The sequence below is a fragment of the Cognaticolwellia beringensis genome (assembly GCF_002076895.1).
GTDB classification, from domain to species: Bacteria; Pseudomonadota; Gammaproteobacteria; order Enterobacterales; family Alteromonadaceae; genus Cognaticolwellia; species Cognaticolwellia beringensis.
Genome location: NZ_CP020465.1, coordinates 2,306,859 through 3,229,604 on the forward strand (window position 1 = coordinate 2,306,859; position 922,746 = coordinate 3,229,604).

The following is a 922,746-nucleotide window of genomic DNA, read 5'->3' on the forward strand; positions in this document are numbered from 1 at the left end:
AAAATACAACCTAAAATAATGGTTATTCAGCCATTTAATTGCGCTAGCTTACAAAGAACTGGTTTGTTTTCAGCTTGTAACCTACCTTGGTTTGCCGATGAGTTGATTGCTAACGTTACGCAGATAATGAAGGGTAGTAACAACCTTAATTTATTAGTTGAGCCGGAGATTTTCTCACCTTATCGGTTTTCTCCAACACAAGTGGAAGTATTGCTTGGCGTGTCTGAGCCCAGTAAACAGGTTGCTCTGATCAGAATACTATACTGGCTCGGTTTGCAGGTTACTTTGGTTTCTCAGCAAGATCACCTAGAGCGCTTATGGCAATCAGGGCGATTTTTAGTGGTTATTTCCGAATTTTCCGCATTTAATATCAATATCACAGATTCATTAACGACTGTGCGTGGTATTTTTGCTTTGAAAAATAATAACGCCAGTAAACAAGACTTTTTTCACGAACTTACTTTACCGAAATCTTGGCATGGTGATTATTTATCGCCAGTATTGGATATTCAAAAGCTAACTCAACAACTATCACCTTGGTTGCAACCGACGGCTAGCATAGGTGCAAATACTGAATCCAGAGTTACAGTGCGACCACAGCGTAAGCAATCTGATACACGGCAAGTGCCGCTAAGCGATGTGTTTAATGAAGCTGATGTTACTTCAGAGCAAGTAATGAGTATGGCAGATATCGATCAGTCGTTAGACTTCCCCCTTAGCCTCGAGCAAGAAAGCGAGCCATCAAATAATGCCTTTGATTTAAGCCAGTATGCACAAAACCAAGGCTCTGCAGAGTTAGCTGCTTTTATGTTAGATGAATATCTCGCTGAATTGAGCAATAACACTTATGCATTAACGGATGCCCTAGAGACGCAAGATTATCGCTTAGCTTTAGAGCTTTTACAGGCACTAATTACGTTGGCAAATGTTATTGCTGCCAGACCTTTATTAACGCAATGTCGTGAGTTAAGTCGGTCGATAAGTAAACAAGATGCGGATGAAGCGTTTTCATCACAACAAAAAGAACAATTGCAACGCCAGCTAAATCAACTCAAACTATGTTTATTACAGTTAACTGAATTTGCAGAAACGATATGAGCGTTGAATACCACCAGCCAATAGACAATCCTGAAGATGTTGCTAGCCCTTGTGTACGTAATTGTTGCTTAAATGAACAGGATGTTTGTTTAGGCTGTTTTCGACATATTGATGAAATTATGGCATGGCGCCAACTTGATGTAGCTACAAAAAAGGGCGTGCTAAATAAATGCCAGCAACGCCAACAGCAGCATCAGAATAAGTAGCCTAAGACAATAGTCAGTAAGGTATATAATGGCAGAAGTTGAAAAAAATACATTAGCACAACTCGATCAACTCAACGTTCTAGTTATTGATGATAATTTGTTGGTGCACAGTATTTTAAAAGAAAGTTTATTTGCGCTTGGTATAAAGGAAGTGCGCTGTGTGCAAAATGCTTACTATGGCATTAGGTTGTGCGATGAAATGCATTTTCATATTGTTATTTGCGCATTTAATGTTAAGAGTGACAAAGATGGTTTCCATTTATTAGAAGAATTGAAATTTAGAGGTCATGTAAAAAAAACTACGGTATTAATCTTCCTCAGTACAGAAACAAATGAATCATTAGTTAACTCGATAATTGAGTTGCAACCCGATGATTTTTGGACAAAGCCGTTAGCAATTAACAAAGTACGAACTCGTTTCATTGCAATATTAAAGGTCAAACAAGTCCTGTTTAATATTAATAGTGCGATAGATAAAAAAGCTTACGCAAAAGCAATTTACTTTGCCGATCGGCACCTTCAAAATGAAAAACTTGCACATTTCCATCCTAACATTAACCGCATTAAAGGTGAGTCGTATCTTGCCTTGCGTGATTTTGAAGAAGCAGAAAAATTTTATAGCCAATTGTTTAAACAGTATAAGTATTCTTGGGTATATTTAGGTTATGCCAAAGCCTTGTTAAAACAAGGCCGTTTAGATGAAATTAGTGACATGCTAAAAACCTTGATTGATAAGCGCGACACTCGCTTTGGTGCCCACGATATGATGGCGCAGTATTTTATTGAACAAGAAGAATACGAGCAGGCCTACGAAGAAATTAAAAAAGCCATGGCGCTAGCACCAAGAAATATTGAGCGTAATAAAAAGTCATGGGATTTAGCGCGCTTAACTCATGACCATAAAGGGCAATATGTCGCAACGCGAAACATTGCACAACAAGCAAAAAATTCTATTCATGATTCGCCAGAACTTATACTAAATGTCATTAGATCGGGAATTGACCTTGCCTGCGCGACTCCAGATGAAAGCGCCAATGAGATATTGCAACAAACCGATCGTTATATTAGACAGTTTGAGCTTGACCGGCACGATGCGACTCTTTTTAAACAGCAATTAATTGTAGTAAAAGCTAGATTACATAACGTTCGTAATGAACGAGATAAAGCGACAAAATTGGTTGAGAATCATATGTCGCTTCAACCCAGTACCGTCGTAGAAGATAATTTAGATCGCGTGAAAGTATTGCATGAGTTGGGCATGCGTGAGGACGCGATAGAATTACTTGAAGCAATCAATAATCAGATCGCCGGAGACTCGTTAAATAGTCAAGTTGTAAGGCGCTACATTGCGCAAGAAACCGAACAGCGTGAAGAAATACACTTTACCGCAAAAGAATTGAATAGTATGGCTGTAGAGCATTTTCAGAAGAATCGCTTATTGCCGGCGCTCGATGCCATTAAACAAGCATTAAAGCTCAGTCCTAGTAATGTCAAACTGCTATTTAGTCAATTAAAAATATTGATAAAAATTAAGCAAGAGGAACAAGACATACCTGACCACTTAGTGTCGGCAGAGGGGATTATCGCTATGCTTACAAGCAAAAATCTTGAAGGTAAAAGCTTGGTTACTTTTGATGACTTGTTGATTAAGTGGCAAAAAGTCATTAGTGAAAGTTAGCTCTAAAGCCTCTTTATTAATTCGCATGGGTATTAAGCGTCACGTGGCATTCCTTTTTCAACCGAGCGAATTAATCGTGCGGTTAAACGTAAATTTTGATCTTTAACTAAAGCTTGTTGTTTTAATGTTTGCTGTGCTATTGCCCATTCAATATGTTCGGCAACCATAGCCTCAGCCTTTGGCAGTTTTGCCGTTAAGGCGCTGACATTGTTCTCAGAAAAATCAGCGTTACCTAAGGCAACGGCAATATTTCGCTGCCAGCTTTGAAAGCCAATACGCCGAATAGGTGAGCCTTCGGTTTTATTTAAAAATGTTGCTTCGTCCCAAGCAAACAAAGTCAACAATTCGATATTGTCTAAGTTCTGTCGAGGTTTAAAATCATCCTCACTGCCCAGTTTTGCGAACTTGTTCCAAGGGCAAATTAATTGGCAGTCATCACAACCATAAATTCTATTGCCAATTAACGGTCGAAACTCTTCAGGGATCGCCTCGCGCAATTCTATTGTGAGATATGATATACAGCGCCTTGCATCGACAACATAAGGTTCGACAATGGCTTGGGTCGGACAAATTTTTATACAGGCCACACACGTACCGCAGTTATTTTCTGCTTTAGTGTCAGTTATTAAGGGAATATCAACCAATAGCTCGCCGAGGAAAAACCACGAGCCGGCTTGCTTGTTAATCAGTAATGAATGCTTACCCACCCAGCCTAAACCTGCTTTCTCAGCAAGGGGTCTTTCTAATATGGGGGCGGAATCAACAAACGGGCGATAGTTAATGTTTTCACAATGGGCTTTGATTTTTTCACCTAATTGCTTTAGGCGTTTACGCATTAATTTGTGATAATCGCGGCCTAAGGCATAGCGACTGATATAGGCATGATCTCGATTTTTTAAGATACGGGCAAACTTAGCATCAGTTGGTAAGTAATCCATACGAACGCTAATCACATTAAGTGTACCTTCAACCAACTCCTTTGCCCTTGCACGCATTAAACCATGGCGGGCCATATAATCCATGTTGCCATGGTAATTGTTTTCTAACCAACTTGTTAACGCTGCTTCGTGCTCAGATAAATCAACATCGCTGATCCCAACTTGTGAAAAGCCAAGTTCTTGACCCCAAAACTTGATTTTTTCTGTTAAATATTGATAGTTAATAGCAGGTGTAGTCATGGCAGCCGAATATTGAAACGATAAAGGTGGTATCAAAAGTGTCGACAAGTTTAGCACATTACGCATATAAGGTTAATCAGCTACAACGCCATGAAGCAGAAGCTGCAATGGCGGGTGGCATAAACTTATTTCAATTAATGGCACGAGCGGGTGCCGCGGTGTTAAGTCAAATACAGCAGCATTTTCCCGCCGCACGTCACTTACATATCATTTGTGGTAAAGGAAACAATGGTGGTGACGGTTATGTTATTGCGAAAATAGCTCATGAAGTCGGTTTATCGGTTACCGTGCTGGTTATGGCAGAGCGTGAAGCGATTACCGGGGATGCACAACAAGCGCTAATATTACTCGAAGCACTACCTGTAAAAGTTAATTTTTATCAGCAAAATGAACTAAAAGTAGCCAGTATATCGGCGTTTCAAGCTGATATTATTGTCGACTGTTTATTTGGTATTGGCTTTAGCGGACGATTATCCCCTACGCTTGAGCAGTTGATTATTCAGATTAATAACCAACCCTGTGCCCGGGTGTCGGTTGATGTGCCTTCAGGACTTAATGCCGACTTAGGTACAGTATATACTGTGGCGGTCAAGGCAGATTTAACTGTAACACTCATTGCTTATAAACAAGGTTTGTTAACCGGGCAAGCGGGAAACTATGTCGGTAATTTACAGCTTGAAACCTTAGGCGTTAATCATGTGTTTGCTCAGTTAACCACCACCGCATGTTTTCGCCAAAGTGAAAGAAATTTACCGAGCATTTTACCAAGAGCGCCTTGTAGTCATAAAGGACATATTGGCATGCTACTCGCGGTCGGTGGCTTCGAAACGTTTACCGGCGCCATTTGTTTGGCTGCCGAAGCCGCTTTGCGTTCAGGAGCTTCATTAGTGGGTGTTTGTTGTCATAAACAGTCTAGAAATATTGTGCTGATTAGGCAGGCGGAGCTGATGGTGGTGGCAGATTCAGCTCAAACATTATCTAGCTCAACGTTATTGAAAAAAATAAAAGTTATAATACTCGGCCCTGGCTTGGGGCAAGAGCATTGGTCACAAGCATTATTTGATTTGGTTATTACTCTACCTCAGTCAAAAGTTGTTGATGCTGATGCCTTAAGGTTACTGGCTGAGTATCCAATAAAAAACTCTCAATGGGTATTAACCCCGCATCCAGGTGAAGCCGCTGTTTTGCTATCCTGTTCGATTGCAGAAATAGAAGCTGACCGATTCTCTGCAGTGAAAAAAATTGCTCAGCAATATGGTGGCATCTGTGTGTTAAAGGGGGCGGGTACACTGGTTTCAGATGGAAATATTGTTTGGATTAATAGTACAGGTAACCCCGGCATGGCAAGTGGTGGTATGGGCGATGTGCTCAGTGGTATTATTGGCGCATTGATCTTACAAAGTGTGGATTTATTTTCCGCTGCTCGCTTAGGTGTCTATATTCATGGTCGCGCAGCTGATATTATTGTTCAAAAATACGGTCAAATAGGATTGCTAGCGAGTGATCTATACCCTGAAATTCAGCGGCTAATTAATGCAGAAAGCTATTAATTGTGCAGTAGATAAGATACTTTAGAAGTAATAACGATACGATGAATAATATAGTGATAAAACAAACCTTTATATTAGCCGATGAATTGGCAACAATCGCTTTAGGTAAAAAATTAGCAAATATTGTAAAAGTTGAGCTTAAACAAGGGATTATTGTTTTTTTAAATGGTGACCTCGGTGCTGGAAAAACCACGTTAACCCGGGGCTTTGTTCAAGGTATGGGCCATGTTGGTAATGTAAAAAGCCCAACCTATACCTTAGTTGAACCTTATGATTTGCAAGACTGGCAAGTTTATCACTTTGATTTATATCGTTTAGGCGATCCTGAAGAATTAGAATATATGGGTATTCGAGATTACTTTAATAGCGATTGTTGTAGCTTTATTGAGTGGCCTGAAAAAGGTCAGGGCATGTTGCCAGAGCCAGATATGATTATCGATTTAGCCTATCATGATGAACAGCGTCAAGTTTCATTGCAGGCCAATACAACATTAGGTGAGCGCTTGTTATCAATTTTAGCGCCGTAAAGCGTTTTATTAATAGACAGTTTCAGAGAAACGTTACACAAGTTAAACAATATAATAAGAAAAATAGTAAATAAAAAAAGTTATTATGGGGTAATGAACACAATGCGTTCAGCAAGTATTGTAAAAAAATTAACGGTGTTATTTACGCTTTGGTTCGCTTTAGCAACAACTGTTTACGCAAGTAATAGCATTGAGAATGTGCGGATATGGCCAGCGCCAGAAAATACCCGCATCGTTTTTGATCTCATCGAAAAACCAGACTTTAAATACTTCTCACTAAAATCCCCAGAACGCTTAGTTATTGATTTTAAAAATAGCCGAAACAATGCAGTTTTAATGTCAGCGATAAAAGCGGATCGTCGAGTGCAAAAAATTCGTACCAGTAGAGCAAAAGAAAAAGGGACCACACGTTTAGTACTAGAGTTAGCTGAAGACTATAAAATTTCGATATTTCCATTGGCACCAGCTGGACAATATAGTGACCGTTTGGTTATTGATCTTTATGACAAAAATAGTCAGCCGATTGCGACCCATGATAATAGCCAAGGTAAACGAGACATCGTCATTGCTATTGTTGCTGGCCACGGTGGTGAAGACCCAGGTTCAATTGGCGCTGCAGGTACTTATGAAAAACGCATTACGTTAAAAATAGCCCAAAAATTGGCTAACTTAATTAACCAGAAGCAAGGCCTTAAAGCGGTGATGATCCGCAGTGGTGACTATTATGTTGACCACAATCGTAAAACTGAACTTGCGAGAAAGTCGAAAGCTGATCTACTTATTTCCATTCATGCTGATGCATTCACTTCATCACAGCCCAATGGTGCATCGGTGCTAGTACAAGCAACGCGACGTGCTGATTCAGAATTCACCCGGTGGATTCAAAATAGAGAAAAAAATTCTGAGTTATTAGGTGGTGCTGGAGAAACGATCAGAAGCACTAAAGACAATAACTTAGCGATTGCTCTTGGCGACATGAAAAAAGAATATACCATGGCGAGTAGTTACGACTTTGCCGAGCATGTTGTGAAGCAGCTAAAAAAAGTGACCAGACTACATAAGCATAAACCTGAACGGTTGAGTTTAGCGGTGTTAAAATCTTCAGATATCCCGTCAGTATTAATTGAAACCGGTTTTATTTCTAACCCAGATGAAGAAAGACGACTTAATAATAGTCACCATCAACAGAAATTGGCTAAAGCAATCTACATTGCTGTTGATGATTATTTCTCTCGAAACCCACCTGATGGTACCTTAATTGCTGCAACGCGCACTCGCGAGCACAAGGTTAGCCGTGGTGAATCGCTTTCTGTGGTTGCCCAGCGCTATAAAGTTTCCATCAGGCAATTAAAATCAGCCAATAACCTCAAATCAAATGTGGTTAGAATTGGCCAAACATTAAAAATACCACAGGCAGATTAACCCTCGCATGACCATTGCAATATTACCCGCTCGCCTCGCTAACCAAATTGCCGCAGGCGAAGTGGTTGAACGCCCAGCTTCCGTCGTTAAAGAACTCGTAGAAAACAGTATTGATGCTGGCGCGACCACCATCAGAATTGATATTGAAAAAGGCGGTGCAAAGCGCATTCGTATTATCGATAATGGCAAAGGTATTGCCAAAGATGAATTAGCCTTAGCCTTGAGCCGACATGCCACCAGTAAAATTAAAGACCTTGACGATCTCGAAGCTATTAGTAGCTTAGGTTTTCGTGGCGAGGCGCTAGCCAGTATAAGTTCGGTTGCTCGCTTAACGCTAACCTCTAAGCCTGAAGCGCAAGAATCAGCATGGCAAGCGAATGCCGAAGGGCGCGATATGGCGGTGTCGGTCAAGCCAGCAGCGCACCCGAACGGCACGACAATAGATGTTAGCGATTTATTTTTTAATACCCCAGCCAGACGAAAATTTTTACGCACTGAAAAAACAGAATATGCCCACATTGAAGAAGTTATCAAGCGCATTGCCCTAGCAAATTTTGATATCAGCTTTGTTCTTACGCATAACCATAAAATAATTAAACAATTTCGGGTCGCTAATTCAACTATTCAGCGTAGTAAACGCGTTGCGCAAGTTTGTGGTCAAAAGTTTATTGATAATGCTATAGAAGTTAACTGTGAACATAATGGCCTGCATTTACATGGTTGGATTGCCCAACCGAGTTATTTTCGTAATCAAAATGATCTCAGCTACAGTTATGTCAATGAGCGAATGATGCGCGATAAATTGATTAATCACGCTATTCGACAAGCTTATGCAGACCTACTACCGAGCGATAGTTACCCCGCATTTGTATTGTTTTTACAGCTCGATTTTCGTGAAGTGGATGTTAATGTGCACCCTGCAAAGCATGAAGTACGGTTTCATCAAGGGCGTTATGTACATGATTTTATTTATTCGGTTTGTAATCGTGCATTAAAAAATGAGCTAGATCTCAATGTTGATAATAGCAATGTCGATAGTAGCACTGGCGAAATATTTTCCGCATCTAGTGATGAGGGATCCCACCCGCAAGTTGGCACTCAAAGCCCCGGTTTTATTACCCCGTTAAGGGCTAGTACTGATAGTCATCAGCAATCAAATTCTTCAGTAAGTTATAAAACGTCTAGCGTTCCAACTGAATATCACAATGAGGGGATAAACCCGCGTAGTAGTGCAAGTTTTTCGCGCGCGAGCGGACAACATTATCCCACAAAGGTTAATCCTCAAGCGAGTAAAGCCTACAGCGACTTAATGACACCTTTAGCCTTGGATACAAAAGTTACCGAGCCTAAGTTAACGCAAGTAGCTGATTCAGTATCAACAGAAGCAAATACCTCTGCTTTAGCGACTGAAAATGAGATGACTGATGTAACAAAAGTTTTATTTTGGCAGGCGCCACATTATTTAGTATTTCAACAACGCGAAACATTACGTTTATTGTCAGTAAAGAAACTTGATCAAATACTTAAGCTACAAGTTATTAAGCAACGCTGGCATGAAAAGCTGGTTAGCCAACCATTATTATTGCCTATAAAAATCTCTGTTAGTGAGAAAGTCGCTAGATTTGTGCAAATAAATGAAAATCAATTTCAGCATATTGGGATGGATATTCGTCAGCTAAATACCAGTACATTACAAATTCGGCAGTTTCCTGCTTTACTGAGAAATAAAGATATTTCGAAAAGTTTTGATAAGTTAATTAAACAGTTAGATGTTGAAAATAGTGACGATATACATGCAGAAATTGACTGGCAAATGGCGTTAGCTGCACTTATGTTAAGTGAAGAAGCCACTCATGCGTATGCGTTGCAAGTTTGGCGAAGTGGAGAAAGTCACTTTAATTGTCAATTTGAGCAGCAACTAAGGTTGAATTCTGTCGCTATAGACCTCACATCTTCTATAAATCAGATAGAGTAAAATATTACCGTAATGACTAACGTGGCAAACCATCAAAACATTGACCTGAAAGAGCCGCCAGTTATTTGTTTAATGGGGCCGACAGCGTCAGGTAAAACGGCTTTAGCGATGGCTTTATGTGATGTGCTACCGTGTGACATTATTAGTGTTGATTCAGCATTAGTTTTTAAAGGTATGGATATTGGTACGGCAAAGCCAACAGCAGATGAATTAGTTGCATATCCACATCAATTGATCGACATTAGAGATCCGAGTGAAAGTTACTCTGCCGCTGATTTTTGCCAAGATGCGCTCATCGCAATAGCTAAAAGTCGAGCCAATGGCCGTATACCTTTATTGGTTGGCGGTACTATGATGTATTTTAAGAGCTTAATTGAAGGCATTTCACCACTGCCTGAAGCTGACAAAAATATTCGTAATGCAATAGCGTTAGAGGCGGCTGACAAAGGTTGGCTAGCTATGCACGAAGAGCTACAGAGCTTTGACCCAGTTTCAGCCGAGCGTATTCATCCAAATGATCCGCAGCGACTGGCTAGAGCAATAGAGGTATATCGTAAAACTGGTAATACTTTGACACAATTGACTGAAGTAAAAGGTGATAAAGTTAGTGGAAATGTTTTACAGTTTGCTATAGCACCAAAAGAACGTAGTGATTTGCACGCTCGAATTGAACTACGTTTTAAGCAAATGATAGCGCAAGACTTTGAACAAGAAGTGATCGCCTTGAAAAGACGGGGTGATTTACATCTCGATTTACCAGCAATTCGCTGTGTTGGTTACCGACAAATGTGGCAACATTTATCGGGTGACTATGATCGAGAAGAGATGATTTTCAAAGGTATTTGTGCAACACGTCAGTTAGCTAAACGGCAGTTGACTTGGTTACGAAGTTGGCAAGATTTACAATGGTTGCATATGGAAGATGAAAATAATTTAAAACTTATTTTATCGGCAGTAAGCAAACTTTAAACATTGATGTATAATTAAGTTAGTTGAGTATTTACCAGCTAGTTTGATTGAGTAACTTTAATCTAGTTTTTAATTTTTACTAAAAATAACAAAAAGGGACAAAATAATGGCAAAGGGGCAATCTTTACAAGACCCATTTTTGAATGCGTTACGTCGTGATCGTATTCCAGTAGCAATTTACTTAGTTAATGGCATTAAACTACAAGGGCAAGTAGAGTCATTTGATCAATTTGTAATTTTACTTAAAAATACCGTTAGCCAAATGGTATATAAGCACGCTATCTCAACAGTAGTGCCAGCGCGAGCAGTAACCACTATGCCAGCCCCACAAGCGAATCAGGATTTAGAAGATTAATGCAAAAAGCTAGTATTGTATGGAGTCGCTCATTTGTTTGATAGATATCAGGCAGGTGAGCAGGCGATACTTGTTCATTTAGATTTCCCAGATGATGATACCCGCGAAGACATACAAGAGTTCGAAATGCTTGTTGATTCTGCTGGTATTACGGCGTTAAATACGATTACAGGTAAACGCAATACTCCGCACCCGAAATATTTTGTTGGTACAGGTAAAGTTCAGGAAGTTGCTGATGCTGTGCGTATGTTCGATGCGAATATTGTATTGTTTAATCATAGTTTAGCGCCATCTCAAGAGAAAAACATTGAAGCTTTATGTCAATGTCGTGTGGTTGATCGTACTACCTTAATTTTAGATATTTTTGCCCAACGTGCTCGCACTCATGAAGGTAAATTACAAGTAGAGTTAGCGCAGTTACGTCACATGAGTACAAGGCTGATACGCGGTTGGACTCACTTAGAGCGCCAAAAAGGTGGTATTGGTTTACGCGGACCAGGTGAAACACAGCTTGAAACAGATAGACGTTTATTACGTGCCCGTATGGTTAATATTCGCAAACGTCTAGAAAAAGTTGAAAAGCAAAGGCAACAAGGTCGTCGTGCGAGAACGAGAGCCGAGATCCCAACAATTTCCTTAGTTGGCTATACCAATGCTGGCAAATCAACCCTATTCAATAAAATTACTCAGGCTGGTGTTTACGCAGCCGATCAATTGTTTGCCACTTTAGACCCTACTTTACGTAAAATTGAAGTAGATGATGTTGGTCGTGTTATTCTTGCTGACACTGTAGGATTTATACGGCATCTGCCTCATGATTTAGTGGCAGCATTTAAAGCGACGTTAACAGAAACAAGAGAAGCAGAGTTATTGCTTCATATAATTGATATTGCCGATGAGCGTCGTAGTGAAAATATTGAACAAGTAGAAGAAGTTTTAAATGAGATAGAAGCGGGTGATGTCCCACAACTATTAATTTGTAATAAAATTGACCGGTTAGATGATGTTGAGCCGAGAATTGATCGTGATGATCAAGGTCTACCTATTCGTGTTTGGCTTTCAGCACAACAAGGCATAGGTATTGAACTTTTATTTCAAGCTCTTGCCGAACGATTAGGCAAACAAATCATCAAACATTTACTCTGTTTACCTCCTAGTGCTGGTAAACTACGTGGTCAACTTTATCAGCTAAATTGTATTACAGACGAACATTATGACGAGCAAGGTAATTGTTTATTAGGTATAAAATTACCCGTGAGAGAGTGGAACCAGTTACTAAAACAAGACGAAGCAGAAATAGAGCACTTTATTCAAACTTAACAGACTGATATATTACGTGAAACACAGTGTTTATCGTTTTATGCAGTTAGCGCACTAATTTTTTATAGCGGAGAATAGCATGGCTTGGAATGAACCGGGGAATAATGAGAAAGATCCCTGGAAAAATAAAGGTGGCAAGAACCAAGGCCCACCTGATTTAGATGATTTATTAAAGGATATCGGCAATAAATTTGGCGGTATATTCGGTGGCGGCAAATCAGGAGGCGGATCTGGGAAAAGTTTTTCTAGTATCGGTATCATGGTTGTGCTTGTTGTCGCTATATTGGCTTATGCCTTTGCAGGCTTTTTTACCATTAAAGAAGCTGAAAAAGGTATCGTTTTACGCTTTGGTCAATATGCTGGTACGGTAGAACCAGGTTTGCGTTGGAAATGGACGTTCGCTGAACGTATTATTCCGGTTGATATGCAAACCACACGTAACCTTCCCTCTTCAGGCTTTATGCTGACGAAAGATGAGAATGTTGTGCGTGTTGAAATGGAAATACAATACCGCGTTGTTGATTCACGTAATTACGTTTTTAGTGTTACCAATGCCGATGAAAGTTTAAGTGAGTCACTTGATAGTGCTTTGCGCTATGTTGTTGGTCACGCGAACATGGACGATATTTTGACCAGTGGTCGAGAAGCCGTTCGTCAAGCGGTCTGGAAAGAGCTAGAAAAAATTATCGAACCTTATAATTTAGGTTTGATTGTTGTTGATGTTAACTTTAAGGACGCGCGTCCGCCAAACGAAGTTAAAGATGCATTTGATGATGCTATTTCTGCGCAAGAAGATGAAGTACGCTTCTTACGTGAAGCTGAAGCATATGCTCGTGGTATTGAGCCGCGTGCGCGTGGTCGTGTTAAGCGTTTAGAGCAAGAAGCTTTAGCGTATAAATCACAAATACTACTTGATGCTGAAGGTGATGTTGCTCGTTTTAACAAGCTATTACCTGAATATAAAGCGGCACCTGAAGTTACCCGTCAGCGTATGTATTTAACGTCGATGGAAAAAGTATACAGCAACACCAGTAAAGTTATGGTTGATGTTGAAGGCGGTAATAACATGATTTACTTACCACTCGATAAAATTATGCAGCAGCAATCTGGCGGTCAACGTGTTAATGAGCAATCATCAACGACAACGATAAACCCATCGTCAAATAGCAATAATACTGCACCAACATTATCCGGTCGTAACGACCGTTTCAATAATGGGAGAGACTAAGCCATGAAGAATTTTATATTGGCAATTGTAGCCTTAATACTTGTGCTAACGGTTTCGTCTGTTTTTGTGGTAATTGAAGGACAACGTGGTATCGTTTTCCAGTTTTCAAAAATTAAGCGTGACGCTGACACTGGCGACATGATGGTTTATGAGCCTGGTTTACACTTTAAATTACCGTTTATTAACCAAGTGCGTAAACTTGATGCACGTATTCAAACTTTAGATGACGCGCCAGATCGATTCGTAACATCTGAAAAGAAAGATTTGATGGTCGACTCATTTGTTAAATGGCGTATCGTTGACTTTTCTACCTACTACTTGCGTACTACAGGCTCAATTGAGAATGCCCGTGCGCTATTGAAACAAAAAGTTAACAATGGTCTACGTACCGAAATAGGTACACGTACCATTAAAGATATTGTTTCTGGTGAACGTGATGACATTATGGCTAAAGCACTTGAAAGTGCTGCAAGTAGCCGTGAAGACTTAGGTATTGAAGTGATTGATGTTCGTATTAAAGCTATTAACTTACCAACGGAAGTTAGTACGTCGATATATGAACGTATGCGAGCTGAACGTACTGCTGTGGCGAAAGAACATCGCTCACAAGGTCAAGAGCAAGCTGAAATCATTCGTGCAACTATTGATGCTAAAGTAACAGTTATGTTAGCGACAGCGCAGAAGAACGCACAAGAAGTTCGTGGTGAAGGTGATGCATTAGCTGCAAAAGTTTATGCCGACTCTTATAGCCAAGATGCTGAATTCTATAACTTCTTTCGTAGCTTAGAAGCTTATGAGAAAAGTTTTAGCTCGAAGAGTGATATCTTGGTGGTTAAACCGGATAGTGACTTCTTTAATTACCTAAAAGATGGTAAAAAAGCGAAGTAACACTTAAGGTTAACCTGTGATTAAAAAGCCATGACATTGTCATGGCTTTTGTGTTTTTATAAGCGAGTAAGCCCTGCTCGTTAAGGAAAATCAAATGTTATATACGCTGATGATGGCAGTCGCTATTGCGTTAATTATTGAAGGACTGATCCCGGCACTTTTCCCCAATAAATGGCGTGCTTATGTTTTAAAATTAGCCAATGAACCTGTGAGTACTATCCGGCAAATTGGCGTTTTTTTAATCGTGATTGGAGCAATTCTATTTTGGGCAGTAAATTAATTCTTTTGCTAACTCCTCACTATCACTAGCTTTTTTTTTATCGCATTAAAAATCAACAATTATTGCTTGGACTCAATATTGATATTTGATAGAATCCCCGCCTAATTTTCTTACCAATATGTGAACATGGGTAAAAACGTCGTAGTTCTAGGCACCCAATGGGGTGACGAAGGTAAAGGTAAAGTCGTCGACTTACTTACTGATAAAGCAAAATATGTAGTGCGCTATCAAGGTGGCCACAATGCGGGTCATACACTAGTCATTAACGGTGAAAAAACCGTTTTACACCTTATTCCATCTGGCGTATTACGTGATAACGTAAAATGTTTAATAGGTAACGGTGTTGTTCTTTGTCCAAAAGCACTTATGACAGAAATGGCAATGTTAGAAGAACGTGGCGTACCTGTACGTGAACGTCTTTTAATTAGCGATGCATGTCCGTTAATTCTTCCATACCACAACGCATTAGATGCAGCTCGTGAAAAAGCGCGTGGTAGCAAAGCTATTGGTACTACCGGTCGTGGTATTGGTCCAGCTTATGAAGACAAAGCTGCTCGCCGTGGTTTACGTGTTGGTGATTTATTTTGCGCAGAGTCATTTGCGTCGAAATTAAAAGAAATTATGGAATACCATAACTTCGTATTAACCGAATACTACAAAGCTGAGCCAGTAAGCTACGAAGAAGTACTTAGCGATGCTATGGCCGTTGCTGAAGTCATTAAAGGTATGGTTGCAGATATCTCAGAAATGCTAGATCAAGCGCGTAAAGCGGGCGAATCTATTATGTTTGAAGGTGCTCAAGGTACATTGCTTGATATCGACCACGGTACTTACCCATATGTAACGTCGTCTAATACAACTGTGGGTGGCGTTGCTACCGGTAGTGGTTTTGGTCCTCTTTACTTAGACTATGTACTTGGTATTACTAAAGCATACACAACACGTGTTGGTTCGGGTCCATTCCCTACTGAATTAGATGACGAAGTTGGTCATCACTTAGGTACTGTAGGCCATGAATTTGGTGCTACAACTGGTCGTGAACGTCGTTGTGGCTGGTTTGACGCCGTTGCCATGCATCGTGCAGTGCAAGTAAATAGCATTAGTGGTTTTTGTTTAACTAAGCTAGACGTTTTAGACGGCTTGAAAACATTAAAAATATGTACAGGCTACAAAACAGCTGAAGGCGACATTATTACTGTGCCACCAACAGCCGCTGAAGGTTATGATAAAATTACCCCAGTGTATGAAGAAATGCCAGGTTGGAGCGAAACTACAGTAGGCGCAACTTCTGTTGACGCATTACCAGCCAATGCTATTGCTTATATCAAACGTATTGAAGAGCTTACCGGTGTACCTGTTGATATTATTTCAACCGGTCCAGACCGTGTTGAAACTATGATTTTAGTTAATCCGTTTGACGAATAACCTAATCTCATTGTTTTAAGTACTTTTAAAAAACCACCTTCTAGGTGGTTTTTTTATGTACAGGATGTACGGTATATCGCGGGTGCATGGATGCACAGGAGCGTGTATGTACAGGATGTACGGTATATCGCGCATGTATGCACAGGATACGCGCTATCGTTTGAGTATGGTGCTCTAAGCCAACCTGCTAATTAATTCAGCATTACTTTAATAGCTACATGTTTTAGGAACTTTGACCCCACGGGATTAGTAAATTCCTTACGTCGGTGCACGAAACAATAATTTATAGCCTGTGGGTATATCACGATCAACAGACGTTAATACCAGAACAACAATGCTTGAACAGATAAAGCCTTTTCTCAATCTGCATTAAAACCAGCCAGGTAGCTTTTGATATCAACAGGCCGATAGAGAAAAAACTTTCTCTTACAGTCTATATTTATGACAATTTCAGTGAACTGTCGCTATATTCTGTTATCTGTCATGAAATGATACAAACGGGAATCAATGCCAGTAAGGGTAGGAGCTTTAAGCATTAACTTGAACATTAACTTACTTATAATTTGATAAAACATTCTAATCGCTATTTATCTATGAATAGTGAGTAATATATGTAGAATATTTAGCTAGCTTATATGAAATAAAAAACTTATAAGGCTATATTTATTATAGCTTGTAGCTAATTAATATATACAAAATAGCTTGAAATTAGCCAACGCATTGCAATAACATGTAAACAGCAATAAAAGCATCAACTAAAACTCATCGATAAGACGCACGAGTTACACTCACCTCACAAAAGGAATAGACATGACAGATCTTCGCCAACAAGCACTTGATTATCATCAATACCCAACGCCGGGCAAAATTAGTGTTGAATTAACGACGCCAGCTGAAACAAGCCAAGATCTCTCACTCGCTTATAGCCCTGGTGTAGCTGAGCCTGTTCGTGCCATTGCTGAAAATCCAGATGATGTTTATAAATATACCGGCAAAGGTAATACCGTTGCCGTTATCACCAACGGTACTGCTATTTTAGGCTTAGGTAACTTAGGGCCAATGGCCGCTAAACCTGTCATGGAAGGTAAGGCTTTATTATTTAAACGCTTTGCTGGCATTAACTCTTTTGATATTGAAGTTAAGCATAAAACGGTAGAAGACTTTATTAGTACGGTTGCCAATATTGCCGACAGTTTTGGTGGTATCAACTTAGAAGATATCAAAGCGCCTGAATGTTTCGTGATTGAAAAAGCATTAATTGAGCGTTGTAAAGTGCCGGTATTTCATGACGACCAGCATGGTACGGCTATTGTAACCGCTGCTGGTATGATCAATGCACTAGAAATTCAAGGTAAAGAATTACGCAATGCCAACATTGTTTGTATGGGCGCGGGTGCTGCGGCAATTGCTTGTATGGAATTATTGATTAAATGTGGCGCACAACGTGAAAAGATTTATATGCTCGACACTAAAGGGGTTATCCACACTCGTCGTGACGATTTAAATGAATATAAAACGTTATTTGCTAACAATACCGATAAACGCACCTTAGAAGACGCCATTGACGGTGCTGACGTGTTTGTTGGTGTATCTGGTCCTAATGTATTATCGGCTGAACATGTTAAGCTGATGGCCGATAAGCCAGTAATTTTCGCATGTTCGAATCCTGACCCAGAGATTAAGCCTGAACTTGCTTTGGCGACGCGTGATGATTTAATTATCGCGACAGGACGTTCAGATTATCCGAATCAAGTAAACAACGTGCTATGTTTCCCATTTATCTTCCGTGGTGCTTTAGATGTGCGAGCTCGTACCATTAATGATGAAATGAAGATAGCCGCAGTTCATGCCATTCGAACCTTAGCAAAAGAAGCTGTACCGGCTGAAGTATTAACAGCGAGTGGCAGTGACAGCTTAACCTTTGGTAAAGATTATATTATTCCTAAGCCTATGGACTCACGTTTGCGTTCAGCTGTAGCCATTGCCGTTGCTCAAGCCGCTGTTGACTCTGGTGTCGCTGCGCTTCCCATGCCAGAAAACTATAACGGTTAAGTTATAAGTTTTGAGCCTTCAGTAGTCAGCTATCAGTTAGACAAAACATAGACACCAATGTGGCTTTTGTTTTAACTGACAGCTTGGCACTGATAGCTTAGAGCTGACTAATTTTAGCTATGTCTTGGCTTTGGAGCAGAAATGACCATCCCTATCAAGCAACGAATCGCCAATATTGCCCTCGTGGTTGAAGACTACGATGATGCGATTGCATTCTATACCAAAAAATTAAATTTTGAGCTCATTGAAGATACTGACTTAGGTGCAGGTAAACGTTGGATTCAAATATCTCCTCCAAATGCTAATGGCACAACTCTATTGCTGGCTAAAGCCAGTAATGCTCAGCAAGAACAATCAGTCGGCAACCAAGCAGGAGGTCGGGTATTTTTATTTCTTCAAACTAATGACTTTTGGCGTGATTACGAAGCTATGAAAGGCCAAGGTGTTGAGTTTAACGAAGAACCACGTGTCGAAGCATACGGCACGGTAGTCGTATTTAAAGACTTGTATGGCACTAAGTGGGACTTATTGCAGTTGAATAATGCTGCTGGTAATGATTCATAAGATATAAGCTTTATTGATTGAAACTTCGCAAAATTAAGCATAACTAACCACTGTTTTAGTGGCAAAACTACAGATCTACATCCATAATAGGTTAAATTTTATACTTAAAGGATGATCGTAGCATGGAAGCAAATATACAAATCAACAAGGTTTTGCGTATTTTAGGTGGGTTAGTCTCAATGCTATTCTTATTTATAGTTTATATTTCATTGTTTTCAAATGAGATAATCGCTATAGGCATGGTGATTTGTGGTTTTATTTTTATACTACTGGTAGCCCCTGTATGCATTTATGGTTACATTTCAGGTAAAATCTTAGATAAGCTGCCCACTAATTTAGTCGATGTCATTAAGGGAAAGTTATTGATAGATAAGAATTAAGGCTAATTATATAAAGCTCTATTGGACTTATTAGTTATTCATTTTTAATCGTAGAATAACTAGAGGCTAAATTTTTGTTTGGTATTTAGATCATTTCAGAATGATGGATTATTTATTTCAATTGGTATTCGTAAAGATAATTAAATTAGCATAAACAATTTTTTGCAATAAAAAAGGCGCATTAAGCGCCTTTTGTCATTTTAGAAAGCCAGGATTTATTTACCCGGTTAATCTTCTGTTTCTTCTTCAATTTCTGTTTCGTACTCGCTAAAATCGGTTACACCTTGTGCTTCTAAAGCTCTGCGTACACTTGCGGGTAATTTTTGTGTGTTGTCTTTTGCTAAGTCACTATCGTCTGGCAAAGGCTGGCCAGTAAAAGCATGTAAAAATGCTTCACATAATAGTTCACTGTTGGTTGCATGACGCAAGTTATTGACTTGTCGACGTGTACGTTCATCAGTGAGCACTTTTAAAACACGTAAAGGGATAGACACGGTGATCTTTTTTACTTGTTCACTTTTCTTCCCGTGTTCGGCGTATGGGTTAAGATACTCGCCATTCCACTCTGCCATGAATATTCCTCAAACTTAAATGATTACGAAAAACTTATATTTAGCTTGTCTGGTGTACCAGTTAGCGATAAGTTTATTCTTACTAGTTGATTTTACTGGTTGTGGGGCGCGAGTCAATAACGAATGTGTAGAAGTTTAGATGTCTAAAGTTCTTGACCCCAGAACTTAAACCATTTAGATTGATAGACGTCCAAACATCTAAATAGAAAAGTACCAATACTGGAGTACACATGAGCGAGAAAAAATTTGCCACTACCGCTGTTCGAGCGGGCATTAATAGTGACCAACAACACGGTGCTGTTATTCCAGCTATTCATCTTTCAAGTACTTATGCACTGAAAGGTTTTAATGAAAAACGTCAATTTGATTATTCACGTACCGGTAACCCAACACGCGCCACTTTTGCTCAAGCTATTGCAGATTTAGAGCAAGGTGCTTTAGGCATTGTTACCAGCACGGGTATGTCAGCAGTGCATCTTATTTGCCAATTACTGAGTCCTACAGATACGATTGTTATTCCGCATGACTGTTACGGCGGCAGCTTTCGCTTATTTACCCATTTGGCAAAACGCGAACTGTTTAATTTAGTGGTGGTAGACCAAAATGATCAAGCGGCCTTAACACAAGCATTGGCGAAGAAACCAAAATTAGTTTTAATTGAATCGCCGAGCAACCCTTTACTGAGATTAGTCGATATAGCGTCTGTAACTGAACAGGCCCATAACGTGGGTGCATTAGTTGCAGTTGATAACACCTTTATGTCACCCGTTTTACAGCAGCCACTTTTATTGGGTGCTGATATCGTTTTTCATTCTACAACTAAATACATTAATGGACATAGCGATGTGGTTGGCGGAGTTTTAGTGACCAAAGAGCAAGCGCTAGGTGAAGAACTGGCTTGGTGGGCAAACTGTATTGGCATTACAGGTTCAGCGTTTGATAGTTTCCTAGCTCTACGTGGTCTAAAAACATTGCCTATCAGAATGAAGCAGCATCAAGAAAATGCCAATGCGGTCGCCGCATTTTTACAGCAACATTCGGCAGTTGAACAAGTTTATTTTCCAGGCTTAGCGGATCACCCACAACATGCCTTAGCTAAAAAACAGCAACATGACTTTGGTGCCATGATGAGCTTTGAACTTAAAGGTGGCGTTGAAGCCGTTAAAGTTTTGTTCGATAAACTGGAATTTTTTACTTTGGCACAATCATTAGGTGGCGTTGAAAGCTTGATCAGTCATCCATCAACCATGACCCATGCCGGTATGGAAATTAAAGCTCAATTGGCTGCCGGTATTACCCAGTCATTAGTACGAATTTCAGTAGGTATTGAAGATATAGATGACATGCTTGCAGACCTTTCTCAAGCGCTTGATGCAAGCCAACTGTAGTTCAGTTTGATGTGGTGCTTAGTCTTACTTATTCGCAATAAGCAGACTAAGCACAAAGTAAATTTTTAAATTGGGCAGATAAATACAGTGGCCCTTGGTATTAAAATGATTGATTCAAATACAGCGGTAACGCTCAGCCCTTCAAAAAATAAATTGGTCAAAATTGGCTGCAATGTTCATAAGTTTGGTGGTAGTAGTTTAGCGACTAGTGCTTGCATTGAACGTGTGGTTGAAATTATTCGTCAGCATTGCCAGCTAAATGACATTATTGTGGTGTCTGCCAATGGTAATACGACTGATGCATTATTTAAACTATATCAAATTTCTGTTGAACTCCAGGAAGTTACTTTACTTAACCCTGAACAAGCAAGATCGGCAAAAGAAGCAAAGACCTTACACCGGCAATTACTTGAGACTATTACAACACTTGAGACTGCACAGGCCTTATTGATTGATGAGCTATTAAATGCCAGTAGCGCCGCGAGACTAAAATCTTTACTGAGCGACAACATAGCCCAACTTTCAGCAAACTTACTTAGTGATCCCGTTAGTTATGAAAATGACCTATTAGCGTTTGGTGATTTTTGGTCAGCACGTTTGTTATCGGCAGTATTGAGTGAAAGTGTTTGTCCTAGCTATATGTTAGATGCGAGAGAGTTTCTGTTACTAAAAGATGAAAAAAATTGCGCTATTGACTATAGCGAGAGCGAAAAAGGTTTTTCTCAGCGTCGACAACAAGACAAACTGGTCATAGTTACTGGTTATATTGCGCGTAATAAACAACAGCAAACTTGTACTTTGGGGCGGAACGGTAGTGATTATTCCGCAACTATAATGGCGGCATTGTCAGGCGCGCGTAACGTAACGCTTTGGACCGATGTTGATGGTATTTATAGTGCAGACCCTCGTGTTGTTCCGTCAGCGAGAAAGTTGCACCGCCTACCGAATGCGGTTGCCAATGAACTTGGCCGCTTAGGTAATCCTGTACTGCACGCAAAAACCTTGCAGCCATTAACCAACCATAATACCCATTTACATGTTGCCAGCAGCTTTGCCCCCGATATTAGCGGTAGTGAGATAGGCAAGTTTGGCCAAATAGCAAAACAAGAACTGTCAGTCACCAGTTTAAACGATTTAATATTAGCAAAATCAACCAGCTTCTTCGCTAAATCTGGAGAATTAGCGGTCAGTGAGTTTGCACCGATTTGTTATAATCTTGACGAAGGCTACATAGTCGTAACGCAGGAGCAGCAAAAGTCGGTTAGCCAATGGCTAGCAAGCCATGACACTGAAGTTACTTTTAAGCCTGTAGCGATTATTGCCATTGTGGGTCACGGTGTCGCCAAACAAGGTGACATGCGCGCGAGGTTTAAAAGGGCGCTTAAGCATCAGCAAACCTTACATTTTCTACATTCTTTTAATGAACATAGTTATATTGCTATTTTGCCTGAGCTTTGCTCGAGTGAAGTACTGAACAATGTGCACGCTGATATGACCAAAGACGCCAAAAACATTGCCCTTGTCGTCGCAGGTTTAGGTAACATTGGTCAACGATTCTTAACCATGTTACCAAAGCAAATTGCACGTGTTTCAGGCTTAGAAAATGTGCATTTGGTTGGTTTAGTCGGTGCTAGCAAAGCGTTAATTAATACCGATGGCATAGATGTAGCCAATGCGCTGGAACATTATCAACAACAAGCTCAACAATATGACAGTGAACAGCTGTTAGCTTGGTTAACAAGTCATCCTTATGATGAATTGATTATTGTTGATATCACACCCAGTGAAGCCTTTAGCCATTTGTATCAAGAGTTTTTTGCTCGTGGTATACACGTTATTGGCGCGAACAAATGGGCAGCCTCTTCAAGCACAGAAAACTATCAACAACTGATCTCCACAGCCGAAAAAAATAAGAGTATCTGGCTTGGTAATACTACGGTTGGTGCGGGCTTACCTATTAATTCAACGATTAAAGAGTTATTGAATAGTGGCGATCAAATATCGGAAATTTCTGGCATATTTTCTGGTACGTTATCGTGGTTATTTCAGTATTACGATGGCGTAACACCATTTTCGGCACTGCTAAGTGATGCTTTATCGCAAGGGATCACAGAGCCAGATCCACGAGAAGATTTATCAGGTAGAGATGTACAGCGTAAGCTATTAATACTCGCTCGTTGTGCTGGCTTTGAGTTATCGTTAGCAGACATTGACTGTCAAAGCTTAGTACCAGTGGCCTTACGTGATATCTCGTTAGCAGAATTTCTTGAACGAACGTCAGAGCTTGATGAAATGTTTTTATCACGCTTAAAGCAGGCGCAAGATAAAACTTGTGTTATTCGTTATGTAGCCAGGTTTATAAGTGAAAATGATCAGGTGACAGCGAAAGTGAGCTTAGAAGAATTAAGTGAAAATGATGCCTTTGCACAGTTAACGCCTTGCGATAACGTCTTTCAAATTAAAAGTGATTGGTATCAAGATAATGCGTTGATTATTCGTGGTCCGGGCGCAGGGCGTGATGTAACTGCGGGTGGAATTCATGCTGATTTGGTCACTATTTGTCAGCAGTTAAATCATCGTCATCAGCAAGTTAAAATCAAAGGATTAAATTAAACTGGCTGATAAACATCGTAGATAAATTTACGAGCTTACGGGGTAAGTAATAATAAAGAGTTGATGGGTATATTAAAACTATCAACTCTTTATTATTCAATATTTTGTCAGCGGTCAGTCGCTATATCTTAAAAAGATTTACCAATGCTAAATACCAAGTTTTCGTCACTTTGGGCACCAGATAACTCTTTTGAGTTAGCGACAATGGCGATACCAACATCGAAACCTGAAACTTCTGTTCCGTAGCCTAATTCTAGGTAATCACCGTCAAAATCTTTACCCCAAGTACCATAAAGGGCATAAAAACCTTCATGTTCAACTTTAGCTGTGAAGAAATCATAGTCTTGGTCAGCACCAGATTCTACTTCCCACTCACCAACGTTATAAGTCACTGAAAACATTCCGTAGCTTAAACCTAAGTTTACTTCATTATAAGAAGTGTCAAAGTCACCGGTGTATTGGTAACTAGTAAAACCAACGTTATAGCCTAAACCACTGTCAAGTTCGCCATTGTAACCGCCATATATATCGACTTCTAAACCGGCTTGCACGTCAGCTCCCCATGCACCAATATAAAAACCACTATTTTCATAATCAACACCAGCACTTGCGGAAGCTGTATCTGTTTGTACTACGCCACGGAAGATATATTGTGATACCACGCCAACATTAGCACTTAAGCCTTCTATGCCAGTCGCAGATGCAGAAGTTGAAGCACATGCAGAAGCTGCTAGGAGCATCGAAATTGATAGAGAGATAATTGTTTTTTTCATGTTTTAGTCCACTAAGTTTTTATAATTGTTGTAGCTAATGCAAAGACAATGCCTGTATGAGATATTTTAAAATAAATAATATTATATCAACAGCTTATGGTTTTTATTACTTTGTTTTAGCTTAAAGAGAATAGAACGTTTGTGTTTAAATGGTGCAAATACAGTGGCCTATGTTCAAATAAAGTGCACCGTTTGTGGTGAGTAATTAAATACGTTGATGGAAGATTTAGGTAAAAGGCTAAAGTTTAAACTTTATCTTGCAAGGCATATCACATTTAATATCTACTTTTGTAGCTGATCTCAGTCGCAAAATTTGTACAATTAAGTTAAAGTAGCGCAAATTTTATCGAGGGTATCACTATGTCTGATTTTTTAATTGCTCCATCAATTTTATCTGCAGACTTCGCTCGTTTGGGCGAAGAAGTTGCAAATGTACTTAGCGCTGGCGCTGATGTTATTCATTTTGATGTCATGGACAACCACTTTGTGCCAAATCTTACCTTTGGTTCTATGATCTGTAAGTCATTGCGAGATTACGGTATTACTGCACCTATTGACGTGCATTTGATGGTCAAACCTGTTGATAGCCTTATTCCAGACTTTGCGAAAGCAGGCGCTGATATTATTACTTTTCATCCTGAAGCCAGCGACCATATTGATAGAACCTTACAGCTAATTAAAGATCACGGTTGTAAAGCTGGTTTAGTGTTAAACCCAGCAACACCGCTACATGTTTTAGATTTTGTAATGGATAAGCTCGATGTTATTTTGTTAATGTCAGTGAATCCGGGCTTTGGCGGACAATCTTTTATACCAACGACTTTGGATAAACTACGTTTAGTGCGTGAAAAAATTGATGCCAGTGGTTTCGACATTCGCCTACAAGTAGATGGCGGCGTTAAAGCTGACAATATCGCAGAAATTGCTGCTGCCGGTGCAGACATGTTTGTCGCAGGCTCGGCTATATTTTCAAAGCCAGATTACAAAATTGCCATTGATGAAATGCGTACAGCACTATCGACTGTAAAAAAATAACATAATTAACCATATTAAAATTAGAAAATTTGAAGGATAACAAATGAGTAAACCTATTGTATTAAGTGGCTGCCAGCCATCAGGTGAGTTAACTATTGGTAATTACCTTGGTGCGTTAAAGCAATGGGTAAGCATGCAAGATAGCCATGAGTGTTATTACATGTTGGTAGATCAGCATGCTATTACCGTTCGTCCTGATCCTGAAGCGTTACGAAAGGCAACGTTAGACGGTTTAGCCTTGTATTTAGCCTGTGGTGTTGACCCAGAAAAAAGTACTATTTTTATTCAGTCGCATGTACCAGAGCACGCGCAACTGAGCTGGGTACTCAATTGCTACACGCAAATGGGGGAGCTTAACCGTATGACACAATACAAAGATAAGTCATCAAAGTCTGAAGCGAATATGAATTCAGGTTTGTTTACCTACCCAGTGTTAATGGCCGCTGATATTTTATTGTACGGCGCAAATAAAGTGCCCGTTGGCGATGACCAAAAGCAACATTTAGAATTAGCGCGCGATATAGCCACGCGTTTTAATAACCTACACGGTGAAACGTTTAAAGTGCCAGAGCCTTATATTCCAGAGTTTGGTGCCCGTGTAATGAGTTTATTAGAGCCAACGAAAAAAATGTCAAAATCTGATACTAACCCGGGTAACTTTATCGGTTTATTAGAAGATACCAAGAAAATAACGAAAAAAATTAAACGTGCGGTAACTGACTCTGACGAGCAAGCGAATATCTATTTTGATATTGCTGAAAAACCAGGGGTGTCAAACTTGTTATCACTTTTATCTTGTACAACGGGTAAAACGGTTGAAGAACTTGTACCTGAATATGAAGATAAAATGTATGGTCACTTAAAAGGTGATGTTGCTGAAGCGGTAGTTGCTTTACTCGCGCCAATTCAAGAGCGCTATCACCAGTTCCGTAACGACCAAGCTTATTTAGATGAAGTTATGCGTAAGGGGGCTGACAAAGCTTCTGCACGAGCCAGTAAGTTGCTTGCTGAGGTTTATCAAGCGGTTGGTTTTATCGCTAAACCTTAACAACGACAGTATCGTCACAAGTTGAAATAAAAAAGCCTGAATTTATTCAGGCTTTTTTATTTCAGGCAGTTGATACAGAATAGCGGTTTTAAAAACCTTATTTTAAATACCTTATTTTAAATACATGGCAAAGTGCAATATATCGTTATTCTTTACTCTCTGCTTCTGCGCTTTTGGTGGCTTTTGCAAATAACTTACTCGCGTCACTTACAAATGTCTCAACATCGCTACTTGGCGCGAATATGAAAGCCGGCGACATTATAGTGGTGTCGAACTGTGGACGCGGATTAAAGTCCGGTTGCTTACTCATTTGTATTATAAAACTGCCACCGAACAATAAGAGTATTAGGCATGAGGCGACAACATTTCTTCGACGTAAGGTCATGTGGAAACCGACATAGCAATTGAGCCAAAATAACCCAAAAGCCAGTAGCAAAGGAATAATGGATAACAACCAGAGCATTGAAAAGTTGCTTGAAGTATTAAAGTGGACAATATTTTCAAAAATATCACTAAGCCACATTAAATTGAAGAAAATAAAACAAATGCCCATTTGGGTCCAAAAACGCGCATCGTGTTTAGTTAAATGTGACACTAAAGCGATACCAGCAGGCCACAAGACAAAGCCTAATGTTAAACCGATAGTTGGCACTAACATCTGAGTTAACGTCACTTCGTTGGCATTGTTTAAATTAATTATCCAACCACCGATTAAGGCGAATAAGGTCATGCTAAGTGCGAGTACAGCAGGATGACGGGCTAAATTAATTAAGCTTTCGAAGGGGCTAATAGCGATACTTTCTTCAACCGGATGATTTGGGAAAACAAAGCGTACTTGGCTTTTGCCAATAGTAACAATATCGCCAGAGCGCACTTGGTGCTCAATAGCGTTTTCTTTACTGCCTTCAAGATAACTGCCATTGATAGAGCCTTGATCGTTTACCAACCAATGTTCACCGTTAAAATGTAGCTGTAAGTGATCAGCACAGACATGTGGATCACTAATGATAATATCGTTATCGTACCCACGGCCAATGCTAATGTTGTTTGTAGTAAATTTGTGACGGCCTAATAACTTATGGCCATGACTGATTTCTTCAATAATTATTTCCATGAAACCGACTCCATAAACTTAGTTAAAAAAGCCAGCGAGGTTTCTTGGGCAACACCCGAAATAGTAAAATGGCTGAGCAAAGCGTATTGTTCGTGATCTACCGATATTGCGATGTAGAGCACATCGTAAAGTGCGGGAAAGTCTTTATAGGCACGAGTACAAAACACCGATTTATTATTAATGTTACTATTTTGAGGCTTAACAAGGTCGTGGTGGCATTGATATTCAGTAACATCATCTTTACCCGCAAGATTACCCGGGGCAACTTGGTTTAATTGGCGTTCAAAAATATGATAAAACTTAGTGCTACCAATTTTATCTGATTCCATATAACGGTATTCCATTTCTAAAGAACCGGTAAAAAAGTCTGAAGAAATATAAGTATTTTCATCTAAGTCGCAATTGGCAACAGCGGCCATAATTTGGGCGTCCGCTTTATCTGAGTTCGATTCACCCCAACAACGAACAAAGGGAACATCGATAGTGGGAATTAAACCTCGGCCTAATTGTTTTAGCTGCCAATCACTGTTGAGCACTGTGGTAATAAGCTTTTCTTGATTACGCATTAATTGAGCTGCCATTTGTTGCTCAATACTTGCTGGAGGGCTATTTTTGTATTCTAGATAGAGCGCCAGTAGCTTGTCATGCGGGACTAAGAAGCCGATTTGGTTACCTGATGTAGCAACGTTAATACCAACGACTTCAGTATTTTTGTTAACTACTGGGCCACCGCTCATGCCTGAGTTAACTGAACCCGTAAAATGAATACGGTCGTTAAATGACTCATTTTTTAAACCATTATAAGTCCCCGGCACGACTATCATGCCTAAATCATGGGGGTTACCTAATGAAAATAACTCTTCACCTTTGGTGGGGGCTTGTTTAGCTATCTGAAAATATGGCATTTCAGTGTTTACCTCACGTTGAACAATGGCGAGGTCATTAATAACATCGACACTTTTCAAAGTCAGTGCCGCTTTGTTGCCTTTATTATCTAAATATTCAATGGTGTATTTATGAGGATGACGGGCAAAACCGGAAATAACATGATAATTAGTCGCTATAAGGCCATTACTGCTAATTTGAAAACCTGAACCGATAGATGACTTTTCACCACTGGCTTTGTCAATTAAGCGAATTTGATAAAGTGAAGGGGCCAATTGTTTGAAAATTTCCTCGGCCTGCTCAACGGCGATACTTATAGTACTGAAGCACATAAGTAGCAGAGCAAAAATAGCTTTCATTGAATATCCTTTTATATTATTACTTTAGGAACTGTTTGATATATAGGCAAAGCAGAACACGTCTGGCTACCATTGTGCCAGTGTATTTAAATTTGTCATCTTTTATCAGACCAAATGACTATTTTGTCTGATGCTTGGCTAAGTTTATTACGCGAAGCACAAACATAGCATGCAGAATTGCCATAATAATAGGCTTGTTCGTATAAATAAGTTTAAGGGGGCAATGCTAAGCATCTAATAGCCTTTCTATACGTGAAATGATAAGCGTATGGGTTACATACATATAAAGTTTTTAATGCCTTTAGGTCTATTTTGTTTTGTAACAACCTGATAATCAAAGTTTACTTTACATAGGGTCATTTATAGTAATTATATTTTTAGAGGCTAAATTCATTTTATTTGTCTACTATTAAGCTAATGCGATTATTGGGTTTTGCCTCATTATGAAATCAAAGAAAGTTGTCAGTGCCTTAAATCATCAATATGTTGTTAATGATCCACTTCACCAATTATTTGATGCAGTGAATGTTATTTCTGTACAGGGATACGATGAGGAACGACGTGTAATTTATTGGAATGAAGGTAGCGAAATACTTTATGGCTACAGCAAAGAAGAGGCAACAGGACAAAAACTGGAAGATCTTATCATTCCTGAGCTAATGTCAGAAATAGTGGTTGATGCACATACAAATTGGATAAAAAATGACGTTGAAATACCTGCGGCAGAACTAACTTTACGTGATAAAAACGGTAAAGATGTCTCTGTTTTTTCAAGTCATGTCATGTTTACAAATCAATATAACAACAAACAAATGTATTGTATCGATATCGATTTAACCGATGTTCGGCAAGCGCAAGAGCAAGCTATATTTAAAGAGCATATGCTTGAAACCATATTTGAAGCAATTCCTGATTTGTTTTTTTTGATGGAAAGTGATGGAACTATTATTGATTATCATGCCTGTGACAAAGGTGATCTATATATATCGCCTGAAAAATTTATTGGTAAAAACATAGCCGATTTCTTACCTCAAGAAGTTGTCCAGAAATTTAAAAGTCATATTGCCAAAGCTGTAAAGCAAGAAAAGATAATAAGTTTTGAATACGAGCTGAATTTGCCTAAAGGCTTGGTATATTTTGAGGCAAGAATTAGCCACCTGAAAAAATATAAGCAAATCATGATCATTGTACGTGATATTACCGAGCAACATAAAAGCGCCGAACTTATTCGCCATCAAGCTTATTTTGATAGTTTGACCGCATTGCCCAATCGTTTTTTAGCACTTGATCGTTTGACTCAAATATTAATTGAAGCTGAAAGGCACCATGAAAAAGCCGCGGTATTATTCCTTGATTTAGATGACTTTAAAAAAGTTAATGACTCTTTAGGACACGAAGTTGGCGATAAGCTATTAATAGAGTCGGCTCATAGGCTAAAACAAGTATTACGAAAAGAAGATACTGTTGGTCGTTTAGGTGGTGATGAGTTTATCATTTTATTAAGACGCCTAACCGATCATCATGACGCGTTAGCCATTGCTGAAAATTTACTTAAAATTTTTAGAACACCTTTTAAAATTGATAATAGAGAATTAATACTGACATTGAGTATTGGTGTTGCTGTATATCCTGAAAATGGTAACGCGGCCTCTGATCTGCTGCGTAATGCTGATACAGCTATGTATCAAGCAAAAGCTTTAGGGAGAAATACTTACTCATTTTTTACCAAAGAAATGAATATCGTTATACAGCGTCGTTTAGCAATTGAAGCGCAATTGCGGGGGGCACTAGATCGCCATGAGCTGGAATTATATTATCAGCCGCAATTTGAAATAAGAAAGAATAGCATCATTGGCGCTGAAGCGTTGTTGAGATGGAACCATCCCACATTAGGTAATATACCTCCTGATGAGTTTATACCCATTGCGGAACACTCGGGCCTTATTGTGCCTATTGGACAATATGTTATTGAACAAGCATTAAGGTTTTTGAGCAAATGGCAATTGAGTGATCAGAAAAGTTACACTATGGCGGTGAACTTATCCCCTCGGCAACTACGAGATACCGAGCTACTTAATTTAATCAAAAACACTCTTGCTGATGTAAACATTAGCTTTGGAAGTTTGGAGCTAGAAATTACTGAAGGTGTATTAATGAATGGGCAATCTTATATAAATGAAGCCTTAATTGAAATTAATGCACTCGGCATAAAGCTATCTATGGATGACTTTGGCACTGGATATTCGTCGTTAAGTTATTTAAGGCAATATCCATTCGATATATTAAAAATAGATCGAAGTTTCATCAATGGTATTACCTTGAATAAATCAGATTGTGACCTAGTAAAAGCAACCATAGCTATGTCGCACAGTTTAGGTTTGACAGTTGTTGCCGAAGGCGTTGAAACTAAAGAACAACTCACTTTATTGAGTGATTTAGGCTGTGATTTTGTGCAAGGTTATTATTTTAGTAAACCTATACCGGCAAAGCAGTTGCTTGATTTCTCAGCCGCACTTTTATAGCTATAAAATATCGTTTTCACCGATATCATTATATCTTTAATATTTTAAATCAGGATGCTTAGGATCTTGCTTTTCTGCAAGGATTGCTAAATTCCTGTATCAGTAGAAAATGCCATTTAAAATGGTGGTTTAATTAGCACTTTTGTTTCGCAGAAGGATACAGGGTAATAGCGGTTATTTATGTTTGGTTGTGATGATATTCTATGCGGTAAACCGTAATCAGTGATGTAAACTACTATCTATTATTGGCAAATTAATTAACGACAATATCATGCTACTTTTTCATCGCTGCATGTTAATCCTTCTATCAGCCTGCAGTTGCTTTAAGGTTATTTTAAGCCTTAAAAATAACCTTAAAAACCCTCTAGCCTACTTAATTTGATTTTTTATCATTGATTACAAAAGAATTAAATTCTCGATAGATAAAAAATAATAGTTTTTATCTATCGATATTACTTGTTGAAAACTAGTTATCAGCATACGCTATTACTAACCCATTTTAAGGCGCAGTATTGAAATTATGGATAGCATAAAAGCAAAGCGTTATTTACTTAACAAATTAGAAACAATTGAATATTTTCCTTTTGGCGATGATGTTAGTGTTTTTAAAGTTAAACATAAAATGTTTGCAACATTAGCGTTAGGTAAAGGTAATGAAAAAGGAACTGGCGGTAAAATGGCAGGGCATTATTGTGTTAATTTAAAATGCGATCCTGAAGAAGCTGTTATGTTGCGCGATATATTTAGTGCGGTTATACCTGGCTATCACATGAACAAGGCACAATGGAACACGGTGATATTAGATGGTTCAATTCCACAAGGCGAAATTGAGCGCATGATTGATAATTCTTATATGTTGGTGGTGAGCAAGATGACTAAGAAAGATCAGGCTTCGCTTTTATTGCATTTATAGAGCAGCATTTATTGGAGATTTAGAAAACGGTAGGATACTCGATTATTTATTTCAATTGATATAACCACCCGTTTGACGAAGTTTAACTTTATATTAGTTTTGTGTGCTTTCAACACGATAAAGCTCAACTTTAAGGTGAGTAATACCCTCTGTGTCAGAATAGTTGTCACCTCAATTAGCTTTTTTAAATGCAGTTCAGAACCATTATTCATTTAGCGTGCCTTGTTCAATGACTCACTTGTAATTATTCATTTGCGAACAGGGTAATACCAAGTTGATTCATCAAATTGGAATAAATACTGACGCTTTGAACTGAAATTGGGAGAGTTTGATCTTAACTTTCTTTTGCTACGTAATTTAATATAGCCGACTAATGCATGGTAAAAATTAACTTATGCTTGTGGTTAATTTAACGTGATTAAAACAGGAGTGTTTAAAATTGTTAGTGAATACATTATTGGGCGTGATATTTGATCTAGATAATACCTTGGTTTCTTCAACTTTGAATTTTCAACAGATAAGGGCTGATTTAGGCTGTGACAATGATATCGATCTATTAGATTTCGTTGATGCTTTGCCAGAAGAACAGCGTATTATTGCCAATAATTTGGTAGTTAAATATGAAATTAATGACGCGCTGAATGCAAAAAACCTTCTTGGCACTGAAGAGCTCCTCGCACTGTTAGCTCAGTTAGATATTCCTTGTGCTATTGTCACGCGCAATTGTCGTGAAGCGGCATTGATAAAAATTAAAAATAACAACCTTAATATTGAACTGCTTTTCACAAGAGCAGATCATAAAGCTAAACCAGCACCAGATGCTTTATTACATCTATCAGCGTTGTGGCAAATAAAACCTGAAAATTTATTATATGTTGGTGACTACTTATATGATCTGCAAGCGGCAAAAAATGCTAATACTATGTCATGTTTAGTAACGCATGGTGACACGCTTGAATATGCTAGCTTGGCAAATATTGTTGTAAACGAGCTCACAGAGTTAAGTGATGTTATTACTAAAGTTTTTGCTCGTGAGCCTGCTGATTTTTCTGGTTAGTATTCATATTTTATAAATGCGTAGGCAAGTATAATGCGAGTAACATCTTACGTACTTTTATGCTTTACTTTGTTCGCAGACGTTTCCGCTGCCAGCACCGAGGTTCAGTATCAATCAAAGAACCAACGGCATATGACTGACAAAAAAGAGTTTACCTTTATGATTGATTTTACCGGGCAACATAACCTTGAAAATTGGCGCATAACTAACGATGGGGTGATGGGAGGAAAATCTCAAGGGCACTTTTCATTACAAAAAAATAAAGCGGTTTTTGAAGGGAATATTTCGCTGGATAACAACGGCGGCTTTAGTTCAGTATTTCGTTCGATAGAACCTCTGTCTAAAGGCCTTAAGACTGTGACTATTAATGTATTCGGTGACGGATTAACGTATCAGTTAAGAACGACCGTAATGCTTGACGGTTATCGTTTAGCTTATAAACAGAGCTTTACAACGGTTGCAGGTCAACATGAAGAATTATCTTTTACACTGGCTAACTTTCAAGCATCGTTCAGGGGGCGTCATATTCCTAACGCACCAACTCTATTAGCTGAAAACATAATCGAAGTTGGATTTTTAGTGACAAGAAAGGATGCGGGACCATTTTCATTAGCGATTGCAAACGTGGCTTTTAAATAAGCCTGTATCGACATTTCACCAACAAGGTTCAGCGATAATTAACCTGTAGGTCGGCATTTATGCCGTCAATTTATCAGCTAGCTCCAAGTGTAAACTTTAATATCATAACCCAACACGTGTTTAGGATATTAACATTTATATGGCTATTAAAATATTTTTAGCTTATATAGCAGCAATTCATAACAACAAAAGTAGACTTAAATTTGGTTCGGCTATACGCCCTATGTATTGTCGAAAAATGGTCTACGAAAACTACCAATTAATGACTTTACCCTGCCAATCAAGATAACTTGCTGTTTGGTCTAATGGCGCTTTTTCAACAATATCTAATAGCTGTTTAGCGACAAACGCTGAGGTGAAAAGCTTATTCGCCGGGACATTTTTTTGAAATGGTTTTGATAATGGCGTATCAGTTGTTCCCGGGTGAAAAGCAATTAACTTAATGTTTTTCGCTCTGCGGGCAAACTCTATTGCCGCGGTTTTAACCATCATGTTTAAAGCCGCTTTTGATGCCCTGTAGCTATACCAACCACCTAAACGATTATCACTGATACTGCCAACTCGGGCACTAAATAGCACGAATTTGCAGGGTGACTTCCCTGTCAATAAAGGTGTTAACTTCTGTATCCACAACATCGGCGTTAAGGTATTTGATGTTATAACTTCCATAAACGCTTGTGCGTCAAAATCTTCTAAACGTTTTTCTGGTTGAATAGTGTCATTATGGAGTATGCCATTACAGACAAATACGCGAGTTATTGGTACATGATCATGTTGTGCTAAAAACGTTATGGCTTGGTCTATAGACTGTGATTGGTAGTCTTTAAGCATAATTTTGGTCACATTATCTGCGAGAGTTTCGCTAGTTACTGAGTCACTACCCACTAAGCCTCGACTGATCAATATTAAACCTGTGTTTTCTGAAGCCTGTATATGTGCGGCTATTGCTTTACCAATATTGCTATTTGCGCCGATGATCAGTGTTTGTTCGGTTGTCATAACATGTTCCTGAAGTACAGTGAGTGGTTTTTATGTTAAATATTTTTGCTAGTAACGCTGAAATTTGGTGACGGTATTTTGCTAAACCTAAATATATCCAATGGCTAATGGTTTTGATTACGGGCCAATTTAATGGTGCAACCCAAAAGCCTTTGCCTACTAGAGTCCAAGCCCTGTGTGTAACCTCAAGCCCAAGTAAAATTTGCCCGTTATAACATCCATGCAATATTTTCATTGCATCGTGAAAACCAATGTTAGGGTAGCGTGCAGAAAAGCCGCTTTGGTGTATATCCACTAGCTGAATAGTATTATCTTTATCATGCATTTTCAGATGCGCCATTTCAGTTGCACATAGCGGGCAGTTGCCATCATAAAAAATTGTTAACATGAAAATATCCCCGTAAGGTTTATTTACCCTTAGCTTAGCTTATCTTTAGGATTTGCCATCGAGTGAAATTTTTGTCGGCAATATACCAGGCTTAGCATAACTTAAACGTGAGAGTCGCTTACTAGTATGGTAACTGTCGAGCCCCGAGACCATCACTGTGTTTAATGATTCAATATCAATATATCCGTCAGCCTTAATCGCTGCTTTATCGCATAGAATATCGGTTATCTCGCCAATGACTAGTAAAGTATTATTTAGTCGAATAGGCACTATTTCGTTAAGCTTTAGGGCATATTTTAGCTGACTTTCTTTTACGAATGGCGCATCACTATTGTCGATAAAGTGTGGCGTTAATCCGGTTTGTTTAAATTCACATTCGCCATCACTATAGCGTGCCGATGTTTGATGGGCCGCCTGCCAAAAATCTGCATTAACCTGATTAATCGTAAACTGCCCTATTTGCTGAATATTCCTTAAGGTATGCCTATCTACGCTGTCTGGACGAGAAATAAACCCGACTAAGGCCGGTGAAGCGCCAAGATGAAATACGGAGCTAAAAATTGCCAAGTTATTAATATTATTTTCATCACGAGTACCAATAAGGTTGGCGCTTTTAAAGCCAGACAAGCTATTAATAACCTGAACTCTATATTGTGGCTCCATTTTTAGCAGTTCTTCGTGGTTGATATATTTCATGTAAATAATGTCTGGTAAGTTGTATCTTATATTCCATTACGTAATGGGTAGCATTTTCGATCACCTCTGTGTTTTGGCTTAGTGAGGAGACAAATTAATGACATGACTTCAATTACCTTCGTCACGTGGCTTAGTGGCAGTATAGATTTTTATTTTTAAGTAAATAAATTGTACGAAAAAATAAACTATTGCAGAAGCTAAAGCGATAACAGCCCCGAATATTGTTGGTAAGACTGCGCCAAAAGTAATACTCATACTTAGGATGAAACCCAAGATGAATTCTTCTCTATACACTCTAAAAAATATCGCAATAAATAGTATCGCTGGAAACAAAATTGCAGATATTTCCGTATAGCCTGTAACGAAAGATAATGACAGCATAGCGCCGTAACACAGGGCAGTAGCAAAGCTGAATAAAGCCTGCTTACACAATAATCGCGTATGTTCTGAAGGCTTTTTTAGTAAACGCTTTTGAACACGCACCATTGCCAGCCATGTAAGAAATGGCAGTAAAAACCCACCCCACCAATTTGAAATTTCTGGCATATCTGCACGTTGGAGAAAATAATGACTAGGTACACCTGTGTGCAAATATTGCCAAATTAGCATTGTCCAAATAGTTAATGTGACAAAACCAACCAAGTACCACTTAATGACAGAAAATTGTTTTTCGTTCATCAGAAACCCTTTTAAACTAATGTTATTTCTTTAGTCTGAGCAATTTTGATACCAGAAAAATATTTACCTTTAGCTGCGCTGTCGACGTTTTTAACAAACCCTAAAGGTAAGTTCACCGATAAAGTGGTGAAGTTGACTATTTACTAAAGTTTTTTACTAAAGTTTTTTACTGAAGATGAAATTGAAAATAATGGCTTAATTTGGATTCTTTAGTTGATTTACTTTTATTGAGGGTGAGCTCTATTTTTTACATGGCGCTTAAATCTTTTCAATTTTTTACAGTAATTAAAAAGCAGTTTATATTTCAACTGCTAATATTATTATTTAATGGCTAGAAGATTAATAAAGATATTATTTATTATTAATAGCTTATGATATTAAATGTGTATCGCCGTAGCGCATAACAAAAGTGAATAGGATAAAACTAAAGCTTGAAAAATTTCTCTGAAAAGCACTCACTAGTATCTTTTATAATCGTGCTCATTATTCTTGGTATTGGAATATCTTATTTTTATTTAAAAAATATTGGGCGTCAGGAAAAAACCTCCATTACGATAGCTGTTTCTAAGACCCCACTGTCTGCGCCTTTTTATGTTGCTAAAGCGATCAATGCTTTTGATAATACTTGTGCCAAAATTGAGTATGAACAGGTGATAGGAGGTCATGCCGCATTTGAAAAAGTGATGAACGGCAAGGTTGATTTTGGTACCAGTTCTGATTCTGTTATTGCTTTTCAAAGTTTAGCTAAACATAAGCCGTCCTTTGTAACCCATGCAATGTTTGTACAATCTGATAATGACGTGAAATTAATTACTCGCGCCTCTGATAATATTGAATCAACTAGGGATCTCAAAGGGCGGAGAATTGGGGTTACTAAAGGTACTTCTAGTGAATATATTTTAAGTACTTTGCTAGCCATTGAAGGCTTAACTATTGAGGATGTTGACTTACTTCATTACAAGCCAGAACAATTACTTCAGGGTTTTAGTAATGGAGAAGTTGACGCAATTCTACCTTGGGAACCTTTTGCATTTCAAACGCGGCAATTACTTAATAATAAAATAAAAATTCACGATACTAAAAGCTTAAGTACGTTGAGCTTTAATTTGCTTTCTCAAACAGCAAATAACCAGCTAGTAGAAAAAGCTCAATGTGTGATTCAAGGATTACGAGTAGCCATTGACTATATTGTTTCGAATCCAGAAGAATCTAAAAAAATAGTGGTCGATGAACTACAAGTTGATCCTGCATTTATTGAGTGGGTTTGGTCTGATTATATTTTTAAGCTTAGCTTGAATCATTCACTTATATTAAATATTAAATCTCAAGCTATTTGGGCAATGGAAGCACAAATAGGTGAGTTTAGTAGCGTTTACAACTCAGCGCTTTTTGTTGATAGTAGAGCACTATCAAAAGTAGAACCAGGGTCTGTGAATCTATCACTGTAAATAAGGATATTTTATGAAGTTAAGCTTTCAGCAACACATATACTCTTTTACAATCAGTAGCTGTGTATTTTTTGTTGTCCTTGTTATCAGTATTTTATGGTCAATTCATGTGGTAAATATTGCCATAGAAAGAGAAAGGTATGCCAATAAAGTTGAGAATCATGCCAATATTTTAAAACAATTTATTAGCAGTGAGAATATCTATGCTAGCGACTTTAATACTGAAAGTTGGTTGGTTTTAGATAGTGAATTTAGTGAGTTATTGAGTCTACCCCCAAGTTTGACGCCACAACAACAAACCATTCAAAATAGTATTGAAAGCCAGAATAAAAATGTACTGCGCTTATTTAATGCAATCAATAAAAATAAATTAATAAATGCTGATGACAAGATAAAAACCCATCTAAAAGTAAGGTTAATAACACAGTTAGAAGCGATAAAAGCTGACTCGATGCAGTTGTTCAGAAACGTGCAAGTAGATGTAAATAATGTTATTCGACAGCAGGTTATACTTATTTTATTTATATTGTCGTTGAGCCTTTTTATTTTAGTTTTTGGTGCTTTTAAGCTAGGTAAAATATTTAGAACCTCACTCAAAGAAATTAAATTAGCTTTTGCAAAAAATCGCAGTGGAAACTTCCAAAAAATACAACTGACCAATAAGTCAGAAGAGTTTGACAGTATTGCCAACGCATTTAACGAGATGAACAAAGAGCTAAGTGAAACCACTGTTTCTTTAGAGTCAATGACCAAAATTGTCGCAGAAAGAACCCAAGTACTGGAGCAATTATCTAATACCGACCCGTTAACTGAAGTGGCTAATCGCCGAGCACTATTTGAACGAGGAAATGCTGAGTTTACTCGTTTTCAAAGAACTAAAAATAAGTTTACGGTTATATTACTAGATTGTGATCTATTTAAAGATGTAAACGACCAATATGGCCATTCATTTGGTGATGAGGTTTTAAAGCACCTTTGCAAAATATGTACTGGAGAAATACGCAACATTGATTTTTTTGCCCGTTATGGTGGAGAAGAATTTATAATTATTTTACCTGATAGTGAGCTCCGCGGGGCAGTAAAAACTGCTGAGCGTATTCAAGTTTCTTTAGCAAATAATTGTATTGAATTTCAAGGTAACGATATCTTTGTGACTTTAAGTCTAGGGATTTGTTCGGTTAACGAAAAACATAGTAACTTTGAAAATGTGATAAAAGATGCAGACATTGCCATGTATAGAGCTAAGGAAAATGGCCGAAATAGAATCGAGGTCATCGATGAGGATTCACCAGACAAAGATGCTAAAGATGATGCTAGCTTAGATACCGCCATTAGTGACGACAATATTTATCATTAATATCAGTTTTTAACGTTTTACACATTTGATATCCACACAGTTTGGTAAGGAGATAACATGATTTCTTGCGTTAATCCGTATATCTGATCCCCACTAATCAATTCTACCCATGCTTGTGTAACAATTAAATTGAGTTCACTTAAAGGTAATGCCACTGGCTTATCTGATATATTACTGACACAAAATATACTTTGTTTTCTATTCTGGCTTTGTCGCCAGAAGCCAAATAACTGTAAGCCTAAATGTAGCGTAAATTGAGTCGCATTAGGGTGAAATGCCCGCTGCTTAATGCGAGTATTTAATAATGATTTTAAAGTAGTAAGCACTTTCTCATGATGCAAACTACTATCTGCCAACGCTGTTTCAAGTTCGTCTTCATCCCAACGATGTCGATTGATAGCGCGGTTATTATGGGTGTTTGCGAGTTTATTATAATCGTTTTGTGTTCCTAGCATGCTGTGAATATAAACTCCGGGGACTCCCTCTAGCGCAAACATAATGGCATGTGCACAAATAAAACGTTCAAAATTCCACTGATCTTTACCTGCTACAGTACCTTGTAAGGCATCGTATAGCGCAATATTCATTTCATACGCTTTTTGCTCGCCATTGTCTGTTGTTCGCCATGAAATTTTGCCCCCAAAACTTTCGATGGTTTGAACTAAGCTATCAAGCTCAGTATGACTTAATAACCCTTCCGCGGGGCGTAAACCAATGCCGTCGTGTGAAGCAATAAAGTTAAAGTACATGGTGCCGTCTTGCGAAGGTGGCATGCTCATAAGCCAGCGTTTTAAATGTGTACAATTCCCGGTTAGTAGGGTGTTTATTAACAAAGGCGGCAGTGAAAAGTTATAAATGCCATGTGCTTCATTGGCGTTACCAAAGTAGGTCAAGTTTTGGGTATTAGGGACATTAGTTTCGGTAATGATGATAGCTTTCGGGTCTGCAGACTCGATTAATGTTCGCAATAACCTTACAACTTCATGAGTTTGAGGTAAATTAATACAGTCACGACCGACAATTTTCCATAAAAAGGCAATGGCATCAAACCTAAAAATTTTTACCCCGCTATCAAGGTATTGTCGAATGATGGATGCAAAGGCTATTAATACTGCGGGGTTGCGAAAGTCAAAGTCGACTTGATCATGGCTAAAGGTACACCACACAAATTTTTGCCCTTTCCCGGTCGCCACCGCTTTTAATAATGGTGATGTTCTTGGTCGAACAACGGTTGATAAGTCATCGTCTAGTTGTGCGGTAAAGAAAAAATCATGCCCTGGTCCTTCGCCTTTTATAAAGTTATCGAACCATGCACTTCGGCTTGAACAATGATTAATCACCAAATCTGACATCAACTGATAATGTTGACTTATTTCAGTAATATCTTGCCAAGAGCCTAATGACTCATTGACCGAAGAGTAATCAATAACCGAAAAGCCATCATCAGAGCTGTACGGGAAAAAAGGCAAAATGTGGACACTATTAATAGTGTCTTTCAGATGGTTATCTAAAAACCCCTTTAAAGTCTGTAACGGTTTTTGGCCTGCTTTAATGATGCTATCACCGTAAGTAATTAATACAATGTCAGTTTCTGACCAATGATTAGTAAAAGGTTGTGGTGGTGTTATATCATCAGTTAGTCGCATAATATCAATGAGTGTTTCAGCAATTTCATCCGTTGACTGCTTAAGTATGATATTTTCATAAATAGTCGAAAGTTGTTGAATTAACTTGTTTTTTAACGGTTCAATGTGCGCCGACATAATCGATAATATCCTTTATATTTGATTAAATTCTTGGTTATCTAGTTCTACAGCTTCTTTTAGTTGCGATAAAATATCAGGAATAGCACTGACAACTCGATTCCAAGAAGGAATAAATGGCGTCTCCATTGGGTTTTCTAAAAAGGTGTTACCTGCAGTAAGAATATTTTGCGCGAACATTTCTACCGCTTTCTCTTCATTATGAATATCAAGTGCAAGGCCATTCATCATGGCGTCATTTCGATAGGTTTCAACATAATCTAAAGCGATACGATAATAAGTAGCTTTTAATGTTCTAAATTTTTCAGCGCTAAACGTTTCACCTTGTGTAGCGAGCTTACGAATAAAGGCTTTGCTGATATCAATCGACATTTTTGACAGACCGCCAGCCGTATTATCTAAAGATAAATCCTGATGTTTATGGTCGTAAGTGGCAGCAATATCAACCTGACATAGACGGTTTGGGGAATAGTTACGATACATTTCAGATAATACGCCTATTTCTAAGCCCCAATCACTTGGGATACGAATATCACTTAAAACATCTCTGCGAAAAGAGAATTCGCCGGCTAAGGGATACAAGAAACTGTCCATATACTCAAGATAGTCGCAATGACCAACGGTTTTTTTCAACGCTTTGATCAACGGGGTAACCAACAAACGAGACACTCGGCCATTAATTTTTCCACCCGCAACACGAGCATAAAAACCCTTGGCAAATTCATAATTAAAGAGTGGGTTTGCAACAGGGTAGAGCAGTCGGTCAAGTAACTCACGCTCATAAGTTAAAATGTCACAGTCATGCAAGGCAATTGATTCTGTTTTACCTGACGCTAAAATATAACCCATGCAATACCAAACATTACGTCCTTTACCGAGTTCTTTTGGTGCTAAACCTAGCGCCTGTAATTTCGCATCAATTGCTTGTAATCTCGGACCGTCATTCCATAACACACGGTGGTGTTGAGGTAATTGGCCAAAAAATGATAACGCGTGTTTGTATTGTGCTAAATCAGCGCGATCTAAGCCGATAACAATTTCAGACAAATACTTAACGTCTTTAATTTTATTAATAATATCAGGTAAAGCTTTACCTTCTAATTCGGAAAATAGCGAAGGTAAAATCAGCCCCAACGAACGTTTTTTTGAGAACTCTAATAATTCAGCAGCCATATTTTCTGGCTCGCGTTGAGCTAAGTTATGTAACGTGGTAACAGTTCCATTTTGATAAAAGTCAGCCATGATATACCTCTGATTAAATTGAGTGTGAACCTTGTTGTGCAGCGAGTAGTTGCTCAGCCAGGAGTTGCTGTATTGATTCTGCCCAGCCTTGTGGTCCATATAATCGGCTTTGGCTAGTTTTATATTGTCGATACAATGTGGGAAAATCATGAACGGGTGAGCGTATTTGCACCGCTATGTCTGCCGCTTCTAACATGGGGGTGTCATTTTCACCGTCACCTAAGGCAATGGTGTAGACCGAACTGCTATTGTAATATTCTCGATATTGTTCGGTTAACCAAATAAGTGCTTGGCCTTTGTCACAAAAGCCTTCAATATGGATAAATCTTCCGCCATGAACAACGCTGGCGCCTAATTCAACTAACTGCTCAATAAAGGCTTTTTTTGTTACCTTATCACCCAACCATTGTATTGGTTCACCGTATTGTCGCTGCTTAGCCCGTTCAGCTTGTGCTAAATCTAAACCGGTTATGTCGCTTAACTCTGCGACTGATAACGATGAAAATCCTCGATAAAACTGACTAAATTCAGCACTAAGCTCAGAGAGTAAATTTAGCCAATGCTGTCTGGGTAAACTGAACGATTTAACCCAATAGTTACCGATAATTTCGGTATCTTCGGGCTGTGAATTAAAGGTGTTGATTGGGATGAATATAGCCGCGCCATTCTCGATAATAAATGGTGTATCAAGTTTGAGTTCGGCATGAATCACTTCAAGTTCAGCAAATGTTTTACTGGTATTTAAAATCACCGGAATGTTGGCATTGCGTAATTGTTGCAGTGTTAGCTCAGCTGCCGTTGATTGATAACTATAATGGTCAAGTAGTGTGCCGTCTAGGTCACTGAATATAATGGCTTTTTTAGTAGTCATACATTTTCAACTATCGGCATGTGTGTAATGTTTCTAGCGTAATCTAGATAAAAAATAGCGTCAGCAGACTGCGAAATGGTATTACATGCTTGCACGCTTAGTCGCTGAAAATATTGCGTGAAATTTAGAATGCCAGCAGATTTCATTATTTTTGAATTCGCTAAATCGATATTTCTGTCCTTCAATTTTTGTTCTTGCTCCAAACGCCATTTGTATACGCAATCGAATGAAGGCGCCTGCAACGCTAACCAGAAATCCATCTGTTCATATAAGGGTTGGTAGTTAAGTTTTAGCTGCTCATTGACATAACAGCGCCAGTCACCGTTAGCATCGTGCTTAAGTTCAAGTTCATTGACTGGGGCTTTTAATTGTTCGTCTGTTTGTGGTTTCACACCCCAGCACCATCCTTCTAATAAAATAATATCTATCGGGTGTTCAACTGCTTGCCATTGTTCTTCAGGGAAAGGTTCGTCAGTTGCTTTGTTAAATCTTGGAATAGAAAAGCCGTTTTGTTTCGCTTTTAACTTTTTTAATACATCCTCCAGCATCTTCATGTCATGAGTACCAGGCACACCACGAGTCGCTAATAATGGGTGTATGTCATGTGCTAATTGCTGGCGTTTTTCGCCTGTGAAGTAGAAGTCATCTAACGACATTACAACAATATTTAATTGATGTGTTTTTGTCAGATATTCGGCAATAAAATCGGTGAGTGTTGATTTACCACTGCCTTGGCAGCCATTAATACCAACAAAGTATGCATTGCTACTTTTTGTAAACTGGCTAAATATTCGCTCGGCAAGAGGTTGGTAGTAGTCTTTCGCTGTTTGTCTAAATTTTTCAGGTAGTTTGTGTTGTTTTATAAAAGTAGAAAGCATAAATTTCACCCTAGCTAAATATTCATATCTTTATACCTTCAACTCTTATGCCACTATCTTTAATGTGTAAGGCTTTAGTGTAGAGTGCTGTAAAATAATAGGTTTTTATTGTTTTTGTAGGTTCACTGGAAAATTTTAAGCAGGCCTGACGTGCACCATAGAAACTAATTGTTCTATATTGGTGCAATTAATCTATGTACTTATGTTGGGAGAGTGCTAATAGACGAGGCAGAATAAAATGGAGTTAAGCAGCGTAATGTAAATGATGCACTTTAACCAATGAAATCTATAATGGTCTTTTTAATAAACTTACTGCGGTTGTTTTCTAGCGAGTGGCGGTTCTGACATAAATACAGTGTTTCATTCACCGAGTGTTCTAATAAATGTACCTTTAACTCCTCGGGGTTACTAAAGGCATTGGCAGCATGCAAAGGTAGCACGGTAAAACCAAGCCCACGACTAACGGGTTTAAGAATTAAGCTAATTTGATTTGAAAAACCTCGGTGCTCAAGTTGGTTAATATGGTCAAACTGAGGATAGTTTTTACTGAGTAACAGCTTTGCATGATGCTGGCCATCAGGATGCCCTATAAAGCCGATTTTTGTCAGTTGTTGCCAAGATATATTCGTGACATTATTGGAAGTTACCAACACCAGCGGCTCAACGGCAACTTTTTGGCTAACAATATTTTCTGCTTTACTCAGTTCAGTGACCAAGCCAATATCAATTTTACGATCAGCTAAGTCTTGCTCAATATTTTTATTAGGAGCAAACCTGTAGTCTATAGCTAATTGGGTGTGTTGTTGCTGTATATCGAGCATATATGGATATAACTTTAAACCAATACTGCCCGGCGAGGCAATTTTTACCGTGCCAGTATACGGATCATCTTGTTTGATTGATTTTTCTAACTCAGCTGAACTCTGTAATAAACTTTGCCCCTGTTGATTCAATTTAATACCTGCGTCGGTGAGGGAAAAAGACTTACCCTCGCGGATCAGCAATGGCGTGTTTAGTTGCTGTTCAAGTTTTTTTATCTGTTGACTGACCCCAGATTGGGTCATAAAAAGCAAGTCGGCAGTTTTGGTGAAGTGGCCAACCTCAACTAATGTGCAGAATGTTCTTAACCAAACAAGATTAATCATAACAAAACGTACTCATGAGTATAAGTAATGATAATTTTTCATAATTTATAATATTACCTATACTTTGTCCATCAAATTAAAAGAGGTTATTAACATGAGCAAAGCATATCCAAGAACATTTTCACATATTGGTATTTCAGTACCAAGCGTCGAACTGGCTGTAAAATTTTATACTGAAGTTTTAGGTTGGTATTTAATTATGGAGCCAACAGAAGTTGTTGAAGACGACAGTGCTATAGGGCTGATGTGTACTGATGTATTCGGTGCTAATTGGGAAAAATTCAAAATTGCCCATATGTCGACAGGCGACCGTATTGGTGTAGAGTTGTTTGAATTTAAAAATCAGCAAAACCCTGAGAATAATTTTGAATACTGGAAAACCGGCGTCTTTCACTTTTGCGTGCAAGATCCAAACCTTGAAGAATTGGTGGAAAAAATTGTCGCTGCTGGCGGTAAAAAGCGTATGGCAGAGCCTCGTTACTATTACCCTGGTGAAAAACCTTACCGTATGATTTACATGGAAGACCCGTTTGGTAATATCCTAGAAATTTATAGTCATAGTTATGAATTAACTTATGCCCAAGGCGCTTATCAATAAAACTCTGCAATCACGTTCCAATGAGAGTAAAACCAAGCGGGTTAATGAATTAGCCCGCTTGTTATTTAGTTGTAATAGTAATGAACTTTCCTGCTCATTAAACCGTATATATTCTTAATAGATAAAATAAATTTATATAAAAATAAGCCAGGAAGGTTACTATGCAATCAAGCTCAACAACTTGTTCAAACGCAATGATTATTGCCGTTGCCAATTCAAATGATTACTTCGTCGGTGTCGTTGATTCAAATAATAACTTTTGTGGCTTAAATCTCGGCTCGGCTGAAGTTGTTGGTTCGATAGTTGAAGCAAAAGCCTATTTGCGTGGTAACAATATTTTTTCTGCAATGCTTGACCTAGACAGTGATTATGATGAAATGTGTGGCGGATCAAACAGTAGCCGTCACCGTCAAAGGATATTATGCTAATGATGAAAAATAATAATGTCGCTTTAAGTGATTTATTACAGGTGTTTAATTTAGTGACTACCAAAGGCAGTAAAACTGAGGGTAACTATGAATTTCAAGGCATAAAAGCTTGGCACGATTTTGATGGTTATACCTGCTTTTTAGGCTACAAAGATTTAACCTTAACTTTGTTGTTTCATGGTCGTTATACCTTTGACTTTCAACAACAAGAAACCATGGACTTATTCTTATCTAAGGTAAATAAACTCTTGGTTGCAGAGCTATGAACAAAGTAAACCCTAAAGTACTACTACAGAGTAAGTGGACGAAGCTGAGTATTGAAAACCGAGAAAAACACTTTGTTATTACTCAGGTGGAATTTGATGAACAGAAAAATGTTATAGAATGTTTAATTACCGCGGTGATTAATAATAATGAATATGCGATAAACTGGCGAGATTTAAAGGAGCCTAAACTTTGGCGCTTTGGCTGGCAATAAATTTTAGCATACGGCGTATTTGGGGCGAGGGACTTTGCTCGATAGATTTTTGAAATAAATAAGCTCTACCTACCAGGCTTATCTTTTTGCAGCTGATAATTTACTACATCTTTATGCTTAAATGCGATAATCCCTTGATTAAGACCTTAAGATAGACAGCACATATTTTTTCAATTTATCATTTTTTTGTAATTTCAATTTTTAAGTTACCTATATTTACCGAACAATTTCTGCTTTGAATTTACCTTCCTTGCCAGTACAGCTAAGTACACCAAACGATAAAAGCAATAATGTGCATTAATACCACAAGTGCTGTGAGATATAGACGCATCTGTAAATAATCCTGTTGTTCAGGTTCAACATGATCAAAGTGATACTCACAAAGTAAAATTAAGAGGTAAAATTTAGCCAGTGCTACAAGTGCAATATAGTGTGGTAACAGTAAAGTTAAAAAAGCCAGTAAACTAAAGGCATTGCTACAAAGCTGCAGTTGAATACTTCGCTTATCATTGTGTTTTCGCCATAGCGTACCTGCAATAAAACTAAGAATGATAGCGCTGTAAAATATAAATAATTGCACTGCTGAGGTATTAAATAATTCTACACTGAATGCTTCGTAAGCGAATGTCAGTAAGAAGGGCGATAATCCCAGATATCCTAAATATTGTTTCGTTTGCATAGTAAATCCTTATCAATGCTGGTTAATTAATATACGCAAATCAAGGGCGTTAAGATCATAAAAAGCTTATTAGACTAATCTTATTTTCGTTTTATTACGTATCAATAAATTAAGATGGTAAAAGGGCTTTATTATGAAAGTGAAATATACCTTATGGAATTTGGTCATGTTCAATGTTGCTTGGTTTGGCCTGGTATTTATTGGCAATTTATTTATTCCCATTGCCGCTATTTTACTCGGTGCCCAGCTTTGGTTCTTTCAAACCACTAAAAACGAAATTATCTTAATTTGCTTAGTTGCAACTATAGGTATTTGGTTAGACTTCGCTTTAATTTCTACAGGTGTTTTTATTTTCCCAGACACCGATGGTATTCCTTTTTGGCTGATAACGCTTTGGATTGTGTTTGCTGGAACCATTCGACATAGTTTAGCGTTCTTGGCAAATTCGAAAATAATGCAATTTTTTATTGGAGCGATATTTGCCCCATTAAGTTATCTTGCGGGCGCGAAATTATCAGTGCTCTATTTAGTGCCATCTTGGGGTTTGAGTTATCTGTTACTTGCCGGTTTATGGGGGCCATTAATGTTAGTTTTTTTTGGCTTAAGTCACTGGTTACAAGTTGAGGATAAATGCCATGTTAGCTCGCTTTAATGTCATTTATAGACTTGCGATATTACTCTGCTTATTTTCTGCCAATGCTCAAGGATATGAGGTTGGTGATAGCGCTTTCAAAAGTAATAACTTAAGTGAGCCAAATAACCTCAGGAAAATAGGGCCGTTAAATTGTCCAGAGACTGAGCTAGATGCTCTTATAGTTAGCGACTTAACAGAAGTAATTACCCAGCAGCACTTTACGCTATTGGGCAAAGCTAAATTATCAGTGCTGTTTTGGGATATTTATGAAAGTTCATTATTAACCACCGATGGTCAAGTACCTTTTAGTCATGTATGTCAGCATTCATTGTTCGAAATTCAATACTTACGTGATATCAGTAAGCAAGACTTATTAGATAATACAGCTGCCCAATGGCGACATTTATCGCTAAATGAAAATGAATATTTAACTTTTCTGCCTTTACTAGAGAAGATTTGGCTAGATATTAACGCTGGCGATCGCTTATCAATGCTAAACCAAAAGGATAAAACTCTATTTTATTTGAATGGTAAAAACATAGGTGAAATCCAAAGTTTAACTTTTGCTGAGACATTTCTGGGTATTTGGTTAGATGAAAACACCAGTGAGCCTAAATTACGACTAAAGCTACTAGGAAATAGTATATGAAACAAAATCTGAAATTGGCGGTAATTTTTTGCTTAGCCTTTACACTTTCAAGCTGTACAACGCCGTTAGAAGATTATCAAGCGACATCTCCTCAGCTTGATATTCAACAATACTTCTCAGGGAAATTGATTGCTTGGGGTATGGTACAAGATTACAGCAGTAAAGTTACGCGTCGCTTCTGTGTCGAGCTTGATGGTCAATGGCAAGACGATGAAGGCTTGTTAAAAGAGGTGTTTTACTTTGATGATGGAGAAGTTACGTATCGAAATTGGCAACTAACCAAACTAAAACAAGGTAAATATCTCGGAGGTGCAGAAGATGTTGTTGGCAATGCTAGAGGGCAGCAAAGGGGCTTTGCTTTCCAATGGCAATATGACTTACTTGTACCAATAGATGACGATGTAATAAAGCTGTCGCTTGATGACTGGATGTATCAAATAGATGAGTATCGTGTTTTCAATCGAACAAAAATGCAAAAATTTGGTGTCACCGTAGCTGAGCTAACAATATTTTTTGATAAGCAGTTACCGTTGAGAACTTGTCCGAGAGCATGAAAGTTAATGAGGTAATTTATGTTAACGATTAATTTGAGGTTTTTATTACTTTTAGTGTGAGTCATTATTTTTTTTGAAGTTTTTTGATCTTTTTTATTTTTATTTCGTATAAAGATTATATACGCAAAATTAATTACTAGCTGTGTGTTCTATTGCCTCTTTATGAGGCTTTTTTTTTAATATTTTTTAGCTTCGTATCTTAACCATTGTGCATAAAAAGGTGAATACTTTGATTTTTAGGGACGTTAAATCGAGGTAGGTGTATTTAGGGATAGTCGTTAATACAAATTTATGTCACGCAGCGTAAGTATGATCAAATTGCGTCCAAAAAATCACTTAGTATTTTCACATAGCACTTCTTTATGTGAAATGGTGTCGCGACTTATCTAGAGAAGCTAATGACTCGCCGTGTAGTTCTAATGCTTTTATATGATCGTTTTATAACTGGGCGACGTATAACTACTATCAATCATTTAACATGAGTTACTTTTTGCTTATGACGACTATTAACCTTCCAATTTTTCCATTACCGATATTCTTATTGCCGCAAGGAGTAACTCGTCTACGTATTTTCGAAGCGCGTTATTTAAAAATGGTATCGCTAGCAATGAAAAACAAAGGCTTTGTGATCGTTACGCATGACAATGATGAAAAGAATAATACCGTGCAAGTGGGCAGTTGGGTAGAAATTATTAATTTTGACCAGGGCGAAGACGGCATATTATTAATTGATGTTCGCTGTAAGTGCCTAGTTGATATTAAAGCTATTACCCAAGATCAAGATAATTTACATCATGGCGATGTAGCTGTTAAAAATCATTGGCCAGAGATCAGCCTGGATCAAACCACCGATAAATTAGCTACGTCGTTATGTAAACTTTTTAGGGAAAATACTGAGTTAAGTGCACTGTATCCAAAACAGCATTTTGAGCAAGCGGATTGGGTGGTTGCGCGTTGGTTAGAAATAATCCCCGTCGAGCTTGCGGAAAAAAGTTTATTTGTTAATAAAGACTCTTTTAATCAAGCGAAGCAGCTTTTACAGCGCATTATTTTATCTGAAGATAAAATATAAACAGTAATGTGATCTAATCTTGTATGTGCTCCGTATAGGCTGCTATAAGTAAAATAAATGGGTTAAATTATGCAGTCGATACATTTAGAAGTGCATTCAGTGTTGCCAAGTCATAAAACAGATGCTACATGTAGTAGTATGACTAATGCTACCTCTAGTAACATGACTAATAAAATCGATCATCCCCAACTTTGTCAATGGCTTAAATCAATAGCTGTTGATAGAGACAAACAAGCATTTACTGAAGTGTTTAGTTTTTTCGCACCTAAAATAAAACGCATTGCCCAAAGTAAAATAAACAGTGAAGCACTTGCTGCTGAAGTGCTACAAGAGACCATGACTAATGTCTGGCGTAAGGCACATTTATTTGATGATAGTAAAGGTGCGGCAACTACTTGGGTATATACCATCATGCGTAACGTTACTTTTGATTTGTTGCGTAAAATGAAAGCTAACAAAGAAGATAATCTCAGTGATGACATTTGGCCACTGGCTGAATCTGCCAACATTGAAGAAGAAGTGTTTAGCGACCACATTCAAAGTCGTAATTTAAAAGGCATAATTGAAACTCTGCCAGAGAATCAGCAACAGGTGGTGAAAGGCTTTTACTTCATGGAAATGTCACAAGAGCAGCTTGCGGTTCATTTAAATTTACCACTTGGCACAATAAAATCTCGACTTCGGCTCGCACTCGGCAAACTGAAATTGAAATTAGGAGAAGACCATGATTAAGCACCACCCTGCATTTGCGTTGTTAAAAAGTTTTGTGGATGGTGACTTACCTGCTTCGCTTGCCGCGGGCATAGCGATACACGCCGACATGTGTCAACTTTGCCAACAAAAAATAGCGCAACTAACCGAACAAGTTGCGGAAACCAGTTTTGAGCAAGACTTATTAGCACCATCTGTTGTTATTGATAATAAAGTTTCGCCTGAAGTTTCAGAAATGAGTTTTGATGAAATTATCGATCAAATTACCGCTACTGATGATGTTGAACCTTTAAAAGTTATTCCAGAAGAACGTTTAATCACCTTTAAAGGGATGGAATATACCTTACCTAATACATTACGAAATATGGAGTTAGGAAGAACGGCTCAAATAGGTAAGCTATCTCGCGCTCGGATAAATTTAGGTGAAGGCGAAATTCATACTAATTTATTGCATATCGGCCCTGGTGGTTCAATACCTGAGCACACCCATAAAGGCTTTGAACTGACACTCTTGTTAGCCGGTACTTTTGCTGATGAACAAGGCGAATATGTGGCTGGGGACTTTATTATGCTTGATAAACGCCATCAACATCAGCCCGCCACTGAACATGGCTGCCTTTGCTATACCGTAGCCAATGATGCATTACATTTTACCCAAGGTATAAATAAGTTACTAAACCCCATTGGTGCTTTCATTTACTAGTCGAGGTGGCTATGTATAAAGATTTTGGTAAAGAAGATGTTGTTATCGGTATCAGTGCCTGCTTAATCGGTGAAAAAGTTAGATTTGATGCCAGTAACAAGCCGTCTAACTTCTGCAACAAAGAGCTAGGGCAACATGTAACTTACAAAGCTTATTGTCCTGAAGTAGCCGTGGGTATGCCAATCCCTCGGCCTACTATTCGTTTGATTAAAGATGAACAAATAATAAAAGTTTCCAGACCCGACGGCTCAGGTGATGTAACTACTGCCATCAAAGCTTACGGAAAAAAAATAGCGTCTATTTCTAAAAATCTTAGCGGCTATGTATTCTGTGCTAAAAGCCCAACCTGTGGCATGGAGCGCGTGAAAGTATACTCACCTTCGGGTGACCCATTGCAAGCCCAAGGTATTGGGGTGTTTTCACGAGAAATAATGAAGGCTAATCCACTATTACCATGTGAAGAGAATGGTCGATTGAATGATCCTATTCTTAAAGAAAACTTTGTTGCTCGCGTTTTCGCTTATCGTCATTGGCAAGCCGTCGTTGAATCGGGTGTTAGCAAGCATAAACTGACCAGTTTCCATGCCCAATATAAGTACACGTTAATGAGCCATGATCTAATTGCATATAAGCAATTAGGTCGTTTGTTGGCTAGTGAAGATATTACTGTTGAAGAAATGGCGGAGCAATATATTTCTGGTTTAATGACCGCATTAAAGCTTGTCGCAACGCGTAAGAATCATGCCAATACGTTATCTCATATTCAAGGCTATTTTTCTAAGCATTTAAATAAAGATCAACGTAAAGAATTATCACAACAAATTGATGCTTATCGTGAAGGTTTAATGCCGTTAATGGTGCCACTGACCCTGATCAATCATTACTTATTAGAGCATCCTAAGTCTTATTTAGCTCAGCAAGCATACTTAAATCCTTACCCTGAGTCTTTAAAACTAAGATACGGCTATTAACCCATTTAATTATTAAGGAATGTCCTTGTTACTTTGGTTTCGCAACGATATTAGAATTCACGATAATCCTGCCTTAGATTATTTTCTTGAGCAAAATAAAGACGCTGAGACGACTAAGGCGATTTTTTTTGTCAGTGAAAAACAATGGTTAGACCATGACTGGTCTGCAATAAAAATTGATTTTATTAAGCGCCACGTTAATGCGCTTGCTGAGCAGTTGCTGTCGTTAAATATTGCCTTAGAGGTTGTACATTGCGATGACTTTTCGGCGCAAATTTCATTTTTACAACAATATTGCCAACAGCATAATGTTAGCGAAGTGGTCGCTAATCAAGAGCTAGAATTCAATGAAAAACAACGGGATAAGTCTTGTCTTGAACAAGGTATTCCGCTGCGTATGTTTGAAAGTGATGTCATTGTCAAAAAAGGCAAAGTGTTAAACAAAACTGGCGAGATGTACAAGGTATTTACTCCTTATAAACGCGCTTGGTTAACCTATGTTAAGCAACACGGTTTTGCTTATCTTGGCAAACCTAGCCCTAAGGTTTCTAAAGAGCAGAGTGATGAAGTAAAGCTAACGTTTAAGCCGCCATTAAATTGCTCTGGAGTATCTGATGCATGGCCTTTAGCTGATCAAGTTGAACAACAAGTTATTCCAGACTTCTACGAATATAAAGTCGCAAGTTATGGCAAAAAACGTGATTTCCCGGCGATTAAAGCTACGTCTGGCTTATCACCCTATTTAGCAATAGGTGCTATTAGCCCTCGTTATTTACTCTTGTTATTTATTCAACGTTTTCCTGACATTTTAGTTGCCTCAGACAGTGAGGAGTTTACTTGGTTAAATGAACTGATTTGGCGAGAGTTCTACCGCAATTTAATTTTTCACCGACAAAACTTATCTAAACATCAATGTTTTAACCCTAAGTATCATGGCGTTGTTTGGCCAAATAATAATGAGCTGTTTACGCAGTGGTGTCAGGGTAAAACTGGTTATCCGTTGGTAGATGCTGCGATGAGGCAACTTAATCAAACCGGGTGGATGCATAATCGACTACGTATGGTGGTAGCGAGTTTCTTAACAAAGCACTTACTGATTGATTGGCGCTGGGGAGAAAAATACTTTATGCAGCAACTTATTGACGGCGATCTTGCGGCTAATAACGGTGGCTGGCAGTGGGCAGCAAGTACCGGTTGTGATGCGCAACCTTACTTTCGGGTATTTAACCCAATAAGGCAAAGCGAAAGATTTGATCCAAAAGGTGAGTTTATACGTAAATTTATACCAGAGCTGGCGCAGTTACCTGATAAAGAAATTCACTTTCCTCATCAATATATTGCTAAAGAAAAATTATCACTTTATTGGCCGGCAATAGTGGATCACAAAGCAGCTAGATTAGCGGCACTAGATTTTTATAGATAGCTAGTTAACGACTTTGAGATATAGATATTCGAGGGCTAAATTCTGCAGGCTTTAGTCGAGTGAATATATCGCCAAATATGAAGAGTATTTATGTCAAATCAAAAGGTTACGATTTCTCCTGACTTAAACAATCCGACACAACATTCACTGTGGTTGGTTAAGTTTATCGAGACTTACCAAAAGCTCTCAACTGATAATTTACACTTGTTAGCTGACATTTATCACCAAGACATAGTATTTATCGACCCTATGCACCAACTTGAGAGTTTTGAACAACTAAAAAATTACTTCAATGAGCTTTATCAAAAACTTAGTTATTGTGAATTTACTATTGAGCAAGTAATCGCGCAAGATTCAGAGGCTGCTATCTATTGGCAGATGAGCTTTCAGCATCCTCGCTTGAACTCAGGCAAAGTCGTCAGTGTTCAAGGTAGTTCGCATCTTAAAGGCTGTGGAGATAAAGTTATTTACCATAGAGATTATCTAGATTTAGGCGCTATGCTGTATGAGCAACTGCCTTTTTTAGGCCGTGTTATTCGCTGGCTTAAACGTCGGGCAGTAACAGAATGAATCATCAGCGCACCATACTCATTACCGGTGCTACTTCTGGTATCGGTGAGTCTTTATTACATCGCTATATTTCCAAGGGTTATCAGGTCATTGCTTGTGGTCGAAATGAAGAAAAGCTGAAACAATTAGCGGATGGTAATCCCCATGTTATCCCACTTGCTTTTGATATTACGGATAGCGAACAAGTCTGCAAAGCCGCCATTAAACTTAATGAAATAAAGCACATTGATATTTTAATGCTTAATGCAGGCGATTGTCGTTATATCGATAACGCTAAAGCATTTGACGGTGCACTGTTTGCCAGTGTTATTACTACAAACTTGCAGTCTTTGGGGTATATGCTGGAGAGTTTTCTGCCAAAAGTAGCTAGCGGAGGACAGGTGGTATTCGTTAGCTCTAGTGCAACTATCCTACCTTTTCCGCGAGCCGAAGCTTATGGCGCGTCTAAAGCGGGGATAGATTATTTAGCTAAAAGCTTACGGCTAGATTTAATAGCAGAAAATATAGCGGTTACTCTAGTACACCCCGGTTTTATCAAAACACCACTAACTGACAAAAACGACTTTCCTATGCCGTTTTTACTCAGCAGTGAGCAAGCCGCCAATCGTATTTATCAAGGCGTTAGTGCTCGAAAATCTTATGTACACTTCCCGAAAAGATTAACCTTAATAATGAAATTTCTCGCACTGCTACCTGACTTTATTTGGCAGAGCATTGCTTTAAAAAGCGAAAAAAACAATAAAAATGTAAGGAATGATAAGCAATGAAGCGAATTGCCATTGTAGGTGCAGGCGTGTCAGGTTTAACTGCCGCTTATTTGTTATCGAAAAAGCATCATGTCAGTGTTTTTGAAAAGTCGGCCCATATTGGTGGGCATACTGCCACTGTTGATGTTGAGTTAGCGGGTCAGCAATATGCTATTGATACTGGTTTTATTGTTTTTAATAATAAAACCTACCCTAACTATTTGGCGTTACTGGACGAAATTGGCGTTGGTAAGCAAGAAACCGAAATGAGTTTCTCAGTACATAATTCAGATACCGGCATGGAATACAATGGCCATAACCTGGACACGTTATTCGCCCAACGACGTAATATATTCAATCCAAAGTTTTGGTGGTTGGTCAAAGAAATTCTTAGATTTAATAAGTTGTGCAAGCAAAGTTACCATGCGAAAAACTATAATGACAGCTTAACCTTAGGCGAATTTTTACAAGAAAATAAATTCGGTTACTACTTCGCAGAGCATTATATTTTACCTATGGGTGCGGCTATTTGGTCTAGTTCATTGGTGCAGATGCAAGAATTTCAATTTCATTTTTTTGTTAAATTTTTCCATAATCATGGCTTGTTAAATATAGCTGACCGTCCGCAATGGTATGTTGTGCCGGGTGGTTCAAGAAATTATTTAACTCCGTTGTGTAAGCCATTTGCTGATAATATTCATCTTAATGCTGATATTAACGCTATAACTCGAAAAAATAACCAGGTGCAACTAAGTTTTGCTAATGGCGATGTGCAAACCTTTGATGAAGTCGTTTTAGCGTGTCATTCAGATCAAGCTTTAGCGTTACTTGGCGATGCTAGCCAGCAAGAGCAAGAAATACTGGATGCTATACCCTATAGCGAAAACTCAGTGGTTTTGCATACTGATATTAATTTATTACCCAAAAGAGCAAAAGCGTGGGCGAGTTGGAATTACCAATTAAGTGCTAATAGAACTAAACCTGCCAGCGTTACTTATAATATGAATATTCTGCAAGGGTTGAGCTCGCAGCATACCTTTTGCGTAACTTTGAACCAGCGTGAAGATATTGAACCCAGCAAAATTTTACGTGAGTTTACTTATCACCACCCGGTGTTTTCAACTAAGTCGATTAATGCTCAACGGCAACGCTTAACAATATGTGGCCAGAATAACACTCATTTTGCTGGTGCATATTGGTATAGCGGTTTTCATGAAGACGGCGTTAGCAGCGCAGTAGACGTTGCGCAGCGATTTGATTGTTATTTGCAAGAAACAGAATTGAAAATAAAAAATGGTTGAGCCTTCGTCGCATAATCGCATTTATCGTGGCCAAATACGGCACAGACGATTTACGCCTAAATCGCACAGTTTTAGTTATGAATTATACATGCTGGCGCTAGATGTTGATGACATGCAAGCCAAGCAAAGCCCGCGAGGAATTTTTGGTTTTTCTTGGTTCAACTTGCTGAGGTTTAAAGAAAAGGATTACCTTAAAGGTGAACCCAAAAGTCTTAATCAACGTATAAAGAATAAAGTAGCAAGGTTATCGGGCTCTGAAGATATAAGCCGTATTATTATGCTCGTTCAGGTCAGATGCTTGGGGCTTTACTTTAGTCCCGCAAATTTCTATTTTTGCTATAACGCTAATGATAACTGTAGCCAAGTGTTGGTTGAAGTGAGTAATACGCCATGGAATGAAAGGCATTATTATTTAGTACCGTTAGAACACAGTGCTAGTAACAACCAAGACACAACGTCGCATATTACGGATAAAGATTTTCATGTATCACCTTTTATGGATTTAAACATGTGCTATAAATGGCTGATTAAACCGCCAGTGGTTAATAGTTCACAATTATTGGTGCATATAGAAAATCATCGTAAGGATGTTGATGACGGCAGTAAGATAAAAATAGACAGAAAAATTTTTGATGTAACAATGAATTTAATCAAAGCGCCATTCACGCAGGCGTCATTATGGCAACTCTGGCTTAATATACCTGTGATGACATTAAAAATAGTGTTGGGCATATACTGGCAAGCCATGAAGTTATTCTTGAAGCGCATACCATTTGTTGGATATCAAAATAGTAAAAAAACGAAATAAAAATCAGGAGATTAGTGTTGGAAAACATATCAGGGATAAAAATAAAAAAACAAGCTAACTGGTTAGATAAGCGGTGCCGTAGTTTAGTTTTCTCAGCTTTTGCAAAAATCAACTATGGTCAAATTGAATTAGTTGATAATGCACAGCGTTTTCTTTTTCCTGAATTTGCTGAAAATAAATCCTTACTTGGTCGTATTAATATACATGACAGTAGTGTCTATAGAGATTTTGTTAAAGGCGGCTCTATTGGCGTAGCCGAAGCTTATATTGCTGGAAAATGGAGCAGCCCAAATTTAACGACTGTTATTCGTATCTTTGCCCGCGCTCAGCAGGAAGTCGATAGCCTTGAAAAGAAAAAACCTTGGCTAACTAAGCTTAAATATGCCTTGCTTCACCGTCGAAATCGCAATAGTCAGACAGGTTCAAAAAAGAATATTCTTGCGCATTACGATTTAGGCAATGAGCTTTATAGCCGGTTTCTTGACCCTGAAATGATGTACTCATCAGCTATTTATCCTAACAAAGATACAAACTTAGCGCAGGCACAAATACACAAAATGTCGACTATTTGTCAGCGTTTGGAGCTAACTGCAGAAGACCACTTATTAGAAATAGGTACAGGTTGGGGCGGGTTAGCTATATATGCTGCACAGCATTATGGCTGTAAAGTCACCACAACGACTATTTCTGATGCTCAGCATGAATATGCTAAAAATCGCATTGAACAATTAGGGCTAACAGAAAGAATTACGCTGTTAAAACAAGATTATCGTGACTTGACCGGTGAGTTTGACAAATTGGTTTCAATTGAAATGATAGAAGCCGTTGGTTTTGAATATTTACCTAGCTTCTTTAAGCAGTGTAATGAAAGGTTAAAGCCAGGCGGAAAATTATTAATTCAGTCAATTACCATTGCTGATCAGCGATTTGAACATTACAAACACAATGTTGACTTTATTCAGCGTTATATATTTCCAGGTGGGTTTTTGCCCTCTATTTCTGTGTTGACAGGACATCTGACTGAACATACTCATTTAGTCACAGAGTCGATAAGTGATATCGGCTTAGATTATGCAAAAACGCTATCTCATTGGCGAGAAGCATTTTTAAAGTCTTGGCCTGAGCTTAATCCTTTTGGCTATGATGAAGAGTTTAAGCGACTTTGGCTTTACTATTTTGCTTACTGCGAAGGTGCTTTTCTTGAACGCTCAACCAGTACCGTACATTTAGTCGCAAGAAAATAGTGAGATTAATATTACCCCAATGATTAAATTTCAGTTATTGGGGTAATTAAAGTATCTAGCGTTTAACTTAGTTCGCCTGCGTTCGAGATACCTTTTACGCGTATTTTATAACGATTGTTCATTGAGTAGCTTAATGAAGTAATCTACATTAATTGGTCGGCTAAACATGTAACCTTGTACTGAGTTACACGCATTGTCTACCAGAAAGCTTAATTGCTCTTGGGTTTCTACACCTTCTGCTGTAACACATAAATTTAAGTTGTGTGCCATGGCAATAACCGCACGTACTATCGCTTTATCATTATCGTCAGCAACAATTTCTTTAATAAATGTACGGTCAATTTTTAAATAATCTAAAGGTAATTTTTTTAAATACGACAGCGAGCTGTAACCGGTACCAAAGTCATCAACTGACACACTCATACCAATGGTTCTCGCTTTACTTAATAATTTTTCTGCTACGGAATAATCATCAACTAAAACATCTTCTGTTACTTCTAGCTCTAATAAGCAGGGGTTAATTTCGTTATCGTAAATACAAGCGCTTAAGTAAGAAAACAAACTGTCATCAGCGACTTGAGATGGAGACAGATTCATTGATATTTTAATATTAAACCCGAGTTCACTTATTTCTTTGGCTATTTGACAAGATCGGCTAATGACCCACTCACCAATCGCAATAATCAAACCACTCCTTTCAGCGACTGGAATAAAGTCATCAGGATTAATTAAACCTTTTACTGGATGATTCCAGCGGATCAATGCCTCAGCTTTATTGATACAATTAGTTTTAATATCGATAATAGGTTGTAAATACAGCTCAAATTCGTTGTTCTTGATTGCCTGCCTTAGCTCTTGTTCTATTATTATTATATGGTGTGAAGCATCTTTCATTGATTGTGAGTAAAATTGGATTGAATTTTTTTTATTTTTCTTGCCGTTATAGGCACTCAAGTCGACAAATTTCATTAATTCTTCAACACTTTGTGCATCTTTTGGGTAATTGGCCGCACCAATGCTGATACTGACATTAAAGCTTTCTGATGTTGTCGAGTGAAAGGGCTTATTTATACTATCAATAATGCGCTGTATCGCCAGTTTACAGGCTTTTTCGCTGTCGATATTATTAATAATTATGGCAAACTCATCGCCGCCAACCCGTGCAATAAAATCTGAAGGTTTTATCACAGAGTTGATACGCTTGCTTAACTCTATTAGCAGCTTGTCGCCTTGGTCATGGCCATAAAACTCGTTATGCCGTCTAAATTCGTTAATATCAATATACAGTAAATAAAACGCTCGATTGGAAGCTATGTGTTTTTCTAGCATTTGCAAAAAAGAAAATCGATTTGGGAGTTCGGTTAACATATCTTGCAGGGCAAGTTGCTCATTTCGCTGCACTAAGTGCTTTATTGTACTGATGTCGTTGGCGAATATTATCCAATTCTCTACTTCATTGAGTTTATTTTTAACAGGATAAAAGCCTACCTTAAGCCACTTGAGTGTCGATGGCGGGGATATCCAACATAATTCACCATCCCAACTAGAGTTAGTGGATAATATTCGCTCGTATTCAGGTAATTGGTTTTGCATTAACCTTAGAATAATTTCTATGGGACGAGCAGGCTCTGTGGAGACCAATGAATCTTGATCAAAAAGTTTGATTGCGGCTGAGTTTTCAATATTCGTGGTGAAATCAGTACTGGCGATTAAAACGGCAAACTCTGCATTTTCAATGACTTTAGTCAAAGCCTTTAAGATATTACTTTGCTCTGGTGGTTGTTTTAAAATAGACAGTAAACGGGTATGTAAATACTCATTTTTTAAAAAAAGCCGATCGTATGATAATAAAACTTCACGAGCTAATTGTTTTGTCTTTTGTTGAAACTCAAAATCTTCTCGTTGATTGGTTATGACCAGAAGGTTGTGTTGTTCATGTTTAATGGCTATCGCTTCTAAATACAGTTCTTTATTGTTTTGAGTTATTTCGGTCCACAAGCCTGAGCGTAATTTACCATTGTCAGCGGCTTGCCATATTGACTTGGCGTCAAAAAGGAAGTCGAGTAAAAATGGTGTATCCTCATTAATAGTAAATGGCTGTTGGTTACTCGATTTTGGAAATAAATCACTTGCCCACTCACCGTCGCCTTCCACCCATTTTACAGTGCCGGTGTTTGGGTCGGTAACTTCTAAAACAATTTGCTCTAATGCATTTATGACTTTATTAAGTAGCGATGTCATCTTATTAACTCCTTAATAATAGCTTCGCTAAGGCGGCAAACATTTCTTCTACATTTGCCCCTGTTTTAGCGCTGGTCGAAAACTGTAGGTCGAACAAGTTTTGATAAGACTTGTTTTCATTATCATCCATATTCCAAGTGGCAGGTAAATCGCTTTTATTGATGGTTAACACTGCTGGACAGTTGGTGACTTGCTGAGCAAGGGCGTGGATGTCTAAACCTTCATGTAGTGAAGTTGTACGGGTTTGATCAACAACGATGATATAAGCGGCAGCACCACGTAAGTACCTTTCTTGGAAAGCATTATAAGTGTCGTTACCTTCCATATCCCAAATCATGAACTGTACTTGCTCATTTTCTATCGATATGATTTTTTTATCAATTTTCACACCAATGGTTGTAAGGTACTTTTCACTAAAAATACCTTCTACAAATTGCTTGACTAAACTTGTTTTTCCAACACTGGAAGCCCCTAAAAGGCAGATTTTCTTTTGAATCAAAGCGTCATCTCCATGTTCGACAGCTTGCTGGTTTTGCTAGGCTTTTAATTCTCGCAGAGTATCAATTATATAAGCACGATAAGTATGAGTAAAATACTACTCCTATTTACAACGGAGTCACCCTCTAATTTTTTTAATCGTTATTTATATGTATTACATTGAACATAACCGTTCTTGCCGCACTACTGATATCTGTAATTTCTATTTGCCCCAAGCCTAAAACGAATATTTTATCTTTATTTATACCTTTATGTTGTAAAACCTCGGCAGCATTGTTTGCTCTTTTGAGGCTAATGATATGATTTGCGGTTTTATTGCCGGTATTATCGCTGCTGCCCAGTATTAATAAGCCAAAATTGATATTAAGTGCTTTAGCTATTGGGGTAAGTTGCTGGATATATTCATAAAGCCGTTGCAATGATAGTTGCATTTCAGGCGTGATAGTTTCAACTGCAACCGGGAAATTTAGCTGAAGTGAGGCTATTCTGCCAATAATTTCATCAAATATTTGTTGGTTTATCTGCTTACTTTGTAACATCGGCATGGCTGATGCTAGTTGTAATTGCTCAGTGCTTAAATTTTTATCGGGAGTAAAACCTGCTATGGCTAAGGCATTAAGTAACTGTTCTGTTTTTGTTATATCTAAAGTGCCCGCAAGTTCAAGCATATCGTTTTGCCAAGTAAAGGTAATACCTGGATATGCTTTAATGATGCGCTGAGCGCGTTGACGTAAAATTGGAGGATCAAAAGAGTAGTAATTTCGTTCATTGAGATTGAACAGTGTCGGATTCATTTCATTACTGTTTAGCCAGTCAGTAATATTCAAGGCATCAGGGTCGCGTAAAATATCTAGCGTTATATTCTCAAGACTATGTATTTTAAGTTGTTTGATCATGACCCCAGGCTGGGCGTCTAACTGCATTATTTTTTCGTGAAGCTGAGTGCTTTTTAGCCAGTTATAGCTTTGGTATCCTGCGTATAACAATACTAGTAAAACTATTGCCCAAGCAAACCAAGGTGTTTTTTTCTTATTGGGGGTAGCTATTTTTTGTTCTGATAATAGGCAGTCACGTAGCAGGCTGTCGGTATTCTCAAACTGTTGGTTATCGCCGTTAAAGCTCTTGAGTTCTTCAATGTACAAACTATGGATGTTTTCAACCGTCAACTGTAATTGGTCACTTATACTTTGGGGGGGATTTCCGCTGACGGCGGCAACGACAAGCGCACTTGGGCCTGGTTTTATCAGTAAATTAAAGTTTTCGGTACTCACCGATTGTAATTGCTCTTTGAGTCGATCATCGTTAGTTATAAATGAGTCACCTACAAAGTCATTAATTGCTGTTAGCATTGCCGATACTACATCAGCATCACTTTTGTTTTCATTATCTAATGCGACGGTATTTAAAAGTAAACCGGTTTCTCTATGAATAAGAAAAACATGTTCAACTCGATAAACAAAAGTTTGAGAGGCTGCATACTGTGCGTAACTAACGCCACCTTGTCGAGCTCTAAGTCGCCATTTTAGGCCTTTTATTGTCAGGCTGTTTTCCAATAGCTGATTGGTTTTTTCCATAAAGTCACTGAGAAAAGCCGCAACAGATTTTCTGACTAAACTACCAACAATGGGATATAAAGAGATAACCATTTGCTCACTATTGTGAGCGACAGATATTTGCACTGAGTCTTCGACGAAGGGTTGGAGTACTTTATCTACTGACTTATCTTGTTTTTGTCTATCACGTAATGCCTCAGTAATAACCTCAGCTACTATTTTGCGAGCATCTCTTTTTATACTTTCTGTAATTCTACTATTATCTTTACCAAGCAGTAGCGTGCGAACTTTGTCTAGTTGTTGTGCTGACTCAGCTTCTTTTTCTGCATCGGTTGACATTATAATTCGTCATCTTCTAAATTAGTCGCCATGGTTGCTAGTAATTTAGCGAGTGTTTTTCTATCGGTTTTTGATGAACTAAGCTCTTTTGATACACTTTCAAGGTGGGTTTTTAATTGTTCAAGCTGTTCATTGAAGTTACGTGAGAGAGTTTGACTGCCACTATCAAGAGACTGTTCCATCGTTTTAAAGTCTTGTTGGGTCGCCGTGGCAAACATCTCATGTTCAGACGCTAAATTGGCAAGATCTTTTTGAATAACCAATTCATTATCATCATGGGTTTTATCTAAGTGTTGTATTTGTTGCTCAATATCAGAAAATCGTTGGTTGATATTTTCCTGCATTTTATCTAAGCGATGAGTAAAGCTAATGCTTTGTGTATTGAGTGCATGCTCCAAATCACTGCGCGTTAATGCAATTTGTTTTTTTAATTGTTGCTCGGCTACGCCAAATACAATTTGTCTAAGCTGGTCAAGCTCATCAACAGGCGCTTCATTTTGTTGTGGTTCTTTTTTAGTGTTTTTATTGTTAGACATCTACTACATTCCATTTTAATTAGACTTTTATGATAAATTTAGTGTAACGCAAAATTCTAAAACATCCTGTTTTTCACGTATTTAGTTATTAGAAACTATACTATTATCAACATTATTACACTTGTTAATGTTTGTCTATAATTCGAATGTAATGTCATTATTTAATATCTAGAGTAAGCGCTATGTTAAACGCCGTTCAATGCAAAGTAGCATAACGTCAATGTCTATTAATGCAGACTCACCTGTATTTTCAATAATTAGGCTACTAAGCCCCTGTCACACCTATGTCTTAAAGTAGTCATCGTTGATGAAGAGATTGCTCTTGGAGATTGTTCAATCGTTAGCGCTAATGAATCAATTACGTCATTAGAAACAGCTGAAATCAAGAGCTTGTCGACAGGGATTATTTCTACTGCTCGGATAATTCATGCAACTTGTTTCACAGAAAAATATCGGTTATTTACTTGAAGTGCACTATGTATGAAAGCTAGCAAAGAGAGTATCAACATTTAAACAGTACTCAACTTATCAAAGTACAGATTATGCTGATATTGGTGATAGCGTCAGTATTTGATTTTTAGCGGCGATGATTAACCAAGGTTTTTCTTTGCCCATTCAGCATCTTACAAGGCCCCTTAATCAGGGGCATCGACACTAGGCTTTGTTTTAAGAGTATTAGCTACCACTATATATGTACTTTTTTGGAATGGGGCTTTGTGCCAAGGTTTTATTTTCTGGTAATTCGATAGTGCCACTCAATAAGTATATAACCTTCTCGCCTTGCTCTGCTAAATCTAAAACGTGTTGCACATTAATTAATATGTTTGAGGCTATGTCTTGAGGATACTTACTGGCGTCACGTCTAATATATTCGATCAGGTCGGTATTGACTTCTTTATCGTAAAAAACAGCATCAGCAAATTGCATTTCTCTATGAGCGTAAAGTGTTAAGTGATCGGGATTACCGTCACCGGTATGTATAAAAACAATTTCACCACTGGGTGGCGGTGTTTGTGTTTTCAAACTGGCAATTAACTGTTGTTCAGCCAAGGTTGTTTCACCCGCTAAAATTGCTTGTCCGATATTGCCTCGTAAAGTCCGTTCCCAAAACGTGCGTCGGTCGCGCAACCCTTTTATGCGCGCTTTAACATGATCTCTAAATTTAAAAGAAAATTCAGCCAACTTGCCATAGCCATTAGGTAATGTTTTCTCGATTTGCTCACGTAACATTCGCAGGAGAATAGGGGCGCTACCAGAACTCGACATTGCTATAATAATAGGACTTCGATCAATAATTGCTGGTGTTATATAGGTACATAGTTCAGGTTGATCGACAACATTGGTGAGTAATTTTAATTGCGTGCTTTCTGCAGCTACCGCGCCATTGACTTCAATACTGTCTGTTGCAGCAATAACAATATTACTATTGTTAAGGTGGCCGGGCTGATAATTATGTTTGAGCCAAGTTAATTGATGTTCATTCACTAAACGCTGAACACTGCTATTAAGCGTTTCAGACATAACAGAAATGTTAGCTGTCGATTTCAAGAGTAATTCTATTTTACGTGCAGCTACTTCGCCGCCACCTATAATCATGGCATCAATATGTTTTGCATCTAGGTATATGGGGAAGTACTTCATTATTAATCTCTAACTATTGGCGTATTTTGAATCTTAGCGATACTGACTTTACTCAGGTTATTGTCATTAAAAGGCTATTAATGCTTTGCTAATGGCTAAACCATTGCTATCACCATATATATATTGACCAGGTGTAAAGCTTAGGTTGGCAAAGCTAATAACTTGGTTAACTTCACCTTGGCCTAACTTTTCAGTTTTAATTGGACAGCAGCCAAGCGCTTTTACTGCGATGGGTAAAGTCGCTATGGTACCTGCATCTCGAATACAGCCATTAATCACAATGGCCTGCCAACCATTTTTTACGGCAAGCTCTGCTAACATGTCGCCGAGTAAGGCATTAGTGATACTCGCTTTACCATCAACGACCATCACTTTATTGGTACCATCAGTAGCAACAAGCTCTTTAACTCTGGAATTATCGTTAAAGCAGCTAACGGTAACAATTTCGCCATGGAATAGTGTATTCCCACCGTAGTCTTTAAAGATAGGAGCAGCCAAAGCAAGCTTATCAGCATGCTCGTCGAATAAGTCGGGGAGAAGATCTAGCATTTTAATCCTTACAGTGTGAATAATTTAAGTAGGCGACTGTGCTTAAACAAGTGCTAGCTACTAAGCTGGCAATGTTCATTAAGACATCAAGTTTATCGCAATTATTAGATTAGTATATGGCTAAAGTGGCTGTTTTGTCGCGGTAGAGAATGATAAACTAGCAAAAAAATTTTAATGAGAAGAAACATGCCCTGGATCCAGCTTAGATTAAGTGCTGATGAAGAAACTGCCGAGAAATATAGTGATTGGCTCAGTGCGTGTGGTGCACAAGCCGTTACCTTTATTGACGCTCAAGATACACCTATATATGAGCCGCTACCTGGTGATGAAGTTATCTATTGGAATAATACCGTCGTGATGGGCTTATATGATGCAGGTCACGATATGGATAAAGTCTTGAATTACTTAAAAGGTATTCATCCAGATAAAGCCAATATGGCATACAAGCTTGAGCAACTTGAAGATAAAGACTGGGAACGCGAATGGATGGACAACTTTCATCCTATGAAATTCGGCCAACGTTTATGGGTATGCCCGAGTTGGCGTGAAGTACCAGATCCGAGTGCAGTTAATGTTATGCTCGATCCCGGCTTAGCCTTTGGTACCGGAACACACCCAACCACAGCTTTATGCTTAACTTGGCTTGATGGCCTAGACCTTGAAGGTAAAACCGTCGTCGATTTCGGTTGCGGCTCAGGTATTTTATCGTTAGCCGCGCTGAAATTAGGTGCGAAAAAAGTTATCGGTATCGATATCGATCCACAAGCACTACAAGCCAGTTTAGAAAACGCAAAACGTAACCATTGTGAAGACCGTTTAGCGTTATTTTTACCGAAAGACCAACCTGAGTTTAAAGCTGATGTCGTCGTGGCAAATATTTTGGCCGGACCATTACGTGAACTTGCTCCGGTGATTATTGAGTATGTCGCTAGTAAAGGTGTGCTTGCTTTATCCGGTGTTTTAGAAGAACAAGCCCAACAATTACAAACGATATATGGTGAATTTTGCCAGATGGACCCGATAACTATTCAAGACGAATGGGTGCGTTTATCAGGTGTTCGTAAATAGTTGTGTAAAACATCTTAAAAAATGAGCAGGTTTTGTTATCAACTTGTACAGAAACTGCTCGCAATAACACTTTATAAAATGTCAATATGAAAAACGTGAAAAAAAGCGCTTTTTGTTCAATTTATATCCTTTTCAATCCTAAAAAAAACACGTAAACTTAGCGCCCTTTTGAATAGTAGCTCAAAAAAACAACAGCGTGAAGATAGGTCCATACACTTTAGCAAGCAATACCATGCTGGCACCCATGGCGGGAATTACTGATCAACCTTTCAGACAATTATGTTGTCAGATGGGGGCAGGGTTAGCAGTATCAGAAATGATGTCATCTAATCCAAAAGTGTGGAATACCGGTAAATCTCAGCGCCGTATGTTGCATAGTAAAGAAGCAGGTATACGTTCCGTGCAAATTGCCGGTTCAGATCCTGAAGAATTAGCTTTTGCTGCTAAGGTCAATGCTGATAATGGCGCTCAAATTATTGATATCAATATGGGCTGCCCGGCAAAAAAGGTAAATAAAAAATTAGCAGGTTCAGCGTTACTGAAAGAACCCTCGTTAGTCGAGCTAATTATTAAAGCTGTGGTTAATGCGGTAGATATTCCTGTAACGTTGAAAATTCGAACTGGCTGGTGTGAAAACACTCGCAACGGTATTGAAATAGCCAATATCGCCGAATATAACGGAATACAATCACTTGCTGTGCATGGTCGTACTCGTAATGACTTTTATAAAGGCAATGCGGAATACGAAACCATTAAAGCAATTAAGCAAGCGGTGAATATTCCTGTTGTTGCTAATGGCGATGTTACTTGTGCGGAAAAAGCGGAACAAGTGCTGAATTACACTGGGGCTGATGCCATTATGGTTGGTCGTGGTGCCCAAGGGAGACCTTGGATTTTTCGAGAAATTAATCATTTTTTGAAAACGGGTAGGCATTTGCCTGCTCCTTCAACGGATGAAGTGCGTTCAATTTTAATTGGGCATGTAATGGAATTACACAAATTTTACGGTGAATTTATGGGTGTACGTTTTGCCCGTAAACATGTTTCTTGGTACATGCAAACGCATGAACAAGGAAAATCGTTTCGTTCTATTTTTAATGCACTCGAGTCAGTTACTGAACAACTTGACGCATTAACTATGTATTTTGATAATTTAACTTTAGAAAGAGTCTGAACTTTATGTTTGAACAAAATATTTCCTCTCCATTTATTACCGGTGATCTACAAACTCAGACAAAGGCCTCGCCTTTACGCACACAAGCGAAAGTAGCTATTAAAAACTACTTGTCACAGTTAAACGGTAATGACGTTGATGATATGTACGACCTTGTACTTTCAGAAATTGAAGCGCCAATGCTTGAAGAAGTCATGCAATACACGCGTGGTAACCAAACCCGCGCAGCTAACTTATTAGGCATCAACCGCGGTACTTTACGTAAAAAGTTAAAAAAATACGGCATGAACTAAGAAGTACGACAGGTTAGCCTGTCAATTAAAAGCACCCTCGGGTGCTTTTTTGTTTTGAGGGATGTAAAAGTTATCCAGTTAGTCAACTTTAATCCCGCTAACAGTAAATAAACATCACAATGATAATGGACGAGATATAGCGTATTACTCAATGCTACGGACATGTGTCATAGATCAGATAACCATTTTATTTTAATTTATAGGTAATTAGAAAAACCATGGATACACCACGCCCAATCAAACGTGCACTATTAAGTGTTTCAGACAAAACCGGTATTGTTGAATTTGCTCGCTCGTTATCAGAAAAAGGTGTCGACCTTTTATCAACAGGTGGTACTGCGAAGTTATTGGCTGAAAATGGCATTAAAGTAACAGAAGTATCTGATTACACAGGTCATCCAGAAATTATGGATGGTCGAGTTAAAACCTTACACCCGAAAGTTCATGGTGGTATTTTAGCGCGTCGTGGTATCGACGAAACAGTGATGACTGAAAATGATATCAGCGCTATTGATCTCGTTGTGGTTAACCTTTACCCATTCGCTAATGCCGTTGCTGATGAAAATTGTTCATTAGAAAATGCCATTGAAAACATCGATATTGGCGGGCCAACTATGGTGCGCGCCGCAGCTAAAAATCATAAAGATGTGACCATTGTTGTCAATGCTCATGATTATGCTCGTGTTTTAGCTGAAATGGCGGTGAACAATGGCTCTTTGGTTTATCAAACTCGTTTTGACTTAGCTATTGCTGCCTATGAACATACGGCTGCTTACGACGGTATGATTGCTAATTACTTTGGTAAAATGTTACCAGCATATAACAGTGATGAAGCTGTTAGCGTAGATAAACAAAAGTTTCCACGTACTTTTAATAGCCAGTTTATTAAAAAGCAAGATTTACGTTACGGTGAAAACTCGCATCAAGACGCAGCATTTTATGTTGAGGCAAGTCCTGAAGAAGCTTCAGTTTCTACGGCAACTCAATTACAGGGCAAAGCCTTATCGTATAACAACATTGCTGATACGGATGCCGCTTTAGAATGTGTTAAAGAATTTGATGAGCCAGCATGCGTTATCGTTAAACATGCAAACCCATGTGGCGTTGCTATTGGTGATGATATTTTAGCTGCTTATGAAGGCGCGTATAAAACAGACCCTACGTCTGCATTTGGCGGCATTATTGCGTTTAACCGTGAGTTAGATGCAGAGACAGCCCAAGCGATTGTTTCTCGTCAATTTGTTGAAGTTATTATCGCTCCAAGCATTTCTGATGCTGCTGCAAAAATTGTGGCGACTAAACCTAATCTGCGTTTACTAAAATGTGGTCAATGGGATACTAAAACAACAGGCTTTGACTTTAAACGCGTTAACGGTGGTTTATTAGTACAAGATACTGACCAAGGTAGTGTTACAAGTGATGACTTAACGGTAGTAACTAAACGTCAACCTACCGCAGAAGAAATGCGCGATTTACAATTTTGTTGGAAAGTAGCGAAATATGTTAAATCAAACGCTATTGTTTACGTTAAAAATAGCACGACTATCGGTGTCGGTGCTGGCCAAATGAGCCGAGTATATTCTGCTAAAGTGGCTGGTATTAAAGCCGCGGATGAAAATCTAGAAGTTGCTGGTTCGGTAATGGCGTCAGATGCATTTTTCCCATTTCGCGATGGTTTAGATGCAGCTGCTGAAGCCGGCATTACTGCGGTAATTCAACCTGGTGGTTCAATGCGTGACGATGAAGTTATTGCTGCAGCAGATGAACATAATATTGCGATGGTATTCACTGGCATGCGTCACTTCCGCCATTAAATCGGCTGAATGAATAAACTATGCTCAGGTAGTGTTATTACCTGGGCATAGTTGTTATGAAAATCGAAATATACGTGTGTGTAGTGCAAAATTAATATTTAGACACACGTAATTAAGTTTAAATGCCGTTTTTTGTCGATAAGATAAGACTTTCGGCACTGAACATCTGAAAGAAATCTGCTATAACTAGCTTCTATAAAAATTTACTAGTTAATGGAAGATAACAATGCATACAACAGCTCAAACGTTCAAAAAAGCTTTTACCGCGTCAATCGTGTCTGCAACTTTATTATGCTCTGGTTTTGTTAACGCTCATCAAGATGCTCATCATCAAAGTCAGCTTGAACAAGCTATCGCTGGAGATCACCGGTCTGCAACTAACAAAGCACGTGATGAATACCGCCATCCGAAAGAAACCTTAGAATTTTTTGGTTTTAATCCGTCAATGACCATAGTTGAAATAACACCTGGCGGTGGTTGGTATACCGAAATTTTAGCGCCAGCAGTAAAAGGTAAAGGTAAACTTTACGGTGCTCAATACCCTGACACTGGCGAAGATAACTATTACAGCAATTCACGCAAACAATTAGTTGAAAAGTTAGCCGGTAACGCGGTTTTTAGTGAAGTGGAATTGACGAACTTTGTGCCACGCCAAGCAAGTGAACTTGCGCCTGCAGGCACCGCCGATATGGTGCTGACATTTCGTAATTTACATAACTGGCGTGATGAGGGGGTAGAACAAGCCTTTAAAGATGCTTACAAAGCATTGAAAAAAGGTGGCGTGTTAGGTGTGGTTGAGCATCGCTTACCTGAAGGCGTAGATCCTAAAAGCGCAGTTGGCTATGTATCGCAAAGCAAAACTATTGAACAAGCAAAAGCGGCTGGTTTTACATTGGCAGCTAGCAGTGAAATAAATGCCAACGCAAAAGATATGGCTGTTTATCCGAAAGGTGTTTGGACTTTACCACCAGTTTTACGCTTAGGTGATGAAGATAAAGCTAAATATATGGCGATTGGCGAAAGTGATCGCATGACATTAAAATTTGTAAAATAATATTGAATCGCTATAACCTGACTTCGATAGGTTATAGCGACTTAACCAACTAGGAATTAAAGTTAATGAATGTTTTGGTAATTGGTAGTGGCGGTCGTGAACATGCTCTAGCATGGAAAGCTGCACAATCATCTTCAGTAACAAAAGTATTTGTTGCCCCAGGTAATGCAGGAACAGCTACAGAAGCTAAATTGGAAAATATCGCGATATCTGCTGGCGATATCCCAGCCTTAGTCGACTTTGCTAAATGCAATCAAGTGGCTTTAACTATTGTTGGACCTGAACAACCGCTTGTCGACGGTGTAGTTGATGCTTTCCAAGCAGAAGGCTTAATGATATTCGGACCCAGTGCAAAAGCTGCACAACTTGAAGGTTCTAAATCCTTTACTAAAGACTTCCTGGCAAGAAACAATATTCCAACTGGCAGTTATCAAAATTTCACTGAAATTGAACCTGCACTTGCTTATGTTCGAGCGCAAGGCGCCCCTATTGTTGTTAAGGCCGATGGTCTTGCAGCAGGCAAAGGCGTTATTGTTGCTATGACACTTCAAGAAGCGGAAGATGCGATTCAGGATATGCTGGCTGGTAATGCTTTTGGTGACGCAGGACATCGCGTAGTGATTGAAGAATTTTTAGAAGGTGAAGAAGCCAGTTTTATTGTTATGGTGGATGGTAAAAATGTATTAGCATTTGCTACTAGCCAAGATCATAAGCGTGCTTACAATGGTGATAAAGGACCAAACACAGGTGGTATGGGCGCATATTCTCCCGCACCAGTTGTTACCCCTGAAATTCATCAACGCGCTATGAATGAAGTTATTATGCCTACCGTTGAAGGTATGGCCAGAGAAGGCGCACCTTATACTGGCTTTTTATACGCAGGCTTGATGATTGATACTGATGGCACACCGAAAGTTATTGAATATAATTGTCGCTTTGGTGACCCTGAAACTCAACCAATCATGATGCGATTAAAATCTGATCTTGTTGAGTTGTGTATGATGGCTTGTCGTGGCGAATTAGACAAAGCAACGATTGATTTTGATCCACGCCCAGCCGTAGGTGTTGTAATGGCGGCAGCTAAATATCCAGCAAGTTACCCAAAAGGCGATGTTATTTCGGGCTTAGATACCAATAAAGCAACCGATCGAAAAACATTTCATGCCGGAACAGCTGAAAAAGATGGCGCTATAGTAACTGCAGGTGGACGAGTATTGTGTGCAACAGCATTAGGTAATAATGTTACGCAAGCGCAACAAGCAGCCTATGAATTATTGCAGGAAATTTCTTGGCAAGGTGTTGAGTATCGAACAGATATCGCTTATCGAGCAATCGAACGTGAACAACGTTAATTGATTTCATGAAAAGTTGATAAAAAAAGCCCAGTAATTACTGGGCTTTTTTATAGAACGTGTCCCGTCCTGAAATGTGTTATGCCAATTAAATTAGCAAGTGAACAATGATTAATTTTCTAATTTAGCCAAGGTTTCTTTTTTAGCTCCACCCGCTACGGCTGCAGCAATTGCAGAATCCCTATCATATCCTGAGTCAATAGCCGCATTTACAATACCATTATTATGGCTATCAGAACTTTGAAGAACGGCAGCTTTAACTACGGTGTCGGCTTGATTAGGAAATAAAGCTAAAATATCTTTCACTATATTCGTTGCTTGCTCTGGAAGTGCTGTAATAGCCGCTGTTAAAATATTTAAAATTTTGCTTGGGTAACTAGATACAGTGTTGTTTACGATATTACTGCTGTCGTAGGGTTCTGTACGTATGGCTACTCGGACAATATTTTCAATTTCAGTTGGATTAAACCGAACGGCAGTATTAACTATTTCTTGAGCATAAGCAGGTTCAGCTGTTATAGCTATTTCAACCAATTCACTACTCGGAGCTACTTTAGCTTTAATAGAGTTCTCTATTACATCACAGGCTAAAACAGGCTGTGCTGATAAAGCGCCTAACATGATTTGTCGATATTCTTCAGGATAGCGAGCAAATGCAACAGCCATAACGACATCAACTTTTTCTGGATAGCGTGAAAGTATTGCATGGACACTACTTTGTATTGTTCTATGTTTCTTTACTTGTTGGTTTAATATCTTAGCTATTAAACGTTCCTGTTTATATTCGGCAACATCCTTCGCCACAACCGTACTACTAATGCCAGCAAGCATTAACAAGATGAGTAATTTTTTCATTTGCTATGCTCTCTGCACAAACATCGTGATGAATTCCACTGTGCTTGTAGGTTATTATTCTTATGTACAAACCAATATAGAGTATAAATTACTATATATCTCCTGTTTATTTGTACATAAGAATAAACATTTTTAGGTAAACTGTTAACCAACTTCGGCTAACTACACACTTATTAGTCTGTAAACTAGTCGATTAGTTCAATTAAAAAGCAAACAAACACTTTTTAGAAATTAAATGCACTTTAGGTGTTGACGTGAGACGAGAAATCTCTAAAATGCGCTCCAGTTCCAAGGGGTAACCCCAACGAGCTGTTTTAATAAGTTATCTAGTACGGTTTAGGCTGAATGAGTTAACTTAACGTTTTAAAGTAGGGTTTTGAATCTTCTGAAAAGAAAGTTTAAAAAAACGAAATAAAACGTTGACATTAAAACTGAGTTGCGTAGAATGCGCATCTCGCTTCAGGCAAGGCTACTAGCCGGCTTCAAGCAACAAGCGGTCTAACAACGAATGAGATTGTTGGCTCGTACCGAACAAAACGTTCATCCATGAACGGTTCGGCATAGGTACTTCGTGTACCCATCTTTAACAATTAGTTATCATGCAATTTGTGTGGACACTCACATTAACGTTGATTTTACATAGTTATCCTCGGATAACAAAAAAAACAGCTTAATATGATGTCACACAAAAAATAAGTATCATTTAGACTTTCGAGTTTAAATAATACGTTTTATGTAGTTTTTATCTTCTTTAGTCGGATAGATAGAAACACGACAGAATTCATTGAGCAGATGTCTTTTCTTAGTCAACTTCGGTTAATTAAGGTGAGCATCACAAACGATTTTTAATTGAAGAGTTTGATCATGGCTCAGATTGAACGCTGGCGGCAGGCTTAACACATGCAAGTCGAGCGGTAACAGAGATAGCTTGCTATCTGCTGACGAGCGGCGGACGGGTGAGTAATGCTTGGGAATATGCCTTTGAGTGGGGGACAACAGTTGGAAACGACTGCTAATACCGCATAACGTCTACGGACCAAAGGGGGGGATGCTTCGGCACCTCTCGCTCATTGATTAGCCCAAGTGAGATTAGCTAGTTGGTAAGGTAATGGCTTACCAAGGCGACGATCTCTAGCTGGTTTGAGAGGATGATCAGCCACACTGGGACTGAGACACGGCCCAGACTCCTACGGGAGGCAGCAGTGGGGAATATTGCACAATGGGCGAAAGCCTGATGCAGCCATGCCGCGTGTGTGAAGAAGGCCTTCGGGTTGTAAAGCACTTTCAGCGAGGAGGAAAGGTTAGTAGTTAATAACTGCTAGCTGTGACGTTACTCGCAGAAGAAGCACCGGCTAACTTCGTGCCAGCAGCCGCGGTAATACGAGGGGTGCAAGCGTTAATCGGAATTACTGGGCGTAAAGCGTGCGTAGGTGGTTTGTTAAGCAAGATGTGAAAGCCCTGGGCTCAACCTGGGAACTGCATTTTGAACTGGCAAGCTAGAGTTTTGTAGAGGGTAGTGGAATTTCCAGTGTAGCGGTGAAATGCGTAGAGATTGGAAGGAACATCAGTGGCGAAGGCGGCTACCTGGACAAAGACTGACACTGAGGCACGAAAGCGTGGGGAGCAAACAGGATTAGATACCCTGGTAGTCCACGCCGTAAACGATGTCAACTAGCCGTCTGTAGACTTGATCTGTGGGTGGCGTAGCTAACGCGCTAAGTTGACCGCCTGGGGAGTACGGCCGCAAGGTTAAAACTCAAATGAATTGACGGGGGCCCGCACAAGCGGTGGAGCATGTGGTTTAATTCGATGCAACGCGAAGAACCTTACCATCCCTTGACATCCAGAGAAGAGACTAGAGATAGACTTGTGCCTTCGGGAACTCTGTGACAGGTGCTGCATGGCTGTCGTCAGCTCGTGTTGTGAAATGTTGGGTTAAGTCCCGCAACGAGCGCAACCCCTATCCTTATTTGCCAGCGAGTTATGTCGGGAACTCTAAGGAGACTGCCGGTGATAAACCGGAGGAAGGTGGGGACGACGTCAAGTCATCATGGCCCTTACGGGATGGGCTACACACGTGCTACAATGGCAAGTACAGAGGGCAGCAATACCGCGAGGTGGAGCGAATCCCACAAAGCTTGTCGTAGTCCGGATTGGAGTCTGCAACTCGACTCCATGAAGTCGGAATCGCTAGTAATCGTAGATCAGAATGCTACGGTGAATACGTTCCCGGGCCTTGTACACACCGCCCGTCACACCATGGGAGTGGGTTGCAAAAGAAGTGGCTAGTTTAACCCTTCGGGGAGGACGGTCACCACTTTGTGATTCATGACTGGGGTGAAGTCGTAACAAGGTAACCCTAGGGGAACCTGGGGTTGGATCACCTCCTTATCTTGAAGTAAAACAGCTTGATGAGAACCTTGGTTCTACGAGTGTTCACACAAATTACATGATAACAAATTAGAAGAAGTCCAAACATGCTAGCTTCGGACGTAAATTCTTGAAAGAGAAATAGGTCTGTAGCTCAGCTGGTTAGAGCGCACCCCTGATAAGGGTGAGGTCGGCAGTTCAAGTCTGCCCAGACCTACCAATTTTGTCCTCTATCGGCGTTGGTTCATCACTCGTGTAGAAAAACTACACTTCGCGATAAACCGCCTTGATATAGAACAAAATACTACGTTTTGGCTAAAGTATGTTTCCCATTGCGGGGCTATAGCTCAGCTGGGAGAGCGCCTGCCTTGCACGCAGGAGGTCAGCAGTTCGATCCTGCTTAGCTCCACCACTTCTTCACTAAGAATTGAAAGACCAAACTTAAGCTATGCTTCATTTAAGCTACTTTAAGTTTGGTTTTTAACCAAGTCACCACCGAATGCGTGTGAATGACAAGTTCTTTAACAATCTGGAAAGCTGATATAAATACCGGTATTTATATGATGAACACGGTGTCGCGCTGTTGTTCATAAATTATAAATACCAAGCTGTTGTTAACGGGAATATCGCCTGTTAATGATGGTGATTACGGGTCCTCCTCGGAAACGTAATCAACCCGGTAGTAAATCGTAAGATTTGTTACCACTCTTATTCAAGACACACTTTGTGTGCGTGAAAATGTCAGACTTTACAATTGCGTCGGATTAGTCTCCGATGTGTACTAACTGTTTTAAACTGAAAGCTTATAGCTGACAGCTGAGACCACTTAGGGTTGTATGGTTAAGTGACTAAGCGTATGTGGTGGATGCCTTGGCAGTTAGAGGCGATGAAGGACGTGTTAATCTGCGAAAAGCTTTGGTGAGGTGATAAAAACCGTTATAGCCAAAGATGTCCGAATGGGGAAACCCACCCGTCGTAAGGCGGGTATCATTAAGTGAATACATAGCTTAATGAGGCGAACCGGGAGAACTGAAACATCTAAGTACCCCGAGGAAAAGAAATCAACCGAGATTTCCTTAGTAGCGGCGAGCGAACGGGAATTAGCCCTTAAGTGGTTTGTAAGTTAGTGGAATCTACTGGAAAGTAGAGCGATACAGGGTGATAGCCCCGTACACGAAAATAAACTTATCATGAAATCGAGTAGGTCGGCACACGTGAAACGTTGACTGAACATGGGGGGACCATCCTCCAAGGCTAAATACTCCTAACTGACCGATAGTGAACCAGTACCGTGAGGGAAAGGCGAAAAGAACCCCTGTGAGGGGAGTGAAATAGAACCTGAAACCGCATACGTACAAGCAGTGAGAGCTAGATTTAGTCTAGTGATTGCGTACCTTTTGTATAATGGGTCAGCGACTTATATTCTGTAGCAAGGTTAACCGAATAGGGGAGCCGTAGCGAAAGCGAGTGTTAACTGCGCGTTTAGTTGCAGGGTATAGACCCGAAACCCGGCGATCTACCCATGGGCAGGTTGAAGGTTGAGTAACATCAACTGGAGGACCGAACACACGTATGTTGAAAAATGCGGTGATGACTTGTGGGTCGGAGTGAAAGGCTAATCAAGCCGGGAGATAGCTGGTTCTCCCCGAAATCTATTTAGGTAGAGCCTCGCACGAACACCATTGGGGGTAGAGCACTGTTAAGGCTAGGGGGTCATCCCGACTTACCAACCCTTTGCAAACTCCGAATACCAATGAGTGATATGCGGGAGACACACTACGGGTGCTAACGTCCGTTGTGAAGAGGGAAACAACCCAGACCGCCAGCTAAGGTCCCAAAGTACTAGTTAAGTGGGAAACGATGTGGAAAGGCATAGACAGCTAGGAGGTTGGCTTAGAAGCAGCCATCCTTTAAAGAAAGCGTAATAGCTCACTAGTCGAGTCGGTCTGCGCGGAAGATGTAACGGGGCTAAACTAGTCACCGAAGCTGCGGATTTGAACTTAGGTTCAAGTGGTAGGGGAGCGTTCTGTAAGCCGTTGAAGGTGTGTTGTAAAGCATGCTGGAGGTATCAGAAGTGCGAATGCTGACATGAGTAACGATAAGGGGAGTGAAAAACTCCCCCGCCGAAAGACCAAGGTTTCCTGTCCCATGTTAATCAGGGCAGGGTAAGTCGGCCCCTAAGGCGAGGCGGAAACGCGTAGTCGATGGGAAACAGATTAATATTTCTGTACTTCTATATATTGCGAAGGAGGGACGGAGTAGGCTAGGTGAGCACGGCGTTGGTAGTCCGTGTGAAAGTATGTAGGCGGTTGTCTTAGGTAAATCCGGGACTTCATTAACGCTGAGATACGAGACGAGACTCTACGGAGTTGAAGTCATTGATGCCATGCTTCCAGGAAAAGCTTCTAAGCTTCAGATATATAGGAACCGTACCCCAAACCGACACAGGTGGTTAGGTAGAGAATACTAAGGCGCTTGAGAGAACTCGGGTGAAGGAACTAGGCAAAATAGTACCGTAACTTCGGGAGAAGGTACGCTCTCTAATGTGAAGCCCTTGCGGCGTAAGCATCGGAGAGTCGAAGTAACCAGGTGGCTGGAACTGTTTATTAAAAACACAGCACTGTGCAAAATCGAAAGATGACGTATACGGTGTGACGCCTGCCCGGTGCCGGAAGGTTAATTGATTGGGTTATCTTCGGAGAAGCTCATGATCGAAGCCCCGGTAAACGGCGGCCGTAACTATAACGGTCCTAAGGTAGCGAAATTCCTTGTCGGGTAAGTTCCGACCTGCACGAATGGCGTAATCATGGCCACACTGTCTCCACCCGAGACTCAGTGAAATTGAAATTGCGGTTAAGATGCCGTATACCCGCGGCTAGACGGAAAGACCCCGTGAACCTTTACTATAGCTTGACAGTGAACATTGCTCCTACATGTGTAGGATAGGTGGGAGGCGTTGAAACTTTGTCGCTAGATGAAGTGGAGCCAACCTTGAAATACCACCCTTGTATGCGTGATGTTCTAACCTAGGGCCCTTATCGGGCTTGGGGACACTGTCTGGTGGGTAGTTTGACTGGGGCGGTCTCCTCCTAAAGAGTAACGGAGGAGCACGAAGGTTGGCTAAGTACGGTCGGACATCGTACGGTTAGTGCAATGGCATAAGCCAGCTTAACTGCGAGACAGACACGTCGAGCAGGTACGAAAGTAGGTCATAGTGATCCGGTGGTTCTGTATGGAAGGGCCATCGCTCAACGGATAAAAGGTACTCCGGGGATAACAGGCTGATACCGCCCAAGAGTTCATATCGACGGCGGTGTTTGGCACCTCGATGTCGGCTCATCACATCCTGGGGCTGAAGTCGGTCCCAAGGGTATGGCTGTTCGCCATTTAAAGTGGTACGCGAGCTGGGTTTAGAACGTCGTGAGACAGTTCGGTCCCTATCTGCCGTGGGCGTTTGAGAATTGAAGAGGGCTGCTCCTAGTACGAGAGGACCGGAGTGGACGAACCGCTGGTGTTCGGGTTGTTATGCCAATAGCATTGCCCGGTAGCTACGTTCGGAACTGATAACCGCTGAAAGCATCTAAGCGGGAAGCAGGCTTTGAGATGAGTTCTCACTGGAGCTTTAAGCTCCCTAAAGGGTCGTTGGAGACTACAACGTTGATAGGTTGGGTGTGGAAGTGCTGCGAGGCATTGAGCTAACCAATACTAATTACCCGTGAGGCTTAACCATACAACACCCAAGTGGTTTTGTTGTATGAAGTTTGACACAGTGTAGGAATACACGCATCACGCATGACAATTGTGTGAATAAGAGAAAATAAACGTATTTATTATCATTGAGACACGTCTTAATGAACGGCTTTCAAGATTGACCCCTTTTTGTCTAGCGACAATAGCGACATGGCCCCACCTGATCCCATTCCGAACTCAGAAGTGAAACGTGTTAGCGCCGATGGTAGTGTGGGAGTTCCCATGTGAGAGTAGGACATTGCTAGGCTTCTATTCAGAGAAACCCGTAGCTGATGCTACGGGTTTTTTGTCTAAACCTTATGACTTAGCTAATTTTTAAGTTAATTAATTCATAAAGTTTTTTTGTCTGATGACAATAGCGACATGGCCCCACCTGATCCCATTCCGAACTCAGAAGTGAAACGTGTTAGCGCCGATGGTAGTGTGGGAGTTCCCATGTGAGAGTAGGACATTATCAGGCTCCTATTTAAGAAGCCCGACTCGAAAGAGTCGGGCTTTTTGCTGTCTGTATTTAACTCATTTACAGTATCGCTAAATTTGTTCACAATTGACTCATTAATCAATTTAGTATAAAAGGACTTTTTTCTACGTATGACGTTGCAAGCTAATTAACTACATTGGTCTTACTCTAACTTAAAGGTAATTGTGTTATGTCATGGCAACCCAGCATGAATTGGCAAGATGCTAAAAAAAGGGCACAGATATTAGCCCAAATTCGGTCATTCTTCTTAGTACGTAATGTCATTGAAGTCGATACACCTTTGCTTTCCCATGCAACAGTTACTGACGCACATTTAGATGCTTTTGTAACTCAATATAACTATTCACCAGAAAGCCACTGCGATCAGTCTACGGCTCTATATGCTCAAACATCTCCAGAGTTTGCCATGAAGCGACTTTTAGCAAGTGGTTATGGCTGTTGTTATCAAATTTGTAAAGCGTTTCGTCATGAACAACATGGTCGATATCATAATCCTGAATTTACTATGTTGGAATGGTATAGGATTGATTATGATCATTTTCAGTTAATGGATGAAGTTGAAGCTTTGTTACAGGTTATTCTAGATTGCCAGCAAGTTGACCGTATCAGCTACCAAGATCTGTTTATGACACAAGTCAATATTGATCCTTTGGATACTGATAAACAACAACTAATTGAAGTTATCACAAAGCATAACAAGTTGAGCGATTGGTTAGAAAGTGAAGATTGTATTGATACATTACTGCAATTTATCATGGCTGAGCTAATAGAGCCTAATATTGGCAGTGATGTACCCTGTTTTGTTTATAACTTTCCTGCAAGCCAAGCGTCATTAGCAAAGGTTTGTAAAATTGATCCACGAGTAGCAGAACGTTTCGAATGTTATTTTAAGGGTATTGAACTCGCCAATGGTTTCCATGAGCTAACAGATGCAGAACAACAAAAAATACGCTTTAAGAAAGATAACGATTTTAGAGCGTATTTAGGTAAAGCTCAGCATGAAATAGACGAAAATTTTATCTCAGCACTAGAACATGGTTTACCATCTTGTGCTGGAGTAGCACTTGGTATTGATCGATTGATCATGCTTGCTATAGCGGCGACTAAAATTGATCAGGTGATTACTTTTGCGATACCGGATGCTTAACTTGCATGCGTATTACCAGATTACTCTACTCACTTTACTAAGATGGATAGTTCATTAGTTAACTGGGTATTCTATCAATTTAACAAGTATCTGGTCACTATGTGCCTGCAGCTTATTAGGCAATACAGGAGCATCTTATCCTGACAACTAGTTATAAATAAAATGCTTTATATTAGGTTTCTCAGTATGTATGAAGTAGAGCCGTTTTTAATAGGGTCGGTGTTAGTTAATCCGGCATATTTAATTCTTTTAATTTCCTGGTTAACGTATTTCTTCCCCAGCCTAAACGTTTAGCCGCTTCTTGTTTATGTCCTTGCGTGTGTTTTAATGCACTCTCCAATAATACTTTTTCAAATTCAGGCAAAGCATGCTCAATAATATTACTTTTTCCTGTAGATAACTCAGTGTCGACCCATTTCTTCAAGCTATCTTGCCAACTACCATTTGAGTCTTTCACAGTAACGGGCTTAACAGTCAGCTCGCTAGGTAGGTCTGACATCAAAATTTCTTTACCACTAGCCATAACGGTAAGGAATCGACAGATATTTTCTAATTGCCTAACATTTCCTGGCCATTCGCAGTGCTCTAAATATGACAAGGTACTTTTATGTAGAGTTTTTATTTCTACCGCTAATTCACTTGCTGCTTGTTTTAAAAAGTGCTGTGCTAATTGACTAATATCTTCTTTTCTTTCGCGTAGGCTCGGTATTTGGATCCTGATGACGTTAAGACGATGAAATAAGTCGTCACGGAAGTCACCGCTAGTGACACGTTCTTCTAAGTTTTGATGTGTGGCTGCTATTATACGAACATCAACTTGAATGGGAGAATGACCACCAACGCGATAAAATTGGCCGTCAGCAAGCACTCTGAGTAGCCTTGTTTGAATATCCAGTGGCATATCACCTATTTCATCTAAGAATAGTGTTCCTTGGTGTGCTTGTTCAAAACGACCATGTCGTACACCATTAGCGCCAGTAAAGGCACCTTTTTCGTGTCCAAATAACTCAGATTCTATTAAATCTTTCGGGATAGCAGCCATGTTCAGTGGTATAAAAGGTGAAGCTGAACGAGGGCTGTGCATATGCAATGCATGTGCAACTAACTCTTTACCTGTACCTGATTCGCCATTGATTAATACACTGATACTTGAGCGGGAGAGTCTGCCGATAGTCCGAAAAACTTCCTGCATTGACGGTGCTGCACCGATTATACCTACGGCGTCAGCTGATGGTACATTATGCTGTGTTTTAGATTTTAATTCACGCGCATGTGTTAAGGCTCTATTAGCTAAGGTAACAGCGTCATCAATATCAAAGGGTTTTGGTAAATATTCAAATGCACCACCTTGATAGGCATTCACGGCACTATCAAGATCCGAATGAGCGGTCATGATGATAACGGGAATGTGGGGGAACTGGTTATTGATTTTTCCTAATAGTGTCATGCCATCAATATTAGGCATGCGTATATCAGAAATAATAACCTCTGGTTGAGTATGTTCTAATGCGATTAAAAGGTCTTCTGGGTTATGAAATGTACCTACGCTTATATTGGCGTTTGACAGGGCTTTTTCTAACACCCATCTGATTGAACTATCATCATCGACGATCCATACTTGTTCGGTGATCATTATTTTATCTCGCTATCAAAAGGTATTAAAATAGTAAACTCTGTATGTCCAGGTCGACTTATACAGGACAATTTTCCGTGATGTTGATGAATAATAGTTTGGCAAATAGACAGGCCTAAACCTGTGCCAGATGCGCGACCTGATACCATAGGATAAAATAGAGTACTTTGGATATGTTCAGGAATACCAGGTCCATTATCAATTATGCTGATTTCGGCGCAAAGCTTTATGCGTTTACCATTGATGGTTTTATTGCTGGCTGCTCTTGTTCTAAGCGTAATTTTACTAGCCCCATCTAATGCTTGAATGGCGTTATGTACAATATTAATGACTGTTTGTTGAATTTTATCTTGGTCAAAAGTTAATTCAGGTATCGAAGGGTCATAGTCACGCGCCAAAGTAATGTTTTTGGGGTTATCAAACTTTGTTAGTTGGAATACTTTTTCGATAACAATATGAATATTTTGTAACTTCATAACGGGCAATTGGTTTGGACCCAATAACCGATCGACTAAGTTTGTCAATCTATCGGCTTGCTCTATGATCATCGCGGTATATTCTTTTTGTTCTACGTTAAGCTCTAAATCTAATAATTGCGCTGCACCACGAAGGCCGCCGAGTGGATTCTTAATTTCATGGGCAAGACCACGAATAAGGTCTCGAGCAGATTCCCATTGTTGCTGTTGAAATGCTTCAGCACTGATGTGCTTTTGATGATCAATTTGTTTGAATTCTAATAAAATATGAGGATATTGATCAAAGGTTACCGAAGAGGCAGTAATTTCAACAGTGATCTTTCGCTGATCAAAAAATTCAATTGTAACATCGCTATCGCTAAACTCTTGACCTGTGGTAAGCAATTGCCGCAAGCGAGCATTGTTGATTGGGGTATTATAAAAGACTTGTTCGATGGGCAGTCGGTATAGTTTACTTAAACTTTTCACCAGGAGCGCTTCTGCAGCGGGATTTACATAGCAAATGTTCAGTTCATCATCTAATACCACAACGGCCGTTACCATTTGGTTAGGTAAAGCTTGTTGATAGTGCTTTTTTATTTCTTTTAAATTTACAACGTTATTAGACATTACCTTTCCTTGCACTAAAATGGTGCGATAAGTAACGAGTGTAAATAAAGATGGTGCAATATGCACTGAAATATGGCTATTTTGCCTTGTTAACCGATATTCTGTGCATATAAAACGTTACTGGGGAAGATGTTGCAATAACCTTGCCTTTATCATCAATTAAAGACATTTTTATTTGATGTTCACCACGATCGATATTTCTCAGTACAAACATGGTATGTGTTTGCGGCTTCTTGTAGGGCTTGTCATCTAAATATAACTGTATTTTAAGACCACGTTTAAATATAGGCTTTATTCGACCTGAAACATAAGCAGAGCCAGTATTATCTCTAACCGTTGCATTGTTTTCTGGCTGTACTATTTCTACTTGATAATTATTGTCTATCGCTTTAGGTTTGATGTCTAAGATTGAAGTGTCAATTGAGGATTTAACGGTATTCGGTTCTTTAATATCAACTTCTTCAGCGCCAGGTTTAGGGCTATCTGAAAAAACTAGTACACCTTGCTCGTTTCGCCATACATAAACTTTAGCAGAGCCCGCAAATACAGCGAAAGCCTGCGTGAGCAGTAGAAAAAAAATGCAAAAACGTGCAATGTTAATCAAAAGTGATAATCCTGTTCCGTAGGTTTAATATTAGTTATTCTCAGTACCAATTGGAATATATAAGCGCTTATTATAAGCCGATTAACATCCAATATTTATGCTGTAAACATCAGGGTAGTCATTAGTTCTTGTTTGGAAATTAAAAGTCGTTCTTTAAACCCTAAAAGCCAAATACAGCCAAAACAAGCGCCTTGTTCTTGAATATTTAGCCTAACTTACTAAATTGAATTGGTATAATCTATCCAAATTATTACAAATGTACCACAAAAAAAGCTCACCGAAGTGAGCTTTTTTAATTACTAGCTAATTGATTTCTTTATACGCTGTAGTACATATCAAATTCAACAGGGTGAGTTGTTTGATTTAATAACTCTACTTCTTTACGTTTTATGCCGATGTAAGCTTCAATCATGTCTTTATCCATAACACCACCTTCGGTTAAGAAGTCCATATCATTTTCTAAAGAATCTAGAGCGTCTCCTAATGATGTTGCCACCTGTGGAATGGCTGAAGCTTCCTCTGGAGGTAAGTCATACAAATCTTTATCCATTGCATCGCCAGGGTGGATTTTATTTTTGATACCATCAAGGCCAGCCATTAGTAAAGCTGAAAATGCTAAGTAAGGGTTAGCTGCTGGATCTGGAAAGCGAGCTTCGATACGCATTGCTTTTGGCGAAGGTACAAGTGGAATACGAATTGAAGCAGAACGGTTGCGAGCAGAATATGCAAGCATTACAGGAGCTTCAAAATGTGGAACCAAGCGCTTATAAGAGTTTGTTGACGGGTTAGTAAACGCATTCAAAGCTTTAGCGTGTTTAATAATGCCACCAATGTAGAAAAGTGCCATTTCAGATAATCCACCATATTTATCACCGGCAAACAAGTTCACACCATCTTTAGCAAGTGATTGATGAACGTGCATACCTGAACCGTTATCACCAACGAGTGGCTTAGGCATAAATGTTGCTGTTTTACCGTAAGCGTGAGCTACATTATGAACAACATATTTGTATATTTGTACTTCATCCGCTTTAAGAACCATAGTATTGAAACGACAAGCAATTTCGTTTTGGCCAGCAGTTGCTACTTCGTGGTGATGCGCTTCAACAACTAAGCCCATTTCTTCCATTACTAAACACATAGCTGAACGTAAATCTTGCGATGAATCCACAGGTGACGTAGGGAAGTAACCACCTTTAACGCCAGGACGATGTCCCATATTGCCTTCTTCGTATTCTGTACCTGAATTCCAAGCCGCTTCTTTGTCATCTATTTTATAGAACGAGCCACTCATGTCAGTATGAAAACGAACATCATCAAAAACGAAAAACTCAGGCTCTGGCCCAATTAAAACATCATCTGCAATACCTGTGCTACGCATGTAGTCTTCAGCGCGCTTTGCTACTGAACGAGGGTCACGGCTGTAGCCTTGCATTGTTGCAGGCTCAAGAATGTCACAGCGAATATTAAGAGTAACGGCTTCTGTAAAAGGGTCAAGTACTGCAGATTCAGCAATAGGCATCATCACCATGTCTGATTCATCAATACCTTTCCAACCTTCGATTGAAGAACCGTCAAACATTTTACCGTCTTCAAAAAAATCTTCGTTAACTTGATGATGAGGAATTGATACGTGTTGCTCTTTACCTTTTGAATCAGTAAAGCGTAAATCAATAAATTTGACGTCATGTTCTTTAATTAAATCTAAAACTGCGTTTGACATTGAAAGTCTCCAGTGTAGTTAGTGCTTAAATTTTTAAAAACTTAATTCTCTATTGTTAGTGCTTAAGCGAATACTGTGCCAAAGATAAAGTCCTTGAATTATATGACTTTAATGTTCCTTGTAAATTCCAGGCGCACCATAACTGTGCATTGGGTGCTGTATTGTGGTGCGTATGCTCTAATTTTGACATTGCCAGTATAGCAACTGAATAATATTTTGTTGGTTATATTTTTCTATGATGGTGTCTTTGCTGAGACTTCTGCTGTATAATACGCGCCCAATTGTAGCCCTATTTCGTTAAATTGCTTGAAGTAGCAAAAAACGATAGTAACAGCGAGTAACGCCTGTGTTAGATAAATTAAGAAATGTGGCAATTATTGCTCACGTTGACCACGGAAAAACCACTTTAGTTGATAAATTACTTGAGCAATCAGGTACGCTAGACGCCCGTGGCGGTCTAGAAGAACGTACTATGGACTCAAACGATATCGAAAAAGAACGTGGTATCACAATCTTAGCTAAAAACACGGCTATTAACTGGAACGGCTACCGTGTAAACATTGTAGACACTCCTGGCCATGCTGATTTCGGTGGTGAAGTTGAGCGTGTAATGTCAATGGTAGATTCAGTTTTGCTTATTGTTGATGCACAAGAAGGCCCAATGCCACAAACGCGTTTCGTAACGAAAAAAGCGTTTGCTCAAGGTTTAAAGCCAATTGTTGTTATTAATAAGGTTGATAAGCCTGGCTCTCGCCCTGATTGGGTTATGGATCAAGTTTTTGAATTATTTGATAACCTTGGTGCTACTGATGAACAACTTGATTTTAAAGTTGTATATGCTTCAGCAATCAATGGTTGGGCTACGCTTGAAGAAGGCGCAACTGGTACTGATATGACACCACTTTTTGATACTATTCTTAAAGAAGTGCCAGCACCAACAGCGGATCCAGATGGTCCATTCCAAATGCAAATATCTCAACTTGATTATAGCTCTTACTTAGGTGTAATTGGCGTTGGCCGTATTACACGTGGTAGCGTCAAGCCAAATCAACAAGTGACTATCAAATTAGCAAACGGTGGCGTACACAATGCCAAAGTTGGTAAAGTATTTGGTTACTTAGGCTTAGAACGTCATGATATCGAAGAAGGTTTTGCCGGTGATATTATCGCCATTACTGGTTTAGGTGAATTGAAAATATCAGATACCGTTTGTTGTCCGACAGAAGTTGAAGGCCTACCAGCATTATCAGTTGATGAACCAACGATCAACATGACTTTCCAAGTAAACACTTCACCATTTTGTGGTAAAGAAGGCAAATATGTTACTTCACGTAACATTAAAGACCGCTTAGAAAAAGAATTAATTCATAACGTTGCTTTACGTGTTGAACAGTTAGAAGATGCTGATAAATTTAAAGTATCGGGCCGTGGTGAACTTCACTTAGGTATTTTAATTGAAAACATGCGTCGTGAAGGTTTTGAATTAGCTGTATCTCGTCCAGAAGTTATTATTCGTGAAATTGATGGCGAACTTCAAGAACCATATGAAACAGTAACCATTGATGTTGAAGAACAGCATCAAGGACCTATTATGGAAAAAATGGGTGTTCGTAAAGCTGAATTAACTGACATGGCACCAGATGGTACTGGCCGTATTCGTATGGACTTCATCATGCCAAGTCGTGGTTTGATCGGCTTCCAAACAGAATTCATGACATTAACCTCAGGTTCTGGTTTGATTTATCATACATTTTTTGAATACGGACCTCACAAAGGCGGCGAAATTGGCCAACGTAAAAATGGTGTAATGATCGGTAATGCTACTGGTAAAGCTTTAACTAACGCTATCTTCAACTTACAATCACGTGGTCGCATGTTGATCGGGCACGGTGTTGATATTTACGAAGGTCAAGTTATCGGTATTCATAGTCGTGATAACGATTTAACGGTTAATGCGCTTAAAGGTAAGCAGTTAACAAACGTTCGTTCATCAGGTACTGATGAAGCACAAACGTTAACGCCACCTATCGTTATGTCACTTGAGCAAGCACTTGAGTTTATTGATAACGATGAGTTAGTAGAAGTAACACCTGAAAGCATTCGTATACGTAAAAAATTCTTGAAAGAGAATGATCGTAAGCGTGAAGGTCGTTCACCTAAATAACTTAAATAAGTTAATTGCGATATCAAGCCACCTGAAGTAATTCCGGTGGCTTTTTTGTATCTGCTCAAGCAGGAAAAAGGTCATTGAAGACGCAGTTAGTGTAAGACATATCTCAAATATGTATTCTTAACAATCTTAATAGCTTGAATAAAATCATTTAAATTCAAATGACTACTGTTTTATTTTTATTAAGTCATCTACATATAAAAAAATTATTATTTAATCGTTCCCTCCTACCTTTTAGAAAGTTTATTAACTGCTATATTTAACCTATCTAATACCAAGTTGTTTAATTATCTCTAGGTTTAATTCCTTGTATTGATTCATTTATCTTCATGAAAAAGAAAAGCTCTGATTGAGTTAAATTGGTAGAAAGTTAATCGTTTGGACTTGAGGAGGCAATAACCATGGAAGCGAATAAACTAGCAAGACTAAGCTGCCTATTTGAGAAAGCTGTTGCCAATAATGCAAAATTATTAGAAAAACACGAACTAGATGAGTTATATAATGAATTTATCAATGACGGGCGAGATCACATCAAAAATACAGTGGTCGCGTTTCCTAAAGGACTAAGGCGTACAGCTAGTTAAAATAATATTCATAAATAAAGAAAAAGGACAATTTCTTAATGTCACCAGAACAACTGAAAACGTTACAAAAATTAAGTCAATTATTTGAAGACGGTGCTGCTAATCCTAGCCATATTAAACAGTTATCGTGCTTATTAGCCGAAATTAATCAATTATCGAACTGGCCGGAAGAAAACTTAGAGCAGAGATATTTCTCACGTTAAAATATTTTTTCATATTTAATACAACCTAGCGACTCTTTGACTTGCTAGGTCATTAACGCGTTTTTTAAGACCCTATCCACCATTAAGCACCTACCGAATAACGTCAGATATATCATATATTATCTTAGATATAAGTAACTGAAAGATAAAATTATTGAGATTATGACTACCGTTATTTTATACATTGCCTTAATATAAATATAATAGCTCTAACTAGTAATGTATATGCACCCAAAATTAGAAGAATTAAAACACCATCGATATGCCGGACCTGCGCTTGGCTTTTTATTATTGTTTATTGAAAACTTTAAAACTGAACGCATTCATGTCACAGCTGGCTATTTATCTTATGTTACCTTAATGTCATTGGTGCCATTAATTGTAGTGATGTTGTCTATGATGACCGCTTTTCCAATTTTTTCCGAAATACGTCAATTAATTGAAAATTTTGTCTATTTGAATTTTGTGCCAGCTTCTGGTGATGTAGTACAAGAACATATCACTGGCTTTGTTAGTAACGCCTCTAAAATGTCAGCGGTTGCAATAAGTGCATTATTTGTGCTCGCCATGATGCTCATTTCTGCGATTGATAAATGTTTAAATAAATTATGGCGCGTAAATGAAAAGCGCAGAGTCATCACATCATTTTCAATGTATTGGATGGTGTTAACTCTAGGCCCAGTATTGGTGGGCAGTAGTTTGGTGATTAGTTCGTATATTATTTCGTTAGTATCGATAGGTGATTATGATTTATTAGGCATCACCAATATATTTGTTCGGGCACTACCTTTAGTCGCTTCAACAACGGCTTTTTTTATTTTATATATGGTAGTACCAAATAAAGTGATTCCAGCTAGATTTGCTATTGCTGGAGCTATATTAGCAGCAGTTTTATTTGAAATTGCTAAAAAAGCGTTTGCTATTTATGTGACACAATTACCTTCTTACCAAGCTATATATGGTGCGTTATCAAGTATTCCTATTCTATTTTTATGGGTATATTTGAGCTGGTTAGTGGTACTTGTCGGTGCGTTGTTTACCGTATCATTAGAGGATTTTGATAACGAACAAAAAGCTGAGTTATCTAAGCAAGATGCGGATTAAAAATAATTATTTCAATGGTATTAAACCGAATAGATTTTATATAAGGAACAGTATATGTCTAGAATGCTTTATCCAAATATTGCGGTTTATCAACAAGAATGGCTTGACGTCGGTGATGGCCATCAACTTTATCTTGAACAATCAGGTAACCCAAACGGTATCGCCGTAGTATATCTTCATGGGGGGCCAGGTAGTGGATCATGCAAAGATCATCGACGATATTTTGATCCCGAAAAATACCGGATAATTTTATTTGACCAACGCGGTTGTGGGCGCTCTAAACCATCACCCAGTATAAAAGATAATACCTCATCGCATTTAGTTGCTGACCTTGAAGTAATTCGTAAGCATTTAAGTATCTCCCGTTGGTTAGTGTCTGGAGGGTCGTGGGGGTCCACTTTAGCGTTGCTTTATGGTATTCAATACCCTGAAACCGTATTAGGCTTTATTTTAAGAGGCATTTTTCTCGGCACAACTGCTGAATATAATTGGTTGTATGGGCAGGATGGAGTGGCAGGTTTTTTTCCTGAATACTATCGCGAATTTACCGCACAACTTGATGAACCTAAAACTAATGATGTGCTGCAGGGTTATTATGATGTCCTTACGGGTGCTAATGAAATAGCAGCTACTGCAGCCAATAAAGCTTGGTGTTTATGGGAACTTAGGTTGTCATCAATAGAACACCGGTCTATTGATAGCCAACATATAGAAGATCCGCATCAAGCGTTATGTAAGGCGAAAATATCTAGCCATTACTTTATTAATAAATGCTTTATTGATGACGACTTTATTTTAGCTTCCATTGATAAGATTAAAAGCATTCCAGCAATTATTCTACACGGACGCTATGACATGGTTTGTCCAATGCGCAGTGCTGATATGTTGGTACAACAATGGCCAAACGCACGCTTACAAATACTCCCTCGGGCAGGGCATAGCGGTTTCGAGTCACAAACTATTGATGGTTTTTGCCAAGCAACAGATACAATGGCAAATTTTATTGCAGAACAGAGTATTGAGTAAATGATAGCATTGATGCAAAGAGTGACCGAAGCGAGTGTCAGCGTTGATAATAAAGTAGTAGGTGAAATAGAGCAGGGCTTATTAGTGCTATTAGCGATTGAACCAGAAGATACCGAAGTGAAGGCAAAACGCTTAGCCGAACGAGTCGCGGGCTATCGAATATTTGCCGATGAAAACGGAAAAATGAATTTAAATGTTAAGCAAGTTGGTGGTGAAATATTGGTGGTTTCACAGTTTACTTTAGCCGCGAATACCACAAAAGGGATGCGACCTAGCTTTACCAGTGCTGCGCCAGCAAAGTTGAGCGATGAACTTTATCAGTATTTTTGTACACAATTACGCAACCTTGGTTTTCGTGTTCCTACCGGGGTCTTTGGTGCAGACATGCAAGTGCGGTTGTTAAATGACGGTCCGGTAACTATTAATTTACAAGGATAAGAGGGTTAATGCCCTCTAATTAGCACTCATGTGTTGGTTAAAAAACTTCCGCCATCTGAGATATTGTACTGAAGAGAGGTAGGTAGCTTTTGAACGTTTTTTTACGTTATCTATCATCCAGTGCTTTGGCAGTAAATGAATAACCACATTGAGGTAGCGTGGTATATGAAAATAAATAATATGATGCGAATTTTGCAGTTGCCTTAAAATGGTCAAGCAGAGGTTAATTTCTTGGTCATCAAGGTCAGGTAAGTTAATCGTTAAACATGCATTATCCTGCAAGTTATCTATCAGCGCGGTTAACAGGTCAACTCTGCTTTGAAAGCTTTTAGCGTGGTGTTGATAAACATCACAAATGTGCCAGTCAACAGGAGACTCAGTTTCACTCTGTAGTTGTTGCAGCCAAACTAAAGCTTCGCTATTCTCAACCACTATAGGGCGATTTTTCGGGTTAAAGTAGCATTGAAAGCAATCAATAACTGTTTGAGAAAACTCAATACTCAACACTTGAATATCTGGATGTAACGTACTTAAAAATCGACTTAAATTACCTCCACCAAGACCCAGCTCTATTACTTTTTTGGGTTTAAAAAACAATAAAGGCAACAACGCGGCATAGTGATGCGGCAGGGTTAATTTTTCTGGGCGACGTAAGTGCATAACACTTTGGATAACATCGTCAAATGCTAACCAGCGATAATATTCATTTTCGCTAATGGTTATTTGGTCTGCCGTGTTACTGAGGTAAACTAGTCGACCTTGGTTAACATGTTGAGTAAGTTTCACGTGTTGTTAAATTCCTGAAATAATTATATTTCACTGGTATAAGATTAATTATAGACAATGTACAAATGCAGAACGCCGAAAAATAAAGCTGAACTAGCCCAGTATTATCAACTACGTTGGCAAAGTCTTCGCAAGCCTTGGCAACAGCCAGTTGGTAGCGAAAAAGATGACTTGGAAGTGCAATCATACCATCGTGTCATCGTTGACGATATGGATAACATTGTTGGTGTTGGGCGGTTGCATAAAAGTGGGCAAGAGCATGCGCATATTCGTTATATGGCCATAAGTGAGGGATTACGGGGTCATGGGCTTGGCAAGTTACTTATCAGCGAATTAGAGCGTATAGCAGCACAAGCAGGGGTGAAAACTATTGAGTTAAATGCGCGCAGCAATGCTCTTGGGTTTTATCAATCGTTAGGTTATGTCAATAAAGGGTATTCACATACGCTTTATGGCGACGTAAGCCACGACAAAATGATTAAAAACATATTACCAGCAGATAGACATTTATCTCAAGTGGCCGATGACTTACAACAAATTTGGCATCAAACAATTCCACTTAGTAAAGCGATGAATATTAATATTTGCTATTTTGACCAAGAAATACTGCGCACTAATTGCGAGCCAAATTTTAATAAAAACCTGCACAACACCATGTTTGCAGGCAGTATATATACCTTGGCAACCCTTACCGGTTGGGCTTGGGTATATTTCGCGTTGCAAGCACAATCACAACAAGCTGATATTGTGTTAGCCGAAGGGAATATCCGCTATATAGCGCCTTTGGGTGGTATTGCGCATGCCCAAACTTCGTTAAAGCTAGTGACGGGTAGCGTAGCACCTTTATTCGATGGCAAGAATGCTCGCTTTAATATCGACGTTGAAGTCTGTTGTGGTGATAAAGTTGTAGCACTATTTACAGGTTCATATGTTGCTATGGCCAAGCGTTCATAGTTGGTTTGTAAAATTAAGCAGCTTAAAAAATGTAAACGTATAAGGTTATTAATCAGTTAGCATGGCAGTAAATTATTCAACAATGAGAACCGTCAGTATGTATAAATTAATGCTAAGTTTCATATTTTTCAGTCTATTTACCAGTTCGGTGACGGCATCAAATAAAGTAAATAATGAATATGATGAGGTGCTTGATAGCTTTCACCAAGCAGCTAGTGAAGCAAACTTTGATAAGTACATAAGTTTACTTGCTCAAGATGCGATTTACTTAGGAACAGATAGCGGCGAACGCTGGAATAAGAACGAATTTTCTGCTTTTGTTATGTCTTATTTTAATCAAGGGAAAGGCTGGTTATACGTACCTATTGAGCGTCATGTAACGCCGACTCAAGCAAGTAATATTGTTTTTTTTGATGAGTTATTAGAAAATAAAAATTATGGCCGTTGTCGCGGAACTGGCTTATTAATTAATACCCCACAAGGCTGGAAAATACTGCAATATAACTTATCTATTCCAGTGCCAAATGCTATTGCCAGTGAGATTGTAGAGTCAATTAAAGTCTATCGAAAAAAACATAATTAAAGTCAGGGAAATCATCATGGTGGTGTACTGTAATTTTTGGAGAAATATCAAATATGAGTGTTAGTATTATTGGTTGTGGTTGGTTAGGGCAGGCTTTAGCTCAGCGTTTGCTTGCTAGTAATATCGATATTATGGCGAGTTACCAATCACCACAAACCGGTGAACGACTTAGCGCACTGGATATACCTGCGACTCAACTTAGCTTACCACTTGTAGATGATGTATTGAGTATTAATCACCTAGATAATACGCTCGGTGTAGACCCGCGTTTATTTCAACAGAATGTATTAATAATAGCGATACCACCCCAATTAAAGAAAGGTCGGTTAGATTATCCATTAAAAGTTCAACAACTAGTGCATTTGGCAGAATTAGGTAAAACTCAACACATTATTTTACTGAATTCGACAGCCATTTATAACGGTTTAGTAGGGCGAGTAGATGAAACAAACGAGCTTGATTTAACCGCCGAGAAAGTCGGCAGTTTGCTGGCGGCAGAGCATGCAGTTAAAAACTTTTCTAAGCGAGTGCATATTTTGCGACTTGCAGGCCTCGTTGGACCTAATCGCCATCCTGGGAAATTTCTACAGGCAAAACGTATTTTTGAAAATGCCAGTGCGGCAGTGAATTTGGTGCACCAGACAGATGTTGTCAATATTCTAGAAAAACTGATTCATCTCAATAGTGCTCAGAGCAAACAAAACATTTATAATGTTGTTAGTCATACAGACAGTAGTCGCCAACGCTATTATCAAGTCGCCGCGCAAGCTTTAAGTTTGCCTGTACCTAAATTTGCTGTGGAGCAACAGCAAAGCTTTGGAAAGAAAATTATCGGTGAAACATTACGTCGAGAATTGAGTTACGATTATGTACATGACGATTTACTCTTCTGGTTAAAAGACGTTAATCACGTGTTAGGTAACACTTAAGGTGTGACTTCTGAATAAGTTAAGGTTGAAATGTTATGGCGAATAATGTCATTACCAAACTATTAAAAACAATATATCAATATAAAATGATCTTGTTGTTTTTTGTGCTGTGGGCACATGTTTCATTGTTAAATTTATTTTTTGTAAATTACAGTGGTCCAGTTTTTCTTTGGGAGCAAAATAGTCAATTTTTGACGATTCAAACACACTTTTTAATTGCGTTAATAACGACTTTTTTCTTTTTAGCGGTGACAAAATTAAGACTGATGAATCGTAAAAAGTCGGTCAAAATCACCGATAAAATATGGCTCACTTGTTCCGTGCTTTTATTAGCATCAATAGCTTTTTTACTTATCTGAATTGACTGATATTTAACGTTAGTTTGGTACTAGAATATCAAGCTGTTATTCAAGGGTTATCTTGTAGCTCATAAAAAAGCCCGACTTTCACTGTCGGGCTTTTGCGTATTTAGGCATTTTATAGTTAGTAAATAGATAGCGCTAAGACTTATTATGAATACCTGCTGTTGCAAGCCATTGTTTAAAGTCGAGTAAATTTGCAGGCAGGATAACCTTAGTTGAAGCCTGACTTAAACCTTTCATTTGTTGTAAGTACTGCTCACTTAGTTGCATATCAAGTGCTTGTTGGCCTCCAGGTTGCTCAATAGCCGCAGCCAATTTGCTAATAGAGTCGCCGGTCGCTTGTGCAATAGCTAATATCTCTGCGGCTTTACCTTCTGCGGAGTTAATTCTGCGTTGTTTTTCACCTTCAGACAAATTAATTAATTCTGTCATTTTACCTTCAGAGCGGTTAATACGACTGGCTCTATCACCTAAACTTTTCGCTAAAATAGCCCGACGCTCACGTTCTGCATTCACTTGCATTTCCATAGCATTGCGCACTGTAACGGGCGGTGTAATATTTTTAATTTCGTAGCGATGTACTCTAATGCCCCAGCTTTCACCGGCTTTATCAAGTACCTCAACGACTTTAGCGCTAATAATGTCACGCTCTTCAAAAGTCCGGTCTAGCTCTAATGTGCCGATTACCGAACGTGTTGTAGTTTGGGCAAGTTGCATGGCGGCGAAACGATAATCAGTAATACCGTAGCTTGCTTTTACCGCATCAATGACTTGAATGTAAATAACGCCATCGACCTCAACATTAACTTCATCCATTGAAAAGCACTCTTGCGGCGGCACTTCTATGGTTTCTTCTTTTAGATCTTGAATAAACGCAACACGGTCAATAAAGGGTAATAGTAAATGAAAGCCTGCTTCTAATGTGCAGCGATATTTTCCTAAACGTTCAACAATATAAGCTGATTTGGTGGGTACTAAACAAATAGCTTGGAAAAATTTATAGGCAAGGTATAAAAAGATAAATGCCCAAACAGCCAATACGGCTAAATCGAGCGTATTTCCATCGAGTGCTATCATGATTTTGCTCCTTGAATGTTTTGCGTTACTTTTTCCATACCCTGAAAAAAACCTTCTAATTTAGCAACTTCACTTGGCACGATAGACACGTCAGCCGTTTTAAGAATATTGCCGGTTTGAGAGATAAATTGTTCTAATAAACGCATTTTTATCGCTTGGTCACCACTAGGTGAAGCCGCTGCTTTAGCAATTAAATTTATACCTTCAGCCGAAGCCTGAGTAAGAATGGCTATTTCTTGTGCTCGACCGTGAGCTTCATTAATTTGTTTCTGCTTATCGCCCTCAGACAGGTTTATTGCTTCTTGGCGCTCACCTTCAGACAAGTTGATAGTCGACTCTTTTTCCGCTTCCGCTAAGGTGATTTCTGCACGCTTTTGGCGCTCTGCTTCCATTTGCTTTTCTAGCGTATGAATAACATTGTCTGACGGTGTTATGTTACGTACTTCATAGCGTAAGACTTTAATACCCCAAGGGTCAGAGGCCTTGTCAATTTCACGCACTATGGTTTCATTTAAAGTGTCGCGTTCAGAAAAGGTTTGACCCAAATTTAATTTACCGATTTCTGATCGCATTGTAGTTTGCGCTAAGTTGATGCTAGCACGACGGTAATCTTCGATACCGTAACTGGCTCTTTCACCGTCCATTACTTGGATATAAACCAAACCATCGACACTAATTTGCACGTTATCGCGTGAAATACAGCTTTGTGCTGGTATATCTAATACTTGTTCGCGGGTTTCATGACGATAGGCAACACGGTCAACAAAGGGGATCAAAAAATGCAAACCCGGCGGTAAAACAGCGCGAAATTTTCCTAAACGTTCGATCACGCAAATTTCTTTCATTTGTACTACCAGTACAAGCTTTAAAACGATAAAGAGTAATGCTAGAAATACAAATGTAATAGTTGCTAACATAGGTATTCTCCTATTTTATTTAGTATTGTTTGAATTGACTTAAATTGATTAATTTAGCGCGTGTTCTTTACTGGCTTCAACCACTAATGAAATGTTTTCTTTGCAAACGATGTCGGCTTGGCTGCCTGCTTTGATAATAGAGCCATCGCCTAATGCTGTCCAAGTTGTACCTTGATATTCAACTCGACCTGCATGTGTTCCTGGACCTATTTGTTCAAGAACGAGTACGGATTTTCCGTAAATATCTACCTCTTCATAAATATTTTCAACGATAGTTTCACCAGGAAAGTATCGTTGTGTAATAAAGTACACAACGATAAGTAGGAAGGTTGCGATTATAAACCAAGTGGTTAGCGTTAATATCCATGTATCCAGAATTTCTTGTTGTACGCCAATAGCGACTATTAATGACGCTATGCCTAAATTTAGCAAGATACCACCGGGTACGAAAATCTCTAAACAGGCAAACAAAATTGCCAAGATAATCCAAGTTTCAAAAAATAGTATGTATTCCATTACCATCTCCAAGATATGAGTACTGTTAATGTAAAGTTAACAATGATGCATTCAAAGTAGCAAGCTTGACATATTATGTCAAGCTTGCTGGTTTACTTACCTTTGATGTTATACCAATTTGATTAATTAACTAGACATAAGTTATCAGAGCAATGCAGGAGATTGCCAAGACGCCTGAGATAGGTCGAACACAAAAAAGCCAAACTAATTAGGTTTGGCTTTTTAACATCTTTAAAGGGCATATTTACGTTAGTTAAAACGCTAGCTTTTTACTTTTACAGTGATAAGTTATCTAAAATATCATCTTCAACTAAGTTGGCTAAGGTAACTTTAAGTTTTGGTGTTCTTGCCATTTCGCGCTTAATGGCAAAATTAGCTTCGGCATTACGTGCCCAACTACGACGAGCAATACCATTGTTAACGTCAAACAATAACATTGATTTTAATCGACGTTCTGCTGCTTCGCTACCGTCAAGTAGCATACCGAAACCGCCGTTAACCACTTCACCCCAGCCTACGCCGCCGCCATTATGAATTGATACCCAAGTTGCGCCACGGAAACTATCACCAATAACATTGTGTATTGCCATATCTGCGGTAAATCGGCTTCCGTCATAGATGTTTGATGTTTCACGGAACGGTGAATCAGTACCACTAACATCGTGATGATCACGGCCAAGTACTACAGGGCCAATTTCACCGGTATTAATGGCATCGTTAAAGGCTTTAGCAATTTCCATACGGCCTTGCGCATCAGCATAAAGAATGCGAGCTTGTGAACCAACCACTAACTTGTTTTGTTTGGCGTCTTCAATCCAAGTGATATTGTCTTGCATTTGTTGCTGAATTTCTTCAGGTGACTCTTGCATGATTTTTTTCAAAACACTTGCCGCAATAGCATCAGTTTTATCTAAATCTTCTGGCTTACCCGAAGCGCAAACCCAACGAAAGGGACCAAAACCATAGTCAAAACACATCGGGCCTAAGATGTCTTGCACATACGATGGGTATTTAAAATCAATGCCATTTTCTGCCATGACATCGCCGCCGGCGCGTGATGCTTCAAGTAAGAAAGCATTACCGTAATCGAAGAAATAAGTGCCACGCGCTGTGTGTTTGTTAACAGCAGCAGCATGACGCTTTAATGTTGCTTGTACTTTTTCTTTAAATACTTCCGGTTCTTCACGAATTAAACGATTAGATTCTTCATAGCTAATATCTACCGGGTAGTATCCGCCTGACCAAGGGTTGTGCAATGACGTTTGGTCTGAGCCTAAGTGAATGTAAATATCTTGCTCATAAAAGCTTTCCCATACGTCAACAATATTGCCAATATAAGCAATTGAGATAACTTCTTCGTTCGCTTGCGCGGTTTTAACACGTGCGATAAGTTCATCCATGTTATCAATTAACTCATCAACCCAACCTTGCTGATGGCGCTTAGTTGCTGCATTTGCGTTAACTTCAGCGCAAACGGTTACACAGTTCGCAATATTACCTGCTTTAGGTTGTGCGCCACTCATACCACCTAAACCAGCGGTAAGGAAAATTTTACCTTGCGTCTTTTCACCCTTGTTGAGTACTTTACGAAAAGCATTCATCACGGTAATCGTTGTGCCATGTACGATGCCCTGTGGACCAATGTACATAAACGAACCTGCGGTCATTTGGCCATATTGAGTGACACCTAAGGCGTTGAATTTCTCCCAGTCATCAGGCTGAGAATAGTTAGGGATCATCATACCGTTGGTAACAACCACACGTGGTGCATCTTCCGATGATGGAAATAAGCCCATCGGGTGACCAGAGTATAAATGTAGGGTTTGATCGCTTTCCATCTCACTTAAATACTTCATCGCTAATAAGTACTGTGCCCAGTTTTGGAACACCGCACCGTTACCGCCGTAAGTAATTAACTCTTCAGGGTGTTGTGCAACAGCTGGGTCTAAGTTGTTTTCGACCATTAACATAATAGCGGCAGCTTGCTGACATTTTGCCGGATAGTCAGCAATTGAACGGGCTTTTAAATGATAGCTTGGCTTAAAGCGATACATGTAAATACGGCCAAAGTCCGTTAACTCTTGTGCGAACTCTTTTGCTAATTCTTGATGCCACTCTTTTGGAAAGTAACGTAAAGCGTTTCTTATTGCTAACTGCTTTTCTGCGACAGAAAGTATGTCTTTACGCTTAGGCGCGCGATTAGCGTCAGCAGGGTATGGCTTAGCGGCAGGTAGTTCACTTGGAATACCCTGCTTTATTTCATCTTGAAAATTAATGGCTGTTTCCATTGTTATCGGCCCCTTTAGTGAACGGTAAATGCTTGAGATCTAACTAATGCTATCATGGCATCAATATCAGGTTTTAATAGTCTGTCTTCTTCAAGTTTTGCCACTTTCGCTCGGATCACTTGGAAGTTTTTCTCAATAATATCTGAACATTTATTAGGACGTCTAAACTCAATTGCTTGCGCGGCATACATAAGTTCAATCGCTAATATTTTCTCTAAATTTCCCAAGATCTGGTTAAACTGTCTGCTTGAGATACTGCCCATAGATACGTGATCTTCTTGCCCCATAGATGTTGGAACACTGTCAGCAGAAGGCGGGAAACAAAGCGATTTGTTTTCGGTCACTAATGCCGCTGTAGTGTATTGCGGGATCATCATGCCGGAATTTAAGCCGCCTGAAGCGGTTAATAAACGAGGTAAACCATGTAAACCTTCTAACAATAAATAACAGCGACGGTCAGAAATGTTACCTAGTTCTGCACTCGCAATTGAGGCATAATCAAGCACCATAGCTAAAGGCTGACCGTGGAAGTTACCACCCGATATAGCTTCTTCACTGCTAATAACAATGGGGTTATCAGTGACTGAGTTCATTTCAATTTCAGTGAGTTCATTTAAATGGTTATAGGCGTTACGAGATGCACCGTGAACTTGTGGAATACATCTTAGTGAGTATGGGTCTTGCACACGTCCACAATTGGTGTGAGATGACATGTTTTCAGAGCCGGTAAAGAACATTCTCATGCGTTCAGCAACTTCTAAATTACCAGGGAATGGACGAGTAGCGTGCAGTTCTTCTCTAAACGGAGACTGACTACCTTGCATGCCTTCTATGCTCATCGCACCGGTTAAGTCCGCTAAATTTAATAAGTAACGCATCTTAGTTAAGCCAGTAATAGCGTGCGATAAGATAAACTGTGTACCGTTAATTAACGCTAAGCCTTCTTTTGCGTGTAATTCCATTGGCGCTAAACCGTGTTCTTTTAGTGCTTGCGCGGCAGGGATGATTTTGTCACTTTGCCCTGCTTTACATTGCCAGAACTCTCCTTCACCTAGTAATGGTAAAAATAAATGTGAAAGTGGCGCTAAATCACCTGATGCGCCTACCGAACCTTGCTCTGGAACAACAGGAATAAGGTCAAGTTCTAGAAACGCTAGCATTCTTTCAACTGTTTCTAAACGAATGCCTGAAAAACCTTTGCTTAATGCATGCACTTTGGTGATCAACATTAGTTTTGAAATAGCTTTGTCAATCGGTTCACCTACACCTACTGCATGAGTAATCAGTAAATTCGTTTGCAGTAAATTGGTTTGTTCAGGTGTAATTTGTGTATCACATAATGGACCAAAGCCGGTATTAATACCGTATACTGCTACATCGGAAGCAGCCATTTTCTCAACTCTTGCACGACTTATATTTATTTTATCTAAAGCTTCTTGGCAAAGTTCTGCTTTGATACTGCCATTGGCAATACCATTAACAATATCAAGATCTAGATGGTCGATACCGTATTTAAATGTCATCTTAACGCTCCTAAACTAAAAAACTAAAAAACTAAAAACTAAAAAACTAAATGGCTACCTAAGCGGTATTTATTACCTGGTGCCGTTAATATGGCTAAGCTGACAACACCTTGGCTTGACCAGGTACGACGCTTAACCTGTAAACAAGGGGTAGTATTGCTAATAGCCAATAATTGGTTGATTTCATCTTTAGCTATTACAGCCTCCACTTCATGTGTGGCTTCTGTTAATGGTGCTTCTGATGATAAATATTCATGTGGTGTTATTTGCGTGAAGTCTTGCTTGAGATAATGAGCAACTAATTTGGGGTTAACAAAGCGTTGCTCTAATTGAATAGGTGAATTATTTTCAAAATGTAGTACGCTTGAGAAATAGGCGATGTCACCGGCTTTAAGGGCCAATAATATAGCTATTTCTTCACTGACTTCAACGGCCTGTAAGGTAAGTTGTTCGGCATGGTATTGATGGCCGCGGTCGTATATTTCATCTGCTATATTACGGATTTCTAATAATGAAGACTGGGACTTAAACGTCGCAACAAAAGTGCCAGAACCTTGAGAACGCACTAACAAGCCTTGTTCGGTTAGCTCTTGTAAAGCACGACGTGCGGTCATTCTACTGACTGAAAACTGTTCAGAGAGTTCATTTTCCGATAGCACTTTACTATGTTCAAGCCACTGTCCTGACTCTATTTTTTCACAAATATATTGTTTTATAACTCTATACTTTGCTGTTTTTACTTGTGTCATTGTCATGCCTAATACTGGATAATGTGCAGAGATAAGTTCTAGCTTGTATATACAATCTCATTTTTTTATAGCCGGGTCAATAGTTGTATATACAAGCTTGCTTGTTAATTTGCTATCAGTTAGAGTTAAATTATTCATAAACGCTAAACTTCTTAACGTTATGCCTTATATGTCATGGCATTTATAAAGGCAACGTTAAGATTAGTCATTAACAGATAATTTGGAATTTTTATGTCGACTGAAACACAAACTTGGCAAACACTTTGGACAAATGTCAATTTAGCCACCATGACCGAAGGTGCAAAAGGTTACGCCAGTATTGAAAATGGTGCGATAGCCATTGCCAACGGAAAAATTGCTTGGTTGGGCACTAAAGCTGAACTGCCTAGTTTCGATGAAGAAAAGGTGCAAGTAATTGATGGTAAGGGCGCTTGGCTAACTCCTGGCTTGGTCGATTGTCATACCCATATTGTTTATGGCGGCAACCGCGCTAATGAATTTGAAATGCGTCTCGAAGGCAAAAGTTATGAAGAAATTGCCAATGCCGGCGGAGGCATTGTTTCAACGGTTAAAGCAACCCGTGCAGCGAGCGAAACGGAACTGTTCAACAGTGCTTTAAAGCGTTTATCAACATTGCATCAGCAAGGCGTTACTACCATTGAAATTAAATCGGGTTATGGTTTAGACACCGTCAATGAAATTAAGATGTTAAACGTCGCAAAAAAACTTGGCCACACATTACCTGTAACGGTACTAAAAACATTTTTAGGAGCGCACGCCTTGCCTGTTGAGTACAAAGACCGTGCGGATGAATATATCGATTTAGTTTGTGAAGAGATGATTCCGAAAATATCTGCAAAAAACTTGGCAGATGCCGTCGATGTGTTTTGTGAAGGAATCGGCTTTAGTTTAGCGCAAACTGAGAAAGTGTTTAGCGCTGCAAAAGCGCATGATTTACCGATAAAAATACACGCTGAGCAGCTATCAAATTTAGGTGGCACTGAGTTAGCCGCGCAATACCAAGCACTTTCTTCAGATCATATTGAATTTCTGGACGAGGCTGGTATTAAAGCGATGAAAGCCGCTGATATGACCGCAGTTTTATTACCGGGAGCATTTTACTTCTTGCGTGAAACTCAATTACCGCCAATGGACTTATTACGAAAACATGGAGTTAGTATGGCTATTGCTACTGATGCCAACCCCGGTTCGTCGCCGATTAATTCCCTGCAACTTATGCTGAACATGGCATGCACACTTTTTAGATTAACACCAGCAGAAGCGCTTGCAGGCGTGACATGCCATGGTGCGAAAGCCTTAGGGTTATCAACAAGTAAAGGGCAATTGGCGGTTGGCTTTGACGCTGATATTGCTTGTTGGGATATAGAGCAACCGGCCGAGTTATGTTATCAGTTTGGTGTTAATCCTCTGACCCACTTAATGAGTGCAGGAAAGATAGTTATTTAATTACTATAACCTCAAGATAATGCGTGGTTACTGTACAAAAGCTAATGGATTGATTAGTCTAAGTAGATATTGTCGGTTTGGGTTTTGTTATGGCTAGCTACAGTGCTGCGCGCCTTGTTATGTTTTCTTTGTTTGCAATCATTTTAAGCTTCAGTTTTATCTCCTTTGAGGCCAGTGCTGCGACTGAGTCTTTCTCATTTATTGAGTTTAATATTGCTTTTGTTTTAGGGTTAAGTTTGCCGGTATTATTAATGGTATTTATCATTAAGCCTAGGCCTGTCATTAAAAAGCGTTTACCTGTGTTGTTGACCATAACATTACTTGGTTTGCTTTATTCCTTGAATTTTCATCCTCAAAATCATCTTTACCTTAGCTTAATTTTTAGTGGCTTAATTTTCCAAATAATCAGTTATTGGTCGAGTAATTATCTCCTTGTTGGTAAAGCCTTAGATTTCAGTTTAGCCCTTAAAAATGCGCTTTTCTTTGGGCTATTTTGCCTCTACTTATTTTTGTTATACTCAACTGCAGTAAGTGCTTCCGTTGCTTGGCTGATATTGACGAGTGTTCAAATTATTTTTACGCTAAGTTATATTTGGTTGTCTCGTAATATCAGTCACGAAGTTAATATTCGCTCAATAATACTACTGGCAATTAATATCGCTTTTGCCGCGGGAGTTTATTTTTGGCTAGAAGGACGTCTAGCGTTAAACTTACTTGTTGCGGTGAGCGTAATAACGTATTTGTTAGCCATGGCGAACGGCTGTTGGCACATAGTGACTACCTTAATTGCTAGAGAAAACGATCACAAGGCGCTGTCGACACGGCCACAGGTTCAAGTATCTTACGATCCAACGACAAACTTACCTAACTATCAATACGCCTTATCTTTTTTTGAACACAGTATAGCTACCAATGAATCTGCCCGTTATGCGGTTATTATCTTTAAACCCACAAATTTTCGACAAATTAATGGTGTATTAGGCCATCATAATTCAGATATTTTACTGTTGCAGCTGGCGTATTGCCTGCAAAAGTCGATTGAGAGTAAGCACGAGCTACTTAACTTTTCAACGCCAGAGGCACCGGTTAGACTTGCTCGCCTTCAAGGTCTTAATTTTTTACTGGTGATGGATGTGTCACAAACCAAACACAGTGAAGAAATTATTATTGAACAGCTATGTAAAGAACTCGCACTTGCCGTACCAGGACCTATGAGTTTTAAAAGCTTTTCGTCATTTTTCAAATTAGCTTTTGGTGTTGCTTTTGTTGGTCAAGAGAGTCATAACGTGACTGAAGTTATTGCCTGGGCTGAAGACGCATTATTGCATGCCGAAAAACAGCAAAAATTAGTCGGCTTTTTCAATCAAGAGCTCGCAATTTTTAATCAGCAACAATTGCACAAAATGGAACAACTTAAACATGCTATACAAGATAATACGATACATTGGAGCCTTCAGCCTCAAGTGAAGGTAGAAAATAAACGTCTTATCGGCTTTGAGCTGCAGGTAAGCTGGCAACGCCAAGATGATGAAACTTTAAAACTTACTGATATGATGGTAATTGCTGAGCAAAGCGGTGATGCTTATACTTTGAGTCGACAAATAGTGAGTCAGGCCTTTAAGGCGCTAGTTAAGCTACAGCATTTAAATATGTTAATTCCAGTGGCGATTAAGTTACCGGAGAATAGTTTATTAGAACCTGATCTAATTGATTATATTGAACAACAATCAGTGAAGCATAACGTTGATTGTCAGTGGCTTATGGTGGAAGTTCAAGAGGCAATACTACTAATGTCTTCACCACAAGCTAAAGCGAGTATTGATCAGCTAAAATCACTCGGGGTAAAGATTTCTATTGATCAATTCTCAGGTAGTTACGAAGCCTTAAGATATATTCGTCGCATGGCGGTTAGTGGCATTAAAATAGATTGTTATTCTCTCGCAAAAGCGACAGCGGGCTCTTCTGATAAAGCCATCATCAATGCGTTAATTACCTTAACACGCAAAATGGACCTACCATTGATTGGTACTAATATTAATGTGATCGCAATTGAAGAAATGTTTATTGCCATGGGGGGGGAATTTGGTCAAGGGCAGCGCTATAGTGCAGGAATAACCCAAGAAGAATTACCCTACTGGTTAACAGCATGGCAAAAACAGTATCCTGAAAAAACTTAACTAATCGATATCTAAGGGATCAGGAGATAGAATCACACCCGTATTATCAGCATAAATATGATCGTCAGGTAAAAATGTCACCCCAGCAAAGTTTATAGCTATATCGCTTTCGCCAATACTGCTGGTGCTTGCTCCAACGGGAATCGACAGTAAACCTTGAATACCAATATCAATATCTTCTAAAGCGTCAACGTCTCGAACACTGCCAAAGCAAATTATGCCTTCCCAATTGTTTTTCGCCGCTTGCTCAGCAATATTAATATCAATAAGCGCTCGACGTGTTGAGCCACCACCATCAATAACCAATACTTTACCCGTGCCGTCAGTTTCGGCTAACTCGGCAATCAAGCCATTATTCTCAAAGCACTTTACGGTTACAACCTTTCCACCAAACGAGCTTCTGCCACCGTAATTACTAAATACTGGCTCAAGTACATCGATTAAATCAGTATAAATATCACATAGTTCTGAAGTGTTGTATTCCATAGTCAGTATTTCCTAATAGCGTTCATTCATAACTAGTATAACGGCTGAATACATAGGCACAACCGCTAAGCCATTATAGTTACTAAATAAATATTGAAAGCGTTGTTACTTGTAATTAGTTTAGAAACATTATTTAATAGCCGATATTACCTTTTAATAAGAGTTATATTTATGGCTGATCGGGAATTTGCCCATATCTTAATTTATTCTACACAAACTCTTATTTTTAGCATACTTGCTTTACTTCTCCTTGCTTATTATCGTGGTTTTGGCCGTACTTATGTCAAATTTTGGCTGTTCAGTTTATCGGCTTTAGCCGTAAATCAGCTGTCCCTAACCCTTGAAAGTGTTTTTAATCAACAAGAAGTCGGCAGTGTAATTGATATAACTATCGCGTTAGTACGGCAAATCAGTAATTATTTATACTTCTTGTTCTTAATGCTAGGTATTTATAGCGCGACGACACAAAAGAAAATATTACCTCAAGTAATATTTATAGGAATTATTGTTGCTATTACTATCGGCACAGTAGCTGCTTTGCTTTATGGTTTTAGCAGTAACAGCGTTTTTAATCGCTTTTACTTGCGTGAAAGTTTAGCTGCTTTCGTTTTTGGCTGTGGATTTATTGCCGCCGCATGCTATTTATTCTCCTCTAATATCCAGCATTTCTCAGGAAAAATTTTATTCATTTTCTGTTTTTCAGTCGGTGCTCGCTTTGTTACATTTTCATTCGCATCTATTGTTTCATTGACCGAAGATTGGTTTCGACACCTAACTGAATGGTTGATTTATGTCGATTTGGGCATTCATACAACACTAGGCTTTATTATACTTATATGGATGCAAGGTGCGGAAAGGCATATCGCTGATACGGCCATCAATAGGGCAAAGTATTTAGATAAACATGACGCGTTAACGGGTGTATTAAATCGTGAACAGGTGCTTGAAAAGTTAACCAACGAAATTAAAATTTCCGAAGGTGGTGGAAATAAACTTTGCATTTATTTGCTTGATATTAAACGCTTTAAATTCGTTAATGACACTTATGGTCTAAAAGTTGGTGACTTGATTTTAGGTGAAACGGCTCGTCGATTGAATCATAGCTTACTAAAACCTAAAGTGGTGGGACGCTTAAGCGGTGACTTGTTTCTGTATGTCATTGACTATGACAATGAGCAGCAAAAATTAACGGCAGTAGATCATATACACGCGCTAATTGCTCGACCTTACCATGTCGCACAGCAAGAAGTACACTTACAATGCAGTGTGGGTTATTGTGATTTCCCGTCGGATGCTGATAATGCCGATGACCTAATTCAAAAGTCGAACTTAGCGATATTTCAGGCTCGCAGTCATAATATTCAAAGCGTTAAATATGTAGCTGGCATGCAGTCAAATGGGCGGCATTTACTAGAAATGGCAAATGAGATACGTCGCGCTATCACGAATGAAGAGTTAATTTTACATTTTCAGCCACAGTTAAATTTGAAGAGCAATCGTTTAGAGGCTGCTGAAGTGTTAGTTCGCTGGCAGCATCCTGACAAAGGTTTATTGGCGCCAGGACAATTTTTTGATGATATAGAAGCTCTCAACCTCTTTAGTGAGTTAGATAACTATGTACTGGATAAAACCTGTCAAACGATTGCAAAATGGTATAAAACTTATAAGCGGCGTGTACCATTAGCAATAAATATTACCGCTGATGAGTTTCAAGCCACAAATTTTATTTGTAATATTAAATGTTTGTTAAAAAAATATGACATTCCTCCAATTTATCTTGAATTAGAAATCACCGAAAATGTCGTTATAACGGACATTGAGCTAGTGATGAAAACCATCATAGAATTACAAAATATGGGGATTAAAGTCTCGATTGATGATTTTGGCACGGGTTATTCGTCTTTAGCTTATTTACGAAGATTACCGATTGATAAAATAAAAATAGACCGCAGCTTTATTCAAGAAGTTGCCTCTAATGACTCTGATTTAACCATCGTAAAAACCATGATTGAATTATCACATGGTCTGGGTAAACGGGTACTAGCAGAAGGTGTTGAAACAAAAGAGCAGTTACAGTTATTACGTAACATTGGCTGTGACGCTGTACAAGGTTATTTTATTAGTAAGCCGATAAGCGAAGAAGAGTTTACTAAGTATTTAAAGCGTAAGTGATTTTAGCTAAATATATATAAACCTTAAGCTAAAAGCACTAAGCTTCATTTTATAGCTTAGTATTTATTACTGAAGTGCTGATCACTTAACTTCTTTAATTTCTATTGTTGCCTCTCGACTGTTTGCTGCTGTTGTGACGCTTTGTATGTAACCTTGCCAGCGTTGTTGATACTCCACACTTAATAGCTGTAAATAATCGCCACTATAAATATTGTTATGACTATCATCAAAAATGAATCGGTAGCCATGTTTGCCCACCGATTCAATTTTTAGCAGCTTTACTTGTTTCTTATGATAGACCTTAGGTGTTAAGCCTGTTGCTTGGCCCTTGTCGTCGGTTGGAGCAAACACGCGTAAATATTCAAAGCTTAAATCAATGGCCTTATTGCTATTTTGTTCCGTACTTTCAAACTCATTATTAGTGAAAAGTACCGACAAACTTGCGGTAGTGTTATTGATCACAAAGCGATTAACTTTACTCATGTTTAACTCCTAACTCTATATTTTAAGTTATAAAATAAAGCGACTTAGATCTTCATCTTTAATGAGATCAGATAAAATATTAGCGACAAAGTCAGCATCAATTAGAATCGTTTCACCCGCACGATCATTGGCCGTAAATGAAAGCTCTTCGATTAGTCGTTCCATCATAGTATGTAAACGACGTGCACCAATGTTTTCCGTACTTTCGTTAACTTGCCACGCAGCATTTGCAATGGCTTGAATGCCGTCTTTACTAAATGAAATATGCACACCTTCAGTGGCTAACAAAGCGATGTATTGCTCAGTTAATGAGGCATTAGGCTCGGTTAATATCCGCACAAAATCGTCAGTCGTTAAGGCTTTTAATTCAACACGAATCGGCAAACGACCTTGCAGTTCTGGGATCAAGTCAGATGGTTTTGACATTTGAAAAGCACCAGAGGCAATAAATAGTATATGGTCAGTTTTAATCATACCGTGTTTAGTGCTTACCGTAGAACCTTCAATTAACGGTAATAAATCTCGCTGTACACCTTCTCTTGAAACGTCAGGGCCTGAGCTGTCACCGCGTTTACAAATTTTATCTATTTCATCAATAAATACGATGCCGTTTTGTTCAACTTGATATATCGCTTTTTCTTTGATGTCGTCTTGGTTAACAATTTTAGCGGCTTCTTCTTCTTGCAAAGCTTTTAAAGCATCTTTGATTTTCAGTTTACGTTTCTTTGTTTTCTCACTCGACATGCTTTGGAACATGTTTTGAAGCTGCGAGGTCATGTCTTCCATGCCCGGAGGTGCCATGATTTCAACACCCATTTGTGGTGCCGCTAAATCGAGTTCAATTTCTTTATCGTCAAGTTGACCTTCGCGTAATTTTTTACGGAAAACTTGGCGAGTTGAGCTATTATCAGGCTGTTCGTCATTACCAAAGCCGTCACGCGCTGACGGCAATAGCACATCTAAGATACGCTCTTCAGCCGCTTCTTCGGCTAAGTGCTTAACTCGCGACATTTCTTGCTCTTTGGTCATCTTAATGGCCATATCAGCAAGGTCGCGAATAATGGTTTCAACTTCTTTACCGACATAACCCACTTCAGTGAACTTAGTCGCTTCAACTTTAATAAAAGGCGCGTTGGCTAACTTTGCTAAGCGTCGGGCAATTTCTGTTTTACCGACACCTGTTGGGCCGATCATCAGAATGTTTTTAGGGGTAACTTCAGCGCGCAACTCCTCATTAAGTTGCATTCTACGCCAGCGGTTTCTAAGGGCTATGGCGACTGCACGTTTGGCGTCGCTTTGACCAACAATGTGGCTATCTAATTCGTGAACTATTTCACGTGGTGTCATATCTGACATATTAATTCCTTACAAATTGGCGGTTATAGTTCATCAATCACGTGTTGCTGATTGGTGAATACACAAATATCACCGGCAATTTTTAATGATTTTTCAACAATTTCTTTCGCAGAAAGGTCGGTATTTTCAAGTAATGCTGTGGCGGCAGATTGTGCGAAGTTACCACCGCTACCAATGGCAATAAGGTCATTTTCAGGTTGCACAACATCACCATTACCGGTGATGATCAGCGACGCGGTTTCATCGGCAACTGCCAATAAAGCTTCAAGTTTGCGCAGAGCGCGATCACTTCGCCAATCTTTAGCAAGTTCAACGGCTGCTTTGGTCAAATGACCTTGGTGCATTTCTAACTTGCTTTCAAAACGTTCAAATAGGGTGAAGGCATCGGCTGTGCCGCCAGCAAAACCGGCCAGTACTTTGCCATTGTATAAGCGGCGTACTTTACGCGCATTGCCTTTCATTACAGTGTTGCCAAGGGAAACTTGACCATCACCACCTATGGCAACTTTGCCATTACGTCTGACAGAAACAATAGTAGTCACAATTAACCTCTTACATATTGCCAACTGAGATAGTCGGCTTGTCTAATGTAGATTAGATAAGGGGTAGCTTGAGCTTTTTCAAGGGAGCGACGATGAATAATAACAAGCGGGTAATTTTAATCGTTTGTTAGCTATCAGTTTTAAGCTAATTTGTTGGTGACTTTTTAAGGTGAGCTTGTCGGCATAAATACCGACCTACACGTGCCTGAGTTTTTACAGCAGATTATCGGTATAAGCAGCTAAAAGCTTTTAGCTGCTAGAGGGAGCTTTAATATCGGTCGATTTTTAAGGTTTATTAATCCCAGCCCCATATTTTACAGCCATGTACTGAGTTATTTTTTAATTTGTGTTTGTCTTTTTCTGCTTCACGCTTTTTCACGTATGGGCCTAAGTACACTTTATACCAGACTGATGAGGTACCTGTGGCTTTACTGACTTGCGCCTCTAAACCGGTGAAAGCGATTTTTGCTTTTAATGACTCAGCTTGTTTGCGGGTTCTAAACGAACCACATTGCATTTTATAAGGGCCTTTTTGGGTGACCTCATACTCGCCAACTTCAACTTCTTTACTTTTTAGGTCGTCAACGTATGTCCACTTTTCTTCGGGAAGCTCCGGTAGCTCTGTTGTTTTCTGCTTAGCCTTGATTACTTTAGGTGCGACAACGGTGTCAGGCTTTACATCTTTAATACTCCACAACATATAGCCAAAGCTTGGTATAGCGACAATAAGAAAAGCGGCAATTAATTTCACTTTTAATGAGGTACCTTCGGCCGGTTGCTCATTTTTTTTATAGGGACTTTGCTTTTTATTTTTTGCTCGAGAGCGGGAAACGTAATCTTGATGTGCCATGGAAAAATTTATACCTGAAGACTTTCGCCAATTCTAACCAACTGGTAAAGAAATATCACCCATTGAGTTGATTAACTTGTAAATAAACTTTTAATAGCCCTAGGCAAGTCGCTTTATAAGCAGCTACCAACTTAAATCTACTGGGTCGATATCAATTGACCATCTCACTTTTGATTGCCATTCATTATTTGCACTTTGCTGAATCAGGGTAAATACTGCTTGGTGCAGTTGTTTTCGCGACTTGGCTTGCAAAATTAAGTGGAAACGAAACTTACCGGCTTTTTTCTCCATCGCTGCAGGTACAGGGCCGGCAAACTGGCAACCTTCAAAAGGGATTTCTGTCATCGCACGTAAAAATTTTTCTGGATAAGAAGGATAATTTGCTTCTGCTCTAAATAAGGCTTGGTAACTAAACGGTGGCAATAGAGCTTGTTGGCGCTCTATTAGTGCTTGTTTTGCAAAATGTTGATAACCATTATGAACCAAGTCTTGTAATAACGGATGATCAGGGAAGTTACTTTGTACCATCACTTTGCCAGGTTTACTTGCTCGGCCGGCTCTGCCTGAGACTTGCACTAAAAGTTGCGCCATATGTTCTGCCGCACGAAAGTCATAGCTAAAAAGTGCACCGTCAACATCAAGCACAGCCACTAAGGTGACATCAGGAAAATGATGGCCTTTCGCAAGCATTTGCGTGCCAATCAACAACTGATGCTCTTTATTACCTACCTCAGTTAATAATTTCGCTAACGCGCCTTTTTTTCGCGTGCTGTCTCGGTCGATTCGTACGGTAGAGTAATCAGGAAATAGCGCGCTGATTTTTTCTTCTAATTGTTCCGTACCTTGTCCTATGGGTTTAATGCGTACGCTACCACAACTGGGGCACTGTGGAGGAATACGCTTTTGACTGCCGCAATGATGGCAAATCAGCAGTCCTTGGCCTTGATGTAAAGTGTAAGGCTTATTGCAACGTTGGCAGTCGGCTACCCAATGGCATTCTTGGCAGTTAATGGCTGGCGCATAACCACGGCGATTAAGAAAAATTAAGGCTTGCTCACCACGGGCTAGGGTATTTTTAATCGCTTGTTTTAAGGTACCAGAAAGGCCATGTTCCATTTGCTGTTGGGCAACATCAATTAAGGTGATTTTTGCGGTTGAGGCATTACCGGCACGTTTACGTAATCGGTGATAATGATATTTTCCCGATAAGGCGTTTTGCAATGATTCAAAACTCGGTGTTGCACTGCCGAGTATAATCGGGATATTAAGCTGCCTAGCTCTAAGTATGGCAATGTCGCGAGCATGATAGCGAAAACTGTCTTGCTGCTTAAATGAGGCATCGTGCTCTTCATCTACGATGATCAGACCTAAATCATGCAGCGGTGTGAAAATAGCTGAGCGTGTACCTATAACAATGGCTGCAGTGCCACGTTGGGCTTCTAACCAGGTTTGTAGGCGTTCTTTGTCGTTCAAGCCAGAGTGATGCAAGCTTATGGGTACATTAAAACGTTGCTCGAAACGGCTTAACGTTTGCGGCGTTAGGCCGATTTCTGGTACTAATACTAAAACCTGCTGACTGCGTGCTAATATTTGCTCAATGGCCTGTAAATAAACCTCTGTTTTACCACTGCCGGTTATACCGTCGACTAAGTGACAAGAAAACTGCGACTGCATTTCTTTTACCGTGGCGACAATAATGGCTTGTTCAGCTGATAATGCGAGTCTATTGTCTTGCAGTAATGCTTGCTCTTGCCACTTAAATTCAGCAACTTCACGGGGTTTACTATAAATAAATTGTTTTTTCTCTAGCGCATTAAGCTGTGCTTTATTAAAACCAAGCGTTAATAACTCCGACCAAGTCATGCCTTGGTGTTGTTTAAGCATGGTTAATAATTCAGCTTGTTTAGGCGAGCGTTTCGCTGTAGTTGCTTGCTCTGCTTCGCTTAAATCTGTTTTTGTTAACCAAATTTGCGGTAATTCAACATCAGGCTGTTTTATTTGGCGTAATAGCACGGGTAAGGCTTGCTGAAATACATCGCCAATAGGGTGATGGTAATAATCGCTGCAGCGCTGAATAAAATTAAGTAGAGTTGGTGAAAAACTAAAGTTATCAGTCACTCGGCTAAGCACAGACTTTATTTTTGCCGCTGCATATTCAGTGCTTTCATCTATCGACAATACAATGGCGACAACTTGACGAGAGCCAAAAGGCACAATAACGCGTTCGCCTAACGTTATAGCTTTAGTATTTAATTCGGCAGGTACTTTGTAGGTAAACAACTGGCGCATAGGAACCGGTATTGCAACTTGCACGTAAATGTCTGTTGAAGTTATTGCCAAAAATACTGTCATATAGAAAACCAAATGTTATGCTTATTCTACTGCTTAATAGCGCAATGCCAAGCTAGAAAATTATCCTATTTGTATTTTTATAAAATAAAGCCAAAAATGCTCAATTTTTTAGCGATTTTTATTGCTATGGGGATAGTGATGCTATAACATTCGCCTCCATTATTTTTAACTCGTATGGTGCTTGGCAGCAATAATGACTGATCAAGTGGCGATACGGCCTTAACAGAGGTTTCCCATGAAAGACGGTATTCATCCAAATTATGTAGAGTTCAAGGCAACTTGTTCTTGTGGTAACGTTATAACAACTCGTTCAACTGTAGGTAAAGACTTACATTTAGACGTATGTTCAGAATGTCACCCATTCTACACTGGTAAGCAAAAAGCTGCTGAGACTGGTGGTCGTGTTGATAAATTCAACAAGCGTTTTGGTGCTCTTAGCAAGAAGTAATTCTGCTAACATACCAGATGAAAAAAGCACCTTTAGGTGCTTTTTTTTTATGCTCAACACGAGTAATATGCTGCGAACTCATGGATGTGAAACAGCAGCGATAGCAAAAATTAAGCGCTTTCCATATGTATTACCCAGTTGCTTAATCAAATGGGTATAACAACTTCACGCTAATATTCTTTTAGTATAATTATTTTTACTTTTCTTTAAACCCTTTTGCTGCATACTGCATCTAACTTAATAATAATGTAATACGTCGAGAATTTACTTTTTGGATAAGTTAAAAATTATTGATGCCAATGAATGTTTTAGCCCAGATCTTGAGCCGCAATGGATAGCGCAAGCTCAGCAGGGAGATCAGCAGGCGTTTCATCACCTATACGAAAACTATCATCGCCGTATATATGCCTTGTGCTGGCGCATGATGGCCGATAAAGACAGTGCTGAAGATGTTTGTCAGGAAGTTTTCGTGCAATTGTGGCAAAAAATCAGTAATTTTCGGGGTGAAAGTAAGTTTTCAACTTGGTTGCATAGTGTCGCGACCAATATCGTTTTAGGGCATATTCGCAAGAACAAAACTTGGATCCAACGTATTTTTAGTATTGAAGAACAGACCATTGAAGACGCTGTTGTTGAAATGCCCGAATGTTCAAATTTAGATAAAAAAATTCAAACCTTACCTGAACGAGCACGGCTGGTTTTTGTTTTATTTGCCATCGAAGGTTATCGCCATGAAGAAATTGCCAATATGTTGGGCATGGCGGTGGGCACGAGTAAAGCTCAATACCATAGAGCTAGAGGTTTATTACGCGAGTCGTTAAGTGAGTAAATGATGAAAGAAACAATTGATGCCGCTACAAGCGCTGAGCAAAACTTACAAGATGCGATTGCACTGCTGCCGAAAGAAATGACACCTGATCGAGATTTATGGTCAGGCATCGACAAGGCCATTAACCAAAAATCAGTAGTTGAAAGTAAAGGGGCTAATAATAAATTTTTTATACCAACTGCTTGGGCAGCATCTGTGGTTGCCGCAGTATTATTAACTTGGGTTACCTTAGGTCCTGAACTACCAGGCAGTAAACCAGCGATAAACTTAGTTGCCGTAATGCAACAAAATTTTCAGCAACAAAAACAGAGTATGTTAGTTAATTTTGGTACACCAGATATTAAGCAATTACCGGTGGCAATGCAGACTGAATTAGTTAAGCTAAGTTCTGCGCAAAAAACCATTAGCAAAGCTTTGGCGGATGACCCTAATAATAGTGATTTATTAAATTTATTACGTTGGACACAGCAGCAAGAATTAGACTTACTGAAACAATTATATAGCCCTCAGTGGCAACAAATTTAGTCGTTATGACATACGAGATAAGAGGTTAATATGGGAAGCTTACGTAATTATTTATTACTGTTGCTGTTAATTACTGCACTACCAAGTGCGGCGGGAGAGCGAGTCGATGAGTCGATGTCATTGGGCAGCATTACCCATGTCACCATCGAAAATTTACGCGGTGAAGTAACCGTTATTGGTAATAATGGTGATACGGTTTCTGTTTCGGGTGAATTAGACGATAAAGCTGAGGGCTTAACATTTGAGAAATCAGGCTCGCGCATTATCATTAAAGTTGAAATACCAAACAATAGCCATAATAGTTGGGGAGCCGATGGCTCTGAGCTGACTATTGAAATGCCTAAACATGTGCGTGTTAGCTTTAAAGGGGTGTCTTCAAATATTAATATTAGTCATTTTACCCATGGCAGTGAAATTCAAACCGTTAGTGGTGATATTAGCGCTAAAGATCTCATGCAACAGATAGAATTAGCAACGGTCAGTGGTAATATTGAAAGTAAAAACCTCTCTGGAAAATTACGCCTGTCATCGGTCAGTGGTGATATTCATGATCGTAACTCGACCGGGCGAGCGCACTTTAAAACGGTAAGCGGTAACTTAAGCTCAAGCTCTAGTGCTAATGAAATTTCAGCGAATTCAGTATCGGGCGATATTGAATTAAAACTCGGCAAAGTTGATGAATTAATTGTTTCAACTGTTAGTGGTGAATTTGAAAGTCAACTCTCATTAAATGAAAATGGCTTGGTGAAAATGTCGAGTGTCAGTGGCGATTTAACGGTTGATTTTACCAATGACGTACAAGCGAGCTTTAATTTAAAAACCAACGCTGGCGGTAATATAGTTAATCGTTTAACGTCGGCGAAAGCTACACGCGCAAAATATGGTCCGAGCTCTAAACTGTCATTCGACACCGGTAATGCGAGTGGCTCAGTGCGAGCGAGCACCGTCAGTGGTCGGATAGAAGTAAAGTAATCGAGTAAACGCCTCATCACTTTTTGAGGCGAATACCTGAAGCGTTTGAATGGATAGATATTTATCTCTAAAAGGCAAAGATTACACGATATTTATTTATGTTTACCTCCGCTATAGCTGCTATTTTAAATATCTTTCTTGGTTAATTTTAATGAAACAATTCTTTTCATTTTTCATTTTGCTTAAGGGGAATTTCTGCTACATTAGCCCTCTTTATTTTCGAATAATTTTATAACGCTATTGAGGGAGTTTATTCTTTAATTAGCAGAGATTATCGCCAAGCATTTAAGGTGTGATATGGCCGATCGCAAGCCAGCCAAGTTTAGCAGAAACAACCAATTCCCTCGAGATAAACAAATTGACGAGTTAAAGGTTCCGCCGCATTCATTAGAGGCCGAGCAATCAGTGCTGGGTGGTTTATTACTAGATAATGAAACTTGGGACCGCGTAAGTGAACGTGTCGTCGCACAAGACTTCTACAGTCGCTCTCATCGCATTACCTTTGAAACGGTTGGTCGGTTAATTGAGTTAGGTGAGCCAGTCGATTTAATCACCTTATCTGAAGCGCTTGAGAATGATCAAAAGCTTGATGATGCTGGTGGTTTTGTTTATCTCGCCGAAATGATGAAAAATACGCCCAGTGCCGCCAACATTACTGCTTATGCAGATATTGTGCGTGAGCGTGCAGTTACGCGTGAAATGATCAGTGTTGCTAATGAAATTGCTGAAGCGGGTTATGATCCTCAAGGGCGTACCAGTGCTGATTTACTCGATTTTGCCGAAACTAAGGTTTTCGCGATTGCAGAGCAACGTGCAAATAAATCGGAAGGCCCAGAAAATATTAGCTCAGTATTAGAAAAAACAGTCGACCGAATTGAGAAGCTTTGTGCATCACCAACGAACGGTGTAACTGGGGTTTCAAGTGGCTTTACTGATCTAGATAAAATGACCGCAGGTTTCCAAAAGTCAGATTTAATTATTGTGGCGGGTCGTCCGTCTATGGGTAAAACGACCTTTGCGATGAACTTGGCCGAAAATGCCGCCATGACTGAAGATAAACCTGCGTTAATCTTCAGTTTAGAGATGCCTTCAGAACAGCTGATGATGAGAATGCTCGCCTCGCTTGGACGTATTGACCAAACTAAAATACGTACGGGTCAATTAGAAGATGAAGATTGGGCTCGCTTATCATCAACCATGGGCTTATTAATCGAAAAAGGTAAAATGTTTATCGATGATGCCGCTGGTTTAACACCGACCGACGTGCGCTCGCGAGCACGACGTATTGCTCGAGACCATGGTGGTATCAGTTTGATCATGATCGATTATCTACAATTGATGCGCGCACCACAATTTTCCGATAACAGAACCTTAGAAATTGCTGAAATATCCAGGTCATTAAAAGCCTTAGCAAAAGAATTAGAAGTGCCGGTTGTTGCGCTTTCTCAGCTTAACCGTGGTTTGGAGCAACGTGCTGATAAACGTCCAATTAACTCGGATTTACGTGAATCAGGTTCCATTGAGCAAGATGCCGATTTAATCATGTTTATCTATCGTGATGAGGTTTATCACGATGACTCTGAATACAAAGGTATGGCTGAAATTATTATTGGTAAACAGCGTAATGGTCCAATCGGGCGAGTGCCATTGACCTTCCAAGGACAATTTTCTCGTTTCGATAACTACGCCGGCCCGCATGTACTTGATGAAGATTAAGCACTAATGACATTACACACAGCAACAGCGGTTATCGATTTAGATGCGTTAAGCAATAATTACCGCCTCATTCAATCGTTATCACCTAATGCTAAAGTGTTAGCGGTGCTTAAGGCTAATGGTTATGGCCATGGGTTAGAACTGATCGCTAAAGCATTACCGAATGCCGATGCTTTTGGTGTCGCACGTATTGATGAAGCGCTTGCCCTTAGAGCGGCTGGCATTGTAAAGCCCATTGTCTTGCTTGAAGGTTTTTTTGCCGAAGAAGATATCGACACGTTAGCCGCTAATAACTTACAAACCATAGTGCATAACGAGCAACAACTAGCGGCTATTGTTAATGCTAATTTGGATGTACCACTAAAAGTTTGGTTGAAAATTGATACTGGTATGCATAGGCTAGGCATTAATCCTGAGCAACTATCCGACTTTTACCAAGCATTAAGCCAATCCAAAAATGTCCAACAACCCATCGTGTTGATGAGCCATTTAGGTTGTGCGGATGACAAAGCTAATACAGCGACTACACAACAAATTACCTTATTTGATGAACTCACTGCAGATCTGCCGTTAGAAAAAAGTTTAGCTAATTCTGCTGGTGTTTTACTTTGGCCAGAAAGTCACTATCAATGGATAAGACCAGGCTTATTACTTTACGGTGTTTCACCACTATCGACAGATGTTGGTATTGACGGTATCTTGCCAGTAATGACCTTGCAATCAAGCTTGATTGCTGTACGTGAAATCGCCGCAGGAGCTGCGGTAGGATATGGCGGTACTTGGATTAGTGAAAAAAGCACGAGAATAGGGGTAGTTGCCATTGGCTATGGTGACGGTTACCCTCGCCATGCTCCTAACGGTACACCTGTACTGATCAATGGTCGACGTGTGCCATTAATTGGCCGGGTATCGATGGATATGATTACGGTAGATTTAGGCGCCGAAAGTGAAGACAACGTGGGCGATATTACTACGCTATGGGGCAAAGGTTTAGCCGTTGAAGAAGTGGCGGTATTTGCGACAACCATCCCTTACGAACTTTTATGTAATATTACACGCCGCGTTCATGTTCAGTTAGCTAAGTAGTCATCGTTGTGCATAGTTAAGCACAGTTAAGCATAGTATTAATAAATTACAGCCGTTATCCACAGCACACTGATAATGATACTTTAAAAAATATTATCAGTGGCTTATACGCTAGCTTATTAGCCGGCATACTAGTGTTAAATTAGTTAACGCTAGTATAACGGTATGACTTTTTATAAACTTTCCAGTTCGTCTGCTAAAACTTGTTTAAAGGTTTCTATTGGCTGGGCTCCCGCAAGGGCACTTTTCCCATTAAAAACGACGGTAGGAACGGAAGATACGCCGACTTTTTGCCAATATGATTCTTGCTCAATAACGTGTTGAATAACTTGGTTGTCTTGCAACTTAGCCATTGCCTCTTTAACATTTAGTCCAACAGCTTCTACTTCTAGAGCTAAAATCTCACGATTTGAAACATCTTTTTTCTCAGTAAAGAAAGCAGAGAATAATCGCATTTGTAACGCCGTTTGTTTGCCTTGAGTTTTAGCGTATTCAAGTAAAATATGAGCGTCACGAGTATTAATTATTTTCATACCTTCAAAGTAGTTAAAATCAAAATTAACGGTTTTACCCTGTGCCGTCATCTCAGCTCTAAATTGCGCACTACTTTCAGGGGTAGAACCATATTTTCGCGCTGAATGTGCGCTTAGCTCTTCACCTTCTAATGGCATGTCAGGGTTTAGCTCAAAGGGTTGCCATTCAATTTCTACTTTATTTTCCAACCCTAATTCGATAATAGCTTTATTTAAGTTACCGAAACCGATAACACACCATGGGCATACGACATCAGAAATGATATCGATCTTAATTGTTTTAGTCATATTATTTCTCATTAATAGCATATTATCGACGTAAAAGTGATGGGATAAAAGGCGGCCAAATCATTGTAAGGTGATTTGGCAGCCAAACATATTTGTTAAATTACTTTACCGCTTTTTTCCAAGGAAACTTACTGAAAGGTTCGTCAACCACTGTACCCGCGATGTGGTTAGTATAGTTGCTGATCACTTTTTGAGACAAACCTAATATAATTTCTAATAGTTGTTGCTCGCCGTAACCTGCTGCGTAAAAAGCCGCTAATTCTTCAGCAGAGATATGACCTCGATTGCGAACAATAATTAAGGTTGTATCAAGTAAAGCTTGTAGTTTTGCTGTTGGCATAGGCTGCTCATCACGCAAAGCTTGAATTAAATCAGCATCGACTTTCATCGAGTGTGCAATGGCAGTATGAGCCGGTACACAATAATTACAGCCATGTTCTACATTGATACCTTGCCAAACAACGGTAAGCTCTTCTGCATCAAATGAAGTGTTAAGGAAAAGCTCATGCAGTATTTGGTAAGCATCTAATAGATTAGGTGCTCCGGCTAACACGCCATGTAAGTTAGGTAACATACCGTATGCGCTAACAGATTTTTCTAAAAGTGCTTTGCTTGCTTCCGGTGCTGATTCAATGGTGTGTGTCGTTAATGTAGTCATGTAAAAGTACCTCAATAAGAATATGGTGTAACAACAAATATCTGTAACAGGACATTGGTTGTTTATAGTTTTAAAAGATAACAACCAGTTTAAAAATAAACTGTACCGGTCGGTAAGTAATTGATGGTTATTGTACCGATCGGTAATTCAAAGTCAACAGCTACCCTGAAAAAAATTGATCAATTGAAATTTTAGATTTTTAGTAAGAAGGGTGTATTAATATAAGTCGACGTTAAAAGTACAGCATGCGGAGTACGAAAGACTGGAGGGTGCTTCTATTTAATATAAAGGTGGTGGGGGGGAGGCTTAAAGACTCACTGTTAAGCTTAAGTGAGTCTCGGCTAATAACCTTTAAGGCTATTGTAAGGTAGCTCTTGGTTTAGCGAGGTTAATATTGCTGCTAAATACACCGGCTAAAATAGTATCAATAACAAACGCTAATTCTGTTGATGTTACTTTAGAGCGAGCCATTGCCGCTGTGCCTTTTAATGCCGTGTATAAGCTTAATGCGTTACTTGCAGCATTTTGATTTAAGCCAAGTGAAATTGCTTCTTTATCGCTAGTAAAGAGATCGGTAAATAAAGTTTTTGGCGCGGCCTCTATTTCCACCAGTAACTTTGCCGCTTGTTCTGGAATATCACCGCCAGCCACTTCAGATTGGCACAGTACAAGGTAACAACCTTTAGGTTGGTCAGTGCTACATTGCATAGTAACGATCGACATCATATAGTTTTTTAAACGTGTTTTTAATGGCACGTCTGGCGTGAATAAAGCATCTAGATGCACTTTCATATTATTTTCAATATAGTGCTGGGTAGCTTTAATAAACAAAGTTTCTTTATTGCCAAAGGTACTATACATGCTGGGCTTGTTGATATTCATACTTTTTGTTAAATCGGCCAATGAAGCACCAACAAAACCTTTCGCCCAAAATACCTCCATGGCTGCTTGCAATGCAGTTTGCTCATCAAATTGTCGTTTGCGTCCACTAACCACAAAAATCACCCTTAATTATCTTCAATACCTATATTGTACCTAATGGTATGTTTGAGTTCAATCTAACAAAAAACGTAATATAAAACTAAGTAAAAAATAAGTATAAAACAGTTTTAAAAGGTTAGTTATAACGGCTATTATCGATAGCTGAAATTAGCCTTGTGGATATAGTCTATTCACCGCTAGCGGTTATTACTAATGTTCTTGGACTACCATAATCGCGATGCTCGCCGAGATAAATCCCTTGCCAAAGACCTAAGTTCATTTGGCCATTTTTTAGTGGAATACTGACACTACTTCCCAGCGTACTGGCCTTAATATGTGCTGGCATATCATCGGGGCCTTCATAGGTGTGACGATAATAAGGGGCATTTTCAGGCACGAATTGATTGAAATGACGCTCCATATCATCACGAACAGTTGGATCGGCATTTTCATTAATAGTGAGTGATGCGGATGAGTGTTTAATGAAAAGGTGTAACAAGCCTATTTTAACAGGAAAAAACTCAGCCAATACCTGTTCAATATCTGCTGTGATCAAATGAAAACCCCGTTGATAAGGTTTTAGCGTTAACTCTACTTGTTGCCACATAAATTTAGCACCTATTTTGCCTTGAACATCGTCATTCTTTCATATGATGTGCAAGGATGCACTAATGCTCTTATAAGGGATGTAAATCATTAGAGTAATGCAAGAGCAATTACCGAGATGGCTAAGAACGGCCTGAACATAAAAAAGCCCCGTATTAAACGAGGCTACATAGATATATAGACGAGCTATTTATCGAAACTAAACTCGATATATGCATTACCAAATTCTGATGAGAGCGGAATGATAACAATTGGACCATCAGCCATGTGATGAATAGAGTGATTTGGGCCAGAGACTACCATTGGCGTTGCCATATCAAACTCAATACCTTTTTCACTTAGCATGCGTTTAGCGCCACCGGTCACCATGTTGGTAATTTCGCCAACTAAATCAGTAATCTCATCATTGATCTCATCAGGGCCTTCACCGACCATTTTTTTCATCGTAGCGAGTGCTAACTTACTTTCAAAGGTAATAGATAAAGACCCTTTAGTTTGCTCGCTTACCATGCCAATTAACCCTGAAACATCGCCTTTAGCTATTTCATTTTTTTTCAGACGAGGTTTTTCAGGCGTTAGATCCATTTGCGCCATGGTGGACATAACGTTAAGCATCGAGGAAAGAAAGGGGTTAATAAACTCAGCATTCATGAATGTTTTCCAAAGGCTCATTTTAATATAGTGATGCAATTTGCACATTTATGAGCAAAATTTAAATCAGACTGTATTAATTATTATTTTTTATTTCATTAATAATAACTGATCTGTTGAAAGTTAGGCTACCTTTTATCTGCGGATCACTAAAATTAACTGTATTGACTTGTTTAGCGTATCGTTCGGTTAGCAAGCTATTGGTTATATTTAGACCTATTAAAGCATGATAAAATTCAGCTTCTTGGTAAATAAAAATATTACCCTTGTTCACTTCAAGGCCTACCCAATTTAACGAGATAGGTTGATCTTGATAATGTAGTTGAAAATGCGCTTCAATATATTGTCGAATATAGTTTTCGTAATCTGGGTGCGCAACTGAGAAATGGATCTGTTTAGTTTCGGCAATAGCGTTGTCAATATCATGAGCGGTTATTTGATGGATAACCTCAATCGATTGGCTTCGCTCATTAAGCGATAAATCAGTGATGCTAAAAAAGTAACGGTGGGCAACCGCGTTTGCGGTTAGCCCACACAATAGCAAAACAAAAAAGCGTTTAGCTAGGTTTAACGACATTATTGTTGTTCAACCTCTTCCTTTTCTTCTTTGTTTTTCTCTTCTTTATCATTAGCACTTTTTAATTCAACATTGTAATCGCGCATCATGTCATCTTTCTTGCGTTTGTATAAATCAAAGCGAGATTTAATTGGACGTGCAGGCCAGTAGTTGTTACTCACATCTACATCGGCTGTTTCCCAATTAGGATCAATTGCGATACCGGTTAATTCTTTTTCACGAACAAGTAATTTAGATACTATTTTGCTGTTACGGCGCCAGATTTCAGCCGGTAATGTTACCCGTTCAGTCGTATTGTCAGCATAAGTTAGCTCTAAAATAATCGGCATAACTAGCCCACCTTTATTTTCAAAATCAACAATGTAGAAGTTTCTTTCGTCAACAAGTAGGTCTTTTTGCCATTGCTCTAGCTTTGCATTACTTTTGTTATATTTGTTACGTGCTGCATTGGTGGCAGTAAACTTATCATGCTCATTGTAAAAATCTAATAATTCAGGTTTATCGTCTGTTCTAACCCACTGATCTTTATTACGAACTTTGCTGATAAAATCAGGTTTTTCGTTGTCTAGAGCACGTTCCCATGCTTCTTCTGTATCCGGGTTTTGGCTATTTGGACGATACAAATGAATATTACCTAAAGCAATATCAACATGATCTGTGGTGTAGAACCAACCACGCCAAAACCAGTCTAAGTCAACACCTGAAGCATCTTCCATCGTACGGAAAAAATCAGCAGGGGTAGGGCGTTTAAACTTCCAACGTTGTGCGTATTCTTTGAAAGCAAAATCAAATAATTCACGGCCCATAACGGTTTCACGTAAAATGTTTAATGCCGTTGCTGGCTTGCCGTAAGCGTTGTTACCAAATTGCAAAATAGATTCTGAGTTGGTCATGATAGGGACTTGGTTGTCACTTTTCATGTAGCTGGTAATATTGGCAGCATCACCGCGGCGAGATGGGTAACCTTCTTCCCATGCTTGCTCAGCAACAAATTGTAGAAAAGTATTTAAACCTTCATCCATCCAGGTCCACTGACGTTCGTCAGAGTTAACAATCATTGGGAAATAGTTATGTCCCACTTCATGAATAATAACGCCAATTAGGCCGTATTTAGTTCTGCGAGAATAGGTTTTTTCACCGGTTTCTTTATCTAAAGTCGGGCGTGGACCGTTGAAAGTGATCATCGGGTATTCCATTCCGCCAACAGGGCCATTTACCGAGATAGAAACAGGGTATGGATAAGCAAAAGTATACTTATTATATTGTTCCATGGTGTGGATTATCGACTCAGTCGAATATTTTTCCCATAACGGATTACCTTCATTCGGGTAGTAAGACATTGCCATAGTGTCGGTTTTACCGCCTTTATAACCCTGTGCATCCCAAATAAATTTACGACTTGAGGCAAAAGCAAAATCTCGTACGTTTTTAGCTTCAAATTCCCATGTTTTGGTTGTGGTAGCACGAGATTTTTCGTTTTCTAAAGCTTCTTCAGGCGTAATAATTAAGACTGGCTTATCAGCTTTCTTTGCTTTTGTTAAACGATCACGCTGAGTTTTTGTTAATACGTCTTTTGGATTTTGTAAAACACCGGTCGCTGCAACAACATGATCAGCAGGAACAGTAATGCTAACGTCATAATCACCAAATTCTAAAGTGAACTCACCGCTACCAATAAACTGCTTATTTTGCCAACCCATTACGTCATAATAAGCCGCGGCACGAGGAAACCAGCTAGCAATTTCGTAAAGGTAATTGTCGTCTTCTTTAAAATATTCGTAACCTGAACGACCACCTAAAACTTTTTGCTCATGTAATTGGTAATTCCAATTAATATTGAGCTCTACGCTCTTACCGGTTTTTAGTGCTTTTGGAAGATCGATGCGCATCATAGTGCCATTAATAACATAACTTAAGGCTTTGCCGTTTGAACCGGTCACCTTAGTAATATCATAACCGCCTTGAAACTCATCTGTTTCAATCGCATTTCGCAGACCACTATAGGTAATTTTTTTACTAGGAGCTGTACGGGTTGTTTTTGCTCCAGCATTGTCTGCTAATTTATTTTGGTCTAATTGCAACCATAAATAACGAAGGGTATCAGGAGAGTTGTTAGTGTAATCAATGGTTTCGCTACCTGACAACGTTTGCTTCTCGTCATCTAACGTAATATCAATTTTATAATCAACTGCTTGTTGCCAATATTGATGGCCTGGTGCGCCAGAGGCTGTTCGATAGGTATTGGGTGTTGGTAAGTTCTCTTCCAACTGACGAAATTTATCGTCACTTATGCTACTTTTTGCTAAAGCGTTGCTACTAACAGCTACACATAAGCAAATTAAGGCAGATTTAATTGAGTGTTTCATGACTTTCCTGCTGAATTTGAATCGAATAAATTTTATTATTAACTACTCTTTATAACATTTTTTTAACTAATTGGTTAGGCTGTATAATTGGAATATGCGATAAATTGTTGAAAAAACAAGCTGAGTTGTTACAAGGTTTTACTTACGGGCTTAATTACGGGTTGCGGGGCAGTTAAAAAGAACCTTAAAATAATCAGTAGTAGGTCGAAATTGAGCTTTTCTCTCTCGATTTATTGGGTTATATAGACTTTATTGTAGCTCAGTGATATCAAGAATTGGAGCTATGAAATTCAGTAAATTACGGTATTAATTCTGACAGTCGATAACATTACCAATACAAATAACTCAATTGTTTTGTAACCTCTCTAACAGAAGACGCAAAGTTCATATAACTGGAGTCTTATAATATTTACCGGATATAAGTTTTTTAACTTTACTGATTGTTTTCACAGTAATAAAATAGTCACAGCTTCCAACCATCTATATTATATTTGCCAATATTAACTTAACAGTAAATAGTATTTTTTATAAAAAAGGATTTTTATGTTTTCAACATTTCTAAAATCAATACTGATTTTTAATCGCTCACAAAATCAAGCGCCAAACTTTATGCTAGTCTATTTTTTAATATCGCTGGTTTGGCATTATCAATTTTTCATTACTTTTGTGGGCAGCAATGGCGATTTTAGTCATAGATTAAATGCAGCTCTAACGGAAAGCTCATTTCAATATGGCGTAGTTTTATTCTTCACTTTATTGTTTTTTATCGTACGTTTGTTGATGTTATATTCCGTTAATAAAACCGATCAATTTATCGAGGCAGACGAACCTATTGAAGCTAAAATAGGCAGCGATCAAGTTTTCACCGAGAATAAAGACGTGGTGCGTTTATTGGCGTTATTGGAAGAAACCAAAGCACAATTAGCGAAAGTAAAAGTACGTGAAACTAAAGCGCAAGCGGATAAGACAGCGACAATAACTAAAATGCTGGCGGTACAAGCAGAATTAGACATTGCACAGGCTGATATTGCGATATTAAGTAAATCTATTGAAGATTTCAGAGCTAAGCAAAAATTATCAGCCTAGAAATAAAAATGACAAAATATTCAGTGATCAGTACATATATGAGTAAGTAATATACATTAATAAAAATATTCTAATTAACTCTAAAAAATTAATTGCCAATAAATAAATATTGAGATAAAAATACGAACTTAACTATATTGATATTTTATTAGAGTTTATTTAAATGGCTACTTTAGCATTGTCACAAAAAAGTTTTAACGTGGATCGAAATTTTTACGATGATAGAAACTATCCTCGTGGCATGAAGCGTTCTGGAGATTTTACCTTGGCTGAGGCTGAGTTATTAGAAAAGTATGGTGTTGCATTAATGGCACTTTCTTCGGGCACACGCTTACCTGTTACGGAAGAAGAGCAACATTTTGTTGACGTCTGTCGTGGTAATACGACTGTGGGAAACACAATTGAGAGGGCTTGGTTAAAATATCAAAACATAATTTTAACCCCGAAACAATTCCATACTTTGTTTGGACGAACTAAAATTGAGGCAGACGAAGAGATTGAGTCAGACCCAGACTCTGACGACTTAGACTAAACCTTTTATCTTAATTATTTTAGTGGTGAAAAATCACGATTGCCAAGTTAGTTGGCCTAATGATGAATTAGGCCAACCATGCATTAAACTAAATGAATACAAACCGGCTTCCTTAATATAGGTGTCATAATGTTAACTCAGTTGAGATAGTTAACTTGGCTGATACCAATGTTATAAAACTCGCTGGAAGCTATTAAGGTGCCAGTACATGCACTTGATATTATTTCTTTTGTTTAGCATCCCCAAAGCCTTTATAATTGGCGAATATTCCAGTTGTACCGTCTACAGCTACATTCGCATTAAACTTAAAGGTTTTTTATAACTTTATGATCTCACATAAACTTTCCATTGCACCTATGCTCGATTGGACTGATCGCCATTGTCGTTATTTTTATCGGGTAATGTCTAAACAAACAGTGTTGTATACCGAAATGGTTACCACGGGGGCAATATTACATGGCAAAGGTAATTATTTAGCGTACAACAAAGAAGAGCACCCATTGGTGTTGCAGCTGGGTGGCAGTGATGTAAATGCGATGACTGAGTGCGCTAAAATTGCCGAGCAACAAGGTTACGACGAGATAAACATTAATGTTGGTTGTCCGTCTGATCGTGTGCAAAACGGCAAGTTTGGTGCTTGTTTAATGGCGGAGCCGCAACTGGTGGCCGATTGTGTTGCTAGCATGCAAAATGCGACCAACATCCCAACCACGGTTAAGTCGCGCATTGGTATTGATGATTTAGACAGTTATGAATTTTTGCAGCAGTTTTTAACCACAGTTAGCGCTGCGGGTTGTCAGCATTTTATTATTCATGCGCGCAAAGCTTGGCTGAGTGGCTTAAGTCCTAAACAAAATAGAGATATTCCGCCGCTTGACTACGATCGGGTTTATCAACTTAAGCAAGATTTTTCAGCTCTTGAGATTTCAATTAATGGCGGTATCACAACCTTTGAACAGGCTAATGCGCATATGCAGCATATTGATGGGGTGATGATTGGTCGAGAAGTTTACCAAAACCCTTATATGTTAGCGCAAGCTGATAATGAGATTTGGCAGGCGGGCACTGAGGTTAAATCACGCCGAGTGGTGCTTAATGAAATGGCAGAATATATTGACCGTCATGTTGTCAGTGGAGGCCGTGCATGGCATGTGGCAAGACACATGTTAGGTTTATGTAATGGTTTAGCGGGCGCAAAACAGTTTCGTCGTTACTTAAGTGAAAATGCCAATGCTGAAGGCGTTGGTGGTGAAGTACTACATCAGGCCTTTGATAAGGTTTTACAGCTTAATCCTAGTATGAGTTCAATCTAGTAAAGTCCGTTCAACGAGCTAAATTACTCTCCAAGACCTAAAAGTTAGACCGCGTAACATAACTTACTACCTCCCGAAATCGGAAAGCTATTTTCGATTTCGGGAGGTTCTCATCAGATCTTCAGCTTTAGTAATATCGACGAACAAATATCACTATAAATTAGTAAATTTAACCACATTGCAGTTTAAATACGAGTTATTGTGATTTTTTTATTAATTCTCTTTAATTAAATTTAACATAAAAACAATAGCTTAGTGTTTTTATCGAGCCTTGGCACAACCTTTGTAAGTGTTTACGCAACTTAACTAATACCACGTTAAAAATAAAGCGCGATAAACGGCTTAAAAGGATTGACGCAATGCCAAGTTTAACCATGTTATTTACTCTGTTTATGTTACCCGGTGTTTGTTTGCTGGCGACTTCGTTTATTGTCGCTCGTTTAGAACAAGGTAAATCGTAGAATATATTTGCTGACGATTTTTATGGCGCTTAAGCGATAAAAATCGTCAGCGAAATTTATTACCAAAGTTAAGTTCATTGTTAAGTTCATTGTTAAGTTCATTGTTGAAATTTCAACATGGCGATCACTATCCTATATCCCATCTCCTTTAGATAAATACTGTACTTTCACTTAGATCTCGGCTAATTTTGCAATACATTTGCATGCCATTGGTATTAGGTCTAGTTTATGACGTATTTTCAGCAATTAATTTCCTGCGTAGATTTGCACGCTATTCTTGGTAGTAAAGATTTGGTGATACTTGATGCGAGTATTCCTCCTGTGGGGAACATGGCTGCGCCAGAATATAGTTGGCCAGATTATCGTATCCCTGGTGCTCGCCGTTTCGATTTAAATCAAGATTTTTCAGACTTATCTAGTACATTGCCCCACAGCATGCCAACAATTTCACATTTTGAGCAAGCAGCTAAAGCGTTAGGTATTAACCAACAAAGCCAAATTGTAGTTTATGATGATTTAGGCTTGTTTTCTGCTGCGCGCGCTTGGTATATGTTTAGAGCAATGGGACATAAAAATATTGCTGTATTAGACGGTGGTTTGCCTTATTGGTTAAAGCTTAAAAAGCCCGTTGCTGAATTGCCATCGGCTTTCAATGAAACTAATAAGCAAATTACTGGAAATTTTATCGCTAAAGAACAGTCTAATTTTTTTTGTGACTGGCGTGAAGTTGAAGCTCAAACCCGATCGCAAGATGAGCTTATTCTTGACGCTCGTGCTAACCGGCGCTTTAAGGGCTTAGATGCTGAGCCTCGTGCTGGTGTGCGAAGCGGTCATATGCCTAATGCGAAAAATTTACCGTACAATGATTTGTTAAAGCAAGGCTTGTTCAAATCGTCTGATGAATTAACAAAAATATTTACAGAGATTAATGCCAATGAAAAAGCCATGATCATGAGTTGTGGCTCCGGAGTTACCGCTTGTGTGTTAGCGTTGGCAGCAGAGATTGTGGGGCTTAAAGGTGTACGTGTATATGACGGCTCCTGGAGTGAATGGGGCACTTTACCCAACACAGAAGTTGTAACCTCTAGCTAACAATAAATAAGCGTTAATGTGTTCGCGCCTGTCTTCCTTCTGATAGTCATTGCAATAATAGCTCTCACTAAGTGCTGAGTTCATTATTCAATTGCTATCAATCTTACGGCTTCGGTTATGTCGTCATCATATTCAGTAATCCACTCGCTAACTATTTAGCAGAAAAGGCTTCTTCCCTCTCTAAACAACTTAAGCTAAACCTATTGGTCAATTTCACTATTTTTAGTGTGGATATTGACCAAATAATAGCTTGACATAATATGTCTTGTTTTTGGTGTCGCAATGACTTTTATTTAAAAATTAATAATAACAAAGGTTTAAGTTTTTTCATCCTCTTGGCACAGCACTTGTAATAGTAATATTAGTTACCAACACGATGAGTTAAATTTTTACTCTTCATGTTACTCACATAAGGATATTAATAATGAAACTATTACAAAATAAACAAGTATTAAGCACCGTTTTATTATCTTGTACGTTGCTATTTACTATCAACGCTTCTGCACAAGAGGCTTCTCTAGAGAAAAGTTTAGCAGCAACGGTACAGGCACAAGGACAAAAAGTGCTACATGATTTATCAGCAGAACTATCGCAATCAATCAAAGCGGAGTTAGATCGTTTTTCAATGCGCTATAGCACGGTGGAAACTCAAGAGTTAGCAGCCGTTGTCGAGCAAAAGAAATCTATTCCACAAAAACAACAAACTTCAACGTATTAATAGGAGAAATACCATGGGCATGTTTTCAAGATTCACTGACATAATTAACGCTAACATCAACGCTATGCTAGACAAAGCAGAAGAGCCGGAAAAAATGATCAAATTGATCATTAATGAAATGGAAGAAACACTTGTTGAAGTGCGTTCGGCAGCCGCAAAATATATTGCGGAAAAGAAAACGGTTATGCGCAATATTCGCGAAATGGAACGCCGCGTTGAAAATTGGCACACAAAAGCTGAGCTTGCTTTAAATAAGGGCCGTGAAGATTTAGCAAAGTCAGCACTGGTTGAAAAGCAAAACTGTACACAAAAGCTGACTGAGTTTAATACAGAATTAGCTCAAATTGATGAATATTTAACTGCAGTTCAGCAAGATAGCCAACGTTTACAAGATAAGTTAACTGAAGCAAAGCGTAAGCAAGAGGCTTGTGCCATTCGCCAACAATCGGCAGAAGTACGTTTAAAAATTCGTGAGAAAGCCGTTATTCATAATATTGATGAAGCCATTAATAAATTTGAGCGATATCAACAAAAAATTGACCGCGTTGAAGCAGAAATTGAAGCCTATGATATGACGTCGTCAAAAGATTTAGACAGCCAATTTCGTGAGCTAGAAAATGATGAAAATATTGAGCAAGAGCTTGAGCAGCTAAAGCAAAAAGTAGCTAACGGTTAATAAGTGAGCGCACAGGTATCAACATGGCAACGTCGTTATGGATAATTACTGGTGTTATGTTTATTGCGCCAGTAATCGGTTTATTTATTGGCGCATTGTTAGTGTTTATTTTTAATGTAAAGTTTAAGCGTTCCCAAGGCGGGCACGAGGAGTAAATCATGAGTTTCGACCGAGAGTATTCAGTTCATAAAACCTTAACTAAAGACCTAGTACATAAAAAATTGTCAGGGGTTTGTGGTGGTATTGCCAGGCATTACAACCTACCTCGATTAGCGGTTAGAGTTGGCGCTATTGTTGCGTTATTAATGTTTCCTGTTGCGACCGGCGTCGCTTATTTAGTCGCTACGATGCTAATACCTAATAAAGCTTAAAGTATTTATTATAATTTATTGCCGAGGAGCAAGGTATGTCATTTTTTAAATCATTATGTTTAGCTATATTTGCCACTATTTTTTTAACTTATGTTTTAGGTGTCAGCTTTATCGAGTTACTTGATGTTGACATTTACATGGGAGAACACGTAGTTGAACCTTTAAAAGCGATTAGCGTTTCAGCATTAGTGGTGGTAATGCTTGTGCTAGTTGCGTTAGCAATAGCGATGAGTGTATTTGGTTCATTGATTTTTGTTGCTATGCTGGTATTAGGCGGCGGCGCTATGTTGTTAATTGGTGTTTTTTGGCCGATATTTTTAATCGCCGGTGTTATTTGGTTATTAGCGCGAGATAAACGCCCAGCACAATGTTAGTTTGAGGCTTAATAACAGCAGGAAATTAAGCTGAAAGTAATGGCTATTACTCTCGGCTTTAGTCATAAAAATAGCGCATGTTGCCGAGAGGGCTACTTAAAGAAACTCGCTAAAATAGATTTACATTCTTGTGTATTTACTAGGCGTTTAAATTGTACTGCTTCATTAGCCATTACTTGTGGCAATAGTGCTTGGCTATGGGCTTTTATTAGTTTTCTACCCGTGAGTAATGCGTCTAATGGTAACTTTGCTATGCTGAGCGCTGTTGTTAATGCTGTTGCTAATAGCTCATCAGTCGGGCAAATCTCATTAATTAAACCATAATCGAGCGCCTGCTCAGCGGTGAACATTTTCCCTAAAATTAACAGTTCAAATGCGCGGTTGTGGCCAATGCGCAAAGGTAATAATAAACTCGAGCCTGCTTCAGGGCATAAGCCAAGTTGAGTAAAAGGTAATTTAAATTTGGTGTTGTCGGCGGCATAAACCATGTCACAATGTAAAAGTAATGTAGTGCCGATACCTACAGCTGGCCCTGCAACCGCGGCTACTAAGGGTTTTTCTAATGCTGCAAGGGCTTTTATTAAATCGAATGCCGCTAAGTCACCACTTTCGCTACACTTAATAAAGTCATGTAAGTCGTTTCCAGCACAAAAACATTTTTCGTCACCTTGGATAAGTACACAACGAATAGCATCTCTTTCATTTGCAAGGGTAAATAAACGGCACAGTTCGATATACATGTCGTTGTTTAGGGCGTTTTTTTTGTCGAGTCGGTTAATACTGATGAGGAGAACACCATTGTGTTCATTTGAAATAATTAAGTTATCCATTTCGTTCAAGCTTAGTTACAATAGTGATGACGAATCATAATATGGATAAAAAAGGATGTATAGCAGCTTATGAGGAATGTATTTTTACCTATAACTTCACTGATTATATTAGTGAGTAGTGTTTTTGCCAATGCAGGGTATGCAAGCGATAACACCGAAATATTAGTTGAAAATGGTTACGTAAGGGAAAGTATCCCAGGTACGTCAATTTCTTCCGCTTATATGACGATAAAAAACTTATCAGCAAAAAATATCCGCCTTATCGCAGCATCAAGCGTGGTCAGCGAGCGAATTGAGATTCATCAACATACGATGGTCGATGGCTTAATGCGTATGCGCCAACAAGACTATGCCGAAGTTTCAGCTCACAATATTACCGAATTTCAGCCTTCAGGTTATCATCTAATGATTTTTGATTTAAAACATCCCATAAAGGCGAAAGAAAACATCATCATAACTTTACATTTTGACGATCAATCTCGCATTGATGTAAATTATACTGTTCAAGGTCTTAAGCAGAAAAAGCACCACCACTAGGAGTCGTTATGAAAGTTAATATTTCAACAAAAGCCGTTATTTCAGGGATTTTAGCACTATTTTTTGTGCTTTATATACTTGGAGTTTATTGGAGCTTTGAGCCTGACAAATTTGATATTCGTGCTGAGGTTACTAAAGCCGCAACAGCAGAAAATGTTACTCCGGTTGTGGGCTATGCCACTACAACAGCACTTATTCGTGTGACCGAAACTCTATTAAATAAGCCCGGTGGTTATTTAGCTAATGATGCGCTGCCACCATCAGTGTTTTTAGATAACATCCCTTCATGGGAGTTTGGCGCACTGGAAATGATCAGAGATATGTCGCTAGTGATGCGTCAAGAGTTTAGCCGTTCGCAATCTCAGTCAGCAGAAAATAAAAACTTAAAAGTGGCACAGCCTCAGTTCAATATTGATCACACCAGTTGGGCTATTCCTAGTGCCGAGGGCGAATACAAAAAAGCGATTAAAGAGCTATATGCATACAGAACCGCATTGACTCAAGTGAATAATCAATCTGCTCAGTTTTACGCGCGTTCTGATAATTTACGCGGCTGGATCCAAGAGGCAACTAAGCGTTTAGGTAGTTACTCGCAACGGTTAAGTGCTAGTGTTGGCCGTGAACAAATTAATGTTGATCTTGCTGGTGACAGTATGGCTAAACAATCAACATCAAGCGCCGCAAGTATGCAGCTAAAAACAAGTTGGTGGGCAATCGATAATGAATTTTACGAAGCGCGTGGTGCTTGTTGGGCCTTGTTACACTTTTTAAAGGCAATCGAAATAGACTTTAATGATGTGCTAGAACAGAAAAATGCTAAAGTTAGCGTTCAACAAATTATTCGCGAACTGGAAGCAAGCCAAGAGCCAATGTGGAGTCCTATGGTTCTAAATGGCGACGGTTTTGGTATGCTCGCTAATCATTCTTTAGTAATGGCTAATTATATATCACGTGCAAACGCTGCACTGATTGATTTAAACGACTTATTGAGTCAGGGATAATAAAACATGAAAAAAATAGCGCTAGTAGCAACTCTTGCATCGATTTTATCGACGAATGTTCAAGCTGATGCCTTAGGTATTTATTTGGGTGGTCAAATTTGGGACAACCAAGCTTCAGGAACATTTGGCGATGGCAGTTCACAAGTTGATTTCAATTTAGCTGATGAAAAACAGAACAGTTTTTTTATTGCTTTTGAGCATCCGTTACCCTTAATTCCAAATATACGTGTTGCCTCTACTTCTTTGGAGACTAAAGGTAGCACAACACTTAATACTGAATTTGAATTCGAAGGTGAGACGTTCAGTCAAGGTACCAATGTTAATGCAGACTTTAACGTCAGCTATGTTGATTACACGCTATATTATGAATTATTTGATAATGACTTAGTGTCATTTGATATTGGTTTAACTGGCCGTGACTTCGACGGTGACGTAACCGTATCAGCAAGTTCAGGCTCTGCTTCACAATCAGGCACTGTTTCAGTCACTGACATCGTCCCTATGCTATACGCTAGAACTAACGTGGGTTTACCTTTAACGGGGTTGAACCTATATGCACAAGGTAACTTTTTATCAATTGATGATCACACGCTTTATGACTATGAAGTTGGCGTGAGTTACGAGCTTATTGATAACCTGGCTATTGATGTAAATATTAATGCGGGTTACCGTGCCGTTAAGTTAGAGCTAGACGATTTAAACGACCTGTATACCAACATAGAATTTGATGGTGTATTTCTCGGTACGACTATCCACTTTTAATGAGATAAGTAACCTCAACCAGGGGTAATGAGTACTTGGTAATCTACAGATAGTATTATTATCAATATTTTTAATGGCATTACTTGTCCCTAACTGATGTTGAGTAGACAATGATAAAAAAGCAGGACTGAGAGATCAGTCCTGCTTTTTTTTTCATAAAAATAACGCTTTAAATAACATTGCTCTTTATCAAAAGCCATTAACATAAAGTTGATGGCATTAGGCTTTGTCGGTTTTTATTCTTAACAACCCTGATATTTAATGATGCTTTTTACCTCGGGCTAACAGCAGTGACATTAGCATTAACGTAAACCAACCAAATGAGCCTGAGCTGCTTTCTTTCTTATTAGTAATTGATACTGAAACCACTTTTGTATCTGAGTTGCCTTTATTGTCGCTCACCGTTAACTGAAACGACAATGTTTCATTTTGTGACACTTGCGGTACTTGAAAACTAATAGTACTAGCATTTGTGTTAAAGCTAACAGCAGGACCCGAGCTTTGTGCCCAAAGATAAGTTACTTCATCGCCATTTCCATCAGAAGTCGTTGAAGCATCTAAGGTGACTGAGCCACCTTCTTCTATCGTTGCAGGTCCTGTTATCACTGCAACAGGTGCAACTTCAACAACACCAAAACTATAACTCGATGTTATGGTGTCACCCGCTAATGTATTCGTTAGAGTCATTTCATTTTCGGTACTTGCTGTACGCGGAATTAAATCAAACCCCACAGAAATCTCGCTTGTTGACATACCAACAGCACGGGTAATTTCCCAAGTAATGGTGTTATTTGAAACAACCCCATCATGATTGACGTTAGTAATTTCTTGCCCTTCAGTAACAGTAGCCGAGAGCGAATAAACTTTATCACTATTGCTTGAATTAGGGGCAATATTAAAGCTAACCGCGTTGATTATACCTGGTGTCATTGATTGATTACCTGCGGCTAAATCTTCTGTAACCTTAACTTGCACATCAGGCTTACCTTGAACAATACTCCAAGGGAGTTTAATTGTTTCAGCATTCGAGCTTGATAACAGCATTAAGCCGTTAACGTTATCGATATTATTCCAATTAAAAGTTAAGTCAAAATCACTTTCGCGCTCGTTAATGCTTGTGGTAACAGCGTTACTTAAGAAACTGTCGTCAAGGTACGTAGCTGAAACCTTAAGCGCAACATCGTCTGTTGCACCTTGGCTTGAAGCAGTGAAACTATCAACTGCAACGTAATAGGTGCCGGCAGGTAAGTCAGTAAACGTAACAACTTCATTTGAATCAGAGCCACTACTTTCTGCAATAGTGTTCGCCCCAGCGTCCAGTATGCGTAAATCAACATCAAGTGCCGTAATTGACGATATATTAAATATGGCATAAGGCACGGTACTTTCGAATGTTACTGTTGTAGTTTTAACGCCTTGATCAGGTACAGGCAAAACCTCTTCTAACACTGGTTGTGCTTGATAAAGCGTTGAAGCCAGTCCTGAAAGGGTTTTTGAACTCCAATTAGTAAAGGTAATTTCGCCAGCAGAACGATTAGCAATGATAACAATTTCGCTTGGTAAATTATTATCAGCGACTTGCACTATTACCGGCAGCTTAGCGTCTGGTGAGTTATCAGCCGTTAAAGTAATACTGCCAAAGTTCCATGCATTAGCGTCAGCTTGGCTCACATCAGCAGTAACGGTAATGGTTTGTTTTTCACCAGCATTAACATCAAAGCTGGTTGGCGTAACTGTTAATGCCATTTTAGCATTTGTCGTCACTGGGGTAACGGTCCAGCTTTCGTCCCTAGTGGCTATAAATGTGCGGGTCCATGTGCATGTATCTATACATTTGGTATTGCTCATCGAAGGTATATTTAATGATGATGGAACACCTGCCATACTGGGGTCGGCTTTAATGTAGTTACTATAGGTTTCATCCATTATTAAGCCGGTATTTGTTGCTAAGTTAACCCGAATACTACCAGAGCCCATGTCAAAGACATCTGCTGGCGTTGTGCCGTTTTCTTTTCGAACATCTGTTGTGGCGGTTAACATTAACGCGGAACGAATATTATCTGCAGTCCAAGTAGGATGAGCTGACTTTAATACTGCCGCAGCACCTGCAACATGAGGTGCCGACATAGATGTGCCGTTCAAAAATGAGTAATCGGCTGGCGATGTGCCTGTTACATCATGTCCGAATTGCTGATCTGAATAAGCAGCATAAATAGAAACACCCGGTGCCGTTACCGATGGCGTCATAATATCTGCCGCCGTAGAGTTTGGACCACGAGAAGAGAAGCTGGCCATATTGTCAGCTTGGCCAATATTGAGCTTCATAGCCGGGTCTATAGACAGTTGTATTGATGAGTTTGCATTGATATCAGCTAATAGCGATGTTCCTGAGTTTTCAGAAATCATTACTGATGGAATTGAGGTTGTTTCTAACTGTCCCATCACAATGGAGCTATTACCGTCTCTATTGTTATAAACAACAACAGCAGATGCACCCGCTGTTGTTGCATTGTTTACTTTAACTAAAAAGTCACAATCGCCACGTTTAATAACAGCTATTGAGTCCTTAAACGCGTTTTGAGAAAATGCAGCACAACCGTTTTCGTTAGTATTGTTGAGATTGACTGCGGCAATTGGCTTAGCCGTAATCGTGCTATTAATGATCGGTCCGGTACCGTCAGTAAATGAATAACTTGTGTTATCGAATGTCAGAAATGTATTTAAGGTTCTGCCGTGTGTTGAAGCACCAACAACGGTATACCATGGCGAATTTTTAAGTGTTGAGTATGCTTCAGGACCACTGTTACCTGCTGAAACTGCTGAAAATATGCCAGCTTCTTGTGCGGCTAAAAAGCCAAGTTCAGTTGCACTTTTCCATGGGTCATCACCACCACTAATTGAAAAGTTTATTACGTCAACACCGTCGATAACGGCATCATCAAGTGCGGCGATAATAGCTGAGCTTGGACAACCGGTATAAGTGTCACCTTCGTCACCTGGCCAACAGATTTGATAAGCAACAATATTGGCATGTGGGGCAACACCAGAAATTTGTTCAAATGAGAAAGCCGTATTAACTATACCGTCACTTTCAGTAACCCCATTTTCTCCAGAAACCAAAGGGGCATTTTTAATAATATTACCACCGGCAGTACTGGCCGTATGAGAGCCATGGCCGCCATAATCTTCACCATTTTTTGCCGGAGGTGAAGAGCCAAATACGATGGTATCATCATAGGAACTGGTTATAACTGAATATGACCGTATACCAATTAACTTGTCATTACATAATTCAATAAAATTACCCGCACAATCACCAACATAATTTCCAGCACCCCATGGGTTTGTGTGGTCGTAACCATCACCGCCAATATCTGCAAAAGAAGGGTGGTCCGAGTTTATACCCGTATCAAATACACCAATAATAACCCCTTCGCCCATATTGACCGCACTTTGCCCATCACCACTCCATACTTCAGTGGCTCCAACATGAATTGGACCTGTGTCGGTATCAACGTACTCAATACGTTCACGTTCAATGTAGGCCACCTCAGTTAAGGCAGATAACGCTTGTGCTTGTGCTTGAGTTAAACTCAAAGCCATGCCGTTAAAGGTGTTTTTATAACGATAAATTCGATTAGGTTCAGCACCTAACTTATTCCTTGCTTGAGCAAGAAAATTTTGCTGTTTATTTTGCAGAAATTTTGAATATTCAATAGCCGCTTTAGATGAAAAGTCTATGCGTAAGGAGTCTCTGACTTGTTGGGCGCTTAATCGGCTGGTGGATAATTGAGCATATGAGTCTTTTTTTGCAACTTTAGGGGTTGTTGCTGGAAAACCTTGAATGCTGCCATCATAAGTCGCAATAGGCATATCTTTTAAACGTACAATATAGGTATATTTGCCGGGAGCTAAATTTTCTTCGACTCTAAATTTTTTTCCGACATTGTTTACGAATGCACTGCCTTTACTGGCAGTTTTAATTTTGCTTGCTGAATCGGTTGTTAGAGTTTGGCTTTGACTGTCGATATTGGCCATTGAACTTAGAGTGACAGTCATTAAAGCAGTCGATACTGCTAATGCAATGTTATTCTTCACGTATACCCCCTTGAATTTTTTGAGACAAACTTCACTTTGAATGAATGTATCTTTAGGTAAATCTACATTATCAAAAGCTTTATATCTATTATTAACAGTAAAATAGCTGCGCCAAACTTAAGTATAATAAGCGCTTTTTTTCAGTGTTTGGTTTGTTAATGCAATGTAATAGCGTTGTGTTGGCGCGATTGTTGATAGAAAGTACCCTTTATTTATCATAGACCTGCTTTTGATTATAGTAGTGATTTAATTTTGCAGTACTAATTTTATAATCAAAGGAAAATGCCCCATTATTCTAAATTATCTGTGTAAAGCGATAGAAAAGGGCCTCAATAATGTACCTGATGTGAGCTTTGCTAACATAGCCTACTCTCGAAAATGTCGGTGCTTTAGAATAAAGGCATTACGGAGGATTAAAGCGAGTTTAGTTTAATAGATACGTTTATTAATGAGGTGTGCGAGGGCGTTTAATTTTGATAGCTGATAAATAATTTTCAGCTATCAAAATTGGTGTTCAGATCAATGTTACTTAATGGGTTGTACCATCAATAAATTGAGCTAATTGAGGACGTTCAAAACTATAAGTCGTCATACAATAATCACAAGTCATTGACACACTGCCTTGTTCGGCAATAATACTTTCAAGCTCACTTGGCTCTATTTGAGAAATAGTGCTTAAACACTTTTCTTCTGAACAACTACACTTATAGCTTACTGCTTGGGGGTCAAACAAACGAACTTCTTCTTGATGATATAAACGATACAATAAGTCTTCGGTAGCTAATGAAAATATTTCTTCAGGCTTAATGGTATTGGTTAATTGGCATAAGTGCTCAAAATCTGCTTGTTGTTGCTCTTTTTCGCCAGCGTCAGGCAGTAATTGAATTAACGTACCTGCTATTTGTGTTGTTTCTTCATCGGTAAATAGCCAAATCTTAGTGGGTATTTGTTCTGAAACTTCAAAATAATGCTCTAAACATTCGGCTAAGGTTTCTTGTTCAAGGGCAACAACACCTTGATAAGGTTCGCCATTGGTTGGGCGAATAGTAATCACCATATTGCCCTTGCCGATAAGTTCTTTAAGCGTGGTAGCCTTAGATTCGCTTGCCATGCGAGCAATGCCACGCATTTCTTGGTGATTATTACCATTAACGGCTAAATAGCCTATGGGGCCATCGCCCTGAAGTTGTACGGCAATTTCGCCTTCAAATTTCAATGTAGCAGTTAATAAGCATGTTGCAGCTACCAATTCACCTAATAATTGCTTAACGCCTAATGGGTAATCATGTGCAGCAACAATGTCTTGGAAAGTTTGACTTAAATTTACTAACTCACCACGAGCATGTAAGTTGTCAAATAAATAGCGATTTAAGATATCTTTTTGCATAGCCACTGTTTATATCCTTTCTTTTAAATGTCGAATTTGTCGACGTTGTTTCTTATCGGGTTTAGTGTCACTGGCTGGGCTGAGTAAAATACCCTGCTGGCGAGCTAAGTTGTTTTTTTCTCGCGTTTCAATGCTTTCGGTGGTTTCTTGGTAAAGTGTTTGGGCAAAGCTAGCATCACGGCGCTTATCAGCTAAAGCGATAACAATGACATGCTTTTCTTCAAAACCTTGTCTAATAGTAATGCGGTCGCCTAAAACTACCGCCTTACCTGACTTACTTCTTTGGCCATTATAAAAAACTTTACCGCCATCAATCATCTGCTTTGCAATCGCACGGGTTTTATAGAACCGCGCCGCCCATAGCCATTTGTCTAAGCGGGTTGACGCGTTACTTTTAGTATCATTAACCTTAGGATTTACCATAGTTGTATTTATACCCTATGTACACATTGGAATTTGGCGAAAGTTATCACAACCGTAGTGTTTACGCTAGTTCGAATGCATTTCTTTACAAATTTTTAACTAATTATAGTTAAAAAATAATATGACGTCTTGTTGCCAAGCGTTTGGTCAAGTATCATCAAAGTGAATTGAAATTTACAGATAATAAAAAAATTATAAAAAATGACATTATCGAATAACCTATCAAGCGCGTTTGAGCAGTTGCCTAAGCTACCGCAACGAAAAATCACCCAAGTAATTATTGTGGTGTTGCTTTGCTATATTGCCTATTTGTTTGCGCAAATAACTTGGCTTGGGCTTGCAGAGTCTGATCAAAACACGAGTTTAACGCTAAACGGAATGTCCTCTGTTTCTTCTGCACCGAAAAAAGCAGTTCAGGTTGAAGCAATACAATCACTTAATCTCTTTGGTGTTTATTCTCAGCAGAGAGAGGAACGTGTTGAAGAGGTTGTTGAAGACGCACCCGAAACACGGCTGAAACTGATTTTAACCGGGGTTGTCGCTAGTAGTGACAAAGCCACTGCTGCCGCAGTTATACAAAGCGCTGGCAAGCAAGAAACATACAGCATTGGAGAGAACATTAAAGGCACGCGTGCGAGCTTAGAAAACGTTTTTAACGATCGGGTAATATTAAAGGTTTCGGGCAGCTTCGAAACCTTAATGTTTGAAGGTTTAATTTTTGATAAAAATGTCAAGCCAGTTCAGCCCAACTACAACAAGTCAGTGGGACCACAATTAACAAAAAACTCTAACGAAAATTCGTCATCGCCTAATATTGTCGATCAACGGAATAACAAAGCGCTAACTCAAGTGGCTACATCACTACAAGAAGAGTTAACGAGCGACCCTGCTAAAATCACCGACTATTTAAAAATTTCGCCTAAACGAGAAAACGGAAAAATAACCGGTTATCAATTAATGCCAGCAAAAGATCCAACTTTCTTTCAAAATGCGGGTCTTAAGTCTGGTGATGTAGCGGTCCAAATGAATGGTTTTGATTTAACCGCGCCACGCGAGGCGGCTCAGGCACTTCAGTCTTTAAGAGAACAACGCGAAGTTTCGCTGTTACTTGACCGTAATGGTGACATGACAGAAATACTTTTCAGTATAGATAATTAGAATAAAAGGAATAATAAATGCGCAAATTATTAAGCGCACCTTGGTATAAACGTAGTCTTACCGGGGTTGTTACTGCAGTTTTACTCAATAGTGTTTTGCTCTCTACCAATATAAATGCCGCTGAATATTCACCTAATTTCAAAGGCACAGAAATAGCGGAATTTATTAATATTGTTGGCAAAAACTTAAGAAAAACCATGATCGTCGATCCCAACGTTCGCGGTAAAGTTAATGTACGAAGTTATGACTTGTTAACTGAAAAGCAATATTATCAATTCTTCTTGAACGTTTTAGAAGTGTATGGCTTTTCTGCTGTAGAAATGGACAACAATGTTGTCAAAATTATTCGTAATAAAGATGCAAAAACCTCTTCGATACCGGTAGTTGGGAATGAAAACCCTGGTGCTGGTGATGAAATGGTTACCCGGGTTGTTGAAGTTAAAAACGTTACCGTACGTGAACTTACACCTTTACTGCGTCAATTATCAGATCAAGCCGGTGGTGGCAACGTAGTTAACTATGACCCTGCTAACGTAATTATGTTGACGGGTACTGCGGCTGTGGTAAACCGTTTAGTGCAAATTATTGAGCGAGTTGATAAAGCCGGCGACCAAGACGTACAAATCATTAGTTTAAAATATGCATCTGCTGGCGAAATGGTACGTATTGTTGAGGCCATGAATAAATCTGGTCAAGGTAAAAGTGCCGGAACACCAACCTTTTTAATTCCTACTATTGTGGCTGACGAACGTACTAACAGCGTTATTGTTAGTGGCGAAGTAAAAGCGCGTGAACGCGTTGCAAGATTGGTTTCACGTTTAGATAGTGAGCTAGAATCTAACGGTAACACGCGGGTTTATCATTTAAAATACGCCAAATCCGAAGACATGGTAAAAGTGCTTCAGGGTGTTAGTGAATCTATTGAAGCTGACTCGTCAACCACAAGTACCACATCGCGAAAAAGCAAAACGCGTAATGTCAGTATTGATGCTCATGAAGATACTAATACCTTAGTTATTACCGCTCAACCGGATATGTTGCGCTCATTAGAAGCCGTTATTCGCCAGTTAGATATTCGCCGTGCTCAAGTGCTTATTGAAGCTATTATTGTTGAAGTATTTGAAGGCGACGGTATCAATTTGGGTGTGCAATGGTATAGCGAACAAGGTGGAGTTACCCAATTTACCAACGGTGTAGCACCTATTAGTTCAGTGGCTGCCGCGGCTGAAGCTGCTCGTTCAACTCCAGGTACAAAAGGGTCAACGGTAACTTCAGAAAATGGAGCGGTCACTGTCAACCCAGACCAAGCAGACACCAAGGGTGATTACAGTTTACTTGCTCAAGTATTAGGTACGGTCAGTGGGACCATGTTTGGTATTGTAAAAGACGATTGGGGCGCGATAGTGCAAGCCGTAAGTTCAGATACTAATTCGAACTTATTATCTACGCCGAGTATCACCACGCTTGATAATGAAGAAGCATATTTTATTGTTGGTCAAGAAGTGCCAATTATTACTGGCGCGCAAACCGGTAGTAACAATAGTAATCCATTCCAAACTGTTGAACGCCAAGAAATTGGTATCAAATTAAAGGTTACGCCACAAATTAACGAAGGTAGTGGTGTACAGCTAACTATTGAACAAGAAGTGTCGTCGGTGAGTGGTGCAACGGGTGTTGATATCTCAATCAATAAACGTGAAATTAAAACCACGGTTATGGCTGATGACGGCGCTACGGTTATTTTAGGTGGTCTAATTGATGAAGACGTACAAGAAAGCGTGCAAAAAGTACCGTTACTTGGCGATATACCTATCATTGGTCATTTGTTTAAATCAACCAGCAATACCAAGCGTAAACGTAATTTGATGGTATTTTTACGACCCACTATTGTCCGTGATGGCAAATTGATGAATGACTTAAGTAGAGAAAAATATAATTACATTCGTGCAATAGAACTTCAAAAGAAAGAAGCGGGTCTTGAATTAATGTCGGATGAGAAACTGCCTATTCTGCCAACATGGAATGATCAACTGTCTTTACCACCGTCGTTTGATGAATACATGAAAAAGCGTGATGAAGAAAAATCGTCGAATGAAAGCGAATAGCCATGAGTGATATTGATCCACAAACACAAGCTTTTGTTGTTGCTAGCGAAAAAGCTGCAATTGAAAACGAAACTTCGCCTGATGAATCATCACTAGCGGTCAGTGACATTTTGAAGGATGAAAATGTTCGCTTCCGCCTACCTTTTGGTTTTGCTAAGCGACACAGTGTACTGGTGGCAAATGAAAACGGTGATTTACGCTTAGTCTGCACTGAGTCACTCAGTGCAGACATTTTATTAGAAGTACGCCGTGTGCTAAAAGCGCCTTTTACGCTTGATATAAAAAGCGCAGAAGAGTTTGAGCAATTGTTAACGATTGCTTATCAACGCGACTCTTCAGAAGCACAACAAATGATGGAAGATATCGGCAACGAGGTTGATTTATATTCACTTGCCGACGAAATGACTGAAACCGAAGATTTATTAGAAAACGAAGACGATGCACCGATTATTAAACTAATCAATGCCATGTTAAGTGAAGCTATTAAAGAAAATGCCTCAGATATTCATATCGAAACCTTTGAACAAGCATTGCAAATTCGCTTTCGTGTTGATGGCGTATTACGTGAAGTGTTAAAGCCGAATCGTAAATTAGCCTCATTACTGGTGTCTCGTATCAAGGTCATGGCAAAACTAGATATTGCAGAAAAGCGTATTCCACAAGATGGACGTATCTCCTTAAGAATAGCGGGGCGAGCAGTCGATGTGCGTGTTTCAACTATGCCAACTGGGCACGGAGAAAGGGTAGTTTTACGTTTACTCGATAAAAACTCAACGCGATTAGATTTACAAGATCTAGGTATGACCGACGGTAACCGAGCGCGTTTTTCTGAACTAATTGAAAAACCCCACGGTATTATTCTGGTTACCGGGCCAACAGGTTCCGGTAAAAGTACGACTTTATATGCAGGCTTAAGCCAAATTGACAGCAAAGAACGTAATATTTTAACGGTTGAAGACCCTATTGAGTACGCTATAGAAGGTATTGGGCAAACCCAAGTAAACACCAAAGTTGATATGACTTTCGCTCGAGGTTTGCGCGCGATATTGCGCCAAGATCCTGATGTGGTTATGGTCGGTGAGATTCGCGATTTAGAAACCGCTCAAATCGGTGTGCAAGCAAGTTTAACCGGGCATTTGGTATTATCAACATTGCATACTAACACCGCTGCAGGCGCGATAACGCGAATGGAAGATATGGGTGTTGAACCATTCTTACTTTCATCAAGTTTATTAGGTGTTTTAGCACAACGATTAGTAAGAACCTTATGCCCACATTGTCGTGAATGTTGCGCCACATCTGCTGAAGAACGTAAGTTATTACAACTTAGCGATGACGATACTGCGCCAATATACAAAGCCGTTGGTTGTGAAGAATGCAACTTTAAAGGTTATAAAGGCCGAACCGGCATTCATGAACTGATTGTGGTTGATGAAAAAGTCCGTGAATTAATTCATAACGGCAAAGGCGAGCAAGCGATTGAAAAATTCATTCGTGCATACACGCCAAGTATACGTCGTGACGGTTTTGATAAAGTAATGCTGGGTGAAACAACCATTGAAGAAGTATTACGAGTTACGCGTGAAGACTAAGCAGTCGTGTATCTCAAGATAAAACAGTCGCATAACTAGGTATTAACTTGGTACTGAACTAGGTTAGATAAATTGTAAATTATGGCAGCATTTGATTATCAGGCAGTAGACAGCCGAGGCAAAAATAAAAAAGGGGTTATTGAAGGTGACACCCCTAGACATGTGCGTAATTTACTGCGTGAACAGGGCTTAATGCCTATTGAAGTTACGCCATGTTTGCAAAAAAGTAAGCAAGAAAGTAAAAAGTCTTTTTTTAGTGGTGGTAAAAAAATCTCAGCGTCTGAGCTGGCATTAATCACGCGGCAACTATCAACCTTAGTTGAATCAGGCTTACCCATTGAAGAGTCATTAATGGCCGTAGGTGAGCAGTGTGATAAAAACACCTTAAAAAGTATGGTTATGGCGGTGCGCACTAAAGTCACTGAAGGTTATGGTTTAGCTGAAAGCATGGCTGAGTTTCCTCAGGTGTTTAATCGCTTATTTCGGGCCATGGTTGCAGCGGGCGAAAAATCCGGCCATCTTGACAAAGTCTTAGACCGGTTAGCCGATTACACCGAAAAACGCCAACAACTGCGCTCTCAGCTAATTCAAGCCTTGGTTTATCCCGTTATTATGACCGTAGTCGCAACTGGCGTAATTGCCATATTACTGACCGCTGTAGTACCAAAAATTGTCGGCCAATTTGAACATATGGGAGCTAATTTGCCCGCTACCACCAAGTTCCTAATTGCCAGTAGTGACTTTTTACGTGATTATGGTTTAGTTATTGTAGTAATTGTCGCTGCGCTAATGCTCTTTTGGTCACAATTGTTGAAAAAAGACAGTTTTAGGTTCGCTTATCACAAGCGCTTTCTCGCTATACCGGGCATAGGTAAAGTGGCAAAAAGCGTAAATACCGCAAGATTTGCTCGTACCTTGAGCATTTTAACCGCGAGTGCCGTTCCTTTATTAGAGAGTATGAAAATTTCGGGTGAAGTACTCGACAATTTATACATTAAGCAAAGTGTTAAAGAGTCTGCAGACAAGGTCAGAGAGGGCGCCAGTTTGCGGGTGTCTTTAGAGCAAACGAAGCTGTTTCCACCAATGATGCTGCACATGATAGCCAGTGGTGAAAAAAGTGGTCAGCTTGAACATATGTTAGGGCGAGCTGCCGATAACCAAGACCGTGAGTTCGAGGCTGTTATTAACATCTCATTAAAGGCATTTGAGCCGGCATTGATGGTGGTAATGGCAGGTATTGTATTATTTATCGTTATGGCTATTTTACAGCCAATTCTTCAGTTAAATACGTTAATAGGAAATTAGAAATGAAAGCAGTAAGAAATATTCGAGGTTTTACCCTTTTAGAAGTGATGGTTGTTATTGTAATTTTAGGTATTTTAGCCAGTATGGTGGTACCTAACTTAATGGGCAGTCAAGAACGCGCCAATATGCAAAAAGCCGTGTCAGATATTAATGCGCTGGAAACATCTTTAAGTATGTACAAAATGGATAACTATAAGTATCCAAGTACAGAGCAAGGCTTAGAAGCATTAGTGACTGAAACTGATATTGAGCCAATGCCCCGCCGTTTTCCAGAAGGCGGTTATGTTAAGCGTTTACCGAACGACCCTTGGGGCACTGAATATCAACTATTAAATCCGGGCGAGCATAGTGCTATGGATGTTTTTTCTATGGGGCCTGACGGTGAACCGGGTACAGACGACGATATTGGTAACTGGAATTTAGGCGATTATCAATAATCATTTTTGTTGATAATTGATTACTGACTAACTATGAAGCTAAATCATGACTATTTGTCGAAGCAAAAGCATCGAATTCAACAAGGTTTTACCTTAATTGAAGTGATGCTAGTCATTGTCTTGATTGGCGTTATGGTCTCTGCGGTACAATTTACTTTTTCTGGCAATAAACCAGAGCAACTATTAGAACAAAACAGTGCCCGCTTTGCGGGCATTTTTGACGTTGCAGCAGAATACGGCCTACTAAACAATGTCGAGTTAGGCTTGTTTATTGAAGACAACAGTTATCAATTTCTTGGTTATGACGGTGTCAGTTGGTCTCCCATTGCAGATAACCCTTTATTTGAAGTTTATACTTTACCTGAAGGTATTGAAATAACCTTGCAGCTTGATGATCTACCTATTGAAGAGCCTCAACTCTTCGATTCTTCGGTATTAATCAATGAAGATGAAGAAGAGAGCTTTACTGGCGATTCTGAAAAGAAAAAAACTATTCCGCAAGTCTATATGCTTTCTGGTGGTGATATTACCCCCTTTAGTTTAACGTTTTCATTGGCAGACTTCGCTTTTGATGGCGATGAAAATATTAGTTTTAAAGTTTCTGGCATTTATACCACACCACTTACGATAGAAGGGCCATTAGTGAATGCGGACTCTCGTTAATTTTAGCGTGAATTTCAGCGTTAATAAGCTACAAAAAGGTTTTACCTTAATTGAGGTTATGTTGGCGATGGCGGTGTTTTCAATTGCGGGTATAGCAATTTTAGGTACGGCAGACACAAACGCGAGAAACTTAGGTTATTTAGAAAGTAAAATTATTGCGAGTTGGGTGGCATCGAATCAGTTAGTTGAAGTAACCCTAGATACCTCTTGGCCGCCAAAGAACAATAAAAAAGGCAAAGTAGAGTTGGCTGGGCAAGAATGGTTTTGGCAACAAAAAGTAGTAAAAACTACTGACAATGACATGCGCGCCATTGTTATGGAAGTGCGTCTTGAAGAAAAAGCAGCAAAGTCACTAACCAGCTTAATGACCTATATTTCGAAGCAAAGTAAATGAATATAACCCTCGTTAAACATAAGGTGACTAAAAGCACTGCGAGCGTTATGCCAAAGCGTAGCCAAGGTTTTACCTTGCTTGAAGTGCTGATTGCTATAGCGATATTTTCGGTGATCAGTATGGCAAGTTTTAGTATTTTTGAAACCGTACTAAATAGCGACACATCCACCAAAGCTCGCACAGACAGAATTAATGAATTACAACGGGGCTTTTTAATCATCGAGCGTGATATGTTACAAATAGCTCGACGTAGTGTTCGTTTAAATGGTGAAGCACCGCAGACCGGATTTTTACATACTGACACCGAAAGTTTTACCACCAGTGAACAGGCAATTGCCTTTGTTCGTCATGGCTGGACCAATCCAGGCTTATTATTACCGCGCAGTGATATGCAGTCGGTGGCTTATCAATTAAACGAAAAAATTGTCGAGCGAGTTCATTTTAACTTTGTTGATGCGGTGTTAGGTGAAGAGCCAAAAGTAAGACCATTAATTTCAGAGGTTGAAAGCTTAAATTTCGAATTTTATGATGGGAAAAAATGGCAAAAGTCATTAAAAGAAAACACTTTGCCAATGGCAATTGCGATTGAACTAGATACCACAGATTATGGCATTATTCGTCGTCAATTTATCGTAGCCGGTGATAACCTTGACGGTGAGGACTAAAGCCGTGGTTAGAAGTTGTGCAATAACACCTAAACCCAAAGGCGTGGCGTTAATTACGGTGATGCTAATTATTGCGTTAATCGCTATATTAGCGACGCAAATGACCGCGCGCTTGCAATTACAAATGCAACGCACCACTAATATAGGTTCAAACCAGCAAGCTTATTGGTATGCCATGGGCGCTGAAGCATTTGCAAAAAGAATATTAATACAATCTTTTGAAGCTGATTCAGAAGTGACGCATTTAGGCCAATTGTGGGCGCAAGGTGAAAATACTTTTCCGGTCGATTTTGGTCAGATTACCGGTGAAATAACCGATTTAAATAGCTGTTTCAACTTAAACGCGTTACGGGTTAATGATGATGACGGTAGTGGTAACAGTAATCGCGGTAACAGTGCTAATGCGGCAAATAAGTCGCCAGCGAGAGCGGCTTTTGAAGAATTATTAATCGCAATGAATATCGAAGGTGTTGGCAGTTTTGAAGCAGAATATATGGCTGATGCCTTAACTGATTGGTTAGACGCAGATGGTAGTATTTCAGGTTCCGGCGGCGCTGAAGATAATGACTATGCTTCTAAAGAGTTCCCCTACTTAGCCGCGAATAATTACCTTGCGAGTATGGCAGAGTTAAGAGTTATTGATCATTTTACGGTTAATGTTATTGATAAATTAAAAGACTACACCTGTATTTTGCCTAATACCAACATGAATAAGATAAACATCAATACCATTGCACAAGATCAGCCTGAAATACTTGTAGCCATGTTAGGGATAAGTCAAAATGAAGCATCACAAGCATTATCTTCTCGTGGAGAAGAGGGCTTCAAAAATATTGATGAGTTTTTTAGTTTAAGTGATTTGAGTAAAGCTAAAATACCACCAGAGAAAAAACAACTATTTGCTGTTAAAAGTGAGTATTTTAAGCTCAAAACAACGGCAAGTTTTAATAACAGTTACTTTGCTTTGAATACCATTATGAAAGTAGACAATAAAAATAATATACGTGTGATCAGTCGCATCATAGGACGAGAGTAATGGGTGAAACCTTATTTATCCGTTTAGGCAGCCAAGCTGAAAATAAAATTCACTGGCTGATTAAAATCAACGGACAAGAAGATATTATCGCAAGTGGAGAGTTACCTAACGCGAGCGAGTTAGAGCAACTAACTGAAAAAGCCTCTGCACGAGAAGTTGTGGTATTTGTACCAGCAAGTGATGTTGCCATTAAAAGCTTGAAAGTGCCGGGCTCATCTCAACGCGCTATTCGTTTAGCTGCACCATATATGCTAGAAGAAACGTTAGCACAAGATGTTGAGCAACTGTGCTTCACTTTTAATGATACTAAACAAGATGAACAGGGGAATAACTGTTTTGTAGCTGCACTTGAACGTAAGCAATTGGAACTTTGGTTACAGTGGTTGGCAGATGCCGGAATATTCTGTAAGTTAATTATCCCCGATGCACTGGCATTGCCCTTTGATAACCAAAGTCGCAGTGCAGTAATGCTGGGCGAACAAGTATTAATTAGGCTTGGTGAATGGCAAGTTATGTCATTCGAAGCCAATGCTTGGCCCATAATTGCTAAGCACTTTACTGATAACGATGAAACTAAAAGTGCCATTATGGCTTATTCATCCTTATCGCAAGTGCCAGCTGAAATAAATGTCGAATACTTACCTGAAGAACTGCCATTAGCTATTTTAGCGAATAATCATTCTCGTAAATTCAACTTGCTACAAGGTGAGTTTCAAGTTAAAGAAAAACGCTCAGCAGCCAGTGTTAATTGGCTTTGGGTTGCAGGTATTGCGTGTTTCGCATTGGTGATTAATTTTACCCTTAAAGGAGCACAACTTTATACTTTATCTCAACAGGTATCGGTTATTGAAGCAGAGATTATTGAAAATTATAAAGCTGCATTTCCTGAGACTAAACGGGTTAAAGTGTCGACCGTTCGCTCACAGTTACGCCAAAAATTAGCTGAAATTGGCAACAGTGATGAATCTGCAGGATTTTTATCATTGTTAGTTAAACTTGAACCTGCATTGGCAAGCGTACCTGAGATTAAACCACAAACGTTAAAGTTTGACGGCAAACGCCAAGAAGTGCGCATGCAAACTATCGCTAAAGATTATCAATACTTTGAAAAACTGAAAGTTGCCCTTGAAAAAGCAGGCTTAACAGTTAATCTTGGTGCTCAAAATAATCAAGGTGATCAAATTTCTGGCTCATTTAGTATTACAGATAAAGCATCTAAGGGGCGCTCATGAAAGCTTGGTGGCAACAGTTAAATGTTCGTGAACAACGTTTGGTATTGATAATGTCAGGGGTTATTTCGATATTTATTTTATATGGCCTTATTTGGCAGCCGCTGAATGAAAACATTGCTAAGCAAAAATTAAAAATCGAACGTCAACAAGCCTTGTTAACATGGGTCGAAGAAAGTACACAACGCTATCAAGAAGCAAAGCGTAATGGCCGTGCAAGTTCTGGTGCAAGTTTGTCGAGCATCGTTAACCGCACTTCCAGAGCTAACAATATAATCATTACCCGTATGCAACCGCAAGGTGAAGATTTGCAAGTTTGGATTGATGAAATATCATTTAATCAGTTATTAACTTGGTTAGAGAAATTAGCCAGTAGAGATGGTCTGCAAGTAAAGAATATAGATCTTAGTTTAGCTGACCAGCAAGGTGTGGTCCGTGTTCGTCGATTACAGTTAGGAAAGAATTAATGAAAAAGAAGTTTGCTTATACGGCAATTTTTTTCACTGCGTATTGTGTTTTTGTTCTAGCGTTAATGCCTGCCAGTTGGTTGATGGCGCAAATTAAATTACCTAAAAATGTGGCGGTTTCCGCTGTTGAAGGCACTGTTTGGCATACCCGTATTTTACAAGTAATGGTGGATGACGTTGTTATTAACCAAGTGCAGAGTTCTTTGTCATTAATGTCGGTGTTAATGCTTGACCCTAAACTTGATATTACCTTTGGTAATGCTTTAGTCAATGGTCCTGAGGGAAAGTTGATCATAAGTGGGTTGTTGTCAGACATGGTTGTTGAAGATGCGCAGATAAATCTTGCTGCAAATACTGTGGCAACAAGACTGAACTTAGCCATTGATATTATTGCCCATGAGAAACTGCAACTTAATATTGAGCGTTTTATTATTGGCGCGCCAATATGTAGCGAACTAGAAGGCACCCTACAATGGCGTAATGCTGCCATTACGGCATTCGAAGAAAAAGTGAAGCTTGGTGGGCTTGCAGCGAAATTGACTTGTGATAAAGGCGAAATTATTGCCGATGTTGAGCCTAACAATAACTTAGGTTTAAGTTATCGTGCCCAGATAAAACAAGGTGGTCGTTTCACGGGCAGCGGTTACTTAACGCCAGGGACTAAATTTCCTGAGCAATTAAAAGCAACCTTAAGCTTTTTGGGTAAACCCGATAACCAAGGTCGCTATCGCTTAAAAATATAGCTTTGGTAAGTGGCTAAAGTGGTTTTGGTTTATTGCTTTTTAAGTAAATATAATGGCTTAAAAACCACCACTTTGGTCGTTCACGTCATTGTATTGGTATTACTTCAATTATTATTACGGGTTAGCTGTTACAGCAATCCTGTCCTTCCTGAATTGGAGGGCATTTAACCGTTCCATAAGAGCAGTAAACGCAACAATCACCTTTTAAAGGTCTTAATAAAACTTTACAAGATTCACATTCATAGTACCACTGACAAGCATTGGTTGGCATTACTTCTGCCTTATTATGGCCACACTCAGGGCAAGTTATTGTTGAGTTTAATTCTACACTTTGCATATTCGTTCCTTTGTAGGTTTTACAATATCTAATACTGACATTACGACCATTAAACTTATACCAAAATAGAACAAGTATGTACTCCAGTCATATCGCCAAAGTGGGTATAGTGTTAATAAAACAGCTGTAGGACCAACAACACTTAAAACACCTCTTATATGGTTGCTATTACGATACCAATTGTACATATTTACCAGTAATGCAAGTGCAGCGAAAACTGGCAGTAAAGTATTTACTGCTATGCCCTCAAAAGACGAAAGAAATCCCAAACCAAGTGCGGAAGCCAAAGAACCTAATGCAGGAAAACAGGCTGTACAACTAAGCGCTGCCATCCAAACACCACCGGAGCCAACTTTATCGAGCAATTTGTTTATCATCAATAATCATTCCTAAGTAATTTATAGTCACGATAAACTCCGTATATAGGTACGGAGTCAATAATTACTTTAATGAGTCAATAATAGGACAACAGGAATGGTCTTGATTAGCTTTACATGAATTGGTCATTTCACTAATAACGCGCTCTAGACGCTGTAAATCTGATATTTTATTTCGAATTATATCTAATTTTTGCAAACCTAGGCTTTCTACTTGGACGCAGTTATTTTCCATAGATATTAACGAGGATATTTCATTTAATGTAAAACCAAGAGCTTTTGCTTTAGCGATAAACCTAAGCTTGTCTGCAACAGCCGTACTATACAAACGATAACCGTTTTCTGGTTTTAAAGGTTGAGAAATAAGCCCTTTTTTTTCATAAAATCTTATGGTCTCAATATTGATATCTAACTCTTTAGCCAGCTTGCCAATTGTCTTCATACCTTTTGTCACTTATTAAATTGAAATGATTCTACAACAGGAAGTATGGAGTATATTAAACGATCCCTTATGGTTCAATTAAGTCACCTTGCTAATACGCTGAGCAGCTGTTTTGAGCTTTGCAGAAGGCATAGAATACCGAACCTGATTGAATATTACAGTGATTGCCTCGTAAGCCAGCGAAGGGGGGATTGATACGTTTAATTAAAAAGGCAGCTCCTCCGACAAAACAGTCATTAGGATGACTGGCTTTAGAGACAAAAGTTGCCGGATAGCTGACCTTAGCGATGCGGTTACTAACATCAACTGTGAGCATAAAATAGTGGATACAATAAAATTTAAGGGATTAAAGTAACCTAGAAAAGAACCTGATCCATAAGCCAGCTCTTTCATATGTTTAAGTTGCTGATTTTAAATTGTTACTTTGGATTTAATCTTCCTCTATATTTTTATCAGTCACATAACTTAATATTAAACCTTTAATCTCGTTGTTAGCGAACTGTATAGGTAGCACCTCTTTTTTGATTGCTCTTTTTGTGGATGGGCTTCTTCTAAGCGCGACTTCAAATAAACTAGCTACAGTAGATTTTGCTTCTAACGATTGAGCAGCGCTCCATGTAATTAATGCGGAGGCGGCTTCATATTGCCCCATATTAGCTAATGAACTTAAAGCAACATTAACTTTTTCTGTTGAATCACTCGATAAGTGTTGAGTGATATTTGGCACTAAAGATTCTGTTTGGATTGTATTTAGAGCATTACGTGCAGCAATATTTTTTGCTGATTCCTTACTGTCGATATAGTCAAACAAGTATTGCACTTGTTCTCCTCTCGCATTTTTTGCAATGCTAGTTGCTAGCTCGTTTAGATAAGGGCTAGTATCACTACTTTCAGCATATGCTTGCTGTACTAACTCCGTAAAATCACCACTTCGGTTAAATCGTGAAATAGCTTTTTTAACCAAATAAACAGCTTCTGAACCTTGCCAGTTCTTAGTATTCACTACATCTAACATTAACTTACTTGCACTGGATGTATTTATTGCAGCCAATAAGCTAATGGTATATTCCACTAAACTGTCACCAAGTGGCGTTGATAATTCTGCATTATTTAGCTTATTCAATATATAGTTATAAATATCCCTATCATCAGTATTCCTCAAATAGGTGATAAGCGACTTTTCAAACTTAATATCTACTACAGAACCATTACTAGCATTCTCCAACAACGTAGTAAGACCTTGCATGGCTGTTTCTGCATTTAGAAAAGTACTTTCATGCTTTTTTAAACTGTTCGACTTTGGCTTTTGGCTATTATCGACCTTTTGAAGCTTGGCCTTACTACTATGAGCAAGATTGGTTTTCTGGTCAGGTACATCTACAATTTCAGCCGTATTTGAAGACGTTTCATTCTGAAAATTTCCTTCATCATACCAAATAGAATAAGCAATAAACACAATCAGAATTGTCGCAATAGCATAATATTTCATGTTAGTTATTTCCACTCTAACGATTGATACAGGCCTTCAAATAACCAATTAATATCTGAAACTTGAGATGTTTCTTCAGTATGTAAAATGTTTTCAGCGCTTTGTGTACCAGCTTTAGTTATGGCGATACCTTCTTTTTCTAATAGGAAACTTAATTTTTGACTATACGATGGTACAATGCCATCACCAATAAGTGATGCTCTGGGTACTCCATTTTCGATATAACGAAGTGTATCTGGATGCGGATGGTCTCCACCAAACCATGCACCATAAGCATAAAGGTCATAGAAATCTGATAGGCCTGCCTCTTTGCTCAACACCCCAAATTTAGTTCCTTCATAAGCTAGCTGGCCTATAACAAGATTATTAATTAGAGCAACGTTTTCATTTAAAGCTTTAATATTGTCAGATTCTGGAGACAAAAAATTGATACTTGGAGCTTGCAACTCCATTTGATTTTCAAGTCCAATATCAAAACCAAAATAAGTTCGCGTTCCATTTAACATTTCCATCACTTCCCAATTATCTTCACATTTATTGCCATCTTGGCGATAAACGCTTTTAGGTGTGCAATTATCATCCATGTATTTGTAGAAGCGCCCTAGCGGAGACCCTTGGTGGGGTGTACCCGAAGTAGCAAAGCCTTTTACTAGCGCTTTATTGACGACATTTGGGCTCTGCAAATAAGATCTTGCAGCTAAACCACCACGACTGTGGCCAAATAAAAATAGTTCAACATCTTTGCCTAAATGTTCAACAATTCGAGCAATAGCGGATTCAACTTCAATTCCTAACCCTTCAAATGTTGTGTAGTCTCCATTACAACCTTCACTGCTATTACAGATTTTGTTATCTAAGCCTTGTGCAGAATAAGTTGTATCCCTGTCTAATGAACCAAACTCTAGATTAAAGCAGCTAATGCCATCACTATTGCCGTCTAATACTGGTAAAGGATCATTATCTACGGTTAGTGCATAACACTGTCCATTAAAGAAACTATCATCGTTAACCATTGAATCCCACGTATCTGGACTAGAGGCTAAACCGTGCAATAACAGTATGGCTTTTTTGTAGACAATGTCAGATGTACTAGCAGATAAAGTGAAATTAGCATCTTGTTTTGACAACACACCTATAAAGTAAGTAGCTTCTTTCTCACTTCGAATGACACATTTTTCAGATTGACTATCACTTTTGTTGGAGCGACATAGGTAATCAAATTTTGTTGGAAACTCTTCAGCAGTCACATATAAATCAACATCACCAGTTAGGTTGGTTAGTTCTATATTAAGTAAAACACTCTCTGGTGCGTTTATCGTAAAATATTGCCAATCATTATTCTTAATGTGGCTAGATATTACTTCTGTCAGGGTTGATGTCCCTGGGTTTAGTAATGTGTTGAATTCTGCTGTGTAAGGAGAAGGATCTTCTTCATTGAGGATACCGTCACCGTCAATATCAGGATCGCTATTGTTGCCAACATCATCACTATCCAAATCTTCCCACTCTGTTATATCAAAGGGAAAAGCATCCAGCTCATTCTCAATATTGTCACCGTCGATATCAGTATCAGTATTATTCCCAATACCATCATAATCTAAATCGAGCCACTCTGTTGGTTCATATGGAAATGCGTCATCATCATTTAAAAAAGAATCCCCATCTATATCGGCATCATCCGGATCAGCAATACCATCTAAATCTGTATCGCCTGCCAGTTCGCCTTGGCTATCACGCATGACATATGTGCCACTTTCACCCCTATTTTTAATTCCACTATATACTTTTATCAAACCGATGATAATACCTGGATTTTCACCAAAGTTATTTAACTGCTCTGTCGTTTCAGGCATCAGCGAAAGTCTTACTAGGTCAGCCGCTACTTCAGCAAGGTAGGTATTTTGAGTAGCAATAAAGTCTTCAGATAAATTTTCAGTTACAGCACCTATAGCTAACCCTATCTGAGCTTTCGCACCATTGATATTACCCAGTTCATGTTCTTTCATATAAATTAAAGTCGTTAAAGGTGTTATGACACTTACACCTTTAGGCGACGCTAAAACAAAGTCTTGTTCTACGGTTCGGTTTAAAGACTCATCGAAAGTTTTTCCCGCTTCGGCTATAGCAAGCAAGCTATAATCTGTTGGAGTAAGTTTTGAAGAAAATGTAAGTTCTGCAATTCCTTTATTAGCTGTTTCAGCACTAGGCTCATCTGCATCTTTTAAACCATTTCCATTCAAATCAAGCCAAACTGTTGCGGCTCGCAGGTATCCATCTATGACAGTTACTTTATATGTTTGGTTTGTCGGCTGAATTGGCTCTGGCTGTTTGTTTTGGTCGGAAGTACTAGAACCTCCACCACAGGCAACTAGAAAAGACGTGATAAAAAATACAAATATAGAATGAAAATAAGTACGACCTGTCATCCTTGACTCCTAAGAAAATAAATTTCAAGCTGATTCAGTATCCTTCAAACCAAACAAGCCCACTTGTTAAACAATTAGTTTATTATACAACCAACTGATAATACTTATTATTTTCCTTTATAGAACTTTAAATGTCAATCTTACGCAAATATCTAAAATAGAGAATAACCGATAATTTTTAGTTGAAAATAAGTTACAACATAGCAGTGCTTAGTTTAAGTACAGCTAAAGATTACAGGGATCCTTCAGGGTCAGGTACACTTTAAATCTTAATTAAGCCCAAATAACCTCAACATCAACGATAGTAATGAGCTGCGATCTTATTCTGTCTAATTGAAGTCGTACTTCATCGATTAACTTCGCCACTTGCTGTTATTTATTTCTGCGAGTAAAACTCCGTAGTCGGTAATTGACGGGTAGTCATTAAAAGCATTGTCTTCCTTTTTACTATCAGGGTTTGCCACGGCTAATATATGTGCAATGCCGTATTTTTTAGCCGAGTCTAGTATCACTAAACTGTCATCAACAAAAAGCGTGCTTTCTAAAGCAAAACCATGCTTTGCTTGTAATCGTTGCCAGAGTATTTGAGACTCTTTTGTGACACCAAATTCGTGTGTTGAGTAGAGCGTATCAAAATATTTATCTAACGATGTGCGTTCTATTTTTAGCGATAAACTATCAGGATGAGCATTGGTAACAAGCACGATATCACGGCCAGATGATTTCAATGCAACTAGAAAGTCATGTGCATCAGAGCGTAATTGAATTAAGTGCTGAATTTCACGTTTTAAGTCGGTTATTGAAAGTTGCGTTTGTTGAGCCCAATAATCTAAACAATACCAATCGATTGTTCCTGCTACTTTTGTATAGTGACTTAATAAAGTTTTTTTCGCATTTTCTAAACTTACGCCGTGCAATTCACTGTAACGTTTGGGTAAATGGTGTAGCCAAAAATGGTTATCAAAATGTAAATCGAGAATCGTACCATCCATATCCAGTAAAACGGTTGAAATTTTTGACCAATCAAGCATAGATTTTTCCCTAGGAGCACGTTTATTATAGGTTATCGTAATTAGATTAATTTTAGCTAGATTGCTATTATACCCAAGCATCTTGGTTATGTATTCAACGTTATCGTGCTATGGTTAATCTGTAGCTTTCTTCGATACATTTATCACTTAAGTTGTTGCAATAAAGGGCGTTATGACAACAAAAAAAATACTACCTCAAATTACTGAGCGCATACAGGTCGCTAAAAGTCGTTTATTCACCATTGAGCAAATCGACTTAACCTTTTCCAATGGCGAAAAGCGTGAATATGAATGTTTGGCTGGTAAAGGCAGAGGCGCGGTGATGATCGTCCCTATGCTAGACAAACATACCATGTTACTGGTGCGTGAATATTGTGGCGGCACCCACACTTATGAACTCGGTTTTCCAAAAGGGCTTATTGATGCCGGCGAAAGCGCGGTAGAGGCAGCCAATCGAGAATTAAAAGAAGAAGTTGGTTATGGTGCTAACAACATAAATTTAGTGCATACCGTTGCCATGGCTCCAGCATTTTTCGATGCTAAAATGACTATATTCCTCGCTGAAGATCTCTATGCTGAAAAGCTACCTGGAGATGAGCCCGAAGATCTAGAATTAGTTCCATGGCCACTCGCGGATTATCGGCAGTTATTGCAAGAACCAGATTTCAATGAGTCGCGTAGTATTGCCGCTTTGTTATTAGTAAAAGATCACTTAGGAGGTATTTTATGAACCAAGAAAGGTTATTGTCAGTAGCACTCGAAAGTGCCAAAAAAGCGGGCCAAGAAGTCTCTCGTTATTATAAAAATGGCAATTATACCGCCGAAATAAAAGACGATAACAGTCCAGTGACCAGTGCTGATATCGCTGCAAATGATATTTTAATGGATGAGTTAAAAAGGCTAACGCCCGATATTCCTATTATTTCTGAAGAAGTCGGGGCATTAGACCTCGCCCAACGTAGCAAATGGACGCGCTATTGGTTGTTAGACCCTATTGATGGCACCGGTGAGTTTATTGCTGGCAGTGGCGACTTTGCCGTTAACGTGGCTTTAGTTGAGCATGGCTGGCCAAGTATTGGTGTTATTCATGCGCCTGACCATCAATTAACTTATTATGCGCAAAATAATTTGGGTGCCTTTAAAGAAAACGATGCCGGTAGCCATAAAATACAAGTGGCGCAATATGATGGTCAACGACGTATTAAAGTGGCGATCAGCCGTCGCCAAGATATTAATTTAATGGGGCAGTACTTAAATAGTGGCTATGACTTTGACCACGTCGCTTTAGGTAGTTGCTCGCTAAAAAATTGTTTAATTGCCGAAGGCGGTGCTGATTGTTATTTACGTGTTGGACCCACAGGTGAGTGGGATACCGGCGCGAGTCATTGTATAATTGAGCAAGCTGGCGGTAGTATTATCGACAGTGAATTTAATCCGTTAACTTATAATCAACGTGAGACTTTGATGCAGCCTGATTTTTTAACGTTAGGGAATAAAGAAATTCCTTGGCAAGAGATTATCAAACAGCATAGAGCAACACGCAACTTTTAATAAAACCTAAAAAAACAGATAACTCGCTAATTTGTTTTGGGTCTAAATATCAGGTGAAAGCCTAACAGACATGGAGTACATAATGCGCCAAACAGCTTTAATTTTCATTACCTTACTTGTGGTTACAACAAGTTTACCTGCTTTAGCAGCATGGAAGCTCGACAATTCAAGTTCTCAACTTAACTTTATGTCAGTGAAAAAAGAGACTATTGCCGAGAATCATAGCTTTGCAAAGCTTTCGGGAGATATCGACGAGAACGCACAGGTGAATATTAGCGTTGATCTAGCCAGCGTAAATACTAATATTGCTATTCGCGATGATCGAATGAAAAGTTTCGTTTTTGAAACGAGTAAATATAGTTCTGCAACTTTCACTACTGTGCTCGATAAATCATTACTCAAAAGCTTAAAAGTTGGCGAAGATAAAAAGCTGAGTATTACTGGTAAAGTCGCTTTTCATGGTCAGCAACAACCGGTAACAATTGACGTGAATGTTGTTAAGTTAAGTGCAGACAAAATATTGGTGAACACGACAAAGCCATTTTTTATTCAAGCAGATGCTTTTGGTGTGGTAGCGGGCATTAATAAACTTAAAGAGTTAGCTTCTCTTCCGAGTATCAATTATGTGGTGCCGGTCAGCTTTTCAGTACTATTTACCCGTTAAATAAACACGGTATTACAATTTATTAAAGGCACTTAATCAGTGCTTTTTTTTGATCGATAAAATATCGTGTTTAAGAGGTTTCTTCAGCGTCTTCTATAAACTGATCTGCCGGTAGAATATTAACCGTTTCATGTAATTCAGAGTAAACTAAAAGTGCAGTACCTTGTTTTAATTGCTGATGTACTTGGGCTATTTTATCGTTTAGTGAAACATCCTCACTACCATATTCAGTACCTTCTCTTAGGACAAAATTTTCGATAATGGCACTTAAGGTTTCGGTCGTTAATTGTTCTAATGGAATAATCATAAATAGCTCTTAAAAAACTCGGGTATACGTTGTTCTAGCCAAAATTGTGGCTTGAGAGGATTTTTGCCACTAATAAAACCGACATGGCCGCCACGAGCACTCACTTCAAATATCATCTGTTTCGGCAAAGTACTAATGGCTGTGGTGTTTACATGGCATAAAAAAGGGTCGTCAGTCGCATGTATGATTAAACATGGTGTGGTTATCTGTTTAAGCACTTCTCTTCCGCTCGATTGTCGATAGTAGTCGTTTGCATCAAGAAAGCCATTAATAGGGGCGGTAACCATTTGATCAAAATCACGAATAGAACGGACTTTATTTAAATGGTTTCTATCTATATTACTCAGTAAATTTGCATTTATTTTTTCAATCGTACTTGCTCTAAGCATATCTACTAAGTACTTTTGATAAACGCGAGAAAAACCTCGGTTAATTCTATTGCTGCAACTTGATAGGTCAAGTGGCGCACAAATTACACAGGCGGCTTGGTAGATGTTTTCTTTCTGTTCGGCTAAATATCTTGTTAATACATTACCACCTAGTGAAAAACCAATAATTGCTTTTTTTGCTTGCGGGTAATTACTAGCAAGGTATTGACTGAAGAAGTCTACATCACAAGTCTGACCGCTATGATAGGATTTAGCCATGCGATTAGGTCGACCGCTGCAACCACGAAAATGCATTAAAACACCGACCCAGCCTTGCGCTTTAATAGCAGATAACATGCCTTTTGCATAATGGCTGTTTTTTGAGCCTTCTAAGCCATGTAATACTGCAACAATAGGGCGAGAACATGTTGGGTTGACCTGTTCGGTCCATGCTAAATCTACGAAGTCGCCATCGGGTAACTCTAATGTTTCATTAGTGGTGCTAATAGAGTGACCACGCCTAAAAAACTTAGCGGCAATGGTTTGTAAGTGAGCGTTTTTTAGCCACCAAGCTGGACTGAAAGAACTTTTGGTAAACATAACGAAGTAATAGTGTGTAATACAAAAGTTTATTGTACGTTAAAACTTAGCTATTGCCCACTGTTAGGCAATGCCTAAACTCGGCACCTATTATAGCCAAGAAAGGTACTCAGCTAAGGGTAACAAGCTCAGTTATTTTATATCTTCACTAATTTGTTTTAAGAAGTAATAAACGTAAAAGCTACAAATGGCTAGTACAGTGGCTAGGCCAATAAATGAAATTATTACGACAGGGTCGTTCAATAGCATATCTACAAAATTCATAACTCACTCCAATAAGTCTCTTTGTTAAGCAACTATTATAAATAATAATCAAGGACTGCTTATTGATGTAGATCACGTTAAGCACTACTTATGGTGACAGATGGTTACGAAGTTAGCGCTCAATTTCTAGCAGAGAGGAAAAATGATATGCCAATTGATTTGAAAGAATTTTATATGAGGTAAAAAACCCGCTAACGTATTGTGCGGGTTTATTTTTTATTTCAGGATTTTTTTAGAAGTTAGCCTTAAGGAATTTGTCTTAACTTAAGCTCTCTTTGCTGAATTATTTTTTGGTAAATGGTATCCGCTTTTTCACGGCTGGCTTTAATTTCATCTACGGTTAATTTATGTTCGTCCATATCACGGCTTTTTTCCGCCATTCTATAAGCATTTTTAGCGGCAATAATATTCCAAACATATGACATTTCGGTGCTTTTAGCGACGCCTTTACCTTCAAAATACATTAAGGCAAGATTAAATTGCGCGAGGGCATAATTTTGATCCGCCGCCTTTTGGTACCAACGTGAGGCTTGTAAATAATCACGCGGTACACCGCTGCCGTTATAAAGCATTACACCTAAATTGAACTGCGCGCGCGGTAAGTCTTTCTTGGCCGCTTTCTCCATTAATGCATAAGCGCTTTTTAAATCTTTTTTAACCACTTCGCCTTCACTGTAAAGCAAAGAAAGATCGAACAGGGCTTCTGAATAATTTTGTGAGGCCGCCAAATGAAGTAACTCTAGCGCTTTTTCTGGGCTTTTAAGTACGCCATAACCGTTTAGATAAATTAACGCCATTTGGTATTGTGCAGGTGCATATTCTTCGGCAACTAAAGGCTCAAACTCTGCAATCGCAGCCTTGAACTCTCCTCGGTTTAGCTCATATATGCCTAGGTCTAGGTCGGCGCTATATGCCGAACCTTGTACAAAGAGAGCAAAGCTGAGTGCTATTAAGGTCAATTTTTTCATTTTAGTGTCCTATATCCGGCTGTTGTCGCTATATAACGCAGTGATAAAATTTTCCGCTGCGACTTGTTGTACTAAACTGATTCATTTACAGAAAATAATTAATCTGTTTAATACTAAGTGTAGCAATAAATTTATAAAGCTTGTGACATTATCTCTTCAATTTGTTCTTCAAGGTCAAGCCATTGCATTTCATGTGACTCTAAATCTTGCGTAAGCTTTGCTTGTCGTTTTAATAATTCGGTAAGTTTAGCTTTATGCTCAGCCTGATAAACCTCACTGTCTGCCAGTTGTGCTTCAACTTCAGTTAACTCGTCTTGATTTTGCTGTACAAGTTTTTCAAATTTATCGGCTTGTTTACGCAGTGGCGATGCTTTTTTACGTAACTCTGCCTGCTCTTTGCGTTGCTGTTTTTTATCGACTTGTGGCTCGCTAACGACTTTGTTCGCTTTTACAGATTGCTTTTTATCGTCGTTCAACCATTGTTGATAATCATCAATGTCACCATCAAAATCGGTTACTTGGCCGTTAGCGACAATATAAAATTCATCAACACATGACTCTAATAAATATCGATCATGGGCAATGAGAATAATCGCGCCGTCAAAGTCCTGTAAAGCCAGTACTAGCGCTTGGCGCATTTCTAAGTCGAGATGGTTAGTGGGTTCATCTAACAATAACAGTTGTGGTTTTTCTAGCACAATTAACGCTAATACTAAGCGCGCCTTTTCGCCACCCGACATAATGCCGACTTTGTCTAAAGCTTGATCACCACTAAAACCAAAGCGCCCTAAAAATGACCGTGCTTGTAACTCCGTTATATCGGGTTTCGCACGGGTAATATGTTCAATGGCACTACTGGGTAAATGCAGTTGCTCAAGCTGATGCTGAGAGAAATAGCCTACGCGCAAGTCTTGGGCGCAATAACGCTCACCTTGAAGTAATGCTAAATCGCCCGCAAGCGATTTTATTAATGTGGATTTACCTGCACCATTACGCCCCAATAACCCGATCCGACTACCGGGTACTAAGGTCATGCCAACATCATTTAAAATTATAGCTTCATTACTGTAACCACATTGGCTTTCGGTTAATGCTAACAGTGGATAAGGCAGGGTGTCGGGCTGTTCAAAGCTGAATGTAAATTGGCTATCAACATGTGCCGGCGCTAAGTCAGGTAATTTTTGCAGGCGTTTTAAGCGACTTTGCGCTTGTTTAGCTTTACTGGCTTTCGCGCGAAAACGGTCAACAAAAGAAGTTAAATGAGCGACTTCTTTTTGTTGTTTTTGATATTGAGCATCTTGCTGGGCAAGATGTTCAGCACGTTGTCGTTCAAAGGCACTATAGTTACCCGAATATAATTTTGCCGTTTGATGCTCAATATGCAAAATTTGGCCGATAACATCATCTAGAAAATCACGGTCATGGGAAATAAGTACTAAAGTACCTGTGAATCTTTTTAACCAACGTTGTAGCCAAATAACGGCATCTAAATCTAAATGGTTGGTGGGTTCATCAAGTAGTAATAAATCGGCACGACTGATCAAGGCTTGCGCTAAGTTCAAACGCATTCTCCAACCACCAGAAAATGATTTAACCGGATTGGCGAGTTGCTCTTGTGTAAAACCTAAACCGTGCAACAACTCACCGGCTCGGGCAGGTAAACTGTAGCCATGAACTGTATCAATTTGGTTGATAATAGTCGCTTCAAGTGTGCCATTGTCGTTCGCGCGCGCTTGTTCTAACTTCGCTTCTAGCTCCCGAAATTCAACATCGCCATCCATAACATAGTCTAGCGCTGAACGGTCTAACGCTGGCGTTTCCTGCTTAACGGTGGCAATTTTCCAACTGCTTGGCATTGAAAGATTGCCTAAATCGGCGGGTAGTGCGCCCAATAAGCTCGCGAATAAAGAAGATTTTCCACAGCCATTTGCCCCAACAAGTCCAACTTTATGATTTGGATGTATGGTAAAACTTGATGATTTTATGAGGTATTTTGCGCCTCGGGCTAAACTTAAATCTGTGGCTATGATCATTTATTGTTACTCATTTCAATGCAGGGCGCTATTGTCGCTTTTCCTTAGGGGGTTGTTCAAGGTAAAATAACAGCACTAAGCAGATATCTTGCTAAAATCATTTAAAATCTAATGCAAAATTAATTAAAACTGAGTAAATAAGTGAAAAAACGATTTATAGCAGGCGCAACCTGTCCAAAATGTAAGGAAATCGACACCATGGGGCTAACGAAAGAAAACGGTATTGAAACAGTTACCTGTGTAAGTTGTGGCCACCAAATGTCGCAACCTGAAGAGCATGTTGTGCAAGAAGTAAGACCAAACGAACAAGTTATTGGTATTTTTAAACAAGATTAATGGGCTAAACAATAATTATAATGGCTTATTTTTACTCAGAAAAAATAGCCAAGTTATTGATTATGCATTTTAACTTAATCAATAACAGTGATGAAATGCTTTATCGATACGTTACCGTTAATACTGATTAATCAACGGTAACGATAACATTAGCGTGTAGGTGTTATAACCAGCGACGAACGTTAGTGGTGTAGTGTTTATATTCACTTGGAAATACTGCTGCTAAATGAGCTTCTTCAGCAATCGTTTGTTTGTATAAGGTATATAAACCAATAACGAGGCAAACCAAAGTGAAAACGGAAGGTAATGCCAAGAAAAAACCTATTTGAGAAAGACCTACGCTGACAAATATAGGGTTACGAGAATATCTAAAGAAACCATCAGTAATTAACTTTTTAGGCCCTATAGGATCAATACCAGAACGCCATTTTTCGCTCATGCTAAAGTGAATAGCAATGGTCATTAAAAAGCCAAAAGTTAACAATACATTACCTAAAATAAGCACTGGCGCATTCTCTAAGCTGGCTATTAATCCCAAGTAATCATCAAGCCCAGGCACAAATAGTCTCACCAAACAAACCATCCAAATAGCGACTCTAAATATCCTAAATGTCATGTGATTCCACCAGTTAGGGCAGTAGCGCTCGCCGAGGAATATTAATTCAGTATTGATGTTCTTTTTTGTCGTAATAATTTTAATGGTATAAAACAGGGCAACAGCGGAATAAAAAACAGCCAAATATAAGCGGGTGAATTCAATTATTGCAGAAGTATTGTCGATAGAAGTCATAAGTTTTTATAAATATCCATTTGTGAAAACCTAATGTTTAAACGTCGGTTAACCCACTAAATACAATTTACTGCCTCTAGTAAGTTATCGTGTTAATTGTTGTTAATTAAGTGGACTTAGCCGCAGGCTTAGCAAAGAAAACAAACGGCACAGCCAGTGGACCGAGAATAGCCCCCATTATTGCCCAAAAACTCGTGTTTGCGCCTTTAGATTTTGCTACTGAATAACAAACAAAAATACAGAGTAAATTTAAAACCAGTAAAGCGAACATATAAAGCTCCTTATAGGACCTATAATGGCAATAATATAAATTTAACACAATATGTTACGTACACAAACGCCTTAATAATAGACTGGTGATTTTTGAGGCAAATATGTTTTAGATAATACAGGGGAGCTAAGTCAAGGATGATGAAAAAGATACTCTAGAAAATACCTAGCAGTATTTTCCAGTGCATAATGAAGTTTAAAATTTAATTTTTACGAAAGCTTTAACTCTTCCAATAAGTCATGAATTTCCGCTTTTAATTCTTTATCCGAAATTTTATTACAGCTTATTTTAGCTTTTTCTAAAGACTCAATAGCGCCTGCTTTATCATCTAACTCTATTTTCATTGTCGCGATAGAATAACTAATAGACGAACGGAAGTCTTTGTCGTTAATTGCTTCAGCTTTTAATAAAGCTTGTTCATAAATAGTAATCGCTAAGGGTAAATCATCAGTAAAGTCAGCAAGTGTTTCCCACTGTACAGGGTGGTCTTTATCGGTGTTTTCATTCTCTTCGCAGAGTCGTTTTAGCTCAGCATAAAAACCATCGAATTTAGATTGGTCTTGCTCTTGAGCTGCTGCCATTAAGTGATCAGCGAAAAAAAGCACTTGCTTGTATATTTTGGTGTTCATGCTGCGGCCTTTGTCAGTTGCGTTAAGTTTTGTGATTAACAATATTCAATCGCTAATTATAATGCTTTTATAGGCCCCAACCCCAGTTTATTCGCTCAGTAGCTTAAAATTTAGCAGAGTAAATTTAATTAAGCGTGCTTATAAGAGCGCCTAGGTTATTCTATATCTGTTTTAATAACCGTGCAGGCGTTGAAGTGTTTGGTATAAATTAGATTACAATATTTAGCTTCTTGCTTTTAATAGTGCGGTGGTGGTGGCTCTATCTCTTCTTTGCCTTCGTGATCTGGAGTGTTATCTTTAATTCTATTAGCGATTAAGGCTACTTGAAGTTTTAGTTCTGCAAGCTGACTTTGATGCACTGTTATTTCATTGTTTAGCTGTTCGATGAGATCATCTTGAAATGCGTTGCGTGTTTCAAGCGTTTCAATTGCTTTGGTTAATTCGTTTACTGATTTCACTGTTTATTTACCTGCCATAATTCGGCGTATCCTGAAGAGCTTTCAGTGATTACTTGGTTATTATCCCTAAAAGCGACACTATAAACAACTGCTCCCGCAGGTCTAATATCATCGCGTGGCAAAACTCTCCAGCTAGTCAAACGCTCACCAGTCGCAATATCCCATATGCTCACCTTACGTGAAGGCGCGCCTGTTAATAGCTGAGTGCCGTCAGGAGAAAATTGCACGGCACTAAAAACTTCTTGGCGATTAAAGTATTTTAACTTGGAAATTAACTTACCGGTTTTTAAATCCCAAATATTAGCCGCCTTTTTGCTGTCTGCGGTAAAGGCGTAGCGGCCTTTGGGGTCAAGTGCCACCATAGTGACTCGGCTAGGGTGATTAAAACGATAAATCACTTGTCCTGAAACGGTATCCCACACATAAGCAACAAAATCATTAGAGCCAGAAAGTGCAATTCGGCCATTGGGTAACATATCAACAGCATTAATTTTTTCTTGGTGCCCCAAAAACTCTAAACGTCGACCGTTGGCAATAGTAATGTGAACTACTTTACCGTTACTTTGCCCAACTAGCAGGTAGTCACCATTATTTGATACGGCTACATCGCGAATAGTAGATTCCGTTATTGACCAAAAACCTTCTGACTGACCATTTTCTATATTCCATAATGAAAAGTCATGGCGATTAGCGATTATTGCATGGCTATTATTATCGGCAATATCGGCTACCAATACTAAGTTGTCTGCGCTATTTTGCTGTTGCGACCAATTATATTTCAGGGCGTTATTGTCTAAATCCCACAAACTAATGCCGTGATGAATCGATGAAACGACACTAAATTTAGCATCATTAGATATATTGGCAGCGTAAGCTCCCTCAACCGCATGCTGCCATCTTTGCTCTGGCGCTTGGCCCAAAGGCTGACAAGCCGTCAGCAACAGCAATAAAAACAGAAGCTTGGCTTTAAGAAATGTTAAGTTACAGTTCAACAAAATATTAATACTTTTTTCTTAGGGCATTTATCGTTAGTATAAGCCGCATTGTTTCACAATTCACACATATTTAAATGACTTAGCCCGAATTTCTGGCTAAGTAGTAAAACGGAGATGTAAATGAGATTTTTTAAACCAACGCTAGTGGCTATTGCTTTATTATCAGTAATGGGTTGTCAAGAACCAGTTAAGCAAGAAGAGCAAGCCGCTGCGCTTGATACAGAAATACAAAAGCAAGCCTATGGTTTAGGTGCTTCAATTGGCATGTACATGGAGCGTAACTTAGAAGAGCACGACAAATTGGGCTTAACTTTAGATAAGTCACTTATCATTCGTGGCTTTACTGACAGCATGGACGGCAAGTCTCAAATTGAGCAAGAAGACATTCAAGCGTTGTTGATGAACCTAGATCAAGCAATGAAAGCAAAACAAGCCGAACAAGCAAGCGCAAGTTCAGAAGCAAGCTTAGCTGAAGGTCAGGCTTTCTTAGCAGAAAATGCTAAAAAAGAAGGCGTTCAAGTGACTGAATCTGGTATTCAATACGAAATTCTAACTGAAGCTGAAGGTGAGAAGCCTGCTGCTACTGATACCGTTAAAGTTCACTACCACGGCACATTCCTTAATGGCGAGACTTTTGATAGTTCATACGACCGTGGTGAACCAGCAGTGTTCCCACTTAACCGTGTAATTTCAGGTTGGACCGAAGGCGTACAGCTAATGTCGGTAGGTTCTAAGTTCAAATTTACTATTCCTGCAGATCTAGCTTACGGACCAAATGGTAACCCACCACGCATTCCGGGTAACTCAGTACTACAGTTTGATATTGAATTATTAGAAATTCAAAAACCTGAAGCTGCGGCACAAGTTGGCGATAAGTAGATAAAAGCTTTTACCAAAGACTAAATAAAAACCAACCACTAAGGTTGGTTTTTTTATCAACAATTTTTATTAAATGTTTTATTTTCTAAAGTATGACATTAACTCTCTGTTGGATTTTTATTTTTTAATCATCACTAGTTTTTAAGCGAGTTCATTCCACGCTAAATAGTAATATTAGCTAATACTAATGCTACCGAAGTGAACTAAGTTAATAAGCGCCAATCAATACGTCTTATTAAATTTATTGAGACTGCTTACTTAACCACCACTCTTCCATAATGCGTACATTTTTCAGATTAGATTTATAAAACAAATCAACCACATCGCCAAAAAAAGGAATTATGCCTAACAAAAAATCCAGCGCAATATTTCTTAGCATGATCATCCTAAGGGCTTTTGGTACATGCATAGTCTTCGCCATACCAACAATACTGAGCGATAAACCCACCATTACAAGGTCACCCAACACAGGGATAAGGCCAATGATAAAGTCTAAGCCTAGTCGAATACCCAATATTGGAATACGTATTTTAGCGTCGGCTAAATTCGCTAATTGCTGTGCTTTTAATAATGTCTTAGGGGCTTGATCTAAGTCGTTCATTTTTTCCTTGATCCTAGGCTGAAATGTAAAACTGTTAAATAAATTATTACAGTTGTGACGATATTTTCAAATTTCAGGCAATAAAAAAGCCTTACCGAAGTAAGGCTTGAAATGCTCGCTGTGTGGTCTAGTAAACTAGCTTCTTTTTATTTATTTCTTTATTTTTATTATTGTTTTTCTTTAGCGCGGGACATTTATAGCAAACGCCTTTTCTTGGTGCAACAACTTTAATAGAGCATATATTCCACGAATTTCTTCGTATAAGGGCTTCAAAAAAGCCTGTTAGTTGTGTACTTTTATTGTTGTAAATATCTAGGAAGAAAAAAGTTTAATTATTGAGCTATTAACATTTTTGCAAAGAACCAGACAAATTGTAAAAAAGTGTTATCTATCAGGCTTTAACATCGTTACGACACTACACGCTAAATCTCTGTTATATCACTTTATTCTGGTAAACCACATATATTGTTTTAATGAGCAATTGCCCATTTATTATGGTGTTAGTGGCTAAAGGTAAATAATTTAATTTAAAAAAAATTAAATTATTTTTTGGTTAAAGGGTTGTGTTTAATAAAGCTGCTGTTTTATTAAACACATTATGTTTGCGGTTTTGTGGTGTTTACAAAAGGACTTGAGTAAAGTTTTTTATAGTATTTTGCTTTTTTGTATGAAATAACGCGTAATTCTAAAAAATATTTCAATATCAAGGTCGCGAACACCATTAGATTTGATTTGTAACATAGATCAATAAAATTTGAAGTGTTAGAATGCGCGCATATTATAGCGGAGAAGACTTTTCATGACTGAATTAAAGAACGATACGTATTTACGTGCGCTATTGCGCCAGCCTGTTGATTACACACCTGTTTGGATGATGCGCCAAGCTGGTCGTTATTTGCCTGAGTATCGTGAAGTGCGAAAAGGTGCTGGCGATTTTATGTCGGTTTGCCGTGACGCAGATTTAGCTTGTGAAGTCACTATTCAGCCATTACGCCGTTTTCCACTAGATGCTGCCATTTTATTTAGTGATATTTTAACGATTCCTGATGCTATGGGCTTAGGTCTGTATTTTGAAACCGGGGAAGGTCCTAAGTTTGAACGTCCAATAACGTGTAAAGCTGATATTGATAAAATTGGTATTCCAGATCCTGAAGGCGAATTGCAATATGTTATGAATGCAGTGCGTACTATAAAGAAAACGCTGAACGGCGATGTACCGTTAATTGGCTTCTCTGGTAGCCCTTGGACTTTAGCCACTTATATGATCGAAGGTGGTAGTTCAAAAGCTTTTACGAAGATCAAAAAAATGATGTTTGCAGAGCCACAAACTTTGCACTTGTTGTTAGATAAGTTAGCCGACTCGGTAATTTTATATTTAAATGCCCAAATTGCCGCTGGCGCTCAATCGGTAATGGTATTTGATACTTGGGGTGGTGTTTTGTCACCTCGCGATTATAAAGAGTTTTCTTTGCAGTATATGGCTAAAATTGTTGATGGCTTAACTCGCCATAACGATGGTCGTAAAGTGCCAGTAACATTATTCACTAAAAATGCTGGCATGTGGTTAGAAGATATCGCGGCTACAGGTTGTGATGCTGTAGGTCTTGATTGGACAATCGATATTGAAAATGCCAAAGCACGTATTGGTGATAAAGTTGCTTTGCAGGGCAATATGGACCCGTCAATGTTATACGCACCATTGCCACGTATTGAACAAGAAGTATCGAAAATACTATCAGGCTTTGGTGAAGGCGGTACAGGGCATGTATTTAACTTAGGCCACGGTATACATCCTGATGTTAACCCTGATCATGCCGGACACTTTATTGAGTCTGTGCATCGTTTGAGTAAGCCATATCATTTATAAGCTATTAAACGTGACAGCCACTAGCTAGCGCGTGTTTTATCAAATAGTATTGATTAAAGGAGCCTTGGCTCCTTTTTTTTCGCTTAAATTTGTCTACTTAGCCTTTGGTTATTACTTTTAGATTAAGGTATGCTTAAAGCAGATATAGATTCTAAATGGACAATATGATGACGTACAAAAAAAGCCTTTTATCTACCTTAGTGATCACTGTACTACTAAGTGCTTGTGGCAGTAGTTCAAGCGAGAGTGAAACAGATAAAACAACAAAAGCTGATGAAACGAAAGTAGAAAATAGTCAGGAAAATAGCCCTGAGCAAGCAGCGACTGAACTTGTTGCTACGCCAGTTAATAGTGGTGATAAAATAACAGGTCATGAGATGGAAGACTTAAAGCATAAATTGAAAGATGAGTTTAGTGGCTGGCAACGTGGGCGGGTGCAATTCTTAAATTTGGAAGGTGGCTTTTACGGTATTATTACCGACTCGGGTAAAAAATTATTACCGATGAATATGGCAAAAGAGTTTGCCCAAAATGGCGCTGTTGTTCGTATTAAAGGCAAAGTAAAAAATGTGATGACTATTCAACAATGGGGCACACCTTTTACCATTACTGAAATAGAGCTTATAACACCAGGTACTAAAGGCAATAATGCGGACATGTAATGCTAATTAGGTTTTACCGACAAGTTAGCGGCAAGGTGAATAACGTTAAGGTTTTTCCGCTGTTACTAACGTGAATTTGATACAGGTTTCGGTATTGTTTTTCTGTTATATCTTCAACATCTAACTCACTGAGTAATGCCGATAATTGTGGTGTTGTGTTGCTGTGACCCACCACTAAAGTGTTTTCTTTTTGTCTGAGTAACTGTTGTGCAAACTGGTTAAGATTTGCGGGCGAATATTGCTTTATTGCCAGTTTTTGTTGTTTAGCAAAGGGAGCGGCAGTCGACATAGTTCGTTGATAGGGCGTGCTGTACACATGCTTTATGTTTGTGTGTTCAAGCATACTGGCGATTTGTTTTGCTCTTAATTTACCACAGCGTGTAAGTTTAGGATCGTCTTTGACCGCTTGCTTTTCTGCATGGCGAACTAAGTAAATACTAAAACTATCTTCAGCAAGTGTCGGTAAAACAAAAAAACACAGTGCTACTAGTAAACTATATTTCATAAATTTTCCGTTTGGGTTTAAATAAACACAGTGTTGATAAAAGGGCAATGTAGCTAATAACACTGCCCTATTTTCTTTTAAAACAGTCTATTTAGCCCGTTTAATGCTGCTACCCTAAAAGCTTCTGCCATTGTTGGATAGTTAAAGGTAGTTTCCACAAAGTATTCAATGGTATTGCCACCATTTTTTTGCTGCATAATGGCTTGACCGATATGAATGATCTCTGCCGCATTTTCACCAAAACAATGAATACCTAATATTTCTTTGCTTTCACGGTGAAAGAGAATTTTTAAAGAGCCGACTAAATTATTAGATATTTGTGCTCGGGCTAAATGCTTAAACTGAGCGCGGCCCACTTCATACGGTATTTTTGCTTCTGTTAGCTCTTGCTCGGTTTTACCGACAGAGCTGATTTCTGGAATAGTATAAATACCGGTAGGAATATCAACCGTAAGTTTAGCTTTACCATCGCCATCTAACATTGCGCTGGCGCAAATTCTGCCTTGATCAAACGCGGCACTGGCTAAGCTTGGATAACCAATAACGTCACCCACTGCAAAAATACCTTCTACGTCAGTTTGGTATGAGTCGCTAACTTTTAGTTGTCCACGTCCATCTGCTTTCAGACCGGCATTTTCAAGTTTTAAATCGGCGGTGTTACCGGTACGTCCATTGGCAAATAATAAACAGTCAGCGCGCATTTTTTTACCTGACTCTAAATGCACTATTACTGAATCTTCATTTGTCTCTACGCGTTCAATTTGCTCACCGTGGCGAATAACAACGCCGTTGTTCCACAAGTGATAACTTAATGAGTCTGACATTTCATCATCTAAAAATGATAACAATCGATCACGGGTATTGATCAAATCTACTTTGACCCCTAAACCGCGAAAAATACAGGCGTATTCACTACCAATAACACCCGCACCATAGATAATGATTTGGCGTGGAGAATGCTCAAGCGATAAAATACTGTCGGAGTCATAAACTCTTGGGTGCGAGAAATCAACATCGTCTGGGTGATAAGGGCGAGAGCCAGTGGCAATAACTATTTGTTTGGCGGTAATCGTATCGATTGTACCGTCAGTGCGAAGTACTTCAATGGTGTTTGCGTCAACAAACGAAGCTTCACCGTAATAATGCTCAACTTGGTTGCGATTATAAAAGCCGCTACGCAAATTGACTTGTTTACGAATAACCGCAGATGCGTGACTTAAAATATCTTGAAAGGTGAGTTGTTTAGCATTTTGACCGGCATTAAATAGCGGGTTGGAGTTGTATTCGATAAGTCGGCTAACTGATTGGCGCAATGCTTTTGATGGAATAGTGCCCCAGTGCGTACAACCTCCGCCAACATGATGGTAGCGTTCAATAATAGCAACACGCTTATCTCGTTTGGCTAAGTTCATGGCCGCGCCTTCGCCACCAGGCCCTGTGCCGATTATAATGGCGTCGAAATCATAGCTTTTAGTCGAACTTTTGCTTTTCTTCGTCTCAGCTTTTGCTTGTTTACTCAACGGTTAACCCTTTAATTCCTGCTTCAATGGTAAAAATTTTAGCAGGAATTAAATCGAACGTAACTGTTTTTATGCTAGTTTTTCTACCATATTCTGCCAGCTTCGCTGTTGTTCAGCTAATCTTCGCTTAATTTCTTGGTATTGTGCCATGACTTCTGAATTTTCGACATCTGCCATTAATTGATCACGCTTAGTGGCAATTAATGCTTTACGCACAGCGTAAAACTCGTTGATCTTATGGATAAGTTCATCGTATTCATGCTGCAATCTTTCTAATAATTGCTCAGCGTCAGGGTGGGCTGCTAGCTTTTGCTGACTACGTAACAAGATCATCGATAAACGCGCTTTTTCTATTTTAACTTCAGGTGTTACGCGTAATTTCGAGGTTAGCTTTAAATGCTCGCAACCCTTAATTAGCCATTTTGTTGGGTCAAAATGCCACCAACGAATACCATTACGATAGTCGTTTTCAAATATATGATGGTAGTTATGGTAGCCTTCACCAAACGTAAAAAAGGCTAAAACGCCATTATCGCGTGCGGTATTTTTATCTGTGTAGGTTTGCTTGCCCCAGATATGTGCTAACGAGTTGATAAAAAATGTGGTGTGGTGACTTAGCACTAAACGCAAAAAGCCAAGTAACAACAAGCTGTTGATCATATCACCGTGCCATAAGCCGAATAAAATGGGCACGCCGAAGTTCATTAATATGGTCAGTAATAAATAATGTTTATGCTGCCAAACAACAATAGCGTCTTTTTGCAAATCGCGAACGTTGTTGTAGTCATTATATTTCGCAGGTTGGTGATCTCTTAGCATCCAACCTATGTGTGAGTGCCAAAAACCCATTTTTGCCGAATAAGGGTCAACATGGTTTTTATCAACATGTTTGTGATGAATGCGATGGTCTGAAGACCAATGTAAGGCGCTATTTTGTAGGGCAAATGCACCACCTAACGCGTAAATTAATCTTAAAGACCAATGGGCTTGATAAGTTCTATGGGACCAAAGGCGGTGATAACCCGCTGTGATTGACATGCCACAATAGATAAAGCAAATAATAGCAGCGGTGATTTCTGTGGCATCAAAGCCATGAGTAAACGCACGGTAAGGCACTGCGATTGCAGCAAATAAAAAGGTAATGCTAAATACAAATACATTTAACCAAATAATAGGTGGTTTTTTCATTAATTATCCATCTAGGGGCTAAGCACCAAAAAATATTTCGGTGTACACATGTACGCTATTCTATCTTTACTCGATGCTGAGTCAAGTGCTGATGACGAATTTTTCGTGATAATAACCGTTAATACTTTTGTCATCGCAACGCATTTAACATCTATTTACTAGCATTGTTAATGATTTTAAGTATCATATCAGCCTAGTTTTAGAGTGAAATAAATATTAGGTGTATTGGCGATGAGCGGTATTCGAGCACTTCAAAAAGAAAAAACGCGTCGTCAATTAATTGATGCAGCTTTAGGGCAACTGAGTAGTGAGCGCAGTTTTTCTAGCCTTAGTTTACGTGAAGTCGCCAAAGAAGCAGGTTTAGCGCCGACTTCTTTTTATCGCCATTTTTCAGATATGGACGAATTGGGCTTAACTTTAGTTGATGAAGCGGGTTTAACCTTACGCCAGTTAATGCGACAAGCTAGGCAGCGCATTGAAAAAGGTGGCTCTGTTATCCAAATTTCTGTCCGTACTTTTATGGAGTTTATTGAAAGTAACGGCAACATATTTCGCCTGTTATTACGAGAACGTTCAGGCACTTCGCCAGCGTTTCGTGCGGCGGTTAATCGCGAAATTCGTTATTTTACCTTAGAGCTTTGTGACTACTTGCAACAAGCAAATAAGCTTGATGCTGAAATTGCTTATTTGCAAGCCAATGCAGCCGTCACTATTGTTTTTAGCGCCGGCTCTGATGCTTTAGATTATGATAAAAAAGACTTAGCCCAATTAGCACAACGAACAATTAAACAACTGAGGTTTATTGCTCGTGGTGCATTTGAGTTTAGTGGTCGTAATGAAAATCGCAACGAAGTACGCAGTAATAAAACTAAAGGCGTGACAAAATAACACCCGTTTCTACGTGATGGGTATAAGGGAATTGATCAAATAAAGCAAAATGCTCAATTTTATGGGTTTTAACCAGTTCTGTTAAATTATCACGCAGCGTTTCTGGGTTACATGAAATATAAATAATACGCTCAAAACGAGACACTAGCTCAACACTGTCAGGGTCAAGACCGGCTCTCGGCGGATCAACTAATACTGTTTGATAATTGTAGCTGGTTAAATCAAAGCCTTCTAAGCGACGAAATACACGTTCGCCGTTCATTGCCTGGCTGAAGTCCTCGCTCGCCATTCTTACAATATCAACATTGTCTAATTTGTTAGCCGCAATATTAATTTGTGCAGATTTTACTGACGTTTTTGATATTTCTGTGCCTAATACGCGATCAAAGTTTTGTGCTAAAGCAATACTAAAATTGCCATTACCACAATACAGCTCAATTAAATCGCCACCGAGGTTTTTAGTCGCTTGTTGAGCCCAAAGTAACATTTCTTCATTTACCTTGGCATTGGGTTGAGTAAAACTGTTTTCAACTTGTTGGTAATGAAACTTCTCGCCATTTACCGTTAAGGTTTCCATGACAAAGTCTTTGTCTAACACCACTTTTTGTTTACGCGCTCGGCCAATAATATCAACGGGCGCTATGGCAGATAAACGCAGCTTTAATTGTTGTGCTTGTTCAATCCACTGTTCGTCTAGTTGTTTGTGGTAAAGCAGGCTAATTAAAACTTCGCCACTGAGTGTTGATAGGAAATCAACTTGGAATAAACGTTGGCGTAATACATCATTATGTTTTATGTCGGCTAGCAATGCGGTCATAAATTGATTGATAAGCACACTGGCAACAGGAAAATCTTCTACTTTATATTTTTCTTTCGTCTCACTATTAAACATAATGTAGTAGAGATCATCACCTTCATGCCAAACTCGAAACTCAGCACGTTGACGGTAATTTAAGCTTGGCGAAGGAAATATTTCAAATGTTGGTAAGTCAAATTGAGCGAAAGTGCTTGAAATGCTTTGCTGTTTTTCGTCAAGCTGCTGTTGATAATTGTCGGGATGAATATGACTAAACATTGAAATACCTTGTTGAAAGTGGACATCGCTACCTGATGAGGCGGAGATTCTAGCGAGAGACCAATTTTTGTCTACTAAATAATGGCTGTATTCTAGAAGAATTCGCTTTTTAAGCATAGCCCTTAGTCAAACAAAACGGCTTTATTCTCAAAATCTGGATGATATTTAGCCCAGAAGTGATGTAGATAGTAATTTCGAATAAATTAATAAATGAGTTTACGCTGTCCTTACAAGAAGGTGTTTGATACTTAACTGTATGCATTAATGATGACTTGCTTATCAGTGGATATCATTTGTAGGTCGGCATTTATGCCGTCAATATTTACCTACCTAATACACATACAGACAATATACCGACCGACAGCACTCATATCATACCGACAATACACATACCGGTATTGCCTATAACGCCAGTTTGCTTAAAACCAATATGTATACCGTCATTAATCAGGTTAAAACTAATGTTAATTAACTTTAACCTGTGCGCTATATGCTATGTATTTTGGCTAAAAATATAACCCAATTTAATCTAATATAAGGTCGCTTTAGTATTTACCCACAAGGTTAATAAACCAGCCTTTATACTCGTAGTCTGTCAGTTTTAAGTCATCACTAAAGTCGGTCAAGTTGTAACCAACACCTAAGCTTTTATAGTTGTTGTTTGAATAATGTTATATTTTTTGATTACTGAAGCTAGTATTTTATTTAAAAAATGAAAGTAAATATTAGCTTCATTTTTATGTTAAGGATGTGGGTACCTTTCATAATAGAAATTAATCTACAGCGATTCATCAGATATAAAAATGCCGCTCAGTTTTAAATGAGCGGCATTAACAATGATTTAAGACTTACTAGTACTATATAGTCAAAAAGTTATTCAACAATCTGTTCTGGTCGTTCTTTTGCTTCTCGAACTTTTAAAGTTCTTTGTTGAAATTCACTGTCATTTAAAGACGCAACAGCTTGTTCAGCATCTGCTGCTGATATTTCAACAAAACCAAAGCCGCGTCTTTTTCCAGTATGTTTATCTTTCATCAATCTTACAGACTGAACTTGACCATACTCAGAGAATAATTCTCTTACTGCTGCTTCATTCGCTCTATACGGTAAGTTACCAACGTAGAGTGTACTAATGCTTGTGTCTGCTTCTTGTGCATTTGCTTCGGCTTTTCCAACTAAGGGCGCGATAAATGCACAAACAAAAGCGACAACTGCAACGCTCATACTGGTAAGTTCAAATACATTACTGTTAGCTAAAAAATAAATAGCGACAGAAAATACTAACGCAACAATTAGCGTTAATGCTTGGGGAGACTTCATAATGGATACCTAATTATTATTTTATAAAAAACTTAAATTGCAATTCTATGTTACCCACCTTTTGGTAATGTGCAAGAATAAGTGTGATTTTTATGCAATTTATTCAAGTAAGTATCTTTTGGGGTGTCGAATAGTAAAAAGGTGCGTTATATGAGCTCCGATAAAGTTACTACTATATATAGTACTAATGTAGTCCTTTGTTTTACATAATCTCACGTTCATCATGATTTGCGCCTAATGACTTACTTTTTAGCACAATAGGACGTATCGAGATTGAAGCTATACTGGAATTTCGATTAAGTCTGTAACACATCAGGTGACTTTGGTTTATTCACTAATATAAGGGGAGCTACTTAGTTAGTAGGGTTGTTAATGTAAATGCGCCTATATAAAGCATAATTTTAGTGATAGAAAATTATAAACTAGCCACCAATCGACATTAAATTCAGTACTGTTAAGTAATATTGCATATGTGCTGATTGCTATTTAAACGGCTATAGCTCAATAAAAATGCTAGCTGTGTAATTAAAAAGCAAACAAACATCTTTTCGCAATTTAATTGTATTTAGGTGTTGACGTGAAGCGAGAAATCTCTAAAATGCGCTCCAGTTCCAAGGGGTAACCCCAACGAACTGTTTTAATAAGTTATCTAGCACGGTTTAGGCTGAATGAGTTAACTTAACGTTTTAAAGTAGGGTTTTGAATTTTCTGAAAAGAAAGTTTAAAAAAACGAAATAAAACGTTGACATTAAAACTGAGTTGCGTAGAATGCGCATCTCGCTTCAGGCAAGGCCTGCAGCAACGAAGCAAAGCGAATGAGATTTTGTTTCGGTTAGTTTTTTACTTCGAGTATCAACTAACGTTCTTTAACAATTAGTTATCATGCAATTTGTGTGGACACTCACATTAACGTTGATTTTACATAGTTATCCTCGGATAACAAAAAAACAGCTTAATATGATGTCACACAAAAAATAAGTATCATTTAGACTTTCGGGTTTAAATAATACGTTTTATGTAGTTTTTATCTTCTTTAGTCGGATAGATAGAAACACGACAGAATTCATTGAGCAGATGTCTTTTCTTAGTTAACTTCGGTTCGTTAAGGTGAGCATCACAAACGATTTTTAATTGAAGAGTTTGATCATGGCTCAGATTGAACGCTGGCGGCAGGCTTAACACATGCAAGTCGAGCGGTAACAGAGATAGCTTGCTATCTGCTGACGAGCGGCGGACGGGTGAGTAATGCTTGGGAATATGCCTTTGAGTGGGGGACAACAGTTGGAAACGACTGCTAATACCGCATAACGTCTACGGACCAAAGGGGGGGATGCTTCGGCACCTCTCGCTCATTGATTAGCCCAAGTGAGATTAGCTAGTTGGTAAGGTAATGGCTTACCAAGGCGACGATCTCTAGCTGGTTTGAGAGGATGATCAGCCACACTGGGACTGAGACACGGCCCAGACTCCTACGGGAGGCAGCAGTGGGGAATATTGCACAATGGGCGAAAGCCTGATGCAGCCATGCCGCGTGTGTGAAGAAGGCCTTCGGGTTGTAAAGCACTTTCAGCGAGGAGGAAAGGTTAGTAGTTAATAACTGCTAGCTGTGACGTTACTCGCAGAAGAAGCACCGGCTAACTTCGTGCCAGCAGCCGCGGTAATACGAGGGGTGCAAGCGTTAATCGGAATTACTGGGCGTAAAGCGTGCGTAGGTGGTTTGTTAAGCAAGATGTGAAAGCCCTGGGCTCAACCTGGGAACTGCATTTTGAACTGGCAAGCTAGAGTTTTGTAGAGGGTAGTGGAATTTCCAGTGTAGCGGTGAAATGCGTAGAGATTGGAAGGAACATCAGTGGCGAAGGCGGCTACCTGGACAAAGACTGACACTGAGGCACGAAAGCGTGGGGAGCAAACAGGATTAGATACCCTGGTAGTCCACGCCGTAAACGATGTCAACTAGCCGTCTGTAGACTTGATCTGTGGGTGGCGTAGCTAACGCGCTAAGTTGACCGCCTGGGGAGTACGGCCGCAAGGTTAAAACTCAAATGAATTGACGGGGGCCCGCACAAGCGGTGGAGCATGTGGTTTAATTCGATGCAACGCGAAGAACCTTACCATCCCTTGACATCCAGAGAAGAGACTAGAGATAGACTTGTGCCTTCGGGAACTCTGTGACAGGTGCTGCATGGCTGTCGTCAGCTCGTGTTGTGAAATGTTGGGTTAAGTCCCGCAACGAGCGCAACCCCTATCCTTATTTGCCAGCGAGTTATGTCGGGAACTCTAAGGAGACTGCCGGTGATAAACCGGAGGAAGGTGGGGACGACGTCAAGTCATCATGGCCCTTACGGGATGGGCTACACACGTGCTACAATGGCAAGTACAGAGGGCAGCAATACCGCGAGGTGGAGCGAATCCCACAAAGCTTGTCGTAGTCCGGATTGGAGTCTGCAACTCGACTCCATGAAGTCGGAATCGCTAGTAATCGTAGATCAGAATGCTACGGTGAATACGTTCCCGGGCCTTGTACACACCGCCCGTCACACCATGGGAGTGGGTTGCAAAAGAAGTGGCTAGTTTAACCCTTCGGGGAGGACGGTCACCACTTTGTGATTCATGACTGGGGTGAAGTCGTAACAAGGTAACCCTAGGGGAACCTGGGGTTGGATCACCTCCTTATCTTGAAGTAAAACAGCTTAATGAGAACCTCGGTTCTACGAGTGTTCACACAAATTACATGATAACAAATTAGAAGAAGTCCAAACATGCTAGCTTCGGACGTAAATTCTTGAAAGAGAAATAGGTCTGTAGCTCAGCTGGTTAGAGCGCACCCCTGATAAGGGTGAGGTCGGCAGTTCAAGTCTGCCCAGACCTACCAATTTACGCCACTTGCGGCGTTGGTTCATCACTCGTGTAGAAATGCCTACACGTCGCGATAAACCGCCTTGCAACTGACGTAAATCTGCGTTTATGCTCTAGCTAAAAGTATGTTTCCCATTGCGGGGCTATAGCTCAGCTGGGAGAGCGCCTGCCTTGCACGCAGGAGGTCAGCAGTTCGATCCTGCTTAGCTCCACCACTTCTTCACTAAGAATAGAAAGACCAAACTTAAGTTATGCTTCATTTAAGCTACTTTAAGTTTGGTTTTTAACCAAGTCACCACCGAATGCGTGTGAATGACAAGTTCTTTAACAATCTGGAAAGCTGATATAAATACCGGTATTTATATGATGAACACGGTGTCGCGCTGTTGTTCATAAATTATAAATACCAAACTGTTGTTAACGGGAATATCGCCTGTTAATAATGGTGATTACGGGTCCTCCTCGGAAACGTAATCAACCCGGTAAATATTCTTCGGAATGTTTACCACTCTTATTCAAGACACACTTTGTGTGCGTGAAAATGTCAGACTTTACAATTGCGTCGGATTAGTCTCCGATGTGTACTAACTGTTTTAAACTGAAAGCTTATAGCTGACAGCTGAGACCACTTAGGGTTGTATGGTTAAGTGACTAAGCGTATGTGGTGGATGCCTTGGCAGTTAGAGGCGATGAAGGACGTGTTAATCTGCGAAAAGCTCAGATAAGGTGATAAAAACCGTTATAGTCTGAGATGTCCGAATGGGGAAACCCACCCGTCGTAAGGCGGGTATCATTAAGTGAATACATAGCTTAATGAGGCGAACCGGGAGAACTGAAACATCTAAGTACCCCGAGGAAAAGAAATCAACCGAGATTTCCTTAGTAGCGGCGAGCGAACGGGAATTAGCCCTTAAGTGGTTTGTAAGTTAGTGGAATCTACTGGAAAGTAGAGCGATACAGGGTGATAGCCCCGTACACGAAAATAAACTTATCATGAAATCGAGTAGGTCGGCACACGTGAAACGTTGACTGAACATGGGGGGACCATCCTCCAAGGCTAAATACTCCTAACTGACCGATAGTGAACCAGTACCGTGAGGGAAAGGCGAAAAGAACCCCTGTGAGGGGAGTGAAATAGAACCTGAAACCGCATACGTACAAGCAGTGAGAGCCGGATTTAGTCCGGTGATTGCGTACCTTTTGTATAATGGGTCAGCGACTTATATTCTGTAGCAAGGTTAACCGAATAGGGGAGCCGTAGCGAAAGCGAGTGTTAACTGCGCGTTTAGTTGCAGGGTATAGACCCGAAACCCGGCGATCTACCCATGGGCAGGTTGAAGGTTGAGTAACATCAACTGGAGGACCGAACACACGTATGTTGAAAAATGCGGTGATGACTTGTGGGTCGGAGTGAAAGGCTAATCAAGCCGGGAGATAGCTGGTTCTCCCCGAAATCTATTTAGGTAGAGCCTCGCACGAACACCATTGGGGGTAGAGCACTGTTAAGGCTAGGGGGTCATCCCGACTTACCAACCCTTTGCAAACTCCGAATACCAATGAGTGATATGCGGGAGACACACTACGGGTGCTAACGTCCGTTGTGAAGAGGGAAACAACCCAGACCGCCAGCTAAGGTCCCAAAGTACTAGTTAAGTGGGAAACGATGTGGAAAGGCATAGACAGCTAGGAGGTTGGCTTAGAAGCAGCCATCCTTTAAAGAAAGCGTAATAGCTCACTAGTCGAGTCGGTCTGCGCGGAAGATGTAACGGGGCTAAACTAGTCACCGAAGCTGCGGATTTGAACTTAGGTTCAAGTGGTAGGGGAGCGTTCTGTAAGCCGTTGAAGGTGAGTTGTAAAGCTTGCTGGAGGTATCAGAAGTGCGAATGCTGACATGAGTAACGATAAGGGGAGTGAAAAACTCCCCCGCCGAAAGACCAAGGTTTCCTGTCCCATGTTAATCAGGGCAGGGTAAGTCGGCCCCTAAGGCGAGGCGGAAACGCGTAGTCGATGGGAAACAGATTAATATTTCTGTACTTCTATATATTGCGAAGGAGGGACGGAGTAGGCTAGGTGAGCACGGCGTTGGTAGTCCGTGTGAAAGTACGTAGGCGGTTATCTTAGGTAAATCCGGGATTTCATTTAAACGCTGAGATACGAGACGAGACTCTACGGAGTTGAAGTCATTGATGCCATGCTTCCAGGAAAAGCTTCTAAGCTTCAGATATATAGGAACCGTACCCCAAACCGACACAGGTGGTTAGGTAGAGAATACTAAGGCGCTTGAGAGAACTCGGGTGAAGGAACTAGGCAAAATAGTACCGTAACTTCGGGAGAAGGTACGCTCTCTAATGTGAAGCCCTTGCGGCGTAAGCATCGGAGAGTCGAAGTAACCAGGTGGCTGGAACTGTTTATTAAAAACACAGCACTGTGCAAAATCGAAAGATGACGTATACGGTGTGACGCCTGCCCGGTGCCGGAAGGTTAATTGATTGGGTTATCTTCGGAGAAGCTCATGATCGAAGCCCCGGTAAACGGCGGCCGTAACTATAACGGTCCTAAGGTAGCGAAATTCCTTGTCGGGTAAGTTCCGACCTGCACGAATGGCGTAATCATGGCCACACTGTCTCCACCCGAGACTCAGTGAAATTGAAATTGCGGTTAAGATGCCGTATACCCGCGGCTAGACGGAAAGACCCCGTGAACCTTTACTATAGCTTGACAGTGAACATTGCTCCTACATGTGTAGGATAGGTGGGAGGCGTTGAAACTTTGTCGCTAGATGAAGTGGAGCCAACCTTGAAATACCACCCTTGTATGCGTGATGTTCTAACCTAGGGCCCTTATCGGGCTTGGGGACACTGTCTGGTGGGTAGTTTGACTGGGGCGGTCTCCTCCTAAAGAGTAACGGAGGAGCACGAAGGTTGGCTAAGTACGGTCGGACATCGTACGGTTAGTGCAATGGCATAAGCCAGCTTAACTGCGAGACAGACACGTCGAGCAGGTACGAAAGTAGGTCATAGTGATCCGGTGGTTCTGTATGGAAGGGCCATCGCTCAACGGATAAAAGGTACTCCGGGGATAACAGGCTGATACCGCCCAAGAGTTCATATCGACGGCGGTGTTTGGCACCTCGATGTCGGCTCATCACATCCTGGGGCTGAAGTCGGTCCCAAGGGTATGGCTGTTCGCCATTTAAAGTGGTACGCGAGCTGGGTTTAGAACGTCGTGAGACAGTTCGGTCCCTATCTGCCGTGGGCGTTTGAGAATTGAAGAGGGCTGCTCCTAGTACGAGAGGACCGGAGTGGACGAACCGCTGGTGTTCGGGTTGTTATGCCAATAGCATTGCCCGGTAGCTACGTTCGGAACTGATAACCGCTGAAAGCATCTAAGCGGGAAGCAGGCTTTGAGATGAGTTCTCACTGGAGCTTTAAGCTCCCTAAAGGGTCGTTGGAGACTACAACGTTGATAGGTTGGGTGTGGAAGTGCTGCGAGGCATTGAGCTAACCAATACTAATTACCCGTGAGGCTTAACCATACAACACCCAAGTGGTTTTGTAGGTAAGTTTGACAAACATCACGCATAACATAGTGATGAATAAGAGAAAATAAACGTATTTATTATCATTGAGACACGTCTTAATGAACGGCTTTCAAGATTGTACCCTTTTTGTCTAGCGACAATAGCGACATGGCCCCACCTGATCCCATTCCGAACTCAGAAGTGAAACGTGTTAGCGCCGATGGTAGTGTGGGAGTTCCCATGTGAGAGTAGGACATTGCTAGGCTTCTATTTAGAAGAGCCCGATTCGAAAGAGTCGGGCTTTTTGCTGTCTGGAATTTGAAAATAAAACTAGCGCATGAAACGTGTTAGCGCCGGTGGTAAAGGGCGTGTGGGTGTTCTTCTCTTTATGTGAGAGGGACGCCGTTCCTGCACATCCATGTGCCCACGGCATTAGTGCATCTCGGTAATTGCTCCTGCATTACGCTACTAACCTACATCCATGTAGGAACTTGCACGTCATTGCTAGGCTTCTATTTAGAGAAACCCGTAGCTGATGCTACGGTTTTTTTGCTTTCTGGTGTTTAGAAAATATAATATATCAAAAATGAGCTTGAAACTTGTGGGGGCTTTATACCAATCTGCATAAGCATTAAATCAGATTAATCCAGTCACGATTACATAACGACATTACTCTTTTTACGTCACTTCTGAAGATATTCCAAGCATTGCTGCATTCATCAACTATATTTTCATAGCCATTAAAGCATCTATTGGCTAGGCAATTTTGTCTTAGCCATTGCCATACCTGCTCAATTGGATTTAACTCTGGGGAATAAGGAGGTAACTTGATCATGACTAGATTTTTTAAATCTTCAAATGTGTCTTCTGTATGCCAACCAGCTCCATCCATTACTACAACAGCATATCTACCTTCGGGTGTGGCTCGTGATATTTGTTTTAAATGCTTTTTCATTACGTCTTTGTTCATCACGGGTGAGATCAATGCCTCTGTAGCGCCCGTCGAAGGACAAACAGCCCCGAACATGTATGCATATTCGAACTGTTGTTGTCTTACTGCTCTAGGTCTACTGCCCGTTTTCGCCCATAACCTTGTTGTTGTATTTTGCTGGCCAAAGCGTGCTTCATCTTGAAACCAAACATCAACTTTATCTAAGCTAATATTAAAGGGGATGTTAAGGATCGTTTCCATCTGGAAGCTTTTTAAAAACGTCTTGGACGCTTTGTGATTGCTTAGGGTGTTTAGAGCGACTTGTTATCCATGAATACCCTAGTTTTTTCAGTATTTTATATACATGATCTCGATGATAATCTATGTCGAATTCTTCCTTAATAAAGGTACAAAAATCTTGTCCCATAAGTCGACCTCCCTCCGTTGAGCAACTCTGATTTTCAACGTATTGAGCAAGTTGGCTTAGTTGCTTTGGAGAAAGCATAGAAGGTCTTCCTTTCGGGCTAACACTATCAAGGCCCGACAAGCCCTTCGTCAAATAAGCAGTGACCCAACGATTAACACTTGAACGAGCGACTTTTAATGTCGTTGAAATATCCGTTCTGCTGAGACCATCTAAAAAGTATGAAACAGCAAGCAAACGCATACGCTTTCGCCCATCTTTTTCCTTTCTTGATAATTTGAGTAAATCTACTGAGGTGAGTTGTTCCAAAGCGTGGTGTCTGCATCCAAAATAAAAACACATTAGATCACATCTTTGTGCAGATTGGTATTAGTCACCTTTAGTTGATTTTATTCAGGCGAATAGATTTGTCTTACACTGTTAAGAGCACTGCTCGGTGAAGCGCGCAGCGCCTCAGTACTTACTCGGTGGTGCATAATCTTTTATTTTTTAAACACACAACAAGGTTCACCACAGAGAACACCGAGGGACTGCGTCCTACACCGAGGAAAGAGAAGTTAATGAGGGCTTAAATCAAATTAACTTCTGTTTCCTTCTGTTTCCTTATGTTTTACGTAAATAATCACTCGTCACTGCACGTCAAGAGCCCGTTACGAAAGTAACGGGCTTTTTGCTGCCTGGGATTTATAAAATAAAACTTGTGCATGAAACGTGTTAGTGCTGGTGGTAAAGAGTGTGTGGGTGTTTTTCTCTGGGACGCCGTTCCTGCACATCCCATGTGACCACGGCATTAGTGAATCTCAATAATTGCTCCTGCATTACGTTACTAACGTACATCCATGTAGAAACTTGTAGGTCAAGAGCCTGGCTCGATAGAGTCGGAATTTTTTCTTTCTAAGATTTAAAACTATCAGATTTATGCGATCAGTCACTAACAGCTGTACGATTAAAGCATGAGTACATTCTTATACGTTTACATGCCGATTCGAAAGAGTCGTTTTTGATTTCAGGGGTTTGACACAAAGTTAATACTAATCTCACTAATACCAATGTTATTAATTAATTGGACTTCTATATTCAATATTAAAGATCAGGTAGTTAGTGATATTACTATTCCATAAAAAGAATGATTAGCCGTCGTAAAGTTTAATATTTTTAATATATATCGTTTAAAAACAACAGGTATAGGATAAATGGCAGTCTATCTTATAAATTTAAGACTCTTTTAAATTTCCTATATTCTATTTTTGCATAAAAAAGCCGTTTCTATTCTTTTTCTTTAGAAGTTAATCAGTCTATCCTAGCGTTATTAATTAGTAATGGGTGTAAAGTGACATGTTGCCTGAACAGCAAAAATTAAACCAAACAATGCTAGATACCAATCAGTTGGCATCTTTTAAGCAAAGCATAAACGATCTTTCTCCGCTTCAATTAGCGTGGGCTAGCGGTTATTTAGCCGCAAAAGCTGAAAATGTAAGTACTGTTGCAGTTCCAGCTGCCGTTGCAAGTGCTGCGTCACCAACATTAACTATCCTGTATGGCTCACAGACTGGTAACGCTAAAGGCGTTGCTAAAAGTTTGGCTGCAAAAGCAAGCGCAGAAGGCTTGAGTGTTGAGTTAAAAAGTATGGGAGAAATTAAGCCTAAAGCTATTAAAAACATTACTCACTTATTAATTGTTGCTAGCACTAATGGCGAAGGTGAAGCTCCTGATGATGCCATTGCGTTACATGAATTTTTGGCTTCTAAAAAAGCCCCTAAGCTAGAACACTTGCATTACAGTGTGTTAGCTTTAGGTGATACCAGTTATGAGTTTTTCTGCCAAACAGGTAAAGATTTCGATCTTAATTTAGAAAAGTTAGGTGCGAAAAGAATTGCCCCTCGTATGGATTGTGATGTTGATTATGATGCAGACGCTAATACTTGGACGACTTCAGTAATCACAGAAGCTAAAGCACTACTTGAAAGTGAGATCACTGCAAGTAATGTCGTGTCGTTAGCAAGTATAAATAACACTGAAGAGCTTTATACAAAGCAAACTCCATATAGTGCTGAATTATTACTTAGCCAAAAAATTACCGGTCGAGATTCTGCTAAAGATGTTCGACACGTCGAGATAGACTTAGGCGAATCTGGATTAACTTATCAAGCAGGTGATGCTTTAGGCGTTTGGTTTGATAATTCTGCTGCGCTAGTAGACGAACTTATCACAGAGCTAGGGATTGATGACCAAGATAAAGTCGCGGTTGCTGATGAAAGCCTAACCATTGGCGAAGCATTAAAAACAAAATTTGAAATCACACAAACTTCAATACAGTTTGTCGACTTTTGGGCTAAGAAAGCACAAGCTGCTAATTTATTGGCAATCTTAGATGATAAAGCAGCCTTACGAGAGTATGCGGCTAATCATCAAGTAGTTGACGTAGTGAAATCTGCGCCACTACCTAATGAAATAAAGTTAAATGCCCAAGAATTTGTTGACTCGTTACGTAAAATTACACCAAGACTATATTCTATAGCATCTTCTCAAAGTGAAGTTGAAGAAGAAGTGCATTTAACGGTTGGGTTAGTTCAATACCAAACAGATGATGCAAATCGTCAAGGCGGCGCTTCTGGCTTTTTAGCCAATGGCATTGAAGAAGGCGGAGAAGTAAAAGTGTTTATTGAACACAATGATAACTTCCGTTTACCTGTTAACAATGAAACCCCCGTAATTATGATTGGCCCTGGCACTGGTGTAGCACCATTTAGAGCGTTTATGCAAGAACGCGAAGCTACTGAAGCTACAGGTGATAATTGGCTATTTTTTGGTGACCAAACCTTTACACAAGATTTTCTATATCAAGTTGAATGGCAGAACTATCTGAAATCTGGTTTGTTATCTAAAATTGATTTAGCCTTTTCTCGTGACCAGGCTGAGAAAATTTATGTTCAAGACCGTTTATTAGAAAACGCCGATGAAATATTTGCCTGGTTAGAGCGAGGCGCACATATCTACGTGTGTGGTGATATGAGTCGCATGGCTAAAGATGTAGAGGCTGCGTTGTTATCTATAATTGCAACTAAAGGTCAACTATCAGAAGAACAAGCTACTGAATACTTGAAAGATTTACGTAACGCTAAGCGTTATCAGAAGGATGTATACTAATGACTGACTTGACTAATAAAGAACAGGCAAACGGCCCTTTAATTGTCGAAGGTAAACATGCCGATAATGAAAGATTAAAAGCGGAAAGTAACTATTTACGCGGCACCATTGCGCAAGACTTGAAAGATAATGTTACTGGCGGCTTCACAGCTGATAACTTTCAGTTGATCAGAACTCACGGTATGTATCAACAAGACGATCGTGACATTAGAAATGAACGTGCTAAGCAAAAGCTTGAACCATTACATAATGTCATGCTGCGCGCGCGTATGCCTGGTGGCATTATCACACCAACGCAATGGTTAGCCATCGATCAGTTTTCACGTGAAAAAACCAGTTACGGCAGTATTCGCTTAACGACACGTCAAACGTTTCAATTTCACGGTGTATTAAAGCCTAACATTAAGTTAATGCACCAAACATTGAACGAATATGGTATCGACTCTATTGCTACGGCAGGTGATGTAAATCGTAATGTACTTTGTACTACCAACCCTGTTGAATCAGAGTTGCACCAAGAAGCTTACGAGTGGGCTAAAAAAATTAGTGAGCACTTATTACCTAAAACACGCGCTTATGCTGAAATTTGGCTTGATGGCGAGAAAATTGAAGAAGGTAAAGATGGTAAAGAAGTAGAGCCTATTTTAGGTTCAAACTATTTGCCACGTAAATTTAAAACTACAGTTGTTATACCACCGCAAAATGATGTTGACGTTCACGCAAATGATTTGAATTTTATTGCTATTGCTAAAGACGGCAAACTTATTGGATTTAATGTCTTAGTTGGTGGTGGCTTAGCTATGACCCATGGTGATAAATCAACTTATCCTCGTAAAGCGGATGATTTCGGCTTTGTTGAGTTAGCGAAAACTTTAGATGTAGCCGCCGCTGTAGTCACGACTCAACGTGATTGGGGCAACCGAGTTAATCGTAAAAATGCAAAAACTAAATACACCTTAGACCGTGTTGGTGTCGATACTTTTAAAGCAGAAGTTGAAAAGCGTGCAGGTATTACTTTTGCTGAAAGTCGCCCTTATGAATTCACGGGCCGAGGCGATCGCATTGGCTGGACAGAAGGCTTTGATGGCAAAAACCATTTAGCGTTATTTATTGAAAATGGCCGTTTACTTGATAAACCTAATTTGCCTTTAAAAACCGGTATGGCTGAAATAGCGAAAATCCATAAAGGCGATTTTCGAATGACCGCAAACCAGAACTTAATTGTAGCTGGTGTGGCAAGTGAAGATAAAGCTGAAATAGAACGTTTAGCCAGAGCACATGGCTTAATGGACGATGGAGTTTCTGTCCAGCGTAAAAATTCGATGGCCTGTGTTGCATTTCCTACTTGTCCACTGGCAATGGCTGAAGCCGAGCGCTACTTGCCTGGCTTAGTGACAGATGTAGAAGCAATATTAGCTAAACACAATGTAGCCGATGAAAGTATTATTTTACGGGTTACGGGCTGTCCGAATGGATGTGGTCGTGCGATGTTGGCTGAAATAGGCTTAGTTGGTAAAGGCCCTAGTAAATACAATATGCATTTAGGTGGTAACATTGCGGGTACACGTGTACCTAAAATGTACAAAGAAAACCTGAATGAAGAAGATATTTTACAGGAAATTGATAGCTTAGTGGCGCGCTGGGTTGCTGAGCGAAATAATGCTGAAGCTTTCGGTGATTTTGTCATTCGTGTAGGTATCGTTGACGAAGTAAAAGTCAGCAAACGGGATTTTCATGACTAATATTATTAAAGCGAGTATACCGCCTGTGATTAGTAATAAATTCCCTGCGTCGTTACCAGAACCTTGGTTAAAGCAGTGGAACGAACTATTAGAGAAACAGTCGGCAACACAGCGAGTAGAATGGGCGATGGAAAATTTACCATCGCAATTTGTTTTATCATCAAGTTTTGGTATCCAATCTGCAGTGATGCTACATATGCTGACCCAGATTGAGCCCAATATTCCAGTATTAGTCACTGATACTGGGCATTTGTTTCCTGAGACCTATCAGTTTATTGAACAAATGACTGAGCGATTAAATTTAAATTTGCAGGTATTCAGTGCTAAAGAAAGTGCGGCATGGCAGCAAGCTAAATTTGGACAAGAGTGGGCAACAGATGAAGCCTCTTTAAAAGCATACAATCGACGTAATAAAGTTGAACCGCTAGAACGTGGTTTAAGTGAGTTGCAAGCAGGTACTTGGTTTTCTGGCGTTCGTCGTCAGCAATCTAGTCATCGTGAAGGTTTGTCGGTAGTGAGTATTTTACGCGGCCGCTTTAAAGTACACCCTATTATTGATTGGACAAATAAAGATGTTCATCAATACTTAACGGCGAATAATTTACCCTACCACCCGTTGTGGGAAGAAGGTTATGTCTCAGTAGGCGACGTGCATAGTACGCGACCATTAACGGTTGGTATGGATGAAAGCGACACACGCTTTTCTGGTATGCAAAGAGAGTGTGGTTTACACACTGACGGTGATGGTATTTAAATTATTGTGACAAAAAGAATGCGCCAGTCGTATTCTATTTGTCATTTAATCAAGTGCTCAACATTTCACACATTATTATCTATTTATGAATGCCTTAACCCTACTTTACTCATTAGATGTCTTTGTTTTCGGCAGTAACGACTGTTTTAAGCAATAAAAATGTTTACAAAATTACTGCTTTTAGTCTTAGCCCTCGATAACAAAATTTTCAGATAATTGCGTTTTTACAGCGGATAAATAACTCTCATCTTGATTGTCAGCAATTAAGTGCGCGAGTTCTGTGCCAATAGGGGTGAACTTATAAAAGGTCAGAATACAGTCCGCTTTTTTAGCTATGAAGCTAAGTTGTTTGCCATTGTAGTTAAATTGAAGTTTTTCTCCTTTTGTAAGTGGATGACTTTCTGTTTCTTGTTCGAACACTAAGTGATTATCAGCCAAGGTTAATATATCAGCGTAGTTTAACCCTGCTTGATTAAGGTCGAGTCGCTGTTGTCGTTGTTTATTAAAAAAATTAAATAATTTTGGGACTTGATAAGCGCCGCTGATCACACGGATATTTTTTTTACGTGCATCTGCCATAGCTAAACTACAAGCTTTTGCTAACAGCTTTGCTTCAGTGATGCTCATGGTCCTGAATGTTTGTAGCGTTTTTAATGAAAAAGAACCTGGTTGAGATACTTCGCCAGCTAAAATTTTCGCCCATAACTCTTGCATGCTTTTATTGCTAATACCTTCAGCAAGTGTCACAAATGAACTAAACCAGTCTTGATCAGCTCTGTCGGTTATCGTCTCATCTGAGCAATATTGAATGGCACGTAAAACGATCGCCTCCATATTTTGCTGTTTACGTAACTCGTCGAGTTTTTTGCGTCGATAAGCCCTATCTTCCAAGGGGGCTTGTTTATTTTCTGGTAAAAATGCTGCATTGAGTGAGAATTTTTTAGCCAACACTAATAATTGCCTTTGTGAAGAGGCATTAGCGCTACTTTTTGACCCTGTAGCTGGTTCGTCATGTTTAGGCGCAACTTTTGTATTTTGCGCTACAGGATGCTCTATTATGTGATTTTGTTCAGTCGAATTCGACACCAGATGTATTCCTTAAAACTATAAAGAAAGTGCTGTAAATTCCAGCATAATATCGCCAAAAGATAATTATAGCGCAAATTTAAATTTTACTCATACCCTTAAATTTTCAATGTTAAACCAATAGTAATTATTATTTTAGTACTTCATGTAGTTAACCATACCATCTAGTTCGTTAATTATTTAATAATGAGAACAAGTAGTTATTGAAATAAATACTTTGTACTTGGTCATTGTCTCGGCGTATAAAGTATTTCACCTAATTAATAAAATTAGTATTACTTTACAAACAGAAAAATATTATCTTTAATTTATAGGTGTTTAAGTTTTATTGAGGTATTATTTTTTGTATATGAAACAATTTAATATCATAGTACTCGATAATAACAATATTATTAAAACGAAATGTTGAATAATCTTAGCTCGACTTTTATTATGTACTATATATGATGACAATTTTTAATGAAATTGCTGATCAAAAATTATGCTAGTTGTTGTTTACTAGTACCTTGAGGATGATATGCAAGTTTCCGAAAACACCAACGATGATTTTTTGTTTATCGATGATAGTGATGAAGATGAAATTTTTGATTCAGCTATAAGAGATACCTGGAAAGTCTTAATTGTCGATGATGACCCTGAAATTCATTCAGTAACTCAACTTGCCTTATCAGACTTGGTCGTTTTAGGTCGGCATTTAGAATATGTACATGCTTATTCAGGTCAAGATGCTTGTAAACTCATTGAAGAGCATGAGGATATCGTTCTAGTGCTACTTGATGTAGTTATGGAAAGCGATGATGCAGGACTCGCGGTTGTTAAACATATACGTGAACAATTAAAGCGTGATGATATTCGGATAGTATTGCGCACGGGTCAACCTGGTTATGCACCAGAAGAAAGCGTAATTAAAGACTACGATATAAACGATTACAAAACTAAAACTGAATTAACCCGCCGTAAATTAGTGACCACGGTTTATGCTGCCATTCGTTCATATCAACAAATTGACTCAGTGACTAAAAATAGACAAGGCTTAGAAAAAATTATTGGCGCTGCTGCCAGCTTGTTAGAGTTACATACGGTGCATGACTATGCGAATGGAGTGTTAGCTGAATTAAAAATGCTTGTTGATAGTAGTAACGGTATTTTTTGCGCTCGGGGTCAAGGTATTGTTGAAGGTGCTGATGACTTAAGTTTGTATATCCTTGGCCAAAGTGGTTTATCTGAAGCGAAGGTGAACCAAAAGCTGACCACATTCGATAATCGAGATGTCATTAGCCAAATCACCAGTTGCTTCCAACAAAAACAGCACTTTTTTGCTGTGGATTCGGCATCATTCTATCTAGCCAGTGGTGGTTTTAGAGCCGTAATTCATTTAGAACTAGATCAAGCTTTAACCACCATTGAAATACAACTTATTGAAGTTTTCCTGACAAATATTGCTACGGGTTATGAGAATGTTCATTTATTTCAAAAACTCCGCAATGCCGCTTATAAAGATTGGTTAACTGAATTACCGAATAGATTAGACTTCGTCAATTTATTAGATGACTTTTGTCAAAGTGATGATAACTTAGTCAGCGCACTGATAGATCTTAATCATTTTAGTGATATAAATGACGGGCTTGGACAAGATGTTGGTAATCAACTTCTGATGGCGGTATCTGCACGTATTAGAGCATTAAGTGAGGAAAATCAACTGGCTCGCATTGGTGCTGATGTCTTCGGTATTATTGGTCCCAAAAAATGGGTGAATCCTGAAACATTAACTGCGCTCTTTAGTCAGCCATTTTCTGCTGGGGAGCAAAGCTTACTCATTAGTGCAAGTTATGGTTTTTGTTCAAAAAAATCAGCTGGTTCTCGCGGTGTAAAAGTACTTAACCAAATTAATATTGCTCTTAATTTAGCCAAAAAATCGCTGCATGAGCCTTATGTCTATTATCACCAAGAAATGGAAGATAAAACACTGTGGCGTTTAAGTATGATAAGGCAGTTACGAACTGATTTTGCTGATAATCGTCTGGAACTTTTTTATCAACCGCAATTAAGTTTAGCAACCGGGAAAATCATTGGTGCAGAAGCTCTACTGCGCTGGAAAACCGCAGAAGGTAAATTTATTTCACCTGCGGTATTTATCCCTTTAGCTGAATATTCAGGATTAATTATTGATATTGGCAATTGGGTTGTCGATCAAGCTTGCCAGCAGTTAAATAGGTTGGCAGAAAGCAAATTTCCAGATGTCAGTATTTCGGTTAATGTGTCTATCCCTCAATTTAAACGCGAAAACTTTGTTAGTACCGTTATTGCAATAGCACAATCGCATAAAGTTGATATGAGTAAATTAGAGTTGGAAATAACTGAAAACGTGTTAATGGATGAACCTCAGATTATTATTGACGCTCTAGTGAAACTCAAAGCCGAGGGCATTAGTATTGCGCTTGATGATTTTGGGACTGGTTTTTCGTCATTAAGCTACTTACAAAAATTGCCTTTAGATCGATTAAAAGTCGATCGGGCTTTTGTCAGTGACATTGCTGAACCGGGTGGCTCTATTATTGCTGACACTATTATTAATTTAGGCAAACAAATGGGCCTAAAAGTTATTGCAGAAGGCATTGAAACAATTGAACAAGAAGCTGAACTTAAGGCTTTAGCTTGTGATGAAGTTCAAGGTTTTTACTATGCTAAGCCGATGCCAGCCGATGATTTTTTTAGCTGTTTAGAGAAAATAAACCGATAGCATATAGCGATGTACTTTAGTTAAAAGCGTTTGTTTAAAGCACTTGTTCAACAAGTGCTTTTTCTTTTCTGCGAAACTCTACATTTAAGCTTGGCGAGTAAGGCATAAATAAAGTCAATAATAATGAGCAGCAGGCAAACCCTGCGCCGATATAAAATACCCACGAAGCATTAACTATCCAGACCATACCTAGTAAGGCCGGAATAACAACAGCTGCTATATGGTTAATTGAAAAACTGACACCTGCACTTGCGGCAATATCTTCCGGTAATGCTATTTTTTGAAAATAGGTTTTTATTGCAATTGCCAATGCGAAAAATAAATGGTCGATAACATAAAGCACAGCTGCAATATTAGCATTCTCGACTAAGCCATAAAGAATAAACAGGATAGTTAACCCTATGTACTCAAACCTTAAAACATTACGTTCGCTAACACGTCCAATAAATTGACCGATTTTGGCGGCAAATAACCAGTTGAATACATAGTTAATCATAAATAGTGCACTCACATCGGCAACACTATAATTAAATTTTTCTACCATTAAAAAACCAGCGAATACGACAAATATCTGTCTGCGAGCGCCACTAAAGAAAGTTAAAGCATAAAAGAGCAGATAACGTTTTCGCAAAATTAATCGACGTGATTGTTCTACCGGTGGGGCAAAATATGGAAATGATATCGCTAGTGCGATAGTAAAAATGAGTGCGATGCTGCCGAACAGCATATAGGTGGCTTGATAGCTCCATGAGAAATGTTTCATTAATAGCCATATTCCACCAAAGGCAAGTAACGAGGCGATCGATTTTACGGATAAAGCTCGACCTAAGAAATGTGCGGTTTTGTCTTTGCTGATCCACTGTAAAGTCAGTGACTGATTAACCGTTTCAAAATAATGAAAACCAACCGACATAATGACCGTAGTTAGGTATAAGCCAATGACCGATGGAAAGTAGCCAGTCGCCGCAACACCTAAGCTAGTTAAGCCAAGTGAAAGTAATGCTAATCTTTGTTCTTTAATGAAAAACAAAACATAAATAGTGGTAAAGGCGAGGAACCCCGGCACTTCTCTTAAACTTTGTAATATACCTATCTCTACGCCGGTAAAGCTGGCTTGTTCAATAACAAAGTTATTAAGCATTGCCATCCAGACAGAAAATACTAAAGGCATAATAAATGCCATTGCGAGCAGTAAGTTTTCTGGTGAACTTAACTTCGTATTTAATGGCATTTCAATTTTATGGTGTTGACAGCGGCAGATTATTATATGTTAATTGTGGGTAAAATACACGATTAGCACAGTGAGATAGTTTCTGAACAATACCCAAATTTTCACGCTAATATAATATTGATCAGTTAATTAAGTAACTATTGAGACACTTATGGATATTAATAAAATAGCAGAGCTTAACTATCACTGGGTCGAGCGAATGGGGTGGCACAATAAAACCACCTTGGAAGCATTAGCATTAGTAGCATCGGAAGTTGGCGAAGCTATAAATGAATGTCGCGGTGAAAAACCGACTGATGATTTTGCTGAAGAACTCGCTGATATTGTGCTGAGAGTTCTAGATATTGCGCATTGGCAAGGTATCGATATGGAAAAAGAGCTACTGGATAAAATGAAAAAAAATGAACAAAGAGGCACTAGGGGCCGCATTAAGTAAGGGGATGAAACAAATTAATACACTTAATTAAAACGCTTGTTTAAAAAAGTTTGCTTTCCTTTTCCTTTCAAGGCAAACTCATTGGCACTTTATTTATTTTACTCGCTAAATAATTTTAATGAGTAAGCTAAATATTCACACGCTTGGTAGTAGTCTATGATTACATATTACCAGTCAATCGACCCACAAAAAGTCAGGAGAGTAGGCATGTTATTTCAAGGCAAAAGCCTTTCTGCCAAGTTGTTAGATGATGGCATTGTCGAATTTAAATTCGATGCACAAGGCTCAGTTAACAAATTTGATCAGGCAACGTTTAAAGAATATATCGCAGTTGTTGATGCGATTAATAATTGCAATGAAGCAAAAGGGGTACTGGTTACTTCTGGTAAGTCTTCTTTCATCGTTGGTGCTGATATCACCGAGTTTTTAGAAACATTTAAAAAATCTGAAGATGAATTATTGCCTTGGGTTAAACAAGCTTCAGATGTTTTTGACTCATTCGAAGATATTAATCTACCTACAGTTGTCGCCATCAATGGTTTCGCTTTAGGTGGCGGTTGTGAAATGACATTAGCGTGTGATTATCGTATTGCTGATACCACATGTTCAATCGGCTTGCCAGAAGTAAACTTAGGTTTAATACCTGGCTTTGGTGGTACAGTTCGTTTACCACGTGTACTTGGTGCTGATAATGCCATTGAGTGGATGTCGACAGGCCGAGCTTTCAAAGCTGAACAAGCTATGGCGGTAGGATTACTTGACGCCGTAGTTGCGCCAGAGCATTTGCGTGAAGCGGCAATAAAAATGCTAACGCAAGCTATCGACGGTAAATTAGATTGGCGTGCGAAACGTCAGCCTAAACTAGAAGCATTAAAGCTTTCACCAACAGAAAGCATTATGACCTTTAATACGTGTAAAGGCATGATTGCAGCGAAAGCTGGTAAGCATTATCCAGCACCTATGGTGATGGTTAAAACGATTGAGGCTGCCGCAGGTTTAGACCGTGCAGGTGCAATGGCATTAGAAAATGCCGGCTTTGCAAAATTAGCGAAAACCGATGTAGCTACGGCACAAATTGGCTTATTTATGGCTGATCAAGTAGTGAAAGGTAAAGCCAAAAAAGCCGCTAAACAAGCGACTAAAGCAGTCAATAAAGCTGCTGTATTGGGTGCTGGTATTATGGGTGGTGGTATTGCTTACCAATCAGCCTATAAAGGCACGCCAATTATCATGAAAGATATTAACGACCAAGCGCTTGACCTTGGCTTAACAACGGCTGCTGGTATTTTAACTAAGCAAGTTGAACGTGGCCGCATGACCGCTAAGAAAATGGCAGGTGTACTGAATAACATCACACCATCATTAAGTTACGACAGCGTTAAAGATGTTGATATTGTCGTTGAGGCGGTAGTTGAGAATCCAAAAGTTAAAGCTATGGTATTGGCTGAAGTGGAAAACCACGTTAGCGAAGACACTATAGTGACTTCAAATACCTCGACTATTTCAATTGATTTACTAGCACAAAGTCTTAAACGCAAAGATAAATTTTGTGGCATGCATTTCTTCAACCCAGTTAATAAAATGCCATTAGTTGAAGTCATTCGTGGTAAAGAAACCTCAGATGAAACCGTTGCTGCTGTTGTAGCCTACGCTGCGAAAATGGGTAAATCACCTATCGTAGTTAACGATTGTCCTGGTTTTTATATCAACCGTGTTTTATTCCCATACTTTGCCGGCTTTAGCCAATTAGTGCTTGAAGGTGCTGATTTTACCGCTGTCGATAAAGTAATGGAAAAACAATTCGGTTGGCCAATGGGCCCTGCATACTTACTTGATGTTGTGGGTATCGATACTGCAGATCATTGTACCGGTGTTATGTCATCGGGTTTCCCAACGCGTATGGGTAAAATTGATAATGACCCAGTAAGTGCGTTATACAACAGTAAACGTTTAGGTCAGAAAAATGGTAAAGGCTTTTACGATTACGGCAAAGATAAGCGCGGTCGTCCAACTAAAGTCGCGGCACAAGCAGCTTATGATTTGTTTGCTGGGGTTGAGAAAAAAGACTTCAGTCAAGACGAAACTATTGCTCGTTTGATGATCCCTATGGTCAATGAAGTGGTACGTTGTTTAGAAGAAGGTGTGGTGGATACTGCAGCTGAAGCTGACATGGGCTTGATATACGGCTTAGGTTTTCCTCCATTTAGAGGCGGTCCAATTCGTTATTTAGAAACTCTAGGATTAGATAACTTTATTGCCATGGCAGATAAATACGCGCACTTAGGCGAAATTTATCAAGTTACTGACGGTATGCGCGAAATGGCGAAATCTGGTCAGTCATATTTTACAACAGACGTTAAAACAGCTTAAGCGAAGGAGAAAATCATGAAAGAAGTCGTTATTGTCGATTGCATCCGTACCCCAATGGGTCGCTCAAAAGCAGGTGTTTTTCGTAATGTTCGTGCTGAAACTTTATCAGCACATCTAATGCAACAATTATTAGTTAGAAACCCAAACTTAGATCCTGCATTAATTGAAGATATTATTTGGGGTAACGTTAAGCAAACTAAAGAGCAAGGTTTCAACATCGCTCGTAATGCTCAACTATTAACTGACATTCCAAAGTCTACTGGTGCTGTTACTGTAAACCGCTTATGTGGGTCATCAATGCAAGCACTACACGATGCAACCACTAACATTATGGCCGGTCAAGGCGATGTGTTCTTAGTTGGTGGTGTTGAACACATGGGTCATGTGCCTATGATGTATGACGTGGATTTTGACCCTGCATTAAGCAAGCACATTTCTCGTGCCGCCGGTAACATGGGTTTAACTGCTGAATTACTTGGTATGCAGCATGGTGTAACACGTGCTGAGCAAGACGCTTTTGGCGCTCGCTCACATCAACGTGCTCATAAAGCTATGCTTGAAGGTCGTTGGGCAAATGAAATCGTACCTACTTTAGGTCATGACGCCATGGGCGCGTTAACGCTGATTGAACATGATGAAGTTATTCGTCCTGAAACCACGATTGAAAGCTTATCTGCATTACGTCCAGTCTTTGACCCAGTAAATGGTACGGTAACAGCCGGTACCTCTTCTGCGTTGTCTGATGGCGCGTCAGCGATGTTAGTCATGTCAGCAGAACGTGCAAAAGCGATGGGCTTAACACCACGTGTTAAAATCCGTGGTATGGCTATCGCAGGTTGTGATCCATCAACGATGGGCTTTGGTCCAGTACCAGCAACGAAAAAAGCATTAAAACGTGCAGGTTTAACGTTAGCTGATATTGAATTGGCTGAGTTTAACGAAGCCTTTGCCGCTCAAGCATTATCGTGTGTACGTTCATTAGGTTTAGAAGACAAAATGGATGACATGATTAACCTGAACGGTGGTGCTATTGCTCTTGGTCATCCTCTAGGTTGTTCTGGTACTCGTATTTCAGGTACATTGATTAACTTAATGGAAGCACAAGATGCTAACATTGGTTTAGCCACTATGTGTATTGGTTTAGGCCAAGGTATAGCAACGGTATTTGAAAGAGTGTAGCGTTTAACTAATATGTTTAATTAGGCTCTGATTTAATTAAATAAGTTTACGGTATCTATGAAGCCCAACAATTGTTGGGCTTTTTTGTCTGTTCTAATTGGAAGCTATTCTCGTGCAGTAGTAAAAAGTGTTTTCTTACGATTGCTTATTCTCCAAGCGATACAGCACCACTTCGGAATTACCTAACTGTGCGTCAGAATGAATATACGATTTAATAAATTCCATTCCGAGTTTTTTCATTACGGCAATTGAGCCAAGGTTGTCTTTTACCGCTATAGCACTAAAGCTTTTATTTTCTTTCTGTTTAGCCAGTAATTGTTGAATGTGGAGCGCGGCTTCTGTGGCAAAACCTTTGCCCCAAGTAGATTGTAAAAACCGCCAACCTAATTCAATATCATGCCACTTAGGATGGTCAGAAAAGAAATCCATTGGACGCACTAAAACCCAGCCAATATCCTCTTGAGTGTTGATGACTGTAACTTTCCATAATCCCAAACCTTTTTCGATGTCTTTATAGGCATTATGTCGTGGGATAAACACTTGACGAATATCTTCACGCGTCGTCATATTACCGCCATTAATATAGCGCATAACTTCTGGATTTTGATCAAGCTGAAAAAGAAACTCGCTATCGTTCTCATTAATAAGTTGATAGCTTAGCCGATCTGAGTTGTGGATCTTCATATTTGCAACCTTCATGTATTTTTAATCGCTTTGTCGTACAAATATCTTAGCAAAATTTCATTGAATTTATTATCTTAACTCAGCCGATACGGTAGACATCAATTAATGCCTATCATATGATTGATAACAAAATATTAACAATTTTATTTGCTTGGTAAATTATGAATACTAAAAAATTAGTTTTAAGCTCGGCTGTTTTGATCGCCTTTTGCGGCTTATCAGGATGTGGCGAAAATACGAACAATACTTCACAGGCTGAAAAAGTAATGAGTGTAGCCAATGAAAGTACCGTATTAACTTATCCAACAACGAAAAAAGTGCCGGTTGTTGATGAATATTTTGGCAACCAAGTTACCGATAATTACCGTTGGCTAGAAGATGATATGAGTGCTGAAACCGCAGATTGGGTAAAAGTACAAAATAAAACGACATACGAATACTTAGCGCAAATACCTTATCGCGATAAAATTAAGTCTCGTCTCGCAGCATTGCTTGATTATGAAAAAGTCGGTATGCCATTTGTTGAAGGTGACTATAGCTATTTTTATAAAAATGATGGTTTGCAAAACCAATATGTTTTATATCGCCAAAAAGGTGATGCCCCAGCGGAAGTGTTTTTAGACCCCAATACCTTTAGCGAAGATGGTACGATTTCCTTAGGCAGTATCGAGTTTAGTGAAGACGGTTCATTGGCGGTTTATTTAATTTCAGAGGGCGGTAGTGACTGGCGTAAAGCGCGTATTATTGATACTAAAACCAAAGCAGTACTTGAGTCAGAGCTAGTTGATATTAAATTTAGCAGCTTGTCATGGTTGGGTAATAAAGGTTTTTACTATTCAAGCTACGACAAACCTAAAGGGAGTGAACTTTCTGCGAAAACCGATCAACATAAGCTTTATTACCACAAGTTAGGCACTGAGCAATCACAAGATACACTGGTGTTTGGTGGCACTGATGCCGAGAAGCATCGCTATGTGGGAGGTGAGGTGACCAAAGATGGTAAGTACTTGTTAGTTTATGCCTCGGTTTCTACTTCGGGTAATAAATTATTCATAAAAGACTTAACTCAAGCTGACACACCTTTAGTTACGGTCGTGGGTAATACGAAGTCAGACACTGAGCTGGTGAGTAGTAATGGCGATGAATTACTCTTCATTACTAATATGGACGCGCCAAACAAACGCGTCGTAAAAACTAATGCTTTAAAACCTACATCAGAGCACTGGATTGATGTTATTGCTGAGACAGAGAATGTTTTATCTGTGTCAACTGGTGGCAAATCACTTTTCGCTAAATATATGAAAGACGCTGCTTCTTTTATTCAACAATATGACTTTTCTGGAAAGTTAATCCGCGACATCGCCTTACCTGAAGTTGGAACAGCGAGTGGCTTTAGTGGCAAAGCATCTCAGGCTAAACTTTATTATTCATTTAGTAATCAAAAAACACCTTCAACGACTTTTAGCTTAGATGTTGCAACTGGTGAATCAAAAGTTCATATGAAGTCTAAAGTTAACTTCAACAGTGACAACTTCGTGTCAAAGCAAGTTTTCTATACATCTAAAGATGGCACAAAAGTGCCGATGATTATTACCCATAAGAAGGGCTTAATATTAGATGGTAATAACCCGACGATATTATATGGCTACGGTGGTTTTAATGTCAGTTTGCAACCGAAATTTAGCTCAACGCGTGCCGCTTGGTTAGAGTTAGGTGGTGTATATGCTGTTGCTAACTTGCGTGGCGGTGGTGAGTATGGGAAAAAATGGCATAACGCAGGCACAAAGCTTAAAAAACAGAATGTTTTTGATGACTTTATCGCTGCCGCAGAATATTTGATTAAAGAAAAAGTAACGTCTTCAGATAAGCTTGCGGTAATGGGTGGCTCTAACGGTGGCTTGCTAGTTGGGGCAGTAATGACCCAGCGTCCTGAGCTATTTAAAGTCGCATTACCTGCGGTTGGCGTACTTGATATGCTGCGCTATCACACCTTTACTTCAGGTGCTGGCTGGGCATACGACTATGGTAAATCAGATGATAATGCAGAAATGTTTAACTACTTATTAGGCTATTCGCCAGTACACAATGTTAAAGCAGGCATTCAATACCCTGCAACATTGGTTACAACGGGTGATCACGACGATCGCGTTGTGCCTGCCCATTCATTTAAGTTTGCTGCTGAATTACAAGCCAAGCAAGCCGGCGCTAATCCAACCTTAATTCGTATTGAAACAGATGCAGGTCATGGCGCAGGGACACCCATCAGCAAAACTATTGATCAATATGCTGATATTTACGGTTTTACGCTATTTAATATGGGCGTGAAGGCTATTTAATTGCTGGCGTTAAAATAGCAAAAAGCCCAGCAATTGCTGGGCTTTTTAATATGTACTTATTTTTAGAACTACTCGCTATCTAATCAATGTTCAGGTTACTTAGCAAAGGTATTTTGTAATGGTGGTACAACTTGCTTTTTACGACTCATAACACCTGGAAGCCAAACCTTGCCGTCAACCAAAGTAATATCATAAGCTTTTTCAACAATGCTAGTGTCGTCACTAACTACTAGTAATTCTGACCCTTCTTGCATAATGTCAGTAAGTAGCAACATCACGGTATGACGATTACCTTCTTCTTTAACTGCTTGTAGATCTGCATATAAATCAGCTTTCATATCATCGAATAACGCTAAATCAATTACTTCTAGTTGGCCTATGCCTACGATGTTGTCGCTCATGTTAAAATCTTTAAAATCTCGAAGCACAAGTTCACGAACAGGTGTGCCGGCGACAGATGATTTGACGGTGAACATTTCCATGCCCAAGCCTTTATAATCTTCAATGCCAGCAATTTCAGCTAAGGCCTCAACACATTTAATATCAGCAGTTGTACAAGTTGGAGATTTAAATATCACCGTATCAGATAAAATTGCACACATCATGGCGCCAGCGATATTTTTAGGAATTTCAACATCGTGAAAGTCGTACATCATTTTAATTATGGTGTTAGTACAACCCACTGGGCGAACCCAAATCTCTAACGGGGTAGAAGTCGTAATATCACCCAACTTGTGGTGATCAATAATGCCTAAAACCGTGCTGTCATCAATATCGTCAGGACCTTGGATACGGTCTGAGTGATCAACTACATAAATACCGTCAGTGTCAGCGAAAGTTAATTTTAGCTCAGGTTTTTCTAAACCAAACTTCTCTAAAATGAATGCAGTTTCAGGCGAAAGTTCACCTAAACGTGCGGGTCTTACATCTTCACCAATCGTTGTTTTTAAATATGAAAGAGCGATGGCTGAGCAGATTGAATCTGAATCAGGTACTTTGTGACCTACGGCATAAGCTGGCATAAATTGTTAACTCCAAGCACCGATAACTCAATAACGGCGCTACTAAATAAGTATTGTCTAGAATATGGCGCGTATTCTAGCAAAATTTCTTAGTGTTAGCCTAGTGACTATTTGCACTCTTTTCATACAGCTTAACGACTAAGCTTAGTAGTTAAGCTTAGTCGTTTTACCCCAAAACACTTTATAGGAAAATATGGTATAACCAATAATCATCGGTAAAACTACTGCTGCCCCCACAAATATAAACCATAAAGACTCTCTAGCGCTTGCTGCTTCAAATATGGTTGTTTTAAAGGGGACTATGTACGGATAAAAGCTGTAGCCTAAACCACAAAAACATAGAATGAATATCATAACTGCGGCAGTAAAGGGTAGCCAACAACCAAGATCATTTTCCATCGGCACTTTGTCTAAATAGCGATGTACGGTTACAAATGTAAAGCCAAGTAATAAGGTGATTGGAACCAGCATTATCGCTTGAATTCCACCTAACCATTTATTCATAATTTGTTGGTCAATTAATAGATTAGTTAAACATACAGCGACAATACCCAAAGCCATAAGAATATTGGTATATTTTGCCCATTTTGCTGCGCGTTGCTGTAATTCCCCTTCGGTTTTCATTACTAACCATGCGGCACCAATAAAGCAATAACCTGCCGTTACACAAATAGCTGACAAGACTGAAAAGCCAAGTGATAACCATGTATCTTCAAACGAGGTGATATAGCGCCCCAACATGTAGCCTTGTGATAATGTTGCTAATAAAGAGCCAAACTTAAAGGCATATTCCCATTTGTTTTTATCAGCACTTAGCGCCTTGGTGCGAAAGTCGAACGAAACACCTCGTAAAATTAGCCCAGCTAACATCAAAGCGGTCGGCAGATACAATGCTTGAAATATGAGAGAGTAAGCATTAGGGAAGGCAATCAATAATAAGCCGATAGCCATAACGAGCCAGGTTTCATTGGCATCCCAAAATGGCCCAATTGAATAAATCATCATGTCACGTTGTTGAGGGTTGTCTAAAGGGAGTAATACCCCAACGCCCAAGTCGTAGCCATCAAGTATCGCGTAAACTAAAAATGATAGGCCCATTAAGCCTACGAAAACGATGGGTAGCCAATCTACTGGTGTGGATATCATTATTTTTCTCCTTCGTCAGCTAAGGGAATATTAGGTTCGACAGACGATCCCGTTTCAGTTAATGATGCATTTGATTTTTCTAATACTACCGCGCGATTTGCCATAACAAATAAAGTACGAATGTAGGCAATCAGTAAAAATCCATAAATAACTAGATACAAGGTTAAAGACATGGCTATATTCTCAGGCGGCGTAGTCGTAACCGCGTCTTTGGTTCGCAATATGCCGGTCACTAAGAATGGTTGACGGCCAATTTCTGTTACATACCAGCCAGCTAAAGTTGCTAACCAACCAGAAAATGTCATGGCAATACCTGTTTTTAATAACCAAGGTGGGTAGCGCTTTTTGATGACATATTGGTATGTTGCTAGCCAAGAAAATATCAGCATTAATACGCCAATACCTATCATTATCCTAAAACTGAAAAATACAGGTGCAACAGGTGGGTGTTTATCAACAAAGTCATTTAAGCCTTTGACTTCACCTGCTGAGTCATGAGTTAAAATGATACTGGCCATATTGGGCACTTTTACTTCAAAGCTATTTTCTCTTTTTTGCTCGTTAGGTAAAGCGAATAATAATAATGGTACATGGGTTTCAGTGTCCCAAGCACCCTCCATAGCGGCCACTTTTGCAGGTTGGTTTTTAAAGGTATTTAAGCCATGTAAATCACCAACAAAAATTTGTATAGGGATCAACACCGCGGCTAAGATTACTGAAAAATTTAGCGCTTGTTTAACTGACTTTTTATTGTCGCCTTTCAGCAGACGATAAGCAGAAATACCCGAAATTAGAAATGCTGTGGTTAATCCTGAGGCCAATAGCATGTGCATAAACCGATAGGGCATAGAGGGGTTGAAAATCACTTCAAGCCAGCTAGTAACGTGTGCTACACCGTCAATCATCTCAAAGCCGGCTGGCGTATGCATCCATGAGTTAAGTGATAGAATCCAAAAAGCCGATAAAGTGGTACCAAAAGAAACCAACACGGTGGCAATGGTGTGTACGCGATTAGACACTCGGTCCATACCAAATAGCATAATTGAAAGAAATGAGGCTTCTAAAAAGAATGCCGTCATTACTTCATAGCCCAGTAATGGTCCCGCTATATTTCCAACGGTTGCCATATAACCGGGCCAATTAGTACCAAACTGGAATGACATGGTAATGCCACTGACCACGCCAATACCAAAGGTTAACGCAAATATTCTGACCCAGAACCGGTAAACGCGTAACCAACTCTCGTCTTGGGTTTGATTAAAACGAACTTTGAAGAACAATAATACCCAACACAAGGCGATATTGATGGTAGGAAATAAAATATGAAAACTAATGTTGGCAGCAAATTGGATGCGGGAAAGCATGAAACTTGTGTCGTTAGCAATAGCTGATGCATCTAACACGTGATGACCTCCATTTAATTAAGTAAATTGCTTGTTAAACGACACCTGTTTTAGCGCTGTCGTTTTAGTTGTTAAGCCATGTCGTAAGTGCTAAATAATGGCAATTTAATAGCTATTATCGTAGTAATAGCTTGTCTTTTACATCTAAAAATTTACTAATACCTTCACCCAATTTGAGTAAAGCGGATAGCTTTTCTGAAGACATTCCTTGCATTTCATTAGTCCAAAGCGTCACCATTTCCATCAGGTCATGCATTTGTTTAACGCGCATTTGTGCGTATTCATCTGACTCATTGCTAGGTTGTTCCATTAAGGCATCACGCAGTGTAGATAATGTTGGGTCTAATTCGCGTTTCCTTCGTTCAACAACTAAGGTGCGAGCAATTTCCCAAATATCACTGGGTGCTGAAAAGTACTCTTTTCTGTCGCCAGGAATATGGTGTAGTTTAATTAAGTTCCAGGCCTTAAGTTCCTTTAAACCCATACTGACATTTGAACGTGATATTTGTAACGCTTCACTGATTTGATCGGCATTAAGAGGCGATTCGGTCAGGACAATAACGGCGTACATTTGTCCAAGTGTGCGGTTTAATCCCCAGCGCGAGCCCATTTCGCCAAAGTGCAACACTAAAGATTGAGTCATAGCTGTAATTTTCATACTTACTGTTCTTTCTGTATTTTCAGTAATTTGTGAAAATTGTATTCCTTTTTTGATCTAAGTCAAGCTTTTACCTAATATAAAAGGGAAATTATGGCGAGTTTTATTACTTTTGTACGAGGTTAATTTGTTAGCGAAATATAGTTAATTGATGGTGGTTAGCGGTTTAATTCTTACTGAACTGAGCTGAACTGAGCTGAACTGAGCTGAACTGAACTGAACTTACGCGTGGTTAAGCCGCGAAACGGGTTCAATAATGTAAATAAAAGGCTACCTGAGTAGCCATTTTAATAAATAAAAAATATACGGTGATAATCGTAATTTATCGGTTAACTAAAGTTGGTACTAAGCTCTTCTATTGCTTCAGCATTTTTATTGACCTCAATACTTTTACTAGTCACTTCAGCCGCCAATTCGGTATTGCGTTGAGATATATTGCCAATATTATGAATACCTTGGGTTATCTGCTCAGCAACCACACTTTGTTGCTCGGAAGCTGTTGCTATTTGGGCTGTCATATCATTAACATTTTGAATGTTTTCGATAATGCCTTGCATGGCTTGCTTGATAGTATTGGATTCAGCAGAACATTCATCGGCATGGTTTTTATTGGTCATCATTACCTGATTCCAGGTCTTTAGGGTGCGCTGTAATTCAGTCACAGATAATTGGATTTGTTCAGTGGCACTTTGTGTTCTGCTGGCTAATGTTCTTACTTCATCAGCAACAACGGCAAATCCTCTACCTTGTTCACCTGCTCTGGCAGCTTCTATTGCTGCATTTAAAGCCAGCAAATTCGTTTGATCCGCAATGCCTTGAATTTCACTCATTACCGTCGATATTTTATCAACATCAGAAACCAATTCAGTGGCATTATTAGCGGCATTTTCAACATCATTGGCAAGTTGGGTAATTTTCTTTTCACTACTCTCGATGGTGACAATACTTTGTTGACAATCGGTTTGCACTTGAGTCACTTTATCATGTGCTAAGCTGGTACTTTCGCTAACTTCGCTTATCGTTGTACTCATTTCTGTGATAGCAGAAGAAAACTGGCTTATATGTTCATTTTCTTCTTGAATGCTGCTGAGCATTTCGTTTGATGTATGAGCTAGTTCATCGGCTAGTTTTGCTAACCTTCTGCCTGAATCGTTACTACGTCCGAGTACTGTTTTTATTCTAGCTTTGTACAGTTCTGCAGGGTAATTAATGATGTTGAGAATACCTTTGCCTAGGTATACATGCCTAGATGGGCTATCAAACATTAACTTTGTTTTACTAAGATGATTGGGTATTTTTATCAGTTCTTCAGAGAAAATACCGAGAATTACAACGAGGAACCCTAATAATATCAACGTTGATGTTATTGAGCCTATGAGCATCCAATCAAAAATTAGCACAGCTATTACACAAATAAGTGCTGCAAATCGTTTGAGGGGAATATTGGCATGTAAATCTGTAATGGATTTTTCGTTATTGAGTTTATCGTAAAGTCGTTGTGCTTGTATTTTTTGTTGATCAGTGGGAAAAGCTCTAACGGATTGATAACCCGTTATTTTACCGTTGTTAAATAGCGGTGTGACATACGCATCAACCCAATAATAGTCACCATTTTTACAGCGATTTTTTACCATGCCACGCCATGAGTCTCCACGCTTTAATTTTTCCCATAAATCTTTAAACGCCGCTTTTGGCATATCAGGGTGGCGTACAATATTGTGATGTTGCCCTATTAACTCTTCTAAACTATAGCCTGCAATTTCACAAAACTCAGGATTAGCATAGGTAATGGTACCGTTTAGGTCGGTGGTAGAGACAAGTTGTTCTTGTGCGGTAAAGGTACGTTCGACTGTCGTTATATGACTCATAATTCCATCGTCCTTGTGAGAGCGTTATTATAAAATTAATCGTACTACTATAGGCGACATTAGTCACTTTTTAATAATTAAATGAGGATATGTAGTTGTAAAGGCGTGACTAAAATAACAACAAGCGATAAACCATAATAAAAAAACACCTGAAATATTCAGGTGTTTTAGTGAAGCGTTAAATGGAAGTGTGATATTGACTAGTTTTTTACTTGTAATAGCCTAAACAAGCTTCTACTTCATTTTTTGAACCCATGATAACTTCAACACGTTGGTGAATATCGGTTGGTTCAATATCCATAATACGACCTTGACTTGTCATGGCTAAACCACCGGCTTGCTCAATTAAGAAGCTCATTGGGTTTGCTTCATACATTAAACGAAGTTTGAAAGGCTTTTCAGGGTTTTTGTTATCGGCAGGATAAGTGAATAAGCCGCCACGAGTTAATACACGATGAATATCACCCACCATAGCGGCAATCCAACGCATGTTGAAATTTTTACCGCGCGGACCTGTATCTCCTGCGAGTAAATCGCTGATGTAATCTTGCATAGGTGCCTGCCAAAAACGCTGGTTAGACATATTAATAGCAAATTCTTGCGTGTCTTGTGGTACTTGCACATTACGTTCTACTAACGAGAAACCACCGTGCGTTCGATCTAAGACATAAAAGTGAGTACCACTGCCAGTGGTCATTACTAGCATAGTGGCGGGGCCATAAAGTACATAGCCAGCACATATTTGCTTGTTTCCTGACTGTTTAAACATGTCAGGATCACTCGCATTCATATCAGCTGGCGCTTCATGAATAGAGAAAATAGTACCAATTAATGAGTTAATATCGATATTTGAACTGCCGTCTAATGGATCAAATGAAACAATAAATTTGCCATTTTTTTCGCCTGATACTGAGGTATCTTCTTCTTCCGATGAAATAGCTTTAACAAGACCTGACTCTAAAAGAATGTCTTTAAATAAATCGTTGGCAACAACATCTAACTTCTTTTGCACTTCACCTTGAATATTTTCATCTACTGTAGAGCCCATGACATCACCCAGATGAGCTTGGCTAACAAGAAATGAAATTTCTTTTGTTGCCGCTAAAATGGTTTCTATTAATGATATTAAATCTGTTGGTACATTATCTTCACGTAAGGCGGGAGCTAGTCGTTGCATCAGGTTACCTAATTACTTTAGAGTCACACTCTTATGACAGAGTATATTGTATTTAATTTTCGATGTTATGATGTATTATCAAAGCATCAAAAGTGCTAATTATTATCAATTTGACTAATTAAGCTGTCTACTTTTTCATGTTAAGCATTAAAAATGAACAGATCATTAATCAACTTGGTATAAGCCGATTATAACAAGAATAGGGGGATTTTTAGTACCTCTATTCTTTTTAATTTTAGCTCAAGGGGGAGTTTTTGTAACTCGCTCGATTTTACTTAAAACAGGGATATTAAATGAAGTTTTGCATTAGACTATTAGTGTTGTTTTTTTACTGTGGCTTGTCATTACAAGTGCAGGCGAAAGCAGAAGAAAGTTACGCTGAATTTATTAAAAACATGCCGGTCCAACAAGGTTATTTTTCTTTTTATCTTGATGATAAAACAGGTAAGGTATTTTTAGAAATTGAGCAGTTTGAGCAAGAGTTTTTATTTCAAAGTGGCTTGCCACACGGTATAGGTTCAAACGATATTGGCTTAGACCGCGGCCAACTTGGTGACACGAGATTAGTTCGCTTTGAAAAAGTAGGTGACAAAGTATTTTTACGCCAACTTAATACTGACTTCCGCGCCAATACCGACAATAAGCTCGAGCAGCAAGCGATAGACGAAGCATTTGCTAGCTCAATTATTTGGGGCTTTAAAGTTAGTCATACGGCAGCAGATAACAGCAAGACCTTAATCGATTACACGCCTTTTTTGTTATCAGATATTCATAATTTGTCAGAACAATTACAGCGTAGTAAGCAGGGCGATTATAAAATTGATAGTTCACGCAGTGGCGTTTATAAAAAGCGAACGAAAGCTTTTCCACATAACACCGAATTAGAAGCCACGGTTACTTATACAGGTTCGAAAGCAGGTGCACATTTACGATCAGTTACACCCGATGCCTCAGCCGTTACGGTTAATTTACATCACTCGCTGATCAAGTTACCTGATGATAATTATCAAACACGAAAATTCCACCCTTATAGTGGTTTTTGGCAACATTCCTATGCGGATTATGCCAGCGCAATTGACGAGCCATTGATTAAACGCAATATTCCTCGTCACCGTTTACATAAGAAAAATTCATTATCGACAGTGAGTGAAGCCGTTGAGCCGATTATATATTATTTAGATGCTGGCGTTCCTGAGCCGGTTAAGACGGCATTGCTAGATGGCGCTCGTTGGTGGGATCAAGCCTTTACTGCTATTGGTTACAAAAATGCTTTTCAAGTTAAGTTACTACCAAGTGACGCAGACCCTATGGATGTTCGCTACAATGTTATTCAATGGGTACATCGTGCAACGCGGGGTTGGTCTTATGGTTCATCCGTTATTGATCCTCGTACCGGCGAAATAATTAAAGGCCATGTAACGCTAGGCTCTTTGCGTGTTCGCCAAGACTATTTAATTGCCTTAGGTCTAACGTCACCGTTTAAAAATGCTGATACAGATACCAGCGCTATGAAGGAAATGGCTTTGGCGCGCATTCGCCAGCTATCAGCTCATGAGGTTGGACATACCTTAGGTATAGCGCATAACTTTGCCGCCAGTGTTAATGACCGTGCGTCAGTAATGGATTATCCACATCCTTTAGTCACTATTGATAATGGACAAGTTAGTTTAGCTAACGCTTATGCAGAAGATATCGGTGATTGGGATAAGTTTGTTATTGCTTATGGTTATGCTGATGTTGAAACTGCCCAAGAAGCACAATATTTGAATGAGTTGGTCGCAACAACTCAGCAAAAGGGTTTAGCCTATGTTTCTGACCCCGACGCAAGACCGAGTTCAGGTGCGCATGCTACCGGACATTTGTGGGACAATGGCAAAGATGCCGCTAAAGAGTTAATGCGAGTATTAGACGTTAGAGCGTTAGCATTAGAGAACTTTGGTTTAAATAGTATTCCTATCGGTACGCCTATGTCTGAACTTGAACAAGTATTAGTACCTATTTATAATTTTCACCGTTTTCAGGTGGAAGCTACTGCAAAATTAATTGCTGGTGTCGACTATGGCTATCAACTGCGCAGCGAAAAATTTACTAATCAGCAGCAAATAGTTCCTGCTAACTCACAACAAGCAGCACTTGATGCTTTACTGGTTACGCTTTCAGCAAAAACATTAACACTGCCAGCTAAAATTACGGCCTTAATACCACCCAAAGCCTATGGGTACAGCCGTGATAGAGAGAGTTTTACTAGCCAGACAGGGATAACATTTGATCCTATCAGTGCCGCAGAAGCAAGTGCTAAACAGGTTTTGTCGCTATTATTGAATGCTGAAAGGTTAGCTCGGTTGCAGCAGCAAAGCATGCTTGATGAAGATATTCCATCGGTAGCATTCTTACTGAATAAAGTGGTTAATAACTCGATTAAGTCTGCGCCGAAAACCGCCACGCAACTGTTGGTACAGCAACGAGTAAACCAGCAATTGGTCGAGCATTTAATTGCACTGTGGCATAGCAAAACATTGGTACCAGAAGTTAAAGCTGAAGTTTATGTGACATTAGTTGATTTAACACAATGGTTAACTGATAAGCGTAGCACACGAAAATACAAAGGCGCTCTTGCCCACTTCCAGTTACTAGCGCAGCAAATTAATTACAGTTTAGCGCATGATAAGTCGTCTGCTCCGGCATCTAAGATAACACTACCGCCAGGTTCGCCTATTGGTAGTTATTAAATACAGTCTATAAAGGTAAATCGTTTATATGAGCCATTTTTAGTGAATAATTAAGCATGGCTTATCAGGTAAATGCGCCGTATCAATTGGCGCTTTTCAAAGGCAATAACATGACTGAAAACAAAATATTCAAAGTCGCACTTTTAGGCGTCCCATTTGATGATAATTCTTCATTCGAGCGTGGGCCTGCATTAGCACCAAGTAAGATTCGAGAAGTGCTAAACCATGGCTCATTAAATGGTGCTTCAGAGTTAGGTGTGAATTTGCGCGAGTCAAAGCAATGGCTTGATGCTGGTGATGTTAATATCGCGCCGTCTGATAATTTCATTGACGAAATAGAGCGCCGTTGTGATCAGCTATTATCTGAAAATAATCGTATTTTAACTTTAGGAGGGGATCACAGTATTAGTTATCCCATCTTAAAAAGTTACCGTAAAGCTTTTGATAAAATTACCATATTACATATAGATGCTCATTCAGATTTGTATGACTCTTTTAAAGGTAATCGTTATTCAAACGCTTGTCCTTTTGCAAGAGTAATGGAAGACGGTTTATGTGAGCGCTTAGTGCAAGTAGGTATACGAACGTTAAACTTGCATCAAACCGAACAAATCACAAAATTTAATGTCGAATCTTTAGAGATGAGGCATTGGCCATTGTCGCAGCCGTTAGTATTTGAGCACCCTGTGTATTTGTCACTTGATATCGATGGTATTGATCCTGCCTTTGCGCCGGGGGTATCACATCGAGAGCCAGGGGGTTTAACAAGTCGTGAAGTGATCAATCTTATCCATCAAATTAATACACCACTTGTCGGCGCTGATATTGTCGAGTTTAATCCTAATAAAGATATTGACAACATGACTGCTCAGTTAGCTGCAAAGTTAGTGAAGGAAGTTGCCGGTAAAATGCTTATTGCGATATAGACATTGTAACTTTGTTACAGAAAGAAGAAAAACGGCGCTGAACCGGAAGGTATTCAGCGCCGTTGTGCAATTAGCACTTAGTGATAAGTGAATTACGCACAAAAGTTGATCGGTTGGAAATGTTAAATATGATTATAAGCGCTGTGTCTTCATCTCTGTTTGATCTATACTTACTTGCTCTGCTTCATATGTAGGCTTTTCTGAAAAGCTAGCACTTGGTAACTGCTGCTTAGGCCGAATAAGAACCACCAGGTTACCGGCTAAAATAAATAATAAGCCTGCGAAGGTATAGGTAGACCAAGAAAATCCTTCAACAATCGTTGAAATGATAACAGCAACGGCTGGAAACATAATTGAAGCATAAGATGCCTTGTGCGCACCAATACGATTGAGCAATGTTAAATAACTAGCAAACGCAATAACAGAGCCAAAAATAGTCAAATAAAGCAATGAGCTTACATAAGCAAATGTATAGTCAAAGTTGAAGCTTTTACCTTGAATAACGACGATTACCGCCATAAAAACTGCGCCGTATGCCATCCCCCATGCCATTGCAGGTATAAGCGGCAATTTCATTTGCTGATTCTTCATTGACAACATGTTGCCTGTAGATGCGATCAAAGTTCCCATAATGCAAAGCCCTAGACCTAATAAGGTCTCGGGACCTAACTGAGTATCACTTATTTGAGGCCAAAATAGTGTCACAATGCCTAATAACCCCAACGCACCGCCGACATAAACTTGCTGTGTTATTTTAGTGCCGTACCAAATTCGAGCATTGAAAACGTTAAAAAACATGATCATTGAGAAGGCAATACACGTTAATGCCGAATTTATGTGTTGTTGTGCAGAGTAGAGGAAATAGTAGTTGAAGCTAAATAAAGTGATGCCAAAAAGGAAAAATTGTAGATGATGGCGCAACGAAAACTGTAAAGTTAAGCCTTTAAATTTACAGTAGGTAAATAAAATAATCGCCGCCAAACCAAAACGATAGACAATAGAAACTTCAGGTGCAACACCACCTAATTGGTAATTGATTGCTATCCAGGTAGAGCCCCATATCAACACGGTAATTATGTATAAAAATGTGTTGTTCATTTTAATCCCTTAACGGTATAGCAAGCGAAAAGTTCGCTGTGAAAAAGTAAATTACATCTCATATTGCCGCAGATGATTGCTTGGAACGTTATAGTTTCGGTGTTTATGATGTGTTTATTGATGAATAAGAAGCACATCAAAGTATTCATGTGACGAAATAGTACTGCACTTTTCTATACGGTGTTTCCGCGATAATGGAATATCGATATTTTTGCTAAGTATTCACCGTAAATTCAATTTAGGTTTCAAATTCAACAGGACTTTTTGCAGAAACTGCCAACTCGTCATGCATAGACATTTTACCGATTTTTTGTTTTAATAACATACACAGAAAAATAAAAATGCAACCTATACAGTTATGCGATTAGTTGACAAATCTGCTCCCGACTTTTTATATCAACAAGTGATCGACTTTGTTGAATATCAGGAAAAAATTGGCGCCATAAGCCCTGGTGACAAACTACCAAGCTTACGTAAGCTTAGTCGACAATTTGAGATTAGCGTGCCGACAGTGAAGCAGGCATATCTTGAACTTGAGCGTCAAGGTGCTATTTCGGCACGCCCACAGTCGGGTTATTATTTAAAAGCTAGACAAGCACGTACGTTATTACCAATGCGCGCTAAATGGGCTAGCTGCGAGCCTGTCGAAATATCATGCCGCAGTTTAATCGAACAGGTTTATGAAGCAGTACACATGCATGACTCCGTTGCCTTGGGTATATCCAATCCAGTAAATGCACATCCCCCAGATAAAACACTTGCGAGAATGATGCGCTCGGTGTTGAGCCGAGTTTCTGAAAAAGCAGTGAGTTATGGCCCTATTAATGGCGATCCTAAATTACGCATGAATCTAGCTTTTCGTTATCAAGAACATGGCGTTTTGGTTAATCACGAAGATTTAATTATTACTAATGGTGCACAAGAAGCTCTATCTATTGCATTGCAGTGTGTTGCCGAACGAGGTGATATTATCGCTGTTGAGTCTCCTTGCTACTTTGGCCTAATTGAACTGATTGAAAGTCTTGGAATGAAGGTTTTAGAGGTTTATACCTGCACAGAAGAAGGCGTTTGTGTCGCCGAATTAGCTAAAGTTATTGAGCAACACCCGGTAAAAGCATGTTTATTTTCAACTGCGATTAGCAACCCGTTAGGGTCCATGATGCCTGATAATAAACGACAAACAATGGTCAAGTTATTGGAGAAAAATGACATAGCGTTAATAGAGGATGAAGTTTATAGCGATTTGTATTTTACTGAGCAACGTCCTGTGCCTGCACAGCTATATTCAGAGAAAGGCTTAGTATTAACCTGCTCATCATTTTCAAAAACAGCGGCGCCGGGTTATCGCATAGGTTGGTTGTTACCGGGTAAATTTGAAGAAAAAGCTAAGCGTATTAAAAGGGCACAATCGTGTTCTACCTCTATGTTACAGCAATGGACATTAAGCGATTACTTAATGAGTGGTGAGTACGATAGGCATTTACAGGTACTTAGAAAAACCCTGCGTTATAACTGTGAGCGAATGCGCGCGTTAATCGCACAGTATTTTCCTGAGCAAGTGTGTATTTCGAAACCTAAAGGCGGCAGTGTTTTGTGGGTTCGTTGTCGCTCGCATGTTGATACTAGTCAGTTTTTTAAACAAGCTATTGCTCAGGGAGTAAACTTTGCACCGGGAGAAATTTTTTCACCTTCTGGAAAGTATAAAAACTATATGCGCATTAGCTACGGTGTGCAGTGGAGCGAAAAAATAGACCAAGCTATACAGGTACTGGGTAAGTTAGTTCATGATTATCCTGAATCGTAAAAACACTAGGAAACAGCATCAGTGACAGAGCACAGCGTAAAAATATCTTTAAAATTAATATTACCATTATTAGCCGCTATAATCGCGGTTTCTCCCTTAGCCATTGATATGTATTTACCTGGCATGCCCGAGCTTGCTGAGTATTTTTCGACAAAAATGCCGCTGGTGCAAAACAGTTTAAGTATTTATTTATTAGGTTATGCGGTTGGGCTTTTAGTTTTTGGACCGATGGCAGACAAATACTCTCGTCGGACGTTAGTTATGATTGGTCTACTGGGCTTTATATTGACAACGTTGGCACTAACATTGGCACAAAATATTGAACAATTTATCACCTTACGATTTTTCCAAGCATTAATCAGTAGCGCTGCGACTGTGGTTGTGCCTGGAATTATTAGACAGCTTTACGGTAAAGACACCGCAAAAGGATTATCGTATGTCAGCATGATCATGATGCTGGCGCCAATGATAGCACCTAGTATTGGTAGTATATTACTGCTGGATAGTTGGCAAATGATATTTTATGTCTTAGCTGGGTATGCTTTTATTGTTTTTATTTTCAGCTTTTTTTACTTACCTGATGTTAAAGCCGCAAAAACAACGGTCACTTATAGTGTCGCTAAACGTTATAAAATTGTTTTTAGTAACCGTGCCGCCCGGTTTGATTTATTAACTATTATGATGGTGGCGTTAGCTTTTTTCAGCTATATAACTGCTATTCCATTTGTATATTTAACCGTATTTAAGGTGTCTGAGTTTGAGTTTAGTGTGTTATTTGCTGTTAATGTTTTTGCTTTGATGAGTGCACACTTTATAAACACAAGATTGGTAGGCCGAGTAGGCTCTCGAAAAATGTTACGTTATGGTGTCGCACTAGCAGGAGTGGCGGCAACAAGTTTATTGATGGCCAATATATTCTCCTTATCTCTTGTCTATTATGTCTTGGCTATTTTACCGTTAATGGGCAGCTTATCGATGATTTCGGTTAATGCAGACGCCTTAATTTTACAAGAGTTTGTTGAACATAGCGGCACAGCCACAGCAGTAAATGGCACTTTACGTTTTGGTGTTGGCGCACTTGCGGGGCCCATTTTAGCGGTATCTTATGATGGCAGTGCCTTACCTTTTGCACTTTTAATGGCAGGGTCTATTTATCTTGTTATTATCTGTCAGTTAATACGAAGTCGGCAGCATAGTAATGTTGAAGAAGGATAAAATTATAGCCAGATTTTTAATGGGATATAGTTAATGGGGTATGGTTATTGGGATATAGTGCGATTTAACAGTTAAATCATAGCCACCATTACCTGATATAACTAATCGTCAATTTTGGGATTGTTCTGCTCTTTGGCAGCTTTTAATTCTACTTGCTGTAAGCGCCACTTTTTTCGCTCTGCGTAGTAATGATCCCACACACAAGGGTTACATGCACCACCACCACAACAATCGTCATCGGCAGGTGGAAAGGGTTTTTCTAGTAAGTCAGTCATAAGGTTTACAGCGTTATTCTATTGTTAAATTAATTATAAATAAAAAAAGCTCTGCACGCAGAGCTTTTTTCAGATAACAGCTTTAGCTTTATTCTAATTCAGAAAGCTTCTTTTCAAGGTAGTGAATATTAGCACCACCATTGATAAAGCCTTGGTCACTTAAAATATCTTGGTGTAAAGCAATGTTAGTTCTAATGCCATCAATAACCAATTCACTCAATGCATTACGCATACGGGCAATAGCAACATCACGGTTATCACCCCAAGTGATCAACTTACCGATCATGGAGTCATAGTGTGGTGGTACCGAATAATCTGCGTAAATATGTGAGTCCCAACGAACGCCTAAGCCACCTGGTGGGTGAAAACGGGTGATTTTCCCCGGTGACGGAATAAAGCTACGCGGGTCTTCAGCATTAATACGACACTCTATGGCATGACCAGAAATTTTAATATCTTCTTGGGTATACGATAGAGGTTGACCTGCAGCAATGCGCAGCTGCTCTTTAACTAAGTCTACGCCAGTAACCATTTCGGTAATGGTATGCTCAACTTGGATACGGGTATTCATTTCAATGAAATAAAACTCGCCGTTCTCATATAAAAATTCAAAAGTACCGGCGCCACGATAGTTTATTTTGATACAAGCATTACAACAGCGCTCACCAATTTTTGCGCGCATTTCAGGTGTTATACCTGGTGCAGGAGCTTCTTCAACGACTTTTTGGTGGCGACGTTGCATTGAACAATCTCGCTCACCTAGGTGAATAGCGCAACCTTGACCGTCAGCCATGATCTGTACTTCAACGTGACGTGGATTTTCAAGGAATTTCTCCATGTAAACCATGTCATTATTGAAGGTAGAACGCGCTTCAGATTTGGTCATTTGTATCGCTTCAACTAAATCTTCTTCACTACGCACTACGCGCATACCACGACCACCACCACCACCAGAGGCTTTGATGATTACCGGGTAGCCAATACGCTTACCATGCGCTAAATTGGCTGCAGCATCATCGGTTAATGGGCCATCAGAGCCGGGAACACAAGGAACACCGGCAGCTTTCATCGCTTTAATTGCCGATACTTTATCACCCATTAAACGGATACTTTCCGCCTTAGGGCCAATAAAGGCAAAACCTGATTTTTCTACTTGTTCAGCAAAATCAGCATTTTCTGCAAGAAAACCATAGCCAGGATGAATTGCTACTGCATCAGTAACTTCTGCAGCAGTAATAATAGCTGGAATGTTTAAATAACTATCCATCGCCGAAGGTTTACCAATACAAATGGTTTCGTCGGCTAATAATACGTGCTTAAGATTTTTATCGGCCGTTGAATGCACAGCAACCGTTTTAATGCCAAGCTCTTTACAAGCGCGCAATATTCTTAAGGCAATTTCGCCGCGATTGGCGATAACAACTTTATCTAACATGAAAATACCCTTAATTGTTGGGCTTATTCAATGATGAATAGCGGTTGATCAAATTCAATAGCGTCTTCGTTTACTGCTAAAATTTGTTTGATAACACCTGATTTATCGGCTTCGATTTGGTTCATCATTTTCATCGCTTCTAGGATACATAGTGTATCGCCAGAGTTAACGTGCTGGCCAACTTCAACAAATGCAGGCGCGTCAGGTGAGCCGGCTGAATAGAAAGTACCTACCATTGGAGAACGAACTACATGACCTGATACTACTGGAGCCGCAGCTTCGGTTGCAGCAACAGGAGCAGCAATGGGTGCAGGAGCCGGAGCTGCATGCATCATAGGTGCGGCGTGCATAATTGTGCCACCACGGCTAATGCGTACTGATTCTTCGCCTTCAGAAATTTCTAATTCGTTGATTCCAGACTCTTCAACTAATTCAATTAACTTTTTAATTTTACGAATATCCATTTGAATACCTTTTTATCATTTTAAATTTATGTGAGAAAACTTAAATGAACAGCGCCACTTAAGAGTTTATTTACTTATGCCAACCAGATTTAATTACAACTAAGTGCGTAATAATTTACCCGTTTGGTGTTATTTTTTTTCTAACCAATTTGTTGCAGCAGCCAAGGCATATTCATAACCTTTTGCACCTAAGCCGCTAATGACACCGACGGCAATATCAGATAAATATGAATGCTGCCTAAACGATTCTCGCGCATGCACATTAGATAAATGGACTTCAATAAAGGGTATGTTAACTGATAATAATGCATCCCTAAGCGCAACACTAGTATGCGTAAAAGCAGCCGGGTTTATTATAATAAAGTCCACTTTTTCAAAGCTTGCATGAATTTCGTCAAGCAATACGTGCTCTGCATTTGACTGTTTATGACTTAGCTGTACATTAGCTTTATTGGCAATGCTTGCTAGGTTTGTCATAATTTCAGTTAACGATGATGAACCATAAATAGTAGGCTCACGCTTACCCAACATATTTAAGTTAGGACCATTTAGAACTAAAATGTTAAACTTTGTAGTCATCTTCGGTAAAAACACCTTAATTGATATGTAATACTAGTATCATGTCATATTTAACTGTGTGGTTAAATTACTTTTGACCAAATGTCACAATTAATCTCATTTGACGATTATTATAGTGTTTTCGCAGAATATAGCAGCAAAATACTGGTCTAATGACTTGTGAGGTAAAATAAAGAGAATAAATGTTAGGTAAGTTATGATAAATTTACTAAAATATATGTTATAGGAATTTTAATTAATTCAGGGATTTAACTGATAACGGGATAAGTAAGTTATTATTTAAATGTTGTCGTGTTGTCTTCTGTTAATTACAAGGATGAAAATATTAAAACCATCTTTATTCATATTGTAGCCGTTATTTTACTTTTTAGTCCCCAAGTAAATGCAATAAATGTTATTTCAAATATAACGGCCGAGACCACAACGTTGTCCGTTACTCAACTGCGACGCATTTACTCTATGAGGCAGGTCCATTGGCAAAATGGTATTCCTATCGTAGTGTATGTTCTTGCAAGTAAAAATCCGCTACATCAACAGTTTTGTCGAGAACAATTACGTTTATTTCCTTATCAACTTGATCGTATATGGCACAAACTAACATTTTCGGGCTACGGTGTTGCCCCTATTGAAGTCGCTACCGAAAGCGAGCTGATTCATGCCGTAAAATCGACTAAGGGTGCTATTGGTTATGTGGAAAATTCATTGGAGGTCAAGGATGTTAACATCATTAAAATTGATGATTAGACCAGAAAAATTATCAAGCTATTATCTCAGTATACTACTTAGCTTATGTTTATCATTAAACTTAAATGCTGCTGAAATTAAAACTGAACCGCTACAAATTCATGGTTTTGTTGCACAAGGAGTTATTGATGCCAATAACAGTAATTTCATTAATACTGATGAAAGCATTTCATTAGAGCTAACTGAAGTCGGTATCAATGCATCGTATCAACTTAATGATGATTTCCGCATCGCAGGTCAAGCGGTTTACCTCAATGGTGGAAATCGTTATCACCCAGGACTGCGTGTAGATTACTTATTATTGGAGTGGGGCGCATTTCATAATGACGCTTGGCAAGCGAGCTTTTATATCGGACGTGTAAAAAACAACCATTGGCTATATTCCAGTACTCGAGATATCCCGTTTGCTCGCCCGTCAATAATTAATCCGCAAGTGACTTATTTTGATGGTTTTAGGGATGTGGCTGTTGGTGGTGATGGTGCTGCGGTTAAATTAACTTATAATAATGATTACTTGGGGGAATTTGACTTTAACTTTAGCCGAGGTAAAAGTGATATTTCAAAGAAACAATCGAGTGTTCTTTTAGGTCAGCTTGCTCTTGGCCGCATGGCACATGATTTTGATACTCAAGCGAGTTTATATTGGCATCCGTCGTTTTCAGGATGGCGATTTGGTATATCTGCTCTTGATGCAACTTTTCAGTACAACCAAGCTCAAGTAGATAATTATGTAGATAGTGATTTTGTATTCCAGTTTTATACGGCGAGTGCTTTATATGAAGGTGAGTTTTGGCAATTTAGTGCAGAGTTTTTTCAAGAGAGATTTGTTACGAAAGGCTTTTACACTCCTGATTTTTACCGAGATGAAAAAGGCCAAGGATATTATATTCAAGCAAGTTATAACCTTGAAAGCAATTTATCGGTAATAACACGTCACGAAAGGTTTTATGCAAATAAAGATGATAAAAACGGCAGTAAATTAGCACAGAACAGTGGCGGTTTAATACCGGCATACTTTGGATTTCACAATGATAATATGATTGCTCTTTCGTATGACTTTTCCAGTAATTTACGAGTAAATGTAGAGTACCATTGGATGCAAGGGGGGGCTAGACTTTCGCCAATTGTGCAACCAGACCCTATCGCGAACGATAGTAAAAATTGGCAGGTTTGGGCGATTCAATTAATGTATTGGTTTTAATCATGAAAGCCAATTTTGTTAGCGTCAGTGTTAAGCTTTTTATCTTGGTGGTAAGTGCTTTATTATTGCTGAGCTTATCTATTTCTATATTATCGGTTACTCGGCTTGATCAAGAGTTTTCTCAATATCAAAGCAATAAACTACGTCAAGGTAATACACAATTTGACACGCAAAGTAGAATTGTTAGAGACCAGATGCGCAGTTGGCTAGAGTCATTTACTGACCTTATTCAACTAAGAAAACAAAGTGACTTTGAACGTGCCGCCAGTGCTTTGGAACAACAGTTTGATGCGCTGCAACTCAATTATAATGTCGAAGCATTGTGGTTAATTTCAGATGATTTAAAGCCAATTTATCAATCAGCACCTTTAACTAAAGAAGTGCTTGCTAGTGTAAAGAACGTTAGTGAAAGTTTCTCTCCAGATAACTATCTAAGTTGTGTGCAGCAGTGCCAGCAACTATTGTCGATCCCAATATTGAATGCACAAGGGGAAATGGCCATTGTTACTATAGCTATTTCTTTGGTTGATGTGATATATGCCATCAATCAAGCGTTAGAAAACCAAGTGGCGATTGTGGCCTTTGATAAATCACAAAATGTGACATTAGCACAAGCAGATATTATTAACTCGTCTGCCAAAGAGCTAATGCATGCACTCTTTAATCTAAACCAGCCATCTGATTTATTGTCAAAAGTAAAAGAAAAGGGCTTACAGGTAGAGTACCAACAAAATAGTTATTTAATTAATATGTTACCGCTTGCGTCTTCACCGTCTCATAATTTTTATCTGGCTCAAGTCGATAATGTCAGTTCATTTACCGAAAAATATCAAACATATCGGATGCAGTTTATTTTGTCGGCGCTAGCTATTTTTATCATTTTAGCCCTGTTAGTGCATTTTGTTGCCGGACCTTTTACTAAAAGGCTATTAATACTTTCAGACATATTACCTTTACTGGCTCGCAAAAAATTTGACCAATTTCGCGCGGTTAAAATACCTCAATCGAAAGTTTTTCCTGATGAAATTGATGTGTTAATTAACGCCACAACTGATTTAAGCTACGAATTAGAGCAATTAAATATTGAAGTAACACAAAAAACTAAAGAATTAGAGAATATTGCTATGTATGACCTATTAACTGGGTTGCCCAATCGCAATATGTTGAATTTCCAGTTGCGTAAACAATTAAAAAGTACAGCGGGTAATAACCTAAATATAGGGCTTCTTTTTCTAGATTTAGACGACTTTAAAAAAGTTAATGATAGTCACGGTCATGGTGAAGGCGATAAATTACTGGTTGAGGCGGCGAATAGAATAAATCTTAGTGTGACTGACATGGGAATGTCATGTCGGTTTGGGGGTGACGAATTTGTTATTTTATTAAACGAAAATACCTCAAATGAGCAGGCGAAAAATTTAGCTAAAGCGATACTAAAAAGTTTTCAAAAGCCAATAAAAGTTAATAGCGCAATGTTTTATGTGACATGCAGTATTGGCATCGCGATGACTGAAGGCAGTAAAATACAAGCGAGTGAGTTGGTCAGTCACGCCGATATTGCCATGTACGAAGCAAAAGATCACGGAGGTGATCGCTACTTCATCTATCATGGTGATATGTTCCAACGTGTCGCGCATAGAGTGATGATGGAAGGGGAGGTTAAGCAAGCGCTTGCTAAAGGGCAGTTTAGTTTAAGTTTGCAACCTCAATTGGTAGCAAAAACCAATAAAGTGCATGGTTTTGAGGCTTTATTGCGCTGGCAACATCCTGAGCGTGGCATGGTCTCGCCAGATGACTTTATTCCTTTGTTAGAAAACTCTGAACATATGATATCTCTCGGCTATTGGGTTATTCGACGCTGCTTTGAGCTATACAAGGGTATGCGAGACATTGGTTTGAGCGATGTAATAATCGCGATTAATTTATCAGCCGCACAGTTTACTGATGTTAACCTGCAGAGTTATTTAGAAGCGTTACTGAAAGAATTTGACCTAGCTGCTGAAAACTTTGAACTTGAGTTAACTGAACACACGTTAGTTAAAGATATTGATAAAGCCATAGTCACAATGGACGCGCTGCGTTTATTAGGCTTTAGTTTTGCTATTGATGATTTTGGTACCGGCTACTCTTCTTTAGCTTATTTAAAGCGAATGCCAGTTGACGTGATTAAAATTGATAAGAGTTTTGTTGTGGGGATGTTAGAAAACCATGCTGATTTTCAAATAATTATGTCCACGATTGCGATGGTGAAAAACTTAGGACTGACTGTTATTGCTGAAGGTGTTGAAACTAAAGCCCAGTTACGCACGTTGACTGAAAATGACTGTGACTTGATTCAAGGCTATTATTTCTCAAAACCCATTCCTGAAGCTGGACTATTTGATTTTATTGGTCGAGAAATTGTTGATGGAAACTGGAAGGTGTTTGCAAATTCAAACACTATTATTAATTAGCTTAGTCACCGATGATAATTTCTTTTAAAAAAAAAGCGCCTGTGGCGCTTTTTTGTTGTAATAACAATGATCAAATTACTCAGTCGAGGTTTTTATGGCAGAAAGGTTTTATCCACATGAGCTGTAAATTCATCCGCCGCCATAAAACCAGTAACTCTGCGTTGAGGTAATTCATTACCTTCTAAATCAAAGAATAAAATCGACGGTAAACCGAAAATGTCAAACGTAGACATTAACTCAATACTGTCTTTAGAGCCGGTATCGGTCAAATCTATTTGTAGTAAAACAGAACCCGCAAGTGCCTGTTGAACATTGGCTTCAAAAAAAGTGTACTCTTCAAACTCTTTACAAGCGACGCACCAATCAGCATAAAGATCTACCATTACGGTTTTACCTTGCGCATTGGCTTTGGCTATAGCTTGATTCATCTCGGTTAAGTTCTTCACATGCTCAAAACCAAGTAGTTCGCTTTGTTGTGATACAGAAGCGTTAGTAGACGGATAAACGAGCTGATATGCCTTGTTTGCACCGATAAAGAAAACTAAAAAGATTAAAATACTACGCAAGCCAAACCAAAAGGTTTTTGCTGAGTCGTGGTTAACTGTATAAAAGTAACCAGCGGTCGCCAAAATAAGACCTATCCAAAGCACGTCGATAACTATCGCAGGTAAAAAACGTTCGAGTAAGAATATTGGGACGGCCAATAATAATAAGCCAAAAATATTTTTAATCACGTTCATCCAATTACCCGCTTTAGGTAATAACTTACCACCCGAGCTACCCAGTATAAGTAAGGGTAAGCCCATACCTAAGCTCAGCGCATAAAGTGCAGATGCGCCAAGTAATATGTCACCAGATTGCGAAATGTATAACAGCGCACCAGTCAATGGCGCAGTAGTGCAAGGAGAAGCCACTAAACCCGAAATAGCCCCCATCACTAAAACACCGAAATAAGAGCCGCCTTTTTGATTACTACTCACCTGATTTAACTTGTTCTGCCAGCTGCTAGGTAGAGCCAAATTAAATAGTCCAAACATAGAAAGTGCTAAAAAGATGAATAGAGTACTTAAGGCGATAAGTACGAGGGGGTGTTGGAACATCGCTTGAAATTGCGCGCCTGCAATCGCTACCACAATTCCGAGTAAAGTGTAGGTCACGGCCATACCTTGCACATAAGCAAAAGATAGGGCGAATGCTCGTTTAGTTGATAGTTTTTCACCTTGGCCAACAATAATTCCGGTTAAAATTGGATACATAGGGAAAACACACGGGGTAAAAGATAACAACAAACCACCAATGAAAAATGCCACTAGCGTTAACCAAACACTATCACTTTTTAGCATGTCTGCTAGTTGATGTTGCTCGCTACTGTTTGCACTTGAGTTGGTCGTATTAGCACTTGTTACAGGGGTACTTTTTTCGTCATTAGCTGCATCAATATTGTTGCCACCTAGCGCAGACAGGATACTATCGGCATTATTTTCAGCACCAGCATCTAAATTGACTTTACTTAAATCAAGCGTTTTCTTTGTTGGCGGATAACACAAGCCTTTGTAAGCACAGCCTTGATAGCGAATAGTAATGTTTGCATCACTATTCGCTTGAGTAATATCGATAGTGAAGGCTAATTGGCCGGTAAATATTTGCTGAACACCAAAAAATTCATCTTCGTGATGTTCGCCCTCAGGTAATTCAACAGGACTTATCGTGGCATTGTTGGTGGTAAATTTAAATTGGTGACGATATAAATAATAACCATCAGCAATATTAAAGCTTACTTGTAGTTTGTTTTTTTGTTGGTGAAAATCAAAAATAAAAGCATCATCAACTTTTAAAAACTCGTTGTCATTACTAAAGAGTGATGAAGGAGAGCTAAAAATTGATTCTTGAGCATTCGACAAGGGCGATATAGCAAAAGTTAAGCAGGTCAGCATTAACCAAAAAACAGTAACAACTTTTTTCATAACCGTTATTTTAAAGACTCGTAGATCCAGTTTAAACAATGATGGTCACCTTGCTGGATGTTCAAAGTGACTACTACAGGAATGCTGCATGGGTGAACAATAATATATTGCTAGTTTACGCTAATATTTTTCATTGAGTAAGGCGTCAGTATAATTGAAGTTTACTGATTGAAAATACCTAAAAAGCTAGCTTGCTTGAAAAAGACCCGTTAATCCCCATATTAGTTTCATTAAAGATTTTTAGGAGCGGTCATGTTTCGCTTGTTATTTGTATTTTTTATTATTATTCCCATTATTGAAATCACTGTTTTGATGCAGGTTGGAGCCGTGTTAGGTGTTTGGCCAACCATTGCTATTGTTATTTTAACTGCATGGTTAGGGGCGAAATATGTTCGTCAACAAGGTATTGCCACCTTAAATTCGGTACAAACAAAAATGGCCCAGGGGCAAATGCCCTCAGATGAAATTGTCACCGGTTTAATGTTATTAGTTGCCGGTGTAATGCTAGTTACACCTGGCTTTGTAACTGACTTTCTTGGTTTGAGTTTATTAATCCCTGCGGTGCGTCAAGCAATTGCTGGTAGTGTTAAATCACACATAACAACCAACAGTGCAAGCCAACAAAGTTTTCAGTTTAATGGCCAAGGCAATGTTTATGAACATGAAGACGTTTCCAACCCGCAAGATGAACCGTTTCAAGCACATATTCAACCGCCAAAAAAAGGTAAAACTTTAGACGGTGAATTTGAACGCAAAGATTAAAAAAATAACCCGGTGGGCTTGTGAAGTTTTATTTAATCCCCATCTTACTTTTACTAATTAATAACAAAAAAATTTAAATTCTTAATTTTTTATTAAATTCAACATCTCAGGAGAACAAAATGAGTATTCGTCCATTACACGATCGTGTGATCATCAAACGCAAAGAAGTAGAGTCAAAGTCTGCTGGTGGTATTGTATTAACAGGTAGTGCTGCTGAAAAATCGACACGCGGTGAAGTTGTTGCTGTAGGTAAAGGTAGAATGCTAGAAAACGGTGACGTGCGTCCACTAGATGTAAAAGTTGGCGACCAAATAATCTTCAGTGAAGGTTACGGTATGAAAACTGAAAAAATTGACGGTGAAGAAGTACTAATTTTGTCAGAGTCTGACATTTTAGCCATCGTTGAATAATTAATAATTTTCCACTCATTTTATTGTACTGATTAACTTTGGTACAAAACAGAATATAAGGAACCATGAAAATGGCAGCAAAAGACGTATTATTTGGTAACGACGCCCGCGCAAAAATGCTTAAAGGTGTCAACATACTTGCAGACGCAGTAAAAGTTACATTAGGCCCGAAAGGTCGTAACGTAGTTTTAGACAAATCATTTGGCGGCCCAACGATCACTAAAGATGGTGTATCAGTCGCGAAAGAAATCGAATTAGAAGATAAATTCGAAAACATGGGCGCACAAATGGTTAAAGAAGTTGCTTCTAAAGCCAATGACGAAGCCGGTGACGGTACAACTACGGCAACTGTTTTAGCACAAGCGATTGTAAACGAAGGTTTAAAATCAATTGCTGCAGGCATGAACCCAATGGATCTTAAACGTGGTATCGACAAAGCGGTTATCGCTGCTGTTGAAGCACTTAAAGGTTTATCACAAGAATGTAGCGACACCAAAGCCATTGAGCAAGTAGGTACTATTTCTGCTAACTCAGATGAAACTGTGGGTAAAATCATTGCAACCGCAATGGACAAAGTAGGCACTGAAGGTGTTATTACTGTTGAAGAAGGTCAAGCTCTTACTGATGAGTTAGACGTTGTTGAAGGTATGCAGTTCGACCGTGGTTACCTTTCTCCGTACTTCATCAACAACCAAGAAAGCGGTAGTGTTGAATTAGAAAACCCTTTCATCTTATTAGTTGATAAAAAAGTATCTAATATCCGTGAATTGTTAACGACACTTGAAGGTGTTGCTAAAGCGGGTAAGCCACTACTCATTATTGCTGAAGATGTTGAAGGCGAAGCACTTGCTACATTAGTAGTTAACAACATGCGTGGTATCGTGAAAGTTGCTGCTGTTAAAGCACCAGGTTTCGGCGACCGTCGTAAAGCAATGTTACAAGACATCGCAACATTAACGAAAGCGACCGTAATTTCTGAAGAAATCGGTATGGAGCTTGAAAAAGCAACATTAGAAGACCTAGGTCAAGCTAAGCGTGTAGTTATCTCTAAAGACAATACAACTATTATTGATGGTATTGGTGAAGAAGCTGAAATTCAAGCACGTGTTGCACAAATTCGCGCTCAAATTGAAGATTCTTCTTCAGATTACGACAAAGAAAAATTACAAGAACGTTTAGCTAAATTAGCTGGCGGTGTTGCGGTTATCAAAATTGGCGCAGCAACAGAAATGGAAATGAAAGAGAAAAAAGCGCGCGTTGAAGATGCATTACATGCAACTCGTGCTGCGGTTGAAGAAGGTGTTGTTGCCGGTGGTGGTGTTGCATTAGTACGTGCAGCAGACGCGATTAAAGACTTAGAAGGTATTAACGAAGACCAAACACACGGTATTAACGTAGCTATCCGTGCAATGTCTGCTCCTTTACGTCAAATCGCAACTAACTCAGGTGACGAAGCCTCAGTAGTATTAAACCAAGTACGCACAGGCGGCACAGGTAACTACGGTTACAATGCTAGTAATAGCACTTACGGCGATATGTTAGAAATGGGTATTCTTGACCCAACTAAAGTAACGCGTAGTGCATTACAGTTTGCGGCCTCAATTGCTGGCTTAATGCTAACAACAGAAGCCATGATCACCGATGCACCATCTAAAGATGCTGGCGGCATGCCTGATATGGGCGGCATGGGCGGTATGGGTGGAATGGGCGGTATGATGTAAGTTTTGCCCCTTTTGTAGGCTCGTTATAAATCAACGACTTACATGCCTTTGTAGACTAACTGTGGTACGTCTTGTATCACGGTTAGTCTCACTTATGTATCACGTTCACAGCAAGATACTTCATCAATTAAAACCTATCAAGTAATACCTTTCACTATAATCCCTTTTTGCGATCAGAAGCTTTACACTTAGATAAGCTCAATAATGCTGACTTTTAATTTAAGTTATGTATCGTTGCTCTAGACAAACAAACTAAAATTAGTATGATATTACTCTGAATTTCAAGGAGATATACATCGCTATGACGCAACGAACCAAACCCCAACTCGATAAACATGGTCAACCTCTCATAACCGCATTCAATTACAAAAGAAATAAAACGAAGGCTGTCCTAACGCTCAAAGGTATTATTGACGGCATATTGGCTGATGTCGCATTAAATGATATCGAAATAATTTACTTAAAGTCTTGGTGTACCAACGAAACGTTTGACTTTAATGATGGTGATTTTATAGATATAAAGGAGCAAGTCGAAGATATTCTTGAAGATGGTGTTATAACTTCTGCTGAACAAAAGGATATGCAGCAAATGCTGAGCGACATAATTGAGTGTTGCTCTAAAGATGATGTCCCAACAAAAGAATCTGTTAATTATCTTCTTGGTTTTCTTAGTGGTATCAGTGCTGATGATGTATTAAATGATGACGAGATATATAAGTTAAGAGATCACCTTTCTCAAGGTGCTAATTTTGTAGGTGAGTGGCCTGCTAATACTTTGAAAGCTAGACTGGATGATGTATTAGAAGATGGTGTAATTGAAGAAAGTGAAAGACAAGCCCTTATGAGTCTCGTAAAGGCAGTATCAGGTCAATCCTTTTTAGATACTGGTCTTGCATATGGTATGTCAGCAGACTTTTCAACAATCTGTAAAAACAATTTGAAACTGGATGGTCTACACATTTGTTTTACAGGTACTTTTATAAGTGGTTCTCGTAAGAAACAACAAGAGATTGCAACAAAGTTTGGAGCGATTGTATCTCCTCGAGTAACTCAAACAACTGATGTTTTAATACTGGGTTCTGTAGCAAGTAGGGATTGGAAGTTTGCGAGTTACGGTAGGAAGATAGAAGCAGTATTAAGTAATCGATTAAACGGTGCTACAACAGAGATTATCAATGAAGAACTATGGAATGTCATTACCTGTAAAGGCTCTTAATAAGCTCTGTAAGTCACTTTGATTTTTATGATGTCATTATCCTCCTTACCTATCTTAATAGAAGGGGGGAGGTATTAGGGGTCTGTATTGTCACAGCGATTGCATCGTTCCATGATTTATATAAAAACCGTACTTTTCAAATGTTCAATTTTTATTTTTAATCCTATTTAAGCTTCCCATTCTGGACACTTTTTAAAAAGCTTAATGAATATTAGGTCAATCATTTCAACTTTGCTGATTTAATATTTAAACTAAAAAGCAGCCTATAGAATACTGCTTTGTGCCAGAAGCAGGTGGTGGCAACCTTAATCTCCTGTATGCTTACTTACATTTGTATGCTTTACCAAACGCTGAGGGTGAATAACCTCCAGATATATTTGACCAAACAATATGAGTCGCACCCAAATCAGATGCCTTTTCTAAAGCTTCATTTTTGGAGTTTTGCATTCCTTGGCTTGATGCGAGCCCACCCCATCCAGATGAGCCATGAACATCACCTAAAAAGACACAGCCCATGATCATTGATTCATCAGCTGACTGAACTTTTAAAGCAGAATTACTTAGACTTGATGAGCATCCCAACGTAAAACAACATATTAGGATCGTGAGTATTAAGACCTTCAATAGAAACTCCTTATAGGTAAGCATAACAATTTATACTATCGACTAATTCTTATTTATGTAGTTTTAACAAATTACCTAAGATATTACTATCACTAAGTTTTTTATAATATCAAAACAAAATTAAGCAGATAAAGGTGCGCGATTCTCTCATTTTCCTGAATATGTGAGCAAACAACACCTCGAGCATCTAATTAACTATTATATTTAACCTAAAGACCTTAAAAACAAGAGAAGCCTAATTAAGTCAGTACCTACTGTCAGAAACTTAGGCATATAAATTAACAGTGTTACAAACCAAAAGATCAATGTTTTTGACACTCTAGTCTCTGCATGTCACAATCTCATAAGTTAATGACACCACTAAGCAGTATAGAGAGTTACTTATGGCATCAATTGGATTCGCAAGGGTATCTACCCAACAACAAGACCTTACTTCACAGTTAGCTGCCTTAGACGCTTATGGATGCTCTAAAGTATTTCAGGGTAAGCACTCAGGGAAAGCTGACACTAACAAGCAAGCTCTAGAAGATTTAATTGATTATGTACGTTCTGGTGATGTTGTAGTGGTTACTAAGATGGATAGACTAGGTCGTTCTCTATCACAAGTTTTAAGTACGCTTGATAGGCTAAAAACTAAAGGTGTAACCTTGGTTGCGATAGATCAGGGAATTGATACCACCAGAGATGATCCAATGAGCAAGGCTATGGTTCAACTCCTAGGGATGTTTGCAGAGATGGAAAGAAACTTTATTGTCTCCCGTACCACTGAAGGTAAGAATGCCTCTGGTAACTTTGGTGGGCGTAAGCCTAAGTTAACTAAAGTTCAAATAAACGAGGTACGTAATAAGCTAACGCAAGGGATCAGCAAAGTATTATTAAGTAAGGAATATGGGGTTTCTAGGTCTACTATATTAAACGTCAGTAGAAAAAGTGAAGAGAAAGAAAAGTAAATCTAAACTATCAAAACCTGTAAAATATGCTTATTAAACTATTCTTAACCAATAGAAACTCATTATTAATACTCCCTGACCATAAGAAATAAATGATATTCCTAAAGGTAAACATTAGGTATCGTTAAGTAACTCTATGGTAGCAGTGCTTGTATTATAACTAATCTGCCTTATGAATCTTTAAGGGCTTCCTTAATGTAATCTCACTGATAGTAATACTCAAGAGAATAATCATCATAGCAGTATCGTTAAGTCACTTTGTTTATCTCCCTTACCATTAGAAACTATAACTAAAGGATAAATAACAAAATGACTAAAGTTCTATTAAACACAATTAACCTACAAGCACCAACTCAATTACGTGAAACTAAAGAGTCACAACTACACATTGAAGACCTAGCGTACTCATATATTGATACAGGTGAATTCACTGAGTTACCTTGGGTAGGTCGTATCAACGGTGGTGATGTATTAGTACCTATTGATGGGTTCCATCGTTTACATGCTGTTGAGTGGTTGGCTTCAGACGAATACCAAGCATTACCAGATGCACCTTCAGTGGCACACCTTGACCTTACTCAGGTCGAAGTACGTATAACAACCTTTGCGACAATGACTGAAGCTATCATAGCTGCTGCAGGTGTTAACTCGACTCACGGCATGAAACGTAAGAATGGTGACATTGGTAATGCTATTAAAGCAATACTTGAAGTTGAGCCTATGATGTTTATGCACAATCCATACAAGCTTAACAAAGACGCTATTATGGCTGCTGTTAGGTGCAGTACAAGCCATTACTCTAGAGAGACCGCACAGATACGCAGAAACCTTGAAGGTCAGCGTGATCTTGATATTCAGCGTATGTTAGAAGAGGGTAAGTCACAGCGTGACATTGCAGGTTGTACTGGCTGTACTCAGTCAACAGTGGCACGTATATCGAAGGAGCTACAGAAAGGGGCTGACTCTGTAGAGATGCACCATGTTGAATCCGACAATGATGAATCTGATGATGGTGAAGAAACACCTACAGTATTCACTCATATGACTTCAGTGACACCTGTAGAAGATCCGTGGGCTGACGCAGGTGGCTCAAATGAGCCAATTTCCCAAATGAGCCACTTAGAAACCTCAAGTGAGTCAAATGACCCAATGGTTCAAATGACTCAGTCAGATGAAACCTCAGGTGGCTCAAATGAGCCAATGTCCCAAATGAGCCACTTAGAAACCTCAAGTGTCCAAAAAGAGCCAATGTCCTTTTCTGGACAGTCAGGAACTTCTAATGACCAAAGTGTCCAGAAAAGCCCAATGAGCAAAACTGGACAGTCAGAAACCTCAAGTGAGTCAAAAGAGCCAATGTCCCAAATGACTCAGTCAGAAACTTCTAATGACCAAACTAGCTCAAACGAGTCAATGGCTGTAATGGGATTAAAAAGTAACATAACAGATCATGATTTAATGAAATTTGCTGACGGCCTGTCCTCCTCACAGAAAAGGCTTCTATTAGAGTATCTTGGAGACTTTTAAATAAATAGGTTATGACGAATTGCATTAATTATTCGTAACCCCAGAAAACGATAAAATACCCAATGGCTATGTAATGATTTATTACAGCATTGGGTTTTTTATCGCTTTTATTTGGTTTCTTCAAATGCCAGTGATCACACTGAATGAATTCAAGGTGAAAATTAATTATTACAGTTTATAAATGAATAATTAAAGAAGCCATTCTATTTCTATCTGGTCTGCTGTTTTGTTAACAGTTTTAGCTAAACGTTTTACATCATGTCTAGCATAATGACCAAAGCTCATTGTGGTTCCAGTTTTATGTCCTACTACGTGAGCCACATCAAACTCATTAAGCGAAGCTCTCTCGCTAGCTGTGATAAAGTGATTTCTTAATGAATGAAAAGAGCGTGTTGAATCCTCCGTAATTTCAGAAACTTTAAATCTAGAAAATACTCTTCCTGCAGCTTTAGTATCTAAGTTAAGTGGTAATTGAATGTCATCAACCTGAGGTGGAACTGGTATAATACGTACTGCACTTTCTGTTTTCCCTTTGCGGATAACTAAGCACTTTATATCTTCAATAATTTCTACATCAGCTGTGCAAAGCTCGCTTAATCTAGCTCCAGTAAATAATCCAAGTCTAGCTAAGTCTCTAACAGAAGCAGGACATTCGTTAAGGATATGTTGCAACTGTGTCTTGCTAAATAGCTGTTTAGGCTTAGACCCCTGACCTCTGTATTGACTTAAGTCATGATCACAAAAAGGACTCGTTTTAATCATGATTTCTCCCATTTGATAAGCATGAGTCCAAATAGATCTTAACCGTGAAAGGTGAGCCACAATCGTTCCATGAGCGAACTCACAGCCTAGATGTTGAATGTATTCGACAACCTGTCGTTTGTTTAATTCCTTTAAAGGTATATCGTCAATTGATAAGTAAATTAGAAATCTATTTAGACTGTTCTTTATTTTTGAGCTTGTGTCATGACTCATATTTGCTTTATGAGATAACAAACTATTAAGGCTTTCTTTAATTGTGATAGTAAACTGGTGGTCTACATTGCCATACACCTCTTGTCTATATGCAGCCTTGGCTATAGGGTTACGAGGTAAAACGTCATCATAGTCTAGTGAGCATTCTTTATCTTTTAATGCGCCTGCATATGGGCGTAACTCTTCTAAATAGATCTTGAACTCAATACGTTCAGAGCTATAAGTACGCTGAAGTAGACCCGCAATCTCACCATTTATTTTATCTCGATGTAATCTCGCTTGCCTAATAGAACATGTACCTAAGCTTTTTGTTATGTGAGATTTACCTTGATAACTACTTTGTAATGCTTTTGGTACTCTTCTGTTGTAAACCCATGTGTCGTGATGTTTTTTGAGGTACTGGTTATTAATGCTCATTATTTATCCTTATGTGATTTGTGGTACGGAATGTGTCACGTTTTGTTGCTTACATCCCTCTAATGGTAAGGGACACAGCGATACATAAGGATTCTGGGTACTTTGATGTAATTTATGCTTGATTAAATTGCCGCTAACGTCGTTGTTTATTCGCTCGTATAGAAAATACTATGCGTCGCTCTAAACGCCTTGTTAGTGAAAATTTACTCGGCGCATAAATAGCATTGCTGTTTATAGCTCAACATTAAAAAAGCCCGAATAGCAATATTCGGGCTTTTTTATTGGCAATAAATTAATATTCACTTTCGAAGTTAGTTAGATAGCAGTTATTACAGGTTGGATTAACTGAGTTTTTTATCAGCTGTTTAAAATTTTTGATTTTATGTTTAAGCTAACAGCATCAGCAAGCTAATTAGCTGTGGTAGCTTGGCCTATTAGTCGTGTTATAATTCAGTGGTTGTGCAAGCTTCAATTGTCGGCCAGTTCCATGCATACCAAACAATCGCTACTGAAATTAAAACCTCTATTGCGGTTAAAAATAGGTAAAACACCCAAGTTTCTGTCAAATTAGTTGCAATAAGCATAATGATATAAAGCGTGCTCAGTATTATATTCAGCCAACGATTGATTTTAGGCTTAACCACTAAGGTAAAAAATATCATCACACTGGGTATTGCCATCAATAAAGCCACGGCAAAAAACTGTAATTGTGTTTCAGTTGTCGCCTTAACTTCCATCGCTTTTGCTAATATGCCAGGTACATAAATCTGTATATAGTCGCCATAGACATAACAAAACATAACCGCTATCCAAAGCGCCGAAATTTTCAATTTGACGTTTATTTGAAAGTCTTCAAAAACTGTTTCTGTACTATTTATAGAACTCATTTGTAACTCCATTTCTCAATATGTTATGGCACTGTCGAACAGGCAAAAGTGTTAGTTAAAAGTATTAGTGAAGGACAATACCAAGGTTTTTATTAATACTTCCTCAATGACAAGATAACTAAGCGGCGTTATTGCAACTTGTCCTTGATTGATTAAATAATAGGTTTTATAAGAGCTTATGTCGTCCGAGACTAGAAGCGCGGACACTTTTTTAGGTGTATTTGTAGATAATGAGGTAGAATTAAACGCTTAAATATTCAAGTGTGTAAAAAGGTATTAAATTTGACAGACCCTGTCGTAATGATTATCAGCATGGTTATGCTAGGACAGATATTATTAAGCGTTCCTATTCTTCTGAGCCGAGCAATGAAGTCTGTAATTTTTTTACCTTTAGCAATATTCTTACTTGCCAATAGCACTATTGCACTGGTGCCAATTGTTAATGCTCAATTTCCTGACTTGAGTCAACTGTATAGTGCGATAGTTTTTCCTACTCTTTTTTTGTTGTGTCCCTGCTTATGGTTTTATATTGAAGGGATCACCGCTGAAAAACCTTGGAAGCTAAACAAAAAGCAAACCCTCCATTTTGTTTTGTTCTGGCCTGCTCTTATTGTTGGTGTAATGATCATGTTTTTACCAAAAGACATGTATACAGATATATTTATTAACGATATTGATGTGGTTGCCCCTTTAGCTATCGTCACCGCTATAGGTTTATTGGTTATGATGATGCTCTGGCTTGGTCAATGTGTATATATCGCTTTTCGTATTATTTACCGTTTGGTTGATTATCGAAAACAGTTGAAAAATGTGTTCTCTAATCATGACGATAAATCACTTAACTGGATGAACTGGCTACTATTCATTGCTATTAGTACTTGGTTGTTTTCTTTGGTTACGGTGTTTTCTTCAAACCTATTTGATAATTTCTTATTTAATATAAGAACTGATAGTTTGCTGTCACTGCTGTTGGTATGGAGCTTGGCTCACTTTGGCTTGCAGCAAAAACCAGTTTTTACTGACTATAGTGAAAGTGAAAGCGTCGATATTGCTGCTCAAAATACAGAAGCTCCAAAGAATGAGGACGTTACTGTCAGAAGTCCTCCAATGAAGTATCAACGTTCAGCGCTAGATAATGAGCAATCCAATCGTATTGCAGATAAAATTAATAACATTATGAGCAAAGAGACGTTATATTTAGATTCAAATCTGTCACTGCAAAAACTCGCTAACCATTTAGCTATCTCGCCTAATTATATCTCACAAACACTGAATGAAACGCTATGCACAAACTTTTTTGATTTCATCAATAAGTGGCGCATTGAAGCAGCGAAGCCGAAAATATTAGCTAATAAAGACTCAGTACTTACCATCGCACTTGAAGTTGGATTTAACGCGAGATCTTCTTTTTATAAAGCCTTTAAACAAGAAACAGGGCAAACCCCAAGTGAGTTTCGTAAGCAAGATAGTTCACATTGAAAATCACTAATTAGGCGCACTCGTTAACTTATAGAGCTTAACGAGTACTTCTGATAAGAGTAACTGAATATTCCGGCAATGGAAAAGCTGTTTTATTGAAGAGTGACTGATATATAAGTGATGTAAGTCAATTAGATAAGGGAAAGCTGGCATCAATTTCAATATAAAACGCTCCTAAATTTTATTATTTTGTTGGAATTCTAACGGTTATTTTAAGTGCTTGAAAGTTAAGGGTATATAGTGGAGTTTCAGTAATACTTCCCATTATACTATTTTAATAAAAACAAGTAGATAAGCTCTGTATGGGCAGTATGATGCAATAGAGTCTTAACTCTAAAGCCTACAGTTCAATTCATTTAAACGAAAGCCCGAATAGCAATGTTCGGGCTTTGTTATTAGCTATTTATGAATATATAATAACAGTTTTGATATGTATTAATTGTGAACAAAGCGAAAGCTATCTTCCAGTCAAACCTATTACATGCTTCACAGCTTATTCCCGCCGTTCGTAAATTTCCTATAAGGGGCTGTTATTGACTTATCCTACATTAGTCGTTACATGAAAAATTCTCGCTTATCGCGTAAAGAAAAGTTAATTCATCAAACAATTCAATGTATCTACTACAAGCAAAGAGATCTACAACTAACCCTACTATATACATAGATTAATGAATGCTTTTAGTACTAATCGTTAACATTAGTAAGCTTATTGAAATAACTACAAAATAATAAGGAACGCCTGCCTGCCAACTTGCTTGGCTATTAACACCAAAAAAATCGACATATAGTGCTGTTTGAATGGGTCCTATGTACCAAAGTGCAGGATAAAGCACTTCAAACATCCGTTTTGTTCCAGTAAACGTACCACAAAAATAGGCAAGTGAGACTGTAAATGAAATGGCGATAATCAATTGGATGAGTAATAACCATTCAGCACTTCCAGCAAAACGGATGACGCCTCCCATACTTACTAAGGCTACTAATATCCATGCCGCACAATAGCAGGCCAAGCTTTGTAAAATAGATGATTGTTTACTGTAGGTGACCAACTCTAGCGTATTAGATTGTTTTTCTAATTGCCCTAGTTGAGAAATCACCAAAACACACCATAACCACGAAATAGGTAAAACAAGGCTAATAAGCAATTTTTGACTGATAAACAACTGAATGATATTTAACACCAACAAACCAATAAACCAATACATTGAGTGACCTTTGAGTATTAATTTTAACTCTAATCGTAATAAGCGAGTAAAGGCAAAGTGCTTGGTTAATGCAATAAAAAAAGTATCAAGTAGGCCCCCCACTCGAGTTTGTAAGGTGAAACTCAACCATGAAGACGGTTTATTTTCAGGTATTGAATTTTTGCTAAAACGGTCAAAAAATATAAACGCTAATGCTAAACAACTAAGACAAATAAAAAGTAAAGGCAGGGCACCCCATAGGCTGGTTATTGTCGGCTCTATTCCTTGCCAAACAAAAGTGTTTATTTCATTTGCTTCATTACTAATACTTACCCCTATATTCGTATCGCCTTGCTGTAATGGAAAGCGCTCAGCAACTTCTCCCTCTATATGGTCGAGTAATGCGCCGATGCCAGAAACGCTTTCAATGGTTTGAACAATGGAACCAATCCATAAGAAAAAGTAAACGACGTTGCCTAATCCGCCTCTAAGCCACTTAATAGACTCAAACATTATCGCGATAGCAGCAATAGCTAATAGCATTGGCAATACTAAAACGACCTGTGGCCATGCTAAAGCCCAAAGATCTATTTGATAACTTTCACCATAATAAAGCTGAATCACAATACTACTCAATAGCATAACCAGCACAATAGAAACCAAAATCAATACACTCGTGCACCATTTAGCTAACAAGAAAGACAATTTACTAATAGGCGTAGCTGCGATGAGTTCTGCCGTCATTGATTGTCGGTCTAATTCAAGCGCATTTTTGACCAAATAAAAACAGATAATAGGTAAAAACAACACGTTCAACATCGCTAGGCATATACCAAGCCAAGCGCTATTGTAGATACCGCGATAACCATTAATCACTAGTGTTTGATAATGGGCATCAGGGGAAGGGAAAAAAAGTAATGTTAGTACCGACATCGCCAGAAGTGTTACTACAAAACTTTGTTGGCGGGTTCGTTGTTTGAAATCAGCAGTAATGCATTGCCATACTTGATTCATTAACTTGCCCTCGCATAGCCAGTTTGAGCTTGTCGGTTGCTGGTAAAATAAAGGTAAGCATCTTCTAATGACGGTGCTCGTGAAATGGCTCTTGCATCAGGGCAGAAGTCAGCAACAATATTTAGTTCAACCTTCGATTCTTTACGCACACTATGGCTTACAATAAATTCATGCTGAATATGTTTAAGTTCACTTAAATTGGCCGTTAGTTGCCAACATTTATTGGCGACTTTATGGAGAAGTGTACTGGGGGACTCTGATTGAATTAATTGCCCCGAGTGCATAATCGCAATACGATCTGCAATTGATTCAACATCCGCCACGATATGCGTAGAGAAAATAATACAACGTTCACCTGCCAACTCGGATAATAATTGGCGAAAACTAGCACGCTCATGTGGATCGAGACCAACGGTGGGTTCATCAATAATCAGCAACTTAGGATCATTAAGTAATGCCTGTGCAATCCCAATACGCTGTTTCATACCGCCAGAATAGCCTTTTAATGGCATATTCGAAGCGTGCGTTAGATTGAGTTTATGAAGTAACGCTTCAATTGTGTGATTTGTTTTAGCTTTATCTAATCCTTTTAAGCTCGCGATGTATTGCAAAAACTCGATGCCTGATAACTGATCATATACGCCAAAATATTGTGGCAAGTAACCCAACTCTTTCCTCAATATTTGAGGGGACTTAATAATATCTTGCCCCTGCCAGAAAATATTCCCTTGGCTTGGTTTAGTAATCGTTGCAATAATTCGCATCATGCTAGATTTTCCTGCGCCATTTGGACCTAACAACCCCAAAATCCCCGGCTCAACTTGTAGCGACAGTGATTTGATTGCAAACTTAGTATTTTTTCCACTCTGGTATTTATGGCTAAGTGATTGAATATCCAATAACATTGTACTTCCCTTATAAATCAAGACTCAATTACTGAGCAAAAATAGCGCCACAAATAACTCATTTAAATTCAACAATTTAATACTGTCGCAACTTAAGCAATAAAAATAAATGGTGAATTCAACTAACTATTGGTGAAATAAGACCAAGTTATGAACAAAATAATATTCATTTTTCATAGTAATCAATTAAGTCCGTAGTTAACTAAACTGCCCAAACTGACACCTTAAGAAAAAGAGTAAAGGCGATGTAGTAAGTCATGTTGTTGCCGTTTTAAATGTCCATTTTTTAGGAAGAATGAATACGGTGCAAGAAACTAAAGCGCACTGAATGGTCATCTCAAGACAACTTTTTGACCGGCAGCAATGTGAGATTAACGGACTATTTATTTGGAAAAATATACTTCTTAGCTAGAACTGCTTAGAAACCGGATAAAACGTTATTGACACTAAATAAACTAGTAAAGTTGTTACAATTAAGACGGTTATCTTGGTTTCGAGGTGGCAGGGTATAAAGTAGGGTGCCACTTGTTTTTCCATGCAACTAATTCAATAAAAACAAGTAGATAAGATCTGTATGGGCAGTATGATGTAATTGCAAGCTTATACATAGCTGTTCATAGCATTGTATAAGCTTGCAATGTATAAACACTGAAAGCCCTAAACCATATGGTTTAGGGCTTTTTAATAGATGTGTTGTTTGCAGATATTTCATAAAAACATCCTGAAATTCAAAAGAAGTAAGGGGGAGATCTAATGGTGTCGTTAGATTCGGATTCTAAATATTTCTCCATAATCATTTACTTCACGTGTATCAAGCTCAATAGTTGCAGGTTTTTTATAAGTTACTGATAATTAGGTGAATTTATTTACTTGTTCTAACTCTATGGTGAGGTTTTCATTCAATGCCTATATACAATGAATTCTACCCTCAAATCACATATTGCTAGTAAGGTTGAGAGGTTATCACGCGCTTAGCCACCAAAATTAAAGTGTAAGCGAGCCTGACAATATAACCTCATCAACTTTACCCGTAGAACAATGCAATTGACTAACGGGTATTTTTTATCCTTCCATCAAGCAAAGATAGGGCGATTATTTTCTCGTTAAATTTATTGATTTTTCAATCACAGCTGAAATAACTATGATCTTTTCAATTTATTATAAAGATAAAATCATTTAACGACTTCTAATATCGTTACAGACTGTGCCTGTCGTAAGACATCTTCTTTGTAAAACCACATCCGCTTTTTACCAAAGTTTTGATACATATCGAGTTGATCATACATATGTGGTGATGGAGTACCATCAGGGGCTATAAAGCCACTTTGACCAGGGGGAGCAACTTCGAACCCTTCAATTCGATCAGTATGAAATACTGTCATATTGTTTTCTGTGCCACGATTCTGCTCTATGGGTAAAGTTGCAGTAATAATTTCATTATTCTGCGGAATACCCATGAAGTTTTTGTAGTCAAAAGGTCTTGGGTAAAGTGCTAATCGCCATTGGTTAAAATCCAAGCCATATTCTTTGGTTAACTGTGCATAGGTTTTTTCTATCACTTGCTTAACAATGCTATGTGGTGATTCACCATTGAGTAGATCAACTTTAGTTTTACCCAATAATGCTTCATATGATGCCTTCAAGCCGCTAGATAAGTTCATCCCCGAATTAGTCGGTTTGTCGATACTTGGATAGCCAGTACCTTTAAAAAAAGCAAAACTGTCACCAAGATCATCATTCAGTACTTGATGGATCAAATTTTTGCTAAATTCTTGTATAAACAAATACTGTGGTTGATCATAGTAACCATCTTTGTTTTCATCAGTCGTGTCACGATCCCAAGCTTGTAACCATGTATTGATTTTATCAAGTTCATGGGTTTTGTTTTTTTGCACTGCTTCATTTATTAATGGCAGCATAAATTTAGCGACTAAATCACCGTAAGAGCTCTGCTGAATCAAGTCCCACGCTTCTTGAGGTGTGAACTTTTCTTTACTCGCTAATGCGTCTTGCAGGTAATCTACACGGTCAGCACTTGACCACGAATACCAAAATAAATCTGGATTTAATACGCCATGTGCTGGTTTATTGTTCCAGTTGGCAATAAAATGTGCTTCCGGGTTCATTGCCGATGGATTGTGAGAAAAGTCTTGTATGCCTAACCAATCCATTGAACCATCACCGTTAGCAGGTAAGCGATTGTCATGATGGGCTTGTCTTTGAGGGTAGTGACCCGTAAATGAGTAACCAATATTTCCCGCTCTATCGGCATAGTACCAATTAATACTGAGTGAGTGGTCATCAGCGTAATTGATCCATTCGTCATAATCACTGGCTGTTGCTTGATATAGCCACGCTAATAAAGATTTAACTTCACTACCGTCCCATGTCCGCTTTTTACTTACTGCAACTAAATTTTCACGATCGTAGGCAACTACTTGGCCATGTACAGAGCGAAAAAATTCCTGTTCATGAGTAGGAGCATCTTTCACTTTTATATTTTCGGTGCGTGACTCTAGCGCCTGAAATTCGCCATTGTATAAATAAGAGCGAGGGTCTGAAGGATTAAGCTCAAGCGTATACATATCAACAATATCGCCGGCTCCCCATGTCGCTCCCCAGCCAATATCAGCATTATGTCCAAATAAGATTACTGGATAAGCAAATGGTGTGTTACCCACTAAATCGAAACCTGCTCCGTGCAGACCAACCGAATAAGTATAGGCAGGATCAAACCAGCCAAATTGTGGTCCGTTGACGAGTACAGCATTTGCATCTTTGGTTTTTTCTTTACCAATAACATAACAATTACTAAACCCAGATATAGGTTTTGATGACAAGCCTTGTTCTAAAATAAAGTCAGGTAATTGTGAAGCATATTGTTGATATTCTTTTATGCTATGCTCAGGAGCTACCCAGTCATTTTCGCTGATAGATGTTGAAGTGCCACTTGTAAATCTAGGGTTTAAGTCATCAAATATCGCTTTGCCTTTTTCAGCACCAAAACGGGCAATAAGGTCCTTGATAATTTTAGCATTGTCTAATTCAGAGTTAAAATCCCCAAATCGATTCGCCATGGTGCCGACAAATATCATCACAACATCAAACGAATTCCATTGACTCGGTGTGAACTCAAAGTCGTTAAACTGTTTGGGCATTAAGGTACTGGGTTGTTTATTTATTTCTGCTATCCATGCATTCATCCCTGCAGCGTAACCAGCGAAAATCTCTTGATCTTTAGGGGATGTTTTTGCTAGTTGAGCTTTAATTGAGGAAGGTGAATATAGTCTTCGTGCATTAATATCAAACTCCAAATACTCTGCACCTAAAATTTCAGCTACAGAACCTTGAGTACTTCGTTTAGCCATTTCCATTTGAAATAGTCTATCTTGGGCAACACTGTATCCATAACCATAAAATAAATCGTGTGTGCTATCAGCATAAATATGAGGTGTACCGTATTCATCACGTAGAATTTTTACGTCAACGTCTTTACTACTAATGCTTTTTGGCTTGTCTGCACAAGCTGTCAGTAAACTGGTTAATAATAGGATATAAACAAGTGTTTTCATTATAATATGGCCTTAAAAATAGAAAAGAGAGGTTCCCCTCTCTTAAAGTTTGCTTAAGAATAAACTACCAAACGCGATAAGTAGCGGTTACACCAATAGTACGAGGAGCACCCCATACACCGATAACTCCAGGTCCAATTACATAGGAATGAGCGATGTAGTCTTCATCTGCTAGGTTTTTCACCCATAATGCTATTTCTAAATCTTCATCTTTTGAAACCCAACCAATTCTTAAATCGATTAAATCATGTTCATCAATAATCACGCGGTCATCTAAGTAATCGCGGCTTTGTTCGTCAACATGGGAATATTGAAGACGAACATCAAACTCACCCACTTCCGTTGGATGAAAATAGTTAGCTACAAGGCTGTAAGAATTTTCTGGAGCGGCTGTCAATGGTCTGCCAGAAATGTCATTTGCACCACTGTTAGTTACAATAATAAGATCATTAACTTCAGTATCTAAATATGCATAGTTACCGCTGAATGATAAGTTATCAGTAGCTATCCACTGGAAGTCAACCTCAAGGCCTTGAATATCAGCTGTACCTAGATTGTCGGTAATAAACGCACCAAATTCAGAGCCAGCAACTGGACCGAAACGTACTACTTGTAAATCTTTGTAATCTGTTTTGAAGGCAGTTGCATTGAAACGTAAGGTGTCATCCAATAAGTCGCCTTTGTAGCCTAGTTCAAAGTTAGTTGCTGTTTCTGGATCAACAGACACTGAAGCCGCTGTTTTAACACCTTGAGAGCCACCAAACCCACCACTTTTAAAACCCCTAGAGATAGTAGCGAATACCATGCTACTGCTATCAAGTTTATATTGTAGTGATGCCATTGGAGAGAAGTCACTCCAGGTTTCTTCAGGTGTAACTGTGAATGACTCTGCAACAATGTTTACGCTGCCGCCAATGCCGCCATCACATGCAAAGAAGTTTTCAAACTCTGTACCTGCTCTATCGCCACCACAATCTACCGCAGTAGCTAAGTAGTCTTTTTTGTCTTTAGTATATCGAGCACCTAAAGTAACGGTTGTTTTGTCGTTAATTTCAAAGTTACCTTGGCCATAAACGGCATAACTGGTTGCAGCGTTGTCAGATAATGTGTACTCATTACCTATTCGTGCTTGTGTACCTACGTCTTGTATTTTAAAGCCATCATAAGTACCTGCTTTAGTGATCCAAAACTCTTCTGAACGACTGGTGTCTTCAGTGAAGTAGAATGCGCCTACGGTGTAGTTAAAGTTATCACCAATGTTTGAAACCCAGCGAAATTCTTGTGAAAAACTATCAATATCTTCGTGAATCTCATCAACTAACTCATCCCAAGGTAAACCGATAGCACCAAGGCCAGTACCAATGGCGGCCATAGCCCAGTCAGACTCTGCGCTTCTTGAAGCTGTGATTGTTGTAAAGTTACCTGAGTCAAACTGGAACTCACCTGAAAGGCTGATGCCTGATGCTTCACGTTTGGCATATCCGTCGTATGGAGAAGCACTTTGACGTGCTTTTGTTACACCATTTGCCGCGGCAATATCAACAACAGGTGCGTTATTTGCAATAGGGGATCTACCCATATCAGCGCGGTCATCTTTCATGTAGTCAGCCGACAATGTCCACTCACCATTATCCGTATAATAGACTAACTGCCCACGTACAGAGTTTGTATCTTCATCTTGTAGTTTTGTTCCTAAGACAACATTATCTACAAAACCGTCATTTTGGCGATGTGTATAAGATAATTTACCTGATACATTATCGGTAATTGGACCAGAGATATAACCGGCATAACGCAATATACCTTCATTACCCACGGTAGCGCTTAATTTTGCGGTAACATCATCAGTTGGCTTTTTGGTAATAACGCTAATAACACCACCAATTGAGTTACGGCCAAATAACGTACCTTGAGGGCCTTTTAATACTTCAATACGCTCTAAATCAAACATATCAAAATTGATTGCCGCGCCTCGACCAATATATACGCCGTCGAGAAAAAGACCTACAGAGTTATCAATACCCGCGCCATCATCAGCCGAATTGATTCCGCGCATAGATAATAATGCTTGCCCTGGAGCAAATTCAGAGTAAGAAAAACCAGGTACAGATAATGCAATTTCAGATGCATCGTTAATATCCGCTTTCTCTAATTCTGCGCCACTAATTGCGGAAACAGAAATAGGAACATCTTGAATACTTTGTGTTCTGTGTTGTGAGGTAACTTGGATAACTTCTAGTTTTCCGTCTTTTTCTGGCTTTTCTTGCTCCTGACTTAACGCAAGTGATGAGTTAAGTAATAAGGGCGAAAGTAAGCATGCGTATGTTAGCTTGTTGAGTTTCATGTGCTTTACCTGTTTTTAGAGTGTTGTAAAAATTGAATTAAAGTAGCAGCAATTATTATTTTAATGATCACTTGCTGCGCTTACATCGGTGGCTAATTCAGATGCAATAAGTTGCGCATCGAATTTTGAACGATCTTGTTCAGCAGCTGCACTTTTATCTAGTTTAGAAACGATAAACATAGTTATAAAGGCGGCTACCATTGTGAATAGAGCAGGGTAGTCGTACGGAAAAATTGCTGATTCAGCACCGATAATACTGACCCATACTTTAGGGCCAAGAATTATTAATGTGACTGAGCTAATAAAGCCCACAATGCCACCCACGACGGCCCCTCGGGTGGTAAAACCACGCCAAAACATTGCTAACAAAAGAATTGGGAAATTAACCGAGGCTGCTATTACCAAAGGCATTACAGCGATAAAAGCGACATTTTGTTTTTGAAAAAGGATACTGACACCCATGCCAATTAAACAAAATGAAACTGCTGCAATTCGAGTGAGTTTTAATTCTTTCTCTGGCTCTGGCTTACCCTTACAAATAAGTTCAGCGTAAACGTCATGGGCCACAGTTGCAGAGCCTGCAACAATTAAACCAGCGACTACTGCCAAAATGGTAGCGAAGGCGACCGCAGACATAAAGCCCATGAGTACATCACCACCAAGGACTTTTGCTAGGTGAATAGCAACCATATTTGTGCCGCCAATAAGTTGGCCATCAACAAAAAACTCTGGATTGGTTGAAACTAGTATTATTGCGGCAAAGCCAATAAGAATGATCATGCCATAGAAATAGCCCATGATGCCTGAGGCATATAAAACTGACTTTCTGGCCGTTTGCATATCAGGAACAGTGAAAATACGCATTAAAATGTGTGGTAAACCTAATAGCCCACACATCATAGTAATCGCGATGGTTATTGCTTGTATTGGGTCGGTAAAGAAACTTCCAGGTTGCACGATTAGATCGCCTCTTGGATGTACCTTTACGGCTTCGGAAAATAAACTATTAATGTCGAATTTCAATATAACTAATAAAAGAATACACATTAACGTAGCGCCAAGTACGAGCAATACAGCTTTAACTATTTGCACCCATGTTGTTGCTAACATGCCACCTACTGTGACATATACCATGACTAAAATGCCTATAAACAGCACAGCTACTTCGTATGAAAGTCCAAACAATAGCTCAATTAACTTACCTGCTCCCACTAACTGGGCTACGAGGTAAAAGATGATTACGGTGATAGAACCCACTGTGGCAATAGCTCTAATTGGTCGTTGTTGTAGTCGGTAAGAAACCACATCGGTGAAAGTAAAGCGGCCTAAGTTTCTAACTCGTTCAGAGATTATAAATAGCATCAGTGGCCAACCAGCCAATGCGCCAACAGCTAATATAAGACCGTCAAAACCCGCGGTATAAATGAGTCCTGTGATACCTAAAAACGATGCTGCTGACATAAAGTCGCCAGCTATTGCGGTACCGTTTTGTCCAGCAGTGATCTGCCCGCCTGCGGTATAGAATGCTGTACTAGAAGTTGTTCGCTTTGAAGCCCAGTAGCTAACACCTAGGGTAAATAGCACAAATAATACGAATGTTGTAATAGAGGCTGGGTTGATACCTCCATCTACCGCTAAAACTTGATTCGAATATATAAAAGTTATAATCGCTATTAAGAATTTCACAGTGATAGCTCCTTTCTTGCTTTCTTCTGTAATACATCTAAATACCGTTCGCTGACAGTGGTATAAACATATTGAAGTATCACCATAGTGATAAGCACTAGAACTGTTGCAGGAATACCAATGGGTATTGAACTATCTGCAGAAATAGGTGATGCAAACCAATCTTGGTACAGCACCATGCCACCAATGAAAAATGAATAACTTAAAAGTAAAAGTAAAGTCATCGTAATTCGCACTCTCCTGCGTGCTCTTAATAACGCTTGGAAACTGGATGATTGTAAAATTTCTGCAGTTGAATGAGGCATAAGTATCCTATTTGTTTCTATTATCTAGAACGCGTTGTGCTTTGCCTTCAGAGCGATCGATGCTGTGTGGAGGGGTAATAACGACTGAAGAAGAAATACCAACATAAGTTTTAATTTGTGTCAGTAATGTTTTTTCTAATCCGCGTTGTACTTCATGTGAAATAGCCTTAGTACTTTCAACATAAATAGTAACGCTATCTAAATTTCCCTGTTTTGTTAATTCGATTTGATAATGTGGTGCAAGACCATCCACTTTACATATCAACTCTTCAATTTGACTTGGAAAAACGTTCACGCCTCGAATGATCATCATGTCATCACTGCGGCCATTAATTTTATCCATTCGGCGCATAACTCTACTTGTACCTGGCAGGAGTCGAGTTAAATCACGGGTACGATAACGGATAACTGGCATCGCTTCTTTTGTTAAGCTGGTAAATACTAATTCACCTTCTTCACCATCTTCCAATACTTCGCCTGTTACAGGGTCGATAATTTCAGGATAAAAATGGTCTTCCCAAATCGTGAGACCATCTTTTGTTTCGATACATTCTTGTGCAACACCTGGTCCCATGACTTCTGATAAACCGTAGATATCAACAGCATCGATGCCCAGAGAGCTCTCCATTTGGTGACGCATTGCTTCTGTCCATGGCTCTGCTCCGAAAATACCTGTACGCAGATTTAATTTACTCATATCTACTTTTTGACGGACGAGTTCGTCGGCAATGTTTAGCATATAAGAAGGCGTAACCATGATGATGTCAGGATTAAAATCTTGAATAAGTTGCACTTGTTTTGCAGTTTGTCCGCCACTCATAGGCACAACAGTACAGCCTAAGCGTTCGGCACCATAATGTGCGCCCATACCACCAGTAAATAGACCATATCCATATGAAATATGCACAATATCCTTAGGTCGTCCGCCTGCAGCATAAATTGAGCGGGCAACGATATCTGCCCAAGTGTCTATATCTTTTTGAGAATAACCTACAACAGTTGGTTTACCGGTTGTGCCACTTGATGCATGTAAACGAACAATATCTTCATTAGGAAGCGAGAACATGCCAAATGGATAGTTATCGCGAAGATCAGCTTTAGTTGTAAAAGGAAATTTACTTAGATCTGATAAGTCTACTAAATCATCTGGATGAACACCTGCTTCATCGAACTTACGCTTATATACAGGAGAGTGAGTATAAACATGGTTTAAGGTTTTCTTTAAACGCTTCAATTGCAGTGCAATTAACTCATCTTTACTGGCGTTCTCAATCGCGTGAAGGCCTATTTTACTTCCGGTCATGTTTGTTTTGTCCTTGTCGTGTATCATTTACTTTTGAATTAAGTGTTTGTTTTTGTGGTTTTAATTTAAATAACTTGTTTGTTATGATTCATTTTATTGATATATATAACCATTTGTGTATTATATTTGCAATGATTATTTAAGCACAGTTTAAATTTATAAGATGTTTCTTGTAAGTTAATTTATTTGATAGGTGGAATGTATGAAAACGAGCAGTTATGTATATGGGCAATGGTTTGATGGTCAAGGAAACACTGTTGAAGTCAAGAGTTCATTAACCGGTGAAGTTATCAGCCTTGTGGATAGTAGTGGGATGGATTTTTCTGAGGTGGTTGGATACGCTAAACGTGTTGGTGGTAAGAAGTTACGTGAGATGACAGTACATGAGCGTGCAGAAGCTTTAAAAGCGTTAGGACTTTATTTATTAGAAAATAAAGCTAAATACTATCAAGTATCACATCAATCAGGAGCCACTAAAGCTGACAGCTGGGTTGATATCGAGGGTGGTATAGGCACCATGTTAAGTTATTCTAGCTTGGCCCGTCGAGAATTGCCCAATGAAACTTTTATTGTTGAAGGCGATATTGAAGTCTTATCAAAGCATGGTAGTTTTGTTGGTCAACACATATTAACCTCTAAACCTGGCGTATCTGTTCACATAAATGCATTTAACTTCCCTTGTTGGGGCATGCTGGAAAAAATAGCCCCAAGTTTACTCGCAGGTGTCCCTGTTATTGTTAAGCCTGCGACAGCAACAGCTTATGTTACTTATGCAATGGTTCGAGATATTATTGCTTCAGGTTTACTCCCTGAAGGAGCTTTACAGCTTATATCAGGTAGAACGGGAGATTTATTGGACCATCTTGATGAGCAAGACGTTGTCACCTTCACTGGCTCTGCTGTAACGGGACAAATGCTCAAAGGACATCCAAATATAGCCGCAAACAATATTCCGTTTAACATGGAAGCTGATTCATTAAACTGCTCTATTTTAGGCGAAAGCGTAGAAAAAGATGATCCTGAGTTTGACTTATTTATAAAAGAAGTTGTTCGTGAAATGACCGTTAAAGCAGGCCAAAAGTGTACTGCCATCAGACGGACTATTGTGCCGGCAAGTAAAATTGATATGGTTCAAGCTGCACTTATTGCAAGGTTAGAAAAAGTTACGTTAGGTGACCCGAGTGTAGAAGGAGTTCGAATGGGTTCGCTCGTAGGTACAGATCAACGCGAAGATGTTAGTCAACAAGTTGCCAAACTTTTAAAAACTTGTGACCTAGTTTTTGGTGGCAATGACGCCGAATTTGAAGTGATTAGCGCTAAACCAGACGCTTTTTACCCTCCAACCTTATTAAGATGCAACACGCCACTAACCGATAACTCACCACATGAAATTGAAGCTTTCGGTCCTGTTACTACTCTTATGCCTTACAACTCGTTAGAAGAAGCCATTGCCATTGCTAAACTTGGCAAAGGTAGCTTAGTGGGGTCAGTAATAAGTTACGACAATGATGAAATAAAGCAACTGGTACTTAATGCTGCTTCTTATCACGGTCGTATGCTCGTGCTTAATAGAGACTGTGCTAAAGAATCAACCGGTCATGGCTCACCATTAGCCGTATTAGTGCATGGTGGACCTGGCCGAGCGGGTGGCGGGGAAGAGTTAGGTGGTTTACGTGCTATTAAACATTATATGCAGCGAACCGCTATTCAAGGCTCTCCTACAACACTAATGGCGATAACAAATGAATATGTTAAAGGAGCACAAACTGTTTCTTTTGATAAACATCCATTTAGAAAATATTTTGATGAACTTATGATTGGTGAAAGCTTAACCACTCATCGACGTACAGTTACTGAAGCCGATATTGTTAATTTTGGTTGTTTATCAGGTGACCATTTTTATGCTCATTTTGATGAAACCGCTGTAGAAGACTCATTTTTTGGTAAGCGCGTAGCACATGGCTATTTTTTAATATCAGCTGCTGCAGGTATGTTTGTTGACCCAGGTAAAGGTCCTGTCATCGCAAACTATGGGTTAGAGAATCTACGTTTTATTGAACCTGTAGGCATTGGCGATACTATTCAAGTAAAACTAACGGCTAAACGTAAAATCAAAAAAGCTAAGCGACCAGATGATAAAACGGCAACGGGTGTCGTGGTATGGAATGTTGAAATTTACAATCAACATGAAGAAATGGTTGCACTATACGACATCATGACGCTTGTTGAACGTCATGATGATTAGCGCTAATTTTTAGTTTTAGGTGAATGAGTACTCTGAATGAAACGAGGGCGTTGGTCTTGAACGGTTGTCAAGGCTTCGACTTCTTGAAGGCTGCTATGACAGCGAGTCGACAAGTGTTGATATTCCTGCGTGCCGTTGGTTTTCCATTCAACTTCTTTATCGCTCAACGTGCGCTTGATGGCCGCGGGTGTACCGGCTATCAAGCTTCTTGGTGGGCAAGTGAAATTGCCTTTAACGAACGAACAAGCGGCGACCAAGCTATCAGCACCAATGATAGCTTTATCCATGATGACGCTATTCATACCGACAAGTGCATTGCGGCCAATAGTACAACCGTGCAAAACAGCGCCATGACCAATATGACCATCTTCTTCAACGATGCAATCTTGGTTAGGGAAGCTATGTGCAACGCAGTTATCTTGAATATTAGCGCCCTTGTGCATAACTATTCGGCCAAAGTCTCCGCGCAAAGAAGCGCCAGGACCTACATAACAGTTAGCACCAATAATAACATCGCCTATCAATGTAGCGGTTGGATGAACAAATGCAGTGGGATCAACCACAGGATGAAGATCTTCAATAGCGTATATAGGCATACTTTCCCTTTTTAAATAAATTACTTGTCGCTGAATGGGCAATTAGATTAAGGACTTTTATGAAATTTTCAACCATTAAATTTACCCAGCAAGATGGCTATGCAACTTTAACGCTTAACCGACCTGATTCATTAAATAGTTTTAACCAAGCTATGCATCAGGAGGTTAGAGCCGCGATTAAGCGTACTCGTGAAGATGAAAGTATACGCTGTTTGCTAATTACCGGCTCAGGGCGTGGTTTTTGTGCAGGTCAAGATCTCAGTGACCGTGAAGTATCTGACCCTTCACAAGCTGTTGACCTTGGCGAGTCAGTTGAAAAAAATTATAACCCATTAATTCGTGCAATTATGGGCTTAGAAAAGCCTGTGATATGTGCGGTAAATGGAGTAGCTGCAGGTGCTGGAGCTAGTATCGCTTTGGCTTGTGATATTGTATTAGCAGCTAAGTCAGCTAGCTTTATTCAAGCTTTTAGTAAAATAGGTTTAGTGCCAGATTCTGGTGGCACTTTCAATTTACCTCGCGCCCTTGGCTTACCTCGAGCGAAAGCACTTGCCTTACTTGGCAGTAAAATCAGCGCTGAGCAGGCTGAAAAATGGGGATTAATTTGGCAATCGGTCGAAGATGATAAATTACAAGAAGAAGCGCTTTTACTTGCCCAGCATTTCGCTACTCAGCCAACCTTAGGTCTTGGAAAAATAAAGCTACTCCTTAATGAATCTTTTAATAACCCTTTGCACCATCAACTTGAATTAGAAAAGGGGGCGATGCAAATGCTTGGTCAAACAGAGGATTACCAAGAAGGTGTCTCTGCGTTTATGGAAAAGCGTAAACCTGAATTCAAAGGTAAATAAATATGCAAGCTTCAGAACTCGCTAATGCCTGTGCACAACACATGCATGCAAATGATAGGTTATCTCAATCCTTAAATATGGAAATTAAACAAGTGGGTGAGGGGAGTGCTGTCGTGACAATGACGGTTAACGAAACAATGGTTAACGGCCACCAAACTTGTCACGGAGGCATGATTTTTAGCCTAGCCGATTCAGCTTTTGCTTTTGCTTGCAATTCTCAAAATAAAGCGGCAGTTGCAGCAAACTGCACTATCGACTTTCTTCGACCTGCAATGCTAGCAGATGTACTTACCGCAACTGCAACGGTGCAATATCAAGGACGAAGAACAGGAATATATCAAACATTAATTGTTAATCAGCATGACAAGCTCATCGCTATTTTTAAAGGTAATTCAGCACGCTTGGGTAGTGCTGTACTTCAGTCATCATCAGAGGAAATAATATGAAAATCGCATATATTTGTGACGCTATTCGAACACCATTTGGCCGTTACGGAGGGGCGCTCTCATCAATTCGAGCCGATGATCTTGGCGCTATCCCGCTTAGAGAACTCATGAAGCGTAATCCCCAAGTCGCATGGGGAGACGTTGATGATGTGTATTATGGCTGTGCAAATCAAGCTGGTGAAGATAATAGAAATGTGGCACGAATGAGTGCCTTGTTAGCGGGGTTGCCTGAGACTGTTCCGGGGACAACGATTAACCGTTTGTGTGGATCAGGTATGGATGCCATAGGCACAGCAGCAAGAGCTATCATTAGTGGCCAAAACGAGCTTGCAATTGCCGGTGGCGTTGAATCTATGTCACGTGCACCTTTCGTTATGGGTAAAGCCGATTCTGCATTCTCAAGAAAGGCTGAGATATTTGACACCACCATAGGTTGGCGCTTTGTAAACAAGCAGATGAAAGCGGAATACGGTGTTGACTCTATGCCTGAAACTGCGGAAAACGTAGCAGAGCATTTTAATATTAGCCGCGAAGATCAAGATGCTTTTGCACTGCGAAGCCAGCAGAAAGCAGCCCACGCGCAAGCTAGTGGTCGTTTCGATCGAGAAATTGTCCCCGTTATCATCAAGCAACGAAAAAAAGATGACGTCATTTTCGACCGTGATGAACATCTACGTGAAACTACAATTGAAGCTTTAGCCAAACTAGGTACACCATTTAGGGAAGGCGGTAGTGTTACTGCAGGTAATGCCTCCGGTGTAAATGATGGTGCTGTCGGCCTGTTGTTAGCGAGTGAAAGTGCTGCTGCTAAATATGGCCTTACGCCAATGGCAAAAGTGGTAGGAATGGCATGCGCAGGTTTAGCCCCTAACATTATGGGCTTTGGCCCCGCACCTGCAACGAAAAAAGTGTTACAGCAAACAGGTTTGACACTTGAGCAAATGGATGTGATTGAATTGAATGAGGCTTTTGCTTCACAAGGCCTAGCGGTGTTAAGAGATTTAGGTTTGGATGACGATGCAGCACAAGTAAATCCAAACGGTGGCGCCATTGCGCTTGGTCATCCTTTAGGTGCAAGTGGCGCACGTTTAGTTATGAGTGCAGTGCATGAACTTCAGATTAAAAAGGGTCGCTATGCGCTTTGCACTATGTGCATTGGTGTTGGTCAAGGCATCGCAATGATCATTGAGAGAGTATAAATAAAACATCTACCTAAAGTGTTACATGTTAAATGGAATATGAAAATTAATGTAACATTTTAATTGATTTAGTCATTATGATACATTATATTTGATTGTGTGGTTCAAGGTGTAACATTTAAGTAAGTATAAGAGGTTTGTATGAACAGTTCATTAAGTGACTTAGAACAAGCATTTCAAGCAAAGATTGACGCTGAACAAAAAATCGAGCCAAAAGATTGGATGCCTGCAAAATATCGCAGCAATTTGGTACGCCAAGTATCTCAGCATGGGCATTCTGAAGTCATTGGTATGCAACCAGAAGGAAACTGGATAACGCGAGCACCAAGCTTGCGCAGAAAAGCGGTATTACTTGCTAAAGTGCAAGATGAAGCAGGCCATGGGTTATATCTTTATTCGGCAACAGAAACACTTGGTACTTCTCGCGCCGAGTTAATCGAGGCGTTACAAACCGGCAAAGCTAAATATGCATCAATATTTAATTACCCAACTCAAACATGGGGCGATATAGGTGCTATCGGTTGGTTAGTGGACGGTGCTGCGATTTGCAATCAAGTATCACTCCAAAGAACCTCTTATGGTCCTTATGCACGCAGCATGATCCGTATTTGTAAGGAAGAAAGTTTTCACCAACGCCAGGGCTATCAAATAATGATTGAATTGGCTAAAGGGACACCTGCGCAAAAAGCGATGGCTCAAGACTCTCTTAATCGTTTTTATTGGCCTTCATTAATGATGTTTGGACCACACGATTCTGACTCTGCACATTCTGCGCAGTCGATGAAGTGGAAAATAAAACGTGAAACTAACGACGATTTACGTCAAAAATTTATAGATCAAACCGTTCCACAGATTGAGTATTTAGGCCTTGAACACCCAGATAAAGACTTAAAATGGAATGAAGAGCGCGGACATTACGATAATGGTGAAATTGATTGGGAAGAATTTACTAGTGTTATTAATGGCAACGGCCATTGTAACCGCCAACGTATAAGTCACCATGTCGCAGCGCATGAGGAAGGTAGTTGGGTGCGTGAAGCACAAAACGCTTATAACAAAAAAATGAAAGCCCGACGTGCAAGCGCGGCCTAGGATAATCAAATGAGTTTAGAAAATTTAGAATTGTTTGAAGTTTTTGTGCGTTCAAGTCGTGGACTTGATCATAAACATGTAGGCAGTCTGCATGCGGAAGATCACGCACATGCTGTTGACTATGCACGCGACTGTTATACCAGACGTAGTGAGGGTGTAAGTATTTGGGTGGTAAAGTCGAGTGATATTTCTTCTTCACAAGAAGATGATGCACCAGAGTTCTTCGATCCTTCAGACGACAAGCCTTATAGGCATGCCACTTATTATCCACTTCCAAAAGAAATCGACAACATGTAACCAATGGGCATTGAGATGGCAGAACTAAAAGATAAAATTCAACAATACGCGACTCGCTTAGGCGATGATAGCCTTGTCCTAGGGCATCGTATTTCAGAGTGGACAAGTCATGGTCCTTTTCTAGAGGAAGACATTGCACTTGGCAACGTAGCGCTAGACTATGTAGGGCGCGCAAGAATGTTTTATAGCTACGCTGCAGAACTTGCTGGTGAAGGAAAAACTGAAGATGATTTTGCGTATCTACGTGATGAAAGAGAATTTCAGAATTATTTGATCAACGAACTCCCTCGTGGTGATTTCGCCTTTACGATTGTGAGACAGTTGTTTGTGGATGTTTATTTTAATTACTATCTTACAGAATTAAAAAAATCTAAAGATCCTGAGTTAGCCGCAATCGCGACTAAATCTCTTAAGGAGACGCGCTATCACCTTCGCAGAAGCCGAGATTGGACGATACGCTTAGGTATTGGTACTGAAGAAAGTAAAACCAGAATGACTAAAGCGCTTAACGATTTGTGGGGATATACACATGAACTATTTGAGCCAGACGAACTCGAGATTGAGTTAATTGAACTAGGCATCGCTGTTGATATGCGTGAACTCAAAGCAAACTGGTTAAGTGATATAAAAGCCATAGTCAAAGAGGCAGAACTTGAAATACCTGATGCTGAGTGGGCTGTTCGTGGTGGTCGCGAGGGTTTTCATACCGAACACCTAAGTATGTTACTGACCATTATGCAAAGTGTGCACAGAGCAAACCCTGGTGCAAATTGGTAACTATGAATATAATTCCGAGTATCTCGCCGGCGTTGCATGACAAAATTCAGCGACGAAATCATTCTAATTATGTCGAAATTTGGACATTACTCGATGCTGTCTGCGACCCAGAAATTCCAGTATTGTCTATTTGGGATATTGGCATATTGCAAGATATTGAATATGTTGAGGGTAAATATAAAATCATTATAACGCCTACATATTCAGGTTGCCCTGCAGTTGATGCGATAAAGGAAGATATCGCTAAACAGCTAGAAGATAACAAAATACTTAATTATGAGATTAAGACCCGGTTGTCGCCTGCTTGGACAACTGATTGCATGACACTAGAAGGCAATAACAAACTGCGTGAATATGGCATTGCACCTCCAGTAGATGTGCCCAATGGTTGTGCTCTACATGTTACGCCAACCGAGAATGTACTTTGTCCTCATTGCCGCTCTAGAAATACGACTATTATCAGTGAATTTGGTTCAACTTCGTGTAAAGCCTTATTCAAATGTAATGATTGCTACGAGCCATTTGATTTTTTCAAATGTATCTAATTTATTATCAGGACTTATTATGTCAGATACCCGTTTCTACCCTTTAACAATAAGCGCTGTAACACCCGAAACCGAAACCGCTATATGCATTAGTTTTAATGTGCCAGCTGAACTTAAAGAAACCTTTGCATTCACTCAGGGGCAGTTTTTAACCCTCAGTGCTATTATCGATGGTAAAGAAGTACGTAGAGCTTATTCAATATGTTCTGGAGTCGATGATGGTGCTTTAAAGGTCGGTATCAAGCGTGTTGATGGCGGTGTCTTTTCTAACTATGCTAACGATAATTTTAAACCGGGTACTCAAGTAAACGTACTGCCGCCACAGGGATCATTTTTTACCCAGCTAAATAGTGATAATCAAAAACGCTATATGTGCTTAGCGGTTGGAAGTGGCATAACCCCAATTTTGTCGATCACTAAATCTATTCTATCTAGGGAGCCGAAAAGCTTTGTAACTCTATTGTACGGAAATCGTCAAACTTCACAGATGATGTTCAAAGAAGAGTTAAGTTTCCTTAAGAATCACTATCTCGAACGCTTACAGTTGATACACATTATGAGCATGGAAGACCAAGGCACTGATTTACTTGCGGGCCGCATCGATAATAAGAAGGGCTATAAGCTACAAAAGTCAGGATTAATTAATATTAAAAATACTGACGATGTATTTATTTGTGGGCCAGAGTCGATGATGTCAGAGGTCTCACATGGCTTCAGACAAGAGGGCTTATCAGACGATAGTATTCATTACGAGCTCTTTGGAAGTTCTGCTGATGATGCCCAAGAAGCATTGAAAAAAGCGAAAGCTCGTCGAGAAAAATTCGGTGATGATAAAGCCAGTAAAATAAGTCTTCGTGCCGATGGACGGATGATTACATTTCCATTATCGACGGTCGGTGAAAATATTTTAGATGCCGGTATGCGTAATGGTATAGAGCTACCGTATTCCTGTAAAGCAGGTGTGTGTTCGACATGTAAAGCTAAATTGGTAAAAGGCACCGTAGATATGGATATTAGTCACGGTTTAGAACCTCACGAGATTGAAGCTGGATATATTCTCACTTGTCAGTCACACCCAACGTCAGATGAGGTTGAGGTGGATTTTGATAAGAGATAAACTGAAGGTCACTTTACCTATCAAGAATAAAAAAACGTAATGAAAGTTTTAACACAATCGTCTTTGAAAGAAGAACTCGTTGCTAAACTGCATCGACATAATGTCAGTTGCACGTCTATGATCGTAACTTTGTTTGGTGATGTTGTATCGCAACATGGAGAGTGGATTTGGTTAGGAAGTATTATCGATGCGCTTGGACACGTTGGTTTTACTGAACGTTCGGTGAGAACATCTGCTTTTAGACTGGTTCAAAATGATTGGTTAATTACAAAGAAAATTGGCCGGAAAAGCTATTATCGTTTAACTGAGCATGGTCGTAGCCATTATGCCAGAGCAGAACGACGAATATATCATCGTCATCAAGCTAATTGGGACACCCAATGGATTTTGGTGTTAAATGTTTCTATTCCAGAAGATAAAATTGAAGACTTTAGAAAAAGTATCCGTTGGTTAGGCTTTAATATTTTGTCTCCTGGACTATTTGCTCATCCGTCTCCTGACCGCCGTTCGTTAGATGAAATGTTGATAGAAAATAAACTCATGGCTGATGTTGTGGTTTTTAAAGCGCAATCAGATGATGTTTACTCTAAGAAAAATCTAAAAAGGTTAATCACAGAAAAGTGGGAAATCGACGTGCTTGAGCAAATGTATCAGAGTTTTTTAGACAGCTTCAGAGATTTTTCTATGCAATTAGATCTAACTGAGTTAACTGACGAAGAGTGCTTTGCTTATAGATTGGCCATACTTCATGAATTTAGACGAGTACAATTAAAGGATCCTGATTTACCATCTGAACTTCTTCCTATCGGTTGGGTTGGGTTTGAATCTCAGGATCTACTGCAAAGAGTATATCGACATTTGATACCAGGCTCTTTGTCATTTATTGAAAAACAATTATTTAATGCGCATGGTGAGATGCCCTCACCATCATCTAACTTTTACCAGCGCTTTAAAGCGCTTAGTAATTAAAGGACCCTATAATGCTTCGTGTAGCTGTGATGTATCCCAATACAATTGACGCTGATTTTGATTTTGATTATTTCCAATATGATCATTTGCCACTGGTGAAAAAGGCTTATCAAGCACACGGATTAGTTAACCTTGAATTCGATATTGCTGTTTCTACCACAGGAGATAACAAAGCACCTTATCTCGCAATAGCTTATTTATCTTTTAAAGATATGGCAGCTTTTATGGCCGCGATGAAAGCTGAGGGGAAAATGGTCAATGCAGATGTCAAAAACTACACCAGTATTAAGCCTACTATTCAAATCAGTAAATCTGCCACCTGCTAAAAACGGAATTCATCATGTCTAATATCGTATCAGTTGTATCGCAAAATGAAGTTGCCGTTATTACCATTAATAATCCTCCTGTAAATGCTTTGTCTGCAGAAGTTCGCTCCGGGTTGCTAGATGCGTTAACTCAAGCGCAAGCCGATAAAAGTATTTTTGCAATCGTGATTCAGTGCGAAGGTCGCACGTTTATTGCAGGTGCAGACATTAAAGAATTTGGCCAAACACCCAAATTGCCACATTTACCCGATGTTGTTTTAGCCATTGCTAACTCTAGCGTTCCAATTATTGCTGCTCTGCATGGCTCTGTGCTTGGTGGCGGATTTGAAATTGCACTTGCTTGCCAATACCGTGTGGGTTTAAAAGGGACTACGTTGGGGCTGCCTGAGGTTAATCTTGGTCTTATTCCTGGCGCTGGCGGCACTCAATTGCTTCCTCGAGTGCTTGGTTTATCAAAAGCGATGAATATGATCATAACGGGTAAGTCTATTAAGCTTCCAGATACTGCCGATAATGCTTTAGTTCATGCAGTGACAGATAGTGATGTATTAGCATGTGCGCTTGAATTTTCTCACACATTTGTAAAGTCTATCGGTGGACAAAAGCTTAACAATAAAATTGTTGAGCAAGATGATGCAGAAGATATAAAACAGCATGCGTTGAAAAACTTAGTGAGCAAACGTAAAGGCCAAACAGCACCATTAAAAGCACTTGAAGCTATCATGTATACTACCCAATACTCTCTTGAAGAAGGTATGAAAAAATCAAGAAAGTTATTTTTAGAGTGCCGAGATTCGCCACAATCTGCAGCAATGCGCTATGCTTTTTTTGCAGAAAAGAAAGCACAAAAACCCAAGCTACCATCTATTTCAGCGCCATTAAAAAATATAGAAAAAGTTACCGTTATTGGGGCTGGAACTATGGGCGCAGGTATCGCCATGTGTCTATTAGCATCAGGGATAAGTGTTTATTTATTAGAAATTAATGCTGAAAATTTAGAACGTGGTATGTCTTATATTAAAAAGACCCTTGCCTCTTCGGTTAGAAAAGGCAGAATAAGTGAACAGCAAGTCGCCGATCAATTGGCTCATTTAACTGCTACAACTGAGTATTCAACCATCGCAGATTCACACTTAGTGATAGAAGCTGCGTTTGAAAGTATGGTGGTTAAACAAGATATTTTTGCTAAATTAGAAGCAACAGTTTCAACAGAATGTATTTTAGCAAGTAATACCTCTTACCTCGATATTGATGAAATTGCTTCTGTTGTGACGCATAAATCCCGAGTTATTGGGCTTCATTTTTTTAGTCCTGCTCACATCATGAAGTTACTTGAAATTGTAAAAACCAAACATACCGATACCAATGTTATTTCGAGTTGTATGGCGTTTGCCAAAACTATCAAAAAGCAAGCCGCATTGGTGGGCATGTGTTACGGATTTGTTGGTAATCGTATGTATGCAAGCTACGGTAGAGAAGCAAACTTCTTATTATTAGAGGGTTGCTCTCCAGAGCAGATAGACAAAGCATTAGTTGATTTTGGAATGGCCATGGGCCCACTTGCAGTAAATGATATGTCTGGTATCGATATTGGTTACAAAGCACGAAAAGAGAACCCAAATTTAAGTGTTGATCCTGCTTATTTTTTGGCAGCTAATCTCTTGGTAGATTCAGGTCGTTTAGGACAAAAAACAGGCTCTGGATTTTACGCTTATGATGAAAAATTAAATCGTACATCAGATCCTATTGTGATGGATATTTTTAAGAACGCCGCACAAAAATTAAATATTGTTCCTCAAAGTTATACCAGTGAAGAAATCAGTGAACGTCTGGTATTAGCATTAATTAATGAGGGCGCAAATATCTTACAAGAAAGTATCGCAGAGAACGCTGAAGTAATAGATACCATATGGCTAAATGGTTATGGTTTTCCAAGATATTATGGTGGACCGATGTTTTACGCTCAGCAATTAGGTTGGAAGTATGTGAAAGAAAAATTGCTAGCATTACACCAGCAAACAGGTAAAGATTGGTGGAAACCGTCGACTTATATTGATTCTTTGCTTTAGAGCTATTCTAGTCACCTAACACGAGATAACAAATTCACTTTTATAGGGAATAATAGCCAGTTCCACGCTCAGGATTTTTGTTGAAGCACTGGCTATTTTCGAGAATGTAGCCCCATTGTTTATTTTTAAAAACCGGATTGTAAATTAAACCAACGATTAATTATCAGTTAAATAAAGTATGTTTTTCATCAACATATAAGCGGATTGGTTTTTAGTTTTTAGTTTTAGCGAACAGTCGTGAACTGATATTGTTCAGTTATAGAATTGACCTAATCATTCTATTGATTAGGTCAGAATGAGAGCTTTGCAGGTATTTCAACGAGCTTTCCCCGGTAACTGGTTAGAAAGGTGCTCAAGCGAACTATTATTTCCGAATATTTTTAATCGATAGTCTAGTAATGACGATATCTTCAGCTTAAATTTTTTTAAATCAAAGGCTGCGAAATACCAATGCTACACCCAACCTTTTTGTCTAAATGCCAATAAGGTTTCTGTGAATATTTTCATTTCATCTGGCGTACCTAAAGATATGCGGTTCCAACGATCATCATTCGTCATCTTTCTGCCGACAAGAATGTTATTTCGTCGCATATTAGATTGGTAGTCGGCTAAGGGCTGACCTATTCTATGTAACACAAAATTGGTGTCGCTTGGTATATGGGCTAATTCTAATTTATTTAAAGTGTCGATAAGCAGCGTTTTAGATATCTGATTGTTATTAATGCTCTTTTGATAAAACTCTTTGTCGTCTAGCGCAGCCGAGGCGGCCGCTAAACCAGCAGCATTTAAGTTAAAGCCAGAAGCAAAAGGCTTTATTTTACTGGCTGTTTTTTTAGTCGCAATACCATAACCTATGCGCATTCCTGCCATGCCATGAACTTTAGAAAACGTTCGACTAATCACCACATTATCGCGACCTTGCTTAATCAACTCTAAACCGCTTTTATAGCGAGGATTGGTTTGCGCATAATCAAAATAGGCTTCATCGAGCAAAAATAAGTGGGTATCAGGCGCGTTGTTTATCCATTCAAATAATACGCTGAAATCGACAATGTTCCCGGTCGGATTGTTAGGGTTGCAAATATTGATCAATACGGGACCAGTTTGCGCGTTTGCCTGTTTTTTCATCGCGGCAATATTCATTTCAAAGTCTTGCCCCACAGGCACTTGTATTATATTCAAGTTTTCAGCTTCGCAATATCTTTTGAGGTCGCCGAATGTAGGTATAGGCTCAATCATACTGGCGCTTTGTTGTGCAGAATAGGTAGCAATAGCTTGCAATACTTCGGTGGACCCATTACCAAAAATCAACTGCTGTGGATCAACTTTATGATGCGCTGCTAGTTTAACTTTAAATTCTTCAAAGGATTGGTCGGCATAACGATTGCCATATAATTCGATAGCGTGCTTAGCCGCTAATAATGCTTTAGGAGACATGCCAAATGAATTTTCATTAAAATGTAGCATAAGATTAGCGGCGTTTTGACGAAAAGGTAATATAGGATGGCTGTTAGCAAAGGCGAACTGAGAATTGGCTGCCAAGCCTACCCAGGCAGCGCCTAAACCCAATTGTTGAATGAATTTTCTTCTCGAAGTATGCATGGCTAAGTCGTTCATTATTTATCTCCATATTTTTAATTACACTACTCGTTTTGCCTATGTAGATTAAATATCGAGCAGCGTATTTTACCTGTTAAATTCTGCTAAAGCTTGCATGGCGAGTGTTGACTTATCTGCTTGAACAAAAATATGATCATGATAAAAAGCGGCAATGACATTAGCACTTATACCTTTTTCAGTTAGCTTTGTGGCAATTGCAGCTGTTAAGCCAACAGCTTCAAGGCTTGAATGTATTGTTAAAGTTATGCCTTTGAATATTGCTTCATAGGCTAAACCCTCTTTATCAGCAATATCTTGCTTTATTAATAGCGTTAACCCTTCAAACTCAAGGTAAGCCGCTAAAGGAAATAGCTCAGCATGATCACCATACTTTGCATCTTTAAATGTACAAAAAACATATTCACCATCAAGCAGCTTAGGTTCCATTGATGCTAGTAGTGTATTAATATTTTTTTCGCCTGACATAGTTTTAACCTTTTTGTAATTAATAATGAATGTTCTATTATTTGCTGATCAGTGCTTTACTTAATAAGTACGGGTACGCGAACGTAATGTATTAAGGCATCTTAAATTAACTCTACATCTACACACGATAGAGAATCAATAAACAAATAGAATTACTCTTCTGATTATTCCCTTAATCTTTAGAAATGAAAATATTATTACTCGTAGTTAAACGATAATTATTACTTCCACGACTAGCTTCATTTTTATAGTAACTTTTACTACCCTTTTTAAGGCTGTTTTTTATTCCACTCATTCCACGACAGCGTTCTACCGGGGTATGCACGTTGTTTAAATGGCCATTGGGCCTTTAGCCATTGTTCAACACTGTTGTAAAGCTCATTATCTAAGTGAAGTTCATTATCTTTTACCCATAAATAAACTTCACAGTCGTAATCAATCGCTTTGGTTGGGTAGATATATACACAGCCAATGTAGTTATCTTTGTTTGGACTAAATACGGCATAAGCAAAAGCTTCTCTGGCTGAAAACTCATTTTCATGCTGAATTAATTCCATGGTATTAAATTCAAGGGTCATGTTTTCTTCAGGCCATGTATCGTGTTCAAAAAACACTTGTCTTAAGCGTTCCTTACTTGACATCACCGCCTCATAATCAATTGCGGTGAACTCTGGTTTTAAAATTTTAAAATAAAATTGATTGTTTGATAAAGGTGCAGGAATTTTAAAGTTAATATCTACAAGCATGTGCTTATGCCTAAACGGTGATTTGTTGTCATCATATAGTTAATTTAAGTGAGGTTTCTACTCTGCTGACATTACATATGCCATAAAGGCCGATAACCAACCAAAAAACTCGATGATAAAAGCTGATAAGTTAAAGTGAAAATAGAATGATATTAAAACGAGTAGTGCGCCTATGGCGTTAATGACGCTGTAAGCTTAAGTATTACTTACGCCTTTAGCTCTTAAACATACCTTAATCAACAAAGTATCGCGGTATTAGCTGCGAAACGCCAACCTTAATAAGTGAGTAATATACTGTCATTATTGGCGCTTATTGTATAGATAAGGGCTTTTACAATGGCGTATTTCTCGATTTAAATTATAAAAACTAACGCAGCATTGTGTTATGGCCATTCCGGTTTTTTTAACGAAGATATTGAATAATAAAACTGACAAAATTTTCATGAAATCATACTGAAAGTGTTTGCAATTAAACACTTATACATATTGTCAAAGGCAGCTGTTAGAGCACTTTTATTTTCCTAAACAGTGCCTAATGACAGGAAAAAAACACCTCAAAAGTTGGATACTTTATCGTTTAGTCCATATTGACGATGAGAGATAGTGCCTGTTATGAAAATCTGATGTTAAGTAATAAAAGAAGCTAGAGTGCTTTAATCAGCACGATACATGCGCTAACTCTATACAGGATAATTACCATGAGTGTTCACTATAAAATTGATATTACAGGTATATCTGATGACTTTCTTACACCAGAAGCCACTCGTTTAATTGAATCGGCAGAGAAGTTGGTTCCTAATTTGCTAGAGCGAGCCCATGCTACAGATGCTGCAGGTAAAGTACCTGATGAAACCATAAAAGAGATGATCGAAGCTGGCTTATTTAGGGTCTTACAACCTAAGCGTTGGGGTGGCTATGAGCTTGACCCACGAGTTTTTTATATTATACAAATGACGTTAGCACAAGGCTGTATGTCTACGGCTTGGATCTATGGTGTTATTGGTGTTCATAACTGGCAAATAGGCCTTTTCGATGAAAAAGCACAAGTTGAAGTGCTGGCTGAAAACCCTGAAATATTGATTGCCTCTACATATATGCCAGTGGGTAAAGCGGAAAAAGTTGACGGCGGATATAATTTCACTGGTCGATGGGGTTTTTCAAGCGGTGTTGAACACTGTGAATGGATTTTCTTAGGCGGATTAGTACCAAAAACACCGGGTAGTAAAGAGCTTGAACATAGAACGTTCTTATTGCCTAAATCTGATTATACCGTTGTTAAAAATTGGGATGTTCATGGTCTTCGTGGCACTGGTAGTCACGATATTGTCGTTGAAGGGGCATTTGTTCCTGATTATCGTACACACCAAACCAATGATTACAGTGATGAAGCCTGTAAAGGCCGTGCTATCAATGATAACTGGTTATATCGAATTCCATTTGTACAAATCTTTCAACGCGCAGTTTCTACCGCAGGTATTGGTGCGCTTGATGGGGCAATTACAGAGTTTCGTAAACGTTCTGCTGAGCATGTTGGTAAACATGGTGGTAAAACAGCAGAAGATGTCAATGCTCAAATGGCGGTCACTGAAGCTATGATGACCAGTGACCATTTAAAGCTGGTATTGTTTAGAAATTTTGCTGAAGTGGTTAAACATACCAAGAATGGCGAAATGATGCCGGTTAATGATCGCTTGTTACAACGTGCACAGTCAGCTGCTGTGCCTAAGCAGGTTGCTGAGAGAATTAACGAAATTCTACGAGCTTGTGCAGGCGCTGGTTTATATCGAAGTAACCCTATTGAAAGAGCCTTTCGTGATATCCATCAATCACGAGGTCATATAGCGAATAATACTGATGCTTACATTCGTGCACACGGTACCGTCATGTTAGGTTTACCAAACACAGATCCTTTTGTTTAAGCTAAGGAGTCGCTATGTCTCGTTACCATAATTTAACCGTTGCTGAAGTCATACAAGAAACCGCAGATGCGAATTCTATATTGTTTGATATTCCAGCAACGTTAACCGAGCAATTTACATATCAGCCAGGGCAATTTATAACCCTTAAGCTCCCTTATGAAGGTGAGACTATAATGCGCTGTTACTCAATGTCTAGCACTCCGAGCCAGGATGATGGTTTGCGTGTTACGGTCAAGCGAGTTGATGGTGGGCGCGGTTCTAACTGGATTTGCGATAATTTAATTGCAGGTAGCGAGCTTGAAGTCATGCGACCTGCTGGACTTTTTGTACCAAAAGATTTAGCTGAAGATCATCTGCTCTGTGCCGGTGGTAGTGGTGTTACACCCGTAATGTCAATTTTGCGTCATGTATTGGTGAATGGCACAGGTAAAGTGCGGGTAATCTACGCGAATCGTGATGAAGCGTCGGTAATATTTAAGCAAACATTTAAAGCATTATCAGCAGAATATCCTGATCGCCTTGAAGTGATTCACCTTTTAGATTCATTACAAGGCATTCCGGCACTTTCACTGTTAACTTCCTTAGCTGATGGTATGCAACAAGGTCGTGCCTTTATCTGTGGTCCTGGCCCCTTTATGGACGCGATGGAAATAGCAGTGAAAGCGGCTAAATTTCCAAGTAGTCGTATTCATATTGAGCGTTTCTCTAGTACCGTGCCAAAAGCTGTTTCAGCACCTGCAGAGACTAGTTCACCAAAAAAAGCGAGTCAAAAAGAGAACGTTGAATCAACGATTGATGATTCAGAAATGCCTGCAGCTACCGTGCAGCTTGAGCTTGATGGTGAGCATTATGTTATTCCATGTGAGCCAGGGCAAACCGTACTTGATGCGGCTGAAAACATTGGTATTGAATTACCATATTCCTGCCGTGAAGGGATGTGCGCATCATGTATGTGCGAGATTGTTGAAGGTAAAGTCAAACTCAACAATAACGATGTACTTGATGAAAAAGACTTGGCGAATAACTTCATATTAAGCTGCCAAGCTATACCACTCACCTCTGAGGTGAAGATCAAATATACCTAAATTACGCATCGTGCGTTACAACATATTCTAAATGTGCAGCAAAGGCTGCGTTTTACTGACATAAGAGGTTTTCATGCAATCACGTTTTCAAGATAAAGTTGCTTTTATTACTGGCGGCGGCAGTGGCATAGGCGCAGCAACCGCTCAGCGTTTAGCTGAAGAAGGTGCCAAGGTTATTATTTGTGGTCGTCGTTTAGCGCCATTAGATGAAGTTGTTGCTGGCATTCGCGAGCAGGGCGGTAAGGCTCAGGCTATGCAGGTTGATGTTAGTGACGAACAAGCTTTTGTCAATGCGCTTGAGCAAACAGCCAAGGAGCATGGCGGCTTAGACATTTTGGTCAATAATGCGATGGCGTTTTCATACGGCTCAATAGATACTATGACCACTGAAGATTGGCACAGTAACTTCGCAACGTCGGTAGATGGAACTTTTTGGGGGACACGAACGGCCATGAAACTGATGAAAGCAAAAGGTGGCTCTATTGTGAATATTTCCTCTATTTGTGGTGATTTAGGCACGCCGATGATGTCGGGTTATAGCGCCTCTAAAGCTGCAGTAGTTAATTTTTCACGCGCGGCAGCTGCTGAAGGCGCAGCAGATAATATTCGAGTTAATGTTGTTGTTCCCGCGGTTGTAGAAACACCTGCTACCGCAGGCATGCTGAGTGATGATGCTATGCTGAAAAATACCAACAGACTTATTCCGATGGGCAGAGTTGGGCGCAGTGATGAACTTGCCAGTGCTATCGCATTTTTAGCCAGCGATGATGCGTCATATATTACAGGTGCTAGTTTACCGGTTGATGGTGGCCGTGCGGCTGTGCTTATTACGGCTTTGGATTAAGGAATGACAATGACTACCATTAATTCTTTGCTAACAACAGGTAAGCTTGGTGATATAGAAATAGCGAACCGAGTGGTTATGGCACCTATGACGCGTAATCGTGCGGATGCGGATGGCACCCCCAATAATTTAATGCGCGATTATTATAGTCAACGAGCCAGTGCTGGTTTAATTGTTGCTGAAGGCACTTGGCCAGTAGCAACGGGACAAGCCTACAATCGCCAACCCGGTATTGAAACGCCAAAACAAATTCAAGCATGGCGGGAGATTACCGATGCCGTGCACGAAAAAGGCGGTAAAATCGTCTTACAAATCATGCATGCGGGACGTATTGGATCTCATCACATCAAAGGAAACTCTGTACCTACAGTGGCTCCTTCCGCGATTAAAGCGCGCGGTGAAGTTTATACTGATAGTGCAGGGATGCAACCTTATGACATGCCCACTGAACTTAGCACAGAGCAAGTATGGCAAGTGATTGATGAACATCGCCAAGCAGCAGCGAATGCTTTAGAAGCGGGTTTTGATGGCGTAGAACTACATTGTACTAGTGGTTACTTACCTATGCAGTTTTTATGTTCAGATTCGAATCAACGTAATGACGAATTTGGTGGCAGTGTACAAGCTCGAGCAAAGTTTGCTGCGGAGTGTTTACGTGCGATGGCTTCAGTCTATGGTGCTGGTTGTGTTGGTTTAAGAATGAACCCAGGGAATCGTTTTAATGACACCAACGACGAGTTTCCAGAACAAAGCCATGTGGCATTACTCAATGCTATTGCTGATTTAGATTTAGCCTATTTACACATGATGCAAGCACCAATAGAGACGATAGATGCGTTTAAAATTGGCCGAGAGTCATTTAAAGGTGCACTGATAATTAATGACGGATTTAATCCAGAATCAGCGGCACAGGCGATAGAAAGTGGCCAAGCTGAAGCGGTATCTTTTGCTCGGCATTATGTTGCCAACCCAGATCTTGTTAAGCGCATCGTTGCAGACTTGCCGTTGACTAAATTTGATCGAAAAACACTTTATACTCCAGGTGCAGCTGGCTACAGTGACTATTCAAAAGCAGAGTGATTTATTAACATACCAGTGGCATAAAAAGTGCTGCTGGTGTAAATACAGAATATATACCTAATAATGGGCTATTAATAACGATAAAGGTAAGTTTAAACAGCGCTGATAAATATTCTTGATAGCCTTTAAAATATTTGATTGACTGTTTGTAAAGGTCGAAATAAAATTAATTGAGTCAGCATTGCTTGAAACATTATAAAGCAGACTAGATATATAATATTTAAATGTGTATTGTTGTTTTATCGTAAATCTTTAATTTATAAACTAATAATTATAGGTCGAATACATGGCACATATAGATTTAGAGCTGGAAAAATATAATGAATTAATAAATTCATTATATGAAGCAGCCAAAGATAGCAGTACCGAAGAATGGCGTGAGCCGCTGAAATTATTGCAAGTGTTGTTCAAAGCAAATTATGTCACTTTGATTTTAAAACTCCCCGAAGAAGAAGATCTAGGCTTAATGATAGCCGTTGGTGGACATCTTGAAGACGAGCATAGTATTCAATACCTGCCTTATCAGCACAATCTTACCCCGTTTTCTGATCAGCCTGTCGATACCGTATTAACCGTCGGTGATTTTATGTTTGATGCCGAATGGCAGAAAAACTCTTATCGTCAACATTGGTGTGCATGTAATGATGTTTACCATGTCATGATGATTGATATCAGCACACCAGACGTAGGTAACCTAAGATTCAGGGTCACCCGTTCAGAATCTCAAGAAGATTTTTCTGAGTCTGATAAAGCATTAGCTAAACTGCTCATTCCACATTTCAGACGGGCAATTTCGACATTTTTACAGCTCCACAGCAGCGCTTCCCTAGGTTTACTATACTCTCGTGCCATTGGCCGATTGTCTATCGCGACCATTACCATTGATGAACATGGCCGAGCACTAGATACAAATTTATTTGCTCAAGAAACTCTTGAAGTTGGTGATGGACTTAAAATTACAGCTGGAAAACTTACCGCACATTCTCAAAGTGATAACCGTGAACTCAAACGTCTTATTAAGTTAGCTTTCGCCCAAGCTGGGGAAAAACAAACAACGCCTGAAGCGATGTCAATTTCTCGGCCATCGGGTGAGATTTCGCTCGGTGTCGTGATCGAAGTCATACCGTCATTAAGCTGGGCTGACGGTAAAGGACAGAAAAAAGCGGTAGTCTATATTCGCGATTCCGTTGGAAAATCGACCACGAGCATAGAGATATCGAAAAAACTCTTTGATTTAACACCCGCTGAAACCGCCTTATCATTGCAGTTAACCAATGGTTTATCGTTAGAAGAAGCAGCAGAAGCGCTCAATATTCGTCGTAATACCGCTAGGGCACACCTTCGCTCTATATTTTCTAAAACAGGTGTTCGACGACAAACAGAGTTAGTACGTTTGTTCCTAAATAGTGTTGCTGCATTAGGCTATGATGATCGTAATGAGTCATAGTAAACATGGTTGATTATAATTAATACGTCTCAGGCATAGCATTTGAGACGTGATGATTTTTTCTTCTTCTTTTGTCATGCTCTCAATAGTCCATACGCACTATGAATTTATAGCGATTAAAAACTACCTTTAAAGCTTAGAGCTATTTAATAACCTAACTTTAAAGGGATTGTGTATGCGCGTTGCTTATCAAAATTCATTAGCGCTGATACTAGCAGCGAGTTTTGCCTCTACCATTGGTGGCTTGCCTTTTAATTCACTACCCATTCTTTTGGGGGCTTTAGCTGATACTTTTGCTTTGAAGCCGCAGGAAATTGGCATACTGGGTTCAGTTTGTTTTGCAGGCTATTTGGTTGGTACCTTATCGTCGGTATTAATCATTAATCGTTTTTGTTGGCGTAAATTAACAGTCCTCTGTGCTTTGGCTTCATGCTGTTTATTGCTGCTGTCTGCTTTATCTGATGCTAATTGGCAGATGTTCCTGTGGGCGTTAATCGGATTTTTTGCAGCATTAATGACTTGTTTGGGTTTAAGGATTATCGGCCAAACGTTAAATAAAGAGCGAGCACTAGGTATACGTCAAGGCATCGAGCTTGGGGTAACATCCATAGTATTATTTTTTTTACCTGCCTTTATTATCAGCCAGTTTGGTTACGTAGGGGTTGCATTAAGTTTATGTATTATAATATTTTTATTAAGTTTGAGTGTGTTTTGGTTACCAAAAAACACTCATCTATCAACTGAAAATAAAAGTATAAAATCACAATTGGATATCCCATTATCAGCTTGGTTAGCGTTGTTGGTATTCTTAATTTTTGCAACGGGTAATATCGCTTTATGGGCGTTTTTGGAACGTATTGGTAACAGTATTGAGTTAGAGTCTGCGCAGCTAGGTATTGTATTTGCGGTACTTAAGTTACTTGGTGGTGGAGCCGCGCTCTCAGTAGCACTTGTGGGAAACAAATTAGGGCTACGAAAGCCTTATATTATAGTTCTTAGTGTATTAACACTCGGACTTTATTTCATTTGGACTTCACTTACTAGCGGGTCTAATCAGTTTGTATTTTTTGCGATGGGGGCATGGGTGTGGGAAGTTGCCTTTACTTGGGGCTGCGTGTTTCAAACCGCAGCTGTGGCCAGATTAGATCAAAAAGGGAGTGCAATTATGCTTATTCCTGCTGCCTTTGGTGTTAGTGCTATGGCAGGTCCAGCGCTAGGAGGTTGGTTAGCTTCTTTTGGCTATCAGCAAGTTTTATTACTCGCTTTTGCGACAAGTATTGTCGCGGTAATTTGTTATATCGGGCCGTTAGCTGTTAAACAGCGACAAGTAACTAAAGAAGGACTTGCTGATAACATTAATTGATGCAATTGCGGTTATCAGCATTTATTACAGACAAAAAATAGCCAGTATGTATGATACTGGCTAAGCATTAGTTAGGAAATGGTATTAGTAAGGGCTAAATATTATTTACCTTTAAATTCAGCATGACGTTTTTCTATGAAGGCCGTCATGCCTTCACGTTGATCTTGTGAAGCAAATAATATCGCGTTTGCCTTACGTTCAAGCGCCATTGCACTCGCAAGCGGAGCGTCCATTCCGGCCAAAATAACTTCTTTAATTTGCTCGGCTGCCAACGGCGGCATTCGTGCGATACGGCGACAATTAGCCAATGCAGTTTTATATACATCATCATCTTCGCATAGTTCACTCACAAGCCCACCAACCCAAGCGTCGTAAGCCGTAATAGGCTTACCTGTTAGTGCCATTTGCATCGCTTTAGCTTTGCCGACAGCGCGAACTAAACGTTGAGTTCCTCCAATGCCTGGCATAATACCAATGGATATTTCCGGTTGGCAAAAACTGGCACCCGTACCGGCGATAATAATATCGGCCAACATTGCAAGCTCGCAACCACCGCCATAAGCATAGCCAGAAACAGCTGCAACAACGGGTTTAGGGCATTGTTCAATGGGCGCCCACAAACGCTCAGTGTGACGCTGATAAATTTCTATCGGGTCTGCATCTATTAAGCCTTTTATGTCACCACCCGCAGCAAAAACTTTATCGCCACCGGTCAGCAAAATACAGCGCACTTCGTTATTGTCTGCTAGCTCGGTAAAATATTTTGATAATAATGTTTGCAGTTCTAAGCTTAAAGCATTGGTCGCGAGCGGACGGTTTAACCTTAACTCAGCCACTCCATTTTCAGGAAAGCTCAATATAACGCTTGGCTCGTTTACATCTGTCATCACTTACTCCAAACACTAGATTAGTTCATCTAGCACGTTAAAAATTTAATATAGTGCATTGTCACTTTTAGAACCTTACGCGAGCATCGTCCATTTAGACGAAGCTGTAAACCTAAAACACTAGGTAAACTGTTTTCATGGAATTAATTTTAAATACAAGGCTGAGCAATGCACCCGAGTGACAAATATAAAGATAAGGTTGTACTCATAACCGGAGGCACTAAAGGCATAGGCCTTGGAATCGCTAACGGATTTTTATCGGCAGGCGCCGAAGTAGTTGTTTGTGGTCGTCAAGCTGTTGAAGCGCTACCGCAGGTAACTGTTGAAGGTGAGGTGAAAAAAGCCCACTTTATTCAAGCTGACGTAAAAGATATAGAAAGTACGGCGGCTATGTTTGCGGCCATTGTTGAAAAATATGGCCGGTTAGACGTATTAATTAATAATGCCGGCGGCAGCCCATTTGCCTTAGCAGATAAAGCTTCACCACGTTTCCACGAAGCAATATTGAAATTAAACCTGATTGCACCATTAAATGTCGCTCAACAAGCAAATGAAATCATGCAAGCGAATAATGGTGGCAGTATTATTTTTATCTCCAGCATAAGCGCCATGCGTGCTTCTCCTGGTACTGCAGCTTACGGCGCAGCTAAAGCAGGGGTGTTGTCATTAGTAAAATCTCTTGCGGTTGAATGGGCACCTAAGGTTCGAACTATGGCCGTCAGCCCTGGCTTAGTAAAAACTGAAAATTCTCATCTTCATTATGGCGATGACGCGGGAATCGCGGCGGTTAGTGCGACTATTCCTGCAGGTCGAATGGCAGATCCAGAAGATATTGCTAACGCCTGTATCTTTTTAGCATCACCGGAAGCAAGTTATGCAAGCGGTTGTAATTTACTGATTAATGGCGGTGGTGAAATGCCCGCTTTTCTCAATGCTAGCGAAGAAAATAAATAGTTATTTACTTTCAAATTATAGAATTTATCTTGATAAATGTAGGAGACGAACATTGGCTAAATATGAATGGTTATCCGAAATAGAAGCGATGGTAGGGCGACAATATGGTCGTATCTACGCGTGGGACAAAATTAATGAGGCCATGGTTCGACAATGGTGTGAAATCATGGGTGTTGATAATCCGTTATACACGGATGCTGAATACGCAGCAACAACTGAGCATGGACAGTTAGTTGCGCCACCCGCCATGTTGCAAGGCTGGTGTTTAGCCGGCTATGGCGATGAAATTCTCGCACCAGGTTCAACAACAGAAAACCCTTATGAAGTGCTAAAAGTCATCGAAAATCATGGTTATCCAGCCGTAGTCGCGGTTAACTCAAACCTTACGTTCGATCGTTACATTAATATGGGTGAGAAACTATATTACACGACAGTATTAGATAGCATCAGTGAAGAAAAAACCACCGCGCTTGGCACGGGCTTTTTCGTCACCTTAAAAATGACTTATTTCTCAGAGCAGGCTGATGGCCAAGATGATGAAAAAGTCGGTGACATGATGTTCCGCGTGATTAAATTCAAACCGGCGAAACAACCTGAAAAGCCAGCCGCTAAAAAAGAAGCAGCAGTGAGAAAACGACCTAAACCGGGTATCAGTGATGATAACCGTTTCTTTTGGGAAGGTTTTGAAGCTAATGAATTACGTATTCAAGAATGTAATAGCTGTAAAAAGCTACAACATCCACCAGCACCTGTTTGTATGCATTGTCATTCTTTCGACTTGGGCTACAAAGTTGCCAGTGGTAAAGGTGAATTGTATTCATTTGTGGTTATGCATTACCCGCACGTTGCCCCATTTGATAGTCCAAATCCGATCGGCCTTATTGAGCTTGAAGAAGGTGTTCGTATTCCTGCCGGTCTCATAGGACTTGAAGAAGGTGTAGCACCAAAAATTGGCCAAAAGGTACAAGTGGAATACCACACTTTTGATGGTGAGCTGACCTTGCCACAATTTAGACTTGTGTCACCTGAGGAGTCGTAATGGATTTCAAACTAACAGAAGAACAAACCGCCATTGCAGATATGGCTAAAAGTCTCTTTACCGATACTTGTACAGACGAATTTATGCGTGCCTACGACGATGCGGGTCAAGGCACTATGTCTGACTTATGGCAAGCTTGTATTGAAACGGGTCTGCAGGGGGTAATTATCCCAGAAGCACAAGGGGGGATCGATCTTGGTATGACTGAATTGAGTTTGGTCTTACAAGCCCAAGGTGGCGCATTAGGCCAAGTGCCATTATGGCGACATCAGGTAACTGCAACAGCAGTTGCTAAATTTGGCCACGGCGACTTTGAGTCAGTTGCACAAGCCGCCGCAGAAGGGACAAACTTGTTAACTTTAGCTTTTAATTTGGTAAATACCCACAGTGAAGCTAACGTTGCGGTAGAAAAAAATGATGGAGAACTAAAGCTTAACGGCCTAGTTCAGTCGGTTGCTGTCGCTGGCTTAGCTGATTATATTTTACTACCACTCACCTTAGATAACGAAGCTCGTTGGGCCTTAATCGCAAGCACTACGTCAGGTTTATCGTTAACAAAAGGGCAAATGACCCACGGTGAAGAAGTTGCAGATGTCCACTTAAATGATGTTGTTATTAACGAGTCTGCTTTGCTTAACAGCTTGGCTAATCGCTGGTTAGTACCGAGAATATTAGCCTCATTAGCTTCATTACAACTGGGTGTTAGTGCCGAGCATATTAGCAAAACAGTTGAGTATATTAGCGAACGTAAACAGTTTGGTCGCGCTATAGGCAGCTTTCAAGCAGTGCAAATGGCTATGGCTGATACCAAAATATCACTTGAGGCATTACGCAGCAGTGTATGGCAATTGTGTTTCCGCCTCGATAACGACTTAGGTTGCGAGCACGAAGCGTTAGCAACGGCATGGCAGGCATGTGAAGCTGGTCATATCATTGGCCATAAAGCACAGCATGTTCATGGCGGTTTTGGTGTCGATATTAGCTATATCATATACAGATACCTTTATTGGAGTCGTGCAATTAGCCTTAATTTGGGCGGCAGTCCCGCATTATTAGCAAAACTTGGTGATGCTTTATCTGAAAACGATAAGCTTGGCTGGAAATATGACCTGGATGAAAACTATGCAAACTAAAAACGTGCAAAATAAAACCATGCAATTCAATGACGTTAAGGTTGGCGATAAGCTGCCTGAGCAAGCTATTGCAATTACCGTAGCATTAATTTCTAACGGTGCTTTAGCAACCCGTGACTTTTTTCCGGGACATCATGATAAAGATGCAGCGATAGAGCTAGGCTCTCCTCATATTTTTATGAATATATTAACCACTAATGGCTTAGTTCAAGCTTTTGTTGAGCGATGGAGTGGCCCCGAAAGTGTGTTTAAAAATATCGACATTAAATTGGGTATGCCTAATTACCCAGGTGACACCATGACCTTTATGGGCGAAGTCACAGCAACCGATCCGCAAAACCGTACTGTTGAAGTAGGTTTAGCGGGCAAGAATCAATACGGTATGCATGTCACTGGCACCGTGCAATTGGTATTACCATAAAACTTAGGAGAGACAAGATGAATGAGTCAATTAGCGGCAAAGCTGCCATTGCAGGTCTAGGTGTCACCGAGTTTTCTAAAAACTCTGGTCGTACAGAATTACGTTTAGCGATGGAAGCAACGATCGCAGCATTAAAAGATGCGGGTATAGATCCAAGCGAAGTCGACGGTTTTAGCAGTTATTCTGTTGATAAAGTGCCGGAATATGAAATTGCCCGTTTACTCGGTTGTAAGGAAGTTAAATTTTTCTCACAAGTTCCTCATGGCGGCGGTGCTGCGTGTGGACCTATCATGCATGCAGCGATGGCTGTGGCAAGTGGTGTGGCAAAAACAGTCGTAGTATATCGTGCGATGAACGAACGCTCTTGGTATCGTTTTGGTACCGGTGATTACGGTTTTGCAGATTCACCATTTTTTGAAAACACAAATTATGGCTATTACATGCCACATGGTTTCCATACGCCTGCAAGTTGGGTCGGCATGTTCGCTCAACGTTATATGCATGAGTACGGCGCAACCTCAGAAGATTTTGGTCGAGTAGCGGTTGCCTCTCGCGACTTTGCAGCGACAAATCCAGCTGCCTTCTTTTATGAAAAGCCGATTACTTTAGCCGATCATCAAGCCTCGAAGTGGATTTGTGAGCCATTGCATTTACTGGATTGTTGTCAAGAGTCTGATGGTGCAGTTGCTATGGTTATCACTAGTGTTGAACACGCTAAAACGTTAAAGCAAAAACCAGTCATCATTAAAGCGGGTGCACAAGGTATTGCTGAAGGTCAGCAAATTATGACCTCATATTATCGTGAAGACATTACCGGTTTACCTGAGATGGATGTCGTTGCCAAAGAGTTGTACGCGCAATCAGGATTAGGTCCTGATGACTTTCAAACTGCCATTATTTATGATCATTTTACCCCGTTTGTGTTACCACAACTTGAAGCGTTTGGTTTTGCAGAGCGCGGTAAAGCAAAAGATTTTATTCGTGCTGGTCATCATGAGCGAGGTGGTAAATTGCCTATTAATACGCACGGTGGACAACTAGGTGAAGCTTATATCCATGGTATGAATGGTGTCGCAGAAGCGGTTAGACAAGTACGTGGTACTTCAGTTAATCAGGTTGACGATGTAGAAAACGTACTCGTTACTGCAGGCACTGGTGTTCCAACCAGTGGCTTGATTTTAGGCACAGAATAAGGAATGCACAATGTTCATTGATTTAACACCAGAGCAAAGGGCGCTACGTCTAGAGGTTCGTGACTATTTTTCTCAGTTAATGACCCCTGAGTTACGTCAAAAACTCAGAGGCAAAGAAGGCGGCGATAATTTCCGTAACGTTGTTCGCCAAATGGGTAAAGACGGCTGGTTAGCCGTCGGTTGGCCAAAAGAGCATGGTGGCCAAGGTTATCAAGCCACTGAACAGCTGATATTTTTTGAAGAAGCCAATATTGCTGGCGCACCATTGCCATTCGTTACTATCAGTACCGTTGGCCCCGCGTTAATGGAATATGGCACTGATTTACAAAAAGAAAAGTTTTTACCTGGTATTGCTAATGGTGAAATTCATTTTGCTATTGGCTATTCAGAACCTGATGCAGGTTCTGATTTAGCGACCCTAAAAACTAAAGCTACACTGGAAGGTGACAACTTTCTTGTCAACGGTAATAAGCTGTGGACTTCTGGTGCTGAATCGGCTGATTACATTTGGCTTGCAGCACGTACGGATCAAGAATTAGCGCGTCATAAGGGCGTTTCTATTATGATCTTAGATACAAAAAGTGAAGGTTTTAGTAGCACGGTAATCCCGACTTGTTCAAATCCAACTGCAGCGACTTATTACGACAATGTTAAAGTGCCAAAAGAAATGCTTGTGGGTGAATTGAATGGCGGCTGGAGACTTATCACTTCGCAGCTAAATCATGAGCGTTTGGGCTTAGGCTCTTGGTCAGACAAAGTTGTTGGTTTGTACCGTCGTATATACCTTTGGGCGAATACGCCTGATGAGCAAGGAAAACGTGCAACTGACAACCCTTGGGTACGCTCAGCGCTTGCAGAATGTTATGCCAAGCTTGAAGCTATGCGTTTGATTAACTTTCGTATTGCCGCCGATCTAGAAAACGGTCATATGGACATTGCCCTCGCTTCTGTAACCAAAGTGTATGGTTCTGAGTCATCCATTGAAATTCTGCGTAAGCTTATTGATATTGTTGGTGTCAATGGCATGGTTCGAGAAGACTCAGCTGCATCATTTTTAATGGGTGAGCTCGAGTATGAAGTGCGTGCATCGGTAACACTGACCTTTGGTGGTGGAACCAATGAAATACAACGTGAACTTATTGCTCAGTTTGGTATCGGCATGCCACGTGCTGTGCGTTAATAGGAGATATCAATGAGTGATTTAGATGGCTTTCGACAAGAAGTTCGCACTTGGCTAGAGGCGAATTGCCCAATATCTTTGCGCACGCCTACTCCTGATGGAGAACTCATTTGGGGCGGTAGTGACGTTAACTTTACTTTTGACGACCAACGTTTATGGTTTGATCGCATGCGCGATAAAAATTGGTTTTGTCCAACCTGGTCAACAGAATATGGTGGTGGCGGCTTAAGCTCGAAAGAAAATAGCGTGTTAGAAAGTGAAATGCGCCGACTAAAATGTCGTCCGCCACAAATTAACTTAGGTATCTGGATGCTAGGTCCTGTGCTTTTAGCACATGCTAGCGAACGGCAAAAACAACAGTTTCTTCAGCCGATGACGCGTGGAGAAGTTCGCTGGTGTCAGGGCTTTAGTGAGCCTAATGCAGGATCTGATCTTGCCAGTATTCGGACTAGTGCGGTCGACATGGGCGATCATTACCTGGTAAATGGTAGTAAAATTTGGACCTCATACGGCGATAAGTCGGACTGGATGTACGCCTTAGTTCGAACTGATCCAAAAGCGCCAAAGCATCAAGGCATTAGTTTATTACTGTTAGATATGCACAGCGAAGGTGTAAAAGCTGCACCGATTGATTTAATCAGCGGTAAGTCTTCGTTTTGTGAAGTTTTTTTCGATAATGTTCGAGTGCCAAAAGAGAATCTCATTGGCGAAATCAACGATGGTTGGAAGCTTGCAAAAGAATTGCTGCAACATGAGCGTAGCGCCATGTCTAAGTTTGGTGAGTTTCAATTGCCAACTCATTTTGATTTAATGTCGTTAATTAATGATTATATGCCTGAGCCTCGTTGTAAAAGCGAAGCCGCATTATTTGATAAAGCTGTTACCGCTGAAATGGAAGAACGAGCTTATAATTTGACGGTGCAGCGTTTAGGGCATGAAATGCAAGCGGGACAAAACTGCTTTGCCTTAATGTCGATAATGAAGCTGGTGCACACAGAACAAGAAAAAACTAAATTTGAATTATTACTTGATGCCATGGGATATCGTGCATTGGGCTGGGAAGATAATAACTTCACTGAGCAAGAACAGGCGATTAACCGTTCATGGCTAAATAGCTTCTCTCAAACCATTGCCGGTGGCTCTTCTGAAGTTCAGTTGAATGTAATAGCGAAACGAATATTACAACTACCTGAAAATAAAGGAACAAGTTGATGAGTATGGTATATAGCGAAGACGATCGCATGTTGGCCGATACGGCCGAAGAGTTTCTCGCCGCACAAAGTCCGGTGTCAGCACAAAGGGCCTTACGAGATAGTGCTGCACCGCTTAACTATGATCCAAAAATTTGGCAAAAAATGATGGAATTAGGTTGGGGCGCTATTACTTTTCCTGAAGAATTAGGCGGTTTAGACTTTGGCTATAAAGGACTTGGCGCGGTATTTGAAGCAACTGGTAAGCACCTTACCGCTGCTCCAATGCTCTCGTCCGTCGTGCTTTGTGGTTCGTTGTTACAACAGTTAGCAAATAAAGAACAACAAACATGGCTAACGGATATTATCAGCGGAGAAAAGCGGTTAGCGTTAGCCGTTGATGAGCAGGCAAGGCATCAACCAGAGAGGATTGATACCTCTGTAACCAATGATGGTGGTGGCTATATTCTCAATGGGAAGAAGGCCATGGTTATTGACGGCGTTAGCCCTGATGGCTGGATTGTCTCGGCAAAACATCAAGATGGCTGTAGTTTATTTATTGTGCCTTATAGCGAGCAAGTTAAGGTCAAACGTATTAAATTGATTGATTCTCGTAACTATGCTGAACTGAGCTTTCATGACTTGAAACTACCGGCTGAGGCTTTATTAGGCTCCGCTGGAGGCAGTGCTAAGGCGTTAGACCGTGCCTTAGATTTAGGTCGATTATGTTTGTGCAGTGAAATGCTAGGTGCTGCTAAATTATTGTTTAACATGACCATTGAATACCTAAAAGTGCGTGAACAATTTGGCGTAAAAATAGGTACATTTCAAGCGCTACAACATCGTGCAGCAAGATGTTTTGTTGAATTAGAGTTAGCTCAGTCTTGTGTTATATCGGCGCTTTCAATTGCGGATAACCCTGAAGAAAATATAGCCTCTAGTGTCAGTTTAGCGAAATGGAAACTGTCAAAAGTTGCGGATCTTATCAGTGGTGAAGCGATTCAAATGCATGGTGGTATAGGTGTCACCGATGAGTTAGATATTGGTTTATACCTAAAGCGTATCCGCGTAGCTCAGATATGCTTTGGTGATGCTGACTTTCACCAGGCTCGATTTTCATCGCTATTGGCTTGATGATTTAACCTTTCACTATCACACTAGGCGTATTAGGCTAGTTTACGGTATGACCTTCAAAAAAAGGGCGCCAATACTATTGGCGCCCTGTATCACTTAACCTTTTCGCTTTCTAGGTTTTACAACTTCGTTAGTAGTTGATGCTTTTTTTAATTTACGTTTTTCTTTTAACGTTAACACTGATTTTTTCTTTTCACTTTTAGACATGTTATCACCTAACAATAAATAATCGATTAATTGTGTGTTTTACCGGGTAAACCGAAATTCTCTGTATTTTTTCATAAACTACATTGCGCTAATAACTGAATATATTGTGAATAAGTTATTTCTAGACAAGTCTAGACTAAAAAATTTAGCGTTAATATTGCATCATTTATTTAGCACTTCAGGCTAAATAAATAGAGGCTATAAATAATAAATTTTTAGTTGCGTTTAGTTATCTTTAGTTATGTTCTGTAAAAACAGATGGGCGCAGAGAAACGCCCGTTTAAGCGGGGAATTTTAGGGCGAAGCTCCCTAAAAATAAAATATAATAAAGTACTGATATAGGTGTTTTCATATCGACCAATATAGCAGCTTAAATAATAACTTCAAGCTTATCTGAGAGGGTTTAATGAAATAAAAAAAACACTCAACAAATACTAAGGTTTCTTTAAATAATACCGTCAGTAAATTGAGTGTAAACCACTAAAATATATCTATAAAAAAGCAACTAGATTGCTTCCTTTATTCGTCAATAAGTGTGGAGATATTTATTAAGTTCATAGTAAATTTTAGTCCCAGACTTAAAGTTGATGATTATAAAATTAATAGCTAATTATCACCTATATATTCGGTCATGATTTTTTCAATTTTCTGCTCTTCTGAAAGCGTCAATAAAATTAAATTTATTTCATTTATTAGCTCGCTGTCGTTTCTAAACGCGAAACCATAGCCTTGCTTGTAATATTCAGCATTAGGAATATGAATATTTTCTGCTTTATGTTTGTTTTTATAAAACAACAATTGTGGGCGGTCAAATACCACGGCATCTACGTCTTTATTTTTTAGCTTTTCCATAGCATCAGTTAGCGTGCTCACTAATACCGTTTTGCCTTGATGCTCATCAATAAAACCAACGGCTGGCGAGCCCATTTTTGTTGCAATTTTTTTACCTGGAAACTGCTCTACTTGGGTGATTGTGGAGCTACTAAAGCCTGATAGGGTTAGAGTGCTGGCAATACCTGCAATCATCGACGTTGCGAATATTAACGAGATAATCATCCAGCAGCCGGCTACAACTCGACCTTTTAAACTTACTGGCGCCATATCGCCATAGCCTGTGGTGCTCATAGTGACAATAGCTAACCACATACCATTGGCGATACCTTTTTTTGGATCGGCTGGGAACTGTTCAGGTGAATGTTTACGCTCAGCCAGCCAAAATAACAGCCCGACTGATGCCAACAAAGATAAAAATATACAAATTGCGATTAACAACTGCATGCTAAAAAAAGGTTTTATTTTACCCCAAAAACTGGCGTTTTCATCACGAGAGGCAATGGTAAGACTAGATTGATAGTAAGGTTGGGAGAAACGAAAGTCTTTGACTCGTTCAGAGGTAATACTAATGGGTCCCGCCAGTAAATCAACTTGACCTTGCTTTAAAGCATTAAGCGCTTTATCAACTGAATCAAAATATTTATATTGGTATGTCCAATTTTTTTGTTTAGCAATTTTCTCCCAAATTGAAAGTGAGATACCTTCTAATGATTTACTGTCTGGATTGTATATAACAAATGGCTTGTCACCTGCAACAGCAACCGTTAGCGCGGTAATTTCAGCCTCTTTTTGAGCATACACAGAAAAAGACAAAGCAGCCATCAGGCTAAAAACGCACATTAGTCGTGAATAAAATTTATTTTTAAGCATAAAAACTCTTTATACAGTTTGATGTCAGTAAGTTAAGGATACACAAATTTAGAAGCTAAGTGGATGTTTAAATGTGTGAAAATAAATTTTTTAGTCAGAACAAATACTAATATAAGTCATTTACTTTATTAAACATTCTCAGTGTATTTTCTTTTGCCAATTTCATGGATGAAATTTATCCATGCAGAGAAAAATATTCAATAAATAACATAATAGTTGGCTATTTTAACCGCTTTAAATGAGCAAATAATGAGTATATTGGCTTTACTTACCGTTAATCAATCTAGTCTCAATAAATAATGATTTTCGCACTTAATTAACAGCCGGAGAAATAAAAACCTCTGCTCATCATATTGTGAACTATATTGGTAACAATGCTTTTTTAACCGTGAAGAAAACGCTGTGTTGAATGGTTAGCTTAAAGTGTACGGTTTTGCTATTTAAATTTTGTTCCCTCAATATAATTATCTTAATATTTCAAAACCATAATATTTTTATCCAGGCACCAAAACGCTATTTCCCAATCGCTAGTTTTAATATAAAGCTATCTAATTAAGCGCTAGACAAGGTTTAAAAGCTTATGAATGATACAGAAAAGAACAGGCTCAATACTTTCTGTAGGCATTGATCTAAGTATGCTCAGATGAAATATGCAAAAGTAACAGGAGGTCCAATGAATAAATATAGATGTCCCTATTGTGATCAGCAATCGGTTAGTTTGCTGAGAAAATTAATTTTAAGCCCTATCGTTAGTTATGACTGCTCTGCATGTTATGAGCCTATTTCTGTGCCGTTTAAGTCAACATTGTTAGTGGTGCCTTCACTTTTAATTTTATTCTTTGGCGCCAATTACTTCAGTCTTAGGGGCGTTCTAACTATGTTGACATTAAGTTTAATTTTAACTGCTTACTTACATGTCAAATTTGTTCCTTTAACCAAAGCTAAGCTGTAATTCACCTATCACGTGCCAGCAAAGGTGTCGTGAAGCTAGCACGTTATTTGGCAATTGAATAAGGTATAGTCGGTAAATTTTGAGTAATTAAATAATTATTATCCAACGGCTTTGGTGTTACATTATTGCTTGCTATATTAGGTTAAGAGCGCTAAGAAATTAAAGTGTTGTGTATAACTTTATTATGACGTTATAAGGATTTAACTATTTATTTCGCAGCGATTAAAAATAGATGAATAAACTACAGATTATTAACCATTTACTTGGCGTTTATTAACGTCTTATGGCTCATTCAGGTGGTTCACCTAAATACAATTAGCTGGTCGACATACTGGAAAAGAAACTCCTAAAAGTGTCGCAATGGAGTATTTTGATCCTAGAGTAAAAGATAACGTGGAATTAACAAGAACAGATGATTTTTCGCTACTTTCTACATTTTAGTCAACAATTCTTGTCTGTTACACGGGTGCAGACCAATACAGGATTATTATTCACCGATGAAATTAAAAATTAATGTTATTGATGCCTTTGCAGAAGCGACTTTTAAAGGTAACCCTGCTGCGGTAATTATCACCGAACAGTGGCTTCCTAGAGAACTGATGCAAGCTATTGCCATAGAGAACAACCTTTCTGAAACGGCATTTGTGAAAAAAATTGCTCAACAGCATTATGAAATTCGATGGTTTTCACCGATAACTGAAATTGACTTTTGTGGACATGCCACGTTAGCCGCTTCTTTTGTTATCTTTGCCCAAGAAAATTCCAGTATTAAAGAAATTAATTTCTTTGCCAAAGCCGTCGGCGATTTAACGGTGGTAGAAAAAAGTAATGGCTATATTCAAATGAGCTTTCCAAATAAACTACCTGAAATAGTTCAAGATATTCCTGCTGCTTTACTCAATGGCTTATCGATAACACCAGCACATGTTTTATTGAATAACCAAGCATATTTTGCTGTCTACGAACACGAAAACGAGGTACTGAACGTTGAGCAAAACAGTGAGTTAATAAAGCAACTTGCCCCTTATGATGTTGTGGTGACGGCCCCAGCAAGTGAATATGACTTTATATCTCGTTATTTTTGGCCTGCAAACGGTGGAGAGGAAGACCCAGTAACGGGCTCTATTCACGCAGGATTAGCACCGTATTGGGCTGAAAAACTCAATAAACATGAACTTGTTGCTTACCAAGCTTCTAAACGAGGTGGTAAATTAATGTGCTGTGTTGAAGGTGATAAGGTGTATATTTCTGGCAAAGCTATTCAGTATCTAGCAGGTACAATACAGGTTTAGTTGCCTATACCGGCTTTATTGCTTTAGTTATATTAGTAGTGTTTTTTGTCTTAGCTCAGTCGAGAGCCCATATATATTGCGTTTCTATTAGAGCTGGCCGGCACTACATTTTGGTTTGTTAACACTAGGCGACTATGTCGTCGTTTAGCATGCACCCGTCGGTTTAATGAGCTGATATTTAGTGTTTGAATGCGCTTTAATGCTAGCGCATTCATTTTGATTGATTTAAGACTCACTCATAATCAGCTTTATGGTCTCTAAACCTTTTCGTAAGCTGCTTTCATCAGTGGCGTAGTTGATGCGAATACACTCATGTTTATGTGCCCAGTTGTCTTCAATACCAATGAAAAAGTTGTGCCCAGGAATAATATAAACGTCTTTTTCTTTCAAACGTTGATACAGTGTTTCCGCACTTATTTTGGCATCTTTAAACCACAGCCACATAAAAAATGCGCCTTCTACCTTGTGCAAGTAAACTGGCATATCAGCAAAAACTTCGTTGAAAAGAGCAATCGCCGTGTACGATTTATCACGGTAATAAGGCTTAACGACATTTCTACACAGTTTGAGTAACTCTTTATCTTTTATCATTCGCGTCAGCAACGTTGGACCTAAGCTGTTAGGTGTTAAAATCATGCTGCCGTTGATACGACCAAGGGCTTGTACAATATCTTTATTGGCGATGACAATACCGGTGCGTAAGCCGGCTAAACCTAATTTTGATAAAGACATACACAAAATAATATTAGAATGCCAAGTCAGGGTAGCATCGGTGTAAATGCAGCCAGGAAAAGGGTGTCCATAGGCGTTGTCGACAATGAGTGGAATGTTATATTGCTGGGCTAGGGTATCGAGTTGCTTTAACTCTTGGTCGGTGATGACGTTGCCTGTTGGGTTTGTTGGCCTTGATACACAAATTGCACCAATTGAGTGATCTGATTTTAATTTTTCAGCTACGGCGGCAAAATTAACCACATACTTGAACTGTTTTGATTGGTTTTCAGTGTCTAAAATCTCTATATCAGGTTTAATGGCGATAAACATATCTTCCGACAAACCTTGATCAGCATAACCGACATACTCAGGAGCTAAAGGAAAAAGAATTTTCTTATGGCTACCATCAGGCATTTCACCCGCAAATAAATTGAACAAGACAAAGAAATTCGCTTGGCTACCGTTGCTTAAGGAAATGTTGTTTTCATCGATATCCCAAGCGTAATTCTCATTGAGTTTGTTTGCCAGTACGACGCGAAACTCCTCGTTGCCTTGAGGGTGATCGTAAAGCCCAATAACCTTATCAACTTGTGCACTGCTAACAAGTTGCTGTAACTCGTTAACAAACACTTCATTTACCTCGGGAATAACCGCAGGGTTACCACCACCAAGCATAATTATATCAGGGTTCTTGCTATTTTTTGCGTTACCCAAATCTTCCATAAGTTGGCTGATACCATTAGGGCGTGTAAATTTAGAGCCGAATTTTGTTAAGTTCATAATACTGACAAGATTGAATGATAATAGGACTTAATTATATCTGAAATAAATTGAAACTGCTTGGGCAAAAAAGCTAATATTGGCCAAGGAACTTCGCTCGATGTATGGTGTAGTAACCAGGTGGTTTAATTGTGTTCAGATTAATAAAATCTGCAGTATTGTCACCATAATTTATTCAAGTTTTATTGTTGCAAAATATATGAACTTTCAGTTTACCCGTTAATTTTTATCAAGGTTATAAAAGAAAATGATCGATACTCAAGCTATTAACAAAATGCAAAGTACGTTAGTAGGCGGACAGCCTGTGTGGTTATTCGGTTATGGTTCACTTATTTATAAAGTCGACTTTGATTATTTAGCTTGCAAACCGGCCCGAATAGCTAATTGGACTCGCCGTTTTTGGCAGGGCTCTCATGATCATCGTGGTACACCTGAAGCGCCGGGTCGCGTGGCTACTTTAGTTGAGGAGCCTAATGCTAGTTGTATCGGCATGGCGTATAAGGTGAGTCCCGAGGTTTTTGAGCATCTTGATCACCGTGAAAAAAATGGTTATTTACGCCTGACAACGCAACTGCATTTTTCAGATGGTAGCGAAGCTGAAGGCCTGGTATATATTGCAACAGAAGATAATGTTGCTTTTTTAGGACCAGCAAGTGAAGCCGATATTGCTAAACATATCGCGAATTCGAAAGGACCAAGCGGCCCCAATGATGAATATTTACTCGAGTTAGCTAAAGCCTTGCGCGAACTGAACGCACAAGATGACCATGTTTTTACTATTGAACAGCATTTGCTTGCTTTGTCGTCTTAAACAGGAGCTAAATCACTGAGCCTGCCGTTACCGTCATTGTAAAGACCAGTTAAATTTAGGAATTTAAACTGATAAAGGGATCTAGTAACACTAAACCCCTTTTATTTTTAACTGTGAAAGCTAGTAGTCAATTAATCAACTTGGTATCAGTTACTTTTATAAGTCTACGCGCACGAATTAGCACTCTAAACCCGCTCGGTAACCAGAGTTCAACGCGCCTTCTATGTAGTTCACTTCATTGCTATCACCAATAACTTTGACATTCAGGCCAGCGGCAATTAAAGCGTTTGCCAAGCTCCTGTCTGCAGCAATACCCGTTGCCATTATTACCGTATCCGCCGAGGTGCTTTGTGCTTCTTCGTTGACTTGATAGTGCACTGCTTGTTCATCAATGTTTGTTACTTGTGCTTCTTTGATTAAGTCTACACCTAAATCTTTTAGATGATCTAGCACGCGCCAACGTCTCACAATACTCAGTTCAATACCTAAATCTCGACTTGCTTCTAGCACAGTGACTTCACGGCCACGTTCAGCTAAAAATTCTGCTAATTCTAAGCCGACTAAGCCACCGCCAACGATAGTGACGCGTTTTCCTAGCGGCATCCATAGATGTGATAATCGTTGAAGGGTACTTATTTGCTTAGTTAAACCCAGTAAATTACCTGTACCCACCATTAAACGTTGCACGGGTCCAAGTTGCGCGCGTGTGCTCGGGCTGACTTCACCGGTTAGCAGTTGTCGTAATTGCTCGCCAGACCAAACATGGCTCAACGAAGCACCTTCAATATCAGGCATCTCTCTACTTGCGCCTGTGGCCACAAATACTTCATCTGCGTTCATTGACTGAAGTAATTCAGCTGTGGCTATTGTGTTCAGTTTTACCTCAACTTTAGCTTGTGCCAACTCTTGGAGTTGATAATCGAGCAACTTGCCATTTTCTGGATAAGCAAGGGCGGCAAAAAATAAAGTGCCGCCTAAGCGTTTACTGCGTTCTAACAAGGTAACCTGATGGCCTCGTTGACTTGCTGTTACTGCCGCTTCTATACCTGATGGACCGCCACCAATAATGACAATATGTTTGGCTTTATCGGTCATGATGACTTTTAATTCAAACTCTTTACCTGTTCTTGGATTCGCGGCACATTTAACGCGCTGATTAATAAATACTTGGCTAACGCAAACATAACAGTAAATACATGGACGGATATTGACTTCGCGATCAGCCATGAGCTTATTAGGCAGTTCGGGATCGGCCAATAACTTGCGGCCCATGGCAACAAAGTCACATTTGCCAGTAGCAATGGCGTCATTAGCAACATCGGGTTCGAGCCTGCCAACGGCAATTACCGGAATGGAGACCGCTTTGCTTACTGCTTCGGCCCAGTCTAGGAAACCAGCGGGTTGGTGAACTAAAGGCGCTTGGGTAAAATCAGAGCCGCGAGTTAAATTAGCGTAGGCTGAAACACTGACGGCATTAAGGCCCGCTTTTTCTACCATTTGAGAGACTGCAATACAGTCGTCAATGGTAATACCACCTTCAGCATTAATCTCTTGTGCATCAAGGCGAAGCCAAACAGGAAATTCTTGACCAACTCTTTCGCGTATAGCAGCGACAACTTCAAGTAAAAGTCTAGCGCGGTTTTCAAGGCTACCACCATACTCATCTTCACGCTTGTTGTAATAATTTGATAAGAACCCGGCCAAAATATAAGAATGAGCTGCATGTAACTCAATACCGTCAAAGCCTGCTTGTTGAGAACGCTTAGCAGCAGCGGCAAACCATTCAACCATTTGCGCGATATCGGCCTTATCCATGACTCTAATTTTTATTGGCTTGTCTTGTGCTGGTCGAACAAAAGTACTTAACTCTTTGTTAGTTATCGCTTGCATGATGTCATTTTTCGGCGGAGCAGGTGGCATTGAGGGTACCCAAAGCTCACGGCCTTCTGCGAGGTCACGTACCGCGGTTTTACCGGCATGTTGTAGTTGCACGGAAATTTTTGCACCATGGGCATGTACTCTGTCGGTCAATGCTTTTAACCCAGGAATAAACTCGTCTTTTGATATGCCTACCTGATACGGCTCAGCAGTACCTGCTGGAAATGCAATCGCGATTGAGCCCATAGTGATCAGGCCAACGCCTCCCTTTGCTCGCGCTTCATAAAAAGCTTGAATTCGCTCACTACAATGGCCATCTTCATCGGCAAGATTTGAGCCCATCGGAGCCATAATAATTCGGTTACGTAGCGTGAGCCCGCCAATCTTTCCTGGCTTAAGTAAATGCTGATAATCTGACATAGCTTACAACCCTTTATTCTGCTTGATATATAATTGTATGATGTGCTGTTTTAGCCGTTTTGTAAAAAATCAAGACAACTGCTGTTAAATAATCGCAGATGTTCAACTTGCACCCAATGACCACAACGGTTGAGCATGATAAATCTGGCGGTTGGCACATTATCTAGAAATTTATGCATACCTTCATGGGGATTAAACTTGTCATTAGTGCCCCAAAAGCCTAAAACCGGGCACTGTAATTCAGCTAAGCGTTCGGTCATGTTGGGTACTAACATAGTACTAAATAAGTTCGACGGTTGGGTGACTGCAACGGCAGCGCGTTCTGCTAATATATCTTCGGAAAGGGCTGATGAGTCAAACAGTTGTAATGTCATTACTTCACGCATTTGTTCTACACCCATTGGTCCTCGGGCGAAAACTTCGACCATACGTTGAATACCTTCCATGTCAAAATAGGTTTCGCGTTCTTCAACACCACCAGGTGCCATTAAAATTAAGCGTTCAACTGTATCTGGGTAATCCAGAGCTTGACCTAAAGCAATTGCACCACCCAAAGAGTTACCTAATAATGTTACTTTTGATAAGCTAAGGCCTGAAATTAAGCCATTTAATGCTGTAACGAAGAAGGCGAGGTCGTAGTTTACATCGTCTGGTTTGTCTGAACGGCCAAAACCGGGTAAATCAAGAATAATGTTACGATAGCCAGCTGCTGCAAACTCAGGATAATTACCTTTAAAATTACTAAAACCACTGGCACCAGGGCCGCTACCATGCAGCCATATAACAACAGGGCCTTCACCTTCTTCAAGGTAGTGTAATGTAAGACCGCTATCTAAGGTAATAAAGTGTCCAAGTGGTAGCGGTAGATCCTGCGCTTGCTCTGGGGTGTTTTTAGATTGATTCAAAATTATTTCTCCTACTTATACCACTAGGTATTTATCTAACCAGCAAGCAGTGAAACTATCACAACCTGCGCGAATTTATATTATTTTCCAATTCGAGCTTGCGGTGTAAACGTTTAGCTAACATCGTCCATTTAGACCACCATAGTGCTTTCTATAATTAGTCTTGTTGGACGATGTCGCGTTTACGCACATATCTCAATATAGGTTAATCATTAATATTGGTAGCGCTGCAGATATTGCTCTGGACTTGCCAATGACTATAGGAAACATACATGAAACATCAAGATCAAGTTGTGTTAGTAACTGGCGCAGGGCAAGGCATGGGACAAGAGATAGTACGTCATTTTGCTGATGCTGGTGCCAAAGTGGGCGCTGTCGATATAAATAAAGAAGCATTAACCGCCAGCGTAGATGAGCTTAATGGCTCGGTCAACGGTGAAGTTATTGCCATTACCGCTAATATCGCAAAAAGTGATTCTGTGCGTGATGCAATAGCAGCTGTAGTGGAAAAATTTGGCCGTCTTGATGTCATTATTAATGTCGCGGGTGTTGGGTCATTTGATACTTTTATTGATACCCCTGATGAACATTGGGATAAGGTGATTGCAGTTAACTTAACGGGTACTTTCTTGTGCTGTCGCGAAGCCGCTAAAGTGATGACAAAACAAGGTTCTGGTAGCATTATCAATGTATCTAGTACCGCCGCTTTAACAGGTGAAGGCCCAAGCCATTATTGTGCATCTAAAGCAGGTGTTATGGGCTTAACCCGTAGCATTTCTCGTGAACTTGCGGCGAGTGGAATTCGTGTAAATACCATTATTCCTGGTCCAACAAATACGCCTATGATGGCTGATGTTCCAGATGAATGGACACAAAAAATGATTGCAGATATACCACTTGGCCGTATGGGTGAAAGTGAAGATATCGCCAAAGTAGCCAGCTTTTTAGCTTGTGATGACTCTGGCTTTATTACCGGACAAAATATCGCTGTTAATGGTGGCATGGCCTTTATTTAAGGAAGTAACAATGAGTAAATCAACTTCAATGAGCCTTGAACAGCGTATTGATAGATTAGAATCTATTGAAGCAATTCGTCAGTTGGCCGGTAAATACTCCTTATCATTAGATATGCGAGATATTGACGCCCATGTGGGTTTATTTGCCCCTGATGTCCGTGTTGGAGGTGGCAAAACTGGACGTGCGCATTTAAAAGCATGGGTCGATTCAACCTTACGAGATCAGTTCACGGGTACCTCGCATCATCTCGGACAACATATTATTGAAATGGTTGATGAAGATCATGCCATTGGTGTTGTTTACTCTAAAAATGAACATGAAACAGGCCCCGAATGGGTGCTAATGCAAATGTTGTATTGGGATGATTATGAGCGAGTTGATGGTGTTTGGTATTTCCGCCGTCGCTTGCCTTGTTATTGGTATGCCAGTGATATTAATGCTGCGCCGATTGGTGATATGAAAATGCGCTGGCCGGGTCGCGAACCTTACACTGGTACTTTTCATGATTTATTCCCATCATGGCAGGCATTTTGGCAGAACAGACCTAACGCAGATGAATTACCAGAAGTTGCCGCTCCTGCACCACTTGAGCACTTTCTTCGAACTATGCGTGGTGACACGCCAGCGCCTAGAATTCGCGTTCGATGATATAGAAAATAGGAGTATACACCTTGGATAATACCACAATCCCCTATGCAGGTAGTCTTGATAACGCACCCGTATCAAGAGCCGCAAGTCAAGAAAAAATGGACGCACGTGCTATTGCATCTCGTTCAGTTAGTCCCTCGCAAAAATACAGTATTGCAGATCGCTTAGAAGAAAAAGCGCACAGCCAAGGTGATGCTCCTTTCTTGGTTTACCAAGGAAAAACCTTTAGTTATGGCGAAGTTAATGCTCAGGCCAATAAATTTGCCAAAGCTATACAAGCCCGTGGATTAATGGAAGGTGACTCATGTGCCATGGCATTTGAAAACCGTCCTGAATTTTTCTTTACTTGGTTTGCTTTAACCAAATTAGGTGTCGTGGTGGCATTTATCAACTCACAAGTACAAGGTAATGTGCTAGTACATGCCATTAACACTACCGGCAGTGATGTGGTTATTGTTGGTGAAGAATGTATTGAGCGTTTTATTGAAACACCAGAGCTAGTAAACAAAAAAATATGGTTAGTGGCTGATGCTGAATTAACCGAAAAGCCACCCTTGCCTAGCTGGATTGATAATACTTTTGACGCTGATGTCGCAGCCCAAAATGGCGAAAGCTGTTCAATGGCTCGTGGCGCAACCGATGGTGAAACACCGACATTACTGATTTTTACATCGGGCACAACTGGGCTGCCTAAGGCGGCTATTTATAGTCATATGCGCTGGTTAACTTCTGGTGATGTTATGGTTGAAACAGTTTCAGTTACCCCAGATGATGTATTTTATTGTTGCCTGCCGTTATATCACGGTGCAGCAGCTACCTCGGTTACTTCAACAGCGCTTGCTGCAGGGGCAAGTATCGTTGTTAGACGTAAATTTAGTGTCAGAAACTTTTGGCCTGATATTCAAAAATATAACATCACCATATGCCAATACATTGGTGAAATTTGTCGTTACTTATTAAATTATGCTGAAGCGACCGATAACAAGCCTAAAGATCATAAATTACGTTGCATGTTAGGTGCTGGCTTAACAGAAACTAGCTGGCGTCGTTGGATTGAATATTTCGGAGAAATGGATATTCTTGAAGGTTGGGGCTCTACTGAAGCGAATACCAACCTACTCAACTTAGATAACCATATTGGCTCTTGTGGCCGAGTACCTCGTTGGGATAGAACCAACTTTAAACTGGTGAAATTCGACACAGAAACCGAAACGCATGTCAAAGACGAAAAAGGCCATTATATTTTATGTCAGCCGGGCGAAGTAGGCGAAGGCCTAGGTATGATTATCAATCACCCTGACTTTGGTGGTGGTCGATTTGAAGGCTATACCTCTAAAGAAGGTACTGAGCAAAAAATTATTCGCAATGTATTTCAAGAGGGCGATTCTTACTGGCGTTCAGGCGATTTGCTACGTTATGACGAAAATGGTTATTTCTATTTTGTTGATCGTATTGGTGATACATATCGCTGGAAAAGTGAAAATGTTTCTTCACAAGAAGTAGCGACTGCACTCGCTGAATATGAAGGTGCTGAACTGATGAATATTTATGGTGTTCAAGTGCCTGAACATGAAGGACGTGCAGGTATGGCCGCTATTGTGATGCAAGAAGGTTGTCAGTTTGACCCTGTTGCATTTTATGAGCTTACAACCGCTAAAGTGCCCAATTATGCCGCACCACAATTTGTCCGTGTTAGTAAAGCCGCAGATATGACCTCAACTTTTAAACTGCGTAAAGTGGATTTACAAAAGCAAGGTTATGATCCTGTTGCTTGTGGTGAACCAATTTTTGTTCGAAATGATAAATTAGGTTGTTACCTCGCTTATAGCGATAGTGTTTTACAAGCAACGGGCTTTCCACCGTTTTCTACAGCTGAGGAAAAATAATGGGATTAGCAGGAAATGCCGCTATTGTTGGTGCGGCGCAATACAAACCCGAAAAATACCAAACTGCGCCACAAATGTTTCATTTGGAACAAGTGGCTGACTTAGCGCATAAAGCGTTACTTGATGCTGGACTTCATAAAGACGACTTAGATGGACTTTGTATCAATGGTCCGCACTTTCATGAAGCGTCAGTGTTTGTACCCGCCATGGCGGCAGAATACTTAGGTATTGAAGTTAACTTCGCTGAAGTGGTTGATTTAGGTGGCTGTACCGCTGTTGCTCAGATTTGGCGCGCAGCAGCCGCCATAGAAATGGGCTTATGTCAGGCAGTGTTGTGTGTAATACCAGCAAGAATGGCGCCGCTAGCACCTAATGAAGACCCCGCATGGATGATGCAAGCGATGCGTTATGGTGGTCATAGTACTGCTTTTGGTGCACCAGAAGCCGAGTTTGATTTACCTTATGGCCATATGGGACAAAATACTGGCTATGCCATGATTGCTCAGCGATACGCTCAACAATATGGTTATGACCAATCTGCAATGGCTAAAATTGCCGTAGATCAACGCTTTAATGCCCAATATCACAAAGACGCGATATTTCGAGGCAAAGAGCTGACCATTGAAGAAGTCTTAGCTTCTAAATTAGTGGCTGATCCATTACATGTACTTGAAATTGTGATGCCGGTAGCTGGTGGCGCAGCCGTTATTGTTGCTTCTAAAGAATTAGCAGCAAAAGCGAAGAAACGTCCTGCTTTTGTTACAGGCTTTGGTGAACGTTTATCATTTAAGTCACCAACTTATGCAAAAGAGATGACAGTAACACCCGTAGCAGAAGCGGCAAAACGTGCTTTTGCCATGGCTGGTTTAACACCGCAAGATATCCACGCGACGCAAATTTATGATTGCTACACGATCACGGTGTTGTTATCACTTGAAGACGCAGGCTTTGTCCCTAAAGGGGAAGGTCAACGTTTTATTAAAGAGCATAACTTAACCTTCAAAGGCGACTTCCCAATGAATACCCATGGGGGGCAACTAAGTTTTGGCCAAGCGGCATCTGCAGGCGGATTTTCGCAGGTAATTGAAGCGTTTGATCAAATTTCTAACTCTGCTGATGAGCGCCAACTGAAAGGCTGTGACAATGTATTTGTTACTGGCACTGGTGGTGTGATGAGTGAGCAGGGTGCATTGATATTGCAAGGGGGTTAGCATGGCAACTTTAAAACCAATGCCGTTAGCAACAAAAATTTCAGCGCCATTTTGGCAGGCACTGAAAGAAGAACAATTAAAAATTCAGCAATGTAATCAATGTAATGGTTGGGTATTCTTCCCACGCAATCACTGTAGCCATTGTTTGGCACATGATCTTGAGTGGCAGCAAGTCAGTGGTGAAGGTACGTTATATTCATACACACTTACTCGTATTCCAACCATGCCTGAATTTAGTGATGAAATGCCACAAGCACTTGCGGTGGTTGAATTAGCAGAAGGTGTGCGCATTAATACCACCTTAATCGATGTTGCAGAAGCCGATATTAACATTGGCATGGCGGTTAAGCCGGTGTTTGATAAAGTCACCCCTGATGGTGATACTTTATTGCGCTTTACCTCAATAAATAATGCCGGTGGCGTACGTGAGTATGTAGATCCATTAAAAGGTCTTGAACAAAACGCAAAGGGACAAGTGCAAGTGCCAGTCAGTAATCTTGCTGCGCTTTATGCCCTTGCAGATAATAAGTTTACCCAGTGGAGTAATACGGTGCTTGTTGATCAGGACTTGATCAACGCTTTTGCTGAGTTATCCGGGGATGATTATTGGTTACACACAGACCCAGAACGAGCTAAAAAAGACAGTCCATTTAAAACCACGATTGCTCATGGCTCTTTAGTACAGGTATTACAGTCTAGATTAACTATTGCGTTGCCTTTTGAAATCACGGGCTTTGGGACCATGGTTAACTACGGCTCTAATCGCTTACGATTTCCTGCTCCAGTGCCCGTAGGCTCAACCATACATGGCCGTAGTAAAGTAAAAGATATCAGTGTCAGCCATAAAGGTGTGCAATTAACCCTTGAAATGAATATTCATGTAGTGGGTAATGAAAAACCTAGCGTGATTAATGATTTAGTGATCCTTTACCGCTAAAAAATCCCGATCAAACTTACAGCCGTTTAACATCCAAAATGTTAAGCGGCTGACTTCTCTATAGTTTTAACCTCCTGATTTATAACTTTTTTAATCCTTATTGTTTTTAGTCTTAACGGACGATGAAGCGCTTGCTCTTTGCTTTGATAATGAACCTAATCACAAATTTGTATGAGAGGGTTTATGGATATTCGCGCACTGGGTTATTTTGTTGCACAGACTGATAACACACAAGAATGGAAAGACTACGCTGAACAGGTATTGGGGATGATGACATCTCCAACCGATGAAGGGGGACTTTACATTAAGATGGATGAGCGACCGTTTCGTATGCTTATCGTGCCTGGTAATGAAAAGCGTTATCTCGCCTCTGGTTGGGAGTTATCGAATCAAGGCGCTTTCAACGACGCTAAACAAACCTTAAAAGATAAAAATGTAAGCTTTGAAGAAGCTGATCAAGCAACTTGCCAGTTACGTGGCGTACAAGCGATGTTAGTGGTGAATGATCCTTCGGGCAATCGCCATGAACTTTATTGGGGCCATGTCTCTGATTGCCAACCTTTTGTTTCACCACAAGGTGTACCAAATTTTGTCACCGGTGATATGGGGCTAGGTCATACCGTTTTACCTGCGCCGAACTTTGATGAAACTTATCAGTTTTTGCAAGACGTGCTGGGTTTTGAATTATCAGACCTTTTTAACTTTAAACCGGCACCTGATGCTCCGCCAGTACGTATTTACTTCTTACATTGTGCTAATGCGCGTCACCACAGTTTAGCGATTGCTGAATTCCCAGTGCCAAGTGGTTGTGTACACGCCATGGTAGAGGTTGAGAGTATGACTGAAGTTGGCCGTGCTCATGACAGACAACAACAACAGGGTGTCGATCTGTCGGCTACTTTAGGCCAACATTTAAACGATAAAATGATTTCTTTTTACATGAAAACCCCATCTGGCTTTGATTTAGAGTATGGCTATGATGGCCTTCAAGTTGATAATTGGGAAGAGCATTGCGCTTTTGAGTTTAGTCGCGTGAGCCTTTGGGGCCATGATTTTTCAGTAGGACAAAAATAAATGAACAAATTAAAAACTGCAACTGAGATGGTTGCTGAATTACGTGACGGCATGACAATCGGTATTGGTGGTTGGGGACCTCGTCGCAAGCCAATGGCATTAATTCGTGAGATTGTACGTTCTGACTTAAAAGATTTAACTATTGTCTGCTACGGCGGCGCAGATGTTGGAATGTTATGTGCTGCAGGTAAAGTTAAAAAATTAATCTTTGCTTTTGTATCGCTTGATTTTATCCCATTAGAGCCTTTCTTTCGCAAAGCGCGTGAGCAAGGTGAATTAGAGCTAATGGAAATTGATGAGGGCATGTTATTGCTCGGTCTTCGTGCCGCAGCTTGGGGATGTCCTTTTATTCCGACACAAGTGGGTTTAGGTACCGACGTACTTAAACATAACCCTGACTTAAAAGTTGTTGATAGCCCTTATGATGATAAAGAGTGGGTAGCAATGCCGGCCATTAAGCTTGATGCTGCACTTGTTCATGTTGACCATGCCGATGAACGTGGCGTATGTCAGATTTCTGCACCTGATCATCACATGGATGATTGGTTTGTTCGGGCGGCGAAGAAAAGCTATGTCAGCTGTGATGAATTGGTGACTAGTGATCACTTTAATAGCCCAGAAGCAGCACGTCAGGTATTTTGGGAACGTAGTTTAACGACTGCAGTTTGTCACTTACCTGGTGGCGCGCATCCAACCAGTTGTGCTCCTTTCAATGGTATTGATAATAAGCATTTCTTGCATTACAACAAATGTGCGAAAGAGGGGGGTTTTAGTGCCTACAGTGATGAGTTTATCAATGGTAAAACAGAGCAAGAATATCAAGAACTTCTTGGCGGTCTTGCTGCTATCCGTGCTATCCCACAAACGACTTATTAAGGCAGGACATTAAAATGACAACTCAGTACAGCTTGGCAGAATTAATGATTTGTGCCGCATCAACAGCTTTTGATAACGACGGTGAAGTGTTAGCAACCGGCATTGGGGTAATCCCACGTTTAGCTGCAACGTTATCAATGAGCACAAAAAATCCTGATCTGATGATGACTGATTCAGAAGCATACTTACTTAGTGAGCCAAATCCTATTGGTCCACGCAGTGATGACTTTGTTCAGCGCAACGAAACATGGATGGGTTTTTCTCGTATTTTCGACAACGTTTGGAGCCGTAAGCGCCATGCGATGATCGGTCCAACACAAATTGATCAATTTGGTCAAAGTAACATTTCAGCATTGGGCAGTGATTACGATAAACCTAAAATCCAAATGTTGGGTGTTCGTGGTTTACCGGGTAACTCGATCAGCCATGCTAACTCATTCTTTGTCCCTAGCCATAACAAACGTGTATTTGTGGCCAATGAGTGTGATGTGGTTTGTTCTATTGGTTATAACCCTGAGCGTTTGCCTAAAGGTTATCAGTTAGATGAAGTCGATATTCGTCTCGTGATCACTGACATTTGTGTTATGGATTGGCAAGGACCAAATCATCAACTACGTTTAGTTAGCCTGCACCCTGGTGTTAGTGTTGATGAAGTGATTGAAAAAACAGGTTTTGCTATTCATGTTGAAGACAATACACCGACTACGGCTGCGCCAACTGATGAACAATTAGCCATAATCGCAAAGTTTGACCCACATAATATTCGTGCTAAACAACTTAAAGATAACCCTCCAGGTGTTCGTGCTGCGGCGGTTACTGAGGATTCATAATGAGTGAAGTTCAAACCATTGACGATGTTGTATTGTATGAAGTACGTGACAATATTGCCATAGTGACTATGGATCGTCCTGAATATAACAATGCGCAAAACTCTCAAATGACCTATGCGCTTGATAAAGCATTTCAACTAGCCACCAACGATGACGAAGTTAAAGTGATTATACTTGCCGGTAATGGTAAGCACTTTTCTGCTGGTCATGATATTGGTACGCCAGGCCGCGATGTTGATAAAACATTCGAACGTACGCAACTTTGGTACGATCATGTTAATAAACCTGGCGGTGAGTTTTTATATGCTCGTGAGCAAGAAGTGTATTTAGGTATGTGCCGCCGCTGGCGTGATCTGCCTAAACCTACTATCGCCATGGTGCAAGGTGCTTGTGTTGCTGGTGGTTTAATGCTCGCTTGGGTGTGTGATTTAATCATCGCAGATGACAAAGCATTTTTCTCCGATCCGGTTGTTCGTATGGGCATTCCTGGTGTTGAATACTTTGCTCATGTGCATGAATTAAACCCTCGTATTGCGAAAGAATTTTTATTCACTGGCGATCGTATGCCAGCTGAACGTGCTTATCAGATGGGCATGGTTAACCGTGTTGTACCCGCTGCAAGTTTACGTGAAGAAACTTTCAATATGGCAGAGCGTATTGCGCAAATGCCAAGAATGGGTTTGCAATTAACTAAACAAGTAATTAATAACGCTGAAGACTTAATGGGTAAACGCTCGACCATGGATATGGCTTTTGGCCTACATCATTTTGCCCATGTCCATAACGAAGCTATTTCTGGCGATCGCTTAGGTGGTTTTGATGCCAAAGCTATGGTTAAAGCCAATAAGTCAGCAGCAAAGGAATAATAACTATGAGCACAGAGAGCAGTAATACCGATGGCCGCTGGAATACGCCGTTAACAAAAGCACTGGGCTGTCGTTATCCTATTATTCAAACGGCAATGGGCTGGGTCTCTGATGCTAATTTAGTTATCGCGACAACACGGGCCGGTGGCTTTGGTTTCTTGGCTGGAGCTACTATTGCCAGCGAAGATGTTGAAGGTGAAATTAAAAAAGTTATCGATGCAACCGGTACCAGTAATTTCGGACTTAATTTTCACATGTTTCAAGAAAATGCTCAGCAGTGTCTTGATTTAGCTATTGAATACAAGTTGCGTGCGGTCAGTTACGGACGTGGTCCAGACCAAGCAACAATCGCCCGTTTAAAAGCGGCAGGCGTATTATGTATTCCCACGGTTGGCGCGGTTAAACACGCCATTAAAGCGGTTGAATTGGGTGCTGATATGGTGACGATTCAAGGTGGTGAAGGTGGCGGACATACCGGCAGCGTGCCTAGCAGTATTTTATTACCACAAGTGTTAAATGCCGTGTCCGTGCCGGTTATTTGTGCCGGAGGTTTCTCTTGCGGGCGTGGGCTTGCTTCAGTACTTGCAGCCGGTGCCGATGGTATGGCGATGGGCACGCGTTTTTTATTAACCTCTGATGCGCCAACACCAAAAATTACTCAACAGCGTTACTTAGATACCCATGATGTGGCCGATATCAGAATTTCTACCGCAGTAGATGGCATGCGTCATCGCATGATTAACAATCCATTTATAGATGAGTTAGAACGCTCTAGTGGTATGAAACGCCTGTGGCTTGCACTGCGAAGTGCACGACAATGGAAAAAAGAAACCGGTATGACTTTAAGTCATATGATGAAAGTATTTTTTAAAGGCTTTCGTGAAGACCCGACCGCGGTGGCAACGTTAATAATGTCGGCTAACCAGCCGGTGTTAATACAAAAATCTATGGTCGATGGTAATCCTGATGCCGGTATTTTACCGAGCGGTCAAGTTGCTGCTGCTATTAACGATTTACCCAGCGTAGAAACTCTCATTAACGAAATTATCACTCAAGCAGACACTTGCATTGAGCAACTAATCACCCGCCGGTCTAACCGGTCAGCTGAATAAGGAAGCTACTTGTTATGAATCCAGCATTTAAAAGTCATATTGAAAATGGTATTGCGGAAATTGTCATCAATAAAGCGCCAGTCAACGCATTAGACAGTGTCGAATGGCAAGCATTAGCCGACCTTATTAATGCCACCGGAAAAAATCTTGATGTTAGCGTGTTAATTATCCGCTCTGAAGGCAGAGGTTTTTGTGCCGGTGTTGATATTAAAGAATTAGATCAATACCCCGAGCGTATTGTCAGTGTGAATGCCGGCAACTACGAAACCTTTAAAGCCGTTCATTTATGTCCAATTCCTGTGATTGTGGCATTACATGGCTACGTATTAGGTGGCGGTATTGGTATTACAGGTGCAGCTGATATCGTTGTTGCATCAGAATGTACAACTTTTGCTTTACCAGAAGTTGACCGTGGTGCCATGGGTGGCGGCGCGCATTTACAGCGTTTATTTCCTGTACAAAAAGTGCGTTATTTATTTTTTACCGGTGAAACTATTTCAGTACAAGACGCTGACAAATATGGTTTTATCGAGCGTATTGTGCCGAAAGACCAGCTGCGCGAAAACGCATTAGAGATTGCTGGCAAAATTGCCGCTAAAAGCTCAGACATGATCCGAATCGCCAAAGAAAGTTTAAATGGTATTGAAGACGGTGATTTAGAAGCTAAATATCGCTGGGAACAAGGTTTTACTTTACAAGCCTATACCAGTCCTGATTCCGCTGAAACTCGCCGCGCGTTTGTTGATAAACGCGACGCAAATTTTTGAGGCTAATATGAAATTAACTTATACACCGGAACAACAAAGCTTTCGCCTTGAAGTGCGAGAGTGGTTAGCGGCCAATGTGCCCAAAGAAAAACTACCAACTTACGACACCAAAGCAGGTTTCGAGTTACACCGCGAGTGGGAACGTAAGTTACACCAAGCTGGGTATTCTATGGTGATGTGGCCAAAAGAGTACGGCGGACGCGGTTGTGATTTAATCGATTGGCTTATTTTTGAAGAAGAATACTATGGTGCTGGCGCGCCAGGTCGCGTTAATCAAAATGGCCAGCTTTTACTGGGCTCAACATTGCTTGAATTTGGTACACCAGCGCAAAAAGCACAATTTTTACCCCGAATGGCATCAAGCGATGATATGTGGGCGCAAGCTTGGTCTGAGCCTAATGCGGGTTCTGATATGGCGAACATTAGCAGTAAAGCACTTCTAGACGGTGACCATTATATTCTCAATGGCCAAAAAACTTGGTCTACTCGTGCTATATACGCCGATTGGGCTTTTGGTTTATTCCGCTCAGAAGTTGGCTCGAAACGCCATCATGGATTGTCATTTTTGATGGTACCACTAGACGCAGAAGGGGTGACAATTCGCCCGATTAAAGCGTTAGATGGTGAAGATGCCTTTGCAGAAATTTTCTTTGATAACGTTAAAGTACCTGTTGAACACCGCATTGGTGATGAAGGCAAAGGTTGGCATGTTGCTATGGCTACCGCTGGCTTCGAGCGTGGCTTATTATTACGCTCACCAGCACGTTTTCAACAACCGGTGCGTAAACTAGTTCAGCTTTATCGTGATAATAAAGCATCCGCTGATCGTGACCCGTCAATCGGTGTTGCCGTCGCTAAATGTTGGTCAGACGCTGAAGCGTATGCTCTTTCAGCCTACAACACCGTAGGACGACTCAACAGTGGCGCTAAAATTGGCGCAGAATCGAGCTTAAACAAAGTGTTCTGGTCAGAGCTTGATTTGCTAATTCATCAAACGGCAATGAATATTCTTGGCGCTACCGGTGAGTTACTCGCGTCGGGATCTCTTGCACAAGAGCAGGCTTATTGGCTTAACGGCTTTTTATTCGCTCAAGCTGGGCCGATATATGCTGGCTCCAATGAAATTCAACGTAACATTGTTGCTGAGCGTATGCTTGGCCTACCTAGATAAAGAGCGCAACTATGGACTTTACCTTTACTGAAGATCAATTAATGTTTCGTGAAGCCATCAGTCGTTTTTTAATGACTGAGGCGGCACCGGAAAAATTACGCGAAATCTGGGAAACAGCAGAAGGTCGTTGCCCAGAGTTAAGAAGCAGTATGGCAACACAAGGATTAACCGCATTATCTATTCCAGAAGCCGATGGCGGCTTAGGCATGGGTGATATTGCTTGGTCATTAATGACACAAGAGCTGGGTTACTACGGGATTCCTGACTCGCTTGCTGATACCGCTTATGTCGGTGCCGGATTATTTTCTGCCCTAGGCGATGATGTTGCCGGAAAAAATGATTATCTAACAAAAATTTGTGATGGTGAATTGCGTTTAGCCATTGGCCATCAATGCAGCCCATTAGTTGCTGATGCCCACCTTGCTGAAGTTTTACTTTTACAACATGGTGATGAAGTACATCTTGTACCACGTGACAACATTGATGAGGTGGTTAATCAAAGTATTGACTCATCTCGACGTTTGTCACAAGTGACTTGGCAACCTAAGCCAGAAACCTGTATCGCAAGTGGTGAAGCAGGGGCAAAAATTTGGCATGAAACCTTAAACCGTGGTGCATTATCTGTTGCTGGTCAGTTACTGGGTTTAGCTCAGCGTATGCTAGACCTTAGCGTTGACTATAGTGTTCAACGTAAACAATTTGGCAAAGCCATTGGTAGCTTTCAGGCGGTTAAACATCACTTAGCGGATGTTGCTGGCAAAATTGAAATAGCCAAACCTGTATTATATCGCGCGGCTTGTTCTCTGGAAAATAACCACCCATTGACTGATGTTCATGTCTCGCAAGCGCGTAATTTTTGTAGTGAAGCTGCGGCATTAGCTGCTCGTCATGGTCTTCAAATACATGGCGCTATGGGTTATACCTGGGAGGTTGATTTACAAATGTTTATGAAACGCAGTTGGGCCATTAACAATACCTGGGGCGATAGCATTTTCCATCAAGCGCGAGTACAAGATTATGTCTTAAATTCTGACGCTGATCTCGCACCATCTAAGACCTTTGAGGGCGCATAATGACACAAGCATATATTGTAGATGCACTACGTACACCGACAGGTCGACGCAAAGGCGGCTTATCTCATGTTCATGCTATTGATTTGGGGGCTGCGGCGTTAAAACCGTTAGTTGAACGCAATAATATTCCACCAGAAGATTATGATGACGTTATATTCGGTTGTGTTGACACGATTGGTTCACAAGCAGGAAATATCGCCCGTACCAGTTGGTTAGCGGCAGGCTTACCCATGAATGTACCGGGTACAACAGTTGACAGGCAATGTGGATCTTCACAGCAAGCCGTGCACTTTGCTGCCCAAGCCGTGATGAGTGGTACACAAGATGTTATCGCTGTTGGTGGTGTTCAAACCATGACGCAAGTGCCTATTTCTTCGGCGATGTTAGCGGGGCAACCCTTAGGTTTTACCACACCATTTGCTGAAAGTAAGCTCTGGGATGCACGCTTTGGCGACGCACCAGTTAATCAATTCTATGCAGCACAACGCATTGCTGATCACTGGAATATTAGCCGAGCCGATATGGAAGTATTTGCCCTTGAGAGTCACCGACGTGCACTTGCTGCAGCGGCAGAAGGGCGTTTCGACCGTGAAATTGTTGCTGTTGAAGGTTTATCGGCTGACGAAACACCACGCGTAAGTACCTTGGAAAAAATGGCCAGTTTAGACCCTGTCGACCCAACTTATCCAAGTATTACAGCCGCGGTATCAAGCTCAGTTTGTGATGCCTCTGCTGCGATGTTGATCGTGTCAGAAAAAGCCCTGAAAAAATATAACTTAACGCCAAGAGCGCGTATTCATCATATTAGCGTGTTAGGCGATGACCCTATTTGGCATCTTCGAGCGCCTATTCCTGCGACGCAAGCGGCATTAAAAAAAGCTAACTTAACCTTAGATGATATTGACTTAGTTGAAATCAACGAAGCTTTTGCGTCAGTGGTGATGGCTTGGTTAAAAGAAACCGGTTATAGCCATGAAAAAACCAATGTTAATGGCGGCGCTATTGCCCTAGGTCATCCTTTAGGGGCAACAGGTGTTCGATTAATGACAGGCTTGTTACACGAACTTGAAAGAACTGGTGGGCGTTATGGCCTGCAAACAATGTGTGAAGGCGGCGGTTTAGCCAATGTCACGATCATTGAACGATTATAATTGAGGAGAGAATTTATGGCTATTTGCCAAGGACGTACCGTTATTATCACGGGTAGTGGGGGTGGTTTAGGTCGCGCTTATGCACTCGCTTTTGCACAAGAAGGTGCAAACGTAGTAGTTAACGATATCCGTTTAGACGCTGCAGAGTCAGTGGTTAATGAAATTAAAGCGGCTGGTGGTAAAGCGATTGCCAACAGTAGCGATATTACCAAAACGGCAACCGCACAAGAAATTGTTGATGATGCCATTGCCGCTTTCGGTGAAGTGCATATTCTGGTCAATAATGCCGGTGTTTTACGTGACGGTATGTTTGTAAATTCTACTGAAGATGAGTGGGATATGGTGATGCAAGTTCACCTTAAAGGCCACTTTTGTTTAGCTAACATTTTAAGCCGCCGCTGGCGTGACCTAGCTAAAGCAGGTAACCCTGTGGCAGCACGTATTATCAATACTAGTTCAGGTGCAGGCCTGCAAGGTTCAGTAGGGCAATCAAATTACTCTGCCGCAAAAGGTGGTGTTGCAACATTAACCTTAGTACAAGCTTCAGAGCTTGCTCGCTATGGCATTACTGCTAACGCACTTGCACCAGCGGCTCGTACAGCGATGACCGAATCTGCGATGCCAGACCTAGTTAAAAAACCAGAAGACGATAGTTTTGACGCTTGGGCACCCGAAAACGTTGCCCCATTAGTGGTATGGCTTGGTAGCGAAGGCTCTGGCGAAGTCACTGGCCAGGTTTTTGAAACCCAAGGTGGCCGTATTTCACTGTGCGATGGTTGGCGTACTGGCCCGACTCTTGATAAAGGTGCGCGATTAGACGTTAATGAAGTTGCCAGTGTTATTGAGCAGCTAAATCAACAAGCACAAGCACCACAAAAGGTTTGGGGAAGTAAGTAATGACTAAGGTAAATTTAGATAGAAGACGACTAATGCAGGCTTGTGGCGCGATAGGTAGTGTGTCGATGCTAGGTTTATCTTTAAACGCTCAAGCTGCCAAGCTAGCGGCCACTAAAGCACCTAGCTTGTCGTTAAACGATTATGAAAACTGGGACATGTCAGCCATGGCTGGCATGTTACGGGCTGGAGAAGTCAGCCCGTTAGAATTAACCGATGCCGCGATTAATCGCTTTGAACAAAATACTGATTTAAATGTTGTCGCGGTTAACCATTTTGATATGGCACGCGAATCGGCAAAAAGTTTAAGTAAATTAAGCACAGCACAACGTGCTGAGCAGATGCAGAACAGACCTTTATTGGGTGTGCCGTTTGCCTTAAAAGATTTAGGTGTTGGCTTAGCGAACACGATTACGACTAATGGATGCCAATTTTTTAAAGACAATCTTGTTGAAGAAAACTCAACGTTAGTTAACCGCTACCAAGCAGCGGGCCTTAACATTATGGCGAAGCTTACGAGTCCTGAGTTTGGTCAAACGCCAACAGGCGAGTCAACTTTACATGGCGATACGCTAAACCCTTGGGACAAACGTTATAGTAGTGGTGGCTCATCTGCTGGCTCGGCGGCTGCCGTAGCAGCGAGGATCCTACCTGCGGCACACGGCAGTGATGGTGGCGGCTCTATTCGTATACCTGCTTCACACTGTGGTTTATTTGGCCTTAAGCCGAGTCGTGGTCGTGTGGCTTCAGGTCCTGCAAGTCTTGAAGGTTCTATGGGGCTGTCAGTACATCATGCCTTGAGCCGAAGCGTGCGTGACTCTGCCCTGTTATTACAACTGACACAAGGCGCAGAATTAGGCTCTCGGGTAAGCTTAGCGAACGCAGATATGTTAGCAGCGCTAAAAGCTAAGCCGAAACGCTTAAAAGTTGCCTTAATGGAGAGTCATCCTTTTGGTTATCCAGTGCATCAAGATTGTAAAGACGCTCTGAATAAAACTGTCGCACTTTTAACTAGCTTAGGGCATATTGTCGAAAAAGCGCAGCCAGTATTGCCGCTTGAACAAATGTTTAAAGGCATGGGCGTCGCAACATCTAGCAGTTTATTAAATGCGGTACAGGCGAGAGAATTAACATTGGGCCGCGCAGCACGTGAAAACGAATTCGAAGAGCTTGTTTGGGGACATTTACAAAAAGCGAAAGAATTTAGCGCTCAGCAAATGTTGTCAGCACGCAAAGCTTTTGACCAAGGCGGCCAAGCCTTTGATCGCTTCTTTCAAGACTATGATGTGATTTTATCCCCAGTGACCACAGCGCCACCGCCAAAAATTGGCGCATTAACCTTAAATCAACCCTACGACGCCTTTGTCAAAGAGGTATTAAAGGCTTCACCCATTGCCGCTTTATATAACATGACAGGCTTACCTGCGATGTCTGTACCTCTGCATTGGAATGAAAGTGGCTTACCTATCGGCGTTCAATTTGCCGGTGCTTATGGCGCAGAAGCTGGACTGATTGCCCTGGCGAGCCAACTAGAGCAAGCCGCACCTTGGGCAGATAAAAAGCCTAACTTAAGTTAGTGTAGTTTACGTTAAGTAAGTGGATACGATACTAAGGATTTGTGTTAAACAGATCCTTTTTTATGTACAGGATGTACGGTATGCCGTGGTGACAGGACGTCAATGAACGTCTATAAATAGAAATTTATCAGTAAAGATTGCATCGATACTATAGTCACTAAGTGGACTGAAAACATCACATCAAAGGGCTGTTCACCTACAACTCGTAACGCCTCTATACTCAGTGCTATAAGCTAATTTAGTCTGCTTTGACGATGATTCAAGCTTTCGCCTCGGCTTATGCTATCAGCAAGTTCATAAAACCATTCATTTATTTAAATAACAATAAACTGAGAAGTAACATGCGACTAGCTTTACATTTTGACTTTCCTGGCTTACAAGATTCGCTACTGAAATTATTGCCCGAGCTTGAAATTATTTTGTTACCTTCAGCACCTGATTCCGTGCTTCCTGCTGACTTATCAGCGGATATTTTACTCACTTCGTCTCACTTGTTTAAGAGCAATCTAGAACAGGTTTTAGCTCAATGTGAAGGCTTAAAATGGGTACATGTATTTGGTACCGGCATTGATAACTTCCCTTTGCAGTTGATCAAAGATCGGGTGTTAACTTGTGGTCGCGGTGCTAGCTCAGTGCCTATCGCTGAATGGACGATAGCTATGATGTTAAGTTTTGAAAAACGCCTACCTGAGAGTTGGATTGAGTCGCCACCACAAGACTGGTTCGCGGCACCTAAACTTGGCACCTTGGCTAATAAAACTTTGGGGATTATAGGTTTTGGCACTATTGGTCAAGAAATTGCGAAACGTGCTTTAGCATTCGATATGCGGGTGTTAGCGAAAGTGAGATCTTTCAGAGCAAGCCCAATGAAAGGTGTGGAATTAATCCAAGATTTAAAGGAAGTTTTACAACAAGCCGATCATTTGGTTCTGGCATTGCCAGCAACCCCAGAAAGTCAACATTTGATTAACGCACAAACTTTGGCCCAAACCAAGCAGGGCGTGCACATTGTCAATGTTGCACGTGCTAGCATATTAGACCAAGAAGCCCTGAAATCCTTTTTAGATAGTGGTCATGTGGCACAAGCCTCATTGGATGTTATTACGCCAGAGCCATTAACGGCGGGTCACTGGGCTTATACACATCCTCAGGTTTTTTTAAGCCCACATATTTCATGGAATTCACCTGAAATGATGGGATCGCTTATGAACAGTTTTATTGTTAATTTAACCGCCTTCGCTAATAACGAACCTTTAACGGGAGTTGTTGATGTTAAGGCCGGCTATTAATTTGGTGATAGTAACTTCAGCAATTTTTCTATCAGCTATTAATAAGTTAGTCCGCTTTGACGATGATTGAAGTTTAAGATACGACGTATGCTGTCGGATAAGCATTATTAGCAAACCTATTCGGAGAAAAAAATGACCACAGTACCTCAATATGTAGAAGGACATGATCTTTTACGCGGAAAATCTGTTTTAGTGACGGCTGCCGCTGGCGCCGGTATTGGCTTTTCCGCAGCACTTCGCGCTGCAGAAGAAGGTTGTCGAGCGCTGATGATATCTGATATCCATCCGCGTCGTTTAGAAGAGGCGGTTGCTAACATTAAAGAAAAAACTGGCCTGACAGAAGTATTTGGTCAACTTTGCGATGTTAGCCAAGAAGAGCAGGTACAAACATTGATCAGTGCGGCAGAAGAAAAGCTGGCTGGTGTTGATGTTTTGATCAACAACGCAGGACTTGGCGGTCAAACCTCTGTGGTTGATATGACCGACGAGCAATGGAACCGCGTAATGGATATCACCCTAACCGGTACGTTCCGTATGACTCGCGCCATGTTACCCTATATGCAAAAACGCAAAGCGGGCGTTATTATTAATAATGCTTCAGTGCTGGGTTGGAGAGCGCAAAAAGAGCAAGCGCATTATGCTGCAGCAAAAGCCGGTGTGATGGCCTTTACTCGCTGTTCTGCATTAGAAGCCGCGGAACACGGTATTAGAATTAATGCGGTATCTCCATCAATTGCCTTACATGACTTTCTTAAAAAAGCTGCCAGTGAAGAAGTACTTGAACAATTAACGTCACAAGAAGCGTTTGGACGTGCAGCAGAGGTTTGGGAAATTGCTAACGTGATGATGTTTCTTGCCAGTGATTATTCGTCTTACATGACGGGTGAAGTTGTTTCTGTTAGCTCACAACGCGCTTAGGGGAATAAAATGGCAAATCAAATTATAACCAGTAAAGCGCAATTACTTGATTCAGCAGGGCTTAATTTAGGCGTAACCGAATGGATACCGCTTGAACAAAGTCGTATTGATATGTTTGCTGAAGCGACGGGCGATCACCAATGGATACATGTTGACCCTGTTAAAGCGGCTGCTGGGCCTTTTGGTGCTTGTATTGCTCACGGTTATTTAACCTTGTCGTTGGTTAACTATTTTTTACCGCAATTAGTTGATGTGCAAAATATTAGCATGGGGGTTAATTATGGTTGCGACAAAGTGCGTTTTCCAGGAGTGGTAAAAGCGGGCAGTAAAATTCGTGGCACAGGTGAAATTGTTAGCGTTGAAGCGGTTAAGGATAGCCTGCAAGTTGTGACTCGAGTGACTATTGAAGTCGCTGATCAACAAAGGCCAGCTTGTGTGGTCGAAACGATTAGTCGCTATACCTTCGCATAAAGCACTTTATTATCGTCTAAAGCAAGATTGATAATTAACCGATTGTATGGCTACAATCGGTTTTTTTTGCGTTGAATCTAGCCCCGCTTTAGCCTACTTTAGCCAGTTTTAATTGCTTGCGCTGCTCGACGACCCGAATAGACACAATCAGCTAAACTTAAGCCGCTAACATAAGAATGTGAGCAAATACCTACCGCCGCTCGACCTACGGCATATAAACCCTTTATAGACTGTCCTTGCTCGTTTAATACCCTTGATGTTTGTTCATTAACCACAAGGCCGCCAAGACTTAACGCAGGGCAAGGCACGTTGGGGTTATTAATTGAAATATCGATAGCATAGAAGGGGGCTTGCAATAAGGGTTGCAGGTACTTGTCTGCTTTAGCGAAAGTATCTTTGTTGGCTATAGTGTTATCATTATAAGTTTTTAACGTTTGCTGTAGCGTATCAACAGGTAACTTACATGCTTTAGCTAACCCTTCGATCGTATTTGATTTTTTTGTGCTAGTTGCTAATAAAATACGATTTGGTAACCATTGATGCCAAGCAATCTTTATTGGAAGAGCTTGGAGTTTAATTTCTTTTAGCAGTTTACTATCAACGATCAACAGGCCTTTACCTTGATTTTTATTGACCATATGTTCGGCAGTTTTTGCGCCATAGAGATCTTCATTAACAATGCGTTGACCATTTTTCGCCACTAACAATCCTTTACACATAGCGGTTGGAGGCGAAATAAAGCGCCATGCTGAAAATCGCTCCATAAACTTAGTTGTGCCACCGGCATTGACCGCGAGATTAATGCCAGCGCCGTCACAGTTTTCACCCAATGCTTGGCAATGACGATAGATAGGAGCATGTAGCTTAACCATCTCTCGATTAAAAACAAAACCGCCACTAGCAAGGATAACGCCTTGTTTCGCTGCTATAAATTGTTGTTCTTGTCTCTTGAGTTTATTACTGATTTTACCTCGAAGTTTGGTACTTAAACTCGGTTTTAACATGGTGAACTTATTGGCAAGCCTTACGGATATGCGGCTGAGAAAGTCGCCATTGTCGTTACCAAGCTGTTGGAAGCTAACGCCAGATATTTTGCTATTTTTATTGCTTGTTAACGCGGTAACATTAGCAAAATTTATTTGCTTAATGTTATCGTTACTGGCAACACGTTTACGTAATTGCTGATACAACACTTTACCGGTAAATGAAGGCCCCTTGGTGCGGTGCCCGCGACGCGCTGGGCTGGCACTTCCAATATAAGGTGAACAAATTTCGTTGCCTGAATAATATAAAAAATATCCCTCGGGTGGGTACGAGGTTTTTTCATCATAGGTGGTGGCGTCAAAGGGCACACCTTGTTCCATCAGCCAATCGAGATTAGCACTACTTTGTTGGCAAAAGTCACGCAAAGTCTCGTCTGATACCGCATCAAGCACTTCTTGTTTAAGGTAGTTAAACATATTATCGACGGTATCATTTTCATTCGCTTGTTGTTGTATTTTGGTGCCTCCACCAGCGTAAACAACACCACCACTTAAGGCACTGGCACCGCCACCAGCAAAACGATCTAAAATAATAACTGACAGCCCTTGGTCTGCAGCTTCAATGGCTGCGCAAAGCCCTGCAACGCCACTACCCACAATAACTACATCACACTCATGACTCATTTGTTATCCCCTATTAATTATTGACGAATAGCCTGGTATTTTGGCTATTCGAGTAACGTATTCTTTATGTTAAGACGTGAAAGCTAGTTATGAATTAGGTAAATAAGGTGGGGTGATAGTTGCGGCGTTGTCGACAGGAATCGCTGCTCCATTGATATGGCTTGATTCGTCAGAGGCTAAAAATAGCACCGTATTGGCAACAGCATCAGGCGTACAAATAAAGTTCATTACCCGTGTTCGGTCGGCAACGTTTTTACCTTTTTGAGCAAGGTCCATCCCAACTTCCATTGACATAGGTGTTGCGATGGCGTCAGGATGAATGGTATTACAACGGACTTTATTCTGCTTTTGCGAGCAATATACCGCCACACTTTGCGTTAAACCACGCACGGCGGCTTTGCTGGCACTGTAAGCTACAAAGTGCGGCATGCCCATAATCGCTGATGAAGATGACATGTTAATAATAGAGCCGCCATTACCTTTTTCTAGTAAAGGTAATGCCGCATGAGTACCTAAAAAGACACTGTCAGTGTTTATTTTCATTATTTTTTGCCAACCACTGTAGTCTTCATCTGTGATGCTAGCATGTTTTAAAATAGCGGCATTGTTGACGAGGATATCTAAGCGACCGTACTTTTGCTCAACCTGGGCAATTAAGTCAGTCCAACCTTGTTCGTCACTGACATCTTGTTTGACAAATATTGCTGTGTCTAGGCCGCAAGTTTGATTGATATCAGCGGCGACTTTTTCACCCTCAGCACTAATATCGGTTAAAACTACTTTCGCGCCATGCTTTGCAAGTAATTGCGCATTGGCCGCGCCAACACCTCGCGATGCACCCGTAATAATCGCGACCTTATCTTGTAATCGTTGACTCATCTATTTCTTCCTAATAGTTATGTAGATAATTGCCATTGAATAATTTTATTCAGTTAAAACCAATCCATCGGCTTAGACTAAATGGCAATTTTCTTCGCCCCAATACGCTTTCATTTCCGTGATAAGTCCTTGTTCATTGAACTTAAAGGTATCGATAATCTCCATGCGCATTTGGCCGGCTTCGCTTGGTAAAGTAATGGCGAAAGGAAATGCGACAAAGCCACCAGCAATTCGAACGTCTCCCAAGAGACTAGCACTGAGTTTGATGCAAGTTGCTTTACTATAAAATTCACGTATCGCGACTTTACCCTCAATGATTGGCGTACCAATAGGGTCTTCCAATGTTGCATCTTCAGCGTAAAGCGCAACGATACCATCAAGATCTTGTCTCGATAAGGCTGACATATATTGCTCTACAGTGCGTAATTTTGACATAGCAGTTCCTTTATAAAGTGTCTTTGGCGTTAAGGTTATTAGCCTCGAATTAATTAAACCCATTAACATAAACGAAGCATCGACCATTTGAGGTATAAGGGATTAGCATTTGCGGTATAAGCTATTAGTATCAATATCAGGCTGTTTGATCTTGTTTTATCAAAACAACTCGGTTGTTCAGTAAACTGTATGCAGCATGCTATATAGAAAACATTGACTAGGCATAATCGTTCCATACAAGGAAGGTATATTTTAGTGAAAAATTTTACAAGAAGAGAAGCTATTAAACGTACTGGTCAAGTTGCCGCAGGTGCAGCTTTAGCTATTGGTACGGGGTCAATCATCAAGAGTAAGCTTAATGATGATACACCGGTAATCTCTGATGCTGATTTGACTCTTTATGATACTGGCAATGTGCCTATTTCCTCTAGCGGCTGGGTTAAAGCAAAAGGCTTAAGCGAAAGCTATGCAGCATTGAATCAAGACATAACCACCGATGTTTTGGTTATTGGTGCAGGTTTGGCCGGCAGCTCGTTGGTACTGCATTTATCAGAACAAAACATTAATACGGTTTTAATTGAAGCGCGTCAGCCGGGGTGGGGAGCATCGGGGCGAAATGCGGGTCATGTACTGCCACTACTTAAAGATTTTGACGTTTTTGAAACATTTCCAGATAAAGGCAAGGCCTTCTTAGAACTTTTTAGTGAACATCATTCAATCCCATTTGATATTGCCGAAAAATATGGCATTGATTGTGATGCCAGCAGATCAGGTTATTTAAATGCCATTAAGTCAGAAACTGCTTTAGATAAATTTGCTAAGTCTTCAGCTAAATCAGCAGCGCTTTTAGGACAGAAAACTAGAACGATTGAAGCTAGCGAAATGCGTAAAATGACGGGCTCTGATTATTACCCTTATGGTGTTTTTTATGAGTCAGGCGGCAGAATTAACCCTTATCTTTTTACTAACGGTATGGTTCGAGTCGCTAAAGATAAAGGCGCACGAGTTTATGGCGAAACTGAAGCAACTACCGTAACACCTGACGGAAAAGGTTGGGTAGTTAACATGAAAAGTGGCGCACGTGTGCGTTGTAATAAGGTTGTTTTTTGTACGAACGCTTATTCCACTGACGTGGTGCCTGAATTTAAACAAAGCTGCTCGCCAATGACCGCCTATGCTTTGTCGACCAAGCCATTACCGAATGAATTACGCGATTTAATCATGCCAAGCAGAGCAACCTTAGCGCAGGTTCCCATTGACTTAAATCCTTTTATTATCGATAAGCATAATCGTATCATCATGGCGTCGATCCCAAGCAGCTCTCGTCCTCATGATGCTCATTGGCATTTTAAACAGCATATGCAGTGGGTTAACAGAACATGGCCTGAAACGAAAAATTTCAATATAGAACTTGAAGCTTATTGGACCGGACGTGTTGCAATGGGCCAGCAGGAATTTCCTGGTATGTATCAGTTAGCCTCTGGCATTTATGGTTTAATGCATTTTAATGCGTGGGGTAATGTTATGGCGCCTATGATGGGCATGGCCTTAGCAAAATCCATCGCGGCTGATAGGCCGGATACTTTACCTTTTCCAATAGTAACGCCAAATCAAGTGTCACACCCAGGCAAGCAGGAATTTCTAATTCGTAACCTGATGATCCCAGCTGCACGAACGGCACAGAATTTTGATTTGATCTAAAGTTTAAATAAGCATAGCATCGTAATAAATATAGATATCAATAAAGTGTTTAATTAACAAATTACTACAATGGCTTTTAGGCGAATATATATCATTATTAGTGTTGGTTTAAAAGGCAATCAAACACTTTAGGTGCTAACGCATATCTCTAGGAGTAAACAATTATTAATACAGATGCACGTTATATTATTTGGTTATTAGATTTTTTATCAAGTCTAGGTATGGATATCGATACCATCGCGGCCAACAATGGCCTCAGTCATAATGCGCTGCAGGATCCCAACGCCTTAGTTAGCGCCGAGCAACATAGAGGTCTACTGAGTGATGCACAGCGATGCTATCAGGGTAGTGATCTGGGGCTAATATTAGGCCTAAAACGTTCAGTGGCCACTCATGACCAACTTGCCTATTTAATGCTAAGTAGCGCGACATTGCGTGAAGCGAGCAATGCAGGTCTCAAATATCAGAATTACTCTGGACGTTTTTCGGGTAACCTTGTCGTGACTTCTTTTAGTGAAATTCAATCCGAGGGCTGTTATCAAATTGATGCCAAAGCAGAGCTTGGCGAATTGCGATTACTGGCCATAGAAGACATCTTAACCAATATTGTAACTACTTGTCGTTGGGTGCTAGGTCAGGCTTTACCAATAACTAAATTGCGTTGTAATTATCCGGCCCCAGCACACGTTGAGCAGTATCAATTGATTTTTCAGTGCCCTATAGAGTTTGATGCACCAACGACCCAACTGTTCTTTAATGCTAATATTCTTGATAAACCACTGCCGCAGTCCAGCCCACATAGTGTCACTTTATATACAAAACTATGTGAAGAAAAAAGTATCACTCGCAATCAAGGCAACATCGCTTGGCGACTTTCGCAATTCATTGTTGAAGACCCTGCCAACCCGCCATCTTTATACGATGTGGCGATTAAATTGCATTGCAGTCGCAGGACCTTGAGTCGCAAGCTACTAGCCCAGGGGTGGCGGTATCAGCAGTTAATTGATCAGGTCAGGGAAATCCATGCTCGTCGTCATTTAAGTGATCCGAGCTTATCAATTACCCGAATTGGACAGCAGTTAGGTTATGCCGATAGCTCTGGCTTTCATCGTGCTTTTAAAAAGTGGACTGGCTTGTCGCCTAGTGGTTTTCGCCAAGCATTATTTGCGGTGAGATAAATTATGTCTAATGGCCTCATCGGACAACAACCTGACACTAAGTGACAAGCTTTATGCTGTCGACTTACCTATTATTTTGCTATGAGTAATCTTTTACAAATAAACAGAAGGTATGAAAGTCATGAAAAAATTTGAAGGTGTTAACCAAGCGATGCTTGAACGCTTTGCAACGCGCCCAGGGCGCAAAGAACTTCTACCTGAGCTAAGTGCAAAAGCTCAAGTCGCGCTGATGTGTCGTATGCTTATTCGCGAAGGGTGGGATGAACATATTGCCGGACATATTACCTATCGCCTGCCTAACGGTAATATTCTTACTAATCCATGGGAATTAGCTTGGGGTGAACTGACTGCGAGCGATATTGTTACTCTTGACCCAAAAGGTAATGTTCTTGACAGTGATTGGAATGTTACACCAGCACTCGGCTTACATTTACAATTGCACGAAATGCGACCAGACGTACATGTTGTCATCCACAATCATCCGCACTGGAGTGGTATTTGGGCTTGTATGCAAAAAATACCACCTGTTTATGATCAAGCTAGTGCCTATTGTGGAGTTGAGTTACCGCTTTATGATGAGTATGAAGGTACCTTTGAAAACGAATCAACGAGTTTATCTGCAGTTGAAGCATTAGGTGATGCAAAGTGGGCATTACTGGCTAACCACGGCTCTTTAGTGGTAGGCAAAGACCTACGCCAAGCTCATCTTCGTGCTATTACTCTTGAATGGCGAAGCAAACGTGCTTATGAAGTGGAATTAGCTGGTGGTGGCAGACCGTTAAGTGACGAGGAAGTCAAGAAAGTGTCTATCGCTGATGATAATGGTTTCCCATTTGTTTGGGAGGCAATGGCGCGCAAAGAATTACGCCTTGATCCCGGTTTAGTCGACTAACTTGTCGAGTTACTTAACCAATAGAAGGAATAAAAGATGAAGCTTACAGTAACCCCGCTTGCTAATGTCGGCGTAGAAGTGTCCGGTTTTGATATTAATCAGCCACTGACCGATGAAATAAAAGCCGAACTTAAAGCCCTGTGGTATGAACATGCTATTTTAGTTTTTCGCGATCAGGATATCAGCCCTGAAAAGCAAATTGAGTTTAGTCGAATTTTCGGCAAGCTAGAATTACATCCACTCAAAGTTACCACCAGTGATAAATATCCAGAGTTATTTGAACTTAAAAATGGTGGTCCCATGGATAAGTTTCAAACAGCTTTTTATAAAGGCAAAGAAATTGTTGGGCGTTTGGATTGGCACATGGATTTGCATTACACAGCACGACCCAATCATGGTGCACTATTACGGGCGGTTGTGGTTGCAGCTGAGGACGGCCTCACCGGTTTTGGTGATCTTGCTAAAGCCTATGACGCCTTAGATGATGAGACAAAAGCCTTAATTGAAAAGCTAGAAGTTGTGTATAGCTTTAGTATGCAACGTAAGCATATGCGTTATGTCAACCTAGACGGTTATGAGCCTGGCCCTAATAGTCCAAGAAAACCAACTGATATCGGTTTTCCTGATTTTTCAGACGCTGCTTACCCTATGGTAGTTACACACCCGATCAGTGGTCGTAAAGTGCTTGAAGTAGTTGAGCAATTTCTCGATAGAGTGGTTACTCCTCAGCAATTTGGCTTGTCTAATGATGAATCTATAGAGCTCTTAGAGCGCCTTGTTGCTCATGTGCAAAAGCCTGAGTTTACTTATTTCCATCAGTGGAAAGAAGGTGACATGGTGCTCTGGGATAACTGGCGTGCTATGCATTGTACTACGGGTACTAAACCTGGCGTTGATCGAGTGATAAATCGCACCACTATCGAAGGTGATGTTACTTTAGGGCGTGTGTTAAAAACAGAATAACGGCGTTTTTATCGCCAACTAGGTATATAAATGCATATTTTCGACAATAAAATCATCATAGTTACAGGTGCTGGACAAGGTATTGGTCAAGGCGTTTCTAGACGCTTTGCTCGCGCAGGAGGTACGGTAATTGTCGCTGATATTAATGTAGATGCGGGCCAACAAACAGCAAATTCTCTGCAAGCACTAGGCGGCAAAGGCTACTATATACCTTATGATTTATTTGATGTAAACGGTGGTGAAAAGTTAGTTGATCAGGTCGTGGCTCAATTTGGTCAGGTAGATGTGTTAGTTAATAATGCCTATCCTACTGGCCTGATCCCACCTGGGCCAATAGAGAGTAAACCGATGGATGGTTATTATAAAACTATGCAGGCTGGTTTTTTCGCTATAGTAAATATTATGAATGCTGTTTTCCCGCATATGAAGGAAAGGCAATTTGGTCGAATTATTAATATGTGTTCGTTAAATGGTGTTAATGCTCATAAATATACGGCTGAATATAATGCCAGCAAAGAAGCTGTAAGGGCCTTTTCGAGAACTGCAGCAGTGGAGTGGATGCAACATGGTATTACCACCAATATCATCTGTCCAGGCGCGATGAGTGAAGCCGCTAAAAGATTTATGGAAAAAGAACCTGAAATGATGGCTGAGATGTTAAGCCAAAATCCTGCAGGCAGGATGGGTGACCCAGAACAAGATATTGGTGGTGCTACGCTATTATTAGCTTCGGATGATGCGCAGTATATTAACGGTAATACAATCTTTGTCGATGGTGGATCTCATATCAATGGTGTTAATTGGTCACCAAAAAATAAGTAGACTCAATTGTGATTTAATTAACGATCGCAGTAATTATTCACGGGGGTAACAGTCTCTGCTCAGCCACAGTATTTGGCTTTAAGTCTATCAACTCATCAAGGTTACTCTTAAAATTGTTGATAGACCTAAATGCTAGTTAACTCTTTAATTAAAAGTTGCCATTACGCATCATGGCATCCATACCACCATCCACATAAATAATACTGCCGTGTACGAAAGAAGCCTGTGGTGATTGCAAAAAGCTGACAGCGTCGGCAATTTCACTCGGTTGGCCATTACGTCCAATGGGAGCAATAAAATTACGCACAGCTTCGCCAAAACGCGGGTCATTCTTTGAGGCTTCATGTAAGGGGGTTTCAATCGCGCCCGGTGCCACGATATTAAGGCGGACACCCGTACTTCCTGTTGTTACTGCTAAACGTCGACAATGCATGGTTAATGCATATTTAGAGGCTGAATAAGCAATATGTGGTTGAGCTAGTTCATCGGCGGCAGTCCGCGCAGCTTGTTCGTCATTGCTTAGCATGAGTTCGATCATTGGATGAGGTTGTGCTGTTTGTTGGCCAGCAGCTACAGAACCTATGATAGTGATCGCAGGATTGGTACTTTTAGCCAGTGCCGGGTGGAGTAGATCAATAAGCTCTGTAGAACCAAAATAATTCACAGAAACCACTAAACTGCTGCTTGGTGCGGTCACGCCTAAACCTGCACAACAAACCAGCCCATCTAACTGTCCATTTGAGAGCGCGATAACTTGCTCTGCGGCTTTTTTGCGACCTTCACTTGATGATAAGTCAGCAACGACCTCGGCTTGTTGGCGATCGATGCCTATCACTGTATGACCTGCTTCGCGTAATTGTTGAGCGACGGCTGCACCAATACCTGACGCTGAACCTGTGACTGCTGTAACTGACATAATAAACTCCTGAATATTGTTAAGTTAACTTTGATTGATAGTTTTACTTTCGAGTCGTTGACTTGACTGATAAGACTTTAACTTAAACAGCAGCAAAACTGATATTAGGGTTGAACTATTCGTAATGATCAACGCATAGCGGAGAGATTCGAGCGCGACTAAACTACTGAGTAAATCACTGAGCACACCCACGAGCATTGGACCTAAGCCTAGCCCTAAAAATGTAATGAGCACTGTTTGCATTGAAATGGCCAATGCGCGCTGGTTGCCTGGCACAATTGAGGTTAATAATGTTAGGCAGGGACTGACCCACCATACCGAAAAAAAACTGGCTAAAGTGCAAAATAACATCGCGAATGGAACACCAGGAAATGAATACTCATCACCTAAACCTTTCGGCCAAATAAAATAGATAATGATACAAAGCCAGCCGAGAATATGACCCAACAAAGGTAACCATAAAACACCTTTGTGTCTGGCAATTCTATCGGAAAGATAACCACTTAACAAAATACCGATAGCAGCGGCGCCGCCACCAAAAAAACCGGCCATCATACCGGCTTGCGATAGGGTTAAATCATGACTGCGTACTAAAAATGTGGCATTCCACATGCCAAAGGCATTTGCACCTACGGTCGCAATAGCACTTGAAGCGACTAGTAACCGATAGTCTTTCTGTTGCAATAGCGCTTTTGCTGATTCTCTAAAGCCAGTTAGATCTGTTGTTACTGTCGGCTTAGGCGTATTTATCAAAATATCATATTGACCACGACGCGGCTCTGGCATAACAAAAAAGAACAATAGGGAAATTAATAAAGCGGGCGTGGAAATAATAAAAAAAGTTTGACGCCAACCATAGTGCTCAACCCAATAAGCGCCAACGGTCAGCGCAATGATGGCAGCAAAAGTAGCACCAGAGGTGAAACAACTGATCGCAAACGAGCGGCGTTCAATAGGGTAAGAATCAGCCAGTAATGACAATGAGGCTGATGTTACCGGCGCCTCTGCCACTGCTATCAACATCCTGATCAGCAGCAACATTACAAAGCCTGTTGCAAGGCCACTTATCAGGGTGATCACACCCCAAAGTAGGGCGCTAGCAGCGAGTAAATAAGTCCGGTTAACTTTGTCGGCGAGACGACCGGCTGATATGCCAACTAAGGCGAATACGATGGCAAATCCGAGACCTGTTAATAAGCCCATTTGAGCATCAGTTGCGCCGAACTCAGCTTTAATGGGTTCAATCATCACCGCCATAATCTGGCGGCCAACAAAGGTCTCTAGATAAAATAAAGTTAGCATCAACAATAAGGCATGTTGATGCAGATTGGTCATTTTTAGCTTCAAGCTTTAGCGGCCTTTAGGGCTTTAGCCATGGTCATCGCAGTATCATCAATCATATCTTCTTGACCACCAACGGTTTTCATACGGCCAAGTTCAAGTAAAATATCGCGAGCAGGTACACCATATTTTTTCTCAGCGCGCTCCGCAAACAACAAGAATGACGAATATACCCCAGCATAACCAAGCGTTAATGAGTTTCTATCGATGCGAATTGGCTGATCCATCATCGGTGTCACTAAATCTTCAGCAACATCCATAATCTTATAAAGATCAATGCCGTGATTAGCCCCCATTCGGTCAAGTACCGCAGTAAATACTTCTAATGGCGTATTACCGGCGCCCGCACCTAGGCCAGCGACGGAACCATCGATGCGACTGGCACCCATTTCCATTGCGGCAAGCGAGTTAGAAATACTCATGCCTAAGTTATGGTGGCCGTGAAAACCAATTTCGGTAGCTGTATTTAGCTCACTTCTTAATAAGCCTATACGTGATTTTACATCGTCTGGCAGCATGTAACCGGCAGAATCGGTGCAGTAAATACAGTTGGCGCCATAAGACTCCATCAATTTAGCTTGAACAAGGAGTTCTTCTGGGCTGATCATATGTCCCATCATCAAGAAACCAACCGTATCTAGACCCATTTTACGAGCTGCACTAATGTGCTGTTCAGAGACGTCGGCTTCGGTACAATGCGTAGCAACACGAATAGTGCTGACACCGTGGTCATAGGCCATTTTTAAGTGATCTAAGGTACCTATACCAGGAATTAACAATGCGGATACTTTCGCTTGCGTCATTTTAGGTACTACAGCGCTTAAGTATTCTTCATCGGTATGGGCAGGAAAACCATAATTAAGTGACGCGCCACCTAAGCCATCACCATGGGTAACTTCGATCAGTGGAATGCCAGCTTCATCCAGCCCTGTGGCAATTGATACCATTTGATCTAAGCTAATTTGATGTTGTTTTGCATGCATGCCATCACGTAATGACATGTCGTGTAAGGTAACTTTTTTGTCTTTGAAATTCATCAGTTTACTCCTTAGTTTTGACTGTCTGATGGTGAGTTATCAAGCATTTTTTGTGCAAACATTTCTGCAGTACGAGCAGCCGATGCGGTCATGATGTCAAGGTTACCCGCGTACTTAGGTAAGTAATCACCCAAACCTTCAACTTCTAAAAATATCGATACTTTACGACCGTCAAATACTGGACCGTTTTTAAGCTTATAACCAGGCACGTACTTTTGAACTTCACTTATCATTTGATGAACCGATTCCGTAATAGCGGCTTGATCGGGCTCTGTTTCAGTTAAGCAATGAATGGTATCGCGCATCAGCAGCGGTGGCTCAGCAGGATTAATAATAATAATCGCTTTACCTTTTTTAGCGCCACCGATTTGTTCAACAGCACCTGAAGTCGTACGAGTAAATTCATCGATATTTTGACGGGTTCCAGGACCGACTGACTTAGACGATACCGTGGCAACAATTTCACCATATTCAACAGCTTGTACTCTTGAAACGGCAGCCACCATCGGAATAGTCGCCTGACCACCACAAGTGACCATGTTAACGTTTTGAATATCCGCGTTAAGCTGGTTTAAATTAACCGGCGGTACACAAAATGGTCCGATAGCCGCGGGCGTAAGATCAATCATCAATACGCCTTTCTCATTCACTTTCGCAGAGTTTTCAGCATGAACATAAGCCGAAGTTGCGTCAAAAGCGATTCTAATCTCATCTGCTTCGATATGTGGAATTAAGCCATCAATACCGTCGGCAGTAGTTTTCACGCCTAAATCACGAGCACGTGCCAAACCTTCTGAATCTGGGTCGATACCTACCATCCAGACCGGCTCTAAAATCTCGCTACGCTGAAGCTTATATAGTAAATCTGTACCTATGTTACCTGAACCGATCAGGGCGCATTTAATCTTTTTCATTGTACCTTCCCTCGTGGGTTTGTTATACCAATTGCCATTAGTCAGAAAAACTGACTGAGCAAGTACCGAGACCTTCTATCTCCATACTAAATTCATCGCCGGCTTTAGCATCTATTAAAGGCGCAAGTGCACCCGATAGAATAATCTCGCCTTTTTTAAATTCGATACCGTATTCGCCTAAGGTATTAGCTAACCAAGCAACAGCTTGAGCAGGGTGGCCCTGTACTGCTGAACCTAAACCGGTACCTGCAAGTTGACCATTATGATGGACCGCCATTTTTACTTTTGCTAGGTCAAGGGTCTTAGGGTCAGTGTGTTTATCTCCGATCACAAACACACCACATGAAGCGTTATCTGCAACCGTATCCACAATGGTGATTTTCCAATCACTAATGCGTGAATCAACAATTTCAAAACAAGGCGCAACCCAATCAGTGGCGTCAAGAACTTGTTGAGCCGTAACGCCAGGGCCTTGCAGATCGTGCTTAAGACAAAAAGCAATTTCACCTTCAGCACGTGGTTGGATTAAATTTGATTTTTTAAGGCTAATCTTACTGCCATCAGGATGATGCATGGTCTCGGTTAAAAAACCAAAATCAGGTTGATGAACATTCAGCATTTTTTGCACCGCTACACTGGTAACGCCAATTTTTTTGCCAATAACCTTTTCGCCTGCCTGTGTGCGCAGCGCCAAGGTTTTTAATGAAATCTGGTAGGCATCATCAATGGTTAATTCTGGATGACGAGTTATTAAAGGCGCTACCGCCAACCTTTTATTTTGTGCGTCAAATAACTCTTGAGCTAATTCGTTATGTAATGTGCTCATGATTGCTGTTCCTGCCACAGATCTGGTAAACCGGGGTCGGTTTTATGGATCACACGTTTTAACATCAATTTTAGCGCCATAACATCACCAGCACCGAGCTCGGCAATTAACTCTTCTTCAATGGCCTTTGCTTGTGCAATGTGGTGTAAAGATGTTTCTCTGCCATGAGTCGTTAGTTGATAACAGCCGCCAGTTAACCTTTCTATAAGGTCTTGGTTAGTTAGAAAGTCAATATCGACTTCAGATAGCAGATGGCCAGTGTATTCAATATGGGTATTCAATTGCTCTAAGGTCATTTTTTGTTGGATATTTAATACTGATAAAACAAAAAAATGTGAATCTTCAAGTGCTTGTTCATCAAAAAGCTTACGCATGCGAAATAGCATTTGAAAATGAGAGCGGCCGAGTAAATACCCTAGCAAATCTTCGTTATAACTACATTGTGGAGCACTTGGCTCAGACGATAGATTAACCTCTTCCCAAGGCTTACGTGCGGTCATGGCATATTGACCTTGCTGAAATACTAATGGAGGAAGGGCTTGTTGATCAAAATCTAGAACTTCACCGATAAAAATAAGATGATCGCCGCCATCATGTGTCACCATATTACGACACTGAAAACGCGCGCTACATTCAGGAATTAACGGTGCTGTACTGATACCGTTATCAAGTGTTATATCTTTAAACTTGTCTTCGCCACGCGCGGCAAAAGTATTGGATAAGTGTTGTTGGTGCTGAGATAAAACATGTACATTCCAATGTTCAGCCTCGTTAAATGCATCGACGCTAAGCGATGTTTTCGCTAGGCTCCATAGCACCATCGGAGGATCGAGAGAAACAGAATTAAAACTGTTTGCTGTAAGACCTATTGGCGTGCCATCTGGTGCCGTGGCAGTGATGATAGTCACGCCTGTGGTAAAGCTGCCAAGAGCTTGTCTAAATGCTTGGTTATCGAATTTTACAGATGTCATGTTAACTCGCTATATCACTATTATATTAACCCAGTATCATGATTAGACCATTTTTCATCATCGTCTCAATGGACTAAAAAGATAATAGCATGACTGCTATTTTTGTATCTATTTGATAATTAAGACTTTGCACTTATTAAAAGGATGGTGAACTTGTTGTTTTTTGATTTTTTTAAGCGTAATAATGTCAGGTTAGTTGCTCGCTAGCTGTCTGTTTATCTTGAGAATTCTTAGGGCGGGTCTGTAAAACAATATCCTTGAGTTCATAAATTTAACCGATTTATTTAAAGTGTTTTATTGGCAATCACATTAGCTCTCTAAGTCTAAGATGAACCTATCATTACATTGGCATCATGTCATAGCCATCCGGTGCTCGTCCGATTGGACGAGGACATATATCATCAAATCCGTTAGAAAAGACTATCTAGAATAGTTTCATTATTGCTATTAACGTAACAGAGATACAAACGCGCCACAGCATTAAAGAGCCTTAAATAAGTGCCTACTATGCTGGTAACTACATAAATTTATTAAGGATATATTGCATGAATGCTCTTAAGTCAGACGCTATCGCAAGTTTACTCCAGCGCCAGCAGCAGGCACATAAACAGCAAATGACTGTTAGTGCAGAAGATAGGCGCGAACGAATTCAACAGATTATTAACTTGGTGGTGAATAATCAGCAAGTATTAGTTGCGGCAATAGAGCAAGACTTTGGTGGTCGCAGTCAGGGATTTTCTATTATGAATGATATATTGGGGTCGCTTTCTTGCCTTAAATATACCCGAGATAACTTAACACCATGGCTTGAAAACGATAATCGTCAGGTGTTTTCGCCTTATGATCAGTTGGGCAGTACGGCGCGGGTAGAATATCAACCCAAAGGAAGCGTTGGCATAATCGGTACTTGGAATGCGCCTTTATATACTTTACTTGCGCCATTAGCTTGTGCTTTAGGTGCTGGTAATCGTGCAATACTTAAACCTTCAGAAGTGGTACCTAAAACTGCCGAGGTGCTACAACACTTATTCCAGCAAGAAATTGATCCGTTGTTAGTGAGTGTTGTCACCGGAGGCGTGGAGGTCAGTGCAGCTTTCAGTGCCTTACCTTTTGATCATATGGTGTTTACGGGTAGCACTGCGGTAGGTAAAAAAATAATGCGTGCTGCTGCAGAAAATTTAGTGCCAGTAACGTTAGAGTTAGGGGGGAAATCTCCGGTGGTTGTTAGCGAAAGTTGCGACCTTATTGAAACGTGTAAACGTATAGCATTAGCCAAAAGTAATAATGGTGGTCAGGTCTGTGTTAGTCCAGACATTGTTTATGTGCCACAAAAGATGTTGGAAGATTTTACGCATGAGTTGTTAGCAAGCTTTCGAGGTTTTTTTCCACAAATTAGTCATAATTCAGATTTTGTCCCAAGCGTTAATCGCCAGCATTGTCAGCGTGTTGTTGAGCTGGTTGAGCAGGCACGTGCAAGTGGTTGCAAAGTCATCAGTAGCCATGACGTAGCAAGTTTGTCTGACTTAGTCTCTGCCGATAAACGTTTACCTTTGCAGTTGCTTATAGCACCAGCGAAAGACACTAAAATTATGCAAGAAGAAATCTTTGGATCTGCGTTAGTCATATTACCATATGAGGATATTAACCAAGTTATTACTGATATTAACAGCCGTGAAAAACCGCTCGCACTTTATTATTTTGGTGAAGATCAATCCGAGCTCGAAACGGTATTAGCCAATACCACCTCGGGTGGTGTATCGGTTAATGATTGTTTAATGCATGCAGCGATGCATGATGCACCGTTTGGTGGCGTTGGGGCGTCGGGCATGGGGCATTATCATGGCCGAGAAGGTTTTTTAGCTTTCAGTCATCATCGTACGGTATTTTTTGCGCCGCAACATGACCCAAGAGGTGAGTGGGGATTACTTCCACCACACCATGATCAATTTAAAGCCATGATGACTGCACAGGTTGTGGCAGATTAATTGTTCAGGGTGAACGGCTAAGCATTGCGTTAACCTATAAAGTTAGTAGATAAAAAAAATGCAGCCAGTAGGCTGCATTTTTGTTTATTAGACAACTTATTAGCTAGTCTTGGGTATAAGCGATAGTACCTTTAGGTACATAAACACCCTCAACTTTACTCTGGAACTCAGCTTTGCGTTCTCTGGGGTTAAAGAACTGCTTGTACCAAATACGAGCTTTCATAAATGGACCATCGCTGGGTAAGAATAAGCCATTAAGACAAGGTGCTTTATTAGTCCAAACTTGGAAGTCTTGCTTAAACGCAAATAAACTGGCGTCTTGGAATTGACGGGCTGCCACTTCATCGCTAACCGTAGCGACGGCGTTTTCGCCTGGTGATTTAACTAATAATGCATGCCAGACACGTATCGAGCCATCTTCAACTGGGGTATGAGTGATCATTAAATATGATTCATAATAACCAGTCAAATGCGAAATTAAAACACCCGGACCGTGATACTTAGTGATGGTATGTAGCACAGGGCTTGCGCCATCTTCACCTACTAATGTGCGGTGCGGTCCACATTGACGTTGAATGGCAACATGGCCGTCAAATTCATTTTCATAACGCTGTACGGTAGAACCGTGAATGGGAGCTAAGTGGCTGTAATCGCAGATATTATCAATTACTTCTTGCGGGTGTTGCTCTAGCATACCAAGGTCATCAAAACGCCAATGTACCCAAGCTTCGTCTTCCCATTGTGGTAAACTTGGGTGATCCCATTCAGGATCACCATTCTCTGGATCATGCCAGATCCAGATTGCACCCATGCTTTCAGCAACAGGCCAAGCCTTTATGCAGGCTGTTTTTGGAATGGGTCCATCGTGGTAAGGAATATCGTCACATACACCATCTGGGCCGAAGCGCCAAGCATGATAAGGACAACGAATACTGTCACCTTCGATATTTGTGCCGCCACCATCGATGATCACATAAGAAGTATCATTTTCTGCAGCTAAATGAGTTTTCATATGAGGGCAGTAGGCGTCAAGCAGAACAACTCTACCGGTCGCGCGACCGCGATATAGGGCAAAATCACGGCCAAAGAAACGCACAGCTACTGGTTTGTGCGTATTAATTTCTTCAGCGGTGGCAATCATGAACCAGCCTCGAGGGAAGGTGAAATCGCCTAAGCGGTAATCTTTTGTAGTGGCCATAAATACTCCAGTTGTTATTTGTTAATTATAATTTCACGTTTACTTATTTAGTTTCAATTGGACTTTGCATTTCCGATTGTTGTGTTTTTTTACTATTATCTTCGTCCGCTTTTAATCCACTGACTCTTTCTTGATAAGGACCTATGGCTTTGTAATAAAACAAAGCTGACAATGTTAATAAACTTAGCATGATTAATAGCGCAGGTAATAATCCTTCACCGCCGTTACCAACCGAGAATAAATCACTCAAGGTTCCTGTTAATAATGGACCGATACCTGCACCAAAGAAGGTTAAAAATAAACCTAAGATTGCCATCGAAGTAGCACGCTGACGGCTAGAAACCAAATGACTGATGGCGGAATAAGCAAGTGTTGGCCACCAACTATTAAAAAAGCTAAAACCTGCAGCAAATAAAATAGCATGCGGTACTTTAATGCTACCTAGCATCCAGAAAGCATCTACCGGCCAAAGAATAAAACCAAAACCAAAAGGAATACTAATTAATATACCTAGCGTAGGCATACGAAGTTGCCAGCGGCTATCTTGACAGCTGAGCTTGTCACAAAAATAACCACTAAAAATTGTGCCAAACGTAGCAAAAACACCACTGGCGATACCAAATGCAAGTCCAGCATGTGAGAGTGGCATATCAAAGTTTCGTACCATAAAGGTAGGCGCCCAAATCGCATAACCATAGCCAACCATACCGGCTACTGCGGTACCCATACAAATTAAAAAGAAACCTTTTAATTTCATGATTGCGCGCACGTCAGTTAAAAATTTACCTTGAGGTTGCTTGCGCGCTTCATCTTCGGCTGCCGTATCATAAATGCCTAAACCGGGGTCTCTACCGACAATGTATAGTATTAAGGCAAGTAAAAGGCCAGGGGCACCAAAATAGATAAAAACAGCACGCCAACCGTGTTCTTGAGCAATCCACCCACCTAAAGCCATCGCAGCTAACAAACCGACATTTGGTCCAATCATGAAAAGGCTAATTACAAATGATCGTTTTTGCGGAGGATATAAATCAGAAACCATGGAAAGTGAAGGTGAAGTACCACCCGCTTCACCGATGGCAACGGTCATACGTGCGACAACAAATTGCCAAAATTGAGTTACTGCACCACTTGCTACAGTCGCTATACTCCATAAACCACAACAAACAGCGATGATGTTTTTTCGGTTGGTGCCTTTGTCTGCCATACGGCTAATAGGAAAACTAAAAGCAGAATATAAAACAGCGAAAGCTAGTCCACTTACGGCACCCATTACGGTGTCTGAAACATCAAACTCTTGCTTAATTGGCTCTAAGACGATAGCGATTAAGTTACGATCTATGTAAGAGAATACATAGATAATAGCTAACAAAAACATCGTCAAACGCGTGCGGCCTGCACTTAATGTTGTACTCGGTTGCATTTCCTGCATCCTCTTTTAATAAGTTATTGAGCATAACCTACCTTAACTTTGCTAAAAAATTGAACATCGTCCTTTTGGACGTATTACATTTTCATTAAATGGCTTCTTATTGAATGTAGCTTAAATGATATCACTAAGCTCATCATTTACTTTTGGAGAGATAATGAAATCTATGAATTTAACCGATAGGCCGCCAAGTCTTATTCGGCATAATTTTTTAGAATACCCAATGGCCCCACCTTTGGCTGATGGCTCTATGGTTGAAATTGCTGATGGCCTTTTATGGTTGCGCATGCCAATGCCGATGTCTCTGGACCATATTAACGTTTACTTATTAGAAGATGATGATGGTTGGTTTATTCTGGATACGGGATTACACACGGAGCAAACCCAGAAACTTTGGCTAAAAGTTGCTAAGCAATATTGTCATGATAAAACCATTAAAGGGGTAATTTGTACCCATTTTCACTACGATCACAGTGGTCTTGCCGGTTGGTTAATGGAAACCTTCAATGTTCCGCTCTACATGACTCACGGCGAGTTTTTTACGCTTAAATCCTTTAATGGTGCTTTCGCAAGTTTGGGTAACGATCATCAATTAGATTTTTATCATCAAGCAGGCATGCCACAAGATGAAGTTCTTCGTGTTATTGACGCTTGTAGAAAAGACCCTTTTGTTCAATATTGCCCTCCATCTTATAGCCGTATGCGTGCAGGTGACGTACTGACCATTGGCAAGCGTCGCTGGCAGATAGTGATTGGCGAAGGGCACTCGCCTGAGCATGCTTGCCTCTACTGCGAAGAAGATAAAATTATTTTAGCAGGAGACCAACTGCTACCTCATATAAGTTCGAATATTTTGGTTAACGAATTTGAACCTCAAGGCCAACAACTGGCTAACTGGTTCCGCTCACTTGAGCTTATACAAACACTGGATCCACAAACCTTAGTCTTACCGGCTCATGGCCCTATTTTTCGACAAATGCATTTACGTGCACAACAATTGATCGATCATCATGTAGAAACCTTGGATAAATTAAGAATATTTGTCAATGAAAAAGCTGGATTTACCGCTTATGAAGCGATGAAGTATTTATTTAATCGCAAGCTTTCAGCTTTTGACAGCATGATGGCTTTAGGTGAAACCTTAGCGCATCTAAATTGGCTTGAAGCCAACAATGAGTTTTTATGTCAACGTGATAATGACTCAGGTATCAATACATATTTATCTATAGTAAAAACAAAAAATACAGGATAAAACTATGAATTTACTCACCATGGTTGAAGAAGTTAAATCTCAATTAATGGCGCCAGGCGCTCCGTTTGAGGTTAAAAGTAAACAAATTAATGGTCAATCATTTAAGGTTTACTGTAACGCACCATTGAACTTAGCTCAGGTGATTAACGACGCTCGCCGCACAGACGATGAAAATTTCTTGGTATATCAAGAACAACGCTTGAGCTATAAAGAGTTTTTTCAACAAGTTGACAGTACCGCGAGTTGGATGCACGAAAAAGGCATTAAAAAGGGGGATCGTGTTGCCATTGCTATGCGAAACCGCCCTGAATGGGTCGCTGCTTTTTGTGCTGTAGCACTTATCGGTGCTGTACCTGCACCACTAAATAGTTTTGGTTTAGAGCAAGAGTTATTAGATGCCCTAACTACCATAAAACCTAAGTTATTAATTTGTGACAGTGCTCGATTTCAACGTGTTAATAAAACTAAACCTTGGTCAGGCGACGCACTAGTATTAAATGATGCCGCACTTGATTTAACAGAGTTTTCGACAGTAACTGAACTTAATGTTGCTTTAAACCATCCTGCTATTGAACTTAATTTGCCTGAAATTGCAGATACTGATGCTGCTTTAGTGCTTTTTACTTCAGGGGCAACAAGTGTCGCTAAGGCGGTCGTATCAAATCACATTGCGGTTTGTCAGGCACTTTTTAATATTGATTTTATTGGCGCTATTTCAGGTATGACGTCCCCTAAAGCAGTCGCTGGTATTATGGCAAAAGCAAAAGTACCTACTATTTTGACAGCTGTGCCTTTATTTCATGTCAGTGGTTTACATGCGCAGTTACTTTGTGCATTGCGTAGTGGCCGCCGTTTGGTTTTTACCCATAAGTGGGATGCAAACAGTGCTATTGAATTAATCAAGAAAGAGCAAGTGACTCAGTTTAACGGTGCGCCTTCAATGGTAATGCAGTTATTACGAGAAGCTGAATTTCATACCCCAGAGGTAATGAAATCATTTTGCGGTTTAGGGTTTGGCGGCGCAGGCTTATCGACTAGCTTAGTAGATAAAGCGTTATCTAGTCTGGAAAATGAAATGATTGGCATTGGTTTTGGTATGACCGAAACCAATGGTGTCGGCGCTGCTTGTTCAGGTGAGCTCTTCCGTCACCAGCCGAGAAGCTCAGGTCTAGTATCTCCAATTATGGATATAAATATAATGGCACCAGATGGCAAAGCATTACCTGCTAACGAGGTAGGTGAAATTTGTTTACGCGGTGTGAGCTTAATGGATGAATACGCGGGCAATAGCATAGCGACACAAGAAGCTATTCGCGCAGGCTGGCTACATACAGGTGACCTTGGTTACATTGATGAGTCTGGATTCTTGTTCATTGTTGACCGTATAAAAGATGTGATTAACCGTGCGGGTGAGAATATATCAGCGGCCGAAGTTGAATCATGCTTGTTAGAGCATACACAAGTGGATGAAGCTGCTGTTTTTGCTATTGCTGATGACGAAACTGGTGAGGCAGTTGTGGCTGTTATTCGCCCGTTATTAAACGCGGATATTGATGAGGCTACTTTAAGAGCCCATGTTGAGCAACGTCTAGCAAAACATAAAGTACCCGCTAAAGTTCATGTTCAATCAGACAGTTTACCGCGTAACCCAGCAGGTAAAATATTAAGAAATGAACTGAAAAAAAGCTATTACTCTTAATAAAGCACAGATATATAAATATTCGACGGTGGTTAGTTTTGATGGCCGTAAAAGTTAGTTAATCAAGATCATAAGTAGGCTCATAGAATCAGTAAAAAGCCTAGCTTATATTTTTGAAAAGGAGAGGGTCTATGACCACAAACAATGATATTGAAAACGATTACGATGTGATTATCGTGGGCTCAGGAGCTGGCGCTATGACCGCAGCTATTTTTGCTGCAGATCAAGGTAACTCTGTGCTGATTGTTGAGAAAAGTGATAAATATGGCGGTACTTCCGCAATTTCAGGTGGGGGTATTTGGATCCCCAATAATGATGAATTTAAAGCCCTTGGCGGTACAGATAGTGAGGAAAGTGCCTTAACGTATATTAAAGCGGCGAGTGCCGGCAGTGCGGCAGAATCACGCATTCGCACCTATATCAAAAACGCACCCAAGATGCTGCGAGAGTTGCAAGCTAACAGTCGCGTTAAATATGCGGTAGCAGAGAAATACCCCGATTATTATCAACACCTTGAAGGTTCTTTGCCGGGTGGTCGTAGTATGGACCCTGAGTTATTTGATACTACAGGTTTAGGTGACGAAATTGAACACCAACAACCGGCATCGGGCAATACCTTATTGATGGGTAAAATGGCTTGGACTGCTCGTCAGGCGCATAAGGCAGTAGCTAAAGAACGTGGTTGGATGCTGATGATTATCGGCTTAATGCTACGTTATAAACTTGACTTTAAACAACGCAAAAAAGGACGCCGTGACCGACGTGCTGGACTAGGTGGCAGTTTAGTTGCTTCTTTGAGACACTCGGTATTGGATAGAAAAATTCCATTATGGCGCAGTACAGAATTTACTGATTTTGTTATCACTGATGACAAAGTTACGGGTATTAAAGTCCTGCGTGATGGTCAAGAGCTGACACTTAATGCTCGCTATGGGGTGATAATGGGCAGTGGTGGTTTTGAACAGAACCAACAATTGCGTGAAAAATACCTACCTCATCCAACACAACAAGCTTGGAGTGCAACACCAAAAGGTTGTAACACAGGTGCTGCTTTAGAGGCAGGTCAAAAGCTTGGTGCGGCAACAGATTTACTTGATTGGTGTTGGTGGGCACCTACCTTGAAAGTACCTAAAGAACAGAGTGCCCGAGGCTTGTTTGCTGAGCGTGCATTCCCTGGCGCTATTGTGGTTGATGGCTTAGGTAAGCGCTTTTTTAATGAAGCTGCACCTTACCTAGAGTTTGGCGATGCTATGTATCGTAACCATCAAAAAACCGGTAATTCAATTCCGTCATGGGTAGTTTTTGACAGCCACTTTCGCCATGAATACGCCATGGGACCATTAATGCCGGGTAAAATTATGCCTGATAGTCGCGCACCTAAAGCATGGCGAGATTCAGTTTATTGGAAAGCAGATACGCTCGAAGCATTATCAGAGCTAATCAATGTTGATGCCACAGGTTTAGCCGCAACCGTAACCAAAATGAATGGCTATGCAAAAACAGGAATCGATGAAGAATTCCAACGTGGTGGCAATGTTTTTGACCGTTACTACGGTGATACAAGTGTCAAACCAAACCCTTGTTTAGCGCCGATCGAAAAAGGTCCTTTTTACGCGATGAAAATTCATCCGGGCGATATCGGCACTAAAGGCGGCTTACTGACTAATGATTTTGGTCAAGTCGTACGACCTTCTGGCGAAGCAATTACTGGACTTTATGCCATTGGTAACTGTTCATCATCTGTAATGGGAACGAGCTATCCAGGTGCTGGCGCAACGATAGGGCCAGCAATGACCTTTGGATATGTTGCCGCGAATCATATATCGGCAAATCGTGCCAAAACAGCAGAATAAATAGAGAATTGAATATGACCACCAGTAAACCAATAGCGCCTGACGCTAACACCCTTATCGACAGTATCCCAAGGTTGGTATTTGCCGCAGCACAGCGCCATGGCGAGCTTGCTGCTATTGAAGACGGCGAGTTGATCATAAGTTATAAAGAGTTACCTAGCTTAAGCTTAGCCGTGTGTCGTGCTTTAATGGCGTCAGGTATTAAACCGGGTGATCGGATTGCTATTTGGGGGGCTAATTCAGGTCTTTGGGTACTTGCTGCTATAGGTCTTCAGATGGCAGGCGCAGTTTTAGTGCCAATAAATACTCGTATGAAAGCGGTGGAGGCTGCGGATATTATCAATCGCAGTGGTGCAAAACTTGTTTTTAGTGTCGGTGACTTTTTAAAAAGCGATTACCCAGCAGATTTAGCCAAACTATTTACACCAGATCAGCTGTCAATTGTGACGTTGACGCCTCGCAAAGGAGCACCGTTAGATTCATGTTGTGATTGGGATACATTTTTAACCCGCAAAGAAGAAGTAAGCGAAGCTAGTGCTCGTGAAATAGCCATGACTATAACGGGTGATGACCTTTCAGATCTTATGTTTACCTCAGGCACAACAGGCAAGCCTAAAGGGGTGATGAGTCGTCATGGTGGCATGATCCGCGCATTTTCTGTTTATGTAAAAACCATCGGCCTTATTCCTGGTGATCGCTACTTAGTGGTTAATCCATTTTTCCATTCATTTGGCTACAAAGCAGGCTGGGTAAGCTGCTTGCTCGCAGGGGCAACCATTTTACCGCAAGCCGTTTTTGACGCGGATGAAGTCTTTGCCAGAATAAATAAAGACAAAATAACCGTTTTGCCTGGTCCACCAACGCTTTATTTATCATTGCTTGCACATCCAAGCCTTGAAACTGCTGACTTAAGTAGCTTAAGGGTTGCTGTTACCGGTGCCGCGACAATACCTCCAGTACTTATTGAGCGCATGCGCAGCCAGTTAGGGTTCGAAGTGGTTACCACGGCTTACGGATTAACCGAATGTGGTGGTTTAGCGAGTATTTGTGATATCGATACCGATAATGAAACCATTGCTTCAACGAGTGGACGTGCTATTGAAGGTACTGAAATTTCCATCATGTCTGCGCAGGGTAAAATCCTGGCTGCTGGTGAAACAGGTGAAATTTGTATTCGTGGTTTTCATGTTATGAAAGGCTATTTTGAACAGCCAGAGGCAACTGCTGAAGCTATTGATAATGAACAGTGGCTCCATACTGGCGATGTTGGTCACCTTGATGAGAATGGCTACCTAAGTATTACGGATCGATTAAAAGATATGTATATATCAGGTGGTTTTAATTGTTACCCAGCTGAAATTGAAGCGGTTTTAACGGAGCATACTGCGATTGCTCAATCGGCAGTCGTGGGTATTGAAGATGAGCGAATGGGTGAAGTTGGCTGTGCTTTTATTACATTAAAGTCAGGTCAGTTACTCAATGAGTCGACGCTTATTTCATGGTGTCGCGAGCGAATGGCGAATTATCGTGTACCTAAACAAGTAAAAATTATTAATGAAATGCCGGTTAACGCCTCAAACAAAATTGTTAAGGCTGATTTGATCAAACATTTTTTATAAATAATAGAGTTTGTTGATTCTTACTTTATCAAAAAAACAACAAAATCGACTTATTCAGAAGGGGCAAACATTTGGAGTTTTCATTTACACAAGAGCAGAAGATGATCCGCGATACCGCAGAAGCCTTCTTAGCAGAAGTTTCTTCATCAGAAGCTGTACGTACGGCAATGGCCACCGAGCAGGGCTATGAAGATAAAATTTGGCAGCGTATTTGTGCTGAAATGTACTGGCAAGCTATTCATATTCCTGAAGAATATGGCGGTATGGGCTTAGGCTATGTTGAACTCGTTGTGATGCTTGAAGAAATGGGACGCTACCTATTATGTTCGCCATTTTTCTCTACGGTATGTTTAGGTGCTAATGCCCTGATCATTGCTGGAACACCCGAACAAAAACAGCAGTATTTAAGTGAGATCTGTGAGGGAAGTTTAACCGCGACTCTTGCCTACACCGGTAAAAATGGCCAGTGGGGCGCGGATGCTGTGCAAGCAACGGTTATACCTCAGGGTGATAATTATCTACTTAATGGTAGCTTTCGATATGTGCCTGATGGCCATACCGCGAGTTTAATCATTGTTGCAGTCCGCGATGAAGGCAGCTCAGGTGAAGATGGCATTAGCTTATTTACGCTTGATGCTCACACGCCTGGAGTGAGTCGAACTTGGTTACCGACCATGGATGAAACCCGCAAGCAGGCTGAGATTACTTTAGATAATGTCATTGTCAGTAAAGCGCATTTAATGGGGGCGCAAAGCAAGGCTTGGCCACAGCTCAACAAAATTATTCACCTCGCAACTATCGCAACCGCTGCAGAGCAAACCGGTGGTGCGCAACAGATTTTGGATTTAACGGTTGAATATACCAAAGAACGAGTTCAGTTTGGTCGGCCTGTCGCAGGTTTTCAAGCGGTTAAACACCAAGCAGCAGACATGATGTTACGGGCTGAAGTGGCTAAATCTGCTGTTTATTATGCAGCCTGCGTTGCAGAAGAGGCGATTAATGGTGGCCCGCTAGCGGGTGAACTAGCCGAAGCGGCAAGTGTGGCTAAATCGTACTGCTCAGACGGTTATTTTAAAAATGCTAGTGATGCTATTCAGCTTCATGGTGGGGTTGGTTTCACTTGGGAATATGATGTGCATTTGTATTTTAAGCGTGCCAAGTCTTCTGAGTTATTTTTGGGTAACGCAGCTTATCATCGCGAGCAAGTCGCAAAATTATTATTAGATTAATCGGTTAATAGGGTAGAACCAATGAAAATAAGCTTTAGTCCCGAAGACGAGAAATTTCGCGCAGAAGTCGCGCAGTGGTTAACACAAAACCTAGTCGGTGAATTTGAGCAGCTGAAGTTTCGCGGCGGTCCGGGGGATGAGCATATGTTTCCCGAAGCACGGAAAAAGTGGGAACAAAAACTTGCCCAAGGCGGTTGGTCTTGTGTGGGTTGGCCGAAAGAATATGGTGGCCGAGGCTGTTCGATTGAACAACAAGTCATTTTTAATGAAGAGTATGCTCGTGCGGGCGCGCCTGGGCATGTTGGCCATATCGGTGAAGGTTTAGCCGGCCCAACAATTATCGCTTTTGGTAATGCAGCGCAAAAACAAAAATACCTTCCCGGCATAGTTGCAGGTACCGAGTTATGGTGCCAAGGGTATTCTGAACCTGGTGCGGGTTCCGATTTAGCCAATGTAAAGACCAAGGCTCATTTTGACGAGGCTAAAGGTAAATGGATTATTAGCGGCCAAAAGGTCTGGACATCATTAGCCCATGAGTCTGACTTTATTTTTGTTATTGCCCGTACAAATCCAGGCTCTATTGCACATAAAGGCTTAGGTTTTTTCTTGATGAAAATGGACCAACCGGGCATTGAAGTGAGGGGAATTAAACAGCTCACTGGCACGTCAGAATTTAATGAGGTTTTTTTTGACGAGGCGGAATGTGACGCCGATGATATTGTTGGTGAACCAGGCGAAGGTTGGGCGATTGCCATGGGCCTACTGGGTTTTGAGCGAGGTGTCTCAACTTTAGGTCAGCAGATGCAGTTCCAGAACGAGCTCAATCAAGTTATCGACATCGCTAAAACCAATGGGAGTCATCAGGACCCCGTTATTCGTCAACGAATTGCCGATGCTCATGTCAGATTAAAAATTATGCGATATAACAGCATGCGAATGTTATCCGATGCGGGAGACGGTGGTCTTAAAAAAGAAGCGTTAATTTATAAGTTGTATTGGTCTACATGGCATCGAGATTTAGGTGAGTTAGCCATGGATGTCTTAGGTCCAGAAGCAGAAATTTTAGCCTCAGCGCCATATAACTTGACACGCTTGCAATCGATGTATTTATTTGTTCGTTCCGATACCATTTACGGCGGTACCAATGAAATACAGCGAAATATTATCGCCGAACGGGGCTTAGGTATGCCAAAAGAACCGAAAGTTCAGCTGAAATAATTGTCGCTATTATAACTATGGCCGCCTAGATGTTATAACGCCTAGGTGGTCTTGCTAATGGTGCTGCAGAATCCTAAATTCCCCCACTTCAATCCCCCTCAATCTATGATGTCTATGTTCAGAAAGAGAATATAAAAAAATCTAGTTCATTTAGCCTATGTCAGACCTCGACACGATGATTAGTATAAAGGGTGAACAATAAAAGCCTTAATTACGCGCATGACTTATCAAAAGTTTAGGCTATCACTTTGCTGAAGTCGCTATTGACATATGAATTTGGCAATAAACCGAACTTATGGCGCTTTTTATAATAACAGTATCAATGTTGTAAACGTTAAAATAAAACAAGGAATGAAGTGTGAATTATAATAAAACCCCCTTAAATATCGCTTTAACAATCGCATTAGTTGGTATGTCTAATGCCAGTCACGCTGCGGAAAACGACAATAAAAATAAAGCTGCACTTGAAGTTATTGAAGTGACCGCACAAAAACGTGTGCAAAACCTACAAGAACTACCCACAGCAGTCTCGGTGTTTAACAGTGAATCGCTTAGAGAAAAAGGCATAACAGATGTTGAAGATCTCAGTATTTATACGCCTAATATGCAAATATCAGAAACACCGGGTGGCAGCACAGGTGCAACTATTGCTATTCGCGGCTCTGTGACCATTAATCCAGCAGTGACTTGGGAACCCACCACGGGGGTTTATATTGACGGCGTTTTTGTTTCAAAAAACATTGGCGGTTTATTTGATGTTGCCGCTATTGAGCGTGTTGAAGTTTTACGCGGCCCACAAGGTACACTTTATGGTAAGAATACCATTGGTGGGGCACTGAGTATTATGACCCGTAAACCAAGTGGAGAGCTTGGCGGAGAGGTGAGAGTGGGTGCGGGTAATTACGGCATGAAAGATCTTTATATCAGCGCAGACTCAGCCCAAATTAATGACAAATTAAGTTTTAATATCACCGCCAATAAAAAAACGCGTGATGGTTTTTATGACAACTTATCTGCTAACTCTGATGTGAAAAAGTTCAAAGAGCTAGACTCAACATCACTGCGTTTTGGTGCCTTGTATGAACACAGCGAAGACCTTAACTTTTATTACACCTATGACAATAGCGATAAAGACCTTACGCCTTCAATGGGACAATCCAGTATTCATGGTGTAACACCTGATGATACTAAAACTCGAAAAGAAAGCACTGCACTTGATGGCGCACAATTTGATCGTTCTGAAAGCTCGGGTCATGCGCTAACGGTTACTTGGCAAGCAAGTGATACTTTAACCGTTAAATCTATTTCGGCGTTTCGAGAAATAAACTATGAAGATGGTAATGATTATGACGGTTTTGATTTACTCGGCTTTCACACTATTCGCCGTGTAGATCACGAGCAAACCTCACAAGAAGTTCAATTTATCGGCAACCTTGAACAGTTAAATTATGTTGGCGGCTTATTCTATTTTAATGAAGAATCCCAAGCTGATAATCCATACATTCTAGGTTTTGGTACGGTTAATAACTACTATGGCGTTGAGTCTGAGTCAGTTGCAGCTTATGCTAATCTTGATTATAAATTATCAGATAAAATGACAATTGCTGGGGGTATTCGTTGGACATCAGAAGAAAAAACCTTCTACATTGAACATCCAGATGACTTCAGTTTTGCTTACTTTTTCCCATTACCTTATACAACAGCGAATGATACATGGACAAATACTTCTGCAATGGCCTCGCTTACCTATGAGTTGGCCGATAATATCAACACTTATGTGAAGGTGTCACAAGGTTGGAAAGCGGGTGGTTTTAATGGCGAAGCGGCAACTGCTGAAATAGCGGTTAAGCCTTACGATGAAGAAAAAGTATTGGCTTATGAGTGGGGTTTAAAATCTCGTTGGTTAGATCAACGTCTACAAGCTAACGTGGCGGTATTTTATAATGACATTACCGATATGCAAATGTCTGAGTTTTTAGGCGCATATTCTGATATTCAAAATGCCGGTGCTGCAAAAGTCAAAGGGCTTGAACTTGAACTAATTGCGGTACTAACTGAAGAGTTAACCGTTAACTTTAGTTATGGCATGCTCGATAGTAAATATGATGAATTTATTACTTACGATGTTTACACCGGTGTGGCAAATGATGTTACTCATAGTGCAGAGTTTCCATATAATCCAGACAATAAGTGGTCGTTAGGACTTAACTACTTAACAGAATTGTCGTTTGGTACTCTGAGCGCTTCTGCGGATTATAGTTATGTAGACGATCATTTTGTCTTTCATAATCAACCGGCTGCTGAATTTACCCGCGTTGAAAGCTATAACGTGTTAAATGCTCGCATATCACTTAGAGAAATTGCGGGTAGTCAATTTAGTGTCTCATTGTGGGGTAAGAACATTACTGATGAAGAATACCGCATTAATGGTATTCCTATGGGTGATGCCACTGGCGCTTTCATTGGTGGTATTAACTACTATGGTGACCCAGCGACTTATGGCTTAGAAGTTAGTTACCAGTTTTAATCGTTATGTTCGATAGTAATTAAAGCAAAAAAATGGCCTTGTTGAGATAACAAGGCCATTTTTTATAAGCGTAGTTACTTCACTTATAACGAAAAATCACTTCTTGGCATTGCCATTGGCGGAACCGTTATCCCGCCATTAACACCGAATATTTCCCCTGTGATATAACTAGCAGCAGGCGAAGCTAAAAATAGCGCACAAGCGGCAACATCTTCAGGTTGCCCCAATCGATTCATCGGCACTTGTTTTACCATTTTTAGTTCTAACTCTTCGTTCATAACACCTTTAAGTGCATCGGTAAGTGTTGAGCCAACACTGATGGCATTCACTCGTACTTTCGGTGCAAAATCTTGGGCTAAATTGAGTGTCATAAAATTCATCGCCGCTTTGCCAACGCCATAACTTAAAAAACCAGATTGTGCTATATGGCCACCAACAGAAGAAATATTGATAATAGCACCTGTGCCGGCAGTTTTAACCATTGCAGGAGCGCAAAGGCGTGACATGGAAAATGCTGTAGTAGTATTGAGTTTAAAGCAGGCTTCTAGCTCGTCTTCAGTGGTCATTAAAGTCGGTTTAATGGCGCCTGAACCACCAACATTATTGACTAAAATGTCGAGTCGTCCAAAATGTTCAATAGTTTTTGCCAGTAAGTTTTCCCGTTGCTGCTGGTCGAGAATATCACAAGCAACCACTAATGCCTTGCTACCGCGAAGACGAATTTGTTCGGCAGTATCTTCTAGTTGCTCGACAGTTCTTGCCGTGACGACGACATCAGCACCTGCATCGGCCAGTGCAATGGCCGTAGCTGCGCCAATGCCTCGTCCTGAGCCAGTGACAATAGCAACCTGGCCGGTTAATTTAAATCGCTCTAAAATATTAGACATTCAATACTTCCTCCATTAATTGTTTTTGGCGATATTAAAAAAGGGCGCAAAGCCCTTTTTTAGTCAAGATAGTTAATTCTAGTGCTTTCAGTTATCTTACAGGCATACTTCGAATAGACCTGCTGCGCCCATACCACCGCCGATACACATACTCACCACAACGTATTTCACGCCGCGTCGTTTGCCTTCGATTAATGCATGACCCACCATACGAGCACCACTCATACCAAACGGGTGACCAATGGCAATTGCGCCACCGTTAACGTTCAGTTTTTCGTTATCAATACCGAGATAGTCACGCGAATAAATCAGCTGACAAGCAAATGCTTCGTTAATTTCCCATAAGCCGATGTCTTCAATGCTTAGGTTATGCTGTTTTAATAATTTTGGAATAGCGTAAATTGGACCTATGCCCATTTCATCTGGTTCACAGCCAGCAACTGCCATGCCTCTAAATACGCCCATAGGTGATAAACCTTTTTGCGCCGCTAATTGAGAGTCCATAACGACACAGGCAGAAGCACCATCTGATAATTGACTGGCATTACCTGCGGTAATGAATTTACCTTCTGTAATAACACGGCCATCTTTCCAAACAGGTGCTAAGCTTTGTAGGCTTTCTAGTGTAGTAGATGGGCGGTTGCCTTCATCTTTACCCAGTAACACTTCTTCATAGCTGACTTCTTTGGTTTCGCGATTAAATACTGACTTGGTTGATGCCATCGGAACAATTTCATCATCGAAAAAACCGTTTGCTTGTGCTGCAGCAATGCGTTGTTGAGATTGTAAGCTGTATTCATCTTGCGCTAGGCGTGAAATGTTATAGCGTTTAGCAACCACTTCTGCTGTTTCAATCATTTGCATATAAGCATGCTCAGATTTTGACAGTACAACTTTAGACACATTGCGATAACTGTTCTTATGCTTGTTTTGTACCATTGAAATAGATTCAACGCCCCCTGCAACCACAGTGTCCATTGAACCCACCATGATGTTTTGTGCGGCAAAGGCAATACTCATTAAACCTGATGAACATTGTCGGTCAAGGGTCATACCCGGTACGCTATTGGGTAATCCTGCAGCGGTTGCAGTTAAGCGGCCTAAGTTATAGCCTTGGGTGCCTTGTTGGGCTGCACAGCCGATGATCACGTCGTCAACTTCTGCACCTTCTATACCTGCGCGCAGAACAGCTTGCTCTACGGCATGACCTGATAATGCAGGAGCTTCGGTGTCGTTAAAGGCACCACGAAAGGCTTTGCCCATTGGAGTTCTGGCGGTAGATACTATGACTGCTTCACGCATGATTATTCCTTACTTGTTGGGAGCATCGAGATACTCGCACGATTAAAATTAGGTTAGGCAATAACAAAGCATGCTTTGGATAATATTCTAGGAATATAGTTACGCTCAACCCATACCAAGAATAAAAATAGAAATTGCCAGTTAGTTCATTAACACCTATGAAGCAATATTGAACATCGACCATTTGAGGTAGACAATGATTATCTTTGGTAATTAAGTGAAACATAGCTCGGTAATTCTAAAATGAAAGACATAAGTAATGACGACAATACCCGTCTATTTGAACGATGCATTAAAGTTGGTAATAGGTAAATTACTTCTTTGAGTTTATAGCCGTTACTAAAATATAAGTTCGACGGATTTTAATAAAAAGGAACAGATTGATGTCAAAAATAGCGTTTATTTCAGGTGCTAGTCGAGGTATAGGGCGTGCAACCGCTATTGCGTTTGCAAAAGCTGGCTACAAATTAGCGATAACGGCTCGTGAGCTAGGTAGCAATAGCTTACAAAAAGACAAGTCCTCAAATGATAATTATGCAGGTAGTAGTTTAACTGAAACAGCTCATATGCTTGAAGAGTTTGGCACTGAAGTTATCGCACTCAAAATGGATTTACTGAATACAAATTCAGTACATGTGGCTATAAATAAAGTACTAGAACACTTTGGCACGGTTGATGTTGTGATTAATAATGCGATTTACCAAGGACCTGATCTTAATGCCGCTTTAATGGATTTAAGCCCGGATACTTTCGAGAAAGTTGCCAGAGCTTATATCGGCGCACCGGTGCAAATAACGCAAGCGGTGATACCAAGTATGTTGCAGCAACAAAGCGGCTGTATCATCAATATTACTTCAGGAGCAGGAGAGAAAGATCCTCCTATTCCCGCATCTCGCGGTGGTTGGGGTTACGCATATGGAGCAGGCAAAGCGGCTGTTTCTCGTTTATCAGGTATTATTTGCAGGGAACATGGTCATCAAGGTATTAGGGCGTTTACGGTCAATCCTGGCGTGGTTAATACTGAAACATTACGTGCCACAATAGGCGATCAAGGTATAAAAGGCTTAAAACAGGCAGTGGCAGAGCCTGATGAGATTGCCAATGTATTATTATGGATAGCTGAAAACCCAGCGGCAGACTCTATGCAGTACAGTACTATTCAAGCACAAAAGTTAGCAAAAGATCTGAAATAAGCCGGCAAGTTTTCACGCTATGCACATTTAAAAGGGTAATTTATTATCCTTTTTTATTGGCTGTTTTTTACGTGATGTCTAGAAGATAGTCGCCCTTATATCTGTGCTAAATGGATAATGAACACTCTTCTTAATCTCTATTACTTTAGATAATCAAATTTTTTCACAAATACATCAGTTAATAAAACCTTATAGAGGGTAATTCATACTCTTTTTTGTTGGCTGATGAGTGCGTGATGTTTAACTGATAGTGGGATTTATACCAAGTTGATTAATCAACTTGGTATTAGATGGGGTAATTACTAGCACAATGCATGATTTGATTGTTAAAAGGCCTTAATAATTACTTATTAAGGCCTTTAATGGTTTGTGCGCAATTAATCTTTCAATTAAAAGTTAAATACGACATCAACACCATAGCTTGAAGGAGCACCGTAACTTCTGGTGTCAAAGAATCCAAGGCTAGCACCATGAAGCTGATATTCTTCATCGGTAATATTACGACCGAAAATTGACACTTTTAGGTTAGATTTATCACCGACTTGAATCTCAGATAATGTTACACGAGCATTCAGTAGATTATATGAATCTGCCACCATATTCGGGTCAATTAAACTAAATTGGAATTCATCGTTCATTGAGTAATCAGCATGCAAACTTAAATGACCAAACTCGAATTCAGCCATGGTCCAACTCATCGCTAGTGAGGCCGTAAAAATATTAAGGTCTGAGAATGTATCATCAGTATATTCAGTATCTCTGTAACCATAGCTTGCGGTAAACATTAAATCTTCTGTGGCAGCAAACTTAGCATCAAATTCGACACCAATAGTTTTCGACTTACCAGAGTTTAATGAGTGACGGACATTACCGCCATCAATCACCGTAACTTGTAAGTTAGTATTGTCATTATAAAAAATTGCGGTGTTAAGCATAATGCGGTCATCTAACAGCATGGCTTTAGCGCCAATCTCATAAGCAGTGGTATCTTCAGGATCCGCTGGTGTTAATGTCCCTTCATAGTTCGCTTCACCGCCATTTGCTGGATTTAGATAAGAGAATCGTTCTACCGAGCCTGAGTTAAAAGTACCGGCAGCGTAACCTTGGGTTACTTTACCGTAAACGGTTAAATCTTCATCAACAACATAGTTAACCACTAAAGAGCCAACCGTTTTACTCCACTCTTTTTCAGCAGATAAGTTGTTACGTAACATAGCATCAGGCTCAGCTAAATTTACGATAGACTTTTCATCTTTAGTGTGGCGAAGACCCATGACTACATTTAACGCATCAGTTACGTGATAATCAACTTGAGCAAACAATGCCTGTGCCGTATTGTCTACTTCATAGAAAACGCCCCATGGTAAGGGATCTGCAAACAACAAGTTGGCGCCTTGACCCGTAAAGATATTAATACTCCAAGGGTTAATTTCTTTACCTTCTTCGGTGAAGTAATAATAACCTGCGACATATTCTAGTTGTCCATCCATCAATTCACCCAGAAATTGGAATTCCTGTGAACTTTGCTTTTGTGATTTCTGGTTGGTATATGAAAAGGCCGGAATAGGTGCGAAATTACCTGTTGGTTGGAACGTAGCATCAAGCTCTGCACCAAAATATGCGCCACCGCTTAAGTTCACACCGTCGGTTAAGTCAGAAGAATATTTACGGGTAGAAGAGATAGATTTAAAGCTATGATGTTCGGCAAAATCCCATTCTGCTGTCAAGTTGTGGCCTGAAATTTTAACATGTTCTCGGCCATGTTGATTTAGCTCCCAACTTTCTTGGCGACCGCCTTCGAATTCATTAGCTGCCATCATAGCAAAGACATTACCACCGTAAAATGTACCTGTGCCCATATGAAGCGTAGGAACAGTAGGGTCAGTAAAATGAGGGCGTACGTTGCTCACTTGCACTGGAATAGAGACAGAACTACCATCCGTTTTGTCGTAACTGTAATCAACCGAGAAATCGTCACCGGTATAACGAAGAACGAAACGCATTGCATCCGTTTCTTTAGCGCCGAGGTTTTTTTCTTTGGCACCTTCAAAAGTGTTTTTCGCCCAACCGTCTTCTTCGCCAGTCATATAGGTAAACTTGGCAGTAAAATTGTTAAATTCACCGGTATCAATCGAAGTGGTAGAGTTAAATAGTCCATCAGAGCCAACGGTAAATTTTTGTTTAAATTCAAACTCATCCGATGGTCTTTTGGTCACCATGTTAATAGCGCCACCTGTCGTGTTTTTACCCCAAAGTGTTCCTTGAGGGCCACGAAGTACTTCCATACGTTCTAAATCAATAATACTAAATATTGCCCCAGAATTACGAGCTAAATACACACCATCTACATAAATGCCAACCTTAGGGTCTACACCTAAAGAAGGCTCGTTAGTACCTAAACCACGAATATTGACACCGACATTGAATGCACTACCAATTGGCACTACGACTTGAGTATTAGGGGCAATGTTATTTACATTACTAATGTCTTGAATGCCTAAGTTTTCGATGGCATCGCTGTCAAATGCGGTTATGGCGATAGGGGTTTCTTGTAGGGTACTAATACGTTTTTGTGCCGTTACAGAAATACGTTCTATGGCCGCTTTTGCTTTACCTTCTTCTTTTACTGTTTGCTCTTCTTCGGCAAATGCTTGTGTAGAAAGAGCACAAGCAATTGCAAGCGCTAGTGGTTTAATAACTAGATTTACGCTACTTAATTGATTTTTGATATTCATCCTAACGCCTCTTTTGTATTGTTGTATTGTTTGTTGTATTTATATATTTTATTTTTATTAAATTATTAGCATTATTAAATTAACGATAAGGGAGTTTTAATTTAATAATTATTGTAGGGCAGGTTTGGTTCAGAGAAAGATACAGCTTCGATACTAGTGCAAGACAGTACGGCAGACCCGCAGTGCTTAAATCATGACTTAACTTTTCATTTTTTGAAAGTTTAGCCAAAATTGTTAGGTTTTTAGTCATAAGTAATTTACTGACAAAAGAGTTCATTAATGCTTTGCTCCTCATCCTTTTCTCCTTATCTGACGTTTACTGACGCTGCTCTAATTACTAACGAAGTAATTCCAAGGTGCTTTTAATATATTTGCTACAGTTCAATATTTATTCAAATACGCCAGTATGAAATCGTCTATTAGGACTAGTCAGTTTGATATTTAGGCAAATGCATCTATGCAAAGATTAGATTAGTTATAAAGTATCGCGAGAAATAAAATACTTTATGTCAGTGCTAAAGACTGAACGGCAAGCCTCTTTAAGTTGAATAATATTGCATTTTTTGGTTACTAAATATGCTGAAATGATGATGTTAATAGTGCTATACCGTCTAGATAGGAAGGCATTCAAGTGATTAAGATTGAAAATAACGTCTGACTTTTCAATCTTGGGGTGGTAATCAAGCAGCACAGCGAACGGAGCAACTAATTGCACAATATCATCTGGAGAACAGCAACCGTATTAACGGTATAACATTTTTTATAATCTATTTGCTGGCTAAACATAGTTATGAAAGATCTGGTCTTAAGACTGAAAATCTCATTTAGCGGCCTACTTGAGCACGAAATAAACTTTTAATTAGCTCATAATCATAGCAACCGAGCAATCAACGCAAGCTGGTGTGGTTGAAGAGTGGTGTAAGTCATGCTTTGTCGTGCTGATAATACGCAAAATTTTATCAGGTCAGGCTACTTAATCTTGGGCTATTTTTCTGGGGGGGGGGGGCGAAGCTGTCTAGAAAATGCTTTTAAGGTGTTACTAAATTGATGAGAAGAAAGTGAGGGTAACTTTAGTTAAAATTACCCTCACCTTTTAAAAGACCTACTTAATGACAAGCTAAAAATCTTGTTAATTACTCTGCTATTTCCTGCGGTGATATCTTCATAAATATGGTATATAACACTGGAATTAGAATTAAAGTTAACAATGTTGCGAAGAGTAGCCCAAACACTAACACGACGGCCATCGACTGGAAGAACGCATCAAAATATAAGGGAATAACACCCAAAACAGTGGTCAGTGTGCCCATCATTACCGGTCGCATTCTGCTGTTGGCTGAATCGACTACCGCGTCAAATCTTGCTTTACCTGATCGAATTTCCATATCCATTTGATCGACTAATACAATGGCGTTTTTAATGAGTAAACCAGAGAGTGATAGTAAGCCCAGTATGCCCATAAATTCGAGCGGTATTTGCGTAGTAACCAGTCCAACGACCACGCCAATAAGTGCTAGCGGCACCACTAACCAGATAATTATCGGTTGCTTGATGGCATTAAACAGAACCACAACAATTAACACCATCGCTAATAAACCTAGCGGAATAGTGGAGGCTAGCATTTCATTTGACTCTTTTGATTGGCCATATTCCCCATCCCATTCCAGCGTATAACCATCGGGAAGTGCAATAGCTTCTATTTGAGGCCTAATTCGATTAAATACTTCAGAAGCAAGTTGGCCTGAGACTGGATCTGACTGTGCTTTTATCGTCCATATTCTATCTTCACGCTTTAAAATCCCGTCGCGCCAAATGGTTTTAAAGCCATCTGTCACTTGCGCTAATGGCACGGTTTTCCCGGTCAGTTGGCTTAGTACTTGAATGTTACTAATGTCGGTTATCTGCAAGCGCTCTTTTGCCGGCGCTCTAACGATGATCGGTATTAATTCATCTCCTTCACGGTATAAGCCAACGGTTTGACCCGTAAAATTCTTCTGCAATGCATCAGATACTGATTTTCTATCGACCCCGGCTCGCTGTGCATTAACCGGAGAGTATTGTGGTTCAATAACTCTCACTTGCTGTCGCCAAGTATCTTTAATCGATAGTGCTCCACCATCTCTAACCATAATCGCTTTAGCTTGCTCAGCTAGTTCACGAAGTACTGAGGGTTTAGGCCCTTTAAAGGTTGCTTCTATTTTTGAACCACCACCTGGTCCCATAACAAAGCGCCATACTTTACCTTGTGCATCAGGAAAAGACTGATCAATGTAGTTTTGTACTTGCGGCAACATCGCATCTAACTTTTTGTAATCATCAACTTTAGTCAGTATTTGTCCATAGGAGCTGTTGGGTGACTCACTGCCGTAAATCAGCATAAAACGTAGGCCACCACCGCCAATTAATGTTTGTACACCTTCAACACCTTCAAGTTTTTGAATGTAGGCTTCTAGTTGCAGCATATTTTTTTTAGTTTTTTCAATATCAGTGCCTTCAGGCAACCAAAAATCGACGACCATTTGCGGCGTGGTTGATGCTGGGAAAAAGCCAGATTTAACGAATTTAAAACCCCACATTGAGGTGGCGAACATACCGATAACAATAGCTACGGTTAACCAACGATGATGTAGCGCAGCTGTAATAAGGCTCTGATAACCCGAGATGAGTTTATTTGGTTTTTCTTGGCTTTGTTCAGCATTTTTGTCTTGTTTAAACAACATGTAACAAAATAGCGGTGTCAGTGTTACTGCGAATAACCAGCTGTATAATAGTGAGATTAAAATCACCCAAAACAAGTGCCCAGTAAACTCTGCAGTATCGCCTGGCGCTAAGCCAATGGGGGCAAAGGCGACTATACCGACTAACGTACCACCTAATAAAGGCCATTTGGTTTGTTTGACAACTTCAGTCGCTACGGCTAATTTCTTTTGGCCTTTCTTTATGCCAACAAGCATACCTTCAGTGACGACAATCGCGTTGTCTACCATCATACCCAAGGCAATAATCAGTGCGCCCAATGAAATACGATGCATGGGTATGCCACTCGCATCCATAGTGGCAAGGGTTGCAAAAATGGTTAGTAGCAACACCGAGCCAATTACAATACCTGAGTTTAAGCCCATAAAAATAAGCAAGGTAACCATGACAATAATCAGGGCAACAATGACGTTGACAACAAAGTTATCTACTGAGGCCTGTACTACTTCTCCTTGATGGTAGTATTCATGAATATTAATGCCAATAGGTCGACGGCTTTCTGCCTCAATAATTTTAGCATCGACCCGCTCAAAAACTTTAACAACATTGGTACCTAGTACGCTTGCAACGCCAAGCGAAATAGCCGGTTTACTGTTATATCTAACCAGTTTAGTGGTTGGCGATTGAAAGCCACGATAGACATTGGCAATATCTTTTAAATAGATGGCTTTACCATCACCCGATGCGCTAATTAATAAATTTTTGATGGTATCGACAGAGTCGATTTCACCGGTCAGGTCGATAAACACTCTTTGCTCGCCAATTTGCGTGTTACCGGCACTTACCATGGTGTTCTGCTTGTCGAGAATTGAGTAGATATTGTTAATTGATACACCCAGCGCGGCCACTTCTTCGCGGGCTATTTCGACAAATATTCCTTCTTGTTGAACTCCTGTCATGGCGACCTTTGCTACACCCTCTACCTGCAATATATCGCCTTGCAGGTTCTTTGCGTAAGCATGTAACTCATCAGGAGAATATCCCTCTGCGGTCAATAAGTAACTTAGCCCATAAACATCACCAAAATCATCGAATACCACGGGTGTTCCTACACCTGGTGGGAGCGACGACTTGGCATCGTTAATTTTATTTCTTAGCTTGGTCCATATAATTTGTAATTCTGATTTTGTTTTTGAAAATTCAGACTTAATATCCACTTTTATTTCAGATTTACCGGCTGAAGAGGTGGAGGATATTGAGTCAACTTCTTGCAATTCTTGTAGTGCACGTTCTAAGCGTTCTGTTACTTCCTCTGCCACTTCTAAAGGACTAGCTCCAGGGTAAGGGACGAATATTTGAGCGGTACGGATAATAAACTCAGGATCTTCAAAACGTGCCATATTTTGATAAGAAGAGAAGCCAAAAGCGATAGTCAAACAAATGATTATGACGCTAATAAGTTTATTTTGAATGGTTAGCTTTGCAATATCCAAAGTAGCGCTCCTAAGACTTAGACCAAGAGCTAACAATCATGCCCTCGGTTAAATAATTTGCACCGGCACCGACAATAGTATCACCAGGATTCAGACCACTGGTAATCACCAGCTCTTCACCAATACCATCAGCAATAGTGACTGGAGCTTTGCTAACTTGCATTGAATCAGTGGATACCTTCCAGACGTAGTGCTGGCCATTTTCTTGGAAAATAGCAAAGGTTGGCACAGCAACGGTGTGAGCTTTTGACGGGCTAGTTAATTTAAATTGAAGGCTTGCGTTCATTCCTGGCAAGATATTTAGCCCTTCAGGTGCAGTGAAAACAAACCTTACTTCATAAGTTTGGCTAGCGCTATCAGCCTCAAGATTTGCACGTCTGTATGTTGCATGAATAAGCTCATTAGGCGCAGCATCCAGTATGACAAAAGCTTGTCTGTCGGTTCGTGTATTTACCGTGGCAACAATTGAGGCAGGGATATTCACTATTGCCTCCATTTGACCTTTACCAAACAGCGTTAAAATATGTTGTCCTGGTGTAATATTCTCCAAGACTTTAGCTGGTACTGCAGCGACTACTGCATCATAGGGAGCAATAAGTGTACTGTCAGCTATGGCTTTTAGAGCTGAATCATAAGTGGACTCAGCGACTTCTTTTTTTGATTTTAGTTGTTCTAAGTCACGCGCAGATATTACGCCTGTTTTTGACAGGGTAGTGCCGCGAATAAAATCGCTTTCAGCGGCTTCAAACTGAGCTTTTGCAGAGTTTAACTGATTAATAAAACCGCGTTTCTCCAACGATGCTAATTCATCGCCTTTGGCAACATCTTGCGCCGCAATAACATTCAATTTTTCCAGTTTACCACCGACTTGAAAATTCAGCTTTGAGCTATGAACAGCATCGAGTGTCGCTGGGTAAGTAAACACTCGCGAGTCATCGGCACTTGCAATGGTAATCAATTTAACCGGGCGCGGCGCGGCTTCCGTTTTTTCTATTATCGGTTGTTCGCTACAGCCACTGATAAAAATGAGTACAGCTACACTTAATATGAATAAGCGCGATGAGTTAGATATTATTGTCATATTGAATTTTCCATTTTGATAGCGGCTTAAGTAAGCGGCTAGTTTTCAGTGGTCGAAACTATCAACCAATTTTTAAAAAAATGAGCGTATGGTGTTAACGACCATATCTACACCTATGCTAATCAGAAAGAAGCCCATCACTTTTGTCATGGCTATAATACCGTTAACCCCCATAAATTTGACGACTTTAGTCGCGGCGCTTAAGACTATCCAGCAAATTAATGCAGCGACAGCAATACCGGCTATAACAACGATGTAGCCATATAATTCATCTTGCAAAGTTTCGGCGGTATTTATTCTTGCTGCCATGGCAATCACAACGGATATAGCACCAGGGCCGCTCATGGAAGGCATTGCTAGAGGCATAAATGCAATATCATTTGCGGTTGTTTGTTGAGTAAGACCACCCGGCATTGAAATTGGCGCTGGAAACAGCATTCTAAAACCGAGGTAGCCAATAATGAGACCGCCAGCAATGCGAAGAGAAGTGAGTTCAATGCCGAAAAATGCGAGTAATTGCACGCCAAATATTAAAAAAACACTCAACAGCAAAAACATATACAGCGTGGCTAAATTAACCGCTTTCTGTCGTTCTTGCTTGCTAAAATCTTGGGTAAGCGATAAAAACATCGGCGCAGTCGAAAAAGGGTTAGCGATTGGAATAAGTGCGGCAACCACAAGTAAAATATAACTTAAAAACTGTAGAACTTGCTCCATTTTTTGACTCCTCAACTACGGTATATAGCTTATTAAAGACCATAAATAATAAATTGTCCTGAAATTATTAATCAGTATTCGACTCAATAGTCGAACATACTCTAACTACTTTTATATAAAAATGAGTTAGAGTAATGGCTCTATTGTGGTCATTGTACTTCAAGCGACTTTATCTATTCTGTAAGCGATTGTAATCAAAGAGCCCTGCTTTGTATGGGTGTTGTTTTTTATTGTCTGCATGCACGGTATCGCTATGCTGCCAAAAGTTAGGATCGGTTCTGCGTATGGCATAGTTGTCCATCAACTTCTGATAGTCTGCTTTATTACTTAATGCGAGCACCGAGCTAACATAGCTATTGAGCTGTGCTTCATTAATATTAATAAAAACGTCAGGATAAGCGCCGACTAAACCGCTGGTAACGGTCATAGTGTCTTGCTCAGTTAAGCGATTTTCATCCTCACTCAATAAGCTCGTAATGTTACTGTGAGCATTATTTCGAAGCACAGTGTAATAGCGTGTTTTATCTGTGCCTTGTATTGATAAAAAGGTAATTTGTGGCATTAATGTTGTTGGGCCGCCGACTATATTTTGTAACTTGTCTAATGCTTTTAAGTGGTTATTTGGTGTATCTGGATTTTCTAAATTATTGTCTGTTACTAATACCGGCGCCATCTTTTGTTTTAATAACTGGTATAGCTCCTGCTTGGGCTGTTTAGTTTGGTAGTTTATGCCAGAAGGTTGCGAAAATAATTTGTGTGGTGCCATTAAATATTCACGTTGGCTGCCTGATACGCCTTGATACCATTTGTTTAATTCAGCTTTTCGAGTGTCAGGTGGTAATAATGCAAGAAAGTTAAATTCGCCTTCTATCCGCAGAAAATCCATATATAAACGCGTATTTAATTGATGACCTATATTGCCATAAACATCAAAACCTGCGGCTAATAAATAGTGAATTCGCTCTAGCAAGCCATAGTCGATTACCCAAGACGTTTGTGGCTCTCGACCGACTAAGCCTTTAACTACCGTTGCAGAGTCAATATGCCGAAAGATAGTCAATGCAGCATTTGTGTTGTCGCCGTCACCATCCCAAATTTGATCAGTCGTTAGATGTTCTCCATTGGGAAATGCTCGATTCATCTTAATGGCTTTATTATGCATGAATGTTCGCTGAAGTTTAGAGTACTTTAGCCAATTGGTTAGAATGTAGGCGTTACTTTCCGCGGCAGAAGGTAGGGCCAATTTATCTTGTTGATCGTTATAAAATGCCGAGTGTTCCTTGGCATGTAATTCATTGGGATTAACAAAAAACACCCAAAAGCGGTCGTTAATCACATTTAAGGCAACTTGCCCACGACACACCGGACTTTTGATGAAGTTCATAATGGTAAATTCTGCTTCTTCTAGCAAAAATTTATAGCGTGCTACTGAAGGTATTGCTTCAAAGGACTTAAAGGGGTTTGAAGCGACTTCTGGCTTATAAGAAGGTAAAGCTGTTACTTGATAGTTATCTTGAAAAAATAATTGAGTATATTTTATCAAGCGGTCATTGTTTAACGCATACGGCATGTGAGTTTTTTCTAAAATGGTGCCACGCTCGCGCCATAGTCGGTAATAAACTCGCTCTACGCCGGGTTCGTCATAAGGTCGGCGAGTGGCAATAGTGTCGATAGGTTGTCCAGGAGGCGTTCGTGAACGAACGACTTTAAAAAACTCGCCAGCAGGCAATTCAGAAAAATAAAGGTGGGCTATAAACCAATGCTCGTAAAGGTAACGGCTTACAAGTCTTTCTTTTAATGAATCACCGTTTAAGAAGCTTTCCCATGTTGCTATTTGTACTTTATATGTATTATCTAATGGTAGCAGTGGCGCCATTTTTGCGCCGTTACGCAACCATTCCTGCAAAATTTCATCTTCAGGCTGTGACAGGGCGGGTAAGCCAAACGGCATGCCCCAGTCGGGAAAATTTTGTGCATAACTGTCCATTTCAACATCAGTCGGGCATTGCTGAGCTCTATCTAAGGAGAAGTTGAATTGTTTGGGTAATATTTTACCCTTAGGCATTGGGTGCTGTTGTTTAAGCGATAACAACCTAGACATTACACCCGCTTGCTGATTAAGTGCTGGGGATTGTTGGCGCTCGTTAAGTACGCCATAAAATTCGTTATTGCGCCAAGCTTCTGTACTGTCGTGATCAATGAATAAACGCTTTGGTGTCGCGGCGGTTAAACGGGTTCCATCATACACTAACGCTTTGTTAGCACCACGGTCGATGCCTTGCGGGGATGATAATTTTAACTGACAAGGCGCGTCGTAACAGCCATGACAAACAACACAACGCTGCTCAATTAGTGGCTGTACCTGTTGATGATAAAATTCGGCTTGTGTTGAGTTATTAACGACCATTCGTGCTTGAGGCTCTGCGGTGCCAAACATATCATCAAATTGGCTGTTGGCTATCATGGCGCAACCACCCAAAATTGCGATGATGGTTATAAGTAAAGCTGTTTTAGACTTCGGAAAAAATTTCATAGCAGAGAAAATACTTATAGGTTGATGTAATGTGACAATAAAGCCCGGTATTATAAACGAAATATCAGGGGCAACGCTACCTACCCAAAACTACCTGAGCGGCATGATGAGTTAATACGAGCCTACAATATATTAGGATCATGTTGTAAAGTTTAATATTTATTATATTAATCCTCCATTTATTCAAAGTTTCCCGTCTAAGCTTTAACTAGAAACTGGTGTGTTATCAATGTAGAGTTAACTTTATCTTTATTACTTCTGCACTAAAAAGCATCGACTAAAAAGTTAACGCCTATGACACCAGAAAAGTTTACAGAAGCTGCAGAGCAATTTTTAGCACGAAGAGTTCCCGGCACAAAAGCTTACAGTTTAGCTGATACTTTAAAACCGCTAACCATTGAAGAGGCATTAGCGGTTCAACAGGAAATAATTAAGCTTCGCCCTGACGTTGTAGCAGGTTGGAAATGTTTATTACCGTTGGCTGAAGACAAGCTTATTATTGCGCCAATTTTCAGTGAAACCATGCAAAAGGGTGATCAGTGTTGGTTAATGAAAGACAATACTAAGGTTCGAATTGAGCCTGAAATTGCCTTTGTACTAAGCAAAGACTTACCTGCACGAGATGAAGAATACTCTGAAGCTGAAATAGATCAGGCTATTGGCAGTTGTCATATGGCGTTAGAGTTAATACAAAGTCGTTTCGCCGATGACTCAGATGCAGTTTTCCCTGAACGCTTGGCAGACTGTTTAGTAAACCAAGGGTTATATATTGGTCCTGAAATTGATAAAACAACAGCATTTTCTGCTAGTAAATTTCATATTTTTATAAGTCAAACTGAGCAAAGTGGTGAGTTAAGCGAGCAAAAATTTGATGGTGTTCATCCTAACCCATTACCGCAATTACCGGTTTATTGGGCGATAAACTTTATGACAAAACGTGGTACTACATTCAAGCAAGGCGAAGCATTAACAACAGGTTCGTTCGCGGGTGTAGTTGAATTGAATTTTGATAAAAAAACCTACATTGAATATGCAGGTATTGGTAAATTCGACGTTATTTTTAAAGAACTGGTTTAATCATCGACTTTTCATAAAATATTAATCACTTCAACCGAGTTACCTGCAATGCAGTTAACTCGATTATTTAGCACGCTTATTTTATCAGTAAACCTAATAAAAATATTTTACTAAAGCTAAATTAACGCGAAAGATTTGAGAATAGCTAAGCCAATGCTGACGGTTAACAATGACGCCACTGTACTCATCACAATAATATTGGCGGCTAATGTTTCATTACCTTTCATGGCCTTTACCATTATGTAGCTTGCGGCAGCTGTGGGTGTGCTAGACATTAAAAATAGTATCCCCAAATCCATTGGTGAAAAGCCACTCGCATAACCGATAGAAGTAATGATAATAGGCGTTACAATCAGTTTGGCGATAACCGCTGCTGAGGCAACAGTTTTAGTGCCTTTCATATCAGAAAACGACAAAGTAGCACCAATACAAAGTAGCGCTAAAGGTAGGGTAAGTTGGCCTAAGTAATCGCCTGTTTGCATTAATACGGGGTGTACCGGGATATGCAGTAAGTTAATCATAATACCGAGCACAATACCTATGATTAGTGGGTTTTTAGTGATATTGACCATCATTGCGATTACATTAAGTTTTTTATCCGTTAGCGTTGTCGTTAAGGTGTAAATAGACAAAATGTTATACACCAGTGACAGTATTGACATAACAATAGACGCTTTAGCAATACCAGCTTCCCCATACAAGTTGACACAAAGTGCTAAGCCCACAACAGCTAAATTCCCTCGAAAAGCGCCTTGCACATACACGCCTTTATCACGCGGATTTTTAACAAAAACAAAGGCAGTTAGCGTTAACAACACAAAAACCAGTAAAGTGGAAAGCGATGCGCTTGCAATGGTGGCAGGGTCAAACACAGTAGCAATATCAGTTCTTATCATACTCATGCCCAACAACACAGGGAGTGAAATTTTAAACACCAGTATTGATGATTGATCGACAAAGGCTTGTCCAATTATGCCGTAGTGTTTAAGGATAACGCCTAGCACAACCATCATAAAAATTGGGCCGGTAACAGAGAAAGAGAAATTGAGAGTAGATAGGAATTCAGTTAGCACAGTTAGCTCAGTTATTTAGGTGGAAATAAGAAAGTGCACGGTTAACGAAAAGCGCTTTGCTTTTATGGCACTACAGTGTAGCGATTAAATAGCCGTTAAATCAATAGTTTTGGCTGTGGCATGTTCTAAGCTAAATCCATTCAGGAGTTTATTTTCATCAAATATTGCAGAATTTAAATAGTGTCAAATTGAAACGAAAAAAAGCTCAGTCAGTGAAACGAGCATCTTGAAGTAGTTTAGGTATATACTTAAGTAAATAAAGAGGATGAATCATGACTAAAATTATTACATGTTTGTTGAGCTTGGCAATCGTTATAAGCCAAAATACGGCAGTTCAAGCCGCACAAGTTGAAGTTAAATGGACAAATCCTGATAAATATACGGATGTTGATGCTGGCGAAGAACACCGTCAACACTTTAAAGATAGAACTTTTAAAGCGTTTGAAAAGCACTTTGCTAAGTTGGCCGAATTGTTACCTGAAAATCAGAAGCTAATTTTTGATATTACTAATGTAGATTTAGCTGGTGATGTTAATTTTGGTGGTGTAAAGCGTATTCGTATTGTAAAAGATTTGTTTTTTCCACGTATGGAATTTAGTTATCAATTATTAAATGCTGATAATAGCGTGATTAAAAGCGAAGAAGTTTCCCTAAAAGATATGGGTTTTATGATGCATAGTGGTTTGAGATATCGTAATCAAACCTTAGGCTACGAAAAAGAGATGCTTGATGATTGGTTTAAAAAGACCTTTGAAAATGAGATGGTCAAGTAGCGAGGCGATTTAGGCACAAAAAAAACGCAGCTTAGCTGCGTTTTTTATTGTAGCAATCGTGTTTCTAGCTTTGTTCAAATTTAGCTAAAACGGTAAATAACTGCTCAATCTTTTTGACAATATCGATCAGTGCTTGCTGATCTGAAGTTTTTTGCCAATAAATTAAATCATTCGCGACTTCTTCAACATAAGGTTGAAAAGTATTTGCTGAACATTTAAAGCCAGAATCTTTGGTAAATATGGCTGCAAAGCCTGCTTGTTTAGCTTCACGTAGTGTTGTTAACGTGGCGTCTGCTGCTAGTGATTGCTTTAAAATTATCGAAATATTATCAATTAATTGTTTGTGTACGGCTTCGCTCATAATGACTCATTTTCGTGTTGTATTTCCAATGGCGTTATTATGCCAAATTGATTAGGTTTTTGTTAGTCCTGCTGCAATTTCTCTGACAAGTTTCAATTTTTAATAACAGGACAATAGCCGCATCGATTACAAAACGGTTAATTCTTTTAATTCTGTGTATTTAAATCGGAACTGTTATGTCAAATTAATGGGAGTTTTGTTCGCTTCTCCTGCTATTTCTCTAACAAGTTTTGGCATTAAATACCCGGGCAATATGGCCATCAATTCCAATGTGATTCTTTTTGCCTCTGATTCGCTTAAGTCGAAATGGGCCACGCCTTGCACTTTATCAAACAAATGAAGGTAATAAGGCACAATGCCGACATCAAATAAGCGTTCACTTAATTCAGCTAATGTACTGGCGTTGTCATTTATACCTTTTAACAATACGCTTTGATTAAACAGTGGTATTCTTGCGGCAAGCAAAGGTTCAAGGGCTTGCGAAACATTGTTGTCGATTTCATTGGCGTGATTAACATGAAAAACGATCACAGGTTTAAGCCTGGTTAGACTTAATGCCTTGACTAAAGCTGGGGTAATTCGTTGAGGAATAACAATGGGCAAGCGGGTATGAATACGCAAACGGGTAATATGTGGGATTTTTTCAATTTCAGTCATTAGCCATTGTAGGTGTTCGTCATTAGCCATTAATGGATCGCCACCACTAAAAATAACTTCGTTGATCTCTACATGACTTTCAATATAGTCAAGCGCTTGCTGCCATCTTGCTTTGTTAGGGCTGTTGTCAGCATAAGGAAAATGGCGACGAAAACAGTAGCGGCAATTAATCGCACAACCCGTTTTAACCATCATTAACACGCGATGTTTATATTTATGCAGTAATCCTGGTGCCACAGTGTCATGTTCTTCCAGTGGATCTTCATTATATCCGTCAGTAATTGAGAATTCTAAATCCAATGGCATGACTTGTTTTAGAATAGGGTCGTTAATGTCGCCTTTTTTAATGCGAGACAATAATGGGCGTGGGACACGGACCGGAAATAGTTTACGAGCAGCAAAGTGCTGTTGATAGTTTTCTGGTGAAATATCGACCAACTCTAGTAAGGTTTTTGGATCGGTAATAACATTTGCTAATTCTTTTTGCCAAGAAGTGTGCAATTTCTCGGTGATTTGGGTTATTATTTGCGGCATTTCTATATTCAATTTTTAACCTTTACGTGTACTGCGTGAACGAGCGAGCATAATAATTATGGCTAATTTTAGCACTAACCAGTTCAAAGCTGGACTTAAATTAATGATTGATGGTGAACCTTGTAACATTATCGATAATGAAATCGTAAAACCAGGTAAAGGGCAAGCATTTAACCGTATTAAAATTCGTAAGTTAATATCTGGCAAGGTATTAGAGAAAACTTATAAATCAGGTGAAAGTGTTGAAGGCGCTGATGTTATGGACTCAGAGCTAGGCTATTTATATGCCGATGGTGAGTTTTGGCATTTTATGAACAACGAAACCTTTGAGCAAATTGCCGCTGATGAAAAAGCAGTTGGCGATGTAGCTAAGTGGCTAGCAGAAGGCGATGTTTGTACCATTACCTTTTGGAACGGCAACCCTATCTCAGTTGATCCACCAAACTTTGTTGAATTAGAAATTACAGAAACTGACCCTGGCCTTAAAGGTGATACGGCAGGTACTGGCGGCAAACCAGCAACATTGGTTACTGGTGCGGTTGTTCGTGTACCATTATTTGTGCAAATTGGTGATGTGGTGAAAGTTGATACACGCACAGGTGACTATGTTTCACGTGCAAGTAAATAACCCTTTGTTATCAAGTTAACTTCAATCTAGCAGTTAGATAAATTGAAAAGCTCACTTTTGTGAGTTTTTTTTTTTTCATACTCTGACTTTGTACTCGCTACTATACGTGCTCTGAAGGCGGCACTCGTGAAGTGCGACCGTCTGGCCAATCAGTAAACGGGAATGGGTAGGTTTCAGAATTAATCGTTAAAAATTGATTAATTTGGTAACTATAGCTATTTAAACTTTGCCCAAGCGCTAAAAACTGGCTATTAGGTTTATTAGTAAATAGCATAGTAATAAATTGGAAAATGGCGATTAGGGTAATAAAAAGGCGAATAAATCCACTAATAAAGCCAAAGCACAGCATGGCTAATCCACGTTGCCAAATACCGGGGTTTTTCCATGACTTTTCTGTGGTTTTATCTTCGTCGAATAATTCATTTTCTAAATCAGCTCTCATACATAACTCCAAATTATAGTGTCTAAATTCATTTGCTATAAATGTTGATAATGCAAAGTCGAAGCCATTATTTATATCTATATTTATCAATTATTTAATATGGTTTTGTTTTGCTCTACTTGTTAATACAATAACTATTTAGTGAAAAGCACTAACTATCGACAAGAAAGTAAAAAGCCTGCATTTGCAGGCTTTCAAATATATCAGCGTGTTTATAGCGTTATCGTGATACCAGAACAATCACTTTAAATGTTCATTAAAATAATTTGTCATCATGGTTTTTAAATGTAGCGTTGTGCCTTCACCTTCGCGTATACCGTGGCTGCGATTTGGGTACGACATAAAATCAAACTGACGGTTATGCTTTATTAACTCATTAATTAATCGTTCAGTGCCTTGGTAATGCACGTTATCGTCGCCCGTACCGTGAATGAGTAATAATTTACCTTGTAGATTTTTAGCATGAGTGATCGGTGAACCTTGCTTATAGCCTTCGGCATAATCTGTTAATAACCCAGAATAACGTTCTTGATAGATACTATCGTACAGACGCTGATCCGCAACTGGTGCTAATGATATGCCTACTTTATAAAGTTCAGGGTAACGAAATAACATATTTAAGGTCATTGAGCCGCCACCTGAATGGCCCCAAATACCGACACGGTCTAGATCAATATACGACCAACGTTCAGCCATGGCTTTAAGCGCGTCAGCTTGATCACGAGATGATAAAATACCCACTGCGCCATAAATGGATTTACGCCATTCTCGACCTTTGGGAGCCGGTGTGCCGCGATTATCAATCGAGGCAACAATAAAGCCTTGCTCTGTTAACATTTGGTCCCAAAAATAATCGTTACCGCGCCATCTATCCTGCGCTGTTTGTCCTGCGGGTTCGCCGTAAACATAGAAAATAATCGGGTACTTTTTACTCGCGTCAAAGTCAGCAGGGCGCATGATATAGCCGTCAAGTACCACACCATCTTGTGCGGTTACCTGAAAAAATTCATGTTCAGGTTTTGCTAAGGTTGCCAGTTGTTCATTAAGTTTATTGTTGGCCATTAACTGATGTTTTTGTTGATGCCCTTCGACTTTAATCAACTGTTTTTGGCTTGGTTGAGCAAAACTAGAATGTGTATGAATAGCCCACTGACCATCTGGCGACATTTGGTAGCTATTTGAGCCTGAATATTGCTCAGGTGTTATACGTTGGTTTGATAACGTACCATCAAGCTTACTGCGATATAAATAGCGCTGAGCTACATTTTTAGGTGAGGCGATAAAATAAATCCAACCATTTTTCTCATCAATCGCTTGCAGGTCGGTAATATCAAATTCACCCTGGGTTAAGTTAACCATGTTCGCACCATCGCGAGATACTTTGTAGATATGGCGCCAACCACTGCGTTCACTTTTCCAAATAAAATCAGTGCCATTTTCTAGCCATTTTGCGTCATCATAAAAATCTAAAAAGTTTTCTTCTTGCTCGGTTAGTATCAGGTCGACTTCACCATTATTGATATTGGTTAGATAAAGCTGGTTAGTATCTTGTTTACGATTAACATGTTGAATGAGGACTTGTTCAGAATTTCCTGACCAGTTCATTCGTGGCACATACATTTCACGTGAGTTATTAGGTAGTTTTGCCCAAGTGGTTTTAGCACTTTCTACATTAACAATGCCAATTTTAGCTAAAGCATTATCTTCGCCCACTTTGGGATAAGGAAACTTAGTTAAAGTCGGGTAAAGTTCATCGGTGTTGTTGATCATGATGAAGTCTTTACTGCCTGTCGTATCTAATTGCCAATAAGCGATACTTTTGCCATCAGGGCTCCAACGAAAGCCATCACGAATAGAAAACTCTTCTTCGTAAACCCAGTCAAATAAACCATTAATAATGCCATTGCCAGCATCGTTAGTGAGTTGCGTTATTTTGCTATTGGTAAGTGTTTCTACATAAATATTATTATCAACCACATAAGCAACTTTTTTACCATCAGGTGAGAATTTAGCAAACATTAAGCTGCTGTCTTTCACCGATTTACCGCCTAACTGACTTAACGTATTCGTTGACAGATTTAATATCCAATAATCACCGCGACTATTTGAACGCCAAACTTTTTTACTATTAGTATAAATAAGTACTTGCGAACGATCGTCTGACCAAATGTAATTATCGATGTCTAAGGGGGTTTCTTCGCCAGCAGGGATGAGCTGTTCTGCAAAAATGAGTATTTGACGATTTAAGGTATTTGGATCGTAAAAAACGATATCTTTACCCATACTTTCTGTTTTTTCTGCTGCTTGGGGAGCATCTTGCTTAATTATTTTGGTTTTTTCAGACTTTTCAATAGCAGTATAGCCACTGCCATCGGCTAACCAGCGAATTTGTCCAAGCCATTGTGAAGTAAATTCACGGTCTTTATATATACGTTCAATGGTTAAAGGCACATCGGTTACACTTCTAGTTGTGGCTTGCTTTGAAGTACTCTGGCAAGCGATTAATGACGCGGATAGTACGGTTAATGTACACCACCGTGATATTTTACTTATAAACATAGATAATCCTAAATTTTTCTATTACTTTAAGTTTTATACCATGGCAAGGCAAACGCATTCATCGCGACTTTTTGTTAGTTCATCATTATTACCTTCTAACTTAAAGGACTTGTTATTATATGTTGAAAAAAACTAACTTGCCCCCACGTTAAGAGCACGCAATTTTTTTGAGGTTCGCTATGCTATCAGCATTGAAAATATCTGGATTAAAGAAAACCTATAAAGGTGGTTTTGAAGCACTTAAAGGTATCGATCTTACTGTAAACCAAGGAGACTTCTTTGCTTTACTTGGCCCTAATGGTGCGGGTAAGTCCACTACCATAGGTATTATCACGTCATTAGTGAATAAAACCGCCGGTAAAGTTGAAGTTTTTGGCCATGATATTGATCAAGAGCTTGAAACAGCGAAAAGCTTTATAGGTTTAGTACCACAAGAGTTTAACTTCAACCAATTTGAATCCTTAATGAAAATCTTGGTAAACCAAGCTGGATATTATGGTGTCGAACGAAAAGTAGCGGTTCAGCGTGCTGAAAAATATTTAAAGCAATTAAATTTATGGGAAAAGCGCAACGATGCAGCCCGTATGCTTTCAGGTGGCATGAAGCGCCGTTTAATGATTGCTCGCGCATTAATGCATGAGCCTCAAATGTTAATACTCGACGAACCTACTGCCGGTGTAGATATTGAACTTAGACGTTCAATGTGGGAGTTTTTACGTGTGCTAAATAAGCAAGGCATCACGATTATACTCACCACGCATTATTTAGAAGAAGCAGAAATGCTGTGTCGTAACATTGCCATTATTGACTCCGGCATTATTGTTGAAAATACGGATATGAAATCGCTATTAGCTAAATTAGATGTTGAAACTTTTGTTTTCGATTTAAAGCCCAATAGCGCACCTACCGAGTTGGCAGAATTAAGCTCTAGATTTATTGACGGACACACCTTAGAAGTTGACGTTAAAAAAAGCCAAACCATCAACTCAGTGTTTATCGAGCTCAATAAACAAGGCATTGATGTGTTAAGTATGCGTAATAAGAGTAATCGACTAGAAGAGCTGTTTGTAGGGCTAGTGGGTAGCGGTCAAGCAGCGAGCAAAAGCGCAAATAAGGAATAAATATCATGGCATCATCTAGAAATATCATTGCGCTTAAAAGTATTATGCACAAAGAAATACACCGTTTTATGCGTATTTGGGTACAAACATTAGTACCACCAGCGATAACTATTAGCTTGTATTTTGTCATCTTTGGTTCGTTAATAGGTTCGCGTATTGGACAAATGGGCGGCTTTGATTACATGTCATTTATTGTGCCTGGTTTGATCATGATGAGTGTTATAACTAACTCATACTCCAATGTCGCCTCGTCATTTTTCAGTGCCAAGTGGCAGCGAAATGTTGAAGAAATGCTCGTGGCTCCAGTACCTAATTGGGTTATTGTTGCTGGTTATGTTGGCGGCGGAATGGCACGTGGTATGTTAGTGGGCGGTATTGTCACGATAGTCTCAATGTTTTTTGTTGATATACAAATCCATAATATTTGGGTGATTATTGTAACGGTTGCACTGACTTCAGCTACCTTTGCTTTAGGTGGTTTAATTAACGCAATTTTTGCGGGTAGTTTTGACGACATATCTATTATCCCAACGTTTATATTAACGCCACTGACTTATTTAGGTGGTGTGTTTTATTCTATTAGTTTGTTACCTGATTTTTGGCAAGGTGTCTCACAAATTAACCCGATTGTGTATATGGTTAATGCCTTTAGGTATGGTTTTTTAGGTATATCTGATGTCAGTTTAACCTTGTCATTTGCGGTATTGGGCGTGTTTATTGTCAGTTTATACACCATTGCTATGGTGTTAATTACTAAAGGTATTGGCTTAAGAAGCTAATATTCAGCCAGCGTTAAATTTAGCATTTATAGGTAAGCACGTAATGAACAACACAGAAATAACCGGTGACTCTAAAGCCATTGTAACCAACCAACCTGGTATACATGAAAAGTTGGCTGAGATTGTTAATAAACACATTGCACATCCGTCACAAAAGCCGATACAAGCACATACTCAACAAGCTTTTGATGAGATAAATAAGGTTGTTCAGGCGTTTATCGGCGAAGTTATTCTGGATTCGTGTTGTGGTGTTGGTCAAAGTACGCGTTTATTAGCAAAACAAAATCCAGCTGCTTTAGTGATTGGGGTGGATAAATCTGCTCATAGAATTAACCGTAATGTTGACGAGGTAGAACATGATAACGGTCAAGGTAAAGTAGAAAATTATCACTTAGTTCGTGCTGATTTAAATGACTTTTATCGCCTAGTGGTGGCTGCTAATTGGCCAGTTACAAAGCATTATATTTTATATCCCAACCCTTGGCCGAAAGCTAAACATGTCCAGAGACGCTGGCATGGTAGCGCAGTTTTTCCACAAATTATTGCCGTTGGGCAAGAGATTATTTTACGCAGTAATTGGCTACTTTACTTAGAAGAGTTTCAAGTAGCCGCGAGTGTTTTATCTTTTAAGGGCGACATATCCACGGTTAACGTTACTCAGCCTTTAACTCCATTCGAAGCAAAGTTTCATGCCAGTGGTCAGCAATGTTGGCAGCTACATATTTGTAAATAATATTGCCTTAAGCTAAAACTAATAATTGGTTAAATTAACAAAAATTTAGCCAATTATTACAGTGCTTTAATTTTGTTTATAGTTCGGTTTGTTTATTTTTCTCTTATATATCATGTGATTATATTTTTGGCCTAAATGTTGATATTACTTTTGTATATCAACTGTAATTTAGGATGAATAACATGACTAATAATATTAAAAAAACGGTATTTATGATGGCTTTAAGTAGTTTGGCAATAGTTGAACTTGGTTTGGTTTATATCGCGACCTTACTCGGTTAGCCTGGAACTACTCGGTTAGCCTGGAACAGAGCAGAGCTTTGTACTATTTCAGCGAAGTCATACTCAGCTGACTATCCAGATTAACTTTGTTTGAAAGCACAACTGAAATGAAAATAACGAGACTTTTGACTTGTTTTTTATTAAAGTGCCGGTCTTACATCAATATCAGCTTGCTTAGAGCAAGTCGTTAATAGTGAACAAGTATGACGGTGAATAAACGCGCAGCAAAAGTTTCTGAAGAGTCTTTACATCGTATTTTTACCATTCCTGTTGCACCCAATTCTACATTGGGTCGCGTAGAGAGTGAGATATCTCAAAACTTGGCTGGCTTCCTAGGTTCGCACATCGCAGCGACAGAACAAGCCTTGAGCGAAATTGAAAAAGATTTTGCTGACTCGCAGATCCCTGAAGATCCTGCTTTTGTTTCAGATCACATGCACCACTTACTTGATAAGCTTGTGTCTCAATCTGTTCATACCTCAAGTCCAAATTTCATCGGTCATATGACCTCTGCATTACCGTACTTTATTTTACCGTTATCAAAACTGATGATTGGCTTAAATCAAAATTTGGTAAAAATTGAAACGTCAAAAGCATTTACCCCAATGGAACGGCAAGTGCTTGGTATGATGCATCGTTTAGTTTATCAAGATGAAGAGCCGTTTTATCAACAATGGATGCATAGTGCGAATCACTCATTAGGCGCATTTTGCTCAGGCGGCACTGTCGCTAATTTAACGGCACTTTGGGTTGCACGTAATAACTTATTAAAACCGGATGGTGATTTTAAAGGTGTAGCACGTGAGGGCTTATTCAAGGCACTTAAACATTATAACTATGACGGCTTAGCTATCTTAGTGTCAGCTCGTGGACATTATTCACTGAAAAAGTCGGCAGATGTCTTAGGTATAGGCCAAGACAGTGTTATTGCTATTCCAACCGATGAAAATAATAAAATTGACTGCCAACTGCTTGAAGAAAAATGTCAGCAGTTAGCACGTGAAAATATTCAAGTACTTAGTATTGTCGGTGTTGCAGGCACAACAGAAACCGGCAATATAGACCCGCTTGATAAAATAGCTGATATAGCTCAACGCTATAATGCGCATTTTCATGTTGATGCTGCTTGGGGTGGAGCAACCTTATTATCGAATAAGTATCGCCCATTATTAAAAGGCATTGAGTTGGCTGACTCGGTCACTATCGACGCACATAAACAAATGTATGTGCCGATGGGAGCAGGGCTAGTGGTATTTAAAAACCCGGCCTCTGTTGCTGCGATTGAGCATCATGCTGAGTATATTTTACGCAAAGGCTCAAAAGATTTAGGAAGTCATACTTTAGAAGGTTCGCGTCCAGGTATGGCAATGTTGGTCTATGCCGCTTTGCATGTGATCAGCCGTCCAGGCTATGAATTGCTGATTAATGGCAGTATTGAAAAAGCTAATTATTTTGCTCAATTAATCGAGCAGCATGCTGATTTTGAATTGGTTACTAAGCCTGAACTATGCTTGTTAACTTATCGCTATAATCCAAGTAGTGTGCAAAAGTTGCTGGCTAACGCTAGTGATGTTGAACAAGAAAACATTAACGTATTGCTGGATAAGTTGACAGAATTCATCCAAAAAAGACAACGTGAAAATGGTAAGTCTTTTGTTTCTCGTACCCGTATTGAAGTACAGAAATACCAAGGGCGAAAAACTTTAGTCTTTCGTGTTGTATTAGCGAATCCGCTGACCACAAAAACTATTCTACAAGACGTATTAGCTGAACAGGCTCAATTGGCGCAAGAAAGTGAACGCTTTTTACCCTTATTATTGTCGATGAGCTAAAGGCTTATTTTCAGGAAAAAAAAAGCGACTTACCAAAGAGTCGCTTTATTCTCTAAATGTGCAATGTGCAATAGCCATCTCACTCATAATCTAGCAAATAGCTTAAGCTAATTTTACCTGTAGGTTATCGATTAACCTTGCTTTGCCACAATGTGCTGCTGCGAGAATAACTAATTCTTTATCGTCTTCACTTGCTGGCTGTAAAGTGCGAGCATGACAAATATGAATATAATCGGTTCTCATTCCTGCATTATTAATATACTCGGCGGCTTTTCTTGCTAAACCAATAAAGTCAGTACTATGTTGAATTTCTTTCGCTAACCATTGAATATTTTGACTTAAAGCCGCGGCGATTTCTTTTTCTGCTTCACTTAAATAATTATTACGAGAACTTAGCGCTAAGCCTGAGGGCTCTCGAACGGTTTCGACCGGTATTATCTCAATCGGCATAGATAAGTCTTCAACCATAATTTGAATGACTTGAACCTGTTGGTAGTCTTTTAAACCAAAACAGGCAATATCGGGTTGGACTAAATTGAACAGCTTACAAACGACGGTTGTCACTCCACGAAAATGCCCAGGGCGACTTTCACCACAGTAGCTTTGAGAAACATTAGGCACCTCAACATAACTTTGGTTATCTACGCCTTTAGGATAAATAATCGCGGGCGTTGGTGTAAATAATAAATCACAACCAGCAGCAAGTAACTTTTCTTTATCCTCAGGCATTGTGCTTGGGTAATTGTCGATATCTTCATTTGCGCCAAATTGCATCGGGTTGACAAAAATGCTGGCAACCACTTTATCAGCAACCAATTTGGCTTTTTCTACTAGGGCAATATGCCCTTTATGTAAGTTGCCCATGGTTGGCACAAAAGCAATTTTAAGGCCTTGCTGTCGCCAGAGATTAATTTCGCCGCGTAAATTCGAAATTTTTTCAATTGTTTGCATGGTTTTTCTACTTTCTACTCGATGTTGAAGACTGTTGTTTTAATGACAATTAGTTTCAGCTATTTAAAAATATGTTCAGGGCCAGGAAAATTACCCTTGCTGACTTCGTCAATATACAACTCGATTGCTTTTTTTATATCGCCAGTATCGATTAAAAAGTTGCGTGAGAATTTTGGCATGTAACTACAAGAGATACCTAGGGCGTCATGCATAACTAAAATTTGTCCATCAGTATCTTTACCTGCGCCAATTCCAATAGTCGGAATCGACACGGCTTCTGTAATAGCTTTACCCAAACCACTTGGAATACACTCAAGCACTAATAACTGTGCGCCTGCAGCTTCTAATGCTTTGGCATGTTCTATCATCTCAAGGGCTTTGTCACTCTCTCTACCTTGTACTTTAAAACCACCAAATACATTCACCGACTGTGGTGTTAATCCTAAATGAGCACAAACAGGGATACCACGCTCTACTAGGCCTTTTATCGTTTCTTCTAACCATTCACCGCCTTCAAGTTTTACTATGCTAGCACCAGCTTGCATTAACTTGGTGGCGTTTATATAAGCTTGCTCTGTGGTCGCATAGCTCATAAAAGGCATGTCAGCAATAATGAGGGTGTTTTCCACTCCGCGCTTTACACTTTGTGTATGATAGGCCATGTGGTCAATATCAACAGGTAGAGTGTCGTCATGGCCTTGTAAAACCATGCCTAGTGAGTCACCGATCAATATCGCATGAATACCTGCTTGATCAAATATCTTTGCAAAACTGGCATCATAGGCGGTAATAGTGGTAATTTTTTCACCTTGTTGTTTCATTTTCATTAAGGTGGCGGTTGTTATTTTAGCCATATTATATTCCGTTGGTTATGATGCATCATTAATCTTGCTGATTTTAGAGTTTATATTCTAACTTAACTTACTGTGAATTTTTAGTCCATTATTATCAATCTGATTTGCCAGTTCTTGAATACTATCACAGTCAGGTAAAACTAAATTGGGTGCGATTTCAGCTAACGGAAGTAAAACAAACTCTCGAGACTTTAAGCCATAATGAGGAATTGTTAAACGTTCTGTGTTAATTATTTGCTGATCAAATAAGAGAATATCTAAATCTAGCACTCGAGCACCCCAGCGATTGTCTTTACGAACTCGACCGGCATTGTTTTCAATACTTTGTAGCTGCTCAAGTAATTCTATTGCACTTAAATTTGTTTCAAGTGCGATCACGGCATTCATGTAATCAGGTTGATCTTGCGGTCCCATAGGGCGACTGAAATACAAAGAAGACACCTGAGTTACTTTGCATCGCTCAAGTTGCTTTAATTTATCCAACGCAGAGCATATCTGCGCTTGCGGATCAGATAAGTTACTGCCTAAACCAATATAGGTTAATGCCATTACGCGTCGCTACTCGAACTTTCTACGCGAGGCTTTCTACGCTTTCTTGTTGTGCGACGAGGTCCATTTTTACTGGGGACTATGCTTTTTACCATTACTTGCTGTGTTTCAACATTGCACTCTTGAAAGTCTCCCCACCATTTGGCAAGTTCCTGAAGCGAAGAGCCGTGCTCGACATGACTATCTGCAGCAGTTTCTATTTCGGCGCGCAATAACAAAAAGTCATATCCGGCTCTAAATTTAGGATGTTCAAGCGCTTTAAATGCACGTTTTCCATCTCGGCGAGCCAATTTTTCTTGTAAAATCCAAATATCTTTCATTACCGCTTGAAAGCGTTTTGGTATCGCAATACTGCGTTGTTGCTCTGACATTACTTCACTTAATGCACCAAAAAATGCATCTTGTGGTGTCAACTTAGTTTCACGATTTAAGCGTTGTATATGCTCTTGCATTGGGTACCAAAGCATTGCAGCAAATAAAAATGCGGGTGTAACACGCTGATCATTATTAACGCGATAATCGGTATTCTTCATCGCTAAAGCAATAAAATCGGCTATATATAGCTGAGATTTTTGATTAAGTTGTTGATCAACTGCGGGGAAAAAATACTGAAATAAGCTGTAATTTCTTAGCAGCTCAAAATTTTCTACCGCTTTACCTGACATGAACAGCTTTAAAAATTCTTCAAACAAACGCGCTGGTGGAATATTTGCCATCAGTGGTGCAAGAGATTTTATTGGTGCTTTAGTATCAGGATGAATTTCCATGTCTAATTTTGTAGCAAAGCGTATAGCACGTAACATTCTAACCGGATCTTCACGGTAGCGTGTTTCAGGATCACCAATTAAGCGGATTTGTTTAGCGTAAACATCAGCAACACCATTAGCAAAGTCATAAACTTTAAAGTCTTTAGCTGAGTAATAAAGCGCGTTTATGGTGAAGTCACGACGTTCAGCGTCTTCTTCAATACTGCCATATATGTTGTCACGCAAAAGCATGCCATCTTCACTTTGCTTAGATGTTTTTTGACAGTTTTTATCTTCATCGCTGTCGTGATGGCCCCTAAATGTGGCTACTTCAATAATTTCACGACCAAAAACAATATGTGCGAGGCGAAAGCGACGACCAATAAGTCGACAGTTTCGAAATAAAGTCTTAATTTGCTCTGGGGTTGCGTTGGTGGCAATATCAAAATCTTTAGGTTCTAAACCTAAGATAATATCGCGGACACCACCGCCCACTAAATAAGCGTCATAGCCTCCTTTATTTAAGCGATACAATACTTTTAAGGCATTGTGACTCATGTGTTTTCTAGATACAGGGTGCTGATCACGAGAAAGTATAATTGGCTGTTCAAATGATGGCTGATTCGAGTTATTTTTTCGTGCTTTTCCGAGTACTTTTTTACACAAGTTGATGACGCTTTTGATAATGGTGGACCCCAGTTTTATCATTAAATTTCTCGCGCAATGATATAACAGTGTAAGGGAAAAGAGAATGAAAACAGTGTGAAAAAAAACGGCTTATAAAACTATTTCTTGTGATTTTGGCACTTGAGTGATTGACCAGTGGGTGATTGCCCAGCTTAAAAGTTCAGTGACACTGGCGTATTTTAATTCCTTAGGTGGTTGTTGACCTAGGAATTTTAAGGCTAATAAGAGGGAAGGTATGGGATTTCTTTGATCTATTTCAGGCGCGTTATTTTGTTTGCTTAATTTAAAGCCTGCTGCTGTTACGGCTAGTGGAAAGTGGCCGAATTTAGGGGCAGTATGTTGCAATATTTGATAAAAACTTAATTGTCTCGCTGTCGGTTCAAGTAAGTCACAACCGCGAATAATATGGCTAATATTTTGATAGATATCGTCAACGACAACCGCTAATTGATAAGCAAATAGGCCGTCTTTTCTTAATACGATAAAATCTTCTTGAGCAAGTTCTTTGTTACAGGTTACTTGGCCTTGAATAAGGTCATTATATTGTGAGATACCCAAGTTATTAATTACGCGAATTGCACTGCTATTTTTGGGTTGCGCTAGTTGTCGGCAATGGCCTTGGTAGATACCACCTTCGGCTTTAATTTGAGCGCGAGTACAGCAACAATAATAACTGAGATTTTGTTGTGATAGCTCGGCTAATACTGCACGATAAACCGGACTTTGCTGACTTTGGTAAAGTACATCTTCATCCCAATGTAGACCAAAAAGTTCTAGTGTTTTTAGGATTTGGGCACTTGCACCTGCTTTTTCCCGTGGAGGATCAATATCTTCAATTCTAACTAGCCATTGGCCATTATTATGTTTAGCGTCTAGATAACTTGCCAGAGCAGCAATTAATGAACCGAAATGTAAAAAACCGGAAGGGGAAGGAGCAAAGCGACCACGGTATTGCTGTGCAATATCGGGTCGCAAAGGTTTATAAAGTTCCAACAAGTAGAAGGTGTTAACCTGCTAGTTGACGTTCTTTGATTTCTTGTAAAGTTTTACATTCAATACAAAGATCAGCTGTTGGACGGGCTTCTAAACGACGAATGCCGATTTCAATGCCACAAGAGTTACAAAAACCAAAATCGTCATCTTCGATAAGTTGTAAGGTTTTTTCAATTTTTTTGATCAGTTTACGTTCACGATCACGTGTACGTAATTCAAGACTGAACTCTTCTTCTTGAGCCGCTCGGTCAACAGGGTCAGGAAAGTTAGCTGCTTCATCCTGCATGTGCGATACGGTACGGTCTACTTCTTGACGAAGTTGTATACGCCACGCGTCTAGAATTTTCTTGAAATGTTCTAGTTGCGCAGCGTTCATGTATTCTTCTTTGGATTTTTCAACGTAAGGGTTAACGCCTGCTAATGCTAAAATACCCAATGTTTTCTGTGTTGGCATGGTAATTCTCCTAATGCTACTAGACCTAAATCGATGAATATAGGTTACTTCATGTAACTTCATCGCTTGGTTGCAACCGCCAATTTATATAGGCTTAAAATATCCCACATATATTGTGTTAGCTCATACGAAATTCAAGGCTGAATTGATAATTAATTACGATAAAAGGATAAATATTTTTTAATTTATATCGCTGTCTACATTTCAATCAAGGTGGCAATAAATTTTGAGCAAGCCCTTTTAGCAAGTTTATAGCCCTCCCGTCAATCATTATCGTCGCTATTTATTTGTTGTCGTTAAAGTATTACCGGTGCCTTATTAGCTAAATTGATAATAAAACTGTTTTCCTCTTTTTGGAATATAGCTTTGTAAGCTATGATTTCAACGCCTTGTTGGCTCGCTTCACGCAATAATTTTGTGTATTTGGCATCAATATGTTCTGCAGGTTTTATATCATTGATACCAGAATGAAGTATGGCAAATAAAAGTACGGCTCGGTGACCTTTTTCTGCCATCGCTATTAACTCGCGTAAATGTTTTTGCCCACGTAGCGTAACTGCATCAGGAAAATAACCCTGATTTTCTTCTAATAAGGTAACACTTTTGACCTCAATAAAAGTTTCACGGCCATCTTTATCTAAAAGGTGAAAATCAATTTTACTATTTTCTTCTCCATATTTTACTTCACGGTTTAATGCTTTAAAACCTTGTAACTCAGCGATAGTGCCATTTAAAATAGCGTGTTCAGCCAGTTGATTTGCGCGAATAGTATTAACACAAATAAAGTGATTTTTTTGAGTTTGTGTTAATTCCCAGCTAAAGGGGTATTTACGTTTAAGGTTGTCAGAAGTGCTATACCAAACTGCATCATCGGGCACAGCACAGCCAGTCATAGCGCCTGTATTTGCAACATGGATTGTACAATCACTGCCATTTTCTAAGGTAATGTCGGCAAGGAAACGTTTGTATCGTTTAATTAAGCTGGCTTTTTTAAGGTTAATTTCCATTGAGCTAAATATATTATAAATTTTGTTTATTTTACGTTATACAAGGTTGAACTGCTAATTGCGTAGCAGACGTCTTATTTACTTTCAGTTACCTAGGTTGGCTGAGGTTGATATTTTTTGCCATGTACAAATCGTCATTCTTCAAACTTCCGTTGCCATAGGGATGTGACTTTGAGCCGGTATTACAATGCATTAAAAAATAAATGAGCGTTAATTCTCTTGCCATTCTAAATGTGGTATTTGAAAATACTTTGTTTTTTCTGGGAAACTCCTCAGCGCCTTAAATGTAGAGGTCATACTATTGTCCTTTGTTACTTACTGAAGCATTATTAACTACAGACCATATTTGATACCAAGTACTTGGTATTAAAGCTATATTGACAGATCTAACATGTAGTCTATACCGAATCAAAAATCCTGATTGGTTAACTAATGTGTTTAGGTTAATTATTTACTTATGTAGTGTAAACTAACCGCTTAAAATATATGTAAAGGCGATAACATGACCACAGCTAATTCCGTTCCAGTTTCAATAACGTTAACGACAACTAATAACGCACAAGGTTGGCAGCAAGATAAAATGCTTCAAATTTCCGAAGATAATATTGCTATCTATTTACCTCAAGATGCCGCTTATCGCTTACGAAAAATTCAAATGGCAGCGCGAAAAATAGAAAAATTAGACATTATACATGCCGCTTTACAAGGCGATGCATGGGATGAAGCGAGTCAGTGGGCATTTGCTTTAGGTTTTAGCTGTGTCAATAAATTAGAAAATATCAGCTTTTGTGGTGAACCAGCCTTAATTGAACGCTTGAGCAATAAGCTCGCTGTTTATGCTTGGAGTCGTGATTTAACTAACCAGACGCCCGCAGAGCTTTACCCATTAAAGCTGGCACAATTAGCCTCTGACTATATTAAAAATCTTGCACCCAAGCATGTTTCTACTCGTCTTATTCAAGGTGAAGCGCTGAAAGAACAACAATGGATGGGTATCTACAATGTTGGTAAGGGCAGTATTAACGAGCCCTGTTTGCTTGAGCTTGATTTTAATCCTACTGGCGACGACAACGCTCAGGTAACCGCATGCTTAGTCGGTAAAGGAATTACTTTTGACAGCGGTGGTTATAGTATTAAAAGTAACGCCGGTATGTTTGATATGAAATGCGATATGGGCGGTGCTGCCGTTGTTGCTGGCGCGTTAGCTTTGGCAATGAAGCAAGGTTTAAATCAACGAGTTAAGCTGTACCTTTGCTGTGCAGAAAACATGATCAGTCGCGACGCCTATAAACTTGGCGATATTATTACTTATAAAAACGGCGTAACTTGTGAAATAGCTAACACCGATGCAGAAGGTCGTCTTGTACTGGCTGATGGTTTAATGGCGGCAAGTGAAACAGGCGCGCCTATGATTATCGATGCGGCCACGTTAACGGGTGCGGCAGTTAGTGCAACAGGTGGTGATTACACAGCATTATTCGCACTTGATAATGACGTAGCAGCAAAAGCGCAAACTTCAGCAAAAGCTACCGGTGAAGCAATTTGGCAATTACCTTTAGAGCCTTGGCATCAAGATAAATGTCCATCGGTATTTGCGGATACGGCAAATAGTCGCACAATAAAAGGTGGCGGTGCAGGTGGTGCAAGTAATGCTGCAGGCTTTTTATCACGCTTTGTCGATAATGGCGGTGCTGGTTGGTTACATTTTGATTTAGCAGGCGCGTATAACGGTGCTGAATCTGGCTTATGGGCCGCGGGCGCAACTGGTCTTGGTATTGCTACTATTGCAGATTTAATATCTAACCATTAGTCCCTAGATTAAAACATTGATGAGGATGGCGGAGGTTACAAGCTTTCGCTATTCGCTAACAAGGGGTGGCAGTGGTAAACAAAAGCTGAGACTGATTCAGCTATATTAAAAGTGTCCAGAATAAATATCTAATTATGCTTTGATTCTTGTTATCAGTTTCAAGGCATATATCATTAGGAGCTCGGCATTTATGCTGTCAACTTGCAGGGAAGCTAAAGATCTATTGGCATGGTAGTCTGTGCGAATAACAAAAACTGCAATAATATTTTCGTTTGTATTTAAAAGGCAAAACCATGATTAATTATACTTACGTGGGATATTACATTTTGTTTTCATTGGTTTTAGCGGCTGTCGCATATTTTGTGTTGCAAACTAAAAGCCCCAAGCCTTTAAAAGATGCATTATTCATTTTACTTGCGATGGTTTTTCCGCCGTTAGCATTAATTATTTTTTTATATACTTTTTTTAAAACACCCAAATGATCGCTATATAATTACTTCCTAGCAATGGCTGCTAAATTTTAGTGCTGGCTTTAATCAGGTTGTATTGGGCTATCATTAATTTTCTAATCTTGTTAGACGCATTGTAAATATTGTTCTAACCAAGATTTTGCACTGTTGATATCGCTAAATACATAAAAGGTAATATTACAGGCTTGGTAAATTCTTCGTAATTGTAATTGTTGAATATCGGCAGTGCTGCTATCAATTAAAACACTCGCGTTGGCTACTAATCCCTGTTTTACACGATATTTATTAACCTTGATTAGCGCTTCTTCAGCTTCAGGTGAAAAAACACTGTTACCATAAAAAGCAATTAATAAGCCCCAAGGTTGACCAGAAAATTGATCACATGCACTGTACATATCCTCGATATATTGTTCTGTTACACGGTCATTAAATGGACCAAAGGCTTCTACTTGTAAAATGTTCGATCGCGATGCTATTGAATATTTATCTTCTACTATGGTTTCCATTGTCCAACTCCATTTCAAACAGGGTGATAAGTGATAGCAGTATTTTTTACTCTTGCCAAGTAAGCATAGATTTAAATTTTTGCCAGTTTTATTTGTATATAAAATAACCGTTAAGAATTTATTTTCCAAGTCTTAACTGGCTCATACCTTACGCCTATCTCAGAAGAATATGAGTGATATAAGCTAAAGCTCGTAATACTTAATGGTTGTTTAAACGCTGTTTTTTCAAGAGTTTTGTTGGTGTTAGACAATGAATGTTTTGCTTTACGATATAAGCTTAGATGCGGTAGATAGCCTTTGTTTTCAATCGATATATCGCATTTGAAGCTTAATTCAACCATGGTTTTATTTAAATAAATTAACCAGTCAGGACATACCGTTGGCATAAGATGTAATACTTGAGCTGTTTTGAAATAACCCACTTTTGATAAGAGCAAAGACAAGGTTTTAGTTTCTTCAACTAAAGGCGTTAGCTGTTGTTGAATCAGGTTGTGCTGCTGGCTAATTAATTTCTCTAAATTCGCTTGTTGATCTTTATTTACTAAACCGAGAAATGCCAAGGTTACATGAAAGTTTTGCTTATCTATTGCTCTAAATGGTAACGATAAGTATTGCTCTCGCCATTGAGCAATTTTTGCTTTATCAGCGCCTGAAATATCTAAGGCAAGAAACATACGTTTATTCATAACTACGCCTTTCTTAGATAGATAAAAATAGCGATTATTATTTTAGCTATTTACAATGTAAAAATGGTTTTAATCGCTTAGCTATAATTGACAATTAAAGCTATACCCTTGATATGTTAACATGGCAGCCATAAAACTTTAAACTTACAACAACGCTATATAATTTATGATGCTAACGGCCAAAAAACTGCCTATCGATGATATTAAAGATGATGTTATTGCGGCATTAAATCAGTATCAAACTTTATTGTTAACCGCACCTCCAGGTGCTGGGAAATCAACTTGCTTACCGTTATGGTTGTTAGATTTAGCTTGTTTATCGGATCAAAAAATATACCTTTTACAGCCTCGGCGTTTAGCGGCAAAAAATATTGCATGTTACTTAGCGCAGCAACTGGGTGAAAATGTTGGCGAAACGGTGGGGTATCGGTTACGTAATGAAAGTAAAACTTCAAAAAACACCCGACTAGAAGTCATTACTGAAGGTATTTTAACGCAAATAATTCAACACGATGCTGAACTCTCGGGTTGTGGTTTAGTTGTCTTTGATGAGTTTCATGAGCGTTCGCTCAACGCCGATTTAGCTTTTGCATTAACGCGGGACATTCAACAAGGCTTGCGAGAAGATTTAAAAATATTGTTGATGTCAGCGACTTTAGCTACACAAGCGATAAACCAGCAGTTGCCTGATGCGATAGCATTGGAAAGTAAAGGCCGCAGTTATCCGGTTGATATTAGCTATCAAGCGCCGAGTAATGCACGTTTTTGGCGTCAGCATGCGTTATCAGTGTTGAAATCTGTAGTAAACGCACACCAAGGTTCGATATTAATGTTCTTGCCAGGCACTGGCGATATTCGCTATTTAGCTGAGCAATTACAGCCCTTTATGCCTGAAAACATGACGTTGTGTCCATTGTACGGTGAGTTGTCATTACAACAGCAGCAGCAAGCTATTGCTCCTGCGCCGCGAGATCATCACAAGTTAGTGCTAGCAACCAATATTGCCGAAACCAGTTTAACTATTGAAGGTGTTGATTTAGTTATTGATTCTGGTTTGGAAAATGTTGCCATTTACGATGTACAAACACTGAACAACAAATTAAGCCAACGTAGTATTGCAAAATCGTCAGCTATTCAACGAGCTGGTAGAGCAGGGCGTTTACAAGCCGGCCATTGTATTCGCTTATACAGTAAAGATGATTTTGAACGCAGAAATGAGCAAAGTGGTAGTGAAATTCAGCAAGCAGATTTACTACCAATGTTGATGGAAGTGGCAAGGTGGGGAGCAAATGCTTGCGCGCAACTGCCGATGATCGAAATGCCTAATGCTAAAAATGAGCAATTAGCTTGGCAGGAGTTAACCGACTTAGGCTTGGTGTCAGCGCAGCACCAGTTAACCGGAGACGGTAAATTGGCGGCGGCTTTTCCTTGTCACCCGCGATTTGCGAAAATGTTGTTAGCGGCAGCACAACTTGAGCAAAGCCAACAAGTTGAACATTTATTAACATTGGCTTGCTTATATGCGGCTTTATTAGAAGAACGTGACATTTTTAGTGCAGAACAGCGGGCAGATAACTGCGATATAACGCAGCGAATCATACAACTTTTACAGCAAGCTAAAAAGCCACAGCATCTACGAATAATTCAACAAGCCCAGCGTTTATATCGAGTGGCGAACCAACAACATAGTCACATTAACAATAATAAAACTGCTGGCAGTGCCAACACAACAAAGCGCTTTTGTAATAATGCTACACAATTGCCGCTGCAGTGTAGTGGCTTATTACTGATGCTGGCTTACCCGGAGCGTTTAGCTAAGCAAAGAGATCATCAGGGTAATTACTTAACCGCTTATGGCAAAGGATTAGTCATGAGCAACAATGATGCTTTAGCTGATAAAAAGTACCTTGTTGCTGTACAATTTTTTCAACGTCAACAAACCTTAGCGATAGCTTTAGCAGCCGAGATTAGCCTATCGCAAGCACTTAATTGGCAAGTAGTCGAAGTAGCAAGTAAAACACAGCTGCATTTTGATCATAAGCAAAATCGCATACGTTGTGCTAATCAACAAGTGATTGGTTCACTCGTTATCAGCGAAGAAAACACCAGACAAAAACTTTCGGCTGAGTTATTAGTTGAATGTTGGTGTCAACAAATTCGAAAACGTGGGCTCAGTTGGCTTAAATTTGACGAACAAACACAGCAGCTTTTATTACGCTGGCGCTGGCTTAATCAAACGCAAAACCATTTGGCCTTTGAAAATGTCAGTGAAACGCATTTGCTAACAACGTTGGAGCAATGGCTTGGGCCTTATTTAGCTGACATTATCAGTAAAGCGCAACTTGATAAGCTGAATTTTTCTGAAGTATTACTCACTCAGTTAAGTTATCAACAACAACAAATATTTAACCAACTCGCCCCCAGTTACTTTACCGGGCCAACGGGGCGAAAATGCAAAATTCGCTATAGCTTAGACCAAGCCCCTATTGTTTCTTTACCTATGCAGGAATTATATGGCGTGAGTATCACGCCATCGGTCGGCGACAAAAATCATAATAGCCAAGTCGCCTTGATTATCGAACTATTGTCGCCAGCTCAGCGGCCCATTCAAATAACCCAAGATCTAGTGGCATTTTGGCAGGGCAGTTATCGTGAGGTGCAAAAGGATATGAGGTCAAAATATCCCAAGCATTTTTGGCCGGATGACCCCGCCAATGCACAAGCAACGCGTAAAACTAAACGCCATATTAAAGGCTAAGTGAGTAACATTTTTGGCCAATGTAAGCTCACTCGCGCTGGATGATCAGATTTGAAGATTACTTACTTTGTTTGTTGTTGAATAAATACTCGGGTGTCATTCAATAAATCTATGCGGGTAGGCTCATTAACGTACATCATATGACCACCGTGATAGTATTTATATTGAATTTGTTCAGACTTTATTCCGTGGCGATTTAAGGTGTATTCAGCATCAAAAAATGGTGTTACTAAGTCGTAATAGCCAGAAGCAACAAAGACCTTAAGTGTAGGGTTAATACGTAAAGCCTTTGATAAATCGTGTGCCGTATTGACGTAAGTGGGCTCCCAAGCTTTATTTTTTGGTGCTGTGCGCCAGCTCCACTGACTCGACAGTTCATCGTCTGCGGGTGATAAATACGTGCGATTCCAATCGACACCTAAGTCGCTGCGAATATAGCTCATTAGCGCTGAATTAAATGCGGATGAAATTACCCGACTGGCATCATAATCAGACGTTGCTTTTAAATCATCAACTTCGTCAACCGTGTAACGTGCGTCTAACAAGCCTATCGATAAACCTTTGTCCCGTAACAGCTCTTTAGCAAAATGAAAGCCTTGAATACGTAGATCTGCTCTATCAATATATGAGGGGGTAAGGCCGGTAAAATAGGCTAATCTGTCGTTAATATGATTTTTAGTTGCATCACTTATGGTATTGCCTTTGAATAATGCCGGCATTAACTCATCAGTGGCGAATGATCGTGCTTCGGTAAGAAAGTTAGCCAAATTTTCAGGTTTTGGTTTGACTTTGCCATGATAAACCGCCGCAGCTGCCATCGTTGGTAAATAAGTAATATGAGAGATTAAATTATCTCGAATATAAGGGCTCGAGCCTTGGTAATCTAATGCTTGCGAGATAAAGATGATACCGTTTAAGCTAATTGATAGATCATTCTCTAAAATTTTAGCGACCGCTGCCGCACGAGTTGTGCCGTAACTTTCGCCCAATAAAAAACGAGGAGAATTCCAACGACCATTTTCTGTGATCCAAGTTCTAATAAATTCAGCCATCGAAGCGGCATCTTCAGTCAATCCCCAGAACTCTCTCCCTTCGTGTTCGCCTAATGCGCGAGAAAAACCGGTACCGACAGGATCAATAAACACTAAATCTGAAACATCGAGTATAGATTCTGCTGTATCTAAAATAGGGTAAGGAGCAGCGCCGGGAAATTGTGCCTCACTAGGTACTTTTACTCGCTTGGGTCCAAACGCTCCCATATGTAACCACGTTGATGCCGAACCTGGCCCGCCATTCCAGATAAAGGTAACGGGTCGAATTTCTCCTTTCTTGTTATTTTTTTTGGTATAAGCAAAGGTAAAAATACTGGCTGTTTCCTTGCCATGCTTATCTCTTAAATAAGTTTCTCCGGCGGTGGCGGTATAATTAATGCTCTTGCCATTAAAGCGTCCTTTATGTTCACTTATAAATTGATGCGCTTGTGGTATCGCGGTGAGCACTTTTTGTTCTTTGATATTATCTGCGGCATAAACAGCACCAGTAAAAATAATACAAAGAATAATGCAGATGAATCTGAATGGCTGTTTAAACGGCATAGGGTCTATCCAAATATAATAAGAACAATAAGTTATAAGGGAGGTATCTAGTATAGTCAATTTATAAGGAAAAAATTTGAATGGTTTATTTTTGTGGCAAGCTGGCTATTATGATGACTTTTTTAGCTGAACTTTACATCCGATGGGGTCGAAATTTTCAAGTTATAATGCGCTAGAGGATTAGTTTCACTTGAGTGATGACAATTGAGTTATACCGCCAAACATTAAGCCAATATCTGACTGTTTACTCTATGCTAATGTGGGTTTTTTGTTCAAGTGACTCAAAAACAAAGTAGTAAGTTAACGTGGTTAATTTTTTTAAATATTTTTTGGTATTACATAATTAAAGCTACAAAAATTGCAAAAACCAAGGCTTAGCTCTAAAGTTTTATAGGTAGAAGAGCGATTAGCTAAGTCGATGTCATACGCTTAATGCGCAGATTATTTCATATTTTAAAGCTGTATCAGCACTTTTGACTCTCACTTGTATAGCCTATCTAACTAGGGACTGTTTAATATGGAGTTTGATAAGGATAAAAGTACAGCACCGTTAAATAAATTTTCCGGAAATCCTCATGATATTGAGGAATATCTTCGGGCTATATTTAATAATGCAGGAGATCCAATATTTGTCAAAGATGAAGAATTTAAATTTATTCTAGTCAATGATGCTTTTTGTAGTTTTTTTGAGTTGCCTAGGAGCCAAATAATTGGTTCAACACTGGCTGAGAACTTTCCAGTTAGCGAGATGGAGCACTTTTTTGCGATAGATAGACAAGTGTTGGAAAAAGGACAAGAAATTTTATGCGAAGAGACACTTTCACCGACGGGTTTACAACAAAAAAGGGTCATGACAAGAAAAAATCGATTCACTGACGCGAAAGGTAATTATTTTCTCGTTGGGGTTGTTCACGATATTACCAAACGTAAGCAGATCGAAGAAAAATTAAAACGCTCGGCTAGTGTCTTCAGCCACGCACATGAAGGCATTATGATTACTGATGCTTCTGCCACAATTACTGAAGTCAATGATGCTTTTAGCCGCATTTCTGGCTACACGTCAGAGGAAGTTTTAGGAGAGAATGCCAAAATTCTTCAGTCAGCACGTCACTCGCCAGAATTTTATGCCGAAATGTGGCAAACACTGCTTAAACAAGGTTACTGGGAAGGTGAGATATGGAATCGACGTAAAAATGGTGAAATTTACCCTGAAATGCGCACCATTAGCGCGGTCAATAATGCCGATGGTTGTGTGGAGTATTATGTTTCATTGTGTACCGATATTACTGCAATGAAAGCGCATCAAAACCAATTAGAGCATATTGCCCATTACGACCTACTGACCAACTTGCCAAATCGTGTTTTACTCGCTGACCGCTTATCTCATGCTATGTTACAGTGCAGCCGTCATCAGCAAGCACTCGCGGTGTTATTTCTTGATTTAGATGGCTTTAAACTTATTAATGATAACTATGGCCATAATGTTGGTGATGAGCTACTCATTGCTGTCTCAGTTCGTATGAAAGCAGCGTTACGAGAAGGTGATAGTTTAGCCCGTATTGGTGGTGATGAGTTTGTCGCTGTATTAGCTGATTTAAGCTCCGTTGAAGATTGTGAACCGGTTTTAGAGCGATTATTATTGGCAGCGTCAGAGCCTATTACCATTGGTAGTGTAGTTTTGAATGTATCAGCGAGTATAGGGGTAACCTTTTACCCGCAAGATAATGTCGATGCTGACCAGCTTATGCGTCACGCAGATCAAGCTATGTATATAGCAAAACAGTCGGGTAAAAATCGTTTCCACTTATTTGATACCGCTCATGATGATGCGATTAAAGTACAACGGGAGAGCCTTGAAACTATTCGTAGGGCTTTAGATAAAGGGTATTTTGTACTGCACTATCAGCCTAAAGTGAATATGAAAACAGGTACAGTAATAGGTGTTGAAGCCCTTATTCGCATGCAACATCCCAAGCGTGGGCTCTTAAATCCAATAGAATTTTTACCTGTTATTGAAAATAACCCTATGAGTATCGAAATAGGGGAATGGGTAATAGATACCGTATTAACACAAATCACCCAGTGGCAACAAATGGGTCTTAACTTACAAGTGAACACGAGTGTAAACATTGCAGCAGTACAATTACAACAGCCTGATTTTGCGCAAAGATTAACAACACTACTCGCCGCTCATCCTGGTGTTGAACCACGTTTCTTAGGATTAGAAGTGCTGGAAACAAGTGGCTTAGATGATGTACATCATGTCTCGAAAATTATGAATGCCTGTTTGTCGCTCGGGGTAGAATTTGCCTTGGATGATTTTGGCACTGGCTACTCCTCACTTACTTATCTGAGGCGATTACCAGCCAACTTAATTAAAATAGATCAGAGCTTTGTGCGAGACATGCTAATTGATAATAATGATTTAGCCATTGTTGAAGGTGTTATAGCCTTAGCTAAATCATTTAAACGTGAAGTTATTGCTGAGGGAGTCGAAAGTATTGAACATGGCACCGCGCTTTTGAAACTGGGCTGTAATTTGGCTCAAGGTTATGGTATTGCTCGGCCTATGCCGGCGAGTGATATTCCTGCATGGATCAATAGCTGGCAACCCGACGCGCGTTGGCAGATATAAAGAGGAAAATAAAATTAGTTGGACGTCCACAGGCCTTAAAAAATACAGTTGATTGGTAGAGTCCTTACGTTCAATAATTATTAATTGAACGCTCTAGCTGACCCTACCTCAGAGATAGTTACTTTTCTGTTGCCGTAACATGGAAAGCATCAAAGTTCATACCATTAAGTTGATAATTTGATAGTTTAACAAACAAAAATCGAGGTTATTCGTTATCTTCTAACGCCTTTTTAGCTTTAATTGATTGAGCAATACCTTTAAATTCGTAAGTTGGGTAAATATTAGTTTCGAAAATACCCCATGCTGACTTTTCAATGGCTAGGTTAAGTGTCCGTAAGTCTTTTGGAGCAACTTTTAGGGTAATGACTTGCCCTAATCCCATCATGACATACCATGAGTCTATTTCCATGCCTTTGGGCGGAAATGACTGCCAAAATCGATTCTCATCCATTTTCTTTTGCAATTCAGATAAGCTTTTATCTTGTTGGTGCTTAAGTACCACGGTTACTAAGATTTTATCCGTGTTGATGGTGTAATCTTCAGCCGCTATTGAGCTTTGTAAAAAACCGGTAAAACATAAGATAGGAATGATAATAAATCTAAGGTACTTTTGCATAATAACACTCTGCTGTGTGAATAAAGATTTATCTTCGCATGGTATATGTCAAATAAACAGAAATTTAAAGCGAGTTAAACTTAAGCTGTATAGACCTTATCGAAAAAAGACTGGTTTTTAATTTTAAAATTATGAGATATTTATTGTTAATGTTTGCCAGTTATCTATGCTATATATGTGAATAATAATTCAACGTGTAGGTGTGTAACAAAGACAGGTTGAGGAAATGGAAGTATACGGAAATTTACGACAATAGGAGATAAAAAACATGACACATGCAAAAAATATAAAATCAAAGCTTTGCTTAGTTGCATCAGCAATCGCTTTATCTGGTTTATCAGCAACGACACTCGCCACTAAAGCTATAGCTGAGGAAGTTAAAATTGACCAAGATATAGAGCAAATTAGCGTAATTGGCTCTCGACGACTTGGACGAAGTATTGAAGACAGCCCTGTTCCCATTGATATTATCGACTCTGATTCAATTATGAATACAGGGCTTACCGAAACCAATCAAATTTTAGGCACTTTGTTGCCAAGCTTCAACTTTCCTCAACCTTCAATTACCGATGGTACCGATCATGTTCGCCCCGCACAATTAAGAGGCTTAGCACCGGATCACACCTTAGTCTTAATTAATGGTAAGCGCCGGCACAGTAGTGCTTTATTGAATTTAAATGGTTCTTCTGGTCGAGGCTCATCGGCTGTTGATATGAATGCAATTCCCGCTAATGCTATCGAAAGAATTGAAGTTTTGCGTGATGGTGCAGCCGCTCAATATGGCTCAGATGCCATCGCTGGTGTCATTAATATTGTACTGAAAAATGCTGATAGTGGCGGCTCAGCATCCGTCACTTATGGTGCTAATGTATCTACCATGGATGGTGTGCCAGATTTAAAGTCAGTTGATGTTGGGAATAATGGCAACTTAGCTTTTACGGAAGGGGGTGATCGAAAAGTTACAGATGGTCAAACCTTAACATTAAGAGCTAACGCAGGATTTGCGCTTGGTGAAGATGGTTTTGTCAATGTCTCAACTGAGTTTCGTGACCGTCGTTCAGCTAATCGTGCTGACTATGATAAACGCGAAAACTATGCTCGTCTTAACGATGACAGTTTAGATCCGCGTGAACTAACGGTAAATAGATACAACCATACCTTTGGCAATGGCGATGTAGAAGACCTCGCTGTTTTTATTAATAGTGGCTATGCCCTTAACGAAGATGCAGAGCTTTATGCCTTTGGTTCATATAGCGCAAGAGACGGCGAGGGTGGTGGGTTTTATCGACGAGCAAATGATTCACGCAATGTGCAGAGTATTTATCCCGATGGTTTCTTACCGGTGATCACGTCAGATATTATTGATTACTCAGGTGCTATCGGCTTACGTGGTTATATCAGTGATTTTAATTACGACTTGTCAGCCGTCTACGGTAAGGATGAGTTTCAATTTGGTGTTATTAATAGTTTAAACACTTCATTTGGCCCCTCGAGCCAAACTGAATTTGATGCCGGCACGTTAATTTACGATCAACTAACACTGAATGCTGATTTTAGCAGAGAGGTGGATGTTGATATATTTGAAAGTAGCCTCAATGTTGCTTTTGGTTTCGAATATAGGAATGAAGGCTATCAAATTGAAGCGGGTGAGTCTGCTTCGTATGAGCAAGGAACTTTTGGCAGTGGTGGAGAAGTTACTGATGCAGTCAATGGTCCCTTTGGTTCAGCAGGCTCGCAAGTGTTTCCAGGCTTTACGCCTGAATCCGCAGGGGATAATAGCCGACATAACGTCAGCGCCTATATTGATTTAGAAGCAGATATCACTGAAATGTGGAATCTTACAGTAGCAACTCGCTATGAAGATTATTCCGATTTTGGTTCTACTGTAAGTGGTAAAGTTGCTAATAGATTCACATTAAGTGATGAGTTTGCTCTGCGTTTATCAGCTTCAACTGGCTTTAGAGCACCTTCTTTACAGCAACAACATTTTACCTCTATTTCGACCGTTTTTGTAGATGCCGTGCCAACCGAAACAGGGACTTTTGCACCAAATAGCGATGTTGCTAAAGCGCTAGGTTCGCCAGGTTTAGATGCTGAAGACTCGGTGAGTATTGGTGGTGGTTTCACTTGGACACCAGTAAGTGAGTTTAGCTTGTCGGTAGATTACTACCACATTGATATTGACGATCGAATTGTCTTATCTAATAACTTATCAGGCCCTGAAGTAGAAGCTTTATTAGCCGATACTGGTGCAAACCGAGCGCGATTTTTCTTGAATGCTATTGATAGTACAACTAAAGGCGTTGATGTGGTGGCAACTTATTCTATGGATATTCAAGATATGGGCAGCTTGTTACTTAATGCAGCCTTTAACTACAACAAAAATGAAGTGACCGATATTATTGCTCCTCCAGCGGTATTGCAGGGCGCTGGATTTGATCAAGGCAATCTATTTTCTGGGAATGAATTGCGTCGCTTTGAAGTGGGTTCTCCAAAAAGTAAATTGAATTTAAGTGCGGTATGGAATAAAGATAGTTGGTACGCCACGCTAAGAGTTACTCGTTATGGTGAAACACAAGATCCGTCTGAGAACCCTGAGCGTAATGAAGTGTTACCCGAAAAATGGCTGACTGATCTTGATGTTAGTTATGCAGTAACAGACAATGTTAAATTGACTTTAGGGGCTAATAATATTTTTGATGTTTACCCTGATACAACACGTGAATTGGTTGATGATGTTACTACCTTCTCTAGGTTGTTTCCGTATTCAGGCTTTTCTCCATTTGGTTTTACCGGTAGATATGTCTACGGTAAAGTTAGTGTAACTTTTTAGCAGGTCTCTAATAGCTTGAGGAGCGCTCGCTGCTCAAGCTATATTTTTACTTACTTTCGCTAAAAGGGCCAAGACCGAAGTTCTTAAATTGAACAGTCGACTATTTTACGTTTTACGTTATACTGCCGCGCTCAAACCTAGTATTTAAATTATAGTATTTTATTTAGCGGAGTTCATCATGCACGATCTGTATTACAAAGGCCGTATCCACACCAGAGTAAACCATGTAAAAACAGGTTATAACACCAAACGTGCTGTTAAGCTTGGCACAGAAAAACATCCGTTAACGTTAGTGGTTACCAGTGAAGAAAAGAAAGTAGAAATTGAAGCTGTTATTGCAGAAAATGAACTATTTGCTGATATTACGGTAGATAGCAGCGCTGAAGAAAATATTATTGAGCTGACTGCAATATTAAACAAGCCAACAACGACTACCTTTGAAAAAACACCAAACCGTAATGATCCGTGTTTATGTGGTAGTGGCAAAAAATATAAAAAATGTTGCGGCTAACAACACACTATTATTGAACATTAGGTAAGCAGACTCTGCTCTGTACTCTATGAGTTATGAGCAGCGAAAGTTAAGTCCCACTTTATTTCCATTCGTAAATACCATGCTTGCAAAACATGATTAATCAGCCGCTTGTTAGCTGTTCAACTCCATTTTTACTGAACTAATTACTCAACTTGGTTTAACGCTGATTATTCAATTGCGCGATAACTGCCATTGCTTGTACCAGCGTATTTTTATCACCGTCTAACCAGTGAATTTTAGTGCCATTACGTTCTAATCTTCGCAGCCAAGTATCTTGTTTTTTTGAAAACTGATGAATTGCAGCATTGAGTTTTTGAAAACAGTCATTTTTGCTTAACTGGCCCTGTAAATGTTGCGCTATAAAGCGGTACTCTAATCCGTAAAAATATAAGGTCTCCCAGCTAACTCCTTGGGCATGTAATTGGGCAACTTCTTCAATAAGGCCTTGTTCCATGCGCTGTTTTAAGCGCAGAGTAATACGTTGGCGAATTATCTCTCTTGGCCATTTTATGGCAAATATCAGTGGTTTTAGTGCCGGGAAGTCATTAATGCTGTCTTTTGCTGCTTGTTCACCTTCGGCAATTTCAATGGCTCGAATTAGGCGGTCACGCTCGATAAGGTCTGTGGTGTTATGTAAATTAGGTTTTAGCTGCATTAACTTTTCAGTTAATTGCTCATGACTAAATGTGGCTAATATTGCTCTAAGTGCTTTATTTTCCGGTACTTCAATTAAGCGGTAACCTTTTAAAATTGAGTCGACATAAAGCGCTGAACCACCGGCCATAATAGCCAACTTATTTTTATGGCTGATTTTTTCATAGGCATTAATAACATCTTTTTGAAAATCAAAAATATTATATTCGTATCCGGGCTCGACAATATCAATTAAGTGATGCTCAATTTCTTGATATTCATCAAGGTCTTTTCCGCTGCCAATATCTAAACCACGATACACTTGTCGTGAATCGGCTGATATTATTTCACCATTTAGCATTCTAGCAAGTTCTACCGCTAGTTTGGTTTTACCCGACGCTGTTGAACCCAGTACAACGAGCATGTTAAATGCAGACATAATGAACCTATAGAAATTGACAATAATTAAAGCCGAATTATATCGTTAATTTTTCTCAGATACGACCTAACTGTTCGCATTAAAAATTATCGTTTGGGATATAGTCTTAGCTAGATTATTATAGCCCCTTAATGGCATATATTAGCGGTAATTTAATAAAGTATGACAGTCAAAAAAACAGCAAAAACAGCGACCAAAAATTCAAATAATGATAAAGGAAATACCTCAAAAATAGCCGAGGATATTAGCGATAGCCGTGTAAAAAGAATGCTGAGGTGGTCATTTTGGTTCATGTTGAAAATGACTGTTTTGATTATTTTTATACTGTTTCTTTATAGCATTTATCTTGACGGTAAAGTGCGTGATAAGTTTGAAGGCCAGCGTTGGCAGGTACCTGTTCAGGTGTTTGGTGCTATTGAAGATTACACTCTTGGTAGCGAGTTAACGCTTACTAACTTACAGCTAGCTTTAACGGCGAATCGCTACAAAAAAGTTACTGAAGTGCAACGCCCTGGCGAATTTGCATTGTCAAAAAGCCGCGCCATTGTTTATCGTCGTGCCTTCGACTTTGGCTCCGGTATGGAAGTCGCTGCAAAAGTTACTATTGATATAGCTAAGGGAAAAGTTAAGGCTTTATATATTGATAATGAACAAGTTTATCAAGTACGGTTAGAACCGCTATTAATTGACAGGATTTTGCCCGAAAGCAAAGAAGATCGCGTGTTAGTTACCTTACAAGCCGTGCCGACAAAGCTATTAGATACTTTATTATTAATTGAAGATCGCGAATTTTATTTTCATCATGGTGTTTCTCCTCTAGGTATTTTACGCGCACTTTATCAAAATATAATGGCAGGTCGAACGGTTCAAGGGGGGAGTACTTTAACGCAGCAACTGGTTAAAAATATGTTTTTAACCCGCGATAAAACCTTATGGCGAAAAGCTAACGAAGCGATTATGGCGCTGATATTAGAGTATCGATATAGTAAAGACCAATTATTAGAAGCGTACATCAATGAAGTTTATTTAGGTCAACATTATGCCAATGGTATTTATGGCTTTGGCCTCGCGGCTGAGTTTTACTTTGGTAAGTCAATTCAATCGCTAAATTCAGAACAAATGGCGATGATTATTGGCCAAGTAAAAGGACCCAGTTATTACGATCCTTGGCGTTTTCCAGAACGCACAATTAAGCGTCGCGACCTTGTTTTAAGGTTAATGTATCAACAAGAAATAATTTCTCAGCGTGAGTTTGAGAATGCAATTGAGTCACCGCTATCAATAAGAAAAAAGCGTCGAGTACAACAACAAAAGTTCCCTGCTTACTTGCAATTGGTTAAAGCTGAGCTATCACGGCATTTATCCGAATATCAGCAGCAATCTGGCGTAAGAGTTTTTACTGGTTTTTCTATAAATCAACAATTAGCACTGCAATCGAGTATTGATGAAAAGTTACCGACTTTGGAACAAGAGTCGGGCTCTGAATTACAAGTTGCGATGGTGGTGTCTGACTTTAAATCTGGTGTGGTTCGTGCCTTAGTGGGCGGTAAAGAAGCCGGTTATGCTGGCTTTAATCGCGCACTGCATGCCAAACGTCCTATTGGCTCGTTAATAAAGCCTGCGGTATATTTAGCCGCATTAGAGCGTTATCAACGATTTAATTTAGCTACATTAATTGAAGATAAAGCGATTACACTCTCAAATGAAGATGGCCAAGCTTGGCGACCAAAAAATTATGATGGAAAGTACAGAGGCGAAGTACATTTAATTGATGCTTTAGTTTCTAGTCTTAACGTGCCTACGGTTAATTTAGGTATGCAATTGGGGCTAGATAATATTGCTCAAGCCATTCATTTATTAGGCTATCAGGATGACATTGTTACTCGTCCTTCAATGCTGTTGGGGTCATTAAATATGTCACCAATGGAGATCAATCAACTTTACATACCGATTGCTAATGAGGGAGTGGCAGAAAAGTCACACGCAATTGAGCGTATAGTCAGCGCACGTGGTGAAACTTTATGGCAGTTTCAGGCGTTAGAGCAACAAATTATTTCTACACAAGCCGCTTATTTACTCGATTTTGCCTTAAATAAAGTCACAACATCAGGCACTGCACGCTCACTATCTTGGCGTCTTAAAGATAAAAGCCTCGCGGGTAAAACAGGTACAACTAATGATTTACGTGACAGTTGGTTTGTCGGTTATGACAACGATCTTTTAGTGACTTCTTGGATAGGTCGAGACGATAATAAGCCGACTAAATTAACCGGTAGCAGTGGTGCTCTAGTATTATTTGCTGAATTTATGCGTAAAAATGGTGCGGTTAGCCGACGTGATAATGTGCCTGCAAGTGTTGAGTTAGTTCGTTTTGATAATAAAAGCGGCCGAGCAGTTATGCAAGATTGCGATAATTCACAGTTACTTCCTGCTGTAACCACTGGACTGATTTATGAAACCGAGTGTGAATATGCGCCGACAAAAAATAAGAAGAAATCTTGGTTAGAAAAATTATTTGGCAATTAGTTTTATAGTGAATTCAATTGCTAAGCTTTTAGCTGGTGAGTTTAGCTATTTTGTTATTTGAATAACCTAATTTTCGCACTATGGTTAATAGGTAGCGAATAAATATGACTGTTGAATAAAGGGTGGGGGTAAATAACATAGCTACATAACAAGTCGATAAAGAGGAGCATAATGAAACATAGATTAAGCTTTGGTTACTTTACATTACTGGCTGAAAATATTGTCGAAGTCACTATTGATGAAGGCATTGAATTGTCACTTGAAATGATAGAAGAGTGTGATGTGTTTTTTAAAGCACATATTTTTGGTAATTTTGGCATGCTTATCAATAGAATCAATGAATATACTTATAGTTATGAAGCGAAATTAACCGTAGGCTCTTATGAGGGGTTGAAAGCCATTGCTTTTGTTTATTACTCAGATAAAAGCAAAGTTGTTATAGAAGAGTTAAAGTTAACTCGCGCATATGATAAGTGGAATAGTTGCAGTTTTTCAGGCTTAGAACTCGAGTGGCAGCAAGCATTTCAATGGTTAAAGCATGAGTTAATAGGTAAAGCGCAATCCGAAAGCCAAGTATAGCTACATTATTTAAGGAAGAATATTTTTCGTACATTGTTAATAAACAATGAAAAATACAAAGAAAAAAGCAAACCTATTGGTTTGCTTTTTTATGTTCAGGATGAACGGTATGTCACGTTCACATGGATGTGAGAGAGTGACGATGTTCAGGATGAACGGTCAGTTTTTTGTTCCTGACAAAAACTAAGTACCTACATCCATATAGGCAATGTCACGTTCACATGGATGTGAGAGAGTGACGATGTTCAGGATGAATGGTCAGTTTTTTGTTCCTGACAAAAACTAAGTACCTACATCCATATAGGCAATGTCACGTTCATATGGATGTGAGAGAGTGACGATGTTCAGGATGAACGGTCAGTTTTTTGTTCCTGACAAAAACTAAGTACCTACATCCATATAGGCAATGTCACGTTCATATGGATGTGAGGGAGTGACAATGTTTAGTGAGAGTAACAACCATTCGGCTTGATAATTTAGTCAATTTTATTTTCTGTAACATATTCGAATATTTTAAATACTCGGTTAACACCACTGACATTGCGAGCAATATCTACCGCAACGTTCGCTTGTGCTTTAGTGACTAAGCCCATTAGAAACACTTCAGCATTTTCTGTGACCACTTTAATATTGGTAGCATCTAATTTTTCAGTGCCAAATAAAGCGGTTTTTACTTTTGATGTTAGCCAAACGTCATTCGTTTTTGTGGTAAAAGATGTCGTGTTACTTATACGGATTTGGTTATGCAGTTGTTTAACACCATTAATCTCATTTATCGCTTTTATAGCTTGATCACGCAAATAGCTATTAGGCGCTTGACCAATAACCAATACACTGCCATTAACACTGATCACTTGTAAGTTGGTGTTATCACTTAAAGCCTCGCTTTTTCTGATCTTGGCCTTTGCATCAATTTCAATTTTTTGATCGTCAATTTGATTACCCAAAGAGCGATTGTCGGTTGCGACACTTGCACCACCGACAACGCCAACAACAGCGGCCGCAACACACCCTTGTAGTAATACAGCAAGTGTAATTGTGCTGACAATTGATTTTATTGACATACTAAGCCTCAGTTTGTGGAAACAATGTAGTATCTATAATGTCACATAGACAATGTATAACCACTAAGTGAACTTCTTGAATTCTCGCAGTACGGCTTGAAGGCACACGAATTTCAACATCGTTTTCACCAAGTAGGCCTGCAATATCTCCACCGTCGCCACCCGTTAAGGCAATAATAGGCATGTCACGAGATACAGCGGTTTCAATGGCTTTAATAACGTTACGTGAGTTACCACTGGTTGAAATAGCGAGTAATACATCGCCATTATTACCGAGCGCACGTACTTGTTTAGAAAAAATCTCATCAAAATGATAGTCATTACCAATAGAGGTAATCGTTGAACTGTCGGTCGTTAAAGCAATTGCTGGCAACGGCGGACGTTCTGTTTCATAACGGTTTAATAGCTCGGCGGAAAAGTGCTGAGCATCACCAGCTGAGCCTCCATTGCCACAGGCTAATATTTTATTACCGGCTAATAGACTTTGTACCATCGTCATTCCGGCTTGTTCAATTGGCCCTGCCAATAATTCGCTGGCGGCAATTTTGGTTTGTATGCTTTCAGTAAAATTACTTTTTATCCGTTCTAACATGGTGGACTTAGCTCCGTTGTTTCAGTTCTTAAAAGGCATTGATTAAAAGGCGTTCTTAAGCCAAGTAATTTCTGGGTTATTAATGTCGCCCTGCATCGCGATAACATCGAATCGGCAAGGGGTATTATATTCATTTAATCCGGCTTGTTGCAGATAAAATGCCGCACATTGCTTAATTTTTTGCTGTTTTTTAATTGAAACAGCTGCGATAGCACCGCCAAAGTGTGAATTTTTGCGATATTTTACTTCCACAAACACCCAAGTGTCGTTCTCAGTCATGACTAAGTCAATTTCACCACGGCGATTTTGAAAGTTGCATGTCTGTAATAATAAACCATGTTGAGTTAAATAGTGAGCAGCTAATTGCTCGCTATTTTTACCTGTGGTCACTGTGTTAGTTTTGTTAGTCCATAACAAATTCTTGTACCTTGCTGCGGCTGTATTTGCCCCAAATTAAGCTTCGGGTCAAAATGTTATCCTTGCCCAATTGCAATATGCCAGTTTGACCATAATGTCGGACATAAGTTTTATTTTGCATAGCAAAAATTTTATCAACTAAAGCCAAACTGTCAAAACCCATGGCAAAAATGCTTTGTAAACTATCGCTGCGATTAGGCCAAAGTTTTTTAGCTTGTGCTGCTAAGGCTTTATTTTGTTGCTTACTGCGTAATTGCCAAGGCATTTCGGTGAAAGTTAAGCCAGATAAATCACGATTATCACTTTTATCTATTTTAGAACTGTGGCTACGCGAGCTAGCAAATACCGGAATTATATCGGCAAATGGGCTGATATTAACGTCAATATAGGGTTTTAAAAGTTTGGTTTCTAGCGGCAAGCCCACCACGTAAATCATATCAATGTCTCGACGGTTGCGTAATTCACTTTTAATTGAATATTTAATATGACGATTTAATTCTTTTGTGCGTTGCTGGCTTAGATCAACACCTAGACTGGCTTTAAGTTGATTTTGCATTTTTGCATCACTATTAAAAAATACAGTTTCTGGTGTTTTACCTGTTATATGTTGCCATTGTTGGCTGAATGTCTGCGCAATACGTCGGCTGGCGCTGTCTTGGTGGCTTAATATAATAGGGAATTGATACTGTTGGCGGCTGAGCGTTGTTGCTGCTTGAATCGCTTCATCTTCTGGTCGCATTGACAGGGCAACTTGATGCGGTAATAAAGCAACGGTTGCTGGTAAATTAAGTAAAAGCGTAGGAAGGGTTAACTCAGTTTGAGCCAAGTAGCTGTTTACATTTTCCTTCAGTAGTGGACCTATAACATAGTCGACGTTTAGCTCGGTTAGCTTAGCATTTAGTGTCGTCATGTCTAAAGTCGTTGAATCAATAAAATGTAAGGTTTTACCGCTATCAATATTATAAGCTGCCAGTATACCTTGTTGCGCTACTTTGCCTGCGCGTTCTTGTTTACCTGAAAGCGGAATAATAATGGCAATGTTTTGATATTCATTGGTGATTATGGCTGGGTGTTGTTGACTTAAGTTGGCAACAATATATTGTGCAGGATGTGTGCTGAACTCTCGTTGCCACTGACTTAAGTAGCGTTGAAGTTTAGCGTCGTCATCACCAAACTTATTAGCAAAAGTGATCAGTTTGCTCCAACCTTTAATGTTTGGCGGAGACATTTTAACTACCTGCTGAAGTTGCCATGGTGATAATTGACAAAACTGCTGCCAAATTAGCTCAATATCGCTATCAGTTGCGGCTGAATTACCAGCAAAAGCTCTTAAGTTTGCATCGAGTGCGACAATAGGCAGGTTACGTTGTGTTTGCACGCGGGCTAATGTTTGAAAATAGTCCACAGTCTGAGTGAGTTGTGCTTCTTCTCTAATGCTATCAGCGTTTTCCAGAGCAAGGTAAGCTTCAGAAATTTTTGTTAAGGCTAAATAGCTTTTAGCTTCAATAATGGCGAGGCGATATTGTTGGATTGCTGATGGTGCTAGTACTTCCAGTTGTTTGGCTAACCAAAGTGCTTTATGTGGTTTAGCTTGTGCTAAATATAATTCACTTGCGTTTAATAACGAAGTTACCGCTTCACCTTGTTGGTTTGAAGAAACTTGTGAGGAAGCTTGAGCAACTAATTGCTCAGCGGTTAAGTTTGTATCAAACGCTTGCGTAATTTCAGTTTGTTTATCCGTAGAAGTTGCTGGTTTACTTTGCTTAGTTGTTGAACAACTAGCCAAAATAGCCACTGTTGCAAATGCACAAAGGCCACTTTTATAAGATGAAAACCATTTAGTAAGTGTCAAAGTTAATAAATCCATACTTTTTAATAGTGCTTTATAATAAACTTCATCCTCTTCAGTCTCAACACAAGTATTTTATTATGTCGGATTCTCAAATTCTGCCCAGCACCTTATATATTGTTGCCACACCCATCGGTAACTTAGGTGATCTTAGTCAACGGGCGCGGGATATACTCGAACAGGTTGATGTTATTGCCTGTGAAGATACGCGACATACCCAACGTTTGTTATCGGCATTTGCCATTAAAAACAAAACAATGTCGATGCATGATCATAACGAGCGACAACGCCAAGAGCAAATAGCAGCACTATTAAAGGAAGGTAAAAGCGTTGCTTTAGTGTCAGACGCGGGTACACCATTGATCAGCGATCCTGGTTTTCATTTGGTGCGCCATTGTCGTCAACAAGGACTGAGTGTTTCGCCTATTCCAGGTGCTTGCGCGGCTATAGCTGCGCTTTCAGTTGCGGGTTTGCCCACAGATAGATTCACCTTTGAAGGTTTTTTACCGTCAAAAACAGGCGCAAGACAATCAACTTTAAATGAATTAGCCAATGAAACACGTACTATGGTGTTTTATGATGCGCCACGTCGAGCCATTGACACCGTTGAAGATATTGTTAAAACCCTTGGCGGCGAGCGTTATGTTGTTATGGCAAGAGAACTCACCAAAACCTTTGAAACTATTCATTCCGACACTGCGGCCAATTTATTAACCTTTTTGCAAGGCGATCCAAACCAACTTAAAGGCGAAATGGTTTTGATCATTGAAGGTGCGAAAGTTGATCCAAATGATATTCCAGCCCATGTGGTAGCCACGTTAAAGCTTTTATTATCAGAAATGAAACCGAAAAAAGCCTGTGCTATTGCCGCTGAAATTCATGGGGTAAAGAAAAATGCGTTATATGAATACGCCTTAGCCATGAAAGAATAATATCCATTAGACTGAGTATAACGTTTAAGTTATATCGACTGGCTTTATGGTGTAATTACTGATTTCTTTACCTATATCTTTAATCGCCATAAAGCTTGCTCTATTTTTAAGCCTTTGCAAATAAGCGAATGTTTGTGGTTGATATTGTTTAGCTAATCCTAATAACTCTCCTAAATAAAGTGCATAGCCCACGCTAATGTCAGCAATGGTGAATTTATTGTCGACTAAATAGTTATGGTTTTCTAAATGGCTATTTAATCGCTTTAAACGGGCTAAATACCAAATAGCGTAGTCTTTAACAACTTGTGGTTGTTGGCGTTCAGCGCTTTCAAATTGGCTGTATCGTAAGACTAATGTTTGTGGGAAGGTAAGGGTTGCATCACTACTAAATAGCCAATTTAAGTAATTACCATACTCTGGGTGTGAAGTCGGTATGCTCAAGTCAGTTTGTCTGTATCGTTCTGCTAGGTAGAGCAACATAGCACTTGATTCTGTTAGTGTGGTATCGCCGTCTTTAAGGAAAGGTACTGTACCCAAGGGATTAATTTCTAAATATGCCTTGTCTAAAAAGCGCGGTGGAAATGATAAAGTATGTAAATTGTACTGCAATTGTATTTCTTCTAAAGCCCATAAAACACGTAATGAACGTGTATTGTAGCAATGCCAAAGTTCGATCATAAATAAGCCTCATTTTACTATTGAGATTACTATAACAGTGGAAAACAGCTAACAACATTTAATTTAGACCTTAGGGGAAATTTGGGGTAGAATGCGCGCCGAGTTGACGAGACAATCGCTGCTTTATCGTTGTGCGACTTATTTATAAGTTGTAGACAGATAGAGGGGAGGAAAGTCCGGGCTCCAATGAGCAGGGTGCCAGGTAACGCCTGGGGGGCGCGAGCCCACGACAAGTGCAGCAGAGAGAAGACCGCCGATGGTTTCCTTCGGGATTCACAGGTAAGGCTGAAAGGGTGCGGTAAGAGCGCACCGGATTGCTGGTAACAGTAATTGCAGGGTAAACTCCACCCGGAGCAAGACCAAATAGGGTTTCATGACTAAGTTAGCGCAAGTTAGCATAGTATAAGCGTGGCTCGCGTGGAAACCGGGTAGGTTGCTTGAGCCTTAGAGCGATTTAAGGCCTAGACGAATGATTGTCACTTTTCTTCGGAAGAGATACAAAACCCGGCTTATGCGTCATCTCAACTATTTTACAATAAGCCTCGATAGCAATATCGAGGCTTTTTTGTCGGCGGCATCCCAGTTGTTCTCCTTCCTTTCTCTTTATTTCCTCCCTGTAATACCAAGTTGATTAATTAACGGCTCATTTTTAATGGTTAAAATTAATAATGACGGCGCTATAAAATTTATAAGTAGTATAATTACTGACTAAATTTTATGCCTTGTCATTATCCATTTTCCCTCATGAAAAAGTCGATCGCTTAATTAATCAAATTGGTATAAAAATAAAATAATTCACCAGCAGAAAAAATCTAACATATAAACATGGACTAAAAATTTTTAGTTGCCGTTTTATTTTAGCTGGCACAATATCTTGAGTTCGCTTAAGAATTAACTTTACAAAATTGTTCCTCGTCCTATTTTGAACTAAACAATGGCCATGCGTTTATATATAAATTCAACTAGATTGACTAGACTTAATGGATAGCTGTCTACGCTTGTAATTTTCGGGGATGTTTAATGGCTAATGTATTAATTATTGGTAAAAGAGGTCGATGTTATCGCGCTGCATTAAGAATGAAGCATAACGTTTTTCTTTGGAGTGATGGTGCTCTGCACGAAAGTCGAAAAGAAAAGTTGGCTGGCTGGATTGAAACACCCTTTAAAAGTTGCGAAAAACGGCTTTTAACTGCTGATATAGAGGCTATTCGAGAGTTCAATATCGAGTTCGTCATGGCTGCTACGGAGTCAAGTGTTAATATTGCGGCTATGATCCGAGAGGAATTCAAACTTACCGGCACTCCGCTAAATATTACTAACATTTTGCATAATAAAAACGAAATGAAGTTGGAAGCCTTAAAGTACGATATACCCATTACAAAATTTCATCTCATTACTGATAAAGATACGCCTGAAGCGTTAGTCGAAAAATTAGGACTGCCGCTTGTGGTTAAGCCTGTAGCTGAATCGGGTGCCAGAGGCGTTAAGGTGTTGAATAGCCTTGATGAGATCAAGGCACACGCCAAGCCCGGCTTATTGGCCGAAGCCTTTGTCGAAGGCTCTGAAGTGAGTGTGGAAACGTTTATTCATAATGGCCTGCCTATCTTTCATAATATCACCGAATACCTGCATCAGTGGAAGAAATCAATCGTACCAGGCGCTTTTGAACAAGATTTAGAACAAGTAATTATTCAAATAAACGATCGTGTTATTGCTGGGTTTGGCGTTATAAATGGGATGACCCATGCTGAATTTTATTTGACCAAAAGCGGTCCGGTTTTCGGTGAAATGGCAGTGAGACCGCCAGGTGGTTACTATATGGAGCTTATTGAGTATGCCTATGGCTTCAATCCATGGAAAACTTATGTCGAACTTGAAACAGGAACGACACCAAAGCCTTTACCCATTAAAGCGAAGAAATTTGCATGTGTGTTTATGATCCATCCAGGGGCTGGTATTGTTGATCATATATCAGGCCTAGAAACGCTCAAGGAACTTAAAGAAGTTGAGCAATTTAAGTGTAAAGTCGAAGCAGGATCTGAGGTTGGTGAACGGGACAGTACTAGTAGTGAAGTGGGTCATGTGCTTATGTCAGCAGATTCAAGAAAGGCTTTGCTTGAAAAATTGAAGATTGTTGAAGATAGCCTAGTGATCAAGTTGCAGCAGTAGAGATATACTCACGCTATTTTAATGTGACATTTAGCGTTAAGTTTAGAAATTGAACAATACAATATGGTAGCGATTAATGGCTGTCGCTTCGCAATAATTAATGCGTCGTATTGTTTATTCCATCAAATATAAAATTATCAAAATGACACCTTCAGATCATACCTGATTAATTAAACGCCTTAAACTTCACGAAAAAGGGCTTCGGTTATACCCTATGTTTGTTGAATGGCTAGAAATGACCTATTCTTTCTAATGTTTATAAATAATATCTAATGTCTTTTTAGATTTCCTACGCCAGTCCTATTGGTTAAACACAATCAATTACTTGCAAATATCTCAAATTTTATTGAGTTGTTTGAGTGCACTGAACGTTTGTATTTCTTCCTTAATAATCACATTCGATTGATATTTAAAGATAATATTTTTTACCGTGATGTATTAGTGCTTCTGTTGTGCACTTCTCGGAAATTATTTCAAATAATTGGAGATAAAAACAATGATAGACAATAAAATTCCTTCTTATTATTCGCACAATTTTAAACGGCTATGTAGCTTTTTTATCGCTATGTTTGTCGCAATTTCGGCTAATGCTGAAAATGTCAAAGTAACAACCCATGACTTCAACGCTAAGAGCATTGTTTCTGCTAATGAAAGTTATAAAAAAGTTATAGCAGACAATGGTAAAGCGATATATATCGTTAGAATGAATTCACCTTCCGTCGCCAGTTATAAAGGCGGAATTGAAGCATTCAGCGCTACTAACCCTGCAACGCTAGGTGTTAAATCACTCAACGCCAATTCAAAAGCCAGCAAGCAATATTCGAAATTCTTAAAATCCAAACAAACAGATTTAGTTGAACATTGCGAGCGCGCTTTTGGCCGTAAAATCAATGTGAAATATAAATATCAACATGCCTTTAATGGTGTTGCGATGGAATTAGACCAACAAGAAGCTAAAGCGTTAGCAACGTTGCCGAATGTCATCAGTGTCACCCAAGAGCGTATTGAATACCCTTTAACTGATGCAGGCCCTGCTTGGATAGGTGCTGATAAAATCTGGCAAGGTAGGCATAGTGATAAACATCATGGTAAGCATGGGAAAAACCATAAAATGGGTTCAATGGGGGAAGGAGCCGTTGTAGCCATTTTAGATACCGGTATTAACCATGACCATCCTTCATTTGCTGACGTGGGCGGTGACGGTTACGATCATGAGAATCCATTAGGTTCTGGTAATTATATCCCCGGTAGCTATTGTGATACCAACCCAGGGTTCTGTAATGACAAACTTATTGGTGCTTGGGATATGGTGCAAACATCTGCTGATCCTAATTCTCCTGAAGATAGTGACGGTCATGGTAGTCATACTGCCAGTACCACTGCAGGTAACTTTGTAAATTCTGCGGTTATGTTTGCGCCAACAGCTGATTTAAGTCGTGATATTTCAGGCGTTGCTCCTCATGCCAATATTATAATATATGATGTATGTGTTGACGGTTGTCCAGGTTCAGCACTATTAGCTGCTATTGATCAGGTGGTCATAGATTCAGCTAATCTTCCTAACGGTATTCAATCATTGAACTATTCAATTTCAGGCGGTGAAAATCCTTATAGTGACGCTGTAGAATTAGGCTTTTTAAATGCTACGGCTGCCGGTATTTATGTCGCGGTTTCTGCGGGTAATAGTGGCCCAGGTGCAGCAACGGTTGCTCATAACTCGCCATGGGTTAGTACTACCGGCGCAATGACTCATAATCGAAAAATAGAAAATGCAGTCGTGGATATGTCCAGTGACGATGATGCTTTAGCTAATATTGTTGGCAAGGGCTTTACCAGTGGTTATGGTCCTGCTGCTATGGTTTATGCGGGCAATTTCCCAACAGCTAATGGTTCACTAAACGATACAACTCCAGAGCAATGTTTAGATCCATTTCCTGCAGGACATTTCAATGGCGAAATAGTGGTTTGTGATCGTGGTGAGATTGCTCGAACAGCAAAAGGTGCTAATGTGCTAGCAGGTGGGGCTGGCGGTTTTGTGCTTGTAAATGCCGCGGCTAACGGCGAGGCTGTTGTAGGCGATGCTCACTTTTTACCCGGGGTACATTTGGGCTTCACTAATGGTGAAGTTCTGAAGAATTGGTTAGCATCCAATGCAAATACTATGGGTTCTATTCAAGGTTATTCACTCAATCTCGATGATGCAAATGGCGATATCACCGCTGGTTTCAGTTCACGTGGTCCCAATACTACACTTGATATATTAAAGCCTGATATTACTGCACCCGGTGTAGATATTATGGCGGCAGTGAATACTGACGGCGTCACACCTTCTCCAGAATATGCTTTTCTCTCTGGCACTTCTATGTCAAGTCCGCATAATGCAGGTAGTGGTGCTTTAGTCAGCATGTTGACTGACTGGACGCCATACGAGATAAAGTCGGCTTTAATGATGACTTCTAAGTCTAACCATCTCTTAAAAGATGACGCGATGACGCCAGCAGACCCGTTTGATGTGGGTGCCGGTAGAGTACAATTAAACAAAGTATTACGATCAGGCCTAGTGCTAAGTGAGACTCCCGAAAACTTTCTGGCCGCTGACCCTAGTGCGGGTGGAGATCCTCGCACTTTAAACATTGCCAGTATGCAAGAAAGTAATTGTGTGAGAACTTGTAGCTGGACGCGTGTTGTCACGCATACCGGTGACCGACAAGGTCATTGGAAGCTAAGTGGTAACAGTGACACTATGCAAGTAAATGTTTCGCCTAAAAATATTTCGCTACGCCCAGGTGAAAGTGCCAATATTACGATCACTGCTGACACCACATTAGCGCCCACTGGCTGGAACTTTGGAGAGTTAAAATTAGAAGCATCAGGTCATCATTTTGTTAACTTACATATGCCTATTGCCGTTAATACTAATAGAAGTTCAACGGCTAACTTGTCAAAAACTGTCGATATGGCATCAGCTAAAGAAGGTGATGTACTTAACTATGAAATTAAAGTAACTAATGGTCAAATGATTGATGTTATTGATATTACAGATATGTTGCCTAATGGCATGAGTTTAGTTGATGGTTCAGTGAGCAGCGCAATTACCAATGGCTCAGAAGCATCTCCTGTTAGTGTAAATGATAATCAAATTGATTGGAGTGTATACCTTGATGTTGGCGGCCTTGAGCTTCAACAATCGCCGGCCCCTTTTGGTTACTTCTCGCTAGGAGCATTTGGTATTGCACCTTTTGGTTGCCCAGCTAATTGTGATGATGGTGCATTCATTTTGGATATCCCACCATTTGACTACAATGGTCAAACTTATTCCAGTGTTATTTGGTCGGTTAATGGCACCATTGAAGTAGGCACAGCTAGTGGTCTAGCTACTACCTTTGCAAATCAGGACCTTCCTAATGCTACTCCTCCAAATAATATATTAGCGCCGTTCTGGGCTGATTTAAATCTTGGTGCAGGCGGGAATTGGTACGTAGCTGTGCTTAATGCAGGACCACAACAGTTCACTATTTATGAATGGGAAAATGTACCGTTTTTTGGTGAAACTACGACTTCTACTTTCCAAGTTTGGGTAGAAACGGGGACGTCAAATATTTGGTTTGTTTATGCTGACCTGCCATTCATACCAGCAAACTTAACTGTTGGCATAGAAAATGACGATGGTACCGTCGGTTCATCATATTTTAATAATGGCAACGGCACATCACCAGTACCTGGTGTAGACCTGAAAGTAGTAAGAACTGAGGGTGGTACCGCTACATTGAATTTCCAAGGCGAAATAGATCGTTGTCATAAAAAACATGATAATGTCAAAGTCAATGAAGTACAAATGAATGCTGGTGGCACTGTAGAAATGGCCTATGCCGCTACAACCTGTGAGACGAAAGGTAAAGGTAAGCGTGGTCAAAAACATTAGGAATTTATGCTTATAAACGAGTAACAGCATTTAAGCTTAATACCGCTCAGTGAAATGATATTTTATGATCCATTGTTCGGTCTTCTTATTAATATAAAGGCTGCTGATTTTATTCAGTAGCTTTTTTTTTAAAGTCTACTAGTTCATTCACTTGCTAAAATAAAACAGCTTTTCTTCACAATTCCCGTTATTAATATCATTATTTTACTCGTACGATACTGATAGAAAATGTGCACAAATAAATAATAGACTTACTAGAAGTTTATTATGCTGCTCAGAACTTAAGTTCAGCACCCTTTGTTGTCCAAAATATATACAGTTTGATACTTAAGTTATACTCAATGTTGCCGATACTTTTATATATGCTTTGATAAACAGAGGTAATTTTATGAGCGCTCCAATTAAAAACGATGCTACCTATAGCCAAGATGTTCGATCTTTAGCAAAAGCACTGGACAAAACAGATAACAAACCCATGGGGCAGCAAGTTTCAGACCTTGCGCATGATAAAAAAATTGACCAAGCGCAAGACTCTATTTTTCTCAGCAACAAAAAACAGCTTAATGCGGCAATTATAGAATCATCACTGAAATTCAATACGACCATTGGTGACCAGCCGCTGTCACTGGTATTAAAAACCGCCTTGCAGGGAATAAACGAAGCGCTTAAAACCTCTGGGGTTGATGATAGTGTTGAAGACGCTTACGAGTCGGGAGTTGATTTTAGTCCAGAAGCAACAGCGGAGCGAATTGTCTCTTTTAGTACTCAGTTTTTAGCTTCTTATCGAGAACAAAATCCTGAAATGAGTGAAGAAGAATCGTTGACAGCTTTTGTGGATATTATCAGTGGTGGCATCGATCAAGGTTTTGCTGAAGCGAAAGATATTCTTGGAGGGTTAAAAGTATTAGAGGGTGATGTTAGTGAAAATATTGATAAAACCTATGCATTAGTGCAATCGGGGTTACAGGCATTTGTCGACGCTTTAAGTGCTAAAAAAGCGGAGCAACTCGAACCATAAATGTTATAAATATGAGAATAGTGAAAGGGTAATAGTAGAATATAACGACTGAGTGAAATTTCGTATTTAAGTGAAGACTAGCGTTATCCACTATAGTCACTTTTAGGGCTAATAGACTGTTCAGTCAGTGACATTAGCTATGTTTTAAATTTACTCAACAGGCGCTTTGCATAATCAATAGCCTCTCGCTCAATGCGCCAAAGCGGATCAGGTTGACCTTTCTTAGGCTTTCTAAATATTGCTTGAGCAAATTTAATTGCCTCTCGCTCAGTTGCGTTAATTTCGGGAAGCTTAGGCGGTACAGTCGTTTTTTGTTCGATCATGTCCTGATCCTGCTTTAAATCGTCGATTGAGCTTTCAAACACAGCGGCAAGACATTTTAGTGATTCCGTCCCTGCTTTCTGGCCGGCCTCAATCCTCTGGATAGTACGAGTACTTAAACCTGAGTGGCGGGCAAGCTCTTCCTGTGACCATCCGTTTTCCAAGCGACGTTGTTTAATATTCATCGTTTTATCCTACTGTTTTATCCCTTTATGACAGGTTTATCAGCAAAAGCATACGACATTGTCACGACATGACACGACAATGTCGGTATTTTATGGGAGATAGCGACAGTAAACTCTAGTATCACATGAATAGCGAACGTAGATTTTTTTTATAATAAATTTCATCTGTGAGCATTAAGTTAGACTGTAATAAACTTTCTAATATTTATATCGAACGAAGCTTAAGAGCTTGGACCTGCCTTTTCCATCGACATCGCCAGCTTTTCAATTCCATGTGATGGGAGCCATCTTTTGAACTCAATAAAGCCATGTTTTTTGTATAAATTTATTGCGGGTATATTTACTACTGCTGTTTCTACAGTTGCCTTTGAACAATTGATTATTGCTATAACGTAGTTTATTAATTTGCTGGCGATACCTTTCCTAAAATAACTTGGATCTACGGTTAGGCTATGAATATCTAAAAGATTATTATCAATAGTAATTTCTATGATGCCAGCGAGACATTCATTTTCACTAAAGCCATAAAATTGTGTACTTGAGTTTTTTATCTCATTAGCACTGCGTGATAGTGGAGGAAAATCAATCGACCCTATAAGCTTAGCTTCAACTTTATAAGAATGTTGAAAAATAGTAAAAATCTGCTGTGCTACAGCTTCATTTAAATTATCCAGTTTTGTTATCATATTGAGCCTAATATCAACGTTTGAAATGTATTTAACGAGTATTTTAATCCACTTGCTTGTGATGAAGCACCTTAACAATATTCGTCAGTAATTGTGAGAAAATTGGTCTTTTTTTGTTGAGTAGCCGTATGACCACTTTAATTAGATATTAATTAGATATTAATTTTAAGGTGGTTTTTATGCCATTGTCTCCAGATGATCAATCAAGAATTATAGAAATGGCTTGGGAAGACCGAACGCCATTTGAAGCTATAGCGCATCAGTTCACTATGCAAGAAAATGACGTTATTAAATTTATGCGCCAGCATTTAAAACCAAAAAGTTTTAAGTTATGGCGGGCAAGAGTCAGTGGACGACTAACCAAGCATATAAAGCTTCGAAGTGATGAGGTAGTGAGAGGTTACTGTCCTACGCAATACAAAAATCGTTAATGTCGTGGTTAGCTTTCTGAACAATTATAAAATATTATTTTAGTTAAAGATTTAATTCGAGCTAAAAAAAACGGGCACCTAATGATGCCCGTTTTTTATCTAACACTTAATAATAAATAAAAGGTTAATCTTCTTCAACTAAGGTCATTAATGACGTGTTACCACCTGAAGCGGTTGTATCAATGCTGACGGTTTTTTCTGTTAACAAACGTTGGATCAAGTTATCAAAATATTCTGAACTGATCACCGGTAATATTGCCCCTTGACGTTCCGCTAATTTTTCACTGATATAATGTTTACGATCACAGTTACTATCGACTACCACACCTGATAATGCAGAATGAGACAACATAGTCGATAAATGACGTAAGCGAGCGACTTGGAATACCCCTGCATCGGCACCAGTTGAAAGGAACTTATCTCTAAACGCGATCGCTTCATCATAGTACAAGTCTGATACCACACTTATCACGGTATTACCTGTCGCTAAAGCCGTTACAATAGAAAGTACCCAGAAGTGAAAGCTCACATTTTTATCCGCAAAACAGATAATGTTGCCGCGGTTTTCTAAATAAAGAATATTAGACTCGCCCGTTGGACCAGGTAAGAATTTTGGCTTCTTCATGCGTTTTTCAATATCAATTAATTGTGAACGCGCTGATTTTAACGTGCGATTTAAATCGTCGGCTAAATCATCAACAATATCAACATGGGCTATTTTTGCTAATAATTGACGCACACAAGAAATACGGGTGTTTAACTCTGTTAAACGCCAGGTTTTTTCAGCTGCATTGGCTTTATCCATAAACAATATGGATTCTGCATCAGATTTTGCATCACCGTCTAGCGCTTCGACTTGTGAAGGCAGTAAGTTAAATTGCTCGGCATCAGGTGTGGCTTTTTCTATCACTAAACGGGTTAAGTAATTGGGTCCACCGGCTTTGGGTCCGGTACCTGAAAGGCCACGACCACCAAAAGGTTGCACGCCGACAATGGCGCCAATCATATTACGGTTGATATAAACATTACCTGCGCGTGACAGTTTGGCTAATTCAAAAGCGCGGTGTTCAATGCGGGTATGAATACCCATAGTTAAACCAAAGCCTGTGCCATTAATTCTATCGATAACCGCTTCTATTTCACTGCCTTTAAAGCGCACTACATGCACACAAGGACCAAAGACTTCTTTCTTTAATACACTAATATCGTCAATTTCATATAGACGCGGTGCAAAAAAGAAGTGTTCGTTCGCAGCAACATTATTCGTTATCTCATCGCCAATTGCACATTGGTAAAGTAACTTACCATTATTTTCCATATAGTCACTGTGCGCATTGAGTGCATCAAGTGCTTTTTGGTCAATCACCGGGCCAATGTCAGTGCTTAAATATTCTGGGTTACCAACATGTAATTCTGCTAGCGCGCCTTTAAGCATAGTGATCACATCATCAGCGATATCTTCTTGTAGAAATAACACTCGAAGCGCAGAGCAGCGTTGACCTGCTGATTGAAAGCCTGAAGAGATCACATCATCAACCACTTGCTCAGGCAAGGCGGTGGAATCCACTATCATACAGTTTTGGCCACCGGTTTCAGCAATAAAGGGGACTTGGTCACCACCTCGGTCCGCTAAGGTTTGTGAAATAATGGTGCCGGTTTCAGTCGAGCCCGTAAACATCACGGTTTGAATGCGCGCATCAGGAATAATGACCTTGCCGACTTCGCTGCCGCGAGCAATTACCGCTTGTACCACACCTTCAGGTAGGCCAACTGACATCATTAATTCAATAGTACGCAGGGCAATTAAACTGGTTTGCTCAGCTGGTTTTGCTAATACCGTATTACCGGTGGCAATCGCCGCGGCAACTTGGCCTAAAAATATCGCTAATGGGAAGTTCCATGGGCTGATACAAAGTACAACACCACGTGCCTCTAGGCGTTCATCTGCGGCAACATCAACTGCTTGTTGTGCATAATAGCGGCAAAAATCAACAGCTTCACGTACTTCGTCAATGCCATCTTGGGCAATTTTACCGGCTTCTTTAATACATAAAGCGATAAGCTCGTCCGTATGACGCTCTAGAATATCCGCCACACGACACAATAACGCAGCGCGCTCAGCTACCGGCGTTTGTGACCATGAAGTAAAGGCGGTTTGCGCCGTCTCTATCATCGCGAGCATGTCATCTTTGCTATGGTGATGATGAAAGCCAATGATTTCTTTATGATTTGCGGGGTTCATCACAGCAACAGCACCAGATGGTAAGTCGTTACGCTTGAGTTCATTTGCTTCAAACCAGCTGTCTAATGACGATTTTAACGGGGTAATGACATTAATGTCCGTTAAGTCTAAGCCTTTTGAGTTATCGCGGCCCAGTCCTTTTGCATCATGATATAAAGCAATGGGTTTGATGATTTGGTTATTGTATTTATCTTTTAAGCGCTGCGTTTTTTCAACCGGGTCTTCCAGTAAAGATTCAACCGGCTGCGACTCGTCAACAATGGCGTTTACAAAAGAAGAGTTCGCGCCATTTTCTAACAAACGACGAACTAAATACGCCAGTAAGTCTTCATGATGACCAACAGGGGCATAGATGCGACATTGAATGCTTTCCAGTGACACAATTTGGTCGTACAACGAATCGCCCATACCGTGTAAGCATTGGAATTCGAAACCTTCTTTGTCATCACCCGCCAATTCAACAATGGTGGCAGCGGTGTAAGCATTATGGGTGGCAAATTGTGGGTAAATAGAATCTCTATATTCTAATAACTTATTCGCACAAGCGTGATATGAAACGTCAGTAGAAGACTTACGGGTGAACACAGGAAAATGCTTAAGGCCATCTTTTTGAGCATTTTTGATTTCGGTATCCCAATAAGCGCCTTTTACTAAGCGCACCATCATTTTTCGGTTAACGCGTAGGGTTAATTCACGTAACCAATCGACCACGAAAATGGCGCGTTTTTGATAGGCTTGCAAGGCAATACCAAAACCATCCCAACCGGCTAAATCGTCATCACTAAATACTGCTTCAATAATATCAAGTGAAATATCTAAACGCTCAGACTCTTCCGCATCAACAGTTAAGCCTATGTTGTAGCTTTTGGCTTGTAGGCAAAGCGCTTTAAGTTTTGGCACAATTTCAGCCATCACGCGTGCTTGGTGAGTAAACTCATAACGCGGGTGAATAGCGGAAAGCTTTACCGAAATACCCGGCACGCGGCGTGGGTCGTTTTTACCTGAAGCTTGAGCAACCTTACCAATGGTTTCTATCGCATCTTGATACGCTTTTAAATAACGCTCAGCGTCGTCCATAGTGCGAGCACCTTCACCAAGCATGTCGTAAGAATAAACATAACCTTTTTGCTCTTTATCCGCTGCACGCTCCGTGGCTGCGACAATGGTTTCGCCCATGACAAACTGCTTGCCCATAATTTTCATGGCATAGTTCATGGATTTACGAATAACCGGCTCGCCTAAACGACCGATAGTTTTTTTCAATAAACCAAAGCTGTCTTGTTTGCGTTTATCGGCATAATTCACCATCGCGCCGGTAATTAACAAGCCCCACGATGAAGCATTAACAAATAGTGATTCACTGCTGCCTAAATGCGTGCTCCACTGGCCTTGTGAAATTTTGTCACGAATGAGGGCGTCTTGGGTATGTTTGTCGGGGACACGAAGTAAAGCTTCGGCCAAACACATCAAGACCACACCTTCTTCACTTGAGAGTGAATATTCGTTTAACAAGGCATCTATCGCACCGTTACCTGACTGGTCATTGCGAATTTTTAACACCATTTTACGCGCTCTTTCCCAAGCACGGCTTCGGGCGCTGACGTTCACTTCAGCAAGGGGTAAAATATGATCTACCGCTGTATTCTCATCAATACGGTAAAATTCACGAATTTTTTGACGAGTTGGGCAATCTGAGATAAACGAACCATTAAAAAGCATATGCTTTTCCTCAAAATGACTAACGAATAGCTTGGTAAACGTTAGCGATAGTTACAATAGAAATAATTCGTGCATTCTAATGAAAACTTAACCGTATGTGCTAGTTAAATTTTAGTTTTAAGCCATTTTAAATAGCGCTAAAATACCTTATTGCCCTATAATATATTTCAGGTTAAATGCTTACAATCAACAAGTGACTACTATGTACTTATAAAGTAATTGTTTTTTATAGAGTTTATATAAAATTTTTTATAAATGCTGTTTACTCCAGATACTTGTCTTAAAATCCCTAAATCAAGTCTTAAGTTGGCCCGTTTTATAATGCGATTAACTTAAGTTAAATAGGCCGAAATTTTTAGTATTTTAAATGCGGGCGATACTTTAAATAATTAAGGTGTTGGTATAGTGATGCTTGGTGGTCAAATATCTATTGTGTTACAATCATCGCTTACGCTTTCTCACTGTCACCTTGTTGGTTTTGTTTGTTAACTATTAAGTTTTATTGTTTAAATAATTAATAAGTTAAGCTAAATGCAACGTCACTTAAAATATCATGAAAAATAGCCACCCCATGCTCACATTATTACGTAATGTAAATATTTACGCCCCTACGCCCCTAGGCATTAAAGATGTTCTGATTGCAGGCAATAAAATTGCAGCCATTTATGATCATGGAAAAGGGCAGCTAGATATTCCTAAACAGTGGCACGTTAATGTTATTAATTTTGATGGTGCGACGTTAACGCCAGGCTTTATTGATAGTCATGCCCACATAACTGGTGGTGGGGGTGAGGCAGGTTTTGCCACGCAAGTGCCACCTGTTGGCCTAACTGAATTTACCCATGCGGGTGTCACTACTGTTGTTGGCTTGCTCGGTACTGATGATACGACGCGTAGTACTGAAAATTTATTAAGTCGAGTTTATGGTCTACGTGAAGAAGGCTTATCGGCTTATTGCTGGACGGGAGGATATCACTATCCTTTAACCACGATAACGGGCAGTGCTAAGTCAGATATCGTTTTCCTTGAACCGGTTATTGGTATTGGTGAATTTGCTATTAGCGATCACCGCTCTAGCCAACCAACATTTGAAGAAGTGATCCGTCTTGCCAGTGAAACCCATGTCGCAGGTTTGATCACGGGAAAAGCCGGTATTATTCACTTTCATTTAGGTGATGGTGAAAAACGTTTAGCCTTAATTGAACAAGCGATTAGAGATACAGAGCTGCCAGCGCGGGTGTTTAATCCAACTCATGTTAATCGCAACAAAGCTTTGTTTGAAGATAGTTGCAAGCTATTAACTCAAGGCTGTCATATCGATTTAACTGCATTTCCTACTGGCACAGCTCAACCTGGTTGGGAAGCTTGCGATGCCATTGAAATGGCAATTGAAAGACAATTACCCTTAGAACAAATAACCCTTAGCTCGGATGGTGGAGGTTGCTTGCCTTGTTTTGACCCACAAGGTGAATTACTGCATATGGATTTTGGTCGAGCGAGTACGCTAGGAGAAACCTTAGTGGAAACTTTAAAGAAAGGTTTACCACTGGAGCAAGTTCTCCCTATGTTAACGAGCAATGTTGCTAATATTTTACGCTTTAAAAGCAAAGGGCAAGTTGCCGTTGGTTTTGACGCAGATTTATTGGTGCTGAATGAAAAATATGAGATTACTGATGTGATGGCGCAAGGTGTATGGCACAAGCAAAACAATCAGACAATTATCAAAGGTACATTTGAATAGAGGTAAATATGTGTCCAGCTAAAACAATTGATGGTCAACAACGGGGATTTGTAATTCCTATCGGGGGGGCAGAAGAGCGCGTTAAGGATCCTATAATTCTACAACGTTTTGTTGAGCTTTGTGGTGGAGAAGATGCATATATTGTTATTATTCCAACGGCTTCACAACTTGAAGAAACAGGGCCGAATTACGAAGATGTTTTTCATGAACTAGGCGTGCAAAAGGCAATTTCTTTGCCGATTAATGATCGTGAAGAAGCCAATAGCGATGAATATCTCGCTGAGTTGGATAAAGCTACAGGAATTTTTATTACCGGTGGCAATCAATTACGCCTGTCTACTATTTTGGGTGGCACTCCTGTCGCGCAAAGTATTCGTAAACGTAATGCAGATGGGGTTCATGTTGCAGGTACGTCTGCGGGGGCAGCCATTATGCCAGAGCATATGATTGCTGGCGGTCGTACGGGTGCATTACCTAATGAAGAAGGGGTTACTTTTGCTCCGGGCATGGGTTTAATTAATAAAGTTATTATTGATCAGCATTTTAGCCAAAGAAATCGCTTAGGGCGTTTACTATCAGCTATTTCCTACAATCCTTTTGCTTCAGGCTTAGGTATTTGTGAAAATACCGCGGCTTTTATTGGCCCAACAGGCGTTTTAGAAGTGGTTGGTCATGGCAGCATCACAGTAGTAGACCCTGCAGACTTATCGCATAGTTCAATGGCAGATGCGAGTAGAGGCGAAGCTATTACTTTAATTGGTCTTAAGTTACATGTACTTGGGCCAGGCGCAACTTACTGTACCAACGAAAGAATCGCTACACCAGCAAGTTAAACTTTCTTGTAAAGCCCTCCTGCCTTTTGGTGGGCTTTCTTATTTTATAACAATAACTTAAAGCATAATTCAATATCCAACCTCTAGTTCAATAAAATATTCCCTCAAGTAGTATGTTCCCTATTCAAACCGTGGTATCTTTTCTAGACCGCGTTTAGCGTATCGGAATAATAAAGAATAAAAAATTCTCATTTGAGTAATAAAAGGAAATCACGATGAAAATGCTCTCTTCCAACGTTTATGTTGGCCCTAATGTTTACGCTCATTTTCCTGTGATTCGCCACATTGTAGATATTGGTATTTTGGAAAATTACCCTTCAGTTAAATTGGGTACGGAATTTATTGACGGATTAATCACAAACCTGCCAAGTTTAGATCAGCACGGTTGCTCTTATGGTGAGCCCGGTGGTTTTATCCGACGTTTAAAAGAAGATGACGGTACTTGGATTGCTCATATATGGGAACACGTTACGCTCGAATTGCAATGCGTAGCCGGTACAGAAGTTACTTTTGGTAAGACGCGTACCACCGGTACTACTGGTGAATACAATATGGTATTCCAGTATAAACAACGAGATGTAGGCCTTGAAGCCGCCATTTTAGCACGAAAACTCCTTATTTCATTAATGCCTGAAAACATTAAAGCCCAGTTACAAACTACTCTTGAAGACGATTTTGACTTTCAGCAAGAGATGGCTGATTTTATTCGCTTTGCACAACGCAAAGCTTTTGGACCTAGTACACAATCACTGGTTGATGCCGCAGAAAAACGAGATATTCCTTGGTTACGATTAAACGAATACAGTTTGGTGCAATTTGGCCATGGTAAATATCAGCAGCGTATTCAAGCGACTATTACCAGTGAAACTAAACACATTGCGGTAGAGATTTCTTGTGATAAAGAAGATACCCATAATTTATTAAATGATCTTGGATTACCTGTGCCTCAGCAACGTATGGCGTACTCTGATGTACAAGCCGTGAGAATGGCAAAAAGTATTGGTTATCCAGTGGTGTTAAAACCGTTAAATGCCAATCATGGTCGTGGCGTGTCTATTGATTTAACGACCGAAGAACAAGTGATTACCGCGTTTGCTTTTGCCCGTGAACATGGCACAAGCCGAGCCGTTTTAGTTGAATCGTTTTTAACCGGTTTAGATCACCGAATGTTAGTGGTTAATGGTGAATTAGTGGCGGTAGCTAAGCGTGTACCTGGTCATGTTATTGGTGACGGCGTTAATACTATTAGTCAATTGGTGGATATTATTAATGAAGACCCACGCCGAGGTGTTGGTCATGAAAAAGTACTAACGCAATTAGAATTAGATACTCAAGCGCTGCGTTTGCTTCAAGAAGCCGACTTTACAGAAGCTACGGTATTACCTAAAGACGAAATTTTCTACTTACGTTCAACCGCAAACTTATCAACCGGCGGTACGGCGATTGATATGACCGACGTAGTGCATCCAGATAATAAAACGATGGCTGAGCGCGCGGTACAAGCTGTTGGTTTAGATGTTGGTGGGGTTGATTTTTTAACCGCTGATATCACACAATCTTACAAAGATATTGGTGGCGGTATTGTTGAAGTAAATGCTGCACCTGGTTTTAGAATGCACGTCGCTCCAAGCGAAGGCAAGCCAAGAGATGTTGCCGGAAAAGTGATTGATATGCTATTTCCGCCTGCCTTACCAACGCGGATCCCTATTGCAGGCATTACGGGGACAAATGGTAAAACGACGACCTCTAGAATGTTATCGCATATTTTAAAAAATGCTGGACATGTGGTAGGTATGACCTCAACCGATGGCGTTTATGTCGATGGTCAGTTATCCGTGAAAGGTGATATGACAGGCCCAGTTTCATCACAAATTGTTTTACGTGATCCTGCGGTTGATATTGCGGTATTAGAAACTGCGCGTGGTGGTATTGCCCGTTCAGGTTTAGGCTATTTAGAAAGTGATGTCGCCGCTTGTATTAACGTCCAAGAAGATCATTTAGGGCTCAGAGGCATAGACACTCTAGAGCAACTCGCTGAAGTTAAACGTATTGTTGTCGAAGTGGCTAAAGACAGTGTTGTGCTCAATGCCGACGACCCACACTGTTTAAAAATGGCTGACCATACCAAAGCGAAACATATTTGTTATGTCACTATGAACACCGGCCATAGTTTAGTGCGCGAGCATATTCGCGCGGGTGGTCGAGCCGTGGTCTTAGAAAAAGGTATCAACGGTGACATGATCACCATTTTTGATAACGGCACCCATATTCCACTACTTTGGACGCATTTAATTCCGGCAACCTTGGAAGGTAAAGCGCTTCATAATGTGCAAAACGCTATGTTTGCAGCCGGCTTAGCTTATTGTTTAGGTAAACCACTAGAGTCTATACAGCAAGGGTTAAGAACTTTTACCACCACTTTTTATCAAGCACCGGGCAGAATGAACGTGTTTGATGAGCATAATTTTAGAGTGATACTTGATTACGCCCATAACGCAGATGGTGTGCGTTGTATGAGCGAATTAGCCAGCAAGTTAGAAGTTAAAGGTAAGCGTATTACCGTGTTAGCAGGCCCAGGTGATCGTCGTAATGAAGATATCGTCAATATTGCGAAAGCTGCCGCCGGACATTTTGATATTTACATCTGTAAAGCTGATGATAATCGTCGAGGTCGTGCAGTAGATGAAGTACCAGAAATGCTAGCAGCGGCGTTAAAAGCTGAGGGGATTAAAGCGTCGCAAATATATTGTATTTCAGATGAAGTAGAGGCTATCAATAAAGGTCTTGAACTAGCCAACACTGATGACTTATTAATGGTCTTTGGTGATGCGATAACACGTTGTTGGAAGCAAATTATCAACTTTAATGGTATTGGTGAGTCTGACTCCAAGGCAGAAAAGTCTCCACGCCAAACCGTTGTTTCTATGCTAGAGACTACTGAGCCAGATACTTTTGTATTGGAAACAGGCATGAGAATTGTTACCGATGAACGTGGTGTTCGTTTGGTCTCTGAACATGATGAAGAAAGTGACTAAACTCAACTGAAAAGGGTTAACACTTTGGGATTTTGAAGCAAACTATGATCAAGTTGCTGCTTTTTATCGGGCTATGTTTAATTAGGCTATATTTAATTCGGCTATTTTCATCAAGGCCAATGCTTTAAATATAGTGTTCAATAAAAATCTGCAGCTTGGGCATCTTGCGCTGAAAGGTCCCCAAACTCACATCTTGAAGTTGTTTGGGTATATATGAATAGAGAAAATATAACACTGAGCTTAGATGATAATCGTCGGCTGACCGGTAAAAATTTACTATCAGATCAGCCTGGCGCCATTATTGATGCCTTTGTCTGTGGTATTGATAAACTTATCGTGGTAAATATCTGGTCGGTTTACGCGAATCGCTTACTAAAAGCGGTAAATTGGCCAAACGAAAAATTATACTCTCGTATTTTCGAAGACGGCATTACTATTGCCATAAGTGCGCCTTTGGATGCACTTTATGCTGCCTGTGATTTAAATGAATTGGCGTGGCAACTTACTTGTGAAGAGTTAACAAACACAGCAAATAAAGAAGAGTTTTCAGCAGCAATCGCACGTTTGAAAACGACAATAGCAGAAGAAGTTAACCCTAAGTTACTTGAGTTAATTGAGCAGTCAAAAGCGAATCATATTGTTTACTTGGTTGACGATGATGAATTTTCATTGGGCTACGGCACGACAGCACAATGTTGGCCAATATCAGCGCTGCCTGAGCCATCAAGCCTAAACTGGTCACAATATAAATCGATACCACTTGCTTATGTTACCGGCACCAATGGTAAATCGACTAGCGTGCGTATTATGTCGCAAATTATAGAGCAAGCGGGAAAGTGTTGCGGTGTTACCTCAACCGACTTTATTCGCGTGGGTAACAATATCATTGATTACGGCGATTATTCAGGTCCTGGCGGGGCAAGAATGCTATTGCGCCATCCCGATACTGAAACGGCCATTTTAGAAGTTGCTCGTGGCGGTATTTTACGTCGTGGATTACCAATAGATAATGTTGATGCCGCTTTAATTACCAATATTGCTGAAGACCATTTAGGTCAATATGGCATTAATACTGTTGCTGCACTTGCCAAAGCTAAAGCCGTTGTTGCCAAAGGGCTGCTAAATAATGGACAAAGTAGCGGCACGTTAGTGCTCAATGCCGATGATGAGTATTTAGTCGCGTTGGCGCCAGAGCTCCCCGTGAATAAGTGCTGGTTTTCTTTGCATGAAAGCAATACAACACTGCAGCAGCATAAACAAAAAGGTGGTGCTGTTTGTTTTGTACGTGATCAACAATTGATTTATTCAAACCACGATGAAGAGTCAATTATTATTGCTGTAAATGACATTCCAATGACATTAAACGGCGCTGCATTGCACAATATTCAAAATGCACTCGGGGCGATTGGCTTAGCTAAGTGCTTTAAGATTGAAGACCAGGCGATTAAAGCCGCGTTATCGACTTTTGCCAGCAATAATGAAGACAACCCAGGTCGAGGAAATCAGTTTAAGATTAATAATGCGCAAGTGATCATGGACTTCGCCCACAATGTGCATAGCATGGAAGCCATGGCTGTTACCACGGCGAATATAAAAGCACAGCGTAAGTTTTTAATGTTGAGTCATGCGGGTGATAGAACAGATACTGAAATCATCAATATGACGAAAACAGCGCTAAAAATGCAGCCTGATTTTATTATTGCTGCTGAAGTAGAGCCTTACTTACGTGGTAGGAAACTCGGAGAAGTACCTCAACTAATTGCTGATACCGCGCTCGCTTATGGCATGAAAACGTGTAATATTTTCACTTTTGATAGTCCATTTTTAGGCGCGAAATATGTTGTAGAACAGCTAGCTAAAGATGACTTAGCTTTACTTATGGTATTGTCTGAGCGTGAAAAGATAACTGAACTGTTACTTGAAAAATCTTCTAAAATCTCTGCTTAATGCACATCAAAGAATGAAATAATTGAAAGCTTGCTAATTTATCAGCAAGCTTAGATTTTCTCCTGCATTAATACCCTAATTCCCTCTTGTAATGAATCACAATTAAGCTCTGTCTACGTATGCAGGAAGGTTAGCGCTATGTTAGAAGCCAGAGGAGATATCGAACTATATGCCTTGGGTTTTGGTCTTGATTTAAGCCATTATTATAGTAATAACCTAGCGTTAGATTTACCAGAAGTACTGGAAAATGGTGTATTCAAAAATATTTTACAATTATTAAGCCGCCACTAGTTATACCAAGTTAATTAATCAACTTGGTATAATCAGATTACTTCATATTGACGTGGTCTAATTGATACGACTACCCCAGTTAAGACATAATAGAATTAACTGGAGATACAAATGAAAAACCGTAAAACTTATTCAAAAGAATTCAAACTAGATGCAATTGCACTCGTTAGAGATCAAAACTACGCTGTAGCAGAAGCTGCTAGAAATTTAGACGTCAGTGCCCAAGTGCTTGGTCGATGGATCAAAGAAGCTGAAAATGATGATGGTCATGCTTTTAGAGGAAATGGAAAGCTAACGCCAGAGCAAGATGAAATCCGTAAACTTAAAGCTCAAGTAAAGCGCCTAGAAATGGAGCGTGAGATATTAAAAAAAGCGACGGTCTTCTTTGCAAAAGAAACGAAGTAAAATACTCGTTTGTTACCCAACATAAGAAGATCTGGCCTGTGATAATGATGTGTCGAGTACTGGGTATAAAAAGTAACAATTATTATAGTTATCAGAAAAGAAAAGCTCAAAGACCCATTGATACAACCCATCAAGAGATGCTGAAATGGGTGAAAGATATTGCAAAATTTAGCGATAATACTTATGGCGAAAGACGTATTCAGAAAGCGTTGAATGCACTCAGCTTCCCAGTTAGCCGTAGAAAAACAGCGCAATTAATGAAAGAAGCAAACGTTTGGGTACGTTACAAGAAAAAATATAAAGCAACGACAAACAGCGAACACAACAAGCCCGTTTACGCGAACGAACTTGAGCAAGACTTTGATGTGCAACAACCTAACCAAGCGTGGGTGCAAGATATTACTTACATATGGACTTCAGAAGGCTGGCTATATTTGGCGATAGTAATCGACCTATACTCTCGTAAAGTTGTCGGTTGGAGCATGGGTTCAGAATGAAAGCTCAACTTGTTTGTGATGCTCTCAGCATGGCAATGTGGCAACGAAAACCAAAGGCTGGACTGATAGTACATTCAGATCAAGGTGTTCAATATGCGAGTCATCAATATAGACGAATACTCAAGTTACATGGCTTTGTTGGTAGTATGAGTAAGAAAGGTTGCTGCTGGGATAATGCGGTAGCAGAGAGCTTCTTTGGTAGTTTAAAACAAGAACGCGTGCATTGGCGTAACTATCGAACACGTTATGCAGCTCAACAAGATGTGCTGAACTACATCGCGATGTGGTACAACAGCAAAAGAATGCACTCATATCTTGGTTATCAAAACCCCAATGAATTTGAGTGTAAAGAAAGAGAACTGAAAAAGGTAAATTAGCGAACTTAACCAGGGTGTCTGAATTTAGTTGACCAGGTCATATAATAGCTATTGAAAGGTTTTTAAATAATATTGATTTCTACCATTTTCTTTTGCTTCATATAAATATTCATCTGCTATTTCAGTAAGGTTATCACTGGATATTTTAGCGTTAGCAGACTTGAGAACTGCGCCGAGAGAGACAGAGGTTTTAACGCTCTGTCGATTATATTTAATATTGAAGTTTGTCACATTCTTAACAATTTCAAAGCAAGTTTGCTCAAGCTTTTCGTCGTTGATACCATACAAAATAAGTGCAAACTCATCTCCACCTACTCGAAAGCCAATATCTTCTACACGACGGCACTTCGCTTCTATAACTTGTGCTATTTTAATTAAAACATCATCGCCAACAGCATGGCCGAATGAATCGTTAATTATTTTAAAGTCGTCTGCATCAATTAAAATTAAGCCTAAGGTTGCATTATCTCGTGTTGCTATTGCGTTTAATCTTTCTATTTCTTCTTGAAATGATCTTTTATTATGTAACTTTGTTAAGCCGTCGGTGATTGACTCGTTGTAAAGTCTATTGATTAATAAGTAATTTTTATAAAGCGTTTTTTGTCCTATCAAGTTAATTGTAAGACATATCCCCGAAACAAAACTCAAGATTATTAAGACAAATATCAAGTCTGCTAGTTGGCTGTTTATATAAACATTTACCGCTGAAAATACGGCGAGGATAATAAAAGTTGCGAATACTGCAGGCTTAATCGGTATCACTAAGAGTAAACAGCCAAACATAAGGATTAAAACCATGCCGAGCTCTGAAAATTGCAAACCGTATATGTCAGAAAGGTAATAAATTAAAGAGTGATTTAATCCGCTGCCGATATAAACTAATAATAATATTAAAAGGTTTGAACGTATTGAAATTGGTGGAAAAAACCAATAAAGAACATTTAAATATATTAAAGGGGCTATGACTAAAATAATGCGAGTTGTTAATGTTAAGGAATAGACTTCGCTAGGAAATTTCAGCACATCCATAATGGCAAAAACAATATATAACAGCAAAGCTACCGTTAGCGCCCAACGTCTCATTCCTAAACATTGATGCATCAAAAAATGCGAAAAATTAACTTCACTTTTTGCATTCTGGTACTCATTTTTACGTGCTTTAATCATATAATTAAACTTTATTGAAAAATATGGAGACAAAATTATTTTTTTTCATGATAAAAATGGCTATTGCCATTCATTGCTGGTAACGATTGAAACATTTAGCAGTATATTTATATAAGTATATAACTATTATTAGCACTTTTCTTCTGGGTATCCAATTTGGAATGATAATTAAAGATGGTTGTTATATATAAACATTAAGAGTAAGTGACTCTCTCCGTTTCTAAAGGTTTTAGGGGGGTCTAAGCAACAATAATTCAGCATAAATCCTGATATAAATAGCTGATGCTTTTTAAAAAGATATTTACTCGCACATGTAGTTACTTAACTTTTGTCAGTTTTTTAGGATTAATTTTACAAACATCATTAGTCAATCACTAAAAAGTAATGCAAACTAGCTAATAATGCACTTTGTGCTATGAATCAATCGTTAATTTTTAGTGCTTTTAATTAACATAATCAGCTCTTTAAATGGGCATTTATTTCTTCTGGATAAATAGTATGAATTTAGATAAATCGACAAAGCGTATAGCAAAGAAAGTTAAAAATGGCTTTCAAGGTTACCCTCAAATAACCTTGGCTTATTTTGGTGAGTCTGAAGACTGTGCAACCCAAGTAGTGGTCAGTTTTGTATTGGAAGCTGGCGCCGATGCACAAGAAGAAAAATTTTCTAGTACCGGTGATGTGAGAAAAGACGAAACAATTCAAACGACTTTAGTTAAGGTTATCGAGCGAGCAGATGCTAAAACGGTCATAGAAGTTGCCGGTGTTGCAATAATTAAATAGCTTAATGAATAAGAGTTAAAAATGAAGTCTTGTTGTTAACCTTCTATATCTTTGCTTTAATTTAAATAGATAGATTATCTCGTTTGCACCAGTCTAGAACCTTCGCATTTAATTGGTGGTGGGCTAATGCACGGATTTACATTCTAAACGAACAGAAATAAGACTGATTGTTGGGGGTGTTCAACATGTTGGAATTTCAGCATTTAAAAACAATATTTTAGACTTTATTAATATTTAAGATTGATTCTGCTTGATTTAGTCTCTATATTTGCCGCACTTTCACTCAATTTCTATCCCATACATGAATGCTTTTAAACAACCTTTAGCCGTTAGCGCTGCTTTTGCTATAGCCAGTAGCTTCTCTACTTATACTTCAGCCTTTGAAAGTGCAGAAATGCAAAGTGAAACGGTATTACCTGAAGCATTAAATCCTGGGTTTTCTGGACGTGTTCGCCTCGGCTATATCTCAATTGATGATGAAGTCAATATACGTGAAAAAAGTTCGGCTATTGGCGCAGAGCTAAGTTATAGCAGTGAAAGCTGGCATGGTATTAGTGGCACTGGCAGTTTATACACAACACAAAAATTATTCCATGATGATGAAGGCAGCTTTTTTGGATCTGATGGTGATGGCTATGCTATTTTAGGACAAGCCTACCTTCAAGCTAACGTTGATAATACCGAAGTGAAACTTGGGCGCTTTGGCTTTGACTCGCCTCATGCTGATATGGATGATGTTCGTATGGTGCCAAATACCTTTTTAGGTGTTTTAGTGACCAATGCCGATATTACAGATACCACTATTTATGCTGCGCACCTAGCTAAATCGTCTGGCGTTAATAGTCGTAAACCAGAAGATTTTACCAGCATAAATAGGAATGATGGTGTCAACATTTTAGGGGTTGTATACCAAGGTTTTGAAAATATTGCCTTACAAACATGGTATTACAATGCCAATGACTTAGCTGACCTTTTCTACGTAGAGGCTGCGGTTGAGTATGATAACTTTTCCTTTGGTGCCCAGTTTGGCAAGCAATCAGATACCAGTAATAACGACACCGGGCCTGATGGCGATGCATATGGCATTTTGGCCAGCTATGCCTTAAACAACTTTACTTTTACAACCTCCTATAACCATGTCTCGGGTACGATTATCAATGGCTTTGGTGGCGGACCGTTTTATACCAACGCTGCTGATCACACCATTTCAGGTGTACTTAACCAAAATGCCCTTGCCATTGGCGTTGATTATAGCGGTATTGAAAACCTGACTATTGGTTTATTAAATGTTGCTTTTGATAAAGGCGAAGATGAAATAGATTTATTTGTTAGCTATGATTTTGGCAACGATATGTTATTAGATTTTACATATCATCACCTACATGATGATGGTGAAATGATTTTAGCCATGTTCAATGTTTATTTTTAATTTTAATTTTACAGCTTAAAAATAAACAAGCTTGTGTTGCGCTTTAAACAAAGTGGCAACTCAAGTTATTTAAAGGTTGTTCACAATAACAACACCCTGCAAGTTACGAGGCAAAAGAGTTTTTAGTGCTAATTTCATACGAAATTTAATACCTAGCTGTAAACTGACTTACCTATAGCAGAGGTTACTTAGTGACATTACGTTGATTATGTTATTATCTCGATTTATAGCTTAATTTAACATTTCATCAATATATCGCCATGACAAACCTTGCTCCCTGTTTTACGTTATTCTCTCAGTCGACTGACAATATAGTGCTGCCAGAAAAGTTTACATTCCCATTTTATTACCAACCACAGCAAATTGCCGTAGAGGCAGTTCAGCAGTTACAGCAGCAGCTTGAAAAGCTACCTCAGTGTTTAACAAAAACCAAAGCAAGTGAAGTTAGTGTTGGTAAAATGTTTGGTGTGCTAGTGGTAAAAAATTGCCAAGGTATAATAGGCTTTCTTAGTGCCTATTCTGGACAAATAGAGAGCGATAATACTGACATTAATTTTGTGCCAGCGGTTTCTAATATGCAATTGCAAGACTCTGCGTTTTTAGCTGAAAATAATATTATCAATAATATTAACGCGGAAATAGAGCAGTTAGAAAGTAGCCCGCAACTTAGCGTTATTACTAATGAACTTAATGAAGCTACTGCTGCCTATCAGCAAGAACTATCGGCACAACAAAGCCTAATTGTGGCTAGCCGTCAGCAAAGAAAACAGCAGAGAAACCAAGCTGTTGGGCAGTTAAGTACTAACGACTTTGAACAGTTAAAAGTCGAGTTAGCAGGGCAAAGCATTCAAGAGAAAAAACAACTGCAAGCACTCAAGCAAAGTGGACAAAATAAGCTCGAATTATTACAACAAACTTTAGCGAAAATTACAGATGAAATTGCTAAGTTAAGAAAACTAAGAAAGTCACGTTCAAAAAGTTTACAGAAAAAACTTTTTGCTGAATATAATTTTCTTAATGCTCATGGCGAAACTAAAGATCTAAATGCTATTTTTGCCGAACTGCCTGAACATACGCCACCGGCAGGTGCAGGTGATTGTGCTGCACCTAAATTATTGCAATATGCTTATCAACATAATTTAAAGCCCATTGCTATGGCTGAGTTTTGGTGGGGTAATGCGCCAAAATCTGCCGTAAGACAACATAAAAATTACTATCCTTCTTGCTACAGTAAATGCCAGCCAATTTTGACGCATATGCTTAAAGGATTACATGTCGATGATAACCCGCTGTTAATTAATCCAGCACAAGGCAAAGACTTAGCCATTGTCTATCAAGATTCGGATATGCTGGTGGTAAATAAGCCTGCTGAGTTTTTATCAGTGCCGGGTAAAAATATTGAAGATTCGGTTTATATGCGTATTAAAACACAATTTCCACAGGCATCTGGACCACTTATTGTTCATCGGTTAGATATGTCGACATCGGGATTGTTAATAATCGCCCTCAATAAAAGAGCCCATAAAGCGCTGCAAAAACAATTTATTGAGCGCAGCATTGAGAAACGTTATGTCGCCTTGGTCGCAGGGAGTGTGGTCGAAGATAGTGGCACTATTGAGTTACCACTGATGTTAGATTTTGATGACAAACCTAGACAATTGGTTTGCTATCAACATGGAAAGCACGCGCTTACCACTTGGCGAGTACTTGAACGCAAAAATAACACCACGCGATTACATTTATTTCCTAAAACCGGTCGAACTCACCAATTAAGGGTACATTGTGCGCACAAGTTGGGTTTAAACATGCCGATTGTTGGCGATGACCATTATGGCTTGAAAGCTGACCGATTACATTTACATGCAGAGTACTTATCGCTGTCGCACCCAATTAAGCATACAAAGTTAGAGTTTGAAGTTGCTGCAGATTTCTAATGTTATATTTTGCCAGATCGAATAATTATTGCTGTGTATTAGCTAACGTGATTTTACAGTAATATCAATTAAGCAAATCTAGTTTTTAGGGAGATAATACAATGTCAGTTAATAAAGCCTCTTGCTGGCAAAATAGCTTATATAGTTGTAATTGATTCTCTGCTCTGACTAAATTGTGATTAGCATAAGTGGTTTTAAAGTATCGATCGCCATTTAAGAAGTCAGTTAAAAAACGGGTGCTGAGCATAAAGGGCATCAACTTAATGCCAAATAATAAGCTCGTTCGTTCAATTTCACTTATTGCGCCATTAAAACCTGCTACATAGGCACTTGTTAGTGCCGTTAACATCTCCCAATCAATCGTCATATTATCGAGAGCAGGGCTATCTTCGGCAATTGATGGACAACAAGTGCGTATCATGTCGCCAAAATCATGCATCAAGTAACCTGCCATACAAGTGTCTAGATCAATAACCGCGACTGGTTTATTAGTTTTTTTGCTAAAAAGTAGGTTATTAATTTTTGTGTCGTTATGGGTGACACGTAAGGGCAAGCTTTTAGTCATGTCAGCAATAATTTCGACAAAAGCTTGCTGAGATTGAATAAATTTAATACTGGCTTGCGCAGAAATTAATAATGGCTCTGAAGCGTTATCTATCGCTTGGTTAAGTTGTGCTATTCGCAGGGATAAATCATGAAACTGCGGAATGATCTCTGCTAGATTTTCGCTGTCAAAATCACTGAGTGCAGCTGTAAATTGTGCAAAGGCATTGGCGACAGCGCTTGCTTGCTCTGCGTTAGTTATTGACTCTAAAGTGTAACAGTCGGAAATATAATGCAGACTACGCCAATATTGCCCCTGTACAACAACATGGTTTTTTTTGTCTGTAGTATGTAGTTGGCAAATCGGTGTTAAGGCATATCGGCCATTATCCGACTTAACCTTTAGGTGTGAGCTGATCTTGTCGGCATTGTTTGTTACATTCAGTGGCGTTGGAAAAACCTGTTGATTTAAACATTGTAAAACAAAGGTTTTATCAATTGTTTTTACTAAATATGTGTTGTTTATTAGGCCATTGCCAAGTAAAGATATTTGGCAATGTTCAATAGAATAACCAAATTTCGGTAATACTAATGCTAATATTTTATTCGTTATGGACTGGGTCATGTTTGGTGAATAACTTCTGAAAATATGACGATATATCGCCGCCTAATGTTGTCCGTATGTTAAGGCATAGCTGTTTATATGGGAAGTTTTCATTACTTTGATATATGTGTTGCTGAAGCGTTGGCTCGTTATAATTGTGTCGCTAGGGCGTAGTTTAGAAAAAATAAAGTTCATCAATGACCTGCTAAAGCTCAATGCGCATGTTTACGCGCTAAGCGTTTTAAATTATTAATAGCTTTTGAGGATGTAGTGTAAGCTAAGACAATTTCACGGGTTGATTGTAAGCCCACTATCGGTCTGAAAATCACGTCACTGCGTTTAATAATTTCACTATGCGCAGGTAAAAATGCGCAGCCTAAACCCGCATGTACCAAGCCAAGGGCATAATCGATGGTCGTTATTTTTGCACGTACATCAAGACTAACACCGGAGATCGCTAAAGTGTCTTGTAGGTGATCCCAAGCACTGCAAGGCGTACGCTGAATAAAAGGTAAGCCGTCTAGCTGTTGAATTGTAACGCTATCTTTCAATGCTAATATATGGTCATAAGGCATGGCGAGTAAATAATCTTCATGCCACATGTCGATATACTGCTCATTTTCATTAAGCTCATCTTTCAAAATAATGCGCGCATCAACGTTTTCAGTATGTGGCACTAAAGTCAATTCGACAGCAGAGTTTGCTGAGGTGAATTCTTTTAACAATAAACTCATACGCTCGACACCTAAACCGCGAGTAACACCTAGGTTGAATGGGTGCTTATGGGTTTTTTCTGAAAAAACACTTTTAATTGCGCCTGCTTGTCCTAAGAGCTGTTTCGCCAATGGAAATAATTTTTTACCTTGCTCTGAAGGGGTTACGCCACGCGCATGGCGAATAAAAAGTTGCACTTTCAGTTGTTGCTCAAGTTGTGCTATTGCTGCAGATATTGAAGGCTGGGCGATAAAACACGCTTTTGCCGCAGCACTAAAACTTTTTAACTCATAGACTGAAATAAAATAATTTAGTGACTTTAAATCCATAATAAACTTAGTTGGCTTAGGTATAGTTTTAAACTATATCAGTTAAAGGTAAATAATGTTTTAACTTTGGCTAGTATTTGCTTATTATTTTTGCACTTAATTATTTCTCAGCTTAACAGGTAATTTCATGTCTAATTCAAACAGTGCAAACCGTCCTTCGTTTAAATGGCAAGATCCACTTTTATTGGAATCTTTATTGTCTGAAGAGGAGCGAATGATCCGTGACAGTGCGCATCAATATTGCCAAGAAAAATTAATGCCAAGAATATTAATGGCCAATCGCAATGAAGTATTCGATGTTGAAATTATGCGCGAGCTAGGAGCACTGGGCTTATTAGGGGCTACTTTACCTGAAAAATATGGCTGTGCTGGCGTGAATTATGTTACTTACGGCTTAGTTGCTCGTGAAGTGGAGCGAGTTGATAGTGGCTATCGCAGCGCGATGAGTGTGCAATCGTCGTTAGTTATGCATCCAATTTATGCTTACGGCAGTGAAGAGCAACGGATGAAATATTTACCTAAACTAGCATCTGGTGAATATATTGGTTGTTTCGGCTTAACAGAGCCCAATTCAGGTTCAGATCCTGCCAGTATGACGACGCATGCCAAAGCGGTAGAAGGCGGTTTTCGCATGACTGGCAATAAAATGTGGATCACGAACTCACCGGTAGCAGATATTTTTGTGGTTTGGGGCAAACTTGATGGCGTAATTCGTGGCTTTGTTTTAGAAAAAGGTATGGAAGGTTTAAGTGCTCCAAAAATTGAAGGTAAATTTTCATTACGTGCATCTATTACCGGTGAAATAGTGATGGATAACGTTTTTGTGCCAAGCGAAAATTTATTGCCAAATGTTAAAGGTTTATCAGGTCCGTTTGGTTGTTTGAATAAAGCACGCTATGGGATTGCTTGGGGCGCTTTAGGTGCGGCTGAGTTTTGCTGGCATGGTGCGCGTCAATACACCCTTGACCGTGAACAATTTGGTCGTCCTTTAGCGGCAACACAGTTAATTCAGAAAAAATTAGCTGATATGCAAACCGATATTACCACGGGGTTATTGGCTTGTTTGCAAGTGGGTCGCTTAATGGATTCGGACCAATTAGCGCCAGAAGCAATATCGCTTATTAAACGTAATTCATGTGGTAAAGCATTAGAGATTGCTCGAACTGCCCGCGATATGCATGGTGGGAACGGTATTGCTGATGAGTTTCATATTATTCGCCATATGATGAATCTTGAAGCGGTCAATACCTATGAGGGGACGCATGATGTTCATGCCTTGATACTCGGTAGAGCACAAACCGGTTTGCAAGCATTCTACTAAAAATATTACCCAGATAAGGCGTATTTGATACGCCTTTTATTTACCCATTATCTAATGTTTTGTGATCCTAATTCGTATTAACTTTTAAGCACAATAATAAAAATATTCCGTGGAGATATCATGTCTGATCGTAATCAGTTGGTGAAAGAAAACTTTATCAACTTTGTTCGCGCCCGAACCTTACCTGATTCAACTTGCACTTTAACTCCTGAAGGTGTTGGACTAAGTTCAGCTGAAGTTATTGATCTATTTGAAACGCAGGTGATGAGTCGACACCTTGACTTGCAATCACGGGTGATGCAAAAAAAAGGTCAAAGCTTTTATACCATTGGTAGCTCTGGTCATGAGGGGAATGCGGCTTATGCCAAGGCTTTTCGTCCAACAGATATGGCATTTTTACATTATCGCAGTGGCGCGTTTGTTATACAGCGAAGTAAGCAAGTGCCAGGACAAACGATTTTATATGACATGCTGTTGTCATTTGCGGCCTCAAAAGATGATCCTATTTCGGGTGGTCGTCATAAAGTTCTGGGAAGTAAAGCGCTTTCAATTCCACCACAAACGAGCACCATAGCGTCGCACTTACCTAAAGCGATGGGCGCAGCTTATAGCATTCCGTTAGCAAAACGTTTAGCGCATAAAGGTGAAATCCCAGACGATGGCGTCATTATCTGTAATTTTGGTGATGCTTCATCGAATCACTCCACCACGCAAGGGGCAATTAATAGCACAGCTTGGGCGGCTTATCAGTCTATTCCTATGCCGATTGTGTTTGTTTGTGAAGATAATGGTATTGGTATTTCAACCGCTACACCGGAAGGCTGGATTGCCGCTAACTATGAAAATAGAGCCGGATTAACTTACCTCTATTGTGATGGCTTGAATATTTTAGATACCTATAAAACGGCAAAAGAAGCCGAGCGTATTGCTCGAGAATTACGTAAACCGGTATTTTTGCATATCCGCACTGTGCGTATTTTAGGTCACGCTGGCTCTGACGCAGAGTTTGTTTATCGTGATATGGCCGACATTACCGCAACAGAGTTTCAAGACCCGCTGTTACATACCGCGCGCATTATTTTAGAAAATGAAATTTTAACTGCTGAAGCGCTGATTGAAATTTACCAAAATGTTGAAAAGCGCATTGCAGTTATTGCTGAAAATGCCGCAAGTAAAGACAAACTGACTAGCGCTGATGCGGTTATGGCTAGCATTATACCTAGCGTGCAAAAAGCACGGAGTTCTGTGGTGGTTAGCGATAAAACCCGCTCAGAAATTTTCAAACATGAAAAACACAACCTACCTAAAAAGCAACATTTAGCAAAACTGATTAACTGGGCATTAATGGATTTGATGGCTGAATACCCCAGTATTGTTATGTGCGGCGAAGATATTGGCAAGAAAGGTGGCGTTTATAACGTGACGGCAAAATTATGCGAACGTTTTGGTAAAAGCCGGGTAATTAATACTTTATTAGATGAGCAAACAATTTTAGGTACCGCTATTGGTTTAGCTCATAACGGTTTTTTACCCATACCTGAAATTCAATTTTTAGCATATGTACACAACGCTGAAGATCAAATTCGTGGCGAAGCGGCAACATTACCGTTTTTTTCTAATGGGCAATTTACTAACCCTATGGTGATCCGCATTGCTGGCTTAGCTTATCAAAAAGGCTTTGGCGGTCATTTTCATAACGATAACTCTTTTGCTGTGTTTCGTGATATTCCAGGTTTAATTATTGCGTGTCCGTCAAATGGTGCTGATGCGGTTGAAATGATGCGAGCCAGTGTGCGATTAGCGCAAGAGCAACAACGTATGGTGATATTTTTAGAGCCTATAGCCTTGTATATGGCGAAAGATTTACATCAAGAAGGTGATGGGTTGTGGACCTTTGAATATCAGCCGCCGACTTTGGCAGACAGCAGTATCGATTTAGGCGTTAAGGTTGCAGGTTCAGGTAAGCAATTGTGTATTTTAACTTACGGCAATGGCAATTATTTATCGCGCCAAGCCCAAGCTAAATTGGCGGAGCAGGGTATTGATGCGCGCGTTGTTGATTTACGTTGGCTAGCACCGCTAGATGAACAAGGTATTTTGGCGCAAGTAAATGATTGCGAGCATGTGCTGATTGTTGATGAATGTCGTCAAACTGGCTCAATTAGTGAAGCCTTAGTGACTTTACTTCATGAGCAAGCAAACGAATGTCCTAAAATAAAACGGGTTACCGCCAGTGACAGTTTTATTCCCCTTGGTGCCGCAGCTTATGAGGTATTACCATCGGTTGATAATATTGTCGATGCTGCGAAGGAGATTTGCCAATGAGTTCGCCAGTAAAAAATACAGATAAAGAAGCCGTAAAAGCAAAGAACAAGAAAAAGCAAAGAGCGGTCGTTATTTGCCCAGGCCGTGGTACTTACAATAAAGAAGAGCTAGGATATTTGCAGCGTTTACATAGTGATAAAACCGAAATAGTTTCTCTAATTGATGATTTTCGTGACAGCAAAGGGCAAATGAAAGTTTCTGAACTTGATGGTATGGAAAATTACAGTATGCGCACCCATACCGCCGGCGAAAATGCTTCTGCGCTTATTTATGCTTGCGCGTTGTCAGATTATCAAGCCATTAATAAAGACGAGTTTGACATTGTGGCGGTTACTGGCAACTCTATGGGTTGGTATATCGCCTTAGCCGTTGCTGGCGCTTTAAAGCCAAAAAAGGCAATTGAGTTAATTAATACTATGGGCTCGATGATGACAAAAGGTGTCATTGGCGGTCAAATGATCTATCCAATTATTGACGACGAGTGGAAAATTGACCAAGAGCAAGAACAAAAGGTTATGCAATGCTTAACACAAGCAAATCAGCCATTGGATTGTGAAGTTTATATCTCAATTCATTTAGGTGGTTATCTTGTTTTTGGTGGTAACAAAGCGGGCTTGAAAGCATTAGAAGCTTTACTGCCAGTGGTGCAAGAGCGTTACCCGATGAATTTATTTAACCATGCGGCTTTTCACACTCCACTGCTACATGATGTTTCAAAGCAAGCGATGACACTGATGTCAGCAGAATTGTTTAATGCCCCTGAAATACCGTTAATCGATGGTTTAGGACAAATTTGGCAACCTTATAGCTGCGATGTTGAGCAATTACATAACTATACACTAAGTACACAAGTGGTAGAGCCTTATAACTTTTCTAAAGCTATAGAAGTCGCCATAAAAGAGTTTGCGCCAGACAAGCTTATTATTTTGGGCCCAGGTGCGACTTTAGGTGGCGCAGTGGCGCAGAGCTTGATTAGTCATGACTGGCTTAACTTAACCAGTAAAGCAGACTTTATAGCTCAGCAAAAAGAAGCCCCCTATATATTAGCGATGGGATTAGCTGAACAACGTAAAAGTGTCGTATTATAGGCTTTGAAGCACAAATTAGCATTCGAGTATAAAATAAAATAGCTGAAAAAATATTTATTTTATACAATAGGCATTAGAGATTTTCGTTTTGAGTTAAATAATGACCACAAGCCGTAAAAAAAATGAAGCAGAATTAATACTTGCGTTTAAAGCATTACTAAAAGAACAATGCTATGGCTCACAAAGTCAACTTGCTGAAGCCCTAGCTGAGCAAGGCTTTAAGAATATGTCGCAGGCGAAGATTTCACGCTTGTTGTCTAAACTGGGCGCGGTAAAAATGCGCAATGCGAGTGATCAAGTCGTATATATTTTGCCTGATGAGTTAGCAGTACCAAAATCAAAGCAAGCTATTCAATCTGTGGTGATCAGTGTAAAACATAATAATATGCAGATTATTTTAAAAACAGGCATTGGTGGCGCGCCATTAATTTCAAGAATGTTAGACAGCTTGGGTGAGTCGACCGGTATTTTAGGTACCTTAGCGGGTGACGACACCATATTTATCGCACCAACAAATGTTGATCGTATTGATGAGATAACCAAAGATATCAGTTTGTTGTTAGGTGTTTCCTCATCATAGTTTAACATTGACGGTTTAATAGTTACTTAACTTGTTTACTGCAATTTTAGCTAAATAGTTTCAGCTTTCAGCTTTCAGCTTTCAGCTTTCAGCTTTCAGCTTTAAGTTTTAGTGCTAGTCTAGTTGAAGGATTATTTAGGCTAAAGTTATCTCATCATTTTGATTTAATAATGTAGTTAACATGATGAAGTGCCTTTAAGGATAAACCCAAATTTTACATGGGTTTATCTTGCCTATTAAATGCTTGCCGCTTTTAGCTAAAGTATGGTCGATTATTATTTTTGCTTCAGTTCTTCAGTTATCGAGCTTCAAAAACAAAGCGCGTTTGACTATAAAAAGGCTGTTCTGGCCGAAGTATAGTGTTATTTATATCGGCACCGGTCTCACGTTTAGCTAACCTTTGTGGTTCAAAGCAAAAAGCCGAATGTTTTTGATATACGCAGTTTTCTTTACCCGTTCGACTACCATCAATATAATTAGCGGTATATAAAATCAAGCAAGGTTGGTCGCTATACATCGTTAATTCCCGACCAGAGCTTGGTTCAAATGCTCTAGCCGCAAATACTTCGCCACTGATAGCATTATCATTGCTTAACCAATAATTGTCGTATCCTTTGGCGATACGCACTTGCTCGTCATTTGCGGTGATGTTTTTGCCTAAAGCAGTCAATTGGCTGAAGTCGTGCGCGCTATTTAGCACTGCTCTAATTTCACCTGTTGGATAAATACGTTCATTCATCGGTAAAAAATGCTCAGCGTTTAGTTGGATGTGATGTTGGTATATATCACCCGAATTGTGTCCTGCGAGATTAAAGTAGCTATGCTGAGTTAGGTTAATTATCGTGGTTTTATCAGTGCTGGCAAAATATTCAACGGCCAATTCATTACTATTGTTTAAGCTATATTTTACTTTAAAATCAACATTTCCGGGGAAGCCGTTATCACCATCAGGGCTAGTGTGATGAAGTAATAAACTTGCATTATCAACAGAACTTTCGGTGGATGCCTGCCAAAGTTGCGTGTTTAACGCCTTAAAACCACCGTGCAGTTGGTTGTCACTATTATTCATGTCCAGCTGATAGTCTTTATCGTCAATAGACAATAAGCCTTGATCAATGCGCCCAGCATAACGACCAATAATAGCACCCAAATAATAAGGATCATTTTCATATGATTCAATATTGTTGTAGCCCAATACTATATCGCTTGAATTTCCGTGTTTATCTAATGTTTCAAGCGCAACAATAATGCCGCCATAATTGCTGATTTTAACTCGCACACCATGACTATTCTCTAAGCTGAAAAGTTGTGCAATTTCACCACTACGTAATTTGCCAAAATCGCACTGAGTTATATTTGGGCTGCTAATATGGGAAACCGTTGGCATATATGGATGACACTCCTATAAAATAGAAAGTCCATACTAGCAAGGAGCTTAAGGTATTGTATAGCATTGAATATTAGCGAGATGTGCTGAGGTGCGAATATAAAATGGCAACAGTTAGCTAAAGTACTAACTGTTGATTTTTAATCGAGGGATTGCGGTTAGAGGCTGTGGCTAGTGACTACGATTAGCCGCTATATGCGCCAGTGAAATCAAAGCTTGTTTATGCTCAGACTCGGGTAGCATTGCAATAGCATTAATTGCCTTATCGGCTTCTTGCTCGGCCTTTTTTTGGGTATAAACTAAGGAGCCGGTTTGTTTCATTGCGGCGAGTATGTCATCGAGGTGGTCCATACCATTACCATGTTCAATTGCGTCGCGAATTAAGGCTTTTTGTTGGTCAGTCCCGTGTTTCATCGCATACAACAGTGGCAAGGTAGGCTTACCTTCAGCGAGGTCGTCACCAACATTTTTGCCCATTTCTTGTGCGTCAGCGGTATAGTCCATAATATCGTCAACTAATTGAAAAGCAGTGCCTAAATGTTTACCGTAATTCTGCATAGCGAGTTCTGTCACATCATCTTGCTTAGCAATGACAGCCGCTAGTCGTGTTGCGGCTTCAAATAACTTCGCTGTTTTGCAGTAGATAACTTTCATATAGCTATCTTCTGTGGTGTCAGGATCATTACAATTCATTAATTGCAGCACTTCACCTTCAGCAATAATATTGGTTGCATCGGATAAAATATCCATGATTCTTAAGTTGCTTAACTCACTCATCATTTGAAATGAACGAGAATACAAAAAATCACCGACTAATACGCTAGCACTATTACCGAACATCGCATTCGCTGTTTCACGACCACGGCGCATATTCGATTCGTCAACAACATCGTCATGTAAAAGGGTTGAAGTATGGATAAACTCTACAATTGCCGCGAGTTGTAAATGCTCTTCACCTTTATAACCAATAGCTCTTGCTGCTAATACGGTGAGCAATGGGCGCATACGCTTACCACCACCATTAACAATATAAACACCTAATTGATTGATTAGCGCAACGTCGGAATGAAGTTTCGAAAAGATAAGATCGTTGACAGCGGTCATGTCTTGTTGAGCCAAAGCTTGGATATTTTTTATATTCATAGAGCGTAACAAGTTACCTTAATTGAGCATGATACCAAATAAAATAAATAATCGAACATTTTAAGGTGACCTAAATATCCCATATCTGCGTTGCTTGCAGGCACTTTATGTTTAGTCTGGAACAATAAACATGCGCTCTTGAATATTTATTCTCGTTTATAACGGTTCATTTACTTAATTCAATTAGTATTTAGTGTTAGAATACTAGTAATTTCACGGGGTAATTTTACACGAAATTCATGACGATAGAAGTTTTGTGAGCAAGAAGTTTTTACTTTAGTAAAAATAATAATAAATCATTACTTTTATGCTTGCTCTAACCGATTTCTTCGCGTAGAATTCGCGCCCTATAATTTTAAATTTAAGCGTCGTCCATAGATGATGACGCAGTACGGAGTAGCTATGTACGCGGTATTCCAAAGCGGTGGTAAACAGCATCGTGTAACTGAAGGCCAAACAGTTCGTTTAGAGAAAATTGAACTTGAAATTGGTGCTGCAGTAGAATTCGAAAACGTTTTAATGATCGCCGATGGCGAGAGCATCAATGTAGGCGCGCCTTACATTGCTGGTGGTAAAGTTGTGGCTGAGGTTGTAAACCAAGGTCGCGCTGACAAAGTTAAAATTGTTAAATTTAAACGTCGTAAGCATTCACGTAAAGAAGCGGGCCATCGTCAATGGTTCACTGAAGTGAAAATTACTGGCATTAACGGCTAATTAGGAGCGATTTACAATGGCACATAAGAAAGCTGCGGGTAGTACACGTAACGGTCGTGATTCAGAAGCTAAACGCCTAGGTGTTAAACGTTTTGGCGGCGAAGCTGTTTTAGCGGGTAACATCATTGTTCGTCAACGTGGTACTCGTTTCCACGCTGGTAGCAACATGGGTATCGGTAAAGACCACACTCTATTTGCTTTATCTGATGGTAAAGTACAATTTGAAGTTAAAGGTCCTAAAAACCGCAAGTTTGTAAGCATCATTGCTGAGTAGTAATACGCAAACTTATAAAACCCTGCTGTTACGCAGGGTTTTTTTTTGCAGGTAATTTATAGTAATCCGTTACAAATTGTATAAAAAATGACATTGTTCAATCCAAATTGAAATAAATCATTTATAATATGTAGCAGAAAATAAAATTTTGGAGTGTTTTAAAACACCATGAAATTCGTAGATGAAGTAGAAATTCGCGTAGAAGCCGGCGACGGTGGTAATGGTTTAGTTAGTTTTCGTAAAGAAAAGTATATTGAGTTCGGCGGTCCAAACGGCGGTGACGGCGGTGATGGTGGCGACGTTTACTTAATTGCTGATGAAAGCTGGAATACACTAATCGATTATCGTTTTGAAAGATTTCATCGCGCGAAACGTGGTGAAAATGGCCGAAGCCGGGATTGTACGGGTAAAGGATCAGAAGATCTTTACTTAAAAGTACCTGTAGGTACTCGTGCTGCTGATATTGATACCGGTGAGCAATTAGGTGATTTGACTCAACACGAGCAAACACTATTGGTCGCAAAAGGCGGTTGGCATGGTTTAGGCAATACTCGCTTTAAAAGTAGTACTAACAGGGCTCCACGTCAGAAAACTGATGGAACGCCAGGCGAAATACGCAATTTAAGACTTGAATTGTTGTTACTCGCTGATGTTGGTTTATTGGGCTTGCCAAATGCAGGTAAGTCGACCTTAATTCGCAGTGTTTCGGCAGCGAAGCCAAAAGTAGCAGACTACCCGTTTACTACCTTAGTGCCTAATTTGGGTGTTGTGCGTTTAGATGCTCAACGTAGTTTTGTTATTGCTGATATCCCAGGTTTGATTGAAGGCGCAGCTGACGGTGCCGGTTTAGGTACACAGTTTCTAAAACACTTAGAACGTTGTCGTATCTTATTGCATGTGGTTGATGTTTTACCGGTTGACGGCTCTGATCCGCTAGAAAATGCAAGAACCATTGCAGGTGAACTAGAAACACATTCTGCAGCACTGGCAGGAAAGCCACGTTGGTTAGTCTTTAACAAGTTAGATTTATTGCTTGAAGAAGAAGCGAAAGAAGTTACCGACCGCATTATTGAAGGTCTAGGATGGGAAGGTGAGGTTCGCAGTATTTCAGCGGTTAATCGCAAAGGCACTGAAGATTTGTGTCAAGGCGTTATGAGCTTTATAGAAGCCTTGCCACCAGAAGTTGAAGAAGCGCCGATTGATGGTAAAACTGTTGAATTTAAATGGGATACTTATCACGAAGATGCGATTGCAGACTTGGCTGATGATCTGGATGATGAAGACTGGGATGAAGATGATTACGATGTAGAAGTTGAATATCGTAAGTAAATTTGTAATCTACAGCGTTCGCTTTAAGCCTTTTTCATACGGTAAGCGCTAATTAAAAGTGTTAAAAGGCGGTTTGTTATTTACATAATAAACCGCCAACCCTTCAAGTAAACTCTATCAAATTCTAAAACTTACCCTGAACATATAGTGCATTTAGCCTGTTTTTTCATAGCGAATTGCTGCCATGAGTTATTCAAACCATCAAAAATATTCAGTTGATTTGTTGCCACGGGATAACCGGTTAAAAACTTAATTGCCTGTAATGCTTGCATGCCCCCAATAATCGCTAATACGGGACCTAATATGCCGATGGTTTGGCAATTATTTTCGGGTGCTTTTTTATTAGCAGGAAATAAACATTGATAGCAAGCGCTGTCAGCTATGTTTGGGTTAACAAACATATGTTGACCGTCAAAGCCGGTTGCCGCGCCAATGACTAGGGGCTTCTTATGTTCTATACATTTTTGATTGATAAGATAACGGGTGGCTATGTTGTCAGTGCAATCTAGCACCAAGTCAACGAGGGGGAAATAGTAATCGGCAAGCTCTTCATCGAGCATCTCATCAAGCACTTCGATATTGGTACTGCTATTAAGTTGCTGTAACTTCTCTGCACTGGTATCTGCTTTATTTTGGCCAATGTCGGTTTCACTGAACAGTATCTGCCGGTGTAAGTTGGATATTTCAATACTATCACCATCAGCCACATAAATATGGCCGACACCTGCGGCATTTAAATAAAGGCTAACAGGGTTACCTAGACCACCGACACCAATAATTAAGATGCTGGCATTTTTAAGGGCTTGTTGACCTTCTTCTCCCATGCCTTTTAACATAGTTTGACGGCTAAAACGTAATTGGTCTTGGTTACTAAGCATGGTGTGTTGGCTCCGTATAATGATAACTATGCACGGCATTGGCTTTAAATTGAATAAACACGGTTGCTTGTGTGGTAAGCGCCATGCGTTTTGTTGACCACAAACTGATTTGAGCATAAAACTTTTGCCCGTCGGTATTCAGCGTTACTAACGCATTGGTATTACTGTAGTCAATTGCAGTAATGGTTGCCGGTAAGTGATTTACAATTGAGCTGTGTTCAGGCTTTGTTGTACTGATACTAATATCGCGTGCATAAATGATAAAAGGTAGCTGTTGACCAATTAAGCGCGGGTTGCTGGTCTGCTCAAGTATCGGTGAATATATGCTGTGATTGCTGCTGTGATTGCTGCTTTGATTACTGCTCTGTATTGTCGGCAGTGAAAGACGGGTTAGACCGTAATCTGGTAAATGCTCCACGATTGTTAATGATAAACTCGTTTTAGGGCTAGTTTCGCCTCGGCTATTTAACTCGTGAATCGCTTGGTGAATCGGGGCAGATTGACTCATTTTCCCTGCTGAAACTATCACTAATTGATCGGCGATATATTGTAATTCACTTAAACTGTGACTGACATAAAGCATAGGAAGCTTAAGTTGTTGTTGAATTGCTTTTAAAATGGTCAACATCTGTGATTTAGTGGTTTTATCTAAGGCACTAAAGGGTTCATCCAATAACAGTAACTTAGGCTCTGCTAATAATGCTCTAGCAATGGATACTCTTTGTTTTTCACCACCGGAAAGCTGTGTGACATTTTGATGCTGTAGTTTGTTTAGTTGCGTTAATGTCAGTACTTTATCAATGGTTAGTTGTCGGTTTTTTTGCCGTTTAGCGCCATAAGCTAAATTTTCATAAACCGTTAAGTGCGGAAATAAACGACTGTCTTGAAAAACTAAGCCAATTTGTCTTTTTTCAGCTTTAATAAAACACTTGTTGTCGCTATTTTGTAACGCTGTGCCATTTAACGATAGTTGGCCATTTGCACGGTGTTCAAGACCGGCAATAACCCGTAATAAGGTCGATTTACCTGAACCAGAGTCGCCATAGATACCGGTAATGGCTGAGATGCTAATCGTTTGTTCAATCGAAACTGAAAAACTATTAAACGCTAAGGTAAATGCCAAAGATAATTCTGATGGTATAGTACTGCTAGGCTTTTCAGCAAGTGACTTTTTGTCGGCTATCGTTTTGATATAAGGTTGTTGATTTGAGTTGTTAACGTCAGGCATATCGCTCATCACTTTGCTAAGTCCTTTTGCTTACTGGTAAAATTATTACCTAGTAGATATACAAAAGACAACAGTAATAATGACGCAATAAGTAGACCAGCTGATAATAAGTGGGCGTTAGCATAGTTAAACGCTTCAACATGATCGAATAAAGCGATTGATAAAACTCTTGTTTCTCCAGGAATATTACCGCCTATCATTAGCACCACGCCAAATTCACCTACGGTATGTGCAAAACCTAATACGGTAGCGGTAATGAAGCTGGCTTTAGTTAAGGGAAAAACGATACTAAAAAATCTATCTATCGGGCCTGCGCCGAGCATAGCTGCTGCTTCTAAGTGCTGATCGCCCAGTTGTTCAAAAGCCTTTTGTAATGGTTGTACAACAAAGGGCAGGGAATAAAGCACTGAGCCAATAACAATAGCACTAAAACTAAAAGCTAATTGGCTGCCTGTAGCGCTTTGCCATAACTCTCCGGGTAAAGAAGTCGGTGAAAACGCTAATAGTAAATAAAAGCCTAATACCGTGGGTGGCAATACTAAGGGTAAAGCTACAATTGCTTCAAAAAAAACTTTAAATCGACTTTGCCATTTAGCTAAATACCATGCCATTGGCGTACCTAATAACAGCAGGATAACGGTGGTAATCGCGGCCATTTTTAAGGTGGTAACAAGGGCGAGTAAGTCAGCTGAAAGATCAGTCATTTTGTGTCTTAACCTGAATGTTGTCTCGTGGTGACTTTACCGGCAAGTAGCCCAGTGCTTGTAATGTTTTTTGGCTACTTACTTGTAGTATAAAGTCACTGACTTGTTGGGCAATTTCAACTTGTTGGCTAGACTTTACGATCACTAGCTGTTGGGCAATAGGTTGATAATATGCAGTCGGCATAATAATCCCTTGATAGTTATTGATGACTAATTGACTATACGCCACTATGCCTAAAGGGACGGCTTGACTTCGAACTTGTTGAAAGGTTTGGCTAATATTTATACCGGTGATTAATTGATTTTTTAACTTCGGCCATAGCGATAAATGTTGCAAGGCTTGCTGGGCCGCTTTGCCATAGGGCGCGGTATCGGGATTGGCGATGGCTAACTTACCGGTATAATGACTCAGTTCATTTAAACTCTGTAATGGTTGGGTGGCAGACCATAAAGCAATTTGCCCATAAGCATAAGTTTTACGACTGTGCTTTATTATTAGCTTTTCTTGTTCAAGCATTTCTGGTCGGATTGAGTCAGCGGATAAAAATAAATCAAACGGTGCGCCATGTTTTATCTGCTGATAAAGCGTACCCGTAGCCGCGCTGATAATTTGATAATTAATTTGGTTTTTATTCGGTAAATCAGCCAATAATATTTTAAGTGCCGGAGCAAAATTTGCTGCTACAGCAATACGTAAAGGCTTGGTTTGCTTTTGTTTGTCAACAGCAAAAACGTAGCTGGTTTGTAAGGCCAGCCAAATAACAGTCAGCGCAATGAATATTTGTGCTAACTTGGGTAAGTGCTTCAGCATTAAATTGGCCATAAGTACTATCGAAAAGATTAATGTTATGTAAACTTTAAATGAGGAACAAAGTTACATGGTCGATGGCTAGCATCCAATTGTTCGACAATTAACTTATCCCAAGCCGTTTTACAGGCATTGGTTGAGCCAGGTACTGATAAAATAACGGTGCTGTTTGCCATGCCGCCAAAGGCGCGTGATTGAATGGTCGAAGTGCCAATTTCGGCTAAAGAAATCGTTCTAAATACTTCGCCAAAGCCTTCAATATCTTTGTCAAATAAAGGTAATAGTGCTTCTGGTGTATTGTCTCTAGCAGTAAAGCCTGTTCCGCCGGTGGTTAATATTACCTGCACATTTTCATCAGCAATCCACTTAGAAACTACAGCACGTAGTTGGTAGACATCGTCTTTTGAAATTTCTTTAGCAGCTAATTTATGGCCTGCAGCTTGTAAACGTTCAACAAGTGACTGACCTGAGGTATCGTTGTGTTCTTCTCGGGTATCTGAAACGGTTAGTACCGCGATGTTTAATGGGACGAAACCATCGCCGCAATGAATTGAAGAGATACTAGACATGAGATTTCCTTTGCAAAGATAATAATTGTTTTGCCTGTTGCCATTGCTCAGGCGTATTGGTGTTAAATAAACACTGCTCGTTTTTAGGCTCAATCACCTTATACGGAATTTGCGCTAATAAACTTCGCACAGAAGGGCCTGATAAATTGCGTTTACCGGTGGTTTTTTTAGAGACGGCTTGAGCCTGTACTCGAAATAATGATTGTTGAAAAAACTGTTCAACAAAAGCATTTACTGGTAAATACAGGGGGAGATAATTATCAATAAAATAACATGCGCGTTGACTCAATTCTCCAACTTGCTTTAGTGCTGCGAGCTCACCTGAGGTCATTAAAGGTAAATCAACGGGTAAAATTAGCAATGCTTTAGGTTTGAATTGTTCGATAATGCTTTGAATACCACCTAGTGGGCCCATATTAGCAACGAGATCGTCAATACCTTTTTCACCACCACTGACGATCACGTGTGAACTGCCAGCACCCTTGAGCACAGACTTGCTATAACTTAGCATGTCTTGTGCTTCGCGCTGTAAATTAGCTTTGTTTTCTCCCATTCGGGAAGATTTACCACCCGCTAAAACCACCCCTAAGCAAGGCTGAAATAATGTGTTATCTGCACTCATTAACCACCCAACATTGCTAAATTTTTTGTCGCTCCAGTGAGCTTGTCGTGTAAAAAATGGGTTTGTTTTTTGTCGGTCAGCATATTGCTGATAGCGGCTTTTAGAGGTTCTACATCATCAGTTTGCAAGTAGTCTTTTAGCGATAAGCCTTGCTCGGTAAATAAACACAAATGTAATTTACCAATGGCACTTATCCGTAAGCGATTACAGGTATTACAAAAATCTTTCGAATAAGGCATGATTAAGCCAACTTTACCAGCATAGTCAGGGTGATAGAACTCTTGTGCTGGCCCTGCCGCTTTGTCATTAATAACCGGTAGCCAACCATCCAGGATCAAGTTTTGCTTTATGCGCGAACCTTGAACGTGTTGAGCATCGAAAAACTCTTTATTATCGCCCGTTTGCATTAATTCAATAAAGCGTAAAGTAATGGGTGTGTCTTTTAACCAAGCTAAATAACTGGCAATGTCGTAACCATTGTATTCACGCATCAATACCGTATTGACTTTAACTGTTGTATTACCTGCCGCAACCGCCATATCAATACCTTTGAGGATATGTTTGAGCTTATCGTGGCCAGTAATAGCATGGAATTGTCGTGGGTCTAGCGTATCAATACTAATGTTGATGGCATCAATGCCGGCATCTAGCCAAGCAGGCAAGTGCTCAGGAAGTTTGTAACCATTGCTAGTAATAGCGACCTTTTTAATACCAGGAGTTTGCTTACATCGAGCAATTATTTCAGGTAGGTCTTTACGTAAAGAGGGCTCACCACCAGTAATACGGATTTTTTCCGTACCCATAGAAGAAAACGCTGAAGCTAAACGGGTAATCTCAGGCAGTGTGAGAAATTTTCTGTCGTTATCACACTGATAGCCATCGGGTAAGCAATAGCTACAACTAAAATTACATACGTCAGTGATTGATAGGCGCAAGTAATAAAACTTGCGACCGAAGTTGTCTGTTAACATGTCACCTTTCCAAAGTCGGGAGGCAAACAAGTTTCCTTGTTAACCCTGGCAAACTCAAAAATTAAATTTGGTTTACGGCTAAAAGAGCATGTTGGTTGCATAGCAACGAATTTAGCTAAGATAGCTCGGCGAAAAATAATATTCTATATCATATAACTATTAGCATAGTATGATTGTTAGCACTATAACAGATAAAGACCTTGGTTATATTAAATGATGTTCAATAATGTCAATATTATTGTGATAATTTGCTAACCAAATGAAGATGAAAATATTTAAATCAAGCTACCTTAATGCGCTTAAGTGATAGCTGAAAAATAGAAAATACAATGAAATTGGATGGTTTATTATGGTTGATTGTTGTTCTACGCCTGGATTAATGCCTTTTGAACAAGCTTTAGAAACGATGCTTGCTGGTATTACCCCTATCACTGAAGTTGAAAGTATTACCTTAACCGAAAGCCTAGGTAGAGTTTTATCGACAGATATAACTAGCCCAATTAATGTCCCTCCACATAATAATTCGGCTATGGATGGTTACGCTTTTGCTCACGCTAGTTTAGCTCAACACTCAAGTTTGATTTTAGTCGGCCGATCAATGGCAGGGCAGCCTTATGAAGGTGCTTGTGGTAAAGGTGAGTGCATTCGTATTATGACAGGTGCAAAAATACCTGCTGATTGCGATACGGTAGAAATGCAAGAAAATTGTCAGGTAGTAGATAACAGCGTTAAGTTTGAAGCACCACGTGAGCTGGGTGACCATGTTCGTTATGCCGGTGAAGATATTAATAAAAATCAGGTGGTTTTTAGCAAAGGTCGGCGTTTATCGGCTATCGATATTGGCGTGTTAGCTTCACTTGGTATTCAGGAGTTAACGGTATTTCGAAAACTGAATGTCGCGCTAATTGCTACCGGTGATGAGCTAAAAGCATTAGGCGAACCGCTAGGTAGCGGTGACATTTTTGAAAGTAACAGTTATGCGCTAGCTGGAATGTTAGAAAACCTCAATGTTAATGTGATTAACTTTGGCGTTATCGTTGATGATGAAGCGGCTATTAGAGAGGCATTTATTCAAGCCGATGCATTAGCAGATGCAGTGATTTCCTCTGGAGGAGTTTCAGTAGGTGACGCAGATTATACTAAACTCGTGCTTGAACAAATCGGTGAGATTGCCTTTTGGAAAATCGCAATGAAACCAGGCAAGCCTTTTGCTTTTGGTAAACTGCCTAATAGTGTGTTTTTCGGCTTACCGGGCAACCCTGTCTCCGCTATGGTAACCGCTGATTTATTAGCCATACCCGCGTTGATAAAACTACAGAACTGCCTTGCCGTACCCCCAATAAAGTTAAAAGCCAAAACGCTGACAGATTTAAGAAAGTCACCAGGGCGGATGGACTTTCAACGCGGGGTCATTTCTTATAATAATAATGGCGAATTGGTGGTAAATAGTACAGGCAGTCAAGGCTCCGGTATTTTAACCAGTATCGCGTCGGCAAATTGTTATATTGTTTTACCTGCTGAGCAAGGCCGAGTAAAGGCCGGAGAAATAGTTAATATTCGTTTGTTTGAGCGTTATTTTGCATAATAATTTATGCAAAATAGTTAAAAATAGCAGGTTGTAACTCTTGTCCAAAACCATTTATTTTATTCCTGGCACTATGTGTAATCAACAGTTATGGCTGCCTGCTTGGCAGCTACTGCGTCAGCAATATCCTCAAGATTATCAGTTAATACCTTTGGTGATCCCAAGTAGTGGCAGTATGGATGAGGTTGTAAGTTCACTATCAGGCCAAGTTGTTGACAATGAGGCGATCTTAGTCGGTTTTTCATTGGGCGGTTACATAGCGAGTGCCATCGCGTTAAAGCTTGAAAATAAACTAAAGCACTTATTAATCGTGTCTAACTTTCCGAAAAACTTGCCATTAACGGAAATTAAACAACGTAAACGAACAATCGATTGGATAAATCAGCGAGGTTATTTTGGGATTCCCAATAAGCGAATCGATGATTTACTCCACCCAAATATTAAGCAATTTAATCCCCAGTGTTATCAAGATATAAAGCAAGTCATTGTTGCCATGGATCGTGAACTTGGCGTTGACGTGTTATTACATCAGCTTTGTGTTTCTATGCACCGACCCAATTTATTAGCTTTATTAACGCAGTTAACCTTACCTGTTACGTTTCTTGTTGGCGATGAAGATAACTTAGTTGATCTTGTTTCATTGAGACAAGAATTGAAACAAAACCTACATAGCGCGAATAACATTGTGCTGGAAGAGGTTACTAATACGGGGCATATGTTACCGTTAGAATCACCGCAAGCTTTAGCGACAATGCTGATGTATTTATTGGCTAGTTAACCCGACTTTTCCTTATTAAACTGCGGTTAATAATATAATTTCGTAAAGCTGTGTTTGCGTGAGCGAAAGCGTGTAAAATAGCGGCAATTATTTTTTACGTTAGGACTTTGACGTTGAGCGACAGCAAATTTTCATCACTTAGCTTACAACCCGCAATTTTAGATAACCTTTCATCACTTGGTTACCATGAGATGACAGAAATACAAGCTAAAAGCCTACCGGCTATTTTAGCGGGACAAGATGTCATTGCCCAAGGTAAGACCGGCTCAGGCAAAACAGCGGCATTTGGTCTTGGCCTTTTGAATAAACTACAAGTTAAAAAGTTTAGAATTCAAACCTTGGTACTATGCCCTACACGCGAATTAGCCGACCAAGTAGCGAAAGAAATTAGAAAGCTGGCAAGAGCGGTTCATAACATAAAAGTACTCACCTTATGTGGTGGTACACCGTTTGGCCCACAAGTAGGTTCATTAGAGCATGGCGCGCATATTATTGTTGGCACACCAGGTCGAATAGAAGATCATTTAGGACGTGGAACTTTATCATTAGAACATGTGGATACCCTGGTTTTAGATGAAGCTGATCGCATGCTGGATATGGGATTTCAGGCCGCTTTAGATAACATAGTTGCTAAAATGCCAAAGCAGCGACAAACGTTATTATTTAGTGCGACGTTCCCGCAACAAATTCAAAAAATAGCGAATAGCTATTTGCAAACACCCGCAGTGATTAAAGTAGAGTCAAGCCATGAAAGTAGTACTATTTCACAGCATTTTTATCAGGTGGAGAATGATGAAGATCGCCTAACGGCTATCCGATTACTGCTGCTAACCCATCAACCCGAGTCGAGCGTAATATTTTGTAATACCAAAATAGAAACGCAGAATGTAGCGAATAAATTGGCTGCTTATGGTTTTGGTGTTGTAGCATTACATGGTGATTTGGAACAAAGAGACCGTGATCAAACATTAGTGCGCTTTTCCAATAAAAGTGCCTCAATACTGGTTGCGACTGATGTTGCCGCGCGTGGTTTAGACATTGAAGCGCTTGATGCGGTATTTAATTATCATATTGCTCATGACAGTGAGGTTCATATTCACCGCATTGGTCGCACCGGTCGTGCAGGTAGCACTGGTTATGCTTTTTCATTATTTAATAAAAAAGATAGCTACAAAATTGGCTTATTGGAAGATTATTTAGAGCGAACTATTGAAGGTGAAGAATTACCGAGCAGTGAGGCTTTAGATCGGGATGTATTTACGCCAAAAATGGCGACGATACAAATCGATGGCGGTAAAAAACAAAAAGTCAGACCAGGCGATATTGTCGGCGCACTTACCGGTGAAAATGGTATAACATTTGAACAAGTGGGTAAAATTCAATTAGGCGCTAACTGGGCATATGTAGCTGTAGATAAATCAGTGGTGAGAAAAGCGTTAAATAAGTTAACGCACGGCAAGCTAAAAGGGCGTACCTTTAGGGTTAAAGAGTTAAAGAGTTAAAGAGTTAAAGTAAGCATTTACTAAGTTTGATTTCATTAGCTATAAAAATAACATCAACTAGGTACTCAGCTTCAAAATTGAGTACCTGTGATGTTAAATTATGACTTTTAATGCCGACCTCCTTAAATTTTATAACTGAAAATTAACATTTATTTTTTCAATCGCAGCAACATCAATAATATTAACCTTACCGCTAATACTGCCCTCTAAACGTGCTGCTGTTTTATTTGCGCCATATTTTTGGGCAAAAGTGATAATGTCTTCGCCGTTACACATCACCTTCATTGCGACTATTTTGTTTCGTAAATTATAAGAATCAGCTGTTTTTTGATACTTAGTAACGTTATTAGTTAATGTAGATTTACAAACGTCAATAAGGGCTGTTTCAATATGTTTATCCATGGCATAGCTACTAAAGCTTACAATTGATAAAACTGAACAGGTCATCGCGGTAGTAGTGAATAATTTGAATGTGTTCATTTGACTCTCCATATACAATTAAAAGTTTATTTACGCTGTGTACACATTTACGCTGTGTACACATTTACGCTGTGTACACATTAATAGTGACGTATTAGCGATAAAAAGTTGTAAAGAAGAACGGACGGAATGTAAAAGTTAATCACTAGCAGTGGAAGATGATATCTATGATATTTTATTGTTTTTATTATATAAAGTTTTCATAGTAAACAGATTTGATGACAATAACTCTTACATCTAAGCATGTACTTTGAAACATTATCGTATAGTAATGTCATATATCGTACGATAGAACACATGAAATTTATGGTGGCAGCTAACATTTTCTGGCAATTTTAGAAAATCAGGGTATGATACTGGTAATATGTACAGTCTTTACTGGCCTGAAAAGGTATCTTTTAAAATAGGTATGCTTTTTAGTTGGGTGGTAATGAATTGAATTTGGTAAATAGTAAATAAGGGATAACAATGGCAGTTGAGAGTCGATTTGTCGTCATAAGACAAGGTGTGGAGGTAGAAACATTCATGGATAAAAAAGCCGCAGACGAATATGATAAAATGCTTGATATGGCAGATAACTTATCTGAAATGTTTGAACAAGCACCTGTCGAGCTTTCTGAAAGTATTCGTGAAGAACTCAGTGTCTATTTAGCCCAAAATCGTGATGACGTGCTTGTTGCTTTACAAGCTAAAAAAGCTAAAGTAACGAACACTAAAGCCGTTGTTAGTAGCCCGAAAAAGACTAAAGCCGAAGTTGCGGATGAGGTTGTTGAAGCCGACAGTGTGAATACAACTGAGAAAGTAAAAAAGGCTAAATCGCCTAGCGCTAAAGCAAGTAGCAAAACTAAACCTGTGGTAGCTTAACTTATATTTCGATGCAGGTAAGTGAACAGTTAGCTAGCGTTTAACCTTGTTTATCCCTAATCGAGGTTATTCTTCCATTTGTTAATTGTTAATTGTTAATTGTTAATTTTTTATGGTGGTGTTTTGGAATATCAGCTAATACGAAGCGCGCGTAGAAAAACTATTGCCTTACAAGTAAGCAATGCACAAATTATTGTTAGGGCACCAAAGTTTGTTAAAACGGCGTACGTTGAAAGCCTTATACAATCAAAATTGCTTTGGCTAAAACAAAAGGTTGCAGAACAACAGCAGAATACCTTATTAAACCCTACTTTTACCCAACAACTTAGCGATGAAAATACCCAAAACAAACCTTCAATCTATATTGATGGTTTGCCGCACAATATTATCATTGCTTATGGGCAGAAAAATGTTATTCATAATAAGCAGGATCTAAGCTTAACCGTGGTGCTTAATTCTCGTTATGCATCATACAGTTTGCACTCAGAACTTACGGTAACGAAAGTTAAATCGCAAATTGAAGGCTGGTTTAAAGCGCAAATTGAAGATTATATTCAGCAAAATCTTATCAATTTTTCGTACCAAATGTCGCTATATGCGTCATCGTTTAAAGTGAGAAAATATAAAGCACGCTGGGGAAGTTGTAATAGTCGTAGCGAATTAAGCTTTAATTACTTATTGAAAATGCTGCCGACTTGGGTGGTTGACTATGTCATAATTCATGAGTTATGTCATATCAAACACATGAACCATTCGACAAAATTTTGGCAATTAGTTGCCGTATATTGCCCTGAATATCAAAGCGCCAAAAGTTGGATGCAAGAACATCAACCCTACCTGAAATGGTTGTAACCCTTTGCTTGCGTAACACTAATATCCAAAGCTACCTCTCTCATATCTAAGCAATAATCATTACTTTTAATTTAACTAGTTGGCACGAGACCTGCTTGGTATATTTACTTTTTTACGAATTAAAAAAATAATAAAACGATTAGAGTCCACTAGTATCAATATGTGCAAACAGCCACTTGGTAGTATTGGCATAAGGGGATAAATATGAAATTAACTCACTACAGTTGGAAGGCGATATGTATTTATCTATTGTCTGCTACTATGTCTGTAACCATTATTGAGTTATTAATAAATGAGTTATTAATAAATTTATAGCTAGCATAATAGCAATATCACTCATTATCTGAACATTTATAGGCATTAAAATAACCGAGTATTGCATTATTAAGTAGCTTTGCAGTTTACAGGTTTTTTGACAATTTTTTCATGATTGTGAGGCTATTGTCCTGAACAACAAGTTATTAAAATAAATGCCCTATATTTGACCATTTTACGTTACGCATAAAATAGCCCCTCTAACTTCTTTAAATTGCTTCTAACTTCTTTAAATTGATAGGTGAATATCTCATTTCTGCGTTTAGCCGTGAATGTGAATATATCAACACAGCCTCATTTCTGCAGCTTATTTTTTGCAATATATTTAGATTTAAAGATGCCCTTGACGTATATTTTAAAACCTTAAAATGGAAAAATGTGGCGTTTATCAGCATTAGCAATTAACAGCAGAACAAATTTAAGGTAAATTGGGTGTTAATAAAAAAAATAATTAAGGAATAGCGCCAAATGAGTACAAATGTTCTTATTTGTGATGACTCTAACTTAGCCAGAAAGCAAGTACTTAGAAGCCTTCCCGAGAACCTATCAATAAATGTGCAATTAGCCAAAGACGGTCAAGAAGCACTAGATATTTTACGCAGTCAAAATATTGATATTCTATTTCTTGATTTGACCATGCCAATTATTGATGGCTTGGGCGTATTAAAAGCGTTGAAAGATGAAGGTATTAATGTACCTGTGTTTGTTATTTCAGCAGATATTCAACCTGAAATGCAAAATCGAGTATTGGAGTTAGGTGCAAAAGCATTTTTGCGTAAACCTATAGAATTAGATACATTAAATGAACACTTAAGAAATCATGGTTTCCTATGAATGCATCTGACTTAACTGAAGATCAACACGATTGTTTACAAGAGTTGATTAATGTCGCCATGGGTCAAGCAAGCGATCAACTTGCACGCTATTTAGATACCTTTGTGTATTTAAGAGTGCCGAGTATAGAGCAAGTGCGATCAGAACATTTATTTGACAGCCTTAACCATGACTTAAAAGCAACGGCAATTGTTAGCCAAGGTTTTTTTGGTTATGAAGGTATTCGTGGTGAAGCACTATTGATGTATCAACCGCTAGATTCAAACCGTTTGGCTGACTTACTCGGTTATGAAGCCGATGAGCTATCATTTGACGAGCAAATTATAGATTTAAGTTCTATTTTAACCACCACATTCTTAAATGTGTTTGCCAGACAAATAGATAACCAGATGTCATATAGTGCCCCTAGGTTGTTATCGACTAATTTGAGCAAGGTAAACGAGCACTTACAACAGCAATCTTTTAATTGGGATTATGCACTAAAGGTTAAAATTAGTTATCAAGTAACTGACTATTCATTTAATTGCGATATGGTGCTTCTTATCCCTGAAGAAGCGATTACTAATATTAAAACTGTTATTGATCGAATACTGGCAGACTTTTAAAGATGTTAGACACGCTTTGTAATGATATTTTAAATCGCTTAAATACAGGGATTTTAATTCTAGATAAAAATTTTAATATTCTTATGTGGAATCGATTTCTGGAAGTGCATGCCAACAAAAGCGACAAACAAGTGGTCGGCAAAAGTATCTTTGCTGTTTTTCCAGAGTTACCTAAAAAGTGGTTTGAACGTAAATTATCGAGTGTTATCCAATTAAAAAACCAGTCTTTTTGTGGCTGGGAGCAACGTCATCACCTATTTGAGCTTTCGCATTCTCGCCCTATAACAACAGACAGTGACTTTATGGCACAAAACTGTACTTTTTTACCTCTTGAGGTTGAAGGTGAAGTTGAGCGTATATGTATTTTAATTGAAGATGTTACTGATGTTTGTCATTACCAAACTCAATTAAACAAAGTTTTGCAAGAACTAGCTTTAGCAAGTCGTGTAGATGGTTTGACCCAAGCTTTTAATCGTAAACATTGGGAAGAATGTTTAGCCGCTGAATTTTCTCGAGCTCAGCGCTACAAACAAACTCTCGCATTAGTAATGCTAGATTTAGATGAATTTAAATTATTGAACGACACCTATGGTCATCAAGGTGGAGATAAAGTGTTAATTGATACATCAAAAGCCATTAATGAAATGCTCCGAATGGGCGATTTGTTTGGCCGTTATGGTGGTGAAGAATTTGCGGTGATATTGCCAAACACTGACCTAAAAGGGGCTAAAGATGTTGCAGAGCGTATACGTAAAACCATTGAAGGTAATGCTATTCATTATCAAGACCAAATGATTCGTGTTACTGTCAGTATTGGTGTTGCTGTTATGGATGAAGCTGACGCCCGTTATGAGAGTCTGATAAGTCATGCCGATATAGCATTATATAAAGCGAAGGGGGCAGGCCGTAACCGAGTTTGTGTAGCGTAAAAAACTATAGTTTCCTGAATATTTTTATCAAATATGCAATCTTCCTAACTTTTATACATATATTAGTTTTTTTTATTCATAAAAAGCAGTTGACAGAAAAATTCATATCAGGCACTTTATACCTCATGAATATTCTACAACGTCGCAACATTATTATTATCACCACTACCACCCTCACCGGGATGGTGGTCATTGGCTGACGTGTAGAATTTAGCAATTTTATAAAGCCCGTGACCATTTAGGTTACGGGCTTTTTTTATATTTAGAGTTTAAGGGGTAAAAATGCGTGTATTAAAGTTTGGTGGTTCGTCTTTGGCTTCGGGCCAGCGCTTTATTGAAGTGGCGAACATTATCAAAAACAAAAGTCAGTTGTCTCGACTTGCGATAGTCGTTTCTGCGCCACAAGGCGTTACTAATCATTTAGTGGCGATGGCAGAAAATATCTCTAATGAAGAAAAACTGCAAAGTGACTTATTGCATTTTAAACACGCTATTGAAAATATTATTCAGGACTTATCGGCGAGATTACCGAATTTTTGCTCGCAACACAGTGAGCAAGTACTCGCGACTTGGGAACATCAATTAAGTCGATACTTGCATGGTGCAACCCTACTGTCATTTTGTCCTGAACATGTGCGTGCACGTATTATTAGCATAGGTGAGCGTTTGAGTGTGGCACTTTTGCAATCAGTATTGTCAGCTGATGCAATCGAAGTGAGTGTTATTGAACCCGAAAAATTTCTCCGCACCAATGATGTTTCGATGAATGCCGTAGCAGACTTAGTGTTATGTAAAGAAAGATTTCAGCATGTTTATAACGAACTTAACACGATTGCCCTTATGCCAGGTTTTATCGGTGTTGATAGCCTTGGTAATATTACAACATTAGGTCGCAATGGTTCAGATTACTCTGCTGCAGTATTAGCAGTTTGTAGTGAGGCCGAATATTGCGAAATTTGGACGGATGTTGACGGTGTATATAACGCAGATCCTCGCTTAATAAAAGAAGCGCAATTATTAGATTATTTATCATACCAAGAAGCGATGGAGCTATCTTATTTTGGTGCGAGTGTTTTACATCCAAAAACAATCGGTCCTATTGCTCAGCATCACATTCCATGTTTGATTAAAAATACCGGTAATCCTGAAGCAGCAGGAACGTTAATCGCTAATGAAAATGATCAGCAAAAGCGTGTTAAAGCTATTTCAAACTTAGATGACTTAACCATGGTGAATGTTTCTGGCCCTGGTATGAAAGGTATGGTCGGTATGGCGAGTCGGGTTTTTGCTACCATGAGTCGTGAAAACATCTCTTTGATTTTAATCAGCCAGTCTTCAAGTGAATATTGTATTAGTTTTTGTATTTATTCGTCTGATGCTGATAAAGCCGAGCAAAGCTTACAAGAAGAATTCGAATTAGAATTGTTAAACGGTTTGTTAGAGCCGTTAACGTTAACGCATAAATTATCCATTGTGTCTTTAGTTGGCGATGGTATGCATCATCAACAAGGTGTTGCGGCTAAATTTTTCAGTTCACTTGCTCAAGCACGTGTGAATGTTGTTGCCATAGCTCAAGACTCCTCAGAGCGTAGTATTTCTGTGGTTATCGAAAGCAGAAAGTGTACAGACGCGATGAAAGTTAGTCATCAAAACTTCTTTTCTCACAAGCCCACAATAGATGTATTTTTGGTTGGTTGTGGTGTTGTCGGTAGCGAGCTACTGGCTCAAATAGCCCGTCAGCAGGAAAAACTTACAACAGATAATATTTCACTGAAAGTTTATGGCTTGGCTAACAGTAAAGGTATGGTGTTTAACAGTGAAGGTATCGATGTTGCTAATTGGCAAGAAAACTTAGATCAAGAAGCCTTGCCGGTTACCGTTGAAAATATTAAAAACTTTGTTCGTGCAAACCATTTAATTAATCCTGTATTAGTTGATTGTACTTCTAACGAAGCGCTTGCTTTGCAATATGTTGATTATTTAGAAGCCGGCTTTAATGTGGTAACGCCTAATAAGAAAGCGAACACAGATTCTTGGGAATATTATCAAGCATTACGAACGGCAGCTCAAAAAACTAACCGTCGCTTTTTATATGAAACAACGGTTGGCGCAGGCTTACCGGTTATTGATACCTTGCAAAACTTGCTAAAAGCGGGTGATGAGCTGGTAAAATTTGAGGGCGTATTATCAGGTTCTTTATCGTATATATTCGGTAAACTCGATGAGGGTATGACTTTATCTCAAGCAACAACGTTAGCAAAAGAACAGGGCTTTACTGAACCTGATCCTCGCGATGATCTTAGTGGTATGGACGTAGCGCGTAAGCTACTTATCATGGCTAGAGAAGCAGGTATGCCGTTAGAGTTAACTGACATTGAAATCGAACCCGTCTTAGCCGATTCATTTGACGCTAGTGGCGACGTAGCAACCTTTATGAGTAATTTGCCATCGTTAGATCAGGCATTCGCTGAGCGTATCAATGCAGCTAAAGCAGAAGGTAAAGTGTTGAGATACATTGGTAATATTGTTGATGGAAAGTGTCAGGTGGCTATTGAAGCTGTCGGCGTAGATCATCCACTCTATAGTATTAAAGATGGCGAAAACGCCTTAGCGGTTCATAGTCGTTATTATCAACCGTTACCTTTCGTTTTACGTGGTTATGGCGCTGGTGCTGCAGTTACCGCAGCGGGTGTTTTCGGTGACGTGTTAAGAACGTTAGCTTGGGAGCAACAGCACTAATGAGTGTTTCAGTATTTGCACCAGCATCAATTGGCAATGTTAATGTTGGTTTTGATGTTTTAGGTTTAGCAGTTAAGCCCGTCGACGGTACATTATTAGGTGATGTTGTTACGGTTACACATAGTAATGACGGCGACCAGTTAGAGGTAATTGGTAATTTTGCAAATAAGTTACCAAGCGATGTTAAGCTAAATATTGTTTGGGATTGTTTACTTTTATTTAATAAAGAGCTCTTTGCCAGTAAGCAAACTATTGCTGAAGTCAAAATCACCTTAGATAAACGTATGCCAGTAGGTAGCGGTTTAGGCTCTAGTGCTTGTTCTGTCGTGGCGGCAATTGCTGGTTTAAATGCTTTTTATGAAAAATACCATCAGTTTAGCTTTTCGCAGCGAGCACTGTTAAAAATGATGGGGCAAATGGAAGCAAAAATTAGTGGTAGTCTACACTATGATAATGTTGCACCGTGTTTTTTAGGTGGTATGCAGTTAATGGTGCCAGACCCAGATATAATTGCCCGTAATTTACCGCAATTTGAAGATTGCTATTTTGTTATGGCATATCCAGGGATTGAAGTATCAACCAAAGCGGCAAGAGATATATTGCCAACATCTTATTCGCGAGCAGATTTGATTAGCTTTGGACAGAATTTAGCGACCTTTGTCGACGCTTGTCATCGCGGTGATAAGGTGCAGGCATTCTCGGTATTGACTGATGTAGTGGCTGAACCTTATCGAAAAACAATTTTACCTGGTTATAGCGATGCAGTAAGTTACTTAAGGCAAGCGGGTTGCTTAGCTGTTGGTATTTCGGGCTCAGGTCCAACGCTATTTTGTGTTACTGACGATGCAGCAAAAGCTGAAAAGTTTGCCCATTGGTTGAACAACAATTATTTGCAAATATCACCGTCCGGCGCAAGTGAAGGATTTGTGCATATTTGTCGAGCTGATGCTCAAGGTGCAGTCAGTTTACCAGAGTAAAAATTCAATCTTTTGCTTTGCAGGCACGAGATTAAACCTATATAGGAAATTAGTGTGAAATTTTATAATTTAAAAGAGAACGATGAACAAGTCAGTTTTGCTGGTGCGGTAAAGCAAGGTTTAGGGCGTAATCAAGGGTTGTTTTTCCCTGAAGAATTGCCTCGTTTTGATAATATTGAAGCCTTACTTGCGCTGCCTATGGTTGAGCGCAGCGTTAAGGTGTTATACCCATTTGTGAGTGAAGACTTAACTGAAGTACAGTTAACTGAAATTGTAACCGATGCTTTTAATTTTCCAGCGCAAATACAGCCTATCAGTGAAAAACGTGCAATATTAGAATTATTCCACGGTCCAACACTGGCTTTTAAAGACTTTGGCGCACGTTTTATGGCTAAATGTTTACAGGCGTTCAGTGAAAATAAAAAAGTGACTATTTTAACGGCAACATCGGGTGATACTGGCGCTGCGGTTGCCCATGCATTTCATGGTATTGATAACATCGATGTCGTCATTTTATATCCGAAAGGAAAAATCAGCCTATTGCAGGAAAAAATGTTTACTACCTTAGGTGGTAATATTAGAACTATCGCGGTAGAAGGCACTTTCGATGATTGTCAGTCGCTAGTTAAACAGTCTTTTGAAGATAAAGAACTGAAAGAAACTATCGGATTAAACTCTGCGAATTCAATAAACATTAGTCGCTTATTAGCGCAAATTTGTTATTACTTTGAAGCGGTTGCGCAACTTTATCGCCAAAAAGGTAATGATGCCTTAAAAGATATTGTTTTTTCAATTCCAAGTGGTAATTTTGGTAACTTAACCGCCGGACTATTTGCTAAAGCATTAGGTTTACCGATTAAGCGTTTTATTGCGGCAACAAATGCCAACGACACAGTGCCTCGCTACTTACAAACTGGCGAATGGACCCCTAATGACACAGTAGCAACTATTTCTAACGCTATGGATGTTAGTAACCCTAACAACTGGCCACGTGTTGAGCATATGCTACAAGCCGGCTTAGTTGAGCAAGACTGCGTTAGTTCTGTATCGATCGATGAAGAGCAAACTCAAATGTCTATGATCCAGTTGGCAAAACTTGGCTACATAAGTGAGCCTCATGCGGCAGTGGCTTACAGAGCATTGCAATATAATGCCACTGATGCTGAATTCGGTGTGTTTTTGGGTACCGCTCATCCAGCGAAATTTAAAGATATTGTTGAAAGTACTTTAGGACAACCAATAGGCTTACCAAAAGAGCTTGCCGATTGTGCTAGTGAAACTATTTTATCTACTACAAGTACCACTGATTTTGCCGAGCTTAGAGCTTACTTAATGGCATAGTACCTTGCTCGTTGAAAATATCAGGTTCATTATAAAAGGCAGTTTTTACTGCCTTTTTTTCGTTTGATTGTTCGTTAAAAATAAACTTTTACAGCGTCAATGAATTATTGAGCATGATGGCCTGAAGCTCAACCTCAACCTACAGGAAAATAACGTGCACTCTTTAATGATTGTTCGCTGTAGCTCTGCATTTAAGCCGTCAAATAGACAACCACCATGTTCACATGGCTTCTCAGTGTTTTATTCCAGGTAAATACTCAGTATCTACCGATGACATTCATGCAGGAAATACCGCATAATATAAGCATGATATTAAATACATGATGCACAAAATTTTATGACAACATTAAAGCCTCAATGGCAAAAAATAATTGCCCATGAGCAACAACAAGATTACTTTCAACAATTATCCAAAACAGTTGCTCAACAACGAACGAATGGTGAAGTTGTGTTCCCTCTTGAAGAAGATGTTTTTAGCGCTTTTTCTACGGTTGATTTGTCCGATGTGAAAGTGGTTATTCTAGGTCAAGATCCATATCATGGCTTAGGTAAAAGTGGTGAGTCGCAAGCGCATGGTTTGGCTTTTTCGGTCCGTAAAGGTATTAAAGTTCCGCCTTCATTAGTCAATATATATAAAGAGCTTAGCCAAGATATAACGGACTTTATTACCCCAAAGCATGGCTACTTAACTGAGTGGGCTGAGCAAGGAGTCTTGTTGCTAAATACCGTGCTTACCGTTAAGCAAGGGCAAGCACATTCTCACGCGAAATTAGGCTGGGAAACTTTTACCGATAAAATTATTGCAGAACTAAATCGGCACAATGACGGTTGTGTATTTGTACTCTGGGGCAGTCATGCGCAGAAAAAAGGTAAAAATATTGATCAGCAAAAACACCTTGTTTTAAGTGGTCCACACCCCTCACCACTTTCTGCTTATCGTGGCTTTTTTGGTTGTCAGCACTTTTCTAAAGCAAATACTTGGTTACAAACGCAAAATAAAAGCGTTATTAATTGGCAAATTAGCGATTAAAATGTAGTGATTTTTTGTCACTTTGAGGAAATCATTTCAATATAGCTAAATTACTAAAATTTATTTTCATATTTGGCTGTAGATATACCGTTATTGGTAAGTATGTCCTTTATTTTCTTTTATTTTAGATTTATTTTGCTATTAATGTTGTTTTGTTAGTTTTATATTGTTCAAAAGTCGAATGGTGCTAGTATGTTTTTATTATAGAAAATTAAGAGCTAGCTAGTATGTCATTGGAAAGTTATTTTTTGCCATTTCGGCACCATGTTATTGGACAAAATCTACAGCATAAAATTAATGGCCAAACGCTTGATATTATTTATGCTGATTGGACCGCCAGCGGCCGATTATATCAACCGATTGAAGATTACATTACCAATGAATTAGGACCGTATGTCGCTAATACACATACTGAGACTAATCTAACCGGTAGTGCTATGACTCACGCCTACCACGATGCTCAACATGTCATTAAACGTCATGTAAACGCTTGCGATAATGATGTTTTGATCACGGCGGGTGCAGGTATGACTGCGGTGGTCAATAAATTCCAACGTATTTTAGGTTTGCGCATCCCTGAGCGCATGCAAGCGCAAGTTAGCTTTTTAGAAAATGACAGACCTGTAGTTTTTATAACGCATATGGAACATCATTCTAATCAAACGTCTTGGTATGAATGTGATGTGACGCTTGAAATTGTTGATCCAGATAGCAATGGCTTACCTTCTTTAGAACATTTAGCGCAGTTGTTAGAAAAATACCAAGACAGGACGGTAAAAATAGGCTCATTTTCTGCCTGTTCAAATGTTACGGGTATAAAAACCCCTTATTATCAACTTGCTGAAATTATGCACCAACATGGCGGTTTGTGCTTCGTCGATTTTGCCGCTTCTGCCCCTTATGTTGATATCGACATGCACCCAAGTAACCCTAAACAAGCGTTAGATGCTATTTACTTCTCGCCGCATAAATTTTTAGGTGGTCCTGGTAGTTCTGGCGTGTTGGTGTTTAATAAAGCGCTTTATAAAAACAAAGTGCCAGATCATCCCGGCGGAGGTACAGTTACCTGGACCAATCCTTGGGGTAAGCATAGTTTCTTTAATAATATAGAAATGCGTGAAGATGGTGGCACACCAGGGTTTTTACAATGCATTAAGGCCGCTTTAGCCATTAAAGTAAAAGATGCGATGGGGGTTGAAAATATACAGCAACGCGAAGCTGAAATTACCCACTATGTGATGGACAGTTTAGCTAAAAATGAGCATGTTGTGATGCTTGAACCTAATATTCGTGATCGCCTCGCTATTGTTTCATTTTATGTACCTGGCGCGCATTATAATTTAATTGTGCGGCTACTAAATGATAAATTTGGCGTGCAAACTCGAGGTGGTTGTTCATGTGCGGGTACTTATGGCCATATTCTTTTAAATGTTGATCAAGATACCTCGTCAAAAATAACACAGCAAATAGATTTAGGTGATTACGCTGAAAAGCCTGGTTGGATCCGAGCGTCGTTTCACCCTACCACATCAGACAAAGAAGTCGCTTATGTGGTGGACGCGATTAATCAAGTGACTGAAAATATAACGGTCTGGAGTAAAGAATATCGCTTTAATCCAGCGACTGGTGATTATGAACACGGTAAACTCGATGTTGAATTTCCAAGTTTATCTTGCTTTAAAGCCTTGCCAGAATGTTCGCCACTAGTTATTGATAAAGTGATAGAAAAGCCTTCAATATTACGTAAAATATTTGGCTAATTGTCTGGAGTATATTGGTTATTAGTGACACTAATAACCAATATACTTTTGCTCACTGGGCCCGTTGCAAAAGAGTCTATCAAGGCCTATTGAAAAATAATCATCATTTCTGCAGCTTCGCAATGACAGTCATGATGACATATCGGACAATCATAGCCAGCTAAGCTGATTTCATGCCAGCGGTCTGGGTGATCTTTAATTAATATGCCTCCGCATTTAGTAAAGTATTTGACGGCACTATTGCCCGGACTTGGTCTCCATAAATGGCTAACACCAGCCAGTGCTCCTTGGGCTTTAGTTGCGATAATTGAGCGTTTTAAAAGTTCACCACCAACGCCGTGGCCGCGATAGTGCTCATCAACCGTATTACATTTGAAATAGCAAACTTGTTCAGCAGGTACTGGCCAGAGTTCAGTTGAACACCATTTATCTATCTGCCACTGTTGTGCAGCATAAGTAATTCTAAATCCGACTAATTTTTTATTATGATAAACGACAAAACTAGCGTTTATGTTATTTTTAATGCCTTTTTCATACCAAGCTTGCATACTTGTTTTATCAATATAACCCTCACCGTGAACCTCAGTAGCTAATTGAATAACAAGGTCAAAGTCAGCAGGTGTTAAGTGTTGATAGTTAAGCGTTATGCTCATGATTTTGTTTTTATTGAGTTAGTCATTACAGTATTGTACTGTTTTTTCTGAGATACTTTAAGCGCGCGCGCTTAAAAAAAATTTAAAAAATTTGGAAGTGAAAATGTACGATCCATTGCATGATTTATCTCCGGGCTGTAATGAAGCCTACCCCGAAAGTTATTGGGCAAATGTATCAGGCATAGCTCCTGAACATGATGGCGCAGTGATTGCGGATCTTGATGTTGATGTTGCCATTATTGGCGCTGGCTATACTGGCCTGTCTTGTGCCCTACATTTAGCTCGAGAACATGGCATTAAAGCGCATGTCTTAGAAGCTAATCAAACTGCTTGGGGTTGTAGCGGTCGCAATGCCGGTTTTATTTTAAAATCTTCTGGTCGAAAGTCCTATGGCCAAATGGCTAAACAATGGGGCGAAGAGGTTATGCGCGGTATTTATCAAGAAATGGCTGCGGGCGTTGAAACAGTTAATTCATTGATTAATGAAGGGATAGATTGCGATCAGCAAAGTGCCGGTTACATAAAAGTTGCACATAAAGCTAACAAACTTAAAGAATTGGTTGAGTTGGCAAAACTTCAGCAAAATATGTTTGGTTATGACGTGGAAATTTTGTCACAAAACCAAGTGCGCGAACAGTATATGGATGATCGTAATGCCTATGGCGCAATTCGTTATAAAGATGGTTTTGGTGTAAACCCGTTAAAACTTGCTTGGGGCTATCAAAAATTAGCACGCGAAGCTGGCGTAAAAGTGCATTGTGCGTCACCTGTAAACCATTGGAAGTCGCAAGATAATAAACAAAAATTGCATACCCCTAACGGCATTGTCAGCGCGCAAAAAGTAGTTATAGCCACTAATGGTTATACCCCGAAAAACTTTCATTCGTTGATAACCGACAGAACTCTGCCAGTACTTTCGCAAATTATTGTTACCGAGCCTTTGAGTGAAGCACAAATAGTAGCCTGTAATTTCTTAACCTCAAATGTTGTGATGGACACCCGAGCGCTTAAATATTATTACCGCAAGTTACCTGATAATAGAATATTGTTTGGTGGTAGGGGCGCTATAACGGGGAAAAGTGCTGACGATCCATATTATGCACAACGTTTACTCTCAGTGCTTAAAACAAGTTTCCCAGCATTGGCTAACCTAAAATATAGCTATGCTTGGTCTGGCTGGATTTGTATGGCATTGGATGACTTACCACACATATACCAAAATGATGAACAGTCAGTATTTTATAGTATGGGTTATTGTGGCAGTGGCGTAGCATTCTCAGTACAGGCCGGCAAACGTTTAGCGGAGAAAGTGGCGGAAAAACCGGTGCCTAATTTACCTTTATACAATAAAGCATTACCAAAATTTCCCTTTGCGCCATTAAGGCGCGTAGGGCAATGGGGCTATTTTCATTATGGTAAAATTAAAGACCAATGGTTTTAGTCCTAAAATTTAGCACTTTACTTTAGTTATGTGGTTTTCGCTTAAAGATATTAATCGATGCGATTGGTGCGATTGCCTTGCTTAAATGCCGTTATATTGTTGGCGACTAAATTAAGTAAGGCTTGCTGTGCTTGTTGGCTTGCCCAGGCGATGTGCGCGGTTATTTTTAGCTTAGTTGATTGAGCGGCTAAAAGAATATGATCTTTTGGCGGTGGCTCCTGCTCTAATACATCTAAAATTGCACAAGCTAATTGGTTATTATTTAATGCATTTAATAAGTCATGGTTGTTAATTAAAGCGCCTCTGGCAGTATTAATTAATACTGCGCTACTTTTCATTGCTTTGAATATATCTGCGTTGAAAAAGCCTTCAGTATCCTCCGTTTGTGGAAAGTGTAAGCTGATGATATCGGCTTGGGCAACGACTTGTTCAAAAGCGACTCTGTCTTTACGTATGGTCAGTGCATTTGGTCTTTCGGCTATCAATACTTTCATGTCAAAAGCGCGGGCAATGGTCGCCACTTTACTACCTAATGCACCATAACCAACAATACCAATGGATTTACCGGTTAACTCATCGCTGCCCTTACCGTGCAAGCAAAATGTTTCACTTGTTTGCCATTGACCATTACGGGTGTTGTTATTGTGATTTTCGATTCGGCTGTAATAGGCTAGCAGCTGAGCAAATACATATTGGGCAACTGAGTTTTGTGCATAACCGCTAACGTTAGTTACCGCTATACCAAGTTCACGCGCTGCAACAATATCTACATTATTATAACCGGTGGCGGTTATGCATATTAATTTCAAATGCGGTAATTTCTTCAGTGTGTCGCTATCAAGAACAACCTTATTACTCAATATAATTTCAGCGTTTTCACAGCGTTTAAAAATTTCAGTTGGTGCTGTTGTCTCATGTAAATCGATTTTACTAACTACCTGATTAAGCTCAGATAAGTCAAGGGAAGGGCTAAAGGTTTGATAGTCTAAAAATACCGCGCGCATGTTGCTCACTCAGAATAAAAAATTTTGCTAAGTTTATATCACTTTTCCCTGATGAGCGACTCAATAAATACAGATAGCAAATCAATATACGTTACCCAGGGCGGCCATCAATGCGTGCTTTTAATAGCATGGGCCCGTAAAAAATAATAAAGAGGGTAAAACTCACTATCCAAAGCAAACCACTAATATCAATAAATAGCAGGGTTTTTGTTGGCATGAACCAAGGACCAAAACTACGTAATAAACTCGCTAGCACTATAGTTAAAAAAGCTAATGACATAAGTTTAGGGGCTTGTAATGTTCTGCCAGTATGGCCTAAAGACACCCGAGAGATCATCGCAAGGATAACACCTCCGATGCCACCAACTGTGAGTAAATGCCAAATATGGTTAGTTGGAATTTTAGGGATTAAATAACTCATGCCAAGCAATATTAAACCAAAGGCTAAGGCTTTGATTGCAAGGTGTAATGACCATAGTAATGGCATGCCTAAGCTGATCCATGGACGCCACCTGAACCAACGAATAGTTTGAAAAATTCCTGCAAAAATTAAAATTACACCGATATAAAAACTGTTCATACCAATAGCTGGATGTAATAAGAGGAGAATAGTAATGAGCGCGAGTGAACCATTGGTCAGTTTATCAAGCCAAGGTAGTGCTGATATTTTAGTTGTTTTTGTGCCATTAGCGGTAAACATGGGGACTACGCGGCCTGCCATAATTGAAATAAGCAATGTAATTAACATTACACCGGCATAACCCGCAGATTGTGAAGAGACTGAATTTGGGTAATAAATACTAGCGTGCATTTCTGCATTAGCGATGGTAAAAATTACCAATAAAGGTACGAAGAATAAATTACGATATTGTTTAACGGCCAGTATTGGTTTCGCCAATATAAAAGCAACAGTGGGTAAAAATGCTAGATCTATTAGGGTAGTAAACGTTGTACCCAGGAGACTAGGATACATTACGACCACTCGTCCTATTAACCACAAAACAAATAAAGTGGTAAGCGTTTTTCCTTGCACACTGGGCAATCCAGTCCATGTTTGTACCGCGGTTAAAAGAAAACCAGCAATAATCGCACAGCCAAAACCAAAAATCATTTCATGAATATGCCACCAGTAACCACCACCTAAAGGTTGAAAATTTAGCACTCCGCTGTATAGCATAAGCCATAATAGCATGGTACAAACACTAAATAAGGCACCACCGAGAAAGAAAGGACGAAAGCCAAGCCTAAATAATGGCGCTATTTTGTGTGCCTCTTTTGAGTCGGTAATTTGCATCATAGTCAAACCTTTAATGTTTACATTGAGGCGATAATAACGTGATTAAAAAATAATAACTTTGCTGTAAATCAAACAATGGGTCGTTATTATACTAATTATGCATTGTGCTTAAGATACCGGTAATTCTAATTCAACAATTTGTTCTGAAATTAATTCAATTTTTTCTGCCATAAGTGCTTGTGCGTCATACAAACCACGATTGTAATATACTGCACCTAATTCTTCCGTAAAAAAGTCGAGTAAAAAATCAGCATCAAATTGCCCAAGCTCTTGATCTAATTCTTTAATAAAATAGCTTTGTAGTTTGTCTATTAATAGGGACTTTTCGGTATTAGTAAACTTTATCGGTGACATTAATGCATTTTCCTTGTATGACTCATGATCAAATAATTTAATTAATTGGTATTATACTCTTCATATGAAAACTTATTTAAGTAATAAATTTTGAATAAATCGTCTTTTAAACAATGGTGGCAAACAGACTGCCAATTTTGTCGTAAATCACGAATGATTATTTTGTGGTTGGTGTTGATGTTAATTGCTGATAGTTTGTGGTTTGGCTTAATTATTAATTAACAAAATAAAAAGGTAATACTATGACTTATCGTTGGACAGACTCACTTGAAATAGCACTCGATCTAATCGAAGCACATCCAGATGTAGACCCGTTGAAATTGCACTTCCCTGAGTTAATGCAATGGGTACTAGCGCTAGAAAATTTTGATGATGACCCTAAGCATTGCGGTGAACGCGTACTTGAAGCTATCCAGTTAGCCTGGATTTCTGAAGCTGATTAAGATTATGCTCATACATATCTAGCGGGCAATTAAAACTCAGCGATTGTGGGTTATCTCTTTTCAAAAAGTGATATTTGGCTATACTGTGTCCATCACTATTACTGTGATGAATATTCGTCATTCACTTAAAATATAAAGAACATGCTGCACTATGACAACTGAAAAAAATCAACGTCCATTATATATTCCACACGCGGGCCCAAGTTTGCTCGAAACACCATTACTAAATAAAGGTAGCGCTTTTAGCGAGGAAGAGCGCTCTCATTTTAATTTAACAGGGTTATTGCCACCACGTTTTGAAACTATTGATGAACAAGTTGAACGTGCCTATATGCAGTATCGTAGTTTTGAAACTAATTTAAATAAGCATATTTATCTTCGCGCTATACATGACAACAATGAAACCTTGTTTTATAAGTTAGTTCAGGCACATTTAGCTGAAATGATGCCTATTATTTATACGCCTACTGTTGGCGATGCGTGTGAGCAATTTTCAGATATTTATCGGAGCTCTCGCGGCTTGTTTGTTTCCTATGATCAGCGCCACCAGCTTGATGATATTTTACGTAATGCGACAAAAAATAAAGTTAAAGTCATTGTTGTTACCGATGGCGAGCGAATTTTAGGTCTAGGTGATCAAGGTATTGGTGGTATGGGCATCCCGATTGGAAAGCTATCGCTTTATACAGCCTGTGGTGGCATTAGTCCGGCTTACACCTTACCTATGATGCTTGATGTTGGTACTAATAATGAAAAGTTATTAAAAGATCCTATGTATATGGGCTGGCGCCATCCTCGTATTGAACAAGATAAATACGACGAGTTTTTAGATATGTTTATTAACGCGGTTAAACGCCGTTGGCCAAATGTTTTATTACAGTTTGAAGATTTTGCACAACCCAATGCCACACCATTGTTAACGCGTTATCGCGATGAAATTTGTTGTTTTAATGATGATATACAAGGAACGGCTTCAGTTACCGTTGGAACATTATTAGCAGCATGTCGAACTAAAAAAGAGCAGCTATCAGCACAACGTGTCGCTTTTGTAGGTGCTGGCTCCGCCGGTTGTGGTATTGCTGAACAAATTATTTCACAAATGGTCAGTGAGGGCATTTCTGAGCAACAAGCACGTAGCCAAATATTTATGGTTGATCGCTTTGGTTTATTAACTGAAGGGATGGCCGGCTTGCGAGATTTTCAAGCGCAACTTGTACAGCAAAAGTCAGCTGTAGAACTCTGGAATACACAAGGTGATTACGCTTCTTTACTTGAGGTAATGCATGGCGCTAAGCCCACCATTTTAATTGGCGTTTCCGGTGTGCCAGGTTTATTCACTGAAGCGGTAATTAAAGCGATGAAATCTCATTGCAATACGCCGATAATATTCCCGTTGAGCAACCCAAGCCGACAAGTTGAAGCTACGCCAGAACAAGTGATTAACTGGACTGAAGGTGAAGTTATTATTGCCACAGGTAGCCCATTTGATCCTGTTGAATATAAAGGTCATGTTTTCCCAATTGCCCAATGTAATAACAGCTATGTATTTCCGGGTATTGGTTTGGGTGTAGTGGCAGCAAACATTAATCGTATTACCGATGAAATGCTAATGGCAGCAAGTGCCATGCTAGCACAAGCCTCACCTCTAGCTAATAAAGGTACTGGGGAATTGTTGCCACCATTAGTAGAAATTGCAGACTTAAGCAAAAAAATAGCTTTTGCGGTTGCTAAAGTCGCTTTCGAGCAAGGGTTAGCGTTACCACTATCAGATGAGCAACTGGTGGAAAATATAGAGGGTAATTTTTGGACACCACAATATCGTCAATATCGTAGAGTGAGTATTTAACGGTTATTAATATCTATCAAAATATAATTTGTCATATTAGTTAGATTTAAAACGCTCACATTGATGAGCGTTTTTTATTGTTATTTAAAACCAGTAAGCTGGAACTAAAAGCTTAAACTTTGTCGAGTTTCGGCTGAAATATGCCCGCCAATAACTCTCAGACTAAAATGATAACCCTAGGCATTTGCTTTTAATTCGTCTATAATCGCGCCAAAATTTATACCGTATTTTAATTCTAATTTATTGAGAGGGCTATCATGGCTATCGAACGTACTTTTTCTATCGTAAAACCAGACGCAGTTGCTAAAAACTTAATTGGTCAAATCTACAACCGTTTTGAAACTGCTGGTTTAAAAATCGTTGCTTCAAAAATGGTTCATTTATCAAAAGAAAAAGCTGAAGGTTTTTACGCTGAGCACAGCGAACGTCCTTTCTTTGGTGCTTTAGTTGAATTTATGACTTCTGGCCCTGTAATGGTGCAAGTTTTAGAAGGCGAAAACGCTGTTCTTAAAAACCGTGAAATCATGGGTGCTACTAACCCTGCTGAAGCGCTTGCGGGCACTATTCGTGCTGATCTTGCTGATTCAATTGACGAAAATGCAGCTCACGGTAGCGATGCTTTAGAATCTGCTGCACGTGAAATTGCTTATTTCTTCGCTGACGAAGAACTTTGTTCACGTACACGTTAATTTTAAATTTATATATTAGGCGGTCTAATTAAGGACTACCTCATATAGTTTAAAAATTAATTTGAAGGATTTTACTGATTAATCGGTAAAATCCTTTTGTCTATTTTAAGACCATATAAAATTGAGTGTTTTTATCAGTGTGCATACTACTGAGAACATTGACTTTTATTTAGTTTAAGTCCTTTAAAGATTTAAAATAGAGCCACTAAATTGTTTGTTTTGCACAAAAAGCGTACAATTTGTTCTGTAATTTTTGTAGTTTTGAGAAGCTTTTATCATGAGTGATGTAACCGAAGTTGTAACCCCAGTGAAGAAAAAAATTAACTTACTCAACCTAGATCATCAAGGTATGCGAGAGTATTTTGCTTCAATCGGCGAAAAGCCATTTCGTGCTGACCAAATTATGAAGTGGATGTATCATTTCGGCTACGACGATTTTGAGTTGATGACCAACTTAAATAAAAAATTACGTGAAAAATTGCAACGTGATACTGAAATTAAAGCGCCGGAGATTTCAGAAAAACAAGTATCAAGCGATGGAACTATAAAATACGCATTAAGCCTTGAAGGCGGACAGGAAATTGAAACGGTTTGGATCCCTGAAAATGGCCGGGCAACGCTTTGTGTTTCTTCTCAAGTAGGTTGTGCATTGGAATGCACTTTTTGCTCTACAGCGCAGCAAGGCTTTAACCGTAACCTTTCTATGGCAGAAATTATTGGTCAAGTATGGCGCGTAGCTAATGATATTGGTGCCACACGCATTGCTGGCACACGCCCAATAACTAATATAGTTATGATGGGCATGGGTGAGCCACTGCTTAACATGAAAAATTTGATCCCAGCATTAGATACTATGTTAAATGATTTAGGCTACGGTTTATCGAAACGTCGTGTAACGGTTAGTACCTCAGGCGTGGTACCGGCCTTAGATATGCTAAAAGAAAAAATTGACTGCGCATTGGCGATATCTATTCATGCGGGTAACAACACTTTACGTGACGAATTAGTACCGATTAACAAAAAGTATCCATTAGAAGAGTTTATTGCAGCTGCGGGTCGTTATATCGACGGTTCAAAAGCTAATAAACAGGCGACAATAGAATATGTAATGCTTGATCATGTTAACGATAGTACCGATCAAGCACATGAATTAGCGCATGCTTTGAAAGATTTACCGAGTAAAATTAATCTTATCCCATTTAATCCTTACCCAGGCTCGCCATATAAACGTTCGAGTAATTCCCGTATTGACCGCTTCGATAAAGTACTACAAAGCTATGGTCTTACAGTGATCACACGTCGTACACGTGGTGACGATATTGACGCGGCATGTGGACAATTAGCGGGTGAAGTTTTAGACAGAACGAAGCGAACAGGAAAAAAAGAGGTGAAAGCTGAGTCAATTTCAGTAAAGATGGTTTAATTGCTTTTAAATCAAAACTTACTAAGTGACAGCTCCTTAATTATGAAAAAATTATTACCGTTATTTATCGCGTTGCTAACGACAAGTACATTAACGGCTTGTGTGACGCAAAATTATGGCAATGATAAAGACACGCCGTTAATTGAAAATGAATCGAGTAAAAATGAAATAGCCATGACGCGAATATCTCTCGGGTTAGGTTATTTGAAGATGGGTAATACCCAACAAGCTAAATTGAATTTAGAAAAAGCAAAGCGTTTTTCGCCTAACTTAGTACAAGTTCATACCGCGTTTGCTCATTATTACGACACGGTTGGGGAGCCTGTTTTAGCGACGAAAGCCTATGAACATGCGTTAAGCATTAATGATCAAGATGCTGATACACTTAATAATTATGGTGTGTTTTTATGTCGACACGAAAAGTATGACGCCGCTGAAAAACAAATGTTACGGGCGATAGCTATTCCTAGCTATATTTTAGTTGCACAAAGCTACGAAAACTTAGCTTTATGTCAATTGAAAGCAAAACAGTTCGATAAAGCCCAAACATACCTTGAAAAAGCAATAGCTCATAGCCCAAACAGAGCGAGTTCTCTGCTACAAATGATGCGCTTACAATATGCAAAAAGTGATTATAAGTTAGCGCAAAGTTACCTCCACCGTTATGAAAAATCGACACGTCGATTTACTGCCGATGCCTTAGCTTTAGCTTTCAAAATATTCGATAACCAAGGTAATAAGCGTATTTCTAAAAACTATGGCAATATGCTAGTTAAAATGTTTCCAAATTCTTTTGAAGCTAAACAGTACATATTAAATGAACTTTATCAGATTGATGCGGACAAACTAGCTGAAGATTACCGCGCTTCACTTTCTGACCATAGTAGTCGAAAAAGTAAAAAACGGATTGTGGTATTATCACCTAAAACGTCATCTTCGGATGAAAACGACAGCTTAAGTCGTCATGGTTTAAAGCCTATTATGGCTAATTCTGTTATGCCGACAAACGAGCAAGAAGCGGAATCAAAAGTAAAGTCTGGAGAAATAAACCACGCAAGTAATGGTGATGAAGGTTATATACAAAAACCTGTGGCTAAAGAAGAGCCGATAAAGAAACAGGCTATTCCAACGCAAAGTGATGACATCATACTGAGCGAAAAAACGGTGACAGAAACAGCTGTTAAATCAGAAATAAATAGAACACCTATGGTGTCATTACCTATCCATGTTGTTATAAAAGGCGATAGTTTGTTTGCTATCTCTAAGCATTACAATATTGTGATGAAAAGTTTAGAGCGTTGGAATAAGTTACGCCGCCCTTATCTTTTAAAAATTGGTGATGTTCTCTATCTCGCAGATCCAAAATCAGCGACTAAACGCTAAGAGAAACGCTTGATGAAGCAAGAGCTTAATACATTGAAAAATGAACATGATGACGCTACAGAAATTGTAGAAGACTTAACAGTACAGGGTCCTGGGCATATGCTCAAAGAAGCGCGAGAAATGCGTGGATTAAGCGAGCAGCAAGTTGCTGACAAACTTAATTTTAGAACCCGCTTAGTACAAGATATTGAAATTAATAAATTTGACCGTAATTTACCTGAGGCTTTTAATCGTGGTTATCTTAAAAATTACGCCAAGTTGGTTAATATTGCAGAAGCCGATGTTCTAAACAGTTACGACCAATTAGCGGTCACACAGCGCGAATGTGCTGGCATGCAAAGCTTCTCCAAAGGCACTGCAAAACAAGCTGAACACAACATGCTAATGTGGATCACTTACCTTATTTTAGCGATATTATTTACCGCAACTGTAGTTTGGTGGCTGCAAACACCTTCTGAGCAACCAGAACCGATAGAGGTTGCTCCTACTGAGATATCAGCTTTAGAAAATAGTGCTATTGCTCAAAGTAATTTAACAGATAGCAACAGTCCAACAGATGAAAGCACCACACAAGATGGCGAGTCAATGGTTGCTGACATTAACGCTATTAATACTGAAACAAACGTAACTGTAGAAAGCACCGGTAAAACAGCAGCGCTGAAAGATGAAAATATGTCATTAAACAGTGACTCAAACAACGCTCAAGCTAGCTTACCTAATGAGAAGGTTGTTGAGCAAAGCGCATCGACCATAGCTGCTAATGTGGTATTTACTTTCTCTGGTGATTGTTGGGTTAATATTTATGATGCTACAGGTGAAAGACTTGCTTGGGGCGTAAAAAAGTCTGGCTATATTATGCGAATTTCAGGTCAAGCGCCTTTCTCGATTACTTTAGGAAAACCTGAATTAGTACAAATAGATTACAATGATGTCCCCGTTGATTTAGCTGTTTATAATGCTGGGAATATTGCCAAGTTTTCATTACCACTAGTGCCTTAATACGGTAAAATCTTGTTTAATTAACGTAACAATATTGAAGTTTTATTATGTTTAAAGAATCTCCTATTATTCGTCGAAAGTCCCGCCAGATTATGGTTGGCAATGTGCCCGTTGGTGGCGATGCACCTATTACAGTTCAGTCCATGACCAACACGCTAACCACTGATGTTGCTGCAACGGTTGCACAAATTAATGCACTTGAAGCTGTTGGTGCTGATATTGTTCGTGTAAGTGTACCGACAATGGACGCTGCTGAAGCCTTTCGTGAAATAAAGCTACAAACTAATATTCCGTTAGTTGCTGATATTCATTTTGATTATCGTATTGCCTTAAAAGTAGCGGAATATGGTGTTGACTGTTTACGCATCAACCCAGGTAATATTGGCCGTGAAGACAGGGTTCGTTCTGTTGTTGAGTGCGCTCGTGATAATAACATCCCTATTAGAATTGGCGTTAACGGTGGCTCGTTAGAGAAAGACATTCAAGAAAGATATACCGAACCAACACCAGAAGCACTGTTAGAATCAGCCATGCGCCATGTGGATATTCTTGATCGCTTAAACTTTGATCAGTTTAAAGTTAGCGTAAAAGCCTCGGACGTTTTTCTTGCCGTTGGTGCTTATCGCTTATTAGCGAAACAAATAGATAACCCTTTGCATTTAGGCATCACAGAAGCGGGTGGTTTACGCTCAGGCTCAGTTAAATCATCAGTAGGGCTTGGTTTATTGCTTGCTGAAGGCATTGGCGATACCTTGAGAGTGTCATTAGCCGCTGATCCTATTGAAGAAATTAAAGTTGGTTTTGATATTTTAAAATCACTTAAGCTGCGCAGTCGCGGCATAAACTTTATTGCTTGCCCGAGTTGTTCACGTCAAGAGTTCGATGTTATCTCAACAGTAAATGCCTTAGAACAACGTGTTGAAGACATTATGACGCCGATGGATGTTTCAATTATTGGCTGTATTGTTAATGGACCAGGTGAGGCACTAATCTCTGATTTAGGTTTAACCGGCAGCAGTAAAAAGAGTGGCTATTACCTTGATGGTATTCGTCAAAAAGAGCGCTTTGATAACAATAATCTCGTTGACCAACTTGAACAACGAATTCGCGCAAAAGCTAAAATGCTTGATGCAAGTTATAAAATTGCGATACAAGAGATCGATTAATAAGGCTTAATTCATTACGCTATCGCACTGTTATTTACGTTTGATAGCAAACTGCCTATACTATGCGCGCGGTAAAATATGTTTGCGCGCCCGATAAAATTATTCTTTGTATAAGCAATGAATAGATAATTGAATAGATAAACACTAGCGAGAAAATGATACGTGAGTAAAGCACTACAAGCAATTAGAGGTATGAACGACTGTTTACCTAATGAAACAGGTATATGGCAAATGGTAGAAGCGGTATTGCGCCGAGTTGCCAGTAATTACGGCTTTGCTGAAATACGTATGCCGATTGTCGAGTCAACGGCTCTATTTAAACGCTCTATAGGCGAAGTTACTGATATTGTTGAAAAGGAAATGTATACCTTTGAAGATCGCAATGGTGATAGCTTAACATTACGACCAGAAGGTACTGCCAGTTGTGTACGTGCTGGTAATCAACATGGATTACTGTATAACCAAGAGCAGCGCTTATGGTATATGGGGCCAATGTTTCGTCATGAACGTCCACAAAAAGGTCGTTACCGTCAATTTCACCAGTTTGGCTTAGAGGCCTTTGGTATAGCAACACCAGATATTGACGCTGAAATCATTATGTTAACTTCTCGACTTTGGCGGGAACTTGGTATTAATGAATTTGTCACACTAGAACTAAATTCATTGGGTTCGAACGAAGAGCGTGCAAAATATCGAGATGCGCTCGTGATATTTTTAACGGAAAAAGAACATCTGTTAGATGAAGATAGTAAGCGCCGTATGCACACCAACCCATTGCGTGTGTTGGACAGTAAAAACCCAGATGTTCAAGCAGCATTGGTTGGCGCACCTAAATTAGCGGATTACTTTGGTGAAGAGTCTAGTGAACATTTTACCTCAGTTTGTCAGCGCTTAGATGCTGCTGGTATAAAGTATGTGGTTAACGATCGTTTAGTCCGCGGCTTAGATTATTATAATCGCACAGTTTTTGAATGGGTGACTTCTAGCTTAGGTGCCCAAGGTACTATTTGTGCTGGTGGCCGATATGATGGCTTAGTTGAACAACTTGGTGGCAAATCAACACCAGGATTTGGCTTCGCTTTAGGCATTGAACGTTTAGTGTTAATGCTGACCAGTTTAGAAAAAGCTAATAATATTAGAGCTCAAGTAGATGCTTACGTTATTATGCTGGGAAATGATGTTGAAATCACCGCTAACGGCCTAGCAGAACAATGGCGAGATCAGGTGCCAGATATTCGGTTACAATGTCACTGCGGTGGCGGCAATATGAAAAAACAAATGAAGCGTGCGGATAAATCGGGTGCCCAAATAGCATTGATTCTTGGTGAAGATGAAATAGCTCAAAAAACGGTAACCGTAAAATATTTGCGTGGACAACAAGAACAACAAAGTATTCCACTTGAGCAAGTGCCAAGTCTTTTAACAAATTTACTTTAAGGGTTAGTTTTGGATATACATCAAACAGAAGAACAACAAGTCGAAGCAATCAAAAGTTTTTGGAGTAACAATGGTAATGCAATTATTGCAGGTTTAGCCATTGGTTTTTCAGGGTTTATTGGCCTTAATTATTATAACGACCATAAATTACAACAAGAGTTAAATACTTCTGAAGCCTATCAAACGATGATTGAAGCTGCGACTGAAGATAGCGCTGCTTTTGAAGCCGCAGGTAAAGCTTTTATTGCTGAGAATGAGGCATCTAGTTATACCATGTTAACGGCTATTGCTTTAGCTAAAGAAGCTGCCGAAAAACAAGACTGGCAGCAAGCTCAAACGTATTTAAGCACTGCAATTGAAAAATCAGTTGATGACGGTATTAAAGCAATTGCTACTGTGCGCTTAGCTCGAGTGCAGTTACAATTAGAGGAATATGAAGCAGCGCTAGCGACATTAACGCCAAAATTACCCGCGTCATTTGACGCTAGCGTTGAAGAAATTAGAGGTGATATCTACTTTAAACAAGGTAAAACAGAGTTAGCGCGTAATGCTTATCAAGCGGCAATTGATGATGCCACTGATGGAACTAACCCTGCTTTACAAATGAAATTAGATAACTTAGCGCAAGTCATTAACTTAAACAAATAGAGAGTGGTGTAAGCATGTTTACCAGTAAACGCTTTAACAAAAGCCTACTTGCTATCTGTTTTTTAGCGATAGGGATTTCTGCGTGTTCATCTACAGATGATGAAGACGAAGATCTAAAGGTCGCCGAATTAACCGAAATCGAAGCATTGTTTGAGCCCGTTGTAAAATGGGATGCAAGTGTAGGTGATGGTGTCGGACGTTACTTCTCTCGCATTCAACCTGTTGTTGCATATGGAAAAGTTTTTAGTGCAAGTCGTGAAGGTGAAGCCTTTGCATTCGATGAAAATACCGGTGAAAAAGTTTGGCATGCAGACTTAAGTGACATAGAAAATAAACGTGGATTTTTCGACGATAAAGTACCAGCTTTAATTAGTGGTGGTGTTGTTGCTGGTATTAATAAAGTTTTTTTCGGTAGCGAGAATGGTGATGTTTTTGCCCTTGAAGCTGACAGCGGTAAATTGTCATGGCGAGGTAAAGTTAAAGGTGAAGTGATTGCTGCACCCGCGCTTGACTCTGGAAAGCTAGTGGTTAACACCGCTTCTGGTGTGATGAAGGCATTTAATGCTTCAAATGGACAGGACGACTGGCAAGTTGAACAAGACGTTCCACCACTGACTTTACGAGGCATTAGTGCACCCGTAATTGCCGGTGGCGGTGTTATTGTTGGTTCGGCTGACGGTTCATTATCTGTTTATTTGCTTGAACAAGGTCGTCAAGGCTGGACTGTAGATATCGGTGAAGCGGCAGGTTCGACAGAACTAGAACGTGTTATCGATGTTGATTCAACTCCCTTAGTTTATGGCGATAATATTTATACAGTGTCTTCGCGCGGTAACTTAAGTGCGGTTGAATTACGTTCAGGACGGGTATTATGGCAGCGCCAATATTCTTCTTATCGTGAAATATCGATCAGTGGTAATAGCTTGTTTTTAACTGATGTTAAAGGACATGTATATGCGATAGATCGCAATAATGGTTTAGAGCTATGGAGCCAATTATCTTTTAGTAACCGAGGTTTAACAGGACCTGTTCCTTTTGGAAGTTATGTAGTTGTCGGTGATTTTGAAGGTTACTTACATTGGTTAGATCAAGCTACAGGCGAAATAGTCGCTCGTCATCATGTTGACAGTAGCGGTATTCATTCAACGCCAACAGTTGAAAATAACGTTTTATACAGTCAAGCACGTAATGGCGACTTAGAAGCTATTACTATTACAAAATAAAGTATTCAACTGGCTGATTAATAAATATTGGTTAGTTGAATATTTAGACTAAAATTATAAACGGCTCCAGTGCAAAAATGTGCTGGAGCCGTTGTTTATTAATAAAACTGATATAATTTTAACGTTATATTGAGTTTAAAGAGAAATTTGAGGTGAACATGCTTCCTGTAGTAGCACTTGTTGGACGACCTAATGTCGGCAAATCAACATTATTTAATAGACTAACGCGCAGTCGAGACGCTTTAGTTGCAGACTATCCAGGGTTAACTCGTGATCGCCAATACGGTAAAGCGGAAGTTGAAGAACATCCTTTTATTGTTATTGATACTGGTGGTATTGAAGGCAACGAGAAAGGTATAGATGCACTCATGGCAGAGCAATCATTGATCGCGATTGATGAAGCAGATGCTGTGTTATTTATGGTCGATGCAAGAGCGGGCTTAACCTCGGCTGACCAAGGTATTGCGAGCCATTTACGTAAGCAAGATAAAAAAGTCTTCTTAGTAGCCAATAAAGTAGACGGTATAGATGCCGACTCTGCCGTTGCTGACTTTTATTCGCTTGGTTTAGGTGATGCAGTTCACCAAATTGCGGCAGCACATGGTCGTGGGGTTACACAACTATTAACCTTAGCGCTAACGCCTCATATTGAAGAACTGGGTAGGCCAAAAGCTCAAGAAAATGATGAATTTGACGGTGATTATGACGAAAATATCGATCATGAAGCACTCGATCAAAAAAATATTGATGAAGCACCCGAAGAAACAGACACCATAAAGTTAGCGATTATTGGTAAGCCTAACGTTGGTAAATCAACGTTAACTAATCGTATTTTAGGTGAAGACAGAGTTGTGGTATTTGATATGCCAGGGACAACACGTGATAGCGTATATATCCCAATGGAGCATAATGGCCGTCCTTATACCTTAATTGATACTGCAGGTATTCGTCGCCGCAAGAATGTTACTGATATTGTAGAAAAGTTTTCTGTTATTAAAACTTTACGTGCGATTGAAGATGCGAACGTTTGTTTGTTGATTATTGATGCTCAAGAGGGCATAAGTGACCAAGATTTAAGTCTACTTGGCTTTATTCTTGAAGCGGGTCGCTCTTTAGTTTTAGCGGTCAACAAATGGGATGGTTTAGATGATCATGTTAAAGAGCGTATAAAATCTGAATTAGATCGTCGTTTAGGTTTCATTGATTTTGCGCGTGTTCATTTTATATCGGCATTACACGGAACAGGTGTTGGTCATTTATACGAATCTGTTGAAGAAGCTTTTGTTTCAGCAACTAAACGCATCTCTACTTCAATGGTTACTAAGATTCTAGATATGGCAGTGTTTGATCATCAGCCACCTATGCATCATGGTCGTCGAATTAAGCTAAAATATGCTCATGCGGGTGGTTATAACCCACCAATTATCGTTATTCATGGTAATTTGGCGAAAAATTTACCGCTTTCTTATAAACGTTATTTAATGAATTACTATCGTAAATCATTAAAAATTATGGGTACGCCAATTAGAATTGAATTTAGAGAAACCTCTAATCCGTTTGCGGGTAAGAAAAAACTTACCTATACCGAGCAAAAGAAAATGGCACGTGCAACACAAGGTTATAAGAAAGATTAAGTGGTTAATGTGTCATTGGTAGTACAGATATAAAATGGAAAAAGCTGATTATTATATCAGCTTTTTTTTATGAAAAATTTAACCATGACCAATTTCATTATGCACTGGTCTACTTTACTCTCAGCTAAAATTAACCAATATACGGTAAATAATGAGTTGTTCATGATAATAGGCTCCTGCATTGTCTAATAAGCTGTATCGATGTGAGAATGATTAAATAAATAATACCGTAGTGTTTTATTTTAACCCGTAAAATGATCCGATAATGAGTGAGATTAGTATAATTGAGCACGGAATTATATTAGTGATAAATGATATTGCTTTCACAGTAATATTCCGCTAATGTTAAAATCGCTAAGCAGCTTATTTAAAAGTATTATTTTGTTTTTTTTCGTTTCATTTATGTTAAACCTTTTGGAAATTTATGTCTGATAATGCTACAAAAATGGATACGGTAGGGCGGTTAAATAACAATTTGGCTTTGTTGCACCCTGGCTCTGTAGTGACATTAGATATGTCGACCCCCGCGGGTCAGCGCGGTAAATTCCGATCAACTTTCATTGGCTATTTGAAAAAAAACTACGTCTTAGTACAATATCCCGACAGCACAAAAATGGGCAGCTTTGCAAAATACATAGCGCCAGGCATGGGCGTTACAGTACGGGGATTAATTGAAGGTCATGAAGGCGCTGTAGTCGCGTTTGTCTCCAATGTTAAGCAATCAATTCAAATACCATCACGAATTTTAGTACTTGAATTTCCTAGAGAAGTTAGTTTACAAAATTTACGTGCTTCAATGCGTATTGAAACGCATATTAAAGCTAAAACTAAGATAAAAGATGAATACTGGTCTTCAGTTATATCTGATATTTCTGTCTCAGGCTGCAAACTAATGATTAATAACGGTGAAAAACTGACCCTAACGGATGATAAGCCAGTTGAAATCATCATTGAAGACTTTCAAAGTTTAAAAAACCTTAAGTTAGAAGCTGATATTTGTAACAGTAAAATCCAAGCGGGTGGCGTGATGCTTGGTGTTAAATTTAGTGACACATGTAAAGCTGAAGTAACTAAACTTCTACAGGAAGCGGTTATTTTACCGAGCTAATTTACTTGTACTGCTATAACTTTAGCGTCGATAACGCCATCTGAAACTTCCACTTTAATATTAGTGTCTATATTAATATCATTAATACTTTTAATCATTTTCCCCTCAACATCACGGGTGATGCTGTAACCGCGAGCAATCGTGGCTAATGGGCTAACCATATGAAGCTGTTCGCATTGATGAGCAAAACTCTCTTGTTTAGCTATTAATAAACGCTGTTGGGCGCTAATAAGCTTCGCCTTGAGAGTGGTCGATTGCTTTAGATTTTGCTTTATTTGATTAGATGGTGAGGCGTTGAGTAAACGTTGCTTAAGATATTTAGGTTTATGTTTAAGTTGGTCTAACTCCCTGATAATAAGCCCATGTAAACGCATGCTCAATTCATCAGACTTTTGCTGTTTGTTTTGTAATTGTTGTTCAGGATGTACTTGGCTTAACCTATGATTCAAACTGCTTAATGTGTGAGTCGATCGTTTTAATTGTTGCTTAAGCGCCAAGTGCGCACGATTAAGTAGCTCTAGAACTTTATTGATACGTTCATCTACATCAGCAGAAACTATTTCTGCGGCCGCAGATGGCGTAGGGGCTCTTAAGTCGGCAACATAGTCAGATAACGTTGTATCAATCTCATGCCCAACGGCACTGATGGTGGGCAAAGTTGATTGGAAAATAGCACGCGCAACTATCTCTTCGTTAAAGGCCCATAAATCTTCCAGTGAGCCGCCGCCACGACCTATTAATAATACGTCAACTTCATTACGCTGATTTGCCAAGGCTATTGCATGGGCAATATCATATTTAGCTTGCTCACCTTGTACTAATACTGGGTAAATAATGACTTTTAATAAAGGGTTTCTTCGGTTTAATACCGTAATGATGTCTTTTACTGCTGCGCCAGTTGGAGAAGTAATAATACCCACCGTTTGAATGAATTTAGGTATGGCTTGCTTGTAATGAAGTTCAAATAAGCCTTCGTTATGCAGTTTGTCTTTTAATTCTTGGTATTGTTGTCGTAATAACCCTTCACCCGCTGATTCCATTTGTTCGATAATCAGTTGGAAATCGCCTCTGGGTTCATATAATGAAACCTTTGCTCTTACCAATACTTGTTGGCCATTTTGTGGTTTTATTCTTACCCTACGATTATTACCTTTAAACATGGCACAGCGAACTTGTGATTTTTGATCTTTTAAGGATAAATACCAGTGTCCGGAACTCGCGGCAATAAAATTCGATATTTCTCCACATAACCAGACCGTATTTAACTCACTTTCTAAGATAAAACGTACTTTTTTAGTGAGTTCACTTACTTGTAGAATATGCTGTTGAGCCATAAATGCTTTACTTTTTCTGTTGTTAAAAGGTAATAAAGGGGTAATTGCCCAGTATTATATATTTGTTTAGACAATCATCGGCAGTTTATTTTCGTTTAATTGCAATTTTAAGTTTACCTTAGCAGGGAAAGCGGTTAAAATTCTGCCGCAATATTTCCTCCCTAACCACTCATTTTAGAGAGATGTTGCGATGCTAAGAATTGCCCAAGAAGCGTTAACTTTTGACGATGTTTTACTTGTACCTGCTCATTCAACGGTACTGCCCCATACTGCCGATTTAAAAACTAAATTAACTCGAAAGATCAATTTAAATGTTCCTATGATATCTGCGTCGATGGACACAGTGACTGAAGCGCGTTTAGCCATTACCTTAGCACAAGAAGGTGGCATAGGTTTTATTCATAAAAATATGACCATTGCTGAACAGGCCAAAAATGTTTCTCAAGTAAAGAAATTTGAAAGTGGTATTGTTTCAGATCCAGTAACCGTTAATCCCAGTGCAAGTATTTTAGATACTATGCGTTTAGCGGATGAACTTGGTTTTTCTGGTTTCCCTGTTGTTGATGAAAAAAATAAGTTGGTCGGTATTATTACCGGTCGTGACTTACGTTTTGAAACTGATTTAACAAAACCTGTTTCTGCATTGATGACCAAAAAAGACAAATTAGTCACCGTTAAAGAAGGTGCTTCACGTGAAGAGATTTTATGTTTGATGCATGAACACCGCATCGAAAAAATCTTGATGGTTGATGATGCATTCACGCTTAAAGGTTTGATCACAGTTAAAGATTACCAAAAAGCGGAAAGCAAACCTAACGCCTGTAAAGACGAGTTAGGCCGATTACGTGTTGGCGCTGCAGTTGGTGTTGGTGCGGGTACAGATGAACGTATCGACGCACTAGTTGCTGCAGGTGTTGATGTATTATTAATTGATACTTCTCACGGTCATTCACAAGGTGTACTTGACCGTGTTGCCGAAACGCGTACTAGGTACCCTGATTTACAAATTATAGCGGGTAATGTCGCTACTGGAGCAGGTGCTAAAGCATTAGCTGATGTAGGTGTTGATGCAGTAAAGGTTGGTATAGGCCCAGGCTCTATTTGTACTACCCGCATCGTTACTGGCGTAGGTGTACCGCAATTAACGGCTATTTCTAATGCTGTCGAGGCTTTAAAAGGCACAGGTATTCCTGTTATTGCTGATGGTGGTATTCGTTTTTCTGGTGATATAGCTAAGGCATTAGTTGCCGGTGCGCATTGTGTCATGGTTGGTAGCATGTTGGCCGGTACTGAAGAAGCGCCAGGTGAAGTCGAGCTTTATCAAGGTCGCTATTACAAATCATATCGTGGCATGGGTTCATTAGGTGCAATGAGCCAGAAAGAAGGCTCAAGTGACCGTTACTTCCAAAAATCAGATGGCGAAGCCGACAAATTAGTGCCAGAAGGTATTGAAGGTCGTGTCGCTTATAAAGGTCCTGTTGCTGCTATTATTCATCAGCAAATGGGCGGGTTACGTTCATCAATGGGCTTAACGGGTTCAGCAACGATTGAAATCATGCGTACTAAACCTGAATTTATGAAGATCACTTCTGCAGGTATGGGTGAGTCACATGTTCATGATGTAGCCATCACTAAAGAAGCGCCTAACTATCGTATGGGCTAGTAGAATACCTTATTACTTTGCTATTTAACGTAATATCGGCATTAGAAGTGCTTATTGACTATCGTCAACTCTGCGCTGTTTCATTGCTCTAACGTTAACTAGCGTTGAAATAAAACATTCTTGGGCTTTTGTAACGTGTAGAACAATTAAAAATTCAAACACCCTGTACTGGTTTTAAGTTCAGGGTGTTGTTACTTATAAACAATACCTTTGTTGGTAAAAAGTAGGAAAACAACATGAGTAAAGACATTCATGATCACCGCATACTAATATTAGATTTCGGTTCGCAATATACACAACTTATCGCGCGTCGTGTTCGAGAAATTGGCGTATATTGTGAGTTATGGGCTTGGGATGTTACTCAAGAACAAATTGAAGGTTTTAACCCAACCGGTATTATATTAGCGGGCGGACCTGAGTCTGTCACTGAACATAATTCGCCTCGTGCACCTGAGTACGTGTTTAATGCTGGTGTACCTGTATTTGGTATTTGTTACGGTATGCAAACCATGGCCGAGCAATTAGGTGGTGGTGTTGAAGGTTCAGAGCATAAAGAATTTGGTTATGCCGCGGTTGAAGTTATTGCCAAGTCAGCACTCTTTAATGCTATTGAAGACAATGTTAGCCAAAACGGCAATGCTTTATTAGATGTTTGGATGAGCCACGGCGATAAAGTATCAGCTATTCCTGAAGGTTTTGTTACCGTTGCACAAACCCCTAGCTGTAAATATGCGGCTATGGCGAATGAAGAAAAGCAATTTTACGGTGTGCAATTTCACCCAGAAGTTACGCATACTAAGCAAGGCTTACGCATTCTTGAGCATTTTGTTGTTGATATTTGTCAATGTGAAAAGCTTTGGACGCCAGCGTCAATTATTGAAGACGCAATCGAGAAAATGAAAGAGCAAGTCGGTGATGACGAAGTTGTGCTTGGCTTATCTGGTGGCGTAGACTCATCGGTTGTAGCCATGCTTTTACATCGTGCGATTGGTGATAAGTTAACGTGTGTATTTGTTGATAACGGCCTGTTGCGTTTAAACGAAGGACAGCAAGTAATGGATATGTTCGGTGACCATTTTGGTCTGAACATCATTCATGTTAATGCTGAAAACCGTTTCTTAGATCGTTTAGCGTCTGAGAGCGAGCCAGAAGCGAAACGTAAAATTATTGGCAATGTTTTTGTTGAAATTTTTGACGAAGAAGCGAATAAACTTAAGAATGCTAAATGGTTAGCGCAAGGTACTATCTACCCTGATGTAATTGAATCTGCGGCGTCAGCTACCGGTAAAGCGCATGTGATCAAGTCTCATCATAATGTTGGTGGCTTACCTGAACATATGAAGCTTGGTTTAGTCGAGCCATTACGTGAATTATTCAAAGATGAAGTACGTAAAATTGGTCTTGAATTAGGCTTACCTTACGATATGTTATATCGTCACCCATTCCCAGGACCGGGTTTAGGTGTCAGAATTTTAGGTGAAGTGAAAAAAGAATATGCTGACTTATTACGTCGTGCTGATCATATTTTCATTGAAGAATTACACAAACATGATTTATACAAGAAAGTCAGCCAGGCATTCACGGTATTTTTACCTGTACGCTCTGTGGGTGTAATGGGCGATGCGCGTAAATATGATTGGGTTGTAAGTCTTCGCTGTGTTGAAACTATCGACTTTATGACGGCCCGTTGGTCACATTTACCTTACGATTTCTTAGGCTTAGTATCGAACCGTATTATTAACGAAATTGATGGTATTTCTCGCGTCGTTTACGATATATCGGGTAAACCACCTGCGACGATCGAATGGGAGTAACTTTGACTTAAACTGGTTATAACATTCAACTTCTGCGTTGGCCGTACTCACCTAGTAAACTAGGCTCCGTGCGACCGTCTTGAATTTGAATGTTCATCCTGCGTTTAAGAGCTAAGTTAAGTAGAAGTTGAATGTTTATCTGTAGTTGTGAACAAGTAATTTCTAAATGAAAATCATAAACCCTGAGGCTTCAACCTTGGGGTTTTCTATTTAAAACTATCAAGGAAGTCATGATGAATATCGAAAGAATAGAAACTAAACCTCGTATGAGCCGTATTGTGAAACACAACGGTACTATCTATTTGTGTGGACAGGTTTGTGCCGATGCTACTCAAGATATTACCGAGCAAACGCAAACCATGTTAGATAAGGTTGAAACCTTATTAATAGCGGCCGGTAGTTCAAAGCAACATATGCTATCTGCAACCATATATTTAAAAACTATGGCTGATTTTGCCCAAATGAATGCCGTATGGGATGCTTGGGTTCCTGATGGTTACGCACCCGCGCGTGCTTGTGTCGAGGCGGCAATGGCAAGAGATGTGCTTTTAGTTGAAATAAGTGTGGTTGCTGCTGCAATACAGTAAGCTAGTGATAGATTTAAATTAAATAGGCTCGATATGTCGACGTTACAGCAATCATTAAAAACTACCTTTGGCTTTGACGACTTTAGAATCGGGCAAGAGCAAACCATTACGCAATTACTTAATGGCGATTCTTCATTAGCTATTTTCCCTACCGGTGCAGGTAAATCATTGTGTTATCAATTAGCCGCAATTAACTTACCGCATTTAACCTTGGTGGTTTCACCTCTTCTGGCCTTAATGAAAGATCAGTTAGCATTTTTACACACTAAAGGTATATCAGCAGCAAGTATTGATTCAACTTTAACATTTGAAGAAAGTCAGCAAATTACGCGTGATGTGCGCTCGGGGAAAATAAAAATTTTGATGGTGTCGGTTGAGCGTTTTAAAAATGAGCGCTTCCGTCAGTTTATTGAATCAATCGCTATTTCTATGTTAGTGGTAGACGAAGCCCATTGTATTTCAGAGTGGGGGCACAACTTTCGACCTGATTACTTAAAGTTACCGCGTTATCGACAAGAACTTAATATCCCTTTGGTGCTTTTGCTGACCGCGACTGCCACTAAGCAAGTTAAGCTCGATATGGCGCGTAAGTTTGCTATATCGCAAGAGCATATCGTGCAAACGGGTTTTTACCGCAGTAACTTAGATTTATCTGTCTTGCCGGTCGCGGAAGTCGCAAAAAATCAAACGCTAGTAGATTTAATTCGACATCAAAATGGTTGCGGTATTATTTATGTTACCTTGCAACAAAGTGCTGAAAAAGTAGCAGACTTTTTGCAACAACAAGGCATATCTGCAAAGGCTTATCATGCCGGTTTTAAAGATGAGGTTCGTAAGCAAATTCAGCAAGATTTTATGCAAGGTAAAATCCCAATAATTGTCGCGACTATCGCTTTTGGTATGGGAATAGATAAATCTGACATTCGCTTTGTTATACATTACGACTTACCAAAATCAATTGAAAATTACAGTCAAGAAATTGGTCGTTCAGGCCGAGATAAAGGCAATGCCAACTGCTTTACTTTAGCTAACCTTGATGGCATTCACACGGTAGAAAACTTTGTTTATGCCGATACTCCTGAGCGCTCAAGTATCGAGTATGTTTTGCAAAATATACGTAGTGAGGTGCAAAATGGCCAATGGGAATTACAAGTACTGAGTTTGTCAAATGCTAGTAATATTAAGCAACTACCGCTGAAAACCTTACTGGTTCAGTTAGAGTTACTGGGTGTTATTGACGCTAAGTTTAGTTATTTTGCTGATTTCAAATTTAAATTTGTTACCCCAAAAGAGCAAATTATAAATTTATTTAATGCTGATAGAAATGAATTTTTAGCACAAGTTTTTAGTTGTGCAAAAATGAAAAAAATCTGGGGGGAACCTGATTTTGAGCTAATGCATTCGCGCTTTAACGCACCAAGAAAAAGGATTGTTTCTGCCTTAGAATACTTAGCAGATCAGCAACATATTGTGTTGGAAACTAAAAAGGCCACTGAAGTCTTTAGTGTCAACATAGCAGCGTTAAACAATAGTGAATTAGTCGACACGCTTGCTCATTACTTTCTTGAAAAAGAGCAAGCCGAGATAGAACGTATAAGCAAGCTAGTGGCATTCTTTCAAAGTGATCGCTGTTTAACTCAACAGCTTGCTCATTACTTTGATGATCAAAGAGCGCCGATAAACTGTGGGCATTGTTCGGTTTGCCGAGGGCAGGTAGCAATACTACCTTATTCGAGTAAACATCAAGCCGTGAGTTCAGAAACCACTGCGCTTGCTATTTTGCAGCTACAACAGCACTTTTCTGGGTTAAAATCTACTACTGAACACCCTGCTGATAGGTTATCTATTGACACTATTTGTCGATTTTTATCGGGTATGAGTGTGCCACTCTTTACTCGTGCTAAAGTGCGACAGCTAAGTTACTTTGGCGTTTGTCAGTATATGCGCTATGCGGAAATTAAAGCACAAGTCGCCAATTGCTTAAAAGTAAACCACTAGATCAAAAAAGGCACTTTATCAGTGCCTTTCGTTTTTAATAATCTTGTGTCTAGTTTATAAAACTAAAGCTAGAGTTAAAAATTAGTGACTATGACCACAACCGCCTTCACCATGGACATGACCATGTTCTAATTCTTCTTCAGTCGCCTCGCGAACTTCTAAAATCTCGACATCAAATTTCAAGTCGATACCTGCTAATGGGTGATTACCGTCAACCGTAATTTCGTCTTCTTGTGCGTCAATCACTATAACAGTTTGTTCGCCATCGTCAGTAGTGGCACGTAACTGACTGCCAACTTCCAAATCTTCAATACCAGCAAACATATCTTTTGGTACGGTTTGTACAAAACCATCTTCACGTTGACCATAAGCATTATCTGCACTAACTTCAACTTCGAATTTATCGCCTGCCTCGTGATCAACTAAAGCTTCTTCCAAGCCAGGAATAAGGTAATTAGAGCCTTGAATAATGGCCAATGGGCTGTGATCATATGAACTATCAATTAAGGTGTCTTCGCTATCAGATACCGCGTAATGCAGTACAACAACTTTGTTGTCGGTAATTTTCATATTATGTCCTATTCAATGTCTGTGTTTAATTTATAAGGTAAAGGTAAAAAGGATAAACTTGAGGTTTGTGCCTTAATTCTGAGTTCGGTAGCATCATCAATATCGTTAGCTAAAACGCCTTGAATATAGCACTGTTGATTACTTGCTTGATAAGTTGCTAATACGTCACCGGCTTTACGCCAATTTTCACCCAGTTTTTTCTCGATGATATCACCAACGCTAGCCACCATATCTTTGCCTGTAAGTGCAAATAGAGCGCGTTTATTTTTACCTAGATATTGCATACGTGCGACTGTTTCTTGACCTAAATAACAACCTTTAGTAAAGCTAATACCATCAATTGCTTGCAGGTTTAGCATTTGCGGTACATATTCCGCAACATACTGCTGAGATAATAGTGGGAAACCTGCTGTTATCTCGAGTAAATTCCAAACGGCATCGTTATATACAGGGCAATCTAATGTTGTCGTAAAGCTCGATAATTTCGCCGCATTATCAATAATAAGATAACGATCAATTTTGCCAGAAATGTAAACTAAGGTGGTATTATTTTCATGTACAACTGGCGATAGTGCGTCAGGTACTTGTTGAAATAACGCCGCCATTTTTACCGATGCTTGTTGGCCTGCAATAGCTAAATAAGACAATTCAGCGTCTTCGACGATTTCAACCTTTGCGAATACGCCAAACTTCTTTAATTCTGCTAATGATTGTGTGATCGAACTTATCGGCTGTATCAGGAAAAACTTATTGTCGCGCTCGATTAAACGAAAGGCAGAAAACACTTTTCCTTTAGCATTACAGTGAGCACCATTGAGTAACTTTTCATTCGTCAAGCTAGCTACGTCACAGGTTACTTGACCTTGGAGATATTTTATTTGTTCTTCACCGGCTAAAGTAATGGCGCCAATACTATTAAGGTTAATGGCAAATATTTCTGGTAATTCGTCATAACTTGGTAAGTTATTATTCATTATGTTCATCATCCACAATAATGCTGAAAAAAGGCTATTAACTTCATAAATGAGGACAATTATTCAAATTACAACCACATGTGCTACTTTTCTGCTACTTTAATACTACAAACCTCCCTAATATTATGATCAATTCGTGGCTATTTTAACTTTGGGTTTGTTAGAATACGACAATATTTTATTAATTAGGGTTATGTATGACATTAACAGACAATAAACCTCGGCTTCGCTGGGCTTGTCGACGCGGTATGCTAGAGTTAGATGTACTATTTATGCCATTTGTTGAAGAAGCGTACGATGAACTATCAATTGAAAATAAAGCAGTTTTTGAGCGTTTATTAGTGTGTCAAGACCCTGAGTTATTCGCATGGTTTATGGGGCACGAAACTTGTGAAGATAAAGAACTTAACGCCATGGTGCAACTTATATTACAGCGAGTTAAGGTATAATATTAAAATATCGCCTTCTGTGCATAGGGCGATATTTTACTTATTATTTTATGTTGGCTTTGGCTATATTACTTTAACGATTATTGTTGGTTTTAAACTTTGGTTTGGACTATTAATTGCGCTCGTATTCGTTTTGTTTATTTTTTTATTTCGGCAACTCCCTGTGCCAGTAATAAATAAATGGCTTAAGTTACTTACCCCAAGTGAAGACAAAAACGCCACGAGTTTTGTTTTATCAGATACTGGTGAATGCCAATTTACCGGGCAAGCAGCTCTGCAAATATCCGCGAATTCACAGATTAATTTGTGGGGTTATTGGTTAGTGTTTACACCGAAAAATTTTGCCATTACTAAACACTTTATTTTTAAAGATAGTTTGTCTAGTGAAGATCAGGCCCGTTTGGCCCGCAGCATAATGCGGGTGCAAAGGTAATCTAAGCAAAAGTCATCAAATAATCCTAAAACTTATAAAGGATTAAGAATCGTTATTTCCGCTTTGGGCAACAGGTCCGGATAATCGAGCGTATAATGCAAGCCTCGACTTTCTTTGCGATTTAACGCTGACCTTATGATCAATTCAGCCACTTGCACTAAATTACGTAATTCTAATAAGTTATTACTGACTCTAAAATTGCAATAATACTCTTCAATTTCACTTTGTAATAATTCAACTCGATGCAAGGCTCGCTCTAAGCGCTTTGTCGTTCTAACAATGCCTACAAAATCCCACATAAATAATCGCAATTCGTGCCAGTTATGTTGTATAACGACTTCTTCATCAGAATCGGTTACACGGCTTTCATCCCAAGGCGGTAGCTGTATAGATGGTTTTGTCAGGTCAAGATTTTTTTCGATATCAATGGCCGCAGCTCTTGCAAATACCAGACATTCTAGTAGTGAATTACTTGCCATACGATTAGCGCCATGTAGTCCGGTATAAGCAACTTCTCCGATAGCATATAAGTTTTCAATATCGGTTTGACCCTGTTGATTAATCATAACACCACCACAAGTATAATGAGCCGCTGGAACAACAGGCATAGGTTGTTTGGTAATGTCGATACCTAGGGCTAATGTGCGTTCATAAATTGTCGGAAAATGCTGCTTAATAAAGTCACTTGATTTGTGGCTGATATCTAAATACATGCAATCTGCACCGAGGCGCTTCATTTCGAAATCAATCGCGCGGGCAACAATATCACGTGGCGCTAATTCAGCGCGCTCATCAAAGCTGGGCATAAATCGACTGCCATCAGGGCGAAGTAATATTGCGCCTTCGCCTCTTAGTGCTTCGGTTAATAAAAACGTACCGGCTTCAGGATGAAATAAGCAAGTAGGATGAAACTGATTAAATTCCATATTGGCGACGCGACAACCGGCGCGCCATGCCATGGCAATGCCATCGCCACTCGCAACATCTGGATTTGAAGTATATTGATAGACTTTACTGGCACCGCCTGTTGCTAGAATAATCTTTTTAGCAAAAACACGTTCGACTTGTTCATCATTACGGTTCCAAACATAAGAGCCTATGCATTCACGCTTACTTACTTGGTTTTCTTGGTAAACCAAATCAATAGCGTTATATCGTTCAAAAACCCGAATACGACTATGGTTCTTAACTTGCGATACCAGTGTGGTTTGTATCGCTTGACCCGTAGCATCAGCAGAGTGCAAAATTCTCCGGTGACTATGACCGCCTTCTCGGGTTAAGTGGTAGCGAATATCACCATTGGCAGCAGGAGTATCTTTATCAAAATTTACTCCTTTATCAATCAACCATTCTAAACAATCTTTAGCGTTTTCAGCGGTATACTGCACCGCAGCTTCGTCGCATAAGCCTGCACCTGCAATTAAAGTATCAGTAACATGCGATGCAATACTGTCATTTTCATCGAATACTGCTGCTATGCCGCCTTGCGCATAAAACGTTGAACCATCGTTAATTTGGCCTTTACTTAGGATGATCACGTCGGCATTTTTAGCAAGATGCAAAGCAAGCGTTAGTCCTGCTGCACCACTACCGATAATTAAAACGTCACAATTGTGTTGTTGATTCATATATTCTTGAAATTAATGTACAATAATTGATAACTCAATATTAGCTTTTATTGTAGTTACAGAACAGCATAAAACTATTTTTATAAATAAATTTTAATTTTTTTCAATATTTATCGAACTTTTTAACACAAGGCTAGTCCTACTTGTTGCGTTTGCTATGAGCCAGATGTAAACCAGATGTAGATAAGTTAAATAATGGTGAGTAGGAGATACGGCTCAAATGAGCGAACAGAACGTTGACCAAAAGTTGGTTGAGCGGGTGCAACGTGGTGATAAAAACGCATTCAACCTGCTGGTAATTAAATATCAACATAAATTAGCAAACTTGGTGTCGCGCTATGTTAAAAATCATAGTGATGTACCAGATGTAGTGCAAGAAGCATTTATTAAAGCTTATCGAGCTTTACCTAATTTTAGAGGTGATAGTGCTTTTTATACTTGGTTATATCGCATAGCAGTGAATTGTGCGAAAAACCATTTAGTTGCCGGAGGTCGTAAACCTCCTGGCTCAGATATTGAAATTGAAGATGCAGAAATGTATGACTCTGGTGAAGCCTTACGTGAAAATGCTTCACCAGAAAAATTATTACTGACTAATGAAATAAAAGAAGTTGTGTTTAAGACTATAGAGCAATTGCCGGAAGATTTGCGCACAGCGATCAACCTAAGAGAGCTAGAAGGCTTAAGTTACGAAGAAATTGCAACGGTTATGGACTGTCCTGTTGGTACGGTGCGTTCGAGAATATTTAGGGCGCGTGATGCGGTAGATAAAAAAATCAGACCATTATTGCAACAGTAACAAGTAAAATAGTAATTAAAGTAGTAATTAAAGTAGTAATAGTAAATATAGTATTATTTGACAAAAGTTTGTTTTTTTTGTTGAGTAGTTAATGAAGTGTTAGAATTCTAAGGTGTCTTTATGAGTGAAAATAAGTTTGAGACAGTATCGTCGATTGTTGATAATTATCAGCAAAATGATGAAATATTTGAGGAAATGCTCAATGACTCACACTTGTCAGCGACATGGCAACGTTACCATTTAATGGGTGATGTAATGCGCGGTGAAACTTCTGATGTTATTAATCTTGATCTATCGTCGAAAATAGCCGAAGCGATTGCAGATGAACCAACGATTTTAGCGCCTCGTGCTAGCAATAATTTAGCTGGAAAACTAAAAGCGAAAGTAGTGCAGTTTGCTAAACCATTTGGGCAAATGGCTATTGCTGCATCAGCGGCTGGTCTTATGGTGATGGGTGTACAACAAAATACTGCCGATACCGATGCTTTGTTACCCGCGAGCCAAGTAGTGAAAACGATGCCATTTGGTGGCATTGCAGAACCGGTAAGTTTAAATTTTCAGCAAACTAGCCGCACTAGCGAAAAACAAGCATTTATTGAACAGCAAAGACGTTTTCAAGCGCTATTATCCGATCATCAACTCCAAGTAAAATTAAGTTCAGTTGATGTGAAAAACACTGCCCAACAAGATAAGGCTGAAGAATCAGCTAAATGAAATTAATATCTAGTCTGCTGCTATTGGTTACCATTAGCACATCAGTAGCGGCCAATGAAAACGAACCAGCCGAACCTTGGCTTGATCGCCTCGCCAATTCTTTACAAAAACTTAACTTTAGTACTTCTTTTGTTGTCGTGAAAAATAACCAGGCTGAGCCTTATCACTGGTTTCATGGCGTCGATGAAAGCGGCAACGAATTAGAAATTCTTTCTTTGCTAAATGGACCGCGAAGAGATGTACTTCGAAAGCATGATGTTGTCAGTTATATTGAGCCAGAGTTACCTCCTTATTCAGTCTCTTCACAACAAATAACGGGTCCTATTCCTGCTGTTTTACGTGAAGGTGCAACTCAACTTGCTCAAACCTACGATTTTCTTTCTGTTGGACGAAGCCGCGTTTTGGGACGTCCTGCGCAATTAATTCGTATTGTATCTAAAGATGTCTATCGTTATGGGCATTGGCTGTGGTTAGACCAAAAAACCGGTATGTTATTAAAACTCGCCTTGGCTAATCGTACTGGGCAATTATTAGAGCAAATACAGTTTACCCATTTAGATATTACGCCTGATTTAAGTGAAAGCTTACTGCAATTAGAACAAACAACACTACCGGCCGTTATTGAAATCCCAGCAGGGTATCAAGAACAGGCCTTACAATGGCAAGTTAAATGGTTGCCTGAAGGTTTTCAACGACTAAACGCTAATCGTCATCGTATGTCTGCGACTAAAAAACCTGTTGAGTTTATGCTTTTTAATGATGGTTTAGTCGATGTTTCAGTTTATGTAAACCAGAGTGAAGAGAGGCAACGTGCAACCGATTATGTTATGGATGGTGCAACAGTTGTGTTGAATCAAGTGGTGAATGGTTTTGAAGTGAGCGTTGTGGGTAAAATACCAGCGAAAACGGCAAAAGCAATAGCTGACTCTGTTGTTTTAACGCCTAAGGTCACCCCATGATAGAAGAACAAGCCACCGTTGTCGCAATTGATCATGACAATGTCACCGTGACCAGTTTGATAAAATCGGCTTGTGGTGGTTGTCAGCAAGTAGATAACTGTGGCAGTGGTCAGGTGGCAAAAGCTTTTCCGCAAAAAAAATTGTCGTTAACCTTAAAATCATCATTAGCGCTAGAACTCGGCGACAATGTTGTTTTAGGGTTGAATGAAAGCGCACTTTTACAATCAGCATGGCAAGTGTATTTATGGCCTATATTAGGTTTGCTCATGGCTTCTTGGCTTGGACAATGGCTTGTTATTAATACTATTCTACCACATGAGATTTTCGCAATTATATTCGGAATTCTGGGTGGTTTCGGTGGTTTTACTTTAGCTAAAAGACAGCAAATTAAAAGTGCAACATGTGCAAAACTCGCCCCTAAAATTATTCGTCGAGAAAACCAAAACATCATGATTACAGAAATCACTGATTGAATCGCAACAAAAGATAGCCCCAGAGCGCTAAATTAGCTAAAATCTCGCCATTATTGAATTAACTACAAGCTTATTTGACTTTCCATTTATGAAACATATTCGAAATTTTTCTATTATCGCCCATATTGATCACGGTAAATCAACGCTATCAGATCGCCTAATACAACATTGTGGTGGTCTACAAGAACGTGAGATGGAAGCCCAAGTACTTGATTCTATGGATATTGAGCGCGAACGTGGTATTACCATTAAAGCGCAAAGTGTTACCTTGGACTATAAAGCGAAAAACGGTGAAGTGTACCAACTTAACTTTATCGATACGCCTGGTCACGTTGATTTCTCTTATGAAGTGTCCCGTTCATTAGCTTCTTGTGAAGGTGCTTTACTGGTGGTTGACGCTGGTCAAGGTGTTGAAGCTCAAACAGTTGCAAACTGTTACACCGCACTTGAAATGGACTTGGAAGTTATTCCAATCTTAAATAAAATCGATTTGCCACAAGCCGATCCAGAGCGTGTCAGTGAAGAAATTGAAGATATTATCGGTATCGATGCTACCGGCGCAGTTACATGTTCTGCAAAAACGGGTTTAGGTATTGAGGATGTTTTAGAAACGATTGTTGAAAATATTCCTGCGCCAGAAGGTGACCCCGATGCGCCACTACAAGCACTTATTATCGACTCGTGGTTTGATAATTACCAAGGCGTAGTGTCATTGGTTCGAATTATGAATGGCCAAGTTAAAAAAGGCGATAAAATGGTGGTTATGTCGACAGGACAAAACCATATAATCGACAAGGTTGGTATTTTTACGCCTAAACAAAAAGACACAGGCATATTAAAAGCTGGTGAAGTAGGCTTTATTATTGCGGGTATTAAAGAGATTCATGGTGCACCGGTAGGTGACACTATTACTATCTTTAAAAAAGAAGCTGATAAGGCTTTACCAGGCTTTAAAAAGGTTCAGCCGCAAGTTTACGCCGGTATTTTCCCGATCAGTTCAGATGATTACGAAAACTTCCGAGACGCTTTGAATAAACTTAGCTTAAATGATGCATCGTTATTTTTTGAACCTGAAAACTCATCTGCATTAGGTTTTGGTTTCCGTATTGGTTTCTTGGGCATGTTGCACATGGAAATTGTCCAAGAGCGTCTTGCGCGTGAATACGACCTTGATCTAATCACGACAGCCCCGACCGTAAATTACGAAATTGCTTGTACCAACGGTGATGTCATTTCTATTGATAACCCTAGCGACTTACCGGCAACGAATAATATTGAAGAAATTCGTGAGCCAATAGTGCAAGCGAATATTTTGGTACCTCAAGAGCATTTAGGTAATGTTATTACCTTGTGTATAGAAAAACGTGGTGTGCAAAAAGATATTATTTATCACGGTAATCAAGTCGCGGTAACTTATGAATTACCCATGGCCGAAGTGGTCATGGACTTCTTTGATAAATTAAAGTCGACCAGTCGCGGTTATGCTTCATTAGATTATCACTTTGTTCGTTTTGAAGCAGCAGACATGGTACGTGTTGATGTTATGATCAACGGTGATAGAGTTGATGCCTTAGCCATGATCACGCATCGCGCAAACTCAGTTGCCCGTGGTCGTATGTTGGTTGAAAAACTAAAAGAACTGATTCATCGTCAAATGTTTGATATCGCTATTCAAGCGGCCATTGGTAACAATGTTATCGCTCGTACTACGGTCAAACAGCTTCGTAAAAACGTAACCGCAAAATGTTATGGTGGTGATATTTCTCGTAAGAAAAAATTACTACAGAAACAAAAAGATGGTAAGAAACGTATGAAGCAAGTAGGTAATGTAGAAGTGCCACAAGAAGCGTTTTTAGCCGTGCTTAAATTAGATAAATAATTATCTAATTTGACTCATTAACAAGCAGTACACTTAATGAGTCAAATTAGTATTACTAAAAGACAGGAATAATATGGCAGTTTACTTTTCAATATTTTTAGTCATTGTTACCGCAATTACCGGTATTATTTGGCTAGCTGATAAATTTTATTTAGCGCCGCAAAGACAGTTAAAACTGGCGGCTACGCAAGCACAATGCGAGGGAGAGTTAAGCGACGACGTTGTTGATAAAATTCTTGATGCGCCTTACTTTATTGATACACCTGTGCAAATTTTCCCCGTTATTGCTTTTGTATTGATATTACGCTCATTTATTTACGAACCGTTTCAAATACCGTCTGGCTCTATGATGCCAACATTACTTGATGGCGACTTTATTTTAGTTAATAAATTTAACTATGGTTTACGCGATCCTGTCTTACGTAACAAGTTTATTGAAGTTGGCTTACCTGAGCGGGGTGATGTGGTGGTATTCAAATATCCACAAAACCCACAAATTGATTACATTAAACGCGTGGTCGGTTTACCGGGTGATAGAGTCATTTATAAAAATAAAATTTTATACATCAAACCTGCATGTTTACCTTCAGACGAAAAATGTCCAGATTTTGAACAAGTAGAACAAACATTTAAAAATAAAACTGATTATAACGATCAAGGCATGCCATTAACACGTTACACCTCAACTATGGGTGAGAAAACTCACGACTTACTAGTTAATGAACAAATACTGCCGCGTATACAGCATTATTTCAAGCAAGGTGGTACACAAGCGAATGAGTTTGCTGTCCCTCAAGGGCATTACTTTGTGATGGGCGATAATCGCGATAATAGCTTAGATGGTCGCTTTTGGGGCTTTGTTCCTGAAGAAAACTTAGTCGGTGAGGCGGTTGCTATCTGGATGAGTTTTGATTTTGATCGTGAACCTGATAGCTTCTTACCTCGTTGGATACCAACAAGCGTGCGTTTTTCTCGAATTGGTGGAATTGAATAACTGTGTTACATACTCCTGCCGCTATCACACGGCTATCAAAAAAAATCGGCTATAGTTTTGAAGAGCCAAAATTATTATTACAAGCGCTAACGCACCGAAGTGCTAAAGGTGCGCATAATGAGCGTTTAGAGTTTTTAGGTGATTCTATTTTAGGTTTTGTTATTGCCGAATCTTTATATCAAAAATTTCCAAAACAAGCCGAAGGTGACTTAACACGCATGCGGTCAAGTCTGGTTAGAGGCGTAACTTTAGCTGAGGTTGGTCGCGCGTTTGATTTAGGACAATACTTAATTTTAGGGCCAGGTGAGCTAAAAAGTGGTGGTCATCGAAGAGATTCGATTCTAGAAGACGCCATTGAAGCTATCATAGGTGCGGTTTATTTAGACTCAGACTTGCCAACTTGTCAGGCACTTATTCTCAGCTGGTTTGAAAAGCGCTTAACCGATATCAAACCCGGTAATGAACAAAAAGACCCAAAGACACGTTTACAAGAATACTTGCAAGGACGAAAAATTCCTTTGCCACAATATGATGTAATTAACACCACGGGGCAATCACATAATCAGCAGTTCACTGTGCGTTGTACAACAAGCGTGCTTGAGAATGAAGTGATTACTAAAGGCAGTAGCCGACGTAAAGCTGAGCAATCAGCCGCTTTGCAGGTTTTAGCATTAATCGAACAAGTTAAATAACTTGTTTGACAATTAAGTTGATAATTTAATCATGACTAAAGAACAAAATCATTGCGGTCTTATTGCCATTGTTGGCCGTCCAAATGTTGGTAAATCTACATTACTGAATACTTTACTTGGCCAAAAAGTCAGTATTACGTCACGTAAACCACAAACGACCCGACACCGCATATTAGGCATTTTAACTGAGGGCAATAATCAAGCTGTTTTAGTTGATACCCCAGGTCTTCACTCAGAAGAAAAACGTGCGATTAACCGTTTGATGAACCGTGCAGCCAGTAGTACCTTAGCAGAAGTTGAAACCGTGGTGTTTTTAGTGGAAGGTACTCATTGGACAACGGATGATGAAATGGTACTGACAAAAATTAAAAATAGTGGTGCGCCTTGTGTATTAGTGGTTAATAAAATTGATAATATACAGGATAGAGACACTTTACTGCCGCATTTACAGAAGCTGGGTGCCATGCATGACTTCGCTGATATTGTGCCGATTTCAGCGAGTAAAGGTGAAAACGTTAATGCTATCAAGAAGATTTGCTTCAATGCATTACCAGAGGGTGACTTTTGGTTCCCTGAAGACTATATAACTGATCGCTCAAGTCGATTTATGGCCTCTGAGATTGTTCGTGAAAAGTTAATTCGCTTTACGGGCGATGAATTACCTTATTCAACCACTGTTGAAATAGAACAGTTTAAGATTGACGATAAAGGTATTTTGCATATAAACGCGCTAATATTGGTGGAAAGAACAACTCAAAAACGTATGGTTATTGGTAACAAAGGCGAGAAACTGAAAGTCATTGGCCAAGAAGCTAGGCGAGATATGGAAAATCTATTTGAACGGAAAGTCTTTTTAGAAACTTGGGTTAAGGTTAAGTCCGGCTGGGCAGATGACGAACGCGCTTTAAGAAGCTTAGGCTACGGCGATGATTACTCGGGTTAGTTTGTTAGATTTTCGACTTGTTATTTTTTACATCGTTAATCTTAAGGCTTAGCCTATATAATACCAAGTTGATTAATCAAATTGGTACAAAAATAGGGGCTTTCGTTTGATCAGGAACAAAGCACCTATTTTCATTTATCTTCAAATCCTCACTAAGTGATCAGTTATAACAATTGAACTAACTTGGAATGTAGATGCAAGAAATTACCCAGTCAGCTTTTGTTCTTCATACTCGACCTTATCGAGAAAATCAGCTGTTAGTTGATTTGTTAACTGAGCACGATGGTAAGCTGGCGGCGTTAAGTTATGTCGGCCACTCAACAAAATCGAGTCGTAAGGCGTTACTACAGCCTTTTTTACCGATTAACGTTACCTTAAAGGGGCAGCAAAGCCTAAAAAGCTTGATTCGTGTAGAGCCGATTGGAAAATCTTTTCTTTTAAAAAAAAATGCTTTATTCAGTGCGTTTTATATTAATGAATTATTGGTTAAATTACTTGGCGAAAATATTGCCTGTGACGAGCTTTTTCAACAATATATAATTTGCTTAAAGTCTTTAACTGAAGCGAGTAATATTGAAATTTGTTTACGTGAATTTGAATTGACGCTAATGGAAGAGTTGGGTATTTCTTTTGATTTTTCATTAGTATTTGAGCATAGTGCTGAGGGCTTCTATTACCTTCCAGATGAAGGCTTTATCCCAGCCTATACAAAGTTAAAGCAGCCTTGTTATGACCGACTGCATCTGCAAGCTATTGCACAGCAGGACTTATCGACGCCAGCAGTACTTATTACATTTAAAAATTTGATGAGACAGGTCATTAATCACTTACTCAATGGCGTACCTCTGAATAGCCGAAAATTATTTAGTAAGAAAGCATAACGAAATTTAAACGTTAAAATATAAATTAGATATAATTAGGATTGAATATGAAAGATATTTTATTAGGCGTAAACGTAGACCATATTGCCACCTTACGACAAGCGCGGGGTACTAACTATCCTGATCCAGTCTATGCGGCGTCTGTTGCAGAACATGCAGGAGCGGATGGTATTACTGTGCATTTACGTGAAGATCGTCGTCATATCCAAGACAGAGATATTTATGTATTAAAAGAAACATTACATACGCGTATGAATTTTGAAATGGCTGTTACCGATGAAATGTTGGATATTGCCTGTGATGTAAAACCGGTGTTTTGTTGTTTAGTACCAGAAAAACGAGAAGAATTAACCACTGAAGGTGGTTTAGATGTTGCTAGTCAGCAAGATAAAATTAATGCTGCAGTAGCTAGATTGGCTGACGCAGGGATACAAACTAGCTTATTTATAGATGCAGACAAAAAACAAATTGATGCTGCGCTGATCAGTAAAGCAACTTATATCGAAATTCACACTGGGCAATATGCCGAAGCAAAAAATGAAGTAGAGCAACAACAAGAGCTCGCACGCTTAGTTGAAGGTATTGAGTATGCGCATGCTTTAGGTTTAAAAGTTAATGCAGGTCATGGACTTAATTACTTCAACGTGAAGCCAATAGCAGCAATACCTGAAATAATTGAGCTCAATATTGGCCATGCCATTATTGCCCGTGCGGTAATTGATGGTTTAGATAAAGCCATTCGCGATATGAAACGTTTAATGCTTGAAGCGCGTGGATTAGCGTAACTTAGCTCTGCAGAGGATTAAAATTTGTCGGTTGTGGGAATTGGTACTGATATAGTTGATATTCGCCGTATCGCTAAAATGTCTGAAAATGCTCAGCAGCGTCTAGCAAAGCGGGTTTTAACAACTCAAGAATACCAACACTATTTAACGCTAAAGCAGCCTGAGCGTTTTCTTGCAAAGCGCTGGGCTGGGAAAGAAGCTGCGGCTAAAGCACTAGGTACCGGTATTGCTAATGGAGTATCATTCCAACATTTTGATATCGTATCGCTTGTATCTGGACAACCGACTCTTGTGTTAAGTTCAAGGGCGTTAACGCTAGCCGAAAGCTTAGGGGCCAATACATGGCATATATCGCTTTCTGATGAGGTGAAATATGCAACAGCCTTTGTCATATTATCAAAATAGTTAACCACAACAGCATGATATGTAGCGGTCTTTAATAACGCTAAAAAATTATGACCTAGCAATAATATATGTTCTATACTTGAATGAAGCTGATTGAATTTTTAATCCGCAGTTGTAGAGTTGGGAGTTGTTATGCAGACACAAAAATATCCTATTGTAGATAGGCGTCAAGAACCACCAGAGCAATCAATATGGTGGTCTAAGCTCTCGTTGGCGCAAAAATTCTCTGCTAGTAGTTTAGGTAAGTTTGGCTATGAACTAAGTTTTGTGCGTAACGAGCAAGGGCACAGTCTAGCGGTGTTAATGTGTAACTCAGGCGTTGCAGTGATCACCGAAGATGGGGACATTAATACTTCACCAGATATAAAAGTACGTTAATTTTATAAACTTTTTCTCTAAAAAATTGACTTCAAATTTTACGTTTTATACTATATTTTTTTGATGAATTCTTCTGCATCATTTAGTACCAAATCGATTTGCTCAAAAAACTCAAAAAATTCCGGCTGTAAGTCATCTAAGCCAATACCTCTTTTTAATTCCGTTTCAAGCTCATGAGTTACTTTCCCTAGACTGGGTACACCAGAATAGCAGCAAGCTCCATTAAGTTTATGTATTAACACTTTTAGTTGTTCAATATCTTGCGAGATAAGTGCTTCAGAAATATTTGCTTTGGTTTCTGGCAAGCTATTAACCAAGCCAATAAACATGTCTTTGGCTAAGGGTTTTTTATGTCCGGCTCGTTGTAATGCGAGTTTCCAGTCAATAATTTGTGGTCTAGAGCTGATAACAACAGGCCCCGGTAGCGGTACAATAAGTTCTGGACGACTAGCGAGCAATGTCGAATCACAATACTCATAAATACTATGGTGAAGCATGCCTTCATCAATAGGCTTTGTAATAAATGAGTTGAAGCCATTGTCGAGTAATTTATCTTTTTCTTCTCCGAAGACGTGTGCGGTCACAGCGATTATTGGCGTGTGCTCATTAAGTGTTTGTTGACGAATAATAGACAGGGCAGAAATACCGTCTAGAACAGGCATCTGTATATCCATGAAAATAAGTGCAAATTTTTCATTGCGGCATAAATCTACCGCTTTAGCACCGTCGGTAGCTGTGGTGACATCATTTACTTGTTCGAGTAGTAATTCTTTTATCAATTTTAAATTGGCTTCATTGTCATCTACTGCTAGCACTTTTATCGGCACTTTTTGATCTGAGATTTCAATTAAATTATTACTTTCTGAAGTTAATGTTGGAACAAGTGTTTTGCTTAGGCGCTGCATAGTTATTGGTTTACTAATACAAGTTTTAGCGCCGCTTGAAATTAGAGCTTCATGTAAACTAGGAGAATTACTGTTAATGGCGAGATGAATTGAAGGAATAATGTCTTTGAGGGCAAAGATAAATTCTTTTACGTCATTTAGAGCTGATGGCGTAACGTCATGTCCTATAAGGGCAAAGTCGAAAGAGGCTAGCATTTTCTTATTTGAAAGCAGAAGATCCATTTCACTACGTTGACTAATACATGTGGTTTTCATTTTCCAACCAGCTAATATTTCACTTGTTGCTAAATGGCTAGCGGCATGAGGCTCATAATATAATATTGACTTACCACAGAGACTCTCTGGGGCTGGTAACTGTACAGTGGGTATTGTGTTTAACTCACACTGGAATGTGAACCAAAAGGTTGAACCTTGGCTTTCTATACTTTCAAAGCCAATGTTACCCTGCATTTCTGAGACTAAACGCTGTGATATAACTAACCCTAAACCGGTTCCTCCATAAATGCGGGTAACACTTTTATCTCCTTGGCCAAAGGCTTCGAATATTGAGTTTTGTTGCTGGCTGTGAATACCAATACCCGTATCTTGGACTGTAACTCTAATTCTATAAAGGTTATTGCCAATAACATTGCCTTCAAGGTTGATGTCTACCGAACCCTTATCAGTAAACTTAATGGCATTACTGGCTAAATTAACCATCACTTGTTTGATCCGCATAGCGTCTCCAATAAGAGAGTCAGGTAACTGGGGGCTAACGCGTAATGATAATTCTATATGCTTTTTATGGGCACTAGGTGCTAGTAAAGTTAGAGTTTCTTCGATGGATTCACGAATGGAAAATGGAATGTTTTCAATGATCATTTTACCCGCGTCAAGTTTAGAAAAGTCTAAAATATCATTAATAATAGATAACAAGCTGGCAGCTGAACGTTCAATTGTTTGTAAATGATCGCGCTGCGTATCGCTTAAGGGGGTTTTTAATACTTGTCTGGTAAAGCCAATAACGCCATTTAGAGGTGTGCGTAACTCATGGCTCATATTGGCTAAAAATTCAGACTTTACCTTGTTGGCATCTTGAGCTTTGCGTTTTGCGATATCTAACTCAACGTTTTGAATTTCAAACTGCTCTAAACTTTCACGTAAATCTATCGTGGCTTGGTCAATACTTCGTTGCATCTCATCTTGATAATCCCCTAAAGATTGAGCCATGGCATTAACACCATTTTTTAGGAAGTTAAGCTCGCCGACAAGTTGACCGCTAATTCGGCTTTCGATTTTACCCTCTCTAATACGATCGATAGCCAGTACCATAGATGATATTGGACGGGTTACACTATTAATGAGTTTATATGCAAACAGCGCACTGATGATAAAGCCAGCGAGTAGAATAAAAAATACAGTTATTAATAGCTGTTGCTGAGCATACTTAATCGTACTCTTGTCTATTTGTATAGCGATATAACCAATTATATTCATGTCTAAGGCAGAGTTAGTGTTTTGTGTCGTAAACTCGTCAATTATAGGGGCACGATATATAAGGTAGTCATCATAGTCGTCATATTGAATTCTTTTAGGCAAATTTTGCCCCGCTTTAATTCGCAATGTATGAGTGTCACCGTGATAAGCGCTAGTGACAAAAATTTGGTTGTCTTTGGTAAATATGGCAATGCTTTTAATAATGTCAGACTGACTACGGTGACTGAACCCTATTAAGCTTCTTAAGCTGTTTCTTTTTTTCTCTAATAGTGGTTCGGCACTGCTGATGGCAAGAGGAGATATTATGCTAGTGGCACGTTGATATATAAACTGATCGAGTTCGCTATAGCGACTATAGGATAAGTAGCCAGCAACAAGTAAACTGATTATGGTCGTCGGAACGATCGTAAGTAAAATCACCCAATCTTTCAGGCTTATTTTATGCATTTTTTGCTGAACTTTAGTGTGAAATATTTGGGTGAATAACGCTATAATGGCACAATTGTGACTAATACCAAATAGATAATCGTTCACTATGGCAGCTAATAGACAATTTATGCTGCTCTTTGATGGCAAACTAAGATAGCTATGGCAAATTTTTTTAAAGCAAGCCCCAAAAAAACGCAAGTTCAACAACAATTGACTGTTCACGTTAGTCACCTTGATCAACAAGGCTGCGGCGTCGCTTTTCAGGGTAAAAAACCAATTTTCATTGAAGGTGCGCTGCCTAATGAAACATTAGAAGTTAAGCTGTATGAGCAAAAAAGTAAGTTCTCAAAAGCAAAGTTATTACAAATTATAACGGCTAGTCCTAATCGCGCAGAAGTTAAGTGCCGTCATTATTTTCAGTGTGGTGGTTGTAACTTACAACACATGGACTATCAGTCGCAGCTAAGTTATAAGCAAGATAAAATAACGAAATTATTTTCTCGCCAAGCGCTCAATGAACCTATGCCGTGGCAAAACCCTATTGTGAGTGAACCATGGCACTATCGCCGCAAAGCAAGAATTGGCGTGCAATATAATAAACGTGGAGAACCCATTGTTGGTTTCCGCCAGCGTGAGAGTAGTCATTTAACTGAAATTAAATCTTGTCCAGTACTTGTTGAAGCATTTAATAATATATTTCCTGAACTAAAAGATATTTTAGCAAAAGTGTCAGGGAAAAATGCAATCGGTCACATTGAGATTATTGCCGCCAATGTCAATGTGGTTTTGGTGCGCCAATTAGTTAAACTGACTGCAAAAGATAAACAGCTTTGGATGAACTTTGCTAGTAAAAATGACTGGTTAGTTTACTTTGACGACGGTAAAAGCGTGACTCCTTTGATGGAAGATAAAACATTATCTTATACATTAACTGATACAATAAAAATTGAATTCTCTGTCGATAGCTTTATCCAAGTAAATCATCTCGTCAATAATAAAATGGTTGAGCAAGCCCAAGCATGGCTTATGCTAAATGAAAGCGATGTTGTACTAGATCTATTTTGTGGTTTAGGTAATTTTAGTTTACCGATGGCTCAAAAAGTATCGACTGTTGTTGGCATCGAGGGTATTGCGTCTATGGTCGATAAGGCACAAGCAAATGCCCAAAAAAATGGCATAAGTAATTGTCAATTTTACCAAGCTGATTTAAACAGTGATTGGCAAAATGAACTTTGGGCGCAGCAGAAATATACCAAGATACTACTGGATCCCGCTAGGGCTGGAGCGTATCAAGCGCTAACGCAATTATTGACTTTTAAAGTTAGCAAGATACTTTATGTTAGCTGCGATCCTGCATCCTTGGCTCGTGATGCAAAATTGCTTATTGATCATGGTTATAAAATAGAAAAAATTGCCTTAATGGACATGTTTTCGCAAACAAAGCATGTTGAAACTATGGTAATGTTTAGCTTATAAGTGTTGGCGGGAAATTGAATCAGAGGTAGGGAGTTCCATGGTTTCTGTACGTAAGTCGCATCAAATGTCACAAGCAAGTTTTGAACAATGGCTAGTTGCGCTTGAATTAGATGATGACAAGAAAGCGGCGTTAGAAAAGTTGTATCAAAAAGTCAGCGACTTATTTGATGACAAAACGCCTTGCCAGATTAAATCTTTAGAGATGGTGGAAATTCTCTCCGCTTTAAATCTTGATACCGACTCATTATGCGCTGCCTTTATCTGTCCTCTGTATGAATACAAATGTATCAGCATGGAATATATTGAAGAAAACTTCTCTAAAAAAATATACATGCTTTGCAAGGGCGTAGGACAAATGGAGGCAATTAAAGCCTTACATCAATCACAGTCGAGCCAAGTTAGTGCTAATCAAATTGATAATGTTCGCCGCATGTTACTGGCTATGGTGGAAGATGTTAGAGCGGTTGTCATCAAACTTGCAGAACGCTTGTGTCACTTACGTTTAGTCAAGAATAGTGATGAAGAAACGCGCGTTTTAGCGGCTAAAGAAACCAGTAATATATATGCGCCTTTAGCCAACCGTTTAGGTATTGGACAGCTAAAGTGGGAATTAGAAGATCTTTCGTTTCGCTATTTACACCCCGATGTCTACAAAAAAATAGCTAAGCAACTTGCTGAAAAACGTCTCGACAGAGAACGTTACATGACCGATTTCGTTGATAATATTTCGCAGCAATTAAAATCGTCGGGTATAAAAGGTTGTGTTTATGGGCGACCAAAACACATTTATAGCATTTGGAAAAAAATGCAACAAAAGTCGTTGGATTTTGAGCAGTTATTCGACGTGCGCGCGGTCCGTATTATTGTTGATGAACTTCAAGGTTGTTATGGCGCATTAGGTTTAGTTCATACCAGTTGGAAGCATTTATCGAAAGAATTTGATGACTATGTTGCTACGCCAAAAAGTAATGGCTATCAGTCAATTCATACGGTTGTTGTCGGTCCAGAAGGCAAAACAATAGAGATACAAATTAGAACCCAGCAAATGCATGATGACGCTGAGCTAGGTGTCGCTGCGCATTGGCGTTACAAAGAAGGTAATGCTAGTGGTAAAACTTCAGGTTTTGATGAAAAAGTTAGCTGGTTAAGAAAAATTTTGCAGTGGCAAGAAGATGTGTCAGAAAGTGGCGAGCTACTTGAGGAACTGCGCAGCCAAGTGTTCGAAGACCGTATTTATGTATTTACGCCTAGTGGAGATGTGGTCGATTTACCGAGTGGCGCTACACCACTCGATTTTGCTTACTATATCCATTCTAATGTTGGGCATAGTTGTATTGGTGCAAAAGTGTTTGGCCGAATTGTGCCCTTTACTCATACCTTACAAACGGGTGATAAAGTTGAAGTACTGCGCAGTAAAACACTAAACCCAAGTAGAGATTGGTTAAACCCAAGCTTAAACTACCTACATACACCGCGTGCTAGGGCTAAAGTGCAGCACTTTTTTAGGCTACTTGATCGAGACAAAAATCTTGCAGCTGGCAAAGAAATGTTAGAAACAGCATTAGGGAAATTACAGTTATCTTTAGCTAAAGTCGATTTATCTGCGGCAATAGAGCGTTTTAACTTTACTACCAAGGATGATTTACTTGCCGCGATAGGCTCTGGTAATACACGTTTGCTACAAGTGGTTCATTGTTTACAACAGGAAAATGAGAAATCAAAACCCGAGGTAGAAATTGATCCACAAAGTTTAATCCGACAGCCTCAACAAGCTGACACACAAGCCGGCGATAACAACGGGATTACCGTTTCAGGTGTTGGCAACTTATTGACCCACATGGCTAAATGTTGTCAACCTGTGCCGGGTGATGACATCTCAGGTTTTATTACTCAAGGGCGGGGTATTTCGGTACACCGAGTTGACTGCGAACAACTCGCAAACGCATTGAACCAACAACCAGAACGTGAAGTAGAAGTTCAATGGGGCATTGATAGCAAGCAAAGTTATCAAGTCAGTATTAACATTATTGGTGGTGATCGCCAGGGGCTTCTCAGAGATATATCGACAATTATTTCTAATGAAAGAGTCAGTATTATTGGTATTGAAAGTAACACTGATAATGCTAAGCAAAGCATGAGCATGACAATTAAAGTAGAAATAGCCAATAATGAAGCGTTAACGCGATTATTAGCCAAATTAAAACAGTTGGATGATGTTGCTGAAGTTAAACGATTATAGCTAGTAAAGTTAGGTTGTATTAACTATAAGCACTGAAGAGACAAACTTAAGTACCATGATTGAGCAAAGCAACCCTGTAATGGGTTGCTATTACATTTTTCAGAAAATTTCTCGTCGATACTCTCATGAAAGTAAAGCTAAAAAATGGGCTGACATTTCCACTATTGAATTATTTAATATCAATAGGGTGGTAACCTATTACGTGATTACTCCTTTGGATTAAACTATTAAATTCATCTCTAATTTCTTTTGATTTTTCTGCACCTTCTTGTTCGTTGAATGCTTCCATCCACTTTATTCCTTCGGCAGATATTTCCCATTCCATTGATGAATAACCGTCTTTTAAAGTCCATGCTGTGGCCATATCCCATTCACCACTTTGTAGCCTTATAATATAAGGTACTTGAGTTCCCGCTGTTTTAGATGCTGGGAAATAGTGGTTCTTGATTATTTCCATTGCTCTATCTGCTTTTCCGGGTTTAAAGTCGGTATAGGTAATTGACATGTACTCAACGTTTGCTAATTTTTTAGGCTTTTTTTCTTCTGCATCAATAATAAACGGCATTACAGTTAACAAAAAAGCTAAGCTAGAAATGATAGCCTTTCTCATAATTACTTTCCTTTTGTAAAGTTTATTTTTACTGCATGTTTTATTCACCCTAGAAGTTTAGTACAAAAAACATACAATAACGAACCGCTGATATCTTAATTTTAAAGAATGTAATATATTGACTTAATACAATGAATTAGGAAGCTAGATTAGTGAGCATAAGTAGTAGATATATAGCGGCAAGTTAAATAGATAGGATATTATAAAATGTTGACCGACAAACCCTCAATAGCAAAACTTCGCTAGATTATGTCTGAGTTACGCGACCGTGAAACTGGCTGTCCATGGGGCTTCAAAAAGTATTTGTATCCATCACATCCAGCACAATCGAAGAAGAATACAAATTGTCACGGTATAGTTATTAATATTCAGGGATCTGATGAATGATGAAATTCAAAAAAAGCACAAGTTACTTTTTTGTTAAGTACGCTTATTTTCTCATTTTGATCTTAATAGCTTACCTATCTTATTTTGTTTTTGAACATCCTGATATTCAGACGAATAAAAGCCACTATTTATACAAAATTATCGCCTATTATACGGCTCCTTTCATTATCCCTTTATCTGTAATCTGTCCAGTTTATCTCTGGTTTAAGTATCGAAAATTAGAAGTGAATCTAGCCGATGGCGTGATTAAACTTAACAACAAATTTATAGATATCAGTATTGTGAAGGAAATATATATAAAATATGGGTCTATTACAGATTCATATGAATACACATTTTACGAAGTAGTTCCAATGGAGCACCGAAAACTTTTGGTTATCCCTATGTTTTTTGAAGCAGCTTCTCAAGATAATTTTGAAAAAGAGTTGAATGAATTCTGTATGAGAAATAAAGTAAAACTAACAAGCAATAAGTGAATTTAAAAATGTTAAATGAAACCCCTTCAATAGAAAAACTTCGTTGGATCATGTCTGAGTTGCGTAACCCTGAAACCGGTTGCCCTTGGGACTTAAAGCAAACCTTTACCTCTATCATTCCTCACACTATCGAAGAGGAATGCAAAGTTTCACGGGTAATAAGTTTGTAACTTTATAAATTAAAAATAATGAAGGAGTCGTTAGTGAATACAGTGATAGTAATAGCCATAGTTGCGATAATTTTAATTGTTGTTTTAATTAGTAAGTCGTCGAAAAAAGATAAACCGACCGTAGTTGTTGAATCTAAAGAAAAACCAGAACCCTCTGATATAGAACCACAAGCATCTAATTCAGATGAAAGTGATATCGACTACTTGAATTCATTTGTTGTAATTGACACTGAAACTACGGGTTTGTCTGAAGGCTATCAGATTATTGAAATTGCAGTAGTGGATATGAATGAAAATATCCTATTATCAGAAAGAATCAAACCAAGTATCGCCATTGAACGAAGTGCAACTAAGGTTCATGGCATTGCTGAAAGCGAATTGAGTAATGTTGAATCATTTAGTTCAATTACGGAAAAACTATTACTGGCGATACAAGGCAGACGCATTGCAGGATACAACCTTCCATATGATACTGAAGCAATATATAACAGTGCAATCGCAAGCGATGCTAATATAAAATTGGATAATGAAGCTTTGTGTGTAATGCAATATGCAAATACTACATTCAAATTGACCAAAAGCATGAAGCTAACAGAGCTATGCGAAGCATTTTCTATCAGTACCTCTAATGCACACTCAGCGTCATCTGATGCATTAATGACTGTAAAATTAATGAAGCAGTTATTTGAAATTGAAAATACCTTTAATGGTAATTATTTACCTGAATTTGAAGAAATCAACCCACTGAATCTATCGTTATGTCAAGATGGTGATTCATTAACTGAATGGACTGCTTCTGATGGTAGGGTGATGTTGTTCTCACCTAGTTCTGTTGGTGGTTCAGGTAGAGTTGCACATCTATCCGAGACAACCAAGAGTATGGTCACTGAAATTTATAAAGGTGATGGTGCTGTTGAGTACATTGTAAATTATGAAAGTACTATTCCGACAATAGAAATAAAAACTTACTCCGAAGAAGAAGTTGAAAATATTGAAAATGAAAATCAACAACAATATATTGATTCATTAAGAGCAGAGCTTCCTGTTGCTGGCGTAGTTCCTAAAAAAGGTAGTTTAAGATTAACACTGAAGAACAATATTTTATTGGAGCCATATATTACTCAACATTTCGACATCAATGAGCAGTTATTCATTCAGCACCAATCCCTTGATAGTTTTCTGAGTGGTTCATTGTTATTGGATTTTTATGATGAAAGTGGCAAATTAGTGGCTCAACAGCATTTATCAAAACCATGGAAAAGAGTTGCTGGAATCATTACATCTGGTTATAAGGCAACAGTACAGATTGTAAATGCAACTGAAAAAAACAATACTAAAGTGGATGTGATATTTGATAACGCTTAATGATGAACCTTCAATAGAAAAACTCCGTTGGATAATGTCTGAGCTACGCAACCCTGAAACTGGCTGCCCTTGGGATTTAAAGCAAACGTTTGCTTCTATTATTCCTCATACTATTGAAGAGGCATACGAGGTAGTAGATGCGATTGAGCAAGAAGATTTTACTGAGTTGGAAAAAGAGCTGGGTGATTTACTGTTTCAAGTCGTGTTTTATAGCCAACTTGGCGCGGAAGAAAAGCGTTTTGATTTTGACAGCGTGTTGAGCGCGATTTGTGAAAAATTAATTCGCCGTCATCCACATGTTTTTGCCAGTAGTGATTTCCAATCTGACGTTGAAGTTAAAGCTAATTGGGAAAATGAAAAAGTAAAGGAGCGTCAGCATAAAAACAATGACAGCAACTTAAGTGTTTTGGCTGATATTCCACGTAACTTGCCGGCATTGTCACAAGCCGCAAAAATTCAGAAACGCTGCTCGCATGTCGGCTTTGATTGGCACAATATTGATGATGTTTTTGCTAAAGTTGAAGAAGAGGTTTTAGAAGTTAAAGCAGAATTACATCGTGACGATAGCGCATTAGCGGAAGAGTTAGGTGATTTGATGTTTGCAGTGGTTAACTTATGTCGACACGCTAAGCAAGATCCTGAAGCGTTGTTGCGCCAAGCGAACAATAAATTTACCAAAAGGTTTCATGGTGTTGAAGCACAAGTGAATAAGACCGATAAAAGCTTTGAGCAACACTCTTTAGACGAACTTGAATCCTTTTGGCAACAAGTGAAAATTTCTGAAAAATCCAAATATTAATCTAAATATTAATAAAATTTATTAAATAGCACCGTGAGGTAAAAATGAGTTCTCTACCTAAATTAGTCGACAGCAAAATAACGCTCAGTAATAAAGTGGTTGCCTTGACGTTTAATCGCCATGACGTCCGAAATGCATTAACGGGCACGGCAATAGCCGATGATATTGTGAATACAGTTGAATGGATTAATCGTACACCTGAAATTGCGGTGTTGATTATAACCGGTGATGGTTCGGCATTTTCTTCTGGCGGAAATATCAAAGACATGGCAGATCGCGCGGGTGATTTTGCCGGTGATGTGCAAACCCTAGAAAGACGTTATCGAGAAGGGATTCAGCGTATACCGTTAGCCTTGCACAAATTAGAAGTACCCGTGATTGCCGCAGTGAATGGCCCTGCAATAGGCGCAGGTTTTGATATTGCCAATATGTGCGATATAAGAATAGCCTCGACAAAAGCTAAGTTTGGCGAAACCTTTGTTAACTTAGGGATTATTCCTGGCGATGGCGGCGCATGGTTTATGCAGCGGTTAATAGGTTATCAAAAAGCGGCCGAGTTAACTTTTACCGGTCGTGTAATCAATGCGTCAGAGGCAAAAGAAATCGGTGTCGTATTGGATGTTGTTGAGCCTGAAAATTTAATCGCAAGAGTGAACGAGCTTGCCAACGAAATAGCGGCTAAGCCTGTGGCTTCACTGCGCTTAACAAAACGTTTAATGAAGTTAGCCCAAAGAACTGAATTACCGGACTTTTTGGATATTTGTGCGGTTTTTCAGGGCATGTGCCATAACAACCCTGAGCATTTAACCGCGGTAAATACTATGATTGAAAAACTGGCGAAATAAAAAACATCCGCTGGTAATAATCAATACAAATTTAAGTTTAATATGGGTTAATCCGTCAGTTAACCCACCGTAAATTTTAGCGCTACTACTAGGTTTTTATACCCGATATTTTCCTTAGCGTTTAATCCAACCTCTGCGAATGAATACATTTAACGACATTAGCTACTTTTGGTTAATGTCCGTTTCAACTCTTGAATAAAGTTATCTATATCCGATTGATTAATATCTAAATGAGTGACTAGGCGCATAGGATTGCCAGCAGATAACAATATACCTTGGTGCTTAAGTTGTTCCACTAAGTCTGCCATATCAATTTCTTCAGTGAATGTCGCGAATACCATATTGGTTTCAACTTGGGCTACGTTTACCGAAATGTTATCTAGCTGATTTAAAGCATGGGCTAAATATTTGGCATTGTCATGATCTTGTTGTATTTTTTCTGGGTTTTGTTCCAGTGCTATTTTTGCTGCTGCGGCAATAATTCCGGCTTGTCGCATACCACCACCGACCATTTTCCGCCAACGCTTAGCACTTTTTATTAGCGCTTCTGAGCCCAATAATATTGAACCTATCGGCGCACCAAGTCCTTTTGATAAGCAAATAGACATCGAATCTACGTGTTGGCAAATCTCAGTAATATCGACATTTAATGCACAGGCCGCATTGTAGACTCGTGCTCCGTCTAAATGTAATGCTAGGTTGTTTCGCTGTGTAAATTTACGTGCTTGTGCCATATATTCCAGCGAAAGCACTTTGCCGTTAATGGTGTTTTCAATACTCAGTAATGTCGTGCGAGCAAAGTGTGAGTCATCAGGCTTGATGGCGGCAGCCAGTTTTTTGAAACATAACGTACCATCTTTTTCATTATCGATCGGCTGAGGCTGAATGGAGCCTAATACAGCCGCGCCGCCACCTTCAAATTTATAGTTATGGGCTTGTTGACCACAAAGGTATTCATCTCCTCGTTGGCAATGTGCCATCAGTGCTAATAAATTCGCTTGGGTGCCCGAACTGCAAAACATGGCATTAGCAAAACCGTGTCGTTTTGCTGCCCAAGATTCGAGTTCGTTGACTGTTGGGTCGTCGCCATAAACATCGTCACCGACTTCGGCATTTGCCATCGCATTGCGCATAGTTTTACTGGGACGAGTTACGGTATCTGAGCGAAAATCAATCATGGTCAACCTTTCTAATTAACTTGGAATAAACAAATTTTTAATAGCATGAAAACACCATTACTTCAAACTCATGTGGTCATGGAGAAACCTTCATCCTGAATATAAAAAAGGCATCCAATAAGATGCCTTAAATTCATAAGTGTTTAATGAGTATTATTCTTCTTCAGGTAGTTCTGCGTTGTGATAAATATTTTGCACGTCATCACAATCTTCTAGCATATTGATGAATTTTTCGAAATTAGCTAAGTCATCTTCACCAGAAATTTCAGTATAGGTTTGTGGAACCCACGTAATTTCTTCAACTTCTAGTTCAACATCAGCCATGTTTTCGGCAAATTCGGTTTTAAGCTTAAAAAATTCAGTATGAGGGGCATAAACCGTAATAATACCGTCTTCAAGCTCAACATCAGTTACATCGATGTCAGCCATCATTAAATTCTCTAATACCGTTTCATCGTCTTCACCTTTGAAAGCAAATACGGCTTGATGATCAAACATGTGTGAAACTGTGCCTGATGAACCAATTTTTGAATAAGTTTTAGTAAAACATTGGCGAACATCTTTAATCGTACGATTACCGTTATCAGTTAAACAGTCAATAATTACCATGCAGTTACCAGGGCCAAAGCCTTCGTAGCGTGATTCTACGTAATCTTCACCGCCGACGCCTGTAGCTTTTTCTAATGCTTTTTCAATAACATGTGTAGGAACTTGGTCTTTTTTTGCTTTTTCAATAGTGCGGCGCAAAGAAAGGTTGCCATCGGGGTCAACACCGCCATTTTTTGCTAGTACATAAATTTCTTTACCGTACTTTGAATAAACTTTAGTTTTTTGGCCCGCAGTTTTAGCCATTGATAACTTACGGTTTTGGTATGCTCTGCCCATCTGAATACGTCTCGTTGCTGATAATTAAAATTTCTATGCGCTAGATTCTAACGGGTAGCGCCGGCTATTTCTAGTACTTAGCCCATTTGAGCTTTCAAAATGTAAAAAAGCGTGCAAATATCTACCATAATTAAAGCAGTGATTTGCTAAAAATATTTCCAGTTTAGCTATTAGTCATTGTTTAATGGAATAGTGTTTAATGGAGTGGTGAGTTGAATATAATTTTTGTCGCTGATATCTTTGGCTTAACTGATGAGTTTGAACACTTCTGCCAGCAAGCTATAACGCATGTTAAACAATTACTGTCAGAAGCGGATTCGCTTGCTGTTGAATGGCATATGATTGGCCCTTATCATAAACAACCTGCGTTATTTTCTTGTGAGCAAGATGCTTATCAATATTTTATTAAAAACGTTACTTTAGAAGGCTATGTTAAAAAGCTTGAACAAAAACTGTTGGCAGTAACTGGCATTAAGCTATTGGTGGGTTTTAGTGTTGGCGGCAGTGCCATATGGCAGTTACATGGCCAACAAAGTAATACAGAGCAAAGTAGTACAGAGAAAAGTAGTGCAGAGAAAAGTACAACGGCTATTTGCTTTTATAGCAGCCAAATTCGTCATATGACCCAATTAACCCCCCACATACCTATCACGATGATTTTACCTCGCGCAGAACAACATTTTTCAATAGAGGACCTGCGAGTCGAGTTAGGAAAAAAATCAACAGTAACAATAGAGCAAAGCGAATACTTACACGGCTTTATGAATAAATTATCAGTTAACTATCATCCATTTGCTTACCAATACTATACCAAAAGACTTGCTGAACTTTTGGCCAGTAATATTCACACTAACGTTAATGATAAATAGATAAACCCAACTCCTCGGCTAGGCAAGCCACTAAGTTTGTGCCAATGACTGAGTTACCAAAAGAGTTTAAAGGCGGGCTCCAAGTACAAATTACGCCGTAGTTAGGCACAATCGCAATAACACCACCACCAACGCCACTTTTAGCAGGTAAACCAATCGAAAAAGCAAACTGTCCTGACTGATCATACATGCCACTGGTTGATAATATTGCGTTAACGCGGTGAGCATCTCTTGGCGAACAAATTATTTTTTTAGTTCTCGGGTCAACACCTTTATTCGCTAGGAACAATAAACTTGTCGCTAATTGTTCGCAACTCATTGCAACAGCGCATTGAGTAAAGTAATGGCTCAACACATCGGGTATTTCCGCCTGTATATTGCCAAAACTTTTCATTAAATACGCTAATGCAGCATTACGATTACCATGTGCTAATTCTGACTGGTAAACATGATTATCGATAAATACTGAGTCATCATGAGCTAGCTTGCGCATAAAGCTTAAAAAAGCTAATTTACTAGAAGAAAAGTGGCTAACTAGTACGTCAGCCACCAACAATGCACCAGCATTTATCACTGGATTTCTAGGAATACCCTTTTCCCACTCTAATTGAATAATAGAATTAAAGGGTTGCCCAGATGGCTCCATATTTACTCTATCCCACAATTCATCTCCGATTCGCTTCATTGCCATTACCAAACCAAAGACTTTCGAAATACTTTGAATGGAGAAGGCTTCTTGATAGTCGCCAGCGCCAACACATTTACCGTCTATAGTGGTAACACATACCCCCATTTTTTTTGCACTAACTTCAGCTAAGGCTGGAATATAGTCGGCTACTTTTCCTTGAGTATAAAGGCTTTGCTGCGATGCCAGTAAGGCTTGCAATTTAACTTGTAAGTTAGAAATGTCTTTTATCATATAGCGGACTTTTTTATCATTTTGATTACGGAAATAAAGTATGGGAGGCGTACATTATGCACATAAAGTCATATATGCCTAGCCCTTTGTCAGCGTAGATATATTGGGGGAGGGAATTTTTTAGTATGCTGTATTTTTATGCTATGGAAGTTTCGATATTAAAATAATTAGAGAGTTGATTTTATTTGATTTTGGTTGATTACAACGTCAGCTAAGTCATGTTCTTACGACATTTTATTTAGCTGCGTTGTATGGGTGAATTGACATTATTCATTAAACTACGGATGCGTTGATAAGCTATCGTAATGAGTAATGTTGCTTTTTTATTCAATGTCCCACTGACTAATTGATATATGCTTAATTTCAATTATAAGCTGCATTGTTGAGCTGATGGCATGAATAAGATTAAAGATCATTTTAGGCTCCTAGTATGAATTGTAAGGAATTAATCAGATAACTCTGATGTGCTCTCTACTTGCTGTATAGGTAACAGTCTTTTAAATTTTTGTAAGTTACCCGATGTGATTGGATTTTTGTCCATTTCAACGGCAAATTCAAAATCTTTTAAAGCAGCCGTTATCTGGTTTTTTCTATAACGAGCGACACCACGGTTACTGTAATTTAAAGCTGTTAAATACTTAACTCTATTACTCTTATGTTCTACAGACTCTAAACTAGTAATAGCTTCAGTACAGACTGTTTCAGTCTTATCGCTATGTTTAGATTTAGATTGCAAATATGCAACGCACAAGTTCATTTTATTAGCATAAAAATCTTGATTTTTTTTGTTAGCGGTTAACTTCTTTATGCCAGACTCAACTTTACCTTCTGTAAGGTCTGACGTACCGATGGCACCTTTTACTATCGCTACTTGAAATATTTCATCATTGGCGAAAGTGGTATGAGTGGCACTTAATAACAAAGTGGCTAATAGGGTGTTTTTCAATGTAAGTTTCTTCATCTTGTTTTCTCTATATTCGTTGCGCATCAAATTGATACAGGGCTAATATAAAGTGCTGTGTATTGACTGACAAACGATTAGAATACACCTATCAAGTGAATTTAATTCACTTGTACTTCAGTGCTTTAAAAGTACAAGTTCATCAATGTTGTTCTATTAAAAATTAACGGTTAATAACTGTGTGTTGAGCTATTTATGATAAATAAAATTAGACATTAAATTTTTATTCATCATAAATAGTGAAAGTTTGTTTTACCCATTTTGCGAACAAAGTCAGTTCGGTATGGTTATCCATATTTTCATGTTGAATAAGATAATATTTATCGTTGGTATTTAATTCTTCGTCAAACAACTTTACCAATAGCTGTTCGCTGAACCAGGCTTTGCTCATTGGTAATGGCACTAATGCTATTCCCATGCCTTGCTGTGCAGCTCTTGCGACGCCAAACATACTGTCAAATTGAATGATTTGTTTAGGATCAAAATCATCAACATTGTTTTTGTCAGCCCATTGATGCCAAGACCAGGGACGCGATCTATGTAAAATTAACGGCGTAGTTTTCAAAGCGGCAAAGCCGGTATTTTTTAACTTCTTATAAAGTCTCTTGTTACACGCTGGTGCATATCGAATTGGAAATAGCTCTTGCACTATTTTTGCGTTTGGTTTGCCATTGGTAAGTACGATAGATAAGTCTGCCGACTGTGATGGCGCACTCCCAGACTTTACGGTTTCGAGTTGCAGGTTAATGGTTGGGTTGCTTTCAGACCACTCTGATAACCGAGGAATAAATAATTCACTAGCAAAAAATTCCGGCAAACTGATGACAATAGTCTGATTTTGTTGCTTTTGAGTGAATTCTGATATGGTCGACTCTAACTGGTTAATTATCGGTTGAATCGACTGATAAAACTGTTTTCCAGCACTGGTAAGCTCAATAGTTCTGGTGCCACGGTTGAATAGAACGATCCCTAATTGTGATTCTAGTTGTTTTATTTGATGGCTAACTGCCGAAGGTGTTAAAAATAATTGTGAGGCTGCATGTTTAAAACTTAAACATTTTGACGCTACGCAAAATGAGCGCAGGCCACGTATAGGTGTTTGAATTGACATAGTTAACATTTTTTATTGAAGACAAAGCCTAAATGCAAAACTCAAGCCGCAATTCAAGGTGCTGATTATAAAGACTTTACTTTTATTTTTGAGTGTTAAGTTGTCATTAGCTGCACCATGATAGTAAGTTTGCACCAAAATAATGTTTTACTAAAAAATATAGAAAAAAAAGGACATCAACAGATGTCCTTGAAATAAAGCAAATTAATCATTTAAAAATGTTGTGTCGAATCGGGGAAGATCCAAAAACAAGTTCATCTTAAAGTCATTTTTCTCGGCAGACAAACGAGATAAATTCATTTACTAAGTGAATTAATTTCACTCATTATTCATAAAAATAATAGAGGTATTAAACCAACGATACTTTATCTTTTACTATGCTAATCATTTACTTGAATAAATATTCTTAATAATAATTCTACTATTTAAATTAAATTGTTTGATCGAGAAGAAACTTGCTTCAAATGCTTTTGGACTCATCGTTGATATTTTATACAGAAAATACTCCTTGTAGGGGTTTTCCCCTGCGTGTACTAGGGACAGATCCTGATAGTAACTCACGTCCAAATACCGTCCAATGAATGATGTAGATAAAACATACTTTCAGAGACAGGTGGATACAAAAGATGAAAACATTAATTAAAAATATGGCATTAACTATGTCAATCGCAGGTATCAGTCTAAACGCAACAGCTGCAGCTGTTATCGGCTCTCAGCTAGAACAACAACTTCAAAACATGACAGCTTTAGATAGCGCTATGGTAGTTGTTTCTTATGATCAACTCGACGCACTAACTACGTCGCAATTACAAAACTTATTAAATATAGGCTTGGTGCAAGGGGTTCAATTTAAATCTTTACCCATTATTGGTGTAATGGCGAGTCCTTTTCAGATTAATCAATTAGCCGCAATGCCAGGTGTGCGTTCAGTTTTTGCAAACCGTACACTTGAGTACTTTAACGCAGAAGCACGTGAGATAACTGGCGTGGAAAAGCTGCAATCAGACAGCTTTGCAGCTAAAAATGGTATTAAATTTACCGGGAAAGGCGTTACCGTTATTGTTAACGATTCAGGCATCGACGCGACATTAGATGATTTAGAATACGGCGCTAAAGTAGTTGAAAATGTGCAAGGTGTAACACATGCACAAGCGATTTCATTAACGGGTGTTGATGGTATGTGGATTGAAGGCCAACGTAATACCGATTTAAATGTCGGGCACGGAACGCATGTTGCCGGCACTGTTGGTGGTTGGGGAACACACTCTAATGGCAAATACAAAGGAGCTGCTACAGGCGCAGATATTGTTGGTTATGGCTCTGGTGCCGGCCTTTCTATTTTAGATGCGCTAGGCGGTTATGATTATGCTATTAGCCATATTTGGGATTTTAACTCTCCTATTCGTGTTATGGGTAACTCTTGGGGCTCAAGTGGTAAATATGAACCCGCAGGTCCTATTTCATTAGCGTCTTATAAAGCTCACAAATTAGGTTTGATCTCGGTATTTGCTGCCGGTAACAGTGGTGCAGGTGAAGACACACATAATCCTTACGCACAAATTCCATGGGGTATGTCAGTTGGTGCAAGCACTAAAACTGGCGATTTAATTGACTTTTCATCACGCGGTAAACGTGGAGAACAAGGTGATTTTACTATGCCAGATGGTTCATCTTGGACTTATAAAAACGAAGTGACGATAGTCGCACCAGGCGTTGATATTATTTCTACCCGTGCTAAAACGAATGTTGCCTCTAATGGTGGTGCTGACGATGTTGGTGTAATAGAAAACGAATATTTACCATTTTATACACGAATCTCAGGTACTTCGATGGCAACGCCACATGTAGCGGGTATTATCGCGTTAATGTTGGAAGCTAATCCGAATTTAACCCCTTTACAAATTAAACAAATTATTCAAGAAACTGCGACTAACATGCCTGGCTACGAGTCTTGGGAAGTAGGCGCTGGCCATGTAAATGCTTATGCGGCAGTTGCAGGGGCACTGGGTTATGATGAGCAAAATAGCGCAACGGTTAATAATTTAAATGAGTTTAATGCTAACGCTATCCTAACCTCTGGTGGCGATCCTGAAGCATTTGAAGTGCTGTTTTCTCCTGTTGGAGAGCCAGAAGTTCATACCTTCGATGTTGCAGCCGATGCAGCTTGGATTAGCGCATCTTCTGAAACCCTTGCTAACCTTGTTAAACTTAAATTAGAAGCACCCGATGGAACGGTTTATTTCGGTAACTTAACTACACCAGTCCTGAGTAGTACCATGCGAGTTTCTGCACCTGCGCAAGCTGGACAATGGAAGCTTTCTGCCTTCGGTATAACTTCATTATCAGGTGTACAAGCAGATCCTACAGGCACATCAAATGGACCAGGTCTTCCTGAATATGTTAGCGGCGAAATTTCTATTTTGAACTCAGGTGGTTACGAAGGATTGAACGATATTGCCGGTCATCCTGCAGAGCATGCAATTGAGTTTGCAGTTAGTGAGCGTTTAGTTGATAGTAAAAATGATCGTGTTTATCGTCCTGATGCTAACTTAAAGCGTCGAGATTTAGCTAAATTCTTAGTAATGGGCTTATCAATTAGACAGCATCGTGATCTATTGAACGAACAAAAGGTCGCCTTTACTGATGTCAGTAGTAAATATGCACCTTTGGTTGATGCGGTAACTACGCTTGGATCTGCACTTAAAGATAGAGTACAAAACCAATGGCCGGTCATATTATCTAATGGCAGTGAGTTTGGTCCACGTAACAATGTAAGTAAGCAAGAACTGGCCTATTCATTAGTGCAAGGTCTTGGTCTAGAAACACAAGCATTAGGTTTTTCTGGGGAGTTAACGATTGATTATAAAGGCGAACGTATCCCAGTGATGGACTCAGATTCTGTAACACCTGTGTTAAAAGGTTATGTGCAAGCAGCGATTGATATGTCATTGATGGGCGTACGTTTCGCGCTAGAGCAAGGGCCTTATGATTTAACACCTAAAGTTGTTGCTTACTTTGAGCCAGCCAATAATATTAAACGTGGTGATTATGCCGTGATTATTGGCAGAGCATATGACAACTACTTACGTTAATCGATAACTATCGGAAGAAAAAACCAACCTGATAGCAGGTTGGTTTTCTCGCTACTAAATGAGTCTAAATACTTGCTAATTTTCTCATTTCAACGTAGTTTCTTGTAGAGCGATGTATCAACGAACAGAGTAAGTTAATAGGTTCGTACCCAGAGGAAAAATCATGTTGCACATAAAAAATATAACGATGAAAGTGATGGCAGCAACTGCCATTTTTTTTAGTACCTTTTCTTTCGCTTCTGAACCCTTATCGGTTAATGTCCAGGGTAACAAGGTAGAAGTTTTTATTCATTTGCCAGGTAATATCTCGGCAGACCTTACCTTACAGTTTGAAAATGCTGTTGGTTTAACAAAAGAAAGTTTAGGATTAACTGCTGAATTAATTGATGTTAGCTCCTTAGACATTATTGACCGTTTACCTAATGGGCTCAATATTACTCCTGCAGCGGCCTTTCCAATGATGATTACTATCGAACCTAAGCCCAATACGGGTTTTTCATTTTCAGGTGTTGCGACAGTCGATTTGCATACTCATAACCTTGAATATACTGCTGGTACGCCTTTCCGTTTTTTTAAAGCACCATTAAACGGTGAGTTTAAAGATATTACCGAGACTTTGGGCTCTGGTAGTCTGCGAACTCGTGGTTCTACAGGTCGATTTTCTCAATTTATTATTGTGGCAGATTTACGGGCACCTTTAGTGGTGATACAACAAAAATTTAATGATTTACAAACCGCGCTAAATGAATTTTCTCCGCAAATAAATGCAGCGGTTTATTCAGAATTATTACAGGATGTTAACGACATTAATCAATTGATATCAACTCAAGACTATAATTTGGCTAGTAACAAGCTTAATGAATTTAATCGCCGCATTAATGACAACCGTGGTATTAATATTCCAGATGTATGGCGCTCAAGTCGAGATATTCGTAATATTGCCGGAGAGTTAATGGCATTCTCAAAAACCTTACGATTTAGTTTGCGTTTAATTAAGTAACGCAATCAATTGTTTTATAAAGAGGTGTTTTCATGCCAGCTAGAATTACCGTTTGCTATCCTAACCAACCAGCAGTAGAAAGTTTTCTTTATGAAGACAGTGGTTACCGTTTAGGGCGTTCAAATGAATGTGAACTTTTATTAGATCACCCTACGGTTTCTCGCCAACACGCTAACGTTGCACATACTAATAAAATTTGGCAACTTAAAGATGAACGCAGCCGCAACGGCACCAAAGTCAATGGTATTGCTATTACGCAGTCGACTCTACAAACTGATGCGTTAATTTCTATTGGTGAGTTGGATTGTTTATTTGAAACGAAATCAACTGAACAACTTGATGCTATTATTACCCATAATCAATGGCGTTTATCAAGCAGTCAATCCTCTATTTCAATCCCCCTAACAGCACACTTACAGCAAAATTTGTCGGCACAATTACAAAATATCATTATGTTAACGGGTACTCAGCGTGGCATCATTTTATTGGGTGACACCTTACAAAACTTAAGTGTTAGCATTGCTCATGGTATGCAATTAGCCGATTTTAAATTAGCTAAATTTGAAGGTAGTGTTGGCGCTATAACACGCTGTTTTGAGTCTGGACAAGCGGTTATTGTGATGGATGTAACTCGTGATGAACTGCTAAATGCACGTAAGAGTATAGAAACTAAACAAATCTCTTCGTTAGCTTGCATCCCTTTATTCTATGAAGATAAAGTTGTTGGGGTGGTTTATACTGACAGCAAAATATCTGATAAAGTATTAACTGAATTAGATATTGAAATTTTAAGTACGATGAGCCAGCAAATTCAAGCATCAGTTCAAGCAATCTTGCTGCAACAATCGATTGATTCTTTGCAACGAATTCTTGAAGGCGACTCGATACGGATATCAGGTAAAAAAGACGCTAACTTGCTTAATTTGTGCCATTAATTTTTATTAATATATAGGCTATATGAGCACTCCTGAAAAGCCAAAGTTAACTAAACCTGTTGAAGTATCGCAACAGACAACACAAATTATCCAACCTGACAACTCATTGACAATAGGTGATTGTCTGGTTGGACGTTTTGTTATTAAAAGTCTGCAAGGTAGGGGACGTTACGGCTGTGTCTATAATGCGTATGACCAGCAACTCGATGCTGTTATTGCGATTAAAGTGCTTGATAAATCCTTTAGCCAGAATGAAAAAAACTTAACTGATTTTAAAAATGAACTGTTATTAGTTCGACAACTTAGTCACCCCAATATTATTCGTGTTCATGAGTATTACCAACATCAAGATCTACATTTTTTAACTATGGATTGGATAGAGGGTAGTAGTTTAGAACAAGTTATCGCTAGTCAATCTCTGTCTATCAAGCAAGTTCAACGTATTATTGAGCAATTACTAAGTGGTTTAGCTTTTGCGCAGCAGGCTGGCGTAACGCATAAAGATATAAAGCCTGAAAATATCATGATAGACACATCGGGTCGGCTTTATATCGCTGACTTTGGCCTTTCGGTACTGAATAAAGAAAGTACCACTGCCAATGTGATGGGCACGCCGCACTATGCGCCACCTGAATATCTACAGTCAGGTAAAATTAATGCTAGTACAGATTTATATGCTGCTGGTATTGTTATATTCCAACTCTGTTGCCATGGCTTACCGTTTAATGGTGATTCAATAGATGAGCTAATAGAAAGCAAGTTACTCAGTAAACCTAAATTTAGTCCAAAGCACACTGAACTTAATATTATAAAACCTTGGTTGTTATCGCTAATTTCAGCTCATAGCGCATCAAGACCAGTCAATATCGCACAGGCAGAGCAACAATACATAGCGTTAACAACCGATAATCAAACGTCTAGGAAATCGCCAGTATTTTATGGTGTTTTTGCACTGATACTTGTTGGGGTGGTTCTTACGATTTGGCTTTACAGTTTACCGAAAGCAATAAAATCTAGTGCTAAAAGTCATTTCGCTGTTGCCATATTGCCGACGTCGACCAAAGACGAAGAGTTTGATCAAACATTTGCTAATTATTTAAATTATCAATTAAATGAAATTACCAATTTACGAGTGATAGAGCAATCGAGACTTAAGCAACTATTAGCGCAACTTGGCATAAAGTTACCGTTAGATGACAGTAAAATTGAGTTAGTATCTGATCTACTGCAAGTTGATTTACTGATCAGTCCACAAACGATTGTTGCTGGTACTCAAGCAACAGAGATAAAGTTTGAATTGATCTTTGTTGATGGCTTTAAGATCCACCGTGAAACGTTACTTCGACAAGATTTTGACGAAAAGAACTGGCAAAGTACTTCAGCTCATTTTGTAGATAACTTCAAAAAGCGGTTAGCTTTAGAGTCGAATGCCACACCTGTCTTGTTAGTTGATCCTAATCCCCTGATTGACTTGTTTGCTATTAAAGCTTTTATTGCACAAGGTGATTTTGAAAGTGCACAACAAGCGTTAAGCCCAATACTGATTAAGAACCCTGAGTCAGCGCAAACTTGGCTACAACAAGGTGAACTTAATCTAGCACAAAATTTGATAATAGAAGCTGAGCAAGCTTACGGTAAGGCTGCTCAGCTTAGCACTGCGAATTCTTTTACGGCAAAACTAGCAAGCGCTCGATTAAATGATTTAGCCGGTAAAGTTGAGCAAGCGCAATCCGACTACTTAACCTTAGTAAATGCCTTCCCCTATAATACTGAACTGAAGGTGATGTTGGCGGAGTTTTATTTTTTAATTGAGCAGCATAAAAAAATGGAATCGCTATTACTCGACGTAGTGAACATTGATGAAAATCACCCAAAGGCGTGGTTTATGCTGGGCAGAGCGGCATTTTTACAAGGAAATTTGGAAAAAGCCCAGAATGAATATTTTGTTAAAGCGCTAATCATCGCAAAAAAACTAAAAAATCATAATAAAGTAGCAGAAGCATTAAATGCTTTTGGTGTGGTGTATAACCAGTTAGGTGAAACAAAATTAGCTTTTGATTATTATCAAGAAGCGCTAGCAACAAGAAAAGTAATCGGTGATTTGGTCGGCTCGGCTACAACGATGACCAACCTTGCAGCGATGCATTTGGCGATTGGTGAGTATCAAAAAACCGAGCAATATTTACAAGAAAGTTTAGAGATTTATCAGCAGTTAAACGATCAAGAAGGGCTCTCAAATACATACAATGAGCTAGGGAAGTTGGCGGAAGAACAAGCCTTGTACCAAATTGCTTTAGAAAACTATCGCCATGCCTTAAATATTCGTATCGATTTAGATAACTTAATGCTGCAAGCAGAGAGTATGAATAATATAGGCTATAGCTATTTTATGTTGCTTGATCCTGAGAATGCATTGGTTTACTGGCGTCAATCAGAGCAGTTATATCAGCAAATCCAATTCCCAATTGGCATTATTCATGTCAGACAAAACTTAGGTCAGTTGGAACTAGCAAAAGGTAATTGGCGTAATGCCTATCACCTTTTTAACAATACATTAGCAGACGCCAATCAGCTGAGTAGTACGGAAGAATCGTTGGTATCACACAGCTACCTCACTAAACTGGCATTTTTACAAGGTAACTTTCAATCGAGTATTATCGAGTTGATAGCGCTTTATTCAGAAGCAGAAAAATTGCATGATGTTAGAGCTACAGCACAACTCGGGCTCTGGTTGGCTGATTGGTCTCTGCAATTAGGTGATATCAAACAAGCTGAAGAACATCTAGCTAAAATTAGCACAATTGTCTCAACTTATGGCAATAAAGAATACAAAACGACCTACCATTTTTTAATCAGAGAGGACAAAAATAATGTCACAAGCACGTCGTTTGCAGCTAAGGACGTTGTTACTGATCACGCACACCAAACTATTTATATCCGCCAGTTAATAAAGCAAGCGAGAGAGATTTTACGTGCAGGAAATAAAGACATTAGCGCTAATTTGTCGCTATTGGCTGAAATGGACTTTGGACTCTATCAGTATCAGTATATTGAGTATTTAGAGCTATTAGCGGTGCAACAATATAATTTACAGGCGTGGACTGATTTAAAAAGTACTTTGCGCGAAGCAGACCTTTTATTAAGAAAAATGGGCGATTATTGGCGAAGTTTTCAATTTGATCGTTTACGAGCTCAATTAGCGATCGCAGAGCAGCAAGATCCAGAAAAATATCACGACACTGTCCGTAAAAAGCTTAAAAACTTGATGACTAATTTACCTACTGAAATGTCGTTAAACTTCTTGAAAAAACAAGATTACTTTCAATTAAATGACTCGCTACAGGAATTACTGCGCTATGAGCAATAATATGGATATGACTAAGTTGGTAGCACAACTTAATGAAAAGCAAAAGCAAATATCTCAACAGTTATATTTTGGTAACGAGCAAATGCGTGGCTTAGCTAAGCGGGTATGGCGAGTACAAGAAGATGAACGCAAGCATATTGCCCGAGAATTACACGATGGTGTAGGGCAACTTTTAACGGCTTTGATCAATCAATTGCAACAAGTACAAAAGGGCGATCCGACCATAGCACTGAGTGAAAGCATTGATTTAGCGCGCCAAGCCTTGTCTGATACTCGGGTTATTTCTCGTCTAATGCGACCAAGAATTTTAGACGATCTTGGTCTCATCCCCGCTTTAGAATGGTTAGTGAGAATAATGGGCGAGCCAGAAGAGGCAGAAATTGAATTTCATCATCAGATAAATACCGAGATAGATAGCGATACCCAAACCTTAGCTTTTCGTGTCATACAAGAAGCTCTAACTAATGCGATTAAACATGCTCAAGCTAAAACTATTACCTTAAATGTAATAGCAACAAGTAAACTGTTAATGATCAAAATAGCAGATGATGGTGTTGGTATGCCTCTTGATACAGAAGATAACCCAGATGGCTTCGGCTTGGGCGCTATGCGAGATAGGGTCAGTGCTTTTGGTGGCCAGTTAACCATTAATTCATCACCTAACCAAGGTTGCGAAATCAAGGTTCTAGTGACAGGAAGAGAAATGTCATGATCAGCGTACTTATTGCCGATGACCATACTATTTTACGCCACGGTCTGGTGAGTTTATTAAGCAAAGATGAAAATATTCGCGTGGTAGCTGAGGCTGCAGATGGGGTGGAGGCGATTAAAAAAGCACTGGAATTAAAGCCAACGGTTATTGTTATTGATATCAGTATGCCTGAGATGAATGGCATGGAAGCAGTTAAACGCTTACATGAACAATTACCTGAAGCTAAAGTGTTAGTACTTACTATGCATGAAGAGCAAGAGTATGTAATACATATGGTTAGAGCAGGGGCTTCTGGTTATCTATTAAAAGACAGTGCGAGTGATGAATTAATTGATGCTGTTAAAGCTTTAGCAGAAGGGAAAACCTATTTTAGCCAATATGCCGCCAGTGTTTTAGCCACTCAATACAATAAACCAGCCGAAAGTTGGCAAGACCCTTATAAAAATCTGACTAATCGTGAGCGTGAAGTATTTCATTTGATCATTGAAGGTAAAACCACGAAAGAAATCGCTCGTTCTTTAGATATTAGTGTCAAAACCGCGGAAAATCATCGCGGAAAAGTATTAGACAAACTTGATGTCGCTAATGCCGCAGAACTAGTGCGCTATGCCGCAAAACACCATCTATTAGTGTAATTTCAATAAAAAATTATTATTAAGCTGTACTGCATTAATTAAATTTTTATCCATCAGGTGTTTTACCCTATTCCATCTAGGGGTTTATCCTGATTATTTAATACCTTGTTGTTTGACATGCTAGTTGTGTCGAAACTACTTAGGTTACTCCCAATGCTTAAAACTAAACTAAAAAATAAATTGCTAATCGCTGGCCTAATGGGGGCCGGCATACTGTCTTCTAGTCTCTCTGCTAAATCTTTCGGACCTGAATTACAAGGCTTGATGTCAACAGCCGCTGTTCATGATGTCTTTGAAGTTATTGTGACATTTGAAGGTGAGGGTGCAATAAATACTGAACGCTTAAATATTATCGAATCTGCTGGTGTCATTGGCGGTGTTAGCTTTAAGCAATTGCCAATTGTTGGTATTACCGCAACGAAAGCGCAAATCGAACAAATATATACTTCAAATAAAGTGCGCTCTGTTTGGTATAACGCGCCACTTTCATTAGAGAATGATGGCGCAACACAAATTACCGGCGTCGACCGTTTACGTGCTGATTCAACAATGAGAAACCAAGGAACACCATTTTCAGGTCGCGGTATCGGTGTTGTTGTAAACGACTCAGGCGTTGATGGCACACACAGCGATATTAAATACCCGAATCACGTTGTCCAAAACGTATTAGCGCAAACTAACTTACATTCATTATCTGATATTTTACCTATTACTTATCAAGAGGATACAGCCAATACAGATATTGCTGGCGGCCATGGTTCACATGTTGCCGGTATTATTGGCGGTAATGGCGCTATGTCTACTGGTAAATACCAAGGTGTTGCACCGGGCGCTAAAATTATTGGTTACGGTTCAGGCGCAGGTCTATTCATTTTAGATACTATTGGTGGTTTCGATTATGCCTTAACCCATCAATATGATTACAACATTCGTGTTATCTCAAACTCTTTTGGCAGTACCAGTGATACAGGTACTGACTTTAACCCTGATCACCCGACCAATGTTGCGACTAAAGCCTTATCTGATAACGGTGTGATTGTAGTTTTCTCTGCCGGTAACTCAGGTAGTGGTGAAGCGACTATTACCGGTAACTTTAAAAAAGCACCTTGGGTAATTACTGTTGCAGCTGGCGATAAAGAAGGTAAATTGGCCGATTTTAGTTCACGTGGTATCAAAGGTAAAGGCGGCGAAGTGATGGTTGGCAATGAAATTTTTCATTGGGAAGATCGCCCAACTGTTACAGGACCAGGTGTTGATATTATCTCTACACGCGCATCATTATCAAGCTTGAGCGCGTTAAGTATTGGCGATGACAGTGAGGTAATGGCGCCTAACCATGTGCCTTATTACACGTCTATGAGTGGTACATCGATGTCTGCTCCACATGTTGCTGGTATTGTTGCTTTGATGTTAGAAGCTAACCCAAGCTTAACTTGGCGTGAAGTAAAAGCAATTTTACAAGAAACTGCTACTAATATGCCAGGACGTGAAACTTGGGAAGCTGGCGCAGGTTATGCAAACGCATATGCTGCAGTTAAGTCGGTGGTAGATCAAAGCCTAAACTTTGGTAGCACAACTAAAATTGAACGTAATTTTAATGCTAAAGCGCTAACGTCAGTACAAGCAGAATACGCTGACACTGTTACCTTCAGTCCTGTAGGAGACAGCGAAGGGACTGTTATACCAGTGAAAGCTGACGCTTCTATGGTGATGGTACGCGCAAATATTGATGATAATACGGTTGGTTTATCATTAACTAGCCCAAGTGGTAAGCGTTACGGATCTAGTATTGCTTTACCTGTATTAGGACAAAATATTGCAGTAACGGCTCCCGCAGAAGCAGGTAACTGGATATTGAAAGCAAATGGTATTGGTGGTATTTCTGGAGTAGCGCTTGACCCAGCTGGTGTTACTAACGGCTACGCGGTTCCAGGTGATATTGCAGTATCAATCAAAATTATTAAAACTGACGGTTATATAGGACTTGGCGATGTGGAAAACCATCCTGCAAAATCATTTATTGAATATGCGGTAAGTGAAGAGTTAGTGGATGCAAATGCCGATGGATTTCAACCAGATGAAGTGTTAACTCGCCAAGTGCTAGCCGACTTTTTAACTTTAGGTGCAGGCATTCGTCAATCTAACTTAGCAACAACAAGCGCCTTTAATGATGTTTCTGGTCAGTATGCTGCAGCAGCAAATGCGGTTAATAATAAAGGTGCAGCATTACGTAATGCTGCGCAAGATCAAGCGCCTGTTATGCAATCTAATGGCAGTAGCTTTAACTCAGAACAGTCAGTTGACCGTAATCAGTTAGCATACTCTTTAGTGCAATCATTAGCATTACAACCTTTGGCTGAAAGCTTTAGCGGTGATATTACTGCAATTTTTCAAGACCAACGTGTAACGCTTTCTGACCAAGACCAAATCCCGGCTGAATTAAAAGGTTATGTACAATTAGCTTTAGACTTAGGGATATTAAATGCGAACTTTGACATTCAACAAGGCCCATATGATTTAGAGCCAACTATTATTGCTAACTTTAACGGTGACAATGGTGTAACTCGTGCGGATTATGCAGTAGCAGCAACGCGATTCTTTAACAACTATTAAGCGTTGTAGACCTCTGGAAGCAAAGCCCACCAGTTTGTATTAGGTGGGCTTTTTATTCAGACCAAAAACTTTAAAATATTTTAGCAATAAGCATTATTTAATCCGATTGGTTTAACAATTAACAGCCCAAGTTATAGGCAAATAAACAAAAGGTATAATCCGATGAAATTTAAATCTATCAACCGTTTACTCATTGGTTCAGTGTTGTCTTTAAGTTGTTTAGTTAGCTCGGCACAGGCTGGCTTGATCACTATTGGCGCGTTAACCAGTAATAATGACGGTAGTACCAGTGTTATTACCGATACCCTTAATAATCTTGAATGGATGCGATGGAATGAATCAGCTAATTTTAATTATGCTGAAGCTTTATTGCAGAACACGTCAGGTTGGACAATAGCTGGTGCAAACCAAGCTAATTTATTTCTCAATGCGTTATATAACGGTATTAGCCATGGTTGTTCTGATAACATCCAAGACTCTTTATTTTGCGCAGATAGCGGTAGCTTCTCAAGTGAAGAATACACTGCGCTGTTAGGCGACTCATCGACACGTGGCACAAGCAGTATTGATGCAGCATGGTTCTATGATGACGAAATAACAGATGGTAAAGCGGGTTTTTTAAACTTAACCTCTGGAACAAGCAACCAAAAGTATAATACTTATGGCACTATTGCTACAACTGAAGAACATAGACTGTTGAGTAATGGGACTATTGGTTGGTTAATGTATAGAACAGCCACAGTGCCGGAGCCTACCACACTAACTATTTTTGCATTAGGCATTATCGCTTTAGCTTTACGTCGATTTAAGAAGCAAGTGTCACCGCAAGTTTAATAGGCTTTATTGTCTATAGATTTTTATCTCAGTTGATTAATTCAACGTTAATAGCTATCGAGCAGTTTTCGTTAAGTTTGATAAAAAATAAAAAAAGGACATCAACAGATGTCCTTGAAATAAAACAAATTAATCATTTAAAAATGTTGTGTCGAATCGGGGAAGATCCAAAAACAAGTTCATCTTAAAGTCATTTTATACTCGTGACAAACGAGATAAATTCAAATGATAGATGAATTATTTTCATCATTAAACACGCTAAGTATTATAAGTAACCTGAACTCTGGACAAGCTATATAAATTATACAGAGCTCCGGTTAAGTAGTCACATTCATCAACGCTATCTTAACTCTCTGCGCAATAATTTACCGACAGTCGATTTTGGAATTTCATCAATAAATACGACATGTTTTGGTATTTTATAAGCGGTGAGCCCTTGACGACAATAATCAATAATATCCTGCTCAGTGATATTGTTGTCAGCTTTAACGACAAAAAGCTTAACGGCTTCGCCTGTTCTGTCATCTGGTACGCCTATGCAAGCTGATTCTAATACGGCTGGCATTTTGGCAACTTCAGCTTCAATTTCATTTGGGTAAACATTAAAACCTGAGACATTAATCATGTCTTTTATGCGATCAACAATATGGAAGAATCCGCCATCATCTAGCATGGCCACATCGCCAGTTTTAAAATAACCATCAGGTGTCATGCATTCTGCTGTTGCTGCAGGATTATTCCAGTAACCTTGCATTACTTGTGGACCCTTAGCACACAACTCACCCGATTGGCCTTCTTGCACTATATTGCCACTCTCGTCTCGAATAGAGATATCAGTGTTGGGTAAAGGAACGCCTATACCGGAGATATACTCACTTTGATCACGGTTACCAAAGTTTAATGTTAAAACTGGTGAAGTTTCTGATAAACCATAGCCTTCATATAATCTAGCACCAGTGACTTCTTGCCATTTATCTGCAACAGCTTGTTGCACTGCAGCACCACCACCTACACAAACTTTCAAAGCTGAAAAGTCTACTTGATCAAATCCAGGTGTATGCAATAGACCGTTGAATAAGGTGTTTACACCTGTGAACGTTGTCGCGCGAGTATTTTTCCAAACTTCAACAAAGCTCTCCATATCGCGAGGATTCGTTACTAATACATTTTTAGCACCAAAGCAGAAATAAGCTAGGGTGTTCGCCATCAAAGCAAAGATGTGATACATCGGGATAGCAGTTATAACAATGTCGTTACCATGGTCAATATGATTTTTAGTAAATTCTTGATATTGCAAAATATTGGCAATTAAATTGCCATGACTCAACATAGCACCTTTAGACAACCCTGTAGTACCACCGGTGTATTGGAGGAACAATAAGTCATCATGAGTAAGTGCAGGTTCAGACAACTCAAGCTTTTCACCTTGGGCTAAGGCATCAGTGAACTTAACCGTATGAGTCAATCGTTCGTCAACAGGTGCACAAGGTAAACCTTTATTAACCAAGTCGTCTAAATCGATAGTAATAATGCTTTTAACATGGGTTTTATCGAGCACGTCAGCCAGCATTTTGCTTGATTGAGAAAATATAATGATGGTATCAACTTGAGCATCGTTAAGTTGATGTGTTAGCTCTCTTACAGTGTACATGGGGTTTACGTTAACTTGTACCGCACCAACACGAACTATGCCCCACATAGCAATAGGAAAACATAATGTGTTTGGGCACATTAGGGCGACACGATCACCTTTAACAATATTGAGCTTGTTTTGTAGGTATGCCGCAAAAGATTTTGACAGTTCATCTACTTGCTGGAAAGTAAGCTCAGCGCCAAAATTACTAAAGGCGGTTTGCTGCCCGTACTTAGTGGTTGTCTGACGAAATAAATCTAATAATGAACCATAGCGATTTAAATCCACTTCATGAGCCACGTTTTCTGGATAGTTTTTCATCCAAGGTTTAGTCATTTTATTTCCTTTAGCAACTAGGTGCGTTTACGCTTGAAAATTGGCGTTTATCAAGCAAAGTCTTGTGAAGTTGTAAACTGAGTAAATAATTTTTTCTTCATTAAGTCAATTAACGAATAAATAATTTAAACAAAAGTTGATGAATTTTATTACCAAATGGAGGGAATAATAATGAACCTAAGCTTATTCTTCCTCGTGATAATACGGATTTTCCGTGCGAGAAAGTTTTAAAACCTTCACTTCCATGGTATTGCCCCATGCCTGATGCGCCAATGCCGCCAAATGGTAAGTCATCAACGGCAACATGAAATGCAGCATCATTAATACAAACCCCGCCTGCATGAGTGTTCAATAACACTTGCTGCTGAAATGACTTGCTAAAACTACAAATGTATAAAGCGAGTGGACGTGGCTTACTGTTAATGTAAGTAATGGCTTCGTCGATGTTGTTATAGCCTATAATCGGGAGTAGTGGGCCAAAAATTTCTTGCTGCATAACGGTCATATCATCATTAACATCAGTTATCAGTGTTAAAGGCATTTTTCTCGATGTGCCATCACTGTCTGCAGATAAAGGCATTATCGTTGCACCTTTCGCTTCAGCATCTGCTAATAAACTATCAAGTCGCGCTTTTTGGGCATCATTAATAATACAACTACAGTCATCATTTTTTTCAGTACGGGGGTACATGCTTTGATAAGCGCTTTGAAAAGCTTGGGTTAACTCAGCTATTTTGTTTCGTGGGCAAAAAATATAATCTGGTGCAACACAGGTTTGTCCTGCGTTCAGAGTTTTCCCCAAAATTAAACGGCTAACCGCGGTTTTAATATCTATATCGTTATCAATAATAGTCGGTGACTTCCCACCTAACTCTAAGGTGACAGGCACCAAGTTTTCAGCCGCGGCTTTCATCACTAATCTGCCTACGCCTGTAGAACCGGTGAAAAACAGGTGATCAAAACTTAAACTTGAAAAGTCCGCTGCCATGTCAGACTCACCACAAATAATAGCGACTTTATTACGAGGAAAAATATCTGCAATTAATTTGGCTAATAACGTGTTGGTATTAGGGGTGTACTCACTCATTTTTATCATCGCAGTATTACCTGCCGCTAATGCCGTAGTTAATGGTCCCAAAGTCAGGAAAACCGGATAATTCCACGGCGCAATAATACCGATAACCCCTTTAGGTTGAAAAACTACCTTTCCCTTTGCCGGTTGAAATAATATTCCGATATGTTTCTTTTCAGGTTTCATCCATTTTTTCAGTTTCTTTATCGCATAGTTTATGCCCATCACGGTGGTGAGAATATCTCCTATTCTCGAATCATCGGCACTACGGTGGCCAAAATCTTGGCTCATCGCATTAATAAAAGCTTCTTGGTTATCAATAATGATGGCTTTCAATTTTTCTAAGTCGCTAATACGCTCTTTATAGCTAGGATAAGTATTACTAGCAAAGTATTCTTTTTGTTGTAAAAAAGTATCAGTTAGTGCTGTTTTTGTTGTTATTTCTGTCATTACTTCTTATCCTTTTTAGAACCGATCTTGAGTAGCCATGCAAGCGCTGGAATCAATGTTAACGCCCCTAACATGTTAAAAATAAACATGAAAGTGAGTAATATACCCATATCGGCTTGGAATTTTATTGGAGAAAACACCCAGGTAGCTACACCAATAGCTAAAGTGATACCGGTAAAGGCAACCGCCTTACCTGTTTGATTTAGAGCGTAGCGATATGTCATATACAGCGACTTACCTTGACTGAGTGCCTCTTTAACTTTACTGAAAATGTAAATGCCGTAATCAACACCTATACCTACACCTAAGGCAATGACGGGTAGGGTGGCAACTTTTACGCCAATACCTAAAATACCCATTAAACCTTGGCTCATAATACTGGTTAATATCAGCGGCGTGATGATACAAATAACAATGCGGCCATTTCTAAAGGTGATTAAACAAATAATAATAACAATGGAATATACCCAAATTAACATTTCAGTCTGAGCATCTTCGATAACCATATTCGTCGCAGACTCAATACCGGCATTACCTGCCGCCATCAGAAATTCAATACCATCAACTTGATTCTCAGCTTTAAACTCTTCTACTGCTTTAACGACATTGTCGAGAGTTTTTGCTTTATGGTCATTGAGGAAAACAAGCACAGGTACCATTGAACAATCTTTGTTCATCAAACCTTGCGGTGTTTTCGACAAAGAAGCATTAGTCATTAATTGGTTACGATTTAAACCGTACCATTTCAGCGAACCTTCATTCATGCCAAAAAGGCCGAATTTTGATACATCGGCAACAGATTTAACCGCTTGAACACCGGCAACGTTGCGTAAATGCCATTGGAATTGATCAACCCAAACCAAATTTTCATATTGCGCACATTGCTCAACTTCAGTTTTGACCATGATGACAAATAGGTCGGTACTGGTGCTGTAATTATCAACAATATAAGCGTTGTCTAAGTTGTAACGTGAATCAGGTCTTAGCTCTGGAGCACCAGAGTCTAAATCGCCAATTTGCATGGCTTGAGAGAAGTAAAGTCCTAAAGCAAAGAGGAGTACGCCAACAGCGATCGCAATTTTTGCTAGTGGAGGTTTTGCAAAGTTTTTAAACAAGCCCTCAACAATACCTGTTTTATGAGCCGATTTAGCCGCGTATTTTAAACCACTAGGTGATACACCGATGTAACTCATGAGAATCGGTAACGCGATTAAGTTAGTCACAATAATAATCGCGACACCAATGCTGGCGGCAATGGCTAATTCTCTGATCACTTCAATATCAATAACCATCAAGGTGGTAAAACCAATAGCATCACTGACTAAAGCGGTAATACCTGCAATATAGAGTGAGCGAAAAGCAAGTTTGGCAGAGTCAATTTTATTCGCACCTGTAACACTATGGTGAATAATAGAGTTGATAATTTGTACGCCATGGCTAACACCAATCGCGAACACTAAAAATGGCACCAGCATTGAGTAAGGGTTAATACCAAAACCCAGCAAATTTAAGATCCCTAATTGACAACACACAGCAAAAATTGAGAAAACTAATACAGAAATTGTACTGCGGATACATCGAGAATAAAGCCATAATAATACAAAGGTAATAAACACCGCTAAGACGAAGAATAAAACAACCTGTAGCGCACCATCAATTAAATCGCCGACGACTTTTGCAAAGCCAACAATACGAATAGTGACGGTATCGCTAGCGTATTTGTCACGTATTTTTTCTTCTAAAATTGCTGACAGCTCACGGTAATCAAGCGGTAAACCAGTTTCAGGGTTAATATCTTGTAGCGGCGCTAAAATAATGGCCGACTGAAAGTTATTCGCCACCAGCACACCAATTTGTCCCGACTTAAAGATATTCGACTTAACGCGTTCAATCATCTCGTCAGAGCCGTCGTATCCGTCTGGAATGACCGCGCCCCCAACAAAACCTTCTTCGGTGACTTCTTGCCAGCGAACATTAGGCGTCCACAGTGATTTAAGCCCGTCGCGACTAACGCCAGGAATATAGAAAACCTCGTCTGTTACTTGCTTTAAGGTTTGCTGAAAATCGGCATTGAAAATATCCCCTTGTTTATTTTCAACCACAATGCGAACCACATTGCCTAAATCAGCCAACTCTTTTCGATAGGTTAAAAAATTATTTACAAAGGGATGATCGCCAGGGATCATTTTAGTAAAGCTAGCCTCAGGCTTAACCTTCACAGCTTGTATGGTTAATAACGCGATACAAATGACCACGATCGCCATGACTAATGCCCGATGACCAAAGACAAAACTTTCTATTAGTTGCTCTAATTTGCTCGGTGAATGAATATTTTTATTCTCTGACATACGCTTGCCCTTACTGCTTAAGTAACCAAGATGAAATGCCGAACTGTCCGGCGAGAATTAATGAGTTTTTTTGTACTAAAACACTTGAAAGCGCCGCACCTGATGGATGCTTATTAATATGTAGTGATGCCAAGTTTTCAGGCATGAAATCAACAATTATTCCACCGTGTCCCACTAAGTAAGCTTTACCTTGTGGTGAAAAATCGCCGCCTAACAAACTTGCGCTGGTTGGCAGTTTTTTATGTTGCCAATTTTCGCCACCATCAAGCGAGACCATTAAATTTCCTTGTAAACCAAATGCGACAAGTTGCTTAGATTTTTCGGCATGAGCAATAATGCCAAATAAGCTTCCGTAATAGGGTAAGGCCATTGAAGACCATGTTTTACCTTGGTTGGTTGATTGAAAGCCCATGCCATTTTCGCCGACAATATAAAGATGGTCATTTGAGGTGGTGATAATCGAATTAAGGTGGAACTTATCAGGGTTGTCGAGTCGCTTGCTTATTAAAGTCCATGTTTCACCTTTGTCGTTACTGGTGAGTAATGTGCCATATGCGCCAGTAGCAAAGAGCAAATCGCTCGCCGTTCTAGTCACAGACAATAATGGTTTATTTGGGCCAGACTCCAATTCAATTTGGTTGTCTTCAAGTGCAAAAGCTAAATCTTCAAGTTGGTAGGTTAACTCTTCAAGTTCATCCTCATCTTGAGTTGCATTTATCACTAACTTCAAAGCTGCATGTTGTTTTTTAAGTTGTGCTATTTTTAGTTTAGTTAATTCGGCGCCTGTAAATACCTTGCGCCAAGTGCTGCTATTATTTTCAGTTTTGAGGATAACACCATCATGACCTACGGCTATTTTACTGCCGTCAGACAATAGGGTGACATTGGTTATAGAGACACTGACGGGGGATTGCTGCTGCCAATCAGCGTTGTCTTTCCAACTAATAATATGCCCACGTTCGCCAACAGCTAATATAGTATTGTTCATTGGGATCATCGCCATAAGCACACTTTTGCTCGCTAACGAACTTTGCTTAGCGGGTAAATCAAGCAAGTCTAAACTGCTTTTCGCTTGAGCTAGATTTAGCTGAGCGAGTAAGAACAAGTTTATCACGCTAAACGCAATATAAGATGAGCGCATAAAAATCCTAGTAAGTTGTACAAGTCTACTTACTAGTATTGATGAAAAAAAAATAATTGAGAGGTGTTAAACGTGCCAAATGATTATCTTTGCGAGACAGTGGCAGTGTCATGGCGATTTTTTAAGCTAAATTAGCAATGAGATGTAGGCTTATTGCTAATTTAAATATATTACCTTCAAAGGCTTAAGTGATATTAAACGTTATGCACTAAGGTTAAATTGATCGATGTTTTAGATATTACTACTATGTCGATAATCACCGGGAGTTTGAGCGGTCCAACGTTTAAAAGCGCGATTAAAGTTACCAACACTTGAAAAACCAACTAAGTACCCAATTTCACTTAAGCTTAAGTGCTTTTGAACAATGTAATTCATCGCTAACTTTTTTCGTGTGCTTTCCAATATTTCTTTATAACTGGTGCCTTGATTGTTTAGCTTACGTTGTAAATTGCGTAAACTCATTCCTAGGTCTTCTGCTATTTCAGTTTGTGATGGCGCGCCAAGCGGTAATAATTCAAAAATCTTAGTTTTAATCGTATGGCTTAAATCATTTTTATCGACTCTGGCCATAAACTCGTCAAGCATTTTCTCATGGCTATGCGTTATTAATGGGTTGCCACAGAGTAATCTTTCCTGAGTCTGCTTTAAATCAAATATGATCGAAGTTTGGCTACTATCAAATTCAACTTCACATTTAAAAAAGTCCGTTAAGTATGCCATATCGTGGTTTGGTCTCGGATATGAAAAACAAACTTTTAATGGCGCAAACTCAACAGTAACAAGTTCGCGGGCAAATCGAATAATCGTGGCTAAAAATGTTTCTACAGTTGCTTGAGATAAAATAGGTCGATTAGTTGACTCATAAGTGAAAACGTCCATTTCGAAAATCAAATGTTCATTGCGCTCATGATTAAACAATTGGCATGTATTTGATACGACTCGCTTATAGTGAGCTATGCGCTCTAAGGCATCGTAAAGAGTATTTGACGACATCATGGCGTAACCCAGAGCGTGGAACATACCGGGATGAAATTGTTCTGCCACTAAAACAGAAAAGTCATGACGGCCAAGCGCTTTATTGCAGTATTCAAGTAATTGTGAAAGATTTTCTGCAGCAATGCGAGATTCTTGATCTGTCATTACGTCTTGTGAAATATCACATTCTTTTAGTGCTTTGGCAATATCGATGCCATGCGCAGCCATCACCCTTGAAATAGGGATCATCCAGCCGGTTAATGTTGAATAATAATCTTGCACTACATTACCTATGTTTTTGTTGATTTTCTATTTTACGAGTTTTGCACGAAATGACAATAGGTTGGCACATTTAGCGAAATATAAATTAAATCATTGGCGTAATGTAATTGTGAGACTAATATTACATTACGTTTTACTAGACAATAAATAGGCGAAGAATATGCTAAAAAATAACTATAAAATCAAGCCCGTAGCTTTGATGGTAGCCTTGGCTTTAGGGGCGTCATCAGCAAAAGCTGTCGACTTTAATCTTGGTGAAAACAACGACATTTTATTGCAAATTAACTCTCAATTAGATATTGGCTCTAGTTGGCGACTTGGTGATGCAGATCCTCGATTTATTGGTAAATCTAATGGCGGAACGGGTGCTACATCTACTACTGATGATGGTAACTTAAACTATGATAAACATGATGCCTACTCGCAAATTATCAAAGGTGTACATGATATTCAGTTGAGTAAAGATAATTTTGGTGCCTTTGTTCGGGTCAAATATTGGTACGACTATGCGCTAAAAGATAAAGATGTACCTCATGGTAACTCCAATAATGGCTACACGCCTAATACCCCTTTAAGTGATGATGGTTTTGAAGATAACACTAAGTTTTCAGGTCTCACCTTATTAGATGCTTATGTTTATGCTTCGTTTGATATTGGGGATTCTCCATTAGATATTCGTCTAGGTAGACAAGTGGTAAGTTGGGGGGAGAGTACTTTTATTCAAGGCGGTATGAACTCATCAAATCCTTTTGATGTCGCGGCCTTAAGACGTCCAGGGGCAGATTTAAAAGAAGGTATTTTACCGGTAGGCATGTTATTCGCTAATGCGGGTATTACACAAAATTTAAGTGTTGAAGCGTTTTACCAGTATGAATGGGAAAAAACTCAAATTGACGGTTGTGGTACCTATTTTTCAGGTGCTGATTTTGCTGCCACGGGCTGTAACTATGTTTCTGTTGGCCCCTTGGGCGACCAAGCTGGCTTAGCCGCAGGTTTAGCTGCGGAACGACAAGCTGATGTTGAGCCCGACGACGGTGGTCAATATGGTTTAGCAGCACGTTATTATTCAGAAGCGTTAAATGATACTGAATTTGGTTTATATTACATGAACATTCATTCTCGTTTGCCGCTGATTAATGCGATTAGAACAAGTATTCCATTAGCGACAGGAACCGCTTCTCCAGTTTTTGTACCGAAAGCGTTTGACCCAACCGGTGGTGCGTTAGCGGCGTTAAATCCAGCTTATGACATTGAATTCCCAGAAGACTTAAAATTTTACGGTATGAGTTTTGCTACCAATGTTGGTGGTGTAGCGTTGTCGGGTGAAGTTTCTTACAAACCTGATACGCCGGTGCAAATTAGCGGACCAGAAATACTTAATGGTGTGTTATCTGAAGCACCGTTTTTACGCTATACCTCTAGGGTAACGGGTGTAGGCTATGGTCAAGAAGCAAAAGGTTGGGACGAGTTTGATGTTACCCAACTACAAATGACTGCAATTCAATTTTTTGAAAATACCATGGGCGCTTCTCGTGTTACTGTAATTGCTGAAGTTGGCGTCGTTTTAACTGATGGTGTTGAAGACTCTAACCAAAACTATGGTCGAAACTCAGTCTTTGGTTTAGGTGATTTTGACGCAGGTGGTGGCATAAATTGTACTAATTTAGTTGCGGCAGGTAATTTGTCGGGTGATTGTCGCTCTGATGGTTATACCACCGACAGTGCTTGGGGTTACCGCCTTCGAGGTGTTTGGCAGTATTCAGATGTATTCGCTGGTGTGTCTTTAAAACCTACGTTGTCTTGGTCACACGATGTTAGCGGTTACTCGCCTGACCCAGCTCAGCAATTTCATGAAGGTCGTAAAAATTTAGGCTTTTCATTAGAAGCTGCGTATCAACAAAAATATACCTTAACAGTGGGTTATAACAACTACTCAGGTGGCAGCCATAATATCTTAGAAGATAAAGATTTAATCTCGTTGGCTTTCGGCATTTCATACTAATCCAAACCTTATATTTATTTAAGTTTGAGAAAAGTTAATAAAAGAGAATGATAATGAAAAAATATATAACCACAGCAAGTTTATTAGTGTTATCAATTGCATCAAGTACCGTGTTAGCACAAGTTAGCCCTGAAGAAGCAGCAAAGTTAGGGACAAGCTTAACACCTTTAGGTGCGGTAATGTCAGCCAATGCAGCAGGCACTATACCTGCATGGACGGGTGGATTAAACAGCAAAAATACCACCAAAAGTGCAGATTCAGGTCGACCTGCACATCCGTTTGCTGAAGACAAACCGTTTATGGAAATTACGGCGGCAAATTACAGTGAATACAAAGACAACTTAAGCCCTGGGCAAATTGCCATGTTTGAAAAATATGCTGATTATAAAATGCCTATTTATAAAACAAGACGAACAGCAGCTTATTCAAGTGACTTATATGATGTTGTTAAGAAAAATGCGACAACAGCTGAGCTAGTTCAATCAGGCAATGGCATTGCTAATTTTGATACGGCAATCCCGTTTCCTATTGCAAAAAATGGTTCAGAAGTTATTTGGAATCATATTACTCGCTATCGTGGTGGTACAGCTAAACGCTATTTGACAACCATTCCGGTGCAGTCAAATGGTTCATTTGTACCCGTAAAAATGAATGATCAATTGGTTTGGCCTGAATTTTTGAAAGAAGGTCGTGACGCCAGTAAAGATGACAATATCTTATTCTATTACTTACAAGAAATTACAGCGCCCGCTCGTTTAACGGGTACCGCATTGTTGGTTCATGAAACGATTGACCAAGTTAAAGAAGCGCGTAAAGCGTGGGTCTATAATGCCGGTCAACGCCGTGTTCGTCGTGCTCCTAATGTTGCTTATGACGGACCAGGTGCAGGTACCGATGGCTTAAGAGCTTCAGATAACTACGATATGTACAATGGTGCGCCAGATCGTTATAACTGGAAATTAATTGGCAAAAAAGAGCTATATATTCCTTATAACTCTTATAACTTACTTGATACCACTGCAAAATATGAAAACCTAATTCAGCAAGGTCATTTAAATGCTGACTATTTAAGATACGAGTTACACCGTGTTTGGCAAGTTGAAGCGACATTAAAAGAAGATGCGCGACATATTTATGCTAAACGTACGTTCTTTATTGACGAAGATACGTGGGGTGCCTCTGTTATTGATCAATATGATGGTCGTGGAGAGTTATGGAAATTATCAGAAGCTCATAACATTCAATTTTATGATGTTGATACCCCTTGGATGGTCGCTGAAACTTTACACGACTTAAACTCTGGCCGTTATTTGGTTACCGGTTTAAGTAATGAAGAACCAACTTTTATGATATTTGGCGAAAAAGTTAAGCGAACAGACTTTTCTACTTCTGCACTGAGACGCCTAGGTAGATAACAAAAATAACACCGTACTGATTAATATTGTTGAATGTCTGTTCAAGAGTATTAATCAGTTTTTTTTGCCTTTTTTACCACTTTTTTAAGAGAAATAGCATGCTAAAACCTAGTTTTCCCTTTCTTGGGTTTATATATTGTACTTTGTTAGCCGCTATGAGCACGGCCAATGCTAATACAAATACCGAGCTAAAACCTGCCAGTAAATATACTGTTGCTCATCAAGCCGAGTTATTAAAAAACTTACCATTTAGCGACAAGCTTGATTTTACTTTGGCTGAAAAAGGCTTAATTAAGCGACCTGACAAACTCATTATTAAAGACCAAGCAGGTAATGTAGTTTGGGAACTGGGCAACTATAAATTTTTACTCGATAACAAGAACATTGACACAGTAAATCCCAGTTTAATGCGCCAAGCAAAGTTAAATATGGCTTATGGCTTGTATCAAGTCACCGATCGTATTTATCAGGTTAGAGGCTATGATTTAGCCAATATTACCTTTATAAAAGGTGATAGCGGTTGGATTATATTCGACCCTTTATTAACGGCAGCGACTTCCAGAGCTGCATTGGCTTTAGTAACGCAAGAGTTAGGCGAATTTCCAGTCAAGGCTGTGGTTTACAGTCATGCCCATGCTGATCATTTTGGTGGCGTAAAAGGCGTGGTTAGCCAAGCACAGGTTGACTCAGGTGAAGTTGAAATTATTGCACCTCGTGGTTTTATGGAACATGCCATTAAAGAAAATGTATTAGCCGGTAATGCCATGACACGTCGCGCCACTTATCAATATGGTAATGCGCTAGCAAAAGGTGCTAAAGGGCAAGTTGATGCCGCTATTGGTAAAGGCTTATCAACGGGTTACATTGGGTTGATCACGCCAACTCGAGAAATTTTGGCTGATGAAGAAACCCTCGTTGTTGATGGTATTGAAATGGTGATGCAAAACACACCGGGTACTGAATCACCTGCGGAAATGAATACTTATTTCCCGCAATTTAAAACCTTATGGTTGGCTGAAAACGTCACCGGCACATTACATAATGTTTATACTCTTCGTGGTGCTGAAGTACGAGATTCGCAAGCGTGGAGTAAATTTATCAATAAAGTTATTTACCGATTTGCTAATGACAGCGATGTCATGTTTGCTTCACATTCTTGGCCTAGATGGGGGAAAGAGTACATCGTTGAAGTATTGGAAAAACAACGTGACATGTACGGTTTTTTACATGATAAAACCTTAAATCTTGCCAATAAAGGTGTCACCATTAATGAGATACACAACCAACTCGCAGTGCCTGATGTGTTAGCGCACCAATGGTATAATCGCGGTTATCATGGCACTTATTCTCATAATGTCAGAGGTATTATTAATAAATACCTAGGTTTTTATGACTCTAATCCCGCCAACCTTAATAAATTGAGCCCGACTGAATCATCAGTGAAATATGTTGAGTTAATGGGGGGGGCAGAAAACATAATAGCACAGGCGAGAAAAGCGTTTAAAAAAGGCGAATATCGCTGGGTAGCCGAGTTATTAAACCATTTAGTTTTTGCACAGCCAGACAATATAAAAGCAAAGCACTTGCAAGCCGACACGTTAGAGCAATTAGGTTATCAGGCAGAAAATGCGGGCTGGCGTAATAGTTATTTAGCAGCAGCTTTTGAGTTACGACACGGAGTCCCTAAAACAGCAAAAGCTACCAAAGGTGGACCAGATATGATCAAAGCAATGAGCAGTGAGCTTATTTTTGATTACCTTGGTGTACGTTTAAATAGCGATAAAGCCTTGGCACATCAATTTAAAATTAATGTTGTGTTTCCTGACCGCAATGAAAAATTCTTATTAGAACTTAAGAACGCGCATTTAAATAACATTGAAAACGTACAAGACAAAACAGCAGACTTAACCGTAACGATTAATCGAAAAGACTTAAACTTTTTATTGCTAAAACAAGTGTCATTTCAGGAGCTAGTTGAATCAGGAAAAATGCAGCTCGACGGTAATGGTCAAGTCTTTGGACAATTGTTAATGATGATGGATGAATTTCCATTCTGGTTTAATATTGTTACACCTTAATTAACTGACTTCAGCCCATTGAATAATAGAGGTATTTGTTTTGCAAACTCAAACAAAAAAAATTAATGAATTTGATTACATCATTGTTGGCGCTGGTTCAGCAGGTTGTGTATTAGCGAATAGACTGAGTGAAAATGGTCAACACAGTGTGTGTTTATTAGAAGCCGGTAGTAACAACAACAGCATGTTAGTTAATACCCCAGGCGCTTTTGCTGCCTTTATGTTTTTGAAAAAATTCAATTGGAGTTTTAACGCTAAGCCTAAGCGAGATATTCGCAATGGTGAAGCGCTATTTGTACCGCGTGGTAGAGGATTAGGCGGCAGCTCTGCAACCAATGCCATGCTTTATCTTCGAGGTCAGAAACAAGATTACGACCATTGGGCTGAATTAGGTAATGCGGGTTGGTCATTTGATGATATTTTGCCTTATTTTAAGAAGTCTGAAACTAATCAACGCGGAGAAAGCGAATTTCATGGCGATAGCGGGCCATTGCAAGTTACTGACCGACCGGTTTTCTATGATATTAGTAAGCGCTATATTGAGGCGGGTCAACAAGCTGGCTTTAAGTTTAGCGATGACTTTAATGGCGCTGATCAAGAAGGTGTTGGTTATTACCAGTGTACGATAAAAGATGGCAAGCGCTGTTCTGCCGCTCATGCCTACTTATTGCCGATACTAGCCAGAGAAAACTTGACGGTAATTACCGATGCGCAGGTAAGAAAAGTGCTAATAAAAGACCAACAAGCGCATGGCGTTGATGTTTTTATTAAAGGTGAATTAAACACAATAACCGCGAAAAAAGAGGTAATTTTAAGTGGTGGAAGTATCGCTTCCCCTCAGTTATTAATGCTTTCAGGTATTGGTGACAAAAATGAACTAACACCGCATGGTATTGAATGTTTACATGAACTCAAAGGCGTTGGAAAAAATCTGCGAGAACATGTAGATGCTTGCGTGTTAGTCAAAAGTAAAAAAACAGACGGCTTTACCGCATCAGCAACAGGTTTACTGAAAATGCTGCCAGACGTGATTAAATATATAACGACTAAAAAAGGTAAGCTGGCTAATAGCATTCTTGAAGCGGGTGGTTTTATTAAGTCGAACGAAGATGCCCAAAGACCTGATATTCAATTGCATATGTTGCCTTTGTTATATGACGATAATGGTCGAGATTTTAAGCTGCTATCTCAGCATGGTTTTTCATGTCATGTTTGTGTTTTGCGCCCTGAAAGCACAGGAACGGTATCGCTAAAATCAGCTAATTATAAAGATGCACCAGAGATTGATTTTAATTTCTTTTCTGATCAATCAGGTAAAGATAAAGCAGTATTGATTAATGGTATGCGCCAACTACGTAAAATATTAACCGCGGAAGCATTAGCCGAGCATTACGACAATGAACTGCACCCAGGCAACGCTTTTGAGACTGACGAACAAGTTTTTGCAAAAGCAAAAGAGCGCTTAGGTACTGTTTATCATCCGGTAGGTACCTGCAAAATGGGTCATGATGATATGGCGGTGGTCGATAGCCAGTTAAAAGTGCATGGCATCGAAAATCTTCGCGTGGTTGACGCTTCTATTATGCCAACGCTTATCAGTGGTAACACCAATGCGCCTACGATGGCGATTGCCGAAAAAGCGTCAGATATGATCTTAGCGTCTTAACTGAACTTCGCATATTAAAACAGGAATTAGTAGATGTTAAAGTTAGTTATATACAGCCTTAAAGCTTTACTGACGGGGTTATGGAGCTTCGCAATATTAGGTTTATTATCCTTGTCACCGCTGCCAACAGAAGTTCAGCTTTATGTTTCGCTATTAGCTTGTGTTGTTCTTTTAGTGCACTATATTGAGTTTTTCGCCATGAAAAATAAATTTAAAAACCAAAGTGGCTTAGCAATGAACTTTCTACAAACTATGCTTTGGGGGTTTGGTTATTGGCTACCGATATTGAAGCACGCCACTGAAGAAGTAGATCAAAGAAAATAACGACGGGTTTACAGTCATTATTAATAAAGACCACAGTAAGGAGATGGGCTGTGGTCTTTTCTTGTGGTTAACACCAATACCAAGCAGGTCATTTATTTAATCTATTAGGTATTGCTTTTAAATAGCACGAAGAGAATATTAACGCATAAAAAAGGGGGTACATAATGAATGTAACCCCTTATATCAATCAAAACGTTTGACAATAATCTAGGCTATTCGAAACGCCCAAAAGTTATATTGTCGAAGTAGTTCACGGTATCAGAAGCTCTACCATCCATAAAGTCAGGGAAAACTATCACCGAATCAATATTAATCGTTTCAGCTGAACCAATGCGGCTAGTGAAATCAAAAGTAAGCTCTTCCCATTCATTAATTTTGGTATTAGCTACTTTAATTTCAGGTTGTGCCGCTGCGCCAACTGAGAACTTCAAAGCCACATCGCTGATCACAGACTTATATACCATGATTTTAACAATGCTATTTGTAGCATCCATAGTGAAAGGCGTAGTATTCGCCGCTGTAGTTTCAGTGCCGGCCCAAGCTTGACCTGTCATTCTAGCTGTAAACATTGCAACAGTTGCTGAATTATTAGCCGTTGAAGATGCAGGGTTAGCAACAAACGCTAATGCCGGATTATCTTCATTTTCAAAAACCGCCCAAGTAAAATCACTGCCTAGTCCGGCAACTTCAAAATCGTAAGGTGTGCCTTCAGCGACAAAACTTCCTGCAACCGTTTCTTCAGCCTCAGGGGTTGTGAAATCATCAAAATAGAAAGTCCAATTAGCCGCATCAGTATCAGCGTCACCCATCACGCCATTATCAAAAATTAATGTAAGTCTGGTCTCACTACTACTGACAGCACCGGTAAAGTCAAAGCTTAATTCTTCCCAACCCGAGCCAGTATGAATGACTGTTCTTTCTGCGTTAACATCGTCAAATTTAACCAAAACTGGTACGGCACGCGAAGCCCAAACTTTCATCGTAATTATACTGTTTGCTGGGATTGCCACTGGTGTAGGCAATGTAAGGGTAGAACCCCCCCATGTTTCGCCAGCAAATTTTTGCATTTGTCCAACTTGAGCACTTGTATTAATGCCGGTTGATTGTGGGTTAGCAACAACCATTGCCATGCCGCCATTAAAATCACCAAATGTATAAGTGTCAGAGGCTGCTTCAAAGTCATTTACAACGGTAGAGCCAGGTGTAGTAACGACTTCTGGCGCAGCAGGGGTAGTGAAATCATCAAAGTAGAAAGTCCAATTAGCCGCATCAGCTTCAGCATCTCCCATGATGCCATTATCAAAAATTAACGTAAGTCTGCTCTCTCCAGTACTCGTGGCACCCGTGAAGTCAAAACTTAGCGCTTCCCAACCTGAACCGGAATGCGTAACCGTTCTTTCAGCGTTCATATCGTCAAACTTAACTAGTACATCTACTGAACGTGATGACCAAACTTTCAGGGTAACCATGCTGTCTGCGGGGATTGTTACGGGTGTAGCCAATGTTAGGGTAGAACCACCCCATGTTTCGCCGGCAAATTTTTGCATTTGTCCCACCTGAAGACTGGTATTTATGCCAGTAGCTTCTGGGTTTGCAACAACCATTGCCATGCCGCCATTGAAGTCACCAAAGGTATATGTTTCAGGCGCATTTTCAAATGAAACAACATCTACTGTAGCTACCGCATCTGCATCCTCAACCATAATATTGAAGGTTTGTGCTGTATCGTCAGTTTCATCAGAAACAGTTAAGGTAATCGCTGTAGTGGCAACATCACCAGATGCTGGCGTACCTGACAATATGCCGGTTGCTGCATCAAAGGTTAACCAAGAAAGTTCGCTAGGTATGGTGGTCGACATGGTTAACATATCATTATCAGCATCTGTTGCTATCAATGTATAAGTGTAGGCTTCGCCAACTGTTGCACTTGTTATTGCCATACTGGTGATGACAGGGGCATTATTTTCTGTAATTGGCATGGTCACTGAAATGGTAAAAGATTGCGTTACCTCTAGCGTGCCATCACTCACCGTTAATGTAATAGCATGGTTGCCTGAGTCGCCTTCTGCTGGTGTGCCGCTTAATATGCCCGTTGCGCTATCAAATGAAAGCCACGTCGGTAAATTAGTCGCTGAAGATGTTAACGCGTCACCGTCCACATCACTTGATACTAACGTATAGGAATATAGAGAGCCTGCTACCACCGTGTTAATTTCAGTGCTAGAAATTACTGGTGCTGAGTTTTCGACTGGATCTGGTGCTTTTTTTGAATCAGAACCCCCACAAGCACTCAGGGCTAGGCCTAAACTTAGGGTGATAATTGTTTTGACAAATTTATTCTTAGATGTATTCATTTGCTTTCCCAAAAAATGAATAGAAGATTCTTTATTGTCATCATTTAATTTTCATGTATTCATATGATTTATATAAAGAATGTCTGCTATTGTTAGTGTGGTTATAATTATAAAATAGCGAAGTTTAAGGTGTTCACATTGCAGTGTCACAAGCGTAAAACTTGAACTATGGCTGAAATTTACAGTACAGTAATTAACCATTTTAACCATGAAGATTCGGTGAAGGGGTATATTTATCTAGATGAAAAGATGAAGCGTTACATAAACGGGTTGATATGAAAATTAGTCGTATTATCCTGAAGTACTTGTTGGTTTGTCTGCACTAAATACACAGGTTAACGTTAGGCTAGTGCACAGGTGAGGTAGAAAGGTTAAGGCCCTTTTTGTTGAAATTGAACAGCTTACTTTTATTTTTAATTATTAAGCTCGATTAATTTTACTATGCTAACTTTATAGGTACGGGAGACTTTAATGCACTTATTACAAAGAGTGATTGTCGTAAATGATAGCGTTGTAACTGTATTTTATAGCAATAAGGATTTCTTATTTGAACCGGATTAATTTTATAGCTTTATTTATGTTGTTACCTTTTCAGTCGCAAGCAGAAATAGAGCCGGCAAAAGTTCGTATTGTCACTGAGCACTTAGCGCCATTTCAAATCAGTGAAAACCATAAGTTAATTGGTGGTATTGTTGCGATTGAAGTACAACAACTAATCAATAAAGTTTTACCTGAAAATAAGATAGAAGTTTTACCTTGGGCTAGGGCATTTCAAATTGCTTCAGAAAGACCTAACACCATTATATTCTCTTTAGTTAGAACACCAGATCGGGAAGATAAATTTATTTGGATAGGGAAGGTTGCTCATGTACCTATGGAGCTAATTACTTTAAAAAGTAGTAAATTACAGCCAATTTCAAAACTCTCAGAGCTAAAGGATATTCAAATTGGCGTTAAGCGACTTGATGCCGTTACGATATGGCTTGCAAATCAAGGTCTTCAGTTTGATAAAGAATTAGTTGAAATTGTTAATACATTAACCACCATGCAGATGTTAGAAAAAGGTCGAATAGATGTTATTCCGTCAACCCAACAGGTGATTGAATTTTACTGTAAAAAAACAGGCTGTAAAATGTCAGACTTTAAAACGATTTATACCTTAAAAGCATTATCAGAAGATTTCTACTTAGCGGTTAGTCTTGGCACAGACGAAAATTTAGTTAAACAACTCAGAGCTGAATTTCCTAAGTTAAACTTGCCCGTGCATTAGAAATTAAAACAGTGTAAGTACAAAACTATTTAAGTGCATGCTTAACACACAATTTAAGCCCCATTACTTAAGCCTCACAGCTTGAGTCAGGCTCCACAAGTTCACGCCAATTAGCTCAAACTTAAGTTAAGTTCAAATAGCCACTTCAGCATCGTGTTGGTTGAGGGAAAATATTATTCACGCTATTTAATCAGTAACAGTTCGGTTTGCCTACCACTAATTATGCCACCCATGATAACTCTACGTAATAATGCTCTGAAACACTGCTATCCATTGGTCGACAACAATACATCTATTTCATATTTTATGCCTTTGCATATCGCTTTTTATATATTTTGATTAAATTAGTGAATTTCAGGCAAGCTTTACTTGCTACCCCAAGGTAGCCGTATTTTTCTTACTGTCTTAGTACCACTAATTATGCCACCCATGATCACTAATTATGCCACCCATGATAACTCTACGTAATAATGCTCTGAAACACTGCTATCCATTGGTCGACAACAATACATCTATTTCATATTTTATGCCTTTGCATATCTATTTTTATATATTTTGATTAAATTAGTGAATTTCAGGCAAGCTTTACTTGCTACCCCAAGGTAGCCGTATTTTTCTTACTGTCTTAGCATGTAGTTAAGTTTAAGCGCTATTCAAACAAGCTTGGGCATTTGCTTTACCGTGCGTTCGCTTTAAACCTACGTGTTCAGTAAATTCACACAAATGCTCTGCGGTGCCTACCGCGCCAGTGAATATACCTTCAAAATTTGTGGTGAGTTTTAGCCAACTTTCATCGCTGATGTGAAGTCTTGACAGTATATTTGCGGTTTTAGTATCGATAGCACCTCGTTTGTCATCTCTTATTACGCGAGCTGTTTCATCTACTAGGGTTAAGTAGTCCCTCAAGCTAAAGCTAATACCTGAAGTTTTCTCTCGATATTCATTACCAGTAAAAGGTAATAACGTTGTCGGTTGTTCTCCCATGATGGCTGCTTTGATACGCAATTGAATACTGGTAAAACTCGATTGTTCAGGTGTTGGCGCAATGCCCGAACGGACTGGATTTAAATCTACATAAGCCATACAAGCGAGTAATGCACCTTCATCGAGCAGGGCTTGTGATTTAAAGCGTCCTTCCCAAAAGTGACCTGTGCATTTATCTTCTTTATTTGCTTGTCGAGCAATAGGTTCGTTTAATGCCCGCATAAACCAACTGATATCGATTAAGCGCTGTTTATAGATCTGCGCTGTTTCTTCAACCATTTCCATTTCGAATTTAGTTAATGATTGATCTCGCTGATATTTACTGGTCAAAATGGTGCCTTTAAACAACTTATGCCAACGGGAAAGTACATCTAGCGTAGTCCATCTTTTAACTTGTTCGCTATCAACATGAAGGACTAAATGTACGTGATTATTCATGACAGCGTGAGCACAAACATCAATAGCAAACACCTGAGATAATTGAAAAATACGTTTTTCAATCCAACTACGTCTATGCTCATAGCTGACCCCCGTTTCTTTATCAACACCACATAAAAAGGCTTTACGGACGGTTCGACTGCAAATATGATAATACGGCGTATCAGATAAACTAATTTGTTGTGAACGAGGCTTAGGCATAACTATCACCACACTTATAAAAGGGTAAATGAAGTGTAGTTTATTGTTGAAAAAACAAACAAGTTATTATGGGTGGCTTAAATAGTTTGTTGTTGTTGAAAAAACAAACAAGTTATTGTGGGTGGCTTAATTAGTTTGTTGATGAAAATATGTTTGGATTCACTTCAACAACTCTAGCTGTTTTCGCTGGGCTTTGCTTAGGTAAAGCGTGGTATATTAAAAGAGGCTCAGAAGAACATGAGCTTTTAGTAAATGCCTTAGACTTGCTTTCTGCTAATAATGATACCTAACAAGGGTTTTCATTCGGACTCGTAACAGCTTGCTCGGTTCCACTTCGTTTCACATTTTGGCAAGCTATTGCTCGCCGCTTAAAACGGCGTTGAAGCTTCTCTATAATTCAGGTGAATATGGATATTATGATGAATAAAAGTACTAAATTGGAAAAAGTAGGTTTTGTCTTAGTCGCACTTATAGTTCTGTTACAGGGTTTCTATGGTACTTTTGCTTTCATTGATCCTGAGATGTTTTCTGTCGTCAGAGGCACTGAACTTTTTTCGGGTATGGATGCTGATTGGGTGGCAATATATGGTTCGCGTACAATCTTCATTACCTTAATTTTTGGATATCTTTTATATACTCGAAATTATGTTGTTTTGATGTGGGGCGCATTGTTTGGGGTTGTTATGCCAATTACAGATGGGCTACTTGCATATGAAGCTCACGCACCATTTAAGGTTGTTGCTAAGCATATTGCCACTGTTGTGTACTTGTTAATAATATTCTTAGTCTTAAAAAAGGTTATTGCCCAAAAAGCATAACAAGTTACTCAAACGGACACTGATCTTCCCCCGATAAAACGGACACCAAAATCTAACTAAAGATGAGGTGTTCTATGCCCAAGTACAACAATCCAAGACGCACTTGGAAGTATTCAAACGACTTTAAAGTCAACGCTGTTCAACTGAGTTTTGTTGTCGGTATCACCATAAAATCAGTCGCCGAAAAATTCGACATACACCCGTTCATGCTGTCACGATGGCGAAAAGAATATCGTGAAGGGATCATTGTGGCTGATAAACGCAAAAAAGTGGCTGGTCAATCAAAAGCCAAAAAAGTACTGACCAAAGAGCAGCAACTTGAGCGTGAAAATAAAGAGCTCAAGGAGGAGCTGTATATTCTAAAAAAGTGGCAACGGTTTCTTGCGGAGGAACATCAGGACGATATCGATTCATCGAAAAGCTCAGAGCCGACATAAAGGTGGTGAAGTTGCTGAAATATTTCGATGTCTCTAAAAGTGGCTATTACGATTGGCGTGAACGTCAACCAAGTGCCCGCACGATAGAAGATGCAGAGCTTAAACAGAAAATTCAGCAAATATTCACCGAGCATAAAGGACGCTATGGTAGTCCTCGCATATTTAAGGCCTTACAAAAGCAAGGATACAATATCGGTAAAAAGCGTGTTGAACGCTTGTATCGAGCACTAGGACTGGTTGCGAGAGTGATGCGTGTGACTACTCGCTCTGCATTTTATAAACGCTTTCTTACGACAGGTACCAACTTACGGCCTAATGGTGAAGTGCCATTGGCTAGAGATAAAGTCTGGGTAGCAGATGTTACGTATTTGAAGGTGAAAGGGGTATGGCGTTATTTATCGGTAATAATGGATTTATATTCACGGCGTATTATTAGCTGGAGTTTAGACAGAAATAGGACAGCAGAGGTAACGAAACGAACATTAAAAAATGCGATTAAAAAGAGAAAGCCGAAAAGTGATTTAATGCTTCATACCGATCGAGGTGTAGAATATAGAGGACAAGTTTATCAAAAAGCGTTGAAACTGCATGGGATAGTTCATAGCTTGAGCCGAGCAGGAAAATGTACTGATAATGCGCATATGGAGTCATTTTTCCATTCAATGAAGACCGAAGTTATTCGTGGTAATGTATTTAAAAGTGATAAAGAACTGCGCGGAACGCTTGGCAGTTACATTAACAAATACTACAATGTTTCGAGGATGCATTCAGGGATAAGTTATTGTTCGCCAATAGAATATGAAGCCCTGGCAGCATGAATAAAAATGTGTCCGTTTTATCGGGGGAAGATCACACAAACAGCTGGCTGTGCGTTTCTCGCTATTATAGCCAGCCATTTTTAGCCGCTTAGCAAAGCGTTGAGGCTGAAGAATAACTAATCCAGCCAAAACAGCTTGTTTTTTGTGCTTCTATATCGCACTGTAGAGGATTAACTCGATATAGGTAATGCATTTAGTACACCCATTTTATGGGGGAATTCAAATAAACGAGTTATTCTACAGCCTCGTTAGCTACACAGGGTGGTTTAGTGAACTTAAATCAAATTACATTACCAGTTATCGATATGGAGATATCTACTAAATTCTATCGCGATTTAGGCTTTACTCAAATTGTAGATACTCCACATTATTCTCGCTTTGAATGTCCAGATGGAGGTTCAACTTTTTCATTATCTTTAGAAACTGGTGAGTTAGTTTGCGGTACGGTAATATATTTTGAGCATGAACAATTAGATGAACTGGTTAATACATTAAAAGCTAAAGGTTTTGTATTTGATCAAGAACCTACCGATCAAAGCTATTTATGGCGAGAGGCAATATTGCATGACCCGTCTGGTCATAAAATAAAGCTTTATTGGGCAGGTGAAAATCGTATTAATCCACCTTGGCGTGTCGAAATACGTAGCTAACAACACGCTCTGAGGTGGACAGTAGCGTTAAAACTTATTTTTCACCGCATATTCATGCGGTCTTTATTTTAATCTAAAACAAACCATACAAACTTCAACCCTATGACTGCTATGTCGTTTGTGTTCAATCTGATTACTTGCCCTTAAATATTTTTATGTTAATGTCTGCTTTGAGTAAACCCATAATTATTTTTCTAAATTATGACGAGAAAAATCTATCAGTTATTCTCTGGTCAAAGTGCATGTTATTCACCTGCTCCAATAATGATATTACTTTACAACGTTTGATAACGCTCAACTAAACTGTTGATGCGTTACCGTTATAAGATGTTCTTAATTAACTTAAAATTTAGCACCAACCCAGAGCCAAAATTTATCTGTATCAACTTTACCTGAGGCTACATCACCCGCTGAATAAGCTGCGTACTTTATACCTGCGCTATAATTTTTAGAAAATTTCTTGGTGTAAACAGCATTAATTTCAGTGCCTAAATCGTCAACTGTTGTACTTGCTTCGTCAGCAGAAAAATCATGCAAAACTACTGCCCAAGCACCGCCGAAAGCTTTACCTGAAATAGAGGCATATAGATCAACTAAGCCCTCTTTTGGCGTACTTAAAAACTGATCTGTCCAACCATTGAATTTATGTAGTGTCGCGAGGGGAGTCGAAAAACCGTACATTGCATCGTCACTCGCCAGTATTTCAGCACCTAATTTTAGAGTGACAGTATCAAATTTATAGCCACCTTCAATAGCCATGTATTTTGTTGAATAGTCCGATACAGCACTTTCAGCGCTTTGAGTCGCTAATTGAGCAGAGTATAAAAATTTGTCTTTGTGTCCGGAAAAACTTACACCAAACGTGTCTAAACCGTTTGACGCTCCTTCATCTATCTCTAATAGATAACTATAAGCAGTTAATTGCCCATAGGGGGTTTTATAGGCAAAATTAAGTAAATGATCTTTTGAGTGAAGATCTTTTGCTTGAGCAAAAATACGGTTACGTTTGTTGATGTAGCTGTAGCTGATTTTTATATTTTCTGAGGCTGCATAATCTACTGTAGCGGCATCAAATGTTTGTCTATCTTGACGCCAGCCGACATGGCCGACATAGCGATGATTATCGAGTGTGATAACTTGGCGACCGACTTTTGCGATGACTTTACCTTGCTGGTATTGGACAAATGCTTGATCTAATTCCGTGCTTTCTGGGTCAGCAATTACGGAATATTGACTACCGTTGCCAACAGTATCGTTATAGTCGCTAACACCGGCTATTTGGCGAGAGTCTTCAAATTCAACTACACCTGAGAAACCATGGTAATTGGCACTGGTATAATTTAGTCGTGTTCGCAATGTTAACGCGGAGGCATCATTACTTGCGTTCTCTTGATTAACGCCTTCATAGCGTAAATTAGCATCGACGCTGGCTTTAGCTTTGTTTTCAGGCTCACTAGTTGCACTAACTGAAACACTGGAGCTTGCTAATAAAATCAAAGCAGTAAGCTTTGAAATTTTTAGTACTGGTTGCATGGTTTATCCCTTAATTTTTTTCAATTGACGTGAATTAAGTAAATTACATTGTAGATATATGCAATACAGCAGCATTCATGCCAGTATATAAAGCACCTATATATCAGTTGCTTGTGTTTATTTCGTCAGTTTTTAATGTTTTTTTTGTTAGTTTGCGATGCAACCATGCCCCAAAATAAACTATTAAGTTACAACATTAATTTGCAGCATGAGAGGATTAACTGACGGTGATTAATATGATGTTTTAGTTATTTGAGTTTTACTGTTTAATCGCCATAAAAAAACCTCAGCTTAGTCACCTAAGTTGAGGTTTTTTTATAGTTAAATAATTAACCTAATATTTCTAACTGTCCGTCAGTTACACGTGTTTCATAGGTTTTAATGGCAAATGTATTATCGTCTAAACAGGCACCAGAATTTAAAGAAAAACGTTGTTTTAATAAGGGTGAAGCAATGTAAACGTCACCTTTAGTTTCGCCAATTAAACCGCGATATAAAACGTTCGCTTTGCCAAAAGGGTCAAAGTTAGAAACAGCATAAACTGTATCCTCTCCAACCTGAAATAAAGCAACTTGCTCTTGGTTTGCCAATAGTGCACAAACCCCCGAGTTTTTAATTAAATCATTAGTTGGGCAGATGGATTGCCAGGTGCTTTCTGTTGTCATGATCTTTTCCTTTCTTGGTCGTAAGCTTTTTATGCAGGTGTTAAGTCAACTACTTGGATTTTAACACCGTATTTTTTCTCTTCATCTTTAGCGGGACGAATCTGTTGACGTTCAGTAACAAATTCAATATTGCCATCGATAGCATCTGAGTTAACAAACTGGCGGAAACGTTTTAATTGTTCTTCACTTTCAATGGTGGTTTTCCACTCACATTGGTAGGTGTCTACAACATTTTGCATTTGTCTTTCTAATTCATCATTAATGCCTAAATGGTCATCTTTAACGATTTTTTCCATATAAGGTAAACCACCTTCTAGGTTTTCTAACCAAACTGAAGTACGGGTTAATCGATCTGCTGTACGTACATAGAACATTAAATAGCGATCAATGTATTTAATGAGTGTTTCATCGTCTAAATCAGTGGCAAATAAATCACCATGGCGAGGTTTCATACCACCATTACCACTGACATATAAATTCCAGCCATTTTCTGTGGCGATTATGCCTATGTCTTTACTTTGCGCTTCTGCACATTCACGAGTACAGCCCGAAACTGCAAACTTAATTTTGTGTGGTGAACGCAATCCTTTGTAACGATCTTCTAATCGAATAGCCATGGCCATACTGTCTTGCTGTCCGTATCTGCACCAAGTGCTACCAACACAAGATTTAACGGTACGTAATGACTTACCGTATGCGTGGCCTGTTTCCATACCTGCATCAATTAAGCGTTTCCATATAGCGGGTAATTGATCAACACGTGCACCGAATAAATCGATACGTTGGCCACCAGTGACTTTGGTATATAGGTTATATTCTTTGGCAACTTCACCAATAACAATTAATTTATCCGGTGTTACTTCACCACCCGGCATGCGGGGTACTACAGAATAAGTGCCATCTTTTTGCATGTTGCCTAAGAAGGTATCGTTGGTGTCTTGAAGTGACACATGATCAGGTTTTAATACGTAATCGTTCCATACAGATGCAAGAATGGACGCTGCTGCAGGTTTACAAATCTCACACCCTAAACCTGAACCGTGTTTAACCAGTAAATGCTCAAAGGTTTTAATTTGTTCGGCTTGTACAATGTGAAATAACTCAACACGGCTGTAAGCAAAATGTTCACAAAGATCAGTACTAATTTCAACACCACGTTTTTCTAGCTCGTGATCAGTCACTTTCTTTAATAAGGCAGTACAACCACCGCAACCCGTAGCGGCTTTCGTTGAAGACTTAACTTGACCGACATCAATTGCACCACAATCTATCGCCGCAATAATGTCGCCTTTGGTCACGTTTAAACATGAACAAATGGTGGCTGTATCAGGTAAGGCATCTACGCCTAAGGTAGGTTTTTCACCTGAACTTGGTAAAATTAAACCGTCAGGATTTGTGGGTAATTCAATACCATTTAAGGCGTATTGTAATAATGAATCATATTCGCTGGTATCACCGACTAACACTGCACCTATTAATTCTTTACCGTCTGGGCTAACGACAATTTTTTTATAAATTTGGTCAGGTTGGTTTGAATAAACATAACTTTTACAACCTTCGGTTCGCGCATGAGCATCGCCAATTGAACCTACGTCCATGCCCATTAATTTCAACTTAGTGCTCATATCAGCACCGGTGAATTGTTGCAAACCGCCAATAATGTTATCGGCAGCAACCTTTGCCATGGTGTACCCCGGAGCAACTAAACCGAAGATGAAGTTATTCCATAATGCACATTCACCAATGGCGTAAATGCTGTCGTCAGAGGTTTTGCAGTAGTTATCAACAACAATACCACCACGTTCGCCAACGGCTAAGTCAAACTCTCGTGCTAAGTTGTCGTATGGGCGAATCCCTGCAGAAAATAAAATAACGTCAGTTTCTAAATGCGTGCCATCAGCAAAATTCATCCGGTGAACACACGCTTCGCCATCGACAATCTCGCTAGTTGCTTTTTTGGTGTGCACTTGAACACCAATGCCTTCAATCATTGAACGAAGCAAAGCACCGCCGTCTTTGTCTAATTGCACACCCATCAGTTGTGGAGCAAATTCAACCACGTGTGTTTGTAAGCCTAATTCTTTAAGTGCGTTAGCGGCTTCTAGCCCCAATAAACCACCGCCAACTACAACACCGACTTTACCGGCTTTCGCTGACGCTTGAATATCGTCTAAATCTTGAATAGTACGGTAAACCAAACAATGTTCACGTTCTTTACCTGGTATAGGTGGCACAAATGGATATGAACCAGTGGCCATTACTAGCTTGTCGTAAGCGTAAGTTTCGCCAGCTTCAGTGGTCACCGTTTTCGCTGCTTTATCAATGTTAATGACTTTTGCGTTAGTGAAAAATTTAACACCAATTTCGTTGTAATATGCAGGCGAGGTCATGGCTAAATCTTCAGCCGTTTTGCCAGAAAAATACTCTGATAAATGAACACGGTCATAAGCTAAACGATCTTCAGCTGATAATACTGTAATTTCATAGCCTTCATGTTTAGCCATTTCATCAACAAAGTGATGGCCAACCATGCCATTACCAACGACGACGATTTTTCGAGGTTGTGTGTTCATATTTTACAATCCTATTGCTTTAAATTACCGCTTTATTAGCGGAACTAGATAATGACTTAGTGATTGCAATAAACGAACCAGATGTTTTTTATCAATAAATTCAATGGAGTAGGGGGTTTTGTTCTGTCCGGGATAGAGGTTTTGCACTATCGTGAAGAAGTTAGCGCACCAAGGGTGTGCGCTATAAGTATAAGCGGTAAGGAGGTAAGTTGTTGTGCGCTTGGTTAGTTGGTCAAAGCTATAATCAGTCCAATAAACAATAACGCTGATACAGATTGCCAAAACAATATGGGGTTACGTTGTAATAAAGGCTGATTTTTATATTCTTCAATAGCGTTAAGTCTTGGGTTGCTTAAATCAGTAAAGAATTCAGAAAAGGCTTGATATCGCAACTTTGGGTTTGCCTCTGTTGCTTTTTGTAAGCTTAAATCTAACCATAACGGTAACTCAGGTCGAAACTGTTTAATGCTGCGATAGTGCATATCTTTATAATCTTTAAAGGTTACTTCAGCCCGTTGCATTGGTTTGTAAGGCAGTTCACCTGAAAGCATTTCATAACAAATAACGCCCAACGAGAATAGGTCGCTTTTATTATCTGCTTTCATGTGTAATAAGGTTTCAGGAGCAATATAGTTTAACGATCCAAATGGTACTTCTGCTTCAATTGTTTCTTGGTTTTCATCCAGTGAGGCGACAAATACAGTGCCATAATCAATTAATTTAATGTGGCCATATTGATCGATCATTATGTTGTCAGGTTTTAAGTCGCGATGAACTAAATCTAAGCGTTGAAACGCGCGTAATGCGCTAATAACTTGTTTCATTATATCGCGAACTTGTGCAACGCTTGGTTTGGGGTTGTCATGCATCCATTCACCTAAGGTTTGCCCTTCAAGGTATTCACAGACATGATATAAAAACTGGCTGTTTTGTCTGCCAGGTAGAACACGCATGACGTTACCATGCTTAATGCGTTCGCCAACCCACGCTTCACGCATAAAGCCTTGTAAATAAATAGCATCGTCTGAAAAATTAGCTGATGGCGCTTTTAAAACATAAGGTTTATCTGTTTCAACATCGATTACAAGATACAAATGTGAACGAATGCTAGCGTGGATCACTTTTTTAACTAAGTAGCCATCTAGCTTCTGGCCAACTTTTAAGGCCGGAGGAGTTGCTTTTGCACTTAAATCACGTTGAATTTCGGCCAGTTTACGGTTGGGCACTGCCTTAACATAGACTAATAAACAGGTAACATTGTCATTACTACCGCGCGCAAGTGCAGTTTCAACAATCTTTTTAGATAGCGCTTCTAAATCAGACTTTTCTGGCGATAACGGTAATGTATCAAAGAGTGCTTTAAAAATAGGTTTTGTTATATAGTCATGAATACCATCACAACTTAGCATGTATAAATCGTGCAACTGTAAATCAATTTGATGCACATCAACTTCTAAACGATTGTCGGCACCTAAAGCGCGTGTTAATAAAGCCTGTTGCCCCATTTGTTTACGATTATGATCACGTGTAATGACTTCCAACTGACGATGACGATATTTTGTTATTCGGGTGTCGCCAACATGAAAGATATAACCCGTGGTTGATTTGGCAATAAACGCTGAAAAAGTCGTTAACCATTGCGGAGATTTTTCATCGGCTAAACTTTCAACAAACCCGCTTTGTGAATATAACCAGTTATTTAAGCTGGTTAATACTTTTGCTGCAGATTTTTGCGTTGACCATGTTTCAGGGGTGGCGAGATACTCTTGAATAAATTGAGTTACGGCAAGTTGCGAGGCCTCTGCAGCTTTATTTGCGCTGGAGAGTCCGTCAGCAATGGCCGCAACTGCGCCTTTAGCATGTAATTCATGATTTTCAGGTACAATAGCGGCGAAAGCGTCTTGGTTTTCGGCTTTCAAACCTTTAGAAGAAAAACCACCAATGCACAATTGCAAATCTGCAGCCGTGCTTTGGCATGATTGGGTTTTACTGATCATGTTTTACTAATGACCCACATTAATTAATTCTACAGTGCCATCTTCACGTACTTCAGTAATAGTACCTTTTGGCTCTTCCATAAAGAGTAATGTAGTAAAGCCTATCACAGCGGTGCCTGCTATCACCATAAAGAAGGTTGAATAATCAACCATGGTTAATACTGTTAAGTAAACTACGGCGCCGACGTTACCGTAAGCACCCGTCATACCAGCAATTTGACCCGTTAATCGACGTTTAATTAGAGGTACAGCAGCAAATACGGCACCTTCACCTGCTTGCACGAAGAATGAACAAGCCATCGCTGCGACTACCGCTAATGCTAAAGGCCATTCACCGGTGATTTCAGACATGGCGAAATAACCAACCGCTAACCCTGCGGTTAAAATTAATAAGGTCTTCTTACGACCATACTTGTCTGATAACCAACCGCCACCCGGACGAGACATTAAGTTCATAAATGCATAAGTTGAGGCTAACATGGCAGCGTAAACCATGCTTAATTCGAAGGTTTCAGCGAAAAATAACGGTAACATTGAAACCACGGCTAATTCTGAACCAAAGGTCGCAAAATAAAGAATGTTTAAAACGGCGACTTGTCTGAATTTATAACGATGAATTTCTTCAACTGGCTTTGAAAATAAATGACCGTTTACTTTAATGGTTTGTTTTACTTCTATAGCAAATAAAACCACTAAACTAAGGTAAGCAATAATGGCACTTTGTGCTGTTAATAAACTTACGCCAGCAGGTGATAATTTCCAAGCAAGTAAAGCTAGAGCACCATACATAGGAAGCTTCATAATTAATAACAGAAAGAAATCGCCTGTTGAAGTAACTTCCATAGCGCCTGTTTGTTTAGGTTTAAAATAGGTTGAACCTTTAGGGGTGTCTGTGACATTTTTATACCAGATAACACTGAAAATTAAGCTTAATGCACCGGTAAATGCAACCGCGTATCTCCAACCGTCTTCACCACCAAATGCTAATGCAAGTGTTGGTAAGGTCATGGCAGCAGCAGCTGAACCAAAGTTACCCCAGCCACCATAAATACCTTCAGCCGTTCCTAATTCGTTAGCAGGGAACCATTCAGATACCATACGAATACCGATAACAAAACCCGCACCGATAAAGCCTATTAAGAAGCGAGATAATGCCGCTTGTTCAAAGGTCGTAGCAAAAGCAAACATAAAACAAGGGATACTACATACTGCAAGTAATACGGCGAAAGTTAAGCGAGGGCCGTATTTATCGGTCAGCATACCAATGACCACACGCGCCGGAATGGTTAACGCTACATTTAATAGCATTAAGGTTTTTATTTCAGCATTTGTTAACCCTAATGAGTCAGCAATTACTGACACTAAAGGGGCAAAGTTAAACCAAACAGCAAAAGTAATAAAAAACGCTATCCAACTCATATGTAAGGTTTTCATCTTACCTTTAAATGAAAATATATTGAGACTATCTTGACCGCTCATGCAACAACTCCTAAAAATTAAAATTTGGTTTCTTTATTAACGAATGACATTTTTCTTGGCTGTTAATAATAAATAATGAGGTTTCTATTAAATTAGTAGTAGAAATAAGTTTATTGAACAGTGAGTAGCAAATGTAATGCCATCCATATGGATATTCTCTATCTTTATGATTCAATTGGTTTTAGTGGTTTTATTGTGTGGGAGAAATAACTGCAGTATGTTTATTTATGCACAATACAATAACGATTACGCACACATTGAGTGCATAAAAAATAATAAATAGTCATAGCACTATTTAATAAAGCCACATTTAAGCAAAAGTTAGTCGTAACGGATAAATGCAATACAGTCCGCTATAAGCAGGGTGAAATAAATTAGGGAGAATAGGAAAGCTGGAAATTTATGCTTACTGATAATGTTTACTGACTTAATACAACAGGTATTAAGCGTTTAGAATTCTAGCTCAAGTTGTTTAAGTTGTTTGATTTTGAATTAAGAAACACTCTTATCTGCATTCATGTATGAAATGCTCACTAGTAAATTAAAAGCTAATAATACAAACACCGCTGTTGAATATAACACTGCAACCAAGCACCAGAAGAGTGCAAAGACCTCAATAAAATAAGTGTTATCTATCATTTTTTTATTATTTTTTTACATTAAATCCTTTTAATACAAATAAGTATAATTAAATAACATATCCAAAAGTACATGGCACATTATCTGCATTTAGCTGTATAGATAAAGTTAAGTAGCGATGTGGATAGCATGTCCACATTCGCAAATTACATAACTCTCAAATATGTGAGTAGTACAATGGCCAATACCGAAAGCCCAACAGCAGATATGTTAAGAAATAAGCATTGTGAATCGATTACTCAGATCAAACCCTCGTTGGTGATCATTGGTAACGGCATGGCTACTGGTCGGCTCTTAGATGAAATAATTAAGCGCACACCCAATAAATATCAAATTACCGTGATCGGTAAAGAAAATTTCGGTAGTTACAATCGTATTATGTTATCAGCCGTTTTAGCGGGTGATGCCACCATCGATAGCATTATGCAAAAACCCCCTGCATGGTATAAACAGCACAATATTAACTTCTTAAGTGGCAGTGAAGTTACTTATATAGACAACAAAGCTAAGGTCGCGTCATTAGCTTCAAAAGTGCAGATTCATTATGACGAACTCATCATAGCTACAGGATCACGTACCGCTAAAATACCCGCTAAAAATCAAAATATTGCCGGTATATTCAATTTTCGAGATATTGCAGACACAGAAAAAATTCAAGCCTTTGCTAAACAAACCAGTACAAGCGCAAAACAAGCTATTGTGATTGGTGGTGGTTTACTCGGGTTAGAGGCGGCTTACGGTTTAGCGCTTAGTGGTGTGGAAGTAACGTTAGTCCATCGTAATAAATGGCTGCTTAACCGGCAGTTAGATAAAGTTGCAGGCGTTATGCTGCAAAGCATTATGGAACAAAAAAATATTAAGTTTGCTTTAGGTCATGAAGTGGCTGCTTTTGAAAGCATAACTGAGCCTAACGTCGACATGAAATCAGCAGCTAGTTCCGAAATACTATCAGGTGTTACGTTAACTAACGGTGAGTTTATTAGCGCACAAATGGCCGTTATCGCAACGGGCATTACGCCGAACAAAGCATTAGCCGAAACCAGTAATATCGACTTCAATCGTGCCATATTAGTTAACGATTATATGCAAACGAGTGACGCTTCAATTAGTGCTTTAGGTGAGTGTTGTGAACATAAACAAGCCACCTTTGGTTTAGTTGACCCTATTTGGGCACAATGTATTTCGCTGGCTGAACGTTTATGCAACAACGTCCAAAAGCCATTTCAAAACGCACCCGTACCAACCAAATTGAAAGTTTCAGGTGTACAGCTCTTTTCAGCTGGCGATGTTGAAGTGTCAGAGGGTAGCGAATGTTTTACCTTATTGGATAATAAAGCACTTATTTACCGTAAGATCATGGTTAAAAGCGGCAAAATAAGCGGTATTGTTCTATTTGGTGATGTGAGCTCAGGCATGGCTTATTTCGAGTTAATGCAGCAACAAATAATCGTGAATACTATGATGCCAGAGCTACTGATTGGCGATGAATTTGTAACAACTATAGAAGATGAACAAAAAGTCAGTATTGCTTAGCGTTGACTTCGTTCCGTTTGAAAATGGCTACACTCGACTTTTCTTTTCATTAAATAAATAGCTTTATTAAAACTTTTATCAACTAGCACTTTCCTAATGAAAGTTAATATTAGCTAACGTTAGTTAACCTTTGAGAATTTCATGAACGACATTATTTTTACCGATAAACAATCTCCAGCTTCCATAACAGGTCAAACAATCAGTAAAACAAATTGTCCATATTGTGGCGTTGGCTGCGGTATTGAAGCCACGGTCGAAAACAATAAAGTTATTGCTGTAAAAGGTAATGTAGAACACCCTGCTAACTTAGGGCGTTTATGCGTAAAAGGGTCTTCGCTACATGAAACACAAGGTTTGCAAAATCGAATATTACACCCGCGCGTTAAGGGGAAGAACGTAAGTTGGGATAAAGCAACATCAACGATTGCTGACCACTTTAAAGCAACAATAGCGCAATATGGCCCTGACTCCGTCGCCTTTTATTTATCAGGGCAGCTACTTACTGAAGATTATTATGTCGCCAATAAGTTAATGAAAGGCTTTATTGGCTCAGGCAACGTCGATACTAACTCTCGCTTATGTATGGCGTCGGCAACTGCAGCACACAAGCGTGCCTTTGGCGAAGATGTGGTTGCAGGCTGTTACGATGATTTAAGCTCAGCCGAAGCTATTTTTATTATTGGCGCTAACCCAGCGTACGCACATCCTATTGTTTATCAACGCATGATTAAAGCGCGAGAAGAAAACCCCGCCCGTAAAATAGTAGTGATTGACCCTCGCAGAACCGCGTCAGCGAAAGATGCTGATTTACATTTAGCGATAAAGCCCGGCAGCGATGCCTATTTTTATAACGGCTTATTAATCTATTTAGCCGAACAAGGTAAATTAGATAAAGATTACATCGCAAAACATTGCCATGGCTTCGAACAAGCATTAGAAACGGCAAAAAGCCAATTTTCTGATATTTCAGACGTTGCAATCGCTTGTGATATTGAACTCTCATTATTGCTTGAGAGCTATCAAATTTTTGCTGAAACGGACAAAGTGGTGACTTTTTTCTCGCAAGGTATCAATCAATCATCAAGCGGTGTGGATAAAGCTAACGCGATTATTAACTGTCATTTAGCGACAGGAAAAATAGGACGAGAGGGCGCAGGTGCCTTTTCAATTACTGGCCAACCGAATGCCATGGGTGGCCGAGAAGTGGGTGGTTTATCAACTCAACTTGCTGCGCATTTACATTTTGAAAATTCAAATGAAATAGATTTAGTTAAACGCTTTTGGCAAGCCCCCAATATTGCCACTAAGCCAGGTCTGAAAGCTGTAGATATGTTTGACGAGGTTAATTCAGGAAAGATTAAAGCCATTTGGATCATGGCAACAAACCCTGTGGTAAGTATGCCAAATGCTAACCTCGTAAAGCGAGCTTTAGAAAAATGCCCAATGGTTGTGGTGAGTGAATGTTATGAAAATACCGATACGATAAATTATGCTGATGTCGTTTTACCCGCAAGTACATGGGGTGAAAAGCAAGGTTCTGTCACTAATTCAGATAGAACAATATCTGTGCATCAAAGTATGATAAAAGCTCCTGGTGAAGCAAAAAATGATTGGCAAATAATTACAGATGTTGCACACAAGTTAGGTTTCAAAGATGCTTTTAATTATCAGCACGCTGTTGACATATTTAGAGAGCATGCAGCATTGTCTGGCTTCGAAAACAGTCATCCTCTGGCTGAAAAAAAGGCTGAAAAAGATATTTACCGCGTTTTTGATATTTCAGCCTTAGCTAACATTTCACAATCTGATTATGAAAACTTTATCCCGACTAAATGGCCGATTAATGTGGCGAACCCAAATGGGGTACAACGTATATTCACTGATGGTGTTTTTGCGACAAAAAACCAAAAAGCGAATTTCATTCCGATTATTGCACAGTTACCAAAAATATTACCTGATAAAACCCAAGTGGTGATGAATTCGGGGAGAATCCGAGATCAATGGCATACGATGTCGAGAACGGGCCGTGTCGCTAAGTTAATGACTCATTCTGACGAGCCATATATTGCAGTAAATCCTGATGACGCCCAACGTTTTCAATTAGCTGACAAACAACTCGCTGTACTTTCAAATTTGAGCGCTGACTATATTGGCCGAGTGAACATAACTAACGAACAACGCACCGGCGAAATTTTTGTACCTATCCATTGGAACGATAATTTTTCAGCTTCTGCTCGTGTTTCAGCTCTGGTGAACCCGATTACAGATGAACTGTGTGGGCAGCCCGAGCTTAAACACAGCCCGGTTAGAATCAAGCCGTTTAATGCGGTATGGTCAGGCTACTTAATTTCTTCACAAACGGTAAATTGCCCAACCAGTTACTGGAGTAAAATTCAGCTTGAACAAGGCCATAAATATCTATTATCTGATAAGCAAAAATTAGGCGATGATGAAACTATTTTAGCCAATATATATCCACAAATTGATGATTGGATAGTATTAAAAGATGCTCAACAAAATGTATTACGCATTGCGGGGTTTATTGATAACAAGTTGCATTGTTTTTTTGCTGCAAGCACTGATTTAAACCTGAAATTTAATAGCCGATATATTGAAGGGCAATTAAATAAAGCACTGCCAATAAAAACTCGTTTTGCGTTAATGTCAGGTATCGATAGCAATGGCAAAGGTGATGTGGGTGACATGATTTGTTCTTGTTTTCAGGTGGGTGAAAAAACCATACAAGAAGCGATTAAATCAGGGCAATGTAAATCAGTAGCAAGCCTAGGTGAAAAATTGCAATGTGGCACTAACTGCGGTTCATGTATTCCTGAATTGAAAACATTTTTTACCTAAAAAATACCATTCAATAGTTAGTCAACTATTCAGAGTATGAAGTAAGCTGTTTATTTTAATTTATTGCTGACACTTAAATTTCCAAACATACTTACCTTGACGCAGTTATTTAGAAAATACTTTCTTGAGTAGTTCAGTAGTTCGTTTTTCTGGATTCTCACGAATAGCCGCTTCTTCTTTGGCCAAATATTCAAATATGCCTGACAACGCTTGGGTTTTAACTAACTCAATTAAATCACTACTTATATCGGGAACAAATGGTAGCGATTGATATTTTGATATTATTTTATCGTATAAGGTTAATGCGCCGACATCAGCTAAGCTTTGTTTTATAATTGGATCCATGGCTTGAGCGATTGGACCTGACATTTGGCTTTTAAAATATTGTGTTGCTGCATCGTTCTCACCGTTATAAATCGTCTGAATGTCGATCAGTGTTAAGTTGTTTATCGCGTTTGATATAATAGGACCTGCGGCTGGTATTGCTTGTTCTGCAGCCTCGTTCAACTTAGCTTCAAGCTCATCGGTCCATTGTCCCATGCCTATTTTATCTAATATTTTCCCGGCGCTGGCCAATGCAGGTGGTAAATCAATATGTAAATTGGGGTTGTCGGCAAAAGCACCACTTTGTTGTAAGGTTTTTATCACTGATTCTGAACCAACTGACAGTGCTTGTTTTAGTGCTTTAGCTATTTGCTCATCACTTAGCACTAGCTGTGAAACATTATCCTCACCTGAGAGTAACTTCTTCGCTTTTTCCCACCAGCTATCTTGAGCAATAGCGGGTGAAATTAGCAAGATTGAACACAGGGCGATAACAGAAAATTTAGCGTATTTTTTAGTGCTTTGCATAATTTTATTTCCAAATTAATTCGCTAACATCAAAGTAAATCAATAACGTAATTATAATAATTCTGTAGCTTAAGTATTAGCACCAAAATGCAGATATTAGCGGTAGCAATAATTAAGTTATTGATGATTCGTTTCTGACAAGTTAGCTAGTTAGCCAAAAAGTCCTTTTAGCTTGTCTTTGAGTTTATCTTTAACTTTGTCTTTTACTTTATCTTTGGCTCCTGAACTAACATCGGGGCGTATTTTAATGTTATGAAACGGCCCTGTAATTTTTATCGGGATCACAACGCCAGCGTCAGTACTTTCTGCCGCTTGTCCTTGAGTTGAGGCCACTATTTTTGATTTAACTTGCAGATTTACGTTTGTTTTCGGTAGGTCTATGTCACCGGTGCCCGATATTCTGATAAAAGGATTATTCAAAGACAAATTATCTGTATTAGCGACACCGTTAGTTAGCGTAAATTTACCCGTTAAGGCAGCAAAATCTGTTTTATCAGCGTTGCTAAAGTCACTATCTAAACTGACCGCAGATAAGTTGCCTTGCATTATACTGCTGGCGCTCTTGGCAATTGCAGCTAAATTAACGCCTTTAACAGCACCATCAATAAAACTAATGTCGAGGTGGCCATTGAGTTGCTGAATAAAATCACGTTGGCTAATGCCTTTGGTTGACAGATCCCATGTTAATTGCCCTTTACCTAATAATTTATCAAAGCCAACCGCATCGTTAAGTAGCGGCTCGGCATTAATATTGGCTAAATCAAATTTGGTGGTGATTTGGTAAGGTTTTTTATTGGCGTTAACTTTAATCGCGCCACTGCCACTGCCTTCATAACCCTGAAAGCTTTTCAATTGCACATTCGCAACGCTATTGTTTAATACAACGGCTATCTCATTCTTACCCAATTTAATATCTCGGACGAATAACTGACTCGATTTAATTGAAATATCGGCATTTAATGAAGCCAAAGCGGATAAATCAAGCGCAGTATCATCCCAAACAATCGGTTGACTAGCCGTATCATCTGCTGGTGTTGCTTCTGAGGTTGGCTCAGGTAAATAAGGGTTAAGGTCAAGTATGCCCAAATCGATATTGCTGACAAGTTTCAGTGGTGTAGATAAGGTAATGGTCGTTGAACCTTTAAATGCTAAAGCGTCTAAATTAACCATTAACTCATTAAGGGTGAGATTATCGTTAGCAAAGCCCATATTGGTACTAAATGAGAATTTATTAAAAGCTTCATCTTTAGCGGCCAATGGAATGTTCTGCCAGTTTAGTAACTTCTTAACAGAATCTCCTGAAACCGATAATTTACCACTTAGCTCTTTGCCTTGTTGTACCACATCACCTTTATAGGTTAATTTTACTAAGGCGGATGTTAAGTCTAATTCAACTGAAAATGGCTGGTTATTAATCGCTTTTGCAGGTGTGGTAATACTTGATTCAAGTTCAAGCACTTGTGTCATATATCTAACACTGCCTGAGAGATTAAGGGGTTCTCGTAACGAGGGAAGTTTTACCGCTAAATTTAGCTGATCAATGACTTTAGTTTCTTTACTTTGATGATCGATAAAAGTGAGCTTGCCACCATTAATTTCTACTTGACCAAGACTAATATCAAAAGCATCAGGTAAATTAATTGATTTATCATCAGTTGGTGATTGTTCAGTTGTACTTTCAGCCCCAGCCAGAGTTGAGAACTGCCAGTTCACCGTACCATCAACACTTTTTTCTAGCAGGATGTCGGGATCATTAATAACAAACTTCTCAATGGCTAACTCACCAGAAAACACTGAAAGCCAAGGGATATGGATCATTAATTCACTAATGCTTGCCATATCAGGTTTAGAGCCACCTGTTACATTGGAAAAGTGCACATCGTTTAGCACCAAAGATAACGAAGGAAATACACTTAAACTCTGTTCACCATCAACCGTTAACGTTCGACCTGTCGATTGCTCTACTTTAGTGCTTACTTGGTTAAATATATCCTCAGTCGATATTAATTGCGTGGCAACTACTATCAATAAAACAATGATAAAAATAATTACAGCGAAGGATTTTAAGAATATTTTCATAATGGCTCTTAATTAACGGAAGTTAATGTCTACTATAGTAAATAAGTAGATTAAATTCATTGAATTGGCAAAAAATACTCTGGTGAATTTTTTTAGCCAGAGTATTTAAATATATTGTTATTAATGAAGCAAAGTATACTTTTTATCGGGGATTGTAAACGCGTTGAAATCACAGTTTTTTGTGTTGTGAAGTAGATAAATATTAAGACAAGAATGTAGACAAATAAATACAAAAAAAGTATTGATTAAATACCAATTAGACATATTATGTCGTAGTTGCGTTCACTTACTTGGAGTTTATCATGCAGCGTATTGTATTATTTCTATTAACTAACTTAGCCATTATGGTTGTGTTAAGTATTACCATGAGTATTTTAATGTCAGTATTTGGCATTGATCGCCAAGGCATGGGCGGCTTACTTGTCATGGCGAGTGTTTTTGGTTTCGGTGGCTCTTTTATTTCATTGCTAATGTCGAAGTGGATGGCGAAGCGCTCAGTGGGGGCTTATGTTATTGAACAGCCGAAAAACAACACTGAAAAGTGGTTACTTGAAACCGTTAAACGTTATGCCCAACAAGCTAAAATTGGCATGCCAGAAGTAGCGATTTTTGAATCACCCGACATGAACGCTTTTGCTACCGGTGCCAATAAAAACAATGCCTTAGTGGCAGTTAGCACTGGTTTGCTAGCCCATATGACACAAGAAGAAGCGGAAGCTGTTATAGGTCATGAAATTAGCCATGTGGCTAATGGTGACATGGTAACGTTAACCTTAGTACAAGGAGTCGTGAATACTTTTGTAATTTTCTTAGCACGCGTGATCGCTGGCCTTATTGATAACGCCACCCGGAGTAACAATTCAAATGGTGCTGGCTTAGGTGGTTTTGCATATTTCGGCATTGTGTTTGTTTTAGAAATGCTCTTGGGTGTGCTTGCCAGTACGATTGTGGCTTGGTTTTCTCGAAAAAGAGAATTTCGCGCCGATATCGGTGGTGCTCAGTTGGCAGGTACTGCCGCGATGATTGGCGCGTTGGAGCGACTTAAACGCAGCCAAGAGAGCCATTTAGAAGGTTCTATGATGGCGTTTGGTATCAATACTAAATCATCTTTTAGTCAACTTTTTGCTACGCACCCGCCATTAGATGATCGTATAAAGGCGTTGAAAGCAATGTAACTGATTCAAATCTGCGAGGGCTGTTTATGTAGCATACATGATTAGTTATGGCCCTAATGCCTAAGCACTTATGGTATACTTGCTGACCTCGCAGACTCTTCTTTTTATAGTTTTAATTTTGGATTTTTAATGATCAACGTTGGCGTTATTGGGTATGGCATGTCAGCCAATATCTTTCATTTACCTTTTATAGAATCAAATGATAATTTTACCTTTATAGCGATAAGTACTCGCCAAAAAGAGACGGTTCAAGCAAAGTATAAAAAGGTGCGAATTTTCGATACTCCTGATGAATTAATTCAAAGTTCATTGGTTAGCTTAGTTGTTATTACTGCGCCAAATGATGTGCATTATAAAATAGCCAAAAGTTGCTTAGAAAATGGCTTACATGTTGTTATTGAAAAGCCCATGGTGACGTCATCTATTCAAGCACAAGAATTAATCGAACTCGCCAATAAAAATAACTGTTTATTATCGGTTTATCATAATCGCAGGTGGGATGGTGACTTTTTAACGGTTAAAAAGTTGCTAGCAAATAATCGTTTAGGAGAGCTTAAAGTTTTTCAGTCTTGTTTTGACCGCTTCCGTCCTGAAGTTAGAACTAAATGGAAAGAGCAAGCGGGCGAGGGGACAGGTATATTATATGATTTAGGCTCACACCTTATTGATCAAGCATTAACATTATTTGGCTTACCTACCGCTATCACTGCACGTTGCTTAGCATTACGTGAAGCATCTAAGACGACAGATTATTTTGATATTCAATTACATTATGCCAACATGGAAGTTAAATTAAGTTCTAGCCCATTTATGGCAGGCCCTATTAAACGTTTTCAACTGGAGGGAACTTTGGGGAGTTATATTAAGTTTGGACTTGATCCCCAAGAGCAACAACTTAATGACGGTATCGATGTTAATGCTGATGCATTTGCATATGATGACGAAATAAATATTGGCACTCTATACCTTGGCGAACACGCAGAGATAGTTCCGACTGAGCGCGGTTGTTATCAATCATATTATCATAATATTGCTAACGCGATTAATAACAGGTGTTTGACAGATGACTCGTTAGTAAGCGCCACTGAAGCGATGCAAGTTATTCAATTAATTGAATTAGCACAATGGAGTAGCGATCAAGGAAAAACAGTTTCACTTACTGTGGGATAAGTAGCAAGTTCGTAAGTTATTTAGGATAACTTACGAACACTAAATTGGAAGTTTGCGTAGTTTAGGCCAGCTTATGTTTGACAGTCCAAAGGTGTGCTAGCTCTAAAGCAATAGTTGCAGCTGCTAGGGCGGTAACTTCACTATTGTCGTATGCCGGCGCTACTTCAACTACATCCATGCCAACGATATTAATGCCTGCTAAAGCGCGTAAAATCTTTAGTACTTTATCTGTAGATAAACCGCCACATACCGGAGTGCCTGTCCCCGGCGCAAAGGCAGGGTCTAAGCAATCAATATCAAATGTTACGTAAACCGGTGTATCACCGACGCTGTTTTTAATTAATGTGCAGATCTCATTAACACTCATGTCATTGGCTTGCATGGCATTGATAACAGAAAAAACATGATCTTTTTCTTGGTAATTTGTACGAATACCCACTTGAATAGACTTATCTCTATCAATAAGGTTTTCTTTCGGCGCATGATAAAACATAGTGCCGTGGTCATAACAACTGCCATTGTTGTACGTATCGGTATGGGCATCGAAGTGAATCAGTGCCATTTTACCGAATTTTTTTGCATGCGCTCGCAGTATTGGCAAGGTAACAAAATGATCACCACCCAAAGATAAAACGGTTTTACCTGACGAAAGTAATTGGTCAACCGCTGTTTCAACCTGTTGACAAAAGTGTGCGGCATCGCCCGGTGAAAAAACCAAGTCTCCAGCATCTATTATTTTACAGTGCTTTAACAAGTTAAAAGGCCACGGAAATCGCTTGCCTTCCCATGCTAAATTCACTGAGGCTTGTCTAATAGCTGTAGGGCCCATTCGTGCGCCTGAGCGCCCAGTTGTAGCCATATCAAAGGGCAAACCTAATACTACGATGTCTGCTGATGATTCAATTGGATTTTTCTCTAAAGGCTGACGTAAAAATGTCATCGCATTAGAGTAAAGAGAATCATCAACTTGATTGAATATGTTTTTCATCATAACTTCCTTTAAAGATCTTCAAGGTATGTGTAGCCTTTAAGGCCATCAACTAGCTCTTTATAAACGTCTTCACCTTCGTCTTTAGGTAATCTAGCCTCTATAAGCTCGGCATAAGTTTGTTGAAACAGTTTTGCATCTAAATGCACATAATTCAACATGTCTTCAACCGTATCACCTTCGTTAATTTCAGTTATTTCTGCTTCACCATCATCATTTATAAATACTACCGCGCTGTGTGTGTCGCCGAATAAATTATGCATATCGCCTAAAATTTCTTGATAAGCACCGACTAAGAAAAAGCCTAGTAAATAAGGTTCATCTTCGGTCCATGCCGGCACTGGTAGTGTGCTTTCAATGCCTTGACCATCAACGTAATGGTTAATAATGCCATCTGAATCACAAGTAATATCTAATATCACTGCTCTTTTTTCATGTGATTTATGCAAGTTATTTAACGGTAAAATTGGAAAAACCTGATCTATGCCCCAAGAGTCGGGTAAAGATTGAAATAAAGAAAAATTAACAAAAAATTTATCTGCTAGTTTTTCAGCTAAATCATCAATTATCGGTCGATGAAAACGATTTTTACTGTCCATCAATTGATTTAATTCATAACAAATACGCAAGTTAACTTGCTCTGACCAAGCGCGTTGAGTTAAATCTAATAATCCCATAGAAAATTGACCATGTACTTCAGCTAAGTCACTTTGAGTGTCATGATAAATTTCAATAAGTGCACGATCATCTTGTCGATCCTTTAATTGCTCTAACGAACGCCACATATTATTTAAAAGCACAGACTCATCACTTAAAGGCGCAGTTATGTTTTCTGGCTGATAAGATTCCGCACCAATAACATTAGAAATAAGTACGGCATGATGTGCAGTTAATGCTCTACCAGACTCTGAAATAATCATCGGCATAGGTTGATCATAGCTCTTACAGACATCACCAATGGTATTAACAATATTATTAGCATACTCCGCAAGGCTGTAGTTCATGGAGTTATGTGACTGGCTACGTGTACCATCATAGTCTATGGCCAAACCGCCACCAACATCCATACATGAAAGACCTGCACCCAGACGGCGAAGCTCACAATAAAAACGTGCGGCTTCACTAACGCCTAATCTCACGTCTCTAATATTGGCTATTTGGGAGCCTAAGTGAAAATGCACTAATTTTAATGTATCAAGCATGTTTTCTTCTTTAAGTACTTTAACAACGTTAAGTACTTGTGAGGCTGATAAACCAAACTTTGATTTTTCACCACCACTTGCTTGCCACTTTCCTTTACCTTGAGATGCTAAACGAACACGTATGCCTAAACGAGGCTCAACATTCAGCTTTTTAGCTTCGGTTAAAATCATCGCCAGTTCAGACATTTTTTCTAAAACAATATGAACTTTATGTCCTAATTTTTCGCCAATTAAGGCTAAGCGCACATACTCGCGGTCTTTGTAGCCATTACAAACAATAACAGATGAAACCTTTTGAGCCATCGCTAAAACAGCAAGTAATTCAGCCTTACTACCCGCTTCAAGCCCTAGCTGGGTGTATTCTTTGTTATGTTGGCTAGCTAAAATTTCATCCACAACTTCGCGCTGTTGATTAACCTTAATAGGGTAAACCAGTAAATATTTATGCTGATAATCATATGCCTCAATCGCATTATTAAAAGCTTCACATAAACTGTGAATGCGATGATGGATTATTTGCGGAAAACGCACTAAAGCAGGCAAAGTTAAGCCTTTAGCTTCAATCATTTTAGCAATGGTAGTTAAATCTACCGTGTGATTTTGATTATCAAACTTAGGCGCAACATATACGTTACCTGTATCGTTGATACCGAAATAGCCCTGACTCCAATGACGTACATTGTAATGTGTACGCGCGTGATCAAGATTATCTTTATTCATTGATGTTCCTTTAGCCTTTTTATTTAATAACAGAAAGGGAATTTATCGTGGGTAATGGGGCGCGAATTAGAAATTAACAGCGACTTATTGTCCAACAAAAAAAATATTATTTGATGACAATTATTATCGATTAGTCACGGGTATTTAAACGATTTTTGAAAACAGTAGGTTAGCTTTTATTTTTCATGATGGATTTTTTGGTCAAAGTACAGACAATCGCTAATCGACAGTTGAGGTAAGCGTGCCAGAATGTATTCTTTACATTTAGTTGCTATTAAAAGTGTGATTGATAATTTCATTTATACAACTTAACTGCTTTCAACAAACCTGACCCCATTGGTTTGACCCCATAGGTTTCCCTTCAATATTTTTTGTTAAGTTAATTAAAAAATTGATGTTGAACTTTGTTAATAAAAGTGCAAAATCAGGCGGATTTTTTACTTGGGTTCGAATTTTGTAGTTATATAAAAAACCACCTCGTGGATTAGATGGGTGAAATTTAGAGTTAATTAGGAATTGAAAGCTGAGTCAAAAATAATCTAAGGCAATTTATTGAGTAAGTGATACAAGCGAGTGTAGCTTGTCTTGAAAGCATATTAATACAGTCATAATACAGAAATTTAAATGAGTAACCATGGAACAATTAATGACAGATAATAACATCGCATTTAGTGATAATAAGTTATCTATTTACAATTTTGGTGATGATTTTTCATCAGTGAATTCGAATATAGACAAACGTTTTTTTGAAGGTGGAACCCGTTATAGAGACGCAGTACAAATAGTTGTAGCAACTGGAGAATATTGGTTGTTCGATTATGGTGTAGTGGTGTTTTGGGCAGTTGATAAAGCTGAGCGCCAAGCTTTAATCAACAATCTCAAAAAAGACAATACAACACATTTTGAAAAAATTGAAGAGCATTTAAGTTTCACTTTTGCTAACGAATTAATGATTAAAAAAGACGTTATTTCGTTGCCAGATCACGATCCTTTAATACGTTTAGCAATAAGCCATGCATTAGCACAATCGAGCAAGCTTATGGAGTATGAGGTTCAAGCGCAAAATTCGATAAAAAACTATTCTCATATACCAGAAGAGTTAGCTAAGTTTGGCAAAATATCTATTAGTCAGAAAGAAATCGCTAAAATTAGAGGCACGTTATTAAGTACCAAAAGCGATATTATTTTGCATTATGGTTTACTAGATACTCCTGACTTTTTTTGGGAATATCCAGAATATGAAGCTACTTATGAACGTATGGCGCGTTATATGGATATACGTCAACGCGTTGATTTATTGTCGAAAAAGCTCTCAACCATTAATGAACTATTTGAAGTGCTAGCGGAAGAACAAAAACATCAACATTCATCATTTTTAGAGTGGATAATTATCGTGTTAATCGGCATTGAAATTGTTTTATTTTTTGTGGAAGAATTGAAAGACTTAATGGTTTAGTTTACCTGGTGTGATAACGCAAATCTGTGGAAACCTGTGGGGTCAGGTTCGTTGAAATCTACTATGTTTATGCTGAATATTAATTAGTCAGTAGCTCACCACTTCTTGCATGTAAATAAATAAATGCGCAACAAAATCCAGACTGAAATGAAACCTTAACATTGTAGCTAAGGTTTCATTTCTTCCTTTCGGAATGATTAGGAAACCTATAGAACCTATAGGGTCAGGTTCGTTGAAACAGAGGCCGGCGGAAACCTATGAGTCAAGATCGTTAAAATATAAGACTCATTTACTTTTTACTGCTTTAAATATTTCGGATCGTCTGTCACCACCTTGTGTGAGTGGCTTGGCTCTTCTGGATAAGGTATTAGCAACCTGTTCAATAAACGACTTTTCTCCTAGTACCCATGCCTTATTTGTGGCGTCACGAATGGTTTGAATTGTGTTGTCGGATAAATGAGAAGTAAACAAGTTTTGATAAGCTAATTTTCTTTCAGCTTCAGTATTACCTAGTGCTAGATACAGAGTGTGAGGTGTTATTAACGAGATATTTCTATCGCCTCCGTTACTGTGATAGCTTGACCATGTATATGCACCCGGATGTTCAACCATTTGAGCTCTGACGGGGTTTAACTCAATATAGCGATATAATGTTAAAAGGTAGTGTTGTGTGTCTACTAAAGTTGATTTGAAACGACCTTCCCATAATGTCCCCGTTCGTTGATAAGTATGATTGATGTACCTGACGTAATACCTTCCCAAGTTTTGCATTACTTGGCTTATCCCATCTATTGAATGGGCAGTCATTAATAAGTGAACATGATTAGTCATTAGCACAAATGCATGTATGGAAACATTATGTTTAGCAGCAGAATTTTTAAGTTTATCTAAATATACAGTGTAATCTTGCTCTGAAAAAAAACAGGCTTGGCGATTATTGCCACGTTGAATAATGTGCTGAGGGCAACCTGATATGAACAGTCGAGGTAAGCGAGCCATAATGTATTCCATTACATTTATTTGGTAAGCAAAGTGTAATTGATAATCTCATTTATACAACTGTACTGTTTTCAACGAACCTGACCCCATTGGTTTCATTACATTTATTTGGTAAGCAAAGTGTAATTGATAATCTCATTTATACAACTGTACTGTTTTCAACGAACCTGACCCCATTGGTTTTGACCCCATTGGTTTTTTGTTTTCAACGAACCTGATCCCATTGGTCGCATTGGTCGTCAGGTCAGTGGTGGTTTGGTTTTATTTAGACAAATAAAAAAGCCTCAACATTGCTGTTGAGGCTTCGTTATGAATGGTGCCGACTGCCGGAGTCGAACTGGCGACCTACTGATTACAAGTCAGTTGCTCTACCAACTGAGCTAAGTCGGCACACGAAAACGTGTGCGATAATTATATTCTATTGAATTAACTATCTTGGCACCGAATCAACATCGGAACTTGTTGATTCTACAGTTAACTTAATTAAAAGCTAAAGTGTAAATGGTGCCTCGACCCGGAATCGAACCAGGGACACGAGGATTTTCAATCCTCTGCTCTACCGACTGAGCTATCGAGGCACATTAACAATCATAATGATTGCTCTGTACATTGTCTTCTTGGCTGTGCCTTGAAGACGGGGCGTATTAAACTGTTTTTCGTTTACCCCGTCAACTCTTTTTTTTAAATAAATGTTTGTTTGCCGTTTTTTTCTACGTATTGTGCTTTTATGGAGCAATATGGCCAAGTTTTTCTATTTATTCGTTGAAAGTTTTTCTGTTCACTGTGAAAAAGTCATAAGTGATTTGTGGGAGTTACTCACCTAATTATTAATAATTTATTAAATTTGAATAATAAAAATTGCCGTAATTGAGCTTTTTCATTGTTTCTTGTTGATGCGGGCAAAAAAAAACGATAAATAATTTACCGTTTTTTTTGTTTTTGAAATTTGTTATTCGAATTTTATTTTTTCTCTGGTGTATAGCCTTCAATGTCAGGTTCTTTACCTTCGAAAAGATAAGCAACCATGGCTGTTTCTAAAAATGCGCGATCGTCGGGGTTCATCATGTTCATTTTCTTTTCGTTAATCAGCATGGTTTGCTTCTTTTGCCAAAGCCCCCAAGCTTCTTTAGAAATGTTATCAAAAATACGTTTGCCAATTTCGCCCGGATAAAGTTGAAAACCAAGGCCTTCGGCTTCTTTTTGTAAGTTTTGGCAAAAAACGGTACGACTCATAATAAATTCTCTTTTTGGCTAATGTATTTGTATGTATAAGTTAGTTAAACAGGTAATTGTTCAAGCTGTTTAATTAATTTTTGCGTTGATGCGGCTAAGCCCACCGACGCGACTGTGGCTAAATTGTACCATTGCAATGTGCTATTTTCGCTAATTTCTTTTGCCGGCAGTATTTCACAATCTACAACTATAGCTTCTATGTCGAGATGAAAGTGGCTGAAGGTATGACGAAATTTGTCTAAAGCAAATGTTGTGCTTTGTTTAAGGTTTAATTTCGTTAACAAATCAGGTAATTCGTTCATATCAGATAACTCCAAAAAGCACCATAAACCGCCCCATATACCTGCAGGAGGGCGCTTTTCCATTAAAATTTGTTGTTCAATGCGAGGAATAACCATGATGGTGTGCTTTTCGGGAATGGTTTTTTTCGGTTTTTTCTGCGGATAGCTTGCTTGCTCGTCGCTGGCGTTGGCTAAACAGCTAGTATTAATGGGGCAAATATCACATTTAGGTTTAGATCGCGTACAAACCATAGCGCCTAAGTCCATCATGGCTTGGTTAAACTGTGCTACGCCAATTTTGGGTGTTAGTGCTTCAGTAATCGGCCACAAGGTTTTTTCATAAATAGCTTGGCCTGCATGACCTTGCACTTTATAACAGCGCGCTAAAACGCGTTTTACGTTACCGTCTAAAATCGCGTGATGTTTATTTAGCGCTAAGCTCAATATTGCGCCTGCTGTTGAGCGGCCAATACCGGCAAGTGCGATAACTTCGTCAATTTTTTCAGGGAATTTTCCTTGATAGTCGTCACGTATTATTTTAGCGGTTTTGTGCAGGTTTCGTGCTCGTGCGTAGTAACCCAAACCTGTCCAGTGATGAAGCACGGTATCTTCATCAGCATTGGCTAAATCGATAATATTAGGAAAGCTTTCCATAAACCTTAAATAGTAGGGAATAACCGTTGCTACTTGCGTTTGCTGTAGCATAATTTCGGATATCCAAACTCGGTAAGGGGTTTTATCTTGCTGCCATGGCAAGTGTTTTCTGCCTTGCAACTGAAACCATGATAATACTTGGTCGCTAAATTGTTGCGCAGATTTGGCTGATATAGTGGTTTTATTTGTCATAATGGCGACAGTGTAGCGAATAAAGCTAAAATTTTCATTGCAAAAATTTCTATTGCCACTATCCTCTCGCAGATAGTTAGTATTACTAAAATAGTGTTTAGCTTGAGCTAAGCCGTGAGGAATGAAATATGAAAATAGATGCAAAGAATCGTAGTAATCGTTTACGTAAAAAATTACGCGTTGATGAGTTCCAAGAATTAGGTTTTGATATTGCTTGGAAACTTGATGATGGCACTGACAATGAGTCAGTTGATGCATTTTTAACGAAGTTTTTCGACGAAGCTATTGATCCAAATAATTTAGGCTTTGGTGGTGAAGGTGATACTTTATGGCATGGCTTAATTTGTACTCAACAGTTAGGTAAATGTACTGAAGAACATCGCCAATTAGTAGAAAAATGGTTAACAGATAACGGCGCAAGCTCAGTTACTGTTGGTCCATTATATGACGTTTGGTGGGCAGAGTAGCCTTTAGCAAACTCGTGTTAAGCCAATAAGTAAATATGCGGGCGTAAAATTAGATCTTGATAAGCACTATGCCATGATTGAATTTCAGTCATTAAACAAGGATAATACGCGCCCTAATTTCGATGACGCAACTAACTAATAGATAGCATTATGACAGACAGAAGCCATAAAACCGTTGAACAAGCAGAGCAAGAAGGCAAGTACATTAGAAAGGTACGTAGCTTTGTTAAGCGTGAAGGTCGCCTTACTAATGGTCAAGCAAAAGCTTTAGAGCAATTTTGGGATACCATGGGCTTGAACCATCAAGATGGTTTAATTGATCCTAGTGCTTTGTTTGGAAATAATAACCCTGTTGTGCTCGAAATTGGCTTTGGCATGGGTAAGTCTTTAGTCGAAATGGCTAAAAACGCTCCTGAGCTTAACTTTATTGGTGTTGAAGTGCATCGACCAGGTGTAGGCGCTTGTATAGGTTTAGCACAAGAAGAAGGTGTTGATAACCTTAAAGTTTACGAGCACGATGCTATCGAAGTGTTAGCCGATTGCCTTCCTGCTGAGTGTTTAACAACGGTTCAGTTGTTTTTCCCTGATCCTTGGCATAAAAAGAAGCATCACAAACGTCGTATCGTACAAGCCAGTTTTGTTGAAGCTATTCGTGAAAAACTGAAAGTGGGTGGCGTGTTCCACATGGCAACTGACTGGGAAAACTACGCAGAATGCATGTTAGAAGATATGACATCTGCGCCAGGCTTTAAAAACTTATCTGAAAACAATGATTATGTGCCGCGTCCTGATTCTCGTCCGTTAACTAAGTTTGAAGACCGTGGTCAAAACTTAGGCCATGGCGTTTGGGATTTACAGTTTGAAAAACTAGCTTAATGTTACTCAATTAATATTGCTGAGTGAGTCATTAAGATTAAATGAAAAAAGAGCGAGTACGCTCTTTTTTTTGGCTATGAATAAATCCTGAAAGCTTGTTAATAATTTAGTTTGTTGAAGATTTTTAATGGTTGTTGTAGGTCGGCATTTATGCCGTCAAATAGGTGAAATATAGTTTGAAATTAAGATGATGGGCTAAAGCCCAACCTACAAAAAAAACAATTAAAAAACCACAAGTAGAAGATTTTCAATGGTTGTTGTAGGTCGGCATTTATGCCGTCAAAAAGGTGAAATATAGTTTGAAATTAAGATGATGAGCTAAAGCCCAACCTACAAAAAAAACAATAAAAAAACCACAAGTTGAAGATTTTTAATGGTTGTTGTAGGTCGGCATTTATGCCGTCAAAAAGGTGAAATATAGTTTGAAATTAAGATGATGGGCTAAAGCCCAACCTACAAAAGATTTAATAAAAAAACCACAAGTTGAAGATTTTTAATGGTTATTGTAGGTCGGCATTTATGCCGTCAAAAAGGTGAAATATAGTTTGAAATTAAGATGATGGGCTAAAGCCCAACCTACAAAGGGTTTAATAAAAAAACCACAAGTTGAAGATTTTTAATGGTTGTTGTAGGTCGGCATTTATGCCGTCAAAAAGGTGAAATATATTTTAGAATCAAGCTGACGGACTAAAGTCCGGCTTACTTAGGGGACGGGAATTATGTAATGTAGCTGATTTTTGTAGGTCGGATTTCAACTCGTCAACCGTATGCCAAATAAATAACTTCATGATCAAAAGCCAATCAGGCAAGCAAACTTTCAGCTAATACTTAGCGGTGTAACTTATCTCGTTCAACATGAAATAAATGCTGACTGTTACGCAAATTTCCCGTTTCTTTTAACCATTGTTCGTCAACAATTTCTCGCATTAATGCTGCTTGTAAAACTCGTCCAACTGAAGCGCTCCAATAAGCAATGGTGGCTTCTTGATGGGCAGGAGTATTTGGCTGTTTCTCTGAACGAGTGTTTGCCATTTCGTCAATAATACTTGCAATAACCTTTGGCTTTAGTTCTTGTATTATTTGACGTTTAAACTGAGTAAAGTGCTTGGCACGCATAAGCTGCCAAATTAACCATGCTAAAAATAAAACCGCGATAACTGCAATAATTTCCAAAACCATACTCTAAGTCATTCTATTAAATATCGTCGCCATCATAACAGGATTTATAGCAATTTGAATCATGAATTAACCTGCTTATTTAGTTAGTGATTAATTTTTTATCACTAACAAGTTTGCGATGTTTCGGGTTGCTTAAGGCTTAAATTGCGCGCCTTCGTGCATTAATAATTTCGCCTTCAATGCTAAACCACCAGCATAGCCAGTTAACTTGCCATTACTACCAATAACGCGATGGCACGGTACTATTAATGCAATAGGATTTGCTCCATTTGCAGTGCCTACAGCGCGAACTGCTTTTTCATTATTAATGCTTTTCGCGATCCAGCCATAGCTTTTGGTTTCACCGCAAGGTATTTCAAGCAAGGCTTGCCAAACTTGTTTTTGAAAGTTTGTGCCTTCTGGCGCTAACGGTAGTTCAAAGTGCTTTCTGTCTCCGTCAAAATATTGGGTAAGTTGTTGAATTACTTGCGTGAACTTACTACTATCTTCAATTAGGCCAGTATAAGTAATAGGTGACTTTCCTGTTTGAAAAGCAAGGGCGCTTAAGCCTTTATCGTTAGCCGTTAAAGCAATTTCACCCAATGGTGATTGATAAGTACAGTAATACATATAATATTTCCTTTAAATTTTGGGTATCTAGTGCTGATGTTTACGCTTTAGGTTTTAGTGGCTAACGATTGCCATAGATATATAGCAGCGTAGGCACGCCAAGGTTGCCATTTTTCGGCTAACGCTAATATGTCTTTGTTTTTTGGTTTGACTTCATCAATCGTTAACGCTTTTATAATACCTAAATCGGCACTAGGAAACGCATCTGGATCGCTTAAACCCCTCATGCCAATATAGTTTACTGTCCATGGCCCAATACCTTTAAGTTCTGTTAATTTAACTTCTAATTCTTCTATCGTTAGGCCTTTAGCAAATACAGTGTCATGCTCTTGAAAGTAGGCAACCCAAGTTTGCAAAGTGGCAATGCGAGATCGGGTTAAGCCTATCTCTTGATAGTCAATATTGATTAGAGCTGCAACACTTGGAAAGTACTTTGAAACACTGATATTTTCAGGTTGTTCAATATCGACAGCTGTCTCGCCATATTTTTCCGCTATACGTTGCGCCAAGGTTGTTGCACCTTTAACGGATATTTGTTGGCCTAATATGGCACGAATAGAAAACTCAAAAATATCCCAACAGCCAGGTAAGCGTAAACCGGGAAATTGCTCAATAACTGACGCTAATTTTGGGTGTGTTATTAAGTGTTGATGAATTAATTGCATATCAGCATCTAAGTCGAACATGCGACGAACACGAGCGATAATTTGATGCAGGTAACTATAATCAGTTAACTTAACCGTTAAATTTAAGGCGCTTTTATCTTGATGATGCGTAACTTTTATCCAGCCCCGACAGTTTTCAAGTTCGACCGTACGAAAATAGTGTTCAGTGCTAATATCTTCTATGTTGCTCATTTTTCTTGAACGGAAAAAATTTAGCATTAACGGCCAATCAAAAGGTGCCTTATACGGCAATAGAATAGTTACTTGCATATCAGATGATATTTTTTTATTGCCTCTGATTTTACTTGGCGAAGTTTTATAGGTTTGCAAAATAACTTCATTAAAACGACGTATGCTATTAAAACCCGCAGCAAAAGCAACGTCAGTAATACTTAAAGATGTTGAAATAAGCAGTTTGTGGGCAAGTAATAAACGTTGCTGATGGAAAAATTCACTCGGCGGTAAACCGTAATATTGCAAAAATAAACGACGAATTTGTCTCTCGCTGATATCAAGTTGCTCAGCACACTTCTGTAAACTGTAATTATTTTCGTAATATGTTTGCGTTATTTGCTTAATCTTTCTAGGTAATGGCAAATTTGGCGCAAGTTGCGGAAAACAGCGCTTGCATGGGCGAAAACCTGACTGTTGTGCGAGTTCTGCACTCTCATAATAGGTAACATTTTCTGGTTTTGGTGGTCTGGCAGGACAAATAGGTCGACAGAAAATACCTGTCGTGATCACGGCGGTAAAAAACTTGCCATCAAAGCGAGCATCGCGGCTTAAGCGTGCATTTTCGCAAACCTCTATACTGAACATACATTTCCTATAATTATGATTAAATAAATAACGCACTAGTGGGTTGTTTTAACCAGTAGAAATAATCAGATAAATAGTGAGATTGTTATAATACGCTAGGTAAGGTAAATCGCTAGCGATAATCGGACAAGACCTAAAATAAGTCATTATCAGAGTAAACTTATTAATTTAGGTACTATAATACTGAAATAGCGCACTATATTTGCTTAAATAAATTCTTTTACTTTATACATTCAGATACTTTACTGTTGTATTATTGTTAAGGTAAAAAGTAACGTTAGTATAGTTTTTGTAGATGTTTTCGTAATTATTATAAAAGTGGCAAAATATGTATGGATTGAGTAATGAATAATAAAGGTGCTTTTAATAGTAAATTAAGTCGGCGTGTCTTTATTTATATTTTAATGTGTAGTGCTTTTTTATCTGTTTGCTCAACCATGATTCAATTATATGTTGATTTTCAAGATGGTGTTTCCACGCTTGATGAACGTTTTGATAATATTGAATTAAGTCATAATCAGTCAATATCTACTAGTTTATGGGATTTAAATGAAGACTTAGTTGAAAAACAAATTATTGGTATTCAAAGGCTTCCCGATATTCGTCATGTTAAAATAACCACTAATTTTGGTAAGATTTACCAAGCGGGTGACGTTATCACCGATGCTAAGAAAATTGAAATTCATCCCATTGCTTTTGAAGGTAATATTATCGGCAATATGATTATTTCTGCAGATTACCAAGATATTTATCAGCACTTATGGCAAAAAGCCGGTTTTATTATTTCATCTGAATTTATCAAAATATTTATTGTCGCGTTTTGTACTTTTTTTATCGTTCATTGGTTAATTACCCGTCATTTATATCGTATTACCTTATATTCACAAGCCATGACTGGGGAAAGTTTAGATACGCCACTCATGTTGGAAAATCGTAGTCAAAAAACCGATGAACTTGATGAGTTGGTATCAGCAATTAATATTATGCGCTTGACGCTAAAAAACGACATTATTAAGTTAGAAGATGCAGAAAATGCATTGATTAACCTCAATGGCGACTTAGAAATTAAAGTTTACGAGCGCACATCAAAATTAGCGGAAAGTAATCAACAGTTACAACATTCACTCAATGAATTAACCTTAGCTAAAGATCAACTTGTACAATCAGAAAAAATGGCTTCTCTTGGGCAATTAGTCGCCGGCGTTGCCCATGAAGTTAATACTCCACTAGGAATTTGCATCACTTCATTAAGTGCATTAAAAGAAAAAATTGCTGAGTTGAATCATTCCCTTATTGAGAAAACCTTAACTAAAAGGCAGTTAACTTCAATTTTAACTTTGTTTGTTGAATATGAGCAGATTATCGAACGCAGCTTAAATAAAGCGGTGGACTTAATTCGTGGTTTTAAATCGGTTGCGGTTGAACATCATACTGATCCGAAAATAAATATCAATTTAGCGCAGCACGTCAATGACGTTGTGAATACGGTGAAAACTTTATTTAAACAGAAAAATTACACGATTAATATCCAAGTTGATAAAGCGCTAAACTTAGTCACTTTTCCAAGTGCTTGGAATCAGATATTAACCAACTTTTTAACGAACTCACACATTCACGGTTTTGAAGATCGTATGGACGGTGAAATTTCTATTGAATTTCAAGCGAATGATGAAAGTCTTGTGCTGATTTATCAAGACAACGGCAAAGGTTTAGATGATAAAATAAAAGATAAAGTATATGACCCCTTTGTTACGACAAAGCGGGGTTCAGGTGGTTCAGGTCTAGGCATGAATATTGTTTATAACTTAGTTAACACTAAGCTTGGGGGAACGATTGAAATTGTAGCAAGTGAGCAAGGTTGTTGTTTTGTTGTTAAGGTTCCTCTGGAAAAAAATACGACTAAACCTACTCATGACTTTAAATTGATCTCTTAATAATATTGCCATCATTGATGCTTTAACTTACAGGTTACTGTCTGCTTAAGCTGCCTTTTTAATGGCGATACAGTCTATACGAGACTGTCTATACGGTACTGTCTATACAAGATTGTCTATACGAGACTGTCCACGAAGATACGGCAACGCATACCGTATTATTTCATTTCTATTTCTATATAGTTTAAATATTGTTTCAATTGACCGCTGTATCTGCATACGATTTAACTTACCTACGGGTTAAACAAAAAAGTAAGCGGTTAGGGTCCAAAGTATACCTGCTAGGGTAGCGGCTAATGCTGCGGGCGCTAATTGCGATTTTACATGATCCATTAAGTCACACCCTGTGGTCATTGCACTTAAAATGGTGGTATCAGATATTGGCGAGCATTGATCACCAAAAACACTACCATTTAACACAGTGGCAAAGCATAACATCATAAACAATTCCGGATTTGCTACTCCTTGGCTTTGACAAATAGCCCAAGCTAATGGCATGGCTAAAGGGAACGCGATTGCATAGGTACCCCAGCTTGTTCCGGTAGAGAACGCGATTATCATAGTGATCAGTTGTAAAATCACCGGTAAGCACCAGAAGGGCAGTTGTTCTCCAAGTAAAGAGACTAAAAATAAGCCACCACCGGTTTCTTTACTAATACTGCCAATAATCACCGCTAACATTAAAATAACAGACGCAAACACCACCCCTTTTAAGCCATTACCAAAACCATCAACCACTTGGTTTAAAGACATCCCTTTTATTAAGGCGATAACCGCCGAAAGAATCAATGCAGCGCCAAACGCCCAATTAATCTTAGGTGAGCCGAGCATTACAAAACTGCCAATGGCTATAGCTGTCAAGGTGACTAAAGGTAATATAAATTCAAGCACATGGGGTTTATAGCCTTCAGGTACATCTGTACTTTGTAACTCTTTTGCGCTTAAAGGCTTAGCGTCTGGAGCATCCAGTTGATGATGAGTTTCAGCGCGTAGCTTTGCAGCTCGTATACGTTTACCAGAAAAAGTGGTGATATTAAGACTTAATAGCAATGTACCCGTAATAGCAAACATGCTGTAAAAGCTAAATGGAATACTTTGGAAGAAGAAGCTGATCCGGTCTGCTTCTGTGGCTAAAAAAGAAACGCCAGGAATAAATATTAAGGCTTGAACATATGCGGGCCAAGCATTAAAAGCTAATATTGATGCTATAGGTGATGCAGTTGAATCTACAATGTAACTCATTTCTTCGTGACTTACTTTCGCTTTATCTGCCAAGGGCCGCACGGTAGTGCCAACCAAAACTGTACTCATAGTGCCACCTTGGAAAAATAATATGCCCAGTAACCAGGAAACCAGCTTTGCTGATTTTCTTCCTTTGACAAAATGCTTGGTCATGTAATTAGCAAAAGCTTGTGCAGCACCCGTTTTAGACCAGATGCCTAATAAACCTCCAAGTAGCCATAAATAGAGTAAAAGTAGTGCAGCTGTACCTTCTTTTGCTAGGTTTGGAATAATAACTTTGTCGGTTAAGTCGTAACGACCTAGCATTATGGAACCAACGACTACACCACCCAGCAAAGCCGTAAGTGGCTCACGGGTTAATAAGCATAAAACTATTGTTATAAATGCAGGCAGTAGTGACCAAATACCAAAGTGGAAAGCCGGTTTTAGCAGCTTTAATTGCTGGTTTTTGTCTTTCACCCATTGCTGTTCAAGCACAGGTGAGCTGTTTAAGTTACTGAGATTTTGCTGGTTAAGTGGTGAATTTTGGTAGTCTTCCACAGTATCAATAATAACTTTTTGGCCTTTATAGATATAACTCGAAATACCTGTAGCGTTGGTACTCACATCATAAACATAGCTTTGCTCAACCCAATGAGGTGCGATAGATTGTTTTATATAAATGGCTGATAATATCGCAAAAATAAAGGCGACTAAGGCAATGCTATTGTGTTTTGTGGGCATACGGAAACTCTTTTTATTTTTATTTAAGACTTATTTGTTTAGCCTGTCTTTGCTTAGAGGTAACCAAAATTTATATGTTTAACGATAACAGAATTAACATCAATTGATATGATAGTGTATGACAGAAAATTAAATGCAAATTATTAGCAATAATACAGCTGCATACGAATACCATAAAACTTATATCCACTTACTGTTCAATCAGTGAAAGAGGTTAGAGGCTTTAGATCAAATAAAATAATTTATTAAACTTGGCATATCGCTAATGTTTTGTGTTTAGCGCTTGGTTCTCTATAATGGCGTTAATATTTTTAGGAAGCCCAGTATGAGCATTGTATATAAAACTAGAACTCAATTAGTGGTTGAAACACTTAGAGAAAAGATATTAAGTGGCGAGATTAAAGCGGGCCAGCCATTAAGACAAGCAGCTCTCGCGAGTGAGTTAAATGTTAGCCGAATTCCGGTTAGAGAAGCGCTTTTGCAGCTTGAAGGCGAGGGGTTGGTTGCCTTTGAACCTCATAAAGGTGCGACTGCAACAGAGCTTAACGCGGATCAAGTTGATGAACTCTTTGAATTACGCGCTTTGCTAGAGTCTGATTTATTAGCTAATTCGCTACCCAATATTAGTGCTGAGAAGTTAGAAGAAGCAACACAATTACTTAAAAAATTAGATAAAGCTTTAGGTCAAGAAAACGCAGCAAATACTTGGAGTGAGCTGAATTCTGATTACCATAATTGTTTATACTCTGGTGCTAAACGGCCTCAAACACTAGAACTGGTGAATATGCTAAATAAAAGCGCTGACCGTTATATACGTATGCACTTACTTTGGGCTGGCGGTATTTCTAAAGCAGAATCTGAGCACAATGAGATTTTAGCCTTGAGTAAGGCACGTAATGTCGAAAAGGCAGTAGCATTACTGAAACAACATATTTTGGGCTCACGCGATGAAATTAAAGCATTTTTAGAAGCACGTGAAGCAAAAATTAATAGTGAACGATAGTGATGTAATCCTGAAATAATAGCTCCAATGGACAAACTACTTTTTTAATTAATATTTGCTTGAAAAGCTTGATGTTATTTTGAGCAAATATTGACTTTTTAAAGATATATCTATAGTATTCCCGCGCCTTCAAGCCCCGAAAATAACTATTGTCGTTTAACTTACTAGGTTCAAATCACCTTGCAGTAAGGCATTTTCGGGACTACGCCAAATGTATTTAAATTCAAGCGAGTTTTAAACTGTGCTTGTTTTTTTGATGTTCTAATCAAAGTAGAGAAAAAAATGTTTGAATTACACGCCAGTAAAGTGGCAAATTTAAAAAATGATGTCTTGTCGGGCTTCACTGTCGCCTTAGCATTAGTACCCGAAGCCGTAGCATTTGCTTTTGTTGCCGGTGTTGAACCCCTCGTTGGCCTATATGCTGCTTTTATGGTTGGTTTAATTACCTCTATATTTGGTGGTCGCCCAGGTATGATCTCTGGTGCTACTGGCGCCATGGCAGTTGTAATGGTGAGCTTAGTCGCTATTCATGGCGTTGAATACTTATTTGCTACGGTCGTATTAACCGGGGTACTGCAAATACTGGCAGGGTTATTTAAACTCGGTAAGTTTATTCGCTTGGTACCTCATCCCGTAATGCTGGGTTTTGTAAATGGCTTAGCTATTGTTATTTTCCTTGCTCAGTTAGGGCAATTTAAGGTGACTAATGAAGATGGCGTATTAGCGTGGATGCAAGGGAGCCAAATGTTAACTATGGTTGGCCTAATCGTGTTAACTATGGGGATTATTCACTTTTTACCTAAGCTCACTAAAGCGGTGCCGTCATCACTTGTGGCGATTGTTGTTGTAACATTGTTAGCGCAAAGCCTTGATTTAGATGCACGCACAGTTGTCGACTTTGTTCGTGATATGACCAATGATCCTATGGCTTCTATTGCCGGCGGTTTACCACAATTTAGTATTCCAAGCGTGCCATTTAGCTTGGAAACACTGCAAGTTATTTTACCTTTTGCATTGATTTTAGCGGCTATTGGTTTAATCGAATCATTACTGACGTTAACATTAATTGATGAGTTAACGGGCACACGTGGTCATGGAAACAAAGAATGTGTTGCACAAGGCGCGGCAAATACTGTCACTGGATTTTTTGGTGGTATGGGTGGCTGTGCCATGATTGGTCAGTCTATGATCAATGTTAACTCAGGTGGACGTGGTCGTATGTCAGGTGTAACAGCCGCATTAGCGTTACTTGGTTTTATTTTATTTGGTTCTGATTTAATAGAACAAATACCATTAGCAGCATTAGTCGGTGTGATGTTTATCGTGGTCATTGGTACGTTTGAATGGTCGAGTTTTCGTATTATAGGTAAAGTACCAAAAGCTGACGCCTTTGTGATTATATTAGTGTCGGCAGTTACTGTTGCCACAGATTTAGCCATAGCGGTTGTTGTTGGAGTTATCGTTTCTGCGTTGGTATTTGCTTGGGAACATGCCAAACATGTTATTGTTCACCGCTCAGTAAATTCAAATGGCTCAACAGTTTATGACGTTTCTGGTCCGTTATTTTTCGGTTCGGTTTCTAGCTTTTTAGAGCAATTTGACATGGAAGCTGACAGCGATGACGTTATCGTTGAATTTAAAAATTCACGCGTTGCTGACCATTCAGCGATTGAAGCGATTGATACGTTAGCCGAACGGTATATTAGCCGTGGTAAGCAAATGCACTTAAGACATTTAAGTAAAGAATGTACGCAATTGCTAACTAAAGCCGGTAGCTTAGTGGAAATAAACGTTATAGAAGACCCGGAATACCATATCGCTACAGATAAGCTGGGTTAATAAAGCGCTAAAATAAAAATTGGGTATATACTTAAGAGTATCTGCCCAATGGCCTAATTTAATTCAATTTATACCAATTGATATTACACGAAGTATACTAGATGCAGTTAGAGTTTTTTGATGTTCCCAGCCCTTGTATTGGTATTTGTCAGTCAGATGACAAAGGCCAATGTTCGGGTTGCTTTCGTACGCGAGACGAACGTCTAAATTGGATAGCATTTGATTCTAACGAGCGTCAAAAAGTAATTAAACGTTGTCAGCAACGTAAAAAACGCAAAAACAAACCCGCAACAATTAAAGTCGCTGAAATTACTGTTGAAAATAAACAAGCCTCTTTACTTGAACCACCAAGTAAATTACGCCTTGAAAATAGCAGTGATATCGACTTTGGCGACTTTGAACTTTAAGTTTTAAAGTCCACATCTCCCCATTTATCGCAGATAGTTGGCCGTTCAACGCAATTGCTCAACTCCCCTATATGTCTGACTTGTTGTCAGCGACAATTCATAATATTGTAGTTATTAATAACTTGTTAACAATGATCAGTTAACCTTAAAAATTTACGTTAAATACCTTAACTTGAATAATAATAAGCTCGTACAAACTTGCCTGGATAACATGATTTATTCTGCAGTGTGTGGAGTAACACAGGAACAAATTTATGCAAAAATTTCTCCCTTCGATAGTGACCACAGCGCTTGCTGTTGCTTTAACCGGTTGTTTGCAAAGCGAACAACAAGACGAAAAGGTGTTAATTAATAAAAACCCATACCCAAGTACTTACAAAGTATTACCGCTGCAAACTACATTAATAAAAAATGCGACGGTATTAACCGGTACGGGCGAGCGGTTGAATAACGCTGATGTTTTAATGGTCGATGGTAAAATTGACAAAATTGGACAAAACTTAAGCGCCGATGGCGCGGTTGAAATTGACGCTAATGGTAAATGGATAACGCCAGGTATTATCGATGTGCATTCACATTTAGGTGTATATCCAAGTCCTTCTGTTGAGTCGCATTCTGACGGTAATGAAATGAGTTCGCCTAATACTTCTGAAGTATGGGCTGAGCACAGTATATGGCCACAAGACCCCGGTTTTGAAGCAGCACGTGCTGGTGGTATTACAACACTACAAATTCTACCGGGCTCAGCAAACTTATTTGGTGGTCGCGGTGTAACACTTCGCAATGTCCCTAGCCATACTATGCAAGGTATGAAGTATCCAGATGCTCCTTATGGCTTAAAAATGGCTTGTGGTGAGAATCCAAAACGCGTTTACGGTAGTCGTAAAGTGTTACCTTCAACACGCATGGGCAATATGGCCGGTTATCGCATGGCTTGGGCCGATGCAACTGAGTATAAACGTGCTTGGGAAAAATATGACGCTGATTATGATGCCGGTAAAAACCCAGTGGCACCTGAGCGTGATATCGAGCTAGATACTTTAAAAGGTGTGCTTGATGGGGATATTTTAATTCATAACCATTGTTATAAAGCTGAAGAAATGGCGATGATGATCGATCTAGGTAAAGAATTTAATTACCACTCAGGTACTTTTCATCATGCCATTGAAGCATATAAAATAGCAGATACCTTGGCTGAAAATGGCAACTGTGCAGCGATGTGGCCAGATTGGTGGGGCTTTAAAATGGAAGCTTACGACATGGTGCATGAGAACGTGGCGATTGTTGATGCAATGAAAAATTCTTGTGCCGTAGTACATTCTGACTCTGCCAGTACAATTCAGCGCTTGAATCAAGAAGCGGGCAAGGTTATGTATCGTGCCAACGAAAATGGTTTTGAAATAACACCAGAGCTAGCCATAACTTGGATAACAGCGAATGCAGCAAAATCATTAGGTGTAGCGGAAGATACGGGCAGCTTAGAAAATGGTAAAAAAGCTGATGTGGTGATTTGGAATCAAAACCCATTTAGTGTTTATGCGCAAGCTGAACAGGTGTTTGTTGATGGTGCGAAAGTTTACGATCGTTTTGATGAAAAATACCAAGCGAAAAGCGATTTTCTGTTAGGTCAAAGGTAAGGTTAAGATTATGAAGCATTTTAAAGTATTTAAATCATCGCTAATTGCCTTGGCACTGGCAAGTTCAACCGCAAGTTTTGCCGAAAGCTTTGCTATTACTAATGCGACAGTGCATACGGTAACTGAACAAGGTGTACTGGAAAACGCCACGGTTGTGGTTGAGGACGGTAAAGTTATTGCCATCAATCCAGAAACACTTAACGCTGATACTATTATCGACGCCAAAGGCAGAATTTTAACACCAGGCCTCATTGGCTCAATGAACCAATTAGGTTTAGTTGAAGTTGGCGCGGTTTCAAAAAGTCGTGATGCTGGCGATAAAAAAGCTGATATCACCTTTGATGCAAGTTTAGCGTTTAATCCACGCTCTACAGTTATTCCATATAGTCGTAAAGGCGGAATTACCAGTAATGTTGTCAGCCCTCGTGGTGGTGATGATATGTTTAAAGGCCAAACGTTTGTCGCTGACCTTTCGGGTGAGTTTGGTAGCGTGCGAGCTAGTAACAAAAGTGTTGTTATTGATTTAGGCGCTAAAAGCAAAGGCTCGCGAGCGTTAAGCTTACAAAATCTACAATTTAAACTTGAAGATGCTGTTAAAGAATTAGCGAAAGCGAAAAAGAAAATTAATGACGCAAAAGACAAAAAAGAAGCAAAAGAGCCAAGTCGTGAAGAACAAGTTATTAACGCGCTACTCGCCGGTGATAAAGCCTTAGTTGCTTATGCAGACCGCGCTACTGATCTGCTAGTTTTGTTAAAGCTTAAAAAGCAATTTTCCCTTGATTTAGTATTTGTTGGCGCCGCTGATGCGGTTTTAATCGCCGATAAAATTGCTGAAGCTAAGGTACCTGTTGTGATGACGGCTTTAGATAACTTACCCGGTAGTTTTGATTCTTTACATTCGTCACTTGAAAATGCAGCTAAGTTAACTAAAGCGGGCGTGACGGTAGTTTTGACGGTTAACGGCGATACTCATAACCTCTATCAACTGCGCTTTCATGCCGGTAATGCCATTGCGAATGGTTTATCACCTGAAGCCGCACTTGCTTCGGTAACGGCTAATGTTGCACAAGCATTTAACCTTGATAGTGGCACAATTTCGGTCGGTAAAACGGCAGATTTAGTGTTGTGGAGTGCTGATCCATTTGAACTCAGTACTAAGGTTAGTCAAATGTGGATTGGGGGTAAAGAATATTCGACCCGCAGCCGCCAAGACGCCTTGCGTGATCGTTATACAACGCCAAGTGATATGCCGAAAGCTTACGTAAAGTAATGTGAAAATTATTGCTTACATTCGCTTCTAAAACCCCGTAATAAGTTTAATGCCTGTCAGCAACTACTGATGGGCTTTTCCCCTTTCTTTTTTACCCATCAGACCCCTAGACCAAGTTATACCAAGTTGATTAATTAACGGCTCATTTTTAATGGTTAAAATTAATAATGACGGCGTTATAAAATTTATAAGTAGCGCAACTTCTGACTGCATTGAATTTGCAAACATGGCTATCTCAGAGCGAGTCTAAGTGAATACACAATAGTAGCTGTTATTGGGCCGACTCTTTTTGGGGGAGGATAAATAAGCATACTGACACAATAAAAGAAAAAGGATAATAAAGGCGCTTGGGCTATTCTTGCGTAGCGTCTAACGGCCACTTTACCTTCTACCATAGCAAGTACTTTAGCAGGCAGACTTAAGATAAACATTTTCAAATTTATGTTAGGCTCGACAATAGGCATTGCTCACATAGACTTGCTTAAGCGCAGCATTATTTTGCAAGGGCGCACTGGAATTTATCAAAGAGCCCTCGGGTTTTACAGTAACATCTATTGTAGCCGCCATTATTCTGTTTGTTATATATTATGTTATTAAGAAAAAAACAGGTGGATTGATAATTATAACAGCTATATTTAAGATCTAGGGCAAGGATCTTATCTTTACGGTTTTGGTAGACTAAAAAGTTTTACTGTAAAAATATGGCTTGAATTATGATGAGTAATCACTCAATAAATTACCTTAAAAAAGGCCGATAAAGGTCAAAAGGAGAGTAAAGTGGCATCTTTAAATAAGCATATATCGACACTAAAGGTACAAGGCAAAGATTATAACTACTTTGACCTATCGACATTAAAAGCTAATACCAAAAGGCTACCGCTGACGGCAAAAATATTATTAGAAAACTTGCTCCGCCACAGTGATGAAAAATATGTTCAGCTAGACGATATTCAAAACTTAGCTAAATGGGACACAAGTTCCTCTTCTGATACCGAAATAGCATTTGTACCTTCTAGAGTCATACTACAAGACTTTACCGGCGTTCCCGCGGTTGTTGATTTAGCTGCTATGCGCAATGCGATGTTGGATTTAGGCGGCGATCCAAATAAAATTAATCCGCTTAAACCAGTAGATTTAGTTATTGATCATTCAATAATGGTAGACGAATTCGGTCAGGCTGATTCGTTTAAGCGTAATACTGAAATTGAGGTTGAGCGTAATAAAGAGCGCTATCAGTTTTTAAAATGGGGGCAAAGTGCATTTGATAACTTCAAAGTAGTGCCACCAGGAAAAGGCATCGTACACCAAGTCAATTTGGAGTATTTAGCCCGTGTGACCTTTGTTGATGAACAGCAAGATACAGCGCTACTTTACCCTGATACCTTAGTCGGCACTGATTCACACACCACAATGATCAATGGCTTAGGTGTACTTGGATGGGGGGTAGGCGGTATTGAAGCAGAAGCGGCGATGTTAGGTCAGCCCGTGACTATGTTAATACCTGAAGTGGTGGGAATGGAATTAAAAGGCAAGTTACCGCCAGGATCAACCGCGACCGACTTAGTGTTAGCGGTTACAGAACAACTGCGAGCATTCGGTGTAGTGGGTAAATTCGTCGAATTTTTTGGTGCTGGCGTAAAACACTTAACCGTGGCTGATCGGGCAACACTTGCCAATATGTCGCCCGAGTATGGTGCAACGTGTGGCTTGTTTCCTATCGATGAACAAACGACAAAATATTTGGCGTTAACTGGTCGAAGTGAATTACAGATCGAGATTATTGAAGCTTATTCAAAAGCACAAGGTATGTGGGGCAGTGAAGCGCAAGAACATGCAGAGTATCATGCAACACTCGCTTTGGATTTAGACACTGTTGTTCCTGCCATCGCTGGGCCGAAACGCCCGCAAGACAGGATCAATCTGGATCAAGCAGCGACTGCGTTTAAGCGTTGGATAACAGAACAAAACGAATTAGCTATTTCGACTAATGACAAGCAGAAATCTAGCTTTGATGATGAAGGCGGTGCCGAAAATATTGGTTCAAAAACCACTGTATCTTATAGTCATAATGAACAAGACTACGATCTTCATGAAGGTGCAGTTGTGATCGCTGCGATTACCAGTTGTACTAATACTTCGAATCCATCTGTGTTGGTGGCTGCTGCGCTGTTGGCAAAAAAAGCCAATGAATTAGGACTTACGGTTAAACCTTGGGTTAAAACCAGTTTTGCCCCTGGCTCACAGGTGGTGACCGAATATCTCAATAAAGCAGGGTTGTCTAAAGAGCTGGATAAAATGGGATTTAACTTGGTAGGTTATGGTTGTACCACCTGTATTGGTAATTCAGGCCCATTACCTGAGGCTATTTCTAATGCGATTAGGGAAGGTGATTTAACCGTAACATCGGTTTTATCAGGTAATCGTAACTTTGAAGGTAGAATACATTCAGATGTTAAAGCGAACTACTTAGCGTCGCCACCACTAGTGGTCGCCTATGCACTGGCGGGTAATATGAAAATTGATATTACTAAAGAGCCTCTTGGTATCAGCACTGCTGGCAAGCCAGTTTATTTAAAAGACCTATGGCCAAGCCAGCAAGAAATACAAGAGATTGTCACTCGGGTGGTTGATAAGTCGATGTTCTCAGAGAAATATGGCTCTGTTTATGACGGCGGTGATATATGGGAAGATCTCGAAACTGTTGACGCTGATATTTACAATTGGCCAGACAGTACTTATGTGAAAAAACCGACATTTTTTGAAAATATGCCAGCCGAGCCTGAGCCAATTAAAGCTATTGAAAATGCGCGATGTTTATTGAAGTTGGCCGACAGTGTTACCACTGACCATATTTCTCCTGCAGGTTCCATTGGCAAAGAAACCCCTGCTGCTGATTATCTTCGTGCTAATCACGTTCAGCAAAAAGACTTTAACTCTTATGGCTCTAGACGCGGTAACCATGAAGTTATGATGCGCGGTACTTTCGCAAACGTTAGACTAAAAAATCAGCTTGCCCCCGGTACTGAAGGGGGTTTTACACGTAAACAACCTAACGGTGAACAGATGACGGTATTCGAGGCCGCGCATCAATATATTGCTGAAAATATTCCTACGATTGTTATTGCTGGTAAAGAATACGGTACCGGTAGTTCTCGAGATTGGGCTGCCAAAGGGCCGCTATTATTAGGTGTTAAAGCAGTTATTGCTGAGACCTATGAGCGTATCCATCGCTCTAACCTAATCGGCATGGGCATATTACCCCTACAGTTTAAACAAGGTGAAGGGGCAAGCACATACAATTTAGACGGTACAGAGCAGTTTTCTATACAAGCGGTTGACGCTGGCCAGCAACATGTGAAAGTAGAGGTACTAAAATCTGACGGCAGTAATATAAGTTTTGAAGCTGATATACGTATTGATACACCCAATGAGTTCGAATATTTTCGCCATGGCGGCATTCTTCAATATGTCATCAGATCATTGCTTTAGGAAAAATATGTAGTCAGGATTAGCTTAGCCAGATAGGTCTAGTATGACTATCTGGTTAATCATGTCTGAATTGCATATAATTTGGGAATTCTGTGATAAATATGTCGAAATTTGAATGTTCAAATATCGCCCCATAGTTTTTTTTATGTGAATTCTTTACGTGAATTTTTTACGTGAAATTTATTGTGACTGAATGTCCTAAGGCATAATTTAAAACTTATGGTTAGTGTGATTTAATTCAATGATTTTCCTGCAAAGAAATGAGTTTTCAGGGCGGTGGTCGAGCAGTGATTGAAAATACTAATCTTTAGTTCACTAGCTTACCTGTAAGTATTTTTAATTCCGCTAAGTGATAAACTCATTAATTTAATTGGTATTCTTACACTTTATTTCTGATGTGATGAAAGTCGATCGGAATACTTTAACGCTTTCATCCACCCGTACAATTACCTAGAATGACTTTATAAAAGTGTGGCGTTCGATATACGCACTATAAAATAAAGAGAGCTAATAAATGCTAGAAATATTGTTAGAAAATGAATTTGGCCGTATTGAGTTATATCAACTTGCCACAGGCGTACAAGCTTTGCGGTTTGTTCATCAAAAAGGTCAAGGCTCGGTAAGCCTGTATGGCGGGCAAGTGCTTAGCTGGCAGCCTAATGGGCAACAACCCGTGTTTTGGCTCAGTGATACTAGTCATTATAGTGTGGGCAAAGCTATTCGTGGTGGAGTGCCGCTATGCTGGCCATGGTTTGGCGGAGAGGTTAAGTTACCTAATGGCGAATTAAGTAAAGTAAGTAACCATGGCTTTGCCAGACAAAGCCAATGGAAAATTGCTGATCTAAGTATGTCAGATACCACTGTTGAAATAACGTTGTCACTGTTCGGTCAAGCGTTTTCTTCATATTGGCCCGCCGCATGTGAGTTAAGTCAAACACTGGTGTTTGGTGAATCATTTCAACAAACGTTAACCATGAAAAACTTATCTGATCAGACGGTAGAATATACAGGCGCTTTGCACAGTTATTTTTGTGTTGGCAATTCACAGGAAACTGAAATTCCAGCCTTAAATGATGCGCTTTATGATGATAAACTCAGTGGTTATAACAAACAAAAATCAACACTAGAAAATTGTATGGGCCCCATTGACCGTATTTATCAAAGTAGCGATAAAATGGTTATTGTTGATCACAAGTGGCAACGTGAGATTGAAGTACAGAGTCATGGTTGTCAGCAGTGGGTGTTATGGAACCCGGGTAAAGGTGGACAAAATATGGTCGACTTACATGCCGAAGGTGAAAACGAATTTGTTTGTCTAGAAGCGGCAAATACGGACTGGCAAGAGATAGCGAGCCAAAGCAGTGTTAGCATAAGCCAAACCATTAAATTGCATGTTAAACGATAAATATTCCTAAGTTATCGTCTAACACAAGTTATGGATAAATAAACCCGATAGTACAAATTTGTTTATCCATCACCCATTTATTTAGTTAAAAATTACACTTTTATTCCTACCATCACTTTTAGCTTGGTACAACGCTTTATCGGCGCCTTCGATATAATCTACGATGGTTTTATTTTCTAATGGCAATTCACAAATACCAAAGCTAATTGTGGTGGTAAATGTACCACTGGTGGTGGAGATAGGGAAAGAAATGGCGGCAATATTTTTTCTGATACGCTCAACAATAATATGTGCTTGATTAGCGGTTGTTTCAGGTAATAACATAACAAATTCTTCGCCACCCCATCGTCCGATAACATCAACTTTTCTTAACGTTTGTGATAGCTGTTCAGAGATAATACGCAGTACATCATCACCTACTAAATGTCCGTAGGTGTCATTTATATTTTTAAAATTGTCAATATCAGCTAGCACAAGACAAAGATTATCATTGCGTTTAGCCATATCATCAAAGCGTGAATGAACATGACTACGATTTGGCAGTTGGGTCAGGTGGTCGGTTTCAGCATGTTTAATTAATCGCGATTTTAAATAATTAATAATACTTAAAAGTATCATATAAAAAATTATGGCGACGATAAAAAACAGTATAAATCGGCCGATAAATATTTTCCAATACTCACTTTGCTGCGCCGCAGGCGGTGAGACAATAAACATACGCCAATTAAGCTCCTGTATTGGCATTTGGGATATTAACAAGCCATCATCAGAGGTGTACATGACCTCTGAACTTAAGTTTTTATCAGCGGCATTTTTTTTGATAAGTGATTGATGCCATGGTAAATCACTCAAGCGAGTCATTAAGCCTTTGCGATGATGGCTTTCAGTTTTTATGATGTTATTCGAAGACAAGGTAATAATATTATTGTTATCAACAAAATATAATTCAAAGCCAAAGCGTTCGTTGTATTCTTGGAATTTGCTGGCAAAATAATTTAGATCAAGAGCTACACCCGTAAAGCCGATAAATTCACCTTCACGATCGCGAATTTTATTATCAAAATATAAATGTGGGTTTTGTGCATTACCTATGTCGGTAAATTGCTCGCCTGGCAAATCTTTAAGGCGGGTATACCATTCGGTATCTGAACTGTTTAGTGTCGACTCTTTACCATTAGAATCGACCATTAAATTGTGTTTTTCTAAGGCGATAAACGCAATCATATTATATGATTTTGCTACCTTATTTAGATAAGAAACGACATAGTCTTTATCTATTTTATCTTGGCCAGCATAATCGATAACAAACTGATTCTTAGCCATAAAATTTGCAACATTTAAAGGCCGAAGTATTTCACTCGTTACTAAAGAAAATAACGGAGTTATAGCACTTTGTACTTGCTTGTTGTGGCTATTTATAACGTCTTTTAGGGTGAAATAAGAGGTTAAAATAACCGTAACGATTGTTACAAAAAAAATTACTGCTATGTAGCGATCAAATTTATTACCAAACTTCATAGGGAATTAATATTACCGTGTTTTACCATTTCCTAATTTATAACGCGGTTAGTAAGTTTTAGCTACGATTTTTATTATTATATTTATATTTCAATGGTCTTAGAGGAAGGATTTTAATTAATCTATACGTAAATACTTATTTAATAGTCCCTGTGTAAAGCTTGTTTTCAAATAAAAACCACGAGGCAAAGTCATGAACGGCTGGCCATGGCGATTAAAAGCTTGAGTTTTTGCTTGGCTATTTGCTGCTTTTGGTCGCAGTTGTAATACTTGACCATGTTTGCCGTGAATATTTTCCACATCTCCTAGCACGATCATGTCAGTAAGCTCTTGCCAGTCGAGAGCGAGTAAATGTTCTTCTTCTTGTGAAGGTGACCAAATAAAGGCTGTGCCGACAATACGTTCTGCAATCGGAATAGTTCGCTCGGATATAACAGGTACCCATAAGACACGTGAAATTTTATTGCGAATATGGCTAGTTTGCCACTGAGCGCCAACTAAACCTGTGAGAGGAGCAACGCAGACAAAGGTCGTTTCTAGTGGTTTACCTTGATAATTAATTGGTAACGATTTTAGTTCAATGCCTAAATGTGGAAAGTCAGGTTCTGGCCGAGAACCGGCGCTGGCACCTAATACTTGCTCTAACAGTAAACCGATCCAGCCTTTTTCGCGTTTAAGATCTTTAGGCACTTGAACATTAATCGATGCCGCAATTTCTCCTAACGACATGCCGGCAAGGTTCTGTGCTCGCGTGAGTAATTCTGCTTCGTTTTTAGGGCTTTTTCCGCTATTCAATATTTACTCTGGAGTCAATTTTGTTTAGCTTATTATCATTCAGCTCTTAGGCTTTGAGCAAGGCAATTATTTTTTGTAATCTTTTAAACTTTGAATTGTTATGAGGTAACAATCGCTAATACCGATATATTGTGATGATTTCTGTTAATAAATGTTTGCCCAAAAGTGCAGAGTGTGGAAGAATCAAAGCATTATTAAATGCTGTCAGGAGTTCCTGTGATAGATGCCGAAGGCTATCGAGCTAACGTCGGCATAGTAATAATCAATGACAGGGGACAAGTATTTTGGGCAAGGCGTTTTGGTCAGCATTCTTGGCAATACCCACAAGGTGGAGTTGACGAGGGTGAGTCTGCAGAACAAACAATGTATCGGGAATTGGACGAAGAAGTTGGTTTAAAACCTGAGCATGTTAAAATTGTAGCGACTACTAAGCATTGGTTAAGATATAAATTACCGAAAAGGTTAATTAGGCACGAAAGCTTACCCGTATGTATTGGTCAAAAGCAGAAATGGTTTTTACTGCAATTGACAGCACCAGAATCAGCGGTTGATTTATTACATTCAAATCATCCAGAGTTTGACGACTGGCGTTGGGTTTCATACTGGTATCCGGTCAGGCAAGTGGTGTCATTTAAGCGAGAGGTTTATCGTAAGGTGATGAAAGAATTTGCTTTATCGGCAATGCCTAGTTATCGCCAAGAACGTCGCCGACGCCGAGCTTAAATATAGTTCACCTTAGATTATTATTATGTCTTGTAAAATAGCTCACTTCGGTGAGCTATTTAGTTTAAAGTTATTGAGTCTGCAACGATAATATAACTAATACCAAGTTGATTAATTAACGGCTCATTTTTAATGGTTGAAATTAATAATGACGGTGTTATAAAATTTATAAGTAGCATAACTACTGACTAACTTTTATGCCTTGTAATTATCCATTTTCCCTCATGAAAAAGTAGAAAACTTAATTAATCAAATTGGTATAACTTAATTAAAGAGTGCTGAGTTAGCACAGGTCATTTTAATCATACTAGTTTGTATGATACTTATATGTATAAAAAAAGAACTAATTTAAAGGGACGGTAATGCTTACTATTTTACGTCGAATTGTTCTCGAGTTTAGTCAAGCTACGGAACTTGACCAGGCATTATTACGCTTAGTTAGTCAGGTAAAATCTGCGCTTTCCACTCAATGCTGTTCAGTGTATTTAGCTGACCATCAAAAAAAACACTTCATTTTAATGGCTTCTAATGGCTTAGCTGAAAATGCTTTTGGCCGAACGAGTGTTGGCTTTACCGAAGGTCTTGTTGGCCTAGTTGGACAACGTGAAGAACCCATCAATATCGCTAATGCTAAGTTACATCCAGATTTTATTCACGCTCCTGAAGTTGAAGAAGAAAAGTTTAAAGCCTTTTTAGGTACGCCGATTATCCATCAACGCAAAGTTTTGGGCATATTAACGGTACAGCAAGAACAAGCTCGCGTATTTAATGAAGATGAAGAAGCCTTTTTGGTTACACTATCTGCACAACTTGCAACGGTGTTGGCCAGTGTTGAAGCGCAAGGTATGATTGAGTTATGCCATAGCAACCAAGGGGTTGGTAAAAGCATTATCGGTATAGGCGGTTCTCCAGGTGTTGCTATAGGTGAGATGGTCGTTATGTCCCCGAAAGCAGACCTGTCTACTGTCGCGGTTGATAAAGCAAGTAATAGTGTGCAGCAGTTAACTATTTTTAATGATGCTGTAAGTCGCACCATTGCTGAATTTTCTCAGATGAGTGAGAAATTAAAAGCAATAATCTCAGATAGTAGCCTCGATATCTTTGATGTTTATAAACAGTTGATCGAAGGCGATAATTTTAAAATTGAAGTGATTGCTAAAATTCAGTCAGGTTGGAATGCCCAAAGTGCGCTTAAACTGGTGGTTGACCATTATGTGATGCAGTTTGAAGCCTTAGACGATGAATATTTACGTGAGCGTGCTTATGATATTAAAGATTTAGGTAATCGCTTATTAAATAATATTCAAAATATGGAAGAGCTTGAACAACAGCTACCTAATAAATTCATATTAGTCGCAGAAGATGTCAGTGCGTCGATGCTTGCTGAATATCAGCACCTTGGTTTATTAGGTATTGTTTCAATAACCGGCTCAAATAATTCTCATACTGCCATTCTTGCGAAAGCGCTAAATATCCCAGCGATTATGGGAGTTGATTATCTTGCTATTCGACAGTTACATAAAAAAAATGCGGTTTTAGACGGTTACGCCTATCAACTCTATGTTAATCCTGGTGATGCACTGATAAATGAGTATCGTCATATTTTAGCAGCAGAAAACTTACTAAACGCCCAAGTCAAAGAGGCTGAACATTTACCTGCATCGACAATAGACGGTCATAGCGTGAGCTTACTGATAAATTCCGGATTATCTGCGGGATTTGAATACTCACAAAATGTTGGTGCTGATGGTGTTGGTTTGTACCGCACTGAAATCCCATTTATGAATCGTAGTTGTTTTCCGTCTGAGGCGGAGCAAACTGCACTGTATAGAGAAGTGCTAGAGTCATTCGCAGGTAAGCCTGTTACTATGCGTACTTTAGATGTTGGTGGTGATAAATCATTACCGTATTTTCCCATTATTGAAGCTAATCCGTTTTTAGGTTGGCGTGGCATACGTATTACCTTAGATCACCCAGAAATATTTTTAGTACAAATCCGTTCGATGATGAAAGCTAACCATGGTCTCGGTAACTTAGCTATAATGTTACCAATGATTTCAAGTATTACTGAAGTTGATGAAGCTATTAGGCTTATTAATCAGGCCTATTATGAGCTCACAACTGAATTTTTTTGCAATGAAAGTGACGTCTTAATTCGGCCAAAAGTCGGTGTGATGATTGAAGTGCCTGGCGTTATTTTTCAACTTGAAGATTTAGCCAATAAAGTTGATTTTTTCTCTGTAGGAAGTAATGACCTAACGCAGTATTTATTAGCTGTAGATCGTAATAATAGCCGTGTGGCGAGCTTATATGATTTTTATCATCCTGCAGTGCTCCGCTCGCTGAACTATATTGCACAAAAAAGCCAAACTCGGGACGTACCATTAAGTATCTGTGGCGAATTGGCAAATGAACCTACAGGTGCACTTTTACTTATCGCTATGGGTTATAAAAACTTGAGTATGAGTGCGCATAGTCTTGCGAAAGTTAAATGGGTGATTCGACATGTGGAGTATCGCGAGTTAAGGCAAATTTTAGATCAAGTATTGAGCTTAACAACTACCGCTAGTGTCCACAGTTACATGCATGAACAGTTAGTTAAATTAGGCTTAGGAGACTTTGTTCATGCGAAATTAAAGTAAATCTCCCCAAGACTTTTTTTTTCCATTTTAAATTGAGTAATTTTAATGTTTATTAGTGTTTTCTTAGCTTGTGCCTTGTTGGGCGCTATTGTTGGTTTTTTTGCCGGCTTACTGGGTATTGGTGGCGGACTAATTATAGTGCCCGTGTTGGTGTATTTATTACCATTATTGGGTATAAGTGCAGAACTTGCTTTTCCTATGGCGCTTGCAACATCACTGGCTTCGATCATGTTTACTTCGACGTCGGCCGCTTTTGCCCATCATAAAAATGGTAATATTCCATGGCCGCTAGCAAAAAGTTTAGTGATAACGGTGGCCATTGGTGCTGTATTGGGTGCTGTTATTGCTGGGGTACTGTCATTAAAGGCTTTAACGACTATATTCGCTAGTGCGGTACTCATTTTAGCGCTGTACATGTTTTTATCTATTAAAGTCGAGCGCAGCGTGCCATTACCCTCGAAATGGTGGTTGCAACTTATTGGGCTTTTGACCGGCGTTTTAGCAAGCTTGATGGGGATTGCAGGTGGGGCGATATTAGTGCCTATTTTAATGTATTGCTCATTATCGATGCGACAAGCCATTGGTGTTGCGACAGCTTGTGGAATAATTGTCGCCTTATTTGGTACTTTGGGTTATGTCTTTATTGGTTTAGGGCAAAGCGAGCTGCCGCCGTGGAGTATCGGTTATATCTATTTACCGGCTTTATTAGGGATTGTTTTAACTTCGTCTTTATTCGCGCCAATTGGTGTAAAAGCGGGGGCTAAATTGTCTTTACCTTACTTGAAAAAAGGCTTCGCAGTATTTTTGATGCTAGTGGCAATTAAAATGATGTGGTATTAGTGGAAAACACTCACTTTCATCCGAAAAATTCATGCCAAATAATGCTAAGTGCTGATAAACTGCAAGTATTGTAGAGCCGTAGTTAATACTTTCGTTCTGATGTTACGATTGGCATCAACTCTCTATTACTTATAAATAACGTTAAAGGAAAACCTAGTGAAAGAATATCTTGATTTAATGCGTCATGTTAGAGACGAAGGGGTTGAAAAATCTGATCGTACTGGTACGGGCACTAAAAGTATATTTGGTCATCAAATGCGTTTTGATCTTTCGAAAGGTTTTCCGTTAGTAACAACGAAAAAATGTCATCTAAAATCCATAATTCATGAATTATTATGGTTTATTAAAGGTGAGTCTAACATTGCATATTTAAAGCAAAATGGCGTAAAAATTTGGGATGCTTGGGCAACAGAAGACGGTGAACTTGGTCCTGTATACGGTGTACAATGGCGTAATTGGCCAGCGCAAAACGGCGAAACTATTGACCAATTAACACAACTTATTCATGACTTAAAAAATAATCCAGATTCACGTCGACATATTATTACCGCTTGGAATCCTGCGTTATTGCCAGATACTTCAATAAGCCCAGACGCTAATGCTGCAATAGGTAAACAAGCTTTGCCACCCTGTCATACTTTGTTTCAGTTTTATGTATTAAATGGCAAGTTAAGCTGTCAGTTATATCAAAGAAGTGCTGATATTTTTCTTGGAGTACCCTTTAATATTGCAAGTTATGCCTTGTTTACCATGATGATTGCGCAAGTTTGTGATTTGGAATTAGGGGATTTTGTACATACCTTTGGTGATGCGCATTTGTATTTAAACCATCTTGAACAGGTTGATGAGCAATTATCACGCGAGCCTTTACCATTACCAAATATGTGGATTAATCCTGAAGTTAAAAGTATTTTTGATTTTACTTTTGAAGATTTTGAGCTACAAAATTATCAAGCGCACCCACATATTAAAGCCGCTATTTCAGTATAGACTTTTGTCATAATCGCAATACAACTACAGACTATTAAGGAGTGCATCGTGCGCTCTTTTTTTTGCTGAAAAAGTATTGATACCAAGATATACAACTTTATGGTCAAGATGCTGCAATAAAGTTGCATGGGTTTATATATAGCCATGACGCTACACGGTGTCCAAGTGCAATTATACCAAGTTGATTACTTAACGGCTCATTTTTAATGGTTAAAATTAAGAATGACGGCGTTATAAAGTTTATAAGTAGCATAACTACTGACTAAATTTTATGCCTTGTAATTATCCATTTCCCCTCATGAAAAAGTAGAACACTTAATTAATCAAATTAATGGTATTAGGTGCTTTTGTTGAAACATTTAGTTATAAATAGGGGGCATAAAAATTATACTTTTAATTGCTTAAATTTCAATGTACTGTATTAATCGCTGTGTATATTAACGTTAATATTAAGGAAAATTTATGGGCGCTGAAAACGCACTCTACATCATACTCGTCGAAAAAATTAGACAAGATGCGTTAGTGTTACCTACCTTACCAGAAATCGCTTTGAAAGTTAGACAAGCCGCAGATGATCCAGAAATTAGCTTAGGAAAAATGAGCGAAATTATTAGTCATGATGCAGCGTTATCATTAGGTATGTTGAAGGTAGCGAACAGTGTTGCATATGGGCGAGAAGTTAAGACTGACTCAGTTAGTAAAGCAGTAACTCGTATTGGCCTAAGACAAATTAAAAGCATAGCTACGGCAATGGCAGTTGAACAAATGTTTATATCTGATAACCGTGTTATTTCTGAATATATGCAAAGTTCGTGGCGAAAAACTGTAGATGTTGCTTCGGTTGCAATCGCACTGATGACGAGATACATACAAAAAAACAAACAGACACCACTGACACTTGAGACTTTAACCTTAGCTGCGCTTATACATAATATTGGCATATTACCAATATTAACCGAAGCGGAAGGTCACCCAACGGTATTTGCCAAACCAGCATTTTTAAATAAAGCTATTAATAAGTTTTCCCATGTTATTGGTGCTGAAATGACAAAAGCTTGGGGATTTTCAGAAGATTATACTGAATTAGTGTTGTCATGGAACGATTTGAGCTTTTTGCCAAAAGATGTGCATTATATTGACTTCATTCGAGCCGGAGCTGTGTATCATGAAATTTTTAAAAATGAGTCGACAAGAGATTTTTTACTTAGAAGCTATGTTGATAAAGGTATTTTACCCAAGCTAAATTTTATGGCATCAGCAGAGTTTAGTGACGTGTTAGTAAAAGCTAGATCGATGTTTTAAGATTTCATAGCCTAAAAGCTATATTTAAATAAATATACTAAAAAGGCGCTATTTAGCGCCTTTTTTAACAACTTTAAATGAGTAATGTTATGCTTCTAAATAATCACTCGCTTTAAGTGAAAACTCAGCTAATAAGTTGTCTATAAAGCGGTTTAACTCGCCTGCCATCAGGGCAAAATCAGCATCAAGTTTAGCAACAACGTCGTCACTATCTAGATCGTCATTTTGCTCTTGAATAACGTCATAAAACTTAAGGCGTTTAACTGCCAAGTCGTCACATAATATAAACGACAATGATTCATCCCACTCTAGCGCAACTTTTACCACATATTTATCGGCATCTAAATGTGCTTTAATTTCTTCGCTAGTGAGATCTTGGTTTTTAACTCTCACGACTGCACCGTCATCGCCTAAAGCGTTAAATTCTGCTTCCATACCTAATTGAAAGTTAGCACCTAAGTTACTTTCTACTAACCATTCAGTCATTAATTCATCAGGGGCTTTTTCTGGTGACGGCGTTGTTACTGGTAAAGTACCAAGCGATTTGCGTAAAAGTGCTAAAAAGTCTTCAGCTTTGCCTCGACTACTGGTATCGATAACAATAATGTTATGAACAGAGTTGATATAAGCACGCGTATCGCTATAGCGAGAAAATGCGCGTGGTAGTAATTCAAAAATAATATCTTCTTTAAACTGTTCTTTCTCTTTTTTAGTTGCGCCGCGTGATTGTTCTGCTTCTAATTGCGCTACTTTTTGCTCGATCATGTCTTTTACAACAGGAGCGGGAAGAATTTTTTCTTCTTTACGTGCACATAACAAGTAATTACCGTTTACCGCGTGGACAGTTGTGTCGCCATGCTTACCTAATGCATTTACCCAACCAAAATGAGATTGTTCAGTTGAGGCACAAGGGGTAAATAAATGCTCAGATAATTGTTTCTCTAAATCTTCTTCAGAACATTCAAAAGGGCGAGTAAAGGCAAAAAAGTATAGGTTTTTAAACCACATTAAAATAATCCTATGCCCTATAAAAGTGGGCGAATAATTGAAAAACGAGGGCTATATTAACGTACTTACTTGCATCACGCACGCCTTAAACTAATCGAGGTAAATTATTGTCCACTCATCGCAGATTATCAAACTTGATATCGTAAATCAGGCCTTTTTCTAGTGTTGAACTGGCACTGACACTCCCATTTAAGGTGTCGTTTACTAAGTTATGAACTATGTGTGTACCTAAGCCTGTACCACCTCTATTTCCTGCTGTGGTGTAAAATGGGTCAAAGAGATGTATTAATTGTTCTTCAGATACACCATGGCCGTTATCTTGATATATAACATGAACATGTTGACCGTTTATCTTTACTAATATGGTGATTTCACCGTTATTTATGTCTTTAAAGCCATGAATGACTGAATTTATGATCAGATTGGTAAAAATTTGAGAAATAGCGCCGGCATGGCAATATATTTCAGCGTCATCAGGGCAATCTACCTTAATGCTATGATTAGTTTTTTTTAGTTTTGGCTGCAATGAATGAATGATTTCATCAATATACTTAGCCAGATTGACCTGCCGAATTTTTTCACTGATTTGGTCGGCCGCAACTTGCTTATAGCTAGAAACTAATTCAGATGCACGTTCTAGGTTATTTAAAACTAAATTAAGCCCTTGCTCAGAATGCTCGGTAAAGTCATTAAGCACTCGTTTGGAGAGTTTATTATCTTCTATGTCAAGTTTCAGCTTAGTGAGTAAATCTGCCAGGTAAGACGTGGACGTAATACTGACACCTATTGGAGTATTAATTTCATGGGTTACTTCTGCTGACATATTACCGAGCACCGCCATCTTTTCAGCGTCAAGTAAACGCTCTTGCGCTTTTTTTAATTCGATAATAGAGCTTTTTAACTCGTGATTTGTTTCTAGTAGCGTTTTTTCTGTCATGCTTCTGCGAGTATTTTCTGCTTGTAGTTTAGCTTGTTGATCTAATAACTCACGTTGCTGCATTTCCATTTTCAACATGGTGGTACTAAGTGAAGATGTTTTACGAGCTACTTCTTGTTCAAGCATCAAGTTTTGTTCATCTAATTTACTGTTAGCGGATATAATTTTGCTTTGCGCTAAAGCGAGCTTTTCTTTATAAGCGACCAGTTCATCAATTAAATTATTGTAGGCATTTTGCAGAATGTTTAATTCGTTATTTTCATAATTAATTACATGCAGTTTAGAGGCTTCAGGATCATCGATGTCGAATTGGTTGATTTGTTCTGTCAGTTCATTAAGGGGGTTAGTTAATAGGCTTGAAAATGCTAAGGAAAACAATAGGACCAGAGCGGCTGTTTTCACCATTGCATTGCCGATAAGAAAATAAATCCCCACTTGTATTCGGTTAAAAATAACCTCATTGCTCGATAATAGGGTGACTGAGCCCACTCTAGTAGTACGACCTGAAAATTCAAATATTAATGGGAAGCCATGACCAAATAAACCTGAACTATTAGAGCTAACGTTAAAATATTTACGGTTATCGCCTTCGTCGTCAATCGATTCTAGGAAAAGGGTTTCTTTATCAGCTGCTACACCCAATTGGGCGATAAGCTGATTATTTTCATCAGTAATCGTAATACCTTTAATCATTGGAATAGCAACTAAACCTTCCGCTATTGTGACGGCTTGTTGGGTATTAAGCTCCCATACTGCACGGGTTAAACTGCCACTAAAGGTTTTTTCAAGCGTTAATAGCTCATTAGCAATGTGATTTTTGGTATTGATGTACTCAGCACCAATCTGCACGCAAGTTACGATAAATGTCAGGACAAAGTAAAATGACAATACACGAGTTAGTAATTTCCGAGACAGGCTAGTTGCTTTCATTAAATATTTCTTTTATTTAGTGTTTCTTGATTCTAGCGGTTTTCATTAGGGTTAAAAGTTTTTTATTTTAAATACAGCTACTTTTAATCAATAAATTAATAATTAGAGATATACTATCTTCTTAGCATCAATCATTAAATATACGGGGATGCCGATAATTTAGCCATAATTTAGATTAAAATCTTGCTGTAGTTACGAATAAAAATCAATATAAATTATGTTTTGCGTAAAATGGTGATAAATTTTTCTTTGGTGTCACAATAGTGTCATAAAGCTTTGGCAAACTAGCCGCAATTAATTTTTAGCCATACTTAAATTTATAAAGGTATCAAGATGAAATATACTTACAACAAAATCGCTGTCGTTTTACTGTCTTCTTTATCATTGTCGGCATTTGCAGCTGATGTTGAAGTTTACGGTAAAGCAAATCTTTCTCTGCAATCTTCTGATGAAGGTGAAGGATCGTTCACAGAAGTCAAAAGTAATGCTTCGCGCATTGGTCTAAAAGGCTCACATGATTTGGGCGATGGCTTAACGGTTATTTATAAAGCAGAGTTTCAAGTTGACTTAGACGGCGATAGTGACTCAGGTGATAGCATTACTGATCGTAACCAATATGTTGGTTTAGCGGGTAGCTTTGGTGAAGTTTTGCTTGGTAAAAATGACACTATGCTTAAACAGTCACAAGGTAAAGTTGATGTGTTTAGCGATTTAAATGGCGATATTAAAAGTTTATGGAAAGGTGAAAACCGCATGGCAGATACGCTTTCTTATAAATCGCCTAAATTTAGTGATTTTCAAGTAGGTATTACTTATATCGCTGAAGACGCCGTTGACGCAGAAGACGGGGTGTCGGTTGCGGTATTTTACGGTGATGCTAAATTAAAAAAATCTAAAATATTCGCCTCAGTTGCTATTGATTCTGACGTGAAAGGTTATGACATCACTCGTGCCACAGTGCAAGGTAAAGTGTCAGGTGTGGTCTTAGGTGCAATGCTGCAAACTCAAGAAAAGGTAGACGGCAGTGATGAAATGGATGGTTTCATGGTATCAGCTAAATACAAAATGGATAAACTCACTTTTAAAGGTCAATATCAAGCTGCTGACTTTAAAGGCGGCGATGATAAATCTGGTATTACTCTTGGTGCAGATTATTCATTAGCCAAAAGCACTAAGTTATATACCTTCTATACTACCTTTGATATGGACAGTGGCGAAGACCAAGACTACTTAGCTGCAGGTATTGAATATAACTTTTAATGTTGACGCTGCAACTCCGCTAATAATCGATATTTGTAGAGATTACGTTTAAGTTAATATTGTATTAAAGCCGCATTGAGCGGCTTTTTTCTTGCCTAATTGTTTGGTATCGTCGATCATGATGTTGGTCAATTTATAGTTGGACTAAGGAATTTTAAGTATATTTCTGCCGTTGTCATGAAACTGTCATATTTATTTATCACAATGTTCATTATGCGATTAGGCTATTAGGACGGATTCATGAATAGACAAATTTTAGTTGTTGAAGACGAAACGGCAATAAGAGAAATGATCACCTTTGTTTTAGAACAAAATGGTTTCAATGCCATAGAGGCTGAAACAATAGAACAAGCACAAGCAAAAATTAAAGAGCCTTATCCCGATTTGATTCTACTTGATTGGATGCTTCCAGGCGGTACCGGTGTCAAGTTAGCAAAATCATTAAAACAGAATGAGTATACACGCTCAATACCTATTATTATGTTAACGGCTAGAGCTGATGAAGATGATAAAGTAAAAGGCTTTGACGCCGGCATTGATGACTATGTTACTAAACCTTTTTCACCGAAAGAATTAATTGCACGTATTAAGGCGGTTATTCGACGTGTTGCACCAACCGCGTTAGAAGAGTCGATCGATTTTCACGGCATTACCTTAGACCCGGTAGCGCATCGAGTGACAATTAATGATAAAGCCCTTGAGCTGGGACCAACAGAGTTTCGCTTGTTACATTTTTTCCTAACCCATACTGAGCGTGTTTATAGCCGAGAGCAATTATTAGACAACGTATGGGGAACCAATGTTTATGTTGAAGATAGAACGGTTGATGTTCATATTCGACGTTTACGTAAGGCTATTTCAGGCGAGGGTCATGAAGAATTCATTCAGACCGTACGCGGATCTGGTTACCGCTTTTCGGGCAAAATTAAAACCTCAGGTTAATGGCTAGTATATGTATTTTCGTATTTCAGCTCGCACGCTTATAACACGTATTCTTGGGGTGCTTTTTGCCAGTGCTGTTGTTGGTTATGCACTTGGTCAAACATTTCTTGTCGTTTGTCTCGTTTCATTAGGTTTGCTTGCTTGGCATTACAGTCATTTATTTAAATTAATTCAGTGGTTGTGGCAAGGTAAAACAATTTCCCCCCCACAAGCCAACGGCGTTTGGGGCAGAATATATGATGGTCTTTATCGCCGAATTCGCAAACAACGTTTAAAGCAAAAGCAATTGAATCAGCGAATTAGAAAGTTTCGTGATGGCGCTGAAGCATTACCCGATGCGGCGTTAGTACTATCAAATGAACTCATTATATTATGGGGAAATAAAAAAGCTTCTCAACTTTTAGGTGTCCGTTGGCCGGGTGATGTTGGTCAACGTATTGATAATTTAATTCGCTTTCCAGAATTTTATAAATATTTGGAAGATGGCGATTACGATAGCCCATGCCTTATTGTTTCTCCAATTAACAACGAATTGCAGCTTGAACTGCGTATGATGACCTACGGCAGTGATCAAATTTTATTATTGGCTCGTGATATCAGTAAAATTCAACGTCTAGAAGAAATGCGTCGCGATTTTGTCGCTAATGTCTCTCATGAGCTAAAAACGCCATTAACCGTGGTACGAGGTTATGTTGAAATGGTGCAAGCAAGTGAAACTGCACTAGATCCTCATTGGAAAAAAGCTTTCACCACGATAGAAACACAAGTATCACGAATGGACAGACTAGTTGAGCAACTGTTGGTGTTATCAAAAGTCGAAAATAATGTCGATGGCGACAAACACCAGCAAGTAGATTTGTCACGTTTGATTATATCAATATTTGAAGAGGTGCAATGGTTAAATCAAGATAAAAATCATAGCATTACCAAAGATATATCGGCAAATTTAAGTATTAATGGCAATGAGCAAGAATTAAAAAGCGCCTGCTTGAATTTAATTACCAATGCTATCGCCTATACCCCAGCATGTGGCGTTATAGATGTATCCCTGCGTGATGATGGCAATAAAATACGCTTTAGTGTTAAAGATAATGGACCAGGTATTAAACCTGAGCATGTTAATCGTTTAACTGAACGTTTTTTCCGTGTCGATAAGTCTAGGTCACGCAATACCGGTGGATCTGGTCTCGGCTTAGCGATAGTCAAGCATGTGTTGAATCACCACCATGGTGAGCTTTCAATTGAGAGTGAATGGCAAAAAGGTAGTGAGTTTATTATCTGTTTCAGTCCTGAAATAGCTAAATAATACGCTTGTTAATATGCCTACCCGCATGACTAAACCTCATTGTCGGGTTATTTATCTACTGTACGGTTCAAATAATATATCTAAGAATAATAAAAGTCATTTGCAATTAATTTTACACTCATTATCTCTATAGTTTTGGCTACCAAATCTATCACTTAGCAAGGTTAAAATCTTATATACTTTGTGCCTATACACTTGTTCAACAAGCCAGTTTTAAACATAAAGCTCACTAGGGCTTTGGTATCTTTACTTTAAAATAAAATGCTTAACCTGGTACTCAAAAGCCCAACCTTCTGCAAGTAAACTTAAAGCTGATAGCGAGTGTTTTACTTTTTACTTTTAACTGAAAGCAGACAGCAGACAGCTATTGCTTTTCAACTGACAGCTTTTTTAGGTTTGTCATACAAGTGTCATAAACTTTACTTATTATTGTCATATTCACTTTCTATAGTGTTCTCAAATTAATTATATTTCTCATCGGAGAGTAACATGAGTTTAAAACGTACATTAGGCGTTATTGGTTTATCAAGCCTTATCAATTTTTCTGCATTAGCAGTCGATAATGATTTACCTACCTATAAGAAAGTCAGTGGTGTTTCAGGCAATGTCTCGTCTGTAGGCTCGGACACACTAGCCAATATGATGACATTTTGGGCGGAGGAGTTTAAACGTACTTATCCCAATGTTAATGTGCAAATTCAAGCCGCAGGTTCTTCAACAGCGCCACCAGCTTTAACGGAAGCTACATCTAACCTTGGACCTATGAGCCGTAAGATGAAGTCACGTGAAATTGAAGCCTTCGAGAAGCGTTACGGTTATAAGCCAACGGCTGTTCGAGTAGCAATTGATGCATTAGCGGTATTTGTGCACAAAGATAACCCAATTAAAGGTCTACGTATCGACCAAGTTGATGCGATTTTTTCTAATAACCGTAAATGTGGCGCGCTTAAAGATGTTGATCGCTGGGGCGATTTAGGTTTAACCGGTGACTGGACGGGTAAAGATGTACAGTTATACGGTCGTAATTCAGTATCAGGTACTTACGGCTACTTCAAAAAGAAAGCGTTATGTAAGGGGGATTTTAAAAATAGTGTTAATGAGCAACCAGGTTCAGCTTCTGTTGTTCAGTCAGTTTCTGCATCGTTAAACGGCATTGGTTACTCAGGTATTGGCTATAAAACATCAGGTGTACGAGCATTAGCACTGGCTAAAAAAGGTGAAAACTTTATTGAAGCTAATATGGAAAATGCCATTTCTAAAAAGTATCCATTATCACGATTTTTATATGTTTATGTTAATAAACATCCAAACAAGCCTTTAGCGCCTATGGAAGCTGAATTTTTGAAAATGGTTTTATCAAAATCAGGACAAAGCATTGTTGAGAAGGATGGCTATATTCCTTTACCCGCATCAGTGGTCGCCAAAGAGTTTACAAAGTTAGGTTTATAAAGTTTAGCGACTAAACACTTAGCGAAAAAATAAATAAAAAGTCCGGAATCAGTGATGATTTCGGACTTTTATGTTTAAGGTGATCGGTATGCTGCGGTCACATGACCGTTTCAAGCCTTCCTTGTTTTATGATATCAATGTCTCCATCCTCGTCGATGAATTGTCATTTTGTTTGTTCCATATTGAAACTAAGTACCTACGTCCATGTCAGCAATATTGCGACTTCTTAATCTATCGAGAAATATCTACCATCAGGTCATCAGCTAAGTTTTCAAGCGCATCAATCATGGGTTCTATATTGTTTTTATCAGCCGAAATCGTAACCTTTGCTTTGAATAATTCATGGCCGGCATGCGGAGCGCTTTCTTGTGTGCTAACCAATTTGAGTAAGTTGCCACCATGATGATGAATAGTTGAAGATATTTCTTGCACTATACCCGCTCTATCATTTGCTGTTAACTCTAAAACCAGTAAAGTTTCAGGTGTTGATGCTTGCTGTTGCACATGCTCAATTTGCATTTTAAAGCCAGGTAGTACAGTAAGTTTATCCGCTAAATCTGTCGCACTTTCAGCAGGCACTGCAATTTCGATAACACCGGCAAAAACTCCAGACATTTGATGCAAGCTTGATTTTTTCCAATTAGCTTTATGTTCGGAAATTAGATCGGACAAAACTTTTACTATGCCTGGGCGGTCAGCGGTGATAAAAGAAATAATAAGGTGATTCATGTTAAATCCTTTGAAATTTAGTTAGAGTTAAGAGTATTAAGTGTGGGTTAGTTGCGATAGCTCTTTATTAAATTGCTCATCGTCTGCGAGATTAAGCTCAATTAAACGCCGTAATAAACTAACACTGTCAATATCAATATTATTACAGCGAAGACCAATAATGTTAACTTCTTGATGGGCTACGGTGACATTCATTATGATTTTGGCGTCGAAACCGTTTAATTGAAATGACAAAACACCGCGCATTCCTTTGAGGGTTTCCCCCTTAGTGTCTAAGGAAAGCAGAGCGCCATTTAATGAGATATCAGTAATATTGACATTAAATATTTGCTGCTCTATTGCTAGTTCAGCCTGCAGAGAAAAAAGTATGCGAGTAAATTGACGTCTATTCTGCATGGTGTTTAATTATGGCAAAAGTGATTTATTCAGCATAGCTCGCTTTTAGTAAAAAGGCACCTTAATTAATAGATTAAGGTGCCTTTTTCTTGTTGTTAACTAATTAGTTAACCTATTTTTTTATATTTGATTCTATGTGGTTCAGCGGCTGCTGGACCATAAGTTTTCTTCAACCATTCTTCGTAGTCGGTATAGTTACCTTCATAGAAGTTGATTTGGCCTTCATCACGGTAATCCAAAATATGAGTAGCGATACGGTCAAGGAACCAGCGATCATGAGAAATAACCATGGCACAGCCTGGAAACTCTAATAACGCTTCTTCAAGTGCACGCAAAGTTTCAACATCTAAATCATTGGTTGGCTCATCAAGCAGCAATACATTACCACCGGTTTGCACAAGCTTGGCTAAATGAACACGGTTACGCTCACCACCAGATAAGTCACCAATAATTTTTTGTTGATCATTACCTTTAAAGTTAAAACGGCTAACGTAAGCACGACTTGGAATTTCAAAAGTACCAATTTGCAATACTTCATGGCCTTGAGATATTTCTTGATATACCGTTTTGCTGTTATCCATGTCATCACGGAACTGATCAACACTGGCAAGCTTGACGGTATCACCCAATTCTACCTGACCAGAGTCTGGCTTTTCAGCACCTGACATTATTTTGAATAAGGTTGATTTACCTGCACCGTTTGGCCCGATAATACCAACGATAGCACCTTTAGGAACGCTAAAGCTTAAGTTGTCAATGAGTACTCTATCGCCAAAAGATTTTGTTAAGTTATTCACATCTAATACTTTATCGCCTAGACGAGGTCCAGGTGGGATGTACAACTCATTTGTTTCGTTACGCTTTTGATGATCTTGACTATTAAGCTCTTCAAAGCGTGCCATGCGGGCTTTGCTTTTAGATTGACGTGCTTTAGGATTCGAACGAACCCACTCAAGTTCTTGCTTGATGGTTTTTTGTAGCGCACTTTCACTTTTACTTTCTTGCTCAAGACGAGCATTTTTTTGCTCTAACCAAGAAGAATAGTTGCCTTCATAAGGAATACCATGTCCTCTATCAAGCTCTAAAATCCAGCCAGCCACATTGTCTAAGAAATATCTATCATGGGTAATCGCCACAACGGTGCCGGGGTAGTCATGTAAGAATCGCTCTAACCAAGCTACAGATTCAGCATCTAAATGGTTGGTTGGTTCATCAAGTAGCAACATGTCAGGTTTTTGCAATAACAAGCGACAAAGTGCTACACGACGACGTTCACCACCACTAAGTACACCGATTTTTTGTTCCCAATCAGGCAAGCGCAAAGCATCGGCTGCTCGTTCTAATACATTATCGATATTGTGTCCGTCTTGGCTATTTATAATATCTTCTAATTGACCTTGTTCTTTTGCTAAGGCGTCAAAATCGGCTTCAGGTTCAGCGTATTCTGCATAAACTTGGTCCAAGCGTGCCATGGCATCTTTAACTTCAGAAACAGCCTCTTCAACAATCTCACGGACGGTTTTTGCTTCATCTAAAATTGGCTCCTGTGGCAAGTAACCGATGTTAGTACCAGCAAGTGCTTTTGCTTCACCTTCAAACTCAGTGTCAAGACCAGCCATAATACGTAGTAAGGTTGATTTACCAGAGCCATTGAGACCTAGCACACCAATTTTTGCACCAGGGAAAAAGGACAGAGAGATATCTTTTAAAATTGTACGTTTAGGAGGAACCACTTTTGAAACGCGGTTCATCGACATAATGAATTTATCTGGTAATGGTTGTGCCATGGAAAGCCTTTTTGAAACAGTATTGGAATGGTAGCTATTCTAGGTTAATAGCTACCTTGTTGGCAATGAGGTTTTGTTGGCTTGGACTTAATGTAGTGACAATTTATGCTGTTATTGCTTCGGTGCGATTAATCCATCAGATATACATGATTTCTACCATGTGATTTAGCTTTATATAAAGCACTGTCAGAGCGGGAATAGAGATCTTGAAAACAACTGTCGCTGGCTTTTATTACTGATACGCCAAGACTTATTTTTATGGGTAATTTAATATTGTTGTTAATTAATATTGGGTTTGTATCTAATAATTCACGTAATCTTTCCGCCGCTTGAAGGCTTTTAGACTGAGAGATGTTTGGTAGTAATATTGAAAACTCTTCCCCGCCAATACGGGCAAAAATATCTTCGGCTCTTATCGTTGGCGCAATTAATTGTGCAATTTTTATTAACACTTGATCACCAATAGGGTGACCATATTGATCATTAACAGCCTTGAAATGGTCTACATCTAAAGAGATAACAGCCATTGGCTGTTGGTGCCTTTTCGCTCGTTTGAATTCACGATTGGCATTTTCAAAAAAATAACGACGATTATAAATAGCGGTGAGTTCATCTGTATTAGCAAGTTGTTCAAATTTTTCTTTTAGTTGATATAGCTCAGTTACATCAGTAGAAAAGGCGACCATCGTTTGTAAATCGCCATTCAATTGAAAAGGCACTTTTGTGCTGAGATAATGATGAACCTTTTTGTCGGCATCTTCCAATGTTTCATTCATTACCATTTTTTCATTTTTTTCAAAAACGATTTTGTCACTTTTCCAAAAGTGTTCGGCATATTTTGGTGGAACCACGTCGTGATCGAATTTGCCAATAATTTCTTCTGCAGGAAGACCAATAAGCTCTGCAACACGGCTATTAACATAGCGATAGCGGCGCTCGGCATCTTTCATATAAATGTAGGCATCAACATTATTTAAAACGACGTCGAGTAAATGCTTTTGATTCAGATTATCTGTTTCTAGTGCTTTTTGCGCAGTAATATCGGTTGATATTCCAGAAAGGCCAATAACTTCGCCAATATCGTTGAATATAGGGTTTTTAATAACTTTATAGGTGAGGATTTTCCCCGTAGATTTAATGACATTAGTTTCTTCACTTGTTAGTGAAACCTTTTCATTGATAACCTTACGATCGTTTTCTAATAATTCATCCAGTATATCTAAATCAAAAAAATGGCTGTCGTTTTTACCTATAATATATTTCGCAGGCCGTTGAAACAAGGCTTCAACGTTGGCATTAACATAAGTATAGTTACCCGCTAAATCTTTACTAAAAACATATGAGCCGATGTTATCGAGTACACTAGACATTACTGATATTTGTTGCAATAACGACTCTGTATTATTAATTTTATTTGTCATTTGTGCATCCTATCACTGCTCTTTTTGAACCTAATTTCGATTTTCCATTCGACACTTGCTTTACAGGTTGCCTAAACAATCAGTGACTTGTCATGAAAAAACACTTCCCCTGAAGTTTCATGACAGTGATTTAATATCTGCTTTATGAAATTAAATTGCAAATAAAATTTACTGTGAGGCAGCTAAGCATAACTTAAGCTACAACTTCTGAGCTTTACAATATATTGATTGAAATGTAATAACTTAAAATTTTAGTATGTAGAGTTGAAGTATTAAACATGTCAATTCAACCGATAAACAATTTTTTAGTGTTGTATTAATTAAAATTTATAAAGCACAATTTATCAAGTGCAATTTATCAAGCGTCTTGTTGAATTCGATGTTTGTACCGTCGATATTCACTAGCTTGCTTTAATCGAGAGAGCTTAGCCGATCGTTATATATTGTATTTTCCCAAGATAATAAGTTCACTACCACCTTTGCCGCTGATGAAGTGACGACAAACTCCCCATGACAATTGATGAGCCATTGAGCTAGCTGAAAAGGAATATTATTCCTTGCTTCATCAGTTATAAAAAGTGTTAACTGAGCGATATGATGAGCAACCTGCATTTAAAAGCATTACTGAAACGAGTCCTATCTGGGCAAGAAATAAAGCGGCTTGCTCCATGTTATTTGTAACTCTTAGGCTTATTAATTACTTGTTGTCGATATCATCATGGTTGTCAGTATTGATAACTTTTTGGCTGTCGCTATGCGTTGTTAAGTTGTCATTAGTTTTTCGGCGATATTGCACCGCTATGACCTTGATGATATCGCGCCAAGTAATAATACCAACAGCTTGTTGATTTTCATTAACGACAGGAAGGCAAGATATTTTATGGTCATGAAATAGCAGTATCGCATCAGTTAAGCTTACTTCTTCTGTTGCGGTGATCAGATCCCGAGCCATGATCAAATGCACTTTTTTATTCAGTATAAAACTATCTTGTGGCGTTTCATTTCGAGTACCCACTGTGGGGCTTAAGTTTTGCCATAAATCACGGTCGGTAATAACCCCTGCTAACGTCGACTTATTATTGATTAATATGTGATGCATATTATGCTGTTCAAACAGCTTTTTAGCATTCGCTAAAGTATCATCCATATCTAAGGTTATTAATTTACGCTGCATCATTTGACTAATTTTCATGCCTTTACCTTTTTAAAAGTGCGCTGTTGTTTAAATAGTCTTAATCAATAAATCATACCATAACCAAGAATCAGCAGATTGCTACTTACTGTTTGCAAAAGTTTGAGTGATGACTTTGGCTAATTTGTGCTTGTCACAAAACTGTCATGTTAGTGCCTTATAATCGCTGCAGTTATAAAAATTATCATAGTTAAAGGTATTTTTAAGTGGCCATTGCTTCTAAATCAGCAAATTATCGCAAGGTAAAAAATTCATTAGCAAAATGGATTATTACCTTAGGCGGTATCAGTGTTTTATTTACTTTAGTATTAATATTCATGTATTTACTCTACGTGATAAAACCTATTTTTGAATCTGCAAAAGTTGAACATATCGCACAATTTGTGATTGACGAAGAATATAAGGTGTTAGCAACAGGGGTTGATGAATTAAAAGAAGTTGCTTATAGCATTACAGAGCAGGGCAATATTAACTTTTATCAATTAGTTGATGGCGGTGGTTATAAAGCTGGAGATAAAATACTTTCCAAGCAACTAACTGCTGACGGCGAAACTATTAAGCAGCTAGTTAATATCGGTCAAGACCAGAAACTACTGCTTGATAGTGCTGGTAACGTACAGCTTGTTGTCCCCAGCTTTTCTGCTAATTTTGACAGTGGTGAAAGAGTCATAATTCCAAGTCTTCGTTACCCATTAGGTAAAGGGTATTTACCACTCGATGAAAGTAACGTCGCACTAACCAAACTTTCGTTTGCTATGAATGATGAAAAGGCAATTTTCGTTGGTTTTACTGATGATAATCGCTTGATAAAAACAACCCTTCTAGCCGAAGACGATTTTAGTTATGACATTGCCTATGACGCGCAATATGAAGAAATTGACTACGCGGCGAAACAAATTAACGATATATTAGTTTCGCCCGATTTAGCCATGGTGTTTGTTCGCCAAGGAGATCAAGTCGCCGTGTTTTCATTAGATGACGATGAAGTAGAGCTAAAAGCGACCATTATTCCGCAACTTGCACAAAACAAATCAACACCAAATCATATTACCGCCATGGCGTTACTTTCTGGTGGTAGTTCGATTCTATTGGGTGACGACAAGGGCTCTGTAAGTCAGTGGTTTGAAGTGGCAACAGAGCAAGGGCGTGAGTTTAAAGAAATACGCCGTTTTAATGTCAGTGACCATGAACCTGTAGTCGCCATATATACTGAGCAATATCGTAAAAGCTTTTATACTGAAACACCATCGGGTGAAATGGGCATGTTTTATACCACCAGTGAAGCGGATTTATGGCGTGGTAAATTACATCAAGGTAATGCTCAAGCTTTTGCCATTGCGCCTCGTGCCGATGGTTTAGTGATGTTTTCTAACAATGAATTAACGCTTTTCTCTGTTGAAAACGAACATCCGGAAGTTACGTGGCAAGCACTTTGGGAAGAGGTTTGGTATGAAGGTTACCCTGAACCTGAGTTTATTTGGCAATCAACTTCAGGCTCTGATGATTTTGAAGCAAAATTCTCTTTAGTGCCGATTTCTTTCGGTACCATTAAAGCGGCATCTTACGCGATGATGTTTGCCGTACCTATTGCTTTAACGGCTGCAATATACACTGCTTATTTTATGACGCCAGGTATGCGCCGAAAAGTTAAGCCAACGATTGAAATGATGGAAGCGTTGCCCACCGTAATTTTAGGTTTCTTGGCTGGGCTTTGGCTGGCGCCAATTATTGAAATTTACTTACCTGCCATCTGTTTATTACTGATATTTATTCCGTCATCGGTATTTATTACCGCTTTTGCGTGGCATAAATTACCGCGAGAATACAAAACCCTTATTCCTGAAACATGGGCGCCAATTATTTTAATTCCCGCCATTTTAGTGGCAGCCTATGCGGCATTCGCGTTATCCCCAGTACTTGAATTACATTTGTTTGGCGGCGACGTTAGACAGTTTATTACCAATGATTTAGGTATTGATTTTGATCAACGAAATGCCTTAGTTGTTGGTATCGCGATGGGTTTTGCGGTTATTCCAACCATTTTCTCTATGGCAGAAGATGCAATCTTTAGTGTGCCTAAGCATTTAACCAGTGGTTCATTGGCCTTAGGCGCTACGCAATGGCAAACATTAATTAAAGTCGTATTACTGACCGCAAGTCCAGGCATATTCTCAGCCGTTATGATGGGGCTAGGGCGCGCCGTAGGAGAAACCATGATCGTGTTAATGGCCACCGGTAATACGCCAATTCTTGATTGGAGTATTTTCCAAGGCATGAGAACACTTGCAGCCAATATTGCGGTTGAAATGCCAGAGTCAGAAGTCGGTAGTTCTCATTATCGAATCTTGTTCTTGGCAGCATTTGTTTTATTTGTATTTACTTTTGTATTCAACACGCTTGCTGAGTTTATACGTCAGCGTTTACGTGAAAAATATAGCTCAATGTAAGGAAGGCGAAATAGTATGAATAATTGGTTTAAGTCTGGCTCGCCTTGGGTGTGGTTGTCAGCAGGCGGTGTCAGTATCAGTCTGATATCGGTTTTAGGTCTACTGTGGTTAATTGCCTCACGTGGTTTGAGTTATTTTTGGCCAGCAGATATTTATCAGTTCGATATGACTGATGAACAAGGGAAAAACTTAACGGTTATCGGTGAAATTTACGATAGAGAAAGTATACCAACATCACAGTTGGTCCATCTAAATCTCGATATTGATAAGTCAAAGGAGACAATAGAACGTCTATTAATTAAAACCGGTAACCGCGAATTAGTCAGTTTAGACTTTCGTTGGATTTTAGTACCACAAATTAATAAAACCTCATTACCTGAAGAACTTGTGGTGATTGAACGCCGCACCAATGGTAATTTCTATGGTTATATCGAAGAAATAATCCTCGATGGTAATGCTGTTGGTCAAGATAAAATGGCTGAACTGATCAAGCGAGTAAGTAACTTTCAAGCTGAAATGGAAGCATTACAAAAGTCTGATATTGGCGCTATAAATTATCAAATTGAACGCACACGATTAAAAGAGCGCAAGCATATACTTGATGACACGCTTACTACTGAGTTACAACAAGTATTTAGAGATAAAGTAGCGGGTTTAAAGGCTGAATATCAAGTGCTTGAAAAACAGCTAATGGCTTTACGTGAGAACATATCTCGTGACCAAATAGTTATGCGCGCTATGGATGGACAGAAGGTTACTATCAATTTTGAAGATGTACTACACGTTACTTTTAATAATAAACTTAGTGTGTTTGACAAACTACAATTGTTTTTCAGCCAAATAGCAGCCTTTGTAAGTGATGACCCGCGTGAAGCAAACACCGAAGGCGGCGTATTTCCGGCGATATTCGGGACGGTACTCATGGTGTTGTTGATGACGGTTATTGTTTCGCCACTGGGTGTAGTTGCTGCTATTTATTTACATGAATATGCAGGGAATAATGCCCTGACAAAACTATTACGTATCGCAGTAATTAACCTTGCTGGTGTGCCATCTATTGTTTATGGCGTCTTTGGTTTAGGATTCTTTGTTTACATGGTAGGCGGTAGCTTAGATCAATTATTCTATGCTGAAACCTTGCCGAGCCCAACGTTTGGTACACCAGGGGTAATGTGGTCAGCCCTTACCTTGGCTATTTTAACTTTGCCTGTGGTTATCGTGTCTACAGAAGAAGGGTTATCGCGTATCCCTTCTGCTATGCGACATGGAAGCTTGGCGTTAGGTGCCACTAAAGCTGAAACGTTATGGCGTATTATTCTCCCCATTGCCAGTCCGGCAATTATGACCGGCATAATTTTAGCCATAGCACGTGCAGCGGGTGAAGTTGCGCCATTGATGTTAGTTGGTGTGGTGAAAATGGCACCGAATTTACCCCTTGATGGTAACTTCCCGTTTTTGCATTTAGACCGTAAATTTATGCACTTAGGCTTTCATATCTACGATGTAGGCTTTCAAAGCCCGAATGTTGAAGCGGCAAGACCTTTGGTTTACGCCACGGCTTTATTATTAGTGACTATTATTGTTGCTTTGAATATGACGGCAGTATCGATTCGTAATCGTCTACGAGAAAAGTATCGTATGTTAGAGCATTAATATGCGCTGATAAAATAAAGCGATATAAAGATGATTTAGAAAGTTAAAAATGAACGGGAAGACATTCCCCTCTATTGAATAAGATTTAAAGAGAACACTATGATTTCTGTTACGCCAAAAAATTTATCAGATCCACTTTCACAACAGAGAGTTAAACTCGATCTTAATAACCTTTCGCCAGAGCAAGTAGCATTAGAAATTAAGAACCTAGATTTATACTATGGTGACAAGCAGGCATTGCAAAACATCTCAATGTCGATCCCTAAAGGTCAAGTCACAGCGTTTATCGGGCCAAGTGGTTGTGGTAAATCGACACTGTTACGTTGTATTAACCGGATGAATGATCTGGTTGATATTTGTAAAATTACCGGACAGATAAACCTGAATGGCGAAAATATTTATGACCGCCATACCGATGTAGCAGCATTGCGTCGTAAAGTGGGTATGGTGTTTCAACGTCCTAATCCATTTCCTAAATCTATCTATGAAAATGTTGTCTATGGTTTACGTATTACCGGTGAAAATAATCGCCGGGTATTAGACGAAGCAGCAGAAAATGCACTGCGCAGTGCTGCGTTGTGGAATGAAGTAAAAGATAGGTTACATGAAAGTGCTTTAGGGCTTTCTGGTGGTCAGCAGCAGCGTTTAGTGATTGCCCGTGCAATAGCTATTCAGCCTGAGGTGTTACTGCTTGATGAACCAACATCGGCACTAGATCCTATTTCAACATTAACCATTGAAGAGTTAATCAATGATTTAAAGAAACAATTTACTGTGGTTATTGTTACCCATAACATGCAACAAGCGGCACGTGTTTCAGACCAAACGGCCTTTATGTATATGGGCGACCTTATTGAGTATAGTGACACTAATACCTTGTTCACCACACCAATGAAGAAGAAAACAGAAGATTACATTACTGGCCGTTACGGTTAATGCAATTAATCAGAGTAAGCTAAATTGACGATAAACAGAGGATTTTACCGTGGATAATTTAAATATTGGTCGTCATATTTCTGGCCAGTTTAACGAAGACTTAGAACGGATCATTAATCATGTGATGCATATGGGCGGCTTAGTTGAAAAACAGTTAACTGACGCACTAACATCGGTTTGTGATGCTGATGAAGAGTTAGCAAAAAAAGTGCTCAGTAACGACTATCTCATTAATAATGCAGAAGTAAGTATTGATGATGAATGTACGCGCATTATTGCTAAGCGTCAGCCAGCTGCGGGCGATTTACGTTTAGTAATGGCGATTGTAAAAACGATAACAGATCTAGAGCGCATTGGTGATGAAGCGGGTAAAATAGCTAATGTGACCTTAGAAAGTTTATCAGGTAAGCACAAAGACCTGTTATCCAACTTAGATAACTTGGGTCGTCACGTGTTAACTTTTTTACAAGCGACTTTAGATGCATTTACCCGCATGGATTCTGATGCGGCGGTGATAGTACATAAAAGTGATGATAAAATTGATCGAGAATATGAAGCGCTTATGCGTCAACTAATGACTTATATGATGGAAGATCCACGTTCTATTCCACAAATAATGAGTGTTATATGGTCAGCACGCGCATTAGAGCGAATTGGGGATCGTTGTCAAAATATTTGTGAATATATTATTTACTTTGTTAAAGGTAAATCTGTTCGCCACACCACACCTGAAGATTTTTAATCATTATCTTGAAACTTAATACTTTACTAAATTAGCTTTACTCAGTTAATAAGGTATATACTTTTAAGTGAACTGATAATAACTAATCATTCTATAAACAGCCGTTATCTTGTTATAAAGCCTTTGAATTAATTTTCAAATGCTTTAATATCCGCGGCGAATAAAAACAAAGAGCATAAGCTCCTGGAAATTAATTATGGCCAGAAACTCAATCATTGGCATATTTGCAAAGTCGCCAATTAAACCTTTAGAAAAACACATTCGAATAGTACATAAATGTTGTAGTCAACTTGTACCTTTCTTCGCAGCAGTTACTGAAGAAGATTGGAGTGCCGCAGGAAAAATGCGTACTAAAATCTCTAAATTAGAACGTGATGCTGATGACCTAAAACGTCAAATTCGTTTAGAACTTCCGGGTGGTTTATTTATGCCGGTTGATCGCGCTGATTTATTAGAGTTATTATCTCAACAAGACAAAATTGCCAATCGCGCAAAAGATATTGCAGGTCGTATCTTTGGCCGCAAATTAACAATTCCCACCGAACTGCAAGAACAGTTCATCGCTTATGTAGCACGAAGTATCGATGCTGCTGAAAAAGCCGCCGATGCAATTAATGAATTGGATGACTTACTAGAAACTGGATTTCGTGGTCGTGAAGTTGAATTGGTTACTAAAATGATCAGTCAACTTGACGAAATTGAAGATGAAACTGATGGTATGCAAGTTAAACTACGTAAAGATCTATTAAATATTGAAAAAGACTTAAATTGCGTAGATGTAATGTTTTTATATCAGATCATCGATTGGATTGGCGACTTAGCTGATCTTGCCGAGCGTGTTGGTGCACGTTTAGAAATTCTTTTAGCTAGAAAATAAGGCTTACTCATGGAAATAATACTATCTCATGGCTCAACGTTAGTCATGATCGCCGCTGCTGTTGGTTTTTTTATGGCATGGGGCATAGGTGCAAACGATGTTGCTAATGCAATGGGAACTTCAGTTGGTTCAAAAGCATTAACAATTAAGCAAGCCATAATCATTGCAATGATTTTTGAATTTGCTGGCGCATATTTAGCGGGTGGTGAGGTTACATCAACCATACGTAAGGGCATTATTGACCCAGCGCAGTTTATTGATATTCCTGAGCTATTAGTCTTTGGTATGATCTCTGCGCTACTGGCAGCCGCTACATGGTTATTAGTGGCGTCTGTCTTAGGCTGGCCCGTATCAACAACGCATTCAATCGTTGGTGCTATTATTGGCTTTGCTGCCATTGGCGTAAGCCCTGATACTGTTGCTTGGGGTAAAGTCGGCGGGATTGTAGGTAGTTGGGTTATCACACCGTTAATTTCAGGTGTTATTGCTTTTATTATATTTAATAGCGCACAAAAGCTTATTTTTGATACCGATAAGCCATTAGAACAAGCTAAACGTTATGTCCCTTTTTACATGTTTTTAGCGGGCTTTGTATTGTCGTTAGTTACGATTAAAAAAGGCTTGAAGCATATTGGTTTAGAGAATATCAATTTAGGTTTCTATAACTTTGAAATTGCTGGTGCTGGTGGTTACTACCTCGCAATTTTTGTTGCGGTTATTGTTGCAATTATAGGTAAGTATTTTGTTACTCGCCTTAAGTTCGATGAAAAAGCCGATAAAACTACGCATTATGCTAATGTTGAAAAAGTATTTGCTGTTTTAATGGTAGTAACGGCTTGTTGTATGGCATTTGCCCACGGTTCAAATGACGTTGCCAATGCTATTGGGCCATTAGCGGCTGTTGTGAGTATTGTTGATAACGGCGGTGAAATTGCGAAGAAAGCTACGCTAGTTTGGTGGATATTACCACTAGGCGGTTTAGGTATTGTTGCAGGTCTTGCGTTGTTTGGTCATCGTGTTATTGCCACTATTGGTAAAGGCATTACGCACTTAACACCCAGTCGTGGTTTCGCGGCTGAGTTAGCAGCAGCATGTACCGTTGTTATTGCTTCAGGCGCTGGCTTACCTATTTCTACCACTCAAACCTTAGTAGGTGCTGTGTTAGGTGTAGGAATGGCGCGTGGTATTGCAGCAATTAATTTAGGTGTAGTACGTAATATTGTTATCTCTTGGGTGATTACATTACCAATAGGTGCAGGTCTTTCAATTATCTTCTTCTGGATAATGAAAGCGATATTTAGTTAATACATTCGCTAAATAGACTTTAAACGAAGCCAGTATTTATACTGGCTTTTTTATGTACAGGATGTACGGTATATCGCGGGTGCAAGGATGCACAGTAGCGTGTATGTACAGGATATACGGTATATCGCGGGTGCATGGATGCACAGTAGCGTGTATGTAAAGGATGTACGGTATATCGCGAGTGCAAGGATGCACAGTAGCGTGTATGCAAAGGATGTCGCGTGTTCAATACCAACGATAATCTGCGCTCACTATAGAATTAAGCGCAGTTATGCGTGTTAAACAACAGGTGTAATTCGAGGTGCTAGTACTATAATTGTCGGTTTTTTATGCGAACTGTAGTAATTATCAATGTAGGTAGAGAAAATGCCTTGCGAGCGAGATTAATTCCCGATATTATGTCGCCTCTTTCGAAATGAATCCGTTACTGAATTGGTTTATTTCATTGAAAGACAGTGCCTTGATAGCTCAGTCGGTAGAGCAGAGGATTGAAAATCCTCGTGTCCCTGGTTCGATTCCGGGTCAAGGCACCATATTATAAAGGCCTGCAAGAAATTGCAGGCCTTTTTTGTTTCAGCTCCCAGGTGTTGTTAACTACATAAAAAAGCCCGCGGAGTAGCGGGCTTTCATGATGTTGGATACTTAACAACGGCTATTTTTTCTGGGCCTGTTTATTGGCGCTTTTCGTTGCTCTTCGCTGCTCAATAACTTGTTTTATCTCTCCGCCAATATGGGCTTCGCCACGAGCTTTAGCCAAGTTGATTTGTTTTTCACGTTCTTGAAAACTACTTTTTTGTTCATCAGTATATTTATCATAACAACGCGGGCAACTCACGCCCTGAATATAATGTTTACTGGTTTTTTCTTCGTCGGTAATAGGGTAGCGACAGGCAAAGCATTGATCATATTTACCACGCTCTAAGCTATGGTTTACCGCTACTCGGCCGTCAAATACAAAGCATTCGCCTTGCCACATTGTTTCTTGCTCAGGCACGTCTTCAAGATATTTTAAAACCCCGCCTTCTAAATGATATACCTCTTCAAAACCTTGTTCTTTTAAGTAGGCAGTAGACTTTTCACAACGTATGCCACCAGTGCAAAACATAGCGACTTTTTTGTGTTTATCTTTATCTAAATTTTTAGCGACATATTCAGGAAATTCACGAAAAGTTTCAGTGTTTGGATTCACCGCATTTTCAAAGGTACCAATTTCTACTTCGTAATCATTACGCGTGTCTATCAGTAAGACTTCAGGATCAGAAATAAGAGCATTCCAATCTTTAGGTTTTACATAGGTGCCAACGGTTAATGTTGGATCGATACCTTCAACCCCCATAGTGACAATTTCTTTCTTCAATTTAACTTTAGTGCGTTGAAATGGGTTTTCTTGATGAAAAGAGCATTTAGATGATACGCCTGAAAGGCGACTGTCACTATTGATGAAAGCTAGTACTACGTCTATGCCGGCTTGTGTGCCAGCAATAGTACCATTAATACCTTCAAGTGCTAAAAGTAAGGTACCTTTAACTGAGTTATCTTCCATTACTTTTTGCAATGGTAGTTTAAGGTTTTCGAAATCTTCTAAGCGCACAAATTTGTACAGTGCACAAACCGTTATGTTATTCATATAGTATTGACCCATTGAGCGAGCCTGATAGTAAGTCAGGAGCTATAGATTGAATGTAAACCTACCCTTTAAAGCAGGCGTGTTAATTTATCATCAATTGATGAAGCGGCAGCATTCTAGCAAATGTGACTTCGGGCTAAAAGTGTTCATCTTGATTATTTTTTAAATGGCGGGTTATTCCGTTGTAAACTAGAGTCTGCAACATATTGTTGACAGTTGTTTATCAGGTATATTTTCTTGGCATAGCCTTTATTTAAACGCTTGTTATAATATTGCTCATTGCAAATTTAATCATGTGTGTTGTACACACGTATTTCACCTATTTTCTGGAGTTGTTTAGCCCATGTCTAACACCAATTTACTTAATGAAACGCATAATCCGGCTTTAATCAGTTGGGTCGAGTCAGCTAATGTCGAAAATTGTGATTTTCCAATACAAAACTTACCCTTTGCTAGCTTCAAGCGTAAAGGCAGCACTGAGGATTTTCGAGCAGGTGTTGCTATTGGTGATCAAGTTATAGATTTAAAAGCACTTTTTGCTTTAAATATTTTTACCGGAGATGCGCAACTTTCATTAGAACAATGTTGTCATTCGCAATTAAATGCTTTTATGTCGATGGGTAAACAGTTTTGGAGTGCACTACGTCAAACATTATCACAAGCGTTAACACAAGGCTCACCATTTCAAGAGAAATTGGCGACCTGCTTAGTTGCTCAAGCTGATATTGAATATGCTCTACCTTGCCAAATTGGCGACTACACTGATTTTTATACTTCAATTCACCATGCAACTTCAGTCGGCATTAAGTTCCGCCCAGATAACCCATTGTTACCAAATTATAAGTGGGTGCCAATTGGTTACCATGGTCGTTCTTCTTCAATTGAAGTTTCAGGTAGTGATTTCAAGCGCCCTAAAGGCCAAACTAAAGCGCCAACAGCGACTGAGCCTTCTTTTGGTCCATGTAAACGTTTAGATTATGAAATGGAAGTGGGCATATTTATTGGTAACGGTAATGATTTAGGTGAGCCTATCAATATTGAAAATGCTGAAGATCACGTTTTTGGTATGTGTTTATTCAACGATTGGTCGGCACGTGATATTCAAGGTTGGGAATATCAGCCTCTAGGTCCATTTTTATCGAAAAGTTTTGCCTCAACAGTTTCACCATGGATTGTCACATCTGAGGCGCTAGCACCTTATCGTGTGCAATGGACACGTGATGAAGCCGATCCTCAACCATTGCCTTACCTAGAATCACAACAGAATCGTGAACTTGGCTCTTTAGATTTAAACCTACAAGTATTAATTGAAACTGAAACAATGCGCAATGCCGGTCAAGATGCGGTGCAATTGTCACAATCAAATTTTAAAGACTCATACTGGACCGTAGCACAAATGGTAGCGCACCATACGGTTAATGGCTGTAACCTTCGTTCAGGTGATATGTTTGGTAGTGGTACGCAGTCTGGTCCTAATCCAGAAGAGGCAGGGTCGATGCTCGAATTATCAAATGCAGGTTCAGAGCCTATTAAATTGCCTAATGGTGAAACGCGCACTTTCTTAGAAGATGGTGATTGTGTGATCATGAAAGGTTGGTGCAAAAAAGACGGCGCTGCTCGAATTGGTTTTGGCGAAGTAAATGCAACTATTTTAGCTGCTGATTAAAATCATTATTTCTTCAATTAGATAAAGCTCCACATTGTTGGAGCTTTTTTTATGGTTAATTCATCAAATAATCTGAATTTAGCAGAAAGATTGATTCCTCTACAGCCACCGCCATTAACAAGTTGTTAACTTTTTTGATGTATATTTAACCTCTCCTTACGTTAACGTAAGCTGTAACTTTTAAATTAGTTCATTTTTTTTTACATTTTTTTACATACTTTTATTTGATTAAATATGCAAAGACAGTTTACTTAATACGAGAATAATCGCAGATTACTAATTTGAATGTTGTTCTATAGCGCACGCAGAATGTGGGTTACAGGTCGGTTACATATGTTGATAGCCTGTGAATAGGTATTGAATAGCTTTGCATATCATTCCTTTTTAACCATTTTTTGTAATAACTGAGAGAAAATCATCCCTTGTAATGTTTTTCTAGCTGTTTTATAAAAGTATCAAGCTCTTTGGGTTAATCGAACGATTTATAACGCATTAGTGGTGTTGCGAATAACACATTGAGCAATAAACAATAAAAATAGCTATCAGTAAAATAGCTAACTAAAAAAGCATACTCATATATTAGGAAGAAATAACATGTCTACAACATTCCGTACAGGCACTTTAGCCCTTGCTGTTGGCTTAGCTCTTGGTACAGCCCCTAGCTTTGCCGCAGGTTTTGAAGAAACATCGAAAGTAAAAGCAAAAGATGTAGAGCGCATTGCCGTCGTTGGCTCTCGTTCTGCCCCACGTTCAGTAGCTGATTCTCCAGTGCCAATTGATATTGTTGGTGGTGATGAGCTTGGTAAGAATGCTTCAAGTGACATGCTAGACATGTTACAAGCAGCTGTACCATCATTTAACGTTCGTCAACAACCTATCTCAGATGCGGCATCGTTTATTCGTCCCGTTAACCTACGTGGCCTTTCATCTGATTCAACATTAATTTTATTAAATGGTAAGCGTCGTCATCGTGCTTCTGTTATTGCCTTCCAAGGTGGTGGTGTTAACGATGGTGCTCAAGGTCCTGATGTTTCAGTTATTCCTAGTGTTGCCTTAAAACAAGTTGAAGTATTACGAGATGGTGCTGCCGCACAGTATGGTTCTGATGCTATTGCTGGTGTAATGAACTTTGTACTTAAAGATGACGCTGATGGCGGTTCACTTTCTGTTAAACAAGGTTCTTACTACGAAGGTGACGGCGACTCTACTATTGTTGACGGTAACATTGGTTTACCTTTCACCAAAGATGGTTTTGTTAACCTTTCTTTTCAATTAAAAGAATCTGATGCTACTAGTCGAAGTGTACAACGCCCTGACGCACAAGCTTTAATTGACGCAGGTAATACTAATGTAGCAAGCCCTGCAATGACTTGGGGTAATCCAAAAATTGAAGACGATATTACATTATTTGGTAATGTTGGTCTTGATTTAGGTGACGATAAAGAATTTTACATGTTTGGTAACTATTCAAGCCGAACGGGTACTGGCGGTTATTATTATCGTAACCCACAAAACCGTGGTGGTGTATTCACCGACGAAAACGGTGACTTATTAGTGGGTGCTATGGATGGTAATGCTGGTGCATGTCCAAACATCGCTATTACAGCTGCTGATGTTAGAACTCAACAAGATTACATTGACGGTGTTGCTAACAACGATAATTGTTGGGCATTTAATGAACTACTGCCTGGTGGTTACACGCCGCAATTTACTGGTGATATTAACGATACTTCATTAGTGATGGGTACACGTGGTGAAATTAAAGGCGGCTTCTTAGATCAAGCTATGTATGATATCAGCGGCTCAGTTGGTCGTAATAAATCAACTTATACTTTAGTTGACACAGTTAACCCTTCAATGGGTGCGTTGAATGCCGATCAACCAGGTCTTTCGTTTGAAGCGGGTTCTTATATTCAATTAGAGAAGTCTTTTAATGCTGATTTAGTAAAAGGCATTGACATGGGCTTATCAGAGCCAGTGAATTTTGCAACTGGTCTTGAATGGCGTCAAGAGAGTTTTGAAATTGTGTCAGGTGAGCAAGCTTCATGGAAGCAAGGTCCACTAGCAACTCAAGGTTTTAGTGTGGGTTCTCATGGTTTTGCTGGTTTTTCTCCTGAAGCACAAGGTATTAATAAACGCCAAAGTATTGCAGCTTACATCGATGTTGAAGCATACATTACTGAAGACTTTTTATTAGGTGCTGCATTACGTTATGAAGATTTCTCTTCATTTGGTAATACCACTAACTATAAATTAACAGCGCAATATCAACTTAATGATGAGTTATCTTTCAGAGCTTCTCATAGTACCGGTTTCCGTGCACCAACAGTTGGTCAAGCCAACGTGGTAAATACGCAAACATCATTGGTTAATGGCGAGCTAATTCAGTCAGCAACTTTCCCACCAACCCACCCTGTTTCGGCAGAGCTAGGTGGTGTTGAGCTTCAACCTGAAGAGTCAGTAAGTTATGCATTAGGTATGGTTTACCAAAGTGGTGATTTCTTCATGACAGTTGATGCTTATAATATTGAAGTATCAGACCGTGTAGCACAAACTGATAAAGTATTTATTACACCAGCACATGTAGCTGCATTACAAGGTAAGTACCCAAGCCCTGAATTACTACTAAATGGTTCAATTACTTTCTTTGCTAATGATTTTGACACTACAACTAAAGGTGTTGATATTGTTGCTAACTACGGTATGGAGTTATTAGAAGGTGACACTAAGTTTAGTCTTGCTTATAACTTCAATGCTACTGAAGTAGATGACCCAGGTTTGTTTACATCTGGCTTTAAAGTACGTCGTTTAGAAGAAGGTATTCCTGAGCATCGTGCAACGTTTACAGTAGCTCAAAACTGGGAAAACGTTAGTATGTTTGTACGTGCCAACTACTTCGGTGAATGGTTTGCAACACATGCTGATGAACCTGATGAGTTCAGCTCATACGGTTGGTCAGAAACTGTAGGTTCTTCTTACACTATTGATGCTTCAGTTAGCTACTTCTTAAACGATAGCTGGACATTATCAGTAGGTGCTAACAACTTATTCGACAAAGAAGCACAAGAGCTTCAAAAAGATGGTGGCGCTTACGGTGTAGTTAGTGGTAAGTACTACGAAAGTGGTCCATACGACTATAATGGTGGTTACTACTACGTTAAAGCCGCATATAAGTTTTAATTAAGCCCATAAGTAAAACCTGAAAAGCCATATCAATTGATATGGCTTTTTTATGTCTGATATTTAGGACTTGTTTGGGCTATGTTGCTTGTATTATAAAATGTGATTGATAATTTACGCTTTAAATTATTGTAAAACGAAGTAGGGGGTATTAGCTTTTAATTACAGATTCAACAAAATTTCATATTACATACTCACTCATATTCTGCTGTTAGATATAACTAATTTTAAATGGCGACATTGCATTTAGCCTTTGTTTTGTAATCACTTCTTGAAAATAAAACCTTTTAAGCCATGTTCAACAAATGGTGTTGCGATATATGTATTTAGTATTAAACTATAAAATAGCTAACTCTAAAAAAGCTACTATTAAGAGCAAATTCATATATTAAGCATATTTATTATTAGGAAGAAATAACATGTCTACAATATACCGTACAGGAACTTTAGCCCTTGCTGTTGGCTTAGCACTTGGTACATCACCTAGCTTTGCCGCCGGTTTTGAAGCTGTAGCAGAAAAAAAAGCTAGTGTTGAACGTATTGCCGTTTTAGGCTCTCGGTCAGCTCCGCGTTCGGTAGCTCAATCTCCTGTGCCAATTGATATTATCAGCGGGGATGAGTTAGGTAAAAATGCATCGAGTGATATGCTTGATATGTTAGTCGGTGCTATTCCATCTTTAAATGCACGCGCTCAACCAATTAGTGATGCTGCATCATTAATTCGCCCAGTAAACTTACGTGGTTTACCTTCAGATTCAACCTTAGTGCTTTTAAATGGTAAGCGTCGTCATCGTGCTTCAGTTATTGCTTTCCAAGGTGGTGGCATTAATGATGGTTCACAAGGTCCTGATATTTCGGTAATCCCGAGCGTTGCCATTAAGCAAATTGAAGTATTACGAGATGGTGCAGCCGCACAGTACGGCTCAGATGCTATTGCTGGAGTAATGAACTTTGTACTTAAAGATGACGCTGACGGCGGTTCAATTTCAGTAAGACAAGGTTCATATTACGAGGGTGATGGCGATTCAACGGTCGTTGATGGTAACGTTGGTTTGCCTTTTATGAAAGATGGTTTTGTTAATTTAAGCTTCCAGATAAAAAATGCCGACGCAACAAGCCGAAGTGTACAACAATTTGAAGCTCAAAGTATTGCTGAAGCTGGCAATACCTTTATCCAGAACCCAGTACAAATTTGGGGTAATCCCGAAATTAAAGATGATATTACCCTATTCGGTAATCTTGGTCTTGATTTAGGTGACGATAAAGCATTTTATATGTTCGGTAACTATTCTAAGCGTAATGCTACAGGTGGCTTCTATTACCGTAACCCACATAACCGGGATAATGTCTTTTCAATCGATGGAGGAGAAACCTTGCTGGTTGGTGATGTTGGATTAGCCACAACAGGTGTGCCGAGTTGTTCATGGTCAAATGCTACGGCTGATGACCCTTTGGCGTCTTCAAATGTATCAGCCAATGTACCGAATGTATTAGACACAGCTGATTACCAAGCGATGGTAGCTGATGCTCATTGTTTCTCAATGAATCAAATTATGCCTGGCGGTTATACGCCACAATTTGGCGGTGAAATTATAGATACATCGCTAACTGTTGGTACGAAAGGTGAGATTAACAGCGGTGTTTTAAAAGACTGGTTTTTTGATGTAAGTGGTTCTTTAGGTCGTAACGAATCGAAATTTAATTTGAGCAACACGTTAAACCCATCACTTGGTTTAGACACCCCCGTTAATTTCGACACAGGTAGCTATATTCAAATGGAAAAAACTTTCAACTTTGATTTAGTTAAAGGTATTGAAATGGGCCTAGGAAGGCCTGTTAATGTTGCTATGGGGCTTGAATGGCGAGAAGAAAGCTTTGAAATTATCTCAGGTGAAGAAGCATCATGGAAAGCAGGCGCATATGCAGATCAGGGTTTCAATATTGGTTCACATGGTTTTAAAGGTTTTGGTCCTGAAACACAAGGTCGTAACGACCGCCGTAATGCGGCCGCTTATGTTGATGTAGAAGCTCATTTAACCGAAGCGCTTTTAGTTGGGGCGGCGCTTCGTCACGAAAGCTTTAATAGCTTTGGTAGTACTACCAATTACAAATTAACGGCACAATTAACTATTAGTGAAGAGATTTCAATTCGTGGCTCTCATAGTACAGGTTTTAGAGCGCCAACAGTAGGTCAAGCCAATGTGACTAATACGCAAACCTCAATTGTTGGTGGCAACTTAATTCAATCATTTCTTGCACCGCCAACTAACATACTCTCTGCATTTTATGGTGGTAAAGAGTTAACACCAGAAATGTCAAAAAGTTTTGCTCTTGGCGGTGTGTATCAACACGGTAACTTCCTCTTTACACTAGATTACTACAATATCGAAGTCATTGACCGATTAACACAGTCAAGCCAGGTTCCAGTATTAGCTGAAAATCACGCTCAACTTGCAGCGTTAGGTGTTGTTAATCCAGAGTTGATCTCGGCAGTAACATATTTTACCAATGATTTTGATACCACAACACAAGGTGTCGATGTTGTTGCAAACTATAATATGGCGTTACTCGGTGGTAATACAGTATTGTCACTAGCGTATAATTGGACTGATACAAGGGTAGATAAATTTAACGTGGCAACCACGGATATTGGTAAAGTTCGCCGCTTAGAAGAAGGTATACCCGAAAATCGTGCAACTGTTACCATTGCTCAAAATTGGGAAAATTTAACTAGCTTTGTCCGTGTAAACTATTTTGGTGAATACTTTGCTACGCATGCCGATGATACTTGTGCTGAACCCGAATGTTTGAATGAAACGGGGGCTTCAGCCGTAACAATTGATGCTGAAGTGAGTTACTTGTTAAATGATAGTATTACTTTATCAGCGGGAGCGAATAACATTTTTGATCAAGAAGCTCAAAAATTATCTGAGAATGCATCGGGTGAATTTGGTGCTCAATACTACGAAAGTGGTGCATTTGATTACAATGGTGGTTATTACTACGTAAAAGCAACTTATAACTTTTAATTTCAAAGTTACTTAAGTCTAAAAGCCATATTATTTGATATGGCTTTTTTTTTGCTGGGTATTTAGTGCTCTATCTGGGCTCTGTCTTGTGTAACATTGAATGTGAGTGATTTATTGTAAAACTAAGTAGAGGCTATTGGTTTTAATTACAGAACAAGCAAATTCTTGTATCACTTACTCATTCATATTGTGCTCTTCGATATAACTTGTTTTAAACAACGTTAATGTATGTAGTCTTTGCTGTGCTATGGCTTCTTTAATAGCAAAGCCTTTTAAACCCTGTTCAACAAATGGCTTAGCTGTAATCTTATTTAGCAAAGTATAGGCACTAAAGAGGAAGTCTTTTTGGCGGTATTCACGCGATTCGAATCCCAAGCGGCCGGTAAAGTCAGCTTGGCAACAGAGTAAAAAGTCAGTAAATTCATCAGGCTTTCGCCATACGTCTAATTGATCTAATAACTTTAAAATTGTACTCGGCTTTAATTCAAATACTTTATGCAGATGTAAGTGAAACTGGCACACTTTTAAAGCTAAGTTTTTATGTGCGCTCGGCACACGCAAACGAGAACACAGGGTTTCTATTAGCGGCAATCCTGCTGTTTCATGACCGGGGTGCGAGGGGAGTTTTACGTCTTCTGTTAATGACTTACCTAAATCATGACAAACACTGGCAAATCTGATGGTAGTTTTATCAGATAATAATACCGCTTGCTTTAGTACCATCATGGTATGTATACCAGAACAAATTTCCGGGTGCCATTTTTCTGGGTTAGGTATGCCCCATAAATTATGCAAGTCAGGCCATATGGATTTCAGTGCTTGGCATTGGTAAAGCACTTGAAAAAACACTTCAGGATTCTTTTCTCCAAGACTACGCTCCATTTCTTGCCAGATACGTTCGCCGGAAAGACTGAGTAATTCGCCACTTTCACTTAATTGAGTCATTAGTGCGAGTGTTTCAGGCGCTATTACAAAGCCATACTCATGATATCGTGCTGCAAATCGTGCTACACGTAAGACACGGAGTGGATCTTCAATAAAAGCCTGTGATACATGACGTAATACGCGATTTTTCAAGTCTACTTGCCCGTTATACGGATCAATTATTTTACCGTGTTCGTCCATTGCCATGGCATTTATGGTGAGATCTCGGCGCAGTAAGTCTTCTTCAAGTGTTACGTCGGGTGAAGCATTGCAATTAAAGCCCGTATAACCTTGTCCTGCTTTTTTCTCTGTGCGGGCTAGGGCATATTCTTGCTTACTTTTAGGATGTAGGAATACTGGGAAGTCTTTTCCTACTTGTAAAAAACCAAGGCGAAGCATTTCCTCAACACTAGCGCCGACAACCACATAGTCCTTATCAACAGCTGCGCGATTAAGTAAGGCGTCGCGAACGGCACCGCCGACTAAAAAAGTGTTTAGCTGCTGGGTTATATCTGCCATTAAGTGCTTTAAACCTCTGAAAATAATAATTTAATAATATGGGGTTATTATAGCAATAAACTTTAATACCAATTTGATTAATTAAGTGATCTACTTTTTCATGAGGGAAAATGGAAAATGATAAGGCATAAAATTTAGTCAGTAGTAATTCTACTTATAAATTTTATAACGTCGTCATTATTCATTTTAACCATTAAAAATGAGCCGTTAATTAATCAACTTGGTATAACACAATAGCACGTGATTTTTGACATATGAACGCGTACAAGGTAATTTCACTGGGTCGATCCCTCAGTTAATATTTGCTATGTATACTAGTTATTTTGGTTTAGAAGAAAAGCCGTTTTCAATTGCACCAAATCCCGATTATTTGTTTATGAGCGACAGGCACCGTGAAGCGCTCAATCACTTAACTTATGGCTTAGGTGATACGGGTGGTTTCGTTCTGTTAACCGGCGAGGTTGGAACAGGAAAAACTACGCTTAGCCGTCGTTTAATGGAAAATTTGCCAGAAAATACTCAAGCCGCTTTTATTCTTAATCCTACATTATCAAGCCAAGAGTTGTTAGCGACCCTGTGTGATGAATTAAAAATTCGCTACCGAAAAACGGGCGCAACGTTAAAAACGTTAACCGATAAAATTCAACAGAAATTACTTAAAAACCATAGTGACAATATTAATACCTTGTTGATTATTGATGAAGCCCAGCATTTACAGCCTGAAGTTTTAGAGCAGCTCCGCCTGTTAACGAATTTAGAAACTAATACTAAAAAACTCTTACAAGTCATTTTGATTGGTCAACCTGAATTGCAGCAGTTATTGCAGCGACGAGACTTACGACAATTGGCGCAAAGAATAACCGCGCGCTATCATTTGTTGCCACTTAATAAACAAGAAGTTGCCCAGTACCTTAAACACCGTTTGTCGGTGGCAAAATGTTTTCGTAATATTTTTGATAAAAGTGCTGTGAGCGCCATCCATAAAACTTGCAATGGTATACCACGTTTAATGAATCTGTTAGCAGAGCGCTCTTTGATGAACGCCTATAACAGTAACAATGCCGTGGTTAATCGAAAAATTGTACTACAAGCTGCTCACGATGCCTTAGGTGATGAATTTGAAGTCACCCCGTGGTGGAATAATTCATTTATAAAAGCTGGCAGCCTTATTACTTTGTTAGGCTTAGTTTTAGCGATCGGTATTTGGTGGGGAACTCATCAACCCCTGAGAATAACAAACCCAACTATCGTTGATATAAATAAACTTGTGGCTGTTGATACGCAAAAGCCTCAATCGGGTCAAAAAGAAATCACAGCAGAAATAAGTAAATTACCAGCTGTAACTACTATTGGTGCAAGTGACAGCGACACTAAAGTAATTGCCTCAGAGCTTGCTAGCGAGACAAGATTAGCGAGAACAGAAACTGAGAATGTGGCAGCTAATGTTAATGATGCAACATTACTTAAAACTTCAAATACTATTGACGCTAAATTAGCTAATAAAGTCGATGATAATAGCCAATTTATAGCGGATGAAAAGAACTTAGCTAATACGCAAAAAACAGCACAGGTGCCAAAAGTTACAGCTAAAAAGGTAGCGCCCAACAATTTTATGGTTGAAGCTGAAGAGGGCGTTTCAGATGCGTTGTTAGCAAGTTTTAAGTCAGCTATTGAACAAACGAAACAAGGTAACGAATCAAGCGATAATGTCACAACAGATACTAGTGAGTTAATACCGCTGACGCAAATGCCAACTTGGGTGCAAGACGGTGTACCGTCATTAGAATTTGAAATGCATATTTATGCCAGTGATGGTCAAGGCTGGATAAGGGTTAATGGCCGCGATCGCTATGAAGGGGATTATATAAGCCGTGAATTACTGCTTAATGAAATACTGCCACAAAAGGTAGTATTGAGCTTTCGAGGTGAAAAATTTACGATGGCTGCGTTATCTTCTTGGAATTAGTGTTACCTATAGATGAACAGCTTGGTTAGGAAACTATGTGAGCCACCAGACGTGAAGCCTGATGGCTCTTGTTATTTACTTAATGCAAAGCTTACTTATTGCCAAGCTGGTATTTTAGCTTCATAACTTTCTATTTTAGCAATTTTATTTAACGTCCAGCCGACACTATCAACACCATTCTCTAAACAGTACTTGTGAAAAGGTGTCATGGTGAAATTATATTGCGCATTTGCTGTTTTAACTGTGCTTGCTGTTAAATCAACGGTAAGATGTTGCAGACCATCTTTTGATTGCTTAAATAGTTCCGTTATTTCAGCTTCTGTTAATGTAATCGGCAAAATGCCAATGTTGATACAGTTACCATAGAAAATATCGGCAAAGCTAGAGGCGATAATCACTTTAAAACCATACTCTTGTAATGCCCAAGGTGCATGTTCTCGACTTGAGCCACAACCAAAGTTTTCGCCCGTTAATAAAATGCTAGCACCTTGATATTTTGGATTATTCAGAATAAATTCAGGATTATCTACTTTGCCTTCATTATCTAAATAGCGCCAATCATTAAATAAATGCTGGCCAAATCCTGTTCGCGTAGTTTTTTGTAAAAACTGTTTCGGGATTATTTGATCGGTATCGACATTTGCTGCGTCCAATGGCACAACTAAACCATAATGTTGGGTAAAATTTTCCATGCTATGCTCCTTGAACTTGTTTGTTAATAGTCGTTAAGTCGACAAAGTGTCCTGCAATAGCAGAGGCAGCGGCTAACTCAGGGCTAACTAAATGTGTACGGCTACCACGGCCTTGTCGGCCTTCAAAGTTACGATTACTGGTAGAAGCACAACGGTCGCCTTCGGTTAACACGTCATCATTCATGCCTAAACACATTGAACAACCAGGTAAGCGCCATTCAAAACCTGCATCAATAAAAGTTTGTGCTAAGCCTTCAGCTTCGGCTTGTGCTTTAACGCGGTAAGAGCCAGGAACTACAATAGCATCAACTGTTGGAGATACTTTTTTACCTTTGGCAATCGCTGCTGCAGCACGTAAATCTTCAATTCTAGAGTTCGTACATGAGCCAATAAACACTTTATTGATCGTGATATCAGTAATTTTTGTACCCGCGGTTAAGCCCATGTATTTTAAGGCTGCAACACAAGACTCGCGCTCTACAGGGTCAGAAAAGTCTTCTGGTGATGGCACAACATTATCAACTTGGGTCACTTGACCCGGTGTTGTTCCCCAAGTAACTTGGGTTTTAATGTCTTTTGCTTCAAGCGTTAAATAGCTATCAAAAGTTGCATCAGTATCTGATCTTAGCTGTTTCCAATCATTCACCGCTTGCTCCCATACTTCGCCTTTTGGCGAGTAATCTTTGCCCTTTAAGTATTCAAAAGTGGTTTCGTCTGGCGCGATAAGGCCCGCTTTAGCACCAAATTCAATACTCATATTACACACCGTCATGCGCTCTTCCATGGTTAAGCGCTCAATAGCATCACCACAGTATTCAACTACATAACCGGTTGCGCCTGCGCTGCCAGTTTTGCCAATAATCGCTAAGATAATATCTTTAGCGCTGATGCCAGGAGCGACTTGGCCTTTTACTTCAATTCGCATGGTTTTAGCTTTTGTTTGACGTAAAGTTTGAGTAGCAAATACATGCTCAACTTCAGAGGTACCAATACCAAATGCTAAAGCGCCAAAAGCACCATGTGTAGCAGTATGCGAGTCACCACAAACAATAACCGTACCGGGTAACGTTAAGCCAAGTTCCGGCCCCATTACATGCACAACACCTTGGTTTTTATGGCCCATGCCAAATAATTCAATACCGAATTCTTTACAATTTTTTTCTAATGTACGTAATTGATTTGCTGCACCTTCACCCGCGGCATTAATTTCAATGGAACGAGTAGAAATATTATGATCCATTGTCGCGATGGTACGTTCAGGGTGGCGTAATACACGATTATGAAATTTTAAATTGGCAAAAGCTTGTGGTGAAGTCACTTCATGGATTAAGTGACGATCAACGAAGATCAATGGTGTCTCGTCGGCTTTTTCTTCAATGACATGACTTTGCCATAATTTTTCGTATAAGGTGGTTGCCATGCTATTTTGCTCCTGAAGTTGTTTGGTTATCACGAATATATTGGCAGATAATATCGCCCATTTCGTTGGTAGACTTAGCGTTGTGGCGTTGATCTTCACTTAATAGATCGCCGGTAAAGTTACCTGCGTTTAGTGCGTCTGCCACGGCATTTTCGATAGCGTTAGCTGCTTCAACCTGATTTAAGCTGTGACGCAGCATTAATGCCACTGAAAGAATTTGAGCGATAGGGTTAGCAATACCTTTTCCTGCGATATCTGGCGCCGTGCCACCAGCGGGTTCATACATACCAAAGCCTTGCTCATTTAAGCTTGCTGAAGGTAATAATCCCATAGAGCCAGTTATCATGGCGCAGATGTCAGATAAAATATCGCCAAAAAGGTTAGAGCATAACATGACGTCGAACTGAGCTGGATTGCGAACTAATTGCATTGCTGCGTTATCAACATACATGTGCTCAAGAGCTACGTTAGGGTAGTCTTTTGAAACCTCTATAACTACTTCTCGCCATAATTGAGACGAAGCTAATACATTGGCCTTATCGATTGATATAACCTTGTTACGACGTTTCTCAGCTGATTGAAAGGCAAGGTGTGCTATTCGGCTTATCTCTTTACGAGAGTAAATCATGGTATCAAAGGCTGCTTCATCTTCTTGCCCTTGATTTTTCCGCCCTTTAGGCTCGCCAAAATAAATACCACCGGTTAACTCTCGAATCACTAAAATATCAAAACCTGCTTGCGAAATATCAGCGCGAAGTGGTGAAAGATGTGACATTGCGCTTTGTAGTTTTGCTGGGCGCATGTTGCAAAATAGTCCGAAATGGCTACGTAAATCAAGCAAAGAGGCTCTTTCTGGTTGCTCAGTTGGAGGTAAGTGACTCCATTTTGGGCCACCGACCGAACCAAATAAAATGGCATCGGCTTGTTCGCAGCCTTCGATGGTACTTGCTGGTAGTGCTTTACCGTGATTGTCGATAGCACAGCCGCCGACGTCATAATGCTGAGTACTTATTTCAAAGTCATACTGTTGGGCAACTGTTTGTAATACTTTTTCTGCTTGAGCCATAACTTCTGGCCCGATACCGTCACCGGCTAATACTGCAATCTTCGACATAGTGTTTTAAACCTATAAATATATTAATTGAATTTAATTTAAGACTAGCTAAGTTTAGCTAGTCTTTATCTGTTTATATTGATTTGGCTATATTTGGTTTTGACCATCAATAGCCGCTTCTTTTACAAACTCGATATTTTGTTCTGTTTTTAGCTCAGTTTTAAGCTCGGCAATGGTAATAGCACGATGAATACCGTTAAGCGCATTAACTAAGGCATGGCCTGAAGCTTTAATAACGTCGGTATCTAAGCCGTAGCCATGAAAATTCCGGCCTTGCCACGAGACAACAATATCGGCTTTACCTAAACCATCTTCACCTTCACCTTTGTTTGAAATTTTGTAATCGCTTACTTCAAATTCAATATCAATGGCTTTTTTAATTGCTCGATAAAGGGCATCTACAGGACCATTACCGGTTGCAGAAACGATTTTATGTTCATCGCCGATGGCAAGTTTGATGCTCGAAGTAGCAAACTCACTACCGCCGCTTTGCACGTTTACCGTTTGTAAGCGATAAAAGTCTTGCTGGTCTTGTTGTTTAATATTAAATAGTAAAGCTTCTAAGTCATCATCGAAGACTTGGCCTTTTTTATCCGCTAAGGCTAAAAAGTCAGCATAAAGTGTTTCTATTTCATAATCAGACTCTTGATAACCTAAGCTTTCCATACGATGTTTAATAACATGTCGACCACTGCGCGAGGTTAGATTCAACTTGGTTTTACTGATACCGACACTTTCTGGTGTCATAATCTCATATGTATTACTGGCTTTTAGCATTCCATCTTGATGTATCCCCGAAGAATGACTAAAAGCATTACCGCCAACAATCGCTTTATTTAACTGTACTGGCATATTACAAAGTTGACTGACTAATTTTGACGTACGGGCAATTTCGTGATGATTAATTTGAGTATGCACGCCCAATAATTCATGGCGAGTTTTCATAATCATGGCGACTTCTTCAAGTGAACAATTACCTGCACGCTCACCAATGCCGTTAATGGTACATTCAATTTGCCTTGCACCGGCTTGCACTGCTGACATTGAGTTAGCTACGGCTAAACCTAAATCATTATGACAATGCACAGAGATAACCGCTTTATCAATATTAGGTACGCGATTAAATAAAGTTTCGATAATGCCGCCAAATTCGTTTGGTAAAGTATAACCCACCGTATCAGGAATATTGACGGTTGTAGCACCCGCTATAATGGCTTGTTCAACCATGCGGCATAAGTTGTCGATTGGGGTTCTACCCGCATCTTCACAGGAGAACTCGACATCATCGGTAAAGCGACGGGCATATTTAATGGCATGTATTGCCATGGCTTGCACATCAGCAAAGCTTTTTTTCAATTTTTGTTGAACATGCACATCAGAAGTAGAAATGAAGGTATGAATACGAAATTGATCTGCAGGCTTCAAGGCATCTGCACAGGCTTTAATATCAGCTTCAACCGCTCGCGCTAAGGCACAAACTCGAGCGTTTTTCACTGTGCGTGCAATCTCTTGTACAGACTGGAAATCACCCGGTGACGATACTGGAAAACCCACTTCCATAATGTCGACACCTAAACGTTCAATAGCGTGTGCTATTTGTAACTTTTCGTGTACCGATAAACTCGCGTTCAATGCCTGTTCGCCATCACGTAATGTTGTGTCAAAAATAATTACTTTATCGTTAGAAATGCCCATGTTTGTCCCTGATTTAAAAGTGTTTACGCTAAATAACGAGCATAAAAAAACCCGCGTTGAATAGCGCGGGTTTAGTGTTTTATTATGTTATCTATTTATTTTTCAAGCAATAAAACCTAGCCGCGCGTTGATAATGCGAGGAGGAGGTTAATTCGAATCATGTTAGTGAAATTTTTCATTTATGCTTTTGCTTAAGTTTTTTGTTTAATAAATAGTGAGTACGTTATTAATAGCGCACTTATCACTGTGATGTCAATTGTGATTTTGTTATATATTATAAGTTATAAGGTTTTTTTTCTGTATATAACCTTATTCTTAAGTTTGATCTTAAGTTTGATTTATCTGTAGCTGATTTTTAACATATATCTTGCTAATATCTGCGATTCTATAATTGCACTATTTGATGAGCCAAAAATGCAAGCAAAAAAGTTTGTTTTAAATATATCTCAACACTATAGTTTCGCTATTTTAAGACCATTACAAGAAGCCATTCGCAATAGCAACAGAGATGTGTAGCTTTTTGTTATTATTGAAGTTTAATTATCAGCTAAACTAGCTGGAAACACCAAGTTGCAATGTGCATGGCACTTAATTGTAGAGATTCTCCTTATGACAGTTAAAAAGTACCTTTTTTTTATCAGCCAAAATTACAGTTTTGCTATTTTAAGACCGCTGCAAAAAACCATAAAGGAAAATGGTGGTGAAGTACGCTGGTTCTTGTATGGCAGCGAAATTAATAATGAATTTTTACAACGTAATGAAGTAAAAATTGAATCAATAAAAGCAATAAAAGAATATGATCCGCTTGCTGTTTTTGTACCAGGAAATACCGTACCTAGCTTCATACCAGGTTTAAAAGTGGCAGTTTTTCATGGCTTTAATTCTGGAAAGCTAAATAGAAGAGGACTCGAAGATCATTTTAATATTAGAGGGTGTTTTGATCTTTATTGTACTCAAGGACCAAATACCACTGAAAAATTTCAATTATTAGCACAACAGCACGGACATTTTTCGGTTGTTGAAACAGGTTGGCCGGCTTTAGATCCACTTTTTGTAAAGACGAGCAAAGCTGATGCTGATAATAGAAAACCAATGATTCTGATGTGTTCAACATTTTCACGCAATTTAACTTGTGCTCCAATATTGTTAGAAACGATTAAGAGGTTAAGCCAGTCAGGAAAATGGCAATGGAAAATTCAATTTCACCCGAAAATGGATGCAGGAATTGTTGACCAATATAAAGCCATCCAAAGCGAACATTTAACCTTTATTGAAACTGATAATGTTATTCCACTGTTGCAAGAGGCTGATGTGATGCTTTGTGATACATCGTCAGTGCTTATTATGTTTTTGTTGCAGGGGAAGCCGGTAGTGACATTTAATAACATCTCGCCAAGTGACTATTTACTTGATATCAATCAGCCAAGTCAATTAGAGCTTGCGTTAGAAAATGCTTTGTCTCGACCTAAGTCTTTAATGGCGAATATTGAGAGGTTTATCAGTGAAACGCACCCAAAACAAGATGGGCAGTCAGCTCAACGAGTGCTAGATGCTGTTGATAGTATGATTGATTCTGGTAAGCGTCCAGCTAAAACTAAGCCGATGAACTTAATTAGGGCATTGAAAATGCGGAAAGAGCTAAACTACTGGAAGTTTTAATAAGGAAAAACAAGCGGTATTATAACGGCTTAGTCATTTAACTTTAGTTTCGTTTAGTTTTCACCACTTCAATAATTTCTGTTGTGGAAACTGATGGTGTTCTTGGTAAATAAATAACTTTGCAAAGATCTTTCAAATGATCAAACTTACCTTGCCAATCATCACCCATCACGAGAATATCGGCATTGTATTTTTTAATGTACTCCGCTTTTAGCTCTAAAGATTGTTCAAGAAATACTTCGTCTACGCAGCGCAATGAACTGATGATATGTTGTCTGTCATCTTCTGAATATATAGGATATCTAGTTTTCTTTTCCAAATTCAAATTATCTGACGAAACGCCTACTATTAGATGTACCCCCTGAAGTTTAGCTCGCTCTAAAATATTGACGTGACCAACGTGAAATACATCAAAAGTGCCAAAAGTTATAACTCTCATGCACATTCACCTACAATAAATTCGGCAATTCTTTCACTACATTTACCGTCAACTTTACCGGTTAAATGTTCAGACATTTCGAGTCTGTTTACTTCGTTTAATTGTGGTTCATTCAGATGCAATTTTGTATTTTCAATAAGCTCCTTTATATTTGTTACTCTTGCGGCAACTTTTCCAAAGTAACTTAAGTCAGTATCTAATCTTTTATTTAATCTAAATTTAAATATGCCACGATAAGACCATCGTAGTTTATAAAAATCACACCAGATAGCGGGCTTATTGAGAGCTGTGAATTCGAAGAGGGTTGACGATGCATCACTGATCATTAAAGAGGCAAGTTGCATAAATGGTAGGATAGAGACATCATCAACATCACAAGCATATACATTTGCATAACGGCTCCAGTTTATTAATTTTTCTTTTTGTGATTTATACTTACTTTTAATTAAAGAAAAAAAATGGGGCTTGATAATAATATTGTATTCTTTAAAAAGATCAGGAAAATTTTGTGGTAAACATTCAATAGAACTAGGATAAAAAGTAGGAGCATAAAGAATAGTTTTCTTAGTGGGATCTAATGCTAAACTTTCAAGCGTTATTTTAGTTTCAGTATTATTGATAATAGGATCAAGCTTCGCATAGCCGGTATCAATAAATATTTTTTTCGGAAAAATTTTCTGTAATCTTTCTAGTCTGTGTTTTCCTTCAACAAAACGATACATTATTGGGGAATAAGAAACATCGTAGTAGCATGCTTTTGGACCTATACCATGCTGCAATAATGCTGTTTTTGAAAAACAATGTATTTCATTTAAGTCATCGGTAGCGTTACCAAAAATTATCCATTCAGGCTTAGCTTCTAAGTATATTTTTTTAGCATCTTTTCTGTCATTTACCCAAACATAATTCAAATTATGATTTTTTACATAATTCTCTAAAGTATTATTTAAATGCTCTTGTTGATATAGAATAAAAATACATTCAATATTTTTGGCTTCTAATGCATTTTTTACGGGCAAATATTGTGGCAAATAATAGAGGTGTAAAATGTCGAAATAAACACGCATTAGTATCTCTCTTAAAACTAATAGTAATGCTGGTGAGTTAATCCTTTAAAACCAGTTGATTATCAAGTATGCATTATTTTGTTACAATATGTAACGATAAGTTAAATATGAATTGATTTAAGGAAAGTTAATGACGAGTTTATGTCGAATTAGATAAATATTTCTTTTCAGGTGGCTATCAAATCAACAGCTTAAATATTTATATTATCGAGGGGGATTCTTCTTTAATAGTAGAGTTAATAACTACTGACAGATGATATAACAATTATATTCAGTAAAAAGCTAAGTTATTTGATTGAAGTTTAATCAAACTTATTAATTAACTGATCATTTTTTAGAGGTAAAATGAACAATACGAAGATATAAAATTGATAAACATCATAACTACTGGTTATGTTTTATATCTTGTATTTATCCATTTACCTATTGAATATAGACTACTTAATTAGTCAAATATATTTTATAAGTTATATTCAACTTTTAAAAATAAGTTTGCTTGATTCTTATCTGCAATCGCATTTTCGAATTTAGAGTTACTGAGGTCTAAACCTAACGTGTAGCGCCAGTTTTTGTAACTATGCTGAACTTTAGTCGAAATCATGATCATGTCTTCGGCGATTTTTGTCAGTGGGTTACCAATAAGGATATTATTCGGCGCTTTGTCGTTGTTATCTTTATTAAGCTGTAAATGACGAATTTTGCTCGTGACATTGGTATTTTGGCTGATGGTAGTAATAAAGCCTAAAACCACGCTGGTAGCATCGTTATCGTATAAATTACCTAAGGTTCTTTGTTGATAACGCATACCGGTATGGTAAATATGATGTTCATAGAAGCAGTTACCAACACTGCTATTATCAGTATCTGAGCAATCAGCGTAGGTATCGGTGTATTCTAAGTAAATTGTGGTTGGCGCTGAAAAAAGTCTTAAATGGGTATCTATACCTACTTGTACTTGTGGTTCAGTTAAGAAACTTAATGAAGAACCACTATTGTCGCCATCCTCTGCAAAATATTGACCATACAGACCGATAGGGGTATTGAGTACGCTAAATGAATAGCGTAAATCGTATCCGGCTTGTTGATTGCCAGGTTCGTTTTCTTTATTTACGCCACAATCGAGTCCTGAAGCGCCACAATTATCTTTGCCTAATAACACATTCCAAAAAGTGCCTAAGCTTTTTGAACGGCCTTTGCCGCCAAATTGCGCTAAACGAGTAATGCCGACTTCTAAACCATCAAATGGTAGGAAATTTAGCCTAAAGCCCCAGAGCAAGGTGTCATCAATAACGCGATTATCGTCCATAACGCCCATAAAAGAAGTTACGGTCCAAGGAATTTCAATTTCAGTAAATGGAATTTCTAGTGGCATTGCAGATCTTCTTGATAACGAAATCGCAGGAATAGGCCTAGCGTTATTGGTTAAGCTTAAATTGCTGTCCCAACCTGGACCCCACCATCGATCTTGTTTCCCTACAGAAACCACCCAGTTGCCGATAAAACCGGCAACATAACTACCATCAAAACGAGTTTTGTCGTTATCTTGTGGTGAGAAGGTATAAGTTGTTGAAAGACCAAAAGCAAAAGAGTCTGTCATATGACTCGTTTGGATTTTTATATTATTTTTATCTCTAAAGTCCTCACCAAAACTTGTGAAACGTTTGTCTTTATTGGCGGTATTGAATTCTAATTTCTTACTGTTTTTTTTAGCCATACGAAATTGATGATTTACATAATCAAAGGCTTGTTTTTCAGAACTATTTAACGAGGAGTATTCTACATGCTTTAAGTCTCGCCCTATATCTAACCACATTAATGGAAATGTTGTTACGGGGGTGTTTATATGGCCAGCGTCAGCAAGTTGCTGAATACTTGCTCTGAGGTATATATTTGATGTGTCGATCCAAGGTTCTGCAGACGTAAAAAAGCAAAATAAAAATAACGTGTAAGATAATTTATGTAATTTCAAAATATGAGTTTCAATTCTATGAGTAATTTATAGGTGACTTCTTAAATTATAATTAAAAAGTTAACCCCAGTTTTCCATGCTTGCTTTACGCTTTGAAAATAAGCGCGGTAAGATCAAACCAAATAATAAACCAATACCTAAGACGATTGCGCCATTAAAAAACCATTGTTTTTTAATACTAGTGTCTTGATTTTTCAATTGTGATTTAGTTTGTGTTAAATCCATATTGAGTGCTGATATGCTATTTTGTAAATCACTACGTTCTGATTTTAATGCATCAATTTCGATAACTGCTTCGTTTAGTTGCTGAGTAATGTGACTTTTTCCCGCTTGAAAACTAGCGAGCTTTTCATTGAGATCAGCAATAACGTAACGCATGCCTGGTTTTGTTGAAACATGCTTGCTTTCAATCCAACCGGTACGGTCTTTATCAGTAATAATTTCGCTGTATTCATTGTTAGACTTACCCGTTAGTACGACTTTTTCACCTGAGTTTACCGTACCTTGTATACGATAATTTTTGCCAGCACCGGTGTGCATATAAACAATTAAATCTTCAGAGATATATCCAGCAGTAGTCGACGAATTCGCCTCTTCAGCGAGAGAAAATAAGGAAATTAATAATAGTAGGGTAACGAATGTTTGTTTTATGTTCATCATGAAATAACCAATAGCGCCATTTTAAACAGGAATGGCAAAGATAGTAGGACTTTGCAGGTATGATAGCAAGTGATGTCGCTTAGATTTCTAAGATTTTTGCTATAAAATATCAATCATGTAATATTGAGGTTATTATTTGCTGCCATTGTACGAAAAACAATCTCAAAAGATTGTCGTTGCAGTTAATAGGCTTGATTTATAACTAATATTGGAAAAGTATGACGACCGAAATAGAGCTTAAATATTTAGTTTTAGGCGATAACACTGTAGAAAAAATAACCCAAGTATTTGGCCGTGAAAATATTCACTTTAGCTATCAAGAAAAGCAGCTCGCAAATTGCTATTTTGATACCCCAGAGTTGAATTTACGACAACATGACATGGGATTGAGAGTTCGCCGTAGTAATAATCATATTGAACAAACTATTAAAACCGCAGGGCAGGTTGTTGGTGGTTTGCATAGTCGTCCGGAATATAATGTTAATATTGAAAGTGACTTCCCTATTTTATCACTTTTTCCAGATGAAATTTGGCAATCGGGACAATCAGTAGCAAATATTCAACATGAACTAGTCGCTTTATTCAATACCGATTTTAAACGTTGCACTTGGCTAATTACCGATGCTAATGGCAATGAAGTTGAGTTGGCTTATGACCAAGGTGAGATTGCCAGCGCTGAGAAAAAAGAAACCATTCATGAACTTGAATTTGAGTTAGTTCAAGGCGATACGTCAGCATTGTTTAACTTAGCGTCGTTGCTTTTTAAAGCGCTAGCACTTCGCCCTGGTATCAAAAGTAAAGCGGCACGAGGCTATGCACTTTGGCGCACTGAGCCAGCTGTTGAGCAAGTTCAGCAAACAAGTTATATTTGTGAAAATCGAAGTAACTCGATTGCACAAGCCTTTACGTATGGGCTAGGTCACGGTCTTACCCTGCTACAAAAAAGTATTGAGGGCTATTTAGCGACTCAAACCTTAGATGAATTAGTGAAAGTAAAAGCAAACCTAGCGGTTTTACGTCATGGTTTTTGGTTGTTCGCGGATTACTTAACAGAAGAAGAATTGCTTATCAGAAATGAATTAAGCCATTTTATTCATTTACTTGCTTGGGTTGATAACGCGATACATTTACGTGAGCTTACCAATAAAACGGGTAATTACCGTAAAAAACTTGATTTTAGTAAGCAACTTATTAAGCAACTTAAAATAGAAAAACGTCGATTTCCCAACAATGAAGACATTTGCCAACTGCTACATAATAGCCGCTTTAATCAACTGCAGCTTTCGATATTACAGCTGTATTTATTACGCAGTGAAAATAAGGCTGTAGATAATTATGAAGGCGGCGAAACACTAATTAAATTTGCTCAAGATAAAATTCAATTTAGCTTAAGTGAAATTAGTACTCAGATGAAAAATATGGCGAGCTCACACTGTCAAAGGTACATAGCACAAAGCAAACCCCTATATCGAAGCTCATTAACCGGTACTTGGCTTGCGGGATTATTTGATAACGAATTGCGTGATAAATTTCGTCGCCCTTGGTTAGACTTGCAGCAAGGCATAAGTGAATTACAATCGCTTTGGATTATCCAGCTGCAATTAGAGAAACTTTCTGATCCGCCTAAAAAAATCGTTCAGTGGCAACAAAGTAAAGTCGAAGGCTTGTTAGTGGCACTAGACAATACTAAGGCTATAGCAATTGCCATGCCGCCATATTGGCTTGAGTAATATTAGTATTTATCATTTTAAACTGCTGATGTTCATTGGTCATTTATTCAAATTTAGTAATAAACTAGATTAGTTTATGATATTTATTTAACCCGTAGAGTGACCGCCGTTATTTTGATTAAAAGTTTTTTCTCAGCCAAGCTCATACTTATCGCTATGAGCTATATTTTATTGCTGTCTAGTTTTATGACGACGGTAAGTTTTGCAAAAATATATTCGCTACCTGAGGCAGGTTCAAGATTAATTGGTGAACCGCAATATCATGAAGTTGCCAAGGGGGATTACTTTCAACTTATTGCTGAGCAATATGATGTCGGTTTTCTTGCGCTAATGGCCGCCAATCCTGGTGTTGATCCTTTTTTACCTACTGTTGGGCATAAACTGGTTATTCCAACTCAAATGCTACTGCCGTTTGGCAAGCGTGAAGGTATTATTATTAATTTGCCCGAGTTACGCTTGTATTATTTTCCCGAAAATAGTGACAAGGTGCATGTTTTCCCCGTTGGCATTGGCAGACAAGGGTTAGAAACGCCTAAGACGGTGAGTTACATAAGTGAAAAACGTAAAGATCCTGTTTGGCGTCCAACAAGTGAAATGAAAGCGCGTTATTTTGCTGAACATGGCAGGAAGTTAGCTGATGAAGTGCCTGCAGGACCTAAAAATCCATTTGGTAAATATGCCTTACGTCTAGGTACAAGTGTCTATTTATTGCATGGGTCAAATCAGCGTTTTGGTATTGGTATGCGAGCTAGCTCAGGCTGTATTCGCTTATATGATGATGATATCGAGTGGCTATATCAGCATATTGAAATCAACACACCGGTGCGCATTGTTGATCAAACAATAAAATTATCCTATGAACCCGATAAAAGATTAATAGAAGTACATAGCCCACTAACAGGTGATGATGGTGATGTAAGTAAAACTGAAATCACTCCTGCTGTAACAGCATTTGTTGGCGACTCACCTGACGATAAAATGCTCTTACTAGATCAAGTCGAAAACCCAAAAGGTTTAGTCACGCAATTGCATGTGCATTAACACGTTCCCCGCCATTAACAATAAAAAAACACTAAACTAAGGTTTAGTGTTTTTTATTAATTCAACCTAGTGCATTTAAGCTCGCGGCAGACTTCTTACTTTTTATAGCTAGCAACGACATTATCAATACGTTCGTTGGTATCTTTTACAGCTTGGTTTGTTTGCTCTTGTGCCATTCCCAATTCGTTTACTTCAGCTGAAACAGCTTTAGTTTGAGAAGATAAGCTATTCACTTTTTCTGTTAAATTATCAACTTTTTGGTTTAATTGTGAAATATTTGCTTCTAGTGCTGAGTTATTTGCACAACCGCTAATAATGGCAACTAAGGCTACAAGCGTTAATTTTTTTAATAACATAATGGGATCCCTGTGTTTTTTATTAAGTTTGAATGTTCTAAGCTAGTATGGCACAAAATTATCACACTCCCAAAAGCTATTAATTAGCAGAATCACTTTAGCGGTAAGTGTCGTTTAATAAGGTGTTTTTGTGGATATTGATAATTGAATACAGCTAAGATAATAGCTGTATTCTGACTTGTTTTCAGAATTGGTAAGCTGAGGTTATTTATTAAGTGCTTTGGTTAACGCTTCTAATTTTTCTTCTAACGCTAAAAGTTTTTTATTAATTTCTGTGTTTTGAGCAATAATTTGTGAGTTTTGCATTCTTAACTCTCGATTTTTAATATTGGTATCAGCAAAGCCAAATATTTTATTAACAAATACCGCCCCCATGCCGCCAAGTAAACCGATACCCAAAATAAACATAATAAAGACAGATGCTCGGCCAATAAAACTGATGGGATAAACATCGCCAAAACCAATGGTAGTAGAGGACATGACCATCAGCCAAATGGCATCTGCATAGCTTTTAACAGGTGAATCTGTAAGCCCGAGTTCAGCTTGATAAGTGATATAACCTAATGATAAATTTAAGGACAAAAATAAAACTAAAGAGATAGTGCCAATAAAGCCGTAGTTGTAGTTTTTTACCCCGAAGTCATCAACACGGTATAAATTAGTTTTTTCCATAGCTTTTTGAACGACTATCATTTGAACCTCTTACTTACATTGTCTAATGGTTGAAACTAATTAAATAAAGCTCAGCGTTAATCAATTAGGGTGTTATCAACGTAATTGATTAAATCATCCATTAATTTTTTCTTAATTTCAAGTTGTTGTTCTGCAAGCAAGTCATACTTTTCGCCAAGCAAAGCATAATCATCAGCAGATAAGCTGACGGTTAATCTTGGGCGCTTTGGACGTTTGTTAGTTGGTAGCCCTAAAATATCTCTAATTTGCTCTGAAGGGCTAATACCAGCCTCCAAAGCTTGCTTTCTAATGGCGAGCTGAATTTTTTCATCCATATCAAAAGCAACTTGTACCGCTTTTACTGCTTTGATTGATGATTGCCATTTCTCGGGGATTTTTCGCGACACAATTAACTCCCTGGATACATATCAACAATATCTGTGGTGGGTCTAAATAAGGTTAAAAATACTTCGGTGTCACCGTCTTGCCACACTTCAATATCTAGGCCTTTGTCTTGGTCTTCATTAAACAGTGCATATAGTTCAAACTGCTCGCCGCTGTCCTTACCTTCATAGGCTGAAAGTGCATCTTTGCGATAATCTTTACGATGAAAGTAACCCACTTGCGCATAGCTACTTTGCTGGTAAATTTCGCTGCTCCAGCCGGCAGTATTGTTGCTATCTTTTATACGCGTTAATTGAGCTTGGCCGGGTTCATCGAAAACTTCAGCAAATTGCTCAAGATCAAACAGTGTTTCAACATCTTGATGTAATATTTTCAGGGAAAACTTTAAGTAGGTTTTATCGTCAACGTCCAATGTTAAGTATAACTCTAAGTCATTATTGCCTTGTAAAACCCACTCAGCTTGAGTTTTATGCTCAAATTCATAACTGTTAACCGCACTGACTTGAAATTCTTGTGCTCGCAGTGCCGTTGGCAAACCAAAACTGTCTGACATAACAATAATATCACCTAAGGTGAGTTCTTTGACATTATTGAGTTTGCGCTCTTGTGTTGGCTTTTTGAATATGTTTTTAAAAAAACTCACTGTTTGCTCCGAATATTATGGCGAATAATCGACCTAAATTAAGCTAAAAAACCGCTTTGCATCATAAATGCAAAGCGGTGATAGCAATGTGTTATCTACTTTTGTTTAGCTTTTAAACGCTCTAATACTGAATTTGCGTTGTTGTCACTAGCGCCAATGCCTGCTTCTTTAAGCTTAGCCTCAAGTGAAGTATCTGAGTTTTCAGATTCTAACACTTCTGCCGCTTTCATTCGATCATCAAACTTTTGTTGCTTAGCTTTAATGCGCTCTAAAGAGTCTTTAGCGTTTAATAGCTTAGAATTACTTGATGAAAAGTTATCGGTAATTGCTGAAGTGGCTTTTTGCACGCTTTCTGTGGTTTTCACCATAGATAATTGACGCTTGTATTCAGCCACTTGACGTTCACTCTTTTTCACTAGCTCTTTTAAGCGCTCAGCATTTCCTTGGAAGCTATCAAGTGCTTGCTGCTGTGTGGTGAGTTCATTTTCAAGCGTTGATATTTTTTCAGCAACAGCTAAAGCAAGTTCGTCGTCACCTTTTTCAAGGGCTTGAACGGCATAGCCTTCATGTTCAACTACTTCACGCTTGATGCGTTCAACGTCACGGCTAGATGACATTTGTTGGGCCATAACACCGGTTAAATCTCGTTTAGCTTTGGTTAAGTGGTTTTCTGCGTCACGAATTTCTTGTTCAAAAATACGGGTAGCATTTGAGTCAATAATTGATTCGCCCACTTCAGTTGCACCGCCGCGAATGGCGGTCATAATTTTTTTAAAAATACTCATAATAATACTCCTAAGGTGGCTGCTTAAATTAAGTAATCACTCATGTCGTCAATAATTTCTAGTGCATTGTTGCTCAATACCGCTAGTTCGTGTTCGATATCATCAAAGGTAGAGCTAATAGCCAGCGCACCAAAAATGACATATTTATCACCAATTTTTGAAAATGAAGATAACGGCATTGGAATGTTCATTTCTAACATACTTACGTGCATCTCATTCAATTTGTTTGCTTTAACTTCTTCTTCACCCCAGAGGTAAGTGATACAAAGAATTTGATCATCGGTTACCGAGACAAAAATAGGTAACTCTTCACGGCCAAATACTGTTATTTGTAATACATCAACTTCACCTGAAATAGGTTGGCAATCAAAAACCATGCCCGTGTCAGAATCATCTGCCAAGGTATTTAAGTAGTCAGCTATCTTATGAATATTCATGTTCATCCTCATGTTCTAATAAGTAGCGTAAAATCAGCAAAACTGCTTTTACTAACGACATATTATGTCGCACTGGGTTAATTTAGCATTGTGACATAATATGTCAAGTGCTAATTCATTTTATTTCTTCACTTAGTTTAACTTAATCACTCTTACTGTAAATGGGCATTATTTAACCCTTGTTGATCTTGCCAAGCTTGTTGATGTAATTGATAAATGGCATGACTGCCAAGGTAATTAATTGGCACCGAATCACTATCTAGATAAAAATCACGCGAAAACTCAAAAGCATTGGTCACCATAGGTAATGTTAGCCAATGGTGTGAAACTGGTAGTTCTGGCAAGCTGTTTAGTCTTGATAATGGACTCGCGCCCATTTTACTGGCAATAGTCCAGCCCCATTCGCCAAAACTGGGTACGTTGTCATGATATTGCTGAACGGTCGAGTAGCCAGCAGCTTGAACGGTTTTACCAATGGCGATAAAAGCATTTTTAGCGTGATAAGGACTGGCTGATTGAATACCAATTAAACCATCGCCAGCCAATAATTGCTTTAAGCGGGCATAAAAGTTTACCGAATAAAGTTTATTTAGGTCAGGGTGGCTAGGATCGGGTAAATCAACGATAATAGCGTCGAATGTTTGTCCGCTTTGTAAAAGTTTATCGATAGCGATAAAGGCATCAGCAGAAATAATGTCAACACGTTTGTCACGTAAACTGGCGGCATTTAAGTCTTCAATGGCGTTAGCAAGTGATAACGGTAATTTATCATGTGGATGCTTAAACAGCTCAATAAGCTCAGTGTCTAAATCCACTAAAGTAACTTTTTTAGGCTGCCATTGTAAAACATCTCTGAGTGCTAAGCCGTCACCACCACCAATAATAAGAATGTTATCATGGCGTGCTGACCCCGCTAATACAGGGCTAACTAAATAACTGTGGTAAATAAACTCATCTGAAGATGAAAACTGTAAGCGACCGTTTAAATAGAAGTTAATAATGTTGCCATCGTTAGGCCCCATATTTCTTTGGGTAAAAGTCAGTTGTTGAAAACGGGTTTTATCGCTGTAAACGACTTTATCGAGGTACAGCAAGTTACTCATTTGGCTTAACCAACTATTGCCATATTGATATATAGCTAAAATCAATACTAGCAAAACACCATGCGCTGCAATTAAGGTTTTTCGCCAGGTAAGTTTTTGCCAGTAATAGAGTATAAATATGATACCTGCGGACAGGTTTAATGCAGCCGTTAATGCGCTTGCTTTACTTATGTCTATTGATAATAAAAATATAACCCAAATCGCCGCGCCGATACCTGCGCCGATATAATCAGCGCCGTAAATAGTTCCTAAGTTATTTTTAAGATGCTTTTGATGTATTTCTTCACGAATACGCGCAATTAGCGGTATTTCCATGCCAATAAAAAAACCTAAAATGAAGCCGAAAAAGTAAGGGCTATTAAAGGCAATAAAGCTCAGTTGTTTAAATAGGCCTCCGCGTGGGTATGCGTCTGGCGGCAAGTTGAACATGCTACCTAATATCTCAGGAAAGGTTTGCGTTAGCGCTATCAGTCCGCCAATGATCAATATTGAGCTACTACCTAGAAATGCGATGGTAAGCTCTAGCCAAACAAAACCATTAAAAGCGCATTGAATTTTCCGTGCTGCAAATGCTCCTAAGCCCATAGCGACAATCATTAGGCCGATCATGGCGTATATGGTGCTTTCCATGATGCCAAGCACGCGACCAGCATAATGCGATAAAAGGTATTCGTATATCAACCCACAACCTGCTAAAACAGCCATGGTTAAAATCAGGAGAATATCGTCCCAAAGCCGACTTCTGTTGATGATCATGGATATTCCTAGCTTGAGTTATTTACTTTTAAGTGACAGGAAAGTCATCAAACGCATAAGAGCGCTTGATGACTTAAATAGAAAAGTTGCGATAAGGTTATGACATTAACGCCGTTAAAATAAGTGCGATAGAAATACTAATCGCCATTTCAACACTGGCAACACCAATATTGTGTTGTTGGTCTACTTCTTCAACTAAGTTGATGCCCATTAGTACTAGGCGTTTAGCAATTGAGGTGAGTAGAGCAACCAATAGGGTCATGATCATACCAAAGACTAACCAGCCGACTAAGTTAACCAATAAAGTATCTGGGCTATAAGTTAAAAAGTGACTGGCAGCTGTTACGGCTAAGGCGGTACTAATAGCTTGGCCCGCGTAGCGAATGGCTAAAGCGACGTGACCTTCAGCAAAAGCGCTTTGCATGCTGTGATTCTGATTGTTTTTCGCGTATTGACGTTCTTTAAGACGAGTAACTAACACTAACATAGCTTGTGAAACAATAAAGCCGGCAACAATAGCCGTAAATGTGCTGATGTCTAAGCCATAAACCCACAGTAATACGGCGCGAATAACGATGGCCGTGGCAATTGCACCTGACGCATCGACGATGCCAACAGCAATATTACGTGATTTAATTTCTGCGTTTTTGTCTATTTTATTTAAGGCAAAGCGGTCATGAAAAATTCGGCCAATTTTAATTAAAATTAATCCTAAAATTCCGTAACTTGCCATACCGATAATTTCCATCAAATAACTTTCAGCATTTTCACCTGTAATAGCACCAGTTAATACAATGCCTAATGCTGCAACACTGCCTGCAACACTGATACCAAAGGCAAAGTTATCTTCTTTGGCAAGCTCGTCGGTTGAATTTACTTTGGCCGACAAACCGCTGATGAAGCGCATTGCGCCAAGTAATATAATAGCAATGGTAATATCGATAGCTAAGAAAATTAATAGCTCTATATTTAGGCCTGTTATTTCAATAAAGGTATTCATATTTATCCCTACTTTCCACGTCTAAAGCTACGTGACGTTGTACTCTTACTATTTCTAAAACTAGCATTTTTGGCACTTTTACTTGATTTTGCATAAGCGCTTTTATTGGTCGTTTTGCTAGCAAATCGATTGGCACTGGTTTGTGCACTTTTACTTTGACTAGAGATACTTGACGCGCCCGTTCTATTTTTACTGTAAGCGCTAGTATATTTTTGGCCACGGCTTTGAAACGATTTTTTAGTGCGGGTATCTAAATCAGTTTGTTTACGAAGCTGATCGGGTGAACTATAACGCTTGCGACCATAATCATTGTAATAACTATAATTTCGGCCACGGCCCCAATCACTATAACTCGTGCGTCGTGAACCAAATACGTCTCCCATCATCGAGTACATACCATACCAAGCCCAAAATGACATGCCATTAGAGCCAGACGTCCAACTTCCGTATGATGGATTGCCAATAAGTTGTTCTCCAGTGCCAAAGTCTTGCGCCTTATTGGCCGCCATACTTTGTGCTTTGGACATGGCATTAACACGCGGCAAAGTTCCGTCAGACATATCAGCTAAAACATTGAGTGGGTCGCTTAATGCATCAGAATATAAAACTGGATCGGCAGCTTGATACAGGTTTAATAGTTCATCATAAATAGCTTGAGAATTCTCAAACATTTGTGGTTGAGTTTTTACCGTGTTTAATCGATCAACTAAAGCAACAAACATCGGGCCTTTAGTGCCAGTGTCTTTTAAAAACTCGTCAATTAGCGGTTTATAACTTGGTTTACTTTGTAATAGTCTTTCTCCGTACTGGCTAATTAAATTAGCATTACGAACTTGCCCATTCGCCAGTGCTTTAGCAAGTAGTTCAATACGTTGTTCTGTGAGTGGAATTTGCTGGGTGATTTGCTCTTTTATTGGATCTGTACAAGCGAAGAGCAATAACGTCAGCAAGAGTATCATTAATTTTAGCGGCTGCATTCCTGCCATACTGTCCTCAAAAATGCTATGGTTATCATTCATTAATACCATTTATGACATATTATGTCTATTGTTTTAGGTATATCAATGAAATTAATTTATTGTCCATTATTAATTATTGCTCATTTGCCATTGTAGCTTTTATCGAGGATAACGTGTCTAATTCATCTGCTTTGCCTTTTCCGCCATTACTTGTAGACCAGCAAGCTAAAAGTTGGCTCCAGTTTTCTCAACAATATCCTAATGTTACCGACAACTTACCGCCAGAGCGTTTAGTGCTGTTTAAAAATGCATTAGCGTTGAGTGACTTTATTTTGCGTAGTGCTTTACAAGCCCCTGAGTTACTTGTTGAACTTTTTAACAGTGAGCAGTTACTCTCGACCCAAACACCTAACTATAAAGTTATGCTCGCTGAAGATGTAGATAAGTGCTCAACAGAGGAGCAACTGCAACATTGCCTTAGAATGTTTCGTTTAGAGCAAATGGTGCATATTGCCGTTGGTGATTTTCTGTTGGATATAACGCTTGATGAATCGTTAAAAAGACTGTCGTCGTTAGCCGATAACATGATAATTGCAGCCAATGATTGGTTATCAACACTGTGCCAAGAAAAATGGGGTGTACCGGTTAATTCTGCCGGAGAACCACAAAGTTTATTGGTCTATGGCATGGGAAAATTAGGGGGTCAAGAGCTTAACTTCTCATCAGATATAGATTTAATTTTTGTTTACCCTGAAGCCGGTGAAACACAAGGGCTTAGGCGTAGTATCGACAATCAATTATTTTTTACCCGTTTAGGGCAAAAATTAATTACCGCGTTAAATCAACAAACAGCCGATGGTTTTGTTTATCGTGTTGATATGCGCTTGCGACCTTTTGGTGAAAGTGGGCCTTTAGTGCTGTCGTTTAATGCCATGGAAAATTATTATCAAGATCAGGGGCGTGATTGGGAGCGCTATGCGATGTTAAAGGCGCGTTTGATTGGCGAGAGTGATTATCACGGACAATTGTCTAACATGTTGCGACCTTTTGTTTATCGACGCTATATTGATTTCAGTGTTATTGATAGCCTGCGAAGAATGAAAGCTATGATTGCTCAAGAAGTTAGACGCAAGCAGCTTAATAATAATATTAAATTGGGTGCTGGTGGTATTCGTGAAGTAGAGTTTATTGTGCAAGTTTTTCAGATGATAAGGGGAGGGCGAGATAGCGATTTACAGCACCGTAATTTACTGACCGTTTTACCATTATTAGTTACGCACGGTGAGATCACACAACAGAGCGCGAAAATTTTAACTGATAGCTATCGCTTTTTACGTCGTGTTGAAAACATTATTCAAGCGTTAAATGATCAGCAAACGCAAACTTTACCTGATGATGAATTAGACCAGCAGCGCTTAGTCACTATTCTTGCTGATGAAAACTGTAGCAATTGGACGACTTTTCTACAGCACCTTACTTTTCATATGCAGGGCATTCATCAACAGTTTGGAGAGCTTATTGGTGAGGAAAGTCCAAATCGTCAAGCGGTTGATCAATATTGGACAACTCTTTGGGATAGCCAATGGAGCGATGAAGAATCAATTGCTTGGATTGAGCAGTCGCCACAGTTACTAGACAATACAGATGGTGTTAAGTTTTCACATAGCGAATCGTTATGGCTAACGTTAAGAGATTTTCGTCGCGAAATGATTAAACGCAGTATGGGGAGTCGTGGCAGACATGTACTGGATAAATTAATCCCGACGGTGTTGTGGCATCTTGCTGAATTAAAGTTAACCGACCAAACCTTAGCGCGTGTATTAGGCGTATTAACAACAGTCGCAACACGTACCGCATATCTTGAATTACTCTTTGAGAATGAAGGCGCATTAAAACAATTAATTCATTTGTGTCGCAACAGCAGTTGGGTAGCAGAGCACATTGCTAAATTCCCAATATTACTCGATGAATTGATTGACCCTAAACTATTTCATCAACCTCCGCTGTTGTCTTCGTATGTCGCTGAATTGCGTGAAACTATGTTACGGGTTCCAGAGGAAGATCAAGAAGCACAAATGATCACTTTGCGCCAATTTAAGCAAGCTAAACAATTGCGTATTGCCGCGGCAGATATCACCGGTATTTTACCGCTGACTAAAGTCAGTGATCATTTAACTGCCTTAGCCGAAGCGCTTGTAGAAGAAGTCGCCAACTTAGCATGGCAACAAATGGCACTTCGTTTTGGTGTACCTAACAGTAAATTAGACGGTCAAGATAAAGGTTTTGCTGTTATAGGTTATGGAAAGTTAGGTGGGATTGAATTGGGTTATAGTTCAGATTTAGATTTGGTGTTTGTACACGATGCCGACATCGCTGAAATGACCTCAGGCGAAAAATCTATTTCTGCAGGACAATTTTATTTAAAACTTGCACAAAGAATGATGCACTTATTCAATACCCGCATGGCAAACGGCATTTTGTATGAGCTAGATATGCGCTTGAGGCCTTCAGGTAATGCCGGACTTTTAATGGTGCATATCGATACTTTTGGTCATTATCAGTCTAATGATGCTTGGACATGGGAGCATCAAGCGTTGGTTCGAACAAGAGTCATATATGGCCATGCAGCATTAGCGGCAAGGTTTAAAGAAATTAAGCGTGATATTTTAATGCGAACGCGTGATAAGGCATTGTTACGCGAAGATGTGATAAAAATGCGTGATAAAATGCGCCAGCACTTGGATAAATCTACTACGAGTGAAGTCGATATTAAACAAGGGCTTGGAGGTTTGGTTGATATTGAGTTTCTAGTACAGTATTTGGTTTTAGCACATTCTGCCCAACACCCTAAATTGAGTGACTATTCAGACAATATTAACTTACTTGAGTATTTAGCTAATATAGGCGTAATAACGGCACATCAGCAGCAGGCTTTAGTCGATAATTACTGTAAATTACGTGACTTTAGCCATCATGCGACCCTGCAAAATAGCTTGGCAATGATCCCCGCAGACGATTTTTCAGCTGAGCATAGTGAAGTTATGGTCATTGTTAAAGCGTTATTAAAATAGTTAACTTATTTAACTTATTTAGCTTTATCAGTTACTGCCTTTGGGTAATAACATGCATTCTTTGGCTAAGTAAGGAATGCTATTTTCTATCAAAACAATGGCGCGTTGCTGGTAACAAAAGTAGATTGAAAGGCCATTTTCAAAATGTCCTTCAATGGCTTTACCTACTTGATAGGAAGTGGTGATGATATTTTCATTAATTCTAAAAGCGTCTTTAACCAAAAAGTCACGATTAAGCCACCAAATCATCTCAAGATCATTTTCTTGGGCGTATTCAGATAACTTTTGATATAAAGTTTCGCCAAGGCGAAATGGATGATTGTCAGTGTTGCCGGTCCAATTTCTACGCAAAGGTCGAGTGATCAAACGCCTTGCTTCTAATATTTTTTCTAAATCACCTTCGGGATCTGGCAGGTAGACAATATTATTACGAATTTTTGGGCCTTTTCCATCCATCTCGCCGTGTAAATTGGCGTAATAGCGAGAAAGACCATCAGCAGCGGCATTTGTCTTTTTCTTAGCTTCAACCACTTCTTCTTTTGCTACTGATACTGGTTCTGCTTTCTCTTCATGATGACGGTCAACTTTTGTTGCAACAGCATCATCAGCCGCATCTTCGCTGAAGGAAAATAGCAGCTCTTGGTTAAGCCATAAAGCTAAGGCCAAGCCAATTAGCAGAAAACCTGAAACAATACTCAGTAGCCAAAATTTCATAAATTATTTACAGCTTATTTTACAATTTGAACAACACAATAGCTAACAATAGCTATTTATACAATGATGGATCATCTTCGTTAGGGCGAGTTTTAAAGCGGCGGTGTAACCACATATATTGTTCAGGTTTCACCATAATAGCTTTTTCTAGCTCTTGATTTATTCTCAATACATCTGTTGTGTCATCACCGGTTGGAAAGTTTTCCAACATGGGTTTGATCTCTAGTGTGTAACCGCTACCGTCGTCGTTACGTGTTGGTATCAACATGTGGGTTTGCGTATTTTTTTGTCGCGCAAAAATTAATGTACCAGTAGTCGATGCTGCATCGGGTACCGCGAAAAATGGTACAAAAACACTACGATTTCGACCGTAATCTTGATCTGGTAAATAAATACAGGCTTCACCTTCCTTTAATGCTCTAAGTAAGCCTTTGACATCACGTTTTCCCAGCATATATTTGTTCGAACGGCCACGACCTCGGAACTGAAAATACTCCATTAACGGATTGTTATGTGGTCGATAAAATACCACCATAGGATGTCCGTAACCAATGCCTCTACAGTTAATTTCGACGCTAAGATAATGCATAGCAAGTAACAGTATGCCTTTACCTTGTTTCTGTGCTTCTTCTATATGCTCAAGGCCAATAACTTTGGTTTTGCGTTTTACACGCCAATTCGGCCACCACCAACCCATGCCTGTTTCTAATAAAGCAATACCGGTATTCTCAAAATTACGTTTCAGCATAACTTGGCGTTCTGCATCAGGCATATCTGGAAAACAAAGCTCTAAATTACGTAAAGCAACTTTCTTACGACTTGAGCCTATTTTATAGAGTAAGCGACCGATTATTTTACCGAGAAATAGCTGGAACTTATAAGGTAGCCAAGAGATGGTATAAAGAATAAATACCCCAAGCCAAGTTAGCCAATATTTTGGTAATAGGTAAGACATTTTAAAATTTGGTTGTAAAACTTTGTTTTTACTCACGGGATGATTTCAACTCATTGAATTGCTTGTGATACAATATTGCTTATTATATCTGTTATAGGGTACAGGATGAAAGTAGATATTCCCGCTTTTGAAAAAGCGCGTGTTTTAGTCGTTGGTGATATCATGTTAGATCGTTATTGGTCAGGGCCAACACAACGTATTTCACCAGAGGCACCTGTGCCGATTGTTAAAATACATCAAGACGAAGATCGCCCAGGAGGCGCGGCCAACGTGGCGTTGAATATTGCATCGCTAAATGGACACGTAACTTTATTAGGTATTACGGGTAAAGATGAAGCGTCGACAACATTGCAAACACAGCTGTCAGCAATGAATATAAATTGTCAATTTATTCAATCTACCGATCACCCAACGATTACTAAATTGCGTATTTTAAGCCGAAATCAGCAATTATTGCGCTTAGATTTTGAAGAATCATTTGCTGAAATTGATAAACAGCCGCTTAATGAACAAACCAAAGCCTTAGTTGCTCAGCATGATCTTTTGTTATTATCGGATTACGACAAAGGCACATTATCTGAAGTTCAGGCACTTATTCAAATCGCTAAAGCACAAAATATTCCGGTATTGGTTGATCCAAAAGGCACTGACTTTTCACGTTATCGTGGCGCGACACTTATTACGCCTAACCTTGCCGAGTTTGAAGCCGTAGTGGGCCATTGCAAAAGTGAAGCTGAAATTGTGAGCAAAGGCCAAGCACTACTAAAAGAACTAGATTTAACAGCCATGCTAGTTACGCGAAGTGAGCAAGGCATGACCTTATTACGGCATGATCAAGAAGAATTTCATTTACCTACGCAAGCGAAAGAAGTTTATGACGTAACTGGCGCTGGAGATACAGTTATTGCCACACTAGCCCTTGCTATAGCGGCAAAAGCTGAATTTACCCAAGCGAGTGCTTTAGCTAATATTGCTGCTGGTATTGTGGTTGGTAAATTGGGTACGTCGACAGTCAGCGAAGCTGAATTGAGCGCTGAATTGTCATCAGGCCAAGAAAGTGGTTTTGGTGTTATGTCTGAAGGACAGCTAAAAATTGCCGTTGAATTAGCCCAAGCACGTGGAGAGACTATCGTGATGACCAATGGCTGTTTTGATATTCTGCATGCGGGTCATGTTTCATATTTAACAACGGCGAATACCTTAGGTACCCGCTTAATTGTTGCCGTTAATGATGACGCTTCAGTGACACGATTGAAAGGTCCTGGTCGCCCTGTTAACCCAGTAGATCGTCGAATGGCAGTACTTGCTGGTTTAGGCGCTGTTGATTGGGTAGTGCCTTTTAGTGAAGATACCCCGCAGCGGTTAATTGCCAATATATTACCTAATGTCTTAGTTAAAGGTGGTGATTATAAAGTGGAAGATATTGCTGGTGGTAAGGAAGTTATCGCGGCAGGTGGCGAAGTAAAAGTACTGAACTTTGAAGATGGAATTTCGACAACCAAAATTATTAACGCGATAAAGCGAGAAGATTAATTAGGTTTTAGTTCGAACATCGTCGTTCTTTCACATCCATGTGAACACGACATACTGTTCTTCGACGTACAAGGATGTACTAATGCCTAGGAAGACAGGATGTCAGAGAGAGGCCTGAACATAAAAAAGCAGCATTAAATGCTGAGGGACTAACAAAACAGGAGGGATAAAACCTCCTATTTTTCGTTGTAAGTTCTGATTTTAGTGGATTTTACACTGCTTTATTTCTTGGTAATTCATTACGTACCATCTATATATTATATAAATATCAAATAATTACGTAACAAATCTAAATACAAATCAATATGTGATTAACAATCCTTTTATAAATCATAAAGAGATGGCTACGCAATTTTAAGCACTATGTACTATAATTGGTATATAGGGGTGATTGTGGAGACTTAGATGAAGCGATTTTTGGTAATTGACACTGAAACTACTGGCTTTAGCCCTGCTTATCGCAAGGATAGAATCATTGAACTTGCTGCTGTTGAAATAATTAAGAAAACTGTCACCGCCAACAAATTTCAAACTTACCTTGATCCTGACGGTAAAGAATCAACCGATGAAGCATTTGATAAACATAAACTTCAAGATTCGTTCTTAAAAGACAAGCCAAAATTCAAAGATATTGCTCAAAACTTTTATTATTATATAAAAGATTCTACCTTAATATTTTTCAATCGTAAATTTGATTTTGACTTTTTAATTTGTGAATTTAAAAAAGCTGGTATTGATACCACTGAATTAGAAAAGCAAAAATCACGTTGTTTAATGATTGAGGCAACAAATCGGTTTAAGTTAAAGAGAAATATTAGTCTAGTTAAAGCTTGTAAACGCTTTGACATTAACTTTTAATCGTCTAAAGCGCATTCTGCACTGTATGATGCGGAAAAGACCGCAGAATTGCTTATTACGTTTGATAATCCAAAAATAAAACCATTAAGTAAAACACCTCAAGATAATAAACATAAAGCACCTGAAAAATTTCCAGTACCAAGAGCCTCAAATGGCATTCAGTTAAATTACTGCCGTAATACCTTTTGTGAAAACTATGGCGTACCAATCAAACAGCCTAAATTAGTTAATGGTAAACCAGCTAGGGGGCTAGATGATAATTATGAATTTCAATCTGTTAATACCAATGAGCGAAAATTAGACTTTAAATGCAAAAAATGCGGTTCATCTAGTTTCTTTGTTAACAACAGAGCTTTTTTAACTGAATTAAATAGAGTGCAATCATTATACTCACTGAAGATTAAAGCTTGTCCCAATACTGGCGAATTGCCTAGTCATGCAAATGAATTTACTGATGGTAGAAGATATCATTCAATCACTAAAAAGGTGAATGGTAAAGAACGAGAGTTCCAAAAACTCAAGCCTGTTTGTCTAAATTCAACCCTAAATATATTTGAACATCCTGAGTTATATCAGCTAAATGGTAGAGCCAAGAAAAAGGATATGGTAAATAGAAATAAAGTTATATTCCAAAGACCTCGTTCTCGCAGAAATAAGGAGCTTGCAGCTGGTTTTCTTAACTATAATGATTTCGACTCATAACAGGTTAAATGTAAACATTGTGCAACTCAGTTTAATATCAAACTCAACCCTCAAAAGGGGCAGCAAAATAGCCAAGTTAATGTTCAGCTTTTCATTACATTAATGCGAAAAGGTATCATTAATGGCTTAGTAGATACCTTGGAAATTGCGCCAAAAACAATTTATGGCAGAATAGCCTTCTTTCATCAGCAGTGTCTTCAATTTGAAGAATACCATACCCAAAAAAACCTCCATAAATTAAAGGGTAAGACACTTAACGTTAGTATGGATAAAATGAAATTTTATACTAATTGGAGAAAAGGTGGTGAAAGCAAAAGGATCGGTTTATCAAACTTATGTAGTGTTGAAAATGATACTCGCTTTGTTTTATCTAGCACATTGAATCTTGATCACACTTCTGATGATAAATTTATCAAACGTGAAGCCCGTAAATATAAAGATTCAGAAAAAGATAATTATAAACGAAGATATGCTCAGTATGTTATCTCTAATAATGATAGCTCACTAAAACCAGTAGAAAATGACGAACTAGCTACTAAAACGCCTGAAAGGTATTTGCTAGTACATCAAACCTATGTGTTATTAACGCACCTTGAAAAATTAAAACGATTTTATAATACGGTTGATCATGTAAATTTATTTGCCGATAACGATTCTGGCTTTGAAGGGGCTATACCTGCTATTTATCATGATTTGATAAAACAAGAACGGCTAACCGCGATACTGCTACGGAAATCTAAAGGGGTAAGTGATGAAAAAATTAAATGTGCAGACATCGAGCAGTTTTTAGTAAATTTAGCTCCAAAAGAAAATGTTAAATCACAATGGTATCGTCATCACGATATTATGCCAGCAACGCAAGATGTTGATTTCAAATTATTAACTCCTATTGATACAACCGCTTATTATAATGTTTCACTGCATGGTGTTGATAACTATTTTCAAATGTCACGTAGACGGATCAATATGGTGGAAAGACCGCTACCAACAGCAACGAGTAGTAAAAAATGGAATGGTTACGGGGCTTATAACCCCAAATATGTTGCCATGTTGTTAGATATTTTTAGGGTTTATAATAATTTTGTTTTAACCAATGAAAAATCACTCACTAAGAACAAATTTAAAAAGAACCAAGTCCCTAAAACACCAGCACAACACATGGGATTAGTTGATAACACGTTTAATGTGCAGGATATCCTTGAATTTAGCGTTGAAAGGTTGACTATCGTTAGAAAAATAAAGGAAAAATCGTCTATTAAGTCGAGCATCAAACCAGAGGTGTTTGAAGTTAATATTGAGCCTGAATATATCTCTTAAATTGTCAATAAAAAAGCACCTGCAATATAAGGTGCTTTTCTTGTTGGGATGTACGAAGGAATTATTGCTTTTTAAATCGTCTAGCCGCCAATCCCATTATACCTAGAGCAAAAATAGCTAAAGTTGAAGGTTCAGGAACTGCTGTGGATGATGAATTATTAAACTGGATATTATCAATTAAAGCCGAACCAGAATTACTAGCAACTTGAATTTCATCAAATAAGATACCTGTAAATCCGTAAAACCCTTGTGATGAATTGTTGGCAGAAGTGCTAGTTGAAAACGATTCAACCAATACCCCATTTAATAAAGCGTTAAATGTCGTTGTTTGAGGATTTGTAGCCAAGCCAAATGCAGCTTCGGTTTGATCATCACTAAAAAAGATTGAAAACGGATTAATAACTGGAGTGAAATTTCCAAGGTAATGACCTGAGATACCAGGAAATGAAGATGAACCCTGAGCATCGTATTTCAGACCACTAGTAAATGTTAACCCTAGACTTGCATACTGAGTGTCTACAACAGTATTTCCTGCAAATACAATCTCATCAAAAGTAATTGTATTATCTGATGAAGTTAAGCCAAAATTGTTTATTATTAATCCTGCATTTGCAATGCTACAAACAGTCAACATCAAACCTGCCGCAGCAGCCCGTAAAAATTTTAATTTCATGAAATATTCCTTATTAATCACTTTTCATTGATTTTGGATTGGTAGTGTAAAAATAAATTGTTATTAATTTATATATAAGCAATTATTAAGCCAGCTAAAAAAAATACTTATTTTTCAGGTGGTTGGTGTAATTTGGAATTAAGGGTAATTGACTTTTGTAAAAAAAACCGACACTAAACATATAAAAATCAATCAGCTAATGGAGGGGCAATAAAAAAGTTAATAATTGTAAGAGGTTGATATTATTGAATGGATATTTTGGCTGTGACAAGGTAATTAATTGTAATTATTCAAAATTATTAGTGATACGCATTAAGTTTTTATGAGTATAATTATTCTTATAGAATGTTTTTATTGGCTTTAACTGTTAACTGTTATTTGTTAATTAATTGGAGTGATATTATCACTCCAATTAGTTAGTCCCTCACATTAAATACTGCTTTTTTGATGCTAGTACTTATCACTTCAATACATGATAGGTTTTATAGCGTGGCCGTTAACCCTTGGTTAATGTCCGCTAAATCTTGCTCAGTAATCGTTCCGCCAGCGCGTTTTAGTGCTAATACATTTTGAATGTAATCATAACGAGTAGAAGATAAGTTACGCTTGGCGTTATATAGGTTTCTGGTGCTGTTAAGTACATCAACAATAGTACGTGTACCCACTTCAAAGCCTGCTTCAGTTGCTTTTAATGCGCTTTGTGCGCTCACTACTGATTGCTCTAATGAACGTATGGCTGATACTGCTGCGATTACCGTATTATATGCGTTACGTGTGTTTCGTACTACGTTGCGATATGCTTGTTCCATATTCTGGCTCGCGGCAACATAGTTGCTTTGTGCTTGACGTACACTGCTTGTTATTCCGCCGCCGGAATAAATAGGCACAGATAAAGCAATGCCAATTGAGTGACTATCTAGTGATGGGTTATTAAAATTAGTACCGTTGACTTCATTATCTTGATCGCTGCTACCGTAGCTGCCAGTTAAGCTTAATGTAGGGTAATGACCAGATCTAGCAATGTTAATATTTTCTTTGGCAATATCAATACTTATTCTTTCTGCGATTAATTCTAGGTTTTTAGCTTCTGCAGTTTGTTGCCATTCGTTAGCACTATCAGGAAATGGACGAGAGGTACTAAAGCGCTCAGTATTTAGAATATTTAAATCACGAGGATAAATATTGGTGATAACACGTAAAGCTTCTTCGGCATTAAATACTTTATTTTCTGCTCTGATTTCATCCGTTACGGCATTGTCATATTGCGCTTGTGCTTCATGAACATCGGTAACCGCAGTTAAACCAACAGAGAATCTTTGTTTAGTTTGTTCTAACTGGCGTTCGATAGCTGTTTTTTCAGCAATGGAAAACTCTAAATCATCTTTAGCGCTTAATACCTGAAAATATGCTTGCGTTACGCGGACAATTAAATCTTGTTTGGCTAACTGATAAGTAACATCACTTTGGTGGGCAACTTTCTTGGCATTATCGAGTTTTAACCAAGAGCTATGATTATATAACTGCATGTCTAAATTAATACCGTAGCGAGTCGTATCACTTTTATTCGTCAGAAGTAGGCCTGATGATTGGCCAGTATCTGATGTAGGAATAAATTCACTTTCGCTTTCTGTATAGCTTGCTGATGCACTTAATTGTGGCAATAATATAGCTCTCGCTTGTTCAATACCTTCTTCTGTCGCTAAAAATTGCGCATGCGCTCTAAGAACAACCGGATCATTGTTTTTTGCTTGCTGATATACTGACAGTAAATCTTCGGCATTAGCTAAAGAGCTACTTGCAGCACATGCAAAGCCAATAAATAGTGCGGTTATTGTTTTTTTCATCTTGAAGCGATTCCTGTAATAATGAACTTGCTATTATCTTTCTAATTGTAACTATCTTATCGCGAATAGGGAATTAGCTAAATAAAATAAGTGTTTAGGGAGGTATTCTAGTGTAACAAAATGTTAAGTGCGAGTGAATCGAAAATTATATATTTAAACAGAAGAGAGTTAATCATGAGTATGACCAAAGATCCTTTATTACGCTTTAGTTTAGCTGATGTAGAGGTAGTTGAAAAATCAAGAAAATATCAAGGTTTTTTCGCTATTGATGAGTATCTATTTCGTCATAAGCTTTATGCGGGGGGCTACAGCAAAGTATTAAAACGAGAGGTTTTTGAACGAGGAGATGCTGTTGGATTATTACCTTATGATCCGAAAACAGATTCGGTAATATTAATTGAACAATTTCGCTCAGGCGCATTGCGCAGTAACACAGGTCCTTGGCAATTAGAGCTCATTGCCGGTATGTTTTCAGAAAATGAAATACCACTAGACGTCGCGATTCGCGAAGCAAAAGAAGAGGCTGACTTAGATCTAGCGCCTGATAAAGTGATTAAAGTGATGAATTACCTTTCAAGCTCTGGCGGCATGAGTGAGTGTATCCACCTTTACTGTGCATGTGTAGATAGCGAGAATGTTTCTGGTGTTTATGGATTAGAGTCCGAAGGTGAAGATATTTTAGTTCACGTGGTTGCACGAAAAGATGCGCAGAAATTACTTGAACAGGGAAAGATACTTAATGCTGCCACTATTATTGCGTTACAATGGTTAGATCTAAATCTTGATAAGCTTAAATCAAGCTGGAAATAAATGTCTGTTGTTGCAAAAAAATATCGTCCACATTTACCAACTTTAATGTCCTTGTTTGAGGTCAATTATATGTTGCTGCTGCGTGTACTTGCTGATAAAGAATTGGCAGGAGAGCAGCGCTGTTTCTTTATTTCTGACTTTTTAAGTTATCGAGTTCAGATTAATGAAGTCACAAAATACACAACATTACTGACGATTAACCAAGAAGCAAATATTCACGGCTATAATTTAACCGAATTATTTCGTCCGAAAATGGTGGTTCGCTTGTATCATGACGCCCGCATGGCTGAAGTGATCAGCAATCAAGATGTAAAGCAGATACAGCCACGTTATGATTACCCCAATGACAAAATGCATTTACCTGATGAGAAACAACAAGTGAACTATTTTTTAAAAGAGTGGTTACAGCTTTGTTTACAATTAGGCCAAGTGCATATCAATATGACTAAAAACTCTTAAGCTAATGTTACAGAAAATAATCCCTAAAGCACTTACTGTTGCGCAATTAAGTGACAGCCACTTATTCGCAGATCGCAATGGCAAACACCATCAAGCGAATGTATACCAAAATTTAAAAAATGTACTGTTGGCAATAAAAAAACAGCCATTAATTGATGCCATCGTTTTCACAGGTGATTTAACGCAAGATCATACCGCAGCATCTTATGAACTGTTTGTTAACGCTTTTGAAGAATGCGAAATTACCACGCCGGTCTATTATGTGGCGGGAAACCATGACGAACCAGCACTGCTAAAAAAGTACCTTGCCAGTGCGCCATTTTGTCAAGATAGCGTAATCGAAAATGATTATTGGCAAGTGCTGTTGTTAGAAAGTAAAAGTGCTACCCCCGCAGGTATTATTGATGAAGTGGAATGTGATAGGGCAGGCAGTATAATTAACTCAACCAAATCGCAATTGCTGTTAACACATCATCATGCTGTTGATGCTGGCTTTTTTATCGATCATCATGGCTTGCTCAATAAAGCACCTTTGCAACAATTGCTAACCGAGTATCCTTCAATTAAAGCACTTGGTTGCGGTCATATTCATCAAGCGTTAACTTTGCCGGTAAAACTGCCAGATAGAGAGATAAATTTATATGCCTGTCCTGCGACATCAATACAGTTCGATGTAAATTCAGAGACTGCGAAGTCGAATGGACAACCACCGGGCTATCAACTATTTACCCTTACAGAGACAGGCGAAATAACCTGTAAGGTGTTCTTTGTCTAAACATAAAGAGAAAATAAGTCACAATGATTAATATTTTATATATTCATGGTTTTAACTCATCGCCACTATCGATGAAAGCGGAGAATACGCGAAAATATTTTGCACAAAATTTTCCTGAAATAAATTTTCACTGTCCCCAAATAGCGTCTTCACCCAATAGCGCTATTAAACAACTTGAAGATATTATTGCGCTGGAACCTAGTGCTACCTGGTTATTAATGGGGTCATCTTTGGGTGGCTATTTTTCCACTTACTTAGCTGAAAAATATCAACTCCAAGCTGTGCTGATTAATCCAGCGGTTAAGCCCTTCGAATTAATGACAGATTATCTCGGTGAACAGGTAAACCCTTATACCAAAGAGCGCTATCAAGTTAACGTACAACATATAGTTGAACTAAAAGCGCTCGAACAGCAAAATATATCTAAAAATAATTACTTGGTCATGGTACAAACCGGTGATGAAGTGTTAGATTACCAACAAGCCGTTGAAAAATACCGTCATTGCCAATTGGTCGTGGAGCAAGGTGGCGATCATAGTTTTATTAACTATGAAAATTCCTTGCCTAAAATCGCGTTATTTTTTAATTTACCATTATTACAGCCTAATGATCAGAACATATAAATGAGCGAACAATATAATTCCGACTCCATTGAGGTCTTAAGTGGCCTTGACCCTGTACGCCATCGTCCTGGCATGTATACCGATACCACGCGTCCTAATCATATAGGCCAAGAGGTAATCGATAACTCTGTTGATGAAGCATTAGCAGGGCATGCACAAAATATTACTGTGATTCTTGATAAAGACCAGTCATTAGAAGTTATTGATGATGGCCGTGGTATGCCCATTGATATTCATCCAGAAGAGGGAGTGTCAGGGGTAGAGCTTATTTTTTGTAAGTTGCATGCCGGTGGTAAGTTCTCCAATAAAAATTATCAATTTTCTGGTGGTTTGCACGGTGTGGGGATCTCAGTCGTCAATGCCTTGTCTACCCGAGTAGACGTGTCAGTTAGGCGCGACGGTAAAGTATACGAAATGGCTTTCGAAAGTGGCTATAAAGTAGAAGAGTTAAGAGAAACAGGTACCGTGGGTCGTCGTAATACCGGTACACGTGTGAAATTTTGGCCAGACGCTAGTTATTTTGATTCTGCCAAGTTTTCAGCTCGAAGACTCGTACATTTATTAAAAGCTAAAGCTGTACTTTGTCCCGGATTAACCATCAAGTTTCATGATAAAAACGAAGATGAAAAATATCAATGGTGCTACGAAGATGGTTTAGTCGATTACTTAAAAGAGTCGGTTAAAGGTTATGAAAGCTTGCCGGAAGAACCTTTTGTTGGCAGTTTTAGCTCGCAACATGAAGCGGCTGACTGGGCGGTGACTTGGTTACCAGAAGGTGGCGAGTCAGTTGGTGAAAGTTATGTAAACTTAATTCCGACAGTACAAGGCGGAACGCATGTTAACGGGCTGCGCCAAGGCCTATTAGAGTCAATGCGTGAATTTTGTGAATTTAGAAACTTGATGCCACGAGGTGTTAAGTTAACGCCAGATGATATCTGGGATAAGTGTTCTTATATTCTTTCAGTGAAAATGGAAGACCCGCAATTTGCCGGTCAAACTAAAGAACGACTTTCTTCTCGCCAATGTGCCGCATTTGTTACTGGGGTAGTAAAAGACTCTTTTAGTTTATGGTTGAACGAGCATACAAGTATTGCGGAAACATTAGCTGAATTTTGTATCTTTAATGCTCAGCGCCGTTTACGTGCTAGCAAAAAAATTATTCGTAAAAAAGTCACCCAAGGCCCCGCTTTACCTGGTAAGTTAACTGACTGTGGTAGCCAAGATATTTTGCGTACTGAGCTTTTTTTAGTTGAGGGTGACTCGGCTGGCGGTAGTGCAAAACAAGCACGAGATCGTGAAATTCAAGCCATTATGCCGCTGCGTGGTAAAATTTTAAATACTTGGGAAGTTGACTCAGGACAAATATTAGCTTCAGAAGAAGTGCATAATATTTCTGTCGCTTTAGGTATTGACCCTGATAGTGATGATTTGACGGGACTACGTTATGGTAAAATTTGTATTCTTGCCGATGCCGACTCCGATGGTTTACATATTGCGACCTTACTCTGCGCGTTATTTACCCAACATTTTCTGCCTTTAGTACAAGCTGGGCATGTTTATGTTGCAATGCCGCCACTGTATCGTGTTGATGTGGGTAAAGAAGTATTTTACGCACTAGATGAAGCAGAAAAAGACGGTATTTTGGACCGTATAGAAGCAGAGAAAAAGCGCGGTAAAGTCAACGTACAACGATTCAAAGGTCTAGGTGAAATGAATCCATTACAATTACGTGAAACTACCATGGATCCGAACACGCGTCGCTTAGTACAGTTAACCGTAGACGACCATTCAGAAACTATGGAATTGATGGACATGTTGCTCTCTAAAAAGCGGGCAGGCGATCGGAAAGATTGGTTGCAATCTAAAGGTGATATGGTTGAATTGGATTGATTCTTCATCGCTCAATTAACAATGAGCAGTTAACTAATCAACTTGGTATTACACTAATTTAGCATGAATTAAAAAAGGTATAGCCTCTAGACTATACCTTTTTGCGTTTAATAAGGAGAGTTTATGATAGAGCATCGTCTTTTACGCAGTATATGTCATGCGTCTGTAGGCACTAATGACTTAACTGGGGCCAAATTATTTTACACGCCAATATTAGCCATTTTGGGTATAGAGTTGGTCAGCGAATATGAACACGCGGTGGCATACGGTAAAGGCTATCCTGAATTTTGGCTGCAACAACCTTTTGATAAAAAGCCGGCAACAATGGGTAATGGTGTTCATTTTGGTTTTGTGGCCTTAAGTAAAAAACAAGTTGATGACTTTTATCATTGCGCAATTGCCTTAGGCGGACGTTGTAATGGTGAGCCAGGGGCAAGGCCAGAGTATGGTGACCCTTATTACGGTTGTTTTATTATTGATCTTGATGGCAATAGAATAGAAGCTAGTTATTGGCAAGTGACTGAAAAATAATATTAAAAAATATGTTAGCATGTTATTGTCATCGTAATATTTTTCACTAAAAATAATAGTTTATTATTTACACTAATTCGTTTTATACTGTAATTTGTACATTATCGCGTAAGCTGTTGGGGCGAAAATTTGTTGAAAAGCGTTGTAAAATTAATCTTTCAAAATAGTGCCCCCATTCTGTTTATTTTATTGTTAATATCTTGTAAATCAAACGCTTTGCAGTCACTAACGGATAATGACTTTAATACGTTTTTGTTACGGGCAGAACAGCTCAACAACAGTGATCCCAAAGCCGCACTAATTTTATTAAATAAGCATAAAGAAGCATTAAACACCCAACCCATCACCAACCAAGTGAATTACTATCGTATTCAGTCTGCGGCGTATGCCGATCAAGCCCTTTACAGCTTAAGCGAAGCATCGTCAGAGCTAGGATTACAACTTGCTAAGAAAATGAATAATCCGAGCATATTTATCGCAGACCTTGCATATACAAAAGGTTTTTCAATGGAGAATCTTGGTGATTTCGACGGTGCTTTTCAACTTTATCAAAACGGTTTAGACGTCGCTCGGTCAATGAATGATCAGGAACTAACCGCTCGAGGGTTGATCAATATTGGCGCGATATTATATTTAAAGAAAGATTACAAACAATCACTCATCGTTCTTAATCAGGCATTACAAATTGCTGATGAATTATCAGATGATGCCTTGTTAGGTGATATTAATAGTGAATTGGGCATTTTATACAGTTATATAGGTGAGCAAAGTCAAGCTAACACTTATTTTGAACAGGCTTATCAATATTTTAAGAAAGCAGGTAAGCATAATTATGCGCTTAATAGTTTGAATAATGTTGCGATTAATCATACGAACCAAAAGCTTTATGAACAAGCTATCAAAGTTAATCGAATACTGGAAAGTGAAATTCAACCTAATACGAGTAATCAATTTATTGCCAGCATTTATCGAAATTTATCGAGAGCGTTGTTGAAAAAAGCAGAGCCAGATATTGAAAATGCTTATCGGTATATTATTCTTGCGGGCGAGTATGTTAAAGAGGTTGAGCAGCACTTTGTAAAGCTGCAATATCTGATAGAAAAAGCTTTTATACTTGAAAAAATGGAAAACTATCAAGAAGCATTACTAAACCTAGAGCAAGCGCAAGTTTTACTCGAAGGGAAATCGAGCGATGTTTATGATACCAGCGCGTTAAATTTACTCGATTTAAGTGCTAGATTACATTACGCTTTAGGTCATTATAATCAAGCATATAAAATTCAATCACAATATTTTATTCAGTCTATAGCTTACAAAAAGGTACGTGAAACCACCGAAATTGATGAATTAAGATTACAATATGAAAGCGAAACGGCTCAACGTCATAGAATTATACTAGAGAAAAAACAACGGTTACAAAACTTGCAGTTACAACAAATGACACTTGCTGCTAAGAATCGTCAAGCACTTGTGGCTGTGTTAGCGGTTTTTACGTTGGTATTGGCATGGTGTTTGTTTCGAATTGTTAAAGGCCAAAGAAGGTTAATTCGTGCAACGCGAACTGATATTTTAACCGGGGTAGCAAATCGTCGTAGGTTACTCGAATTAGGCGAAACATATTTCTCGACAGCGAAATCGAAAAATCAGGCTTTTAGTATCTATATGATAGATATTGATTTCTTTAAGCATATTAATGATCAGTTTGGACACAGCATTGGCGATAAAGCATTGCAGGAAGTTGCGCTACAAGGCCAACGTTTAATGAGAGAAAATGACTTCTTTGGCCGCTATGGCGGTGAAGAATTTATCGCGTTACTGCCAAATACCACTAAGAGTGAAGCCATTGAAGTGGCGCAGAACCTTAGAAAAAATATCGAAAGTGCGAAATGGAAAACTCAACAGATAAAGAAATTAACGATAAGCATTGGTGTTACTACTTTTGAGCAAGACAATTATGCTAACTTTTCAACTTTATTAAAAGCCGCCCACGAACAACTTAGCAAAGCTAAACAGTCGGGTCGTAATAAGGTTAGCTGTGATGAATAAAGTTATTAAGTTACGGGCCGCCGTATTTGTTGGCTTATCTCTATTAATAAACACTTTAGTCAATACTAGTGCAATGGCTGAAGAATCTCAGGATAAGCAACAGGGCGTTAATATACTAGAAAGCTCTGATGTTCAGCAGCAAGAGTTACTAGTAGATTTGGCTATAAATGCAGAAATATTATCGCTAATAAGCTTGAGTGAGCAAAACAAAACCGCCGCACAAATAAAATTATTAGCGTTGAATGAGTCTTCGTTGACGCTTAATGTTGCAGAGCAATACTTATTAAATGTTATACGCGGCAATATTGCTAACTTACCAGGTCAAGAGCATAAAGTGATTAATTGGCTCAATAAAGCGATAAAGCTTGAGTCATCGCTGGCTAAAAAACAACTCGATACTCCGTTATTTGCTAATACTTACTTAATACTAGCCAACATTTATGAAAAAAAAGGCGAAGCTCAGAAGGCTTATGACAGTAAAAAACAATACATTGAAAAGTATTTTTCGCATTTAAAAGAACAAAAAGAACATCGTGTTAAGCAATTAAATGAAAAATACAATATAGAAAAAAAGCGTGAAGAAAATGAATTACTTACCCAGAATAGCCAGATAAAACATTATGCACTAGCAAGTGCAGAGTCTGAACGCATTCAGCAGCATCGTAATATTACTATTTTTATTGTTGCTGGAATGGTCTTGTTTTTGCTGCTTTTACGACAGTTTAAAATTCGAAGAGCGTTAAAGTTGCTAGCAAAAAGAGATAGTTTAACGCGGTTGCCTAACCGTCGGTCTTTTTTTTCCAGTGGCGATACATATATGGCACAAGCACAGGCAGCTGATAAGGAACTGAGTGTTTTGATGATGGGCATCGATAGCTTTATAATGATCAACGATGAACTTGGTCATGATGTTGTCGACAAGGTTATTTGTCGTGTTGCGGCGTTAGCAAGTGAGACTATGCGCTCTAGAGATTTTTTCTCCCGTATTAGTGATGAAGAGTTTGCCGCCATTTTGCCTGATGCGAGCATTGAGCAAGCGCGTGCAATTGCAGAACATATACGTGAAAAAATTCAAAACGACACCAAGGACAATCAATTAAATAATCTTGAAGTTACTGTCAGTATTGGTATTGCTAGCATTCAAGATGTTAAAGGCAACTTTGATAACTTATTACATGCGGCAGATATGGCTATGTATCAAGCAAAAGCCAATGGTCGTAACCAAGTATGTAGCTATTCTACCGATATAAAAGAAAATTAAATTATCAAATTTCTATGACATTTATCGCCTAAAAGTGTTCTTTCCACCGGTATAATCAGCTAAGCTACCCCCAGAACAATAATAATAAAAGTTACGCTTAATAATTCGGCATTAATCGAACTTTTTAGGAAAATACTTCATGTCAGATGCAATCGACTTTAGTTTAGACGGTATTGAACAGCGCCCATTAAGACAGTTCACTGAAGAAGCATATTTAAATTACTCTATGTACGTCATTATGGATCGAGCATTACCGCATATTGGTGATGGCTTAAAACCGGTGCAACGTCGTATTGTTTATGCAATGTCTGAGCTTGGCTTGTCGGCATTAGCAAAATATAAAAAATCTGCCCGTACTGTTGGTGACGTATTAGGTAAATTTCATCCCCATGGTGATTCTGCTTGCTATGAAGCTATGGTATTAATGGCGCAGCCATTCTCATATCGATACCCGTTAGTTGACGGGCAAGGTAACTGGGGCGCACCAGATGATCCAAAATCATTTGCCGCCATGCGTTACACCGAAGCGCGTTTATCACGCTTTAGTGAAGTTTTACTGGCAGAATTAGGTCAAGGAACGGTTGATTGGTCGCCTAACTTTGATGGCACCATGAAGGAGCCTAAAACCTTACCTGCGCGTTTACCGCACATATTACTCAATGGTATTACCGGCATTGCGGTGGGCATGGCGACAGATATACCACCACACAATGTCAGAGAAGTGGCCAACGCGTGTATTCACCTTATTGAACAGCCCAAAGCCGAGTTATCGGAACTACTCGACTTTATCAAAGGGCCAGATTACCCAACAGACGCTGAAATTATAACGCCTAAAGCCGATATTGAAAAAATCTATCGAACCGGTCGCGGCAGCATAAAAATGCGTGCTGTCTATGAACAGTTGCATGGCGAAGTGGTCATTACCGCACTGCCTCATCAGGCATCAGGTGGAAAAATATTAGAACAAATCGCCAATCAAATGCAGGCTAAAAAGCTGCCAATGGTAGTTGATTTACGAGATGAATCTGATCATGAAAACCCAATTCGCTTAGTTGTTGTTCCACGTTCAAATCGTGTTGATATAGAACAACTTATGCAGCACTTGTTTGCCACCACAGATTTGGAAAAAAACTTTCGTGTGAATTTAAACATGATTGGTTTGAACAATAAGCCTGCCGTTAAAGATATCAGAACAATATTAAGTGAATGGTTAGAGTATCGACGTGAAACTGTGCGTCGTCGCTTACAATATCGATTAGATAAAGTATTGGCACGCCTGCATCTTTTAGATGGTTTATTAATCGCCTATCTTAATATCGATGAAGTTATTGAGATAATTCGAGGCTATGATGACCCGAAAGCGGAGTTAATCTCACGTTTTGAACTTTCAGAACGCCAAGCCGAATCGATACTAGAAATTAAGCTTCGCCAACTTGCCAAGCTTGAAGAAATTAAGATCCGTGCTGAGCAAGCAGAACTCAATATAGAACGTGAATACCTTGAGAAAATTCTGGGCTCTAAAGTTCGCATGAATACCTTAATGAAAAAAGAAATTCTAGAAGCCGCTGAAAAATATGGCGATGATCGCCGCTCAGTTATTGTTGAGCGCAGTGAGGCGAAAGCCTTATCTGAAAAAGATCTTATGCCAAGTGAGTCAGTGACCGTCGTTGTATCTCAAAAAGGTTGGGCGCGTTGTGCTAAAGGTCATGACATTGACGCAGGAGCATTAAGCTATAAGTCAGGCGATGAATATTTATGCTCAGCCAAAGGGCGTAGTAATCGCCCTGTGGTGTTTATTGACTCCGCGGGTAGGGCATATGCCACTGACGCCCATAGTCTTCCCACAGCGCGTAGCCAAGGTGAACCGCTAACTGGGCGTTTTAATTTGGCCAGTGGTGAATACTTTGAAAAAGTACTTATGGCCGATGACGAATGCCGTTACCTATTAAGCAGTGATGCAGGCTATGGTTTTGTTGGTAGCTTTGCCGATATGGTTAGTCGTAATAAAAATGGTAAGGCATTATTAAGTTTATCTGCGGCCGCGAAGGTGATGACGCCAAAAGTGATCAGCAATTTAGATACAGAGTTAGTGCTTTCAATTACTTCGGAAGGACGCATGCTGGTTTTCCCGATTAAAGACTTACCCATTTTAAGTAAAGGTAAAGGCAATAAAATCATTAACATTCCTACCGCAAGAGCAAAAGCGCGCGAAGAATATGTAACACTGCTCGAAGTTTTACCGCCTGATAGCGCTGTTACCTTGCATGCTGGTAAGCGCAAGCTAACACTAAAAGCTAGCGATATTGAGCATTATAAAGGTGAGCGAGGTCGTCGAGGTAATAAACTACCAAGAGGCCTACAGCGGGTTGACCATATTGTTGTAGAACAGCCAGCTACGGATATTGAGACTGAAATCCCTGAGGTTTAATATCTCACTGTGATTACTTATCAAGCCTTAAGATTTATTTCTTAGGGCTTTTTTATGTTTGCCAGCTTGGCTGATTAAATTGATGGGGTGAATCAATGGGGTCAGAGTTGTTGGTCTTAGATTATTGTTGTGCAGTCATAATTTATTTTTATCAAAGAGCTATAGAAAACTAAGAGAAGGGTATGAATTATTATTGAATATTACAGCGACAATACGTTAGACATAAAAAAACCGCATTTAAGCGGTTTTTTCAATATAGACTGTGACCAATCTATTGCCAAATCTAAAAGTTACTAGGTATAACTAGTATACTAAAAAAGGACTTTATTTTGGTGGGGCGGGGGGGAATCGAACCTTTGTAAAACATAATTATATCAGTGCCTTAGTAGTGGTATTGGTAAAACAAGTTCTAAATGAAAATTTTATATATCTTTATTTAGGGAAAATATTTTTTGAATTAAACTAATTATCTAACTATAACCACTAAATGGATGGTTTAATATATAAAGTAGATATTTCATGATTTGTAAGTAAACTCCAAATTTATATATTAGGAATTATATCTCTTATTAAGTCACCTAGATTTGAGCCTAGGTTATTTATAATACTATCTTTATTATTAGTAAATAGCCTTTCTTGTTCTAAAGCTTTTCTAATGTTTTCAAGGCTAACTATATTAGTGTTAAATTTCCCTGCTTTTTTTGAATAACCATTTATTAATTGATTTGAAAGCTCTTTGTCGATGTAACGTCTCTTTTTAGAAGAGGTTTCCCATTTGTTTCTATATAAAACACCTTGGTCGTAAGTACTAATATCAACAATATGTAGTAGTAACCAAAACTCAAATAATGGATTGCAAATCGCTAAAAAATATCCCTTACTGTCACAAATAGGCATAATTTCTTTGATTTGTTTTTTACGAGCTTCATCATCACTTTCTGTATCACAGACTATCCATAATTTGTCATAATCTGATTTGTAATCATATTTATCTTTTATGAAGCTTTCCAAATTATCCATGACTTGCTGAGGCGCGCTTTTATTATCATCTTTAGGAACAACACCTATCTCTATTAATGCAGGTATATGTTCATTTAACTTCTTTTTTATTGTGTTAAAGTACTCAGGTTCAGTGTTTCTGCCTTCGCAAGAGATAATAATAACTATCTTAGGATTCTCCACTCCAACGTCATATATTGGCTCACCAAAAGCTCTATCTTTAAACCCCATTCTCGATATCCCTATCAATTTCATCAAATAACTTAAATATAGGGACAGCCCCATACCTACCTAACAAGTATGCTTTTTCAATTTTGCTATCATATCGAATTTTAAATTTATTTAGAGAGAATAAGTTTGACATACCTTCATCATTTTTCTCAACAAACCAAATTTCATCTCTTCTTAGCAGCTCTAAATCCAATAGAGTCGATTCATGAGTTGTCACAATAAACTGCGATTTTGATTTATTTAACTTGTAAAATAATTCGAAAAACTCTTTCGTCAATTTGGGGTGTAAACTCCTATCAAACTCATCGATGATTATTGTAAAATCCTCTGAAAATTTATTTATCAATGGAATGAAATCTAATAATCTTTTAGTACCATCCGATTCATCTTTTAATTCAAAAATATGCTTTTGAGTCTTACCATGTACTAAACCTAATTTTTTTACCTTAAGGTCACCAGAAATATCTTTGTAAACAGTTATAAAATAGTTTTTTCTTTCGTCATTTATGTATATCTCTTTAACATCTTTTTTCGACATTACAGCTTCAATTTCAGCTTTAAATTCTTCAGGCATATTTTTAAAGTTACTATCGAAATCTTCGTCAATACTCTCAATATCAACAATACCTGTATCAAATTTGCATAAATATTTAGAAAGGTTATCTGTATGATCATTGCTTATATGTCCCATTCCAGAAAATCTACTTTCAGGGTATAAAACTATTAATTTTTCATCAAACCAATTATGTAATGCATTGAAAATTTTAACGCCTTCGTATTCTAATTCTTTGTCTGCAATTTCAGTTAAAAACAATTGACTTTTTTGATTCTTCATATCGTCTTTATATATATCGAATCGAGCCCTAATTTCTGGATGTCTAAGTTGACTTCCAAATTCAATGTTAGAACCATTTTTTTGAAAAATTAAATTAGGTTTAGCTTTTCCAATTTCATAAAGCCATTCTTCTTGAATTTCTTTTTCTTTTAGTAATGAGCTGAAACCATAGGAATAAAAAAGCCCTTGCAGCTCTACTTCAAATTCAAATGTTGTTTTTTTAGTAAGGTGAGCATCATCTAGTCTAAAGTGTCTATTATATGTATCAACATCATTTAGACCTTTAGTTATAATTTTTTTAGCATAATCAATTGCTTTAATTAAATTTGATTTACCTGATGCGTTTGCACCATAGATTACCGCTGACTTTAGCAGTTTTACATTACTAAAATTTGTCACATGGTCAGGTAAAACTTCAGTTCGACTTGCTGTCATATCAAGACTTTGCTCACCTTTAAATGACGCAAAATTCTCCACAGTGAATCTTTTTAACACACATTTCCCTTATATATTGTATTTTTCAGAGATATATTCTCTAAGTAAGGTAAGTTTAACATCAAAGTTGGATAGTGCGAGAAAAATATTAAACTAGTTAATTTTATTTTTAACTTTCTAATTCAGGAAGTGATAATACTTAATTAACTTCTCAAAAGAATTATTTTTTAGCTACGAATTCATCATTTTTGGGGAGTGATAACAAAACCACAGAAAGATGCCACATCAGTTAAGCATAAATACTATTTAACTATTTTTTACTTGGTGGAATATAATTATCCTATTATTTGTTTTCAGGTATCCAACGTGCGTAAGTACTTAAAGTCATAGCTATATCACTGTGTCCTAATTGTCTAGCTACCCATGCAATAGGCTTATTTTCGGTCAGCATAGTTGAAGCATAGGTATGACGAGTATTGTATTGTTTACGAAACTTAATCCCTGATCTTTTAAGGGCAGGTTGCCAGCAATTATGATAAATAGCGCGATTATTAAATGGGGTCAGGTACACATTTAAATTTCAGACATAAAAAAACCGCAATTAAGCGGTTTTTTCAATATAGACTGTTATCAATCTATTGCCAAATCTAAAAGTTACTAGGTATAACTAATGGATTGAAAAAGGCCTTTATTTTGATGGGCGGGGGTGAATCGAACCCCCGTCCAAAAAACCTACATCTTCGGTGGATGTGTTAAGTATTTGATTGTACTTAAAGTAAATAATATTCTTTAAAATAGTCTTGTAGAGCTAGGTTAAAGTTGATCCACATTGTTGTGGAGCTATATACGAGCTTTAATATATCTGTGTTAAAACCTTGGGAAAGATATTATTGAAAACGAGCTTTTATCTATAATATTTTATAGAACTTAGTAGTTCGAGGGAAATCTTTGGATAAAACCCTCGTATCCTTCATCGACTATGATGCGAAAGAGCCTAATTTTTTGATTTTAAATTTTTAAGCCCTTCTTAGCTTAATACTAAGAGTGTAAATGAATAGGTATAACGGCCTTCAAACGCTCTAGATCGCCATCGCCAACGCCATGTTCTTTGAAGTAGTATGGCCATTGAGATACTAAGTCCAAGACCTCTTTGATAATTTTTTCTGCTTTAAAACGCTTTAAGCCAAATCGTTCTGATTGCGACAGCAAGTTTGCAATAGTCCCATTACGCCCATCTAGTCCAATACCAATTCCATGTTGATTATTTGCATTAATTGGAAGAACGTCATATGCAGGAGATAAACGCCAGTCTTTGTTTTTAAATGAATACAAAAATGCGTGATTACGAGTATGATCATCCGTATTGCCTATTAAAACGTTGAACACCATTCGATGGAATAATTCTGAAGCATCATCTGGAACGCTACTATGCTTCAAAATGAATTCAGATAAAAAACCGTAGCTATAACGTTCAACTAGCGAAGAGTTATTTACTGAACGTAAATTTATTAGTGAATTTGCACTAATAAAATGGTGAGTTGGTCGAGTACCTAACAAATCAAAACGCTCGACAAGTAATACATCTCCATTGTCTGTTTCTAATACTTTGGTAGTCGCAACTCGGCTAGTTAGTTCTTTCAACATATTCATAGAAGCATGTTCTACTTTTGCGTGATTAAATAAGTCATCTGGACGATTAAATTTCGCTAAATATGTGATGCCAGCATCTGATACAGTTGTTTTTGGCCTAGCTCCCCCCATACTTGAACCATATTCAAAAGCTTTTTTAGCTTCTATTGGAATTTCTTCATCATTTAATATGGCATCCTTAGCTTTTAGTAACATTGGAATATCGCCCAATGTATTTTTATTTACTTTTGATTTTGAAGAGCTACTAGAAAGACTAAAAACTAATGAACCAACACCCATACCTGCACCAGCTAGCAAAAATTCAATAGGATCTTTAGGTTTGGTTTTATGCAATGAAAGTATAATCTTCTCTCCCCAAGAATCAGCTCCAGCATCTAAAAGAACGCCAAATACACCTTTTTGATTGGTTGTTGAGAATATATTGCCATTAAGAGGTAAGTTAAGTGGGTCAAGTGCAAAAGCGTCATCTCTTAATAGATAGCTTTTTCCATATCGAAACTCACCATATTTTTTTTTAGAATCAAGCGTAACAACCCCACAAACGATAGGTCTATCTTCAAGGCCATCAATAAATACAAATGCTCTAGAAGTCATTGGATAGTTCCTCACGAGTCTTTCTCGATTTGCGTGAGCGGTTAGTTTCAAGTAATTCGAAACGTTCATTAACTGCTTCTTGTATTAGATCCGCTAAATCTAAAAAGGAGATTACTTTAAATAATGCTTTAGAATTCACTCCAATACCACGTTCAATAGATGATATTGTTGTACGACTTACACCTACTCTTTTTCCAAGTTCAGTTTGATCCATTGTTTCAGATCTTACACTCTTAACAAGCTTACCAATTGATATTAGTAGAAAATCAGTGTCTTTATGCATTATATTTAAATCATTGCCTGCTTATGCGTTAAATATAACTCATAAGTGTTGTTGTATCAATAATGATTTAAATATAATGCATTACCCCTTAATGCGTTATATTTAAATCAAAAGCTTGGGAAATCTACATGTCTAAATGTATTCAATGGGGTCAGGTACACATTAAACTCCAGACATAAAAAAACCGCCATTAAGCGGTTTTTTTTATCATAGTCTGTTACCAGACTATGGCCAAATCTATAAGTTACTAGGTATAACGAATAAACTAAAAAAGGACTTTATTTTGGTGGAGCGGGGGGGAATCGAGTTATAACTTTATCTTGTTGAATTTATTTGTAAATATTATCTTTTTGTTTTTATATATGCCTATTGGCATGCCTAAATATTAATGCTTATTAAAGAAAGCTAAATCGATAATTTAAAAATTTTAAATTTTTTACTCATCAAGATAATTATTTATAATAAGTACTAAATTTTCAATCTTGAAATCAAAAAACTCGCAAAGTTTATTGATCACACCAATCGTTGTTTAAAGTCGGAGGGAAGTTTAAATTCGCGACAAAGTATTTCTTGTCAATCCTGTTATCGTTGAAATTCCATTAATAGTGACGCTATCACACCAACAGCATAAATGGCTTTGCGTATATCATTAGGGTAGTTAAAAGGCATGCTGATGTATGAAAGTCAGTTAGATTTGGTTTCATTGAATAGGCGGCTTGCTTTGTAAACAATTCAACACTTTGTTATTTATAGCTTGTCGCTGAAATGGCTATAGTGAAAGTAGTGCACAATTGAAAGAGTTGTCATTTTATAGCACTGCTGTTGCGTTATTTACGAATAGGCCGAGTATTTGCTTTAGCCGATTTCGTGAATAAGCAAGTCACCTGGCGAACAATCAAAATAAGTACAAAGCTTGTCGATAATATCAGTATTAGTTCCCCGTGTAGGATCCTTCTTTATTCTCATTAGCGTTATTCGGCTAATACCTGACTCTTTTGCCACATCATCAATTGTGATGTGCCTTCCTTGTTCAGCGCTTTTTTCTAATAGATGTTGCGTGAAGTTTACTCTTATCATTGCAAATTAAGTCTATGAAGTTTTTCAGAATGATATCAAATATTTTGATGACAGACTAAATAATCGTTGACAAAGTATCATTTGTGATACATTATAGTATCACAAATGATACTTTTGGTGGCTAAGATGACAACTGTAAATGTAAGGAAAGAAACTGGAAAGCTTTATATAGACTTTCGTCATCTTGGTGTTAGATGTAGGGAACAAACAGCTATGAAGGATTCGCTAACTAATCGACGCAAGCTAAAAGCATTAATAAATAAAATGGACGCTTCAATGACTCTTGGCTGTTTTGATTATGCTGAAATTTTCCCGAACAGTAAAAAAGCCAAACTTTTTTCCAACGTTGTGAGTAATACCGCTAATGCAAAACGATTTGATACATTTTCGAAAGAATGGGTAACTGAAATGTCCCCATCGTGGCGATCTAGCTATAGGCAGACTGTTATCTATTTGGTAGATCAAAAGCTAAATAAGAAGTTTGGAGGGTGTTATTTATATGAAATATCCAAGGCGGATATTTTAAAATTTCGTTCTGAATTAATGAGAACTTCCGACAGTAATGCTATTCATTTCAAATCTAAACCATCTGCCTCGTACGTTAATAGAATTATAGGGATACTTTGTGCGATTTTGAATGAGGCAGCCGATAGGTTCGGGTTTTGTCGGCCAACGCTAGATATCAAGCGCTTAACTGTGAGAAAGCAAATGGTTGTTCCATTTAGTCTAAATGAAGTTTCGCAAATAATAAAAGGTTCTCCTAAAAAATTCAAAGACTACTTTATTGTAAGGTTTTTTAGTGGCCTTCGTACTGGTGAACTTCATGGGTTGAGGTGGAAAAATGTCCATTTTGACGACAAACAAATAATTATTAACGAAAGCATTATCAATGGTGTGGTTGGCATTACAAAAAGCCAGAGTTCCGATCGAGTTATACACATGACGGATATTTTATATTCAGCATTGAAGCGTTTGAAAAGGTTAAGTGAAACAAGCGAGTTTGTTTTTAATAAAAAGGGTAAACCATTAACACAAAGCTATATTACACAATCAATTTGGTATCCGCTGTTGGTGAAGTTAAATATTAATAAGCGTAGACCTTATAACAGTCGTCATACATGCGCGACATTATGGCTTGCATCGGGGGAAAATCCAGAATGGATAGCCCGACAACTTGGCCATCAAAGTACCCAAATTTTATTCGATATTTATAGTAATTATGTTCCTAATTTAACGAGACAAGACGGGCGTGAAGCGAATAAGCTTTTTAATCAACTAGAGGTAAACCTATGAGACATTATTATAAAACATTAGCATTACGAGATATTCAAAAGTTCAAGCGTATTCATGGTATTTACCGTGTAATTGATGCACAACACTATGACTTAATTGAGGGTTTTTTTTACCAACTAACGTTATGCGATGGTAAATCAAGAGTTCAAATGTGTACTGCTATGAATAGGGTTGAAAACCAAAACTTCGCTATAGGTGGCTTCGCATTTGTTGAAGCAATAAAGTCAAATTCAGTTTGGAGAGTCATATCAACTAGCATTATAAGTAGCCGTTTGGCGTTGGAAAATCAAGGGTATGCTTTCGATGAAAAACGTCTTGAACTAGCTTGCAAGCAATCGACTCGTGAGATATTTGAAAGTGTGAAGACAAAGAAAATCCTTAAGTTATTACAACTATTCGAATCGAGCTTAGCTTTGAAGATTAAGCAAGGAATTACAATTGATTTTTGGATCGAAAGTTCGGTCTGGCACTTCCTTCATAATATTGTTTCCATTAAGTTTGAAACACAATTAGAACATGACTATGCTATGGTTTTTGGCGGGCTATATGCACTGTTTTATGAGTATGTAGGTCCTTCTAAAAAGTTCGATATGACGGTTAATCAAGACATGAATTATCTTGATTTAGTAAATGAAATATCATTATTTCTTGCACGAGAATTCCCTGAGTTTAGTGATATGTTTATAAATATTATATGTGAGACTGAACCTTTAAATGTGGTTGGGAGTAAACTAGTTCAAACATCTTTTATCAAAGCTATTCAGATAGTATCTTTTCACTCAGTGTATTGTTTTGGGAGGGAAGTGAAAGATGAACTTGTTGCAGCATGAACTTGATTACTTTAAGGCATTTGAATTAGCTGTTAAAGCTCACTTACATCAACAAAGAAAAGGTGATCTTATGCCTTATATTAGCCATTTAAATCATGTTGTCAGTATACTAATACGTGCAGGTTATAAAGATAATAAATTGCTAATCTCTGCTCTTCTGCATGATGTTATTGAAGACACTGAAGTGACAGCGAGTCAACTTGAAATTGAGTTTGGAACTGAAGTAATGTCAACAGTGTTAGAGGTATCAGATGATAAAGGCTTATGCCTTGAAAGTAGGAAAAAAGCGCAATTAAAGAATGCACATTTAGCATCCAGAAATGCGAAACTTATTAAACTTGCAGACGGGATTAGTAATGCAACTTTATTGCCACCCAATTGGTCTATTGCTAAGGCTGAAAAGTCGCTTGCACATTTAAAATTAATCGCTGAAATTTGTGCTGACGTGTGCACAAAACTGCCTAAAATATTACTTGAAACAATTGACTCCACATTAAAAAATCATAACGATTTCGTGTCAAAAAAGTTACTTGAACTTGATGCTTGGTTGTCTGATAAGTGTATATACTTCTCCTTTAAAAACGATACCTTTTATTATGTAAAATCAAATTGTGACAATGACAGTTTTGGTTCTGAAATTACTGGTAAATATGGTATATGTCTACAGGTTTTACGACCAAAAAAACTCACAGTAATGACGGGAGAAAACATTAAAATAACAGTGAAATCGTCCATTGATGAGAAGGGGGTAAGTAACATTAAGAAACTCTTTTTAGCAGAGTGTTGTCGTGTTCAGATTTTATAACCGAATTATTATTGACAATATCCCACCTCAGGCCAGCCAAATAAGGTAGCTATTAATCTGGTCTCTTCTCTAAAGTCTAACACACAGTAGACTTTTAAAATGCGTCAAAAACAGCACTTCTATGAAATTTATCGAAACCAAGGTAAAAAAGTATAGTCATTGTGATAGGTTTTATTTAACGGCCAGCTAAGGTTATACACAGTTAATGTCTCTTGGAGATTATCATGGAAGATAGCAAAAAACTTTACAGCATCATTCGTATAAAAAAACTAAACAAGAGGGCACTCTTGTCTGCTGATAAGCACAACAAAAGAAAAATGAATGTTCCAAATGCTGATGGAACAAAGAAGATAAAGAGTATTTACTTTCGTAAAGAAGATGCGAGTGAAACGTTATTGGAAACAGCTTACTGTAGGATGGATGAACTCAATGTTTCAGCAAAAAGAAAAGACGCCATTTTTGCGATTGAATTATTGCTTACTGCCACACCTGAATATTTTATTGTCGATAAAGGAAAACCTTTTTCATTAGATAACGCTGATAAAGTTGCTTTACAAAAGTGGTACCAAAAAAGCATTGAGTGGCTGAAAGTAAAGTTTAAAAAAACACTCTTGCAAGCACAGTTGCACCTTGATGAGAGTTCACCTCACATACATGCTTTTTTTCTACCTGTGATTGAAAAAGTCGTTAGTATAAAACACTCAAATCACAGTCATGAAAATTCTGTTGAGTCTAGTTCAGTATTCGAGAATAAATTGTGTGCGAAAGATATTGTGACTAAAAGTTGGTTGTATACGCTTCATGATGAGTATGCTGGTGAAATGAAATCGCTTGGTTTAAAAAGGGGGAAACTGCATAGCCAAGCAAAGCATAGCGAACTTAAAGAATACGCGATCACCTCAAAGAAAATTGACTCTCAAAAACGTAGACTACTTTCACTTGAAAATGATGAAAAACCATTAAAAGAAAATAAAGAAAAACTTACGTTACAAGGGAAAAAACTGGAAAAAACAACTTCGTTATTGCAGCAAGAAATTTCAGAGTTAAAAGAGCAAGTTGAAGTATCAAAAAGTAAAGAAAAACAACTGAACAATGTGATTCAAAAAATGAAATGTGACTTAGTAATAATAAAAGAACAAATTATTTCTTTAAATCATCAGAAAGAACATGCGCTTAAAGAAGGGGAAGTTATTAAGCAGAAACTACATGACAAGAAACAAGAAGTGGATGGTTTGGAAGCCAAATATGATAAGCATTTTGTTTTTTTTAAACAAGTATCAATGTTAGCAAAAACCTACACTGAAGAAGTTGTTAATGCGGAGAATTTATTAGCTAACTTTTCACTGCCCCTAACACTCCAAAAACGTTTATTAGTTCCTCTTGACAAAATGAAAAAACTTTATGAAAACTATCTTGTGGGATCTAACGGTGAACAAACCAAAAAACTCAGCAATTACAAAGATATTCCTGGTAAAAGTAAAGTGATTGCAAATTCACCTGTACTAAAGCGTATAAAGCGATTCTAAAAGTGTCGGATTTGATTAGCGCTAAGGTATTTTTGAGGCGAGAGGTTTTGGTGATGCAGAAGGTATGAATATTGCTCAAATATACAGATTGAACTTAAAGCTACCAAATTAGCGCTATATTCGATAGTATCAATAAATAAAATAGTGCGCTACACCAATAAGTTAACTAATAAATCATTCATGATATGTATGGAACACAGCCTTAAATGAATATCACCCAAATCGAAGAAAATATAAAGCAACTTACCACTGACTTTCAAGATAAAAAAGTAGCGGACGAACAATTTATTTATGATTTTTTATTGGCTTCTTAAGCCAACTTATTGCAGCTTCAGGCTCTTTGAATAACTCACGCACCTCGGCGAGAATCCGAGGGTATTCGCTTAATAATTCTGATAACTCTTTATCTGCTGACATTTGAGTTTCCTCCGTTAAAGCACTACCTATATATTAGCTCATTATTCGATACTTTTAGTCAATATTAAATCCCACAAAATTTGGCACCAAATGACTATTTTTACTAGACAATAAATCCAAACGCCAGATAAAAGAAAACCAGCTTGCGCTGGCTTCAGTGATAGTAGTTAAAATTAGTCCGCTATAAAACCACGATTTCGCCATCTAGCTCGAACATAATCTTCGAACACCCTACCTTCAGACAAGTTTAAATCGTCAGCATGATCACTAATAATAATTTGAGGCATATGCCCAGTTTCAAACTCAGTATCTTCACAAAACGTAATAATTTCATTAAAGAAATTTTCTACACTTTTAATGTCTTCATCAACATTTTCCAGCCTATTGATGGTTGAAATTTTCTCTACATTGAATTTTTCTGCATTGTCATTAGCTACATTTGGGAAATAGACTTGCGTTGGTTGATCAATAAACAGTATTGGTGGAATAGAGCAGCTATCGCCTAATGAACAAAATAACTTTTGTAAAGATAGAAAAAGTGATAAATGGCAATAAAGCCAATTCGCGCCACTCCCCATTGACCTTAGGAATACTTTTTCTTTCTTTGCCTTCAACCAAATATCAAAAGACTCTAGTGAAAAGTTTATGTCAACAGGGTCCTTGTAGAACTCTTCAAAATCAAGGTTTTGCCCGATAGAGTCCATTGTTGTTTTTAACTCTTTTTCAGCATCACTAATTTTTTTCTCTACAGCATACGCCTTTAATTCTTTATTAAGTCCCTTTATTTTATCAACAAGTAGACTCAATTGATTGTCAGTATCTGCTGGAGCTTCATCGTTAATGATTTCTTCGAGGTAAATTTCAATCGATAATTTTGCTTTCATTATCTGTTCACGAAGATTTTGTCGTCTTTCAACTTCTTTATTATTAGCGACAACACCATCAATTTTTCGCTTTAAAGTAGCCAGAGTTTCTTTTTTAATACCTATTTCTAACTTCAACGATTGTAGCTTTGGCTCGTAATCATATTGCTGAGGCTTTTGAATTGTAATTTCTTCATTTAGCCAGTTTATTGCTTTAGTTAATTCATCGGCCTCATGCTCTAGCTTATCTGTAACGCTGTTACAAAAAGGGCACTCGTTAATTGATTCGGTAATTTCATGTGGGTAATTAATAGCGCTTATTGACTTGAAGTAATTGGTACTTATCTCAATTGTTGAGTTAATTGCTCTTATTTCACCTTCTAATTTTCTTAAAGAACTAAACTCTTCTTTCATAGCCTTTTCAAGTTCAGCGATGAGCTTTGTGTTTGCATCCGATGAGGCATCAAAATCAACCTTTTTCTCTTTAATGCTATCAAGCCAGCTCAAAGGCTCTTTCAATATATCTAAGCTATTAGCGTTTACAAGTGGTATTCCACTTAAAGCATGGTACTCATGTAATTTACTATTTAACTTAGCCTCTCTTTGCTGTAATAACTGCTGGCGTTTAGGTAATGATAACTCAATACGTCTTTTCTTTTTTTCTAGATCGGCCAACTCTTGCTTCTTCAAAAAGTAACTTTGATCAACAAAACCTAAAAATATTTTAAAGTGATCAATAGCTTGCTCACGTTTCTCTTTTTCATCAAAGCGGTAGAAGACAGCATGTTTATTAGCGATAAGGTTTTGATGCTGTAACATGAAAGACATGAAGCTTCTAATTGAAGGGGAAGGCTTCCTTTTTCCAAAAAAGTTACGGTCATCATTGTTTGTTTCAATATCATTGACGTTTAAGCCAAAAAACAACCCAAGTTTCTTTTTATAGTTATATTCGGCAATAAAATAACCAAGTTTAAACCAATTGCTATTTATCTCTAAAACACCTTCGTTTACTGGCAGATCATCACTTGCTACTTCCTGATAGAAGCCTTTTCTCTCTTTTGGTTTTCTGGCAACAACTAAATAACCATTTTCTTTTTTAAAGATCGTGAAATAAATAGCCGCATTTTCAGTTATTTTACCTACAGGAATAGTGTATTCAGAAGAGGCCAAACAATAATCAAAAATTTCAATTAAGGCACTTTTACCTGTGGATGACTTTCCTGTTACAACATTTAATCCTTGAGAAAATTCAACGTAGTGGCATTGTTCTTTTTTATCAACAACACCTATAAAAGCTACATATGGCTTCATAAATTTTTAATCCCTAAAATTCGGTAACAGTCTTTAACTAAAAACGGATTCATTAATTTTGCTAAATTTTTAGCTGCCGTTAGTTGTTGTTTTTTACAATGTCCACTGGCTAAACTCTTAGCCTCAAAGTTAACTGATAATTCAGGAGTTATTTGGACGATATTTTGTTCTTTTAAAATTAACATGCTGGTATTGGTTAGCTCTTTAAAGTCCTGAACTCGCTGTTCCAAGCCTTTCAATATTAAAGGATCATTAAATTTAGTGTTTAAACTTGATTTACTCAGCCTTTGTAATTTATCTGCTGTTTCTTGATGAAATAACATTGGCAGCAATAAATAACTGAGTAAAAAATTTTTAGGTTGTTGCTCTAAATGTGAATAAAATTCTTGGTATAAAGGAGCCAATAAATACGGACTATGATGTAATACACCTAGCTGGCGGATAGCGTTAGCCATTACTTTAACTTCCATTTTAAGTCTAGGGATTCATCATCCATGTTGACATGTAAGACACCATCTCTAAACCAACGATCAGGTCTACGGTTATAGGTTTCGAATTCAGGGCTTTCAGACTCAAGAACGTCATCATAAAAAATTTGAGAATCAACAATTACATCATCGACCTTTTTAGTTGTTTTTTTATGCTTCCTTTCAAAAGCTGAAATAACTTCACTTTGATAGTTATCAAAATATTTTTGACGAGTACCTTGTTCAAATTCCTCTGATACAACCGTTAGCACCTCGCAATAAGAACTATGTGCAAGTTCTATTTCATCATAATATTCAATGTCTCGTATTTTTTGCAGATACAAGCTATCGGTTGCAGAAGTCACCGTAAAATCTTCAGGTAAGGGTTTAGGAGGAAATATTCTTGTATGTTGCTTAAACTGACTCTCAAGCAAATCAAATTCCGTTGCGAAGGCTTTTTCTGTAACTTCCCAGTTATCGCCAACAGCAACCTCTGGTGAAATTAGCCAGCCAACTAAGGCGTTCATTAACCTTGTTCGATTACTTTCTGGTACACCTTTACCTATTTGATGAATCAATGAGAAGTATTTATCTTCGATGACATCTGAGCAATCGTATATCTCAAATTTTTCAATAATATCAACTAGCTTTTGAGAGTTTAAAAATGGCTCTACTTTTTTTTGCTTCGCATTTAATGAATCTTTAGTAGTCAAAATATCAGTGATAATTTTTAACCTTTTCTCTAATGACTTACTTTGCCAGTCTGCTAATTTGCTATTAGAGCCTATTTTCTGAGTAGTGATTAAAATTAATTGTGAATAGTTTGAATGATCAAATGCTGGATCTAGCCAATTAGCTAGCGTGTTCCATAAATTTTTATGGGAATCTGTTAATGGGTCAATGAAATGTTTAACCTCAATGTTTGCTTCATCGGGTATAGCAATATCACCATCTTTTTCAAATAATAAAGACTGATTGGGTTTTAATTTAAAACACCACTCAATAGCCAAATAAAACTGGTAAATTATTCCTTTTATACTTGCCGATGCATCATGGGCTACTGTCTTTTTCAAAAAAAATCCTTTTTGAATTATTATTTTTCTATTTGTAGTTTAAATTTCAACTAACTACTTTCAAATATTTCCATGTACCAACGGGTAGTTGCTTAGCCCAGGTTTTAGCGTTATCTCTAGTATCAAAGCCAGTAATACCATATGCAGCTAATGCCTCTATTGCTTGAGTCTCATCAGTTATTTCAGGTAAGCCTTGAACCATACCTTTGTAATGAGTAAAGCTGTGCTCTGACTCTTTCCAGTCTACCGTGCTTACATCATGCAACTCTAAATCATTGCCATAAAAACATGGAGTAGGAAATTCCTTTTTACCTATGACGTACCACTTTTTAAGCTTTAACATCGCCACTATTAAAATCCTTGTACTAACAATTGAATAATGACAGTAACACATTAATAAATCTAGCTAAAACATATCAAGAATAGACAATCTAGATATTGATATCACGCAATAAAAAGCCCTATAGTTTATATAGGGCTATTTTCTTTGCTCCCAAAGAAGCCAAACCTTCGGGCAGCTAGCCATGTGGGGTGGTTTGAAATCAATAGCAGTCTTTATCACCCTCGGTTGTTATATCAACAATGATACCCTTACTATCGACTTCAAAAAATACTGGGCATTTCGGATATGGAAACTCATAAACTTTATTTCCATTATCTAGTTTAGATATTCTTCTTGCTCCAACATACTGTGATTCATCTGCGTGCGGTGATTGGCTAACTTTTATATATTCACTTATCTCCTTGCCTTTCCAAAAACTCATGCTGTCTTTAAATGGCGCTATTTGAGATACACAGCCAATTAAAATTATACAAAATAAACTTATATTAATTAGTCTAATCATTACGCTTATCCCATGCAGAAGTATTAATAGTTGCGGCTAATTGTAAGTCAGTCATTAAAGCACCATATGCCATAACGGTAGCGGGAACCATACCTGGTACATTAAATATATTTCTCGCCCAACCTCCAACATTTCCCAAACCAACTTGAAATACATCATGCACACCCGCTACAGCATTCACACCTGGAACATAATTTAGCCCTCTAGAAGCAATGCCTCCTTCATTAAACCAGCCATCAGGATTAACCCCCATATTGCTTGCTTGAGTACCAATATTATTTACTCCTTCGTATGGCATTGTATTAAACTGTTTAATTCTTGCATCAGAACCCGATTTCCAAGTTACATCGTAGTCAACTAATTTATTATATCCATAACGCATCATGGCAGCCGCAAATGCATATTTAGCACCATCTGCAAAATTACCCCCAGCCGCTTTTGATGATACTCCTCCTGCTAAGGATGTCGTACCCACTCGTTCCATATTCCAAGTATTGCCGTAATGTGTATTTACAGCCCCAAACATTGCACCTGTAAAAGCACCTACAACTGCACCACGTAATGAACCCGTCATTATCGCACCACTAAGTCCGCCTGAAATAGCACCCGCACCTATGTATGCTCCAGTCGTAGCATAAGTAAATGTAGATGTTACCGTAGATGTCGTTGCAACAGTTCCAAAGGCAGTTGTTGTTGTAGCTGTTGTTGCAGTGCTAACTGTTGCTGTGCTACTTAGCCATTCAAGTCCTTGAGTATACCCATAATATGCAGCAACAACGGCAACTATAGGTATCACAACTTTTTTGATTTTCTTCCAAGTATCACTTAACCACCCGTAACCACTAGGATCAGTTCCACTTAATGGATTGTTAAATCCGTATGCATAGCGGTTGTAACTCTGTGAATCAGTTGGTGCCTGAATAAACGGATCAGCCTGTAGGAATCTCCCCAAAGTTGGATCGTAGATCCGACCGTTCATATGGATACAACAGACTTACGATCCAATAAAGCTTAGAGTCCTACAATTAAGGTGAGAGAATCTTTTCGGATAGCTCTCTAACTTTGCCTACCGATATACCAAATGCCATACCAGTATCTTCCATATATTGTATGACGGACTTAGATATCTCCCCTTCATGCCTAGCGTATGGGTCAATAAACTGGTTTAGATTAAACATTTGTATTTTAAGAGTTTTGGTTGACCATGATACAGCTTCTTGGGGAACAATTTTAGGATATTGGATAGCTAACGATTGAACATGAGCTGCAATTTCTTTTAACTCATCAAGTGCATGCTCAGCCTTCTTGAAAGACGGCTTTATTACTATTAATTTTTGTTGTTCACTAAGGAGTTTAGAAGCATCTGGGTTAGCCTCTATAGCTTTTTCAACATATATGAATTCCTGAACAACTTCGTAATTATTGATAATTCTGACAACCTGTTCTGATGCGGGAATCATATATTGATTGATTTTTGCTAGCACATCTAGCTCAAGAACCGCACGCTTGTATTTATCACTATCATTTGATGATTTTATTTGACTGAAAGCATTAAGAGCGATAATCCCAATCAAACACGTAGCGTTAATTCCGATAAGTAGTGTTGGCTTTTTCCCTTCTTCCATATTTCTCATATACATTATTAAAAATAGTGAAATAAATGCAAAAGCAGCAGACAAGATTGTAGTTAGCAAGTTTTTTATCCTTCGAGTAAGTAAAATTGAAAACCAATACTATTAGATATTTTTGATTTTCAAAAAACATTATTATGCTAGAAGTGGTATAAAATTGTTTGGACTCATCTAGCCGCTGGATGAGACTTTTCGTAAGCACGGTCTAATTCAGGATTGGTTACGTGGGTATAAACCATTGTTGTCGAGATATCGGCATGGCCTAGGTAAACTTGGATTTGCCGAATATCTGCTCCACCCTTTGTTTGCTTTGCTCACCAGGGCATTATTAGTGGGGTACATTTATAGCGATAGCCATATCCAGAAAAAACATTGTGGTAACTTAAATTGTTCAACTAATCCAGATAACCATTTTACAGCTAAATGACCTAGGTGGCACAGATGACAGTGCTGAATATCAACAGCACAAAGTTGTCTAGGTCACCTAGGTCGTTATTCACTACCCTTAGTGATAGCTTAGATAATAGAACACCTACTTATTTTTACACTTGTTTTTTATTAACAAATCAGGATGCCTGTAAAACCAATGCAAGGGTTTATTGTTGGTTCCCTTAGTTGTAAATGACCTTAAATAGCCTTTTTCAATAAGTTCATCAGCGCCTTTTTTAGCCTCTGCAGCAGTTTTTAAGCCATTCATGGCACCTCTATAAATATTTCTCAGTGTAAATGGCTCATTTTCAACCAATGCAAGGCGCTTCAAAAATAATTCAGCTTTATCAGAGTGTGAGTAATAGTTACCAAAGTGTTGAATTCTCCGGTTATGTGAAAGTAGTAGCTTTGACCAACTGATAGCTGTTAGTAAAGCATTTGGTGTTATTTTTAGGCTAGGTGCAAATACGCTGGCGTTGTCATGTAACTCAGCTTCGTTTACTAGATGAAAAATCAGAGCTAATTTTCCACAAAGAGCTGGGTACTTACCCATGACGGTTTGGTCTTCAGCACTTGAGTTCTTCTCTTGGTACTTAAACTCAACAGCCCATTTATTCCAAATGAGTTGTGCTTCCTCATTAAAGGATAAAATTAAAGGCTCTTCCGGATCACCGATATTTGCAAGTAAAGAAAAAATATCATTAACAGCGCTTTCAGTTTTTTCATCTGGTGCAACGTCAGTGTAAATGGCAGTTCCTGAGTCAGGAAATACCATTAACTGAAACCGCTCAAACAAGCCATCATCATTTGTGCCATTTTTTCGTGCTCGAAGCATGTTTAGAAGCTTAGTCGGTTGTATGCCACCTAATACAGACACGGTAAGGTTTTTAATTTTCAGTGAATCTCTTGAAATTCTGATCTGCTCATAAGAACCTACTGAAAATCCTTCTAGGTAAAACGCACGTTCCTGAACTCGGTCAGGTTTATCCAAATTGTTTAACCACCCTGATAATTCATCTCTAAACATCAAAATGCCTTTAGGGTTTTCCTGAGCTTTGATGCATGCAGCTTCATAAGTAGCATCGTTGACAATAAAACTAAATAAATCATCATCCGCACAATTTTGTAAACTCTTAATAGGTGACATTCCAGCCTTAAGTGATGGAGTCTTCATCATAGATGGTTTGCCAACAACTAATCCCCAGGTATTACTTGGTTCTAGCCAACCCGTATCGTTTCTTTTTGGCTTAATTCGCACACCACACCCAAGCAATGAAGAGAGGCTTACTATTAAAGCGACAGCAATATACTCGATAGGAGCATTGTCTAGTCTGTAAGCATTGCTCTTTGCAAAATTGTATAAAGATGCGGGTAAGTGCGAAGAATTAAACACCTCCACTGGTAGTAAATCAAAGCCAATTGGTTTTAATGGTGTCCACTTTAACTCATTCTGATTGAGCTGCTTATCAGTATCCTTAACACTGCTGGGTTTTGTGACCTTTACATTATCATTACCATTACTCACTTGTTTTTTTCTTCTTTTTGGTAATAAAAACGACAAAAATTTAAAAACTAACATTTGAAATTTCCTTTTTCATTTATTTGCCATTATGGCGTTGTAGTGCTGACTTAATGCCAGAGTGACTAATAATTGACGAAAAGTTGAAAAAGGTAACAACACTTTGTGATAACTCTGAGAATGGGGATCAGTTATTTTCTATATCCTATATATACATTGACTTAGATTGATGTTAGAAATTGATTAAAATTATTGTCGTGCATTATCAGACTTCATCGTTTTAGATGATTTCCCTGGGGTGTATGGAAAATATTCTGTTCATTATGTCTTAAAATAAAAAATTTAAAATGATAACTGTTGTGTGTTTGCTAGAGTAATTATATAAAGAAGAAAACTTAAATCGCTGTCTATATATGGGCTATAGTGACTTTTAAGGTGGATTGCCGTTTTGAAAATAGCTCAATGTCAGGTAGGCTGTCTCCCTTAGTTAGATGGGAAATTTGCTAGGCTAATCAAAATTATCATTTTGATTAGTATCAGTATGATTATCATTTTGATTTGTATGATAATCATTTGAAGAATCAAGTCATAATTACCTTGTATATATGAGCTGAGGGTAACTTTCAAGGGAACTTCAGCATGGTGAGCTGCAAAGAATGGACGAACAAGATAATAACTTAATCTCAGGTCGGTAGTCACTCCTTCATCAGATGGCTCAAGCTATGTCCTTATTGCTTTTCCTCATTACCTTTTTGCTTTAAAATAAAAAAATTTTAAAATGATAACTGTTGTGTGTTTGCTAGAGTAATTATATAAAGAAGAAAACTTAAATCGCTGTCTATATATGGGCTATAGTGACTTTTAAGGTGAATTACCGTTTTGAAAATAGCTCAATGTCAGGTAGGCTGTCTCCCTTAGTTAGATGGGAAATTTGCTAGGCTTATCAAAATTATCATTTTGATTAGTATCAGTATGATTATCATTTTGATTTGTATGATAATCATTTGAAAAATCAAGTCATAATTGCCTTGTATATATGAGCTGAGGGTAACTTTCAAGGGAACTTCAGCATGGTGAGCTGCAAAGAATGGACGAACAAAATAATAACTTAATCTCAGGCCGGTAGTCACCCCTTCATCAGATGGCTCAAGCTATGTCCTTATTGCTTTTCCTCATTACCTTTTTGCTTTATATGAGCAAACACTTAAAATGAATGTGTACTTGAACCCCTTTTAAAATAGGAGCTTTAGCGGTTTTATTATGATAAATATAAGTTTGTGACCTGGCTGTGACCATTATTTTTAAAACTCAAAATATTATTTGTCAGTTTGAATTCATTTAAAACTTGGTCCATCAATTTTGTTGGAAATAGTTTATCGATATCAAAATGATAATAGTTTATCAATATCAAGTTGTTTAGATTGAAAAACCATACAGTTTTATCCCGTAATTTTCTATGCATACAATAAAAATAGAACTATTCTATTGATTTTACTAAGTAAAATTATTTATTTTTAGTTTGTGTTGTAAAGTTAAACAAATCGTCAACCATCTCTATCGACTAAATGATTTAACAAGGATGGAAATACAACAATGGAATGCAGACGTAATAAATTGATAAGGCAAAAAGAAGTATGTGAGTTAATTGGTAGAGACAGAACAACACTTTACCGGTGGCGCAAGGATGGGAAATTCCCTAAACCAATTGAAGATCCCGGTGGGGAGTTGATGTGGAGAATATCCGCGATAGAAGATTGGCTTGTTGAATTAGAGTCTAATTCAACTCGCTATTAATAGATTTTGACACAATGATATAAATCTAAGTCGTAGGTCATATTAGTATCGTGAACCTTAGTACTTCACTATGTAGATATGGTGAATTCAAATTGTGTGTTTTTATTGGTTTGAAGATATTATAGTATATATTTTACGATATTAAATTAGATTATATGAACTATAAAACACAGTGTAGTCATTTCTAAGTACTAGCTTGTGACGTACCTCAGGTGGTCTAGGAGAGAGCACATCTAGTGAATGAGAGTTTATTAGAAGTGTTAGAATTAAGGAACTCCAGGGTAACTCAAACGTTTTGTATATATGCTCGTGTTTTTTCCTTGAACTAAAATCAAAGGAAGTAGGGGATACTTAGAAAGTGTTCAACATTTCAGCCACCCAGTATTATTCCAATCACAACAAGAGTTAAACTGTTGATAAAATAATGCTGGGGTTATAAAAGTTAATTTCACCATCTAGCACGTTATAAACGTCGGAACTCACGAAGATAGCGCTTTGCGAATTTATTACATCTTGTATAGTGCTACTGTATTTCTTCCAAGCTTGCCAGTCTTGTTTGAAAGATACGTAAATACTGATAGGGTGACTCTCAAAGCAATTCAATGCTTCTCCTGAAACATGAATTTCATACTCATGGTAACTTTGCGGAAAAGTACTCACATTTCCTTCACGTACACTGTTGGTTTTTCTTAGATATTGATAACAATTTAATGCTGTGAGGCAGCATACTAATTTCATCCGATGATATGCTTGATGCTCAATAAAAACATCATTTAGCGATTTAATATTAATTTCTTTATCATTTATTAACATTATTTTTCTCAGTCTCATGGATTGAAGTAATAGCTTTCTCGGCAATTTTTTTACTCACCCATTCAATAGCAATATCATGTTGTGTTATTTGAATGATGGCGTGGCAGTGTTTAAGTAATATGTGCTGGCTTTTATATTCAACAAAAATACTTAATAAATGCTGCATAAGTTCGAAAAAACCAGACTCTTTGTACTTTTTAAAATCATCATCAGGCGTTGACCATGTAGAGTACTCAGCGTCTTTCGTTATAGTGCCAAAGACAATAGTAAACTCTGCGCATCCATAAAGGCTAAATTGCTCCAATAATTGCAATACTCTGCTGTATTCAAAACTCACATCACTTTTGTTAGTCATAATTTTTAGCTGATTTTTTATCATGAAAGCAGCTTAACTATCTACGCGACAAGTAGTGTCGTAATAAATTATTTTCTTTAGCGACACTGGTTGTCGCGACTGCCATTATTATGTGTTACGGTAAAAATTATTATTATCTAAGATATTAAATTTAAATTGATTTCACTTAAATTTTAAAAGGAAGTAACTATTAACGTTGGTATATTTTGGTTTTATAAAAGTAACTTAATCGCTAAAAAAATAGCGATAGAAAAACTGACGCCTGATGAAATAGGTATGGTTGATAGTCCTTTTCAGCATATTACGGAGTGGGAAGATAGGCAGATATATTCACCAAACTTTAAAGAACTGATTGGTAGTGAGTATCAAGAACTTCCAAGAGGAAGGGTAGTTTATTCACCACTTATCAACCGAATGACCATTTATATGGATAGTTCATTATTTGATAACGCATATAAAGCACAATTAAAAAGTTATTTTAATCTGGTAAATTGCAAAATCACTTGGAAAAAAGACAGTCACTACAAAGTGTATAGTCACTAAAAAATAAATATTCTAGGTCATCGCTGTTATGTCTAAAAGTACTACATTACGCCATTTAGAAATGTTGAGAAAAATCCCATTATCACCAGGGAACCCCATAACGACGACTGCCTTACATCAACACCTAATAGATGAAGGGTTTGATGTTAGTAAACGCACTGTCGAAAGAGATTTAATTAAGCTTACGGATATAGGCGGGCTTTATTCTGAAGAAACAGCTGAAGGTTACGGTTGGGGTTGTATTCAAAATCACACGAGCAAGTTTAAAGGAATTCAACCGACCGAAGCGCTGATGTTGATTTTATCAGAAAAACTTTTGCTCAAGGTAATGCCGAGTGAGTATGCTACTCGAGCAGAGGTGCGAATAGCAGACGCTAAATGCACACTCAATTCAGATAATGCATATAGCAAATGGCAGGAAAAATTACAGGTAATTTCAGATGGCTATCCATTAATTAACAATAGTAAGTTTTTAGCTGAAAGTGAACGTAAAGTTATTTACGAGTGCGTGCTAAATGAAAACCAAATAAAGATTACTTATCAAGCAAAAGATAAAAAGGATGCGCTTCATTATTGTTTAAACCCCTTAGGAATAATCATTCGAGGGCAGAGCCATTATCTGGTGGCGACTACAAAGAATAGCCCTGAAAACCCTAGGTTATTCTTATTTCATCGAATTAAAACAGCAGTAAAAAACTATACCGATGTGGAAGTTCCACGTTCTTTTACTCTGCAAGAGTACTTCGCCAAAAATCCATCTGGCTGGTTATTGAAAACGAATAGCGAAATAGAATTAGTGGAATTAAAAGTAAAGGGATTTGCACTAGATACCCTCATAAACAATCAATTGGCAGATGATCAACAACTTGTGCAGACTTCAACTGAATGGACGAATGTGAAATTTAGTTGTATCCCAACCTATGACTTGGTTGCATGGATATTGCGATATGGTGCTGACGTCATATGTGTAGCGCCTGTTTATCTTAAACATAAGGTTATAAAAGTTTTACAACAATCACTAGAGCAATATAAATATATAAAATAACAATTAAATGTACTCCAGCTGTAAAAAGGGACCGAAATGACAATATTTACAAAAGAATTATCTTCAATAGCACATTACCAAAAATACCCGAACCTTATTCCCTGGATAGGGGATGGTTATGACGAGGCAAAATACAAGTTGCTCATTTTAGGAGAGAGTCACTATTTAGATAAAGATAGTCAGTACCATCATAATCCAGAAGAATGGTATGCAGGCGTTGATGTCAGTGCTTTTAAAGATTTAGGTTGGATGAAAACAGCAAACATTATACGAAATGGACTAAAAGATGGTTGGAAAAAAAAGTCTAAGCTTATTTATAAAAATCTTTCTAAAGCTTTAATCGAATCTAAAGTTGAGGAGTTTGCTATTGAACAACCTTTTCAGAAGGTATGTTATCTAAATTACTTTCAACGCCCGGCGGAAAAAACAGGTAAATCTATAGAAGTTTCTCCCATGGATTCGAAGGTAAGTGCAGATGTCGTAAGTGAAGTCACGGCTATAGTAAAGCCTGACATCGTTATTTTTTCAAGTACATTGGCTTGGAACCACGCTAAAAAATCTAACTTAATCTCTGAGTTAAAAGAAAGAGGTATAAAGTGTGCTCGTGTTCCTCATGCCGGTATGCCTTGGTGGAATAGAGTATCGAAAAAATACGATAATAAAACAGGAAAGTATTATTTTATCGATTTTATAACGAGTGCTGTTAGCTAATTTCGTTATACGTTTTGATATACGTAATGTGAAATTCCGCTTAATTGTTTAAAGGGGGATTGATGGAAAAAACATGTGCCAGTGTCAATCAATTACATTGCGTATACCATTCAATTACCTCAGCCCTGCCGCTCAAGAAGCGAGGAACGTATATGGACTCCTCTTGGATAGCAAGCCGTTTATAATAAATATCAAATGTATGTAGCAAGTTCACGTATATTCGGTTTCTGATGGGGAACTACCCCGAACCTTAATGGCTTAATCCTCTGACAAAGCTCCTTAACGAGTACAATATATTAAAGTACCGTCGTTCCTCACAGGTTTTGCTTTGCGTGCGTTGATACAGTTTACATTATTATTTTACGATTGCTTATACTCGGTTAACTTGGTTACTTTTTCAAGGTTTATCAAACACTACTGAGCTAAAGGTGTTCGATAATCTTCGCCATTTTTCAAAATAGCCCATGCCATTCTGACTAGCTTATTGGCGTAAGCAACCGCAGTTTTGTTTAAATGATTCTTCGTTAGTTGCTCTCTTATCCAACAACTCAACCCATCTTGCTTATTTTTAATTCTACTAACCACTGAACGTGCTCCGTGAACAAGTAAGGAGCGTAAACACCTATCACCTCGTTTCGTTATCCCTAATAATTTATTATTTCCACCTGTTCCTGAATGCGCAGGAACCACACCAACACTCGCGCTGGCATCATGTAGTGGTTAGGTAAAATTAGCCAAGAATTTATAGATTTCATCTCACTCAGGGGGCGTTAGTGATATAGATAAATGCTGTTTACACCAGCTACCCTTGAAGGTAACGTACATAAAATTTGAGGCAATTGTTCTAATAATTAGGTCCGCTGTGTGGCAATAGTCGTCCATCAAAATGTAATCATCAGTTATTTCCCCTTTAATTGATGTTTCGTAATTCGTACTAATTTATATGCAGGCACGATACTATGATCCAGTTCACGTATATTTCTTCTTTCTAAGAACCTTTATAAATAAGATGTAAATCGCACCATCTAGCGTCTTCTTGGTGCGCAGCCTGTGTGAAAACTCATTATTGTAAGTTTTTACTATTGAGGTTTTATATCAGCACTTTATAAGGCTTCGCGTAGCGAAGCCGATATTTATGAATATCTATGCTTTATATTTTTTATGAGTTCAAAATTGCTTATATTGACGCGTGTTTTGAACATATTTCAGTGTTTTAAAGAGAAACATAGCCCTTAGGCCGCCATCACTTCCTTCATCAACTTTTCTGCTCCAAAGATATTGAGCGTTCTTTTTAAATTATACGCCAATACATGCAAGTTCAATTCTGTACTGACATTTTTAAACCCTCTTGTTAAAAGGTGTGTGGCTCCTGCCCACAACTTAATCGTACCAAAGGGATGTTCAACCGTTTGTTTTCGTTGAAGCATCGCATCAGGCGTTGCCTTGAGCAAGGCTTCCATTTTTTCGATATCAGCTTCATGGATCCAACGTCTCATTCTTCTTGGGTCTTTTTTAGAACGGGTACATTGGCTTCGAATAGTACAATTTTTACAAGCCATACCATTGAAGTAAATTTTGATATCTAACCCTCTTTCTATCGAATTTAATCGATGTTGAAGCTCATTGCCCGCAGGGCAAATATAAACATCATTATCTTGATTGTATTGAAACAGAGACTTGTTAAAAATTCCCTTCTTTTCTGAGCCTGATGTATCGGTTTTTGGTACAAGAGTCGATACACCTAAATCATGAGTATCTTTAATATCTTGTCGGCTGTAATAACCCTTATCTGCCAATATTGTTGTAACACTTTTCCCTAACGCTTTAAGTGTCAGTTTGGTCATATTGCACAACTGCCCCCTATCTGTTGTATTGGTGACTTCGTGAGCAACAATTAAATGATGTTTCGTATCCACAGCGCTTTGTATGTTATAGCAAATAGCTCGTGTCATGCCCTGTGTTTTCATCAAGCGAGAATCAGGATCGACTGTTGATACTTGTTTATCAGGATGATTATTGACGGCTAATTCCATCTCTTTTAGTTCAACGAGGTGTTGCTTTAAGAAATCTAATTTAGATTCAATATTAGCAATGTATTGTGATGTGTTCTCTTGTGAATCTGACTGTTCAAGCTTCAAAAAATAATTATTAATATGTTTTTCTACTCGCTCAATATGAGACTTCATTTTACTTGGAGTGTAGTTTTTATCTTTGTTGTTGGATGCCTTAAACTTACTACCATCAATAGCAACAGTCGATTCACTAAACATATTGAATTGATGGCATATTTGAACGAAGGTTTTACAGGTGTTTTTAATCCCACGATGGTTATCTTTTCTAAAGTCAGCAATTGTTTTGAAGTCTGGTGATAAACGCTCCGTGAGCCACATAAGTTCAACATTACGTTGTGTTTCTCGCTCTAGACAGCGTGATGACTGAATTCGGTTTAAATAACCATAGATATAAATTTTGAGTAATACGGCGGGGTGATAACCAGGACGGCCAGTTGCTTTAGATTGAACACCTTTAAAACCAAGGCTTTCTAAATCTAATCCATCGACAAATACATCAATTACTCTAACAGGATTTTCTTTAGCGACAAAATCTTCAAGTATTTCTGGAAAGAGGGTTGCTTGGGAGCGAGATGAACCTTTAATATGACGTGACATATAGCCAACATATAATCAATTAACCTAATGAATATTATAGCAAATATAGAGTGATTTATTATCTTGTTTTGAGATTGATTGATCATAAGTATTCGGTGCTTATTCGAAAAAGTGATCAAAACGTTTTCACACAGGCTGTGCGCATTGAAGAAGTTACAAGTGACTATATAAATACTTCAGCTCCTAGCCAATTGCGGACATTAGCCTTTGCAAATTCAGGAGCATATTTAGGGCAATACTAGCCAAGATTTTCTGCTCACTTGTGGGGCTGACTTAAGCTCATAGTTGACGTAACCATATGAAAAGTTTAGTGTCAGATTGGAGGGGTAAACGGTAAGTCAACACCTTCACTTTCAAAAGCAAGTGTAATATGAAGGCAGACAGTCACAGCGTTGATAGCAAATTATCAATAGGTAACAAAGGAGACGTTCGACAGTTGATTTTAGCTAAACATTGATAGTCGGCTGAATTAATCGCCTCAAGTTGACTTTTTCGCCAAATAGTAATTTACTTTAAGATTGCAATTAACATTACAGGTCATTTTTAAAATGAAATTAGGGTCAATATTTTTTACATTATTCAGCTTAATGTTGATTTTTATTTCACATGCCAATGCAAAAACACACCATATTAAGTTTGCAGTTAATTCTCCGGGTACGGCACCTTATATTTATTACGATTTTATTTCTGGTAAGTACCAAGGCGTTGTTGTAGATTTTTTTGCGAGTTTAGAAGAGAGTGGTAGCTTTAAAGTGGAGTATTTAGACTCCAATAGAGCTCGAGCCGAAAAGATGCTGTCGCATGGAACTGCTGATATTTTCCTATCTTCGTCAGTGTGGCTAGAGCAACCAGAAAATTACCTTTTTAGTAATACTTTAATGTCCCACAACAGCTATATGTACTCAACCTTTGCATTTAATCAGGCATTCAACCCTAACCAAAGCCAGCGTGCATCAATTTGCGCACGTCGTAATTTTACCTACCCGATACTGAGTCACTATTTTGACAACAATATGTTGATACGTGTTGACTCATCCTCTCAAACCACTATGGCAGTTATGTTGGCAAAAGGACGCTGTGATTTTGCAATAATGAGCGATGATAATGCGAGAACAATCATGTATAACTCTGAGTTTTGTGATATTGAATTTTATCAATCACCCAATGTCATCAGTGCGGTAGATATCTCATTTGTAATACGTCCTGAATTGAGTGATGTTAAAAAACAGGTTGACGAGCTATTAGCTATTTTTATAAGTTCGGGCAAACGAGATAAATCTGTGCAACAGCACGTTGGTATTCAAGTATTCCCTAAACGACTGTGCTGAACTCTACAGATAAAGCCAAAGGCATAACAAAACAGTTATCTTTGACGTATTTATAGTGTTAATAGCACAAGTATTTAAAGTATACGTTTATGAATACATTTCTATTACAGTGGCTGTCAGTTGTATTAGTTGCAGATACTTGTCATGTGCTCAATTTTGACGACTGTCTTCTTCCTATTAAAACGTTAACTCCCCCCGACTATGACTGGCTCTGCATGGTACTTTGAAATCATCCCAATATAATAACTTTAACGACTATATTCGTATCATTGAAGAAGGCGTCCTTGCCTTCAGTTTGAGTTAAATATCGGTTGCTTCCGAAAGCTCAAGCGCATCATCTACTTCACGCCAAGATAACGAACCGTACTTTCTAGTTTCGTATGCCCAAGTAATATTTGAACTGCTCTCAAATTTTTTGTTTTCTTATAGATTAAGGATGCTTTAGTTCGCCTCATGGTATGAGTGCCATATAATGTGAGATCTAAACCTATACTTGAAATCCATTTTTTAACGATCCTTGCATATTGACGAGTAGTTAAATGAAAATCTTTTTTTACTCTACTGCTAAACAAATAATCACCAGACCTAAGCGATTTTTGTGCTATCCATTCTTGCAGTGACTTTCTAGTTTTAGGGGTTAATTCAAATTGAACCGAACTACCTGTTTTCTGTTGAATAAGCATGGCTCTGGACTGAATAGTAGCTCCATGCGCAATATCCAAAACTTTTAGTTTAATAAAATCACAGGCGCGTAATTTACAGTCTAAAGCCAAATTAAACATCGTTAGTTCTCGCAGGTTATTATCCAGCTCTAACCGTATCCTAATTGACCATATTTCTTCGAGTTTAAGGGGAAGCTTTTGACCAACTAGTTTGCCTTTATTCCAGCAGGTGTTTCGTGAAGTTGATTTACTGTTATACATAATAGTGCTCCTTTCTTGAAGGGACTATAGTATGGCTTGATACACTAAAATTTATTTATAGCAGACATTATGCGTGTGTAAGAGAAGAATGCTTCTCTTAGCCACTAGCCGACATTAGCTTTAACCTCTCACCTAGGCTATTAACCACATCCCAATCCTCACTTCATCTATTAATACAGGGGTATACCGCTGTATTGATAGGTTTCACAAGACATTTATAAGCATGTTTGGAGCCAATTTGGTTGATAGTTTCCATATCGACTTAACCTGTTGCTAAGATGATGGGAATATTCACATTGATCTTCAACACCGCCTCGATTAATTTAATCCCCGTCATTAATGGCATCAACTGTTCCGTTAGAAGAAGGTCATAGCCTTGAGGGCTATTTTAAATAGTGCTAAAGCTTCACTGCCATTCTCGGCTGTTGTCACAACATCCCCTGAAGACTCCAAGTGTTCACGATATAAAATACGAAGATCTTCTTCATCCTCAGCAATCAAAATATTACCTTTTCCGACATGTTCATTTGAAAGCTAGGGCTTTTCATTCAGTGGTGCATCAAATGTTTTTGGCTGTTAAATGGTAAACTCGACACCATTTTTCTTGTTGTTTATACCAAAATATCTAGCTAGACCAAAAGCAGCTGAGGGGAGTAACTTATGTGGGTGCTAACTGAGAACAAAACATAAAATTATTCTTACCTGTGCGCTTTACATTGTATAAAGCATTATCTGCATGTTTGAGTAGCAACATACAACTCTCTCCATTTTCTGGATAAATAGATATACCTATACTCGCACCCACAACTAACTCTGTATCATAATATTTAATGGGAAGATTGACTTGGCTAATGATTTTTCTTGCTAGTGTCACTACATCTTCTTTGGCTTTTACATCAGTCATAATGACTACGAATTCGTCACCGCCAAAACGCGAAACCGTATCTTCTCTTCGAATGGCACTTGATAATCTTTTACCTATGTTTTTGAGTACAATATCTCCGGCATCATGGCCAGATGAATCATTGAGCTGCTTGAAGCCATCTAAGTCAATAAAGAGTACGGCTGCCATTTGCTTGGAGCGAATAGCACCGTTTATTGCCATTTCAAACCTGTCTTCTAATAAACGCCGTGTCGGCAAATCCGTGAGTGAATCGTGATTAGCTAAGTGACTGAGCTGCTCTTCCAATAGCTCGCGTTGTTCAATTTCTTTCGTTAATTTTCTATTAATTCTCATGAATATAAATATAATCATGAATAACAATGTTAAAATTGGAATGCTCCACTTCAAAATTGTTTTAAGCTGAGTCCCTTCCTGTACACGCACAGCTAACCAATTATTTGCAATTTTCGATTTGGTCTTTGCATCCATACTGTCCAATGTTTTATTCAAAATAGGAATTAATGGCTCTAGACCCAATCTCACTGCCATCGATATTTCAACTTTGTATGGCGTGAATGATGCAACAATCAAATCAAAATAATTATTTTTGTCCATGAAATGATTTATGACAGCCAATGAATCCATATAAGCGTCCAGTTCACCGTCATTAACAAGCTGGAGGCCCTCTTCTGGCGATGAAACGTCCACTATTTCTATATTTTGATAGTCCTTGGCGAGTAGTTCAGCAAAAACATATCCCGAGACGATTCCCACCTTTTTGCCATCGAAACTATTCATTGATTCTGTATAAAACTCGCCCTTTTTTGTGACCATAACAGACGAAAATTTAAAGTATGGCTTGGTGAACAACATTGACTTATCACGCTTGGCCGAACGTACCACGTTTGACATAACATCAATCTCATCAGCTTTTAATTGTTCAAACGATTCACTCCATGTCATATCCTCTACAACGTTTAAGTTTATTTTCAGTTTCTGAGAAATAAAATCGATATAGTCAGCAGAAATTCCACTGTGACTGTTATTCTTATCAATGAATTCAAATGGATAAGAGTTTTGGTCTATACCTAGAGTAAAAGAAGAGTGAGCTTGCAGCCAGTTGCGTTCAGATTGAGTCAACACGTCTAAATAAGAATTACTGTTAAAAAATGATGTAGTGTTAGGTAACCACTTTTTTTCTATAGCAACTAGTGCTTTAATGGGGATATTCTCAAACCCACGATTTATCTCTTTGAGCAATAAGGGTTGCCCCTTGGCGACAACAGCATGTACTAAGTTCGTTGCCCCCTCAACGGTATTTGATTCTAATACACCTGCTAATCCCATTTTAGCCAACAAAGAATATAGAGCAGGCGATTCATTAAATATGGCTTGTATATCATTGTTCATTAAAGCATGAATACTCGATTCACTTTGATACGGAACGACCGTAATGTTTGGGTAATTATCTAGAATGTATTGCTCATGATAGGAGCTTAATGGCACGGCGACTTTCATCCCGTCAAATTGCTTTAAGTTTCTTTTATTATCACCTTTCTTGTGGTACACAATACTCGATTTTACGCTGTGTATAGGAACAGAAAAGTCAGCCCATCGCTGCCGAGCTTCATTTTTAAACAAACCTGAATGCACGGCATTATGCGACTTTACCTGAAGCAAACCTTCTTTCAATTCCTTGGTGATAAAATTAATAGGGGTCCCTGTCGTGACTGACCACAAATTCCATAAATCAATATATAAACCCGCAGGCTGTCCGTTAGGTAATGTAAACCAAAGGGGATGATGGTCATTGTGAACTATTATATTAAGTTCACGTTTTGTGTCCGCGACTGGTAGTTCGTTTTTTGCGCAGACGCCAACAGCAAACAATAAAATTAAAAGTGTAAGTGCGGTGTAAAGTAGAAAATGACGACCTGATCTTATGAAAAAAAAACTAAGGTTAATCACAGTAATTCCTTTCAGTGGATTTTCTTACACTAATGGTTTTTTCTTCATCAAGTGAATTAATTGCTTTATAACCAATAGAGTTATGTTGATTGGCTTCTTGAATTTCCAACTGAGATATCAAGCTGAATATTGATAATATAAACACAATTCCAAACACAATCAATTTTTCGATGCAATCAACTTGTTCGGTATGTTCGTTCCGTGGTGTGGGCGAAAAATTCCTGTATATCGCGATGACATAAAACTAATAGACCAATTTTGACCTCATTATTTGCATTACAAAAAGAGTAAAGGCTGCCCAGTCAACCCAAAAGGAACATTATTCTGATCACTTTGGGATGCAAATTAACATCAACGCTAACGTCCGCTATCGTTTCATTGTTAACATTGAGCTAGTGATTATTAGAGACTTCTTCAGCTAGCCATAAGCGGAAGTAGAGTATTCATCAACACAGTTCAGGTCATGCCACAAACCGGTCTAAATTATTAGAGCAAAAAACTCCATTTTTATGTCAGCTATTTTCAATGATTACTGACATTAGCAGTATTTTCTATGGTGTTAACGCCTCTTGGTATACAAACTCCAAACTTGGGTTGATGAAGCGACCATCACATCATTACAGATCAACTCACGGCAAAATCTGTGCCTGCCATAATTTAACCAGAAGAAACTATATTCTTTTTATTATCATGATTTAGAAACATGCTTTATATATCTACACAATTAAGAGGTAGTGCTAAGCTAACTTTTGTTCTGCCCATAACAACAGATGTTTTAAAATGCAGAACCGCAATATCACTAAAAAAAAATAATTGAGTAAATTCTTCGAAATTTTCCATATCTTTTGCTGTCACTATCAGTACGAAATCCGCCTCACCTGTAATGTAATAACACTGCTGGATATTATTATTGTTTTTTACTTTGTTTTTAAAATAATTGAAACAATCGTTATAATTTCTATTTAGTTGTACAGATATAATAAAGGTCATTGATTGGTTTACCGCATTAGGCGATATTATCGCTACTTCCTGAGCGATAACTTTATTATCTCTTAAGCGCTTTAAGTGTCGCTGTATACTTGCCGTCGATAATCCTACTTCTTCAGAAAGCTGCTCAACAGAAGTTTTTACATCTATTTGCAATAATTCCAATATCTTTAGATCTTGCTTACTTAATTTCACAACTCAATACACCTCAATAACTATTGATACAATTAAATCAATATACTCTAAAAGAAGATAGCTCACACTCGTTAATTTTAAAATTAAGACTGATGTACACCATAATTGATAGGTAAAATATCTATAGTTCGCTAAATCATTAAAAAAGGAAAATCTCCATGCCTACAATAGAAAATTTGTCTGCTCCAGTTACTATAGACGTAAAAAGCTCACAACCACAGATACAAGTATTAAACCCTGAAGACGGCAGTTTAGTCGGTACAGTTGTGAACAACTCTTTAAGTGAAGTGGACTCTATTATTGAGGTAGCAGTATTAGGTGCCCAAAAAGCTAAAAAACTTTCTTCAAATATACGGATGTCTGTACTTAATGAAGTTGCTGATAATTTAAGTAATCAAAAAGAATTGTTCGCACAAATGATTGCACGTGAAGGTATTAAAACAATTAATGAAGCTCGTAAAGAAGTCTCTAGGTGTGTGGAAACCATACGAATTAGCGCGGAAGAAGCGAGGCGTTTAACGGGAGAAACTATTGCTTTCGATCAAGCTCCTGGCTCTGAAAATAGGTTTGGGTATTATCGACGGATACCGCTTGGCGTTGTTGCAGCTATTACTCCTTTTAATGACCCTTTAAATTTAGTCGCTCATAAAATAGGTCCCGCTATAGCGGCAGGAAATTCAGTAATCATTCTACCTCACCATGAGACGCCTCTTGTCGCAAAACTGCTTGTAGAGCTATTTAATAAAACAAATTTACCTAAAGGTATTTTAAATTTGGTTACAGGTTATGGGGTAGATATAGGCGATAAAATCGTATCAGATCCTCGCATTAATATGGTTTCATTTACTGGCGGTAAAAGTGTCGGAGAAAGAATTCTAAGTCACGTAGGTTTAAAGAAAGTATCAATGGAACTGGGAAGTAATTGCCCCGTAATAGTAATGAATGATGCAAATATTGAACTGGCAATGGAGGCATGTGTCAGTGGTGCTTTTTGGGCAGCAGGCCAAAACTGTTTACATGTTCAAAGAATTTATATTCAAGATGAACTATATGATCAGTTTGCCTCAGAATTTTGTTTGCGTGCAAGCAAAATATCTATGGGCGACAAACTATCTGAATCTACGCAGATGGGTCCAATGATTAATAATCGTGCTGCTCTTAAAGTTGAAGCGATGGTAAAAGATGCCCTAGAGAAAAATTCCACATTGCTGTGTGGTGGGAAAAGGCAAGGAAACTTTTTTCAACCTACTGTTTTTGCAAATGTAAGTAATGATTGCTTAATTGCCAAAGAAGAAGTGTTCGGGCCTATAACTGTTTTGTATCGATTTACTGACAAAAAAGAAGCAATAGCTCAAGCAAATGATGTTGAATTTGGCTTACAAGCTGGAATATTTACCAATGATCTTGAATTAGCGTTTGAACTTGCAGATTCAATGGATTGTGGTGGCGTCATGATAAATGACAGCAGTGATTATCGCATTGATGCAATGCCATTTGGCGGAGTTAAAGGCTCAGGTGTTGGCCGAGAAGGTGTTATGAATGCTGTTAAAGAAATGACCGACATAAAAACTTATTGTTTTAATTTACGAAAGTAACGCTATCAAACAATCATTCAACATTTTAAAGAGTTAACTTAGGAAGAACGTAATGAAAACATATAAATTAGCAATAATAGGTTTTGGGAATGTTGGTCAAGGCCTAACTAAAATTATTAGTGATAAAAAACAACTATTAATAGAAAAGTTTGGTATTAATTTAAGCATAGTAGCTGTATGTGATCTCTATAAAGGAAGTCTTTCTAACCCTGACGGTTTAGACCCTGAAGTTTTATTATCTAATCTAGAAAAACATGGAGATCTAAAAAGTACTTCGGCACCAATCACTGGCTGGAATGCGACTGAAACGATTGATAAAAGTGGAGCTGATATTTTAGTAGAGCTTGCTTTTACTGATCTACAAACAGGTGAACCTGCAGTAAGTCATGTTAAACAGGCTTTAAATAATGGTATGCATGTTTCTATGACTAATAAAGGACCCGTTGCTTTACACTTTCCTGAACTTCGTAAAATAGCATTAAGCAATAATGTGCAAATTGGCATTGAAGGCACTGTAATGAGCGGAACTCCTTCAATAAACTTAGGTAGTGAGATGTTGTTAGCCGCCGGAATAACAAAAATTCAAGGGATTCTTAATGGCACGACAAATTATATATTAGGTGAGATGTCTTCAGGATCTGGGTATGAAGATGCTCTCAAACAGGCTCAAGAACTTGGTTATGCTGAAGCAGATCCTACAGGTGATGTTGAGGGTTATGATGCTGCTGCAAAAGTAGTTATTCTGGGAAACCTTTTAATGGACTTATCTCTTACATTAGATGATATAGATCGTGAAGGTATTAGCCATATTACAAATAATGATATTTCTAACGCCACATATTTAAATAAGCATTGGAAATTAATTGGAACAGTTGAAAAGCATAACGATGGGTTCTTAGCATCAGTTAAACCTGAGATGATATCGAGTGAACATCCATTAGCATCAATTAAAGGCGCGACAAATGCTATTACCTATTCAACAGAATTACTAGGTGATATTACATTAATTGGTCCAGGTGCTGGGCGTTTGGAAACAGGATACGCTGTTATTGAAGATATACTTTCAATACATAAAAATTCACGCTAGCAAGTCACTAATATGTCAATGTTTTTACATAATGACATTGACATATTTAATGTTTTTTCTTAATAATCAATTGAGTAATATACATGTAGTGGCTTAGTGAATATGGTCACAAATTTAGAGTTAAATAGTAATATTCTGTATGGCGTAATGTGCCAAAAACCGCAATAGAAAAATTAACCTCATGTCAGCTATATGATCCTAAAGTTGACATTTTTATGGGGCAAGATCAATGCGCACCAAGAAGTCTGAAAAACGAAATATTGAAATGTCAGCAATCGTATCTTTACTGACTGTTTTAAGGACGATTCTTTATTAATAAAAATGTCAGCAAAGTGCGGGTTCTAGACATAAAGACTTGCTGGATATTAAGGTCAACTTTCCGATCATAAAGTGGACTTCTCAGATTCCACTAGACAGTTTCTAGTTCAGAAAAGTACGCTTCCTCAAATTTAACAGGGGAAACACCGTAGATACTGATATGGCAAAGGAATTAGCATCATGCTTAAAAGTTTGTGAACTAGCACACAACATAAGAACAGATGGGCTGGATCTCCGTTAGCTGTATCGGTAAGCATGCACCAACTTCCTCTGACTCATTACAAAGGCAATCCCCCCAAACCATTCAAATTAGAATACCAGACCTGTACTTTGCTTTTTAGGTGGTAGATAACTACCACAGGTATTAATTTACAAACTTCCCGGAAAGCTTGTTAAGGTATTGTTCATTTTCAATAACAAGAACTCCATTTACAATGACGTGTTCAACACCGGTAGATAATTTATTCCAATGAGAAAAGTCAGCATTGGCTTTGAAAGTTTCAGGATCAAATATAATGATATCGGCATAATAATCTTTTGATAATTTTCCTCGCTTATCAAGTTTTAAAATTTTTGCTGTTCTAGTAGAGCTTTGATAAATAAATTGCTCAACAGTCAATATTTTTTTCTTCAATACATATTCTTGATACTTTTGAGGGAAGCTCGCATATTTTCTAGGATGTCCATCTGTTCCGTCAGATGAAGTGACCACCCAAGGTAATTGCATAAAGTACTCAACATCGTTATCAGACATATTAAATGATGCTACTCTCACTTCTCCTTCCTGCACTAATTTTATTGCTGTAGTTATAGCATTTTCATTTCGCATGGTCGCAATGTCTTTTAACGTTAACCCAACGAAACCTTGATCTTTAAATGCAGTAACCAATAATGATTCAGAGCCTCCTCTACGTCTGATATTTTCTTTAATTTCATTATGCAAACGTTCTCGTAGGATAGGATCGTTTAATCGTTTAAAAAAATCGTCTTGTGAGTCAGCCATTACCCATTTTGGCATAACAGCACTGTGAAGTTTGGTGCCTGACGCTAACCATGGGTATTGATCTGCACTAATACTCACTCCTTGCTTCTTAGCACGTTCTATTTTTGCCACTGCAGCTTCACTTTGCCCCCAAACATCAACACCTAAAGCCTTAATATGAGATAAGTTAAGGTGAATACCTGCTTCTTTAGCGATATTAATTGCTTCATCAACAGCGCCCAAAAAACCTATATTAAAAGTACTTTCATCACGAATATGCGTATCATAAACGCCGTTATACTGTGCTGCGATTTCAGCTAATAGAACAACCTCTTGAGTATTAGAATAACTGCCAGGAACATAATATAAACCACTTGATAAGCCTATCGCTCCATCTTTCATGGCTTGTGCCATTAAGGCTTTCATTTGAGTAAGTTCTTCTTCTGTGGCAAAGCGTTGTTCGCGCCCCATTACTTGTTCACGAATACTGCCATGACCTATATAAAGCGCAACATTATTGCCTATACCATTGGCTAGTAATTGTTTAGTGGTTGATTTTATATCAACAGGACCTCCACCATCATTACCATTGACAACTGTAGTCACTCCTTGAGTTAAATAATTCAGGTTATTCTTTTTATCTTGGCTCAATAGGTCTGCAAGGCTATGGGTATGAGGATCAATAAAACCAGGACTAACTATTTTTCCTGAGGCATCTATAACTTTTCTAGCATTTACTTTTTTACCTTTTGGATAAACCCCACAAATAGTTTGTTTACAAACAGCAATATTTAGAGATTGAGCTTGACGTAACTCTCCGGTATAAACCGTTCCATTAACTATTAATATATCAACTTCCGGGGTGTTTCCCTTTTCAGCTTGTATGCTTTTTTCTGATGAGCATGAAGTCAAAATAGTAGTTGTGATTAAACAAGCGAATAAAGAGTAGTTGAAATTTTTCATTTATAAATCCAGTGTCTTATTTTTTATTATGATCAACATCAGAAAGGAGTGTCTTCATTAATGTATTTGAGGCGCTAAAGGCAATCTTATTTATTTTTGTTCTGTCTGTATTATCACCCATTTCATATGTGATGGCATGGATGTTAAATTTATCAGAAAAATATTGTTTTGAAACGCCTAAATCTGGGTTGTTACCTGGTTTTTGTATGACTGTAAAATCAGGCATATGATGGTCAAGGGCACCTAACCAATGCTCAACAAAGTACGAGTTTTCAACCCCGTAATCTACAGGCATAGTGTAAAAAATATCTCTTCGAGTAGAGTGAAAATCTACCGCAAATTTTATTTTTTGACCTTGTTCAACAAGTTGCTCTAAATACTGATTAATTTGTTTCGTTTCAATCTGATTAAAATCCTTCCAATCTCGGTTCAAGTCGTGACCACTAGCATTATAGCGCCAATTTCCTGCAGCTACACCATCAGGGTTAATGTTAGGAATAACTAAAATATTGTATTTGTCTCTGAAATTTTGTGCTAATGAATTGTCAGCTAAAAATGTTTCTACAAAGGGAAATAAAGCTAAAGCTCCGGTTATTTCTGGTGGATGTTGACGGCCTAAAATAACAATCCATTCATTTCCTTTCCCCTTACTTTCAATTTTATAAATGGGTCTACCTTGAGTTGATTTTCCTAAAATATCATAGCTAACATCACTATTTTTTTTAATTTTATTTGCCCAGTCAACATAATACTGATTATTAATGATTTCCTGTCCAGCAATGAAAGTAGCTTGGGTCGTTGCGGTAAGCCCCATAACTAAACGTTCGCCTTTTAATTCATAATCTTGTAACTTCCAAGTTTTCCCATCAAGACTGACTTTAGGCGGGTACCGGTGTACATCGTCTTTTACCTCCATAATAATTTTAATTGGGGTAGGTTGATCTGCTTTAATTTGAAAGGCATACCAAGGACTAGAATTAATAGGCAGACTTCCAGGTGGCGAAGTTTCAGCTATTAGAGTAATCAAATATTCATTGTTACCAATAACTTTACAACTATCCATACGACCTGTTGAAAAGTTGGTGGTTAGTTGAACCGCTCCTGTACTACATGTTTGCGTATTTTTACTTTCATTTAGAAGAGGTGATGAACAGGAGATTAGTAAAGTACTAGAAAATAACAAGCAAATTAGTAGTGTTTTTTTCATGATTTTATCCTTTATACAGCTTAGGAAAAATAGATATGGCTCAACTGTTACTAGGTTGATCCATATCTAATATTAATTAAAAGGTTTTACTAAGGTTTATGTAGAAATAACGACCGCGATTTGAGTGATAATCGCCAGAGTAACCATGCCAGAAATTATCTGCTAAAGGTGGTTCTTCGTCTCCAATATTACGCACACCTAATCGAACGTATAATCCTTCAAGCGAACTCTCATCTGAAAATTTATGAGAGCCATATACATTAACTGTTGTCATGCTGTCTATTGGCAGAAATACTTTTTCACCTTCATCTGACGTGTAATTAGTACTAGTATCGATAAATTCACTAACATAATCGACACTTACACCTGCTCCCCAACCATTAAGTCTCCAGTTAAGTGAACTTTTAGCTCGCCATTCAGGATTTCCATCTTGTTTGATTAGATCGCCTACACCAGCAACCTCGACATCTGCAAGGTTTGGATATTTTACTAAATCTTGCTGTGCATCGAGAACTAAGGCAGAGAGGCTATCAACAGACGTTTCATACTTAGTTAACTTTGCTGCGTTAATATTAAACTCAAAATCACCAAAAGAAGTTTCTAAATCATAGACTAGACCAAAATCAAGACCTGATAATTCTTGGCTTGACGCATTTATATATTTATTATTTACTTGGCTAGCTACCAGCTCTTCATCACGAATAACATTAGAATTACCAGTACCACCATCTTGTCGCAAAACATAATCGTGAGCTAAAACCGTATCATAAGGAGCAAGGAAAACGAGATTTTCTTGTTCAATTTTCCAATAATCTACTGTAAATGTTAAGTTTTCAATAGGGTTAAAAATAAGCCCTAAAGAAGTATTAACACTGTCTTCTGGTTTAAGATTTGAGTTACCTTGACGATTGTCTATAACAGCATAGGTTGAATCTGTCACCGGATCATATTCAGAACTACGACGTGGCATACTTGCTTCTTCAGAACTTTGTTGTAGTCCCGGCACTTTAAAACCTCCGGCATAAGATGCTCTTAGACTTAACCAATTAGTAGGTTTATAGAACAAAGCAACTTTAGGCTTAAATGCATCGCCTGCATCAGAGAAGTTTTCATAACGAGCAGCAAGTTGAACTTCTGCATACTGATCACCATTGTCAATTAGTGGTAATATAAGTTCAGCAAACGCTGAACCAACATTACGACTAGCATTAGAGTCAGTCGTTGCGCTACTCCCGTATAACGAACTTTCATTAATAACCCCACTATAGTCTGTAAACGGTAAACTACCATCTACATATTTAGAACGGTCACTGTCATAAGTTTCACGACGAAACTCTACACCTAATGCAATACCTGCATCTCCGGCGGGCACAGCGAAAAATTCACTATTACTGGCTTTAAAATCTATTGACGCTAAGCTAGTTTCTGAGTCTGTATGTGCTTGAATTAAAAACTGGTCGCTAATTGATTTGGCAACTAATGGTCTTTCACCAATTGTATTAGGGTTGTTAATATCACCACCACCAAAAACGTTATAAGCGGTGCTTTCATCGGTACTGTTCACTGCTTTTTCAAAGGCATTGACATCAATACGTGTGCTTTGGTCATTAGTTTCCGCTTCACTGTAAAATGCAGCACTTTCCCAATCCCAATCGCCTATATAGCCTTTAAATCCGGCTAACACTCGAAAACTTGTATCTTTAACTGTAACCGTTCTTGGTCCGATATCAGTAGGACGAAATCTCCGTAAAAGTACTTCTTCGTCAAATGGATTATAAAATGCATCTGCTGCTATATTAAAACGATGCTTACTGCCATTGTGGTTTTGCTCTGATTGATTGGTAAGCTCTGCTTGGTAATAAATACCTTCCGAAAAAAACTCAACATTATCATTAACTTCATGGGTAAAATGAGTATAGAAATTTACTCTTTCAGCATCTGAAGATAGTGGTCGAGTGGTACCTCGGTCAAAACGTATATCTTGGCCTGTACTGCCCTGATCAACACAAACACCTTCGACATCCAGTGCTGAATCTACACACCCTGATAAGGAATCAGGTTGGAGATGAAATGTGCCCAAGCTATCACTATTAAACTCGCCCCAGGGAGTATCTGAGCTTCTGTTATCTAATTGAGAATCACCAATAAACTCTTCAGGTAACCCAGGATAATCACGTCTATCATGACTTGCTGAATAAGCACGTTCAGTTGCCATCATGCCATTACGGTCATAAATAGTAACTGAGCCAACTAAATTTGAACGACCATCATTAAGCTCTATGCCACCTAGGTAACTAAAAGTCGTTTCATCTAGCGGAGTTCCTTCAGATTGGCCGTACCTAAGGCTAAGTTTACTACCGACATATTCACTATCAAGTGCATAATTAACTACGCCGGCAATTGCATCTGAACCATAAACAGCAGCAGCGCCGTCACGTAATACTTCAAGTGAACGCAGACCGGAAACAGGCAAAGTGTTTGAGTTCACAGTATTAACAGGTACTTTATTTGCGCCTGATTTAGATTGAGTTCCTGGGTGATTAACCATACGGCGGCCATTAAGTAACACAAGAGTATTTCCAGCGCCTAAACCACGTAGGTTGAATGAGCCTACATCTCCACGGGCATCGTTAACGTTTGAAGACCCTGTGGTTTCACCAAAGTTAACAGATCCCATTTGCGGAATTGAGCGTAGTAACTCATCACCTGACATTGCCGCTGAATTTTCAATATCAGCTGCAGTTAAAGCAGTTACGGGTAAAGTGTTTACATCAGTAGCACGTTTAATGTTACTGCCTATAACTGTAACGCGTTCAATTTCAGCATCTTTCGTTCTCTGTGCTTCTTCCGCTTGTACAGAATATGTTGATAATGCAGCTAATAGACATAAACTTATTCGTGTTTGTTTAAATTCGAATTTAGTTTTTAGTTTCATCTTTCTCACCCTTTGGTTTTAACTTATTATAATTAGTCAAATATGTTGATTACTTAATCATCTCTCTGCTTAGTACCTTAAACTTAAATTCACTCTTTCTACAATTAACGCTTTATTCATCGTCTATAACCTTAGGTTATAGACTTGTTTGATAAGCTAAGCATTATATTGAATCAATTAATTTATTTTTGAATTTATATAAATTTAGGTTTTCTATAAATTCAAGATAATTACAAAAAACATTTGAAGTATAACGATTAAAATAAGGCGGCTAAAACAAGGGTATGTATACCAGAGTTAAATAATTAATTAGCAATATATGATGTAATTTAATAAAGAACACAATTGTCGATTAGCCAATTAGAGCTTGTTAATGTCTATTACTCTTGAGTTTCTTAAATCCTTTCTCACTCTTTTTATTCTATTTAAATCTGAGGTTTTACTGGATGACCATCTATTCATAGCATCACTTAAGTTAAGGACTGAATCTAATTGAATAATGGATACCCTCAGCTTTTATTTTAACTATAATAATAAGGAAAATAAGCTAGCCTAGACCAGTTCTCTGTAGTTTTTACTTTTCTGTTTGTTCTATTAACAAAGGGCGGCTAATTATTCTACTTGTTTCACAGTACAAAAGTTGTACCCCTCAACAGGTATATCAAGCTCAAGTGCTTTTTTTACCCTGTCACAAAATACAACACTTGAAACTGTAAGAACTTGAGTTTTATTGACAATATCCAAACCATCCGATTATTGCTCTACTAGTGAAAGGGTAAAGTAACTTACTCTTAACTTATTTTTTCAATATCTGAATGCCAGAACAATAACATTGGAAAATCATGGCAATACTTTCTTCGGGTCTTGAGTTATTGATAAACCAAATAGCTATTAAAAGATAAAAGCGTTGCACTTCAATTATCATATTTATTAAAGTTTACGAATAAACGGGTTTAATTTAAAAGACATATCTTAAGTCACAATGGTTACCTTATGATAAAAGATAAACTATATATTCAAAGTCTATGCAGTAAGTTAAAAACAGACAGATTCAATTGCTTTACTTAAGCATACCTAAAGGTGGTGACACTTAGATTCAACGGATTAGTTAATTATTCCGTTGAATAAAGCGCCATAACCAAAGGTTATTGAGTTCATAACATTTACTATTGTTGATTTGGTTATGATTAAACTATCTTGGGTTAGTGAAACAAGGTATGCACATCACATTTAGGTGGTGTCATTTTTTCCCGTAAATTTTAAAAAGATATGCTAATGACTAGAAAGCAAAAAATAATACAATGCGCTATTAATACCAATATCATCGATGATAATTTGACTGCTATAGGCATAATGGACTTAGATAGATTAAAGCAAACCGTAAAGGATGCTTATGATGCTTTCCCTGAAAATTTTTATCATACCTTTGCCGTTAAAGCGAATGCATTGGTGAGTGTTTTAAAGTCATTACGTGAATATGGTATGGGGGCTGAAGTTGCGAGTCCAGGAGAATTATTAATTGCGTTAAAAGCTGGCTATAGTCATGACAGTATAATCTTTGATTCTCCAGCAAAAACAATGGCAGATTTACGTACTTGTATCAAATATGGCATTTCTCTTAATATAGATAATTTGCAAGAACTTGCTCGTATAGATGCATTAATGTTGGAATTTCCAGAAACAAAATCAGTGATTGGTTTTCGTGTAAACCCGCAAATTGGCAGTGGAAAAATCAGTTCAACCAGTACAGCTACAGCAACATCAAAATTTGGTTATGCACTAGCTGACGGAAATAACAAACAAAAACTTATTGAAATATATAAAGCACGACCGTGGTTGAAAAGCATACACACTCATACCGGTTCACAAGGTTGTGAATTAACGCTAATGGCTAGTGGTGTTTACTCAATTACTGCATTAGCAGAAGAAATTAATTCATATATTGGTCATCAACAAGTTGTTCGTTTAGATATTGGTGGAGGTTTGCCTGTAAACTTTATCAGTGAAGAAGTTAGCCCAACTTTCAAAGAATATGCAGATGTATTATCAGAAAAAGTACCTTTACTCTTTACGAATAAATACCAAGTAAAAACAGAGTTTGGTCGTGCTATTGCCGCAAAAAATGGTGTTATTGTTACTCGTGTTGAGTACACCAAAAATTCAGGAGGGAGACATATAGCGACAACACATGCTGGTGCTCAAATACTTACTCGTACAGCATTCTTACCTAAATCATGGCCACTACGTGTAACTGGCTTCTTACCTTGCGGCGAAGAAAAAACAAGTATTCAATCTGAAGTTATCCCTACGGATGTCGCAGGACCTTGTTGTTTTGCTGGTGACTTGATTTGTGTTGATCAGCAACTGCCCAAATTAGAAGCTAATGATTATGTGATGGTTCATGACACTGGCGGTTACTATTTTAGTAATCATTTTGATTATAATAGTCTACCCCGTATTGGTGTATATGCTGTTAGTGGTGACGATGATGCTTTAATCATAAAATGTATTCGCAAAGCAGATACCGTTGAAGATGTCTTAGCGAAAATGGAGTATCGAGAATAACCCTCAAAGCTGTTGTGGCCGACATTTGTTAGATTTTAAGTAAATCCAAACGATCAAGTAGTAATTCATAAAGTTAAGTTTAATTATAAATAAATGTGGATAAATGCATGAGTATTGAAGTAAACATTACAGAAACATTAGCCGTTGCCTTATTGATCCTTTTTGCTGGCTATTTCTGTAACTCTAAAGTGAAATTTTTACGGAATAACAACATCCCTGAGCCTGTAGTAGGTGGAATTGTTTTTTCACTGTTAGCTGCTATTGCACATTCACTGTTTGATATTAATTTAAACTTTGATATGAGCTTCAAAACCCCCTTAATGACAATGTTTTTCACTACGGTAGGACTTGGAGCAAGTTTTTCACTATTACTTAAAGGAGGTCCCAAAGTTGTGCTATTTCTGTTTACTGCCACTTTATATTTACTTGTACAAAATGCTATTGGAATTTCTTTGGCTACAGCAACAGGCCTGAATCCTCTTATGGGCCTTATTGGAGGCTCTGTAACATTGTCAGGTGGGCATGGTAATGGTGCAACCTATGCAGATTTGTTTATCAATGAATACAATATGCATTCAAGTGTTTTCGAATTGTCTATGGCTGCCGCTACATTGGGGTTAGTGTTAGGTGGATTAGTAGGTGGACCCGTTAGTGAAAGACTTATCAATAGATACAACTTAAAAGCTGATGAATATAATACAGATTTTGATGATACTGTTACCTTTAATCCTGAAGGTCATGACTTAGTTACACCCAAGAAAATGATGGAAACCTTGTTTGTTATCTTGTTCTGTATGGGATTAGGTCATGTAGTTTATCTTAGCTTAAAAACTTCAGGAATCGTTTTACCTGCCTTTTTAATCCCTTTATTGTTTGGTGTGCTCGCGACAAACTTATGTGAATTTTCGAAACAATACACGATAAGTAAAGCTTGTATTGATTTATGGGGAACCATGGCATTATCTATTTTTCTTGCGATGGCGCTAATGTCATTAAAAGTATGGGAACTCTTTAATCTAGCGGGGCCTATGGTGTTTATTATTTTAGTTCAAGCAGTGATGTTAATGTTTTTTGCTTATTTTATTACATTTCGAATCATGGGGAAGAATTATAATGCCGCTATTATTGCTGGTGGTCATTGTGGTTTTGGCTTAGGTGCCACTCCAACAGCTGTTGCAAATATGGAAGCTTTAGTCGCTCGACATGGCCCATCACCACAAGCCTTTTTAGTCGTTCCATTAGTCGGAGCATTCTTCATTGATATAACGAATGCTTTGGTTATTCAGCTTTATTTAAGCCTGCCATTTGTATTAGGTTAAACCAAATAATGTTAATGTGTAATTAACAAAATGGAGTTAATGAATGCGACTTAGACACATAGAAATATTTCATGCAATATATACAACGGGCTCGATTACTAAAGCAGCCGGAATGTTACATGTATCACAGCCTTCAGTGAGTAAAGTATTATCTCATGCAGAAGTGCAATTAGGCTTTAGGTTATTTGAACGTGTTAAAGGCAGGCTTATCCCTACAAGCGAAGCAGAAATGATGTTTAGCGAAGTAGATAAAATATACCACCAACTAAGAACCATTAAAAACACCGCTAAAAATATTAGAAACTCTGAATTTGGCAAGATAAGTTTAGGAGTAACACCAGCATTAGGGTTGAACATAGTCCCTAATGCTGTAGCTGAATTTCATAAAGTCCATCCTGAGGTAAACTTTGACATAGCTACTGTTCACAATGAATCTGTCATGCAATCACTACTTGAGCATAAATGTGACTTAGCCATTTTATTTTGTCCAAAAGACCGGCCAAATATTACCAATATAGAACTTTGCCAAACAGAATTAGTGGTTGTTTACCCTAAAGCTAAATTTCCTGATTGTCCTAAAAAACTTACTTTAAAAGAACTCGAAAAATTTGAATTTATTGATATTAATGATAGTGGGCCATTAGGTGACTTATTATGGTCAAGAATGATGGAAGAAAATGTTTTTCCAAAGTCATCTATAAAAGTTCAAACCTACTACATAGCTACAAAATTGGTAGAACAAGGTGCAGGCTTATGTGTGGTGGACAAACATACTGCTCAAAGTGCTATGTCAGACAATATATCAATAGCATCTTTTGATCCTCCTTTGAACTTTACCATAAACGCCTTACACCTAGACAATAATGGTTTATCTAGAGTAGTTGATGATTTTATTCCTGTTTTACTCAATAAGTTTTAAGTATTGGTTAAATACTCCTTGTATAACCTAAGTCTATGACGAAATGAATTTTTAATTATAGTTTTCTTTTACAAAGGCGTTCAAAATCGATTCATACTCATTTAAAAACACAAGAGGATATGATGAATAATATTGACGTTAATAGCGAAGGTAATAAGGTTGAAGATCGAAAAGAAATATCGAACAATAATACGAAGTCAAATAACACTTCCAACTATAATAACAAACCACTTATGAGGTACTTTGATCTTACTGATGAGTCAAATAATAACTATGTGTTGGGCTATAATTAATAGTAGTTATAACTGAATGGTGTTGTGTTAAAAGGGAAGTTCATAGTCTGAACTTTTAACCTTTCATACTATTGGAATCAATTTTTAAATAGGTGTTACTAGGTGATTATACGAATAAAAACAATAGCTTTTCTTGCAATCATATCGTTTATTTTTGCTTCTAATACTTTACTTGCCAGCGTACTGATTGAAGGGAGGTTAGTGAGTGAAAGCCAAGAGCCAATATCTAAGGCCGTTGTCAGCTTATCGAATATTAATACTAAAACAGATGAAAATGGTTTTTATCAAATAAAAGTCCCAATTGCCGATATTTATCAGTTAAATTTTACCAAGCAGGGTTTTTATTCAAGTATACAAACTTTTAGTCATTATGAATTAAATAAAAGAAGCCCTTCTTTGCAAATAGCAGATGTTGCATTAGTTGAAAAAACTGACAGTAGGGTTTTACTGGCTTTTGGTGGCGATACTATGATGGGAAGACGATTTTATAATCCTTATTTTGGTGACTCTGTTTTAATTAATGATAATAATCGTTTAGCAGACAGTCGGGCTATTGTAGAAAATATTAAGCCATATATGAGCCTGGCCGATTTTGCTACAGCGAATTTGGAAACTCAAGTATTCAATAAAATTCCGGGTGATTCAGCACCAAAATCAGTCAGTTTTTTTTCTAAGCCAGAAATATTAGATGCCCTAAGTTGGGCGGGTATAGACTATGTGACTTTAGGTAATAACCATACCTATGACTTTAAAAAATCAGGCTTAGATTTAACATTGAAACATTTAAGGAGAAGCACATTAGGCTTCTCTGGTGCAGGTATTGATGAAGAGCAAGCATTAGCACCTTATCGAACTAAACTAAACGGTGTTGATTACAGTATGTTGGGTTATGTGGGTTGGGAAGGTAGCGTATCACCTAATCAAGTAGCAGAGAAAAACAAAGGTGGAGCTGCTTTTGGTACTACAAAGAATATCCTTAAATCTGTGAATAAAGAACTTAATGCAGGTCATATTCCTATTGTGCAATACCATGGCAGCCAAGAGTATTCTAATAATCCTACTGGTGTTACAGAGCAAAGGTTAAAATCAGCAATTGATGCTGGTGCGAGTTTAGCTGTAGCTCATCATCCGCATGTAGCTCAAGGATTAGAGCTATATAATAACAAGCTCATTGCTTACTCCATGGGAAATTTTGTTTTTGATCAATATATTCCTTCAACCCCTTACAGCTTTATTTTATACGTTTGGATGGACAAAGGTGAATTTCATCGAGCTGAATTAGTGCCACTATATCTAAAAGGTTATAAACCAACACCTGCAACAGGAATCAACCGCTACACAGTAATGAAACGTTTATCTGTTTTATCTGAACAACGCAACACATTAGTTACATCTTCTGGTGGACACGGGGTTATTACTAGAAACGCCAAAAGTAATGAGCCAACAGACCATAAGCTGAGTTTTAGCAAAGGCACTCAAGTGGCTCCTTTATATGCATACCCTTGGGAAAAAAAATTATCTCGCATCCAATTACCAAAAAGTGACTTAAGTTACCGATTAGGTATCAACTTAGTTAATGGTAGTGATTTTGAAAGTATTACCACTTTTGATAGCAAAGATCGTAGTTGGATGTACGACAGAGAAAAAGCGGTCATTAATAATTATGGCGCAAGTGGTTCTAAAAGCTTAGGAATAAAACTCTCTAATAACGAAATAAGTGAACTTGGCATGCAAGGCTTTAAACGGGTTTATAAAGCCAGTAATCCAACAACTGTTGTCGCAAAAGTTAAAACATCACAACCCGCAAAAATAAGCTTTTACTGGCAGGGCAGAAAAACTCGTGATAAGTTTTTCCAAGCGCGTGAAGAAGGGAAAAAGCATCTTATCGGTAGCTTCGAACTATCAAAGAGTGATAATTGGAAATCTTTAGAAGTTGATTTTAACTCACCTAGAATTGGTTACCGCTCTTATAGATTACTCGCTACGGTTGAATTACTTGATGGAAGTACCGGACAAATAGACATCGATGACTTAGCGTTAGTTGAATGGCAAACAGCTTTTAGCAAAGTAACAACCCTTGAAAAGCTGAATGTCGATGCGATGCAAGCATCCTATATCGGCCTAAATAAAACGCCTACCCAACCAATAATGTTAACGATAAAGTAGGCTATTTAGCTAAACAGGTTAACTTAACCTGTTTAGCTAAAGACTGCACTTCTTAAATAAATCACTGGTTAAATAGGGGTTTTAAACTTAAATTTCAGACTACGTTTACTCATAATATACTTCCATTAGTAAATAAATTTCTATATATCAATCAATTAAAGGTGTCGTAGTGATAGTGGCACTTTTTGCCCTTAACGTCTCACTTTAAAAAATCGTTAATTTAAAATGAAGCTGATATTTTGTTAAAGACTTCTTGGTGCGCATTGCTGACTTTAGAGATAAGTTTTTTGCGATATATTTTCTAATGAATTATTCCTGAGAAGTCTCAGTAATATCCATGTTCTGACAAAAATACAAAATTTGTATTTCCTAAAGCTATGTAATTATGGGATATTAATGTCAATTAAATAATATTTATGGGGCGGACATTACTGATAGGTCTCCATAATCAGATGTTGAGGCTTATTGGTGGTATCCAGTCAACTGTATATTTCTCTGTATTGTTTGCTCTATTACTATTAAGAACTTAAAACAAAAGCATACTAAGTTTCGGATATATCATGAATATTACAGATTTTTGTCGAATTTGGCTGAAAGCACCTATGTCAAACCCTTATGATTGGTCGAGTGTAAATGAAACGTCATTTTTTTACCTCGGTTGGAACAGTCCAGAGAATCTAGACTTTAAAAACAGAATGGTTAATGTTTGCGCTTCGACAGACGAAGCTGTTGCCAAAAGCGCTACCCAACAATTAGTTAGTAAGATGGCACGTGAAAGAACCAAATTATTTGAAGCAACTAAAAATAGTAAAGCTATCTACTATGTATTAAGAGTTAAACAAAATCCAGAAAGTGATAGTAACTGGAGTATAACGGCGAAGCCTCGTCCAATGTCAAAAGAGACCGTAGTCCTTAAAATCGATAACCTAAACTTTCACGACAATGGAAGCGTTAGTGCAGACATTATTGACCGTATAGCAGCTAAAGACATTAATTAATAAAATATAAGCCTATCAAGCCGTTAAAGCAGGACAAATAACAGTTGGCTTTTGCTCCAGCGTCGCTTATTTTAGACAACATATTATTTGCCTCTTAACGAGGCGTTATCTGCCTTTCATGCAGCGTAGTCAAAATTCACTTGAGGTATTAAAATGGAACATAAAAAAGCCTTTATACTAATGCCATTTACTGAGTCATTAAATGATGTATATGATTTCTTGATAAAGGGAGCGCTTGTTGAAGCTGGATATAAAGTAAAAAGAGCTGATGACATTAAAAGTCAAAGTAATATTTTAGAAGATATTGTAAAAGGAATTATAGAAAGTGATTTAATAGTTGCAGATCTAACTGATTCTAACGCCAATGTATATTATGAACTTGGTATCGCTCATGCACTTCAAAAAAAGGTTGTACTCATCACTCAAGAAATTGAAGAGCTTCCTTTTGACTTAAAATCTTATAGGGTAATAGGTTACTCCACACACTTCTCTAGAATGAATGAAGCAAAAACTGAACTTCTTCAACTAGCGCAAGAAGCTTCAAATGGAACATTACCTTTTGGTAATCCAGTTAAAGATTATGGTAATACTCCAAATGTGAATCACTCCTTGTTGCCTGTAGTAGTAAATGATAGCAATGATGACGAATCAGATTTGGGCTTTTTAGACCATATAATCCAAGTTGAAGATAACTTTGAAGACTTAACCGAGATTGTAGCGATCGTAGGAAGTAAATTGGTAGATGAGTTAACTCCAGAGATAACTAAGGCTACCGAGGTACTTACTACAAGTAATTTAACGACTAAGCAACGACGTAACGTAATCAAAGAGTTGGCTAAACACGTAGATGATTATGCAAATTTATTAAAACCGAAAAATGAAGATTACAGAGAATTGAATAAAAAAGTAGAAACAAGTATCGAGATTGTTTTAACTTTAAATCAGACTCAGGATGAAGAGTCTATTGAAGGCATTGAAAGCTTCTTAAATGGTTTTGAAACACTGCAAGATGGAGCTCAAGGAGGGCGTGATGGTTTCGTTGGCCTGCTCACATCAATGGAAAATATGCCTAATTTAGAGAAAAGCTTTAATCGTGCAAGCAAAGAGTTACAGCGCGAGTTACAGCTTTTTATTGATAATATTGATCAAACAATTTCAATGGCTTCAAGAGCTAGAACTTTAGGTAAGTCTTTATTAGCAAAAGTTTTGGATAAAGCTTCTCCGTAAAGTGTATAGGCAGATAAGTCGTTTAAAAGGACAAAAAACAGTTGGCTTTTGCTCCTTCGTCGAATTCTAGCCAACAATTTTTTGCCTCTTAACGAGGCGTTGGTATGTTTCTGGAGATTTCAGATGAAATTAGATATCGATTATATTTCTTCTTTACTCAATGCCTTTATTGAAGCTGATTCTGCCCACATCGATTACAACTATTGGATCAGTTCTGGTGTGCAAGTCGAATCATTAGATAACCCCGGAAAGTTTGACGAAAAATTTATATTTCATGCACAATTGCTTCTAGAAAATAGTTTAATAAGCAACAGAAATTTTGAATCTCGTACCTTAAAAGACATTGGTATTAGTTTTAGTAAAAACTCTGATGTAGTAATTTCGGTTCCAATTAGACTTACTCAAAAAGGTCATGACTTTTGTTCCGCGTTAAGGAATAAAGAGGTTTTAACTAAGTTAAAATCAGAGTTGAAAGATGCTCCGTTCAAAGTACTTTTTGACGGTAGTCAAAAGCTAATTCAGCACTTTGCTAAAAAGAAACTTGATGATTTATTAGCTTAAACGTATAAGTTGCTCAACAGGACTAAAACAGTTTGCCCATTAGCAAAGCGTTATACGCTCAATTGAGCTAGGAGATAAAATTGAAACCGGTATGTATTTTTTGTGGTAAACCACCGCAAAACAAGAATAAAGAGCATATCTTCCCTCAGTGGCTCCTAAAGCTCACAGGCTATGATCAGAAAGAATCATCTGTTGGCAGTAATTGGAAAACAGGTGAAGAAATTGTATTTAATACAAAATCTTATACATTTCCCTCCTGTACGTCGTGTAATGATAAATTTGGGAAGATTGAAGCACAGGTTAAGCCAATTTTTGATAAGTTAATGTCAGATGAAAATGTGGGAACTTCAGAGTTAGAGCTTTTATTAGATTGGTTTGACAAGGTCAGAATTAGCGCTTGGCTTGGTGTAAAATACATGAATAAAGATGTATTTGGGCTTGACTCTCACTACTATGTTAACTCTCGTGTAGGTTTGAAAGATAGGTATTTATCTATCACAAATACATATAAAGAAGAAAAAGAGCTAAATTGGTCCGGTGTCAATACCATTGCTTTCATGATGAGTCCAACTGCGTTTAGCTTGCGGGTCAATAATTTGGTTTTTGTGAATTGTTCTTCCGATTTTGTTGTTTCAAAACAACTTGGTTTTCCTTATGTTGACTGTGAAATTCCAACACCAAATAAAAAATCTACAGATATGAAGTTTGCAATGCCTACGAAGCAAACTGAGAAAGAAATGTTTAAAACTAGAACCTACTCACCAAAAATTGAAATTGCTCAACCAATATATAAAGTAACTAATGGAGATCTAACGGAGTATTATGACCATGATTACATAAGAGAAAATTCTTATGAAAATGGAGTAGGTAAAATCTTTGTATCTCACGGTGATGGATTTGTACCCGTCGAGCGAGATGCAGTAGTCAGTTTCGCTCCACCGAATCCTAAACCTAAATTCGGTCACATAGAAGTAGTGCGCCCAATACTAGAGTTACAAATTGAACTTGTATTAAGTAAAACTCGGAACCTCATAAATCTTTCGTTAAGCCAAAAAAGAGATGAAATGAAAAGCAAAAAAATGATAATTGATTCCTTAGTTGAAACAATGAAACAGTATCGTTATTAGAGCGTACAAGGTATTTAAACGGAACTAAAATAGTGGGTTACGCTTCGCTTCGCTTCGCTACACATTTTAACCTACTATTTTGAGTCCGCTTAATGCGGCGTTATCGATACAAAAACTAGTCTGAATTCAATTCTAGCCAGTAAGTGCTAATGACCGCTTTGTGGCATTTAACGACATTTTAGTGATATTGTTTAAGAAATAAATTTATAAATAAAACGCTACACATATGCTACAAATGACATGCTTAACTTATTGGTATCTTATTTAACTATTTGATTTTAAATTATTAAATTGCTTTGATAGAAGTCATTAACAGGGCGTTAGGTTAAAATCTAAAAATAGAGTTTTATTTATACGGACAATAAAAAGTTAGTTTTAAATTATGAAAAAGTCTGCTGCTCCGACAGCGGTTGTTGACATATATAATTATTCGATTTGCTTTTAGTGCTCATAAGGTATTGTTATACATTCATATTGATAGACTACAAAACTACAAATATGTAGCCTAAAATACAAAATGTAAGTAATTAACTGCTAAATTTTAACTTCTGCTGATATTTTGATAATAATCATTACTAATTTGTTTTAAGGAGATTGCCAAGCCCATAACTGAAAAGTGTCTGATTAAATATAAGCTACTACAACTAAGAATGTTTCATATAAGGAATTAGGGTGTATTTTAACCAATAAAAAGATTACGAAGTGTTTCTTAATCAAGCAAGTTAGAAATCGTTCCAAATCCTTTTGCAGATTTGAGAATAAAATCGCTCCATTCGTTGAGAATCTTTCTTCTAGCTTCGATATATTCTGCATGATTATAAGCTTCTCTTACCTCATCTCTTTCTTTGTGCGCTAAACAAACTTCGATGAGCTCTTTACGGTGCCTTTTAACTATAGGTATCATTTTATCTGTATTCTCATTTAAGTATGTACTCGCAATTGACCGCATTCCATGAGCAACTAGGACACCTTTAAAGCCGTTTCTTTTCAGAGCAGTGTTGGCGGTTGAAGAACTCATATGTTTCTTCGGATCTTTGCTGCTTGGAAATACCAAATCATTACAACCTGAAATACTTTTCATAAACTGTAAAATCTTTAGCACAGGTTCAGTCAGAGGAATTGTATGGTCTTTTTTCATTTTCATTATTTTGGCTGGGATTTTCCACACTCTTTCGCTAAAATCAATATGATTCCATTGTGCAGAGACTGCTTCAATTGGTCGTGTCATTGTATGTAGCTGAAACTCGATCAAGGCTCGTGTTTTTCTTTGAATATTAGCATATGCTAATGCTTTTATTAATGTTGGGAGCTCAGTAGGGCGGATAGTAGGGTAATGCACATCTTTCGAAGATTCGAAAACCTTACTAATTTTTTGAGCAGGGTTATATTTAATTTTTCCACAGTTAACGGCGTAGTCCATTACTTCGTTAATCCTCTGACATACTCTGGAGAGTTGTTCTAAAGTGCCCTTATTAGACATTGGTCTTAATGCTTCAATAAAATCTAAAGCTTCCAGTACATTTATAGGTTTTTTCCCCACATAAGGAAAAACATGAAGTATTAATGAATCTTTTATTGCTTCTGCATGATTCTGGGAAACTTTTTTGCTTTTTACTTTATCAATAAATTCATTTGCGATTTTTGCAAATGTGTTTGAATGTTCATAAGCTTTTGCTTGTAATTCCTTTTCACGTTCAAATTGTGGATCCAAACCAGAAGTTAATAATCGATGTGCAGATGAGGTCATTTCTCTGGCTTTTGATAAAGTTAGCGCAGGGTAATGCCCAAAGGTTATAAATTTACGGTCACCCTTAATAGGATGTTTATATCTAAAACGCCAAATTCTTGAACCAGTTGCTTGGATATGCATCTGTAACCCTGAACCATCATATAGAACTTTTTCTTTCTTCCCATCTTGAACTTTTGTGTTTCGAATTTCTGTGTCAGATATTGGGATTGTTCTTCTAGGCATTTAGGCATATCCATATTTTAAAATTAAAATCATATGCCTAATCATATGCCCAAAACATGCAACTAATCAATAACCATTGCAACAAACTACAACAATGAAAAACAATAAAGGCCGCTACTAGAGCGACCTTTATAATATTTTGCAATTTATCGAAACACATTGCAACATCAAATTGGTGGAGCGGGGGGGAATCGAACCCCCGTCCGAAAAGCCTACATCCTCGGTACTACATGCTTAGTCGATTTTTTATTTAACCAATTGGACGCCAACCGACAGGCTTCGTCATGGTGAGCTTAATACTATTTCGCGGTTCAGCCTTAAGCGTGCTTCCCTCGCTATCCTATTTGGGGTGACCATCGATCCTCTAAACAATAGGAGAATTTTTGAGGCGATGGCTAGCCTAAGCGGCTAGTGCGAACGTTTCGTCGTTTGCAATTATAGTTTTGCGGCTTTTTACCAGGCAAACCGCCCCTGGGCATGCACCTTGGGTTTCATGAATCTCGTCGAATCCTAGATCCGCCCCAAAGCTTTACTCTTTTTCTATAAGCTATATTAGCCTATGTGGTGCATTGTACAACGCTTAGTTTAAATAGACAACGTGGTATTTTTTAACCAGTTACCTGTCTAAGTTTTTATTTTTCATTAAACGGCCTTTATCAACCGCCCACTCACGGTCTTTTATGTCAGCGCGTTTATCGTGATCTTTTTTACCTTTACCTAAATGAAACTCTAATTTTACCCAACACGCTTTCCAATACATTGCTGTGGCAATTAAAGAATAGCCATCGCGCTCTACAGAAGCCGTGATTTTTTCTAACTCTCTGCGGTTTAATAGTAGTTTTCGGTCACGATTAGGATCACATACTACGTGGCTAGAAGCAGCATTAAGCGGCATGATTTCAGCGCCAAGTAAATAGGCTTCACCTTCTTTAATGTGCACGTAGCAGTCAGATATATTGACTTTGCCGCTGCGTATACTTTTAATTTCCCAACCCTGTAAGCTCATGCCACCTTCAAACTTATCAGTTAAGGTGTAGTTATGACGCGCTTTTTTATTTAGAGCAATGGTATTGCTGCTTGATGATTTCTTTTTCTTTGCCATTATATTTCCATTCTTTTTACTACCAAAAATAGCAATCGCCAACATTATACGGAGAATCGTTGTTATTTAAATGGCTTATTTATCATTTTTCACTTTAATGCGTTTTTATAAGACATTTGTTATGATAACGCCCTTGAGAATTGGAGGGCGAATGCCGAACATAAGCCGTAGTGCATTAGTGATGCACAGTGTAGATGATATGTATAATTTAATTAATGATGTGCTTGCCTACCCAAAATTTCTACCTGATTGTAGCGATAGTAAAATAATTGCTCAAGATGATATGGGTATGACAGCCGCGTTATTAGTCTCTAAAGGCGGCCTGAAAAAATGGTTTACCACGCAAAACGTGTTAATTAGTAATCAAGAGATTAAAATGAGCTTGGTTGACGGGCCTTTTAAGTACCTTGTTGGCGGCTGGAAATTAAAAGCATTATCAGATGATGCCTGTAAGATTGAGTTAACTTTAGATTATGAATTTTCTAATAAAATGTTTGATTTAGCCTTTGGTAGGGTATTTAATAATTTAGCGAATAATATGGTGCAAGCCTTTACCCAGCGAGCAAAAGAAGTTTACGGTTAGTAGCAGTAGCAACGCATTAAAAGAGTTTACAAAAACATGAGCGAACAGGTTATGAGTGAAGAGAGTAGTGTGCAAGAGCAATTTTCCATTGAGGTGGTTTATGGCACACCCACGCGACAGGAAATTATTAGCTGTACTGTTGAGCCAAATACTACAATAGAGCAAGCTATTTTAGCTTCGGGCATCATTGATGAGTTTCCTGAAATAGATTTAACGGTTAATAATGTTGGTATATGGAATCGCGTGGCTAAATTGACCGATTTAATAAAAGACTTAGATCGTATCGAAGTTTACCGTCCGTTGCTTGCCGACCCGAAAGAAGTGCGTAAACGCCGAGCAGAAAAAGCAAAAGAAGAAGGCCGTGCTGATAAAGTTACCGGTGGTCGGGTTGACCCACGTCGAAGTAAGGCTAATGAAGCTTGATCTGTTACCTTGACTAAATTTATGAAGGTTTTATTTTCATTTTATAAAGCATTAGAAACAAAAAAGCATGCCATAGAGACATGCTTTTCATTTCAAAAAAACTAATGTTTAGTTAACCATTAAGTTAATCGTTTAGTTAACCATTGGCACGTGATAGCTTTCTGGTAATTCAAAATCACCTTTGGCATCAACAACTTTGTTGTCATTAAACGTGATGGTAAATTGTTTTTTTGCGTCAAAGTCTGTGCTTTTACCTGATTTGAAACGATAAACATAATGCCAAATATCTTCATTAAACGCATCTTCAACAACAGGGCTACCTAATACAAACTTAACTTGTTCTTTTGTCATACCAATTTGAAGTTTGTCGATATCTTTTTGCTCTAAATAGTTTCCTTGTGGAATATCTATACGATAAACCCAACTAGAACAGGCAGAAACAGACAAGGCGATTACAATAGCTAATACTCGAAACAACATGGTAATTATATTTATCCTTTATAGTTTGAACGGGGATAATAGCGAAGCGGGCTGACAGATACAAAATAATTTTTAGTTTATTTTACTCGCTTGCTGTGGCTTGCTTTATCCGGCCAGTAATTCTTGTGCGTTTGCCAGGCTATTTTCGGTAATTTTATCACCTGCTAATAAACGGGCAATTTCTTGGACGCGGCCATTGCTAGAAAGTTCCGTCACGGTTGTTTCTGTATGCTCACCATCAGTTAACTTAGCGACAAATAACTGTTGATGACCTTTACTCGCGACTTGGGGTAAATGCGTTACACAAATAACTTGGGTGTTTTTCGCTAGCTGTTTCAGTTTCGTACCTACCATTGCAGCAGTAGGCCCGCTGATGCCGACATCTACTTCATCGAATATCAGCGTAGGAGTAACAATTTTGTCAGCTAAAATAACTTGCATAGCTAGACTAATTCTTGACAACTCACCACCTGAGGCAACTTTATTCATGGCCTCCAGAGCTTGGCCAGGGTTTAAACTTGCTAAGTAACTCACCGTGTCGCTGCCGTTTACTGATAAATGTTCATTTTTATCTTGGCAAATATCAATAAAAAACTTCCCATGCTGCATGTTAAGTTCACCCATGCTTTTGGTGATCATTTTACTGAGTTTAGTCGCCGCTTTCTTTCTTGAGTCAGACAAGGTTAGTGCCGCGTGCTGGTATTTTTGTTTTGCAGTTTCGATATCGTCATTAATTTGCGTTAAGCGTGTTTCGTCAGAGCTAAATAGTTGTAACTCTTGCAATAGCTGTTGATGAAAACTGGCTAACGCGTCAGGCGAAATTTGATGCTTTTTAGCGAGTAACACAGCGGTTGAGTAACGCTCTTCTATTAATGTGTAGGCTTGTGGGTCTAGCTCTAAGCTTTCGTAGTAATGCTTAAGTTCTTGGCTTGCGTCTTCTACTTGAATTAATGCTTCGTTAAGTTGCTCTGCAATGGCTTTTAATGCTGGATCGTAATTGCCCAATGCGGCAATTTGCTCAGCACTGTGTTGTAAACTGTCGACGACATTAAATTGTTCATTTTCAGATAACAGCTGCACAGCGACTAAAGTTTCACTTAAAATGTGTTGACCATTACTTTGGCGTTTATAGTCCGTTTCTAAGGTTTCAAATTCGTCAATTTGTAATGAAAACTCGTCTAATTCATTAACTTGATACTGTAATAACTGCTGTTTAGCTTCACGTTGAAGTTTGCTTTCTTGTAATATCTTTGCTTCTTGGGTTAGTTCCCGCCATTGATGATAATAATATTTTACTTCATCTAATAGGTGTTGGTGACTGGCATAAGCGTCAAGAATATTACGTTGTTCGGTGGCTTTAACAATCAGCTGATGGTCGTGTTGACCATGAATGTTGATCAGTAATTGGCCTATTTCTTTTAGTTGTGCTAAAGGAACTTGGCTACCATTTATATAAGCTTTTGATCGACCTTCAGCAGAAATTACCCGGCGAAGAATACATTCGTTATCGAGCAACATGTCATTCTTTTTTAGCCAGTTTTTGGCGTGTTTGTTCTTAGTTGTATCAAAGGTAGCCGCTAATTCAGCTTTAGCGCAATTAGGTCGAACAACATTAGTTACGGCTCTGTCGCCTAGGCAAAGTCCTAGGGCGTCGATAGCAATAGATTTACCTGCACCGGTTTCGCCGGTAATGGTGGTCATGCCTTGCTGCCAATCAATATCGAGTGAACGCACGATGGCAAAATTTTGAATGTTGAGATGTAATAACATAGTCATTCCTAGTACCGTTATATAAATGCTCAACCCAATGATGAGCGTAAAATAACGACCTTTGATTACAAAAAAACCAGATACTGTTAATTTATACAGTATCTGGTTTTTATTCAAGCTATGTTTACAATTTTATTTATATTTGGCTATTTTATCGGGCGCTGATTTACGCAATGTTAGTAGAGTTTATTACCCCAACTTAGTTTATTTCTTAGGACATTAAAGTAGTTATGATCAAGTGGGTGTATTAAGCGTAGGGTAAATTCACTTTTTTTGATGATAACTTCATCACCGGGCATAACAGCTAAAATAACATGGCCGTCGCAGCTAACCTGCAAGTTCTCATAGTTTTCATTCGCTAATTTCAGTTTAATTTCACTATTGCCGTCAACCACAATTGGCCGACTAGATAGGGTATGAGGAAACATGGGCACTAGCGAAAGCGCGTTTAAATTAGGTGTTAATATTGGGCCGCCCGCTGACATTGAGTAAGCCGTTGAACCCGTAGGGGTTGACACTATTAGCCCGTCAGAACGCTGGCTAAACATAAAGCTGCCATCGATATAAACTTCAAATTCGATCATGTTGGCGACTTTCCCCGCATGCAATACAGCTTCGTTTACTGCACTATTAGAGCTTTTAAGTTTACCGTGGCGATAAACTTCGGCTTCAATAATAAAGCGTTGCTCAGCACGTGACTCGCCTTTTAAAATAGCTTCAAGTGGGGTAATTAAATCGTCAGGAGATAAGTCAGTTAGAAAGCCTAAATTACCGCGGTTAACACCGATTACGCCAATGTTATAACAAGCTAAAACTCTTGCGGCACCAAGCATATAACCGTCACCACCAATAACTATAGCTAGATCGGCTTGATCGCCAATATTGGTCAGTGAGGCCATGTTTACATTGTCAATATTAACGGTTTGTGCCACTGAATTTTCTACCAGCACTTTATAACCTTGCTGAGACAAATATTGATGTAATGTTTCTATAGTGGAACTGGCACCTTCATGATGAGGTTTGCCAATTAAGCCAATGGTGTTGTATAAATTACTCATACGGTGCTTATAAATATGTAATATAATTAAGGACTATCAGCAGTTTCGCGCTATTTTACTCGCTTGTAAAGTTGACTTTTTTCTAAATGATTTACTTTTGTGCTTGAATCATAAAAACAAGCCCCCATAATTAGCGTTATCAGTTTTACCTATTTTGAATTTTTAGACCTACTTTGGAGTTTTTCATGGCCAACGAGTCAACAGAGAATAAAAGTGCTGAAGAAATTGCAGCAGACGCATTAGCCGCTGAAATTATTGAGCATGCAGAAGAGCAAGTTGAAGTACAACTTGACGCTGCAGCAGAAAATATCAGTGCTGAACAAGAAAAAATAAACGCGCTTGAATTAGCCTTAGCTACTGCTAAAGCTACGGTTGCTGACCAAAAAGATTCGGTAATTCGTGCAAAAGCAGAAGTCGACAATGTTCGTCGACGTGCCGCACAAGACGTTGAAAAAGCACGTAAGTTTGCTTTAGAAAAGTTTGCTGCTGAAATGTTAACTACGGTTGATAATTTAGAGCGCGCGTTGCAAAGCATCGATAAAGATGACGAGCGTAATACTGCGATCATTGAAGGTATTGAGTTAACGCATCAAGGTTTACTGACCTCGTTAGAGAAGTTTTCGATTAAATCGATTGATCCTCAAGATCAACCATTTAATCCTGAATTGCATCAAGCGATGTCAATGCAAGAAGTTGAAGGTGTCGCGCCTAATACCGTTATTGCGGTGATGCAGAAAGGTTATGAGTTAAACGGTCGTTTAATTCGCCCTGCAATGGTAATGGTGTCAAAAGCCAAGCCTAGTGTTGATACCACCGCATAATTCTATTATCCGCTAGTTTGCCATAAGAAGAACCAGACAAATGTCTGGTTTTTTTATATGCGGGATAGGTTCTTTTTCGCCTGTATCAGTTTTCAACAGTTATAGGTTGGAATTGAGTCCATCAAATTAATTAAATTTAATCATTTTTTGATATTGCTTATCAATACAACAGACCGCTACTGTAAGTTTTTTAATCTATTTGTTTTTATCGCCTATCGCCTATCGCTTATAGATAGATTGACCCCTGTATATAGATTGACAGACTGAAGTCCGACCTACAAAAAAATTACCTAGCGTTACATAATCGCCCAACGTTACATTTATACTTACTAAAATAATTCCTCTTATTTGTTTCATTTTTTGTGGTTAAGGTAAGAGAAAAGAAGTTTTGATAACGCCATCAATCTACTATTTGCAATTAATTATTATTTTCTTAATGTTTTTTCTAAACTATTATTCTGAGCAATCATCGTGCAGCGCTTTACTTGCTTTGGTATAAATAGCAAATGCTTAATGGTCTTTAATAAAGAGCAGAACAAAAATAATTAATATTTTTTAATTTATTTCGATAAAAATAGTTGAAAAGACTTTTTCCTGCCCCCACTAACTGTTCATCAAAAGATTTAATCTTTATTTTTATTAAATATGTATTCGGAGATCCTCAAGATGGGCAAAATTATTGGTATTGATCTAGGGACAACAAACTCTTGTGTTGCTGTTCTAGATGGTGGTAAAGCACGTGTAATTGAAAATGCAGAAGGCGATCGTACAACTCCTTCAATCATTGCTTACACAGAAGAAGGCGAGACCTTAGTTGGACAACCTGCTAAACGTCAGTCTGTAACTAACCCAAAAAATACATTATTCGCTATTAAGCGTTTAATCGGCCGTCGTTTTGAAGATGAAGAAGTTCAACGCGATATTAAAATTATGCCATTTGGTATTGTTAAAGCTGACAACGGTGATGCTTGGGTTACGGCGCGTGATAAAAATATCGCACCACCACAAGTTTCTGCTGAAGTTTTAGCAAAAATGAAAAAAACAGCCGAAGATTACTTGGGCGAAAAAGTGACTGAAGCTGTTATTACGGTTCCTGCTTACTTTAACGATGCACAACGTCAAGCAACTAAAGATGCGGGTCGTATTGCTGGTCTTGATGTTAAACGTATCATCAACGAGCCAACAGCTGCTGCACTTGCTTACGGCATGGACAAGCAAGAAGGCGATAAAGTTGTTGCTGTATACGATTTAGGTGGTGGTACATTTGATATCTCTATCATCGAAATTGATGAAGTTGAAGGCGAGCACACGTTTGAAGTACTTGCGACAAACGGCGATACTCACTTAGGTGGTGAAGATTTTGATAACCGTTTAATCAACTACTTAGTTGCTGAATTCAAGAAAGATCAAGGCATGGACTTAACGCAAGATCCATTAGCCATGCAACGTTTGAAAGAAGCGGCAGAAAAAGCGAAATGTGAGCTTTCTTCAGCACAACAAACAGACGTTAACTTGCCATACATTACTGCTGACGGTTCAGGCCCTAAGCACATGAACATCAAAGTAACGCGTGCTAAATTAGAATCTCTAGTTGAAGATATGGTTAAAGCTACTTTAGGTCCGCTTAAGCAAGCACTTAAAGATGCAGACCTTTCAATTAGCGACATTAACGACGTAATCATGGTTGGTGGTCAAACACGTATGCCTATGGTACAAAAAGTTGTTACTGAATTCTTTGGTAAAGAGCCACGTAAAGATGTTAACCCTGATGAAGCTGTAGCTGCAGGTGCTGCGATTCAAGCCGGTGTACTTTCTGGTGATGTAACTGACGTACTATTATTAGACGTTACTCCATTATCATTAGGTATTGAGACTATGGGCGGCGTGATGACGAAAGTTATCGATAAAAACACCACTATCCCAACTAAACAGTCTCAAACATTCTCAACAGCTGATGATAACCAAGCGGCTGTAACGGTACATGTTATGCAAGGTGAGCGTAAGCAAGCTTCTGCAAACAAATCTCTTGGCCAATTTAATCTTGAAGGTATTGCCCCAGCACAACGTGGTACGCCACAAATCGAAGTAACTTTCGATTTAGATGCTGATGGTATTTTGCACGTAACGGCTAAAGATAAGAACACTGGTAAAGAGCAAAAAATTACCATTAAAGCCTCTTCTGGTTTATCAGATGAAGAAGTAGAGCAAATGGTACGTGACGCTGAAGCAAATGCTGACGAAGATGCGAAATTTGAAGAACTAGTTCAAGCTCGTAACCAAGCTGATGGCATGGTTCACGCAACACGTAAGCAAATTGAAGAAGCAGGCGACGATTTACCAAGCGAAGACAAAGAGAAAATTGAAGCGGCATTAGCTGAGCTTGAAGTTGCGCTTAAAGGCGAAAGCAAAGAAGAAATCGATGCTAAGTCTCAAGCGGTTATCGAAGCTTCTGCTAAGTTAATGGAAATTGCTCAAGCCAAAGCGCAAGCACAAAGTGGCGCACCTGAAGGCGAAGCTCCAGAAGCTGATGCATCAGGCGGTGACGATGTAGTTGACGCTGAGTTTGAAGAAGTTAAGGACGACAAATAGTCAGTCCTATAGCTTGTCGCTAGTTAGCCCCATTGCGGCGTTGGTTGTGCTCACCTAGTAAACTAGGCTCCGCGCAACCGCCTTGCAATGAAACTAACTAGCTTAAAGCTAAATGACTTTAGTCTGTTGCTAAGTTCAAACAAATTAAAGCGTCGATAATTATCGGCGCTTTACTATGTTAAAGCAGTAACGAAAGCCTAATTATTAACGATGGTAATTTGCTTAGATTTTTAAGGTGTTAAAGAGAACTCATACCGCGTCTAAGAAAGAAGTTAAACAAATTAGTATCCATAAATTTGAAGTAAAGAAATAAAACCTATGTCAAAACGCGATTATTATGAAGTGCTAGGTGTATCAAAAGATGCAGCTGAGCGCGATATCAAAAAAGCTTACAAACGTTTAGCAATGAAGTATCACCCGGATAGAACACAAGGTGATAAATCTAAAGAAGAACAGTTTAAAGAAGTTAAAGAAGCTTATGAAATATTAAACGATGATCAAAAGCGCGCGGCGTATGATCAATATGGCCATGCGGCGTTTGAGCAAGGCGGTCATGGTGGCGGCGGCGGCTTTGGCGGCGGACAAGACTTTGGCGATGCCTTCGGTGATATTTTTGGAGATATTTTCGGTGGCGGTGGTCGCGGACGTGGTGGTCAATCGCGCCAACGTCGTGGTTCAGATTTACGCTATAACCTTGACCTGAGTCTTGAAGAAGCGGTTAAAGGTAAAACCTTAGAAATTAAAGTACCAACTTTTGTTAGTTGTGATCCTTGTGATGGCAGTGGCGCTAAAAAAGGCACCAGTGCTAAAACGTGTTCAACGTGTCACGGTCATGGCCAAGTACAAATGCGTCAAGGCTTGTTTGCTGTTCAGCAAACGTGTCCAACGTGTTCTGGTCAAGGTAAGGTTATTTCAGACCCTTGTACTTCATGTCGCGGTAAAGGGCGTGTAGAGAAGAATAAAACCCTATCAGTTAAAATTCCACCGGGTGTTGATACGGGCGATAGAATTCGTTTATCTGGTGAAGGTGAAGCAGGTGAACATGGCGCGCCAGCGGGTGACTTATATGTGCAAGCGAATGTTCGCGACCATAAAATATTTGTTCGCGATGAAAACCACTTATATTGTGAAGTGCCTATCAGCTTCACAACTGCGGCTTTAGGTGGCGACATTGAAGTGCCAACACTTGAAGGCAAAGTTAAGCTGAAAATACCGAAAGAAACTCAAACAGGCAAAATGTTCCGTTTGCGTGGCAAAGGGGTGAAATCAGTTCGCAGCCATTCAGTAGGCGACTTAATGTGTAAAGTTGTGATTGAAACACCGGTAAGTTTATCGGGTGATCAAGCGGACTTATTACGCCAGTTAGAAGAAAAGATGGGTAAAAGCACCAGTAAGCATAGCCCGAAAGAAACCGGTTTCTTTGACGGTGTGAAAAAATTCTTCGATGATCTTAAAAGCTAAGTCAGTTTAAGAATACGTAAACACTAAAATCCCGCACATGTTGCGGGATTTTTATGTTCAGGCCTTTCCTAGCCATCTCGGTAATTGTTCCTGCATTTCAGTCTTTGAATCTTCAGATTTATCCGTGTGAATATCGTCTTTTTAATTAATCCATTTGATTTTGATTATTCTGATATAGTTAACTCGCCTTGATAATTTACCGTGAAGAGAGTGACATTGATGAGAGTTTTATTTTTTTTCCTGCTAATTGCCTCAGTGAGTTTCTTCAGTGTAGCTGAGTCAACTCCTGAAGAGCTACCACCGCTCGACCCTGCTTATGTAGGTGTTCATGGGATGGTATTGCTGAATAAATCTTCTGGTATTTTTGCTTATAACTTATCGCGGTATCAAAAACCTCACGATGTGCAATTGTTGTATAAACTCGATGTCAAAAATATCGCGTTAGTGCAGTTAGTTCGTGATAATGAAATGGTCACTATTAAGCCTAATGCTTTTAATTTACAGCGTTTGATGCGAGGTGAAAAAGTTGCGCTTGAAGCTGATGTTTATTTAGGGCACTTTGAACGCGATGGCATGTTGGTTTACGAGAACATGACCTTAAACTTTGCAGAGCAATTGTATATGCGCAAGCTCGATGATATTAAACCATCAAGTAATCAGCAGGAATATGATGTTGTAACTTATCGAAAAAATAATAAAATTTATATTCATCGTCTGCAACAAGCACCCAGTTATGACCACGTAATTCAAATAGACTTAAGTGCGGGTTGTTTGACCAAATTCAATACCGCATCTCCGGTCCCTAAACGTAACGAATTACAATATAAGTTTTATAACTGCGGCACAATGAAACCGCTATATTATGAGACGGAAAATTTTGTAAAAAATTAATATGATTACGAGGTTAATTAGTAAAAAAGAGCTGTAAATACAGCTCTTTTTAGTTTTATAAACTCGAGTTTATTCTTCATCAAAAATCGGTAATACACCGCTACGGCTATGTTCAAAAATAAGTGACGTTTCAACGGTGGTGACTTCTTCACGAGAAGTAATAGCGTTGAATACAAATTGACGTAAGTGTTCACTATCTTTTACCGACATATGAATAAAATAGTCATAACTACCCCCCATATGATACAAGCTCACTATTTCAGGTAGTTTAAGTAAGTCGTCTCTGAGCTTATTCACAATTAATTCTGAGTAAGGTTGTAACTTAATGGCTGCTATGGCTTCAATGTTTCCGCCAATACTTTTGAAGTTAATATCAATGAACGCATTATTTATTACACCATTGATTTTCATTCGTTTTACGCGCTCTAAACACGTTGATGGAGCAATACCAATTTGTGAAGCTAACTCTTTATTGGTGATATCAGCGTCCTTATAGAGTAGTGTCAGAATACGTAAATCTATTTCATCAAGTTTTTTCATTGCTACTTTTTGCCTCTGCGGAATATCACTTAGTTATTTTTTTCTAGTAAATGCTACACTTATTAAATGCCATATTACCAGTTAAAACATATTAAAAATGAATTAATATCGATATATTTGCATATTTTCGAATTATTGCCGTTTTATTCGTTATTTAATTTAAAGGCTTTTACATAATAATACATTTGTATATTTGTAAAAAAATATATTGTGACATATTATGTCGCATCGAAAATAAATAATGAGAACAAATGATTATTAAAAGTGTAAACGATTTCTTAAAGCTTGAAGCTGCCAGTGGCATTATTTTAATGTTTGCTGCTGTCGCGGCCATGATTATCGCCAACTCACCGTTTATGATTTATTACGACATGCTGTTGAATATTCCGGTTCAAGTTTCTGTTGGTACTTTCGAAATAGCTAAACCCTTATTACTGTGGATAAATGACGGCTTAATGGCACTATTCTTCTTCCTGGTAGGTTTAGAGCTTAAACGCGAATTTCTTGAAGGCGATTTATCGCAACCAGGGCAAGTAACATTGCCTGCTATAGGTGCTTTAGGCGGAATGTTAATACCGGCTTTATGTTATGTCGCTTTTAATTATAATGATCCCGATGCGATCAACGGCTGGGCAATCCCAACGGCAACCGATATTGCTTTTGCCTTAGGTATATTGTCTATCATAGGTAGCAAAGTACCATTGCAACTTAAGGTATTTTTAACCTCGCTAGCTATATTTGACGATTTAGGCGCGATTATCGTTATAGCATTATTCTATACCGACCAACTTTCATTATTATCTTTAGTTTTTGCGGCTAGTATTTTAGCTATTTTATTTATGATGAATAAACGTGGTGTCACTAATACCGCACCTTATATCTTTTTAGGTATTGTACTGTGGATAGCGGTATTAAAGTCAGGCGTTCATGCTACATTAGCTGGCGTTGTATTAGCGTTCTTTATTCCTATCAATGGAAAGGAAGGCGAGCCTTCACCTTTAAAGTCTCTAGAAGATAATTTACATTCGTTAGTGGCCTTTATTGTTTTACCTGTATTTGCCTTTGCCAATGCAGGAATAAGTTTTGCTGGTATTGGTATGGAGCAAGTTATGGCACCCGTACCATTAGGCATTATCGCCGGCTTAGTTGTCGGGAAGCAGCTTGGCGTTTTTGGCTTTTGTTTTATTGCCATCAAGTTAGGTTGGGCAAAATTACCTACTAACGTAAATTGGCGTTTGCTTTATGGCGCGGCAATATTGTGTGGTGTCGGCTTTACTATGAGCTTATTTATTGGCTCTTTAGCGTTCGAACAAGGTAATGGCGCGAATCTAATTTTTCAAGACAGATTAGGTATAGTAATCGGCTCATTAATATCAGGTATTTTTGGCTACTTTATTATTAAAGGTGGAGTCAAAAATATTGAAGAAACTGACGAAATAACAAAAAATCCAAATAATACAAAATAATAAAGGAATAGTTATGAAAGTAGAAAAATTTAATATCCCCGTAAAATCTATCATTGTTGTTGCGGCGGTAGTGATCGCTGGCATTGGTTCTGTTTATACTGTCAATGAAGGCCATATAGGCATTGTAAAACGCTTTAGTGAAGCAAAAGAGCAGGTAAATCCTGGTTTGCATTTTAAAGTGCCTTTTATTGATAGCGTTGAAGAAATAGAAGTACGTACCCGTAAAAACGAGGAAAAAATGGCCTCAAGTACCAAAGAGCAAATGCCTGTAACTATTAGTGTAAGCGTAAACTGGACTGTGGATAAAACCGCAGCTTTAGAGTTGTTTCGGCAATATGGCGGTTTGTCTCAATTTGAGAACAGAATTTTAGATCCGCGTTTTAGAGCGGCAACTAAAGATGTTATACCTCAGTATGACGCAGAAAAGCTAATTCAAGATAGAGCCAGCGCCATTCAAGCGATTGAAGCTAACTTTATTGAAGAAATGAAGGGTTTTCCTGTTACGGTTGATAATATTCAGATTGAGAACATCAGTCTGCCGGCAAAGTACTTAACTTCCATTGAGACCAAGCAAACAGAGAAAAACTTAGCCGATGCTGAAAAGCATAAGTTAGCAAGACAAAATCTTGAAGCACAGCGTGATGTAAATACCGCCAAAGCAAAAGCTGATGGTATAAAGTTAGTGGCAATAGCAGAAGCAGAGTCTATTCGTATTAAAGGACTGGCAGAAGCAGAGGCGATTACGGCTAAAGCCAAGGCGCTAGGTGATAACCCGCTAATTGTTAAGTTAACTGAAGCGCAAAACTGGGATGGTAAATTACCCGCAACCGTTTTAGGTAGCAGTAATATGCCAATTCTAGATATGAGAACAACTAAAAATTAAATCATTGTTGGGCATAGCTATTCGGCTTTAATGTCTCAAATATTTTTAAAACGGCGATGTAATAATCGTCGTTTTTCGTTAGAATAGCGTCAATTTTAATAGGCCTTAGCGAATTTAACTTGCTGAGTGTTTGAGTATTTAAAAGTTTATTTTTATGTCTATACATAAGCCAATAACATTTACCGATGAAACTGCTGTTGATAATACGGCTCTTCATTACCGTGACTTGATTCAGTTATTCGATAACGCTTTTTTCGCTGCCTATAATACGCGACTAATTAAAGGTGGCGATGAGCCTATTTATTTACCTAGCAATGAACTGACGGCCTTTAATCAAATAGTATTTGCTCATGGTTATTTTGCTAGTGCGTTACATGAAATTTCTCATTGGTGCTTAGCAGGAGCCTCGCGACGATTATTAGAAGATTATGGCTATTGGTACGTACCAGATGGTCGAGATCATGAGCAACAAGCAAAGTTTGAAAGCGTAGAAATAAAGCCACAAGCAATAGAGTGGGCACTTTGTGCTGCCACAGGAAAAGACTTTGATGTTTCTACTGATAATCTTTTGGGTGAAGGTGAAACAGATAGAATAGCTTTTAAAGCTAAAGTCTATCAACAAGTGCTGCGTTATCTTGATATTGGTTTTCCAAAAGATGCTGCAACATTTATTACTGTTTTGGCAACGCATTATCAAACCCCGTTAACGCTAGTGCCTGAACATTTTTATTATTCTTGAAATAAACCTGTTTGAAATAAAAGCATAATATTTATAGGCTGAAAATTAATGAGATTAATTAATGAAACAATTTAAATTAGGCTTAGTCATTAATCCCATTGCAGGCATTGGTGGTAGCGTGGCATTAAAGGGCAGTGATGGTGTTGGCATTGCTGAACAAGCCATAGCACTTGGCGCGACGGCAAAGTCTAATGCGCGAGCATTACTTGCGTTGGAAATATTGCTGCCTTACAAAGAAAATATCGTTATTTATACCGCAGCGGGTGACATGGGTGAATATACGGCGAAAGCGTTAGGTTTCAATACAGAAGTCGTGCATCAGCCTGTAAATGAAATAACTACAGCGCTTGATACTGAGCAGACCGTAATGACATTAATTAACCTTGATATTGATTTACTGCTATTTGCTGGCGGAGATGGTACGGCGCGTAATGTTTGTCATATTGTTGAAGATAAATTTCCGGTATTAGGTATTCCTGCTGGTTGTAAAATTCATTCAGGTGTTTATGCTATTACGCCTAAAGCGGCAGGGCGAGTGGTTGAGTTAATGATCACCAATCAGTTGGTCAGTTTAACTGATGCTGATGTCATGGATATTGACGAAAGTTTATTTCGCCAAGGCATAGTCAAAGCGAAGCGCTTTGGTGAAATGCAAGTGCCGTCAGAGTTGCGTTATATTCAAGCGGTTAAATCGGGTGGTAAAGAGTCTGACGAATTAGTTTTGCAAGACATTGCTGCCGATGTTATTTCAAAAATGGATGACGAACTATTTATTATCGGCTCAGGCTCAACCACCGCTTTTGTTATGGAAGAGTTAGCGCTTGAAAATACGCTGTTGGGCGTTGATGCAGTATGTGAGCAAGTGTTAATTGAAAGTGATTTAACCGAGCCAAAACTTTGGCAGTTAATTCAACCATATGCACAAGGTAAAGTTAAGCTTGTGATCACGTTAATCGGTGGCCAAGGGCACATATTTGGTCGCGGCAATCAACAATTGAGCCCACGTGTTATTCGCGCTATAGGTAAAGAAAATATTCTTATTATAGCAACGAAAACTAAATTGAATGCGCTGCAAGCTCGACCATTAATTGCCGATACCGGCGATAGCGAACTCGACATAGAATTGTCAGGCTATTTAGCCGTGACTACCGGTTATAATGATCAAGTATTATACCCCGTTGCCAGCCCGCAATAGTGAGCTAGAAAAATTTAAACCTTAAATATATTAAAAACAGGCAATGTTGAAAAACTCGCCTAAATGAACTTGGAATTAAGCATGCAATTTGAAAACCTTACCGCGTTATATCATTTTTTAGATGAACAAGTAGAGCAAGATGTTAGTGCCGACGAGCTATTCGCCGGTAGTTATCTAAGAGGCTTTATTAGTTTGGCGGGCAGTGAATATGGTGATGAGTCACAAGTATTAACACAAGCGCTAGCAACAAATATTAGTGAGAAGCTACAAGCTGCTCGCACAGAGCTTACCCCGCAAGATCGTCAAATAGTGCAAGATTATTGGCTGCAGCTCCAAACAGCATTTACGGCATAAAATATACGTTATAACTTTTAAAAGCAGCCATTCATTTTTAATTGGCTGCTTTTTCATTTTAGAGTATGGCAAATAAACGATTATTTATTTCAATTAACATTAGCTTTAAGCCCACAAACTCAATCGAATTTACGACGAATAATATCTCGAATAACAAAGCGATTTGGTGCTAGGTTAAATAACTGTTCGTTACTTAAAGGATATGGCGTACCACAAATATCCGCGGTTAATATGTCGGCCAATAATGGCGCAGTACAAAGCCCACGCGCGCCCAAGCCGGTCAACATATAGAGATTTTCAATTACCGGTGCTGGTTCGTTATAGCGCCAACGTTTATCTTTGCTTAAATGAGGGTACTGTTGCTTATGGGCTTCAATATCAGGCATAGCACCGACCATGGGTAAGTGATCTGGCGTCATACAGCGTAAGCGCGCTTTGCTACTGGCAATGTCGGTGGTTTGCCATTGTGTTAAACCCGGCAAGCACTTATCTAGCATAGCCAGGTTAAATTGGTCTTCTTCGGCTTTACTCTCGATATCAAAACTGTGCTTTTGAAAGGTTGCTCCAATGCAATGTAGGCCTTTATTGGCCGGTGTTAAATAGCCTTTATGGCAAATAACGGTTGATAGTTTTGCTACTTTATCATTACTCACCATATTACTGACTTGACCACGAACTGAGGTTAGCGGTAATTGCTCTATCAGGTTCAGGGGTATGCCTTGCGCGCCACCACAATATATTAGAACATTAGCTTGGTAATTGTTTTTATCGGTGTGCAATAGCCATTTACCGTCAGCTTTTTGGCTTACGTTATTAATTTTACAGCCGGTTTCGATACGCAGGCGATTAGTTAATTCAGCCGCCTTAAAAATTTGTTTTACCAGTTGTGCAGGAGCTATCCAACCGGCTTTTGGGAAAAATAATCCGCCATGATTAAGCGCTATGCCCGATAATTCGCTAGCGGTTGCTTTATCAACACTTTGTATGAGGTTTTTTGGCCAAACATCAGAGTTTGCAATGTGCTGTTGCCGAAGTTCTAAGGCCGGTTTATATGATATTTCTAATAGACCGCACCAGTCGTGATCAAAATGAAAACCTTGCTCGCTGATACTTTTATAATAACTTACTGCTTGTTCGAAAGCTTGTTGGTAAAACAAGCTAATATCGTCAGCCTGTTGATGAATCAGTGGATACAGCGCGGCAATATTATTACTAGAGGCACCTTGAGCAACGCTAAAGTCTTGGCAGTATACGGTTACTTTAACCCCGGCTTTTGTTAACGCATAAGCGGCACAAGCTGACGCGATACCGCCACCGATAATACTGACTTGTTGTGGTTTAGCGATAATAGGACGCTGCTGATAACCTTTGCCTGAGTAAGGGTTTTGCTGAAAAACGGCACTAAGCATTTCATCTTTTTTACCGTTAGTTGGGCGCTTTTCTACCCGAAAGCCGGCCGAAATTAACTGGCGTTTAACTTTACCCGAAACCGTAAAGGTCGATAAGGTAGCTTGCTCTTTAGATAAGCGCGTTATTTGTTGAAAAAGCCCTGTATGCCACATTTCAGGGTTTTTAGCCGGTGAAAATCCATCGAGATACCAAGCATCAACTATCGCAGAAACGCGGATGTTTTTATCGCTTGCTAATTGCGCTAAGCCTAATGTTGCATCGTTAAATATCAATTGTAGGGTAACTGAGCCATTTAAAAAACTCAGGGTAATATCTTGCTCAGGGTTTTCAGGATACTGGGCTATTAACTGTTGACTGTATTGTTCAAGCTCAGGCAATATTTTCAACGATTGGGTCAGTTGCGTTTTAGATAATGGATACTTCTCGACACTGATAAAGTGCAAGGTGCTTTCAGTTTTAGGGCTAAGGCTTTGTTGGTTTTCATTTTGCTTTAATTGGTCAAATGTCGCAAGTGTGAGTAAAAAATTTAAGCCTGTACCGAAACCTGTTTCGGCGATGACAAACTTTTTAGTTGATTTTTCTAACCTTGTTTTAATTTTATTACCGTTAATAAATACGCACTCACTTTGGCTTGTGCCGTGGTTTGTATCAAAATAGATATCTTCAAATTGGCTTGAATAAGGTGAACCGTCACTTTGAAAGGTAATCTTTGTTTGATCAATCACGATATTAACGTCTTCCGTTGTAGGTAAAAAAAGGTTATTTTACATGTTATTACAAAGGACTGTCATAAAAATGAAAACATTCAGTGTACAAGTGTACGCTGGACAGACCAGTATAGGGGGCAAAAGTATGTATGATACGCCCAGATTTTTTAATTGAATATGGTTATTTATATGAAACGTGTAGTTATCACCGGATTAGGTATTGTATCAAGTATTGGTAATGATGCAGAAGAAGTATTAGCGTCGTTAAAAGCAGGTCGATCAGGCATTACCCGTGCTGAAAGTTTTGCTGAAATGGGGTTACGCAGTCAAGTTTGGGGCAAGCCTGAAATTGAAGTAAAAGACCACATTGACCGTAAAGCCTTACGTTTTATGGGCGAAGCGTCAGCTTTTGCTTATATAGCCATGGATCAAGCAATTAAAGATTCAAAATTAACCCCTGATCAGGTTTCTAATTTCCGCACCGGTATTGTTGCTGGCTCTGGTGGCGCTTCTTCAGAAAACGTAGTTAATTCTGCGGATACTTTACGAGAAAAAGGCGTTAAACGTGTTGGTCCATACGCCGTGCCTAAAACAATGTCGAGCACCATTTCAGCTTGTTTAGCAACACCGTTTAAAATTTTGGGTGTTAACTATTCAATCAGTTCTGCCTGTGCTACTAGTGCCCATTGTATTGGCCACGCAGCTGAGCTTATTCAACTGGGTAAGCAAGACGTAGTCTTTGCCGGTGGCGGTGAAGAAGTGCATTGGTCGCTAGCGATGATGTTTGACGGCATGGGTGCATTATCTTCTAAATATAACGACACTCCTGAAGAGGCTTCTCGTACCTATGATGCAGACCGTGACGGTTTTGTTATTTCAGGCGGCGGCGGTATGGTTGTTGTTGAAGAACTTGAGCACGCTTTAGCGCGTGGTGCACATATTTACGCTGAAATTGTTGGCTACGGCGCAACGTCAGACGGTTACGATATGGTGGCTCCAAGTGGTGAAGGCGCTATTCGTTGTATGCAACAAGCCATGCAAGGTGTTGACGCTAAAGTTGATTACTTAAATACTCACGGTACTTCTACACCGGTTGGCGATGTTAAAGAGCTTGGTGCAATACAAGCCGTATTTGGTAAAGACTCTCCAGCAATAAGTGCGACAAAAGCAATGACTGGCCATGCGCTAGGTGCTGCAGGTGTTCATGAAGCTATTTTCTCATTATTGATGATGGAACATAGCTTTGTTGCCCCGTCTATTAATATTAATACTTTAGATGAACAAGCTGAAGGCTTAGACATAGTGACTGAAAAGCGTGATATGGAACTGAACTTAGTGATGTCTAACAGCTTTGGTTTTGGCGGTACTAACGCAACTCTTGTTATGCAAAAATATAAATAGTAACTTAAAACTGTAGAGGCAATGACAGTAATTGTCATTAACCTGAGCTAAATTTAAAAACCGTTAAAATTTAACGGTTTTTTTCTGGGAAAAAAACATCAAAACAATGAAAAATATGTCACCGTTACGATGTTTTTCTAGATAAATTTAGCTACAATGTTGGCCTTGTTTGTTTTTGATTAGACTGCCTTATCATGCCTCATTGTATTATTGAATATTCTGCTACGATTACTGAAAGTTTGCCAGTAGAGCAGCTAATGCACGCTGTATACAAAGGTGCAAACCAAAGCGAGCTTTTCGCTGCTGCTGATATTAAAGTACGCGCATGCGCTTATGATGAATTTTATTTACCCGGCGCTGAGCACGTCTTCATACATGTTAATTTAAAAATATTATCAGGGCGTGATTTATCACAACGTAAAGTTCTCAGTGACAGTGTCAGTAATCAACTAGAGCGCTTGGGTATTGAAAACGCAGCGATTACGGTTGAAGTTACAAAAATAGAAAAAGAAAGTTATGTTAAGAAAATAACATCAGTAGCGTAAAGCCACATTTTTTCTTTACTGTTTTGTTAGTTGGAAACGTTAAATGAATATATTTTATGACGAAAACATGCCGTTTGCAGCTGAGTTTTTTGCCGATTTAGGTCAGTTAACGGCGTTTTCTGGCCGCTCTTTGTCACCGACAGCTATATGTGATGCTGACGTTTTATTAGTGCGTTCAATCACGAAAGTGAATGAAGCCTTGTTAAAGGAAAATAAAAATTTACGCTTTGTTGGTACTGCCACTATTGGCGTTGATCATATAGACCAACCCTATTTATCTGATAGAAACGTTAACTTTCATTCAGCACCTGGTTGTAATGCCGTTTCTGTCGCTGAATATGTCCTTAGTGCCTTAGTGGTATTGGCTGAGCGATATTTAATCTCGTTATCATCATTAACCGTTGGTATTGTTGGTGCAGGGAATACGGGGTCAAGATTAAGTGAAAAACTAAGTGCTTTAAATATTAAGCATGTTTTATGTGATCCTTTATTAGCTGATAATCCAGCTGATAAGCGAGAGTTTGTTCCGCTTGAGCAAGCGTTGAATTGCGATGTAGTTTCGCTGCACGTACCATTAACTCGTAAGGGCAAGCATGCCACGTATCATTTATTGAATGCTGAGCGATTAGCACAATTTAATGATAACCAAATACTGATTAATGCTTGTCGCGGTGAAGTTATCGATAATGCTGCATTGCTGAAAATGAAGCAGCAGGGACACCCATTAAAGTTGGTATTAGATGTTTGGGAGAACGAACCGAATATATTATCGGCGTTAATTTCGTATTGTGAAATTACCACGGCACACATTGCTGGTTATAGCTTAGAAGGAAAAGCTCGTGGCACAGAAATTTTGTATCGGGCATTATGCGAACAATTAGATATTTTACCCAATAAGCGTCTTGCTGACTTTTTACCAGCGCCCGCCATTGGTAAGGTTGAAATTAAACAAGCTTTTGATGAAATACTGCTAAACCAACTTGTAAAAATGGTTTACGATGTTAGGCGTGACGATGCAATTTTTCGTCAACAAATTAATGTTCAAGGATTTGATCATATACGTAAAACTTACCCGACTCGCCGGGAGTTTTCGTCAATAACGGTCAAATTGAATAATGGGTTGAGCTCAGATGCACCACATCAGCTTGGCTTTAATAAATAAACTGGATAAAAAGAGAGAGGATCATGGCACAGAAATTTGATGTTTGCGTACTAGGTGCAACGGGTTTAGTTGGTAAAACAATTATTGAAATATTAGAACAGCGTGATTTTCCTATTAATAAATTATATCCACTAGCCAGTGCACGTTCGGCAGGTGAATTTATTGACTTTAATGGTGAGAGCATAGAAGTTTTAGATGCTGACAATTTTGACTGGAGCCAAGCACAAATAGGTTTCTTTTCAGCAGGTGGAGCTACTTCAGCTAAATATGCACCGATTGCTGGCGATGCAGGTTGTATTGTTATTGATAATACCTCTGAGTTTCGTTACGACGCCGATATTCCATTAGTGGTTCCAGAAGTAAACCCAGAAGCGTTAGCTGAATACCGTAATCGCAACATTATTGCTAACCCAAATTGTTCAACGATTCAAATGATGGTGGCTTTAAAACCTATCTATGATGCCGTAGGTATTTCGCGCGTTAACGTTTGTACCTATCAGTCTGTTTCTGGTGGTGGTAAAGCGGCGATGGACGAGCTAGCTAAGCAAACTGCAGATTTATTATCAGGCAAGCCAGTTGAGTCGAAAAACTTCTCACGTCAAATTGCTTTCAATGTTATTCCACAAATTGACGTATTTCTTGAAAATGGTTACACCAAAGAAGAAATGAAAATGGTTTGGGAAACACAAAAAATTCTTGGTGATGACACTGTTATGGTTAACCCTACCGCTGTTCGTGTGCCGGTATTTTTTGGCCATGGTGAATCATTGCATATTGAAACTAACTCTCCTATTTCTGCTGAAGAAGTAAAAGAGTTGTTAAGCAAAGCACCCGGTATAGTGGTTTGTCATAATGATGAAGACTTTCCAACGCAAATTACTGATGCTAGCGGCAAAGATGAAACGTTTGTTGGCCGTATTCGTGAAGATATTAGCCATAATAATGGTATTAATATGTGGATTGTTGCTGATAACGTGCGTAAAGGCGCTGCGACAAATAGCGTACAAATTGCTGAGTTATTAATCAAAGATCATCTTGGTGAATATTAATCGCTGTTAAGTGATAGATTTATTAAAGAAAAATGAAAACCCGTCGTTATAATAAGCGACGGGTTTTTTGTTTTATTTAACTTATATTAAATTAAGGATAAGATAAGAACAGTTGTATTAATTTGATAACATAGTAAAAAATTATCAGCATTTATCCATGTACGTAGAAGCAATTATTAATAACTGGAATAATTTTTGCTTTACAATCTCCTGACTTGGGTCCGTCATTGTATTGGCGAATAATCATTATAAATAGGAAATTTTAATGCAAAAATTGTTACGCCTGTGCCTATGGCAGGTACTTATCGTTAGCATTAGCTGTTTTAGTCTACCTATTTCTGCTGAAGACGGCGGCATACGTATTCGTGGCCCGAAATCGACAGATGCTTTTCCTTATGACCGTTATGGCCCAATAACGGGCAAAGATACCTTATGGAATATTGCACTTAAAGTGCGACCAGACCCTCGCTTGTCTGTATACCAAGTCATGCAAGCCCTATATGAAAATAATCCAGAGTCTTTTAAAGATAACAATTTAAATCATATGATCAGTGGTCAGTATTTAAAGCTGCCACCCATTGATGTAATGCGAGCTATTAACCCAGATACAGCCCAACAAAAGTCACGTAGTGATGATAAAGCTTGGCAAAAGAAAGTCGTAAAAGTCGTTAAAGTTGCGCCTAAAAAAGTACTGTTACCTGAAGAAGCCTCAGTAAATAAAAAAGATTTAGATGCCGCAAAATCCGAAATCAATGTTCAATTACAAGCTATAGACAGTACTCAGCAGCAAAGATTAGCCACCATTCAAAATGACGTTTTAGACTCCATCGATGGACTACAAAGCTTGTTAAAAGAAAACGAAGCGTTACGTCAACGTCTTACCAGCTTTAATGACCAACTTGGTGTTATGCAGAGTGAAGTGGCTAAAAGCAAAGAAATTAAAATCCAGATGGACGATATGATTTCGCTGCAACAAGAGCTACTGACAAAAGCTGAAACGAGAGAGCAAGCGTTATTATTAGAAAAACAAAAAGCCGATCTCGAAGAAGGCAACTTGATGTCGAGTTCTTGGTTTGTTGCTTTAATGGCAACGTTACCCGCAATATTAGTACTGTCCTTTTTGGCGATTTTATTTCGACGAAAAGCTAATAAAGATAATGACGAAAGTGTAGCTCCGATCAAAAAAGAACAAGTTGTTGAAGCCGAAGCGAAACCTAAAAATGCATCTACATCAGAAGATTTAGATACCGAGTTAACATTAGACGATGAGTTAGCGCTTAATGATGACCTTTCACTCGATGATGAATTATCAATAGATTTATCTGAGAATGATGAAGAGCATGACGATTTGTTTTCTGATGATTTAGATTCCTTGGATGATGACATAATTCAGTTAGATGACGATTTAGACGATTTGGATGAACTTGAGGATCTTAATTTAGATAGTGATTCTGAAACGATTTCTTTAGATGATGATATTATCGAAGGTGAAGCCTTAGAAGGCGGTCAATTAGATCAAAGCGATTTAGACTCTTTATTTGCTGGGCTAGAAGATGAGTTAAGCACCGATGATGACAAAACCTTTGATTCAGATCAATTAGATCAAAGTGAATTAGATAATATATTACCTGACGCCTCTGAAAGTAATCTCGCAGACAATGAGCCCGAAGATATTGATGCTCTACTTGACGCCGCTGATGAACCAGATGAGGTAATTGATACCCCTGCAATAAATCATATTAGTGAGGTGGCAGAACCTGCTGATATTGACGCTTTGTTGGATGCTGCCAGTGAAGCAAAAGGTACTCCAATCGCCGAAGATGCCAAAGAGATATCAGATCCAGACGATATTGATGATTTATTAGATGCTATAAATGGTCAAGGTGATACCGCATCGGATAAAGACACATCAGATAAGACAGAAGAAGCTGCTACTGAGCTATCAGATCCCGACGATATTGATGACTTATTAGATGCTATAAATGGTCAAGGTGATACTGCATCGGATAAAGACACATCAGATAAGACAGAAGAAGATGCTATTGAGGTATCAGATCCTGATGACATTGATGCATTGTTAGAGTCGATAAATGATGATTCAGATACCTTATCAGATGAAGATGCTATTGAAGTATCAGATCCCGATGACATTGATGCATTGTTAGAGTCGATAAATGACGATTCAGATACCTTACCAGATGAAGCTGCTATTGAAGTATCAGATCCAGATGACATTGATGCACTGTTAGAGTCGATAAATGACGATTCAGATACCTTACCAGATGAAGATGCTATTGAAGTATCAGATCCAGATGACATTGATGCATTGTTAGAGTCGATAAATGATGATTCAGATACCTTACCAGATGAAGATGCTATTGAAGTATCAGATCCAGATGACATTGATGCATTGTTAGAGTCGATAAATGACGATTCAGATACCTTACCAGATGAAGATGCTGTTGATGTATCAGATCCTGATGACATTGATGCACTGTTAGAGTCGATAAATGACGATTCAGATACCTTACCAGATGAAGATGCTATTGATGTATCAGATCCTGATGACATTGATGCATTGTTAGAGTCGATAAATGACGATTCAGATACCTTACCAGATGAAGATGCTATTGATGTATCAGATCCAGATGACATTGATGCACTGTTAGAGTCGATAAATGACGATTCAGATACCTTAACAGATGAAGATGCTGTTGAAGTACCAGATCCAGATGACATTGATGCATTGTTAGACTCTGTAAATGATGATGAAGATACGTTAAAGATTGAAGACAAAGTTGAAGAAGCATCAAGATCGGAAGATATAAATGAATCTAAAGCAATAATCGATCAAGTTGGTTCGCTGGATAGTGACGTTATTAGCAATAATGATATTGCAACCCCAGACACACCAGAGATTGAGAATACAGATCTCATCAATGATTTTACTGATGAATATGTACAATCATTTATAGATACTGATTTTAGTAAACTATCTGATGATAGTGTTGATGAAAGCTTGGAGGAACTCGATGCTCCTGAGCTAGATGAAAATTTAGACAAAAAGCCACAGCACGAAAATTCAAGTGATGGTAGCGAAGAAATTTCTGATGATTTTGATATCGATGCTTTGATTGATGAAGTAAACCATGCACCAGAAGCAAATGATGAGCCGCTGGATATTGGTGATGATGTTCTTGACACTGACCTCCTTGATAGTGAGCTGCTGAGTGAAGATAAGGGCAAGCTTACGGAAGAGTCTGAAACTATCGATGAAGAAACATTACAAGCATTATCAGGTGATTTTGATGAGTCAACGTTAGCAAATTTGTTGAATGACGAAAAAGCTACAGATGACATGGTGGAATTATCACCAGACTTTACTGATCGGAACGTCTTGGCTGATTTACTCGCTGACGATGATAATCATACACAAAGTGATCTTGGCAAAAGTGTTGCGAGTAATGCTGAAGAAGTCGACGGTATGAAAGAGCTTGATAATTTAGATTTCGATGACTTATTAGCAAATATTGAAGAAGAGAGCAGTCAATCAGATAGTGATGAGTTTGAATTTAGCGAGGACTTTGAAATAGGTGATGACTTTGAGCTTGATACAGCTGAGGAAGACTCTGACCCCAAAGGAAATGATTCACCTAAAGAAAGTGAAGATAAAGACTTTATTTCCGTAGATTCTTTATTATCGGATAGTCTATTAGACGGCAAGCCAACTGAACCTTATGAAAAAATGGATATTGATGTTGGCCTGAGTGAGTTTCCTGAATTTTCAGGTAATATCACTGAAGATGACGTTGATGACGACGACAATGGTATCGCGGCAAAATTAGATTTGGCCAAGGTCTATATTGAGATTGGCGACCATGACAACGCAGAAGTGATTTTACTCGATGTAATAAAGCTAGGTGATGCACAACAACAATTTGATGCTCAGCAGTTATTGGATAACCTAAAAGACTAATATGCTTTAGTATTTTGGAATTAAAGGCTGCATTTTGCAGCCTTTAAACTTTTTAATTCGCACAAATCGTTGAATATATCAATTCAATTGGTATAACGGGTGAAATAATGGATAATGTCCTCAGCTTAGCAATGGAGGATAAAATGCGTTACGCTTTAGGCATAGAATACGATGGTAGTAACTACTACGGTTGGCAAAGACAAAAGAATGTTATTAGCGTTCAAGAGATGGTAGAAAAGGCTTTATCAAAAATAGCCAACGAACCCATTGAAGTTGTCTGCGCAGGTAGAACTGATACTGGGGTTAATGCGACCAATCAGGTCATTCACTTTGAGACCGAAAAAATCCGTAAAGATGTTGCATGGACATTAGGAGTTAATACTAATTTGCCGAAAGATATTGCGGTATCTTGGGTGAAAGAGGTTAATAATGACTTTCATGCTCGCTTTAGTGCAACCGCTAGACGGTATCGCTATATTATTAATAACAATCGTTTACGGTCAGCAATTTTAAGCTCGGGTATTAGCTTTTGCCATTACCCATTGAATGAAAATTTAATGCACCAAGCAGCACAATATTTAGTCGGTCGACATGACTTTACTTCGTTTAGAACCGTGCATTGTCAGTCAAATTCTCCAACTCGTACCTTGCATTATTGTAATGTCTCTCGCCAAGGAGAGTTTGTTATTATTGATATAAAAGGGAATGCATTTTTACACCATATGGTGAGAAATATAGCTGGTAGCTTGATGAAAGTTGGTCAAGAACTAAAACCGGTTAGTTGGCTTAAAGAAGTATTAGAGGCCAAAAATCGTTGTGTTGCGGGTATTACTGCACCATCTGCGGGGCTATATTTTGTCGATGTTGATTACCCAGATGCGTTTGGCATTCCAAAGCGTAGCCCAGGGCCATTATTTCTACTATAATCAACAATAAGAAGAAAACAGACCAGTTTTTCCTATAATTGTGTAGGCGTTCTATGGTCTAATTCAGAGTATTAGTCAAAAATTTATATTTAGTGGTTGTATTGTAAACAATTACTAAATTTTTCATGCATAGGCAAAAATACATTATGAGCTGGATTGAAAAGATTCTCCCAAAAGCAAAAGCGACACAAAAAAGAAATATTCCGGAAGGTGTCTGGAGTAAGTGTTCTAGCTGTAACGCGGTATTATACAAAGTAGAGCTAGATCGACAGATGTCGGTTTGCCCAAAATGTGATCACCATATGCGTATTTCTGCGCGTAAGCGTATAGATGGTTTTCTTGACCAAGGCGAGCGAGTCGAGCTGGGTGAAGAATTTGAAGCACAAGACATTCTCAAGTTTAAAGATTCTAAACGATATAAAGATCGTATTTCGGCGGCGCAAAAGAGTACCGGTGAAAAAGATGCCTTGGTTGTTATGCGAGGTGAATTATGCGGGCAACCTATTGTTGTCGCAGCATTTGAATTCGGTTTCTTAGGTGGCTCAATGGCATCTGTTGTTGGTGCTCGCTTTGTTAAAGGTGTTGAATATTGTTTAGAGCATAATGTACCATTTGTATGTTTTTCTGCCAGTGGTGGTGCTCGTATGCAAGAAGCATTATTTTCATTAATGCAAATGGCCAAAACTAGTGCAGCCTTAGCAAAAATGAGTGAAAAAGGCCTACCTTACGTTTCGGTATTAACTGATCCTACTATGGGCGGCGTTTCTGCCAGTTTAGCTATGTTGGGCGATATTAATGTTGCAGAGCCAAAAGCCTTAATTGGTTTTGCTGGCCCACGCGTTATCGAACAAACAGTGCGTGAAAAACTGCCTGAAGGCTTTCAGCGTAGTGAATTCTTAAAAGAGAAAGGTGCAATCGATATTATTGTCGATCGTCGCGAAATGCGCAGTACTTTGGCGAGAATGCTTGCTAAGTTTATGGGACAAGATAGCCCAGCAGCATAACGGAAAATTCATGTCAAAAATGATTAAAGGCCATTCAGAAAGGAGCAATCTTACTGAATGGCTTTCTTATTTAGAAAACCTACATTCAGTCGAGATAGATCTTGGCTTAAAGCGCATCGCCGCGGTTGCGAAGAACCTCAGTATTGCTTTTCCCAAATCGACAGTTATTACCGTTGCCGGTACTAATGGTAAGGGCACTACCTGTGCGTTTTTAGAAAATGCATTTTTAGCACGAAACTTAACCTGCTCTGTTTACTCTTCACCTCATATAGAGCGTTTTAATGAGCGTTTGCGTCTTAATAAATCTGAAGTCAGTGATAATGCTTTAGTTAGTGCATTTGAAACCATAGAAGCCGCCCGCGGTGATATATCGCTAACTTATTATGAATACACAACGTTAGCCGCCTTACTGATTTTAACGGCAGAACAGCCTGACGTGATTATTCTTGAAGTTGGCTTAGGTGGTCGCTTAGATGCCACCAATATTATCGACGCCGATGTGGCTGTAATTACCACTATCGATCTTGACCATCAGTCATTCTTGGGGAATACGCGAGAAGCTATTGGTTTTGAAAAAGCCGGTATAATGCGAGCAAATCAAGTTGTTGTAGTTGGCGATACTAACCCTCCAAGCTCATTAGCGCGACACGCAACTGATATTGGCGCTAAACCCTACTTCCGTGAGCAAAGCTTTACGATTGAACAAGCAAATAATAACACTTGGCATTGGCGCAGTAGTGAATATACATTTTCAGCGCTTAATGGCTGTCAAGTTCCACAAGATAATGTCGCCACTGCGATTATGGTGTTGCATCTTTTAGCAGATAAACTCACGCTATCGCTAAATAGCGAGTTTCTTAATCAAATTATAGCTGAAACTAAAGTGGCGGGCCGAATGGAGAAGTTCACCCTCGATTGTGATGTTATTTTAGATGTAGGGCATAATCCTCAAGCTGCGCGATATTTAGCGTCACAACTGCAGCAATTAAACTATCCTAAGGTACATGCTGTGCTTGGTATGCTCGCTGACAAAGATGCGAGCAACACCATTACACCACTTTTACCGGCAGTTTCTCATTGGTATGTTGGAACACTTAATGCTCCTAGAGGCCGCGAAGCAAAAAATATCGTAGAATCTACACAAATAGACGCGGCTAAGGTGAATTGCTTTGACAATGTCTCTCAGGCATTTAAAATGGCAAAACAGAATGCAAAAGCAACTGATCTTATTCTGGTTTTCGGATCTTTTTATACCGTTGCTGAAATAAGACGTTTGTTAGTTTAGCTATGCTTGGAGTCTAATTTGTCTACACCATTTCAAAATCGTTTAGTTGGTACCATTATTGTTGCAGCTATCGCTATTATATTTTTACCTGATGTACTTGATGGTGACAAAAAAACTTACCAAGATAATTTTGAGGCGATACCAGGGACGCCTCTGGTAGACTTTCCACAGGCTAATAAAAGCTTCCCAGATGATAAATTGGAAAATTTACCGGCAGAGCCTATTTTTGATGAACTTGCTATTGACGATCAAAATGTCATTGATTCAGCAAAAGCACTCAAGGAAAAAGACGTTACTGTGTCGACTTTAACTAAAGAATCGTCTTTTTCAGATACAGCGGCACCTGCTCCAACAAAAAAACTGGTAGCTCAAACCGTAAAGCAAGCACCTAGTTTAGCGATTCCAGAACAAGCTTGGGTAATCCAATTAGGCAGTTTTCGTCATCAAAATAATGTTGATGAGTTGGTCAATAAATTACAAAAAGCAGGCTACACAGCCTTTACTAAACCAATTAAAACAAAATCGGGCAAGTTGACCAAAGTTTTTATTGGACCCGAATTGATTAAATCTTCGTTAGAAGAAAAGCTGCCCGCTTTGAAAAAGCTTACTAATGTTCAGGGTAAAGTTGCCCGGTTTTACCCTGCTAAATAATAAAATTATTAGCAAATCCTAGCTGCCTTCTGGTAGAATGCGCGCCTCTAATCAATGAGAATATTCGATTTATGGTTTGGATAGATTATGCCATTTTGGCTGTCATCGGCATTTCAGCTTTAATTAGCTTAGTGCGGGGCTTTGTTAAAGAAGCTGTTTCCTTAATTGTTTGGATCAGTGCATTCTTTGTCGCTAGTAGCTTCTACCTTAACTTGTCGACCCTACTGACCAATATTACCGATCAACTGCTTCGTAACGCTGCCTCGATTGCTATTCTATTCATCTCCACTTTAATTTTAGGCGCACTCGTTAACTACATCATTGGCCAACTTGTCAGTAAAACTGGCTTGTCAGGTACTGACAGAGTGCTAGGTATTGTTTTTGGTGCGTTGAGAGGCGTATTGATCATAGCTGCAGTGTTATTTTTCATGGATGCGTTTACACCAGCGTCCTCTAGTACATGGTGGCAGAATTCACAGTTGGTTCCAGAATTTACATTAATAGTTGAATGGTTTTTTGAATATCTCAAACAATCATCCAGTTTTTTAGCTTAGTATTTAAACTTAGTTCGTCGGAGAATAAGTGCATGTGTGGTATTGTTGGTATTGTTGGTAAAACACCCGTAGGTCAAGCTTTATATGATGGTTTAACGGTATTACAGCATCGTGGCCAAGACGCTGCAGGTATCGTGACCATTCACGAAAATACCTTTAGATTACGAAAAGGTAACGGCTTAGTGAAAGATGTTTTTCATACTCGCCATATGTTACGTCTTCAAGGTAACATGGGTATTGGCCATATTCGTTATCCTACGGCTGGTACATCAAGTAGTTCAGAAGCGCAGCCATTTTACGCTAACTCACCCTTTGGTATTTCTTTGGCGCATAACGGTAATTTAACCAATGCTGAAGAATTAAAGATATGGCTTAATACCCAAGCCCGTCGCCATGTTAATACCACGTCAGATTCAGAGCTTTTATTAAATATTTTAGGCCACGAATTACAAAACTCAGAGCAACATACATTAGATCAAAGTGATATTTTTACTGCGGTAAGCAATGTCCATAAACGAGTTCGTGGTGCCTATGCAACAGTCGCCTTGATTATCGGTTACGGTATGGTGGCATTTCGTGATCCTAATGGTATTCGTCCTCTAGTCTTTGGTAAGCGTGAAACTGAATCTGGTGTCGAATATATGGTGGCATCTGAATCCGTTGCCCTTGATGCTAATGAATTTGAATTTGTTCGTGATGTTGCACCTGGTGAAGCTATTTTCTTTACAGAATCAGGTGAAATTCATAGCCAGCAATGTGCTGAAAACCCGTCTTTTCATCCATGTATTTTTGAATACGTGTATTTTGCTCGACCAGATTCTTCTATTGATAAGATTTCCGTTTACGGATCTCGCGTTGATATGGGGAAAAAATTAGGCGATAAAATTGCTAAAGAGTGGGAAGATATTGATATCGATGTTGTTATTCCTATCCCTGAAACATCTTGTGATACGGCATTAGAAATAGCGCGTCATCTTAATATTCCATATCGTCAAGGCTTCGTTAAAAATCGTTATATTGGCCGTACGTTTATTATGCCAGGACAAGAGCAACGAAAAAAATCAGTGCGTAGGAAACTTAACGCCATTGGTGCAGAGTTTGTAGGTAAAAATGTTTTACTTGTCGATGACTCTATTGTTCGTGGTACTACGTCAGGTCAAATTATTGAAATGGCAAGAGCGGCGGGTGCTAAGAAAGTATACTTTGCTTCTGCAGCGCCTGAAATACGTTTCCCAAATGTTTACGGTATTGATATGCCAAGCGCAAATGAGTTAATTGCCCATGGCCGTGAACTAGACGATATATGTCAGCTTATCGGTGCGGACAAGTTAATATTCCAAACCCTAGAAGATTTAGTTTCTGCTGTGTCGACTGCAAATCCAGATATTACAGAATTTGAAACGTCAGTTTTTAATGGGGAATACGTAACAAAAGATATCGATCAAAGCTATTTAGATAGACTCGATGCTATGCGTAATAATGAAACCAAAGAAACTTCAGACAAAAATGCCGATTCAATTATCGATATGTATAATGAAGGCGCTGAATAAAGCATGATGGGGATTTAGGTATTTATTAACTGTTAACACTGAATACCAAATTTGAATCATAAAAAAACCGCTATTAAGCGGTTTTTTTTATGATTGCTATTAAATCAACTGATGTACTCAACACCTAAGCCTGAGTTGAAAACGATAGCGCTTGCCGCCATCAGTGCGACAATCAGTACTAAACCGCAAGTTACTACAGAACTAGAATAAATAAAGCCTTTTTCTTCAGGAATATTCATCATAATTGGTACACCTGAATAAAGTAGGTAAACCGAATAACATAAAGCGGCTAATCCTGCCAGTACTACAAACCACAAGACTGGAAAGAGTGCGGTTAATCCTGCCATTAATAAAGGTGTAGCGGCATAGGCTGCTAACTCTAATGACTGCGTGAAGTCTGGTTTTGAATCAAAAGTTTTTGCCATCCATTGGATTAAAACCGCTAGGGAAAATACGCCTAGAATTAAACCAAAATACATAGCGACGGACATAAACAATGCGTTTGACTCCGTTAGTTTAATTGGATCTCCTGCGCCAATTGACCAACCTATGTGTGCCGCAGCGTAGTAGCCACAAATTGCTGGAATTAAAGCAATGGTAAGAATATGAACCATAGAATACGTTAGACTTTCGTGACGCTTCTCAATTGTTTGCCACTCTTTTTTAGGTGCAGTATAAAGCCCCCAGATATGATTTAAGATCATGTTATATACCTCTCTCTGTCCCCAAAAATAATGCAGATATAAGTAAAACTCTGCGACCTTGTATTCAAATCAACTTAGTTGTTTTTATTGTTGATATGCTATTTATGTAAGATGGCGAGTGATTCGTCAAGGGTTGTTTGATATTTCGACGTAAAAAGATATTATTTAGCCATCTATCAGTCTAATAGAGCCGTTTTCAAGGCACAATGTACTCAACAGACTTTAATACGAACAATTTTCATGACTTCAAGTTCGAAGCCAGCAATGGTTTCTTGAGTAGGATAATAGGTAATATTTACCTGCTGATTTTGTAATGACTTATAAAGCTTTTTTCTGCGATACTTAAAAGGGACGTCAATCCCCTTTAACATAATAGTATTGACATACCATTCATCGACTTCTCGCTGAACATGCGAAAGTACGGTTTGATGTTCACTATGGGTAAGCTCTTCGTGTTTATCTGTTAGTGATTTAGCCGCCGTCTTTTTCATTATATTTTTCGCTTTATTTTGTTAAGAATAAATTTATCTTGTTAATTCAATAGGTCTCATTTCTTAATATCATAACAAATAGCACAGAATTTTTCAGTTAATTGCAGCCTTTTAAATTTAAACTTAAATTCGTTATTTGTATAAATAGTTTACATTAATAGTTTTACAAGTGACTCAGCGTAGGGCTTTAAAATAGTTGTAAATTAATAATAGCGTCTTGATATGGCTTACACTCAACGGCTTGATCCCAGCAATAGTCTCATTGAAATTATTGCGTTATACAAGTGTGTTGAACAGGCTCAAGCTAATGAAAATTTACCCATATTGCTTATTAATCATTTGATATGTGCACTGAATGCTAAATTGTGCATAATAAGTTTTCAGCCACTAATTTTAAGAGTAAGTTGCTCTATATGTCATTTAAAACTGCCGCGTAGGAGTTAACCCTTTATTTTAAGGTTAAACCTAATGGCGATTACTCTTTAATAGTCAGACAAGCTAACCTATTTAAAAGTTTCATGATAAAATCACTGCAATGTTTTAGATAGATACCGAGTTTTCAAAAAGTGCCTTCCCAAAAATTATTAGCTCCAATTTTAAGCTTTCTTAAATGTGAAACGCCTAATGCTTGGATTGATGAAGCTAAAAAACCAGAGAATTTACCCATTATATTAAGAGACCACCTTGCTTGTGAATTAAAAGCAGGGCAGACCGCAATGCACCTTATGCGTAAATATGCTGTTGATAAGAAAAGCGGACAAATATTAGCTGATTGGTTTAAGCCTTATGAAGGCTATTTATATCGTCAAGAAGGGGATTTACAATCTCTAGCTAATCAAGACGTATTATCAAAATCAGTTTTCCCTAAAAGTAACTCTGAGTATGGACAAGATTTGATTGATAAAATGGTGCTGTTAATCAAAGAAGAGTTACATCACTTTTATCAAGTGTTAGAAATAATGGCAGGCCGTAATATTGCCTTTGAAAACACATCAGCTGGTCGTTACGCAAAAGGTATGATGACGCATGTTACAACACATGAGCCAGATACCTTAATTGATAAGCTAATTTGTGGTGCGTATATTGAAGCTAGATCATGCGAACGCTTTGCAAAGCTAGCGCCTCATTTAGATGATGATTTAAATAAATTTTACACCTCGTTATTAAGATCTGAAGCTAGACATTATCAAGACTACTTAGCCTTAGCAGAGCAAATTGCAGGTAAAGATATTAGTGATCGTATTGCTCATTTTGGTAAGGTTGAAGCGGACTTGATTTCAACGCCAGATACAGACTTTAAATTTCACAGTGGTTCACCGATAAAACAATAATTTTTTACAATCAAAAATGATTATGTTTTATTAACATTATTTTAAAATTTGGTGGATTTTGTAAATAATGAACACTATTTTGTACAGAGTAACCAAAGACCTAGCAATAACAATAGGTAATTCATTATCTTTAAAAAGCGTTGTTTATCTAAATGTTGATTAATTTTAACGCCGAGCCAATTTCCGATGAGCGCTAAAGGCACAAACATTAATGCCTTGAGTACCACATCAAAGGTTAATAGTCCTAAAGACACCACGCCGATTAATTTAATGATGTTCATGATGGCAAAAAAAGCGGCTGCGGTTGCAACAAATTTAGTTTGTGCTAAACCTATGGCGGTAAAGTAGATGATTAAGGGCGGGCCGCCGGCGTGTACTAATGTGCTAGTGATGCCTGACGTTGCTGACATAACATACGCGCCAAAACGATTATTAACGAAGCTCAGTTGCAGTTTTTTAAAGCCAATGTTTTTAACGGCAAAAGCAATACAAATAAAGGCGATAAAATAACGTAAGTGACCAGCGTTAACAAAGTCCATCAGTAAATTAGCGCAGACAATACCGATAATGGCACCGGGTATTAATTTTGCCAATAACGCTTTGTCCCATTTTTTCCAAAAACTTTTTACGCTCATCATATCTGCGATAATTAGCAAGGGCAGCATCAGAGTTATTGCTTCAATAGCGCTGAATTTGAGCATTAAAAGGGGCACGGCGAATACGCCAAGTGCCCCAGCAAAAGCAGATTTGGAAATACCAATGAGTAAAACCACAAAGGCGATAAGTAATACTGCTGATATTTCCATGTCCATATTTAATGATACCCCTGCTTTTATTGTATGCTAAGACGCTAGATCGACCTGGCTCTGTACTGATTTAAGTCATCGGTAAATCAAACCATAGCGCTTCAATGCCTGAGTCAGCTTTTATTTCTAGTGTTTGCTCAGGCTCAACAGCAAAGCCATCACCCGCTGTAAATTGTTCGCCGTCAGCGTTTAATTGGCCTTTAATTATATGCAAATACCCGATACGCTGCTCAGTGTTCAAGGTAATGTCTTCGCCTTTTTTCAACACTAAACGCGACAAGCTCGCATCTTGGTTGATTGACAACGCGCCGTTATCACCATTGGGGTTAACTAATGACGTTAATTGACCTTGTTGGCGAATAGTCTTTTGCTCATAACTTGGTTTAATACCTGTTACATTAGGTTGTATCCAAATTTGCAAAAACTTTACTTTATCTTCTTTTGAAGCATTAAACTCAGAGTGCATTACACCACGACCAGCACTCATACGCTGCACGTCACCGGCAGGCACTTTATAGCTGTTTCCGGTACTATCTTCGTGTTGAAGAGCACCTTCGATAACATAGGAAATAATTTCCATATCACGGTGGCCATGTTCACCAAAGCCTTGACCCGGCATAACCATATCATCGTTGATTACCCGTAATACCGAAACGCCCATATGATTTTTATCGTAATAATTGCCAAACGAAAAACTATGTTTGCTATCTAACCAGCCAAAATTTGCTTTGCCTCGTTCTGCTGACTTTCTAATATATTTCATAGATAAATTCCTTCAATTGATTTTCTTGAAGTGATCATACCGTTCTTATCGATAGGTTAAAATTAGCATTATTAGTACATGTTATTCGTATTTTAAGAACGGTTATGAAGTATTTATGGCTAGGTGTTTATGGCTAAGTGTTTTGCAAGTGCAGGCATTGTAACCTCATCTCTGCGATAAAACTGCTAGCAGCAGGACCTAGTGAGTCACCATCTTTAAATGTGAGGTAAAGTTGGGTAGAGCGCTGTCTATTTTCATTTAACTTTAAGGGGATGAGTTCCTTATCGTTTAGTTGCTGTTCAATTAAGTTAACCGGTAACCAAGCAAAACCTAATCCTTTGCAAATCATGTCAATTGAACTTTGTAAATGGCTGACCGTCCAGCGCTGATTTGCTTCTAGCCAGCCTTCACTGGCTTTTTTGTCTTTATGTAAATGCGCTGAATCTCGCACCACTATCTGTCGATAAGACTTCAGATCTTCTAAGCTGAGCTTGCGCTTAAGTTTATGTAAAGGATGAGTTGGGCTAGCCACCGCGTTAAAGGTGATGTAACACAAACTTTCACTAAAGCCGGTACCTAGCGAAATAGGTGATATAGCAATTTCAACAGCATCTTGGCTTAGTAACTCACTCGCGCCGCTGAGTATGGTTTCAATTAATTCAATTTGCAGCAAAGGGTATTGCACGGAAACCTTTTCAAGCACTTGGTACAACACCGTACGGGGAAATATTTCATCAACCGCAATTTTTAGCGTAGTCTCGATACCTTGGCTTAACGTTTGACCAATAGCTTCAATTTTTTTCGCTTCTTGAAGTAAGTAATTTGCCCGTTGAAGCATTAATTGACCGGCCTCAGTTAATACGGTTTTACGTCCTTCAATTTTAAATAGTTTTACCCCTAGCGAGTTTTCTATTTTACTGACAGCATTATGAATACTTGATTGGCTTTTATGTACACCTTGCGATGCTTGATTAAAACCACCAAATTCGACAACAGCATGGAACATACGCCATTGCTCTAAGGATATTCTTAGCATTTATTTACTCGCATTATTGAGTTTTTCCGACGTTGTCGCATTACTTTCTACAACACTTGCTTCGTCACTTTCTGTAATGTCATCACAAGGTGTACCGTCACTTTTTCGACAGGTATTTAATTTCTCTTGCTCATTTCTATCGTTACTCAATACTTGTTTTAAATCTTCGATACGTTGTTTTACGGCGATACCATAACTATGATCATCACCCCATAAATCTGCTAACGCGGTTAATGACTCATTATCATGTTTGGCAAATATTTCACCTGCTCGTTTAGCGTCTGCCGGTTCATTACCCAATAAGGTAAGGGCTTCAACACCTAAGTTAAGCGCAGAATCAAAGGTTTCACGCTTAAATGTCTCAATGCCAAGGTGCATTAATTGATAAGCATGGCGGCGGTCGATAGCACGAGCGGCAATTTTTAGTTGAGGGTAATGCTTTTTAGCCATGGTCGCTATTTCAAGCACTTTGTCGGCATCATCAATGGCAATAACGAGTAATTGTGCTTCGCTAGCACCAGAAGCGGTTAGCAAGTCTATACGGGCAGCGTCGCCATAAAATACTTTATTACCAAAGCGCCTTAGCAATTCAATTTGGCTTGGACTGTGGTCAAGAATCGATAAGTGATATCCCTGCGCGGTTAATAAGCGGCCAATAACTTGACCAAAACGGCCATAGCCAGCAATGATGACATTCTTAGTGGCTTCTATTTGTTCAGGCTTGTCGAACGCTTGTTGTGTATTGTCTTCGCGGTTAATGACTTTTTCATAAAACATCAATAGCAAAGGGGCCATTAGCATTGATATGGCAACAACTAAAGTGGTTAACTTGGTTTGTTCAACACTGAGAATTTGTAATGTACTGGTTAGCGATAACAAGACAAAGGCAAATTCGCCCCCTTGCGCTAACGCTAAGGTAAACAGTAACTTTTGTTTGCTTTTAATGTTAAAAGCGTAAGCAAGGATATATAACACGAAAGCTTTAATCACAATAAGTCCGATGACAAAGAGCATGACATTGCTAAATTGTTCGATTAATAACGGAAAATCAATAGATGCACCTACCGTGATAAAAAACAGTCCAAGTAATAAACCTTTAAAGGGTTCAATATCGACTTCTAACTCATGTCTAAATTCGCTTTCGGCTAAAACCACACCCGCTAAAAATGTCCCTAAAGCCGGAGATAAACCAATTTTTTGCATGATGACCGCAATAACAATCACTAAAAACAAAGCGAACAGGGTGAATAGCTCGCGCAAACGTGTTTCCGCGATATAGCGAAACAGTGGGGTTGCAATGTATTTGCCAGAAAATATTATCGCGGCAATGGTCGCTAGTGATATTAATACTTGTGCGAATACCGGTAGGTGTTCAATTAAATTACCATGATTTGAGGCAACATGGGATATTTCGCTAAAGGCCAGTAATGGCAATAGTGCTAAAATTGGAATAACGGCAATATCTTGAAATAACAGTACAGAGAAGGCGTTTTGACCGGCTTCTTGTTTGATCCAACCTTTCTCAGTCAACGTTTGCAAAACAATAGCAGTTGAAGACAGTGCTAGCATCAACCCTATGGCTAGTGAGGTTTCCCAGCGCAAGTTTAAGATGAAATAACAAACAGCAAAGAATAACGCTGTAGTGAGTAAAACTTGTAATCCACCTAAGCCAATAATGGAATGTCTTAACTTCCATAATCGTGAGGGCTGTAACTCTAAGCCCACTAAAAATAGCATCATGACTACACCAAACTCTGCAAAGTGCATAACATCGGTTTGGTCGCCTACAAGCCCGAAAGCAAAGGGACCAATGATGATGCCGGCAATGAGGTAGCCAAGCACGGAGCCCAAGCCTAAACGCTTGGCAATGGGCACCGCTACTATGGCTGCGGCTAAATAAATGACTGCCATTTCTAACATAGATTTCTCTTTTTTATTATTTTAATAAACAACTGCATATAAGTATTTTGTTCACGTTGTAATACCATTTTATATAAGGAAGTGGTTACTTCTTTATATAAAATGGTATTAGCTAGATGAGCATAAAATGTACGTTAATTTCATGCTCATCTATAGACTTTTATTTTTCATTTTACCGCTGAAGTATATCGTTTTATTTTATATTACGACATTTTACTTGTTAGCAAGGGGCTGCTAACAAGTACAGTGACACGGGCTTATAACGGAATAAACTCTTTATCATCACCAGGAATAGTGGGGAATCTACCGTTTTTCCAATCGTCTTTGGCTTGTTCCATTCTTTCTTTAGTATAAGCGACAAAATTCCAGTGTAAGTAAGGAACTTTTTGAAATTTTTCACCACCGAGCATGATAAATCGTCCGCCTTCGATCATGGTTATGTCATGATCATTTTCGTCTAAAAAAACAAACTCACTTGTCCCATAAGTTTCACCCTTTATTTCAATTTTGCCACTGATAACGAATATTGCCGTTTCTTGTGTTGGGTGCGGCTTAGTTATGGTGCTTTCTGCTCCGGCCACTACGTCAATATAAAACATCGGTGAATAACTTTTTACCGGTGAGCTTAACCCGTATGCATCACCGACAATAAGCCTCATCATGACATCTTTATAAGTCGAGTGTGGTAAGTCTTGTTTTTTAACGTGAATAAAGGCCGGTTCAATTTCAACTTTATCTTCCGGTAATGCTATCCAGCATTGTAAGCCGCTAATAGCATGTGGGTTAGCTCTTACTTCAAAAGACTCACGCTCTGAGTGCGTAATACCTTTACCTGCGGTCATCCAATTAACATCACCTGGGCTTATTTCAAGGTTATTACCCAGTGAATCGCGATGTAAAATATTCCCGGCAAATAAGTAAGTTAAAGTTGATAGACCAATATGCGGATGCGGTCTAACATTAATCCCTTTTCCTGCTGGAAAATCATTAGGACCCATTTGGTCAAAGAAAATAAATGGACCTACCATACGTTTCTCTTGATGAGGTAAAACGCGTTTTACATGTAAACCACCGAGGTCGTGTTCGATTGATGTTAGCACTTTTGCCATGTTGAACTCACTTTTAGTAAATGATTAACGGTTGAACTCCTGACGATTGTTAATACGAACCGCCACTAGTTCTCATATATTATCTGTTAATAAACTTAACATTCTTTTTAAGGTAACAATATTATTAAAAAGTTAACGATGCATTCTTTTAAAGTGGATGAGTATTTAGCTTAATCGAAAAAGCTATTTCTACAAACATTCTATTTAATAGAATGTTTTGTGCGTAAATTAGTAATTTTGTTCTGCTCATTTTTAATCAATACTGTGCTCATCAAATTTACAGCTAGTGTTAATTATTAAGACTAGACCAAGTTAAGATTAATAAAAGAGAAGAGGTTAGCTATGAACAACATTTTATTCATTAAGTCGTCATTAAATGGTGAGCAGGGTAATTCAACTAAATTAGCGCAAGAGTTAGTGACTAATTTGTCAGCTACTTCGGAGGTCAAGGTTGTTGACCGAGATCTAGCCAAACAAGCGCTAGCTCATTTAACTCAGGAAGAAATGGCGGCGTGGATGGCACAAGAAAGCGAGCGAACTGAGCAACAAGCATTGCTTGCTAGCGTTTCTGATAGCTTGATAACAGAATTAACAAAAGCAGATACGCTAGTCGTTGCTATGCCTATGTACAACTTTGGCGTGCCATCAACCTTTAAAGCTTGGGTAGATAGAGTAGCGCGAGCAGGTGTAACCTTTCGTTACACTGAAAATGGCCCTGTGGGTTTATTAAAAAACAAAAGAGTTATTGTGGTTGCAGCGCGCGGTGGTATGCATGCAGGCACAACAAGTGATTCGCAAACGCAATACTTAACCAGTTTCTTTAACTTTATTGGTATTGATAACATTGATTTTATTTACGCTGAAGGCCTAAACATGCCTGGAGGCGATGAAAGATTTGCCGCCGCACAATCAGTGATAAAAAGCGTTAGCCTGTAAAAATACAGCTGTAACAAATTAAGCAATATTTAACATCATTAACAAGAGTAAGGAATTTAAAATGAAAGCATTATTAGCAAAACTAACCCGTTCAAACGCAGGTTACTCGGCATTAGCACTTCGTCTGCCTATTGGGATTATTTTTATGGCCCATGGTGCACAAAAACTGTTTGGCTGGTTTGGTGGCTACGGTCTTGAAGGTACGGGCGGTTGGATGGAGTCAATTGGTTTGGCACCTGGTTTTATAATGGCGTTATTAGCGGGTAGTGCAGAGTTTTTTGGTGGTTTATTTATTCTGTTAGGTTTATTAACACGCCCAGCAGCCATTGCACTTTCGTTAACTATGGTTGTAGCGATTTTCTCGGTGCATTTTGCTAATGGTTTATTTATGTCAAATAACGGTTATGAGTTTGGTTTAGCCTTGCTAGCAGCGAGTGTTTCATTAGCATTTTCTGGCTCAGGTAAGTTGGCATTGGATAATGTGCTAGCGAAAAAGTTAAGTTAAGCATCATATTCTGCAAAATATACTTCAACCCAGTTTATTTTTAATCTAGGTTGATGGAATACCTTTAAAAGACTAAAGTTTACGCCATATTGTTTGGTTGAAACTTTAGTCTTTCTTCGTTTAAAATTACTAATTAAAGCCAGTAAAAAAGTGATATTAAGTGCTAGCGTGATTAATAGTCCGCAATTGCTGAGATTTTCGGGTGTAGCTCCTGCTGCGGAATTAGCCGAGCATAATATTGATTTGGTGTATGATTTAGCGAGGGCAGTGAAAACTTGCAAAACCATCATGATGCTATTTTACATTACTTATGTAAGCTGGCGGCTGATTAACCACAATACTTTCGATGTTAGCCCGTGACTTTGATAGACGATTGCAGGATTTTACGTAACTTTACTGCGCTCTGAAGCGCGCCATTATCAAGATGACTTAACCCTGTCCTAAGAAATAGCGGGTCTAGATCAAAGTGATAAAGTTGATAACCGTATTGCTTTTTTTACTGAGCTAGAAGCTCAATTAATTATCAGCCCATATAATAACTTCAAATTTCATAATGGTTCACCCACACTGTAAATTTAATGGCAGTTCTACTCGATAAATATAACCTAATTATGCTTTAATTCAGTATGCTGAAAAATAATCATTAGCTATATCAAATGAATTAAGTAAATGCGCTAAAGCTCACCATTGCAATTGACAGCAATGGCCAGTTTTAGAAGGTTTAGGGACTATTAGAAAAACCGGTAATATTTAAGTGGTATTATTTTTTATACTAATTGTTTCATCTGGGTATTTAGCTTTTAACATAACTCAATTAAATTTCAGTGCTTTTATGGGCTATTTATTTATACATTAATAAAGGAATAATTGATGCGTTCTTCGATTGCATTGCTTGGAGCAGTTGTATTTTTGTCTGCTTGCCAACCTAATAGTTCAACACAAACAACCGTCCAAGAATCACCAGCGATAGCAGTGTCTAAAACCGTTACACAAAGCCAGCTTAGTGAGACAAAGCGCTTAAATGAATGGTTTGCGATTAAATATGAAGCGCAGTTGCAAAATAGCCCTATGATGTTAACTATGTTAGGGCGTAAAGATAAATACGACCAAATTGACGACATGACTGAGTCATATCAGCAAGAACAATTAGCATGGCAAGCCGCAAGTGTTGATGAGTTAACGGCTAATTTTGATTACAGTAAATTAACATCAGAAGCAAAAATGTCGTACGATATTTGGCTTTATTTATACCAACAAGCCAAAACAGCGGCTAAGTTTAATAAACATCGTTATATTTTTGATCAATTTGATGGTGCTCAAGCAAGTGTTGCCCAGTTTTTAATTAATTTTCATCGCGTTGATGAGTTAAGTGATATGCAGGCATATATAACTCGTATTGCTGGTATTAGTACTGCGATTACTCAGTTACTAGAAAGAGCTAAAGTAAATGCAGCTGCCGGTACAAGACCACCAAAGTTTGCCTATGAAGGTGTTATTGAACAATCAAATAACCTTATTTCAGGTATACCATTTTCAAACGCAGAAGATGCAAGCGACTCGCCACTGTGGATGGACATTGAACGGAAAATTCGTGGCTTAGTTGATACAGATGAAATTTCCGTAGATCAAGCACAGGCATTAAAATTTGCGGCTAAAAAGCAGCTGCTTGAGGTTTTTTTACCAAGTTATCAAGCGCTGATAGCTTGGTTTGAGAGTGATATTGTTAATACGGTCAGCAATCCTACCGGCGTTTCTTCACAAAAAAATGGTCAGGCGTTTTACAGTCAAATGATTGAAGCATCAACAACCACTGAATTAACGGCTGAAGAAATTCATAATATTGGCATTAAAGAAGTTGAGCGTATTACCAACGAGATGATCACAATTAAAGAACGTGTAGGTTTTAAAGGTGACTTATCGGCATTTTTTGACTTTATTAAAACCGATGAACAGTTCTTTTATTCAAATACCAATATAGGACGACAAGGCTATATTACTGATACTGAAATTTATTTAGATTTTATTAATAAGCAGCTACCAAACTACTTTGGTATATTGCCTCAAGCGGGGTTAGTTGTTAAACGTGTTGAAGCCTTTAGAGAGCAAGATGGTGCAGCACAGCATTATGCGCCTGGTACACCTGACGGCAGTCGTCCCGGGGTTTATTACGCACATTTATCTGACATGTTATCGATGCCAAAGAATGAAATGGAAGGGGTTGCTTACCATGAGGGAAACCCTGGCCATCATATGCAAATTTCTATTGCTCAAGAGCTTACTTCAATCCCACAATTTAGAACGCAAACAAGCTTTATCGCCTATGTTGAGGGCTGGGGCTTATATGCTGAATTATTAGCAAAAGAAATGGGGGGCTATCAAGATGATTATTCTGATTTTGGCCGACTAGTAAACGAAATATGGCGCGCGGTTCGCTTGGTCGTTGATACCGGTCTACATGCAAAAGGCTGGACTGAAGAGCAAGCTGTTACATACTTTAAAGAAAAAACCCCGGTTGCTGAAGACGCTATTATCTCTGAAATCCGTCGATACTTAGTATTACCTGGGCAAGCAACCGCTTATAAAATAGGTATGTTAAAAATGCAAGAATTACGTGCAAGTGCGGAACAAAAATTAGGAGATCGTTTCGACATTCGTGGTTTCCACGATACTGTGTTGGGAGGAGGCGCAATGCCATTAGCACTATTAGAGCGAAGAGTGAATGACTGGATAAAAAGCCAAATGACAAAATAACGATTGGATTTGGTGTACTATTTGTTGTGAAATTGGTGTAAATGCCTAAACGATAGTTCAGGTTAAATTACTTTATATTGTAATACGCTGAGAATGAGACATGTTAATACACTATTTTTACTCAAATGGACTATCCAGTAAATCCATAGAATCAGGCGTCACCTTCAGCCATGCACCTTGTTCGTACCAGTCACCTAGTACTATGCGTTGCGCTTGTTGATTATTTGCTTTTACGTCATGTACTGCGGGTCGATGAGTATGCCCATGAATCAAAAGTTGACTTTGGTATTGCTCTAAGCAATGCACGACTTCACTATCAGTGACATCCATAATATCTTGCGACTTCATTGCTGTTGCTGTCGAACTTTGCTCGCGATAATTGTTGGCAATCTTCCGTCGAACAAATAAGGGTAAACTTTTTATAAGAGCTTGCCACCACCAACTTCGTGATTTTTTACGAAAAGCTTGATAGCCAACATCTCGTGTACAAAGGGTATCGCCATGCATAATAACAACAGGCATGCCATATAAGTCTATTAGCGTTACTTCAGGTAGTAACTCCATACCTGATTGCTTGGCAAAGCGTTTGCCCAATAAAAAGTCGCGATTGCCGTGTATAAAGTAAATTTTACAGCCAAGCACCGATAGGGCTTTAATCGCCTGAGAAATTTCTAAAAGGAAGGGGCTGTTATCGTCGTCGCCTATCCAATACTCGAATAAATCGCCTAAAATATACAATGTTTGTGCTTTTGGGGCGTCGTTTTTCAAGAAAGTTAAAAAACAGGCCGTGATGTCGGGCCTGTTTTGTGCGAGATGTAAATCAGCAATAAAATAAGTTAATGCTGATTTATTATTCACATGAGAGGTTTCACTCATATCATTGACGTCGGTAATCAATAATTACGCTACGATTGTTTCTTCAATGATTATTTCTTCTTTTGGCACATCATCGTGAAAACCATTGCGACCCGTATCAACAAGCGTCATTTTATCGACAATGTCCATACCTTCAACCACTTTAGCAAACACACAGTAACCCCAGCCTTGCACATCTTCACTTTTAAAATTAAGGAAGTCGTTATCGGCTAAATTAATAAAAAATTGTGCTGAAGCTGAATGTGGCTCTTGCGTACGCGCCATTGCTAAAGTACCACGAGCGTTAGCTAAACCATTGTTTGCTTCGTTTTTGATTGATTCACGGCTGTCTTTTTCGTCCATGCCTGATGCGAAACCACCGCCTTGCGCCATAAAACCTTTAATTACACGGTGAAAAATCGTGCCGTTATAAAAGCCGTCTTCAGCGTATTGTTGGAAGTTTTTTGCAGTAACAGGTGCGTTATCAAAATCTAATTCAATTTTAATTTCGCCTAGGGTCGTTTTAAATGTGATCATTGTTTTTTACTCATAAAGCTAAAGGAAATGTAATTAGGTAAATTGTAACTTAATAAAAAAAAGATTTCTCGGCAAAATTTATTCTAAAAATAATCAGTAAATATTACAGCAAATGCAGCCAAGCTAATGATCCATTGTAATACTTGGGGTACAATTGCGTAAATCTCCGTGTGGGGATAGTCGAATTTAATCAAGTATTGATATTACATAGGAAAAAGCGCCGTTATGTTGCAGATTTATAATACCTTAAGCAGGAAAAAAGAAGTTTTTAAACCGATCACTTCCAACAAGGTAGGTTTATATGTTTGCGGTATTACTATTTATGATCGCTGTCATATCGGTCACGCCAGAACCTATGTTGCCTTCGATATTATTGCGCGTTACTTTAAATACTTAGGCTACGACCTAACCCATGTACGTAATATTACCGACGTAGACGATAAAATTATCAAACGTGCGAATGAAAATGGTGAAAGCTGTGAAGATTTAACTTTACGCATGACCGCGCAAATGTATCAAGATTTTGATGATCTTAATATAATGCGTCCAGATATCGCACCTACAGTTACTGGTCACATGGATGAGATTATTGCTTTAGTTGAACGTCTTATTGAACGCAAACACGCTTATGTTGCCAGTAATGGTGATGTAATGTTTGAAGTCAGTACCTATAAAGATTACGGTAAATTAAGTTTACAAAATTTAGATATGCTGCAGTCGGGTTCACGAGTTGACGTTGATGAAGCGAAACGTAGCCCATTAGATTTTGTGTTGTGGAAAATGGCGAAACCTGATGAGCCAAGTTGGGGGTCACCATGGGGGAAAGGTCGTCCGGGTTGGCATATTGAATGTTCTGCTATGAATTTAAAACATTTGGGTGAACATTTTGATATTCATGGCGGCGGCTCTGATTTACAGTTCCCACACCATGAAAATGAAATCGCTCAATCTTGTTGTGCACATGATACACCTTATGTTAACTACTGGATGCATGGTGGTATGGTGCAAATCAACAAAGAAAAGATGTCAAAATCTTTAAATAACTTTTTTACTTTACGCAGTGTGCTTGATGAATATGACGCAGAAAGCGTGCGTTTCTTTTTGACCTCTAGCCATTACCGCAGCCAATTAAATTATTCACAAGATAACTTAACCCAAGCTCGTGCCAGTTTAGAACGCATCTATACCGCGTTGCGTGATGTCACCCCGATGAAGGTGGAGTTAAAAGGCAACGAATACGTACAGCGCTTTGAAAAAGCTATGGATGATGACTTTAACTGTCCTGAAGCTATGCCTGTGTTATTTGAATTGGCGAAAGAGATCAATCGCATCAAAGCAACAGATATAGTAGAAGCTTCAAAACTTGCATTCATTTTAGTCTCGCTTGGTGAAGTTTTAGGTGTTGCACAAAATTCACCTGAAGATTTTTTTCAAGGTGGCGGTGAAAATAGTGATGAAGTCGCAGAAATTGAAGCCTTGATCAAACAGCGTAAAGATGCCCGAGCTAATAAAGATTGGGCAATGGCTGATGATGCCCGCGATAAGTTGGCTGCGCTTAATATTATCCTAGAAGATAGTGCTGGCGGCACAACGTGGCGTAAGGCTTAATTCGTTTAAGATACAACTCTTAATAAAAAAGCCTGCGAATGCAGGCTTTTATGTTTTGGCTTTATGAAACTATGATGTATGTATTCATAGAATGACTATTTACTATGAAATTCTTCACAGGCGATAAGCGTGTTTTCTATTAAGCTAGCTACAGTCATTGGGCCAACGCCACCTGGAACCGGTGTGATATGAGCCGCGCTGTCTTTTGCCTTAGCAAAGCCAACGTCACCGACTAATTTTCCGTTATCTAAACGATTAATACCTACATCGATAACAATTGCGCCTTTTTTAATCCATTCACCGGGAATAAACTCAGGTTTACCCACAGCAACGACTAATAGGTCGGCATTTCTAATTTTTGTTTCTAAATCTTTGGTGAATCTATGCGTTGTAGTAACGGTACAACCCGCGAGCAATAATTCAAGAGTCATCGGGCGGCCAACGATATTTGATGCACCTACTATTACAGCTTCTAAGCCATGAGGATCAACTCCCGTTGATGCAATCAAGGTCATTATCCCTTTTGGTGTACAAGGGCGAAGGCCTGGTTGGCGTAAAGCTAGCTTACCGACATTGTTAGGGTGAAAGCCGTCAACATCTTTTAAGGGATTAATATGCTCGATAATTAAATTTGCGTCTAAACCCACAGGTAATGGTAACTGAACGAGAATGCCATCAATTTCATTATCGTTATTTAACTCATCGATTAAATTAAAAAGTTCATCTTGTGTCGTCGTCGGAGGTAGGTCATAAGAGCGTGATACAAAGCCAACTTCTTCACAGGCTTTTCTTTTACTTCCAACATAAACTTGCGATGCGGGATCTGAACCAACTAGAATTACGGCCAACCCGGGTGCACGTAAGCCATTTTTTATGCGTTGTTGAACTTTATCTTTAACAGAATGGCGTAATTGTTGGGCGATCAACTTACCGTCAATAAGAGCTGCAGTCATATTTCTTCACAAAAGGCTAATAAACGTGGCTATTTTCGCATATTAGAAAAGCTATTTGTAGAAAATAAATGCCTTGATTGTCGAAAAAATGATTTCTTGATGAATAATGGTAAAAAAAGCCGATATTTATATTTTATTAGTCATTATGAGTGGTATTTTAACCAAGATGCTGTAAAAGTGAGCGAACGCACATTTATTTAAAAAAAGTGTTTGACGCGCAACGGGCAACTAGGTAATATCCGCACCCGTTGAGAACGCAAGCGTTTTTAACAAATGTCGGTGATTAGCGCAGCTTGGTAGCGCACTTGGTTTGGGTCCAAGGGGTCGCAAGTTCGAATCTTGCATCACCGACCACTTTTTCTTTCTTAATGCTTTAAGCAACTTGAAAGGCTAAGTAAATGGTTTGGGTATTCTAAAGTTCAGTCGAAGTTTGAATTTTGCATCACCGACCACTTTTTCTTTCTTAATGCTTTAAGCAACTTGAAAGGCTAAGTAAATGGTTTGGGTATTCTAAAGTTCAGTCGAAGTTTGAATTTTGCATCACCGACCACTTTTTTACTTTTTAAGTGAAAAAGAAATAAACTTTATATATAGTTAAGTTTGTTTAGCATCTGTAGGTAAATGTGCGCCCTTAGCTCAGCTGGATAGAGCAACGCCCTTCTAAGGCGTGGGTCGCAGGTTCGAATCCTGCAGGGCGCGCCATACAGTGGTGGCTATAGCTCAGTTGGTAGAGCCCCGGATTGTGATTCCGGTTGTCGAGGGTTCAAGTCCCTTTAGCCACCCCATTTTTCTGTATGGGTAGTAGTAAAAAAGTATATCGGTGATTAGCGCAGCTTGGTAGCGCACTTGGTTTGGGTCCAAGGGGTCGCAAGTTCGAATCTTGCATCACCGACCACTTCTTTTTTTATTAGTTATATAGCTCAAAGACTTTACCTAGCTCAAATAATAAAGTGCTGGTTTGGGTATCATAAAGTTCAGTCACAAGTTCGAATCTTGCATCACCGACCACTTTCTTAATTTTATTCCTTTATAATGTTTTTCTGATTTTTATTCTAAACTTTCCTAAATAATAGCTTTATAGGCTTTTATTACCTTCTATAGCATTAAATTTTAATTTATTTGCGTTCTATGCTCGACTCTTGTTTAAAGCACCGCTATAATTTCGCGTCATTATTTTAATCTGAACATCTTTATTCGGATTTTCCGGGCTCTGTTTGTTAAGTCAAACAAGCTGAATGCATAACTTTGTTATAAAGTTGTGTTGACTATATTTAGATGCGTTATAGAAAGCGTGCATACGCTAAGTTTTTTGAGGTAATTAAATGCAAGTTTCAGTTGAGACTACACAAGGTTTGGAACGTCGTTTAACGATTTCAGTTCCTGCCGAAACAGTAGATGTTGAAGTTAAGAATCGTCTTCGCCATATCGGTAAAACCCAGCGTATCAATGGTTTCCGTCCAGGTAAAGTTCCACCATCAGTTATTCAAAAACGTTATGGTCAATCAGTTCGTCAAGAAGTTGCTGGTGAATTAATGCAACGTAACTTTGTTGATGCGATTGTAGCTGAGAAATTAAATCCTGCAGGTCGTCCTGCATTTGTTGCTAAAAGCAATGAAGATGGTAAAGCGTTAGAATTTGAAGCAACATTTGAAATTTATCCTGAAGTTGTTTTAAAAGATCTTGATAAAATCGCAGTAGAACGTCCAGCGGTTGAAGTTACTGATGCTGACCTTGATGAAATGTTTGAAACATTACAAAATCAGCATAAAACGTGGAAAGAAAACAAGCGTAAAACCAAGAAAGGCGACAAGCTAACTATCGACTTCAATGGCCGTGTAGACGGTGAAGAATTTGAAGGTGGTAAAGCTGAAGGTTTTGAACTTGAATTAGGCTCAGGTCGCATGATCCCAGGTTTCGAAACTGAAATCACGGGTATGAAAGCTGGCGATGAAAAAACCATTACAATCACTTTCCCTGAAGATTACCATGCTGAAAAGCTTAAAGGTAAAGACGCAGAGTTCGATATCGTTGTTCACAAAACTGAAGGTCCAGTTTTACCTGAAGTAGATGACGAGTTTGCGAAACTATTCGGCGTGGAAGAAGGCGGTGTTGCTGCACTTCGCGAAGAAGTTGGTAAAAACATGGCGCGCGAACTTAACCAAGCAGTAAAAGCTAAAGTTAAAGAGCAAGTTATTGAAGGTTTGCTTGAAGTTAACGAATTAGATATTCCAGCGGCACTTGTTGCTCAAGAAGTTGACGTACTGCGCAAGCAAGCTATGCAACGTTTTGCTGGCCAAATGGATCCGAACAACTTACCAGAACTTCCAGCAGAAATGTTTGAAGAACAAGCGAAACGTCGTGTTAAGACCGGTTTGCTTCTTGGTGAAGTGATCAAAGTTAACGAATTAAAAGTTGACGAAGCTAAAGTTACTGAATTAATTGCTTCAGCAGCATCAGCTTATGAAGATCCAGCTGAAGTTATTGAGTACTACAAAACGAACAAAGAACTTGCCCAGCAAATGCAGAATGTTGCATTGGAAGAGCAAGCTGTTGAGTTGTTACTTGAAAGCGCAAAAGTAAAAGATAAGAAAGCCAGTTTCAAAGATATCATGAATCCTGAAGGTAAATAGACCTTTTAGATTGACATTTTGCTGAGCAATCGCTTAAATGGCTTATATGGGGACATATGAGCCATTTTTTTATAAAAAAGGAAAGTTAGTTGTTTACTTCTCACAATAATTCTCACGATTTAACAAATACGACAGAAAGCGCTTTAGTGCCTATGGTTGTTGAGCAAACCGCCAAAGGTGAACGCTCTTACGATATTTATTCAAGACTGCTAAAAGAGCGCGTTATTTTTCTTTGTGGTCAGGTTGAAGACCATATGGCCAACTTAATCGTTGCCCAAATGCTATTTTTAGAATCAGAAAGCCCAGATAAAGATATTTATTTATATATCAATTCTCCAGGTGGTTCAGTTACTGCAGGTATGGCTATTTACGACACCATGAAATTCATTAGGCCAAATGTTAGTACAGTATGTATTGGTCAAGCCGCTAGTATGGGCGCATTTTTGCTTTCTGGTGGTGCAAAAGGCAAACGTTACTGTTTACCCAATGCTCGTGTCATGATCCATCAGCCGCTAGGTGGCTTTCAAGGTCAAGCTTCTGATTTTGAAATACATGCAAAAGAAATTTTGTATATTAAAGGTAAACTTAATCGTTTGATGGCAGAGCACACCGGCCAACCTTTAGAAAAAGTATCTGGTGATACTGACCGTGATAATTTCTTAAGTGCAGAAAGCGCGGTTGAATATGGTTTAGTTGATGCCATATTAGAACAAAGAATGGATAAATAACGGTCTTCTTTGTTATTCGCGTTGTTATTTTCGCGATTTATGAAATACTGGTCAGTATTAGTTTGTATAAATTTAAAATATTAGAGGTACCGTATGACCGATATGAAAACAGGTGACGGTGATGACGGTAAGTTACTGTATTGCTCATTTTGTGGTAAAAGTCAGCATGAAGTACGTAAGTTAATTGCAGGTCCTTCTGTCTTTGTTTGCGATGAATGTGTTGAACTTTGCAACGATATTATCCGCGAAGAAATTAAAGAAATTTCGCCTAAGCAAGACAAAGAAAGCTTACCAACGCCAATTGAAATTCGTGAAAGCTTAGATGATTATGTTATCGGGCAAGAGCACGCGAAAAAAGTGCTCGCTGTAGCGGTTTATAACCACTATAAGCGTTTACGCAATGGCGACTCACACAATGGTGTAGAGCTGAGCAAAAGTAATATTTTGTTAATTGGCCCTACAGGTAGTGGTAAAACATTATTAGCGCAAACTCTAGCGCGCTTATTAGATGTACCATTTACCATGGCTGATGCCACGACACTAACCGAAGCAGGTTATGTGGGTGAAGATGTTGAAAACATTATTCAGAAACTATTGCAAAAGTGTGATTATGACGTTGAAAAAGCTCAACGTGGTATTGTTTATATTGATGAAATTGACAAGATTTCACGTAAATCTGACAATCCATCTATCACGCGTGATGTTTCGGGCGAAGGTGTTCAACAAGCATTATTAAAACTTATTGAAGGTACTATTGCCTCTGTGCCGCCACAAGGTGGTCGTAAGCATCCACAGCAAGAATTTTTACAGGTCGACACCTCTAAAATTCTATTTATTTGTGGTGGTGCATTTGCCGGACTTGATAAAGTTGTTGAGCAACGTTGCCATACCGGAACAGGTATTGGTTTTGGTGCTACAGTTCGTGGCAAAGAAGACGAGAAAACCTTAACGCAACGTTTTCAAGATGTTGAACCACAAGATTTAGTTAAATATGGTTTGATCCCAGAGTTTATTGGTCGTCTACCTGTAGTAGCTACATTAACCGAACTTGATCAAGACGCGCTTATTCAAATATTACAAGAGCCTAAAAATGCTTTAACTAAGCAATTTACCGCACTTTTTGATATGGAAAATGTTGAGCTTGAGTTTAGAGAAGATGCTCTGACGGCGATTGCTCATAAAGCGATGGAACGTAAAACGGGTGCTCGTGGTTTACGATCTATTGTTGAGGGTGTTTTACTCGAAACAATGTATGAATTACCTTCTCTGGATAATGCCGTTAAAGTTGTTGTTGACGAAGCGGTTATTAAAGGTGAATCTAAGCCGATTATTATTTACGAAACGCAGCAAGATAAAGCGTCTTCGGAGTAAATGTACGGTAAGTAACTTCTAAAAAGTGACGTTAGCCAATTTGGTTAACGTCACTTTTTTTTATTCATCTGTTGAAAGTATTTACAAACACCCCATATACAAATACATATCTGTAAAAATTACATCATACTATTCACCGAGAGAGTAACCAATGACTAAAGAGTTATCTGGCGTAGTTGAAATTCCCGTATTAGCCTTACGTGATGTCGTTGTCTATCCGCAAATGGTTATCCCATTATTTGTTGGTCGCGAAAAATCAATCCGTTGTCTTGATATTGCCAACGAAAATGATAAGCAAATTTTCCTTGTTGCACAAAAAGATGCTGCGGTTGATGACCCAGCACAAAACGATTTGTATAAAACCGGTACCATTGCCACTATTTTACAAATGTTAAAATTACCTGACGGTACCGTTAAAGTACTGGTTGAGGGTGTACGTCGTGCTCAAATTACTGAGTTTGTTGAAACTGATGAATATTTTACTGCTAATGCAGAGTTTCTAAATGTAGAAGGTGTGCCTGATGATAGTACTGAAGTACTTATTCGTTCAGCTATTTCCCAATTCGAAGGTTACGTTAAATTAAATAAAAAAATACCACCAGAGGTATTAACTTCGGTTTCAGGTATTGATGATGCAGAGCAGTTAGCCGACACCATGGCAGCTCACATGCCGCTTAAGTTAGTTGATAAACAAAAAGTATTAGAAATTACCCATGTTTCAGAGCGTCTCGAGTTTTTAATGGCGCTAATGGAAGGGGAAATCGATTTACTGCAAGTAGAGAAAAAAATTCGCACGCGTGTTAAAAAGCAAATGGAAAAAAGCCAACGTGAGTACTATTTGAATGAGCAAATGAAAGCTATTCAAAAAGAATTAGGTGATGACGAAGAGGGCACAAACGAGGCTGAGCAAATAGAAAAACAGATTGAAGCTGCTCAAATGCCCAAAGAAGCAAAAGAAAAAACCCTAACAGAATTGAAAAAATTGAAAATGATGTCGCCAATGTCTGCTGAAGCGACTGTTGTGCGAAGCTATATTGATTGGATGATCAGTGTACCGTGGAAAAAACGCAGTAAATTAAAGCGTGATCTTAAGTTAGCACAAGAAGTGTTAGACAAAGATCATTACGGACTCGATAAAGTTAAAGAGCGTATCGTAGAGTATTTAGCTGTGCAACAACGTGTTAGCCAGCTAAAAGGGCCTATTTTATGTTTAGTTGGGCCTCCTGGCGTAGGTAAAACTTCGTTAGGGCAATCTATTGCTAAATCTACTGGTCGTAAATATGTGCGTATGGCACTTGGCGGCGTGCGCGATGAAGCTGAAATTCGCGGTCATAGAAGAACTTATATTGGCTCACTGCCAGGTAAGCTTATACAAAAAATCGCAAAAGTAGGCGTGAAGAATCCGTTATTTTTGTTAGATGAAATAGATAAAATGGCCTCTGACATGCGTGGCGATCCAGCTTCAGCATTATTAGAAGTATTAGATCCTGAGCAAAACAGCAGCTTTAACGACCATTATTTGGAAGTCGATTATGACTTATCCGATGTGATGTTTGTTGCTACGTCAAACAGTATGGATATCCCAGGACCATTACTCGATCGTATGGAAGTGATACATTTATCGGGTTATACCGAAGATGAAAAGCTTAATATTGCAAAGAATCATTTACTTAATAAACAAATTGAGCGCAACGGTTTAAAAAGTAAAGAAATTGAAATTGAAGATAGTGCCATTGTCGGTATTATTCGCTATTACACTCGTGAGGCCGGTGTTCGTGCGCTAGAGCGCGATATCTCAAAGTTATGTCGTAAAGCGGTTAAGTCAATTTTATTAGACAAAAATGTAAAAAAAGTGACCATAAACCAAGAGAATTTATCCGAATTTTTGGGTGTTCAGCGTTTTGACTATGGTAAAGCCGACTCTGAAAATAGAGTTGGTTTAGTAACTGGCCTTGCTTGGACACAAGTCGGCGGTGAGCTACTCACCATTGAAACGGCTTCTGTACCAGGTAAAGGAAAATTGAGTTATACCGGTTCACTTGGTGATGTCATGCAGGAGTCGATACAAGCAGCAATGATGGTCGTGCGTAGTCGCACTGAAAAGCTACGTATTAATAGTGACTTTCATGAAAAACGCGATATTCATGTACATGTACCGGAAGGCGCAACACCGAAAGATGGGCCAAGTGCTGGTGTTGGAATGTGTACAGCTTTAGTATCAAGTTTAACCGGTAATCCGGTGAAAGCGGATGTTGCTATGACGGGTGAAATAACTTTACGCGGTGAAGTACTGGCAATTGGCGGGTTAAAAGAAAAATTACTCGCTGCTCATCGTGGTGGTATAAAAACGGTTATTATTCCGAAGGATAATGAACGTGATTTGGAAGAAATTCCTGATAATGTTAAAGCTGATTTAGCCATCTATCCGGTTAAATGGATAGATGAGGTGTTGAAAATTGCATTAGAACACCCGGTTGAAAAGTGGCAGTCAGAGAAGTAAATGGCTAAAAAACAGCAGTTTTTGCTGAAAAATGTAAAAAAAATGCAAAAAAATTGCAAAAAACGTAATTAACGCTTTTCAAACGCTGAAACTATGTTAAGTTAATGACGCTGATAACGCTAGAGCCCCTATCTATAGGGGGCATAGTAGAGATAAAAATAATTATCAATATTTTTAGTTTTCTTTAACTCGGTGCTATATGTTCATAAAGAGGCTTAATTAAAGGTTTCTGCAGGACGCTAAAACAGAAGATAGCGCTGAATAATAACAATTGAAGGGGAATACACTGTGAATAAATCTCAACTTATCGAGAAAATTGCTGCGGGTGCTGACATTTCTAAAGCTGCGGCTGGTCGTGCATTAGATTCATTTATCGAAGCAGTTACAGAAGAGTTAAAAGGTGGCGAGCAAGTAGCACTAGTTGGTTTTGGTACTTTCTCAGTACGTGACCGTGCAGCGCGCACAGGCCGTAACCCACAAACTGGTGCGACTATTGAAATCGCAGCAGCTAAAATACCATCTTTTAAAGCTGGTAAAGCACTTAAAGATGCTTGTAACGGCTAATCAATAGCTTTTGCTAAAGATTACTCATTAAGCCGCTTTTATAAGCGGCTTAATTGTATCTGGACTATCATACTTACCCTACTCATTATCTGAATATTTCTCTGGGTTAAAACAAGCAACAACTGCGCTATTTGTTTATTTGCCCATCTTAGCTGAATCTCAGTAGCCTACCCAATTTGAATAATATTTAAGTCATACCAAGTGGATTAATTAACTGGCCATTTTCAATAGTTAAAATTTATAAGTAGCATAACGACTGACTAAATTTTAAGCTTTGTCATTATCCATTTTCCCTCATGAAAAAGTAGATCACTTAATTAATCAAGTTGGCATAAGGCGATACAATTTCATTACAGTTTAACTTTATTTATTGTGATATTTTAAACCCACGTAGAATTCATCTTAATATCCTATTAATTATAAAACTAGGTACTCAATGGCGTATGAACTCGTTGGTGAGTTTTTTAGCTTGGATAGCTAGCCAACAATATTCACCCAATTATCCCGTGAATACGATTATGGCTATATGTCTGATGAGTCTGGCCTAACGTTACGATGAACATGCTGTTTTCTCGGTCAGTATTGCTAGGAAAAAGTACTTATAATTGTTACTCTACGACGCTGTAAACAACGTATGAACAATGGTTATTCATATAGTCGCGTTATATGGAGTGTTTACATAGCTAATATCAAACAGATTACACAATTGCTTTAACAAGGTATAAATTAAATAATATGACTACATTCTGGCTGGCAGTTTTATCATTGATAGTGATTGCATTACTTATTGTCTGGCGTATATTTTCCTCATCTAAGGATACCATCGGTGCGGAAAACCTTAACATTCGTCAAGAAACCAATGTCACACTTTATCACGAGCATTTATCGCTACTCGAACACGACTTAGCAGAAGGTAGTATTGAGCAAGAGAGTTATATTCAATTAAAGGCAGAATTAGATAAAACACTTTTGCAAGATGCTAGTTCAAGCCAACCCCGTGAGGTTACAAAAATAACTAGATCATGGGTATGGCCAGCATGTATAGCATTTAGCATCGTCAGTTTAAGTTTATATAGCTATATGAAACTAGGTGCATATCAATTACTAAACGCACCAACAGCCATTAACGAAAACGACGAGCATAGTCAATTGACCCCAGAGCAAATGCTGGCTTTTCGACTACAGCAGCTTCAGAGTGAAGTAAAAGAAAATCCAACTAACTCCCAAGCATGGTTTAGCTTAGGTCAAGCCTACATATCTGTTGGAGAGTTTGATAATGCTATTGAAGCATTTGATCGCGTAATGTCGCAAGAGGGTGAACATGCTGAGTTATTAGGGCCAAAAGCTCAAGCGATGTATTATAAAAATAATCAACAGATTAATAGCGATATTCAAGCGGTAATTGATAAAGCTTTAGGGTTAGATTCGCAAGACGCCTCCACTAATATACTCTTAGGCATGGACAGTTTTAGTCATCGAGATTTTGCTAAGGCGGTGCATTACTGGGAAGTTGTATTAAATAGTGACCGACCAGGAATAAGCATGCAAGCCTTAGCCGGAGCTGTCGAAGAAGCTAAAAATCAATTACGTCTTAGTAATGGAGTTGCACCTACAGAGGATGCTAGTGCCGCGTTAGATCCAAATTTACCCCATCTTACTGTACAGGTGTCATTAGGGACTAGCGTGCAAGAAAAGTTAATGGCTGGTGATGATAAAACTGTATTTATATATGCTATTGCAGCTGATGGGCCTCGAATGCCTTTAGCCGCGGTAAAACTTAAAGCTAGCGATTTACCTTTAACTATAGTTTTAGATGATTCACAAGCTATGACACCACAAATGCGTTTAAGTAGTGTTGATAAAGTGCATATTTACGCTGTGGTATCTATGCAAGGCAGTGTCGGTATAAAACCAGGGGACTTTAAAGCAGAAATGCTTAATATAGATGCAATGGAACAAGGCCCGATTACAATGGTAATATCAGAGCAGGTCCCACAATAGTCACTTTAAAGTGCTGTGGGAAAGTTATCTTTGCTCACAACGCTAGTATTTACATATTGAATATTTGATTTGACGCTAGTCTTGACTAGTTAGAATCAGCTAAACTTAGTCGCTATAATGTTTTAACATTGATTTACAGGAATTATCATGATCCCAGAGCTTGGCCATTTCGCACTCATTATCGGGTTTGCTTTTGCACTATGTTTAAGCATAGTGCCACTGATTGGTGTAGCGCAGAACAACCAACAATTAATTAATAGTGCCAAACCGTTAAGTTTTGGTCTGTTTTTGTTTATCGGCATTAGTATCTTTTTATTAGCCTATAGCTTTACGGTAGATGACTTTTCTGTCAAATATATCGCCAATCATTCTAATAGCTTACTACCATACTATTTCAAAATTAGTGCTGTTTGGGGAGGACATGAAGGCTCAATGCTGTTTTGGATTTTTGCTTTAACATGCTGGACTTTCGCTGTAAGTGTTTTTAGTAAGCAATTAGAAAAAGAGTTTGTTGCACGTGTTTTGGCAGTTATGGGCATGATCGCGGTGGGTTTTATTTTATTTACACTGCTAACCTCTAACCCGTTTGAACGTTTATTGCCAAACTTTCCTCTTGAAGGACAAGATTTAAATCCATTATTACAAGATATTGGATTAATTATTCATCCGCCAATGCTGTATATGGGCTATGTTGGGTTTTCAGTTGCGTTTGCCTTTGCTATTGCAGCCCTAATGGCAGGAAAGATGGATGCTGCATGGGCTCGTTGGTCACGTCCTTGGACTGTGGCTGCTTGGTCATTTTTATCCGTAGGTATCGCATTAGGTAGCTGGTGGGCATATTATGAACTTGGTTGGGGTGGTTGGTGGTTTTGGGATCCTGTTGAGAATGTTTCATTTATGCCATGGCTGGCCGGCACTGCTTTGATTCATGCCTTAGCGGTAACAGAGCAGCGTAACACCTTTAAGCATTGGACATTATTACTGGCTATTTTTACCTTTTCGTTAAACTTATTAGGTGCATTCCTAGTACGTTCAGGTGTCATTACTTCCGTACATTCATTTGCGGTAGACCCTGACCGCGGCATGTACTTGTTAGTATTGTTAGCGGTAGCTGTTGGTGGTTCACTAACCCTTTATGCATTTAGAGCTGCAAATGTTAGTAGTCCTAACCGCTTCACTTTTTATTCACGTGAGAATACTATTCTAGTGGCCATATCTATATTAGTGACAGCGACGGTTACTATTTTATTAGGCACGCTTTACCCGATGATTATTGATGCAATGGGTTTAGGGAAAATATCCGTTGGAGCGCCATATTTTAACGCCGTTTTTGTACCCATGATGATAGCACTGTTCCTCTTTATGGGGATTGGACCTCTTATTCGCTGGAAAAAAGCACGTAAAGGTGAGTTGTCTAAGCATTTAAATATTATCTCTTTGGTAAGTGTGTTATTTGGTGCCGCTTGGCCATTTATCTTTGCGGGTGAATTTAACATTAGCGCATTTATTGGTATGAGCTTAGGCTGCTGGATTGTCTTGGCCGTGTTAAAAGATGTGTTTAATAATGCTAAACAAGCTGACGGTAGTTTAAAGTTTTCAGCAGTTCCGCTTAACCATATAGGTATGGCTGTTGCGCATGCCGGTATTGCTATCACCGTGATCGGTGTGACCATGGTTTCGACCTATGAAAAAGAAATTAACGTAAAAATGGCACCTGGTGAGAGTACTAATTTATCAGGTTACACTATAACGTTTGAAGGCACTAAGAATGTTATGGGACCTAATTACAGCGCGATTCAAGGACAGATTAACGTTTCAATTGATGATGAGTTTGTGACCTTATTAAAGCCAGAGCAACGTACCTACAAAGTACAACGTACGGGCATGACCGAAGCCGCTATTCATACCACTTTATGGCGTGATATTTACGTTGCATTAGGTGATCCGCTAGAGCAAAACGCTTGGTCAATGCGTTTATATTACAAACCGTTTATTGTTTGGATATGGTTAGGCGCCTTTTTTATGGCGATAGGTGGTTTCTTAGCCATATTGAGTAAACGTTATCGCAAACGCGTATTAGCAACCGAACAAGTATCTAAGCAAGATAATCCTGTAGTTTTACAAGAGGCGTAAATTAGTGAAAAGTATTATTCGTTTTATACCATTAATTTTATTTGTTTTATTAGGGGTATTGTTATACCGAGGTTTATTTCTTAATCCGCAAGCCATGCCTTCGGCAATGATAGGTAAACCGCTGCCTAATTTTGAGCTTCCGATATTAAAATCGACTGACCGACTCGTTGGACGAGAAGACTTAACCGGCAATATTGTTTTACTTAATGTTTGGGCGACTTGGTGTATACAGTGTAAATATGAACACCCATATTTACTTGATATTATTCGCGACTCACGCATCAAACTCTACGGGCTTAACTTTACCGATGACCGCAATGCGGCTTTGAATTGGTTAAAACAATACGAAGACCCTTATGAATTTTCTATCTTCGACGAACAGGGTGCTCTTGGGCTAGATATTGGTGTATTCGGCGCTCCTGAAACCTTTGTTATAGATCACACAGGTATTATTCGTAAACGTTTTGCAGGGCCTATTAATGACCAGGTATGGAAAAAAGAATTTTTACCACTGATTGACACTATAGAAGCTGAAATAGCACAAGGATCGACCTAGTGAAATATGTACTCAATCATACTTGTGCAATAAGACTACAGCAGATGTTACGGGTTGTTATTGGTTCATTGTTGCTAAGTTTTTTTTGGCTAAGCAGCACTAATGCAAGCCCAGTAGACACTTTTCAGTTTAATGACGAAACGACTGAATTACGCTTTCAAATTTTGTCGAAAGAATTACGCTGCCCTAAGTGTCAAAATCAAAATTTAGCCGATTCAAATTCTAAAATTGCCATAGATTTAAGAAAAAACCTTTATAACTTATTGCAAGAAGGTAAAACAGATCAGGAAATTATTGACTTTATGGTGTATCGCTACGGTGATTTTGTTTTATACCGTCCACCGCTGAAAGAGCAAACTTATATTCTCTGGTTTGGTCCTGTAATTATATTATTCGGCTTTATCATGGGCGTAGTATTTGTCTTAAGAAAACGCAGTAAAGTTAAAGCCAATGAACACGACTTATCAGCACAAGAACAAACTAATTTAGACGATATTCTAAACAAGAAGTAGTACGTATCACTCCATGTTAACTAATTAAATTTTCCAACTACTGCGTTATTTAATCATTACAGCTGCACGGATGCAGTTTTTTATAAAATCTAGGAGGGATTTTGTCCTGAACAACTCGCTATCAAAATAACGGCCTTATATTTGGCCATTTTTCCTGTAAATAATGTAAACCAGCAAATTAATAAAATTGCTAACAGCACAAGCTAACCTGTGCCAAATTTGATAAAAATCGGTATTATTGTTGCAAGGGTGATGGTTATTTAACCGTTATTTCATCACCAGAGTAAAAGAGTTTCATTTTGATTATTATTGGGCTAACATGCCCGTTCATATTGCGATTTTAAAGCGTATAAGTTAGTAAAGAAGCTAAATTAGTTTGCTATTGAAGTAAGTTTTACTTTGGTTGGTTAACAGCTGCTTAATAATTGTAACGCATAATAGCGGTAAATTAATACCGCAGTTAAAGTCGCGCGGAAAGTACAATACCCTCGTGTAAAGAGACAAAGATGTTAGAAAATATTCGCGAAAGCTCTCAAGGATTAACCGCTAAGATTATTCTTGGTTTTATTATTTTAACCTTCGCTGTTGCCGGCATTGGTAGTTACAACAATTCAGTTGATACTTCAGTAGCTGATGTCAATGGTGAACAAATATCACAAGATGAGTTTAATAAAGCTTATCAAGCACAGCGTAACCGCATGGCGCAGCAATTTGGTGATATGTTTGAAACATTATCAGCTGACCCTAGTTACATGAGTAACTTTCGTAATGGTGTGGTTGATAATTTAATCAACCAAAAGCTTGTCGATCAAAACTCAGAAGCACTTGCTATTCGTGTGGCAGATCAGCGTATTAAAAGTACCATTCGTAATATGCCAGAATTTCAAGTTGACGGTGTTTTTGACAACAATCGTTACTTAGCCATGATTAATCAAGCTGGTTTTTATCAATCATCTGACTTTCGTGATTACTTACGCACTGAAATGACACGCCGTCAATTAACACAAGCATTAATTGCAAGCGAATTTAGCTTACCGTATCAAGAAGATATGTTTACTGCTTTACAAAACCAACAACGTGACATTCGTTTTGCCACTATTAATGCAGAGCAATTTAAAGCAAATATCGAATTAAGCGATGAAGAAATTAATGATTATTATTTAGCCAATCAATCGCGCTTTGAAAATCAAGAACAAGTTAAAGTAAACTACATTACGCTTGATGTTGATACTATCGCCAGTAAAGTCGTGTTAACAGATGCAGATGTTAAGGCATATTATCAAAATAATATCAGTCAATATCGCGATGAAGAGCAACGTCGTATTGCCCACATTCTAATTGAGTTTGGTGATGACGAAGCGGCTGCGAAAGCAAGCACAGAAGCTTTACTTACTAGAATTAATGCCGGTGAAGACTTTGCAGAATTAGCCAAAGAACATTCCGCAGATACCTTTAGTGGTGAAAACGGCGGCGATCTAGACTGGATTGAGTCTGGTGTTATGGACAGCGCATTCGATGATGCAGCTTTTGCATTAACAGGCATTGGCAGTGTTAGTGACGTCATTAAAACCGATTTTGGTTTTCATATCATTAAATTAACTGATTACAAGGCTGAGAAAGTACAAAGTTTAGCTGAAGTGCGTGACGCAGTAGTTGCCAAAGCTAAAAGTGAAAAAGCGCAAGATAAGTTCTTTGAACTTCAACAAGAAGTAGCACGTTTAAGTTTTGAGTTTCCTGACAGTTTAGATGACGCAGCAGGTGCCATAAATGCAACTGTTAAAACTTCTGGCTGGTTAACTCGCGGTGCTAATGCAGCCCCTTTCGATGTTAGCAGCGTTGTCGATGCGGCTTTTTCTGATATTGTTATTAATGAACAATTAAACTCAGATATTGTTGAAGTTAGTGATAGTTTAGCTATTGTAATGCGCTTAAATAAATACCAAGACGCAAGTGTTAAACCACTTGCTGAAGTAAGCGGGCAAATTAAAACTATGCTTGTTGCAAAAAAAGCCTCTGAAAAAGCACAAACTGTTGTAGATGAGCTGCTTGTTGCATTCAAATCGGGTACTGACATTACTGAGCAATTAGCAGAGTTTGGCGCTACTATGGAAGTGAAAACAGCGGTTACACGTGTTGGTAGTGGTTTAGACGCTAGCTTAGCACGCGAAGCCTTTAAATTACCTCGTCCTAGTGAAGATGCAGTTTCAGCAACGACAGTTAACCTTAGTAATGGCAATTTAGCGTTACTCGAAGTGCAAGCGGTCAATGTAGGTGAAGTTAAAGACTCACCTAACTTGTCGCAGCAGTTAACTCAGCAATTGGCACAAGCCGCTTATTTAAGTTATGTTGAATCGCTAAAAGTAGGTGCAGAGATTGTGCGCCGAAAAGTACAAGCGCCTACAACGCAGTACTAGCTTATAACTAATGCTAGCGAATAAAGCTTAAAATATAAAACCAGCCAATAGGCTGGTTTTTTGTTTTAAGCGTTTAATACTATTAAAATTAAATAATGGATTAATTTTTATTAAGGATAAATACTCCATAACATATGTTGGATATTCCAGAGTAAATAACAATATGAACTTGCATCGACGTAAAGGGCTTACTCATGCCGATGAGTTATTTTCTTACGTGAATGTAGTTATTAAGTACTGCTGCTTCAACTACAGAGTTGGCTTATAATTGCCCTCAAGGAAAGGCGAATATTATACCAAGTTGATTAATTAACGGCTCATTGAAATGGTTAAAATTAATAATGACGGTGTTATAAAATTTATAAATAGCATAACGACTGACTACATTTTATACCATGTCATTATCCATTTTCCCTCATGAAAAGTAGATCACTTAATTAATCAAATTTGTATTATAGGTTTATCCACTTTAGAAGGCAGTATTCATTTCAACTCGGGCTATATGCTTGCTTCATGCAATCAATTTAAGATTTATGTGTAGTATGTGAGTATGTGAAGTACGTGTAGATGTTCTGACTGAAAATCAGTCTGTTTAGGATGGTCTAAGGTCAGTCCGTCAACCTTTGATCAGGAACTAATCTGATCAGCCAAAAAATATTTGCAGCGGGTATTAAATATACTCGCTGCAGAGAACGGCTATTTTAATCGATAAACTTGCTTAAATTAACTCTTTTAATTTATACAGTAAATTTAAGGCCATTTTAGGGCTTAAGTCGTTCACATCTATTGAGCTTAATTCCTCGATAATAGGGTGATTATTATCCATCAAGGATAACTGCTCAAAAGCTTGGGGCTCATTAGTCATAATCGAAGGCGCTTGCATGTTTTCAAGCTCAGCTAAGCGTTGTTTTGCTCGTTGAATAACACTTCTAGGTACACCGGCAAGTTGCGCTACTTGTAAACCAAAACTTTTACTCGCAGCGCCTTCTTGTACTGTGTGCATAAAGACAATGCTGTCACCATGCTCGACTGCGTCTAGGTGGACATTCGCTAAGGTATCTATTTGTTCAGCCAGTAAGGTTAATTCAAAATAATGGCTAGCAAAAAGGGTAAAAGCTTTAGTTTTTATCGCAAGCATTTCAGCACAGGCCCAAGCCAGTGATAAACCGTCATAGGTGCTCGTACCGCGACCAATTTCATCTAATAGTACTAAACTTTTATGGGTAGCATTATGCAAAATATTGGCGGTTTCGGTCATTTCTACCATAAAGGTAGAACGACCACTGGCTAAATCATCAGAAGCACCGATACGCGTGAATATTCTATCTACCATGCCTATTTTTGCCGAACTTGCTGGCACATAACAACCAATGTGTGCCAGTAATACGATTAACGCTGTTTGACGCATATAAGTCGACTTACCGCCCATATTAGGACCGGTAATAATCAACATTTCTCGAGCGTCGTTCAGTACAACTGGATTGGCAATAAAAGGTTCAGTTGTCATTTGTTCAACAACAGCATGTCGACCGGCTGCTATATTAATACCGCTGTCTTCTTGTAATACGGGTTTAACGTAATTTAACGTTTCAGCACGTTCAGCAAAGGTCGTTAACACATCTATTTCAGATAACGACTGTGCGAGTAATTGTAGTTTCTCTAACTCAGGTAATATTTGGTCAAATAACGCTTCATACAAGCGCTTTTCAAGGGCAAGAAATTTACTTTGTGCTGAGAGCACTTTCTCTTCATGTTGCTTTAACTCGTTAGTAATAAAGCGTTCGTTATTTTTTAAAGTTTGTCGGCGAATATAATCGTCCGGTAAATCAATGGCTGAGCTTCGACTCATTTCGATATAGAAACCATGCACTCTATTGTAACCCACTTTGAGTGATTGAATGCCGGTACGTTCTTTTTCGCGCGCTTCAAGTTGTGCTAAAAACTCCGTTGCACCATCACTTAAATCTCTCAGTACATCTAATTCGTCATTATAACCTGGGGCGATTACGCCACCGTCACGAATTAACACCGGTGGGTTTTCAACAATTGCACTTTCTAATAGTGCTTGTGTTACCGGTATTGGCTGACATTGTTGAATCAAGGCGGCTAAATGCGTTTGTGAACAGCTAGCGGTAAGGGCTTGTAAATCAGGTAAGTGCATTAAGGCATTACGTAACCGGGCAAAATCGCGAGGACGGGCAGAGCGCAAAGCAATACGCGCCACAATACGCTCAATGTCACCAAATGGCTTTAAGTTAGCGTTAAGTTCAAAAGATAAATCTTGCTGTAGTATTTCTTCAATCGCGTTTTGACGGTTATTTAAGACCGTAAGATCGCGCAGTGGAAAGTGTAACCAACGTTTAAGTAATCTAGAACCCATCGGGGTAGCCGCTTTATCAAGAATTGCCGCTAGCGTGTTTTCATTTCCACCTTGAAGGTTTTGCGTTAATTCTAAATTACGACGAGTGGCCGCATCGAGAATTACTGCACTCGAAGCGCTTTCACCAATAATGGCCCTAATGTGCGGCATTGCGGTACGTTGGCTATCTTTAACATATTGAAATAAACAACCTGCTGCTGCGATACCTAAAGGTTTGTCTTCAACGCCGAAACCTGACAACGACTGAGTGCCAAATTGTTTATTAAGTAAAGTTTTACTGGTTTCTAAATCAAACTCCCAATCGGGACGTCGTCGCAAACCTTTACGGCCGGCTATGATATTATTGGCCGCTAGTGATTCTGGATATAATAATTCAGCCGGAGATAATCGTTGTAGTTCTGCTTGAACTTGCTCTTCCGTTCTAGGTTCTACTAAAACAAAGCGGCCACTGGTCATATCTAAATAAGCTAAACCAAAGCCTTGAGATGTTTGATGAACAGCAACAATTAAATTATCTTGTCGATCGCTTAGTAGAGCTTCATCACTAACAGTACCGGGTGTAACTACACGTACAACTTTACGCTCTACCGGACCTTTGCTCGTGGCCGGATCGCCGATTTGTTCGCAAATAGCGACAGACTCACCTAATTTAACTAACTTAGCTAAATAACCATCTACCGCATGATAAGGCACACCGGCCATGGGAATAGCATTTCCACCCGTTTTACCACGTGCGGTTAATGAAATATCGAGTAAATCAGAGGCTTTTTTTGCATCATCAAAAAACAGTTCATAAAAATCTCCCATACGATAAAAAATTAAAATATTAGGAAATTCCGCTTTAATCGTCAGGTACTGACGCATCATAGGGGTGTGTTTAGCAAGTTCTGATTCATTCATGGCTTTATTTTTATCGGTTGAGTTGTTTACTAGGAATTTGTCTTTAAGGTTTTTATGTATTTGTTCTACTTATTAAACTTTTCTGTATTCATGTGTATTCATCAATGCGAAAGTAGTTTATACAGATCAATCTATTGCGTCATACTGCTAGAATTGGCTTCATTTTTTACTTATATAAAATCTGTGCTATGACACTTTTTAGCCTACCTTGCAGGTTAGAGAAAGTAATCCAATTATTAAAAATGATACTAACAGAAAATCATGATCAGCGCTCGCGGTTAAAAACCTAAAAAAGGCTTTTTATTGCAAAATTAATCCGACGATTGCAGAGGGGGAGAGTATTATTTTGATGTGCTTTGTCTTTTACAGCATTCGTTGACAACCGAAGTTTAAAGCACTCGTTGATAAAGCACTTCGGTAAGTGTTCTTCTATGAAGTAAAAGGCTGTAACGAGTTGGTATAAACTCGATATTTAAAACTGGGTACAAGCCAGTCTTAAATATCCTGAGATATAGCCAAAATACGAGTTCTTCTATATCCGCTGCCCACATTTTAAATTACAGCTTCTTTACTAGAAAAATAGGCTCAACGCTTTGAATGTTGAACTATTACTTAATGCTAAACAGTTTAAAACGGCCTTCAAATTTATAATTTATACCATTGACAGAGAAGCTGTTTGATTGCTCTTTTTCAATGTTATTCGCTGAGTTAAAAGCTAATAAATAGCGCTGGTTACCTACAAAATTAATTTCAACAACATCAATATTATTAACCTTTTGATGGCTTAAATTTTCAATTGAACTGACCGCAGAAATGGTAAATTCTTTTGATGGATTATATTCACCATGGGGCTCTAGCACACTAACAAAAGTATGATTTTTAGCCTTGGCTTTACGATGAATAAAGGCATTTTCATTACGTAAGTTAAATAGCGGGTCGTTGGCACCAATCTGAGTGAAAATTAATGATGAATCACCATCCATAACAGCTGAGCTGGTGTAAAACCTACCGTTATCGTTTAACCATGTAATTTGTGATAAACCTGCTTTAGGCTGTGCTTGGGCTTTCAACCATAAATGTTGATATCCATTTTCTTTTCCTAATGCCGATAAGCTTGTTAGCTGTGTATCTAATGTAAAGTCAGTGCTAATTAAGTGACCTTTATAATGAACCGGTAGATCGTACTGATGCGCTTTATTCGACTCTATATTAAATACATCTATTACTAACGACTGCTCTTGGCCTGGCTTATTTTGTAGCGGTAGTTTAATTAATGCCATGGTGCGCTTTAACAATACCCCTTCGTAAGCACTGTCAATTTTTGCTGAGCTGATGGTGACTTGCTCATTTTTATCAAAAAACAATAACTCTGGATGATTTGCATTACCCATTTTTACATTGGCATTAAAATGTGATTTTTCGTCTACAACCACCGTATTATGAGCAATGGTCTGCTTAGCCCAAGTTTGGTTTTCAGGTAAGTAGCGACCACCAAATTTAGCTTCGACATTTAAAAATCTTGCCGCACCATAGTCAGACACTATTTCAGCGCCTTTATCGTAAAACTGCCACGTAAGCTTATCGAAATGACCATGACCTAAGCCTTGTCCGGTAGGCTTAAATAAAACGGCTTGTTCGCCATTGACGTTTTGACGCATGACCACCAATGCACCTTGCTTGCCGTCGTTACCGTCACCAAAAGCAACAGATTTAAATTGATAAGGCTGTTCAAGCTGTCTATCCAATGCTTGAGCAACTTTTAAGCCATCGCCAGTTAATATAATTTCATTTTGTTGTTTGGCAATATCAAGTAAGCCAGCATCTTTTGTTAAGCCATAGGCGATAGCGACACCATTGACCAATTCAATAGTATCTATACCTTTACTTTTAATCGCGTCATTAATGGGGAAAAACAGCTTGTTGTAGCTCAGTTGTATTGTGGTATCAATGGCTTTTAACAGAATACCGTCGCGATATTCAAAAATCTTACGCTCAGGTTGATTGGCTTGAATTACTTTTGCAAAAGTAACGAAGGGCATTAATGCATAGCGCTGATAATACGGTCCTTCGTTGTAATAACCTTGTGGAGAAAACAATTCATCTAATTGTCTTAAAAACCCGCCTTTACCTGATTTATCTAGATCATAAAGCGCTTGTTCAACCCATTCCTGTTCACCTAAAACATAACCTGTCATGCCAACTGCAGCCGTTGCCCATGTACCGTGATTATGTACTTTGTTAAAGGTTTGAGGTGACTCTACGGATAAAAAATTAGCCATAGGGCGGAACAGTCCTGTTTCAATTTTAGTTTTTTCTTTAGTACTTAATGAGGGGATAACCAAATCGTAAGCTTGGCTGGTATAAACCAACCACATGGCTTCATTTAAGCTTTGCCAAAATAATTTACCTGGACTTTGTTTACCCATTTTTCTTTTTGGGTGAAGCGGTAATGTTGGATAAAGATCGGCATAAATAAGTAACATATCGCGAACATAGTTAGCATATTTTTCATCTTGGGTTAGTTGATAAATAATGCCAGCATCGTACATTAACTTATAATTTTTCTTATGGCGTTCATGGGTATAACCACCCCCACCATCTTGCGGCATTGGTACGATTATGGCTCGTTTAATTTGTTCATCAACCGATGCTTTACTAGCAATAAACGTGCGTTTAAATTGCCCGTCCTCTTTTATGGCAGCACGCATATTTTTAACATCAGCAACGGTTACCACTAGATTAGGGCTGGTTTTTGCTATCGCGGCTTGAGTGCTACCCATGATCGAAAAAAATACGACAGCGATAGCCGCTAGCCATTTTTTTTGTGAAAATGAGAGAGTGAATGATCCTTGATTTAAAAATTTCATAATTACCCGTTATTCAAATTAAATTTAAATTATTTATCAATTAAAAGCAGTAATAAAAGTACGATTAAAAACACCCTAAAAAGTGACTTTTAAGCCGATAATTGATCTACAATCTTGCTAATATTTTTTATATCGCCAATACGTAACGTGGTTAAACTGTCAACTAATTGGGCTTTGAGTTGCTTATTATTTTTAAATGTTTGACCGAAAATTGATTCAATACTTAAAAAGGCTTCAATCACTTCCCTTACGTCATTACTGAGCAATGCCGGCATGTTGGCAAAGTCATTCGCCATTGGGTCAACAATTTCTTTACCTGACTTTAATGCTTGGCAAATAAACTCAAACCAACAGGCTAATGACAAAGAAAGTAACTTTGTAGAACGGCCTAGCGTTAAGTTATCTTCAATTGTAGGTAAAACCCTCATTTGTATTTTTTGCGAGCCGTCGAAGGCTATTTGCGCTAGTAAATGACGAATATTAGGATTTAAAAAACGCTGAATAATGTCATGGCTATAAGCTGTTACATCGAGTTCTTTGGGGGCTGTAAAAGAACCAATAATTTCTTCAGTAGCGAGTTTAGTAATAAATTGGTAAAAGCCTTTGTCACTGGTAACGTCAAATACTGTTTCAAAGCCAGCGAGTGATCCTGCGTAGGCTAAAGTTGAATGCAGGCAATTCAGTAATCTTAACTTTGCCTTCTCAAAACCTTCGACATCATTAGTGAATATAACACCTACATTTTCCCAATCAGGGCGATCGCCTTGCCAGTTACTATCGATAACCCATTGGGTAAATTCTTCTCTTTGTATCGGCCAGTTGTCTTGTAAACCAATGGCTTTAGATACCGACTCAATGGTGTAGCTTTCAGTTTTTGGTGTAATGCTATCAACCATGGCGTTTGGAAAGGCAACATGAGTATCTATCCATGCTCTAAGGCTTGCATCAAATTGTTTGGCGTAATCTAAAACAGCACGGCGCAGTTTGTCACCATTGCCAGAAACGTTATCACAACTAAGTACATTAAAGGCCTTAACACCATTTAGCTTTCTTTGTTTTAGTGACTCAACAATAAAGCCGATAGCACTAATCGGTGCTGTTGGATTTTCTAAGTCATGCTTAATATCTTCGTGGCTTAAATCTAATGAGCCGTCGGCCGCTAAACAATAACCTTTTTCAGTAATGGTTAAGGTAACAAGCTTGGTACTGGCTAAAGACATACGGGTAATAACTTCATCGCTTTGCTCGCTGGCCACCAATATTTCTTTTATTGCGCCAATAATTTGATAACTTATGTTTTTATCTAAAATGGCTAAGGTATAAAGGTTATCTTGCTCTGCTAAAACATCTCGTGCCGTGGCACTGCGCAGAGAAACACCACAAATACCCCAGTTACCGCCAGATAAATTCATGGCGTTTTCAGTATAAACTGCCTGATGTGCACGATGAAAAGCACCGGGACCAAGGTGAACAATACCAATGTCTGTATTTTCTCTATCGTATTTTGGTGTTGAAATTGCTTGAATATCGGCTATTTGAGTGGTTATTTGAGTGGTTATTTGAGATAAATGTCGTTGGTTTAGCGCTAAGTCCATATTGCTCTCTTCATTGATTTACTTTGAACATTGTGTAGTGAAGAGGATTACCCTCGGGAAAACTACATTAATAAAAAATTTTATGCATTTAAGTCATCAATTATATAATTTGGTTAGATACATAATTATAAATATCAATTTCATTTATAGTAAACGAAAAGTAATCGGCCTTACCAGTTTATTTTTTGTTTATTTGGTTGTTAAAGTTTACACGCTTTTTTATTGTTATTTTTTACTTTTATTTACAGTGTCTTATGTTGTATTTTGGTGCTGTTTCATTTGGACTTACCAATATTGAGTTTGATAAGGTAAAGTTGATGTTAGCGGGTTTCAGGCATTATTCCGGAATATAAATTAATTAATGTCCAAGTTTTCTCTGTTCACCTTATAAAATAGGCCTTAGCAAAGTATTCTTTCACCGATGTAATGCACACTATTCAACATCTATTTAACTTAGTAATAAGCTTAGTTTGATAACAAAGTAATATTCAATGACATATATAAAAGTATATATATATTCTGTATTATTGCTTATCGCTCTAGAAACTGGTCATTTAACTTTTTATATTGGTCAGCTAGATCATGTTAATCCCAAGTGAATAAAATTTTATGAAGTCATCAACAGCAAAAACACCACGCCTTTATCAACAAGTGGCTGAGAAATTAATCGCTCTTATCGAGTCTGAGCAATATACGGTGGGCATGCGTTTACCCGCTGAGCGTGATTTAGCTGCGATGTTTAATGTTAGTCGTCCAACGATTCGTGAAGCCGTTATAGCGCTTGAATTAGAAGGTTTTGTTGAAGTGCGGATGGGATCCGGTGTTTATATTATTGAGCATAATATAGGGAAAAGCCGCTTTTCTGATAAAGATGTTGGACCCTTTGAGTTAACCGAAGCTAGAGCCTTATTTGAAGGTGAAGCTGCTGCGTTAGCTGCTACCATGATAAGTGATGAAGAATTAGCTCAACTTGCTGAAACCTTAAATGAGATGGCATGTGAAAACAATAATGATACCGATACACATGAAGCGGCTGATAAAAGATTTCATATGATTATTGCAAACGCGACCAATAACAGTGCTATTAGCTCAGTTATTGAGGAGCTTTGGGACGAGCGAGACAGTTCAGCGCTGACAAGACGTATGTATCAGACAGTGCGAGACAGTGGTGTTAAGCCATCTGTTGAAGAACATCGAGCAATATATGAAGCGCTCAAGGCACATGATGCCCAAGCTGCTCGTGCCTTGATGCGAGAGCATTTAATGCGAGTAATTGATGGCATATTACAAGCGACTGAAGTCGAAGCCGTTGAGGCTGCTCGTAAACAAGTTATTAAAAGCCGAGAAAGGTTCAGCAAAACCCGAGCGCTTACTTAAGTACAGTAATCCAATTTACGTTCTTGGTGGTTTACAAAGATCAAAGGCAAGTATTCTTTCTTTATACATTTCATAAAACAGTGTTATACCAATTTGATTAATGAAGAGTTCTACTTTTTCATGAGGGAAAATGGATAATGACAAGGCATAAAATTTAGTCAGTAGTTATTCTAAATATAAATTTTATAACACCGTCATTATTAATTTTAACCATTAAAAATGAGCCGTTAATTAATCAACTTGGTATTATATCAACACTTATCCTATTCCAATGCAGCCTGACACAATTAAACCGTATAAAGCATAATTCTATGTATGGATTTTATGTAATAAAAAAGTCATTAACGAGTACAGTGACTGGTTAATGACTTAATAGGTGTTTGTACTTTAAACGCTCATAAATCTAATCGTTTATAAGCTATTTATATCTCAAACTTGGCGCGTACATCAAAAAATGCAGCGCCACTTACTTTACTTCTTAAAATCTGTAGCTAACGCCAAAAGTAATACGACGGTCTGTTATACCTTGAGCACAAAGCATAGCGCCTTCATTTACACAAGATTGTGTAATATCTGACTCAGTTAAGTTAACAGCTTCTACACCAAGGTTTAAGTTTTCATTCACGTCATAACTTACACTGGCATTAAGTTGTCCTCTGGCATGTGTAACAACAGGGAAACCTAACGTAGAGTTTAAGCTTGCACCCGCAGCAGTATCTTCTGTGCGAAACGCATCACGCCATGTGTAACGTAATCTAGCAGAAAGACCAAATTTCTCGTAGTAAACCGCAATGTTGTAAGCGTCTTCAGAGAAGTCTAGTAGACCTCGGTCTGATGTTACGTCTACAAACTGTGCACTATCATAAATGCCGTTTATTGCATTAAAGATATCTGTTCCACGAGTTGCTGAGGTGTAAAAAGCTGAACCACCGCTATATTCTTGAATAGTATAGTTAGCAACAATACCAAATCCTGATGCCCAGCCTAAATCATCCTCGAAGCTTGAAAGGTCATATTGAACAGCCATTTCAATACCTTTTTGCGTTGTTTTAGCTGAATCATTAAGTTTAGTTTCAACATCAACACACAAACCCGTAGTGTTAGGATCGCCAATCGCATTTGGCTGAACAGCAGGGTTATAAATACCGCCACCAGCACATGTAGGGCCTGGTTCTCTCCAGCCATTTGCTTGAATGATTGCACTTTCTAACTTGTTAACAAATAAGTTAGAACGTTCTTTACTGAAGTAGCCGATACTGACTACTGCCGCTTCTGCAAAATACCATTCAGCTGAAAGGTCAAATGAGGTTACTTCTTCAGGCTCAAGGGCTGCATTACCAATTTCTATTGATGAATTTTCGTTAGTACCAAATGAAACTGAAGTATTTAAGTCGCCAAAGTTCGGACGAAGAATGTCTTTACCCCAACCTAAACGTAGAACAACATCATCATGTACATCTGCCACTAAATTCAAGCGAGGTAAGGTATAGCTATAATCACCTGTGTTTGTTGTTGGCGACACATTTCCATTGACTACCGTATTACCCATCGATTCAATATCTGTTGATATATGGCGTACACCGATGTTACCGCGTATCATTTCATACTCAAAATTTGCTTGAGCATATATAGCATGCGTTTTTTCTTCAATACTGAAGGCAGCTGTATCTGAAGGTGTAAGGTCAGCAAAATCTTGGTTACCACCATGAGCCACAAGTGCAGCTTCTAATGTTTCTATTACACCGTCTGGATCATTGAACGCAAGATCTGGATTTACAATTAAGAAGTTACGAAGGGCCAATTCTCGACCATCTGCATCACCGAAGTGACTAGGGCCGGCGACAAGTAGATCTGCGAATAAAGAACCGTTTGGACTATCAACCATTTTACTGAAGCCACCAATACGATCAGATATTGAAACAGATTCGTGTTTGGTTATGTTATAGCGGTAACCAAAGTCGACAGAAGTTACGATATTATCGTCTATAAAATATGTAGAATCTATACGGAATGCATCTTCGGAGTTGTCTGTTGTACTTCTACTAATATCAACCTGATCTAATACCACATTGTTAGGATCGAGTAAATTTTCGACGGTGGGTGCGAATGGCGAGGCAAAATCGATACCAAATGCCAACGAGCCACCCGTTAAGTCATAAATGAATGGCACACTGTTATCATTACTAGAGCCATCAAGTGGCGTAAGCGGGTTAGGATTGATAAAGTTTAATTGTGTGTTTAAAGATGGTGTAACAGTGTCAGAGCTTGCACTTGAAAGTTCTGCACTTACAAATAAGTTATCGCCTTGCCACTCGCCACCTAATCTAAATACTTGCGTATCGGTAACACGTGCACCGGTATCACTATTAAAACGTAAATTTGGATCGTCGTCATCAACCGAGTTTATTGGCTGAATTGTGCCTCTGCTAGCGGCTTGAATACTACCAAGATTTACACCATCAAGTGAACCAAAGTTTATTGTTTCAAACTCATTTGGCACGGTATAGTTAAGTACGCTAGCGACACCGGAACCTTGTACTCGAGTACTTTCTTGACGACGCTCTTGGTCGGTAATAATCGCATCGAAGAAAAACTTCATGTTGTCGTTAGGAGCAAATTCAAACGTAGTCGCAAGGTTTGTCGTTTCATATTCAAAGTTTTCTAATTCCTGATTCAGGAATTGAATGCCAAGAAAGTCGTAGTCTTGAGCCGCAGGTCTTTTAGTTGCCTGATCTTCTACAACAGCGTCACCGTCACTGTTGTATCGTGTAACAGCAGCATTTCTATTTTCAACAAGGCTTCCGTCGCGGTCAACACGAGGGCGGAATGAAGTGGCTTCTTGTTTAGCGTAGCTACCACTTATAACAAAACCAAACTTACCAGAATCTAGTTCCCAATTATCACCGTATGCGCCTGATACTCTTGGCTGAACACCGTCAGTCGTTAAACTACTATCTTCACCTTGTACACGAAGAGAGCCTAAAGTTTCAGTTAACTCTAGAGGACGAATAGTACGTAAATTTACCGTACCACCTACAGAGCCTTCAGTCGTTTTAGCTTCTGGTGATTTTGTTATTTCAACGCCAGCGATAATAGCAGCTGAAAGATCTTCAAAATTCATCCCACTACGACCAGCCCCTGAGCCTACAGTAGACGCACCGTTAATCTCGACGCGGTTAGAGTTACTACCACGGATTTGTACGCCGGTACCAATACCTGCTGTTCTTGTAATTTGAATACCCGTAACATTCTCAAGAACCTCTGCAAGGTTTTGATCAGGTAGTTTACCAATATCAGTAGCCATGATAATTTCGACCAAATTAGCCGTATCACGTTTTTCTGCTAGCGCGCTGGTAAGTGAGCTTCGCATGCCAGTTACCTGAATCACTTCAACTGACTTTTTTGCTTGTGCTTCGGTTTCTGCTTCTTGTGCACTTACCGACGCCGCAAAAGTCAGCGAGGTAGCTGAAAGCACCGCTAAGGTTATTTTAGATAATTGTTGTCTCATAGATTTCCCCTGTGTAGTTTTTTTGAAATTAATTTTGCAAACATCTCAAAAGCCACATCTTTAGTTAATAAAGTCGTCCTCTAGAATTGCAAACTCCCTAAAAGTAAATTACCAAGTACTCAAAAAGAATTACCATAGATAGTTACAATAAAAACAGCAAAGGTCAATCGCTTGGTTATACAATCTAAGTGGTAAAAATGGATTTTGGACTTACCGATTACACATTCTTTACTTACCACTTGGTTATCTATTTTTATTTGGTTGTGTTATCTGTATGAATTTAAAGGTGTTAATTTTATTTTTGTGTGAGTGGCTAGTTAGGTTAGTGTTTATTTGAGTCTATTGTTTATTCCAATAAAATAACTTTTTTATATTTTGATAGACTTTAATGGTCTAAAAAAAGTAAATGAATAGCTTTTAGCTTAACCATTTGTGCAAATTGGTTGACCAAGTGGATATATATCAATAGTCTTGAGTGACTAAATCATATAATACGGATAAAAATGATGATATATAGCAAATTCATTGAGAGGATTGTGAATACTACATTCGGCTTGATCTTGGTCGCGTCAGCATCATGTAGTGCTGTCCTTACCGGTGTTGATGGCAAATATGATGATGAAGACGTTCTTACTAATACTAAAGTAAACGACAAAACGTTAGCCAACAAACATTATATCGACGAAGTGAAATTTGAATTATCTTCAAGTGGTGAATTTACTACGCAGGCGTATGACCTTGAACACTTAGGTAAAGTTTTAGCTAGTGGCTTTATCATGAAAGTACCTTCATATCAGATACGCTTTATACCGCCTATTGCGCTAATGAATATATCAATTTTGAATAATATAACTTCTGGTGAAACCTAATATGAATAACATTAAAACGTTTTTTAAGTCTCTACTACCCGGCATATTTTTGTTTGGTTTTACCGTCGGTACTGGCAGTGTCACAGCCATGGCAAAAGCCGGCGCAGATTATGGCATGTCGTTGTTATGGACCATCTTTATATCTTGTGCCATTACTTATTTTTTAATTCACTTATTTGGTAAATTTACATTAGTAACAGGCATGACAGCCCTGCAATCTTTTAGAAAGCATATTCATCCGGCAGTAGCGATATTTTTTATCGTGGCGTTAACCACACAGATTTGCGGCAGTGTTATTGGTGTGATGGGAATTTTAGCTGACGTTTGTTATGAATGGTCGAAAAACTTTATTGATGGTGGCATATCCGCAATTTATTTTGCGCTATTTTTCATCGCTTTTGTCTATATTATTTTTCTGATTGGTAAAACAGAAGTCTTTGAAAAGGTGTTGGCCATTTTTGTCGCGATTATGTCAGTATGCTTTTTAATTAACTTTATCATACTGATGCCACCAGCTATCGAAATTTTAAAAGGCATGGTGCCCAATGTTCCCAATACTGGCGCGGGTAAAAACTCCTTCTTGGTTATTGCATCTATGGTTGGTACCACGGTTTTTTCTGGTTTATTTATATTGCGAACCATCCTCGTAAAAGAGGCCGGTTGGACAATGGCCGATTTAAAGACTCAAAATAGAGATGCGTTGTTTTCGGCTTTTTTAATGTTTATTGTCAGTACTTCAATAATGGCAGCTGCGGCTGGGTCGCTTTATGTGCAGGGCATTACCTTAACGAACGTTACTCAAATGATCTATTTACTTGAGCCTTTAGCGGGCGCCGCTGCTGTAGCAATTTTCACTATCGGATTAATAGCTGCGGGTGTATCTTCTCAATTTCCCAATGTCGCATTATTACCTTGGTTACTGGACGATTTTCACCAACGAAAGCCTAACTTAAAGCGACCGAGTTACCGCATTATCGCTTTGGTTATATCTTCATTAGGGCTGATAGTACCAATTTTTAGCGTTAAGCCTATTGCCGTAATGGTGAGTTCACAGGCTTTTGGCGCTTTGTTGTTACCTGCGACTGTCGGTTGCATATTTTATATTGGCAATAAAAAAGCACTCATGGGGACGTATAAATTCTCAACTGTCACCAACGCTATATTATCGATGATTTTTGTCTTTGCTTTGGTCATGAGTTACATGAGCTACAATGGCATTATTTCTACGCTACAAGCGCTTTAATGTGAAGTTTGTCGAATCTATATCAGTCAATACTACTTCAGTAATAGCCCTCAGCACTTGTTTATAAAGTTAAAGATTAAGTGCTTTGTGGAAATTTTTAATGGAATTATAATTATGAATAAAATATTTAAATTTACTTCAAACCGTGTCTGGCGAACCTATCAAGGGGGCAAATTGCTCGATACGATTGAAGGGAAAGAAAACCCCCAAGATACAAGTTTCCCCGAAGACTGGATTGGCTCAACAGTTGAAGCGCGCAATGTTGGCCGAGAACATATCTCGGAAGGTTTAGCTATGGTAAAAGACGAAGCAGGGCAATCAGTGCCATTTCGCGATTTATTACAAAAAAATCAAGAATATTTTTTAGGGAAAAGTGGTGACACTCCTCGTTCTTTGGATGATATTCCGCTAGTTAAATATTTAGATAGCTCTACTCGTTTACATTTTCAGGCTCATCCAACTCGAGAGTTTGCTCAAGAGCGTTTAGGGATGCCTCGCGGGAAAACTGAAGCTTATGTGATCCTTGAAACGCGTGAAGATGTAGCTGACCCTTATATTTATGCTGGTTTTCAACGTTCTCCTAGTCGGGAAGAACTTAAAACATGGATCGAAACGCAAGATATTGCTTCGATAGAAAGCTGTTTTGATCGTATTCCCGTTAAGCCTGGTGACGTATTCTTACTCCCTGGAGGCCGTCCTCACGCTTTAGGTGAAGGCATACTGATGCTTGAAATAATGGAGCCTTCGGATCTGGCGGTAAGGTTTGAATTTGAGCGTTGTGGATATGTGATACCTGAACAGGCAAGATTTATGGGAAGGGATATTGAAACCGCATTAGATGTCTTTAATTTCGATCCAGTTCCGATTGAAAAAGTAGATGAAGAATTTCGTTGTATCCCCAAAGTTTTGTCTTTAGATGAAGATAATAACGGTCTTGAAGAGCTTATCGGATCAAAAGATACTGCGTGTTTTACCGTGAAAAGAGCATCAGTTAATAACAGTTTTAAGCGTAAAGAGAGCGCCTTTTTTTATGGCATCGTAGCTGAAGGCTCAGGTACATTTCGTATCGGAGACGAAGTTACCAATCTCAAGCGTTGGGATAGATTCTTCTGTCCTGCAGGTGTTAGTGAGTTTGAGTACCAAACAGAATTGGGTATGTCTATTCTAGAATGTTATCCAGGCAATAGTTAAGCGCATTATGCTCACTACTATGCCTCAATAAAGTAATCATTAACGAACCGACTCTGCACAGTTTGTTCGTTAATGATTCGCTAAAACCTGATTAAAACCTCCCATCAGAAACACTAATCTAACTAATATTTACACAAGCCTTAAACGCTCAGCACCCCCCAGATTAAATAGTATAAACAGTCAACTTACAGCTTTTATATAATTGGCCTTACCTCTTGCTGTTGTTTTTTCATGACTCAACTGCTGCGAAATTAACTTGTAATTCACTTAAATTATTGTAATTAAGGGTGTTATGTTGTTGCTTGAGTTTTCCTACATTGCTGATTGGGCAAAAAGTATTTTTATTTGGACTTACCAATATTTCATCTGTACTATGTGTTATTAGTATTTATATCAACTTTAAAGGCTTGTGCAATGGAAATTGGTAAGGCCTATTGGTGCTGTTTATCTAAAATATACAAATTTTGCTTGATAAATACGTGGCTACACTTGCATTAAGTTAGTGTTATTGACCTTTGATTAATCCTTGAGGTTATCGTGAGGCATCTCAGTTTGGCATTACCTGTTCAGGACAGGCTATAAAGCGAAGTAACTCGACCATTTTAATTCATTTGAATCGTCACTATGTACCTATTGGTTTTATTTTTAAGTGTAATTTAAGTGTAAATAAAGTGTGTTTGACAAATGTAACAACAGAATTAATAACGATGTGGAGATTATACAATGCGTGAAGCTTGGAGATGGTTTGGCCCTAATGACCCCGTGTCAATTGCCGATGTTAGACAAACAGGGGCTACTGATATTGTTAGCGCACTGCACACAATACCGACCGGCGAAGTTTGGCCGACAGATCAAATTCAAGCCTATAAAGCATTAATTGAAAAAGATAATAATCTTCAATCTACCTTGGTTTGGTCTGTTGTCGAAAGTATCCCTGTGCATGAAGACATAAAGTTAGGACGTGATAATAGCCAGCGCTATGTTGATGCTTGGATCGCATCAATGGAAAATTTAGCAAAATGTGGCATTAAAACCATTTGTTATAACTTTATGCCGGTCATAGATTGGACACGCACTGATTTAAAATTTCAATTACCCAATGGTGGTTATGCACTTAGGTTTGATCAACAAAAATTTGCAGCTTTTGATTTGTATATATTACAGCGTGAAAATGCTGAAGCTGACTATTCTGATGAAGAAATACAGCAAGCAAAAGAAATATTCTCGGCGATGTCTAATGACGAAAAAACCCTATTAACCAATAACATTATCGCGGGTTTACCGGGCAAAATGACAGATGCCTATAACATTGAGGATTTTCGTCGTATGTTGGCAAATTATAAAGATATTTCTAAGGATATTTTAAGAAAAAATTTGTTCTCTTTTTTATCACAAGTGTTACCTAAAGCTGAGCAACTCGGCGTTAAATTAGCAATACACCCTGACGATCCACCAAGGGATATGTTGGGCTTACCTCGCATTATTTGTACATCAGAAGATTTAGAGCTTCTATTTACAGCACTGCCAAGCCCAGCTAACGGCATTACGTTATGTGCAGGTACCTACGGCAGTCGTCCTGATAATAATTTACCTGTTATGGCTAAACACTATGGTTCGCGAATTCATTTTGCCCATTTGCGTGGTGTCAGTAGAGATAAAAACGAACAACGCTCGTTTTATGAAGCTGAACACTTATCAAGCGATGTAGATATGGTTGGAATCATTTCTGCTTTATTAAGTGAAGAAAAAACACGGGTTAGCAATCAAAATAATAACCCAATATTTATCAGGCCTGATCATGGTCACCAAATTTTAGACGATATAAACAAGCCAGGGAATCCAGGATATTCTTGTATTGGTCGTCTCAAAGGCTTAGCCGAAATTAGAGGTGTTATTAAAGCCCTCAGTAGTGTGCATTAAATACTGATTTTGTAGCTTTCACTTTTTATAAACTGCTTTAACAAATTAAATCAAATCAAGGCATAGTCTGACTATGCCTTGATTTTTTTTACCCTAGATATAAGGTCATAAACATTCTAAAGTACGGTTACCTCATTTATAATAAACCTTGAACTATTTACGTTCAAACAGTTGTTAGCTAATAACGATTGCAACCACAATACACTTATCTGCCAACATCCATATTTCGATATCAAACTACCTTCTTAAATAACGTTATTTTATAAATAGGCTAAGTAGTCAATAATATTAATGCGCTAATTATATAAGAGATTAGTGGATGGTTTTCATATGAGTAACTTTTTAGTCTAAAATAATTTAAAGTTACAAATGATGATAAAGTTGTTTCATATCAATAAAATAAAAGTACAGGCAGATTAAATTTATAATAGAAAATAAAAAAATCAATAAAAAACTTGATACTGTACGACTATACAGTATACTTTGCTCAATTAAACGAATTAAGCACCTAAATCATTCTGGAGCAACAAATGAACGATAACAAAGAAAAAGCATTATCAGCTGCCTTAAGCCAAATCGAACGTCAATTTGGTAAAGGTTCAATTATGAAGTTGGGTGATAATCGCAGCATGGACGTTGAAACAATTTCAACGGGTTCATTAGGTTTAGATATCGCACTAGGTGCAGGTGGTTTACCGCTTGGCCGTGTGGTTGAAATATACGGTCCAGAATCAAGTGGTAAAACAACACTAACCCTTGAAGTTATTGCCGAAGCGCAGCGTAACGGTAAAATTTGTGCCTTTGTTGATGCTGAGCATGCACTAGACCCAATCTATGCTGAAAAACTAGGTGTTAATATTAACGAGTTATTAGTTTCTCAACCAGATACTGGTGAGCAAGCGCTTGAAATTTGTGACATGTTGACGCGCTCAGGTGCTATTGACATCATCGTTGTTGACTCGGTTGCTGCATTAACACCAAAGGCTGAAATTGAAGGCGACATGGGTGATTCACACATGGGCTTACAAGCACGTATGCTTTCACAAGCTATGCGTAAGCTTACAGGTAACTTGAAACAGTCAAATACCATGATTATTTTTATCAACCAAATTCGTATGAAGATTGGTGTGATGTTTGGTAGTCCTGAAACCACAACAGGTGGTAATGCTTTAAAGTTCTACGCGTCAGTACGTTTAGATATTCGTCGTATCGGTGCTGTTAAAAATGGTGATGAAATAGTTGGTAACGAAACCCGTGTTAAAGTGGTTAAAAACAAAATTGCACCACCATTTAAACAAGTTGAATTTCAAATTTTGTATGGTGAAGGTATTAACAGTTTAGGTGAGTTAGTTGACCTTGGTGTTAAAAATGAAATGGTAGAAAAAGCCGGCGCTTGGTATAGCTATAAAGGTGATAAAATTGGCCAAGGTAAAGCTAACGCAGCTAAATACCTTAAAGAAAACCCTAAAGTAGCGAAAGAAATTGATACGCGCTTACGTGAATTATTGTTACCAAAAACAAAACCCGCTGAAGCTGAAGCAAAAGTTGAAGCTGTAGCTAAATAATAGCTCTAAGTAAAGTTTAATGACAAAGCCACTGCCAAGTGGCTTTTTTTTTCGCTAATTAACATACTGTCATCACTCTCATTCAAAACCAATAATTATTGCTGTGTCGTCATTTTACCAATTTCACTCATTACCTGATTACCTGAACATTTGCTGGTTGAAATAATCAACAGATGGGGTATTTATTTCATAATTAGAACAATAAGTTATTAAAATAAATGATTTTTTTGTTGTTATTCTTAGAAATAAAATAGGCTATTTAATTAATGGTTATAAATTTAATTCGGTATTACCAATAGCGACTTAATTGAATGATTTAAAAAATATAATGTAAGGTAAATTTGACGAGTAAATACTTAGGTATGTTCGATTGTTTTATATTTTTATATCTACTATAACAAGTGCTTAGTAGTTTTTTTACTGGTAGAAATAGGCAGTAAGTAAAGTGATATCCCCCTGGTGTTGAAGTGAACTCAAAGTGCGTACGACCAATTGTTATTGTAGGTTAATGTATTGGTTATTACCAATAGGTATTGATTGGTTGACAGTTATTTGCGTTTTGGTTAGTATCTAATTATTCCTTATTGTTTTGAGTGTTTCTAAACAATAAGTTTGTATAGATGCAATTTTAGCATTAGGTGTTTATACCTAAATTATTAATGAGTTAAATTTAAGATTAGTCGATAGGTTTGTATACCCGAAATTAATCTGAGGCGTAATTGATTTAGCCTTATTTACTCAAAAAAAAATAGCATGGCGCCTAATGAGGTGGTCAATGTTGGCACTCAGATAAACAAACACTAATATTTTTAGGAGTTAGATATGACAAAACCTATTATAGGTTTCATCGGCCTTGGTCTCATGGGCGGTAACATGGTTGAGAATTTACAAACTCGTGGTTTTCAAGTGAATGTAATGGATCTTAATAAAGATGCTGTTGCAAAAGTTATAGCTCGTGGTAACGCTACTGAAGTTACTTCAGGTAAAGAATTGGCTGAAAAAAGCGATATCGTGATGCTTGCCTTAACTACTTCAAAAGTAGTTGAGTTAGTTGTTTATGCTGAAGATGGCATCTTAGCGGGTATGAGTGAAGGCAAAACATTAATTGACTTCGGTACTTCAATTCCTGATTCTACTCGTAAAATTGGTGCTGATCTTGCGAAAAAAGGTGCTGGTATGATTGATGCTCCTTTAGGTCGTACACCTGCTCACGCTAAAGATGGTTTACTTAACATTATGGCTGCTGGTGATGAAGAAACGTTTAATAAAGTTAAACCAGTGCTAGAACAGCAAGGTGAAAACGTATTTTATCTTGGCGCTCTTGGTGCAGGTCACACAACTAAATTGATCAATAATTTTATTGGAATGACTACCGTTACGGCCATGTCACAAGCTTTTGCTGTAGCTAAAGCGGCTGGTGTAGATGGTCAGCAATTGTTTGACATTATGTCTGCAGGACCTTCTAATTCTCCTTTCATGCAGTTCACTAAGTTCTATGCTGTAGACGGTGAAGAAAAGCTAGGTTTCTCTGTTGCGAACGCAAACAAAGATCTTGGTTATTTCAACCAAATGGTTTCAGATTTAGGCGGCGAGTCTTTAATTGCTCAAGGTACTTCTGCTAATCTACAAGCTGCTGTTGATGCTGGTCTTGGTCAAAACGATGTGCCTGTAATTTTCGACTACTTCAATACTGCATTAGAGAAGTAATTCGACAGTACCTTTATACCAAAGAGCTTAATTAGGCTCTTTGGTATTATTACAATTAACGACTGTAAAACAGTTGCAATGTAATAGGGTTAGTTAGGGATTAGTAGATACGCAAGATTACTAGTTTGATTTAATATAAAAGGCCTCTATGAAGAGGCCTTTTATATTTATAATACAATAACTTGAAATGAATTAAATGTCGACAGGGTTAGGGATTGAATATAGCCCACGAGTTTCGCTATTCTTTTGTCTAATTTCTTCTAAAGCTCTTAACTCTACAGCATCAAACAAGGCATTTATTAAGCGGTTAAAGTGTCCATGCATAGCAAGTCTTGCCTGGGTAGAGTCACCAGATTTTAAAGCTTGATATATTGCGGTATGCTCAGCTAGAGTTTTAGAATTATCTTTACTACACACACTGTCATAATCTTTGATGATTTCAGGGGTAGAAGAGCGCAGCTTCCAAAGATTCTGGGCGGATAGAATCATCGCGCTGTTGCGTGTAGCATTGGCAATAATTTGATGGAACTCTTTATCTGCCTCAGCAATAAATTCGCCTTTCTCCATATCAACTAAAGTTTGGTGTAACCGGGCTAGTTCGTCTTCGGTAATTGTTGTAGCCGCAATAGCAGCAACTTCACCTTCAATTAATGCTCGAGCTTGTGTAACTTCAAAAGCATTAACTTGCTTGTTAGAGCCTATTAATTGGTTAACCGGCTTTAAGACATATACGCCTGAGCCTGTTTTTACTTCAATTTTTTCTCGAACTTCTAAAGCGATTATAGCCTCACGAATTGTAGGTCTACTGACTTTAAAGGTTTCTGCTAATTCTCTTTCTGGTGGTAAGCGACTACCAGGGGAGTAAATTCCAGAATCTATTAAAGCTTCTATTTTATCTACAATACCCCAAAACAGCCTACGGTTGCTGCCCATATTATTTTCCTTAGCTAACTTTAATAAAGTAATGACATCTATCACTAATGATATCGTTTTCTCTGGCTTATGGCAAAACTAATAAGCGTTGGTTCTCTCCAGTTATATATTATTTTGGTCTAGAGGTAAATAGAATTTAACTTTACCTGTTTTACAATAAATTCAAATTATATTATTACCAATTAAGGTTTGCTTGGTAATGTGATTTGGTTGACAATCGCTATTGATATCAGTTAAATTGGATTGATTGTTATTTAGAAGTAATGTGTGACCTATTTTGTTGCAGTAGAAATGGCGCTAGAAAGCCCGTCTATGCTGAATGTGCTACGGCACGTATTTAGGTAAGCTCAGTTTAATTAATAAGAATATGTTGGCGTTATTTGATCATTATTAATAATTCGTCAAATTTTACACTTTAATTTTATAGGTTATTTTATGCAGCAAACAAAATTATCACCCTACTTATTATGTTGTCTCACCATAACATTATGCTTGGCGTTAACTACCAAGACGCTTTTTGCTAAAGAATGGTTGGTTGATGACCAAGTGGCTTATAAAAATGCGCTAAAAAAAGTTAAAGCAGGTGACAATATAGTGTTGTCTAATGGTACATGGAATGATTTCGAAATTCTGTTTGAAGGAAACGGAACAAAAGAAAAGCCGATAACCTTAAAAGCACAAACTAAAGGTAAAGTTATCCTAACAGGGCAATCAAACTTGCGTTTAGCAGGGAAACACTTAATTGTTTCTGGCTTGGTATTTAAAGATGGCTTTACACCGAGCAGTGCCGTTGTTGCGTTTAGAAGTAACAAAGACAGCTTAGCCTATCATTCACGTGTTACTGAAGTTGTTATTGATAACTTCAGTAATCCAGATAAACGTGAATCTGATTATTGGGTTGCCATATATGGTCAATATAATCGCTTAGATCACAACTATTTAAGCGGTAAACGAAATAAAGGTGTAACGGTTGCTGTTCGTCTCAATACTAAAGAAAGCCAAGAGAACCATCATAAAATAGATCACAATTATTTCGGGCCGCGTCCAATACTAGGATCTAATGGCGGTGAAACACTTCGCATAGGGACTAGTCATTATTCATTATCGAATTCATTTACCGTGGTTGAAAATAACTATTTCGATCGTTGTGATGGTGAGGTAGAAATAATCTCAGTTAAATCAGGTAAAAATGAAATTCGTAATAATGTGTTTTTCGAATCAAGAGGCACACTGACCTTACGCCATGGTAATGGCAATATAATTGAAGAGAATGTTTTTCTTGGCAATGGTGTTGACCATACTGGCGGTATCCGCGTTATAAATAAAGATCAAATTATTCGTAATAACTACCTTGAAGGGCTAACAGGCTATCGTTTTGGTAGTGGCTTTACTGTCATGAATGGTGTACCTAATTCATCAATTAACCGTTATCACCAAGTTGAGAATGCTTTAGTTGAAAATAACTCTTTCATTAATGTTAAACATATTCAACTAGCCGCTGGAAGCGATAAAGAGAGAAGTGCGGTACCAATTAGTTCAACGATACAAAACAACTTGATTTTTAATGAAGACGGTCAGCAGCCATTTACATTGTTTGATGATGTTAGCGGGATTAAATTTAAAGATAATGTCGCTAATACGGTAGCAATTAAGTCTCTGGCGTCAGGCATTAACCAACAAAAAATTGAACTTAAGCGTGCTAAAAATGGTTTGCTTTACCCTATAAACGCAAAGCTTGCTGCTAAAGGCGCTAAAAAGAATTTAACTCCCGTTTTAAAATCAGCAACCGGTCCAAATTGGTATGCAAAAACAGAAGGTTTAGTCGCTTTTGAATCAGGTAAAACTATTCAAGTAAAAGCTGAAGATGACGCATTATTTAATGCCGTGCTAGCTGCCGATAACGGCGACGTACTTATTTTGGCCGATGGCGAATATAATGCTAGGAAAATTATTGATATTAACAAAACAATATCAATTAAAGCTAAAAATCAAGGTAAGGCAATTGTTACTTTTCAACGTTCTACATTATTTCAAATTTCTGATGGCGGTAGCTTAACGATTGATGGTTTAGATATTAATGGTAGTAATAGTCCTGACGCTTCAGGTAATACCTTGGTTCGTTCTCAAAAGTGGGGCATGGTTTATAACTATCGCTTTGTAATGCGTAATAGCAAGGTTAGCGCACTTGATATCAATCATTCATTCCACTTTTTTGATGCCGGCAATGGCTCGTTTGCAGACTATATTGAATTAACAGATAACCATTTTAGCAATATTACCGGAGATTTCCTGCGCCTAAATAAAGAGATTGAGGACTTAGGTATTTATAATGCTGAATATGTAATCTTAAAGAATAATACCTTTGATAATGTGCAAGGCGCTTTAGTTAATTTATATCGCGGTGGCACCGATGAAAGTACTTTTGGTCCACATTTAGCTATGTTTGATAATACCATTAAAAATAGTGGTAAAGGTAAACGTAATAAATCAGCTTCAAGTCTCTACTTACACGGCGTACAGGTGACTAACGTCGAAAGTAACACTTTTAATAACACAGCAAATATTGTTATTGAACATACGGTGGGTGAGCCTATTACCGCGGTTAAAAACAACCTATTTAAGCAAACAGCATCGCCTAGCGTAAAAGAGTTGCATGCATTAGGTCCACACACTGCTGTGCTATCAAATAACAAGCAATCTAATTAAGAGCTTCGCTATGAAAAATTATAATCAAACAGTATTTGTTAACTCATCATTCAATGTAACTAGCAGAATTATATTTTTAATCGCTATGGTAGTTTTTACGTTGTTGGCGAGTACTAAGGTAATGGCTAGGACAAGCCCTAATCTAGTAATCAGCACGGCTGATGTGAAAGATATGCGAGGCGCTATTCAAAAAGATGGACAGTTCACGAAAGCTTTTGTGGCGAGTAAATTATCTGTCGATGAACAAATAGCACAGGTGATCACCGTGCCTTTACCCGCAGATGGCGGCGGTGGCTATACTCATGAACGCCACAAGAAGAACTATAAGTTAATGTACGACGCGGGTATTGTTTATCAATTAACTCAAGATGAAAAATATGCCAGTTATGTGCGTGACATGTTACTCGAATATGCCAAGCTTTATCCGACATTACCTTTGCACCCAAAAAGAAAAATGGGCAAACAAAATCCAGGTAAATTGTTTTGGCAAAGTTTAAACGAAGCTGTTTGGTTAGTGTATACCAGCCAAGCGTACGACCTTATTTTAAGTTCATTAACCGCTAACGAAAAAACGGAAATAGAAAATGGTTTGTTTCGCCCAGTCGTTAAGTTTTTATCTGTTGAGTCGCCAGAAACATTTAATAAAGTACATAATCATGGTACCTGGACTACCGCAGCTGTTGGTATGACCGGTTATGTGCTTGGTGAGCAAGAATGGGTTGAACAAGCACTTTATGGTTTAGATAAATCAGGTACCGGTGGGTTTTTAAGGCAACTTGATGAGTTATTTTCTCCTCAAGGTTATTACAATGAAGGCCCATATTATCAACGATATGCGCTAATGCCGTTTGTTACCTTCGCTAAAGCAATTCAAACCAATCAGCCGGAACGAGAAATATTTCAATATCGCGATGGTATTGTATTAAAGGCTATTGATACTACTATTCAGTTAAGTTACAACAAGCTTTTCTTTCCTATAAACGATGCTATAAAAAGTAAAGGCATTGATACTATTGAGTTAGTTAATGGTGTGACCATCGCTTATGGATTAACCGAAGATTCATCTTTACTCGATATTGCTAGACAGCAAGACCAAGTTATTTTAACCGGTGATGGTTTAAAAGTAGCGAATGCTTTAGATAAAAACTTAGACACGTCTTATAAATTTAAGTCGGTTGCCTTCGGCGATGGTAATGACGGTAAGCAAGGTGCGCTTGTTGTAATGCGTCAAGATGTTGGTGGAGAGCAAGCGGTATTATTTAAACCGGCGGCTCAGGGACTAGGTCATGGCCATTTTGATAAACTTACTTGGCAGTTTTACGATAAAGGTGAAGAAATCGTTTCAGACTATGGTGCGGCTCGTTTCCTTAATGTTGAAGCAAAATACGGCGGTCGTTATTTGCCTGAAAATGACACTTGGGCAAAACAAACTGTCGCGCATAATACTGTGGTCGTTGATGAAAAATCACACTTTAATGCGAATGTTGAAATGGGTAATGCTAATCACCCAGAATTATTGTTTTTTGCTAAAAATGAACATGCAACGGTCAGTTCAGCGCAAATTGATAGTGCTTATAAAGGCGTTTCTCTAAAGCGAACTATGGCATTAATTAACTTACCTAGGCAAAGCAAGCAAGATCACGAGCAATCGTTGGTGGTTGATATTTTTGATGTTAATTCAAACGAAGAACACCAGTATGATTTGCCTGTGCATTTTAAAGGTCATTTAATTAGTACCAACTTTACCTTAGCCACCCAACTAACTAGCCTGCCTGTGTTAGGTAAAGAGAATGGTTATCAACATTTATGGTTGAAAGCACAAGCTCAACCTAAAGCTGGCTTAGCGCAAATAACGTGGTTAAATGACAACGGTAGATTTTATACTAGCTCAAGCATTATGGACGGCGATGCCTCATTAATATTTAGCCAAATTGGTGCAAACGATCCTCTGTTTAATTTACGTAATGAAAACGCTTATATAACCCGTAAATCCCATGCTAAAAACCATACATTTGTTAGCGTTTTAGAGCCGCATGGAGAATATAACCCATCCAAAGAGTTTACTATTTCCGCGGTTAGCAAAGTAGAAGCTTTGACGTATAAAAAAATCAATAATATAGACTTAGTTGATATTGTCTTTAGCAATAACAAGCATTATTTGTTAGCGGTTAATACCACAAAAAATAATCAATTAAATACATTTTCATTTAATGGCTCTAAATATCAATTCGATGGCCGTTTTAAATTATTCGACATTAAACAGTAGGAGTCAGTCATGAGTCAGAGTGAACATTTTTTATTTGGTAACGAAACAGAAATTGAAGACATAGGCGGCGGATTAAAGCGTCAAATGTTAGGTTACAACCATGAGTTGATGGCAGTTAAAATTTGGTTTGAAAAAGGTGCAGTTGGCTATAATCACGCACACAGACATTCACAAGTTACTTATGTGGTTGAAGGGGAGTTTCACTTTAACATTGATGGCGTAACTACAATTTTAAAAGCCGGTGATAGTTGTTTTATGCCTCCTCATGCCGATCACGGTGCTACATGTCCTACCGGTGGTATTTTAATCGATACTTTTAGCCCTGCACGCGAAGACTTTGTCGAAGAAGGTGCTTTTGATCATATTAATAATAAGGAAAGTAGCGTATGAAAATTAAAAACCTTCGGTGGTGGGTTATTGCCTTAATCGCACTCGCCACAGTTATAAACTATATTGACCGTTCAGCCCTTGCCGTACTATGGCCAGATATCGTAGAAGATTTATTTCCTGATGAATCGGCTTTTGAACGTAAGCAAATATATGCCAATATTTCGATGGTTTTCATCTTATCTTATGCCTTTGGTCAAGCTATATTTGGCAAAATATTTGACTGGGTAGGTACACGTGTAGGTTTTGTACTATCTATAGGTGTTTGGTCACTTGCAACAGCTGCTCATGCATTTGCTCAAGGGGTACTTAGTTTTAGTATTTTCCGCGCAATTTTAGGTGTGGCTGAAGCTGGAAACTGGCCTGGAGCCGCTAAAAGTAATGCGGATTGGTTTCCGACCAAAGAGCGTGCTTTAGCACAAGGTATCTTTAACTCAGGCGCTGCTATCGGCGGTATTATTGCCATTCCGTTAGTGGCTTACATGACCGTGTATTTTAGCTGGCAAATGGTCTTTGTCGTTATAGGTTTAGTTGGATTATTGTGGCTTATACCTTGGATAATATTGGTGAAAGCTCCACCGAAGTCTCATCCTTGGATTACTGACGAAGAGCGCGCTTATATTTTAACAGGTCAACGAGATACAGACACTACAGCGCTTAAAGAGGAAGTAGAAGAGTTTAATCCTACAACGCGCGAGTTACTTTCTCGTAAAGAAAGCTGGGGCGTTATTATTGCTTCTGCGGCGATTGACCCTATTTGGTGGTTATTTGTATTCTGGATTCCGATCTATCTGAACGAAGTCTACGGCATGGACGTTAAATCTATTGGTATCTATGGCTGGGTGCCTTATGTTGGTGCCATGTTAGGTGCTTGGTTTGGTGGTCTACTCGCACAAAATCGTATAAAAGCAGGTTGGAATGTAGATAAAACACGTAAATTAACCATTACCTTAGGTTGTTTGATTATGTTACCCGCGCTATTAGCGATGGCAAGTCCTGGTGGACCTACTACAGCGGTTATGATTATGGCGGTTATTTTATTTGGTTTTCAAACGGTTATTAGTAATCTTCAAACATTGCCAAGTGATCTGTACGGTAAAAAATCTGTTGGTACGCTTTCAGGTTTCTCAGGTATGGCGGCAAAATTGGGTGCATTAGGCTTAACAGCACTAGTACCATTTTTAACGGCTGATGGTAATTATACTCCTGCATTCGTTATTGGTGCATCCTTAGCGGTTATCGCCATGGCAGCGGTTTGGATTCTTATTCCAAAAATTGAGCCATTAAAAGCTAAGTAATTCGATAATTAATGATCGATAAATTTCAATTAAAGTTAAAAAGGCTATGTAAATGAAGAACATTTTTTTATTCGGTGAATGTATGATTGAATTGATGACTACTTCTCAAGAGAAGTCATCGAAGACAATGAAACAATCGTTTGCTGGAGATGTTTTTAACACTGCAGTGTATCTAAAACGCACTTTCGCTGATCTAAACGTGCATTTAGTTACCGCCGTAGGTGAAGACCAATTTAGCCTTGATATGATCAACTATTTTACCAGTGAAAATATTGGCGTTAATTTTGTCTATAAATCAGCAACAAAAATCCCTGGTCTATATTCGATACAACTTGACGAACAAGGTGAGCGTAGCTTCTCATATTGGCGTGAAAACTCAGCTGCTCGTCAAGTAATGCAACATATTAATGATGATGCTATTAGCGAATTATCTAAAGGAGATATGTTTTTCTTCTCAGGCATTTCTTTGGCGGTTATAGAGCCTGAAGCAAGGGATGATTTCTGGACTTTAATTGATAAATTAAAAGCTGGTGGAGTACAAATAGTCTTTGACCCGAACTATCGACCTCGCTTGTGGAGTAACGCTAAAGAAGCTCAAGTGCAGTTTGAGTTAGCATTACAAAAGTCTGATTTATCACTGCCGGGCGTTGACGATTTTGAACAATTATTTGGCATGATAAGCGCTGAAGAAGTGAACGAGTATTGTCAGCAGTTTGGTGTCAATGAATTAGTTATCAAAAATGGTGAACAAGGAATTTTAGTCGTTGTTAATGGCGAAACTACTAAATTTGACATCACACCGGTTGAAAACGTAGTGGATACAACCTCTGCTGGCGATTCATTTAATGGCGTTTATCTCGGTTCGCGTATTAACGGGCACTCAGTTGCTGACTCAATTGCTTTAGCATCAAAAGCTGCTGGATTTGTTATTCAGCATAAAGGCGCGATTGTAGATAAGCAGGCTTATAAACAATTTATAGTTAGCTAATTTTTAACATCAGTTAACGATTATATATACTTCTTTAAAGGAATATTCATGACATTATTTTCCACTTTAATGGGAAAGCAAAAATTGCTCCCTATTATTCAAGCAGATTCAGTTTCTCAAGGGCTAGAAATTGCTAAAGCCATGGCTGCAGCCGGTATCGGTTTGGTTGAAGTGGTGCTGAGAACGCAAGCATCAATTGATATTATTAAAGCCATTAAACTTGAGCTGCCAGATTTAAAAGTAGGTGCAGGTACGGTTCTCGACGCTGACATTTTAAAGCAAGCGCTTGCAGCCGGTAGTGACTTTATTATTACGCCAACCATCTCAAGTAGCTTATTAACACATTTAGATAATTGTAAGGTTCCAGTGCTGCCCGGTGTGTCGAATAGTTCAGACATACTTTTAGCGAGAGAATTTGGCTATACCGAGCTAAAATTATTCCCTGCTTCATTATCTGGTGGCGCACCCTTTTTAAAAGCTATGGGATCAGTTTTTAAAGACATTACTTTTTGTCCTACCGGTGGCATTAACGAAAAAAATCAACAAGAATTTTTAGCGTTAACTAATGTATTTGCTGTAGGTGGTACTTGGATTGTTAACCCTGAATGGGTTGCAAATAAAGATTGGTCAAAAATAACTTCAGCGTGTAAAACCGCACAAGGTCTCGATTAAAGCTAATCACGAGAATAAGCCAATAAAACCTAACCTTGGCTTATTCTCGTATATTTTCCCGTCAAAAATGAAAAACTGATCTGTTATTTTTTGTAACAATTAACCTGTTTCGTTACATACAGTCATTATGCTGAAATACGCCTGCGCACGACGCTTAATATAGCGATACAACAATATATCACATCTTTTTTTTGTTATTTAAATCAAGCCAGATTTACAATTTTATTGCATTTACAGCGCTAATACGGTTGAATACAGTAATCATTTTATTCAGACTAGGAAGGTAGAGTGAAGAAAATTCTATTAGTTATTTTCTTGTTGTTGCTCACCAGTGAAGCAATTGATGCCAAAACGTTTCGAGATAACGGTGCTTTTACGCAATTAAGAGAGAAAATTCAAAATAATGAAAGTGCAAGTGCTTGGCAATTAGCAACAACACTTGAAGCAGTCCACTTGGGCGACGTTGATTTTGATTTTCTTTACGGCCTAGCGGCAATGAAAGTACAAGAAAATGAACGTGCTGTTTATGCTTTTGAACGCGTAGTCGCGAATCAACCTAGTTGGTTAGACGCTCAATATTATCTTGCTAGCGCCTATTACACGATGAAAAACTATCATGGTGCCATTGAGATAACCCAATCCTTAAGTAAAGCAGAAACTATTTCTCCTAAATTAAAACAGTCCGCAGCAAACCTGAATAATATTTCTGTTGCCGCTTTGAGCAGTCAATCTTTAGTTATTCAGCAATCAGTAAATGTTAACTTAGGCTACGACTCGAACATTAATGCCGGTACAAGCGAAGATAATATATACCTACCTTTTTTAGATCAAGACATTATATTGTCTGAAAACAGTAAAGAAAATAGTGATAGTTATTTAGCACTCGGGTATCAATTAGTCGGCAGTAAAGCTTTAACTCAATCGTCTAAATTAACCTTTTCAGGCACCAGTAAATTACACTATTTTACTAGTGATTCTGAATATAATCGATTTACAGTGCGTACTAACCTTCAATACCAGAAAGATTTTGATGCTTTTAGTGCCAGCGCTGGGGTTAGAGCCGTTCCGCTATGGTTAGATGGTAGCTATTACAGAACACAATATGGCGCTACGGTTGGGATAAATAAAACTATAGATAAACAATGGCTTCTTTCTGGTCAGGCCTTTGTTGGAAAGTCGAAAAATGACATTAATCGTTTATTAAATACTGATGATGCTTCTTTGCAAATATCTGCTCAGTATATTATGCAAAGGTGGCGACATGCGCTTTCAATTGTATATTCAGAAGAAGAAAGTGAATTTGTTGAAAGCCAGCACAATAGCAAAAAAACAAATGCTATTAGTTACATGGCGAATTTTGCCATTAATCAATTCTGGCTAGCCAGTGCAAATATTAGTTTTCAGCATCAAGCTTATCAGCATCAACATCCATTCTTTTTAGAAAAGCAAGTTGATGATATGTGGTTATTTAGCACTTCGATTTTATATAAAGATTCCACAAGATGGTCTTATCAATTAAGCGCTAACATGCAAGACAAAGACAGCAACTTAGCACTTTTTTCCTATCAACGAGCTGAAATTAATTTATCTGCTCGTATGAGCTTTTAGGAGCAAACTATGAATAATTTAAAGTTTTTAGATAACAAAAAAATGTTTAAAACTATTAAACTTATTAGTGTTTTTACATTGGTGATGAGCATTAGCCACACGGTACTAGCAAGTGATGTAGCGGGTAAAACGATTTTAGCCAAAGGTAAAGTTGAAGCATACGATCAAGCCAGCAAAGAAAAGCGAAAACTGAAACGGCGCTCTGAAATCTTCAGTGTCGATAACATTACCACCGGTGATAAAAGTAAAGCCCAATTTAGTATGTCTGATGGCGGTTTAATTACTTTAAAAGAAAATACAGAAATTCTGATCAGTAATTATAAATATAATCCTGAAGCAGGTGAAGCGTCAGCTACTTTAGAGGTAGTAAATGGTGGTTTGCGCTCAATCAGTGGTTTAATTAAAAAGTCGGGTGGTGACTATCAAGTCAAAACACCGGTAGGCAGTATTGGTATTCGTGGTACGCACTTTGCCGTAGAAGTTGTTGGAGAAGAAACCTTTTTTGCTGTTTATAGCGGTAATATTGATGTGAGATTAAATGATCAAAGTATTTTGTCATTAGGCAGTACTGAAGATTTTACCTTTGCTTCTGTTAATGCTCAAGGTCAAATAAAGCGGATGACACAAGCACCCGCTATTATCTCTTTAGGCTTTTCTGACGTATCATCCGAAGACGCTGCCGATGAAGGTTCTGATACAGACACTAATCAATCTCCACAAGACTCCATTGCAGATTCTGGCGTAAGTCCTCTCAGTAACGATGCATTGGATAATGATAGTAACCCAGCAGAGAGTAACGTTTACACCGAGTCTGAATGGCAGGGGATTAACGGTTTACCTATCGAAGAATTGATAGCAGAACGCACAGGAACACTTGCCTATAATAATGTTATTCAAAGCACGATTAACTCAAGCGTTGGTCAAGTGAACGATTTCGCCATGAGCATGACTATTGATTTTGATAATGCTGCTATTCCAGAAGGCACATTAAGTTTTTCCGACAGCCAAGGTGAGTGGTTTGCGGCTTATTCAGGTTTGATTAATGTTGACCAACTTGATTTAGGTATTAACTTCGCTTCACATGGTAATAATAAAGCAGATGGCATTATATTTGCCGCTTTCGCTAACGGTTTAGACGAAATTATTGGTGGCTTTAACTTAAAAGAAATTAATAACCCATCAGTGAATGCTGACGGCTCATTTAATATTCGTCCATAAACTTTAGGATTATAAAAATGTATATTAATAGATGTATATATATTATTGCTTTATTGAGCCTAACAGCTTGTGGTGGCGGTGGGTCAGAGTCTGCAAAAGAAACGAGCAGTGCAGCACCCATAATAACAGTACCACAGCCTTCAGCTGGACCTACGATAGACTTAACGGGCCAAACCGGTACCACTTTGTTGGTAGCAAAAAAAGTCGCTGGCACCGAAAGCGTCAGCAATAGCACGGTAAGTACGAGCTTTTCTAATGCAACAGGTACACTGCGACATGCAAGTTCAAACGGCAATGTTGAAGGAAATTTAACCTTAGGTGTTAGTGCAGCAGACACTGATGTAATGAATAAAGTCTCACTTTATTTACCTAACGCTGAGCGAAGCTTCGTTTTATGCTCAGAAAACTGTGCCCTCGATTTTCAAGCTACAATTACCGGGTTTAACCCACAGTTTGCTAATGAAATTGGTGGCTCTTTACGAATAGAGCTGGTTGTTGAAGACAATTTAGGCAATAGTGCTGTTGTCGATGCTCTGAGTGTTAATTGGCAACCTATTCAAATTTCAGCCATTAGTGCTAGCCGAGAAAACTCAGTTATCTCTGTTTCATGGTCAGGTAACTCGAAACTAGAACGTTATAATTTATATGCAGCTACAGAGGTTGGAATAACCTCATCCAATGCCATAGAACTTGATAATGGTCTGCAACAACTTGCTATTAATGGCACAACAGCTCAATTTACTGACGCTGATCCCACCAAAAACTATCACTTACTGGTTACTGGTATAGATAGTGGTGGCGAAAGCGGTAAATCTGTACCTTACAGCATTGCTAAACTGGGTGGAGTCGCTAATTTAGCGCCGATTGCTAATAATGATAATTATCAAGTTAACGAAGATGAAACCTTAAACGTTAACGTATTAGACAATGATGTTGATCCAGATGGACAAGTTATCACACTAGACAGTGTTACGCTTCAGCCATTTAATGGCACATTAACTTTTGATGACATAGGTAACTTTACCTATACACCGCGCTTAAACTTTAATGGTACAGACAGTGCTAGCTATAGAATTATTGATGCGGAAGGCGCAACAGCTGAAGCAACAGCTATCTTCGAAGTTTTACCGATAAATGATAACCCGACTGCGGTAGCTGATACTTATGGTGTTGATGCTAGCGGTGAAATTAATGCTGCCGATACCAACTTATTAAGTAATGATTCTGATATTGACGGTGATGATCTACAAGTTATAACAACAGCCATTACTTCTCCTCAGCTTGGTAAGGTAATTATAAATGCTGATGGCAGCTTTTCTTATCAGTCTGTTGGCGTATTGTCGGAAAACGACCAGTTTGAGTATCAAGTTATTGATGGCCAGGGTGGTTCTGCAACAGCGACAGTAACGATAGTACCGAATGGAAATATTCTACCTCCGACCGCTCTTAATGATACTTACACGGTTGATGAAGACAATACGTTAATTATTGGCACTGTGGGCTCAGGCATTTTAGCGAATGATAGTGATCCGAATGGCTTGTCATTTGAACTATTAGAAAGTCTATTGATAGAGCCGCAACACGGGCAATTAAATTTAGCCTTAGATGGTACATTTACCTATATTCCTAACAGTAACTTTACCGGCATAGATCAGTTTCAATATCAGATAAAAAATTCAGCCGATATTCTCGCGCAAGCCTTTGTTAGTATTACTATCAACCCAACAGCTGATATACCGATTGCCCTTGATGATAATTACCTAACAGAAGAAGATGTAAAGCTAGTTGTTGACGCATCATCTGGCCTGTTGGTGAATGATGTAGATTTTGACAACGCTCAGCTAACCGTTAATACAAGAGCTGTAAACACGCCGCAAAATGGTGTTTTAGTTTTAGCTGTAGATGGCAGTTTTAGCTACACGCCGAATACTGATTTTAACGGTGTCGATAGTTTTACTTATCAAGTTATCAGCTCCTCGGGACTGACCAATACCGCTAATGTTAATATCGATGTTTTACCACTAAATGACAGCCCAATAGCCGTTGATGATGTGGCGTCGACGAATGAAGACTCCAGTGTGGTTGTTGATGTATTAGCTAACGATATTGATAAAGAAGGAGATACACTCTCCTTAGTTTCGGTGAGCCTTGAAAACGGCACTGCAACCATTGTTAACGGTAAGCTTAACATAACACCTGCACAAGACTTTTTTGGTCAAATCAATGTCACTTATGTCATGACAGATAATATCAATTTAGCCGAAACAGGCTCACTGCTACTAACGGTACTACCGATAAATGATGCGCCAATAGCGTTGGATGATAGCTATAGTTTGGCTGAAGATACGGGGTTGACTATTCTAGTTACCGATAATAACAATTTACTATCAAATGACAGTGATGTTGATGGTGACACGTTAACTGTTGATACCACTCCAGTGGCTAGCCCAGCGAAAACTAAGACGCGTGCTACGCTAAATACACAACCATTGGCGGATGTTAGCAACGGGAATTTAACACTGAATAGCAATGGCTCGTTCAGTTATATACCTGACCTTAATTTCAGTGGTGTTGATAGCTTTACTTATCAAGTTATGGACGGAAATGGTGGTACGGCACAAGCAACCGTTACACTAACGGTCAATCTTATTAATGAAATACCTATTGCCGTTGATGACAGCTATAGTTTTAATGAAGATTTTACTTGGGTTAGGGCGGTTACTGATGGTGACCAGTTGTTAAGTAATGACACCGATGGCGATGGTGACACTTTAACGGTAGATAGCAAGCCGGTATCAGGTGTGAGTAATGGTACTTTAACGCTAAATACTGATGGTTCATTCACTTATGTGCCAGATGCTGATTTCTTCAGCCAGGACAGTTTTACCTATAAAATCAGTGACGGTAAAGGTGGCACAGCACAAGCAACTGTCACTTTAATTGTTCATGCTGTTAATGATGTTCCTGTGGTTGCGAGTACGACCAAAAGCTTTACATTTGATGAAGATAGTCCGTTAAATAAATTAGTCACCGATGCTGAAAACCTGTTAAGTGGCACGAGTGATGTGGAGGATGACACGCTAACGGTAACTTCAGTGTCGGATGATACAACTAACGGCAGTTTAACGGTTAATAGTGATGGCTCGTTCAATTATGTGCCTACCCTGAACGTCAATGGCGCAGACAGTTTTACTTATAAAGTGAGTGATGGTGTTGATGAGAGCGAAACCATTACGGTTGAGCTTAATATATTAGCGGTAAACGATGCGCCTATTCCTGATGCAAGCTCTTATACCTTTAGCATTAATGAAACAGCAACTGATGGTGACGTAGTTGGCACCATTAGCGCTAGCGATATAGAAAATGACAAGCTGGTATATTCACTTACCTCTGGCGATATTAGCCTGTTTCAAATCGACCCATCAAGCGGAATTATCACGGTAAAAGGTATTAATCCTTTAGATTTTGAAACTAATATCCAACATGCCTTAACAGTCACTATTACTGACAATGGCACCCCAATTGCAGAATCTAGCAATGTTGCAGTTACCATTAATATAATTGATATACTTGGAGATGCAGCAATAACCGAAGAAGCAAATTTTGGTCTCACAGCTTTTGGTTCGCTAGAATTAACTGGCTTGAAAACTCAAGCACAGTTAACCGACTCAGTTTCTGACGGCACTAAAGTGTATTTTGTCGGTAGCATAGATAACGTCGATAAAGATATTTATATGGTGGCGTATAACAACGACGGTACTTTAGATGCTGGTTTTGGCACCAACGGTATAAAAACCTTCGATTATGGCGCGAATGAATATGCTAAAGCGATTGTTGCAATAGCAGGTGACTATTTCATAACCTTCGAACGCAATGAAGACAGCTATACGGAAGTCTGTTTTATTAAGGTCAATAACATCGGTGATATCAATGTCAGCTTTGGTGACAGTGGCTTACGTTGTACTACCGAGCAAAAAATTCTCACGATAAATGACGCGGTTGCTTTTGTAATACCTGCTGAGCAGGGAAAGCCACTTACTGACATTGATACAGTCGTAGCCGTAGGTAAAGTGAAGGGCGCTACTGATGATGACCTATTGGTGATTAGAGTAGATAAAGATGGCAATTTTCAAGCATCGACCACTTTTGTTAACAATGTGGAGGTTGTTTATTCGCCCCATATTATGCTCGATATTACCGGTTTAGGTTTAGATGATGAAGGTATCGCCGTATACAACCCGCATAATAATGAGGCTATGATTGCCGGTAATGTTTTAACGGCAGATGGCGATTACGATATTTTCGCATGGATATTTAACCCCAAAAATTCCGATGGTAATTATTTGAAATTTAATAGTAGTACACCAGTAACTTATGACGTGGGCGGTATTGGCACTGATGATAAAGTGGGGGCTATCGATGGCGAGAATACCGGATTCGGTGAGCACACGGCACATATAGCCGGCTCTACAGTTTTGGCTAATGGTGAGCAAGATGCCTTTATTATTGAATTAGACAGTTATGCTGCTTATGTACCGGGTTTTGGTACTAACGGAGTGGCAATTTACGATGTTGATGGTGTGCCAAGCACTGGTAAGAGTGAGTTTACTAGTTACACCTATAATTACGGGGATGATGATTTACATTTGACCGGTAACGTATTTAATGGCAGTAATTATCAGCCATTTGCTACGCGTATTTTACTTGATGGCAGTGTTGATACTGCTAACTATGGCATTAACGGTTATCAAGCTCTAAATTATGGTGGCGCTAATGCTTATGCCCGGGCGATGAGCTTAGACAGCGGCAAAGGTATGTGGGTGCCAGGCTATGTCGAAGATGGCAGTGATAACAACATGATTATCAGTGCTTTTGATTCCAGCGGCGATGCTTTTAATAACAATGATATTGTTAATGGTAAGCACACGTTAACCCATTCAAGCACGCCATCAGATGATATCGTTGCGCAAGTTATTGAGATTCAAAATGGGGCTCAAAAAGATAAGTATTTAGTAGCATCAACTGCTGATGACACTACCAATAAGCATATCATTTTAACTAGGCTAACAAGTGCCGGTGCTTTAGATACCACGTTTGACTCTGATGGTCATAAGCAAATAAAAATTGGCTCCACTGCAACGGTTAATGGCCTGTTTGAATTAGCTAGCGGCAACTTTATTGTTTATGGCAATGTCACTGAAGGTATCAGTACTAATGGCTTTGTTGCCCGTATTGATCAAAACGGCCTGTTAGATACTGGCTTTGCTACTAATGGCGTTTATACCTCCTCGGCCATAAGTGCGACTAATATTCAATTTAATCAAGTAAAAGCCGATAGCCAAGGTAGACTTATTGCCGTAGGTAACTTTGAAAGCGGTAGTAACAGTGCTTTTGTTTTACGGTTAACTGCTGCAGGTGCACTTGATACGCTATTTAATACTTTAGGCACGCCAGGCTATGTTATTGGCGCTAATACTGATGATTATATAACCGTTGTTATTGATGCTATCGACAATATTTATGCCGGTGGTAATCGCCTTAGTGGCGACAAAGACCTGTTAATGGCTAAATATTTAGTAACAGGAACACTTGATAATGCAGTCACCGTTGATACAAATTCGGGTATTGATGAAAGCGTTGAGCAATTGCTTTTTGATAGTAACAATGACTTGTACTGGATCGGCAATGACTTAGGAGCATCAGCGGAAATTGTGATAGTGAAATCAAGCACTTCAGGCGTACTCGATGGAAGTTTTTCTGGCGACGGTAAAGCGTTTTTTGATATGAGCTCACTACTTGAGTTGGGCGCTGAGGCAGGAGTGACTAATGCCGTTATCGATAGCAATGATAATATTGTAGTGGTTGGCTATAGTGACATTAGTTTAGTCAAACAAAAGAAAATGATCGGCCGAATTAAATCCAACGGCAGTTTAGATAATGCATTTAATTATAATGGTTACTTTAGGTCACCAGCTTGTCCAAATGCAGCAAAGCTAGAGTCCATTATCTTACTCAATAACAGTTCATTTATTGTTGCTGGTCAATGTTATATCAATAGTGTAGAAAAAAATAATATTGATATTAGTCATTACACATTAAAGTAACCTTTTTCTAAAGCGGTAACTAATTTTATGAAAGTAGAATTCTACGGTGTTAGGGGCTCTACCCCAACACCGGGTAGAAATACCCTGATATTTGGTGGTAACACATCTTGTGTTTATATCTGTTTAGAAACTGGCGATGATGTGGTTTTAGATTCAGGCACTGGTATTATCGCGCTCGGTGAGCGACTGGAGAAAACACAAGGTCCCATCAACATATTGCTGACCCATAATCATTGGGATCACATTCAAGGCTTTCCTTATTTTAAGCCTATATTTCAATCGAAAAGAGATATAGTTATTGTGACAGGCGAAGTGGATTGTGAAGATAAAGACGCAATATTAACCCAAATGTCAGGCTCCACTCATCCGGTTAAGTTTCAGCAATTACCCGCTAATATTAAAGTTGATGCTGAAAAATCACAATTAAGTCATTTCGAAATCCCCGGCTTTAGCGTTAACACGCAACGCTTAAATCACCCCGATGGTGGTACGGCCTATTGTTTAATGGCTGAAGGTAAGAAAGTTGCCTATGTTACAGACAATGAATTGAATTCTCCAAACGTTAAAAATACGTCATGGCAGCAATGGCTTGAGTTTATTGCTGACGCCGATATCTTAATTCATGACGCTCAATATATCGAAGCAGACTTACCTTTAAAACTGGGTTGGGGGCATAGCACGTTTTCAGAAGTAGCAAAACTAGCCTGTGAAGCAAAAGTTAAAAGTTTATATATAATTAGCCACGATCCCGCCCGTACCGATGATGAACTTTTGCTTGAAGAACAAAAGTTACAAGCTGAGTACAAAAATAAGCTCAGCATATTTTGCGCTCGAGAAGGTATGGTTGTCGACTTAACAAAGCAAAATATTTCCCCGCCGATAAAAGTAAGTCACTAAATGATCTCTAGTTTCCGCTCGAAAAGCTTTCTTGTTGGTTTAGCCATCACCTTATTAGTGATTGGTTTAAATTACATTAGTATGGATAATGTGCAGAAACTGCTGCAGCGTGTAGAAGGTATTTTGTATGATGCGCGATTACTGGCAACGCTATCGCCAGAAATGCGAGAATTTGACGAACAAGTCATTATTATTGATATTGACGAAAAAAGCATGCGCGAACAAGGACGCCATCCTTGGAGCCGCAGTAAAGTTAGCGACTTAGTGACCAAATTAATGGATGCAGGAGTGGTTGTTGTTGCATTTGATATTTTTTTCGCCGAGCCTGAAAGAAATGCTGTTGAAGTTATTTTAAATAAAAATAAAGACCTTGGCGCGCAATCTCGTGCGCAAATACAACAACTGACGGACTCGGTCAATTTTGATCAAGAATTTGCAGAAACGCTGAGCAACTCGGAAGTCATATTAGGATTTTTATTTGATGATCGCGCGCAAACCGCAGGGCAATTGCCTGATCCTGTTATTGACTGGTCTTATGCCAAAGGGCAATTATCTGAAATAGCCTCTTTTGAGCATGTGCTTGGTAATATCCCCACGTTACAGTCTGCCGCAACCGGGGCGGGGTTTATCAACTCGGTCCCTGAAAGTGATGGTTTTATTCGCAAGGCTTCCTTAGTATTGAATTACCAAGGCCAATTATACCCTTCATTAGCCCTAGAGGCAGCGCGCGTTTACACCTTAGCTGATAAAATTGAAACCAAAAGTAAAGTCTCTGGTGATTCCACATGGTTACAGGGGTTAAGTTTCGGTAATCATTTCATTCCTACCAATGAGAAAGGTCAAATATTTATTCCTTACAAGGGCCGTGAACGCAGTTTCCAATATATTTCTGCTACCGATGTTTTAAATGATCGCGTAGCGCAAGAGGTATTAGACGGTTCTGTGGTCTTTATTGGTACATCGGCCGTAGGCTTAGCGGATTTGAGGACAACCTCGGTTGGTGTGCAATATCCGGGGGTAGAAGTGCATGCTAATGTGTTTGAAGGGCTTATTCACCCAGAAATATTACCAGTTGAACTTGATATTACCTTAGCGATTGTTTTTACGTTATTGCTATTAACCGGCTTTACCCTGTCCATTTTAATGGCAAGCCAAGGACCAATAAGAATTTTACTCATCAGCCTCCTTAGCTTTGCTTTGCATATAAGTTTTAATTGGTATTGTTGGTGGGCGTTAAAAGTTAGTTTGCCATTATTTCAAATAATATTACTGATAACGTTATTAACTATTTATTATGGCGCCGTGGGTTTTATATCAGAAAATGCCAATCGTAAAAAAATTAAAAGTATGTTTGATCAGTATGTACCGCCAGCATATATCGAGAAAATGATCCGTTCAGCGAAAGGTGTAGAGCTAAAAACAGAGCGTAAAGAAATGTCGGTATTGTTTGCTGATATTAGAGATTTTACTACCTTGTCAGAACAATTTACCCCTGAAGAATTAAGTGACTTTCTTAAAGAATACTTATCAGAAGCAACCGCTATTATCTTTAACAACAAAGGTACGATCGATAAGTACGTGGGCGATATGATCATGGCACTCTGGAATGCGCCGCTAGAAGATGAAGACCATGCGGTTAATGCGGTTATTAGTGCGATGCAATTAATTACCCTAACCGAAGTGCTGAGTGAGCAATTTAAAGAGAAAAACTGGCCTGAAATTCGCGTAGGTATTGGTATAAGTACCGGCGAAATGGTGGTCGGAGATATGGGGTCCTCGTACAGAAAAGCTTATACTGTTCTTGGCGATGCGGTAAATCTAGGTGCGAGAATAGAATCGTTAACAAAATATTATGGTGTCGATATTTTAGTATCAAGCACTACTTTTACAGATATTACTAAACAAGGGATTATCTGTAGGAAAATGGATAGAATAAAAGTTAAAGGTAAGCACACTGCGGTTGAAATATATCAGCCTATAGGCTTTGATGCTGATGTAAGTGATACTACGAAAGCTGATGTTTTATTACATGAAACCGCTATGGAACATTACCTGACCGGTAATTTCATTGAAGCTAAAGAAATGTTTATGCAATTAAAACAAAGTGCTAACTTGCCAATAACAATTTATAGTATATTAATAACAAGAATAGAAAATCTTATCGATAATGTCGAGGCAACGGACTGGGATGGGGTATATACCCATGAAAGTAAGTAATTCATTATGACAAATAAATCATCACAACAAGCTGCTTTCGAGCATTTACTAAATATTAGTATCCAATTAAGTAAAGAAGAAAACACTGACTTGTTAATGGAAAAGATACTATTAGCAGCGGTTGAAGTGTCGAATTCCGATGCCGGTTCTATATATTTGGTTAATGGTTTAAAAGAGTTAGAATTTCGTACAATATACAACAAAAGTATGAAATTACACCTTGGTGGTAGCTCTGACTCACCGATTAATTTCCCTGGCATTCCGTTATTTATCGAAAACCAACCAAACCGTTCCGCGATAGTCGCCCATGCTGCGAATACCGGTGAAGTGATCAATATCAAAGATGTCTACGATGCGCTGCCATTCGATTTTAGCGCCGCAAGAAAAATGGACAGTACGACGGGTTATCGCACAAAATCCATGCTGACCTTTCCGCTGAAAGATCATACCGGCGATATTATTGGCGTTATTCAACTGATTAATGCCATGGACGATGCAGAAATTATCAGCTTTTCAACTGAAGTTGAACAACAAATATTATCTTTTGCCTCTTTAGGCGCCATTGCCTTAACCAACAAAGCGCTTATATCAAATATGCAGCAGTTGTTTGAGTCTTTCGCTAAAACAATAGCATTAGCGATTGATGCTAAATCGTCTCACACTGGCGGGCATTGTAAACGTGTTCCAGAACTAACCTTGATGATTGCGGACGCGGTAAGTGATTATAATGAAGGGCCTTTAGCGTCTTTTAAACTCTCAGCACAAGAAAGGCATCAACTGAGTATCGCTGGTTGGTTACATGACTGCGGCAAAATTGCGACGCCAGATCATGTGATGGAAAAATCAAAGAAATTAGAAACCATATTTGACCGCATTCACTATGTTTCCGCTAAGCTAGAAATTGCTAGTCGTGATATCGAACTTAAATTTCAAGAAAAAATGATCACGGCATTAAAAGCGGGTAAAGATATTCAGGTTGAGCAACTAGAGCGTAAAAGAGATTTAGCGCAAAAACAACTAAACTTAGATAACGCATTTCTACAAAAAGTTAACGTAGGTGGCGAGTTTCTAACCGATGAACAAGAGCAAAATATACATACGATTTCTGCTAGATACGAAATAACTATAGATAAAGTGAAGCAACCGCTGTTATCAGCCGATGAAATAACTAATTTAAGTATTAAACGCGGCACATTGAATAATGAAGAAAGAAAAATCATTCAAAAACATATGGATGTAACGTTAGATATACTTGAAGCCTTACCTTTTCCAAAACACCTTGCCAACGTAGCAGAATACGCTTTAGGTCATCATGAAACGATGGATGGTAAAGGCTATCCTCGCGGTTTAACGAAAGAGCAAATGTCGGTGCCAGCAAGGTTAATGGCATTAGCTGATATTTTCGAAGCATTGTCTGCCGCTGATAGACCCTACAAAAGTGCCAAGCCGGTAAGTGAATGTTTAAAAATAATGAGCAGTATGGTGAAAAACAATCACCTTGATGGCGATCTATTTGCTATATTTGTCCGCGCTAAAGTGTATGAGCAATACATCATTAATTTTGCCGACCCTAAACAGCTTGATGAATTTGATATTGAAGCGCTGCTCAGCTAAATATTGATTTAATGTTTGTCTAGTCGATATAATGTTATAAATATTGGCTAGACATCATTTACTGTCCAGTCTTAACCTCTGTAAATTATCGCTATATTGATAAACTATTTCCCCATATTTTTAAGGACTGTCCTTGCTCAATAACCATTCCCATTTTTCCTTGCTTGAATATTACTTAAATCACAGCGATAAACTTAACTGGGTACTTGCTACCATAGTGAATAAAGAAGGTTCAAGTTATCGCTCACCCGGCGCTATTATGCTGGTGAATAACTTAGGTCAATCACATGGCTTAGTTAGTGGCGGCTGTTTAGAGGCCAATATCGTTTTACATGCTAAAAAAGTCTTCGATAACGAACAAGCGCATTATGTTGAATACGATATGCTTGAAGAAGACGGTTATGCTGCCGAGTTAGGTGTAGGCTGCAAAGGTAAAATAGGTGTATTACTGCAATATGTCACAGCAGCACATCAACGTTTGTTAGCAATGCTTTTTAAACGTATGCAAACGGGGGAAACCAGCTATTTACAACAGACATTTTTAACGGTTGAGGCAGCAAAAAAATCATTAAATGCGATAGATTTATTTGATAATGTAGGCCAGTTGTTAATGTCCACCGATCAGGCACAAGAAAGTATTGAAAATGACGCCCTGAGTGAAATGATCAAACTAAATAAAGCGCACAGTCATATAGTTTTAGGTCAATCTGAACTGTCGTTTACTAAAATATCTGCGCCGACTAACTTATGGATTTTTGGTGGTGGCTCCGATGCTATTCCGCTAGTAACCATGGCGGCACAAATGGGCTGGCGTGTAACGGTTGTTGACCATCGTTCAAGCTATGCGCGCAGTAGCAGCTTTAAACATGCCGCTGATATCTTTAGAATTCATCCCGATGACTTTTCTCAAACCGCACAATTTAAACAACTTGATGCCGCTGTGTTGATGACGCATAACTTAAATTTAGACGCGGCTTGGTTGCGTTTATTGCATGAAAATAAGGTTGCAAAATATATTGGTTTATTAGGACCCATGGAACGACGACATAATGTTGAAAGCTTAGCTGATATTAGTGACATAACTTGGCTGACACGTCATGTTAATGGCCCCGTAGGGCTAGATATTGGTGGCGAACTACCTGAGTCAATTGCCTTGTCTATTTTAGCGCAATGTCACAGCGTATTACATAATCGTAGTGCTTTGGCGTTATCAGGTCACTTTATTAATAGCTAAATTAGCTAACCTAACTTGGCTAGCTTAGCTTATTTATAGGATAGTCTGGGGCAAGATTCATTGTGATGCACCTTGCTTGCATGTCAGGTTACTTTCTCGAAATAATGCTAAAGGTGTCTATGTATTTATCTCAACCATCTGATGACCACTTAGTTGAACTTATGTCGTGGTTTACGACAGAAAATGAACTAAAGCTTTGGTCAGGGCCGAACTTTAGGTTTCCCTTTGACTTACATTCTTTTAAGCATGATTTGCAGTTAGACACTTTAGCGTCATTTTCATTACTTTCTGCAAAGTCAGAGCTGCTAGGATTTGGACAATATTATCTGAGACTTGGTAAGTGTCATTTAGGAAGGCTAGTTATCAATCCAGGTTTTCGTGGCCAAGGTATTGCTGCACATTTAATTCAACAATTGTGTAGTAAAGGTAAAGCAGAACTTAGCACCCATGCATGTTCATTATTCGTTTTAGAACATAATGACAGTGCGATTAAAAGCTATCAAAAACTTGGATTTATTTTTCAATCTTATCCTGAAGAACTAAGCTTGAAAAACTGTTTGTACATGGTGAAGGCTTAACGGGCTTTGACTGGTCAATAACGATTTTTGTCTTTATAACTTTTATTTTTATGAATAATGCACAGGCAGTTTTATTCACCTAACCTTGCTAAAAATATGTAAATTGCGATAATAGCGTCGCCTTTTCTCCACAACCTTTTAATGACATTGCCGACTATGCGCCTCGATAAATTTATTTGCAAAAGCACCGAACTTACCCGAACCGAAGCTAAAAAATTGCTCAAAATGGGTAAAGTAACGGTGAATGACGTTGCGATTAAAGATCCCGCAACGCAAGTGCATGAAAATAATGACATCTGTATTGAAGGCCAAGCGCTAATTGCCCGTAGTTCTCGTTATATTATTCTACATAAACCGCTTGATACCATTTGCTCAAATGTTGATGAAATATATCCGTCGTTATTACATTTAATTGATGTTGATAGAGCATTTGATATGCATATTGCGGGTCGCTTAGATGCTGACACCACAGGCTTAGTGTTAATAACTGATGATGGTCGGTGGTCGCATAATATTATTTCACCTAAAAAACAGTGCGAGAAGGTCTATCGGGTGTGGCTGCGTAGCCCTTTAAAAGCCGATACGGCAGAAAAGTTTACTCAGGGCGTGCAACTGCAAGGTGAAGACGATTTAACTCGTCCTGCTAAGTTAGAGCAAGTAGCAGAAAAAGAAGTCTTACTCACGATTACCGAAGGTAAATATCACCAAGTTAAACGTATGTTTGCGGCGGTTGGAAATAAGGTGGTTGGTTTGCATCGCGAGCAAATAGGTCCAGTAAAACTTGCGGATTTACCTTTAGGTGAGTGGCGATATTTAACCCCAGAAGAAGTGAGTGCTTTTCTTTAAAGAATAATTTTTGTAATAATAAATTGTTGGTTTAGGGAAAGATTTAGATTCCATTGATTAACTTACCCTTATAGGTTGGTCTTGAGCCAATCATGTGTAGCGGCTATTTGACGGCATAAATGCCGACCTACAATGAGCAATCAGTAATATTTGTGTTCATTTTTTGTAGGTTGGGATTTATCCCATCGTTTTGAATTAATTCGCTAATTAATATGTATAACGCACGTTTGAAGGCATAAATGCCGACCTACAATGAGCAATTACGAATAATTGTGTCATTCTTTTGTAGGTTGGGCTTCAGCCCATCGTTTTGTATTAATTCGCTAATTAATATGTATAACGCACATTTAACGGCATAAATGCCGACCTACAATCAGCAATCACGAATATTTGTATTTATTTTTTGTAGGTTGGGATTTATCCCATCGTTTTGTATTAATTCGCTAATTAATGTGTATAACGCACGTTTGACAGCATAAATGCCGACCTACAATGAGCAATCATGAGCATTTTTGTTCATTCTTTTGTAGGTTGGGATTTATCCCATCGTTTTGAATTAATTCGCTAATTAATGTGTATAACACACGTTTGACGGCATAAATTCCGGTCTACACTCACTTCTTACAGATGAACGTTCAATTAAATCGACTCAAAATTTTTAGCTGTTTGATAGAGATCTATTTTTTATGATCAATCTGGCTTAGAGCTTTACGATTATCTAGAATAATATTAAACCTTTTGCATTAACTGCCGATTAAGTAACCATAAACTGTACAGTATTACTTAATTTTTAAAGGGTAGTCGAGAATAATAATGGAAGTTTTAATTGATTTACTGCCAGCTAGCTATACGGCAAAAGCTGAACCTTCTGCAAAAGACAGTCGTCAAAAGCAAGCGCGGGCGCATGATAAAAAGAAGCCTAATTTAACGCCTGAGCATGACGAGGCTGAAATAAGTGAACAAAAAGAAGTTGAAAATGAACGACGCACTGGCGACGATCGCAGGGAGCAGACACTGAATAGAGGTCGGTGGTTAGAGTCGCGTGATCGCAAAGATCGAAGAGAAAATGAATCTGCTATTTGTGTTAAAATTTAAAGCTAGAATAGCATTTATAACACGACTAATCGCTTAAAGTTTGAATTCTATCTAGCTTTGACTCCGGTATTCTTCTGTATTTTTCTAATATATTATCAATTTCACCAGTCACCTTTAAAGTACTAATCACCGCATTAATATTATTTACCGTTACCTTGTCCAAGCTCGGTGAAAGAGCACAATGAATCTCGTTGTCATTCATAGCAATCACTGAATCTTCAATATTTTTGTAAAAATAAGATGCTTCAATAGATGCACTGACGAAACCAGATATTTTGTTTTGACGATATTTTTTATAGCTTGCAGCGGGTGTCAAACTAGGGATAGGGAGTATGTTTTCATTATCAATATAGCTTGATAATTCAGGATAGATATAACCTAATGTAGTGCCAATTTTAAGTTTCTTATACTCTGATAATTTAGTTAAAGCTGTTATTCCTCGGCGGTTAATCAAAATATCAGGATTGTTATAAATCACGTCACTCCATTGTAAATATATTGATTTGTACCACATAGGATTTGCAACACAATGCATGTCGATAACATTTGTTTCTAGAGATTGTTCTACTCTTTTGCGAGGAATGGGCAACATTTCAAGTTGCATGTCTAATTGATTGGCAATTGTATGCGTTATATCAAAAAGAATGCCGCTAATAGGACGACCCTGTTCGTCGAAAAATAGTTGTGGTGCAACATTTTGACTGTAATAAGAAGTACGAAGGAACTGCTGGCTATAAAGTGGGAAACTTATCGCTAGCATTAAAGTTAGGGTAAACATGGAAAAATAAAACTTCATAAACCTGAATACCTCACTAACTTTAATAACTGCAATAATAGTTTAATCATAGCCATTTAAATAATTAATGACAAAAAAATAATATTATTTTTTTGGATTTAACTGATTAAATTTTTCTAGTTGTTCGTCTGTTGCTGGTAGCTGATGTTTATCTTTCCATTCACTATACGGCATGCCATACACTTGCTCACGGGCAGTATCAATATCAACATCAACACCCAACTTTTCAGCTTCTGCAACCGTCCATTTAGAAAAACAATTGCGACAAAAGCCGGCAAGGTTCATTAACTCGATATTTTGTACATCTTTACGATTATCTAAATGCGCGAGTAAACGACGAAATACCGCTGCTTGAATTTCAATTTCTTTATCCATAATATCCTCTAAATAATTAATCTGAAAAATAAGCTCTAAAGACTTTATTTATCTTCAGGCTCAGGTTTTGTGTAAGGTCTAATTTGCACTATCATACCCATGTAAGGATGATCGAAATAATGCACTTCGCCACTGATAACGCGTCGATCTTGTTTAAATCTAATAGCTTTCGCTTGTATCGGCTTTGCAATTTTTATATCAGCATTAGCCAAAGCCGGAGCGTTTGCAGCTAATTGTGCAGTGGCAAGTTCAGCTAAATTTTTATCTAAAATATTAAAATCAGCTGTTATAAATAAATAGTGTTTTAAATGAATATTGAAAAAACCATCGATGAACCAAGGTTGTACGGGTGCTAATGGCGGCTCAGCTATTAATGGATTTTCGTTGCCAAGCTTTAACGATAAATCTTGGGTTTTAAATGATGTTAATAGTGCTTCAGTATCTTCATTTACTTGCGATAATTGAGCAATAACCTCTTGAATTCGCAGTTTTTGTGCCGCTTGAACTTTTTCCTCTTGGCTATTCTTTGCTTGGTTTTTAAGCGTTGAAATGCCAACGGGACTTTGCTGGTTAGTCGTTTCAATTGCCTGAGCAATATGCTGGTTTTTTTGCTTATTGTAACGTACCAACTTTTTTTGATGATCTGAAGCGAAGTTTTCACCGGCATATACTTTCACCGGTATAGATTCTTTTTCAGGACGCGCAACTTGACGCCACCCCATATGCAATAGTGGACGGAAGTTTTTGCTATACCTTAAGTCTTGAATAATATCATCAAGTTGCAGTGATGCTTTACTAAGCAAATGCGTGTTGTTATTGCCTACTTCCTCTTGTCCATCAATCAATAAAGGCATTTTATCAACAGCAAAACCATAGTAGTCAAATTCAGGGTTATTTACTTGATAATCAGTAAAGTGAATCTGATCAATTCGACATAGCAATTTAGCTTCTGTTGTTGGTGTATATTGAAATTTAAGCGTTTGAAACTCTGCTTCTGCGGCTATGACTAAGTTTTGTATTTTTTCTTGCTCCTGCGCCGTTAATTCTGGCTCAGGCGACAAAGTAGTGCCATCAAGTGCATCACTTTGTGTTTCACTATAAAGCGTATTGTTATTAATCGCTTTGTTTGCATCTTCATCATTGGCATTTTCAGGCAATGTTGGAATGCTGCTACTTTCGTTTGCTGCTGAAGGTAACGTTGCACTATCAGTTGAGTCACTAAACTGGCTGTTATTTTGCTCTGCTGTTCGGTTTTCAACGTCAAATATCGACTCTTCTGTTGCTGTCAGCGCTAACTCAGTTAAAGATTTCTCTTTAAAAAGGGTGGGTAACTTAGCGGTTTTCTTAACTAAATTTTCCTCATATTGTGGAGAGTCACAACTGGGTAAAAGCTGTTTTAAACCACGTATATCTGGATTTAAATATCTGCGAAGTAAATCTTCAACACGTTGATGTTTAGGTAATTCACTGGTGTCTGGAAAGCTTTCTTTTAACTGACTTTTATCGCCCAATTGGCTAAAAAGAATAATTTCGACATCAAACCATCGGTCGTCACTTTTTTGCGTCGCTGCATTTATCGTTAGCGGTAGTGCTAAAGCGGCAGAACATAAAAATAGTTGGGTTAATTTCATTCAGTATCCAGTTAATGTTTATTTTGCCTAGTGATAATAGCAAAAGTTGGTCAATACTTAAATTATCAATCAGTTATCTGTTAGCTATAAAAAGTAACTGTTATTGCAGTTAAGTATTAATCATTTATGTACTTAAGGGCGTAAATGTTTCGCTAATTCGTTTAGCATGGTTGTGATCAAAATAAAGCGAGATTTAGCATCTTCAGTGACTTGTTTAAATTTCAACTTATTCGCTCCATCCATTTTATATATTTTCGGCTGCTGCTGAATTAAACCAAAAATGAACATATGATCTACTTTTGTATCGGCACTAAATTCAAAGGTTCCACCTGCAGGCCCAGCATCAATTCGGGTGATACCCAATTTTTCAGCCTTGAGTTTTAGCTTAGCAATATGCACTAAATTTTTCGCTGCTTGGGGTAATAAACCGAATCGGTCAATCAGTTCAACTTGCACATCGTCTAACGCTTGCTTATTTTTACAGCTGGCAATGCGTTTATATAAGCTTAATCGTAAACTAACATCGAATATGTAATCGTCTGGCAAGAGAGCAGCTACGCGCAAATCTACTTCTGTTTGCGTTTTTGTTACTTGGTCTAAAGATAATTCTTTACCGTCTTTAAGCGCAGCAACCGCGGCATCGAGCATTTCCATGTAAAGCGTAAAACCGACCTGGCTCATTGAACCACTTTGATCTTCGCCTAATAGCTCTCCGGCACCACGAATTTCTAAATCATGGGTTGCTAAAGTAAATCCTGCGCCTAAGTCTTCTAATGACGCTATGGCTTCAAGGCGTTTTTTCGCATCTTTGGTCATGCGTTTTTCGTGCGGTGTTAATAAATAAGCATAAGCTTGGTGATGCGAACGACCAACACGGCCACGTAATTGATGCAATTGCGCTAAACCTAAATGGTCTGCTCGGTCCATTATTATGGTATTGGCGGTAGGTACATCAATGCCGGTTTCAATAATGGTAGTACAGACTAAAACGTTATAACGTTGGTGATAAAAGTCGCCCATTACACGTTCAAGTTCACGCTCACGCATTTGGCCATGAGCCGTAATAATTTTCGCTTCGGGTAATAATAGCTGTATGTCAGCGGCGGTTTTATCAATAGTATCGACATTATTATGTAAGAAATAGACTTGGCCACCACGTAACACTTCACGCAGTATTGACTCGCGAATTAAGGCGTCATCACGCTCTCTAACAAAGGTTTTTACGGCTAATCGTTTAGCTGGTGGTGTCGCGATTATTGATAAGTCACGCATGCCACCCATCGCCATATTTAACGTACGAGGAATTGGTGTTGCCGTTAAGGTTAAAATATCGACATTAGCACGTAGCTGCTTTATTTTTTCTTTTTGCTTAACACCAAATCTATGTTCTTCATCAACCACTAAAAGCCCTAGATCTTTATATTTTATGCTGTTTTGTAAAAGTTTATGGGTACCAATTAAAATATCTATTTGGCCAGATTCAACGTCTTTGATAACAACATTTTGCTCTTTGGTGGTTTTAAAGCGTGATAAAACTTCAATGGTAACAGGCCAATTGGCGAAACGGTCACGGAAGCTTTCATAATGCTGCTGAGCAAGCAAGGTAGTTGGCACTAATATCGCTACTTGCTTACCGTCATTTACCGCGACAAAGGCTGCGCGCATTGCGACTTCGGTTTTACCAAAGCCAACATCACCACACACTAATCGGTCCATCGCTTTTGGTGAGAGCATATCGCTGATCACGGCATTTATTGCTTGTTCTTGATCAAAGGTTTCTTCAAAACCAAAACTATCAGCAAAGGCACGATATTCATCTTTATCACGCTTGAAACTATAACCATGATTGCTGGCACGTTTAGCATAAATATCTAACAATTCAGCGGCGACGTCGCGTACTTTTTCTGCCGCTTTTTGTTTGGCTTTGCTCCAGGTATCGTTACCTAATTTATGCAAAGGTGCGTGCTCGGCGTCTGCGCCTGAGTAGCGACTAATTAAATGTAGTGAAGCAACAGGCACATAAAGTTTGGCTTCTTTAGCGTAACTGAGCACTAAAAATTCTGTGGTAATACCGCTGTTTTCTATGGTTTGTAAACCCATGTAACGGCCAATACCATGGTCAATATGAACAACCGGTTGACCGATACTTAGCTCGGCTAAATTTTTAAATATTGCGTCGTTTTGAATTTCTTGTTGTTTATTACGACGACGGGTTTGGCGAACACGATCGCCGAGCAACTCTGCTTCTGTGATTAAAGCGATTGCATTTTTTTTCGCACTGCCTTTGGCTTGAAATATAAAGCCAGCACTTAAGGCGTTAACGGTAATACCGTGTGGCGCGTCACTATTTACAAAATCTTCAATAGTATCAAAGATATTTGGCTTTATTTTGTTACGCTCTAATAATTCTAAAACACTTTCACGTCGACCTTGGCTTTCCGCAACAAATAGCAGTTTATTTGGCGTTTCTTTACTAGCAACAAAGTTATTAAGTAATTCAAAAGGCTGCTTTAATTTATGATCTATGGTCAGATCAGGTAATGCATGAACGTCAAACTGTACTTGAGATGCTTTTACTTCATCTTCCTTAACGTCAGGTTTTAAATTGATGCGGTCAAAAGGTTTTAAAGCGCTGTAAAGTTCTTCACTATTTAAAAATAGCTGACTGGGTGGTAATAATGGCCGAGTAGGGTCGTAACGTCTATCTTCGTAGCGGTAGTCAATATCGGTCCAGTAATGTGTTAAGGCTTTATCAATATCGCCACTGATAATAACTAAAGTGTTATCAGCTAAGTAGTCACATAAGGTATTGGTTTGCTCAAAAAATAAGGGCAAATAATACTCTATGCCCGCTGGCATAATACCGTTACTGACTTGGTGATAAATAGATTCTTTATCTATTGTGCTAGTAAATTGTTCGCGGTATTGGCTACGAAATAAATTAGTGCCGTCAGTATCGGTTGGAAATTCATGGGCGGGTAATAAGTTAATGCCATCAACTTTGTCACTCGAACGCTGGTTTTCTGGGTCAAACAAACGAATTTCATCAATTTCGTCATCAAAAAAGTCTAATCTGAATGGGGTGTTACTGCCCATAGGAAATATATCAAGAATGGCACCACGGGCAGAAAACTCTCCATGTTCCATCACTTGATCAACACATCGGTAGCCGCTAGCTTCTAGGCTTTGTCTTAGTTGATGTAAATCTTTTTTATCGCCTTTTTGAATGATTAAGCTATTCGCTTCAATATATTGTTTAGGCGCTAAACGCTGTATTAAGGTGGAAATAGGCACAATAACAATGCCTTTATCCATGCGCGATAACTGATATAAAGTGGCTAAACGCTGAGAAATAATATCTTGGTGTGGCGAAAATGTATCGTACGGTAACGTTTCCCAATCAGGAAATAAGCAAATAGGTAATTGTGCTTGTCGATTTAAACTGGCAAGTTCTTGCTCTAAACGCAATGCCGATGGGGTGTCATGAGTCAGCAAAAGTATTGGCTGTTGTGTTGATAACGCGCCATGGAAAATAGCGACCGTTGCACTACTACCAGGGAGATTTTGCCAAACTTTTTTATCGGCACTTTTACCGCGGGCTTTAGCTAATACTGGACTGAAAAGGCTAACATTTTTACTCATGACTGCTCGTAATTAAATTGCGTTGAAAATGATTAACTCAGAAACATCTTTTTAAATGGTGATTTTAGTATTGAGCGCTTTTTTACATTATTTAACTGGTTTTTGAAAGCGCTTAACCCCAAAATTCCACGTATCTTAACATGAGTTTTAGGTGATCTTTAACCGCTAAATTTAAAGCTGTATAGCTTTTACATTAAATAGCGTGTGCAGATAAAGATCTGGCTATTTAAAGCGTGTATAATAGCGCGCAATTGAATCACTATATGTTGCTGAGCACTAATAAATATAATTAGTGTCAAAGTAGCAATAACCAGCGACATTCGTTGGATTTTGGAGAAGTTTTTGACTAATAACGATGTTTTACGCCGCCTGAGATATACCTTTAATTTTAACGATCAAAAGGTTATTGCTATTTTTGCTGCCGGCGATTTAACCGTAACACGCGAGCAAATTAGTAACTGGTTAAAGCAAGAAGATGATCCTACTTATGTAAATTGCCCAGATACCACATTTGCTGCTTTTTTAAATGGCTTTATTAATGAACGTCGTGGAAAAAAAGAAGGTGAACCAGCAAAGGCTGAGAAGCGTTTAAACAATAATATTATTCTAACTAAATTGAAAATAGCCTTTAATTTAAAAGCAGAAGATATTATTGAAATGCTTGCGCTAGCTAACTTTCGTTTAAATAAGCCAGAGCTAAGTGCCTTTTCTCGCAAACCAGATCATAAAAACTATCGTGAATGTAAGGATCAGGTTTTACGCAATTTGTTACAAGGTATAGACAAGAAATTTCATGTTCAACGTCGTGCTAAAGAGCAAGTGAAAAAAGCAGTAGTTGAAGAGCCTAAAGACAAATTGGAAGAAGTTTTAGCGGATAAAAATTACAATTCGGCTAAAGCCAATGCCAGTAAAATTTATGTTAATCCCAATAAAACCAAGGTCGAGCGCAAGCCTGGCGAGCGTAAAGTCTTAAAACTTAAGCCGAAAGATATTTGGGGTGAATAGCCATCATTTAAATCTGACTTTTGTGCTATAAATAAGCTATATTTCTAATACATATATTCTAAATAACTATAAAAATAAAGCACTAAAATAAGGGATTTAATATGTCAGAGAATACACAAACTTCAGACGTTAATGGAATACCAAGTTGGTTCAGAGTGGCTGCTATTTTAGCAATTGTATGGAACTTACTTGGTGTTATGGCCTTTGTTGGCCATATGATGATGACACCAGAAATGATCGCTGAATTACCACAAGCAGAGCAAGCGCTTTATACCTCAGTACCGTTATGGGCAACCATAGCATTTGCCTTTGCTGTATTTGGTGGCGCACTGGGTAGCCTAGCGTTGTTAATGAAAATAAGCCTTTGTTATCCCTTGTTTATTGCCTCGTTTGTTGGCGTTGTGGTGCAAATGTTTCACTCGTTTTTTATCAGTAACTCCTATGAAGTATACGGCCCCGGCGGCACTATAATGCCTATTATGGTGCTACTTATTGCGCTAGTTTTAGTGCGCTTTGCCGCTAAAGGTAAAAAGAATAACTGGTTCAGTTAGCCAAACTCGTAAAGCTGTTACCTGCGATATCATTAACAACCTAAAGCCTGCATTTGTAGGCTTTTTTAGTTATTAGGCTTTGAAAATTGTTAAACTCATGCGGGTTAGTGGTACACTTTATTTCTTATTTTTTTCTAACAAAATCTTACGGTTAAATAAGTAATGCTGATAAATTTTCAAGCTAAATTATTAGGTTTGGCCTTATGTTCCTTGGTCGCTGTTATCGCGACAATCGTAGCCAGCCGTTATCAAGCGCCAATTATACTGTTTGCATTATTATTGGGCTTGAGCCTGCATTCATTTTATAGCTATTCAACTATTCAAGCCGGTGTTAACTTCTGCTCACGCGAGCTATTGCGCTTGTGCGTTGGCTTGCTTGGCGTGCGTATTGCTTTTGCCGATATAGTATCGCTAGGTATTACGCCACCGTTAATTGTCATGGTTAGTATGACCTTAACGATTCTATTTGGTGTATTATTTGCTCGTGTTTTAGGTTTACCTAAAGTATTTGGGGTGTTGTCGGGAGGCGCTGTTGCGGTGTGCGGTGTTTCTGCGGCGGCAGCTATTTCTACGGTGTTACCAAATGATAAATCTCAAGAAAAATACTTTGCTTTTACAGTGATCGGTATTACTACGTTTAGCACCTTATCAATGATCTTTTATCCCATAGTTGCCAGCTCCTTAGGTTTTTCAGATCAATTAGCCGGCGTTTTTATTGGCGGCGCAATTCATGACGTTGCACAGGTTGTTGGTGCAGGTTATACCATTTCACCTGAAGCAGGTGATGTGGCCACTTATATTAAGCTACTACGGGTAGCACTATTAATGCCGATAGTCATGATGGTGTTTTTCGCTTTTAAAGAAAAAAACAGCAAAATGAGCGGTGGTGTGAGTGCTTTTATTCCCGGATTCTTAATTATGTTTTTCGTGTTGGCATTCTTAAAAAATGTTGGAGTGTTACCCTCAGGGTTAATTGAATTTATTCGAAGCCTATCGAGTCACTTATTAGTTATCGCCATCGCCGCCATTGGTGTTAAAACGTCATTAAAGCAAGTGCTATCGGTTGGTTGGCGTCCGGTATTATTAATGGGCAGCGAGACGTTATTTTTAGCCGGCTTAATTATTGCGGGTATCATGATTTTTTATTAACTGATTTTTTATTTTATGTGTGCGAATCTTCAAATTGAGTGAGTATTCGTGTTGATGGTTATTGGGTTGTAGTTACATCGGAGTAAATTTGTTGAACTTTTTATGTCAAAATACCTGATAAACCATTAATAACGCCACAAATAGTAATAGTATGTATAGGGCCAGAACAAAGCATCTGTAGGCATTATTTTAGACATTCAAAACAGTAGTTAATGTGTATCTGACCCTACTTAATACAAATAGTAATAGTATGTATAGGGCCAGATCAAAGCATCTGTAGGCATTATTTTAGACATTCGAAACAGTAGTTAATGTGTATCTGACCCTACTTAATATGAAATTCCCCCTTAAAAGCACCACTTATTGTTCATTTAGTTTTTTTAGCTTGAGTAATAAAATCACTTAAATAATTAATTTGTTGTTCGTTTTTACGGATACCTACGAAGATTTGTTTACTAATACCTTGCTCTCCAAAACGAATACTTTTGATCGGCATTGATTTTGAGTATTCGTCTACTAGCCAGCCGGGCAAGGCACAAATACCTCGGCCTGCGGCGACCATTTGCAACATAATCTCAGTGGTTTCAATGTATTTATGTTTTTTTACTGAACACTTTGCAGGGTTAAGAAATTGACTGAATATATCGAGTCTAAGTGGCTCTACCGGGTAGCTAAACAGGGTTTCATCGTATAGCTGTTCAGGTAACACAAAATCTTGTTGTGCCAGTTTGTGCGACTCGGAAACTACCAGTCTATGCTCATATTCAAAAACGGGTATGTAGTCTATTTTAGGCTTAAACAACGGGTCTGGTGTTATAAGTATATCTATTTCGTAGCTTAGTAAAGCACCTAAAGCACCAAACTGAAATTCTTGTTTTACATCCATATCAATGTCTGGCCACTGTTTTAAATAAGGCTGTATTACTCTGAGTAGCCATTGGTAACACGGGTGACACTCCATGCCTATTCGTAACGAGCCCATTTCACCTTTGGCAATTTGACTTAATAATAATTCCGTGTGTAAAAACTGTGGCAATACTCTATTAGCGAGGGTTTGAATACGCTGTCCAGCTGCAGTAAGGCGCAAGTTTCGACCATCTTTTTTCCATATCTGAGTAGCAAGTTGGCCCTCTAGTTTTTTAATGCTGTGACTTAATGCAGATTGAGATAAATGCAAGGAATCAGCCGCTTTAGTTAGGGTTCCATGTTCTTTGATTGCGGTGAGTATTTCTAAATGGATCCTTTCTAACACGGGTAAATTCCTTTTTTAGCTTTATTGACGGATTATAATGATGAACGACGTAACTATATCATTTGTATTGCCCACTAACGGTATTATTCGCACCTTTAGGGGCATAGTGGGCAGTTAAGTTGTTGCTAATTATAAGTGCCTATGACGACGCCGATAGTTCTCTTCGTATTATTTCTGCGCCTGCACTCAAAGCATTTAGCTTAGCCGTTGCAACCTTACGAGATAAAGGAGCCATACCACAGTTGGTACAAGGATAAAGTTTGTCGGCATCGACAAATTTAAGTGCTTTTCGCAAAGTATTGGCAACTTCCTCGGGTGTTTCAATGGTATCGGTTGCAACATCAATAGCGCCAACCATCACTTTTTTACCTCTAATAAGCTCAAGTAACTCCATTGGAACATGAGAGTTATGGCACTCTAGCGAGATTATATCGATATTAGATTTTTTTAGCTTAGGAAACGCTTCTTCATACTGTCGCCACTCAGACCCTAAGGTTTTTTTCCAATCTGTATTGGCTTTAATGCCATAGCCATAGCAAATATGTACCGCGGTTTCGCATTTTAGTCCTTCAATAGCCTTTTCTAAACAAGCAATTCCCCATTCGTTAACCTCATCAAAGAAGACATTAAAAGCAGGCTCATCAAATTGGATAATATCAACACCTGCTGCCTCTAATTCTTTGGCTTCTTGATTGAGAATTTTAGCAAATTCCCAAGCGAGTTTTTCACGACTTTTATAATGGTCATCATACAGCGTATCTATCATTGTCATTGGGCCTGGCAAAGCCCATTTTATCGGTTGCTTGGTTTGTTGACGTAAAAACTTGGCGTCTTCAACAAACACTGATTTTTGTCGGCTAACCGGGCCAACAACTGTTGGTACACTGGCCTCATAGCGATCACGAATTTTAACGGTTTTACGCTTTTCAAAATCAACACCGTTGAGATGCTCAATAAAGGTAGTAACAAAATGTTGGCGTGTTTGTTCGCCATCACTGACAATATCAATACCTGCGTGTTGTTGATCTTGCAATGACAAACGTAAGGCATCGTGTTTGCCCTCAGTTAATTCATTACCTTGTAACTTCCAAGGTGACCAAAGTGTTTCTGGCTCTGCAAGCCAAGCGGGTTTAGGTAAACTGCCTGCCGTTGAAGTAGGTAATGTTTTTTTATTAGTAAGAGGTTTGTTAAAAAGTGTTTTCATAGTAAATAATGCCGTATATTTTTACTGATTATTGAACATAGTTACTGAGCGTAACGATTAAATTAACGAGTCAGCGTGGTTTTTAATAGTAGTTTCTAAGCGTAATAGCTAAGCGTAACTGTTGGCATAATTGGCAGACCATTGAGCAAGCACAGTTTGATATGGCTTGATGAAATGCTCTTCAGCAAATTTGCCTTGCTCATTGCCTAATCGGTTACGTTCTTCTCGGTCATAAAAAATTTGCGTTAACGAATGATCTTGGTTGTTCAAATTTGGCTGATAGGACTTTCCTGCAGCAGCATTGGCATTATAAATCTCTGGTCGATAGATTTTTTGAAAGGTGCCCATTGTGCTAATGGTGCTTATCAGTTCAAGGCTAGTGTAATCATTCAGTAAATCACCAAAGAAATAAAAGGCCAAAGGCGCAACAGTATTTGGCGGCATAAAATAACGAACCTGTAAGCCCATTTTTTGGAAATATTGCTCGGTTAATGAAGATTCATTTGGCTGGTATTCAACACCTAATACCGGATGCTGATTTTCAGTTCTAAGATAAGTTTTGTTATCTGAAACACTCAGGCATATAACCGGTGTTTTTTTAAAGTTTTTTTTGTAAGTATCTGAATTTACAAAATACTGAAATATTTTCCCATGCAGTTCGCCAAAGTTATCTGGAATGCTAAATTGTGTCTGCCCCTTATTATGTGCCTGCAGTAATACGCTAAAATCGTAATCACGCACATAGGAGGAAAAGTTATTGCCAACAATGCCTTCTATGCGTTTGTTAGTTTTATGATCAACAACATGGGTTTTTAACACCTCAATCGATGGGAAGGCCTGACCGCTGCCGGCAATGTCTATATCAACGGAAACAATTTCAAGCTCAACAGAATAACGATCGCCTTTCGGATTATCCCAATGCGCTAAGGCATTAAAACTATTGTCGATCATCTTTAACGCGTTGCGCAAGTTCTGTTGTCGACTCTTACCTCTGGCCAAATTAGCAAAGTTGGTGGTAATACGTGTGCCGTCTGAGGGGTGATAGTTTTCATCGAGACAAATGTGCTTAATAGAAAATGTAAAATTTTTATTCATGGTAATCCGTTATCCCATTTTGTGTAAAAAACCTAAATTTATTTCTTGCTCTATCTAGACTTTCCATCACAGGTCTTTTTAATTTATCCCTAATAATCGCTTTAGGAATCAACTGTGATCTTGTTTAGAAGTAAGCAGGGGGTATTTATACGTGATTCATTTTATGAATAAAAATGGTTTTATTTCATCGACTCATGAGTAATATTCATGGTTTGTAGGTAAGCGTAAATTGACCAGCGATTTAATGGCTATATGACCATGCCTTTTCGCTTAATTTTTTTTTGGTGCGGGCTTTATTGTTGATGACTTTGCCAAAGCTGTTGATGTTAGCCATGCTATCTAAATTTATATTTTACTTTTATTTTTTGTGTATTGGTTTGTGTATTGGTTTGCTCGAAGGAGGTAAATCTAACTAAAGCGCTTGGTGATATAACAGTGGTTTGTTGCTTTTGTGCGTAGGGGGTGTTTTAGAAAAACCTAAGTATTGATACTCATATTTAGGTTTCTATTTAGGTTCATATTTAGGTTCATATTTATCTTTAGGCTCATGTTCGTATTTAGGCACTTATTCATATAAGTGCCTAGGATTATTAGGTGTAAGCAGAAGTAAGAGCGCTGCAATCTAATGAGATTGTTTTCAGTTTGCGTATGAAACTAACTTAGTACTCACTGTCGACAGCGTTGGCATCACTAATGCGTTCTATTCTGGCTTCTTCTTCTTCAAATGCGGCTTTAATTTCTTCTAATACGGTATCAACATCTGCTGCATCTGTATCTTCTTCAAATAAGCCTGTTAGGGTTGTTTCAGGTGTTAACTCACCAGCTTCGAATAGTGCCCACATTTCTTGACCATACTTGCTTTGCTTTAATGCAGGGCTAAATTGACCATAATAGTTAGTCATATTGGTAACATCGCGCATGAGCATAGATTTGGCATTATTATTAGCTGATGCATCAACAGCTTGTGGTAGATCGATAATCACCGGGCCGTAATCATCAACTAAAACATTAAATTCAGATAAATCACCGTGAATAATACCAGCACAAAGCATTAGCTTTACGTAATGCATTACTAGCGTGTGATCTTCTTCTGCTTGGTCTTCTGACATAACAACGTCGTTTAAGCGTGGCGCTACATCACCGTCGTCAGTGGTCACAAGTTCCATTAATAATACACCGTCGAAACAGCCATAAGGGTGTGGTACACGAACGCCAGCCTCTGCTAATTGATACAGTGCGTCAACCTCAGCATTTTGCCAAGCTGACTCTTGCTGGTCTCGGCCGTACTTGGAACCTTTCTCCATCGCTCTAGCACGACGGCTATTACGGCTTTTTCTGCCTTCTTGATATTGCGCTGCTTTTTTAAAGCTACGCTTTATTGCTTCTTTGTAAACTTTCGCGCAGCGAACGTCATCGCCGCAACGAACCATATAAACGGTGGCTTCTTTTCCACTCATTAATTGGCTTATTACTTCGTCTATTAGGCCATCATTAACAAGTGGCTGTATGCGTTTAGGTACTTTCATAGCGCCGTTATACCTTAGTTGGGCGTTGGAAGATAGAACAAAATTATAACTTTTGACTTATCAATAGATTAAAACATTGTCTGGTTTACGTATTAACTTGCGGTAGTATAATAAAATCTATTTTACATTAACGCAAAGCCATATGATCCCATTTATTAATCAATTACCTAAACATGAAGAAATTATTTGGTTAGCGGTTCTAAATCAGCGATTACCTGATGAAAATATTGTGTCGTATTCTGAGGTTAAATTAGCAGATAAAAAGTCTGTTAAGTTGGCAATTGTGGCCAACCCAGATACGGACTTGTTGGCTGAATTTGAACATTTAACTTGGGTGCACAGTGTTTGGGCTGGCGTTGAGCATTTAATGAAGTCATTAGCCGATTCACCGATTGAAGTGGTGCGATTAATTGATCCAACACTAAGCAACGCAATGTCTGAAGCGGTTTTAGCTTGGAGCTTATATCTGCATCGAGACATGCCGCGTTATGCTATGCAGCAACAAAATCAACACTGGCTGCAACATCAACTTGTACCCGCAAGTGAGCGACGCATTGGTATTCTTGGTTTAGGAGAGTTAGGTCAAGTCAGCGCAGCGCAATTGCAAAAAAATGGCTTTAATGTCATGGGTTGGAGTCGGACAGCTAAAAAGATAGCCAATATTAGCTGCTTCAGTGGAGAGCAGGGCTTAGCTGAAATGTTAGCGCAAAGTGATATTTTAGTGTGTTTACTGCCATTAACGCAGGCGACAAGAGGAATGCTTAATAAAAATTTATTAACCCAGCTTCCTCAAAGCAGTGCCATTATTAATTTTGCCCGTGGTGGCATTATTAATACTGACGACCTATTAGCAGCGTTAAATTCTAATTATCTTAGCCATGCGGTACTCGATGTTTTTGAGCATGAGCCGCTAACAGCTGATAGCGAACTTTGGCAACATCCTGATATTACAATCTTGCCACATATATCTGCACCAACAAATATTAATAGTGCCTGTGATATTGTCGCTAAAAATATTCTCAATTTTCGTGCAACAGGGCTGATACCAAAAGCGGTAAGTAAAGTTAATGGTTATTGAAGATTTAAGTCATTAGCTTTAGTTGTAGGTTGGGATTTATCCCATCGGTTTGTATTAATTGTCTAATTAATATGTATAACGCACGTTTGACGGCATAAATGCCGACCTACAATGAGCAATTACGAATATTTGTGTTTGTTTTTTGTAGGTTGGGATTTATCCCATCGATTTGAATTAATTGTAGATTTAGTTTGTATAAAGCACGTTTGACGGCATAAATGCCGACCTACAATGAGCAATCACGAATATTTGTGTTTATTTTTGTAGGTTGGGATTTATCCCATCGTTTTGAGTTAATTGTCTAATTCGTTTGTATAACGCACGTTTGACGGCATAAATGCCGACCTACAATGAACAATCACGAACATTGTTGTTCATTCTTTTGTAGGTTGGGATTTATCCCATCGTTTTGAATTAATTGCTTAATTAATATGTATAACGCACGTTTGACGGCATAAATGCCGACCTACGATGAGCAATCATGAACATTGTTGTTCATTCTTTTGTAGGTTGGGATTTATCCCATCGTTTTGAATTAATTCTCTAATTAATATGTATCACATACGTTTGACGGCATAAATGCCGAACTACCATTTACAAGGTTTTTGCGGTGATCACATATCTTTCATCAGAGTCGTTACCGATTTCTGCAAAAGGATAACAGGTGATCAAGACTAAACTTGCTGCATCGGCGAGTAACGGCAATTGCCCGGCAGAAGCATCTACAATATCGATACTTTCAACTTGAAATAATTGAGCTTGGCCTTGAGTATCGGTTAACGAAATTATATCTCTCATGGTTACATCCTCCAGAAAAGCAAAGTGACTATCGCGGTGCCCAGCAACCACAAAAGGTTTAGTTATATTGGGTTGATTAAATGGGGCAACGGCACCAGCCGAAAACGCTAAGGTGGTAGGATCGCCGCCATTTAAAACCACGATACTTTTACCTAAGCGTTTAAATACCAGTTCAGCAATTGGAAAAGTATCAGCCCATGGCCAAGGTTTAATCGCTATTTGCTTTTGTAAACTATGTGAATTCAAGTTATGTATGTTTACATTATCTTGAGCATGGCTTTGCTGCTGTTCGTGCAAATGCTTTTGTGCAGCCATTGATTGCTGCCAGCTGTGATTAATTAATTGTTGCGACAACCATGCTTTAGTTGGCAGCCAACTAGCGTGAATAAACAAAAAACCACCAACAATAATTAAGGTTAAAGCCGCTAGTTTTCTAACAATTTTAGTTAGCTTAGCCATGCTATTTAGACCAAATTCGCAATAATAAGGGGGCTAACAGCATTAAAAACAAGCCGATAAGCAACTGTTGATGCCAGCCAAGTGCGGTTTTAGGCATAGCCACCATTAAGTTCTCATGAGCTTTTGCCAAGGTGCTTATTTTGCGCTTAGCACCTGATGTACTATTTTGTGCTGTTAATGGTATCAATTCAGGACGCTTTTCTACGGCAATAAAACTGGTATATGGCGAAAGGGTTTGATGTGTAATAGAAGTTGAAATCACCTGTGCTTTCACTTGTTCCTTATTAGCACCCGTAACTAAACTGTCTAACAAATCTTCAATTTTTCGCCGTGCCCAGAGTGTTGAAATCCCCCGTGATGATTGACTGTCATCAATAATGAGTTGCTGATACCAAGGACTTTCAGCCGTATCGCCCATGACTTGCACACTGGTAATAGGAAGCTTTGATTTTACGGTAACTTGCATTGGCTCACCGAAATATAAATCAGCAATTTTTTTCGGGTAAACATCGACTTCTTGGTGAACTTGATTATCGAACATCAACTCAATATTGGTTATTGCCGGATGATTGATTTTTGTCATTAATGCTGACATTTGACTTTGTACGTCAGCATTGTTTTGAATAAATACATAACTACCTCGCCCAAACTGCGCGGCCTTTTTCATAAAATAACCATTAGGCGCTGCGCCAATACCAACGGTAAATAAGCGGAAGTTACGCTGAGCACCATCGAGTAGCTGCATCAATTCAAATTCATTGGCAACGGCGCCATCAGTAATAAAAACAACTTGGCGAATGGCCTTTGCTGTTTGCTGGTGATCTTTTGCCATAACTAATGCTTGGCTTAAGGGGCGATACATTTCAGTGCCACCATCGGCTTGCAGACTTTTGATAAATTGCTGTGCTTGGCTAATGTTACGTTCTGAAGCCATGTTTGTTTCGGGAAACAATAACGCTACGCTATCGTCGAATGCGATGATGTTGAAGCTGTCTTTAGTACTTAATTTTAAAATCGCTTCTTGCAAACTAGCTTTAGCTTGAATCATCGAGTTTCCTTGCATAGAGCCAGAGGTATCAATGATGAAAATAATGTCACGCGCTAAGGTTGTTGTTTGCTCAACTGACGGTGGAAAAAACGTTAACAGGGTAAAGTATTCACTGCCCACCTGTTCGCTGAAGCTACTGACTTGCGGTTTTTCGCTTGCTTGCAGTTGCCAGTTCAGGTCAAAATCTCGATTGGCTTGCATTTGATCGTGTGAAAGTGTGATTAAATAGCTAGATTGTTCGTTAGTTAATGTTTTAGTTTTGATTTTATGGCTATGACTTTTAATGCTAGCAATGCTAGCTCCGGCATTAAGTGCAATATTGATTGAGGCTTCACTATTTGCCAGCATTTTCGCCATTGGTGGCATAAATTCTGAATTTTTCTCTGCAGGTGACTTTTGGTCATTATCACTTTGATAGCGAGCTGTAATCGCTAAAGGTAACTTCAAGTTAAAGCTGTTTTGGCTAAATGTAACCGGCATGATAAATTCTAATGTTACCACTACCGTTGATTTCGGAGGAATGTTCGCTATGTTGTTGGTGAATAAGTTAGGCCGTTGTTGCTGTACTAAACTTGCTTTTTTACCCTGTTTTTTCGCCCGTTTAAAAACTTTCTTGGCTGTTTCTTTCTCCATTATTTGACCAATGATTTCTTTGTCAGCTACTTTGACTGTTAAGTGTTTAATGGCTGATTTTTCAGGTAACGGAAACTGATATTTACCTTCGAGTTCAATGTCGTAAGGGTTTATAAATACCTGCTTTATTTGTGTGTAAGCAACCAGGCCGTTTATTTCAATATTAGCTGTTATATCAATCGGTAAAGCGACTTTTTTAGTGTTCTCTGGATGCAGGAAAATTAATTGTGGCCCATGAATAAGACCATTTTTTGCTGAAAAAGCAGCTTGTTTCCCCAATTCATTATCTAAGTTATTCGCTCGTGCCAAAGGAACAATAACTGCAGTCAGTGCTGTAACAAGCACTAATAGTAATATGAACTTAAACCATTTTCGGCGTTGTTTTTTACGTTTTTGCTGATAAAAGTAAGAGTCTTGGTAGTCTACAAAGATTAATTTTTTATTTGAGTTGAACATGCGTTGCTCCAATATGCCGTTGATATGGGATATTTCAACAAAACAAAAGGTGCATAGGGCGTTAACAATAAGGCAATGTTGTGTGCAATTGTGGCAAAATTATGGCAATTGTTATGGAAAGTTATGGAAAGCTATGACGTTAATTAAAATAACCAAAAAAACTAACGAGCTGTCAGACATATAGTCGGTTAGCTCATAGGAAACTGAAGGTGATTTAAGAAGCATATTATTTTGAATAAAACCTTAACCTGCTCTTAACCACTGCGGTGATATCATGCTTGATATATTAAGATTGATTATTTTTATTACGGTTTATTTATGTTGTTATTTAACACGCCACAAAAGGTTATTTCTTTATTACTTACCCATAGTATTACTTGGCTGTGATACGCAAATGAAACCATAAAATAAGCCGCAGGCTCCTATATTTATATCGATTTTTTCGGTTTATCAGAGCAAATGTTTGGTTATGCTTTTGCTTTTAATGCCCTATTTGCATCTTTTGGTCCGAGTATTTATATTAAACTTTCTCAAAAAATAGCGGTAGAGAAAATAATAACCACATGCTTTTTAATATTAATGCTATGTGGTGTATTAACTTACAACATAGCGCATTTATCGCCATTTATTTTTGCCTTTATTGCGGCGCCAGCCACAATTATGGTGATAATTACCCGAGTGCCGGGGGTAAATTTGATGCTAAATCAGCAAAAGAGCGACACGGGATCGTTAGTGGCTATTATTCAGTTTTTTTCTATGATGGCGGGAGCACTAGGTATGACCTTAGTTACGTTAAGGCCTGAGGCATTGATCGAAAACGTAGCTATAATTCAATTTAGCATTGGCACCATTGGATGCTTATTGTGGTTATTAGTGAAAAATAAGCCTCATGTTACTGAAAATATAATTACCTTAAAGTAGCATCGCTAGACTATTTATTTTAGACCATATAGTTGATTACGCTCAGCCAAAAATACAGTTAGCGTTTATTTTTGGCGAGAAATAGCTCATGAGCTTGTGCCCAAAACTGGCTTGATATTTTATTGATAACGTTCGACTCTGCGTTAATCAAAACGGCAAAACCCAAATCGAGTGTGGGCGAATAACCTATGTCAGCACGATAGCCTGCAACCCAACCAGAATGGTAAATAATAGGATGTCCATCGAATTGATAAATGCGCCAGCCATAGCCGTAATGTGCATCGGTTAAGTGTTCTCGCCAATAACGGCGGCGTAAATCTTTTTTGGTTTTAATACGTGGTATGGTTAGTTCGGTTAGCAATGCAGGAGAAAGTATCTCAGGGTTATGACCTAAATTAGCAATTAACCATTTTGATAAGTCATCGATGCTAGCGTTTACGCCTGCTGCTGGCGCAACCTTATAATAGTCAGGCTCTACTTTTACTGTACGCCAAATATAGCGCCTAATGTCTACTCCTGCGCTATTCTTCCTGCCGGTTTTTATTCTATTTCTTAAAATATGAGGCTTTGCAGTATTTTTTTGTTCCAAAAACACATCAATCCCTACAGAAGCATTGTTCATTTTCAATGGAGAGAAAATTCGCTCTTGTAACAAGCTAGCGTAGCTTTTAGCCGTAACAGCTTCGATAGCCGGTTGTAAAAAACCGTAGGCAATATTTTGATAACCGTAACATTTCGCCGGCTGGCAAATGGGTGTTACGCGATCAAAGCGGCCAATTATTTTCTCCATACTCCAATTTTCATGCAGTAAATTGTCGTAGGCATTAGGCATTAAACCACTTGAATGGCTGAGTAGATGCTTTATTTTTATTTTTTCTGCAGCGCCTTTTGTTGCCAAAGCAAAGTGAGGTACATATTTAGTAATTGGATCTGATAATTTAAGTTGTTGCTCTTGCGCCAACATAGTCGTAATTGTTGAAGCAAAGGGTTTAGAGACCGAAGCTAGTCGGAACACCGTGTTATTATCGACTTTTTGGCTTTTAGCCTTATCGATATAGCCAAAACTTTCCATGGCAATAACTTGATTGTTTTTAACAATGGCGTAAGCCGCACCAGGAATACTGTATTTTTTTATTTCACTGGCAACATTCGCCGATAATTTTTTATTGAGGTTAGCTAAATCAGTGGCATTAGCCATTAGTGTTAAATATAAGGTAAAGAAAAGTAAGACAAAACGAAAAAGCATGTAGATAACCAATTTGAAAAAACGCTTAATTCTAACGAGTTAATTTGTAAATAAAAAGTAAAATTAACTCGTGGTCGATTCTAACGGGCCAAGATTTATAATATTAAAGGTATCTATGATTACTTATAACTTTTAGCACTGAACCAAAAATTCATTAAATCAGCGGTGAGTTTGTTTTCAATTTCCATTGCGCGTTCTGTCGGACAAAAAATCGTAAAGATAATTTGTGTATCACCAATATCTGACGTTGCAACTTCAATATGTGGCTCAGGTCCTGCAATATTTATATCTAATCGATTTTCAATAACTTGGTTATATCTAACAGCAACATCATTAAAATCAGCACAATAGCTGTTGGCTTTTACTTTTAGTGCATCAATAAATTCGAACGGATTAACGCTGCCATCTCGTGTAATAGTAAAATGATGCACAGCATAACGTTTTAGGAAGTTTAAGTTCTTAATTGCCGTTGTCACTAATTGATTATTAGGCATGTAAAGTGTCTTACCCGTAAACTGATAATTGCTGATATTAACTTCTAAAATAGTTAAATTTATCCAGTCAATAGAGTTCACTTCACCACAGTAATTGCCTACTTGTATCCAATCGCCAATACGAAATGGCCGATTGGAAACGACATAAATAAAACCGATAAAACACTGAATAAACTCCCGTGTGACTAACACGATAGCGACAACAAATGCAGCAATTGAAAAAGCAAACTTTTGGATTTCGACCGACCAAATATTAAACATGATCAGTATAAGTGAAAAATTAAATATGTTATTCAGTAAGTTAACAGTAAAACGTTTGTCGATTTTTTTCTTTTTCGCACGGCGTTTAATAAAACGGGTAACAACTAATTTGACGGTAATAATAACGACAGCTAATACTACTGTAACTAGGGATTTATTTTCTAAAAGAGACTGGATCATGTTGTGCCCGATAAGTTACTACAATAACGACGTATATTGGCGCTAAAAATGTGCACGGTAATTGATTTCACGATACAAATCGAGGGAAATATTACTTTAATTTCTAATAATTGAATTAGCATCATAAAATTAACATTCCACTCGTTCAGCTATGATTCAGCTAGCCTGTATTAAAGTAGCGTATCGTTACAATTGATGACTAATAATGTAGACGCTTATTCGTTAAACTTTTGTTATACCAAAGGACTTTCAATAGGATATTTTATGAAATTATTTACTTATGTTGTGCTGCTTACGTTTTCTACCTTCTCTGTTGCCAATAGCAGCTTGCCAAATAACCGTCATATTTCGGTGACCGGCGAAGCACAAATGCTTGCGGTGCCTGATATTGCGGTTATACATTTAAATGTTGAAAGTGAACAAAAAACCAGTTTAGATGCAAAAAAAGATGTTGATGAACGGGTTAATAACTTGCTTGACGGTTTGGCTGATTTTGGCGTTGATGAAGACAACGTCTCGGCGTCGAATATTTCAACGGAAGTCCGCAGAACTTATAACCGCGGAGAGCAAGATACAATTGAAGGTTATATTGCACGCAGAACCTTAAAGGTAACGTTAAAAGATATCGAAAAACTCAATGCCTTTATGGACTTTGCCCTAAAGGTAAAAATTAATGCTATTCGTAATATCGAATTAAAGTCCTCGAACGAAAAGCAATTACAGCAAGAAGTAAATGCACTGGCGATTAATAATGCTAAAAGCAAAGGTAAGTCATTAGCAAATGCTTTTGATGCTGAGTTAGGGGCGATCTATAGTATTAATGCTAACTCAAATCAAAGTCACCATAGGTACGGTGCTAATAATGAAGGTTATAAAATGAGATCGAGTATGGCTGATAGCTCGGCGAAACCAGGCCGGTATTTACAAGAAAATATTGTTTATTCGGCGTCGGTTAGTGTGGTGTTTGATCTCGAGTTATAAGTTAATAACTCGCCAGCGTTAATATTTTCCCACTAGGCATGGTACTAAGGGACCAAATATTAACGCGATTAAATACGGTAACCTTGAGCATAAATTTATATTACGGATATATAATAAGGAATTCTTATGCTTAACCAAAAAGTAGCCTTAATTACGGGCTCAACAAGCGGTATTGGCCTAGCAACGGCCCATGTACTTGCCGCGCAGGGAATAAGCCTTGTTTTACATGGCTTACTGCCTACCCATGAAGGCAAAAAATTAGCGAATGAATTTTCCGCTCAATACGGCATTAACGCTATGTTTGATAATGCAGATTTAATGAATGTTGAAAGTATCGAGTGTTTAATACGTCATGCAATTAAGCAAATGGGCAGTGTTGATATTTTAATTAATAATGCTGGCATACAACATACCGAGTCGGCAGAAAATTTTCCACTTGAAAAATGGAATGCGATTATTGCTATTAACTTGTCGGCAGCGTTTCATGCTGTTCAATACGCTTTGCCCAACATGAAAAGTAACGGTTGGGGCCGAATTATTAATGTAGCTTCAGTACATGGGCTTGTTGGTTCAGTTAACAAGTCAGCGTATTGTGCCGCGAAACACGGTTTGGTTGGGTTAACCAAAGTGTTAGCGTTGGAATGTGCTGAGCAGGGCATTACAGTAAATGCTATTTGCCCTGGCTGGGTTGATACACCACTGATTAATGATCAAATTTCTGCTATTGCAAAAAAACAAGACATTACCTTTGAAGCGGCAAAATACCAATTGGTTACCGCTAAACAACCTTTGCCTGAAATGATGGCACCAGAGCAAATTGGTGAGTTTATTTTGTTTCTTTGTAGTGACAGTGCCAGAAGTATCACTGGCTCTGCTTTACCTATGGACGGGGCTTGGACGGCTCAGTAACAATTCTTCAAGCATCAGACATTTTCTTGTTCTAAAAAAAAGGGCTACCTCGATTTACTGAGGAGCCCTATAGGAAGCTAAGAAATAATTACTGAGCACTGCTAGCAGCGATAACTGGTCGAGTAGATATATATACTCTATTCGGCGTTAATAAATTTTTGAATGTGTAAATAAGTTTGATGGTATTGCTCAGGTACTAATTTTGACAGCAACATATAGGCGTGTATCAGTTCATCAAATTGATAATGTTCAACACTTACTCCCGCTTGCTTCGCTTTTTGGGCGTATAAAGCGCCTTCATCTCGCAAAGGATCACAACCCGCCGTTATCACTAAGGTTTTAGGCATTCTGCTATCAAACTCACCTAATAAAGGTGACGCTGCTGTTATTAATGCCGATGTTGCTTTGCTTGTGTTTAGCTCTATATTTTCGAGATTGAAATACTGTTGGAAGTACCAACGTATTTTATCTGCTTCTAGCAAGAAACCTTGGCCATTGTCGACAATTGACGGGCAACTCATGGTGTAATCGACACTCGGATATATCAATATTTGTTTATCAATTTTGATAGCAGCGTTATCGATGTTGTTAATCACTAAACTGGTACAAATTGCGCCACCAGCACTATCGCCGGCGATATAAAGTTGCTCGCTAAAGCGGTAACCTTTGAGTAAATCTTGATAATTTTCTAATAAATATTGGCAGTCGTCTAACCCCGCAGGATAGGGGTGTTCTGGTGCTAATCGGTAATCAATGCAAATAACAATCGCGTTGGTGGCTATTGCCAGTTCTCGGCTAATGGGATCATATAAATTAACGCTACCACACATGTGACCACCACCATGAAAATGCAGCAAAACCGGTAAAGATTTTTCTGGATTTGGATGATAAATACGCGTCGCAATTTTATGTTCTGAAACCGTGATGAAGGTGTCTTTTATCTGCGCCACCTCAGGTCCTGGTATCATATAAGCAGATAAATTCTCTAGGTTCTGCCGAATAACGTTTGGGTCAAAAGCTGCACCACTCAATTTAGCTTGCTCAAGGCCAGCATTAACTTGCTTGAGTAAGGGAATTAAATCATCTGAGACGTTTCCTCGCATACTAACTCCCTTCTTTTTCTTTATTTTGTAGACCGGATTCCGGTAAAAAATAACTACCGATAAATAAGGTTGAACTCAGTGCCGTGATCAGAATAAACGACATGGTGTAATCACCCTGGTTCATATCAACCAAACTGCCGAATAGCCATAAAATCAGTGTCGATATTATGTAGCTGATTGAGTAAAACATACTAAATACTATGGTGATTCGTGCGGACGTCATTTTTGGTAATTCGTGTGGAATAGAAACAAGCGCGGTTACTGGCAAGAAAATAAAAAAACCTAACACCATAGCCGCAAACGTTTGTAACCAATACAGATCGCTAAACGAAAATACAGCCGTACTGATAATAACCACAAAGCCAGACCAACGAATAACGGGTAAACGTAACGGTATTTTCTTAGCATAAATGATACCGAATATAGTGCCGATAATACCGAAGCCTATTACCCATTTGCTTTGCACAATGCCCGCTTTGGGGTAAAAGGTGAACAAACATATGTAAAACGCTAAAATGCCGGAATAGGCTAAACCGTAAATCCAGTTAAAACGGTCTTTTAAGCCCTCTCGGTAACTATAAATTTCCGGTAAGTCATTGATGTCTTGTGTTGATGTATCAGGCTCTTCAAATTTAACTAAAAGCCAAAGCAGGGCAACAATTAAGCTGATAACAGAGAAAAGTGTTAAGCTGTTTTGCCATCCTCCCGTTAGATCATTAATACTGCCCATTTGCCATAATATAACCGCGGTACCAATATTAAAGGCTACTGCGTTAATACCATTAATAGTAGAACGCTCTTCGGCTTTAAAAAATTGTAAAACGATGGGATTAAAATATACCACCATAAAAGCGCCACCAAGGCCCATCAAAAATCGGCTTAGTAGCAATAATTCATAATTTGGTGCATAGGGTGTGAGTAGGCCTATAGTGATGAGCAAACTGGAAACAAAAAATGCATATTTAATACCGAGTTTTATTGCTATCCATGCAGCAATGAAAGTGCCAACAATTTTAGCTAAGGTAACCGCACCACTAATAAAGCTAGCTGAGGCTAAGCTATGCACGTCAAGAGAAAGCATAATGCTTTGCATGCTAGCTGTGCCACCGACCCAAGCCATGGCGAATAATACATAACTAAAGAAAACAATAGTTTCGACTAAATATTTGTTAGTGATTTTCATCTATGATAACTTTCAAACTGATAATGAATGGTTAGATTACCCTAGGAAGTTAGGGAAATAAGTACTACCTTAGTGCACTATAATCGACTGGCCTGCATGATATGCTATTTGAAATCCCTCTATATGCTGTGCATAGCATCTTTAAAACAAAGGAATAAATTTGTTAGCTTGGCTATCTATTGATACTTGGTTGATCACGGTTCTCTCTATTGGCTATCTTTGCCTACTGTTTTTAGTTGCTTACAAAGGGCAAAACCAGTCGTCTGAGCAATGGCGCTGTAAGCCATGGGTTTATAGTTTATCTTTAGCCGTTAGCTGCACTTCATGGGCTTTTTATGGCACGGTTGGTCAAGCGGCTACAACAGGTGCTTGGCTAGCGCCCCTTTATATCGGTACCATCATGTGTTTGGTATTTGCTTGGCCGATGTTGATGAAAATGCTAAATATTATCAAGCGCCAAAACCTTACTTCAATTGCTGATTTTATTGCTTTTCGTTATGACCGCTCGCCTAAAATTGCGATAACCGTTGCGCTGATCGCCTTGGTGGGTACTGTGCCCTATATTGCCTTGCAATTACGCGCTATTAGTACCAGTTTTGATTTACTCACAGGCACTTTTCAATCAGGCATTAGTACGGCATTTGTGGTGACCATTGTCTTAATTGTCTTTAGTATTTTTTTTGGTACTCGACAAATTGCTGCCAGTAAGCAGAACCAAGGCTTAGTATTAGCGATTGCTTTTAGTTCTGTGGTTAAATTGTTGGCGCTAACGGCCGTGGGAATTTTTGCAACGTTTTTTGTTTTTGATGGTTTTGCCGATCTCGCTGCCCAGCAACAAAGTAAACAATTATTTACTGAGACAAACTCTGTTTATTTAAGTGTTGCCCATGCACTTTTGGGCGCCATTACTATTTTCGTTTTGCCGCAGCAATTTCATATGATGATGATTGAAAACCATCACCCACAAGAGTTAAAAACTGCTCGCTGGCTATTTCCATTGTATTTCATTTTAATTAATATTTTTGTTTTACCCATTGCCATTGCAGGCTTGATCACTTTTCCTGGCGGCAGTGTAGACGCAGACACCTATGTATTAACGCTGCCATTGTTCTTTCAACAAGCTTGGTTAGGTGTAGTGGTATATATTGGCGGCTTAGCGGCAGCAACGAGTATGGTTATTGTATCTGCTATTGTCTTGAGTACAATGATTTCAACCGAAGTGATAACGCCCTTAACGTTGAAATTTAAATATTTTAGCAAGGAAGGCGCACCGCAATTTTCAGGCTTACTATTAAAACAACGCCGCCTTACCATTATCGCAATATTGTTATTCGCTTTTGCTTTTGAACGCAGCATAAATCAGCAAAGCCATTTAGCCAGTATTGGCTTGCTCTCATTCGTTTTATTATCGCAATTTGCACCGGCAATTATCGGCGCATTATATTGGCGAAAAGCCAATGGAAAAGGCGCTTTAACTGGATTGATTATCGGTAGCGTTATGTGGTTCTTTACCTTACTGTTACCGATTATTACGCCTAATTTAGCTTGGGTAGAAAATGGCGTTTTTGGACTTGCTTGGCTAAAGCCTACCGCTTTATTTGGTCTAGACTTTTTAGATTTAACCAGCCATGGCGTATTCTATAGCTTAATGAGTAATATCATTTGTTTTGTCGTTGTTTCATTACTGACCCATCGCAGTGTGGGTGAAAAACTCCAAGCCGATATTTTTATCTCTAAAAGTCAGCGAAAATTCGAACGTAATTTAAGCACTGAGGATCTTTACAGCTTATTAATGCGCTTTATCGATAAAAGCTCTGCAGATGCTTTTTTGCAAATTGCAAAGTCGAATCAAGCGAATCAAAACAACTTAAATGTTGAGCCAGTAAATCTGATTGAATATACCCGTTTACAACTTTCTGGCGTTTTAGGTTCGGCTTCAACGCGTATGGTAATGAAAGCGGCTTCAACCTCTGAAAGAATGCCACTTGAAGATGTTGTCAGTATTGTGGATGAAGCGAATGAAATGTTTCGCTTTAACCGAGAGTTATTACAATCAGGCGTTGAAAATATAGAGCAAGGTATTAGTGTTGTTGATGCCGACATGAGATTAGTGGCATGGAATCAGCGTTATATTCAATTATTGGATTACCCTGAAGGTTTTGTGCAAGCCGGTTTGCCCATTGAAACCTTATTAAATTTTAATATCTCAAGAGGTATTATTGCCGGTGGCGCCAATAATGATCAGATGATCGCTAAACGTATCGCTCATATGAAAAATGGTGACAGCCATCACTTTGAACGAAAAATGCCTAATGGCATGGTACTCGAAATTCGTGGTCAGTCGATGCCAGCAGGCGGATTTGTTAGTACTTTTTCAGATATAACGGCTCACATTGAAGCCGAAAAGGCTTTACAAAAAGCCAACGAAAACCTTGAAAAACGTGTTGAAAGTCGTACCCAAGAATTACAAAAAGCTAAAGCCGAAGCCGAAGCCGCCTATAGCAGTAAAAGCAGATTTTTAGCAGCAGCAAGTCACGATTTGATGCAGCCATTTAATGCCTTATCTTTATTTACTTCTATGTTAAAAAATAAAGTACAAGGTGAAGAGCTAACGGCACTTGCCGAACACATTGACGATTCATTAAATGTAGTAGAAGCCTTATTGTCTGATTTAGTCGAAATTTCTCGCCTAGATAGTAGTTCTGAGAAAATTGATAAAAGCCACTTTGCCCTCGATGATTTACTCAGCCCATTAAACAATGAATTTACGGCATTAGCCACGCAAGCAGGCATACACTTTTCTTATCAACTCAGTCAGTGTGTAGTGCATTCTGATAAACGCATGTTAAGACGAGTAATACAAAACTTTTTGTCGAATGCGGTACATTATTGTAACGATAAACAAGGTGAAAAATCGACGATTGCCAATCGTATTGTGTTAGGTATAAGAAGAACCCAAGCGATGATTCGCGTTGAAGTTTGGGATAACGGTCCAGGTATTGCTTTAGCACAACAAAAAGCAATTTTCCGTGAATTTGAACGTTTAGAACAGAATCGAGAAATACCTGGGCTTGGTCTAGGTTTGGCTATTTCAGAGCGTATTGCGAATTTACTGGGCTTAAAAATTTCGGTGAAATCTCAACTCGGCAAAGGTACTTGCTTTAGCATCGAAATACCGCGTGTCAGAGAGAGTGAAGCCGCAACTGTAAATGCGAATACAAGCAAAAAGTTTAATAAAACCTTAGAGGCTAAAACACAAGCATCGCCAGAAAAACCCTTTAGTAACATCGTCGTGCTATTAATTGATAATGATGAATTAATGTTAACGGCCTTGACCTCACAACTTATCGATTGGGGTTGTAAGGTGTTGACCGCACATGATCAAGCATCATGTCAGCAGACGCTTGCTAATGGCGAAATTAAACCTCATATTGTCATTGCTGATTATCATCTTGATTACGGTAATAATGGCGTTGAATTAGTGCGAACATTGTTGGAAACACAGCAATGGAAATTACCTACAATCATTTGTTCTGCTGACCCTTCAGAAAATGTTAGACAGCATACTAGTGATGCTGAATTTCTTTTTTTACGTAAGCCGGTTAAGTCATTAGCGCTGAAGCGCATGATGCGTCAACTGCTAGTAATTAATTAAAAACTTTACTGATCGTTTTACTGTTAGTATTCGTAAGTACTATTAGCGTATTATTGCTAAATAATACTTTTGAGTAATTATAACTAGTGCTTAAACTACTTATGATGCATTAGCTCCAAATAAAGGAAAATATTATCGGTATCTCCCATATCGTGCAACTTACTTACATGTTAACGGAGGCATTATTCGTTGGTATGGTGATTGTTTTCCTTTTTAGTATGCGACAGAAATTTGGTATTGCACTACTTTATATTACTTTAGGTACATTCCAATATTTACAAACCGTATTAGCCACTTTTTTATATTTTGAAATTTTCCCTGGTGTTTTCGTGAGCCCAGGGTCTGCGGTGCTATTTAATGCTAGCTTATTTGCCGTGCTACTTATCTATATAAAAGAGGATGCAGCAGAAGCGCGGAAACTTATTTATGGACTGGTTTTTGCCAATTTAACCTTAACGATATTTCTCTTAATGGTTGGACTTCATTTAGAGGGTATACCTGCTGAGCAATTATCATTTGTGCCAGAGCAAGTGTTGAGCTTTACGCCTAGGGTGTTAATTGTCGGCACACTTACATTAGCTATCGATATTTTGTTAATAATTATCCTTTATGAGTTCTTTTCAAAATATCTTAATAAAGTTTTTTTAAAAATTTACAGTGCAATGGCGGTGGTATTAATTATTGATACTTTAATTTTTACTGTTGGCTCAGGTATCATTTCAGCACAATCAGATTATATCGGGTTACTGGTATCATCAGTGGTCGGTAAGTTGCTTTTAGCCGTAGTTTATTCTTCGATATTGGCACTTTATATTAAGTTTCATCAAGATAAAGAATTGATCAGTACAAATGAAAGTACTGATATAAAAGATATTTTCACATTTCTTACTTACCGACAAAAATACGAAAAACTACGAAAAGAAATCTATCGAGATTCACTTACAGGACTATATAACCGTGGTTTTCTAAATGAAAACCTACCTAGAGAGCTTGATAGAGCGGTACGTAACGATGACTCTATTGCTTTTCTAATGATAGATATTGATAATTTCAAGCACATTAATGATACTTTCGGGCATCAAGAAGGTGACAGGATACTTGCTTTTTTGGCTATGGTTATTCATAAGTCAATTCGAAAAATGGATTTAGCGTGTCGATATGGCGGTGAAGAGTTCTCGTTAATATTACCTAAAACCGATAAGATTTCGGCCATACAACTCGCTGAAAGATTAAGAGATAATTTAACTATTTTATCTGCCTCACATAAGCCTGCCATAGCCCGTGAAATAACGTTAACTATCGGTATTGCAATGGCGCCAAAAGAAGCGATTACACCCGATGAACTTGTGTCTATTGCAGATAAAAGACTTTACTTAGGTAAAAAAAGTGGCAGAAACTGTATTATATCGAATGGCTAAGATGGCAGCGAAGATGTCGTTAATTTAATCACAGGTTGAGTGATATTAAACGGATAAAGCGTAACCCGTTTAAACTTAGCGGGTTACGTCCTTATTCAATTACTTTTACTTTTGATCAAGAGACATTTAAGTGTTGTGAAGGGCTAAGCATTAACTGCTGATAAGCAAGACCCGCTAATGTACGGTTATTCACTTCTAGTTTTAACAATATAGCGGAAACATGCTTTTTAACTGTGGTTTCTTTGATATCGAGATCATAAGCAATTTGCTTATTTAATTGGCCATCGGCAATTTGCGTTAATACTATGTATTGTTGCGGGGTCAGTTGGCTTAATTGTTTAGCGAGTTTTTGATGAGCTACATCAATTTGTTGGTCAGCATTAAACTCAATATGTTCTGGTAACCAAATATCTCCCTCTAAAACCGTAGCAATGGCTTTTGCTATTGTGGCTAAATCAGCAGATTTAGGTATAAATGCTGCTGCCCCAAAGTTAATCGCTTTTTGCATGGTTTCAGAGTTGTCGTCGGACGATACCATGATCACGACAATGTCAGGAAAATGGTTTTGCAGTTGCGTTAAACCGGTAAAACCGTCGTTACCTGGCATATGCAAATCAAGGAAAACTATTTCTAAGCTATCGTGTTCATTAACAGCTTTAAGTAAGTCGTGAAAGTTATCCACTTCTAGGGTTTCATCATCTTCAATACATTCTACAATTGCCTGCTTTAACGCAGTGCGAAATAGCGGATGATCGTCGGCGATGATTACTTTTGCTTGGTTCATTACAACAGCCTTTTATACGATTAAAACTAAAAACTCTCAAACTACAAAGCGAGAATGATAATAATGCATGATGATACAATATTGATTATCAAAAAAAGAGCCGGTAAAAACCAGCTCTTTTTATTTTTAAATAGTGAATAGCGTTTAGAAACTATAACCTATGGTTAATGAAATGGTTTCAGGGTCGCCGTAATAGCCAATCAGTGTGGTATCACCACCTAAACCAGGGGCATAACTGCCATCATCATTTTGTGCACCTAAGAAGGCGTAGTTACCGACCAAGTATTCTTCATTAGTAATGTTTTTCCAATGAAGTGCTGCAGTCCAATCACCATTGTTGCTATACCAATTAACACCAAAGTTGAGCAGTCCATAACCATCTTGAGTTAATAGGTTATCGGTAACGTTTAAGTCATAGTCACTACGGTAATAGTAGTTACCATTTACAACAAAAGCACCTGCTGAGGTTTCAATATCATAAGAAACACCAAGATTGGCGGTAGTTTCAGGGGTATTAGTAATCGTGAAACTATCGCTAATATCTATTTGACTACCGTCAGTATCAAATGATTTAACTTCTTTAAAAGATGAGTCGATTAAGCCTATGCTAGCAAAAATATTTAAGTTATCTGCTGCAGCATATTCTATTTCTAGCTCTAATCCAGACGCGGTAGATTTACCTATATTACCTAAACGTTGACTCAAAGCACTATTGTCTTCTGTCGGTAAAACGGTAACAAATTGTCTGTCTTTATGATCAAGGTAGAAAGCTGTGGCATTAACTCTTAAGTTATCATTCCACTCACTTTTTACGCCAATTTCAAATGAATCAACTACTTCTGGATCTACGGCTGGCTCAGGACCACTTGCTCTTGGGTTAAAGGTACCGGATTTAAAGCCTTGTGAGTAACTGGCAAAGAACATCATATCGTTCGAATATTGATATTCTGCACCTACACGTGGAGTAAAGCGCGACCAGTCTTCTTTGTCATTTAGTACTTCAGGGAAGGTAACATCACCACGCACGTAACCGGGTATCCAACCACTTTCTGGATAAACAGTTTCAAATGCTAAGCCATTATTAACGTTAGCTGTTTTTTCTTCTGTGGTGTAACGCGCACCTAAAGTCATCGATAATTTTTCGGTAAGGTTGTACGAGCCTTGTGCATAAACAGCATAGCTTTCACTATTGTTACAGCCGGTGACTTCTCGGGTTAACCCAGGTAAAGAGAGTGACTGGCCATAATTCTCTAAAATAGCATCGAAATGGCCACAAGATTCACCATCAAAGTAGTATAAGCCTGAAACAAAAGTTAAATTATCTGAATCATAGTTTAACTGAAATTCTTGGCTGAATTGCTCATCATCATAAATGGCTGGTACATCAAATACACGCTCTGGTGTATTATCAAAATCAATATTTGTTTTTGAGTAATTTTCACGGCTTGAGGTAACTGATTTAACCGACCAAGTATCATTGATATAGTATTCAGCTGTTAGGCTAAAACCTTCAGATTCAACACTATTCCAAGTAGGCATACTGGTGTAAGAGTCATATACGCTGTCGGGTACTGGCGCATCAGTTACGATACTTGGTAGTAAACGATAGCCGCCTTTAGCATTAGAGTCGTCGGTGGTTTTATCATAGTTAAAACGGAAAAATAAATCGTCAGTGGGTTCGAACTCGACGGTAATTCGACCGGCAAAAACATCTTTATTGTAGTTTTCTAAATCTTGATTTGGTAAATCAGATTGTAAAAATTCACCGTACCCATCGCGTGTCAAATTGGCTAAGGCAAAACCTACGTAAAGTTTGTCGTCTATTACTGGGATTTTCCCCGCCACTTTATAATCTTGACGACCATAGTTTCCAAAGGTAGCTTTAAGATCAAGCTCTACATCACCAGACATTTTTTTAGTGACATATTTAATCGCACCACCGATAGTATTTTTTCCATATAAACTACCTTGAGGACCGCGTAATACTTCGATGCGTTCAACGTCAAGAATATCTAATACAGCACCCTGTGGACGGGCAATATAAACATCATCAACATAAATACCTACACCCGGTTCATAGCCCCATAAAGGATCATCTTGACCTACACCACGAATAAAAGCAGTTAACGTTGAGTTAGTACCACGACTAGCTTGTAAGGTAGTATTCGGAGAAAACTGTTGAACTTCAGTCATCGCACTTATACCATTTTGCGCTAACTGTTCAGCGCCAACAGACGTAACCGCTACAGGCACATGTTGCAAGCTTTCTGCCGTTTTTCGAGCCGTAACTTCAATGCGCTCTAATGTTGGATCGTTTTTGATCTGTTGATCTGTTTCTGCCGCCATGATGTTTTGGCTAGTCAGTGCTGCTGAAATTGTTATGGCTAAAACACTCAGCCTTCCGTTAAAACGTTTCATAATAGTTCCCCGTGTTTTAAATCTAATAAATCGCTGATTTGAGCACTTTATTGTTTTTTATTAGTGTGGATAAAACTCTATAGTAAATTTGCTAGAAGATAATTTGTACTATAGTAGTATGCAGTCTACTTATGTTATTAACTTGTTGTATATAAACACTATATATGTGGTTATATTTATTTTTAAAATATATTTTTAGCTTAATTATCTGTTGATTTATATTTTCCAAGCCTCGAGTAAGTACAAAACCGTACTAATTGGCGTGCTAATGACAAAAGGAGCAACGTTTCCTCCGTCGACTTTTTCTGGTGCGACAGCTATGCCATGTCCCATGTTTTCAATTTCAATTAGCTCAACATTTAATTGCTGGTTTTTTCCTTGCCATTGACTGACTTGATAGCCCTGATGTTTTTCAATAGTTGGCTGCTGTGATGATTGAGTTAATTGCGCCCAATGAATGGCAAGTTGCTGTGAGTTTTTAGGGTTAACTACTGCGTCTTTATCACCTGTAAATATCGACAATGGTGGCCAATTCGATTGCGTGCCATTTATCTGTTTAACTAATGTGGTTAATTGAGCAGTATTTTGTGAGGGCCCGCTACGCATGCAGGCAATAGCGGTGATCAAATTATCTGCACAAGGGTAGGGTATGCCAGCAACAATGGCGCCAGCGGTGAATAGCTCGGGATAATTAACCACCATAGAGCTTGCCATCGCGCCACCTGCAGATAAACCGATAATATAAACATTACTAAAGTTATGCTCGGCGTTAACCGTGGTTATCATATTTTTTATCGACAAGCTTTCGCCTTGATTTTTTTCAATATCTTGTGTGGAAAACCAATTGAAGCAACCTTTAATGTTATTGTTCTGACTTTGCTGTGGGATCAGCAGTGAAAACTGCTTTTTTTTTGCTAACGCCAGTAAGCCACTTTGCTCGGCGAGAATTACTCCTTGTTGAACACAGCCATGCAGTAAAACAATAAGGTTTTTATTATTTTTAGTCCCTTGAAAGTAGCTGGCGCTTAGTTCGCCTGGGTTATTGCCAAATTCAATTAATGTTGGTTGTTTAGCAAAACTGTTATCACTAAAAAAGGCTACTGTAATGATGATAAACATCGATAAATATTTATACATATTAATTTTCCATAGTTATTAACTAAAGCTAAAAGCTATAAGTTTGAAGTTATAAGCTAAAAGTTAAGGCGATATAGGGCAATTCAGCTTATCAGCATGGCGTATTAGCTAAAGTTATAGAATGCTACTTTAGTTCCACAGCAATTGGTAAATGATTATTTTAAAAGATAAAACTAGTTGTTTGATAATGATTGGATAAACGCTAAGCTATGCAGGTAAAAGTACTACCCTAATTATTTCGGTTACTTGCATAAGAGACTTCAGCATGACACTTAAGACATTGGCGCAGCGTTTGTTTATTATCAAGCCATTATTAAATCTTACTTTTGCTGCCGGTATTGTTTCGATTGTTATTTTATTTCTCAATGGCTCAATTGAAAATCAAAACCTTTATGCTTTACCTTGTTTATTAGTCGCCGCATGGAGCTTATTATTAAGTGCAATATTGGGCTTATTGGTTAATACTCCAAGTCCTGATAAAACCGTAAAAGGTTGGTTTGCAGGTATGAAAAAAAGGCTAGCAAAAGCTATATTCAATTTTGTGGCTGCCGTGTTTATTTTTACCAGTTTAGCCTTGCTTTATGTGACAATTAAATTGTTGAATTTATGATGTTTTAAGGGGAGATCAACGATAAGAAGTCACTAGTATTACACTGACATATACCTGCCATAAACTTAACCTGTTCTAATACTCTCCTAGATATACACTGCTTAGTACTAAATATTTTTTTGTCATCAATTTCAGTAAAATTATCTCCACATTTAAATACATTTAATTATTTATTAATAAGGCGTTGCATGTAGGCTGTTAGATTTATTAGCGAAATATTTTCATGTTATTGCTGTATTCAACAGTAGGTAAATACAGCTCACTTAGTATACTATCTCCTCAAATCAGTAAATTATTCCGACATAAAAAGAGCAATAAATAATGGAACATGAACAGCACCTAGCCTTACTTGGCGCTATAGCCCAAGGTGATAAAAAGGCGTTTTCAGCGCTTTACCAAAACACCAGTAAACAACTTTATGCGGTGAGTTTAAAAATGTTAGCCCGGAAAGAATTAGCCGAAGAAGCGTTGCAAGAGGCGTATGTGCGTATTTGGCATAACGCGTCGGAGTATCGTGTTGGTAAGGGTACAGTACTGACCTGGATGATCAGTATTGTTCGTTATCGAGCGCTAGATATTTTACGATATAACAAAATTAGAAAAGAAGATGAATTAGACGAGAGTGAAAGCTTTGATCATGACGCCCCTGAGCAAGTAAGTGACTCAGAACAGTTATTATTAGATAAATGCTTGCAGCAACTTGACCAGTCACAACGCCAAGCAATATATTTAGCTTACTTTAATGGCTGTTCTCACCAAGAGGTGGTTAAACACCTAAATAACCCATTGGGTACCATTAAAAGCTGGATAAGACGTGGTCTTACTAGCCTACAAAGTTGTTTAACGTCATGAATTATCAAGCAGAAAACCTCAAAAACGCCTTAGCTGCAGAATATGTACTAGGCACCTTGCGCGGGCCTGCCCGTCAGCGCTTTCAAAAATTGATGATGCAATATCCACCGATCAGTGAGGCAACCACTACTTGGGAGCAGCACTTAAATGCGTTAGGACAAAAAATTCCGCCAGTAACACCTGACGAATCGGTATGGCAGCGCATTGAACAGCAACTAGGCTTTGTTAACGAGTCAACAAAAAGTAATGTTGTGCCAATAACGAAAGCTAAACCTAAAGTTTGGCAAGGCATTGCAGGTTTAGCGTCAGCTGCTGCATTGGTACTTGCTGTGCTGTTAGTGAATATTGAACCAACAACAGCCCCCGATGCTCAACAACTCGCTTTGGTTAATAACGAACAAACCGAACTACTATGGGCGTTGGAAATTGGCACAGACACGATTGATATTCAAGCAACTAAAAGCTTAGTGCCGCAAGCCAATGCTGATTATGAGTTATGGATAGTAGCGGCAGATGGTAGAGCGCCAATATCGTTAGGCTTACTCCCTAAAACGGGCAAGTTAACCTTAAGCAAGCCTGAGTTGTTCGATCAAATTGAGATTGCCGCATTAGCTGTAAGCTTAGAACCGCTTGGTGGTTCACCGAATGGCTCACCAACCACAGTGCTGTATACCTCTAAGCTAGTCACGCTTTAGTGATATTTAATTAGTTTTTAATTTTAAAGCACAACATTTATGAACGAATACAAAAGCGAAACGAAAGTTTCGCTTTTTTTATGACCTAAAAATAAAACCAATAATTAGGTGTTAATTATTGTCACTTCAAATAAATCGTAATTAAATCAAAAATTAAAACACTTTTTGCAGTTATAACCTAAGCTTTAGGTCATCTGCTGCTAAGCGATAATGTAAGCGATAATGTAAGCGATAATGTAAGTGAGAAAAACTGCAGAATTATCCCAATTAGCATAACAGTACCTGTGCAAAGAACATTGCACTTCAATTACGTGAACACGTGAATATGGAAAATTGATAAATTAAATTCAAATAAAAATGCTCATACAAAAGTGTTATTTAATAATGATTTAAGGTGTTAACTCCTAGGTGGCAATAATTAATTGAAAAATAATTTACTTTTTATGCATCCAATTCTGATTTTCAACCGTTTAACTATATGAGCTTTCAAGAAAGTAACCATTAAGAAGTATAAAATTAAAAGGAAACGTCATGAAAAAATTTAAAATAACGCTTATAGCCTCGGTAATAATGAGTGCCACTTTGTCTCAAGCTGTTTCAGCATCAAGTCATCGTGAAGCACCAAACCTAACGCGTATGCCAACAGTAGATTCCACAGATTTTTACGCATTCAATAGTTATGAAGAAGGTCGTGGCGATTATGTCACGTTAATTGCTAACTATATTCCGCTGCAAGACGCTTATGGTGGACCAAACTATTTCGCCATGGATCCAGCAGCATCTTATGATATACATATCGATAACGATGGTGATGCAGTAGAAGATATCACTTTTAGTTTTAACTTCAGCCAAATGTTAGGCAACAATAATGCCGGCATTGCCTTAATGGTTGGTCCAGAGGGCGAGCAGAAATCTGTAGGAGTACCGCTTAAAAATGTTGGTGGTATCAGCATGGCGAATCAAGATGCTGCTAACTTCTCTGAAAGCTACACGGTCAAAATGACTGCTGGCGCTATGGGAACAGGTACCAGTGTTGCCGTTACAAATATGACTTCTGGTGGCGCAAGTTTTGCTAAGCCGTTAGATTATATCGGTAACAAAACATTCACTAATGCCGCGCAGTATGCTGCTTACGCAAATAGTCATGTTTACTCAGCGGCTATTCCCGGTTGTGATGCACCAGCAAAAGTTTTCGTAGGTCAGCGTAAAGACGCATTTACTGTAAACTTAGGTAAAGTATTCGATTTAGTTAACTTTGTTCCTGTTGAGGGCGATAGTGCTCCTGGTGCTGGTGATGCAGGTGGTTTCCCCGGTGGTATTACACAGTCAGCAATGAATGATGATTTAGCTGATAAAAATGTAACCAGTATTGCTATCGAAGTACCTACCGCTTGTTTAACGGGTGAAGGTAATGGCGTAATCGGTAGCTGGACTAGTGCAAGTTTACCGCAAGCTAGAATTTTAAATCCAAACGCTAGTTTCGATAGCACTGAAGTTAACGGCGGAGCAATGACACAGGTTTCTCGTCTTGGTTCTCCTTTAGTAAACGAGCTAGTCATAGGTTTAGCAGATAAAGATAAGTTTTCAACGTCACATCCAAGTAATGATGGGCAGTTCGCTGATTATGTTACACATCCAACACTACCTGAGCTGTTAAATATTCTGTTTAAAGATGCTGTAAATACTACGCTAAATGCCAATATAGAAACCTTAGCGCCGACTAACTTCCCACGGGTTGATTTAGTTACTGCCTTTTTAACGGGTTTCCCTGGTGTGAACCAAATGTCGACAGTTACTGCCTCTGAAATGTTGCGCTTAAACACCGGTATTGCCGCAGTTTCAGCTGATATGCAATCTTCGTTTGGTGTCGCTGGTGATGATTTAGCTGGTTTCCCAAATGGTCGTCGTCCAGGTGATGATGTGGTCGATATCGCACTTCGCGTTGTGATGGGTCGTTTATGTTACCCAATTCCTGTTAATGGCACTGATACTGATTTAGGCTTATGTGCGCCTGAAGACGCGAGTGTTGGTAATGTACCTTTTACTGATGGAGCCCCTAGTAATGCCTCTATGATAGGAACTAGTTTTCCTTACTTAGCCATGCCGTTACCAGGTTCTGAATAAGGAACACTATGATGAATTATCGTAAAAACAATATGGCATTGAAAACCAATGCACGTCGTCCACTTAAGTTGTTAGCCCTAAGTTTGGGTGCAACACTAGTGCTTGCCGGCTGTAATGATGGCTACAAAGAAAGAGCTGAGGAACCTAACGCGGCGCCAACGACGATAACGGTTGATTTGATTACTCAAACAGAAATACCAATCACCGATATGTTAAGTGCAACTGACGCCGATGGTGATGGTTTGAGCTTTAGTCTAGATCAACAGGCAATGTTAGGTGTGGTTACTGTTGCTGGCAATGGTGGGTTTACCTACCAACCTAATAGCGAAGTAACGGGTAGTGACAGCTTCACGTTTTTGGTGACTGATGGTGTAAATGCCCGAGTTACTGGTACGGTTAACATTACTATTGAAGCGCTAGAAGTGTCTTTTTCTAGCTATAGTCGTGCAGCCTTTAATCAGCAAGCTACTGATAAACCTCTGTCCATCAATGGTCGTGCGTTTATTCAAGATGTTGATGATTCAACGGCATACGACGACTTACTTCCACAGTAAAATCGAGCTTGACTGCGCCACGGAAGGCGCCCTTTTATGGATGACAAAATGCCAATATTAACTTACACGTCTTATTTCGTTAAAAATCTCATGGAATGCGTCATGATAAATATCATGAAGCCCCACATGAAGCGTTATACCAACTGCTTATTAATATTGGCTTTTATATCCATCGCAACCCCCGCATATTCAGAAAGTTATACCCCCAAATCAGACCAAACTATCGTTGCCAGTTGGACGGTACCAAAACCCGCAGAACAACCGAAAGTGTTTATCGCTCAACTTATCAGTGATGCGAGTAAACCCGGTTTCGCCAGTCGATATTATGGCCGGGCCAGCGCATTACTTAAGCCTTTATTAGCAGAAGCGCCTGATGATTCAGAGCTACAGTTTTATACAGCGAGTGTTTTACAGCACTATCATCAATTTGAGCAAGCACAACAACTCCTCACGAAAATAGTTCAAAAACAGCCTGGTAATGTCTCAGCTTGGTTAATGAAAGCGAATATTCATATGGTACAAGGTGATTTAGTCGCGGCCAAACAAGCATGTTTACAAGTATTAGGCCATGGCAGTCTTTTCGTCAGTACAGCCTGTGTGCTGGAAGTTAATGCAGAACAAGGACAAGTTGAACAGAGTTATCAGCAATTAAAGCAAGTGGTTAGCGTTGCAGGTGATATTCCGCGAGAACAAAATATCTGGCTTAAGCAAATTTTGGCTGATCTTGCTCAGCGCCTGCAACTACCCCAGCAAGCAATTGACCATTTATCGGGTTATCCACTAGCACAAATGCCTGTAAGTTATTTAGCGTTGTGGGCAGATATTCATTTAGATCAGCAACAAGGTAAAACCGTATTAGATAAGCTGGGGCCAATTGTACTGGCCAGTGATAGTTTTGATGATGCATTATTATTACGACTAGCTTTGGCTGAAAAAAAGAGTAATTCAGCGAGTGCTTCAACCAACCATTTAGCAAGTAAAGCATGGCAGCAGCGTTTAACCCAACGCATTGAAATACGCTTACAGCGTAATGACACAGCCCATGCCGCAGACATTGCTCGCTATTATTTAGATATTGCACCTGATGCGATAAAAGCCTTGCACTGGGCAAGAATTAATTGGCAACAAGCTAAATTAGGCCCAGATAAACGTATACTAGCACGCGCAATGGCAGCACAGACTGCCCTTAAAAGTACAACACAGGCATAAGCCAAAAACACTTTATCAATTGATTAATTAGACTAGTGAGATCAGATATGCAGCAGTGGTTAAAAATAAGCTTAATCGGACTATCTTTTTTATTCGCTAATACCGTCGTCGCTCATCAATTGAGTACCAGTTACATTATTGCCGAAATGGACAACACAGGTCGCATTAATGGTGAATGGCAATTGAGCTTAACTGACTTGGAATTAGCCGTAGGTTTAGATTTAAATGCCAATGGGGAGCTAACTTGGGGAGAAGTAACAAGTCGCCAAGCTGAGATTGCTAGCTACTTGGCAGAAAACTTATTACTCAGCCGTGACGACCTATCATGTAACCTTCGCTTTGAAGTCGTAGACCGTTTACAGGACCATGCCAACGAAGCGTTCGCAGTGACTGACTTTTCTGGTCAATGTGCGATTAGCGGGTCATTAAATGTTAAATACAATGCGATATTTGCCTTAGATAGTAGTCATGAAATGGTGCTAAATATTGGCGATGGCAACAATATGCACAGTTTTGTTTTAGACGATAACACTCGACAAATAGATCTAGATTTAAAAGAAGGTAGTTGGCAGACCACTTTCACGCAGTTCGTATATCAAGGTGTAATACATATTTGGATAGGAATAGATCATATTCTGTTCTTGCTCGCGTTATTGTTGCCGGCGGTATTACAGCGTAGAAACAATCAATGGCAAGCCATAACTAGTGTTAAAACCATCTTGACCAATACGGTTTGGATCATCAGCGCATTCACTTTGGCCCACTCGTTGACGTTAACCGCAACCGCTTTAGGTTGGTTAACCCCGAGTAGTCGCTGGGTGGAACTCGGTATTGCAATTTCTGTTTTATTTGCGGCATTAAATAATATTTGGCCTGTGGTGTTGCGTTTAGCTTGGTTAACCTTTGCTTTTGGTTTGTTACACGGTATGGGGTTTGCTGGCGTATTAGGAGAGTTAGGCTTACCGGCGGATCAACAACTCTTAAGTATTTTAGCCTTTAACCTTGGTGTGGAAATAGGGCAGTTAGCGATACTGGCGATTTTATTACCAGTTTTGATTTTACTGCGTAACACCAAACTCTACAGCAAAGGCATTATACCCGTGGGCTCTTTATTAATTGCTATTATGGCAGTGCAATGGAGTATCGAACGTTGGTAACTATAGGTTACCGTTGCCGCGGCTATGAAGTGAAAATCAGTGGAAGTTATTGTTAATTATTAAATAGATTAGTTTGAATTATTTGTTAGTCATTCTTCCTAAAAATAAAAAGCCCTAGTTAATTTAATAACTAGGGCTTAATTTTTTGTATTTTGTCAGTGATTTAAAACTGTGCTTTACGGAAATTCTCGCAAGCTACTTCGTCTTCACATTCACCGTATAAGTATAAACTGTGATTGGTCAGTTTTACTTTATGCAATTTTGCTACATCTTCTTGGCGTTGCTCAATAACATCGTCTTCAAATTCAATAACTTTACCGCAGTTAAGACAAACTAGATGATCATGATGTTTTTTATGGCTAAGTTCAAATACTGACTTACCCCCTTCAAAATGATGACGAGTTACAATACCTGCGTCGTCAAATTGGTTTAAGACACGATATACTGTCGCTAAGCCAATTTCTTCATTATGCTCAAGCAAAATTTTGTATACGTCTTCTGCACTGATGTGTTGGTTATTTGGATTTTGTAAAATGCCCAAAATTTTAATGCGCGGCAAAGTGATTTTTAGTCCGGCTCTTTTTAATTCTTCATTTTGTTCAGGCATTAATTTTAATCTCTACATCAGGCTTTCAATTTATTGAAAATTATAGGGGGTTATGGGCTAGGTTGAAAGGGCTAGTTGTAAATGAATATCTCTTTTGTTGTTTTATTGGCTTAAAACGTCATAATACACCACTGGTCTGATGAGTTTGGTTTTATAAACCATACGGTTTACAGAAGTACTCACATTTTATTTAGCTTTAAAAGGAAATTATATGTTTAAAAAAGCTTGGCAAATGAAATTATTATTAAATATTTGGCCGCCATTTCTATTTACCGGTATTCGCGTTGTCGACGTTGCTGACGATTTTCGTAGAGCTAAGGTGCGTTTAAAACTCAGTACCTTTAATCAAAATGCGGTTGGCGTGCATTTTGGTGGGTCATTATATGCCATGACAGATCCCTTTTTTATGCTATTGATAATGTCACGATTGGGCAAGGATTATGTGGTTTGGGATAAGTCTGCAGATATTGATTACATTAAACCTGGTAAGGGCACAGTAACTGCCGAATTTATAATTACCGATGCTTTGATTGAAGATATTTTGGCACACACTGCTGCTGGCGAAAAATACCTGCCAGAACTTCCAGTTTACGTTAAAGATGCTGAAGGAGAAATTGTGGCTAAACTCAATCGGACACTTTATATTCGACGAAAAAATCAGCGCAATAGTTACGGCTAATGCGCTCAAATGCACTGTCTAGAATAAGACACTGTCTAAAATAAGGTAATGTGTAACCAATATAAAGTCACGTTATAGGGGCTGCGCGAAATAGAGCAGCAATGGGACACCTTAGCTAATGTGTCCCACTTTGCAGTGCTGTATCTCTGTGCTGTATCTCTGTGCGGGTAATCATGGTGCAGTTAATTGCCACCCAGTCTTTGGAAACTATTTATCAGCTTCTATGTTTAGCATACGTTTTTTTAATCTTTCTAAATCAATCGCGTTTGAGCGCACGGTAAGCTTAATATGGCTATATTCATATTCTTCTTTAGTAACACTCATGCTTGATCGAATTTCGCCTATAATACCTTTAGCGGTGTAAGGAATAATGAACTCATCTTCAATCATCTCTTCCTGTGCAGTATTAACAATATATTGATGTAACTTACTAATATCAGCTGGATTGCGAGTTGATGTCATCATGGCATCTGGAAATTCTGCCATTAACGCCTGTTGTTCTTCGGTGCTAAGTTGATCAGATTTATTCAGTACCAATAATTTCTTACTATCTTCAACGCCCACTTCTTCTAGTACTTCATGCACAACATCAAGCTGTGAGCGAAAACTAGGGTCAGAGGCGTCAACCACATACAACAATAATGAAGCATCATGCGCTTCTGCTAAGGTTGAATGGAATGACGCGACTAAGTCGTGCGGTAATTTTTTAATAAAACCAACAGTATCAGACACTAATATTCTAGGCTGAACGGTTGGGTACAATGCACGAACTGTAGTATCCAGCGTCGCAAAAAGTTTGTTTTCACCTTCTACATCACTCCCCGTAATAGCTCGCATCATTGATGACTTACCCGCATTGGTATAACCGACTAGGGCGACACAAAAAAGCTCTGAACGTTGGGTGCGTCGGCCTTTCATTTCATGTTGAACACTGACTAATTCGCGCTTAAGGTCTGCTAGTTGATCACGTACCGCTCGGCGGTTTAGCTCTAGGTTCGTTTCGCCTGCACCTTTACCCATTTGACGATCTCTATCGCCAGATGATGTTTCACGAAGGCGCGGTGCTACATAATTAAGACGAGCAATTTCAACTTGTAATTTCGCCGTTTTGGTACGAGCATGGCGACTAAATATTTCAATAATAATACCGGTACGATCAAATACCTCTACGCCTAATTGATTCTCGACATTACGCAGTTGTGATGGACTTAAATCACAGTCAAATACCACTACATCTGCACAGGCAAAGGGCAGATTCTCAGAAGGGATGTCTGATGGCATATTAGTCAGCAGGGTTTCATCTTTTATTTCTTTAGATGAGTCTTGAGATAGGTCGTCATTTTCTTCTTCTTCAACTTCACCTTTGTTACCAGTAAGGTGTGCTATTTCAGCCAGCTTACCTAAACCAAGTACGTTAACTTTATTGGTTGAACTCAATTTTTGCGACTGTGTGCCAACGACTTTAAAACCTAAAGTCGTGACTAAACGGGCTAGCTCTGCCAGTGACTCTGTTGCTTCATCACCTTTAAACTGAGGTGTACAAATGGAAATAAGTAAAGCGTGATTAAGTGATGCTTTTGCTGTTAGTTGCATAATTTTTTATATAAGTGCACTTGAGGTGCAAACCTAAATTTTTGTCTAAAGTAAGTTCATCCTACGCTGTTATAGGTAAGCTTTATAGGGGAATAAGGGACTAAATTTTAGTTAGTGAATGATCGTGGCTATAACTACCTACAGGACATAATAAAAATGTGCTAACGTTTGAGATATTTCCATGCCCAAAGGCTGATTATTAACAATGTCATTTGAACTCATATTTCTGTTTTTCGCAGGCTTTTTTGGCGGAGTGCTTAACTCAATTGCCGGTGGAGGAAGTTTTATTACTTTTCCTGCGCTGATCTTTGTCGGTATTACCCCTATTATGGCTAATGCGACTAATACTTTTGCGTCGTGCGCGGGTTATTTGAGCGGTACTTATGCTTTTAGAAAAGAGCTTGCTGAACATAAAAGTGAATTGCCTAAAATCATAATGATCAGTCTACTCGGCGGTATATCTGGTGCTTGGTTATTACTACAAACGTCTGAGGTTGTCTTTCGCTCGGCCATCCCATGGTTGTTATTATTTGCTACTGTGCTATTTATTTTCGGCGGACAAATAAATAAAGCACTTAAAAAAGCAGCCTCGAATAGCCAACACGCATCTGCTATCGGCGGAATTTTACTGATAATCATACTACTAGGTGTTTCAATCTATGGCGGTTTTTTTAACGCGGGGTTAGGTATTATAGTGCTCAGTTATTTAGCATTAGCTGGTTACACCAATATTAATGCCATGAATGGATTAAAGCTATTGGTATCATCGACCGTGTCGTTGATTGCCATTGCACTGTTTATTTATAATGATGTTATTGTTTGGTATGAAGGTACTATTTTATTATCGGGCACTTTAGCCGGAGGGTATATGGCAGCAAAGTTATCCCGAAAACTGCCCCAAAAGCATGTTAGAGGCTTTGTTATTGTGGCGAGTATTGCGACTACGCTGTATTTCTTTTTTGATGTTTATTCTGGCCAGTACATATAAATTAATATTATTACCCGCTATCTAAGTCCTATGTTTTCGCAGAAAAACCACAGCGATGAATGATTTAAAAAGTTTAATAGCACTAGCTCTATTATAACTTTAACGGTAAGCACTCAGTTTAGGTGCCTACCGTTTATGTTTTACTGAAATTTTATTGATACTTTACAAATATAATATGGTAATTAATGTTGCGCTATCTACCCAGCTTTATAATCTTCAAGTGTCACTATAGCGTCATGTAAACTATCTTGGTTTACTTGTATGATGCCTCGTTTGGGGCGATCTAAATCAATGATAATAAAGACTACCAAGACGATTAATGTGAATAATAAAATCGTTGGGAAAGCAGGGCGCTTTTTCCCTAAACCACTGTTGTAACCTAACATACCGCCAACGGTAACAAATACACCAAACAACAAAAATAATACCGGCTCTGGTACATGTAGTCTGAGCATAGCTGTACGCTTATTTTCAATTTGAATCATTGACGATAAAGACTGATAAAAGCCATTTGCGATTAACAATGATTTTGGATTAATCAATTCTTTTTGTGCTAATTCAATCAGGTTGGCTTGTGATTTACTCACTTTTTTATTGATGGCACTTCGCTGCTCAGGATTTGACAAGTCAACTTGGCTGAGTGAAATACGAAGCGCTAAATAAGCTTCTAATTCATTAAAAACAGCTTCCCGTATTTCCACTGGCAGTAACTTTGCCTGCATTGCAACTCTGTTAATAGCACCTGCTTCTTCGATAACGGCACTGCTTCTTGCATCGTAACGGTGAAGTGACATGTTAAAAGTGAAACCTAGTAATAAGGCCAATAATCCAATAATGCCTGTTTGAATAGCCGTTGATTGGCTTTTCATTTCGGCGTTTTCTACATCGACATTTCGACGCCCTAAGCTGTAGGCTATTTGATTAATTATTAACATCAAAATAAAAAGCGTGATAATAATTATAAGGCTATTTTTGTCGTACATTAATTCTTGGCTCACTAATTGAGTCTCTGTGCTTGGTTAAATAATTAAGCAAAGAGTGGGTTAAGGCGATTGAATGGTCAAGGGGTATTTTAAACAATATTGATAAGAGGTACAGCACTGATAAAGTATTAAAGTTAAACCCGTTAAATTATTAATCAATTCGTTAAATAGCGTGACGGGCTTATGTATTGGCTTTATCAAAGATCATCCGTCGTCGTATTTGGGTTAATATTCAGCTAGGGGTAAATCATATTGTGCTTTAATGGTTAATCGCTGCTCAGCAATATCATCAAACGCTTGCTGGTAGGTTTGTATTACTTCATCAGGCGTATTGATATTAAAGGCTAAATAATTACCTGTCTTGTTAACCTGCCATACCTGTTCGTAAGCATTAGCATCTAAGCTATTTTCTTTAATTAAATGATCAAAAGCATGAATAGATGCCACAATCATGTCTACACGATCAGATTCCATCAATGAAAAGGCTTGTTTTAATTGAGAAATTTTAGCGATATTAGCAGCTGGAAAACCAATTTTATGAAGTGAATTTTCTGACACATCACCTTTAACAGTGGCAACTGTATGTTTAAATACTTGCTCTGCATTAGAAAAGTTAAAGTTTTTTGATTTTTTGGCTATCAGAATTTGTGTCGCGTGAAAAATAGGCCCAACCCATTTAAATAAATTTTCACGAGGTTGGGTTTTAGACATTGTAAATAATGCCGTATTATTTTTATCTAAGGTAAATTTATAGCCGCGAGACCATGGAACTAGCTGGATTTCTTGTTCAGGCATATGTAAATGTTTCCACATAGCTTTTAAAGTATCTACAGAAATACCCTTCAGTTTATCATCGACCAGATAATTAGCCGGTGGGTAAATTTCGGTATAAAAGATGATATTTCCAGTTGGAGATGGTTGGTGATATGCATTCACTTGCGGGAGTAGTAGAAGAAATAACAAAATTGATTTTAAAATAAATATTTTCATTGGAATATCAATCCCCAAATATCGATAAACCATATTAACAATATTTTTGGTATTATTTAAGCTAACCTTGACTTTATATTAGGTATATTTTTTAGTTTACTCATTAAAGTAAATTTATTTTATGCCTTATTTGTCCCAATTTAAGTCAGAATATGTACAGTTCTACTGGTTAAAATTGTCTATTTCGGCGGTAGTTATTATCGCTGCAAGGATTTAACTAATACCAAGTTGATTAATTAACTTGGTATTAGTTGATAATGCTAGAGCATATTGTCGAACTGTGGCTAGGGCAGTCATTAGGCACAAAAAAGCCAGCTAACTGCTGGCTTCTTCAAATAAATTTTCGTTTAATATCGAAAAATTAGTCTTCTAATTCAGCGAGGCAAAGTTCGTCGTAAATTTGCTTAACCCAAGTATCAACGCGAGCTTCGGTTAATTCAGGTTGACGATCTTCGTCAATACATAAGCCGATAAACGTATTTTCGTCAGTTAGGGCTTTAGACGCTTCAAATTCGTAACCTTCAGTCGGCCAATTACCAACAACAATAGCACCTTTTGATTCCACGATATCACGCAATGGTTCCATCGCATCACAGAAGTATTCAGCGTAATCTTCTTGATCGCCTAAACCAAAAATAGCCACTAACTTATCGGTGAAATCAATTTCTTCTAACTCTGGTAAGAAGTCATCCCAGTCACATTGGTTTTCACCATAATACCAAGTAGGAATACCTAAGATTAATAAATCGAACTCGGCGATTTCTTCTTTGGTACTTTTGGCGATATCTTTAACATCGACAAGCTTTTTACCCAACTTTTTTTGGATCATTTTGCCTATGGCTTCGGTATTTCCTGTATCACTTCCGAAAAATAAACCTACAATTGACATGAATCTAACCTTTTATATCTAACTAAACTTTAATATCGTTGGTATCAAGCGACTGAACTAATAGTATTTCTATCAACTCACTTCGGCTCACACCTTTATCTTTTGCTAAAGCGTCTAAACGTTCAAATACGTCTTGATGTAATTTAAACTCTACTCGCTTTAGGCCATTGTTCTTATCACGCTTAACTTGATTACGTTTATTTATTTTAACTTGAACGCTGCGTGAATGAGGATTCGTTTTTGGTCGCCCCGGACGCTTATCATCGCTAAATAAGTCAATGGTTGTTAAATCTGCTACTTCTTTTGCCATCTTAATTACTTACTTATCCAACACCTTGGCTTTCGAAGACAAACTGAATTACGCCTTTGGCAATAAATCCGGCACATCCTAAAAATAATACAAAATAAACAACCAGCTTTCCCATTTTAGGGACATCGTTTTTTTTCATTACGTCATGGATTGTTAAGCCAATGAAAATAAAGATAAAAGCATAAAATAAATTTAGCCCTATGGCTTCAATTAATTCAAAGTGTTCTGCTAACATAATCAACCCTAAAATTTGCAGGCGGCACTATAGCATATCACTGCTTTTAAACACATTAATTTTGTCCTTTATACTCGGTTTTATCACGGCAACTTTGTTAATCTAGTCTCGGCTAGGCTCAACGATAGTTGGTTTTGTAGTGATAAAGCGGCAACATTTTATACTTTTAATATGCACTATCACTTTTAACTTGTTAAAAAGCTTTCAACGCTGCGATTAAAAGCGCTTGTTTTTTCGGCATGCAACCAATGGCCTGCACCTTGAATAATGCGTGCTCGACTTTGTGGAAATAAACGCAATATTTCATTGCGATGCGCTGGCAATATATAGTCAGAATTCTCACCTTTAATAAAAAGTGTTGGGCCTTGGTAGCTATTCTTACCTTGATAAGTTTTCATAATATTTGGATAGTTATTTGCAATGTTTTCAATATTACATACAAAAGCAAGTTGACCGTTGTTATTACTTAAATTTCGTAATAAAAATTGTCGAACACCCGTGTTATCAACGTATTCGGATAGTTTTTCATCAGCTTCTTTACGTTTTGTTATTATTGAAAAGTCGAGTGACTTTAACCCGGCAATTATTTGGTTGTGATGAGGTGGGTATTCAACAGGAGCAATATCCGCGACAATCAATTTTTCAACTAGCTCTGGTTGAGTCAGTGCTAATTCCATGGCTATTTTTCCGCCCATTGAATGACCGAGTACAACGGCATTATTTATGGCTAAGTGTTGCATAACATCGGCAATGTCTTGCGCCATAGTTGGATAATCCATAACGCTATCGTGAAAAGAATCACCATGATTACGCACATCTACACTGGTCACTCGATAATTTTCAGCTAAAACTTTCGCCACCATACCAAGATTTTCTAAGCGGCCAAATAAGCCATGAATAAGTATGATGTCTTTACCGCTGCCAGATTGTTGATAGTTTAAAAACTTGGTCATTGCTGTCCTGATAAGTGTGTTCTCGTTGGGATAATTGTCCTTGTTTTAGTAATTCGATGCAACGAAAACCCAAGTAGTTGTCGCTAAAAATAGCACTGTATATGTAACTTTATGCCTAGATTGTTGTGATTTAGCTTTAGCGATAATATTTTTCGGGTTAGGTTTTTTAAAAATATTTTCATCATTTGGTAATCCTCTATAGAGACTTCTTATTAACGTAAGTATAATCTTGCCGCGATCTATAATAATTTCCCTAGGGTCATCAATGAAAAACATCGAAATAGATGAAGAGCTTTATCAACACATTGCGTCAAATACTCAGTATATTGGCGAAAGTGCATCGTCGATATTACGTCGTCTAATTAAGTTACCAACAGAACACAATGCTGAAGTTGCAGCAGAACCAGAACCAGACATTGTTGAAGCAATTGAAGAAGAAGTCGTTGAAGAGCAAGTGACTACAGCAACGGCGACACTTGATGTTAATGGCTCAGTTTTTAACTATATTAATAAAGAAGAGTTGGCTATGCAGCGCGGTGCGGTTGGTCGATTTTTATTAATTTTGGCAGCATTATATCGAGTACATAATCAGCAGTTCTCTACTGTTTGCACTATTAGAGGCCGCGACCGTTTATACTTTGCTGCCAGTGAAGCTGAACTAGCGGCAAGTGGCAGCAGCACGAAACCGCGCCAGATCCCCGACAGTCCATTTTGGGTGATTACCAACTCAAATACTACACGTAAGAAAATGATGTTAACAGAGGTTGGACGAGCGTTAGGTTATAACGAGCAAGATATAGAAGATATTCGCGACTTACTTTAGTTACATTGGTTACATTGGCTATAGTAGTGGTGTGGCAAATTATTGCATAACAGGTACGGCTTAAGTTTTTATAAGGAATTTAAATGACAATACATCAACATGCAGGCAAACCGGCAAGACCGATAGATAGAATTAATATTGGCCGTTTGGTCAGTGATTATTTTTTGCAAACACCTGATGTTGATATTGCTGAGCAAAAAGTTACTTTTGGTACCTCAGGACACCGTGGTAATGCAAGTAAATTAAGCTTTAATCAACAGCATATTGAAGCGATTTGTCAGGCCGTAGCAGAATATCGTCAAGCGCAAGGGTTTAAAGGGCCACTTTATTTAGGTAAAGATACCCACGCTTTATCTGAACCCGCCTTTGCTTCAGCTATATCGGTATTGATTGCTAATAATATCTCTGTTGTTATTCAAGACGATGAAGGCTTTACGCCAACACCGGTTATTTCTCGTTTAATTATTGTTCATAATAAAACCCAATCAAGCCAAGCTGATGGCTTGATCATAACACCTTCGCATAACCCACCAACCGATGGCGGAATTAAATATAATCCTCCTCATGGTGGCCCAGCTGAAGGTGAAATAACAAAAGTTATTGAGCATCGTGCTAACGAAATTATTGCCAATAAAATGGTTGATGTTAAACGTCTCGATTATACACAAGCGTTGCAGTCTTCATTATTGATTCGTGAAGATTTTATCAGTTTTTATGTTGAACAATTAAGTCAGGTTGTTGATATGGAAGCTATTGCAAAAGCGGGTGTTCATATAGGGGTTGACCCATTAGGTGGTTCAGGTATTCATTATTGGCCAGTAATAGCTAAAAAATATGGCTTGAATTTAGCAGTAGTTAATCCGGTAGTTGATGCTAGCTTTGCTTTTATGCCGTTAGATAAAGATGGCAAAATACGCATGGACTGTTCATCACCTTATGCCATGTCGGGCTTAATTGCCCTAAAGGATAAGTTTGATCTTGCCGTGGGCAACGATCCAGACTTTGATCGCCACGGTATAGTTACCAAAACCGGGGGTTTGATGAACCCAAATCATTATTTAGCCGTAGCTATTCACTATTTAATGACGCACAGAGATTGGCCTAAAACTTGTAAAATTGGCAAAACACTGGTTTCTAGTTCGTTAATTGACCGCGTCGCGAAACTTATTGACCGACCACTTTCAGAAGTGCCTGTTGGCTTTAAATGGTTTGTTGATGGCTTACACGATTCAAGCTATGCCTTTGGCGGTGAAGAAAGTGCCGGTGCCACATTCCTCTCAAAAGATGGCAGCTGTTGGACAACCGACAAAGACGGGTTTGTCATGACCTTGTTAGCTGCTGAAATGCTAGCGGTAACCGGTAAAGACCCTTATCAATTATATCAAGCATTAGCTGCACAATTAGGTGAACCATGTTATGGCCGTGTTGAAGCTGTTGCTAACTTACAGCAAAAGCAGGTACTAACTTCGATCACCACTGATGCTATTACTACTGATGTATTAGCCGGTGAAAAAATCACGCAAATACTGTCACACGCACCGGGTAATAATGCGGCAATTGGTGGAATTAAGGTTTGTACTGAAAACGGCTGGTTTGCTGCTCGCCCATCAGGCACAGAAGACATCTATAAAATATACGCAGAAAGCTTTATTGATGATACGCACTTACAGCTAATTATTAGTGACGCACAAAAACTTGTCAGTGCAGCGTTTGTTGCTGCTGGATTATAGTTAAGCCTAAAAAGTAGTTATGTAAAGGTGTTAGCTATAGTTCACTGATTTAACATGCAAGGGTGCCCAATGGCACCTTTTTGGTTTTAAACCTGCGTAAACGTAACTCTCGATAGGAACAAGCATTCGATGTATAAAAAAAAGCAAGATACTAAGCCTCAGGTTATATCTTATGAGCGCGTGAAGTCATATATGCTTTGGATGATTGAACGCTATGGAGATTACTCTGCCAGGACTTTGCTGCAAAAAGCGAACTTATTATTTAGGGACGATACACAATATAATGAGGCTGCGCTAGCGTATCTCATTGAACGAGATATTGTGAATGATCTTCGTTATGCAAAGCGATTAACGATGAGTTTTTCAGAAAAGAATATTGGCCCCAACAAAATAAAAGAAAAGCTCTATGCCAAAGGGTTTTCATCTCAAACAATAAATGAATGTGTCAGTAATTTAGCAACAACGGATGAAGATTATTTTGAAAAAGCATTAATATTAAAGAAAAGAAAATTTGGCGATGAGCCAATTGAAGATTTAAAGTTAAAACAAAAAGCCTTACGCCACATAATAAGTAAAGGGTTTTCATATTCAATCGCTAATCAAGTGATTGGCTATACAGATGATGAGTGTTAATCCGCTTCAGTTGCATAGTGACGTGTTTCTGAAGGTATCAGCTTTTTTGTAAGTATGAGTTAATTATTTTCATCGGAATTGCTGTGTTATAGCGTTAATAAAATAAATATAGAAACATCTACCTTATATCTCACACCTCATACCTCACACCTTATAACTATGGTTAACCGTCACTTTGGGACTCGCTGCCTTTCCTATTTTGTCATTGATAAACTTTAGCCAGTTTAAATGCCACATCTTGGTTTATTTCAATTATACCTTTTGTTATTACGTATTTTTATGTCATGAAGTTCGATACAAAGCGTTGTGCTTTGATTATTCACACTTTATTTATATGAAATTTCTGTAGCTAGAGTTACATATCTAAAGTAAGTCGTGTCCGTTTAATTGTTTAAATTAAATACTTACATTTTTATTACATTTAATTTACATTGTGTATTGGAGATATAATTCATTCTATTTATATTCACGGAGAAGAAAGCATGACTGTAGAAAAATTAATAAAAAAACGACTTGCCGTATGTATTGCTATGAGCAGCACTTTACTGTCAGTTTCAAGCTTTGCAGATGTAAAAGATATTCAAACAGGTCAACTGCAACCGAACTTAAGCGCTATTGTTCAGCCTGAAGAATTAAGTATTGATCGCTATGCCGGTTATACATTTAGAGAGAAAGAAATAGCAGATTTACCCAGAGTTATTGAACAAATTTGGACCGGTAATTTAAACGCTGCAAACGGCGGTGTGATAACGTACAACTTCCCTAATGGGAAAGGGCTTACTGGACTTTATAATAATAAAAAATATGGTTTTACAGCCGGCGATGGTTTGAGCGGATTTTCAGAAGCTCAAAAAAATGCAGCACGTAACAGTATTCAATTTTGGGATGATTTAATTGCCCCTAAATTTATCGAGCGCGGCACAAAAGGTGCTGACATTCAATTTTCAAATAGTCATGATCCTGGCCAGGCATATGCTTATTATCCTGAATATGGTTTTACCAATGCCAAAGGTTGGAAGTTTTTCGGAGATATATTTGTAGCAACTCCCGATGTTAACTGGACAAATGCTTGGTTGAATTTTGGTGGCTATGGTGTAACTACATTAGTGCATGAAATTGGCCATACTTTAGGTTTAAGCCATCCAGGCGCTTATAACGGTTCTGGTGCAACAAACTATGTAAGCCAAGCTGAATATGCTCAAGATAGTAACCAATATTCGCTTATGTCGTACTGGGGGGATGAAGAAACTTCTAATCAACCATTTGGTGGCGGTATTGTCGATTGGAGTACAGGTTTCTACAATTACCCTCATACCCCTATGGTTCACGATATATTAGCAATTCAAACGGCTTATGGTGCGGATTCAACTACCCGCAGCGATGACACAGTTTATGGTTGGAATTCAACCGCAGGTAATGTGGTTTACGACTTCTCTGAAAACCTTTTCCCAATTGTTACTATTTATGATGCGGGTGGTATAGACACCATAGATATGTCTGGCGCGAATGCTAGCGTATTTATTGATCTAAACGACGGTCAATATAGTTCTGGTGCTGCTTCAGTGCCAAGTGAAGATGAAATTAACAGACGACGTCAGTTAATGCGTGATGCTGGTAACACTGGTTTAGGTAATGTTGGTGTTGGCACAACTGACTTTTGGCAAAACCTTACAACTACCGCTCACGAAGAGTTTCTTACTGCTGAAACCGGTGTAAGTGGTTTAGGTGTAACTTCACATGATAATATTGCCATTGCTTACGGTACTATCATTGAAAACGCGATTGGTTCATCTAAACGTGATTACCTTAGAGGTAATGCGGCTGATAACGTTCTTACGGGTAACGGTGGTGACGACGTATTAGAAGGTATGGCAGGAGCTGATACTTATATTGGTGGTGAAGGTTTTGATACCTTTGTGTTTACTAATATTGAATCAGGCGACATGGTTACTGACTTTGAAACAGGCCAAGATCTAATCGATTTATCATCAACAGGTGTTAGCTTTAATTTTATTGAGAAGGCTAGTTTCTCTAATACTGCAGGCGAACTTCGTTATGCTGACGGTATGTTAATGGGTGACGTTGATGGCGACGGATCTGCTGATCTTGTTATTGATTTAAAAGGTGCAAGCTTATCAGCTAGTGATTTAGCTTTGTAAACTTAGGATCTTTAGAATGATACAGCCCCTAAACTTAGGGGCTTTTTTATGTTTTCATTTTAGACATAGGCTATATAGTTAAATTAAAGCTAGGATTTGTAAAATTAAGTTGGCTGGGTATCTTTACCATCGACTTAAAACTACAACTTGCTGTAATAGCTTAAATTGAATAGTCATGCATAGAGGAGATTAAATTGCCAATACGAGGACGCGAAGCGGCAAATCTAGTATAATGGCGCGCAATAATTAAAGGGTACTTGAAAGGTTTTATATCAGGGCTCAAATTAATTCGACTATGACATTCGACATAAAAACAGGTGAAACCGCGTGAACGATTTATCTAATTCAACAACTACTTTGGCAGCTATTTTACAAGACAGTGGCGACTTTTTAACAATGACTCGTGCCAACGAATGGTCTTTACCTGGTGGTGGCTTTAGTTTTGAGGTTATACATCAAGCCACTAAATCAGCCAGTAAAGTTACGGTATTAGAAACCGGTTTAATTACCTTTGAGCCCATCAACCGTGTTACCCAACATGATATTGTTTTATCAAGCGCAGTACATGGCAATGAAACTGCACCCATCGAAATTTGTAGTGATATTATCGGGCAATTAATTCGTGGTGAACTAATGCTAGCTGAGCGCGTGTTATTTATTTTTGGTAACCCAGCGTCAATGAATATTGCTGAGCGTTTTGTTGAAGAGAATATGAACCGTTTATTCTCTGGTGGGCATTCACAAGACCAAGGGCAGGGTACTGGTTTAATTAATAAAGAGCGTCACCGTGCTTTATTATTAGAAAATACGGTTCGTGACTTCTTTGAGGCCGGCAGTGAATTAAACACTGAAGCAGGCACTGAACGTCAACGCAGCCATTATGATCTTCATACCGCTATTCGTGGCTCTAAATGCGATAAGTTTGCTGTTTACCCATTTTTACATGGCGCACCACGTAAGAAAAGCCAACTGCAATTTTTAAATGCTTGCGGTGTTAGTACCATTTTATTGTCACATGCTCCAACCACGACTTTCAGCTACTTTTCATCAAATGAATTTGGCGCAGATGCTTTCACTGTTGAATTAGGTAAAGTTCGTCCTTTCGGTGAAAATGACATGAGCCAATTTGTGCAAGTTAGAGAAACGTTAACTAAACTGGTTTCAGGGCAAGCGCTTGGCTTAACACCGTATATTGACGAGGATTTTAATCTATATGAAATATCACAGGTGATTAATCGCCAACATGAAGCATTTTCACTAACCTTTACTGATGACGTTGAAAATTTTACAGATTTTCCAAAAGGGCATGTGCTAGCTATTGATGGTGATATTGAAGTGAAAACTCAACAAGATGGTGAAGCTATCATATTTCCAAACGCTAATGTCGCCATCGGTCAGCGTGCACTATTAACAGTGACTCCCACTACTCTCGCCTAAATGAGCGTCAGTGTGAAAGCGAATAAGGTTGTAAGGTTATGTCTGGAAACAATAACCTGTGCTTAAATGGCCGTCATTATATTTTTAGATAGTGTCAGTGTTAACCAGCCTAATTTAACCCATCAAGTTAACGGCTTGTAAATCGCGAGTATAACTGTAAAGAATTATGCTCGCTGTATTGTAAATATCAGCACTAACATTTCTTACTAAACTTGTTTTTCAGTTTACGTAAAGGTAAAGTGCTTGCGATTATTACAACCAACAATTCATAACAACGATATTAATATTCCCCTTGCGCTGAAAGCTTCTATACTTTCAATGAGTAAAGCAAAGGTGAAATAGGTAATGTCACCTTGCATCCAAGGTTAATAAAAAAAGAGAAGGCTATGAACACTGACATATATAGCGAAAGCCCGGTCGTACATCAACCCGCTTTTATTGATGGTCATTCAGTTGAAATTCCAATCCTTAAGATATTGAAACAAGATGGTAGCATTTATAAAGACGCTGCCATGCCAAAAATTGATCAAGAACTTGCGACTAAAACTTACAAAACGCTCGCTTTCCACCGCGTTCTAGATGAGCGTATGGTGGCTGCACAGCGCCAAGGTCGTATCAGTTTCTATATGGCTGCACTCGGTGAAGAAGCTGCTAGTGTTGGTGGTGCTGCTGGTCTGAAAGATCAAGATATGATCATGGCGCAGTACCGTGAGCAAGGGGCATTAATGTTTCGAGGCTTTAGTCTTGAAAATTTTATGAACCAGATGTTCAGCAATGAAAAAGATTTAGGTAAAGGTCGTCAAATGCCAATTCATTACGGTAGTAATGCATTGAACTATATGACGATTTCATCACCGTTAGGGACGCAAATTCCACAAGCTGCCGGTTATGCTTATGGTCAAAAACTGCAAGGCTTAGATGCGGTTACTATTTGTTACTTCGGTGAAGGCGCTGCCTCTGAAGGTGACTTTCATGCCGGTTTAAACATGGCCGCAGTGCATCAAGCACCGGTTATTTTCTTCTGTCGTAACAATGGCTATGCTATTTCAACACCATCAGATGAGCAATACGTAGGTAATGGCATTGCCTCTCGTGGTGTTGGTTACGGTATGAAAACATTACGCATTGATGGCAACGACATTTTAGCGGTAATTTCAGCGGTACAGTTAGCCCGTGAATATGCCATTAAAGAAGGCAAGCCCGTATTAATTGAAGCGATGTCTTACCGTTTAGGTGCGCATTCTACGTCGGATGATCCTTCAGGTTATAGAACACGTGAAGAAGAAGCCAAATGGCAAGAACATGATCCTATTCTTCGCATGAAAAACTGGATGCTCGCACAAGGTTGGTGGGATGAAGCACAAGAAACTGCTTTGTTTGAAAAACTACGTGACGAAGTGTTAGCAGCGGTTAAAGTGGCCGAAAAAGTAGCTAAACCGCCTGTTGAAGATTTAATTACCGATGTGTATGACAAAGTACCCCCTTTGTTACAAAGTCAATTTGATGAACTTAAACTACATATTAAAAAATATCCCCAAGCTTATCCGTTTACTGCAGGGAGAATTAAGTAATGGCGCAAATGAATTTATTACAAGCGATTAACGACGCGCTTGATACTGTGATGGCAGAAAATGATCGTGCGGTGTGTTTTGGTGAAGACGTTGGCCACTTTGGTGGCGTGTTCCGTGCAACCAGTGGTTTACAAGAGAAATACGGTAAAAGCCGTTGTTTCAATACCCCTTTGGTTGAGCAAGGTGTTATTGGTTTTGCTAACGGATTAGCCGCTCAGGGTAGTACAGCCATTGCTGAAATTCAGTTTGCTGATTATATTTTTCCAGCCTTTGATCAAATTGTAAATGAATCAGCAAAATTTCGTTACCGCAGTGGTAATGAATTTGACGTCGGTAAGTTGACGATTCGTACGCCATACGGCGGCGGTATTGCGGGTGGTTTATATCATAGCCAATCACCAGAAGCTTACTTTGCGCATACACCTGGTTTAAAAGTGGTTGTGCCACGTAATCCTTATCAAGCAAAAGGTTTGTTATTAGCGTCAATCCGTGATGATAACCCGGTAATATTTTTTGAGCCAAAACGCTTATACCGTGCTTCGGTTGGCGAAGTGCCGGAAGAAGATTACGAATTACCTTTAGGTAAAGCGGAAGTTGTGCAACAAGGTAGTGATATCACGTTACTCGCTTGGGGCGCACAAGTAGAAATCGTTGAAAAAGCGGCTGCATTAGCTGCTGCTGACGGTATTTCATGTGAAATTATCGACTTACGTACTATTTTACCTTGGGATATTGAAACCGTTGCAAACTCAGTAACAAAAACAGGTCGTTTTGTGGTTAGTCAAGAAGCGCCATTAACCGCTGGTTTTGCCAGTGAAATTGCCGCGACCATTCAACAAGAATGTTTCTTGCACTTAGAAGCGCCAATTGCCCGAGTTTGTGGAATGGATACACCTTATCCATTAGCACTTGAAAAAGAATACGCTGCAGATCATTTAAAGATCTACGAAGCAATTAAAAACAGTATGACTTACTAGGATTTATTAGCATGAGCATTGATTTTATACTGCCAGATATTGGCGAAGGTATCGTTGAATGTGAACTGGTTGAATGGCTAGTAGCAGAAGGCGATGTAATTGCAGAAGATCAGCCCGTTGCTGATGTAATGACCGATAAAGCCTTGGTTCAAATTCCCGCGATGTATTCTGGCGTAGTAGATAAACTTTATTACGCAAAAGGTGATATAGCGAAAGTTCATCAACCCTTATTTGCGATGACACCAGAAGGTAACGCCGACACTCAAAGCTCTGCTGAGCCGTTAGTTGCAGAATCTGCGGCTGAAATACCCGCAGTTCCAACAGCAGCTGCCAATGCAGGCACACAAGTAGAAGACTTTATTTTACCCGACATTGGTGAAGGTATTGTTGAGTGTGAATTGGTTGAATGGTTAGTGGCCGAAGGTGATTTGATTGAAGAAGATCAACCGATAGCTGATGTAATGACAGATAAAGCTTTAGTGCAAATCCCCGCAATGCATAAAGGTAAAGTGGTTAAACTTTATTACGCTAAAGGTGAAATTGCCAAAGTACACGCGCCATTATTTGCCATTGAAATTGCCGCAACTGGGCAAACACCTGTTGCTGCTGCGCCTGTTGTAACAGAAGCGCCAAAAGCCGCTACTGCTCAGGTTGAGACTAAAGCACCTGTTGTCGAAGCTCAAACGGTATCAACAAAAGTAGTCAATGAAAAAGCGGTAGCCAGCCCTGCTGTACGCCGTGTTGCTCGTGAATTAAATGTTAATATTCATCAGGTGCCGGGTAGTGGTAAAAAAGGCCGAGTATATAAAGACGATGTTTTAGCGTTTAATCAAGCACCAGCAGTGTCTGTTAATACAACCGTTGCAGCCGTTGGCAGTGTAGTTGGTGGAACACGTGTTGAGCCTATTCGCGGTATAAAAGCTGTTATGGCTAAAGCTATGGTTCGTTCCGTATCGACTATTCCTCACTTTACCTATTGTGAAGAAATCGATATGACTAATTTGATCAAATTACGTGGCGAGCTAAAAGAAGTTTATGCCAAGCAAGATATCAAATTAACCATGATGCCTTTCTTTATGAAAGCCATGTCGTTAGCGTTGAAACAATTTCCGTTAGTGAATACGCAAGTCAATGAAGATTGCACTGAGCTGACTTATTTTGATGATCATAATATTGGTATGGCTGTTGACTCAAAGGTAGGCTTGTTAGTACCGAATGTTAAACAAGTACAAACAAAATCTATCTTAGATTTAGCCGCTGATATTACGCGCTTAACCAACGACGCACGATCAGGCCGAGTGCCTGCAGCTGATTTGAAGGGCGGGACTATCACCATTTCAAATATCGGTGCTATAGGCGGTACGGTGGCAACACCTATTATCAATAAGCCTGAATCTGCCATTGTTGCACTGGGTAAGTTACAAAAATTACCACGTTTTAATGATAAAGGTGAAGTGGAAGCACGCTCGATTATGCAAGTCAGTTGGTCTGGCGATCACCGTACAATCGACGGCGGCACTATCGCTCGTTTTTGTAATTTGTGGAAGTCATTCCTTGAAGAGCCAAGCAATATGCTAGTGCATATGTCATAAGTTTAGGTTGATGATAAAAATGAAGAAAGGTCTGCAGTGCAGGCCTTTTTTATAACAAAATTATAATAAAGCTATGACAACTAAATTTATTTAGTTATTTTAGGAAGATGAATCATATAAATTAAAAGATAATTTCTTGAATTCAGATATTTGCAGATAAGGAAGCCTAGTGGCGGAAAAGAAACTCCAGCATTTTTACATTGCCGAAGATCAGTCTATTTATTTATTAAACCACGAAGATGCAACCAAGTTAAAGCAATGGGTTGAGCTTTGTCGTCAGCAATTAACGCTGTTGGGATATCAAAATATCGCTTTGATTGGTAAAGGTGCTTATGGCTTTGTTTTTGGCGGTGAAGACGAGCATGGTCAATCGCAAGTGTTTAAATTTTCCCGTATTAATTTACCGCAACATGTACAAGACCGCTTAGCAGAAGAAGCCGATACGCAGCGACAACTTTCCCATGAACGTATTCCTAAAATTATTGGTTATTACAAAATAAAGCGACAATCCATTGTCCATATGGAACGAGCTCCCGGTATAGACCTAGAAAAACTTTCTTTCCAAAAAGGGCCATTAGCGAGTGAATTAGTGGTTAAAATTGCCATACAACTGGCCGAAATTTTAAGTTACTTACGTGATACTCAACAACACGAAAAAGGTCGGCCATTTGTTCATGGTGACATCAAACCTTCAAATGTAGTGTTTGACCCTGTAACTGAGAAAGTTTACCTAGTTGATTGGGGCTCGGCAGTGCCTGCACAACTTGATGTTAATGGCCAGTCAACCGCTAATAATATTATGGATTTAATGAGTAGTGACTTGCAAAATAGTAACGCACGCTTAGGTGATGTTTATTTTATTGGCGATGAACAAATTAGTGGAGAAATGTCCTCACCTCGCTTTGACGAACAAGGGTTAGCGGCAACATTATATGCCTTGGCTTCTGGTCAGTCATGTCGTTACGGCAGCGCGGTGATCACGCCATTATCTTTGGGTTTACCTAAATTACTCGCGCAAATATTATCAGGCATGTTAAGCAAAGATAGACGGACGCGAAATAGAGCCGGAG

At 38.9% G+C, this 922,746-nt stretch carries 752 protein-coding genes, 11 tRNA genes, 7 rRNA genes, 2 other RNA genes, 3 pseudogenes and 1 riboswitch (2 of these 776 running past the window's edge); of the genes and pseudogenes, 462 read left to right on the forward strand and 313 right to left on the reverse strand.

What is annotated here, in order from left to right:
- The 3 genes in view from B5D82_RS09775 to B5D82_RS09785 are tightly spaced (at most 28 nt apart) and all read left to right on the forward strand, a layout consistent with a single transcriptional unit that may run on beyond the window.
- Window positions 1-1,098, forward strand: partial view of a hypothetical protein gene (locus tag B5D82_RS09775; protein ID WP_081151165.1) — the 3' end only. The gene continues 2,526 nt to the left of window position 1, outside the view; the window shows 1,098 of its 3,624 coding nt (coding positions 2,527-3,624); its start codon lies off the left edge, out of view; the stop codon is at window positions 1,096-1,098.
- Window positions 1,095-1,304 (forward strand): DUF1289 domain-containing protein, encoded by a 210-nt coding sequence (locus B5D82_RS09780; RefSeq protein WP_081151167.1) that lies wholly within the window; start codon window positions 1,095-1,097, stop codon window positions 1,302-1,304. The genes B5D82_RS09775 and B5D82_RS09780 overlap by 4 nt, the downstream gene beginning before the upstream one ends.
- A gap of 28 nt (window positions 1,305-1,332) precedes the next feature.
- A complete protein-coding gene (locus B5D82_RS09785; RefSeq protein ID WP_081151168.1) occupies window positions 1,333-2,982 on the forward strand; it encodes a response regulator in 1,650 nt (549 codons plus the stop codon).
- Between the two features lie 32 nt (window positions 2,983-3,014).
- On the opposite strand, the gene queG is transcribed toward B5D82_RS09785, so the two are convergent.
- The gene (gene queG / locus B5D82_RS09790; RefSeq protein WP_081151169.1) at window positions 3,015-4,160 is read right to left on the reverse strand and encodes a tRNA epoxyqueuosine(34) reductase QueG; all 1,146 of its coding nucleotides are present in this window, start codon (window positions 4,158-4,160) and stop codon (window positions 3,015-3,017) included.
- A gap of 38 nt (window positions 4,161-4,198) precedes the next feature.
- Between queG and B5D82_RS09795 the strand changes: the two genes are divergently transcribed.
- From B5D82_RS09795 to B5D82_RS09860, 14 genes are all read left to right on the forward strand, one after another.
- A complete protein-coding gene (locus B5D82_RS09795) occupies window positions 4,199-5,710 on the forward strand; it encodes an NAD(P)H-hydrate dehydratase (protein WP_157673870.1) in 1,512 nt (503 codons plus the stop codon).
- Between the two features lie 41 nt (window positions 5,711-5,751).
- Window positions 5,752-6,237, forward strand: coding sequence for a tRNA (adenosine(37)-N6)-threonylcarbamoyltransferase complex ATPase subunit type 1 TsaE (tsaE, locus tag B5D82_RS09800; protein ID WP_081151172.1), 486 nt, complete (start codon window positions 5,752-5,754; stop codon window positions 6,235-6,237).
- A gap of 102 nt (window positions 6,238-6,339) precedes the next feature.
- Window positions 6,340-7,659: an N-acetylmuramoyl-L-alanine amidase gene (locus B5D82_RS09805; RefSeq protein ID WP_094122789.1), complete on the forward strand. Its 1,320-nt coding sequence runs from the start codon at window positions 6,340-6,342 to the stop codon at window positions 7,657-7,659.
- Window positions 7,660-7,666: 7 nt separating this feature from the next.
- On the forward strand, window positions 7,667-9,634 hold the full coding sequence (gene mutL, locus B5D82_RS09810) for a DNA mismatch repair endonuclease MutL (RefSeq protein WP_081151176.1): 1,968 nt from the start codon (window positions 7,667-7,669) through the stop codon (window positions 9,632-9,634).
- Window positions 9,635-9,646: 12 nt separating this feature from the next.
- Window positions 9,647-10,603 (forward strand): tRNA (adenosine(37)-N6)-dimethylallyltransferase MiaA, encoded by a 957-nt coding sequence (miaA, locus tag B5D82_RS09815; protein ID WP_081151178.1) that lies wholly within the window; start codon window positions 9,647-9,649, stop codon window positions 10,601-10,603.
- A gap of 106 nt (window positions 10,604-10,709) precedes the next feature.
- Window positions 10,710-10,958, forward strand: coding sequence for an RNA chaperone Hfq (hfq, locus tag B5D82_RS09820; RefSeq protein ID WP_081151180.1), 249 nt, complete (start codon window positions 10,710-10,712; stop codon window positions 10,956-10,958).
- 33 nt (window positions 10,959-10,991) lie between these two features.
- On the forward strand, window positions 10,992-12,278 hold the full coding sequence (gene hflX / locus B5D82_RS09825; protein ID WP_081151182.1) for a ribosome rescue GTPase HflX: 1,287 nt from the start codon (window positions 10,992-10,994) through the stop codon (window positions 12,276-12,278).
- A 79-nt stretch (window positions 12,279-12,357) separates the two neighbouring features.
- Window positions 12,358-13,506 (forward strand): FtsH protease activity modulator HflK, encoded by a 1,149-nt coding sequence (gene hflK, locus B5D82_RS09830; protein ID WP_081151184.1) that lies wholly within the window; start codon window positions 12,358-12,360, stop codon window positions 13,504-13,506.
- 3 nt (window positions 13,507-13,509) lie between these two features.
- Window positions 13,510-14,394: a protease modulator HflC gene (hflC, locus tag B5D82_RS09835; protein WP_081151186.1), complete on the forward strand. Its 885-nt coding sequence runs from the start codon at window positions 13,510-13,512 to the stop codon at window positions 14,392-14,394.
- A gap of 94 nt (window positions 14,395-14,488) precedes the next feature.
- On the forward strand, window positions 14,489-14,674 hold the full coding sequence (locus tag B5D82_RS09840) for a DUF2065 domain-containing protein (protein ID WP_081151188.1): 186 nt from the start codon (window positions 14,489-14,491) through the stop codon (window positions 14,672-14,674).
- Between the two features lie 126 nt (window positions 14,675-14,800).
- The gene (locus tag B5D82_RS09845) at window positions 14,801-16,099 is read left to right on the forward strand and encodes an adenylosuccinate synthase (RefSeq protein WP_081151190.1); all 1,299 of its coding nucleotides are present in this window, start codon (window positions 14,801-14,803) and stop codon (window positions 16,097-16,099) included.
- An 810-nt stretch (window positions 16,100-16,909) separates the two neighbouring features.
- The gene (locus B5D82_RS09850; protein WP_081151192.1) at window positions 16,910-18,151 is read left to right on the forward strand and encodes a malic enzyme-like NAD(P)-binding protein; all 1,242 of its coding nucleotides are present in this window, start codon (window positions 16,910-16,912) and stop codon (window positions 18,149-18,151) included.
- Window positions 18,152-18,292: 141 nt separating this feature from the next.
- Complete coding sequence (locus tag B5D82_RS09855) at window positions 18,293-18,715, forward strand: VOC family protein (protein WP_081151194.1); 423 nt, start codon at window positions 18,293-18,295, stop codon at window positions 18,713-18,715.
- Between the two features lie 122 nt (window positions 18,716-18,837).
- Window positions 18,838-19,095 carry a hypothetical protein gene (locus tag B5D82_RS09860; protein ID WP_081151196.1) on the forward strand — a complete coding sequence of 86 codons (258 nt, stop codon included), beginning with the start codon at window positions 18,838-18,840 and terminating at the stop codon, window positions 19,093-19,095.
- Between the two features lie 227 nt (window positions 19,096-19,322).
- On the opposite strand, the gene metJ is transcribed toward B5D82_RS09860, so the two are convergent.
- Entirely contained in the window at window positions 19,323-19,667 is a 345-nt protein-coding gene (metJ, locus tag B5D82_RS09865) for a met regulon transcriptional regulator MetJ (RefSeq protein WP_081151198.1), read from the reverse strand.
- A 230-nt stretch (window positions 19,668-19,897) separates the two neighbouring features.
- Here metJ and metB point away from each other — a divergent pair, with 230 nt between their 5' ends.
- Together metB and metL are read left to right on the forward strand one after the other, a co-directional pair.
- Window positions 19,898-21,055, forward strand: coding sequence for a cystathionine gamma-synthase (metB, locus tag B5D82_RS09870; RefSeq protein ID WP_081151200.1), 1,158 nt, complete (start codon window positions 19,898-19,900; stop codon window positions 21,053-21,055).
- A 105-nt stretch (window positions 21,056-21,160) separates the two neighbouring features.
- Window positions 21,161-23,668, forward strand: coding sequence for a bifunctional aspartate kinase/homoserine dehydrogenase II (gene metL, locus B5D82_RS09875; RefSeq protein ID WP_081151201.1), 2,508 nt, complete (start codon window positions 21,161-21,163; stop codon window positions 23,666-23,668).
- 128 nt (window positions 23,669-23,796) lie between these two features.
- On the opposite strand, the gene B5D82_RS09880 is transcribed toward metL, so the two are convergent.
- Window positions 23,797-24,441 (reverse strand): TorF family putative porin, encoded by a 645-nt coding sequence (locus B5D82_RS09880; RefSeq protein ID WP_081151203.1) that lies wholly within the window; start codon window positions 24,439-24,441, stop codon window positions 23,797-23,799.
- Between the two features lie 360 nt (window positions 24,442-24,801).
- On the opposite strand from B5D82_RS09880, the gene rpe reads away from it, so the two are divergent.
- Window positions 24,802-25,476, forward strand: a complete 675-nt coding sequence (gene rpe / locus B5D82_RS09885; RefSeq protein ID WP_081151205.1) for a ribulose-phosphate 3-epimerase — start codon at window positions 24,802-24,804, stop codon at window positions 25,474-25,476.
- Window positions 25,477-25,519: 43 nt separating this feature from the next.
- A complete protein-coding gene (gene trpS / locus B5D82_RS09890) occupies window positions 25,520-26,524 on the forward strand; it encodes a tryptophan--tRNA ligase (RefSeq protein WP_081151207.1) in 1,005 nt (334 codons plus the stop codon).
- A gap of 145 nt (window positions 26,525-26,669) precedes the next feature.
- Here trpS and B5D82_RS09895 read toward each other — a convergent pair whose 3' ends face one another.
- A complete protein-coding gene (locus B5D82_RS09895) occupies window positions 26,670-27,638 on the reverse strand; it encodes an FHA domain-containing protein (protein ID WP_081151209.1) in 969 nt (322 codons plus the stop codon).
- On the reverse strand, window positions 27,629-28,882 hold the full coding sequence (locus B5D82_RS09900) for a S1 family peptidase (protein ID WP_081151211.1): 1,254 nt from the start codon (window positions 28,880-28,882) through the stop codon (window positions 27,629-27,631). The genes B5D82_RS09895 and B5D82_RS09900 overlap by 10 nt, the downstream gene beginning before the upstream one ends.
- A 443-nt stretch (window positions 28,883-29,325) precedes the next feature.
- Between B5D82_RS09900 and B5D82_RS09905 the strand changes: the two genes are divergently transcribed.
- From B5D82_RS09905 to B5D82_RS09920, 4 genes are all read left to right on the forward strand, one after another.
- Window positions 29,326-31,404, forward strand: coding sequence for an EAL domain-containing protein (locus B5D82_RS09905; RefSeq protein WP_081151213.1), 2,079 nt, complete (start codon window positions 29,326-29,328; stop codon window positions 31,402-31,404).
- A 520-nt stretch (window positions 31,405-31,924) separates the two neighbouring features.
- The gene (locus B5D82_RS09910) at window positions 31,925-32,317 is read left to right on the forward strand and encodes an MmcQ/YjbR family DNA-binding protein (RefSeq protein WP_081151215.1); all 393 of its coding nucleotides are present in this window, start codon (window positions 31,925-31,927) and stop codon (window positions 32,315-32,317) included.
- Between the two features lie 445 nt (window positions 32,318-32,762).
- Window positions 32,763-33,374 carry an HAD family hydrolase gene (locus B5D82_RS09915; protein ID WP_245807622.1) on the forward strand — a complete coding sequence of 204 codons (612 nt, stop codon included), beginning with the start codon at window positions 32,763-32,765 and terminating at the stop codon, window positions 33,372-33,374.
- A gap of 33 nt (window positions 33,375-33,407) precedes the next feature.
- Complete coding sequence (locus tag B5D82_RS09920; protein ID WP_081151219.1) at window positions 33,408-34,013, forward strand: CIA30 family protein; 606 nt, start codon at window positions 33,408-33,410, stop codon at window positions 34,011-34,013.
- A 252-nt stretch (window positions 34,014-34,265) separates the two neighbouring features.
- Here the strand turns inward: B5D82_RS09920 and B5D82_RS09925 are convergent, their stop codons facing one another.
- The 4 genes from B5D82_RS09925 to B5D82_RS09940 form a co-directional block, all read right to left on the reverse strand.
- A complete protein-coding gene (locus B5D82_RS09925) occupies window positions 34,266-35,012 on the reverse strand; it encodes an SDR family NAD(P)-dependent oxidoreductase (RefSeq protein WP_081151221.1) in 747 nt (248 codons plus the stop codon).
- Window positions 34,975-35,400 (reverse strand): thiol-disulfide oxidoreductase DCC family protein, encoded by a 426-nt coding sequence (locus B5D82_RS09930; protein WP_081151222.1) that lies wholly within the window; start codon window positions 35,398-35,400, stop codon window positions 34,975-34,977. Before B5D82_RS09930 ends, B5D82_RS09925 begins: the two co-directional genes overlap by 38 nt.
- 45 nt (window positions 35,401-35,445) lie before the next feature.
- Window positions 35,446-36,096: a flavin reductase family protein gene (locus B5D82_RS09935; protein WP_081151224.1), complete on the reverse strand. Its 651-nt coding sequence runs from the start codon at window positions 36,094-36,096 to the stop codon at window positions 35,446-35,448.
- 108 nt (window positions 36,097-36,204) lie between these two features.
- Entirely contained in the window at window positions 36,205-36,774 is a 570-nt protein-coding gene (locus B5D82_RS09940) for a hypothetical protein (RefSeq protein WP_081151225.1), read from the reverse strand.
- A 431-nt stretch (window positions 36,775-37,205) separates the two neighbouring features.
- Between B5D82_RS09940 and B5D82_RS09945 the strand changes: the two genes are divergently transcribed.
- Window positions 37,206-38,222, forward strand: a complete 1,017-nt coding sequence (locus tag B5D82_RS09945; RefSeq protein ID WP_081151227.1) for an ABC transporter substrate-binding protein — start codon at window positions 37,206-37,208, stop codon at window positions 38,220-38,222.
- Between the two features lie 13 nt (window positions 38,223-38,235).
- Window positions 38,236-39,579, forward strand: coding sequence for a GGDEF domain-containing protein (locus B5D82_RS09950; protein WP_081151229.1), 1,344 nt, complete (start codon window positions 38,236-38,238; stop codon window positions 39,577-39,579).
- Window positions 39,580-39,596: 17 nt separating this feature from the next.
- Here the strand turns inward: B5D82_RS09950 and B5D82_RS09955 are convergent, their stop codons facing one another.
- The 5 genes from B5D82_RS09955 to B5D82_RS09975 all read right to left on the reverse strand — a co-directional run bounded on the left by B5D82_RS09955 (window position 39,597) and on the right by B5D82_RS09975 (window position 45,478).
- Complete coding sequence (locus B5D82_RS09955) at window positions 39,597-41,342, reverse strand: sugar phosphorylase (protein ID WP_081151230.1); 1,746 nt, start codon at window positions 41,340-41,342, stop codon at window positions 39,597-39,599.
- Window positions 41,343-41,357: 15 nt separating this feature from the next.
- Complete coding sequence (locus B5D82_RS09960) at window positions 41,358-42,584, reverse strand: glycosyltransferase family protein (RefSeq protein WP_081151232.1); 1,227 nt, start codon at window positions 42,582-42,584, stop codon at window positions 41,358-41,360.
- A gap of 13 nt (window positions 42,585-42,597) precedes the next feature.
- Window positions 42,598-43,455 carry an HAD-IIB family hydrolase gene (locus B5D82_RS09965; protein ID WP_081151234.1) on the reverse strand — a complete coding sequence of 286 codons (858 nt, stop codon included), beginning with the start codon at window positions 43,453-43,455 and terminating at the stop codon, window positions 42,598-42,600.
- Window positions 43,452-44,333 (reverse strand): kinase, encoded by an 882-nt coding sequence (locus B5D82_RS09970; protein WP_081151235.1) that lies wholly within the window; start codon window positions 44,331-44,333, stop codon window positions 43,452-43,454. The genes B5D82_RS09965 and B5D82_RS09970 overlap by 4 nt, the downstream gene beginning before the upstream one ends.
- 272 nt (window positions 44,334-44,605) lie before the next feature.
- Window positions 44,606-45,478, reverse strand: coding sequence for a LysR family transcriptional regulator (locus tag B5D82_RS09975; RefSeq protein ID WP_081151237.1), 873 nt, complete (start codon window positions 45,476-45,478; stop codon window positions 44,606-44,608).
- Window positions 45,479-45,572: 94 nt separating this feature from the next.
- Here B5D82_RS09975 and B5D82_RS09980 point away from each other — a divergent pair, with 94 nt between their 5' ends.
- The 4 genes from B5D82_RS09980 (at window position 45,573) to B5D82_RS09995 (ending at window position 46,982) form a co-directional block, all read left to right on the forward strand.
- Window positions 45,573-46,076, forward strand: coding sequence for a lactoylglutathione lyase family protein (locus tag B5D82_RS09980; protein ID WP_081151239.1), 504 nt, complete (start codon window positions 45,573-45,575; stop codon window positions 46,074-46,076).
- 161 nt (window positions 46,077-46,237) lie between these two features.
- Window positions 46,238-46,504, forward strand: coding sequence for a hypothetical protein (locus B5D82_RS09985; protein ID WP_081151241.1), 267 nt, complete (start codon window positions 46,238-46,240; stop codon window positions 46,502-46,504).
- Window positions 46,504-46,770: a DUF3081 family protein gene (locus B5D82_RS09990; RefSeq protein ID WP_245807453.1), complete on the forward strand. Its 267-nt coding sequence runs from the start codon at window positions 46,504-46,506 to the stop codon at window positions 46,768-46,770. The genes B5D82_RS09985 and B5D82_RS09990 overlap by 1 nt, the downstream gene beginning before the upstream one ends.
- Window positions 46,767-46,982 (forward strand): TIGR02450 family Trp-rich protein, encoded by a 216-nt coding sequence (locus tag B5D82_RS09995; RefSeq protein WP_081151243.1) that lies wholly within the window; start codon window positions 46,767-46,769, stop codon window positions 46,980-46,982. The genes B5D82_RS09990 and B5D82_RS09995 overlap by 4 nt, the downstream gene beginning before the upstream one ends.
- Window positions 46,983-47,244: 262 nt before the next feature.
- On the opposite strand, the gene B5D82_RS10000 is transcribed toward B5D82_RS09995, so the two are convergent.
- The gene (locus B5D82_RS10000) at window positions 47,245-47,661 is read right to left on the reverse strand and encodes a DUF3429 domain-containing protein (RefSeq protein WP_081151244.1); all 417 of its coding nucleotides are present in this window, start codon (window positions 47,659-47,661) and stop codon (window positions 47,245-47,247) included.
- A 133-nt stretch (window positions 47,662-47,794) separates the two neighbouring features.
- On the opposite strand from B5D82_RS10000, the gene B5D82_RS10005 reads away from it, so the two are divergent.
- The 13 genes from B5D82_RS10005 to B5D82_RS10065 all read left to right on the forward strand — a co-directional run bounded on the left by B5D82_RS10005 (window position 47,795) and on the right by B5D82_RS10065 (window position 59,047).
- A complete protein-coding gene (locus B5D82_RS10005; protein WP_081151246.1) occupies window positions 47,795-48,313 on the forward strand; it encodes a DUF2878 domain-containing protein in 519 nt (172 codons plus the stop codon).
- On the forward strand, window positions 48,297-48,944 hold the full coding sequence (locus B5D82_RS10010; protein ID WP_081151248.1) for a chalcone isomerase family protein: 648 nt from the start codon (window positions 48,297-48,299) through the stop codon (window positions 48,942-48,944). Before B5D82_RS10005 ends, B5D82_RS10010 begins: the two co-directional genes overlap by 17 nt.
- A complete protein-coding gene (locus tag B5D82_RS10015) occupies window positions 48,941-49,498 on the forward strand; it encodes a DUF3833 domain-containing protein (RefSeq protein ID WP_081151249.1) in 558 nt (185 codons plus the stop codon). The genes B5D82_RS10010 and B5D82_RS10015 overlap by 4 nt, the downstream gene beginning before the upstream one ends.
- 496 nt (window positions 49,499-49,994) lie before the next feature.
- Entirely contained in the window at window positions 49,995-50,570 is a 576-nt protein-coding gene (locus B5D82_RS10020) for an LON peptidase substrate-binding domain-containing protein (RefSeq protein ID WP_157673871.1), read from the forward strand.
- Window positions 50,571-50,639: 69 nt separating this feature from the next.
- Window positions 50,640-51,302 carry a sigma-70 family RNA polymerase sigma factor gene (locus tag B5D82_RS10025; RefSeq protein WP_245807454.1) on the forward strand — a complete coding sequence of 221 codons (663 nt, stop codon included), beginning with the start codon at window positions 50,640-50,642 and terminating at the stop codon, window positions 51,300-51,302.
- Window positions 51,295-51,984 carry a ChrR family anti-sigma-E factor gene (locus B5D82_RS10030; RefSeq protein ID WP_081151252.1) on the forward strand — a complete coding sequence of 230 codons (690 nt, stop codon included), beginning with the start codon at window positions 51,295-51,297 and terminating at the stop codon, window positions 51,982-51,984. Before B5D82_RS10025 ends, B5D82_RS10030 begins: the two co-directional genes overlap by 8 nt.
- 11 nt (window positions 51,985-51,995) lie before the next feature.
- Entirely contained in the window at window positions 51,996-52,955 is a 960-nt protein-coding gene (locus tag B5D82_RS10035; protein ID WP_081151254.1) for a YbgA family protein, read from the forward strand.
- A gap of 19 nt (window positions 52,956-52,974) precedes the next feature.
- Entirely contained in the window at window positions 52,975-54,378 is a 1,404-nt protein-coding gene (gene phrB, locus B5D82_RS10040) for a deoxyribodipyrimidine photo-lyase (RefSeq protein WP_081151255.1), read from the forward strand.
- 90 nt (window positions 54,379-54,468) lie between these two features.
- The gene (locus B5D82_RS10045; RefSeq protein WP_081151257.1) at window positions 54,469-54,948 is read left to right on the forward strand and encodes a nuclear transport factor 2 family protein; all 480 of its coding nucleotides are present in this window, start codon (window positions 54,469-54,471) and stop codon (window positions 54,946-54,948) included.
- Entirely contained in the window at window positions 54,945-55,715 is a 771-nt protein-coding gene (locus B5D82_RS10050; RefSeq protein ID WP_081151258.1) for an SDR family NAD(P)-dependent oxidoreductase, read from the forward strand. The genes B5D82_RS10045 and B5D82_RS10050 overlap by 4 nt, the downstream gene beginning before the upstream one ends.
- On the forward strand, window positions 55,712-56,995 hold the full coding sequence (locus tag B5D82_RS10055) for an NAD(P)/FAD-dependent oxidoreductase (protein ID WP_081151259.1): 1,284 nt from the start codon (window positions 55,712-55,714) through the stop codon (window positions 56,993-56,995). Before B5D82_RS10050 ends, B5D82_RS10055 begins: the two co-directional genes overlap by 4 nt.
- A complete protein-coding gene (locus tag B5D82_RS10060; protein ID WP_081151260.1) occupies window positions 56,988-57,803 on the forward strand; it encodes a DUF1365 domain-containing protein in 816 nt (271 codons plus the stop codon). Before B5D82_RS10055 ends, B5D82_RS10060 begins: the two co-directional genes overlap by 8 nt.
- 17 nt (window positions 57,804-57,820) lie before the next feature.
- A complete protein-coding gene (locus tag B5D82_RS10065; protein WP_094122790.1) occupies window positions 57,821-59,047 on the forward strand; it encodes an SAM-dependent methyltransferase in 1,227 nt (408 codons plus the stop codon).
- A 105-nt stretch (window positions 59,048-59,152) separates the two neighbouring features.
- On the opposite strand, the gene B5D82_RS10070 is transcribed toward B5D82_RS10065, so the two are convergent.
- From B5D82_RS10070 to B5D82_RS10095, 6 genes are all read right to left on the reverse strand, one after another.
- The gene (locus B5D82_RS10070; RefSeq protein ID WP_081151264.1) at window positions 59,153-61,288 is read right to left on the reverse strand and encodes a sensor domain-containing protein; all 2,136 of its coding nucleotides are present in this window, start codon (window positions 61,286-61,288) and stop codon (window positions 59,153-59,155) included.
- A gap of 4 nt (window positions 61,289-61,292) precedes the next feature.
- On the reverse strand, window positions 61,293-61,787 hold the full coding sequence (locus tag B5D82_RS10075) for a Rab family GTPase (protein ID WP_081151265.1): 495 nt from the start codon (window positions 61,785-61,787) through the stop codon (window positions 61,293-61,295).
- 133 nt (window positions 61,788-61,920) lie between these two features.
- Complete coding sequence (locus B5D82_RS10080) at window positions 61,921-63,678, reverse strand: OmpA family protein (protein ID WP_081151267.1); 1,758 nt, start codon at window positions 63,676-63,678, stop codon at window positions 61,921-61,923.
- Complete coding sequence (locus B5D82_RS10085) at window positions 63,678-64,214, reverse strand: hypothetical protein (RefSeq protein WP_081151269.1); 537 nt, start codon at window positions 64,212-64,214, stop codon at window positions 63,678-63,680. Before B5D82_RS10085 ends, B5D82_RS10080 begins: the two co-directional genes overlap by 1 nt.
- Window positions 64,215-64,889: 675 nt before the next feature.
- Window positions 64,890-65,855, reverse strand: a complete 966-nt coding sequence (locus tag B5D82_RS10090) for an NAD(P)-dependent oxidoreductase (protein WP_081151270.1) — start codon at window positions 65,853-65,855, stop codon at window positions 64,890-64,892.
- Between the two features lie 66 nt (window positions 65,856-65,921).
- The gene (locus tag B5D82_RS10095) at window positions 65,922-66,404 is read right to left on the reverse strand and encodes a putative 4-hydroxy-4-methyl-2-oxoglutarate aldolase (protein ID WP_081151272.1); all 483 of its coding nucleotides are present in this window, start codon (window positions 66,402-66,404) and stop codon (window positions 65,922-65,924) included.
- 186 nt (window positions 66,405-66,590) lie between these two features.
- Between B5D82_RS10095 and prmA the strand changes: the two genes are divergently transcribed.
- From prmA to purD, 6 genes are all read left to right on the forward strand, one after another.
- The gene (gene prmA / locus B5D82_RS10100) at window positions 66,591-67,472 is read left to right on the forward strand and encodes a 50S ribosomal protein L11 methyltransferase (RefSeq protein WP_081151273.1); all 882 of its coding nucleotides are present in this window, start codon (window positions 66,591-66,593) and stop codon (window positions 67,470-67,472) included.
- 196 nt (window positions 67,473-67,668) lie between these two features.
- The gene (gene dusB, locus B5D82_RS10105; RefSeq protein WP_081151275.1) at window positions 67,669-68,646 is read left to right on the forward strand and encodes a tRNA dihydrouridine synthase DusB; all 978 of its coding nucleotides are present in this window, start codon (window positions 67,669-67,671) and stop codon (window positions 68,644-68,646) included.
- Window positions 68,647-68,651: 5 nt separating this feature from the next.
- A complete protein-coding gene (gene fis / locus B5D82_RS10110; protein ID WP_044832893.1) occupies window positions 68,652-68,939 on the forward strand; it encodes a DNA-binding transcriptional regulator Fis in 288 nt (95 codons plus the stop codon).
- 218 nt (window positions 68,940-69,157) lie between these two features.
- Entirely contained in the window at window positions 69,158-70,753 is a 1,596-nt protein-coding gene (gene purH, locus B5D82_RS10115) for a bifunctional phosphoribosylaminoimidazolecarboxamide formyltransferase/IMP cyclohydrolase (RefSeq protein ID WP_081151276.1), read from the forward strand.
- Window positions 70,754-70,979: 226 nt separating this feature from the next.
- Window positions 70,980-71,807 (forward strand): class I SAM-dependent methyltransferase, encoded by an 828-nt coding sequence (locus B5D82_RS10120; protein WP_081151278.1) that lies wholly within the window; start codon window positions 70,980-70,982, stop codon window positions 71,805-71,807.
- A 65-nt stretch (window positions 71,808-71,872) separates the two neighbouring features.
- Window positions 71,873-73,159, forward strand: a complete 1,287-nt coding sequence (gene purD, locus B5D82_RS10125; protein ID WP_081151279.1) for a phosphoribosylamine--glycine ligase — start codon at window positions 71,873-71,875, stop codon at window positions 73,157-73,159.
- 111 nt (window positions 73,160-73,270) lie between these two features.
- Here purD and B5D82_RS10130 read toward each other — a convergent pair whose 3' ends face one another.
- A complete protein-coding gene (locus B5D82_RS10130) occupies window positions 73,271-74,014 on the reverse strand; it encodes a hypothetical protein (RefSeq protein ID WP_081151281.1) in 744 nt (247 codons plus the stop codon).
- 846 nt (window positions 74,015-74,860) lie between these two features.
- On the opposite strand from B5D82_RS10130, the gene B5D82_RS10135 reads away from it, so the two are divergent.
- From B5D82_RS10135 to epmA, 7 genes are all read left to right on the forward strand, one after another.
- A 16S ribosomal RNA gene (locus B5D82_RS10135) occupies window positions 74,861-76,405 on the forward strand.
- A gap of 122 nt (window positions 76,406-76,527) precedes the next feature.
- Window positions 76,528-76,604, forward strand: a tRNA-Ile gene (locus B5D82_RS10140).
- A gap of 116 nt (window positions 76,605-76,720) precedes the next feature.
- A tRNA-Ala gene (locus B5D82_RS10145) sits at window positions 76,721-76,796 on the forward strand.
- A gap of 426 nt (window positions 76,797-77,222) precedes the next feature.
- A 23S ribosomal RNA gene (locus B5D82_RS10150) occupies window positions 77,223-80,114 on the forward strand.
- A 152-nt stretch (window positions 80,115-80,266) separates the two neighbouring features.
- Window positions 80,267-80,381, forward strand: a 5S ribosomal RNA gene (gene rrf / locus B5D82_RS10155).
- 98 nt (window positions 80,382-80,479) lie between these two features.
- Window positions 80,480-80,594, forward strand: a 5S ribosomal RNA gene (rrf, locus tag B5D82_RS10160).
- Together the 16S, 23S and 5S rRNA genes with 2 tRNA genes alongside form the textbook arrangement of a ribosomal RNA operon.
- Before the next feature lie 190 nt (window positions 80,595-80,784).
- On the forward strand, window positions 80,785-81,762 hold the full coding sequence (gene epmA, locus B5D82_RS10165; RefSeq protein WP_081151282.1) for an elongation factor P--(R)-beta-lysine ligase: 978 nt from the start codon (window positions 80,785-80,787) through the stop codon (window positions 81,760-81,762).
- Between the two features lie 226 nt (window positions 81,763-81,988).
- Here epmA and glnG read toward each other — a convergent pair whose 3' ends face one another.
- From glnG to glnA, 4 genes are all read right to left on the reverse strand, one after another.
- Window positions 81,989-83,395, reverse strand: coding sequence for a nitrogen regulation protein NR(I) (gene glnG / locus B5D82_RS10170; RefSeq protein WP_081151284.1), 1,407 nt, complete (start codon window positions 83,393-83,395; stop codon window positions 81,989-81,991).
- A complete protein-coding gene (gene glnL / locus B5D82_RS10175) occupies window positions 83,395-84,480 on the reverse strand; it encodes a nitrogen regulation protein NR(II) (RefSeq protein WP_081151286.1) in 1,086 nt (361 codons plus the stop codon). Before glnL ends, glnG begins: the two co-directional genes overlap by 1 nt.
- A gap of 76 nt (window positions 84,481-84,556) precedes the next feature.
- The gene (locus B5D82_RS10180) at window positions 84,557-85,084 is read right to left on the reverse strand and encodes a DUF4124 domain-containing protein (RefSeq protein ID WP_081151287.1); all 528 of its coding nucleotides are present in this window, start codon (window positions 85,082-85,084) and stop codon (window positions 84,557-84,559) included.
- Window positions 85,085-85,400: 316 nt separating this feature from the next.
- Window positions 85,401-86,807, reverse strand: a complete 1,407-nt coding sequence (glnA, locus tag B5D82_RS10185; RefSeq protein WP_081151289.1) for a glutamate--ammonia ligase — start codon at window positions 86,805-86,807, stop codon at window positions 85,401-85,403.
- A 346-nt stretch (window positions 86,808-87,153) separates the two neighbouring features.
- Between glnA and typA the strand changes: the two genes are divergently transcribed.
- The 6 genes from typA to dtd all read left to right on the forward strand — a co-directional run bounded on the left by typA (window position 87,154) and on the right by dtd (window position 92,332).
- Window positions 87,154-88,971: a translational GTPase TypA gene (typA, locus tag B5D82_RS10190; protein ID WP_081151290.1), complete on the forward strand. Its 1,818-nt coding sequence runs from the start codon at window positions 87,154-87,156 to the stop codon at window positions 88,969-88,971.
- Window positions 88,972-89,378: 407 nt separating this feature from the next.
- Window positions 89,379-89,561, forward strand: a complete 183-nt coding sequence (locus B5D82_RS10195) for a hypothetical protein (protein ID WP_081151292.1) — start codon at window positions 89,379-89,381, stop codon at window positions 89,559-89,561.
- Between the two features lie 38 nt (window positions 89,562-89,599).
- On the forward strand, window positions 89,600-89,764 hold the full coding sequence (locus B5D82_RS19885; RefSeq protein ID WP_157673872.1) for a hypothetical protein: 165 nt from the start codon (window positions 89,600-89,602) through the stop codon (window positions 89,762-89,764).
- A gap of 225 nt (window positions 89,765-89,989) precedes the next feature.
- Window positions 89,990-90,868: a virulence factor BrkB family protein gene (locus tag B5D82_RS10200; RefSeq protein ID WP_094122791.1), complete on the forward strand. Its 879-nt coding sequence runs from the start codon at window positions 89,990-89,992 to the stop codon at window positions 90,866-90,868.
- A gap of 54 nt (window positions 90,869-90,922) precedes the next feature.
- Entirely contained in the window at window positions 90,923-91,894 is a 972-nt protein-coding gene (gene pip, locus B5D82_RS10205; RefSeq protein WP_081151295.1) for a prolyl aminopeptidase, read from the forward strand.
- Window positions 91,895-92,332 (forward strand): D-aminoacyl-tRNA deacylase, encoded by a 438-nt coding sequence (gene dtd / locus B5D82_RS10210; RefSeq protein ID WP_081151297.1) that lies wholly within the window; start codon window positions 91,895-91,897, stop codon window positions 92,330-92,332.
- A 15-nt stretch (window positions 92,333-92,347) separates the two neighbouring features.
- On the opposite strand, the gene B5D82_RS10215 is transcribed toward dtd, so the two are convergent.
- A complete protein-coding gene (locus tag B5D82_RS10215) occupies window positions 92,348-93,118 on the reverse strand; it encodes a polyamine aminopropyltransferase (RefSeq protein ID WP_081151298.1) in 771 nt (256 codons plus the stop codon).
- Window positions 93,119-93,175: 57 nt separating this feature from the next.
- Here B5D82_RS10215 and B5D82_RS10220 point away from each other — a divergent pair, with 57 nt between their 5' ends.
- The 3 genes from B5D82_RS10220 (at window position 93,176) to B5D82_RS10230 (ending at window position 95,584) form a co-directional block, all read left to right on the forward strand.
- On the forward strand, window positions 93,176-94,072 hold the full coding sequence (locus B5D82_RS10220) for a bifunctional GNAT family N-acetyltransferase/hotdog fold thioesterase (RefSeq protein ID WP_081151300.1): 897 nt from the start codon (window positions 93,176-93,178) through the stop codon (window positions 94,070-94,072).
- A gap of 61 nt (window positions 94,073-94,133) precedes the next feature.
- Window positions 94,134-94,655, forward strand: coding sequence for a nuclear transport factor 2 family protein (locus B5D82_RS10225; RefSeq protein WP_081151301.1), 522 nt, complete (start codon window positions 94,134-94,136; stop codon window positions 94,653-94,655).
- A gap of 53 nt (window positions 94,656-94,708) precedes the next feature.
- Window positions 94,709-95,584, forward strand: coding sequence for a Rossmann-fold NAD(P)-binding domain-containing protein (locus tag B5D82_RS10230; protein WP_081151303.1), 876 nt, complete (start codon window positions 94,709-94,711; stop codon window positions 95,582-95,584).
- Window positions 95,585-96,084: 500 nt separating this feature from the next.
- On the opposite strand, the gene B5D82_RS10240 is transcribed toward B5D82_RS10230, so the two are convergent.
- From B5D82_RS10240 to hutC, 6 genes are all read right to left on the reverse strand, one after another.
- Complete coding sequence (locus B5D82_RS10240; protein WP_094122792.1) at window positions 96,085-97,023, reverse strand: SPFH domain-containing protein; 939 nt, start codon at window positions 97,021-97,023, stop codon at window positions 96,085-96,087.
- A complete protein-coding gene (locus B5D82_RS10245) occupies window positions 97,020-97,940 on the reverse strand; it encodes an SPFH domain-containing protein (protein WP_081151308.1) in 921 nt (306 codons plus the stop codon). The genes B5D82_RS10240 and B5D82_RS10245 overlap by 4 nt, the downstream gene beginning before the upstream one ends.
- Before the next feature lie 48 nt (window positions 97,941-97,988).
- Window positions 97,989-98,456, reverse strand: a complete 468-nt coding sequence (locus B5D82_RS10250; RefSeq protein ID WP_157673873.1) for an NfeD family protein — start codon at window positions 98,454-98,456, stop codon at window positions 97,989-97,991.
- A 275-nt stretch (window positions 98,457-98,731) separates the two neighbouring features.
- A complete protein-coding gene (locus B5D82_RS10255; RefSeq protein WP_081151311.1) occupies window positions 98,732-100,744 on the reverse strand; it encodes a urocanate hydratase in 2,013 nt (670 codons plus the stop codon).
- A 14-nt stretch (window positions 100,745-100,758) separates the two neighbouring features.
- Window positions 100,759-102,267 carry a histidine ammonia-lyase gene (gene hutH / locus B5D82_RS10260; RefSeq protein ID WP_081151312.1) on the reverse strand — a complete coding sequence of 503 codons (1,509 nt, stop codon included), beginning with the start codon at window positions 102,265-102,267 and terminating at the stop codon, window positions 100,759-100,761.
- A 38-nt stretch (window positions 102,268-102,305) separates the two neighbouring features.
- Window positions 102,306-103,016 (reverse strand): histidine utilization transcriptional repressor HutC, encoded by a 711-nt coding sequence (hutC, locus tag B5D82_RS10265; protein ID WP_094122793.1) that lies wholly within the window; start codon window positions 103,014-103,016, stop codon window positions 102,306-102,308.
- Between the two features lie 231 nt (window positions 103,017-103,247).
- On the opposite strand from hutC, the gene hutI reads away from it, so the two are divergent.
- Window positions 103,248-104,483: an imidazolonepropionase gene (gene hutI / locus B5D82_RS10270; protein ID WP_081151315.1), complete on the forward strand. Its 1,236-nt coding sequence runs from the start codon at window positions 103,248-103,250 to the stop codon at window positions 104,481-104,483.
- Window positions 104,484-104,572: 89 nt separating this feature from the next.
- On the forward strand, window positions 104,573-106,660 hold the full coding sequence (locus B5D82_RS10275; RefSeq protein ID WP_081151317.1) for a GGDEF domain-containing phosphodiesterase: 2,088 nt from the start codon (window positions 104,573-104,575) through the stop codon (window positions 106,658-106,660).
- Here the strand turns inward: B5D82_RS10275 and rraA are convergent, their stop codons facing one another.
- Window positions 106,661-107,146 (reverse strand): ribonuclease E activity regulator RraA, encoded by a 486-nt coding sequence (gene rraA / locus B5D82_RS10280; RefSeq protein WP_081151318.1) that lies wholly within the window; start codon window positions 107,144-107,146, stop codon window positions 106,661-106,663.
- A 171-nt stretch (window positions 107,147-107,317) separates the two neighbouring features.
- On the opposite strand from rraA, the gene B5D82_RS10285 reads away from it, so the two are divergent.
- Window positions 107,318-109,318, forward strand: a complete 2,001-nt coding sequence (locus B5D82_RS10285; protein WP_081151320.1) for a putative bifunctional diguanylate cyclase/phosphodiesterase — start codon at window positions 107,318-107,320, stop codon at window positions 109,316-109,318.
- Between the two features lie 81 nt (window positions 109,319-109,399).
- Here B5D82_RS10285 and B5D82_RS10290 read toward each other — a convergent pair whose 3' ends face one another.
- The 5 genes from B5D82_RS10290 to priA form a co-directional block, all read right to left on the reverse strand.
- Window positions 109,400-109,801, reverse strand: a complete 402-nt coding sequence (locus B5D82_RS10290) for a gamma-butyrobetaine hydroxylase-like domain-containing protein (protein WP_081151321.1) — start codon at window positions 109,799-109,801, stop codon at window positions 109,400-109,402.
- Window positions 109,802-109,828: 27 nt separating this feature from the next.
- A complete protein-coding gene (hslU, locus tag B5D82_RS10295; RefSeq protein WP_081151323.1) occupies window positions 109,829-111,157 on the reverse strand; it encodes an ATP-dependent protease ATPase subunit HslU in 1,329 nt (442 codons plus the stop codon).
- Window positions 111,158-111,180: 23 nt separating this feature from the next.
- Window positions 111,181-111,699 carry an ATP-dependent protease subunit HslV gene (gene hslV, locus B5D82_RS10300; RefSeq protein ID WP_081151324.1) on the reverse strand — a complete coding sequence of 173 codons (519 nt, stop codon included), beginning with the start codon at window positions 111,697-111,699 and terminating at the stop codon, window positions 111,181-111,183.
- A gap of 295 nt (window positions 111,700-111,994) precedes the next feature.
- Window positions 111,995-112,549, reverse strand: a complete 555-nt coding sequence (locus B5D82_RS10305) for an SPOR domain-containing protein (RefSeq protein ID WP_081151326.1) — start codon at window positions 112,547-112,549, stop codon at window positions 111,995-111,997.
- 123 nt (window positions 112,550-112,672) lie between these two features.
- Entirely contained in the window at window positions 112,673-114,901 is a 2,229-nt protein-coding gene (gene priA / locus B5D82_RS10310; protein WP_081151327.1) for a primosomal protein N', read from the reverse strand.
- Window positions 114,902-115,136: 235 nt separating this feature from the next.
- On the opposite strand from priA, the gene rpmE reads away from it, so the two are divergent.
- The 6 genes from rpmE (at window position 115,137) to alr (ending at window position 120,477) form a co-directional block, all read left to right on the forward strand.
- Entirely contained in the window at window positions 115,137-115,349 is a 213-nt protein-coding gene (rpmE, locus tag B5D82_RS10315; protein ID WP_077286181.1) for a 50S ribosomal protein L31, read from the forward strand.
- 271 nt (window positions 115,350-115,620) lie between these two features.
- Window positions 115,621-116,178 carry an RNA polymerase sigma factor gene (locus tag B5D82_RS10320; protein ID WP_172820639.1) on the forward strand — a complete coding sequence of 186 codons (558 nt, stop codon included), beginning with the start codon at window positions 115,621-115,623 and terminating at the stop codon, window positions 116,176-116,178.
- Window positions 116,179-116,703: a hypothetical protein gene (locus B5D82_RS10325; protein ID WP_081151329.1), complete on the forward strand. Its 525-nt coding sequence runs from the start codon at window positions 116,179-116,181 to the stop codon at window positions 116,701-116,703. It abuts the gene before it with no gap.
- A gap of 30 nt (window positions 116,704-116,733) precedes the next feature.
- Window positions 116,734-117,675 carry a DUF4097 family beta strand repeat-containing protein gene (locus tag B5D82_RS10330; protein WP_081151330.1) on the forward strand — a complete coding sequence of 314 codons (942 nt, stop codon included), beginning with the start codon at window positions 116,734-116,736 and terminating at the stop codon, window positions 117,673-117,675.
- Window positions 117,676-117,972: 297 nt separating this feature from the next.
- Window positions 117,973-119,391 (forward strand): replicative DNA helicase, encoded by a 1,419-nt coding sequence (gene dnaB / locus B5D82_RS10335; RefSeq protein WP_081151332.1) that lies wholly within the window; start codon window positions 117,973-117,975, stop codon window positions 119,389-119,391.
- Window positions 119,392-119,397: 6 nt separating this feature from the next.
- The gene (gene alr, locus B5D82_RS10340) at window positions 119,398-120,477 is read left to right on the forward strand and encodes an alanine racemase (RefSeq protein WP_081151333.1); all 1,080 of its coding nucleotides are present in this window, start codon (window positions 119,398-119,400) and stop codon (window positions 120,475-120,477) included.
- 173 nt (window positions 120,478-120,650) lie between these two features.
- Here the strand turns inward: alr and B5D82_RS10345 are convergent, their stop codons facing one another.
- From B5D82_RS10345 to B5D82_RS10375, 7 genes are all read right to left on the reverse strand, one after another.
- A complete protein-coding gene (locus B5D82_RS10345; protein ID WP_081151335.1) occupies window positions 120,651-121,298 on the reverse strand; it encodes a DsbA family oxidoreductase in 648 nt (215 codons plus the stop codon).
- Between the two features lie 100 nt (window positions 121,299-121,398).
- Window positions 121,399-121,956: a carboxymuconolactone decarboxylase family protein gene (locus B5D82_RS10350; RefSeq protein WP_081151336.1), complete on the reverse strand. Its 558-nt coding sequence runs from the start codon at window positions 121,954-121,956 to the stop codon at window positions 121,399-121,401.
- A gap of 357 nt (window positions 121,957-122,313) precedes the next feature.
- Window positions 122,314-122,952, reverse strand: coding sequence for a TetR/AcrR family transcriptional regulator (locus tag B5D82_RS10355; protein ID WP_081154443.1), 639 nt, complete (start codon window positions 122,950-122,952; stop codon window positions 122,314-122,316).
- Window positions 122,953-123,124: 172 nt separating this feature from the next.
- A complete protein-coding gene (locus B5D82_RS10360; protein ID WP_081151338.1) occupies window positions 123,125-123,544 on the reverse strand; it encodes a secondary thiamine-phosphate synthase enzyme YjbQ in 420 nt (139 codons plus the stop codon).
- A 185-nt stretch (window positions 123,545-123,729) separates the two neighbouring features.
- Window positions 123,730-124,194: a chemotaxis protein CheX gene (locus B5D82_RS10365; protein ID WP_081151339.1), complete on the reverse strand. Its 465-nt coding sequence runs from the start codon at window positions 124,192-124,194 to the stop codon at window positions 123,730-123,732.
- A gap of 76 nt (window positions 124,195-124,270) precedes the next feature.
- Window positions 124,271-124,771, reverse strand: a complete 501-nt coding sequence (locus B5D82_RS10370) for a DUF6702 family protein (RefSeq protein ID WP_081151341.1) — start codon at window positions 124,769-124,771, stop codon at window positions 124,271-124,273.
- Window positions 124,771-127,137: a M1 family metallopeptidase gene (locus B5D82_RS10375; RefSeq protein ID WP_081151342.1), complete on the reverse strand. Its 2,367-nt coding sequence runs from the start codon at window positions 127,135-127,137 to the stop codon at window positions 124,771-124,773. Before B5D82_RS10375 ends, B5D82_RS10370 begins: the two co-directional genes overlap by 1 nt.
- A gap of 543 nt (window positions 127,138-127,680) precedes the next feature.
- On the opposite strand from B5D82_RS10375, the gene B5D82_RS10380 reads away from it, so the two are divergent.
- The 9 genes from B5D82_RS10380 to B5D82_RS10415 all read left to right on the forward strand — a co-directional run bounded on the left by B5D82_RS10380 (window position 127,681) and on the right by B5D82_RS10415 (window position 133,760).
- Window positions 127,681-128,223, forward strand: coding sequence for a hypothetical protein (locus B5D82_RS10380; RefSeq protein WP_081151344.1), 543 nt, complete (start codon window positions 127,681-127,683; stop codon window positions 128,221-128,223).
- 199 nt (window positions 128,224-128,422) lie between these two features.
- On the forward strand, window positions 128,423-128,755 hold the full coding sequence (locus tag B5D82_RS10385) for a MaoP family protein (protein WP_245807455.1): 333 nt from the start codon (window positions 128,423-128,425) through the stop codon (window positions 128,753-128,755).
- 326 nt (window positions 128,756-129,081) lie between these two features.
- Window positions 129,082-130,068 carry a tRNA dihydrouridine(20/20a) synthase DusA gene (dusA, locus tag B5D82_RS10390; protein ID WP_081154445.1) on the forward strand — a complete coding sequence of 329 codons (987 nt, stop codon included), beginning with the start codon at window positions 129,082-129,084 and terminating at the stop codon, window positions 130,066-130,068.
- A 689-nt stretch (window positions 130,069-130,757) separates the two neighbouring features.
- A complete protein-coding gene (locus tag B5D82_RS10395; protein WP_081151347.1) occupies window positions 130,758-131,621 on the forward strand; it encodes a sulfurtransferase in 864 nt (287 codons plus the stop codon).
- Window positions 131,622-132,045: 424 nt separating this feature from the next.
- Window positions 132,046-132,339: a hypothetical protein gene (locus B5D82_RS10400; RefSeq protein ID WP_081151349.1), complete on the forward strand. Its 294-nt coding sequence runs from the start codon at window positions 132,046-132,048 to the stop codon at window positions 132,337-132,339.
- A gap of 13 nt (window positions 132,340-132,352) precedes the next feature.
- On the forward strand, window positions 132,353-133,015 hold the full coding sequence (gene pspA, locus B5D82_RS10405) for a phage shock protein PspA (RefSeq protein WP_081151350.1): 663 nt from the start codon (window positions 132,353-132,355) through the stop codon (window positions 133,013-133,015).
- A gap of 23 nt (window positions 133,016-133,038) precedes the next feature.
- Window positions 133,039-133,170, forward strand: coding sequence for a hypothetical protein (locus B5D82_RS20240; RefSeq protein WP_281255923.1), 132 nt, complete (start codon window positions 133,039-133,041; stop codon window positions 133,168-133,170).
- Window positions 133,171-133,173: 3 nt separating this feature from the next.
- Window positions 133,174-133,386 carry a PspC domain-containing protein gene (locus B5D82_RS10410; protein ID WP_081151352.1) on the forward strand — a complete coding sequence of 71 codons (213 nt, stop codon included), beginning with the start codon at window positions 133,174-133,176 and terminating at the stop codon, window positions 133,384-133,386.
- Window positions 133,387-133,421: 35 nt separating this feature from the next.
- Window positions 133,422-133,760 carry a hypothetical protein gene (locus B5D82_RS10415; protein ID WP_081151353.1) on the forward strand — a complete coding sequence of 113 codons (339 nt, stop codon included), beginning with the start codon at window positions 133,422-133,424 and terminating at the stop codon, window positions 133,758-133,760.
- A gap of 92 nt (window positions 133,761-133,852) precedes the next feature.
- Here B5D82_RS10415 and B5D82_RS10420 read toward each other — a convergent pair whose 3' ends face one another.
- Window positions 133,853-134,590: an enoyl-CoA hydratase-related protein gene (locus tag B5D82_RS10420; RefSeq protein WP_081151355.1), complete on the reverse strand. Its 738-nt coding sequence runs from the start codon at window positions 134,588-134,590 to the stop codon at window positions 133,853-133,855.
- 69 nt (window positions 134,591-134,659) lie between these two features.
- Here B5D82_RS10420 and B5D82_RS10425 point away from each other — a divergent pair, with 69 nt between their 5' ends.
- From B5D82_RS10425 to B5D82_RS10435, 3 genes are read left to right on the forward strand one after another with little or no spacing between them, the layout of a single operon-like run.
- Entirely contained in the window at window positions 134,660-135,127 is a 468-nt protein-coding gene (locus B5D82_RS10425; RefSeq protein ID WP_081151357.1) for a copper chaperone PCu(A)C, read from the forward strand.
- A gap of 8 nt (window positions 135,128-135,135) precedes the next feature.
- Window positions 135,136-136,128, forward strand: a complete 993-nt coding sequence (locus B5D82_RS10430; protein WP_081151358.1) for a DUF2333 family protein — start codon at window positions 135,136-135,138, stop codon at window positions 136,126-136,128.
- Window positions 136,129-136,134: 6 nt separating this feature from the next.
- Entirely contained in the window at window positions 136,135-136,890 is a 756-nt protein-coding gene (locus tag B5D82_RS10435) for a TIGR04219 family outer membrane beta-barrel protein (protein WP_081151360.1), read from the forward strand.
- 258 nt (window positions 136,891-137,148) lie between these two features.
- Here B5D82_RS10435 and B5D82_RS10440 read toward each other — a convergent pair whose 3' ends face one another.
- The 3 genes from B5D82_RS10440 to hslR all read right to left on the reverse strand — a co-directional run bounded on the left by B5D82_RS10440 (window position 137,149) and on the right by hslR (window position 142,798).
- Window positions 137,149-140,988: a S8 family serine peptidase gene (locus B5D82_RS10440; RefSeq protein ID WP_081151361.1), complete on the reverse strand. Its 3,840-nt coding sequence runs from the start codon at window positions 140,986-140,988 to the stop codon at window positions 137,149-137,151.
- Window positions 140,989-141,517: 529 nt separating this feature from the next.
- Window positions 141,518-142,375, reverse strand: coding sequence for an Hsp33 family molecular chaperone HslO (hslO, locus tag B5D82_RS10445; protein ID WP_081154446.1), 858 nt, complete (start codon window positions 142,373-142,375; stop codon window positions 141,518-141,520).
- A gap of 9 nt (window positions 142,376-142,384) precedes the next feature.
- Window positions 142,385-142,798, reverse strand: coding sequence for a ribosome-associated heat shock protein Hsp15 (gene hslR / locus B5D82_RS10450; protein WP_081151363.1), 414 nt, complete (start codon window positions 142,796-142,798; stop codon window positions 142,385-142,387).
- Window positions 142,799-142,999: 201 nt separating this feature from the next.
- Between hslR and gspC the strand changes: the two genes are divergently transcribed.
- The 12 genes from gspC to B5D82_RS10510 all read left to right on the forward strand — a co-directional run bounded on the left by gspC (window position 143,000) and on the right by B5D82_RS10510 (window position 154,592).
- Complete coding sequence (gene gspC, locus B5D82_RS10455) at window positions 143,000-143,956, forward strand: type II secretion system protein GspC (protein WP_081151364.1); 957 nt, start codon at window positions 143,000-143,002, stop codon at window positions 143,954-143,956.
- Window positions 143,957-143,973: 17 nt separating this feature from the next.
- Window positions 143,974-146,061 (forward strand): type II secretion system secretin GspD, encoded by a 2,088-nt coding sequence (gene gspD, locus B5D82_RS10460; protein WP_081151366.1) that lies wholly within the window; start codon window positions 143,974-143,976, stop codon window positions 146,059-146,061.
- A 2-nt stretch (window positions 146,062-146,063) separates the two neighbouring features.
- Complete coding sequence (gene gspE / locus B5D82_RS10465; RefSeq protein WP_081151367.1) at window positions 146,064-147,653, forward strand: type II secretion system ATPase GspE; 1,590 nt, start codon at window positions 146,064-146,066, stop codon at window positions 147,651-147,653.
- 81 nt (window positions 147,654-147,734) lie between these two features.
- Window positions 147,735-148,958: a type II secretion system inner membrane protein GspF gene (gene gspF / locus B5D82_RS10470; protein WP_081151368.1), complete on the forward strand. Its 1,224-nt coding sequence runs from the start codon at window positions 147,735-147,737 to the stop codon at window positions 148,956-148,958.
- A gap of 2 nt (window positions 148,959-148,960) precedes the next feature.
- Complete coding sequence (gspG, locus tag B5D82_RS10475) at window positions 148,961-149,395, forward strand: type II secretion system major pseudopilin GspG (protein WP_081151369.1); 435 nt, start codon at window positions 148,961-148,963, stop codon at window positions 149,393-149,395.
- A gap of 33 nt (window positions 149,396-149,428) precedes the next feature.
- Window positions 149,429-150,058 (forward strand): type II secretion system minor pseudopilin GspH, encoded by a 630-nt coding sequence (gene gspH / locus B5D82_RS10480; protein ID WP_081151371.1) that lies wholly within the window; start codon window positions 149,429-149,431, stop codon window positions 150,056-150,058.
- The gene (gspI, locus tag B5D82_RS10485) at window positions 150,042-150,452 is read left to right on the forward strand and encodes a type II secretion system minor pseudopilin GspI (RefSeq protein ID WP_081151373.1); all 411 of its coding nucleotides are present in this window, start codon (window positions 150,042-150,044) and stop codon (window positions 150,450-150,452) included. Before gspH ends, gspI begins: the two co-directional genes overlap by 17 nt.
- Window positions 150,449-151,117, forward strand: a complete 669-nt coding sequence (gspJ, locus tag B5D82_RS10490; RefSeq protein WP_081151374.1) for a type II secretion system minor pseudopilin GspJ — start codon at window positions 150,449-150,451, stop codon at window positions 151,115-151,117. Before gspI ends, gspJ begins: the two co-directional genes overlap by 4 nt.
- A 4-nt stretch (window positions 151,118-151,121) precedes the next feature.
- Window positions 151,122-152,153, forward strand: a complete 1,032-nt coding sequence (gspK, locus tag B5D82_RS10495; protein ID WP_245807456.1) for a type II secretion system minor pseudopilin GspK — start codon at window positions 151,122-151,124, stop codon at window positions 152,151-152,153.
- The gene (gspL, locus tag B5D82_RS10500; protein ID WP_081151376.1) at window positions 152,153-153,385 is read left to right on the forward strand and encodes a type II secretion system protein GspL; all 1,233 of its coding nucleotides are present in this window, start codon (window positions 152,153-152,155) and stop codon (window positions 153,383-153,385) included. The genes gspK and gspL overlap by 1 nt, the downstream gene beginning before the upstream one ends.
- Window positions 153,382-153,849, forward strand: coding sequence for a type II secretion system protein GspM (gspM, locus tag B5D82_RS10505; protein WP_081151377.1), 468 nt, complete (start codon window positions 153,382-153,384; stop codon window positions 153,847-153,849). The genes gspL and gspM overlap by 4 nt, the downstream gene beginning before the upstream one ends.
- Window positions 153,849-154,592: a type II secretion system protein N gene (locus B5D82_RS10510; protein ID WP_081151379.1), complete on the forward strand. Its 744-nt coding sequence runs from the start codon at window positions 153,849-153,851 to the stop codon at window positions 154,590-154,592. Before gspM ends, B5D82_RS10510 begins: the two co-directional genes overlap by 1 nt.
- A gap of 121 nt (window positions 154,593-154,713) precedes the next feature.
- Here B5D82_RS10510 and B5D82_RS20165 read toward each other — a convergent pair whose 3' ends face one another.
- From B5D82_RS20165 to yrfG, 6 genes are all read right to left on the reverse strand, one after another.
- Window positions 154,714-154,929: a GDCCVxC domain-containing (seleno)protein gene (locus B5D82_RS20165; protein ID WP_081151380.1), complete on the reverse strand. Its 216-nt coding sequence runs from the start codon at window positions 154,927-154,929 to the stop codon at window positions 154,714-154,716.
- On the reverse strand, window positions 154,917-155,306 hold the full coding sequence (gene merC / locus B5D82_RS10520) for an organomercurial transporter MerC (RefSeq protein ID WP_081151381.1): 390 nt from the start codon (window positions 155,304-155,306) through the stop codon (window positions 154,917-154,919). Before merC ends, B5D82_RS20165 begins: the two co-directional genes overlap by 13 nt.
- 64 nt (window positions 155,307-155,370) lie before the next feature.
- Entirely contained in the window at window positions 155,371-155,748 is a 378-nt protein-coding gene (locus tag B5D82_RS10525; protein WP_081151382.1) for a MerR family DNA-binding transcriptional regulator, read from the reverse strand.
- Window positions 155,749-156,178: 430 nt separating this feature from the next.
- Window positions 156,179-157,237 carry a hypothetical protein gene (locus B5D82_RS10530; RefSeq protein WP_081151383.1) on the reverse strand — a complete coding sequence of 353 codons (1,059 nt, stop codon included), beginning with the start codon at window positions 157,235-157,237 and terminating at the stop codon, window positions 156,179-156,181.
- Window positions 157,238-157,242: 5 nt separating this feature from the next.
- Window positions 157,243-159,663 carry a pre-peptidase C-terminal domain-containing protein gene (locus tag B5D82_RS10535; protein WP_081151384.1) on the reverse strand — a complete coding sequence of 807 codons (2,421 nt, stop codon included), beginning with the start codon at window positions 159,661-159,663 and terminating at the stop codon, window positions 157,243-157,245.
- A 353-nt stretch (window positions 159,664-160,016) separates the two neighbouring features.
- Complete coding sequence (gene yrfG, locus B5D82_RS10540) at window positions 160,017-160,694, reverse strand: GMP/IMP nucleotidase (protein ID WP_081151386.1); 678 nt, start codon at window positions 160,692-160,694, stop codon at window positions 160,017-160,019.
- Window positions 160,695-160,866: 172 nt separating this feature from the next.
- Here yrfG and nudE point away from each other — a divergent pair, with 172 nt between their 5' ends.
- The 3 genes from nudE (at window position 160,867) to B5D82_RS10555 (ending at window position 162,909) form a co-directional block, all read left to right on the forward strand.
- The gene (nudE, locus tag B5D82_RS10545; protein ID WP_081151387.1) at window positions 160,867-161,424 is read left to right on the forward strand and encodes an ADP compounds hydrolase NudE; all 558 of its coding nucleotides are present in this window, start codon (window positions 160,867-160,869) and stop codon (window positions 161,422-161,424) included.
- Window positions 161,421-162,245: a 3'(2'),5'-bisphosphate nucleotidase CysQ gene (cysQ, locus tag B5D82_RS10550; protein WP_081151389.1), complete on the forward strand. Its 825-nt coding sequence runs from the start codon at window positions 161,421-161,423 to the stop codon at window positions 162,243-162,245. The genes nudE and cysQ overlap by 4 nt, the downstream gene beginning before the upstream one ends.
- An 82-nt stretch (window positions 162,246-162,327) precedes the next feature.
- Entirely contained in the window at window positions 162,328-162,909 is a 582-nt protein-coding gene (locus B5D82_RS10555) for a YceI family protein (protein WP_157673874.1), read from the forward strand.
- Between the two features lie 70 nt (window positions 162,910-162,979).
- Here B5D82_RS10555 and B5D82_RS10560 read toward each other — a convergent pair whose 3' ends face one another.
- From B5D82_RS10560 to B5D82_RS10575, 5 genes are all read right to left on the reverse strand, one after another.
- A complete protein-coding gene (locus B5D82_RS10560; RefSeq protein ID WP_081151392.1) occupies window positions 162,980-163,216 on the reverse strand; it encodes a YheU family protein in 237 nt (78 codons plus the stop codon).
- Window positions 163,213-164,184 carry a hydrolase gene (locus tag B5D82_RS10565; RefSeq protein WP_081151393.1) on the reverse strand — a complete coding sequence of 324 codons (972 nt, stop codon included), beginning with the start codon at window positions 164,182-164,184 and terminating at the stop codon, window positions 163,213-163,215. Before B5D82_RS10565 ends, B5D82_RS10560 begins: the two co-directional genes overlap by 4 nt.
- Before the next feature lie 132 nt (window positions 164,185-164,316).
- Window positions 164,317-164,448, reverse strand: a complete 132-nt coding sequence (locus tag B5D82_RS20245) for a hypothetical protein (RefSeq protein ID WP_281255924.1) — start codon at window positions 164,446-164,448, stop codon at window positions 164,317-164,319.
- A 245-nt stretch (window positions 164,449-164,693) separates the two neighbouring features.
- Window positions 164,694-165,416, reverse strand: coding sequence for a tetratricopeptide repeat protein (locus B5D82_RS10570; protein WP_081151395.1), 723 nt, complete (start codon window positions 165,414-165,416; stop codon window positions 164,694-164,696).
- Between the two features lie 131 nt (window positions 165,417-165,547).
- On the reverse strand, window positions 165,548-167,449 hold the full coding sequence (locus B5D82_RS10575; RefSeq protein ID WP_081151396.1) for an ATP-binding cassette domain-containing protein: 1,902 nt from the start codon (window positions 167,447-167,449) through the stop codon (window positions 165,548-165,550).
- A 141-nt stretch (window positions 167,450-167,590) separates the two neighbouring features.
- On the opposite strand from B5D82_RS10575, the gene B5D82_RS10580 reads away from it, so the two are divergent.
- Complete coding sequence (locus tag B5D82_RS10580; protein WP_081151398.1) at window positions 167,591-167,785, forward strand: YheV family putative zinc ribbon protein; 195 nt, start codon at window positions 167,591-167,593, stop codon at window positions 167,783-167,785.
- Window positions 167,786-167,948: 163 nt separating this feature from the next.
- On the opposite strand, the gene B5D82_RS10585 is transcribed toward B5D82_RS10580, so the two are convergent.
- The 5 genes from B5D82_RS10585 to B5D82_RS10600 all read right to left on the reverse strand — a co-directional run bounded on the left by B5D82_RS10585 (window position 167,949) and on the right by B5D82_RS10600 (window position 170,928).
- A complete protein-coding gene (locus tag B5D82_RS10585; protein ID WP_081151399.1) occupies window positions 167,949-168,575 on the reverse strand; it encodes a methyltransferase family protein in 627 nt (208 codons plus the stop codon).
- A gap of 106 nt (window positions 168,576-168,681) precedes the next feature.
- Complete coding sequence (locus B5D82_RS19890; protein ID WP_157673875.1) at window positions 168,682-168,846, reverse strand: hypothetical protein; 165 nt, start codon at window positions 168,844-168,846, stop codon at window positions 168,682-168,684.
- Between the two features lie 209 nt (window positions 168,847-169,055).
- Window positions 169,056-169,475 carry a Replicative DNA helicase gene (locus tag B5D82_RS10590; RefSeq protein ID WP_081154448.1) on the reverse strand — a complete coding sequence of 140 codons (420 nt, stop codon included), beginning with the start codon at window positions 169,473-169,475 and terminating at the stop codon, window positions 169,056-169,058.
- Between the two features lie 236 nt (window positions 169,476-169,711).
- Complete coding sequence (locus B5D82_RS10595) at window positions 169,712-169,933, reverse strand: SlyX family protein (RefSeq protein WP_081151401.1); 222 nt, start codon at window positions 169,931-169,933, stop codon at window positions 169,712-169,714.
- Entirely contained in the window at window positions 169,930-170,928 is a 999-nt protein-coding gene (locus B5D82_RS10600; protein ID WP_081151402.1) for a WD40 repeat domain-containing protein, read from the reverse strand. The genes B5D82_RS10595 and B5D82_RS10600 overlap by 4 nt, the downstream gene beginning before the upstream one ends.
- Before the next feature lie 120 nt (window positions 170,929-171,048).
- On the opposite strand from B5D82_RS10600, the gene bamJ reads away from it, so the two are divergent.
- The gene (gene bamJ, locus B5D82_RS10605) at window positions 171,049-171,807 is read left to right on the forward strand and encodes a BamJ family beta-barrel-assembly machinery protein (RefSeq protein ID WP_081151404.1); all 759 of its coding nucleotides are present in this window, start codon (window positions 171,049-171,051) and stop codon (window positions 171,805-171,807) included.
- A 241-nt stretch (window positions 171,808-172,048) separates the two neighbouring features.
- Here the strand turns inward: bamJ and B5D82_RS10610 are convergent, their stop codons facing one another.
- A complete protein-coding gene (locus B5D82_RS10610; protein WP_081151405.1) occupies window positions 172,049-172,408 on the reverse strand; it encodes a DUF4112 domain-containing protein in 360 nt (119 codons plus the stop codon).
- Between the two features lie 799 nt (window positions 172,409-173,207).
- Between B5D82_RS10610 and hemE the strand changes: the two genes are divergently transcribed.
- Both hemE and B5D82_RS10620 read left to right on the forward strand, forming a co-directional pair.
- Entirely contained in the window at window positions 173,208-174,275 is a 1,068-nt protein-coding gene (gene hemE / locus B5D82_RS10615) for a uroporphyrinogen decarboxylase (RefSeq protein WP_081151407.1), read from the forward strand.
- Between the two features lie 167 nt (window positions 174,276-174,442).
- Window positions 174,443-174,937 carry a hypothetical protein gene (locus tag B5D82_RS10620; protein ID WP_157673876.1) on the forward strand — a complete coding sequence of 165 codons (495 nt, stop codon included), beginning with the start codon at window positions 174,443-174,445 and terminating at the stop codon, window positions 174,935-174,937.
- A 13-nt stretch (window positions 174,938-174,950) separates the two neighbouring features.
- On the opposite strand, the gene B5D82_RS10625 is transcribed toward B5D82_RS10620, so the two are convergent.
- The 3 genes from B5D82_RS10625 to B5D82_RS10635 all read right to left on the reverse strand — a co-directional run bounded on the left by B5D82_RS10625 (window position 174,951) and on the right by B5D82_RS10635 (window position 178,150).
- On the reverse strand, window positions 174,951-175,442 hold the full coding sequence (locus tag B5D82_RS10625) for a SixA phosphatase family protein (RefSeq protein WP_081151410.1): 492 nt from the start codon (window positions 175,440-175,442) through the stop codon (window positions 174,951-174,953).
- A gap of 77 nt (window positions 175,443-175,519) precedes the next feature.
- Window positions 175,520-176,962, reverse strand: a complete 1,443-nt coding sequence (gene sthA, locus B5D82_RS10630) for a Si-specific NAD(P)(+) transhydrogenase (protein WP_081151411.1) — start codon at window positions 176,960-176,962, stop codon at window positions 175,520-175,522.
- Between the two features lie 69 nt (window positions 176,963-177,031).
- Complete coding sequence (locus tag B5D82_RS10635) at window positions 177,032-178,150, reverse strand: fatty acid desaturase (RefSeq protein WP_081151413.1); 1,119 nt, start codon at window positions 178,148-178,150, stop codon at window positions 177,032-177,034.
- Between the two features lie 231 nt (window positions 178,151-178,381).
- Here B5D82_RS10635 and fabR point away from each other — a divergent pair, with 231 nt between their 5' ends.
- Window positions 178,382-179,038: an HTH-type transcriptional repressor FabR gene (gene fabR / locus B5D82_RS10640; protein WP_081151416.1), complete on the forward strand. Its 657-nt coding sequence runs from the start codon at window positions 178,382-178,384 to the stop codon at window positions 179,036-179,038.
- Here the strand turns inward: fabR and trmA are convergent.
- Complete coding sequence (gene trmA / locus B5D82_RS10645) at window positions 179,019-180,113, reverse strand: tRNA (uridine(54)-C5)-methyltransferase TrmA (RefSeq protein WP_081151418.1); 1,095 nt, start codon at window positions 180,111-180,113, stop codon at window positions 179,019-179,021. The genes fabR and trmA overlap by 20 nt on opposite strands.
- A gap of 873 nt (window positions 180,114-180,986) precedes the next feature.
- Window positions 180,987-181,433 carry an RNA recognition motif domain-containing protein gene (locus B5D82_RS10650; protein WP_081151421.1) on the reverse strand — a complete coding sequence of 149 codons (447 nt, stop codon included), beginning with the start codon at window positions 181,431-181,433 and terminating at the stop codon, window positions 180,987-180,989.
- A 1,128-nt stretch (window positions 181,434-182,561) separates the two neighbouring features.
- Here B5D82_RS10650 and B5D82_RS10655 point away from each other — a divergent pair.
- The 5 genes from B5D82_RS10655 to rrf (B5D82_RS10675) all read left to right on the forward strand — a co-directional run bounded on the left by B5D82_RS10655 (window position 182,562) and on the right by rrf (B5D82_RS10675) (window position 188,074).
- Window positions 182,562-184,106, forward strand: a 16S ribosomal RNA gene (locus B5D82_RS10655).
- Between the two features lie 122 nt (window positions 184,107-184,228).
- Window positions 184,229-184,305 (forward strand) — tRNA-Ile (locus tag B5D82_RS10660).
- 123 nt (window positions 184,306-184,428) lie between these two features.
- Window positions 184,429-184,504: transfer RNA gene (locus B5D82_RS10665), tRNA-Ala, on the forward strand.
- Between the two features lie 426 nt (window positions 184,505-184,930).
- Window positions 184,931-187,824, forward strand: a 23S ribosomal RNA gene (locus tag B5D82_RS10670).
- A 135-nt stretch (window positions 187,825-187,959) separates the two neighbouring features.
- A 5S ribosomal RNA gene (gene rrf / locus B5D82_RS10675) occupies window positions 187,960-188,074 on the forward strand.
- A 366-nt stretch (window positions 188,075-188,440) separates the two neighbouring features.
- Here the strand turns inward: rrf (B5D82_RS10675) and B5D82_RS10680 are convergent.
- Window positions 188,441-189,407, reverse strand: a protein-coding gene (locus B5D82_RS10680) for an IS630 family transposase (RefSeq protein ID WP_245807639.1) whose coding sequence is annotated in 2 segments (ribosomal slippage) — window positions 188,441-189,008 and window positions 189,007-189,407 — 969 coding nt in all. Because the reading frame shifts where the segments join, the coding sequence is not laid out codon by codon here.
- A 1,092-nt stretch (window positions 189,408-190,499) separates the two neighbouring features.
- Here B5D82_RS10680 and B5D82_RS10685 point away from each other — a divergent pair.
- From B5D82_RS10685 to B5D82_RS10695, 3 genes are read left to right on the forward strand one after another with little or no spacing between them, the layout of a single operon-like run.
- On the forward strand, window positions 190,500-192,311 hold the full coding sequence (locus tag B5D82_RS10685) for an assimilatory sulfite reductase (NADPH) flavoprotein subunit (protein ID WP_081151424.1): 1,812 nt from the start codon (window positions 190,500-190,502) through the stop codon (window positions 192,309-192,311).
- Complete coding sequence (gene cysI, locus B5D82_RS10690) at window positions 192,311-194,053, forward strand: assimilatory sulfite reductase (NADPH) hemoprotein subunit (protein ID WP_081151426.1); 1,743 nt, start codon at window positions 192,311-192,313, stop codon at window positions 194,051-194,053. The genes B5D82_RS10685 and cysI overlap by 1 nt, the downstream gene beginning before the upstream one ends.
- The gene (locus tag B5D82_RS10695; RefSeq protein WP_081151429.1) at window positions 194,046-194,807 is read left to right on the forward strand and encodes a phosphoadenylyl-sulfate reductase; all 762 of its coding nucleotides are present in this window, start codon (window positions 194,046-194,048) and stop codon (window positions 194,805-194,807) included. The genes cysI and B5D82_RS10695 overlap by 8 nt, the downstream gene beginning before the upstream one ends.
- A 186-nt stretch (window positions 194,808-194,993) precedes the next feature.
- Here the strand turns inward: B5D82_RS10695 and B5D82_RS10700 are convergent, their stop codons facing one another.
- Window positions 194,994-195,893 carry a TIGR03899 family protein gene (locus tag B5D82_RS10700; protein ID WP_157673877.1) on the reverse strand — a complete coding sequence of 300 codons (900 nt, stop codon included), beginning with the start codon at window positions 195,891-195,893 and terminating at the stop codon, window positions 194,994-194,996.
- A 517-nt stretch (window positions 195,894-196,410) separates the two neighbouring features.
- Between B5D82_RS10700 and B5D82_RS10705 the strand changes: the two genes are divergently transcribed.
- On the forward strand, window positions 196,411-198,633 hold the full coding sequence (locus B5D82_RS10705; protein WP_081151431.1) for a bifunctional diguanylate cyclase/phosphodiesterase: 2,223 nt from the start codon (window positions 196,411-196,413) through the stop codon (window positions 198,631-198,633).
- 34 nt (window positions 198,634-198,667) lie between these two features.
- Here the strand turns inward: B5D82_RS10705 and B5D82_RS10710 are convergent, their stop codons facing one another.
- The gene (locus B5D82_RS10710; RefSeq protein WP_094122796.1) at window positions 198,668-199,864 is read right to left on the reverse strand and encodes an MFS transporter; all 1,197 of its coding nucleotides are present in this window, start codon (window positions 199,862-199,864) and stop codon (window positions 198,668-198,670) included.
- Window positions 199,865-200,015: 151 nt separating this feature from the next.
- On the opposite strand from B5D82_RS10710, the gene B5D82_RS10715 reads away from it, so the two are divergent.
- From B5D82_RS10715 to fadA, 3 genes are all read left to right on the forward strand, one after another.
- Window positions 200,016-200,300: a MazG nucleotide pyrophosphohydrolase domain-containing protein gene (locus B5D82_RS10715; RefSeq protein WP_081151433.1), complete on the forward strand. Its 285-nt coding sequence runs from the start codon at window positions 200,016-200,018 to the stop codon at window positions 200,298-200,300.
- 207 nt (window positions 200,301-200,507) lie between these two features.
- Window positions 200,508-202,670: a fatty acid oxidation complex subunit alpha FadB gene (gene fadB / locus B5D82_RS10720; RefSeq protein ID WP_081151434.1), complete on the forward strand. Its 2,163-nt coding sequence runs from the start codon at window positions 200,508-200,510 to the stop codon at window positions 202,668-202,670.
- Between the two features lie 15 nt (window positions 202,671-202,685).
- On the forward strand, window positions 202,686-203,849 hold the full coding sequence (fadA, locus tag B5D82_RS10725; RefSeq protein WP_081151436.1) for an acetyl-CoA C-acyltransferase FadA: 1,164 nt from the start codon (window positions 202,686-202,688) through the stop codon (window positions 203,847-203,849).
- Between the two features lie 135 nt (window positions 203,850-203,984).
- Here fadA and B5D82_RS10730 read toward each other — a convergent pair whose 3' ends face one another.
- Window positions 203,985-204,533 (reverse strand): GNAT family N-acetyltransferase, encoded by a 549-nt coding sequence (locus B5D82_RS10730; protein ID WP_081151438.1) that lies wholly within the window; start codon window positions 204,531-204,533, stop codon window positions 203,985-203,987.
- A 161-nt stretch (window positions 204,534-204,694) separates the two neighbouring features.
- Between B5D82_RS10730 and B5D82_RS10735 the strand changes: the two genes are divergently transcribed.
- The gene (locus B5D82_RS10735; RefSeq protein WP_081151441.1) at window positions 204,695-206,869 is read left to right on the forward strand and encodes a prolyl oligopeptidase family serine peptidase; all 2,175 of its coding nucleotides are present in this window, start codon (window positions 204,695-204,697) and stop codon (window positions 206,867-206,869) included.
- A gap of 95 nt (window positions 206,870-206,964) precedes the next feature.
- Here B5D82_RS10735 and B5D82_RS10740 read toward each other — a convergent pair whose 3' ends face one another.
- The 6 genes from B5D82_RS10740 to B5D82_RS10765 all read right to left on the reverse strand — a co-directional run bounded on the left by B5D82_RS10740 (window position 206,965) and on the right by B5D82_RS10765 (window position 214,143).
- Window positions 206,965-207,891, reverse strand: a complete 927-nt coding sequence (locus tag B5D82_RS10740; RefSeq protein ID WP_081151443.1) for a manganese-dependent inorganic pyrophosphatase — start codon at window positions 207,889-207,891, stop codon at window positions 206,965-206,967.
- 144 nt (window positions 207,892-208,035) lie between these two features.
- Window positions 208,036-209,037: a cytochrome d ubiquinol oxidase subunit II gene (locus tag B5D82_RS10745; protein WP_081151445.1), complete on the reverse strand. Its 1,002-nt coding sequence runs from the start codon at window positions 209,035-209,037 to the stop codon at window positions 208,036-208,038.
- Window positions 209,037-210,401: a cytochrome ubiquinol oxidase subunit I gene (locus B5D82_RS10750; RefSeq protein WP_081154451.1), complete on the reverse strand. Its 1,365-nt coding sequence runs from the start codon at window positions 210,399-210,401 to the stop codon at window positions 209,037-209,039. The genes B5D82_RS10745 and B5D82_RS10750 overlap by 1 nt, the downstream gene beginning before the upstream one ends.
- Before the next feature lie 154 nt (window positions 210,402-210,555).
- Window positions 210,556-211,098, reverse strand: coding sequence for a GbsR/MarR family transcriptional regulator (locus B5D82_RS10755; RefSeq protein ID WP_081151447.1), 543 nt, complete (start codon window positions 211,096-211,098; stop codon window positions 210,556-210,558).
- A gap of 329 nt (window positions 211,099-211,427) precedes the next feature.
- Window positions 211,428-212,966: a methyl-accepting chemotaxis protein gene (locus B5D82_RS10760; protein WP_081151450.1), complete on the reverse strand. Its 1,539-nt coding sequence runs from the start codon at window positions 212,964-212,966 to the stop codon at window positions 211,428-211,430.
- A 208-nt stretch (window positions 212,967-213,174) separates the two neighbouring features.
- The gene (locus tag B5D82_RS10765) at window positions 213,175-214,143 is read right to left on the reverse strand and encodes a class 1 fructose-bisphosphatase (RefSeq protein ID WP_081151452.1); all 969 of its coding nucleotides are present in this window, start codon (window positions 214,141-214,143) and stop codon (window positions 213,175-213,177) included.
- Between the two features lie 293 nt (window positions 214,144-214,436).
- Here B5D82_RS10765 and B5D82_RS10770 point away from each other — a divergent pair, with 293 nt between their 5' ends.
- Together B5D82_RS10770 and speB (B5D82_RS10775) are read left to right on the forward strand one after the other, a co-directional pair.
- On the forward strand, window positions 214,437-216,872 hold the full coding sequence (locus tag B5D82_RS10770) for a zinc-dependent metalloprotease (RefSeq protein WP_081151455.1): 2,436 nt from the start codon (window positions 214,437-214,439) through the stop codon (window positions 216,870-216,872).
- A gap of 110 nt (window positions 216,873-216,982) precedes the next feature.
- Window positions 216,983-217,798, forward strand: a complete 816-nt coding sequence (speB, locus tag B5D82_RS10775; RefSeq protein WP_081151457.1) for an agmatinase — start codon at window positions 216,983-216,985, stop codon at window positions 217,796-217,798.
- A gap of 132 nt (window positions 217,799-217,930) precedes the next feature.
- Here speB (B5D82_RS10775) and B5D82_RS10780 read toward each other — a convergent pair whose 3' ends face one another.
- Window positions 217,931-218,896 carry a DMT family transporter gene (locus B5D82_RS10780; RefSeq protein ID WP_081151460.1) on the reverse strand — a complete coding sequence of 322 codons (966 nt, stop codon included), beginning with the start codon at window positions 218,894-218,896 and terminating at the stop codon, window positions 217,931-217,933.
- A 358-nt stretch (window positions 218,897-219,254) separates the two neighbouring features.
- On the opposite strand from B5D82_RS10780, the gene B5D82_RS10785 reads away from it, so the two are divergent.
- Both B5D82_RS10785 and B5D82_RS10790 read left to right on the forward strand, forming a co-directional pair.
- Entirely contained in the window at window positions 219,255-220,700 is a 1,446-nt protein-coding gene (locus B5D82_RS10785; protein ID WP_081151463.1) for an aminotransferase-like domain-containing protein, read from the forward strand.
- A gap of 21 nt (window positions 220,701-220,721) precedes the next feature.
- Window positions 220,722-221,915 carry a multidrug effflux MFS transporter gene (locus B5D82_RS10790; RefSeq protein ID WP_081151464.1) on the forward strand — a complete coding sequence of 398 codons (1,194 nt, stop codon included), beginning with the start codon at window positions 220,722-220,724 and terminating at the stop codon, window positions 221,913-221,915.
- A gap of 101 nt (window positions 221,916-222,016) precedes the next feature.
- Here B5D82_RS10790 and B5D82_RS10795 read toward each other — a convergent pair whose 3' ends face one another.
- From B5D82_RS10795 to aroQ, 4 genes are all read right to left on the reverse strand, one after another.
- On the reverse strand, window positions 222,017-222,190 hold the full coding sequence (locus B5D82_RS10795) for an oxidoreductase-like domain-containing protein (protein ID WP_081151465.1): 174 nt from the start codon (window positions 222,188-222,190) through the stop codon (window positions 222,017-222,019).
- A gap of 88 nt (window positions 222,191-222,278) precedes the next feature.
- The gene (gene accC / locus B5D82_RS10800; protein WP_081151467.1) at window positions 222,279-223,625 is read right to left on the reverse strand and encodes an acetyl-CoA carboxylase biotin carboxylase subunit; all 1,347 of its coding nucleotides are present in this window, start codon (window positions 223,623-223,625) and stop codon (window positions 222,279-222,281) included.
- A 23-nt stretch (window positions 223,626-223,648) separates the two neighbouring features.
- On the reverse strand, window positions 223,649-224,089 hold the full coding sequence (accB, locus tag B5D82_RS10805; protein ID WP_081151470.1) for an acetyl-CoA carboxylase biotin carboxyl carrier protein: 441 nt from the start codon (window positions 224,087-224,089) through the stop codon (window positions 223,649-223,651).
- 129 nt (window positions 224,090-224,218) lie between these two features.
- Entirely contained in the window at window positions 224,219-224,668 is a 450-nt protein-coding gene (gene aroQ / locus B5D82_RS10810; RefSeq protein WP_081151471.1) for a type II 3-dehydroquinate dehydratase, read from the reverse strand.
- Window positions 224,669-224,962: 294 nt separating this feature from the next.
- On the opposite strand from aroQ, the gene B5D82_RS10815 reads away from it, so the two are divergent.
- Genes B5D82_RS10815 through B5D82_RS10825 form a run of 3 tightly spaced genes read left to right on the forward strand, consistent with a single transcriptional unit; the run spans window position 224,963 to window position 229,066 of the window.
- A complete protein-coding gene (locus B5D82_RS10815) occupies window positions 224,963-225,412 on the forward strand; it encodes a hypothetical protein (protein WP_157673878.1) in 450 nt (149 codons plus the stop codon).
- Window positions 225,384-226,613 (forward strand): hypothetical protein, encoded by a 1,230-nt coding sequence (locus B5D82_RS10820; protein ID WP_081151474.1) that lies wholly within the window; start codon window positions 225,384-225,386, stop codon window positions 226,611-226,613. The genes B5D82_RS10815 and B5D82_RS10820 overlap by 29 nt, the downstream gene beginning before the upstream one ends.
- 2 nt (window positions 226,614-226,615) lie before the next feature.
- On the forward strand, window positions 226,616-229,066 hold the full coding sequence (locus B5D82_RS10825; RefSeq protein ID WP_081151476.1) for a putative bifunctional diguanylate cyclase/phosphodiesterase: 2,451 nt from the start codon (window positions 226,616-226,618) through the stop codon (window positions 229,064-229,066).
- Between the two features lie 92 nt (window positions 229,067-229,158).
- Here the strand turns inward: B5D82_RS10825 and B5D82_RS10830 are convergent, their stop codons facing one another.
- A complete protein-coding gene (locus tag B5D82_RS10830; protein WP_081154452.1) occupies window positions 229,159-231,030 on the reverse strand; it encodes a protein-disulfide reductase DsbD in 1,872 nt (623 codons plus the stop codon).
- Between the two features lie 252 nt (window positions 231,031-231,282).
- On the opposite strand from B5D82_RS10830, the gene B5D82_RS10835 reads away from it, so the two are divergent.
- The 4 genes from B5D82_RS10835 (at window position 231,283) to B5D82_RS10850 (ending at window position 235,139) form a co-directional block, all read left to right on the forward strand.
- Entirely contained in the window at window positions 231,283-231,792 is a 510-nt protein-coding gene (locus B5D82_RS10835) for an FxsA family protein (RefSeq protein WP_081151477.1), read from the forward strand.
- A gap of 119 nt (window positions 231,793-231,911) precedes the next feature.
- Window positions 231,912-232,202, forward strand: a complete 291-nt coding sequence (locus tag B5D82_RS10840) for a co-chaperone GroES (protein WP_081151479.1) — start codon at window positions 231,912-231,914, stop codon at window positions 232,200-232,202.
- Window positions 232,203-232,273: 71 nt separating this feature from the next.
- Window positions 232,274-233,923, forward strand: coding sequence for a chaperonin GroEL (gene groL, locus B5D82_RS10845; RefSeq protein WP_081151480.1), 1,650 nt, complete (start codon window positions 232,274-232,276; stop codon window positions 233,921-233,923).
- Between the two features lie 301 nt (window positions 233,924-234,224).
- Entirely contained in the window at window positions 234,225-235,139 is a 915-nt protein-coding gene (locus B5D82_RS10850) for a BRCT domain-containing protein (protein WP_081151482.1), read from the forward strand.
- A 321-nt stretch (window positions 235,140-235,460) separates the two neighbouring features.
- On the opposite strand, the gene B5D82_RS10855 is transcribed toward B5D82_RS10850, so the two are convergent.
- The gene (locus B5D82_RS10855) at window positions 235,461-235,763 is read right to left on the reverse strand and encodes a hypothetical protein (protein ID WP_157673879.1); all 303 of its coding nucleotides are present in this window, start codon (window positions 235,761-235,763) and stop codon (window positions 235,461-235,463) included.
- Window positions 235,764-236,146: 383 nt separating this feature from the next.
- Here B5D82_RS10855 and B5D82_RS10860 point away from each other — a divergent pair, with 383 nt between their 5' ends.
- Both B5D82_RS10860 and B5D82_RS10865 read left to right on the forward strand, forming a co-directional pair.
- Window positions 236,147-236,713: a recombinase family protein gene (locus B5D82_RS10860; RefSeq protein WP_081151485.1), complete on the forward strand. Its 567-nt coding sequence runs from the start codon at window positions 236,147-236,149 to the stop codon at window positions 236,711-236,713.
- 309 nt (window positions 236,714-237,022) lie between these two features.
- Window positions 237,023-238,237, forward strand: a complete 1,215-nt coding sequence (locus B5D82_RS10865; protein WP_081151486.1) for a helix-turn-helix domain-containing protein — start codon at window positions 237,023-237,025, stop codon at window positions 238,235-238,237.
- Window positions 238,238-238,426: 189 nt separating this feature from the next.
- On the opposite strand, the gene B5D82_RS10870 is transcribed toward B5D82_RS10865, so the two are convergent.
- Together B5D82_RS10870 and B5D82_RS10875 are read right to left on the reverse strand one after the other, a co-directional pair.
- Entirely contained in the window at window positions 238,427-239,629 is a 1,203-nt protein-coding gene (locus B5D82_RS10870; RefSeq protein ID WP_081151488.1) for a DUF6538 domain-containing protein, read from the reverse strand.
- 443 nt (window positions 239,630-240,072) lie between these two features.
- Entirely contained in the window at window positions 240,073-240,516 is a 444-nt protein-coding gene (locus B5D82_RS10875; RefSeq protein WP_081151489.1) for a DUF6326 family protein, read from the reverse strand.
- A gap of 282 nt (window positions 240,517-240,798) precedes the next feature.
- Here B5D82_RS10875 and B5D82_RS10880 point away from each other — a divergent pair, with 282 nt between their 5' ends.
- Window positions 240,799-241,995, forward strand: coding sequence for a helix-turn-helix domain-containing protein (locus B5D82_RS10880; RefSeq protein ID WP_081151491.1), 1,197 nt, complete (start codon window positions 240,799-240,801; stop codon window positions 241,993-241,995).
- 665 nt (window positions 241,996-242,660) lie between these two features.
- Here the strand turns inward: B5D82_RS10880 and B5D82_RS10885 are convergent.
- The 7 genes from B5D82_RS10885 to paaK form a co-directional block, all read right to left on the reverse strand.
- Window positions 242,661-244,193 carry an ABC-2 transporter permease gene (locus tag B5D82_RS10885; RefSeq protein WP_081151492.1) on the reverse strand — a complete coding sequence of 511 codons (1,533 nt, stop codon included), beginning with the start codon at window positions 244,191-244,193 and terminating at the stop codon, window positions 242,661-242,663.
- Complete coding sequence (locus B5D82_RS10890; RefSeq protein WP_081151494.1) at window positions 244,193-245,098, reverse strand: ABC transporter ATP-binding protein; 906 nt, start codon at window positions 245,096-245,098, stop codon at window positions 244,193-244,195. Before B5D82_RS10890 ends, B5D82_RS10885 begins: the two co-directional genes overlap by 1 nt.
- 1,172 nt (window positions 245,099-246,270) lie before the next feature.
- A complete protein-coding gene (locus B5D82_RS10895; RefSeq protein ID WP_081151496.1) occupies window positions 246,271-248,670 on the reverse strand; it encodes a penicillin acylase family protein in 2,400 nt (799 codons plus the stop codon).
- 64 nt (window positions 248,671-248,734) lie between these two features.
- A complete protein-coding gene (locus tag B5D82_RS10900; protein WP_081151498.1) occupies window positions 248,735-251,014 on the reverse strand; it encodes a TonB-dependent receptor in 2,280 nt (759 codons plus the stop codon).
- 60 nt (window positions 251,015-251,074) lie between these two features.
- Window positions 251,075-252,700 carry a sodium:solute symporter family transporter gene (locus tag B5D82_RS10905; protein ID WP_094122797.1) on the reverse strand — a complete coding sequence of 542 codons (1,626 nt, stop codon included), beginning with the start codon at window positions 252,698-252,700 and terminating at the stop codon, window positions 251,075-251,077.
- Window positions 252,697-253,005 carry a DUF485 domain-containing protein gene (locus B5D82_RS10910; RefSeq protein WP_081151502.1) on the reverse strand — a complete coding sequence of 103 codons (309 nt, stop codon included), beginning with the start codon at window positions 253,003-253,005 and terminating at the stop codon, window positions 252,697-252,699. The genes B5D82_RS10905 and B5D82_RS10910 overlap by 4 nt, the downstream gene beginning before the upstream one ends.
- Window positions 253,006-253,012: 7 nt before the next feature.
- Window positions 253,013-254,308, reverse strand: a complete 1,296-nt coding sequence (gene paaK / locus B5D82_RS10915; RefSeq protein WP_081151503.1) for a phenylacetate--CoA ligase PaaK — start codon at window positions 254,306-254,308, stop codon at window positions 253,013-253,015.
- A 202-nt stretch (window positions 254,309-254,510) separates the two neighbouring features.
- Between paaK and paaZ the strand changes: the two genes are divergently transcribed.
- Window positions 254,511-256,553, forward strand: a complete 2,043-nt coding sequence (gene paaZ, locus B5D82_RS10920; protein WP_081151505.1) for a phenylacetic acid degradation bifunctional protein PaaZ — start codon at window positions 254,511-254,513, stop codon at window positions 256,551-256,553.
- A 2-nt stretch (window positions 256,554-256,555) separates the two neighbouring features.
- Here the strand turns inward: paaZ and B5D82_RS10925 are convergent, their stop codons facing one another.
- The gene (locus B5D82_RS10925; RefSeq protein WP_081151507.1) at window positions 256,556-257,149 is read right to left on the reverse strand and encodes an acyltransferase; all 594 of its coding nucleotides are present in this window, start codon (window positions 257,147-257,149) and stop codon (window positions 256,556-256,558) included.
- A 59-nt stretch (window positions 257,150-257,208) separates the two neighbouring features.
- On the opposite strand from B5D82_RS10925, the gene paaG reads away from it, so the two are divergent.
- The 11 genes from paaG (at window position 257,209) to B5D82_RS10980 (ending at window position 266,837) form a co-directional block, all read left to right on the forward strand.
- On the forward strand, window positions 257,209-258,000 hold the full coding sequence (gene paaG / locus B5D82_RS10930) for a 2-(1,2-epoxy-1,2-dihydrophenyl)acetyl-CoA isomerase PaaG (protein WP_081151508.1): 792 nt from the start codon (window positions 257,209-257,211) through the stop codon (window positions 257,998-258,000).
- 2 nt (window positions 258,001-258,002) lie between these two features.
- Complete coding sequence (paaI, locus tag B5D82_RS10935; protein WP_081151510.1) at window positions 258,003-258,446, forward strand: hydroxyphenylacetyl-CoA thioesterase PaaI; 444 nt, start codon at window positions 258,003-258,005, stop codon at window positions 258,444-258,446.
- A complete protein-coding gene (gene pcaF / locus B5D82_RS10940; RefSeq protein ID WP_081151512.1) occupies window positions 258,443-259,645 on the forward strand; it encodes a 3-oxoadipyl-CoA thiolase in 1,203 nt (400 codons plus the stop codon). Before paaI ends, pcaF begins: the two co-directional genes overlap by 4 nt.
- A gap of 141 nt (window positions 259,646-259,786) precedes the next feature.
- The gene (gene paaA / locus B5D82_RS10945; RefSeq protein WP_081151513.1) at window positions 259,787-260,737 is read left to right on the forward strand and encodes a 1,2-phenylacetyl-CoA epoxidase subunit PaaA; all 951 of its coding nucleotides are present in this window, start codon (window positions 259,787-259,789) and stop codon (window positions 260,735-260,737) included.
- A gap of 9 nt (window positions 260,738-260,746) precedes the next feature.
- Complete coding sequence (gene paaB, locus B5D82_RS10950; protein ID WP_081151515.1) at window positions 260,747-261,034, forward strand: 1,2-phenylacetyl-CoA epoxidase subunit PaaB; 288 nt, start codon at window positions 260,747-260,749, stop codon at window positions 261,032-261,034.
- A gap of 15 nt (window positions 261,035-261,049) precedes the next feature.
- Entirely contained in the window at window positions 261,050-261,811 is a 762-nt protein-coding gene (gene paaC, locus B5D82_RS10955) for a 1,2-phenylacetyl-CoA epoxidase subunit PaaC (RefSeq protein ID WP_081154453.1), read from the forward strand.
- 2 nt (window positions 261,812-261,813) lie between these two features.
- The gene (paaD, locus tag B5D82_RS10960; protein ID WP_081151516.1) at window positions 261,814-262,356 is read left to right on the forward strand and encodes a 1,2-phenylacetyl-CoA epoxidase subunit PaaD; all 543 of its coding nucleotides are present in this window, start codon (window positions 261,814-261,816) and stop codon (window positions 262,354-262,356) included.
- Between the two features lie 19 nt (window positions 262,357-262,375).
- Window positions 262,376-263,473 carry a 2Fe-2S iron-sulfur cluster-binding protein gene (locus tag B5D82_RS10965; RefSeq protein WP_081151518.1) on the forward strand — a complete coding sequence of 366 codons (1,098 nt, stop codon included), beginning with the start codon at window positions 262,376-262,378 and terminating at the stop codon, window positions 263,471-263,473.
- A gap of 39 nt (window positions 263,474-263,512) precedes the next feature.
- Window positions 263,513-264,442, forward strand: coding sequence for a phenylacetic acid degradation operon negative regulatory protein PaaX (paaX, locus tag B5D82_RS10970; RefSeq protein ID WP_081151520.1), 930 nt, complete (start codon window positions 263,513-263,515; stop codon window positions 264,440-264,442).
- Window positions 264,443-264,453: 11 nt separating this feature from the next.
- Window positions 264,454-264,768 carry an EthD family reductase gene (locus B5D82_RS10975; RefSeq protein ID WP_081151521.1) on the forward strand — a complete coding sequence of 105 codons (315 nt, stop codon included), beginning with the start codon at window positions 264,454-264,456 and terminating at the stop codon, window positions 264,766-264,768.
- Window positions 264,769-264,782: 14 nt separating this feature from the next.
- The gene (locus tag B5D82_RS10980; protein ID WP_081151523.1) at window positions 264,783-266,837 is read left to right on the forward strand and encodes a 3-hydroxyacyl-CoA dehydrogenase NAD-binding domain-containing protein; all 2,055 of its coding nucleotides are present in this window, start codon (window positions 264,783-264,785) and stop codon (window positions 266,835-266,837) included.
- Window positions 266,838-267,290: 453 nt separating this feature from the next.
- Here B5D82_RS10980 and B5D82_RS10985 read toward each other — a convergent pair whose 3' ends face one another.
- The 4 genes from B5D82_RS10985 to B5D82_RS20325 form a co-directional block, all read right to left on the reverse strand.
- Window positions 267,291-268,454: a pyridoxal phosphate-dependent aminotransferase gene (locus B5D82_RS10985; RefSeq protein WP_157673880.1), complete on the reverse strand. Its 1,164-nt coding sequence runs from the start codon at window positions 268,452-268,454 to the stop codon at window positions 267,291-267,293.
- 69 nt (window positions 268,455-268,523) lie between these two features.
- On the reverse strand, window positions 268,524-268,922 hold the full coding sequence (locus B5D82_RS10990; protein WP_081151525.1) for an ACT domain-containing protein: 399 nt from the start codon (window positions 268,920-268,922) through the stop codon (window positions 268,524-268,526).
- 269 nt (window positions 268,923-269,191) lie between these two features.
- Window positions 269,192-269,668, reverse strand: coding sequence for a hypothetical protein (locus tag B5D82_RS10995; protein ID WP_081151526.1), 477 nt, complete (start codon window positions 269,666-269,668; stop codon window positions 269,192-269,194).
- Between the two features lie 57 nt (window positions 269,669-269,725).
- Complete coding sequence (locus B5D82_RS20325; RefSeq protein WP_425429890.1) at window positions 269,726-269,851, reverse strand: CBU_0592 family membrane protein; 126 nt, start codon at window positions 269,849-269,851, stop codon at window positions 269,726-269,728.
- A gap of 515 nt (window positions 269,852-270,366) precedes the next feature.
- Between B5D82_RS20325 and B5D82_RS11000 the strand changes: the two genes are divergently transcribed.
- The 6 genes from B5D82_RS11000 to B5D82_RS11025 all read left to right on the forward strand — a co-directional run bounded on the left by B5D82_RS11000 (window position 270,367) and on the right by B5D82_RS11025 (window position 277,406).
- A complete protein-coding gene (locus tag B5D82_RS11000) occupies window positions 270,367-271,587 on the forward strand; it encodes an acyl-CoA dehydrogenase family protein (protein ID WP_081151528.1) in 1,221 nt (406 codons plus the stop codon).
- A 14-nt stretch (window positions 271,588-271,601) separates the two neighbouring features.
- Window positions 271,602-272,672, forward strand: a complete 1,071-nt coding sequence (locus tag B5D82_RS11005) for a ferredoxin--NADP reductase (protein ID WP_081151530.1) — start codon at window positions 271,602-271,604, stop codon at window positions 272,670-272,672.
- A gap of 73 nt (window positions 272,673-272,745) precedes the next feature.
- Window positions 272,746-273,516 (forward strand): SDR family NAD(P)-dependent oxidoreductase, encoded by a 771-nt coding sequence (locus B5D82_RS11010; RefSeq protein ID WP_081151531.1) that lies wholly within the window; start codon window positions 272,746-272,748, stop codon window positions 273,514-273,516.
- A gap of 9 nt (window positions 273,517-273,525) precedes the next feature.
- Complete coding sequence (locus tag B5D82_RS11015; RefSeq protein WP_081151533.1) at window positions 273,526-274,596, forward strand: alkene reductase; 1,071 nt, start codon at window positions 273,526-273,528, stop codon at window positions 274,594-274,596.
- A gap of 286 nt (window positions 274,597-274,882) precedes the next feature.
- Window positions 274,883-276,043, forward strand: coding sequence for a helix-turn-helix transcriptional regulator (locus B5D82_RS11020; RefSeq protein ID WP_081151535.1), 1,161 nt, complete (start codon window positions 274,883-274,885; stop codon window positions 276,041-276,043).
- Window positions 276,044-276,218: 175 nt separating this feature from the next.
- Entirely contained in the window at window positions 276,219-277,406 is a 1,188-nt protein-coding gene (locus B5D82_RS11025; protein WP_081151536.1) for an MFS transporter, read from the forward strand.
- 101 nt (window positions 277,407-277,507) lie between these two features.
- Here the strand turns inward: B5D82_RS11025 and B5D82_RS11030 are convergent, their stop codons facing one another.
- Window positions 277,508-278,293: an enoyl-CoA hydratase gene (locus B5D82_RS11030; RefSeq protein ID WP_081151538.1), complete on the reverse strand. Its 786-nt coding sequence runs from the start codon at window positions 278,291-278,293 to the stop codon at window positions 277,508-277,510.
- A 168-nt stretch (window positions 278,294-278,461) separates the two neighbouring features.
- On the opposite strand from B5D82_RS11030, the gene B5D82_RS11035 reads away from it, so the two are divergent.
- Genes B5D82_RS11035 through B5D82_RS11070 form a run of 8 tightly spaced genes read left to right on the forward strand, consistent with a single transcriptional unit; the run spans window position 278,462 to window position 286,537 of the window.
- Window positions 278,462-279,247 (forward strand): SDR family oxidoreductase, encoded by a 786-nt coding sequence (locus B5D82_RS11035; RefSeq protein ID WP_081151540.1) that lies wholly within the window; start codon window positions 278,462-278,464, stop codon window positions 279,245-279,247.
- Between the two features lie 52 nt (window positions 279,248-279,299).
- Complete coding sequence (locus tag B5D82_RS11040; protein ID WP_216628987.1) at window positions 279,300-280,286, forward strand: OB-fold domain-containing protein; 987 nt, start codon at window positions 279,300-279,302, stop codon at window positions 280,284-280,286.
- Complete coding sequence (locus tag B5D82_RS11045; protein WP_081151543.1) at window positions 280,286-281,419, forward strand: acyl-CoA dehydrogenase family protein; 1,134 nt, start codon at window positions 280,286-280,288, stop codon at window positions 281,417-281,419. The genes B5D82_RS11040 and B5D82_RS11045 overlap by 1 nt, the downstream gene beginning before the upstream one ends.
- The gene (locus B5D82_RS11050; RefSeq protein ID WP_094122872.1) at window positions 281,409-281,840 is read left to right on the forward strand and encodes a MaoC family dehydratase; all 432 of its coding nucleotides are present in this window, start codon (window positions 281,409-281,411) and stop codon (window positions 281,838-281,840) included. The genes B5D82_RS11045 and B5D82_RS11050 overlap by 11 nt, the downstream gene beginning before the upstream one ends.
- A gap of 17 nt (window positions 281,841-281,857) precedes the next feature.
- Entirely contained in the window at window positions 281,858-283,033 is a 1,176-nt protein-coding gene (locus B5D82_RS11055) for a lipid-transfer protein (protein WP_081151546.1), read from the forward strand.
- A 10-nt stretch (window positions 283,034-283,043) separates the two neighbouring features.
- Window positions 283,044-284,213, forward strand: coding sequence for an acyl-CoA dehydrogenase family protein (locus B5D82_RS11060; protein WP_081151548.1), 1,170 nt, complete (start codon window positions 283,044-283,046; stop codon window positions 284,211-284,213).
- A gap of 12 nt (window positions 284,214-284,225) precedes the next feature.
- A complete protein-coding gene (locus B5D82_RS11065; protein WP_081151549.1) occupies window positions 284,226-285,425 on the forward strand; it encodes an acyl-CoA dehydrogenase family protein in 1,200 nt (399 codons plus the stop codon).
- Window positions 285,425-286,537 carry an acyl-CoA dehydrogenase family protein gene (locus B5D82_RS11070; protein WP_081151551.1) on the forward strand — a complete coding sequence of 371 codons (1,113 nt, stop codon included), beginning with the start codon at window positions 285,425-285,427 and terminating at the stop codon, window positions 286,535-286,537. The genes B5D82_RS11065 and B5D82_RS11070 overlap by 1 nt, the downstream gene beginning before the upstream one ends.
- An 813-nt stretch (window positions 286,538-287,350) precedes the next feature.
- On the opposite strand, the gene B5D82_RS11075 is transcribed toward B5D82_RS11070, so the two are convergent.
- Window positions 287,351-288,448, reverse strand: coding sequence for a transporter substrate-binding domain-containing protein (locus B5D82_RS11075; protein WP_245807457.1), 1,098 nt, complete (start codon window positions 288,446-288,448; stop codon window positions 287,351-287,353).
- Window positions 288,449-289,897: 1,449 nt separating this feature from the next.
- Between B5D82_RS11075 and B5D82_RS11085 the strand changes: the two genes are divergently transcribed.
- On the forward strand, window positions 289,898-290,692 hold the full coding sequence (locus B5D82_RS11085; RefSeq protein ID WP_081151554.1) for a PhzF family phenazine biosynthesis protein: 795 nt from the start codon (window positions 289,898-289,900) through the stop codon (window positions 290,690-290,692).
- A 225-nt stretch (window positions 290,693-290,917) separates the two neighbouring features.
- Here B5D82_RS11085 and B5D82_RS11090 read toward each other — a convergent pair whose 3' ends face one another.
- Window positions 290,918-292,186 carry a valine--pyruvate transaminase gene (locus B5D82_RS11090; protein ID WP_081151556.1) on the reverse strand — a complete coding sequence of 423 codons (1,269 nt, stop codon included), beginning with the start codon at window positions 292,184-292,186 and terminating at the stop codon, window positions 290,918-290,920.
- Between the two features lie 247 nt (window positions 292,187-292,433).
- Between B5D82_RS11090 and B5D82_RS11095 the strand changes: the two genes are divergently transcribed.
- Window positions 292,434-292,997 (forward strand): gamma-glutamylcyclotransferase, encoded by a 564-nt coding sequence (locus tag B5D82_RS11095; protein ID WP_081151557.1) that lies wholly within the window; start codon window positions 292,434-292,436, stop codon window positions 292,995-292,997.
- Between the two features lie 177 nt (window positions 292,998-293,174).
- Here B5D82_RS11095 and B5D82_RS11100 read toward each other — a convergent pair whose 3' ends face one another.
- Both B5D82_RS11100 and B5D82_RS11105 read right to left on the reverse strand, forming a co-directional pair.
- Window positions 293,175-295,295 (reverse strand): NAD(P)/FAD-dependent oxidoreductase, encoded by a 2,121-nt coding sequence (locus B5D82_RS11100; RefSeq protein ID WP_081151558.1) that lies wholly within the window; start codon window positions 295,293-295,295, stop codon window positions 293,175-293,177.
- 50 nt (window positions 295,296-295,345) lie between these two features.
- Window positions 295,346-296,200: an alpha/beta fold hydrolase gene (locus B5D82_RS11105; protein ID WP_081151560.1), complete on the reverse strand. Its 855-nt coding sequence runs from the start codon at window positions 296,198-296,200 to the stop codon at window positions 295,346-295,348.
- Window positions 296,201-296,472: 272 nt separating this feature from the next.
- On the opposite strand from B5D82_RS11105, the gene B5D82_RS11110 reads away from it, so the two are divergent.
- The 19 genes from B5D82_RS11110 (at window position 296,473) to B5D82_RS11200 (ending at window position 315,968) form a co-directional block, all read left to right on the forward strand.
- Complete coding sequence (locus B5D82_RS11110) at window positions 296,473-297,216, forward strand: SDR family NAD(P)-dependent oxidoreductase (RefSeq protein WP_081151561.1); 744 nt, start codon at window positions 296,473-296,475, stop codon at window positions 297,214-297,216.
- 10 nt (window positions 297,217-297,226) lie between these two features.
- A complete protein-coding gene (locus B5D82_RS11115; protein ID WP_081151563.1) occupies window positions 297,227-297,865 on the forward strand; it encodes a nuclear transport factor 2 family protein in 639 nt (212 codons plus the stop codon).
- 23 nt (window positions 297,866-297,888) lie between these two features.
- The gene (locus B5D82_RS11120) at window positions 297,889-299,751 is read left to right on the forward strand and encodes a long-chain-acyl-CoA synthetase (protein WP_081151565.1); all 1,863 of its coding nucleotides are present in this window, start codon (window positions 297,889-297,891) and stop codon (window positions 299,749-299,751) included.
- A complete protein-coding gene (locus tag B5D82_RS11125) occupies window positions 299,751-300,962 on the forward strand; it encodes a thiolase family protein (RefSeq protein WP_081151566.1) in 1,212 nt (403 codons plus the stop codon). The genes B5D82_RS11120 and B5D82_RS11125 overlap by 1 nt, the downstream gene beginning before the upstream one ends.
- Window position 300,963: 1 nt before the next feature.
- Window positions 300,964-301,899 (forward strand): bifunctional OB-fold nucleic acid binding domain-containing protein/MaoC family dehydratase, encoded by a 936-nt coding sequence (locus tag B5D82_RS11130; protein WP_081151568.1) that lies wholly within the window; start codon window positions 300,964-300,966, stop codon window positions 301,897-301,899.
- A 183-nt stretch (window positions 301,900-302,082) separates the two neighbouring features.
- Window positions 302,083-302,973 carry a VOC family protein gene (locus tag B5D82_RS11135; protein WP_081151569.1) on the forward strand — a complete coding sequence of 297 codons (891 nt, stop codon included), beginning with the start codon at window positions 302,083-302,085 and terminating at the stop codon, window positions 302,971-302,973.
- On the forward strand, window positions 302,974-303,849 hold the full coding sequence (locus tag B5D82_RS11140) for a CoA transferase subunit A (RefSeq protein ID WP_081151571.1): 876 nt from the start codon (window positions 302,974-302,976) through the stop codon (window positions 303,847-303,849).
- 14 nt (window positions 303,850-303,863) lie between these two features.
- Complete coding sequence (locus B5D82_RS11145) at window positions 303,864-304,679, forward strand: CoA-transferase subunit beta (protein WP_172820641.1); 816 nt, start codon at window positions 303,864-303,866, stop codon at window positions 304,677-304,679.
- Window positions 304,679-305,545, forward strand: coding sequence for an enoyl-CoA hydratase (locus B5D82_RS11150; protein ID WP_081151574.1), 867 nt, complete (start codon window positions 304,679-304,681; stop codon window positions 305,543-305,545). The genes B5D82_RS11145 and B5D82_RS11150 overlap by 1 nt, the downstream gene beginning before the upstream one ends.
- 5 nt (window positions 305,546-305,550) lie before the next feature.
- A complete protein-coding gene (locus B5D82_RS11155) occupies window positions 305,551-306,657 on the forward strand; it encodes an NAD(P)H-dependent flavin oxidoreductase (RefSeq protein ID WP_094122798.1) in 1,107 nt (368 codons plus the stop codon).
- Between the two features lie 14 nt (window positions 306,658-306,671).
- Window positions 306,672-307,424, forward strand: coding sequence for an enoyl-CoA hydratase family protein (locus B5D82_RS11160; protein WP_081151577.1), 753 nt, complete (start codon window positions 306,672-306,674; stop codon window positions 307,422-307,424).
- Between the two features lie 7 nt (window positions 307,425-307,431).
- The gene (locus tag B5D82_RS11165) at window positions 307,432-308,595 is read left to right on the forward strand and encodes an acyl-CoA dehydrogenase family protein (protein WP_081151579.1); all 1,164 of its coding nucleotides are present in this window, start codon (window positions 307,432-307,434) and stop codon (window positions 308,593-308,595) included.
- Window positions 308,596-308,606: 11 nt separating this feature from the next.
- Window positions 308,607-309,668, forward strand: a complete 1,062-nt coding sequence (locus B5D82_RS11170) for an acyl-CoA dehydrogenase family protein (protein WP_081151580.1) — start codon at window positions 308,607-308,609, stop codon at window positions 309,666-309,668.
- Window positions 309,668-310,819, forward strand: a complete 1,152-nt coding sequence (locus tag B5D82_RS11175) for an acetyl-CoA C-acetyltransferase (protein WP_081151582.1) — start codon at window positions 309,668-309,670, stop codon at window positions 310,817-310,819. Before B5D82_RS11170 ends, B5D82_RS11175 begins: the two co-directional genes overlap by 1 nt.
- A 15-nt stretch (window positions 310,820-310,834) precedes the next feature.
- The gene (locus tag B5D82_RS11180; protein WP_081151583.1) at window positions 310,835-311,716 is read left to right on the forward strand and encodes an SDR family oxidoreductase; all 882 of its coding nucleotides are present in this window, start codon (window positions 310,835-310,837) and stop codon (window positions 311,714-311,716) included.
- The gene (locus B5D82_RS11185; RefSeq protein ID WP_081151585.1) at window positions 311,716-313,290 is read left to right on the forward strand and encodes an amidase; all 1,575 of its coding nucleotides are present in this window, start codon (window positions 311,716-311,718) and stop codon (window positions 313,288-313,290) included. The genes B5D82_RS11180 and B5D82_RS11185 overlap by 1 nt, the downstream gene beginning before the upstream one ends.
- Before the next feature lie 341 nt (window positions 313,291-313,631).
- The gene (locus B5D82_RS11190) at window positions 313,632-314,579 is read left to right on the forward strand and encodes an NAD(P)-dependent oxidoreductase (RefSeq protein WP_157673881.1); all 948 of its coding nucleotides are present in this window, start codon (window positions 313,632-313,634) and stop codon (window positions 314,577-314,579) included.
- A 132-nt stretch (window positions 314,580-314,711) separates the two neighbouring features.
- Entirely contained in the window at window positions 314,712-315,497 is a 786-nt protein-coding gene (locus B5D82_RS11195; RefSeq protein ID WP_081151588.1) for an SDR family oxidoreductase, read from the forward strand.
- Between the two features lie 9 nt (window positions 315,498-315,506).
- Window positions 315,507-315,968: a MaoC family dehydratase gene (locus tag B5D82_RS11200; protein WP_081151589.1), complete on the forward strand. Its 462-nt coding sequence runs from the start codon at window positions 315,507-315,509 to the stop codon at window positions 315,966-315,968.
- A gap of 98 nt (window positions 315,969-316,066) precedes the next feature.
- Here B5D82_RS11200 and B5D82_RS11205 read toward each other — a convergent pair whose 3' ends face one another.
- The 3 genes from B5D82_RS11205 to B5D82_RS11215 all read right to left on the reverse strand — a co-directional run bounded on the left by B5D82_RS11205 (window position 316,067) and on the right by B5D82_RS11215 (window position 318,949).
- Window positions 316,067-317,635: an FAD-binding protein gene (locus tag B5D82_RS11205; RefSeq protein WP_081151591.1), complete on the reverse strand. Its 1,569-nt coding sequence runs from the start codon at window positions 317,633-317,635 to the stop codon at window positions 316,067-316,069.
- 87 nt (window positions 317,636-317,722) lie between these two features.
- On the reverse strand, window positions 317,723-318,514 hold the full coding sequence (locus tag B5D82_RS11210; RefSeq protein WP_081151592.1) for an SDR family oxidoreductase: 792 nt from the start codon (window positions 318,512-318,514) through the stop codon (window positions 317,723-317,725).
- Between the two features lie 72 nt (window positions 318,515-318,586).
- Entirely contained in the window at window positions 318,587-318,949 is a 363-nt protein-coding gene (locus tag B5D82_RS11215; protein WP_157673882.1) for a nuclear transport factor 2 family protein, read from the reverse strand.
- Between the two features lie 255 nt (window positions 318,950-319,204).
- Between B5D82_RS11215 and B5D82_RS11220 the strand changes: the two genes are divergently transcribed.
- The 5 genes from B5D82_RS11220 (at window position 319,205) to B5D82_RS11240 (ending at window position 324,505) form a co-directional block, all read left to right on the forward strand.
- Complete coding sequence (locus B5D82_RS11220; protein WP_216628988.1) at window positions 319,205-320,650, forward strand: NAD(P)/FAD-dependent oxidoreductase; 1,446 nt, start codon at window positions 319,205-319,207, stop codon at window positions 320,648-320,650.
- A gap of 221 nt (window positions 320,651-320,871) precedes the next feature.
- Window positions 320,872-321,828 (forward strand): AraC family transcriptional regulator, encoded by a 957-nt coding sequence (locus B5D82_RS11225; RefSeq protein WP_172820642.1) that lies wholly within the window; start codon window positions 320,872-320,874, stop codon window positions 321,826-321,828.
- A gap of 121 nt (window positions 321,829-321,949) precedes the next feature.
- Window positions 321,950-322,720: a class II aldolase/adducin family protein gene (locus tag B5D82_RS11230; RefSeq protein WP_081151597.1), complete on the forward strand. Its 771-nt coding sequence runs from the start codon at window positions 321,950-321,952 to the stop codon at window positions 322,718-322,720.
- A 36-nt stretch (window positions 322,721-322,756) separates the two neighbouring features.
- Window positions 322,757-323,683, forward strand: coding sequence for a TauD/TfdA dioxygenase family protein (locus B5D82_RS11235; protein ID WP_081151598.1), 927 nt, complete (start codon window positions 322,757-322,759; stop codon window positions 323,681-323,683).
- Between the two features lie 30 nt (window positions 323,684-323,713).
- Window positions 323,714-324,505, forward strand: coding sequence for an SDR family NAD(P)-dependent oxidoreductase (locus B5D82_RS11240; protein ID WP_081151600.1), 792 nt, complete (start codon window positions 323,714-323,716; stop codon window positions 324,503-324,505).
- Between the two features lie 148 nt (window positions 324,506-324,653).
- On the opposite strand, the gene B5D82_RS11245 is transcribed toward B5D82_RS11240, so the two are convergent.
- From B5D82_RS11245 to B5D82_RS11270, 6 genes are read right to left on the reverse strand one after another with little or no spacing between them, the layout of a single operon-like run.
- On the reverse strand, window positions 324,654-325,421 hold the full coding sequence (locus B5D82_RS11245; protein WP_081151601.1) for an SDR family oxidoreductase: 768 nt from the start codon (window positions 325,419-325,421) through the stop codon (window positions 324,654-324,656).
- A 24-nt stretch (window positions 325,422-325,445) separates the two neighbouring features.
- Entirely contained in the window at window positions 325,446-326,756 is a 1,311-nt protein-coding gene (locus B5D82_RS11250) for an MFS transporter (protein ID WP_094122799.1), read from the reverse strand.
- Between the two features lie 8 nt (window positions 326,757-326,764).
- Window positions 326,765-327,799: a 4-hydroxy-2-oxovalerate aldolase gene (dmpG, locus tag B5D82_RS11255; RefSeq protein ID WP_081151603.1), complete on the reverse strand. Its 1,035-nt coding sequence runs from the start codon at window positions 327,797-327,799 to the stop codon at window positions 326,765-326,767.
- Between the two features lie 11 nt (window positions 327,800-327,810).
- Window positions 327,811-328,713 carry an acetaldehyde dehydrogenase (acetylating) gene (locus tag B5D82_RS11260; protein WP_081151604.1) on the reverse strand — a complete coding sequence of 301 codons (903 nt, stop codon included), beginning with the start codon at window positions 328,711-328,713 and terminating at the stop codon, window positions 327,811-327,813.
- Between the two features lie 37 nt (window positions 328,714-328,750).
- Window positions 328,751-329,539, reverse strand: coding sequence for a fumarylacetoacetate hydrolase family protein (locus B5D82_RS11265; protein WP_081151606.1), 789 nt, complete (start codon window positions 329,537-329,539; stop codon window positions 328,751-328,753).
- The gene (locus B5D82_RS11270) at window positions 329,536-330,510 is read right to left on the reverse strand and encodes a flavin reductase (RefSeq protein ID WP_081151607.1); all 975 of its coding nucleotides are present in this window, start codon (window positions 330,508-330,510) and stop codon (window positions 329,536-329,538) included. The genes B5D82_RS11265 and B5D82_RS11270 overlap by 4 nt, the downstream gene beginning before the upstream one ends.
- Before the next feature lie 545 nt (window positions 330,511-331,055).
- Here B5D82_RS11270 and B5D82_RS11275 point away from each other — a divergent pair.
- The gene (locus B5D82_RS11275) at window positions 331,056-332,495 is read left to right on the forward strand and encodes a coniferyl aldehyde dehydrogenase (protein ID WP_081151609.1); all 1,440 of its coding nucleotides are present in this window, start codon (window positions 331,056-331,058) and stop codon (window positions 332,493-332,495) included.
- Between the two features lie 103 nt (window positions 332,496-332,598).
- Here B5D82_RS11275 and B5D82_RS11280 read toward each other — a convergent pair whose 3' ends face one another.
- Window positions 332,599-333,693 carry an aromatic ring-hydroxylating dioxygenase subunit alpha gene (locus tag B5D82_RS11280; RefSeq protein WP_081151610.1) on the reverse strand — a complete coding sequence of 365 codons (1,095 nt, stop codon included), beginning with the start codon at window positions 333,691-333,693 and terminating at the stop codon, window positions 332,599-332,601.
- A gap of 43 nt (window positions 333,694-333,736) precedes the next feature.
- Window positions 333,737-335,116: a spinster family MFS transporter gene (locus tag B5D82_RS11285; RefSeq protein WP_245807458.1), complete on the reverse strand. Its 1,380-nt coding sequence runs from the start codon at window positions 335,114-335,116 to the stop codon at window positions 333,737-333,739.
- 163 nt (window positions 335,117-335,279) lie between these two features.
- Here B5D82_RS11285 and B5D82_RS11290 point away from each other — a divergent pair, with 163 nt between their 5' ends.
- From B5D82_RS11290 to B5D82_RS11320, 7 genes are all read left to right on the forward strand, one after another.
- Complete coding sequence (locus tag B5D82_RS11290) at window positions 335,280-336,374, forward strand: MBL fold metallo-hydrolase (RefSeq protein ID WP_081151613.1); 1,095 nt, start codon at window positions 335,280-335,282, stop codon at window positions 336,372-336,374.
- Window positions 336,375-336,378: 4 nt separating this feature from the next.
- Window positions 336,379-338,073, forward strand: a complete 1,695-nt coding sequence (locus B5D82_RS11295) for a class I adenylate-forming enzyme family protein (RefSeq protein WP_081151615.1) — start codon at window positions 336,379-336,381, stop codon at window positions 338,071-338,073.
- 131 nt (window positions 338,074-338,204) lie between these two features.
- The gene (locus B5D82_RS11300; protein ID WP_081151616.1) at window positions 338,205-339,926 is read left to right on the forward strand and encodes an FAD-binding protein; all 1,722 of its coding nucleotides are present in this window, start codon (window positions 338,205-338,207) and stop codon (window positions 339,924-339,926) included.
- A gap of 14 nt (window positions 339,927-339,940) precedes the next feature.
- Complete coding sequence (locus tag B5D82_RS11305; protein WP_081151618.1) at window positions 339,941-341,545, forward strand: FadD3 family acyl-CoA ligase; 1,605 nt, start codon at window positions 339,941-339,943, stop codon at window positions 341,543-341,545.
- 71 nt (window positions 341,546-341,616) lie between these two features.
- Complete coding sequence (locus tag B5D82_RS11310; protein ID WP_081151619.1) at window positions 341,617-342,774, forward strand: acyl-CoA dehydrogenase family protein; 1,158 nt, start codon at window positions 341,617-341,619, stop codon at window positions 342,772-342,774.
- A gap of 21 nt (window positions 342,775-342,795) precedes the next feature.
- Window positions 342,796-343,992, forward strand: coding sequence for an acyl-CoA dehydrogenase family protein (locus tag B5D82_RS11315; RefSeq protein WP_081151621.1), 1,197 nt, complete (start codon window positions 342,796-342,798; stop codon window positions 343,990-343,992).
- 358 nt (window positions 343,993-344,350) lie between these two features.
- A complete protein-coding gene (locus tag B5D82_RS11320) occupies window positions 344,351-346,519 on the forward strand; it encodes a TonB-dependent receptor (protein ID WP_081151622.1) in 2,169 nt (722 codons plus the stop codon).
- Window positions 346,520-346,602: 83 nt separating this feature from the next.
- Here B5D82_RS11320 and B5D82_RS11325 read toward each other — a convergent pair whose 3' ends face one another.
- Both B5D82_RS11325 and B5D82_RS11330 read right to left on the reverse strand, forming a co-directional pair.
- Window positions 346,603-347,406 (reverse strand): SDR family oxidoreductase, encoded by an 804-nt coding sequence (locus B5D82_RS11325; RefSeq protein ID WP_081151624.1) that lies wholly within the window; start codon window positions 347,404-347,406, stop codon window positions 346,603-346,605.
- A 96-nt stretch (window positions 347,407-347,502) separates the two neighbouring features.
- Entirely contained in the window at window positions 347,503-348,708 is a 1,206-nt protein-coding gene (locus B5D82_RS11330) for an acetyl-CoA C-acyltransferase (protein ID WP_081151625.1), read from the reverse strand.
- A 383-nt stretch (window positions 348,709-349,091) separates the two neighbouring features.
- On the opposite strand from B5D82_RS11330, the gene B5D82_RS11335 reads away from it, so the two are divergent.
- Window positions 349,092-349,901 carry an SDR family NAD(P)-dependent oxidoreductase gene (locus tag B5D82_RS11335; RefSeq protein ID WP_081151627.1) on the forward strand — a complete coding sequence of 270 codons (810 nt, stop codon included), beginning with the start codon at window positions 349,092-349,094 and terminating at the stop codon, window positions 349,899-349,901.
- Window positions 349,902-350,290: 389 nt separating this feature from the next.
- Here the strand turns inward: B5D82_RS11335 and B5D82_RS11340 are convergent, their stop codons facing one another.
- From B5D82_RS11340 to B5D82_RS11365, 5 genes are all read right to left on the reverse strand, one after another.
- The gene (locus tag B5D82_RS11340; RefSeq protein ID WP_081151628.1) at window positions 350,291-352,636 is read right to left on the reverse strand and encodes a TonB-dependent receptor; all 2,346 of its coding nucleotides are present in this window, start codon (window positions 352,634-352,636) and stop codon (window positions 350,291-350,293) included.
- Between the two features lie 1,133 nt (window positions 352,637-353,769).
- Window positions 353,770-356,826, reverse strand: a complete 3,057-nt coding sequence (locus B5D82_RS11350) for an efflux RND transporter permease subunit (protein WP_081151631.1) — start codon at window positions 356,824-356,826, stop codon at window positions 353,770-353,772.
- A gap of 10 nt (window positions 356,827-356,836) precedes the next feature.
- Complete coding sequence (locus B5D82_RS11355) at window positions 356,837-357,907, reverse strand: efflux RND transporter periplasmic adaptor subunit (RefSeq protein WP_094122800.1); 1,071 nt, start codon at window positions 357,905-357,907, stop codon at window positions 356,837-356,839.
- A 72-nt stretch (window positions 357,908-357,979) separates the two neighbouring features.
- Window positions 357,980-358,624, reverse strand: coding sequence for a MarC family NAAT transporter (locus B5D82_RS11360; RefSeq protein ID WP_081151633.1), 645 nt, complete (start codon window positions 358,622-358,624; stop codon window positions 357,980-357,982).
- A gap of 169 nt (window positions 358,625-358,793) precedes the next feature.
- A complete protein-coding gene (locus B5D82_RS11365) occupies window positions 358,794-361,157 on the reverse strand; it encodes a fatty acid cis/trans isomerase (protein WP_081151634.1) in 2,364 nt (787 codons plus the stop codon).
- Window positions 361,158-361,451: 294 nt separating this feature from the next.
- Here B5D82_RS11365 and B5D82_RS11370 point away from each other — a divergent pair, with 294 nt between their 5' ends.
- Entirely contained in the window at window positions 361,452-362,234 is a 783-nt protein-coding gene (locus B5D82_RS11370; protein WP_081151636.1) for a hydratase, read from the forward strand.
- 116 nt (window positions 362,235-362,350) lie between these two features.
- On the opposite strand, the gene B5D82_RS11375 is transcribed toward B5D82_RS11370, so the two are convergent.
- Complete coding sequence (locus B5D82_RS11375) at window positions 362,351-363,307, reverse strand: AEC family transporter (protein WP_157673883.1); 957 nt, start codon at window positions 363,305-363,307, stop codon at window positions 362,351-362,353.
- Window positions 363,308-363,579: 272 nt separating this feature from the next.
- On the opposite strand from B5D82_RS11375, the gene B5D82_RS11380 reads away from it, so the two are divergent.
- Window positions 363,580-364,080 carry a DUF3016 domain-containing protein gene (locus B5D82_RS11380; RefSeq protein ID WP_081151639.1) on the forward strand — a complete coding sequence of 167 codons (501 nt, stop codon included), beginning with the start codon at window positions 363,580-363,582 and terminating at the stop codon, window positions 364,078-364,080.
- Window positions 364,081-364,144: 64 nt separating this feature from the next.
- Here the strand turns inward: B5D82_RS11380 and B5D82_RS11385 are convergent, their stop codons facing one another.
- Together B5D82_RS11385 and epmB are read right to left on the reverse strand one after the other, a co-directional pair.
- Complete coding sequence (locus tag B5D82_RS11385) at window positions 364,145-364,441, reverse strand: hypothetical protein (RefSeq protein WP_081151641.1); 297 nt, start codon at window positions 364,439-364,441, stop codon at window positions 364,145-364,147.
- Between the two features lie 174 nt (window positions 364,442-364,615).
- A complete protein-coding gene (epmB, locus tag B5D82_RS11390; protein WP_342743770.1) occupies window positions 364,616-365,644 on the reverse strand; it encodes an EF-P beta-lysylation protein EpmB in 1,029 nt (342 codons plus the stop codon).
- 46 nt (window positions 365,645-365,690) lie between these two features.
- On the opposite strand from epmB, the gene efp reads away from it, so the two are divergent.
- Complete coding sequence (gene efp / locus B5D82_RS11395; RefSeq protein ID WP_081151642.1) at window positions 365,691-366,260, forward strand: elongation factor P; 570 nt, start codon at window positions 365,691-365,693, stop codon at window positions 366,258-366,260.
- A gap of 100 nt (window positions 366,261-366,360) precedes the next feature.
- On the opposite strand, the gene B5D82_RS11400 is transcribed toward efp, so the two are convergent.
- Window positions 366,361-366,702, reverse strand: coding sequence for a DUF4389 domain-containing protein (locus B5D82_RS11400; protein WP_081151644.1), 342 nt, complete (start codon window positions 366,700-366,702; stop codon window positions 366,361-366,363).
- Window positions 366,703-366,942: 240 nt separating this feature from the next.
- Complete coding sequence (locus tag B5D82_RS11405; RefSeq protein WP_081151646.1) at window positions 366,943-369,261, reverse strand: S9 family peptidase; 2,319 nt, start codon at window positions 369,259-369,261, stop codon at window positions 366,943-366,945.
- A 179-nt stretch (window positions 369,262-369,440) separates the two neighbouring features.
- Between B5D82_RS11405 and B5D82_RS11410 the strand changes: the two genes are divergently transcribed.
- The 4 genes from B5D82_RS11410 to panP all read left to right on the forward strand — a co-directional run bounded on the left by B5D82_RS11410 (window position 369,441) and on the right by panP (window position 374,007).
- The gene (locus tag B5D82_RS11410; RefSeq protein ID WP_081151647.1) at window positions 369,441-370,382 is read left to right on the forward strand and encodes an ABC transporter ATP-binding protein; all 942 of its coding nucleotides are present in this window, start codon (window positions 369,441-369,443) and stop codon (window positions 370,380-370,382) included.
- Window positions 370,383-370,387: 5 nt separating this feature from the next.
- Window positions 370,388-371,161, forward strand: coding sequence for an ABC transporter permease (locus tag B5D82_RS11415; RefSeq protein ID WP_081151649.1), 774 nt, complete (start codon window positions 370,388-370,390; stop codon window positions 371,159-371,161).
- 43 nt (window positions 371,162-371,204) lie between these two features.
- On the forward strand, window positions 371,205-371,894 hold the full coding sequence (gene trmB / locus B5D82_RS11420; protein WP_081151651.1) for a tRNA (guanine(46)-N(7))-methyltransferase TrmB: 690 nt from the start codon (window positions 371,205-371,207) through the stop codon (window positions 371,892-371,894).
- A gap of 484 nt (window positions 371,895-372,378) precedes the next feature.
- On the forward strand, window positions 372,379-374,007 hold the full coding sequence (panP, locus tag B5D82_RS11425; RefSeq protein ID WP_081151652.1) for a pyridoxal-dependent aspartate 1-decarboxylase PanP: 1,629 nt from the start codon (window positions 372,379-372,381) through the stop codon (window positions 374,005-374,007).
- 102 nt (window positions 374,008-374,109) lie between these two features.
- On the opposite strand, the gene panC is transcribed toward panP, so the two are convergent.
- The 7 genes from panC to sfsA form a co-directional block, all read right to left on the reverse strand.
- Window positions 374,110-374,958: a pantoate--beta-alanine ligase gene (panC, locus tag B5D82_RS11430; RefSeq protein ID WP_081151654.1), complete on the reverse strand. Its 849-nt coding sequence runs from the start codon at window positions 374,956-374,958 to the stop codon at window positions 374,110-374,112.
- A gap of 59 nt (window positions 374,959-375,017) precedes the next feature.
- On the reverse strand, window positions 375,018-375,812 hold the full coding sequence (gene panB, locus B5D82_RS11435) for a 3-methyl-2-oxobutanoate hydroxymethyltransferase (RefSeq protein WP_081151655.1): 795 nt from the start codon (window positions 375,810-375,812) through the stop codon (window positions 375,018-375,020).
- Window positions 375,813-375,869: 57 nt separating this feature from the next.
- Complete coding sequence (gene folK / locus B5D82_RS11440) at window positions 375,870-376,361, reverse strand: 2-amino-4-hydroxy-6-hydroxymethyldihydropteridine diphosphokinase (RefSeq protein WP_081151657.1); 492 nt, start codon at window positions 376,359-376,361, stop codon at window positions 375,870-375,872.
- Complete coding sequence (pcnB, locus tag B5D82_RS11445; RefSeq protein WP_081151658.1) at window positions 376,361-377,815, reverse strand: polynucleotide adenylyltransferase PcnB; 1,455 nt, start codon at window positions 377,813-377,815, stop codon at window positions 376,361-376,363. Before pcnB ends, folK begins: the two co-directional genes overlap by 1 nt.
- A 69-nt stretch (window positions 377,816-377,884) precedes the next feature.
- Window positions 377,885-378,769, reverse strand: a complete 885-nt coding sequence (gene gluQRS / locus B5D82_RS11450; RefSeq protein WP_081154462.1) for a tRNA glutamyl-Q(34) synthetase GluQRS — start codon at window positions 378,767-378,769, stop codon at window positions 377,885-377,887.
- A 31-nt stretch (window positions 378,770-378,800) separates the two neighbouring features.
- Window positions 378,801-379,241 carry an RNA polymerase-binding protein DksA gene (gene dksA / locus B5D82_RS11455; protein WP_081151660.1) on the reverse strand — a complete coding sequence of 147 codons (441 nt, stop codon included), beginning with the start codon at window positions 379,239-379,241 and terminating at the stop codon, window positions 378,801-378,803.
- Between the two features lie 296 nt (window positions 379,242-379,537).
- Window positions 379,538-380,248: a DNA/RNA nuclease SfsA gene (sfsA, locus tag B5D82_RS11460; protein ID WP_081151661.1), complete on the reverse strand. Its 711-nt coding sequence runs from the start codon at window positions 380,246-380,248 to the stop codon at window positions 379,538-379,540.
- 502 nt (window positions 380,249-380,750) lie between these two features.
- On the opposite strand from sfsA, the gene pepB reads away from it, so the two are divergent.
- Window positions 380,751-382,058: an aminopeptidase PepB gene (gene pepB, locus B5D82_RS11465; protein ID WP_081151663.1), complete on the forward strand. Its 1,308-nt coding sequence runs from the start codon at window positions 380,751-380,753 to the stop codon at window positions 382,056-382,058.
- A 319-nt stretch (window positions 382,059-382,377) separates the two neighbouring features.
- Here pepB and B5D82_RS19895 read toward each other — a convergent pair whose 3' ends face one another.
- The 3 genes from B5D82_RS19895 to thpR form a co-directional block, all read right to left on the reverse strand.
- A complete protein-coding gene (locus B5D82_RS19895) occupies window positions 382,378-382,536 on the reverse strand; it encodes a hypothetical protein (protein ID WP_157673884.1) in 159 nt (52 codons plus the stop codon).
- Window positions 382,537-382,632: 96 nt separating this feature from the next.
- A complete protein-coding gene (locus tag B5D82_RS11475) occupies window positions 382,633-383,034 on the reverse strand; it encodes a hypothetical protein (protein ID WP_081151666.1) in 402 nt (133 codons plus the stop codon).
- A gap of 110 nt (window positions 383,035-383,144) precedes the next feature.
- Entirely contained in the window at window positions 383,145-383,720 is a 576-nt protein-coding gene (gene thpR / locus B5D82_RS11480; protein ID WP_081151667.1) for an RNA 2',3'-cyclic phosphodiesterase, read from the reverse strand.
- A 166-nt stretch (window positions 383,721-383,886) separates the two neighbouring features.
- Between thpR and hrpB the strand changes: the two genes are divergently transcribed.
- Window positions 383,887-386,478 carry an ATP-dependent helicase HrpB gene (gene hrpB / locus B5D82_RS11485; protein ID WP_245807459.1) on the forward strand — a complete coding sequence of 864 codons (2,592 nt, stop codon included), beginning with the start codon at window positions 383,887-383,889 and terminating at the stop codon, window positions 386,476-386,478.
- Window positions 386,479-386,540: 62 nt separating this feature from the next.
- On the opposite strand, the gene B5D82_RS11490 is transcribed toward hrpB, so the two are convergent.
- Window positions 386,541-388,073, reverse strand: a complete 1,533-nt coding sequence (locus B5D82_RS11490) for a S10 family peptidase (RefSeq protein WP_081151669.1) — start codon at window positions 388,071-388,073, stop codon at window positions 386,541-386,543.
- 517 nt (window positions 388,074-388,590) lie between these two features.
- On the opposite strand from B5D82_RS11490, the gene B5D82_RS11495 reads away from it, so the two are divergent.
- Window positions 388,591-390,708 (forward strand): putative bifunctional diguanylate cyclase/phosphodiesterase, encoded by a 2,118-nt coding sequence (locus B5D82_RS11495; RefSeq protein WP_081151670.1) that lies wholly within the window; start codon window positions 388,591-388,593, stop codon window positions 390,706-390,708.
- 205 nt (window positions 390,709-390,913) lie between these two features.
- Here B5D82_RS11495 and B5D82_RS11500 read toward each other — a convergent pair whose 3' ends face one another.
- Window positions 390,914-391,324, reverse strand: a complete 411-nt coding sequence (locus B5D82_RS11500; RefSeq protein WP_081151672.1) for a hypothetical protein — start codon at window positions 391,322-391,324, stop codon at window positions 390,914-390,916.
- A gap of 268 nt (window positions 391,325-391,592) precedes the next feature.
- On the opposite strand from B5D82_RS11500, the gene B5D82_RS11505 reads away from it, so the two are divergent.
- Window positions 391,593-394,157 (forward strand): TonB-dependent receptor plug domain-containing protein, encoded by a 2,565-nt coding sequence (locus B5D82_RS11505; RefSeq protein WP_081151673.1) that lies wholly within the window; start codon window positions 391,593-391,595, stop codon window positions 394,155-394,157.
- A 178-nt stretch (window positions 394,158-394,335) separates the two neighbouring features.
- Complete coding sequence (locus tag B5D82_RS11510; protein ID WP_081151675.1) at window positions 394,336-394,668, forward strand: PBPRA1643 family SWIM/SEC-C metal-binding motif protein; 333 nt, start codon at window positions 394,336-394,338, stop codon at window positions 394,666-394,668.
- 181 nt (window positions 394,669-394,849) lie between these two features.
- On the opposite strand, the gene miaA (B5D82_RS11515) is transcribed toward B5D82_RS11510, so the two are convergent.
- Window positions 394,850-395,764, reverse strand: a complete 915-nt coding sequence (gene miaA, locus B5D82_RS11515; RefSeq protein ID WP_081151676.1) for a tRNA (adenosine(37)-N6)-dimethylallyltransferase MiaA — start codon at window positions 395,762-395,764, stop codon at window positions 394,850-394,852.
- Window positions 395,765-395,926: 162 nt separating this feature from the next.
- Here miaA (B5D82_RS11515) and mrcB point away from each other — a divergent pair, with 162 nt between their 5' ends.
- Both mrcB and B5D82_RS11525 read left to right on the forward strand, forming a co-directional pair.
- A complete protein-coding gene (gene mrcB / locus B5D82_RS11520; protein ID WP_081151678.1) occupies window positions 395,927-398,290 on the forward strand; it encodes a penicillin-binding protein 1B in 2,364 nt (787 codons plus the stop codon).
- A 171-nt stretch (window positions 398,291-398,461) separates the two neighbouring features.
- Window positions 398,462-398,869: a hypothetical protein gene (locus B5D82_RS11525; RefSeq protein WP_081151679.1), complete on the forward strand. Its 408-nt coding sequence runs from the start codon at window positions 398,462-398,464 to the stop codon at window positions 398,867-398,869.
- Between the two features lie 476 nt (window positions 398,870-399,345).
- Here the strand turns inward: B5D82_RS11525 and dolP are convergent, their stop codons facing one another.
- The 4 genes from dolP to B5D82_RS11545 are packed head-to-tail and all read right to left on the reverse strand — an operon-like array spanning window position 399,346 to window position 402,794.
- Window positions 399,346-399,933 (reverse strand): division/outer membrane stress-associated lipid-binding lipoprotein, encoded by a 588-nt coding sequence (gene dolP / locus B5D82_RS11530; RefSeq protein WP_081151681.1) that lies wholly within the window; start codon window positions 399,931-399,933, stop codon window positions 399,346-399,348.
- Between the two features lies 1 nt (window position 399,934).
- A complete protein-coding gene (locus B5D82_RS11535; protein WP_081151682.1) occupies window positions 399,935-400,525 on the reverse strand; it encodes a phosphoheptose isomerase in 591 nt (196 codons plus the stop codon).
- A 42-nt stretch (window positions 400,526-400,567) separates the two neighbouring features.
- A complete protein-coding gene (locus B5D82_RS11540) occupies window positions 400,568-400,942 on the reverse strand; it encodes a YraN family protein (protein WP_081151684.1) in 375 nt (124 codons plus the stop codon).
- Complete coding sequence (locus tag B5D82_RS11545; RefSeq protein WP_157673885.1) at window positions 400,929-402,794, reverse strand: penicillin-binding protein activator; 1,866 nt, start codon at window positions 402,792-402,794, stop codon at window positions 400,929-400,931. The genes B5D82_RS11540 and B5D82_RS11545 overlap by 14 nt, the downstream gene beginning before the upstream one ends.
- A 77-nt stretch (window positions 402,795-402,871) precedes the next feature.
- Here B5D82_RS11545 and rsmI point away from each other — a divergent pair, with 77 nt between their 5' ends.
- Window positions 402,872-403,723 (forward strand): 16S rRNA (cytidine(1402)-2'-O)-methyltransferase, encoded by an 852-nt coding sequence (gene rsmI / locus B5D82_RS11550; protein WP_081151687.1) that lies wholly within the window; start codon window positions 402,872-402,874, stop codon window positions 403,721-403,723.
- A 24-nt stretch (window positions 403,724-403,747) separates the two neighbouring features.
- Here rsmI and B5D82_RS11555 read toward each other — a convergent pair whose 3' ends face one another.
- On the reverse strand, window positions 403,748-404,401 hold the full coding sequence (locus B5D82_RS11555) for a glutathione S-transferase family protein (RefSeq protein ID WP_081151689.1): 654 nt from the start codon (window positions 404,399-404,401) through the stop codon (window positions 403,748-403,750).
- A gap of 99 nt (window positions 404,402-404,500) precedes the next feature.
- Between B5D82_RS11555 and rnpB the strand changes: the two genes are divergently transcribed.
- The 4 genes from rnpB (at window position 404,501) to B5D82_RS11575 (ending at window position 411,510) form a co-directional block, all read left to right on the forward strand.
- Window positions 404,501-404,929: RNase P RNA component class A (gene rnpB / locus B5D82_RS11560), an RNA gene on the forward strand.
- Between the two features lie 492 nt (window positions 404,930-405,421).
- Window positions 405,422-406,570 (forward strand): ATP-grasp domain-containing protein, encoded by a 1,149-nt coding sequence (locus tag B5D82_RS11565; RefSeq protein WP_081151690.1) that lies wholly within the window; start codon window positions 405,422-405,424, stop codon window positions 406,568-406,570.
- A 496-nt stretch (window positions 406,571-407,066) separates the two neighbouring features.
- Entirely contained in the window at window positions 407,067-410,492 is a 3,426-nt protein-coding gene (locus B5D82_RS11570) for a S8 family serine peptidase (RefSeq protein WP_081151692.1), read from the forward strand.
- Between the two features lie 388 nt (window positions 410,493-410,880).
- Window positions 410,881-411,510 (forward strand): DUF5610 domain-containing protein, encoded by a 630-nt coding sequence (locus B5D82_RS11575; RefSeq protein ID WP_081151693.1) that lies wholly within the window; start codon window positions 410,881-410,883, stop codon window positions 411,508-411,510.
- Between the two features lie 137 nt (window positions 411,511-411,647).
- Here the strand turns inward: B5D82_RS11575 and B5D82_RS11580 are convergent, their stop codons facing one another.
- Both B5D82_RS11580 and B5D82_RS11585 read right to left on the reverse strand, forming a co-directional pair.
- Entirely contained in the window at window positions 411,648-412,016 is a 369-nt protein-coding gene (locus B5D82_RS11580; protein ID WP_081151695.1) for a helix-turn-helix domain-containing protein, read from the reverse strand.
- A gap of 221 nt (window positions 412,017-412,237) precedes the next feature.
- On the reverse strand, window positions 412,238-412,702 hold the full coding sequence (locus B5D82_RS11585) for a GNAT family N-acetyltransferase (RefSeq protein WP_081151696.1): 465 nt from the start codon (window positions 412,700-412,702) through the stop codon (window positions 412,238-412,240).
- Window positions 412,703-412,881: 179 nt separating this feature from the next.
- On the opposite strand from B5D82_RS11585, the gene B5D82_RS11590 reads away from it, so the two are divergent.
- On the forward strand, window positions 412,882-413,133 hold the full coding sequence (locus B5D82_RS11590; RefSeq protein ID WP_081151698.1) for a TIGR03643 family protein: 252 nt from the start codon (window positions 412,882-412,884) through the stop codon (window positions 413,131-413,133).
- 124 nt (window positions 413,134-413,257) lie between these two features.
- Here the strand turns inward: B5D82_RS11590 and putA are convergent, their stop codons facing one another.
- Window positions 413,258-417,094 (reverse strand): bifunctional proline dehydrogenase/L-glutamate gamma-semialdehyde dehydrogenase PutA, encoded by a 3,837-nt coding sequence (putA, locus tag B5D82_RS11595; RefSeq protein WP_081151700.1) that lies wholly within the window; start codon window positions 417,092-417,094, stop codon window positions 413,258-413,260.
- A 571-nt stretch (window positions 417,095-417,665) separates the two neighbouring features.
- Here putA and iadA point away from each other — a divergent pair.
- The 6 genes and pseudogenes from iadA to B5D82_RS11620 all read left to right on the forward strand — a co-directional run bounded on the left by iadA (window position 417,666) and on the right by B5D82_RS11620 (window position 426,220).
- Window positions 417,666-418,835 (forward strand): beta-aspartyl-peptidase, encoded by a 1,170-nt coding sequence (gene iadA, locus B5D82_RS11600; protein WP_081154465.1) that lies wholly within the window; start codon window positions 417,666-417,668, stop codon window positions 418,833-418,835.
- Between the two features lie 8 nt (window positions 418,836-418,843).
- Window positions 418,844-419,668, forward strand: a complete 825-nt coding sequence (locus B5D82_RS11605) for a cyanophycinase (RefSeq protein ID WP_081151702.1) — start codon at window positions 418,844-418,846, stop codon at window positions 419,666-419,668.
- A gap of 215 nt (window positions 419,669-419,883) precedes the next feature.
- Entirely contained in the window at window positions 419,884-422,703 is a 2,820-nt protein-coding gene (gene cphA / locus B5D82_RS11610; protein ID WP_081151703.1) for a cyanophycin synthetase, read from the forward strand.
- 213 nt (window positions 422,704-422,916) lie between these two features.
- Window positions 422,917-424,650 carry a Mur ligase family protein gene (locus B5D82_RS11615; RefSeq protein ID WP_245807460.1) on the forward strand — a complete coding sequence of 578 codons (1,734 nt, stop codon included), beginning with the start codon at window positions 422,917-422,919 and terminating at the stop codon, window positions 424,648-424,650.
- Between the two features lie 138 nt (window positions 424,651-424,788).
- On the forward strand, window positions 424,789-424,941 hold the full coding sequence (locus tag B5D82_RS19900; RefSeq protein WP_157673886.1) for a hypothetical protein: 153 nt from the start codon (window positions 424,789-424,791) through the stop codon (window positions 424,939-424,941).
- Between the two features lie 111 nt (window positions 424,942-425,052).
- A pseudogene (locus tag B5D82_RS11620) lies at window positions 425,053-426,220 on the forward strand (IS3 family transposase).
- Between the two features lie 48 nt (window positions 426,221-426,268).
- Here the strand turns inward: B5D82_RS11620 and B5D82_RS11625 are convergent.
- Complete coding sequence (locus B5D82_RS11625) at window positions 426,269-427,387, reverse strand: GGDEF domain-containing protein (protein ID WP_081151705.1); 1,119 nt, start codon at window positions 427,385-427,387, stop codon at window positions 426,269-426,271.
- Between the two features lie 498 nt (window positions 427,388-427,885).
- On the opposite strand from B5D82_RS11625, the gene B5D82_RS11630 reads away from it, so the two are divergent.
- From B5D82_RS11630 to B5D82_RS11640, 3 genes are all read left to right on the forward strand, one after another.
- Window positions 427,886-428,170 (forward strand): hypothetical protein, encoded by a 285-nt coding sequence (locus tag B5D82_RS11630; RefSeq protein WP_081151706.1) that lies wholly within the window; start codon window positions 427,886-427,888, stop codon window positions 428,168-428,170.
- Between the two features lie 268 nt (window positions 428,171-428,438).
- The gene (locus B5D82_RS11635; RefSeq protein WP_172820644.1) at window positions 428,439-429,599 is read left to right on the forward strand and encodes an OprD family outer membrane porin; all 1,161 of its coding nucleotides are present in this window, start codon (window positions 428,439-428,441) and stop codon (window positions 429,597-429,599) included.
- A gap of 260 nt (window positions 429,600-429,859) precedes the next feature.
- Window positions 429,860-431,533, forward strand: a complete 1,674-nt coding sequence (locus B5D82_RS11640) for an RluA family pseudouridine synthase (protein WP_081151709.1) — start codon at window positions 429,860-429,862, stop codon at window positions 431,531-431,533.
- Between the two features lie 85 nt (window positions 431,534-431,618).
- Here B5D82_RS11640 and B5D82_RS11645 read toward each other — a convergent pair whose 3' ends face one another.
- A complete protein-coding gene (locus B5D82_RS11645; RefSeq protein ID WP_081151711.1) occupies window positions 431,619-432,701 on the reverse strand; it encodes a phosphotransferase enzyme family protein in 1,083 nt (360 codons plus the stop codon).
- Window positions 432,702-432,892: 191 nt separating this feature from the next.
- A complete protein-coding gene (locus tag B5D82_RS11650) occupies window positions 432,893-433,723 on the reverse strand; it encodes a LysR family transcriptional regulator (RefSeq protein WP_081151712.1) in 831 nt (276 codons plus the stop codon).
- 127 nt (window positions 433,724-433,850) lie between these two features.
- Here B5D82_RS11650 and B5D82_RS11655 point away from each other — a divergent pair, with 127 nt between their 5' ends.
- The 4 genes from B5D82_RS11655 (at window position 433,851) to argR (ending at window position 439,037) form a co-directional block, all read left to right on the forward strand.
- Window positions 433,851-435,044, forward strand: coding sequence for an acyl-CoA dehydrogenase (locus B5D82_RS11655; protein WP_081151714.1), 1,194 nt, complete (start codon window positions 433,851-433,853; stop codon window positions 435,042-435,044).
- 120 nt (window positions 435,045-435,164) lie between these two features.
- Window positions 435,165-437,369, forward strand: a complete 2,205-nt coding sequence (locus tag B5D82_RS11660) for a dehydrogenase E1 component subunit alpha/beta (protein ID WP_081151715.1) — start codon at window positions 435,165-435,167, stop codon at window positions 437,367-437,369.
- Complete coding sequence (locus B5D82_RS11665) at window positions 437,366-438,457, forward strand: ACP S-malonyltransferase (RefSeq protein WP_081151717.1); 1,092 nt, start codon at window positions 437,366-437,368, stop codon at window positions 438,455-438,457. Before B5D82_RS11660 ends, B5D82_RS11665 begins: the two co-directional genes overlap by 4 nt.
- A gap of 100 nt (window positions 438,458-438,557) precedes the next feature.
- Window positions 438,558-439,037, forward strand: coding sequence for a transcriptional regulator ArgR (gene argR / locus B5D82_RS11670; RefSeq protein ID WP_081151718.1), 480 nt, complete (start codon window positions 438,558-438,560; stop codon window positions 439,035-439,037).
- Window positions 439,038-439,335: 298 nt separating this feature from the next.
- Here the strand turns inward: argR and B5D82_RS11675 are convergent, their stop codons facing one another.
- A complete protein-coding gene (locus tag B5D82_RS11675) occupies window positions 439,336-440,424 on the reverse strand; it encodes an aldose epimerase family protein (protein WP_081151720.1) in 1,089 nt (362 codons plus the stop codon).
- 171 nt (window positions 440,425-440,595) lie between these two features.
- A complete protein-coding gene (gene ispB / locus B5D82_RS11680) occupies window positions 440,596-441,567 on the reverse strand; it encodes an octaprenyl diphosphate synthase (RefSeq protein WP_081151721.1) in 972 nt (323 codons plus the stop codon).
- Window positions 441,568-441,969: 402 nt separating this feature from the next.
- Here ispB and rplU point away from each other — a divergent pair, with 402 nt between their 5' ends.
- The 3 genes from rplU (at window position 441,970) to cgtA (ending at window position 443,884) form a co-directional block, all read left to right on the forward strand.
- Window positions 441,970-442,281 (forward strand): 50S ribosomal protein L21, encoded by a 312-nt coding sequence (rplU, locus tag B5D82_RS11685; RefSeq protein WP_077285540.1) that lies wholly within the window; start codon window positions 441,970-441,972, stop codon window positions 442,279-442,281.
- Window positions 442,282-442,297: 16 nt separating this feature from the next.
- The gene (gene rpmA / locus B5D82_RS11690; protein ID WP_081151723.1) at window positions 442,298-442,555 is read left to right on the forward strand and encodes a 50S ribosomal protein L27; all 258 of its coding nucleotides are present in this window, start codon (window positions 442,298-442,300) and stop codon (window positions 442,553-442,555) included.
- A gap of 168 nt (window positions 442,556-442,723) precedes the next feature.
- Complete coding sequence (gene cgtA / locus B5D82_RS11695) at window positions 442,724-443,884, forward strand: Obg family GTPase CgtA (RefSeq protein ID WP_081151724.1); 1,161 nt, start codon at window positions 442,724-442,726, stop codon at window positions 443,882-443,884.
- 131 nt (window positions 443,885-444,015) lie between these two features.
- Here cgtA and B5D82_RS11700 read toward each other — a convergent pair whose 3' ends face one another.
- The 7 genes from B5D82_RS11700 to moaA all read right to left on the reverse strand — a co-directional run bounded on the left by B5D82_RS11700 (window position 444,016) and on the right by moaA (window position 449,664).
- Window positions 444,016-444,762 carry a HesA/MoeB/ThiF family protein gene (locus tag B5D82_RS11700; protein ID WP_081151726.1) on the reverse strand — a complete coding sequence of 249 codons (747 nt, stop codon included), beginning with the start codon at window positions 444,760-444,762 and terminating at the stop codon, window positions 444,016-444,018.
- The gene (gene modC, locus B5D82_RS11705; RefSeq protein WP_081151727.1) at window positions 444,755-445,999 is read right to left on the reverse strand and encodes a molybdenum ABC transporter ATP-binding protein; all 1,245 of its coding nucleotides are present in this window, start codon (window positions 445,997-445,999) and stop codon (window positions 444,755-444,757) included. Before modC ends, B5D82_RS11700 begins: the two co-directional genes overlap by 8 nt.
- Window positions 445,999-446,694, reverse strand: a complete 696-nt coding sequence (gene modB / locus B5D82_RS11710; RefSeq protein WP_081151729.1) for a molybdate ABC transporter permease subunit — start codon at window positions 446,692-446,694, stop codon at window positions 445,999-446,001. Before modB ends, modC begins: the two co-directional genes overlap by 1 nt.
- Window positions 446,687-447,505, reverse strand: a complete 819-nt coding sequence (modA, locus tag B5D82_RS11715) for a molybdate ABC transporter substrate-binding protein (protein ID WP_157673887.1) — start codon at window positions 447,503-447,505, stop codon at window positions 446,687-446,689. The genes modB and modA overlap by 8 nt, the downstream gene beginning before the upstream one ends.
- Window positions 447,506-447,540: 35 nt before the next feature.
- The gene (gene moaB, locus B5D82_RS11720; protein WP_081151732.1) at window positions 447,541-448,071 is read right to left on the reverse strand and encodes a molybdenum cofactor biosynthesis protein B; all 531 of its coding nucleotides are present in this window, start codon (window positions 448,069-448,071) and stop codon (window positions 447,541-447,543) included.
- Window positions 448,064-448,693, reverse strand: coding sequence for a molybdenum cofactor guanylyltransferase (locus B5D82_RS11725; RefSeq protein ID WP_081151733.1), 630 nt, complete (start codon window positions 448,691-448,693; stop codon window positions 448,064-448,066). The genes moaB and B5D82_RS11725 overlap by 8 nt, the downstream gene beginning before the upstream one ends.
- Window positions 448,693-449,664 (reverse strand): GTP 3',8-cyclase MoaA, encoded by a 972-nt coding sequence (moaA, locus tag B5D82_RS11730; protein ID WP_081151735.1) that lies wholly within the window; start codon window positions 449,662-449,664, stop codon window positions 448,693-448,695. Before moaA ends, B5D82_RS11725 begins: the two co-directional genes overlap by 1 nt.
- Window positions 449,650-449,807, reverse strand: a riboswitch (molybdenum cofactor riboswitch). (Overlaps the previous gene by 15 nt.)
- Window positions 449,808-450,013: 206 nt before the next feature.
- Here moaA and moeA point away from each other — a divergent pair.
- The 3 genes from moeA (at window position 450,014) to dbpA (ending at window position 453,529) form a co-directional block, all read left to right on the forward strand.
- A complete protein-coding gene (moeA, locus tag B5D82_RS11735) occupies window positions 450,014-451,249 on the forward strand; it encodes a molybdopterin molybdotransferase MoeA (RefSeq protein WP_081151736.1) in 1,236 nt (411 codons plus the stop codon).
- A gap of 40 nt (window positions 451,250-451,289) precedes the next feature.
- Entirely contained in the window at window positions 451,290-452,027 is a 738-nt protein-coding gene (locus B5D82_RS11740) for an alpha/beta fold hydrolase (protein ID WP_081151738.1), read from the forward strand.
- A 107-nt stretch (window positions 452,028-452,134) separates the two neighbouring features.
- Complete coding sequence (gene dbpA / locus B5D82_RS11745) at window positions 452,135-453,529, forward strand: ATP-dependent RNA helicase DbpA (RefSeq protein WP_425429866.1); 1,395 nt, start codon at window positions 452,135-452,137, stop codon at window positions 453,527-453,529.
- Window positions 453,530-453,658: 129 nt separating this feature from the next.
- Here dbpA and B5D82_RS11750 read toward each other — a convergent pair whose 3' ends face one another.
- The gene (locus B5D82_RS11750) at window positions 453,659-454,009 is read right to left on the reverse strand and encodes a DUF3718 domain-containing protein (protein WP_081151741.1); all 351 of its coding nucleotides are present in this window, start codon (window positions 454,007-454,009) and stop codon (window positions 453,659-453,661) included.
- 468 nt (window positions 454,010-454,477) lie between these two features.
- On the opposite strand from B5D82_RS11750, the gene B5D82_RS11755 reads away from it, so the two are divergent.
- The 10 genes from B5D82_RS11755 to B5D82_RS11800 all read left to right on the forward strand — a co-directional run bounded on the left by B5D82_RS11755 (window position 454,478) and on the right by B5D82_RS11800 (window position 466,255).
- Entirely contained in the window at window positions 454,478-454,873 is a 396-nt protein-coding gene (locus tag B5D82_RS11755; protein ID WP_081151742.1) for a YebG family protein, read from the forward strand.
- 123 nt (window positions 454,874-454,996) lie between these two features.
- Entirely contained in the window at window positions 454,997-455,725 is a 729-nt protein-coding gene (locus tag B5D82_RS11760) for a M48 family metallopeptidase (RefSeq protein WP_157673888.1), read from the forward strand.
- Window positions 455,726-456,508: 783 nt separating this feature from the next.
- Window positions 456,509-456,874, forward strand: coding sequence for a response regulator (locus tag B5D82_RS11765; RefSeq protein WP_081151745.1), 366 nt, complete (start codon window positions 456,509-456,511; stop codon window positions 456,872-456,874).
- Entirely contained in the window at window positions 456,871-457,479 is a 609-nt protein-coding gene (locus B5D82_RS11770) for a chemotaxis protein (protein WP_081151747.1), read from the forward strand. Before B5D82_RS11765 ends, B5D82_RS11770 begins: the two co-directional genes overlap by 4 nt.
- A gap of 2 nt (window positions 457,480-457,481) precedes the next feature.
- Entirely contained in the window at window positions 457,482-458,408 is a 927-nt protein-coding gene (locus B5D82_RS11775) for a sensor domain-containing diguanylate cyclase (RefSeq protein ID WP_081151748.1), read from the forward strand.
- Window positions 458,409-458,690: 282 nt separating this feature from the next.
- Window positions 458,691-461,147, forward strand: a complete 2,457-nt coding sequence (thrA, locus tag B5D82_RS11780; protein WP_081151750.1) for a bifunctional aspartate kinase/homoserine dehydrogenase I — start codon at window positions 458,691-458,693, stop codon at window positions 461,145-461,147.
- Window positions 461,147-462,124: a homoserine kinase gene (gene thrB, locus B5D82_RS11785; RefSeq protein ID WP_081151751.1), complete on the forward strand. Its 978-nt coding sequence runs from the start codon at window positions 461,147-461,149 to the stop codon at window positions 462,122-462,124. Before thrA ends, thrB begins: the two co-directional genes overlap by 1 nt.
- A gap of 54 nt (window positions 462,125-462,178) precedes the next feature.
- On the forward strand, window positions 462,179-463,465 hold the full coding sequence (thrC, locus tag B5D82_RS11790) for a threonine synthase (RefSeq protein WP_081151753.1): 1,287 nt from the start codon (window positions 462,179-462,181) through the stop codon (window positions 463,463-463,465).
- A 337-nt stretch (window positions 463,466-463,802) separates the two neighbouring features.
- On the forward strand, window positions 463,803-464,495 hold the full coding sequence (gene ung / locus B5D82_RS11795) for a uracil-DNA glycosylase (protein WP_081151754.1): 693 nt from the start codon (window positions 463,803-463,805) through the stop codon (window positions 464,493-464,495).
- 227 nt (window positions 464,496-464,722) lie between these two features.
- Window positions 464,723-466,255 carry an aminotransferase class V-fold PLP-dependent enzyme gene (locus tag B5D82_RS11800; protein WP_081151756.1) on the forward strand — a complete coding sequence of 511 codons (1,533 nt, stop codon included), beginning with the start codon at window positions 464,723-464,725 and terminating at the stop codon, window positions 466,253-466,255.
- Between the two features lie 86 nt (window positions 466,256-466,341).
- On the opposite strand, the gene B5D82_RS11805 is transcribed toward B5D82_RS11800, so the two are convergent.
- Window positions 466,342-466,908, reverse strand: coding sequence for a GNAT family N-acetyltransferase (locus B5D82_RS11805; protein WP_081151757.1), 567 nt, complete (start codon window positions 466,906-466,908; stop codon window positions 466,342-466,344).
- Between the two features lie 103 nt (window positions 466,909-467,011).
- Between B5D82_RS11805 and B5D82_RS11810 the strand changes: the two genes are divergently transcribed.
- A complete protein-coding gene (locus B5D82_RS11810) occupies window positions 467,012-468,349 on the forward strand; it encodes an NAD(P)/FAD-dependent oxidoreductase (protein WP_081151759.1) in 1,338 nt (445 codons plus the stop codon).
- A 50-nt stretch (window positions 468,350-468,399) separates the two neighbouring features.
- Here B5D82_RS11810 and B5D82_RS11815 read toward each other — a convergent pair whose 3' ends face one another.
- From B5D82_RS11815 to B5D82_RS11825, 3 genes are all read right to left on the reverse strand, one after another.
- Window positions 468,400-469,353, reverse strand: coding sequence for an NAD(P)-dependent oxidoreductase (locus tag B5D82_RS11815; protein ID WP_081151760.1), 954 nt, complete (start codon window positions 469,351-469,353; stop codon window positions 468,400-468,402).
- Between the two features lie 91 nt (window positions 469,354-469,444).
- The gene (locus B5D82_RS11820; protein WP_081151762.1) at window positions 469,445-470,650 is read right to left on the reverse strand and encodes an NnrS family protein; all 1,206 of its coding nucleotides are present in this window, start codon (window positions 470,648-470,650) and stop codon (window positions 469,445-469,447) included.
- Window positions 470,651-470,758: 108 nt separating this feature from the next.
- Entirely contained in the window at window positions 470,759-471,004 is a 246-nt protein-coding gene (locus B5D82_RS11825; RefSeq protein ID WP_081151763.1) for a DUF2164 domain-containing protein, read from the reverse strand.
- A gap of 242 nt (window positions 471,005-471,246) precedes the next feature.
- Between B5D82_RS11825 and iscX the strand changes: the two genes are divergently transcribed.
- The 12 genes from iscX to B5D82_RS11885 all read left to right on the forward strand — a co-directional run bounded on the left by iscX (window position 471,247) and on the right by B5D82_RS11885 (window position 485,003).
- Window positions 471,247-471,447: a Fe-S cluster assembly protein IscX gene (gene iscX, locus B5D82_RS11830; RefSeq protein WP_081151765.1), complete on the forward strand. Its 201-nt coding sequence runs from the start codon at window positions 471,247-471,249 to the stop codon at window positions 471,445-471,447.
- A 151-nt stretch (window positions 471,448-471,598) separates the two neighbouring features.
- On the forward strand, window positions 471,599-473,293 hold the full coding sequence (locus B5D82_RS11835) for an NAD-dependent malic enzyme (RefSeq protein WP_081151766.1): 1,695 nt from the start codon (window positions 471,599-471,601) through the stop codon (window positions 473,291-473,293).
- A 257-nt stretch (window positions 473,294-473,550) separates the two neighbouring features.
- Complete coding sequence (ndk, locus tag B5D82_RS11840; protein WP_081151768.1) at window positions 473,551-473,982, forward strand: nucleoside-diphosphate kinase; 432 nt, start codon at window positions 473,551-473,553, stop codon at window positions 473,980-473,982.
- Between the two features lie 277 nt (window positions 473,983-474,259).
- Window positions 474,260-475,405: a dual-specificity RNA methyltransferase RlmN gene (gene rlmN / locus B5D82_RS11845; protein WP_081151770.1), complete on the forward strand. Its 1,146-nt coding sequence runs from the start codon at window positions 474,260-474,262 to the stop codon at window positions 475,403-475,405.
- 42 nt (window positions 475,406-475,447) lie between these two features.
- Window positions 475,448-476,788 carry a type IV pilus biogenesis/stability protein PilW gene (gene pilW / locus B5D82_RS11850; protein WP_157673889.1) on the forward strand — a complete coding sequence of 447 codons (1,341 nt, stop codon included), beginning with the start codon at window positions 475,448-475,450 and terminating at the stop codon, window positions 476,786-476,788.
- 12 nt (window positions 476,789-476,800) lie between these two features.
- Complete coding sequence (locus B5D82_RS11855; protein WP_081151773.1) at window positions 476,801-477,787, forward strand: RodZ domain-containing protein; 987 nt, start codon at window positions 476,801-476,803, stop codon at window positions 477,785-477,787.
- Between the two features lie 47 nt (window positions 477,788-477,834).
- The gene (gene ispG / locus B5D82_RS11860; RefSeq protein WP_081151774.1) at window positions 477,835-478,953 is read left to right on the forward strand and encodes a flavodoxin-dependent (E)-4-hydroxy-3-methylbut-2-enyl-diphosphate synthase; all 1,119 of its coding nucleotides are present in this window, start codon (window positions 477,835-477,837) and stop codon (window positions 478,951-478,953) included.
- Between the two features lie 162 nt (window positions 478,954-479,115).
- Window positions 479,116-480,390, forward strand: coding sequence for a histidine--tRNA ligase (gene hisS, locus B5D82_RS11865; RefSeq protein ID WP_081151776.1), 1,275 nt, complete (start codon window positions 479,116-479,118; stop codon window positions 480,388-480,390).
- A gap of 9 nt (window positions 480,391-480,399) precedes the next feature.
- On the forward strand, window positions 480,400-481,038 hold the full coding sequence (locus B5D82_RS11870) for a YfgM family protein (RefSeq protein WP_081151777.1): 639 nt from the start codon (window positions 480,400-480,402) through the stop codon (window positions 481,036-481,038).
- Between the two features lie 14 nt (window positions 481,039-481,052).
- On the forward strand, window positions 481,053-482,261 hold the full coding sequence (gene bamB / locus B5D82_RS11875; RefSeq protein ID WP_081151779.1) for an outer membrane protein assembly factor BamB: 1,209 nt from the start codon (window positions 481,053-481,055) through the stop codon (window positions 482,259-482,261).
- 158 nt (window positions 482,262-482,419) lie between these two features.
- A complete protein-coding gene (gene der / locus B5D82_RS11880; protein ID WP_081151780.1) occupies window positions 482,420-483,895 on the forward strand; it encodes a ribosome biogenesis GTPase Der in 1,476 nt (491 codons plus the stop codon).
- 424 nt (window positions 483,896-484,319) lie between these two features.
- On the forward strand, window positions 484,320-485,003 hold the full coding sequence (locus B5D82_RS11885; RefSeq protein ID WP_081151782.1) for a flagellar brake domain-containing protein: 684 nt from the start codon (window positions 484,320-484,322) through the stop codon (window positions 485,001-485,003).
- On the opposite strand, the gene xseA is transcribed toward B5D82_RS11885, so the two are convergent.
- Entirely contained in the window at window positions 485,000-486,337 is a 1,338-nt protein-coding gene (gene xseA / locus B5D82_RS11890) for an exodeoxyribonuclease VII large subunit (protein ID WP_081151784.1), read from the reverse strand. The genes B5D82_RS11885 and xseA overlap by 4 nt on opposite strands.
- Before the next feature lie 190 nt (window positions 486,338-486,527).
- On the opposite strand from xseA, the gene guaB reads away from it, so the two are divergent.
- The 4 genes from guaB to B5D82_RS11910 all read left to right on the forward strand — a co-directional run bounded on the left by guaB (window position 486,528) and on the right by B5D82_RS11910 (window position 492,399).
- Window positions 486,528-488,000 (forward strand): IMP dehydrogenase, encoded by a 1,473-nt coding sequence (gene guaB, locus B5D82_RS11895; RefSeq protein WP_081151786.1) that lies wholly within the window; start codon window positions 486,528-486,530, stop codon window positions 487,998-488,000.
- Between the two features lie 236 nt (window positions 488,001-488,236).
- On the forward strand, window positions 488,237-489,814 hold the full coding sequence (gene guaA / locus B5D82_RS11900) for a glutamine-hydrolyzing GMP synthase (protein WP_081151787.1): 1,578 nt from the start codon (window positions 488,237-488,239) through the stop codon (window positions 489,812-489,814).
- Between the two features lie 233 nt (window positions 489,815-490,047).
- A complete protein-coding gene (locus B5D82_RS11905; protein ID WP_081151789.1) occupies window positions 490,048-490,401 on the forward strand; it encodes a RidA family protein in 354 nt (117 codons plus the stop codon).
- Window positions 490,402-490,434: 33 nt separating this feature from the next.
- Window positions 490,435-492,399, forward strand: a complete 1,965-nt coding sequence (locus B5D82_RS11910) for a RecQ family ATP-dependent DNA helicase (RefSeq protein WP_081151790.1) — start codon at window positions 490,435-490,437, stop codon at window positions 492,397-492,399.
- A gap of 81 nt (window positions 492,400-492,480) precedes the next feature.
- On the opposite strand, the gene B5D82_RS11915 is transcribed toward B5D82_RS11910, so the two are convergent.
- Window positions 492,481-492,969 carry an FKBP-type peptidyl-prolyl cis-trans isomerase gene (locus B5D82_RS11915; RefSeq protein WP_081151792.1) on the reverse strand — a complete coding sequence of 163 codons (489 nt, stop codon included), beginning with the start codon at window positions 492,967-492,969 and terminating at the stop codon, window positions 492,481-492,483.
- Window positions 492,970-492,977: 8 nt separating this feature from the next.
- Window positions 492,978-493,943 (reverse strand): tRNA-modifying protein YgfZ, encoded by a 966-nt coding sequence (gene ygfZ / locus B5D82_RS11920; protein ID WP_245807461.1) that lies wholly within the window; start codon window positions 493,941-493,943, stop codon window positions 492,978-492,980.
- Between the two features lie 197 nt (window positions 493,944-494,140).
- On the opposite strand from ygfZ, the gene B5D82_RS11925 reads away from it, so the two are divergent.
- Together B5D82_RS11925 and B5D82_RS11930 are read left to right on the forward strand one after the other, a co-directional pair.
- Window positions 494,141-494,392: an FAD assembly factor SdhE gene (locus B5D82_RS11925; protein ID WP_081151795.1), complete on the forward strand. Its 252-nt coding sequence runs from the start codon at window positions 494,141-494,143 to the stop codon at window positions 494,390-494,392.
- 163 nt (window positions 494,393-494,555) lie between these two features.
- A complete protein-coding gene (locus B5D82_RS11930) occupies window positions 494,556-494,825 on the forward strand; it encodes a hypothetical protein (RefSeq protein ID WP_157673891.1) in 270 nt (89 codons plus the stop codon).
- A gap of 32 nt (window positions 494,826-494,857) precedes the next feature.
- Here B5D82_RS11930 and nadB read toward each other — a convergent pair whose 3' ends face one another.
- Window positions 494,858-496,453, reverse strand: coding sequence for an L-aspartate oxidase (gene nadB, locus B5D82_RS11935; protein WP_081151798.1), 1,596 nt, complete (start codon window positions 496,451-496,453; stop codon window positions 494,858-494,860).
- A gap of 220 nt (window positions 496,454-496,673) precedes the next feature.
- On the opposite strand from nadB, the gene rpoE reads away from it, so the two are divergent.
- The 12 genes from rpoE to B5D82_RS11995 all read left to right on the forward strand — a co-directional run bounded on the left by rpoE (window position 496,674) and on the right by B5D82_RS11995 (window position 506,355).
- Entirely contained in the window at window positions 496,674-497,252 is a 579-nt protein-coding gene (rpoE, locus tag B5D82_RS11940; RefSeq protein ID WP_081151799.1) for an RNA polymerase sigma factor RpoE, read from the forward strand.
- 120 nt (window positions 497,253-497,372) lie between these two features.
- Window positions 497,373-497,966 carry a sigma-E factor negative regulatory protein gene (locus B5D82_RS11945; protein WP_081151801.1) on the forward strand — a complete coding sequence of 198 codons (594 nt, stop codon included), beginning with the start codon at window positions 497,373-497,375 and terminating at the stop codon, window positions 497,964-497,966.
- Complete coding sequence (locus B5D82_RS11950) at window positions 497,963-498,925, forward strand: MucB/RseB C-terminal domain-containing protein (RefSeq protein ID WP_081151802.1); 963 nt, start codon at window positions 497,963-497,965, stop codon at window positions 498,923-498,925. Before B5D82_RS11945 ends, B5D82_RS11950 begins: the two co-directional genes overlap by 4 nt.
- Window positions 498,922-499,398 (forward strand): SoxR reducing system RseC family protein, encoded by a 477-nt coding sequence (locus B5D82_RS11955; RefSeq protein ID WP_081151804.1) that lies wholly within the window; start codon window positions 498,922-498,924, stop codon window positions 499,396-499,398. Before B5D82_RS11950 ends, B5D82_RS11955 begins: the two co-directional genes overlap by 4 nt.
- 88 nt (window positions 499,399-499,486) lie before the next feature.
- Window positions 499,487-501,277, forward strand: coding sequence for a translation elongation factor 4 (gene lepA, locus B5D82_RS11960; protein ID WP_081151805.1), 1,791 nt, complete (start codon window positions 499,487-499,489; stop codon window positions 501,275-501,277).
- Window positions 501,278-501,350: 73 nt separating this feature from the next.
- On the forward strand, window positions 501,351-502,271 hold the full coding sequence (gene lepB / locus B5D82_RS11965; protein ID WP_081151807.1) for a signal peptidase I: 921 nt from the start codon (window positions 501,351-501,353) through the stop codon (window positions 502,269-502,271).
- Window positions 502,272-502,273: 2 nt separating this feature from the next.
- Window positions 502,274-502,963 carry a ribonuclease III gene (gene rnc / locus B5D82_RS11970; RefSeq protein WP_216628989.1) on the forward strand — a complete coding sequence of 230 codons (690 nt, stop codon included), beginning with the start codon at window positions 502,274-502,276 and terminating at the stop codon, window positions 502,961-502,963.
- A 31-nt stretch (window positions 502,964-502,994) separates the two neighbouring features.
- Complete coding sequence (era, locus tag B5D82_RS11975; protein WP_081151809.1) at window positions 502,995-503,906, forward strand: GTPase Era; 912 nt, start codon at window positions 502,995-502,997, stop codon at window positions 503,904-503,906.
- A 194-nt stretch (window positions 503,907-504,100) separates the two neighbouring features.
- Window positions 504,101-504,787, forward strand: coding sequence for a DNA repair protein RecO (recO, locus tag B5D82_RS11980; RefSeq protein ID WP_081151810.1), 687 nt, complete (start codon window positions 504,101-504,103; stop codon window positions 504,785-504,787).
- A 47-nt stretch (window positions 504,788-504,834) separates the two neighbouring features.
- On the forward strand, window positions 504,835-505,572 hold the full coding sequence (pdxJ, locus tag B5D82_RS11985) for a pyridoxine 5'-phosphate synthase (RefSeq protein WP_081151812.1): 738 nt from the start codon (window positions 504,835-504,837) through the stop codon (window positions 505,570-505,572).
- 24 nt (window positions 505,573-505,596) lie between these two features.
- Window positions 505,597-505,977 carry a holo-ACP synthase gene (gene acpS / locus B5D82_RS11990; protein ID WP_081151814.1) on the forward strand — a complete coding sequence of 127 codons (381 nt, stop codon included), beginning with the start codon at window positions 505,597-505,599 and terminating at the stop codon, window positions 505,975-505,977.
- A 132-nt stretch (window positions 505,978-506,109) separates the two neighbouring features.
- Window positions 506,110-506,355: a hypothetical protein gene (locus B5D82_RS11995; RefSeq protein ID WP_081151816.1), complete on the forward strand. Its 246-nt coding sequence runs from the start codon at window positions 506,110-506,112 to the stop codon at window positions 506,353-506,355.
- 50 nt (window positions 506,356-506,405) lie between these two features.
- On the opposite strand, the gene barA is transcribed toward B5D82_RS11995, so the two are convergent.
- Window positions 506,406-509,270 carry a two-component sensor histidine kinase BarA gene (gene barA / locus B5D82_RS12000; protein ID WP_245807462.1) on the reverse strand — a complete coding sequence of 955 codons (2,865 nt, stop codon included), beginning with the start codon at window positions 509,268-509,270 and terminating at the stop codon, window positions 506,406-506,408.
- A 54-nt stretch (window positions 509,271-509,324) separates the two neighbouring features.
- On the opposite strand from barA, the gene rlmD reads away from it, so the two are divergent.
- The gene (gene rlmD / locus B5D82_RS12005) at window positions 509,325-510,641 is read left to right on the forward strand and encodes a 23S rRNA (uracil(1939)-C(5))-methyltransferase RlmD (protein ID WP_081151817.1); all 1,317 of its coding nucleotides are present in this window, start codon (window positions 509,325-509,327) and stop codon (window positions 510,639-510,641) included.
- A 37-nt stretch (window positions 510,642-510,678) separates the two neighbouring features.
- Complete coding sequence (relA, locus tag B5D82_RS12010; protein ID WP_081151819.1) at window positions 510,679-512,880, forward strand: GTP diphosphokinase; 2,202 nt, start codon at window positions 510,679-510,681, stop codon at window positions 512,878-512,880.
- Window positions 512,881-513,049: 169 nt separating this feature from the next.
- Here the strand turns inward: relA and B5D82_RS12015 are convergent, their stop codons facing one another.
- Window positions 513,050-513,490, reverse strand: a complete 441-nt coding sequence (locus B5D82_RS12015; protein WP_081151820.1) for a hypothetical protein — start codon at window positions 513,488-513,490, stop codon at window positions 513,050-513,052.
- Between the two features lie 383 nt (window positions 513,491-513,873).
- Here B5D82_RS12015 and B5D82_RS12020 point away from each other — a divergent pair, with 383 nt between their 5' ends.
- The 5 genes from B5D82_RS12020 to B5D82_RS12035 are packed head-to-tail and all read left to right on the forward strand — an operon-like array spanning window position 513,874 to window position 517,532.
- A complete protein-coding gene (locus tag B5D82_RS12020) occupies window positions 513,874-514,353 on the forward strand; it encodes a hypothetical protein (RefSeq protein WP_081151822.1) in 480 nt (159 codons plus the stop codon).
- 8 nt (window positions 514,354-514,361) lie between these two features.
- Window positions 514,362-514,523 carry a hypothetical protein gene (locus tag B5D82_RS19905; RefSeq protein WP_216628990.1) on the forward strand — a complete coding sequence of 54 codons (162 nt, stop codon included), beginning with the start codon at window positions 514,362-514,364 and terminating at the stop codon, window positions 514,521-514,523.
- Between the two features lie 33 nt (window positions 514,524-514,556).
- Window positions 514,557-515,888 carry a 3'-5' exonuclease gene (locus B5D82_RS12025; RefSeq protein WP_157673892.1) on the forward strand — a complete coding sequence of 444 codons (1,332 nt, stop codon included), beginning with the start codon at window positions 514,557-514,559 and terminating at the stop codon, window positions 515,886-515,888.
- Window positions 515,875-516,687, forward strand: coding sequence for a nucleoside triphosphate pyrophosphohydrolase (gene mazG / locus B5D82_RS12030; RefSeq protein WP_281255925.1), 813 nt, complete (start codon window positions 515,875-515,877; stop codon window positions 516,685-516,687). Before B5D82_RS12025 ends, mazG begins: the two co-directional genes overlap by 14 nt.
- Before the next feature lie 44 nt (window positions 516,688-516,731).
- Window positions 516,732-517,532, forward strand: a complete 801-nt coding sequence (locus B5D82_RS12035; RefSeq protein WP_081151825.1) for an enoyl-CoA hydratase-related protein — start codon at window positions 516,732-516,734, stop codon at window positions 517,530-517,532.
- A gap of 158 nt (window positions 517,533-517,690) precedes the next feature.
- Here the strand turns inward: B5D82_RS12035 and ltaE are convergent, their stop codons facing one another.
- Both ltaE and B5D82_RS12045 read right to left on the reverse strand, forming a co-directional pair.
- Window positions 517,691-518,710 (reverse strand): low-specificity L-threonine aldolase, encoded by a 1,020-nt coding sequence (gene ltaE, locus B5D82_RS12040; RefSeq protein WP_081151827.1) that lies wholly within the window; start codon window positions 518,708-518,710, stop codon window positions 517,691-517,693.
- 153 nt (window positions 518,711-518,863) lie between these two features.
- A complete protein-coding gene (locus B5D82_RS12045; RefSeq protein ID WP_081151828.1) occupies window positions 518,864-519,595 on the reverse strand; it encodes a YebC/PmpR family DNA-binding transcriptional regulator in 732 nt (243 codons plus the stop codon).
- Window positions 519,596-519,807: 212 nt separating this feature from the next.
- On the opposite strand from B5D82_RS12045, the gene B5D82_RS12050 reads away from it, so the two are divergent.
- A complete protein-coding gene (locus B5D82_RS12050; protein ID WP_081151830.1) occupies window positions 519,808-520,464 on the forward strand; it encodes a hypothetical protein in 657 nt (218 codons plus the stop codon).
- Here the strand turns inward: B5D82_RS12050 and glsB are convergent.
- The 3 genes from glsB to B5D82_RS12065 all read right to left on the reverse strand — a co-directional run bounded on the left by glsB (window position 520,451) and on the right by B5D82_RS12065 (window position 523,449).
- Window positions 520,451-521,383, reverse strand: coding sequence for a glutaminase B (gene glsB, locus B5D82_RS12055; RefSeq protein ID WP_081151831.1), 933 nt, complete (start codon window positions 521,381-521,383; stop codon window positions 520,451-520,453). The genes B5D82_RS12050 and glsB overlap by 14 nt on opposite strands.
- A gap of 445 nt (window positions 521,384-521,828) precedes the next feature.
- The gene (locus B5D82_RS12060; protein ID WP_081151833.1) at window positions 521,829-522,344 is read right to left on the reverse strand and encodes a hypothetical protein; all 516 of its coding nucleotides are present in this window, start codon (window positions 522,342-522,344) and stop codon (window positions 521,829-521,831) included.
- A 223-nt stretch (window positions 522,345-522,567) separates the two neighbouring features.
- Window positions 522,568-523,449 carry a LysR family transcriptional regulator gene (locus B5D82_RS12065; protein ID WP_094122876.1) on the reverse strand — a complete coding sequence of 294 codons (882 nt, stop codon included), beginning with the start codon at window positions 523,447-523,449 and terminating at the stop codon, window positions 522,568-522,570.
- Between the two features lie 632 nt (window positions 523,450-524,081).
- Here B5D82_RS12065 and B5D82_RS12070 point away from each other — a divergent pair.
- The 8 genes from B5D82_RS12070 to B5D82_RS12105 all read left to right on the forward strand — a co-directional run bounded on the left by B5D82_RS12070 (window position 524,082) and on the right by B5D82_RS12105 (window position 536,643).
- Window positions 524,082-526,547: a S8 family peptidase gene (locus B5D82_RS12070; protein ID WP_081151834.1), complete on the forward strand. Its 2,466-nt coding sequence runs from the start codon at window positions 524,082-524,084 to the stop codon at window positions 526,545-526,547.
- Between the two features lie 163 nt (window positions 526,548-526,710).
- Window positions 526,711-527,547, forward strand: a complete 837-nt coding sequence (locus B5D82_RS12075) for a DUF6689 family protein (RefSeq protein ID WP_216628991.1) — start codon at window positions 526,711-526,713, stop codon at window positions 527,545-527,547.
- 32 nt (window positions 527,548-527,579) lie between these two features.
- Entirely contained in the window at window positions 527,580-528,482 is a 903-nt protein-coding gene (locus tag B5D82_RS12080; protein WP_081151836.1) for an FHA domain-containing protein, read from the forward strand.
- A gap of 22 nt (window positions 528,483-528,504) precedes the next feature.
- A complete protein-coding gene (locus B5D82_RS12085; protein WP_081151837.1) occupies window positions 528,505-531,849 on the forward strand; it encodes a serine/threonine-protein kinase in 3,345 nt (1,114 codons plus the stop codon).
- Window positions 531,839-532,561: a sensor histidine kinase gene (locus B5D82_RS12090; RefSeq protein WP_081151839.1), complete on the forward strand. Its 723-nt coding sequence runs from the start codon at window positions 531,839-531,841 to the stop codon at window positions 532,559-532,561. Before B5D82_RS12085 ends, B5D82_RS12090 begins: the two co-directional genes overlap by 11 nt.
- Window positions 532,558-533,196 carry a response regulator transcription factor gene (locus tag B5D82_RS12095; RefSeq protein ID WP_081151840.1) on the forward strand — a complete coding sequence of 213 codons (639 nt, stop codon included), beginning with the start codon at window positions 532,558-532,560 and terminating at the stop codon, window positions 533,194-533,196. Before B5D82_RS12090 ends, B5D82_RS12095 begins: the two co-directional genes overlap by 4 nt.
- Before the next feature lie 153 nt (window positions 533,197-533,349).
- Window positions 533,350-535,809 carry a S8 family serine peptidase gene (locus B5D82_RS12100; protein ID WP_081151842.1) on the forward strand — a complete coding sequence of 820 codons (2,460 nt, stop codon included), beginning with the start codon at window positions 533,350-533,352 and terminating at the stop codon, window positions 535,807-535,809.
- Window positions 535,810-535,971: 162 nt separating this feature from the next.
- Entirely contained in the window at window positions 535,972-536,643 is a 672-nt protein-coding gene (locus B5D82_RS12105; RefSeq protein WP_081151844.1) for a PEP-CTERM sorting domain-containing protein, read from the forward strand.
- A gap of 340 nt (window positions 536,644-536,983) precedes the next feature.
- Here the strand turns inward: B5D82_RS12105 and B5D82_RS12110 are convergent, their stop codons facing one another.
- The 5 genes from B5D82_RS12110 to B5D82_RS12130 all read right to left on the reverse strand — a co-directional run bounded on the left by B5D82_RS12110 (window position 536,984) and on the right by B5D82_RS12130 (window position 544,880).
- The gene (locus tag B5D82_RS12110) at window positions 536,984-538,612 is read right to left on the reverse strand and encodes an AMP-binding protein (RefSeq protein ID WP_081151845.1); all 1,629 of its coding nucleotides are present in this window, start codon (window positions 538,610-538,612) and stop codon (window positions 536,984-536,986) included.
- A gap of 109 nt (window positions 538,613-538,721) precedes the next feature.
- Window positions 538,722-540,134, reverse strand: coding sequence for a coniferyl aldehyde dehydrogenase (locus B5D82_RS12115; protein ID WP_081151847.1), 1,413 nt, complete (start codon window positions 540,132-540,134; stop codon window positions 538,722-538,724).
- Window positions 540,134-542,482, reverse strand: a complete 2,349-nt coding sequence (locus tag B5D82_RS12120) for an efflux RND transporter permease subunit (protein ID WP_081151848.1) — start codon at window positions 542,480-542,482, stop codon at window positions 540,134-540,136. Before B5D82_RS12120 ends, B5D82_RS12115 begins: the two co-directional genes overlap by 1 nt.
- Before the next feature lie 10 nt (window positions 542,483-542,492).
- Window positions 542,493-543,623 (reverse strand): WD40/YVTN/BNR-like repeat-containing protein, encoded by a 1,131-nt coding sequence (locus B5D82_RS12125; protein WP_081151850.1) that lies wholly within the window; start codon window positions 543,621-543,623, stop codon window positions 542,493-542,495.
- A 231-nt stretch (window positions 543,624-543,854) separates the two neighbouring features.
- Complete coding sequence (locus B5D82_RS12130; RefSeq protein ID WP_081151851.1) at window positions 543,855-544,880, reverse strand: AraC family transcriptional regulator; 1,026 nt, start codon at window positions 544,878-544,880, stop codon at window positions 543,855-543,857.
- A 160-nt stretch (window positions 544,881-545,040) separates the two neighbouring features.
- Between B5D82_RS12130 and B5D82_RS12135 the strand changes: the two genes are divergently transcribed.
- From B5D82_RS12135 to B5D82_RS12155, 5 genes are all read left to right on the forward strand, one after another.
- Window positions 545,041-546,882, forward strand: a complete 1,842-nt coding sequence (locus tag B5D82_RS12135) for a DUF1302 domain-containing protein (RefSeq protein ID WP_081151853.1) — start codon at window positions 545,041-545,043, stop codon at window positions 546,880-546,882.
- A gap of 53 nt (window positions 546,883-546,935) precedes the next feature.
- Window positions 546,936-548,297, forward strand: coding sequence for a DUF1329 domain-containing protein (locus B5D82_RS12140; RefSeq protein ID WP_081151855.1), 1,362 nt, complete (start codon window positions 546,936-546,938; stop codon window positions 548,295-548,297).
- A 98-nt stretch (window positions 548,298-548,395) separates the two neighbouring features.
- Window positions 548,396-550,375 carry an alkyl/aryl-sulfatase gene (locus tag B5D82_RS12145; RefSeq protein ID WP_081151856.1) on the forward strand — a complete coding sequence of 660 codons (1,980 nt, stop codon included), beginning with the start codon at window positions 548,396-548,398 and terminating at the stop codon, window positions 550,373-550,375.
- A 40-nt stretch (window positions 550,376-550,415) separates the two neighbouring features.
- Window positions 550,416-552,041 carry a GMC family oxidoreductase gene (locus B5D82_RS12150; protein ID WP_081151858.1) on the forward strand — a complete coding sequence of 542 codons (1,626 nt, stop codon included), beginning with the start codon at window positions 550,416-550,418 and terminating at the stop codon, window positions 552,039-552,041.
- A 33-nt stretch (window positions 552,042-552,074) separates the two neighbouring features.
- Window positions 552,075-552,365, forward strand: a complete 291-nt coding sequence (locus B5D82_RS12155) for a DUF1145 domain-containing protein (RefSeq protein WP_081151859.1) — start codon at window positions 552,075-552,077, stop codon at window positions 552,363-552,365.
- Between the two features lie 212 nt (window positions 552,366-552,577).
- Here B5D82_RS12155 and B5D82_RS12160 read toward each other — a convergent pair whose 3' ends face one another.
- Window positions 552,578-554,719, reverse strand: coding sequence for a putative Ig domain-containing protein (locus tag B5D82_RS12160; RefSeq protein ID WP_081151861.1), 2,142 nt, complete (start codon window positions 554,717-554,719; stop codon window positions 552,578-552,580).
- A 547-nt stretch (window positions 554,720-555,266) separates the two neighbouring features.
- Between B5D82_RS12160 and B5D82_RS12165 the strand changes: the two genes are divergently transcribed.
- Complete coding sequence (locus B5D82_RS12165; protein WP_081151862.1) at window positions 555,267-555,989, forward strand: substrate-binding periplasmic protein; 723 nt, start codon at window positions 555,267-555,269, stop codon at window positions 555,987-555,989.
- Between the two features lie 642 nt (window positions 555,990-556,631).
- Here the strand turns inward: B5D82_RS12165 and B5D82_RS12170 are convergent.
- Window positions 556,632-557,612: a transposase gene (locus B5D82_RS12170; RefSeq protein ID WP_081151864.1), complete on the reverse strand. Its 981-nt coding sequence runs from the start codon at window positions 557,610-557,612 to the stop codon at window positions 556,632-556,634.
- A 407-nt stretch (window positions 557,613-558,019) separates the two neighbouring features.
- Here B5D82_RS12170 and B5D82_RS12175 point away from each other — a divergent pair, with 407 nt between their 5' ends.
- The 3 genes from B5D82_RS12175 (at window position 558,020) to B5D82_RS12185 (ending at window position 560,335) form a co-directional block, all read left to right on the forward strand.
- Window positions 558,020-558,430, forward strand: coding sequence for a DUF4267 domain-containing protein (locus tag B5D82_RS12175; RefSeq protein ID WP_081151866.1), 411 nt, complete (start codon window positions 558,020-558,022; stop codon window positions 558,428-558,430).
- A 74-nt stretch (window positions 558,431-558,504) separates the two neighbouring features.
- Window positions 558,505-559,685, forward strand: a protein-coding gene (locus B5D82_RS12180; RefSeq protein WP_094122802.1) for an IS3 family transposase whose coding sequence is annotated in 2 segments (ribosomal slippage) — window positions 558,505-558,790 and window positions 558,790-559,685 — 1,182 coding nt in all. Because the reading frame shifts where the segments join, the coding sequence is not laid out codon by codon here.
- A 269-nt stretch (window positions 559,686-559,954) separates the two neighbouring features.
- Window positions 559,955-560,335: a VOC family protein gene (locus tag B5D82_RS12185; protein WP_081151867.1), complete on the forward strand. Its 381-nt coding sequence runs from the start codon at window positions 559,955-559,957 to the stop codon at window positions 560,333-560,335.
- 342 nt (window positions 560,336-560,677) lie between these two features.
- Here the strand turns inward: B5D82_RS12185 and B5D82_RS12190 are convergent, their stop codons facing one another.
- The 5 genes from B5D82_RS12190 to B5D82_RS12210 form a co-directional block, all read right to left on the reverse strand.
- On the reverse strand, window positions 560,678-561,868 hold the full coding sequence (locus B5D82_RS12190) for an alginate export family protein (protein ID WP_081151869.1): 1,191 nt from the start codon (window positions 561,866-561,868) through the stop codon (window positions 560,678-560,680).
- 329 nt (window positions 561,869-562,197) lie between these two features.
- Window positions 562,198-562,533 (reverse strand): nitrite reductase small subunit NirD, encoded by a 336-nt coding sequence (gene nirD / locus B5D82_RS12195; RefSeq protein ID WP_081151870.1) that lies wholly within the window; start codon window positions 562,531-562,533, stop codon window positions 562,198-562,200.
- Between the two features lie 29 nt (window positions 562,534-562,562).
- Window positions 562,563-565,106 carry a nitrite reductase large subunit NirB gene (gene nirB, locus B5D82_RS12200; RefSeq protein ID WP_081151872.1) on the reverse strand — a complete coding sequence of 848 codons (2,544 nt, stop codon included), beginning with the start codon at window positions 565,104-565,106 and terminating at the stop codon, window positions 562,563-562,565.
- Window positions 565,107-565,330: 224 nt separating this feature from the next.
- The gene (locus tag B5D82_RS12205; RefSeq protein WP_081151873.1) at window positions 565,331-567,103 is read right to left on the reverse strand and encodes a bifunctional protein-serine/threonine kinase/phosphatase; all 1,773 of its coding nucleotides are present in this window, start codon (window positions 567,101-567,103) and stop codon (window positions 565,331-565,333) included.
- 6 nt (window positions 567,104-567,109) lie between these two features.
- Entirely contained in the window at window positions 567,110-568,582 is a 1,473-nt protein-coding gene (locus tag B5D82_RS12210) for a NarK family nitrate/nitrite MFS transporter (RefSeq protein WP_081151875.1), read from the reverse strand.
- Between the two features lie 816 nt (window positions 568,583-569,398).
- Between B5D82_RS12210 and B5D82_RS12215 the strand changes: the two genes are divergently transcribed.
- Both B5D82_RS12215 and B5D82_RS12220 read left to right on the forward strand, forming a co-directional pair.
- Window positions 569,399-570,754 carry an NAD(P)/FAD-dependent oxidoreductase gene (locus B5D82_RS12215; protein ID WP_157673893.1) on the forward strand — a complete coding sequence of 452 codons (1,356 nt, stop codon included), beginning with the start codon at window positions 569,399-569,401 and terminating at the stop codon, window positions 570,752-570,754.
- Window positions 570,755-570,895: 141 nt separating this feature from the next.
- The gene (locus tag B5D82_RS12220; protein WP_081151876.1) at window positions 570,896-573,610 is read left to right on the forward strand and encodes a nitrate reductase; all 2,715 of its coding nucleotides are present in this window, start codon (window positions 570,896-570,898) and stop codon (window positions 573,608-573,610) included.
- A 105-nt stretch (window positions 573,611-573,715) separates the two neighbouring features.
- Here B5D82_RS12220 and B5D82_RS12225 read toward each other — a convergent pair whose 3' ends face one another.
- On the reverse strand, window positions 573,716-574,462 hold the full coding sequence (locus B5D82_RS12225) for a DUF4197 domain-containing protein (RefSeq protein ID WP_081151878.1): 747 nt from the start codon (window positions 574,460-574,462) through the stop codon (window positions 573,716-573,718).
- A 150-nt stretch (window positions 574,463-574,612) separates the two neighbouring features.
- The gene (locus tag B5D82_RS12230) at window positions 574,613-576,541 is read right to left on the reverse strand and encodes an AsmA family protein (protein ID WP_081151880.1); all 1,929 of its coding nucleotides are present in this window, start codon (window positions 576,539-576,541) and stop codon (window positions 574,613-574,615) included.
- A 302-nt stretch (window positions 576,542-576,843) separates the two neighbouring features.
- Here B5D82_RS12230 and htpX point away from each other — a divergent pair, with 302 nt between their 5' ends.
- Together htpX and B5D82_RS12240 are read left to right on the forward strand one after the other, a co-directional pair.
- Window positions 576,844-577,716 (forward strand): protease HtpX, encoded by an 873-nt coding sequence (htpX, locus tag B5D82_RS12235; protein ID WP_081151882.1) that lies wholly within the window; start codon window positions 576,844-576,846, stop codon window positions 577,714-577,716.
- A 129-nt stretch (window positions 577,717-577,845) separates the two neighbouring features.
- The gene (locus B5D82_RS12240; RefSeq protein ID WP_081151883.1) at window positions 577,846-578,886 is read left to right on the forward strand and encodes an oxidoreductase; all 1,041 of its coding nucleotides are present in this window, start codon (window positions 577,846-577,848) and stop codon (window positions 578,884-578,886) included.
- A 61-nt stretch (window positions 578,887-578,947) separates the two neighbouring features.
- Here B5D82_RS12240 and speB (B5D82_RS12245) read toward each other — a convergent pair whose 3' ends face one another.
- On the reverse strand, window positions 578,948-579,874 hold the full coding sequence (gene speB, locus B5D82_RS12245; RefSeq protein ID WP_081151885.1) for an agmatinase: 927 nt from the start codon (window positions 579,872-579,874) through the stop codon (window positions 578,948-578,950).
- Window positions 579,875-579,885: 11 nt separating this feature from the next.
- Window positions 579,886-581,796 carry a biosynthetic arginine decarboxylase gene (gene speA / locus B5D82_RS12250; RefSeq protein ID WP_081151887.1) on the reverse strand — a complete coding sequence of 637 codons (1,911 nt, stop codon included), beginning with the start codon at window positions 581,794-581,796 and terminating at the stop codon, window positions 579,886-579,888.
- A gap of 646 nt (window positions 581,797-582,442) precedes the next feature.
- Here speA and B5D82_RS12255 point away from each other — a divergent pair.
- Window positions 582,443-583,252: an RMD1 family protein gene (locus B5D82_RS12255; RefSeq protein ID WP_245807463.1), complete on the forward strand. Its 810-nt coding sequence runs from the start codon at window positions 582,443-582,445 to the stop codon at window positions 583,250-583,252.
- A 285-nt stretch (window positions 583,253-583,537) separates the two neighbouring features.
- Here the strand turns inward: B5D82_RS12255 and B5D82_RS12260 are convergent, their stop codons facing one another.
- The 5 genes from B5D82_RS12260 to mutY form a co-directional block, all read right to left on the reverse strand.
- A complete protein-coding gene (locus B5D82_RS12260) occupies window positions 583,538-584,251 on the reverse strand; it encodes a transposase (protein WP_081151889.1) in 714 nt (237 codons plus the stop codon).
- A 314-nt stretch (window positions 584,252-584,565) separates the two neighbouring features.
- Window positions 584,566-584,641, reverse strand: a tRNA-Thr gene (locus B5D82_RS12265).
- A gap of 112 nt (window positions 584,642-584,753) precedes the next feature.
- Window positions 584,754-584,829 (reverse strand) — tRNA-Phe (locus tag B5D82_RS12270).
- A gap of 382 nt (window positions 584,830-585,211) precedes the next feature.
- Window positions 585,212-585,484: an oxidative damage protection protein gene (locus tag B5D82_RS12275; protein ID WP_081151890.1), complete on the reverse strand. Its 273-nt coding sequence runs from the start codon at window positions 585,482-585,484 to the stop codon at window positions 585,212-585,214.
- Window positions 585,485-585,528: 44 nt separating this feature from the next.
- Window positions 585,529-586,611 (reverse strand): A/G-specific adenine glycosylase, encoded by a 1,083-nt coding sequence (gene mutY, locus B5D82_RS12280; RefSeq protein WP_081151892.1) that lies wholly within the window; start codon window positions 586,609-586,611, stop codon window positions 585,529-585,531.
- Between the two features lie 128 nt (window positions 586,612-586,739).
- Here mutY and B5D82_RS12285 point away from each other — a divergent pair, with 128 nt between their 5' ends.
- Together B5D82_RS12285 and trmB (B5D82_RS12290) are read left to right on the forward strand one after the other, a co-directional pair.
- Window positions 586,740-587,078, forward strand: coding sequence for a YggL family protein (locus B5D82_RS12285; protein ID WP_081151894.1), 339 nt, complete (start codon window positions 586,740-586,742; stop codon window positions 587,076-587,078).
- Between the two features lie 150 nt (window positions 587,079-587,228).
- Complete coding sequence (gene trmB, locus B5D82_RS12290) at window positions 587,229-587,954, forward strand: tRNA (guanosine(46)-N7)-methyltransferase TrmB (protein ID WP_081151895.1); 726 nt, start codon at window positions 587,229-587,231, stop codon at window positions 587,952-587,954.
- A gap of 828 nt (window positions 587,955-588,782) precedes the next feature.
- Here the strand turns inward: trmB (B5D82_RS12290) and B5D82_RS12295 are convergent.
- The 3 genes from B5D82_RS12295 to B5D82_RS12305 form a co-directional block, all read right to left on the reverse strand.
- A complete protein-coding gene (locus B5D82_RS12295) occupies window positions 588,783-589,127 on the reverse strand; it encodes a hypothetical protein (protein WP_081154479.1) in 345 nt (114 codons plus the stop codon).
- Between the two features lie 138 nt (window positions 589,128-589,265).
- Complete coding sequence (locus B5D82_RS12300) at window positions 589,266-589,742, reverse strand: methylated-DNA--[protein]-cysteine S-methyltransferase (protein WP_081151897.1); 477 nt, start codon at window positions 589,740-589,742, stop codon at window positions 589,266-589,268.
- A 47-nt stretch (window positions 589,743-589,789) separates the two neighbouring features.
- Window positions 589,790-591,226 carry a DNA-3-methyladenine glycosylase 2 family protein gene (locus B5D82_RS12305; RefSeq protein WP_081151899.1) on the reverse strand — a complete coding sequence of 479 codons (1,437 nt, stop codon included), beginning with the start codon at window positions 591,224-591,226 and terminating at the stop codon, window positions 589,790-589,792.
- 344 nt (window positions 591,227-591,570) lie between these two features.
- Between B5D82_RS12305 and B5D82_RS12310 the strand changes: the two genes are divergently transcribed.
- Window positions 591,571-593,160 carry a sensor histidine kinase gene (locus tag B5D82_RS12310; RefSeq protein WP_081151901.1) on the forward strand — a complete coding sequence of 530 codons (1,590 nt, stop codon included), beginning with the start codon at window positions 591,571-591,573 and terminating at the stop codon, window positions 593,158-593,160.
- 240 nt (window positions 593,161-593,400) lie between these two features.
- Here the strand turns inward: B5D82_RS12310 and B5D82_RS12315 are convergent, their stop codons facing one another.
- Window positions 593,401-595,125 carry a Na+/H+ antiporter NhaC family protein gene (locus B5D82_RS12315; protein WP_081151903.1) on the reverse strand — a complete coding sequence of 575 codons (1,725 nt, stop codon included), beginning with the start codon at window positions 595,123-595,125 and terminating at the stop codon, window positions 593,401-593,403.
- A 325-nt stretch (window positions 595,126-595,450) separates the two neighbouring features.
- Here B5D82_RS12315 and B5D82_RS12320 point away from each other — a divergent pair, with 325 nt between their 5' ends.
- From B5D82_RS12320 to B5D82_RS12355, 7 genes are all read left to right on the forward strand, one after another.
- The gene (locus B5D82_RS12320; RefSeq protein ID WP_081151904.1) at window positions 595,451-596,128 is read left to right on the forward strand and encodes a GntR family transcriptional regulator; all 678 of its coding nucleotides are present in this window, start codon (window positions 595,451-595,453) and stop codon (window positions 596,126-596,128) included.
- A gap of 282 nt (window positions 596,129-596,410) precedes the next feature.
- Entirely contained in the window at window positions 596,411-597,967 is a 1,557-nt protein-coding gene (locus B5D82_RS12325; protein WP_081151906.1) for a SulP family inorganic anion transporter, read from the forward strand.
- 101 nt (window positions 597,968-598,068) lie between these two features.
- Window positions 598,069-598,374 (forward strand): DUF1289 domain-containing protein, encoded by a 306-nt coding sequence (locus tag B5D82_RS12330; RefSeq protein ID WP_081151907.1) that lies wholly within the window; start codon window positions 598,069-598,071, stop codon window positions 598,372-598,374.
- A 254-nt stretch (window positions 598,375-598,628) separates the two neighbouring features.
- Window positions 598,629-600,011: an amidohydrolase gene (locus tag B5D82_RS12335; protein WP_081151909.1), complete on the forward strand. Its 1,383-nt coding sequence runs from the start codon at window positions 598,629-598,631 to the stop codon at window positions 600,009-600,011.
- 10 nt (window positions 600,012-600,021) lie between these two features.
- A complete protein-coding gene (locus B5D82_RS12340; RefSeq protein ID WP_081151910.1) occupies window positions 600,022-601,281 on the forward strand; it encodes an amidohydrolase family protein in 1,260 nt (419 codons plus the stop codon).
- A 777-nt stretch (window positions 601,282-602,058) separates the two neighbouring features.
- A complete protein-coding gene (acnA, locus tag B5D82_RS12350; protein WP_081151913.1) occupies window positions 602,059-604,770 on the forward strand; it encodes an aconitate hydratase AcnA in 2,712 nt (903 codons plus the stop codon).
- Between the two features lie 514 nt (window positions 604,771-605,284).
- Entirely contained in the window at window positions 605,285-606,175 is an 891-nt protein-coding gene (locus B5D82_RS12355) for a D-hexose-6-phosphate mutarotase (protein WP_081151915.1), read from the forward strand.
- Window positions 606,176-606,256: 81 nt separating this feature from the next.
- Here B5D82_RS12355 and B5D82_RS12360 read toward each other — a convergent pair whose 3' ends face one another.
- A complete protein-coding gene (locus tag B5D82_RS12360) occupies window positions 606,257-607,693 on the reverse strand; it encodes a sensor domain-containing diguanylate cyclase (RefSeq protein ID WP_081151916.1) in 1,437 nt (478 codons plus the stop codon).
- A 117-nt stretch (window positions 607,694-607,810) separates the two neighbouring features.
- Complete coding sequence (gene mutH / locus B5D82_RS12365; protein WP_281255926.1) at window positions 607,811-608,488, reverse strand: DNA mismatch repair endonuclease MutH; 678 nt, start codon at window positions 608,486-608,488, stop codon at window positions 607,811-607,813.
- A 216-nt stretch (window positions 608,489-608,704) separates the two neighbouring features.
- Here mutH and rppH point away from each other — a divergent pair, with 216 nt between their 5' ends.
- The 5 genes from rppH (at window position 608,705) to B5D82_RS12390 (ending at window position 614,985) form a co-directional block, all read left to right on the forward strand.
- Window positions 608,705-609,211, forward strand: a complete 507-nt coding sequence (rppH, locus tag B5D82_RS12370) for an RNA pyrophosphohydrolase (RefSeq protein ID WP_081151919.1) — start codon at window positions 608,705-608,707, stop codon at window positions 609,209-609,211.
- Window positions 609,212-609,573: 362 nt separating this feature from the next.
- Entirely contained in the window at window positions 609,574-611,853 is a 2,280-nt protein-coding gene (gene ptsP / locus B5D82_RS12375; RefSeq protein ID WP_081151921.1) for a phosphoenolpyruvate--protein phosphotransferase, read from the forward strand.
- Between the two features lie 45 nt (window positions 611,854-611,898).
- Window positions 611,899-612,693, forward strand: coding sequence for a sulfite exporter TauE/SafE family protein (locus B5D82_RS12380; protein WP_081151923.1), 795 nt, complete (start codon window positions 611,899-611,901; stop codon window positions 612,691-612,693).
- 156 nt (window positions 612,694-612,849) lie between these two features.
- The gene (locus B5D82_RS12385) at window positions 612,850-613,683 is read left to right on the forward strand and encodes a thymidylate synthase (RefSeq protein WP_081151924.1); all 834 of its coding nucleotides are present in this window, start codon (window positions 612,850-612,852) and stop codon (window positions 613,681-613,683) included.
- Between the two features lie 462 nt (window positions 613,684-614,145).
- Window positions 614,146-614,985, forward strand: a complete 840-nt coding sequence (locus B5D82_RS12390; RefSeq protein WP_081151926.1) for an HDOD domain-containing protein — start codon at window positions 614,146-614,148, stop codon at window positions 614,983-614,985.
- Window positions 614,986-615,072: 87 nt separating this feature from the next.
- Here B5D82_RS12390 and rdgC read toward each other — a convergent pair whose 3' ends face one another.
- Both rdgC and B5D82_RS12400 read right to left on the reverse strand, forming a co-directional pair.
- Window positions 615,073-615,993, reverse strand: a complete 921-nt coding sequence (gene rdgC, locus B5D82_RS12395) for a recombination-associated protein RdgC (RefSeq protein WP_081151928.1) — start codon at window positions 615,991-615,993, stop codon at window positions 615,073-615,075.
- 115 nt (window positions 615,994-616,108) lie between these two features.
- Window positions 616,109-617,860 carry a sensor histidine kinase gene (locus B5D82_RS12400; RefSeq protein WP_081151929.1) on the reverse strand — a complete coding sequence of 584 codons (1,752 nt, stop codon included), beginning with the start codon at window positions 617,858-617,860 and terminating at the stop codon, window positions 616,109-616,111.
- A gap of 333 nt (window positions 617,861-618,193) precedes the next feature.
- Here B5D82_RS12400 and B5D82_RS12405 point away from each other — a divergent pair, with 333 nt between their 5' ends.
- The 4 genes from B5D82_RS12405 to B5D82_RS12420 all read left to right on the forward strand — a co-directional run bounded on the left by B5D82_RS12405 (window position 618,194) and on the right by B5D82_RS12420 (window position 622,817).
- Window positions 618,194-619,120 carry a porin gene (locus tag B5D82_RS12405; RefSeq protein WP_081151931.1) on the forward strand — a complete coding sequence of 309 codons (927 nt, stop codon included), beginning with the start codon at window positions 618,194-618,196 and terminating at the stop codon, window positions 619,118-619,120.
- 240 nt (window positions 619,121-619,360) lie between these two features.
- Window positions 619,361-620,062 (forward strand): phosphate regulon transcriptional regulator PhoB, encoded by a 702-nt coding sequence (gene phoB / locus B5D82_RS12410; protein WP_081151932.1) that lies wholly within the window; start codon window positions 619,361-619,363, stop codon window positions 620,060-620,062.
- A 10-nt stretch (window positions 620,063-620,072) separates the two neighbouring features.
- Window positions 620,073-621,368, forward strand: a complete 1,296-nt coding sequence (gene phoR, locus B5D82_RS12415) for a phosphate regulon sensor histidine kinase PhoR (RefSeq protein WP_081151934.1) — start codon at window positions 620,073-620,075, stop codon at window positions 621,366-621,368.
- Between the two features lie 489 nt (window positions 621,369-621,857).
- Entirely contained in the window at window positions 621,858-622,817 is a 960-nt protein-coding gene (locus tag B5D82_RS12420; protein ID WP_081151935.1) for a PstS family phosphate ABC transporter substrate-binding protein, read from the forward strand.
- 231 nt (window positions 622,818-623,048) lie between these two features.
- Here B5D82_RS12420 and B5D82_RS12425 read toward each other — a convergent pair whose 3' ends face one another.
- The 5 genes from B5D82_RS12425 to B5D82_RS12445 form a co-directional block, all read right to left on the reverse strand.
- Window positions 623,049-623,546 carry a glycine cleavage system transcriptional repressor gene (locus B5D82_RS12425; RefSeq protein WP_081151937.1) on the reverse strand — a complete coding sequence of 166 codons (498 nt, stop codon included), beginning with the start codon at window positions 623,544-623,546 and terminating at the stop codon, window positions 623,049-623,051.
- Window positions 623,547-623,582: 36 nt separating this feature from the next.
- Window positions 623,583-623,942 (reverse strand): PilZ domain-containing protein, encoded by a 360-nt coding sequence (locus B5D82_RS12430; RefSeq protein WP_081151938.1) that lies wholly within the window; start codon window positions 623,940-623,942, stop codon window positions 623,583-623,585.
- 107 nt (window positions 623,943-624,049) lie between these two features.
- A complete protein-coding gene (gene ettA, locus B5D82_RS12435; RefSeq protein ID WP_081151940.1) occupies window positions 624,050-625,729 on the reverse strand; it encodes an energy-dependent translational throttle protein EttA in 1,680 nt (559 codons plus the stop codon).
- 128 nt (window positions 625,730-625,857) lie between these two features.
- Window positions 625,858-627,150 carry a sensor domain-containing diguanylate cyclase gene (locus B5D82_RS12440; protein WP_081151941.1) on the reverse strand — a complete coding sequence of 431 codons (1,293 nt, stop codon included), beginning with the start codon at window positions 627,148-627,150 and terminating at the stop codon, window positions 625,858-625,860.
- A gap of 697 nt (window positions 627,151-627,847) precedes the next feature.
- The gene (locus B5D82_RS12445) at window positions 627,848-628,342 is read right to left on the reverse strand and encodes a CBS domain-containing protein (RefSeq protein ID WP_081151943.1); all 495 of its coding nucleotides are present in this window, start codon (window positions 628,340-628,342) and stop codon (window positions 627,848-627,850) included.
- A gap of 317 nt (window positions 628,343-628,659) precedes the next feature.
- On the opposite strand from B5D82_RS12445, the gene B5D82_RS12450 reads away from it, so the two are divergent.
- The 7 genes from B5D82_RS12450 (at window position 628,660) to B5D82_RS12480 (ending at window position 636,835) form a co-directional block, all read left to right on the forward strand.
- Window positions 628,660-630,789 (forward strand): ABC transporter permease subunit, encoded by a 2,130-nt coding sequence (locus B5D82_RS12450; protein ID WP_081154481.1) that lies wholly within the window; start codon window positions 628,660-628,662, stop codon window positions 630,787-630,789.
- A gap of 15 nt (window positions 630,790-630,804) precedes the next feature.
- Entirely contained in the window at window positions 630,805-632,442 is a 1,638-nt protein-coding gene (gene pstA / locus B5D82_RS12455) for a phosphate ABC transporter permease PstA (protein WP_081151944.1), read from the forward strand.
- A 99-nt stretch (window positions 632,443-632,541) separates the two neighbouring features.
- Window positions 632,542-633,378, forward strand: coding sequence for a phosphate ABC transporter ATP-binding protein PstB (pstB, locus tag B5D82_RS12460; RefSeq protein ID WP_081151946.1), 837 nt, complete (start codon window positions 632,542-632,544; stop codon window positions 633,376-633,378).
- Between the two features lie 49 nt (window positions 633,379-633,427).
- Complete coding sequence (phoU, locus tag B5D82_RS12465) at window positions 633,428-634,120, forward strand: phosphate signaling complex protein PhoU (RefSeq protein ID WP_081151947.1); 693 nt, start codon at window positions 633,428-633,430, stop codon at window positions 634,118-634,120.
- A gap of 196 nt (window positions 634,121-634,316) precedes the next feature.
- Complete coding sequence (locus B5D82_RS12470; protein WP_081151949.1) at window positions 634,317-634,997, forward strand: TIGR00153 family protein; 681 nt, start codon at window positions 634,317-634,319, stop codon at window positions 634,995-634,997.
- A gap of 9 nt (window positions 634,998-635,006) precedes the next feature.
- A complete protein-coding gene (locus B5D82_RS12475) occupies window positions 635,007-636,302 on the forward strand; it encodes an inorganic phosphate transporter (protein ID WP_081151950.1) in 1,296 nt (431 codons plus the stop codon).
- Between the two features lie 457 nt (window positions 636,303-636,759).
- Window positions 636,760-636,835: transfer RNA gene (locus tag B5D82_RS12480), tRNA-Phe, on the forward strand.
- Between the two features lie 119 nt (window positions 636,836-636,954).
- Here the strand turns inward: B5D82_RS12480 and trhO are convergent.
- The gene (trhO, locus tag B5D82_RS12485) at window positions 636,955-637,929 is read right to left on the reverse strand and encodes an oxygen-dependent tRNA uridine(34) hydroxylase TrhO (RefSeq protein WP_081154483.1); all 975 of its coding nucleotides are present in this window, start codon (window positions 637,927-637,929) and stop codon (window positions 636,955-636,957) included.
- 343 nt (window positions 637,930-638,272) lie between these two features.
- Between trhO and fahA the strand changes: the two genes are divergently transcribed.
- From fahA to B5D82_RS12500, 3 genes are all read left to right on the forward strand, one after another.
- Entirely contained in the window at window positions 638,273-639,595 is a 1,323-nt protein-coding gene (fahA, locus tag B5D82_RS12490) for a fumarylacetoacetase (protein WP_081151952.1), read from the forward strand.
- Between the two features lie 594 nt (window positions 639,596-640,189).
- On the forward strand, window positions 640,190-642,775 hold the full coding sequence (locus tag B5D82_RS12495) for a TonB-dependent receptor plug domain-containing protein (protein WP_081151953.1): 2,586 nt from the start codon (window positions 640,190-640,192) through the stop codon (window positions 642,773-642,775).
- A gap of 419 nt (window positions 642,776-643,194) precedes the next feature.
- On the forward strand, window positions 643,195-645,804 hold the full coding sequence (locus B5D82_RS12500; RefSeq protein ID WP_081151955.1) for a TonB-dependent receptor plug domain-containing protein: 2,610 nt from the start codon (window positions 643,195-643,197) through the stop codon (window positions 645,802-645,804).
- Between the two features lie 174 nt (window positions 645,805-645,978).
- Here the strand turns inward: B5D82_RS12500 and B5D82_RS12505 are convergent, their stop codons facing one another.
- Window positions 645,979-647,247: a multifunctional CCA addition/repair protein gene (locus B5D82_RS12505; protein WP_081151956.1), complete on the reverse strand. Its 1,269-nt coding sequence runs from the start codon at window positions 647,245-647,247 to the stop codon at window positions 645,979-645,981.
- 307 nt (window positions 647,248-647,554) lie between these two features.
- Between B5D82_RS12505 and B5D82_RS12510 the strand changes: the two genes are divergently transcribed.
- Window positions 647,555-649,213 carry an AAA family ATPase gene (locus B5D82_RS12510; protein ID WP_081151958.1) on the forward strand — a complete coding sequence of 553 codons (1,659 nt, stop codon included), beginning with the start codon at window positions 647,555-647,557 and terminating at the stop codon, window positions 649,211-649,213.
- 95 nt (window positions 649,214-649,308) lie between these two features.
- Here the strand turns inward: B5D82_RS12510 and leuD are convergent, their stop codons facing one another.
- The 4 genes from leuD to leuA all read right to left on the reverse strand — a co-directional run bounded on the left by leuD (window position 649,309) and on the right by leuA (window position 654,134).
- Complete coding sequence (gene leuD / locus B5D82_RS12515; RefSeq protein WP_081151959.1) at window positions 649,309-649,905, reverse strand: 3-isopropylmalate dehydratase small subunit; 597 nt, start codon at window positions 649,903-649,905, stop codon at window positions 649,309-649,311.
- Between the two features lies 1 nt (window position 649,906).
- Window positions 649,907-651,325 carry a 3-isopropylmalate dehydratase large subunit gene (gene leuC, locus B5D82_RS12520; RefSeq protein WP_081151961.1) on the reverse strand — a complete coding sequence of 473 codons (1,419 nt, stop codon included), beginning with the start codon at window positions 651,323-651,325 and terminating at the stop codon, window positions 649,907-649,909.
- Window position 651,326: 1 nt separating this feature from the next.
- Entirely contained in the window at window positions 651,327-652,439 is a 1,113-nt protein-coding gene (gene leuB / locus B5D82_RS12525) for a 3-isopropylmalate dehydrogenase (protein ID WP_081151963.1), read from the reverse strand.
- Window positions 652,440-652,526: 87 nt separating this feature from the next.
- Entirely contained in the window at window positions 652,527-654,134 is a 1,608-nt protein-coding gene (gene leuA / locus B5D82_RS12530) for a 2-isopropylmalate synthase (RefSeq protein ID WP_081151964.1), read from the reverse strand.
- 609 nt (window positions 654,135-654,743) lie between these two features.
- Here leuA and B5D82_RS12535 point away from each other — a divergent pair.
- The gene (locus B5D82_RS12535; RefSeq protein ID WP_081151966.1) at window positions 654,744-655,793 is read left to right on the forward strand and encodes a CDP-glycerol--glycerophosphate glycerophosphotransferase; all 1,050 of its coding nucleotides are present in this window, start codon (window positions 654,744-654,746) and stop codon (window positions 655,791-655,793) included.
- Between the two features lie 43 nt (window positions 655,794-655,836).
- Here the strand turns inward: B5D82_RS12535 and B5D82_RS12540 are convergent, their stop codons facing one another.
- The 4 genes from B5D82_RS12540 to B5D82_RS12555 form a co-directional block, all read right to left on the reverse strand.
- A complete protein-coding gene (locus B5D82_RS12540) occupies window positions 655,837-656,232 on the reverse strand; it encodes an FAD synthase family protein (protein WP_081151967.1) in 396 nt (131 codons plus the stop codon).
- A complete protein-coding gene (locus B5D82_RS12545) occupies window positions 656,229-657,299 on the reverse strand; it encodes a CDP-glycerol glycerophosphotransferase family protein (RefSeq protein WP_081151969.1) in 1,071 nt (356 codons plus the stop codon). Before B5D82_RS12545 ends, B5D82_RS12540 begins: the two co-directional genes overlap by 4 nt.
- Before the next feature lie 460 nt (window positions 657,300-657,759).
- Window positions 657,760-659,268, reverse strand: a complete 1,509-nt coding sequence (locus tag B5D82_RS12550) for a capsule assembly Wzi family protein (protein WP_157673894.1) — start codon at window positions 659,266-659,268, stop codon at window positions 657,760-657,762.
- Between the two features lie 60 nt (window positions 659,269-659,328).
- A complete protein-coding gene (locus B5D82_RS12555) occupies window positions 659,329-659,928 on the reverse strand; it encodes a TIGR04211 family SH3 domain-containing protein (RefSeq protein WP_081151972.1) in 600 nt (199 codons plus the stop codon).
- A gap of 218 nt (window positions 659,929-660,146) precedes the next feature.
- Here B5D82_RS12555 and B5D82_RS12560 point away from each other — a divergent pair, with 218 nt between their 5' ends.
- Window positions 660,147-661,658: a CYTH domain-containing protein gene (locus tag B5D82_RS12560; RefSeq protein ID WP_081151973.1), complete on the forward strand. Its 1,512-nt coding sequence runs from the start codon at window positions 660,147-660,149 to the stop codon at window positions 661,656-661,658.
- A 186-nt stretch (window positions 661,659-661,844) separates the two neighbouring features.
- The gene (locus B5D82_RS12565; protein ID WP_245807464.1) at window positions 661,845-662,699 is read left to right on the forward strand and encodes a L,D-transpeptidase family protein; all 855 of its coding nucleotides are present in this window, start codon (window positions 661,845-661,847) and stop codon (window positions 662,697-662,699) included.
- A gap of 95 nt (window positions 662,700-662,794) precedes the next feature.
- On the opposite strand, the gene B5D82_RS12570 is transcribed toward B5D82_RS12565, so the two are convergent.
- From B5D82_RS12570 to B5D82_RS12610, 9 genes are all read right to left on the reverse strand, one after another.
- Window positions 662,795-663,055: an Lpp/OprI family alanine-zipper lipoprotein gene (locus tag B5D82_RS12570; RefSeq protein ID WP_081151975.1), complete on the reverse strand. Its 261-nt coding sequence runs from the start codon at window positions 663,053-663,055 to the stop codon at window positions 662,795-662,797.
- Window positions 663,056-663,259: 204 nt separating this feature from the next.
- Entirely contained in the window at window positions 663,260-663,748 is a 489-nt protein-coding gene (locus tag B5D82_RS12575) for an ion channel (protein ID WP_245807465.1), read from the reverse strand.
- A 56-nt stretch (window positions 663,749-663,804) separates the two neighbouring features.
- On the reverse strand, window positions 663,805-664,134 hold the full coding sequence (locus tag B5D82_RS12580; RefSeq protein WP_081151976.1) for a hypothetical protein: 330 nt from the start codon (window positions 664,132-664,134) through the stop codon (window positions 663,805-663,807).
- Between the two features lie 2 nt (window positions 664,135-664,136).
- Window positions 664,137-664,775 (reverse strand): hypothetical protein, encoded by a 639-nt coding sequence (locus B5D82_RS12585; RefSeq protein ID WP_081151978.1) that lies wholly within the window; start codon window positions 664,773-664,775, stop codon window positions 664,137-664,139.
- Between the two features lie 95 nt (window positions 664,776-664,870).
- Entirely contained in the window at window positions 664,871-665,560 is a 690-nt protein-coding gene (locus B5D82_RS12590) for a PspA/IM30 family protein (protein WP_081151979.1), read from the reverse strand.
- A 23-nt stretch (window positions 665,561-665,583) separates the two neighbouring features.
- Window positions 665,584-665,997 (reverse strand): YjfI family protein, encoded by a 414-nt coding sequence (locus tag B5D82_RS12595; protein ID WP_081151981.1) that lies wholly within the window; start codon window positions 665,995-665,997, stop codon window positions 665,584-665,586.
- Between the two features lie 152 nt (window positions 665,998-666,149).
- Complete coding sequence (locus B5D82_RS12600) at window positions 666,150-667,856, reverse strand: polyamine aminopropyltransferase (RefSeq protein ID WP_081151982.1); 1,707 nt, start codon at window positions 667,854-667,856, stop codon at window positions 666,150-666,152.
- Window positions 667,857-667,953: 97 nt separating this feature from the next.
- Entirely contained in the window at window positions 667,954-668,856 is a 903-nt protein-coding gene (locus B5D82_RS12605; protein ID WP_081151984.1) for a DUF350 domain-containing protein, read from the reverse strand.
- Between the two features lie 8 nt (window positions 668,857-668,864).
- Window positions 668,865-669,875, reverse strand: coding sequence for a hypothetical protein (locus B5D82_RS12610; protein ID WP_245807466.1), 1,011 nt, complete (start codon window positions 669,873-669,875; stop codon window positions 668,865-668,867).
- A 113-nt stretch (window positions 669,876-669,988) separates the two neighbouring features.
- Here B5D82_RS12610 and glnE point away from each other — a divergent pair, with 113 nt between their 5' ends.
- Window positions 669,989-672,886: a bifunctional [glutamate--ammonia ligase]-adenylyl-L-tyrosine phosphorylase/[glutamate--ammonia-ligase] adenylyltransferase gene (gene glnE / locus B5D82_RS12615; protein WP_245807467.1), complete on the forward strand. Its 2,898-nt coding sequence runs from the start codon at window positions 669,989-669,991 to the stop codon at window positions 672,884-672,886.
- Window positions 672,887-672,913: 27 nt separating this feature from the next.
- Here glnE and B5D82_RS12620 read toward each other — a convergent pair whose 3' ends face one another.
- Entirely contained in the window at window positions 672,914-673,600 is a 687-nt protein-coding gene (locus B5D82_RS12620) for a TcpQ domain-containing protein (protein ID WP_081151987.1), read from the reverse strand.
- A gap of 52 nt (window positions 673,601-673,652) precedes the next feature.
- On the reverse strand, window positions 673,653-674,591 hold the full coding sequence (gene lpxL / locus B5D82_RS12625; protein WP_081151988.1) for an LpxL/LpxP family Kdo(2)-lipid IV(A) lauroyl/palmitoleoyl acyltransferase: 939 nt from the start codon (window positions 674,589-674,591) through the stop codon (window positions 673,653-673,655).
- A gap of 69 nt (window positions 674,592-674,660) precedes the next feature.
- On the opposite strand from lpxL, the gene hldE reads away from it, so the two are divergent.
- The 4 genes from hldE to B5D82_RS12645 all read left to right on the forward strand — a co-directional run bounded on the left by hldE (window position 674,661) and on the right by B5D82_RS12645 (window position 678,965).
- Window positions 674,661-676,088: a bifunctional D-glycero-beta-D-manno-heptose-7-phosphate kinase/D-glycero-beta-D-manno-heptose 1-phosphate adenylyltransferase HldE gene (hldE, locus tag B5D82_RS12630; protein WP_081151990.1), complete on the forward strand. Its 1,428-nt coding sequence runs from the start codon at window positions 674,661-674,663 to the stop codon at window positions 676,086-676,088.
- 405 nt (window positions 676,089-676,493) lie between these two features.
- Window positions 676,494-676,946, forward strand: a complete 453-nt coding sequence (locus B5D82_RS12635; protein ID WP_081151991.1) for an exonuclease domain-containing protein — start codon at window positions 676,494-676,496, stop codon at window positions 676,944-676,946.
- Window positions 676,947-676,994: 48 nt separating this feature from the next.
- Window positions 676,995-677,648 (forward strand): hypothetical protein, encoded by a 654-nt coding sequence (locus B5D82_RS12640; RefSeq protein WP_081151993.1) that lies wholly within the window; start codon window positions 676,995-676,997, stop codon window positions 677,646-677,648.
- Between the two features lie 138 nt (window positions 677,649-677,786).
- Window positions 677,787-678,965, forward strand: a complete 1,179-nt coding sequence (locus tag B5D82_RS12645; protein WP_157673895.1) for a hypothetical protein — start codon at window positions 677,787-677,789, stop codon at window positions 678,963-678,965.
- A gap of 61 nt (window positions 678,966-679,026) precedes the next feature.
- Here B5D82_RS12645 and B5D82_RS12650 read toward each other — a convergent pair whose 3' ends face one another.
- The gene (locus tag B5D82_RS12650; protein ID WP_081151996.1) at window positions 679,027-679,638 is read right to left on the reverse strand and encodes a PEP-CTERM sorting domain-containing protein; all 612 of its coding nucleotides are present in this window, start codon (window positions 679,636-679,638) and stop codon (window positions 679,027-679,029) included.
- A gap of 482 nt (window positions 679,639-680,120) precedes the next feature.
- Window positions 680,121-681,482, reverse strand: coding sequence for an outer membrane channel protein TolC (gene tolC / locus B5D82_RS12655; protein WP_081151997.1), 1,362 nt, complete (start codon window positions 681,480-681,482; stop codon window positions 680,121-680,123).
- Between the two features lie 174 nt (window positions 681,483-681,656).
- Here tolC and B5D82_RS12660 point away from each other — a divergent pair, with 174 nt between their 5' ends.
- The 9 genes from B5D82_RS12660 (at window position 681,657) to parC (ending at window position 692,305) form a co-directional block, all read left to right on the forward strand.
- A complete protein-coding gene (locus tag B5D82_RS12660) occupies window positions 681,657-682,292 on the forward strand; it encodes an NUDIX domain-containing protein (protein ID WP_081151999.1) in 636 nt (211 codons plus the stop codon).
- Window positions 682,293-682,751, forward strand: a complete 459-nt coding sequence (locus tag B5D82_RS12665; protein ID WP_081152000.1) for a DUF1249 domain-containing protein — start codon at window positions 682,293-682,295, stop codon at window positions 682,749-682,751.
- A 4-nt stretch (window positions 682,752-682,755) separates the two neighbouring features.
- Entirely contained in the window at window positions 682,756-683,526 is a 771-nt protein-coding gene (locus B5D82_RS12670) for a metallophosphoesterase (protein ID WP_081152002.1), read from the forward strand.
- Between the two features lie 23 nt (window positions 683,527-683,549).
- Window positions 683,550-684,149 (forward strand): YqiA/YcfP family alpha/beta fold hydrolase, encoded by a 600-nt coding sequence (locus B5D82_RS12675; protein WP_081152003.1) that lies wholly within the window; start codon window positions 683,550-683,552, stop codon window positions 684,147-684,149.
- Window positions 684,150-686,039, forward strand: a complete 1,890-nt coding sequence (parE, locus tag B5D82_RS12680; RefSeq protein WP_081152005.1) for a DNA topoisomerase IV subunit B — start codon at window positions 684,150-684,152, stop codon at window positions 686,037-686,039.
- A 123-nt stretch (window positions 686,040-686,162) separates the two neighbouring features.
- Window positions 686,163-686,570 carry a VOC family protein gene (locus tag B5D82_RS12685; protein ID WP_081152006.1) on the forward strand — a complete coding sequence of 136 codons (408 nt, stop codon included), beginning with the start codon at window positions 686,163-686,165 and terminating at the stop codon, window positions 686,568-686,570.
- Window positions 686,571-686,699: 129 nt separating this feature from the next.
- Entirely contained in the window at window positions 686,700-688,616 is a 1,917-nt protein-coding gene (locus B5D82_RS12690) for a GGDEF domain-containing protein (RefSeq protein WP_081152008.1), read from the forward strand.
- Window positions 688,609-689,877, forward strand: coding sequence for a GGDEF domain-containing protein (locus B5D82_RS12695; protein WP_081152009.1), 1,269 nt, complete (start codon window positions 688,609-688,611; stop codon window positions 689,875-689,877). The genes B5D82_RS12690 and B5D82_RS12695 overlap by 8 nt, the downstream gene beginning before the upstream one ends.
- A 139-nt stretch (window positions 689,878-690,016) precedes the next feature.
- The gene (gene parC, locus B5D82_RS12700) at window positions 690,017-692,305 is read left to right on the forward strand and encodes a DNA topoisomerase IV subunit A (protein ID WP_081152011.1); all 2,289 of its coding nucleotides are present in this window, start codon (window positions 690,017-690,019) and stop codon (window positions 692,303-692,305) included.
- A gap of 543 nt (window positions 692,306-692,848) precedes the next feature.
- Here the strand turns inward: parC and B5D82_RS12705 are convergent.
- The 6 genes from B5D82_RS12705 to B5D82_RS12730 all read right to left on the reverse strand — a co-directional run bounded on the left by B5D82_RS12705 (window position 692,849) and on the right by B5D82_RS12730 (window position 698,409).
- Window positions 692,849-693,535, reverse strand: a complete 687-nt coding sequence (locus tag B5D82_RS12705) for an RloB family protein (RefSeq protein WP_157673896.1) — start codon at window positions 693,533-693,535, stop codon at window positions 692,849-692,851.
- The gene (locus B5D82_RS12710; protein WP_081152014.1) at window positions 693,525-694,865 is read right to left on the reverse strand and encodes an AAA family ATPase; all 1,341 of its coding nucleotides are present in this window, start codon (window positions 694,863-694,865) and stop codon (window positions 693,525-693,527) included. The genes B5D82_RS12705 and B5D82_RS12710 overlap by 11 nt, the downstream gene beginning before the upstream one ends.
- A gap of 283 nt (window positions 694,866-695,148) precedes the next feature.
- Entirely contained in the window at window positions 695,149-695,376 is a 228-nt protein-coding gene (locus B5D82_RS20330) for a tyrosine-type recombinase/integrase (protein ID WP_081152015.1), read from the reverse strand.
- 467 nt (window positions 695,377-695,843) lie between these two features.
- Complete coding sequence (locus tag B5D82_RS12720; RefSeq protein ID WP_081152017.1) at window positions 695,844-697,049, reverse strand: type II toxin-antitoxin system HipA family toxin; 1,206 nt, start codon at window positions 697,047-697,049, stop codon at window positions 695,844-695,846.
- Window positions 697,039-697,263: a helix-turn-helix domain-containing protein gene (locus tag B5D82_RS12725; RefSeq protein ID WP_216628992.1), complete on the reverse strand. Its 225-nt coding sequence runs from the start codon at window positions 697,261-697,263 to the stop codon at window positions 697,039-697,041. Before B5D82_RS12725 ends, B5D82_RS12720 begins: the two co-directional genes overlap by 11 nt.
- Window positions 697,264-698,187: 924 nt before the next feature.
- A complete protein-coding gene (locus tag B5D82_RS12730; protein WP_081152020.1) occupies window positions 698,188-698,409 on the reverse strand; it encodes a helix-turn-helix domain-containing protein in 222 nt (73 codons plus the stop codon).
- 126 nt (window positions 698,410-698,535) lie between these two features.
- Here B5D82_RS12730 and B5D82_RS12735 point away from each other — a divergent pair, with 126 nt between their 5' ends.
- The 4 genes from B5D82_RS12735 (at window position 698,536) to mobV (ending at window position 702,863) form a co-directional block, all read left to right on the forward strand.
- Window positions 698,536-699,702 carry a site-specific integrase gene (locus B5D82_RS12735; protein WP_172820645.1) on the forward strand — a complete coding sequence of 389 codons (1,167 nt, stop codon included), beginning with the start codon at window positions 698,536-698,538 and terminating at the stop codon, window positions 699,700-699,702.
- The gene (locus B5D82_RS12740; RefSeq protein ID WP_081152024.1) at window positions 699,699-700,532 is read left to right on the forward strand and encodes a hypothetical protein; all 834 of its coding nucleotides are present in this window, start codon (window positions 699,699-699,701) and stop codon (window positions 700,530-700,532) included. The genes B5D82_RS12735 and B5D82_RS12740 overlap by 4 nt, the downstream gene beginning before the upstream one ends.
- Entirely contained in the window at window positions 700,513-701,337 is an 825-nt protein-coding gene (locus B5D82_RS12745) for an HD domain-containing protein (protein ID WP_081152025.1), read from the forward strand. The genes B5D82_RS12740 and B5D82_RS12745 overlap by 20 nt, the downstream gene beginning before the upstream one ends.
- 224 nt (window positions 701,338-701,561) lie before the next feature.
- Window positions 701,562-702,863 carry a MobV family relaxase gene (gene mobV / locus B5D82_RS12750; RefSeq protein ID WP_081152027.1) on the forward strand — a complete coding sequence of 434 codons (1,302 nt, stop codon included), beginning with the start codon at window positions 701,562-701,564 and terminating at the stop codon, window positions 702,861-702,863.
- Window positions 702,864-703,148: 285 nt separating this feature from the next.
- Here the strand turns inward: mobV and B5D82_RS20250 are convergent, their stop codons facing one another.
- The 10 genes from B5D82_RS20250 to B5D82_RS12795 form a co-directional block, all read right to left on the reverse strand.
- Entirely contained in the window at window positions 703,149-703,280 is a 132-nt protein-coding gene (locus B5D82_RS20250; protein ID WP_281255927.1) for a hypothetical protein, read from the reverse strand.
- Window positions 703,281-703,453: 173 nt separating this feature from the next.
- A complete protein-coding gene (locus tag B5D82_RS12755) occupies window positions 703,454-705,454 on the reverse strand; it encodes a DUF3732 domain-containing protein (protein WP_081152028.1) in 2,001 nt (666 codons plus the stop codon).
- Window positions 705,451-705,909 (reverse strand): three component ABC system middle component, encoded by a 459-nt coding sequence (locus B5D82_RS12760; RefSeq protein ID WP_172820646.1) that lies wholly within the window; start codon window positions 705,907-705,909, stop codon window positions 705,451-705,453. The genes B5D82_RS12755 and B5D82_RS12760 overlap by 4 nt, the downstream gene beginning before the upstream one ends.
- Entirely contained in the window at window positions 705,909-706,994 is a 1,086-nt protein-coding gene (locus tag B5D82_RS12765) for a hypothetical protein (RefSeq protein ID WP_081152031.1), read from the reverse strand. Before B5D82_RS12765 ends, B5D82_RS12760 begins: the two co-directional genes overlap by 1 nt.
- Window positions 706,995-707,040: 46 nt before the next feature.
- Window positions 707,041-707,343 carry a hypothetical protein gene (locus tag B5D82_RS12770; RefSeq protein ID WP_081152033.1) on the reverse strand — a complete coding sequence of 101 codons (303 nt, stop codon included), beginning with the start codon at window positions 707,341-707,343 and terminating at the stop codon, window positions 707,041-707,043.
- 193 nt (window positions 707,344-707,536) lie between these two features.
- Entirely contained in the window at window positions 707,537-707,839 is a 303-nt protein-coding gene (locus B5D82_RS12775) for a hypothetical protein (RefSeq protein ID WP_081152034.1), read from the reverse strand.
- Window positions 707,832-708,818: an RHS repeat-associated core domain-containing protein gene (locus B5D82_RS12780; protein ID WP_081152036.1), complete on the reverse strand. Its 987-nt coding sequence runs from the start codon at window positions 708,816-708,818 to the stop codon at window positions 707,832-707,834. Before B5D82_RS12780 ends, B5D82_RS12775 begins: the two co-directional genes overlap by 8 nt.
- A 46-nt stretch (window positions 708,819-708,864) precedes the next feature.
- A complete protein-coding gene (locus B5D82_RS12785) occupies window positions 708,865-709,533 on the reverse strand; it encodes a hypothetical protein (protein WP_081152037.1) in 669 nt (222 codons plus the stop codon).
- A 104-nt stretch (window positions 709,534-709,637) separates the two neighbouring features.
- A complete protein-coding gene (locus B5D82_RS20335) occupies window positions 709,638-709,757 on the reverse strand; it encodes a tyrosine-type recombinase/integrase (RefSeq protein ID WP_081154490.1) in 120 nt (39 codons plus the stop codon).
- Window positions 709,758-710,002: 245 nt separating this feature from the next.
- Complete coding sequence (locus tag B5D82_RS12795; RefSeq protein WP_081152039.1) at window positions 710,003-711,478, reverse strand: DUF3987 domain-containing protein; 1,476 nt, start codon at window positions 711,476-711,478, stop codon at window positions 710,003-710,005.
- 1,533 nt (window positions 711,479-713,011) lie between these two features.
- On the opposite strand from B5D82_RS12795, the gene B5D82_RS20340 reads away from it, so the two are divergent.
- Window positions 713,012-713,212 (forward strand): helix-turn-helix transcriptional regulator, encoded by a 201-nt coding sequence (locus B5D82_RS20340; RefSeq protein WP_081152040.1) that lies wholly within the window; start codon window positions 713,012-713,014, stop codon window positions 713,210-713,212.
- A gap of 405 nt (window positions 713,213-713,617) precedes the next feature.
- Here B5D82_RS20340 and B5D82_RS12805 read toward each other — a convergent pair whose 3' ends face one another.
- A complete protein-coding gene (locus B5D82_RS12805; RefSeq protein ID WP_081152042.1) occupies window positions 713,618-714,025 on the reverse strand; it encodes a hypothetical protein in 408 nt (135 codons plus the stop codon).
- A complete protein-coding gene (locus tag B5D82_RS12810) occupies window positions 714,012-714,380 on the reverse strand; it encodes a hypothetical protein (protein ID WP_157673897.1) in 369 nt (122 codons plus the stop codon). The genes B5D82_RS12805 and B5D82_RS12810 overlap by 14 nt, the downstream gene beginning before the upstream one ends.
- Before the next feature lie 276 nt (window positions 714,381-714,656).
- Here B5D82_RS12810 and B5D82_RS12815 point away from each other — a divergent pair, with 276 nt between their 5' ends.
- Genes B5D82_RS12815 through B5D82_RS12825 form a run of 3 tightly spaced genes read left to right on the forward strand, consistent with a single transcriptional unit; the run spans window position 714,657 to window position 716,679 of the window.
- A complete protein-coding gene (locus B5D82_RS12815) occupies window positions 714,657-714,923 on the forward strand; it encodes a hypothetical protein (RefSeq protein ID WP_081152045.1) in 267 nt (88 codons plus the stop codon).
- 28 nt (window positions 714,924-714,951) lie between these two features.
- Window positions 714,952-715,968, forward strand: a complete 1,017-nt coding sequence (locus B5D82_RS12820) for a helix-turn-helix transcriptional regulator (protein ID WP_081152046.1) — start codon at window positions 714,952-714,954, stop codon at window positions 715,966-715,968.
- 36 nt (window positions 715,969-716,004) lie between these two features.
- Window positions 716,005-716,679: a hypothetical protein gene (locus B5D82_RS12825; protein ID WP_081152048.1), complete on the forward strand. Its 675-nt coding sequence runs from the start codon at window positions 716,005-716,007 to the stop codon at window positions 716,677-716,679.
- 414 nt (window positions 716,680-717,093) lie between these two features.
- On the opposite strand, the gene B5D82_RS20345 is transcribed toward B5D82_RS12825, so the two are convergent.
- From B5D82_RS20345 to B5D82_RS12835, 3 genes and pseudogenes are all read right to left on the reverse strand, one after another.
- Entirely contained in the window at window positions 717,094-717,264 is a 171-nt protein-coding gene (locus tag B5D82_RS20345; protein ID WP_245807469.1) for a hypothetical protein, read from the reverse strand.
- A pseudogene (locus B5D82_RS20350) lies at window positions 717,261-717,384 on the reverse strand (transposase); the annotation flags it as partial. The pseudogene B5D82_RS20350 and the gene B5D82_RS20345, both read right to left, overlap by 4 nt.
- A 527-nt stretch (window positions 717,385-717,911) precedes the next feature.
- Window positions 717,912-719,348 carry an IS1182 family transposase gene (locus B5D82_RS12835; RefSeq protein WP_081152052.1) on the reverse strand — a complete coding sequence of 479 codons (1,437 nt, stop codon included), beginning with the start codon at window positions 719,346-719,348 and terminating at the stop codon, window positions 717,912-717,914.
- Window positions 719,349-719,896: 548 nt separating this feature from the next.
- Between B5D82_RS12835 and B5D82_RS12840 the strand changes: the two genes are divergently transcribed.
- Window positions 719,897-720,676 carry a substrate-binding periplasmic protein gene (locus B5D82_RS12840; protein WP_081152053.1) on the forward strand — a complete coding sequence of 260 codons (780 nt, stop codon included), beginning with the start codon at window positions 719,897-719,899 and terminating at the stop codon, window positions 720,674-720,676.
- A 300-nt stretch (window positions 720,677-720,976) separates the two neighbouring features.
- Here the strand turns inward: B5D82_RS12840 and B5D82_RS12845 are convergent.
- The 4 genes and pseudogenes from B5D82_RS12845 to B5D82_RS12855 form a co-directional block, all read right to left on the reverse strand.
- Window positions 720,977-721,599, reverse strand: a pseudogene (locus tag B5D82_RS12845) (tyrosine-type recombinase/integrase).
- Between the two features lie 357 nt (window positions 721,600-721,956).
- Window positions 721,957-722,100 carry a response regulator gene (locus B5D82_RS19910; RefSeq protein ID WP_157673898.1) on the reverse strand — a complete coding sequence of 48 codons (144 nt, stop codon included), beginning with the start codon at window positions 722,098-722,100 and terminating at the stop codon, window positions 721,957-721,959.
- 157 nt (window positions 722,101-722,257) lie between these two features.
- Window positions 722,258-724,450 carry a transporter substrate-binding domain-containing diguanylate cyclase gene (locus B5D82_RS12850; RefSeq protein WP_081152055.1) on the reverse strand — a complete coding sequence of 731 codons (2,193 nt, stop codon included), beginning with the start codon at window positions 724,448-724,450 and terminating at the stop codon, window positions 722,258-722,260.
- 708 nt (window positions 724,451-725,158) lie between these two features.
- Window positions 725,159-725,632, reverse strand: a complete 474-nt coding sequence (locus B5D82_RS12855) for an Lrp/AsnC family transcriptional regulator (RefSeq protein WP_081152056.1) — start codon at window positions 725,630-725,632, stop codon at window positions 725,159-725,161.
- Between the two features lie 158 nt (window positions 725,633-725,790).
- Here B5D82_RS12855 and B5D82_RS12860 point away from each other — a divergent pair, with 158 nt between their 5' ends.
- Entirely contained in the window at window positions 725,791-727,227 is a 1,437-nt protein-coding gene (locus tag B5D82_RS12860) for an aldehyde dehydrogenase family protein (RefSeq protein ID WP_081152058.1), read from the forward strand.
- A gap of 52 nt (window positions 727,228-727,279) precedes the next feature.
- Window positions 727,280-728,314: a homoserine dehydrogenase gene (locus B5D82_RS12865; RefSeq protein ID WP_081152059.1), complete on the forward strand. Its 1,035-nt coding sequence runs from the start codon at window positions 727,280-727,282 to the stop codon at window positions 728,312-728,314.
- 682 nt (window positions 728,315-728,996) lie between these two features.
- Here the strand turns inward: B5D82_RS12865 and B5D82_RS12870 are convergent.
- From B5D82_RS12870 to B5D82_RS12880, 3 genes are all read right to left on the reverse strand, one after another.
- Window positions 728,997-730,577, reverse strand: coding sequence for an N-acyl-D-amino-acid deacylase family protein (locus B5D82_RS12870; protein WP_081152061.1), 1,581 nt, complete (start codon window positions 730,575-730,577; stop codon window positions 728,997-728,999).
- Window positions 730,578-730,593: 16 nt separating this feature from the next.
- Window positions 730,594-731,784 (reverse strand): M14 family metallopeptidase, encoded by a 1,191-nt coding sequence (locus B5D82_RS12875; RefSeq protein ID WP_245807470.1) that lies wholly within the window; start codon window positions 731,782-731,784, stop codon window positions 730,594-730,596.
- A gap of 76 nt (window positions 731,785-731,860) precedes the next feature.
- On the reverse strand, window positions 731,861-734,719 hold the full coding sequence (locus tag B5D82_RS12880; RefSeq protein WP_081152064.1) for a TonB-dependent receptor domain-containing protein: 2,859 nt from the start codon (window positions 734,717-734,719) through the stop codon (window positions 731,861-731,863).
- Window positions 734,720-735,994: 1,275 nt separating this feature from the next.
- Here B5D82_RS12880 and B5D82_RS12885 point away from each other — a divergent pair.
- From B5D82_RS12885 to B5D82_RS12920, 8 genes are all read left to right on the forward strand, one after another.
- Window positions 735,995-737,284 (forward strand): type III PLP-dependent enzyme domain-containing protein, encoded by a 1,290-nt coding sequence (locus B5D82_RS12885; RefSeq protein WP_081152065.1) that lies wholly within the window; start codon window positions 735,995-735,997, stop codon window positions 737,282-737,284.
- A gap of 107 nt (window positions 737,285-737,391) precedes the next feature.
- On the forward strand, window positions 737,392-738,603 hold the full coding sequence (gene gltS / locus B5D82_RS12890) for a sodium/glutamate symporter (protein WP_081152067.1): 1,212 nt from the start codon (window positions 737,392-737,394) through the stop codon (window positions 738,601-738,603).
- 43 nt (window positions 738,604-738,646) lie between these two features.
- On the forward strand, window positions 738,647-739,522 hold the full coding sequence (locus B5D82_RS12895; RefSeq protein ID WP_081152068.1) for a LysR family transcriptional regulator: 876 nt from the start codon (window positions 738,647-738,649) through the stop codon (window positions 739,520-739,522).
- Between the two features lie 395 nt (window positions 739,523-739,917).
- Entirely contained in the window at window positions 739,918-741,981 is a 2,064-nt protein-coding gene (locus B5D82_RS12900; RefSeq protein WP_094122804.1) for a CapA family protein, read from the forward strand.
- A 560-nt stretch (window positions 741,982-742,541) separates the two neighbouring features.
- Window positions 742,542-742,979, forward strand: a complete 438-nt coding sequence (locus B5D82_RS12905) for a hypothetical protein (RefSeq protein WP_081152070.1) — start codon at window positions 742,542-742,544, stop codon at window positions 742,977-742,979.
- Window positions 742,980-743,132: 153 nt separating this feature from the next.
- Window positions 743,133-744,206 carry a hypothetical protein gene (locus tag B5D82_RS12910; RefSeq protein ID WP_081152071.1) on the forward strand — a complete coding sequence of 358 codons (1,074 nt, stop codon included), beginning with the start codon at window positions 743,133-743,135 and terminating at the stop codon, window positions 744,204-744,206.
- Window positions 744,207-744,329: 123 nt separating this feature from the next.
- Window positions 744,330-744,767 (forward strand): DUF2513 domain-containing protein, encoded by a 438-nt coding sequence (locus tag B5D82_RS12915; protein ID WP_081152073.1) that lies wholly within the window; start codon window positions 744,330-744,332, stop codon window positions 744,765-744,767.
- A gap of 80 nt (window positions 744,768-744,847) precedes the next feature.
- Window positions 744,848-745,894 carry a hypothetical protein gene (locus tag B5D82_RS12920; protein WP_081152074.1) on the forward strand — a complete coding sequence of 349 codons (1,047 nt, stop codon included), beginning with the start codon at window positions 744,848-744,850 and terminating at the stop codon, window positions 745,892-745,894.
- Window positions 745,895-746,603: 709 nt separating this feature from the next.
- On the opposite strand, the gene B5D82_RS12925 is transcribed toward B5D82_RS12920, so the two are convergent.
- The 3 genes from B5D82_RS12925 to smpB all read right to left on the reverse strand — a co-directional run bounded on the left by B5D82_RS12925 (window position 746,604) and on the right by smpB (window position 748,968).
- On the reverse strand, window positions 746,604-747,866 hold the full coding sequence (locus B5D82_RS12925) for a tyrosine-type recombinase/integrase (protein ID WP_081152076.1): 1,263 nt from the start codon (window positions 747,864-747,866) through the stop codon (window positions 746,604-746,606).
- A gap of 173 nt (window positions 747,867-748,039) precedes the next feature.
- Window positions 748,040-748,389, reverse strand: a transfer-messenger RNA (tmRNA) gene (ssrA, locus tag B5D82_RS12930).
- A 93-nt stretch (window positions 748,390-748,482) separates the two neighbouring features.
- Window positions 748,483-748,968, reverse strand: coding sequence for an SsrA-binding protein SmpB (smpB, locus tag B5D82_RS12935; protein ID WP_081152077.1), 486 nt, complete (start codon window positions 748,966-748,968; stop codon window positions 748,483-748,485).
- A 151-nt stretch (window positions 748,969-749,119) separates the two neighbouring features.
- Between smpB and B5D82_RS12940 the strand changes: the two genes are divergently transcribed.
- Window positions 749,120-749,551, forward strand: a complete 432-nt coding sequence (locus B5D82_RS12940) for an SRPBCC family protein (protein ID WP_081152079.1) — start codon at window positions 749,120-749,122, stop codon at window positions 749,549-749,551.
- A gap of 36 nt (window positions 749,552-749,587) precedes the next feature.
- A complete protein-coding gene (locus tag B5D82_RS12945; protein ID WP_245807471.1) occupies window positions 749,588-749,974 on the forward strand; it encodes an RnfH family protein in 387 nt (128 codons plus the stop codon).
- A gap of 132 nt (window positions 749,975-750,106) precedes the next feature.
- Here B5D82_RS12945 and B5D82_RS12950 read toward each other — a convergent pair whose 3' ends face one another.
- The 3 genes from B5D82_RS12950 to nadK all read right to left on the reverse strand — a co-directional run bounded on the left by B5D82_RS12950 (window position 750,107) and on the right by nadK (window position 753,282).
- Window positions 750,107-750,454, reverse strand: a complete 348-nt coding sequence (locus B5D82_RS12950) for an outer membrane protein assembly factor BamE (protein WP_081152080.1) — start codon at window positions 750,452-750,454, stop codon at window positions 750,107-750,109.
- A gap of 105 nt (window positions 750,455-750,559) precedes the next feature.
- Window positions 750,560-752,224, reverse strand: a complete 1,665-nt coding sequence (gene recN / locus B5D82_RS12955) for a DNA repair protein RecN (RefSeq protein WP_081152082.1) — start codon at window positions 752,222-752,224, stop codon at window positions 750,560-750,562.
- A gap of 176 nt (window positions 752,225-752,400) precedes the next feature.
- Window positions 752,401-753,282, reverse strand: a complete 882-nt coding sequence (gene nadK / locus B5D82_RS12960; protein WP_081152083.1) for an NAD(+) kinase — start codon at window positions 753,280-753,282, stop codon at window positions 752,401-752,403.
- A gap of 185 nt (window positions 753,283-753,467) precedes the next feature.
- On the opposite strand from nadK, the gene grpE reads away from it, so the two are divergent.
- The 4 genes from grpE to B5D82_RS12980 all read left to right on the forward strand — a co-directional run bounded on the left by grpE (window position 753,468) and on the right by B5D82_RS12980 (window position 759,044).
- Window positions 753,468-754,103, forward strand: a complete 636-nt coding sequence (gene grpE, locus B5D82_RS12965) for a nucleotide exchange factor GrpE (protein WP_081152085.1) — start codon at window positions 753,468-753,470, stop codon at window positions 754,101-754,103.
- A gap of 666 nt (window positions 754,104-754,769) precedes the next feature.
- Window positions 754,770-756,692 (forward strand): molecular chaperone DnaK, encoded by a 1,923-nt coding sequence (gene dnaK / locus B5D82_RS12970; RefSeq protein ID WP_081152086.1) that lies wholly within the window; start codon window positions 754,770-754,772, stop codon window positions 756,690-756,692.
- Window positions 756,693-757,010: 318 nt separating this feature from the next.
- Window positions 757,011-758,153: a molecular chaperone DnaJ gene (dnaJ, locus tag B5D82_RS12975; RefSeq protein WP_081152088.1), complete on the forward strand. Its 1,143-nt coding sequence runs from the start codon at window positions 757,011-757,013 to the stop codon at window positions 758,151-758,153.
- A 219-nt stretch (window positions 758,154-758,372) separates the two neighbouring features.
- A complete protein-coding gene (locus B5D82_RS12980; protein WP_172820647.1) occupies window positions 758,373-759,044 on the forward strand; it encodes a hypothetical protein in 672 nt (223 codons plus the stop codon).
- Between the two features lie 69 nt (window positions 759,045-759,113).
- On the opposite strand, the gene B5D82_RS12985 is transcribed toward B5D82_RS12980, so the two are convergent.
- A complete protein-coding gene (locus tag B5D82_RS12985; protein WP_081152091.1) occupies window positions 759,114-759,584 on the reverse strand; it encodes an Lrp/AsnC family transcriptional regulator in 471 nt (156 codons plus the stop codon).
- A 251-nt stretch (window positions 759,585-759,835) separates the two neighbouring features.
- On the opposite strand from B5D82_RS12985, the gene nhaA reads away from it, so the two are divergent.
- The 5 genes from nhaA (at window position 759,836) to B5D82_RS13010 (ending at window position 764,221) form a co-directional block, all read left to right on the forward strand.
- Window positions 759,836-761,050, forward strand: a complete 1,215-nt coding sequence (gene nhaA, locus B5D82_RS12990; RefSeq protein WP_094122805.1) for a Na+/H+ antiporter NhaA — start codon at window positions 759,836-759,838, stop codon at window positions 761,048-761,050.
- Between the two features lie 13 nt (window positions 761,051-761,063).
- The gene (locus tag B5D82_RS12995) at window positions 761,064-761,933 is read left to right on the forward strand and encodes a prohibitin family protein (protein WP_081152092.1); all 870 of its coding nucleotides are present in this window, start codon (window positions 761,064-761,066) and stop codon (window positions 761,931-761,933) included.
- 154 nt (window positions 761,934-762,087) lie between these two features.
- On the forward strand, window positions 762,088-762,672 hold the full coding sequence (locus tag B5D82_RS13000; RefSeq protein ID WP_081152094.1) for an elongation factor P hydroxylase: 585 nt from the start codon (window positions 762,088-762,090) through the stop codon (window positions 762,670-762,672).
- A gap of 61 nt (window positions 762,673-762,733) precedes the next feature.
- The gene (locus B5D82_RS13005; RefSeq protein WP_081152095.1) at window positions 762,734-763,867 is read left to right on the forward strand and encodes an ATP-NAD kinase family protein; all 1,134 of its coding nucleotides are present in this window, start codon (window positions 762,734-762,736) and stop codon (window positions 763,865-763,867) included.
- An 81-nt stretch (window positions 763,868-763,948) separates the two neighbouring features.
- Window positions 763,949-764,221, forward strand: coding sequence for a YfcL family protein (locus tag B5D82_RS13010; protein WP_245807472.1), 273 nt, complete (start codon window positions 763,949-763,951; stop codon window positions 764,219-764,221).
- 119 nt (window positions 764,222-764,340) lie between these two features.
- On the opposite strand, the gene mnmC is transcribed toward B5D82_RS13010, so the two are convergent.
- Complete coding sequence (gene mnmC, locus B5D82_RS13015) at window positions 764,341-766,356, reverse strand: bifunctional tRNA (5-methylaminomethyl-2-thiouridine)(34)-methyltransferase MnmC2/FAD-dependent 5-carboxymethylaminomethyl-2-thiouridine(34) oxidoreductase MnmC1 (protein WP_245807473.1); 2,016 nt, start codon at window positions 766,354-766,356, stop codon at window positions 764,341-764,343.
- Between the two features lie 171 nt (window positions 766,357-766,527).
- Between mnmC and fabB the strand changes: the two genes are divergently transcribed.
- The 11 genes from fabB (at window position 766,528) to purF (ending at window position 780,441) form a co-directional block, all read left to right on the forward strand.
- On the forward strand, window positions 766,528-767,739 hold the full coding sequence (gene fabB / locus B5D82_RS13020) for a beta-ketoacyl-ACP synthase I (protein ID WP_081152100.1): 1,212 nt from the start codon (window positions 766,528-766,530) through the stop codon (window positions 767,737-767,739).
- Between the two features lie 194 nt (window positions 767,740-767,933).
- Window positions 767,934-768,284 carry a 5-carboxymethyl-2-hydroxymuconate Delta-isomerase gene (locus B5D82_RS13025; RefSeq protein WP_081152102.1) on the forward strand — a complete coding sequence of 117 codons (351 nt, stop codon included), beginning with the start codon at window positions 767,934-767,936 and terminating at the stop codon, window positions 768,282-768,284.
- 43 nt (window positions 768,285-768,327) lie between these two features.
- The gene (locus B5D82_RS13030) at window positions 768,328-769,446 is read left to right on the forward strand and encodes a 4-phosphoerythronate dehydrogenase (protein WP_081152104.1); all 1,119 of its coding nucleotides are present in this window, start codon (window positions 768,328-768,330) and stop codon (window positions 769,444-769,446) included.
- Window positions 769,447-769,469: 23 nt separating this feature from the next.
- Complete coding sequence (locus tag B5D82_RS13035; protein WP_081152105.1) at window positions 769,470-770,495, forward strand: aspartate-semialdehyde dehydrogenase; 1,026 nt, start codon at window positions 769,470-769,472, stop codon at window positions 770,493-770,495.
- Window positions 770,496-770,760: 265 nt separating this feature from the next.
- Window positions 770,761-774,471: a FimV/HubP family polar landmark protein gene (locus B5D82_RS13040; RefSeq protein ID WP_081152107.1), complete on the forward strand. Its 3,711-nt coding sequence runs from the start codon at window positions 770,761-770,763 to the stop codon at window positions 774,469-774,471.
- Between the two features lie 143 nt (window positions 774,472-774,614).
- The gene (truA, locus tag B5D82_RS13045) at window positions 774,615-775,397 is read left to right on the forward strand and encodes a tRNA pseudouridine(38-40) synthase TruA (RefSeq protein ID WP_081154496.1); all 783 of its coding nucleotides are present in this window, start codon (window positions 774,615-774,617) and stop codon (window positions 775,395-775,397) included.
- Window positions 775,398-775,543: 146 nt separating this feature from the next.
- Window positions 775,544-776,401: an acetyl-CoA carboxylase, carboxyltransferase subunit beta gene (gene accD, locus B5D82_RS13050; RefSeq protein WP_081152108.1), complete on the forward strand. Its 858-nt coding sequence runs from the start codon at window positions 775,544-775,546 to the stop codon at window positions 776,399-776,401.
- Between the two features lie 10 nt (window positions 776,402-776,411).
- Complete coding sequence (folC, locus tag B5D82_RS13055; protein ID WP_081152110.1) at window positions 776,412-777,686, forward strand: bifunctional tetrahydrofolate synthase/dihydrofolate synthase; 1,275 nt, start codon at window positions 776,412-776,414, stop codon at window positions 777,684-777,686.
- 18 nt (window positions 777,687-777,704) lie between these two features.
- The gene (locus B5D82_RS13060) at window positions 777,705-778,337 is read left to right on the forward strand and encodes an SPOR domain-containing protein (protein ID WP_081152111.1); all 633 of its coding nucleotides are present in this window, start codon (window positions 777,705-777,707) and stop codon (window positions 778,335-778,337) included.
- A 71-nt stretch (window positions 778,338-778,408) separates the two neighbouring features.
- Window positions 778,409-778,891 carry a CvpA family protein gene (locus tag B5D82_RS13065; protein ID WP_081152113.1) on the forward strand — a complete coding sequence of 161 codons (483 nt, stop codon included), beginning with the start codon at window positions 778,409-778,411 and terminating at the stop codon, window positions 778,889-778,891.
- A 32-nt stretch (window positions 778,892-778,923) separates the two neighbouring features.
- Window positions 778,924-780,441: an amidophosphoribosyltransferase gene (gene purF / locus B5D82_RS13070; protein WP_081152114.1), complete on the forward strand. Its 1,518-nt coding sequence runs from the start codon at window positions 778,924-778,926 to the stop codon at window positions 780,439-780,441.
- Window positions 780,442-780,545: 104 nt separating this feature from the next.
- Here the strand turns inward: purF and B5D82_RS13075 are convergent, their stop codons facing one another.
- Together B5D82_RS13075 and B5D82_RS13080 are read right to left on the reverse strand one after the other, a co-directional pair.
- Entirely contained in the window at window positions 780,546-781,145 is a 600-nt protein-coding gene (locus tag B5D82_RS13075) for a Yip1 family protein (RefSeq protein ID WP_081152116.1), read from the reverse strand.
- A 212-nt stretch (window positions 781,146-781,357) separates the two neighbouring features.
- Window positions 781,358-781,636 (reverse strand): hypothetical protein, encoded by a 279-nt coding sequence (locus tag B5D82_RS13080; protein WP_094122806.1) that lies wholly within the window; start codon window positions 781,634-781,636, stop codon window positions 781,358-781,360.
- A gap of 566 nt (window positions 781,637-782,202) precedes the next feature.
- Here B5D82_RS13080 and miaE point away from each other — a divergent pair.
- Window positions 782,203-782,967, forward strand: coding sequence for a tRNA isopentenyl-2-thiomethyl-A-37 hydroxylase MiaE (miaE, locus tag B5D82_RS13085; protein ID WP_081152120.1), 765 nt, complete (start codon window positions 782,203-782,205; stop codon window positions 782,965-782,967).
- Between the two features lie 74 nt (window positions 782,968-783,041).
- Here the strand turns inward: miaE and B5D82_RS13090 are convergent, their stop codons facing one another.
- The 5 genes from B5D82_RS13090 to B5D82_RS13110 all read right to left on the reverse strand — a co-directional run bounded on the left by B5D82_RS13090 (window position 783,042) and on the right by B5D82_RS13110 (window position 788,601).
- Window positions 783,042-783,779, reverse strand: a complete 738-nt coding sequence (locus tag B5D82_RS13090) for a sulfite exporter TauE/SafE family protein (protein ID WP_245807474.1) — start codon at window positions 783,777-783,779, stop codon at window positions 783,042-783,044.
- 64 nt (window positions 783,780-783,843) lie between these two features.
- Window positions 783,844-784,536, reverse strand: a complete 693-nt coding sequence (locus B5D82_RS13095) for a pirin family protein (protein WP_081152121.1) — start codon at window positions 784,534-784,536, stop codon at window positions 783,844-783,846.
- A 133-nt stretch (window positions 784,537-784,669) separates the two neighbouring features.
- Window positions 784,670-785,572 carry a LysR family transcriptional regulator gene (locus tag B5D82_RS13100; protein ID WP_081152123.1) on the reverse strand — a complete coding sequence of 301 codons (903 nt, stop codon included), beginning with the start codon at window positions 785,570-785,572 and terminating at the stop codon, window positions 784,670-784,672.
- Window positions 785,573-787,492 (reverse strand): monovalent cation:proton antiporter-2 (CPA2) family protein, encoded by a 1,920-nt coding sequence (locus B5D82_RS13105; RefSeq protein WP_081152124.1) that lies wholly within the window; start codon window positions 787,490-787,492, stop codon window positions 785,573-785,575. It lies immediately after the preceding gene.
- A gap of 257 nt (window positions 787,493-787,749) precedes the next feature.
- Entirely contained in the window at window positions 787,750-788,601 is an 852-nt protein-coding gene (locus B5D82_RS13110; protein WP_081152126.1) for a pirin family protein, read from the reverse strand.
- 342 nt (window positions 788,602-788,943) lie between these two features.
- On the opposite strand from B5D82_RS13110, the gene B5D82_RS13115 reads away from it, so the two are divergent.
- The 3 genes from B5D82_RS13115 (at window position 788,944) to B5D82_RS13130 (ending at window position 792,793) form a co-directional block, all read left to right on the forward strand.
- Window positions 788,944-789,537: an FMN-dependent NADH-azoreductase gene (locus B5D82_RS13115; RefSeq protein WP_081152127.1), complete on the forward strand. Its 594-nt coding sequence runs from the start codon at window positions 788,944-788,946 to the stop codon at window positions 789,535-789,537.
- Between the two features lie 61 nt (window positions 789,538-789,598).
- A complete protein-coding gene (locus tag B5D82_RS13120; protein ID WP_081152129.1) occupies window positions 789,599-790,042 on the forward strand; it encodes a DoxX family protein in 444 nt (147 codons plus the stop codon).
- Window positions 790,043-790,912: 870 nt separating this feature from the next.
- Window positions 790,913-792,793: a DUF885 domain-containing protein gene (locus tag B5D82_RS13130; RefSeq protein ID WP_081152132.1), complete on the forward strand. Its 1,881-nt coding sequence runs from the start codon at window positions 790,913-790,915 to the stop codon at window positions 792,791-792,793.
- A 117-nt stretch (window positions 792,794-792,910) separates the two neighbouring features.
- On the opposite strand, the gene B5D82_RS13135 is transcribed toward B5D82_RS13130, so the two are convergent.
- Window positions 792,911-793,669, reverse strand: coding sequence for a UDP-2,3-diacylglucosamine diphosphatase (locus tag B5D82_RS13135; protein ID WP_081154500.1), 759 nt, complete (start codon window positions 793,667-793,669; stop codon window positions 792,911-792,913).
- Between the two features lie 24 nt (window positions 793,670-793,693).
- Window positions 793,694-794,185 carry a peptidylprolyl isomerase gene (locus B5D82_RS13140; protein ID WP_081152133.1) on the reverse strand — a complete coding sequence of 164 codons (492 nt, stop codon included), beginning with the start codon at window positions 794,183-794,185 and terminating at the stop codon, window positions 793,694-793,696.
- A 225-nt stretch (window positions 794,186-794,410) separates the two neighbouring features.
- On the opposite strand from B5D82_RS13140, the gene cysS reads away from it, so the two are divergent.
- Window positions 794,411-795,793 carry a cysteine--tRNA ligase gene (cysS, locus tag B5D82_RS13145; protein ID WP_081152135.1) on the forward strand — a complete coding sequence of 461 codons (1,383 nt, stop codon included), beginning with the start codon at window positions 794,411-794,413 and terminating at the stop codon, window positions 795,791-795,793.
- 95 nt (window positions 795,794-795,888) lie between these two features.
- Here cysS and folD read toward each other — a convergent pair whose 3' ends face one another.
- Entirely contained in the window at window positions 795,889-796,746 is an 858-nt protein-coding gene (folD, locus tag B5D82_RS13150) for a bifunctional methylenetetrahydrofolate dehydrogenase/methenyltetrahydrofolate cyclohydrolase FolD (RefSeq protein ID WP_081152136.1), read from the reverse strand.
- A 277-nt stretch (window positions 796,747-797,023) separates the two neighbouring features.
- Here folD and B5D82_RS13155 point away from each other — a divergent pair.
- The 14 genes from B5D82_RS13155 to B5D82_RS13220 all read left to right on the forward strand — a co-directional run bounded on the left by B5D82_RS13155 (window position 797,024) and on the right by B5D82_RS13220 (window position 812,155).
- A tRNA-Pro gene (locus B5D82_RS13155) sits at window positions 797,024-797,100 on the forward strand.
- 271 nt (window positions 797,101-797,371) lie between these two features.
- A tRNA-Arg gene (locus B5D82_RS13160) sits at window positions 797,372-797,448 on the forward strand.
- Window positions 797,449-797,455: 7 nt separating this feature from the next.
- Window positions 797,456-797,531, forward strand: a tRNA-His gene (locus B5D82_RS13165).
- A 33-nt stretch (window positions 797,532-797,564) separates the two neighbouring features.
- A tRNA-Pro gene (locus B5D82_RS13170) sits at window positions 797,565-797,641 on the forward strand.
- 427 nt (window positions 797,642-798,068) lie between these two features.
- The gene (gene tig / locus B5D82_RS13175) at window positions 798,069-799,376 is read left to right on the forward strand and encodes a trigger factor (RefSeq protein ID WP_081152138.1); all 1,308 of its coding nucleotides are present in this window, start codon (window positions 798,069-798,071) and stop codon (window positions 799,374-799,376) included.
- An 89-nt stretch (window positions 799,377-799,465) separates the two neighbouring features.
- A complete protein-coding gene (gene clpP / locus B5D82_RS13180) occupies window positions 799,466-800,104 on the forward strand; it encodes an ATP-dependent Clp endopeptidase proteolytic subunit ClpP (protein ID WP_081152139.1) in 639 nt (212 codons plus the stop codon).
- Between the two features lie 93 nt (window positions 800,105-800,197).
- On the forward strand, window positions 800,198-801,475 hold the full coding sequence (clpX, locus tag B5D82_RS13185) for an ATP-dependent protease ATP-binding subunit ClpX (RefSeq protein WP_081152141.1): 1,278 nt from the start codon (window positions 800,198-800,200) through the stop codon (window positions 801,473-801,475).
- Between the two features lie 151 nt (window positions 801,476-801,626).
- Window positions 801,627-803,975 (forward strand): endopeptidase La, encoded by a 2,349-nt coding sequence (gene lon / locus B5D82_RS13190; protein ID WP_081152142.1) that lies wholly within the window; start codon window positions 801,627-801,629, stop codon window positions 803,973-803,975.
- A 288-nt stretch (window positions 803,976-804,263) separates the two neighbouring features.
- Complete coding sequence (gene hupB / locus B5D82_RS13195) at window positions 804,264-804,539, forward strand: nucleoid-associated protein HU-beta (RefSeq protein WP_077285373.1); 276 nt, start codon at window positions 804,264-804,266, stop codon at window positions 804,537-804,539.
- A 735-nt stretch (window positions 804,540-805,274) separates the two neighbouring features.
- Window positions 805,275-806,540, forward strand: a complete 1,266-nt coding sequence (ccmI, locus tag B5D82_RS13200) for a c-type cytochrome biogenesis protein CcmI (RefSeq protein ID WP_081152144.1) — start codon at window positions 805,275-805,277, stop codon at window positions 806,538-806,540.
- Window positions 806,541-806,687: 147 nt separating this feature from the next.
- Window positions 806,688-808,673, forward strand: a complete 1,986-nt coding sequence (locus B5D82_RS13205) for a heme lyase CcmF/NrfE family subunit (protein WP_081152145.1) — start codon at window positions 806,688-806,690, stop codon at window positions 808,671-808,673.
- 4 nt (window positions 808,674-808,677) lie between these two features.
- Window positions 808,678-809,229, forward strand: a complete 552-nt coding sequence (locus B5D82_RS13210) for a DsbE family thiol:disulfide interchange protein (RefSeq protein WP_081152147.1) — start codon at window positions 808,678-808,680, stop codon at window positions 809,227-809,229.
- The gene (locus B5D82_RS13215) at window positions 809,229-809,741 is read left to right on the forward strand and encodes a cytochrome c-type biogenesis protein (protein WP_245807475.1); all 513 of its coding nucleotides are present in this window, start codon (window positions 809,229-809,231) and stop codon (window positions 809,739-809,741) included. Before B5D82_RS13210 ends, B5D82_RS13215 begins: the two co-directional genes overlap by 1 nt.
- Before the next feature lie 506 nt (window positions 809,742-810,247).
- The gene (locus B5D82_RS13220; RefSeq protein ID WP_081152150.1) at window positions 810,248-812,155 is read left to right on the forward strand and encodes a SurA N-terminal domain-containing protein; all 1,908 of its coding nucleotides are present in this window, start codon (window positions 810,248-810,250) and stop codon (window positions 812,153-812,155) included.
- Window positions 812,156-812,873: 718 nt separating this feature from the next.
- On the opposite strand, the gene mutS is transcribed toward B5D82_RS13220, so the two are convergent.
- The 3 genes from mutS to B5D82_RS13235 form a co-directional block, all read right to left on the reverse strand.
- Window positions 812,874-815,435, reverse strand: coding sequence for a DNA mismatch repair protein MutS (gene mutS, locus B5D82_RS13225; protein WP_081152152.1), 2,562 nt, complete (start codon window positions 815,433-815,435; stop codon window positions 812,874-812,876).
- Between the two features lie 608 nt (window positions 815,436-816,043).
- Window positions 816,044-818,215, reverse strand: coding sequence for a heparinase II/III domain-containing protein (locus tag B5D82_RS13230; protein ID WP_245807627.1), 2,172 nt, complete (start codon window positions 818,213-818,215; stop codon window positions 816,044-816,046).
- 176 nt (window positions 818,216-818,391) lie between these two features.
- Window positions 818,392-819,897, reverse strand: a complete 1,506-nt coding sequence (locus B5D82_RS13235; protein WP_081152155.1) for a mannitol dehydrogenase family protein — start codon at window positions 819,895-819,897, stop codon at window positions 818,392-818,394.
- Between the two features lie 609 nt (window positions 819,898-820,506).
- On the opposite strand from B5D82_RS13235, the gene B5D82_RS13240 reads away from it, so the two are divergent.
- On the forward strand, window positions 820,507-821,274 hold the full coding sequence (locus tag B5D82_RS13240; RefSeq protein WP_081152156.1) for a FadR/GntR family transcriptional regulator: 768 nt from the start codon (window positions 820,507-820,509) through the stop codon (window positions 821,272-821,274).
- 478 nt (window positions 821,275-821,752) lie between these two features.
- Here the strand turns inward: B5D82_RS13240 and B5D82_RS13245 are convergent, their stop codons facing one another.
- Window positions 821,753-824,782 carry a TonB-dependent receptor gene (locus tag B5D82_RS13245; RefSeq protein WP_081152158.1) on the reverse strand — a complete coding sequence of 1,010 codons (3,030 nt, stop codon included), beginning with the start codon at window positions 824,780-824,782 and terminating at the stop codon, window positions 821,753-821,755.
- Window positions 824,783-825,318: 536 nt separating this feature from the next.
- Between B5D82_RS13245 and B5D82_RS13250 the strand changes: the two genes are divergently transcribed.
- The 6 genes from B5D82_RS13250 (at window position 825,319) to B5D82_RS13275 (ending at window position 833,277) form a co-directional block, all read left to right on the forward strand.
- A complete protein-coding gene (locus tag B5D82_RS13250) occupies window positions 825,319-825,651 on the forward strand; it encodes a hypothetical protein (RefSeq protein ID WP_157673899.1) in 333 nt (110 codons plus the stop codon).
- A 1-nt stretch (window position 825,652) separates the two neighbouring features.
- A complete protein-coding gene (locus tag B5D82_RS13255; RefSeq protein ID WP_081152161.1) occupies window positions 825,653-826,894 on the forward strand; it encodes an Nramp family divalent metal transporter in 1,242 nt (413 codons plus the stop codon).
- Window positions 826,895-827,008: 114 nt separating this feature from the next.
- The gene (locus B5D82_RS13260; RefSeq protein ID WP_081152163.1) at window positions 827,009-828,085 is read left to right on the forward strand and encodes a class I mannose-6-phosphate isomerase; all 1,077 of its coding nucleotides are present in this window, start codon (window positions 827,009-827,011) and stop codon (window positions 828,083-828,085) included.
- A 723-nt stretch (window positions 828,086-828,808) separates the two neighbouring features.
- Window positions 828,809-830,005, forward strand: coding sequence for a mannonate dehydratase (gene uxuA / locus B5D82_RS13265; RefSeq protein ID WP_081152164.1), 1,197 nt, complete (start codon window positions 828,809-828,811; stop codon window positions 830,003-830,005).
- 530 nt (window positions 830,006-830,535) lie between these two features.
- Window positions 830,536-831,570, forward strand: a complete 1,035-nt coding sequence (recA, locus tag B5D82_RS13270) for a recombinase RecA (protein WP_081152166.1) — start codon at window positions 830,536-830,538, stop codon at window positions 831,568-831,570.
- An 822-nt stretch (window positions 831,571-832,392) separates the two neighbouring features.
- Window positions 832,393-833,277, forward strand: a complete 885-nt coding sequence (locus B5D82_RS13275; protein ID WP_081152167.1) for an NAD(P)-dependent oxidoreductase — start codon at window positions 832,393-832,395, stop codon at window positions 833,275-833,277.
- 192 nt (window positions 833,278-833,469) lie between these two features.
- Here B5D82_RS13275 and B5D82_RS13280 read toward each other — a convergent pair whose 3' ends face one another.
- Window positions 833,470-834,210, reverse strand: a complete 741-nt coding sequence (locus tag B5D82_RS13280) for a FadR/GntR family transcriptional regulator (RefSeq protein WP_081152169.1) — start codon at window positions 834,208-834,210, stop codon at window positions 833,470-833,472.
- 435 nt (window positions 834,211-834,645) lie between these two features.
- Here B5D82_RS13280 and B5D82_RS13285 point away from each other — a divergent pair, with 435 nt between their 5' ends.
- The 16 genes from B5D82_RS13285 to B5D82_RS13360 all read left to right on the forward strand — a co-directional run bounded on the left by B5D82_RS13285 (window position 834,646) and on the right by B5D82_RS13360 (window position 859,938).
- Window positions 834,646-836,916, forward strand: a complete 2,271-nt coding sequence (locus B5D82_RS13285) for a polysaccharide lyase 6 family protein (RefSeq protein ID WP_081152171.1) — start codon at window positions 834,646-834,648, stop codon at window positions 836,914-836,916.
- Window positions 836,917-837,001: 85 nt separating this feature from the next.
- Window positions 837,002-839,182, forward strand: a complete 2,181-nt coding sequence (locus B5D82_RS13290) for a heparinase II/III domain-containing protein (RefSeq protein WP_094122880.1) — start codon at window positions 837,002-837,004, stop codon at window positions 839,180-839,182.
- A 9-nt stretch (window positions 839,183-839,191) separates the two neighbouring features.
- A complete protein-coding gene (locus B5D82_RS13295; protein WP_081152174.1) occupies window positions 839,192-839,572 on the forward strand; it encodes a cupin domain-containing protein in 381 nt (126 codons plus the stop codon).
- Window positions 839,569-840,867 carry an MFS transporter gene (locus B5D82_RS13300; protein ID WP_081152175.1) on the forward strand — a complete coding sequence of 433 codons (1,299 nt, stop codon included), beginning with the start codon at window positions 839,569-839,571 and terminating at the stop codon, window positions 840,865-840,867. The genes B5D82_RS13295 and B5D82_RS13300 overlap by 4 nt, the downstream gene beginning before the upstream one ends.
- Before the next feature lie 52 nt (window positions 840,868-840,919).
- Window positions 840,920-841,855: a sugar kinase gene (locus tag B5D82_RS13305; RefSeq protein ID WP_081152177.1), complete on the forward strand. Its 936-nt coding sequence runs from the start codon at window positions 840,920-840,922 to the stop codon at window positions 841,853-841,855.
- Between the two features lie 48 nt (window positions 841,856-841,903).
- Window positions 841,904-842,527: a bifunctional 4-hydroxy-2-oxoglutarate aldolase/2-dehydro-3-deoxy-phosphogluconate aldolase gene (gene eda, locus B5D82_RS13310; RefSeq protein ID WP_081152178.1), complete on the forward strand. Its 624-nt coding sequence runs from the start codon at window positions 841,904-841,906 to the stop codon at window positions 842,525-842,527.
- Between the two features lie 288 nt (window positions 842,528-842,815).
- The gene (locus B5D82_RS13315) at window positions 842,816-844,135 is read left to right on the forward strand and encodes a surface lipoprotein assembly modifier (RefSeq protein WP_081152180.1); all 1,320 of its coding nucleotides are present in this window, start codon (window positions 842,816-842,818) and stop codon (window positions 844,133-844,135) included.
- A gap of 9 nt (window positions 844,136-844,144) precedes the next feature.
- A complete protein-coding gene (locus B5D82_RS13320) occupies window positions 844,145-845,353 on the forward strand; it encodes a FecR family protein (RefSeq protein ID WP_081152181.1) in 1,209 nt (402 codons plus the stop codon).
- Between the two features lie 17 nt (window positions 845,354-845,370).
- Window positions 845,371-851,457, forward strand: a complete 6,087-nt coding sequence (locus tag B5D82_RS13325; protein WP_081152183.1) for a tandem-95 repeat protein — start codon at window positions 845,371-845,373, stop codon at window positions 851,455-851,457.
- Between the two features lie 27 nt (window positions 851,458-851,484).
- Window positions 851,485-852,354, forward strand: coding sequence for an MBL fold metallo-hydrolase (locus B5D82_RS13330; protein WP_081152184.1), 870 nt, complete (start codon window positions 851,485-851,487; stop codon window positions 852,352-852,354).
- Window positions 852,355-854,571, forward strand: coding sequence for a CHASE2 domain-containing protein (locus B5D82_RS13335; protein ID WP_094122807.1), 2,217 nt, complete (start codon window positions 852,355-852,357; stop codon window positions 854,569-854,571).
- 6 nt (window positions 854,572-854,577) lie between these two features.
- On the forward strand, window positions 854,578-856,185 hold the full coding sequence (locus B5D82_RS13340) for an HD family phosphohydrolase (RefSeq protein ID WP_081152186.1): 1,608 nt from the start codon (window positions 854,578-854,580) through the stop codon (window positions 856,183-856,185).
- Window positions 856,186-856,318: 133 nt separating this feature from the next.
- Window positions 856,319-857,419, forward strand: a complete 1,101-nt coding sequence (locus B5D82_RS13345) for an XdhC family protein (protein WP_081152187.1) — start codon at window positions 856,319-856,321, stop codon at window positions 857,417-857,419.
- 119 nt (window positions 857,420-857,538) lie between these two features.
- A complete protein-coding gene (locus B5D82_RS13350) occupies window positions 857,539-857,997 on the forward strand; it encodes a GNAT family N-acetyltransferase (RefSeq protein WP_081152189.1) in 459 nt (152 codons plus the stop codon).
- 156 nt (window positions 857,998-858,153) lie between these two features.
- On the forward strand, window positions 858,154-858,843 hold the full coding sequence (locus B5D82_RS13355) for a pseudouridine synthase (RefSeq protein WP_081152190.1): 690 nt from the start codon (window positions 858,154-858,156) through the stop codon (window positions 858,841-858,843).
- Between the two features lie 813 nt (window positions 858,844-859,656).
- Complete coding sequence (locus tag B5D82_RS13360) at window positions 859,657-859,938, forward strand: hypothetical protein (protein WP_081152192.1); 282 nt, start codon at window positions 859,657-859,659, stop codon at window positions 859,936-859,938.
- 25 nt (window positions 859,939-859,963) lie between these two features.
- On the opposite strand, the gene B5D82_RS13365 is transcribed toward B5D82_RS13360, so the two are convergent.
- The 4 genes from B5D82_RS13365 to mfd form a co-directional block, all read right to left on the reverse strand.
- Complete coding sequence (locus B5D82_RS13365; protein WP_081152193.1) at window positions 859,964-860,734, reverse strand: substrate-binding periplasmic protein; 771 nt, start codon at window positions 860,732-860,734, stop codon at window positions 859,964-859,966.
- A gap of 84 nt (window positions 860,735-860,818) precedes the next feature.
- Window positions 860,819-861,109, reverse strand: a complete 291-nt coding sequence (locus B5D82_RS13370) for a DUF1244 domain-containing protein (RefSeq protein ID WP_081152195.1) — start codon at window positions 861,107-861,109, stop codon at window positions 860,819-860,821.
- A 44-nt stretch (window positions 861,110-861,153) separates the two neighbouring features.
- Window positions 861,154-862,740, reverse strand: a complete 1,587-nt coding sequence (locus B5D82_RS13375; RefSeq protein WP_081152196.1) for a CsiV family protein — start codon at window positions 862,738-862,740, stop codon at window positions 861,154-861,156.
- A gap of 132 nt (window positions 862,741-862,872) precedes the next feature.
- Window positions 862,873-866,382, reverse strand: coding sequence for a transcription-repair coupling factor (gene mfd, locus B5D82_RS13380; RefSeq protein ID WP_081152198.1), 3,510 nt, complete (start codon window positions 866,380-866,382; stop codon window positions 862,873-862,875).
- Between the two features lie 342 nt (window positions 866,383-866,724).
- Here mfd and B5D82_RS13385 point away from each other — a divergent pair, with 342 nt between their 5' ends.
- From B5D82_RS13385 to B5D82_RS13395, 3 genes are all read left to right on the forward strand, one after another.
- Window positions 866,725-867,387, forward strand: a complete 663-nt coding sequence (locus B5D82_RS13385; protein ID WP_081152199.1) for a YehS family protein — start codon at window positions 866,725-866,727, stop codon at window positions 867,385-867,387.
- Between the two features lie 101 nt (window positions 867,388-867,488).
- On the forward strand, window positions 867,489-867,938 hold the full coding sequence (locus B5D82_RS13390; RefSeq protein WP_081152201.1) for a hypothetical protein: 450 nt from the start codon (window positions 867,489-867,491) through the stop codon (window positions 867,936-867,938).
- Window positions 867,939-868,100: 162 nt separating this feature from the next.
- Complete coding sequence (locus tag B5D82_RS13395) at window positions 868,101-869,087, forward strand: YeiH family protein (RefSeq protein WP_081152202.1); 987 nt, start codon at window positions 868,101-868,103, stop codon at window positions 869,085-869,087.
- Between the two features lie 367 nt (window positions 869,088-869,454).
- Here the strand turns inward: B5D82_RS13395 and B5D82_RS13400 are convergent, their stop codons facing one another.
- From B5D82_RS13400 to B5D82_RS13415, 4 genes are all read right to left on the reverse strand, one after another.
- A complete protein-coding gene (locus tag B5D82_RS13400) occupies window positions 869,455-870,339 on the reverse strand; it encodes a LysR family transcriptional regulator (protein WP_081152204.1) in 885 nt (294 codons plus the stop codon).
- Between the two features lie 139 nt (window positions 870,340-870,478).
- The gene (locus tag B5D82_RS13405) at window positions 870,479-871,543 is read right to left on the reverse strand and encodes a methionine synthase (protein ID WP_081152205.1); all 1,065 of its coding nucleotides are present in this window, start codon (window positions 871,541-871,543) and stop codon (window positions 870,479-870,481) included.
- 108 nt (window positions 871,544-871,651) lie between these two features.
- A complete protein-coding gene (locus tag B5D82_RS13410) occupies window positions 871,652-872,638 on the reverse strand; it encodes a DUF1852 domain-containing protein (protein WP_081152207.1) in 987 nt (328 codons plus the stop codon).
- A 659-nt stretch (window positions 872,639-873,297) separates the two neighbouring features.
- Window positions 873,298-874,164, reverse strand: a complete 867-nt coding sequence (locus tag B5D82_RS13415) for a PA4780 family RIO1-like protein kinase (protein ID WP_081152208.1) — start codon at window positions 874,162-874,164, stop codon at window positions 873,298-873,300.
- A 142-nt stretch (window positions 874,165-874,306) separates the two neighbouring features.
- Here B5D82_RS13415 and B5D82_RS13420 point away from each other — a divergent pair, with 142 nt between their 5' ends.
- The gene (locus tag B5D82_RS13420) at window positions 874,307-875,242 is read left to right on the forward strand and encodes a 2-hydroxyacid dehydrogenase (protein WP_081152210.1); all 936 of its coding nucleotides are present in this window, start codon (window positions 874,307-874,309) and stop codon (window positions 875,240-875,242) included.
- Window positions 875,243-875,836: 594 nt separating this feature from the next.
- Here the strand turns inward: B5D82_RS13420 and B5D82_RS13425 are convergent.
- Together B5D82_RS13425 and B5D82_RS13430 are read right to left on the reverse strand one after the other, a co-directional pair.
- Window positions 875,837-876,499, reverse strand: a complete 663-nt coding sequence (locus tag B5D82_RS13425; RefSeq protein WP_081152211.1) for a class GN sortase — start codon at window positions 876,497-876,499, stop codon at window positions 875,837-875,839.
- A 1-nt stretch (window position 876,500) separates the two neighbouring features.
- Window positions 876,501-878,636 (reverse strand): marine proteobacterial sortase target protein, encoded by a 2,136-nt coding sequence (locus B5D82_RS13430; protein WP_081152213.1) that lies wholly within the window; start codon window positions 878,634-878,636, stop codon window positions 876,501-876,503.
- A gap of 459 nt (window positions 878,637-879,095) precedes the next feature.
- On the opposite strand from B5D82_RS13430, the gene B5D82_RS13435 reads away from it, so the two are divergent.
- On the forward strand, window positions 879,096-879,557 hold the full coding sequence (locus tag B5D82_RS13435) for an MFS transporter (RefSeq protein WP_081152214.1): 462 nt from the start codon (window positions 879,096-879,098) through the stop codon (window positions 879,555-879,557).
- A gap of 58 nt (window positions 879,558-879,615) precedes the next feature.
- On the opposite strand, the gene B5D82_RS13440 is transcribed toward B5D82_RS13435, so the two are convergent.
- Both B5D82_RS13440 and B5D82_RS13445 read right to left on the reverse strand, forming a co-directional pair.
- The gene (locus tag B5D82_RS13440; protein WP_081152216.1) at window positions 879,616-880,803 is read right to left on the reverse strand and encodes a serine hydrolase domain-containing protein; all 1,188 of its coding nucleotides are present in this window, start codon (window positions 880,801-880,803) and stop codon (window positions 879,616-879,618) included.
- Between the two features lie 119 nt (window positions 880,804-880,922).
- A complete protein-coding gene (locus tag B5D82_RS13445) occupies window positions 880,923-881,738 on the reverse strand; it encodes a mechanosensitive ion channel family protein (protein WP_081152217.1) in 816 nt (271 codons plus the stop codon).
- Window positions 881,739-882,002: 264 nt separating this feature from the next.
- On the opposite strand from B5D82_RS13445, the gene B5D82_RS13450 reads away from it, so the two are divergent.
- Together B5D82_RS13450 and B5D82_RS13455 are read left to right on the forward strand one after the other, a co-directional pair.
- Window positions 882,003-882,719: an SIMPL domain-containing protein gene (locus B5D82_RS13450; protein ID WP_081152219.1), complete on the forward strand. Its 717-nt coding sequence runs from the start codon at window positions 882,003-882,005 to the stop codon at window positions 882,717-882,719.
- Between the two features lie 126 nt (window positions 882,720-882,845).
- Window positions 882,846-883,628 carry a 3-hydroxybutyrate dehydrogenase gene (locus tag B5D82_RS13455; protein WP_081152220.1) on the forward strand — a complete coding sequence of 261 codons (783 nt, stop codon included), beginning with the start codon at window positions 882,846-882,848 and terminating at the stop codon, window positions 883,626-883,628.
- Window positions 883,629-883,765: 137 nt separating this feature from the next.
- Here B5D82_RS13455 and B5D82_RS13460 read toward each other — a convergent pair whose 3' ends face one another.
- Complete coding sequence (locus B5D82_RS13460) at window positions 883,766-884,731, reverse strand: alpha/beta hydrolase (RefSeq protein WP_081152222.1); 966 nt, start codon at window positions 884,729-884,731, stop codon at window positions 883,766-883,768.
- 1 nt (window position 884,732) lies between these two features.
- Complete coding sequence (locus B5D82_RS13465) at window positions 884,733-885,914, reverse strand: MFS transporter (protein ID WP_081152223.1); 1,182 nt, start codon at window positions 885,912-885,914, stop codon at window positions 884,733-884,735.
- 160 nt (window positions 885,915-886,074) lie between these two features.
- Between B5D82_RS13465 and B5D82_RS13470 the strand changes: the two genes are divergently transcribed.
- Window positions 886,075-889,569 carry a PAS domain-containing hybrid sensor histidine kinase/response regulator gene (locus tag B5D82_RS13470; RefSeq protein WP_081152225.1) on the forward strand — a complete coding sequence of 1,165 codons (3,495 nt, stop codon included), beginning with the start codon at window positions 886,075-886,077 and terminating at the stop codon, window positions 889,567-889,569.
- Between the two features lie 152 nt (window positions 889,570-889,721).
- A complete protein-coding gene (locus B5D82_RS13475; RefSeq protein WP_081152227.1) occupies window positions 889,722-890,987 on the forward strand; it encodes a GGDEF domain-containing protein in 1,266 nt (421 codons plus the stop codon).
- Between the two features lie 115 nt (window positions 890,988-891,102).
- On the opposite strand, the gene B5D82_RS13480 is transcribed toward B5D82_RS13475, so the two are convergent.
- The 3 genes from B5D82_RS13480 to B5D82_RS13490 form a co-directional block, all read right to left on the reverse strand.
- On the reverse strand, window positions 891,103-891,771 hold the full coding sequence (locus B5D82_RS13480; RefSeq protein WP_081152228.1) for a response regulator transcription factor: 669 nt from the start codon (window positions 891,769-891,771) through the stop codon (window positions 891,103-891,105).
- 144 nt (window positions 891,772-891,915) lie between these two features.
- Window positions 891,916-894,189: a TonB-dependent receptor gene (locus B5D82_RS13485; protein WP_081152230.1), complete on the reverse strand. Its 2,274-nt coding sequence runs from the start codon at window positions 894,187-894,189 to the stop codon at window positions 891,916-891,918.
- Window positions 894,190-894,405: 216 nt separating this feature from the next.
- Window positions 894,406-895,326, reverse strand: a complete 921-nt coding sequence (locus tag B5D82_RS13490) for an extracellular catalytic domain type 1 short-chain-length polyhydroxyalkanoate depolymerase (protein WP_081152231.1) — start codon at window positions 895,324-895,326, stop codon at window positions 894,406-894,408.
- Window positions 895,327-895,591: 265 nt separating this feature from the next.
- On the opposite strand from B5D82_RS13490, the gene B5D82_RS13495 reads away from it, so the two are divergent.
- The 7 genes from B5D82_RS13495 to B5D82_RS13525 all read left to right on the forward strand — a co-directional run bounded on the left by B5D82_RS13495 (window position 895,592) and on the right by B5D82_RS13525 (window position 902,527).
- Window positions 895,592-895,936, forward strand: coding sequence for a hypothetical protein (locus tag B5D82_RS13495; protein WP_081152234.1), 345 nt, complete (start codon window positions 895,592-895,594; stop codon window positions 895,934-895,936).
- 321 nt (window positions 895,937-896,257) lie between these two features.
- Entirely contained in the window at window positions 896,258-896,788 is a 531-nt protein-coding gene (locus B5D82_RS13500; RefSeq protein WP_081152237.1) for a sigma-70 family RNA polymerase sigma factor, read from the forward strand.
- Complete coding sequence (locus B5D82_RS13505) at window positions 896,785-897,483, forward strand: anti-sigma factor (protein ID WP_081152240.1); 699 nt, start codon at window positions 896,785-896,787, stop codon at window positions 897,481-897,483. Before B5D82_RS13500 ends, B5D82_RS13505 begins: the two co-directional genes overlap by 4 nt.
- Window positions 897,484-898,014: 531 nt before the next feature.
- The gene (locus B5D82_RS13510; RefSeq protein WP_081152242.1) at window positions 898,015-899,607 is read left to right on the forward strand and encodes a DUF4331 domain-containing protein; all 1,593 of its coding nucleotides are present in this window, start codon (window positions 898,015-898,017) and stop codon (window positions 899,605-899,607) included.
- 11 nt (window positions 899,608-899,618) lie between these two features.
- Complete coding sequence (locus tag B5D82_RS13515; protein ID WP_081152244.1) at window positions 899,619-900,161, forward strand: Ig-like domain-containing protein; 543 nt, start codon at window positions 899,619-899,621, stop codon at window positions 900,159-900,161.
- A 102-nt stretch (window positions 900,162-900,263) separates the two neighbouring features.
- A complete protein-coding gene (locus B5D82_RS13520) occupies window positions 900,264-901,370 on the forward strand; it encodes a tetratricopeptide repeat protein (protein WP_245807476.1) in 1,107 nt (368 codons plus the stop codon).
- 47 nt (window positions 901,371-901,417) lie between these two features.
- Window positions 901,418-902,527: a HupE/UreJ family protein gene (locus B5D82_RS13525; RefSeq protein ID WP_081152247.1), complete on the forward strand. Its 1,110-nt coding sequence runs from the start codon at window positions 901,418-901,420 to the stop codon at window positions 902,525-902,527.
- 163 nt (window positions 902,528-902,690) lie between these two features.
- On the opposite strand, the gene fur is transcribed toward B5D82_RS13525, so the two are convergent.
- Window positions 902,691-903,134 (reverse strand): ferric iron uptake transcriptional regulator, encoded by a 444-nt coding sequence (fur, locus tag B5D82_RS13530; protein ID WP_081152250.1) that lies wholly within the window; start codon window positions 903,132-903,134, stop codon window positions 902,691-902,693.
- A gap of 211 nt (window positions 903,135-903,345) precedes the next feature.
- Between fur and B5D82_RS13535 the strand changes: the two genes are divergently transcribed.
- On the forward strand, window positions 903,346-903,813 hold the full coding sequence (locus B5D82_RS13535; protein ID WP_081152252.1) for a DUF4442 domain-containing protein: 468 nt from the start codon (window positions 903,346-903,348) through the stop codon (window positions 903,811-903,813).
- 207 nt (window positions 903,814-904,020) lie between these two features.
- On the opposite strand, the gene hflX (B5D82_RS13540) is transcribed toward B5D82_RS13535, so the two are convergent.
- Window positions 904,021-905,406: a GTPase HflX gene (hflX, locus tag B5D82_RS13540; RefSeq protein WP_081152255.1), complete on the reverse strand. Its 1,386-nt coding sequence runs from the start codon at window positions 905,404-905,406 to the stop codon at window positions 904,021-904,023.
- Between the two features lie 205 nt (window positions 905,407-905,611).
- Here hflX (B5D82_RS13540) and B5D82_RS13545 point away from each other — a divergent pair, with 205 nt between their 5' ends.
- Window positions 905,612-906,394, forward strand: coding sequence for a sulfite exporter TauE/SafE family protein (locus B5D82_RS13545; RefSeq protein WP_081152256.1), 783 nt, complete (start codon window positions 905,612-905,614; stop codon window positions 906,392-906,394).
- A 197-nt stretch (window positions 906,395-906,591) separates the two neighbouring features.
- Here the strand turns inward: B5D82_RS13545 and B5D82_RS13550 are convergent, their stop codons facing one another.
- From B5D82_RS13550 to B5D82_RS13575, 6 genes are all read right to left on the reverse strand, one after another.
- Window positions 906,592-907,392, reverse strand: coding sequence for a bestrophin-like domain (locus B5D82_RS13550; RefSeq protein ID WP_157673900.1), 801 nt, complete (start codon window positions 907,390-907,392; stop codon window positions 906,592-906,594).
- A gap of 210 nt (window positions 907,393-907,602) precedes the next feature.
- Window positions 907,603-908,367, reverse strand: a complete 765-nt coding sequence (locus B5D82_RS13555) for a substrate-binding periplasmic protein (RefSeq protein ID WP_157673901.1) — start codon at window positions 908,365-908,367, stop codon at window positions 907,603-907,605.
- A gap of 361 nt (window positions 908,368-908,728) precedes the next feature.
- On the reverse strand, window positions 908,729-909,256 hold the full coding sequence (fldA, locus tag B5D82_RS13560; protein ID WP_081152264.1) for a flavodoxin FldA: 528 nt from the start codon (window positions 909,254-909,256) through the stop codon (window positions 908,729-908,731).
- 22 nt (window positions 909,257-909,278) lie between these two features.
- Window positions 909,279-909,566 (reverse strand): LexA regulated protein, encoded by a 288-nt coding sequence (ybfE, locus tag B5D82_RS13565; RefSeq protein ID WP_081152267.1) that lies wholly within the window; start codon window positions 909,564-909,566, stop codon window positions 909,279-909,281.
- A gap of 13 nt (window positions 909,567-909,579) precedes the next feature.
- On the reverse strand, window positions 909,580-909,801 hold the full coding sequence (locus B5D82_RS13570; protein WP_081152270.1) for a DUF2788 domain-containing protein: 222 nt from the start codon (window positions 909,799-909,801) through the stop codon (window positions 909,580-909,582).
- 185 nt (window positions 909,802-909,986) lie between these two features.
- Window positions 909,987-910,754 carry an alpha/beta fold hydrolase gene (locus B5D82_RS13575; RefSeq protein ID WP_081152272.1) on the reverse strand — a complete coding sequence of 256 codons (768 nt, stop codon included), beginning with the start codon at window positions 910,752-910,754 and terminating at the stop codon, window positions 909,987-909,989.
- Between the two features lie 265 nt (window positions 910,755-911,019).
- Here B5D82_RS13575 and seqA point away from each other — a divergent pair, with 265 nt between their 5' ends.
- From seqA to B5D82_RS13625, 9 genes are all read left to right on the forward strand, one after another.
- The gene (gene seqA / locus B5D82_RS13585) at window positions 911,020-911,577 is read left to right on the forward strand and encodes a replication initiation negative regulator SeqA (RefSeq protein WP_081152278.1); all 558 of its coding nucleotides are present in this window, start codon (window positions 911,020-911,022) and stop codon (window positions 911,575-911,577) included.
- 83 nt (window positions 911,578-911,660) lie between these two features.
- Window positions 911,661-913,307 (forward strand): phosphoglucomutase (alpha-D-glucose-1,6-bisphosphate-dependent), encoded by a 1,647-nt coding sequence (gene pgm, locus B5D82_RS13590; RefSeq protein ID WP_081152279.1) that lies wholly within the window; start codon window positions 911,661-911,663, stop codon window positions 913,305-913,307.
- A gap of 129 nt (window positions 913,308-913,436) precedes the next feature.
- On the forward strand, window positions 913,437-913,940 hold the full coding sequence (locus B5D82_RS13595) for a regulatory protein RecX (protein ID WP_081152281.1): 504 nt from the start codon (window positions 913,437-913,439) through the stop codon (window positions 913,938-913,940).
- 482 nt (window positions 913,941-914,422) lie between these two features.
- Window positions 914,423-916,099 carry a M10 family metallopeptidase C-terminal domain-containing protein gene (locus B5D82_RS13600; protein ID WP_081152282.1) on the forward strand — a complete coding sequence of 559 codons (1,677 nt, stop codon included), beginning with the start codon at window positions 914,423-914,425 and terminating at the stop codon, window positions 916,097-916,099.
- 327 nt (window positions 916,100-916,426) lie between these two features.
- Complete coding sequence (gene astE, locus B5D82_RS13605; protein WP_281255928.1) at window positions 916,427-917,536, forward strand: succinylglutamate desuccinylase; 1,110 nt, start codon at window positions 916,427-916,429, stop codon at window positions 917,534-917,536.
- Between the two features lie 386 nt (window positions 917,537-917,922).
- The gene (locus tag B5D82_RS13610) at window positions 917,923-919,107 is read left to right on the forward strand and encodes a thiamine pyrophosphate-dependent dehydrogenase E1 component subunit alpha (RefSeq protein ID WP_081152284.1); all 1,185 of its coding nucleotides are present in this window, start codon (window positions 917,923-917,925) and stop codon (window positions 919,105-919,107) included.
- Window positions 919,107-920,084: an alpha-ketoacid dehydrogenase subunit beta gene (locus B5D82_RS13615; protein WP_081152285.1), complete on the forward strand. Its 978-nt coding sequence runs from the start codon at window positions 919,107-919,109 to the stop codon at window positions 920,082-920,084. The genes B5D82_RS13610 and B5D82_RS13615 overlap by 1 nt, the downstream gene beginning before the upstream one ends.
- Window positions 920,085-920,095: 11 nt before the next feature.
- Complete coding sequence (locus tag B5D82_RS13620) at window positions 920,096-921,676, forward strand: dihydrolipoyllysine-residue acetyltransferase (protein ID WP_081152287.1); 1,581 nt, start codon at window positions 920,096-920,098, stop codon at window positions 921,674-921,676.
- Window positions 921,677-921,845: 169 nt separating this feature from the next.
- Window positions 921,846-922,746, forward strand: the beginning of a protein-coding gene (locus B5D82_RS13625; protein WP_081152288.1) for a protein kinase domain-containing protein. The gene runs 938 nt beyond the window's last position; the window shows 901 of its 1,839 coding nt (coding positions 1-901); the start codon lies at window positions 921,846-921,848; its stop codon lies off the right edge, out of view.

What these genes read in the sequence shown, in the direction of transcription:
- B5D82_RS09780 (WP_081151167.1), top strand. Translation starts at nt 1,095, where the DNA reads ATGAGCGTTGAATACCACCAGCCAATAGACAATCCTGAAGATGTTGCT.
- B5D82_RS09785 (WP_081151168.1), top strand. Translation starts at nt 1,333, where the DNA reads ATGGCAGAAGTTGAAAAAAATACATTAGCACAACTCGATCAACTCAAC.
- queG (WP_081151169.1), bottom strand. Translation starts at nt 4,160, where the DNA reads ATGACTACACCTGCTATTAACTATCAATATTTAACAGAAAAAATCAAG.
- tsaE (WP_081151172.1), top strand. Translation starts at nt 5,752, where the DNA reads ATGAATAATATAGTGATAAAACAAACCTTTATATTAGCCGATGAATTG.
- B5D82_RS09805 (WP_094122789.1), top strand. Translation starts at nt 6,340, where the DNA reads ATGCGTTCAGCAAGTATTGTAAAAAAATTAACGGTGTTATTTACGCTT.
- mutL (WP_081151176.1), top strand. Translation starts at nt 7,667, where the DNA reads ATGACCATTGCAATATTACCCGCTCGCCTCGCTAACCAAATTGCCGCA.
- miaA (WP_081151178.1), top strand. Translation starts at nt 9,647, where the DNA reads ATGACTAACGTGGCAAACCATCAAAACATTGACCTGAAAGAGCCGCCA.
- hfq (WP_081151180.1), top strand. Translation starts at nt 10,710, where the DNA reads ATGGCAAAGGGGCAATCTTTACAAGACCCATTTTTGAATGCGTTACGT.
- hflK (WP_081151184.1), top strand. Translation starts at nt 12,358, where the DNA reads ATGGCTTGGAATGAACCGGGGAATAATGAGAAAGATCCCTGGAAAAAT.
- hflC (WP_081151186.1), top strand. Translation starts at nt 13,510, where the DNA reads ATGAAGAATTTTATATTGGCAATTGTAGCCTTAATACTTGTGCTAACG.
- B5D82_RS09840 (WP_081151188.1), top strand. Translation starts at nt 14,489, where the DNA reads ATGTTATATACGCTGATGATGGCAGTCGCTATTGCGTTAATTATTGAA.
- B5D82_RS09845 (WP_081151190.1), top strand. Translation starts at nt 14,801, where the DNA reads ATGGGTAAAAACGTCGTAGTTCTAGGCACCCAATGGGGTGACGAAGGT.
- B5D82_RS09850 (WP_081151192.1), top strand. Translation starts at nt 16,910, where the DNA reads ATGACAGATCTTCGCCAACAAGCACTTGATTATCATCAATACCCAACG.
- B5D82_RS09855 (WP_081151194.1), top strand. Translation starts at nt 18,293, where the DNA reads ATGACCATCCCTATCAAGCAACGAATCGCCAATATTGCCCTCGTGGTT.
- B5D82_RS09860 (WP_081151196.1), top strand. Translation starts at nt 18,838, where the DNA reads ATGGAAGCAAATATACAAATCAACAAGGTTTTGCGTATTTTAGGTGGG.
- metJ (WP_081151198.1), bottom strand. Translation starts at nt 19,667, where the DNA reads ATGGCAGAGTGGAATGGCGAGTATCTTAACCCATACGCCGAACACGGG.
- metB (WP_081151200.1), top strand. Translation starts at nt 19,898, where the DNA reads ATGAGCGAGAAAAAATTTGCCACTACCGCTGTTCGAGCGGGCATTAAT.
- metL (WP_081151201.1), top strand. Translation starts at nt 21,161, where the DNA reads ATGATTGATTCAAATACAGCGGTAACGCTCAGCCCTTCAAAAAATAAA.
- B5D82_RS09880 (WP_081151203.1), bottom strand. Translation starts at nt 24,441, where the DNA reads ATGAAAAAAACAATTATCTCTCTATCAATTTCGATGCTCCTAGCAGCT.
- rpe (WP_081151205.1), top strand. Translation starts at nt 24,802, where the DNA reads ATGTCTGATTTTTTAATTGCTCCATCAATTTTATCTGCAGACTTCGCT.
- trpS (WP_081151207.1), top strand. Translation starts at nt 25,520, where the DNA reads ATGAGTAAACCTATTGTATTAAGTGGCTGCCAGCCATCAGGTGAGTTA.
- B5D82_RS09895 (WP_081151209.1), bottom strand. Translation starts at nt 27,638, where the DNA reads ATGGAAATAATTATTGAAGAAATCAGTCATGGCCATAAGTTATTAGGC.
- B5D82_RS09900 (WP_081151211.1), bottom strand. Translation starts at nt 28,882, where the DNA reads ATGAAAGCTATTTTTGCTCTGCTACTTATGTGCTTCAGTACTATAAGT.
- B5D82_RS09905 (WP_081151213.1), top strand. Translation starts at nt 29,326, where the DNA reads ATGAAATCAAAGAAAGTTGTCAGTGCCTTAAATCATCAATATGTTGTT.
- B5D82_RS09910 (WP_081151215.1), top strand. Translation starts at nt 31,925, where the DNA reads ATGGATAGCATAAAAGCAAAGCGTTATTTACTTAACAAATTAGAAACA.
- B5D82_RS09920 (WP_081151219.1), top strand. Translation starts at nt 33,408, where the DNA reads ATGCGAGTAACATCTTACGTACTTTTATGCTTTACTTTGTTCGCAGAC.
- B5D82_RS09925 (WP_081151221.1), bottom strand. Translation starts at nt 35,012, where the DNA reads ATGACAACCGAACAAACACTGATCATCGGCGCAAATAGCAATATTGGT.
- B5D82_RS09930 (WP_081151222.1), bottom strand. Translation starts at nt 35,400, where the DNA reads ATGTTAACAATTTTTTATGATGGCAACTGCCCGCTATGTGCAACTGAA.
- B5D82_RS09935 (WP_081151224.1), bottom strand. Translation starts at nt 36,096, where the DNA reads ATGAAATATATCAACCACGAAGAACTGCTAAAAATGGAGCCACAATAT.
- B5D82_RS09940 (WP_081151225.1), bottom strand. Translation starts at nt 36,774, where the DNA reads ATGAACGAAAAACAATTTTCTGTCATTAAGTGGTACTTGGTTGGTTTT.
- B5D82_RS09950 (WP_081151229.1), top strand. Translation starts at nt 38,236, where the DNA reads ATGAAGTTAAGCTTTCAGCAACACATATACTCTTTTACAATCAGTAGC.
- B5D82_RS09955 (WP_081151230.1), bottom strand. Translation starts at nt 41,342, where the DNA reads ATGTCGGCGCACATTGAACCGTTAAAAAACAAGTTAATTCAACAACTT.
- B5D82_RS09960 (WP_081151232.1), bottom strand. Translation starts at nt 42,584, where the DNA reads ATGGCTGACTTTTATCAAAATGGAACTGTTACCACGTTACATAACTTA.
- B5D82_RS09965 (WP_081151234.1), bottom strand. Translation starts at nt 43,455, where the DNA reads ATGACTACTAAAAAAGCCATTATATTCAGTGACCTAGACGGCACACTA.
- B5D82_RS09970 (WP_081151235.1), bottom strand. Translation starts at nt 44,333, where the DNA reads ATGCTTTCTACTTTTATAAAACAACACAAACTACCTGAAAAATTTAGA.
- B5D82_RS09975 (WP_081151237.1), bottom strand. Translation starts at nt 45,478, where the DNA reads ATGATTAATCTTGTTTGGTTAAGAACATTCTGCACATTAGTTGAGGTT.
- B5D82_RS09980 (WP_081151239.1), top strand. Translation starts at nt 45,573, where the DNA reads ATGAGCAAAGCATATCCAAGAACATTTTCACATATTGGTATTTCAGTA.
- B5D82_RS09985 (WP_081151241.1), top strand. Translation starts at nt 46,238, where the DNA reads ATGCAATCAAGCTCAACAACTTGTTCAAACGCAATGATTATTGCCGTT.
- B5D82_RS09990 (WP_245807453.1), top strand. Translation starts at nt 46,504, where the DNA reads ATGATGAAAAATAATAATGTCGCTTTAAGTGATTTATTACAGGTGTTT.
- B5D82_RS09995 (WP_081151243.1), top strand. Translation starts at nt 46,767, where the DNA reads ATGAACAAAGTAAACCCTAAAGTACTACTACAGAGTAAGTGGACGAAG.
- B5D82_RS10000 (WP_081151244.1), bottom strand. Translation starts at nt 47,661, where the DNA reads ATGCAAACGAAACAATATTTAGGATATCTGGGATTATCGCCCTTCTTA.
- B5D82_RS10005 (WP_081151246.1), top strand. Translation starts at nt 47,795, where the DNA reads ATGAAAGTGAAATATACCTTATGGAATTTGGTCATGTTCAATGTTGCT.
- B5D82_RS10010 (WP_081151248.1), top strand. Translation starts at nt 48,297, where the DNA reads ATGTTAGCTCGCTTTAATGTCATTTATAGACTTGCGATATTACTCTGC.
- B5D82_RS10015 (WP_081151249.1), top strand. Translation starts at nt 48,941, where the DNA reads ATGAAACAAAATCTGAAATTGGCGGTAATTTTTTGCTTAGCCTTTACA.
- B5D82_RS10020 (WP_157673871.1), top strand. Translation starts at nt 49,995, where the DNA reads ATGACGACTATTAACCTTCCAATTTTTCCATTACCGATATTCTTATTG.
- B5D82_RS10025 (WP_245807454.1), top strand. Translation starts at nt 50,640, where the DNA reads ATGCAGTCGATACATTTAGAAGTGCATTCAGTGTTGCCAAGTCATAAA.
- B5D82_RS10030 (WP_081151252.1), top strand. Translation starts at nt 51,295, where the DNA reads ATGATTAAGCACCACCCTGCATTTGCGTTGTTAAAAAGTTTTGTGGAT.
- B5D82_RS10035 (WP_081151254.1), top strand. Translation starts at nt 51,996, where the DNA reads ATGTATAAAGATTTTGGTAAAGAAGATGTTGTTATCGGTATCAGTGCC.
- phrB (WP_081151255.1), top strand. Translation starts at nt 52,975, where the DNA reads ATGTCCTTGTTACTTTGGTTTCGCAACGATATTAGAATTCACGATAAT.
- B5D82_RS10045 (WP_081151257.1), top strand. Translation starts at nt 54,469, where the DNA reads ATGTCAAATCAAAAGGTTACGATTTCTCCTGACTTAAACAATCCGACA.
- B5D82_RS10050 (WP_081151258.1), top strand. Translation starts at nt 54,945, where the DNA reads ATGAATCATCAGCGCACCATACTCATTACCGGTGCTACTTCTGGTATC.
- B5D82_RS10055 (WP_081151259.1), top strand. Translation starts at nt 55,712, where the DNA reads ATGAAGCGAATTGCCATTGTAGGTGCAGGCGTGTCAGGTTTAACTGCC.
- B5D82_RS10060 (WP_081151260.1), top strand. Translation starts at nt 56,988, where the DNA reads ATGGTTGAGCCTTCGTCGCATAATCGCATTTATCGTGGCCAAATACGG.
- B5D82_RS10070 (WP_081151264.1), bottom strand. Translation starts at nt 61,288, where the DNA reads ATGACATCGCTACTTAATAAAGTCATAAATGCATTAGAGCAAATTGTT.
- B5D82_RS10080 (WP_081151267.1), bottom strand. Translation starts at nt 63,678, where the DNA reads ATGTCAACCGATGCAGAAAAAGAAGCTGAGTCAGCACAACAACTAGAC.
- B5D82_RS10085 (WP_081151269.1), bottom strand. Translation starts at nt 64,214, where the DNA reads ATGTCTAACAATAAAAACACTAAAAAAGAACCACAACAAAATGAAGCG.
- B5D82_RS10090 (WP_081151270.1), bottom strand. Translation starts at nt 65,855, where the DNA reads ATGAAGTACTTCCCCATATACCTAGATGCAAAACATATTGATGCCATG.
- B5D82_RS10095 (WP_081151272.1), bottom strand. Translation starts at nt 66,404, where the DNA reads ATGCTAGATCTTCTCCCCGACTTATTCGACGAGCATGCTGATAAGCTT.
- prmA (WP_081151273.1), top strand. Translation starts at nt 66,591, where the DNA reads ATGCCCTGGATCCAGCTTAGATTAAGTGCTGATGAAGAAACTGCCGAG.
- fis (WP_044832893.1), top strand. Translation starts at nt 68,652, where the DNA reads ATGTTTGAACAAAATATTTCCTCTCCATTTATTACCGGTGATCTACAA.
- purH (WP_081151276.1), top strand. Translation starts at nt 69,158, where the DNA reads ATGGATACACCACGCCCAATCAAACGTGCACTATTAAGTGTTTCAGAC.
- B5D82_RS10120 (WP_081151278.1), top strand. Translation starts at nt 70,980, where the DNA reads ATGCATACAACAGCTCAAACGTTCAAAAAAGCTTTTACCGCGTCAATC.
- purD (WP_081151279.1), top strand. Translation starts at nt 71,873, where the DNA reads ATGAATGTTTTGGTAATTGGTAGTGGCGGTCGTGAACATGCTCTAGCA.
- B5D82_RS10130 (WP_081151281.1), bottom strand. Translation starts at nt 74,014, where the DNA reads ATGAAAAAATTACTCATCTTGTTAATGCTTGCTGGCATTAGTAGTACG.
- epmA (WP_081151282.1), top strand. Translation starts at nt 80,785, where the DNA reads ATGTCATGGCAACCCAGCATGAATTGGCAAGATGCTAAAAAAAGGGCA.
- glnG (WP_081151284.1), bottom strand. Translation starts at nt 83,395, where the DNA reads ATGATCACCGAACAAGTATGGATCGTCGATGATGATAGTTCAATCAGA.
- glnL (WP_081151286.1), bottom strand. Translation starts at nt 84,480, where the DNA reads ATGTCTAATAACGTTGTAAATTTAAAAGAAATAAAAAAGCACTATCAA.
- glnA (WP_081151289.1), bottom strand. Translation starts at nt 86,807, where the DNA reads ATGTCAAACGCAGTTTTAGATTTAATTAAAGAACATGACGTCAAATTT.
- B5D82_RS10195 (WP_081151292.1), top strand. Translation starts at nt 89,379, where the DNA reads ATGGAAGCGAATAAACTAGCAAGACTAAGCTGCCTATTTGAGAAAGCT.
- B5D82_RS19885 (WP_157673872.1), top strand. Translation starts at nt 89,600, where the DNA reads ATGTCACCAGAACAACTGAAAACGTTACAAAAATTAAGTCAATTATTT.
- B5D82_RS10200 (WP_094122791.1), top strand. Translation starts at nt 89,990, where the DNA reads ATGCACCCAAAATTAGAAGAATTAAAACACCATCGATATGCCGGACCT.
- pip (WP_081151295.1), top strand. Translation starts at nt 90,923, where the DNA reads ATGTCTAGAATGCTTTATCCAAATATTGCGGTTTATCAACAAGAATGG.
- dtd (WP_081151297.1), top strand. Translation starts at nt 91,895, where the DNA reads ATGATAGCATTGATGCAAAGAGTGACCGAAGCGAGTGTCAGCGTTGAT.
- B5D82_RS10220 (WP_081151300.1), top strand. Translation starts at nt 93,176, where the DNA reads ATGTACAAATGCAGAACGCCGAAAAATAAAGCTGAACTAGCCCAGTAT.
- B5D82_RS10225 (WP_081151301.1), top strand. Translation starts at nt 94,134, where the DNA reads ATGGCAGTAAATTATTCAACAATGAGAACCGTCAGTATGTATAAATTA.
- B5D82_RS10230 (WP_081151303.1), top strand. Translation starts at nt 94,709, where the DNA reads ATGAGTGTTAGTATTATTGGTTGTGGTTGGTTAGGGCAGGCTTTAGCT.
- B5D82_RS10240 (WP_094122792.1), bottom strand. Translation starts at nt 97,023, where the DNA reads ATGATAGCACTCGATGGAAATACGCTCGATTTAGCCGTATTGGCTGTT.
- B5D82_RS10245 (WP_081151308.1), bottom strand. Translation starts at nt 97,940, where the DNA reads ATGTTAGCAACTATTACATTTGTATTTCTAGCATTACTCTTTATCGTT.
- B5D82_RS10250 (WP_157673873.1), bottom strand. Translation starts at nt 98,456, where the DNA reads ATGGAATACATACTATTTTTTGAAACTTGGATTATCTTGGCAATTTTG.
- B5D82_RS10255 (WP_081151311.1), bottom strand. Translation starts at nt 100,744, where the DNA reads ATGGAAACAGCCATTAATTTTCAAGATGAAATAAAGCAGGGTATTCCA.
- hutH (WP_081151312.1), bottom strand. Translation starts at nt 102,267, where the DNA reads ATGACATTTAAATACGGTATCGACCATCTAGATCTTGATATTGTTAAT.
- hutC (WP_094122793.1), bottom strand. Translation starts at nt 103,016, where the DNA reads ATGACACAAGTAAAAACAGCAAAGTATAGAGTTATAAAACAATATATT.
- hutI (WP_081151315.1), top strand. Translation starts at nt 103,248, where the DNA reads ATGTCGACTGAAACACAAACTTGGCAAACACTTTGGACAAATGTCAAT.
- B5D82_RS10275 (WP_081151317.1), top strand. Translation starts at nt 104,573, where the DNA reads ATGGCTAGCTACAGTGCTGCGCGCCTTGTTATGTTTTCTTTGTTTGCA.
- rraA (WP_081151318.1), bottom strand. Translation starts at nt 107,146, where the DNA reads ATGGAATACAACACTTCAGAACTATGTGATATTTATACTGATTTAATC.
- B5D82_RS10285 (WP_081151320.1), top strand. Translation starts at nt 107,318, where the DNA reads ATGGCTGATCGGGAATTTGCCCATATCTTAATTTATTCTACACAAACT.
- B5D82_RS10290 (WP_081151321.1), bottom strand. Translation starts at nt 109,801, where the DNA reads ATGAGTAAAGTTAATCGCTTTGTGATCAATAACACTACCGCAAGTTTG.
- hslU (WP_081151323.1), bottom strand. Translation starts at nt 111,157, where the DNA reads ATGTCAGATATGACACCACGTGAAATAGTTCACGAATTAGATAGCCAC.
- B5D82_RS10305 (WP_081151326.1), bottom strand. Translation starts at nt 112,549, where the DNA reads ATGGCACATCAAGATTACGTTTCCCGCTCTCGAGCAAAAAATAAAAAG.
- priA (WP_081151327.1), bottom strand. Translation starts at nt 114,901, where the DNA reads ATGACAGTATTTTTGGCAATAACTTCAACAGACATTTACGTGCAAGTT.
- rpmE (WP_077286181.1), top strand. Translation starts at nt 115,137, where the DNA reads ATGAAAGACGGTATTCATCCAAATTATGTAGAGTTCAAGGCAACTTGT.
- B5D82_RS10325 (WP_081151329.1), top strand. Translation starts at nt 116,179, where the DNA reads ATGATGAAAGAAACAATTGATGCCGCTACAAGCGCTGAGCAAAACTTA.
- B5D82_RS10330 (WP_081151330.1), top strand. Translation starts at nt 116,734, where the DNA reads ATGGGAAGCTTACGTAATTATTTATTACTGTTGCTGTTAATTACTGCA.
- dnaB (WP_081151332.1), top strand. Translation starts at nt 117,973, where the DNA reads ATGGCCGATCGCAAGCCAGCCAAGTTTAGCAGAAACAACCAATTCCCT.
- alr (WP_081151333.1), top strand. Translation starts at nt 119,398, where the DNA reads ATGACATTACACACAGCAACAGCGGTTATCGATTTAGATGCGTTAAGC.
- B5D82_RS10345 (WP_081151335.1), bottom strand. Translation starts at nt 121,298, where the DNA reads ATGACTAAAACAATTAAGATCGATATCATTTCTGATGTCGTATGCCCA.
- B5D82_RS10350 (WP_081151336.1), bottom strand. Translation starts at nt 121,956, where the DNA reads ATGACTACATTAACGACACACACCATTGAATCAGCACCGGAAGCAAGC.
- B5D82_RS10360 (WP_081151338.1), bottom strand. Translation starts at nt 123,544, where the DNA reads ATGTGGCAACAAGTAGAGTTAACGCTAAAACCTTATCAACGGGGTTTT.
- B5D82_RS10365 (WP_081151339.1), bottom strand. Translation starts at nt 124,194, where the DNA reads ATGAATGCTGAGTTTATTAACCCCTTTCTTTCCTCGATGCTTAACGTT.
- B5D82_RS10370 (WP_081151341.1), bottom strand. Translation starts at nt 124,771, where the DNA reads ATGTCGTTAAACCTAGCTAAACGCTTTTTTGTTTTGCTATTGTGTGGG.
- B5D82_RS10375 (WP_081151342.1), bottom strand. Translation starts at nt 127,137, where the DNA reads ATGAAACACTCAATTAAATCTGCCTTAATTTGCTTATGTGTAGCTGTT.
- B5D82_RS10380 (WP_081151344.1), top strand. Translation starts at nt 127,681, where the DNA reads ATGTTTTCAACATTTCTAAAATCAATACTGATTTTTAATCGCTCACAA.
- dusA (WP_081154445.1), top strand. Translation starts at nt 129,082, where the DNA reads ATGATCTCACATAAACTTTCCATTGCACCTATGCTCGATTGGACTGAT.
- B5D82_RS10395 (WP_081151347.1), top strand. Translation starts at nt 130,758, where the DNA reads ATGACGTATTTTCAGCAATTAATTTCCTGCGTAGATTTGCACGCTATT.
- B5D82_RS10400 (WP_081151349.1), top strand. Translation starts at nt 132,046, where the DNA reads ATGAAACTATTACAAAATAAACAAGTATTAAGCACCGTTTTATTATCT.
- pspA (WP_081151350.1), top strand. Translation starts at nt 132,353, where the DNA reads ATGGGCATGTTTTCAAGATTCACTGACATAATTAACGCTAACATCAAC.
- B5D82_RS20240 (WP_281255923.1), top strand. Translation starts at nt 133,039, where the DNA reads ATGGCAACGTCGTTATGGATAATTACTGGTGTTATGTTTATTGCGCCA.
- B5D82_RS10410 (WP_081151352.1), top strand. Translation starts at nt 133,174, where the DNA reads ATGAGTTTCGACCGAGAGTATTCAGTTCATAAAACCTTAACTAAAGAC.
- B5D82_RS10415 (WP_081151353.1), top strand. Translation starts at nt 133,422, where the DNA reads ATGTCATTTTTTAAATCATTATGTTTAGCTATATTTGCCACTATTTTT.
- B5D82_RS10420 (WP_081151355.1), bottom strand. Translation starts at nt 134,590, where the DNA reads ATGGATAACTTAATTATTTCAAATGAACACAATGGTGTTCTCCTCATC.
- B5D82_RS10425 (WP_081151357.1), top strand. Translation starts at nt 134,660, where the DNA reads ATGAGGAATGTATTTTTACCTATAACTTCACTGATTATATTAGTGAGT.
- B5D82_RS10430 (WP_081151358.1), top strand. Translation starts at nt 135,136, where the DNA reads ATGAAAGTTAATATTTCAACAAAAGCCGTTATTTCAGGGATTTTAGCA.
- B5D82_RS10435 (WP_081151360.1), top strand. Translation starts at nt 136,135, where the DNA reads ATGAAAAAAATAGCGCTAGTAGCAACTCTTGCATCGATTTTATCGACG.
- hslO (WP_081154446.1), bottom strand. Translation starts at nt 142,375, where the DNA reads ATGCAAAAAGATATCTTAAATCGCTATTTATTTGACAACTTACATGCT.
- hslR (WP_081151363.1), bottom strand. Translation starts at nt 142,798, where the DNA reads ATGGTAAATCCTAAGGTTAATGATACTAAAAGTAACGCGTCAACCCGC.
- gspC (WP_081151364.1), top strand. Translation starts at nt 143,000, where the DNA reads ATGACATTATCGAATAACCTATCAAGCGCGTTTGAGCAGTTGCCTAAG.
- gspD (WP_081151366.1), top strand. Translation starts at nt 143,974, where the DNA reads ATGCGCAAATTATTAAGCGCACCTTGGTATAAACGTAGTCTTACCGGG.
- gspE (WP_081151367.1), top strand. Translation starts at nt 146,064, where the DNA reads ATGAGTGATATTGATCCACAAACACAAGCTTTTGTTGTTGCTAGCGAA.
- gspF (WP_081151368.1), top strand. Translation starts at nt 147,735, where the DNA reads ATGGCAGCATTTGATTATCAGGCAGTAGACAGCCGAGGCAAAAATAAA.
- gspG (WP_081151369.1), top strand. Translation starts at nt 148,961, where the DNA reads ATGAAAGCAGTAAGAAATATTCGAGGTTTTACCCTTTTAGAAGTGATG.
- gspH (WP_081151371.1), top strand. Translation starts at nt 149,429, where the DNA reads ATGAAGCTAAATCATGACTATTTGTCGAAGCAAAAGCATCGAATTCAA.
- gspI (WP_081151373.1), top strand. Translation starts at nt 150,042, where the DNA reads ATGCGGACTCTCGTTAATTTTAGCGTGAATTTCAGCGTTAATAAGCTA.
- gspJ (WP_081151374.1), top strand. Translation starts at nt 150,449, where the DNA reads ATGAATATAACCCTCGTTAAACATAAGGTGACTAAAAGCACTGCGAGC.
- gspL (WP_081151376.1), top strand. Translation starts at nt 152,153, where the DNA reads ATGGGTGAAACCTTATTTATCCGTTTAGGCAGCCAAGCTGAAAATAAA.
- gspM (WP_081151377.1), top strand. Translation starts at nt 153,382, where the DNA reads ATGAAAGCTTGGTGGCAACAGTTAAATGTTCGTGAACAACGTTTGGTA.
- B5D82_RS10510 (WP_081151379.1), top strand. Translation starts at nt 153,849, where the DNA reads ATGAAAAAGAAGTTTGCTTATACGGCAATTTTTTTCACTGCGTATTGT.
- B5D82_RS20165 (WP_081151380.1), bottom strand. Translation starts at nt 154,929, where the DNA reads ATGCAAAGTGTAGAATTAAACTCAACAATAACTTGCCCTGAGTGTGGC.
- merC (WP_081151381.1), bottom strand. Translation starts at nt 155,306, where the DNA reads ATGATAAACAAATTGCTCGATAAAGTTGGCTCCGGTGGTGTTTGGATG.
- B5D82_RS10525 (WP_081151382.1), bottom strand. Translation starts at nt 155,748, where the DNA reads ATGAAGACAATTGGCAAGCTGGCTAAAGAGTTAGATATCAATATTGAG.
- B5D82_RS10530 (WP_081151383.1), bottom strand. Translation starts at nt 157,237, where the DNA reads ATGAAATATTATGCTATTGCGACAATTCTGATTGTGTTTATTGCTTAT.
- B5D82_RS10535 (WP_081151384.1), bottom strand. Translation starts at nt 159,663, where the DNA reads ATGACAGGTCGTACTTATTTTCATTCTATATTTGTATTTTTTATCACG.
- yrfG (WP_081151386.1), bottom strand. Translation starts at nt 160,694, where the DNA reads ATGCTTGATTGGTCAAAAATTTCAACCGTTTTACTGGATATGGATGGT.
- nudE (WP_081151387.1), top strand. Translation starts at nt 160,867, where the DNA reads ATGACAACAAAAAAAATACTACCTCAAATTACTGAGCGCATACAGGTC.
- cysQ (WP_081151389.1), top strand. Translation starts at nt 161,421, where the DNA reads ATGAACCAAGAAAGGTTATTGTCAGTAGCACTCGAAAGTGCCAAAAAA.
- B5D82_RS10555 (WP_157673874.1), top strand. Translation starts at nt 162,328, where the DNA reads ATGCGCCAAACAGCTTTAATTTTCATTACCTTACTTGTGGTTACAACA.
- B5D82_RS10560 (WP_081151392.1), bottom strand. Translation starts at nt 163,216, where the DNA reads ATGATTATTCCATTAGAACAATTAACGACCGAAACCTTAAGTGCCATT.
- B5D82_RS10565 (WP_081151393.1), bottom strand. Translation starts at nt 164,184, where the DNA reads ATGTTTACCAAAAGTTCTTTCAGTCCAGCTTGGTGGCTAAAAAACGCT.
- B5D82_RS20245 (WP_281255924.1), bottom strand. Translation starts at nt 164,448, where the DNA reads ATGAATTTTGTAGATATGCTATTGAACGACCCTGTCGTAATAATTTCA.
- B5D82_RS10570 (WP_081151395.1), bottom strand. Translation starts at nt 165,416, where the DNA reads ATGAAAAAATTGACCTTAATAGCACTCAGCTTTGCTCTCTTTGTACAA.
- B5D82_RS10575 (WP_081151396.1), bottom strand. Translation starts at nt 167,449, where the DNA reads ATGATCATAGCCACAGATTTAAGTTTAGCCCGAGGCGCAAAATACCTC.
- B5D82_RS10585 (WP_081151399.1), bottom strand. Translation starts at nt 168,575, where the DNA reads ATGACTTCTATCGACAATACTTCTGCAATAATTGAATTCACCCGCTTA.
- B5D82_RS19890 (WP_157673875.1), bottom strand. Translation starts at nt 168,846, where the DNA reads ATGTTCGCTTTACTGGTTTTAAATTTACTCTGTATTTTTGTTTGTTAT.
- B5D82_RS10590 (WP_081154448.1), bottom strand. Translation starts at nt 169,475, where the DNA reads ATGAACACCAAAATATACAAGCAAGTGCTTTTTTTCGCTGATCACTTA.
- bamJ (WP_081151404.1), top strand. Translation starts at nt 171,049, where the DNA reads ATGAGATTTTTTAAACCAACGCTAGTGGCTATTGCTTTATTATCAGTA.
- B5D82_RS10610 (WP_081151405.1), bottom strand. Translation starts at nt 172,408, where the DNA reads ATGAACGACTTAGATCAAGCCCCTAAGACATTATTAAAAGCACAGCAA.
- hemE (WP_081151407.1), top strand. Translation starts at nt 173,208, where the DNA reads ATGACTGAATTAAAGAACGATACGTATTTACGTGCGCTATTGCGCCAG.
- B5D82_RS10620 (WP_157673876.1), top strand. Translation starts at nt 174,443, where the DNA reads ATGACGTACAAAAAAAGCCTTTTATCTACCTTAGTGATCACTGTACTA.
- B5D82_RS10625 (WP_081151410.1), bottom strand. Translation starts at nt 175,442, where the DNA reads ATGAAATATAGTTTACTAGTAGCACTGTGTTTTTTTGTTTTACCGACA.
- B5D82_RS10635 (WP_081151413.1), bottom strand. Translation starts at nt 178,150, where the DNA reads ATGAAAAAACCACCTATTATTTGGTTAAATGTATTTGTATTTAGCATT.
- fabR (WP_081151416.1), top strand. Translation starts at nt 178,382, where the DNA reads ATGAGCGGTATTCGAGCACTTCAAAAAGAAAAAACGCGTCGTCAATTA.
- trmA (WP_081151418.1), bottom strand. Translation starts at nt 180,113, where the DNA reads ATGTTTAGTCATATTCATCCCGACAATTATCAACAGCAGCTTGACGAA.
- B5D82_RS10650 (WP_081151421.1), bottom strand. Translation starts at nt 181,433, where the DNA reads ATGAAGTCTCCCCAAGCATTAACGCTAATTGTTGCGTTAGTATTTTCT.
- B5D82_RS10685 (WP_081151424.1), top strand. Translation starts at nt 190,500, where the DNA reads ATGTTGCCTGAACAGCAAAAATTAAACCAAACAATGCTAGATACCAAT.
- cysI (WP_081151426.1), top strand. Translation starts at nt 192,311, where the DNA reads ATGACTGACTTGACTAATAAAGAACAGGCAAACGGCCCTTTAATTGTC.
- B5D82_RS10695 (WP_081151429.1), top strand. Translation starts at nt 194,046, where the DNA reads ATGACTAATATTATTAAAGCGAGTATACCGCCTGTGATTAGTAATAAA.
- B5D82_RS10705 (WP_081151431.1), top strand. Translation starts at nt 196,411, where the DNA reads ATGCAAGTTTCCGAAAACACCAACGATGATTTTTTGTTTATCGATGAT.
- B5D82_RS10710 (WP_094122796.1), bottom strand. Translation starts at nt 199,864, where the DNA reads ATGCCATTAAATACGAAGTTAAGTTCACCAGAAAACTTACTGCTCGCA.
- B5D82_RS10715 (WP_081151433.1), top strand. Translation starts at nt 200,016, where the DNA reads ATGGATATTAATAAAATAGCAGAGCTTAACTATCACTGGGTCGAGCGA.
- fadB (WP_081151434.1), top strand. Translation starts at nt 200,508, where the DNA reads ATGTTATTTCAAGGCAAAAGCCTTTCTGCCAAGTTGTTAGATGATGGC.
- fadA (WP_081151436.1), top strand. Translation starts at nt 202,686, where the DNA reads ATGAAAGAAGTCGTTATTGTCGATTGCATCCGTACCCCAATGGGTCGC.
- B5D82_RS10730 (WP_081151438.1), bottom strand. Translation starts at nt 204,533, where the DNA reads ATGAAGATCCACAACTCAGATCGGCTAAGCTATCAACTTATTAATGAG.
- B5D82_RS10735 (WP_081151441.1), top strand. Translation starts at nt 204,695, where the DNA reads ATGAATACTAAAAAATTAGTTTTAAGCTCGGCTGTTTTGATCGCCTTT.
- B5D82_RS10740 (WP_081151443.1), bottom strand. Translation starts at nt 207,891, where the DNA reads ATGCCAGCTTATGCCGTAGGTCACAAAGTACCTGATTCAGATTCAATC.
- B5D82_RS10745 (WP_081151445.1), bottom strand. Translation starts at nt 209,037, where the DNA reads ATGATATCCACACCAGTAGATTGGCTACCCATCGTTTTCGTAGGCTTA.
- B5D82_RS10750 (WP_081154451.1), bottom strand. Translation starts at nt 210,401, where the DNA reads ATGCTTTCCCGCATCCAATTTGCTGCCAACATTAGTTTTCATATTTTA.
- B5D82_RS10755 (WP_081151447.1), bottom strand. Translation starts at nt 211,098, where the DNA reads ATGAAAATTACAGCTATGACTCAATCTTTAGTGTTGCACTTTGGCGAA.
- B5D82_RS10760 (WP_081151450.1), bottom strand. Translation starts at nt 212,966, where the DNA reads ATGAGTCATATAACGACAGTCGAACGTACCTTTACCGCACAAGAACAA.
- B5D82_RS10765 (WP_081151452.1), bottom strand. Translation starts at nt 214,143, where the DNA reads ATGCAACGACTAGCTCCCGCCTTACGTGAAGATAATGTACCAACAGAT.
- B5D82_RS10770 (WP_081151455.1), top strand. Translation starts at nt 214,437, where the DNA reads ATGAAGTTTTGCATTAGACTATTAGTGTTGTTTTTTTACTGTGGCTTG.
- speB (WP_081151457.1), top strand. Translation starts at nt 216,983, where the DNA reads ATGACTGAAAACAAAATATTCAAAGTCGCACTTTTAGGCGTCCCATTT.
- B5D82_RS10780 (WP_081151460.1), bottom strand. Translation starts at nt 218,896, where the DNA reads ATGAACAACACATTTTTATACATAATTACCGTGTTGATATGGGGCTCT.
- B5D82_RS10785 (WP_081151463.1), top strand. Translation starts at nt 219,255, where the DNA reads ATGCGATTAGTTGACAAATCTGCTCCCGACTTTTTATATCAACAAGTG.
- B5D82_RS10795 (WP_081151465.1), bottom strand. Translation starts at nt 222,190, where the DNA reads ATGACTGACTTACTAGAAAAACCCTTTCCACCTGCCGATGACGATTGT.
- accC (WP_081151467.1), bottom strand. Translation starts at nt 223,625, where the DNA reads ATGTTAGATAAAGTTGTTATCGCCAATCGCGGCGAAATTGCCTTAAGA.
- accB (WP_081151470.1), bottom strand. Translation starts at nt 224,089, where the DNA reads ATGGATATTCGTAAAATTAAAAAGTTAATTGAATTAGTTGAAGAGTCT.
- aroQ (WP_081151471.1), bottom strand. Translation starts at nt 224,668, where the DNA reads ATGACTACAAAGTTTAACATTTTAGTTCTAAATGGTCCTAACTTAAAT.
- B5D82_RS10820 (WP_081151474.1), top strand. Translation starts at nt 225,384, where the DNA reads ATGTTAACATCATTAAAATTGATGATTAGACCAGAAAAATTATCAAGC.
- B5D82_RS10825 (WP_081151476.1), top strand. Translation starts at nt 226,616, where the DNA reads ATGAAAGCCAATTTTGTTAGCGTCAGTGTTAAGCTTTTTATCTTGGTG.
- B5D82_RS10830 (WP_081154452.1), bottom strand. Translation starts at nt 231,030, where the DNA reads ATGAAAAAAGTTGTTACTGTTTTTTGGTTAATGCTGACCTGCTTAACT.
- B5D82_RS10835 (WP_081151477.1), top strand. Translation starts at nt 231,283, where the DNA reads ATGTTTCGCTTGTTATTTGTATTTTTTATTATTATTCCCATTATTGAA.
- B5D82_RS10840 (WP_081151479.1), top strand. Translation starts at nt 231,912, where the DNA reads ATGAGTATTCGTCCATTACACGATCGTGTGATCATCAAACGCAAAGAA.
- groL (WP_081151480.1), top strand. Translation starts at nt 232,274, where the DNA reads ATGGCAGCAAAAGACGTATTATTTGGTAACGACGCCCGCGCAAAAATG.
- B5D82_RS10850 (WP_081151482.1), top strand. Translation starts at nt 234,225, where the DNA reads ATGACGCAACGAACCAAACCCCAACTCGATAAACATGGTCAACCTCTC.
- B5D82_RS10860 (WP_081151485.1), top strand. Translation starts at nt 236,147, where the DNA reads ATGGCATCAATTGGATTCGCAAGGGTATCTACCCAACAACAAGACCTT.
- B5D82_RS10865 (WP_081151486.1), top strand. Translation starts at nt 237,023, where the DNA reads ATGACTAAAGTTCTATTAAACACAATTAACCTACAAGCACCAACTCAA.
- B5D82_RS10870 (WP_081151488.1), bottom strand. Translation starts at nt 239,629, where the DNA reads ATGAGCATTAATAACCAGTACCTCAAAAAACATCACGACACATGGGTT.
- B5D82_RS10875 (WP_081151489.1), bottom strand. Translation starts at nt 240,516, where the DNA reads ATGAGTTCTATAAATAGTACAGAAACAGTTTTTGAAGACTTTCAAATA.
- B5D82_RS10885 (WP_081151492.1), bottom strand. Translation starts at nt 244,193, where the DNA reads ATGAATCAAGTATGGCAATGCATTACTGCTGATTTCAAACAACGAACC.
- B5D82_RS10890 (WP_081151494.1), bottom strand. Translation starts at nt 245,098, where the DNA reads ATGTTATTGGATATTCAATCACTTAGCCATAAATACCAGAGTGGAAAA.
- B5D82_RS10895 (WP_081151496.1), bottom strand. Translation starts at nt 248,670, where the DNA reads ATGAAAACACTTGTTTATATCCTATTATTAACCAGTTTACTGACAGCT.
- B5D82_RS10900 (WP_081151498.1), bottom strand. Translation starts at nt 251,014, where the DNA reads ATGAAACTCAACAAGCTAACATACGCATGCTTACTTTCGCCCTTATTA.
- B5D82_RS10910 (WP_081151502.1), bottom strand. Translation starts at nt 253,005, where the DNA reads ATGCCTCATTCAACTGCAGAAATTTTACAATCATCCAGTTTCCAAGCG.
- paaK (WP_081151503.1), bottom strand. Translation starts at nt 254,308, where the DNA reads ATGACCGGAAGTAAAATAGGCCTTCACGCGATTGAGAACGCCAGTAAA.
- paaZ (WP_081151505.1), top strand. Translation starts at nt 254,511, where the DNA reads ATGAAAACGAGCAGTTATGTATATGGGCAATGGTTTGATGGTCAAGGA.
- B5D82_RS10925 (WP_081151507.1), bottom strand. Translation starts at nt 257,149, where the DNA reads ATGCCTATATACGCTATTGAAGATCTTCATCCTGTGGTTGATCCCACT.
- paaG (WP_081151508.1), top strand. Translation starts at nt 257,209, where the DNA reads ATGAAATTTTCAACCATTAAATTTACCCAGCAAGATGGCTATGCAACT.
- paaI (WP_081151510.1), top strand. Translation starts at nt 258,003, where the DNA reads ATGCAAGCTTCAGAACTCGCTAATGCCTGTGCACAACACATGCATGCA.
- pcaF (WP_081151512.1), top strand. Translation starts at nt 258,443, where the DNA reads ATGAAAATCGCATATATTTGTGACGCTATTCGAACACCATTTGGCCGT.
- paaA (WP_081151513.1), top strand. Translation starts at nt 259,787, where the DNA reads ATGAACAGTTCATTAAGTGACTTAGAACAAGCATTTCAAGCAAAGATT.
- paaB (WP_081151515.1), top strand. Translation starts at nt 260,747, where the DNA reads ATGAGTTTAGAAAATTTAGAATTGTTTGAAGTTTTTGTGCGTTCAAGT.
- paaC (WP_081154453.1), top strand. Translation starts at nt 261,050, where the DNA reads ATGGCAGAACTAAAAGATAAAATTCAACAATACGCGACTCGCTTAGGC.
- paaD (WP_081151516.1), top strand. Translation starts at nt 261,814, where the DNA reads ATGAATATAATTCCGAGTATCTCGCCGGCGTTGCATGACAAAATTCAG.
- B5D82_RS10965 (WP_081151518.1), top strand. Translation starts at nt 262,376, where the DNA reads ATGTCAGATACCCGTTTCTACCCTTTAACAATAAGCGCTGTAACACCC.
- paaX (WP_081151520.1), top strand. Translation starts at nt 263,513, where the DNA reads ATGAAAGTTTTAACACAATCGTCTTTGAAAGAAGAACTCGTTGCTAAA.
- B5D82_RS10975 (WP_081151521.1), top strand. Translation starts at nt 264,454, where the DNA reads ATGCTTCGTGTAGCTGTGATGTATCCCAATACAATTGACGCTGATTTT.
- B5D82_RS10980 (WP_081151523.1), top strand. Translation starts at nt 264,783, where the DNA reads ATGTCTAATATCGTATCAGTTGTATCGCAAAATGAAGTTGCCGTTATT.
- B5D82_RS10985 (WP_157673880.1), bottom strand. Translation starts at nt 268,454, where the DNA reads ATGAACGACTTAGCCATGCATACTTCGAGAAGAAAATTCATTCAACAA.
- B5D82_RS10990 (WP_081151525.1), bottom strand. Translation starts at nt 268,922, where the DNA reads ATGTCAGGCGAAAAAAATATTAATACACTACTAGCATCAATGGAACCT.
- B5D82_RS10995 (WP_081151526.1), bottom strand. Translation starts at nt 269,668, where the DNA reads ATGCTTGTAGATATTAACTTTAAAATTCCTGCACCTTTATCAAACAAT.
- B5D82_RS11000 (WP_081151528.1), top strand. Translation starts at nt 270,367, where the DNA reads ATGAGTGTTCACTATAAAATTGATATTACAGGTATATCTGATGACTTT.
- B5D82_RS11005 (WP_081151530.1), top strand. Translation starts at nt 271,602, where the DNA reads ATGTCTCGTTACCATAATTTAACCGTTGCTGAAGTCATACAAGAAACC.
- B5D82_RS11010 (WP_081151531.1), top strand. Translation starts at nt 272,746, where the DNA reads ATGCAATCACGTTTTCAAGATAAAGTTGCTTTTATTACTGGCGGCGGC.
- B5D82_RS11015 (WP_081151533.1), top strand. Translation starts at nt 273,526, where the DNA reads ATGACTACCATTAATTCTTTGCTAACAACAGGTAAGCTTGGTGATATA.
- B5D82_RS11020 (WP_081151535.1), top strand. Translation starts at nt 274,883, where the DNA reads ATGGCACATATAGATTTAGAGCTGGAAAAATATAATGAATTAATAAAT.
- B5D82_RS11025 (WP_081151536.1), top strand. Translation starts at nt 276,219, where the DNA reads ATGCGCGTTGCTTATCAAAATTCATTAGCGCTGATACTAGCAGCGAGT.
- B5D82_RS11030 (WP_081151538.1), bottom strand. Translation starts at nt 278,293, where the DNA reads ATGACAGATGTAAACGAGCCAAGCGTTATATTGAGCTTTCCTGAAAAT.
- B5D82_RS11035 (WP_081151540.1), top strand. Translation starts at nt 278,462, where the DNA reads ATGCACCCGAGTGACAAATATAAAGATAAGGTTGTACTCATAACCGGA.
- B5D82_RS11045 (WP_081151543.1), top strand. Translation starts at nt 280,286, where the DNA reads ATGGATTTCAAACTAACAGAAGAACAAACCGCCATTGCAGATATGGCT.
- B5D82_RS11050 (WP_094122872.1), top strand. Translation starts at nt 281,409, where the DNA reads ATGCAAACTAAAAACGTGCAAAATAAAACCATGCAATTCAATGACGTT.
- B5D82_RS11055 (WP_081151546.1), top strand. Translation starts at nt 281,858, where the DNA reads ATGAATGAGTCAATTAGCGGCAAAGCTGCCATTGCAGGTCTAGGTGTC.
- B5D82_RS11060 (WP_081151548.1), top strand. Translation starts at nt 283,044, where the DNA reads ATGTTCATTGATTTAACACCAGAGCAAAGGGCGCTACGTCTAGAGGTT.
- B5D82_RS11065 (WP_081151549.1), top strand. Translation starts at nt 284,226, where the DNA reads ATGAGTGATTTAGATGGCTTTCGACAAGAAGTTCGCACTTGGCTAGAG.
- B5D82_RS11070 (WP_081151551.1), top strand. Translation starts at nt 285,425, where the DNA reads ATGAGTATGGTATATAGCGAAGACGATCGCATGTTGGCCGATACGGCC.
- B5D82_RS11075 (WP_245807457.1), bottom strand. Translation starts at nt 288,448, where the DNA reads ATGCTTAAAAATAAATTTTATTCACGACTAATGTGCGTTTTTAGCCTG.
- B5D82_RS11085 (WP_081151554.1), top strand. Translation starts at nt 289,898, where the DNA reads ATGAAATTAAAAATTAATGTTATTGATGCCTTTGCAGAAGCGACTTTT.
- B5D82_RS11090 (WP_081151556.1), bottom strand. Translation starts at nt 292,186, where the DNA reads ATGAACTTAACAAAATTCGGCTCTAAATTTACACGCCCTAATGGTATC.
- B5D82_RS11095 (WP_081151557.1), top strand. Translation starts at nt 292,434, where the DNA reads ATGATCGATACTCAAGCTATTAACAAAATGCAAAGTACGTTAGTAGGC.
- B5D82_RS11100 (WP_081151558.1), bottom strand. Translation starts at nt 295,295, where the DNA reads ATGTCAGATTATCAGCATTTACTTAAGCCAGGAAAGATTGGCGGGCTC.
- B5D82_RS11110 (WP_081151561.1), top strand. Translation starts at nt 296,473, where the DNA reads ATGAAACATCAAGATCAAGTTGTGTTAGTAACTGGCGCAGGGCAAGGC.
- B5D82_RS11115 (WP_081151563.1), top strand. Translation starts at nt 297,227, where the DNA reads ATGAGTAAATCAACTTCAATGAGCCTTGAACAGCGTATTGATAGATTA.
- B5D82_RS11125 (WP_081151566.1), top strand. Translation starts at nt 299,751, where the DNA reads ATGGGATTAGCAGGAAATGCCGCTATTGTTGGTGCGGCGCAATACAAA.
- B5D82_RS11130 (WP_081151568.1), top strand. Translation starts at nt 300,964, where the DNA reads ATGGCAACTTTAAAACCAATGCCGTTAGCAACAAAAATTTCAGCGCCA.
- B5D82_RS11135 (WP_081151569.1), top strand. Translation starts at nt 302,083, where the DNA reads ATGGATATTCGCGCACTGGGTTATTTTGTTGCACAGACTGATAACACA.
- B5D82_RS11140 (WP_081151571.1), top strand. Translation starts at nt 302,974, where the DNA reads ATGAACAAATTAAAAACTGCAACTGAGATGGTTGCTGAATTACGTGAC.
- B5D82_RS11145 (WP_172820641.1), top strand. Translation starts at nt 303,864, where the DNA reads ATGACAACTCAGTACAGCTTGGCAGAATTAATGATTTGTGCCGCATCA.
- B5D82_RS11150 (WP_081151574.1), top strand. Translation starts at nt 304,679, where the DNA reads ATGAGTGAAGTTCAAACCATTGACGATGTTGTATTGTATGAAGTACGT.
- B5D82_RS11155 (WP_094122798.1), top strand. Translation starts at nt 305,551, where the DNA reads ATGAGCACAGAGAGCAGTAATACCGATGGCCGCTGGAATACGCCGTTA.
- B5D82_RS11160 (WP_081151577.1), top strand. Translation starts at nt 306,672, where the DNA reads ATGAATCCAGCATTTAAAAGTCATATTGAAAATGGTATTGCGGAAATT.
- B5D82_RS11165 (WP_081151579.1), top strand. Translation starts at nt 307,432, where the DNA reads ATGAAATTAACTTATACACCGGAACAACAAAGCTTTCGCCTTGAAGTG.
- B5D82_RS11170 (WP_081151580.1), top strand. Translation starts at nt 308,607, where the DNA reads ATGGACTTTACCTTTACTGAAGATCAATTAATGTTTCGTGAAGCCATC.
- B5D82_RS11175 (WP_081151582.1), top strand. Translation starts at nt 309,668, where the DNA reads ATGACACAAGCATATATTGTAGATGCACTACGTACACCGACAGGTCGA.
- B5D82_RS11180 (WP_081151583.1), top strand. Translation starts at nt 310,835, where the DNA reads ATGGCTATTTGCCAAGGACGTACCGTTATTATCACGGGTAGTGGGGGT.
- B5D82_RS11185 (WP_081151585.1), top strand. Translation starts at nt 311,716, where the DNA reads ATGACTAAGGTAAATTTAGATAGAAGACGACTAATGCAGGCTTGTGGC.
- B5D82_RS11190 (WP_157673881.1), top strand. Translation starts at nt 313,632, where the DNA reads ATGCGACTAGCTTTACATTTTGACTTTCCTGGCTTACAAGATTCGCTA.
- B5D82_RS11195 (WP_081151588.1), top strand. Translation starts at nt 314,712, where the DNA reads ATGACCACAGTACCTCAATATGTAGAAGGACATGATCTTTTACGCGGA.
- B5D82_RS11200 (WP_081151589.1), top strand. Translation starts at nt 315,507, where the DNA reads ATGGCAAATCAAATTATAACCAGTAAAGCGCAATTACTTGATTCAGCA.
- B5D82_RS11205 (WP_081151591.1), bottom strand. Translation starts at nt 317,635, where the DNA reads ATGAGTCATGAGTGTGATGTAGTTATTGTGGGTAGTGGCGTTGCAGGG.
- B5D82_RS11210 (WP_081151592.1), bottom strand. Translation starts at nt 318,514, where the DNA reads ATGAGTCAACGATTACAAGATAAGGTCGCGATTATTACGGGTGCATCG.
- B5D82_RS11215 (WP_157673882.1), bottom strand. Translation starts at nt 318,949, where the DNA reads ATGTCAAAATTACGCACTGTAGAGCAATATATGTCAGCCTTATCGAGA.
- B5D82_RS11225 (WP_172820642.1), top strand. Translation starts at nt 320,872, where the DNA reads ATGGATATCGATACCATCGCGGCCAACAATGGCCTCAGTCATAATGCG.
- B5D82_RS11230 (WP_081151597.1), top strand. Translation starts at nt 321,950, where the DNA reads ATGAAAAAATTTGAAGGTGTTAACCAAGCGATGCTTGAACGCTTTGCA.
- B5D82_RS11235 (WP_081151598.1), top strand. Translation starts at nt 322,757, where the DNA reads ATGAAGCTTACAGTAACCCCGCTTGCTAATGTCGGCGTAGAAGTGTCC.
- B5D82_RS11240 (WP_081151600.1), top strand. Translation starts at nt 323,714, where the DNA reads ATGCATATTTTCGACAATAAAATCATCATAGTTACAGGTGCTGGACAA.
- B5D82_RS11245 (WP_081151601.1), bottom strand. Translation starts at nt 325,421, where the DNA reads ATGTCAGTTACAGCAGTCACAGGTTCAGCGTCAGGTATTGGTGCAGCC.
- B5D82_RS11250 (WP_094122799.1), bottom strand. Translation starts at nt 326,756, where the DNA reads ATGACCAATCTGCATCAACATGCCTTATTGTTGATGCTAACTTTATTT.
- dmpG (WP_081151603.1), bottom strand. Translation starts at nt 327,799, where the DNA reads ATGAATTTCAAAGACAAAAAAGTTACCTTACACGACATGTCATTACGT.
- B5D82_RS11260 (WP_081151604.1), bottom strand. Translation starts at nt 328,713, where the DNA reads ATGAAAAAGATTAAATGCGCCCTGATCGGTTCAGGTAACATAGGTACA.
- B5D82_RS11265 (WP_081151606.1), bottom strand. Translation starts at nt 329,539, where the DNA reads ATGAGCACATTACATAACGAATTAGCTCAAGAGTTATTTGACGCACAA.
- B5D82_RS11270 (WP_081151607.1), bottom strand. Translation starts at nt 330,510, where the DNA reads ATGACATCTGTAAAATTCGATAACCAAGCATTTAGACAAGCTCTTGGC.
- B5D82_RS11275 (WP_081151609.1), top strand. Translation starts at nt 331,056, where the DNA reads ATGAATGCTCTTAAGTCAGACGCTATCGCAAGTTTACTCCAGCGCCAG.
- B5D82_RS11280 (WP_081151610.1), bottom strand. Translation starts at nt 333,693, where the DNA reads ATGGCCACTACAAAAGATTACCGCTTAGGCGATTTCACCTTCCCTCGA.
- B5D82_RS11285 (WP_245807458.1), bottom strand. Translation starts at nt 335,116, where the DNA reads ATGCAACCGAGTACAACATTAAGTGCAGGCCGCACGCGTTTGACGATG.
- B5D82_RS11290 (WP_081151613.1), top strand. Translation starts at nt 335,280, where the DNA reads ATGAAATCTATGAATTTAACCGATAGGCCGCCAAGTCTTATTCGGCAT.
- B5D82_RS11295 (WP_081151615.1), top strand. Translation starts at nt 336,379, where the DNA reads ATGAATTTACTCACCATGGTTGAAGAAGTTAAATCTCAATTAATGGCG.
- B5D82_RS11300 (WP_081151616.1), top strand. Translation starts at nt 338,205, where the DNA reads ATGACCACAAACAATGATATTGAAAACGATTACGATGTGATTATCGTG.
- B5D82_RS11305 (WP_081151618.1), top strand. Translation starts at nt 339,941, where the DNA reads ATGACCACCAGTAAACCAATAGCGCCTGACGCTAACACCCTTATCGAC.
- B5D82_RS11315 (WP_081151621.1), top strand. Translation starts at nt 342,796, where the DNA reads ATGAAAATAAGCTTTAGTCCCGAAGACGAGAAATTTCGCGCAGAAGTC.
- B5D82_RS11325 (WP_081151624.1), bottom strand. Translation starts at nt 347,406, where the DNA reads ATGTCTAATATTTTAGAGCGATTTAAATTAACCGGCCAGGTTGCTATT.
- B5D82_RS11330 (WP_081151625.1), bottom strand. Translation starts at nt 348,708, where the DNA reads ATGCGTGAAGCAGTCATAGTATCTACCGCCAGAACTCCAATGGGCAAA.
- B5D82_RS11335 (WP_081151627.1), top strand. Translation starts at nt 349,092, where the DNA reads ATGTCAAAAATAGCGTTTATTTCAGGTGCTAGTCGAGGTATAGGGCGT.
- B5D82_RS11340 (WP_081151628.1), bottom strand. Translation starts at nt 352,636, where the DNA reads ATGAATATCAAAAATCAATTAAGTAGCGTAAATCTAGTTATTAAACCA.
- B5D82_RS11355 (WP_094122800.1), bottom strand. Translation starts at nt 357,907, where the DNA reads ATGACAATAATATCTAACTCATCGCGCTTATTCATATTAAGTGTAGCT.
- B5D82_RS11360 (WP_081151633.1), bottom strand. Translation starts at nt 358,624, where the DNA reads ATGGAGCAAGTTCTACAGTTTTTAAGTTATATTTTACTTGTGGTTGCC.
- B5D82_RS11365 (WP_081151634.1), bottom strand. Translation starts at nt 361,157, where the DNA reads ATGAAATTTTTTCCGAAGTCTAAAACAGCTTTACTTATAACCATCATC.
- B5D82_RS11370 (WP_081151636.1), top strand. Translation starts at nt 361,452, where the DNA reads ATGACACCAGAAAAGTTTACAGAAGCTGCAGAGCAATTTTTAGCACGA.
- B5D82_RS11380 (WP_081151639.1), top strand. Translation starts at nt 363,580, where the DNA reads ATGACTAAAATTATTACATGTTTGTTGAGCTTGGCAATCGTTATAAGC.
- B5D82_RS11385 (WP_081151641.1), bottom strand. Translation starts at nt 364,441, where the DNA reads ATGAGCGAAGCCGTACACAAACAATTAATTGATAATATTTCGATAATT.
- efp (WP_081151642.1), top strand. Translation starts at nt 365,691, where the DNA reads ATGGCTAATTTTAGCACTAACCAGTTCAAAGCTGGACTTAAATTAATG.
- B5D82_RS11400 (WP_081151644.1), bottom strand. Translation starts at nt 366,702, where the DNA reads ATGAGAGCTGATTTAGAAAATGAATTATTCGACGAAGATAAAACCACA.
- B5D82_RS11405 (WP_081151646.1), bottom strand. Translation starts at nt 369,261, where the DNA reads ATGTTTATAAGTAAAATATCACGGTGGTGTACATTAACCGTACTATCC.
- B5D82_RS11410 (WP_081151647.1), top strand. Translation starts at nt 369,441, where the DNA reads ATGCTATCAGCATTGAAAATATCTGGATTAAAGAAAACCTATAAAGGT.
- B5D82_RS11415 (WP_081151649.1), top strand. Translation starts at nt 370,388, where the DNA reads ATGGCATCATCTAGAAATATCATTGCGCTTAAAAGTATTATGCACAAA.
- trmB (WP_081151651.1), top strand. Translation starts at nt 371,205, where the DNA reads ATGAACAACACAGAAATAACCGGTGACTCTAAAGCCATTGTAACCAAC.
- panP (WP_081151652.1), top strand. Translation starts at nt 372,379, where the DNA reads ATGACGGTGAATAAACGCGCAGCAAAAGTTTCTGAAGAGTCTTTACAT.
- panC (WP_081151654.1), bottom strand. Translation starts at nt 374,958, where the DNA reads ATGCAAACAATTGAAAAAATTTCGAATTTACGCGGCGAAATTAATCTC.
- panB (WP_081151655.1), bottom strand. Translation starts at nt 375,812, where the DNA reads ATGGCTAAAATAACAACCGCCACCTTAATGAAAATGAAACAACAAGGT.
- folK (WP_081151657.1), bottom strand. Translation starts at nt 376,361, where the DNA reads ATGGCATTAACCTATATTGGTTTAGGCAGTAACTTATCTGATCCGCAA.
- pcnB (WP_081151658.1), bottom strand. Translation starts at nt 377,815, where the DNA reads ATGATAAAACTGGGGTCCACCATTATCAAAAGCGTCATCAACTTGTGT.
- dksA (WP_081151660.1), bottom strand. Translation starts at nt 379,241, where the DNA reads ATGCCAACACAGAAAACATTGGGTATTTTAGCATTAGCAGGCGTTAAC.
- sfsA (WP_081151661.1), bottom strand. Translation starts at nt 380,248, where the DNA reads ATGGAAATTAACCTTAAAAAAGCCAGCTTAATTAAACGATACAAACGT.
- pepB (WP_081151663.1), top strand. Translation starts at nt 380,751, where the DNA reads ATGACCACAGCTAATTCCGTTCCAGTTTCAATAACGTTAACGACAACT.
- B5D82_RS11475 (WP_081151666.1), bottom strand. Translation starts at nt 383,034, where the DNA reads ATGGAAACCATAGTAGAAGATAAATATTCAATAGCATCGCGATCGAAC.
- thpR (WP_081151667.1), bottom strand. Translation starts at nt 383,720, where the DNA reads ATGAATAAACGTATGTTTCTTGCCTTAGATATTTCAGGCGCTGATAAA.
- hrpB (WP_245807459.1), top strand. Translation starts at nt 383,887, where the DNA reads ATGATGCTAACGGCCAAAAAACTGCCTATCGATGATATTAAAGATGAT.
- B5D82_RS11490 (WP_081151669.1), bottom strand. Translation starts at nt 388,073, where the DNA reads ATGCCGTTTAAACAGCCATTCAGATTCATCTGCATTATTCTTTGTATT.
- B5D82_RS11495 (WP_081151670.1), top strand. Translation starts at nt 388,591, where the DNA reads ATGGAGTTTGATAAGGATAAAAGTACAGCACCGTTAAATAAATTTTCC.
- B5D82_RS11500 (WP_081151672.1), bottom strand. Translation starts at nt 391,324, where the DNA reads ATGCAAAAGTACCTTAGATTTATTATCATTCCTATCTTATGTTTTACC.
- B5D82_RS11505 (WP_081151673.1), top strand. Translation starts at nt 391,593, where the DNA reads ATGACACATGCAAAAAATATAAAATCAAAGCTTTGCTTAGTTGCATCA.
- B5D82_RS11510 (WP_081151675.1), top strand. Translation starts at nt 394,336, where the DNA reads ATGCACGATCTGTATTACAAAGGCCGTATCCACACCAGAGTAAACCAT.
- miaA (WP_081151676.1), bottom strand. Translation starts at nt 395,764, where the DNA reads ATGTCTGCATTTAACATGCTCGTTGTACTGGGTTCAACAGCGTCGGGT.
- mrcB (WP_081151678.1), top strand. Translation starts at nt 395,927, where the DNA reads ATGACAGTCAAAAAAACAGCAAAAACAGCGACCAAAAATTCAAATAAT.
- B5D82_RS11525 (WP_081151679.1), top strand. Translation starts at nt 398,462, where the DNA reads ATGAAACATAGATTAAGCTTTGGTTACTTTACATTACTGGCTGAAAAT.
- dolP (WP_081151681.1), bottom strand. Translation starts at nt 399,933, where the DNA reads ATGTCAATAAAATCAATTGTCAGCACAATTACACTTGCTGTATTACTA.
- B5D82_RS11535 (WP_081151682.1), bottom strand. Translation starts at nt 400,525, where the DNA reads ATGTTAGAACGGATAAAAAGTAATTTTACTGAAAGCATACAAACCAAA.
- rsmI (WP_081151687.1), top strand. Translation starts at nt 402,872, where the DNA reads ATGTCGGATTCTCAAATTCTGCCCAGCACCTTATATATTGTTGCCACA.
- B5D82_RS11555 (WP_081151689.1), bottom strand. Translation starts at nt 404,401, where the DNA reads ATGATCGAACTTTGGCATTGCTACAATACACGTTCATTACGTGTTTTA.
- B5D82_RS11565 (WP_081151690.1), top strand. Translation starts at nt 405,422, where the DNA reads ATGGCTAATGTATTAATTATTGGTAAAAGAGGTCGATGTTATCGCGCT.
- B5D82_RS11570 (WP_081151692.1), top strand. Translation starts at nt 407,067, where the DNA reads ATGATAGACAATAAAATTCCTTCTTATTATTCGCACAATTTTAAACGG.
- B5D82_RS11575 (WP_081151693.1), top strand. Translation starts at nt 410,881, where the DNA reads ATGAGCGCTCCAATTAAAAACGATGCTACCTATAGCCAAGATGTTCGA.
- B5D82_RS11580 (WP_081151695.1), bottom strand. Translation starts at nt 412,016, where the DNA reads ATGAATATTAAACAACGTCGCTTGGAAAACGGATGGTCACAGGAAGAG.
- B5D82_RS11585 (WP_081151696.1), bottom strand. Translation starts at nt 412,702, where the DNA reads ATGATAACAAAACTGGATAATTTAAATGAAGCTGTAGCACAGCAGATT.
- B5D82_RS11590 (WP_081151698.1), top strand. Translation starts at nt 412,882, where the DNA reads ATGCCATTGTCTCCAGATGATCAATCAAGAATTATAGAAATGGCTTGG.
- putA (WP_081151700.1), bottom strand. Translation starts at nt 417,094, where the DNA reads ATGCTTTTTAATGGTTCGTTTATCTCAGATTGCCCAACTCGTCAAAAA.
- iadA (WP_081154465.1), top strand. Translation starts at nt 417,666, where the DNA reads ATGCTCACATTATTACGTAATGTAAATATTTACGCCCCTACGCCCCTA.
- B5D82_RS11605 (WP_081151702.1), top strand. Translation starts at nt 418,844, where the DNA reads ATGTGTCCAGCTAAAACAATTGATGGTCAACAACGGGGATTTGTAATT.
- cphA (WP_081151703.1), top strand. Translation starts at nt 419,884, where the DNA reads ATGAAAATGCTCTCTTCCAACGTTTATGTTGGCCCTAATGTTTACGCT.
- B5D82_RS11615 (WP_245807460.1), top strand. Translation starts at nt 422,917, where the DNA reads ATGAATAGAGAAAATATAACACTGAGCTTAGATGATAATCGTCGGCTG.
- B5D82_RS19900 (WP_157673886.1), top strand. Translation starts at nt 424,789, where the DNA reads ATGTTAGAAGCCAGAGGAGATATCGAACTATATGCCTTGGGTTTTGGT.
- B5D82_RS11625 (WP_081151705.1), bottom strand. Translation starts at nt 427,387, where the DNA reads ATGATTAAAGCACGTAAAAATGAGTACCAGAATGCAAAAAGTGAAGTT.
- B5D82_RS11630 (WP_081151706.1), top strand. Translation starts at nt 427,886, where the DNA reads ATGAATTTAGATAAATCGACAAAGCGTATAGCAAAGAAAGTTAAAAAT.
- B5D82_RS11640 (WP_081151709.1), top strand. Translation starts at nt 429,860, where the DNA reads ATGACAAACCTTGCTCCCTGTTTTACGTTATTCTCTCAGTCGACTGAC.
- B5D82_RS11645 (WP_081151711.1), bottom strand. Translation starts at nt 432,701, where the DNA reads ATGACCCAGTCCATAACGAATAAAATATTAGCATTAGTATTACCGAAA.
- B5D82_RS11650 (WP_081151712.1), bottom strand. Translation starts at nt 433,723, where the DNA reads ATGGATTTAAAGTCACTAAATTATTTTATTTCAGTCTATGAGTTAAAA.
- B5D82_RS11655 (WP_081151714.1), top strand. Translation starts at nt 433,851, where the DNA reads ATGTCTAATTCAAACAGTGCAAACCGTCCTTCGTTTAAATGGCAAGAT.
- B5D82_RS11660 (WP_081151715.1), top strand. Translation starts at nt 435,165, where the DNA reads ATGTCTGATCGTAATCAGTTGGTGAAAGAAAACTTTATCAACTTTGTT.
- B5D82_RS11665 (WP_081151717.1), top strand. Translation starts at nt 437,366, where the DNA reads ATGAGTTCGCCAGTAAAAAATACAGATAAAGAAGCCGTAAAAGCAAAG.
- argR (WP_081151718.1), top strand. Translation starts at nt 438,558, where the DNA reads ATGACCACAAGCCGTAAAAAAAATGAAGCAGAATTAATACTTGCGTTT.
- B5D82_RS11675 (WP_081151720.1), bottom strand. Translation starts at nt 440,424, where the DNA reads ATGCCAACGGTTTCCCATATTAGCAGCCCAAATATAACTCAGTGCGAT.
- ispB (WP_081151721.1), bottom strand. Translation starts at nt 441,567, where the DNA reads ATGAATATAAAAAATATCCAAGCTTTGGCTCAACAAGACATGACCGCT.
- rplU (WP_077285540.1), top strand. Translation starts at nt 441,970, where the DNA reads ATGTACGCGGTATTCCAAAGCGGTGGTAAACAGCATCGTGTAACTGAA.
- rpmA (WP_081151723.1), top strand. Translation starts at nt 442,298, where the DNA reads ATGGCACATAAGAAAGCTGCGGGTAGTACACGTAACGGTCGTGATTCA.
- cgtA (WP_081151724.1), top strand. Translation starts at nt 442,724, where the DNA reads ATGAAATTCGTAGATGAAGTAGAAATTCGCGTAGAAGCCGGCGACGGT.
- B5D82_RS11700 (WP_081151726.1), bottom strand. Translation starts at nt 444,762, where the DNA reads ATGCTTAGTAACCAAGACCAATTACGTTTTAGCCGTCAAACTATGTTA.
- modC (WP_081151727.1), bottom strand. Translation starts at nt 445,999, where the DNA reads ATGAGCGATATGCCTGACGTTAACAACTCAAATCAACAACCTTATATC.
- modB (WP_081151729.1), bottom strand. Translation starts at nt 446,694, where the DNA reads ATGACTGATCTTTCAGCTGACTTACTCGCCCTTGTTACCACCTTAAAA.
- modA (WP_157673887.1), bottom strand. Translation starts at nt 447,505, where the DNA reads ATGCTGAAGCACTTACCCAAGTTAGCACAAATATTCATTGCGCTGACT.
- moaB (WP_081151732.1), bottom strand. Translation starts at nt 448,071, where the DNA reads ATGTCTAGTATCTCTTCAATTCATTGCGGCGATGGTTTCGTCCCATTA.
- B5D82_RS11725 (WP_081151733.1), bottom strand. Translation starts at nt 448,693, where the DNA reads ATGAGTGCAGATAACACATTATTTCAGCCTTGCTTAGGGGTGGTTTTA.
- moaA (WP_081151735.1), bottom strand. Translation starts at nt 449,664, where the DNA reads ATGTTAACAGACAACTTCGGTCGCAAGTTTTATTACTTGCGCCTATCA.
- moeA (WP_081151736.1), top strand. Translation starts at nt 450,014, where the DNA reads ATGGTTGATTGTTGTTCTACGCCTGGATTAATGCCTTTTGAACAAGCT.
- B5D82_RS11750 (WP_081151741.1), bottom strand. Translation starts at nt 454,009, where the DNA reads ATGAACACATTCAAATTATTCACTACTACCGCGATGACCTGTTCAGTT.
- B5D82_RS11755 (WP_081151742.1), top strand. Translation starts at nt 454,478, where the DNA reads ATGGCAGTTGAGAGTCGATTTGTCGTCATAAGACAAGGTGTGGAGGTA.
- B5D82_RS11765 (WP_081151745.1), top strand. Translation starts at nt 456,509, where the DNA reads ATGAGTACAAATGTTCTTATTTGTGATGACTCTAACTTAGCCAGAAAG.
- B5D82_RS11770 (WP_081151747.1), top strand. Translation starts at nt 456,871, where the DNA reads ATGAATGCATCTGACTTAACTGAAGATCAACACGATTGTTTACAAGAG.
- B5D82_RS11775 (WP_081151748.1), top strand. Translation starts at nt 457,482, where the DNA reads ATGTTAGACACGCTTTGTAATGATATTTTAAATCGCTTAAATACAGGG.
- thrA (WP_081151750.1), top strand. Translation starts at nt 458,691, where the DNA reads ATGCGTGTATTAAAGTTTGGTGGTTCGTCTTTGGCTTCGGGCCAGCGC.
- thrB (WP_081151751.1), top strand. Translation starts at nt 461,147, where the DNA reads ATGAGTGTTTCAGTATTTGCACCAGCATCAATTGGCAATGTTAATGTT.
- ung (WP_081151754.1), top strand. Translation starts at nt 463,803, where the DNA reads ATGACAACATTAAAGCCTCAATGGCAAAAAATAATTGCCCATGAGCAA.
- B5D82_RS11800 (WP_081151756.1), top strand. Translation starts at nt 464,723, where the DNA reads ATGTCATTGGAAAGTTATTTTTTGCCATTTCGGCACCATGTTATTGGA.
- B5D82_RS11805 (WP_081151757.1), bottom strand. Translation starts at nt 466,908, where the DNA reads ATGAGCATAACGCTTAACTATCAACACTTAACACCTGCTGACTTTGAC.
- B5D82_RS11810 (WP_081151759.1), top strand. Translation starts at nt 467,012, where the DNA reads ATGTACGATCCATTGCATGATTTATCTCCGGGCTGTAATGAAGCCTAC.
- B5D82_RS11815 (WP_081151760.1), bottom strand. Translation starts at nt 469,353, where the DNA reads ATGCGCGCGGTATTTTTAGACTATCAAACCTTTAGCCCTTCCCTTGAC.
- B5D82_RS11820 (WP_081151762.1), bottom strand. Translation starts at nt 470,650, where the DNA reads ATGATGCAAATTACCGACTCAAAAGAGGCACACAAAATAGCGCCATTA.
- B5D82_RS11825 (WP_081151763.1), bottom strand. Translation starts at nt 471,004, where the DNA reads ATGTCACCGATAAAGTTTACTAATACCGAAAAGTCCCTATTAATAGAC.
- iscX (WP_081151765.1), top strand. Translation starts at nt 471,247, where the DNA reads ATGACTTATCGTTGGACAGACTCACTTGAAATAGCACTCGATCTAATC.
- B5D82_RS11835 (WP_081151766.1), top strand. Translation starts at nt 471,599, where the DNA reads ATGACAACTGAAAAAAATCAACGTCCATTATATATTCCACACGCGGGC.
- ndk (WP_081151768.1), top strand. Translation starts at nt 473,551, where the DNA reads ATGGCTATCGAACGTACTTTTTCTATCGTAAAACCAGACGCAGTTGCT.
- rlmN (WP_081151770.1), top strand. Translation starts at nt 474,260, where the DNA reads ATGAGTGATGTAACCGAAGTTGTAACCCCAGTGAAGAAAAAAATTAAC.
- pilW (WP_157673889.1), top strand. Translation starts at nt 475,448, where the DNA reads ATGAAAAAATTATTACCGTTATTTATCGCGTTGCTAACGACAAGTACA.
- B5D82_RS11855 (WP_081151773.1), top strand. Translation starts at nt 476,801, where the DNA reads ATGAAGCAAGAGCTTAATACATTGAAAAATGAACATGATGACGCTACA.
- ispG (WP_081151774.1), top strand. Translation starts at nt 477,835, where the DNA reads ATGTTTAAAGAATCTCCTATTATTCGTCGAAAGTCCCGCCAGATTATG.
- bamB (WP_081151779.1), top strand. Translation starts at nt 481,053, where the DNA reads ATGTTTACCAGTAAACGCTTTAACAAAAGCCTACTTGCTATCTGTTTT.
- der (WP_081151780.1), top strand. Translation starts at nt 482,420, where the DNA reads ATGCTTCCTGTAGTAGCACTTGTTGGACGACCTAATGTCGGCAAATCA.
- B5D82_RS11885 (WP_081151782.1), top strand. Translation starts at nt 484,320, where the DNA reads ATGTCTGATAATGCTACAAAAATGGATACGGTAGGGCGGTTAAATAAC.
- xseA (WP_081151784.1), bottom strand. Translation starts at nt 486,337, where the DNA reads ATGGCTCAACAGCATATTCTACAAGTAAGTGAACTCACTAAAAAAGTA.
- guaB (WP_081151786.1), top strand. Translation starts at nt 486,528, where the DNA reads ATGCTAAGAATTGCCCAAGAAGCGTTAACTTTTGACGATGTTTTACTT.
- guaA (WP_081151787.1), top strand. Translation starts at nt 488,237, where the DNA reads ATGAGTAAAGACATTCATGATCACCGCATACTAATATTAGATTTCGGT.
- B5D82_RS11905 (WP_081151789.1), top strand. Translation starts at nt 490,048, where the DNA reads ATGAATATCGAAAGAATAGAAACTAAACCTCGTATGAGCCGTATTGTG.
- B5D82_RS11910 (WP_081151790.1), top strand. Translation starts at nt 490,435, where the DNA reads ATGTCGACGTTACAGCAATCATTAAAAACTACCTTTGGCTTTGACGAC.
- B5D82_RS11915 (WP_081151792.1), bottom strand. Translation starts at nt 492,969, where the DNA reads ATGAAAATTACCGACAACAAAGTTGTTGTACTGCATTACGCGGTATCT.
- ygfZ (WP_245807461.1), bottom strand. Translation starts at nt 493,943, where the DNA reads ATGAATAATAACTTACCAAGTTATGACGAATTACCAGAAATATTTGCC.
- B5D82_RS11925 (WP_081151795.1), top strand. Translation starts at nt 494,141, where the DNA reads ATGACATTAACAGACAATAAACCTCGGCTTCGCTGGGCTTGTCGACGC.
- nadB (WP_081151798.1), bottom strand. Translation starts at nt 496,453, where the DNA reads ATGAATCAACAACACAATTGTGACGTTTTAATTATCGGTAGTGGTGCA.
- rpoE (WP_081151799.1), top strand. Translation starts at nt 496,674, where the DNA reads ATGAGCGAACAGAACGTTGACCAAAAGTTGGTTGAGCGGGTGCAACGT.
- B5D82_RS11945 (WP_081151801.1), top strand. Translation starts at nt 497,373, where the DNA reads ATGAGTGAAAATAAGTTTGAGACAGTATCGTCGATTGTTGATAATTAT.
- B5D82_RS11950 (WP_081151802.1), top strand. Translation starts at nt 497,963, where the DNA reads ATGAAATTAATATCTAGTCTGCTGCTATTGGTTACCATTAGCACATCA.
- B5D82_RS11955 (WP_081151804.1), top strand. Translation starts at nt 498,922, where the DNA reads ATGATAGAAGAACAAGCCACCGTTGTCGCAATTGATCATGACAATGTC.
- lepA (WP_081151805.1), top strand. Translation starts at nt 499,487, where the DNA reads ATGAAACATATTCGAAATTTTTCTATTATCGCCCATATTGATCACGGT.
- lepB (WP_081151807.1), top strand. Translation starts at nt 501,351, where the DNA reads ATGGCAGTTTACTTTTCAATATTTTTAGTCATTGTTACCGCAATTACC.
- era (WP_081151809.1), top strand. Translation starts at nt 502,995, where the DNA reads ATGACTAAAGAACAAAATCATTGCGGTCTTATTGCCATTGTTGGCCGT.
- recO (WP_081151810.1), top strand. Translation starts at nt 504,101, where the DNA reads ATGCAAGAAATTACCCAGTCAGCTTTTGTTCTTCATACTCGACCTTAT.
- pdxJ (WP_081151812.1), top strand. Translation starts at nt 504,835, where the DNA reads ATGAAAGATATTTTATTAGGCGTAAACGTAGACCATATTGCCACCTTA.
- B5D82_RS11995 (WP_081151816.1), top strand. Translation starts at nt 506,110, where the DNA reads ATGCAGACACAAAAATATCCTATTGTAGATAGGCGTCAAGAACCACCA.
- rlmD (WP_081151817.1), top strand. Translation starts at nt 509,325, where the DNA reads ATGGCAAATTTTTTTAAAGCAAGCCCCAAAAAAACGCAAGTTCAACAA.
- relA (WP_081151819.1), top strand. Translation starts at nt 510,679, where the DNA reads ATGGTTTCTGTACGTAAGTCGCATCAAATGTCACAAGCAAGTTTTGAA.
- B5D82_RS12015 (WP_081151820.1), bottom strand. Translation starts at nt 513,490, where the DNA reads ATGAGAAAGGCTATCATTTCTAGCTTAGCTTTTTTGTTAACTGTAATG.
- B5D82_RS12020 (WP_081151822.1), top strand. Translation starts at nt 513,874, where the DNA reads ATGATGAAATTCAAAAAAAGCACAAGTTACTTTTTTGTTAAGTACGCT.
- B5D82_RS19905 (WP_216628990.1), top strand. Translation starts at nt 514,362, where the DNA reads ATGTTAAATGAAACCCCTTCAATAGAAAAACTTCGTTGGATCATGTCT.
- B5D82_RS12035 (WP_081151825.1), top strand. Translation starts at nt 516,732, where the DNA reads ATGAGTTCTCTACCTAAATTAGTCGACAGCAAAATAACGCTCAGTAAT.
- ltaE (WP_081151827.1), bottom strand. Translation starts at nt 518,710, where the DNA reads ATGATTGATTTTCGCTCAGATACCGTAACTCGTCCCAGTAAAACTATG.
- B5D82_RS12045 (WP_081151828.1), bottom strand. Translation starts at nt 519,595, where the DNA reads ATGGGCAGAGCATACCAAAACCGTAAGTTATCAATGGCTAAAACTGCG.
- glsB (WP_081151831.1), bottom strand. Translation starts at nt 521,383, where the DNA reads ATGATAAAAGACATTTCTAACTTACAAGTTAAATTGCAAGCCTTACTG.
- B5D82_RS12060 (WP_081151833.1), bottom strand. Translation starts at nt 522,344, where the DNA reads ATGAAGAAACTTACATTGAAAAACACCCTATTAGCCACTTTGTTATTA.
- B5D82_RS12070 (WP_081151834.1), top strand. Translation starts at nt 524,082, where the DNA reads ATGAAAACATTAATTAAAAATATGGCATTAACTATGTCAATCGCAGGT.
- B5D82_RS12075 (WP_216628991.1), top strand. Translation starts at nt 526,711, where the DNA reads ATGTTGCACATAAAAAATATAACGATGAAAGTGATGGCAGCAACTGCC.
- B5D82_RS12080 (WP_081151836.1), top strand. Translation starts at nt 527,580, where the DNA reads ATGCCAGCTAGAATTACCGTTTGCTATCCTAACCAACCAGCAGTAGAA.
- B5D82_RS12085 (WP_081151837.1), top strand. Translation starts at nt 528,505, where the DNA reads ATGAGCACTCCTGAAAAGCCAAAGTTAACTAAACCTGTTGAAGTATCG.
- B5D82_RS12090 (WP_081151839.1), top strand. Translation starts at nt 531,839, where the DNA reads ATGAGCAATAATATGGATATGACTAAGTTGGTAGCACAACTTAATGAA.
- B5D82_RS12095 (WP_081151840.1), top strand. Translation starts at nt 532,558, where the DNA reads ATGATCAGCGTACTTATTGCCGATGACCATACTATTTTACGCCACGGT.
- B5D82_RS12100 (WP_081151842.1), top strand. Translation starts at nt 533,350, where the DNA reads ATGCTTAAAACTAAACTAAAAAATAAATTGCTAATCGCTGGCCTAATG.
- B5D82_RS12105 (WP_081151844.1), top strand. Translation starts at nt 535,972, where the DNA reads ATGAAATTTAAATCTATCAACCGTTTACTCATTGGTTCAGTGTTGTCT.
- B5D82_RS12110 (WP_081151845.1), bottom strand. Translation starts at nt 538,612, where the DNA reads ATGACTAAACCTTGGATGAAAAACTATCCAGAAAACGTGGCTCATGAA.
- B5D82_RS12115 (WP_081151847.1), bottom strand. Translation starts at nt 540,134, where the DNA reads ATGACAGAAATAACAACAAAAACAGCACTAACTGATACTTTTTTACAA.
- B5D82_RS12120 (WP_081151848.1), bottom strand. Translation starts at nt 542,482, where the DNA reads ATGTCAGAGAATAAAAATATTCATTCACCGAGCAAATTAGAGCAACTA.
- B5D82_RS12125 (WP_081151850.1), bottom strand. Translation starts at nt 543,623, where the DNA reads ATGCGCTCATCTTATATTGCGTTTAGCGTGATAAACTTGTTCTTACTC.
- B5D82_RS12135 (WP_081151853.1), top strand. Translation starts at nt 545,041, where the DNA reads ATGCTAAAAAATAACTATAAAATCAAGCCCGTAGCTTTGATGGTAGCC.
- B5D82_RS12140 (WP_081151855.1), top strand. Translation starts at nt 546,936, where the DNA reads ATGAAAAAATATATAACCACAGCAAGTTTATTAGTGTTATCAATTGCA.
- B5D82_RS12145 (WP_081151856.1), top strand. Translation starts at nt 548,396, where the DNA reads ATGCTAAAACCTAGTTTTCCCTTTCTTGGGTTTATATATTGTACTTTG.
- B5D82_RS12155 (WP_081151859.1), top strand. Translation starts at nt 552,075, where the DNA reads ATGTTAAAGTTAGTTATATACAGCCTTAAAGCTTTACTGACGGGGTTA.
- B5D82_RS12160 (WP_081151861.1), bottom strand. Translation starts at nt 554,719, where the DNA reads ATGAATACATCTAAGAATAAATTTGTCAAAACAATTATCACCCTAAGT.
- B5D82_RS12170 (WP_081151864.1), bottom strand. Translation starts at nt 557,612, where the DNA reads ATGCCTAAGCCTCGTTCACAACAAATTAGTTTATCTGATACGCCGTAT.
- B5D82_RS12175 (WP_081151866.1), top strand. Translation starts at nt 558,020, where the DNA reads ATGGATATTATGATGAATAAAAGTACTAAATTGGAAAAAGTAGGTTTT.
- B5D82_RS12190 (WP_081151869.1), bottom strand. Translation starts at nt 561,868, where the DNA reads ATGCAACCAGTACTAAAAATTTCAAAGCTTACTGCTTTGATTTTATTA.
- nirD (WP_081151870.1), bottom strand. Translation starts at nt 562,533, where the DNA reads ATGACAACAGAAAGCACCTGGCAATCCATCTGCCCAACTAATGATTTA.
- nirB (WP_081151872.1), bottom strand. Translation starts at nt 565,106, where the DNA reads ATGAACACACAACCTCGAAAAATCGTCGTCGTTGGTAATGGCATGGTT.
- B5D82_RS12205 (WP_081151873.1), bottom strand. Translation starts at nt 567,103, where the DNA reads ATGATCAGTAAAACCCAATCATGCCAAAGCACGGCTGCAGATTTGCAA.
- B5D82_RS12210 (WP_081151875.1), bottom strand. Translation starts at nt 568,582, where the DNA reads ATGAGCGGTCAAGATAGTCTCAATATATTTTCATTTAAAGGTAAGATG.
- B5D82_RS12215 (WP_157673893.1), top strand. Translation starts at nt 569,399, where the DNA reads ATGGCCAATACCGAAAGCCCAACAGCAGATATGTTAAGAAATAAGCAT.
- B5D82_RS12220 (WP_081151876.1), top strand. Translation starts at nt 570,896, where the DNA reads ATGAACGACATTATTTTTACCGATAAACAATCTCCAGCTTCCATAACA.
- B5D82_RS12225 (WP_081151878.1), bottom strand. Translation starts at nt 574,462, where the DNA reads ATGCAAAGCACTAAAAAATACGCTAAATTTTCTGTTATCGCCCTGTGT.
- B5D82_RS12230 (WP_081151880.1), bottom strand. Translation starts at nt 576,541, where the DNA reads ATGAAAATATTCTTAAAATCCTTCGCTGTAATTATTTTTATCATTGTT.
- htpX (WP_081151882.1), top strand. Translation starts at nt 576,844, where the DNA reads ATGCAGCGTATTGTATTATTTCTATTAACTAACTTAGCCATTATGGTT.
- B5D82_RS12240 (WP_081151883.1), top strand. Translation starts at nt 577,846, where the DNA reads ATGATCAACGTTGGCGTTATTGGGTATGGCATGTCAGCCAATATCTTT.
- speB (WP_081151885.1), bottom strand. Translation starts at nt 579,874, where the DNA reads ATGAAAAACATATTCAATCAAGTTGATGATTCTCTTTACTCTAATGCG.
- speA (WP_081151887.1), bottom strand. Translation starts at nt 581,796, where the DNA reads ATGAATAAAGATAATCTTGATCACGCGCGTACACATTACAATGTACGT.
- B5D82_RS12255 (WP_245807463.1), top strand. Translation starts at nt 582,443, where the DNA reads ATGACAGATAATAACATCGCATTTAGTGATAATAAGTTATCTATTTAC.
- B5D82_RS12260 (WP_081151889.1), bottom strand. Translation starts at nt 584,251, where the DNA reads ATGGCTCGCTTACCTCGACTGTTCATATCAGGTTGCCCTCAGCACATT.
- B5D82_RS12275 (WP_081151890.1), bottom strand. Translation starts at nt 585,484, where the DNA reads ATGAGTCGTACCGTTTTTTGCCAAAACTTACAAAAAGAAGCCGAAGGC.
- mutY (WP_081151892.1), bottom strand. Translation starts at nt 586,611, where the DNA reads ATGACAAATAAAACCACTATATCAGCCAAATCTGCGCAACAATTTAGC.
- B5D82_RS12285 (WP_081151894.1), top strand. Translation starts at nt 586,740, where the DNA reads ATGAAAATAGATGCAAAGAATCGTAGTAATCGTTTACGTAAAAAATTA.
- trmB (WP_081151895.1), top strand. Translation starts at nt 587,229, where the DNA reads ATGACAGACAGAAGCCATAAAACCGTTGAACAAGCAGAGCAAGAAGGC.
- B5D82_RS12300 (WP_081151897.1), bottom strand. Translation starts at nt 589,742, where the DNA reads ATGTATTACTGTACTTATCAATCACCATTGGGTGAAATTGCTTTAACG.
- B5D82_RS12305 (WP_081151899.1), bottom strand. Translation starts at nt 591,226, where the DNA reads ATGTTCAGTATAGAGGTTTGCGAAAATGCACGCTTAAGCCGCGATGCT.
- B5D82_RS12310 (WP_081151901.1), top strand. Translation starts at nt 591,571, where the DNA reads ATGAATAATAAAGGTGCTTTTAATAGTAAATTAAGTCGGCGTGTCTTT.
- B5D82_RS12315 (WP_081151903.1), bottom strand. Translation starts at nt 595,125, where the DNA reads ATGCCCACAAAACACAATAGCATTGCCTTAGTCGCCTTTATTTTTGCG.
- B5D82_RS12320 (WP_081151904.1), top strand. Translation starts at nt 595,451, where the DNA reads ATGAGCATTGTATATAAAACTAGAACTCAATTAGTGGTTGAAACACTT.
- B5D82_RS12325 (WP_081151906.1), top strand. Translation starts at nt 596,411, where the DNA reads ATGTTTGAATTACACGCCAGTAAAGTGGCAAATTTAAAAAATGATGTC.
- B5D82_RS12330 (WP_081151907.1), top strand. Translation starts at nt 598,069, where the DNA reads ATGCAGTTAGAGTTTTTTGATGTTCCCAGCCCTTGTATTGGTATTTGT.
- B5D82_RS12335 (WP_081151909.1), top strand. Translation starts at nt 598,629, where the DNA reads ATGCAAAAATTTCTCCCTTCGATAGTGACCACAGCGCTTGCTGTTGCT.
- B5D82_RS12340 (WP_081151910.1), top strand. Translation starts at nt 600,022, where the DNA reads ATGAAGCATTTTAAAGTATTTAAATCATCGCTAATTGCCTTGGCACTG.
- B5D82_RS12355 (WP_081151915.1), top strand. Translation starts at nt 605,285, where the DNA reads ATGCTAGAAATATTGTTAGAAAATGAATTTGGCCGTATTGAGTTATAT.
- B5D82_RS12360 (WP_081151916.1), bottom strand. Translation starts at nt 607,693, where the DNA reads ATGAAGTTTGGTAATAAATTTGATCGCTACATAGCAGTAATTTTTTTT.
- ptsP (WP_081151921.1), top strand. Translation starts at nt 609,574, where the DNA reads ATGCTTACTATTTTACGTCGAATTGTTCTCGAGTTTAGTCAAGCTACG.
- B5D82_RS12380 (WP_081151923.1), top strand. Translation starts at nt 611,899, where the DNA reads ATGTTTATTAGTGTTTTCTTAGCTTGTGCCTTGTTGGGCGCTATTGTT.
- B5D82_RS12390 (WP_081151926.1), top strand. Translation starts at nt 614,146, where the DNA reads ATGGGCGCTGAAAACGCACTCTACATCATACTCGTCGAAAAAATTAGA.
- rdgC (WP_081151928.1), bottom strand. Translation starts at nt 615,993, where the DNA reads ATGTGGTTTAAAAACCTATACTTTTTTGCCTTTACTCGCCCTTTTGAA.
- B5D82_RS12400 (WP_081151929.1), bottom strand. Translation starts at nt 617,860, where the DNA reads ATGAAAGCAACTAGCCTGTCTCGGAAATTACTAACTCGTGTATTGTCA.
- B5D82_RS12405 (WP_081151931.1), top strand. Translation starts at nt 618,194, where the DNA reads ATGAAATATACTTACAACAAAATCGCTGTCGTTTTACTGTCTTCTTTA.
- phoB (WP_081151932.1), top strand. Translation starts at nt 619,361, where the DNA reads ATGAATAGACAAATTTTAGTTGTTGAAGACGAAACGGCAATAAGAGAA.
- phoR (WP_081151934.1), top strand. Translation starts at nt 620,073, where the DNA reads ATGTATTTTCGTATTTCAGCTCGCACGCTTATAACACGTATTCTTGGG.
- B5D82_RS12420 (WP_081151935.1), top strand. Translation starts at nt 621,858, where the DNA reads ATGAGTTTAAAACGTACATTAGGCGTTATTGGTTTATCAAGCCTTATC.
- B5D82_RS12425 (WP_081151937.1), bottom strand. Translation starts at nt 623,546, where the DNA reads ATGAATCACCTTATTATTTCTTTTATCACCGCTGACCGCCCAGGCATA.
- B5D82_RS12430 (WP_081151938.1), bottom strand. Translation starts at nt 623,942, where the DNA reads ATGCAGAATAGACGTCAATTTACTCGCATACTTTTTTCTCTGCAGGCT.
- ettA (WP_081151940.1), bottom strand. Translation starts at nt 625,729, where the DNA reads ATGGCACAACCATTACCAGATAAATTCATTATGTCGATGAACCGCGTT.
- B5D82_RS12440 (WP_081151941.1), bottom strand. Translation starts at nt 627,150, where the DNA reads ATGACAAATAAAATTAATAATACAGAGTCGTTATTGCAACAAATATCA.
- B5D82_RS12445 (WP_081151943.1), bottom strand. Translation starts at nt 628,342, where the DNA reads ATGAAAATTAGTCAAATGATGCAGCGTAAATTAATAACCTTAGATATG.
- B5D82_RS12450 (WP_081154481.1), top strand. Translation starts at nt 628,660, where the DNA reads ATGTATTTACTCTACGTGATAAAACCTATTTTTGAATCTGCAAAAGTT.
- pstA (WP_081151944.1), top strand. Translation starts at nt 630,805, where the DNA reads ATGAATAATTGGTTTAAGTCTGGCTCGCCTTGGGTGTGGTTGTCAGCA.
- pstB (WP_081151946.1), top strand. Translation starts at nt 632,542, where the DNA reads ATGATTTCTGTTACGCCAAAAAATTTATCAGATCCACTTTCACAACAG.
- B5D82_RS12470 (WP_081151949.1), top strand. Translation starts at nt 634,317, where the DNA reads ATGGCCAGAAACTCAATCATTGGCATATTTGCAAAGTCGCCAATTAAA.
- B5D82_RS12475 (WP_081151950.1), top strand. Translation starts at nt 635,007, where the DNA reads ATGGAAATAATACTATCTCATGGCTCAACGTTAGTCATGATCGCCGCT.
- trhO (WP_081154483.1), bottom strand. Translation starts at nt 637,929, where the DNA reads ATGAATAACATAACGGTTTGTGCACTGTACAAATTTGTGCGCTTAGAA.
- fahA (WP_081151952.1), top strand. Translation starts at nt 638,273, where the DNA reads ATGTCTAACACCAATTTACTTAATGAAACGCATAATCCGGCTTTAATC.
- B5D82_RS12495 (WP_081151953.1), top strand. Translation starts at nt 640,190, where the DNA reads ATGTCTACAACATTCCGTACAGGCACTTTAGCCCTTGCTGTTGGCTTA.
- B5D82_RS12500 (WP_081151955.1), top strand. Translation starts at nt 643,195, where the DNA reads ATGTCTACAATATACCGTACAGGAACTTTAGCCCTTGCTGTTGGCTTA.
- B5D82_RS12505 (WP_081151956.1), bottom strand. Translation starts at nt 647,247, where the DNA reads ATGGCAGATATAACCCAGCAGCTAAACACTTTTTTAGTCGGCGGTGCC.
- B5D82_RS12510 (WP_081151958.1), top strand. Translation starts at nt 647,555, where the DNA reads ATGTATACTAGTTATTTTGGTTTAGAAGAAAAGCCGTTTTCAATTGCA.
- leuD (WP_081151959.1), bottom strand. Translation starts at nt 649,905, where the DNA reads ATGGAAAATTTTACCCAACATTATGGTTTAGTTGTGCCATTGGACGCA.
- leuC (WP_081151961.1), bottom strand. Translation starts at nt 651,325, where the DNA reads ATGGCAACCACCTTATACGAAAAATTATGGCAAAGTCATGTCATTGAA.
- leuB (WP_081151963.1), bottom strand. Translation starts at nt 652,439, where the DNA reads ATGTCGAAGATTGCAGTATTAGCCGGTGACGGTATCGGGCCAGAAGTT.
- leuA (WP_081151964.1), bottom strand. Translation starts at nt 654,134, where the DNA reads ATGGGCATTTCTAACGATAAAGTAATTATTTTTGACACAACATTACGT.
- B5D82_RS12535 (WP_081151966.1), top strand. Translation starts at nt 654,744, where the DNA reads ATGACAGTTAAAAAGTACCTTTTTTTTATCAGCCAAAATTACAGTTTT.
- B5D82_RS12540 (WP_081151967.1), bottom strand. Translation starts at nt 656,232, where the DNA reads ATGAGAGTTATAACTTTTGGCACTTTTGATGTATTTCACGTTGGTCAC.
- B5D82_RS12545 (WP_081151969.1), bottom strand. Translation starts at nt 657,299, where the DNA reads ATGCGTGTTTATTTCGACATTTTACACCTCTATTATTTGCCACAATAT.
- B5D82_RS12555 (WP_081151972.1), bottom strand. Translation starts at nt 659,928, where the DNA reads ATGATGAACATAAAACAAACATTCGTTACCCTACTATTATTAATTTCC.
- B5D82_RS12560 (WP_081151973.1), top strand. Translation starts at nt 660,147, where the DNA reads ATGACGACCGAAATAGAGCTTAAATATTTAGTTTTAGGCGATAACACT.
- B5D82_RS12565 (WP_245807464.1), top strand. Translation starts at nt 661,845, where the DNA reads ATGACGACGGTAAGTTTTGCAAAAATATATTCGCTACCTGAGGCAGGT.
- B5D82_RS12570 (WP_081151975.1), bottom strand. Translation starts at nt 663,055, where the DNA reads ATGTTATTAAAAAAATTAACGCTTGTAGCCTTAGTTGCCATTATTAGC.
- B5D82_RS12575 (WP_245807465.1), bottom strand. Translation starts at nt 663,748, where the DNA reads ATGATAGTCGTTCAAAAAGCTATGGAAAAAACTAATTTATACCGTGTT.
- B5D82_RS12590 (WP_081151979.1), bottom strand. Translation starts at nt 665,560, where the DNA reads ATGAGTATTTTTAAAAAAATTATGACCGCCATTCGCGGCGGTGCAACT.
- B5D82_RS12595 (WP_081151981.1), bottom strand. Translation starts at nt 665,997, where the DNA reads ATGAATATTCATAAGATAGCTGACTACTTAAATACCTTGGCAGATGAT.
- B5D82_RS12600 (WP_081151982.1), bottom strand. Translation starts at nt 667,856, where the DNA reads ATGATCATCAACAGAAGTCGGCTTTGGGACGATATTCTCCTGATTTTA.
- B5D82_RS12605 (WP_081151984.1), bottom strand. Translation starts at nt 668,856, where the DNA reads ATGAATACCTTTATTGAAATAACAGGCCTAAATATAGAGCTATTAATT.
- B5D82_RS12610 (WP_245807466.1), bottom strand. Translation starts at nt 669,875, where the DNA reads ATGAATGATAACCATAGCATTTTTGAGGACAGTATGGCAGGAATGCAG.
- B5D82_RS12620 (WP_081151987.1), bottom strand. Translation starts at nt 673,600, where the DNA reads ATGAAATTTTGGCTACTGAGTATTGTTTCAGGTTTTCTGCTAATTGGC.
- hldE (WP_081151990.1), top strand. Translation starts at nt 674,661, where the DNA reads ATGAAAGTAGATATTCCCGCTTTTGAAAAAGCGCGTGTTTTAGTCGTT.
- B5D82_RS12635 (WP_081151991.1), top strand. Translation starts at nt 676,494, where the DNA reads ATGAAGCGATTTTTGGTAATTGACACTGAAACTACTGGCTTTAGCCCT.
- B5D82_RS12650 (WP_081151996.1), bottom strand. Translation starts at nt 679,638, where the DNA reads ATGAAATTAAAATTTTTACGGGCTGCTGCGGCAGGTTTGATGTTGACT.
- tolC (WP_081151997.1), bottom strand. Translation starts at nt 681,482, where the DNA reads ATGAAAAAAACAATAACCGCACTATTTATTGGCTTTGCATGTGCTGCA.
- B5D82_RS12660 (WP_081151999.1), top strand. Translation starts at nt 681,657, where the DNA reads ATGAGTATGACCAAAGATCCTTTATTACGCTTTAGTTTAGCTGATGTA.
- B5D82_RS12665 (WP_081152000.1), top strand. Translation starts at nt 682,293, where the DNA reads ATGTCTGTTGTTGCAAAAAAATATCGTCCACATTTACCAACTTTAATG.
- B5D82_RS12670 (WP_081152002.1), top strand. Translation starts at nt 682,756, where the DNA reads ATGTTACAGAAAATAATCCCTAAAGCACTTACTGTTGCGCAATTAAGT.
- B5D82_RS12675 (WP_081152003.1), top strand. Translation starts at nt 683,550, where the DNA reads ATGATTAATATTTTATATATTCATGGTTTTAACTCATCGCCACTATCG.
- parE (WP_081152005.1), top strand. Translation starts at nt 684,150, where the DNA reads ATGAGCGAACAATATAATTCCGACTCCATTGAGGTCTTAAGTGGCCTT.
- B5D82_RS12685 (WP_081152006.1), top strand. Translation starts at nt 686,163, where the DNA reads ATGATAGAGCATCGTCTTTTACGCAGTATATGTCATGCGTCTGTAGGC.
- B5D82_RS12695 (WP_081152009.1), top strand. Translation starts at nt 688,609, where the DNA reads ATGAATAAAGTTATTAAGTTACGGGCCGCCGTATTTGTTGGCTTATCT.
- parC (WP_081152011.1), top strand. Translation starts at nt 690,017, where the DNA reads ATGTCAGATGCAATCGACTTTAGTTTAGACGGTATTGAACAGCGCCCA.
- B5D82_RS12705 (WP_157673896.1), bottom strand. Translation starts at nt 693,535, where the DNA reads ATGGGGTTTAAAGATAGAGCTTTTGGTGAGCCAATATATGACGTTGGA.
- B5D82_RS12720 (WP_081152017.1), bottom strand. Translation starts at nt 697,049, where the DNA reads ATGACTTCTAGAGCATTTGTATTTATTGATGGCCTTGAAGATAGACCT.
- B5D82_RS12725 (WP_216628992.1), bottom strand. Translation starts at nt 697,263, where the DNA reads ATGGATCAAACTGAACTTGGAAAAAGAGTAGGTGTAAGTCGTACAACA.
- B5D82_RS12730 (WP_081152020.1), bottom strand. Translation starts at nt 698,409, where the DNA reads ATGATAAGAGTAAACTTCACGCAACATCTATTAGAAAAAAGCGCTGAA.
- B5D82_RS12735 (WP_172820645.1), top strand. Translation starts at nt 698,536, where the DNA reads ATGACAACTGTAAATGTAAGGAAAGAAACTGGAAAGCTTTATATAGAC.
- B5D82_RS12740 (WP_081152024.1), top strand. Translation starts at nt 699,699, where the DNA reads ATGAGACATTATTATAAAACATTAGCATTACGAGATATTCAAAAGTTC.
- B5D82_RS12745 (WP_081152025.1), top strand. Translation starts at nt 700,513, where the DNA reads ATGAACTTGTTGCAGCATGAACTTGATTACTTTAAGGCATTTGAATTA.
- mobV (WP_081152027.1), top strand. Translation starts at nt 701,562, where the DNA reads ATGGAAGATAGCAAAAAACTTTACAGCATCATTCGTATAAAAAAACTA.
- B5D82_RS20250 (WP_281255927.1), bottom strand. Translation starts at nt 703,280, where the DNA reads ATGTCAGCAGATAAAGAGTTATCAGAATTATTAAGCGAATACCCTCGG.
- B5D82_RS12755 (WP_081152028.1), bottom strand. Translation starts at nt 705,454, where the DNA reads ATGAAGCCATATGTAGCTTTTATAGGTGTTGTTGATAAAAAAGAACAA.
- B5D82_RS12760 (WP_172820646.1), bottom strand. Translation starts at nt 705,909, where the DNA reads ATGGCTAACGCTATCCGCCAGCTAGGTGTATTACATCATAGTCCGTAT.
- B5D82_RS12775 (WP_081152034.1), bottom strand. Translation starts at nt 707,839, where the DNA reads ATGATTAGACTAATTAATATAAGTTTATTTTGTATAATTTTAATTGGC.
- B5D82_RS12780 (WP_081152036.1), bottom strand. Translation starts at nt 708,818, where the DNA reads ATGAACGGTCGGATCTACGATCCAACTTTGGGGAGATTCCTACAGGCT.
- B5D82_RS12795 (WP_081152039.1), bottom strand. Translation starts at nt 711,478, where the DNA reads ATGTTAGTTTTTAAATTTTTGTCGTTTTTATTACCAAAAAGAAGAAAA.
- B5D82_RS20340 (WP_081152040.1), top strand. Translation starts at nt 713,012, where the DNA reads ATGGAATGCAGACGTAATAAATTGATAAGGCAAAAAGAAGTATGTGAG.
- B5D82_RS12805 (WP_081152042.1), bottom strand. Translation starts at nt 714,025, where the DNA reads ATGTTAATAAATGATAAAGAAATTAATATTAAATCGCTAAATGATGTT.
- B5D82_RS12810 (WP_157673897.1), bottom strand. Translation starts at nt 714,380, where the DNA reads ATGACTAACAAAAGTGATGTGAGTTTTGAATACAGCAGAGTATTGCAA.
- B5D82_RS12815 (WP_081152045.1), top strand. Translation starts at nt 714,657, where the DNA reads ATGGTTGATAGTCCTTTTCAGCATATTACGGAGTGGGAAGATAGGCAG.
- B5D82_RS12820 (WP_081152046.1), top strand. Translation starts at nt 714,952, where the DNA reads ATGTCTAAAAGTACTACATTACGCCATTTAGAAATGTTGAGAAAAATC.
- B5D82_RS12825 (WP_081152048.1), top strand. Translation starts at nt 716,005, where the DNA reads ATGACAATATTTACAAAAGAATTATCTTCAATAGCACATTACCAAAAA.
- B5D82_RS12835 (WP_081152052.1), bottom strand. Translation starts at nt 719,348, where the DNA reads ATGTCACGTCATATTAAAGGTTCATCTCGCTCCCAAGCAACCCTCTTT.
- B5D82_RS12840 (WP_081152053.1), top strand. Translation starts at nt 719,897, where the DNA reads ATGAAATTAGGGTCAATATTTTTTACATTATTCAGCTTAATGTTGATT.
- B5D82_RS12860 (WP_081152058.1), top strand. Translation starts at nt 725,791, where the DNA reads ATGCCTACAATAGAAAATTTGTCTGCTCCAGTTACTATAGACGTAAAA.
- B5D82_RS12865 (WP_081152059.1), top strand. Translation starts at nt 727,280, where the DNA reads ATGAAAACATATAAATTAGCAATAATAGGTTTTGGGAATGTTGGTCAA.
- B5D82_RS12870 (WP_081152061.1), bottom strand. Translation starts at nt 730,577, where the DNA reads ATGAAAAATTTCAACTACTCTTTATTCGCTTGTTTAATCACAACTACT.
- B5D82_RS12875 (WP_245807470.1), bottom strand. Translation starts at nt 731,784, where the DNA reads ATGAAAAAAACACTACTAATTTGCTTGTTATTTTCTAGTACTTTACTA.
- B5D82_RS12880 (WP_081152064.1), bottom strand. Translation starts at nt 734,719, where the DNA reads ATGAAACTAAAAACTAAATTCGAATTTAAACAAACACGAATAAGTTTA.
- B5D82_RS12885 (WP_081152065.1), top strand. Translation starts at nt 735,995, where the DNA reads ATGACTAGAAAGCAAAAAATAATACAATGCGCTATTAATACCAATATC.
- gltS (WP_081152067.1), top strand. Translation starts at nt 737,392, where the DNA reads ATGAGTATTGAAGTAAACATTACAGAAACATTAGCCGTTGCCTTATTG.
- B5D82_RS12895 (WP_081152068.1), top strand. Translation starts at nt 738,647, where the DNA reads ATGCGACTTAGACACATAGAAATATTTCATGCAATATATACAACGGGC.
- B5D82_RS12905 (WP_081152070.1), top strand. Translation starts at nt 742,542, where the DNA reads ATGAATATTACAGATTTTTGTCGAATTTGGCTGAAAGCACCTATGTCA.
- B5D82_RS12910 (WP_081152071.1), top strand. Translation starts at nt 743,133, where the DNA reads ATGGAACATAAAAAAGCCTTTATACTAATGCCATTTACTGAGTCATTA.
- B5D82_RS12915 (WP_081152073.1), top strand. Translation starts at nt 744,330, where the DNA reads ATGAAATTAGATATCGATTATATTTCTTCTTTACTCAATGCCTTTATT.
- B5D82_RS12925 (WP_081152076.1), bottom strand. Translation starts at nt 747,866, where the DNA reads ATGCCTAGAAGAACAATCCCAATATCTGACACAGAAATTCGAAACACA.
- smpB (WP_081152077.1), bottom strand. Translation starts at nt 748,968, where the DNA reads ATGGCAAAGAAAAAGAAATCATCAAGCAGCAATACCATTGCTCTAAAT.
- B5D82_RS12940 (WP_081152079.1), top strand. Translation starts at nt 749,120, where the DNA reads ATGCCGAACATAAGCCGTAGTGCATTAGTGATGCACAGTGTAGATGAT.
- B5D82_RS12945 (WP_245807471.1), top strand. Translation starts at nt 749,588, where the DNA reads ATGAGCGAACAGGTTATGAGTGAAGAGAGTAGTGTGCAAGAGCAATTT.
- B5D82_RS12950 (WP_081152080.1), bottom strand. Translation starts at nt 750,454, where the DNA reads ATGTTGTTTCGAGTATTAGCTATTGTAATCGCCTTGTCTGTTTCTGCC.
- recN (WP_081152082.1), bottom strand. Translation starts at nt 752,224, where the DNA reads ATGTTATTACATCTCAACATTCAAAATTTTGCCATCGTGCGTTCACTC.
- nadK (WP_081152083.1), bottom strand. Translation starts at nt 753,282, where the DNA reads ATGAGTAATTTATACAACACCATTGGCTTAATTGGCAAACCTCATCAT.
- grpE (WP_081152085.1), top strand. Translation starts at nt 753,468, where the DNA reads ATGGCCAACGAGTCAACAGAGAATAAAAGTGCTGAAGAAATTGCAGCA.
- dnaK (WP_081152086.1), top strand. Translation starts at nt 754,770, where the DNA reads ATGGGCAAAATTATTGGTATTGATCTAGGGACAACAAACTCTTGTGTT.
- dnaJ (WP_081152088.1), top strand. Translation starts at nt 757,011, where the DNA reads ATGTCAAAACGCGATTATTATGAAGTGCTAGGTGTATCAAAAGATGCA.
- B5D82_RS12980 (WP_172820647.1), top strand. Translation starts at nt 758,373, where the DNA reads ATGAGAGTTTTATTTTTTTTCCTGCTAATTGCCTCAGTGAGTTTCTTC.
- B5D82_RS12985 (WP_081152091.1), bottom strand. Translation starts at nt 759,584, where the DNA reads ATGAAAAAACTTGATGAAATAGATTTACGTATTCTGACACTACTCTAT.
- nhaA (WP_094122805.1), top strand. Translation starts at nt 759,836, where the DNA reads ATGATTATTAAAAGTGTAAACGATTTCTTAAAGCTTGAAGCTGCCAGT.
- B5D82_RS12995 (WP_081152092.1), top strand. Translation starts at nt 761,064, where the DNA reads ATGAAAGTAGAAAAATTTAATATCCCCGTAAAATCTATCATTGTTGTT.
- B5D82_RS13000 (WP_081152094.1), top strand. Translation starts at nt 762,088, where the DNA reads ATGTCTATACATAAGCCAATAACATTTACCGATGAAACTGCTGTTGAT.
- B5D82_RS13005 (WP_081152095.1), top strand. Translation starts at nt 762,734, where the DNA reads ATGAAACAATTTAAATTAGGCTTAGTCATTAATCCCATTGCAGGCATT.
- B5D82_RS13010 (WP_245807472.1), top strand. Translation starts at nt 763,949, where the DNA reads ATGCAATTTGAAAACCTTACCGCGTTATATCATTTTTTAGATGAACAA.
- fabB (WP_081152100.1), top strand. Translation starts at nt 766,528, where the DNA reads ATGAAACGTGTAGTTATCACCGGATTAGGTATTGTATCAAGTATTGGT.
- B5D82_RS13025 (WP_081152102.1), top strand. Translation starts at nt 767,934, where the DNA reads ATGCCTCATTGTATTATTGAATATTCTGCTACGATTACTGAAAGTTTG.
- B5D82_RS13030 (WP_081152104.1), top strand. Translation starts at nt 768,328, where the DNA reads ATGAATATATTTTATGACGAAAACATGCCGTTTGCAGCTGAGTTTTTT.
- B5D82_RS13035 (WP_081152105.1), top strand. Translation starts at nt 769,470, where the DNA reads ATGGCACAGAAATTTGATGTTTGCGTACTAGGTGCAACGGGTTTAGTT.
- B5D82_RS13040 (WP_081152107.1), top strand. Translation starts at nt 770,761, where the DNA reads ATGCAAAAATTGTTACGCCTGTGCCTATGGCAGGTACTTATCGTTAGC.
- truA (WP_081154496.1), top strand. Translation starts at nt 774,615, where the DNA reads ATGCGTTACGCTTTAGGCATAGAATACGATGGTAGTAACTACTACGGT.
- accD (WP_081152108.1), top strand. Translation starts at nt 775,544, where the DNA reads ATGAGCTGGATTGAAAAGATTCTCCCAAAAGCAAAAGCGACACAAAAA.
- folC (WP_081152110.1), top strand. Translation starts at nt 776,412, where the DNA reads ATGTCAAAAATGATTAAAGGCCATTCAGAAAGGAGCAATCTTACTGAA.
- B5D82_RS13065 (WP_081152113.1), top strand. Translation starts at nt 778,409, where the DNA reads ATGGTTTGGATAGATTATGCCATTTTGGCTGTCATCGGCATTTCAGCT.
- purF (WP_081152114.1), top strand. Translation starts at nt 778,924, where the DNA reads ATGTGTGGTATTGTTGGTATTGTTGGTAAAACACCCGTAGGTCAAGCT.
- B5D82_RS13075 (WP_081152116.1), bottom strand. Translation starts at nt 781,145, where the DNA reads ATGATCTTAAATCATATCTGGGGGCTTTATACTGCACCTAAAAAAGAG.
- B5D82_RS13080 (WP_094122806.1), bottom strand. Translation starts at nt 781,636, where the DNA reads ATGAAAAAGACGGCGGCTAAATCACTAACAGATAAACACGAAGAGCTT.
- B5D82_RS13090 (WP_245807474.1), bottom strand. Translation starts at nt 783,779, where the DNA reads ATGGACATGGAAATATCAGCAGTATTACTTATCGCCTTTGTGGTTTTA.
- B5D82_RS13095 (WP_081152121.1), bottom strand. Translation starts at nt 784,536, where the DNA reads ATGAAATATATTAGAAAGTCAGCAGAACGAGGCAAAGCAAATTTTGGC.
- B5D82_RS13100 (WP_081152123.1), bottom strand. Translation starts at nt 785,572, where the DNA reads ATGCTAAGAATATCCTTAGAGCAATGGCGTATGTTCCATGCTGTTGTC.
- B5D82_RS13105 (WP_081152124.1), bottom strand. Translation starts at nt 787,492, where the DNA reads ATGTTAGAAATGGCAGTCATTTATTTAGCCGCAGCCATAGTAGCGGTG.
- B5D82_RS13110 (WP_081152126.1), bottom strand. Translation starts at nt 788,601, where the DNA reads ATGGCAAAAGTGCTAACATCAATCGAACACGACCTCGGTGGTTTACAT.
- B5D82_RS13115 (WP_081152127.1), top strand. Translation starts at nt 788,944, where the DNA reads ATGAACAACATTTTATTCATTAAGTCGTCATTAAATGGTGAGCAGGGT.
- B5D82_RS13120 (WP_081152129.1), top strand. Translation starts at nt 789,599, where the DNA reads ATGAAAGCATTATTAGCAAAACTAACCCGTTCAAACGCAGGTTACTCG.
- B5D82_RS13130 (WP_081152132.1), top strand. Translation starts at nt 790,913, where the DNA reads ATGCGTTCTTCGATTGCATTGCTTGGAGCAGTTGTATTTTTGTCTGCT.
- B5D82_RS13135 (WP_081154500.1), bottom strand. Translation starts at nt 793,669, where the DNA reads ATGAGTGAAACCTCTCATGTGAATAATAAATCAGCATTAACTTATTTT.
- B5D82_RS13140 (WP_081152133.1), bottom strand. Translation starts at nt 794,185, where the DNA reads ATGATCACATTTAAAACGACCCTAGGCGAAATTAAAATTGAATTAGAT.
- cysS (WP_081152135.1), top strand. Translation starts at nt 794,411, where the DNA reads ATGTTGCAGATTTATAATACCTTAAGCAGGAAAAAAGAAGTTTTTAAA.
- folD (WP_081152136.1), bottom strand. Translation starts at nt 796,746, where the DNA reads ATGACTGCAGCTCTTATTGACGGTAAGTTGATCGCCCAACAATTACGC.
- tig (WP_081152138.1), top strand. Translation starts at nt 798,069, where the DNA reads ATGCAAGTTTCAGTTGAGACTACACAAGGTTTGGAACGTCGTTTAACG.
- clpX (WP_081152141.1), top strand. Translation starts at nt 800,198, where the DNA reads ATGACCGATATGAAAACAGGTGACGGTGATGACGGTAAGTTACTGTAT.
- lon (WP_081152142.1), top strand. Translation starts at nt 801,627, where the DNA reads ATGACTAAAGAGTTATCTGGCGTAGTTGAAATTCCCGTATTAGCCTTA.
- ccmI (WP_081152144.1), top strand. Translation starts at nt 805,275, where the DNA reads ATGACTACATTCTGGCTGGCAGTTTTATCATTGATAGTGATTGCATTA.
- B5D82_RS13205 (WP_081152145.1), top strand. Translation starts at nt 806,688, where the DNA reads ATGATCCCAGAGCTTGGCCATTTCGCACTCATTATCGGGTTTGCTTTT.
- B5D82_RS13220 (WP_081152150.1), top strand. Translation starts at nt 810,248, where the DNA reads ATGTTAGAAAATATTCGCGAAAGCTCTCAAGGATTAACCGCTAAGATT.
- mutS (WP_081152152.1), bottom strand. Translation starts at nt 815,435, where the DNA reads ATGAATGAATCAGAACTTGCTAAACACACCCCTATGATGCGTCAGTAC.
- B5D82_RS13230 (WP_245807627.1), bottom strand. Translation starts at nt 818,215, where the DNA reads ATGGGTAGCACTCAAGCCGCGATAGCAAAAACCAGCCCTAATCTAGTG.
- B5D82_RS13235 (WP_081152155.1), bottom strand. Translation starts at nt 819,897, where the DNA reads ATGGACTTAGCGCTAAACCAACGACATTTATCTCAAATAACCACTCAA.
- B5D82_RS13240 (WP_081152156.1), top strand. Translation starts at nt 820,507, where the DNA reads ATGAAGTCATCAACAGCAAAAACACCACGCCTTTATCAACAAGTGGCT.
- B5D82_RS13245 (WP_081152158.1), bottom strand. Translation starts at nt 824,782, where the DNA reads ATGAGACAACAATTATCTAAAATAACCTTAGCGGTGCTTTCAGCTACC.
- B5D82_RS13255 (WP_081152161.1), top strand. Translation starts at nt 825,653, where the DNA reads ATGAATAACATTAAAACGTTTTTTAAGTCTCTACTACCCGGCATATTT.
- B5D82_RS13260 (WP_081152163.1), top strand. Translation starts at nt 827,009, where the DNA reads ATGAATAAAATATTTAAATTTACTTCAAACCGTGTCTGGCGAACCTAT.
- uxuA (WP_081152164.1), top strand. Translation starts at nt 828,809, where the DNA reads ATGCGTGAAGCTTGGAGATGGTTTGGCCCTAATGACCCCGTGTCAATT.
- recA (WP_081152166.1), top strand. Translation starts at nt 830,536, where the DNA reads ATGAACGATAACAAAGAAAAAGCATTATCAGCTGCCTTAAGCCAAATC.
- B5D82_RS13275 (WP_081152167.1), top strand. Translation starts at nt 832,393, where the DNA reads ATGACAAAACCTATTATAGGTTTCATCGGCCTTGGTCTCATGGGCGGT.
- B5D82_RS13280 (WP_081152169.1), bottom strand. Translation starts at nt 834,210, where the DNA reads ATGGGCAGCAACCGTAGGCTGTTTTGGGGTATTGTAGATAAAATAGAA.
- B5D82_RS13285 (WP_081152171.1), top strand. Translation starts at nt 834,646, where the DNA reads ATGCAGCAAACAAAATTATCACCCTACTTATTATGTTGTCTCACCATA.
- B5D82_RS13290 (WP_094122880.1), top strand. Translation starts at nt 837,002, where the DNA reads ATGGTAGTTTTTACGTTGTTGGCGAGTACTAAGGTAATGGCTAGGACA.
- B5D82_RS13295 (WP_081152174.1), top strand. Translation starts at nt 839,192, where the DNA reads ATGAGTCAGAGTGAACATTTTTTATTTGGTAACGAAACAGAAATTGAA.
- B5D82_RS13300 (WP_081152175.1), top strand. Translation starts at nt 839,569, where the DNA reads ATGAAAATTAAAAACCTTCGGTGGTGGGTTATTGCCTTAATCGCACTC.
- B5D82_RS13305 (WP_081152177.1), top strand. Translation starts at nt 840,920, where the DNA reads ATGAAGAACATTTTTTTATTCGGTGAATGTATGATTGAATTGATGACT.
- eda (WP_081152178.1), top strand. Translation starts at nt 841,904, where the DNA reads ATGACATTATTTTCCACTTTAATGGGAAAGCAAAAATTGCTCCCTATT.
- B5D82_RS13320 (WP_081152181.1), top strand. Translation starts at nt 844,145, where the DNA reads ATGAATAATTTAAAGTTTTTAGATAACAAAAAAATGTTTAAAACTATT.
- B5D82_RS13325 (WP_081152183.1), top strand. Translation starts at nt 845,371, where the DNA reads ATGTATATTAATAGATGTATATATATTATTGCTTTATTGAGCCTAACA.
- B5D82_RS13330 (WP_081152184.1), top strand. Translation starts at nt 851,485, where the DNA reads ATGAAAGTAGAATTCTACGGTGTTAGGGGCTCTACCCCAACACCGGGT.
- B5D82_RS13335 (WP_094122807.1), top strand. Translation starts at nt 852,355, where the DNA reads ATGATCTCTAGTTTCCGCTCGAAAAGCTTTCTTGTTGGTTTAGCCATC.
- B5D82_RS13340 (WP_081152186.1), top strand. Translation starts at nt 854,578, where the DNA reads ATGACAAATAAATCATCACAACAAGCTGCTTTCGAGCATTTACTAAAT.
- B5D82_RS13350 (WP_081152189.1), top strand. Translation starts at nt 857,539, where the DNA reads ATGTATTTATCTCAACCATCTGATGACCACTTAGTTGAACTTATGTCG.
- B5D82_RS13355 (WP_081152190.1), top strand. Translation starts at nt 858,154, where the DNA reads ATGCGCCTCGATAAATTTATTTGCAAAAGCACCGAACTTACCCGAACC.
- B5D82_RS13360 (WP_081152192.1), top strand. Translation starts at nt 859,657, where the DNA reads ATGGAAGTTTTAATTGATTTACTGCCAGCTAGCTATACGGCAAAAGCT.
- B5D82_RS13365 (WP_081152193.1), bottom strand. Translation starts at nt 860,734, where the DNA reads ATGAAGTTTTATTTTTCCATGTTTACCCTAACTTTAATGCTAGCGATA.
- B5D82_RS13370 (WP_081152195.1), bottom strand. Translation starts at nt 861,109, where the DNA reads ATGGATAAAGAAATTGAAATTCAAGCAGCGGTATTTCGTCGTTTACTC.
- B5D82_RS13375 (WP_081152196.1), bottom strand. Translation starts at nt 862,740, where the DNA reads ATGAAATTAACCCAACTATTTTTATGTTCTGCCGCTTTAGCACTACCG.
- mfd (WP_081152198.1), bottom strand. Translation starts at nt 866,382, where the DNA reads ATGAGTAAAAATGTTAGCCTTTTCAGTCCAGTATTAGCTAAAGCCCGC.
- B5D82_RS13390 (WP_081152201.1), top strand. Translation starts at nt 867,489, where the DNA reads ATGTCAGAGAATACACAAACTTCAGACGTTAATGGAATACCAAGTTGG.
- B5D82_RS13395 (WP_081152202.1), top strand. Translation starts at nt 868,101, where the DNA reads ATGCTGATAAATTTTCAAGCTAAATTATTAGGTTTGGCCTTATGTTCC.
- B5D82_RS13405 (WP_081152205.1), bottom strand. Translation starts at nt 871,543, where the DNA reads ATGAAAACACTTTTTAACAAACCTCTTACTAATAAAAAAACATTACCT.
- B5D82_RS13410 (WP_081152207.1), bottom strand. Translation starts at nt 872,638, where the DNA reads ATGAATAAAAATTTTACATTTTCTATTAAGCACATTTGTCTCGATGAA.
- B5D82_RS13415 (WP_081152208.1), bottom strand. Translation starts at nt 874,164, where the DNA reads ATGAAAGTACCTAAACGCATACAGCCACTTGTTAATGATGGCCTAATA.
- B5D82_RS13420 (WP_081152210.1), top strand. Translation starts at nt 874,307, where the DNA reads ATGATCCCATTTATTAATCAATTACCTAAACATGAAGAAATTATTTGG.
- B5D82_RS13425 (WP_081152211.1), bottom strand. Translation starts at nt 876,499, where the DNA reads ATGGCTAAGCTAACTAAAATTGTTAGAAAACTAGCGGCTTTAACCTTA.
- B5D82_RS13430 (WP_081152213.1), bottom strand. Translation starts at nt 878,636, where the DNA reads ATGTTCAACTCAAATAAAAAATTAATCTTTGTAGACTACCAAGACTCT.
- B5D82_RS13435 (WP_081152214.1), top strand. Translation starts at nt 879,096, where the DNA reads ATGTTTGGTTATGCTTTTGCTTTTAATGCCCTATTTGCATCTTTTGGT.
- B5D82_RS13440 (WP_081152216.1), bottom strand. Translation starts at nt 880,803, where the DNA reads ATGCTTTTTCGTTTTGTCTTACTTTTCTTTACCTTATATTTAACACTA.
- B5D82_RS13445 (WP_081152217.1), bottom strand. Translation starts at nt 881,738, where the DNA reads ATGATCCAGTCTCTTTTAGAAAATAAATCCCTAGTTACAGTAGTATTA.
- B5D82_RS13450 (WP_081152219.1), top strand. Translation starts at nt 882,003, where the DNA reads ATGAAATTATTTACTTATGTTGTGCTGCTTACGTTTTCTACCTTCTCT.
- B5D82_RS13455 (WP_081152220.1), top strand. Translation starts at nt 882,846, where the DNA reads ATGCTTAACCAAAAAGTAGCCTTAATTACGGGCTCAACAAGCGGTATT.
- B5D82_RS13460 (WP_081152222.1), bottom strand. Translation starts at nt 884,731, where the DNA reads ATGCGAGGAAACGTCTCAGATGATTTAATTCCCTTACTCAAGCAAGTT.
- B5D82_RS13465 (WP_081152223.1), bottom strand. Translation starts at nt 885,914, where the DNA reads ATGAAAATCACTAACAAATATTTAGTCGAAACTATTGTTTTCTTTAGT.
- B5D82_RS13480 (WP_081152228.1), bottom strand. Translation starts at nt 891,771, where the DNA reads ATGAACCAAGCAAAAGTAATCATCGCCGACGATCATCCGCTATTTCGC.
- B5D82_RS13485 (WP_081152230.1), bottom strand. Translation starts at nt 894,189, where the DNA reads ATGAAACGTTTTAACGGAAGGCTGAGTGTTTTAGCCATAACAATTTCA.
- B5D82_RS13490 (WP_081152231.1), bottom strand. Translation starts at nt 895,326, where the DNA reads ATGTATAAATATTTATCGATGTTTATCATCATTACAGTAGCCTTTTTT.
- B5D82_RS13495 (WP_081152234.1), top strand. Translation starts at nt 895,592, where the DNA reads ATGACACTTAAGACATTGGCGCAGCGTTTGTTTATTATCAAGCCATTA.
- B5D82_RS13500 (WP_081152237.1), top strand. Translation starts at nt 896,258, where the DNA reads ATGGAACATGAACAGCACCTAGCCTTACTTGGCGCTATAGCCCAAGGT.
- B5D82_RS13505 (WP_081152240.1), top strand. Translation starts at nt 896,785, where the DNA reads ATGAATTATCAAGCAGAAAACCTCAAAAACGCCTTAGCTGCAGAATAT.
- B5D82_RS13510 (WP_081152242.1), top strand. Translation starts at nt 898,015, where the DNA reads ATGAAAAAATTTAAAATAACGCTTATAGCCTCGGTAATAATGAGTGCC.
- B5D82_RS13515 (WP_081152244.1), top strand. Translation starts at nt 899,619, where the DNA reads ATGAATTATCGTAAAAACAATATGGCATTGAAAACCAATGCACGTCGT.
- B5D82_RS13520 (WP_245807476.1), top strand. Translation starts at nt 900,264, where the DNA reads ATGATAAATATCATGAAGCCCCACATGAAGCGTTATACCAACTGCTTA.
- B5D82_RS13525 (WP_081152247.1), top strand. Translation starts at nt 901,418, where the DNA reads ATGCAGCAGTGGTTAAAAATAAGCTTAATCGGACTATCTTTTTTATTC.
- fur (WP_081152250.1), bottom strand. Translation starts at nt 903,134, where the DNA reads ATGCCTGAACAAAATGAAGAATTAAAAAGAGCCGGACTAAAAATCACT.
- B5D82_RS13535 (WP_081152252.1), top strand. Translation starts at nt 903,346, where the DNA reads ATGTTTAAAAAAGCTTGGCAAATGAAATTATTATTAAATATTTGGCCG.
- hflX (WP_081152255.1), bottom strand. Translation starts at nt 905,406, where the DNA reads ATGCAACTAACAGCAAAAGCATCACTTAATCACGCTTTACTTATTTCC.
- B5D82_RS13545 (WP_081152256.1), top strand. Translation starts at nt 905,612, where the DNA reads ATGTCATTTGAACTCATATTTCTGTTTTTCGCAGGCTTTTTTGGCGGA.
- B5D82_RS13555 (WP_157673901.1), bottom strand. Translation starts at nt 908,367, where the DNA reads ATGAAAATATTTATTTTAAAATCAATTTTGTTATTTCTTCTACTACTC.
- fldA (WP_081152264.1), bottom strand. Translation starts at nt 909,256, where the DNA reads ATGTCAATTGTAGGTTTATTTTTCGGAAGTGATACAGGAAATACCGAA.
- ybfE (WP_081152267.1), bottom strand. Translation starts at nt 909,566, where the DNA reads ATGGCAAAAGAAGTAGCAGATTTAACAACCATTGACTTATTTAGCGAT.
- B5D82_RS13570 (WP_081152270.1), bottom strand. Translation starts at nt 909,801, where the DNA reads ATGTTAGCAGAACACTTTGAATTAATTGAAGCCATAGGGCTAAATTTA.
- B5D82_RS13575 (WP_081152272.1), bottom strand. Translation starts at nt 910,754, where the DNA reads ATGACCAAGTTTTTAAACTATCAACAATCTGGCAGCGGTAAAGACATC.
- seqA (WP_081152278.1), top strand. Translation starts at nt 911,020, where the DNA reads ATGAAAAACATCGAAATAGATGAAGAGCTTTATCAACACATTGCGTCA.
- pgm (WP_081152279.1), top strand. Translation starts at nt 911,661, where the DNA reads ATGACAATACATCAACATGCAGGCAAACCGGCAAGACCGATAGATAGA.
- B5D82_RS13595 (WP_081152281.1), top strand. Translation starts at nt 913,437, where the DNA reads ATGTATAAAAAAAAGCAAGATACTAAGCCTCAGGTTATATCTTATGAG.
- B5D82_RS13600 (WP_081152282.1), top strand. Translation starts at nt 914,423, where the DNA reads ATGACTGTAGAAAAATTAATAAAAAAACGACTTGCCGTATGTATTGCT.
- B5D82_RS13610 (WP_081152284.1), top strand. Translation starts at nt 917,923, where the DNA reads ATGAACACTGACATATATAGCGAAAGCCCGGTCGTACATCAACCCGCT.
- B5D82_RS13615 (WP_081152285.1), top strand. Translation starts at nt 919,107, where the DNA reads ATGGCGCAAATGAATTTATTACAAGCGATTAACGACGCGCTTGATACT.
- B5D82_RS13620 (WP_081152287.1), top strand. Translation starts at nt 920,096, where the DNA reads ATGAGCATTGATTTTATACTGCCAGATATTGGCGAAGGTATCGTTGAA.